A 902160-nucleotide genomic window follows, 5' to 3' on the forward strand; every position below is an offset into this window, starting at 1 on the left:
CACGACACTCTTCCCTCAACTGCAACGGACTGTCAGACGGCGACTGCCGGATGCCCCGGGGCCGGGCTGGGCCTGGCGGTTCCGGGGCACCCGTCGCGGCATGTCGGCAAGGAGGGGACGCCGACCTGCCGTTGTCACCTTGAGCCGGCTGTGCCGCTAGCGGCACAGAAGGGGCTCAGAGACCGGCGACCAGGCCGGTCGCGGTGCCCACAACGCCGGAGGTGTTGACGCCGGTGGCGCCGTCGACCAGGCCGGTCACGGAGCCGACGGTGCCGGAGACCGGGGCGATGTGGTCAACGGTGCTGGTGGCGGTGCCGACCACGCCGCCGAGGAGGCCACCGGACACGTTGTCCAGGTCGCTGTCGGAGATTTCCTGGGTCTGAACCTGGGGGGTGGAGTTCATGATGTTTCCCTTCGGATGAATAACTCTAAAAAAGCTGCGTCCGTACCGTCCGGTGGGGTGGTCCGGGCGCGGCAGCGGTAGTCGGGTACCCGAAATCGGGAACCGATGGTGTGACTCCCGCAGTGCGAAGGATCAAAGCACGCGGGCAGGTTGCGCTGCTAATCGGCGGACCGCAGATCCGGACGCCGAGGCTCCGTTGAATTACCTGACGTGCACGCACGTCCATGACTTGGTGGCAGCTTCTTCACATCCTCGCCCGTTTCCTTTTCGGCGCGCGGACATTTGCCCGTTCGACGAACGGGACATTACCGCCCCAACCCGCTTACCCGCAGGTCAGCGTGGTGACGCGGTGCGGGAGAGGCTGTGCCGACTGCGCATTCGCTGTGCAGATTCCTTGAAGACCCGCCAGTTTTTACGGCACGCGGCCGCGTCGGCACCGCAGAACGCGTGCGCACACCACTCGCCGGCCGCCGCGAATGTTGCACGGGCATGAACTGCGCCCGATTCGCCCGGACTTGTTGAGCGGTATTGCGCGTGCGGAACGTATGGAAGGGAATCATCCGCACTCTCCCCATGCTATTCGCATGGAAATGGATCGAGTGACCGGAGAACGGACATAACCGCATAACGGTGTGGCATCGAACCGGCGCCCCCGGCCGCCCCGGTCCCACCGCCCCCGGCCGCCCCGCCCCACCCCGGTGGCAGCCGCCCGGGGGCTGGGGCACCGTGAAAGGACGCTGCGGGGCCGGCGCCCCGGGAAGGAGCCGTGCGTGGAGCCCGTCGAGGCGCTGGAGCGGATCGCGTTCCTGCTGGAGCGGCAGGGGGCGGTGCCCTACCGCGTCCAGGCGTTCCGCACGGCCGCGGCGGTCATCGGCGCGCTGCCGCCCGACGAGGTACGGCGGCGCGCCCACGGCGGCGCACTGGGCCGGGTCAAGGGGCTGGGCCCGAAGACCACCCGGGTGGTCGAGGAGGCGCTCGCGGGCGTGCGGCCCGCATATCTGTCGGACCTGGAGGACGAGGCGGGCGGTCCGTTGGTCGACGGGGATCCGGGGCAGCGGCTGCGGCGGGCGCTGCGCGGAGACTGCCATCTGCACTCGGACTGGTCGGACGGCGGCAGCCCCATCGAGGCGATGGCCCGTACCGCCCGCGACCTCGGTCACGAGTGGTGCGTGCTGACCGACCACTCCCCCCGGCTCACCGTCGCCCGCGGGCTGACCGCCGAGCGGCTGCGCGCGCAGCTGGCACTGGTGGCGGAGGTGAACGAGCGGCTGGCGCCGTTCCGGCTGCTGACCGGGATCGAGTGCGACATCCTCGACGACGGCTCGCTCGACCAGGAGCCGGAGTTGCTGGCGCGGCTCGATGTCGTGGTGGCCTCGGTGCACTCCAAACTGCGGATGGACCGGGGCCCGATGACCGAGCGGCTGCTCGCCGCGGTCCGCAATCCCCTGGTGGACGTCCTCGGTCACTGCACCGGGCGGCAGATCACCGGCAAGCTGCGCCCGGAGTCCGCCTTCGACGCCGGAGAGGTCTTCGCGGCCTGTGCCGAGCACCGCACCGCTGTGGAGATCAACTGCCGGCCCGACCGCTTCGATCCCCCGCGCCGGCTGCTCCGTCAGGCGCTGGCGGCGGGCTGTCTGTTCGCGATCGACAGCGACGCGCACGCCCCCGGCCAGCTGGACTGGCAGATCTACGGCTGCGCCCGTGCCGAGGAGTGCGACGTCCCGGCGGACCGGATCATCACCACCTGGACGCAGCGGCAGCTGGCCACCTGGACCGAGACCGGCCGGACCCCGCGCCGGTGAACGGACACGGGATCAAGCGGCCCCTGACGCGGGATCAGGCGGACGCGGGCGCGGGCCGCGCGGGCGGCTCGGCGGCGGCCGGGGTGAGCCGCAGCGCCACCACATAGGCGACGACCACGGCGACGATGACCAGCGGCATCACGGTCAGTCCGCTGCCGCCCAGCAGCAGGGTGGCCAGCAGCACCGAGGTCATCGGGAGCTTGAGCATGGCCACCCCCATCGCCCCGACACCCATCGCGAAGGCCGCGGTCAGCGACAGCCCGGGCAGATGGGAGAGCGCCACCCCGCCCGCCGCGCCCAGGAAGAGCGCGGGAAAGATCGGGCCGCCCCGGAAGGCGCTCAGCGACACGCAGTACGCCAGGCCCTTGCACAGGATCAGCAGCAGCAGTGCCGCCACCGTGTAGCCGGTGCTGTCGCGGAACAGCGAGCCCAGCGCCGACTGGCCCGAATAGAGCATCTCGGTGGCCGACTTGCCGGTGGCCGCGGCGAACGCCACCGCCAGGGCGCCCACCACCAGTCCCATCAGCATCGTCGCCGGCACCCGATGGCGGACGACACGGCCCTGGAGGAACACCGCGGCCCGCCGGACGCCGGTCGCCGCGAACGCCGCGAGCACCCCGATGACCAGGGCCCAGCCGAACTCCGGGATCGTCGGTCCGGCGGCCTTGGGGACGTCGTGCAACGCCAGCGAGTACGTCCCCAGACCCGTCCAGTCCCCCAGCCCGGTGAAGACGAGCGCACCGATGCCGGCCGCGAGCAGCCCGGGCACCAGCACGATCCCCAGCATCGGCCCGCCCAGCCCCGAGACCTCCATCAGGAGGAACGCGCCCAGCAGCGGGGAGCCGAGGAGTGCGCTGACCGCGGCGAAGCTGCCGGCGGCGCCCACGGCGGCGGCCGCCCGGTCGGGCATCCCCCGGTTCAGCAGCCGTACGGCGCCCAGGGCCAGGCCGCCGCCCAGGGCGATCAGCGGCGCCTCCGGGCCGAGCACCGCACCGAAGCTGAGGGAGGCCAGGGCGGCGAGCACGACACCGGGTAGCGCGGAGAGCGGGGGCGCGCCGCGCAGCGCCAGCCCGTCGGCGGGCTCGTGACCGCCCTCGCCCGGCAGATGACGGATGGTCAGTCCGACCAGCAGGCCCGCCACCACGAGCAGCGGGACGGGCCACCAGAGCGGGGTGCCGGCGAAGCCGAGCGCCCGCGGGAGGTCGGTGTAGAGCAGCGGTTCCAGGGCGTGGACCAGCGCGAGGAAGCCGAAGGCGACCGCGCAGACCGGGAAGCCGACCACCGCCGCCACCAGCAGGAGCTTGAGGTATCCGCGGTCGCGCACCGGCGCGTACGGGTCCTGCGGCACGGTGGCCGCTGGGCCGGTCGGACCGACCGACATGCGCCTCGCCTCCTCGGAACCGGGGCTGCCCCGGCGCCCGCCCGGGCCGCCGCCGTGACGAGCCTGCCACGGCCGGCGGGGGCCGGCATCTCCGGCGCGGCCGGGCGGGTTTCGGGACGGGCGGCGGGCGGCGCGGGAGGCGGCGGCTCCGTCAGCCCTGCGCCTCCGCCGCCTCCCGCAGCGCGGCCAGGACCGGTCGGAGCAGCGGATGCTCGCCGGCTCCGCGGCGTACCGCGGCGAAGACCCGCCGGGTGGGGGCCACCCCGTCGACGGGACGGACCACCACACCCGTGAGGTCCATGTCGCGCAGGGCCGAGCGGGGCACGAGGGCCACCCCCGCCGCGGCCGAGGCGAGCGAGACGACCGCGCGGAAGTCGTCGGAGGAGTGCTCCAGCCGTGGCTCGAAACCGGCGTATTCGCAGGCCAGGACGACCACGTCATGGCAGGGGTTGCCCGGGTAGGGGCCGATCCAGTCGTCGGCCGCCAGGTCGGCGACGGCCACCTGTGCCGCGTCGGCGAGCCGGTGGCCGGGCGGCAGTACCGCGTCGAACGGCTCGGCGTAGAGCGGGACGCGGGTCAGCCGCGGGTCGTCGGCGCGGGGCGCGCCGCGGTACTCCACGGCCACCGCCACATCGACCTGCCGGTCGAGGACCATCAGCAGGCTGGCGTCGCCCTCGGCGTCCTGGACGCGGACCCGGATGCCGGGGGCGGTACGGGCCAGCGCGGTCAGGGCGGGCGCGACGACCAGGCCGATACCGGTGGCGAAGGCCGCGACGGTCACCGTGCCGGCCTCGCCCGAGCCGTAGGCGGCGAGCTCGGACTCGGCGCGCTCCAGCTGGGCCAGGACGGCGTTGGCGTGGGTGAGCAGGATGTCGCCCGCGGCGGTCAGCCGGACGCCGCGGGCGCTGCGCTCCACCAGTCGGTGGCCGGTCTCCTGCTCCAGGGCGGCCAGCTGCTGGGAGACCGCCGAGGGGGTGAGGTAGAGCGCGGCGGCCGCGGCGGTGACCGTACGGTGGTCGGCCACCGCACGCAGGATGTGCAGCCGTCGTGCTTCGATCATGCTTCCAGTTTCGCAGGAGCCGACCGGGTGCCGCCTCAGCCGCCGAGCGCGGCCCTCGCGTCGACGAACGCGTCGACCGCGCGGTTGACGTCCTCGGTGGAGTGCGCGGCGGACAGCTGGACCCGGATCCGGGCCTGGCCCTGCGGGACCACGGGGTAGGAGAAGCCGATGACGTACACCCCGCGCTCCAGGAGCAGCTCCGCCATCCGGGCCGCCTCGGCCGCGTCGCCGATCATGACGGGGGCGATGGCGTGGTCGCCGGGGAGGACGTCGAAGCCCTCCGCGGTCATCCGGGAACGGAACAGCGCGGTGTTGTCGCGCAGCTGCTCGCGCAGCTCACCGGCCGACTCCAGCAGGTCGAGGACCTTCAGCGAGGCGGCGGCGATCACCGGGGCGAGCGAGTTGGAGAAGAGGTAGGGGCGCGAGCGCTGGCGCAGCAGGGCGACGATCTCGGCGCGGGCCGCGACATAGCCGCCGGAGGCGCCGCCGAGGGCCTTGCCGAGGGTGCCGGTGATGATGTCGACGCGGTCCATCACGCCGTGCAGTTCGGGGGTGCCGCGGCCGCCGGGGCCGACGAAGCCGACGGCGTGCGAGTCGTCGACCATCACCATCGCGCCGTACTGCTCGGCCAGGTCGCAGATCTCGCGCAGCGGGGCCACGTAGCCGTCCATGGAGAAGACGCCGTCGGTGACGACCAGCTTGCGGCCGGCGCTCCCGGCCTCCTTCAGCTGGCGCTCCAGGTCGGCCATGTCGCGGTTGGCGTAGCGGAAGCGGCGGGCCTTGGACAGGCGGATGCCGTCGATGATCGAGGCGTGGTTGAGGGCGTCGGAGATGACCGCGTCGTCCGGGCCGAGCAGGGTCTCGAACACGCCGCCGTTGGCGTCGAAGCAGGAGGAGTAGAGGATCGTGTCCTCCTGGCCGAGGAAGCCGGAGATGCGCTGCTCCAGCTCCTTGTGGACCTCCTGGGTACCGCAGATGAAGCGGACCGAGGCGAGGCCGTAGCCCCAGCGGTCGAGCGCCTCGTGCGCGGCCGCGACGATCTCGGGGTGGTCGGCGAGGCCGAGGTAGTTGTTGGCGCAGAAGTTGAGGACCTCGCCGGGGTTGCCTCCCGCGGTGACCGCCACGGTGGCGGACTGCGGGGTGCCGATGACGCGCTCGGGCTTGTGCAGTCCGGCGGCGCGGATCTCCTCGAGGGTGCCGCGCAGTTCCTCGCGTACGGAGTCGAACATCAGGGATTTCTCCTGGAGTTGGGGTGGGACGGGCGGGCCGGTGCGGCGGGTCAGCTGGTCCAGTCGAGGATGATCTTGCCGCTCTGGCCGCTGGCGGCGTCGTCGAAGGCGGCGTCGAAGTCCTGGTACGGGTAGCGGCCGGTGATCACGGGCGCGAGGTCGAGACCGCCTTCGAGCAGCACGGACATCGCGTACCAGGTCTCGAACATCTCCCGGCCGTAGATGCCCTTGATCGTGATCATGGAGGTGACGATCCGGGCCCAGTCGACCGGGAACTGCTCGGCGGGCAGGCCGAGGACGGCGATCCGGCCGCCGTGCGTCATGTTCGCGATCATGTCGCGCATCGCCTCGGGGCGGCCGGACATCTCCAGTCCGATGTCGAAGCCCTCGCGCAGGCCGAGCGCGCGCTGGCCCTCGGCGATCGTGGTCTCGGCGACGTTGAGGGCCAGGCTGACGCCGACCTTGCGGGCCAGGGCCAGGCGCGGCTCGCTGACGTCCGTGATCATGACGTTGCGGGCGCCGGCGTGCCGGGCGACGGCCGCGGCCATGATGCCGATCGGTCCGGCGCCGGTGATCAGCACGTCCTCGCCGACCAGCGGGAACGACAGCGCGGTGTGCACGGCGTTGCCGAACGGGTCGAAGACGGCGGCGATGTCGAGGTCGACGGGGACCCGGTGCACCCAGACATTGCTCGCGGGCAGCGCCACCAGTTCGGCGAAGGCGCCGTCGCGGCCGACGCCGAGGCCGATGGTGGAGCGGCACAGGTGGCGGCGGCCGGCCAGACAGTTGCGGCACTTTCCGCAGACCAGGTGCCCCTCGCCGCTGACCAGGTCGCCGGTCTTGATGTCGGCCACGTCGCGGCCGGTCTCCACCACCTCGCCGACGAACTCGTGGCCGATCGTCAGCGGGGTGTCGATGGACTTCCGGGCCCAGCCGTCCCAGGCGCGGATGTGCAGATCCGTGCCGCAGATGCCGGTGCGCAGGACCTTTATCAACACCTCGCCCGGGCCGATGACCGGTTCCGGCACGTCCATGAGCCAGAGCCCCGGCTCTGCTTTCTGCTTGACCAGTGCCTTCACGGATCGGCTCCCGTACCTGAGTGTGACCTGCCGGGGGCCCGCCGCGGCCGCCCGATCTTCGTCAGGAAATCTTCCCTACCTCGGCCGCCGGGTCCATCGAGGTTTTCTTAAGCGCGGTCACAGCTGCCCTTTACGCCCCGCTGTTTCCAGGGGTCACAGGGGTCACAAGGCTCCGGGAAACCGCAGGAAATCGGCCATCGAAATCGTCATGCGCAGGTCAAAAAGGTGCGCTCGCGCCGCTCCCCGGCCCGACCGGGGAGCGGCGCGGCCCTTCGGGGAACCACCCGGACGGCGGGCGACGGACTGCTCCGGACGGCCGGACGGCGTGGGCCGACGGTGGGCGGCGGGGCTGGTCGGCCTGGCCGGCGCGCGGCGTCGGTCGGCCGTGCGGAGCCCGGGAGTGTAAACGTTCGCCCCCGCAAGCGTCGGAATTCATCACAGCGTGAGTGGCCGTGAGACGGGGGTGCACGGCGCTACGTAGGACTGAGTGCAACCACACGGGCGCCGATGCGACGCACCCCGGTCCCCGTGTGCCTGGTTCCTGTGCGTCCCTGGAGGTCAGTGAATTGAGCCACCGACATGTGAACAAGCGGACCGGTGCCCTCGCCGGCGCCGCTGCGGCCGCGATCGCGGGCGCAGCGATCCTGCTCCCCAACGCAAACGCGAGCACGGATCAGCCGGCGGCCCCGAAGACGCTCAGCGCCCACTCGGCCACCGCGCTGGCCACGTCCCTGAAGGCCGACCTCGGCGACCAGTCCGCCGGGTGGTACCTGGACGGCGTCAACGGCCATCTGGTCATGAACGTCCTGTCGAAGGACGACGCCGCGAGCGTCACGGCGAAGGGCGCGGTCGCCAAGGTCGTGCACAACAGCATGACCGCGCTGAAGGCCGGCGCGAAGACGCTGCGCACCGATGCCTCGATCCCCGGCACCGCGTGGTCGATCGACCCGAAGACCAACAAGATCGTGGTGGTCGCCGACAGAACGGTCACCGGCGCGAAGATGGCCAGGCTGAGCAAGACCACCGGCGGCATGGGCGCCGGCATGGTCACCGTGAAGCGCTCGCAGGGTGAGTTCAAGCGGTACGACGGAGGAGAGGCCGGGGCGGCGGGGAGCGCGGCCGGCGGCGACGCCGGGCAGGCCGCGGGCGGCGCGGGTGACGCCGGGGCCGGCGGAGCGGGCGACGCGGGAGCCGGCGGTGCCGGTGACGACTCGTCGGGTGGCGCCGCGGCATCCGGTGGTGGCGGCGGCGCGGGCGGTGCCGGGGACGGCGGCGGACAGGCCGCGGGACCGGTCGGCGGCAGCGCCATCTTCGGCGGCAACGCCCGCTGCTCACTGGGCTTCAACGTCACGGTCAAGGGCGCACCCGCCTTCCTGACGGCGGGTCACTGCGGCAACGACTCCAAGACCTGGACGGCCGACCAGGGCGGCGGCCAGCCGCTGGGCACGGTCGCCGACTCCAAGTTCCCCAAGACCGACTTCGCGCTGGTCAAGTACGACGACGCCGGCGCCAAGCCGGAGAGCTCGGTCGACCTGGGCAACGGCAGCACCCAGAAGATCTCCAAGGCGGCGGAGGCCGCCGTGGGCATGAAGGTGCAGCGCTCGGGCAGCACCACCGGCGTCCACGACGGCACCGTCACCGGCCTGGACGCGACGGTGAATTACGGCAACGGCGACATCGTCAACGGCCTGATACAGACGGATGTCTGCGCGGAGCCCGGCGACAGCGGCGGCTCGATGTTCTCCGGTGACTCGGCGGTCGGCCTCACCTCGGGCGGCAGCGGCGACTGCACCCAGGGCGGCGAGACCTTCTTCCAGCCGGTGACCGACGCGCTCAAGGCCACCGGGGCCGAGATCGGCGACGGCGGAGCCGGAGGCGGCGGTGACAACGGCGCCGGCGGCGACAACGGCGCGGGCGGTGCGGCGGGTGCCGGCGGTGCGGGCGACGCGGGAGCGGGAAACGCCGGTGCCGGAAGCGCCGGCGCGGGGTCGCAGGACCCGGGCACGGGAGCGGACGACCCGGGAGCCGGTGCGCAGGACCCCGGTACGGGAGCGCAGGACCCGGGCACGGGTGCCCAGGACCCCGGTACCGGTGCCCAGGACCAGGGAGCCGGTGGCAGCGACGACCCCGGTGCGGCCGGCGGTGACGGCCTGAACTGACCACCGCACGGCCTGTCGTGTCCCGGCCCCGCCCCCTTCCGTCGCGAAGGGGCGCGGGGCCGGGGCGCGCCGCGGCGCGGCCGGGGGCTTCGCGGAGAGGTTCTAGGGCGAAGTGACCGTGAAGAAGCCGCCGTCGGGGTCGCGGACGACGGCCTGGCTGCCCCCCGCCTCGGTCGGTGTCACGGGCGTGACCGTCCCGCCGGCCGCCACCGCGTCGGCCGCCACCTTCTCGACGTCGCCGACCGGGAAGTGGACGTGCCAGCGGGGCCGCACCCGCGGATCCGGCGCCGCCTCGACCCCACCACCGCGCAGGGTGGCGACGGTGTGGGTGCCGTCGCGGACGATCACCTGGTCGTGTTCGTAGGTCACATCGCAGCCGCCCGGTTCGCCGGAGGCCCAGTCGAAGACCTCCGCGTAGAAGATGGCGGCGGCGAAGGCGTCACGGGTGCGCAGTTCCAGGCAGGCGGGCGCGTTGCCGCGGCCCACCGACCAGGCCATGGTCTGGCCTTCCCAGAAGCCGAAGGCGGCACCGTCGCGGTCGGCGGCCAGCGCGGCGCGGCCGGGGCCGAGCTTGAGCGGGCCGACGGCGACCGTCGCCCCGCGCTCACGGATCCGGCCCGCGATGTCGTCGGCGTCCTCCACCGCGAAATACGACGTCCAGGCCACCGCGACCTGGAAGTTCTGGGCGAGGGCCCCGATGCCGGCCACCGGCTCCCCGCCGGCGATCGCCACGCAGAACTCCTCACCGAGGCTGGCCGGGCGAAACCGCCAGCCCAGCACCGCGGAGTAGAACTTCTGGGCGGCCTCCAGGTCGTGTGTCATCAGGCTGACCCAGCACGGAGCGCCGCGTACCGCGGTGACGGGGCCACGGGCCGACCTCACATCTGCCTCCTGTCGCTGACCACCCCGTTCCACTCTGCCAGCGACGGGGCACCGCCGCACCAAGGGCGCAGCCGGTTACGGCAGCGCGGTTGTGCCGGTCTTCATCCGGCTCGATGCTGTAGGTACTGAACCGGGCTGGGTTGATGCCATGAACGCATGGAACGCGGCGGAGAGTGCCGACTTCCGTGGTCCCCTCGACGTCACCAGGGCGGCCACAGCGGTTCTGGATGCCCAGGACACAGTCATCGGGTGGAGTCCGGCCGCCCAGGATCTGCTGGGATACCTCCCCGAGGAGATCCTCGGCCACCATCTGGAGACGCTGGTGCCGGCCGGCGACGCCTGGGCCGAGCAGTCGCCGGACGCCGCGTTGCGCAGCAGCCAGTCACGGGCGGTGCGGCACCGCGACGGCCGGCTGCTGCGGATGGCCGTGGCCATCTGCCCGCTGGCCAAAGTGCCCGACGGCGCGGGCACGCTGCCGGCCCGGGTGCTGGTGGCGGCCGACCTGGGCGCCCACCGGTGGTGGGAGTCCCGCCAGGCGATGCTGCACGGTCTGGCCACCCAGTCCCCGGTGAGCCTGGGCATCTACGACACGGAGTTGCGCCTGACCTGGGCGAACACCGCCTACATCCGCGAGGTCGGGCTGCCGCTGCGGGATTTCCTCGGTGCCCGGGCCGATGAGCTGTACCCGGACGCCGAGTTCATGACCGACGGCTATCCGCGCACCCTCGACGGGGTGATGCACCAGGTCATCCAGACCGGTGAGGCGGTCCTCGATCTGCACCTCGTCGGCCAGCTGCCCTCCGACCCGGGCACCGACCACGTCTGGTCCTGCTCCTACTACCGGCTGCAGAACGCCCGTGGCCAGGTGCTGGGCATCTGCGAGGACGCCTTCGACATCACCGACCGCTACCAGGCACAACGCCGGCTGAACCTGCTGGTGGAGGCGGGTGCCCGGATCGGCACCACGCTCGACATGACCGTCACCGCGCGCGAGATCACCGAGGTGGCGGTCCCGGACTTCGCCTCCCTGGTGACCGTCGACCTGGTGGCGTGCGTCCTGGACGGTGAGGAGCCGGGGACGGGCGACGGCGGCGTGCCCACCCTGATGCGGGTGGCCGCCCGCTCGGCCCGCTCCGTCCGCGGCGCACCGGACGCCCCGCCCGTCGCCCCGCACCGCGTGGAGTACCCGCCCGGTTCGCTCCAGTACCGCAGCCTGTCCTCGGGCGGGCTGGTGCGCGAGGAGGGCACCCTGGTCGTGCCGCTGCGGGCCGGCGGCACCGCGATGGGGCTGGTCACCTTCCTGCGGGACACCCGGCAGTCGCTCTTCGACACCGAGGAGACCGAACTCGCCGACGAACTGGTCATCCGCACCGCGGTGTGCCTGGACAACGCCCGCCGCTTCGCCCGGGAGCACAAGGCCGCGCTGACCCTCCAGCGCAATCTGCTGCCGCAGCATCTGCCGGCGCAGTCCGCCGTCGAGCTGGCCTACCGCTATCTGCCCAGCGACGACCGGGCCGGGGTCGGCGGCGACTGGTTCGACGTGATCGGTCTGTCGGGCACCCGGGTCGGGCTGGTCGTCGGGGACGTGGTCGGGCACGGTCTGCAGGCCGCGGCGACCATGGGCCGGCTGCGGACGACGGTGCGCGCCCTGGCCCGGCTGGACCTCTCCCCCGACGAGCTGCTGAGCCGGCTGGACGACCTGGTGGGACCGACCACCGACGACGGGGTCGCCACGGTCGCCGACGAGGACGGCACGGACGATGTGACCATCGGCGTGACCTGCCTGTACGCCGTCTACGACCCGGTGTCACGGCGTTGCACCCTCGCGCGGGCCGGTCATCTGCCGCCGGCCGTCGTGACCCCGGAGGGCGGCCTGTCCTTCCCGGATCTGCCGGAGGGCCCGCCGCTGGGCCTGGGCGGCCTGCCGTTCGAGTCCCTGGAGATCGAGCTGCCGGCCGGCAGCCTGATCGCCCTGTTCACGGACGGGCTGGTGGAGGCCCGCAACCGGGACGTGGACGAAGGCCTGGAGATCCTGGGCCGGGTGCTGAGCGCGCACGACCGGCCGCTGGACGAGCTCTGCGACCACGCGCTGGCCGAGCTGCTGCCGGACGGTCCGGCGGCCGACGACTCCGCGCTGCTGCTGGTGCGCACCCGTGAGCTGGACGCCCGGCAGGTCGCGGCCTGGGAGCTGCCCGCGGAGCCCACCGCGGTGGGCCGGGCCCGTGAGCTGGCCACCGGGCAGCTGACCGAGTGGGGCCTGGAGGAGCTGGCGTACACGACCCAGCTCGTGGTCAGCGAGCTGGTCACCAACGCCGTACGGCACGCGTCCGGGCCGCTGCACCTGCGGCTGCTGCGCGACCGGACCCTGCTGACCGAGGTCTCGGATACCGGCCACACCTCGCCCCACCTGCGCTACAGCGCCAGCGACGACGAGGGCGGGCGCGGGCTGTTCATCGTCGCGCAGCTGGTGCAGCGCTGGGGTACGCGCTACACGCCGGACGGCAAGACGATCTGGACCGAGCAGGCGTTTCCGCCGCGGTATCCGGGCGCTCCGCGGCCCGACGGCTGACCGGCCGGGCCGGATCGGCCCGGCGCACACCGTGCGGGTGGGCAGAGGCGGTCCCATCATGGAACCAAGCGAGGTCCCGGCGACCCGGCGGGCGCGGACAGAGGAGGACCTGTGACGACCAATGGCAGGGAGAAGTCGGCCGAGCGGCGGCCGGCCGAGCTGTACACCGGTAGCGAGCGGCCCTACGACCCGGAGGATCTGGTGAAGGCCTCCGGTCGCGAACCCACCCCCGCGAGCCTGGAATGGGCCAGGCGCCTGATCGCCGAGGAGGGCCCCGGCGCCATCGAGCGCTACCTGCCGTGACGGCCGGCGGCTGAGCCTCCCGGGAGCAGCCGGGCGGCCCGTTCACGGTGGGGGTGCCACGGCGCACCGTCCCCGGGAGCGGGCCGCCCGGCTCTTCCTTGCCCGGGGGCCGCGGAAAACGCCTTGCGGCGGCGTGCGGCACCCGGAAAGATCCCTCCACCCGCGGTGCCCTGCCCGGGTACGCCGTGGAAGGGATCCCTCCATGACCACCGAACGCCCCGCCCCGCCCCTACGCGCCGGCGAGCGGGAGACCCTGCGCTCCTTCCTGGACTTCCAGCGGGCCACCCTCGTCATGAAGACCGACGGCCTCGGCGACGAGGACCTGCGGCGCCGGTCGAGCCCGCCGTCCACGCTCTCCCTGCTCGGTCTGGTGCGGCACATGGCCGAGGTGGAACGCAGCTGGTTCCGACGGGTGATCAACGGTGAGGACCTCCCGCTCGTCTGGTCGGCGGACGGGGACTACCAGGTGGCGTACGACGCCGGCACGGCCACCCGCGCCGAGGCCTTCGAGGCCTGGCAGACCGAGGTGGCGCACGCCCGCCGGATCGAGCGGGCGGCCGCCTCCCTCGACGTCACGGGCTACCAGCCCCGCTGGGGCGAGCACGTCTCGCTGCGGCTGGTGATGCTGCATCTGATCCACGAGTACGCCCGCCACAACGGCCATGCGGACTTCCTGCGGGAGGCCATCGACGGCACGGTGGGCGCCTGACCGGGCGGCCCTACCCGAGTTCCGGGCCGGTGAGCGCGAAGGTGCGCTGTCCGTCCGGCGCGACGGCCCACGAAGAAGCCGGCGGGGTCGGTGGGGTGGAAGCAGGCGGTGTCGCCGCGTCCGGGGTTCCACTCCTCGTCGGCGCCCCAGCGGGCCACCTGGTGCCGGTCGTCCAACGTGGCGGTGGTGACGGTGAGTTCGCCGGTGCCGTGCTGCGGGGCCGGGGCGTCGCCGAGTGCGGGCATGCCGGGTGGCCGTCCCTTCCGGTGGGTCCGGGGCGGGTGAGCGGGGGCGGTGCGCGAGACGGGCCGGGGCAGGATGCCGCCGGCCCGTCTGCCCTTACATCCGGGGCTAGATGAGGTCCATCGCGGCGACCTCGTCGGGGCGGCCGTAGCTGACCGGCCCCTGGAAGCGCCGCCGGGCGGTGGCGAACCACCAGACGGTGGCGATGAGCAGCACCACGGCCAGCGCGAGCGGCGCGTAGTTGAACGAGGCGGGGGTGATCGGGGACGCCTGCGGCAGCATGAACAGCACATTGCTGATCAGGATCCAGGCCACCGCGATCGCCGCGACGGGCTTGCCGTAGCGCCCGAGGTTCCACGGCCCGGCCTGGAAGTCGTCGAGCCGCAGCCGCAGGAAGATGGGCACGGCGTAGGCGAGGAACAGCCCGACGACGTTGACGCTCACCACGGCGGTGAAGGCGGTGTGGGACCACCAGCCGGGCAGCACCAGCACCAGGGGGCATGCCGCGGCGAGCCAGACGGCCTTGACGGGGGTGCGGGTGCGCGCGGAGACCGAATGCCACCAGCGGGAGCCGGGCATCGCGCCGTCGCGGGAGAAGGCGAAGATCTGCCGGGTATTGCTGGTCATGTTGGCCAGTCCGCAGAACAGCATGGCCCCGATAACGATCAACAGCAGGAACTTCGCGGTGCCCTGTCCCAGCGCGTCGATGAGAATCTGCACCGGCGGCGCTTCGGCCTTCGCGGCGTGCCCGTAGTCACGGATCGCGTACACCAGCGCGAGCATGAGGATCAGTCCGGTGAGCGCGGAGTAGCTGATCGCCCGCATGATGCCCCGGGGCGCGTTGACCGTCGCCTTCACCGTTTCTTCGGACATGTGGAAACTGCCGTCGAATCCCGTGAAGGTCCAGCTGGTGACGAGCAGGCCGAGCATTCCGCCGTACACCGCATGCGTGAAGCCGGTGTTGTTGACGAAGTGCAGTGCGAACGACGGTGGTTGATGCTGGTCGGGTATCACCGTCAGCGCGCCGACGATCACCACCATGCCGACCAGCAGCCACCACACGGAAATGCGGTTCACCACCGCGACCAGCTGCACCGTATAGGCATTGGCCAGTGCCTGGAGGAGAAGGATGACCGCGGTGATGGCCACCGTTTCCTGCGGCATCGGGTGGTAGTCCGGCCACTGCATCGCGAGGAACGCCTGGATGAAGGTGGCGGCGGCGAAGTTGGTGGCGGCGGTGCCGCCGACCTGGCCGACGAAGTTCAGCCAGCCCGTGTACCAGGACCAGGCCCCCTGGTGGCGCTTGGCCAGCTTGCCGGCGGAGAAGTAGAGCGCGCCGCTGGTCGGGTAGGCGGAGGCGATCTCGCCCATCGCGGCGCCGACGAACAGCACCATGACCGAGACGCCGATCCAGCCGAGGATCAGCACCCGCGGCCCGCCGGCGTTCATCCCGAAGCCGAAGGAGGAGAAGATCCCGGAGATGATGTTGATAATGGTGAAGGAGATCGCGAAATTGTCGAACGCACGGAATCTGCGGGTGAGTTTCCGCGGATAGCCCATGGCGTGGAGCGTGGCGTCATCGTCGAGGGTGACGGAATCGGCCGCGTGGGGGGTTTTCGAGCGAGCTGGGGACATACGCTCGGACACAACCGCACCTTTCTGGGGTACCGGAGGGAATGGGGTCGAAGTGAGCTGATCGAACGGATGGAGCAGAATGGGGAGGCCTCGCGCGGCGGTTAACCGGGCGGCGCCGGAAAGGCTTTGCACGTCGAATCTGCACGTAGAATCTGCACGTCGGATTTTCAGGTCGGTTTGCGCGTCAGCCGTCGTGCGGCACGGGAAGTCCGCAGGAACGTCTGGCCTTGGTCAATTGCTCCTCGGGATCACCGAATGCGCTCCAGGGCATACGGGAGGCGTAGGGCCCCATGGCCGTGAGGACTTCCCGCGCCTCGAACTCGCGATTCGCCATGAACAGCGCGTGTGCCAGATACGCCAGGTCCAGCACCGGCGTGAAGCGGTAATCGGCGGCCCGCGGGAACCAGTTGCGGTAGATGCCCATCGCGGTGGTGATCCACTGGGGCTGCTCCCAGGTGCGGTCCGCGAGCAGCGCGGACGGGTTGTAGTCCTCGACCAGGGCCACCAGCGGCAGCAGCCGCAGCGCCGAGGTGGCCGGGGCCCGCTGGCTCAAGAAGGCGGCGACGTCCCAGCTCGCGCTCGACGAACCGCCGTAGCGGGTGAAGAAGAACGACAGGAAGCGGTGGTGTGCCTCGCGGTGCCAGGGGGCCAGCCGCAGGATGTGGGCGAAGAGGTACCAGGGCCCGGCCGGCGCGGTCAGCAGCCCCTGCGGAGCCGGGTCCCGGGGGCGGTCCAGACGGGACAGCGCCAGCTGGGCGACCCACGGGGTGGGGTCCTGGGGCAGCAGCTTCGCGGCCCGCTCGCACGCCGTCTGCGCTATCCGCGTCAGGGCGCCCTGCCGCCGGTCGCCGGCGTCGGCCATGCGCAGCGCGCGGAGCATCGCCACCCGGGCCCAGAGCAGCGCCGCATCCGGGCCCGGCTCCTCGGCCAGCCAGCGTTCCGCCAGGTCGGAGTCGGCGGCCACGGACGCCAGCACCAGCGAGCGGTGGGCCCGCACCTCGAAATCCTCGCGGGCTTCCCGCAGGACCTCGCCCGCGCTCAGATACCGTCCGGTTCTGACATCCATACACGCGTGCGCCAGCGCCCGGTCATTGGCTGCTGGACTCCACACGTACTGTCCCTCGAATGAGCCGGCCGCCATGGTCCCCTCCCGGTCACGAAGGCGTCTCCCCCCATCGCATTCCAGCCGCGCCGAATTCAGCTGGACCGCCGTCACCGGTCAAGTGACAGCGGCCACACCCTACTCACCCTCAACTCCCCGCGAAAACAAGCCGCCTGGAATATCTGGTTCCGCACCTTTTAGTCTGTGAGGAAATTGAAAAGAGAACAACTTGTCGGACGGTCTCCCGGGGCTCTCTTTTTTGACACCCCGTGAGCTGCGCGCCATTTGTTTGGCATATTCGGATGTTCACGAGATCTCCACAACTGAACATCGCTGCCGATTACTCCTCCGTATCTGCTGACGCAAGGCGACACCGTGCAGTTCGGCCCCGGCGCGACCGACTTCACCCCCTCCGGCGAACCCCTCACCTCCCCGGCGGCCCCGGAAGATGGCACGAACGGAACCGGCCCGACGGCCGCCCGCGGACCCCGCCCGGCCCCGCACTGCCCTCCCCACCACGCGGTACGGGGCGGCACGGCGGATCGCACGGGCTCAACGGGGCGACCCGTCAGCCGCGTTGACATCCGGCAAACACAAAGTCGGCTCAAGAGCAACCGAATTCGCGGTAGCTACTTTCCGGAACCACTCGATCACATGTAGCGTTCATCCGGACCGAAGGCCGTGGCTTCGCACCACGTCACGGCCGGGGTGCGGGCATGTACGGAGCGATCCTCCCCGCCGGCGCACCCACCGCGGAAGCGCCCGGTCGCCGCACCGCCGGACCGCTTCGTGATCGCCGCGTCGCCTCAGCACCCCTGAACGTCGAGCACCGCCATGTGTGTCCGTACACGCCTGCTTTGCAAGAGGAATGGGCCCAGATCATGTTTATGAACTCCTCGACGACCCCGCTTGCGTTACGACAGGACGCCGGCCCCGGGCAGCCGCCCGCGGGCGGGCCGGGTGACGAGCCGCCGCTGGCGGTCGACCGGCTGCCCGACGGCACGTGGCAGCTGACCCTGCGCGCACTGGAGCCCGTATCGGTGCACCGGATGCCGTCGGACGAGGTCCACATCATCCTGGCGCCGGCGCGCGAGGAGCACGAAGCCGAGCCGGCCGACCCGCCGCGCCCGGAGCCGATCCGGATCGACACCGCGGCCCGGACCGTCTACGCCCGGGACCGTCAGCTGGAGCTGCCGCGGCTGGAGTTCGACCTCCTGGCGCACCTCGTACGGCATCCCCGCCGCACCTTCACCCGGGAGCAGCTGATGGCCGCCGTGTGGCCCAGCTGCCAGTCCAGCAACCGTACGGTCGACGTCCACATCGCGCGGGTGCGCCGGCGGCTGGGGCCCGGCCCGCGCGATGCCATCACCACCGTGTTCGGCATCGGTTACAAGTACCAGCCCACGCCGTAGTCCGGCGGCCGGGCGGCACACGGACACACCCGGGGGCCGGTGGCCGACGGGTGTCGGCCACCGGCCCCCGGGCCGTCGTCAGCAGACCGGCAGTGGGTTGGTCTCGCTGGCGATGTCGGTGTCCTTCATCCAGCCCCACGCCCCGTTGTCGGCCTGGGTCCACTCCCACCGGTTCGGGTGCGGGCCGCCCACGTGCCCGCCGTTGTCGCTGCGGCAGACGAACCAGGACGGGTTGGAGTTCATGTAGCCGACGACCGTGAGGGTGCCCGGCTGGTAGACGGGTGCCCCGCTTCTGTTGTTGCACCACCAGTGACTGCCGCTGTGCCAGCAGGCGTTGGCCAGGGCGGGCAGGGTGTGCCGGGCGTCGTGGCGGGCCGCGGCCGGGCCGTGGGCCGACGGTGCGACCGGGCCGAGATCGGCCCGGGTGGCGGCAACGGCCGTGCCGGACAGGGCGAGTGCCGCGGCCGCGGCGCCCGTCAGGGCGGCGGCGAAGATCCTGCGGATCATGTGGAGTCCTTCCCCCGGAGATGTTCCGTCGGTGCGAGCCCGGACGGCTGCCCGCGCTCGGGCTCCACCCTGACGGGGGCCGGACCCAGCGGCGAGGCATTTCGGTGCTCGCCGAAAAGGTCGGGGCATATCACCTCATGTCCCGGCGGGCTCACCGGAGTTCAGATGCGCGGGGGTAGCGGCCGGCTCCTTGCGCACGAAGGCCCGGCGCAGAGCGTGATAGGGCTGCTCCGGGTCGAAGAAGACGCGGTGCATCCGCGCCAGTTCGTCCGCCCGGTAGGCGGCGAGCGGTCGCTGTGCCTCGTCGCGCTCCCGGTCGGCCTTCTTGGCGGCGATCCGGGCGTGGACCGGGGCCGCCGACGCCAGCCGGACGGCGAGGCGGGTGGTCTGCGCGGCGAAGTCCTGCGCGGCGCAGTCGAGGATCCGGTCGACCAGCCCGAGCCGCGCCCCGGTCGCCGCGGTGAGCGGCAGCGCGCGGGTGGTGAGCTGCTCGGCGACCTCGGCACCGGCGCGGCGCGGCAGGGTGTAGGTCCAGAATTCCGAGCCGTGGAGCCCCATCAGCCGGTAGTGCGGGTTGAGCACCACGGAGGAGCGGCACCACACCTCGTCCGCGGCGAGGGCCAGCATCGCCCCGCCGGCCGCGGCGTTGCCGCCGAGCGCGGCGACCACCAGCCGGTCGGTGGTGGTCAGGACGGCGTGCACCAGGTCGTCCATGGCGTTGAGGTTGGCCCAGGATTCCGCGGCGGGGTCGTCGGCGGCCTCGATGACGTTCAGGTGGATGCCGTTGGAGAAGAAGTCCCGGCGGCCGCCGAGGACCAGGACGGACGTCGGCCGGGTGCAGGCGTGGCGGTAGGCCGCGAGCAGACGCCGGCAGTGGTCGGTGCTCATCGCGCCGCCGGGGAAGGAGAACTCCAGGAAACCGGCCGGGCCGTCCTCGCGGTAGCGGATGTCGGACCAGGTGCGCCGGCCGTCGCCGGGGCCGGGTGGGGCCGGGAGCTCGGGGAGCGGCGGGAGGCGGTCGCCCAGCGCGAGGGTGGCGGGCAGCTTGACGGTGCCGGGCTTCCCCGGGGCGCGGGGCGGGCGCAGTTCGGGGATCCACACCGCGCCGTCGGCCGTCGCCCGGCAGATCGCGCCGCAGCGGGTGGCGAGCAGCTCACCGGGCCGGCCGGTCAGGGTGTCCTCGGGGTGGCCGCCGTGCAGATACCAGGGCTCGCCGAGCAGTTCGTCGCGTACCCCGGGCCGGGAGTCGGCGGCGCGCAGGGTGCGCACGACGGTGTCGGTGGTGGCGCGGTGCCAGTCGATCCGCCGGGATTCCTGGCGCAGGGGCGGCCGGGGGCGGCCGGTTCTCGCGGTGGCGGGCAGGGTGGCCTGCGGCTGGGGGCGGTGGGTGCCGGACGCGACCCGGGCGACGGCGGTCAGGACCGCCTCGACGGCGGCATCGGCGATCTCGTTCCGATACAGGTCGCTCTTGGCCACCGGGGGCACGGGGCAGTCGGCGGCGGCCCAGATGTCGCCGGCGTCCATCTCGTCGTTGGCCTGGAGGACGGTGACGCCCCAGCGGTCCGCGCCCAGCTGCACCGCCCAGTCCACCGAGGACGGCCCCCGGTCGCCGACGGGGCCGGGGTGCACGATCAGACAGGGCAGGGCGGACCACACCTCGCGCGGGATCGCCGTCGTGAGCATCGGCGCCACGATCAGGTCGGGGCGGCGGTGGCGGACGACCTCGGCGAGCGGCGTCTCCCGGGTCACCAGCTCGACGCCCACCTGGTGACCGCGGTCGCCGAGCTCGGCGTACACGCGCTGCGTCAGGCTGTTGAACGCGCCGGCGATGAGCAGGATGCGCACGGCAGACTCCCCTGGGGCTGGAAACGGCGGGCGGGTGGCTGCTGGTGAGCGTTCCCCGCCCGCTGCCGCAGGGCGCCGGGCGCGCGCCCGGGTCACCCGATCGACGTGCGCCGTGCGGCGCAATGCGAGGCACCAGCGGGCACTCCGGTGCGTGCCGGGACACCGCTACCTGACGGCTCGTCATCTAGTTCCCCTGGTGATCATCTCGACGCATTCCCGCCAAAGTTGGCGCAGCGCACCCCCCTCCCCGGCCAGCGGCATTGCCCTTCATTGACATTCACTTGGTCATACTTTTACCTTCGGTGGCGTCGGCATCGGCGCAGGTCACCGCCTGCACCGGTGCGTCATCCCACTCACACCGGAGGTTCCCGTGGAGCAGCTCATCAAGAAGATGGCCCAGGACGGCGTCTGGCAGAACTGGCTGGCCGCCAACTCCGCTCAGGCGGCGAAGAACGGCTGCATCAGCGCGGCCCCGAAGTCCGGCTGCATCAGCGCCGCGCCCAAGGCCGGCTGTATTTCCTGACCCCGCGCCACCGAGGTGCCCGGGAGCGGGCCGGCGGGAAATCCTCCGCCGCCGGCAGAACGGCCGCTCCCGGGCACCGCCGCCGTTTTGGACCCGCCCGAACGCCCTGCGGGGCACCACCTTCCGGAAAAAGACGAGGATTCCATGGACGGGCAGCCGACCCCCGAGGTCATCGAGCAGATCCGCGACATACCGATCTACCGCGAATCGCTGGCGAAGGGCCACTTCCCCGTACTCGACAAGCCGGAAATCGCCCGCGGCTTCCCCGACAACTGGATGACTCCCCGGCTCGCCGCGGCGCTGGAATCCGGAGACGCGGAATTCGTGCTGTCCACCGGCACCCATCACGCCCGGATGCAGATCATCCGCCCCCCGTATTTCCTGCTGCACTCGTACTACGGGCTGTGGCGCACCCACCCCGACATCGGCCACACCTGGGACGCGGGCTGCCGGCGGGTCTCCCTGACCACGGTGCTGGCCACCGAACACGTCGCCCGGGTCAACGCCGCACGCCGCGGCACCGCGCCGGAGGCGGTACCGGTCCTCGACGACCGGTGGCTCGACGAACGGACCTGCTACCTCAATCTGCGGCTCGACCCGGCGCTCTGGGAGCGCGCGGAGGTCGAGCGGATGCTCAAGGAGATCCAGGACGCCCGGCAGGCGCATCCACGCGGCTGGTACCACCTCGACTGCTCCGGTTATCACCTGGCGCATCTGCTGCGGAAGGTCGGAGAATGGGGGCTGTGGGACGACTTCCCGCCGCCCGCCAGCATCATCCACGCCTACGAGTACACCCCCGCGAACGTCCGGCGCTTCCTGCACCAGCACTTCGCCTGCCCGGTCATCGATCTGTTCGGCAGCACCGAACTCGGTTATCTCTACTTCAGCGACCGCCGCGGCACCTACCGGCCGCACCTCGACAAGATGACCGTCGAACTCCACCCGGTGACTCCCGGCAGCACCCTCTACGAGCTGATCGTCTCCAGTGTCCGCAACCCCTACATGCCGCTGATCCGGTACCGCTCGGGTGACTGTGTACGCACCCTGGACGACACCCCGGACCCGGGAAAGATCGCCCAATTCAGCGGCCGCCAGAAGGAATTGCTGAGCACCCCGCACGGTCCGGTCGCGCAGGGCGATCTGGACCGCTGCGTCGCCGAGGCGTCACCGCACGTCTTCGTCTACCAACTCCAACTGACCGGCCGGACGGAGGCGCGCCTGGTGTACACGACCTTCCCGGGCACGCCCCTCGACCCCGAGGCGGCCGCGGCCCTGGAGGAGGCGATCGGCGCCCTGACCGGGCGGCGCTGTCGCGTCGAGCACCGCGCGCACCTCCCCATCGGGAAGTCGGGCAAGTACGCCTGGCTCACCACCACCGGCTCCGACGACGATCCCACCCGGACAGGAGAAGCATGACCGGCCAGCCGCCGACCTCCGCGGACGACCTCAAGGACCTGCTCGGCGAGGCACTGCACACCGAAGTGGTGCGGTACTTCGACGACAAGACCGGCGCGCCACGGGAGTTCGTGGAGCGCCAGGTCACGGAGTGCCTGCGCTACCTCTACCTCGTCTCCCGGCACCACGACCGGCTGGGAGGCCTGTTCCTGCCGGTCGAGCAGGACATCGACGAGATCTGGCACTACCTCATCCTGCAGACCCGCGAATACCGTGCGCTGTGCGAGGAACGGCTGCCGGGGCGCTTCTTCATCGAGCACCGCAGCATCGCCTACGAGGACTACCAGCAGGAGCCCGGCCGCGAGCAGGCCGTCGAGGAGGCCCTGCGCTGGATCCCGCTGTACTGCCGGGAATTCGGTCCCTTCGACGAGGGTGCGCTGCCGCACTGGACGATCGTGCGCTTCCTCCACGAGCAGATGGGACTGTCACTCGATGAGATCGCCGGGCTGGAACCGATGGCGGCGCCCGCCTAGTGCGGGCCGGCGCGAACCGAAAGGAACCATGAGGTCTCCCCAGGGTGTCCCGGCACCGCGCGAGGTGCCGGAGCAGCGCCGGATCCTGACGGTTCTGGTCTTCTCCCAGATCCTCAGCGGCGCGGGGCTCGCCGCGGGCATCACCGTCGGCGCGCTGCTCGCCGAGGACATGCTCGGCTCGACCGGTCTGGCGGGCGTGCCCAGCGCGCTGTTCACCGCCGGTGCCGCGCTCGGCGCCGTCGGCATCGGCCGGGTCTGCCGCAGCCGGGGCCGGCGCCCCGGACTCGCGCTCGGGTACGCCGTGGGGGCGCTCGGCAGCCTCGGCGTCGTGCTGGCGGCCGCCGTCGGCAGCGCGCCGCTGCTGTTCGTGGCCCTGGTCGTCTACGGGGCCGGCACCGCCACCAATCTGATGGCCCGCTACGCCGGCGCCGACCTGGCCTCGCCCGCACGGCGCGGCCGGGCGGTGAGCACGGTGCTCTTCGCCACCACCTTCGGCGCGGTGGTCGGACCCAACCTGGTGGCCCTGACGGGAGAGGTCGCCCACTCCTGGGGCATCCCGCGGCTCGCCGGGCCGTTTCTGCTGGCGGCCGCCGCGTTCGGGGCGGCCGCGGTGTCCCTGGCCGTGCTGCTGCGGCCCGATCCGCTGCGGCTGGCCGAGCGGTGGGCCGCGGCACGGGACGGCGCCGCGGCGGACGGACCCGACGGCCCCGAGGCTCCCGAGGCCCCCGCGGCTCCCGAGCATCCGGCCGCCGGACGGCCGGATGCGCCCGGGCACCCGCAGGGGGTGGCCGTCGGCACCGCGGTCATGGTCCTCACCCAGCTCGTGATGATCGCCGTGATGACCATGACGCCGGTCCACATGCAGGCGCACGGCCACGGCACCCAGGCGGCGGGGCTGGTCATCGCGCTCCATGTCGCGGCGATGTTCCTGCCCTCCCCGCTCACCGGTCTGCTCGTCGACCGGCTCGGCCGGCACCGGATGGCCGCTGCCGCCGGGGTGACGCTGGCAGCCGCCGGAGGCCTGGCCGCCCTGGCCCCGCCGCAGTCGGTTCCCGGGCTCGCCGCGGCGCTGATACTCCTCGGCCTCGGCTGGAACTTCGGACTGGTCAGCGGCACCGCCCTGGTCATCGACGCGCTGCCGCCCGCCCGCCGCGCCTCGGGGCAGGGGCTGGTGGACGTCGGCATCGCCCTCGCCGGCGCGGTCGGCGGGCTCTCCTCGGGGCTGATCGTCGAACTCGGCGGCTACCGGACCCTGGCACTGGCCGGCGGACTGCTGGCACTGGCCGTGGTCCCCGTCCTCGGATGGGCGGCCCGCCGGCCTGCGCCCGCCCCCGCCGCCGCGGCACCCCGTGCGGAAAGGGAACGGACATGAGCCCCCGCACGGCCCGCGGAGGTGTCGGGCGACGGATGCGGCAGCTCAGGAAACATGGCGTCATTTCCCGTTATCCCGGGGGAAACCCGAATGACGCACTGTCAGGGCAGGGTGTAACCCTCTGCACGAACCACGGGGGACGATGATGCGGAAGGACACCGGCGCTCCGCGCGGCTCACCGCCGTCGCGCCCGCACCGCGTCCCGCTGGCCGTCCTGATGATCCTGGCCTTCCTGCTGGGCGCCCTGGCATCGGCCCCCGGCGCGGCGGCGGACGCGCCCGCCGGCGCCCCGGCCACGAGGTCCGCGGGACTGCCGCCGGCCGTCAAGTCGGGCTACGACGGCTCCGAGAAGAAGGCCAAACGCGAGGCCGAGCGCGGTCAGCCCCGGCGCACCGCCCGCTCCTCCGTCGGCGTCCCCCTGCACACCGGCCGGCAGCTGCCGCCCCGGCACGGCGGGCCGGTGGCACCGTGCGCCGCTCTCGCCTCCGGGGCCGCCGCACCCGGCAGCTCCGCCAAGGCGGCCGTCAGATCGGTCCCACTCCCCGTCCTGCACTGCGTCTTCCTCTGCTGAGCACGGCCGGTGGTGCACCGTCCCACCTGCCGAGCCCTTCGAACCCTCCCGCCACTCCCCCACGGTGGCACCCCTCATCAGCAGGAGACCTCCTCGTGGAGACCTTCATCCAGCATGCCCGGGGCCTGACGGCCCGTATCGCCGACCGACAGGACGAACGGGAGACCTACAGCCGGCTCGCCGCCGGCCAGTCCCCGCTCGCCCTGTTCATCACCTGCTCCGACTCCCGCGTCGTGCCGTCCCTGATCACCGGGGCCCGGCCCGGCGAACTCTTCGAACTCCGCACCGCCGGCAACGCCGTTCCCGTCTACCAGGAGGACATGCCGGCCTGTGCGGAGGCCGCCACCCTCGAATACGCGATGCGCGTCCTGGGCGTGGCCGACATCATCGTGTGCGGGCACTCGCACTGCGGTGCGGTCGGTGCCCGGGCCCGCGGCGAGGACCTGACCGGCGCGCCCGCCGTGCGGGACTGGCTGACCCAGCAGCTGTCCGACGCGCTGCCCCAGGACGGGGAGCCCACGGTCGCCGCCGCGGTGCAGCAGCATGTGCGCGAGCAGCTCGACCGGCTGCGCGGCTACCCCTGCGTGCAGGAGCGGCTGGACACCGGCGAGGTGACGCTGCACGGCTGGTTCTACGAAGTGCACACCGGCCTGGTGGTGGCGCATCACCCGTCCTCCGACCTGTTCCTCCCGCTGTGAAGGCGCAGGTACCTCTCATGAAGCGATTCCCCTCGTTCCGGGCGGACTTCACCGCCTCCCTCGTGGTCTTCCTCGTCGCCGTCCCGCTGTGTGTCGGCGTGGCGGTCGCCTCCGGCGTCCCGGCCGAACTGGGGCTGGTGACCGGTGTGGTGGGCGGACTGCTCACCGGTCTGCTCCCCGGCAGCAGCCTCCAGGTCAGCGGCCCCGCGGCCGGATTGACGGTGCTGGTCTTCGAGGCCGTCAAGGAGTACGGCCTCGGTGCCCTCGGCGCGCTGGTCCTGGCCGCCGGACTCCTCCAACTGGCCATGGGCGCACTGAAGCTGGGCCGCTGGTTCCGGGCCATCTCGGTGGCCGTCGTCCAGGGCATGCTGGCCGGTATCGGCCTGGTCCTGATCGCCGGGCAGCTCTACGCCCTGACGGACGCCAAGGCACCCGGCACCGGCCTCAGCAACCTCGCCGGGCTGCCCGGCCTCATCGGCGACACCGTCGGCTCGGCCACCGCGGCGTCCGCGCTCGCCATCGGTGCGGGCACCATCGCCGTGCTGGTGCTGTGGCCGCGCTGGCGGCGCGCCGCGCGGCTGCTTCCCGCACCGCTGGCCGCGGTGGCGCTGGCCACCCTCACGGTGTGGGCGCTGGATCTGCCCGTCGCACGCGTCGAGGTCAGCGGGCTGTTCGACGCGATCCAGCCGCCGGGCCTCACCGATGTCGGCAAGCTCGCCGATGTCGGGGTGCTCGGCACGGTCCTCGCCTTCGCGTTGATCGCCTCCGCGGAGTCCCTCTTCAGTGCCGCGGCCGTCGACCGGCTGCACGACGGGCCGCGTACGGACTACGACAAGGAGCTGATGGCCCAGGGCGCCGGCAACACCGTGTGCGGGCTCCTCGGCGCCCTGCCGATGACGGCCGTCATCGTCCGCAGCGCCGCCAATGTGCAGGCGGGCGCGCGGACCAAGCTGTCGCGGGTGCTGCACGGCGTCTGGCTGCTGGTGTTCGCCGCGGCGTTCCCGGCCGCGCTGGGCGTGGTGCCGGTGGCCGCGCTGGCGGGCGTCCTGGTCCATGCGGGCTGCAAGCTGATCCCGGTGCGGGAGCTGGTTCCGCTGTGGCGCGAACACCGCGGTGAGGCCCTCGTCCTGCTCGTCACCGCCCTCGCGATCGTGACGGTCAACATGTTCGAGGGCGTCCTGATCGGGCTGCTGCTGGCCGTCGCGAAGACGGCCTGGGAGACCTCCCACGTGCATCTGGAGGTTCACACCCCGGACGACATGGCGGCGCCGGTACAGGTGCGTGCCGTCGGCAACGCCACGTTCCTGCGGCTGCCCAAGCTCCTCGACCAGCTGGAGACGCTCCCGGCCGGCCGGGACGTGGAGCTGGACCTGAGCGGGCTGCGCCACCTCGACCACGCCTGTGGTGCCGCGCTGACGAACTGGGCCGAGCAGCACCGCCGGAGCCGGCAGACGGTGGAGCTGGTGTCCTGACCCGGGTGCCTGCCCGCTTCGCGCAGGGGCGGGCAGGCACCTCACCGTGGGCCGGCGGGGTGCCCGCTGCGGCGCGCCGGGCCGGAATGATGACACCGGTCCGGTGGTTGAGCGAAGGTCAGGACCGTCAAGGCGGGCCGGGCGCACCGGCCGCGGTCGGTGCCCCGGCGGCCTTCGCAGACAGGATGCGAGCATGCCTCTTCTCGGTGAGTACGAGCCCAGCCCGGCGCAGTGGGTGCGCGATCAGGTCGCGTTGTACGAGAGCTCCGGCGGGACCGAGGGCACGACGATGCGCGGGCTGCCGGTCGTCGTCCTCACCACCCGGGGCGCGAAGAGCGGCAAGATCCGCAAGAGCCCGCTGATGCGGGTGGAGCACGAAGGGACGTATGCCGTGGTGGCCTCCCAGGGAGGCGCGCCGCGGCACCCCGTCTGGTACCACAACGTGGTGGCCGACCCGCGGGTGGAGCTCCAGGACGGCCCGGTGCGCCGGGACATGACGGCCCGTGAGGTCACCGGCGAGGAGAAGGCCCTGTGGTGGGCCCGCGCCGTCGAGGCCTATCCGGACTACGACGACTACCAGAAGAAGACCGACCGCCACATCCCGGTGTTCGTGCTGGAGCCGGCGGCCGCTCCGCACTGACCGGGCCGCCGCCGGCGCTCAGAGCGTGACGACGGAGACCTCGGTGGCCTTGACGCTGGTCCATACGGACACCCCGTCGGCGAGGCCGAGTTCGAGGGCGGCCGACGGGGTGATCTCGGCCACCAGATCGGGCGCCCGGTCGGAGGTGATGAGGACCCGCAGCCGGCTGCCCGCGGAGGTGATTTCGCGGACGGTGCCCGGCCAGACGTTGCGGGGGCTGCCCGCCGGCCGTGCGAGGTGCACCGACACCGCCTCCGGGGCGATGACCGCCAGCGCCCGGACGCCTTCGGGCAGGCGGTCGGCGAGCACCAGCCGGCCGCCGCCGGTGAGCGTCAGGCCGTCGCCCGCCGCGGTGCCCGGCCAGGCGTTGCGGCCGAGCATCCGGGCCACCCACGGCGAGCGCGGATGGCGGGTGACCTCGGCGGGCGGGGCGTCCTGAAGGGCGCGGCCCTCATCCAGGACCAGGACCCGGTCGGCGAGCGAGACCGCCTCGACGGGGTCGTGCGTGACGAGCAGACAGACACCGCCGAAGCCCGCGAGGTGGGCGCGCAGGGTGTGCCGGACGTGGGCCCGGGTGGTCTGGTCGAGCGCGGCGAGCGGTTCGTCGAGCAGCAGCAGCCGGGGGCGGGCGGCCAGCGCCCGGGCCAGGGCGACGCGTTGGGCCTGGCCGCCGGAGAGCTGGGCGGGCTTGCGGTGCGCGAGCGGGCCGACGCCGAGCCGGTCGAGCCACTGCTGTGCGGCGCGGCGGGCCTCGGCGCGCGGGGTGCCGTGGGCGCGCAGCCCGTAGGCGGTGTTGCTCAGCGCCGTCAGATGGGGGAACAGCGCGCCGTCCTGGGGAACCCAGGCGACGCCGCGGCGGTGCGGGGGCAGCGCGCTGACGTCGGTGTCGCCGAGGCGCAGCGCGGCACGGGCACGCGGGGTGAGGCCGAGCAGGGCGCGCAGCAGGGTGGTCTTGCCGGCGCCGTTGGGGCCGACGACGGCGAGGGTGGTGCCCGGTCCGGCGTCCAGGGTCAGCTGGTTGAAGCCGGTGACCTCGGCGTGCAGCGGCCAGCGTTCCCCGGGGGCCGGGGTCCGGTCCTCGGACGCGGTCCCGGGTTCCGCACGGCCGGCCGCGGGCGGCGCCGGGAAGCCGGTGTCCTCGGAGGCGTCGGTGTCCTCGGAGGCGGCGGCCGGCCGTACGGCGCGGGCCGGGCGGTCGGCGGTGGCGCCGGTCCAGCGGCCCCGCAGGCAGATCAGCACGGCCATGGCGATGACGAGCAGCAGCAGCGAGACCGAGGTGGCGGCTTCCGGGGAGTCCTGCAGCAGCAGATAGACCTCCAGCGGCAGGGTCTGGGTGGTGCCCGGCAGGTTGCCGGCGAAGGTGATCGTGGCGCCGAATTCACCGAGCGCACGGGCCCAGGTCAGGGCGGCGCCGGCGGCGAGGCCGGGGGCGACCATGGGCAGGGTGACGGTGCAGAAGACCCGTACGGGAGAGGCCCCCAGGGAGGCCGCGGTCTCCTCGTAGCTCGTCCGCAGCCCGGAGAGGGTGCCCTCCAGGCTGATGACGAGGAACGGCATCGACACGAAGGTGGCCGCGATCACGGCGCCCGAGGTGTGGAACGGCAGCACGATGCCGAAGCTGTCCTCCAGCCAGGGGCCGAGCAGTCCGCGGCGGCCGAAGCCGAGCAGCAGCGCGACACCGCCGACGGTCGGCGGCAGCACCATCGGCAGCAGCACCAGCGAGCGGACCAGCGCCTTGCCGCGGAAGCTGACCCGCGCCAGCAGCCAAGCCAGCGGAACCCCCAGCAGCAGGGCGATCCCCAGCGCCCAGAAGGACACCAGCAGCGACAGCCGGAGCGCCTCCAGGACGCCGGGCGAGGTCAGATGGGTGCCGAGCTCGCCCCAGCTGGTCCGGGCGAGGATGCCGGCGAGCGGCATCAGCAGGAACGCGATGGCGAGCAGCGCGGGCACGGCCAGCGCGAGCGGGGCGCGGCTGCCGGGCGCGCGGGGCCCGCCTGCCGGGGCGGGGATGCGAAGGCGTCTCATCGGGGTCCCAGGGTTCGGGGCGGGCGGCGGGCGCGCACCGGTCCGGCGGCGGGCGCCGGACCCGGGTGCGCGCCCGGCCGGTTACGGCTTCTGGAAGCCCGCCTGCCGCAGGATCTTCTGCGCCTCCGGCGTGCTCAGCCACTTCACGAAGGCGGCCGCGGCGGCCGTGTGGTGGGAGGACTTGAGGGTCGCCGCCGGGTAGGAGGCGACGGCGTTCTGGGCGTCGGGGATGTCGACGGCGTCGACCTTGTCCGGTGCGGTGGCGGCGTCCGTCTTGTAGACGAGGCCGGCGTCGGCCTCGCCGAGTTCGACCTTGCTGAGCACCGCGCGGACGTTGGGCTCCTGCGAGACCGGCTTGACCGTCAGCTTCTGGGCGTCCAGGACCTGCTTGCTGTAGCGGCCGACCGGTACCTCGGAGGCGGCGAGGACGACCTTCAGCTTGCTGTCGGTGAGGTCCTTGAGGTGGGCGATCTTCTTCGGGTTGCCCGCGCCGGTCGCGATCACCAGCCGGTTCTTGGCGATCACGGTGGGCGCGCCGGTGTCGGCCTTGAGCCCGTCCATGGTCTTGGTGTCGGCGGTGACCAGGGCATCCGCGGGGGCACCGTTCTTGACCTGGGAGGCGAGTTCCTGGGAGCCGGCGAAGGAGAAGTTCACCCTGGTGCCCGGGTGTTCCTTCTCGTAGACCGCGCCGGCCTTCTTGAAGACGTCGGTCAGCGACGAGGCGGCGAGCACGGTGAGGTCCGCCTTGGCCGCGCCGCTGCCGGACCCGGTGGCGCCCTCGTCCTTCTTGGTGTCGTCGTTGCCACCGCAGGCGGTCAGCGGGACGAGGAGGGCGGCGGTCACGATCGCGGCGGCGGCGCGGCGCCCGGTGAAGAACTGGGTCATGAGGCGGGACTCCTTGGGACGCGGACGACGGGGGTCGTCCGGGTGATTGGGAAAAGCCGCGCCGTGGACGGGCGACGCCGCTGGGGTGGGGCAGCCTGCCGGTGGGACGGTGGGTGCGGTCCGGCGGGGGACGGCCGCGCCGGGTCAGGTGCGGTCGATGTGCACGCTGGTGGACTTCACGCGGGCGGTGGCCTGCATGCCGACCTCCAGTCCCAGTTCCTCCACCGCTTCCCGGGTCAGCAGGGACACCAGGCGGTGCGGCCCGGCCTGGATCTCGACCTGGGCGGCGACATCGCCGAGCTTGACTGCGGTGACGATGCCCGGGAAGGCGTTGCGCGCGGAGGTGTACGAGGTGTCGTCCTCGCCGGTGCCGTTCTGCGCCACCTCGATGGAGAAGGCGGCCAGATCACGGCCGTCGATGAGGCGGCGGCCGCCGTCGTCGCGATGGGTCGCGACCCGGCCGGCGTCCGCCCAGCGGCGGGCGGTGTCCGGGCTGACGCCCAGGAGCCGCGCCGCCTGCCCGATCGTATAGGACTGCATGTGCAGCAAGATAGGCAAAAGCAGCTCGCATTTGCAATCCTTCAGGCGAAGCTCCATGGCAGATGCCAGGACCGTTGGAGGAACTGACGGCCCCTACGGCACGCGGCGCTCAGCCATCCTGAATGCCGGACGAATTCCCCGTCCGGCAAGGGCGCGGGACGCCTCGGACATCCCCCCGTCGCCTGCGAGGTGCGCCCGGGAGACGGGCCGGAGGACGGCTAGAGTGCGGCCGACAGAACAGAAAACAACGCCAGGAAACCCCCAGGTTTTCCCCTCCCGGTGAGGCACATTCCATGAGCCTGAGTATCCGTAACCAGATTCCCGGCACCGTTGTCTCCGTCACCCCCGGCGAGGTCATGGCAACCGTCAGGGTCCGTCTGGAAGGCGGCCAGGACATCACCGCCGCCATCACCCTGGAAGCCGTGCGGGAACTCGGCCTCGCGGCGGGTTCCGCGGTGCGCACCCTGATCAAGTCCACCGAGGTCGCACTCGCCACCCGCGCGGTCGACGGCGTCAGCATCCGCAACCGGATCCCCGGCACCGTCACCGAGGTCGCGACCGGCGGCGCGATGGCCGGTGTCAAGGTCGCCGTCGCCGGCGGCGAGCTGACCGCGGCCATCACCCGGGACGCGGTCGACGACCTGGGCCTCGCGGCCGGTTCGGAGGTCACCGCGCTGATCAAGTCGACGGAGGTCTCGCTCGCGACGGCCTGAGCGGGGCCGGGGCGCGGGCGGGCCGCTGTCCGCAGGTGCGCAGAACCGGTGACAGCACCGGCCCGGCACGCGAGACTCGCCGCATGCGCGACCGTGTGGAAACACCCTCGGGGCTGGTGCTCCGCCGATGGACCGGCGGCGACGCCGCCTCCGTACTCGCCGCGTTCGCCGACCCGCTGATGCGAAGTCAGTCCGTCATCCCGGTGGACACGCCCTCGGCCGCCGAGCGGTGGCTCGCGCAGCGCGCGGAGCGGTGGGCCGACGGATCCGCCTTCGCCTTCGCCGTGGTCGACGGCGCGGACACCGTACTGGGCCAGGTGTCGGTCGGCCCGGTCGATCCGCACCACGCCAACGGCTGGGTGTCCTACTGGACGACCCCGGCCGCCCGGGGCCGCGGCACCGCGTCCCGGGCCTGCCGCGCACTGGCCCACTGGGCCTTCACCGAGCGGGGTCTCTTCCGGCTGGAGCTGGGGCATCGCGTGGACAATCCCGCCTCCTGCCGCGTGGCCCGGGCCGCCGGCTTCGCCGTGGAGGGTCTGGAGCGGCAGAAGCTCTGCTACGACGGGGTGCGCCACGACGTGGAGACGCACGCCCGCCTGGTCACGGACCCGGAGCCCACGCCGGGGTGACGTGGCGGCGGTCCGCGGCTAGGCCGGGTCCCAGGCGCCGACCCAGATGCCGGTGATCGCGCTGATGTAGCGCGCCCCGCAGCGGTCGGAGGGGACCACGAGCTGACTGCCCGCCCCGTCGAGCGGGCCACCGTCCAGGGCGGTGGCCAGCAGGATCGGCGCATCGCCGAAGTCGGCGTCGATCTCCGCCCAGGACAGCACCGCATGATGGCCGTCCCCACCCGTGACGGACAGCAGGAAGCGGGAGCGGTCCTTGCGGCGGCGGGCGTCGAAGGCCGGGCGGGCCGCGTCGAGGACGTCCCGCAGCAGGGGCCCGTCGAAGGTGTGGCGCCGGGGCCCTTCCTTGGCGCAGTCGAAGACGACCTCGGTGCGGCGCTGCGGCCACCGCTCCCGCAGCTCCGCGACGGTCAGCGCGAGCGGCCGCCGCAGCTGACCGCGGATCAGCAGGCGCCGGGGCCCGGCGGCCGCGGCTACGCCGGGTGCCGGGCGGACGGCAATGGCGCGGGACGGCGGGACGGGCCGGCTCATGCGAGACCCCCTTGAGGCGCTCCGTGCGGCGACGGCTGCCTCCGTGTGATGCCCGACCGGCCCGCCGCCGAATCACGGTTGCCATGGATATCGGCATTTTGAGTTCGCTGGTGGGAGGGGAAAGGGGTCGGATGGGCGGTATGTGCGGACCGGCGGGCGTGCCGGCGCGGTGGCCGGGCGGGTCACTGCGCGCCTTCGCGTGGCGGGCGCCGCCCGGACGGTGTGCCCGGGGCGGCACCGGCGGCGCGGTGCTCGGTGAGGGCCGGCCACACCGTGTCGCGCAGCAGCGGGAGTTCGGTGAAGCGCACCGCGGTGGCGTCGCGCAGCGCGTTGGCCAGGGCGGGCGCCACCGGGTTGAACGGGCTCTCGCTCATCGACTTGGCGCCCAGCGGCCCGATGGCGTCCGAGGTCTGCATGAAGTGCACCTCGGTGCGCGGCACATCGGCGAACGCGGGCAGGCGGTAGCGGCGGAACGCCGGGGTGACGACCTTGCCGCGGTCGTCGACGAGGACCTGCTCGAAGAGCGTCGCGCCGAGCGCCTGGGCGACTCCGCCCTCGACCTGGCCGCGGCACTGGAGGGGGTTCATGACCTTGCCCGCGTCGGCCGAGTGGACGCTGCGCAGGATCCTGATCTCGCCGGTTCCGGGGTCGACGGCGACCCGGAACCACTGGGCGTTGAAGGCCACCGAACGGGGCGAGCCGCCCCAGTGCCCGTCCGCCGTCAGCGCCACGCCCGCGCGCCGGGCCGCCTCGTGGAGTTCCTTGAGCGGCACGGTGCGCCCGTCGCACTCCACCGCGTCCGCCCGCAGCCGGCACAGGCCGCGCGGGGTCCCGGCGTGCTCGGCGGCGAACGTCAGGAGCCGTTCGGCCAGGCCGTCGGCGGCCCGCAGTACGGCCTTGCCGGCCACCACCGTGCCGGCCGAGCCGAAGGCGCCGGTGTCATGGCCGACCACGTCGGTGTCGGACTGGCGGACGGTGATCCGGTCCACGGTGGTGCCCAGCGCGCCGGCGGTGATCTGCTGGTGCACGGTGGTGGTGCCGTTGCCGAACTCCGCGGTGCCCACCGCGATGTCGTAGGTGCCGTCCGCCAGCAGGGTGACCGCCGCGTCGGCGAAGTGTCCGCCGGGCGGTCCGGTGGCGATCATCGACATCGCGCTGCCCTGGCCGACCAGCCAGCCCGCCGGGGCCCCTTCCGCGCTGCGGTCCTCCTCCAGGGCGTCGCGGACGACCTGGAGGCACTGGTCGAGGCCGTAGCTGGCGATGTGCAGGTCCTCCTCCTCGCCGCCGGGGCCGGCCATCGGCTCGCCGGGGCCGATGATGTTGCGCTCCCGGAACACCAGCGGATCGATGCCCAGCCGGCGGGCCAGCTCGTCCATCACCGACTCCACGGCGAAGGTGACCTGGCCCAGCCCGTAGCCGCGGAAGGCACCGGCCGGGACGCAGTTGGTGTAGACGGAGTAGGCGTCGACCTTCTTGTGCGGCGCGCGGTAGACGGCCATCGACTCGCCGACGCTGTGGAACATCACGGCGGGGCCGTGGTTGCCGTAGGCGCCGGTGTTGGCGACCACCCGCAGCTGAAGCGCCGTCAGGGTGCCGTCGCGCCGCGCGCCCGCCGTGACGCCGATGGTGAACGGGTGCCGGGTGGTGGCACCGAAGAACTGCTCGGCGCGGGTGAACTCCAGCTTCACCGGCCGCCGCAGCCGCAGCGCGGCCAGCACCGCGAGGTCCTCCGTCAGCATCTCCTGCTTGGGAAGGGGACCTGGGTGCTGGAGCGGACCACGATCCGCTCGGCGCCCTGTCCGTCGGGCTCGAAGTAGGCCACGGAGCCGTGGGTCTCCAGGCTGGCGTGCTGCACCCGCTGGGTGCGGAAGGTGCCCTCGTGGACGACGTCGGCCCGCGCGAGGCCCTCGGCGACGCTGCCGATCTCGCCGTGCACCTCGCCGGCCACGTTGTTCTCCGGCCGGGCGATCCGGCTCTCGGGCCCCTTGGGGTGCAGCACCGGCGCCCCGGGCCGCATCGCCTCCTCCGGGTCGAGGACACGGGGCAGCTCCTCGTACGCGACGACGATCCGCCGGCAGCCCTCCTCGGCGGCCGCCTCGCTGTCGGCGACCACGGCCGCGACCCGCTGCCCGGCGAACCGCACGACCTCGTCCAGCACCCGGGTGTCGTCGGGGTCCTCGGTGGGGTGCTCGTGCCGGGCCGTGGAGAACAGCCGCTCGGGGGCGTCGTGGTGGGTGAGGACGGCGTGCACGCCGGGGACCCGCAGCGCCGCCGAGGTGTCGAGGGAGACGATCCGGGCGTGGGCCGGCGGGGAGCGCAGCAGCTTCATGTGCAGCAGCCCCTCGATCTCGACGTCGAAGGTGTAGCGGGCGGTGCCGGTGACCACCTGCGGTCCGGCGGGCGCGCCCGGGCTGCCGCCGACCGACCGCCCCGGGCCGGGCTCCTCGACGTGCCGGACCCCGCGGACGGCGTCCTCGATCGCGCGGTAGCCGGTGCAGCGGCAGAGGTTGCCCTTCAGGGCCCGCGGCAGGTCCGTCAGCTGGTCCTCGGTCAGTTTCGCGGTGGTCATCAGGAAGCCCGCGGTGCAAAAGCCGCACTGGAAGCCCTGGGCGTCGAGGAATTGCTGCTGCACGGGGTGGAGTTCGCCGCCCGGCTCGGCGAGGCCCTCGACCGTGGTGACCGCGCGCCCCTCGGCGCGCCGGGCCGGGTAGAGGCAGCTGTGGACGGGCTCGCCGTCGACGTGCACGGTGCACGCCCCGCAGTCCCCGGCGTCGCAGCCCTTCTTCACCCCGAACCAGCCGCGGTCGCGCAGATAGGTGCGCAGGCACTGTCCGGGCCGCGGTTCGGCGTCGAAGGGCCGGTCGTTGACGTGGATCGAGAAGCTCATCGCCCGGCCTCCCCGGTCAGTTCGACGCGGATCTCCTCGGCCAGCCGCAGCGCCATGTGCCGGCGCCAGACCGGCAGTCCGTGGAGGTCGTCGTACCAGTCGCGCGCGCCGACGGCCCGGTCGAGTGTCGCGCGCAACTCGGCTGCGGACGGCGGCAGCGGGAACCAGCGGCGGACCGGCCGTACGGTGGCGGCGGTGAGGGTCACCGCCAGCGAGCCGTCCAGCGGGTCGAGGGCGCCGATGACCAGGGCGCCGGAGCGGCCGAGCCCGTAGAGGGAGGCCTGCCGGAAGGCCGTGCGGCAGGCCAGCGCGCGGGCCGGCAGGGTGACCGAGCGGAGCAGTTCGCCCTCGCGGAGGTCCTTGCGGCCGGCGCCGGTGACGAAGTCGGCGGCCTTGCGGCGGCGCAGCGAGCCGTCCTGCGCCCGCAGCAGCACGGTGCCGTCGAGGGCGGCGGTCAGCGAGATCATCGGTCCGGCGGGCAGCGCGTTGCAGAGGTTGCCGCCGACGGTGGCCATGTTCCAGATCTTGAACGAGGCGAGGAAGGCGCGGCAGCACTGCTCGAACAGCGGTGCCGCCGGGGCGTCGCAGGACTGCGCGAAGCGGGAGAGCCGGGCGATGGTGCAGGTCGCGGCGATCTCCAGGGAGCCGTCCGGCAGCGGGGTCAGCGGCGGCCAGCCCATCCGGCTCAGGTCCACCAGGCGCCGCAGATGCGGCTGTGGTTCGGAGAAGAGGTAGGTGCCGCCCCCCAGCCAGGCGTCGCCGGTGCGCCAGGGGGCGTGCCGCCGGGCGTCACAGATGTCGCGCACCGTGTTCAGGTCCATGCCGCCGAGTGAAGCAACGCGGCCCGGCCCGGCACGACTGGTGCGCAGCACGGAAAAACACCATCGCCGGGCCCGGGATCTGGAGGATCAACCAAGAGGGCTTCGGTCCTGATCGGCTGGCATTTACCATGCTGAGACTCGCATTCACCTTGTGAATGTGAGATGCCGGGTGCGGTGTCCGGCAGCCGTCCAAGGAGCCCGTACATGCACGTCCAAGACCTCCTCCAGCTCGACGCGCTCGACCTCACCCTGCTGTGGGGCGAGGGTCCGCTGCTCACCCGGGAGGTCAGTGGTGTCACCGCCACCGACCTGGCGGACCCGGCCCGGTTCCTGCAGCCGGGCGAGCTGGTGCTGAGCGGACTGGTGTGGTGGACGCCCGGGGACGGCCGCGCCGGGGCCGACCGCTTCGTCTCGGCGCTGCGCGCGGCCGGGGCCACCGCGCTGCTGGCCGGCGAGGAGACCCACGGCACGGTGCCGGACGCGGTGGCCGAGTCCTGCCGTGCGCACGGCATGGTGCTGGTGGCGGTGCCCGCGCACACCAGCTTCCGGGACGTGACGGAGGCGGTGTACCTGCGCCAGTGGGGCGAGTTGAGCCGGCGCCCGCACGGGCACTACGCGCTGCCGGAGAACGTCCGCGCCGAACTCGCCGGTCTGCTCGCCGCGGACGCGGCCGCGGAGATCCTGCTGGAGCGTGCCTTCGCCCACCTCGGCGGGCCGCCGTGCCATCTGCTGACGGCGACCGGGCGGACGATCGCCCGCACCCCCGCGGCCCCGGACCTGACGGCCCGGCAGGCCGTCCGGGAGCTGGCCGGCACGACCGGCACCGGCCTGCGGATCGACGGCGAGTGCGGCCCCTACGACAGCTGGCAGCTGCGCCTGCCGGACACGGCCGAGGTCCCGCCGCGGGTGCTGCACGAGATCGCCGAGGTCCTCGCCCGCCACCGCCGGCACGACGAGCGGCGGCACACGGCCGCCCGGCGGGCGGCGGACGAGCTGCTCGCCCTCGCCGCGGCCGGTCCGGGCGGGGGCACGGCGGCCGTGGCCGCGCTGCACGCCTGCGGGCTGCCCGCCACCGGGCCGTACCGGCTGGTGGTGGCGACGGCGGGCGGCGGCGAGGACGGTCTGGCGGTGGGGGCGCTGACGGAGGCGCTGCGGCACTCCCCCGGTGAGCCGTTCGCGGCCGGCCGGCTGCCCGGTGGCGAAGCGGCCGCCGTGGTCCGGGTGGATCCCGACGCGGGGGACGGCCACCCGCTCGGCGAGCTGTGGCCGCTGGTGCACGGCTGCGGGCCGCGGGTCCCGCTGCACGCCGGTGTCAGCGGCCCGGTGGCCGGCGCCGAGGGCCTCAACTCGGCCCTGCACCAGGCCCGTTACGCGCTGGCGGCGGCCCGCCGCGGGGATCCGGACGGCGCCGGGGTGACGCGTGTGGAGGACCTGAGCACGATGGGCGCGCTGCTGGCCGGCGTCCCCGCCGATGTCCGGACGGCCTTCAGCACCCGGGTGCTGGGTCCGCTGGCCCACGGCGGCAGCGCCTCGCACCGGATGCTGCTGGAGACGCTGGAGACCTTCCTCGCGCAGCACGGCTCATGGGCCCGGACCGCCGAGCAGCTGCATCTGCACGTCAACACAGTGCACTACCGCATCCAGCGCATCGAGCGGCTCACCGGCCGGGATCTGTCCCGGCTCGATCACAAGCTGGATCTCCGGGCGGCGCTGCTGTGCCGCTGAGCGCCGGCGGATGCGGGCCGACCTACCCGGCGGCTCATCTCCCGTCGGGCAGGTCGACGTGCACATGGGTGGACTTCACCCGGGCGGTGGCGGTCACCCCGACCTCGATGCCCAGTTCCTCCACGGCCTCGCGGCTGACCACGGAGACCAGCCGGTGCGGCCCGGACTGGATCTCGACCTGGGCGAGCACCTCCTCCAGGGTCACGCGGGTGACGATCCCGGCGAACGCGTTCCGCACCGAGGTCAGTGCCTCACCCGGCACCGGATGCAGCCCCGTGCCGCGCTCCTTGGCGAACGCCGCGAGGCTCACCCCGTCGATCGCGCGGTTTCCCGCGCCGTCCCGGTCCATGTGGAGCTGGCCGCCGTCGGCCCAGCGGCGGACGGTCTCCGCGCTCACCCCCAGCAGCCCCGCTGCCTGCCCAATGCTGTACGTCGGCACCCCCGCACTCTAGGGGTTGCCGTCCCCCTCCCCGCCCGCCGCGTGGCGCCCGGCGGGTGGGCCGCCGCCACCCGTCCGGCCCACTCCCCTCCCGCGGGCCGGGCCACGGGGGTCAGTTCACCGGATCGGCGGCACCGGCGGCCGGCCGTCGCGTCGAGGGGCCGTCCGGCGGCGTCCACGCCACGAGTTCCTCCAGCGCCGGCAACGCGTCGTGCAGCAGGCGCTGCCGGTCGGGGGCGAGCCCGCCGATCCGCTCGGCGAGCAGGCCGGTGGTCTCCCGGCGCACGGCGTGCAGCAGCGCAAGCCCCTCGTCGCTGAGGCTGATCAGGCTGGCGCGCTGGTCGGCGGGGTCCGGGCGCCGGGCGAGCCAGCCGTGGCCGTCGAGCAGATCCACCATGCGGGAGGTGGTGGACAGCGCGATGTTCATCCGCGCGGCGAGTTCGCTGATGCGCAGCGGGCCGTGGGCGGCGAGCGCCGCGAGGGCGGCCGTGCGGCTGGGGGTGAGATCGCGGTTCTGCTGCTGCCCGCGGAGCAGCGGCAGCAGCTGCTGGACGACCGCGCGCAGCCGCCCGGCCAGCTCCGCCGGTTCGGTGGGGGACGACGGCTGCCGGGGCGGCTCACCGGACTGTTTCATCACGGGCTCCTGGGGTGCGGCGGTGGTGGCTCGGTGGCTGCCGGGCCGGTGCCGGCGGGTGTGCCGGGTCCGCCGGCGGCGGTCGGCGGGGGTGTCCCGTCGACGGCCGCCGCGACCGGTGCCGGTGACGGTACCGCCCGGGTGCGCGGCCGGTCGTCGTGGACGTAGCGCCCGCCGCGCAGCAGCGAGGCGACGGCGGCGATCAGACAGGCGGCGGTGGCGAAGCCGAAGGCGACGGCCAGCCCGTCGTGGAACGGCTGGGAGATCAACCGGGGGAAGAATTCCCGGCCGGTGAGGTAGGCGGCGTGCCCGGGCGGCAGGTGGTGCAGGACCTGCGGCCCCAGGAGGGTCTGGACGGGGTTGTAGCCCAGGAGCGAGGCGAACAGCACGCCGACCGGCGGCAGCGCGGCGATCTTGGCGGCGTCGGCCGCCGGGACGCCCTGTGCGGTGAGTCCGGCGCTGAGGGCGTGCGGCAGCGAGCGGGCCAGGCCCGCGATCATCAGGGAGAAGAAGATGCCGATGGACAGCACCATCGCCGAGTTCTGGAACGTGGTGCTGATGCCGGCGCCCACCCCGCGCTGGTCGGCGGGCAGGCTGTTCATGACCGCGGCCCGGTTGGGGGCGGCGAACAGGCCCATGCCGATGCCGTTGAGCAGCAGGATCAGTGCGAAGCCCGGGTAGGCGAAGTCGACCGGCAGCGCCTGCAGCGCGACGAAGGTGCCGGCCGCCAGCAGCATCCCGCCGGTGGCGAAGGCGCGGGCGCCGAACCGGTCCGACGCCCATCCGGAGACCGGACCCGCCACCAGGAAGCCCAGCGTCAGCGGCAGCATGTAGATGCCGGCCCACAGCGGGGTCTCGGCGAAGCCGTAGCCGTGCCGGGGCAGCCAGATGCCCTGGAGCCAGATGATGAGCAGGAACATCAGGCCGCCGCGGCCGAGCGAGGCGAGCAGGCCGGCGAGGTTGCCGGCGGTGAAGGCCCGGATCCGGAAGAGCCCCAGCCGGAACATCGGCTCCGCCACCCGCGCCTCGATCACGCAGAAGACGGCCAGCAGCAGCACCCCGCCGCCCAGCGCGGCGAGCACCGCGGGGTTGCCCCAGCCCATGGTGTGCCCGCCGTAGGGCTGGATGCCGTAGGTGATCCCGGTGAGCACGGCGATCAGACCGGCCGCGAAGGTGAGGTTGCCCCACCAGTCCGGCCGGGCCGGGGTGCGCAGGCCGGTGTCGCGCAGTTTCCGGTACGCCCAGACCGTGCCGAACAGCCCGAACGGCACCGACACCAGGAAGACGAGCCGCCAGTTGACGGGCCCGAGCAGGCCGCCCAGGACCAGGCCGACGAAGGAGCCGGTGATGCCGGCGACCTGGTTGAGGCCCAGGGCCAGGCCGCGCTGCCGGGCGGGGAAGGCGTCGGTGAGGATCGCGTTGGAGTTCGCCATCAGCATCGCGCCGCCGATGCCCTGGAGGACCCGCATGGCGATCAGCCACAGGGCGCCGGCCGTGCCGTGCTGCCAGGTCACCGACAGCAGCACGGAGAAGACGGTGAAGACGGCGAAGCCGAGGTTGTACATCCGGGTCCGGCCGTACATGTCACCGAGCCGGCCGAAGCTGACCACCAGCACGGCGGTGACCACGAGGTAGCTCATGATCAGCCAGAGCAGCAGGCCCGTGTTGCCGGGCTGCAGCGGGTCCACCCCGATGCCCCGGAAGATGTCGGGCAGCGCGATGAGCATGATCGACATATTGATCGTGGCGATCAGCACGCCCAGGGTCGTGTTCGACAGGGCGACCCATTTGTAGCCCGGGCCCGGCGCAGGGCGGGGTCGGGAGCCGGATGCGGTCCGGTCGCCGGAATCAGCAGCGGTTCTTCCCACGGGACACCACTTCCCACCGGGATATTCACTTGCTTGACATCAACCAATTTACCTCGCGCTGCGCGCATCCGGCCAGGGGTGGACCGTGGTGGGCGAGAGCGTCCGCGGGGCCCGTGCGCGACCCCCGGGAGGCGCCCCGGCCCGGCCCCGGGAGGCGCCCCGGCGCCACTCCCGGCCTGCGGCGCGGCCAGGTGGATGCATCCGAACAGAGCAGCCCGATCCGCCATCGGTGCGGCAATGTCACCCGGAGCACCACACCGCCCCGCTCCGCCGTTTTCGCTCTCTTGATCATCATCTTCCCCCTGCGGCAAGGGAGTTGAGAACGGGCGCGGGACTGAGCCCCCATCACCCTCGCCCGAAAGATGAGCACTCGTCCGATTTCTCCCGTTGCATCCGATAAATGACGATGTGAATCTGGTGTCCCATTCGTCGAAGGAGTTGATCGCATGGTTACGGATCGCACAGCGCCGGTCGAGACGGCCACCCTGGCCGCCGAGGTCGAGGGACTGCTTGCACCCGCCGAGGCCGACGGTGTTTTCCGCGACACCCGTGAGTGCAGCTCAGCGCTGCTGTTTTTCGGGCTGCTGCTTATCTCGCCGCCCACCCCCCGGCCCAAGACTGACAACCGATAAGGCTGAGGGGAAAGCGTTGGCTGAACAGACGCAAGGAGCAGTCCCGCTCAGCGCTGTGATCGCCGATGCCGCAACCGGGGTCGCCCTCGCCCTGCGGGGTGAGGGCGGCCCTTATGCGTTGTCCGGCATTCTGCGACACGGTGACGCGCTGACCCCGGCGGCGGTCCGGGTACTCGGCGCCGACGCGCTCGCGCCGTACGCCATGGAGCACCGCGGGGCGCAGGCCGGCCCCGAGGACGAAGCCGTGGTCCGGCAGGCGCTGGCGGCCTATCCACCGGGCGCGGACGCCACGGAGGTATCGGCGTGGACCTACCGGGGCCTGGTCGAGGCCTCGCACGCGTTTCTGCCCGCGGGCGCACAGCCCTGGCCGGCGCCGCCCGAGGCCGGCACCGGATGGGTCGCGCAGACCCCCTGGCCCCGGCTGTCGCACCGTGTCTCGCAGCTCGCCGCGCTCGCGCTGCCCGGGCTGGCGCCCGGTCTCGCCGAGCAGCTCGCCGCCCGTACCGACGACCTCTCGCGCGGCTTCGTGCGGGCGGTACGCCGCAGGGACTGGCTCCAGGCGGCCGGTCTGGGGCGCTGGCTGGCCCGGCTGCCCGACGTGGCGCCGACCCTGGGGCTCGACAGCGGGCTGGCGTTCGTCCGCCAGATGGGTGGCGCGGACCCGCGGGTGACGCTGCACATCGTGGCCGCGCAGCGTTTCCACGGACGGGGTTGGTGACCGGCGGGCGGGGCGACCCCGGGCTGCTGGACCGGATGGTCCGCGGCAGCCTGGGGTGGTTGGACGACGCACGCGGCTTCTTCCGCCTGCCCCCGAACGTGACGACGGACGCCGATCCGAATCTGACCCTCAAGCCGCTCGGCGAACTCGCCGAGCTGACCCAGCTCATCGGGGTGCTGCACCCGCGGGACGAGATCCGCCGGTCCGCCCGCGGGCTGTTCGCGTTCGCCTGGAACGAGACCCGCGACGGTGAGCTGTTCGCCGAGCTGATCCGCGGAGAGCCGTTCGCCACCTACCCCGTGGAGCTGTACGCGACCTTCGCCCAGGCCGGACTGCGGCACGCCGACGCGGACGAGCTGGTGGGGACCACGACCCGGCTGCGCGGCTGGCGGGTGGCCCGCGAGGATCACACCCGCACCCTCGGCGTGCTCAACGCCGAGCGCCGGCTCGGGCTCCGCCCGCACGCCGACTTCGCCGAGGTGCTGGCGCTGACCGGCCTCGGCCGGCTGCCGGAGCCCTGGACGCTGGACCGCAGGGCGGTCTACGGCGTGACCCATGACGTCTTCCACCTCACCGACTGGGGGCGCAACCGGCAGCGGCTGTCCCCCGAGGCCGCCGGCTATCTGCGGCTGTGGCTCCCCTCCTGGCTGGACACCTGGCTGGAGGAGGAGATGTGGGACCTGGCAGGGGAGCTGCTGGCCGTGACGGCCACGCTGCCCGCCGCCCCCTACGACGCGGAGGCCTGGCAGCGGCTGGCCGCCGTCCAGGCGGCCGACGGCAGTGTGCCCGAGATCGGCGCCGCGCCCTCCTCGGGCGACCCGGCCGACACCTTCCTGGCCTGCTACCACTCCACCCTGGTGACCGCGTTCGCCGCCACCCTCGCCCGGATCGCCTGCGACGAGGCCGGGGCCTCTCCGGCGGCCGGGGATCCGGCGCTGGTGGGCGGGCGGACCCCCCGTGAAAGCGAGAGTGCCCCGTGACCGTGACCGCCGCGTCCCCCGCCCTGCTGCACGCTGTCGGCGACCGGGCCCTGACCTGGCTCGACAACCAGCGTGAGCGCTTCCGGCTGGCCCCCGGCGACTTCGCCGACAACGCCACGGTCACCGAGCGGCTCAAGCCCATCGGGGAGCTGGGGCTCAACATGCAGGTGCTGTTCCGGGAGGGCGTGGCCGGCTCCCGGCAGAAGGCGCGCGCCGGCCAGCTGCTGGACTTCGCCTGGCGCGAGCTGCTGGACGGCGGCAACGTGCTGGCCCGCCTCCAGCACGACGAGCCGCTGTCCCCGGTGCCGCTGGAGATCTACGCGACCTTCCACGAGCTGGGCCGGCGGCACCCGGGGCTGGAGGAGACGCTCGCGATCAGCCGGCGCACCACCACCTGGACGACCCTGGAGATGGTGCCCAACCGGCGGCTCGGGGTGCTCAACGCCGAACGCAAGCTGGGGCTGGCGCCCAGCAGCGACTTCGACGAGGCGATGGCCCGCACCTGGCTGGGGCAGCTGCCCGAGCCGTGGACGGTGCAGCTGCACATCGCCTACGACATCACCCACACCGTCTTCCACCTCACCAACTGGGGCGAGGCCCCCGAGCGCATCCCGCCGGCGGTCGCCGAGTACCTGACGCGGTATCTGCCGGCCTGGCTGGAGGACTGGGCGGACCTCGAACACTGGGATCTGCTCGGCGAACTCCTCGTCGTCGACGCCTGTCTGCCGCGGCCCGCCCTGGACGCGGAGCTGTGGGAGCGCTACGCCGCCGCGCAGTCGCCCTCCGGTGCGATGCCCATCCACCACCAGATGCCGCAGGGCGACCCGGCGCAGGTCTTCGACCAGGTGCACCACCCCACCCTGGTCGCCGCGTTCGCCTCCGCGATGGCCACCTCCCGGGCCATGTCCGCGGTCGGATGAGCTCCGGCCTCCAGGGACCGGCGCTCGGTGACCGCCTGGCCGACGCCGTCACCCGCATCGACGCCCCCGACGTGGTGGTGGCCGTCACCCGGCACGGCCGGCGGACCGTGCGGACCGGCGGCTCGGCCCTCGCGCCGCCCACCCCGCGCCATGCGCTGCACTACGAACTGGGCTCGCTGTCCAAGACGTTCACCGTGCTGCTGCTGGCCGACCTGGCGCGGGCCGGGGTGCTGTCCCTGGACGACCGGCTCACCGTCCATCTGCCCGAGCCGCCGCCGGTCCACCCCCGCTCGCGCCGGATCACCCTGCGGCATCTGGCCACCCACACCTCGGGGCTGCCGCGCATCCCCGCCGATCTGATCCCCGGCGCGCTGGTCAAGCCGTACGCCAACGGCTACGCCCGCTACGACACCGAGCGGCTGCTGCGCGCCTTCGCCCGTACCCGGCCGCGCAGCAGTCCCGGCAGCCGCTGGCGCTACTCCAACTTCGGGCTGGCGCTGCTCGGCCCGGCCATGTCCCGTGCCGCGGGCGACGGCTACCCCGCCCTGCTCACCGACCGGGTGCTCGCCCCCCTCGGGCTGACCGGCACGACACTGGGGCCGGGCACCACCGGAACCGATGCCATCGGCCACCGGACGAACGGGGTGACGCCGGTGCGCAGCACCGAGATGGGCGCCTTCGTCGCCGCCGGCGCGGTCCGCTCCACCCCCGGTGATCTGCTCACGTACCTGGAGGCGCTGCTCTCCCCCGACGGCACCCCGCTGGCCGGGGCGCTGCGGGACGTCCAGGTGCCGCTGCTGCGGCGCGGCTGGCGCAAGCGCCACACCCACAGCCTGACGTGGTATCAGCACCCGGCGCCGGGCGGGCCGCTGCTCTTCCACCTCGGCGCGACCTTCGGCCAGCAGGCGTTCCTGGGCTACCACCCGGCGTCGCACACCGGCCTGGTCGCGCTGGCCACCCGCCGCGGCCGGACCTGCCGGATGGCGGACACCGCCTACGACCTGCTGTACGCGCTGGCCGGCGAGTCCGGCGACTGACCCGCGGCCCGGCCCCTCACAGCTCGCCCGCCAGGATCCGGGCCAGGGAGGTGCCCGCGCACTCCTCGCTGGCCCGGTGGAAGGCGTCGGCGTACGCCTCGTCGCCGATCGCGGCGCGGGCCCGCTGTTCGCACTGCTCCCGCACCGCGCGCAGTTCCGGGGTGCCGCGCTGGGGGTGTCCGACGGTGCGCCAGACGGCCTGGCCGCTGCCGTAGACGCGGGCGGCGGTCGCGCCGTCGCCCTGGGCCGCCACCGCGGCCGCGAGCAGGTCCAGGCCGAGCGCGATCCCGAACTTGTCGCCGATGCCCTGCTTGGCCGCGAGCATCGCCCGGGCGTGCTCGGCCGACTCCTCGGGCCGCTCCTGGAACAGCGAGATCAAGGAGAGCTGGTAGTCGGTGTAGGAACGGGTCCAGAACTCGCCGCGCTGCTCACAGCCGCGGCGCAGCGCGGTCGCCGCGGCGCGGGCCTCGTCGAGCCGGCCCAGACCGGTGAGCGCGAAGATCTGCACGAGATGGCAGCGCAGCCGCCCGGGTGAGTCGAACGGGCTGTGCGGCGGCGGGCCGAGCACCTGCTCCGCGACGGTGTGCGCGGACATCGGGCGGCCGGCCATCAGGTGGGTGAGGCCGATGAGGTAGCCGGCCTGGAGCACCGCCTCGGCGTCCCGCGACGCCCGCGCGGCGCGGGCGCACTCGCGGCCCAGGTCCTCGGCGGCGTCCAGTTCGCCCTGGAGCAGCACGGCGACCCCCAGTGTCCACAGCGCCCGGGTCCGGACCGGGCCGGAGCCCTGGTGGGCGGCCAGGGCCCGGGCCACGTACTCGCGGGCCTCGTACAGATGGCCGCAGCAGCTCCAGAAGAAACCGATCGAGGCGCTGAGTTCCTGGGCGCCTTCGGGGTCGGTGGCCAGGAGGTGGTCCAGGGCGGTGCACAGGTCGACATGGGCGTCGGCGATCCGGCCGTACCAGGCGAGCTGGTCGGGGCCCAGCCAGCCCCGTTCGGCCCGGCGGCCCAGGGCGGCGAAGTGGGCGGCGTGCCGGTCCGCGAGGGCCGTCGTCTCGTCGAGTTCGGCCAGCCACATCCGGCCGTACTCGCGCAGGGTGTCGAGCATCCGGAAGCGGGAGCCCTCGCGGGTGAGCACCGACTTGGCTGTCAGGGCGGCCAGCGCGGTGCGCACCTGCGGCCCGGTGAGCGGCCCGCCGGCGCACACGGCGCTCGCGGACTCCTCGTCGAAGGTGCCGCGGAAGACGGACAGCCGGGCCCACAACAGCCGCTCCAGCGGGGCGCACAGCTCGTGGCTCCAGCCGATGGCGCAGCGCAGGGTGCGGTGCCGCGGCGGCCGCACCGGGCCGTCGCCGTCGAGGGCGTCGAAGCGGGAGGTGAGCCGGGCCGCGATGCGCTCGACGGAGCTGTGGGCCAGCTGCGCCACGGCGAGTTCCAGGGCCAGCGGGATGCCTTCGAGGCGCCGGCAGATGGCGGCGGCGGCCGCGGCGCTGCGCGGGGCGGTGAGCCGCAGGCCCGGGGCGGCGGTGCCGGCCCGGTCGGTGAACAGGGCCAGCGCGTCGTTGTCACCCGTGCAGGGCAGCGGTCCGATGCCGGTGGTCCACTCGCCGACGATCTCCAGCGGCTGCCGGCTGGTGACCAGCACGGTCACGCCCGGGGCGGCGGTCAGCAGATCGCCGAGGAGGTCCCGGCAGGCCGCGACGAGGTGTTCGCAGGAGTCCAGCACCAGCAGCAGCCGTCTGTCGGCGAGCCAGGCGCACAGCGCGGCCACCGGCGTCCGCGCCGAGTGGTCGGCCAGCCCCACGGCGTCGCAGACCCCCGCGACCAGCAGCCCGTCCCCCTGGAGGGGCCACAGATCGGCCCAGCAGACCCCGTCGGGGAAGCGGGGCGCGGCCGCGCGGGCGGCCCGCATCGCGATCCGGGTCTTGCCCACGCCACCGGGGCCGGTCAGGGTGACCAGCCGGTGCTTCGTCAAGTCGTTGTCGATCCGGCGCAGTTCGGCTCGTCGACCGATGAAGGTGGTCGACTCCTCGGGAATGTTGCTCACCACCGGCCCAGTTTGCCTCAGCGACGGCGTCCGGAGGAGTCCGGTGGTGGCAGCGGACCGGGGCACGAGGTTGACGCGGCGCCCGGCGGACGGCCGTCAGGGGGTGACGACGGGGAACGTGGGGCGCGGGGTGCACAGGAGACCCAGGAGTTGGTGCAGTGCGCCGCTTTCGCCGTTCCGTACGGCCTCCTCGCCCGGTCCGCGGCCGTCGAGCAGGTCCAGCAGTTGCGGCTTGGTGAGCGTCAGCGTGAGGTCCGGGGTGCGGTCCTTGCACGGAGTGGGCGCGCCGGGTGCGCTGAGGTGGGTGAGGGCGCCGTGCGAGAGCGTCAGCTGCCAGGTCCGGTCCTCGTCGGGGAGGTAGAGGTCGAGGGTGAGCGCGGTGGACCAGGCGCGGGGGCCGTCGATGCGCAGGGCGAGCGAGTCGAGGAGCTGGTCGACGGTCAGGGCCTGGGCGAGGTCGGGGCCGACGGTGTCCGGCCGGGTCTCGGCGAGGGTGCCGCGCAGTTCCATCGCACCGGTGAGGTAGAAGTTGCGCGAGGCGCCGTTCTCGGAGCCGTGGCCCAGCCGTTCGTAGACCAGGGCGAGTTCGCGCCGGGCGCGGAGGTTGTGGGGGTCGGCGAAGACGGCGTGGTTGAGCAGGGTGGCGGCGAAGCGCAGATCACCGTCGGCGGCGTAGCGCTTGCCCGCGTCCACGGTGGCCTCGGTGCCGCCCAGGGTGTCGACGTAGCGCCGGGCCTGCTCGGCCGGCGGGTGCTCCCACAGATGGGCGGGGTTGCCGTCGAACCAGCCCAGGTAGCGCTGGTAGATCGCCTGGACGTTGTGGCCCAGCGAGCCGTAGTAGCCGTGGTGGGCCCAGACCCGCTCCAGCTCCGGCGGCAGCCGCAGCTCCTCGGCGATCTCGGTCGCGGTGAGCCCCTCGTTGAGCAGCCGCACGGTCTGGTCGTGCAGGTAGGCGTAGAGATCACGCTGTCCCGCCAGCAGGGTCCGCACGCGCTCCTTGCCCCAGGTCGGCCAGTGGTGGGAGGCGAAGGCGACCTCCGTCCCGTCGCCGAACAGGGCCAGCGTCTCGCCCAGGTAGCGGGCCCAGGCCCGGGTGTCGCGGACGGCGCCGCCGCGCAGGGGCAGTCCGGTGTGCAGGGTGTGGGTGGCGTTCTCGGACAGGCAGAGTGCCTGGTGCGCCGGGAAGGCGAAGTTCATCTCGGCGGGCGCCTCGGTGCCGGGGGTGAGCTGGAAGACGAGGTGGACGCCGTCGACGATCTCCTCCTGGCCGGTGCTGGTGATGTCCACGGTCGGCGGGATGAGGGTCATGGTGCCGGTGGAGGGCAGGGTGCCCAGGCCGCAGCCGATCTGGCCGTCCGGTCCCTTGGGGAGCCCGGTTCCGTACAGGTAGACGGCGCGCCGGCGGTGCGCGATGCCGGCGTGGACGCTCTCGCCGACGGCGTGCGCGAGGAAGCCGGCCGGCGCGAGCACCGGGACCGGGTGGTGGCCGTGCGGCAGGACGCCGCGGGCCCCGCCGAAGTGGTTCCCGTGCGAGTGGGTGTAGAGCAGGCCGGTGACCGGCCGGTCGCCGCGGTACTTGCGGTAGAGCTCCAGGGCCGCGGCGGCGGTCTCGGCCGAGCGCAGCGGGTCGATGACGAGGACGCCGTGATCGCCCTCGACCAGCGTCATATTGGCCAGGTCCAGACCGCGCGCCTGGTAGATGCCGTCGGTGACCTCGTACAGCCCCTGCCGGCTCACCAGCCGGCCCTGGCGCCACAGGCTCTCGTGCGCGGTGTCGGGGCAGTTGCCGGCCAGGAATCCGTAGGCCTCGGCGTCCCAGACCACCCGGCCGTCGTCCATGGTGACCTCGGGCGGATCGAGCGCCGCGATGAAGCCGCGGTCGGCGTCGGCGAAGTCTTCGTGATCATCCACGGGCACAGCGGACACGGGACGCCACCTCTCCGGGGCGAGGGGCCACAGTCGGAGGACCCATGTCACCGATTTAACCGAATTTGCCCGGTTGTCGCATGCCTGGGGCCGTCGGCGGGCAGGCCCGGAGCGGCCGCGCCACGTCCCGGACCCGGTCGCCGGCCGGATTGCACGCGGCGGGGTGCGGCACCTGGCGTCAACGGCGTTACGGGCGGGGCCCGGCAGGGCACCACACCACCGACAGCCGCAGACCGCGGCAGACAGCCATCAGGAAGCCGGGCCCGGGTCCGTGATCCGGCACGCCGGCGCCGCGCGACGACCGGAGCACCGTCACACTCACCCACGCCGCCCTGGCGCGGCCGTCCGCACGCCCCGGAGGAGGGACTCCACTGTCCCCGTATGACGACCGCGCTTTCGGCGAGTTCACCGAGCCGTTCCGGCACGAGGCGGCGCACCGCGCCCGCACCCCGTCCGTCCACCCTCCGCTTCCGGCGCGGCGGCCGCGCCGCGGACCGGCCTGGCTGCTGCCGGCCGCCGCGGCCACCGGCCTGGTCGCCGGGGTGGCCCTGGCGCACGGTCTGCTGCTCGCGTGCGGACTGGTGCTGACCGGGCTGCTGGGCCGCCTCCTGACCGGCAGCGGTGCCGGCCTCCGCGCCCGCGGCGGTGACGGCCGCGGGCGGGCGTGAGGCCGGGAGCGTCCCCGCCGGCCGAGGGCTGCGGCGCCGCGCCGTGAGATCCCGCGCGCACGGCCGCCGGCCGGCTCGCCCACGGAGGGACGTACGGTCGGCGGCCTGCTCTCGCCCCCGTGGGGAGCGCGTCTCAGGTGACGCGGCGGCTCTTCGACGCCGCGGCCACACACATGGCACCCAGCAGGAACGTCAGGGCGCCGATGACGACGTTGTTCCAGATGACGCCGGCGTCCGGAGCGCTGCCGACGATCCAGGGCGAGATGATCATCCACACGCCGATCGCGCACATCGCGCCGCTCAGGCCGTACATCCGCTCAGGTGTCACGGTGAACCCGACCGCCAGCAGGGCGATCGCGATACCGAGGATGAGGTTGTGCGTCACGAGCGCCGGCTGTGCGGCCGTGAAGTGGAGGATCCACGGCGAGACGGCGCAGTACAGGCCGACCAGGAACACCGGTCCGTCGACGAGTACCACGTCCCGCCCGCCGAGTACCCGGTCGTACCGGGCCTGCATCTCCGATGCATCGGGGTGACCGGCGAGATCTCCCCTGTGGTGTGAGACGTCGGCCATGCGACTCGCCTCCTTCGTTCGCGAACTGGCCGTTCCCGCGTGGCTTCGGGCCGCGCACTCTTTATTCTGCGCTTATGTCGCCTTTATGTGTAGATGAGCGGACAGATGAATTGTGATTCCGTGCCGCCACACCGCTCTCACCTGCGGTCGAGCGGCCGTCCGAGTCCCAGATTCCAGCGGCCGTCACGACCGCTCAGCTCGGTCACGGTCAGCGGGGGCACATCCAGCCGCCAGAACGCCTCCTCGGGGACGCCGAGGGCGCAGACCGCCGCGGCCCGCACGACATCCGGCTCGACGACGGCCACCACCCGGCCCGCCTCCTCGGCCTCCCGCGCCAGCCGGCCCGCGATCCGCGCGCACAGCTGCCGCAGCGACTCCCCGCCGTGCGCCGCGAAGTCCGGGTCCGAGAGCCAGGCGGACACCGCTCCCGGATCGCCGTCGGCGACCTCGGCCAGGGTCCGGCTGCGCCAGGCGCCCATCGCGCAGCCCGCCAGCTCCGGCGCGACAAGGGCCGACAGCCCCAGTTCCCCGGCGGTCTCCCGGCACCGGGCGGAGGGCGAGACGTAGCTCCGGCCGGCGGCCGGCAGGGTCCCGGCGGCGGCCCGCGCCCGGCGCCGCCCGGCCTCGCTCAGCGGGCCGTCATCATCGAAGCGCACCTCGCGCTGCGCCTGCCCCGCGGCCGCTGAGACCAACATCACCCGAGTTGTCATGTCTCCTTCTCGCCCTTGTGCCCACGGCGGCAACCGCTCTCCTCCACAAGGGAGTTACCGGTCCGGCGCGCCCTGCCCTGCACCACTCCGCCCCCTCTACGGCCTTGGCCCGGGGGTCGGTTCGCGGTACCTTCCCGATGATATTGACGACGACATGACGGAAGCCGGTGGGATCCCGGCGCGGTCGCGCCACTGTATGTCCGGTTTTTTCCAGCTCAGCTGGGACGGAACCGGGCGAGCCAGACCCGGCATGTCGTCACGCTCTCCACCGACATGGGACGCGAGTTCCCCGCACAGGAGGTACTGCCATGGCTCAGACCATCGCACCCCCGGCCACCGGCGCCGTCACCCCCACCCCGATCCCGCTCAAGGCCATCGCCCCCTGGGCCCTGTTCTTCGGCGTCCTCATGCTCGTCCTGCTGTACTTCATCGGCGCGGAGCAGGGCGCGACGTCGCTGCTGTCCGGCACCGAGGTCCACGAGTGGGTCCACGACGGACGCCACCTCCTCGGCTTCCCCTGCCACTGATCGGACGCCGCACCCATGAACTCCGTCACCGTCAGAGCCCTTCTGGTGCGCGGGATGCTCGCCGGTCTGGCAGCAGGCGTCCTGGCCCTCGTCGTCGCCTACCTGCTGGGCGAACCGCGGGTGGACGCCGCCATCGCGTTCGAGGAAGCACACAGCCACGAGCACGAGATGGAGGTCGTCAGCCGCGGTCTGCAGTCCACCGCGGGGCTGGCGACCGGCGTCCTGGTCTACGGCGTCGCACTGGGCGGGATCGCCGCACTGGCCTTCTGCTTCGCACTGGGGCGGATCGGCCGCTTCGGTCCCCGTGCCACGGCCGTGCTGCTCTCCGGAGCGGCGCTGCTGGCCGTCTACCTCGTCCCGTTCCTGAAGTACCCGGCCAACCCGCCGTCCGTCGGTGACCCCGACACCATCGGCAAGCGCACCGCGCTGTATTTCCTGATGATGCTGCTCGGCATACTGCTGGCCGTCGCCGCCACGATCCTCGGGCGGCGGCTGGCACCGAAGCTGGGCAATTGGTACGCCACGGTCGCGGCCGGCGCCGCGTTCGTGGTCGCCGTGGGCCTCGCCTACGCGTTCCTGCCCGCCATCAACGAGGTGCCGTCCGACTTCTCGGCCACCCTGCTGTGGCAGTTCCGGCTGTCGGCGATCGCCATCCAACTGGTGCTGTGGGCAGCCTTCGGGCTGGTCTTCGGTCACCTCGCGGAGCGGGTCCTGCCGGCCCGTCAGGAAGCCGCCGCCGCCGAGCGGGCGACCGCCGCCGTCTCCTGATCCGGCGGCCCCCGGCCGGCCGGTCACCGAGGGAGGGCGGGCGACCTTGCGGTCGTCGGCCCTCCCTCGTGGCGTGTCCGCCGCCCGAGGGGCCCTCCGACCGTGTCAGGACAGGCCGCTGAGGCCGTCCAGATGCGGCAGATCGTGGTCGAGGCGCTCGCGCTTGGCACGGAGATAGCGGATGTTCTCCGCACGGGGCGGCATCAGCAGCGGGACCTGTTCGGGGACGGGAAGGCCGCGGAGCACCAGCGCCTCGCGCTTGCGCGGATTGTTCGACATCAGCCGCACCGACCGCACGCCGAGGTCCTGCAGGATCTCCGCCGCGGAGCCGTAGTCGCGGGCGTCGACGGGCAGTCCGAGGGCGATGTTCGCCTCCACCGTGTCGAGCCCGCCCTCCTGGAGCCGCATCGCCTGGAGTTTGGCCAGCAGCCCGATACCCCGGCCCTCGTGGCCCTGGAGATAGACCAGAATGCCGCGGCCTTCCGCCACGATGGCGCGCAGCGCCGCGGACAATTGGTCGCCGCATTCGCAGTGGGTGGACGCAAAGGCGTCGCCGGTCAGACATTCGGAATGCAGGCGGGTCAGCGTCCGTTCACCGGCGACATCGCCGTGGACCAGCGCCACTTGCTCGATGCCGGTCTGGTGGTCGAGATATCCCACGGCGCGGAATTCGCCGTACGTGGTGGGCAGCCTGGTCTCCACCACCCGTTCCACGCCCGGTTTTTGGGCAGGGCCGTCATCGAATGCGACACGGAGGTTACGCACGGCATCGTCGTCGGGGTCCATCATGGCGTGATCGTACCCGCGCCGGGAAATGACGGGCAGGACTCGCTCAGAACACAACAAGTATGCTGCGAAGTCCATGACTCGGTGAGTCAGCGACGAAAGGCCGCAGCACCCATGACCGCTTCGGGACACCCGACTTCGCCACCCGGCCCGTGGCCGGCCGACACCACCGAGGACGTACGGGCGCGTCGGCCGTCGATGGCCGTGCTGCCCATCGGCAGCTTCGAACAGCACGGTGCCTTTCTGCCGCTGGCCACCGACACCGTGATCGCCTGCGCCATCGCCCGGGAGCTGGCGGCCGCCCACCCCCTCCAGCTGCTGCCGCCGCTGACCGTCTCCTGTTCCCACGAGCACGCCGCCTGGCCGGGGACCGTCAGCATTTCGGCGCGCACCCTGCACGCGGTCGTCACGGACATCGCCGATTCGCTCCGGCGGTCGGGTATCGACACCCTCATTCTCGTCAACGGGCACGGCGGCAATTACGTCCTGCGCAATGTCGTTCAGGAATCCGCCGGGAGCGGTGTGCGGATGGCACTCTTCCCCGGATCGGCCGACTGGGACCGGGCGCGCACCCGGGCCGGGGTGACCACCTCCGGGCACACCGATATGCATGCCGGAGAGGCCGAGACGTCCATTCTGCTGCATGCCCATCCCGAATTGGTCAAGGACGGCTACGAATCGGCGGATTGTGTCGCCGATGACCGGAAGCACCTCCTCACGCTGGGCATGTCGGCCTATACCGAATCCGGCGTCATCGGACGGCCTTCGCTGGCATCCGCCGACAAGGGGCGGGAATTGCTGGCCGGACTGACCGAGACATTCGGCGAATATGCCGCACTCTTCGGCGCGGGGGCGGCCGCCCATGACTGAGACGCTCGACGCGGCGGCCGCCTGGGAGCGGCTGCGGGAGATCCGTACGCCGGCGGGGGCGCAGGCCGCCGGACTGGTGCCGGGCGACGACGGCACGCTGCGGTGGGGGCCGCCCGCCACCCCGGAGGCGGAGGAACTCGCCGCCCGTTATCTGCCCCTGTGCCTGGCCGGCCCGCGCTTCGCCTTCGCCCAGCTCGGGCAGAGCCTGGACGGCTTCATCGCGACGCGCACGGGCGATGCCGACTTCGTCACCGGCCCGGAGGACCGCTGCCATCTGCACCGGCTGCGTGCGCTCGCCGACGCCGTGGTCGTCGGCGCGGGCACCGCGGTGGCGGACGATCCACGGCTGACCGTGCGCGCCTGCACGGGGGACAACCCGGTGCGGGTGGTGCTCGACCCCCGGGGCCGGGTACCGCTGCGCAGCGGGGTGTTCACCGACGGCGCCGCGCCGACGCTCTGGCTGGTGGGCCGGGACGCCGCCCCCGTGTCCCCGCCCCCCGGGGTCGAGGTCCTGGCGCTGCCGGACGCGGCGGCGTTCGCCCCGGGGCGGCTGCTGGACACGCTGGCCGGGCGCGGTCTGGGCCGGGTGCTGATAGAGGGCGGCGGGGTCACCGTGTCGCGGTTCCTCCAGGACCGTGCGCTGCACCGGCTGTACGTCACGGTCGCGCCGGTGCTGCTCGGTGACGGCGTGCCGGGTCTGCGGTTCCCCGGCACGCCGGTGATGCGGGAGGCGCTACGCCCGCCGCTGCGCCGCGCCCTGCTCGGCGAGGACACGCTCTTCGAGTTCGATCTGCGCGGGCCCGCCACAGCGGGTGACGGAGCGTCGGGCGAGCAGGACCGCGGCGCCGGGCAGGCTCGCCACGAAGGCCAGCACGCCGTAGATGACGGCGGCGGTGAGCCCCTGCGCAGCCCCTAGCCCGGCGGCGCCGAAGGCCCACGCGGCGACGCCTTCGCGTGGGCCCCAGCCGCCGACGTTCAGCGGCAGCGCCATCGCCAGCAGCGCCAGCACCACCAGCGGCACCAGTTCGGCGACCGGCGCGGTGGCTCCGGCCACCCGGGCGGCCAGCACGAACATCCCGAGATAGCCCGTCAGGACCGCCACGGACGAGAGCGCGACGCCGGGCCACACCTCGCGGGCGAGCAGGCCCTGGCGTACCTCGGCCAGCGTGCGGCGGACCGTGCGTTCGGCCCGCGAGGCACCCCGGCGCGCCCGCAGCCGGAGCGCGGCCACCGCCAGCAGCACGGCGACCGCGGCCGCGGACAGTGCGACGGCCGGCGAGGTGACGAAACGGACGACGGGGGCCAGGACCGGGGAGGGCCGCGCGAGCAGCACCGCCGCCCCCGCCACCAGCAGGACGAGCTGGCCCGCTGTGCGCTCCAGGACCACCGCGCGCACGCCGCGGCCCAGGTCCCCGGAGGACTGCCCGTGGCGCACCGCGCGGTGCACATCGCCCAGCACGCCGCCGGGCAGCGCCGCGTTGAGGAACAGCGCCCGGTAGTAGTCCGCGACGGCCCGGCCCAGCGGCAGCCGCAGCCCCAGGCCGCGGGCCACCAGTGACCAGCGCCAGGCGCTGCACACCGTGGTCAGCAGGCCGATGCCGAGTCCGGCCAGCAGCGTGCCGGCGTCGATGCGGCGCAGGCCCGACACGAAGGCGCCGGACCCCAGATGCCACCCCAGCGCCACCAGGATCGCCAGCCCCGCGAGCATCCTGAGCCATGCCGCCCAGCGGGACCGGTCCATCACACGCTCCCGGACAACGGCCGGGGCAGCGCCAGCAGATCGGTGTGGTGCACCTCGACGTTCAGCTCCCCCGCCGCGCACTCCTCCAGCCGGCGGCGCAGATAGGCCACGGCCTCGGGCGCCAGCTCCGGGCGCTGGGCGTGCGCGGCGCCGACCCAGCCGCGCAGCCATTCGGAGATCAGCGAGGACTCGACGCTGCCGAGCCGCCAGGGGCTGGACCGCACCAGGACCGTCGCCCCGCGCCGCTCGAACGCCTCGACGGCCGCCGCGATGGCGTCCGGACCGAGCAGCGCGCGGCCCTGGTCCGTGCGGCGCTGATGGTCGTTGAAGGCCTCGGCGAGCGCGGTGTCGAGGGGATCGGAGGGGGACAGCTCGACCCGCCCGGCGACGGAGAGCGCCAGCAGCGCCGGACAGCCCGCGGCGACACAGGCCTCGGCGAGCTCCTCCACCTCCTCGCGGGTGAGCAGATCGAGCAGCGCGGAGGCGGTCACCAGCGAGGTGCCGGCGAGGTCGTCGGCGCCGAGGTCGGCCAGATCACCGCGCGCGGTCGTGGCCCGGACGGGGGTGCCGTCGGCGGCGGTCACCGGCATCCGCGCCCCGGCGTGCGAGAGCAGCAGCGGGTCGTGGTCGTGCAAGATCCAGTGCTGCGGGCCGGGCAGCCGGACGGCGAGCCAGCGCCCCATCGAGCCGGTGCCGCAGCCGAGGTCACGGATCACCAGGCCCCGGGGGCCGCCGTCCGGGGCCGGCCGCGCCGCGAGCCGTGCGCGCAGCGGGCGCAGCAGTTCCGGTGCGCGGGCCGAGGCATCGGCGCGCTCGCGCAACTCCAGCCAGTCGGGGGCGAATCGGGGCCGGTCGGGGTCGCTCATCGTGCGCTCCGTGGCTCGTGCCGAAGCCGTTCGAGTGTGCCGGCCAGACTGTGCGACGTCATCTCCCACCCCTCCAGCATGGCACGCCGCTCGCGCGCCGCTTCCTTCAGCCGGCCGCGCAGTCGCGGCTCCCCCAGCCAGTCACGCAGCGCGCCGGCGAGCGCCGACGGCTGTCCGGGCGGTACCAGGAGTCCGGGCACCGCGCCGTCCGCGGCCCGGCCGACCGCTTCCGGTACCCCGTCCACGTCCGTGGCCAGTACCGGAATCCCGCGCCCCAGCGCCTCGGTGACGACCATGCCGTAGGTCTCGGCGGACGAGGCGAGCAGCAGCAGGTCGGCGGCGGCATAGCTGGCGTCCAGCGCGGCGCCGGCCCGGGGGCCGGTGAAGGTGATCCGGTCGCCGAGGCCCAACTCGTCCACCCGCCGGCGCAGTTGCCCGACGTATCCGGGATCGCGGGCGATCCCTCCCACGAAGGTGCAGCGCCAGGGCAGTTCGGCGACCTCCGCCAGCGCCTCCACCAGGAGGTGCTGGCCCTTGCGGGGGGTCACCGAGGCGACGCACAGCAGTCCGGTGGCGCCGTCGGTGCCGGCCGCGACGGGCGCCGGGTCGGCCCCGGGCCTGGCGACGTGGACGCGCGCGGCGGGCAGTTCGTGGTGGTCGACGAGCCGGCGGGCGGCCCACTCGCTGGTGGCGACCACGGCCTCCACGGCGTGCAGGGTGCGGCGTTCACGTACGTCGAGGTCGGCCGCCACCGCGGGGTCGAGCCCGGTCTCGTCGCCCAGCGGCAGATGGACCAGGACGGCGAGCCGCAGCCGGTCCGCCTCGGGGCGGATCACCTCCGGGACGCCGCAGGCGACGAGTCCGTCGAGCAGGACAACGCTGTCGTCCGGCAGTTGGGCCAGCTGCCGCGCCAGCCCCGCGCGGGCGGTCCCGTCCGGGCGCGGCCAGCTTCCGGGCGCGGCGTACGGGTGCACCCGCCAGCCCGCCGCCGGGAGGTCGCGGCACACCCGGCGGTCGTAGGTGTTGCCGCCGCTGGGTGCCGCCGGATCGTCGACGTCGCCGGGCAGGACCATGTGCACCACGCGCTCCCCCGTCGCCGTGACGCCGGTAGGGGTCACAGAGTGCGCTCGTAGGTCGCCCAGGCGATGTGGGACTCATGGAGGGTGACCGTGAGACCGGCCAGCTCACGGGCGCCCTCGCCGAGATTGCCGGCCTGGATGCGGTCGGCCAGCCGGTCCGCGATGACCTTGGCCAGGGCCTCCGTCGAGGTGTTGATGCCGGCGAAGTCGGGCTCGTCGTCGAGGTTGCGGTAGTTCAGTTCCCCGACCACGGCGTTGAGTTCCCGGGTGGCCAGGCCGATGTCGACCACGATGTTGTCCTCGTCGAGCTCGGGCCGGCGGAAGGTGGCGTCCACGAGGAAGGTCGCGCCGTGCAGGCGCTGTGCGGGGCCGAAGACCGCGCCGCGGAAGCTGTGGGCGATCATGAGGTGGTCGCGGACGGTGATGCTGAACAAGCCGTTCCTCCGGTGTGATGTCGGTCTCAGTGAAGGTGTCGCACAAGGGCGCGCGGGGCCGGCCCCGGGGGCCGTCAGCCGTCCGCCGGGGTGTACCGGATGCGGTGGCAGAGCGCGGGGAGATCGCCGGAGGCGAGCCGGGGCATCACCCGCGGCAGGTCCTCGAAGGCGGATTCGCCGGTGATCAGCGCGTCGAAGGCCGGGTCGGCGAGCAGGTCGAGGGCGATCGCCAGCCGGTCGGCGAAGGTGCGGCGGGCGCGCCGGGCCGGCGAGACGGCGCCCACCTGGCTGCTGCGGATGACCAGCCGGCGGGAGTGGAAGGCCTCACCCAGCGGCAGGCTGACCTGCCGGCCGCCGTACCAGCTCAGCTCGATGACGGTGCCTTCGGGGGCGAGGAGTTCGAGCGCGCGGGTCAGGCCCGCCTCGCTGGCGCTGGCGTGCACGACGAGGTCGCAGTCGCCGAGGGCGTCCGGCGGCAGCGCGAAGTCCACGCCCAGTGCCCCGGCCGTGGCGGCGCGCGCCGGGTCGGCGTCGACGAGCTGGACCCGGACGCCGGGGAAGCGGGCGAGGACCGCGGCCACACTGCAGCCGACCATGCCCGCGCCGATCACCGCGATCCGGTCCCCGACCAGCGGCGCGGCGTCCCACAGGGCGTTCACCGCGGTCTCCACCGTGCCCGCGAGAACGGCACGGGAGGCGGGGACGGAGTCCGGTACCGGGGTGACCGCGCTCGCCGGGACGACGTAGTGCGTCTGGTGCGGATAGAGGCAGAAGACCGTGCGGCCCAGCAGAGCGGACGGGCCCTGCTCGACGACGCCGACGTTCAGGTAGCCGTATTTGACCGGTGCGGGGAAGTCGCCTTCCTGGAACGGCGCCCGCATCACGGCGTGCTGGCTCTCGGGAACGCCGCCGCGGAAGACGAGGGTCTCTGTGCCGCGGCTCACACCGGAGCAGAGCGTGCGCACCAGGACCTCGTCGTCACGGGGCTCCGGCAACGGCACCGTCCGGATTTCGCCCTGGCCAGAAACGCTTAGCCAAAAGGCACAAGCGGCGCGCGGCATGGGGTTCCTCCTGGACGCTGCACGGATGGTTCATCAATGCTGGGGATCATGGGGACGCCGTCACGATACGCAACACCCTTCGACTCCGCCACACATCACGGGAGGCCTGGTGGCCGTACAAGAGCGCTACGACACAAGGCCGTTCGGACCGGACATTACGGCCGGAATGGGCCTACAGCTGTTGCTGCTGGAGGTGCTGTGCCGCGCGGTCGGCCTGAGCATGGTGGGCTGGCTGGCGGGGCTGGTCTTCGCGGTGGCCACCTGGGCGGTACTCACCGTCGCGGTGCGTCGGTCGTGGACCCTGACGTTCGGCCCGGCCAATCGCGTCACGCTGGCCCGCACCATCCTGGTCGGCGCGGTGACGGCGATGGTCGCGGACTCCTTCGGCCGGCACGTCCCCGTCGCCGTGCTGATCGCCTTCGCCTCCGTGGCGCTGGTGCTGGACGGGGTGGACGGGAAGGTGGCGCGGCACACCGGAACGGCGACGCCGCTCGGGGCGCGCTTCGACATGGAGGTCGACGCCTTCCTCATCCTGGTGCTGTGCGTCCACCTCGCGGTGCCGCTGGGTGCCTGGGTGCTCGCCATCGGCCTGATGCGGTACGCGTTCGTCGCGGCGTCCTGGGTGCTGCCGTGGCTGCGCGGGGCGCTGCCGCACAGCATGGCGCGCAAGGCCGTGGCGGCGCTCCAGGGCGTCGTGCTGGTGGTGGCCGCGGCCGGGATCCTGCCGAGGGCCTCGGCGGCCGCCGCGGTGGCGGTGGCGCTGGGGCTCCTGGTGTGGTCGTTCGGGCGTGACATCGGGTGGCTGTGGCGGGTCCGGGACCGGGCGGGCGCGGCGGACGCGTCCCGCGGCGCCGCGCGGCGGGTTCCGGCATGATCCGTCACGTCCCGGCGTGCCGCCCCAGATAGACGACCATCGCCAGGAAGAGCAGCAGGAGCTGGGTCACCAGGATCTGGAGCAACACCCGCCGCCACCGGCCGCGCCGGGAGGCCCGGTGGGTGAACAGCACCGCGCCGGGCAGCCGCGCCAGCTGGGCGCCGGGCCGGACCGCGGCCGTACGGGAGTGCCGGATGCCGCAGCGCGGCGAGATGTCGTGCCGGGTCGCGCTCTCCGGGCAGGGCCGGCCGTGGCCGGGCGCGGTGCGCAGCGGTCCCCGTCCGGGGGGCCGCCCGCGGCAGGGGTGGCCGCCGGGACGGGAACCCTGCCCGGAGGGCGTGGGTATGCAGGTACGGGAGCGGACCGCCCGCCACGGCGGCGGTCCCTTACGCCTTGCTGCGCCGGCCATCAGCGCTCACCCTTCTCCGGCACGCGACGAGCGGAGCGTCCCCGGCCGGCCGCCGTGCGGGGAGCGGCGCGGGCGGATCACGAGGCCGCCCCCACGCCCTCGGCCGCCGGCAGTGCGCCGGAGTCGTCCCGCCGCAGCTCGGCCAGCAGCGCGTGCTGCCCGCCGAGCACCTCGCCGAGGACCCGGCGGGCGGATCGCAGCAGCTCCGCGACCTCCCCGCCGGCCAGCTCGTAGACGACGGTGGAGCCGCTGCGGGTGGCCGTGACCAGGCCCGAGCGGCGCAGCACCGCCAGCTGCTGGGAGAGCGCGGACGGCTCCACCCCGATCGCGGAGAGCAGGCCGCGCACCGGCATCGGACCGCTCTGGAGGAGTTCCAGGACCCGGATGCGGACCGGGTGGCCGAGCATCCGGAAGAACTCGGCCTTGGCCTGACACAGCGGAACCCAGGCGCCGTTCACCCTCGCACCCCGCCCCCGGGACGGGGCGCGGACCGCGTCACACGCCCTCGTTCCCTCACCGATTCGGCGAAACCGCCCACGCATGTCCTCCGCGTTCAGGCCGACCGGCCGTCGCGTCATCTGTTGAATTGCGGAATTCTGCAACTGTAGACGACGGGGGCGGGCGAATTGAACGGGTGTACCCCTCCCACCCCGTGCCCGGGATCCGTCCGGCGCCCGGGTGCGCCCCCGCCGGAGCACCGCCGGCCACGGTCCGGCCCAACGGCTCCTTACGCCATGGTAGTTGCGCGGCCCCCACCCCGAAACCGGGAGGGGGCGCCACCGGCGGGAGATTCTCCGTGGACAGCACCACCCCTCAACCGCATAGTGACGTCCATGACTTCACGGGTACGGCACACCACCATCGACTGCACCGACGCCTACCGACTGGCCTCCTTCTGGGCGCGGGTGCTGGACGGCTCGCTGGCCGGGGACGACCTGCCGGGCGATCCGGAGGCCCTGGTCACGGCCGCGGGCGAGGCGCTGCTGTTCGTCACGGTGCCCGATGCCAAGACCGTGAAGAACCGGGTGCATCTGGACCTGGAGCCGCAGGACCGGACCCGGGACGAGGAGGTCGAGCGGCTGCTGGCGCTCGGCGCGAGCCTGGTGGCCGACCACCGCAGGGCGGACGGGAGCGGCTGGGCGACGCTGGCCGACCCCGAGGGCAACGAGTTCTGTGTGGAGCGCAGCGCGGCGGAGCGGGCGGGCCGGGCCGCCGGGCAGCAGCCTTCCTGACCGAACGACACCCGCCCGGCGCGCCCGTTCCCGGACCCGGAGGGCGGGGGCGTCCGGCGGTGGCGGCCCCTCCCCCACGGCCGTTGGGGTGATCCGGCTGCCCCGCTGTCCCCGGGCCGGTGTCGTCCGCCGGGCCTGGCGCGTTGTTCCACCGTGACCGTCTTCCGTGCCCGTCCGTGGTTTCTGCCGACCAGCCTCGCGGCGTTCCTGACCGAGGCGGGGCCGGACGGGCCGGCTGATGCCCCGTCGGACCCCGCCCCCGAGGCCCGCTCCGACACGCCGTCCGGCGCTCGACCCGATACCCGGTCAGCTGATTCCCCGCCGGCCGCTTCCCGGGCGTGCGGTGAGGCCTCCCCCGCCGGCGGCGAGAGCCCGATCGACCCCGCTGACCGGCCCTGATGGACGGTCCGGTGCCCGGCCGGGCACCGGACCTGACGGCGTGTCGCACACCGGCCGTCCCACGCACCGTCATCAACGGGTCACCACATGTGGCGAGCGGGCATGATCGCCCATAGCTTCGCCTCATGGCGCTACGACAGATGAAATACCTGAGCTGCGTCGCCGCGATGCTGGTCGGCGGACTGGGCGCGGCCGCACCGAGCGAACCGCAGGGACGTCACGTCGTCCACCCGGGCGAATCGATCCAACGGGCGGTGAACCGGGCACGGCCGGGCGACACCGTCTTCATCCGGCCCGGCCACTACCGGGAGAGCGTGCTGATCACCAAGCCGCGGCTGCGGCTCATCGGCGCGGGCCGCCGCACGGTGATCGGGCCGTCCGGCAAGCGGGCGGGCAACGCCTGCGGACGCAGCGGCAACGGCATCTGCGTCCTCGGCAGGCGGGGCAGGCCGCTGCGGGACGTCACCCTGCACGGGCTGACCGTCCAGGGCTTCAGGAAGTCCGGCATCTGGGCCTCCCGCACCGACCGGCTGACCGTGCACGACGTGACCTCGCGGAACAACGGCGTGTGGGGCATCGCCCAGGAGAGGTCCACCCGGGCGGCGATCCGGGACAACACCGTCATCGGGAACCGCGACTCCGGCATCTACCTCTCGAACCTCGTCAAGGGGGAGGGCGGCGCCAGCGACAACCGGGGCGCCACGATCCTGGGGAACCGGCTCTTCGGGAACCGCATCGGCATCACCCTCCAGCGCGTCAGGAACCTGACGATCGCCCACAACGACATCGGCGGGAACTGCGGCGGCATCTTCGTCGTCGGCGACGAGTCCCGGCCCCGGGCGGGCACGCTGACGGTGCGGGACAACAGCATCATCAAGAACAACCGGCGCTGCGCCGCCAACGGCCGGCTGCCGTTCATCCAGGGTGTCGGGGTCCTGCTCACCGGTACCGAGCGGGCGCTGGTGCGGCACAACCTGATCCGCGAGAACCGCGGCACCTCGCCGTTCTCCGGCGGCGTCGTGCTCTTCCCCAGCTTTGTGAAGTCGTTCAACGAGCGCAACGTCATCAGCGACAACATCGTGCTGCGCAACAAGCCCCTGGACCTGGCCGACCGGGACCGCGCCGGCCGGCACAACCGGTTCCTGCGCAATGTGTGCCGCACCTCGCAGCCGGCCGGGCTGTGCCCACGGCCGCACCGGGTGCACCGGGTGCACCCGTCGTCAACGGGAGAATAGAGGCGGAATGACCACCGTAAGTCCCACCCCCCAGCCGGCCATGCAGCTGCGTGAGCTGATCTTCGGTGCCGCGTGTGCGGCGGCCGTGCGGGCGGCGGCCCGCCTGGGCGTCGCCGACGCGCTCGGCGACCGGCCCGCCACCGCCGAGGAACTGGCCACCGCGGTGCGGGCCGAAGCCCGGCCGCTGGACCGGCTGCTGCGCACCCTGTCCTGCTACGGGATCTTCGCGGAGACCGACGACGGGAAGTACGTCCACACGGACATGTCGCGGATGCTGCGCGAGGACGACCCGCACAGCCTGCGCTACATCTCCCTGTGGTGCACCGAGCCGTGGACCTGGGACGCCTGGCCGCGGCTCGACGAGGCGGTGCGCTCCGGCAGCAACGTCTTCGAGGGCCTCTACGGCAAGGGGTTCTTCCAGTACCTGCACCAGGACGCACCGGAGTCCGCCGAGGTCTTCGACCGGGCGATGACCACCTCCAGCAAGCAGTCGGCGCAGGACATCGCCCGGCTGCTCGACCTGACCGGGGCGTCGTCGGTGGCGGACATCGGCGGCGGCCAGGGACACGTCCTGGCCGGCCTGCTGGAGAAGTACCCCTCGATGAGCGGCACGCTGCTCGACCTGCCCACGGTCGTGGCGAACCCGGACCCCCGGCTGCGGGAGGGCGGCGCGCTGGCCTCGCGGGTGCGGATCGTGCCCGGCGACTGCCGGGAGGAGATCCCCGTCCAGGCCGATGTCTACATCATCAAGAACATCCTGGAGTGGGACGACGAGAGCACCCGGCGCACGCTGCACAACGTCGTCGGGGCCGCCCGCCCCGGCGCCCGCGTCGTGATCATCGAGAACCTCGTCGACGACAGCCCCTCGATGAAGTTCACGACGGCCATGGACCTGCTGCTGCTCCTCAACGTCGGCGGCGCCAAGCACACCAGGGCCAGCCTGGTGAGCCGGATGACGGACGCCGGCCTGAAGGTCGGCGAGCTGCGGGTCGTCAACCCGTACCTGCACGCCTTCGAGTGCACCGTCCCCGAATGACCCCTGGCGGACACGGCAGGCCGCCCGGTGAGGAGGCTCCTCCTCACCGGGCGGCCTTGCCCCCGCCCGGGACGGCGCGGAAGCCGGGGTGTCTCCCCGGCTCCGCGTACGTGTCAGCCCTCGCGCTGCCAGCTGTAGAACTGCTGGGCCTGCGCGTCCTTGGGGCTTCGCCAGGTCTTCGGATCGTAGGCGCTGACGAAGGCGGAGAGCCTCTCGCTGACGGCACGGAACTCGGGGTGCTCCGCCACCTTGGCGATCTCCGGACCGGGCGGCCGGTCGGACTCGATGAGGTGCAGATACACCTCACCGAACTGGAAGAGGGTCCGCCGCTTGACCCCGACCAGGTGGGGCAGCTCCGTACGGTCGGAGGCCTGGAAGACCTCGGCGATGTCCGGGGCGGAGCCGGGTGCCATGCGGGCGACGATCAGTGCGTGATGCATCAGAGGGGTCCCTTCATTGCCGCCGGGTGGCGGTCCGGGCACGTCCTGACGGGCGGTCAGCCGGCCGTGACGGAGCGGAGCTCGCGGTCACGCTGTTCGATCTTGTCCCGGATGAGCTCCATCTGGATCCGGGAGTTGCGGTTGATCAGCTCGGTCATGCCCTTGTCGTCGATCGGGGCCTCGGGCTTCATCGCGAAGTCCTGGGTCCAGTGCATCGAGGTGCCGCCGGGGATCTCGGCGTACTTCCAGTGGATGTCCATGTGCGCGAAGGGACCGGTCTCCACGCGGCGGGCGCGCACCGTGCGGCCCTCGCGGTCGACGGTCCGCTCGGAGACCCAGCTCCAGACGGTGCCGTTGTCGTCCGGGTGCATCGTCAGACGGAAGGTGGTCTTGTCGCCCTCTCTGGACAGCACCTCGACCGAGGCGTACTCGCTGAACAGCTGCGGCCAGTTCTCGATGTCGTTGGTGAGGTCCCAGACGAGGTCGAGGGGCGCCGCGATGGTGATGTCGTTCTCGGTGTGGCCGGACATGTCAGGCTCCTGTCGTGGGGACGGATTCGGGGGCGGTGTTGACGAGGGCGAGGAAGTCGCGGGGCGTCTTGCAGCGCTCCGCGTCGTTGGGCATCGGCCGGCCCTGCCGGTTCTCCAGCTCGCCGACGATGCCGAGCAGACCCAGCGAGTCGAGACCGAACTCGGCGAAGGTCGCGTCGGGCCGGTTCGCCAGCTCCTTCGGGTCGACGGTGAGGCCGGCGGCGGACTTCATCAGCGCGGCCAGCTCAGTGAGCGTCAGTTGAGCGTTCATGCGGTGTACTCCTTCTCACGAGGGGGACCCGGAGCCCTGCCGCAGCACCATTGCCGCGTTCGAGCCCATCAGTCCCCGGCTCAGCACCAGCGCCGTCCGCAACTCGCCGGGGCGGGCCCGGCCGGTCACCACGTCCAGGTCATGGCAGACGTTGACGACGTTGGGGGTGGGCGGCACGACGCCGTGCTCCATGGCGAGCACCGCGGCCGCGGCGTCCAGAACGGGGGCACCGCAGTACGCCCGGCCGGTACCGGTCTTGGGTGCCGTCACCGGGACCCGCGCGGCGTGCCGTCCCAGGGCGTCCGTGAGCGCCAGCGCCTCGGCCCGGTCGGCCGCAGGGACACCGAGCGCGTCGGCGAACACCACGTCTATCTCTTCCGGGGCGCACCGCGCGTCCTGCAGTGCGCCGCGGATCGCGTGCGCCAGCCCCTCCCGGGACTCCTCCCACAGGGAGGCGCCGGTGAAGGTCGCGGCGTGCCCGGCCAGTACGGCCCGGACGGACGCCCCGCGGTCGACGGCCGCGTTCTCCTCCTCGACGATCAGCATCGCGCCGCCCTCGGCAGGCACGAATCCGCACGCACCACTGGTGAACGGGCGGTAGGCGCGGGCCGGATCGTCGAGCCGGCTCAGATCCTCGTAGCCGAGCTGGCAGACGACGGAGTAGGGGGCCAGCGGTGCCTCCGCGGCGCCCACGACGACGGCGTCGGTGCCGCGCCGGATGGTGCGGGCGGCGTGCGCCAGCGCGTCCAGGCCGCCGGCCTCGTCGCTGGCCACCACGCCGCACGGCCCCTTGAAGCCGCCGCGGATGGAGATCTGGCCGGTGCTGGCCGCGTAGAACCAGGCGATGGACTGGTACGGGCCGACGTACCGGGAGCCCTGGCCCCAGAGCCGTTGCAGCTCCCGCTGGCCGAACTCACCGCCGCCCGAGCCCGCGGCCGTGACGACGCCCACCGCGAACGGCGAGTCGTTGTAGTCGGCACGGCCCATCCGGGCGTCGTCCAGCGCGAGGTTGGCCGCCGCCATGGCGAAGTGGGTGAACCGGTCGGTCTGGACGAGGTAGCGCTCCTCGATCAGATCCGCCGGGTCGAAGCCGCGGACCTCGCCCGCGACCTTGAGCGGAAGGTGCTCACACCCCTCGCGGGTGACGTGGTCGAGGACGCTGATGCCCTCGACCGTCGCCTTCCAGAAGGTCTCGGTGCTCACCCCGTTGGGGGCGATGACGCCGATACCGGTGACGACGGAGCGACGTTCCTTCGGGGAGCTCATCATGCCCTCCCACCCTGTCGGGTCAATACCACCGCGGACTGGAAACCACCGAAGCCGCTGCCGACCGAGAGCACCGAACGCAGCGGCAGCTCCCGTGCGGTCTTGGGCACGTAGTCGAGGTCGCACTCCGGGTCCGGAGTCTCGTAGTTGGCCGTGGGCGGCACCACCTGATGCGTGAGTGCCAGCACACAGGCCACGATCTCGATCGCGCCGATGGCCCCCAGTGAGTGGCCGACCATGGATTTGATGGAACTCATCGGGATCTTGCGGGCGTGTTCGCCGAGCGACCGCTTGACGGCGGCCGTCTCGTGCCGGTCGTTCTGCTGGGTGCCCGAGCCGTGGGCGTTGACGTAGTCCACATGCGTGGCGTCGAGCCTGGCGTGGGCCAGGGCCCGGTTGATCGCCTCGGCCATCTCCAGGCCTTCCTGGGTCAGGCCCGTCATGTGGTAGGCGTTGCCGAAGGTGGCATAACCACGGATCTCGCAGTGGATGTGCGCACCGCGGGCACGGGCGTGTTCCAGCTCCTCCAGTACGAGGACGGCACCGCCCTCACCCATCACGAAGCCGTCCCGGTTGGCGTCGAACGGCCGTGAGGCATGGGCGGGGTCGTCGTTGTTGGCGGAGGTCGCCTTGATCGCGTCGAAGCAGGCGACGGTGATCGGGGAGATCGGTGAGTCGGACGCGCCGGCGATGCACACATCGGCCTTGCCCTCCTCGATGGAGTGGAAGGCGTAACCGATGGCGTCGAGCCCGGAGGTGCAGCCCGTGGAGACGGTCTGCACCGGCCCGTGCGCACCGACCTGCTCGGCCACCGCGGAGGCGAGCGAACTCGGGGAGAACGCCCGCTCCAGATAGCGGCCGGCCGGACGGTGGTCGACGTCCCACCGCTGTCCGCGGCCGCTGACGGCGACGTAGTCGTTCTCCAGTCGCGTGGTGCCGCCGACGGCGGTGCCCAGGGACACCCCGATGCGCCAGGGGTCCTCCGCCCCGGCGTCCAGCCCGGCGTCGCGCAGTGCCTCCTTCGCGGCGACCATCGCGAACTGGACGTACCGGTCCGAGCGGGCCACCTGCTCGCTGCTCAGACCGTGGGCCGCGGGATCGAAGTCGCACTCGGCGGCGATGCGTGAGCGGAACCCCTCCGGATCGAAGAGGGTGATGCCACGCGTCGCCGTGCGTCCGGCGGACAGCAGGTCCCAGAAGGCGGGCACCCCCACACCGCCGGGCGCGACGATACCGACGCCGGTGACCGCCACGCGGCGGGTCATGACACCGGCTCCGTGCGTTCGGGCGGTGCGGCGGGGGTGCTCTCCTCGGTGCCCTCGGTGTCGACGTGCCCCAGCTCGGGACGCGGGGCGAGCGGACCGAGGTGGAAGACCATCCGGGCCTCCACGTCCCCCACATTGCGGAAGCGGTGGCGCATGTACGGGGGAATCAGCAGGCCCTGGTCGGGGCGCAGCGGGTGCGCCTCCCCGTCGAGGTCGACTTCGAGCGCGCCCTGGACGACGTACACGAACTCCTCGGAGTACGGGTGGTAGTGCTCGCCGATGCGCTCACCGGGCTGGACGAGGGCCATGCCCATGAAGCCGCTCGTGGCGCCCACCGCGCTGGGTGTCAGCAGGGCGCGCAGATCACCTCCGCGCCGGCGGTTGGGCTGGGTCTCGCTGAGGTCCACGATGCGTGGGCGGTGCGTGGTCATGGCTGTTCCTCCGGGGCGTGAGGCCGACGGTTGACGTGGGATGGGGACCGCGGGCGGGTGCGGCTCAGGCGCCCGGCGAGCGGCGGTCGGTGACCAGGGCCATGTCGGAGCGCTCCAGGAAGCGCGCGACCTCGCGGTCGTTCGACAGACCGCCGGCCACATCGGTGTCGAGGAGACGCCGCAGCACCGCCGTCTTGCGGGGACCGCGTACGCCGAGCGACAGCATGGGGTCGCTGTCGAGGGGGACCCGCAGGTCGATGAGCCGGACCACCACGTCGTCGCGCTGGAAGACGGTGCTGCCGGTGATGGGCGACTGCGGGTCGTCCGCGGCCAGCTCGTCCTGGTGGGCCAGCATCCGGGCCAGGGCCATGCCGCACCCTTCCTTGGCCGGGTAGAACAGCGCGTGCCGGCGGACGTCGTCGGGCTGCTGCCCGCTCGCCCCGACGTGGTGCACCGCGGGCAGTGCGGCGCGGGTGAAGAACACCCGGGCGGAGTTCGGGTCGGCCAGGTCCCGGTCCTGCTCCAGGTACGGGTTGACGGCCTCCTCGACGGCCCGGATCTCGGGCTGCTGGGAGATGTGGCGCAGCGCAGCCACGAGGTCGCCCTGCACCTCCACCGTGCGCACGACGCGGTTGCCGTGCATGAACAGGGAGGTGCGGCGCAGCCGCGTGGTGTCGTCGACCCGGGGCTCCGGGGAGGCGTAGCCGGCGAGGATCTCGGCGACCATCGATTCGCTGCCCGGCTTCACGGTGAAGGTCAGCGCGTGCCGGACGACGCCGTCGCCGACGCGGGGAGCGGCCTGCAGCCGGCCCTTGGGGGGCTCGGGGGCGAGGGTGGCGATGTTCGAGGTCTCGCGCAGGACGCTGAAGCGCAGCGACCGGGTGTCGCGCACACAGCTGTGCAGCGGCTGGACCATCTTGACGTGCTCCTCGCTGTTGACCCAGGCGAGGAAGGGCGGGGCGCTCTCCCACTCGCTGGTGATGAGCCACTGCGAGGGGTTCTCGATGGACTGGCACAGCTGGTCGTTGATGTGCCCGGGGACGGACGCGACCTGGTTGCGCAGGTGCTCATAGGCTTCCATGAAGCGCTGCTGGGCTCCTTCGTGGAGGTCCAGGAGCAGCACGACCCGAAGCCGCGAGCCATCGAAGGCTGACTGGGATATTCGTTCCGACAGCGTGGTCATCGTCTACGCATCTCCTTCGGGGCCCGGTGGCCCCAGTGGTGCGTCGTCAGTTCCGGTGCGATCCGGTGACTGAGCCGGATGGTGGGACGGCCGGCCCGGTGTCCGGGGGCGTCCCGGATTCGATCGTGGCCGGGACCCACGGGCCGCGCGAGATCTGTGAGCCATGCAGGTGAACGGTGATCGAACAGCGACACGCCCGGGCGTCCGTGCTCCATCTGCCGTACCCGTCCCTGCCGCTGGAGCGGGCGGGGAGCACCGCCGCCGGGGGCCGGGTCCGGTCCGCGACGGGCCGGACCCGCTGGTGGGCCCGCCCGCCGGGCCCCTCCCGGACGTCCCGGCACCCGGCCCCGTCGTGCCGGGAAGCACGGAGCGCCCCGTGCTCGCGCGGGTGAGGGCGACCGCGTCCGCACGGGGGACGGCTCGGGGCACCCGTTTCCGAACAACGAGGCCCGCGGGGCGGCGTCGTCCCGGTGCCGACACCGGCGGCGGAGCGCGTCCCGGACGGACCGCGGCGGCGAGCGGGTCACCGGGCGTCTCAGACCGTCAAAAGGCTTATGGCACGGAACCGTTGGGACTGACGGCAGGCCTCGGGGTACCGCCGGACCTGACGGGGCGCCACCCGCGGCCGGGCCGGGTCCGCCACACGGGCGACGCGGCCGACGCCGCCGCGTCCCCCACCCGCGGGGAACGCGGCGGCCGGACCCGGCGGCGCACGAGCCCGCCGGCGCAGCGGAACCGGCCGCGCGCTCCCCCGGCTCCCGGCCGCGCGAACGTATCTTCTGCCCGTCACCACCGCAGGGGCTTCTGAGAGCCGTCCCGGCCATGTCCCGCAACTCGGCGACCGAATTCCGGTTGAGTCCGGACATGGACGCCAAGAAACCCGTCAGTCACCCCTTCCAACGCCTCACCCTCCCCCAGCGGCCGCCGGCGCTGCCGCCCCCCGCCCCGCAGGCCCGCCGCCCGGCCGGGGGCGAGACGCCGATCTTCGACCAGCTGCTCAGGGAGTGGCGCTCGGGCAGGCTCCGGCCCGCGGTGTCCTGGCCGGTCGACGAGCCGGGGAAGATCAGAGCGGGTGCCGCTGTTGGGACCGATGATGGACGTCCCTTTCCGCGGAACCGTAACGAGGAGCATGACCGTGAGCCTGTACGACATCCCGCTGCGCACCCTGACCGGTGAGCCCGCTTCCCTCGCCGACTACCGGGGCAAGGCCCTGCTGGTGGTCAATGTCGCGTCCAAGTGCGGACTGACCCCGCAGTACACGGCCCTGGAGCGGCTCCAGCAGCGCTACGCGGACCGTGGTTTCACCGTGCTGGGCTTCCCCAGCAACCAGTTCGCGGGCCAGGAGCCGGGGACCGCGGAGGAGATCGCCGCGTTCTGCTCGGCGACGTACGGCGTGAGTTTCCCGCTGTTCGAGAAGACCGATGTCAATGGCGCGGACCGGCATCCGCTGTATGCCGCGCTGACCGACGCCGAGGACGCCGAGGGCGCGGCCGGTGACGTCCAGTGGAACTTCGAGAAGTTCCTGATCGGCCCGGGGGGCGAGATCGCGGGCCGGTTCCGGCCGCGCACCGAGCCGGAGGCCGAGGAGCTGGTCGGCGCCATCGAGGCGGCCCTCCCGGCCTGAGCCGGGGGCCGGACCGCGGCGGGGCGGGGGCCGCGCGGGACGCACGGCGGCGTCCGGGGGGCGTCAGGCGACGGCGCTGCCGGCAGCGTCCGTGACGCCGGCCGGCCCGGCGGCCCCGGCGAGGGTGTCCGCCGCGGCGTCGTCGGGGAGCAGATCGAAGCTGTCCTCCAGGCCGGTCATGCGCAGCAGCCGCGCCACGCTCCCGTCCCCGTCGGCCCCGGCCAGCCGCAGCCTGCCGCCCCGCTGCCGGGTGCGGTGGCGGGCGCGGCTGAGCAGGGAGAGTCCGGCGCAGTCGATGAACGTCACCGCGCGCACGTCCAGCACGAGGTCGACGCCCTGGGCGCCGGTGAGGTCGTCCAGGGCGTCGGACAGCACCGACACGGCGAGGATGTCCAGCTCACCGCGGATTTCGAGAAGGGTGGTGCCGCCCGCCGCCCGGCTGGGTCCCACGAGTCTCGGGTAGAACTGACCTTCATCCATCGGCCCGGCCCACTTTCATGCCGAGGCGCGGGATATGGCCACGCGTCTGCGGCGGAGATGTTCGGAACGTGTGGGGGGCGCCCGGCGCGATCCGGGCGGGTTCGGCCCGTTTCCGGGTCGTCGGTGGTGTGGTGGTGTGTCGGCTGTGCCCGTGCGTTTGTGCAGCTGTGCCCCGTAGTTGACTACGGCTTACCCGCAGCCCGGGGGCCTCAAGTCCCGGCACGGGCCACATCTCCAGGTTGTCTCAAAGTCGCCCATGGCAGGTGTGGCCGGGAAAGACAGCCGAGGGGCGGTCTCCGGCCACGGCCCGGGCCCTGTCGCCGCCGGTGGCCTGCCCGGCCGCCCGCGCCGCCGGCCCCGCTCCGGGAGGTCCGGACGGGAGGGATCAGGCCCTTATGCGGAGCCCCGGAACGGCCGAATCGCCGACGCCGGCCGGTGCGTCGCAGGTGGGGAGGTCTCCCGGCCTAACCGGAGACTTCATCCGCCTGGTGCGAATAACACACTTTCGGCCGAATTAGACTGTCCGGACGGCCAGAAAGTGAGAGGTGTGCCCTGAAGCCGTCGGACCCCGCCAGAGACTGTCCCGACCGCACCGCGCGGAGCTTGCGCGCACTTGCGGGCGGGCCGATCTCCCGTCTCCCACAGCTCCTGGAAGCGCTGGTCACAGTCGGTTTTGATCACGATCTGCGGCCTGCGCTGGACCGCATCGCGGAGACCGCCGCCGCGCTGACCGGAGCGCGCCGCGCCGAGGTCAGCACCCTCGACGAGGACGGCGACGCCCCCGGCGACCTGATCACCCACGGCGCCTCCCCCCGGGCCGGGCAGCCCGGCGAGGCACTGCTGGAGGTACCCATACAGGTCCAGGGGGAGCTGTTCGGCACGCTGCGCGTGGCGGGGAAGGACGACGGCGGCCGGTTCAGGGACGCGGATCTCCACCTGGTGCGGGTGCTGGCCACCGAAGCCGGGATCGCCATGAGCAATGCCCGGATGCACGCGGCCGCCCGTCAGCGCAGGCGCTGGATCGACGGGACCGCCTCCGTGACCACGGCCCTGCTGGCCGGGCCCGAGACCCGCTCGACCACCAGCCACGCGCTGACCGTCGTCGCCGAGCGGGGCCGGGAGCTGGCCGAGGCGGCGACGGGTGCGGTGCTGCTGCCGGACGAGGAGGGCGGCATGGAGATCGTGGCGATCTCGACGGTGCTGTCCGACGCGGTACGGGACGAGGCCTACCGCGCCCGGATCCCGCCGCAGAGCCCGGTCGTCCATCAGGTGCGGGCCGGCCTCGCGGTGTTCTCCGACGACTTCGGCGCCGACCCCCGCTCGATCTCCCCGATCTCGCGCCACTACGGCCCGATGATGCTGCTGCCGCTGCGCAGCAACGGGCGGGTACTGGGCGCCCTCGCGCTGTGCCGCAAGCCCGGCGAGGGCCGCTTCAGCCACACCGAGCGGACCCTGGGGACCCAGTTCGCCTCGCAGGCCGCGGTGGCCCTCGTGCTCGCCGACCGGCACCGTGACCGCGAGCGGCTCGCCGTCTTCGAGGATCGCGACCGCATCGCCCGCGACCTGCACGATCTGGTCATCCAGCGGCTCTTCGCCACCGGGATGCTGCTGGAGACCGCCCGGCGCAAGGCTCAGCTCCCGGAGGTGGCGGACGGGGTCGGCCGGGCGGTCGACGAGCTGGACGCGACGATCCAGGAGATCAGGTCGGCGATCATCTCGCTCCAGCAGGGGCCGGCCTCGGCGCCCGGGCTGCGCACCCGGGTGATGCGGGAGGCCGACGCGGCCACCACCGCGCTCGGCGGCCGGCCGTCGGTGAAGTTCGTGGGCCCGATCGAGGCCCGCCTCGACGACGAGGGCGGCCAAGAGCTGGTGGCCACGCTGGCCAAGGCGCTGGCCGGGGCGTCGGCGTCGGCCGGCCCGGTCCGCGTCAAGATCGTCGTGGATGCCCTGGCCACGCTCCCCGACGGACGGTCCGCGGTACGGCTGACGGTCAGCGGCGTCGGCGCCGAGGAGCCCACGGTCTGGGAACGCCCGATCTGAACGGGCGGGTCATCCGCCGACCGCGCCGTCGGCCTGCTCACGGAGGATGTCGGCGTGCCCCGCGTGCCGGGCGGTCTCCTCGATCATGTGCACCAGCACCCGGCAGCGAGCGCACCTGGCTCGCCGCGCCGGCCGGGCGGGGCACGGGTGCCCTCCCCCGCGAAGGCATGGACGAACCCATACCGCTCCGCCGTCGTCAGGTGCTTGACCAGGCCGAGAATGCTGGTCCCCGAGGGCACCCCCGGAGTGCACTGCTGCTCCGTCAGCCCCTGCGCCTTCGTGATCACCGCTTCCCGCAGGTGGTGCAGGAGGGCGAGCAGCGCCGGCCGTTCCTCGGCGTCGATGGCGGGCGGCACGGTGTCACGGTGCGGTTGAGTCTGCGTCACCGGCCCGCCGTAGCCCGCCGACGGTCCGTCGAAGGCGGGTCACGGGCGGGAATTCGACGGTGCGGGGCACGGGTGACGGCCCGTGCGGGTGAGCGGGGTGGATTCCGTTGACCTCAACATTGCTTGAGGTTCTAGGTTTCTCTCATGTCGCCGGTCCCGCACGGCGATCCCGTGACGGCTCGGAGGCCACGATGGACATGGAAGTCACCGCCTGGCATGCACTGCACAGCACGATGACCGCGCAGCAGGGGCGGCGCCGCTTCTCCCGCGGCACCCTGCGCCGCATCACGGCGTTCGCCCGGCCGCACCGCCGCCGGCTGCTGTGGTTCCTCGTGCTCAGCACGCTGACGGCGCTGCTCGCGGTGGCCACCCCGCTGCTCGCGGGCCGGGTGGTGGACGCGATCGTGAGCGGCGATCCGCCGGACGTGGTCGTCGGTCTGTCCGGGCTGATCGCCACCATCGCGGTCGCGGAGGCGGGGCTGGGGCTGCTGACCCGATGGCTGTCGGCGGGCATCGGGGAGGGGCTGATCCTCGATCTGCGGACGACGGTGTACGACCACGTCCAGCGGATGCCCCTCGCGTTCTTCACCCGCACCCGCACCGGCGCGCTGGTCAGCCGGCTGAACAACGATGTGATCGGCGCCCAGCGGGCGTTCAGCGACACCCTGTCCGGCGTCGTCAGCAATATCGTGACGCTGCTGCTCACCCTCGTGGTGATGCTCGGGCTGTCCTGGCAGATCACCCTGATCGCGCTGGTGCTGCTGCCGGTGTTCGTGCTGCCCGCCCGCCGGGTCGGCCGCCGGCTGGCGGGCCTGCGGCGGGAGGGCGCCGACCACAACGCGGCGATGGGCACCCAGATGACCGAGCGGTTCTCCGCGCCCGGCGCCACCCTCGTCAAGCTGATGGGACGGCCCGCCCGCGAGTCGGCCGAGTTCGCCACCCGGGCCCGCCGGGTCCGCGACATCGGGGTCCGCTCGGCGATGGTCCAGACGTACTTCGTCACCGCGCTCACCCTGGTCTCCGCCCTGGCACTGGCCGTCGTCTACGGCCTGGGCGGCTTCCTGGCCCTGCACGGACGGCTGGAGCCCGGCGCGATCGTCTCGCTCGCCCTGCTGCTGACCCGGCTCTACGCCCCGCTGACCGCGCTGTCCGGCGCCCACATCGAGGTGATGAGCGCGCTGGTCAGCTTCGAGCGGGTCTTCGAGGTGCTCGACCTGAAGCCGCTGATCACGGAGAAGGCGGACGCCCGCGCGGTGCCCGAGGGGCCGGTATCGGTGGAGTTCGACTCGGTCCGCTTCGGCTACCCGGCCGCCGACAAGGTCTCGCTGGCCTCCCTGGAGGAGGTCGCGGCCCTCGACACCCGGGGCGGCGAAGAGGTCCTGCACGGCGTCTCCTTCCGCGCCGAGCCGGGCCAGATGGTCGCCCTGGTCGGCTCCTCGGGGGCCGGCAAGTCGACCGTGGCGCAGCTGCTGCCGCGGCTGTACGACGCCGATTCCGGTGCGGTCCGGCTGGCCGGGGTGGACGTCCGCGATCTGACGGCCGCCTCGCTGCGCGACGTCCTGGGCATGGTCACCCAGGACGGGCACCTCTTCCACGACTCGATCCGCGAGAACCTGCTGCTGGCCCGGCCGGAGGCGGCGGAGGCCGAGCTGTGGGACGCGCTGCGCCGGGCCCGGCTGGCGGAACTGATCGACCGGCTGCCCGACGGTCTGGACACCGTCGTCGGCGAACGCGGCTACCGGCTCTCCGGCGGCGAACGCCAGCGGCTGACCATCGCCCGGCTGCTGCTCGCCCACCCCCGGGTGGTGATCCTCGACGAGGCGACCGCCCATCTGGACAACACCTCCGAGGCGGCCGTGCAGGAAGCCCTCACCGAGGCGCTCGAAGGCCGCACCGCCCTGGTCATCGCCCACCGGCTGTCGACCGTACGGGCCGCGGACGTGATCCTCGTCGTGGAGGACGGGCGGATCGTCGAGCGCGGCACGCACGAGACGCTGCTGGCGGAGGACGGGCGGTACGCGGAGCTGTACCGGACCCAGTTCACCGACGCCCCGGAGCGCCGGGAGGCCGGGCGGCCGGCCGGGGAGGCAGCCGGGCGGACCGCCGGGGAGGCAGCCGGCCGCCCGGACGCGGGGCAGGATCCGCTGGCGGCGCTGGCGAACTGACGCCCCGCCGGTGCGGACACGCCCTGGGCCCCCGCCTCTTGGCGGGGGCCCGCGCCATGCCGAAAACTGTGCCGATGACGCAGCGCGCGGAACACTCCACGATCATGGACCGCCTGGCCCTCGACGATCTGATCACCGGCTACGCCCGTGCGGTGGACGACGGGGACTGGCCCGGCTATCTGGCCCTGTTCACCCCGGACGGGCGGGCCGACTACCGCTCGGCGGGCGGCATCGAGGGCGGGGCCGAGGAGATCGCGGTCTGGCTGGCCCAGATGCTGGGGCAGTTCGCGATGCGCCAGCATCTGATCGTCAACCGCCGGGTCGGCCTCGCCCGGCCGGACGGCACCCCCGCCGACACCGCCACGGTCCGGGCCGACTACCTCAACCCGATGCGGCTGGCCGGTCCCGTCGCGGAGACCGGCGACGAGGAGGCCACCGCCCCCAATTACACCTGCGGCGGCCGCTACGACTTCACCGCCCGCCGCACCCCGGACGGCTGGCGGCTGGCCGGGGTCGTGGTCCACGAGAAGTGGCGCCGGGCGCACCTGCTCGGCGACTGACCGTCCCCGGCCCCCGCCGGCCCGTAATCGGCCGTTGCGGCGACACCCCCTTTTCTTGATCCGCCGACCCGCGCACACTGGCCGTCCGAGACGGGCACCGGGACGAGGAGGGAGGCGGCATGGACGGACCGATCGGCCACCGGGCGCGGTGGCTCGGCTCCCCCTGGACCCGGGGGCCGGCCGCCGCCCTGGCCGGCGCGGTACCGGCCCTCACCTTTCCCGCGCCGTCGTGGTGGTGGCTGTCGTACGTCGCGCTGGTCCCCTGGCTGCTGCTGGTGCGGACGGCGCCGACCCACCGGCGGGCGGCGCTGGACGGCTGGCTGGGCGGCGCCGGGTTCATGCTCGCCGTCCACCACTGGCTGCTGCCGAGCCTGCACGTCTTCATCCTGGTGCTCGCCCTGCTGCTCGGGGCGCTGTGGGCGCCGTGGGGGCTACTGGTGCGCGCGCTGCTGGGCGACGCGTCCCCGGGTCCGGAGGGGACGGCGCGCGGCGCGGGGCGGCGGGCCACGGGCGGGCGGTACGCCGCCGCGCTGGTGCTGGTGCCCTCGGGCTGGCTGATGGTCGAACTGGTCCGCTCCTGGGAGTACTTGGGCGGCCCCTGGGGGCTGCTGGGCGCCGGCCAGTGGCAGGTGCCGCCCGCGCTGCGGCTGGCGTCGATCGGCGGGGTGTGGCTGCTGAGCCTGCTGATCGTGGCGGTGAACACCGCGGTGGCGGAGCTGCTCGCCCGCCCCGCGGCCTGGCGGCCCGCCGTCTCGGGGCTGCTGGTGTGCGCGCTGGCGGTCACCGCGGCATGGTTCTGGGCGCCGGTCCCCCGCCGTGCGGGCACCGTACGCTTCGCGGTCGTCCAGCCCGGCCCGACGGGCACCCCCTCGGCGCGGCTGGCCCGCAGCGAGGCGCTCACCCGGTCGCTGGCGGGCCGCGGGGTGCGCCTGGTCGTCTGGGGGGAGAGCAGCCTCTACCAGGACCCGGCGGACCGTCCGGCGCTCGCCGCCCGTCTCGCCGCCCTCTCCCGGGAGACCGGCGCCGAGCTGCTGATCAACGCCGACTCGCCGCGCGCCGGCCGGGCCGGGATCTACAAGAGCGCCGTCATGATCGGACCGCACGGGCCGACCGGCGAGCGCTACGCGAAGATGCGGCTGGTGCCCTTCGGCGAGTACATACCCTTCCGGTCCGTGCTGGGCTGGGCGACCCGGGTGGGCAAGGCGGCCACCACCGACCGGCTGCGCGGTGCCCGCCAGGTCGTGCTGCCGGTCGCCTCCGCGGGCGGGCTGCGCATCGGGCCACTGGTGTGCTTCGAGACCGCGTTCCCCGACATGAGCCGCCATCTGGCGCGCGACGGCGCGCGGGTGCTGGTCGCCCAGTCCTCGACCTCGACCTTCCAGGACAGCTGGGCGCCCGCGCAGCACGCCTCACTGGCCGCGCTGCGCGCCGCGGAGACCTGGCGGCCCATGGTGCACGCCACGCTCACCGGCGTCAGCGCGGCGTACGGCCCGCGCGGCGAGCGGATCGGCGAACGGCTGGGCACCGACCGCAGCGCGGCGGCCGTCTACGACCTGCCGCTGGCCGAGGGCACCAGCCCGTACACCCGGTTCGGTGACTGGGCGGTGTACGGGGCGATGGGCGCGCTGTTGCTGGCCGGCGGGTACGCGGGGGTGCGGGCGCTCAGCAGGCGGCCTGCGTCAGGGCGTCGGTGATCACCCGTTCGCACAGCTCGTGGGTGCGCAGCGCGTCCCGGGCGGACGGCTGCCGGCCGGCCCGTACCTCGTCCAGGAACGCCAGGACGATCTGCTCGATGCCGCGCTGGCGGGCGACCGGCACCCAGTCGCCGCGGCGCCGGATGCTCGGCTGTCCCTTGTGGTCGATGACCTCGGAGAGATTGACGACCTGCCGCCGGGTGTCCTGTCCGGAGACGTCCAGGACCTCCTCCGCCGAGCCGCTGAGGCGGTTCATGGTGCCGAGGGCGGTGAAGCCGTCGCCGGACAGCTGGAGCACCACGTGCTGCATCAGCCCGTCCCGGATCCGGGTGCGCACATCGATGTGGTCGACCTCGCCGGGGACGAGGAACCGCAGGGTGTCGACGACATGGATGAAGTCGTCCAGCACCAGTGTGCGCGGGTCCTCGGGCAGGCCGATGCGGTTCTTCTGCATCAGGATCAGGTCGCGGGCGTGCTCGCGGCACTGGGCGTAGGCGGGCGCGAAGCGGCGGTTGAAGCCGACGGTCAGGCCCACGCCGCGGTCCTCGGCGAGCGCGACGAGCCGCTGGGATTCGGCGAACTCGTACGCGAGCGGCTTGTCGACATAGGTCGGCACGCCGGCTTCGAGCAGCCGGGTCACCAGCTCGGGGTGCGCGGCGGTGGCGGCGTGCACGAAGGCCGCGTCCGGGCCGGTGGCGAGCAGCGCGTCGAGGTCGGTGTGGAGCTGTGCGGGAGGCAGCCGGAGGGTGTCGCCTACCTGGTGGAGGGTGGCCGGGGTGCGGGTGTGCAGATGCAGTTCGAGGCCCGGTTGTGCGCCCAGGACGGGGAGGTACGCCTTCCGGGCGATGTCGCCGAGTCCGATGCAGCCGACCTTCACTCGTGCTCCCTGGGTTGTGCCGCGTTGCTGGTGCCTGGCGTGCCGGAAGCATACGTGCCGGTCGGCGGCCACCGGACGGCGCTCCCGGGGCGGGCACGCGGTGCGCGGCGGGGTGCCGGGACGTGCGCGGCCGGGTGCCAGACGTGGGGGGGCGTGAGGCGGGCGACGTCGCCTGGCGGGGTGGGGTGCCGTGTTGGGGTGGGGTGGGGTGCCGCGGCAAGGTGGGATGCCGGGCGGCGGCCGGACCCGCGGCGGCGGTCGGTCCTACGGGGTGTGGCCCGCGGCCCGGTCGATCCGCCGCTGGAGCCGGTCGATGGCGTCCCGGAGGCCCTGGCGGTACTCGCCGTCGGCGAGGGCGTTGACCGAGGCCCGGGCCCGCCGCAGCTGGGCGCGGGCATCGGCCGGACGGTCGAGCGCGGCGTAGTCGGCGGCGATGTTGAGGTGGAGCGAGGGGAAGAACGCCCGGAGCGCGACGAGGGGGTGGCGGGGGCCGGGTCCGTCGGCGATCCTCGGCTCGGCGGACGCGGCGGCGCACCCGGGCCGTTCGGTGACGAAGCCCTCGGCGGCCTCCAGGGCCCGCAGGTCCCAGTCGAGTTCGTCCCGGGGGTCGTCCTGGGTGTCGGCCATGTAGTGGGCGAGGGTGCAGCGGTGGAAGGCGTCCCCCTGCGGCCCGATCTCGTGCCACAGTGCCGTGAGGCGGTTGCGTGCCTCTTCCCGGTCACCGGCGCGGTGCAGCATGATCGCCTGGCCGATCCGGGTCAGCACCCCGTCCTCGGACGTCGCCTCCCGCCGCTTCTCCATCACCGCGCACTCCCGGATCCGTTCACCACCGCCATGTCGTTGCCTCGACGCTAACCGCCGGGCGCGACCCGCGCGCGGTGTGCGCGACGCGCCCGGGCGGCGGGCCGGGGTCGGCGGGCCGTGGCGCGCGGCGGCGCCCGACGGACGCGGCAGGTGGCCCGGCCCGCCGCCCGGGCCCGGTGACTCAGCCCAGGTCGGGGATGCGCCAGTCGATCGGGGCGTGGCCCTGGGCGGCGACGGCCGCGTTGATCTGGGTGAAGGGGCGGGAGCCGAAGAACTTCTTCGCCGACAGCGGGGAGGGGTGCGCGCCCTGCACCACGGCATGCCGCTCCTCGTCGATCAGCGGCAGCTTCTTCTTGGCGTAATTCCCCCACAGCACGAAGACCGCCGGATCGGGCCGGGCGGCCACGGCGCGGATCACCGCGTCGGTGATCTTCTCCCAGCCCTTGCCCTTGTGGGAGTTCGCCTCGCCCTCGCGGACCGTGAGGACGGCGTTCAGCAGCAGCACGCCCTGCTGGGCCCAGGGCATCAGATAGCCGTTGTCCGGAACCGGGTGGCCCAGCTCCTCCTGCATCTCCTTGTAGATGTTCCGCAGCGACGGCGGGGTCTTGACGCCGGGCCGCACGGAGAAGCACAGACCATGGCCCTGGCCCGCGCCGTGGTAGGGGTCCTGGCCCAGGATGAGCACCTTCACCTGGTCGAAGGGGGTCGCCTCCAGCGCCGCGAAGACCTGCTCGCGGGGCGGGTAGACCGGGCCGCTCGCCCGCTCCTGCTCGACGAAGTCGGCAAGCTCCTTGACATAGGGCTTCTCCCACTCCTCGCCGAGGACCTCGCGCCAGGATTCGGGCAGCATGTCGGTCTCCACGTCAACAACCTCCGGTGTGCGGTGCGTTCTCACTCACAGAACCTACCGGCGGCCACTGACAACGCGGGCCGCGGACCGGACCGGCACCGCTCCCCCGCCGTCGGCCGGGCCGTTCCCGGGCCGGCGCGTGCGGCGATCCCGCGGCGGCAGGCGCGCCCTCCATGGTCCCACGCCGCCCGGCCGGGCCCGCCGACGCACGTGGTGCCGGCCCCCGCCGGGTCCGGCACCACGGAGGTGTCCCTGAGCGCACACCGGGGCACGGTCTCCCCGGCAGCCGCCCCGGCCTCGTCAGACCCCGGCGTTGAGGAACAGCCCGCCGTCGACGACCAGGTTCTGGCCGGTGATCCAGCCGGCGGCGTCGGACAGCAGGAAGGCCGCGGCCCCGCCGATGTCCTCCGGGACGCCCAGCCGCGCCATGGGGTACCCGGCCGCCGCCTCCTCCTCGCGGTTCTCGTACAGCGCGGCGGCGAACTTGGTCTTGATCACCGCGGGCGCGATGGAGTTGACCCGCACGCCCGGCGCGAACTCGTGGGCGAGTTGGAGCGTCATGTTCACCATCGCCGCCTTGCTGATCCCGTACGCCCCGATGAAGGGCGAGGGGGCGATGCCGGCGATCGAGGCGATGTTGACGATCGCGCCGCCGTTGTCCTTCTGCCAGGCGTGCCAGGTGCGCTGCGCGAAGCCGAGCGCCGAGACGACATTGGTCTCGAACACCTTGCGGGCGACGCCCAGATCGAGGTCGGCGATGGGGCCGAACACCGGGTTGGTCCCGGCGTTGTTGACGAGGTAGTCGACGCGCCCGAAGGTCTCCATGGCGCGCTCGACGGCCACCGCCTGGTGGGCCTCGTCATGCGCCTTGCCGGCGATGCCGAGCACCCGGTCGGCGCCCAGCTTCTCGGCGGCTTCCTTGAGGGTGTCCTCGTTGCGGCCGGTGATGACGACCCGGTCGCCGCGGGCGACCAGGGCCTCGGCGATGCCGTAGCCGATGCCGCGGCTGGCGCCGGTGACCAGCGCCACCTTGCCGGACGGCGCGGGCCGGCCGCTGTTCTGCTCGGTCATGTCCAGAACTCCTGAAGTCGGTGGGGCGGTCAGTTGAGCGGGCCGCCGGCGACGTACATGACCTGGCCGGAGACGAAGCCGGCCGCCTCACCGGTGAAGAAGGCGATGGCGTTGGCGATGTCCTCGGGGCGGCCGACCCGCTGCACGGGGATCTGCGTGGCGGCCGCGGCCTGGAACTCCTCGAAGCCCATGCCGACGCGCTCGGCGGTGGCGGCGGTCATGTCGGTGACGATGAAGCCGGGGGCGACGGCGTTGGCGGTGACCCCGAACTTGCCGAGCTCGATGGCGAGGGTCTTGGTGAAGCCCTGCAGACCGGCCTTCGCCGCCGAGTAGTTGACCTGGCCGCGGTTGCCGAGCGCCGAGCTGGAGGAGAGATTGACGATCCGGCCGAACTTGGCGTCCACCATGTGCTTCTGGCAGGCGCGCGACATCAGGAACGCGCCGCGCAGATGCACGTTCATGACCGTGTCCCAGTCGGTCTCGCTCATCTTGAACAGCAGGTTGTCGCGCAGCACGCCGGCGTTGTTGACGAGGACCGTCGGCGCGCCCAGCTCGGCGGCGACCCGGGCGACCGCGGCCTCGACCTGCTCCGCGTCGGAGACGTCACAGCCGATCGCGACGGCCTTGCCGCCGGCCTCGGTGATCTTCTTGACGGTGTCCTTGCAGGCCGCCTCGTCGAGGTCGAGTACGGCGACGGCACGGCCCTCGGCGGCCAGGCGTACGGCGGTGGCCGCGCCGATGCCGCGGGCCGCGCCCGTCACGATGGCGACGCGCTGCTCGGTGGTGGACATGCGGGTTCTCCTCACCCTAGAAACCTCGACAAGCGGCCCGCCCCACCGATCCCTGGGTGAGCAACCGCTTAGTAGCCTGAGCAGGGCTGACGCTAGAAGCCCGGCAGGGCGCTGTCAACGCCCCACCCCCGTGCCGTGGCCCACCGCACCGCGCGGCGGCCCGGGACCCGGCGGCCGGTACACCGCGCCCCCGCTGCGGGGGCGGCCGCGCGGTCTGCTGGACTGTGCGCATGAGCATTTTCGTCCGCGCGCGCTTCGACGTCCGAGACCAACGCCACGCCGAATTCGAGGAATTGGCCGTGGCCCTGCGCGACCAGGCGCAGGAGGAGCCCGGGACCCCGACCTACCGCTGGTTCTCGGCCGGGGCCGGGAGCTATCTGGTGCTGGAGGAGTACACCGACACGGCGGCGGCCATGGCGCACCAGGAACGTGCGGCGGAACTGCTGGCCCGCGTGGCGCAGTGCGCGGAGCTGGTCCACGCGGAGTTGTACGGGGCCATCGGTCCCGAGCTGCGCGAATGGGTCCGGACACACCCGCAGGCCGCCGTGTTCGCGGACTTCCCCGCGCCCGACGCCGAGGACTGAGTCAGCGTCTGGTGACGGTGCGCGGGTGAGCGGTCCTACGACGTGCCCGTCCACGCCGCGGGACGGTCCGGGGAGCGTGGCGGCGAGCGGGAGGTCGTGTGAGGTCCGCCGTCCGCGGCCGTGCCCGAGGGGCCGGTCCCCGGGCGTCGATCCCGTTCAGCGGCCGGCGAGCGGGACCGTGGCCTCGAGGGCGAAACCGCCGCCCGGCAGGGCCCCGGACGTGAAGGTGCCGCCGAGGGTGCTGACGCGTTCGCCCAGTCCGACGAGTCCGCGGCCGCCGCTGGGCAGTTCCGTGCCGGGCGGGCCCTGCGGGGCGTCGTTCTCGACCCGTACCCGCACCGTGTCGGTGAGGTGGCGCACCTCGACGCGCACCGGAGCCCCGGCGGCGTGCTTGCAGGCGTTGGTCAGGCCCTCCTGGACGAGGCGGTACAGGGCGCCGCCGAGGTCGGCGTCCAGGTCACGCGGGGTGCCGGTGATGTCGAGGTCGATGCGGGCGCCGGTGCTGCGGGACTCCTCGACCAGGGTGGCGACGTCGTCGAGCGTCGGCAGCGACGGCTGCGGGGCCTGCTCGTCGGGGTGGTCCATCCGCAGCACGTTCAGCACATCGCGCAGTTCGTTGAGCGCCTGGCGGCCCATCTGGCCGATGAGCGCGCCGGTCTTCCGGGCGACCTCGTTGTCACCGCCGGCCCCGGCCTCCAGGGCGCCCGCGTGCACCACCATCAGGCTCACCCGGTGCGAGACCACGTCGTGCATCTCGCGGGCGATCCGGGCGCGTTCCTGCATCCGGGCCTGCGCCTCCTTGAGGTGCTGCTCGCGCTCCAGACGCTCCGCCCGCTCCCGCAGGTTCACCAGCAGGCTCTGCTTGGTTCCCCGGTACATGCCGAGCAGCACGGGGACCACGATCATGGAGACCAGCAGGAACATCGCCATGGGGAGGACCACCGGCAGGTCCACGAGGTACGCCCAGGCGAGGAGTACGGCCGCGGCCGCCCCGGAGATCGTCAGCAGCTGGCGGCGGGAGCGCCCGTATTTGGCCACCGTGTACAGGCTGACCGGGAGGGCGCTGAGGGGCGGCAGGACCAGCGGCAGCAGCGCGATGGACGCCACGGCGACGCCCGCGGGGTAGCGGCGGCGCAGGACGACGGTCAGGCCCCCCAGGACCGCGAGAGCCGCGACCACCGGCGCCGGAAGCCCCAGGGAGCCGCCGTGGACGACGTTGACGAGGAGAACCGCCGGGTTGGCCAGCGGGAACAGCACCACCAGCGACACGTCGAACAGCATCGCCCGCCGGGTCTCCCACCAGCCCGGGTGCCGGCCCAGCGGGCGGAGTCCGGCGAGCACCGGCAGCACGACGGCGGCCAGCGCCACCACGAGCAGCAGCACCCCCTGGTACGAAGCGGTGAGCCCGTGACGGGGGGCGAGACGGTGCAGGTGCACCAGGGCGACGGCGAGGACGGTGGCCAGCCCGAGGGACGCGGTCACCACCACGGTGCGGATCCGCCGGACCGGGCCGCCGTGGCGGGCGAGTGAGTAGTAGGCGACGGAGAGCGTCAGCACGGAGCCGGTCCCCAGCAGCAGCCCGCCGGTCACGGCGGCGGCGACCGCGACCGGGAAGCGGCGCCGGAACAGCAGGAGTCCGGCCACCGCGAGCGTCAGCCAGCCGGATACGGACGGCGGCAGCGGGCTGTAGATCTCGCCCGGCGCGAAGCCCGTCCGCACCTCGCGGTCCGCCAGGCCACAGCCCAGCGCGAGCACCGCGTCGACCACCACGGCGTACCACGGGCGCGCCCGGAACAGCGCCCGCACCCGGCTCCGCAGGTCGTCCCCTGCGGAGGCCTCCGCCGAATTCACGGAACGGGAGGGCGACTTCTCCGCGCTTTCGGTGAACGGTGCGGAGCTTTTTTCAAGGGTCATGAAAAGAACCAGACGGCCGGTGGAAGTGTCCGCAGATTCTAGGGCAGTTCCGTCCGGTCCGGCCCTCGGAATCCTCCCTTGCGTGCGGTGACCCGGCAATGACTTTGCGTTATCGCATTTCCGGGTCTGTGGCATTACCGGCGGCTCTCGCCATTCGGGCCGGGGAGGGGCGCCGAAGAGGCCTTCGTGATGACCGCTGTGGTCCGGTGGATGGCCGCGAGAACCCCCGTCCCCGGCATCTCGGGTGTCCAGCGTCAAGACCACGAGGGATTTCCGGTTCCCACAGCAAAGGGATGAGGAACGATGGGCAACGCGCATGGCGGGGGCAACGGGGCGTGGAAAGCGGGTGAGCTGGACACCTGTGTGATCGGGGCCGGGCCGGCCGGACTGGCGGTGGCCCGCGCACTGCGGGAGCGGAATCTGCCGTACACCCACCTGGAACGGCACGAGGCGGTGGGCGGCGTCTGGAACATCGAGAATCCGGGGTCCCCGATGTACGAGTCGGCCCACTTCATTTCCAGTAGGACGCTTTCCGGATTCGGTGGGTTCCCGATGCCGGATTCCTATGCGGACTATCCGTCGCACAAGGACATCCGCGCGTATCTGCGGTCGTTCGCCGACGCGTACGGGCTGACCGGGCGGGTGGAGTTCGGGGTCGAGGTGAAGAGCCTGCAGAAGCGCCCGGACGGTTCCTGGCTGGTCACGCGTTCCGACGGCGGACACAGCCTGCACCGCAATGTGGTGATGTGCTCGGGCAGCCATCCGGCCATCAATTCAATGCTGCTGCACCACCTCCAGCACGGTGACATCCACGCCAAGCCGGGGATCGCGCGGGTCCGGAGGGAAGTCGGTGATCTTCACGGCCGGCACCGGGGACCTCTTCGATCTCATTCTGCTGGCCACCGGATACCGCCACCGGGTGCCCTACGCACAGCGGCACCTCAGCGACGAACAGCACCCCGACCTCTACCGCTCGGCCTTCTCGCGGGAGCACACCGGGCTGTTCGGTGTCGTCTTCGTAGAGACCAATTCACCCGCCGCGAGCCGCTCGGCGTCGTCGCCGCGATCGTGCCCTGAAACTATCCGCTCGCCATGACCGCGTGGAAGGTGGGGCCCGCGCTCGCGGCCGGCACCCTGCTGGTCAAGCCGGCCGGGGTGCCGGCGGGCGTGCTCACCGTGCTGCCCGGCCACGGGTCGGTGACGGGCACGGCCCTCGCCCGGGCATCCCCGGATCGGCGCGCTGTCCTTCACCGGCTCCACCGCCTCCGGCCGCCGCATCCTGGCCGCCGCCGCGGAGATCGACTTCAAGCGGGTGAGCCTGGAGATGGGCGGCAAGAGCCCGCAGATCCTCATGCCCGACGCGCTGAGCTTCGGCGACGCGCTGATCAACGACATGAACGTCTTCAACTACGCCGGTGTGGTCACCGGCGGCGCGCTCAGCGGCCTCCTGGGCTCCGGTGGCCACTTCCGCCTGGCCTACGCCCTTCCGGCGTGCGCGGCCGTGCTGCTGCCGCTGGCCGCTCCCTGTTTCGCGGTGCGGGGAGCACGGCTCCGCCCGGGCGGCAGCGGCGAGGGGTGAGGGGCCGGGCCGGGTCTTCCGTCCGCGTCGTCGATGTGCCTAGTTTCCCTTCGGAGATCGTCACCCCGGGACGGCACCGTCCGGGGCCCGCACCCTCTGGAGGACAGCACCGTGGACAGCAGCGCCCGCCCCGCCGGACACACCGTGAACTCCGCCGCGTTCCCGCGCCAGTTCGCACGCACCCGCCGTTTCTCCCTCGGCGTGCCCCGCCAGTTCACCGTCTCCCCCGATGGTTCCCGGGTCCTGTTCGTCCGCACGGGCTCGGGCACCGACCCCGTGGGCCGGCTGTGGCAGTACGAGGACGGCAAGGAACAGTTGCTGGCCGACCCCGCCCTCCTGGTGGGGAACGGCTGCGGGGAGGTCCCCGAGGAGGAGCGGCTGCGCCGGGAGCGCGCCCGGGAGCGGTCGGTGGGCGTGGTGTCCTACGCGACGGACGACACGGCCCGCCTGGTGGCGTTCGCGCTGTCCGGAGCGCTGTGGGCGGTGCGGACCGACGGTGGCGCGCCGTTCTCCGTCCCCGCGGCGGGGCCGGTGGTCGACCCCCGCCCCTCCCCCGACGGCCGGCACGTCGCCTATGTGAGCCGCCGCTGCCTGCACGTCGTCGATCTGGCCGGCACCGACCGGCAGCTGGCCCGCGCCGAGAGCCCGGAGGTGTCCTACGGGCTCGCCGAGTACGTCGCCGCGGAGTCCATGCAGCGCATGCGCGGCCACTGGTGGGCGCCGGACGGCCGCCACCTGCTGGTGGCCAGGGTCGACACCGGCCCCGTGGAACGGCGTTACACGGCGGATCCGGCCGACCCGGCGAAGCCGCCGCGGGCGGTCGCCTACCCGGCGGCCGGCACCCCCAACGCGGAGGTCACCGTGCAGTTGCTCTCCCTGGAGGGCGAGCGGATCGACGTGCGGTGGGACCGCGGGGCCCATGAGTACCTCGTCGCCGCCGGCTGGGACGCACAGGGGCCGTTCCTCAGCGTGCAGAGCCGCGACCAGCGCAGCCTGCGCACGCTCGCGGTCGATCCGGCGACCGGGTCCACCGGGGTGCTGCACGAGCGGACCGACCCCGCCTGGGTGGAGATCGTCCGCGGCACCCCCGCCCGGACGGCGTCGGGTGCCCTGGTGCTCCCCGAGGACGACGGCGACACCCGGTATCTGACCGTCGGCGGCCGGCGGGTCACCCCCGGCGGACTGCAGCTGTGCGAGGTCCTCGGGGTCGAGGGCGAGCAGGTGCTGTTCACGGCGAGCGAGGACCCGCTGGAGACCCATGTGTGGCGGCACGAACCGGGGCGCGGCAACCGGCGGCTGAGCCGGGGGCCGGGCAGATTCACCGGGGTGGGGCGGGGCGGCACGGTCGTCGTGTCCGGGACGACGCCGCGCGGCGACGAGGCGCGCGTCCTGCGGGCGGAGCCGGCGGACGGCACCGGGCCGGATCAGGACACGCCCTACCGGGTCGTCCCCTCGCTCGCCGAGGAGCCCGCGGTCACCCCGCGGCCCCGCCATCTCCTCCTCGGGACACGGCAGTTGCGGGCCGCGCTCCACCTGCCGTCCTGGCACGAGGAGGGCACCGGGAAGCTGCCGGTGCTGCTCGACCCGTACGGCGGGCCGGGAATGCAGCAGGTGGGGCGCGCCCGCGAATGGCCCACCTGTGTGTCGCAGTGGTTCGCCGAGCAGGGGTTCGCGGTGCTGGTCATCGACGGCCGCGGCACCCCGAACCGGGGCCCCGCCTGGGAGAAGACCGTTCACGGCGACCAGCTGACGCCCGCCCTGGAGGACCAGGTCGACGGGCTGCGGGCGGCCGCGGAGCGGTGCGGCGACCTGGACCTGGCACGGGTGGCGATCCGCGGCTGGTCGTTCGGCGGGTTCCTGGCCGCGGGCGCGGTGCTGCACCGCCCCGAGGTCTTCCATGCGGCGGTGGCCGGCGCACCGCCCACCGACATGCGGCTGTACGACACCCACTGGAAGGAACGGTTCCTGGGTCACCCCGGGGAGCGGCCGGAGAACTACGCGCGCTGCTCCCTGATCGGCCACGGCCATCTGCTGCGCCGCCCGCTGCTGCTGGTCCACGGGCTCGCCGACGACAACGTGGCGGCCGCGCACACCCTGCGCTTCTCGGCGGAGCTGCTCGCCGCGGGCCGGCCGCACAGCGTGCTGCCGCTGCCCGGCGCCACGCATCTGCCCGCCGACGACGCGGTCAACGAGCAGCTGCTGCACTTCCAGCGGGACTTCCTGCGGGAGGCCCTGAAGCGGCGCGCCCAGGAGGCCGAGGGGGACTGAGGCACGTCCCCCGAACGGCCCTCGCCCGTTCGTGCCACCGCCGCCGCCCCCGGGCACGCCACCACGCACGCCGCCGTTCCGCCACCGTTTCCTGCCGTCTTTCGTACCTCCGCGAAAGGAACATGAGCGGGTTGAACACCCCGGGCCGCCGCTCCGTATGGACCCTGTGCAACGCCCATGGAGCAGAGCGCGCACCGAAGGCACCACCATGAACCGGAGGCACACCATGGCTCGACAGGCAGCGTCGGAGCGGACCGGCACCGCGGAGACGACGGCGGCGACGACGGGAGAGACCGGCACGGCACCGGCGGAGCGCGGGGCGGGGCGGCGGGCCGTGGTCGCGGCGGTCGGCGCGGCCGGACTGACGGCGGCACTCGCGGCCTGCGGCGGCAACACGATGGACTCGGGCAGCGGCGACGCGAACGACGCGGCCGGCGAGCAGTCGGCCTCCGGATCGAGCGGCGGGGGCAGCAGCAGCGGGGGCGGCGGTGGCACCGCCCTCGGCAAGGCCTCGGAGATCCCCAAGGGCGGCGGCAAGATCTTCAAGGCCGAGAAGGTGGTCGTCACCCAGCCCCAGGACGGCGAGATCAAGGCGTTCTCCGCGATCTGCACGCACGCGGGCTGCCTCGTCGGTGAGGTCTCCGGCGGCACCATCAACTGCATGTGCCACGGCAGCAAGTTCGACATCAACGACGGCAGCGTGAAGAAGGGCCCGGCCACCAAGGCACTCGCACCCGCCAAGGTCGACGTCAAGGGCGGTTCGGTCACCCTCGGCTGACGGCACCACCACCCAGGCCGCCCGCCGGGGGCCGCGGCCCGGCGGGCGGGTGTCCTCGGCCGTCGCGGCCGGGGAACGTCGTTCGGATCGAGCCCGCCATGCCCGCACCCCCTAGGATCCAACGGTGAGGCAGAGCGCAACTCTGGCCGGGGCCTTCGATGAGCTGGCCGGCAGCTATGACCACCGGCACCACGAGGACATCGCGCGGGCCCTGATCGCGTGGGTGTCCCCCGGTGAGGCCGATGCGGTCGCCGACGTGGCGTGCGGTGCGGGGGCCGTCGCCCGGCAGCTCGCGCGCGGGCGGTCCGGTCGTGCCCCGGCCGTCCTGGCCGTGGATCTGTCCCCCGGGATGATCGCGGTGGGGCGGGCCCGCGCCGCGGGTGTGGAGCGGGGGACGGCGATCGACTGGCGGGTGGCCGACGCCGTCCCGCTGCCGGTCGCCGACCACTCCCTCGACGTCGTGCTCTGCGCGTCCTCGCTGCACTTCCTGGGGCGCCGGGCGCCGGCCGACTGGCGGCGTGCCCTGCGTCCGGGCGGACGGGTGGGTTTCACGCTGCCCCTGGCGACGCACTTCCGGCCGTCGGAGCGCTTCTCGGGGCACCTCGCCGCCGACGTACCGCTGCCGCACACCGCGCAGGAGGCGAGCCGCTGGGCGACGGCGTGCGGATTCACCGGGGCCGAGTCGCGCGTCCTGGTCCTCGGTACCCGCCGCGTGGTGCTGACCTCGGCGAGCCGGGACGGCCGGTAGACCCGGACGCCGACGGGCCGCCGTCCTCTCAGGGGGCCCGGCGGAAGGGCGGCAAGGGGCGGGCCGGGCGGTCCAGATAGCTCGTCCGGCGGGGGTCCCGGGAGCGCCGCAGCGGGTCCCGCACCGCCCGCACGCACAGTCCGGCCGGGGTGATCACCGCGAAGTACAGCACGGCCGGGCCCAGCCGCCGCAGCCGTTCAGTCCATCGGGATCGCCGCACGCCAGTCGCCCTCCTCCCGCCATTCGGGCTGGTCCCGCTTGTCCAGCAGGAAGTCGCCGAGGACCAGCAGATCGATCCGGGTGCGCATGAAGCAGGCGTACGCCTGCGCGGCGTCGCGCACGATCGGCTCGCCGCGGACGTTGAACGAGGTGTTCACCAGCACCGGGCAGCCCGTGCGGTCCCGGAAGGCGGTGAGCAGCGCGTGGAAGCGCGGGTGGTGCGCGGCGGACACGGTCTGCACGCGGGCCGAGCCGTCGACATGGGTGACCGCCGGGATCGTCGAGCGCGGCACCCGCAGCAGGTCCGGGCCCGTCACCCCGTCCGCCGCGGCGGGGCACTCCCGCCGCTGTGCCGCGGCGACCTGCGCGGTCAGCAGCATGTACGGGCTCTCCTGCGGCAGGTCGAACCAGTCCTTGGCGTCCTCGGCGCGCACCGCGGGCGCGAACGGGCGGAAGGACTCCCGGAACTTGGTCTTGAGGTTGAGGGTGGACTGCATGGCGGGATCGCGCGGATCCGCGAGGATCGAGCGGTTGCCCAGCGCCCGCGGCCCGAACTCCATCCGGCCCTGGAACCAGCCCACCACCCGGCCCCGCGCCAGCTCCGCGGCGACCCGCTCCACCAGGTCCCGCTCCGGCAGCCGCACCGCGGGGTAGCCGCCGCGGGTCAGGAACTCCGCGGTCTGACGGTCCGAGCAGGCGGGGCCCAGCAGCGCCCCCGCCATCGCGTCCGTGCCGCGCGCCAGATGGGGGCGGGGCGCTCCCCGGCGGTGCGACTCGGCCAGCGCCGCGCCGAGCGCCCCGCCCGCGTCGCCGGCCGCCGGCTGCACCCACAGCTCGTCGCAGACCCCGTCGGCCAGGATCCGGCCGTTGGCCACGCAGTTGAGCGCCACCCCGCCGGCCAGGCACAGCCGGCGCTCCCCGGTGCGCTCCAGCACGGTTCGCGCCAGCCGCAGCATCACCTCCTCGGTGACCTGCTGCACGGAGGCCGCGAGGTCGAACTCCCGCTCGGTGAGCGGGCCTTCCGGTGTCCGGCGCGGCCCGCCGAACAGCTCCTCGAAGGCCCGGCCGACCATGGTCTGCCCGTACTGGAAGGTGAAGTGCCGCAGATCCAGGCGGAACGAGCCGTCCGGCTTGAGGTCGATCAGCCGCTCCCGGATGAGCCGTGCGTAGCGGGGTGTCCCGTAGGGCGCCAGGCCCATCAGCTTGTACTCGCCGGAGTCGACCTTGAAGCCACAGAAGTACGTGAACGCGGAGTAGAGCATGCCGAGCGAGTGCGGGAAGCGCAGTTCCGCGAGCGGGACCAGCTCGGTGCCCCGGCCGTGCCACAGCGTCGTCGTCGCCCACTCCCCCACGCCGTCGACGCACAGCACCGCGGCCGACGGGTACGGGCTCGGGAAGAACGCCGAGGCGGCGTGCGAGGCGTGGTGGCGGTGCGCGATCACCGGGGGCAGCGGCCGGCCGGGGGCCAGGGCGCGCAGCCGGGCCCGGACGTCGTCCAGGGCCCGCCGCTTCCAGCCGGCCCACTGCGGGAACGCCCGGCGGAACACCGGCAGGCCGTGCGGGGCGGTGGCCAGCCAGGTCGCCAGCACACGGCGGAACTTCAGTGCCGGGTCCTCGTAGAACGCCACGGCCGCCAGCTCGTCGAGGCGCAGCCCGGCCTCGCGCAGGCAGCAGGCGACGGCGTGCGAGGGGAAGCCGGGGTCGTGGCGGCGCCGGGTGAACCGCTCCTCCTGCGCCGCCGCGAGCGGGGTGCCGCCGGCCACCACGGCGGCCGCGCTGTCGTGGTAGTAGGCGGAGATGCCCAGGATCGGGCGGTCCGGTGCGCCGGAGCCCGGGCGGTCGGCGCGCGCACCGCCCCCGCCGGTCCCGCTGGCCCCGCTGGCCCCGCTGGCCATGTCAGAACAGGGGGTAGACGGAGGCGTCGTCCTCGGGCTGCGGCCGCAGCCCGGACGGCGGCGCGGGCGGGTCGGCGGGCCGGTCCGCCGGGGTCTCGGGGGCGGGCCGCGGGCGGCCCCGGTGTCGCAGCCAGGAGGCCAGGCGGCCGACCGGCGAGGGGGGCTCCGCGTTGCTGTCGTCACGCACGGCGGGGCTCCTCACGTCAGGTCCAGGCGGTCCGCCAGCTGCCGGGCCACCAGGTCGTATCCCAGATCGGTGCAGTGCACCCGGTCGATGAACAGCCAGTCCGCCGGCTTCGCGGCCTCGGCCAGCGCCGCGTTCAGGTCCAGGAACGGCACATCGAGCCCGGCGCATCCGGCGGCCAGCCGGTCCGCGTAGGCGCGGCCCACCGCCATGGTGGAGATGTCGTTGTGGAAGCGGCGGAAGTTGGACACCTCGTCCAGCTCCTCGAAGAGCTGCTGCTCGCGGGGCAGCGGCTCCTCGCGCACCCAGGGCGCCAGCGGCTGCAGCGCGAAGACCAGCCGGGCACCCAGGCCGTCCGCCAGCAGCTTCCAGGCGCTCAGGTGGCGGATCGTCAGCTCGGTGGCGTGCGCGACCCGCTCGTCCGGCGGCGGGACGACGTCGGGGGCGGGCCCGCAGTCGAAGAAGGCACCGTGCCGGCCCTGCTTCTCCTGGGGCAGCCGGCTGAGCACCAGGTTGTTGACCCCGGAGAGCAGCACGATGTCCTCGACCGGCGGGAGTTCGTGCTGGAAGAGGGTGAACAGCAGCAGTTCCTGGGCCGAGTTGTGGCTCTGGCCGGAGATGTTCAGCCAGGGCAGCCGGGGCGCGTGGGCGTTCCACAGGCGCGCCGGGACGGTGGCCGCGTCACCGGTGGCGCCCACGCCGAAGACCGCGGAACTGCCGGCGAGCACCCGCACCGGGCCGTCGGGGCGGTCGTCGCCGACCGTGGCGCGGAGCCCGCCGGGGCCCGGGGTGACCCGGAAGCCGTGCCGGTCGGTGGTGTGGACGGGGCTCTTCTCGTTGCCGTACTGGAAGTACCCCAGGTAGGGCTGGTCCTCCAGGACGAAGGTGTAGTGCTCCATGTGCGGGGTGAACTCGGCGCGGGGTGAGGTCATCGCGAAGGGGCTCCCGTCGGTGCGCGGTGCGTGGCGGTGGTGCCGTGCGTGGTGCCGGGCCGCCCCGCCGCACGGCGGGTGCGGGGTGGGCGGCCCGTGCTCAGCGGGCCGGGATCGGGGGCGGCGGTTCGGGCAGGGAGCCGGGGCGGTCCTCGCGGATCAGGTCGGCGTTGATGGCCATGCCCGCCAGCCCTCCGCTGGCGGCGGCCATCGCGGCCTGCTGCATGTTCCGGCCGAGGTCTCCGGCCACGTAGAGCCGGGGCAGGCTGGTGCGGCCGCGCTCGTCGGTCTGTACGGACTCCAGGTCCGGCGCCTCCAGCCAGGGGCGCAGCGGGGCCACCCGGGGCTCCATGTCCAGGTGCAGGAAGAGCGCTCCGTAGCTCGCGGACCGGTCGTCCTCGAAGACGACCTCGACGCCCTCGGGGTGCGGCCTCACCTCACTGACCCCGTCGGCGACGACGGGCACCCCGGCCGCGGTGAGCCGGTCCTGCTCGTCCGGGGGCAGCTCGCGCCGGTCGGTGAGGTAGCTGATGCGGTCGGACCACACCGTGAGGGTCGCGGCCAGGCACTCGCTCGCCACGACCCCGCCGTACACGGCGAAGCTGCGGTCGCGGACCTCCCAGGCGTGGCAGTACGGGCATTCCAGGACGGTGGTGCCCCACAGGTCCGCCAGGCCCGGGACCGGTGGCAGCACCGAGCGCACACCGGCCGCGTAGAGCAGGGTGCGGGCCCGGACGGTGCCGGACTCCTTGGTGGTGACCACGACATGGTCGCCGTCGGGCTCCGCCGAGAGCACCTCGTCGTCCCGGAACGTCACGTCGTACGCGGCGAGCTGGGCACGGGAGCGGTCCCGGAAGTCCGCGATGTCCGCCCCGTCGTTGGTGAGGACGTTGTGCATGACGCCCGCCGCCATGTTGCGGGCGTCGCCCGAGTCGATGAGCAGCACCCGGCGGCGTGAACGGCCCAGGTAGAGCGCCCCGTTGAGGCCGGCCGGGCCGCCTCCGACGATCACCGTGTCGTAGAGCTGTGCAGTCAATGGTCACCCCTTGTCGAGAAGGTCACTGTGCGGAGGCGGATCGCAGGGCGGCGGGCCCGAGGGCAGCGGCGGCGCGGAGGGCTCCGGGAGTGTGCCGGCGGGCGCGGCGGGGGCCTCGCGCACGGGCGCGAGCAGCAGCAGCGCGCCCACGGCCAGGACGGTCCCGCACACCACGAACACGGCGGGCACGGACAGGGCTTCGGCGAGCAGTCCGCCGAGCGTCGCGCCGACCGGCATCGTGCCCCACGCGCACAGCCGGGACACGCTCATCACCCGGCCCTGGAGGTCCTCCGGCGTGAGCCGCTGGCGCAGCGACATCACGGGGATGTTCCAGCCCATCATGAAGACGCCGTTGGCGGCGAGCGCGAGCGCGGCCGGTACCGGGTGGCGGCCCAGGCCCAGCGCGGCGTACGCGGCTCCGGACGCCACCAGGGACCAGCGGGCCAGCCGGACGGGGGGCAGCCGGTCGGCGGCCCGGGGCGCCAGCCAGCTGCCGACGACCGCACCCAGCGACCCGACGGCGAGCAGCAGTCCGTACCCGGTCGCGCTCAGCCCCAGCGTGCCCTCGCTCAGCAGCACCAGCATCGAGAAGGTCGCCGAGAACACCAGGCCGTACAGGGCGCTGGCGGCGAGCGTGAGCCGCAGGGTGCGGTGTCCGAGGACGAAGCCGAGCCCGGCGCGGATGTCGCGCAGCACGCCGCCGCGTGTCCGGCCCGGTGCCGGCTCGCGGGAGGTGCGGGCGAGCGGGGCGAGGCCGAGGAGCAGCAGCGCGGCCAGTGCGTACAGCACCCCGCCGGTGGCCAGCGCCGCGGCGGCGGTCAGCCCCACCAGCAGGCCCGCGACGGGCGGCCCGGCGGTCTCGTTGAGCACGATCTGCGCCGCCATCAGCCGCCCGTTGGCGCGCTCCAGGTGCCGCTCGTCGACCAGGCGCGGCAGCATCGCGGGCGCCGCGGTGTCGGCGAGGGTCTCGGCGATGCCCAGCAGGAACGCCAGCGCGTACAGCAGGCCCAGCGGGCGGTTGCCGGTGAGCACCAGGGCCGCGCCGAGCAGCGCGGCCCCGCGGACCAGGTTGCTGCCCAGCACGATCCGGCGCCGGTCCACCCGGTCCACGAGGACGCCGGCCGGGAGCGCGAACAGCAGCCAGGGCAGCATGTTGACGGTGGTCAGCCCGGCGACCACCGCCGGGTCGGGGTGGTGCGCGACCACCAGCAGCGGCAGCAGGGTGCGGGTGATGCCGTCGCCCGCGTTGGAGGCGGCCGTCGAGGCCCACAGCCAGCGGAACGGGCGGCCCAGGTCCGCCCGGCCGGCCGGACGGGCTCCGGAGGGGGCGGTGCTAGCCAACAATGCTCCCCTCGTGCCATGCCCGCAGGCCCAGCAGCCGCTCGCCCAGCGGGGTCAGCGTCGCCGGTCCGTAGAGTGCGGCCTCGTCCTTGCGCACCCCGCCCTGCGGCGGATGCGGCGGGATCCGGTCCCGCCAGAACCGCACCCGGGCCTCACGCAGGTCGGCGTCGTCCTCCCGGGCGGGCGCCATGGTCAGGTACTGGGCCATGCGCACCCGGGCCTCGGAGACGTTGGGGTGCACCCCGTGCGGCAGCAGGCTGTTGAAAATGATGAGGTCGCCGGGCGCGACGTTCGGCGTGGTGATCCGGTGGCCGCTGATGTCCGGCGTGAACGGGTCGCGGTCGGCGGGCTGTCCGCTCAGCCACTTCTCCCAGTCGGTGAAGATCTCCGGCACGCACTGGAAGCCGCCGATCTCCTCGTCGCCGTGGGTCAGCGAGAGCACCGCCTGACAGCTCACCTGCAACGGCTCGGCGGAGGTGTCCACGTCCCAGTGGATGAACCCGTCGAAGGCGCGCGGTCCCCGGTTGGGCGGGTTGACGTTGGCGAAGTCAATGGTGACCCACAGGTCGGCGCGGTCCCAGATGTCGGCGAAGGCGCCGTGGACCCGCGGGGTCTGCCGGACATCCCACTGGGCCTGGTGGTTGTACATCTCGACCAGGCCGCTGTGGCCCGGCAGCCGGTCGTTGCCGGTGTGCGGCGAGGCCCAGGTCGAGGAGTCCTCGGGGTGCATGTCGAGGAAGGAGTGCAGCCCTTCGGTGAGGGCGGCGACCACCTCCGGCGCCACCGCCTGACGGACGATCACATAGCCTTGGGTGATCCACTGTTGCCAGTCCGCGGGGGACAGGACGCGCAGTGGTTCCGTCTTGTGGATGTCTCGCAGTGGAATGGCGGCCACGGGCACTCTCCAGGGACATGACGCCTGCACATGATCGGGCGGGACGGGCCGGCTTCGACATCGCCGTTTCGGCCAACCTCCGTCGGGTCGGCGAGCCGGCGGGCCGGGGAATCGGGTACGGGGCACCGGACGGCGGCGGGGGTCACTCGACGATCAGGCGGCGTTCGGGCAGCACCACGGCGTCCAGCGCGGTCCCGGTGAGCAACTCCAGTGCCTCGTCGAGGTGGTTGAGGAGCGGCCGGCCGCCGCCGTTGGCGCTGGTGTTGATGAGGACGGGCAACTCCGTTCGGGCGGCGACCGCGTGGCACAGCCGGTGCAGCAGGGGCTGCGCGTCGGGCCGTACGGTCTGCAGGCGGGCCGTGCCGTCGATGTGGCGTGCCTCGGCGAGCAGTTGGGCCCGGTCGGCACGCACCCGCACCGCGAACAGCATGGTCTCGGTGTGGTCCAGGGGCCCGGTGAAGAACTGGTCGGCCAGCTCCTCCGGGCAGATCGGCGCGACCGGCCGGAACCACTCCCGGTTCTTGATCGTCTGGGAGACGTGGCGTCGGGCGCCGCTCCAGTGGGCGGAGACCAGCAGCGAGCGGTGGCCCAGCGCCCGCGGGCCGGTCTCCAGGCCGCCCTCCAGCCAGGCCACGCACCGCCGGTCGGCCAGCAGGCCGGCGACGGCCTGGACGAACTCCTCGTCGTCGGCCGGGGAGCGCAGGGACAGCCCGAGGCCGGTCAGCCGCCGCCGCAGGCCGTCGGCGGCGGCCGCCTCGTCGCCGTCCGCCGCCGCCAGGCCCTCCAGCGGCGGGCCGGCGTAGGCGAGCGGCGCCCATCCCGAGCGGCCCAGCAGGGCCGGGCGTTCGGCCGGTTCGGCGACGGCCAGCGCCGCGCCCAGCGCGATCCCCGAGTCGTCGCAGCAGGTCGGAATGGACACCCGGGTGAACTGGTCGCTTTCGGCGAGGCGGCTGTTGGCGGTGATGTTGAGCGCGCAGCCACCCGCGTAACAGAGCGTCGCGTAGCTGGGAAAGCGCCGGCTGACGCCGGTGACCAGCGAGGTCAGGTCCCGCTCGACGGCGGTCTGCAAGGTGGCCGCCAGGTCCCGGCAGACGCGCGCGTCCGGTGAGGTGCCGACGGGGGTGCTCCGCCCGTCCGCGGTGCGGATCTCGTCGGGGAAGACCGACCCGAAGGAGTGCACCACATCGTCGTCCGAGGAATCCGCCAGGCCCGCGTCCAGATAGCCGCCGCTGTACGGGTCGTACTCCCACCAGGTGTCGGCGTAGCGCAGCGCGGTGCCGGTCAGCCGGTCCTCGTCGAGCTGCTCGTACAGGTCCGGCGAGGCGCGCCGGGTGGACTGCGGGACGAGCATGGCGCGCAGCACCGGCAGCAGGGCGTCGTCGGTCTCCCCGGTGGCCGACAGGCCGAGCAGCTTGCCGGTGTCGAACTGGCTGCCGTGGACGCGCCGGGCGAGCGCCTCGTAGACCAGGCCGAAGCGCGGGCCGGTGCGGTTGGTGAAGGACATCACCGGGGTGAGCCGGTCGCCGTCGCCGAGGCAGACCATGCCGCACTCGGCGTAGTTGCCCGTCCCGTCCAGGGCCAGCACCAGGGCCTTGCGCGCCCCGGAGGTGTAGTACGCGAGGGCGGCGTGCGCGTAGTGGTGGCGCACCGCGGTCAGGGTGAGGTCGCCGAACCCCTTGGCCAGCGGCCAGTCGACGGGTTTGATCACCCGGGTGACCGCGTCGGCGAGGCCGGTGCCGCCGGTGGCCGTCCAGCGGGCATCGTCGTTGACGAGTTCCACCAGGGCCGGCGGCAGCACCCGGCACACCGGCGTGTACCAGTCGGCCACCGCGATCCCGGTCACCGGGCCCGCCGCCCCCGCCCGCAGCTCCGCCAGCCACGCGGCGGCGGCCTGTGCGAAGTCGCCGTTGCCGCCGCACACATGGCGCAGCCCCAGGCGGCGCTCGGCCTCGATGACGCGGTAGCCGCCCGCCTCGGTGAGCGCGGCCCCCGCGTCGTGGCCGAAGTGCATCCCAATGATTGCCATGGAACCAGTCACCCTTCCTCGGCCCGGACCGGGGTCGTGGGGCCGGGTGTGGATCGGCGGCCCGCCTCGCGCGGGGGCGGGCCGTGGTGGAGAGCGTCGGGGCCGGCTCAGGACAGCGTGGCGAGGCTCTGCGCGTGATGGCGCTCCAGGAGGCCCTGCACCACCTCGCGCATGTAGGCGCAGTAGCCGGGTGACATGACCTGGATCGAGCCGTTCTCCTCCTCCAGCGCTCCGGCGGAGCCGCCCGAGCAGGTGCCCTGGAGCTCGCAGCCCTGGCAGCCGGGGCCGTTGGTGTAGGCCCGCATGCCGTAGTCCTGGTAGGCGGGCGAGGAGAAGATGCCGCGCCAGTCGTCGATGGTGCCCAGCTTGCGGGCGGTGGCCTTGCAGGCGAAGACGCTGCCGTTGGGCTCGATGGAGAGCTGGCGGCCCACCGCCGGGCAGGTCTTGTAGTCGGCCTGCTCGGCCCACTTGGCCTCATCGATGATCATCTGGAAGGTCTGGTACCAGTAGCCGCTGAGCTGCACACCGCGCGCCCGCCCGTAGTCGACGGCGGCCAGCAGCCGCTGCGCCACGTCGTGCGGGTTGTGCTTCTGGAAGAACTCCTTGGCCTGGAAGGACACGATGACGTCGAGGCTGTCCAGACCGGCCTCGGCGACGAAGTCGATGAGCGGGGTGCCCCACTTGTCCCAGGTGAACTGGGAGAGCACCGAGGTGATGCTGACCGGGACGCCCGCGGCCTTCATGTCGAGGATCGCCTTGCGGATCACCTCCCACGAGGTGCGCTGCTGCTGCCCGCCGCGGAACTCGCCGGTCTCCGGGACCAGATAGTCGATGGAGACGGTGGTGTCGACGCGGTGCCGGGCGAGGGCCACCAGCAGCTCGTCGTCGATGCGGGAGCCGTTGCTGGTCAGGTCGTAGGAGAGGGTGACCCCGTCGTGGCTGTCGCCGAAGGTGCGCAGCACGTGCAGGATGGTGCCGCGCGCCAGGGTGGGCTCGCCGCCGAAGAACGACACCGTCAGATGGCCGCCGCCGTTGGCCTTGCGCAGCTCGATGGCCTCCTTGACGGTCTTCTCGGCCACCTCGCGCGACATGTGCATCGAGGGGTTGCGGACCTCGTCCGCGCCGTGGTTCCAGTCGCCCTCGGCGAACGTGGGGCCCGAGTCCTGGCGGGTGGGGCCCGAGACCTCGCGTGAGCGGCGCAGTTCGACCAGGACCGGCCCGGGCTTCACCGACTCGCCGGAGGTGTTGCGTTCCTCGACGCCGCCGTCGAAGTTGTACGCGAAGCAGCCCTGGCAGGAGAAGTTGCAGGCGTTGGTGAGCACGAGCTGGATGGAGGAGTGGAACACCCCGCTTCCCAGGGCGCTCTGCCGGCTCTCCAGCAGGCCGTCGATCTCCGCGGCCTCGTCGTGCCCCGCCTCGACGAGGAACCGGGCCTCGACGAGATCACGCAGCGAGTCGTCGTCGGCCCGCTCCCGCAGCCGGTCCCAGCTGGCGCCCTGGGAGGCCTCCTGGAGAAGTTCGACGATGTCCCGGTCGATCAGCCGGGCATTTCCGAAGAGCGCGTGAAAAGCCATGGTCCGCTCGTCGTCCTCATAGGAATCGAGGCGGCCTCCGAACGACGTGAAATCCCGGTTGCCCGCGGCACGCAGGGTACGGACATAGCGCGAGGACTGGTACATCGAATTCTGCATGGCTGAAGACTTCTCCCTGCGTCGCACGACTTCCGACGCGATGTACGGCACGGCCCTGGTGCGGCGTTCGGCACGGCGTCGGTGAAAAGGGCCCCGGGCGCGGAGCCGTGGGACGCGGTCCGGCCCCGGCCCTCGACCCGGCCCGCGCGACACCGGGGCCCGGCCGGTGGGCGGGGCCCCGGGAAACTCAGCCCTTATTGGGCCGACGCACACTCGTCCCGCTGCTCGGCGGGGGCCGGGACGGCCTCCGCCTGCTGGTGGGCGGGCGTGATGGTCGGGGCGTTGCCCTTGTCCGGCGAGACGAACGCACACGGACGGGACGACGCGGTGACCGCGGGGCGGGCAACCTTCTTGACTTCGGCCATATGGCCTCCTCAGTAGGTGCGAAACAACGCGTTCCACTGAAGCAGAAGAAAACACCACGCAATAGGCCTGCTACCGGACACGGTGAGAAAAGCGCGGAACTCCGGGGCGCACACATGGGAATTGATCCTTCGCCATTCGCCGTGTGCCACGCCAGCTGCCCCTTTACCCGCGCACTCCCGCGTGATCCGGCGATTTGCGATCATCGCCGATCGCCTTTCAGCTGCCCCCGCACAGGGTGAATTCCGGCCAGGAAGGGGGTGGCGCGGAGCCGAACGCGGCCGGCACGACACGCACGCCTCGGGCGCACGGCCGGCCGGCTCGCGGGCCGCGCACGGCGCGGTGGGCGGCGGCGCCCCGGCACCGCCGGGTCGTCCCCGGTTCCTCGGCACGGGGCAGCGCCCGGGCGGCGTCCCTACCTACCGGGGCGCTGAAGGCTCCCGCGAGGCGCCGCGTTCACGTTCTGGTGAGGGCTTCGGGGCCTTGTCCGGGCCCGGCGGGGGCGGTGGTTCGGGCTTGGGGTGGACGGGGTCCTGGGGGCCGGGCGGCGGCTCGGGCGACTCGGGCTCGGTCGGCCGGCGCGGGCCGTCCGGCGCCGGGCCGGTCTCCGCTCTGCTGTCGCACGCGAGGTCGTTCATCCGTTGCCGCTCCTTTCGCCGCGCTGCCGTGTGGCAGTTTCGTTGCGGCTGCCGTCTCCCACGCCGTTCGGCTTCGCCTGCGGGTGCCCCCTTCCCGGTGGCGTACACCTGAGCCGCGAAGGGGCCCGCCGCCGTGGGAGCGCTCATCCGCCCACCGGGGAGGGTGCGCGGGGCAAGGGGGCCCGCAGTGCGCTGTGTTCGGCTTGCCAGGACCGGAGGAGGTGGGCGGCGAGCCGGCCTTCGAGAAATACGGTCGCCCCGATGCCGAAGGCGACATCGGCCTCCAGGTGCGGTGCGTCCCGGAGCAGTCCGCCGACCACCTCCTTGCGCACCACCTGCTCATGGACGGCGTCGGCCACCGCGTGCTCGTCGTAGAACCGCTGCGCCGCCGGGCCGGCGCCGATACGCCGCATCGCCTCCGCGAGCCGTCGGGCCCCCGGCGGCGAGGTCACTTCGAGGGTGGCGAAGTGACCGACCGACGCCCCGCGCAGGGACCGGTGCAGCCCCAGGAGCGACATGAGGTTGACGGTGGCGAGCGCCTCGGCGGGCGCCAGGTCGACGTAGTGGCCGTAGGCGGTCTCCAGCGCGAGGTCCGCCATGAGGTCGGCGAAGAGCCGGGCGTGGATGTCCTCGGCCCGTCCGGCGCCGAACTCGTCGAATTCGATGGCGACCATGCCCGCCTTCGCGCGGCCCCGCAGGCGCGGGAGGACCCATGCGTGGGGGTCCGCCTCCTTGAGGTGGTAGAGCGAGCGGAGTGCCGCGTACTCCCTCAGCTGCCACAGCCGGCCCTCGCGCTTCAGGTAGTGGCTGACGCCGGTGCCGTCGTCCCCGGCGGGCTCGCTCAGCAGGCCGGCCATCGCCTCCGGTACACCGGACACCGGGGCGTCGGCGCGCAGCGCGGTGAGGAAGGTCTGCTCCAGAAAGCGCCGAACGGCCAGCAGGGACGGGTCCCACTCGTGGTCGTCGGGTACGCCGTCGAAGCCCTGGTAATGCAGTTCGTACAGCGCGTAGAGGGCGAGCTGGGGATCCGCCCCGTAGGGGTCGTCGCGCCGGATCTCCTCCCCCGTGGGCAGTGGTCCCGAACCGGTACGCAGCCAGGAGAGCACCGCGTCCGACAGGCCGCCGCGCGGGTCCGGGAGCCGGGGAGCGCCGAGGTGGCCGTCCACGGCGCCGGCGCTCACGGCCCCTCCGCTTCGTCGGCGGCGATGCGGCGGCGGTGACTGGTGTCGCACCAGGGGTAGCTGCGGCTGCGCCGGCAGGTGCAGATCGCGACCACGAAGCGGCGGGAGACGGTCACCGAGCCGTCGTCGCCGACCACCTCCACGGGGCCCTCCACCAGGAGCGGGCCGCCACGGTCGACGGTGACGCGCCGGGGGCGCTCAGGTGTGTTCGGCACGGATGATCACCAGCTCCTCGCTGTCCTGGTGCGCGTCGAGCAGGCGGTGGCGGCGCAGCCACGGCAGCCGCGCGCGCAGCACCGGACCGAACGGGATGAGCGCACGGTCACTGACCGTCGCCCGCAGGCCCGCACAGGACAGCCGCTCCAGCGTGTCCTCGGTGCCGCACAGCCCGGACTGGACCATGAGCAGCACGCCCCTGGGGCGCAGGGCCCGCGGCGCGGCGTCGCAGATGCGGTCGATGAGCAGCCGTCCGTCCCGCCCGGCGTCCCAGGCGCGGGCCGCCCCGTGGGGCGAGCGGTCACCGGGGGCGGGGACGTACGGCGGATTGCTGACGAGCATGTCGAAGGAGCGGCCGCGCACGGCCGCCGTCAGATCGCCCCACCGGACGAGGACGTGTTCCCGCGAGAGCCAGGCGTTGACCTGCGTGGCCAGCACCGCCCGCCACGAGATGTCGACGGCGGTGACCCGGGCCCCGCGCCGGGCCGCGCCCACCGCGACGGCCCCGCTGCCCGAACCGAGATCCAGCAGGTCGGTACCGGCACGCACGCCCTCGCGGTACAGCGCGCGCAGCAGCAGCCGGGTGTCGTCCTGGGGGCCGTAGACACCGGGCAGCGTCACAAACGGCCGGGTGCGGGGGCGTGCCGTCGGCACCGCGCTCATCCGGCACCTCCGTCCCGCGGACCGGGAGCGGAAACGGGGGCCCGCTCCCCTGCCCCCTCCTCAAGGGTCCGCGCTCTCGGACCGGGCCACCACCCGAGCGGCTGCGCGGTGCGGGAACAGGCCCGTGACCAGGAGGAGGCCACGGCGCGCTAGGCCGGAACCCTGCCGTCCCTTCAGCCGGCTCTGCCGGCGGCGGAGAAGTACGCGCGGGAGGCGGGAAGGAGCAGGACCACCGAGATCGCGGCGGTGAAGACGTCCGGCGCGTAGGAGGACAGGACGCTCCAGTCGAGGGTGGCGAGCCCGCTCATGCTCATGTCGTTGAGCGCGTACAGCAGATAGCCGGCGCCCACCACGATCATCGCCCACCGGGCCCCGTTGCGTCCCCGCCGCATCCACACGGCGCACAGCAGCCACGCCGCGGAGAGCACCGCGAGCACCCCGGCGGACAGGCACAGTTGAAGGATCGCGCCCGACAGCCCCGCGTGTTCCTCCAGTTGCCGGAAGCCGGTGGGCGGAATGACGAACACGTCCAGTGCCCAGCCGCCGAATTCGAGGAACACGGTGCCGAAGGCCGCCTTGAAAGCGATCTCCACCTCGTTCGGGGGCGGGATGCGGCCTGCGGTGGCGCGGATCATTCTCTCCCTCTCCTGGAGGCGTGGGGCGGGGCTCTCCCGCGAACCCGTACGGCCCTCTGCGGGCCCCTACGGGCCCTGACGGTCGGTAGCCAAGACGGTGGACACCGGTTCCGGGTTCCACCGGTCGGCGCGCGGCCCGTACGGAGGTCCCGCAGGAGATCCCGCAAGGATCCTGCAGGGGCACCCGTACGGGCCACGACGGAGTGACATGCCATCAGGGGCGCACCGGCACACGGTGATTGCCCCGTGTGCCGGTGCACTCCGCCGCGATCGGTCAGAACTGCAGCGCGTCGGCCGCCGTGGCTTCCCAGTAGGTGACCGAGGCGTTGTCGTCCTTGTACGTGCCGGTGGGCAGGCTGAGCGTCACCGGCGCACCGGTCGAACCGGAACCGCTACGCGGCGCGAAGTACACCGTCAGCTTCCGCGCGGTGCGGCCGTGGTCGCCGCCGGCCGCGCTGCTGAGCAGGATGCCCGCGTAGGCGGACCGGCCCGGGGGGAGCGTGGCCACGGCCTGCGGCTTGCTGTCCTGGTTGACCTGCGTGGCGGACTGCTCGTCGTCGAAGCGCAGGGACGGCGCGTAGTAGGCGTTGCAGGTGCGGGAGCTCTTGTTGGTGATCGTCAGCAGCATGTGGTTGAGGGGGCGCGGCACCTTGGTGATCACGGCGGTCACGTTGTCCCCCGTGCAGGCATCGGAGGCACCGGACGCCTTGCCGGGTGCCTTCCCCGCGGCCGGGCTCTTCGCCAGGGCGGAGTTCTTCGCTGCGCTGGGAGCCGAGTCGCTGCCGCTGTCGTTACTGCCGGTGCCGGTGCCGTTGTCACCCGACCGCGCCGTGGCCCCTTCGGCGACGGCCTGCCCCGGGGAGCGGGCGTCCGTGGACGAGCCGCCACAGGCACTCAGGGACAGCGCGGCCAGGGCGGCGACGGTCGCGGCGACGGCGGTACGGGGGCGGATACGAGTGCGGAACATGATCTGCGTTCCCTTCCTTCACTTGTGGAGATGTCGTGCTGGTTGTGGTGTTGCGTGTGACGTTCGGGGGGCTGGGTTCGTGTGGCTGGGGGGATGGGTTTGTGCGTGCGGGGCCACGGTCCCGACCGGAGAGCGCTCAGTTTCCGTCGAGCAGTGAAATGACGATCGCAACGCAGGCGATCAGCACGGCGAGGGCGACAACATCGCTGAGACTCGGGCGGGTTCGCATGGCTCTTCCGTCTCGACGGCACTGGACACAGCTTGCGAGGCGGTCGTCGTCGCGCCAACCGATCCTGGACAATGAGAGAAGCTGGAACGCCGATTACGGCCTTGACCAGGGGCGTTGACCCTTCCCTGGAACAGCTTCCTGGAACGGCGGAACGAAGAGGGGGGACCAGGTGGCCACAGAAGCCGAAGGATTCGCGCACCTGCTGCGCCGGCTCAAGGAGCGCTCCGGGCGCAGCTACGGCGTCCTCGCCGGGCAGTTGCACATGAGCGTGTCCACGTTGCATCGCTACTGCAACGGCGACGCCGTGCCGGTGGACTTCGGCCCCGCCGAACGCCTCGCCAGGCTGTGCGGGGCGAACCGCGAGGAAATGGTGGAGCTGCACCGCCAGTGGATCGTCGCGGACGAGGGGCGCCGCCGCGGACGCTCGGCCGCGGCGGCGGCAACGACGGCGACACACACGACGCCGCCTCGGGACACCGGGTCGGACACGCCGGTGGAGACACCGGCACGCTCCGGAACGTCGGCGTCCGCTGCGCCCGCGCCGAACTCCCCGCACACGGACGGCTCGTCGGACGGCCGGTCGGACCACGCGACGGACGGCCCGCACGACGCGGGCGGACCGGCACCCGCCGCCCCCGGCACCCCGGACTCGCCCCGTTCCACCGCCACCGCCCCGAACGCCGAGGGCGACACCGGGGCCACCGCCGCCGCACCCACCCGAAGACGCCTCCGCTTCGCCCTCGCCGCCCTCGCGCTGGTCTGCCTCTGCGTACCGGCGGCCATGGCGTTCGAGGGGGCGTCGGGGAGCGACAGCGGCAGGGAGTCGCGTACCGCCGCGGACTCGCCGGCCGCCGGCGACCACCCCACCGCGCCCGCCAGGAAGGGCCCCGCGCCCGCGCCTTCCGCCTCGAAGCACTCCCCCGCCCACGGCGACAAGGGCAAGCACGGCCCCTCCCCGTCCACCCGCCCGGAAGCCTCCGAGGCGAACCGTCCCTCCACGGGGGACGACGGGGTCGAGAAGGGCGGCGGCTCCGCCCCGCACATCGGCGTCAGCTCGTACAACTGGGACGGGCCCTGCGGCGTCGACTACCTGCTGCAGCAGGAGCCGGAGCACGTCCCGCCGCCCCCCGCGCCGCAGGACAGCCGTGGCTGGGCGCGCGCCCTGGGCGGCGTCGACGGCGGCAGCCTGCCGCTTCAGCTCACGGCGACCGGCGCCTCGGACGAGGCCGTCGTCCTCACCTCGCTGCACGTCCGGGTGGTGAGCACGGATGCCGCACTCCCCTGGACCGCCTACTCGATGGGCGACGGCTGCGGCGGGGGCGTCACCCCGCGCAGCTTCGACATCGACCTGGACGACGCCCGGCCGACGGCGAACCCGGTGGCCGGCCAGGACGGCGACGTCAAGGTCCCCGCGAAGGACTTCCCGTTCAAGGTGTCCACCCACGATCCGCAGGTCCTCAACCTCACCGTGCACACCGAGGGCCACGACGTCAGCTGGTATCTGGAGGTCGGCTGGAGCAGCGGCAGCCGGCGGGGAACCGTGCGGGTCGACGACGGCGGAAAGCCGTTCCGCACCAGCGCCGTCACGGGCCGCGAGCACCTCACCTACTGGGCGACCAAGCACAAGTGGGTGCCCAAGTAGGCGGCACGAGTCCTGAGTAGGCGGCACGCGTCGTGGCGGTACCGCGGTCCTGCCAGGACGGCGTGCGGACGGTCAGGGCCTGCCCACGGGTGACCGCGGCGCCGGGGACTCCCACCTGATCTCGCCCTCGTGCCGGTGGCCGGTGGGGGCCAGGCCGGCAGCGGCGGCAACGGCGGCGGACGCGTGATGGTCGGGATGGATGTGGGCACGGATCACCCGCACGTCCTGCGCCCACAGCCGGCGGACCACCCCTCGTGCCGCCTCGGTGGCGATCCCGCGCCCTTGCCACGGCGTCCCGACCACCCAGGCGACCTCGGCCACCCCACCGCGCCCTTCAGCGGTGACCGTGGCCTGCACCGTCCCGGCCAGGCACTGCTCCGCACGGATCCGGATCACCCAGTTCCACCACGTCTGCGAGGGGTCCGGCGAGCCGGCCACGAGGTGTGCATACCGTGAGCGCAACGCCGGCGCGGAGTGCGGAGCACCCCCGATGAAGGCATGAAGCGCCGGGTCGGAGAGCACCTCGGCCATCTCGTCCGCGTGCGCCACGGCGAGCGGCACGAGGTCCAGTCTCCCGGTCTCGATGGTCCCGGCGTTCATGGCGTCCACACAGCGTCCCTTCCTGTCCGGCCGCTTCCGCTGCCGACGCCCCGGGGCGTCCCGCTCAGCGGTCGCGGCGCGGTCATCGCCAGCTCGCCAGGACATCCTCCGTGGTGGTGACGGTGGCGACCAGGGAGAGGGTGTCGCGGAGCATCGCGGCGGTGTATTCGGCGGGCACCCCCGCGATGGCGTCCCCGGGGACCACGGCCGTGTAGCCGAGGTTGACCGCGTCGAACACGGCATTGGGAATCGCCACATTCGCCGACACCCCGGTGACGACGAGCGTGCGGCACCCGGCGTTGCGCAGCAGCGCGTCCACCTCCGTGCCGGCGATCGGCGAGAGGCCGTGCAGCCGGCGCACGATCAGGTCATCCTCCGTCACGGGAATCGGATCGGCGACCCGTACCGCCGTGGACCCTGCGAGCTGTTGGACGGGCAGCCGCTCGGCCGCTCGGAAGAGGCGGGCGTTGCGGCTGGCGCCCCGGCCGTCGGGACGGCGTTCCGCGATCGCGTGCAGTACCTGGACGCCGGTGTCATGGGCGGCCGCCACCAGCCGCGCCACGTTGCCCAGCGCTCCCGACGCGCGGGCCGCCTCGGCCAGTTCGGGCAGCGCCCCGTCCGGGCCGACCACGCCTCGCTGGCACTCGACGGTCAGCAGCACCGTCGAAGCCGGGTCCAGTTGCGCGACGAGCCGCGCGGCGTCCGAAGGCATCGCATTCCCCTCTGGCGGATCCGAGTTCCCCGACGGCCCTTCACGGCGGGCCCGTTCACGGCGGGTGACGGTAGCGGGCATTGCGTGGACCGGGAAGACCCGGGCATTGCGTGGCCCGGGAAGACCTCGCATTATTTCTGACACTCAGTCAGCCATCGAAGGCGGACGGGCGCGGGGAAACGGGTCGATGCCCCTGGGCGGGCACACGGCGGAGGGCAGGAACGGATGGCCGGCACACAACGGCGCGGGCGCCGGATCATGATGACCCGGGGCGAACTCGACGCGTTCCTCGAAACGCAGCGCACCTGCCGGGCCGCGACGGTCGGCGGTGACGGCACACCCCACGTCGGGGCGCTGTGGTTCGTCTGGGACGGTACGGCGCTGTGGCTGTATTCGATCACCCGCAGCAAGCGGTGGGCGCAGCTGCGCAAGGACCCGCGGCTCGCGGTGGTCGTCGACGACGGGCACGCGTACGGCGAGCTGCGCGGCGCCGAGCTGACCGGCCGGGTGGACTTCGTCGGGGAGGCCCCGCGCACCGGTGAGCACTGCCCCGAACTGGACACCCCGGAGCGCCTCTTCGCCGAGAAGTACTTCGGGATGTCCCGGATGCCGCACGACGGCAGACACGCGTGGCTGCGTCTGACGCCCGGGTCGGTGGCGTCATGGGACTTCGCCAAGATCCCTGGGGGAACGTGAACGCTCCGGGGGACACCGGAACGCCGCGGGGGCTCGCGCGCCGGGCCCCCGCGAGGTGCGGGCCCCGGCGCGCGAGCCCCCGCGGGGTACAGACCCCGATGACGTGCAGGTCCCGGCCCGGGTGGAGGCCCCGCCAGCAAAGTTGATCTCCTTCCGCAGATCGCATTGTCAGTGGTCTCTGCGAGAGTGGTGTCCGTCAGCCCGATCCGTGCCGGCAGGGGTGCGGAGGCGGGGCGGCCGGTCGTGACGGGCCGGGCGCCGACGAGGACGAAGGAGATCCGGTGAACGTGCTCTTCCCCGCGCTGCGCGATGCGTCGCCCGCCCCCGCGCTGCGGTTCGGCGACCGCGCGCTGAGCCATCAGCAGCTGGCGTCGGTGGCCGGCGCGCTCGCCGAACGGATCGCCGGCGAGACCCGTATCGCGCTGTGGGCGACGCCGACCCTGGAGACCTCGGTCGGTGCGGTGGCCGCGCTGCTCGCGGGGGTGGCCGCGGTACCGGTGAACCCGAAGATCGGGGAGAGCGAGCTGGCGCACATCGTGGCGGACAGCATGCCCTCGCTCGTGCTGGCCGAGCCGGGCGCCGATCTGCCGGGGCCGCTCGCCGCGCTCCCCCGTGTCGACATCGACGCCGCGGAGCCGCCCTCGGGAGCCGGCCCGGCCCTGCTGCCGGCCGAACCGGGCGACGAGGCACCGGCCTTGATCGTCTACACCTCCGGCACCACCGGTCCGCCCAAGGGCGTCGTCCTCCCCCGGCGCGCCCTCGCCCACACCCTGGACGCCCTGGAGGACGCCTGGCAGTGGACCGACGACGACGTCCTGGTCCACGCCCTGCCGCTGTTCCATGTCCACGGCCTGATCCTCGGCATCCTCGGACCGCTGCGCCGCGGCGGCAGCGTCCACCACCTGGGGCGCTTCAGCACCGAAGCGGTGGCCCGGGAGCTGTCCGCCGAGGGGACCATGCTGTTCGGCGTCCCGACGATGTACCACCGCCTGGCCGCCGAGGCCGGCCAGGATCCCGTGCTCGCCAAGGCGCTGGCCCGGGCCCGGCTGCTGGTCTCCGGCTCGGCCGCGCTGCCCCGGACCGATCATGAACGGATCACGGCCGCCTGCGGCCGGCGGGTGATCGAGCGCTACGGCATGACGGAGACGCTGATGAACACCAGCGTGCGGGCGGACGGCCCGGATGCCGTCGGCACCGTAGGGGTGCCCCTGCCGGGGGTCTACGTCCGCCTGGTCGACGAGGCGGGCCGGGCCATCGAGGCGGACGACGCGGAGACCGTCGGCGAGATCCAGGTCCGCGGCCCGAACCTCTTCGTCGAGTACCTCAACCGCCCCGATGCCACCGCCGCGGCCTTCGACGGCGGATGGTTCCGCACCGGCGACATGGCGACCCGTGACGCCGCCGGGAACTACCGCATCGTGGGCCGCAAGGCGACCGACCTGATCAAGAGCGGCGGCTACAAGATCGGTGCGGGGGAGATCGAGAACGCGCTCCTGACGCACCCCGGGGTCGCCGAGGCCGCCGTCACGGGCGCCCCGGACGAGGACCTCGGCGAGCGGATCGTCGCCTGGATCGTCCCGCGGACCGGGCCGGACGCGGGCCCGGCGCCCTCCGGCGAGGAGCTCGCCGAGCATGTCGCCCGTCAGCTGGCCCCGCACAAACGCCCCCGCACCGTGCACTTCCTGGACGCCCTGCCGCGCAACGACATGGGCAAGATCCTCAAGCGTGAGCTCCGTGGGTGACGAGGGGCGCGGCGAGGCCGCCGAGCGCGCCGGCCCGGCCACCGAGCCCATGCCCTGGACCCGACTGACGGCCCGGCAGGCCATCGCCGCGGTGTCGGAGGCGTACACGGAGCTGGCGGAGGAGCCGGTGGGCCCCGGCGTACCGGCCGAGGCAGCACTCGCGCCGGACGGCCCGCTCGGCTGGCGGGGCTACGACGACACGCGGGCCCGTGCCCATGCCCGGACCGGCGAGCACGAGTCGGTGGTCACCGCCCTGGCCACGATGGACGGCACCGAAGCGGTGGTGCTCTCCTTCGAGTTCCGGTATCTGGGCGGCTCCCTGGGCGAGCGCACCGGCGACCGTCTGGAAGCCGCCTACACCCTGGCGCGCGAGCGCGGGCTGCCCGTGGTCTCGCTGATCGCCACGGGCGGCAGCCGGATGCAGGAAGGGATGCGCGCCCTTACCCAACTCCAGCGGGTGGCGGCCCAGTCGGCGCGCAACCGCGCCGCGGGCCTACCGCAGATCGCCGTGCTGCGCGACCCGACGACCGGCGGCGGCTGGGCCACCCTGGGCGCGGCCGCCGATGTCATCCTCGCCCTCCCCGGGGCGCAGGTCGGCTTCGCGGGCTCCCGGGTACGCCCCGCGGGCGCCGATCCGTACGCCTACTCCTCCGAGGGACAGCTTGCCTCCGGGCACATCGACGCCGTGGTCCCGCCCGACCGGCTGCGCACCACGCTCCAGCACTGGCTGCACCTGCTGTGCGGGGCGGGCTCGGCGGGCAGGCCGGAGGATTCGGGCAGGCCGAACGGGTCCGACGGCTCAGGCAAGCCGAACGGGCCGGACGGATCAGCCGGGTCAGGCGGGTCCGGCGGGTCCGGCGAAGAAGCGGTGGTGCCGGCGCCCTTGCCGTACGCGCGTGGCGTTCCGGGGCTGCCGGAGACCGGCTGGGGCGCGGTGGCCCGCGCCCGCGAGCCCCGGCGGCCGCGTGCCGAGGCCTATCTGCGGGCCTACTTCGACGACCGGGAGGAGATCAGCGGCGACCGCTGCGGCGGCGTCGACCCCGGAATGCAGTGCGGGTTCGGCCGCCACGAGGGGCGCACGATCGCCTTCGCCGCGCAGTGCGGCACGGCCACCCGCCCGGCCGGATTCCGTACCGCCGCCCGCCTCATCCGGCTCGCCGACCGCCTGGGCATACCGGTCCTGACCCTCGTCGACACCCCGGGTGCCGCCAATGACGCGGCGGCCGAGCGCGCCGGGGCCGGGGCCGCCATCGCCGACTCCTTCGCCGCGCTGGCCACCGCCCGGGTGCCCGTCACGTCCCTGCTCATCGGGGAGGGCGGTTCGGGCGGCGCACTCGCCCTGGCCGCACCGGACCGGCTCTGGGCCACCCCGGACAGCTACTTCTCCGTGATCGCCCCGGAGCTGGCCGCGGCCATCCTCAAACGCGACCCGGCGCAGATCCATGAGACCGCCGACCAACTCCGCATCCGCCCACAGGATTTGCTCGACCTCGGCGTCATCCGCGGTATCGCCTCACCGGCCTGAAACCGCCGCGCCGGGCGCTGCGGCCCCGCCTCAGCAGCCTCCCACCTTCTTGCCGGCCAGCTGGAGCGCCGCCACGGCGGCCCGGATCGACGGCCTGCGGTCGGCATCCGCGCGCCAGATGGCATAGACGTGGCGGCGCATCGTATGGCGTACGGGCACCACGCTCACCCCCTCCGGCACCGGCCCGCGGCCGAGCCGCGGAGCCACCGCGACCCCCAGCCCGGACGCGATCAGCGCGAGCTGGGTGTGATGCTCCTCGGCCATGTGCGCGATGCGCGGCTCCACCCCCTTGCTGCGTAGCGTGAACATCAGCCAGTCGTGGCAGAACTCCCCCTGCGGCCAGGAGATCCACTCATCGTCCGCGAAGTCCTCCAGATCCACGGACCGCCGCCCGGCCAGCGGATGGGTGGACGGCATCGCCACATCTGCCGGATCGTCCAGCAGCGGCGCCTTGGCCAGCCCCTCGGGCAGCGACAGCGGCCGGTTGTACCAGTCCAGGACGACCGCCAGATCGAGATCGCCGCGCACCACCCCGCGTACCGATTCGTCCGGCTCCCGCTCCGTCAGCCGCGCACGCAGCTGGGGATGCTCGGCGGCGAGCGTGACGAGCGCGGCCGGGAAGACTCCCCGTGCCGCGGTGGGGAAGGCCCCCAGCCGCAGCTCGCCCACCGCTTGGCCGCGGTGCGCCTCCAACTCGGCCTGCGCCAGCTCGACCTGGGACAGGATGCGCGTGGCATGGTCGGCGAGCAGCCGTCCGGCGTCGGTCAGCCGCACCCCGCGTCCGTTCTTCGCCAGCAGCGGCTGACCGGTCTCCCGCTCCAGCTTGGCGATCTGCTGCGAGACGGCCGAGGTCGTCACATGGAGCCCGTCGGCGGCCGCACTCACCGAGCCATGGCGGGCGACCGCACTCAGTGTCCGCAGGCGATCAAGGTTCAACATATAAGCAATGCTAAGCGATACCGGGCAAGAATTCTCGCTTGTGCTACGAAGTTGCACCCCCGATCGTGGACACCATGAGCACCACTCCCGGCACACCCACCGCCTCCGCCACCCCTTCCACCACCCTGTCCGGGCCCGCCGGGCCCACCGCCGACGGCAAGCCCACAGCGACTCCGGCCGCGGCACCCGTCGCCACCGGTTCCGGGCCGGCCGCGAACCCCGCCCGCCGGGCCGCCGGCTGGCCGGTCCGCTTCGCGGTTCTCTCGCTGATCTGGGGCTTCAGCTTCCTCTTCATCAAGGTGGGCACCCAGAGCTTCGCTCCCCTGCAAGTCACCCTGGGTCGAGTGGTGTTCGGCGCACTGGTGCTGCTGGCCATGCTCGCGGTCAAGCGTGAGCGGCTCCCCCGCTCCGGGCGCACCTGGGGCCATCTCGCCGCCGCCGCACTCTTCCTGAACGTGCTGCCGTTCTCCCTCTTCGCGTACTCCGAACTGACCATTCCCTCGACGCTGGCCGGGATCTGCAACGCCACTTCTCCCCTCTGGGGCATGGCGCTGTCGGTGGTCGCGCTCTCCGAGGACCGGCCCACCCGGCGCCGGGTCGCGGGGCTGGGCATCGGATTCCTGGGCGTGCTCACCGTGCTCGGCGCCTGGCAGGGCTTCACCGGCACGGATCTGACGGGCACCGCGATGGCCCTGGGCGCCTCACTCTGCTACCCCATCGGCTGGATCTACGTCCGCCGCACCCTGGCGGGCAGCGGACAGTCCCACCTGGCGATGTCCAGCGCCCAGCTGCTGCTGGCGGGCGCCCAACTCGCCGTGCTGACCCCCCTGTTCACGACCGCGCCGACGAGCTTCCCCCTCCTGCCGATGCTCGCCGTCTTCGCGCTCGGCGCACTGGGCACCGGCCTGGCCTTCCTCCTCCAGTACGGGCTGGTCGACGAGGTCGGCCCCACCACCGCGCAGATGGTCACCTACTTCGTCCCCGTGATCGCCACCGCGGCCGGCGTACTGCTCCTGCATGAGCAGCTGAGCTGGAACACCCCGGTCGGCGCCCTCATCGTGCTGGCCGGCGCCGCCCTCACCCAGAGCAGGCCCCGCACCCGCCGCTCACCGTCCGCGCGGCCCCGCCCCACGGCCGGCTGACCTCGCCCGCCGCCCCGCCCGGACGCGCTGCACCTGCACCTCGGCCGCCGGAAGTACGCGGCCGACGTGAGCACCCGACGGGCGGCGGGTCGCCACCGAGGGCACCGACGGCGCCGCCCGCACCGCCCGCCACGGCGCAGGAGGGGAGGCAGCCGGGCGCCGGGGCGCAAGGGGGAGGTATCCCGGCGCCGGGACGCAGGGCCAGGGCGTCGGGCAGAAGAACGCAGGGTCGAGGAGCCGGACGCTGCCCGGGCACCGCCCGGGGAGAGCGGCACCCACCCCGGACGCCCCAGGCTCACCACACCCGCCCCCTCCGCACACTCCTCCCGCAAACCCAGCCGCCCACCGCAACAGGACCCACCCGGCACAACCCCTGGCCGCCCCAACCCAGCCCCTCACCGAGGTGTCCACCGACGCCGACACAGAGCCCCACCACCACAGCGGACGCTCCCGCCGCCCCCGACCGGCACCTTCCCGCCCCCACCCCCTCCCCCGTCATTCGTACCGTCGCGCCTCCCCCGGCCCCGTCGCCGCGGCCACGGCGTCCGCCATGGGAACGATGTCGTCGTCGGAGAGGCAGGAGACGGTGATGCGGATGCCGGGCGGGGAGTGCAGCCGGAAGCGCGCCCCGGGTGCCACCGCCCAGCCGGCGTGCAGGAGGCGGGCGACCGCGCCGGTCTCGTCCGGGACCTGTACCCAGACGTTCATCCCGCTGCGGCCCCGTGCGCGGACTCCGCGCTCCGCCAGCTCCCGTATCAGGGCCTCCCGCCGCCGGTCGTACGCACCGGCCACCGCAGCCGGATCGATCGCGGACGTCCGCCACAGGTGGGTGACCGTGTCCTGGAGGAGGTGACTGATCCAGCCGGGACCGAGGCGCTGCCGGCCGGCCACCCGGTCGACGGTCAGGGCGTCCCCGGTGAGCACCGCCAGGCGGAGGTCCGGGCCGTACGCCTTCGCCGTCGACCGGACCAGGGCCCAGTGGTCGGTGACGCCGGAGAGCGGACGGAGCGGGAGGTCGACGATGCCGTGACCGTGGTCGTCCTCGATGAGGAGGACGCCGGGGTGCCCGGCCAGGAGGGCGCGGAGTTCGGCGGCGCGGGCCCGGCTGACGGCTGCTCCCGTGGGGTTCTGCGCCCGGTCGGTGACGATGGCCGCGCGGGCACCCTCCTGGAGGGCGCGCGTCAACTCCCCGGGCAGCGGCCCCTCGTCGTCCACCCCGACCGGCGCGGGACGCAGCCCGAGCGCCGGGATGAGATCCAGCAGGCTGCCCCATCCTGGATCCTCCACCGCCACCGTGTCACCGGGCCGCAGATGGGCGGCGAGCACCCGCTCGATGGCGTCGAGCGAGCCGCTGGTGAGGGTGACCGGCCCCGCCGGCACTCCGTCCGCGGCGAAGGCCGCGCGGGCCAGCGCCGCCAGCTCCTCGTCCACGGCCGGTGTGCCGTAGAGCGCGGGACGCCGCGCGCTGTGGGCGGCGGCCTCGGCCAGGGCCCGCTCCAGCGGGGGCAGCAGGGCGGGGTCGGGGTTCCCGTCGGAGGCGTCCCGGACCCCCGGTGGCACCTCCACCCGCAGGGTCTCCCGCGGGGCACTCGCGGGCCGGGGGCGCACCCGGCTGCCGCGGCGGCCGGCGGTTTCGATCACTCCCCGGTCACGGAGCGTGCGGTACGCGGATGCGACCGTATTGGGATTCACCTCCAAGTAGACCGCCAACTCCCTGAGCGGGGGCAGGACTTCGCCCGGCTGGAGCTCGCCCGCACCGACGGCTCGCTCGACACTGGCGGCAATCTCCGATGCGCGCCGCCCTTCGATCCGATACTCTCCTAGCACAAACACGATTATGCACTAGTGCAATGGAGTTGGCAATGTCCGGAGCCGCGTCGTACGAACCGACCGAGCGCACGACCCCCACCCGCGCCCGCGAACGCGCCGCCTACGGCCACGAGACGGTGCACGCGATCCTCGACGCCGGCTACGTCTGCCATCTCGGCTACATCCGCGACGGCTCCCCGGTCGTCCTGCCGACGCTCTACGGCAGGGTCGGCGACCGCCTCTATCTGCACGGCTCGACGGGATCCCGCCCGCTGCGGATGGCCGGCGCGACGCCGGACCCCGGCCTCGCGGTCTGCGTCACGGTCACGCACGTCGACGGTCTGGTCCTGGCCCGGTCCGCCTTCCACCACTCCCTCAACTACCGCTCCGTCGTCGTGCACGGCACCGCGTATGAGGTCACGGACCCGCAGGAGAAGACGTCCGCGCTGGACGCGCTCGTCGATCATGTGGTGCCGGGGCGCGCCGCGGACTCCCGGCCGGGGAACGCCAAGGAGCTCGCCGCCACCTCCGTGATCCGCCTCGACCTGCGCGACGTCTCCGCCAAGATCCGCACGGGCGGCCCGAACGACGACCCGGAGGATCTCGCCCTGCCGTATTGGAGCGGCGTCCTGCCCGTGGCACCGGTGTACGGCACCCCCATACCGTCCGACGACCTCGCGCCCGGCATTCCCGAGCCGGCGTATCTGGCCGCGCGCTGAGGAGCCACCGTGCTGATCCACCCCTGGGACGCCCCCACGGACGATGCCGAGTGGCAGCGCTGGCTCGCCACCCACGACTTCGGCCAGCTCGCCGCCAACGGGCCGCCCGGCGAGCCGCCGCTCCTCCAGCCGCTGCACTTCGCCTACGACCCGGCCCGCCGCGAGGCCGTCACCCACCTCGCCCGCCCCCACCCCTTGTGGAGCGCGCTGGAACAGCGGCCCGCGGTGGTGCTGAGCGTGGTGGACGACTACACCTTCATCCCCGGCCCCTGGCAGGCGGCCGAGGACCAGCCGCCCGAGCACGGCGTCCCCACCAGCTTCTACGCCGCGGTCCAGCTGATCTGCACCGCCCACATCGTGGACGATCCCGAGGAGAAGGCGGCACTGCTGCGACGGCAGACGGGCCACTTCCAGCCGGGCGGCGGCTCGGCCCCGGTGGTCGCGGGCGAAGCCCCGTACGGGCGGCTGCTGTCCGGCATCCGCGGCCTGCGCCTCGAGGTGCGGGACGTCCGCGCCAAGTTCAAGTACGGGGGCAAGCGGAGCGAAGCCGTCCAGCAGCGCATCTCGGCGCGCCTCTCCGAACGGGACGGCCCCCGGGACGCCGCGGCCCGCGCCCACCAGCAGCGCCGCCTGGCGACGCCCGAGAGGCCCACGGGAGCACAAGGGACCTGAACGACGCACCGGGCCGGGCGCCCGGACTCCACCCGGCCCCGGGGACGCCCGGCCCGGCAGCGCGGACCGGGCGCCTCCTCAGCCGGCCGCCGGCCTCCCGGACCGTGCGGCCGCCATCGCCCCGCGTGCCTCCGCCACCGCCAGCGCGGCGACGGCCGTCAGCAGCACCCCGGTTCCGGCCGCCGTCGCCGTCGTCAGCCGCTCCCCCAGGAACGCCACCGCGAGGACCGCCGCCGAGACCGGCTCGATCAGGGAGAGCACGGACGCGGTCGCGGCGCGGACGGCCGCCAGCCCCGCGAAGTACAGCCCGTAGGCCAGCGCCGTCGGCACCGCCGCGATATAGCCCAGCAGCAGGAGACTGCGGCCCAGCTCGTGTGCCTGCGGCCACAGCCCCTCCGCCGCCGCGAACGGCAGCAGACACAGCGCAGCGACCGCGAAGGCACCGACTGTCGAGGCGAACGGATCGCCGCTCCCGGCCCTGCCCAGCCGCCGGGTGGCCAGCGTCATCGCGGCGCACCCGGCCGCCGACAGCAGCGCCCAGCCGACACCGGCGGGACGCACGGTCGTCCCGCCCTCGCCGCCGAGCACGAGGATGGTGAGCCCGGCCAGCGCGCCGACGACCGCCAGGACCCCGCCGAGTCCGAGCCGTTCGCCCATCGTCAGGCGCGCCCCGACGGCGATGAGGACGGGGCCCGCGCCCATGGTGACGACGGTGCCCACGGCCAGTCCGGTGGCCTCGACCGCGGCGAAGTAGGCGGCCTGGAAGACGGCGAGGGCGACTCCGGTCACCACGACCCGGGTCAGACGCCGGCGCAGCGGCTCGTGGGGAGCCGGTGCGGTGGACGCGCCGGCCGGGCCGGAGCGGCGGCGCAGTGCCCGGACGGCGAGCAGGAGGAGCAGCCCGCCGAAGGTGCGCCAGAAGGTGAGGGCGACGGGGCCCAGTCCGCTGCCCCGGTAGAGGAGGGCGGCCGCGGCACCGGCGGTGCCCCAGGCGGTCGCGGCGAGTGTCACGTACAACAGCCCCCGGCCCACGGGCAGGGCGGAGGGAACAGTGGCATGCATGAGAGTGGTGCTCCGGGAGATCCAGGACGGCGCCGAGCGCCGTGGAGTGGTCGCGTGGTCCCGTGTGCGGGCAGCGACGACCGGCTCGGGAACCTGCCCGAACCGGGATTTCCTCGGAGGCCGCCGCCCGCGTTACGCGGCGGGAGGGGGCAACACAGTCGAATGCATGATCGACACCCTACGTCGCCCGGGATCCGGCCGACAAGTCCTCCCCAAAGCCACTGCCGGGCGCCGCGGCGGTCGGCAGTACCGGCGGCACGGCATCATCCGAAGCGCCGGCACCCTCCCCCGCCCCGGCCACCCGTACCGTCCCGCTCGTTCGCGACTTGGCCGACTGCGCGATGAAGGCGCCGGTCAGCACCACCAGTCCGCCCACCAACTGCGGTGCGGAGAGATGCTCGCCGAGCAGGAACCAGGCCAGGACGGTCGCGATGACCGCCTCCAGGCAGGCGACCACCCCGGCCACCTGGGGCGAGAGCCGGCGGATCGACACCACGCCGGTGAGATAGGCGGCCACCGTCGCCACCAGCACGATCCAGGCGAGCAGCAGCGCGGCGGGCACCCGGGTTCCGTTCATGTCCGCCCCGCCGCCGAGCAGGTGCCAGTCCGTGCCCCAGGGGCGGGCGATCGCGGTGAGAATGACCGTGCCGACCAGCAGGCCGTAGGCGGTCACACCCAGCGGGTCGGCCGCGTCGTCGCCGTCGGTGCCGTGGTCGGAGAGCACGAAGTAGCCGACCTGACAGCAGGCCGCGCCGAGTGCGAGGGCCAGGCCGATGGCATCGAAGCTCAGCCCCGACCAGATCTCGACCACGCACGCCAGCCCGCCGACGGCCAGCACCACACCGACCGCCGCGGCCCGGGTCACCGGCCGCTTCTGGACGAACCGGACCCAGCCCAGCACCAGCGCGGGGGCCAGGTATTCGACGAGGAGGGCGACCCCTACGGGGATGCGGGACAGCGCGGCGAAGTAGCAGGCCTGCACACCGGCGACTGCGAGCAGCCCGAAGCCCGCGAGCAGGGCGGGCCGGCGGCGCGGCAGTTCGCGGTGGCGCCAGGCGATCGGCAGCATGACCAGCGCCGCGCCGGCCACCCGCAGCCAGGTCACCTGCAAGGGTTCCAGTCCGGCGGAGATCAGGGGTTTGGCGGCGACGCCCGAACCGCCGAAGGCGAGGGCGGACACCAGCGCGGTGCCCAGGCCGGCACCGCGCCTACCGGCCGTGCCACCGCGGCCGCCCGGCCCGGAGGCGGACGACGGCCGCCCGGCCTTCCGGGACGCCGAGGCGGTCCGGCCGTGCCCGGTCGGGGGACCGGTCGGGCTCTCCGAGGAGTCGTGCATCGGGTCATCATGACAGCCCAGGTCAGGAGCGCCACCCCCGAGACGCCTGTCATTCCTGGCCGGGGGTCTCCCCGTCCAGCCGGGCGGCCAGCCGGCCGGTGTCGACACCGGCCCGGTGCAGCACCTCGACGGCCCGGGATTCGGGGTCGTCGACCAGTGCCGCGAGCAGATCGAGGCAGCCCGCACGGGTGGCATAGCGCGCGTGCGCCCGGTCCAGGGCGCCGTCCATGGCGGCGGCCGCGGCCGGTGACCAGCCGGGGACGCCGCCCTCCGCGACGGTGGGGACGGCGCCGGAGTCCTCGACGGCACCGAGCCATTGGAGGCCGTAGCCGATGCTGCGCTGGACGAGATAGCCGAGCAGCCGGGCGACCTGCGGTCCGCCGTCGAAGGCCGCACGCACGGCGGGGTCCGATTCCAGGAGGCCGTGCAGCAGATGTGCGGTGTCGACCTGCCGGTCGCCGTCGCGGGAGGCCCGCCTGCGGGCAGCGGAGACGACCGAGGCGAGCTCCACGGTGAGCCGGTCGCCGGGGTCCTCCGGGGTGGAGCCGTCGCCGGCGCTGTACGCAGTACGGTTTTGCACAACACCCATGCCACCAGCCACCGGGCGCCGGAACATCACCGGCGGGAAGCATGTCCGCATCCCACGCTGGTTGGGCGCGCCCGCGCCCGGCCTCATCCTCACGGAGGAGACGGGCGGAAAAGGTAAAGGTGGGACACGACGGACAGAGCGCGCCCCCGGCCTGCCGTCTCCCGGCGCCCGGACAGCCCACCTGACGGAATGTCAGGCTTCCGCCGCCGCCGCTATTGAACCTTCACCCCCACCCCACTACCTTCCGCGGCAGCAGCCAGGGACCGTCACCGAAGGGGTGAGCGCATGGCCGAAGTCACCGCACAGGCCCGCATCGAAGCGCCGGCCGACACGGTCTGGGACCGGCTCACCGACTTCGACGCGTACGGGGAGTGGAACGCCACCCACACGTCCTTCCCCCGGGGCGGCCCCGCCTCGCTCGAGGTCGGCGCGGGCTACGAGGAGCACATGAAGCTGATGGGCTTCCCCGCGGAAGTCACCTGGACCGTGCGGGAGCTGGAGCCGGGGCGGCTGCTGGGCATCGAGGGCAAGGGCCCGATGGGCGTCACCCTCACGATGCGCTACGCCCTCACCCCGGACGGCACGGCGACGGACATGCGGATCGACGGGACGTTCACCGGCGCCGCGGTCTCGCTGATGGCCGGCAAGCTCAAGGACTCGGCGGGCGCCGCGCTGCACGCATCGCTGCGCGGACTCGCCGCCCTGGTGACCTGAGCCTTCGGGGGCAAAGGATTCCCCCCTGCCCCCGAAGGCCGCCCACCAGGCCTTTCATCGCGCACTCAGTCCTCTTCGGCGAGGATCAGATACAGCTCCTTGCGCGCCTTGTTGACCACCGCCATGGCTTTCTCCCGCTGTTCGGGACTGCCGGTGGCCCACACCTGCCGGAACGCCTCGACCAGGCCGCCGCCCGCCTTGCGGATCTCGTTCATCGCCTCCCAGTCGACGCCGCGGCCGGCCTCCTCCCAGGGGGCGTCCGAGCCGCTGTCGGCCTCGGTGCGCCCGGCGTCAGTGAGCGAGAACAGCTTCTTGCCGCCCTCACTGGCGCTGGCGATCAACCCCTCGTCCTCCAGGAGCTGCAGGGTCGGATAGACCGAGCCGGGGCTGGGCTTCCACGCCCCACCGCTGCGCTCGGCGATCTCCTGGATCATTTCGTAGCCGTGCATCGGCCGGTCCTTGAGCAACGCCAGGATCGAGGCGCGCACATCGCCGCGCCGCGCCCGGCCGCGCGGTCCGCCACGCCCCCGGCCGCCGCCGAAGGGCGGACCCCCGAAGGGCGGCCCGAACGGGCCGAAGGCGGAGCGCCGCCGCTCCCAGCCGCCCGGGGCCTCGCCGTGGCCGCCGCGCCGGCCGGGTCCACAGTGCTCGTGCCGACGCTCATGTCCGTGTTCATGCCCTTGGGAACGCATGATGACGTCCTCCCTTTCAGTATCTTTGATCGGTCGCGATGCCTCAACGATATATCGGGACTGTTCGTCGAAGCAAGTCTTTGAGGGAACCCGGTGGGGGCGCCCTGGGCTGGCGCGGTGACCGATGAACAGGAGCCGGTGCAGCCGTCGGGAGTGTGGGCCACGGCGATGGGGGTGGCCCGGGTGCGGGCGCTGGAGACCGAGCGGGCGAACGCCCTGTTCCGCGACCCGCCGGCACAGGCCTTCGCCACCGCCGGCGGCCGGTGGCCCGACTCGCCGCCGCTGCCCGATGACGAGGCCGCGCGCCGCCGCCGGCGGGCCGTGTCGTTCTCCATCGTCATCAGGACTGGCCCGAGAGCACCCGGCTGTTCGAGGTCGACACCGCCGCGCCACTGGAGTTCAAGGCTTCGGTGCTGCGCCAGGAGCGGGCCGTCCCGCGCTGCGAGCGGATCACCGTCGCGGTGGATCTGCGTGCGGACTGGCCGGAGGCGCTGGCCGCCGCAGGGCACGACCCGGCGGCGCCGACCATGTGGATCGCCGAAGGACTGCTGATCCATCTGCCCGAGGACGCGGTGGAACTCCTGCCGGCCGGGCACGGCTGGGAAGCCGACAGCCACACGCTGCGCGAGTGCGCCGCCGCCTACGACCGCCCGCTCAACACCCCTCCACAGCGCGAGGAGCGGCCCGGCGGACTGATCTCGGCGGTCCGCCGGTAGAGCACCGCCAGGCGGTCAACTTCCGTGGGGGTGGGGCTCCCCTGGACTCCGGAGACGTGGGGTACAGCCGGGGTGCCTCGCTGAACCTGCACGAGCCCGGCGCCGTGCGTGCCCTGCTCGACGCGGCGTCGGCCCGCGGGTGGCAGCCGGAGGTGCGCCGGGTGGTGACGATCGACGGCTGGTCCCTGCTGGAGTCGGCAGCCGCCGCGCGGGCCGGGAGCGACTTCCCGGGCCGACGGATCAGCCGCGCTGACCGCGTGGGGCCTCGAACGGCTCCCCCGGCCCCGTCCAGTTCTCCCGAATTGGCCTTGGCCTGCGGCTTCGCGGCGCCTCTACGCTCGCGGGCATGAGGATTCGTATCGTCGACGCCTTCAGCACGCGTCCGTTCACCGGCAACCCCGCGGGAGTCGTGCTCCTCGACTCCGGTGCCTTCCCCGACACCGCCTGGCTGCAGCAGGTCGCCGCCGAGGTCAATCTCTCCGAGACCGCCTTCGCCCACCCGCTGCCCCCGGGGGGCGACGCCGACTGGGCGCTGCGCTGGCTCACCCCCGCCGCCGAGGTGAACATGTGCGGACACGCCACGCTGGCCACCGCGCATGTCCTGCACACCACCGGTACGGCCACCGGCACGGTCCGCTTCCACACCCGCAGCGGGGTGCTGACCACCACGGCCGCCCCCGACGGGGCGATCACCATGGACTTCCCGACGGCTCCGCTCACCCCCGTCGAGGTACCGCCGGTCGTCGCGCAGGCGCTGGGCTGCGAGATCCGCTCCGCGCACGACACCGGAGGCGACGTCGGGGACCTGCTGGTCGAACTCGCCGACGAGAAGACCGTCCGCGCGCTGTCGCCCGACCTCCGGGCGCTGGCCGGGCACGGCGGCCGCGGCGTGATCGCCACGGCGCGCGCCGAAGACCCCGCCGCCGGCCACGACTTCGTCTCGCGCTGCTTCTTCCCGGCGGTGGGCATCGACGAGGACCCGGTCACCGGCAGCGCGCACACCGCGCTCGCGCCGTTCTGGTCGGCGCGCCTGGGCCGGGCCGCGCTGGTCGGTCTCCAGGGCGCCGCCCGTAGTGGCCACGTACGGACCGAGCTGCGCGGCGACCGGACGCTGCTGACCGGCTCGGCGGTCACCGTCATCGACGGCGAGCTGCTCGCCACCGCCTGAGCGGAGGCACACCGGAGGTGCGGGAGGCGCGGCGGGCACATCTGAGGCCCCCGCGTCACCCCCGGCTCACCCCGTCGGCAGCCACCCCACCCGGCCCGCGAGCACCGCGTAGCCCACGAACGCCACGATGTCGATCAGGGCGTGCGCGGCGACCAGCGGCCCGACCCGCCCCCACCGCCGGTAGAGCAGCACGAACAGCACGCCCATCACCATGTTGCCGACGAAGCCGCCGATGCCCTGGTAGAGGTGGTACGAACCGCGCAGCAGCGCGCTCGCCGCGAGCGCCGCCATCGGCGCCCAGCCCAACTGGCCCAGTCTGCGCAGCAGATATCCGACGACCACGACCTCCTCCAACACGGCGTTCTGCACCGCGGAGGCGATCAGGACCGGAATCTTCCACCACACCTCGGGCAGGGCCTCGGGCACCACCGTCAGATTGGCCCCGGCCGCCCGCGCGCCCAGGTAGAGCAGCAGCCCGCTGCCGCCGATGACGGCCGCGACGCCCACCCCGCGGCTCAGGTCGAAGCCGGGCCGCCGGCGGTCGAAGCCGATCGCCCGCAGTCCGCCGGCCCGCTCCCGCATCAACAGGTGCGCCACCAGCACCACGGGCACCAGCGCCGTCGCGATCCCGAACAGCTGCCAGGCCAGATCGAGCCACGGCCGGCCGGGGGCATGAGAGGCATTGAGCGTCGCCGCCTGGTGCTTGAGGCCGCCCGGCTTGGTCACCGACCCGAGAAAGCTGATGAGCGCCGACAACGCGCTGGCCCCCAGCGAGAGCGCCAGCACGATCAGCGTCTCGCTTCGCAGGACGCTCCGGGACAGCGGCCCGTCCGTCCCCGCACCGGCGCCTGGGCCCGGAACGTCCGCATCGGCCAGGGGACTTGTATCCGACTGCACGCTTCCTCCAGTTCGGCGTTACCGCCGCTTCGTCACCACCGCCCCGCCAGGGTCTCGACAGCAGGTACGAAGATCACGCGCGACAGGCCGGGGAAGGCGCCATCCGCAGGGCGTGCTTCCCCCCTCTCCCCTCGCATGCCGATCGAGCCCGAGCAGGACAGGCGCCACCGCAAGGGGAGAACACAGCTTGCCCGACGATCCCACATCGGCGATCACGGGGTCCCGCCCGCCGGCCCGCCGACGCCCTCGCCGCGGCGCCACCGGGCCGCTCACACCGGCCCGCACCGGCGCCACCGACGGCACGGCACCGCACCGCACGCGGCATTCGCCCACGACACCGCGCCGTACGCCGCTCCGGACGCCGCCCACAGTCCCGCTCGGGCCCGTCCCGGGCGCGCCCTCCCGCTCCGCTACGCCCCCTCGGTCGCCGCCTGTCGCGCCCCCGGCACGGCGGACCGCCCGCCGGCCGCCCAGGCGACGGGCCAGGTGTGCACCGGCGTCCCCGAATGCATCAGCTCGCCGTAGCGCCGGGTCATCGCGGCGAGCGCGGCATCCCGGTCCAGCCCCTGACGCCGGGCGTGGTGGAAGGCCGCGGCCTGCCAGGACGCCCCGTTCACCCGCCGCCGGCAGCGCTCCTCGATGATGCCCAGGTAGTGGTCACGGTCGGCCGGCTCCACTCCCCAGGCATCCAGTCCCCGGGCCGCCAGCGGCAGCAGCTCCGTGCGCACCAGCCGCACGGCCGGGAGGGTGGTGAGGCCGCCGGCCCGCCCGGGGCGGGGCCAGTCCAGGGTGGCGTCGATGCCGTGCCGGCAGGCCAAGTCGAAGTTGCGGGCCGCGGCGGCGAACGGCAGCCGGCTCCACACGGGGCGCGGCTCCTCGGCCAGGGTCCGCACCAGTCCGTAGTAGAAGGCGGTGTTGGCGATGACGTCGTCGACGGTGGGGCCGGCCGGCAGCACGCGGTTCTCGACCCGCAGGTGGGCGACGCCGTCGGAGACCGCGTAGACCGGACGGTTCCAGCGGTAGACGGTGCCGTTGTGCAGCGACAGCTCGGACAGGTCGGGCACCCCGCCCTCGTCGAGGACCCGCAGTGGCTCCTGCGGCCCGCACACCGGCAGCAGCGGCGGGAAGTAGCGCAGGTTCTCCTCGAACAGGTCGTAGGCGGAGTCGATCCAGCGCTCACCGAACCAGGTCCGCGGACGCACCCCCTGGGCCGCCAGTTCCGGCGAGCGGGTATCGGTGGCCTGCTGGAACACCGGCGGCCGCGACTCCCGCCACAGCTCACGGCCGAAGAGGAACGGCGAGTTCGCACCGACCGCCACCTGCACCGCGGCGATGGCCTGGGCCGCGTTCCAGACGGCGCCGAAGCGGCCCGGTGTCACCTGGAGGTGCAGCTGGACCGACGTACAGGCGGCCTCCGGGGCGATCGACGGGGAGCGGGAGACCAGGTGCTCCACGCCCCGGATGTCGAGGGCGAAGTCCTCCCCCCGGGCCGCCCGCATCTGGTCGTTGAGCAGGACGTAGCGGTCGTTCTCGGAGAGGCTGGCGGCCGTGAGGTCGTTGGCGTGCAGGGTCGGCAGAATGCCGATCATCACGATCCTGGCGGCGACCTCGCGGGCCTTTCTTTCCGCGTAGGCCAGGCCCGTACGGAGTTCCTCGGCGAGCTGGTCCAGCACCCGGCCGCTCAAGCGGTGCGGGAGGATGTTGACCTCGAGATTGCACTGGGCGAGTTCCGTCTGGAAATCATGACTGGCGATGCGTTCAAGAACTTGAGAGTTCATCATGCGGGGCAGCCCGTCGGCACCGGCGAGATTGAGTTCGATCTCCAGACCCATGAGATTTCTGGGCCGATCGAACCGCTTCTCCCCCAGGAGCCTCTGCAATCCCTCAAGGCACTCGTGGAGCTTTCTTCGATAACGCTCCCGGTCCGCCAGGTCGATGCCGTCCGCGGCGACCTTCTCCCCCATCGAAGGGTCCCTCCTCGAGTGAACGGCCCGCGACCACGGGCTGCTTGGGGCCGTCCCCGGCACGCCGGGGCTCGCGCTACGGTCGATGATGCCCCGGCAATCTGATCGATAACGCGTCCGGCGCGGGCGGGTACCGATAGGCTCGAAGTGATGCAGCCTCCGGCATGTCCGCCAGGCATATCCAGCTGGCGTGCGCCGCCCGCATTTCTCCGGTGGAAAAGGACGACGAGATCCGGCCTACCGCTCCGGCGAGGGAATAGGAGGTGGCCGCGAAAACCTCCGCACAAAGCGGCGGAAAACACCTCGTGCGGCGGTCTGGATTTCACCTTGCCGAAAATCCACAAGGCAGCTAGCCGAAACTCTTTCAGAACATACGTCGTATAAACTCCGCTGACGAGGCAGAGACGTGGCGCCCGGTGTCCCGGTGTTTCCACCGGCACGGGGGCACAGCGGCCGACCCGCCGCGCCACCGGCCCCGCCGGCCCCGCTCTGACCCCGCCCGCAGACAGCGCCGTTTGCACCCGCCGCGCTCCACCGTGTCTCGAAGTGAGAGGCGACCCACCATGCCGCTGCTCCTCGCCCCTGCCCCTGCGCCCGCCCTGCGCAGCGTCCTCGGCGCCCTCGGCTCCCCCACCGCGGTCCGCGAGGCCCCGGTCTCCGCGCTCCGCACCCATCAGGGGCCGCTCAGCCCCGACCACCCGCTGCCGGTGCACGTCTGGGACGACATCAGCCGGCCCGGCGGCACCCCGCACACCCGACTGGCGGGCTGGCGGTTCCTGGTCCGCGGCGGAGAGCGGGCCGTGGCGACCGCCGAGGCGCGGCCCACCCCGGACGGCTGGGCCTTCGCGCGCTTCTGCGGCGGCCCCTACGTCGCCGCCACCGAGCAGGCCCTCGCCCAGGCCGAGGCGCTCACCGCGCCCCTCCAGCCGCGGCTGCTGTCCGTCCCCGAGCTGTACATGCTCACGCTGTGGCTGCATCACGACACCGCCTCCGACGGCGCCGAAGGCCTGCCCGCGGCCGGTGACCTGCTGGTACCGCTGGCGCCCGCGCCGCCGGGGATCGCCGCGCACCGCCCGCAGCGCCTCGCCGATCTGCTCCCCCGGCTGACCCTGCGGCTGGCCCCCGCCCCGCTCCTGCGCGAACCAGCCTGACCTGCCGCAGCGCCCCCGCTCCACCCGGACACCGGCGCCCGCCGTCCCGCCGGTCCATGCCCCGTGGCCCCATTCGGCCACGGGGCGCGCTGTCGCGCTCACCCACGCGGACTAGCCCGTGGATGCCACGGCCAACCCGCTTGGGGAGGCGTGCAATTGAGAGCAACCGCCCGCACGGGTGACGCGTCAGTACCGAGTGAGTACCGCTGCCGCGAAATCCCTGCGGAATCCCGTCCGTGGGGCAACACTGGGACCGACCGAAGGAAACGGGGGAGCGGCCATGAACACCTCATCGCGCCGCACGACGACGTTCACCACTCCGCAGCGAAAGACAACTTCCATGTGTCAGCACCAACCGCCCTGCCCGTCAGCGGATTCCACCGACCGGGAGGCCGCCCACCTTGTGGCACACCACCCGGAGCAGGGCTGGAGCCTGCTCTGCAACGGCGTCCTGCTCTTCGAGGACACCGGTGAACTGCTACCGGACGGGCAGGTCATCGCCCCGCACCGCGCCCGGGCCACCGCCGCCGCCTGACCGGCGACCGTCCCGCACGCGACACACCAGGGCCCCCGGCACACCTGCCGAGGGCCCTTGATGCTGCCTGCGGGGATCAGCTGTCGTACTCGTCCAGCGGCGGGCAGGAGCAGACGAGGTTACGGTCGCCGAAGGCGCCGTCGATGCGGCGCACCGGCGGCCAGTACTTCTCGGCGGCGTCCACCCCGGCCGGGAAGACGGCCTCCTCGCGGGTGTAGGAGTGCGTCCAGTCGCCGCTGAGCGTGGCCGCCGTGTGCGGGGCGTTGCGCAGCGGGTTGTCGTCCTTGGCCCACTCCCCCGAGCCGACCTTCTCGATCTCCGCCCGGATGGCGATCATGGCGTCGCAGAAGCGGTCCAGCTCGTCGAGGTCCTCGCTCTCGGTCGGCTCGATCATCAGCGTGCCGGCCACGGGGAAGGACATCGTCGGCGCGTGGAAGCCGTAGTCGATCAGCCGCTTGGCGACGTCGTCGATGCTCACGCCGGTCGCCTTGGTCAGCGGCCGGACGTCGATGATGCACTCGTGGGCGACCAGGCCCCCGGGGCCGGTGTAGAGCACCGGGTAGTGCGCCTCCAGCCGCTTGGCGATGTAGTTGGCGCTCAGGACCGCGACCTGGGTGGCGCGCTTGAGGCCCTCGCCGCCCATGAGGCGGACGTACGCCCAGGAGATCGGCAGGATGCCGGCCGAGCCCCAGGGAGCCGCGGAGATCGGCCCGACGCCCGTCTCGGGGCCCGCGGAGGGCTGCAGCGGGTGGTTGGGCAGGTAGGGCGCCAGGTGGGCGCGGACGCCGACCGGGCCCACGCCGGGGCCGCCGCCGCCGTGCGGGATGCAGAAGGTCTTGTGCAGGTTGAGGTGCGAGACATCGCCGCCGAACCTGCCCGGCTCGGCGAGCCCGACCAGCGCGTTGAGGTTCGCGCCGTCCACGTAGACCTGGCCGCCGGCGTCGTGCACCGCCGCGCAGATCTGGGTGATGTGCTCCTCGAAGACGCCGTGCGTGGAGGGGTAGGTCACCATCAGCACCGCGAGCTCGTCACGGTGCTTCTCGATCTTGGCGTGCAGATCGTCGGCGTCGACCTCGCCGTCCTCACCGGTCTTGACGACGACGACCTTCATCCCGGCCATCACGGCGCTGGCGGCGTTGGTGCCGTGCGCCGAGGAGGGGATCAGGCACACCGTGCGCTGCTCGTCGCCGTTGGCGCGGTGATAGGCGCGCACCGCCAGCAGACCGGCCAGCTCGCCCTGTGAGCCGGCGTTCGGCTGGAGCGAGACCTTGTCGTAGCCGGTGACGACGGCCAGCCGCTCCTCCAGCTCCTGGATGAGCGTGAGGTAGCCCTCGGCCTGGCCGGCGGGCGCGAACGGGTGGAGCTGGCCGAAGGCGGGCCAGGTGACCGGCTCCATCTCCGTGGTGGCGTTCAGCTTCATCGTGCAGGAACCGAGCGGGATCATGCCGCGGTCCAGCGCGTAGTCCTTGTCGGCGAGGGTGCGCAGGTAGCGCAGCATCGCGGTCTCCGAGCGGTACCGGTGGAACACCGGGTGGCTCAGGTAGTCGTCGCCGCGCAGCAGCGACTGCGGCAGTGCCTCGGCGACGGCCGCGTCCAGCTCCTCGATGTCGCCCCGCACGCCGAAGGCGTCCCAGACGCCGGCCAGCTCGGCGCGTCCGGTGGTCTCGTCGCAGGCGATCCCGACCAGGTCGGCGTCGACCTGCCGAAGGTTGATCCCGGCCGTACGGGCGGCGGCGACGACCTCGGCGGCCCGGCCCGGCACCCGCGCGGTCAGCGTGTCGAAGTACGCGCCGTGCACGGTCTCCACCCCGCCGGCCCGCAGGCCCTCGGCGAGGATCGCCGCGTAGCGGTGGGTGCGGCGGGCGATGGTCCGCAGGCCCTCGGGGCCGTGGTAGACGGCGTACATGCCGGCCATGACGGCGAGCAGCACCTGCGCGGTGCAGATGTTGCTGGTGGCCTTCTCGCGGCGGATGTGCTGCTCACGGGTCTGCAGCGCCAGGCGGTAGGCCTTGTTGCCGTCGGCGTCGACGGAGACGCCCACCAGGCGGCCGGGCAGGCTGCGGGCGAACTGGTCGCGCACGGCCATGAAGCCGGCGTGCGGGCCGCCGAAGCCCATCGGGACGCCGAAGCGCTGGGTGGTGCCGACGGCGATGTCCGCGCCGAGCTCACCGGGCGAGGTCAGCAGCGTCAGCGCCAGCAGATCGGCGGCCACGGTGACGATCGCGCCCAGCTCGTGGGCCTGCTCGATGACGGCACGCGGATCGCGGACCGCTCCGGAAGCCCCCGGGTACTGCAGCAGCACGCCGAAGACCCCGCGCTCGGCGATCTCGGCGGGAATCCCCTCGCTCAGGTCGGCGACCACGACCTCCACGCCGGTCGGCTCGGCGCGGGTCTCGATCACGGCGACGGTCTGCGGCAGACAGTCGGCGTCGACCAGGAAGACGCCCTGCTTGACCTTGCCGACCCGCCGGGACAGCGACATGGCCTCGGCCGCTGCGGTCCCCTCGTCCAGCAGGGAGGCGCCGGAGGTGGGCAGCCCGGTCAGCTCGGCGACCATCGTCTGGAAGTTCAGCAGCGCCTCCAGACGGCCCTGCGAGATCTCCGGCTGGTAGGGCGTGTACGCGGTGTACCAGGCCGGGTTCTCCATCACGTTCCGCAGGATGACCGGCGGGGTGAAGGTGCCGTGGTAGCCGAGTCCGATCATGGACGACAGCACCTGGTTACGGTCCGCGAGGTCACGCAGCTCCGCCAGGACCTCGGCCTCGGTACGGGCCTGCGGCAGGCCGAGCGCCTCGGTGCTCTTGATCACGTCGGGTACGGCGGTGGCGGTCAGTTCGTCCAGCGAACCGAATCCGACGTGCGCGAGCATCTTCGCCTGCGCCTCGTGGTCGGGACCGATGTGCCGGCGCGCGAAGGGGGTGCCGCTTTCCAGCTCGGTCAAGGAGATGCGATTGGTGGTCATCTGCGGGGGCCTCCTGGTCGGTGCGACCTACGAGGGGCACCACGGCGCGGGTGCCCGGACGGCCTCCCCCTCTGTCATCTCAACCTGAGAGCTTCACCGGCCCGCGCGAGGCGGCCCGGCTTTCACCGTCGGTGAGGAGGGGTCCCGGAGCTGTGCCTTCCGAGGCCCGCCCTGCTTTCCAGAGTGACCTCGTCCATGCGGTACGTGTGCCTGAGAGATTCCGGGGAGGATTTGCTCCTTCGGCGCCCTGGTCGCGAACGACAAGGACTCTCCCGCACGGGGTCTACGGCCATTCGCCAGCCTACCAGCGCAGCAGTCGAAGGATCCTTCGAGTGGCCGGGGCATGAAATGTGCCGTTTGGTAGGTGTCACAGGGCAGTTGCGACCAACTGGAGGGGCCGTGCAAACCGATATCGATCCCCGGAGCCTGATCGGCCGCAAAGCGTTCGACCGGAACGGCGCGAAAATAGGCACGATCGACGAGGTCTACCTCGACGACGCGACGGGGGAACCGGAGTGGGCGGCCGTGCGCACCGGACTCTTCAGCCGGGACGCGTTCGTCCCCCTGGAGCCCAGCAAAATGGTCGGTGAGGGCCTGCACATCCCCTACGACCGCAAGCTGATCAAGGACGCACCGGACTTCGGCGTGGGCCGCCACCTCTCCCCCGAGCAGGAACTCCAGCTCTACCACCACTACCGACTGGATATCTCCTCCCCGACCGATCCGGTGTCCTCCCCCGGATCCGGCGACACCGACTTCGGCAAGATCGCCGGCTCGGACGACTGAGCGTCCGCCGGCCCCCCGCCCACCAGCGGCAGGGGCTCCCCCGGCCGCAGCGCCGGGTCCTCGACAGCGAAGGTCCGCACTCTGCCCGGTGCGGACCACGGCGTTTCGAAGCGGACGGTCACCCTCCCCACCCCGCTGCCCTGCACCCAGCCGGCGCCGTACTCCTCGTGCACCACGTCCAGGCCCGGGTGCCAGCGCCGCGGCGGCTCCTCCTGGGGCTCCTGCTCCCGCCCGCCGCCGTCGGCGGGCTCCGCCGCCCCCGCGGCCTCCTCCGCCTCGCGCGCCTCCCGTTCCGTCGCCAGCTGGGCGAACAGATCCTCCTGTGTGAAGTCGGCCAGCCCGCTGACCCCCACGCCCAGCAGCCGCACCCCGCCCGTGGTGTCCACCGTCTCCAGCAGCCGCACGGCGGCCTCCCGTATCACCGCCGGGTCGTCGGTGGGCCCACGGAGCGTCTCGGAGCGGGTCAGCGTCGAGAAGTCGTAGTTCCGCACCTTGATCACCACCGTGCGCCCGGAGCGCCCGGCAGCCCGCAGCCGCTGGACGCAGCGGTCGGCCAGCCGCAGCATCTCGCCGCGCACCCGCGTCCGGTCGGTCAGATCGACCTCGAAGGTGTCCTCGACCGAGATCGACTTGGCGTCCCGCTCGGCCACCACCGGCCGGTCGTCCCGGCCCAGCGCCATGGCGTGGAGCCCTGCGCCATGGGCCCTGCCCAGCAGCCGCACCAGCTCGGCCTCGCCGGCCTCCGCGGTCTCCGCGACCGTGTGGATCCCGGCCCGGCGCAGCGTCTCGGCCGTCGCGGGGCCCACCCCGGGCAGCGTGCGCACCGGCATCGGGTCCAGCAGCTCCCGCTCGGTGCCCGGCTCGATCACCACCAGGCCGTCCGGCTTGGCCGTCTCGGACGCGATCTTCGCCAGCATCTTGGCGCCGGCCAGCCCCACCGAGCCGGTCAGCCCCGTGGTGGACCGGATGTCGCGCCGCAGCCGCTCCCCCACGGCCCGCACCGCAGCGGTCCGGGCCGGTACCCCGCCGGCCTCCAGATCGACGAACGCCTCGTCCAGGCTGAGCGGCTCCACCAGCGGTGACAAGGCGTGCAGCAGCTCCATCACCGCCTCACTCACCTGGCGGTACAGCGAGAAGCGCGGAGCCAGATAGGCGGCGTTGGGACACAACCGGCGCGCCTGGGCCGTGGGCATCGCCGAGCGGACGCCGAACACCCGGGCCTCGTACGAGGCCGTGGAGACCACGCCGCGCACCCCGATCCCGCCGACGACCACGGGCTTGCCCCGCAGACTCGGCTTGGCCGCCTGCTCGGCGGCCGCGAAGAACGCATCCATGTCCAGATGCAGGATCGTCGGCGCAGGTCTCACATATCCGATGCTGCCCCATGCCACTGACAATCGGCCCGATGCCGGGCCGCGCACACCACCCGGGACTCAGCCTGCCCGGTTGCGCCGCCGCGCCAGCTCGTCGTGCGGGTTCTTCCCGACCAGCGTCTCGCCGGTGTCCACACGCTCCCCGTGGAGCTGCGACAGCGCGCCCTCCACGTCCCGCCACACCACGCCCACGGCGATCCCGAAGACGCCCTGGCCGCCCTGGAGCAGATCCACGACCTGGTCCGGTGAGGTGCACTCGTAGACGGTCGCGCCGTCGCTCATCAGCGTCATTCGCGTGAGGTCCGCCAGCCCCCGCGCCCGCAGGTGCTGCACGGCGGTGCGGATGTTCTGCAGCGACACCCCGGTGTCCAGCAGCCGCTTGACGATCTTGAGGACGACGACGTCCCGGAAGCTGTAGAGCCGCTGGGTGCCGGAGCCGTACGCCGGCCGGATGCTCGGCTCCACCAGGCCGGTACGCGCCCAGTAGTCGAGCTGCCGATAGGTGATGCCCGCTGCCGCACAGGCGGTCGGGCCGCGATAGCCGATGTTCTGCGCCTCGCAGTCCCCCGACACCGCCGCGGCCGATGCCGGGGCATGGTGTGCTGCCGCGCCCGAGTGGAGCGGCAACGCCCCTTCCGCCGCCATACCGTCGCCGGTGATTGCCACGCCGCCCTCCGTCCTCCACGTCCCGGACGGGACCTGCCATATCGACGGTATGCAGTCACTCGGGGTGCGTCAACGATCGCCGCGCTCGCCACGCCGAGTGATAATCACCCTACGAGTGGTTTCTCGTGACCCGAGATGGGGAACGGCTCATTGTTTGGCCGGAAACAGATGGTTCGACCGGCCGGAATCACTGGCTGTTGGTGCCGAAGTCCTCGGGCGAGATCTGGTCGAGGAACTCGCGGAACTTCTCCACCTCGTCCTCCTGCTCGTCCGGGATGGCGATCCCCGCATCGTCCAGCACACCGTCGGTGCCGAAGATCGGCGTGCCGGTGCGCAGCGCCAGCGCTATGGCGTCCGAAGGACGCGCGCTGACCTCGACTCCGCTGGCGAAGACGAGTTCGGCATAGAAAACCCCCTCGCGCAGATCCGTGATGCGGACCTGCGTCAGTTCTTGGCCCACCGCTTCGAGCACGTCCTTGAAAAGGTCGTGCGTCAGCGGCCTGGCAGGGACCATGCCCTGCTGGGCAAAGGCGATGGCGGTGGCCTCCCCTGGCCCGATCCAAATGGGCAAGTAACGATCGCCTCCCACCTCCCGCAGGAGCACGATCGGTTGGCTGGAAGGCATTTCCACCCGGACACCCACGACGTCGAGCTCGTTCACACAGCAACCCTAGGACGTGCCCGGCAGGTTTGGGTAGTCGGGCAGACGTTTGCCGGCTACAGCCGGACCCGCAGAGCGGTCTGCAGAAGGGCCGCGTGCAGCCGTACGGACAGCGTTGCCAGCTCCCTGGCGGTCGCCTCGGCGTGGGCTCTGGTCTGTGGGTTACGGTGCCGCCGAAGGGGTGCCACGACCTGTTCGACCAGGCCCGCCTCACGCTCGGCGCCCGCCTTCACGGCCCGCAGATGCCGCGGTTCCAGGCCGAAGCGACCCAGGTCGGCGACGAGTTTGGCCACGGTGACGGCCTCGATGTCGTATCCGCCCTCGGCGTGGGAGACGATGAGTCCGTAGGACTCCCAGTCGGCGAGCGTCGCCTCGTCCACCTCCGCGGCGGCCAGCAGCTCGGTCCGGCCGATCCGGGCGGCCGTAGGGCGCTCCGCACCCGGCTCTGACACGCCCTCGACCAGGTCCCGGGAGGGAGTGGCCGGAGCGGGCAGCGGTACCTGCTCACCGCGCTCCAGGGCGTCCAGATGCTCGCGGATGACCTTCAGCGGCAGATAGTGGTCCCGCTGCATCCGCAGGACGTTCGCGAGCCGCTCCACGTCCGCGGGCGTGAATTTGCGGTATCCGGAAGGCGTGCGCGTCGGCTCGACCAGCCCCTCGGCCTCCAGGAAGCGAATCTTGGAGATGGTGACCTCGGGAAACTCCTCGCGCAGCCGGGTGAGCACCGTGCCGATGCTCACCGGCTTGCCGTCCGAGGAGGCGGCGCCGGACGGACCGGCGCCGCCTTTCGGTGTATGGCGCATTTGCCTTCCCCGGCCGGTCAGATACCGGCGCCTCGCTGGCTTGCGTAGAAGACCAGGCGGAACTTGCCGATCTGGACCTCGTCGCCGTTGGCGAGGACGACCGAATCGATGCGCTCACGGTTGACGTAGGTGCCGTTCAGGCTGCCGACGTCGGCGACCGTGAAGAGACCGTCCGGACCCCGGCGGAACTCCACGTGGCGGCGTGAGACCGTCACGTCGTCGAGGAAGATGTCGCCCTGCGGATGCCGGCCCGCCGTCGTCAGCTCGCCGTCCAGGAGGAAGCGGCTGCCCGAATTCGGACCCCGGCGGACGACCAGCAGCGCCGACCCCAGCGGAAGGGCGTCGACGGCCGCCTGGGCCTCGGGGGACAGCGAGGGCGACAGATTCTGACCCGTCGCCTCGGAGTCGTAGGCCTCGAGCCCCGAAATGGAGATGGTCGAGGTCGTCTCGGACGCCCGCTCGGGCTGGACGCCCGGTCGCAGCGGCGCACCACAGTTGGAGCAGAACCGGCTCGCCTCGGCGTTCCGGCTGCCACACCTCGTACAAACCGGCAAAGCTGACCCTCCACCCGTGCGTGCGGCCGATGGTTCCTGGGAACCTATGCGGCCGGCCACGGAGGGGTCAACAGAACCCGCGCCGTGCCCCCCGGACGGCCCGCTGACCTCGTCACGGAAGAGCGGACGGTCCTCGGCGGCGCCGCTCTCATCGGGCTGGCGCGGAGCACGGTGCCGCGCGGAGCCGCTGCCGCCCTCCTGGCGTGCGCTCTTGCCGAACAGCTTTCCAAACAACTTCACGGGCGATTCCCCTTGAACGAAACAGACCCGCCCGTGGGGCAGGACGAACCCTCGATGCACACACCGGCCCATCCGGACATCCTGTGAACGTCCGTGGCCTTCAGACAGTTTCCACCACACACCACACGCACGGTGCGTCGACCCCCCGCTACCTCATGCCCTCGCCGGGCACTCGACATACCTGCACGCCTCACTGCGATGACGACCGAGCGTAGTCAGGCCGCTTCGCCTCTCGCAAGGCGTTCACAATGATCTTCTTTTCACGGGTCACAGACACCTTGGCCTGCTCCTTTTCCAGAGTCTGGACCACTCCGCCGGGGATGTTCAGTGCCGGTTCCAGATCCTCCGGCTTGCCGATCACCTTGAAGCGGTACGGCTGAGTGACCCGCTTGCCGTCGATCCCCACCCCACCACGGACGTCCGACAGCGAGGTGTTCGCGACGACCCGGACATCGTTGACCTGGATGGCCTCGGCGCCGGCCGCCCGCAGCTCCTGGATGGTGTCCAGCAGCTTGTCCGCCTCGACGGAATGCGCCGGGTCGTCAATGGTCAGGGTGATGCCGGGCCCTTGCGCCGCGACGGTCCCGGCCAGCACGCCCAGCTGCTGTTCCTTCTCCACGGTCTGCTTACGGGCCTCCTCGGCCTGGTCCGAGCTGTTGGCCAGCTCGGTCTTCTGCCCTTCCAGTCGCCGCTGTTCGTCGGTCAACCGCTGGGAGCGGTTGTCCAGCTCGTCCAGAATGCGCACCAGGTCCTCCTGGCGCGCACCTCTCAGCGCACTGCTGTCACTCGTGGAACGTACCTGAATCGCCAGGCCGAGGCCGAGAATGAACAGCAGCAGCGCAACGATCAGTTGAGCCCGGGTCAGACGGGGCGGCCACAGGCTCGCGACCAGCCGTTCCCGGCCGGATGCCGGGCGTTGCGCACTCCCGTCCTCCGTAACCGTGTCCGGAGTCGAGGAGTCTGCCCCTTTGTCCGTCTTCTGTCCAGCACTGTCCGGTTCTTGAGCTTCGGGCGTCTCGTCGGCCTCCGCCGGCTCGGGAGCGCCGGCGCTCTCGGGCGGCATCGGCCGCCGGCCGGCCGGGCCGTGCTCCCGGCCCGGTGCCGTCTCCGGACGCTCGGGCCGCTCGGGCTTCTTCTCCACCCACTCGGGCTTCGTCTCCGGCTGCTTCTTCGGCTGGGGGTTCTCGTCCGCTGCCATCCGCCTCACGCCCTGAAGACGTGCCGGCGGATCGCCGCGGCGTTGGAGAAGATCCGGATACCCAGCACCACGACGACACCCGTGGAGAGTTGGGAGCCGACGCCCAACTTGTCACCGAGGAAGACGATCAGCGCGGCGACGACCACGTTCGACAGGAAGGAGACGACGAAGACCTTGTCGTCGAAGATGCCGTCCAGCATCGCGCGCAGACCGCCGAACACGGCATCCAGCGCCGCGACGACGGCGATCGGCAAGTAGGGCTCGACCACCGTCGGCACCACGGGGCGGACGACAAGTCCGACCACGACTCCCACGATGAGGCCCAGTACGGCGATCACGATGTGCCCTTCCCTGTGTCGGCGCCGTCCGCTTCGGCGGCACCGGCCTGCGGCTTTGCGGTACGAACGATCAAGCTGGGCGCGGGCGGCAGGGTGAGCTCGCTCTCCGTGGAAATCCTGGTGCGCACGCCGTAGTTCTCCTGCAGCACATGCAGGTACTGACCGTCGGCGCTGTCCTGGAACGCGGTGCTCAGCCGCTGCCCGTCCCCCACCGCCAGCACCGTGTAGGGCGGCACCAACGGCTTGTTGTCGACCAGTATGGCGTCTCCCGCCGCTCTGATCGCCGAGAGTGACGTAAGCCGCTGTCCGTTGACGGAGATGGCCTCCGCACCGGACGCCCACAGGCCGTTGACGACGCGTTGCATGTCCCTGTCGCGTACCCGCCCGGTATCGGAGAAACCACTGCTCTCACGCGGTCCGCCGCCGCTGGACTCCGCCCCCTTCGCATCGTCCACGACGAGCTTCACCCCCGGTCCGGTGGCCTGCGTCGAACCGGACAGCAGCGCCAGCAGCTCGGCCTTGCCCCCGCCGTGCTGCTTCAGCGCCTCGCGCTGCATCCGGCTGACGTCGTCGCGCAGCGCGTCGACCCGGTGCTGCTGCTTGTCCGCCTCGCCGGTGCCCTTCTGGATGCGGTGGATCAGCTCTTCGCGCTCCTTGGCCAGCGTCGGTGCCGATATCTGCGCCTGCGCCGCCCCCACCGTCACCACGACCGCGGCGAGCACCAGACCGGCGGCGAGCCCCAGCTTCGCGCGCAGGGTGCGCGGCAGACCGCGGACCCCGGTCTCGGACTTCCGCGCGGCGGCCTCGGCGTATCCCTCGTCGAGGCTGTGATCCATCACGTTGGTCAGCAGCGACATGGACGCATCGGGGCGCGCGGCGGGCGCGTTCGGGCTGCTCCGATCGGGGCGCTGCTGCGACATGCCGCACATCGTCGCACGTCGGACCGACAGTCTCCCAATGGCCCCACCGACGTGCCGGTTCACGGCACGCCGGTGGGGTCCGGGTCAGCGTCCGGCGCTGTCCACCACTGCGGACCATTCGTCCAGCAGCTGCTGGGCGGAGGCGTCGTCGGGTCCCTCCGCCCACAGGTGGGTGACCGCCTCCGCGGGGTCCGGCAGTACCAGAACCCAGCGGCCGTCGCTCTCCACCACACGGACGCCGTCGGTGGTGTCGACATCCCGGTCGCCGGCCGCCTCGACGACGTGCCGCATGACCAGTCCCTTGACCGCCCACGGGGTGGCGAGGTCACGGCGCTGGACGTGCGCCCGCGGGATCCGGGCGTCGATCTGGCTCAGCGTGAGCTGCGTACGGGCCACCAGGCCGATCAGCCGGACGAACGCGGCCGCGCCGTCGAAGACGCTGCTGAACTCGGGGATGATGAAGCCGCCCATGCCGTCCCCGCCGAAGACGGTGGCGTCGGCACGCCCCACCCGGGTCAGATCGTCGGGCGAGGTCGTCGTCCACTCCACCTGTGTGCCGTGGTACGCCGCCACCTGCTCGGCGATCCGGGTCGTGGTCACCGGCAGCGCCACCCGCCCGGTGCGCCGCTCCGCCGCCACCAGATCCAGCATGACCAGCAGCGCCCGGTCGTCCTCGATGATCCGGCCACGCTCGTCCACCAGGGACAGCCGCTCGCCCACGGGGTCGAAGCGCACACCGAAGTCCGCCCGCGCCGAGGCCACGATCTCGCCGAGGCGCACGAGTCCGGCCCGCCGGGCGTCGGCGGTCTCGGTGGGCCGGGATTCGTCGAGCCCGGGGTTGATCGTCAGCGCGTCGACGCCGAGCCGTCCCAGCAGGCTGGGCAGGACCAGTCCGGCGCTGCCGTTCGAGGCGTCCACGACGACCTTCAGTCCGGAGTCGCTGACGCCCGTGGTGTCCACGGCCCGCAGCAGCGACCCCGTATAGGAGTCGAAGACGCTGGCGGGGAAGATCAGATCGCCGATCTCGCCCGGGAAGGCGCGGCGGTACTCCTGGCGCGCGAAGACACGGTCGAGCTTGCGCTGGCCGGCCTGCGAGAGGTCCGCGCCGCGCTCGTCGAAGAACATGATGTCCACGGAGTCGGGCACGCCGGGCGTCGTACGGACCATGATGCCGCCGGCGCTCCCACGGGCGGTCTGCTGCCGGGCGACCGGCAACGGGACGTTCTCCAGGTCGCGTACGTCGATGGCGCTGGCCTGCAGCGCGGAGATCACGGCACGCTTCAGCGCGCGGGCGCCCCGGGAGTGGTCGCGCGCGGTGGTGACCGTTGATCCCTTCTTGAGCGTGGTCGCATACGCGCCCGCGAGCCGTACCGCGAGCTCCGGCGTGATCTCGACGTTGAGGATCCCGGACACGCCCCGGGCGCCGAACAGATGCGCCTGGCCGCGGGATTCCCAGATCACCGAGGTGTTGACGAACGCACCGGCCTCGATGGTCTTGAACGGGTACACCCGCACATTGCCCTGCACGATCGATTCTTCGCCGATCAGGCACTCGTCACCGATGACGGCGCCGTCCTCGATCCGGGCGGCCCGCATGATGTCGGTGTTCTTGCCGACCACACAGCCGCGCAGATTGCTCTGCTGGCCGATGTAGACGTTGTCGTGCACGACGGCCCGGTGCAGGAACGCACCGCTTTTCACCACCACGTTGGAGCCGACGACGGTGTGCTCACGAAGCTCCACATCCGCCTCGATCTTGGCGTAGTCGCCGATGTACAGCGGACCGCGCAGCACCGCGTCGGGATGCACTTCGGCGCCCTCGGCGACCCATACGCCCGGCGAGATCTCGAAGCCGTCGATTTCGACGTCGACCTTGCCTTCGAGCACATCGGCCTGGGCCTTCACATAGCTCTCGTGGGTGCCGACGTCCTCCCAGTAACCCTCGGCGATATAGCCGTAGATCGGCTTGCCTTCCTTCATGAGCTGCGGGAAGACATCGCCGGACCAGTCGACGGAGACATCGGGCTCGAAGTAGTCGAAGACCTCCGGCTCCATGACGTAAATGCCGGTGTTGACGGTGTCCGAGAAGACCTGGCCCCAGGTTGGCTTCTCCAGGAAGCGTTCGACCTTGCCGGCCTCGTCGACGATGGTGATGCCGAACTCGAGCGGATTGGGTACCCGGGTGAGGCAGACGGTGACGAGGGCGCCCTTTTCCTTGTGGAACCGGATCAGATCGGTGAGATCGAAGTCCGTGAGGGCGTCACCGGAGATGACGAGGAAGGCATCGTCCTTGAGCGCTTCCTCGGCGTTCTTCACGCTTCCCGCGGTGCCGAGCGGCTTTTCCTCATTGGCATAGGTGAGCTCCATTCCGAGCTCTTCCCCGTCGCCGAAGTAATTCTTGACGAGCGAGGCAAGGAATTGCACGGTCACGACGGTCTCATTGAGACCATGCCGTTTCAGCAGCCGGAGTACATGCTCCATGATCGGCCTGTTCGCGACCGGAAGCAGCGGCTTGGGCATGCTGGACGTCATGGGGCGAAGTCGTGTTCCTTCGCCGCCGGCCATCACAACGGCCTTCATGTCGGAAGCGTCCTCCTCTACGAGACGACGGTCTTGCCGACCTCACTTGTCCAGAGCGCCCACCGCTCGTGCTTTCACGTACGGGCGCCGGCCCTTGGCACAAGCTGCCGTTTCGGAGAGCTCAGTCGGCGGTGGCGTCCGCCCGGATGAGCCGGCGGACCTGGACCACGTAGAGGATCCCTGCCCACCAGTAGAGCGCTGTACCCCATCCTGCGAACGCCCATCCGAAAACAGCAGCGAGTGTGTGAAGCCAGCCGCTTCCGTCGCTCAGCAGGAGCAACGGGAAGGCGTACATCAAGTTGAACGTAGCCGCTTTGCCCAGGAAGTTCACCTGGGGAGGCCCGTAGCCGTGGCGTCCGAGGAATCCGACCGCGATCAGCAGCATCAGTTCCCGCGCCAGCAGGGCGGCGGTCAGCCAGACCGGCAGGATCTCGCGCCAGGTCAGACCGACGAGGGTGGACAGGATGTAGAGGCGGTCGGCGGCCGGGTCGAGGATCCGTCCCAGGCTGCTGATCTGGTTCCAGCGCCGGGCGAGATGGCCGTCGAGATAGTCGCTGACGCCGCTCAGCGCCAGGACCAGCAGCGCCCAGCCGTCGGCCTTCGGGCCCCCGAATTCCGGCCACAGGACCAACCACAGGAACACGGGCACGCCGAGGAGGCGAGCCATGCTCAGAATATTCGGGATGGTGAGGACACGATCCGTCTGGACCCGCGTCTCCTGGACCTCCACGCGAGGCCTCCTGTGGGGAAATGTACCAACGATGCCCCTTGACCTTACCTGCCCGGCCGGCCACGCCGTACCGCGGGTCCCCATGGACGCGGAAGCACAAAAAAGCCCCGCGGAAACCGGAGTTCCCACGGGGCTTTTTCACAATTAGTTCGACGGCGTCCTACTCTCCCACAGGGTCCCCCCTGCAGTACCATCGGCGCTGAAAGGCTTAGCTTCCGGGTTCGAAATGTAACCGGGCGTTTCCCTAACGCTATGACCACCGAAACACTATGAAGTTAACCAACCCGGCAATGACACAGGTCGTTACTTCAGAACCTACACAGTGGACGCGAGCAACTGAGGACAAGCCCTCGGCCTATTAGTACCAGTCAACTCCACCCGTTGCCGGGCTTCCATATCTGGCCTATCAACCCAGTCGTCTACTGGGAGCCTTAACCCCTCAAAGGGGGTGGGAGTCCTCATCTCGAAGCAGGCTTCCCGCTTAGATGCTTTCAGCGGTTATCCTTTCCGAACGTAGCCAACCAGCCATGCCCTTGGCAGGACAACTGGCACACCAGAGGTTCGTCCGTCCCGGTCCTCTCGTACTAGGGACAGCCCTTCTCAAGACTCCTACGCGCACAGCGGATAGGGACCGAACTGTCTCACGACGTTCTAAACCCAGCTCGCGTACCGCTTTAATGGGCGAACAGCCCAACCCTTGGGACCGACTCCAGCCCCAGGATGCGACGAGCCGACATCGAGGTGCCAAACCATCCCGTCGATATGGACTCTTGGGGAAGATCAGCCTGTTATCCCCGGGGTACCTTTTATCCGTTGAGCGACGGCGCTTCCACAAGCCACCGCCGGATCACTAGTCCCTACTTTCGTACCTGCTCGACCCGTCAGTCTCACAGTCAAGCTCCCTTGTGCACTTACACTCAACACCTGATTACCAACCAGGCTGAGGGAACCTTTGGGCGCCTCCGTTACTCTTTAGGAGGCAACCGCCCCAGTTAAACTACCCACCAGACACTGTCCCTGATCCGGATCACGGACCCAGGTTAGACATCCAGCACGACCAGAGTGGTATTTCAACAATGACTCCACAACCACTGGCGTGGCCGCTTCAAAGTCTCCCACCTATCCTACACAAGCCGAACCGAACACCAATATCAAGCTATAGTAAAGGTCCCGGGGTCTTTCCGTCCTGCTGCGCGAAACGAGCATCTTTACTCGTAATGCAATTTCACCGGGCCTATGGTTGAGACAGTCGAGAAGTCGTTACGCCATTCGTGCAGGTCGGAACTTACCCGACAAGGAATTTCGCTACCTTAGGATGGTTATAGTTACCACCGCCGTTTACTGGCGCTTAAGTTCTCAGCTTCGCCAACCCGAAGGTTGACTAACCGGTCCCCTTAACGTTCCAGCACCGGGCAGGCGTCAGTCCGTATACATCGCCTTACGGCTTCGCACGGACCTGTGTTTTTAGTAAACAGTCGCTTCTCGCTGGTCTCTGCGGCCACCACCAGCTCACACTGCAAGAGTGATCACCAGCAATGGCCCCCCTTCTCCCGAAGTTACGGGGGCATTTTGCCGAGTTCCTTAACCATAGTTCACCCGAACGCCTCGGTATTCTCTACCTGACCACCTGAGTCGGTTTAGGGTACGGGCCGCCATGAAACTCGCTAGAGGCTTTTCTCGACAGCATAGGATCATCCACTTCACCACAATCGGCTCGGCATCAGGTCTCAGCCTTAACGTGTGACGGATTTACCTACCACACGGCCTACACCCTTACCCCGGGACAACCACCGCCCGGGCTGGACTACCTTCCTGCGTCACCCCATCGCTTACCTACTACCACCTTGGATCGGCGGCTCCACCACGTCCCTTTGTCCGAAGACTCCAGGCCGGCTTCACGGCCTTAGCATTAATGGATTCGATACTGGGCGTTTCAAAGCGGGTACCGGAATATCAACCGGTTGTCCATCGACTACGCCTGTCGGCCTCGCCTTAGGTCCCGACTTACCCTGGGCAGATCAGCTTGACCCAGGAACCCTTAGTCAATCGGCGCACACGTTTCCCACGTGTGTATCGCTACTCATGCCTGCATTCTCACTCGTGAACCGTCCACAACTCGTTTCCACGGCTGCTTCACCCGGCACACGACGCTCCCCTACCCATCACGATCCCCGTTGGGGGTAATATCGCAATGACACGACTTCGGCGGTGTGCTTGAGCCCCGCTACATTGTCGGCGCGGAATCACTTGACCAGTGAGCTATTACGCACTCTTTCAAGGGTGGCTGCTTCTAAGCCAACCTCCTGGTTGTCTCTGCGACTCCACATCCTTTCCCACTTAGCACACGCTTAGGGGCCTTAGTCGATGCTCTGGGCTGTTTCCCTCTCGACCATGGAGCTTATCCCCCACAGTCTCACTGCCGCGCTCTCACTTACCGGCATTCGGAGTTTGGCTAAGGTCAGTAACCCGGTAGGGCCCATCGCCTATCCAGTGCTCTACCTCCGGCAAGAAACACACGACGCTGCACCTAAATGCATTTCGGGGAGAACCAGCTATCACGGAGTTTGATTGGCCTTTCACCCCTAACCACAGGTCATCCCCCAGGTTTTCAACCCTGGTGGGTTCGGTCCTCCACGAAGTCTTACCTCCGCTTCAACCTGCCCATGGCTAGATCACTCCGCTTCGGGTCTTGGGCACGCTACTCAACGCCCTATTCGGACTCGCTTTCGCTACGGCTTCCCCACACGGGTTAACCTCGCAACATACCGCAAACTCGCAGGCTCATTCTTCAAAAGGCACGCAGTCACGACGCACCGAGCAAGCTCGATGCGCGACGCTCCCACGGCTTGTAGGCACACGGTTTCAGGTACTATTTCACTCCGCTCCCGCGGTACTTTTCACCATTCCCTCACGGTACTATCCGCTATCGGTCACCAGGGAATATTTAGGCTTAACGGGTGGTCCCGCCAGATTCACACGGGATTTCTCGGGCCCCGTGCTACTTGGGTGGTTCTCAAACGAGCCGCTAATGTTTCAGCTACGGGGGTCTTACCCTCTACGCCGGACCTTTCGCATGTCCTTCGCCTACATCAACGGTTTCTGACTCGTCTCACAGCCGGCAGACTGCAAAAGAGAACTCCCACAACCCCAACCACGCAACCCCTGCCGGGTATCACACGTGACTGGTTTGGCCTCATCCGGTTTCGCTCGCCACTACTCCCGGAATCACGGTTGTTTTCTCTTCCTGCGGGTACTGAGATGTTTCACTTCCCCGCGTTCCCTCCACACTGCCTATGTGTTCAGCAGCGGGTGACAGCCCATGACGACTGCCGGGTTTCCCCATTCGGACACCCCCGGATCAAAGCTCGGTTGACAGCTCCCCGGGGCCTATCGTGGCCTCCCACGTCCTTCATCGGTTCCTGGTGCCAAGGCATCCACCGTGCGCCCTTAAAAACTTGGCCACAGATGCTCGCGTCCACTGTGCAGTTCTCAAGCAACGACCAGCCACCCACCACCCCAACCCGAAGGCTGAGTTCACTGGGGCCGGCATCGCGAAGGTCCAGACCGTAGTCCGTACCCTCAGATACCCAACAGCGCGCCCGGCCCACCCGATCAATCCCCACGTTCCACGCCGAAGCAGTACTAGTGACAACCAACCAAGTGTGCCGAATAGTCAACGTTCCACCCATGAGCAACCAGCATCAGACATTCGCCGATGTACTGGCCTCTGACCCGGACAAGTCCGAGTAAGAAGTGCTCCTTAGAAAGGAGGTGATCCAGCCGCACCTTCCGGTACGGCTACCTTGTTACGACTTCGTCCCAATCGCCAGTCCCACCTTCGACGATTCCCTCCCACAAGGGGTTGGGCCACCGGCTTCGGGTGTTACCGACTTTCGTGACGTGACGGGCGGTGTGTACAAGGCCCGGGAACGTATTCACCGCAGCAATGCTGATCTGCGATTACTAGCAACTCCGACTTCATGGGGTCGAGTTGCAGACCCCAATCCGAACTGAGACCGGCTTTTTGAGATTCGCTCCACCTCGCGGTATCGCAGCTCATTGTACCGGCCATTGTAGCACGTGTGCAGCCCAAGACATAAGGGGCATGATGACTTGACGTCGTCCCCACCTTCCTCCGAGTTGACCCCGGCAGTCTCCTGTGAGTCCCCATCACCCCGAAGGGCATGCTGGCAACACAGAACAAGGGTTGCGCTCGTTGCGGGACTTAACCCAACATCTCACGACACGAGCTGACGACAGCCATGCACCACCTGTACACCGACCACAAGGGGGCGCCTGTCTCCAGACGTTTCCGGTGTATGTCAAGCCTTGGTAAGGTTCTTCGCGTTGCGTCGAATTAAGCCACATGCTCCGCTGCTTGTGCGGGCCCCCGTCAATTCCTTTGAGTTTTAGCCTTGCGGCCGTACTCCCCAGGCGGGGAACTTAATGCGTTAGCTGCGGCACGGACGACGTGGAATGTCGCCCACACCTAGTTCCCAACGTTTACGGCGTGGACTACCAGGGTATCTAATCCTGTTCGCTCCCCACGCTTTCGCTCCTCAGCGTCAGTATCGGCCCAGAGATCCGCCTTCGCCACCGGTGTTCCTCCTGATATCTGCGCATTTCACCGCTACACCAGGAATTCCGATCTCCCCTACCGAACTCTAGCCTGCCCGTATCGAATGCAGACCCGGGGTTAAGCCCCGGGCTTTCACATCCGACGTGACAAGCCGCCTACGAGCTCTTTACGCCCAATAATTCCGGACAACGCTTGCGCCCTACGTATTACCGCGGCTGCTGGCACGTAGTTAGCCGGCGCTTCTTCTGCAGGTACCGTCACTCTCGCTTCTTCCCTGCTGAAAGAGGTTTACAACCCGAAGGCCGTCATCCCTCACGCGGCGTCGCTGCATCAGGCTTTCGCCCATTGTGCAATATTCCCCACTGCTGCCTCCCGTAGGAGTCTGGGCCGTGTCTCAGTCCCAGTGTGGCCGGTCGCCCTCTCAGGCCGGCTACCCGTCGTCGCCTTGGTAGGCCATCACCCCACCAACAAGCTGATAGGCCGCGGGCTCATCCTTCACCGCCGGAGCTTTCCACACGGAGGTCATGCGACCCCGTGTCGTATCCGGTATTAGACCCCGTTTCCAGGGCTTGTCCCAGAGTGAAGGGCAGATTGCCCACGTGTTACTCACCCGTTCGCCACTAATCCCCTCCCGAAGGAGGTTCATCGTTCGACTTGCATGTGTTAAGCACGCCGCCAGCGTTCGTCCTGAGCCAGGATCAAACTCTCCGTGAATGTTTACCCGTAATCGGGTCAACACACACGAGAGCGGAACAATCAGACGGAATAGGTCCGGTCGTTCACAGCGTCCTCGCTGTGTGTGCCATCCGCACCGCATGGGTGCCGATGGACTTTCAAAGGAACCTCATCCACCGAGGTGGACGGGGTATCAACATATCTGGCGTTGACTTTTGGCACGCTGTTGAGTTCTCAAGGAACGGACGCTTCCTTTGGATTCCCTTCCGGGTTTCCTCCGGGCGCTTCCCTTCGGTGTTTCACACTCTATCAGGCCTTTTCCGGCTTTCGAACCGCTACTTTTCTGCAGGCATGCAGAAGCGCGCAATTCTTGAGTCGCGATCAAGACGCTGGGAGTGCTGCCCGCCTCAGCCTGACGCGTTTCATTGCGTCGTGGCCGTCCGGGGCAGATCTCAGACAGTACAGCTCGGCCGGGGGCGAGGCAAATCGATTCGGCGGGGCGCACGGTCGGCATCCGGCGTCTCTCGTGCGGAACCGTCAGTTCTTATGACTTACGCTTCTGAACGGTGCGCCGTCCAGGACAGGTAGTGACGGCGGCCTGATGAATCTCCACCCCTGGGAGGCTTCCCATGACCACCGTGACGTCCCCTCTTGCCGGACGCGCCATCGGACTCGCGGCCGTGCCCGACCCGGTGTTCTCCGGAGCGATGGTGGGTCCCGGTACCGCCATCGACCCCGTTCGTGAGCCGTCCGCCGCGGTGTCACCCGTGGACGGCGTGCTCGTCTCGCTGCACCCGCACGCGTTCGTCGTCGTCGACGCCGAGGGGCACGGCGTGCTCACCCACCTCGGGATCGACACCGTTCAGCTCAATGGCGAGGGCTTCGAGCTGCTCGTGAACAAGGGCGACACCGTCACCCGCGGCCAGGAGGTCGTGCGCTGGAACCCCGCCGCGGTCGAGCAGGCCGGTAAGTCCCCGGTGTGCCCGGTCGTCGCGCTGGAGGCCACCGCCGACTCGCTCGGTGAGGTCCGCGAGGACGGCGACGTCAAGGCCGGCGACCAGCTCTTCTCCTGGCAGTAGCCGGGCGCCGTCCCGTACGGCAGGTACGACATCCACCGCGGCGGCCGGGCCCGCCGCATCAACACCGGAGCGGGTGCAATGGAGACAACGCTGCAAGGCGTCGGCGTGAGCCACGGTGTGGCGATCGGCGAGGTGCGGCACATGGGGACGGCGGTCCTCGAGCCGCCGGCCAAGCAGATTCCGGCGGACGAGGCGGAGCGCGAACAGGGGCGTGCCCGCCAGGCCGTGGAAGCTGTTGCCGCGGACCTGATAGCGCGGGGCAACCTGGCGGGGGGTGAGGCGCAGGCCGTGCTGGAGGCACAGGCCCTGATGGCTCAGGACCCCGAGCTGATGGCCGACGTCGAGCGGCGGATCGCGGTCGGGAGCACCGCCGAGCGCGCCGTGTACGACGCGTTCGCGGCCTACCGGGCGCTGCTGGCCGGTGCCGGTGAGTACCTCGCGGGCCGGGTGGCCGACCTGGACGACGTGCGCAACCGCATCGTCGCGCGGCTGCTGGGCGTGCCGATGCCCGGTGTGCCGGACAGCGACGAGCCGTATGTGCTGATCGCGCGGGATCTGGCGCCGGCCGACACCGCGCTGCTGGACCCGACGCTGGTGCTCGGCTTCGTGACCGAGGAGGGCGGGCCGACCAGCCACAGCGCGATTCTCGCGCGGGCGCTGGGCGTGCCGGCGGTCGTCGCGCTCCCGGGCGCCGGTGAGCTGGTCGAGGGCACGGTCATCGCCGTCGACGGCAGCACCGGGGAGATCTTCGTCGAGCCGAGCGCCGAGAAGCGGGCGGAGATGGAGGCGGCGGCCGCGGAGCGGAAGGCGGCGCTGGCCGCCTCGTCCGGGCCCGGTGCCACCTCCGACGGGCACAAGGTGCCGCTGCTGGCGAACGTCGGCGGTCCCGGTGATGTCCCGGCGGCGGTCGAGGCCGGGGCGGAGGGGGTCGGCCTCTTCCGGACCGAGTTCCTGTTCCTGGACGACAGCAAGCAGGCACCGTCCGCGGAGAAGCAGGTCCAGGCCTATCGCGCGGTGCTGGAGGCGTTCCCCGAGGGGCGGGTGGTGGTGCGGGTGCTCGATGCCGGTGCCGACAAGCCGCTGGAGTTCCTGACGCCGGCCGACGAGCCGAACCCCGCGCTGGGTGTGCGGGGGCTGCGGACGCTGCTCGATCACCCCGAGGTGCTGCGTACCCAGCTCTCGGCGCTGGCGACGGCGGCCGAGGGGCTGCCGGTCTACCTCGAGGTCATGGCGCCGATGGTGGCGGACCGGACCGACGCCAAGGCATTCGCGGACGCCTGCCGGGAGGCCGGGCTGCGGGCGAAGTTCGGCGCGATGGTGGAGATTCCGTCGGCGGCTCTGCGGGCGCGGTCGATTCTGCAGGAGGTGGAGTTCCTTTCGCTGGGGACCAACGACCTGGCGCAGTACACCTTCGCGGCGGACCGCCAGGTGGGTGCCGTCTCGCGACTGCAGGACCCCTGGCAGCCGGCGCTGCTGGACCTCGTGGCGATGTCGGCCGAAGCCGCGAAGGCCGAGGGCAAGAGCTGTGGTGTCTGTGGTGAGGCGGCCTCCGACCCGCTGTTGGCGTGTGTGCTGACGGGGCTGGGGGTCACCAGCCTGTCGATGGGCGCCGCGTCGATTCCGTATGTGCGGGCGACGCTGTCCAAGCACACGCTGGCGCAGTGCGAACGCGCGGCGGCCGCGGCACGCGCCGCGGACACCGCCGAGGACGCCCGGGCCGCCGCGCAGGCGGTGCTGTCCGGGGAGTGATCCCGTGCGGCCGGGTGCCGCAGGAGCCTTGACGGCCGTCCCGCCCTTTGTGGCGGGGCGGCCGTCGGCGTGTGCGGGGTGGGTGTGGTGGTCCGTCTTCAGCGGTGGTCGTGGGGCTCCGGGGGCGGGGTCAGGGGGAAGCCGGAGGAGTAGTCGACGCCGTGCTCGGGTGGGATGGGTTCGCCGGTGTCGGCGTCGGTGCAGTAGGCGGTGAAGACCTCGGCGGCGCTCAGCGGGCGGAGCCAGGATTCCCGCAGGGACCAGCCGCGGACCGTGTCTCGGGCCGTGGCGCGGTCGGTGCCTTCGGGGGTGTCGGGGCCGGTGGTGGTGCGGGAGACGATGCCGCCGGGGGTGCGCAGGGCGAAGCCGGCCGCCAGGACCGTGCAGAAGACGAGGGTCTCGTGTTCGGCGAGCTGGAGGCCGGTGCCGTCGCCTGCGGTGGTCCGGAGCACCGCCAGGAGGGGCGGCTCGCCGGCGGCGAGGGAGCAAACGAGGTGGTGGGTGCCTTCGCCGAGGGCGGTCAGGAGCCGGCGGACGGCGTGGGTGGCGCGGGTGAAGGCGGTGCGGGAGAGGTCGTCGCCGCATTCCTCGCAGCTGCCGGCGCGGGCCAGCAGGGCGGCGGCGCGGTCCCCGTGTGCCCGGCGGTCGGCGTCTTCGAGGAGGAGGGGGAGCAGTCGGGTCAGCGGCCCGCCCTCGTAGAGCAGGGTGGTGCCGGTGCGGGCGGCTTCGGCCGTGTAGCGGCTGCGGCTGTCGGGGCGGTCCGGGTCCAGGGTGAGCCGGGCGCAGTATTTCTCGTAGGCGACCGGGTCGAAGAGGCCGACGGTGGTGACCACGCCCTGGGCGGTGAGCCCCCGCAGCAGGGTCTCCATCTGGCGGAGGTAGCTGTCGTGGTCGTCGAACGGGAAGGTGCGGTAGCGGCGCATGGCCGTGAAGTCCTGCGCGTCGGCCAGGATGGCGGCGGTGCTGGGGACTTCTCGGCGCAGGCCGCGGCGGGTGGCGGACCGGTCGGTGGGCCGGGATGTGAAGGTCATGACTCCCCCTGGGTGTGCGGGTGGGTGCGTCGGTCGCACTCCACTCGTCACTGAGAGTAATCGGGGGGTCTGACAACGGGTCTGCGGCGCCGGAGCGCACCGGAGTTCCGGGCGTCCGGCGCCGGGCGGTGCCGCCTGCCCGCCTGCCGGTGCGCTGTCTACGAGGCGTCGCCGGCGGCGCGGTCGCGGGCCACCCGCTCGTAGAAGTGGAGCAGTTCGAGGTTGTCGACGGAGCCGGGGTTGACGGCCTTGTCGAGCGGGGTGCCCTGGAGGAGGCGCTTGACGGGAACCTCGATGCGCTTGCCGGTGAGGGTGTGGGGGACGCCGGGGGCCTCGATGATGTCGTCCGGGACGTGCCGCGGGGAGAGCTCGGTGCGGATGGTGCGCTTGATGCGGTCGCGGAGGGCGTCGTCGAGGGTGGCGCCGGGGGCGAGGTGCACGAACAGCGGCATCCAGTAGCCGCCGTCGGGGAGTTCCAGGCCGATGACGAGGGATTCGCGGATCTCGGGGAGCCGTTCGACGGCCTCGTAGATGTCGGCGGAGCCCATCCGGACACCCTGGCGGTTGAGGGTGGAGTCGGAGCGGCCGTGAATGACGACGCTGCCGCGGGAGGTGACGGTGATCCAGTCGCCGTGCCGCCAGACGCCGGGGTACATGTCGAAGTAGCTGTCGTGGTAGCGGGTGCCGTCGGGGTCGTTCCAGAAGCGGGTGGGCATGGACGGCATGGGGCGGGTGACGACGAGCTCGCCGACCTCGTCGGTGACCGGCTTGCCCTGGGGGTCCCAGGCCTGGAGGTCGGTGCCCAGGCAGGCGGCCTGGAGTTCGCCGATGTGGACGGGGAGGGTGGGGACGGCGCCGGCGAAGCAGCTGCAGACGTCGGTGCCGCCGCTGACCGAGGCCGTCCAGAGGTCGGCGCCGCTCTCCGCGAAGGAGTCGTGCAGCCAGCGGAAGCCGTCCGGCGGGAGCGGGGAGCCGGTGGTGGCGACGCAGGTGACGGCGGTCAGGTCGAGGTCGCGGGCCGGGTGGATGCCGGCCTTGCGGCAGGCCATGACGTAGGCGGCGGAGGTGCCGAAGACGGTGGCGCGGGTGGTCTCGGCGACCCGCCACTGGGCGGAGACGTCGGGGTGGCCCGGGCTGCCGTCGTAGAGCACGATCGTGGAGCCCACCAAGAGGCCGGCGACGAGGAAGTTCCACATCATCCAGCCGGTGGAGGTGTACCAGAAGAACCGGTCGTCGGGGCCGAGGTCGCAGTGCAGGCCGGTCTGCTTGAGGTGTTCGAGCAGGATGCCGCCCTGGGACTGGACGATGGCCTTGGGCAGGCCGGTGGTGCCGGAGGAGTACAGGACCCACAGCGGATGGTCGAACGGGACCTGCTCGAAGACCGGTTCGGTATCCTGCGAGGTCAGATCCGACCAGTTCAGGGCACCTTCGGGGGCGGGGGTGCCGAGCAGCGGGATGTGGACGACGGCGCGGAGGGTGGGCAGTTCGGCGCGGAGTGCGGCGACGGTGTCGCGGCGGTCGTGTTCCTTGCCGCCGTAGCGGTAGCCGTCGACGGTGAACAGGACGACCGGTTCGATCTGCTGGAAGCGGTCCAGCACGCTGCGGGCGCCGAAGTCGGGGGCGCAGGAGGTCCACACCGCGCCGACCGCGGCGCTGGCCAGCAGCGCGACGACGGCCTGCGGGATGTTGGGGACGTAGGCGCTGACGCGGTCGCCGGGGCGGACGCCGAGCCGGCGGAGTTCGGCGGCCAGCGAGCCGACCTGGGCGCGCAGCTCTCCCCAGGTCACGGGCGTGGGCTCGTGGGTCTCGTCGACGTGGAGCAGCGCGGGGGCGTCGGCGCGGGCCGGGTCCGCGGCGGCGCGCAGGGCGTGCTCGGCGTAGTTGAGGGTGGCGCCGGGGAACCAGCGGGCGCCGGGCATCGCGGCGTCGGCGAGCACCGTCTCGTACGGCGTGGCGAAGCGGACGTCGAACCACTCGGCGGTGGCCTGCCAGAAGGCGGGGAGGTCGTCGACGGACCAGCGGTGCAGGTCGGCGTAGCTGGTCGCGGGGTCGCCGGGGGTGGGGGCCGGGGCGCCGTGGTGGGCGGCGGCCCAGGTGTGGAAGCGGGTGACCTGTGCGCCGGCGACGCGGTCCGGGCCGGGCTGCCAGAGGGGCTCCGGCGGTGGGGCGGACTGCGGTGCGGTGGTCATCATCGGCTCCCGGACGATACGCGTCGTGTGCGCCGGGCGCGCACGGCGGTGGGTGTCCCCCGCTCCGTCGTGTGCGCACGACACGGTGTGTCTGGACGATGCCATGTGATCGATTCCGGCACCAGGGTGGACTCCGCACATTCGCCGGGTGGTGCAGGCGGTCCGGCCGGTAGCCACCGGGGCGGGTGGCGGGATCCGGCCAGGGCGGGGCGCGCCGCGGGCCTGAAGGTGGCCGAGCGTGACCCGGTGCAGGTGAACGGCAGTTGAACGGTGCGCGCGCACCCCGCCGTCGATGGCAGGCTGACCGGCATGGACGGGCGGGATCTGGTGCGGTCGGTACGGATGATCAAGACGGTCGGGCCGGCGCAGGGGCTGCGGTCCGTGCGCGCGGCGTGGCGGGCGCGGCGGGCGGACGCGCTGGCGCTGCCGCGGCGCGCGGCGGAGCGGGCGCGGGTGCCCGGGGCGGCGCGCGACGCGGAGCCCCAGCCGGGCGGCGGGGTGATCCATTTCGCGCGGTCGTCGCTGCGGGTGCGGGTGGCGGCGGGCGGTGCGGTGTTCTGCGGCTGGGACGGTGCCGCGCCGGAGCCGTCGTACGCGCTGGCGGGCGCGTGTCCCGAGGTGGACGCGCGGGCGGTGCTGGAGCCCGATACGGAGGGCGGCTGGCGGGTGGTCTCCGAGCGGGTGCTGGTGGTGGTCTCCCGGCACGGCGCGGTGGAGGTGCGCACGCCCGGTGGGGCGGTGCTGCGGCGGGAGTTGCCGCCGCGCTGGTGGGAGGAGGCGGGCGCGGACGGCGCGGACACCGCGGGGGGCCGCTCCGGGGGCGTCGGTGCCGCGCGCTGGGTGCAGCGTGCGGAGGTCGCGGCCGATGCCCGGTTCTTCGGGCTGGGCGGCCGGGCGCACGGGCCGCGGCTGCGGGACGGGGTCTACCGGCTGTGGAACACCGATCCGGGCGGCGCGTTCGGGCCGGGGGACGATCCGCTGTCGCTGACGATGCCGGTGCAGCTGGTGGTGGCGGACGCCGGTAGCCATCTGGTGTTCCACGACAACTCCTGGGACGGCCGGGTGACGCTGCGCGAGGGCGCGGAGGGGGCGGGTTCGGGCCATGACCGGCCGGGCACCTGTGAGCTGCGGATGGACGGCGGGCCGCTGCGTTACTGGGTGCTGGCCGGCACCCCGGCCCGGGTGCTCCAGGGCTGGACGGCGCTGACCGGGGCGCCCGCGCTGCCGCCGCTGTGGGCGCTGGGGCCGCAGCACGCCCGGTGGGGCTTCGCGGGTCAGGACGAGGTGCGCGAGGTGGCCGCCGGCTATGCGGAGCGGGGGCTTCCGCTGTCCGCCGTCCATCTGGACATCGATCACTACGACCGCCACCGGGTCTTCACCGTCGACCCGGAGCGCTATCCGGATCTGCCGGGTCTGGCGCGGGAGTTGCGGGCGCAGGGGGTGCGGCTGGTCTCGATCGTGGGTCCCGGGGTGCGGGCGGAGCCGGGGGACGCGGTGTACGAGGGCGGGGCGGCGGCGGACGCGTTCGTGCGGGACGCGCGGGGGCGGGAGGTGCGCGGGGAGGTGTGGCCGGGTGAGTCGGTGTACCCGGACTTCACCGACGCGCGGGTGCGCAAGTGGTGGGGCGGGCTGTACGCGGAGCGGCTGGCGCAGGGCTTCGCGGGCTTCTGGCACGACATGAACGAGCCGGTCTCCTTCGCCGCGTTCGGGGAGCGCACGCTGCCGCGCTCGGCGCGGCACGCGCTGGAGGGGCGGGGCGGCGACCACCGGGAGGCGCACAACGTCTACGGCCTGGCGATGGCGCGGGCCGGTTTCGACGGGCTGTGCGAACTGCGCCCGGACGAACGGCCGTTCCTGTTCTCCCGCTCGGGCTGGGCGGGGCTGCAGCGCTACGGCGGCACCTGGTCGGGCGAGGTGGCGACGGACTGGGCGGGGCTGCGGGCCTCGCTGTCGCTGGTGCTGGGGCTGGGGCTGTGCGGGGTGCCGTACAGCGGCCCCGATGTCGGCGGGTTCTCCGGGCAGCCGTCCCCGGAGCTGTATCTGCGGTGGCTCCAGCTGGGTGCCTTCCTCCCGCTGTTCCGTACGCACTCGGCGTGGGGGGCGGGGCGGCGGGAGCCGTGGGAGTTCGGGGCAGAGGTGCTGGAGCACGCCCGTACTGCGCTGTGTGAACGGCGGCGGCTGCTGCCCTACTTCGGGACGCTGGGCCAGTTGGCGCGGCTGACCGGGGCGCCGTACGTCCGGCCGGTGTGGTGGAACGCGCCGCGGGACCGGGCGCTGCGGGACTGTGAGGACGCTTTTTTGCTGGGGGACGCGCTGCTGGTGGCGCCCGCGCTGGCGGCCGGGGTGACCCGGCGGCCGGTGCGGCTGCCGCGCGGCCGGTGGTACGACACCGCGAGCGGCCGGGCGTATGAGGGGCCGGGGCAGGTGTGGGTGGAGGCGCCGCTGTCGCGGATTCCGGTGCTGGCGCGGGGCGGTGCGGTGCTGCCGGTGGCGGGTGCGGACGGCGGGACGGAGCTGGAGGTGTGGGCGCCGCCGGCCGGGCGCGGCGGCAGCGGGCTGGTGGTGCCGGACGCCGGGGACGGCTGGCAGCGGCCGGCGGTGGAGCGCTTCGTCTCGCGGTGGGAGGGCGACCGGGTGGTCGTGGAGCGGCGGGACGGCGGGGCGGTGGAATACCCGGTGCGGGTGCGGGGGTTGACGGACGGTTAGGGCGCATACGGGGATCGCGTACGAGCCTCGACGCCGGTGATCCGATCGGTTGTGGTGAGGCACGTGGGGGGCTTCCCCTCCGGCCGGCGGACCTGGTAGACGGAGGATCATGCCGAGACTTGCTACCGCGCTGCGTGGCCTGGCCGTCGCTGCCGCCGCCCTGATGACCGTCACCGTGCTGCCGTCGGCGGCCGACGCGGAAGCCGCCCACCGGCCGCCGCCGGGACGGACGCCGGGGCCGCCGTCGATGCCGAAGGAGTTCGTCGCGCTGCGCGAGGTGGACCCCACGATCCTCCAGGAGATGCGCTACCCCACCGCGCACAACTTCACGGGGGTGCCGGTGGACGGCTACCGCAGGCCGGCGTGCCTGCTGACGCGGGACGCCGCACGGGCCCTGCACCGGGCCCAGCGCTCCTTCCTGCGGCGCGGGCTGTCGCTGAAGGTCTACGACTGCTACCGGCCACAGCGCGCCGTGGACCACTTCGTGCGGTGGGCCGAGGACCTCGGCGACCAGCGGATGAAGGGCGAGTTCTACCCGCGGGAGGACAAGTCGAAGCTGTTCGACGACGGCTACATCGCAGCCAAGTCCGGTCACAGCAGGGGCAGTACGCTCGATGTGACGCTGGTACGACTGCCGGCCCTGCCGACCCGCCCGTATGTGCCGGGCGAGCCGCTGGCGCCCTGTTACGGGCCGCAGGCCGCACGGTTCCCGGACAACTCCCTCGACATGGGGACCGGCTTCGACTGCTTCGACACGCTCGCGCACACCCTCGACCCGCGCATCCACGGGCGCCAGCGGGCGAACCGGCTGCTGCTCAAGCACGGGCTGGAGCGGGCCGGCTTCGTGAATCTCCCGGAGGAGTGGTGGCACTTCACCTTCACGCCGGAGACCTTCCCGGACACCTACTTCGACTTTCCCGTGCGGTGAGGGGCCCGGGGGGCTCGCCTCCACCCGGGGACGGCGCGGCTCCCCGCGGGTCCGGGCACGGAACCACCCCCGTGGATCCCGTGCCCGAGCCCTGCTGAGAGGGACGCGGGCCGGTCGTGTCCGGTTGACACGCGGGGTGTGACGCCGTTCCTTCGGCCCGCGGTGGGCGTACCGGGGGGGGCGGCGGTCGCCCCGACAGGCCGGGGGCCGGGGGGGGCCGGGCGTGAGGGCAGGCAGCTTCAGCCGCGGATGCTCCCCTTCGTGAGCGGCGTGATCGCCCGGGGCGGTACCGGGGTTCCGTGCCGGGCGGCACCGTGCCACACTTCTGACGTACCGTCAGTTCTGGGGTGCTCCGGGATTGCCGGCCGCCGGTCCGCCCGCTGGTGTCGGCTCGCGTCGTGTGCCTGCCGGCTCCGCCGTCGCTCCGGTCCGCCCTTCCCGGACTGCCGATTCCGGACTGCTGTTCCCGGACCGCGCCTCCGGACCCCGATTCCGGTCCGCGGCTTCCGGTCGTCGCCCGGGGAGGGCCCGTGAAGCGTGTACGGAAGCCGGCGGTGCCGGGGTGGTTCGATCAGGACGCGGCGGACTTCCGGCTGCTGGGTACCCGGTGCCGGGCCTGCGGCGCGGTGTTCTTCCCCCGCGAGGACACCTTCTGCCGCAACCCCGGCTGCGGCGGGGACGAACTGGTGGAGGTGCCGCTGTCACGGCACGGCACCGTCTGGTCGTACACCGACGCGCGCTACCGCCCGCCCGCCCCGTACGTCTCCGACCCGGACGTCGAGTGGCAGCCGTTCGCGCTGGTGGCCGTCGAGCTGGCGGCGGAGCGGATGGTGGTGCTCGGGCAGGCGGCGGCGGGCGTCGGCACGGCGGACCTCGCCGTGGGCACCCCGGTGGAGCTGGTGCCGGGGGTCCTGGACGAGGACGACACGCAGGTCCGCACGACGTGGCACTGGCGGCCGGTGGGGGCGGCGGACGGGGACGCCGGAACCTCACCTCCTCACCCGCCCACCCCCCGAAGGGGGGTGGGCGGCGGGGAAAAACCATCCGGCCCGAAAACGCCACCCCCGGAACGACCCGGGCAACGGCCCGAGCCGAACCCCGCACCCCCCGCAGCACCCCCAACTCCCCCGGCCCCCACACCCCCCGCGGCGCCCCCGTCCCCGGCCTCCGCACCCACCGCACCCCCCGACGTGGCCGTCCTCGGTGCCGGTATGCACCCCTGGGGCAAGTGGGGGCGCAGCTTCGTCGAGTACGGCACGAAGGCGGCCAGGGCGGCGCTCGCGGACGCCGGGCTCGACTGGCGGGACGTGCAGAGCGTGGTCGGGGCGGACACGGTCCGCGGGGGCTACCCCGGGTATGTGGCGGGCGCGACCTTCGCCAGGGCCCTGGGGTGGCAGGGCGCCCGGGTGACCAGCGTCTACGCGGCCTGTGCCTCCGGCGCCCAGGCCATCGGCGCCGCCCGGGCCCAGATCCTCGCCGGCCTGGCGGACGTGGTCCTGGTGGTCGGCGCCGACGCGGCGCCCAAGGGCTTCTTCGCCCCGGCGGGCGGTGAGCGGCCCGAGGATCCGGACTGGCTGCGGTTCCGGGTGCTGGGTGCCACCAACCCCGCGTACTTCGGGCTCTACGCCCGCCGCCGGATGGCGCTGTACGGCGATACGCCCGACGACTTCGCGCAGGTGAAGGTGAAGAACGCGGCGGCCGGCGCGGCCAATCCGTATGCCCGCTACCGCACCCCGGTCACCGCGCAGCAGGTCGCGGCCTCCGCCGTGGTCGCCGATCCGCTGCGGCTGCTGGACATCTGCGCGACCTCCGACGGCGCCGCCGCACTCGTCCTGACCAGCATGGACTTCGCGCGGCGGCACGGCGTGGCGGACCCGGTGCGGATCCGCGCGGTCTCCACGGCCACCCCGCACTACCCGCGGACCGTGCTGGACCTGCCGGACATCGCCACCGACTCCGCAGCGGCCGTGGCGGAGCCCGGCACCGGCTTCCGTGCGTCGATCGCGCGCACCGCCTACGAGGAGGCGGGGATCGGCCCCGAGGACCTCTCGCTGGCCGAGGTCTACGACCTGTCCACGGCGCTGGAGTTGGAGTGGTACGAGGATCTGGGGCTGTGCGGCCCCGGTGAGGGGGCCGGGCTGTTACGGGACGGGGTGACCTCCCTGGGCGGGCGGTTGCCGGTGAACACCAGCGGCGGTCTGAGTTCGTTCGGCGAGGCGGTGCCGGCCCAGGCCATCGCCCAGGTCTGCGAGCTGACGTGGCAGCTGCGGGGGCGGGCGGACGGCCGTCAGGTGGCCGGTGCCCGGGTGGGCATCACCGCCAACCAGGGGCTGTTCGGGCACGGGTCGGCGGTGGTGGCGATGCGGTGAGGCGCGGTCCACCGATGGGATCGCGGCCGCACAATCCTCTGCCGTGCGCGACCTTGACGCCCCCTCAGCACCGGTGAACACTTCCGGTTGCCGGTCGGCACTGCCGTACCCGGCACCCCGGCCCGGTGGCAGCGCTGCCCGCTGCCCGCCGGTGGCACGCACCCTGCACGGAGGACCGGGGGACGTCCCCGGGCGAGGGCCTAGGAGCCGCCATGTTTTCCAATGGGGACATCTTCGTCGGTGAAGTGATCGGCACCGCGATACTCATTCTCTTCGGCGCCGGTGTGTGCGCCGCCGTCACCTTGCACCACTCGAAGGCGAAGGGCGCCGGCTGGGTGGTGATCGCCTTCGGCTGGGGCATGGGCGTCCTGGCCGGCGCCTACACCGCGGCGCCGCTGTCCGGCGGGCACCTCAACCCCGCGGTGACCGTCGGCTCCGCCATCGCGGGCGGCACCCCGTGGGCGAAGGTGCCGCTCTACGTCCTGGCGCAGATGATCGGCGCGGCGATCGGGGCCGTGCTGGCCTGGGCGCTGTACTACGCGCAGTTCGCCGCCAACGCTGAGCGGGAACTCGCCCAGCCGACGCTGGGGATCTTCTCCACCGGCCCGGAGATCCGCAAGCCGGCCGCCAATCTCGTCACCGAGGTCATCGCCACCGCCGGACTGGTGCTGCCGCTGCTGTGCTTCGGCCAGAACCAGGGCATCGGCATCGGCCAGGTCCCCGGCGCGCGGGCGGGGGTCTACGGCTCGGGCATCAATGTGCTGCTGGTCGCGCTGCTGGTGGTGGGTATCGGGCTGTCGCTGGGCGGGCCCACCGGCTATGCCATCAACCCGGCGCGCGACCTCGGTCCGCGTCTGGTGCACGCCGTGCTGCCGATACCCAACAAGGGCTCCTCCGACTGGGGTTACGCCTGGATACCGGTGGCCGGACCGCTGCTCGGCGCGGCGCTGTCCGGCCTGGTCTACCGGCTGGCGTTCTGACCGCGTCGCTCGTGGATCCGCCGCCGTTCCGTCGCACGGACCGGCCCCGCTGCACCCACCCACCAGGACGCCAGGAGGCGTGACGGCATGACGGAGCACACCGGGAAGACCGAGACCTACGTGGCCGCGATCGACCAGGGCACCACCTCCAGCCGCTGCATCATCTTCGACCACGGCGGGGCGATCGTCGCCGTCGACCAGCGCGAGCACCGTCAGATCTTCCCCCGGCCGGGCTGGGTGGAGCACGACGCGGCCGAGATCTGGTCGAAGGTGCAGGCCGTGGTGGCGGGCGCGCTGACCAAGGCGGGGCTGCGCGCGGACCAGCTCAGCGCGCTGGGCATCACCAACCAGCGGGAGACCACGGTTCTGTGGGACCGCGCCACCGGGCGGCCGGTGCACCATGCGATCGTCTGGCAGGACACCCGGACCGCCCAGCTGTGCACGGAACTGGGCGGCACGGACGGCCAGGACCGCTTCCGGGAGGCCACCGGGCTTCCGCTGGCCAGCTACTTCTCCGGCCCCAAGGCGGCCTGGCTGCTGGACGAGGTGCCGGGGCTGCGGGCCCGTGCCGAGCGCGGCGAGATCGCGTTCGGCACCATCGACTCCTGGCTGATCTGGAATCTGACCGGCGGCACCGACGGCGGGGTGCACGTCACGGATGTGACCAACGCGGGCCGCACCATGCTGATGAACCTCGGCACCCTCCAGTGGGATCCGGCGATCCTGTCGGCGATGAACGTGCCGGCCGCGATGCTGCCGGAGATCCGCTCGTCGGCCGAGGTGTACGGCACGGCGGTGGGGCAGCTGCACGGCGTACCGGTGGCCGCCGCGCTCGGCGATCAGCAGGCGGCCGTCTTCGGGCAGACCTGTTACGGCGTCGGCGAGGCCAAGAACACCTACGGCACCGGCTCGTTCCTGCTGCTCAACACGGGCAACCGTCCGGTGCCGTCCAAGAACGGGCTGCTGACGACCATGGGCTACCAGCTCGGCGGGGAGGCCCCGGTCTACTGCCTGGAGGGGTCGATCGCCATCACCGGTGCCCTGGTGCAGTGGTTCCGCGACCAGCTCGGCATCATCGCCTCGGCCGACGAGATCGAGCCGCTGGCGGCGAGCGTCCCCGACAACGGCGGTGCCCATGTCGTCCCGGCGTTCTCCGGCCTCTTCGCGCCCTATTGGCGCTCCGACGCCCGCGGGGTGATCACCGGTCTGACCGGTTACGTCACCAAGGCGCATCTGGCCCGCGCCGTGCTGGAGGCGACCAGCTGGCAGACCCGTGAGGTGGTGGACGCCATGTTCCAGGACTCGGGGGTGCGCATCACCCGGCTCAAGGTCGACGGCGGGATGACCGCGAACACGCTGCTGATGCAGCATCAGGCGGATGTGCTGGGCGTACCGGTGATCCGCCCGGTGATCTCGGAGACCACGTGTCTGGGGGCGGCGTACGCGGCCGGGCTGGCGACCGGTGTCTGGCAGGACCTGGACGAGCTGCGGACGCACTGGCGGCGCGACCGGGAGTGGACCCCGCGGATGGACGGGCCGACCCGGGAGCGCGGGTTCGCGCAGTGGCGCAAGGCCGTGGAGCGCAGCTTCGGCTGGCTCGCGGAGGACGGATCGGCCCAGGACTAGGCCTCGCCTCACGGGCCCGCGACGCCGCCGGCCCGCCCCGAAACGTACGGCCCGTACCCCGGACGGCGGGGTACGGGCCGTGCCCGGGTACGCACCGTCAGGACAGTGCGGGCTGCCGACGGGCGGCGTGGGTCTCCCGGGCGTGCTCGACGACGGAGATCAGCACATCGCGGGCGTCGTCCTTGCTGCGGGCGTCACACAGCACCACCGGGATCTCGGGGCCCAGGTCCAGGGCGTCGCGTACGGCCTGCGGCGGGTAACGGTCGGCGCCGTCGAAGCAGTTGACGGCGACCGTGAAGGGCAGCCCGCGGCGTTCGAAGTAGTCGACGGCGGAGAAGCTGTCGGCGAGCCGGCGGGTGTCGGCGAGCACCACCGCGCCGAGGGCGCCGCGGGCGAGTTCGTCCCAGAGGAACCAGAAACGGTCCTGACCGGGGGTGCCGAACAGGTAGAGGACGAGGCCCTCGTGGACGGTGATCCGCCCGAAGTCCATCGCGACGGTGGTGGTGGTCTTGGCCTCCACGCCGTCGAGGTCGTCGACCGGGCGGCCGGCCTCGGTCAGCCGTTCCTCGGTGCGCAGCGGCTTGATCTCGCTGACGGCACCGACCAGGGTGGTCTTGCCGACCCCGAAGCCGCCCGCGACCAGGATCTTCAGCGTCACCGGCTCGACGGCGGCGGACCGGCGGCGACGGTCGGAGCGCCCAAAGGCCATGGGATTCTTCTCCTGAATTGCCGGGTGTGCGGGGGAACTGGCGCTTGGTCCCCGGGCGTCGGCGCACGAGGCGACAGCTGCAAGGGAACCGTACAACGTGGTCGGCACGGCGCCCACTTGAGTTGTGTCACGCCCCGATCACACCACGGGGCCCAAGGCCCTCATTGCGCCCGAAAAGGTGCCGGACGGTGCGTGCCGGGGCCCGTGGACGTTCAGCGCGGGGTGAGGACCCGGGGCCGGTCGAGCAGCCCCAGCAGGTTCACCAGGCTGGATTCGATGAAGGCGCACAGCTCGTCCCGGGCGCCGGGCTGCTCCGCCGGCCAGGTGGTCACCGCCTCCTCCGCGAACGCCATCCAGGCGCGGGTGGCGAGTTCGGCCTGCGGGGCGTCCGGCATGCCGAGCCGCCGCCGGCCGTCGTGCACCCGGCGGGCGACGGTCTCGCGGGTGGCGCCGACGATGTCGCTGACCGTGGGGTGGCTGCCGGCGGCGCCCCGGACCAGGGCGAGATACACCTGCCGGTGCTCCAGGACGTACGCCACGAAGCCCGCGATGAAGGCGCGCATCCAGGCGACCGGCTCCAGGGAGCCGTCCGGTTCGGTCGCGGCGGTGAAGCGGTCGCAGGCGGCGCGGACCACCGCGCGGTAGAAGTCGCGCTTGGAGTCGAAGTAGTGGAAGAGCAGCCCGCGGGAGATCCCGGCCCGGCGGGCCACCTCGTCGGTGGACAGCTCGTCGAGGGAGCGGTCGGCGAGCATCTGCAGCCCGATGCCGACCAGTTGCTCCCTGCGCTGGTCGGGGGTGAGTCGGGTACTGCGCTTGCCGGACATGCCCGCAGTTTACGGCGGCGGGCCGCAACCGCCCCGCGGTCCCGGCCCGTTGCTGCCTCAGACGTACTGCGCGAGATGGTCCAGGATCTTGGGCGCGACCACCTCGGGGACCTCTTCGGGCAGCCAGTGGCTGGCGCCCTCCAGGGCTTCGAAGCGGTAGGGACCGTCCACCCACTCCCCCGTCGACTCGGCCGCGCCGCGGCCCAGGGCGGTGTCCTCGCTGCCCCACAGGAAGAGGGTGGGTACGGTGATCCGGCCGGCCGGGACGGAGATGACCGACTCGGGGGCGCGGTACCAGTTCAGGGTGGCGGTGAGCGCGCCCGGCGCGGTGAGCCGGCGGATGTTGTCGTCCACGAGTGCCTCGGGGACCTTGCCGGCGTAGACGGCGCGCAGCCGGGCGGCGTCGTCGGCGAGCAGGGCGCCCTCCGCGGCCGCGTCGTCGCGGCGGAAGAAGCGGACGTAGTCGAGCCGGTGGTGCTGGACGGAGTCCGTGTCGGCGGCGCGGTTGAGGGCGTCCGGGTGCGGAGTGGCCAGCACCGTCAGGGACTTCAGCCGCTCGGGGTGGGCGCCGGCCAGCGCCCAGGCGACCATGCCGCCCCAGTCGTGGGAGACGAGGTGGAAGCGGTCCGCGCCCTGGGAGTCGGCGAAGGCCAGGGCGTCGGCGACGAGTTCGGGGACGGCGTAGTCGGCGATCCGGGGCGGGCGGGCGCGCGGGGAGTAGCCGCGCTGGTCGACGGCGACGGCGCGGTAGCCGGCCGTGCCGAGGGCCGGGAGCACCTCGCTCCAGGAGTCGGCGAACTCGGGCCAGCCGTGCAGCAGCAGGACGAATTCCCCGTCGGCGGGCCCGCAGGCCAGGGCGTCGTAGGTGTGCGGGCCGACCTGGATCTCCAGGCGTTCGAAGGGGGCCGGGGTCTCGTCCGTGGCCATGGTGACGCTTCTCCTCCTGTTGACTGTTGCTCAACAGGCACCGTACCCCGGCGTGGAACCCTGCTCAACGAAGCCCCGGCAGCGCGGAACGGGCACGGTCCGCGCCGCCATCCCGCCCCCGGACGGCCGGAGTTCGCCGGGCCGCCGCCCGGCCGGGCCGGAGCCGCGCGGCGGGGTGTCACAGCGCGCGCAGGCCGTCGATCACCTCGCGCAGCACCTTCTCGTCCGGCAGCTCGGCCGGCGGTACCGGCCGGCTGACATGGACCAGGTCCGCGTCCAGCAGATCGCCGATGAGGACCCGCACGACGCCGACCGGCAGGTCGAGTCCGGCCGCCAGCTCGGCGACCGACAGCGGCTCCTGCCGGCACCGCTCCACGATCTCCACATGCTCGGGCGAGAGCATCTGGTCGCAGCCCGCCTCCTCCGCGCGGCTGTCGGCGATCACCAGCGCGATCAGATCGAGGCGGCCGTCGGCGGCCGTGCGGGTGCGGCCGCGGGTCATCGCGTACGGCCGGACGACGGGGCCCGCGTCGTCGTCGAACCAGCGGGCCGCTTCCCGGTCCCGCGCCGCCCGGCCGTCCTGCTCGCTCATGCCGCGACCTCGCCGCGCCCGGCCCCGCGCCCGCCGGGCGCGCACCGTCGCACGAGGAGCCCGCTGCGCTCGCTCATGGCGTCACCGTCGTCGCGCTCAGGTGGACGGTACGGACCGGGGCGCGGTGCCCAGGTGCGTGCCCACGCGCTTGACCAGCAGGGTCATCTCGTAGGCGACCAGCCCCACATCGGAGTCGGCGTCGGCGAGCACGGCCAGACAGCTGCCGTCGCCGGCCGCGCTGACGAACAGGAACGCCTCGTCCAGCTCGACCATGGTCTGGCGGACCTGTCCGGCGTCGAAGTGCCGGCCGACGCCCTTGGCCAGGCTGTGGAAGCCGGAGGCGACGGCGGCCAGATGCTCGCCGTCCTCACGGGTCAGGTCCTTCGAGGCGCCGGTGGCCAGCCCGTCGCTGGACAGGACGAGTGCCTTGCGGATGGAGCCGACCCGCTCGACCAGCTCGTCCAGGAGCCAGTTCAGCTCACCGGATCCCCTCGCCGAGACCGGTGCGGTGGTAGCTGCTGCCTTCGGTGCGGTCATGGACCGTCCCCTCCCGATGTCGTTCCTGGTGGTGCGGTGGTGCCCGTGCCGTCGCCGTCGTGCCTGGTGGCGTCACGGTCGCCGGCGTCTGTGGGGTCCGGAACTGTGGCGTCCGGGGCCGGTGGTGGCGGGCTCTCGCGCGAGTCCTCGGCGTTGTCGCGGCGGCCGCGCTGCCAGCCGCGCTGGAGCGAGGCCATCCGGGCGCGGACCTCCTCGGCGTCGCGGTCGTCCGCGGGCCGGTGCCGCGCCGGCGCCTGCTCGGCCTCCGCCGGGTCCTTCTTCAACTGCGGTGCGAGGCTGGCCTGCCGCACCCGGCGGGGCAGGCCCTGCGGGGTGGTGGGCCCGGACGCCGGCGGGTCCCCGACGGGCCGCGGGCCGGGCGGCGCGGGGTCCTGCGGGGCGCCGGGCGGCTCCGGGGTCCCGGAGCGGCTCTCGTCGCGGCCCCCGGAGCGGGCGCGTGCGGGGCCGGGGCGTTCGCCGTCCCGCTCGCCGTCCCGCCTGCCCGCCGCGTCACGGTCGTCGACCGTTCTGCCGTGGTCGGACACCAGCACCGGCGGACGGTGGCGACGCGGCAGGGGCGCCAGGCCGCCGCCGGGCGCCTGATCGCGGGTCTGCTGGTGCTGCTCGCCGTCGGGGACGGGCGCCACCGGTGCGATGCCACGGGGGCCGGCGGCCGGGGCTTTGCGGTCGCGGCCGCGCTCCCGCTTCCTGAAGAGGCTGTCGTCGTCGGCAGCGGCGGCGGCGGGGGCCGGCTCGTCCGGGCCGAGCGGTGCCTCCAGTTCGACCGGCCCGTCCAGAACCGCCGGGGTGCGCCGCTCCCGCCGGGGCAGCGGCCCCGGCGCCTGGGAGAGGGCGGCCAGCTTGCCCGCCGCGTGCTCCAGTTCGTTGCCGACCGGGCCGCCGGGCAGCCCGTCGGGGGTGCCCTCGTCATCCGACCGGACGTGCTCGGTCAGCAGCACCCCCGGGAGGAAGACCACGGCGGTGGTGCCGCCGTAGGGGGAGGGCTGGAGGGAGACCCGTACATTCTGCCGCTGGGCGAGGCGGCTGACCACGAACAGCCCGAGCCGGTCGGTGTCGGACAGCTCGAACTCGGGGGTCTCGGCGAGCCGGAGGTTGGCCTCCAGAAGCAGATCGGGGGCCATGCCCAGACCGCGGTCGTGGATCTCCAGGGTGAAGCCGTTGGCGACCCGCTCGCCCAGCACCTGCACGGCGGTGTGCGGCGGGGAGAAGACCGTGGCGTTCTCCAGGAGTTCGGCTATCAGGTGCGTGAGGTCGGACACCGCGGGGCCCTCCACCGCGAGCCGCGGCAGCCGGCGCACCTCGATCCGCTCGTAGTCCTCGACCTCGGCGACCGCCGCGCGCACCACGTCCATCAGCTGGATCGGTTTGCGCCACTGCCGGGAGGGGGCCGCGCCGGAGAGGATGACCAGGCCCTCCGCGTGGCGCCGCATGCGGGTGGTCAGATGGTCGATCCGGAAGAGGTCGGCCAGCTCCTCGGTGTCCTCGGTGCGCCGTTCCATGGCGTCCAGCAGGGTCAGCTGGCGGTGCAGCAGGACCTGGCTGCGGCGGGCGAGGTTGACGAAGACCTCGGAGACGCCGCGGCGCATCTCGGCCTGTTTGACGGCGGCCTCGATCGCGGCCCGCTGGAGGGTGTGGAGCGCCTGGCCGACCTGGCCGGTCTCGTCCGGGCCGAAGGCGAGCCGGGGCGCCTCGGTCTCCACGTCGACCTGTTCGCCGGCCGCCAGCCGGCGCATCACGCTCGGCAGCCGGACGCCGGACACCTCGTGGGCGGTCTTGCGCAGCCGGATCAGGTCCCGGACGTGGCGGCGGCCGATGCGCAGCGAGACGACGACCGAGACCAGCAGCGCGAGGAAGCCGAGGACGCCCGCGACGGCCGCCTTGAGCAGGACGTGGGTGGCGACCGGCGTCACCCGGGCCCGGTAGCGCTCCGCGGCGTCCTTGCCCATCCGCTGGAGGTCGCCGAGCACCCGCTGTGCCGCGGTGTGCCACCGCTCGGCGTTGACCGCGTGCGGTCCGGCCTTCGCCCTGGCGGCGATCACCCGGTCCTCGTACGAGGTCAGTTCGCGCGCCCTGGCCGAGTGCCAGTAGTCCCGGTAGGTGCCGCGGTCGTGGGCGGGCAGGGCGGACAGAGCGGTGCGGTAGAGGACCCGGCGCTCGGCGACCCGGTCGGACACCGCCCGCAGATCGCGTCCGCTCATGCTGCCGGAGGCCAGCACCGCGGACATCAGGGCGTCCTCGCGGGAGAGGGCCTCGCGGGCGCGGGTGACGGTGACCAGCGCCCGGGCCTGCTTGTCCATCTCCACATTCTCCAGGGCGTGGAGCGCGGAAAGGAAGTCATAACCGGGGTCGACCAGGGAGTTGTAGCTCTCCAGGGCCTCGTCGCGGGTGACGGTGTTGTCCTGGACCTGGGTGCGCAGCGAGGTGAGCGAGGTGAGGTTCTTCAGGACGCCGCGCATCCGGTCGCCGGCCTCACCGGTCAGGTCCTCGCGGGTGTCGCGGGTGTCGGTGTCGGCCCGCAGCGCGGTGACGGCCTCGTCGGTGGCGCGGGTGCGCCGGCGGAGCGCGTCCAGGGCGTCGGCGTCGCGCCGGTCGGCGAGGTACAGCAGACTCTGCCGGCGCTCGTCCTGGAGGGCCAGGATGACGTTCTCCACCGGATAGCCCAGGTGCTGCACGACGTTGCCGACGTCCAGCAGCTGATTGGCCTCACGGCCGGTGAGATAGGTCGTGAACGCCCACAAGGACGTCAGGGACAGCAGCGGCACGAGCAGCAGCGCCACGATCTTCCGGCGGACCGACTTCCCGCGAAAGCGCATGGCCTCCCCTACGTCAACCCCGGCGCACGGGGGTGGTGTTCCGTCAGCAAACGGCGCGAGCCTACTACTGTCGGGTGACGTAGCCGAAGGCCTCTCATGACCTCGGGAAGCGGAGCCGCACGGGATCGTCCCGAGTTGTCCGCCGATTCCCGGACAACCCGCCCCACGTGCGGCGGAGCACACCGGCGCAGCGGCGGCCGACGGCGTACCGGAGCGTTGGCCGGTTTTCCTCTACCCCGGGTAACCCGGTGCGCCTCCGGTACGTGACCATGGAGAGGGAACAGGTGCCGCCTCAGTGGAATGTACCGGGCGAAATGCGGGCAGTTACTGAGGAGTCGGACACACGGGGCAGGTGCGGGGAGGCTGACGCGTTCATGGACACCGGCAGACGGCCGCTGTGGCAGGAGGAGCCGGCACCCCGGCCCCGGATGGCGGACCCGGTGCGCACCGCCGCGGTGCGCGCCGTGATCATCGTGGCCCTCACCCTGATTCAGGCCATGGTGGCCTTCCTGTGCACGCTCGCGGCCTCCTGGTTCGCGTTCCCCGCGGTGCTCTGCACGGTCGCCAGCACCGTGGTCGCCACCTGGGCGGTGCTGGACGTCTGGATCACCCGCCAGGTGTGGGTGCAGCGCAACGGGGTGCAGTCGCAGCCCAGCTCGACCGCCCGGGAGCTGCGCCGCGAGCGGCGCCGCGCGCGACGGCAGCGGCGCCGGGAGTCACAGGAGGGCCCGTCGCGGACCCCGCGCGCCGCGGCGTAGCGACCGGTGCGGCCTGACGAACCCGGGCGGCCTGGACGCCGGTTTCCGCGCCACGAGCCGGACAGGAACCGGGCCGGGCGCACGACGAAGCGGTCCGCGACCTGGCCCCTTTCGCGCCGGTCGGTATCATGTGTTCTGAATAACGCATCGCAGAGCACGATGCGCAACAGAATCCAAGCCGGGCCCGGAGCCGTCAGGGCGTGCCGGCAGATGACTTCAGACGTGCCCCGCGGGGCCACCGGGTGGTGACTCGAAGACCCATGGCGAACACGAGCGATGCGCCGGACGACCGGTCCGAGGAGCGGCGCGGCGGGGCGGGCTCCGTCCAGTCCGTGGACCGCGCGGTGAGCGTGCTGGAGATCCTGGCCAAGCTGGGTGAGGCCGGGGTCACCGAGATCGCGGAGGAGCTGGGCGTCCACAAGTCGACCGCGTTCCGGATCCTGGGGGTGCTGGAGCACCGCGGCCTGGTGGAACAGGAGAAGGAGCGCGGCAAGTACTACCTGGGCGCCGGGGTGCTGCGGCTGGCCGGCGCCGCGGCCATCCGGCTGGACATCTCGCAGGAGGCCCAGCCGGTGTGCCGGGCGCTCGCCGAGGACACCGGGGAGACCGCCAACATCGCGGTGCTGGACGGCGATGCGGCGGTCAACATCATGCAGGCCAGAGGCTCCGCCGCGGTCACCGCCTACAACTGGCTGGGCCGCCGCACCCCGCTGCACGCCACCGCCAGCGGCAAGGTGCTGCTGGCGCATCTGCCGGCGCAGCGCCGCGAGGCCCTGGTGACCCGCAAGCTGCCGCGGTTCACCGAACACACCCTGACCACCGCGGCCGCGCTGCGCGCGCAGCTGACCGCCGTGCTCGCCGACGGATTCTCCTGCACCAGCGAGGAGTTGGAGATCGGGCTCAACGCCGTGGCGGCGCCGGTGCGGGCGCACGACGGTGCGGTGATCGGGGCGATCGGCCTCTCGGGCCCGGCGTACCGGATGGAGCGTCAGCTGCTGCCCGAGCTGGCGGAGCGGTCCGCGAAGGCGGCCGCCGACCTCTCCCGCCGTATGGGGTACGCGGGCTGAGGCGACCGGGGAGGTCGTCCGGGGCGCCCCGGGCCGCGACGCCCGGCGCCTGGCCGCAGCCCGGTCCGGACCGGCCCGAAGGATCACGCCCCAGCGGAAAACCACCTCTTGACGGATCCCCCGCGGACTTCCAGCATGTCTCCCATAGCGCAACTCAGCGCGCTATGGGCAACACGGAGCCGGGGGTTGAGGCCATCCGCCGCCGGCCCCGCCCCCGCTCACCGTGCACCACTCCCCCCACCGGCATCCGTGCCACCTCACGCGTGCTACCCGCCCCTGCCGCCACCGCAGGCGCTGTTTTAGGAGTGAGACATGCCGCACGAAGCCCGCGCCGTCGTCGCCCTGGAGAAGGGCGCCCCCGTCGAGGTGCTGCCGATCCTCGTACCCGATCCCGGTCCGGGCGACGTGCTCGTGACGGTTTTGGCCTGCGGGGTGTGCCACACCGATCTGCACTACCGCGACGGCGCGATCGGCGACGACTTCCCGTATCTGCTCGGCCATGAGGCGGCCGGGGTGATCGAGGAAGTCGGCCCGGGCGTCACGGACCTGGTGCCCGGCGACTACGTGGTGCTCGCCTGGCGGGCACCCTGCGGCCAGTGCCGCTCCTGCCGCCGCGCCCGCCCCTGGTACTGCTTCGCCTCGCGCAACGCCGGCCGCCCCATGACCCTGCTCGGGGACGCCTCCCGGGCGTACGGGGAAGGCACGGAGCTGACCGCGGCGCTGGGCATCGGTGCCTTCGCCGAGAAGACCCTGGCCGCCGCCGGGCAGGCGGTGAAGGTCGACCCGTCGGCCCGCCCGGAGGCCGCGGGCCTGATCGGCTGCGGGGTGATGGCCGGGTACGGCGCCGCCGTGCACACCGGCGCGGTGGGCAGCGGGGACACCGTCGCGGTCATCGGCTGCGGCGGGGTCGGCAACGCCGCCATCGCGGGCGCCTCGCGGGCCGGCGCACGCCGGGTCATCGCCGTGGACCTCGACGACGGCAAGCTGGACGCCGCCGAGCGGTTCGGCGCCACCGACACCGTCAACTCCCGCGGCACCGACCCGGTCGAGGCGGTCCGGGCGCTCACCGGCGGGCACGGCGCCGATGTGGTGATCGACGCGGTGGGCCGCCCGGAGACCTACCGGCAGGCGTTCTACATGCGCGACCTGGCGGGCACACTGGTCCAGGTCGGGGTGCCCGCCCCGGACATGCGCATCGACCTTCCGCTGCTCGATCTCTTCTCGCGCGGCGGCGCGCTGAAGTCGTCCTGGTACGGCGACTGTCTGCCCAGCCGCGACTTCCCCGTCCTCATCGATCTGTTCCTGAGCGGCAAGCTCGATCTGGAGCGGTTCATCAGCGAGACCCTCACGCTCGACGACCTCGAAGCGGCCTTCGCCAGGATGCGGCGCGGGGACGTCCTGCGGTCGGTCGTCGTGGTGTGACCGCCCGCGGGACCCCCGCGCCCCGTCACCCCGAGGTCTCCGCCGTCTCCTCCCCGGCGGCGGGCTCCTCGGGGCGGCGGTACATCCGGGTCGCCGTGATCTGGCCGTGCACCGCCTCGCCGGACGGGTCCGCCTGCGGAAGGCCCGGCCGCAGGTGCTCCTCGACGCTGATGTACTTCAGGCCGGCCCGCAGGTCGGCGTCGTTGCGCAGCCGGATGACGAGCGGGAACTCGGCGAGCGCGGTGGTGTCGAAGAGGCCGGTGGTGTACAGCAGCTGGACGCCCAGCGCATCGGCGACCGCCCGCTGGAGCTCCAGCAGATAGGTCGCGTTGGCGCGGCCGATGGGGTTGTCCAGGAACAGGGTGCCGGCGTGCCGCTGCTTGTCGCGGCCCCGGTCGTTGCTGCGCAGGGCCGCCATCGTGCAGTACAGCGCGATGGCGGCGGTCAGCAGCTGGCCGCCGGAGAACACATCGCCCATCTGCCCGACCGGCACCCGCTCGGCGCGCAGCACCGCGTCCGGCTTGAGGATCTCCACGGCCACCCCGCGCGGCTGGAGCGCCGCGCCGACCCCGCGCAGCAGCAGGGACATCCCGTCCCGCCGCAGATCGCTGTTCTTCTTCACGGCCGCGCGGGTCGCCTCGTCGATGACCTCGCCCAGCCGCTCGGTCAGCGTGGCCTGGTCGGGGTCCTCGAAGCGGATCCGCAGGAACTCCTGGCCGGACCACTCCCCCAGCCCCTCGGGCAGCCGGGACAGCCGCTGGGCGGAGCGCAGCGTCGTCAGCGAGGACTCGACCAGCCCGCGGAGCCGGTCGACGATGGAATCGCGGTTGCGCTCCAGCTGCGCCAGCTCGTCGGTGAGCACCCGCAGCCGGGGGGCGAAGGCGTCGGCCCACTTCGCGGCGTGGTCCGGGAGGGCCGAGGCGGGCAGTTCACGGATCTGCTGACGGGCGGGGGTGCGAACCTGTTCGTAGCGGGTGGAGTTGGCGTGCCGGACGAGGATGTCGCTCGCCTCGCGCACCGCGGAGTCGGCGGTGGACAGATCGGCGGCGCAGCCGCGCAGCGAGCGGCGGGACTCGGCGGCGGCCTGCCGGGCCTGCGGCAGCGCGCCGTCGTACGGCTCGATCGTCTCCTCCGCCGCGTCCTCCGGGTCGCTGGTGTCGCGCAGCAGATCGCGCAGCAGCGCCGCGGTCTCGTCGAAGCCGCCGGCCGCGTCCTCGGCCGCGAGGTGGGCGCGCAGCAGCTCCTCGTGCTGCCCGCGGGCGCCGTCCAGTGCCTCGGTGGCGGTGGCGAGTTCGCCGGAGGCCGTGCGCAGCAGCTCCTTGGCGCGGTCGGCATCGGCGGGCACCAGCTCCTCGGGCAGCTCGGTGTGCGCCTCACCGTCGGTGGGGGCGAGGCGCTCGGCCTCGCCGCGCAGCCGGCCGAGCTGCTCGCTGGCGGCCGAGGCGCGCGTCTCCAGCATGTGCACCAGGGCCTCGGCGCGGGAGGCGGCGGCCTGCCGGGACGGGCCGTCGGCGGCGTCCGGGCTCTCCAGGAGGGCCTCGGCGCGGGTGCGGACCTTGTTGGTGAGGCGGTTTAGTTCGGCGAGGGCGGCGCTCTCGTCGCCCTCGGCGCGGGCCTGTTCGGCGCGCAGGTCGGCGCCGACGCCGACCTTCTCGTAGAGCTGGGAGGCGGCGCGGTAGGCCTCGCGCAGGGCGGGCAGCGAGGTGCTCGCCCCCTCCGGGGCCTCGCCCAGCTCGTCCGGGACGCCGGCGATCTCGGCGCGCTCGGCGCGCAGCGCGCGGGCGGTGCGGCGGGCGTCGTCGGCGGCCCGCTGGGCGGCCCGGCGGTCCTCGTCGGCGGCCCGGGCGCGGTCCACGCACTCCTCCGCGCGGGCCTCGAACTCGGCCGCCTCGTCGACGAGTTCGCGCATCCGGGACTGCCAGGAGGCCCGCTCGCGCAGCCGGTGGGCGAGCCCGGCCAGCAGATCGGCGGCGCGGCGGGCGCGCTGGGCGGTCTCCTGGCGCTCGTCGCGCACCCGGGTGGCCTCGGCCGCGACCTCGTCGGTCCCGTCCCGGGCCGTGCGGGCCTCGGCCAGCTCGGCGGCGGCCTCGTCGGCGACCCGGCGGGTCTCCTGCGCCGCGGCGGCCAGTTCGGCGAGGCGGCCGGCCGGGCAGCCGGTGCGCCACGAACCGAGCCGGGCGGCCAGCGCACGGTCCCCGGAAAGCCGGGCGGCCAGCGCGCGGATCTCCTCGTCCCGCTCTATGGCGCGGGCCCGCAGCGCCTGACGCTCCTCGTCCGCGGCGGACTCGTCGTGCATCGCCGGGTTCGGCGGGACGAGGAAGACGTGGCTGCCGGCGGCGTCCCGCTCGTCGGTGGCGGGGGCGGGCGCCAGGAGCGCGGCGGCGGTGCCGACCGCGACGGCCGAACGGGGCAGCAGCGCGGCCTCGGCGAGCACCTCGCGGGCCCGGGCGTGGGTCTCCGGGTCCGTGATGATCACGCCGTCGACCAGCTCGGGGCGGGTGGCGAGCACCCGGGTGTGGTCGGCGGGGTCGACGGACTGGGCGAGGTAGCGCCAGCCGGGCAGCGCGGGCACGCCGTGTTCGCCGAGATACTCCACGGCCGCCAGCACATCGGGGCCCGGCGGCAGCAGCCCGCCGTCGCCCAGCGCGCCGAGGATGCGGGCGTCGTCGGCGGCGGCCGTGCGCAGGTCGAACAGCTGCCGTTCGGCGGCCGCGACGCCCTCCTCCAGGAGTTCGTGCAGCCCGTCGGCGTTGCGGTCCAGCTCCTCGGCGGTCAGCGGGCCGGCGGCGGGGCGGCGCGCGGCGCCCTGGTCCGCACCGGACGCACCGGGCGCCGCCGTACGGGGCGCGGGCACCCCGACGGCCTTCGCCTCGGACTGCGGCAGCCCGAGGAGGTCGGCGAGCCGCTGTTCGGCGCCGATGGACTCGGCGGCCCGGCGCTCGGCGTCATGGGCCCGTCCGGCGGCCTCGGCGGCGTCCTCGGCGCGGGCCGCGGCGAGTTCGGCCGCGGAGTGCCGGGCGGCGGCCTCGCGGGCCCGGTCGGTGGCCTGGCGGGCGGCCTCCCGGGCGGAGTCCCAGGCCTCGACGGCGGTCTTCTCGGCGTCCGAGGCGGCGAGCGCGGCGCGGGCCGGGTCGGCGTCGGGGGCGCTGTCGTCCAGCCAGCCGGCCCGGACCGCCTCCGCGGTCTCCTCGGCGACCTCGGCCAGCCGCTGCTTGAGGTGCTCGGCCTCGCTGCGGGCGCGCTGGGCGTGGGTGGCGGCCGAGGTGGCGTCGCGGTGCGCGGACTCGCCGGTCTCCTGGAGGGCGGCGGAGCGCTCCTCCTCCTCGTTGGCGATCCGCTCACCGGCCTCCGCGGCCGTGTGCAGGGCGCGCACGAGGTCGGCGGCGGCGGTGGCGCGGGCGGCGAGCGCGGGGGCGGCGTCCCGCTCGGCCTCGCGGATGGCGGCGGCGACCCGCGCGGAGCGGTCGGCGGCGGCGCGGTGCCGCAGCGCGGTCTCGGCGGCCTGCCAGGCGCTGTGCAGCGTACGGGCGTCGTTGAGCTCACGGCGCTGGGTGGCGGCGCCCTTCTCCGCCGCGGCCAGCGCCAGCGAGGCGTGCCGGTAGGCGAGTTCGGCGGAGACCAGGGAGCGGCGCTCGCGGATCCGCTCGGCGTCGGTGACGCGGTGCGCCGCGGTGGCGACCTGTTCGGCCAGCTCGGCGGTGCGGCCGCGCTCCTCGGTGCCGCGGGCGTGCAGCCGCTGGGCCAGGGCGCGGGTGCGGCGCTCGGCGCCGGCGTGCACCTCGCGGGCGCGCTCGCGCTGCTCGGCGGCGCCGGCGATGCGGGAGAGCAGGTCGAGGGAGCCGGCGGTGAAGTCCCGTTCGGCGGTGAGTTCGGCGCGCCGGCCGAGTTTGTGGGCGAAGCCGTGCACCAGGTCGGCGAGGCCGTCGGTGTCCCGGGTGTCGGTGACGGCGCGCAGCAGCAGGTCGGTGAAGTCCGAGTCGTTCTTGACCGCGAAGAGGCCGGCGGCCTCGCCCTCGTCGGCGTTCATCTCGCGCTGGTAGCGGAAGAGTTCGGGGTCCAGGCCCAGGTCGCCGAGGTGTTCGTTCCAGCGCTCGTGGATCTCCTCCCAGACGACGTCGAGGTTGGGGTAGTTCTTCCCGGCCTCGGTGAGGACGTCGCGGAAGCCCTTCATCGTGCGGCGGCGGCCCTGGGCGCCGGAGCTGCCCTCGCCCTCGCCCTGCCGGGGGCGGATGACGGTGGCCTCGGCGACGGGGAGCGAGTCCAGGCTCATGCCGGGGCCGGGCCGGAAGCTGTACCAGGCCTCGGCGAACTTCCGGGGGTCGTTGGAGACCTGCCGGCCGCGCCACTCGCTGACCTTGCCGACGACCACGCTCTCGCCGGTGAGGACGTGCTGCCACTCCAGGGCGACATGGCCGCAGTCGTCGGCGAGCAGGAACTTGCGCAGCACGCCGGAGCTGGCGCCGCCGAGGGTATTGCGGTGGCCGGGCAGCATCACCGAGAAGATCAGTTTGAGCAGGACGGACTTGCCGCCGCCGTTCTCCAGGAAGAGCACGCCGGCGGGGGCCGGGCGGCGCGGCGGGCCGACCGGGTCGTCCTCGAAGAAGTCCGCCTGCGCCGGGGCCGGTCGGGGCACGGGCGCGCCGACTCCGCGCAGGTCCAGCACGGTGTCGGCGTAGCGCGCACCGGCGGGCCCGATGGAGTAGAGGCGGACCCGGGACAGCTCGTACATGGCGGACTCTCGTTGTCGTGTCGGAAGGCAGGTGGTCGGCACGGGCAGTGGTCGGGCGGCCGGGAGGCGGCCGCGGTCGGGGGTGGTGGTCAGCCGGAGTGGAAGGGCAGGCCGGCGTCGGAGACCAGGTCGAGGTCCTCGGTGTCCTCGCCCGGCAGCAGCGCGGCACTGCTGTCGGCGACGGGGACGATGCCCAGCTCCAGCAGCTCGGCCATGGCGGCGCTGCCGGCCATGTCGCGGACCTGGAGCTGGTAGCGGGCGGTGGTGCGGTAGGCGCCGCCGGAGTCGTCGCCGGTGCGCTGGAGGAAGCCGGAGTCGACGAGGAAGGTGACGGCCTTGGCGATGATCCCGGTGGTCGAACCGGCCAGCCGCCTGGCGTCCTTGGTGGCGCCCGTCGCGCTGCGCCGCGCGTAGATCCGCCAGGCGGACTCCAGGCCGGGGGCGTCGGTGGCCGGGTCGGTGTTCTCGCCCTCCTGCTCGGCGCGCTCCTCCAGGCGGCGGCAGGCCTGCCGGACGAAGGCGTCCACGCCGTTGACCGTGATCCGGCCGATGTAGCCGTCGTCGGCGAGGTCCTCGGGGCGGGGGAAGGCCAGCGCGGCGACGGCGAGATGGGCCAGGCCGTGCAGGAAGCGGTCGGCGGAGTCGGTCGAGGCGCGGCGGGCGTACTCGCCCATGCGGACGGCGAAGACGGAGTCCTCGGACGCGGTGACGGCCATCCCGGCGCGGGTGGAGACCTCCAGGACGACCAGGCCGAGACCTGTGGCGACGGCGTCGGCGAGCCGGGCGAAGGCGGGCTCGTCACGATAGCGGCGCAGGAGTTCGCCGTATTCGGCGTCGCGGGCGGGCAGCAGCTTGGGCTGGAGGCCGAAGGAGACCAGCCGGGCGGCGTCCGCGGCGTCGGCGGGGGTGACGGGCGCGGGGCCCGCCGCGGCGGGTGGCACGGCGTCGGCGGGGGGCGCCCAGCCCGGCTCACCGGCCCCGGACACCGGGTCCGGCTGCGGCGCGTCGTCGTACTGGGTCACGGAACAAGCTCCTTGCGGGGGACGGTCGGGGACATCTCGTGGCGACGCGGCGGCGGGGTGCCGCCCGGGGCGCGCCGGACCGGCCGGGTGGTGCCGCCGGCCCGGCGTACGGCGCCGCCGGCCCGGCGTACGGCCCGGGCGCGGGCCATCACGCCACCTCCGAGCGGTCCGCGGCCATACCGGCGGCGTCCAGCAGCGCCGTGCCGACGATGAGGTCGGCGCCGCCGAATTCGGGGTCTGCCAGCTCCTCGCCGTCGTCGACGGCGAAGAGCAGCTGCTGCTCGCCCTGGCGGTAGGCCGTGCCGACCGGCGGGCTGGCGGCGTGCACCGCCAGCAGGGCGACGAGGTAGGGGAGTTCGGGATCGCTGCGGCGGGCCTCGGCGAGGAGACCGGAGAGCCTGCGCGGGGCGTCGGCGGGCAGCGTCAGCAGCGCCATCGCGGCGTCGAGCTGGGCCTCGCTGAAGCGGCTGTCGTCGGGGGTCGCCACCAGGTCGGGCTCGGGCATCTCGGCGCCGAGGTGCTCGCGCTCCACGGGCGGGGTGAGCAGCACCTCGACGAGGTCGCCGACGCGGACGGCGGAGGGCGTGCGCAGGCCCGTGCCGTGGGTGAAGAAGGCGTCGGTGACCCGGATGGCCTGTTCGGCGGGGAGCGGCAGCACGGGGGCGACGAGCTGGCCGTACAGATCGAGTCCGGAGCGGGCGACCGGGGTGGCGAACGCCTGCCGGTCCTGTTCGGCGCGGAAGAGCGGGCCGGCCTCCAGCAGCCGGGACTGGAGCTGGGTGTGCCGGCGGATGCAGTCCTTGACGATGTCGACGAGTTCGGCGGCGCGGCGCTTGTGCTCGGGCTCCTCGGTCTCGTCGCGGGCCTTGCGGATGTTGGTGAGGATGGCGTTCTCGTGGCGGTAGCGGTCCGCGACGTGGTCCAGCGCCTCGCTGATCATGTCGGGGACGGTCTCCAGCCAGTCGACCGCGCGGACGTTGCGGCGGGTGGCGTCCAGGGTCCGGCGCAGTGTCTCGGCGTACTGCACGGTGCGGTAGCGGGCCTGTTCGGCGGCGAGCTGGGCGTCGGCCAGCCGGCCCCGGTTGATCAGCACCTCCAGCTTGACCTCGGCGGCGATCTGGGCGCTGGTGACGTCCGTGTCGAGCGCGCCGACCAGGACGTTGACCGCTTCGTCGGTGGCCCGCAGATAGACCGTGCCGCCCGTGCCGGGGACTTCCTCGATGAGCTTGAAGTCGTAATCGCGGCGGACGTACGCGCCGTCGGTGGTGAAGGTGCCGTAGACGGCGCGGAAGCCGCGGTCCACGCTGCCGACGTTGATGAGGTTCTCCAGCACCCAGCGGGCCACCCGCTCGTGCTCGCCCGCGGGACGGCGGGGGGCCTGCGCGGCGACCCTCGGGAGCACCTTCGCCACTATTTCCTCGTGGTCGGCGCCGGTGTCGAAGTCCATGTTGAGGGTGACCAGATCGATGACGGCGAGCGCCACCTCCGCCATGGCGTAGACGCCGTACTCGCCCGCGAGGTTGGCCTTGCGCACATCGAGGTCGTGCAGCGGCGCGGTGCACGCCAGCGCGCGCAGCCGGCGGGCCAGGCCCTCGTCGGCGGCCGGGCCCGGCGCGGGCCGCTGAGGGCCGTTGAGCTGGGGCGCAGCGGCCCCCGGGGCGGAAAAAGTCACGTCGCACAGAGTAGGCGCTCGCACTGACAACGGACGAAACGGCGCGGATCCGTGCATGGGTGGAACCGCTGGTGAATCCGTTGACGGCAGAACCCGCAGCCGGCTCGGCCGACGCACCAGCCTACGACCCGCCCCGCCGCGGCCCCCCGCCAGGTCCGCCGCCACGGGGCCGCGCGTCAGTGGGTGGTGCCGCCGGCGACGCGGAGGTCGGTGCGGGTGTGGGCGGCGGTGACGGCGATCTCGCACAGCGCCCGGGCGACGGCCGTGACCGGGAGCGAGGGCAGGGCGCGGTCGACGACCTGCTCGGGCGCGTAGGGGACGTGGACGAAGCCGCCGCGCAGGTCGGGCAGTTCGGTGGCGATGAGGTGGGCGAGGCCGTAGAAGACGTGGTTGCAGACGAAGGTGCCGGCGGTGTGGGAGACCGAGGCGGGCAGCCCGGCGGCGCGGACCGCGGCCACACATGCCTTGACCGGCAGCGTGGAGAAGTACGCGGCGGGGCCGCCGGGCACGATCGGCTCGTCGACGGGTTCGGCACCGGAGGCGTCGGGGATGCGGGCGTCGTCGAGGTTGAGGGCGACGCGTTCGACGGTGATGTCGGGACGGCCGCCCGCCTGGCCGGCGCACACCACGACCTCGGGCCGGGTCTCCTCGATCGCGGCGCGCAGCACCGCGATCGAGGCTCCGTAGACGCAGGGCAGTTCGACGGCGGACAGCTCGATGCCGGCCGGCGGCGCCGCCGCGGCGGCGCGCACCGCCTGCCAGGAGGGATTGGTGGATTCGCCCTCGAACGGCGCGAATCCGGTCAGCAGTACCCGGGTCATGCGGTCTTCCTCGGTGCGGTCGGTGCGGTCGGTGCGGCGGTGCGTCCGGGGGCGGGGGCGGGGGCGGCGCACGGTGGCCGGGCCAGCGTGCAGGAGGTGCGGCGGAGCGGGCGGCGGCTCAGAAGGCGAACAGCGCCATGATCAGGATGTTGCAGCCGAGCAGCACGCCCGCGGTGGGCAGCTGTGCCTTGATGGGCCCGTACTGGTCCTTCAGTTCCAGCAGCGCGGCGGGAACGATGTTGAAGTTGGCGGCCATCGGCGTCACGAGCGTGCCGCAGAATCCGGCGAGCATGCCGAGCGCCAGGACGGCGGCGGGGTTGCCGTCGAAGTGGCCGATCAGGACCGGCCAGCCGACCGCGGCGGTCATCACGGGGAAGGCGGCGAACGCGTTGCCCATGATCATGGTGAACACGAACATGCCCACGCAGTAGACGACGACGGCGATGTAGAGCGAGTCCTTGGGCAGCACGGAAGTGGTGAGCCTGCCGACCTGGTCACCGACGCCGGAGACCTGGAAGATGGCGCCCAGCGTGGCCAGCATCTGCGGCAGCAGCATGGCCCAGCCCATCGTCTCCAGCATCGAGCGGCCGGACTCCACGGGCACGGAGATCCGCTTCTCGCGGAGCATGATCATGCCGACGGCGAGCGCCACGACTGCGGCGATGCCCAGGCCCAGGATGGTCTCGCTGCCCTCCTGGAGCACCGGCTCCCCTCCGAAGGAGAGGTGCTTGACGCCGATGGCGCAGGCCATGGCCACGAACGGGATGGTGAGCGCGGGGACGAAGAGCTTGTTGCCGAGGCGGGCCGCGGAGGCGGTGCGCTCCTCGGGGGTGGTGGTGCGCGGGGTGCCGCGCCCGGTGAAGCCGAAGCCGGCCAGCACGGCCATCACCAGGACGGCGACGCCCAGCGGCTCGGCCGGCACCTGCTTGGTGACGACCCAGCTGCTGTAGATGAAGCCGGCGCCGATCAGGCCCCAGAAGGCGCCGGTGCCCAGGCGCTTGGGGTTGCTGCGGTCGGTGACCATCCGGGCGGCCATCACCAGGAAGCTGAGGCCCACCAGCCAGTAGAACCACTCTGCCTTGATCACTTGGCGGCCTCCACTACTGCGGTGTCCGGGACGTCGGCGGTCAGCAGTTCGCGTTCCAGCTGCCGGTCCAGGCGCAGCAGCCGCCAGCCGTGGACCACGAAGGCGCACACCGCGGTGGGTATCGCCCACAGTGCGAGCTGCAGCGGTTCGAGGTGGGTCCCGTAGGTGGTGTTGACGAAGCCGGTGATCAGCAGGATCGAGCCGACGGCGAGGAAGACGTCCTCCCCGAAGAACAGTCCGACGTTGTCCGCGCTGGCGGAGAACGACCTGACCTTCTCCCGTGTCCGCTCCGGCAGTTCACCGAACCTGCGCTCCGCCGCGCCCTCGGCCATCGGGACGGCCAGCGGGCGGACGGTCTGCGCGTGCCCGAAGACGTTGGTGAGCCCGACCGCGGCGCCGATCTGGCGCAGGCCCAGGTAGAGCGCGAGGAAGCGGCCGGTGGTGAGCCGGGCGAAGCGGGCGATGAGGTTGCGGGCCTGTTCCTGGAGGCCGTAGCGCTCCAGGAGGCCGATGACCGGGAGGGTGATCGCGAAGATGGTCACGGCCCGGCTGCCGGCGAAGCCGTTGCCGAAGGCGGCGAGCACCTTGCCCGGCGACAGTCCGCCGAGCAGGCCGGTGGCGATGCCGGCCACCCCCACGACCAGGAGGGGGTTGCGCTTCGTGGCGAAGCCGATCACGACCACGAGCACGCCGAGGAGCACGATCATGGATCCGCCTTCCGCGTACGGGGACTGAGCAGTCCGAGAAGAGGAGAAGATTTCAGCGGAGGCTAGGCGATTGTTCAACGATCCGACAAGGGGTCTGCGAGAACGGATGTCCAGCGGGCCTCAAGAACCCCCCGAGAGAGCCCGCCCCCCGGGCCTCACCCCTCCGCGATGCGCCGGGCGTAGGCGCCCGAGAGCTGGCTGCGCGCGTCCTCCAGGTAGGCGTGCAGCAGCCGCTCGGCCTCCGGGGCGTCGCCGGCCTGCAGCACCTCGACGATCTGGCGGTTGCGGGTCAGGTAGGGCGCGTAGAAGCGCCGGGGGTCGGCCATGACGTGGAAGACCAGGCGCAGCTCGGCGAGCACCCCGCGCATCAGCTCCTCGGTGCGCGGGCTGCCGGCCAGGGCCACGATGCCCTGGTGGAAGCGGATGTTCGCGGTCGAGAGGTCCTGCCACTCCCGGGCCTCGGAGGCGGCCTCACCGGCCTGTACGGCGGCCTCGATCGCCGCGATCACCCCGGTCACCGCGGGGCCGTAGGGCCCCTGCCCCAGGCTCCGTACCGCCGCGCACTCCACGAGGGTGCGCACCCGGTAGATGTCGTTCAGGTCCTCGACCGTCACCACCCGCACGAACACCCCGCGGTTCAGCTCGTGCACCAGCAGGCGCTCATGGGTCAGCAGCCGGAAGGCCTCCCGCAGGGTGTTGCGCGAGACGCCCAGCGCCCCGCCGATGCTCTCCTCCGAGAGCCGGGCGCCGGGCGGGAAGTACCCCTCGGCGATCCGGTCGCGCAGGATGTCGGCGACCCGCTCGGCGGTGCTGGCGCGCCCCAGCCGGTCGCGGTCCCGCTCCAGGCCCGTGACCTCGGTGAGCCGCCCCTGATCGTTCCTCGCCGCGCCGCCGGTCATGCCGCTCCCCGCTCTCGTGCCGTACCGGGTCGGCCTGTGTGCCGCCCCGGGGGTCGTGTGAGCGGAAGTCAATCCCAGACGGGGGGACGAAACAACGCACCTGCCGTCGGATGCCGCACACCTCTTGTCGGATCGTTCAACGATCCCCTACGTTGTCCCCGACGCCGGTCGGCTCACGTGCCCTCGGGGGAGAGTCACCGCGGATCCGGCCGGCCGGGCACCACCGCCCGCCGCCACCCGCCGACGAGCCACCCGCGCCCGCGTCCCCCCGGCATCGAGACCCTGGAACGGACAGACATGAGCGAACCGGCGGCTCCTTGCGTGATCGACCTCAACGCCGACCTCGGGGAGGGCTTCGGCCGCTGGCAGCTCACCGACGACGAGGCCCTGCTCTCCGTCGTCACCAGCGCCAACGTGGCCTGCGGCTTCCACGCCGGCGATCCCTCCACGATGCGCCGGGTGTGCGAACTGGCCGCCGCGAACGGCGTCGTGATCGGCGCCCAGGTCTCCTACCGCGATCTGGCCGGCTTCGGCCGCCGGGCGATGGACGTGCCGCCGGACGAGCTCGCCGACGAGATCACCTATCAGATCGGCGCGCTGGAGGTCTTCGCCCGCGCGGCCGGCGCCCGCGTCGGCTACGTCAAACCGCACGGCGCGCTCTACAACCGCTGCGTCCACGACGCGGAGCAGGCCCACGCCGTCGTCGCCGGCGTCCGTGCCGCCGGCGACGCCCTGCCGGTCCTCGGGCTGCCCGGCTCCCGGCTGCACGAGGCGGCCCGCGCGGCCCGACTCCCCGTCGTCGGCGAGGCGTTCGCCGACCGCGCCTACACCGCCGAGGGCACCCTCGTGCCCCGCCGGGAGCCGGACGCGGTGGTCCACGACCCGGACGAGGTCGTCAAGCGCGCCCTCGGCATGGCCCGCGACCGGGCCGTCACCTCCCGCGACGGCACCCGCGTCGCCCTGACCGCCCGCTCCCTGTGCCTGCACGGCGACACCCCCGGCGCCGCCGAACTCGCCCGGCGCGTACGGTCCGCACTCAGCGCGTCCGGCGTCAAGATCAGGAGCTTCGCGTGAAACCGCTCCCGGTGGGTGAGCACGGGCTGCTGATCGAGCTGGACACCGCCGAGGAGGTCGAGGCGTTGCACGCCGAGTTGCTGCGGCGGGTCGCCGACGGCGCCCTGCCGCCGCTGCGCGAGATCGTGCCGGCCGCCCGTACGGTCTTCCTCGACGGCCTCGCCGACCCCCGCGGGCTGCTCGCCGACATCGCCTCCTGGCACGTGCCGCCGCCGGTCGCGGGCGACCGCCCGGCCGTGCGGATCCCGGTCCGCTACGACGGCCCCGACCTCGCCGATGTCGCCGCCCTGTGGGACGTCACCCCCGAGGAGGCCGTCCGGCTGCACTCCGCCACGGAGTTCCACGTCGCCTTCTGCGGGTTCGCCCCCGGCTTCGGCTATCTGACCGGGCTGCCCGGGCCGCTGCACGTCCCGCGCCGGGACACCCCCCGCACCAGGGTCCCGGTCGGCTCGGTCGCCCTCGCCGGCCCGTACACCGGCGTCTATCCCCGCTCCTCCCCCGGTGGCTGGCAGCTGATCGGCACCACCGACACCGTGCTGTGGGACCCGCGCCGGGAGCCGGCGGCGCTGCTCGCCCCCGGCACCCGCGTCCGCTTCGTCCCGCAGGAGACCATCCGATGACCGACCGCGCCCTCTCGGTCGTCCGGGCCGGTGCGCTCACCACCGTCCAGGACCTCGGCAGGCCCGGCCACGCCCACCTCGGTGTGCCGCGCGCCGGCGCCCTGGACGCGCCCGCGCACCGCCTGGCCAACCGCCTGGCCGGCAACCCCGGTTCGGCCGCCACCCTGGAGACGACCCTCACGGGCTGTGCCGTACGGGTCCGCACGGCCACCACCGTCGCGGTCACCGGCGCGCCCTGCCCGGTGACCGTCGACGGCCGTCCCGCCCCCTGGGGCGCCCCGGTCCGTGTCCCGGCGGGCGCCGTCCTGGACGCGGGCCCGGCCACCCACGGGCTGCGCTCCTACCTCGCCTTCGCCGGGGGCGTCGCCACCGAGCCGGTCCTCGGCAGCCGCGCCGCCGACCTGCTCTCCGGTCTGGGACCCGACCCGCTCACCGACGGCGCGGTGCTCCCCCTGGGCGCCGTGCACGGCCCGCCGGCCACCGCGGACGCCGTCCCGCACCCGGGCCCGGTGGCCGAGCTGCTGCTGCCGTTCCTGCCCGGCCCGCGCGACGACTGGTTCACCGACGCCGGACTGCGCACCCTGGTCACCGGCCGGTTCCGGGTCTCCCCCGCCGGCAACCGCATCGGCCTGCACACCGAGGGCCCGGCCCTGGAACGCGCCCGGGCCGGTGAACTCCCCAGCGAGGGCATGCCGCTGGGCGCCCTCCAGGTCCCGCCGAACGGCCTGCCGGTCCTCTTCCTCCACGACCACCCGACCACCGGTGGCTACCCGGTCATCGGCGTGGTCCCCGAACGCTTTCTGGCCCCCGCGGCCCAGGCCGTACCCGGGACACCGGTCCGGTTCCTGCGGATGCGCTAGAGGTGCTGTCCGGGGCGACGATGCCCTGCCGGCCTCCCCTCACCCCTCCTCCGGCGTCCCGTATCCGCCGCCGCCCGGTGTGCGCATCACCAGCACGTCGTCCACCCCGACGTCCGCCGTGTCACAGCCCGCCAGCTCCTCGTGCGCGCCGTCCGCCCGTTCCAGGGAGTTGGCGCCCAGCGCCCCCGGGGCGCCGCCCGCCATGCCGTACGGGGCGACCCGGCGGTGGTTGGTCAGCAGCGCGACGGTCATCGGCTCCAGGAAGCGCAGCCGGCGTTCGACGCCGCAGCCGCCGTGCCAGCGGCCCCGGCCGCCGCTGCCGGAGCGGATGGTGAAGGCGTCGACCCGTACGGGGTAGCGCCACTCCAGCACCTCGGGGTCGGTCAGCCGGGAGTTGGTCATATGGGTCTGGACGGCGTCCGCGCCGTGGAAGCCGTCACCCGCGCCCGATCCGCTGGCGACGGTCTCGTAATACTGCACCCGGTCGTTGCCGAAGGTGAGGTTGTTCATGGTGCCCGAGCCCTCCGCCTGGACGCCGAGCGCGGCGTAGAGGGCGCCCGTGACCGCCTGGGAGGTCTCCACGTTGCCCGCGACGGTGGCCGCCGGGAAGACGGGGGCGAGCATCGAGCCCTCCGGGATGCGGACCCGTACGGGCTTGAGGCAGCCGCTGTTGAGCGGGATGTCGTCGGCGACCAGGGTGCGGAAGACGTACAGCACGGCCGCCATCACCACCGAGGTGGGCGCGTTGGCGTTGCCGGGCTGCTGGGGTGAGGTGCCGGCGAAGTCGAGCACGGCGCTGCGGGCGGCGCGGTCGACGGTGAGCGCGACGCGGATCTCCGCCCCGCTGTCGGTCTCGTAGCGGCAGCTGCCGTCCGACAGCCGCGCGAGGAGCCGCCGCACCGATTCCTCGGCGTTGTCCTGGACGTGTCCCATGTACGCCCGGACGACGTCCAGCCCGAACTGCCCGGTCATGCGTCGCAGTTCCTCGATGCCCTTCTCGTTGGCGGCGATCTGGGCCCGCAGGTCGGCGAGGTTGGCGTCCGGGGCGCGGGAGGGGTACCGGCCGGAGGCGAGCAGCTCGCGGGTGGCGCGTTCGCGCAGTTCGCCGTCGCGGACCAGCAGCCAGTTGTCGAAGAGGACGCCCTCCTCCTCGATGGTGCTGCTGAAGGCGGGCATCGAACCGGGGGTGATGCCGCCGATCTCGGCGTGATGGCCGCGGGAGGCCACCAGGAAGAGCAGCTCGGGAGGGGCGCCGGCCCGGCCGTCCGGGGCGTCCTTGGCGAACACGGGGGTGACGACGGTGACGTCCGGGAGGTGGGTGCCGCCGTGGTACGGGTCGTTGACCGCGTACACATCGCCCGGCCGCATCTCCCCGCCGCGTCTGCACAGCACCTCTTTGATGGACTCCCCCATCGACCCCAGGTGCACCGGGATGTGTGGGGCGTTGGCGATCAGATTGCCGTCGGCGTCGAAGAGGGCGCAGGAGAAATCGAGCCGCTCCTTGATGTTGACGGAGTGTGCGGTGTTCTCCAGGCGGACGCCCATCTGCTCGGCGATGGCCATGAAGAGGCTGTTGAAGACCTCCAGCATCACCGGATCGGCCTGCGTGCCGGCCGCGACCCGGTCGGTGCGCGGCCGGGTCCGGGTCAGCAGGAGGTGGCCGGCCTCGCCCACCGCGGCCTGCCAGCCGGGGTCCAGGACCGTGGTCGCCTCCTGCTCGGCGACGATCGCGGGGCCGGTGAGGACGTCGCCCGGGAGCAGGTCGCCGCGGCGGTGGAGAGCCGTGTCCCGCCACCGTCCGGCCGTGTACATCCGGACCGTCGCGGCCGGCCGCAACTCCCCCTCCCGGCCGCCGGGTGCGGCCTCGTACCCCCGCGCGCCGCCGGCCGTGCCGCGCGCCTCGACCGAGACCGCCTCGGCCACCAGCTGCTTGTCCATGGTGAAGGCGTAGCGCGCGCGGTGCGCCCGGACGAACTCCGCGGTCATGGTGTCGGCGTCGGCCATCGGGACGCCGAGGGTGGAGTCGGTCCCGGCGTAGCGGATCAGCACCCGGGCGCGGGTGGTGACCGACGCCTCCGGGACCCCGTCGTCGAGGAGTTCGCCCCGGGTCTGCCGGGCGAGCGCGTCACAGACCTCGTGGAGGCGGCGCAGCCCGCCGGGGTCCGTCAGCTCCGCCTCGACGGCCTGTTCGCGCATCGCGGTGGCGTCGGCGACCCCGATGCCGTACGCGGAGAGCACCCCGGCCAGCGGGGGCACCAGCACCGTGTCGATGCCCAGCGCGTCGGCCACCGCGCAGGCGTGCTGGCCGCCGGCACCGCCGAAGCTGGTGAGGACGTAGCGGGTGATGTCGCGGCCGCGCTGGACGGAGATCTTCTTGACGGCGTTGGCCATGTGCAGCACGGCGATGTCGAGGAAGCCGGCCGCGACCTCCTCCGGGCCCCGGTCGTCCCCGGTCTCGGCGGCCGCCCGCGCGGCGAGTTCGGCGAAGCGCGCACGGACCACCTCCGCGTCCAGCGGCTGGTCGCCGTCCGGTCCGAACACCGCGGGGAAGTGGCCGGGCTGGATGCGCCCGAGCATCACCTGGGCGTCGGTGACGGTGAGCGGTCCGCCGCGGCGGTAGCAGGCCGGTCCCGGGTCGGCGCCCGCGGAGTCGGGGCCGACACGGTAGCGGCTGCCGTCGAAGTGGAGGACGGAGCCGCCGCCGGCCGCGACGGTGTGGATGTTCATCATCGGGGCCCGCATCCGGACGCCCGCGACCTCGTTGCCGAAGACCCGCTCGAACTCGCCCGCGTAGTGGGAGACATCGGTGGAGGTGCCGCCCATGTCGAAGCCGATCACCCTCTCGTGCCCACCGGCCTCGGCGGCGCTGCGGGCCATGCCGACGACACCGCCGGCCGGTCCGGACAGCACCGCGTCCTTGCCGCGGAAGTGCGCGGCCTGCCGCAGCCCGCCGTTGGACTGCAGGAACATCAGCCGGATGCCGGGGAGTTCGGCGGCGATCTCGTCGACGTACCGGCCCAGGATCGGGGAGAGGTAGGCGTCGACGACGGTGGTGTCCCCGCGGGGCACCAGCTTCATCAGCGGGCTGACCTCGTGCGAGCAGCTGACCTGGCTGAAGCCGGCGCTCCGAGCGAGGTCGGCGACGGCCCGCTCGTGGTCGGTGTGGCGATAGCCGTGCAGCAGCACGACGGCGGCGCTGCGCAGGCCGTCCGCGCGGGCCCTGATCAGCGCCCGGCGGACGGGCTCGGCGTCCAGCGGCCGGACGAGTTCGCCCCGGGCGCCGATCCGCTCCGGTACCTCGATCACCCGCTCGTAGAGCGCCTCGGGCAGCACGATGTGCCGGTCGAAGATCCGCGGGCGGTTCTGGTAGGCGATCCGCAGGGCGTCCCGGAAGCCCTCGGTGGCCAGCAGGACGGTCGGCTCACCGGTGCGCTCCAGCAGGGCGTTGGTGGCGACGGTGGTACCCATCTTGACGACGGAGACCCGCTCGGCGGGCACCGGTTCGTCCGGGCCGAGCCCCAGCATCATCCGGATGCCGGCCACCGCGGCGTCCCGGTAGCGCTCGGGGTGGTGCGAGAGCAGCTTGCCGGTGACCAGCCGCCCGTCCGGCCGCCTGCCCACGACATCCGTGAACGTGCCGCCCCGGTCGATCCAGAACTCCCAGCGTCCGGTCATCCCGCCATTGTCGCAGCGCCCTTCGCCGACCCGGAGGTTTTCCCCAGCGCGCCGCCGCCCCGGTCGGCAAGCGCCGCCAGCGCGGTGCGGGTGGCGTGCTCGGCCGCGGCGTCCAGCAGCCGGCCGGAGCCGGTCACCCCGTGCCGGCACTCCTGGAGGGCCAGGGCGAGCAGGCCGGGCAGCAGATCCGTGCACCGGTCGGCGACCCAGCGGGTGCCGCGGGTCGCCATCCACACGGCCGATCCGGCGCGGGTCGGCGGCGGCCCGTCCAGGGTCAGCGCGGGCGGCGGTCCGACGGGCAGCCCGGCCCCGGCGAGCGCCGTGTGGAAGCCGCGGGCCAGCAGCCGGTGGCCGCGCTCGCCGGGGTGCAGCCGGTCCACGCTCCACGAGGCCCGCTCGGTGACCCAGGGGTACTCGGCGAGGTGCAGATGCACGCCCCGGTAGCGGGCGGAGACCTCGTGGACCACGGTGTTCACCGCGCGCATCCGGCGGGCGAGCGGACGGGCCAGCGGTCCGGGCAGCCCCAGCATCCGGCCGGGGTCGGGCAGACAGGCCGTCAGCACCACGGCCCCGTCGGCGCTCAGCGCGCCGTGGGCCCGGTCCAGCGCGGCCGCGACCCGCTCGATGGCGAAGGCGGCCCGCAGGGTGTCGTTCGCCCCGACGACCAGTGAGGCGAACCGCGGACGCAGCTCCCGGGCCACGGGCAGCTGCCGCTCGGCCACGTCCGCCGTCTGTGCGCCGCTGCGCGCCAGGTTCACCAGCTCCACCGCGCCCGGCCGCTCCCCCAGCGCCCCGGCGAGCAGGGCGGCCCAGCCGCGCCAGCCGCCGCCCGGCACGGGGTCGCCGAGCCCCTCGGTCAGCGAGTCCCCGAGCGCGACGAAGCGGGCCGGGTCCGGGAGGCGGCCGCCACCCGCGTCCGGTGCCGCCGTCCCCTCGGACCGCACCGTCCTCACCCGCCCCACGGCCCGGCCCGGCGCGCCCCGGCCGGGGCGGCGAGCGGACGGACCGGCGGTAGGGGCACGTCGTGCGCCGCCAGGAAGGCGTCGACGGCGGGCTGCCAGCCGTAGCCCTCTGCCCGTCTACGGGCGGCCGCGCGCCGGGCGGGTTCGGGCCGGGCCAGCACCCGCTGGACCGCGTCGGCGAACGAGGGCCCGTCGTCCAGGGCCGTGTCGCCGCCGCTGCCGACGAGACCGGCCAGCGCCGAGGCCGCGCTGGCGACCACCGGCGTCCCGCAGGCGAGCGCCTCCAGGGCGGCCAGCCCGAACGTCTCGGCCGGTCCGGGCGCCAGTGCCACGTCGGCGGCGGCCTGCAGCGCGGCGAGGCGGGAGCGGTCGGTGAGGTGCCCGAGGAACGCCGCGGGCAGCCGCTCCTCGCGCGCCCGGGCCTCCAGGCGGGTGCGCAGCGGGCCGTCGCCGACCACCACGAGGGCCGCGTCGACCCCGCGCAGGCGCAGCCGGCCCAGGGCGTCCAGGGCCCGTCCGGGGCGCTTCTCCTGCGACAGCCGGGAGCAGAGCAGCAGCAGGACCTCCGCCCGGCCCGCGCTGCGCCGGCGCAGCGCGGCGCTGCGGCAGTCCGGGTGCCAGGCGTCGAGATCGACACCGAGCGGTGCGCGCACCACATTGCGCGCACCGACCCGGGTGAACTCCGCCGCCGCCCACTCCGTGGTGCACACGACCCGGCTGTAGGCGTGCGCCGTACGGGTGTTGAGGCGGTCCGCGGCGGCCCGGGCGAGCGGTTGCGGGACGCCCCAGGTGCGCAGCACCCCGTCCACGCTCTCGTGCGAGACCATCACCGCGGGGACCCGGGCCCGGCGCGCCCACTCCCCGGTCCAGCGCAGCGTCGTACGGTCGGAGACCTCCAGCCGGTCGGGGGCCAGCGCGTGCAGCAGCCGCTGGAGGCGGGGGCGGTCGGTGAGCATGCGGTAGCCGCCGCTGCCCGGCAGTTCCGGCCCCGGCAGGGTGATCACCCGGCCCTGCGGGGTGATCTCGTCGCGGATCGCGGCCGCGCCGGTGCCGTCCGGCCGCGGCGGTCCGGGCACGATGAGCACCGGCTCGTGCCCGGCGGCCCGGTAGCCCGCGCCGAGTTCGCGCAGCGCGGTGCGCAGCCCGCCGGACGCCGGGGTGATGAAGTTGGCGATCCGGACGATGCGCAGGCCGGTCGTGGCGCCGTGCCGCGCGGTCATGCCGCCACCGCCGTCCGGTCGCCGAGCACGGCCTCGTAATGGGCGAGCAGCAGATCGCCCACCGCCGCCCAGGTGCGCTCCGCGACGGCGCCGCGGGCCGCGGCACCGTACCGGGCCCGCAGCTCGGCGCTGCCTCCCAGGAAGCGCACCGCGTCCCGGAACGCGGCGCCGTCGCCCGGTGTCACCAGCAGCCCCGTACGGCCGTGGTCCACCAGGTCCACCGGCCCGCCCGCCCGCGGCGCGACCACCGGCACCCCCGAGGCCATCGCCTCCTGCACGGTCTGGCAGAAGGTCTCGTACGGCCCGGTGTGTACGAAGACGTCCAACGAGGCGTAGATCCGGGCGAGTTCGTCGCCGGTGCGGCGGCCCAGGAAGCGGACCTCCGGCAGCGCGGTCCGCAGCCCGGCGGCGCTGGGGCCGTCGCCGACGACGACGGTGCGCACGCCCGGCAGCCGCGAGGTCTCGGCCAGCAGCCGGACGTCCTTCTCGGGCGCGAGCCGTCCCACGTACCCCACCAGCAGCTCCCGCCCCGCGGCCAGCGAGCTGCGCAGCACCGTGTCGCGCCGGCCGGGGTGGAACCGTTCGGAGTCGACCCCGCGCGGCCACAGATGGACCCGCGGCACCCCGTGCTCGGTCAGATCCCGCAGGGCGGCACCGGACGGCGCCAGGGTGCGGTCGGCGGCGGCGTGCACCGCCTTGATGCGCCGCCAGGCCGCGGCCCCGCCACCGCCGAGGTAGGTACGGGCGTAGCGCCCCAGGTCGGTCTGGTAGACGGCGATCGCGGGCACCCGCAGCCGGGTGGCAGCCGCCATCGCGCGGGCGCCTAGGACGAAGGGGCTGGCGAGGTGCACCAGGTCGGGGCGGTGCCCGGCGAGCGCGGCGGACAGCCGCCGCCCCGGGAGCGCGATCCGTACCTGCGGATAGCCGGGCAGCGGCATCGACGGCACCCGGACGACGGGACAGGGGCTCTCCTGGGTGCCGGAGGCCGGCGCGGCGCCACCGAGCGGAGCGATGACGAGCGGGTCATGACCGCGCCGGACGAGGTGCCGGGCGGTCTCCAGGGCGCAGTGGGCAACGCCGTTGACATCGGGCGGGAAGGATTCGGTGACGAGGGCGACACGCATACGGCTGTTCTCGGCGTACCGTGCGTGGAGGGAGCCAAAGGGATCTTTCCAGCCGACGAACGTCTCCCCACGTTTTTCGCTGCGCTTGGCTTTCTTCCCACGTTGTCGGCTGTCCCGCCGTGTGTCGTCTCGCCGTTGCGCCTGCGGCGGGCGGGGTCCGCTGCGCGGGGCTGTCGGGTGCGGTGGCGGTCCTCCGGGGCCTGGTGTGTGGACTGCTTCGCTTTACGTCCACACACCAGGCCCCTCCGGCCCGCCCCCTCCCGTTGAGGGAAGGGAAAGAAGGCCGGTGGAGGTGAACGTGGCCGGTCCAGCGCGCCTGATGCCTCGCACAGAAACAGGCCCCCACGGCCCGCCCCCACCCACCGAAACTTCTCCCCCCACGGGAGGGGACGGGCCGGAGGGGGTGGGTGTTCGGACGTAAAGCGAAGCAGTCCGAACACCCACCCCCGCAGGACCGTCACCGCACCCGACAACCACCCGCCCGCCGCAGGCGCAACGGCGAGACGACACCGCGGCGCCGCAGAAAACAACGTGGGAAGACTAGACCTCGTGGCCGAACCGGCTGCGGACAGCCGTCTGGACCTCGGCCTCCTCCGCCGGATCGGCGGCAAGGCGGCGGAGCTGTTCGACGACCCGGTCGTCGCCCGTGGCGGCGTGCCGGGCGGCCAGTTCCCGGGTGGTCTCCTCGCAGTCCCACAGGCATTCGACGGCGAAGCCGGCCGCGAACCCGGGATCGGTGGCGGCGAGCGCGGCGGCGGCCCGGCCGCGGAGGTGGGAGGAGGAGGTTTCACGGTAGAGGTGCCGCAGCACGGGGGCGGCGCAGCCGACGCCGAGCCGTCCGGTGCCGTCGACCAGTTCCCACAGGGCCTCCGCGTCGGGGCCCTCCTCGCGGACGGTCCGGCGCAGCGCGGCCAGCACCAGTTCGGTGTCGCGCGGCCCGCCGCGGCGGGCGAGCATCGCGGCGGCGGAGGCGCCCAGCCGGTCCGCACGCGCCGCCCAGTCGCGGGCCCGTACGACGGCGGCCGCGTCCTGCATCCGTGCGAACGAGGCGAGCGCGGCGGAGATCAGCGGCTCGGAGGAGAGGGGGCAGCTGACCGTGGCCTCGATCAGGTCGAGGGCCTCGCCGTCGCCGCGCTCGGCGAGGTGGTGGAGGGCGGCGGCGCGCGCCGCGTCCGGACCGCTACGGGCGGCCCGCAGCAGCTCGGGGCGGTCCTCGGGGCCGGCGACGGCGCCCAGGCAGCGGGCGGCGGCGAGATGACGCCGCTCCTCCGGTTCGCGCTCGAGTCCTTGCTGGGCCCACTGGAGAATCTCGGTCACGCTCCAGCCGGGACGCGGCCCGCGCGGGCGCAGCTGCCGCTGCCAGCGGTCGAAGGAGCCCTGCTCCCCGGCGGCGGCCAGTCGCGCACCGTAACGGGGGTCCTCGGCCCACAGCCGCCAGGGCCGTGGCTCGAAGGCGTCCCGGACCGCGGTGGCCAGTTCGGCCTCGCCCTCCTCGGTCCCGGGGAAGCGGGCGAGGACGGCGGGGGCGAGGGACATCAGCCCGGCGTCGTCGTCACGCAGCGCGAGCTCGTCCAGGGCCCAGCGCCAGTTGCTGCCGGCGGCGGCGTAGCTGCGCAGCAGCAGCCGGGCGGCGTCGCGGCCGTACGCGGCGAGGTGGCCGAGGACGGCGAGGGCCAGGCCGGTGCGCTCCTCGTCGGTGTCGACGAGGTCGTCGGGGTGGAAGAGGTGGCGTTCGATCTCCTCGAGCCCGCCGTCGAGCTGCATGTAGAGGCGCGCGTAGTAGAGCGAGCGGTTCTCGACCTGCCAGTCGCGGCGGGGGTCGCGCAGCACGCTGTCGTTGAGTGCCGCGAGCGCCTCGGCCCGCGGCGCCGCGAGGGCATGCAGGGTCCCGTCGCCGCGGCCTCGCTGGAGGAGGCCGAGCAGGGTGCCACTGGGCGCTATGTCTGGATCGAACATGAGGTCAGCATCCGGTGCGGGGGGCAGGCTGGCAACGGGATTTCCGCTGACCGGCATTCTTGCCGGTGACCACGGGCCGTATGCGTCGTTCCCACCATGGATCGGGGGAACGCCTCTTTGTACGGCGGCCGAAGCCTAGCCTGGAAGCCGTCATTCCGCCGATTCGGTACGAGGATGCCCCGAAAAGCCGGGGGCATATGCCAGGTGCACCACCGTATCGGGTAGTGCCAAATCCCTTACAGACGGTCGCTGCCTGTGCAACAGTCGTTACCGGCCCTTCAGCCCGGCGCCGCCTGATCACGGAGTACGTCATGCCGTCCCCTCTCTTCGCGGATCACTCAGCAGACCGGCCCCCCGAGCGCGACGCGGTCGAGGCACTCATCACGCAGGCCCGCCGCCTGCGCGGTGGCCTCGACGCGGTACGCCGGGAGTCCGCGGTGGACACCGGCCTCGCCCCCGACCCGCAGCTGCGCTGGCAGCGGGCGCTGTGCGATCTCGCCGCGCACCACCTCGACGACCTCGGGGGCCATCTCGACCAGCTGAGAGAGGGCCTGCCCGCCGGGAGTGACCACGACGCCGTTCCCGAGGCCTCGCCCCCCGCCCCGCCGGAGCCCGCGCCCCATGAGCGCGGCGCACTGCTGCGCCGGGTGGGCAGCGCCGAGTGGAATCTGCTCACCGACGAGGTCAGCTGGTCCGACGAGCTGTTCGCGATGTTCGGAAGGGCACCGTCGGACGGCCCGCTCACCCTCGACGAACTGCCCTCACTGGTGCACGCCGAGGACCAGGAGGGCCTGGCCGCGATGGTCACCGACTGTCTGGTGGACGGCCGGCCGATCGACGGCGAATTCCGCATCGTGCGGCGGGACGGCAGTCTGCGCACGGTGCACATGGTGGGCGAGCCGGTGCTCGACGCCGACGGCTGTACCGCCTGTATGTGGGCCGTACTTCGCGACGTCAGCGAGCTGCGCCGAAGCCAGCAGGCGGTGCGCGAGACCCGTGACTCGCTGCACCACGAGCGGCGGATCGCGCAGACCGAGCACCGGCTCGCGGTCGAGCTGCAGGAAGCCGTGCTGCCGCCCTGGCGCGGCTCCCTGCGGTTCCCGCAGGGCGGTCCGGTCGCCCTCGATCTCGCCGGGCGCTATCTGCCGTCCGGCACTCGCGCCCTGATCGGCGGCGGCTGGTACGACGCGCTGCAACTCCCCGACGGTAAGACGCTGTTGAGCGTCGGCGATCTCACCGGGCACGGCATCACCGCCACCTCCGGCATGGCGATGGTGCTCGGCGCGCTGCGCGGCATGGCGGTCGCCGGCCACCGGCCGGGGCCCCTGATGGGCCTCCTCAACCAACTGCTGGACAGCGCCGCCCAGCCGGCCCTCGGCAGCGCGGTGTGCGGCTGGTTCGATCCCGATGCCCACACCCTGGAGTGGGCCCAGGCGGGGCACCCCGCACCGCTGTTGTTCCGTGGCGGCACGGGGCGCGCGCTGGACCCGCCCGACGGCGTGCTCCTCGGGGCGACCACGGGTGCGGCCTACACCCAGCACACCGAGCAGCTGGAGCCCGGTGACCTGCTCGTGCTGCACACCGACGGGCTGGTACCGCGTCGGGCACCGGGCGGGGAGGCCGCCCATGAGGGTGCCGAGCGGCTGCTCGCCCTGGCACCGCGGTTCGCCGCGGCGCGCAGTGCGCAGGACAGCGTCCGCATCGTCGTCGAGGAGTTCGGCAGCGGCGAGCGCGAGGACGATGCGTGTGTGCTGATCGCCCGGGTCGGCGACTGAACGCACACCCCACCGGCTGAGGGCGGTGCGGCGGATCCTTCGCCGGCCGCCCGGAGGCGTCGGTGGGCGGCCCCCGGTGGGCGGGTAAGAGCTGGACGGCGGGGCGGAGCACGCTCCGTCGTTTGTCGTCTCGCCCCTCCGGGCGGAGGAGGCGGCGTGGGGCGTGTGGTCATCTCCCGTCTCAGGCCGAGAAGTTCCCCCCGAGGCCCGCGCCGATTCCCGGGCCGAGGCCCGAACCCTTGGTCTTCGGCTTCGCCTTCGGCAGGACATGCTGGATCTCCTCACGCAGGTCCTGGATCTTGGCGGAATGCGCATACTGGCCGGTGAGCCGGAACATCTCGCGCAGCCGGTCCCAGGTGCGGTGGGAGGAGTTCTCCCCGATGGAGACCAGCGCCAGCCTGGCGTAGCGGTCGGCCTGCTCGGGATCGTCGCCGAGGAAGCAGGCCGAGGCCATCGAGATGTAGTCGAAGATCTGGGACCGCTGACGGCCGTTCTCCCGCAGCCGCAGCGCCTGCTTGGCGTGGTGCTGGGCGATCCTGGCGGCGGAGGGGTCGTGGTCGGCGAGGGTGCGGAAGGCCAGGGCCTGCATACCGTGCAGATCGGCCTCGTCGAACATCTGCATCCAGCACGGCGGCGGCACATCGCCCTTGTCCGAGACGAACAGCTCCTCCGCCTCGCCCAGGGTGCGCCGCATCGCCTGGCCCTGACCCTTGGACGCCTGCGCCCAGGCCTCGATGGTGTGCAGCATGGCGCGGGTGCGCGGCAGGGTCTCCTCGCCGGAGCCGGACTTGGCCAGCTTCATCAGATCCAGCGCGTCGTCGGGGCGGCCCAGATGGACCATCTGTCGGGCGGCGCGGGAGAGTGCCTCACCGGCGCGCGGGCGGTCGCCGCCCTCGCGCGCCGCATGGGCCGCGATGATGAAGTACTTCTGGGCGGTGGGCTCCAGGCCCACGTCATGGGACATCCAGCCGGCCAGCACCGCCAGATTGGCGGCCACCCCCCACAACCGGCGCTGCAGATGGTCGGGGTGGTGGTAGGCGAGCATCCCGCCGACCTCGTTGAGCTGGCCCACCACGGCCTTGCGCTGGAGTCCGCCACCGCGGGCCGCGTCCCAGGCGCGGAACACCTCGACCGAGTGCTCCAGCGCGTCGATCTCCTGGGAGCCCACGGGGGCGGCCTCGTAGCGGTCGAAGCCGATCTGGTCGAGGTCGTCGGCGGAGTGGGAAGCGAACGGGTGGCGTGGGCCGGCGGGGGCCGGGTCGGTGTGCAGCCAGTCGTACATGGCGCCGGTGAGTGCGGAGCCCGCGGCGAGTGCGGCGCCCGCACCCACCAAGCCGCGTCGGTTGAGCATGAGGTCCATTCCCGTGAATTCCGTGAGGACCGCAGCGGTCCGTTCGGGAGCCCACGGCAGACCGTCCAGGGCCTGCCGCTTCCCCGAGCGACCGGTTCTTGCGAACCCGAGGTCCTCGATGGTTACGACACGGCCGAGGCGCTCGGTGAACAGGGAAGCCAGAACCTTGGGCACCGGATCACGGGGGGTCTCCCCCATGTCGATCCAGCGCCGCACTCGCGAGGTGTCGGTCGCCAGCTGCGGATGGCCCATGGCCGCCGCGTGCCGGTTGACCAGTCTCGCCAGCTCGCCTTTGGACCAGCCGGCCAGACCGAAAAGGTCCGCGAGACGGGTATTCGGTTGCCTGTCCACGTCAAGCCCCCAGGTTCCTCGACTGAGTTGACAGTAACGGCCGGTGACAGGGGCTGTGGGCATTCGCCAGGGTTCGCCAGGGTGCGCCAGATGGTCTGCCACCCGTAGCCGCGTGTTCTGTAGACATGCCGCCCCCGGCCTGGTGGCGGGACCGCATTCCCCAGGGTGCGCGCCCTGCACAGGGACCCTGGATCGGCCTCCTGCACGGGGCCCGTTCACGGGTTCCCACCACCGGGCCGGGGAGGGTACGCAACTCGCCGGCGCACGAAGGGATCTGTTTCACCCATGTATGCAACATCGTCCGCCGTGACCGCCCCCCGGCCGCACCGTCCGCACCCCACCGGAAGCGGGCCGTATCTCGACCCCGCGCCTTCCGCGGGGGCGGTCACCGGCCTCCCCGGCGGCCGGGCCCGGCGGGCGCACGGCACGGGCACCCAGCCGCTCAGCGGCCGGCTCGACCTGTCCGGCCCCCAGGGCGCCCAGCTGCGCGCCGCCGTCGCCTCGGTGCAGCGGATCTGCCCGGAGTTCAACCCGGTGCAGGTGCTGCGCCGGAGCGGCAAATCCGTCCTGCTGGTGGGCACCACGGGCCGGATGACGGCAGTGGCCAAGTGTTTACTGGACCAGTCCCCCGCCTGGGCGGAACGCTTCCGGCAGGAAATAAGCGCATACCGCGCATTCGTCCGGCATCGTCCGCCGGTTCGGGTGCCGCGGCTGGTGGCGGCCGACCCCGACAACTGCACGCTGATCGTGGAGCGGATGCCCGGCCGGGTCGCCGCCCTGACCCGGCACCCGTCCGAGGCGCCTCCCCGCGCGGACGTGCGCGCCGCGCTCGGCGCGATCTGCCGGATCAACCTCTGGCGTCCGCCGGCCGGGCTGTTCGACACCCCACTGGACTACGCGGGCCGGATCGGCCGCTACCACGACCTGGGGCTGCTCACCGACCGGGACCTGGGCGATCTGCAGAAGCTGCTGCACGGCCTGTCGCACACCCAGGGCCAGTTCTGTCACGGCGACGCGCTGCTGAACAACGTGCTGCTGTCCCCCGCCGGGCCGGTGCTGCTCGACTGGGACAACGCCGGCTGGTATCTGCCGGGCTACGACCTGGCCACGCTGTGGTCGGTGCTCGGTGACGCGCCGGTGGCCCGCCGTCAGATCAGCCAGCTCGCCCAGAACGCCGGACCCGCCTCACGAGACGCCTTCCTGGTGAATCTGATGCTGGTGCTCACCCGCGAGATCCGGCGCTACGAGACCGCGATCCAGCGGACCATGCACGAGCCCGCGCCGACCGGCACTCCGGGCCCGGGACAACCCGGCGCGGCCGCGGCGGGCGAGGAGCAGCGGCTGCTCCTGCGCCGGTTGCACGACGACTGCCAGATGGCACGCCGTGCGGTGCGGGCGGCGGTCGGCACCCGCTGACCGTCGAGGGGGTGCCGGCACAGCCCCGACCCGCGCGCTCCGCGGGCGGATGAACGGGACTGTGCCGGCACCCCCTCGACGCATGACGGAGCGGCGCGCCCGGGCACGGGGCGCGTCGCTCCGTCATGCGCCGCCCCGGCCTCCCACCGCCGGCCCGCGCCCTCCCGCACGCCGCCGCGGCCGCGGGCCGGCCCCCTGGCGCCGCCGCTCCTCCTCCGCCACCCCGGCATTGGTCCATTCCACTGACGCCCCGCAGGGCCGGCGCGACTGCGGGAACACTCCTCGTGAACTGCCCTGACATGCGACATCCCGACTCGGCATGGTGATTGACGGACCGTCGGCACACATATAGCTCTGTGCCGACGGGGGCTCTAGTCTCGGGTCCCGCCCGTGCGGCCGTTTGCGCACCGACCGTCACACCGCCCGGCTCGGGCCGGCTCGAGGAGGTTGCTTTGCGAGGATCCGCCCCGGAAGACGAGAAGAGATTCCACCGCCCCGCCCTGCGCAGATCCGCCACCGCCGTCGCGGCGGCGGTGCTGCTGCTGCCGCTCGCGGGAACGCCGTCCGCCAGTGCCGGACAGCCCCGGACGGACGCGTTGCAGCAGGCGTTCACGGAGGCCGCCGCCCGCTTCCACGTGCCGCGCAGTGTGCTGCTCGGCGTCTCCTACCTGGAGTCGCGCTGGGACGGCCACGGCGGCGCGCCCAGCGTCTCCGGGGGCTACGGCCCGATGCATCTGACCGACGCCCGCACCGCGCTGGCCCGGACGCCGGAGTTCAGCACGGGCGGGGAGGACGCCCGCGGCGACGACGCCCGGCCGCACAAGACCCCGGCCGCCGCCCCGGCCCGGCGGGCCGCGCTGCCCGCCGAACTCCCGGCCCGGCTGCGTACCTTGGCGACGGCCGCCGAGCTGACCGGGCTGCCGGCCGAGAAGCTGCGGACCGACCCCGCGGCGAACGTGCTGGGCGGGGCGGCGCTGCTCGCCGCCGGGCAGCACCGGCAGGGGCGGTCCCCGTCCGCCGATCCGGCGCGGTGGTACACGGCCGTGGCGCGCTACGGCAGCCAGGGCGACGCCCGCGCCGGCAAGGCGTTCGCGGACGAGGTGTACGCGGTGATGCGCCAGGGCCAGTCGCGGACCACCGACGCGGGGCAGCGGGTCACGCTGGCCCCCTCGCCGGGGCTGACCCCCGATGCCACACAGCAGAAACGTCTCACCGCACCGGCCGACCGGAGCGCCGCGGCCGCCGCCCGCAAGACGGAGTGCCCCTGGACCGTCGCCTGTGAGTCGTGGCCGGCGCCGTACGAGGAATTCGGCGACGGCGACTACGGCAACCACGACAAGGCGGACCGGCCCGAGGACCAGCGGGTCAGCAGCATCGTCATCCATGACACCGAGGGGTCCTGGGAGACCACCCTGAAGCTGATCAAGGACCCGACCTATGTGTCGTGGAACTACACGATCCGCTCCTCGGACGGGCTGATCGCCCAGCATGTACCGACCAAGGACGTCGCCTGGCACGCGGGCAACTGGTACATCAACTCGCACTCCGTCGGCATCGAGCACGAGGGCTTCCTCGCGGCGCCGGACGCCTGGTACACGGAGGCGATGTACCGCGCCTCGGCCCGGCTGGTGAAGTATCTGAGCCGCAAGTACGACGTGCCGCTCGACCGCCGGCACGTCCTGGGCCACGACAATGTGCCCGGCACCACCACGGCCACGATCCCGGGCATGCACACCGACCCCGGACCGTACTGGGACTGGGCGCACTACTTCACCCTGCTGGGCAAGCCGTTCCGGGCCAGCGCGGACGCGCGGGGCGGGCTGGTCACCATCCGCCCCGACTACGACCGGAACCAGCCCGCCTACACGGGCTGCGAGAAGCCCGGGGACGCCTGTGAGGCGCACGGCTCCACGGCGGTCCGGCTGCACACCGCACCGAGCGGGGACGCACCGCTGGTCAGGGACATCGGGCTGCATGCGGACGGCGGTGACTCGACGACCGGGGTGAACGACACCGGCGCCCGGGCCTCGACGGGCCAGCAGTTCGCGGTGGCGGGCCGGGACGGTGACTGGACCGCGATCTGGTACCTCGGGCAGCGGGCGTGGTTCCACAATCCGCACGGTCACCGGGTGGCGGTGAACGCGAAGGGGCTGGTCGCGACGCCGAAGGAGGGCCACGCGGAGATCCCGGTCTACGGACGTGCCTACCCGGAGAAGGACGCCTACCCGGACGGGGTGCCGTACCAGACGGTCTCTCCGCTGCCGTACAAGCTCGCCGCCGGCCAGGAGTACGTGGTCGGGGGCCGGATGAGGGGCGACTACTTCTACGCCCCGACCTTCGACCTGTCCAAGCACGCGATCGTGCGTGGCAAGGACGTCTACTACGAGATCCAGCTCGGGCACCGGATCGGCTATGTGCGGGCGGCCGACGTGGACGTGGAGCGCTCCGGCTCCTAGGGGATGACACCGGCCGGGTGAACGCCTCGCGCCCGGTGGACGGAGTCCGTCCACCGGGCGCGATCGTGTCCGCTCCGGTACCGCGCCGGGGGTCAGCCCTGCTGGAAGAGCTCCGCGGGCAGCGGCTTGAGCAGGGCGTAGAGGTCGTCGGTGATCGGCCGGTCCCAGCTGGCGATGGTGACCAGCACCCCGTCGCTGCGGTCGAACTGGGCGCAGGAGATCCGGCTCTCGGAGCACTTGATGCGCTTGACGATCAGCAGGTTGTCCTCGTGCATCACGGGGGTGTCCTCGCTCTCGACGACCGTCACCGGCTCGTCGTTGCCGAGCGCCGCGAGCAGCTGGGCGACCTCGAAGGGCACCTGGTCGTCCGCCAGCTCGCGGGCCGGGGAGCCCTCCGGCAGATTGCCGATGATCATCGCGGGACCGCGGCCGCCGAACAGGTCGTAGCGGAGGAAGACGCCCTGGCAGGTGCCGTCCGGGGCGGGCAGCAGGCCGGCCCCGAGGTTGCCCGGCCAGTCCCCGGGGTCCATGGCGAGGACGTCGAAGTCAGGCCCGGCGGGCGTGGCTGCGCTGCGGCGGCGGAGGAAGGACATGCCGCCATCGTACGTGGCTCCGGCGGGCGCGCCGCGCCGACGTCGGGGGGCGGCGACGGCAGGTGCCCGGGGCCCACCGTCCGCCGTGCCGCCGCTGGTCAGGCCCGGTCGGCCAGCGCGCGGAGCCGGCGCAGCGCCTCGTCGGCCGCGGCATACGGCACGAAGAGGTGATCGTGGTGGAAGCCGGCGACGACATTGCAGCTGAGACCGGCCTGGGCGAGGGCGGTGGCGACGGCGGCGGTGAGTCCGACGGCGTCCAGCGCGGAGTGCACCCGCAGGGTGATCCAGGCGGCGACGTAGTCGTACGTCAGGCCTGCGCGGTCGGCCTCTTCCTGGTGGACGACGAGGGTGCGGCCCTCCGGCTCGGTGACCGTGACCACCGGCGTCACCCCCTCGGGGAGGGCGCCGGGCACGGTCGTGAACACGAAGCGGCCCGCGTTGACCTCCGGACGCATTCCGCTCAGCAGGGCCCTCAGCTCGCGTTCGCCACTCATGGTGCCCACCCTAGGGGCGCCGCGCGCCCGCGGCGTGCGCGAGGACGGGCGGGGCCGCGCCGGGGCCCGTGTCCCGCCCGCCGGCCGCCGCGTCCGGTGGGCTCCCTCTCCGGCAGACACCCTGCATGCCCACGTGGGGCCGGCCGAGCCGCAGGAGTGGTTCGCCGCCATCGATGTCACCGGCGTCGCCGTGGCCTCCCGCCGTGGATCGCGCGGGAATTCGACGGCTGGGCGCCGGAGTTCACCTCGCCGCTCACCGACACCGACAGCTCGACGGCGCCGACCTCGGCCCGGCTCCCGCCGCGCACCCCGACGACACCGAGGCCGCCCCAACCGGATAGGGCCCGGGCCTGACGTGATCGCCGCGGGAAGGCGTGTGGCCACAGCAGCAGGGCCGTACGGCACCCGGCCGGGCCGTTCCCGGCACCACCGCGCCGGGGCAATGCCGCGCTACGTCAGATCGAATGCCCCTTCGCGGGCGTCGACGACGAAGGCGTGCCACTCGGCGGGGGTGAAGATCAGTGCGGGGATCTCCGGACTGCGGCGGTTGCGCATGGCGATGTAGCCCTCGACGAAGGCGATCTGTACGTCGCCCACGCCCTGGGTGCTCGACTGCCATTCGGCCTGCGCCAGGTCGAGGTCGGGCCTGGGCCCGCCCGCGAGCCGCTGCTCGGTGATGCTGTCGGCCACGATTCCCGCTCCTCCCGGTTCGTCGTCCGTGATCAGCGTAGCCAGTGTGTCCGGGTGCGGACAGAGGACGTGGCAGGGCGGTGGGGGTGGGCTCCCGGGGGCGGGCGCACGGGGCCGGGCGCCCGCCCCCGGCGGTGTCAGGTGGTGGGTGCGTCGGTGCCGACCAGCCACATCGCGAAGAACTGGGAGCCGCCGCCGTAGGCGTGGCCCAACGCCCGCCGGGCGCCGTCGATTTGGTGTGCCCCGGCCCGGCCGCGTACCTGGAGGGCGGCCTCGGCGAAGCGGAGCATGCCGGAGGCGCCGATCGGGTTGGTGGACAGCACCCCGCCGGAGGGGTTGACGGGGAGGTCGCCGTCGAGTGCGGTGACGCCGGCCTCGGTGAGCTTCCAGCCCTCGCCCTCGGCGGCGAAGCCGAGGTTCTCCAGCCACATCGGCTCGTACCAGCTGAAGGGGACGTACATCTCGACCGCGTCGATCTGCCGGCGCGGGTCGGTGATGCCGGCCTGCCGGTAGACGTCGGCGGCGCAGTCCTTGCCGGCCCGGGGCGAGACGAAGTCCTTGCCGGCGAAGAGGGTGGGTTCGCTGCGCATCGCCCCGCCGTGCACCCAGGCCGCCGGGTGCGGTGCGCGGGCGGCTCCGGCGCGGTCGGTGAGGATCATGGCGCAGGCGCCGTCGGAGGAGGGGCAGGTCTCGGAGTAGCGGATCGGGTCCCAGAGCATCGGGGAGGCCTGGACCTTCTCCAGGGTGAGGTCCTCCTCGTGGAGATGGGCGTAGGGGTTCTTGAGGGCGTTGCGGCGGTCCTTGTAGGCGACGAGGGAGCCGATGGAGTCCGGCGCGCCGGTGCGGCGCATGTACGCGCGCACGTGCGGGGCGAAGAAGCCGCCGGCGCCGGCCAGCAGGGGCTGTTGGAAGGGGATGGGGAGGGACAGTCCCCACATGGCGTTGGACTCGGACTGCTTCTCGAAGGCGAGGGTCAGGACGGTGCGGTGGACCCGGGCCGCGACGAGGTGGGCGGCGACCAGGGCGGTGGAGCCGCCGACCGATCCGGCGGTGTGCACCCGCAGCATCGGCTTGCCGACGGCCCCCAGGGCGTCGGCCAGGTACAGCTCGGGCATCATGACGCCCTCGAAGAAGTCGGGCGCCTTGCCGATCACGACGGCGTCGATGTCCGCCCAGGTCAACTCGGCGTCGTCCAGGGCGCGTCGGGCCGCCTCCCGGACGAGTCCGGCGAGCGAGACGTCGCGTCGTTGGGCGACGTGTGCGGTCTGGCCGATTCCGGTGACGGCCACGGGCTCCTTGCTCATCACTCACCCTCCAGGACGGCGACCAGGTTCTGTTGCAGGCACGGCCCCGAGGTGGCGTGCGCGAGGGCGCGGTCGGAGTCGCCGCGGTGGATGCGGGCGGCGGCCTCGCCGATCCGGATCAGGCCGGTGGCCATGACGGGGTTGGCGGCCAGTGCGCCGCCGGAGGGGTTGATCCGGACCGTGCCCTCCGCCGCGTCGAGGCCCAGGGCGCGGCGCAGCACGACTTCCTGGGAGGTGAAGGGGGCGTGCAACTCGGCGGTGTCCACCGGGCGTGCGGCGAGTCCGGCGTGCTGGGCGGCGAGGCGGGTGGACGGGGAGTCGGTGAGGTCCCGTACGCCCAGGCTGTGGGCCTCGATGCGGTGGTCGAGACCGCGGATCCAGGCGGGGCGGGCGGTCAGCCGGCGGGCGGTGTCGCCGGCGGCGAGGACGACCGCGGCGGCGCCGTCGCCGATGGGCGGGCAGTCGCCGCTGCGCAGCGGGGCGACGAGGGGCTCACCGGCGGGCAGCGCGCCGCGCAGCTGGGCGTGCGGGTTGGACTCCGCGTCCCGGCGGCTGCGGGCCGCGATCCGGGCCAGCTCCCGTTCGTCGGTCAGCTTCGCGTCGATCAGCGCCTGGGCCTGGAGGGCGGCCAGTGCGACGGAGTCGGGCCACAGCGGGGCGACGTAGTACGGGTCGAGCTGGCGGGTGAGGACCTCGCGGAGGTCGCCGGGCGAGGATTTGCCGTACGCGTAGACCAGCGCGGTGTCGGCCTCGCCGGTGAGGAGCTTGACCCAGGCCTCGTACAGCGCCCAGGCGCCGTCCATCTCGACATGGGATTCGGAGACCGGCGGCCAGGCGCCGACGCCGTCCAGGGCCATGGTGAAGGAGAAGGCCCGGCCGGCGAGGTAGTCGCAGGAGCCGGAGCAGGTGAAGCCGATGTCCCGGGCCGCCAGGCCGGTGCGGTCCAGGACCTCGTGGAGCACCGGCATCAGCATCTCGACCTCGGAGGTCTCCGCGCTGTCGCGCACGTGCACGCTCTGCCCGAAGGCGACGATGGCGACCTCGCGCATCACACCAGCTCCTTGTAGCTGTCGTAGTCGGCATCGGGCTCGCCGGTGGGGCGGTAGTGGTCGGGGAAGCGGCCGTCGCCGGTCCACACGGGTTCCACCCGCAGGCCCATGCGGACCCGGTCGTACGGGATGCCGCCGATGCGGGCGTGCAGGGCCAGGTCGGCGCCGTCCAGGGCGATATGGGCGTAGACGTAGGGCACCTCGATGTCGAGGTTCTTCGCCTTGATGTTGACGATGCAGAAGGTGGTGACGGTGCCGCGGGGGCCGACCTCGACCTGGGTTTCGGTGGCGACGCCGCAGGTGGGGCAGGCACCGCGGGGCGGGACGTAGACCTTGCGGCAGGAGGGGCAGCGCTCGCCCACGATCCGGTGCGCCGAGAGTTCCCGGAGGTAGCGGGACTGGGCGCGGCCGGGGGCGTAGGTGTAGTCGAGGCGGGCGGGGGCGGTGAGCAGGGTGACGGGGTCGGTGAACTCCCCGTCGTGCACGGCGGGCAGGTTCTCGCGGGCGGGGCCGTCGTCCGGTTCGAAGCAGGCGATGTCGGTGATGGCGCCGGTGCGTTCGGCGGCCCAGCGGACGCGGACCCGCATCCCGGTGCGGACGGCGTCGGGGCCGGCGGCGTCCAGGGCGTGCAGCAGCGCGGTGTCGGCGCCGTCGAGCCGGACCAGGACCCAGGCGAAGGGGGTGGTGAGTGGCTGGCCGCGGCGCGGTGCGGGGTTCCAGGCCCAGGTGGTGACGGTGCCGCCGCTGCCGACCTCGACCAGTTCGCGGAGTTCCTCGGCGGTCACCGGGTCGTATTCGGTGGGCGGGACGACCACCCGCCCGTCGCCGGTCCGCACACCGAGGACGGTGCGCTCGCGCAGTCCGGTGAGAAAGGCGCTCTGGACGGGGCCGAGCGAGCGGGTGAAGGGGAATTCCACGACGAGGGGCGCCGTGAGGACCTCTGGCACGTCTGGCATTCGGATCTCCTTGGGTCAGGCGCGCCGGAAGACGGGGGGACGCTTCTCCGCGAAGGCCCGTGCGCCCTCCTTGGCGTCGGCGGTGGCGAAGAGCGGCCAGCCGCGGGCGAGTTCGTCCTTGAGCCCGTCGGCCTCGGTCATCCCGGCGGTCGCGTAGACGGAGGCCTTCACGGCTTCGACGGCCAGGGGGCCGCAGCCGTTGATGAGTTCGGCGATCTCCAGGGCCTTGTCGAGGGCGCCGCCGTCGGGCACCACCTGGCCGATCAGGCCGATGCGGGCGGCCTCGTCGGCGGAGTAGGGCCGGCCGGTGAGCAGCATCTCCAGGGCGTGGGTGTGCGGGATCTGGCGGGCCAGGCGGACGGTGGAGCCGCCGAGGGGGAACAGTCCGCGCCGGACCTCGAAGAGCCCGAAGGTGGCGCTCTCGCCGGCGACGCGGATGTCGGTGCCCTGGAGGATCTCCGTGCCGCCCGCGACGCAGTGACCCTCGACGGCGGCGATCACGGGTTTGCGGGGGCGGTGGTGGCGCAGCATCGCCTTCCAGTGCAGTTCGGGGTCGGCGCGCAGCCGGTCGCGGTAGTGCTCGCCGGCCATCCCGTCGCCCGCCAGGGCCTTGAGATCCATGCCGGCGCAGAAGGTGCCGCCGGCGCCGGTGAGGACGATGGAGCGGATCCCGTCGTCCTCGTCGGCGGCGATCCAGCCGTCGTACAGACCCACCAGCATCGCCAGCGAGAGGGCGTTCTTCGCCTCCGGCCGGTTGAGGGTGAGCACCAGGGTCGCGCCGGTGCGCGCCACGGTCAGATGTTCCGTCCCGCCCATTGTGTCCTCCCGTCTCACGACGCAGAACAGGTTGCAGGAGCCGAACGGTGACTTCAAGGCTTTTCTGACAGACAGTCAGATTTCTTGTCCGGGGCCCTTCCCAGCTCCTCCGGGCGGCGCTCTAATGACCGCCAAGCCGACGTCCGCCCGGTCTGGAGGAGACGTGGAGTTCAACCTTGCCGACCTCTTCGAGTCGATCGTCGACACGGTCCCCGACCGCGAGGCACTGGTGTACGTCGAGCACCCGGGTTCCGGCGCCGAACAGCGGTTGACCTACGCCGAGTTGGACCGCGCCGCCAACCGCCTCGCCCACCACCTCGCCGCGCACGGCATCGGGCCCGGTCAGCACGTCGGACTGCACCTCTACAACGGCGTCGGCTACCTCCAGGCCCTCTACGCCTGCCTGAAGATCCGGGCCGTCCCGGTCAATGTCAACTACCGTTACGTGGAAGAGGAGTTGGCCTATCTCTACCGGGACGCCGACCTGACGGCGCTGGTCTTCGACGCGGAGTTCACCGCGCGGGTGGCCGGCGCCCTTCCGCGGGCGCCCCGGCTGCGGCATCTGGTCCGGGTCGGCACCCCGCCCCGGGACGCGCCCCGGACGTCGGTCACCCCCGTCGCGCTGGCCGACGCCGAGGCCGGCGCCTGCGCCACGCGCGGGTTCGGGCCGCGCTCCGCCGACGACCGGATGATCATCTACACCGGTGGCACCACCGGCATGCCCAAGGGTGTGATGTGGCGCCACGAGGACCTGTTCTTCTCCGGGATGGGCGGCGGCGCCCCGACCGGCGAGCCGGTGCGACGGCCCCAGGAGCTGGCCGAACGGGTCGCGGCAGGCGACGACGGCCTGGTGTTCTTCCCCACTCCCCCGCTGATGCACGGCACCTCCACCCTGACCGCGTTCATCGCCCTCCACTTCGGCCAGAAGGTCGTCCTGCACCGCAAGTACGTGCCCGAGGAGGTGCTGCGGACCGTCGAGCGGGAGCGGGTCACCTGCGTGTCGCTGGTCGGCGACGCCATGCTGCGCCCGCTGGTCGACGCGCTCGCCGGGCCGCTGCGGGAGACCGACTGCTCCTCGCTGTTCAGCGTCAGCAGCTCCGGCGCGATCCTGTCGGAGACCGTGCGCGCCCAGTTCCGCGCGCTGGTCCCCGGCGCCCTGCTGCTCAACAACTTCGGCTCCTCCGAGTCCGGCTTCAACGGCACCGCCACCGACGACTCGGGCCCGGGGCGGGGTTTCCGGCTCCAGGTCAACTCCCGTACGGCGGTGGTGGACCCGGCGACCAATGAGCCGGTGCCGGCCGGCGAGGTGGGTCGGCTCGCCCAGCACGGGCACGTCCCGCTGGGCTACTACAACGACGCGAAGAAGACCGCCGAGACGTTCTTCGAGGCGCGCGGTGAGCGCTGGGTGCTGCTCGGCGACATGGCCACCGTCGACGAGGCGGGCATCGTCACCGTCCTCGGCCGGGGCTCGCAGTGCATCAACTCCGGCGGGGAGAAGGTCTATCCGGAGGAGGTCGAGCAGGCGCTCAAGGCCCATCCGGACGTCTATGACGCGCTGGTGGCGGGCGTGCCGGACGAGCGGTGGGGCAACCGGGTCGCGGCGGTGATCCAACTGCGCCCGGACGCGGGCCCGTTGGACCTCGCGGGGATACAGCACCACTGCCGGACCCGGCTGGCGGGCTACAAGATTCCGCGTGCCGTCGTCTTCACCGACCACATACGGCGCTCGCCCAGCGGCAAGGCGGACTACCGCTGGGCGAAGGCGGTGGCGGCGGGCGGACCGACCGCCTGAGCCGAGCGGCCGGCCGGCCCGCCGCCGGACACCGGGTCCGGCCCGTGCGTGTCAGGCCGCGGCGCAGACCGACCGCAGCGAGCGGGCCAGCGCCACCGTGTGCAGCCCGTCCAGCTTCCGCTCCGCGCGGACCTGCAGGGCGGCGCCGGCCAGCACCGGGGTGCAGGACCGCGCGGCGCGGGCCTGCGGGGAGGCGGCGACGGCGCGCACCAGCTCGCCGTTGATGCGGTTGATCTCCTTGCGGACCTCCTGGAGGTCGGGCCGCTCGGTGGGCGCCTGCCCCGGGTGCGCGTCCCACGTGCGGTACAGCCCGCGCTGCACGACCTTGTTGGCCTCGATCTGGTCCCGGAAGATCCGCGTCGTCGCCGCGGGGTCGGCGCCCAGCTGCCGGGCCTGGTCCGCCACGGAGTTCAGGACCTCCTGCTCACGGGCCGGGTCGTCGATCGGGCTGCCGGTGCCGTACTTCGCGGCGGCCACCACATCGGCGGTGGCCAGCCGGTCGGCCGACAGCGCCGCGAGCGGGCGGAGCTGGCCGTACGGGGAGTGCGCGGGAGCGGCCGACGGGGCCGGGGCGGCGGCCGGCGGGGTGGCGACCGGGGCCGCGGCGGCCGCCCCGGCTCCGGCGAACAGGACGGTCACGGCGGCGCCGGCTGCCAGGGCGCTCCGTATCGAAAGGGTCAGCTGCACGATCGGCCTTTCTCGCGTTCCCCGGGGCTCCGGGGGAATCCTGGTCAACCTAAGGCCGCGAACCTGACAAGACCGGGCAATCAGCGTACCGGGGTGCATTTCCGTGCGCGCGGCAAGAGGACCGGGCCCCTACTGCGCGAGGAAGGAGGTGACCGCGGCCAGGAACTCCCCGGGACGCTCCTCGTGGACGAGGTGGCCGGCGCCCTCCACCGTTACCAGACGGGCCTCGGGCAGCCGCTCGGCGAGTGCGGTGAGGTGCTCCTGCGGGATGTGACCGCTCTCCCCGCCGGCGATCACCAGGGTCGGCGCGGTCACCCGCGCCACCGCCGCCCACCACCCGGGATCGGGCGCGTTCCGCTCCGCCACCGCCGCGACCTTGGCCTGCCAGTCGAAGGTGGCCGGGCCCGGCGGCTGCGCGGGCACCTCCTGGGGCGGGTCGGCGGGCAGCGGCGGGACGGCCTCCTCCAGGACCAGCCGCGCCACCAGCTCCGGTTGATCCGCGGCCACCAGCAGGGCGGCCGCCGCACCGAGCGAGTGCCCGATGAGCAGCACCCGCTCCAGGCCGAGCGCCCGCAGAAATCCCACGGCGTCGTCCCGCCACCGCGCGAGGCCATAGTCCCCCGGCCAGTCACTGTGCCCGTGGCCGCGCTGATCGAGGGCGAAGACCCGGTGGGTGCCGGCGAGCCGGCCGACCACGCCGCGCCAGTCCTCGCCCAGGCAGTGCAGCAGCACCGCCGGCGGGGCGTCCTCCTCACCCCACACCCGGTATGCCAGCTGGACATCGCCGACCTGCACCCTCCGGACGTCACTCATGCGCGGGACGCTACCCGCGAGCACACCGCGGCACGCCCCTTGACGTGTTCGCCGCGCGCTGATTACTTGGATCACGCGGCTACCGAATGATCGGTAGGGACACGAGGCGGTGAACTCCATGCCGGCAGCGGCTGAGGGCAGTGAGACGTTCGACGAGGCGGAACGGCTCTCCCGGGACGCGTTGCGCGAGCGCCAACTGACCCGGCTGCGGGCCTCGTTGCAGCACGCCTACGACCACGTCCCGTTCTACCGGGAGTCCTTCGCGCGGGCCGGGCTGCATCCGCAGGACTGCCGTGCGCTCGACGATCTCGCCCGCTTCCCCTTCACCGTCAAGGACGACCTGCGCGCCCAGTACCCCTTCGGAATGTTCGCCGTCCCCAAGGCGGAGGTGCGACGCATCCACGCCTCCAGCGGCACCACCGGCCGCCCCACCGTCGTCGGCTACACCGAGGGCGACCTCTCCCGCTGGGCGGACGTCGTCGCCCGCTCCCTGCACGCGGCCGGCGCCCGGCCGGGGCACACCGTCCATATCGCCTACGGCTACGGCCTGTTCACCGGCGGTCTGGGCGCGCACTACGGCGCGGAGCGGCTCGGCTGCACGGTCGTGCCGGCGTCCGGCGGGATGACCGGCCGCCAGGTGCAGATCATCCAGGACTTCCGCCCCGAGATCATCATGGTCACCCCGTCGTACATGCTCACCCTGCTGGACGAGTTCGAGCGGCAGGGCATCGACCCCCGGACGACCTCGCTCAAGGTGGGCGTCTTCGGCGCCGAGCCGTGGACGCAGGAGATGCGCCGCGAGATCGAGGAGCGGTTCGCGATCGACGCCGTGGACATCTACGGCCTGTCGGAGGTCATGGGTCCCGGCGTGGCCCAGGAGTGCGTGGCGACCAAGGACGGGCTGCACATCTGGGAGGACCACTTCTACCCGGAGGTCGTCGACCCGATCACCGGCGAGGTGCTGCCGGACGGGGCGCACGGCGAGCTGGTGTTCACCTCGCTCACCAAGGAAGCGATGCCGGTGATCCGCTATCGCACCCGTGATCTGACCCGGCTGCTGCCCGGCACCGCGCGCCCCGCCTTCCGCCGGATGGAGAAGGTCACCGGACGCTGCGACGACATGATCATTCTGCGCGGAGTCAATCTCTTCCCCGCGCAGGTCGAGGAGATCGTGCTGCGGACACCGGGCGTCGCCCCGCACTTCCAGCTGAAGCTGACCCGCGAGGGCCGGCTCGACCGGCTGACCGTGCGCGCCGAGGCCCGTCCGGACGCCACCCTCCGGGAGCGTGCGGCCGCCGTCGAACTGGTCACCCGCGCCGTCAAGGAAGGCATCGGCTTGTCGGTGGCGGTCGAGATCGTCGATCCGGAGACCCTGGAGCGGTCGGTCGGCAAGATCAAGCGCATCGTGGACGCCCGCCCGCGGGACAGGGGGTAGGGCGCTCCGTGGCGTCGCCCGCGGGCCGGGCCGGGCCCGTGGGTCCCGTTCAGTCCGGCGGGTTCAGGCGCGCCGCGAAGTCGGCGAAGGCGGTGCGGACGGACGTCGGGTTTTCGAGCCAGGGGAAGTGGCCGGCGTCGGGGATGCGGCGGTGCAGGACGTGGGGGCCCCGGAAGCCCGGCTGGTCGTGCCAGAGCCGCTGGTCGACGACGTGGTCGCGGGCGCCGCTGACGATCAGGGTGGGCAGGGCCGTCGGCTGCCAGCGGGCCCGGTAGTCGTCGTCGAAGTGCGCATCGGCCCAGGCCACCGCGGCATGGCAGTACGGGAGGCCGGACAGCAGCTCCCGGCCGTCGGCGAGTGCGGCGGGGGCGAAGTTCCACGGCGCGGCGGCGAGCGTCAGGGCGCGGAGGTGGTCGTCGTCCGGCTGCCGGGCATAGTCCTCGGCGGCGGTGGCGACCTCGGGCAGCGGGTGGTCCTCGGCATAGCGGGCGAAGTCTGCTCGCCAGCCGGCGTGCGGGGCGCTGCTGAGCAGCACCATGCCGGTCAGCAGGTCTTCGAGTTCCGGGACGGAGAGCAGGAACATGCCGCCGGTGGAGTGGCCGGCCAGGACCACGTCGTCCAGCTCCCGCGCGGCCTCCGCCAGGGCCCCGGGCCAGTGGGCGTAGGGCTCGGCGGGAAGCCCGGGCACACCGCGGTTGGAGCCGTCGCCGGGCAGGTCGACGAGCCAGGCGGCGCCGGGCACCCGGGCCGCCTCCACCAGGCCGAGCAGGGACTCCGAGCCCAGCCCCGGCCCGCCGGGCACGAACAGCCAGTTGCCGCGCCCCTCGCCCGAGGTGACCTGGCGCAGCCTGACTCCCGACGCCGTCCACCGTTCCTGCAGAAATGCACCCACCGCGACCACTCTCTTCGTCGTACGTTCCCTCCCCCGGTCCCGACCGTAGGCGGTGGGGGCCGGTGGCGCCCGACATTTTCCGCGGGCTCGGGGGTCGCGGGGCGGGCGCGGCGGGCCGCCGGGCCCGCGGACGCGTGCGGACGGCGGCGGCTGGGCTCAGGCCGCCGTCGGCTCCCCCTTGAGCAGGGCGAACGGGGCTCCCGCCGGGTCCATGAGCATGGCCAGCCGGCCGACGCCCGGGGCGTCGGAGGGCGGGATCATGACCGTGGCGCCGCGGTCGGTGGCCGCGGCGAAGGTGGCGTCACAGTCGGCCACGCCGAAATAGGGGTGCCACTCCGATCCCGAACCGGCCCGCAGATGCTCCTGCTGGAGTTGCATGATGCCGCCGTGCGCGGGGTCGCCGGCCTTGCCGCCGCCCGGTGCGGAGACCAGGGAGTAGACCATGTCCCCGCCCATGGGCATGTCCTGGTAGGTCCAGGAGAAGACCGAGTCGTAGAAGTCCTTGGCCCGGGCCGCGTCGGTGGTGTACAGCTCCGTCCAGCACAGCGTGTTCGGCTCCATGACCGTGCCGAGGCCGCCGCCCGGGAGGTCACCGGGCTGCCAGACCGCGAAGTCGGCGCCGGTCGGGTCGGTGAAGGCCGCCAGCCGGCCCGCGGTGAACACGTCCGCCGGCGCCACCCGCACCGCCCCGCCGGCCTGCTCGACGGCCTTGGCCGTGGCGTCCGCGTCGGGGGTCTGGAAGTAGACGTTCCAGGCGGAGGAGGCGCCCTCCTCCGTCAGCGGGCCGACGGCGGCGACCGTCTTGCCGTCGATCTGGAAGAAGCCGTATCCGCCGGCGTCCGGACCGGCGGACTGGAAGGTCCAACCCAGCACGGCGGAGTAGAAGTCGGCGGCGGCCGCGACGTCGGGGGCGCCGAGGTCGAGCCAGTTCGGTGTGCCCGGGACATAGTTGGTGGTCAGCATGGGGGTCCTCCGTTGCGCGGATGGTGACGTGCATGGCTGTTTCCCGCCGTTTCCCAGCATGGCAGGGGGCACTGACAGCCGCCCTTCGCGTGTGCCGTGGCCCGCCGGCTCAGGGCGCCCCGAACCGGGCGCGCAACTCGCGCTTGAGGACCTTGCCGCTGGCGTTCCGCGGCAGCGCGTCCACGAACACCACCCGTTTGGGGGCCTTGAACGGCGCGAGGCGGGCGCGGGCCGCCTCGATCAGCTCCTGCTCCCCCACCGGCCCGGCGCCGGCGTCCGCTCCCCCGGCGTCGTGCGGACGCCGCACCACCACCGCGGTCACCGCCTCGATCCAGTGGTCGTCCGGCAGTCCGATCACCGCGACCTCGGCCACCTGGGGGTGCGCGTGGAGCACGTCCTCCACCTGGCGTGAGGCGACCAGTACGCCCCCGGAGTTGATGACGTCCTTGACCCGGTCGACCACCGTGAAGTAGCCCTCCGCGTCGCGGACGGCGAGGTCCCCGGAGTGGAACCAGCCGTCCCGGAACGCCTCCGCGGTCTCCTCCGGCTTGTCCCAGTAGCCGGTGCACAGTTGCGGGGACCGGTAGACGACCTCGCCCCGGGTGCCGTCGGGCACCTCGCGGCCCTCCTCGTCGACCACCCGCGCCTCGACGAACAGCACCGGCCGCCCGCAGGAGTCCATCCGGCCCTCGTGTTCGTCCGGGCCGAGCACGGTGGCCAGCGGCCCGATCTCGCTCTGGCCGAAGCAGTTGTGGAAGGCGAGCCCGGGCAGCCGGGCGCGCAGCCGCTCCAGTACGGGGACCGGCATGATCGAGGCGCCGTAGTAGGCCTTGCGCAGTCCGCTCAGGTCACGGGCGGCGAAGCCCGGGTGGTTGGCCAGGGTGATCCACACGGTCGGCGGCGCGAACAGGCTGTCGGCCAGGCCCGCTTCCACCAGGTCGAAGATCCGGTCCGGGTCGGGGCCGTCCAGGATCGTGTTCTCCGCCCCGACGGCCAGATAGGGCAGCAGGAACACATGCATCTGCGCGGAGTGGTAGAGCGGGAGGGTGTGCAGCGGCCGGTCCGTCTCCCGCAGGCCGAGGGCGAGCACGGCGCTGGTGTACTCGTGCACCAGCGCCTGGTGGGTCATCATCGCGCCCTTGGGCAGCGCGGTCGTCCCCGAGGTGTAGAGCAGTTGGACCAGGGCGTCCTCGGGCACCTCGGCCACCGGGCCGGTGTCCTCGGCCACCCCGACGGCCGCGAGCCGCTCCAGCAGCCCGTAGCGGCCGCCGTGGAGCGGCATGCGGCGCACCCCGTCCGGCAGCCGGTGCGCCAGCGCGACATCGGTGAGCACCAGCGCACTGCCCGACTGGTCGAGGACGTAGCGCAGATCCTCGCCCGTCAGACCGTGGTTGACCGGAACGTGCACCAGCCCGGCGCGGGCGCAGGCCAGAAAGCCGATCAGATACGCGTCGGAGTTGTGCCCGTAGGACGCCACGCGGTCACCGGGGGCCAGGCCGTCCGCCAGGAGCACCCGGGCCGCGGCGGTCACCACGTCGTCGAGCTCCCGGTAGGTCCAGGCCCGCTCGCCGTACCGCACCGCGGTCCGCCCGGGTACCCGGCGGGCGCTGCGCCGCAGGACTCCGTCGACCGTATTGCTCCGCGCTCGCCTCATGGCGTGATCCTCGACCGCCGCCCACCCGGGGTCAAGGCACCCGGCCGCCGGGGAGCGCCGCTGGAGGGCGCGTTCGCATCCCGCCACCAGTGAGCATGCGCCCTCTTCACATGGGCTGATGAGGCGGGGTGGCAGGTGGGCGAACCGCGGTCGGCGGGGCACGTCCAGTGGCGAGGACCCGGTTGGCGTCCTTCTGGCCGGTGGTGAGCTTGCGGCGCGGGTGGCTTGGAGACCGGTGACGATGACGGCGTCGTCCGGATCGTCGTCCAGGCCGATGAAGGCGAGGTCGGCCAGCGCGCCGCGGCCGGCATCGAGGCAGTGGACGCAGAGCCAAGGGGCTGTGGAATCACCGCTAACGACACCTCATGGGCGTCCCGGCATTCTGATGGTGGCAGCAGGACGGCACAGGCCGGACCAGCAGCTGAATGCCCCGGCACGGGCCGACCGTTGCCGAACGTCAGGTGGGCGGACCAGGCAGCACATCACGTAGACCGTGTACGCCACCCAGCTCACTTACACCACGTCCAAGGACCAGCGAAAGAGGACACCTCATGCGTATCCGCGTTATCGCCGCCGCCGGCGCCGCCGCCGCCGCACTCTCACTCGGCGCCGCACTGCCGGCCTTCGCCCACGGCCACACCGACGTCGCCGCGCCCCTGGCCAAGGGCGACAAGGTCAAGGTCTTCCAGGACGCCAACTACAAGAACAGGAACACGACCTTCACGGAGAACATGTGGAATCTGAAGAAGGACGGCTGGAACGACACGATCAGCTCCGCCATCAACCAGGGCAGGCGCAAGGTCACGTTCTACACCGGGGTGCACTTCACCGGCGCCCGCTTCTCCCTGGCGCCGGGCGAGCGGGAACCGCACTTCGGCGACATCCCGAACATGTCCGACAACACGACCTCCGTCAAGTTCGGCTGACGGCAGGCTCCGAGCTCTGCTGACCGCGAGCTGCTGACGGGAGGGGTGCGGCACCTCAGGGCCGCACCCCACCCCGCCTCCCCCAGCGCCCCGCTCAACGCCCTTCGCGCATCGCGCAGTTCACCCCAAGAGGCAACCATGTCGCTCTCCCGCGCACGGGCCGCCACCGCGCTCGCGCTGCTCGTGGCCACTTCCGCCACCGCCTGCACAGCACTGGAAGAGAAGCCCGCGCCCGCCCGGCACACCGGCGCACCAGCGCCGTACGCAAACCGGCAGGCCGGACAGCTGAAGATGCCGCTGGACGCCTACGCATCGAATGATGCCGAGACCTACGCCGTGGAAGACGCACAGGACATCCTCATGCGCCGGTGCATGAACAACCTGGGCCTGGAGTGGAAGGCGCTGCCCAGGGTGCCCTCCCGGGACATCGGACCCCCGAACCTCCGCCGCTACGGAGTCGTCGCGGCCGAAGCCGTCCGCTACGGATACCACCCGCCCCCCGACCCGGCGTCGGTGGTACGGCGCAACCACGCCTGGGACGAGCGCGAGGGGCTCCCCGCCGCGGTGCAACGCGCGGCCTACGGACCCTCCGGCAGGGGCGGGTGCCTCAAGGCCGCCCAGCACCAACTCGTCGGCGACACCGCCCCACCTGACTACCACGCCTTCAATCAGCTGACCGGCACGGCCCTGGACGCCTCCCGGCACGCACCCGAAGTGCGCCGCGCCGTCCGCGGATGGCACGCCTGCATGGCGAAGGAGGGCTTCGACTACCCGGACCCCCTGAGTGCCGCCGGCAGCCAGCGCTGGAACACGGCCGAACCCACCCCGGCCGAACGCCACACCGCCCGCGCCGACGTGGCCTGTCAGCAGTCGGCACAGCTGGTGACGGTATGGGCAGCGGCCGAGACCCGTATCCAACGGCAACTGATCCGGCACCACACCGACCGCCTGCACGAGGCAGAAGCCCGCAAGAACCGTTGGCTGACAGCCGCCTACCGCGTCCTGAACCGGGCGGGCAGCTGAGGGACCGGCCTCACGCATCCCCCTCATCCGCATCGACCAAGAGCCAACCAACAACCCACTGAAGGGACATCCCATGCGTATCGGCCACATGGTCGCTGCGAGCACCGCCGCCGCCGCACTCGTGCTCGGCCCCGCACTGCCGGCCTCCGCGGACGGCTCCCGGGCGGTCGCCGGCTCGGTCAAGGACAGTAAGGCGAAGGTCGTCGTCTACGAGCAGCCCCTGTTCAAGGGCAGGCACGCAACCTTGACCCGCAGAGATCGGGGTCTGGGAGGTCAGGGCTGGTGCCCCGGCTCGGCCAAGAACGTGGGCAGGTACACAGCCCTCTTCTTCACCGAGCCGAACTACGGCGGCGCCCGCCTCGACCTGGAGCCGGGCGACCGGGCTGCCCACCTCAATGGCCGGTTCTGCGCCTCCCTCCTTTTCCGCTGACAGCGAGTCCTGGCCGGGCAGGGGTACGGCAGTGGGCCGCACCCCGCCCCGCCTCCCTACTCGGCCGACTGGCACGCCTCGTTCCGGTAGGTCGTGGGCGGCATGCCGTATGTGGTGCGGAAGGCGCGGGTGAAGTCGGCCGCCCGAGGGAAGCCCCAGCGGGTGGCAATCGCGTGGACGGGGGTGCTACGAAGGGCGGCGTCGGCGAGGTCGCGGCGGGCGCGTTCGAGGCGCTGGCGGCGGATCCAGGCGGCGACGGTGGCCTCTTCGTCCTCGAAGAGGCGGTACAGATAGCTGAGGGAAATGTGGTGGGCGGCCGCGACCGCGCCGGGCGTCAAGTCCGGGTCGGGCAGGCGGTGTTGAATGAAGCCCTTGATGCGCAGGAGCAGGGAGCGCCGACGGGCCTCCGGCGCGAGGGTGTCCTCGGCTTCGAGGGCGTGGGCGAACAGCATGGCGATCAGATCGAGGGCCACCGTCCCCAGCCGGGGCCCGTCGGCGGGCCGGTAGGAGCCGCTGTCCCTGACCACCTGGGTGAGGAACTGGACCAGCAGAGCGCCAACACCCTCCCGCCCCGACATCGGCCGGTTGATGAGCTTCTCGACACTCTTCGCCGGAAGGGGCATCAGCTCCCGGGGGACGTAGACTCCCGTCCCCCGCGCCTGGCCCCCGCTCTCACCGGTGCCCAGCTCGACGTGTTGGGGGCGTGAGGTGTCCACGAGGGCCAGGTCGCCCACGCCGTAAACTGCCTCGCGACCGAGATGGTCAACCTTCTCGTGCCCTCCGGCAACGAAGGACAGATGGTAGATCCCCGGGTCGGACCGCCGGATCAGATGCGCCGTGCGCCGTACCGTCATCGGCGAGTGCTCCGTCGTCCGCAGGCGCACGTCGCCGAGGTCCAGGATGCGCTGTGTGGCCGCGAAGTCGGCCACGTGGTCGCTGAGAATGTCCATCGGCACAAAACTCCCGAGGACTTGCTCACGCCAGTAGTCGAACCGGTCCGCCGGAGCCACATCGTCGCCCCGGAACTCCACCTCGCCGAGCATGAAACCATTCCCCCCGTTGATCCCCCCGAACGCCCCTACGGCGGCGTCCCCTCCCTCAAGGTCCCACAAGCGCAGGCGACTTGCCCATACGGGCGGACGCAAGAGGCGCACGCTCAGTGGACGACGGGCTCATGACCCGCCACCTAGACGGCGCGCTCGCGGCCCTCCCAATACGGGTCGCGCAGCCGGCGCTTGTAGAGCTTGCCGTTGGGGTCGCGGGGCATGGCGGCGATGAAGTCGACGGACTTGGGGCACTTGTAGCCGGCGAGCCGGCGGGCGCAGTGGTCCAGGATGCCGGCGGCCAGTTCGGGGCCCGGACGGTGGCCCGCGGCGGGTTCGATGACGGCCTTGACCTGCTCGCCCCAGTCGTCGTGCGGGATGCCGAAGGCGGCCGCGTCGGCGACCGCGGGGTGGCTGAGCAGGGCGGATTCGATCTCTGCGGGGTAGATGTTGACGCCGCCCGAGATGATCATGTCGATCTTGCGGTCGCGGAGGAAAAGGTAGCCGTCCTCGTCGAGGTAGCCGAGGTCGCCGACGGTGAAGAAGTCCCCGATCCGGTTCTTCCGGGTCTTGTCCTCGTCCTTGTGGTAGCGGAAGCCGCCGGTGCTCATCTTCATGTACACGGTGCCGAGTTCGCCGGCCGGCAGCCGGTTGCCGTCGTCGTCGAAGACGGCCAGCTCACTGATCGGCCAGGCCTTGCCGACCGTGCCGGGCTTCTTGAGCCAGTCCCCGGCCGTCGCGAAGGCGCCGCCGCCCTCGCTCGCCGCGTAATACTCCTCGACGCAGCCGCCCCACCAGTCGATCATCGCGCGTTTGACGTGGTCGGGGCAGGGCGCGGCGCCGTGCAGGGCGTGCCGCATGGCGCTCACGTCGTACGCCCCCCGGGTCTCGTCGGGCAGGGCGAGCAGCCGGTGGAACTGGGTGGGGACCATATGGGTGTGGGTGCAGCGGTGTGCGTCCATGAGGGCGAGCATCCGCTGCGGCGTCCACTTGTCCATCAGGACGATGCGGTGGCCGATGTGGAGCGAGGCGCCGGCGAATTGCAGTACGGCGGTGTGGTAGAGCGGCGAGCAGACCAGATGGACGTTGTCGTCGAACGGCTTGATGCCGAAGATGCCGAGGAAGCCGCCGAGGTGGGTCTCCTCGGGCGGGATGCCGGGCAGCGGGCGGCGGATCCCGCGCGGGCGGCCGGTGGTGCCCGAGGTGTAGTTCATCACCCAGCCCAGCGTGCGGCCGTCGGGCGCGGACTCCGGCTGCCCGTCGACGAGTTGGGCGTACGGCCGGAAGCCGGGGATGTCGCCGAGGGCGTAGCGCCGGCTTTCCGGCAGGTCCGCCTCGTCGGCGGCCGCTCGCGCCGCGGACGCGAACCGCTCGTGCGCCAGCAGCACCTTCGCCCCGGAGTCGGCGACGATCCAGGCGATCTCCGGGCCGACCAGATGGTGGTTGACGGGGACGAGGTAGAAGCCGGCCTGGGACGCGGCCAGGTAGGCGGTGAAGAACTCGACGCCGTTGGGGAGGACCACGGCGAAGGCGTCGCCGCGTTCCAGGCCCGCCGCCCGCAGCCCGTGGACCAGCCGGTTGCTCGCGGCGTGCAGCCGGCCCGCGGTCCACTCCTCGCCGTCCGGGGCGATCAGGACCGTGCGGTCCGGGGCGGCGGTGGCCTGCGCCCAGAAGCCGTTGGGGGGTGGGGAGTCCGGTGTCATTCCGCTGTCCTCCTCGGGGTTCACGCGCGTCCGGCGATGCGGTTCAGGCGGTCGATGGCCCGCTCGAATCCGCGGGTGAGGTCGTCGAAGACGGCCTGTACGCTGCGTTCGCTGTTCATCCGGCCGACGATCTGGCCGACCGGGGTGCCCAGCAGCGGCTCGACCTCGTGCCGCTGGATACGGGAGTTGGCCTCGGCGACCAGCAGCCCCTGGAGCGGCATCGGGAGCGTGCCGGGGCCGTCCGGGTCGTCCCAGGCGTCGGTCCACGCGGTGCGCAGCTGGCGGGCGGGCTTGCCGGTCAGCGCGCGGGAGCGGACGGTGTCACCGGGGCCGGCGGCGAGCAGTTTGGCGGTCAGCCGGCGGGAGTGCAGTTCGGCCTCCTCGCAGGTCAGCCAGACCGATCCGAGCCAGACGCCCTGGGCGCCGAGGGCCAGCCCGGCGGCGATCTGCTCACCGGTGCCGATGCCGCCGGCGGCGAGCACCGGCAGCGGGCCGACGGCGTCGACGACCTCCGGGGTGAGGACCATGGTGGCGATGTCGCCGGTGTGGCCGCCCGCCTCGTAGCCCTGGGCCACGACGATGTCGATGCCGGCGTCCTTGTGGTGCCGGGCGTGCCGGGGGCTGCCGGCGAGGGCGGCGACCAGGACGCCCTGGTCGTGCGCGCGCCGGATGACGTCGGGCGGCGGGGGGCCGAGGGCGTTGGCGAGCAGAGTGACGGGGTAGTCGAAGGCCACCTCCAGCTGGGTGCGGGCGACGTGCTCCATCCAGCCGGTGATCCGCCAGCCGGCCGCCTCGCCCTCCGCCAGCGGCGGCACGCGGTGGGTGTCGAGGAGTCGGGCGACGAAGCGGCGGTGCCCTTCCGGGATCATCGCCTCGACCTCGGCCTCGCTGACGCCCGCCACCTTCTTGGCGGGCATCACCACGTCGAGCCCGTACGGCAGTCCGTCGGTGTGGGCCTGCATCCAGTCGAGGTCGCGGGCCAGTTCGTCGGGGGCGGTGTAGCGGACCGCGCCGAGCACCCCGAACCCGCCGGCCCGGGTGATCGCGGCGGCGACGGCGGGGAAGGGGGTGAACCCGAAGACGGCGTGCGCGATGCCCAGCCTGTTGCTCAACTCCGTCTGCATGCGCGCAGGATGCCGCAGCGGGTCGTACGAGGGAAGAGATTTTCTGATGCGGCGTCAGAAAGTTTGCCGGGGGGCGGGTCAGCCCTCCTCCAGCACCGCCATCGCCGCGTTGTGCCCCGGGATCCCGCTCACTCCCCCGCCGCGCACCGCGCCCGCGCCGCAGAGCAGGACGGTGGGGTGCCCGGTGGCCACGCCCCAGCGGGCCGGCGCGCCACCGGCCCCTTCGTCCTGCGGGTCCACGTACGGGAAGGCGAGGTCGCGGTGGAAGATGTTGCCGCCCGGCAGGCCCAGTTCGCGGTCCAGATCCAGCGGGGAGCGGGCCTCGATGCAGGGGCGGCCGTCGGCGTCGTGCGCCAGGCAGTCGGCGAGCGGCTCGGCGAGATGGGTGTCCAGCTCGGCGAGGGTGGCGGCGAGGAGGCGGTCGCGGGTCGTGTCGTTGTCGGCGGTGAACAGGCGCGCGGGGGCGTGCAGACCGAACAGGGTGAGCGTCTGGTAGCCCTGGCGGACCAGATCGGCGCCGAGGATGGAGGGGTCGGTCAGGGAGTGGCAGTAGATCTCCGAGGGCGGGGCGGCGGGCAGCGCGCCGGACTCGGCCTGCCGGTAGGCGTCCTCCAGCTGGCGGTAGCCCTCGGCGATGTGGAAGGTGCCGGAGAACGCCTCGCGGGGGTCCACCCCGGTGTCCCGGAGCCGCGGCAGCCGGGTGAGCAGCATGTTGACCTTGAGCTGGGCGCCCTCGGCGGGTGGCGGCGGGTCCTCGCCCAGGAGGCGGGCCAGCTCCCGCGGGGCGGCGTTGACCAGGACCCGGCGGGCGCCGATGGTGCCCGCCTCGCAGCTCACCTCGGCGGTCCGGCCGTCCGTCGCCAGGCCGGTCACCGCGCAGTCGGTGACGATCTCCGCCCCGGCGCGGCGGGCGGCGTCGGCCAGGGCGTCGGTGAGCGCGCCCATGCCGCCGATGGGGACGTCCCAGTCGCCGGTGCCGCCGCCGATGACGTGGTAGAGGAAGCAGCGGTTCTGCCGCAGCGACGGGTCGTGGGCGGCGGCGAAGGTACCGATGAGGGCGTCGGTGAGCACCACGCCGCGGACCAGGTCGTCGGTGAAGGTCTCCTCGACCAGCTCACCGAGGGGCCGTTCGAACAGGGCGTGCCAGAGGGCGTCGTCGTCGATGACGGCGCGGAGCCGCTCACGGGTGGGCAGCGGTTCGGTCAGCGTGGGGAAGACCCGCTCGGCGAGCCGTCCGGTGGCGCCGTAGAAATCCTGCCAGGCCGCGAACTCCCGCTCGGATCCGGTGAGTTCGGAGAACGCCGTACGGGTGCGGGCCTCGCCGCCGCCGACGAGGAGCCCGGTGGGGCGGCCGTCGCGTACGGCGGGGGTGTAGGAGGAGACGGTGCGTTTGCGGACCGCGAAGCGCAGGCCGAGGTCCCGCACGATCTTCGGCGGCAGCAGGCTGACGAGGTAGGAGTAGCGCGACAGCCGGGCGTCGACCCCGGCGAACGCCCGCGTCGACACGGCGGCGCCACCGGTGTGGTCCAGCCGCTCCAGCACCAGCACGCTGCGCCCGGCGCGCGCGAGATAGGCGGCGGCGACCAGCCCGTTGTGGCCGCCGCCGACGATGACCGCGTCATACGAAGTCCGTTCCGGCATGCCTCTTGGTAGCACGCGCCGCACGGGGTCGCTAGGTGCACGCGGCTGAAACCTCCTCCCCGGCCGGTGCGGCTTCTTGACCGGGCAGGGGGGTGCTCCTAGCGTCCGGCCGTGCTCCGCCCCGGCACCGCCCGCGCCGTCCTCTCCGCCCAGGCCGTCCCGCCCACCCGTGAGGTGACCCGTGTCCCGTTCCCCGGTACCCCGCCCCGGCCGTGCCCTCGCCGGACTGACCGCCGTCGCCGCCTGCTCCGCCGGGCTGCTCGCGGCCCCCGCGCCGGCCTCCGCCGCCCCCGATCCGGCCCGCGCACGGGCCGCCGGGACCTACCCGAATCTGGCCCCCAGACCCCCGATGGGCTGGAACAACTGGTCCTACTACATGTGCGACCTCAACGAGAAGACGGTCCTGGACAATGCCCGGGCGCTGGTCCGCACGGGGCTGGCGGGCAAGGGCTACCGCACCGTCACCATCGACGACTGCTGGATGAGCAGGGCGCGCGGCTCCCGGGGCGAGCTGGTGGCGGACCCCGTGAAGTTCCCGCACGGCATGGCGTACCTGGGGCGCCAGCTGCACCGGATGGGACTGAAGTTCGGGATCTACGAGGACGTCGGCACCCTCACGTGTGAGAAGTTTCCGGGCAGTCTCGGCCATTTCCAGGAGGACGCCGCGCAGTTCGCCGGGTGGAAGGTGGACTACGTCAAGGCGGACGGCTGCAATGTGCCGGTCGCGCCGGGGCACACCAAGGAGGAGACCTACCGGGACCTGTACGGGCAGATGAGCCGGGCGCTGCGGGACACCGGCCGGCCGATCACCTTCTCGGTGTCGGCCCCGGCCTACTTCCAGTTCGACGGGGACAGCGTCTGGCACCAGGTCATCGGCTGGTCGGCGGAGGTCGGCAATCTGTGGCGCGGCGGGCGGGACGTGGCGCTGCAGCAAAGCACCCCGGCCGTCAAGTGGTCCTCCATCGTCTACAACTTCCGCTACAACGCGAAGCTGTCCGGCCTGCAGAGGCCGGGGCGCTGGAACGACCCGGACTTCCTGCTGGCCGGGGACACGGGCCTGACGCGCGAGGAGATCCAGAGCCAGATGTCGCTGTGGGCGATGATGGCCGCGCCGCTGATCTCCAGCACGGACGTGACCGATCTGTCCGACCGGGCACGCGCGGTGCTCGGCAACCGGAACGTCATCGCCGTCGACCAGGACGCGCTCGGCGTCCAGGGTCATCTGGTGCAGCAGGACGACGGCTCGGCGGTGCTGGCCAAGCCGCTGAAGAACGGCGACACGGCGATCGCGCTGTTCAACTCGGGTGCGGCGGCGCGCACCCTGTCCGTCACGGCCGCCGCGGCCGGGCTGCCCCGGGCGGGCTCCTACCGGCTGCACGAGCTGGTCACCGGCCGCCGTACGCGCAGCGACGGGGACATCGTGGCGCGGGACGTGCCGCCGCACAGCACGGTGCTCTACCGGGTCACCCCGGGCTGAGCCGGCGCCCCGGACGCGGGCCGTCCGCTCACCGCCGCCGGCGCTCGGCGCGCTCCTGGCGCCGGTCCGCGATCCGGCGGTGGACGGCGGCGGCCTCGTCCGCGCGGCCCAGCTGCTCCAGGCACTGGGCGAGGTCGCCCAGTGCGGCCAGGGTGTCCAGATGGCCGGCGCCCAGCACCCGTTCGCGGGCGTCGGCGACCCGGCGGTAGTGGTCCAGCGCCTCGCCCCAGCGGCCGAGCCAGCCCAGGGCGACGGCGTTCTCCCGGCGGCTGACCAGGGTGTCGGGGTGGTCCTCGCCGAGGATCCGGGCGCGGGCCGCGGTCACCTCCCGGGCCTCCACGAGGGCTTCCTGCCAGCGGCGCTCCCGGCCGAGGTTGACGCCCAGGCCGTGCCGGGCGCGCAGGGTCTCCGGGTCGTCGGGGCCCTGGGCGCGGGTACGGGCCGCGGCCAGCTCGCGGTAGAGCGCGAGCGCGTCCGCGGTGCGGCCGAGCCGGCCGAGGCCGATCCCGACCTCGTAGCGGGCGGCGAGGGTGTCGGGGTGGTCGGGGCCGAGCACCGCCGCGCGGGCCGCCGCGACCTCCTCGTAGACCTGCAGCGCCGCCGCCCACCGGCCCAGCTTGCCCAGCACGAAGGCGAGTTCACCGCGGGTGGCCAGGGTGCCGGGGTGGCGGGCGCCCAGGACCCGGGCGCGGGCCGCGGCCACGTCCTCCAGCATGGTGCGGCAGTCCTCCAGCCGACCCAGCCGGCCGAGGTTGAGGGCGACGTGGTGGCGGCAGTCCAGCGCGTCGGGGTGGTCGGGGCCCAGCGCGCGCTCGCGGCCGCCCAGCACCTCGGTGTAGAGCTGGTGCGCCTCGAAGTGCCGGCCGAGGCGGCCCAGCGCATGGCCGGCCGCCAGGCGGCTGGTGAGGGTGTCGGGGTGGTCGGCGCCCAGCAGGCGGGACCGTTCCGCGGCGAGCGCGCGGTGCGCCTCGCCGGACTCCGCCCACCGGCCCAGCCGGCCGAGGTCGAGGGCGGCGGTGTGCCGGCCGGCCAGCGCGGCGAGGGCGGCGCGGCGGTCGTCGGACAGCGGCGGGCCGGTGACGCCGGCGGCCGGGGAGGTGTCGTCGCGACGGGTCTCGCTCCCGCCGGTCCAGGCATCGGTGAGCGCCGTGGCGGCGCGGGCCGCCACCGGGTGCCGAGCGGACCGGGCGAGGTGCTGCCCCGCGCCGAGGGTCATGCCGTGGGTCCAGGCGGGCAGCGGGTGGGCGGCGACGGTCGGCTCGTCCGGGTCGGCCGCGGCGCGGCCCGCGGGACGCTGCTGACGGGCGTCGGAGAGGCGCTTGCCCAGTTCGTGGGCGTCCCGGGGGCGGTCGTCGGGGTCCTTGGCGAGGAGGTCGAGCATGATCCGCTCGTAGCTCTCCGGCAGGTCGGGCCGGAGCGTACGGGGCGGCTCGGGCATCCGGTCGCGGTGCCCGACGAGCACCGCCCAGGTGTCGCCCAGGTCGAACGGCGGGACTCCGGTGGCGATCTCGTACAGCACACAGCCCAGCGAGTACAGGTCGCTGCGGTGGTCGACGCCGTGGCCGCCGATCTGCTCGGGCGACATGTAGTGCGGGCTGCCCATGGCGATGCCGGTGCCGGTCAGCCGGGCGGTGAACCCGATGTCGTGGCCGAGCCGGGCGATGCCGAAGTCGCAGATCTTGACCGTGCCGTCGGCGGTGCGGACGATGTTCGCCGGCTTGAGGTCGCGGTGCACGACGGCCTGTTCGTGGGTGTAGGCCAGCGCGGCGGTGACCTGTTCGGCGATCTCGGCGAAGTCGGGGACGGGCAGCGGCTGGCGCCGGTTGTCCTCCAGCAGCTGGCTGAGGTTCCGGCCGCTGAGCAGCTCCATCACGATGAAGAGGGTGCCGTCGTCGTCGCCGAAGTCGTGGACGACGGTGATGCCGCGGTGCTGGAGCGCCCCCGCGACCCGGGCCTCGCGGCGGAAACGTTCGCGCAGGACCTGCAGGAGCGAGGGTTGGTGCTCCGGGCCGAGGGGCTTGAGGCATTTGACCGCGACCTGCCGGCCCAGCGACTCGTCGAGGGCGCGCCACACCTCCCCCATGCCGCCGCGCCCGATGGTGTCGAGCAGTCGGTACCGCCGCTGGATCAGTCTGTTTTCCGCCACCATGAATCGCCGCCCCCGTCCCCGTTACCGCGGTCAGTCGCGCAGCTCCCCCTGCGTGCCCCGCTTGCCTTCCAGTATGGCGGGGGAACGGCGGAGCTTGTAGAGCGCTGGGCGGGCGTCGGGACCGAGTCGCCCGACGGCGCGCAGGATGTGCCGGGGCGGCAGCTGCCGGCGGAGGGTGGCGGGAGCGGTGCGCAGCAGGCGGCCGGTGGCGCGCAGCCGGCGGGTGACGGCGTCGGGCGGCGGCGCGGGGCGCCCGTAGAGGTCGTGGGCGTACCCCGGAAGTGCGCCGTAGGCCAGGCGGGCCACCCGCTGCCACAGCAGGGCGCGGGCCGGCACGAGCACCGCGGGGGTCGGCGGCCGGCGCAGGAAGGCGTCCACCTCGCGGGCCTCGGGGGTGAGCGCCAACTCGGGCCGTACGCGGGCGAAGTAGGCGGCCAGCGCGGAGCGGTCGCCCGGGACGGCGGCCGGGTCGAGGCCGACGAGCCGGGCGCTCTCGCGCTGCTCGGTGAGGTAGGCGTCCGCCAGGTCGTCGGTCACCGGGCAGCCGGAGCGGCGCAGGACGTGCAGATAGGAGTCGACCTCCGCGCAGTGCACCCACAACAGCAGGTCGGGCGCGTCGACGCCGTAGCGTGCGCCGGTCGCGGGGTCGGTGGCGGACAGCCCGCGGTGGATGCGGCGGACCCGGGCGCCGGCCCGTTCGGCGGCTTCGGTGGTGCCGTAGGTGACGGTGCCGACGAAGTCGGCGGTCCGCAGCAGCCGGCCCCAGGCGTCCCGCCGGAAGTCCGAGTTCTGCAGGACTCCGCGCACCGCGCGGGGATGCAGCGCCTGGAGGTACAGCGCGCGCACCCCGGCGATCCACATCATCGGATCGCCGTGCAGCTGCCAGGTCACCGAACGGGGCCCGAACAGCCCCGGGTCGCCGGTGGACACCTCTGATTCGCCTCCCGTGCCGTGTCAGCGCCGTACGCGGGGCATCCCCAGGCCGAGCCAGGAGATGATCTCGCGCTGGATCTCGTTGTTGCCGCCGCCGAAGGTGAAGATGACGGCGGAGCGGTAGCCGCGTTCCAGTTCGCCGTGGAGCACCGCGCCGGCCGAGCCCTCCTTGAGCGGGCCCGCGGAGCCGACGGTCTCCATCAGCCAGGCGTAGGCGTCCCGGCGGGCCTCGGAGCCGTAGACCTTGACCGCGGAGGCGTCCTGGGGGGTCAGGGTGCCGTGCTGGAGCGCGTCGACCATCTGCCAGTTCAGCAGCTTCATGGCGTCCAGCCGGGCGTGGGTGCGGGCCAGCCGGCCGCGCACCCAGCCCAGGTCGATGACCCGGCGGCCGTCGCTGAGCTTGGTGGCGGCGGCCCAGCGCTGGACGTCGTGCAGGGCGCGGATGGCCATGGTGCCGTGGGCGGCGAGGGTGACCCGCTCGTGGTTGAGCTGGTTGGTGATGATCCGCCAGCCCTTGTTCTCCTCGCCGACGCGGCGGGAGGCGGGGACGGTGATGTTCTCGTAGTAGCTGGCGGTGGTGTCGTGCGAGGCGAGGGTGTTGATCAGGGTGCAGGAGTAGCCGGGGTCACTGGTGGGGACCAGCAGCATGGTGATGCCCTTGTGGGGCGGCGCGTCGGGGTCGGTCCGTACCGCGAGCCACACCCAGTCCGCGGTGTCGCCGTTGGTCGTCCAGATCTTCTGCCCGTTGACGACGTAGTGGCCGCTGTCCTCGTCGCCCTCGCGGACGGCGCGGGTCTTGAGGGCGGCCAGGTCGGTGCCGGCTTCCGGTTCGCTGTAGCCGATGGCGAAGTCGATCTCGCCGGACAGGATCCGGGGGAGGAAGAAGGCCTTCTGCTCGTCGGTGCCGTACCGCATGAGGGTGGGCCCGACGGTGTTCAGCGCCATCAGCGGCAGCGGGACCCCCGCCTGGGCGGCCTCGTCGAAGAAGAGGAACTGCTCCATCGGGGACATGCCGCGGCCGCCGAACTCCTGGGGCCAGCCGACCCCGAGCCAGCCGTCGGCGCCCAGCCGGCGCGCGGTCTCACGGTAGAAGCGCTTCTGTGCGGCGGGTTCGGCATGCCGTGCGGCGGCGTCGGCCGGCACCAGCCGGGCGAAGTACGTGCGCAGTTCGGCACGCAACTGCTGCTGTTCGGGGGTGTATTCGAGGTGCACGGCCCCTCCAGTTCGTCCGCTCCGGTCGTCCGGCCGGGGGGCGGCCCGCGAAGCTGACGGGCCGTCGGCTGCCGGATCGAGGGGCACAGTAGAACTTGTTCCAGTAATACGGAAGGGCGCGCGGTCCCGGCGCGGACACACGAAGGCCCGGCCCGGCGCCTCCGCGGCACCGGACCGGGCCTCCCCGGGACTCCATCAGCCCACGGCGTGCTTCGACGGGTTGTTCGGGTTGTTCGGCTGGACCCGGGCGTGGTGCACGTCCTTGCAGTACTTGACGTAGCCGGTGTTGGTCACGTACTTCCCCGCGACCCAGCCCGGGCGCTCACCGCGCGTCAGGTACCAGACGGAGTTGCCGCGGACGTTCTGGGTGCGCACCTTGCAGACCAGGCCGACCTGGGCGCGGTGGCGGAGGTAGCCCCGCACGGAGGAGTCGGTGCTGGGGTACTGACGCTGGCTCAGACCCTTCTTGGCGGTGACGACGCCGTAGGGCTTGAGGGGTCCGGGCGCCGCCTGGACCGGGGCGGCGAACAGCGTCGCACCGACGGCGAGGGCCGCGGTCAGCGCACCCGCGCCGGCCGCGAGCTGCCTGCCTCGGGCCACGAGGGATTCGGTCGTCGACATAGGGGGTCTCCTGTTCTGGACGCGCGATGCCACCCAATGGTGCACAGTGGGACATTACGCGCACTTCACCCTCGGAATGTGGTGAAACGACGAACAGGCAGCCGATCGTGTGACAGTGCAAGGGTTGCCGGATGACGCCCCGTCACCACGGCGCGGGCGGCGCCGGACCGGCCGGCTCAGCCCTCGGTACCGGTGCGGTGGATCCCGAAGGAGCCGCCCTGCGGATCCCGGATCACCGCGACCCTGGGCCCCGCCGGGACATCCGTCGGGGGCACCAGCAGCATGCCCCCGGACTCCGCGGCCCGGGCGGCCGTCGCGTCCACGTCGGCGACGGCGAAGTACGGCAGCCAGTGCGCCCTGACGTCGTCCGGGTAGAACTCGTCCAGCGCGCTCAGCCCGCCGAAGTCCGCGCCGTCGAGGCCCCATTGCGGGTAGTCCGCGTGGGTACCGACGGTCCAGCCGAAGACGCGGGTGTAGAAGGCCTTGGCGGCCTCGGCGTCCCGGGTGGCCAGCTCGACCCAGCCGAGCGAGCCGGGCGCGTTGAAGGTACCGGCGCCGGCGAAGGAACGGGCCTGCCAGAGGGAGAACACCGCACCCTCCGGATCGCTCACCACGGCGAAGCGGCCCAGGTCGAAGACGTCCATCGGCCCCAGCAGCAGCCGCCCGCCCGCGTCGGTGACGGAGGCGGCCAGCGCGTCGGCGTCCCGCGTCGCGAAGGACACGGTCCAGGCGGTGCGCCGGCCGGGGGCGTAGAGCGGGGAGAGGGCGGCGACCGGGGCGTCGTCCAGGTACAGCATCGTGTGGCCGCCCGCCTCCGGGCGCGGGTCGGTCTCGGCGCGCCAGCCGAAGACCTGGCGGTAGTACACCTTGGCGGCGTCCACGTCCGAGGTGCCCAGTTCCACCAGACAGGGGGCGCCCGGGGTGGGCTCGGTGATCTGCACGGTGCCTCCCGTCCTGCCCGCCGGGCCGTGGCCGGGCGGCGCTGCGCGCGCGTGCGCTGCCGGTCGGCAGCCGTACGCTGCCGATGCTCCGACGGGCGCGGGCGGGCCGCAACCGGAACGCGGCGCGGGCAGGCCGCCGGTCAGGGGGCCTCGGCCCGCAGCCGGCGCAGGGTGCCGTGCGGGGCGTCGGGGGCGAAGGCCTCGGCGAGGGCGGAGGCGGCGGTCTCGGCGGCCCGCGCCGCCCGGGGCCGCATGCCCGTCTCGTAGGCGTGGAGCGCGGCACGGGGGTCGCGGTCCCCGGCGAGGGCGAGGGCGAGTTCGGCGCCGTCGAGCAGGGCGAGGCCGGCGCCCTCGGCGGCGAAGGGAGCCATCAGGTGCGCTGCGTCGCCCAGCAGGGTCAGCCCCGGGGTGGGGGTCCAGGTGTGCGGGCTCGGCAGGGCGAACAGCGGGCGGTTGCGGAAGCCGCCGTCGTTGTCCGTGAGCAGCGCCAGCAGCCGGTCGTCCCAGCCGGCGAACGCGTCGAGCAGCACGGCGCGGACGGCCGCGGTGTCCGTCATCGCCACCCCGGCGGCCGGCGCCCAGTCCTGGGAGCCGCGGAAGGCGGCCTGGACGCGGAGCCTCCCGTGGCCCAGCCGCCGGGCGAGCACCCCCCTGCCCGCCGAGAGCGCCACCATGACGCCGTCGCCGACCAGGCGGGCGAGGTGCGGATGGCGGGTGTCGACGTCCTCGAACCGGGCCTCGACGAAGGTGACGCCGCAGTAGTGGGGGGTGGCGTCGGAGAGGACCGGACGCACCCGGGACCAGGCACCGTCGGCGCCGATGACCACCTCGAAGTCCTCGGTGTGCCCGTCGTCGAACTCTGCGGTGTGCCGGCCGCCGCCGAGCGGGTGCAGGGTGCGCAGATAGCTGCCCCAGCGCACGGTGCCCGGCGGGAGGGAGTCCAGCAGCAGGCGGCGCAGCGCGCCCCGGCCGATCTCGGGCCCGCCCGCCGCGCCGGGGGCCTGGGTCTGCCGGAAGCGGACGGTCGCGGTGTGGTCGAGCAGCCGCAGCTCCTGGCCCGCCGGGCGGGTGAGCCGGTCGAACTCCGCGCGCAGTCCGGCCGCTCCCAGCGCCTCGTGACCGGTCGTCAGCCACAGTTCCGGCACTCCGTGCCGGTCCGGCGCCCCGGCGGAGGCCTCCTGCTCGAAGACGGTGACCGGCAGCCCGTGACGCCGCAGGACGCGGGCGCAGAGGAGGCCGCCCGGGCCGGCGCCGATGATCGCGATACGGGGCGTGGCGGGGTTCATGGCGCTCCTCGGCTGAGCGAAACGGCAGCCCCCCGGCCAGAAAAGCACAGCGGCCCCCCGGCTGCCAGCACGACGCCGGGCCGGCGCCCAACCGGCCCTTCCGCCGGCTCCACGCCCGGGGTCCCGGCGGAAACGGGCGCGTGGGCGGGCGTGGCGGTGGGTAGGTCACCCCAGGTCGGGGGGTGTTGAGGCCCCTGAACGAGACGGCAGCCCGACATATGGGACAGTTGGTTGCATCCGGAACGCGAGCTTGCAGATTTAGGTATGCCTAACCTAATGTAACGACGCGTGTCGACGACCAAACCACCTGCCACCGCACCCCCTGTGCCCGATGCGCGTCCCGCCGCGAACGCCTTGCGGCGCGTGCCGCTGCTCGTGGTCGGGCTCGGCGCGCTGGCACTCTGTGCCGCGCTCAGCCTGGCCCTGGGAACCCGATCCGTACCGCTGTCCACCGTCTGGGACGCGCTGACCGGCGCCGCCCACGGACGGGACGCCCTCGTGGTGACCGGACTCCGGCTGCCGCGCACGCTCGTCGGGCTCGCCGTCGGTGCCGCGCTCGGGGTCGCCGGAGCCGTCGTCCAGGGCATCACCCGCAACCCGCTGGCCTCCCCGACCACGCTCGGCATCAACGCGGGCGCGGGCTTCGCGGTGGTCACCGCCATCTACGCCCTGCATCTGACACAGCCCGTCCAGTACATCTGGTTCGCGTTCGCGGGCGCCGCGGCCGCCGCGCTCTTCGCCCAGGCACTGGCGCGGCGCGCCGGCGACCTGGACCCGGTGCGCCTGGCGCTGGGCGGCACGGTGCTGCAACTCGTCCTGCTGTCCTGGACGTCGACGGTCATGCTGGCCAGCAAGCGGTCGCTGGACGAGGCGCGGTTCTGGCTGGCCGGCTCGCTCTCCGAGCGTCCGCTCTCGGCGCTCTACCCGGTGCTGCCGACGCTGGTGATCGGGCTGGTCGTCGCCCTGGCCATCGCCCCGGCCCTCAACGCGCTGGCGCTGGGCGACGACTCGGCCCAGGCACTGGGCGTGCCGGTGTCCAGGATCCGCAGCGCGGGCGGGCTGGCCGTCGTGCTGCTCGCCGCGTCCGCGGTGGCGGTGGCCGGGCCGCTGGCCTTCATCGGGCTGGCCGCGCCGCACCTGGTCCGCCAGCTGCTGCGCACCTCCGACCACCGGATCGTGGTCCCCGGCTGCCTGCTCGCCGGGCCGCTGCTGCTGCTCACCGCCGACATCGTCGGACGGCTCGTCATCCGGCCGTCCGAATTGCAGGTCGGCATCATCAGCGCGTTCCTCGGCGCGCCGCTGCTGGCGCTGCTGGCCCGGAAGGTGGCCCGATGAACGACCTCCTCCGTACCGCGCCGCACGCCGCCCCGGCGGCCGGCACCGGCCGGCGACCGGGCACCGCACGCGGGCGCACCGTGCTGACCGCCGTCGTGGGCGTCGCGGTGCTCTGTGCCCTGGTGACGGTGTCCGTGGCCAACGGCGACATGCCGCTGCCGCCCCTCGACGCGGTCAAGGGCCTGTTCGGGCTCGGTGACTCCGCGACGGTGCTGGTGGTCCAGGAGTTCCGGGCCCCGCGCATGGTCGCGGCGATCGTCGCGGGGGCCGGGCTGGCGGTGGCCGGCGCCCTGCTCCAGCGGCTGTTCCGCAATCCGCTCGCCTCACCCGACGTCATGGGGGTGACCGGCGGCGCCTCGTTCGGCGCGGTGGCGATGCTGGCCGCCGGGGCCTCGCAGGCCCTGATGCCGCTGGCCGCCCTCGGCGGCGGGCTGCTCGCCGCGGTGCTGCTGGGGGTGTTCGGCTGGCGCTCCGGCGTCAGCGTGACGCGCCTGGTGCTGGTCGGTCTCGCCGTCCAGGCGGGTCTGTCCGCGGCGGTGAGCTTCATGGTCGTCCGCTTCCCCACCGAGCTGGCGGGGTCGGCCCTGCAGTGGACGACCGGGTCGGTCTACGGGCGGACCTGGACCGAGGTGACGTCCGCGGGCGGGGCGGTGGCCGTCGGCCTGCTGGCCGCCTTCGCACTGCACCGCCGGCTCGCCGTCCTCGACCTCGGTGACGACTCGGCCGGCGCGCTCGGCCTGAACACCCATGCCGCCCGGCTCCAGGTCCTGGTCATCGCGATCGTGCTGGCCTCGCTGGCCGCCGCGCTCACCGGACCCGTCGCCTTCGTGGCCCTGGCCGTCCCGCACATGGTCCGGTTCCTCACCGGGCCGCCGACCGCCGGGACGCTGGCGCTGTCCGGCCTCGCCGGTGCCGTGCTGCTGCTCGCCTCCGACCTCGTGGCGCAGTATCTGCTGCCGGTCGGCGGGCTGCCCGTCGGAGTGGTCACCGCCACTCTGGGCGCGCCGTGGCTGCTGGTGCTGATGATCCGTCAGAGCAGTTCCGTGAACAGGAGTGCCCGATGACCGCCAATGAGCTTTCCACCCACGGACTCGACCTGCGCTACGGCGACCGGCTGATCGTCGGCGGCCTGGACCTGACGCTGCCCGGCGGCGCGGTCACCGCCGTCGTGGGCCCCAACGCCTGCGGCAAGTCGACCCTGCTGCGCGGGCTGACCCGGCTGCTGGCACCGGCCGCCGGCACCGTCGCCCTGGACGGCTCCGACATCCACCGGATGCCGGCCCGCGCGCTGGCCCTGCGGATGGGGCTGCTCCCCCAGCAGCCGGTCACCCCCGACGCGATCACCGTCGAGGCGCTGGTCCGGCTCGGCCGCTACCCCCACCAGCGGCTGCTGAGCCCCTGGTCGACGGCGGACCAGCAGGCGGTGGAGGAGGCGCTGCGGCGCACCGGCACCCTCGAACTGCGCGACCAGCCCGTCGACCAGCTCTCCGGCGGCCAGCGGCAGCGTGCCTGGATCGCGCTCGCGCTGGCCCAGGACACCGACCTGCTGCTGCTCGACGAGCCGACCACCTTCCTCGACCTGCGCCACCAGCTCGACGTCCTCGACCTGGTCGCCGCCCTGCACGCCGAGGCGGGCCGCACCGTCGTGATGGTGCTGCACGACCTCGGACAGGCCGCCCGTTACGCGGATCACCTCGTGGTCCTCAAGGACGGGCAGCTGGCCGCGGCCGGCGCCCCGGCGGACATCCTCGACGCGGAACTGGTCAAGTCCGTGTTCGACGTGGACTGCCGGGTGATTCCCGACCCCGAGACCGGCACCCCGCTGGTCGTCCCCAAAAGCGGTGCGAAACGGCACTCCGCCGTCACCGTCTGACCGCCTCCCCCACGGGCGTTCCTCCTCCCTCTCCCTCCGCTCCCCGTAAGGAAGACACACCCTCATGCAGACCAGAATCCCCCTGCGCACCACCGCCCGCCGGCTGCCGGCCACGCTGCTCACCGTCGCCCTGGGCGCCACCGCCCTGACCGCCTGCGGCGACGGCGCCGCCTCCGGTGACGACGCGGCGAAGGGCAAGGCCGGCGCCGGCTTCCCGCGCACCGTCAAGAGCGCCATGGGCGGCGACGTGAAGATCCCCGCCAAGCCCAAGCGCGTGGTCGTGCTGGACACCGGCGAGCTGGACGACGTCACCACCCTGGGCGTCAAGCCCGTCGGCGCGGTCTCGCCGCACATGAAGACCGAGGGCGGCTTCCCCTCCTACCTCAAGGACGAGATCGGCGGCGTCAAGGACGTCGGTCCGCTGCTGGAGCCCAACCTCGAAAAGATCATCTCCCTGAAGCCCGACCTGATCCTGTCCTCCAAGGTCCGGCACGAGAAGATCTACGACAAGCTCAAGGCCATCGCGCCGACCGTCTTCACCGAGACCACCGGCGGCCCCTGGAAGGCCAATCTCAAGGTCCACGCCAAGGCGCTGGGGCTGGAGAAGGAGGCCGACCAGAAGCTGGCGGAGTACCAGAACCGCGCCAAGGCGCTGGGCGAGGCCATCAAGAAGAAGTACCACGGCACGATGCCCTCGGCCTCGGTCGTGCGCTTCGTCGCCGGCCCGACCCGCCTCTACCAGAAGTCCTCCTACAGCGGTGTGGTCCTGGACGACATCGGCCTGGCCCGGCCGAAGTCCCAGAGCTCGACCGACCCTGCCAAGACCATGCTCGACGTCAGCCCGGAGCAGATCGACAAAGCCGACGCGGACCTGGTGTTCGTGACCACCGCGGACGTGCCCAGCAAGACCCAGCAGAAGGACGTCACGTCCAACCCGGTCTGGAAGGACCTGCCGGCCGTCAAGAAGCACAAGGTCTTCGACGTGCCCGACGAGACGTGGATGTCCGGCATCGGCATCCAGGCCGCCGAGCACATGCTCGCCGACGTGGCCAAGGCCACCGGGGTGCCGCTGCCGAAGAGCTGACCCGCCCGGGGCGGGCCGCCCCGCCGGCCCGCCCCTCCCCGACGCCCCCCTGCACCACCCTTGATCCCGAAGGGGTCCCGCTCATGCGGACGTATCTGCTCGCCCTCAACCCCACCGACTCGGTCACCGAGGGGTTCCTCCCCGCCGCCGCCCGCCTCGGCCTCCAGGTCACGATCCTGACGGACCAGCCCGCGGCACACCGGCGCGTCTCCCCCGGGACCGAGGTCCTGGAGTGCGACGTCCACGACTTCCGTGCCGTCATCACGCGAATAGCCACCCACCACCCGGCCGCCGCGGTCTTCACCAACAGCGACCACCTGCAGACCCAGGCAGCCCTGGCGGCCGACTACTTCGGGCTGCCCGGCAAGGACTGGCGCGCCGCGCTGCGCACCAAGAACAAGGCCGAGATGCGCCGTCATCTCGCCACCACCGGCCTCGACCGGGTGCGCTCCGCCGAACTCGCCCCCGGCCAGGACCCGGCCGACCTCCTGGACGCCGGACTGCCCTACCCCTGTGTGCTCAAACCGCGGGAGGGCGTGGCCAGCGAGGACGTCCGGCCGGCCGACAGCCCCGAGGAGCTGCTCGCCCTGGCCCGGGAGATCCAGCAGCGGCGGCCCGAAGCCGCCCTGGTCGCCGAGGAGTTCCTCCAGGGCGAGCTGTGCACCCTGGAGACGCTCGGCGACGGCCGGGTGCGGCATGTGCTGGGCGGCTTCCGTACCACCGTCTCCGCCCCGCCGGCCTTCATCGAGGAGCGGCACGACTTCGTCACCGCCCACCCGGAGCCGGTCGTCGCGCAGGTGCTGGCCCAGCTCGACGCGCTGGGCGTCGGATTCGGCGCCTGCCACACCGAGTTCATGCTCCACGAGGGCCGGGCCCGGCTGATCGAGGTCAACTACCGCGTCATCGGCGACCAGTGCGATCTGCTGCTGGCGCAGGTGCTGGACATCCCGCTGTTCGAGCTGGTGCTCCGTACGCATCTGGGCGAGCCGCTGCCCGAGGCGCTCGGCGCCCGGCGGGACGGTGTGGGGCGGGTGGAGTACGCCCTCGCCGACCGGGCCGGGACGCTCACCGCCGCACCGGCCGCCACCGACCACGAGGCGGACGGCGTGCGGCTGGCCTACCGGCCGCTGCGCCCGGTCGGCGCAGACCACCCCCACTACCGCACCAACCGCGACTACCTCGGCGTACTGCGGGCCACCGGCACCGGCCACGGCGCCGTGGACCGGGCCGCGGACGGCTTCTTCGCCACCGAGCGCTGGGAGATCTCGTGACCCTCGCCACCGACCCCACCGCCGGCCGCACCACGGACGCGGCGGCCGGCCGGGCCGAGGAGTCCGAGCTGCTGCTGCGGGTGCTGAGCGCCCTGCTGCGGGAGGACGTCGTCGGACTGCGCACCCGCGCCACGCTGCTGGAGCGCCCGGACGGCCCCTGGCTGCGGCTGCCCGCCGACCCGGCGGCCGGCGCCCTGCTGCTGCCGCTGGGCCCGGACGGCTACCAGAGCACCCACGCGGCCCGGCTGCCGCTGCTCGTCCGTGAAGCCGACGGCGCACGGCTGACCACCGTCGAGGAGATCCTCGGCGCCCTGCGCGCGCTCGCCGATCCGGCCGACCGCCCCGGCTTCGACGCGTTCACCGAGGAGTGCCGGCAGACGCTGGCGACGATGCGGCTGCACGCGGACACCCGGGACGAGTTCGACCGGCTGCTCACCGAGCGCCACGGCCCGGCCCCCGAGGACTGGCGCGGCCTGGACGGCGGACTGGCCCACGAGGCCCTCGCCGCGCGCCTCGACCACCCCGTCTACCCCACCGCGCGCGGCCGCTCCGGCCTGGACGTGGCACAACTGCGCGCCTACGCCCCCGAGTTCCGGCCCGGCTTCGCCCTGCGCTGGCTGGCCGTGCCCCGCTCCGCGCTCACCGTGACCGGCGGCGAGACGGCACTGCCCGGCTGCTGGCCGACGCCCGCCCAGCTGGACCTTCCGGAGCTGGAAGACAGCCATCTCGCGCTGCCCGTCCACCCGCTGACGGTCGGCGACGCGCTGGACGAGGCGCTGCGCGAGACCGGCCTGGAGGGTTCGGCGGTGCTGTCCGGGCGGACGCTGCTGGACGTGGTGCCGACGCTGTCGATGCGGACCGTGGCGGTGGACGCCGAGCCCCGGCTGCATCTGAAACTGCCGCTGGCCACCGCGACGCTGGGACTGCGCAACCGGCGCACCATCAAGCCCCGCACGCTCATCGACGGGGCCGAGGGGCAGCGGCTGCTGGCGAAGGTGATCGCCCGCGAGCCGCGGTTCGCACAGACGGTGCTGCAGGCCGACGAGACCCACTACGCCCACGCGGACCACGAGCTGCTCGCCGTGCTGTGCCGGCGCTACCCGGCCGGCCTGGAGGGCTCCGCCGTCGTGCCGATGGCCGCGCTGCTGGGCCGGGCGCCCGGCGGACGGCTGGTCATCGACCACCTCGCCGACCGCTTCTACGGCGGCGACCCGCTGGCCCTGCTGGACGCCGCGCTGACCCTGCTCCTCGACTGGCAGACCACCCTGTTCGGCTACGGCATCGGGCTGGAGTCGCACCAGCAGAACGTCTCGCTGGTGCTGGACCGCACCGCCGCCGGCACCCGGGTGCGGCTGCTGTTCAAGGACAACGACGCGCCGCGGATCAACTCCGTACGGCTGCGGGAGACCCTGGGCGCGGACGCCCCGGACCCGGCGGACTTCGCCGACCCGCGGATCTTCGCGCCGGACGACCGGGCGGTGCTGGACCTCTTCACCACCATCACCGTCCATCTCTGCGCGGGCTCCTATGCCTTCGGGCTGGCCCGGCACGGCCGCGCCCCGCTCGACCGGCTGCTGGGACTGCTCCGCGACCGCCTCACCGAGGCCGTCGACCGGCTGGGCGGCGCACCGGGCGAGGCGCTGCGCGCACACGTCCTCGGGGCCCCGCAACTGCCGGTCAAGGCCATGGTCAGCGCCGGCACCCTGCTGTCCAAGGAGCGCTCCGGCGCCGCCGACATCAACAAGCACTACACCACCGGCCCCAACTATCTGCTGCCGATGGGGACTTCCCGATGAGCCCGATGAAAACCGCCCCCACCCGCCGGTTCGACGCGGCCGCCGTCGAGACCAAGGTCCGCCCGGGACTCGCCCGGCGCCAGGTGTACGCCGTGGCCGGCTGCTACTTCGTGGCGTCGTTCGCCGCGCTGGGCCTGCCGCCCTACCTGACCGAGATCCTGCCCGAACTCGGGGACGGCGCCGCCCGCTGGGCGGGTCTGCTCTACATCGTGCCGACCATCTTCGGCGCCATCGGCGCGCCGCTGTGGGGGCGCCTCGCCGACCGCTTCGGCCGCAAGAAACTGCTGCTGCGGGCGCAGTTGGGGCTCGCCGCGGCATTCGTGCTGGCCGGCTGGGCCGACTCGCTGCCCACGTTCACCGCGGCGCTGGTCATCCAGGGCGTGCTGGGCGGCACCTTCGCGGCGTCGAACGGTTATCTGGGCGCGGCCCTGGAGGGCCACGCGCTGTCCCGGGCCCTGACCCTGATGCAGGGCAGCGCGCGGGCGGCGCTGGTGTGCGCGCCGATCGTGGTCGGCTCGCTGACCCCGTGGCTCTCGCCGCACCGTCAGTACGCGCTGCTGGCCGTGCTCCCGCTGACCGCCGCGGCGATGCTGGCGGCGCTGCCGGAGCCGCCGCGCGGCCCGGGCGCCGGACCGGCGCGGGAGACGGCGGAGGTCGAGGCGGCGGAGCCGACGGCGGCCGAGCAGGTCACGGCCGAGGAGCCCGCCCCGCGCGCGCCGGCCGTCTCCCTGCGGGCCCTGTACGCCCTGGAGTTCGCCTTCGTCTTCGCCACCGTCATCTCCTTCCCCTATCTGATCGCCCTCATCAAGGAGCGGATACCCGACACCGGGCCCATGGTGTCCGGTGTCCTGTTCGCCCTGCCGCACATGTGTTACCTGGTCGCGGCCATGGCGGTGCACTCCCTCTTCCGCACCCGCCCCCGGCTCGGCATCGCGCTCGGCTTCGGCGCCATCGCGCTGGGCCTGGCCGGACACGGCGTCGCCCACTCGCTCACCGCGTTCATCGTGGTCCGCCTGGTGCTCGGCGCCGGGCTCACCCTGGGCCTGGTCTGTCTGTCGATCGTGGCCGCCGACTGCGCCAGGGGCCGTGCCCCCGGCGGGCTGTTCGGCTCGATCGAGTTCTTCTCCAAGGCCGGTGCCGTCGCCGCCGGTGTGGCCGCCGCGGCCGGCAACAACTGGTTCGGCCCGACCGCGCCCGTGGTGACCGGCACCGCGATAGCGCTGGCCAGCGTGGCCCTGACCGTCCTCCCCCGTACTCTCCGCACCCGCAGGAGCCCCCGATGCCCTCGCTGACCAATTCGCCCGGCGCCGCCCCGGTGTCCGCCGCCCCCACCGGTCTGCCCACCGCCGACCAGGCCGTGGCGCACACCCTGCTCAACTGTCTGCTGCGGGAGGTCTCCGGCCCCGAGCACCAGACCGCCGTCGACGACGGGCGGCTGCTGATCCGGCTGCCGCGCCGCGGCGTGCTGCTGGGCGTCGCGCTGCGCCGCACCTCGCTGCTGGGCGCGCACCGCTTCACCGGCCCGGTGTCCGAGCGCACCGACGGCGGCTGGGCGGAGATCGGCTGGCGGCAGCTGGCCGAGTACGCGCACGCCGAGCTGTCGCTGCGCACCGGGGTGCACAACGAGGAGTTCCTCGCACAGGTCGCCTCCAGCCACCAGGCGGTGTCCGCCGCGCTCGCGGACCGTGACCGGCGTGGTCCGGCCGCCGGGGACCACACCGAGGACTGGCAGACCACCTATGTCGTCTCCGAGCAGTCGCTGCTCTTCGGCCACCGCTTCCACCCGACGCCCAAGGCCCGCACCGGCGACCCCACCGCCTGGCAGTCGTACGCCCCCGAGACCGGCGCCGCCTTCCCGCTGCTGATGCTCGCCGTGCGCGAGGAGCTGATCGCCGAGGAGTCCACCGCCGAGGGCGCCACCGACGTGCTGGACGCGCTGCATCCCGAGGTACCGGACGGCTACCGGCTGCTGCCCGCCCACCCCTGGCAGTACGAGCTGCTGCGCGACCACGCGGGGCTGCGCGAGGCGCTGGAGCGCGGCGACATCCGTGTCCTGGGCAGCGGCCGGACGCCGTTCGCCGCCACCGCGTCGGTGCGCACGCTCTACGACGGTGCCGACTTCCTCAAGTTCAGCCTGAACGTCCGGATCACCAACTGCCTCCGGAAGAACGCGAGTTACGAGCTGTCCGGGGCGGTGGCGCTCACCCGCCTGCTGGCGCCGCAGCTCACCGATCTCGCCACCCGCTTCCCGGGCAGCGCGGTGCTCCAGGAGCCCGCCTACCGCAGCCTGGCGCTGCCCGGCGCCGACGGGGAGCCGGACACCGAGCTGCTCGAAGGCTTCGGTGTCATCGTCCGCGAGGGCCTCTCGCAGCGGCTGCTGCCGGGCACCACCCCGCTGCTGGCGGCCGCCGTCGCCGACGAGTACCCGACCGGGCCGGCGCACCTCTCCCGGCTGCTGGCCGGGGCCGGCCCGCAGGCCGCGCTGGAGTGGTGGGCCGCCTACCTCAACCTGCTGCTCCCGCCGGTGCTCGCCGCCTACTTCGACCACGGGCTGGTGCTGGAGCCGCACCTGCAGAACGTCCTGGTCTGCGTCGACGGCGACGGGATGCCCGCACAGGTCCTCTTCCGCGACCTGGAGGGCACCAAGCTCGTCCCCGAGCACCACACCGAGCTGCTGGCCTCGCTGCCCGAGCAGGTCGCCGCACCGATGACCTACGACGCCCAGCGCGGCTGGGACCGGGTCGTCTACTGCCTGCTGGTCAACCACGTGTCCGAGATGCTCGCCGCGCTCGCCGATCTGCACCCGGACACCGAGACCCAGCTGTGGGCACAGGTCCGCCGCACCCTGCAGACCCACGCGGACCGCTTCGGCTGCCCGCCGCGGCTGGCCGCCCTGCTGGCCGGTGTCCCGCTGCCCGCCAAGGCCAATCTGCTCACCCGCTGGGAGCGCAAGGCCGACCGCGAGGCCGGCTATGTGCGGCTGCCCTCCCCGCTGGCCGAGGCCGTTCTGTCGGGCGCCTCCGGCACCGACGACACCACCCCCTGGAGCGCCCGATGACCACCCCGAGCCCCGCCCTGCCCCCCGCCGTCCGCGACCGCGTCCGCTCCCTGGCGGCCGCGGAACTGCCCGCCTACGTCTACGACCTGGCGGCACTGCGCGCACACCTGGCCGAGGTGCGGGCCGCGCTGCCCGCTCGCGTCGAGCTGTACTACGCGGCCAAGGCCAATCCGGAGCCGGAGCTGCTGACGGCGCTGCGCCCGTACGTGGACGGCTACGAGGTCTCCTCGGGCGGCGAGCTGGTGCATGTCGGCAAGGCCGTGCCCGGCGCCCCGCTGGCCTTCGGCGGGCCGGGCAAGACGCCCGCGGAGGTCGTGCAGGCGCTGGAGACCGGCGTCGAGCGCTTCCACGTGGAGAGCGTCCACGAGGTGCACATGCTCGCGAGCCTGGCCGCGCGCCATGTGCCCCAGCGCCGGATCGCGGTGCTGGCGCGTTTCAACCTGCCGGTCGAGGACGGCTCGCTGGACGGCAGTTCACTGGCGATGGGCGGGCGTCCGACGCCCTTCGGGCTCGACCCCGACCAGGCCGACGAGGTCGTCACCCTGCTCACCGACGGCAGCTACCCGCAGCTCGAACTCCGCGGTGTCCACGCCCACCTGGCCAGCGGTCTGGAGGCGCCCGAGCAGCTCGCGGTGTCCGAGGCCATCGTGACCTGGGCCGCCGCGCTGGCCGACCGGCACCGCGTCGCGCTGTCCGAGGTGACCATCGGCGGCGGGATGGCCGTCGACTACGCCGCCCCGGAGCGGCGCTTCGACTGGGCCGCCTTCGGCGCGGGCCTGGACCGGCTCGCCGCCGCCCACCCCGGCCTCACCCTGCGCATCGAGCCGGGGCGGGCACTGACCGCGTACTGCGGCTGGTACGCCACCGAGGTGCTGGATGTGAAGCACAGCCACGGCGAGGAGTTCGCCGTGGTGCGCGGCGGCACCCACCATCTGCGCACCCCGGCGACCAAGGGCCACGACCAGCCCTGCACGGTGGTGGGGTCCGACGCTCCGTGGCCGCACCCCTGGCCGCGGTCGGCGGCGCGCGGCGAGCTGGTCACCGTCACGGGGCAGCTGTGCACCCCCAAGGACGTGCTGGCCCGCGCGGTCCCGGCGCCGGGGCTGCGGGCCGGCGACCGGCTGGTGTTCGGCGTCGCCGGCGCCTACGCCTGGAACATCTCGCACCACGACTTCCTGATGCACCCGCGCCCCGGCTTCCACTTCCTTCACGCCGCGGAGCCCGGCGCGGAAGGGACCGGCTGAGATGCTCCGCCCCAACGAGGTCCGGCGCAGGCTGGCCGCGGGCGAGGAGGTGCACGGGCTGTTCGGCACGCTGCCCGAGCCGGCCGTGGTGGAGATGATCGGCTGCGCCGGCTATGACTTCGTCATCCTGGACACCGAGCACACCCTCGTCGGCCCGCAGCAGTTGGAGAACCTGATCCGGGCGGCCGAGACGACCGGGCTCACCCCGTTCGTCCGGGTCCCCGAGGGCGACCCCGGCGCCGTGCTGCGCGCCCTGGACGCCGGGGCCATGGGCGTCGTCGTTCCGCATGTGCGCGGGCGCGCGGACATCGACGCCACGATCCGCGCCGCCCGGTACGCGCCCGAGGGCATGCGTTCGCTCAACGGCGGGCGCGGGCCCGGCTTCGGGCGGATCGACCCGGCCGAATACCTCCGCCTGGCCAACGCGGAGATCATGGTCATCGCGCTGCTGGAGGACGCCGAGGGCATCGAGGCGATCGACGAGATCCTCGCGCCCGGCGGCGTCGACCTGGTCCTGCCCGGCCCGGGCGACCTCTCGCAGTCCTACGGCGTCCCCTGGGAGGTCCGCCACCCCCGGGTGCGGGAGGCGGTGCGCACCCTGCGCGAGGCCTGCGGCCGCCACGGCGTCCCGTTCTGCGCGATGTCCACCACGCCGGAGCGCCGGGCCGAGTGGCGCGCGGACGGGGTCACGGCCTTCGTGCTGGGCGAGGACCGCGATCTGACGGCGCGTGCGCTGCGCGGCCATCTGGAGCGGACGGCGGGAGCGCGGTAGCACCGGGCGCCCCAACCGGCCGTGTGCCGCCGCCGGTTCGCGGCGCGAAGTGCCCCGGGCCCCCTCCTGGGACGTCCACCGGGCGTCGCCGGCGGGGGCCCGCGCCACACCTTCGGCGGTACCTGTCCGGGCGCGGGACGGGTAACTGATGTCGGGTAACCGATCATCCGAGGGAGCTGAGCGCGACATGGCCCAGAACACAGCGTTTGTGATCGCCGGAGCGGGACTGGCCGGCGCGAAGGCCGCGGAGACGCTGCGCGCGGAAGGCTTCGAGGGCCCGGTGGTGCTGCTGGGCGACGAACTGGAGCGGCCCTACGAGCGGCCGCCGTTGTCCAAGGGCTATCTGCTGGGCACCTCCGAGCGGGAGAAGGCCTACGTCCATCCGGCCGGCTGGTACGCCGAGCACGACGTCGATCTGCGGCTGGGCAACGCCGTCACCGCGCTCGACCCGGTCGGCCACGAGGTGACCCTCGCCGACGGCAGCCGGCTGGGCTACGCCAAGCTGCTGCTGGCCACCGGCTCCAGTCCGCGGCCGCTGCCGGTGCCCGGCGCGAACCTCGCCGGGGTGCACTACCTGCGGCGGCTGGCCGACAGCGACCGGCTCAAGGAGGTCTTCCGCTCGGCCGCCCGGATCGTGGTGATCGGCGCGGGCTGGATCGGCCTGGAGACCACGGCGGCCGCCCGCGCCGCCGGGGTCGCGGTGACCGTCCTGGAGGCCGCCGAGCTGCCCCTGTTGCAGGTGCTGGGCCGCGAGGCCTCCGAGATCTTCGCCGCGCTGCACACCGAGCACGGCGTCGATCTGCGCTGCGGCACCCGGATCACGGAGATCACCGGCAGCGGCGGCGCGGCGGACGGGGTCCGGCTGGCCGACGGCACCCGGATCGCGGCCGACGCGGTCGTCGTGGGCGTCGGGATCACCCCCAACACCGAGGTGGCCGCGGCGGCCGGGCTCCGGGTCGACGACGGCATCCTCGTGGACGAGCGGCTGCGCTCCTGCGACCCGGACATCTACGCGGCCGGCGACGTGGCCCGTGCCCACCACCCGGTGCTGAACCGGCAGCTGCGCGTCGAGCACTGGGCCAACGCCCTCCACCAGCCCCGGACCGCGGCCCTGGCCATGCTCGGCCGGGACGTGCGCCACGACCGGCTGCCGTACTTCTTCACCGACCAGTACGACCTGGGCATGGAGTACACCGGATACGTGGCACCGGACGGCTATGACCGGGTCGTCTTCCGCGGGGACACCGCGGCCCGGGAGTTTGTCGCCTTCTGGCTGTCCGGCGGGCGGGTGCTGGCCGGGATGAACGTCAACGTCTGGGACGTCACCGACGGGATCAAGGCGCTGGTGGCGAGCGGGCGGCCGGTGGACCCGGAGCGGCTCGCCGATCCGGACGTGCCGCTGGACGAGCTGCTGACCTGAACCGGGGCGGCCGGTGGTGCTCACGGAGCGCCGCCGGCCACTGTGTGATCGCCGTAACGACGGGTGCGCGCTCGCCGTGACACCTGGTTAACGGGCCGTTCGTAGGGTCGCAAGCACAGCAGCCGACCACGAAGGGGACCGTCCGTGACCGCACCGGAACCGCCCGCCGAGACCATGTCGCAGGTGCGGACGGCCTGCACGTACTGCGGGGTCGGGTGCGGGGTCGTGCTGGACGTGGCGACGGACGGGGAGGGGCGGCGCACGGTCCGCGGGGCGGCCGGCGACAAGGCCCACCCGTCGAACCGCGGCCGGCTGTGCACCAAGGGCGCCACCAGCGCCGAGCTGTTCGCGGCGCCGGGGCGGCTGACGCGTGCCCTGGTGCGCGCGGACCGCGGTGCCGAGCCGGCCGCCGAGGCGATGGAGACCGCCGTCAAGCGGACCGCCGCCCGACTGCGGGAGATCGTCGACACACACGGCCCGGACGCCTTCGCGCTCTACGTCTCGGGGCAGATGACGCTGGAGGCGCAGTACCTGGCGAACAAGCTCGCCAAGGGCTTCGTGCGCACCCGGTACATCGAGTCCAACTCGCGGCTGTGCATGGCGAGTGCGGGCAGCGGCTACAAGCTGTCGCTGGGCGCGGACGGGCCGCCCGGCTCGTACGAGGACTTCGCGCACGCCGACGTCTTCTTCGTCATCGGCGCCAACATGGCCGACTGCCACCCGATTCTCCACCTGCGGATGAAGGAGCGGGTGAAGGCGGGCGCCAAGCTGATCGTGGTCGACCCGCGGCGCACCGCCACCGCGGCGCAGGCCGACCTGTTCCTGCAGATCGCGCCGGGAACGGATCTGGCGCTGCTGAACGGCCTGTTGCACCTGCTGGCGGCCGACGGCCGGCTCGACGAGGAATTCCTCGCCGAGCACACCGAGGGCTGGGCGGCGATGCCGGAGTTCCTGGAGGACTATCCGCCCGCGAAGGTCGCCGAGCTGACCGGGATCCCGGAGGCCGAACTGCGCCGGGCCGCCGAGTGGATCGGCGATGCGGACGCCTGGATGAGCTGCTGGACCATGGGCCTGAACCAGAGCACCCACGGCACCTGGAACACCAACGCCCTGATCAATCTGCACCTGGCGACCGGGGCGATCTGCCGCCCCGGCTGCGGCCCGTTCTCCCTCACCGGCCAGCCCAACGCGATGGGCGGGCGGGAGATGGGCTACATGGGGCCGGGCCTGCCCGGTCAGCGCTCGGCGCTGGTGCCAGGCGACCGTGCCTTCACCGAGGAGTTGTGGGGGCTGGAGCCGGGGACGCTGCGGGCGGACGAGCCCGGCCGGGGCACCGTCGAGATGTTCCGGCGGATGGCCGACGGGGAGATCAAGGCGTGCTGGATCATCTGCACCAACCCCGTCGCCTCGGTCGCCAACCGCCGGACCGTCATCGAGGGGCTGGAGGCGGCGGAGCTGGTCATCGCCCAGGACGTCTTCGCGGAGACCGAGACCACCGCCTACGCGGACGTGGTGCTGCCCGCCGCCATGTGGTCCGAGTCCGAGGGCGTGATGGTCAACTCCGAGCGGACGCTGACGCTGGTGCGGCAGGCCACCGACGCCCCCGGCGAGGCCTGGCCGGACTGGCGGATCATCGCCGAGGTGGCCTGTGAGATGGGCTACGAGGACGCCTTCCGCTACGGCAGTGCCGAGGAGATATTCGAGGAGATCACGCGCGCCTGGAATCCGCAGACCGGCTACGACCTGCGCGGGGTGACCTACGAGCGGCTGCGGCGCACCCCCGTGCAGTGGCCCTGCGCCACCGCCGAGGCGCCCGACCGCAACCCGGTGCGCTACCTCAACGACGGCGTCAGCCAGACCCTGGACGAGCGGCCGGACGGCAGCCGTCCGCGGCTGTCCTTCCCCACCGCGTCCGGCCGGGCCGTGTTCTTCGCCCGTCCGCACCTCCCGGCGGCCGAACTGCCCGACGACGACTTCCCGTACGTCCTCAACACCGGCCGGGTGCAGCACCAGTGGCACACCCTCACCAAGACCGGCACGGTCGCCAAGCTGAACAAGCTGAACCCGGGCCCCTTCGTGGAGATCCACCCGGCGGACGCCCGGGAGCTGGGGGTGGCGGAGGGCGACATGGTGGAGGTCGCCTCCCGGCGCGGCCGGGCGGTGCTGCCCGCCGTGCCGACGGACCGGGTGCGGCCCGGCAACTGCTTCGCGCCGTTCCACTGGAACGATCTGTTCGGCGAGTACCTCAGCGTCAACGCGGTGACCCATGACGCGGTCGATCCGGTCTCCTTCCAGCCCGAGTTCAAGGCGTGCGCGGTGTCCCTGGCCAAGGTCGCGGGAGAGCCGGGCGGCGGGCAGACGGTGGCGCCGGACGACGAGACGGCCGGGGAGGACGCTCTTGCGGGGCCCGGCGGCGGTGCGGCGGAGGCGCTGGCCGGGGTGTTCTCACTCGCCGGGTCCGCGCCGCCGGTGCTGGCCGCGCACGAACGCCGCTATCTGTCGGGCTTCCTCACCGGGCTGGACTCCGCGCCCGCCACCGGCACCCCGGTGCTGCCGGCCGGGGCGCCCTTCGACCCGGACACCGCGCTGTGGGTCAACGGCGTGCTGGCCGGGATGTTCTCGCGCCTCCCGCAGGCCCGGCCGCACACCGCTGCATCGGACGAGCCCGACGCGGCGGACCCGGCGGTCGTCGTCCTGTGGGCCTCGCAGACCGGCAACGCTGAGGAGGTCGCCGCCGACGCGGCCCGCCGGCTCAACGGCAGCGGCCGGACGGCGACGCTGCTGAGCATGGCCGACACCGCGCCGGCCGCCCTGCCGCAGGGCGCCGATCTGCTCGTGGTCACCAGCACCTTCGGGGACGGCGACGCCCCCGACAACGGCTCGGACTTCTGGGAGACCCTCAACGCACCCGACTCCCCCCGGCTGGAGGGCGTGCGCTACGCGGTGCTCGCGCTGGGCGACTCCTCCTACGACGACTTCTGCGGCCACGGCCGCCGGCTCGACGCCCGGCTCGCCGCACTCGGTGCGCGGCGGCTGGTGCCGCGGACCGACTGCGAACCGGACTACGAGGCACCGGCCGGGCAGTGGCTGGATCAGGTCCTCACGGTGCTGGCGGACGAGCCGGGGACGAAGGGGGCGGGGACGAACGGGGCGGCGCCGGGCGGGGCGGCGCCCGCGACGGAGGCCGCCCCGGCTCCCCCGGCTCCCCCGGCTCCCCCCGCTCCCGCGGCGCCGGCCGCCGGGCCCGCCAAGCCCGTTCCGGTGACCGCCCGTCTGGTCGGCAACCGGCTGCTGAGCCGGGACGGGGCAGCCAAGGAGGTGCGGGAGTTCACCTTCGACACCCGTGACGGCGACGGCACCCCGCTGGACTACGCGGCGGGCGACGCGCTCGGGGTGCTGCCGCACAACTGCCCCGACCTCGTCACGGAGTGGCTGTCCGTCACCGGTGCCGATCCCGCCGCCACCGTCGAGCTGCCCGGCCCGGGTGCGCTGCCGCTGGCGGAGGCCCTGCACCGCCATCTGGATCTCACCCGGATCACCCCCGCCCTCCTGCGCCTGGCCGCCGAACACACCGGTGACCGGGCCCTGAAGAAGCTGCTGCGGCCCGACAACCGGGGTGAGCTGGCCCAGTGGACCTGGAGCCGGCAGGCCGTCGACGTCCTCGCCGAACACCCGGTACGGATCGGGGCGGCGGAGTGGGCCGCCCTCCTGCCCCGCCTCCAGCCCCGGCTGTACTCCCTCTCGTCGAGCCCGCTGACCGACCCCGCCCTCGTGCGTCTGATGGTCTCCGTGGTCCGCTTCGAGAACCGGCGGGGCCGCCCCCGCAAGGGCGTGGCCTCCACCTTTCTGGCCGATGCCGGGCCGGAGCGCCCGGTGCCGGTGTTCGTCCGGCGCACCGAGCGGTTCCGGCCGCCGGCCGATCCGGCGACCCCGATGGTGATGGTGGGCCCCGGCACCGGCGTGGCGCCCTTCCTCGGCTTCCTCGACGAGCGCCGGGCCCGCGGCCACCGCGCCCCCAACTGGCTCTTCTTCGGCGAGCAGCGCCGGGCGACCGACTTCTACCACGAGGAGGCCCTCGGTGACCTGTGCCGCGACGGGCTGCTCACCCGCCTGGACACCGCCTTCTCCCGCGATCAGCGCGCCAAGATCTACGTCCAGGACCGGATGCGTGAGCACGGCGGCCGGCTGTGGTCCTGGCTCCAGGACGGCGCCCACTTCTACGTCTGCGGGGACGCGTCCCGGATGGCCAAGGACGTCGACCGCGCGCTGCGGGACATCGCCGTGGCGCACGGCGGCCTGACCCCGGAGGCGGCCGCCGGCTATGTGAAGCAGCTCGCCGCCGACAAGCGGTACGTGCGTGACGTGTACTGAGCCACCGGGTTGCCGCCGCCTCCCGGCTCCCTCCTGAACGGGCCGACGGCCGCCGTCCGGCGGACGATGGGGGAAAGGAGAGGAGCACGACCCTAAGGAGAGGAGCACGACCCTGATGAGCGCTGCCGCCGTGACCACCGCACGGGAGCCCGACGGACCGGGCCCCGTACCGAGCGAGCCCGAGCCGGTGCCGCGGGACCCGGGCCCGGCCGGACCGGAACCGGAGGAACCGGCTCCCGCCCCCGGCCCCGGCCCGGACGAGTCGCCCGGTCCGAAGCCGGACGACGACCCGGCCGCCGAGCCACCCGACTGACCGCCGCCCCGCCCATGAACGGCCCCTCGCGTGGGCACACGCACTGTGCCGCCGGTGAACGTCCCTCGCAGCCACCACGGTCAGGAGATGAGCATGCCCGACGCGGACTCCGCAGCAGGCACGTCAGACACCGCCCCGGGCCCCCTCGGCGCCGAGGAGCTGCACGCCCTCGACGCCCACTGGCGGGCCGCCAACTACCTGGCCGCCGGGCAGATCTATCTGATGGCCAACCCGCTGCTGACCGTCCCGCTGCGCCCCGAGCACATCAAGCCGCGGCTGCTGGGCCACTGGGGCACCTCGCCCGGTCTCAATCTCGTGCACACCCATCTCAACCGCGTCATCAAGGCCCGCGACCTGGACGCCCTGTGTGTCTGGGGGCCGGGGCACGGCGGCCCCGCCGTGGTGGCCAATTCCTGGCTGGACGGCACGTACGCCGAGACCTACCCCGATGTCACCCGGGACGAGGCCGGAATGGCCCGGCTGTTCCGGCAGTTCTCCTTCCCCGGCGGGATCCCCAGCCACGTCGCCCCGGAGACCCCGGGCTCGATCCACGAGGGCGGCGAGCTGGGCTACTCCCTCACCCATGCCTACGGCGCGGCGTTCGACAACCCCGAGCTGCTGGTGGCCTGTGTGGTCGGCGACGGCGAGGCGGAAACCGGGCCGCTCGCCGCGTCCTGGCACGCCACGAAGTTCCTGGACCCGGTGCACGACGGCGCGGTGCTGCCCGTCCTGCACCTCAACGGCTACAAGATCGCCAATCCGGCGGTGCTCGCCCGGATCCCCGAGGACGAGCTGGACGACCTGCTGCGCGGCTACGGTCACGAGCCGCTCCACGTCACCGGCGACGACCCGGCGGCGGTCCACCAGGCGCTGGCCGCCGCCATGGACCAGGCCCTGGACCGCATCGCCGACATCCAGCGCCGGGCCCGCACGGAGGGCGACACACAGCGCCCCCGCTGGCCGGTGATCGTGCTGCGCACCCCCAAGGGCTGGACCGGTCCGCACGAGGTCGACGGCCGGCCCGTCGAGGGCACCTGGCGCGCCCACCAGGTGCCGCTGCCCGGCGTACGGGACGACAGCGGGCATCTGCGGCAGCTGGAGGACTGGCTGCGCTCCTACCGTCCGGACGAGCTGTTCGACGCCGGGGGCCGGCCGCGCCCGGAGGTGCTGGCCTGCGTGCCGGAGGGCCCGCGCCGGCTGGGTGCCTCGCCGCACGCCAACGGCGGTGTGCTGCTGCGGGAGCTGCCCCTGCCGCCGCTGGAGCGCTTCGCGGTGGAGGTCACGGCCCGCGGCAGCGCGCTGCACGAGCCGACCCGGGTGCTGGGCGGGCTGCTCGAAGCCGTCATGGAGGCCACCGCGCAGCGCCGTGACTTCCGCGTCGTGGGCCCCGACGAGACCGCCTCGAACCGGTTGGAGGCGCTGTACGAGGCCACCGGCAAGGCCTGGCAGGCCGAGCGCCTGGACACCGATGAGCATCTCGCCCGCGACGGGCGGGTCATGGAGGTGCTCTCGGAGCATCTGTGCCAGGGCTGGCTGGAGGGCTACCTCCTCACCGGCCGGCACGGGCTGTTCTCCAGCTACGAGGCGTTCGCGCACCTCGTCGACTCGATGGTCAACCAGCACATCAAGTGGCTGCGGACGTGCCGCCGGCTGCCCTGGCGGCGTCCCGTCGCCTCACTGAACTACCTGCTGACCTCACACGTCTGGCGGCAGGACCACAACGGCTTCTCGCACCAGGACCCCGGCTTCGTCGACCACATCCTCAACAAGAGCCCGGAGGTGGTCCGGGTCTATCTGCCGCCGGACGCCAACACCCTGCTCGCGGTGGCCGACCATGCGCTGCGCAGCCGCGACTACGTCAATGTGATCGTGGCCGGCAAGCAGCCGAGCTTCGACTGGCTCCCCCTCGACGAGGCCCGCGCCCACTGCGCGCGCGGCGCCGGTGTCTGGGAGTGGGCGGGCACCGAGGAGGGCGGCGCCGCGCCGGCTCCCGGCTCCGCCCGGGACGGCGGGACCCCGGCGCCGGACGTGGTGCTGGCCTGCGCGGGGGACGTGCCCACCCAGGAGACCCTGGCGGCGGCCGCCCTGCTGCGCCACCGGCTGCCGGAGCTGGCGGTGCGGGTGGTCAACGTCGTCGACATGGCTCGGCTGCTGACGCCCGGGGAGCACCCGCACGGCATGCCGGACGCCGAGTACGACGCCCTGTTCACCCGCGACAAGCCGGTCATCTTCGCCTACCACGGCTACCCGTGGCTGATCCACCGGCTCGGCTACCGGCGCGCGGGCCACGCGAACCTGCATGTGCGCGGCTACAAGGAGGAAGGCACCACCACCACGCCCTTCGACATGGTCGTCCGCAACGACCTGGACCGGTTCCGGCTGGTGATGGACGTGCTGGACCGGGTGCCCGGCCTCGGGGTGCGCGCCGTGGCGCTGCGGCAGGAGATGGCCGACGCCCGTACCCGTCATCACGCCTGGATCCGGGAGCACGGCACGGACCTTCCGGAGGTCGCGGACTGGACCTGGAGCGGCTGACCGGGCGCCGGTTCAGGCCCCGGCCGCCTCGCGCACGTCCTCGGCGATCGACCGGTCCAGGGCCGCGCGCACCAGCCCGGAGGCGAAGGCGGCGGTCCGGTCCGCCCCGACCAGGCGCGCCAGCCGCCGGGGGTCGCCGGGCAGGCCCAGCCGCTCGGCGCCCTGGACGGCCTTGGCGTCGAGGTACGGCGCGAACTCCGGCCAGACGCCCTGCACCTCCCGCAGGAAGATGTGGGAGCCCGTCGGCCCCAGCCCCGGGACCTTCTGCAGTTCCCGGCGCAGCGCGGTGGCGTCGCCGCCGGCCGTCTCCCGCATCCGCCGCAGATCGCCGCCGCAGGTGTCCAGCAGCAGCGTGGCGCCGTCACCGAGCTGGGTGGCGGTGCGCTCGTCGTAGCGCCGGTAGCCGCCCTCCCCCAGGGCGTCGACCCGCTGCTGCCAGGTCGCCGCGGCCTTCCGCCGGGGGGTGCGCAGCCCCGCGTCGAACAGGGCCCGGGCGGCCGCCACCGCCACGGACGCGCGGATGCGCGCGCTGAGCAGCCCGGCCAGCACCAGCACCTGGTACAGCGGCTGCGGGGTGTTGCCCAGCCGGATCCCGCTCTGGGCCGCGAAGGTCTCGCCGTGCCGCTCCAGCAGGGCGTGCGCCAGGGCCCGCTGCCCGCCGCGGGCGCTCACGGCGCGCTCCCGCGGGGGCCGTCGGGGCCGAGGGGGAAGTCGCGGGGGAGAGTGCCGGCCATGCCGTGTCCTCCGTCGCTGCGGTCGGTGCGTCCGCGCTCACCCTCCCCGGTCCGCCGCGCGGGAAACGGACACTGCTCCATGGGGCGCAAGGGCGCGCCGCTCACCGCGCACGCCGGGCCGCCGGCGGTGCACCCGGGTGCCGCCTGTGTCGCCAAGTACCGCGGTCCGCCGCAGAGTGGGCACGGATACGGTCCGTGCGCATGGTCGGCGCCGGACCGGCAAGGAGACCGGCAGTCCCGCGCGGAGGAGGCGCCCGGCGCCCGTCCGCCCGGCAAGCGACCGTGAGGAGCAGATGACGGTGCGAGCGCACACAGGACAGTCCGCCACCCCTCGTCCGGATCCCGTTCCGCCCACTCCGGGCCCGGGCCCCGGGCCGCCCGGACCCACCCCGGGCCCCACGCCCGGCCCGGCGCCCGCCCCGGGTCCCGATCCGGTGCCGCCGCCGGTGCCGGGCCCCGAACCGGACCCGATCCCGCCGACCCCCGCGCCGCCGACGCCGGGTCCGCAGCCCGGACCCGCGCCCGATCCGCTGCCCGCACCGGGTACCGGCCGGCTCTGAACCGGCTCCCGGCAGCGGCCGGTCCCGGCCCGTGCGCCGGGCCGGCCGCGGCGTCCCGCACAATGAACCCACCGGTTCCACAGACGCCGGGCGCGCACCGCACGCCTCTGCACGGGAGAGAAGATGCCGAACCCGGACGCCGACCACGCCTCCGCCGTCCCCGTCCTGGTCCTCAACGGGCCCAATCTCAATCTGCTCGGGCTGCGTGAGCCCGAGATCTACGGGCGGGACACCTTCGCCGACATCGAGGCGCTGTGTCACCGCACCGCCTCCGCGCACGGGCTGCGCGCCGATGTGCGGCAGAGCAACCACGAGGGCGTCCTCATCGACGCCGTGCAGGAGGCACGGACCGCGCACCGCGGGATCGTGATCAATCCGGCCGGCTACAGCCACACCTCCGTGGCCCTGCGCGACGCGCTGGCCGCGGCGGACGTCCCGATCGTCGAGGTGCACCTGTCGAACATTCACCGGCGGGAGGAGTTCCGGCACTTCTCGTACGTCTCCGCGGTCGCCGACACGGTGATCTGCGGGGCGGGCGCCCATGGCTACGCGCTGGCGCTGGCCCATCTGGCCCGTCTGGTGGACACGGCCTGACGGGGCCCAGCAATCGCGTACGGGGTCGTTAATCTCGGCGGGTGGGGCATTCCGAGGAGCGCGCCGAGGGTGCGGGACCGTTCATCACCCGGCTGACCTGGCGTCTGGAGGAGGGCGGCACCGCCGTCTGGGAGTCCCGGGCGGCCCGCAAGCGCGGAACGCTCGCGGTGCGCCCCGCCGGTGGCGGCGCGAGCGGGGTGCGGCGCGCCGACGCCGTGGCCCTGAGACGGCTGCGCAGACTCAACGCCGTGGCCGCGGTCTCCTTCACGGTCGGCGGCCTGCTGTTCGCCGTCGGTGCGGCGCTCGCCCAGTTCAGCACCGCGAGCCCGACCGTGAGCGCCACGGTCTACTTCGTCGGCGGCGTCTTCTTCACCCTGGGCGGCTACGCCTCGCTGGCCCAGACCGTCAACGCCCCGCGCCGGGAGGGTACGGCGGGAGAGCTGACCACGCCCGCGTTCCGCTGGTGGAGTTACGAGCCCGGCCGGGTGGACTGGCTGAGCACCTTTCTGCTGTTCCAGGGGACGCTGGTGTTCGGCGTCAATCTGCTGGACTCGTTTCTCCAGGGGCTCACGGCACGGCAGACGAACCGGCTGATCTGGACGCCCGACATGATCGGCTGCGTGCTGTTCCTCATCTCGGGGCATCTGGCGGTCATCGAGGTCTGCCACGGCCGGCCGTGCCTCCACGCGCGCAGCCTCGGCTGGTGGATCGTCGCGGTCAATCAGCTCGGCTCGGCGCTGTTCATGGTGTCCGCGCTGGCGGCCTTCAGCCGGCCCGCGACCGGCAGCCTGGTGAACGTCGGCGTCGCCAATTGGGGGACCCTCACCGGCGCGCTGTGCTTTGCGTTCGCGGGCGTGCTGCAGGCCCGCGAACGTCCCTGACATGCGGGTTCGGCGGACCTGTGGAACCGTGGTCTCACAACGTGATCACCGGCGGGTCCGGTGGGGACACGGCCAGGTTTCTCAAGCAGAGGAGTGACCCATGGCCTCTCAGAAGCAGACTGTGGGCGGTTGGACCGCGTTCGCCGCGGTCCTGATGATCTTCGGTGGCGCGATGACCCTCCTGGAGGGCGTCTCCGCCATCGCCAAGGACAACGTCTTCGTCACCACGACGAACTACGTCTTCTCCTTCAACCTCACCGGGTGGGGCTGGATCCATCTCATCCTCGGTCTCGTCATCCTGCTCGCGGGCATCGCCCTGCTGAGCAGCGGCGCGGCCTGGGCGCGGGTGGTCGGTGTGATCCTCGCGGGTCTCAGCGCGCTCGCGAACTTCCTGTGGATCCCCCACTACCCGTTCTGGGCGATCGTGGTGATCGCCATCGACATCTTCATCATCTGGGCGCTGTGTGCCGGAGACCACCGCCACGCCGTCGCCGTCTGAACCGGTCCGGCGCCTCTGATGGCCTCCGGACCCACCGCGCAGGAACGCGCGGACGCGGGCAGGGCACTTCGCAGCGAAGTGCCCCGCTCGCGTCATGAGGAGTTCAGCCCGGCGCCGGACCGCGCCGACCCGGTGGACCTGATCGAGCGGCAATCGGCCCTGCGGCTGCCGGAGTTGGTCCCGCTGCGCTACGGACGGATGCTGGAGTCACCGTTCCGGTTCTACCGCGGCGCGGCCGCCCTCATGGCCGCGGATCTGGCCACGACACCGTCGACGGGGCTGACGGCCCAGCTGTGCGGAGACGCGCATCTGCTGAACTTCCGGCTGCTGGCCTCCCCCGAGCGTCATCTGATGTTCGACATCAACGACTTCGACGAGACCCTGCCCGGTCCCTGGGAGTGGGACGTCAAACGGCTGGCGGCCAGCTTCGCCATCGCGGGCCGCCAGAACGGTTTCAGCGAGCCGGAGCGGGCCGGCATCCTCCGGGCCGTCGGGGCTTCCTACCGCGAGCGGATGCGCGGGTACGCCACGATGCGGAACCTGGAGGTCTGGTACGCGCGCGACGACATGGCCGAGGTCGAGGCCGAGGAGGCCCGCGAGCTGGGCGCCAGGGGCCGTGCGGGCCTGTCCCGGATGATCGGTGACGCCCATGCGCACGACACCCTCCAGGCGTTCCGCAAGCTGACCCGGCGCAGCGGCGACGAGGTGCACATCGCCGCGGATCCGCCGCTGATCGTGCCGGTGCGCGAGCTGCTGCCGGGCGCCGAGGGGGACCGGCTGACCGGCACCCTGGAGGATCTGATCGCCGGCTACGCCCACAGTCTGCGCGCGGATCACCGCAGGCTCCTGGAGCAGTACCGCGTCGTCGACATGGCCCGCAAGGTCGTCGGCGTCGGCAGCGTCGGCACCCGCTGCTGGATCATGCTGCTGCTCGGCAAGGACTCCGACGACCCGCTGCTGCTCCAGGCCAAGGAGGCCGGCGAGTCGGCGCTCGCCCCGTACGCCGGGCCGAGCCGGCACGACAACCAGGGCGCCCGGGTCGCGGAGGGCCAGCGGCTGATGCAGGCCGCCAGCGACATCTTCCTCGGCTGGCGGCGGACCACCGGCATCGACGGGCGCTCCCGCGATTTCTACGTGCGCCAGCTGCGCGACTGGAAGGGCATCGTCCAGGTCGACGAGATGGCGCCGATCGGGATGCGGCGGTTCGCGGTGCGCTGCGGTGGCACGCTGGCCCGCGCGCACGCCAGGTCGGGTGACCGGATCGCGATCGGCGCGTACCTCGGCTCGGGGACGGTCTTCGACGAGGCGCTGGCGCGGTTCGCGGAGCGCTACGCGGACCAGAACGCGCGCGACCACCGGGCGCTGGTGGCGGCGGTCCGTTCGGGCCGGGTCCGGGCCGAGGCCGGCTGAGCGGACGGACCGCCCGCGCGGTCGCGCCCGGCGGCCGCCACCCGTTCGGCACACCCCGTACGGCAGCGGATGTAGGCTCCGGCCGCCCCGCCTAGCATGGATCCGAACGGTTCCGACGAAGGCGGCCCCATGCGCCCCACGGCGAAGTTCTCCATCAGCTTCGGCCTGGTCACGATCCCGGTCGCGGCGTACAACGCCACGGACAGCTCCACGTCCGTCAGCTTCGTACGGATCCACACCGCGGACGGCGGCCGGGTGCGCAATCAGCCCGTGTGCTCGCTGGAGGGCGTGGAGATCACGCCGGACGAGATCGGCCGGGGCTACCGGCCCGGCGACGGCGACACGGTCGTCCCGCTGAGCGACGCGGACCTGGACGCGCTGCCGCTGCCGACCGCGAAGACCCTGACCATCCTGGCCTTCGTGGCCGGCGGCGACATCGACCCGCTGCAGATGGGCAAGGGCTACTACCTGGGCATCGACAGCCCCGCCGCGGCCAAGCCCTATGTGCTGCTGCGGGAGGCGATGGAGCGTCACCAGCGCGTCGGCCTGGGCAAGATCGCACTGCACGGGCGGGAGACGCTCGCCATGATCCGGCCGATGGCGGGCGCGCTGGTGATGCAGGTGCTGCTGTGGCCGCATCAGATCCGCCCGATGGACGGGGTGCTGCCCGAGCGGCCGGTGGAGGTCCACGCCAATGAGGTGGAGGCCGCCGAGACGCTGATGGACTCCTACGGCGAACTGTCCGAGGACGATGTGCACGACCACTACCGCGAGGCGCTCGAAGAGATCGTGGCGGCCAAACTGGCGCACCGTGAACCGCACTTCGACACCGGCCAGGAGCAGCCCGCCGGCCAGGTACGGGACCTGATGGCGGCCCTGCAGGACAGTGTGCGCGCGGCCCGCAGGTCCCGCGGTGAGGACGAGGACGCCGAACCCGCCCGGGGCGCCGCCGGATCCGGCCGCGGCACGAAGAAGAGCGCCGCCCGCAAGACCGCGGCGAAGAAGACGGCCGAGGGCAAGGCCGCGGCCGGGAAGTCCCCCGCGAAGAAGACGGCCGCGGCGAAGAAGACCTCCGGCAGGGGCGGCCGCCGCGCCGGCTGAGCCCGGCCGCGCCCACCGCCCGCCCCGCTCCCGCACATAAGCCGACCCCCGCGGGGTACGCGGGTGGTCAACGAGCATTTCTGCCAAGAAAGTTATGGAGGTTGACACCATGGGTATCGGCGGGTGCATCGGCCTGCTCGCAGTGGGCGCGATCCTCACCTTCGCGGTGGACTGGCACATGGCCGGGATCAACCTCGACCTGGTCGGCGTCATCATGATGATCGTCGGCATCATCGGCCTCGCCACGTACGTCAGCATCCTCAAGCGGCGGCGTACCCAGCCGCCCTCCCCCGGCGCCCCCGTCGTCGACGTGGAGGACACCCGCTACTACAAGTAGCCCCCGCCGCGGCCACGCACGGCCCCGCCGCGGGGCGGGCCGGTCAGCCGCAGGAGGTGTGCGCCTTGGGCAGGGTGCCGTTGAGGAGGAAGTCGTCGACGCGGGTCTGTACGCAGGGGTCGCCGGTCGTGTACGCGGCGTGCCCCTCGCCCCGGTAGGTCAGCACGACGCTGGAGTTGTCCAGCGCCCGGGCCATGGCGAACGCGCCCTGGTAGGGCGTCGCCGGATCGTTGGTGGTGGCGACGAGGAGCATGGGCGGCGCGCCCGGTGCCGAGACGTCACGGGAGGAGTCGTCGCCCGCCACCGGCCAGTCGTAGCAGTCCAGCAGGGTGGGGGCGATGTCGGGGCCGAAGAGCGGGGAGGCCTTGGTCAGTTCGTGCTCCGCCCGCGGGAAGTCGCCGGCGCCGTAGCGCTCGGAGGTGTCCCGGCAGGAGATCGCCCGCAGGGCCAGCTGGTCCTGCGGCGGTAGCTCGTCCCGCCCGACCTGCCGCGCCGGGAGCCGGGCGGCACTGCCGCCGCTGTCACCGCTGTCGCTCAGCCGGAGAATCCCCGAGGCGTCCCCGCGCCGCAGCTGTGCCAGCGCCTGGCGCAGCTGCGGCCAGTCGCTTCTGCTGTAGAGGGCCTCCCGCAGGGCGTACACATAGGTGGTCTCATCCACCGTCTCCCCGTTCACCTTCATCGGCCGGTCGCTCAACTCGTGGTACCAGCCGAGCAGTTGCTGTTGCGCCTGGTGCGGGTCGGTGCCCAGTGGGCAGTCCGCGGAGGCGATGCAGTCGGCGGCGAAGTCGTCCAGCGCCCGCTGGAAGCCCCGGGCCTGGGCCACCGCGGTCTGCCAGGTGTTCTTGGTCGGGTCCTCGACGCTGTCCAGCACCATCCGGCCGGTCTTGTCGGGGAATTGATGGGCGTAGACCGCGCCGAGCTTGCTGCCGTAGGAGAAGCCCAGGTAGTTGAGCTTGTCGTCATGGACAGCGGCGCGCAGTACGTCCATGTCCCGCGCGGCGTCGGGGGTGCCGACATAGGGCAGCAGTCCGCCCGAGTAGCGGCCGCAGGCCTCGTTGATGCGCTTCTCCTTGCCGGCCAGGCTGTTGTCGCCGCCCCCGGCGGGCGGCGGGGCGAGGGTGCTGCCGCAGGAGACGGGTTCGGAGTGGCCGGTGCCGCGCGGGTCGAAGCTGACGATGTCGTAGCGCTGCCCCAGCCGGGCGAAAGCGCTGCCGCTGTCGATCAGATAGTTGACGCCGGAGGCGCCCGGGCCGCCGGGGTTGAGCACCAGTGAGCCGAGCCGCTTGCCGGGGCCGGTCGCCTTGAGCCGGGTCAGCTGGACCTGCATCGTGGTGCCGCCCGGGTCGGTGTAGCTGCGCGGCACCGTCAGCCGGGCGCACTCCAGGCGCTCGCGGAAACCGGGCGGCTCGGTGGCGCCCCCGCTCTGCGCACCGCCGCGTACGTCTCCGCCGCACTGCTCCCAGGAGAGGTGCTGCTGGTAGAACGGCGTCAGATCCTGGTCACCGGCCGCCACCGCGGCGGGAGTTCCCGCGGCGACACCGCACAGCGCCACTGCCGCCGCCACGGCCCACAGCCGTACGGACACCGTGTGCCGGCGACCATGCCGCGCTCCCCCTGCTCCCCCGCGAGACCGCGCACGGCGTATTCCCGGCATATTCCGAGCGTAGGGCGGTTGCCCGGCGTCCGCACACCTACCCGTGGCGTGGCGCCCGGCGCCGCCCTCGCGCGGAGTTCACCACGCAATGGCATCAACCACATGCACTGTGTCACCGCGAGGGGCCCCGATGCGCTTCGAGATGCGCAGGGCATCACACCCCTCACTCTGGAATAAGGGCGGAGCACACCGCCGGCCGGTGGTCGCCTGCACGGACGCCGATTCGGCCGGACGACCGGGAAAAGGTGGCGTACCCATGAATGACGGATCCAAGGCTCTGTTGGCCGCCGCACTGGCCGGCGGCTATCTTCTGGGCCGCACGAAGAAGGCCCGGTTCGCCCTCACGGTGGCGTCGTATCTCGCCGGGCGTCAATTCGGGCTTGAACCGCGCCAGCTCGTGACCGAGGGGATTCGCAAACTCGGCGAGATTCCCCAGGTCGCGGAGCTGGGTGACCAACTGCGCGGAGAAGTTCTGAATGCCGGCCGGCAGGCGGTGACCACGGCCGCCAACCGCGGTCTGGAGAACCTGGCCGACACGCTGCACGACCGGACCCTGAAGCTGGAAAGCGGCGCGGAGGAACCGGAAGAGGAAGAGGAGTACGAGGACGAAGAGGAAGGGGAGTACGAGCCGTACGACGAGGGCGAGGAGCCCGAGGAGGAAGAAGAGGAGGAGTACGAGGAGGACGAGGGCGAGGAGGAGCCGGAGGGCGAGTACGAGGAAGAGGAAGAAGAGGAACCGGAGGAGGAGCCCGAGGAGCGGCCCCGCCGGCGCACACCGCAGAGGCGCACCCCGGCTGCGGATCGGGAAGCCCCGTCGAAGCGGGGCGGGCAGCAGGCCAGAAAGGCCGCCCGGAAGAAGGCCGCGGCCGGCCGTACGGCCCCGCAGCGGTCGGCACCCGCCAAGAAGGCGCCACCCGCGAAGAAGACCGCCGCCAAGAAAACAACGGCGAAGAAGACCGCGGCAAAGAAGACCGCCGCCAAGGCCCCGGCCAAGAAGGCCGCGGCGAAGACCCCCGCGAAGAAGACCGCGGCAAAGAAGACGGCAGCGAAGAAGACCGCGGCGAAGAAGACGGCGTCCGCCAAGAAGGCCCCGGCCAAGAAGACGGCAGGGAAGGCCGCCAAGAAGGCCCCCGCGAAGAAGACGGCCGCCAAGAAGACTGCCGCAGGCAAGAAGGCAGCCCCCGCGGCGAAGAAGAGCGCCAAGAAGACATCAGCGCGCGCCGAGCGCCGGAGGTAAGCGGTCATGGCCAAGACGGGACAGGACAAAGCGGATACCGGACTCGACCGACTGCGGGACGAGCTCGGGGACTATGTGTCGAGCTGGGTGGGGAACCTCGCCGAAAAGGCCGGCGACAAGCTGACGGATGTGACGGGCCAGCTGACCGATGTCGCCGAGAACGGCGGATCCCTCGGCAAAATCGGAGCCAATCTCCTCGGCGGCGACTCCCCCGCGAAGGCCGCCCTCAAGGGGACGGCGGAGAACGTCAAGGACACCGTCGTCGGCAAGGCCAAGGAATTCCTGGGCGGCGGGAAGAAGCGCAAGTCCGGGGACCAGAAGGTCACCAACATCATCGAGGTCCTCGACATCGGCGTACCGCTGCGCACGGCCTACGACCACTGGACCCAGTACGAGAAGTTCAGCAGCTTCACCAAGGGCGTTCGCAGTGTGTCGATGGCGGACGAGACGACCACGGACTGGAAGGCCAAGGTCGGTCCGTCGACACGGGGCTGGAAGGCCACCGTCCAGGAGCAGATTCCCGACGAACGCATCGTCTGGACGTCCGAGGGCTCCAAGGGATCGACCCGCGGTGCGGTCAGTTTCCATGAACTGGGGCCCAATCTGACCCGCATCGTGCTGGTCGTCGAGTACTACGCCTCGGGGTTCTTCGAGAAGACCGGAAACATCTGGCGCGTCCAGGGACGCCGGCTGCGGCTGGACTTCAAGCACTTCCAGCGCTACGTGACGCTCACCGAGGAGGAGCCGGAGGGCTGGCGCGGCGAGATCCGTGACGGCGAGGTCGTACGGACCCACGAGGAGGCCGTCGAGGCCGAGGAAGCCGAAGAGGCGGAGGACTCGGAGGACTACGACGGCGAGGACGCCGAAGGTGCCGAGGACGCGTACGAGGACTACGAGGACGAGGAGGAAGACGCCGAGGGCCGGGACGAGGAGGACGAGGACCTCGACGAGGACGAGCCGGCCGAGGACGGCGAGGAGGAGGACGAGGAGTGGGAGGAGGAAGAGGAGGAGGAGTGAACGGAGCGGCGGGCCCACCCCGTCCACCGGCCGCTCGCCGCGGGGCCCGCTCCGTCCGGGGGCCGGCTCAGCGGCCGGGGGTCAGCGGCCGAGGGCGTGGCGCAGCTGCTCCTTGGTCATCGAGGACCGGCCCTCGACATGGCGCTTCTTCGCCTCCTCGTACAGCTGGTCCCGGGTCGGTCCCTGCGCACCGCGGTGCGAGCGCGCGCCGCCCCGCTGCGGAGCGGACTTCGGGTCCCGGAGGGAGACCCTCCCCGGCGACTTCGCCTCGCCGGCGCGGGCCCGCTCCTTGTTCACCGTCCGCGCGGCGATTTCCGCGGCGCGCTTCGTGGACGCTCCCCGATCCTGCGCGCCTTCCTTGATGTGCTCGTACTGGCGCTCACGCTTCTTGTTCGCACCGGCAGGCATGCTGGCCTCCTTGACGTGGGCAGGCGGCCGCGCCGGGCCGGGTGCGGCGACGCGGCGTGCCCGTCCGACCGAAATCTCGCACCCCCCACTCCAGCCCGAACAGCGTCGATGCGCTACTCGGAGCGCGCGGTGGGGTGCCGCCCGGCCGGGCGGGCGTCGCTTTCCGGATACCCGCCGGCTGCTTTTTCTCACCGTGCCGAGGAATGTTTCCGGGCGCGGCCGCCGGGCACCCGCATCAGCATCACAGGAAGATCGACCTGTGGTGAAAGGAGAGTTCACCGTGGCCGCGAGCAATTCCCCCGCATACACCGTTCCCGGCATGACGGAGGCCGAGGGCGGCGAGGTCATCGAACGCCTTCGGCTGAGGCTGCACGCGCTCAATGACCTGGCGCTGACGCTCAAGCATGTGCACTGGAATGTCGTGGGTCCGCATTTCATCGCCGTCCACGAAATGCTCGACCCACAGGTCGATTCCGTCCGCGCCATGGTCGACGCCACCGCGGAGCGCATCGCGACGCTGGGCGGCTCCCCGTCCGGCACGCCGGGCGCGCTGGTCAAGGAACGCACCTGGGAGGACTACTCCGTCGGGCGGGCGGACGCGATCGCGCACCTGGGTGCGCTGGACCTCGTCTACTCGGGGATCATCAAGGACCACCGGGCGGCGGTGGCGGCCACCGACGGGGTCGATCCGGTGACCCAGGACCTGCTCATCGAGCATCTGCGCTCGCTGGAGCTGTTCCAGTGGTTCGTCCGGGCGCACGTGGAGAGCGCCGGCGGCACGCTCAGCACCGACGCCGCCCACACCGAGGCCGCGGCGGGCCGGGTGGCCGTCCAGCAGGCCCGCCGGTAGCCCCGGCCCTGCCGCCCGCCGGCCCCGCCCCCGCGTACGGGGGCGGGGCCGCGCCGGTCAGTGCCGCAGCGCGTCCCGGCCCTTTTCCACGGCCTGTCGCATTTTCCCCCGGACCTGTTCGGCCTTCCCACGGCGGGTCAGGCCCTTGTTTCCCAGCGCCTTACCGGTGGATTCCATGGCCTTTCCGCCGACGATATGGCCGAGGTTTCCGGTCTTCCTGCCGATTCCCATGTCACGCTCCTTCGGGGGTCATTCCGCCGGTGGCAGCAGCGTCCCGAGCGGACCGAGATCCAGATTGAGGTCCTGCATCTTCAGGTCGTATTCGGCGCAGAGTTCCACCATGCGGTCGTGCAGAATCATCAACGTCGCTCCCAGGCGCTCCTCCTGCTCCTCGGTGAGGTCGCCGGAGTCGACCCGTTGCAGGGCCTGGCGTTCCATGAGCTGGCGCAGCAGCTCGACGAGGGTCAGCACGAGCTTGATGAGGTCGCGCTCCACGGTGTCCGGATCGGTGCGCAGCCGGTGTGCCGGGCCGCGCCGTGGTCCGCCGCCGGACGGCCCTTCGTCCTGCGGCGCCGCGGGCAGCAGCCGGAACGCCCGGGCGGCCGCGTCGGCGACATCGTCGAAGCGCCGGGCGGAGCCGCGGTCCTCATCCGTCATGGCCGTCGCGTACCGGAGTGGCGGTGGTGGACCACGGTGCGGGCATCTGCTCGCTGATGGACACGATCAGCGCGCGCAGGGAGATGCGGACGAGGTCGATGTCGGCGATGGAGAGCACGACATCGCCGGTGAGGACCACCCCGCCGCTGAGCAGCCGGTCCAGCAGGTCGATCAGCGCGATCTGCCGGTCCGGCAGCGGCTCCCGGTCCACCGCCGGCGGCCGTCCGTCCGCGGCCCTCACGGTGCGGCCCGCTTCGCCGGCTCGGTTTCGGGCGGCGTGGCGAAGGAGTACGGGGCCCAGGGCCCGGTGACCTCGACGCGGACCCCGCTCAGGCCTTCGGCGGCCCGCAGGACATCGGCGCGGAAGCGCTCGGCGTGCCCCACCGGCACGAGATAGGCGTCGTTGATGACGTTCTCCCCCGGACCGCGGGCGAGTTCGCCCTGCTGGGCCCGGTGCTGGACCCGGTCGACGGCGTGCCGGCGGGCGGCGTCCTCGACGCGCCGGGCGATCTCCTCGGCGTCGCGGTAGGCGTCCTCGCGGGCGTGCCGCTGGGCCCGCCGGTGGCTGAGGTAGGCCCGCCCGGGGCTGAGGTCGGGTGCGGCCGGCGGGGTGGCCGGGCGGTCGGTGGCCGCGGGCGCCTCGACATAGATCTTGACGCCCCACTCGGTGTGGGCGGTGAGGTCGGACAGCCGCCCCGCGAAGGCCTCCTGGCGGGCGTCGAGCATCTGCCGCACCCGTTCGTCGTCGAGGTACACCGTGGCCAGCCGCAGCGGCAGGACGGTGGTGCGCTCGGCCAGCGCGCCGATCACCCGGTGGTGGGCGCGGGCCACCGACTCCAGCCAGTCCAGGTCCTCCAAGTGGGCGCGCAGCGCGGACTCCTGGAAGTCCTGCTCGGGCACCGGGCTCACGGCGGCCACCATCTCGCCGCGGTGTCCGGCGCGCACCAGGTGCACCGGCGCGTCCGCCACGCCGGGCAGGCCGGACAGCGCCTCGGTCAGCGTGCCGTCGTCGTCCCGGGCGACGGCGTACGCGTAGCTGATGGTCTGCGTCATGACGTGTCCCGCCGCCTGCTGCGGGAGCGGGGCGCGGGACGCCCGGCGCGGGAGGCCCGTGCGGCACGGCGGGGCGCGGGCCGGCTCTCCTCGGGCTCGGGCTCCTCCTCGCCCTCACCCTCTTCCTCGGCCTCGTTCTCTTCTTCGGCCTCGCTCTCTTCTTCGTACTCGCCCTCCTCGTACGTGTCCCCCTCCTCACCGGCCGCCGGCAGCTCCTCCCGCAGCGCCTCGATCTCGGCGCGCAGCCGCTTGTTCTCCTCGGCGAGCGAGCGGGAGCCGTCCGAGGCGCGGGAGGAGAGCGAAGGGTCGTGCTCCCACCAGTCGATGCCCATCTCCTTCGCCTTGTCCACCGAGGCGACCAGCAGCCGGAGTTTGATGGTGAGCAGCTCGATGTCCAGCAGATTGATCTGGATGTCACCCGCGATGACGATGCCCTTGTCCAGGACGCGCTCCAGGATGTCGGCGAGGTTGGCCGAGGAGCCCTGCCCGCCGTACGGGCCGGCCCGGGACGGGTAGTCGCCCGCCCTCCGTGCGACGGGTTCGTTCACGGCCGCTGCACCTCGCTTCCCGGCTGTCGCGGAGCCGCAGCGCGCGGCCGCGCCCCGGCTCGCCGGTGACCGCGGTCAGCCGCCGGTGCCCTGCACATGCGCCCTGATCTCTTCCAGCCGGTCCAGCAGTTCGTCCTCGCGCCGGTCGAAGGTCTCCTCGTCGATCTCGCCGGCGAGCAGCGCGCGTTCGAGCGCGGCGAGTTCCCGCTCGATGGGTGCGGGGTCGTAGTACTCCTCCTCCGCGGCGTCGACGACGCGTTCCATGACCCAGGCCACGCCGCGCACGGGCGCCAGCGGAAGGGTGGCGAGTTGACTCAACAGTCCCATGGGGACTCCCTAGACGAAACTGTAGGCGGGCAGCGGGCCGAGCAGCCGGAGATCGAAGTCCTCCCCCAGCTCCTTGGCCAGGTCCTGCTGCGCGCCGAGGAAACTCTTCTCGTTGTCCTGCTCCACCAGGAAGGACACGCTCAGGAAGTCGTCCCCGGTCGCCTGCGACAGACGCTCCTCGCGGGCGAACCCGCGTAGTGCGTCGACGAGTTGGCCGGCGAGCGCCTCCTGCCGGTCCTGTACTTCCCGGGCGATCAGTTCACCGAGGGCGAGCGGCAGCTCCGGCCCGCCGGTGCCGCTCTTGAGCTGGCCGTTGAGTGTGCGTGCCTCGTCCGACTCCGAGAGGATCTGCCGCAGCAGTGCCTCTTCGGCCTGGGCGGCCTTGAGGTGGTACTCGGCGCAGCCCTCCAGCGCCTCCAGCCGCTCGGTGTATTCCTCCGCACGCTCCTGAAGCACCTCCCGCACGGCCTCGTCGTCCGTGGTGGTGAAGCCGAATTGCAGGGGCAGGACCGTGCCGTCGGCCATCAGCGTCTCCTGGACGGCCTGGTGCGCGCCGAGGTCGCGGCGTTTGGGCCGCAGCTCCTGGGGGGCGTCGCTGACGACGGCGGTGAGTTCCTCGCTGCGCACGGTGCGCAGTGCGGACGGCGGGTCACCCACGCCGTGCAGGGACTTGAGGTGCTGGGGGTGGCTGGTCGCCACGATGGAGTAGACATAGACGGGCATCGCTCACTCCTTCCGGCGCCGGGCCGGGCGACGGGCCGGCCGCTCACGCCGGCCGGCGGGCTCCTTGTGCTTCTCCTCGTGCTCCTCGTCGTCCCCGCCGCCGCCCTTGAGGGCGTCGCTGACGGCTTCCGCGGCCCCGGACAGCGCGCCCTTGGCCTTGCCGTGCGAACCACCCTCGGTGACCTCGCCGACCAGATCGGTCAGCTGGGAAGGCGCCTTGCGGCCCTCCTCCAGGTCGAGGCGGTTGCAGGCCTCGGCGAAGCGCAGGTAGGTGTCGACGCTCGCGACGACGATGCGGGCATCGATCTTGAGAATTTCGATGCCGACCAACGACACGCGTACGAAGACGTCGATGACCAGTCCGCGGTCCAGGATCAGATCGAGGATCTCGTAGAGATTGCCGGAGCCTCCCCCGCCGCCACCGGGGGCGAGGGTTCCTCCGCCTTGCGGCACCACAGTCACGGTGCCTCCCTTCACCGGCGCGCCCCGCGAAGCGGAGCGGCCGAGTCGTCCGCCTGGCGAACGTGGTGTGGCGGCCCGCCGGTCCTCAACGCCGGTCGACCTGGCCGCGGGTGTAGCGGCGGGTGCGTTCGTACGCCATCAGCTCGCCTTCGCTGTCGAGCCTCACCCGGTACGTCGCCATCACGCTCGTGGTTCCGGGCACCCGTTCCAGCTCCAGGACTTCCACATCCGCCTGCCAGCCGTCCTCCGTCGGCTGCACCGCGGAGACGGAATCGGGCGCCCGCCCCAGCAGCTCTTCCAGCTGCTCGGACGCGTACCGCATGGCGCGGGGCGCCGAAACGCGGCGGGCCGCGCGCTCCGTCGTCTCGCTCTCGCGGCTGTCGGCCCGGGTACCGCTGGTTCTTTTGACGGTTTTCCTGGCGGTCTTCTTGCTGGACGGACGCCGGACTCGTTCCGTGTCGTCCTCTCCGTCTGTGGCCATGTTCTTCTCCGGATTCGGAGGCGACATGCTGCCCACGCCACTTCCAAGAGGCGCCACTACATGATATACGGCCTGAGCTGAGTGCATCTTGAATGATCCCGTCCCTGGCGGGAGGCGGGGCGGCGCGGGAACCGAGTGCCGTGGACCGTCCGGCGGCGTAACGTCGGCACTGACCCGACAGAGACGGCACGGCGGTCTCGGCACGGGGAAACCGGCGGGCCGGAGTGGTCTCGATGGCGCGACGACAGCTGTGTGCAGGTGTGCGATGACCGGCGGGACCGGGGCGGATCCGGTCGACCGGGCACTGCTGGGCGCCCTGCGGAAGACCGGGGCCTCGGCCGGCGGTCTCTACGAGCTGGCGGACGACGAACCGGTGCTGCAGCTCACGGTCATGAGCGGGATCCCGGCACCGTTCCTGGAGCCGTGGAGCCGGGTGGCGCTGGCGGCCCCGATCCCGGTCGCGGTGGCCGCCCGCGAGCGGCGTCTGGTGTGGGCCGGCGGCCAACAGCAGCTGGCCCGGGACTTTCCCCGCACGGCGGTGGCCGTGCCCTATGACTTCGCGCTGGCGGCCGCCCCGGTGGGCGACGGAGCCGCGGGCCGCGGCGCCCTGCTGCTGATGTGGCCGGCCGGCCACGCGACACAGCTGTCGGCGGACGAGTACGAGGCGGTGGAAGCCTCCTGCCGGCGGCTGGCGACGCTGCTGGACGCGCGCCCCCGGCCCCGGGGCCCCACCGCGCCCGCCGGTGCCCCGCGGGTCCTGTCGCCCCCGCCGCCGCGGACCGTGAGCCCCCGTGAGGCGCTGGCGGCCGTCGACTACCTGGAGCGGCTGCCCGGCGGCTGCTGCGCCCTCGACCTGGACGGACGCTTCACCCTGGTCACCACGGGCGCGGCGGAGCTGCTCGGCGGGTCGGACACCCGGCTGCTCGGCTCACGCCCCTGGGACGCCCTGCCGTGGCTGCGCGATCCGGCCTTCGAGGACCGCTACCGCGCCGCGGTGATCAGCCGCCGGGCGATGTCGTTCACCGCCTGCCGGCCGCCGGACCGGTGGCTGACGTTCCGCCTGTTCCCCGACGCCCGCGGGCTGAGCGTGTGGATCAGCCCCTCGGACAAGGACTACGGGCCGGTGGCGCCGCCTCCCGCCCAGGCAGAGGTGCCACCGGCCCGGGCCGGGCAGATCTACCACGTCCTGCACCTCGCGGCCGCCCTCACCGAGGCCGTGGGGGTGCGCGACGTCGTGGATCTCATCGCCGGTCAGATCGTGCCGGCGTTCGGCGCCCAGGGAATGATCATGTACGCGGCGGAGGCGGGCCGGCTGCACACCATCGGCCACCGCGGCTACCCCCCGGAGGCCATCGACGCCTTCGAGGGGGTCGCCCTGGACGCCGCCCACAGCCCCGCCGCCCACGCCCTGGCCACCGGGGAGTCCAGTTTCTTCAGCTCCCCCGAGGAGATCGAACGCGACTACCCGGGGCTGCTGCGGCTGACCGGCAAGGCGTCCCGGGCCGTGCTGCCGCTGGTGGTCTCCGGCCGCCCCGTCGGCTGCTGCATCCTCTCCTACACCCGGCCCCGTACGTTCAGTCCGCAGGAACGTCAGGTCCTCACCTCGCTGGCCGGGCTGATCGCCCAGGCGCTGGACCGCGCCCGGCTCTACGACACCAAGCAGCAGCTGGCCCACGACCTCCAGGCCGGTCTGCTGCCGCACGGCCTGCCCGCGGTGCCCGGGTTCGCCGTCGCCGGCCGTTACCTGCCGTCGACCCGCGGTATGGAGATCGGCGGCGACTTCTACGATCTGATCCGGCTCGACGAGGGCCACATCGCGGCCGTCATCGGTGATGTGCAGGGACACAACGCGGCGGCCGCCGCCTTCATGGGACAGGCGCGCACCGCGGTGCGCGCCTACGCGGCCGCGGGGGTGTCCCCCGGCGAGGTACTGGCCCGCACCAACCGGCTGCTGACGGATCTGGACCCGGAGCTGTTCACCAGCTGTCTGTACGTCCACATCGACCTGCGGACCCGGCGGGCGTGCCTGGCCGGTGCCGGTCATCCGCCGCCCATCCTGCGCCACCCCGACCGGCACACCTCGGTGCTGCACGTACCGCCCGGACTGCTCCTGGGCATCGACCCGGACGCCCGGTACTCCGCCACGGAGATCACCCTGCCGTCCCGTTCCGTCCTGGCGCTCTACACCGACGGCCTGGTCGAGACGCCGGGCGTGGACCCGGAGCGCTCGGTCGCCGAACTGGCCGGGCGGCTCAACGACGCACCGCCGCTGGGCCCCGAACGCCTCGCCGACGCCCTCCTGGAGAACCAGGACGCCGACACGGACCGGCAGGACGACGTGGCGCTGCTCCTGCTGTCGGCCCTGCCGGCCGGCCCGGCCATCCCGGTGTGAGCCGATGAGGGCCGCCGCCGGGTTTTACCCGGGACCGGAACAGGGAAGCAGCCTCTGCACGTCACGGTGACACGCCGGGACATCCAGGCGGTGGGGGCCCGCGCACCTCGGTCCCCGAGAGCCGGGGCGCGCTCCCCGGAGGACGACGGCAGGCACGACCCGCCCGCGGGCAACCCAAGGGGAACGCACTACAGAGAGCACAACGACACCAGCACGCAGCAGTGCCGCCAGGCCCCTCACCGTCCGATACTGGTCCCGCCGCACCTCGACGTCCGGAGGCCCGCACCGCCGCCCGATAGGCCGTCAGCACCGTCCGCACGAGGTCGGCAGCAGCCCGCCGAAGCCCGATTTCCCCTGCCGGAGACTACCGAGATCAACCGCGGCCTACCTACGATGACCTGGACAAACGCCGGTCATCGGGCCCACTGCCAGTTTCACCAGGAGGTACCCATGAAGATGCTGATCAACGTCGCCGAGACCGTGGTGGCCGATGCGCTGCGCGGCATGGCCGCGGCGCATCCGGAGCTGGTGGTGGATGTCGAGAACCGGGTGATCGTGCGGCGGGACGCGCCGGTGGCGGACAAGGTGGCGCTGGTCTCGGGGGGCGGTAGCGGACACGAGCCGCTGCACGGGGGATTCGTGGGGCCCGGCATGCTGGACGCCGCCTGTCCGGGCGAGGTCTTCACCTCGCCGGTGCCCGATCAGATGGTCCGTGCCGCGGCGGCCGTGGACAGCGGGCACGGCGTGCTGTTCCTCGTGAAGAACTACACCGGGGACGTGCTCAACTTCCAGATGGCGGCGGAGCTGGCGGAGGACGAGGGGGTGCAGGTGGCCAGCGTGCTCATCGATGACGATGTCGCGGTGAACGACTCGACGTTCACCGCGGGGCGGCGCGGCACCGGCGCGACCCTCTTCGTGGAGAAGATCGCCGGCGCCGCGGCCGAGGAGGGCATGCCGTTGGAGCGGGTGGAGGCGCTGGCCCGGCAGGTCGTGGCGTCGTCGCGCAGCTTCGGGGTGGCGCTGAGTGCCTGCACGACGCCGGCGAAGGGCAGCCCGACGTTCGATCTTCCGGCCGGGGAGCTGGAGTTGGGCGTCGGGATCCACGGTGAGCCGGGGCGCGAGCGCCGGGCGATGATGACCTCGCGGGAGATCGCGGACTTCGCGGTCGACGCGGTCCTGGCCGAGCTGGATCCGCGGCTGCCGGTGCTGGTGCTGGTCAACGGCATGGGCGCGACCCCGCTGCTGGAGCTGTACGGGTTCCAGGCGGAGGTCCGCCGGGTGCTCGACGAACGCGGCGTGGCGGTGGCCCGCACGCTCGTGGGGAACTATGTGACCTCGCTGGACATGGCGGGCTGTTCGGTGACGCTGTGCCAGGTGGACGGGGAACTGCTGCGGCTGTGGGACGCGCCGGTGCAGACCGCGGGACTCCGCTGGGGCCGGTGAACCCGCGCCCCGTACCCGCTTTTTGTTGAGTACCCGAACGACCAAGGAGAGTAGTCCGTGTCCGAAACGGTGCTGGATGCCGCGTTCTTCGTACGCTGGATGACGGCGGCGGCCGCCGTCATCGACCGGGAGGCCGACCGGCTCACCGAGCTGGACTCCCCCATCGGTGACGCCGACCACGGGAGGAATATGCAGCGCGGCTTCGCGGCCGTGGTCGCGGCGCTGGAGGCGGAGCCGCCGGCGACGCCCGGGGCCGTGCTGACCGCCGCCGGACGCAAGCTGATCTCCAGTGTGGGCGGGGCGTCGGGGCCGCTGTACGGCACGCTGCTGCGGCGGGCCGGCAAGGCGTTCGGGGAGGCGCCGCAGGTGTCCGCGCAGGAGCTGCGGGCGGGGCTGGGCGCCGGGGTCGACGCGGTGGCACAGCTCGGCGGCTCGGCGCCGGGCGACAAGACGATGCTCGACGCGCTGGTGCCGGGCGTCGAGGCGCTGGCGACCTCCTTCGACGCGGCGGCCACCGCCGCCGAGAAGGGCGCGCTGGCGACCGTGCCGCTCCAGGCCAGGAAGGGCCGGGCCAGCTACCTGGGCGAACGCAGCATCGGGCACCAGGATCCGGGGGCGACGTCCTCGGCGCTGCTGTTCGCGGCCCTCGCGGAGGTGGCGAAGTGAGCGAGCGGACGACGGACGCCACGGTCGGGGTGGTGCTGGTGTCGCACAGCGCGACGGTCGCCGAGTCGGTGGGGCAGCTGGCGGTCGGGCTCGCCGGTGGCGCCACGGTGCCGGTGGCCGCCGCGGGCGGCGGCCCGGACGGCGGACTGGGGACCAGCGCGGAGCTGATCACCGAGGCGGCCCGGTCGGTGGACCGGGGCGCCGGGGTGGCGATCCTGGTCGATCTGGGCAGCGCCGTGCTGACCGTGAAGACGCTGCTCGCCGAGGGCGACGAACTCCCCGAGGGCGCGCGGCTGGTGGACGCGCCGTTCGTGGAGGGCGCGGTGGCCGCGGTGGTCACCGCCTCGACCGGCGCGGATCTGGACGCGGTCGCGGCGGCGGCCGGGGAGGCGTACGGCTACCGCAAGGAGTGAGGGAGACCGGACCGGAGGCCGCCTGCCGCGCCGCGCTCAGGGTTTGCGGGCGACGCCCGCGTAGCAGGCGGCCTCCGCGTCGGTGACGTGCGTGGCGTCCTCGGGGTGGTCCGGGCGCCACTGGTGGGAGAGGGTCACGCCCGGCTCCAGCAGCTCCCAGCCGTCGAAGAAGCGCAGGAACGCGGCGCGGGAGCGGAACTGGAGCCGGGTGCCCGCCTCGCCGTAGATCTTGATGATCTTTCCCATGGCCTCGGGGCTGAAGTCCGCCGTCGCATGGCTCATGGCGAGCGTGCTGCCGCTGGGCAGCGCGGCCTTGAGGCACTCGACGATCTCGTGGGCACGGTCCCCGTCCTCGTCGGGGACGAAGTGCATCAGCGCGTTCAGGCTGAGCGCGACCGGGCGGCGCAGATCGAGGGTATCCAGGAGCTGCGGTGCGGTGAGGATGCCTCCGGGGTCGTGGACGTCGGCCTGGACGTACGCGGTCCGGCCCTCGGGGGTGCTGCGCAGGAGGGCCGCGGCGTGCGCGAGGACGATCGGGTCGTTGTCGGTGTAGACGACCCGGGCGTCCGGGGCGATGCCCTGGGCGACGTCGTGGAGGTTCGGCGCGGTCGGGATGCCGGTGCCGATGTCGAGGAACTGCCGCATCCCGGAGGCGGCCAGGACGCGGGTGGTGCGGTGCATGAACTCGCGGTTGATGCGGGCCGCGACCAGAGCTGCGGGGAAGACCCCCAGCACGCTTCCGGCGGCCATCCGGTCGGCGAGGAAGTTGGTCTTGCCGCCCAGGAAGTAGTCGTAGATCCGGGACGAATGGGCCCGGTCCAGCCGCAGGTCCACCACGGAATCGTGCTCGCTCATCGTGCGCTGCCTCCCCAGGTACGGCACCTGACGCCGGCGCCCGACCGGCGCACGGGGCCTCCCCCTCGTAAGCCGCGCACCCCGGCGGCGCGTCCTGCGCCGCCGTGCGCCTGGCTGGGGAAGCACTGCCCCGCCTGCCCCGGAACATGCCGGAGCGCACCGGCCGGTGCCGCGGCAACCGGAGCCGCCGCGACACCTGCGTCACATGCCTGTGTCACGCGTAGTCATATGAATACGCTACGGAAGATTTTTGCCCACGCGATGCCACAAACGGGCGTACTTTCCGGTTCATTGGAGGGTGAGGGCAACCGCTCTCCCGCCGCCGCCCGTCTCGGCGCCCGGTGGCGGAGCACGGCAATCGGAACGAGGACGGCTCGTGAGCGTAGACCGGGACCGACCGCTACCGGCGTGCGCTCCGGCGCATGTCGATACCGCGGAGTTAGCGGCATCATCCCGCTCCGGGCTCCCGTCCGTCACACCCGTCCCACTCGACCGTCAGCTGGCGATCACCTTCGAGGCGTTCCTGTCGACGCACGCGCGCAAGTGGCTGACGTATGCCTATCTGCACACCGGCAGCCAGGCCGCGGCCCGGGAGGTCACCCGGGCGGCGTATGAGCGGCTGGGCCGGCTGTGGCCCCACGCGCTACGTCAGGCGTCGGTGGAGGCCTACGCCTGGTCGGTGCTCAAGGAGCGGGTGGTGGAGTGGCTCTACGACCACCAGCAGCCCACCGCCCTCACCGAGACCGCCGCCTTCGCCGTCGTCACCCACGCCCTGCTGCGCGAATGCCAGCAGCAATTCGCCATGCTGGAGAGCCAGTTGGGGCTGTACGCGGCCATCGCGCGGCTGCCGGAGCGGCAGTGCGATGTGATCGTGCTGCGCCATGTCATCGGCTACAGCGACGCCCAGATCGGCTCCTTGCTCGGCGTCGACGAAGTGACCGTGCGCTCGTACGCGAGTCGCGGCAAGCGCAAGCTCGCCGCCGCGCTCGGCATCGACCGGGGAAACCCCAGGGGGAACTGACCATGTCGCACATCCGTCCCGCCGCCCGCCGGGAGACCGTCGAGACGCTGCTCAGCGCGGCCGCCGCGGTGTCCTGGATCGAGGGCCTGTCGGGGTTCCACGATCTCGATGACGCCGGGGTGCTCGGCGCCCTGGCCACCACTCGCCGCGGGGGGCCGGCGGACCCGGACGGCCCGCCGCCGGCGGTGTCGGCGGGCCGCGACGGCCAGGGCGCGCCCAGCACCTACCCCAGCGCCCGCGACGAGGCCACCCATGAACTCCAGCTGGCCTGCGCCCTGGTCGTCAATGCCGCGGCGGCCGCGGCGAGCCTGGAGCGGCTGGTCAACGACCACCGCATCGACCCCGAAGGGGCGCTGGTCTTCGCCTGCCTGCTGCACATCACCGGCCGCGGGGACGCGGCGCACTTCTGGTGGCACTTCGGCGCCGGCGCCGGCAGCCGCACCGCCGCCTACTGCCTGTATCTGGCCCACCGCCGCAACGGCGAGTACCGGGACGCCGCCTACTGGCGCGAGCAGGCCGCCCACGCGCCCGACGAGGAGCGCCGCAGCGTGGCCGCGTTCGACGAGAAGCAGCTGCTGCCGGACTCCGCCCGGCACAACCTGCTGGTCCAGTGGCACAGCGGGCTGGCGCCGACCCTGCCGGACGCCCTGGAGAAGGTGATCCACCGCCTCGCCGTGGACGGCGAGGACGAGGACTTCGGGGCGATCCCCCGCCCCTCGCCCACGCTCGTCCGGGACCTCGGCCTGGCGCAGTAGCGGGCCCGGCGGGCGGCTGCCCGGCCACGGCTCCCCCTCGCCCGGTCGGATGGACGCGGTGCCCACCGGGACTTGACGCCGATCCGGCTGCCGGACGGCACCTTCGGGCCGCTCTACGAGTCCGCCTCTACCGGAAGATCACCTTTGCCCGGTTCGGCGCCGCCTGGCCGGGCGGGCGCTGCCCGGCCGGGCGGGCGGCCGCCTCACACCTCGTCCGGGTCCGTCTCCGGGTCCGCGTCCGCGTCCGCCACCTCCGGCGGCCAGGCCGGGCGGCTGGCGTCGGGGACCGCGGTCAGCGCGTGGCCGACGGTGGGATAGCAGGAGAAGACGTTCAGGGACTGCGTGCCGACCAGCAGGCGCAGCATCCGCACCCCGAGCGAGGCCAGCAGCAGCCGGCCCTCCAGCCGCCGACACAGCCACTCCAGGGCGAGCAGGCAGCTCAGCCCCCGTGAGTCGCAGAAGCGCAGGGCGGTCAGATCGAGCACCAGGAAGCGGTGCCCGGCCGAGACCACCGACCGCGCCTCGGCGAGAAACGCCTGCTCGGTGCGGAGGTCCAGCTCCCCACTGACCCGCAGCACCGCGCACTCCTCCGCCTGCACGATCGCAGTGACCGCCAACGACCGCATCTCCGCACTCATGGCGTCCAGACTAAGCGCCGCCGCCGGCTGCCTCACCGCCACGGCCGGTCGGCGCACCACCCCGGGCCCGTCCCGCGGCCGGTCCCGGAGCCCCGTACGGGCCCGTCACCAGGGCCGTACGGGCACCCGTTCGTGCATCCGGCCAGGCTGACAGCGCCTCGAAGCGGGCAGAAACGGGCAGATCTTCTGCCGTAACGGGCAGCCGTGCGCACCGCCCCGCTTGCTATAAACCTGATGCGGGCGGAAACGGGCAGTCCCGTGACCGAACGGAAAATGGAAATGATCAGAATCAGCCAGGAGTGAGCCATGAGAGCCGAGGAACGCCAGCACCGCATCCTCGCGCTCGCCCGGCAGTCCGGCCGGGTCGAGGTCGCGGACGCCGCGGCGGAGTTCGGCGTCGCCCGTGAGACCGTGCGCCGTGATCTGAGCGAGCTGGAGCGCCGGGGCCTGGTCCGGCGCACTCACGGGGCGGCGTACCCGGTCGAGAGCGCCGGTTTCGAGACCACCCTCGCCCGCCGGGAGACCCAGCAGGTGGACGAGAAGCGCCGGATCGCGGCGGCCGCAGCGGCGCTGGTCGGCGAGGCGGAGACGGTGTTCGTCGACGAGGGCTACACACCCGAGCTGGTGGCCACGCTGCTGCCCGCGGACCGTCCGCTGACCGTGCTCACCGCCTCGCTGCGGACCGCCTCGCTGGTCGCGGCGTCCGACGACATGACCGTCCTGCTGGCGGGCGGCCGGGTGCGCTCGGGCACCCAGGCGACGGTGGGCTCCTGGGCCCGCGACATGCTCGCCCGGTTCGTGATCGACCTGGCGTTCCTGGGCGCGAACGGCGTCTCCCGGGAACACGGGCTGACCACCCCGGACCCGGCGGTGGCCGAGGTCAAGGAGCAGGCCCTGCGCTCCGCCCGGCGCCGGGTGCTGGTCGGCGTGCACAGCAAGTTCGGCGCCAGCAGCTTCTGCCGCTTCGGCGAGGTCCGCGACATCGACACGATCGTCACCGACGCGGGCCTGTCCGCGCCGGAGGCGCATCGCTACTCGCTCCTGGGGCCGCAGGTGCTCCGGGTCTGACCGGGCGGGAGCCGCCCGGACGACCGGCCCCGTACGGCTTCACCACATCCTCCACAGCGCACCGCCGGCAGTCGGGCGATCCCCGGCCGCCGGACGGCTCCCCGGCGTACCCCGAAACAGCGGGAACCCGCCCCCGCACCGCCCACCCCGGCGGCCGCCCCCTCCTTCCCCTCCCCCGCCCCCTGTCCACGCCTCAGAAAGGTACGAGCCGTGAGAGCACGACCCCCCGGACCGCGCCGCGGCAGCCGCCCCCTGGGGCTGACCGCCCTGGCCGTGGCCCTGGCGCTGTCCACCACCGGCTGCTACCGCGGCGCCGGCGACGCGGGCAACGAAGGCCGCGACACGCTCAACGTCCTGATGGTCAACAACCCGCAGATGGTGGATCTGCAACGGCTCACCGCCGAGCACTTCACCAAGGAGACCGGCATCACGGTCCATTTCACCGTGCTGCCGGAGGACGACCTGCGCGACAAGATGAGCCAGGACTTCTCCAGCCAGGCCGGGCAGTACGACGTGGCCAGCGTCAGCAATTACGAGACGCCCATCTACGCCCGCAACGGCTGGCTCTCCCCGCTCGGCGCGAAGGCCGCGGCGGACCGCGGGTTCGACCAGGGCGACATCCTCCCCCCGGTCCGCTCCTCGCTGACCGCCGCCGACGGCAAGCTCTACGCGGAGCCGTTCTACGGCGAGTCGTCCTTCCTGATGTACCGCAAGGACCTCCTCAAGGCCGCCGGGCTGACCATGCCCGCCCGGCCCACCTGGCACCAGGTCGCCGCCATGGCCGCGAAACTGGACGGCTCCCGGCCCGGCATGAAGGGCATCTGCCTGCGCGGCCAGCCCGGCTGGGGCCAGCTGGCGGCGCCGCTGACCACCGTCGTCAACACCTTCGGCGGCACCTGGTTCGACAAGGACTGGCGGGCGAGGGTCGACAGCCCGCAATTCACCGCCGCCACCCGGTTCTACGTCGACCTGGTGCGCAAGCACGGCGAGCGGGGCGCCCCGCAGGCCGGCTACACCGAGTGCCTCAACGACATGCAGCAGGGCAAGGTCGCCATGTGGTACGACGCGACGGCCGGGGCCGGTTCGCTGGAGAGCGACGACTCCAAGGTCGCCGGCAAGGTCGGCTACGCCCCCGCGCCGGTGGAACGGACCCGTGAGGCGGGCTGGCTCTACACCTGGGCCTGGGGCGTGCAGAAGGCGAGCAAGCACCAGGACGCGGCCTGGAAATTCATCTCCTGGGCCTCCGGCAAGAAGTACGAGCGGCTGGTGGGCCACGAGCTGGGCTGGTCGCGGGTGCCCGGCGGCAAGCGCGCCTCGCTCTACCGCGACCCGTCCTACGCCAAGGAGTCCGGGGCGTTCGCCGGTGCGACCGAGCGGGCGATCAGCGCGGCCCGGCCGCAGGACCCCGGCGTCCAGCCGCGCCCGGCGCCCGGAATCCAGTTCGTCGGCATCCCCGAGTTCTCCGACCTGGGCACCAAGACGTCGAACGAGATCAGCTCGGCCATCGCGGGCAAGCAGAGCGTTCCCGAGGCCCTGACGAAGAGCCAGCGACTGGCACAGGAGGTGTCCGATGCCTACCGGGATCACTGAACCCGTGGCCGGCGCCCCGGCGCCCGCCGTCGACAGCGGTGTCCGCCCGGCCGTGCGGGTGCGACGCGGGGAGCGCGCGAAGGCCTGGGCCCGCCGGGCCCCGCTCCTGCCCGCGCTGGTCTTCCTCGTCCTGGTCACCCAACTGCCGTTCCTGGCAACGGTGGTGATCTCCTTCACCCGCTGGAACGCGCTGGCCCCCGGGCACCGCGGCTTCGCCGCCCTCGACAACTACCGGGCCGTCTTCACCGATCCGGCGATGCGGGCCTCGGTGGGCACGACGGTGCTGCTGACGGTGACCGTGGTGCTGGTCAGCCTGCTCCTCGGGCTCGGTCTGGCGCTGCTGCTCGACCGGAGCTTCCGCGGTCGCGGCCTCGTACGGACCCTGCTCATCACGCCGTTCCTCATCGTGCCGGTCGCCTCCGCGCTGCTGTGGAAGCACGCGCTGTACAACGCCTCGTACGGGCTGCTCAACGGCGGGCTGACCTGGATATGGGGGCTGTTCGGCAGCGAGCGCCCGCCGCAGCCGGACTGGATGACCGACTCCCCGCTGGCCGCGGTGGAGGTGTCGCTGATCTGGCAGTGGACCCCGTTCATGATGCTGATCCTGCTGGCCGGGCTGCAGAGCCGGGCGGCGGACGCGGTCGAGGCGGCCCGGATGGACGGCGCCTCCGCGTTCGACATCTTCCGTTATCTGACCCTGCCGCATCTGCGGCGCTACCTCGAACTGGCCGCCCTGCTGGGCACGGTGTACGTCGTCCAGAACTTCGACGCGGTGTTCACCCTCACCTCCGGCGGCCTGGGCACCGCCAACCTGCCGTACACCATCTACCAGACCTTCTACCAGGCCCATGACTACGGACGGGCGTCCGCGCAGGGCGTCGTCGTGGTGCTGTGTTCGCTGCTGGTGGCGACCTTCGCCCTGCGCACCGTCTCGTCCCTGCTGCGCGAGGAGGTCACCTCATGACCGGCGTTCCCCTGACCCCGCGCCGCGGCCGCTCCCCGGCCACCCGGAACCGGCGGCGCACCGGCGGCCTGCTGGGCCTGGCGGCCTGGCTGTGCGGGATCGCCTTCTTCCTGCCCGTCGCCTGGATGGTGCTCACCTCCTTCCACAGCGAGGCGGACGCGGCGACCAATCCGCCGAGCGTCGGCGCGGGGCTGAGCCTGCACGGCTACCGCGAGTTCTTCGGCACGTCGGGCGGCGGCGTCAGCCCCTGGCCCCCGCTGCTCAACTCGCTGACCGCCTCCGTCGCCTCCACCCTGCTGGTGCTGCTGCTGGCGGTGCCCGCCGCCTACGCGCTGGCCATCAAGCCGGTGCGCAAGTGGAGCGATGTCCTCTTCTTCTTCCTGTCCACGAAGATGCTGCCGCTGGTGGCCGGACTACTGCCGGTCTATCTCGTCGCCCAGCACACCGGGATGCTCGACAGCATCTGGCTGCTGGTCCTGCTCTACACCTCGATGAACCTGCCGATCGCGGTGTGGATGATGCGCTCGTTCCTCGCCGAGGTCCCGGTGGAGATGCTGGAGGCTGCCTCGATCGACGGGGCGGGGCTGACCACCACCCTCACCCGGATCGTCGCCCCGGTCGCCATGCCGGGCATCGCGGCGACGGCCCTGATCTCCTTCATCTTCAGCTGGAACGAGCTGCTGTTCGCACGGGTCCTGACCGGCGTCGTGGCCGGTACCTCGCCGGTCTTCCTGACCGGACTCGTGACCAGCCAGGGCCTGTTCCTGGCCAAGGTGTGCGCCGCCGCCACCGTCATCTCCCTCCCGGTGCTGCTCGCCGGGTTCGCCGCCCAGGACAAACTCGTCCAGGGCCTGTCGCTTGGAGCCGTGAAATGAAAGCCGCAGTGATCAGCGCCCCCGGCACGGTCGAGGTCAGCACCGTCGAGGACCCGACGCCCGGCCCCCGCGAGGTCGTGGTCTCGGTCGCCGCCTGCGGACTGTGCGGCACCGATCTGCACATCCTCCAGGGCGAGTTCGCGCCCACCCTGCCCGTCGTGCCGGGCCACGAGTTCGCCGGCACGGTCGTCGCCACCGGCGGCGCGGTGACCGAACTGGCCGAGGGCGACCGGGTGGCCGTCGACCCGTCGCTGTACTGCCACGAGTGCCACTACTGCCGCCGGGGGCGCAACAACCTCTGCGAGCGCTGGGCCGCGATCGGCGTGACGACCTCCGGCGGCGCCGCCGAGTTCGCCGTCGCCCCGGTCGCGAACTGCGTCAAGCTGCCCGAGCACATCCGCACCGAGGACGCGGCCCTCATCGAGCCGCTCTCCTGCGCCGTGCGCGGCTACGACATCCTGCGCTCGGCCCAGCTGGGCACCCGGGTCCTGATCTACGGCTCGGGCACGATGGGCCTGATGATGCTGGAGCTCGCCAAGCGCACCGGCGCGGCCGGCGTCGATGTCGTCGACATCAACCCGCAGCGGCTGGCCACCGCCCGCACCCTGGGCTGCAGCGCCGCGGCCGGCTCCGCCGACGAGTTGGACCGGCCGCGCGGCTGGGACGTGGTCATCGACGCCACCGGCAACGCCCACGCCATCCAGGACGCATTGGGGCGGGTCGGCAAGGGCGGCACCTACCTCCAGTTCGGCGTCGCCGACTACGCGGCCCGCGCCACCATCGACCCCTACCGCATCTACAACCAGGAGATCACCATCACCGGCTCGATGGCGGTCCTGCACAGCTACGAGCGCGCCGCGGAGCTGTTCGCCGCCGGAGCCCTGGACCCGGAGGTCTTCATCAGCGACCGGCTGCCGCTGGACCGCTACGCCGAGGCGCTGGGCCGCTTCCGGGCAGGCGAAGGGCGGAAGATCCTGGTACGGCCGTGAGGCCCGGCGGGCGGCGCTGCACGGCGCCGCCCGCAGGGGCGAGTTCGCCGTGCAGCAGCGCCGTGCCGAGCGGGGTGAGGGCATGGACGACACAGCCGCCGTCCCGCCGGCTGCGGGCGAGGTTGGCCTCGCGCAGGGCGCTGACGTGCTCGCTGGCCGAGGGGGCGGAGACCCGCAGACGGCGGGCGAGTTCGCCGGTGGTGGCCGGGGCGTCGAGGGCGGCCAGGATGCGTGCCCGGGTCCGGCCGAGCAGGGTGCACAGCGCCTGCGGATGGCGGCCGCGGGTGGTGGCCGGCGCCCAGGACGTGGCGTGCTCCACGGGGTGGACCAGCACCGGTGGCAGCCCCGGGTCGGCCAGGGCGATGGGTCTGCGCCAGCAGAAGTGGGAGGGGATCAGCCGCAGTCCGCGCCCCCGCAGCCGCAGATCGCGGTCGTGGGGGTAGTCGACGTGCAGCACCGGCGGCTCCCAGCGCAGCGCGGGGCGGTAGCTGTCCAGCAGCCGGTCGACGCCGTCGCGGCACAGCGTGCGGGCGCGGGCGCCGCGGTCGGAGTCGACCGTGGCGCCCGCCTCCGTCCACTCCGGGGCGATCACCGCGCCGTGCACCTCCCGCAGCGCGGCGGCCAGTTCGTCCAGCGGCCGCCGGCTGCCCGCGGCCAGCGCCCCTCGCCAGCGCGGGAGCCGGGCCGGCAGCGCGGCCCGCGCCGTCTCGGCGAGCAGCCGGCCCCGGGGGGTGTCCCGGATCGCGGCCAGGCCCGCGGCCAGGCCGTCGCGGGCCGCGTCGGGGGTGAGGAAGTCCGGGAAGTAGGGGGCGTGGGCCGGGGCCAGGGCGCCGATCAGCCGGGCGGCCGGTAGCAGCCCCCGTTCGTCCAGTTCGCGGCGGGCCCTGGCGCGCCAGGGCCCGAAGACCGGCACGCCGCGGCCGGGCGGCACCAGATGGTGCATGGCCAGCACGGTTTCCCAGAGCGGATCGGGTTCGGCGGCGATCTGCACCCGTGCCAGATCCCGGTCCTCGAAGTGGATGCGCAACATGCGGCCCCCGCGGCATGCTCATGACCCTGTGGCCAGGGCCCCCCGTTCGGGACCCGGCCGTGCGGGCCCCGCCGTCAGACTGCCCGGCGGGAACGCGGCTGTCGAGGGCGGCCGGGAGCCTTCGGCCTGCGCGGTGGTGAAGATGGGGAGCGCGGGGCGCCCTTTCACCGCCGGGGGCGGCCGTCCTGGCCGTCCCGTACGGCCGGGTGATCAACCGTACGGCCGCTACGGGCCGCCGGATGCCCGGTCCTCGTCGGCCAGTTGCGCGGCCAGCCGGTCCAGGAACACCTGCTGGCCCGCGACCAGCCGCTCCCGAGCCTCGTGCGGCGCGTACCAGGCCACCCGGTCGATCTCCGGGAAGGCGGCGGTCACCCCGGACCCGCGCGGCCACTCCATCTCGAAGGTGCCGGGCACGATCCGCCGCGGATCGAGATCGCCCTCGACGGCCCAGACGGTCACCACCTTGCCGCTCGCCTGGCGCACGTCCCCCAGGGGGCGGTAGGGACCGGCGGGCGGCGGCAGCCCCAGCTCCTCGGTGAACTCCCGCCGGGCGGCGTCCCACGCCTCCTCCGGCGGCAGGTACTCGCCCTTGGGCACGGACCACGCCCGCGCGTCCCGCCGCTCCCACAACGGACCGCCCATGTGCCCCAGGAGCACCTCGACTCCGGCCGCCGACCGCCGGTACAGCAACAGCCCGGCACTGCGCTTCCCCGCTCTTCCCGCCACGGCCGCTATCGTTCCCCGTCGTCGTGCGCGGCCCGCACCGTCTCGACGGTGTCCGCCTCGGCCGCGGTCTTGTCCTCCCGGTAGCGCAGCACCCGTGCGAAGCGCAGGGTCACGCCGGCCGGGTAGCGCGTGGAGGTCTGCAGCCCGTCGTAGGCGATCTCGACGACGAGTTCCGGACGCACCGTCACCACCTGGCCGTCGTCCGCCACCGCCAGCTCCCCCAGCCGCTCGGTCTGCCAGCGGAGGGTGGCGTCGGTCAGCCCCTTGAAGGTCTTGCCCAGCATGACGAATCCGCCGTCCGCCGCGCGCGCCCCGAGGTGGAGGTTGGACAGCTTGCCGGTGCGCCGGCCGTGTCCCCACTCCGCGGCCAGCACCACCAGGTCGAGGGTGTGCACGGGCTTCACCTTGAGCCAGGCGGCGCCCCGGCGGCCCGCGCTGTAGGGGGCGTCCAGCGCCTTGACCACGACACCCTCGTGGCCCCGGCGCAGGGTCTCGGCCCAGAAGTCCTCGGCGGCCGCGCGGGCCGCGGCGTCGGAGGGGTCCGCGACCACCCGGCGGCGCACCCGCAGGGGTTCGGGCACCAGGCGGGCCAGCTCCGCGTGCCGCCGGTCGGCGGGCAGTTCGAGCAGGTCACGGCCGTCGACCGCGAGCACGTCGAAGAAGACCGGGGACAGCGGCAGCGCGGCCTGCGCTGCGGAGACGTCCACCCGGGACCCGAACCGGCCCGCGACCCGCTGGAAGGGCACCGGCCGGCCCGCGCCGTCCAGGGCGATCACCTCGCCGTCGAGGATGAACCTGCCGGCCGGCAACTCCCGTGCCAGGGCGGTGACCTCGGGGAGGCGGTCGGTGACCTCGTCCAGGGTGCGGGTGTGGATCCGTACCTCGCTCCCGTCGCGGTGCACCTGTACGCGGATGCCGTCGAGCTTCTCCTCCACCGCGCAGGGGCCGAGCTTGTCGACGGCCTCGGCCACGGTCTTGGCGCTGTGCGCCAGCATCGGCCCGACGGGGCGGCCGACGGTGAGCCGGAAGCACGCGAGCGCCCCGGGCCCCTCGGCGAGCAGCGCCCGGGCCACCTCCGGCAGCGACCCGGCCAGCATCACGGCCCGCCGGACGTCCGCCGCGGGCACCTCGGTGGCGGCGGCGAGCCCCTCGGCCGCGAGGGCGTCCAGCGCGCCCTGGCGCACCTCACCGGTCAGCAGGCCGACCAGGAACCGCTGCTCCTGCCCGGTCGCCGCGGCCAGCAGGGCCCGGACGCGGCGCCGCCGCTCCGCCTGTGCCCCGGCACCGGAGACCTCCGCCAGCGCGGTCAGCGCGGTGTCCACGTCGCGCATGCTCAGCGTGGCCTGCCCCGCGGGTGCGACCGGCTCGCGCAGCACGCTCCAGCCGATGCCGATCCGTCCCTGGGGCAGCCGCCCGGCGAGGTAGGCGATGACCGCCGGGACGTCCTGCGGCGCCGCGGCCCGGAACAGTCCGGCCAGCAGGGCGATCTTCCGCGAACGCGCCGAGGTCGCGGCGACGTCCGCCGACACCTGGGCGAGGCCGGCCAGCAGCATAGGCCCATGGTGCCCCCGCGGCGCCGTTCCCGCTTCCCGGCCGGTCCGGGCCGGCCGGTTTCCGGTCAGGGGGCGAGGTAGGAGTGGAAGACGTTGTCCGGGTCCCACTGCGCCTTGATCTCCTGGAGACGGTCCCAGGCGGCAGGGGTGTACGAGCGCCGGGGCCGGTCCGCGCCGGCCTCCAGGTCCGTCTCGGCGATGTAGTGGCGGCCCTCGCCGTGCGGGTCGGCGGCGGCCATGACGTCCCGCAGCCACTGCTCGTTGGCCGGGTCCGCCTCCGGGTCCTCCCAGACCGCGTAGGGGACCAGGTAGGACGTGCCGAGCGGGGCGAAGGCCATGTTCCGCAGCAGGGCGGGCTCCGTGGAGACCGGCCGCACGGGCGAGAGCACCAGCGACTTGCCGGACGGCGCTCGGGCCACCACGTCGGCGATCCGGGCCAGTTGCGTCGCGTAGCTCTCGTCGGACCACAGGGTGTCCGCCGCGTACCGGTGCAGCGGTGGCCACAGGACGGCCGCGCCCTCGTGCAGGGTGGCGAAGGAGGTCGGCACGGGCGGCTGCCGGGTGAGCGTGCCGAAGGGGCAGTCGTCGAAGGGTTCCAGCGCCCGCAGCGCCTCCCGCTGCGTGGCCGCGAACGCGGTGGCACCGACGGTGAGCCGCAGCTCGGGTGTGCCGTCGGCGTCCGGCGGGGCGGGCTGGAGGACGAACGCCACCTCCACGTACGGCGGGAGTCCGCGCGCGACCTGCTCCGTCCACGCGGTCACCCCGTCGAGTTCCGCCATGGGGAAGGTCAGGTTGGTCGTCATGATCGAGGCGGGGTGGGGGTGCAGGGCGAGGCGGAAGCGGGTGACGACCGCGCAGAATCCCGGCCCGGCGCCCCGCGCGGCCCAGAAGAGATCCGGGTGCTCGCGCTCGCTGCAGGTGACCGTCCGGCCGTCGGCGGTCACCGCCCGGATCTCCACCACGTCCGCGCAGGACGCCCCCCAGGCGCGGGAGTTCCAGCCGAGGCCGCCACTGAGCAGAAACCCGCCGACCGCCACGCTGGGGCAGTGGCCGACGGGAAAGGCCAGGTCCTGCGGGGTGAGGGCGGCGACCAGTTCCTGGCCGGTGGCGGCGGGTTCGACCGTGGCGGTACCGGTCGAGGGGGTCAGCCGGAGCTCCCGCAGCCCGGAGAGATCGAGCAGCAGACTGTCGTCGCGCAGCGCCGAGCCGGACCAGTTGTGTCCGCCGGACCGCAGGGCCACCCGCAGCCCGTGCGCGCGGGCGTGGCGCACGGCGTGGGCCACGTCGGCCTCCGACGCGGCCCGCACGACGACCTCGGGGAACCGCCCGGGCAGCCGCGCGTTCCACACCGCGCGGGAGCGGGCGGTCTCATAGCCGGCGTCGCCCCGCCGGATCAGCGCACCCTCGACCTCGTCAGGCTCCGGCTCCCCTGGACACATCCCGGCCTCCTCACCAGATCTGCTGGGTGATCAGGCCGAAGATGCCGATGGACACCAGATAGCCGAGCACGACCACCCCGATGCCCAGCAGCTGGATGCGGCGGCTGGTGCAGCGGCCCGGCACCAGCCAGAAGGCGAGCGCCTTGTTCACCAGCGGCATCAGCAGCCAGGTCAGCGCGCTGACGCTCAGCACGTTGGACAGGAACAGGCCGATGTACTCGCGGATGGTGAGCTTCTGGAGCGCGATGCCCACGGTCAGGTTGAGCACCATCACCGTCGGATAGAGCGCCAGGACGACGGACATCGCCTGCTTCCAGTTGGGCGGCGCGCTCCCGCTCCGGCCGTGGTCGAACTGGAACCACCCGCTGAACGACGAGCCGACCTTGCGGACGTCGTAGGAGGTGAAGTGGGAGCTGCCCTCCGCCAGCAGGGCCTTGCGGGCGTCGGACTCCAGCCACTCGTCGAGGTGTGCGCGGGAGTCGAAGCGGAAGACGACCACCCAGTGTTCCTGTACGCCCCGCACCGGCTTGAACAGCTCGGAGCCCATGAAGCCGGGCGCCTTCTCCTGCTCGTGGAGCGTGCGCTCCTGCCAGTCGAGGAAGGCCTGCTCGTGTCCGGGCCGCACCTCGTGCGAGATGACGGCCGTGACCGCCTCCGGAGCCTGCTGGGCGGGGGTGGTACCGCCCTGGAGCACCTCCTGCTGCGGAGGCCCTTCGAAGAGTCCGGCCGCCTCGTGCAGCAATTCCTGCCGCCGGCTCGAATCCAGCCAGGCGGTCAGGTGGTCCATTCCGGAGAACCGGAATACAGTGACCCATTCATTTTCCTCGCCGGCGCCCGGCGGATATACCTCGGCGCCCACGAATCCCTCGAATTCACGGGCCGCCCGGTTCGCCTTGTCCTGCCACCGCTGGTAGTCATCCGTCCGCCCCTCGCGCACCTTTTGCGAGGTCACGACGGTGGCATTCTCGGCCGCTGAAGCACGGCTTGCACGGGAGCTCACCTTGAGTAGCCTAGTGCACAAGGGATTTATAGGGCAAATGGAGCATATAGCCCTACCGTTCCGCAGAGGAATCGATGCCGATCGGAGACCCCGTAATGGAACAGAAAGAACTCCTCGCAGAAGCCGTCCGGCTCGCCACGGAATCCGTGGACAACGGCTGGGGCGGCCCGTTCGGCGCGGTCATCGCCCGCAACGGCACCATCGTCGCCCGCGGGCAGAACCACGTTCTGCTGACCGGCGACCCGACCGCCCACGCCGAAGTCGAAGCGATCCGGAAGGCCGTGCAGGTCCTCAACCCGGACGCGCCGAGCATCTCCGTGGAGCGCCAGAACGAGAGCACGTTGGGGTACGTAGCCCGCCCCGAGGGGTCACCGGACCCGCTCCCGGAGCGCGCCCGGATGCTCCAGGGTCACGAGATCTACATCAGCGGCGCCCCCTGCCCGATGTGCATGAGCGCCATCTACTGGGCGCGGATGGACGCGGTGTACTACAGCTGCGACCTGACCGACACCGCCAAGATCGGCTTCGATGACTCGTTCCAGTACGAGGACTTCGAGCGGCCGCTCTCCGAGCGCCGGATCAAGATCCAGCAGATCTACCCCGAGATGGGCGCCAAGGCCTACTCGGCGTGGAACAACCGGAGGCTTCAGCACGCCTACTGACGTCCCCTCATCACCGGCGGGCGCCGGGCCCCGACGGACGTGGGGCCCGGCGTTCGCCATGGGACCGCGGCCCGCACGGGCGGCGAGGGCGCCGGAGGCGGTCCGTGCGGCGGCCGGCCTCACTCGTACATCACGTACTCCGGCTGCGGCTTGAGCGCCAGCACCTCCTTCGGCGTCATCAGCCGGCTGCCCTCGGCGTCCTCCTCGTAGAAGAGCTTGAAGCCGGTGTGGAGCCCGTCGGGCAGGTCACGGACGAGCCGCTGCCAGGTCCCGCGCTTCAAGCTCGGTGAGCCGATGCCGTCGGCGCTCTTGATCAGCGCCACGCCGGGCTGCGGCCGCAGCGCGGACTGCTCCTGCACGACGGACGGGGCGACCTGGTGGAAGACCAGCGGCTTCTGCGGCAGATCGTGCGCCTCGACCAGCCCGGACAGATAGCGGGCCACCCGGGTCAGCTCCTGGCCGCTGGTCCGCCCGTAGGTGTCACCGGGCACCTGGCCGCGGTCCATCTCCCACTCCGGGTCGAGCGCGATGCCCACGTCGGGGTGGAGCAGCCACTCGCGCAGCGCCTTGACCTCGTCGAGCACCGGGGCGCGGCCCGGCTGGATGTTGAGCAGCAGCATGGCCCGCCGGTCGCGCGCCACGTCGTGGAAGCGCCGGATGGTGGCGGCGGGCGTCCGCGAGCGGTAGGTGCCGTCCGGGCCGGCCGAGGCGTTCGCGACGGTGGCCAGGAGTTCGAGGACGGGCAGCGGCTCGCGCCCCGCGGCGTAGCGGTGCGCCACCTTCTCCACCTCGGCGGCCCGCCGCGCCGGGGTGCCGGTCCCGAGCCGGCCGAGCGCCGCGGCACCGGGCAGCCCGCAGAACCCGACCAGGCGGTAGTGCGGAAACAACTCCCGCCCACCGCGCGGGAGTTCGGAACGGCTCCGTTTGCGCGAACGGGCCGGGCGGGAGGTCGCGGAGCCGGACGGGCCGGAGGCGCCGCTCCCGGGCGAAGGGGAACCGCCGGACGTGCCGGTGGAGGGCGAACCGTCCGGCGGTGGCGCCTTGGGCGCCGACCCTCCTCCGGAGGGAGCGCCTCCGCACCCGGTGAGCACGCCGAGCCCGACCGCCGCGGTGACCGCGAGCATCCGTCGCCGGCTCGCGTCCGGCGACGGCACGGACCGGGCGGAGCGGCCGCCGGCCACCCGGGCCCCGGGTATCCCCGAGCCGCTTCGGCCTGACACCTCGTCCGTCACACTGCCTCCGTCCCCCGGCGGTTCCGGCCGATGGCCGGCGCCGGCTGTCGTTCGGACAGGTCCTGCCCGTGCAGAGCGCATCTCCAGACCGCCCGCGGCAAAACCCGGGACGGAAACGATCAAGCCACGGGCTCCCCGCGTAGCGTGGGGACGTGATCAGGCCCCGACGCCTCGAACCCCTCCGCGGTTCCCCCGAAGCCGTCCGCCGCCGCACGCCCGTGCGCCGCCTGTGGTACGCGGCGTACGGCTCCAACATGCACCGGGAGCGGCTGACCGCCTATCTGGCCGGCGGGCGCCCGGCCGGCGCGCTGCGCACCTACCCCGGCTGCCGGGACCCCCGCCCGCCGGCCCGTACGGCGGCGGTCATGCTGCCCGGGCTGCTGTACTTCGCCACCGAGTCGCAGGTGTGGACCGGCGGCCGGGCCTTCTACGATGCCGCCGCGCCGGCCGCCCCGGACCCGCCCGAACTCCCCGCTCACGCCTATCTGCTGACCACCGGCCAGTACTCCGACCTCGTGGCGCAGGAGATGGACCGGGAGCCCGGCGAGGATCTCGATCTGACGCGGGTCCTCACCCATGGGCGGGACCGGATCGGTCCCGGCCGGTACGAGACCCTGGTGTGCGCCGGGCTGCTGGACGGCGCTCCGGTCCTGACCTTCACGGCTCCGTGGCACCGCGAGGACATCACCCCGAACGCTCCGTCGGCCGCCTATCTGCGGCACATCGGGGCCGGGATCGTCGCCGCCCACGGGTGGAGCGTGCACCGGACCGCCCGGTACCTCGCCGGCTGCCCGGGAGCCGCGGGGCACTGGAGCGCCGGGGAGATCGCGGCGCTGCTCGGCACCGCTCCCTGAACGGCGCGCGGTGCGTGGCTGCTGCCCCGGCGCCGCCGTGCCGGGCACACTGGTGCCCCCGGCCGGTGCTCCCGGCCCTGACGAGGTCGGCGAGGAACGCGATGAGGAAGATCATCCTGACCATGTCGGTGTCCCTCGACGGCTACGTCGAGGGGCCGCACCGCGACATCGGCTGGCATCGGGTCGACGACGAGCTGCACCGCTACTTCAACGGACAGCTCCGGACGATGGGCGCCTTCCTCAGCGGGCGGGTCACCCATGAACTGATGGCCGGATTCTGGCCGACCGCGGATGCCGATCCGTCAGTCACGGGGCCCATGGCGGAGTTTGCCGGGATCTGGCGGGACATGCCCAAGATCGTGTTCTCCCGCACCCTGGAGCGGGCCGACTGGAACACCACCGTCATGCACGAGGTCGTCCCCGAGGAGATCCGGGCGCTCACCGCGCAGGAGGGCGGCGACCTGGCGCTGGGCGGCGCCGACCTCGCCGGGACCTTCCGCCGCCTCGATCTGATCGACGAGTACCGCGTCTACGTCCACCCGGTCCTCATCGGCCGCGGCACACCCCTGTTCCCCCCTTCGGACACCAAGGCCGACCTGCGCCTCATCGAGACCCGCGCCTTCGGCAACGGCGTCGTCCTCCTCCACTACGGGCGCGCCCGGGACATCGCGGCCACCTGACCACCGTGATCCGGCCGGGAGTTGACAGGCGCTTGGTGCAACGGGCCGGCGCGCGGGCAGGGTCGGCGCGCCGGGCGACAGACCTAGATCCCGAGCAGGCCGGGCAGATCGGCGAAGGAGTCGAGCACCCGGTCCGGTGTGCCGTCGGCCGCCCGGTGCGCCTGCGGCAGGTACTTTCCGGTCTTCACGAGCACGCCGGTGATCCGGCGGCGCTGGGCCGCCAGCACATCGGACTCGATGTCGTCCCCGATCATCAGCGCCTGCGACGCGGGGACACCGAGGTGCGCCAGCGCGGTGTCGAAGAACGCGGGTGACGGCTTGCCGGTGACCGTCGCCGTCACCCCGGCGGCCTGCTCCAGCCCCGGCAGAAAGGCTCCGGTGTCGAGGGCGAAGCCGTCCGCCGTGCGCCAGTACAGATTGCGGTGCATCGCGACCAGCCGGGCGCCCCGCTGGAGGTGCCGGAAGGCCCGGTTGAGCGCCGGATAACCGAATTCCGGGCCCGCACCGCCGAGCACGATCACCTCCGGCGCCGACCGGCCCGCGGCTTCCGCCTCCTCCCCGACGAGCCGCACCCCCGCCAGGTCCGCGGCGATCTCACCGCTGCTGATCAGCAGGCACCGGGCGTCGGGATGGTGCGCGCGCAGATAGGCGGCCGTCGCCGTGGGCGCGGTCAGGATGTCGTCGGCGCCCACCGGGAATCCCTCCCGGGCCAGGCGTCCGGCGACCGCCGCGCGGGTGCGGGAGGTGGTGTTGGTGACCAGCAGCAGCGGCAGTCCCGCGGCGCGCAGGCGTTCCATCGCCTCGACCGCGCCGGGCAGCGCCTTCCAGGAGACGGTGAGCACGCCGTCGATGTCGATCAGGGCCGCTCCGATTCCTTCCATACGCCGACGGTAGCCAGGTCCGGCCGCGGCCGCGGGGCACCACCGGCCCGACTTGCGCGGCCCCCTCGGATGGGGTTACTTCGAAGTGAGGTGTGGACGCAGCTTCCGTCTCCCCTGGGTAGGGGGTGCACACGTGCTGTTCACCGACCGCGCGGACGCCGGCCGCCGCCTCGCCGAGGCGCTGCGGCATCTGGCGGGGGAAGATCCCGTCGTGCTGGGCCTGCCCCGGGGCGGGGTCCCGGTGGCCTTCCAGGTGGCGCGGGCACTCCACGCGCCGCTCGATGTGATCGTGGTGCGCAAGCTCGGCGTGCCCTACCAGCCGGAGCTGGCCTTCGGTGCCATCGGCGAGGGGGGCGTGCGGGTGATCAGCGACGACATCGTCCGCCGCGGCCGCCTCGACGCCTCGGATCTGGCCTCCGTGGAACACGCCGAGGCGGCGGAACTCGCCCGGCAGGCGGAGCGATTCCGGGCCGGGCGGCAGCGGCTTCCTCTGGAGGGCCGCACGGCGGTCGTGGTGGACGACGGGGTGGCCACCGGCGCCACCGCGGCGGCCGCCTGTGAGGTGGTGCGGGCCCAGGGCGCGGCCCGCGTGGTGCTGGCGGTGCCCGTGGCGCCGCCGGACGCGGCCGAGCGGCTGCGCGCCGCCCTCGATGAATTCGTGTGCGTGTCCACCCCGTTCGGCTTCTCCGCCGTCGGCGAGTGGTACCGGGACTTCTCCCAGACCCCGGACGACGAGGTCGTCTCGCTGCTGGCGCGGGCCGCGGACGGTCCCGGGGCGGCGGACGGGCCGCAAAACGGCGGGGACGTGGCGCAGGAGGTGGCGATCGAGGCCTGCGGGGTGCGTCTGACCGGTGACCTGACGGTGCCGGCGGGCGCCGGGGCGGTGGTGATGTTCGCCCACGGCTCGGGCAGCAGCCGCCACAGCCCGCGCAACCGGCTGGTCGCCGCGGCGCTCCAGGAGGCGGGCCTGGGCACGCTGCTGTTCGACCTGCTCACCCCGGCCGAGGAGGGCAACCGGGCGAAGGTCTTCGACATCGAAACCCTCGCCGGGCGGCTGACGGAGGCCACCGGCTGGCTGCGGGGCCGCACCGCCGGCCCGGTCGGCTATTTCGGGGCGAGCACCGGAGCCGCGGCGGCGCTGCGGGCCGCCGCCGGCCCCGGGGCGGACATCGGCGCGGTGGTCTCCCGGGGCGGGCGTCCCGACCTCGCCGGGCCGGGGCTGTCCGGTGTCCGGGCGCCGACGCTGCTGATCGTGGGCGGCGACGACACCCTGGTCATCGATCTCAACCGCGCGGCGCAGGCGGCGCTGCGCTGCGAGAACCGGCTGGAGATCGTCCCCGGCGCCACCCATCTCTTCGAGGAGCCCGGTGCCCTCCAGCAGGTCGCCGAGCTGGCGCGGGAGTGGTTCCTGCGCCACCTGGTGAAAGGGGCGTAGCGCCCTCAGCCGAGGTCGAGTTCGCCCATCTTGCTCCAGCCGTCCGCGCCCTCGATGGTGGTGCTGACGATGTCGGGCGTGTGGCGCAGCAGCGGGCGCATCCGCTCGATTCCGGCGCGGAAGTGGTCGGAATTGACGTGCGCTTCGGCCGCGTCGTCCTGGAATGCCTCGACCAGGACATAGGTGTTGGGGTCGGCAATGCTGCGGGACCATTCGAACCACAGGTTGCCGGGCTCGGCGCGGGTGGCGCTGGTGAAGGATTCGACGTGCTGCGGCCACTCGTCGGCGTACTCGGGCTTTACGGGGAACTTGACGACGATGAAGATCATTCGGCGATTCTAGGTCACGGGCGATGGGATCCGCCGCCCCGGTCCGCGTTACCCGGCGCCTCCGTCTCCCGGCCCGCCGTGCCGCTTTCCGCGTCGGCCCCGGCCCCGTCCTCCGGAGTACGGCGCAGGGATTTGGTGAGCAGCACCCCCACCACGATCAGCGCCACACCCAGCCAGGTCGGCCCGCCGCCAGCGACGAGCACCACGATGCCCACCGGGATCAGATAGCCGGCCAGCGGGATGAACATGCTGCTCACCGGGGGCTCCGGTGGGCCGGGGACATGGTGTTCGCGCCGCCCGCGGGCCCGTATGACCTCCGGGTACCACTGGGTGAACTGCAGCGCGAGGATAATGGCCGCGATCTGGATGACCCAGCCCGTCCACAGGTTTTGGGAATTGTGCAGCACCAGGTCGCCGATGGCGCCCGATATCGCCGCGACTCCGAATGCGGCGCCCCATGCACCGGTGATGTAGTAGTTGGTGCGCAGGAATGCCGGATCGTCCCAGCGTTCACGGGGTACTTGCTCCCGCGCGTACTGGAGGGTGAACGGCACCCGGACCGCCATGGAGCCGAGGGCGATGGCCAGCAGCGCGATATTCGAGATTTCCCCGGAATAGTTCTCCAGCCAGCGATGGGTGCCGGCGGAGGCGAAAAGACCGATGACGGCCATCACCGCGAAGAAGACCACATCGGCCACTTCGAGGATCTTGAACGACGAGCCGGGTGCGCGGACCCGGCCGATGATGACGATCACGACGGCCAGCGCGAGGGCGATCCCGACCGCCAGCTCGAAGCGCCCCGGTCCGACGAGGACGGACATCGCGATCCAGGGCGACATACCGATGACGGGGCTGTCGAGAAACCGCGACAGCCGTCCGCCGGCGGCGGTTTCCCACCGGTCGCGTGACATGGCAACAGCCCCTCTCCGGGGACAACTCCTTTCACGTTAAACCGCTGCGGCGGCTCCCTCCACTCGGGCGCCGCGCGGGCCGGAGGCACGGCAGCGGGCGCGCTACGGGCCTGCGGCACGGGCGGTGGGAGGACCCGAGGGGGCGTCTCGGGGTCGGCTCAGGGGCGGATCGGGGAAGGGCCGGGGAGGTCCCGGAGGCCAGTGCGGCCGGGACGCGGAAGGCTGTCCGGCATGAGGTGTTCTTCGCTCTCCGGCAGGTCAGTTGCCGCCCGGTCCCCGCTCGCGAGGGCGTGGGAGCGGGTCCGGCGGCGCGGCCGCGCGCCCGCTGACACGACGGTGGGCTCCCGGTCTCCGCTGCGACACGGACACCAGGAGCCCACGGGCGCCCCCTCGGCGGGGGCCGGTCACCGTCCCGGCTTCAGGACTGCGGCCGCTTGCCGTGGTTGGCACCGTTCTTGCGGCGGGCCTTCTTCTTACGACGGCGCTTCGATGACATGTCGTCCCCTTCCTCGGAGTCCCAGCGATAGGTTTCGCCGAATTTCTACCACTTCACAACGGTATCTCGCCCGGCGATCACGAGGCCGCGTACCCGCAGCCGCGCGGCTCACCCCACCCCGAGGTGTGAATCAGCCCACGAAGTCCCTGCTCGGACGGGTGCGCGCGGCGGTCTCACAGGTCGGCGTCCTCCCCCAAGTAGAGCCCGGCGAACGCCTTTCCCGCAGACTCGGAACCCAGCAGCCGCCGCAGCCGCGCCGTCGCCGTACCCGCCCGGAAGCGGTCGCCGGACGAGGCGCCGTGCAGCACCTCCGACAGCCACTGAGAGAACTCCAGGTACTGCCAGGCCCGCCGCAGACACGCCTGGGAGTATCCGGCGAGAGCGCTGTCGTCGCCCCGGTAGTGCGCGATCAGCGCGTCACCGAGCAGCAGGGCGTCATGGAGCGCGAGGTTCATGCCCTTCGCGGCGATCGGCGCGACCAGGTGCGCCGCGTCGCCCGCCAGGTGCAGACGGCCGTGGACCATGGGCTCCACCACGTAGTTGTGCATGTCCAGGACCACCTTTTCGAGCAGCGGCCCTTCGGCGACCGGCGGGGCGCCCTCGGCGGCGAGCCGGGTGCGCAGCTCGTCCCACACCCGGGCGTGCGGCCAGTTGCCGGCGTCGTCGCCGGGCGGGACCTGGAGGTAGTAGCGGGTGACCTCGGGGCTGCGGGCCATGTGGGCGCCCAGCCCGCGCTCGTGGATGCCGAAGATCACGCCGTCCGCGGACGGCGGCGCCTCGGCGAGGAGGGCGAGCCAGGCGACACCGTGGTCGTAGCGCGTGAGGACCGTGCGGCCGTCGGGTATGGACGCCCGGGTGACCCCGCGCGCGCCGTCGCAGCCCGCGATGAAGTCGCACGCGATCCGGTGCCGCTCGCCGGTCGCCGGGTCGGTGTAGGACACCGCGGGCCGGTCGCCCTCGATGTCGTGCAGCCGCACGTCCCGTACTCCGAAGCGCACCTCGCCGCCCGCCGTGTCGGCGTAGGAGGCGAGCAGATCGGTGACCAACAGCGGCTGCGGATAGACGAAGTGACGCCGCCCCGACAGCTCCGCCGTCCGCACGGTGTGCCGCTCCCCGTCGAAGCGGAACTCGAACTCGCCCTGGGTCTCGGCCCGTTCGAGGAGCCGGTCGGCCAGCCCGTGCCGGGCCAGCGCGCGCACCACCCACTCCTCCATGAATCCCGCCCGCGGCCGCTGCTCGATGAACTCCCGGCTCTCCGCCTCCAGCACCACGCAGTCGACCCCGGCGGCGCGCAGCAGGTTCGCCACGGTGAGCCCGGCCGGGCCCGCGCCGACGATGACGACGCCGGTGCGGGTGAGGGGGAGGGAGGGGGCGGAGGAGGACACGTCGCGGTGTTCCCTTCGGAGCGGGGAGAAAGATCGCAGGCAGTATGGCGGTTGACGGCCGCGGCCGAGCGGGCGCCCCGGCGATCAAACCGCCGTCACCCCGCCGCTCCCGGGCGGTCACCCTGCGTCGCCCGGCCGACCGGGTCTGCCGGGCGCACGGGGCGGGACAGGTGTAAGGAAGAGATATGAGCGTCCGGCGCGCTGTCACCTCTCCCGGCGGACCCTGGCGGCTGGGCCGTGGGCTGATCGCCCTCCCGCTCGTGCTCATCGCGGTGATCACCGTGATCGACATCGACATCCCGGAGACCATCCACCTGGGACCATTCCTGGTGGCGGCGCCCGCGATCACCGCGTCGTTCGCCGGTCCCGGCGTCACCGGCGCGGTAGGCGTCCTGGCGGTGGGGGCCCAGGTCCTCATCGGCCAGCTGCACGGCGGTCTGCTGACCCCCAACCATCAGGCCCAGATCGCCGCCCTCATCGTGATCTCCATCATCGTCACGCTCTTCCGCCATCTCCGCGACCGGCGCGAGCGGCAGCTGCACCAGATACGGTCGGTGTCCGCCGCGGCGCAGGAGGTGCTGCTGCGGCCGCTGCCGCACCGGGCCGGACCGCTGCGGATCGCGTCCATGTATCTGGCGGCGGAGGCCGAGGCGCAGATCGGCGGTGACCTGTATGCGGCGGTGCCCGCGCCGGGCGCGATCCGGCTGGTCGTCGGTGATGTCCGCGGCAAGGGACTGTCCGCCGTCGGTGAGGCCACGGTGCTGGTCGGTGCCTTCCGCGGGTCCGCCTATCGCAACCTCCTGCTGCCCGGCATCGTGGAGCATCTGGGCAACTCCGTGTACTGGAACGCGACCCACCTCGACGGCGCCGATCCCGACACCGCGGAGTCCTTCGTCACCGCCGTGATCGTCGACGTCCACACCGACGGCCCGTTCATCGAGATGGTGAACTGCGGGCACCCGCCGCCCCTGCGGCTCCGCGACGGCACCGTCGAGCCGCTGGAGGTCGCCGAGCCCGCCCTCCCGCTGGGCCTGAGCGCCGCCGAAGAGAGCGACTTCCGGGTGGAGAGATTCGGCTTCTCGCCCGGCGACCTGCTGCTGCTCCACACCGACGGGGTCATCGAGGCGCGCGATCACACCGGCACGTTCTATCCGCTGCTCGACCGCCTCACGTCCTGGAACGAGACCGACCCCACGGCCCTGATACGCCGGCTCCGCCACGACCTGCTCCGCCACGCCGGCGGCACCCTGGGCGACGACGCGGCCGCCATCGCCATCGCGGCTGATCCGGAGTCCGCGACGTAGGGGTGGGGGCGGGGCAGGGCGGCCGCGTGCACGACGGGGGCGGGGCGGGTGCCCTCCGCGGCCGGGCACCCGCAGCTCAGCCCCCGCCCCCGTCCGCCGCAAGCGCCTCGCGGCCCGGCTCCCCGCCCGACTCTCGCGGCGTGCCCGGCTCTCCCGGCGTGCCCCGTCCGTCCACGGTGACCAGGAGCAGTGCGGCCACGATCAGCACCGCCTGTACGGCGAACGCGGTCGACACACCGACCCGGTCGGACAGTGCCCCCAGTGCCAGCGGCGCGGCCATGATCGCGGAGTTCACCACGAGTTGGTTGCGGGCGGCGGCGAGGTCGGAGCGGTCCGGCGCGGCGGCGATGGCGTGCGAGAAGCTGAGCGGGAAGAGGTTGGCCACCCCCGCTCCCGCGACCAGCAGCGCGCCACAGGACAGCACCAGCGTGTGCGAGGACCACAGGAGTCCCAGTCCCGCCGCGGCGAGCAGGAGGGAACCGGTCAGCAACCGGGGCGCCTTGCCCTGGTCGGCCACCAGCCGGCTGCCCGCCGTACGCCCGGTCAGGATGCCCACGGCGAAGAGCGTCATGAGGGTGGCCGCATGGCCGATGCCCAGCCCCAGACGGCTCACCAGCAGGGGCGCCCCGTAGAAGACCGTCCCGAACTCGATCCCCGCCGCGGCCCCCAGAGCGGCGGAACGCAGCCAGAAGCGGCCGGGCAGACGGCCCGGGCGCACGACGCCCGCGGCGGGGCCCCCATCGGGCAGGGGCCTGCCCCGGCCCAGAAGGAAGAGGACGGCGAAGGCCGCGACCGGCAGCGTCAGGCCCGCGCGCCAGCCGGCGTCCGTGCCGCCCAGCGAACCGATCAGGGCGGGCGCGAGCACCGCGGCCAGGCTCGCGGCCGCGTTCGCCTCCACCAGCGCCCGGTCGCGGTGCGCGGAATGGTGGACCGAGAGCAGCGCCAGGCTGGACGTCTGGAGCATGGGTCCGGTGACGCCCAGCAGGGCCGTGGCGGCGAGGGTGAACGCGACGGTGCTGCCGACGGCGAGCAGCACGGCGCCGCACGCGGTGCCGAGCACGGACAGCCAGAACAGCCGGTGCCGGCCGAGGCGGCGCAGGGCCTGCGTGAAGAAGAGCCCGGACAGCACGCTGCCGGCGGCGAACGTGGTGGAGTGCAGGCTCATGACCAGGTAGCTGAAGCCCAGGTCACGCCGGAGGAGGGTGAGGAAAGGGGCGAGGGCGTACAGGCAGTAGGCGTAGGCCGCCAGGCTGGTGTACCCCAAAGCAGTGAGGCGATCACGCCGGAAGTCCGGCCCCACGCGGCGGGCGGAGGGGTCGGGCGGGGCGGCCGCGACCGTCCCGCGCGGGGCGGTGGGTCCGCGTCGTCGCGGGACGGTCATGGGTCAACAGCCTCCGGCGACGGCGGGAATGACGGTGATCAGCGATCCGTCCGGCGTGGCCGTGCGCAGGCTGTCGGCCGCGCGGATGTCCTCGTCCTCCACGTAGACGTTGATGAAGCGGCGCAACTTCCCGTCGTCGTCCAGGATGCGTGCGCAGATTCCCGGGAAGTCGCCTTCGAGCGCGGTGAACGCCTCGCCGACGGTTCCGGTGTTCAGCGACACCTCCGCCGCGCCGGCGGTGTAGGAGCGCAGGACCGTGGGAATCCGGACTGTCACCGGCATGGTGAGCCCCCTTCTGGGTCGGTTGCCGTGGTCGGGGTCACCGGTCGGTGCCCCGCGGTGGAGCCGATGTGCAGGTCTTCCCGGTCCGCCACGTTGAGGACCGCTCCGGTCGCCTGCCGGCGGAAGGACACCGCCTCGAAGCCCGGGACGGCGTGGCGGGCCCCGTTCGCACGCAGCGGCGCCGGGTCGAGCCGGCTCACCGCGACGCAGGTGGCGCCGGCCGCGGTGGCCGCCCGCACCCCGCCGGAGGTGTCCTCGAAGACCAGGCAGGCGGCGGGCGACAGGCCCAGGCGGCGGGCCGCCAGCAGATAGCAGTCCGGCGCGGGCTTGCCGCGGGCGGATTCGCCCCAGGTCACGGTGGCGCCGAAGAGCCCCGCCAGCCCGAGCGTCCGCAGCGCGGCCTCCGCCCGGGTGGCGGAGGCCCCGGTGACGAGGGCGAGCGGTACGCCCGCGCCGGCCAGGTCGTGGACCAGCTCGGAGGCATGGGGAACCGGCGTGAACGCCAGGCCGGGCTCGGACTCACGCACCCGGGTCAGGACTTTCGCCCGGTCGGGTGGCGTGAGCGGGGCGAACACGGTCTCGACGGTGTGCTCGGGGACGCAGCCGTAGACATGCGCCGCGAAGTCCCTTTCGCTGATGGTCAGTCCGTGTTCCGAGGCCAGCTGGTTCCACAGGTCGGCGATGGCTCGGTCCGTATCGACCAGGACGCCGTCCATGTCGAACAGCACGCCAGAAAACTGCACGGTGATACCTCCGTTGTGCCTTACTTGTCGAGCGGGCCGACGAGGTCCTGGTCGGCGGCGAGACGCCCGGCCTCCACGGCCAGCCGCATCGATTCCGCGAGCCTGGTGGGTGACGGGGCCTGCGCCACGGCCGTGTTGACCAGTACGGCGTCGGCACCCAGCTCCATCGCGCGGACGACCTGGGCGGGAGTGCCCAGGCCGCCTTCGAGGACCACCGGTATGGAGACGGCCGCCATGGTCTCCCGCACCGCGCGCTCGTCCACCACGCCCCGGGCACTGGCGACGGGCGAACACATGACACGGACGGCGGCACAGCCGGCCTTCTCCAGTGCGACGGCCGTGGCGGGGTCGGGCAGGATGAACGGCAGGACGTCGAAGCCCTCCGCAATCAGCTCCGCGGCCGCCGTGACGGTCTGGGCGTTGTGCGGCAGGTTGTCCGAGGGGCGTACATCGAGCTTCATGATGTCGATGCCGTAGGAGTCCCGCAGCCGGCGCGCGGTGAGCAGGGCGTCCTGCCGGGAGCGGGCGAAGGACGTGGTGCCGATCCACACGTAGTCGTCGAGTCCGACGGCCTCGTCCAGGTCCGACATCAGCAGGCTGGGCTTGGTCTGCTCCAGGTCGAAGGTGGTGATGAAGACATCACACGCCGCGCTGCGCAGGACCTGGCTGACGAGGGTGGGGTCGGTGTACTGCTCGATGCCGAGGATGAGCCGGGACCGGAATTCGCGACCGCGGAGAGAGAGCCAGGGCTCAGCGGTAACAGCAGTGCCCAGGGCAGCCGTTGACATAAGTTCTCCTTTGAGTATGCGAAAGAGCGGTGGCATGGATCGAGTGGAATCAGTGGCACCGAACATCTATTCCGCTCACGAATGCGTCCCCTCATACCGCGACTGCCGCACTCTCCACTCATCGAGTTGCCGTCCGCGGTGTGAATCGACGGACGGGATCTTGGTCTCGCCACCCCCAACTGTCAACCGTAAAAGGTGAGTTAAGGGAACCGTTCAGTCCGTTCCGGGGCCGCCCCTGCCCCTGTGACCTGCGGCGGCTCCGCGACCGACCGGCGCCGCACGCAGTGCCGGAGGGCGCACCGCAGGCGCCGTTCCGCAAAATTCCGGGTTCCTGCGGGTCCGATCAATACCCTGACCTGGGATTCACCTTCTGTTCACACCCTGTCGCCCTCAGAACGCCGAAAGCGGCACCTGACATTGACCAAGAGGGCCTGTCAATTGGCTGGATTCCTCTGCTGAATGCCGGGGCCGCAATGACCGAACGAAGGATTCCGTACGAGCCGCACAATGCGCCGCCCCTCCACAGCGAAGCCGGCGGCCCGGTCGCCCGGAGAGGGCACCGCACCGCCGGCCGTTCGCCCGCCGGGGCCTCGGATGACCGTCGCTACGCGCGGCCGGTGAGGCTGGCGAACACCACCAGGTTGTCGGGGTAGTAGTGCTTGCCCTGGTCGTACCGGCCGCCGCAGGTGATCAGGCGGAGTCCGGCGTGATCGAGGTTCTTGTACACCTGGAGTGTGGGGAACTTGTTCTTCGGGTACTGCGCGACGCGGTCGACGGTGAACTTCGCCGTGCTCCCGTCCTGCCGGGTGACCTCGATCGCGTCACCGGCCTTCATCTTCGACAGCGCGTGGAACACCGCCGGCCTGCCGTTCCAGGTGACATGACCGGCGATCACGGCCGGCCCCTGCGAGCCCGGCGTCGGCCCCGGCTCGTACCAGCCCGCCTTGTCGGGATCCCGGGGAGTCTGCATGGCGCCGTTCTTGTGCTGGCCCAGCGACTCCAGCGGGGAGGACACCTGGAGCGCGGGGATGGAGAGCCGCTCCGGAGCCGACTTCGGCATCGCGGCCGCGGGCTTCCCGGCGGCGTCTCCCCCGGGCGCGCCGTCGTGGTTCGGCCGGCCGCCGCCCGGAGCGGGCTGCTCCACGGGGGCCGACCGGGGCGGCGTGTCCGGCCCGCCGCATCCGGCGACGAGGAGGGACGCCACCGCCGCGGCGACCGCCCATGCGGTGGCGCGGCGGCCCCGTCGGCCGGTGGTGCGCACGAAGTCCCCACTCCGGCGGCTCACAAGGCTCTCGCGACTCATGCGGCTCACGCGGCGCCCCCGTTGCTCCCGCTCCTTACGGTCGGCCCGGTCGGCCCGGTGAGGAGCACGCCCCGCCGTCGTCGCGCGAAGGCCAGCACCCCGGTCAGCGCCACGAAGGCGACTCCGCCGGCGCCGAGCACCGCGGCGGGCACCCCCTTCTCCTCGACGGGACCGGTCCCGGTCTCGACGCCGCCGACCGGAATGGAGCCCACCGCGGCGCCCCGGACCTCACCGCAGTTGGTGGGGGCGGTGGCCTCCTGGGGCAGTTTGGGATCGAGTTCGCTCTTGCCCGCGCCCTGGAAGTCATAGGTGTTGTTGTGGTTGCGGTCGATGCCGTGCTGCACGATGTGCAGATCCTTGATGTGGTCGACGACCGCCTGGGAGACGGGGATCGTGCGCTCGTAGGAGAGCTTTCCCTGTGCGTCGGCCGTGGGCATGCGGTCGACGGCGAGGCCGCTGCCCATCGCGTCCGTGGGCCCCTTGGTGGTGAGCGAGATATTGATGTTGCCGTAGTCGACCGTGGCTTCGGTGTTGGTGAGGACACCGTCGCCGTCGGTGTCGTCACTCGCGTCCGGGCAGTGGAAGTCGTGGCCGTCGGTGGAGCCGTGGAGGTGCTGGGCTGAGGGCTGCCCGGGCACCAGCCCTTCCGACTCGATCTTCACGGTCAGCTGATGGCCCTTGATGCTCAGCATCGCCGTGCCCTTGGAGCCGGAATTGTTCAGCTGCGACAGGTTGATCTGGTACGCCCCGTCGCCCTCGGCGACGGCCGGGGACGAGGCACCGGCGGTGAGGGCCAGGGCAGCGGGCAGAGCAACGAGTGCGGCGAGTCGGCTGGTGCGCTTGGTTATCACGTTCGTTCCTTTTCCGGCGGCCTCCGCGGAGGAGGGGGGACCGCACGTCGTCCGGGTTCGAAGCGACACCTCAGCGAGGCATCAGCCGTGATTCGGAGCCACAACCTCCGTGGATGGGTGACGACTTGAAAAAGTTTTGTGCCGCTTCACCGGCCTCCCCACACACGCCGATGCCCCACCCGGTGATGTCGGGTGGGGCATCGGTCTGCCGAGGCCGCGAGGCCCCGGGTCCGGCTACTTGAACCAGTACCGCACGCCGTGGTGGTGGCTGCAGGTGCCGGAGAAGTGACGGCTGTAGGACCAGGTGCCGTCCTTGCACTTGGCCATGACGCCCGCGGGGTGCTTGACGTGGGTGCCGCAGGTGCCGGTGGTGTGGTGGGCGCAGTGGACGGTGGCGGCCTGGGCGGTGCCGGCACTGAAGGTGACCGGCGCGATCACCGCGGCGGCGAACGCGGCGGCCGTAAGGGCGCTGCGGATGCGCCGTGCCGGACGAGTGGAGTTGAGCAAGGTGCCCCCCTGGTGGTTCTGACTGGAGGCTTGAGTGTGGCGCGCGGGTGTTCCGCATGTGAGGGAAAGTTGACCGTTGTGATGGATGTGTGACCTTCGGGAGCAAAAGGTCATCGTGGGCACATGGGCAGGCACATGGGCCGGCCCGATGATGGGGGCATGAATCCGAAGACAACGGCGGCCGCCCGGACGCGACTTGTGGTGCTGCGCGGGAACAGTGCCTCCGGCAAGAGCTCCGTCGCCGCCGGCCTGCGCGAGCGGTACGGGCGGGGCATCGCCCTGGTCGGCCAGGACAATCTCCGTCGCGTGGTGCTGCGCGAGCACGACATCCCCGGCGGCGCGAACATCGGCCTGATCGATCTGACCGTGCGGCACGCCCTGGCGCACGGCTTTCACGTCGTGCTGGAGGGCATCCTGTCCGTCGCGCACTACGGGGACATGCTCGCCACGCTCCTCGCCGACCACCCGGGCCGCACTCACGGCTTCTACCTGGACGTCCCGTTCGAGGAGACCCTCGTCCGGCATGCCACCAAGCCGATCGCCGACACGATCGGCGAGACGGTGCTGCGCTCGTGGTACCGGCCGCTCGATCTGCTGCCCGGCGGCGTCGAGACGGTCATCCCCGCGACCAGCTCCCTGGACAGGACCATCGACCGGGTGATGCGGCAGTCCGGTCTCGCCGAGCCCGCCGGGCGGGAGATCGGCGGCTGACACGCGCCGGCCACGCCCTCCTCACGCGCCCGCCGACTACCCGAACCTCACGCCATAAGTTAGGTTAGGCATACCTAAGTAATCCACTTGGTGTCTTCCTACCCGCGCCTGGAGCCCGGATGCGTCCCTTCAGCAACCGCGCCGCCACCCCGACCGCCGCCGAACGCGTCCGGTCGATCCTGGCTGCCGCCCATTCGATGACCGTGGTGAGCGACGGGCAGCACACCGAAGTGCGCCGCCTCGACGGCACGGGGGCGATGGGCCACTTCCACCTGCACGCACCGTTCGAGGGTCCCGAAGCCCAGACGGCGACGCGCGTCCCGGTCCGCCTGGAGCTCACCGACATCGCCCCCACCGCCGTACGCGACCGCCTGCGTGCCCGCGTCACGGTGACCGGACTGCTCATCGAGCCCTACAGCCCGCAGGCCACGACGAGCACCTGCATGGAGTTCGGGCAGGCCGTCCTCGAGGACGCGCAGGGGCGCACCTACGTCACCCTCCACGCGCTCGGGGCGGCCGACGTCGACCCGATCGCGACCAGCGAAGCGGGCATGCTGACCCACTTCGTCGACGACCACTGCGAATTCGTTCCGCTGCTGCTGCGCCTGGTCCACCCCCAGCCGGACAGCGGCATGCTGCGTGCCCTCCCGGTGGCGATGGACCGCTACGGCGTGACTCTGCGCCTGGAATACCCGCACACCCACCACGACGTCCGGCTGCCGTTCAAAACCCCGGTGACCGACATCGAGCAGGCCGGCCCCCAGATTCACGCCCTCCTGGCCACCGCACGCCGCATCTCCCACACCGGCCACCTGCTGACCTGACCCGCCGGGCGGCGCGCACTCACATGCCCTTGGGGTGCGGATTGCCCAGGTAGGGGAACTCGTTCAGCAGGTCGGTATGGGGTGCGAGCCCGGTGGGAGGGATGTCGCCCGCCGAGAGGAACGCGAGCCGGTAGTTGATGACGTCATCGGTGAAGACGCGCCCGTTGGGATACTGCGCGGGCTTCGAGGGGTCGAAGGACAGCATGTCGGGGAGGATGCGGTCGGCGTCGATCGCCGCGATCGCCGCTTCCCGGGTGTAGTTGCCGGTGTGCCCCATGAGGTGGACGAACAGATCGGTCCAGCGCTCGCGGTCGTTCACCGGTTCGCCGGCGTTGTACTCCTCCTTGGTCTCGTCGGTGTTGAAGAAGCTGCTGACGGACGGGTGCCCCGCACGGTCGGCGTGGACGAGCCGGCCGTCCTTCCGCACGCTGCAACGGCCCCAGATGCGGATCTCGGGGTCGGCGCGCAGCTCGCTCGTCGGCAGTTCCACCACCGTCGAGAACACATTGGCCTCCGTGTTCGAGTCCACACCGGTCCACGGCGATTCGCCGCCGAGGTGGGGCGCGGTGAAGTTTCTGCCGCCGCGGGTGTCGAAGAGGTTCTTGATCCCGTCGAAGTCGAAGAAGAAGGCATCGCTGCGGCTGCCGGCGAAGAAGGTGTAGGGGCCGGCGGTGACGCGGTGCGCCTCCGTGCCGAAGGACACCTCGGCGTCGGCGACGACCTTTTCTCCGACGGCTTCGGCCGAGCGCGCCTCCTCGCCCTTCGCGAGGAAGACGCTGAAGGTCTGGCGGCCGTCTCGCGGGGGCGAGAAGACATAGCTGATCGCGAGGTCGGCGAGGCAGTCACCGTCATTGTCGATGTTGAGGCGGTAGACGGCGTCGGGGTGCAACGCGTCGGCCTGGGGATTCGCGTTGAGGATGAGCACCGTCCTCGCCGGGTCGGCCGGGGACTGGAAGGCATAGAGGTCACAGAGGTCGAGCCGTTGGTCCCCGAGCGGTGCGCCCAGGCTGAGACCGGTGAAGTGATTCGACATCCTGCAGGTCCTTTCGCTGCTGCCGGACCGCGTGCCGGACGGTGCCGGGATCTGGCGCCGGGGAACGCGGTAGGCGCTCTCCGCGCAGAGGGACCACCCCTCACGATCGGGAACATTTGAGCATGAATGCTGCCTTATCGGTCGGATGCGCGGCTCGCCCGGCAGACCCGTTCAGCCACCGGTGTTCCCTCGGTGGGGCTCCCCCGCCGCGCGGTACGACAACACCTCCGATCAGAGCTGCGGCCTCCTGCCAGCCGTCAGCCGCGCGGGCACCGATTCCCCCGCGGCTGACGACACAGGTGACACGCCGGGGCTGCGGTCCTACCGGGGCGATTCCGTCCAGGTGACAGGGAGTTCATGGACGCCGTAGATGTTCATGTCGGTCCTGAGCTTCACCTCCTCCGCGGGCAGGGCCAGCTCAAGGGTCGGGAAGCGGCGCAGCAGTCCGTCGAAGCCGGCACGCATTTCGATACGGGCCAGTTGCTGGCCGAGGCACTGGTGGATGCCGTGGCCGAAGGACAGGTGCCCCCGGGCATTGCGGTGGATGTCCAGGGTGTCGGGGTGGTCGAAGCGGAGCGGATCGCGGTTGGCGGCCAGCAGGGAGACGACAACGGTCGACCTCTCACGGATGAGTTCACCGCCGAGTTCGATGTCCTCCGTGGCGTAGCGGTAGAGGACGTCGACCACGGACAGGTAACGCATCAGTTCCTCGACGGCGCCTGGCATCAGCTCCGGGTGTGCACGCAGTGCGGCCAGTTGCTCGGGGTGCTCCAGGAGCGCGAAGGCGCCCAGTGCCAGCATGTTGGCGGTGGTCTCGTGGCCGGCGAGCAGCAGCAGGAAGGCGGCGCCGGTCAGTTCCTCGATGGTGAGGTCGTCATGGCGCGCCAGGTCGGAGAGTATGTCGTCGCCGGGGGTGGCCCGTTTACGTGTGACCAGCTCGGACAGGTACGTCGTCAGTGCGCCGTAGGCGGCCATCTTCTCGTCCAGCGGCTGGTCCTTGACCAGGAATTTGGCGGAGTTGACCTGGAAGTTCTCCCGGTCCGCGTAGGGGACGCCGAGCAGTTCGCAGATCACCAGCGAGGGCACCGGCAGCGCGAACTCCTTGACCAGGTCGACCGGCGGGGCGAGGCGCGCCAGTGCGTCCAGTTGCCGCTCGGCGATGTCGACGATGCGCTCTTCGAGCATCTTCATGCGCTTGACGGTGAAGGCGCCGGTGAGTCTGCGCCGCAGTCTGCTGTGGTCCGGCGGGTCCATGGCGATGAACATGCCCGGGATCTGCGGGGACGGTTCGGTGCTCACGGGCATGCCGGGGGTCTCGTACGGCACATGGAGAACGCCGAGGTCCTGGCGGGAGCTGAACCGGGTGTCGGCCATGAGCCGACGGACCGCTTCGTAGCCGGTGACGAGCCAGCCCTCGTGGCCGTCGGGGAAGACCATGGGGCTGACGGGCCGGGCCTCGCGCAGCCGGGTGATGCGGCGGGGCGGGTCGAACGGGCCGGCATCGCGCTCCATCGGGAGGCCGTGCGGGACAGGAACCGGCAGGGTCATGGGAGGTCCTTTCGGTGCGGTCGGTGCGGTCGGTGCGATCGGTGCTGCCGGACGGCGGCGGATGACCGTCGGTCGATCGACCGCACGCCTAATGGTGGCGTGGGCATGACAGGAGAGCGCAGGGGTTCCTCCCGCCCGAAGGCAGCAGCGGGAGGCCGGGGCGGGTGGGCGTAGGCGCCGGGCGCGCGGGAGAGGTCAGGACTTGGCACGGAGGATGTCGATGTTGCCGAAGCGGGTGCGGGCGCGGACCTCGACGGTGTCCTCGGCCCTGTCCGGGGACTCGGACGCGGCGAGCGCGTTACGCACCTGCCCGGCGCTCGAGCTGACGTCGAGCCAGGCGGCCGTGCCCTGGCGGATGCCGACCTCGATGGCGCCGTGCGAGGTCTCCAACTGGACGGTGCCGCGGACCACTTCGGCCACGCGCAGGGTGCCGTTCGCGGTGGTCGCGGCCACCGAGCCCTCGGCGCGCACGATGTCGATGTCGCCGTTGGCGCCGTTCACCCGCAGCTCACCGGTCGCGGCGCCGACGGTCGTGGTGCCGTGCGAGTTCTTCAGGACGGCCGGCCCGTCGACGAGGCCGACGCGCAGGCTGCCGGAGCTGGTGGTGATCTCGGCCTTGCCCTCGATGCGGTCCACGGTGATCGAACCGTGCGACGCGGTGAGGTGCAGCGGCCCGGTCGTCTCCAGGCGCACATCGCCCGAGGAGGTCTTCACCCGGACCTCGCCGAGCCGGCCCTCGCCGAGCACCTGGGTCCAGGCGCCGGTCACGTCGACGTGCGAGCCGGTGGGCAGATCCACCGACACATCGACGGTGCCGGTGCGCCCGAGCAGATGGCGCTGCTTGGGCGTCCGGACGGTCAGGACGCCGCTCAGGTACGTCACCTCCGTCTGCTCGGCGGCCCGTACGTCCACGTCCCGCTCGGGGTCGCGGGGCCGCACCTCGACGACCGTGTCGCGGCGGTCGCCGGCGGTGAGATGGAGGGAGCCGGCGTAGACCTGGGCGGTGGCGGAAATCGGTTCGGGAGTGTCGAAAGAAGGCATGGCTGTTCCGTCCTCGTGAGTCCTTGAGTCGTCCCCGCTGGTGGGACGTGGTGTGGGTGGAGGTGGAGCGGGCGGGCGCGGGGGCGCGGCTAGCGCACCCAGCCCGTGAAGTTCTGTCCGACGGTGTGGGTCTTCTCCGCCGCACGCGGCCGGGTGCCGCCGTCGACCGCGGCCGACACGGCGCGCACCAGCCACGCGTTGACCGACAGGCCCTCGCGGTTCGCGGCCTCCTCGGCGCGCGCCTTGAGGTGGGCCGGCAGGCGCAGATTGACCCGGGCGATGCCACCGTCGTCGCCGTCCGCGGGGGGCGGCGCCGCGAGTGGTTCGGCGGGCGCGGCCGCCGCTTCGTGCGGGACGCCGGCGCCGGACGGCAGCGTCACCACGAAGTCGGGGTCCAGCCCGCGCAGCCGTACGTCGACGGAGCCCGGGGCGAGTTCGCGGGTGATCTCGTCCATCGCGGCGGAGAGCACATTGAGCATGGTCAGGCGGGTCGCCGACTCCAGCGGAGTGGTGAGCCGCTCGGCCAGCTCGCGGGCATCTTCCCCGCCGGCCTCGGCGGCCACCGCGAGTTCGCGGCGGAGAGTGTCGACATACGGCGTGAGGTCCATGACGTCATCATGGCATCACTGTGGCACCACACGCAAGGCCGAAGGATGTGCCATGTCGGGCGAGCACAGAGTCTGCCGCCCTGACCTGCATGAATCACAGGAAATGACCTGCGCCATCGCGGCACCACGACCGCACATTGCGTCGCCAGGGGCACGGAATGACACCGGATGGCACCACGTGGCACCACCCCGCGCCATCCGGCACCACCCGCACCTCGTGGCACCACGCAAGAGCCGCGGCGGCCTACGGAGCCACGGCCCCCTCCCCCCGCGGTCCGCCCGCGAGGTAGCGGGTGAGCATGGTGACCAACTCGTTCTCCAGGCGGGCGGGATCGAGCGGGTCGGGCGCCGCGATGAGCTGGTGGACGAGCAGTTCGACCGTGGAGACGACGAGCCGCGCGGCGATGTGCACATCGGCGGCCCGGCTTTCCGGATGGTCCTCGATCAGCTTGCGGACATAGGCGGTCCGCGTCTCCTGGTAGCGGGAGGTCTTCTCCAGCAACTCCGGGGAACGGGGCGCCTGTTCGATCATGACGCGGAGGAGCTGCGGATCGTCCAGGTGGTTGTCGATCGCGAGGCGCACATAGCCACGGATGACGTCTTCGAGGGGACGGAGCGGCCCCTCCTCCTGCTGGCGCGCGGCGGCGGCCATTCCCACGTCCAGATGGCGGGTCAGCAGCTCCACCAGGATCGCGTCCTTGTTCGGGTAGTACTGATACAGCGAGCCGATGGAGATCTGGGCCCGCTCCGCGATCCGGTTGGTGGTCCCGGCGGCGTACCCGTACTCCGCGAAAACGTGAGCAGCGGCCGCGAGGATCCGCTGCCGGGTCAGCTCCGCCCGGGCCTGACGGGGCTGTTTACGTGGCTGGAGTCCGCCTCGTCCCGATGTCATGACACCTCCTGGACAGCACCGCGAATGCGAGTAGCGCGCGACCTGAGTAATTGCTCACAATAGTGCCATGACCTGCGGCGGAGCGGTACGCCGCGGTTTCCTGCGTGCGGTCGCCCGCCCGCCCCCGATCCGGAAGGAGCGCCCTGTGATCCCGACCAGCACACGCCCCCGGCGGCTCTCGCCCGCCGATGTCCGTGCCCGGCTCGGCGAGCCCGAGGAGATGATCAAAGCCAAGATCCAGGACCGCATCGACGCGTACTTCCACCGCTTCATCGCCCACTCCCCCTTCCTGACGATGGCCACGGCGGACGCGGCGGGCCGGGCCGACTGCTCACCCCGCGGCGACTACCCGGGGTTCGTGAAAGTCCTGGACACGCACACGCTCGCCATCCCGGACCGGCCCGGCAACAAGATCGCCGACTCCTTCCGCAACCTCGCCGAGAACGACGGGATCGGGCTGGTCTTCCTGATCCCCGGACTGCCCGAGATGCTGCGCGTCAACGGCAGCGCCTACCCCACCGACGACCCCGACGTGCTCGCCCGGATGCGGACCGAGGCGCGCGAGCCGGAGCTCGCACTCGTCGTGGACGTCGCCGAGGCGTACTTCCACTGCGGACGCGCGCTGTTGCGCTCCCGGCTGTGGGACCCCGCGAGCCAGGCCCTCGCCGACGAGATCCCGTCGGCCGGCGAGATGGTCACGGCCCAGTCCGGTCTCGACATCGATCCCGACGACATCAACGACGCCCTCCAAGAGGCCTACCGCAAGCTCTACTGACCGCAACGCCCCCGCCTGCCCCAGGACCTAGGACTCTTCATGCAGCACACCGTCGTCGACCGCATCGAGACGATCGCCGAAGACACCGTCGCCCTTCGCCTGCGTGCTGTCTCCGGGCCGCTCGCGCCCTGGGAGCCCGGGGCCCACATCGACCTGGCGCTGCCCAACTGGCTCACCCGGCAGTACTCGCTGTGCGGCGACCCGGCCGACCGGGAGTCCTACCGCGTCGCCGTCCGCCACGAACGGCTCAGCCGGGGCGGCTCGGAGTATGTGCACCGGTTCCTGCGCCGGGGCCGCGCCCTCGGCGTGTCCCTCCCCCGCAACCACTTCCCGCTCGTCCCCGCGCCCGGCTACCTCTTCCTCGCGGGCGGCATCGGGATCACCGCCCTGCTGCCGATGCTGCGCGCGGCGGCCGGGGCGGGCGTCCCCGCCTCCCTGGTGTACGTCGGGCGCTCGGCGGGGGCCATGCCGTTCGCCGACGAACTGCGGGCCTCCTACGGCGAGCGGGTGCGGATCATCGCCACCCGGGAGGAGGGCAGGCCGGACCTCGCGGCCCTGGCGGCGGGAACCGCCCCCGGCACGCTGGTCTACTGCTGCGGCCCCGACTCGATGCTCACCGCCGCGGAGGCCGCGTTCCCGGCCGGACGGCTACGCGCGGAGCGCTTCCGCCCGGCGCCCAGGACGTTCGGCCCCGACACGGAGTTCGAGGCGGTGTGCGCCCGGTCGGCACGTACGGTCCGGGTGCCGGCCGACGACACGCTGCTGGACGCCCTGGCCCACGCCGGGTACCCCCTCCCGTCGGGATGCCGTGAAGGCGTCTGCGGAAGCTGTGCGCTCACCGTCCTCGACGGCGAACCCGACCACCGCGACGACATCGGCGCCCCGGAGGGCCGGATGTACGCCTGCGTCTCCCGGGCCCGGTCCCCGCGCCTGGTCCTGGACCTCTGACGAGGCGCGCCCCTCGTGGCCTCGGCGGGGATGGCCGGCGGCACCGCCGTGGCCTCGGCCTCAAGTGCGACTCGGGTTCGTGCTCGCGGACCGACGCGCCGTGCCGCCGGATCCACCGCGCCCGCAAGGCCTGACGCACGCGACCCCCGGGACGGTGGGCACGGACGCCGCGCAGGGCGGGGCGTCGTCGGCCGCACCGTCCACGGGGGCCTGGAATACCTGATGTACGGCGGGGGCGTGGCGGGCCGGGGACGGCTCCGGGAGACGGGCCAGTGGGTCCGCCACGCCCCCGCCGGGCGTCAGGAGCGCTTGCCCTTGAGGGAGTCCTTCATCCCCTGGGCGTTGTCACGGGCATCGCCCATGGCGCTCTTGGCGCGGCCCTTGGCCTCGTCCGTGCGGCCTTCGGCCTTCATGCGCTCGTCGCCCATGACCTTGCCGGCCTTCTGCTTGGCCTTGCCCTTCATCTTGTCCATCGCACCCTTGTCACCCATGTCGAACTCCTTCGTGCAGAGAGGAAAAGCTTCGCCTCCACGCTGCCGCAGGTCGTATCGGCCCGCACCCGGAGTCGGCCGGCGGAGGGAACTCCCGTGCGGCCACGGTCCGTCCGGGCCCCCGCGCCTCCCGCACGGCGTCACCCGATCAGCCGTCCCGGTTCGCCGGGCCCGCCCCGGCCCCCTAGCGTCGTACGACGCAGCGTGCCGTCTGCGCACCGCCGCCACAAGGGAGTCCGACATGCGGAGGGTCCTCACCGTGCCGACCGTGCTGCTCGCCCTTGCCTCGGCGGGGTGCGGGGACGGCGGCGAAGCGACGACGGCGGCCTCGTCCGCCACGGGCAGCGGCCCGGGCGACCGCGGCTCGGCGTCCCCGACCGTCCCGGGACAGCCGGTGGACTGCGGCGAACTGGCCGACGCACTCGGCCCCGAAGGCGATGTCACGCTCTTCGCGGATGCCGCGGCCGGCGGCACGGTGGGCTGTACGGAGGCCCGCACGGTGATGTCCGAGTTCTTCCTGCGGGCGCCGCGGGAGGCCGAGGACGACCGGGGCACCCTCGCCGTCCGGGGCTGGCTCTGCCAGTACGAGAGCGGCCCCACGGGCACCTGGATCACGACCTGCCGCAAGGACAAGCGGGAGATGCACACGGAGGAGCCGTCCGGCGGGAACAGCGACCCCGGACCCTCCGAGCAGCCCGGCACACCGGACGGCTCGCAGCTGCCCACCCTCCCCGACGAGCCCTCCGACCCGATGGACGAGCCGTCGACGGAGGAGCTGTAGGCGGACGCCGGGCCGGTCCGCCGGGCGCTGTCAGCCCTGGGGCGTCCCGGGGTCCTCCCCCCTCCCCTGGAACCACGTCGGCCCCGGCTCCAGCGCCCGCTTGATGCGGGTCAGCGCGTACTCCTGGAGCTCCGGCAGGGCGTCGACCGCGAACCAGCCCACCTCCAGCGACTCGTCGTCGTTGACCCGGGCCTCGCCGCCGACCGCCCGGCAGCGCAACGTCACGTCCATGAACTGGCAGACGTCCCCGTTGGGGTAGTGGGTGGGCGGCATGGTCTCGATGAGGACCACGGCCTCCGGGACGACCCGCACCGCGGTCTCCTCGTACACCTCGCGCACCGCGGTCTCGGCCGGCTGCTCGCCGGGCTCGGGGATGCCGCCGATCACCGACCAGCCGCCGGTGTCGACCCGCTTGCCCAGCAGGACGCGACCCCGGTCGTCGAAGACCACCGCGCTCACCCCGGGCAGCCACAGCAGCTGTCGGCCGATGGAGGTCCGCAGGTCACGGATGAAATCGGGAGTTGCCATCCTTCGACCCTACGGGAGATCGCCGGTGGGCTCCCGGCGTACGTGTCCCCGCCGCCCGCGGCCGCCCGGCCGCGCTCAGGCGCCCGCCGGGGACCCCTTGCGCGGGCGGAGCCGGCCGCGGATCACCCGCACGGCGCCCTCCGCGTCATCGACGGTGATCGTGAAGGTCCGCCCGTCGCCGAGCCGCAGGATCACGCCCTCACCGCGGCGGACGACGACGGCCGTGCCCTGCTCGGGGCGCCAGCGGTAGCCCCAGCCGCCCCAGTGGCGGGGGGTGACCTGCGGGGTGAAATCGGCGCCGACGACGGTTTCCAGGGGGATCCGGCGGCGCGGCACCCCTATATGCCCGCACCGCACCTCCAGGTACTCCTTGTCCACCCGCACCGCGACATGGACGAAGGCGAGCGTGCCGAAGAGCACCAGCAGGCCGGCCGCCACACAGCCGACCACCGACATGACCAGGGGCGCCAGGCCCGAGGTCCAGTTGCTGTCGACGGCGAGTTCGATGCCCAGGGCCAGACAGGCGGCGCCGATCGCGGCCAGCAGCCACTGGATGCGGTTGGTGGCACTGCCGTGCCAGACCTCGGGAAGTTCCGCGTGGGAGCCGCCGGCGGGGCGGGCCGGGCCGTCGGCGCCGTCGGTGGGGTCCTGGCTCTCGGGGGCGGCTGCCCCCTCGTGGGGGTGGTCCCTCATGAGACGCAGCGTACGCGTCTTCGCACCCTGGGGCAGCACGTCGGACGCGTCCGGGTCTCGGTGCGCGCGGGCGTGGCCGGTGTCAGCGGCGGGCGGTGGCGGCGGCGCCGTCCGCCGTCGGCGCGGCGCCGTCCGGGCGGGACCGGGCGAGCAGTTGGCCCTCCACGTAGGCGAGCGCGGTGGCCGGGAGCGCGCCGGGGCGGCCGCTGAGGAGCACGCTCAGGGTGCCGGTCGCGGCGGCCGCCGGGGCGGGCTCGGCACCGATCCGGCGCAGCGCCTGGGCGGCGACCGCCTCGGCGGAGCCGTACAGCACCAGGGCCGGGGCGCCGGGCTGCTGGAGGGCGGCGCGGATCCGCTCGGCGACCAGCTCGTAGTGGGTGCAGCCCAGGACGACGGCCCGCAGGTCCCCGGGGGTGTGCCGGGCGGCGGCCGCCACGGCGGCGTCGATGGCGGCCTCGTCGGCCTGCTGCACCGCGTCGGCGAGCCCCGGGCAGGGCACCCCGGTGACGTCCGCGTCGCGTCCGAACCGTTCGATCAGATCCCGCTGGTAGGGGCTGCCGGTGGTGGCGGGGGTGGCCCAGATGGCGACCGGGCCGCCACCGGCCGCGGCGGGCTTGACGGCCGGGACGGTACCGATGACCGGGATGTCCGGTTCGAGGGCGGCGCGGAGGGCGGGCAGGGCGTGGACCGACGCGGTGTTGCAGGCGACGATCAGGGCGTCCGGCCGGTGCGCGGCCGCGGCCCGGCCCACCGCCAGCGCATGGGCGGTGACGTCGTCGGGGGTGCGGGGTCCCCACGGCATCCCGTCGGGATCACTGGAGAGCACCAGATCCGCGTCCGGCCGCAGTCGGCGCACGGCGGCGGCCGCCGCGAGCAGCCCATTCCCGGAGTCCATCAGCGCGATCTTCACCCGGACACTTTACTCAGCCGGGTGTCCGTCTTGTCATACCGGCTCGTCACGCCGGGCGGGGACGGGGGCGGCCGCGGACGGCCGCCCGGCCGGGCGCACGCCGGCGCCACGCCGGGGCCACCGTGCCGATCACCGCCGCGCGCCGGGCGCGGTGCGGCAGACTGCGGTGCCGTGGGAGCGATGGAGTGGATCGGTGCCGGGTCGCTGCTGGCCTGGGTGTGGCTGCTGCTGGGGCAGGGCTTCTTCTGGCGGACGGACGTCCGGCTGCCGGACCGCCGCGATCCGGAGCGCTGGCCGTCGGTCGCCGTGGTGGTCCCGGCCCGGGACGAGGCCGCGGTGCTGCCGGACAGCCTGCCCTCGCTGCTCGGGCAGAAGTACCCGGGCCGGGCGGAGGTGTTCCTGGTCGACGACGGCAGTACGGACGGGACCGGTGCGTTGGCACGGGAACTGGCCGCCGCGCGGGGCGGACTGCCGCTGACCGTGTCCGCGCCCGGTGAGCCCGGGCCGGGGTGGACGGGGAAGCTGTGGGCGCTGCGGCACGGCATCGCGCTGGCGCGCGAGCGCGTCGGGCCGGAGTACCTGCTGCTGACCGACGCGGACATCGCGCACGAACCGGACAGTCTGCGGGAGTTGGTGGCGGCGGCCCGGTCGGCGGATCTGGACCTGGTCTCCCAGATGGCACGGCTGCGGGTGGAGACGCGCTGGGAGCGGCTGATCGTGCCGGCGTTCGTGTACTTCTTCGGGCAGCTGTATCCGTTCCGGTGGGTCAACCGTCCCGGGGCCCGGACCGCGGCGGCGGCCGGCGGCTGTGTGCTGCTGCGGCGGGAGGCCGCGGAGCGTGCGGGCATCCCGGAGACGATCCGGCACGCGGTGATCGACGACGTGACGCTGGCCCGCGCGGTCAAGCGCGCCGGCCGGGCCGGGGGCGGGGCGGCGGGCGGGCGGATCTGGCTGGGGCTGGCGGACCGGGTGGCCAGTGTGCGGCCGTATCCGCGGCCGGCCGATCTGTGGCGGATGGTCTCGCGCAGCGCCTACGCCCAACTGCGGCATCAGCCGCTGCTGTTGCTCGGCGCGGTACTCGGTCTGACGCTGGTCTACCTCGTGCCGCCCGTCGCGCTGGTGGCCGGGGCGGCCGGCGGCGGGGCGGCGCTCGCCGCGCTGGGCGGGGCGGCCTGGGCCGTGATGTGCGGGACGTATCTGCCGATGCTCCGCCACTACGGGCAGCCCTGGTGGACGGCGCCGCTGCTGCCCTTCACCGCGCTGCTGTATCTGCTGATGACGGTGGACTCGGCGGTGCAGCACCACCGGGGGCGCGGGGCTGCGTGGAAGGGCCGGACGTACCCCAAGCCGTGAGCGGCGCCCCCACGGCCGACGTCACTTCCGGGCCGGCGCCCAGTTCAGGCCCCAGCCGTAGGCCTGATCCACGGTGCGCTGCGGGCTGACGCCGGGCGCGGGCACGAGGTAGCGGGCCTCACGCTGGACGACGAGTTCGCTGCCGGTGTTCGTGATCAGGGCCAGCGCGCAGACGGTGGAGGGCACCGTGCAGGCGTCGAGCGTGAAGTCGACGGGGGCGCCGTGCTGCGGCTGGAGGGTGACCGTCGCCTCCAGCCCTTCGAAGCTGCGGGCACCGGCGTAGACCGTGACGAAGATCAGGATGCGCTTGATCCGCGCCTGGTGGTCGAGGTTGATGGTCATGTTCTCGCCGCCCGCGACGGCGCCGGTGCGGTCGTCGCCGTCCAGCTGGATGTACGGCGGGGCGTGCAGGGCGCCGAAGTTGCTGCCGAGGGGGTGGACCACCCCGGCGGCGCCGTCGGTGAGTTCGTAGAGCGCGCACAGGTCGAGGTCGAGTTCCCCGGACGGCAGCAGCGCGCCGCGGGCGCCCATGGCCTGCATGGCCTTGCGGCCGAGGGTCTTGCCCAGCCGCTTGCCCGCCGAGCCACCGTTCCAGTTGAGGTTCACCCGCATCGCCCCGGAGATGCCTCCCTGCTTCGTCAGCGAGACGGCGGGGGCGGTCTTCGTGAGCGTCACCTTGGTCAGCCGGACGGGCGGGGACGCGGGGGCCGGGGCGGGCTGCCCGGGCGGCGGCGGGACGGACGTCACCGGCTGTCCGGTCGGCAGCGGGGGCGGGGGTGCGACAGGGGGCGCGGGCGTCCCGGGTGCCGTGGCCGGCGGCGCGGTGGGCGGCGGCGCGGTGGGCGGCGGCACCGCGGACGGCGCCGCGGGAGCGGGGGCGGCAGCCGGGGCGGGCGCGGGTTCCCCGACGCTGATGCCGAAGTCGGTGGCCAGCCCGGCGAGACCGGTGTCGTAGCCCTGGCCCACCGCGCGGAACTTCCAGGCGCCCTGGCGGCGGTAGAGCTCGCCGAGCACGAAGGCGGTCTCGGGCCCGGCGTCCTCGCTGTCGAAGCGGGCGAGTTCGGCGCCGTCCGCGGCGTCCAGCACCCGGATGTGCAGCCCGGGCACGCTCCCGAAGGTGCCGCCGTCGGCGGAGGCGGCGAGCACGACGGTGTCCACGGCGGGCTCGACGGCGGCCAGATCGACGGTGAGGCCGTCGGTCACCGCGCCGCCGGCCGGACGCTTGCCCTCGTGGCGGACGGCGCCGGAGCGGTGCGCGGCCTGGTTGTAGAAGACGAAGTCGCCGTCGTCGCGGACCTTTCCGGACACCAGCAGCAGCGCGGAGGCGTCGACGTCCGGCGTCCCCGGGGCGCTCCGCCAGCCCAGTTCCACCCGGACCGCCGGGGCCGGGATGGGGACATTCCCGCCCTTGAGCATCGACATCGCCGCACCTTCCTGTCATCTGCCGTACCTGCCGTGGTGCCGCCTCCCAACCTACTTGGCCCGAACCGTTCCGAACGCCCCTTGTTCACCTGCGAGGAGCGGGGTCTTTACACGATCCCTACGGGCGATCGCGACCGATTTCCACAAGTTCGCTCGCATTGGCGCTCGGCAGCCACTCCGAACACGGAAAACAACCCTCTTGCCAGACTCCCCAATCGGCACATCGTGGGCTTAACTTATGAAGCATGACCTCCCCCCGCTCTACCTACGGCGGCGGCTACTACGCTTCGCCTTCCTTCCCGGACACCCCGATCTACGACAGCCTCGTCGCGGAGCGGGGCACGCCCCAGATCGCCCCGATCCGGGTCAACCCCTCTCCTTACGACACGGGCTCGCACTACGCCCCGGCGCTGCCGGCCCTTCCGGCGCTCCCGTCCGGGCCCTCCCAGGGCTATCCGGGCGCGGCCGCCCAGCCGGTCGCCCCGCTCCAGCAGGCCCCGGCGCCCTACATCCCGCAGCAGGCGGGCGTCCGCGGCTATCCGTCCCCGCAACAGCAGCAGCCCCAGCGCCCGCCCATGGGCACGGGGTACGAGTCGATGCGGCCGGCCGCGCCGGTGGCTCCGCGGCCGCCGTCGCCGTACGACGACCCCTACGGCCGCCAGTATCCGCGGGGGTACTGACCGGCTGATCGATCATTGGTCCGAGACGGCTGGCAGGATGGACGGCATGCCGACGCCTGCACTCCGTTCGATCCACCTCTACCCGGTCAAGTCCCTTGCGGGGTCCGGTCCCGGCGAAGCGGTCGTGGAGCCGTGGGGGCTCGCCGGGGACCGCCGCTGGCTGCTGGTCGACGCCGAGCACCGGCAGCTCACCCAACGGCAGCTGCCCGCCCTGGCGTTGGCGCATGCCCAGGGGCTGCCGGGCGGCGCGCTGCGCCTGACCGCGCCCGGACGGCAGCCGCTGACGGTCGAGGTGCCCGCCTCCGGGGAGACGTTCCCGGTCGAGGTCTGGAAGGACCGGGTCGAGGCGGTGCCGGCGGCGGGGGCGGCGGCCGAGTGGTTCCGCGGCTATCTGGGCGTCGACTGCCGGCTGATGCATCTCGACGCCCCGGACAAGCGCCGCCCGGTCGACCCGGAGTACAGCGAGCCCGGCGACACGGTCGGCTTCGCCGACGGCTTCCCGCTGCTGCTGACGGCGAGTTCCTCGCTCGACGCCCTCAACTCCCTCATCGCGCAGGGCGACCACGCCGACGACGGGCCGCTGCCCATGAACCGATTCCGGCCCAATGTGGTCGTGGACGGCACGGCTCCCTGGGCGGAGGACGACTGGCGGCGGATCCGCATCGGCGAGGTGGTCTTCCAGGTGGCCAAGCCCAGCGCGCGCTGCGTGGTCACGACCACCGACCAGCACACCGCCGAGCGCGGCAAGGAGCCGCTGCGCACGCTGGCCCGCCACCGCCGCTTCGGCGACCGCCTGGTTTTCGGCCAGAACCTGATCCCGCGCGGGACCGGCACGATCCGGATCGGCGACCCCTTCGAGGTCCTCGACTGAGCAGCCCGGGGCGGCCCTTCGCCGGGGCGGACAGTTCGCGGCGGCCGCCCGGGACGGCCGCCGGGGTCCCGTAGCCGCCGCACCGCAGGCCGTCAGCCCGTCGCCGTCAGCCCGTCGATCATGCGGTCCAGGAGGCGGCCCAAGGCGTCCTGGCCCCTCACCGACCCGGATGCCGACGGCCGCGAGCCCGTGCGCTGACGGGTCGGGCCGCAGGGCGACAGACGTGCGAGCGGCGTGCCTATCCCTCCTGATGTCACGTTTTGTACGTCGCGAAGTTGCTCCCTCTTCGCAGAACTCTCGCGTGGACCACCCGCGATGAGGTATTCACGGACACACCGAGAGGGGGCAACCATGCGAGCGATGCGAGGCGTGTGGCGCTGGCGGCACAGTCCGCTGTGGCGCCGCACCGACCGGATCGAGGCCTGGGTGGCGCTGGCCGCCGCCCTGCTGATCGCCCTCGGCGCGACCTCAGCGGGCTGGGCCGTCGGCCGGGCCGCGCACGGCGCGCTGCTGGACAGCGTGCGGATACAGCACCAGCAGCGGCATCTGGTGTGGGTCACGGTCGACCGGCTGGTCTCGCGGACCCCGCTGGACCCCGACCCGGAGACCGCCTCGCAGCGCGACGCGCACCGCCGGGTCCTGGCCCGCTGGGTCGCGCCGGACGGCAGCGAGCGGATCGGGGAGCTGGCCGCGCCCCGCCCCGTCGAGCCCGGCGAACGGTTCCGGATCTGGGCGGACGGCCGGGGCCGGGTGATGCCGCGGCCGATGGACGTCAGCACGGCCGGTACGCACGCGGTGCTGGCGGGGCTGGGCACGGCGGCCGGCGTCGGCATGATGATCGAGGGTGCCAGGCGGCTGGTCGGCTGGCATTTGACGGTACGTCGCTTCCGCCGCTGGGACCGGGAGTGGGAACGGGCGGGCCAGGACTGGGGCCGGGCCGATGCCGGTAGTTGAGGGCGGCCGAGCAGGCCGCTGACCGTGTCAACCACCGTTCGTCCGGCGCGCTACGGTGGTGGCGCCGGCCCCTCGGCCGGCGCCTCGCAGGCCGGAAAGCGGACATCCGCGGACGGATGCCGGCGAGCCGACACAGCCGCACGAAGTGGGGACACGACAGCACCATGGCACAGGGCTCGGTCCAGGTGACGCACTCCGGAACCTCCCGGTGGCGGCGCCGTACAGGGGAGTACAGCTCGCTCGCCGCCGCCCTGGAGGCCGCCGGGGACGGCGATGTGCTGACCGTCCCGGCCGGTACGTACCGGGAGAATCTGGTGCTGGTGCGCGCGGTGACGCTGCGCGGCCCGGAGGGCGCCCGCGGTTCGGTGCGGATCGCCCCGGCCGACGGGGTGGCGCTGACGGTCCGCGCCTCGGCCACCGTCCACGATCTGCATCTGGAGGCGACGGATTCGGCGTCGCCGGCCCTGCTGGTGGAGGACGGCGCCCCGGAGCTGTCCGGGCTGCGGGTGGTGACCCGCTCCGCGTCCGGCATCGAGGTCCGCGGCGGCGCCCGCCCGACGGTGCGCCGCTGCACGGTGGACAATCCGGGCGGGGTCGGCATCAGCGTCCTGGACGGCGCCGGCGGCCTCTTCGAGGAGTGCGAGGTGATGGCCGCCGGGCAGGCCGGTGTGGCGGTGCGCGACGGGGCCCATCCGCGGCTGGAGAACTGCCGGATCCACCACGCCTCGGGAGCCGGTCTGTCGGTCAACGGCGAGGGCAGCGCGGTCGAGGCGGTCGGCTGCGAGTTCTACGAGATCAAGGGCGCGGGGATCCAGATCGCCGCGCGGGCCACCGGCCACTTCACCGACTGCACCGTGCACCGCACCTCCGCCGACGGGGTCACCCTGGACACCGACGCGGTCCTCACCCTCGCCGACTGCGACATCCACGACATCCCGGAGAACGCGGTCGATCTGCGCTCCCGCTCGGTGCTCACCCTGACCCGCAGCACGGTGCGGCACTTCGGACGCAACGGCCTGTCCGTCTGGGACCCGGGCACCCGGGTGGACGCCAACCGGTGCGAGATCCACGACAGTACCGGCGACTACCCGGCGGTGTGGGTCAGCGACGGCGCCACCGCCGTGCTCGACTCGACCCGGGTGCACGACGTGCCGGACGCGCTGTTCGTGCTGGACCGGGGCTCGCGCGCGGACGTCGTGGACTGCGACCTCACCCAGGTCCGCAACACCGCGGTCTCGGTCAGCGACGGCGCGACCGTCCAGCTCGACGACTGCCGGATCCGCGAGGCCGCCACCGGCGCGTGGTTCCGCGACCACGGCAGCGGCGGCACGCTCGCCAACTGCACCATCGACGCCGCCCAGACCGGCGTGATCGTCACCAAGGGCGCGGACCCCACCATCGAGGGGTGCACGGTCAGTTCACCGGCCGAGGCCGGGTTCTACGTCTCCGCGGAGGGCCGCGGCACCTTCCACGGCTGCCGGGTCACCGGGAGTTCGGGCTTCGGCTTCCATGTGATCGACGGCTGCCGGACCACCCTGACGCGGTGCCGTACGGAGCGGTGCGCGCGCGGCGGCTACGAGTTCGCCGAGGGCGGCGCGGGGCAGGGCGACGGGCCGGCGGTCCGGGACTGCACCAGCGACGAGAGCCGCGCCCACCCGGCGCCGGCCACCGGTGCGGTGGCGGCGCCCGCGGTCCAGCAGCTGACGCGGACCACCGGGTTGCTGGGCACCGTGCCGGCGCAGGGCGCGCCCCAGGCCGCCGCGCCCGCCGCTTCCCCGCCCTCGCCCGCCGCCGGACCGGCCGTCAGCGGCCGGCCCTCCGGCGAGGTGCTGGGCGAACTGGACACCCTGGTGGGCCTGGAGAGCGTCAAGCGTGAGGTGCGCAGCCTGATCAACATGATCGAGGTGGGGCGCCGGCGGCAGGAGGCGGGGCTGAAGGCCGCCTCGGTGCGCCGCCATCTGGTCTTCACCGGCTCCCCCGGTACCGGCAAGACCACCGTGGCCCGCCTCTACGGTGAGATCCTCGCCGCCCTCGGGGTGCTGGACCGCGGGCATCTGGTGGAGGTCTCCCGGGTGGACCTGGTGGGCGAGCACATCGGGTCGACGGCGATCCGCACCCAGGAGGCGTTCGAGCGGGCACGCGGCGGGGTGCTGTTCATCGACGAGGCCTACGCCCTCTCCCCCGAGGACTCCGGACGGGACTTCGGCAAGGAAGCCATCGACACCCTGGTGAAGCTGATGGAGGACCACCGGGAGGCGGTGGTGGTGATCGTGGCGGGCTACACCGCCGAGATGGCGCGCTTCCTGGCGGTCAACCCCGGTGTGGCGTCCCGTTTCTCACGGACCATCACCTTCGGCGATTACGCGCCGGAGGAGCTGCTGCGGATCGTCGAGCAGCAGGGTGAGGAGCACGAGTACCGCCTCGCCGAGGGCACCGGCGAGGCGCTGTTGAAGCACTTCACGGCGCTGCCCAAGGGACCCTCGTTCGGCAACGGCCGCACCGCGCGGCAGACCTTCGAGGCGATGGTCGAGCGGCACGCGGGCCGGGTGGCGCAGCTGACCGACCCGAGCACCGACGACCTGACCCTGCTCTACGCGGACGATCTGCCCGAACTCCCCTGATCCGCACGGCGGTCCGGGCCGTCGGCGGGCCGCTGCCCCGGCAGGTCCGGGCCGAGCCGGGCGATGAGCTCGGCGCGCACCCGGTCGAAGACCGGATCGGCCTGGTAGTCGCTGTGGGCCAGGATCTGGGCGGGCAGCGGGTGGTGCAGGGTGCGGCCGAAGGCCAGCGGGTCACGCAGCGGCCCCTCGTCGATCCGCCGGCCGTCCTCGCAGGTGAGCCGGATCGGGCCGCCGATCGGGTCGGTGAAGCGCCACAGATTGCGCCAGTCGTCCATCTGGCGGTGCAGACCGGTCAGCGCCGGCGGCCCGAAGAAGGCCGGGAACCAGCGGCCGTAGAGGCGCTCCAGAGGACTGCCGTACGTCAGCAGCGCGACCCGGCTGCGGGTGACCAGGTCCAGCTGCCAGACGGCGGCGGCCGCCAGCACACTGCCCTGGGAGTGCCCGGAGAGCACCAGCCGGCCGTCGAACCGCTCGGTCCAGGTGGCCATCCGCCAAGTGAGGTCGGGGACGGCACGCTCGGCGTAACAGGGCGGCGCGAAGGGGTGGGCGGCGCGCGGCCAGAACGTGCCGACGTCCCAGAGGATGCCGATGGTGCGGCGCGCGGCGTGGTCGCGGTAGGCGCGCCGGCCCATGGTGACCAGCAGTATGACGCCGGCGCCCATCAGCCAGGAGCCGAGGGACTCCGCGGTCTCGGCGGCGGCGTGCACGACGGGTGTCGCGCCCTCGGTGGCGCGGCCGGGCGCCAGGTCGGTGAGCCAGGCACCGGCCACCGCACCGGCCCCGAGGACGAGGGTGACCGCCGCGATGGCCGCGACCAGGACGGGGGCGGCGTCGGTGAGTCCGGCCCGGGCGATGGCACCGGCGATACCCCGGACGCGGCGCCGGGCGAGGTGCTCGCGCGGGTCGTAGAGCCCGGGGACGTCACGGGCCACCCGGCCGCGGACGACCACCACCCGGACGGCGGCGAGCACCGCGACCGCGGCGACGACCACCAGGAGCACCGGCAGGACCGAGGCCTGCCAGGACAGCAGGACCGGCGGGCCGGGGATCGGCGCGTGTGCCTGGCCGGGTGTCGCGTCCCCGTCCAGCCAGTCCGCGAAGCGCTGCGCCACTCCCCCGGACAGCACCCCGCCGACCGCGCAGGCCAGCAGGGCGACGGCCGGTCCGCCCATGCCGCGCAGGGCGGTGCGGGCGTCGTCCCGGGCGGCGCGCTGCAGGACCCAGGCGGTCAGCGCCAGCGCGAGGACCAGCAGGCTCTGGAAGACGGCGATGCCGCCGAAGGCCGCGGCACCGGGCAGCGCGCCGTGGCTGCGGGCCCCGGGGCGCGCCCAGCCGGTGTGCACGGCGATCAGCACCAGTGTGGCGAGGGCGGCGTACGGCAGTGCCCGCACGACCGGGCGGTCGGACTGGTCGTCCGGCGCGGCCTCGCTGCGGGCGGTGTGCCACACGACCGCCAGGGCGGCGGCGGCGAGCAGCGCGACCAGGACGGCCAGTGCCCGGCCGGTGGCCGCCAGGACGACGCTGCCGCCCGCCCGCGCGTCGGCCCTGGCGCCGGCGGCGAGCAGCACGGTCCCGATGGTCAGCACCCCGGCCGTGGTGTGCGCGGCGCGCAGCCGGGCGACCACCCGGCGGCCGTACCAGAAGCCTTCGAGGCTGAGCGCGGTGCGTTCGGCGGGCGGGACGTCGCGGGAGGTGCCGGGCCGCCGCGGCGGCGGCGAGGCCGACTCGTAGGCGCTCCACGTACGGCGCGAGAGCCACCACAGGAAGCCGACCACGGCCAGCGGCACGGTGGCGGCGAGGGCGAGGCGGCGGCCCGGGGCGCTCCACCAGCCGGAGTTCTCGGGGCTGAGGAAGCCCATCCAGGACTTGCCGGCGGCGCAGGCGGTGGTGCCGGCGCACTGCCAGGCCGTGAGGTCGAGGGCGACCTCGCAGGCCGCGGCGGCGAGCAGCACGGTGAGGGTGAGGGCGAGGATCCGCACCAGCACGTCGTAGAGACGCTGGGCGCGGTGCTCGGGCGGGGCGGCCGGGCGCATCCAGTGGGCGAGGTTGGCGACCATGAAGGGCAGCAGGATCAGCCACAGGGCGCGGGCGCCGTTGCCGGAGGTGAGGTTGGACCAGCAGTACGCCTCGCGGACCGGCTCGCCCCGGTAGTCGTCGGGCCGCTGCTCGGCGTCCGCGTCGTCGGTGCGGCGGTAGCAGGCCGCGGTGTCGTCGCCGGTGACCAGGCGGACGCGGGGATCGCCGAGCATGTCCTGGGCCGAGGTGCCGCCGACCCCGTGCACCAGCAGCTCCAGCGAGAGCCGGGGGGCCGTCGGGGGCGGCCCGTCTGGCGGGGTGTCACGGTCCTTCGCGCGGGCGGGCGGTGTCGCTCCCGCGGTCTCCATGGACTCCACAGTCTCCCCCGTAGTCGGTGTGGCGCCGTGCGGTGCGGCGCCCCCGGGATTGTCCCTGTCCGGTGGGCACGCATCCAGTCCCCGCACCGCGGCTTGCGCCCGGAACCGGCCGCCCGTCCGCTTCCCACTGCTCACCGCCGCCTACCGCCGCTTCCCACCGGCAACCGGCGTCACTGTCGGTACCACGTGCGAGGATGAGGGCATCAGTGATCGCGGACAGCAGCCGGCGCGCAGACCCGGGAGCGAGAGCCGGGGCGGAAGGGACGGGCCGGGGTGAGTGACAACCAGAACCTCCTCGCGGAACAGCGGCGGGCCCTGATTCTCGACGAGGTCAGACGGCGCGGCGGGGTACGGGTCAATGAACTCACCCGCAGGCTCAAGGTGTCGGACATGACGGTCCGCCGCGATCTGGACGCCCTCGCCCGGCAGGGCATGGTGGAGAAGGTGCACGGCGGCGCGGTGCCGGTCAGCGAGCCCAGCGCGCACGAGCCGGGATTCGAGGCGAAGTCGGCGCTGGAGCTGAGCGCCAAGGAGGACATCGCCCGGGCCGCCGCCGAGATGGCGGCGCCGGGCAGCGCCATCGCGCTGGCCGGCGGCACCACCGCGTTCGCGCTGGCCCAGCGCCTGCTGGACGTGCCCGATCTGACGGTGGTGACGAATTCGGTGCGGGTGGCCGATGTGTTCTACACCGCGCAGCGGGCCGCGGCCAGCGGTGGCGGGCCCCGCGCGGGGGCCGCCACGGTCGTGCTGACGGGCGGGGTGCGGACGCCGTCGGACACGCTGGTGGGACCGGTCGCGGACGCCGCGATCCGTTCGCTCCACTTCGACGTGCTGTTCCTGGGGGTGCACGGCATATCGGTGGAGGCGGGGCTGTCGACGCCGAATCTGGCGGAGGCGGAGACCAACCGGCACTTCGTGCGCTCCGCGCGGCGGGTGGTGGTGGTCGCCGACCACACCAAGTGGGGCACGGTGGGCCTGAGTTCGTTCGCCTCGCTGGACCAGGTGGCGGTGCTGGTGACCGACTCCGGGCTGCCCGCCGCGGCGCGCGCGGAGTTCGCCGAGCTGCCGCCGGAGCTGGTCGTGGCGGGCGAGGAGCCGGCGGACGCAGACATCTGACGGGACGGCGGCTATGGTGTGCCGCGCCGGGGCTCCCCCGGTCCGCCGACCGTTCCCAGGGGGACTCTCCCATGGCACGCCGACTGCGCCCCGTCGAACTCGACTTCACCGCGTCCGCCCCGCTGCGGCTGGTGTTCGCCGCGGAACTCGCCGCACCGCCCGCGGCGGTCTACGCGGCGCTGGCCGAGGAGGTGGCGGACTGGTCCAGCTGGTTCGCGGGCGTCTCCCGCGCGGCGCCCACGCGCGACGGCACGGGCCGGGAGGTGTGGCTGACCGGCGGCACCCGCTTCGCCGAGACGGTCCTGGCCGCCGAGCCCGCCGCGCACTACGCCTACCGGGTCGACACCACCAACGCCCCGGGCGTGCGGGCGCTGCTGGAGGACTGGCGGCTGACGCCGGCCGGCGGCGGCACCCGGCTGCGGTGGATGTTCGCGGCGGACGGTCCGGCGCCGTTCCGCCTTCTGCTGACGCTGGCGAGGCCCGGCCTGGGCCGGGCCTTCCGGCAGTCGGCCCGGGCCCTGGACCGCCGGCTCGCCCGGGGCTGAGCGACGGCTCAGACGGGCCAGGAGCCGGTGGCGAGGAACTCCTCCAGGGTGCGCGCGTAGGGCGTGATGTCCAGGCCCTGGGAGGCCAGCCAGGCATCGGAGTAGTACTTGTCGAGGTAGCGGTCGCCCGGGTCGCACAGCAGCGTGACGACGGACCCCGTGCGGCCGTCGGCGACCATCTCGGCGACGATCCGCAGGGAGCTCCACAGCCCGGTGCCGGTCGAGCCGCCCGCCTTGCGGCCGATCGCGGACTCCAGGGCGCGGACCGCGGCGATGCTGGCCGCGTCCGGCACCTTCATCATCCGGTCGATGGCGCCGGGCACGAAGCTGGGCTCCATCCGGGGCCGCCCGATGCCCTCGATGCGTGAGGCGGTGGCGCAGTCGCTCCGCGCGTCCCCGGTGCGCCAGCCGTCGAAGAAGCAGGAGTTCTCCGGGTCGGGGACGCACACACGGGTGTCGTACTGCATGTAGTGGACGTAGCGGGCGATGGTCGCGGAGGTGCCGCCGGTGCCCGCGGTGGCCACGATCCAGGCGGGCTCGGGATAGCGCTCCAGCCGCAGCTGCTGGTAGATCGACTCGGCGATGTTGTTGTTGCCGCGCCAGTCCGTGGCCCGTTCCGCGTAGGTGAACTGGTCCATGTAGTGGCCGCCGGATTCGGCGGCGAGCCGGGCGGAGACCTCGTAGACCGTCCGCGGGTCGTCCACCAGATGGCAGGTGCCGCCGTGGAACTCGATCAGCCGGGTCTTCTCCTGGCTGGTGGTGGCCGGCATCACCGCGATGAACGGCACCCCGATCAGCGAGGCGAAGTAGGCCTCGGACACGGCCGTGGAGCCGCTGGAGGACTCGATGACGGGCTTGTCGGGGCGGATCCAGCCGTTGCACAGCCCGTAGAGGAAAAGCGAGCGCGCCAGCCGGTGCTTGAGGCTGCCGGTGGGGTGCGTCGACTCGTCCTTGAGGTAGAGGTCGATCCCCCACGCCTCGGGCAGCGGGAAGCGCAGCAGGTGGGTGTCGGCGGTTCGGTTGGCGTCCGCCTGCACCTTGCGAACGGCTTCTTTCAGCCAGCTTCGGTAGTCCGGATCCGTGCGGTCGACATCGACGGTCGGCAGCGGGCCCGGACCCGCGGTCTCGTGGTCGGGCCGGCTCTGCGGCTGCTGTGCGGTGCTCACCGGCGCACTCCTCAAGGGGCTGGGACAACGGCCACGCAGCGGCGGGCCGATTCCGACTATAACCCCCACCGCACCTCTCCCACCTGCATAAACATCGCTTTGAGAAACCCCAAGGAGGCCGTGGGGAGGCGCCGTTGCGGGCGCTCGGCACGGGGGAGACTGGTGCACCGGGCGCCATACCGGCAGACTTCACCCAAGGGGCGGTGGAGGGCAGCTGCCCGTTCACCGAGGAGGTGCCGGCATGGCGGAGGCCGAGTTCAACGCGACCGGCGTACGGATCGAGCGGTGGCTGCGGTCCTTGACACGCGCCGGACAGGTCGTCATCGCCGACGGCAGGCTGGCGCTGCTGACCAGCTACGGCACCGAGATCGACAGCGCCCCGCTGCAGGCCGTGCAGGCCCACAAGCCGCTCTTCGCGGCGCGGGACCGCGCCCTGGCCCGGCTCAACGGGCACCGCTACTCCCTCACCCTCGGCGCCCCGGAGCTCTTCCTCAAGGCACTGGAAGCGGCGCGTCCACCGCGCACCTGACGGCCTCTTCCGGCCGGGACGTGCGGTTGCGGGAGCGCACCGACTGGATGACCCTGTACTCGTATCACTGAGGGTTCACCAGCGGTGACGCTGTGGCGCAGTCGGCATCGCTGGATCCGATCTTCGCCCCTGCCCGGCATGAGGGGCGCCCGGCCTCATCAGGGAGTCGCGGTCGTGATCAGGCAGCCCAGCAGGCACTGCACGGTGGAGCTCCAAGCCGTTCCGGCTCGCATCGGACATGTGCGCAGAATCGTCTCCGCGCAGCTGCGGTACTGGCGTCTCGACGCCTTGATAGACCCGGCGGCGCTCGGGGTGACCGAACTCCTCGCCAATGTCCACCGGCACGCCCGCCCCAGCAAGCAGTGCACCGTGGAACTCTGCGTGCTCCTGGATCAGTTGACGGTCTCGGTGCACGACGAGGACCCGCGGCTTCCGCGGCTGCGGGCCGCCGGCACCTGGGAGACCTGCGGCCGCGGGCTGGCGCTGATCGCGGCGCTCAGCGAGAGCTGGGGAGTGCGCCCGGACGGCAGCGGCAAGGTCGTGTGGTTCACCCTTCCGGCTCTGACCACCGCGCCCGGCGAAGCCCGCGCGGGCCGCGCCGACGGGGAGCCGCTGCCCCTGGCGGACGCCGCGGCGGCCAGTCCGCATCTGCGGCTGCGGGGCACGAAGGTCGGCTGACGGCGGACCGCCTGCCCCGCGCCCCTCACGGGCGGCCGCGACGCCTGCCGCCGGCGGTCAGGCCGCGCCCCCCTTGGGGCCGCCGGCGAAGTGCTCCTCCAGGACGGAGAGCCGGCGCCAGTACTCCTCCTCGTCGATCTCGCCCGCGGCGAAGCGCCGGCCGAGCACGGCCAGCGGCGAGGGGCCGTCGGAGCGGGCGGCGAGCTGCGGGCCACGGGGGTGCCCGCCGGGTCCGCCGCGCCGCCACCCGGTGCGGCGCAGCAGGGCGAACACGCCGACGACGACCACCGCCCAGACGACGGGCACGAACAGGATCCAGGGGCCCGGGCCGCCGCCGGCCCAGGGTGCGGCGAGCGTGAACATCGTCCTCAGCTCCTCGGGGGAAGGGGCGGGGCCGGTGTGCCGGTCCCCGCTCGACCGGGACGTCCGGTCTCCTTCGAGCCTGGCTCCCCGGGGGCCGCGGGTCGTCGTACGGACGGCGGCTCCGCCCGTACGCCACGGGAAGCAGGCGCGGCCCGGCCGCCTGCTCCGGCCGCCCGCCCTTGCCACTGTAACTACTAGTATGTACAGTTCCCGTATGAGCACTCGGGAACGGCCCGGCCCCCAGGAGGAACGCCCCGGCACGCGGGAGCGGCTGGTGCGCGGCACCCAGGAACTCCTCTGGGAGCGCGGGTACGTCGGCACCAGCCCCAAGGCGATCCTGGAGCGCGCGGACGCCGGCCAGGGCAGCATGTACCACCACTTCGCCGGCAAGTCCGACCTCGCCCTCACCGCGCTCCGGCGGAGCGTGCGGGACGTGGCGGAGGCCGCCGAGGAGTGCCTGTCCGGCCCCGGCACGGCGTACGACCGGGTCGCCGCCTATCTGCTGCGTGAGCGGGAGGTGCTGCGCGGCTGCCCGGTCGGCCGGATGACCCAGGACCGCGAGATGGTGGAACGTCCCGAGCTGCGGGCGCCGCTGGACGAGATGTTCGGCCGGCTGCGGGAGCGGATCGCCGAGGTCCTCACCCAGGGGCAGCGCCGCGGCGAGCTGGCCGGCGCGCTGGATCCGGCGGCCTGCGCCGCGGCCGTCGCGGCCGTCGTCCAGGGCGGCTACGTCCTGGCCCGCGCCGCGGACGACACCGCCCCCTTCGACGCCGCCGTCCGGGGCGTGCTGTCGCTGCTCGCCGCCCAGGTCCTGCCCGCCGCGGGCCGGTCCGACTGAGCCCCTCCCCCTACGGAGTCCGTCATGCACGCCATGCAGTACGCGATCACCCTGCCCGCCGACTACGACATGCGGATCATCCGGGCCCGGGTGGCGTCCCGGGGCCACCTCCTGGACGAGTGCGCCGGGCTCGCCCTGAAGGCGTACGGCATCCGCGAGCGCGGCGTCGACGGTTCGCCGGTCCACCAGTACGCGCCGTTCTATCTGTGGTCCGATCCGCAGGCCATGAACCGCTTCCTGCTCGGTGACGGATTCCGCGGCGTGGTCCGCGACTTCGGGCGGCCGGCGGTGCGGCACTGGCAGGCGCTGTTCCACGGGCGGGGGCCGGCCGCCGACACCCCGCCCCGTGCCTTCACCCGGCGGACCGAGACGCTCGCCGACGACGCCGACGCGGCCACCGCCGTGGCGGAGGCGGCGGCCGCGCACGAGGAGCTGGCCACGACGGACGGGGTGCACACCACGGCGCTGGCGCTCGATCCGCACCGCTGGGAGCTGGTGCACTTCACCCTGTGGGCCGACACCTCCCCGCGGGCCGCGGGGGCACGCTTCCAGGTGCTGCACCTGTCCGCGCCGGGCGCCGGGCGGCCGGCCACGGGGCGGCAGTGGTGACCCCGGCGGCAGCGGACGGTCCGGCCGCCCCCGCCGTCCGTACGGTCCTGGGCGACCTCGCCCCCGGCGACCTCGGCGTCTGCGACGCCCACGACCACCTCTTCCTGCGCAGCCCCCGGCTGCCGGGCCAGGAGCTGGACGACCCCGGGGCGGCGGCCGCCGAACTGGACGCGTTCCGCGCGGCCGGCGGCGCGGCGGTGGTCCAGTGGACGCCGCACGGCATGGGCCGGGGCGCGGCCGAACTCCCGCGACTGTCACGGGAGTCGGGGGTGCGGATCGTCGCGGCCACCGGGCTCCACCAGGCGGTGCACTACGCCCCCGGGGTGCTGGAGCGGATCGGGTCCGATCCGGCCGGACTGTTCGTCAGGGAGCTGACCGAGGGGATCGGGAGCAACGGCCCTCGCGCCGGGATGATCAAGGTCGCCGGGGGTTTCCACGGGCTGGACCGGCACGCCCGGCACACCATGGCGGCGGCCGCCGAGGCCCAGCGGGTGACCGGCGCCGCGATCGGCGTCCATCTGGAGTCGGGGACCGGTGCGCTGGACGTACTCGACCTGCTCTGCGGGGAGTTGGCGGTGCCGCCGGACCGGGTGATCCTGGGCCACCTCAACCGCGCCCCGGACCTCGTGGTGCACCGGGCGGCGGCCGCGGCCGGGGCGTATCTGGCGTTCGACGGCCCTTCAAGGGCCCATCACGCGACCGACTGGCGACTCCCGGAGGCGCTGGCCGAGCTGGCCGGCGCGGGCTTCGCGGACCGGATCCTGCTGGGCGGCGACACCACGACGGCCGACGCCCGGTCGGTCAACGGCGGCCCGGGGATGCCGCATCTGCTGCGCCGCCACCGCGCCCGCCTCGAACTCGCCCTGGGGGCCGACCTGGTGACGCGGTGCCTGACCGCGAACCCCGCCCGCGCCTTCGCCGCCGTCTGGCCACGGACCCCGCGTCCCGGCCGGGCCACGGCCGCACCCACTACAGCGTGACGGAGATCCCCACATGGGGCCGCCGCCCGCCGCGCACCACGGCGCCGACGCCGTCCATCAGCCGGAACCGCAGCCCGTATTTGCGCGCCATCGCCTTGCGCACCCGGCCGAGCGCGGTGCTCCCCTCCAGGAGCCGGCCGGTGCCTTCGAGGGTCTGCGCGCCCTCGGCGATCCGCCCGCGCACATCGCACGGGGTGACGGTCACCCGCGCGCCGTTGCGCAGCCGCTTGACCTTGCCGCTGTCGTCCCGCGTCCACACCAGGAGTTCACCGCCTTCGGCCACCGCCCAGACGGGGGTGGCCACCGGGATGCCGTTCCTGCGGAAGGTGACCAGGCTGACGTACGGGCTGCGGGCGACCGCTTCGGGAATCATGAGCGCAGCCTAGGCTCTGTCGTGCGCGGGCGGCCGCTACCGGTCGAGGACGACCAGCGGATCGTCGAGCACCGGCTGCCAGGCCAGTTCCGCCGCGCCGACCAGGCTGTTGTGGTCGAGCCCGCACGGCAGGATCGGCACCCCGCCGCTGCGGCCCCACAGACTGCGGTCGGCGACCACCGCGCGCAGCCGCTCCGGATCGGCCGTCAGCAGGTCGCGGTGGAGCCCGCCGAGGATGATGCGGTCGGGGTTGAGGATGTTGACGAGCCCGGCGATCCCGAGGCCCAGCCGGTCGATGAGGAGATCGGCCGCGGCGCGGACGCCCGGATCGGCGTACTCGTCCCGCAGCAGCTCGGCGGCCTGCTGGAGCAGGGAGACCTCGGGGCCCGGTTCGCGGCCCGCGGCGCCGAGGAAGGCGAGCGGGTCCGCCTCGACGTCCAGGCAGCCGCGGCTGCCGCAGTGGCAGGGCGCCCCTTCGGGGTGGACCGTCAGATGGCCGACCTCCAGCGCCAGGCCCGAACTGCCGCTGTGCAGCCGGCCGTCGAGCACCAGCGCCCCGCCCACGCCCCGGTGTCCGGAGGCCACGCAGAGCAGATCGCGGGCGCCCCGGCCGGCGCCGTGGCGGTGCTCGGCGAGCGCCATGAGGTTGACGTCGTTCCCGGTGAAGCCGATCGCGTCGGTGACGCCCGGGATGCCGGCGACGGTGAGCGCACGCAGGAACAGTGCGCGGACCGGGGCGCCCGCGGGCCAGGCGAGGTGCAGCGGGTTGAGGGCCTCGCCGTCCGGTTCGGCGACCGCGGAGGGCACCGCGAGGCCGGCGCCGAGACAGCGCCGTCCGGTCTCGCGCAGCAGCTCCGCACCGGCTCCGACGGCGTCGGCGAGCACGTGCGCCGGGTCGGCGGGGATGGTGCCGCAGCCGGTCGAGGTCGCCACGATGCGGCCCCCGAGGCCGACCAGGGCGACCCGGAACCCGTCGGCGTGGATCTGTGCGGCGAGCACGACCGGCCCGTTGTCGGCGACGGTCAGCCGGTGGGAGGGGCGCCCCTGGGAGCCGGCCGAGGCGGTCGGTCGGGAGTCGACGGTGATCAGGCCGAGCGCTTCGAGCTCGGCGGCCACCGCCCCCGCGGTGGCGCGGGTCACGCCGAGTTCGGAGGTCAGGACGGCGCGGGTGGGCGCGCGTCCGGTGTGTACGAGCTCCAGTGCGGGGCCGAGTGCGCCACGGCCCCGCTCCAACCTGGTTGTCCGAGTCTGGGTCACGCCTCTATTCTGACTTTGTGCCGACACTAAACAAAATACGGGCCGCCCTGACCCCGCACCGTGACCCGTTCCCCGCCGATCCGCACCTCACCCCGCTCCGCACCGCCCTCACCGCGTTCTTCGCCATGGACGGCTTCCTGTTCGCCGGCTGGGTCGTCCGGATCCCCGCGATCAAGGCGCAGACGGGCGCCGGGGCCGGCGACCTCGGACTCGCGCTGCTCGGCGTGTCGGCCGGCGCGGTCGCCTTCATGATGCTCACCGGACGGTTGTGCCGGCGCTTCGGCAGCCACACCGTGACCACCGCCTCCGCGGCCGCCCTCGCGCTGAGCATCGTGCTGCCGCCGCTGACCCACTCGGCCACCGCGCTGGGCCTGGTCCTGCTGGTCTTCGGCGCCGCCTACGGCTCCCTCAACGTCGCGATGAACAGCGCGGCGGTCGATCTCATCGGCGCCCTGCGGCGCCCGGTGATGCCCAGCTTCCACGCCGCCTTCAGCCTCGGCGGCATGCTCGGCGCCGGACTCGGCGGGCTGGTCGCGGGCAGCCTGTCCCCCACCGTCCACCTCACCCTCCTCGCCGCGCTCGGCCTGCTGGTGACGGCCGTCGCGGGGCGCTCGCTGCGCACCCACCCGGCGCCGGTCGTCCCCGAGCGGCGCACGGCGGCCGCGGAGAGCCGGCCGTCGGGCGGACGCGCGGGGCGGGGACGGCGCCTGGTCGTCGTCTTCGGACTGATCGCCCTGTGCACGGCCTACGGCGAGGGCGCGATGGCCGACTGGGGCGCGCTGCACCTCACCCAGGACCTGGCCGCCGGCCCCGGTACGGCCGCCGCCGGCTACGCCGTCTTCGCCCTGGCGATGACCGTCGGACGGCTCTCCGGCACCGCCCTCGTCCAGCGCTTCGGCGCGGCCCGGGCGCTGGTCGCGGGCGGGACCACGGCGACCGCGGGCATGCTGCTGGGGGCGCTCGCCCCGACGGTCTGGGCGGCGGGCGCCGGCTTCGCCGTCGCGGGCCTGGGCCTGGCCAACATCTTCCCCATCGCCCTCGCCCGGGCCGGCGAGAGCGGCGGCGCGGACGGCGTCGCCGTGGCCTCGACCGTCGGCTACGGCGGCATGCTGCTCGGCCCGCCCGCCATCGGCTTCCTCGCGGAGGCGGCGGGCCTGCCCCTCGCCCTGACCACCGTCGCCCTGCTCGCGGCGGTCGCGGCGGGCATCGCTCATCTCACCCGCGGGGCACATCACACCGCCTCCCGCTGAGGTGGGCGAAGATGCCGGGCGGCGCCCTCCGGTACTCCGTGCCGCGGCGCGCCGCGCCGTGAGGGGGCGGTGCCGGAGCCTCGTCGCACGGTGTTCCCCTTGCGGCCGGACTCACGGTGGTTGAGTCGACAACGACCGCTGCCGTGCTGGTCAGAGCGGGTGGCGGCGGGCCGGGGAGCGTGGCGCGGGCCGGCCGGGAACGGACCCGCGCGGGTCCGTTGTCAGTGCCGGCTGGCACACTCTGGGGCATGGAGATCACCGAGTTCGTCGAAACGCTGCGACTGGACGGAAGCCTGCTCGCCGACGCCGCCGAGGAGGCGGGGCCCGATGCCCGGATTCCGGCCTGCCCCGAGTGGCAGATGCGGGATCTGGTCAGCCATATCGGGCGGGTCCACCGCTGGGCGACGGAATTCGTGACCCAGGGGACGGACCGGCCCGGCTCCTTCCCGGAAGCCCCCGAGCTGCCCGACGGCGAGCTCGTCGGCTGGCTGCGCGAGGGCCATCACCAGCTCGTCCTGGCCCTGCACTCCGCCCCGCAGGACCTGACGGCCTGGACGTTCCTGCCCGCCCCCTCGCCCCTGGCCTTCTGGGCGCGCCGCCAGGCACACGAGACCTCGGTGCACCGCGCCGACGCACAGCAGGCGCTCGGCGCGTCCCTCACCCCGCTGCCGTCCGCCTTCGCCGCCGACGGCATCGACGAACTCCTGACGGGCTTTCACGCCGGCGACCGCAGCAAGCTCCGTACGGACCTGCCCCGCTCGCTGCGGCTGCGCGCGACGGACGCCCCCGGCGCCGAGTGGACCGTCCAGCTCTCCGACGCCCCGCCGCGCACGACGCGCACGGCCGCCGACACCGAGGCCCCGGAGGGCAAAGAGCCGGTGGACTGCACGATCGAGGGCCCGGCCGAGGAGCTGTACCTCGCCCTGTGGAACCGTCTGCCGTGGGACGCGCTGAAGATCACCGGCGACGAGACACTGCCGCAGCTGTGGCAGGAGCGCGGGAGCATCTGAGCCGGGGACCCCGTTACGGGGCGCCGAGGCGCGGGGACCCGTTCCGCCGCGCCGCCCCGCCCCTCCCCGCCGGGAACGCCGCCCCTCCGGGTCAGCCCAGCCAGCCGGGCCGCACCAGCCCCGACTCATAGGCCAGGACGACCAGTTGGGCGCGGTCCCGGGCGCCCAGCTTCACCATGGTGCGGCTGACGTGCGTCTTGGCGGTGAGCGGGCTGACGACCAGCCGGCGGGCGATCTCCTCGTTGGACAGGCCGATGCCGACCAGCGCCATCACCTCCCGCTCCCGCTCGGTCAGTTCGGACAGCGCACCGGCCGCGGCCGGCTCCTTGGAGCGAGCCGCGAACTCCGCGATCAGCCGGCGGGTGACACCGGGCGAGAGCAGCGCGTCACCGCCGACGACCGCCCGGACGGCCCGCAGCAGCTCGTCCGGTTCGGTGTCCTTGACCAGGAAGCCGGAGGCGCCGGAGCGCAGGGCCTCGAAGACGTACTCGTCCAGCTCGAAGGTGGTCAGCATGACGACCTTCACCTCCGCCAGCCGCGGGTCCCCGGTGATCCGGCGGGTGGCGGCCAGGCCGTCCACCACCGGCATCCGGATGTCCATCAGGACGATGTCCGGGCGGTGTTCGCGGACGGCGGCCAGCGCCTGCTGCCCGTCCGCGGCCTCGGCGACCACCCCGACATCGGGCTGGGCGTCCAGCAGCGCCTTGAAGCCGGCCCGGACCAGCAGCTGGTCGTCGGCGAGCAGTACCCGGATCACGACTCCTCCTCGGGGACGTCCGGGGCCGCCTTCTCCGGCCCCCGGCCGGGCTCCGGTGCTCCGCCCAGCGGGATGCGTGCCCGGACCCGGAATCCGCCGTCCGGGCGCGACCCCGCCTCCACCGTGCCGCCCAGGGCGGCCGCCCGCTCCCGCATCCCGACCAGGCCGGTGCCGCCACCGGACGGCTCGCCCGCGCCGGAGGCCGCCGGCCCGTCGTCGTCGACCCGGATCTCCAGCACCCCGGGCAGCGAGCGGAGCAGCACCCGGGCCGTGCGCGAGCCGGAGTGCCGGACGATGTTGGTGAGCGCCTCCTGCACGATGCGGAAGGCGGCGAGATCGGTCCCGGGCGCGAGCGCGGCCCGGCTGCCCTCGGTGGTGAGGTCCACGGCGAGACCGGCGTGCCGCGCCTGCTCGGTGAGTTCGGGCAGCCGGTCCAGTCCGGGCGCCGGGGCGAGCGGTGCCTCGCCGGGGGCGCGCAGGGCGCCGAGGACCTGGCGGACCTCCCCCAGCGCCTCCTTGCCGGCGTCCCTGATCGTGGTCAGCGCGGTCCGCGCCTGCTCCGGGTCCTGGTCGAGCAGCGCCAGGCCCACGCCCGCCTGGACGTTGATGACGGAGATGCTGTGGGCGAGCACGTCGTGCAGCTCCCGGGCGATCCGCAGCCGCTCCTCGTCCGCCCGCCGGCGCTCCGCGGCGGCCCGCTCCTCGTCCGCCTTCGCCAGCCGTTCACGCCGCACCCGTACCAGCTCGGACAGCGCGATCACCGCCACCACCCAGACGAGGGCGAGCAGTTCCTGGCCCCAGGAGCCGGGCCCGTGATGCGGGGGCAGCGCGCCGTAGAGCCAGTGGGCGACGAGCACCTGCGAGACCCACACCCCGCCCAGCGCGCACCACGCGACCGTGCGGTGCCCGGCGACCACCGCCGCGAACCCGCCGAGCGCCAGGATGAGGAAGACCGGCCCGTAGGGATAGCCGGCCGCGAGGTAGACGGCGGTGACGGCGGCCGTGCCCAGGGCGACGGTGCGCGGAAAGCGGTGCCGGCCGAGCAGCAGCGCCGCGCCCCCGATGAGGAGGGCCCGGGCCGGGGAGTCCACCGGCAAGCGCCCGGGCTGCTGGTGCCCGGCGAAGCCCGACCCGGCCGTCACGACGATGGCCACCACCAGCGTCGACAGCCAGGGCAGCCGGCTCGGCCGGGCCCCGGGCGTGACCGCCGCCCAGCGCGTTCCCCGCGGTCCGGAGCAGCGCCGCACCCACGTCGGCCGTGCGTTCTCCATACCGTCACGCTAGACCGCGCCCGGGGCCGAGGGCGTCAGCCCGGGGCAGGGGACGGCCGTACTCCCCCGGGAGTACGGCCCGCCCGCCGGCGCCCGGCCGCGGCTCAGCCCCGGTCCATGGCCTCCAGCGCCCGCCGCGCCACCGGGCGGGTGCGGACGATCTCGGCCAGGGTGGTCGTGCCGCGGGTGATCTTGGCGAAGGCGTGCCAGGCGGGGCGGAAGCCCGTGATCGCGGCGTGCAGGAGGCCGGGGCGGCGGGTGAAGACCTGGAGCATCCGGCGCCCCACGCCCATCTCCACACCGAGGCCCGCCTTGATGGCGAACGCGTAGTTGAGGGCCTGGCGGCGGGCGTCCACCGCGTCGTGCGCCTCGGAGACCCGTACCGCCCACTCCCCCGCGAGCCGCCCGGACCGCAGCGCGAAGGAGATGCCCTCGCGGGTCCACGGCTCCAGCAGCCCGGCGGCGTCCCCGCACACCAGCACCCGGCCGCGGGACAGCGGGGAGTCATCGGCGCGGCAGCGCGTCAGATGCCCCGAGGAGATGCTCGGTTCGAAGCCGGCCAGGCCCAGCCGGCCGATGAAGTCCTCCAGATAGCGCTTGGTCGCCGCGCCCTCGCCGCGGGCGGAGATGACGCCGACGGTGAGGGTGTCGCCCTTGGGGAACACCCAGCCGTAGCTGCCGGGGATCGGTCCCCAGTCGATCAGCACCCGGCCCGCCCAGTCCTCCGCGACCGGCGGCGGCACCGGAATCTCCGCCTCCAGGCCCAGGTCGACCTCGTCGACCTTGACCCCGACATGGCCTCCTATACGGCCCGCGCTGCCGTCCGCGCCGACCACGGCACGGGCCAGCACCACCTCGCCGTCCCCCAGCACCAGCGCGACGGTCCGCCGGTCCGGCACCTCGGCGCCGTGCTGCTCCACCCGGGCGACCGTGACGCCGGTGCGGACCGTGGCGCCCGCGTCCTTGGCCGATTCGACGAGCCGGGCGTCGAACTCGGGGCGGTTGATCAGCCCGAAGAGCATGTTCTTGGAACGGCGGGTGCGGGTCAGCCGGCCGTTCAGCGAGAACGTCACCGCGTGCACCCGGTCGCGCAGCGGCAGCTCGAAGCCGGGCGGCAGCGAGTCCCGCGAGGGGCCGATGATGCCACCGCCACAGGTCTTGTAGCGCGGCAGATCCGCCTTCTCCAGGAGCAGCACCCGGCGTCCCGTGCACGCCGCGGCATGCGCGGCCGAGGCGCCCGCAGGCCCCGCGCCCACCACCACGACGTCCCACACCTGCTCGTTGTCCTCCGTTGTCCGCTCGCTGCTCACCTGTGCGTCTGCTCCCGTTCGATGGCTGGCTGGGCGTACCGCCCGCATCCTACGGGCCGCTGTTGGGCGTGGGGCCTGTGGGAAGATCGGGGGCACTGATGTCCGTACGTCCGGTCCGTCCGGCTCACGAGGCCACACGGCCCGTACGCACAACGCCGCGCCCACAAGGAGCGTTCCATGTCTGACCGTCCGCTCGCACAGACCGTCGCCGCGCTGCAGCCGCGCGCCAGGACCGAACTGGCCGAATTGGTGGCCTTCAAGTCGGTCGCGGACCCGGTCCAGTTCCCCCGGAGCGAGTGCGAGGCGGCCGCCCGGTGGATCACCGACGCGCTGCGGGCGGAAGGCTTCCAGGACGTGGCGCTGCTGGACACCCCCGACGGGACCCAGTCCGTGTACGGCTTTCTGCCCGGCCCGGCCGGCGCCCCGACGGTCCTGCTGTACGCGCACTACGACGTGCAGCCGCCGCTCGACGAGGACGCCTGGATCTCCCCGCCGTTCGAGCTGACCGAGCGCGACGGCCGCTGGTACGGCCGCGGCGCCGCCGACTGCAAGGGCGGCCTGATCATGCATCTGACGGCGCTGCGCGCGCTGAAGGAGCACGGCGGGGTGCCGGTCAACGTCAAGGTGATCGTGGAGGGTTCCGAGGAGCAGGGCACCGGCGGCCTGGAGCGCTACGCCGAGGCCCACCCCGAGCTGCTGGCCGCCGACGCCATCGTGATCGGCGACGCCGGCAACTTCCGGGTCGGCCTGCCGACGGTGACCGCCACGCTGCGCGGGATGACCCTGGTGCGGGTCAAGGTCGACACCTTGGAGGGCAATCTGCACTCCGGCCAGTTCGGCGGCGCGGCCCCCGACGCGCTGGCGGCGCTGATCCGGATCCTGGACTCGCTGCGCGCCGAGGACGGTTCGACGACGGTGCGCGGCCTGGCCGCGGACGCCGCCTGGGAGGGCCTGGAGTACCCGGAAGCCGAATTCCGCAAGGACGCCAGGGTCCTGGACGGCGTCGGGCTGCTCGGCAGCGGCACGGTCGCGGACCGGATCTGGTCCCGCCCGTCCGTCACCGTGCTGGGCATCGACTGCCCGCCCGTGGTAGGCGCCACGCCCTCGGTGCAGGCGGGTGCGCGAGCCCTGGTGAGCCTGCGGGTGCCGCCGGGCACGGACGCGGCCGAGGCCACGAAGCTGCTGACCGCGCATCTGGAGGGCGCCGCCCCGTGGGGCGCGCGGGTCGCCGTCGAACAGGTCGGACAGGGGCAGGCGTTCCGCGCGGACACCGGCAGCCCGGCGTACGCCTCGATGGCCGAGGCGCTGCGCGAGGCGTACGACGGCGAGGAGATGCAGATCGCCGGCATGGGCGGCTCCATCCCGCTGTGCAACACCCTGGCCGGTCTCTACCCCGACGCGGAGATCCTGCTGATCGGCCTGAGCGAGCCGGAGGCACAGATCCACGCGGTCAACGAGAGCGTCTCGCCACAGGAACTGGAGCGGCTCTCCCTGGCGGAGGCACTGTTCCTGGGGCGCTACGCGAGCTGCCGCGGCTGACCCTTCCGCTGCGCTTGACCGTCTCTCCCACGTTGTCGGCTGTCCCGCCGTGGGGGTTGTTCGCCGTTGCGCCTGCGGCCGGTCCGCTGCGCTTGACCGTTCTTCCCACGTTGTTTTCTGCGGCGTCGTGGTGTCGTCTCGCCGTTGCGCCTGCGGCGGGCGGGTGGTTGTGGGGTGCGGTGACGGTCCTGCGGGGGTGGGTGTTCGGACTGCTTCGCTTTACGTCCGAACACCCACCCCCTCCGGCCCGTCCCCTCCCGTGGAGGGAAAAGTCTCGGTGGGTGGGGGCGGGCCGTCGTGCCGTCGTCGGCCGTTTCGGTACGACCCATGAGGCGCGCTCGCCCACCCACGTTCACCTCCACCGGCCTCTCCTCCCTCCCCCAACGGGAGGGGGCGGGCCGGAGGGGTCGGTGTGTGGGACGTAAAGCGAAGCAGTCCCACACACCGACCCCGGAGGACCGCCACCGCACCCGACAGCCCCGCGCAGCGGACCCCGCCCGCCGCAGGCGCAACGGCGAGAAAGACAGAAACGGGGCCGAGGCCAAGCGCAGCGGACCGGCAGGCGCAACGGCGAGAAACCACCACGACGGGAAAGACAAAAACGTGGGCTACCCCACGGGAACCCCCGCCTCCAGGTGGAGCGGGCAGCCCTGTTCGCGGGCGCGCAGCGCCCAGCGCAGCCGCATCCAGCGCACCGGCGGCAGCATCTTCTCCGCCTCGGTCTCGGTGACGAAGCGCCAGTCGCGCAGTTCGGAGCCGGGCAGCTGCAGCTTGCCGATCCGGTCGTCGGTCAGGGTGCCGCCGTCGAAGAGCAGCCGCATGCCGCCGTAGCCGGGCGGCTTGGGGGCCTCCCAGTCCACGACGAGCAGCCGCAGCGCGCCGGGCAGTTCGATGCCGAGCTCCTCGGCGACCTCCCGCACCCCGGCGCGCGCGGGGGCCTCGCCGCGTTCCACGACACCCCCGGGGAACTCCCAGCCGGCCTTGTAGGTCGGGTCGACGAGCAGCACGCGGTCCTGGTCGTCGAAGAGCAGCACGCCGGCCGCGAGCGTCTCGGCGGTCGGTTCGGGGGTCTGCACGATGTCGCAGGCACCGGCACCGGCCCGGACGGCTTCGGCGACCCGTTCGGCGGTCTGCCGGGGCGTGAGCCGGCTGGTGTCGACGACCAGGGCGTCTCCCCGGAGCCAGGGCAGTGCGTCGGCGTACGGGCCCAGGTGTGCCAGGCTCCACCGGCGCGTCGACGCGGCGGCCCGGGCGTCCTCGGAGCCCTTCTCGCGCTCCGCTATTCGGGCCCGCAGGATCGTTTCGTCCGCGTGCACGAGCACATGCCGTACCGGAATCCGGCGGGCGGCCAGGGCCCCGAAGATCTCGTCGCGGTACTCCTGCCGCAGCAGCGTCATCGGCGTGATCAGCGGGCCCGGCACTTCGGTGAGCAGTGCCGCGGCGGTGTCCACGACCATGCGCCGCCAGGCGGGCAGATCCTGATAGTCACCGATCTCCTCGAACCGCTCGGCCGGCAGCATCAACCGCAGTCCGCTGCCGAGGAGTTCGGGGTTGTAGAGCGTGCTTCCGGGAAGCAGGTCGAGCAATTCTTGAGCCGCAGTGGTCTTGCCCGCACCGAACGTGCCGTTCAGCCAGACGATCACGGTTTCCCCTCTTCCCTAGACCCAGGTGAGTTGCCCGGAACACCCTGCCACGGAATGTCCGGAGGCAGGGGCCGCGCACAGAACCGGGAACGTTGCGCATTCGACCAACGGCGCGGCCAGGGAACGTCGCGCACCCATGGACGAGCCGCTCGCGAAATGCATCGCGCGGAGGATGCCGGTCACCGCATCCCCGCCGCGAAGCCCCCGGCAAACAAGCGCTCCCCAGCCCCTCCGGAACCGAAACCCTCTCTCGCGGACCGGATTCCCGGGCCCCGGCGGACGACGCGTCCCGCATATGACGGCGGCCCATGGGCGGTCGACGGCCGGTTCCGCACGGTCCGCCGGCACGTGCCCGGCCCCGGGGCCGGGCGGGAAAGGGAATTCCGCCGGAGCGGGCCGGGAATTCCCACACGGCCGGCAGGGCAATGGACGTCGGCAGTCGGTGAGATGAGGCGATTCGGGGGTGTCACAGACGGAATGGCGGGCGGGAATGCATTCGGGGCGGCGGGGACGATGAATTCGCCACCGGGTGCGGAGGGGCGGCAGCTTACGGGAGTAATTCGTGGTTCCACCGAAGCAGTTCCGGACCTCGGGGCGGCGGGCTCGCGGAAGGTATACAGAGGGAGAGTGACCTGCCGGTATCGCGTCCGGAACGCCCCTCCGCGGCCGATGCCGAGTGCCGGTCATTGGGGGTGTGGAGTGTGCGCGCCCCTCGCCGGAATGCGGACGGGGAGGCGGATGCGAAGGGCAGTACGAAGGGCGAGAGGGAGGTGGGTTCACAGGGGAGCCGCCGGGCGGCGGAACTCCGTCCTCCGCGACGGCGGCCGCGAAAGGCGGCGCGTGAGGAGGAGTGGTACTCCGGGAACGGTGCGGACGAGCGGGCCGGGCACGGAATGCCCGCGAGCGGGCCGTAGTGGAGGCCGGAGTTGGCGCAGATCCGTCGCCGATGGGTGCAGGCGAGAGGGTGCGGACCGGGCGGCTGCCGCAGGAGCGAGGGGCCTCCACACGGGCGACGGAGACCGGCGGCGGCGCCCACGGGACCTACCGGGCCCCACCCGCACCCACCGAGCCGAACCAAACAGAACCAAACGCGCATGGCGCGATCCCGTCCGAACTCCAGGCATGCGCAGGGGCTTTGCCACCACGGCGGAATCCTGGCCACGCCTCTTCCAACAGACTCCAACAAGCTCTACCGTAACCACCCATCAGCGATCGGTCGCGACCCCACCCACCTCTCGCGAAGACGGAGGACGCGAAGCATGCGCGTTCATATCCGCACCACCCACCGGCGAGGTCACCGAAGAATCGTCGGAGCGCTGTCCGCCGCGCTGCTGTGCACGGCAGGGGTGACCGCCCTGCCCGCCGCGGCCCGCACGCCCGACGCCACGGCCCCCGGCGCCGCCTCCACCGGCGAGGCCGCCCCCACACCCCGGCTTCCCGGCGGGCTCGCCGAGACACCCCCGATGGGCTTCAACAACTGGAACTCCACGGGATGCCGGGCGGAGTTCAACGAGGAGATGGTCAAGGGCATCGCCGACCTCTTCGTCCGCAAGGGCCTGAAGGACGCCGGCTATCAGTACGTCAATCTCGACGACTGCTGGGCACTGCCCACCCGCGACGGCAACGGCAAGCTGGTGCCCGACCCGCACCGTTTCCCGCACGGCATCAAGGCGGTGGCCGACTATGTGCACTCCAAGGGCCTGAAGTTCGGCATCTATACGAGTGCCGGCATCAAAACCTGCAACCCGGCCGGATTTCCCGGTGGGCTGGGGCACGAGAGGTCCGACGCCCAGCAGTTCGCCGACTGGGGCGTGGACTACCTCAAGTACGACAACTGCAATAACCTCGGCGTGGACGCGAAGCAGCGGTACCGCACCATGCGCGACGCGCTGAAGGCCACCGGGCGGCCCATCGTCTACAGCATCTGCGAGTGGGGCGAGAACAAGCCCTGGGAGTGGGCGTCGGACGTAGGGCATCTGTGGCGCACCACCGGCGACATCAGTGACTCCTGGGCGAGCATGCTCGCGATCGCCAAGCAGAATCTGCCGCTCGCCCCGCACGCCGGCCCCGGGCACTGGAACGACCCGGACATGCTGGAGGTCGGCAACGGCGGGATGACGGACACCGAATACCGCAGCCACTTCTCGCTGTGGTCGATGATGGCCGCCCCGCTGCTGATCGGCTCCGATCTGCGCAAGGCGACCCCGGAGACGTTCGCGATCCTGTCCAACAAGGACCTCATCGCCGTCGACCAGGACTCGCTGGGCGAACCGGCCACGGTGCTGGCGTCGGATTCCGGCCGCTGGACGTTGGTTCGGCAACTGGCGGGCGGCGACCGGGCCGTGGCGCTGTTCAACGAGACCGACCAGCCGCAGCGGATCTCCACCACCACCGGGGCCGCGGGCCTTCCGCAAGCCGCCGGCTACCGGCTGCGCGACCTGTGGCAGCACCGGGACACCCACACCACGGGCACCGTCTCCGCGACCGTGCCGGCCCACGGCACCGTCGCCTACCGGGTCTCCGCCGACCCGCGCTGGTCCGGCTACCCGCCGGCCGTCGAGACCGGTCTCGACCACACCGCCCTGGTCGAGGACGGCACCCCGGCCGACCTCCGCTCGACCGTGCGCAATCTGGGCGGCACCCCCGCCACACGCCTCACGGTGGCGTTCCGGGCCCCGCGCGGCTGGCACGTCGAGGCCACCTCGCCGGCCACGTCGCCTGCGCTGCCCGGCGGGAAGACCCTCACCACCCGCTGGAGGGTCACCGCGCCGGCCGGCACCTCGCCCGGCGCCTACGATCTGCCGCTCACCGCCCGCTACCGCTCGCCCCGCGGCGAGCGGATCAGCTCGACGCTGCCCGGCACCGCCCATGTCGTGGTGCCCCCGCCGTCCGGGACCTCGTACGCCGCCGAACTCCCCTGGCTCACCGCCGACAACGGCTGGGGCCCGGTGGAGAAGAACACCAGCGTCGGGGAGCGCGAGGCGGGCGACGGCCGGCCGCTCGGCATCGGCGGCACCGGCTTCGCGCACGGCCTGGGGACGCATGCCGCCAGCGCGGTGACCCTCTACACCGGCGGGCGGTGCTCGGCCTTCCACGCCCAGGCCGGTGTCGACGACGAGTCCGGCGACCGGGGGTCGGTGAGCTTCGAGGTCTGGGCCGACGGCAAGCAGGTCGCCCGGACCGCCACGGTGACCGGCGCGCAGGGCGCCACCGCGGTCAGCGCCGCGCTCACCGGAGCCCGGACCGTCCGCCTCGTCGTCACGGACGCCGGTGACGGAATCGACTACGACCACGCCGACTGGGCGGACGCCACATTCCGCTGCTGACAAGCGAGTTGACGGCAGGAGGCGGGCGCCGAGCGGGTGGAGGGCCGGACGACCCGCCCGGCTCTCCACCCCGGCGCGCGGTCAGGGCGTGGCCGCGAAGGCTTCGAGGCGGGTCTGCTGGGCGGCGGCCGCGGCGGCCCCCACCACACCGGCGTCCGTGCCCATCTGGGCGGGCACGACCGTCAGCCCCGAGACGAACGACAGCGTCGCGTAGTCCCGCAGGGCCGCCCGCAGGGGAGCGAAGAGGACCTCTCCCGCGCCTGCCACTCCCCCGCCGATGACCGCGATATCGATCTCGACGAGCGTGGCGGTGGCGGCGATCCCGGCGGCCAGCGCCCGCGCGGCCCGCTCGAAGGAACGCACCGCGACCGGGTCCCCGGCGCGCGCGGCGGCGGCGACGGCTGCCGCGCTGGCGTCGCCGCCGGGGCCCGGCCGCCAGCCCTGGGCCAGCGCCCGGCGGGCGATGTTGGGGCCGCTGGCGATCCGCTCCACGCAGCCCCGGGCGCCGCACGGACAGGAGTCCCCGTCGAGATCGACGCTGATGTGGCCGATGTGCCCGGCGTTGCCCGTGGGGCCCGGGTGCAGTCGGCCGTTGAGCACGAGTCCGCCGCCGACCCCGGTGGAGACCACCATGCACAGCGCGTTGGCGTGACCGCGCGCGGCGCCCTGCCAGTGCTCGGCCGCGGTCATCGCGACACCGTCGCCGACCAGCACGACCGGACGCCCCCCGACCAGCGCGCGGACCCCGGCGACGAGCGGGAAGTCGCGCCAGCCGGGAATGTTGACCGGGCTGACGGTGCCGGAGGCGGCGTTCACCGGGCCCGCGCTGCCGATGCCGACGGCCGCCACCCGGCCCCATTCCGGCCCCGCGGCCAGCGCACCGACCACCTCGGCCACCGCACGCATCACGGTGGCCCCGTCCTTGTCGGCGGGGGTGGGCCGGGCGGCCCGGGCGATCAGCGTGCCGTGGCCGTCCACCAGAGCGCCGGCGATCTTGGTGCCGCCAATGTCCAGCGCTGCGCTGAGGTCCGTCTGCATCGGTGATGAATCTCCTGGTGGGCCCGGGGACCGGGGATATCGGCCCGGCGTGAGAACGCCAGTCTTCCGTTGATTGACAACGTTGTCTAGAGGCTATGCTCGACGCCATACCTCGACGCCGAGAGAAACAGGACCGCACACCGTGAGCGACACCGCGCGGGGCACGTCCCGCCGCTATGGCACCCGGCCCACGATGAAGGATGTCGCGGCACGCGCCGGCGTCGGCCTCAAGACGGTCTCGCGGGTGGTCAACGGCGAACCCGGCGTCACCCCGGACACCGAACGACGCGTCCAGGAAGCCATCACCTCCCTGGGCTTCCGCCGTAACGACTCCGCCCGGATTCTACGCAAGGGCCGCACGGCCAGCATCGGTCTGGTGCTGGAGGACCTCGCCGACCCCTTCTACGGTCCACTCAACCGCGCCGTCGAGGAAGTCGCGCGCAGCCACGGCGCACTGCTGATCAACGGCTCCAGCGCCGAGGACCCCTCCCGTGAGCAGGAGTTGGTGCTGGCGCTGTGCGCGCGGCGGGTGGACGGGCTGGTGATCATCCCGGCCGGGGACGACCACCGTTATCTGGAGCCGGAGATCACGGCCGGGATAGCGACGGTGTTCGTGGACCGCCCGGCCGGCCGGATCGAGGCGGACGCCGTGCTCTCCGACAACTTCGGCGGCGCCCGGGACGCGGTCGCCCATCTCCTCGCGCACGGCCACCGCCGGATCGGCTTCATCGGCGACCAGCCGCGGATCCACACCGCGCGGGAGCGGCTGCGCGGCTACCACGCGGCGATGGCCGCGGCCGGACTCCCGGTCGACGATTCCTGGGTGTCGCTCGGCTCCACCGCGCCCGACCGGGTGCGCGCCGCCACCACCACGATGCTGGACGCCCCCGCACCGGTCACCGCGCTGTTCGCGGGCAACAACCGGGTCACCGTCACCGCCGTCCGGGTGCTCCGCGAACGCCCGCGGCCGGTCGCGCTGGTGGGCTTCGACGACTTCGAGCTGGCCGATCTCGTCCGGCCCGCGATCACGGTCGTCACCCAGGACCCGGCAGACATGGGCCGCACGGCCGCCGGGCTGCTCTTCCGCCGCCTCGACGGCATCGAGGACCCGCCGCGCAGCACGCAGATCCCGACCCGTCTGATCGCCCGCGGCTCGGGCGAGATCCCGCCGTCGGAGGACTGAACTCCCCACCGCCGGGCGCCGGACGCCCCGCGGCCGCGACGGGCCCCGGCCCACCGCCGGGCAGGTTCCCGCGCCGGTGCTCACCGGTCGTCGCGGCGCCGGGGCCCCGCACGGCCCACCTTCTTCCAGAGAAGGACCATCCCGAGCGCGAGCACGATCAGCGCGACGAGCACGATGGCCCCCTTGATCGCGGCGTCGGCCACGAGGTGCGCGACGAGGTCGGACCCCTCGGCCCCCTCGCCCCCTTCGCCCCCTTCGCCCCCGGCGAGGACGTACGCCGGACCGGCACCGGTCATCGGGGCTCGCCCCGCCCCGGCTCCCGCTCGCGCCGCGGCTGTTCGCGCCCGCCGTCGCCCAGCCGGCGGGCCGCCGCCCGCAGCACCGAACCGGCCACCGACCCACCGCCCCGGGACACCCCGCCACGGCCCCGCGCGACTCCCCGGCCGTCCAGACAGCGGCTCAGGGCCTGCGCGGCGGGCGCCGCATACCGCCGTGCGGCGTCGAGCCTCCCCCGCCGCTTCAGGCCGAGCGCCACGGCGAAGACCAGCAGGGCCAGCACCACCAGACCGCCCGCGATCAGGCCGAACCGGAGGAGAAGCACGTCCAGAACCCGCTCCATGATCATCCTTCCTTTTTTGTATCACAGATGTGATAGAAAAGAATTTATCACAGGCGTGATACAAAGGGCACATGCCCAAGCAGGTGGACCGGGAAGCCCGGCGCCGTGACGTCGTAGACGCCCTCTTCCGCGTCGTCGTACGGGACGGCATCCAACGCGCCTCGCTGCGCACCGTCGCCGACGAGGCGGGGCTCAACATCGGTTCGGTCCGGCACTACTTCGCCGGCCAGGAAGAGCTGATGCGCTTCGCGATGCGGTCGATGCTCGACCGCGTCGGCGACCGACTCCGGCGCCGCATCGAGGAGTTCGGCGAGCTGAGCGGACTGCCCGCGCCACGGATCCGCGACTGCGCGGTGGAGTTGCTCGGCGAACTGCTCCCCCTCGACGACAGCCGGCGCGCCGAGGTCACCGTCCTCGTCGACTTCTCCACGGCCGCCCGGACAGATCCGGCGCTCGACGACCTCGCCCGGGAGACCGCCACCGCCACCCGCGCGCTCGTCCGCCGCATCCTCGCCCGCCTCGACACGGCCGGCGGCCTGCGGCCGGACCTCGCCCTCGACACCGAGACCGAGCGGCTGACGTCCCTCTTGGACGGCCTCGCGTTCACCGCCGTACTGCGGCCCGACGTGCTGGCCGCCGGGACCTGTGCCACGGTCCTGCGGGCCCACGTCGACGACCTAGGACCGGCCACGGGCTGACCGCGCAGGAAGGCCCCCGCCGATCCTTGAGTTCTAGTGATCGTTGCAACACCCCGGTTCAAGGGGTGCAATGTTCGAAATCCGGGACGACCGGAGACCTCAGGGTGCGGGCAGGGCTCTGGTTCGGGAGCGGGAGGAATACTTCCGGCTTGTGGATCAAGGAATGGGGATGGCCGAGGCCTGCGCGGTAGTCGGCATCAACGTCCGCACAGGCAAGCGATGGCGCAACGGCCGCAACGCGTCAGGCCGCTACAAGGCGGCACCACCGATCTACGAGGTGGTGCCGCCCTCCGCCGAATCGGCTGAACCGGAGGCGCCCGGACCCTCGCGCTACCTCAGCGAGATCGATCGCATCCACATAGCCGATCGCTTGCGGGAGAAGGCCACGATCCGGGCCATAGCGGCAGAGCTCGGCCGCAGCCCCTCGACCATCAGCCGCGAGGTCCGACGCAACCGCACGGTGCTGCCGAAGGGCGGTTGGTACTACCGCCCGCACACCGCCCAGCGCCGGGCCGACCAACGCCGGCCCCGCCCCAAGCCCAGCAAGATCGGACAGAGCCCCGAACTGCGGGACTTCATCCAGACCCGCCTGGAACTCCAGTGGAGCCCCGAGCAGATCTGCCGCGCGCTTCGCGACGGCTTCCCCGAGCGTCCCGAGCCGCACGTCACCCACGAGACGGTCTACCAAGCCCTCTACAGCCGGGGCCGGGGCGACCTGCACCGCGACCTGACCGGCCACCTGAGGACCGGACGGCGGCTCCGCCGCCCCCGCCGCCTGGCGCACAGGCGCACATCCCGCCCCGTCAAGAACATGATGATGATCAGCGAGCGGCCCGCCGAGGCCGCCGACCGAACCGTCGCCGGCCACTGGAAAGGCGACCTCATCGTGGGCCGCAACTCGCGCTCCGCCATAGCCACCCTGGTCGAACGCAGCAGCCGCTACCTGGTCCTCGTCCACCTGCCATCCACCCACACCTCCAACGCTGTCCGGCACGCTCTCGCCGACGCCTTCAAGGAACTGCCCGAACAACTGCGACGGTCCCTGACCTGGGACCAAGGCTGCGAAATGGCCGCCCACCGGAGCTTCACCCGCGACACCGGCGTCCCCGTCTACTTCTGCGAGCCCGCCAGCCCCTGGCAACGGGGCACCAACGAAAACACCAACGGCCTGCTACGGCAGTACTTCCCCAAGGGCGGTGACCTGTCCGCCCACACCCCCGAGCACCTGGCCACCGTCGCCGACCGACTCAACAGCCGCCCACGCAAAACGCTCGGCTGGGAAACCCCAACCGAGCGTCTGCATAAACTGCTCGCGGCCTGATCAACTCACCACGTGTTGCAACGACCCCTCGAATTCGCCGATCGGCGGGGGCCTCGTCTCCGTTCGCCGGACCCGCGGGTGCCGGGCCGGGCGGACGTGCCGTCAGATCGTGGTCGCCGGGCGGCCCGCGAGGGTGTCCAGGTCGGCGCGGGTCAGCCCGGTCAGCCGGGCGACCTCGCCCGGGTCCACCGCGCCGCAGTCCAGACCGCGCAGCAGATAGCCGCTGAGGGCCTTGGCGGTGGCGGGCTCGTCCATGATCTCGCCGCCCGCCTTGGCGACATACGCCGCCAGCCGGGCCGCGGCCTGCTCCAGGCCCTCGCGGTAGAAGGCGTAGACCGCCGCGTAACGGGTGGGCAGATGGCCGGGGTGCATGTCCCAGCCCTGGTAGTAGGCGCGGGCGAGGGAGCGGCGGACCAGCGTGTGGTGCAGCCGCCAGGCGTCGTGGACCCGCTCCGTCGGGCCGACCGGCAGCACGTTCGTCGAGCCGTCGGAGAGGCGGACGCCGGTGCCCGCGGCGGCGACCTGCATCACGGCCTTGGCGTGGTCGGCCACCGGGTGGTCGAGGGACTGGTGGGCCGCGCTGACCCCGCAGGAGGCGCTGTAGTCGAAGGTGCCGTAGTGGAGCGAGGTGGCCCGGCCCTCGGCGGCCTCGATCATGCGGGCGACGGTGGCGCGGCCGTCGGCCCCCAGGATCGACTGGGTGGTCTCGATCTGGATCTCGAAGCCGATCCGGCCGCTCTCCAGGCCGTGCGTCCTCTCGAAGGCCTCCAGCAGCCGGACCATGGCGGTGACCTGCTCGGCGTAGGTGACCTTGGGGAGCGTCAGCAGCAGGCCGTCGGGCAGACCGCCGGCCCGCATGAGGCCGGTGAGGAAGATGTCCAGGGTGCGGATGCCGCGGTCGCGGACTGCGGCTTCCATGCACTTCATCCGGATGCCCGTGTACGGTGCCGCGGTGCCCTCGCGGTACGCGTCGGCGACCAGGGCGGCGGCCCGGGCCGCCGCCTCGTCCTCCTCGGCGTCCGGGCGGGGACCGTAGCCGTCCTCGAAGTCGATGCGCAGATCCTCGACCGGCTCGCGGGTCAGCTTGGCGCGGACCCGGTCGTACACCTCGGTGGCGAGCGCGTCGGGAAGATCGAGGACGGCGGCGAGCGCACCGGCGTCCGGGGCGTGCGCGTCGAGGGCGGCGAGCGCCCGGTCGCCCCAGGAACGCACGGTGTCGGCGGTGAAGGCGTCGCCGGGGACGTAGACCGTGTGCACCGGCTGGCGGGTGCCGGGGTCGCCCGGGTAGCGCCGCGCCAGATCCGCGTCCACCTGGGCGAGGGCGGCGCCGATGCCCTCCCGTACGGTGTCCGCGAGGCTCGTCGCCACGGTCTCCTGCTGCCCCATTCGGTACCCTCCCGGTGCATGCGCCCGACACGCGAGCACTTTTCCGCTCAATGGAATCAACAATCCGTATAGCGAAGCTATCGGTGCCGGTTCGGCGGGGTCAACACCCCTCGCCCGGGACGGCGCAGGCCACAGGCCCCGGGCGGGCCCGAAAACCCGTGGCCCCGGGGCGCGGGCACCGACAGAATCGGCCGCATGACGTGGATCGCACCCTCCCTCGACCGCAGAAACTTTCCCGCCGCCGTCGGCGAACGGGAGATGCTCCAGCGCTGGCTCGACTTCCACCGCGACACCCTGCTCACCAAGTGCGCCGGACTCACCGCCGAACAGCTCGCCGAGGCGAGCAGCCCGCCCTCCCGCCTCACACTCCTCGGGCTGGTGCGCCATCTGACCGACGTCGAACGCACGTGGTTCCGCCGGCGCTTCGTGGGTGAGGACATCGGCGACCACTACCTCACCGACGACAACCCCGACGCCGATTTCGACGACCTCGACCCGGCCTCCGCCGAGCACGCGTTCGCCGTGTTCCGGGCCGAGACCGAGGCCTGCGACAAGGCCGTGGCCGAGCGGGGTCTGGACGAGACCTTCCGGCCCCGCGAGGACCTGACGCTGAATCTGCGCTGGATCTACGTCCACCTGATCGAGGAGTACGCCCGCCACAACGGGCACGCGGATCTGCTGCGGGAGCGGATCGACGGAGCGGCGGGCGACTGAGACCGCCGCCCCGGCCGCGACGGCACGAGGCCCCGTACGCATCGCTGCGTACGGGGCCTCGTGCGTGCGCCGAAGCGGACTCCGGCGCACCGCGACGGGCTCAGCCCTTGCGGGTCTTGACCTCGTCCGTGAGAGCGGGGACGACCTCGAAGAGGTCGCCGACCACGCCGTAGTCGACCAGCTCGAAGATCGGGGCTTCCTCGTCCTTGTTGATGGCGACGATCGTCTTCGAGGTCTGCATACCGGCGCGGTGCTGGATCGCGCCGGAGATGCCGGCCGCGATGTACAGCTGCGGCGAGACCGACTTACCGGTCTGGCCGACCTGGTTGGTGTGCGGGTACCAGCCGGCGTCCACGGCGGCGCGCGAGGCACCGACGGCCGCGCCGAGCGAGTCGGCGAGCGCCTCGATGACCGGGAAGTTCTCCGCGCCGTTGACGCCACGGCCACCGGAGACCACGATCGCGGCCTCGGTCAGGTCCGGGCGGCCGGTCGACTCGCGCGGCGTGCGCGAGACGATCTTGGTGCCCTTGGAGGAGTCGGCGACGGTCACCGCGAGCTGCTCGACCGTACCGGCGGCCGGCGCGGCCTCCGGGGCGGCGGAGTTGGGCTTGACGGTGATGACCGGGGTGCCCTTGGTGATGCGGGACTTGGTGGTGTACGAGGCCGCGAAGACGGACTGCGTGGCCACCGGGCCCTCGGCGCCGGCCTCCAGGTCGACGGCGTCGGTGATGATGCCGGAGCCGATGCGGACCGCGAGGCGGGCACCGATCTCCTTGCCCTCCGCGGAGGACGGCAGCAGCACGGCGGCCGGCGAGACGGCGTCGTAGGCGGCCTGCAGCGCGTCGACCTTGGGGGCGACGAGGTACTCGGCGAACTCGGGCGCGTCGGCGGCCAGCACCTTGACCGCGCCGTGCTCGGCGAGGACCTTCGCTGCCTCGTCGGCGTGGGCACCGAGGTGGACGGCTACCGGGTCGCCGATGCGGCGCGCGAGGGCGAGCAGTTCGAGGGTGGGCTTGCGGACGGCGCCGTCCACGTGGTCGACGTAGACAAGGACTTCAGCCATGGGATTGCTCTCCTGCGGGAAGAATGAGGGCGGGGGTAAGGACTGCGGATCAGATGAACTTCTGGCCCGCGAGGAACTCGGCGAGCTGCTTGCCGCCCTCGCCCTCGTCCTTGACGATCGTGCCCGCGGTGCGGGCCGGACGCTCGGTGGCGTCGTCGACCTTGGTCCAGGCACCCTCGAGGCCGACCTCGTCCGCCTCGATCTCCAGGTCCTCCAGGTCCAGGGACTCCACCGGCTTCTTCTTGGCGGCCATGATGCCCTTGAAGGAGGGGTAACGCGCCTCACCCGACTGGTCGGTGACCGACACGACGGCCGGCAGCGCGGCTTCCAGCTGCTCGGTGGCGGTGTCGCCGTCGCGGCGGCCGGTGACCTTGCCACCCTCGACGGAGACCTCGGAGAGCTGGGTGACCTGAGGGACGTTCAGACGCTCGGCGAGCAGCGCGGGCAGCACACCCATCGTGCCGTCGGTGGAGGCCATACCGCAGACGACGAGGTCGTAGCCGGTCTTCTCGATGGCCTTCGCCAGCACCAGCGAGGTGCCGAGCGCGTCGGTGCCGTGCAGGTCGTCGTCCTCGACGTGGACGGCCTTGTCGGCGCCCATCGACAGCGCCTTGCGCAGCGCGTCGTTGGCGTCCTCGGGGCCCACGGTCAAAACCGTGATCTCCGCGTCGTCCGCGGCTTCCTTGATCTGCAGGGCCTGCTCGACGGCGTACTCGTCGAGCTCCGAGAGCAGACCGTCCACATCGTCACGGTCGACGGTCAGATCCTCGGCGAAGTGCCGGTCGCCGGTGGCGTCGGGCACGTACTTCACACAGACAACGATCCTCAAGCTCACGCCGACTCTCCTACCTGCTTCGTCTCTTCAGAACTGCCTGGTGCTGGCAGCATAGGCGTCACTGGGGGCGGCTCCCGGGCGGAAGCGGTTCCCCACGCCGACCGTCATATTACTCGCCAGTACATCCAGTCTCGTGCCCCGAATCAAGGCCGTCGAAATGTGACGTTGCCAACGGCCCCGACCGGGCGGCGAAGCGGCGGAACGGGAACGCGTCAGTCCCGCAGAGCGTTGAAGCGGCCCTGGTGGTAGAGCAGTGGACGGCCGGGTCCCGCGGGATCGCCGACGACGGGCTGGGCGAGCACGATGCGGTGGTCTCCGGCGGGTACCCGCGCCACGACCTTGCACACCAGCCAGGCCAGCACGCCGTCCAGGAGGGGCACCCCCTCGGGGCCCGTACGCCAGGAGGTGGCGGGACCGAAGCGGTCGGCTCCGCTGCGCGCGAACGTGGCGGCCAGCTCCCGCTGGTGCTCGCCGAGTATGTGGACACCGACGTGCGCGGCCTCCGAGACGGCGGGCCAGCTGGAGGAGCCGGTGCCGATGCCGAACGAGAGCAGCGGCGGGTCGGCGGCGACGGAGGTGAGGGAGGTGGCGGTGAAGCCGACGGGGCGGGCGCCGTGCGCGGTGATCACCGCGACGCCGGCGGCATGCTGCCGGAAGACCGAGCGCAACAGCTCGGGGGAGGCGGTACGGGGCGTGCCGAGGCCGGGCGAGGCCGTCATGGAGTTGTCCTTCTGCTGTGGTGTACGTGCCCGGGAAGCAGCGCCGGCGCCGTGCGGCGTCCGGCGGCTGAGGTGTCGTCGCCGCTCACGTGGCCGGACAGCGGGAGCTGGCAGTCCGCAGCAGGTCGACGTGGGCGCGTCCGTAGAGAAGGAATCCTGGCCGCATCACGTCAGAGTGACGATGTGTGACCCACAGCGTCAAGGGGCGCCCGGCATCTGGGAGATCAATCACGGACGGCCGCGCCCAGCGCGGCGATGACATCGGCCTTGCGGGGCTGACCCGTGGCCCGGCGCACGAGCACGCCCGCCGCGTCGAGGACCAGCACCGTCGGGGTGCGCTCCACCGCCAGCTCCCGTACGAGCGCGAGATGGTCCTCCGCGTCGATCTCCACGTGGGCGACCCCCTCGACCATGGCGGCGACCTCACCGAGGGTGCGCCGGGTGGCCCGGCAGGGCTGGCAGAAGGCGCTGGAGAACTGCAGCAGGGTGGCGCGCTCCCCCAGCTCCGCGCCGATCCGGGCGGCGTCCAGCCGCACCGCCCCACCCCGGTCGTCCCTCTCCCGCACCGCCGGCCTCCCTTTACCGCGTTGATGTCCTCGATGTGCCGCAGGGTCGTCCGCGTCGGGAACGCTCACCGCCCGGACGCGGCGACACCCGGCACCTGCCCCGTCGTCGGGTGATGCAGCGTTCACCGGACCGCAAAGATTCCCGGGCACCCGCCCCCCGGCCTCACACCCTGCCGTCCCGGGGGCGTCCCGGAGCGCTCTCCGGGGCGTGAACACCGCCCTCCCGCACCTCGGAACAGCGGTCCGGGGGCCCTCACACGTGACGAGGATCTCCCGGTCGTGCGGGCCGGCGCGCTGGCCGCCACGGCAGACTTCGGGCACGATCTCCCGAAAGCCGCAGTTACGGCTGCGTAGGTTTCCGCCGGGAGAACCCTCCCCAGGCGTGGAAAAAGGGGTCCTCCGGACAATGGCAGAGCTCGTCTATCCGCCGGTGATCGGCGCCGCCCGCACCCTCTTCAAGGCGCTCGATCTGAAATTCGACATCGCCGGGACGGATCACATTCCGCGCCGTGGCGGGGCGGTGCTGGTGAGCAATCACATCGGCTATCTGGACTTCGTCTTCGCCGGTCTGACCGCGCGGCCGGCCAAGCGGCTGGTGCGCTTCATGGCGAAGGAGTCGGTCTTCCGGCACAAGGTGTCGGGACCGCTGATGCGCGCGATGAAGCACATCCCCGTGGACCGGGCGCAGGGCATGGACGCCTACAAGCACGCCCTGACGGCGCTGCGTTCCGGGGAGATCATCGGGGTCTTCCCCGAGGCGACGATCTCCGAGTCCTTCACCCTGAAGACCTTCAAGTCGGGTGCCGCGCGGCTGGCCCAGGAGGCCGGGGTCCCGCTGCTGCCGGTGGCGCTGTGGGGCACCCAGCGGCTGTGGACCAAGGGCCACAAGCGCGATCTGGGCCGCAACCACCTCCCGATAACGGTCCGGGTGGGCGAGCCGATGGACGCCGATCCGGCCGAGTCCGCGGAGAAGATCACCGACCGGCTGCGGGCCCGGGTCCAGGACCTCCTGGAGGCCGCGCAGCGCGCCTATCCCGTGCGGCCCAAGGGTCCCGACGACACCTGGTGGATGCCGGCCCACCTCGGCGGCACCGCACCCGCCCCGCGCGGGAGTGCCGCCTGAGCGGTTCGGCCGTCCGGGTCACTGCGACCGGACCTCGCCGATCTCGATACGGGCGTCCGGGCAGGCCGTGTGCAGCGCCTCGGCCAGCTCGGCGCCGGCGGCCGTCAGCGCCTCGGTCGTCATGGGCGCCATCCGCTCCAGCAGGAACAGCGCGCTGACCGAGTCCTCGGTCAGGCGGGTGCGCACGCCCTGGCGCCAGTTCCAGCGGCGGCAGGTGACACCTTCCTCGTCGCACCAGACCACCTCGCCCGCGTCGGGGTGCTCGACGGTCTCGGCGCCCCCGGCGGCGGTCACGAACGGCTCGTCGCCGGTGGCCCGTACCAGCCGCATCCCGCCCTGGATGCGGTCCAGGTCCTCGCCGCCCACGGGGATGAGGTGAGCGACGCTGATCGCGTTGTAGAGGTCGACCAGACGGTTGATGCGCGGCAGACCGCCGTCCGCCAGCGCCCGCCTGGCCAGCGCCTCGGCGGAGTTGCGGGTACGCGACGGCTTGCTGCCGAAGGCGGTGTACGCGGCGCGCCAGGCGGCGAGGTGCGGATCGTCCTGCGGGGCGCGCCCGTCGAGGCGCTCGGTCAGCCGGCGGGTGGCCTCGTCCAGGAGCGCGGCCCCGGCCTCGTCACTGGGCCCGTTGGTCAGACCGTGGGCCTCCACGGCGAGGTAGCCGAAGCCGGGGGCCAGGGCGCGCACCTCGTCGGAGACGTGCAGGGCGCAGGTCAGGGCGGTGGCGGCGGCGTGCGATGAGTCGGGCATCGGGGGCGTTCCTCAGAGGTCGGTGGGGAGCGTCTGCCAGAGGTGAGGCCGGTCGACGGCCTCGCGGAGGCATTGGAGCACGACCGGGTGTGGTTCAGCAAATAGCACCGGGTAGTCCAGTTCGTTGCACTCGGCCCGTACGGGGAAGGCCAGCTGCTCGCGGTCGAGGCGGAACTGCGCGTCGACGCCGGGCTTGTTGCCCCGGGGATCCTGCCGCACCCAGCGCTCCCCACCGGGCAGCCGGACGGCCACCAGACCGTGGACGACCTCGAACTTCTGATAGCACAGCGCGGCGGGGATGCCCCGCGCACGCAGCAGGGCCGCGAGGGCGTGCGCCTTGGCGTGACAGATGCCGGTGCGCTGCGCGAGGACGTCCGAGGCGCGCCAGGTGACCCGCGGATCACCGGTGTCCGCGCTGTGCGGGATGGCGTCGCGGACGAAGCGGAAGGCGGCCTCGGCGTATGCGTATGCGTCCGCGGCGTCGGCGGCGAGGGTCGCGGCGGTGGCCCGGACGCGCGGATGCCCGTGATCGATGGCCACGCCGGCCGCCAAGTAGGCGGAGATGTCCGGGGAGTTCTGGATCAGCCGCATGACCGGGGAGCGTAGCGATGCGCCCGGCCGAGAGTCAATGACTTTTCGGCCGGGCGCATAGCTATACGGGGCGAGAGGGTCGGGTCAGCGGCCGATCTCCTCACGGAGCGCGGCGAGGAAGCCGTCGACATCCGCCTCGGTGGTGTCGAACGCGCACATCCAGCGGACCTGGCCGGTCTGCTCGTCCCAGAAGTAGAAGCGGTAGCGCTTCTGCAGCCGCTCGCTGACATCGTGCGGCAGCCGGGCGAAGACCGCGTTCGCCTGCACGGGGTAACAGATCTCCACCCCGTCGATCTCCCGCACCCCGGCGGCCAGCCGCTGCGCCATGGTGTTGGCGTGCCGAGCGTTGCGCAGCCAGAGGTCCTTGGCGAGCAGTGCCTCCAACTGGACGGAGACGAAGCGCATCTTGGAGGCCAGCTGCATGGACAGCTTGCGCAGGTGCTTCATCGCCCGCACCCGGTCGGGGTTGAGCACGACCACGGCCTCGCCGAAGACGGCGCCGTTCTTGGTGCCGCCGTAGGAGAGGATGTCGACCCCCACGGCGTTGGTGAAGGCCCGCATCGGGACGTCGAGCGTCGCCGCCGCATTGGCGATCCGCGCACCGTCGAGATGCACCACCATGCCGCGCTCGTGGGCGTGTTCGCAGATCGCGCGGATCTCGTCGGGCGTGTAGACCGTGCCCAGCTCCGTGCTCTGGGTGATCGAGACGACCTGCGGCATGGCGCGGTGCTCGTCGTCCCAGCCGTACGCCTCGCGGTCGATCAGCTCGGGGGTGAGCTTGCCGTCCTCGGTCGGTACGGTCAGCAGCTTCAGCCCACCGACCCGCTCGGGCGCACCGCACTCGTCGACATGGATGTGCGCCGAGTCGGCGGCTATCACCGCGCCCCAGCGGTCCGTCACGGCCTGCAGCGCGACGACGTTGGCGCCGGTGCCGTTGAACACCGGGAACGCCTCGGCGCGCTGACCGAAATGGCTGCGGACGATCCGCTGGAGGTGCTCGGTGTAGTCGTCCTCGCCGTAGGCGACCTGATGGCCGCCGTTGGCGAGCGCGAGGGCGGCGAGCACCTCCGGGTGGGCGCCCGCGTAGTTGTCGCTGGCGAAGCCGCGGATCTCGGGATCGTGGTGCGGCCGGGCGTCGGTCTTCGCTCCGGTCACGGCTCGGGGGTCAGCCACAGACGCTGTCCATTCACTTCCTGGGCGGGCCGGCTCCAGACCCCGGCGATGGCCTCCGCCAGCTCCGTGACATCCGTGAAGCCCGCGAACTTGGCGTTCGGGCGCTCGGCGCGCATCTGGTCGTTGACGAGCGCCTTCACGACCAGGATGGCAGCCGCGGCACGGGGGCCCTGCTCGCCCCCCGACTTGCGGAAGCCGTCGGCCATGGCCAGCGTCCAGGCCTCGGCGGCGGCCTTGGAGGCGGCGTAGGCGGCGTTGCCGCCGGTGGGCTTGCCGGCGCCGGCCGCGCTGGTGAGGAGGAAACGGCCGTTGCCGCTGCGCTCCAGCGCGTCATTGAACGCCAGGGAGGTGTGCTGGACGGTGCGGACCAGCAGCTTGTGCAGCGTCTCCCAGTCCGCGAGGTCGGTCTCCGCGAAGCTCGACGAGCCGCGCCAGCCGCCGACCAGGTGCACCAGCCCGTCGATCCGGCCGAACTCCTTCTCGGTCCGGGCCGCCCACTCCCGGGCCTGGTCCGGGTCGAGGAGGTCGACCGTCTCCCCGATCACCGTGGCGCCCCCATGGGCGTAACGGGCCGCGTCCACGGCCTCCGCCAGCCGCTCGGGGTGGGAGTCCGAGCCGACCACCACCGCGCCCGCCTCGGCCAGTCGCAGCAGCGTCGCCCGCCCGGCCGGTCCGGCCGCGCCGGCCACCGCGATGACCGCACCCTCCAGCGGCCCCTGGCCGCCCGTCGAAGTCACCATCTCCGTCGCCTCCTCGTCATGCTCCAAGACGGCCTTCGGCCGGGTGTTCCGGTCGTTCGTCACGCCGCCGCCCATTCATCGCTGTGGGCCGTGATGCCCTTGGTGGATGCGATCACAGTCCGCAGCTTCTTGGCGAGCGCCTCGTAGAACATGCTCAGCGGGAACTCGTCGGGGAGCACGTCGTCCACGAGCTTGCGCGGCGGCTGGTCCAGGTCGAGAGCGTCGGGCCCCTTGGCCCAGACCGACCCCGGGTGCGGGGCGAGGTAGGTCGAGACGAGGTCGTACGCGGCGAACCAGTGGACCAGCTTGGGCCGGTCGATGCCGTCGCGGTAGAGCTTTTCGATCTCGCCGCACAGCTCGTTGGTGACCTTGGGTGCCCGCTCCCAGTCGATGTGCAGGGTGTTGTCCGTCCAGCGTACGACGTCGTGCTTGTGGAGGTAGGCGAAGAGCAGCTGTCCGCCCAGGCCGTCGTAGTTGCGGACGCGGTCGCCGGTGACCGGGAAGCGGAACATCCGGTCGAAGATCACTGCGAACTGGACGTCGCGGGCCTGCGGATACCCCTCGGCCTCCAGCTTCACGGCCTCCTTGAAGGCGGTGAGGTCGCAGCGCAGCTCCTCCAGGCCGTACATCCAGAACGGCTGGCGCTGCTTGATCATGAAGGGGTCGAACGGCAGGTCACCGTGGCTGTGGGTGCGGTCGTGCACCATGTCCCACAGGACGAAGGCCTCCTGGCAGCGCTCCTGGTCGGCGAGCATGTCGCGCACGGCCTCGGGGACTTCCAGGCCCAGGGTCTCGACGGCGGCCCGGCTGACCCGCCGGAAGCGGGCGGCCTCGCGGTCGCAGAAGATGCCGCCCCAGCTGAAGCGCTCGGGGGCCTCGCGCACGGCGATGGTCTCCGGGAAGAGCACCGCGGAGTTGGTGTCGTAGCCGGCCGTGAAGTCCTCGAAGGTGATGCCGCAGAAGAGGGCGTTGTCGTAGCGGGTGCGCTCCAGCTCGGCGAGCCACTCCGGCCAGACCATGCGCAGGACGACGGCCTCGAAGTTGCGGTCCGGGTTGCCGTTCTGGGTGTACATGGGGAACAGCACGAGGTGCTGGAGGCCGTGGGCGCGCTCACGGGCGGGCTGGAAGGCGAGCAGCGAGTCCAGGAAGTCCGGGACGCCGAAGCCGCCGTCGGCCCAGCGGCGCAGGTCGCCGGCGAGGGCCTGGTGGTAGGCGGCGTTGTGCGGCAGCAGCGGGGCGAGCTCCCCGAGGGCCGCTATCACGCGGTCGACCTCCGCACGGACGGCGTCGGCGCTCGGCGCGCCCTCCGCCGTCAGGTCGATCGAGCCGTCCTTGGACTGCCAGGGGCGGATGGTCTCGACCGCGCTCTTGAGCACGGGCCACGCCGGGTGCTCGACCACACTCCCCGCGGTCGTGGTGGCCTCCTGGACACCCACAGGCGAAAAGATTTCCGTCATGACTGCCCTCCGGCGGTAGATCGTGTTGTCAGAACACGGTAACCAGCCAAGGATCGTCCACTCAAGTGGGCTAGCTGAAAATTATCCTGTTGACACCCCGTACACACGCGGATTTTTCCTGCGCGTAGCGACTCGGGCGCCACTTCCTGCCAGCCGGACCGGGCCGTCCGGCGCTTCTTTCAGGTGCTCGGAGCCCAGCAACAGAGCCGCGGGGAGGCTTTCGGGCGGCTCCCGGAGGATCGGGCGCGCACCACCCCGGACGCCCCTCGCGGACACCTGCCCCGACACCGTGTGGCATATGCCACAGCGGTCCGGCAACAGCTCGCGGCGGGTGGACGCGGCCGGTGCGGTGATCCCCGCCCCGGGGGATCCGGGGCCGCCGCCCGGCTCCGCGAGCCCGTCAGCACCCCGGGGAATCGCCCACATGAGGGTGAAGCGGTCTGACGCCGGATCTGGCGGGTACCCGTACTGGACACACCACGGTCCGGTTCGGCACCCGTTTTTTCGCCGCCCGGTCCCGTTAGGCTGTGCGCCGTTTCGTACGCCGTGGCCGACGGTCGACGGTCGATTCCCCCAGAGCCGACAGCACCACCGAGCCGACAGAAGCGAGGCAGCCTTGTCCTTTCTCACCATCGGACACCGCGGGATGATGGGCGTCGAGCCGGAGAACACCCTGCGCTCCTTCGTGCGCGCCGAGCACGAGGGCCTGGATGTCATCGAACTGGATCTGCATCTGAGCAAGGACGGCTCGCTGGTGGTGATGCACGACGCGGATGTCGACCGGACCACCGACGGCGCCGGGCCGATCTCCGAACGGACCCTCGCCGAGCTGCGGGAACTCGACGCCGGCAAGGGCGAGCGGATCCCCGTCTTCGAGGAGGTCGTGGAGGCGGTCGGTGCGCCGCTGCAGGCCGAGATCAAGGACGTGGCCGCGGCGCAGGCGCTGGCCGAGGTGATGCGGGCGCGCGATCTGACCGGCCGGGTCGAGGTGATCTCCTTCCACGACGAGGCGCTGGCGGCGATCCGCACCCTGCTGCCGGGCGTCCGCACCGCGCTGGTCGCCAGCCGTTACGGCACCGATGTCGTCGACCGCGCCCAGGCCGTCGGCGCGACGATGCTGTCCCTGAACATCCGGCGGCTCACCCTGGAGCTGGTCGAGCGGGCGCACGCCGCCCAGCTGAGGGTCCTGGGCTGGACGGTCAACACCCACGATCAGCTCCGCCTCGCGCGCGGGCTGGGTCTGGACGGCGTGGTGACCGATCTGCCGGAGATCCGGCGGGCGGTGCGCTTCACGGCGTGAGGCGGCGGGCCCGTGGCCGGTGGCCGGGAAACCCGCTGCTCACGACGGTGCGGCAGCCGTCCGCGGGCCGCGTGCCCCTGCCTGGTCGAGCGGCTTGACCAGCAGCTCGAAGGCCAGGTCGGGGCGCTGCGGAATGCCGAAGCGCTCGTCGCCGTACGGGAACGGGGTGAGTTCGCCGGTGCGCCGGTAGCCGCGGCGCTCGTACCAGGCGATCAGCTCGTCGCGCTGGCGGATGACCGTCATCCGCATCTCCCGGGCGCCCCAGGTCTCCCGGGCGGTCCGCTCGGCCTCCGCGATGATCACCTTGCCGAGGCCGCCGCCCTGGAGCTCCGGGCGCACCGCGAACATCCCGAAGTAGGCGTGGTCACCGCGGTGTTCGAGCTGGCAGCAGGCGATCAGCACACCGTCCCGTTCGGCGATCAGCAGCCGGCTCGCCTCGCTGTGCACCACGGCCCGCACGCCCTCCGGGTCGGTGCGCTGGCCCTCCAGCAGATCCGCCTCCGTCGTCCAGCCGGCCCGGCTCGCGTCGCCGCGGTACGCCGACTCGATGAGCTCCACGAGCCCGGGGACGTCGGTGTCGAGGGCGGTACGGAAGGTCAGCTCGCTGGTGGGCATGGGGCGCGGGGTCCTCTCAGGGGCACGAAGGGCTGCATGGAGGCTAACAAGAGGCATGCGCCCCGTGTCAGGGGCTTTCGTCAGGGTCCTGCGGCGGTGTGAGCACCGGCGCCGGTCCGCGGGCCGTAGGGTCCGGGCATGGTGCATGTACTGAGCAGCCGGGTGCTGTTGCGGCCGTCGGACCCCGAGCGCGCGCGGGCGTTCTACGGCGGGGCGCTGGGGCTGGAGATCTACCGGGAATTCGGTACGGGGCCCGAACGCGGCACGGTCTACTTCCTGGGCGGCGGCTTTCTGGAGGTCTCCGGCCGCGCCGCGGATCCCGCCACGGAGACCCTCCAGCTCTGGCTCCAGGTGGCGGACGTGGCCGCGGCGCACGAGGAACTGCGGGCGCACGACGTCCAGGTGCTGCGGCCGCCGGTGCAGGAACCGTGGGGGCTGATCGAGATGTGGATCGCCGACCCGGACGGCCACCGGATCGTCCTGACGCAGGTCCCCGCGGACCATCCGCTGCGCTACCGCCCCTAGGAGGTCCGCCGAGCCCTCAGCAGACCGTGCCCGGGCCGGCCGCCGTGGCTCTGAGCAGGTCCCTGACCAGGTCGAAGTCAACGCGGGACGGCTGGCGGAACCGCAGGCAGCCCTTGCCGGCGTCCTGCCCGGCCAGCCGCTCCGCGAACGCCTCCCGGACGTCGCCGCGCAGGAGGTAGAAGGACAGGTACCGCTGCTGGCTCGCGAAGGCGATCTCGGTGACGCCGTCGCGCTGGTAGGCGGGCATCCCGTACGCCATGACCTCGTCGAAACCGGTCAGCTCCGCCCGGCACATCCGCCGCAGCCGGACCAGGACCTCCCTGCGGTCCTCCGGCACCCCGGCCAGATAGCCGTCCACGTCCGCCGCCTCGCTCCGCACCATGGGGCCGACCCTAGGCCGCCCCCGCTCGGCGGGCTTCGCCCGTGCCGCCCGTGGCGACATCCCACGGCCGCTGCGCGTCCGGTCCGGGCCCGCCGTACCCCGGCCGCCCGCGCTCCCCCCGTGCGTCCGTGCGCTCCCGTGTGCGGGCCGCCGGGCGGGAATCCTGCCCCCGTCGCGTACGGGTGCGAGGGGAGGTGCTCGGTGCACGGACCGGCGTGGGTCGGCTGGCTGCTGGTGCTGCTGGGCGCGGCGGCCGGGGCGTACTGCCTGGTGCGCTCGCGTACCGGTCCGCCGGCGGAGCGGAGTACGGCGCGCGGTGAGGGGCTGATGGCGCTGGGGATGGCGGCGATGGCCTGTCCGGCGTCCGCCGTGGCGTCCGCGGCGTGGTCGCCGTGGCTGTTCACCGCGGTGTTCGGGACGGCCGGTCTGTGGGCGCTGGCGCGGCGGCATCTGCATCACGCGGTGGGCGCCGGGGCCATGGTGTACATGGCGCTCACGATGGCCCTGCCCCCGGAGTGGTGGGGCTTCTCCGGCCACCCGGAACGGTGGGGGCAGATGGCCGGAACGGTCCCGATGGGGCATCCGGCGCCGGGCGGAGTGCCGTTGCTGACCGGGCTGTTGCTCGCCTACTTCACGGTGTACGTGATCGCCGCGGGGGTCCGGCTGGTGCCGGCGGCGGACACGGCCGCGGGGACCACGGCGGCGGGCGGGCCGGCGGCGGCCGGGCCTCCCGGGGTGCTGCGGGCCTGCCGGGTCGCCATGGGGATCGGCATGCTGGCGATGCTGCTGGCGCTGTGAGCTGCGGCGATACCCGCCGCCCGGTGGTGCGCCGCCCGCGCGCGGGGCTGTGGCTCACGCCCGTTGCCCGGGTGGCATACGTCACTTCCGGCCCCTGCCCGTACCAACGGGTAGACGCCCGCTCATAGGCTGACGCCATGATGGTCCCCCTCGCGCTGATGATTCTCGGCGTGCTGGCCGCGGCAATGGCGCCGCGGCTGATGGCCCGTTCCGACTGGCCCGACCGTGAGCCGGTGCTCGCCCTGTGGGTGTGGCAGTGCGTGGTCGCCGGTGTCCTGCTGTGCTGTGTGCTCGCGATGTCGCTGAGCGCGGCCGCCGCCTGGGAGGCCGTCCGCGGCCCGGTGTTCGGATTCGCCCCGCGGGTGGTCGTCGAGGCGTACGCACTCCAGGGCCACGGTCCCTGGGCGGGCGTGCTGGCCGTGCTGCTGGCGGGCGGCGGCGCCTGGACCGCCCTCACGCTGACCCGTGAGGTGCGGGCGGCGCGGGCCCGCCGCCGGCAGCGCCGCGCCGAACTCCTGCGTCGTGCGCCGCTGCTGCCCGGGGAGGAGCCCGCCGGGGAGCGCCTGGTCGTCCTGGAGGGGGACCGCCCGGAGGCCTGGTGGCTGCAGCGTTCCTCGCCCCAACTGGTCATCACCACCTCGGCGTTGCAGCGGCTGAAGGGCCGTCAGCTCGATGCGCTGATCGCTCACGAGCAGGGCCACGCGCGGGCCCGGCACGACCTCCTGCTGCACTGCGCCGCGGCACTGGCCGTCGGGTTCCCGCAGATTCCGGTCTTCGCCGCGTTCCGCGATCAGGTGCACCGGCTGGTGGAGCTGGCCGCCGACGACGTGGCCTCGCGCCGCTTCGGCCGGCTGACGATCGCCCTGGCGCTGGTCGAGCTGAACGAGGACCGCGGGGTGTTCGGCCCCTGCCCGTCCCAACTGGCCCAGGTGCCGCAGCGGGTGGACCGTCTGCTGTCCCCCGCACCGCGCTTCACCCCCGGCCGGCGGCTGCGGATGACGGCGGTGGCCGCGCTGGTACCGGCGGTGCCGCTGCTGGTGACGTTCATTCCCGGACTGCGCGCACTGACGTAGCCGGCTCGCCTCCGGCGCCCGGTAGGGGCGAGGATCGCCCCATGCCCCTCACGCCGCATCCCGCTGCCCGGACCCCCGCCGCGGCCGGCGCACGCCGCCCCGCGCCGGCCCCGCCGCGCACCAGTGCCCTTGCCCTGCTGGGCGGCACCCTCGTCGGCCTTTTCGGTCTGCTGCTCACCCTCGTCGCGCTGCGCTGGGGCCCGCTGCTCTCCCTGGACACGGCGCTGGCCGAGAGGCTGCACCGCACGGCCGTCACCGCGCCCGCCTGGACCCACCGCAACCGGGTGCTCAGCGACTGGGTGTGGGATCCGTGGACGATGCGGGCGGTGCTGGCGGCCGCCGTCGGCCTGCTGCTGCGGCGCGGTGAACGGCTGCTCGCCGTCTGGGTGGCGGCCACCGCGCTGCTGGGCACCGGCCTGCAGCAGGCGGTCAAGGCGCTGGTCGGCCGGGCGCGCCCGGTCTGGCCGGACCCGGTGGACTCCGCGAGTTTCGCCGCGTTCCCCTCGGGCCACGCGCTGACCGCCATGGTCACCGGCGCCCTGGTGCTGTGGCTGCTGCGGCTGCGTGGCGTCCCCGCGCGGTGGCGGTGGGCGGCCGGGGCGGTGGTCGCGGTCTCGGTCGTCGGCGTCGGCTTCACCCGGCTGTTCCTGGGGGTGCACTGGGCGTCAGACGTCGTCGGGGGCTGGCTGCTGGGCGGCGCGCTGGTGGCGGGGTCGGTGACGGCTTTCCACGCGTACGGGGCGAGAGGGGATCGGCCCGGCGGCGCGCGGCGGACAGGATGGCGGTCATGACGACGATCAAGGGTGTGCTTTTCGACTTCTCCGGGACGCTGCTGCACATCGAGCCCGCCGAGAGCTGGCTGCGCGCGGCGCTGACGGCGTGCGGCACGGACATGGCCGACGACGAGATCGCCCGGCGGGCGGCCGCGCTGGAGCGGGCCGGCGCGCTGCCCGGCGGCGCCCCGCCCGCCGAGCTGCCGGAGGCGCTGGCCGGCGAGTGGGAGATCCGCGACCGCGACGCCCGCCTCCACCGTGCGGTGTACACCGGCCTGGCCCGCCAGGTGCCGCTGCCCGCACCGGAGTTGTACGACGTGCTCTATGACCGCCACCGGACCGCGGAGGCCTGGCAGCCCTACCCCGACGCCGCCGAGGTGCTGGCGGAGCTGCACCGGCGCGGCCTTCGGATCGGCGTGCTGAGCAACATCGGCTGGGACCTGCGGCCGGTGCTGCGCGCCCACGGACTGGAGCGCTATGTCGACACCTGTGTGCTGTCCTACGAGCAGGGCCTCCAGAAGCCCGATCCGCGGCTCTTCGCCGTCGCCTGCCGGGAGTTGGGGCTGGCGCCGTCCGCCGTCCTGATGGTGGGCGACGACCGCACGGCGGACGGCGGCGCCACGGCCCTGGGCTGCGCCTTCCATCCGGTGGACCCGCTGCCCGCGGACGGCCGCCCGGACGGTCTGCGGCCGGTGCTGGACCTGGTGGGCCGAGGGTAGGCGCGGCGGGGCGGTCCGCCGTACGCCGGCCCCGTCCGGGAAACGGAAACCGCCCCAGCCGGCGGGTGCCGGCCGGGGCGGAAGGGCTTTCGCGCAAGCGTCAGCTCAGGGTGTCGAGGGCCTGGTTGAGGGTGGCCGACGGGCGCATGACCGCCGACGCCTTGGCGACGGTGGGCTGGTAGTAGCCGCCGATGTCGGCCGGCGTGCCCTGCACCGCGGCCAGCTCGCCGACGATGGCCTCCTCCTGCTCGGACAGCGTCTTGGCGAGAGCCTCGAACGCCTCCGCGAGCGGGGCGTCCTCGGTCTGCCGGGCCAGCTCCTGCGCCCAGTAGAGGGCGAGGTAGAAGTGGCTGCCGCGGTTGTCGATGCCGCCGAGCTTGCGGCTGGGCGACTTGTTCTCGTTGAGGAACGTGCCGGTGGCGCGGTCGAGGGTGTCGGCGAGCACCTGGGCGCGCGCGTTGCCCGTCTTCTGCGCGAGGTGCTCGAAGCTCACCGCGAGCGCCAGGAACTCACCCAGGCTGTCCCAGCGCAGGTAGTTCTCCTTGACCAGCTGCTGGACGTGCTTGGGCGCGGAGCCGCCGGCGCCGGTCTCGAACAGTCCGCCGCCGTTCATCAGCGGGACGACGGAGAGCATCTTGGCGCTGGTGCCCAGCTCCAGGATCGGGAACAGGTCGGTCAGGTAGTCACGCAGCACATTGCCGGTGACCGAGATCGTGTCCTCGCCGCGGCGGATGCGGTCGAGCGAGAACTTGATCGCGTGGACCGGCGCCATGATCTCGATCTGCAGGCCGTCCGTGTCGTGCTCGGGGAGGTAGGCCTTGACCTTCTTGATCAGCTGGGCGTCGTGCGCCCGCTCCTCGTCGAGCCAGAACACGGCCGGGTTACCGGTCGCGCGGGCGCGGGTGACGGCGAGCTTGACCCAGTCACGGATCGGCAGGTCCTTGGTCTGGCACATCCGGAAGATGTCCCCGGCGCCCACGGCCTGCTCCAGCACGACGGTGCCGGCCTCGTCGAGGACCCGCACGGTGCCCGTGGTGGGGATCTCGAAGGTCTTGTCGTGGCTGCCGTACTCCTCGGCCTTCTGCGCCATCAGACCGACGTTGGGCACCGAGCCCATCGTCGACGGGTCGTAGGCACCGTTGGCGCGGCAGTCGTCGACGACGACCTGGTAGATGCCGGCGTAGCTGCTGTCGGGCAGGACGGCGAGGGTGTCGGCCTCGGAGCCGTCCGGGCCCCACATGTGGCCGGAGGTGCGGATCATGGCCGGCATGGAGGCGTCGACGATGACGTCGCTGGGCACGTGCAGGTTGCTGATGCCGCGGTCGGAGTCGACCATGGCCAGCTCCGGGCCCTCGGCGAGCTCGGCGTCGAAGGACGCCTTGATCTCGGCGCCGTCGGTCAGCGACTCCAGGCCCTTGTAGATGCCGCCGAGGCCGTCGTTCGGGGTCAGGCCGGCGGTGGCGAGCGCCTCGCCGTACCGGGCGAAGGTCTTCGGGAAGAAGGCGCGGACCACGTGGCCGAAGATGATCGGGTCGGAGACCTTCATCATGGTGGCCTTCAGGTGCACCGAGAACAGCACGCCCTCGGCCTTGGCGCGGGCGACCTGCGCGGTGAGGAACTCGCGCAGCGCGGCCACGCGCATCACGGACGCGTCGACGACCTCGCCCGCGAGGACCGGTACCGACGCGCGCAGCACGGTGGTGCTGCCGTCGTCGCCGGACAGCTCGATGCGCAGGGTGCCGGCGTCGGCGATGACCGCGGACTTCTCGGTGGAGCGGAAGTCGTCGGTGTCCATGTGCACGACGTTGGTCTTCGAACCGGACGACCAGGCGCCCATCCGGTGCGGGTGCGCCTTGGCGTAGTTCTTCACCGAGGCGGGGGCACGGCGGTCGGAGTTGCCCTCGCGCAGGACCGGGTTGACCGCGCTGCCCTTGATCTTGTCGTAGCGGGCGCGGATGTCGCGCTCCTCGTCGGTCTTCGGGTCGTCCGGGTAGTCCGGGAGCGCGTAGCCCTGCTCCTGCAGCTCGGCGACGGCCGCCTTGAGCTGCGGGATCGACGCCGAGATGTTCGGCAGCTTGATGATGTTCGCCCCGGGAGTCTTCGCCAGCTCACCGAGCTCGGCGAGGGCGTCGTCGATCCGCTGGCCCTCTTCCAGGCGCTCGGGGAAGCTCGCGATGATGCGCCCGGCCAGGGAGATGTCACGGGTCTCCACGCTGACGCCGGCCGTCGACGCGTATGCCTGGATCACCGGCAAGAACGAATACGTCGCCAGGGCCGGGGCCTCGTCAGTGTGGGTGTAGATGATGGTCGAGTCAGTCACCGGGTGCTCCGCTCCACGTCTGCAACATTGCTCGACATCAAGATATCTCGTGGGTGGCTCCCCCTCGACATGACCCCGCCCCGGGCAAATCCGGAGGAATCCATTCCGAACGGTTTCGGCCGGTCCATTTCGTTTCCCGTGCCACTCGCCGGACGCCCGGCGGGCCGGCCGGGCGCCGGCCGGTGGGCGGCTCGCGCGCGCCGCCCACCGGCACCCGTGCCTGTCAGCCCACCTTCGTCCACTGCTTGCAGCCGTTGGTCTCGAACGTCTCGCCCTTGTTCACGGTGACGCGGGAGGGGCCCTCGGGGGTGCCGTTGGCGATGATGCTGCCCACCTCGCCGCTGGAGTCCTTGGCGCGCGCCCAGTAGCACAGGGGTATGTCGGACGCGGTGGGGCCGGCGGTCTTGTACGTGCCGGCCGCGATGTCCTCCCCCACCAGATAGCTGCCCTGGCCGACCGTGGTGTCGGGCCCTTCGGCGGCCGCCGCCTTCCGAGCGGGCTTCGCCGCCTTCCCGGGCTTGTCCGCCGAGGCCGGGACCGGCTTGGCGGTGAAGGTGACCGTCACCGTCGGGGCGGGCTTCGCCTCGGCCTTCTTGCCGTCGGCGCCGCCGCCACCGACGGCCGCGCCGAGCCCGAAGACGGTGCAGGCGCACACCGCACCCACCGTGATCTTGAGCGCGGTGTGCTTCTTCCGCGGCGGCTGCGCGGCCGGCGGCATGACGAAGGGGTAGGGCTGCTGACCGAACGCCGGCTGCTGTTGTGAGTGCGACATGAACAATCCCCCAGCATCTGTGATGGTGTGGTGAAGACTGCCTAATGCCGTTGAAGGTTGTACGGAATCTCCGGACGGCGGCCCACGAGTCGTCCGGGCGCATCGCCCGGCGCGGCGGAACGCCGTGATCCGGCGCCCCTGAGCCCTGCCGGGGCACCCCTGCCACTCCCCCAGGACGACGCGGACGACGCTGCCCGACGCGCGATCACGCACCGCCGGAAAAACTTCGCCGCGCGGCCAATCCGCCACGGGACCCGCGCCGAATACAGGTCATGAGCCCGGGCCGGAAGAGACGTGACCGCGTCGAGCCGACCGCGCCCGGGCCCCGAGCACCGCATGACCACCACAGCATCGACACCACCTCTGGAGAACCCGTGAGCACCCTGCGTTTCCGTCGTGCCGCCCTCGCCGTGACCGCCGCCGCGGTCCTGCCGCTCGCGCTGTCCGCCTGCTCGAACGACATGGACAGCAAGGACAAGGCGTCCGACAAGGCCTCGTCGTCCGAGGCGAAGCCGTCGAAGGACAGCGCCGGCGGCGGCATGGACGCCATGGCCAAGCCGTTCGGCCCGGCCTGTGCCACGGTGCCCAAGGGCGGCAAGGGCAGCTTCGACGGCATGGCCAAGGACCCGGTCGCCACCGCCGCCTCGCACAACCCGGCGCTGTCGACGCTCGTGACGGCGGTGAAGAAGGCGGGCCTGGTGGACACCCTCAACGGTGCCAAGAACATCACGGTGTTCGCTCCCACCAACGACGCCTTCGGCAAGATTCCCAAGGCCCAGCTGGACAAGGTCCTCGCCGACAAGACGATGCTGACCAAGATCCTCACCGGTCACGTGGTGGGCGAGAAGATCTCGCCGGACAAGCTGGCCGACGGCTCGTTCGACACCCTGGCGAAGAACAAGCTCACCACGTCCGGCTCCGGCGAGTCCTACATGGTCGACGGCTCCGCCAAGGTCGTCTGCGGCAACGTCCAGACCGCCAACGCCACCGTCCACATCATCGACACGGTGCTGCTGCCCAAGAAGTGAGCGGTATACGGGGCGGCATACGCAGCGGCCCCGTCCTGTCCCGGCGGGTACCGGGACAGGACGGGGCCACCTCTCCCCATGCCGCCGGGACGGCCTCAGCCGGCCTGGTGACGGCCGTTCGCGACGACGTGCCGGACCCGGCGCAGGGCGTCCAGCTCGTGCAGCGGGTCACCGTCGACGACGAGGAGGTCGGCGCGCATGCCGGGGCGCAGGGTGCCGGTGTCGGTCAGTCCCAGGGCGCGGGCGGCGTTGACGGTGGCCATGTCGAGGATCTCGGCGTGGGTGAAGCCGAGGGAGCCGAAGAATTCGAGCATGCCGACGTAGTCACCGAACCGCGCTCCCGGCACCCCGGCGTCGGTCCCGGCGATGAACCGGACACCGGCCTCCCGCATGTCGCGGATGACCCGGGCCATCGACTCGGCCCGCTCGGGGCCGAGTTGCTGGAGGAACAACTGCCAGTCTCCGGACACACAGCGGCAGACCGAGACATCGTTCTCGATGATGCGGCGGGTGACCTCCGGGTCGTAGGTGACGCCGTCGGCGGTGCGCCAGGAACAGTGCTCAAGGGTGCGCACGCCGGCGTCCACGCAGTCGGCGATGGCGGCGGTGCCGTGCGCGTGCGCCGCCACCTCCAGGCCGTGGCCGGCGGCCTCCTCGACGATCAGGCCCAGTTGGGCGCGGGTGAACTGCGACTCCCACATCCGCGGGCCGCCCGGGGTGAGCGCGCCGCCGGAGGCCATCACCTTGATCAGGTCGGCGCCGGCCGCCGCGTTGCGGGCGATCTGCCGGCGGATGTCGTCGTCGGTGGTGACCTCGCCACCGAGGAAACCGCAGTGGCCGCCGGGCGGGGTCAGCGGCGCGGCCGCGGCGAGCACGCGCGGGCCGGGCGCCGTCCCGGACGCGATGGCTTCGCGCAGCGCGAGGGCGAGCGCGTCGCGGTCACCGAGGTCCCGCACGGTCGTCACGCCGGCGTCCAGGAACCGTGCGGCGCGGTCCGCCATGGCGGCGGCGAGCGCGTCGGGGGCCGCCTTGGCCACCGCCCCGACCGGGTCCGGGCCCGCGTCGAAGGCGAGGTGGACATGGCAGTCGATCAGCCCGGGCAGCACGGTGGCCCCCGGGCACCGCAGGCGCCGCACAGCCGGCTCCACGATCGCCGCCAGCTCGGCCTCGGTGCCGACGGCGGTGATCACGTCGGCCTCCACGAGCACGGCGCCGTCGCGGATCGTGCGGCCTGCGGGTCCGGTGAGGACGCGGTCAGCGGATATCAGTACCTTGTTCACGATGTCCTTTCGCATAGGCACGGGATATGGCGGCGAGTTCACGGGCCTCGGCGTTCAGGTCGTTGCCGGACGGCGAGGCGATTCGGGTGGCGGTAAAGGCCGTTTCGGGGTCCTCGGTGGCCGGCTTCAGCGCGAGGGCCTCGGAAATGTGCCGGGCGAGTTGTTCGGCCGGGCCCCGGGCGAGATCCGCTTCCGGGGCGACCCGTGCGAGATAGGGGCTCAGCCGTACCAGTCCGTCGCGGCATTCGATGAGCCGGCGGTAGAACCGCTCGTGGGTGCGGCGCAGGCGGAAACGACGCCATCGGGAATCCTGCGGCTCCGCATGCAGGACGAGTTCCGGATAGGCCGCGGCCAGGGCGGTCCACAGCGGGGTGAGTTCGCGGTACATCCGGCGGTGGTGGACCACCGACCGCACATGCGCGGCCAGTTGCCGGCCCGCGGAATAGGTCGAGCCCGATCAGGACCAGGCCCAGCGCCCAGTCGTTCATCGACCAGTTCACCGTGTTGAACGCCTGGTGCCCGCCGGGAGCGTCGATGCGCAGACATACCCAGATGACCCGGTTGACGGAGGTGACGGCCAGGACGAACAGGCCGAGCGCCATCACGCGCAGGCCGACCGCCAGATGCCGGGGCGCCAGGCGCGCATAGCGCACCGCCCAGAGCGCCGGGGTGAGATAGGCGAGGACGAAATAGGCATTGCCGATGAGGTAGAAGGCGGCGATGGCCGGCTGCCGCATGTCCGCGGTGGTCAGGGTGTGGCCGCGCAGCGCCGGGGGCGTCACGATCATGTCGATGACCAGGGCGGTCACCACACCGGCGAGCAGCCCGGCGTGGCGCCTCACCCGGCGCCGGAAGGCGTCCTTCGGACCGGGCACGGCGGAGAGGAACACCAGGAGGAGCGCGCCGAGGCCGGACATGTGGACGGCGTTGAACACGACCTTCGCGACGCCGGAGGCCGTGGCGGTATCGAGGGCGAGGGAGACCTCGGGAAAGCTGAGGATCTGCCCGGAAGCCAGCAGGATCAGGCAGGCGACCAGTGTGCGCAATACCCGGTCGTGGGGTGCGCGGGCCAGATCGATGAGCTTCCAGATCGCCCCCACGCTCAGCATGAGGGTCAGTGGCTGCTGGAAGATTACGTCCACCCCCAGCGGGGGTTCAGCGCGGAACGCAGCGGGCCGAGCGGGGAATCCTCGGGAAGGTGGGGGACGGCGTCGTCGATGACCATCGCCCATTCCTGGATGATGGTCGCGACGAGTTCGGCCTCGCGCTCGTAATCCTCGGTGTAGCAGGTACGGCGGAATCCCCGGGGGGTCACGTCGCGGGGGTGATCCGGGCCGAAATCCGGGAGTTCCGCGGTGGAGAGGCCGTCGTCCTGATGGTCCGCGAGGATATGGCCGACCTCGTGCAGGATGATGTGATCCTGATGCACCCGGGTCGTTTCCTCCTGGTAGAAAATGCATTCCTCGTGCGGCCGGGACATCCATACCCCGAAGGGGCCGGGTATCGGCAGCGCCCAGGGAATCAACCGTATGGGTTTTCCACGGAGTTCACCGAGCCGGCGGCATAACTCGTGCACCTCCAGCGGGGGCCGGATGTCGAGTCGGCGCAGCAAGCGCTTGCAGGAGCGGCGAAGTTCGCGTTCGCGTACGGCCACGGCGTCCTTTCTCATGCCCCCGCGCCGGGGCCGGGGGGTGTGTCCTGATCAAAAGTCTCGATCATCTTGAGCAGTTGCTCGCGCATCGCCGGCGTCATCGCGCCGGCCCGCATCGCGATCTTCCGCACCTGATGACCGGCGAGCTGCTCGCGCAACAGCGCGTCCTCGGGGTCCTCCTGAGCGACCAGGCACCGCACCGTGATCGGCGGTGACTCCGGCTCGCGGTGGTCGTCGAAGAACTTCGCGAGCCCTTCCAGCACGCTCAGCGTGGGGTTGGTGTGCGAGCCGTTGCGCAACATGGCCAGATAGCTCCGCGACAGCGTGGCCGGGTGCGCGGGGTCGGCGGTCACCGCCTTGGCCACCTCGGCGGTCGAGTACTCCCGCTGCCGGCCGTGGGGGTCGGCCCAACGCACCCTCGCGAAGAGTGCGTTCAGCCGCTCGGCCAGCGATCTCCCGTTGCCTTGGCCAGCTTCTGCCACCATGCCCACACTCCCCGGCCGGACCGCCGTCTTCCGCTGTGTCAGCCACTGTGTAGTAGCTCGCCGGCCAGTACACAAGACTCCTTGACCCTTCACTCCACAGGGTGCCAATATATTGGACGCCTTGCGCACGGTACCGGCTGGTCTTCTCATCAGGCGGAACACGGCTTCTCCGGAGACGTGTTGACGACCGTGCGCCGGACACCGCGATCCGGTGGAGGACAGGGTCCGGGCCGTCACAGGGGAACGGCTCGCGCTCACATCCCTCCGCCGGATCCCTGAAGCCGTCAGGGCACGGTGACCACCACCGAGTGCCAGCCGGAGGCGCCGTCGGGGATCGGGCGGGCCCGGTCGTCCGTCTGGGTGTAGCCGGTGCGGTCGGCGGCGCGGACTTCGAGGGTGTGGGTGCCGGTCGTGGCCCGCCAGCGCCACGACCACTGCCGCCAGGTGTCCACCGGCCCCTCGGCGGCGAGTTCGGCCCGCCGCCACTCGCCGCCGTCGACCCGGACCTCGACGTGGTCGATGCCCTTGTGCTGGGCCCAGGCGACGCCCGCGACCGTGACGGTGCCCGCCGTGACGCGCGCGAACGGCTTGGGGGTGTCGATACGGGACTCGGTCTTGACCGGCGCCTCGGCCGCCCAGTCCCGCCGTACCCAGTAGGGGTCGTAGGCGTCGAAGGTGGTCAGTTCGATGTCCCGGATCCATTTGCAGGCCGAGACGTAGCCGAACAGGCCGGGCACCAGCATCCGCACCGGGAAGCCGTGGACCAGGGGCAGCGGTTCGCCGTTCATGCCGACCGCGAGCAGCGCGTCCCGTCCGTCCATCACCGTCTCGACGGGGGTGCCCAGCGTCATGCCGTCCACGGACCGGGCGACCAGCTGATCCGCCGGGCCGCCCCGCGACGGCGGCCGGACCCCGGCCTCGTGGAGCAGATCGGCCAGCCGGACGCCGAGCCAGCGCGCCGTGCCGACGTAGGAGCCGCCGACCTCGTTGGACACACACGTCATGGTGATGTCGCGTTCGATCAGCGGCCGGCGCAGCAGGTCCTGGAAGCTCATGGTCAGCGGCTTGCTGACGCCCTTGCCGTGCAGGCGCAGCGTCCAGGTGCGGGCGTCCACCCGCGGCACGGTCAGGGCGGTGTCCACGCGGTAGAAGTCGCGGTTGGGGGTGGTGAAGGGGCTCAGACCGGGCAGCTTGAGGTCCACCCCGCGCGGCAGCCGGGGCGCGGGAGAGGCGGGAGCGGGCAGCCTGACCGTGTCCCGGGAGGCCGCGGCCTCCTCGGCGCCGGCCGCGTTCAGCCGCAGACCGAGGAACCCGGCGCCGGTGGACGCCGCCGCCACCCCGGCCACACCGAAGACGAAGCCTCTGCGGTCCACCCCGAACACCGGTGCCGGCGGCGCCGGTCGGGGGCGGGTCAGGCGTCCGGTGAGCAGCGCGAGGACCGCGGTGGCCACCACGGCGCCCACGACGGAGGGGACGGCGTCCGGCAGGCCGGTCGAGTCGGGCCGTCCGGTCGCCGCCAGCGCCCCCACGACGCCGAAGACCAGCGCCCCGGCGGAGGCCGCCTTCCGGAAACGCAGCGCCAGCACCCCCAGCGTCATGGCGAAGAGCGCGAGCACGAGGAGGATGCCCAGCTGGAGGACGAGCTTGTCGTTCGTTCCGAAGTGGCGGATCGCCCAGTCCTTGACGGCCGCGGGCGTCCCGTCGATGGCCGCCCCGCCGACCGCCGTGACCGGGCCGGCCTCGGGACGCACCGCCACCGCGGCCAACTCCGCGACGGCCAGCGCCGCGTATCCGGCGACCAGGCCGCTCAGGGCGCCCCGGGCCGCCTGCAGAAGGGTGTTCCGTCGCGCGCTCATACCCGGTATTCGGGGTGGCGGTGCCGCGCGGATTGGTCCCCGGGCGGGGGATTCGGCCGGACGCGGGTGCGGAACCGGGGCCCTCTCCGTTGCGGTGGCTACGGAGAGGGCCGTTCACCGGCGCCGCGGAGCGTCCGGCCCGGTGTGGCGGGTGGCCGCGTGCGCCGGACGTGGGCGGCTCAGGCGGTCGGCAGGTCGGCCAGTCGCCGGGTGAGGGTGTCCAGGGACTGGTAGGTGGCGCCGAGCAGCGCGACGTGCTTCCAGTGCAGGGTGCCGTCGGGGCCCACGAGGAAGACCGCCCTGCGCACGCCGATGCCCGGGGCGGCGATGCCGAAGGCGCGGGCGACCCGGCGATCGGTGTCGGCGAGCAGCGGCATCCGCAGGTCGTGCTTGCGCGCGAACCGCTCGTGACTGTCGACGTCCTGCGGGCTGATGCCCCAGACCTCCGCCTCCTGGTCCTGGAACCGCTCCAGTCCGCTGGAGTAGGAGCACAGCTGCTTGGTGCACACGCTGGTGTCGTCGCCCGGATAGAAGGCGAGGACCAGCGGACGGCCCCGCCGCAGGGACAGGGTGTAGTCGCGGCGCTCGAAGCGGTCGCCGGTCAGCACACCGCCCGGCAGGGTGAAGTCGGGTGCCGGTGTGCCGGTCTGCGGTGCTGAGGCCATCGGAGGGTCCAATCCAAAGAGGGGTCCGTGCGGAGGATTCTCGCGCGCCGGGTCCGTGCGCCCGGTACCCGGTCCGCCGCGCGGCCGGGTGCGCGTGCGGCTGCGCCGTCGCGCACCCCCTGCCCCGCCCCGGCGGCCCTATGCGGGATCGGGGGCGTTCGCGGCAGACCTGTGGGCGCGCCACACGGCGGCCAGCAGGCACAGGGCGGAGAGCGCGAAGAGGCCGGCGGTGAGCAGCAGCCAGCGGGACCAGAACACCCCGGCAGGCAGGGCCGTGTAGCGGGTGTAGCCCGGCACCCGCTGCAGGATGAGGGGGTACCAGACCACGAGCAGCAGCAGCGACACGAAGGCCGGGACCCGGAGGTAGTTGATCCGCTCGCCGACGGTGCCGCCGGGGCGCCGGGCAGTCTTTCGGCCGCCGCGGAAGAGGAGTTGCAGCAGCCGGTCGGTGAGCGTGTACAGCGGGAGCAGGACCAGATCGTGCAGGAGCGCGGCGCCGACGAACCAGAGGGCGACGCCCAGGGTGTCGCCCTGGAGGAGCCGGACTCCCGCGTACCCGGCCAGCGCGAACGAGCACAGCACCAGGAGGAGGTGGACGGCGGAGGCGCCGTAGCGGGCACGGAACGCGTTCACGATGCCGCTCCGGGGGCTCCGGCGGCCCCGGGCATCCCCGCGGCCCCGGTCGCCCCGGGCGCCCCGAAGGTGAGGCGCGTGACCCACTTGGTGTTGTGCACCCCGGGGTTGGCGGGAACGATGACGCGGGCGGGAAAGCCGTGGTCGCGGGAGAGCGCCGCGCCGTTGACCCGCAGCGCGAGCAGCGACCTGGGGTCGCGGACCTGGTTGTCACGCAGGTGGGTCGAGCGGAACGAGCCGGTGCGCTGCGCGGACTCCACGAACACGCCGGGCGGGCTCCCCCGCAGGCCGACCAGGGCGGCCAGCTCGGACAGCCGCACACCGCTCCAGTGCTGGTCCTCCGTCGACCAGCCCTCGACGCAGGCGATGGGCAGCGCCGCGGAGTGCTGCGGCAGCGCCAGCAGCTGCGCGCGGGTGAGGGTGCGCTCCCGGCCCCCGCCCCGGACGACGAGCCGCCAGCCGGGACCGATGTCGGCGGCGCGGATGCCCACGGCGGCGGCGGTCTTGTTGATCTGGAAGCCGTTGGGGCCGCTGCCGGGCTCCTGGCCGTGCGGCGCGAGGAGCGCGGTGCGGCGCAGCGGACCACCGATGCTCTGACCGGCCGTGACCGCCAGCAGCGCCAGCGAACCCGCCCCGACCGTGCCGAGCGCGCCGCGCCGCGACATCGTCGGCGGCGCGGGGTCGGGGGTCACCAGCCCGGTGTCGTCGGGCGGTTCGCTCCGTGTGCGGGCCGCCGGGGTACGGAGTTCGGTGCGCCAGCTGCGGCTGCCCAGCGCCCTGGCCATCGTGGTGAGGCGAAAGGCGAGGTGCACGACGAAGGCGCCGATGAACACCCATGCGCCGTAGAAGTGCAGGGTGTAGAAGGAGCCGGGAAAAATGTAATGCAGCTGGATGTTGAGGACACCGGTGACGAATTCGAAGAGCGCGCCGCCGACCAGAAGCAGCAGCGAAATCCGCTCCAGCGCCTGACTCACCGAACGCACCGGCGGCCAGGAGAACAGCTTCGGGATGACCGACCAGAGCTTCGCGAGCAGCACCGGGATCAGTACCACCCCCAGCGTGACGTGGACGCCCTGGGTGAAGCGGTAGAGCCAGTAGGGGTGGGTCGGCCAGGAGAAGAGGTAGAAGCCCAGCCAGCCCTTCTGCGGGGTCTGGTCGTTGCCCGGGGCGAGATCGGGGTTGTAGGAGGCGTAGGACAGCAGCCCGGTCACGAACAGCACGCTGATGCCGACGAGCAGGATCAGCCCGAACACCGACGTCAGCCACGGTCCCCGCAGCGGACTGCGCCAGAACCCGGGACGTGTGGGGCCGGGCGGCGGCCCTTCCGGCAACGACGGACGGCGCCGACCGCCCCTCCCCCCGTGGCTGCTGGACTCCATACCGATCCCTTCGCCGTGTCCTCGGCCGCCAGGCCCACCGCTCGATCCGTCCCTCGATGTATCGCTCGACGTATCGCTCGACGATCACGGTATGCGGCAAAGCGCGCACAACGCGTCAGGCATGACGTATCAGGACGAGCCATAAAGGGCGGTTTCACCTGCCGCGCGCACCTCGACAGGTTCGCGCGGACGTCGACAGGTTCGAGGGGGGCGGGATCGTATCGGATGCCCGTCGCATGCCACCCGCTTTTGCGCACCCTCGCTCAATCGATTCATTTGCCTGATGCAATGATTAGCGTGGCTCATGCCCCAGCATTCCGTTGCGCCACAGCGCCCGCAGGCGAATTGTCGCGCACTCCAGGAGGCATGATGAAGTCTCACGCCCGAAATCCCCGGCAGCAGTCGCCCGCGCGCGGCCGTGGCAGGGTGCTCGTCCTGACGGTCGCTCTCGTGGCGGTCATCGCCGGCGTGTCCGTGTGGTTCTCCCAGCGCAACGGCTCCGCCGACGCGTCGGTGTCCGCCAACCTCCCGGCCGCGAACTCCGGTCCGGCGGCCGCCGAGGGCGGCGGCGACACGGGTCCGCTCACGGCGCTGGACAAGGTCTTCCTCACCAAGGTCCGGCAGGCCGGGCTGTGGGAGATGCCGGCCGGCCGCCTCGCCCAGACCCATGCGTCGAGCGAGGCCATCAAGCGCGCCGGCATGCATCTACTGGAGGGGCACAGCAAGCTCGACGAGCTCGACCGCGAGGACTCCGCGGCGCTGAGCGTGCCGATCCCCGACCAGGCCAGCGCCGAACAGCAGGGCTGGGTCGAGCAGCTGAAGAAGGCCAAGGGCCGCGACTTCGACCAGCTCTTCGTGGACCTGCTGCGGGCCTCGCACGGCAAGATCTTCATCACCATCGGCGAAGTCCGCGCCACCACCAAGAACACCCTGATCCGGCGCCTGGCCACGCAGGCCAACAACACGGTCCAGGACCACATGGACGTCCTGGAGGACACCGGACTGGTCAAGGACTCCACGCTCGACGACGTCGCCTCGACCGTACCCAAGTAGGCCGTCACTCCCCGGCACGGCCCGGCCTCCCCTGCCGCCGCGAGGGCCCCGCCGAGCCGCCCGGCCGCGGGACGGGCCGTCCCCTCGCACCGTCCGCCATCCGGTCGGGGGTGTGCGCCCGCGGGTTGTCCCTCTAGGGTGACGGGTGCAGCTGGTTCGCCCCGTCCGCCAGGCGGGAGCGTCGTAAGAGGGAACCCGGTGGGAATCCGGGACTGCCCCGCAGCGGTGAGTGGGAACGAACGCCGTCATACGCACTGGGCCCGGCCGGGTCTGGGAAGCGACGGCCAGTAGATGTCTCGTACGCACGGGACGCGCCCGCGAGTCCGAAGACCTGCCCGTTGCCCGCACGCGACCGATCGTGTGCGGCCATCCCGGTGACCTCGTGGGCGGGTCGGCGTACCTCATCGAGCGGCACCCGCGGCGACACCGCGGCGTGGTCCGTCCGGTCGGTCGTACCTTCGCGCTCTCGTTCCGTCTCCGGGACGCCAACGAGACATCTCGCGAAGGAGAGTTCCGTGACAGCGAAGTGCGCAGCCGCGGCAGCACGGGGCACCGTGTACGGCTACCCCCGCCAGGGACAGCACCGGGAACTGAAGAAGGCCGTCGAGGGCTACTGGAAGGGCAAGGTCACCGCCGACGCCCTGGCGGAGACCGCCCGCACCCTGCGCCGTGCGCACTGGCGGCAGCTGGCCGACGCCGGGCTCCACGAAGTGCCGTCCGGTGACTTCTCGTACTACGACCACGTCCTGGACACCAGCGTCATGGTCGGCGCGGTCCCCGAGCGGCACCGCGCGGCGGTCGGCGCCGACGCCCTGGACGGCTACTTCGCCATGGCGCGCGGCACCCAGGACGTCGCGCCGCTGGAGATGACCAAGTGGTTCGACACCAACTACGTTTCAGGAGAGAGCGCCAGTTCAGAGGCCCTGTGAGCCGCTCTGCGGCTACTCAGATCTCACAATTTCTCACGCGCCACCGTGCAAGCCGTCCCACGCGTCTGCTGCGGGCTGAAGATCCTCGGGGCTCATGTGGACGTAGCGGCGGCGGGTGAAGTCCGCCGACGTGTGCCCTGCCCAAGCCGCAAGGACGTGATCCGGGACGCCTTGGGAGCTCAGGAACGTCATGCACGAGTGGCGGGCGTCGTACAGCCGCACCCGCCGGAGTTCGAGCCGCTTCATGACCTCGTAGGCGGACTCTCGCAGGTCCTTCGGGGTGAGCGCCACCCCCAGTTCGTCCGCGAAGACATAGCCGCTTTCCGTGTACGCCTCCCCCGCCACCAGGCGCTCCTTCGCCTGTGTGGCGCAGAGCTTCTTCAGCGCGTCGGCCGCGCGCTTCGGCAGCGGCAGGATCCGTGCCCCTGCCTCGGTCTTCGTGTCTTTCTCGATCACGCGCGACGAGTTGTTGGCGATCATCGTCCGCGTGTTCGCGATGGCGAGTGTGCCGGCCTTCAGGTCCACGTCCTCCGACCACCGCAAGCCGCAGACCTCCGCAGGGCGCAGGCCCATTAGAGAGAGCAGCAGGGGCGCATACAGGCGGTCGCCCTCAAGGCCTGCTACGAACTGGTGGACCTCGGGGACGGCCCACGGCACGAGGCGCGGGTACTGCTTGCGGCCCGCCGCCCTGGCCTTCTTCGTGACCACCACGTACTGCGCCACGTTGGCGTGCACGAGCTTCCTGATCAGCGCCCGCTGAAGGATCTCCCGCAGGCGGTTCAGCACCTCGGTGACGGTCTTCGGGTGCAGGCCGGTCCCAGCCGTGCCGCCGCGCCTGCGCGCCGTGGTCAGCAGAGTGTCCCGGAACCCCTCCACGTTGGACTCGGTGAGTTCCTGAAGCCGTATAGCCCCGAGGTGTTTGTGGATGTGCTTCAGCAGCGACGCGTAGTTGTACGCCGTGGTCTCTTCGATGTCCTCGGCCTTCTTGGCGAACCACTCGGTGGTCCACTCCGACACGGTGGCCTTGTTCGGCATTATTAGGGTGGCGGTGTCGCGCTGGTGGGTCATCCGCGCTACCTCGGCCTTGACCTCCTTGGCGGTCGGCTTGGTCACTGTGACCTGCTTGCGCTTGCCCGTGGCGGGATCACGGCCGATGTCCACCACGGCGCGGTAGCGGACACGCCCCTTCGAGTCCGGCGGGAGCTTCTTCACTTCGGGCATGGTCAGTCCTCCAGTTCCTCGGTGTGGCCGCAGTCATTGCAGACGCGCGGGCCGGGACCCGCGATCTCGTAGGAGTCGCAAGAGTGGCCGTTCACGTGGCATTTACGTCAGGGCCCTCCAGCGCGCCGCCGGACGGCAGCAGGGAGGCGGGCCGGACTCCGAGGACAGCCGCCAGGGCGGTCAAGTCATCCACGTCGATGCGTCGTTGATCGGTCTCCAGGCGCGTCACGCCTGATTGCGAGATGCGGCGCCCGAGCGCGGAGAGGCGTTCCGCCATGGCCATGGTGCTGATGCCCTGGCGCTTCCGCAGGCCACGGACGGTGCGCCCCACATGGCGTGTGGCGTCCCCGAGGGGTTGGCGTGTCGGTTCCATGACAGCAAGATAGCAGGGCTATACCCAGTCAGCATAAGAGCACTGAAACGCTACACCTCTACGTCCCAATTCTTCATCCCGTTACCCATAACCCGGACCTGCGGATCCTTTTCGCGTCAAGAGCGCAAAGCTGGCCATGCCAACCCTGACCAGCACCTTTCCGCTTTTTGGTACCACTCGGGACTGAGACTCTAGTGACACAGAGCGAAATTCACGCATGCAATGAGACAGAGAGACTCGAATACGGACCTCAAGCGACAAGCTTGCCTCACCGAGGCTCGCGGCGCCGCGCAGCCGTCCGCTTGCCAGCGGCGAGTCACGGCGCGCGATCAGAACCTCGGCCTGGCCTACTCGGATACCGATCTCGACGAGATCCTGCGCCGCGCCGACATTGAGAACCCCCAAGAGATCATCGATGACCCAGCGTGGGTCGAATGACGGGGCGGCACGCCTCACGAATACGGCACCGCGGCGCCGTTGGCGGTGGTCATCAGCGGTGAGGCGTCTCGACGGTCTGAAGTTCCCCCGAGCGCGGGGTCAGTCCTCATCGAAGGGTAGCGCCGGCTTGCCATCCCCGGGGTCTCCGTCGTCGTAGACGGCATCGGAGGCAACTCCGTCATATGCATCAGCGAGGTCTGCGCCACTTGCTCCGAGGATACTCTCCCAGTCTGTTCCCATGGGTGCGACCCTATCCACCCTCCTGGAAGAGCTTGGCGAGGCGGGGGCTGATCTCGTCTACCGGGCCAGCCTCCCGGCGACTCGGCACGCGGTGGCGTTGTGACTCGGCTTCACCTAATGGGACGTATACGGGCCGGAGGAGAGACTGCGGTCCGTAGCCGCCAGCAGGTGAGCACTACCTTCACCAGAGCCGTTCGAGCTCTGTTGTCAGACCGTGCCCCTGCTGGCCGGCCGGGAGGCCGTGACCGCCGATGAGATGGCGTTGCCCGCCGGGTTCTTGGGCGTGAGCACTGGATCCATTAGGGCGCGAGCCGTGTCTTCCGCAGGCTGCACGTAGATGACCGACGACAGAGATACGGAGTACGGCGAGTGTTGTGGATCGGGGATGACTGGGACGAAACCCACCATGATGTCGAGATACAGGACAATGCGGGCCGCAAGCTGGCCGCGACCCGGCTGCCCGAGGGTGTGGAAGGCATCGCCAGGCTCCACGAACTCATTGCCCGCCACGGCGGCGAGGATCTGGAGCCGTCGCAGGTGACGGTCGGGATCGAGACTGACCGCGGCGCCTGGGTGCAGGCCCTGACCGCTTCCGGCTACCGGGTCTACGCGGTCAACCCGCGCCAGGCGGCCCGGTTCAAGGAGCGCTACGCGACCTCGGGGGCGAAGGGCGACAAGGGCGACGCGCACGCGCACGCGGACATGGTCCGCATCGACCACGCCCAGCTCCGCCCGGTTGCCGGGGACAGCGACCAGGCCCAGGCCGTCAAGGTCGTCGCCCGCGCCCACCAGACCTTGATCTGGGAACGCACCCGCACCTTCCAGCGCATGCGCTCCGCACTGCGCGAGTACTACCCTGCCGCCCTTCATGCCTACGCCGACCTGACCTTGACCAGTACCGACGCGATGGAACTGCTGATCAAGGCGCCGACCCCGCAGGCAGGCGCGAAGCTGACGCGCACACAGATCACCAGCGTGCTGGCCCGGCACCGGCGCCATCACCGGGACGCGAAGGCCAACACGATCCAGACGGCGCTGCGCAAGGGGCAGCTCGCCCTTCCCGAGCCGGTCACGGCCGCCTACGCCGCCACCGTGGTGGCGCACGCCCGCATACTGATCGCGCTCAACGAGCAGATCGAGGCGATGGAAGCGCAGGTGAAGGCCCATTTTCTCGCGCACCCGGACGCTGAGATCTACCTGTCGATACCCGGCATCGCAGAGATCACCGGTACCCGGGTGCTCGCCGAGTTCGAAGACGACCCCACCCGCTACGCCTCCGCGAAGGCACGGAAGAACTACGCCGGCACCAGCCCCATCACCCGCGCTTCCGGCAAGGTGCGGACCGTCCAGGCCCGCTTCGTGCGCAACAACCGCCTCGCCGACGCCCTCCAGCGACAAGCGGGTCTGCTGCACGATCGGGTGACATCTGAACTGGCTTGCCCTGTGGGGCGGGTGGGAAGGATGTCGTTGTGCCCAAGCCTTATCCGGAAGAGTTCCGCCAGGATGTCGTGCGGGTCGCGAGGAACCGCGGCCCGGGTGTGACAGTGGAGCAGGTGGCCACCGACTTCGGGGTCCATCCGATGACGTTGTGGAAGTGGATGCGCCGGGCGGATATCGATGACGGGACCAAGCCTGGAGTGACCAGCCAGGACAGCGCGGAGCTGCGGGAGGCTCGGCGGCGGATCAAGCTGCTGGAGCAGGAGAACGAGGTCCTGCGCCGGGCAGCGGCCTATCTGTCGCAGGCCCATCTACCGGGAAAAGGATCTACCCGCTCGTGAAAGAGCTGGCCGCGGACGGGACGCCCGTCGCGGTCACGTGCCGGGTCCTGAAGCTCGCCAGACAGCCTTACTACCGCTGGCTCGACAAGCCGGTGACCGTCACCGTGCTGGAGGAGTCGTATCGCGCGAACGCGCTGTTCGACGCCCACCGCGACGACCCGGAATTCGGCTACCGCTTCCTGGCCGATGAAGCCCGTGGTGTCGGGGCCCGGATGGCGGACCGCACCGCGTGGCGGATCTGCCGGGACAACCGCTGGTGGAGCGTGTTCGGCAAGAAGCGCGGGAGAGTCAAGAAGGCCGGACCGCCGGTGCACGACGACCTGGTCCGCCGCGACTTCACCGCGGACGGGCCGAACCGGCTGTGGCTCGCCGACATCACCGAACACGCCACCGGCGAAGGCAAGTTGTACTTCTGCGCGATCAAGGACGTTTTCAGCAACAGGATCGTGGGCTACTCCATCGATGCACGGATGAAGTCCCGCCTGGCCGTGACCGCCCTGGACAACGCCGCCGCCCGGCGCGAACAGGTCGACGGATGCATCCTGCACAGCGATCGCGGATCGCAGTTCCGCTCCCGGAAATTCGTTCGGGCACTCGACCGCTACCGGATGGCCGGCTCGATAGGGAGAGTCGGGGCGGCCGGCGACAACGCGGCCATGGAGTCCTTCTTCAGCCTGCTGCAGAAGAACGTCCTCGACCGCCGGACCTGGACCACCCGCGAGGAACTCCGGATTGCGATCGTGACCTGGATCGAGCGGACCTATCACCGACGCCGCAGACAAGCCGCACTCGGCCGACTGACCCCCATCGAATTCGAAACCGTGATGACCACACCGGGCCTCAAGGCCGCGTGACCGAAGCTGTCACCCAAACCTGCATCAGACCCAAACAAGATGAGATGTCTGACATTGCGAACGCTCATGAGAGAGGCTTAGGTGCGTCCGCAGACCGGGAGTTCAACCGGGCCGCCCCCAACAGCGTCATGCGTCTGGGCCTGCGACCTCTCCGGTCGACTTGTTGCGGGCATCACGCATCCGGGCGTCTAGGAAGGCCTCCCGCTCGGCGGAGAGTTGCTGGATGGTCTGAGTGATCCGGTGGATCTTCTGGCGCAGCCTCTCCCATTCCTGCTCGGCGAGGGCGAGCTCGGCGAGCTGGTTCTGGATCTCAGCCTCGTTCTCGCGGGCGTAGTTGTCGCTGACCAGTGTGATCAGAGGGACCCCAAGAGCCTCGGCAGCGGTGACCGCCTCGTCGAGCCTGACCGCGCGGGTCTGCTGCTCGACGCGTGTGATGGCGGTGGAGTCAACGTTCGTGCCGAGCAGTGCGGCCATACGGCGCGCCAGCTCTGCCTGGCTGATGCCGAGGCGTTCGCGTTCTTGACGAAGTCGGCGGGCGAAAAGGTCCCCGGGCAGTGGGTTCATGACGGTTTGGTACTTCCTGGTCAAGATCGCGATCGACGGGGTGCGTGAGGGTGGCCCGCCTCGAAATCGAGCAGACCAGCGTCGGCAGCAGTGCTGGAGCGGCACATTACACATCTCGCACTGCGGATTCCACAGGCATCCGCCCCGTCCGGCGATCGCGCGCCACGATGCCGATTCATCTCGTTTCCGAACACCTTTCGACTCTTTATCGATAGACCTTTTGCGCACCTCTGCGATCCACCATTCGAATGAGGTAGATTAGTCACTGCAGATGCGCACGTATACGAGCAAGCGGGGGAGTCGACAGCATGCCATCGATCACTTCATCTTCTATCACCGCCCGTCCGGGTGAGTGAGCTGCGCTTGTTGCCTTGTGACTCACTGTCATGCCACCGAATGATTCGAAAGGCGAGAGGAAAGAACCATGACGAAGATCTACGAGGCAGCCGTCCTCACGCAGGCCTCCCTGCCGAATGCAGCCTGGGACCTGACCAGCTTCCTGGCGAATGCCAAGTCCCAGATCCAGCTCTGGGGCGGCTCTCTGCTCATGCTGCTCGGTGCCGTCGGCCTGGTCTGGGGCGGTGTGCTCTTTCTCAAGAAGCTGATGGCCAACCCGCAGTCCGCGGGTCAGCAGCAGGGCTGGGGCACGATCGCGCTCCTCATTCTCGCCGGCGGAGCCCTGGGCACCGGCGGGTGGGCGCTGATTTCGACGGTCGGTTCCGGCGGCCAGCAGACCATCACGGACCTCGGCGGCGGCACGGTGATCGTCCAGACCGTCGATCAGTTCAGCGACTTCCTGAGCGGCCCTTCCAAGTAAGAGGCCGTCACAGGCCGCGCACACGACCGGGGACAGAGGTGTCGAGCGAATGGGTCGGTTGAGGTGCAAGGTCCTCCTCCGGCCCGGTTCGCCATATCCGGGCCCGCAGCACGATGCAGGCACGAAAGAGAGCAGAACATGGGGATCAAGGACAAAGCACTGGCCTTCAGTAGGAAGTTCAAGCTCGACTCGCACCACGCGATCGAGCGTTTTGGGGTGTTCTTCGGCATCTTCGCGGTCACGGGCGCCATCGTGATCAGCGCATCGGGGGCCTCGGCGTACCAGGCGGAGCATGACTCGCTGTCGCTGACGGCTCTGTACACCAGCGACTTCAAGACGTCGAAGACGAATCTCGACGGCACCGTCGACGGGGTCTATACCAACGAGAGCGGCAACAAGGCGCTCGTGATGATGCACTTCAGTCCGACCGCTCAGATCTCGTACAACGCCGCGGACTACAGGGCGTTCTTGCTCGGGTCGGACACCTCGCTGAACAGCGAGTCGGTCAGCACCAGCGGGATCAAGGGCTCCTTCTACGCCTTTGGCTCGACCGGATACGTCGGGGTCCTCCTGAACGCCGACCAGCCCTTCGATCGTCAGGTGTTGAACCTGACGGTCCGTGCGAATGCCGAACTCACCACGCCCAGAGCGAAGCAGACGCAGAGCAGCGGCAAGCTGGCCGGCGACGAGACCTTCTCCAAGTACGACCAGTGGCGGGTCTTCTTCAACCCCGGCGCGTCCGGGGTTCACAAGATCGCGGCGCTCAACGCCCTGACCTTCGACCCGGCGCAGGCCTACTACGAGGTCGCGCTCAAGAAGAAGGAGACCAAGGCCAGGGATGCCCTGGACCAGAAGCTCGTCGAGATGCGCACGAATCTGACACAGATTCAGTCGTACACCTCCGACCTGCAGACGACGAAGATCGACGGCTTGTTCCTGCGTCCGCCGACCGTTCCGGTCTCAATTGCCACCGACAAGATCACGGGCGTCTCCGCAGCCGAGGCCAAGAACGGCGTCTCGACGCTGGCGCTGCAGACCAAGCACGTCGTCCCGGGTGGCTTCGACCTCAACTGGCGTGCAGGCAACGTCTACGACGGCTACCTCGACGCCCTGGTGCCGGCCGGTCAGAGCTACGCCCAGTTCTTCACCAAGAAGCGTGACGAGGGCTCGGATCCGACGAGCCAGCAGATCTCGGACATGCAGTGGACCCTTTCGGACGGCACCAGCCTCACCAAGGACTACCAGTCCTCTGACGTGACGATGCGCCCTCTCATGAACATCATGAACAACCTTTCACAGGCGTATCAGAACTACTCCCGAAACAAGTCGCAGTACGAGTCGGATCTGTCTCTCGACCTGCTCCGACTGGACGCGAGCCTGCGGGACGTGCAGTCCAACAGCACCATTCGCGACGACAAGGAGTTCCTCACCACTCTCCATTGAGCGTGACGAGGAAGTGACGCATCCCGTTGCCTGGCATTGAGCCGGAAAGGAAAGCGACATGGCCACCGACAAGCCGAATCGGAGTCCCAAGAAGGGGACGACGAAGGACCAGCCGAGCACGTCGGTGAGTCAGGGGATGCCCCGGCAGGGTCGCGGGACCAAGAGGCTCGGCCCCAAGGAGGGCATCGAGAAGCCTCCCAAGGGCAAGGCCAGCGTGCCCAAGCAGCTCCCGGGGCCGGGGGCTGATGATTCTGGTCCTTCTGGCTCGGTGAACACGACACCGAAGATGCCAGAGGCCGCGCCGAAGATGCCGGACGCTGCAAACACCGCAGGCACGGCGGCCGGTGCCGCGAATGCCGGGGCGATGATCAAGCAGGGCATGAACGGCGTCGCCGGGAACATGGCCGGAGGTGCAGCCCAAAAGGCGATCGAGGGAGACGGCAGCAGCGCGACCCGCCGTAACGCCGGGCGTTACGCGGGAGCTGCCGTCTCCGGTGCCGTGGCCGGCGCACAGGCTGGCGGGCTTCCGGGAGCCGCCATTGGCGCAGCGAAGAACGTCGGCGTCGAGGGGGCCCAGGACGCGGTCACGGGCGCATCCAAGGTCACCGGTGGCAGCCCGGACGCCAAACCGGCCGACCAGCGCGAGCTAGGTGCTGGCGGCACGGGCTACGAGCGCGGTGCGTCGAAGGACGACGAGGGCCTGGGCTCGAAGGCGGCCAAGGGTGTCGCCGTCGGCGGTGGCGCGGCTGCTGCTCCGCCGGCCATGGGTGTGGTCATGGCCATGGCCCTTCTGAACTGGCTGAAGTCCATGTTCTTCGCGGCCATGGCAATGGCCATCAACGCCGGGAATCTGCTGTGGACGCTCATCGTCAACATCGTCAAGGCGGTTGGTCATGCGATCGCTGCGCCGTTCATGGCGATCGGCAGCTTTATAGCCAAGGGGGTCGGCGCGGTCCTGGGCGTCGCCGTCACGGCGACGATGGCCCCTGTAGCGGCAGCGATGTCGGGCGTGGCCGCGGTGACCGCCACCGTTGCTCTGCTGGGCACGGTCTTGACCGGCGTCCTCAACTCGACGGCGCTGACCGAGGGCAGCATCAAGGCGAACGGGACGGGGTGCGTCGTCAACGCGGGTAGCGTCGGCAACGGTTCCGGGGCCACCGTCCCGGCGGGCGTAGAGAAGAACGCCAAGGAGATCTACTCGGTGCTCAGCAGCTGGGGTATGCCGATGGAGAACATCGCGGGCATCCTCGGCAACTGGTCGCAGGAGTCCGGGATCGACCCGACGAGCGTGCAGAACTTCCCCACGGGGACGTATGCCATGACCGCCGAGAAGGCCAGCGCTGCACAGAACACGGACAAGGGCATCGGTCTCGGACAGTGGACTCTCGGCCGCAACACGCTGCTGCGCCAGTACGCGAAGAGCAAGGGCGTCGACTGGTACACCATCAAGGCCCAGCTGGCCTTCATGGCCGATGGCGACAACCCGGGCGACACCACGGTCTTCAAGGACATGCTCAAGAAGTCGCAGGGCTCGCCGCGTGCGGCGGCGCTGCACTTCCACGAGAACTGGGAGCGCTCCGCTGACGGCGCGGCCGGGCTCACCGCACGAGGCGACAACGCCGAGATGTGGTTCGGCAAGATGAGCGGCTGGTCGGTCGACAGTTCGATCGTGGGCGGCGTCAAGAACATCGTCGGCGGGATCATCGAGAACATCGGCAACGGGATCGATACGATCCTGGGCAACTGCACCTCCAAGGGCGGCAGTTCCGTCTCACGGAAGGACGGCGGGATGACGCAGAAAGAGGCGCAGGTCCTGGTTGACCTCTTCAACAAGGAGGGCGACAAGTTCCTCGACGGCCGATACGGCGACCAGGGCGGGCCTGGCTCGTGCGGGCACGACCACGCGATGAACTGCACGAGCTTCTCGACCTATTTCGTGAACAAGTACACGACGTTCCAGACCTACCCGGCCGGTGACGGCAAGCGGACGGCGTACACGATTGCGGAGGAGACCGGCAAGAAGATGCAGTCGACCCCGGTCCCCTACTCGGTCGGGTCCTGGCCGGGACACAGCCCCGTCGGCCACACCCTCGTGGTGCTCGGGGTCCAGGGCGACGAGGTCATCGTCGGCGAGGCGGGCTACTGCGCCTACATGGGCCGGGTACGGGTCGACAGCGCGGCGCGGATGGCGGCCGAGGGCTGGAAGTTCGTGGATATGTCGGATCGGATGCTCCCCTCCTACAAGATCAAGAAGGCCTGATGCGCCGCATCTGATCTCGGAGCGAGAAGCCGGTGCCCGGATCGCTGGGCGCCGGCTTCTTCATGCCTGGGACAGGGTGAACTTCCGGCTCACCTCTCGCCACCCTGTCGAATGGATTCGAACTCAGCCATGAATGGCATTAGAGATAGACTTGAGTCGTTTATGAGAGCAATGTCAAGTGAGGAGTGTGTTCCGTGGCGACAGCCTATGGGGAGTCTGAGAGCGCGAGCCCAGAGCAGGGGAACGACAACGTGGTGTCGACCGGGCCGACGCCCGAGGAGAAGCCCACGGCACCGAGGACGCGCAGGAAGCTCACCGGTGTCGAACTCGAGGAGCGCTTCACAAACTGGACGAGGCGTCGGCGCGAGAAAATCCAGGCACGCACCCCGGAGGACCACTCGCGCCTGATCCGGCGCGGCGTAGCCGCGGTGATGGGAGTGGGGGTCCTCACTCTGGTCGTCGCCACGGGGGTGACGGGCGAGAGCTTCAAGACGACCACGGCTGACAACGAGGCCCGGATCGTCCAGCTCAAGGGGAAGCTGGCCGATGCTCAGTCCACACCCGTGAAGGCAGACGCTGGCGCGCAGTTGTTGAAGCTCACGAAGGCGGCAGCCGCCGACGCGAAGAAGGTCGCGACCGGGCAGCAGATCTTCGCCCAGCTGTATCACCAGTCCAGCGTCCAGCCCAGCCCGAACAACGGGGCCCCGAACCAGGCCACGCTGGAGATCATCAAGCACCGCCGGGAAATGGCGCCGCTGTTCAGCAGGGACTCCTTCCTGATCGATGACAAGGAGGCGTACAGCCTGTCGTCGCTGACACCGTTCGATGCGACCTCCGAGATCGATCCGCGCCACGCCTGGTACATCCGCTACGCCGGCCAGAACGCAGCTGCCCCGAGCACGTACGCATGGAAGGTCGAGACGGTGATGCCAGACCTGAGCATGAAGAACGGCTCGGGCGCGACAAACCAGGCAAAGGTCGTCTGGCTGTGTCGGGACACGAAGAGCGGCGAGGTGCTCGCCTGGGCGAGCACTCGCTACGTGCACAACGGCACGACGGGGGCCTTTGACCACTTGGCGCTCGTGATGACCGCCGCCGGGGCTCAGTACGAGAACCCCGCGATCAAGATGACGGCCGGGTCCGGAGTCCGTGAATTCAGCGGCAGGGGCACACAGAAGAAGGGCGGGAAGCGATGACGGAGCAGACGGCAGCACCCACGCGGCGGGGATTCTTCCGGCGCAACCTCTCGGTCCTGGTGACGACAGCGGTCCTCACGGTCGTCGCGACGGTTGCCGGCGTGACCTGGAGCAGCCAGCACGCGGCCCTGGCTGAGCAGGAAGCCCAGATCAACGACGTCGAGGGACGGCTGGCAGGCATCCAGAAGAAGAACGCCGAGCAGGTGAACGCGGATGTTACGGCGGCCCTGGGTGTCAGCCAGAACCGGCTGAGCACCGACGGTGAGCACATCAAGTCGCTGCTCTCGGTGGTCTTCACGTGGGACTCGGGACAGAGCTACGAGGCGGCGCGCGCGAGCCTGAAGAGCCGGTTCGGCCTCGCCGAGAACGAGACGTTCCTGAAGTCGTTCATGCCTCCGTCGAGGTTCAACGAGGACTCCCAAGGGCGGCGTTACTACTACATCGACACAGTCGGCCTGAACTCGGCCCTCGGCGCGGATCCGGACATCGAGGTCGTCGACGTCAAGGCAGGCGTCTACACCTACGCCGTCCTGGCCGACGTCGAGGTCACCTCCGACGCGGTATCCCAGAACAAGGCGAGCAAAGCCAGCGTCACGGCGCACCGGCGCGCGCTGCTCCTCGTCACGGTCGACGCCCAGGGCAAGGTCTCGGATCTCTCCGGCGTCCCGGCGAGTGGCGAGACTCGCTATTCCGGATGACTCAGACTCTCTTTTGATTCGCCTTGTTGATAGAGTTGTCTTGACATTCGAGTGGAACGGCGAGTTGAGGGCTAATGGCATCGACACAGACCGATGAGTCGAGTGGAGGCACAGTACGCAAGACGCACTTCGTCGCGACGTCCGCGTCCTCGCAGGAGGGCGCGGACACTCCTGAGCAGACGGAACCCGCGGGCGGCCTGCGCAAGCGCACCCTCGTGGCCGGCGTGAGCATGGGTGTGGGCGCACTGCTGTGCTTCGTACTCTCCGCTGGGTTCTCCGGCGGTCAGAGCGCGGTGAGCGATACGGCTGCGCCGAAGATCCCCTCTGTGCAGGAGCAGATCAGGATCACCGAGGCGAAGACGGCGGCACTACCGAAGGCCGACGACGCCGAGCGTGGTTTGACCGCGGCCCTGACGGCGGCTGGTCAGGTCGCGAAGCTGCAGAACGACTACCGCTACCTGACGCCCAGCGTGGCGGCAGGCGGCGGCACGCTCGACACGGCGGTGTCTCAGTCGACGCTGCGCAACCTCATCCCCTACTTCGCCCCCTCGGTGCACCAGGCGGACCTGGAGCCGTGGTACCTGCTCGCCAGTGACAAGGACGTGGCGGCCGACGTCGGGATCCCGATGAGCTTCAACTCCGGCTTTGAGTGGGTCGCCCAGGTGCCCTACCTGGTCAACGACGACAGCACCATCACGGTGACCTGGCTGGCGATGGAGACCAGGACAGGTGCGGGCGAGAAGCCGGCGGTGCTGGCCTGGGCCCGCGCCGATTACGACCTGGTCCGCAAGGCGTTCGTGAACATCCAGACCGGCACGACGGCCACCGGCGAAGCCTTGAAGCAGGAGGTGAAGGCACCGTGAACAAGGAGATCAAGGACAAGCTGCGTCAGCACACCGGGAAGATCCTGCTCGGCGGTACCGGGGCGCTGCTCGCGCTCTCGGTGGTCACGCTCGGAGCCAGCCTGCTCAGCGACGGCCCGGCCGCGTCGGGCACCCAGGCCGATGCGGTCAGTCAGAAGCTCGAAGGCAACCTCGGCGACGCCCAGGCCAAGCTGGCAACACAGCACACGGCGCTGCTGGTTCAGCTGCCGGGCATGGACATCGAGCGGGTGAACCGTGACAGGGCGACGGGCCGGTCCCTCCTGCTCAGCCTCACCGACAGCTCGGCGTCGACCCGGACCATCAAGGAGCAGCAGGTACTGCTCGACGCGCGCTACGGCTTCCTCGACCACAAGTCCCGGGTGCTCACCGAGTTCGTGCCGGAGTGGATGACGGCGACCGGAGCCACGAAGGGCGCTGGGACGACGTACACGCTCGCTGATCTGGACATTGATGTGAGTCGGGTGCAGGGCCTGAACTACTCCTACACGGGGGTGGCCCGGCTCGATCCGGTCCGCGTTGGACCGAAGCAGAACAGCGCTGCCAAGAGCGAGTTCGCGGTCTTCACCTACTCCACCTCTCAGGTCGGCACGGTGACGTCGCTGGACGCCTATCGGGCCTCCAGCAAGACCCGCGACGCCCTCGCTGCCGCCAGCGAGGAACACCCCTCCCCCAAGCCGACCGGGTGAGCGAAGCACCCACCGCTTCAGCACACACCCCAGAAGACCCCAACGAGACGTAAGGGCACGAACATGTCGACCCAGAGCCTGGAGAAGACCGAGACGACCGCCCCGACGAGCACGGCCGCGACGGCGAAGAAGATCACGGCGAAGCCCATGAAAGAACAGAAGCACTCAAAGCTGCGCACCGGATGGCGGCGTCTGGCCCCGAAGAAGGAGACCGGCAGGTTCTCCGTCGTGGTGTGGGCGGGGTTCTTCCGGGCCACCGTCCTTCTCACCGACTACCTGCTGGCGTTCATCACAGCCATGGTCATCATCCCGCTGCTGGGCGCATGGCTGCACCAGCAGTCGGGCGCATCCCGGGGTGCGCTCAATGCGGACGGAACCATCGCTATGTGGCTGATGCCGCTCCTCTTCCTGGTCGCACTGCTCGCCGCGGGCGAGATCGTCGTGATGCGCGGCATGTGGCGCTGGGCAACGCGGATGATCGCGAAGATCCGGGACGCCCAGGGCGAGACGACCGGGGCCGACGTCACACCGAAGTCCACGACCAGGACCACCAACCAGAGCAAGACCAACCGCAAGAGGAGCAAGTGATGCGCACCGCAGGACTGACGATGAACGACGTATGGGCCCACCGTGTCCTGCGTGAACGAGGAGTGGAGACGTACCGACTGGAGGGGGTGACCACCGAGCTCAGCGTCATGGTCGAATCGCTCGACCTCAAGCACCGGGGCAAGGAGGAGAAGTACCGCCCGTATCTGCACATGACGGGCGAGCTGCGCTCGGTCACCCCGGCCAAGGCCCTGCCGTTCGGCATCTCCCAGGTGACCTACTCCCCCGGCCAGGGCGAGAAGGTAGACGCCTTCTACGAGTTCGACGACCAGCAGCTGGTCGTGCTCGCCAGCAAGGGCTACTTCACGAGCGGCTTCGCCGTGCCCGAGCAGGTCACCGGGATCGAGTGGGAGCTGCCGGCCACGTCGGACATGCTTGTCCTCGCTCCGTCGGGGGCGCAGACCGAAGGCGATGCGCCCGTGGTCTTCACCCAGATCCACGACATCGGGGGCCTGGAGATCGATCTCGAGTCCAGCGGCTACGACCTCGCCGGCTACTTCGCCGACCACTCCAAGGACGGCGTCCCGCAGGCTGAGGCCGTAGTCAATGCACGTGGTCTGAAGGCGCGCTCGGACGCGATCAACTCGCTGTTCACCGAGGACGAGCTGGGCCTGGACACCGAGGTCAAGCAGGTCGTCGGAGCGCCCGTGCCTGAGGCAGCGCCGGTCGCTGACGGCATGAGCGCGCGTCTGCAGCAGATCGAAGCGGAGATCGCCGCCGAACGGGAGCAGTACCAGACCGAGCGCGCGAGCACCGAGGGCACCACGGAGAACCTCTACCGGGAGCGCGTGGCTGGGGCTCTGCACCGGGCCGAGGAGCAGGAGGAGCCGTTGGCTCCCCCGGCCCCGGCCCGTGAGGCGCAGCGCGATCTGAACCTGGATCTGGAGGAGCAGCCACAGGAGACCCGGCGACCTGAGGTCAAGCCCGCTCCGAGTCTGGACGAGCGCAAGCGCCAGGTGACCCAGCGTGCGGCCGACCTGGAATTCGGCGAGGACGGCGAGCAGAGCCTGGGGACTTGAGGACGGATCAGCCATGACGAGCGCGGCCCCGGTTGCTGGCGAACAGCAGCCGGGGCCGTAGTGCATCGGTACCGAGACAGGAAGGAGAGCGACGATGGGCCTGAAGCAGGACATCATCGTGGTCAACGAGTTCAGTGTGCCGCTGCCCGGCGGCAAGGGATCGCGCGGTGCGACGCCGGGCAACTACGTCACCCGGTACATGGCCCGCGAGCAGGCGACCGAGTCGCTGGCTCCCATCCAGCGCCTGCGCACCGACGACTTCATCACGCGCTACATGGCGCGGGAGTCAGCCGTCGAGCGCGTAGGCATCTCGCGAGGTACAGCGAAGACGGAGATGCGCCAGGCCCAGGGCAACGGCGGCGTGGCATTCGGCTATGGCTCGGTCTCGCTCTCCGACGAGCAGCTGCGCACGGCCGGTAAGGACATCCAGCAGCACTTCGAGAACGGCAAGACCGTGCTCAAGACAGTGTTGTCCTTCGACGAGGAGTACCTGCGGAAGCGCAAGATCGTCGACGAGGACTTCCACTGCGAAGCCCGCGGCGACTACCGCGGCCACATCGACCAGATGAAGCTGCGCATGGCGATTATGCACGGCCTGAAGCGGATGAGCTCGGGCACCAGCGGCTTCGACGACCTGCGCTACGTCGGGGTCATCCAGGTCGACACCGAGCACGTGCACTGCCACCTGGCCATGGTCGACGGCGGCCGGGGCCAGGTGACGAAGAACGGTACGCAGCGCGGCAAGCTTCTGGACCGGCACAAGTCCAGGCTCCGCCGCGGTGTTGACGCCTGGCTCGATGAGAAGCAGGCGGTGGCTCATCTCTCCAGCGCCGTCGGCTACGAGCGGCGCAACGTCACCACCTTCATCAAGCGGTGGGCGCACGAGCGGATCCGCGCCGAGTCCCTGCCGCAGTTCCTGCTCGCCTGCCTGCCGGCAGACCGAACGTTGTGGCGCGCCGGCTCCAATGACGCCCGCATACGCAAGGCGAACCAACTGGTGACCGAGCTCGTGAAGGAGCAACTCAACCGTGCCGGATCCCCGATGCCGGAGGCCATGGAACGCATCGTCGACTACGCCAACGAACGCCGTGCGAAGGAGTCTTTGAGCACGGAGGCATGGCAGAAGCTGGTCGAGCAAGGACGTGCGCAGATCATGGAGCGCGCCGTCAACGGCATCTACCAGCTGCTGCGGGCCATACCGGAGTCGGAGCTGCGGGTGCGCACGCCGATGCTCGAAGTCATGGGGATGGACTACCAGCAGATGGCGGTGCTCGCCGCGGACCGGCAAGGCGAAGACGAGAATGCTGAGGCCGACTTGGTCTCCTTCGGCTTCCGACTGCGCAGCTACGCCTCACGTCTGCAGCACCACCGGGAGAAGGCCGGGGTCTACCGCGACCTCGCGCACCAGTGGGAACAGGCCGAGAAGGCCGACGTGGCCGCCGAGGACTCGCGTCCGCTCTACGACTTCTACCGCTTCGAGGAGAACTACCACCGGCGGCTGATGAGCAAATACCGGCACTTCCTGCCCTTCCTCGGGGACGCCGGCCAGTGGTACGAGCAGCAGCAGGACGTGGCGGCCTACGGCCAGCGGCTAATCTCGCTCATGGCGCTGCGCGCGGATGCCTCCCTGCAGCGGATGAAAGACTCCGAGGAGGCCGAGAACCTGGGCCGGACGATCTACGATCAGCCCGGCGGCCGGCTTCTGACCGAGGGCAAGCGCGGCCGGGCGGTGCTGGACGCGCGCATCCGGACGATGAAGCAGTCCTATGACCAGAAGCTGGACGGCCTGCGGGCTGATCTCGCTTCCTCCGGCCTGGTGCTGCGCGCGGGGTCGAGCGCCGAGGATCCGGCGAGTACGGAGACCGACGCGGTCAGCACGGACTTCAAGATCGTCGCCGGTGCCGCCTATGACTTCTGCGAGGTCAAGGCCCTGGACCTGCACCACCTGGGACACGACTTCGTCACCGACATCGAGATCGGGCCGCAGGCACGCCAGACCTTCGTCGAGACGACCAGGGATCGCCGCCGGCTACTGCTGGCGGCGATGGACTACCTGGACCAGTCCGGCCAGGCCGAGGCAATTCCTGATCTGCCGGTGGACGATGTCGCGGCGATGACACGGGTTTCCCGGGAGCTGACGCCTCAGCAGACGGACGAGGAATCCGGCACGCTCGTGTTGCGTTCCCGGATCGCGGAGCTGCGCGCCGGGCGCGACCAGGCCGAGCGGATGCGGCGGTCCAAGGCTTCGTCGCTCGACGCCGGCCTCGTCGTGCGGGTCCAGGCCCAGGCCGATCAGGCTGTGACCACAGCGGATGCCGGAATGGCATTCGACTCACAGTCACCTTCCATCCCGACCGACTTGGAACACGAACAGAAAGGCTAGTCATAGGTCTTGTCGAATGCTCTATAACAGTATTAGCGTGAAGAGCGTTCGGCAGGGACTCAATACCTTGTCCAGGCGATGTGACTGATCGCACCCGACTTATCAGAGGCAGTCGGAACAAACGAAAGGAAGAGATCATGGCACTTCTCAAGGGCAAGGGCGCGATGACCGGAGTCAACCTCATCGCGAAGGTCTACAACAACGGCGTCACCAAGGACGGCAAGTCCCAGTACGTCGACGTCCAGCTCGACGCTCGAGATTCGCGCGGTCCGGAGCAGACGAACCTGCATCTGAAGTCCGATCGGGTTCAGGGTGAGGACGGCAAGGTCCGCTACAACAACGGCGCCCCGTACTCCACCGGCCAGATGGGGGAGATCATCAAGGCCGCGGGTCCGAACACCGAGCCGATCCTGAACAAGGACGGCAACGAGGTCGGTACCATCTACGGCTTCAAGGGCAACGTGATGCCCGCGACGCGCGGCACTGGCCTGGTGGTCAATACCAAGTCCGTCGATGCCTCCGAGTTCAAGATCGACGACAAGACGCTGGACAACCAGTTTGCGTCCATGCGCGCCGCCCGCGAGGCACGGGCGGCGGCCAAGGAGTCGCAGGCTCAGGCCCCGGCTCCCGAGGCCAAGCAGGAGCAGGCAGCCGAGGTCGAGGTCGACGAGCCGGCGGTCGGCTGAGACCGAGGTCGAGTCAAGCCTTATCGGCGAGTGAGCGACCCGCGACACGAAAGGCCCCGGAGTCCATTCCGGGGCCTTTTGCGTTCCCCATTAAATAACCTATCGAATGCGACTCGTGATACGATTTTGACTGATTTTCCAGTTGAATCTTCAGTCCAGTCGAGAGGTCTTGCGCGGCATGTTTCACGAGGCACAGCTCGATGAGCGCTACCCACTCCTGTCCAAGCTCTCGGAGCCACTGAAGAAGGCCGAGCGTGACATCGTCGGCCGTGAGCACGAGACGATGCAGTTGCTGGCTTCCATGAGCCGGCCTGAGCTGTGCAATGCACTCCTGCTGGCCGAAGCCGGTAGCGGAAAGCTGCTGCCGCTGGGCACTCCTATTCCGACGCCGTCCGGATGGACGACGATGAGCGATCTGCAGCCCGGCGACTTCGTGCTCGGGCGCGACGGCAAGCCGACCAGGGTCTCGTACGTCACCGAGGTCGACGAGACGCCGGTGCTGTACGACATCGCACTGAGCGACGGTCAGGTGGTCACCGCCTGCGCGGATCACCAGTGGCTGGTGGCGTCTGTCTCCGGACGGGCGGAGTCGTATCCGACGAATGTCGCGACGACGCAGGCGCGTCGCGATCGCGTCCAGGTCCGCAGGGAGGCTCTCCTGGCATTGGCAAAGGGCGACGTCCCCGAGTTCTCCACGGCAAGCGAACTGATCAACTTGATCAGCGAGATTGAGGGCGTGACGTGGCACAGGCCCACGGGTCTGCACACGTACCTGTCGAAGGAGGGTGTGGAGCGGCGCGATGCGACGCGGACCACGGAACAGACCTGGAAGGGCGGCACTCGGACCTCTACGGTCCATGTACACGAGTTCAACACCCAGATAGCGCTGAAGGCACTGTCCGAGCAGGCCTTCCGCCGTACGTCGTGGGGCACCAACGGCGAACTCCAGGAGTCGGTCTTCACAACCCAGCAGATGGTGGACGCTGGTGTGCTGTGCGCGGGAGGCAAGCGCCGCCGGTTCTCCATCCGTATCACCGAGCCCCTGGATCTGCCGGAGGCCGATCTACTGGTCGATCCCTACGTCCTCGGAGCGTGGCTCGGCGACGGTTCAGTGGGGAAGGGAACGTTCACCCAGTCCGATCTGCTCGCCGACGGCGAGACGTTGTCCGACATGGACCACCTGATCGAGCAGATCGACGCGGCGGGCTACAAGCCGCATCGGTTGACGAGCGATGACAAGACCGTAGGTACCGAAGGACTCCGGGCGCAGCTGCGCCAGGTCGGCGCGCTCAGGCGCAAGCACATCCCGATTGTCTACTTGCGTGGGTCGATCGAGCAGCGCTTGGCGCTGCTGCAGGGGCTCATGGACACGGACGGGACGATTGACGAACACGGCATCTGCGAGCTGGCTTTCTCCGACGAGACGCTGGCGCTTGGCGCCGAGGAGCTGATCCGCTCGCTGGGCATCAAGGTGAATTGTACGGAGTCGGCTGCGGGATACCGCAACGCCCACGGCGAGCTCGTGAAGTGCAAGCCGCGGCACCGCATGGTGTTCACCACGGCGCAGCAGGTGTTCCGTCTGCCGCGCAAGGCCGCTCGTATGCCGCGCACGACGCGTTCGACCCAGGAGCGGCTCTACATCACGGACATCTCCCCCGCGCCGACCCAGCCGGGTAAGTGCATCCAGGTCGACAACGAGGACCACATGTATCTGTGCGGCCCCGGGTTCGTGCCGACGCACAACACCGCCCTGGTTCAGGCCACGATGCTGGTGGACATGGACCGCCTCTACCTGGAGGTGGACCCGGCGCGCATGATCTCCGAAGCGGGCAACGCCGAGAACATGGCCGCGAAGCTCAAGGGCTTCTTCGACGAGGCCGAGGACTTCGTCAAGGACGAGAAGCACGAACTGGTGCTCTTCATCGACGAGTTCCACCAGATCATCCAACTCTCCGACGCCGCCGTCGAGGCGATCAAGCCGGTCCTCGCGGCTTCGGGAACCCGAGGCATCAGGATCATCGCGGCGACGACCTACGAGGAGTTCCACAAGCACATCTCGCCGAACCAGCCGCTCGTCGAGCGCCTGCAGCGCATCAATCTCAACCCGCCCGACCAGGCGACGACCATCAAGATCCTGCAGGGCATGGCCGAACGGTACGGCGTGGCCAACGAGTTCTACGACGACCACATCTTCCGGCAGATCTACGAGTACACCCAGCGCTACATGCCGGCCAGCGCCCAGCCGCGCAAGTCGATCCTCGTGCTCGACTCCATGGTCGGCTGGCATCGCCTGACGCACCGGCCGATGGACCGGGACCTGCTCTCGGACGTGCTCATGGAGTCCCTGAACGTGAACGTCGCATTCCGGGTCGACGGCGCGAAGATCAAGCAGCAGCTGGACGCCAAGGTATTCAGCCAGGACTGGGCGACCGGCGCGGTGGCGCGTCGTCTGCAGTTGTCGGTGGCGGACCTCAACGACAAAGGAAAGCCGATGGCGAGCCTGCTGTTCACGGGCTCCACCGGTGTCGGCAAGACCGAGTTGGCGAAGCAGCTGGCGCGACTGCTGTTCGGTGACGACCAGCGGCACCTCATCCGGTTCGACATGACGGAGTACGCCGAGGACTCGTCGTTCGCAGCGTTCCGTTCTGAGCTCACCAAGCGCGTGTGGGACCGCTCCCACGCTGTACTGCTCTTCGACGAGGTCGAGAAGGCCTCGGCGATGGTGACACGCGTGCTGCTGCAGGTGCTCGACGACGGCCGACTCAACGACGACAACAACCGCGAGGTGAGCTTCCTCAACACCTACATCGTGCTGACGACGAACGCGGGCTCGGAGATCTACAAGGACATCTCGCAGTACGCCGCCGACGACACCGGGTCGGGCAAGCAACTGCTGGAGTACGAGAAGCTCATCCGCCGCTCGATCTCCTCAACGACGGGCGACAACCGGTTTCCGCCCGAGCTCCTGGGCCGTATCGACGCGATCGTGCCTTTCCAGCCGCTGTCGCTGCCAACGCAGCAAAAGATCGTGCGGAAGAAGCTGCGCCAGATGGTGCAGGAGGTGTTCGTCAAGCACAACGTGCGGGTCGACGTCGATGCGAGGGTCCTGCAGTACCTCATCGAGGACAAGGGCGACACCGACTCTGATGCCGGCGGCGCGCGTGCGGCTGTGGCGAAGCTGACCGACGAGGTCACCACCGCGGTGGCGACCTTCCTCAACGAGCACCCCTCGGAACGACGGATCCGCATCGACGTCGTCGGCGACCTGGTCAGCGACGACAAGAACCTGCTGAGTTCCGACGCCTACGTCGAGGTCAGCGCGGTGCGATGAACCGGCCGAGGACAGCGGGAACGAGTCGACTCGTGCGTCAATAGCCCTTTCACGTCCTATAGTTGCCTACTCCAACAGAACGGCGATAGGGTACTCATAAACCAGACGAACTGTGTTTTGCTAGCGAAAGGATCGAGCGTCAATGGCCATTCCGGGAGCGGCAGCGGTCAGCCAGAGGAAGGGACGGAAGAAGAAGCCCAACGAGCTTCTGGCCTCCGTGGTGAGAGAGACGGCGATCCCGGCGGCGGTCGAGCTGCTGCGGTCGAACACGCAGTTCGTCTTTTCCAGCGGTACGGCCTGGGTGATGCTCGTGCTTGCAGCCGACGAGATCGGTGGCTTGAGCAAGCGGCACGGCCGGGACGAGGCGAAGGGCTCGATCATCGAGCTCATCAGCTCCGACCAGATCCGAACGGTGGCCACGGCGGAGATGCTCGAAGAGGAGGTCTTCGGCATCATCCCCACCGACGAGACTCTCGCGCGCATGGAGGAGTACTCGCTGCTCACCGGCGCCACCTACGCCTGGGCCGTCGTGTGGCAGAAGCCCAGCGGCGAACTGCTCGTCGATCTGGGGAACGATGCGACCTTCGCGCAGGCGCGCCTTGTCGCTGCAGGTAGCACGAGCCTCGAAGAAGCCGTGGGCGAGAAGGCATGGAAAGAGCACAGCGGCCTAGTCGCCGAGGCTGGAGCCACTGCCCCCGTGGTCCTCGGGGAGGACGAGGGCGATGCGATTTTCGACGGGATCCCCGGTGACGGGGGGGCTGACGAGGGCCTGGACGACAAGCCGCTCTTCAGCGACGTCGTCGACGCGGATGAAGGAGCGGACACACCCATGTTCGACGAGGACGCCGCAGGTATCGACGACGCGGGTACCGTCCCGGTCGAGTCAGAGCCGGACTACGACGGCGACGAGGTGGCCGGCTACGAGGGTTTCGACGAGACCGACGCCGGCTACGGCGTCGAGGGCGACTACCGGGAGGCCGGCGACACTGTGCTGCTGGCCGATCAGGCCCAGGTGCGCGACGTCATCGCCCGCCGGTTCCTCTCCGAGGAGCTGGACCTGGACGTCCGGCTCGATGAGTTCAACGCGACCTTCGCCATCGGCGCGCCGGTCGTGCAGATCGCTGTGCCCGAGGGCTCGACGGAGTGGCTCGGAGACCAGGTCGCGCAGCTCAACCGGCAGGCCAACGCTGACCTGATGCAGCTCCGTTCCGCGCACGAGGATGAGCTGCGTGCGCTCTACGTCAACCTCATGTCGGCGCACACCGAGCAGGTCATCCGCGATGTGGCCACCGACCGCGCGTGCTCCCGGTACAAGCTGCTGAACGACGCCGCCCAGGCCGAGCACCAGCAGCGGCAGACAGAAAAGGATGAGAAGATCCGGGCCCGCCGGGCGGAGATCGCCAAGGACTACGAGTCGCAGGCCTCCAAGGTGGCCCAGCAGGCGGCGCTCTCGGCGGAACTGCAGTACAAGGAGCGCAACCGCTCCAAGATGGAGCGCGAGCAGATCGACTCCGTCGCCGAGATCGAGCGGGACATCGAGGATACCCACGCGCACAACCAGCAGGAGATCCTGCGGGTCCGGCGTTCGGACGCGACGCTGAAGATGCAGACCGGGCAGACGCGGATCTTCGAGGTGCTGGCCGAGCGGCAGTCGGAGTACCTGGCGGCCGAGGAAGAGTGCCTGAACCAGTGGAAGTCCGAGATCCAGCGGATCGTCGACGACAACCGCAAGGCCGACATCGCCCAGTCCGAGGCACTGGCCGAGCACCTGCGGACCACAGACGAGATCGGCGTCCTGCGCCGGGAGCAGCAAGGCCTCCTGGAGTCGGTGCGCTCTGAGCACGCCGACCGGATCCGCCGGATGGAGGACGAACTCGAACGCAACCGCAAGGACGCCATCACGCAGATGACGGCGCGCGACGCGGAGTGGCAGCACAACCTCGACCTGGAGAAGGAGAAGACCAACTCCCAGGTGGCGCGGGTCACCGACCTGCTCCAGCAGCTGTCGACGGTCGAGGATTCAGTGGCCAGGCGGTATGAGGTGCGCCTGGCGGAGATGCAGGCCGACAAGGAGTCCTACACCAACGAGCTGGCGCGGGCCTCCGAGATGCAGAGCCGCTCGAACAAGATCCTCGTCGTCATGATCGTCACGCTCTCGCTCCTGATGGGCGTGGCCGGCTTCATCGTCGGGGTGGTCTTGACCCGTTGAGCGGACCGGTCATGACCGACGGGGTGATCTGACGGCGCATGGGGCGCGTTCCCCATGCGCCGTCGTCGTCTGCGCCGGCAGGCGCACTGGACAGCAGGACAGCAGAACAAGCGAGGCTCGAGAGTAAGGGATCACGATGGCCACGAACAGGCGGAAGGCGGCACGGCCGAAGGCGAGCAGCTGGGACAAGATCTCGGCGCGGACGCCCGGAGAGACGCTGACGAACCGAGACGTCTACGACAGCCAGCAGCTGGACCGCAGCAAGTTCCTGACCCTGAGGTCGACCAGACCCGGCATCGTCGTCGCGGTGATTACCGGCGTACTGGTGACGCTCGTCGCCTGGGTCTTCTACTCGCTCATCGCCGCGGCAGTGCTCTCGGTGGGCGCGTCCGTGGGTTCGGGTGTGTCCGGCAGCGGCAGCAGCACCGGCAAGCCGAGCGCGTACTACGTCCAGGACACCACGACGGGTACGGGCGGCTCGGTCGTGAAGTGTTACCGGCCCCTGACCAAGGACGGCAACCCGGACGTGAAGGCGAAGTGCTACCCCAGCGCTGAAGCTGTTCCGGTCCCCAGCTGGTACACCCCGGCGAAGGACGGCAAGCCCAGCGCCGAGAGGCCGGCTGAGCCCAAGAAGAGCGCGACGACGGTCCGCGAGCATCTGGCCGACATCTCGGGGTTCAAGCTTTTCATCACGCTCGGCTCGGGTCTGATGGTCGCCCTCATCATCGGCACGTGGTTCTCGCGGAGGGTCGCCGCGGCGAACCTGATGAACACCACGAGCGACATCAACCAGTACCACAACGACCAGCACATCGCTCTGCCGGAAGAGATCCAGCAGAACTACGACTGGTTCCCCGACGCCGGTGCTCACTCGAGCGTGCAGGTCAGCTCGATGCTCAGCCACATGATGCTCAAGAAGAAGGGTCTGGGCACCGTCGAGGTCGCCCAGCGCGCCAAGAAGGACGTCATCGATGAGGAGGGGAACCTCGTCTACTACGCCTGCGAGGTCATGGACGACGACGAGGGCGATCCGCTGACGCAGACCCTGCCGATCATCGACGAGGACTTCGGCGACGAGCTGTTCGAGGCATCCGGTCTCCCCGATGACAAGACCCTGCGGCAGAAGTACGACGCGACGCTGATCCCGTACAACCCTGACGGCAAGAACCGGGACAAGCTCGGCTTCGAGTCGGACACTTACAAGACCGTCGCTGCCCTGATCAAGGAGGACTGGACGTTCCCGGCGTACGAGGTCCAGCGCCCGGCCGGGGCGTACCTGGTCGATGCCGCGCCGGTGAACACCATGGTGCTGGCCATCACCCGAGCCGGTAAGGGCCAGACGTACATCGAGCCGATCATCGACATGTGGTCGCGGGAGAAGAAGCCCTCGAACATGGTCATCAACGACCCCAAGGGCGAGTTGTTGGTGAAGAACTACGTGCCCCTGGTCACACGCGGGTTCGAGCCGGTGCAGTTCAACCTGATCAATTCCATGAAGACCGACATCTACAACCCCCTGGGGCTGGCGGCCGACGCGGCGCGTGAGGGCAACTTCACCAAGTGCGCGCTGTACGTGGAGAACATCGCCGGGATCTTCTTTCCGCTCGACGGCAGCGAGGACCCGGTCTGGCCCAATGCCGCCAACAACGCCTTCAAGCGCGCGGCCTACGGACTCATCGACTTCTATCTGGAGGAGGAGCGGGAGCTACGCAGCGCCGCAGCCGTGCTGAATATGGACCCGGCGCTGCTGGAGCAGAAGCTCGATGACCTCTGGGGCAAGGCCACGCTCTACAACTGCTACCAGCTCTTCGTGCAGATGAGCTCGAAGAAGATCAAGAACCCTGAGGCCGAGCTGGAGAAGCGGGTCAAGGCCGGCGAGTTCGAGAACAACGAGGACGCCCTGGCCGAGGAGCAGGAGAAGGCGGCGGCCCAGGCCTTCATGTGGGAGGGCAAGGCCGATCAGGACATGCTAAGCCTGTACTTCAACGCGAGCGAGGAGCTGCCCCGCAACAACATGCGCACGCTGGTGGGCAACGCCCACAACGCGCTGCGCTCGATGGCCGGCGCGGAGAAGATGCTGGCCTCGGTGTACGGCATCGCGATCACCGCCATGTCGTTCTTCACCGACCCCACGATCTCGACGCTGACCTCGGGCAAGCCCTCGCAGAACACCGATTTGGCCGGCCTGAGCTTCCCGCGTCGCCTCGGCGTGCGCTTCGCGCCGAACTACGTCAAGCGCGACCACCTCGTCGGTCAGCAGGCCGTGTGGTCGGCCTACGCGGACCCGATGTTCACCGAGAATCTGGGTGAGGACTTCGAGCACGAGGAGATCGTCGGCCGCGAGGGTTGGGCCCGGTACAACTTCAAGGGCAAGTTCCCTGGCGACGATGCCTGGCTCAAGCTGGAGCTGGTCAACCCGCAGACGAAGATGCTGGTGCGCACCTTCTACTTCAGCTTCACGAAGAACTACCAGGTCTCGCTCAACGGCCGGCACTACGTGGTCGAGCCGGTGACGGGCAAGAAGATCGTGAAGAACGGCGTGATGCGTGAACTGAAGCCGGTGCGTGAGGGCGGCACCCGGGACGGGAAGATCCTGTCCTTCCAGGCCGGGGACACCCTCTACCCGGACACGCGACTCGACTTCTCCGGCGGCGGCACCCCGGAGAAGGTCTCGTACCAGGCACGGGCGATCACGCAGACACTGTCGCGCTACTCGGAGTCCCCTAAGGCGCTGTTCCTGGTGACTCCGCCTCACCTGATGAAGTACGCGAAGCTGATCCTGATCCTGGTCAAGCAGCTGTTCGACGTGAGCGCCGACCAGGCGTACATGACGAAGTCGGACCAGAAGCCGCTCTACCGCACGCGGTTCATGCTCGACGAGCTCGGCAACCTGCAGTCGGAGGGCAAGGGCATCGACGGCTTCGAGACCATGCTCTCCATCGGCCTGGGCCAGGAGCAGCAGTTCACGCTCATCCTGCAGACCCTGCAGCAGCTGCGCGACGTCTACGGCGAGAGCGTCGACAAGATCGTGCAAGGAAATTGCCTCGTACTCGACGCCAAGATCGCCACGCCGGACGGATGGACGACGATGGAGAAGATTCAGCCCGGTGATGAGCTGCTGACCCCGTTCGGCACGGTCACGACTGTGACCGAGAAGTACCCTGTCAAGATCCGTCCGATCTACCGGCTGAAGCTGCGCGACGGGTCTTCGGTAGAGGCGTGCCCTGAACACCTGTGGCCAGTCGAGCGCTGGAAGTCCAGCATCAAGTACCTCGGCGGCAAAGACGAGAACGGCAAGCGGCGCTACGTTGGCGGAGCCGACGGCAAGACGATGGAGCGGGTCACCGAGGTCATCAGCACCGAGGAGCTCAAGTCTCGCGTCGAGAAGGGTCGCCAGGTCGACCTGATTGCGATCGCCCCGGTCGCCTACCCGGAGGTGGACCTCCCGATCGACTCGTACGTCCTTGGAGCGATCCTGGGTGATGGTCACATCAACCCGGAGGGGACGGTGTCCTTCTACAGCAGCGACCTGGAGATCGTGGACGAGATTCGTCGTCGGGGGTACGACGTCGTCGAGCATGCCGTCGCGGACGGTCTGTGCCCCAAGTACGGGATCAACGGAGTTCGTAAGCTCATGCGCGAACTCGGCATCGCCGGCAAGCGTTTGTGGGAGAAGTCGATCCCGGAGGCGTACCTTCGTGGCTCGGTTGCGCAGCGCACCGACCTGCTCCAGGGTCTGATGGACACCGACGGCACGATCAGCGCCAAGGGTGAGATGGAGTTCACCTCTGTGAGCCGTGAGCTCGCCGAGGGTGTGCAGACCCTGATCCGTTCGCTCGGTGGTCGCGTGGCGATCAATGTCAAGACGAACATCACGTACACGGCCCCGAACCAAAGCGAGTCCAAGGCGGCTCGGGACGCTTATCGCGTGCAGAACATTCGTCTGCCGAAGATCAACCCGTTCGCGCTGCCCCGCAAGGCGGAGCGCTGGAGGGATCGCACGCGGGGCTTCAACCGTGTCGTCAGCGTCGAGTACGTGCGGGACGACGAGGTGCAGTGCATCCGGGTGGCCGACGAGCGTCATCTCTACCTCACGGACGACTTCATCCCGACGCACAACACCTCGAACATCGTCTTCTTGAAGTCCACGGACGACTCGATGATCGAGACGCTGGAGAAGATGAGCGGCAAGACGCACCGGTCGTACAGGGACAGCAAGCAGATCAGCCAGGATCTGGACAAGGTCATCGGCGGCAAGACTGAGGGCCGGGTCTCCTACACGATGAACACCAAGGAGGAGCCGCTGATCAGCTACAACGACATGGCATTCCTCTCGCCGCGCAACTCGATCGTCTTCCGGGCCGGCGACGCGCCGATCTGGAATCGCAACCAGACGATCCTGCCGATGTCGTTCCGACTGCTGGGGAACACGATCAAGCACCCAGGGCACACGTACTCACTGCAGACGATCCCGACCCTGTCCAGCGCCATGGACTTCGACGTACGGATGAACCAGCCGGACTTCGTGAAGATGCTGGAGAAGCGTATGGCCCAGGCGGTCAAGGCGGGCGACGCCAAGATCCAGTACGCGGAGATCTACGGGTACAAGGAGGTCGACATCGCGCGCCTGGACCCGGACGTCTACGCCGATGAGGTCATGGAGGTCATCACGACCATGACAGCGGTCGACGAGGGTCAGGACCCCAACGCTCCGGTGGTCGTCGATCCCGACGAGTACGAGGGGATGAGCATGTTCGACGAAGAGCAGTTCATCGAGAACGTCGAGGTCGGGGTTGCGGTCGCCGAGAGCCAGGCGGTCAATGCGGAACGACAGCGACTGATCTACGCCGAGGGCACGATCAGCAAAGAGATGCTGGTCAACCCGGACGGCTCGGCGAAGGTCAAGAGCCTGGACATCGAGATCGGCGAGGCCTACAAGTCGGTACAGACCGAGCTTGAGCGGGATCACGAGCACTTCTCGGTCGGCGGCGACGGCGAGCTACGCAGCTCCGACGGGTCCCAGACGTACATCAGCCAGGTCCGCTCGGATGCATACGCCGATGCGACCCGTCGGCTCAACGGCCAGGTGAACGATGCAAACTCGCGGGTGTTCGCCGAGGAGGACGTCACCGAGGAGGACCTGAAGTCGCTGGCGACGGTGAAGGTCCACTCGGCGTTCTACCAGTACCTGGCCTCACTGCCGAGCTGGGAGGTGCTGGCCGACGGCCGGTTCGACCGGGCCATGGCCATCGAGATGAACTCGAAGTAGCCAGCGGCCACTTGGGGGCCAGCCAAGGATCACGACCAGTGCCGCGGTCGTCTCTCGACTAAGGGAGACCGCCTCGGCGCTGGCCTTTCTGAATGACCTCTCACGTCCTTTCGATAAGCGGGGTAGGCTCTATGCACACTTATATAACCCCGAGCGTCCACAGGAGGCTGATTGACTATGAAGAAGGCACACGGCTTGCGCAGGTACTTCTACGAGTACGTCTACTACAAGGCAGTCGAGCAGGCGCGGGATCAGACCGGACAGGTCATTCCGATCTCCCAGGCCAAGGCGATCCGCGCCCGGGTCGACGAGATCCTCGGCCAGCGGGGCACCGCGCTGGCCGACCCGCGGTTGGGCGTCACGGGCTGCCTCACCGCCATCGACCAGGCATTCGCGGGGAAGGTATCCGACTACGAGCCGCAGTTCGGTGACTATTCCCCGCGGAACGAGCGCTACCAGCAGTCGCAGCGGGAGTTCACCCGTGCCACCGGCGTCGGTGTCCAGGCTGACCCGAAGTCGGCCCGGCTGCCGATCAGCCCCTACGACCCCGACTGGTCCGAACGCGCGACCGTGAAGCGCGCCGGGACGGCGCTGGTGTACCTGCCGGACGAGACGATCGGACGCGTGGCCGGTGGTGAGGTGGAGACCCTGGCCGATCCCCGGCGCGGGAACATGGTGCTCTGGCGCATCAACGACGAGGGCAAGCCTTTCGAGGCCGGCCGAGCGATGACGAACGATGACGCCGCTGGGCTCACCGCGCTGATGGACAAGATGAGCCAGCAGGAGTACGACCAGGTGCGCGAGTGGGTCGTCGACGGCGGCCGGGATCCCCAGACGAACCGTGTCGACCGCAACCGCTTCATATCGCAGCGCGCCGTGGCACGCTCGGCAGCACTGCTCGAAGAGCTGAAGGCCCAGGGCGTGTCCTACGAGGTGATGCGCGACCGCGAGCCGGGTCAGATCAAGGCGAAGATCGCCGGAACCGGCATGGAGATCCGTCTCACCGACACGCGCCAGGAGGAGTACGCCGGAGCCCGGATCTATGACAACGGCACCGTGCTGCGCTACTCGACGAACTACCGGGTCCCCGGCGGCATGGCGGTCTACTCCCCCTCGCCGGCGGAGGCCGTTCAGCTGCTGCGCTTCGCCCAGGGCCACCGCGTCGAGCGCACGGATCTTCCGGGGTACGCCGCCGGCGAGACCGGCACGACGCACCGGGAGCGCGGCCGTGGCCGCACGCTGGTGGATGTGCCCGACAGCTACCACGTCGACCGGGAGTCGATGTTCGTGGTCGGCGACTACGTGGCGCCCGGCGAGTCCGGTCCCCGGCCCGGGTCGAAGGTGATGCTGCGCCGGGACGCGAAGAACCGCTCCCTGCCGACCTTCTTCGTCGACGCCGAGCCCGCTGAGGCCTACGCGAAGGTCGCCGTCGAGAGCGCGCGGGAGAATCTGCAGGCAGCTCTTGACGTCGAAGACCTGATCGCTCGTGCTGAGGCCGAGCTGGAGCGAACCGGCGGACAGCTGGATGCGATCGAGCCGCCGGAGTACTCGGCTGACTCTGAGGTCGCTGCGATCCAGCGCTCCTACTGGGACGTGCTCACCGGCGCGCGCAGCGATCTGCTGCGCCCGGGTGCGACCGAAGAGATGTACCAGGAACGGCTGGAGGATATCGGCGAGTTGCAGGCCGACGGGGTGCCCGAGATGGGCAACCTCGTCTACGGCGGCACCGCCGTTGAGAAGGTCCGGCAGCACGCCGAGGACGTCCCCTTCGAACTCATCGGGACCTGGGAGGCGGAGCCCCACGACGTCGACGGCGAGTGGGTCGATCAGCGCTTCAACCCGGACCGGGTGGCGCGGTACATGACCAGCCCCACCGGGCAGTGGTCGAGCCTCGACAACCTCGCCTCGGCGCTGCGTCGTTGCGGGATCTCCCCCGACGAGATGATGGGCTCGACCTTCCAGACGACCCGGTTCAAGGACCGGCTCGTCCGCTTCAGCGCCGAGCGCTCCGTGCCGATCGCCGATCACGAATCTGCGTTCATGCGGCGCATCGGGGCCACCGTGCGCGAGAGCATCGAGCGCAACGCGGCAACGGTCTCCGAGATCCTGGTCGACGAGCAGGGTGTCATCCGCTGGAGCGGCGAGAAGCTGCGCCGTGACGGCAAGGGGACTCCGATCTCGGGTGAGATCGGCCAGGTCTTCGATGTCGGCGAGTACGGCGAGATCACCACCGCCTTCGCCAGCGGGGAGAACGCCCTGGTCGTGCCGGGCTATGAGGCCACGATCACGGCCCAGACTCCGGGCGAGGCTCCGACCTCGGTCGAGGAACGCACGCGCCTGCGCGGCTACGAGCAGCTCATGCACGAGCGCATCCAGTACCAGATCGCCGGCGACCTCATCGCCGGGCGCAGCGAGACCGGCGAGCCCTCCTCGCTCAACGCGGTCTACTCGCAGCTGTACGGCACGAAGCACCCGACCGACTTCATCGAGCGCGCCACCGCGTACCAGCTCGACGAGTCCACCGGCGAGATCAAGGAGCACCTGGACGAGTGGACGGCCGCGATCCTGCAGACCGAGGCGCGCCGTGTGCGCTACTCCAACGAAATCAAGGCCGGCTCGACGATCTACGCCGAGTACCGGGCCCAGCGCGACCGGACTGACCCGGCTGACGACAACCGCTTCGACGCCTGGCGGCTCACCGGCGGGCGGAACATGACGGTGCTCACCGGCAAGGACCGGAACAACGTCGCTGCGCCCAGCGGCTACTTCGACCCGGTGATGACCGGAGGAGCGACCAACCAGGGCATCGTGCGGTACCTGACCACTCAGGCCCAGGTCGATGCCGACGGCCGGATCGTGCCGGGCGACGAGAGCGTGGCCGGACAGCGTGCGCCGCTCATGGCTCTCCCCGAGCTCAAGACGCTGCGGTACGACCCGTTCGACCGCCAGCAGATGACGGCCTCGACGATCATGCAGTCTTCTGAGGTCACCGCTCCGGCGAAGACGGCGCTGATGACCTTCGGCGGCTGGACGGCTGATGACCCGATCGTGGTGTCGAAGGAGTTCGCTGAGCGCCACCGCATCCGCGGGGCCGGCGGCCAGGAGCGCGATCTCGTTGTGGGCGACAAGATCTCGGATCTGCACGGCAACAAGGGCGTGATCTCGCTGATCGTCGACCGGGACATGCCGCTGCAGGACGCACAGGAGCGGGATGTCGTCGACGAGGTCAACTGGTTCCGGGCCAACCCGGGCCTGGACGTGCTGATGAGCCCGTTCAGCCTGATCTCCCGGCGCAACGCGGGCTCGGCGCGCGAGCTGATGAGCGGGAACGTCTCCGACCTGCGCTCCCCCAATGGAGAACTGCGGCCGAGTGCCCTGGGGGAGATGCGCTTCGTGGTCACCCACATGGCCGTCGACGAGAAGACGAAGATCTACGACGACGAGCAGGTGCGTGCTGGCAAGGGCCGTAAGGCCTCCTCGCAGCTGGCCTGGGCGCTGCAGTCTCAGGGCTGCCCGTCGATCATGCGCGAGTTCTACGGACACAACAGCGGGGCCGAGTCGAACCTGCGCGAGTACCTGCTGGTGACCGGTATGGACATGGAGGGTGACGGCACGCTGCGGGTGGTCGGCCAGGCGGAGGGTCTCGACGAGCGCCCCGAGCGCCGGTTCATCCCGATGCCCGAGCTGCTGCGCACTCAGCCGCGCAAGGAGGGCCAGCTCCCGGGACTGAACACCACGGCGATGCGCAAGTCCTTCGGCGGTCTCATCGGCGACCGCGGCGGCGACATGGAGATCCCGTTCCCGCTTTCGTATCCGACCGGTGAGCAGACCGAGACGGTGAGCGCGAGCTCGTGGAAGCTGCCGGTGATGTCCTCGAATCTGCGCAGTGGCCAGGAGTTCGAGGACGGGTCCTCCGTCACGCACGACTACACCCGCAGCTACCAGGACGTCTTCGTCGAGGCCTGCCGCTACCGCTATATGACCGAGCAGCTGGACGGCCAGGGTCTGTCCGCGGAGAAGCGCGCCGAGGTGCGTCGCGGCATGAGCGAATCGGTCTCGCGCGCTCAGCGCGCCTTCGAGGCGATCACGACCGACGTGCAGAACCGGGTGCTCACGGGCAAGAACAACATCTTCAAGACCGGGCTGATGGCCTCGCGGCTGACCGACTCGGCGACAATGGTGTGGACCGCGGACCCGCGGCTGGACGTCGACCAGGTTGCGCTCAGCTCGGTCAAGGCCGAGCAGCTGGGGCTGGCCGAGGGCGACCACGCGCTGGTGTGGCGTGACCCGGTGCTCCGTGACGCCGGCGTGCGCTACATGCGGGTCGCGATCGACGACCGGCTCACCGGTGCCGCGATCAACCCCGTGATGGACGCCTGCTTCGACGGCGACTTCGACGGCGACGCGGTCGCCGTGGTGAAGCTGCACAGCGAGGCCGCCAAGGCTGAAGCCCTGACGAAACTCTCGGTGCCGGCCAACCTGCTGGACACCGGCGTGGTCAAGGGCGACGGCTCGCACCCGCTGGCCACGCAGGTCTCGCTGGACACCCAGGTCGCGCTCTCCAAGGACGCTGCTCTGGCCGATGAGCTGGAGAGCTCGCGGAGCGAAGCGAACCGGCTCCGGCTGCAAGCGCTCACGGGCGCAGCGTCTCCTGAGAACATCAAACTCGACCAGCAGGTCGTGACGGACGAGTTGAGCGCGCTGTATCGCCAGGCGCAGCGCGGCGAGTTCGGCGCGGCACTGACGTTCTCGGACCGCGCGGCGCATCTGCAGAGCGTGCGCGAGGTCTGCGTCGAGACCGGTGCCAAGGGCAGCGAGAAGAAGCTCACCGACTACGCCCGGAACCTGGGCGATGCGCAGGGCACGCCCGGCATCACTCAGGCTGACCAGGAAGCCTCGATGTTCGCCACGGCGATCAAGGCCCACGGCACCGGCCTGGGCGGCTCGTTCAGCCAGCGCGCCGTACGCGCGCTGCGCGGCGAAGACCTCAAGGCCGTCCTGGAGGTCACCTACCCGGTGACCCAGTCGATCCTGCAGGCCAAGCACGACGCCGCCGAGGCCCGGCACAAGTACGCGATGCTCCAGGGCCCCGGCCGCGAGCTCTGGAGGGGCCGCAGCATCGAACACGTCGGCCCCGGTCAGTGGCGCACGGCATTCCTCGACGGTGAGCCGGTCCAGGCCACGGCCGAGGAGTGGGAGAAGCAGTTCATCGAGTTCTACGAGTCCAAGGAGGGCTTCGGCGTCACGGTCAACCCGGACTACGTGGCCCGCGTGGCCAGTGCACTGGAGGACCCGAAGACCGGGCTTATCCGCAACCTCGAAGAGGACCCGTCACTGGCCGGCACCGTGATGGACCGGATGGCCTACGGCGGTGACTTCGAGGCGCTCGTGCAGGCGGCCAAGAACCGCGAGAGCGTCTACGACGGCGAGAAGAACGAGCAGTTCGCGTCCTCGGGGCCCCGGAAAGCCCGGGCGGAGATGTCCCGGCAGCTCGATCAGCTGAGCTCCGCCGAGGCGCAGGGCCTGGACAGCGCTGCGATTGCCGTCGATGACTCGGTGGTCAAGCACGACGTGATCTCTCAGGACGCGGAGACCTCCCGCACCCGCGGCTCGCACCGCCGCTCTGCGCATGCCGTGGGCGTGGGCGCGTCGCGCCCGGTCTACACGCCGAGCATCGAGATCGATCAGCCGCAGGGCGACGACGACTACGGGGTGGGGTACTGAGATGGCACAGCACAAGGAACTGGGAACGGTCCCTGCGGGCCGCTCGCGAGCGACCAAGGAGCTTCCGGTTGACGACGATCGACAGCAGGCCGACGAGCCTCAGGGCAATGCGCACGCCTACTGGGACTCGCGCTCGGACGAGCCGATCGACGCCGAGGTGATCGACGAGCCGGGGCCGGAGGACGCAGACGGTTCGCGCGCCTGGCGCGAGCGGCTCCGGGACCGTGCCCGCGGGTTCTTCGGCGCGAAGACCCAGGAGCGGATGGCCGACCGCGAGCGCGTGCACGGGATCGACGTCGACCGGGCCGAGGACGAGACCGAGGGCCTGGACCAGCGCGAGCAGCTGCTCAAGCTCCGGGCGGAGACGCGGCTGGCCGGCGAGAAGTACATGGCCTCGCTGCGGGACTCGAAGCTGCTGGTGCCCGGCTTCAACGACGAGGAGCGGACGCAGGAGCTCGGCGTCATGCACCACGTCTACATGCAGATGATGATGCAGTCGTGTCTCAAGCCGCTCTCGCGCGGAGTGAATGCCAACTCGATCATCCAGGCGGTCGGCATGGTGATGACGATGCGGATGCTCGCCCCGGACTTCAAGAAGGAGATGGACAGCTACCTCCAGCCCCTCAAGGACAAGATTCAGGAGCGCATCGACACCAGGACCCGCGGCATGGTTGCCTCTGCCGAGAGCGGCATCGCGCACCGGCAGAGGATCTTCAAGGACGTGCCGAGCGACGCCCGGCGCGAGCGCCTCATCGGCAGCACCGACCCGCGTGACCACTTGACGAAGAAGTGGCGCAAGCGCTTCGACGCCATGCAGCACCGTGAGCGCGGCCACCGGGAGATGTTCACTCCGGACTCGGCGGCCATGACCGAGGTCGCGCTCATGGAGAACGCCTTCTGGAAGATGCGTGAGCCGGGCGCGGACGTCGGCCTGATCCGCGACAGCTACCAAGCGATGCGCAGGCGGCTGCACGAGCAGATGAGTGAAGACGGCCTGGAGCGCCAGGACGTCGTCCAGCGCGCGCGGGTGATCATCGGCGAGCGGATGGAGTACGAGCCCGAGCTGCGCACGATGTTCAACGGCGTGGCCCACGGCCGGATCGTCAAGGCCCCTGCGCACGAGGAGCGGATCGCGGGCTCGGACCGGGTCCGCGCGGTCTGGCGTGGTGAGTTCGACGATCAGCTGGGCCAGCGTCTGCCCGAGGACGGGATGTTCACGCTGCGCCGGCCTATGGACGCGGACGCCCACCAGGTCCAGCTCGCTGAGACGATGAAGACCTCGATGCTCGACGCGCTGGGCCGCGGCGACCAAGAGGGCTACGGGGGCAACATGCTGGGCTACCTGGTCGGCTTCGCGGCGCAGAAGCAGGGCTTGGACACCAGCGGGCTGCCCGACATGCTCCAGCATCGCCTGGACCAGTCCGAGGTGATGATCGCGAGCATGGACATCGACGGTCTTTCGTCCGAGGAGCAGCAGCGGGTCTACTCCAACGCCTACGTCGACGCGATGGAGGGAGTGAACGAGAAGTACCCGGATCTTGAGGCCGAGCTGAAGCGGAGCCTTGGGGAGAACTGGCAGCAGACGCTGCAGACGGCGGTCGAAGACCCGGGTGCCTTCTTCGAGGAGCAGCGGCTCAAGCCGCGGTCGCGCCCTACGGGCCCGTCGTCCGAGCGGGAGGCCGGCCCGCAGAACGACGGCCCGAACGCTGAGGCCGATTCCGAGGACTACCAGCCCGCCTGAGGGCGATCCGAGAACACGAACAAGGAGCGGGAGGACGGGTCATGAGCCAGGAACAGAATGAGGGACAGCAGATCAGGTTCGGATCGCGTTTCGCGCGGATGTTCGGCTATGTCACACCGGAGGACAGGAGCCGATGGGAGCAGCAGCGGGCGCAGAACAAGCCGAACGTCAACGCGATCGAGCAGGGCGCGAAGTCATTGCTGGGCTCGATGATGGAGTTCGGGGAGCGCAACATTGGCGCGAAGCTCGATGCGGCCCACCGTGTGGCGGCGCAGCAGCGGTTCGAGGAGTCCCACGACAAGGTCGTGAAACAGCGCCGCGATCCGAACACGCGGAACATCATCGAGTCGGTCGACTACGAGCCCAAGGACGACCGGGAGGAGATCGAGCCGGATCTGGAGCTCTAGCCGAATGGGCCACGACAAACGTAGCGAGTGCACTCGATAAGACGGTGCCCCTTATCGACTCATGACTATCTTCGATAGACTGGTTTCTAAGCGAAACCGCGGCCTGAAGGACGATAGGACAGGGTGTAGGCATGGAGACGACGAATCCGCGTGTCAGTAAGCGCGAGTTCATCTCGCGGGTCGCGACTCGCAGCGAGTTGCCGGTCCGAGTAGTGAACAAGGTGTACGAGTCGCTGCTCTGTGAACTCAGGGGCGCGGTCAGCTGCGGAGAGGCGGTTGTGCTCACGAGCTTCGGCCGCTTCTACCGACAGGACCACAAGGGCCACAAGGTGCGCTTCGGCAAGAGCAACGTCGACGACTACGTGGTGCTGAAGTTCTCCGCATCGAGCAGCTTCAACCGCCGGCTCGGCGGCGACGAGGACGAGATCTCACCGGAGACCCACGGGATGATCGAGGATGCCGACGAGTTCGAGAACGTCATTGAGGATCGTGAGCTACGGGCCGCATCGTAGGCAACGAGGGGCCAGCAGAAAAAGAGAACCTCCGTGATGTCTGTGCATCACGGAGGTTCTCTTTATGGCGGGACGAGCCCAGTTGCGAGGCTCAGCCGTCGGCGATGGCAAAGATCAGCACGAGCACGATGACCGGGACGATGAGCACGCCAGCCCCGGCGAGAAGGTGCTCCCATCCCAGCGGCGAGTTGACCCAGCCCATGAAGTCGTTCCACAGGTCGGCGACGGTGTCTGCGATCGCTCCGAAGAAGCCCGTGACCCACCCGATGATGGCTGCCAGGCTGACGCCGCCGATCAGACCGAGGGCGACGATGAGGCGGGCGCTCTTGAACATGATGCCCCGTCCTACTTCCGATCCTCGAAGGGCAGGTAGTACAACCCGATGTGCGGGATGACGAGGGCCGCCAGCGCGATCCAGGCCCGCCCCGGGTCCTCGACCACCCAGCCGATGAAGTCCTTGACGGGGCCAACATGGGCCAGCACAGGGGCGAGCGCATCGGTGCGGAAGACGACGTGGAAGATTCCGTAGGCCATGCCGAGGGCGATCGCCAGTCCGGTGCCGCGCCGTACGAAGAGGACGGAATGAGGACTGATCCGCCGGCGGCGTCCCATGATTGCGCTGGAGTGGGGTTCGACATCAGGAGCAAACACCTGGACCACTGGCTCGCAGTCGTACATCGCCACCATCCCGATTTATCGAATTGCGATTGCGTCCATTCCACGAGAAGCCCTCAATGAGGAGCAGCATCGCGGATTACAGGTCAGTCAAACTGGAGGTCAGGCTCATCCGCGGATGGCGCGTCGAAGCTGCCGATCGAGCGCTGCCGGGATCGTGAAGGACTCGCGATCGGCTCGCGCTGCGCGGCCAGCTCGGCGAGAGTGAAGCCCACGGGACGGCCGAGGCGCTGGCCGGCCATGTAGTAGGCCTGCCCGTTCGCGCGTTCACCCAGGGCGATGACCTCGCGGGTGACGGGCTCGCCCGGGCGCTGGGGCGCGCGCTCCCGCCAGACGATCCGGTGCGAGGGCTTCGCGCTTGGGTCCGCACCAACGTAGGTGGTCTCGCAATCAGAGAGGTCGGGATAACTGGGCATGCACTCCAGCGGGTGCGTGCCCGGCGCGCCTTGATTGATCCGGCCCAGCTGGTTGAGAGCGACGCGCAGGAGCCGGTCCTCCGGTCCATGAGGGTGCATCACCGCGGCGTCGTGGAGCGTCTGGAGGTCCTGCTTGAGACCGGCCGTCGACAGGAGGCGGATGGGAGGCTGACGCTCACTCATCACGCTCCTCCTGCTGGGCAGCACGCTGCTCATCCGCCCACTGCTGACCGAGCGGGCCGAGGCTCTTGGCGAGCTCTTCGATAGTCATGCCCGCCTCGTCGGAGGCGTCGGACTCCTGGATGCGGCGGGAGAGCTCGGCCTGGAAAGCAGCCTCAGTGTGGGCGCAGGCCGCGTGGTCGTACTTCATGAGGCGCACGAACGCGGCGAAGGGGATGATCGCGGCCTCGGGCCGGTTGTCGTCGCCGAAGATCAGCGGCGTGATCTCGCCGCGGCGATAGAGGTTCAGCATTGTGCCGAGGTCCTCGCTCCTGAGCTGGTCGGTCGGGACGACATTGACGGAGAACTTCGGGAGCGCGGCGCCGGGAGTGTCGCTGTCGTGAGCATTACTGTTGCGAGTCATAGCTTCAGCCTAATCAGTCGGGACTGGCTTGTCATCGACTCACATACGACTTTGTTCGACGAGTCGATAAGGGCATCAAATGGTCGATCGCTCCGCCTCTGATAGGCGGTGCGGTCAGGAGAAAGAAAAGACCCGTGCCCCAGTCCCGCGTGGTGCGGAGCTGGGGCACGGGCCCGAGAGCCTGCCAGCCGTGCCCCAGCTTCCGGACTCGGCGCCCCATCTGCCTCCGAGGAGGCGGGGGGTGGCGCGGTCTCGAGGCCGGAGCGGTGCGGTGGGTTCAGTGGGCTGACCGCTGACCGGCGCCGTGGCGGGCGCGGGTGCGAGCATCCTCCGGGGCCGGGTGGCGAAGCCGGGGGCCGGATCGAGACGCGAACCTGAGCAAGGGGCAGTTCAGGTCGGCCTCCTGTCGGTGCACGCGTCGATGCGCGGCTGGGCGGCCGCCTATTTGCCAGTGTCGCGGCGGGTCAGGTGCTCCAGGAGGGCGATTCGGCGGCGTCTGATCTCCTCCATCACGGGCTCCCAGTCGCCCCCGGCCAGGTTGACCGCACGGTTCTCGATCTCCATATCGGCCGGCAGCACCCGGCTGGTGACCAAAACGGTCCCGGTGCGCCCCCAGGTGTCGAGGTCGATGTCCGCCTCAGCGGGGACATTACGGGCGGCCAACCACCGAGCGATCTCGGGGAGCTGGGCGACGGACCGCTGGGTGGAGATGTGCACCATGTGGCCAGCGTCGAGCAGGGCCCGCAGCGCCTCGGGGGCGCCGGCGACGGCCTCCTGGAGGTGCCCTTCTTGCCAGCCCTGCCGGTCGTGGATGACCCCGTCGTAGCGAGAGAGGATCTGGCGAGGCTTGCCGTCGGCGTAGGTGACGAGCTGGTGGAGGGTCTGCTGCCAGTCGCCTTGGTAGATGGCGATACCGCGTCCGATGCGGATGTCACCCTGGACGACGCTGTCGGTTACCAGCACTGCGGCGGTCTCGTTCCAGAACTGCCGATCGGGGTCGGTGTTGGCCTCGGCGGGGATGCCGTGGGTGGTGAGGAGAGTGAGGACGTCGTCGATCTGGGTGCGGGGGGTGAGGACGTGCACGGCGTACTCGGGGTGCTCGGCGAGGTGGCGTATGGCTTCAAGCGACGGGCCAGGCGGGCCGGTGATGGTGTTGGCGCGCAGACCGATGGTCAGGGCACGGGGCCTCGGCGGGTCAGTAGCGGCGTAGCGGCCGAGGCCGGTTAACCTTCCGTCCCCGCGGCTTCGTTTCGGTTGAAACACGGTTGTTTCCCGCATCCAGGTAGGGAGGGCGGGCCCGGGTCGTGGCCGCATGTCTCGGGGTGTCGGCCTCGGGGGCGTCGGGGTCACGCCAGGGCGGCCGCGACCTCGTCCACGGTCAGCTGGAGCAGGGTCAGGTAGTGGTCCATGTCGTCGGTGTCCGGGGTGTCGCCGATTGCGTCGACGACGTCGTGCCGGTGGACCAGGACCTTGGAGTGGTGGACGTACGCCGACACCCACACGTCGACTTCCAGGGGCCCGCCCTCGTCGTCGGGCCCGGCCTTGAGGTACAGGACCGGGTCCTCTCCGGGGCTGGGGAGAAGCTGCTGGATGTTGGCACGGGCGATGACGGGCGTGCTCATGACGGGAGCCTTTCACGCTGCGAGTGGTTGGTGTATCGCCGCAGTGCGACGCGTCCCCCCGTGCAGTGATGACCGGGACCTCGCCCGTCGAGAAACCCCGCCAGTGCGGGGACGATCGGCGCGTTGGTCGAGACGGCGCCGCGCTGCTCAAATTAGCGGAGTGGAATGGCCGTTGGTCAAGTCTGTGCCGCGACGACCTCGCGGATGGCTGGTGGTCTCGTCCGTATGTGCCACGCCTTGGGTATCGATTCCAGGACGCGGACGGGTGCCACGCCAGCGCACGCGCAACCCGCGCGGTCTCCTCCGGGATCTCCGCCAGCTCCACCCCATGCAACGACACGAACCCACCCCTGAACACAACGACGGCCTGCACCACCCCAACGGGGTCGTGCAGGCCGTCGTCACGCCGAGCTTGGATTTACCAACAGCGTCCCGGTGCGGGGACGGGCCACCGACATGCCGTGCATCAAGCACGAGGTCAGGGAGTGAGCTCGGCGACCAGGACGGTCGCGTTGTCGACCGTGTCATGCTCCTCAGCAGGCAACTCCGCACGGGCGGACTCGACGGCGAGGTCGAAGAAGGGGCGCACAACATCATCCAGCGGATCGTCGCCGAGGTCGGTGTACAGAATCGTTCCCGGCCTCCTCGATGTGGGGCTCCGGCTGGCTGTTGAGGGTGTGGAGTCCGGCTCGGGTACGAGCCCACGTGTAGACCGTGTCATCGTTGCGGCCGCTCTTGGGGCGGGCACTGATGCCAGTGGCGTACCCCCGGCAGATCAGCCCGGGGGGGCCAGCCGCGCACGGCTCCCTGCCCCCTCGGCCTGGCAGGGACGAGCCCGGTGCGGCGGGGCGGGGGCCTCTGCGCGCAGCTCAGACCGTGTACGGCGTCCCGGTGGTCGTAAGTGCGTTCATGGCTGATGTCCCTCCGTGTCGCGGCTGGTGCTTCAGTCGGCTCCCGGAGCAGAGCCAGGGAACTCGCGCACGACGGAGACCAGGAGCGGCACGAGGGTGTCGAACGGGCCTGCGACGTGCTGTATTCCGTGTGGGGAGGCGAGGCGGACAGGGTCCTCCGGTAGGGTCCCGGACTCGCCGCACTCGGGGCATGCCCAGGTCCAGCCGACAACGGGAGCATGGACGAGATAGCCGTCCTGGATGATCCAGTCGAAGCGGTCGGCCCAGGCTGTGCTCGTCGGACGCGACGAAGTCGGCGTCGAACAGCTCATCGGGCACGGTGAGTTCAGGCATCAGTGGGCTCCTCTCGGCTGGTAGCTGGTCCCGGTAGCGCCGGGGCATCGAATGACGAGGTTTCGATGGAGGGCTCGGCACCCGTCAGCCGGACAACCTCCAGGACGTGGGCCTCGATGTCGGCGCAGGCCTGGGCGACAACCTGCTCGCCGGCCTCCACCAGCGAGTCGACGGGCGAACTGGGCGTTGCTGCCCACATGGGCGACAGCGTTCTCGAGCGCCCGGAGCGCTTCCTTGGTGGCCCTCACGCCCTTCTTCTCGTGGATCGCCTCGTGCAGTGCCGCCGTGGCAGCCTTGACACGGGCGTACATCCGGTCGGTGACCTCGCGGACCTCCCGCAGGCTCTCGGCGGTGCGGGGCTGATGAGGGATCTCGGGCACGAAGGCGTCGTGCTCGGTACGCCGGATGGTGACCGGCACGCCGCTGCCGAGCCCCATGGAGGACACGAGCGAGCCCCACTGCGCGAGGCTCATCTCGATCTCCACGAGCTCTCGGCCTGAATGGACCCAGTCGTGGTTGAGGTCGCGCTTACGCGTGGCCTCACGGACGGAGAGCAAGATGGTCTCGTTGTGGAGCAGGTCGGACTGGAACAGCAAACGACCTGAGCCGCTACTTCGTGTCACGACCGCGACGCCGAAGGCAGGGTGGATCTCACCACCGCGCTCCGGGTCGATCTTCGGATCCTGGGTCGGACGGCGACTCATGCGGCACCGCCCTTGGCGATGTACTGCGCGAACTCGACGGCAACCCGTCGGCTGTCCCGGCTGTTCCACGTCCGGGCCCGTCTGCGGCCGCCCTCACGCCAGCGCACGCGCCACCCCGTCGCGACCCGGTCCACACGGATCGCGGTGCGTCGAGCAGCACGCCACGCGTCCGCCGTCCTGTCGCAGCAGAGCGGGCTGCCCATCTCGTGCGCCTCACCCAGGTCCGGGTAGGACAGGGCCGTCTCAGCAGTCAGCACCTCACGGGGCAGGTCACAGAACCCGCACATCAGGTGGGGGCCGGAGTAGTACGTACGGTCAGTGGCCATCGGTGCCTCCGAAGACGTCGGGGATGGAGATATGGCCGCTCGGGCCGATGCACACGGGGCCCCAGGGTGCCGCTCTCGTGGACGCGGCTGGAGGACTGCGGGCTGGGGGTGTGCCAGGCGTCGGACGGCCAGCCGGGGCCCGGCTGCGGCTCGGGCTGTCCGGCCAGGACCTACGGCGCGCGCGCACTGCACCGGTGGCCCGCCGCGTACGGCCAGACCGGGCCGGCGTGCGTGCCGAGCGCGCTGCACGGCCGTGATGAGGCGGTCACGCCGCGGCCTCGTGAGAATCGCGGTGGTGGGCGAGGGCACGGCCAAGGGGCGGATGTGGATGCCGAGGCGATACGCAGCCTGCTCGCGGGTGTAGTCCTGCGTCTCGATCAGCCACAGGGCGTCCTCGGCGATCGCTGTGAGCCGGTCGGATGAGTCGCCCAGGTCCAGTGTGGCGGCAGGATCGTCGATGGTGTCATCATCCCACGCGCCGACCGGTGCCCACTGCTCGGCGGCGGCGTGGTTACGCACCCGGCTGTACGCCTGGTTGTCGACGCCGTGCTCGCGCGGGTTGGAGAGCCACAGCTCGTCGTACCGTGCGCGCACCGCCCGAGCAGTCCGGACGATGATGCGGTCGCGTCGCAGGGTGCTGCTGAAATTGCCGTCGGTCATGCCGAGTCGGACGGCGAGGTGGTGCTGCGGCCAGCCCGCGGCGCCCAGCGCCTGGAGCCGGCGAGTGGTCCCGCAGGCGTTGATGACGGTCGAGGCGCCGAGGTTCTCCACCGTGGGCTCGACGGCGAGCACGGCGGCCGCGAGGGCCGGACGCACCTGCGCCTGCGGCCCGGTGCCGCGCTCCGGCCGGCCGGTGACGATGCCCTGCAGACGCTTGCGGTCCACTCCTGCCGCCGCGGCGATGGCCCGGAGGCCCATCTCGCAGGCCTGGAGAAAGCGGATGTGGATGCGGACGGGCTCGGCGTCAACGTACGGCTGCCATGTGCCGTAGGCGATGGCGCGGTTGCGGTTGTCGTCGTACTGGCTGCGGGCGTAGGCGCAGGTGTAGCAGCGGCAGCCGTCGAGCCGGTACCGGGCGTAGCCGTGGGGGCGGGTGCTCGCCAGCCCGCTGTTCGGCCGGGACCCGGCCGCCGCGGTGGCGGCCGGGACGGCAAGGGTCGGGGCGGTCATTGCGCGCCCCCGGTGATCTCGCTGGTGTGGAAGAGGTGACCCAAGCCACGCGCGTCCCTGCCGTACACCACGTCATTGTCCAGGGGCAGGTGGCCGACGGCGGCACGCTGCGCGTAACTGAGCGATGCCGGGTGGCCCTCCATGTCCATCCAGGACTTCCAGGACTGGCCGAACGCACGATCGTTCCAGTCATCGACGCGGAACTCGATCGGTTCGGAGCCGGCGTAGCTGAAGAGCGCGGCGGCCGGGGCGACGGTGACGGTCTGGCCGGCGAGCGGGTGGGTGGTGGTGTGCTGCATGGGTCAGTCCCCCTTGGTGTGGCCGCAGTTGGTGCAGCGGTAGGCGCCGCCGGCCTGCGGGGTGTGGGTGGTGGTCATGTGGCCGCAGATGGTGGTGTCGCAGGCGAGCCAGCGGGCGCCCGCCGGGTGCGCCGTGAAATCCGCGTACGGAGGAGGGGCTGCGGGCTGGTGCCGGCGGAGGGTCGGGGCGCCCAGTCGAGGAGCGCGCGGCGCATGACGCCGGTCGGTCCGTCCCGCCACACGAGCGCCGACTCGGCCGTGCCGCTGTCCGGCTCGAACAGCCGGGACGCGACCGGGTGCTGGCGGATGGCGGCCGCCATGTCCAGCACCTGCTGGTAGTCGTCGCGGAGCAGCGGCACCGCGCCGGCCGCGCGCAGTTCGTCGCGCTCCTCGCGGGCGGCCTTCGTGCGCCAGTCGTCGTAGTCGAGCGCCACCAGGTCGGGGCCGACGCCCAGCACTTCCTTGTGGGCGGCGTGACCGAAGTCGAACGTGGCCTTCGGCGCGGGCGGGTTGTCCTGCTCCCAGCGGAACAGTGCGGGGCAGGACGGCGGGAGTAGGAGGCGGGCGCCGGAGGAGGATCCGCCCGGGGCTGGGTCGGCGTGGTACTCGGCGGCGGTCAGGTCGTGGTTGCCGGGCTCGGTCACCGGGCCGGCGGCCGGGGCGGTCGCCCCGGCCAGCGCGGTGTCCGTCATGCCGCCGCCCCGATCTGCCCGCTCTGGGCGAGGAGGGCGCGGGCGGTGTCGTCGGTGACGCACAGCTCGTCGGCGATCTCCCCCAGGGTCCGTCCTGCGTCGGCCAGTTCGGCGGCGAGTTCCGTCCAGGCGCTGACCCGCGGGGCGGGCGGCACGTAGCCGACGTACCGGACGGATGCCGGGGTGAGCGCTCGGATCTCGGCGAGCGCCTGCCCGTAGCCAGGGCTGGGGCGGACGTCGCTCATCGGGCACCACCGCCCTGGGTGCCGAAGCGGATCAGCTCGGCCGGGTATGGGCCGCCGCTGCCGCGCTTCATCGGGTCGATGTCGTCAGCCGCAGCCCTGTACTCACGCGGAGAGGTGATCTCCCCGGCCGCCTGCTGGCACGCGGCCGCCATCCGCAGGTGCTTCGCGGCCTGCTCGACAGCGTGGCTTCCGATGGCCTGCTGATAGCGCAGGTGCACGTCCTCGGCGAGGCGTCGCGCGAGGAAGGCGTGGACCTCGGAGGGAAGGACGGAGAACCGCGACAGGTAGTCGGTCTCGCTGACCAAGGGCTCACCGATCGAGAGCCGTGTGAGCATCGTCGACAGCTCGTACTGGGCAGCCAGGGCCTCGGTGCCCGGGTCGGACGAGTCGTCCATGAAGTGCTGCAGCGACTCGGCTACACGCTTCGCGGCCGCGGCCAGCTCATCCCGCTCGACGCGCAGACGCTCGACCTCGCGGGTCATGTCGGTGTCAGCCACGGTCGCCACACCACCCAAGGCGATGTCGGTGTGGCCGGCGGCCTGAATGATCTCCCAGTCGTCCTCTTCGTAGGCGTAGGGCTCCCAACTGTCGTTGAAGAACCGCCAGCCGAGCGCAGTGCGTGCGCCGTCCTCGGGGTGGATGGTGATGCTGTCCACGCGGAACTTCCACCCGTGGCTACCGGAGTAGGTGCGGCCGGGCTGGAAGAAGTCCGGCGCGGCGGCGCGAGTGGAGTCACCCCCAGCGGCGGGGGTCTCCTTTCCGGCGGCGTCGGCCATGCGGCGCAGCAGGTCAGCCGCGCGGTCCATGCCGCCCATGTGCTCGTCCTGCGCCTCCGGGTGGGAGCGGACCGCGTCGGCGGCCTCGCGTAGCACCTCGGCGCGGGACGGTCGGCGCGTCGATCGGTTGCCGTCGGCGGACTGCTCGATCTCCTCGACGGTCAGCGCGCGCCCTTCCCGAAGAGCGGCCTCGCAGGCGTCGTACACCGCGTCGAGGCACCCGGTCACGTACTGCGCTTCCTCATCGCGGGTGGGCTCCTTGCCCACACACTTCGCCAGCTCGGCTTCTGCGTCGAGCAGGCGGCGCATCACCAGGGCCATCCGCTCGCCCATCCAGCCCTGGAGGTTCCCGCAGAACAGGTCCTCAGGGCCGACCTTCTGCCCGTGGTCGTGCGTACGGCAGTCCTTGACCGTGTGGCCCAGCCGCAGCAGGAAGTCCGGCCCGGCAGGCTGGATGTCGCCGATCAGCTCGGCGATCGCTGCGCGGTTCTCTGGAGACAGGGGTTCGTAGGCGGCGGCCGCGCGGGCCGCGATCTCGGTCAGGCGGTCGCTCATGCCGTCACCGCCTTGAGGGCGGGCATCTGGCGGGCCACGTAGTCGCGGGACACGCCTCGGCCATTCGGCCACGGGCGCCACGCGATCGGGCCGTGGCACCGGCGGTACGGGTCGTGGAAGGTGTCACGGGTGAACGACAGCCGGCGGCAGTCCGGGCACTGGATCTGCGGGCCGACCTGGCCGTGGTGGCGGCTGGCGAACGCCTCGTGAAAGTCGAGGCGGTCCATGCGCTGGACCTCGATCGACCCGTCGATGGCCGTTTCCCCGGTCAGACTGATGTCGGTCGGGTCGTCGCCGTAGTAGGCCAGGGCGTCGTCCTCCGACGGCGCGCTGACCCACAGCACGTACCGGGTGACGGTCTCGACGACGATCGGGTACTCGCGGTCGTCGAGGTCATACAGGTCAAAGCCGACGTTGTGGCCCTCGATGATCAGGTCGTTCAGGTCCTCGTCCAACCCGGCGGCGACCACGCGGGGGTACTTGCGGCCCCGCGCGTCCTGGTGGTCACCGCGGTGGCGCAGGTCGAGCAGGCAGTCGTAGACGCTGTACTTCTGGCCGTCCTCGTACAGGGGCTCTTCGCACTTCATCGGGCATCGTCCTTGCGGGTGTAGAAGCGGCGGGCGGGCGTCTCATGGCGGTCGAGGAGGCCGGTGGTGTGGTGGTGGGCGAGGAGTCGGCGGGCGGCCCGGTCGTGCGGGCCGGGGAGGCCCAGCGGCCTGGAGGACGTGCATCGCCCGGCGCTTCGTCCACGGGCCCTTCTGCTGGCGGATCGCCGCAGCGAGCACTTGTCGGCGGTTGTTCTCGATCGGGTCGGTCACTGGTCGCTCCCTTCGTCGTTCAGGCTGAGCGTGTCGAGGAGTTCGGACCGGTCGGCGGGGTCTGCCGTAGCGGCATCGAGTGGCCACGCGGCCGCCGCGCCTGCGTGCTGATCCCGGAGGTACGGCGGATCACGCGCACACCTCCCGGTCCCGCGCGCACCACTTTCCGCGGTCCACGCCGTCGCAGCGCAGGCGGATCGTGACGATGGCGGTCATCGGTCACCGCCCCACTGGACGGGGTCGCGGGTGGATGCCAGGCCCTCGACGAATCCGGCGAGCACGGCCGGCGCGACGTCGCGCTCCGCGGTCGGGCGCGGCCACACCATCTCGATGTCCTTGCCTTGGCTCACCGCGTGGCGTCGTACGTGGTGAGGAACAGGTGTTGGTCGTCGGACTTGTGGGAGTGCTGGGTGGCCAGCTCGTAGGCAAGCTCAGGCGAGGGAATCATCAGCGCTCAGCGCCCTCGGAGGCGTGCGGCCTGCCGGGCTCTGCTGGCCTTTCGTCTCGTCGTTGTGAACGAGGCGCCAGCGCTTGGCGGCGCGGTCCCATTCGATGTGCTCGTCACCGGCCGGATTGGAGATGTGGCCGTCCGGCTCGACGTGGAATCCGATGCCTGCGTCGACAAGGGCGTTGAGGCCGTCAACCGCGCGCTGCCACGGGGACACGCCCGCGTCCAGGGCGTCCAGCTCCCGTTGAGCCTCCAGCAGGCCGACCGACATCGGCAGCTTCTCCTGCCGCATGATCTCGATCGCAGCGGCGTACCCCGCGGCCCGCGCGGTGGTGGCCTGCTGCTCCAGCTCGGCGACCCGAGCACGCAGCCGCTCAGCCTCGGTGGTGGACGGCCGACCGCCGTCCCACGCCCAGTCGGTCGCGGTGGGCAACGGCCGATGCGTGCCAAGCAGTACCGACTCGATCGCCTCGGCGGCCTGCTCGCCGCCCTCGATACCAACCCAGTACGCCACCAGATCACGCACCCGCTGCACAGCGGCGGTGTTCCAGCGGTCCTCGGCGGCGGCCTCCGGTGCCTTCAGCAGCCCGGCCGCTTCCAGCGCGAAGGCTGCCTGAGAGGCGAGGTCGTACGAAGTGCCGTTCATCCACGCCGCGTTGATCACGCGAAGAGCAGCGGCAGCGAGAGGTGAGATCGCCATGCCGTCACCTCGGCGTCCGCCGGGCCGTCGCCCAGCGTGCAGGCGTGGACCGGGATGCCGCACACGACTGCGTCCAGCGAGGTGTACGGGGCAGGATCGTCGTCGCTGTGCGGCCGGGTCGCCGCCGGGGTGGCCAACTCGCGGGCCAACGCCTCGACACCAACCACAGACTGGTGGAAGTACAGCCGCACAGAGGGCTCGCCCGACGCCCAGTGCGTGCAGGTGATGGTTACCGTGTCCGGAAGCTGCGGGCAGATGCTGACGACGTGCTCAGCCGCCGACAGTACGTTCATGTGACCGCGGCGCTGCGCGTCAGCCGCAGCAGCGGGCGAGGTAAAGTCGGTGCTCACGGTGAGCCTCGTTTCTTCAGTGGTGAGGCGAGCCGGATGGGGTCGCGCCGGGTGCCACCGGTTGCGGCCCCGACTCGCGTCAGGGAAAGGGGCGCCGGCTTGGTCTCGCCGATGGGCCGGACCTCGTACATGGCGGTGGCATGACGAAGCCAGGGCCCCGTCGAACGGGTACCCCGGCTTGTCGTACGGGGCTCAGCTGACCAGCACGCTCTGCTTCTCCTGGAACGTGGCGAGGAGGACGTCGGCCACTTCCTGTGCCGCCGTGGCTCGTGCACAGTTCGGCCGTCGAGCCGCAGTCCGGGCAGGCGATGGCGAGCGGCGGCAGGTTGGCGCGCTGCCAGTCGTTCGGGGTCAGGTCCATCAGGCGTCGCCGCCCATCTGCCTGGGCTTCCAGACGCTGGCCACCTTGACCCACTCGTCGTAGTCGGCGAGCGACATGCCGCCCTCGTCAGCGCTGTGGTCGTACAGCGCGGTCACAGCGGCGAGGGCGGCATGTCGCGTGCACCTGTGCGGCGGTGAGGATCTGGGCGACGTCGTCGTCGATCTGGTGGCCGGTCCCTGACGGAGCGCACCAGCTCCTCAGCGCGAAGGCAGTTCTCGGGCCCGGTAGCCATCAGTCGTTTTCCTTCGCGGTGTTGCACGGCTGGGGTGCGCCATCGGGCTGATGTGGGCAGCTGAACGTGGCGTCTTCGAGTCCGAGAGCCTGGTGGGCGAGGGCGAGCAGGCTGTCCAAGTCCGGGCCCGCTGCCGGGCGGATGGGCCGCTTGCGCAGCACGGGCACATCCAGATCGACTCCCAGCAGCTGGCCGGGGTGCTCCGGGTCGGTCTTCACGCGGTACGAGCCAGGTGTGATCCACCAGGCGTCGAAGGCGTCGGCCGGACGTCCGGCACGCGGTCCGTGGCCCGCTTCAGTGACCCCGGGCAAGCCCGACGACGCGGGCGTGGCCCGGTAGCGGTTGGCCTCCCCCGACAACATCGGACAGGCGCGCAGGCCGTACGCGAGACATTCCGGGTGCATGCCGGGCTCGGCGGTGTACCCGACGCGCACATCAGCAGGCCGCACCGCGAGACAGATCCGCTCATCGAAGCTCTGCCCGCACACCTGGCAGCGCCGTTCGGCCAGTGCCCGGTCGTGCCGGTTTTTGTCGAGCGCCCCGAACAGGTACCGGCCGCCGGCGTGCAGCGTGATCCACGGGACGACCAGGCCGCCCAAGGTTGGGCGGCCCGCGCACCGTATCGGCGCCGGCAGCTGTGCGGTCACCGGTGGTCTCCTTGCGCGTCACGTGGGTTGAACTGGCGGACGTTCTTGGCCGCCTGGGAAAGGCTGTAGGCGGGTTCGGTCATGGTCGTTATTCCTTGGTGTCGGTGAGGTCGTCGGGGGTGCAGCGGTAGCCATCGGCGGCGAGAGACACCTCGTCGGGCACCGGGCCCTGGAAGTGCTCCTCGCCGGGCCTCGTCGCCGTCGGCGGGGGCGCGCAGCAGCTCGGCGAGCGTCTCGACCTCGACGCAGTTGAGGGCGGCGGCCACATCGGAGGTGAGCTTGCCGCACCAGGTGTCGGTGAAGGCGCGCGCGGTTTCGGCCGGGATGGTGACGATGTCGGCCATGGCGGGCTCTGGTGGATGGGTGGGGCCCGGCGGCGCGGAAGCGAGTTGATGCATGTCCGGGTGGTCAGTACTTCTTGCGCCGGCGCGCAAGACGCCAGCGGTAGAGGGGGCTCGGCACACGGTTGGACTTCCGCCGGTTGTGCCGGCGGCAGAGCAACTGGCCGTTCCACAGTTCAGTCGGCCCGCCACGGCTCCAGGGGTGTATGTGATCGGCCTCGGTCCCCGGTGCCGGGCACCGGAACCAGAGGGGCGGCTTGTGCTCGCACCGGCCGTTACCCTGGCGCATGAGCTGCTGCTTCTGGGACCAGCTGAAAAGCCGGGTGGGGTCCCGCCAGCGCCGCTTACGGCCAACGCCTATGGCGAGGCACAGGGTGCCGAGCGCAGCGACGGCCAGGCAGGCGAGCAACACAGGTGGATCTGGCTGCATGGCGTTCAGTGGAGCTCGTTGCTGAAGGAGATCAGCTCACGAGCTACGGCCAGGACGCCGGCCCAGCCGGCGGCATCACGGTCATCGGTGAGTCGCCGGACTTCCGTGCCCCGCGAGAAATAGACACTGCGGGCTTTGTCATGGACTTCGACCATGACGTAGGGCTCGTCGTCCTCGTCGGCGAGGACGGAGGTGTCCAGTCCGAGGACGAGTCCGGATTCACGCAGGGCTATGGCGACCAGTTGGACGGTGGCGTTGAACTCTTTCGAGTCGCAGAACGGCGTGGTGTCGTCCTCGAAACTACCGGCGTCGATCAGCGGGATGCCAGCGAGAGTCGCCCGCTTCAAGGCGCGGGTGATCTCCCCGTCGGAGTAGGCGAAGCCGGGGTGGATCTCCTCAACTGACACGATCCGGCGACCACGATGTTCGCCGGCGGGAACGTCAGCGGCTTTTTCTACGGCCGCGACCAAGTTCGTGGCTTTGATGGCAGTGACGAGACGCTCTCCGTCCCGGCAAAAATCGGCACCTCGGGGCTCACGATGCTCTGCGCCGGGGTCGGGCTCGGAGACGATGCGGTACTTGGGCATGGTCGAAGGCTGCTTTCTGTACAGGAACGCATGAGCCGGACAGCGAGCCGCCGAGGAGCCACTCCGGTCTCCTCGGCGGCTTCGGATGGGGGTGTCCTCAGAAGTCGATGGAGTACTTCGGGAGACGGCGCAGGGTCACCGAGGCGGCACTCAGGTCCCTCTCGTCGTCGGAGGACTTGTCGTCCTCGTCGCGGAGGTCGGTGAGCATGAAGGCACCCTGCGGGAGCAGGTAGCCGTCTTCGGACGGGACGACGTCGCGCATGCAGAACTGCAGTCCGGCACCGGTTTCCCAGTCGTTGAAGGTCTGCAGGCTGTCGCTGTCGAACAGATCGATACGGCCGTCGAAGACGTTGGTGTCGCCGTTCTTCCAGGTGATGTGGGCCTCGACCCGCGAGCCGGCGTGCTCGCTGCGCTTGATGTTCAGGTCCCCGATCACTTCGGAGAACGACTCGCCCAGGCGCAGCTCGAAGGCGATCGCGCGCAGGTGGTCGAAGTTGATGTCGTACTTCCGGGAGAAGTCAACGATCTCGGCCACCTGCTTCTCGGCCACTCCGGGCACCTGGTCGCGCAGATAGGTGGCGACTGTCTCGGGTTCGGGGTAGGCGAACCGCATGTGGTAGTGGAAGCGTCCGGGGCGGTTGAGCATGTAGTCGTTGACGCGCTGCAGCTCGTTGACTGACAGAACGTAGAGGCGCTTCGTCGTGCTCAGCCCGTCGAACAGGCTCAGGAACTGGTTCTGCAACTCATCCTCGTCGTCGGGGAAGACCTTCTCGAATTCGTCGAAGACGATGACGGCCTCGCCCAGCTCGTCGAGGAAAGCAGCGAGCTTCGGCGTGTCGTGCTGCACAAGCACGGTGGGCAAGTCGTGCTCTTCGCGCATCCGCTTGGCGAGCATGCGGATCATGAGGCTCTTGCCCATACCCTTGTCGCCGGACAGGATGACGCCGAGCGAGCGGTCCATGGCCGAGTAACCGGAAACGATCCGCTGCACGCGGGAGTCGTGGTTGCCGTAGACGACTTCCTCGCCAGGTGCGAGCGGCTCCGTCTGGTGCAGGCTGTGGCCTGACATCGGGGAGAAGCCGATGCCGTAGGTGGCTACGGGCAGGCTGGCGAAGGTCTGCACGGAGTCCCCGTAGAGGCGGAACTCCCCGTCGGAGGCGACGATCGTGGATGCGGGCATGAAGGCTTCTCGCTTTCACAGAAGTTGAGTGGGTGAAGATGGCGGCGGGGCAGCGGTGCTCAACGGATGGGCAGCACCCTGCTGTCCGGGCGGTAGACGCCCTCGTCCTCGTTGAGCACGGACTCGGTGAGGGTGACGGTGGCCGGTATCAGGAGCGGCGCGACGAGCGCGGCCAGGCACTGCTCGTCGGCGAGCACGATCTCGGGGAGCTGGACGCCCCACTCGCACGACAGGAGCCGGGACGACTGCGCCCGCAGCGAGCGGGCGGCGGGAGGGTGTGTTGTGCGTCAGCTCTCCGGGACGGTTCGCGGCGCCGGGGGGGGTTGGTGCTGACGAACTGGAGGAACCAGCCGGGTACCTGGCCCAGCTCGGCGTGGTAGCGGGTCCAGATCTCCCGGACGGGACGGCGGTCCAGGCTCTCGTCGGGCAGGACCACGTGGCCCGTCACCTCGATGCTGTTCCAGCGGGGCGCGGCAGCACCGTCCTGGAACCAGCGAATACGCAGCCGGATGGGCCGCACGCGGTGGTCGCCCTCGCTGTCCTCGATGATGAAGTCCGGGCCGCACTGCCCCTGCCACGCCTTCTCGTACGTCCGCTGCGGCGGCCTGGCCGTCCCCGCATCGTCGTACGTGACCAGCTCGTCGTACCGCTCCGCACGCAGTGAGGGCGTGAGCGACGCGGGCGCCCAGGGGCTGCCGGCCGTCTGCTTCATGTCCTGCTTCCTCTCGATTACAAGGGGCGGTCCGGCGGGGTGAAGCCGGGGCGGTTCGCCGCGGCGGCGGGCCGGGGGTAAGGAGGCGGCGTAGCCCACGAACAGCCAGGTGCCGTTGCTGACCGGGATCGCACCGGCGACCCCGATTGTCACGGATCCGCTCGTTGTCGGTGTTCAGAAGGTGCACCGCGTACTCCTAGGCGACGTCCGGGGCAGAGGGCTGTCCGCCACCAGGACGAAGTCGTCCTTCTTGGCGATCGTCCCGGTGTAGCCGCGGTGCCCGAACTCCTTGCACGCTTCCGCCCTGGTGGCCCCAACGCCTGCTCGGCGCCCCTGCCGGTAGCGGAGGTGATGAAGTCGTAGGCGCGCATGCGGGAGCTTTTTCGGGCAGTGCCGTTTGCCGCCGGTGACGGGGCGGTCCGCGGGTTGGACGGGCGGCGGAACCAAGTCGGTGCGCGGTCGCGAGAACGGGCAGGTCGTGTGTCCGGCTGTCGCACGGACGGCCAGCCTGCCGACGGGAGGCGAGTCGGTGCACGGTGTGGGGAATCCGTTCGGGACTCGTCCCGCCCCGGTAGACCCGAGGGGTGATCGCGTCCCTTCGCCGGGGCGTCGCCCCTGGGCACCGTGAAACGACGTGGTGGCGTCAGAAGTCGCCGACGGCGACCTGAAGGTCGGTCAGCCCGATGGCCCTCCACGCCTGGACGACCTAATTGCGGTCGTCGAGTACGCAGGTGACGCTGTAGGTGTCGCGTACGTGGGCGTCAAAGATTTTAGATCCCCGCGTTCTGCTTGGCGAACGCCAATACGGCGGTGTCGTCGCCTTGCCTGCCGAGGTGACCGGCCTTGTCGACCAGCGTGGTGGTCCAGCCGTCGATGGGGTTGCCCGCCGCGTCCCGGTTGATCTTTCCGCTGGCGACGATGCTGGCGGTTGCTCCGGCTCCGAGGGTCGGCATCAGCTCGTCGAGCAGTACGGCAGAGCCCTGGTTGCTGGTGTCGTAGACGTTGAGGGAGACGTTCTGAGCCTGGTCGAAGTTGGTTCCGAGCTTGTAGGCGAACACCGCCACTGCCCACTCGGTCACCCACGCGGGAAGGCTCGTCAGGTTGAGCGTGATCGTCTCGTCATCACCGTCGCCCTCGCCGGTCTGGTTGTCTCCGGAGTGGACCGCCGCGCCGTGCACCGGGTCCATGTTGTGGCCGATCACGATGCGCTTGGGCTCGCCGTCGCGGTAGAGGATCAGCGCCAAGTCGAGGTCGATGTCCTTCTGCCCACCGCCCAGGTTGATCTTGCCGCCGGTCTTGAGCGCGAGCTTGCGGGCGAAGCCGGACTGCTTGGCGGTCTTTCGGTCCCAGGCCGCGCCGAACACCAGCTTGGTCACGCCGTCGAGCGACGAGTCGACACCCTTGCGGAAGTTGATGGTCATTGTTCGAACTCCTTCTTGAAAGTCGCTTCTAGTGGAACGCAGAGGCTCATGTTCTGATCGTGACGATCCGGAACATGGGCCTCACTGCGTCTTTACTGCTCTTCGTATCCGGGCGAGGATCCGTCCCTGGTGGTCGATGACCAGCCCCCGGCATTGCCGGGTAACCTCGTCCCCCCCCCGCTCGAACACGGCCTTCTCCGCGTAGTTGAAGATACGCAGCGGCAGGGTGGCGTGGGTGGGTCTGCTCGCGGATGCAGTCGGCGTCGAGGCATCGCGCGAGAAGAGCGGGGTCGAGCAGGTCATCTATGTGGGAATGCATTGCCTTTCCTGAGGTGGGGCGGGATTTACCGATCACGCACGTGCGTCGGTGCTTGGTGCCTGCAGATTTCTTGGGGCTGGAGCACCGCCATCTGCCGGGCATGGGGCCTTTCGGCCGTTGTGCTGGCAACTTTCGCAGGCAGCGCAGCCGCTGCTCGGGCGACTCGTCGTGGTCGCGGAAGACGATCCGGGCCTGTTGGCAGATGATCCGGTCGTAGGTGGCCGGCGGGCCGGGGAAAACTCGTCGGAGTCACCCTGTACCAGACGCCATCACGGCATGCCCCGTCGGGCTGCGTCATTCAGGGGCGTGACGTGTGGAAGATCGCAGGGGCGGATGTCTCGTTTGTCGAGAACACCCGCCCCTGCGGCATCAGGTGGCGGCGGTGGGTCAGACGGCCGCGGAGACTGCGGAGCGGTCGTCGGCGCTGCCGGGAGCAGCGCTGTCGTTGTCGTCCAGGAGGTCCGGATCGATGCCGAGGGCGCGAGCGGCGTTCCTCTTGTCGCGCTCGGTCAGAGCCGTCACGATCTGCTCGTAACTGCTCTGGATCGGCGGGTTCTTCACGGTGCCGTAGCCGAGTACGTACTGGCTTTTCATGGCACGAGTGAAGGCGACGTAGAACATCCGCTTGGCGTCTTGGGTCATCTTCGTGTCCTCCCTGTAGAGGACGACAGAGTTGTCGAATTCGAGACCCTTGGCACCGTGGATCGTCGAAACGACCAGGTCGGCCTTGGACTCGAGGTTCTTCCGCTTGCGCTCCTGGTTCCTCTGCTTGTTGATATTCAGCTTCTGCTGGTTCCGCTGAATCTCGAAGGAGAGCAGGTTGTCGCGCAGCCGATCGAAGAACGCCTTGTGTGTGAGCGTGCCCTGGTGGCAGAGCGCGACCCAGCCGTTGATGGTCGCGCTGTTCTCGATCCACCACTCGGAGATCGTGCGCAGGATCGCCTTCTCAACGTTGGCGTTGGCAGCGTTCTTTGTCAGCTTGTCCATGTTGTCCTTGATCCCCTGGGAGACCACGAACGCGGCGTTGGCCGGCGGTGCCTGCAGGGCATCGTTCCAGAAGAACTTGATGTACTTCGAGAAGATGTCCGTGGCGTAGACCCGATCGCTGACCAGAGAGGCGACGCGGCGGCCCGGATAGCGCTTTTCGAGCACATCCTGGATCAAGGACACCTCGCGGCGCGAGTAGGCCAGGAAGGCCACCTGCTCGCCCCGGTCCAGGCACTTGTCCACGTAGTCGGGGATGACCGTGTTGCGCACGATCGCCTGCAGGTCCTGGGTGACGAACCCGGTGAGTCTCGCTACCTCGCGGTACTCCAGGGTGACCTTCTCCTGGAACGAGTCCGCCGTGGGCATTGCGAGCGAGTTCGCCTGCAGCTGGATGTTGGCGAACTGGTTGGTCTCCAGCCCACCGAGCACGACGTTCGCGAAGTCCAGGATCTCCTGGTTGCTCCGGTAGTTCGTCGTGAGCTTGAAGGTCGCGAAGACCCCCGAGCCCTCCAGCGTGTTGAGCGCGCGTGGGTTCGCTGAGCGGAACTCGTACAGCGTCTGGCTGGCGTCGCCCACGATGAACAGGGACTGGGCGTGCTTGGTGATGTACTTCAGCACGTAGATGAACTCAAACACACTGTTGTCCTGCACCTCGTCGATGATGAGGTACTTCGACTGCACGTGGGCCGGCTCGGCCATGTCGTCGATCTTCTGGTAGCAGATGATGATCTGCAGCTCCAGCGACGTCTGCTCGATGCGGTCAAGCAGGGAGATCACCTCGTCGAAGTGGCTCTCGACGAAGGTGTTCAGGGCCGTGAAGGCGCCGGTCCTGTTCTGGTCGACCTCCAGCAGGCGGTGGCGGAACGTCGCCGCGAACTGGCTGTTCGGGTAGAAGATGTCGATCGAGTTGATGATCGTGTCGATTGCCGAGACCTTGTGGGTCGGGTGGTTCATCGAGTAGATGTCGATGATCATCTTCGCGATCGTCATCGAGCCGACGTTGGGGTTCTTTTCCGTGATGTTGTCGGCTGCCGCGTTGGTGAATGAGAGCACCGTGATGTCCGAGGCTGGGACGCCGCAGCCTTCGAGGTACTTGATCCGTTCGAGGATCACGGTCGACTTGCCGGTGCCGGCTCCCGCCTGGGTCATCACCAGCGGCTCGTGGGTGGTGAACGCGTCGCGCTGCTGCTTGGACAGGTGGGCCGGCAGTGCCGGAGGCGTGGCCGGCTGCGCTGGCACGACCAGCTGAGCCTTCATCTGCTCGAGGTGGTCGAGCGTGTGGTTCATCAGCAGGCTGAGGTTCTGCTTCGACAGCTTCGTGGCAATCCGGTCGGAGAAGGTCGCATCGATCTGCTTGTGGATCTGGCGGTATGCCTCCAGCGGGACGTTGTAGTTCTCCAGGTAGCGCAGCTGGATAGCGAGCATGTTCAGCTGCTGCTCAGTCGGGCCCGCGGGCATGTCCTGGATGTAGCGGCAGACCTCGTCGGCGATCGCCTCGGAGTCCCAGATCTGGGCCAGGCGCGTGATGCGCTCGTAGATCGAGTATTGCCGCATCCATTGGTCGAACTCATCGCCGAGGTTGGAGGCCGTCAGGCCGGCGGATGTGAGCACGTCCTGGACGTAGTCACGGGAGTTCTCCAGCGGGCTGGTGTCCCACTGCAGGAGGACGGCGGCGTCGTGGTTGCCGTAGCCGACCGAGCGCGAGACGGCGGTTGCGTACTCGGGCTCGGGGAGCCCCTTCTTGAAGAGGTACAGCTCCATCCGGTACTGGATGACGAGGTCGCGCGTGGACTTGCCGCCGGACTTGTCCTCGTAGAACACGAGCGCCTGCGGGGTCATGTCGAAGGCGACGTCCCAGTCGTCGAATCGGCTGGACGCGGTGTCGACAGCGAAGCGGTCGTCGGCGTGCGGGCTCGGCAGGGTGAAGGCCCCGCCCGTGTTCAGAGCGCGGCACGTGATCGGTGCGAGCGGGATCGATGTCGTGGTGATGTCGTGCTGCGTCGAGCTCTGCTTGACCTCGATATCGGTGGCCATGGCGTAGGCGGTGTTGGTGGCAGTGTTGATCGGCAGCAGGGACTCGTTGAGCAGGCCGATCTTCTTGCCGTTGCCGGTGAGCTTCGAGGAGAAGAACTTCGGGTCGACGGCCTTGTGAGCAACGGCATTGGCCGAGAGGTCGAGGTCATCAAGCACGACAGGCATGTCGTTACCTTTCTTCATTGGATCGAGAGGCGGATCGAGAGAGAGCGTTAATCATGTCGCATAGCAATGCCGATAAGATGTAAATGGTCAGTCGAATGCGCGAAGGCGAGCGAAAAGCGCAGCGACAGGGCTGGGGCATGGGCGCAGGTACGAACACGGGCGGGGCTCTCGTCAGCTGACGAGAGCCCCGCCCGTGTTCCTCTCAACCCACCCGTCAGGGGCCGTTAGGCCCCTGAATCCGGAGTATGTGGCGAAGCCACGCCCCGGACACCGCGCGATACCCAGGCGCGCGGTCGTTCATCAGCGGCAGCTCATCTCACTTCGAGGTCGAGTCCGAGCGCCGGTCGGGACCATCGACGGCAGCATGGCCGGCATCGAGATCCCAGGGACTGGCCGTGACGAGGGATCCTGCGGGATCGACCTCGATCAGGCCGAGCATGAGGCCCAGTTCGCGGAGTTCATCGGTGCTCCGGACATGGGTGGTGAGGTTCGCTCGGGCCGCGGAGGAGAGCTCCATGGCTCGCTTTCGGTGCTCCTGGAGCAGCGGTTCGGGGAGCATGGTGGACATGGCTGTCCCCCTTTCTAAGCAATTAGTTAGGGCGTAGGGGCGAGGTACGCCGTCCGGCGGGGCGCGCCGGTGGGGCTGGACGGGGCGTCGCCTTGCGGATCGGGGTGCGGGCGAGGCTCGTCGCCGGGACGGCCGTACTCCCCGGCGAGCACTGCCATCACGGTGCCGAGCATCTGAACGGTCTCCTCGACGTGCTGGTCGAAGACCGCGTCGTAGTCGTTGTAACCCTTGCCCTTCAGCGTCCCGCCGGCGTACATGAAGACCGCGATCTCGGCGCGCTGACGCGCAAGCATCCCTTGGTAGGCGGCGATCAGCCCGTGGACCACGCCGCCGTGGGCGGGCCCGGGCACGCCCGGGGGTTCGTGGAGATCCTGGGTGCGCCACGCGGTGGCGCACTGGAGCCAGCCGGCCAGCTGAAGGACCTGATCGGCGCGGGAATGATCCCAGCGGTCGAAGGGCTCAGCGGCGGCACCGGCCAGCGCGGCCAGGACGTCGGCGACGTCGCAGGGCCCGGCGTCGCCGGGGGCTGTGGACAGGGCGGAGGGTGTGGTGGTCACCATGGGAATCCTCAAAGGGGCGTGTTCGGGGGGATTCGACGTCAGCTCTGCGGGGCGGTGCCCGGATAGCGGCCGTAGGGGTCGAAGAGGAGCTCGCCGTTGTCCAGCAGGCCGTCGAGGTCGTGGAAGCCGCGGCCGGCGATACCGCCCAGGCCCGTGCCGATCAGTGCGTCGGTGGCCAGCGCGTAGTGGGGCCGCAGCACGAACTCCCCGACGATCATCTGGTGCGTGCGCTCGCTGCCGTACCGAAGCGGGTGCGCTCCGGCCTGCGGGGTTACGCGGCTGGCGCCGACGAAGCTCACCAGGCCGGGTCCGGCGTCCTGGACGTACATCCAGGCGGGTACGTGCCGCGCGCGGGGGTCGAGCCGGAGCCCGGCGAGCGCGGCGTCCGTGGGCAGGTGGCCGCTCATGCCGTCCTCCGCTCGACGCCGGGGACATACAGCTCGCTCACGCACGGCAGCCCGGCGAGGGTCGCGCGTAGCTCCGGCAGCGTGAACCCGGCCTCCCTGAACGCCTTCGGCAGCGCCAAACGCAGTTCCACCGTCACGGGGTCGATCTTCACCTCCCGGGAAGCGATGTAGTCGGCGTCCGGGCAGAGGTACTGCACCAAGCGGACCACGGTGAACAGCTCGCCGAAAGCGATGCGTTCACCGCCGCGCGGCAGCGGCAGCGCTCCGATCTCCCAGGCGAACTCGACAGTGGGCTCAGCGCCGTCGATATCACCGCCGCCCAGGTCGAGGGCAATACCAACGCGCACGTGAAACTCCTCGGGTACGGACCGGCAGCGCCGTGGTGGGGCCGGCCGGTGGGTGTTTGAGCGAGGTGGTGGTGCTCCTGACGGGACTGCAACCCGCAAGTGCCCTTGTTCCGGAACATCCGGAACAAGGGCACTCGGTGCGATGTGGACGGCTGCTCAGTCATCCGACGGGGATGCCGAGGCTGTGCCGCCGGTCTGAGCAGCGAGTAGGTGGTCCTCGATCCAGGTGCGAACAGCCTTGCGCGCCGGCCGCGCACCCTGGGAGTCCACGTAGGTGGTCTCTTCAATGGCGCGCAGCTCGTCGTCGAGCATCGACACGGGCAGCGCCTGGGCCAGCCGCGGCTTGGCCTCGACGATCCGCTCACGCTGCCGCTCGTAGTCGGCGGCCATGATCTGCCGGTAGGTCTGCCGGTCGATGGGGTTGAACCCCACGACCAGTGCGAACCGGCCCAGCAGCTCGGCGTCGAAGAACTGCTCCAATGCCTTGTTGAGGCTCTGGTTCGAGATGGTCTTCGGGTTGCTGCCGAAGCCGATCATCTTGCCGTCGAGCGAATCACGGGCGGCGTTGGTCGTGCAGATGACCAGGGCCTTGGAGAAGTCCAGCATCTTGCCATGGGCATTGCGGATGTAGCCTTCGTCGAACGCCGAGAGGAACAGGCGCTGCACGGCCTTGCCGGCCTTCTCGAACTCGTCGAGCAGGATCACCCGATGAGGGTTGGACTCCAGCGTGTCGAAAGGGAGTTCCTGGTTGGAGTCCGAACCCACGTACCCGGGAGGTGCCCCGACGATCTTGGCGACGGCCGACGAGGTGTGGAACTCGGCCATGTTGAGGATGATCGGCTCGGTGCCGGTTGTCTCCTGAGCGATGATCTTGACCGCCTCGGTCTTACCCACACCCGAGGCCCCGGCAAACAGCCACGTCGTGGGCGTCTTCGTCGGGAACAGGTCGAGCTCTTCGCGGGCCAGACGGTCCGTGAGCTTAGCGAGCACGTCGTCCTGGCCCTGCAGGCGGCTGGTGAGTGTGGCGCTCAACGCGGCGACGTCGAGGTCCTTGCGCTGGGCGTTTCCGGTCATCAGGCGCTTGGCCACATCGAGCACACGGGTGTTCGTCAGCGGCACCTGCGGGATGGACCGCAAGTGTTGCGCGAGTGCCGTGTCGCCAGCGTTCTCGGCCTGGACGATGAGCTTCTTCTGCTCCAGGACCCGGTCAGCCATCGCGCGGTCGAGCAGCGTGATGGCGTTGTCCGGACGGTGCTGGCCAGCCCGGGAGTTCGCTTCGGCGATCTGCACCACCGAGGCCAGGACGTCGTCGGAGACCCCGATCTGGTGACGGTAGTGCGCCATCAGGCCGGGCCGGACCGCGGTCATCACAGCCAGCGTCTGTTCCACGCTCAGCTCGTCGACGATGAGCCGGGTGAAGCGGCGGGCGAAGGCCGGGTCCTCGTCGAATGCCCGAGACTCGGTGCTGGTGGTCGCGCCGATGACGGACATGTCGCCGCGGGCAAGGGCCGGCTTGAGGATCTGCGAGATCTTGCGGCCGACGGCGTCGCCATGGCTGCCGGACCCTCCGGTGATCTGGTGGATCTCGTCCATGAACAGGATGGCCTTGTTCTTGGGGTCCGAGGCGAACTCAACGATCGCCTGGACCTTCTCCTCCAGCGAGCCGACGATGCCTGTCCCGGCGATGATGTTGGTGATGGGCAGCTCGTAGATCGTGTAGTCCTTGAGCTGGTCGGGAATGAGGGCGTCGCCGAGCGCGATGCGCCGGGCGATGTCCTCGACGATCTTCGTCTTGCCGACGCCGGCGGAACCGACCAGCAGAGCGTTGGGCTTGGTCTTGCTGATGACGACCGAGAGGACCTGCCCGATGAGCGTGTCACGGAACATGGTCGGATCGGCGTTCTTGAACTTCTCGTTGTAGTCGACGAGGAGCTCCTTGACGTCGTCGGCGCTGCCACCGCTGGACGGCAGCCCCATGGGCGGGAACTGCGGAGGGAAGCTGACACCGCCGCCGTTGCCCTTGTCGTCGTCGTCGGAGCCGCCGGGTGTGAAGTTGCTGAGACCCACCGGGTCCTCCTTCGGTGCGGGTCGCTCGGCGTGGTGGCGCGATGGGTGGATGCGCCACGGTGTCCCGAGCAGGGATATGGATGAGTGAGAGGGAAAGTCAGGGGTCGTCGAAAGCGGCACTGACGGTTTCCGAGGAGCGGCATGGTCAGCTGACCTCGTTATCGCCTGGCACGGTGGTGGGCGCAGGCTTGGTGAGCGCGACGGCAACCTCTTCGATAGCGGCGATTGCTTTGCAAAGATCAGCGACGATCTCCGCGGCGATGTCGGCCGGGTTTCCGAGCACCACCACGTCCTGGGCGGGGAGGTCGCGCGCAGGCCAGACTGGCTTTCGATCTCAGCACGGGTTATGCAGCGTTGAAGCTCCCAATGACCATGCCGGGTGGCCCCTCGGAAGTAAGCTCCTCGATCTTGGCGTTGGACCGGTCGAGGCGGAACCCCCGCAACGGCTCGTTATCGAAGTACTGAATCGATGCCAGTGCGGGGTCTCTGCTGGGGCCACCGCAGACGGTACGGAGCGCCCCGTCCTCGTTCTCGGCACGGACGACGACGGCGTCATACTCGTCACACCCCCAGCCGTCTGTGCGGGTCACCTGCCAAAGCTTCATAGTCTTCAGTCCCCTTCCGGGATTTCGGCAACTGTTTCCAAAGTGACGAACCACTCGAAGCTGTCGTCGACGATGACTCGGCAACCAAGTACGCCATCACGCACCTCGGCACATGGCGAGGGTGCGTTTTCCCGCAGGGTCACGCCCTCACCGGTGGCGAGCACGGGGGCGAGTGCCTCGATGCGTCACGGGGCTCCGAGCAGGGATATGGATGGATGAGAGAACGTCAGGGGCCGTCAAGAGCTATGCCAATGAGGAGAGTTGGACGACACCGCTCTTGACGGATTTCGAGGAGCGGCGAGGTCAGACGACCATGCCGAGGAACCTCTGCCGGATGCTCGGATCGATGTGCTGCATCGAGTCGGCGTAGCGTTTTGCCAGGTCAACCATGAACGACCAGTCCATGGCGGAGCATGGTGCGTAGTACAGGTTCTTCGGGTGGTCCTGACGCGTGGACGGCGGCAGCCAGTCGAAGTCGGTGACCATGAGCGAGAGCCTGTGCTGGCGCACGCGGCTGGCGTTGATGTACCGCCAGATCTGCGTGTACTCCGTTCCACCCGACACCTTCGGGATCCTGCGGAACTCCTTCCAGATCTGAGCCGTCGACTTGTTCTCCGTGCGCAGCATCACCTCCTGGGACAGGAAGTGGCTGAACGAGTTGAAGTACAGGTTGATGTTGAGCTTCTTGGCGATCCGGATGAGCATCATGACCGCCTCCTGGTAGTTCTCCTCGGAGATCGAACCGGAGGTGTCGATGTAGATGTGCAGGTCGGGCATGTACTGCACCGAGGTGATCCGGCCGGGCTTATTGCAGTCGTCCGGGTCCCGGCGGTTGGCCTTGAGGAAGGTCGCCTTCGTCGTGCGGAAGATGTTCTGCGACTTGTTGACCTTGCCCATCCGGCGCAGCACACGGGTGATGTCCTTGAGCAGGTCGAGCTTGCTCGGCGGCTGCTTGCGAAATGCCACCTGGGCGCTACGGCTGCCAGGCTGGCCCGGTTGCTGCTTGGCTCCCAGGGCGGCAGCCCGGGCGGCTGCCCGTGGCAGCGACGTGAGCTTGGACAGCGACGTGTTCGAGACGACCTTCACCGGCGAAGCCAGCGACTGGTTGATGAGGTTCCACTCCCCCGTGATCTTCGCCGCGGTGGCCCGGGCATGGGCCTCGACGTTGACCAGGACGAGGGAGCGCGGGCAGAACAACTCCCCGGCCGTGAACGGCAGGACGCCGGTGTCCAAGGCGGTGTTCTGCTGGCTGGCCTGGGCCCGCTGCTGCTCGACGTAGTTCATGAGCATGTGCACGAGCACGCGAGCGAAGGAGTGCTCATCGTTGGCGTCAGAGTCGTCCTTGCGCACCATCAGCGACTCGGTGAGCCCCTTCAGGGACAGGGCCGAGAAGTCGTTGAGCAACTTGGTGGTGGCCGGCGGCAGCGCGCTGGCCATCGTCTGCGTCTGCTGGGACAGCCAGACCTTGAAGTCGTCGAAGGCCGCGGAGGACTGGAACCAGAACCCGAGGGTGTCGGGGTGGAAGGTGTAGGCGATCGAGGCGAAGAAGGCGCTCTCGCCGCCGGTCCCCGCCAGCAGGGCCTTCGCGGCTGGGAGGACGTCAGCCTGTGCCGTGTAGAGCACCCGCGGGGAGGGCGCGGGCATCTTGTTCTGCTGCCCGGCCTGGACGGCGAAGAGCTCGGCGACCGGCAGCGGCGTGCCCTGGTCGAAGCTGATCAGGGTCTGCCCGAGCAACTCCTTGACGGTCTGCTCGCTGCCCACGTTCAGCGTGTCGCCGAAGCAGCTCATGATCAGGTCCGAGATGCCCCCCGTCAGATCCGCGCCCTGGGCGTCGGTGATGCTTGCCGGGGCGTTGGGGTTCAACGGCTGCAGCAGCGGGTCGACGAGGACCTGCTGGATCGCAGGTACCGGGTCGTAGTCGCCGATGCACGCGATGGTATGCAGTGCGTCAAGCACGGCCGGCTTCTGATTCGTGACGTTGATCGTCATGTGTCGTGGTCTCCTTCTGAGGACAAGGCAGCGGCAGAGCGCCGCCGGTGGTGGGGAGTTGCAGCAAGGGCTGCACCGCAGCAGTCCCCACCACCGGTGATCGATCGATCAGAGGAAGGCCGAGAGGACCGGCTTGGCCTGGTTGACGATCGGAGCGTCGATCTCCATGAAGGCCTCCAGGTTCTGGCGGTCGATCTGCTGGTTGGTCACCATCTCGATGAGCGTGCGGGTGTGCTCCGGCTCGACCCGGGTGGCGGCCTGGGCCAGCTGCTCGATGAGGCGCGCGTTGTCCTCGCTCTCCTTGAGCGCGTACAGCAGCGATCCGGACTTCTCGTTGTCGGTCAGCGTCGCGACGAGCGCGGCCATGTCGGTCACGGTCGCTGCTGCCTTAAGGCTCTGGTAGCAGTTCGGCTTCGGGACGTTCACCCGGTGGTGCTGCACGCCGCCGGCGTTGTTCGCCAGGTCCTGGGAGATGGTGGCCACGAGCTGCGTGGTGAACATGGTGTCCCCGACGTAGGCCTCGATGGCCTCGTTCAGCAGCGAGGTCTCGCGGTCGCCGATCTGGATCGGGGTGGCCAGGTACTGCGCCAGCTGCTGCGGATCCGCCGCGTTGAGCCACTTCGACAGGTTGTCGATCGTGCGCGGCGTGGTGAGCTGGTTCATCTCCTCGCCGCCGTCGAACAGATCGGCCATCGTGACGTTGCCGCTGTCATCGTCGTCCTGGCCGTCGGCGACGATGGCCTCGGGCGTCGACTTCTGGAAGATCAGCGCGGGGTACTGCGTGAGCACCGCTTTCACCCAGGGGTTCATGTTGTCGCCGAGGACAGACATGAGGGTGGCGGCGTCGGGCTCGACGTGGAAGATCGCGAAGCGGGACAGGCTCGCCTCGTCGAGCGAGGTGACGTTGCCCTTGTCGTTGCCGGCCACGACGATGCGGACGTTCTTGGGCAGCTCGACGTAGCCCATGCGGCGCAGCGTGACCAGGGTCAGCGCGCCGGAGGTGACGTCAGAGGTGGTGCGGTTGATCTCGTCGAGGAAGAGGATCGGCCACTCACGCGGGTTCTTCTCGGCGTAGTCGATGCACTCCTGGATCACCTGGTGCGGGTAGAAGACCTGCTTGTAGCTCTGAGTGCCGTCGTGCTTGGTGTACGGCGCCAGGCGCGCACCGGTGAGGTCGGCCTTGTCGGCGAGCTGGTTGCACGGCAGCGTGAAAGCCTGCGTGCCCATAGAGTAGGCCAGGCCCTCGACGAAGCTGGACTTGCCGATGCCGGGTTCCCCCATGAGAGCGGGCGTCGCGCCGACCTCAAGGGACTGCTTGATGAGGGTCGTCAGGGTGTCGTTGAACTTCATGTCGACGTCTTTTCTGTGCGTGGGCGAGGAAGAGAGAGAAAGGCAAGAGATGTCGGAGGACGGCGCTGCTGCTCTCGGCGTCGCCGAGGCTGCATAGGCCGTGAACGGTCCTGTGGCGCGGGCCGCGCCGTCGGAGCCTGGCGGAGACCTGCACTCCCGCCGTGGGTGGCGATGGAGCCCCGCTGCACATCGCCACCCGATCGCGCTCCGCGCGATCCAGCACTGTCCCCCACCTGTGCTCGGCCCCGCCGCAGCACCCGTCACCCACCCCACCCGCTGCCGGAGTCAGCAGATGAACCAGGAGCTGAAGCAGCAGCAGGAACGGGCACAGAGCGTCGGTCAGTTGGTCGACGAGGAACGGGCCTCGCGGTCGGCCACGAGCGCAGCCGCCCGGTCAAGGAGGAAGGGCCGGCCGTTGCGCCGCTCGCTGTGCTTGGGGCGCGCAGGGATGACATCGACCGCCGCCTTGTAGAGCAACCACGCGGTGTCGCCTGTCGAGTACTCGACGCCGAGGGCGCTGTAGGCGCGCAGTTGTGTCCGCATCCAGCCGTAGAGCGAGGCAAGAACGGAGAACTCCCAGCGGGACATGTCGTGGTTGAAGTCTCCGGGATCCCGGAGCTGATGGCGTGCACTGGTCAGGGTCTGCTCGATGATCGCCTGCGAGTACGGGATGTCGGGCATGTCCTCGGCGGTGTCGACAGCTGATGCTGAAGCACCGGAGCTCTCGCCGGCGTTCACGGCCAGCTGCGCGTAGAGGTCCTCTATGGAGGCGAAGGCCGGCGCGGTAGTTGCTGCGTTGACGTGAGCGACGATGCGATCGGGCACCGGCACGCGGGTGAAGGTCGACCAGTGGTCCAGGAGCAGCTCGTACCAGCCGTGTTCCTCACGCAGGACGCGCTTGCAGGCCGCTAGGGGGAAGTCGTGGAAGTTCTTCGGCAGCGGCATGACGAGATGGAAGCCCTGGCCGGACATCGACAGCTCCGAGTAGAGGATTCTCGGCAGCCGCAGCAGGTCTGTGGCCACACCTGGCGGGCAGTCGGCCTCGATGTCGAGGACGAGCAGCCCGTCAGTCTGGGCTTGGAGGTAGAAGGCGGTGTTCGCAGCGTTCGGTATCGCCGCGGTGAGTTCATCGAGGGTGAGCAGGCAGGTCTCGTCCAGGGCGAAGGCTCCGCGTAGTGGGCCAGCGTGCTTGCAGCTGGAGGTGCAGCCGGCGAGCAGGTGCCGTACGTCGGTCGGGGCCTTGCGCTTCGGCGGCTTGGTGGGATCGTCGGGGGTCTCTTCCCCGATCTGTCCGGAGATGGTCCACCGACAGGCACTGGCGAGAGTGCGGATCGCGGGGTTGCCGTAGAAGTGCGGGAACCAGGCATGGGGGTCGGCTGGAGTCATCGTGGGACGCATGCTTTCGATCGGAGGCGTCAGGAGGGGGAGAGAAAGACAGGACCCCCGTACTGCACGGATGCGAGTACGGGGGTCTCATCGATGGTCAGCGTGGATCAGCCCTGGTAGGTGATCCCCGCCTGCTGGGCCGAGCCGGAGCCGTTCCAGGGGCCGGTGGCCACGGGCGAGCCCACCGCCGAACCGGCGTCCTTGAGGGAGGCGTTCTCGGCCTCAAGACGCGCGAGCTTCTCCTCCAGGGGCACCTGCTGGACAGGAGCCGGAGCGGGAGCAACAGCGTCGGTCGCCGGGGCGGTCTGAACCGGAGACTGCGCGGTCACGGCCACAGGTGCGGACGCCGGCTGCGGGGCCGGGAAGGACAGGCCGTCCTCTACCTCGGTCGCCACCGGGACGGCGGCGGCAGGGGCAGCACTGGCAGGAGTGGCCTGAACGGGGCGCGGCGTGCCGTTGAGCACGATGCCACGCGCAGCCAGCTCAGCCTGGTCGATGCCGCCGGCATTGTAGTAGCGCGGCGTCTCGTGAACGATCACCTGTTCGAGGGCCAGGCCGCGGTTGTTGAAGTTCTTCGGCTTGTAGGTGCGCAGCACGAGCGTGACGTCGAGGCCCTGCGCGAGCTCCCGGCCGGACTCGTCCTGGTCGTAGGTGCCGTCGCCCTTCGGAGAAGGGATCGCGATGACCGGAAGGGTGCTGCCCTTGGAGTCGATGGAGTAGTTGGGTCCGGTTTCGGGCCGCTTCGGGGAGTCGTAGCGGCGCTCGGCGACGAACTGCTCTTCGAGAGTGGGGTTGTTCGGATCGGCGAACTGGACCTCGGCGTGAATGATCGTCGCAGTGGTGTGTGGCTTACCGACGGGGTTCATGCCGTTCTTCGTCTTGCGCTGGTCGCTGGCGACGAGCTCCGCGCCCTCAATGAGGCGGGCGAGTACGGCGAAGCCGAGCTTCCCGCGGATGAAGACGTTCTTGCCCTCGGTGATCTGGCTGGCGGAGATGGAGTAGTTGGCCATGGTGGTGTGTTCCTTCGTTCGGTCTGGCGGTCGGTGGTTCGGGGGCCCACTGGGGGGCTATCGGACAAGATTCGGACTGCCATCCAATCCCTTATTCTATCAACTTCAGTTCGACTATGAGTAGAATGTCAATGCCGGACATGAATGGCTGTGGACGCTATTCAAAGAGGAGTTGGGACAGGGATGACGGCTACGATTCAGAGGCCAGTGGGGACGGCGTTGAAGCCGTCCGCGCAGACGAGAGCAGCTGCCGGGAGTCACGCCGGCCCGATGGGCTTCGGCAACGGACCCGTCATCGCCGCCAGCGTCATGGTGGGCGGAGCAGCGCTCTTCGCCGGATGGGGCCTGACGCAGCTCGCGACGTCCGACAGCGGCATCATCCAGGCGCTGCAGGACAATCACGCCCCGGTCGAGGCACCGTGGAATCCCGGCGAGAAGAACGCCGGAGGCGGCAGCGCCCAGCAGCCGAACGAGGGCGGCACGGGGAAGCAGGACGAGAACAGGGCAAGTCAGGATCCGACGCCGGGTCGCGGCGACGAGGACAAACCCAACGGATCGGGTGCACCGACCGAGGCGAAGCCCGCGCCGAAGGCGAAGCCATACACCATCAAGCCAGGCGACACGCTCACCGCGATCTCAGGGACGACGGGGGTGCCGATCGGCGTCCTGGTCGAGACGAACAAGATCCAGAATCCGGATCTCATCTACGCGGGGGCCTCGCTGCTCATCCCGCCGGCGTGACGACCCGGCAGGGCGGCACCGCCGCGTACCGAGCCTGATTCGATGCCCTGACCGCCACGAGGCGGTCAGGGCATCGTCGTCTTCTCAGGCGGAGGACTCCGCTTCTCAGCGGGCCTGCAGGTCCATCAGTCGCGCGCGCAGCTGGTGCAGCTGCTCGACCTCGTCGTTCATGGACCGGATGCCATCCGGCGCCTAGTCCTGCGGGTATTCGAGCTTGTACTCGCTGAGCAGCTCGATCTTCGCATCGGCGAGATCGAGCGCTGCGCTCAGATCGAGGACGTCGTCCAGCGTGAGCCCGGAATTGGTGGAGGCGGTCATGCTTCGGTCCTGGGCGCTGCCACCCAGTCGCTGCTCGAGGTCGGGGGTCAGAAGCGTGATCCACCCTGTGGGGACGAGGGTCGCGATCTCGAACTCGGCCGGGTCCCAACGCTGGACGACGCGGTAGAGACTTCCCTCAGGGGCCTGCCAGATCGTGGTCTCGCCGCGGTAGACGCCGGCGTGGTTGCTGTGGAACTTAACCGTAAGGTCGTCCATGCTCAGCGGTTTGCTCGTGGTTGCTGCCCCTGGAAGTCGACGGTGTCGAAGACGAACTGAGTGGCCTCGTCGTGGGGCTTACCGCGAGGCGTCACCCGGGACCGGCGTGAGCCGGTCCACGGCATATCTCCCCGCAAAGCACTCGGCCCGGGTTCGACACCCGGATCAGCTGTGCTGATCCCCTCCCCTACTGCGAGCGAAAATACAGCACTGTAACAGCGTCAGAGATCAAACGACCCCGCCGGCCAGGCTGCCGGCGGGGTCGTCTGAGGTACGAGGTCGTGGTCTCTCACGCCGCATCAGTGTCATCGGACTCACCCCGGCCAAACAGGAATCCGCGGACGTCACCGTTCTTCATCATGTCCTGCAGATGCGCCAGGAACACCGCGCGCTGCGTGGCCCGGCGATCGGCCAAAGAGTCGTACTCGCGCAGTACCTTCAGGTTGACGACCCAGCCGTTCTGGCGAGAGATGGCCTGGTCAAGCTGAGAGTCCGGCACGACGTCCATGCCGGTGAAGTCATGGTCGAACTCGGGCGCGATGTCGAGGTGTTGATTCGGCTCGTCGATGTAGAGCGTGTCGACGCCGACCTGCTGGCCGGCCGTGTCGAATGCCACGAGGAACACACGGTCTGCCCTGTTGGTGTTGTCGACGTGGACCGCTGCAACGTTCGTGTCACCGATGAAGCTCGTCTGCTCGAATCGCTCGTACACGCGGGTACGAGCCTCATGGCACCACATGATGCGCCGGGCTTCGTTGAAGCCTTTGAACTCGTCAGAGTTGGACGCTTCTGGGTGGGGGTGGATCATCGGTGCGCTCCTTCATATGCAAGATCAGGGAGGTTTGCGATGCCAGGGGGCGTATCGGCTACGAAACACGCCTCAAGGCAGCGAGCCTCAGCCGTTCTTCGCTGCAGCGCGGCAGGAGCAGCTGCTGGGAGTCCGCCTCGCTCCTGACGCGCGCCGCTCGCCAAGGGGGGGGAGATGCTCTGGCTGCGCCGCGCAACCTGTGCAGGTGTGTGAGGCGGAGCTGCAACGCGATAGTCCCCGCTGGAAGTTCGCGTAACTCCCCCACCTCGCGTCTGTTCCCTCCGGGGTCATTTGACTGGAGGTTTGCCCGGCTCGTCCGTGGGGTTCTTGGGTCGCTTGTTCGGCCGGTAGCTGGGACCGTTCATGATGACCTGGTGGCTGGTGTTGATGAGCCGATCCAGGAGTGACTCGGCGACGACGGGATTGGGGAAGAGGGGATACCAGTCGCTGGGCCCCAGGTTGCTGGTGATGATCGGTGACCGGCCCTGTCGCTCGCTGACCAGCTCGTATAAGTCGTCGGCTTGTGGTGCGGTCAGCTGGCGCATCGCGAAGTCGTCGAAGATGAGGACGTCGGGCCGTACCAGTTTGCGGATGTTCCAGGTGCGGTCTGCGTGGTCGCCGGCCAGGTCCGCGAGGATCCGGCTGATCTTGACGAAGCGGACGTGGGCGCCCTGGCAGACGGCGAGGTCGCCGAGAGCTTGGGCGATACGCGTCTCGCCGACCCCGACGGTACCGAACAAAATTACGGACTCGCCAGCGTGCAGCCAGCGCAGGGCGCCTAGGTCGCAGATCTGGGCAGCAGGCGGTTTCGAGGAAGCGGTGAAGTCGAACTCCTCCAAGGTGACCTGCGGCTCGAACTTTGCTCGCTTCAGGCGTCGTTGCAAGGCGACGGTCTCGCGACAGGTGATCTCGTCCTGGCAGAGGACCTGGAGGAAGTCGAGGTGCCCGAGCTCGCCGCCGTGGGCCTGGGCCAGGCGGGCGTCCAAGGTCTCCAGCATCCCCGACAGCCGCTGTGCCTTCAGCGACTCGCGCAGGGCGGTGTCCATCACGCCCATCAGATACTTCCCTCAACTTCGCCGATGGTGAAGTTGAGGAATTGTCAAGGGGATTGCCGTATCCCCTGCGTGCCTGCCAGGTAGCGACAAGATGCCAGTTCACGGCTCTTCTCCCTGCTCCACCATGGCTCCTCCCCCGTGCTCGTCATGGTCTCCCCCGTTCTGCTCACGCCCCTGGTACACGCCCCCGTCTCCCAGTGCCTCCCAACGAGCTTGTGCAATGGCAAGCCAGCCCGTGTCCCGCACCCTCCCTCTCCCCGTGAGAAAGGGAGGTGCCCCCGTCCGGCAGTAGCGAAGGTGCAGCCAACACCATGGCGCCGAAGCAGGGGTCTGTGCGGTCCGTGGTCGATCGATCTGTGTGACGAGTGACAGATGCGGACGTTGAGGTAGGAGTAACCTTCCGACACCGTGCTGCCGGCCGCCACCGTTTACCTGTTGCTCAATTCGAGCAACACTGGTGCCCGGTTCCGTCGCCGAGCAGAATCGTGGCTCTACGTTCGAGGAGACCATGTGACATCCAGCACCGTTATATCCGGAACCCGCCCCGTCATCATCGACACCGACCCAGGCGTGGACGACGCCTGGGCGATCCTCTACCTGGCCGCACAGACGGACATCGAGATCGTCGGCGTGGGCGCGATCCACGGGAACGTCCCGACCCAGCAGGCCGCCGCGAACGCGTTGCGCATCCTCGACGTGGCCGGGCTCACGGACGTGCCCGTCGCTGTCGGCCACCCCGTTCCCCTGCAACAGCCGCTCCACACCTCCGAAGTCGTCCACGGCACCGACGGACTCGGCGGCCACGCCGGCCCGCCGTCCGGACGCGCGCCCAGCGCCGAGTCCGCGGCCGAGCAACTGGTGCGGCTGGCACGTACGCATGCCGGCGAACTCACCGTGCTGTCGCTCGCCCCCCTGACGAACATCGCGTTGGCGCTTCGTCTCGAACCCGCCCTGCCGCAACTGGTGCGGGAGATCGTCTACATGGGGGGCGCGATACGGGTGCCCGGCAACACCAGTGCTTGGGCGGACGCCAACACGTGGCACGACCCCGAGGCGGGCGAGGAGGTCATGCGCGCTGGTTTCGACATGCGGATGGTGCCGATGGACGTCACCGAGTCGGCGTGGGTGGATACCGAGTGGCTGGAGGAGATCGCGTCGCACGACACCCCGGCCGCCCGTTTCGCCACCCAGGTGCTGGACACCTACGTGGGCATCTACTCGCAGCTGAACGGACGCAAGGGCTGCGTAATGCACGATCCCCTCGCAGCGGCTCTCATGATCGACTCCACGCTGGCCACCTATGAGGAGCACCGGGTTCTCGTCGAGCTTGTCGGCCATTGCCGGGGAGCAACGCTGATCGACGGCCGGGTGGGGTTCCCGCCGGAGATGTCGAGTATCACCGACGGCCGACGCCCGGTCCGGATCGCGACCACCGCTGATGCAGCCACCGCCATGGACCGGGTGCGCCGGGCCCTCATCAACTCGTGAGACGGTCGCGCAGGCGGGTTGCTCGCAACTCAGAGAGGACGTCAAACGCTTCGCAGGCTTCTCCCCACGACTGCCGGGCCTCGCTCGTCCTCCCCAGCTCGGCGAGCGCGTCGCCTCGCTGCTCCAGCGCCTCGGCGATCCCCCACGCGTCAGCGGCCGCACGTCGGCACTCAAGAGCCCGGTCCAGGCACGCGACGGCCTCGGCTCGGCCCTCGTCCTGGAGGTGAGCGGCGGCGCGGCGCGCCCACAGTTCCCCCTCGGCGTACAGGTCTCCCATCTCACGTGTCAAGGCCAGGCTTGCGTCGAACACCTCTTGGACCTGGTGGAATTCACCGAGTTGTGCGTAGACCTCCGTCAGGCAGGCCAGCGTCACCGCTTGGCCGTGCTTGTCCCCGGTTTCCTTGAAGAGCGCCAGGGCCTGTTCAAAGTGGGGGCGTGCGCTGCTGTGGTCGTCTTCGTCCCTCGCGGTGAACCCGAGGCACGTGGACGACCACGCCTGTCCATGCCGGTCCCCGAGGTCGCGGCGAAGGTCCAGGGAGAGCTGAATGTGCTCGTGGGCCCGCTCGGTGTCGCCGGACTGCCGGTACGCCTCGCCGAGATTCATGGCCACCCAGCCTCGGCTGGCGGTGTCATCTGCGACCGTGGCGGCGTCCAATCCGGCCTGATGGGTGTCGATCCAGACGCCCCACGGCTTGCGAAGGAGTAGCCAGTTCCATAGTCGCGCGGGAATCTCCCACGCGTCGGGCAACTGGTGCCGGGCCGCGAGACGGACTATCGGAAGGAACGTTTCTGCTTCCGCGTCACACCAGGTCTCCGCGCCTGCGGCCGTGGCGAACTCAGTCGGTGTCACGCCGGCGGGCGGGGGGCCGAGGCGGTCGATCGGGCGGTGTGGGGCCATGCGCCAGCACGCACGGTCGATGGTGTGTGCGTACCAGGCTGCCAGTCGGCGCACGGCGTCGGCGCGCTCGCCCTCGCTGTCGGTCTCCGCGCAGCGTTCCGCCGCGTAGTCGCGGAGCAGATCATGCCGCTGGTACCGGTCTGGTCCGATCTCCTCCACAAGGTGCACCGACACGAGAGCGTCAAGGAGGCGTCGGGCCCGGACGGTGGAGAAGCCGAGCAGCGCGGCGGCTGCGGGCGCGCTCACTTGGGCGGCCGGGTAAAGGCCGAGGAGGCGGAATACCTGGGCTTGGTCAGAGGGGAGAGCGCGATACGAGCTCTCCAGGATCGGGCGGATGTCCAGCCGCGGGTCCTCCGCGTCCGCCAGTGCGTCCAAGGCCGCTTCGCCGAGTTCGCCAACCACGTCCGCGACTCGACGGTGAGTGTGGGTGGCCAGTCGCTCGGCCACTATGCGCAGAGCCAAGGGGAGGTGCGCGCACTGACGAGCGATGACGGTCGTGGCGTCCGGTTCCTCGTCGATGCGAGGGCCGACGATGGCGCGCAGCAGCGTCTCAGATTCCGCCGGGCTCAGTGGTGAGAGGGAGATGCGCTGCGCGCCGGAAGTGGTAGCGAGGCCCGTTAGGCGGCGACGGCTGGTCACGAGCGTGATGGAGCCGGGGGTGCCGAGGAGCAGCGGGCGAACCTGCGTGGAATCCGATGCGTTGTCGAGGACGAGGAGCATAGGCCGGTCGTCGGCGATGGTCCGCAGGGCTGCAGCACGTTCGTCAAGGCCCGTGGGGATGCTTTCCGCTGGGACGCCGAGGGCAGTGAGGAACCGTTCGAGGACGTGGTCGGGGCGTTCGGGATCGGCATCGGAGTAGCCCTGCAGGTTCGTGAAAAGGACCCCTCCGGGGAAGCGCTCGGCCATCCCGCGGGACCAGTGCACTGCGAGTGTGCTCTTCCCGACCCCCGCTGGACCGTCGATGGCGACGGTCAGGCCCGTTCTGGTTTCGACAGCGGCTTCGAACATCGCGTTCAGGGCGTCGATGACGGGCTGTTGGACGACGTATCCGGTTGGCGCGGGCGGCAGTTGGAGGGGGCGGGTGTTGGGGTGCTTGGCGTTCTTGGCGAGAGCAGCCAGTTCTCCGTCTGTGCCCAAGAGTTCGTCGCAGCGCCGAGCCATGTCGAGGGTTGGCTCAGCCTTGCCGTTCTCGATGCGACTGATCCAGCCTGGGCTGTAGGCGAGCGCTTGAGCGAACTCGCGGAGTGAATAGCCGGCCGCGCTTCTACGCGCTCTCAGCAGCTCGCCGAACTCGGTACCCACCAATGTCCCCCGCCCCGTTCGATCGACATGTGCGTCCTGTTTACCGCGAAGAGGATCTAGGTGTCATCACTTGCCATGGATCTGTGACGAGATCGACTGGCCAGGAGCCGAGCGGGTACCCGAGGGCTGCTTCAGCCAGGCGGCCAGGGCAGGCGCAGGCCGAGAGGGTGCGGAGCAACGGTTCGGAGGGATGCGGCAGTTGTGGCCGGAGTCGCCCCTGACGCACAGGCCCGCACAGTTGTTTTGTTCGTAGCCGAGGGCGCACATCTCGGGCGGTCAATGCCGCAGGCGCGTCAGGTCCATGAGGGCAGCACAGCTCCTCCCCGCACCCTGGCCGCGCGACGGGCAACCCCCTGGCCCTACCCGGCGCGGTCTCTGGTGCCGCTGGTCGCAGGGCAACTCACCCTCGTGAGCGGCCAACTCGATCTACGTGCTCGAGCGCAACGGCTGGCACGCACAGAGACGGCATCGCGAGCATCCGTCCTCCGCGCCCTGGTTCAAGGAGATCTCCAACAGGCGCGCAGCCTCATAGCACCGCTTCTCCCCACGTTGCTCGACGCTCCACGGAGAGATCAGCGTGCTGGAGGTACCGGCCAGCGACGACCGTTGCGCCGCGGCCGCGGAGGTCGACCAGGCGCTCGACTGGGAGGCGCGGACGATCATCTGGCCCTCCGACAGCCGGCACGTCATCATCTGCCGGCCCCGAGCCCACGAGAGGGAGGCCGCAACCGCGGAGTTGCTGAAGCCGGTACTGCGCGCGGCTCCGTTGCGGACCCTGGGAGTGTGCGCACCTCTGCCCTGGGCCCAGGCCGCACAGGGATACCTCGGCGCGCTCAAGGCGCTGGAGACCGTCCGGACCAGCGCCGAGGGGCTGCGAGTGGCCGTGTACGACAGCGGCCCGCCCTTGTCCACCGTGCTTGCAGAGACGGGCAAGGCGTGGGCGGCCAGCCTGTTGCGTCCAGTCCGCGAGGCCGCCGGTACTGAAGCCGAGTACCAGCGGAGGCTGGAAGCCGCACGGTTGTCGGCCTCAGTGGGGACAGTCAGAGCGGCAAAGCTCCTGGGTCGGTTGGAGGCCGACCAGGTTGGGCCTCATCGGAACACAGTGGCCAAGCGGTTCTCGACCACAGCCGAACAAGCCGGCCTCGGTGACGGCTTGGCCGACCGTGCCGTCCTGGATCTGGCGTTGCAGCTTCTCGATACGCGTCACGGCGTCGCCACCCTCGCCTCACCGAAGGTTCGGTCGCTGCGCGAATTGCTCCAGGACCCCGAAGTGGAGAGCTGGGCAAGCAGTCTGCTCGGCTGTCTCTCGGCCGAGCAAGTAGATCTGCTGGCTGTAAGACGTTGTTTCACTTGGCGAGTCGGCGATGGCCGATGAGGGCTGCGGCTATGCCGACGAAGGCAAGAAAGTGTTCCGCCTTGCGTTCGTAGCGTCGGTGGAGTCGTCGGCAGCCGCTCAGCCAGGACACCGTTCTCTCGACCACCCAGCGGTGGCGGCCGAGCCGTTGCGAGGGCTCGACACCTTTGCGGGTGATGCGGTGGGCGATGCCGCGCTCGCGGAGCCATCGCCGCAGGTGGTCGTAGTCGTAGCCCTTGTCGGCGTGCAGCTTCGCTGGACGTCTGCGACGAGGGCCGCGGCGGGACCGGATGGGCGGGATTCCACGCACGAGCGGCGCCAGGCCGAGACTGTCGTGCATGTTGGCGGCGGAGATGCCCAGGGACAGTGGCAGGCCGTTCCGATCGGTGATCAGGTGGATCTTCGATCCCAACTTGGCGCGGTCGGTCGGATTCGGTCCGGTCAGAGGCCCCCTTTTGCCGCCCGGACGCTGACGGAATCGATCGCACACCGCGACCAGTCCAGTTCACCTCGCGCACCGAGTTCGTCGAGGACGACCCGGTGGAGCCTGGCCCAGACCCGGTCCCGGCTCCATCGGGCGAAGCGCCGGTAGACGGTGGGCCAAGCCGGCCCGAACACCGGCGGCAGCTGCCGCCAGGTACACCCCGAGGTGGCCACGAAGATGACCGCTGCCAGGCATTCACGGTCACCGGCTCGGCGACGGCCGCCGCCTTGCGGGCGTATGACTTCCGTTGGCGGGACCACTCGCCGGAACAGAGTCCACAACTCCTCCGGTACCAACCGTTCCACCAGATCCGTCATGCACGGCTCAACGAACCATCACACCATTAGAAACGGCGTCTAAGGCTGTCGGAGGAGAGCAGTATTCAGCGGACAGCGGCGCGGTACCACGGACATCGCAACAATCTCCGGGCTCGGCTGGAGGCCGCGAGGCATTCCCTGTCCCGGTCGCTCTTGGATCCTGGCAGCGGGCCGCATGACGTGCTCTTCGCACTGATCGTCAAGGGCCATCTGCCACTGTCGTTACTGCTCGATCCGCTCGTCACCACAACCGTTCATACAGCTGCCTAAGGCACCACGTCAGGGCTTGCCGTAGGCCATTCTGTACCAGCCTGTACGTCATGCGGTGATCTCCAAAACTCGGGTGAGGTCTTCCACCCATACCCGAAGGCGGACGGTCGTCGTGCGGATGGGCTGGCAGAGGACGAAACCGCTGTTGGTGCCGATGTTGCCGTAGTCCTGGTCAACCTGGACGTAATTGACCGCCAGCAGGTTTTCTCCGCCGAAGGTCACCAGGTCCCCAGACTGGATGCCGAAACAGGGCGTCCAGTGGTCGGCTGCGTGGTACGCCAGCCACGCCTCCTGGATTTCGGCCGGCCGCCGATAGGTGCCCTCAAAGCCTGGGCCGGCCAGCCGGTTGAGGCAGCCGTTGAGGATGTCGCCGGCGCCGTCGATGATGTCGATGACGTAGGGGACCAGTCGGCCCGCGCGAATTGCTGCGGCACCCTTGTCCACCCAGTCTTCGATCGTGTAGGCGTCGGGCTCATTCTCGTGCTGTACCCGGATCCTGATCCTGGGCGGCGCCACTGACACGGTCGCCCCGTTCCGGGCCAGATACGGACGGCAGCGCTTAACCCAGTTCGCGCGCATGTAGCTGTTGCCGCACTCTTCGCACACAAGGTCGTGCACTCGACGCACGTTGTCGGCGATCGGGTTGTCGTCGGTGGTCTCCAGGATGTGGGTCGCCCTGGCGCGGCACCCACCTGTCGTGCACGTCCTACGCGGCAGCACTCGCACGGTCACGCTCCCCCTTCCACTGCTCGTACAGCTCAGCGGCCGGGACGGGGACGAGCCAGGGGAAGGCGTCGGCCCACTCCCGGCCCTGGACGTAGCCCATGACAGCGGCGTCATGGACCAGCGTCCGCTCCCGGTCGGTGAGGGAGGCGAGGACGGCGTTCACGGCGTCGGCACGGTGGGCATCCCGCTTGTCCAGATAGTCGACAAGGAAGGCGGGGACGGCCGGCTTCTTGGTCACTGCTGCTCCTCGCTGGCACTGGGGTAGGGGCAGGTGCACCCCTGCCCGGTTCGGCAGCCGCACGGGAATGTGGCGCTGACCATCTGGCGCATACGCTTGTCGACTCGCCGCATGTGGTGCTCGAGGGCGACCGCGGCGGTGAGGATGACGTCGCATAGTTCGGCGGCCACATCGTCGGCGGTGTGCGTCTGGCCCTTCCGCGGGTTCTGGCCCTGCAGGCCGATGTACGCCTGCATCACCTCGCCTGCCTCTTCTGTCAGCTTCATGAGCCGCATGGCGGTCTCATGGTCGCTGGCCGCGTTGGTCGAGTTGAGCCAGGCGACGGCGTTGCTGGCGGTCTGCCACATGCTGGCCGTGTCGGCACTGGGTTCAGGGAGGTCGATCGTCTCGGGCTTCCAGTACGGGGCCGACCATCCGTCTTCGGCGATGCGGACGTGGATGTTGCGCATGACGGAGACGACAAGGTCGGGGCGCTCTCCGTCGGCGAAGGTGGGCCGGTCGGCGCGGTGGATCTCGTCGGCGACGCGTTCGTGCTCATCGGCTCGGGCTTCGGCTTAGAGACGGTCCAGGTACGGAGCGAGTCCGTCGGCGGTCACGGTGCGGGTGGTGGCCGTGTAATGGATCAGGTCATCGCTGGCGGTCATGCTGTTCCTTCGGGGTCGAGCTGGTTGGCGATGTCGTCGCGGGCGTGTTGGCCAGCGAGCGCGATCTCGAACGGATCCATGGCGCGCACCCTCTCCGCGTCATGTCGTCGGACAGCGCGGATGAGGAAGTCGATGGCAGGCAGATTCCGCTCTCGAAAGGCCGCGTCCCGCGCGTCGGCCTCGGCCTGCGCGGCACGCTCCAACTCGGCGCTCACCGCTGGCCGCCGTTCGCCGCACCTGTCGTGCCGACCAGGACCCACACGCGCCCTGTGTCGGCCTGCGGAAGCCTCCTGCGGGCGCTGGCTTCGCCCTTCCCAGGAGGCACCTTGACCGTCACCTTGTCGGTGTTGGGGTCGACCGGGTTGCCGGCCTCCCAGATTCTCGACTGCTGGAAGGTGACCCTCACGACTCCTCCGTGCTGGTGTCGATCGGGAGCCGCTCATAGAGGGACCATTCGCCGCGGGTGACGTCCCACTGGTAGGCGTTCATGCGGGTGACGCGGCTGCGGCCGGCGGCGATCCGGGCGCGTTCCTCGGCGGCGGCGCGGTACAGGGCGGCGCGAGAGCGGTGCTTCTCTTCGGGCTGGAAGGCTTACGGGGCACGCTGCTTCTCCTTGCTGGTCAAGTGGCCCGCCCCAGACGGGGCGGGCCGGGGTCGATGGTTCAGGCGGTGGGTGTGTGTGCAGCCTGGCGGTGGGCGATCTCGTTGGCGGCCATGAACGCGACACCGATTCCTATCGCCAAGTAGCCGCCAACGTCGGCCGTCGGCACGAAAGCCGAACCGTCACTGCGATCCGTGAACACGGCAGCCACCATCAGCAGCGAGACCGCCATGAACAGGCCGTCGAGCATGATGGCGACAGTCGCCCAGCCGGAACGAACCTGAACCTCCAGCGGCTTACCCGCCATTTCGGCCTCGGCTTCTTCACGCGCAGCGGCAACCACCGACCTCTTGTGGACCAGCTGATAGGTCGCTACTCCGATCACGGCCATGGCGGCGACCAGGATGAGCAGTAGCGGCTGCACTCGGATGATGGCCATGATGGCGACGAGTCCGGCCACCGCGTTCACCCCGTGTACAGGGCGGCAGAGGCGGTGCGGGCAGGAGTGGGTCGGCTGAAAGTCGGACACTGGGTCTCCGTTTGTTGACGCGGGCTGTACGGGGCGGGGTTCAGGCGGCTCTACCTTCTTGGTCGGGTTGATCGAGCCACTCGTAGGGTTGGGTCGCCCAGGGGTGCTGGGTGTGGCTATCAGGCGGCTGCCATCTCGTGGCTTGCGAGGCTTCGCCGCCCGGCACTCCACGACGACTCGGCCGCCGATTAGGAAGTGCGAACAAGTCGCTGCGTAGAGCAATGCCGGCGAGGTCGTCCGTGGCACGAACAGTACGAACACGTACGTCAGGAGCACGATGAGCCGGATATGGGCGGGGATCGACAGCGGCAAGGGCCACCACCACGGACTTGCCTTGGACACCGACGGCAAAACATTGCTGTCGCGGCGGGTGGCCAACGACGAGCCCGAGCTGCTGAAGCTGATCGGTGACGTCCTCGATCTGGCCGACGGCCGCCAGGTCACCTGGGCCATTGACATGACCGGCGGCGAACCCGCACTGCTGCTGGCTCTGCTGATCAACCACGGCCAGGAGATCCTGTACATGCCCGGCCGGCTGGTCAACCGGGCCTCCGACGGCTACCGCGGCGAGGGCAAGACCGACGCCCGCGACGCCTACGTCATCGCCGACCAGGCCAGAATGCGCCGCGATCTGCGGCCCATCCGCCCCGGCGACGAAGCCGCCATCGAGCTCAAACTGCTGACCGGACGCCGCGCCGACCTGGTCGAGGACCGCACCCGCGCAGTGAACCGCCTGCGCGGCACCCTGCTGAGTATGTTTCCGGCCCTGGAGCGGGCCCTGGACGTGACCAACACCGGCCCGCTCAAGCTCCTGACGGGGTACCAGAGTCCGGCCTCGATCCGCCGCGCCGGGATCACGCGGCTGACCAAGTGGCTGGCCAACCGCACCGTCCGAAACGCGCGAGCCCTGGCCGAAGCAGCCGTTGAGGCAGCAGAGCGACAGCACACCGCCGTCCCCGGGGAGAAGACCATTGCCAAGCTGGTCCATACCCTGGCCAAGGAGGTGATGGCCCTCAATCAGCAGATCTCCGAGACGGACAAGCTCATCGAGGGCCGGTTTCGCGAGCACGAACTCGCCGACATAGTCCAGAGCATCCCCGGAATCGGCGCCGTGCTCGGTGCGGAGTTCCTCGCCGCCGTTGGCGGCAGCCTCGACGGCTTCGACTCCCCGGATGCTCTGGCGGCCTTTGCCGGCGTTGCGCCCGCGCCTCGCGACTCGGGCAAGGTCAGCGGCAACCTCCACCGGCCAGTCGCCTACCACCGCAGGCTCCAGCGGGTGTTCTACACCTCCGCCCTCGTCAGCGTCCGCTGCGACCCGAACTCGCGGAAGTTCTACGACCGCAAACGCGCCGAGGGGAAGAAGCACGTCCAAGCTGTGCTGGCCCTCGCCCGCCGACGCGTCAACGTCCTGTGGGCCCTGATCCGTGACCGACGGTGCTATCAAGTCGCACCTCCAGTGACTGCGGCTGCTTGACAACAGCATTAGGAAGCTTCGTCGTCGTACCGGTCGTGTCGTCCGGATCGTGGCTGTAGCAGTCGTTCCAGTAGCGGGCATCGTCCCGGGCCAGCTCCCGTATCGACGGCTCCGGGAAGAGCGACACCGGGGCGGTCACCGGGCGTCACCATGGGCGATGCGGGCGGCGTTGGCCATGTCGGTGTCGGTCTGTGGGGTGCCGCCGCCGTTGACGAGCAGGTAGATGGCGGCCTCCTCCTGCACAGTGGCGACGTGAGCCACGGCGACAGTCAGCTGCGCGCGGTTGGCGAAGTGCCGCCGCCTCGGCAGTGTGAGCCCCGAGTGTCGGACGTAGGGGCCGTCGTCGGTGCCCTCGGTCGCCTCCACGTTCTCGGCCGCGAACCAGGAGGCTGGCACGGCGAGGGCGTCGTCGAGCCACTCGCAGGCGGTACTGATTCGCTGCTGCCCGTCGATGCAGGCGTACATGGGCTCGTCGCGTTCGACGGGGTCGTATCCGTTGGCCTGCTTCCACTCGATGGTGGAGCGGTCGTTGAGGATGACCACACCTGTAGGGGTGCCGGTGAGCCACGAACGGATCAGGGCGATCTTCTGGTCATGGGCCCAGACCTGGCCGCGCTGGTAGGGCGGGTTCAGGTTGAGGCCGAACGTCTGGCGGAAGCTGCGAGCCAGTTCCTTGATCTGCCGGTCGGAGGCATTGAGACTCAGGTGCTCCAACGGTTGAGCAGTCTGGCGTGTCACAGGGTGCTCCTTCGATTCGGTGCGGGAGGTAAGGGCCGCTCCGCTCTGGGGGTTTGAGGCAGCTGTGGAGTCAGGCGAGGGCTGAATGAACGTAGCCGTCCGTGCAACGGATGCCCCACAGGTCGCCGGGCTCCTCGCTCTGCCAGGACTGGGTGATGGTCATGTGGATTGTCTTCTGTCGGTTCCTTCAGGCGGCCTGCGCCAACTGTGCATGGCCAGGGTGGTGTGCGGTGCGTCAGCCTTCGTCCCGCCACCGGCGGCGGGTGTGGATCTCTACTCGTCGAACCGCGCAGCAGGTCAGGCAGCGAAATGCTCGACGGTTTGCGTCCAGCCGGCCATGCGGGCGGCCACAGACTGCGAGCTGGCAATGTGGCGCCGGCCGCCCCCGATCTCGGCGAACTGGAAACCGAGGGAACCGACCGCAGCGACGGTGCCGACCTTGACGAACTTGACGCTGCCGTCAGGACGACGTCGGGTGACTCGGACACGGTCACCGGGGGCGGGCTGGTACATGGCTGGCTCCTTCGGGACTGGTGCGGGAGAGCGGGAGGCGGGGCCGCCCCGTGCTGGGGCGGGAGGCGGTCGGCAGGGGTGGTCAGTACCAGTGGCCGGCGTCGTTGCGGCGACGGACGAGCGTCTCTCCGAAGGGCCTATCGGCCCCCTCGGGCATCGGGTAGCGGACCACGGCCCCGTACCGCTTGGTCTCGATCACCTCGCCGGGGCCGACACTGGTGACGTGCTGGATGGTGATCTTGTCACCGGACTGAAGACCGAGAAAATCGGGCACAGCGACGCCAGCGATGTTGACGGACCACCAGGGGGTCTAGCCGACCTCCGTGAGGCGGCAGTTGACGATCCGGTCGATGCGGAAGGCGCGGTCCTCGCCGCGCAGCCTGTCGTGGCCGCGGACCGTGATGGCGCCGGAAGTGGTGGCCGTCAGCTCGGCCGGCTCGATGACCCGGGTGGACTCGGCGCCGTCCGTCTTGCGGTAGCCGATTCCACTGCGGCATCCACGTCGATGGCTCGGTACAGGTCGACCAGCAGGCGGAAGACGTGGGAGGCGATGCTGCGGGCGGCGTGCTGGCCGAAGCCGAGAGCGGCGGCGATCGTGCGGCGGAGCGTGGTACGCATCAGGGTCCCCCCTCGAGTGGTGCGGGCTGAGTGCCTCGTGGGGCGCACGGTCAGGCCGTGCGCCCGGGCGGCGATCAGGCCGGGTCAGGCGAGCTTGGCCCGGAGGGCGCGAAGGTCGCCCATCGTGAGGCCGGTGCGGACGCCGGGGCCGTAGATGCTGTTCGTGGCCTCCAGGACGATCCGGCCGTCGGGGGCGTCGGCGAAGACGGCGAGGACGTGATCCAGCGCCTCGGTCGGGTTGGCGGGGGCGTCTCCGTACTGCTCCATCGCCTCGCGGCGGATGCGGTCCATTGCTCGGCTCATCTCGATCTCCTCTGCGGTTGGTGCGCCCCTCGCCGGGGCCGCTGTGCATAGCTCGCGCATCTTGGTGTCTGGTTAGCGGCCGGCGCGTGTCTCGACCGGCGCACCGATGGCTCTCATCGGTGTCTTGCTCGGTGCGTCGGTCATCGACGTCGTCCTCGCGACCCTCCGATGGCGGCAAAACGTCTCGCCGAGGACATCGCCGGGACTCGGGGATACCTCTGACGAGACGTCGACATACAAGCAGGGGACGGGCTGGGTGCGCGAACACCCGGCCCGTGCCGGCATCACCCCGCGCCCGGGTCGGCTATGCCGACCCAGCCCCCGAGGCCGGCGCCCGAAGGAGCGGTCGTATCGGTAGTGCCGGGCGGCAAGCCCGTCTCGGGGTCGATCAGGAGGCTCGGGGCGACAACGGGTCCGCCCCCTGAAGGCACGCCGGAACTCGGGAGAGTCCTCTTCTTCGGCGTGGACCAGGGCGTCGAGGTACTCCTCCAGCTCCCGCAGGGACATTCTTGCGGGGGTTCGTCGAGTCAGCTATCGGAGCTCCCCTCGGCGGCGCGGCTCTTGCGGGCCGAGCGCCGGCGGATGCCGGCGGTGATAAGGCCGTGCTCTCGACGTGCCTGGCTCGCCTTGTCACGGTGATGTGCACCCTGTCGGTTGTGGTCTGCGATCGCCTTCTCAAGTCGAGTGAGCTCGTGGCGGAGACTGTGCTCTCTGTCGCCCCAGTAGATCTCGCGCACGGCGGACGTCAGTTCCGATTGGTGCATCATCAGCCACTCAACGGGGATCCTAGTCTGGATCTTGCGCATCATGCCGAGCTCAAGCAAGATTTCGCTCTCGCCGTTCATGGGCGGCCGCGCGAACGCAACGCTTGGTGAGCCGAGGAACGGCTTGAGCCTCTGGGGCACGGTCCTGGCCGGGAACTTCGCGAGCACGCGTGAAATCAGGCCCACCATCTTGTCGAGTTCGGCGAACAGCTCGATCGTGGCGTCGACGATCTCTGCGGTCTTGCGTTTCATCACTTCTCGTCCTTGAAGATCGGATCCTGCTCGGGGAACCGGGACAGGGCCGTCCCGCCCCGATTGGCCTCCCCCTCATGACGTAGAGGAAGGTGCTGCCCTTGACGCAGAGGATGGAGGCGCTCTGTTCCTTCGTATCCATGGCCAGACCCGTCGTCAGGGCGCCGTCGTGAGAGGCCGTCAGGGGTCTGGTTGGAGGCCGATGCTTGTCCCGGCTGTCGCATTGACGGGGCTTATTGGTGTCTTGCTCGGGGCTTCGGCGATCAGCGTCGTTGTCGCGTCCGGCCGGTGGCAGCAAAACGTCTCCTCAAGGACACCATCGGAACCCGGGGACGCCCATGACGAGACGCCGACGTATCAACGGGGAACAGGCCGATGCACGAACACCCAGCCTGTTCCGGTGTCGATCCCGCACTCGGGTCGGCTATGCCGACCCAGACCCCCGAATCCAGATCTGTAGGTAGGGCCTGGCCGAATGCCCGCTCCTGGGCCCGGCGCACTGCAGTGGCGGTGGCGTCAGCGTCGATGGGCAGCCGGTGGCGGATGATCAGCGCGACGTGATGTCGAGCATCACACGGGTCTGCATCATCGGCCTTTCTCGTCGGCGTTGACGGTGCCGGCGGAGCACACCCCGTCCTGCTCGGACGCGACGACGGTGACGCCTTCGTCGAGCACTGCGCGGATTTCGGTGATGCGTTGCTCGTCGGTGTCGGTCTTCGGAGTGTCGGAAGAGAGAGATACGTGTGGCTGCGCCACAGCGCGACGCTTGGTCGACTGCTGCCGCTTCGGCGCGACGCGGAAGTCCATCGAGATGACAGCAGCGCGCCAGGTCCCCCCGCTGCCGTCAGGCGCATCCGGAATCAGATCGCAGAGGTAGTGACCGGCATCGATGCCGAGGGATTCGTCGAGCTTCCAACCAATGATGTAGCTGGTGGCCCTGCCGTTGATCCCACGCACGACGTAGACGTGCTCGCCGGTTTCTTCGTCGGAGCACCGCTGGAGCATGAGTTTGCGGGCGTTCCGGTCTACCAGGATGACGAGCTTCATCGTCGGCAGGTTCGCCGTGTAACGGGCGCTGGCCTCGCCGGGTGTGGGGCGCAGTCAGTCCCGGGTGCTCGCAGACAAGGAGATCTGTGAGCGCCCGTTCTCGAAATGGGTCACGGTGAGCTTCGCAGGGCCCTGCTTGCGCTGAGGTTGTCCCGGGTCGGGGTGATAGATCTCGAAGGGCAGGTTGCGGTCCTTTCCGAGGCCAGTCAGTGGATGCGCTGGGACGCCCTAGCGAGGTCTGTGTCTTGTAGGCGTCCGGCCCGTTCTGATGCCTTCGCAACACCCGGGTCGGCAGGGCCGACCCCGATCCCCGAGGCCAGCGCCCAGAGGGGCGCGACGCCGAGGAGGGGCACAACTCCTGTCACCCAGGCAGCTACCGGCTGGCGCACGGATCGCCATGCGGTCTCGCGGTGCCGCCGGACGGCGGTTACGCAACACCGCCTCCACCGTCATCCAGACTGCCCCGGATCCGCGCCTGTCCTGGCCCACCGTGATGGACGTCTTCCGCACTGTCGCACACGAGGTCACCGAAGGGGTGCGGTCAGAGCCGCTCGGAAGCCCAGAGGTCGTTGAGGTCCTCGCGGATCTCTTCCTCCAAGGCGGCGAGAAGCGCCTGCTCGGCGTTGAAGTCCCCGGAGACGGCCTCGATGAGGTCGTCCTGGACCTGCTGCTTGCCAGCGAGCACCGAGGGCATCCGCTCGTCCTGCGTGTCCTTGGCAATGAGCCGATGGATGGTCACCGGCTTCGTCTGGCCCGTGCGGTAGAGCCGGCCGTTCGTCTGCAGATAGTGCTCGAGCGAGAACGGCAGCGTGTACCAGATCATCGTCGAGCCGCCATCCTGCAGGTTCAGGCCGTGCCCCGCGGCGGCAGGGTGGAGCAGCATCACCGGGATCTGCTTGGCATTCCACCGGCGGACCATGTCGCGCGAGCCGTCGAAGGCCTGCGCGTCGATGCCGGCCTTCCGGAGCCGCGTGAGCAGCTGCTCCTTGTCGGACTTGAAGTGGTAGGCGATGAGCAGGGGCTCGCCGCCGTTGTTCCGCACCAGGTACTCGGTCATCTCGATCTTCTTGTCGTGGATGACCTGGTACCGACCCTTCGTGGCCGGGTCGTCGGGATCCGCGGTGTAGAGCGTGCCCGAGGCGAACTGCATGAGCTTGCTCGTGAGCACCGCCTGGTTCGCGGCGATGATCGACTCGACGCTCTGCGTCAGCTTTCCGTCGTCGGTATAGGTCCGCACGATGTCCAGGACCAGGTCGCGCTTGAACTCCTTGTAGGCCTGGAGCAGGTCCGGCGGGAGCGTGACGTTGACGTCCTGGATGGTGAGCTCCGGGAGCTGCAGGCTCGTGTTCTGTGCGCTCATCACCAGGTGCGAGATGGCCTGGTGGATCTCCTCCTCTGCGTTCGCCGTGGGGATCCACTTCGCCGGAATCGTCGTGCCCGGGACCATCTTTGGCACGAACCAGCGGTCGCGGAACGCGGTGATGTTCTGTCCCAGTGCCCGGCCCTCGTCAAGCAGGTAGACCTGGCTCCACAGATCATGGAGACCGTCGGGGCTCGGTGTTCCCGTCAGCTCCATGAGTCGGTTCATGGCCGGCCGCACCGTGGCCAGGGCCAGGAAGCGCTGTGAGTCGTGCGACTTGAAACCCTGGGACTCATCGATGATCACCGTCTGGAAGGGCCAGATGGTGGTGCTCTGGCCGTTGATGTTCTGGACCGGCAGCTGGTCGACCAGCCCGAAGCGGCACCGGGCGCAGCCTGCGCCGGAACAGGTTCGGCAGTCATAGGCTTCCCACGTCACCAGGGCCGATTTGAGCAACTCCTGAATCCAAGCGCGGACCTTGGCCTTGGCGGGGACCCTGTTGTTGGCGTTGCCAGCGACCAGAGCACGGTACTCGTCGATCAGCTCGTCTCGGCCCAGTGGCCCCCGTGCCTGGAGCAGACCCAGGATCGCTGTCACCTCCGCTGAGACGGTCGGGGCAGGCACTGCGCCCGGCACCGGCGTGATCAACCTTGTCCCCTGGGACGGCTGAGTCAGCAGCTCCTGGTTGATGAAGTACATCGTCGGCGGATCGGTGGCGACCTCCTGGAAGCGCCTCAGGCGCCTGGCCTTGGAGAGCTTCCTGTCGTTCTCATCGACGATGAGCGACTTTGTGCGGATGGGAAAGCCCCACTTCTCGATCTCATCGATCCAGGTGGAGCGGGCGATTGCCACGGGCGCCACGACGAGGATGTGCCCCATCGGTCGAACCGACTGCAGGACGCTGAGAGTCGCGAGCGTTTTGCCAGCCCCGACGCCGAGCCATGCGCCGGCGAAGGGATGGCCAACGAGGAAGTCGTGGATCTGCTGCTGATGCGGCATCAGTGAGATCGGGGATGCCACGGTAGACGTATTCATGCTGCTTGTCCTGACTGTTCTTCCAATGGTGGTTGGCTTGTTCGCGTCGTGGAGCAGCTTCGACGGCGGCTCGGGAGGCAGCGCCCGCCCTGGATGCTCACGACCTCGGGCCGCACCTCGGCGGTGGCCGATGGCAGACCATCAACAACCCGACTGGAGTCCAGCGCGAAAGCGCTGGCTACGAAGGTAGGTGGCAGCCGGGCTTCAGCCACAGCTGCTGATCACACGAGACGCCCGGTACTGGGCATCTGAGAACGGACATCTCGTGGTCATGAAGAACTATTCGACGGCGTTCAAGGCGGACGCGGTTGCGCTGTACGGGTCGCGGCCCAAAGCGACGATCAGGTCGGCCGCCGCCAATCCCGGGATCAGCCCGGAGACGCTGCAGAGCCGGGTGAGGGCTGTCGGAGACAGCCGTCCCTGGGGACGCCGGACACACGAGCCGGCCCGGCCCGGCCCGGCCGTCGGCCCGCTGAAGGCGGCGAACGCGGCTCTGCGGAAGAAGGCCCGCGAGCGGGAGGAGAAACGCGAGATCCTGCGGAAGGCGGCGAAGTATCTCGCCGGGGAACCGCTGCCAGGGCGCCGCCGACCTCAGAGCCGCCGCGGCGTGATGCGGCCGTGCAGCATCCTCGGAGTCAGCCGGTCGAGCTTCCGCTACTGGCGCCGGACGGCCTCGGACCGGGCCGCCCGTCAGCCCGGATACGGGCGGTGCACCAGGACTCGGCCGGCACTCATGGAGCTCTGAGGATCACCGCCGAGCCCTGCGAGACGAGCGGCGAGGCGGTCAACCGCAATTGGGTTGCCGGATTATGCGGGCGTTCGGGATCGACGGGCTCCGCCTGTGGCGCCGGCGTCGCGTCACCGTTCCCGATCCGGCCGGGAGAGCAGGGGAATACGGCGTGCTGCTCACCCATCGTACGTGAGATAGGCGTACCAAATTTGGCGGTCGCCCTCTGCTGAACCAGGCCTCGCGGCAAAGCCCGGGCTCCCCGCCAGGGTGAGGTTGCGTGCTACCACGCAGAGTTCTGACAGCACCATGGTGTGGTGAATGTCGCGTAGCGCCGCCGCGAGGACATCCTCACCGTCACGGGGAGCCGTCCATTGGTTGCTCGTGGTGACCGCGCTCGCCGGCGGGGTGACCTGGATGGCTGTGGCTCCCATGCGCAGGGCATGGCCGGGCATGATCGCCACGTCTTCCCCGTGCACGGGGACGTGCGCCGGAATCAGCGGGGCATCCGGGACCTGACCGGCCTCGACGTGGGCCGGACCGGTATAGGTGAGCCATAGAACGACCGCCCCGTTCCCGTCAGGCCCGCGATCTTCCTCGTGCGGCAGGTACTGGTCGCGCCGGTGCGGGGGGTACACCTGGACCGAGCGATAGGTGTACCACTCGTCAACTTCGTGGATGGCTAGCGTGGCGAGGGCGTAGTGAGCCATGGCCAGGGCGAGGGACAAGATCTCATCGTCGCTGGCTCCTCTGGCGCAGGCGGCGATGAGCTGGTCGTCTTCCCAGTAGGCAAAACCGCGGAACAAGTGCGGCGGGCCCTGGGGGTCGTCCACATCCGGCATCAGGAAGCTGACCCGGGGGGTGAAGGCGGATGCGTGACTGCTGGCCTCGGTCCAGGTCAGGGTGACGCCGCGGTGCTCGTAGCAGATCGCGTTGAGGAGCCGTGCGAGGCGCTGGCCATGGACGGCGACGGCGTCCTCACGGCAGGACCTGCACATCGACTCCTCGCAGGTGAGACCGGATTGGCCGCACAGGCAGCGTTCCATTTCCCGGATCATGGGCGGGAGGTAGGGGACGAGTGTCGGCAGTGTCGGGCCCGCGAGCGGTGTGGCGCCATGTGGGACTGTTCTGAGCGGGGGCATCGGCTTCTTCCTTCTGCTGGTTCAACGCCAGCGTGCGGGCTGTACGACGGTAGCCTGCCGTGAACTCGCACGGTGCGAACGCATGACCGATAGGTTCGCTTGAGTGCGCGGTGAGTTTCCCGCCTCGGTGGATACTGGGCCGGGGCAGTGGTGTCAGCTTCCAGGCGCTGAAAAGCTTCCCGCAGGGTGGCGAGTTTGGCGGCGCGCGCAAGACTGTCAGCGACGTACTGGGAGAGGCGGGTCAGGCCGCCCCTGGGGGGCGCGACGGCGTCTACTGACCCTCCCTGGCGACATCGTTGCCCTCGATCTGCTGGGCGGCCTTGATGGCATTGGCGATCCACCAGCGGTTCTGGCTGGCCTGCATGGTCTGATCGGTGGGGATGCCGTGCTGGTCGGCGATGCCCCACAGGGTCTGGTCGCCGCCACAGTCGATGTCGTTGTGGACGTGATCGGGGTCGGCGTTCTCGCAATTCCAGCCGACAAGGACGGCCCAGAGGAAGGCGTCGAGCTCTTCGGCAGCCCAGTCGCGGGAGTCAACGGTGATACGGGTGCGGAGGTTCTCGAGGGCAGCTTTCGCTCCGAGGAGGGCGGGCACCGCGAGGCTGTAACCCACGGAGTAGGCGCGGGTCAGGCAGCGGAGCTCGGGCACGTCGGCTTCGGCGTCCCAGAGCCGGTCGTACAGCTCTGCGAGGGACTCCTCGGTGTGCTCGGCCAGGGGGAGTCGGTGTTCGGGGTCGGTAACGGGCGGGGCGGCCGGGAGCGCACCGGTTTCGGTGAGGATGTGCTGCTCCCATAGGGCGGCGAGGAGACGGTGCCAGCGCTGCGGGACGGGGGACCAGCCGCACGGGCAGGCCACGGACCAACGGCCGGAGGGCAGCTTGAGGCGGCGTGGCCAGTGGCTGGTGACGAGGTCCTTGTGGTCGGGGCAGATGTGGCCGCCCGCGGGGAAGATGCTGCCCGCGCCGAGCGTGCACCAGCCATCCCCCGACCACTCGGGGCGCATGGGCGGGCCGGCCATCGTCGCCATAGCGTCGAATTGGCGCAGACACCCGGGCACCAGGCAGGTGCGCAACACTGGGGTGTTCGTAAGGGAGTCGATGTGGACGTATAGGGCTTCGAGCTGGTCTTCCGTCAGGTCGGCGAGGGAAATGCGCTCTTCACGGATCACGGCCAGATCTCCTTCGTAGCGATGTACAGGTAGCCGGTGCTGGTCGGGCGGAACCGGTCGATGCGGATGCGGATGCGGCGGCCAGGGCGTAATCCCGGCCGATGACCAGCTCGACGGTGGCGTGCGTCTCGTCGATCTCGAAGATCCGCAGACTGGCGCAAGCGGACTACCAAACTGGCCGCGTATTACGGCGGTTGGCCCCGGCCGACCACCTCTGGATCATGGTGCTGTTATCCGCTGATCGGATGGGGACTGGAGGAGGTGCGCGATGAAGAGGTCGACGCTCGGCTTGTCGTCGACGACGTGAACCTCGGCCCCGTGGTGGCGCAGCTTGGCGTGCGTGAGCCGTTGCAGTTTTCGCAGCTGGCCGCCAGGGCGTTTGACCTCGACGAACACGGTGCCGCGGGGGGCCACGACGATCCGGTCGGGCACTCCCCCGCGTGCCGGCGAGACGAACTTCAGGCACAAGAAGCCGTTCGCCCGGCACTGGGTCAGGAGGTATTCCTCGACGACGCCTTCGGGCGTGCGCGCCATCAGCGCTGCGTCTCTTCATCCGAGGGAGCCGCTGGCGCACCGTACCTCAGCTCACCGGGCGCGACGAGCCGGAAGCCGGTGGAATGCTTGTGCATCCGGGAGACGCTGAGGGTCGAGAGCCTCGTGCCGTAGTGTGCCCGGACTCGGGCCCTGCCGCTCTGCACAGACACGACGACGACACGGCGCTTCTTCTGCCGGGAGTCGAGGTCCTCCCAGATCTGGCCGGGAGCGACCAGGACGCCGTCACGGATCGTGTTCAGCTTCTGCTGGAGCTGGGCGTCTTCCGCCTGTGCCGCGGCGTCGACCGGTACAGCCTCGAACGCGAGCTCGTACTTCTTCAGGAACGTGCCGAGTTCGGTGATTGTTCGGCGCTGTGCGCGGTGATGGACCGAGCACCGGAACTGCTCCGGCGGATCCACGGAGATGACCCTGGTCAGGACCCTGTCGCTTTTGCGCCGCCAGCGCTGACCGGGCTGGACTGGTTCGGTCGCGGCACTCACAACTCGTCGCCCCTCTCAACGGTAAGGACGGGAGGTGTGGTCTGGAACATGACGTCTCTCGATTCTCTTGCCATGGCGAGCAAGACTCGCCTTCATCTCAGATTCGACTCGGGCGCCGAGCAGCGTCGTGTCGGCACGGCCCGGCACCCTGCGGTCCGATGGTGGTGCGGGGAGCTGATCAGGCGGCGTTCTTCCAGTTCTTGGTGAACGTCTCGTTGAGCATCTGGGTATAGATGTCGAGGTCGAGCGCCCCGATGAGTTGCTCGACCCGGGAGGCCGGCAGCGTACGAAGGTCGTCGTTGACGACGACCACCGACCAGCACGGGTCGATGCCGTTGATTCGGCGGATCACGACGTCCTGGTCATCGGGCAGCAGCCTGAGGCCGTCGGAGGTGCTGGCCTCGCTGCGGTTCTTCGCCCACCCGTGGTGGCGCAGGATCTCCAGCGCGATCGGGTCACGTCGCACCCCGGCGCTGCCGGACTCGCGCCGCTTGGCCTGGCTGACCGGGTTCACCTTCCATGCGCCGGCGTTGTGCAGGCTCACGGCACCATCGGTGCCGTCGTGGACGATGAAGACCCGGTTGACCATCTGCAGGGCCCGCGGGTTCACCAGCTGCGCATCGGCGTCCTCGTTGTCGTCACGGTCAGGCCCGGCGCTGACCGGGTCGGCGGCGAACGGGTAGGTGATTGATCCACGCGAGGCGGCGAGGACGTTCTGGAACAGCAGTAGCGTCCGCCCGGGATCGGCCGGGTCGATCACCTCCTCGATCATCTTCCGGCCCAGTACGGGATCGAATGGCTCGGCGAGAGCCTCCTCTCCCCTGCTGGCGACGGTCTGCAGGTAGCGGGCCAGGGCGAAGTCGATCACGGCCGGGTGAGCCAGCGACTTCGCCGGGGTAGGGCCCGCGTGGCAGGCCAGCGTCCCGCCGGAGGCCGTGATGATCGGGCTGTCGGCGACGCTCCGGTCCTCACTGGGCGACTCCAGCTCGAGCCGGTTGTTCGAGTCCTTGCTGATGAGGAACATCAGTTCCGGTTCGATGTCGATGCCGATGGCGGCCTGCTGCTCGGCGAGCACCCGGTTGTTTGTGGTCTCATCGAAGCCGTTCTCGCCGCCGACGACGGAGTAGAGGCCGTCGGTGTTCGTCGAGATGATCCGCGCGCCGGCCAGCGTCTGGGCCTGCCCGATCCGCCAGCTGAACAGCTGGCCGATGATCCGCATCGAGATGGTGCGGTTGTTCATCCTGATCGGGGTCCGGTGCGCGGCGTCAGCTGCTCCAGAGGCCGAGTTGAGGATCAGCTTCGTGCCGTTGCGCAAGGTCGTGAGCCGGGTCTTCTCCTTGGCGGAGATCCCCGGCTTCTTCATCTCGAAGCCCAGGCGTTCCTTCTCGAAGAAGATCGTCGTGTAGCGGTCCTCGCCCAGCTCGGGGTTGTAGAACGCCCTCATGTTGCGCAGCAGGTTCGGGTAGTAGCTCGCGAAGTCCTCGTGGACGACGAGGCCGGCCGAGGTCCGTGCGAACCTCGGGTGCAGCTTGGTGGACTTGTCGGCCTTCGCAGTGAACAGCGCGGGTGCCTTCCTCACCGGCTCATCGCGATAGACGGCCTTGCCCGCCGAGGTGACCGCCAGGACGACCTTGCCGTCGAGCACGGTCCCGTCAGCCAGGCGCACGTGCAGCGCCTCGGTGTCCGGGCGCTGAGTGGCCAGCAGCTGGACGGGATCCGGCACTTGGGCCTGCGCACGCACGAGCTGCTCGGCCTGGTCCGGGTCGTCCTTCTTCGGCCTGCGGTACTTCACCTTTTTCGGGTCCGAGCCCAGTAGCACGAGCCGCTTGTCGACGTCCGTGCCGTCGGGCAGCGCGAGCAAGTTGTGCTGGCGCTTGGCCTCGGCGACGAAGTCCTTCGCGTCCGGGTAGAAGAGCTTGGCGAGGCCGATCATGGCTGCCTGTTCTCGGTGCTCGAAGGAGTCGGCGTCGAAGACTGTCATGTCTGCCTCGGCTCCGTGGATGCCGCCTGTGCTGAACGTGGCGAAGCACGACGACGGAGAGGCGTCACGGTGGAAGTAGGGCACGTTGTTCGGCGTCTTCGGCAGCTCGCGCAAGGACTTGGCCGGGAGGTCGAACAGGTCGCGGTACTCCTCGGAGTCGTTGAAATTCTGCCCCTCGATCGAGCGGTAGTAGTTGACGACCTGCATGAACTGGCGGTGCGCCTTCGCCTGTGCCGGCGTCGCAGCTGGGTCCTTGGTAGGGTCGGGGGCCACGTTCTCCTCGAAGAAGCGCACGCACTCGTCGAGCACGTTGACCTGGGAAATGCCCTGCTCCTCGGCCACCTCCTTGGCCGGATAGAGGAACGACACGGCCTCGATGTCGTTCAGCGAGGTGTACGGCGCGAGGATGCGGCCGACGAACTTCGCCGAGGACGAGTCGATGGTCAGGCGGTCCCGGCGCACCGAGCCGTTCTTGGCGTAGACGGTCTCGGAGTACTGCGCCAGCAGGCCGGCCTTGAGGTCGAAGTTGCTGGCGTAGGCCGAGTGCTGGAAGAGCTGGGCCAGGCCCAGGCAGTCGGAGACGTTGTAGGCCAGCAGCTCGTAGAGATCCTCGATCGCGGCGATCGAGGTGTCGTGGCTGAGCTTTTCGGACTCCTTGATCTGGCGGCCGAGCATCCCGAGCAGGCGCTTGAGGCTCACCTTGGTCTGCAGCTCGTTGAGACGGGCGACGTCCAGGTGCCGGCCCGAGTGCATCATGGCGCGGCGGATCTTGGCGGCCGCGCCGTCCCAGCCGAGATAGCCGGGCATGTACTCGATGTGCTCGTTGAACAGCTTGTCGTTGTGCTCGCGCATCTCGCGCGCCGTGGTCGGCTGGACAAGACGACCGGAGTGCGGAGCCGGGAAGGTCTCCATCAGGTACAGCGCGAGCATGGTCATGTCGTAGTTCAACGAGTTGTACCCGGCCAGGAACGGGTGCTTCAGCGGGTCGTACTCGGGATCCGTGTCGCAGACCGGGCGCAGGCTCGCCGGGTAGGACGAGACCTTGCTGCGGTCGTTGACCTGGTCCGCGTTCGAGAGGCCCATCAGCTCGGCAAGGCGGAGGTTGCCCCGCTCGCCGCGCAGGTTCCACAGCTGGACGCTCACCGCGGGCAGGCCCGGGTTGGAGCGCACCACGGCTTCATAGAGCTCCTGCGGGTCCACGGCGTCGGAGAGCTGCTGGTCGTCGGCGAGGAAGAAGATCTCCAGGTCGTCGATGGCTCTGTCGGGCCGCGGGGTGTAGGCGCACAGAGTGAAGACGTCCGACAACGACTCGATGTCGTAGAAGGTGAAGCGCGCCTTCGAGGCCGTGACGGGTGTTCGCTGTGTGGTCATGATGGGGATCTCCTTTCGTCGGTCCGACCATCACGGCCGGTGTCTGGGGAGGAGGCGCGCGTGGCCTCAGAGGGAGTCGTGAGTAGAGCGCCGACGCGGGGCATCCATGCGCCGGGACGCCTCACTCATGAGCCGGGCCTTCTCCACGGGGTCTGCCGTGATCTGCGAGCGGACGATGAGGTTGGTGATCCGCTGCTCGCGCGCGACGTCGGACATCGCCGTGATCAGGCGGCCCTGGCCGCTGGCGAGTTCGAGTACGGCCTGGGTGAGTTCGCCGAGTGCACCGGCAGTTTTAGCCATGAGTGCATCAGTCCTGTTCGTCAGTGGTGTCGCCGGTCGGGGCGGATGCGCCCGTGTGCCGGAGCAGTCCGCGGTAGTTGGCCTGCAGCGTCGGCTGGGATTTCTTCTTCGGGTCGATGCCGGTGTAGCTCGGGTGCATCCACTTCTTCAGCTCGTACTCGGCGATGAGCACCTCGGGGTTGCTCATCATCTGACCGGGCCGGATCTTGCGGTTCTTGTCCGGGCAGTGCCACAGGGCATCCGGCCGGACGATCGCCACGAGGTCGGTGATGAACTGCTTGTTGCTCACCGGGGAGCCCGACGGCGAGACGTCGGCAAACCAGGCCTTGTACAGGTCGTAGAGGAACGTGAACGGTGCCAGGTCCCAGACCAGCCGCCCGCGGAACTCTTCCCAGAAGGCGCGCACGGGGTCGTTGGCTTCCTTGTACTCGGCCAGGACTTCCTTGGTGGCCACCGGCTCGGAGAGCTGGTAGTAGCCACCCGGAGACGACGCGCCGGCGCGGTTGATCGCGTACCAGAAGACGTACTCCAGGACCTCGCGGCGCTGGAGGTAGTCGTCCTTGATGTACTTCTTCTCGGCCCCGGTGAAGCTCTTGGTGAAGGGCACGAAGAGCTGCCGGCGGTAGAACGACTCGGACTTGTCCTTCACGCGCGGGAACTCGTTCAGGCACTGGACCATGAAGCCGAAGAACTGGTAGGCGATCGGCATCCGGTACTTGCGGTTGATCTGGATGACGTCGTTGGTCACGATCGCCTTCAGATTTGCCGCCTTGTCGATGAAGGTACCGACATCGTTCTCGTCGACGATGATCGCGTTGGCGCGCACCAGCGGTTCGAGCGCGAAGTCCTTGCCAAAGTCCGAGAGCGGAATCGAGGTGTGCGCGCCGCTGCCGACGAGGTTGCGCATGAGCGCGCAGAGCGTGCCCTTACCGTTGTTGCCCTGCTCGGAGTAGAACCAGGCGGTCTTGCCCCAGCGCACGTGCGGCCGGATGATCGCGCCGATGATCTCCCAGATCAGGTCGGCGAGGCCCTCGTCACCGGGCTGGTCGAAGAGCTCTTCGATCCAGGCGACGACTTCCCAATCTCCGTCCTCGGGGTGCGTGATGACCTGCTGCGGGGCGTCGTCCACGTAGTCGACGTCGTTCTTGGTCAGCAGCACGATGGCGGGGTCAAAGGGGTGGACCTGCTTGGGCTCGAAGTGGAAGCCCTTGTCGAAGATCGTGACGTCCAGCGGCTCGGCGCCGTAGAAGACGATGCCGTTGCGCGCGGCAATGAAGTCGCGCTTCGTGCTCTGGTGCCGGCGCGGGCTGTCCTCGCGCAAAACGGCCAGGACCTCGGCGAACTCCTTGAGGGTCAACTGGATGTTGTACATGCGCGCCGTGGTGCGGATGTCGTCCTCGCTGGTGGTGTACGTCCCGCGCGCGCGGCCCGTGGCCTGGTACATCGCCAGCAGGTCGTACTCGCGGTCGGTGTCTTTGGCGTTGGGCGCGATGCGGATGACGTGGTGCAGACGCAGGAGGATCTGCGCGACCTGCCAGTACGTCAGATATCTCGGCAGGGGGTACTTCTCGGCGGTCACGGCCGCCTTGAAGTTCTCGGCCTTGATGACCCCGCCCACGATCGCCAGCAGCTGCTTCTCCAGCACGCGCGGCGTCGGAGGATCGGTCGGGGCGACCTGGTCGAGGTAGGCGGTGGTGACGTAGGCGACGATCTCGTTCTGCGGAGCCATGTCGTCGCGGTTCGAGAAGTACCGCATGATGCTGGCCAGGACGTCGGCGACAGGGTTGGTGCGCGGACCGGCGTTGGAACCGGCGGCAGGTACGGACATGAGGGCATCAGGAGGCGTCATGTTGCTGCTTTCTCGATCGTGATCGAGTTCCTGCCGGCGATGAGTGGGAAGCCGATTGGACTCGTAATCGAATGGAACGTGATCTTGATCCTACGTCACCCTAGCGCCCTTTTGCAACGATTGAGACATCAGTCAACAAGAGAGTTGACTGAAGCCGTGAATGGCGGCCAATGGACGATCCGAAGGTCTGTCGACAGGGACTGGAGAGGGAGCGCGCGGCCACCACGGCCAGGCCACACGCGTTGCGAGCCTGCGTGGGACGTGAGACGTCAGTGACTTCGTCGGGCACGCGCCCCGCGGAGTCACTGACGTCTCACGCTCGACCACGCACCCGCGGGCGGCGTGAGCCGCCCGACCTGCGGTCGAGGTTCGGAGGAGTTCTTCTGACCGGCCGAGCCAGCTGCCACCAGGGTCTCGACTGGACGCTCTCCAGGAGGATCCCGAGAGGCGCCTGCCTGCATACCCTCTAGGGACATCCGAGCGTGTACCACGTGACGTGGTACACCCGTTTCCCCAGGTCAGAGCAAGAATGTCGGGACTTCAGGAGCAGGCTGTACCACGTGCCATTTTCTACGTGGTACAGGTATTTCCCCAGGTCAGGCAGGGTTTATATACCCCCCGTACCACTTGTACCAGGAAATAGAGACTAGATACACGCGCAGGGGGATAAGAGAGCAGACTGGCGCACTGGGACTGGAGCTGCCTGGATCGCCCCCCTATTACCGTCCCCTATGTAAACGGTCAAAAAAACGTGGTACTCGTGGTCCATCGACGGGAAACGCTCGTTGACCAGGAAAAACGTCGTACCACGTCGGCGCTCCCACGTGGTACACCCGATACGGGAAAGAGCCTCGCGGTACAGGTGTTTGCCCAGGTCAGACGCGGTTTTCAGAGGTGTACCACGTCTCGTGGTACACCTGGCAGCTCGCTGCCCCCCCCCCGCGACCAAGTCGAGGCGGACTTCCGCAGCGAGCCGCCGTGCGGCTCCCAGGCGGCTCGGCCGAGCCTCAGCGGGACCGGAAGCCACATGGAACGCCCTCGACGTCCCGCGGCTCACAGAAAGCTCCTGACACACCCTCGAGCGCGAGTCAGACCTCCGTCCAAGTCGCTCACCCACGAGGCTCCACTGGAAGCGAGAGGGTATTGGACTGACATTCGCTGCTCATTGCGAGCGATCCACAACAGCTGCTATCGTTGACGCCAGGTGATCGATGTTGCACTGGAACGTGGTAACAGAGAGGCCGGAGAGCATCCCCGTGGGAAGGGAGCTCTCCGGCCTCTTTGCATGTGCTGATGAATGCGAGGCGTGGATGGCGCGAATCACCCAGGGGTGACCGTGCTTCAGCCTCGCTGGTATGCCGTATTGGGGGACTCGGGACTGCAGCTACGGGATCGCTCGTCTGCTTCGACTACGTAGAGGATCTCGTAGGAAATCGTGGTGTTGAGGTTGAGCCGGTTCTTGCTCCGGCTCTTCTCCATCGAGATCTTGCGGAAGCCGCGAACGGCCTCAGCGCGATCGAAGAACCGGCGCAGCCTCGACTTCACGCGCTCACAGGCCTGTTCGGCCGTGACGCCCATGTCGGAGACGACGAAGACGTGCGTGTGACCGCGATCGAAGGTGGGCTTCTCACCAGTGTCGAGGTCCAGACGGATCTTCGCACGGCCGATGTCGAGCGTGTCGGGACAGACGAGCTTTCCTCGGGAGTCGTACGTGCAGGTGCTGACGATAGCCATGATGAGATCCTCTCCTCTCCTGATGAGTATGACTGAGTAGTTACTTTCAGTCGCACCCCGTGGTGACCGGATCACCCCGGTCACCACGAGCATGCCCTCCACACGAGGAACCGGCGGCTGAAAGGCCGCCAGGTCCCGCAGGGAGGGGCACCATCGTTTTTCAGAAGACGCTGAGGACCTCGATCACTGCATCGCGGACTCGCCCCCTGCGCCCTGGAGGGTGAACTCTGCCTGGGGAAAATACCGAGGAGAACCCAACACGCTGGGAGGCTGGCCCCCTGGGCGCGGCCACCAACAACGTCGCCGAGTTGACCGCCCTGGCCAAACTTCTGGACTGTCAACGGACTTGTGGAGCTCCCCGGAGGTGGACTGTAGATCTCCCCACTGGTGGACGTGGTCTTCCCCGGGGTGGGGTCAGTGCAGGGGTCTCACCCCCTTGCCTGAGGTGGCCTCGGTGAGGCGGAATGAGTCACCCTGTGTCACGACGACGTGAGCGTGGTGCAGGAGCCGGTCGACGGTCGCGGTGGCCAGGGTCTTGGGCATGATCTCGTCGAAGCCGGAGGGGTGGAGGTTGCTGCTGACGGCCATCGCGCGTCGTTCGTAGGCAGCATCGACCAGGCGGAAGAAGCCTTCGGCGGCGTCCGCGGAGACCGGCAGGAGGCCGATGTCGTCGACGATGATGAGATCGCTGCGGATCAGCCGGGTCATGGCTCGGGCGAGGGAGTCGTCGACGCGGTGCCGGCGGACCAGGGCTCCAAGGTCCTCGATCGCGAACCAGGCAACCGTCGTGCCGGCCTCGACCGCGGCCTGGCCGAGGGCTTCGGTGAAGTGACTCTTGCCTGTCCCCGAGGGCCCGCAGACACAGAGGTTCTCCTTGCGGGAGATCCATTCCAGGGTCTTGAGCGAGTCCTGGACCTGGCGGGGGATGGAGGAGGCGGTCTCATCCCAGTCGCCGAACGTCTTGCCGGCGGGGAAGCCGGCGCGCTTGCGGCGGGTCCGCAGGTTGGCTGCGTCCCGGCCGGCGGCTTCCTCGGCGAGGAGGACGCGGACAACTTCGGCGGGGTCCCAGCGTTGGGCCTTCGCGGTGGGGATCAAGTCGGTCAACGACCGGCGGATGTGAGGGAGTTTGAGTCGCTTGGTCAGTTCGATGGCCTCGGCCAGAGGGTCGCCGTTGGAGCCCGAAATGGTGTGGAGAGGGGTGGCCATCAGTGCGCGTCCTTGTCGTTGGTGAGGCCGAAGCTGGACCAGGCCGAGGTTCCGGGCTGGAGGCTGTGGTCTTCGGAGGCCCGGGTCGGTTCGGCGACTTCGCGGCCCAGGTGGTGGTCGAGGATGGACAGGAGGTCGTTCTCTGCGAACCGTCCGGCGATCGCAGCAGTCCCCAGTGCCCGGTCGATTTCGGCTGGGGTGTGGAGTTTGGCGAGGGCGACGGCCTCGGCCATCTTCGGCCGCATTCGTCGGGCGCCCGCGGCGGCCGCTTCGATCAGCCAGGAGGCGGCGCCGGGCCCCAGTTGCAGGAAGGCGGCTTCCTCGGCGGAGGCGGCTTTCGGGGTGCGGTCGCCGTTCTTGTTCTCGCGGGGCGGGTAGTGCTCGTCCTTGATCGATTTGCCTGGGGTGGACCGCTGGTGGCGGGCGGCCTCGACGGCGCCGTCGGCGTTGACCGCGGTGACGACGAGTTCGTCGCCGTGGAAACGGGCCCAGACCGTCCGTCCGACGAGGTGGTGAGGGACGGAATACCGCACCGATTCCGCGGAGATCGTGGCGTCGGATGCGACTTTGCGGGTCGTGCCGAACGCCGCGGTGAACGGTTCGTTCGGCAGCGGGTGCAGTCGCTGGCGTTCCTCGGCCAGGGCCTCGGCGGGCCGGCGTCTGATCGCCCGGTGGACCTTGTTGTTCACCTCGTCGGTGAACTGGCGGCAGGCTTCCTCCAGTTCGGTGAAGTCGTGGTAGGCCCGGCGGAGGTTGACGTCCTTGGGTACCAGGTCCCGCTTGGCGATTCTCACGGTCGCTTCGGAGCCGCCCTTGGACTGCGGATCGGCCGGGACACAGGTGCGGATCGTGATTCCGTAGTGGTGGCCGACCTCGACAATCTGCGGATTGCGTATGGGGATTCGTGCGATGTGGTCGGACGTCACCGTCCGCTCGTTGTCTGTGAGGGCATAGGTGGGGACACCGCCGATCTTCCTGAGCGTGGTGTCCAGGCAGCCGGCGATGGTTGGCAGTGTCTTGTCCAGGACCGGGATCACCACCCGGAATCTGGACCAGGCCAGCCAAGCGCACCACAGCCAGGTCTTGCGGCCGCTGATCTTCGGGCCGTCGCCCCAGTCCCATTGGACCCACAAGCCTGGTTCGGGAATCTTCTCTGAACTACGAAGGTGTGGCGGTTTGTTGTGTTTCATCCGGTGGAGATGTGCCTTCCGGCGACGTCTGGGAAGGAGGGCATGCCCAGGTTGACGGCCGCGTCTCGTCGGTCGATGAGGTTGTCGAGCTGGGCGAGCTTGGCGTTCGCCGCGGCCAGACTGACCTTCAGCCCCTCGGCCTCACCTCGCCAGCCTTCGCGTTCGGCCTCGGCGATGCGGACGATCAGGTTGTCGCGGATGTCGACGAGGCGGTCGCGCTGGGCGGGGTCGGCTCGTAGGAGTGGGCACCGGATGCAGCTGTGCTCGTGGATGCAGCTGGTGCCGTAGGCTCGCCCGCAGTCGCCGAGGGCGACCTTGCGGCGTTCGAAGTGGCCAAGGAACTCCTCCCACTCCTCTTCTGTGGGACTCCGGTATTCCTCGCTGGGCCGCAGGTCTCGGCGGCGGGCGATGAACGCGCGGTGCCCGTTGATGGCTTCCTCGGGATAGACCGCCTTGTATCCCATAGTCGTGTTGATGTCTCGATGTCCCAGAATCAGCTGGGCGATGTGGGGCGGCATGCCGTTCATGACGGCGTCGGTCGTGAAGATCCTCCGGAAGTCGTGCGGGGCGAAGTGCAGCGGCTTGCCGGTGGTGTCGGTGAACCCGGTGGCGGCGAGTGCGTCCTGCAGGAGGGTGCGGATGCCGCCGATAGGGATCGGCCGGTTCTCCAGTCCGACCTTGCGCTGGAACAGCAGCGGCATGGGCGGGTTCCAGACCTTCTCGTGGTGGTCGTAGGCGATCACGAGCGGGACGCCGCCGTCGGCGGTGCGGACGCGGCTGATGATTGCCGAGAGCACGTCGGCGAGTTCCGGGGAGATGACCAGGAGCCGTTCCTCGTCGGTCTTGGACGGGGCGATCTGCAGGAGCGGAACGAGTTCGCCAGTGTTCGGGAGCTGATATTGGACCAGGCTGTGGTGCGAGATCTCGCTCAGTTCTTCGATCCGGAGGCCGGTCATGCGCAAGACCTCGATCGCGGCCCAGCCCCAGAAGGTGTTGCTCTCCTCTCTGGCCAGGTTCCGGCGCTTCCCGGTTGCTGGTTCCTCGGCCCAGAGGTGCGGCGAATGCCGCTTGAGGATTGCGCGCCGCAGCGTCTGCCCGCCGGCGGTGAACATCTCGCCGGGGCGGACATGGTCGGCTGCAGCCAGGCGGGTCGCGGCGGCCTTGCGGTTCCGGTCGACCGCTTCGAGCAGGGTAGGCAGCACGGGGAGCCGCTCGCGGGTGCGCTGGTCCATGCGGGCCTTCTGCCGGGACTTCATCTTGCGGTGCTGGACGTCGTCGGCACGGACCGGGCAGGGAACGGCCCACGGGCCCCAGCGAGAGGGTTCGTCGAGGGCCCACTGCGCCAGGTCCAGGTAGAACGCGCGGACGGTCATCAGCGTGTCGGAGGCGGTGGCCCGTTCCACCATGGTCTCCACGACCTGGCCATGCTCGTTGGTGCTGCGTACGATCCGGGTCTGCAGGCGCCGCTTCCAGACCGCGGCGACGTCCGGCGCGAGCCGGAGCGAGTCGATGCCGGGGTGATGCTTCTCCAGGTCTTTCCAGAACCACAGCGCCAGCGCGGTCGCCAGGCCGGTCAAGGTGTTGTAGTCGACCGTGGGTTGACGTTCTCTCAAGTAGTCGACCAGCAGGTCGCGGACGGGGCAGCAGGCCAGGTCGTAGCGGTCGACGAGTTGCTCGATGGTGAGCTGGCCGGGGAAGCGCGTGCTGAACATGCGGACCGAAGGCGGTGCGTCAGCAGGGAAGGCGCCGAGAGAGTGCAGCAGCTGATAGCAGAACGGGCTGTGCCGGGCGGACTTGCCCGGTCCCGGGAAGATCTCTTTGCTGGTCTTGAACAGTTCCAGGCAGTCGCCGGGGGTGACATCGGCGACCGTGCCGCCCTTCGCCGCCATGATAAGCGCGATCTTCTCGATCGCCGGCAGCACCGTGGAGTCGCCGACCGTGCTCGCGGTCCGCAGGGCCCGGAGCTTGGCAATGGTCTCGCCGTCGCGGACGCGCTCCATCTCGTTCGCGATCCGCAGGGGCGAGTTGGTGGCTATCAACCAGCCCAGATTCGGCCGCAGGACGTCACCGCCGATCAGCTGGACCAGGCCCATGCCGAGGATTTTGAAGATCCGTTCCCCGCGCGGGCCGAGGTTGTCGACACTCTTCAGGTCGTCGATGACTCGGGTCCGCCAGTCCACGCGCCCGTCGACGCCGACGCCGCTGGCGTCCCATCGTTCCTGCCACGTGTTGCCGGGCTGCATCTCCAGCCAGTCGAGCACCTTGAGCAGAGTCAGCTTCCGGTTGCAGCGTGTCTTGGAGTCGTGTCCCAGGAACGGTGGCGTGAGCATGCGGGTCACCACGGCAGTTCGGGAGTGCCGGGTCGCGGGCCAACTCCTGGGGTTGGTGCGGTGCGGGAACTTCTTCCAGAGGGCTTCGGCCTCCGCGCTGAGCTGCCAGGGCCGGGCCGCGACTGCTTCCGTAATGGTGCTGGTGGTCACGGCCGCCCCCGGCCGAACAGCACGTCCAGACTCTCCGGACGGTAGTGCAACGACGGCGCCGCGGGCTCCGTCTGCTTCTCCGCCTGACGGCGGTGGTGGGCCAGGACCCCCTCGATGACGTCCTCGGCGGTGGGCATGACATAGCGTTGTGTCGTGGACAAACGCGCATGTCCGAGGACCCATTGGACGTCGGTGATCGGCATGAGCGGGTCGCGGGCCACCCGGTAGGCCGCAGTGTGCCGCAGGTCGTGCAGCGACCAGTTCGACCCGAGCGCGGCGTTCGCGCGGACAAACATCGCCCGCGCGGCGTGGTAGTTGAGCGCGCGAAACGGCCGTCGCAGCGTCCACCACAGCGGGACATCCGGGCCGGTGGGCACCAGCCCGTGCATCCGCTGCTGGTAGAGCCGGAGCCAGACGAACGCGTCCGGCGAGGCCGGCAGCTGCTGCATCGCGCGGGTCCCCTTGCGCACCACCGTGACCAGCTGCCGGCCCGGATCCGTGCCCGATGCGACGACGCCCAGCAGTTCCGAGGCCCTGGCGCCGGTCGAGATCCAGAAGGTGACCAAGGCCCGGTCCCGGTCCGAGGACAGCCTCGCGAACAGCTCGTTGAAAACCTCATCGGGGATCTGCCGGGGGATCCGCTGGGGCTGTCGCGGCCGGAACAGCCCCGACCGCTGCGGGCGCCACGGCTCCATCGGATTGCGGTGCGAGTTCGTCCGAGGCGCCCTGGCCAGCGGAAACGGGTTCACCAGCGGGCCGGTTCCGGCCTCCAGGTGGTGGGCGTAGAAGCTGCGGAGCACCGTCTCGCTGTGCGTGACCGTCGAGGAAGCGTATGTCGTCCCGACCGACCGCTTCCCGGTGATCGGGTTCACGGCCCGGCGCGTACGCGGTTGTGCACGTTGAGCCGTACGTCGGCGCCGGGGAGGCTTGGCGGTGATCTGGATCCACCGTGAGAAGTCGCGGGCCTCAATTCTCGTCGCCTCGCTCCACGGCAGCTCGATCGTCCATAAGAACCGGAACCAGCGCAGCAGGTCCATCCCATACGAACGTTGCGTCGTCGCGGGCCGCCCCGCCGCCTGCAACTCGTGCAGATATGCAGTCACCGATCCCACCGGCAACCCCGCAGGATCAACCAGCCGATACGGCTCCCACGGATCACCGGTCTCCACGAGCGAACCCACCCGAGGGACCACCAGGGAGCTCAAGTCCCTCGGAACATCCTCACCTTCAGACATGGCAGGGGACGGTAGCCACCCCGTATGCCACCTGTCCGAAGAACAAGGAGAGAACCTCCCGTAGTTCAGTCAACAGGCCCAAGGCCGAAAGACACGGCGGTGACCAGCCCGATAGGACTCCTTGGCCGCGGCGACCGCCCGCCGGGTGGTGCGGTCCGTGCCCGCGAAGCCCATCGCCCGGATCTTGTCGTGGACCGCGTCGGCCCCGATCCGGCCGCCGGACCGCTCGATCAGTTCCTCGATCTTCGGCATGAACCCGTCGATCATCTTCGGCCGCTGCTGACGCCGGGTCGGGTCGTTGCCCTTGCCGCGAAGCTCGACATACCGCTTCACGGTGTGGTGGTCGACACCGGCCAGCTCGGCCGCCGCACGGTAACTCCCCGTGAGGTCGAACGCTTCCAAAATCTCCATGATCTCCTCTTTTGTCTTCACGCCGGCCAAGGAAACAGGCCGGCGGATCAACACGCCGGGGAGACCACGTGTCCGTCAGTGGGGAGCCGAATCGTCCACCTATGGGGAGCCTTGCACGTCCGCCGTCACTGGACGCCACCGACCCTGCACTACCGATTGAGATCCGATGGACTCCCAGTACGCGATGAACGCGGTGACGAAGTGGATTTCCGGCTGGAAGCGCAACGGCTGGATGGCGGCGTCCAAGAAACTGGTCGCAATCGGGAACTTGCGATGCGAATCCATACCCTGCTCGATGGCCGCTAGGTTGAATTCCGGTACGTCCCCGCACACCGGATAGACGGAGACGCGCTGAACGCCATCGCCGATGAAGCAGCCAGCGTTGCTGCCGCCACTCAGCAGGCCGCGGGAACATCCCGAGGAGCTCAGACCGCCCCGGCGCCGCGTGGTGAGACATCAGAGCAACCCGGAGGCGGGATGAGGTCACCCAGGGCCTCGCGTCGCACATCCGCAACACCCAAGACCCCACCCCTCGATCGGATCGGGGCCCCGATACACGTGGGCTATCGAAGGCGGTCCGCGCCAACCCGCCCCATGCACACAGACGTTCCTGTCGGGAACTTGCGCCAACATCCTTGACCCTTTTGGCCAAGTCATGCAAACTTATTGGCATGCAACGCGATGACGAACCGACCATCCTCGCCTCCATCGCCGCCGCGAGCGCACGCCTCCGCAAAGCCGAAGAGGAGAAGAAGGACGCCGACGCTGCCGCCCGGCAGGCCAAGGCGACCCGCGACCGCGAGCGGCGCATCCTCACAGATCGCGTCGTGACCGCCTCACAGGACGCTGTCCCCCAGAAGCTGATCGCCGACGAGGCCGGCCGCACCCGCGAGTGGGTGCGGCTGACGAACCTCGGCGCCGTCTTCCCCGACACCGTCACCGCCACGATCTACACCTCGACCGACGGCTCTATCCGCAACTGGCGGGCCGCAGCCGAATTCGCCTGGCTCAACGCAGCCCGCGCCAAGGGCCTGGAGCCTCTCGTGATCGACGACTTCGCGCCTCAGGGCAACGAGGTGGCGGAGGTGCTCGTGTACGACATGCGCTGGACGCTGCTCCGTGACGGCGACACCATCCGCGTGACGCTCAGCAACAAGCACCATCCCGACCCCACCTTCGACTCCAACTACGCGACCGAGAAGGAGCACTGACCCATGCGACTGCGCCAGGCTCATGCCATCCTGGAAGCCGCCGCCGCCATCGAGGCGCTCGGTCTGGGCTTCGAGACGTGGCCCTACGACCACGACCACCCCAATGCGATTGCCGGCGATGAGGACTTCCTCGTCGGCTATGCCGAGATCTGCCCGGCAGCGACCCCCGGATGGAATGTCCGCAGCTACCACCTGGCTCTGCGTCCCGGACCGGGATCCTTCGATGTCAACGTGCAGCTCAACTTCGAGTTTGGCTCGTGTGCTGTTCCTCTGCTCGACGAGACGATCCAGGTGTGGCGACACGCCGAAGGATCGGAGCCGTTCGACACCGGCGGGGCCGGCCACAAGATCGCCCACCTGGTGGCCGGCGCCGTGGCCAAGCACGAGAAGCCCTACCTCGACACCGAGAAGTGAGGAATGACCATGAGCAGCACCGCGTGCACTGAGTCCCGCCGGGACTCCCGATGCCTGAACGGGCACATCGCCGAATGCCAGTACGTCGACACGGCGACGGGCAACGTGGACTACTGGAGCATGCCGACCGAACTGCGGGCCCGCGCCGCTGAGCTGGAGGCTCGGGTGTCCCCGGCCACTGCGGGGCCGCGCACCGACGACGAACGGATGTGGCTGGAGAAGGCCGCTGCCCTCCGCGCCGAAGCCGCCCGCGCGGAGGGAGACGTCTTGGCCGGCCACCACGAGCACTGCTGCATCCGCGAGGGCGAGCACTGCTCCTGCAGATACCAGCGGAGAAGCGGACGCGTCTGGAGGCGGAGGCCGAGGTGCCCGCAAGGCGCTCAACCGGGCGCGGGCTCGCTACGACGGGGTCTGCGAGGAGCTCCGCTGCCTCCGCCTGGAGCGGCGGGACCAGCAGGTCGCCTACCGCAGCCGCCCAGATATGCCACTGGTCCGCTCCGATGGCCAGACGTCCGGAGCGGTCTCCCCGGGTGGCGACGTGCCCTCACATGCCCGTCCAGCACTCTCCCTCTGCGTAGCCGGATACAGCTCCACCGGTACGGCGATCAACCCCATTGACAGTGTCACAACCCGGGGCGGCGACCTGCCGGTAGAGCATCCAGGCGCAGCTGGCGAAGGCCAGACACAGGAACACCGCAGAGACGGGGTTTGCCAGAGCGCCGAGCGCCTGTGCTGGGACAAGGGCGGCAGCGAGGTTGAAGCCCAGGTGCAGGACCACGCAGGGCCACAGCACGCGCGTGCGTTCGTAGATCAGGGCCAGGAGCACCGCCAGCGGCAGAGTCGAGGCGAACTGCACGGCGCTGCCGTGCAGCAGGCCGAACACCACGGCGGTGACCAGCGTGGAGACGAGGAGGCCCACCCGCTTGCGCAGCAACGGGTAGATCAGCCCTCGGAACAGGGCCTCCTCCCCCGCGGGAGCCGCGACCAGGGTGAGCAGCAGGGCCGCCAGGGCTCCAGCCGCGTGCCTGGTCTGGTTCGAGGCGTCGAAACCGGCGGACCCGGCCGTGACGTAGATCCACAAGGCCAGCGACTGGCCGGCGAGGAAGGCCAGGACCGCGCAGCCAAGGACGGTCCACCCGAAGCGTAGGATCTTCGGCCTCGGCTGCAGGGCCGGCGCATGCGCGAGCCACCGGGGCCGCTGGATCCTCATCGAACCGACCAGGACGACGACGAGCATGTCCAGGACGGCGGTCGCAACGATCGGCTCTCCGATGAGGAGGACTGCGACGGTGCCGAGACCGAGGTAGACCGCGACGGCGGCGAACGGTACGAGGACGGACCACCCGATGCTGAGCAGTCGCGAGGTGATCGGTGAAGTCGTCAAGGTCTCCTCCTCTACGGGGCTCAAGCAGCCGTGGTGATCTGCTCGTTGATGACGACCTGGACGCGGGTGTCGCCGCGGAAGGTGTTCAGCTGCAGCGTCGCCGTGAAGCGCAGCGTGCCGAGTTCGGTGCGGCTGGCGCGCTGCACGAAGCCCCGGAGCATGTCGAACTTCTCCTCGGCGACGTTCCACCACAGGCAGGACAGGCCGGACCGGGTGACCAGGCGCAGATGCTGCGATTCGGATCCGATCCGGTCCACGCGCAGGCCCAGGGGCTCGATCGCGATCTCGACGACCGGAGCGGTGAAGCCGTGCCCGAAGGGCTTGAGTCCCTCGGTCCGGCGCACCAGCTCGAACAGCGGCTGCAGGTCCTCGAGGCCGGCGTCGCAGTCGGCGTCCGGGCCGAGCACGAGATCACCGTTCGGGCCATCGGTGCTGACGGCGAGCAGGGCGACCTGGGTGGCTTCCTGCAGCACGGCGACGAGGTCGCCAAGCTTCTCGGCTTTCGCGACGCGGACGCCACAGGCCTGCTGGTGTCCGATGGCGCTGAGACCGTCGTGCGGTTCCAGGCTGGTGATGATGTCGAACCAGCCCGGCGCGCGACCGGAGCCACTGACGCAATCGTCGGGGCCGGCCGGACGGTTGATGACGACGACCGGGTGGCCGTTGAGCTCCATCATCCGGTTGGCCAGCAGCCCGTACATGCCCGGGTAGGTGTCCGAGAAGTACACCCATGGGGCCAACGGCTGGTCCCCAGTGGTGAGCTCTTCCATGTGTTCGATGACCAGCCGCTTGCGCAGCTCGTTGCTCTCGATCACCCGGTGGGCGACCTTGAGCTTCTCGTCAGCACCGGCGGCCGTGAACACCGCGAAGCACGGCTCAAGCGAGGCTCCCGTGCGGCGCGGGCTGTTCATCGCCGGGGCGAGGTAGAAGCCGAAGAAGCCCTCGTCGAGGTCGTCGACGTCGCGGATCTTGCCGATCTGCGTGAAGGCCTTGAGTACGATCGCGAAGCCCTCGAAGGCCCTGAGGAAGACCGGGTGGTGCGGCTCGGTGCGCAGTAGCTGCATCAGGATCGACTGCTCGATGTCGATGGCATCAGGGTCAGCGTCGAACCCACCCCAGGGATTGGGGATTGTCTTCGGCGCGGCGACGCGCAGCAGGCGGGCGATCGAGACGGCGTCGCGCACCAGCTGGCGGTTCTCGTACAGCACGGGCATGACGTCGGAGACGGTGCCCAGGCCGGCGAACAGGCGCAGCAGGTGGATCTCCCAGAGCTTCTCGGGCCGGTGCACGCGGGTGTAGGCCTCGATCACCTGGTAGAGCACGTGGGCACCGCAGATCCCGGTGTGGGCGTAGGTCTCGTCGATCCGGCACGGGTCGACGGTGATGTCGGCGGTCGAGCCCGGCGCGAGCTCCTCGTGGTGATCGGTCACCAGCGTCATCCAGCCCAGAGCACGCGCGGCGACGATACCGCGGTGTGAGTTCACCCCCCCGTCGCAGGTGAGCAGGACCCGCGTGTCGGGCCACTTCGCGTGGATCTCGGCGATGTCCTCGGGCGCGAGTTCGTGGCCGCGGCGGTAGTCGGGCAGGTGCAGCTCGACGTCAAAGCCCAGCTCGGACAGACCGGCGTAGCCGAGGACCCCGGAGGAGATGCCGTCCATGTCGAAGTCGGGGGCAATGGTGATCTTCTTGCCCGTTGCCCGGGCGTCCGCAAGGGCCTCGACCATCTCGGCCAGGTCCAGGAGCTCGTCGTGCTCGGTGGACTCGATCTCCTTCAGGTACTGATCCGACCACCCCCGGCGCTGGCACAGCAGCTCGAAGAGGTCGGTGTCCTCGTCGGTGAGCGAATGGTCGTCGACGGTATGGAGCGTGGACATGGTGGAGGCCTCTCGATCGGGGTCGTTGGCCGGTGGGGAACGGGGTAGGAGCCCCCTTGGCGATACTGTGATTTTAGCAGTGACATTCACACCCTCTGCTCATTTAGCAGTGACTTCTGAGTCTTATTCGGGCCCCCAATGTCACACTTATCTCGAATGACCGCGACAGACTTTCCAAGGTTCTTGCGTATCGGCTACTCTCGCCGGTATGGCCATTCGAAGCATTGTCGAGTCAGATCTCAGTGGGAAGCCGGATGCGGCAACCGTGACCTTCGGCCTGGGTGAAACCTGGTACGAAGTCGACCTCACAGCTGAGGAGCAGAAAGACCTTGAGAAGGCGCTGAAGTCGTACCTGAAGGTCAGCCGGAAAGCCGGGAAGACAACGCCGGCCAAGAAGCAAGTTGTGCCCGAGACGACTGCCGAGGAGCGCGACAAGATCCGCGAGTGGGCCAAGAAGGAGGGCTACGAGTTCGCGGACCGGGGGCGCATCCCGAAGGCAGTCATGAAGGCCTACGACGAGGCGCACGGCATCGATCGGAGCAAGTAGCGCTGAACCTGGTGTTCGCCTCCCGGCCGACTCCTCCCATCCATCCTTGAAGGGCCCTGCAGCATGCTGCAGGGCCCTTCGCGTGCCTCAGAACGTCGGCAGCGACGGATGAATCACGTCGGCCGTCTCGATCCCCGCAGCTCGCGCACGAGCTCTGCAGTGGACTGTGCCGTGCGAAAAGTGCCCCGGCGTATGCGGTATGAGCTGCTCTTGGTCTCGCTGCGGGCAGCCGGGCTTCCGACAGAGGTCGAGGAAGGCCGTACACAGCACCTGAGCCCCGGCGCCGCGGAAGATCTGAGCGGCGTCGACCACCTCCTGGTTGCGCTGGAAACCGGCTGTCCCCCCGTGGGTCGACCAGTCGGCGGGGAAGGTGCGGATCTCGAAGCCAGCGGCCCGCCACAGGCGCTCGGCCATGGCGTCGGCACCCTTGGGGCAGTGCCCGGAGAGGAGCACCGGCCGGGTGACGTTCTTGGGACCCCAGTCGCGCCAGGCGTCGTTGAACGTCTCACGCATGCTCTTCTCGTCGTTCCAGCTGCGGGAACCGGTGACGAGGACGACGTGCGTGAATGCTTGCTGCGTCGGCTGGTCGACCTCGGCGTGCTTCTTCAGCACATCACCATGGCAGGACTTGGGCGCGCAGAAGCATCCGAGCGTCCTTCCGCGGAGTTCGGGCAGACGGGCCATCAGCTCGGGCTGCGAGAGCAGATACTCCTCGTACTGCCGGATCACTCGCGCCCGATCGGCATCTGTGTGATTACGAGCCAGCGGGAAAGGGTTGCCCCAGATCGAGCCGCGCCCGATGTAGACGTCGAATGGATCTTGGTGTTTGTTCACGACGCGGATCGGTTCCATCGTGAGGTCCTTTCATCCGGCTCTGCCAGTGCGGTCCTCATCAAAACCGGAGCAGGCGTCCGCCTGCTCGACAATGATTCGGGAAATGATTTCCGCTCGTGACCTACGCACGAGTCGACAAGCGACTCGGCGCACCGGAGCATGACACCACCGGCTCGAAGTGCATCTCCACAGCCGGTCCCCTCGACGGTGAAGACACCGTCGAGGATCCCCGTGGACAGCGGCAGACGCCGCCGAGGCTCGATGTTCGACTGCGCCGATCCGCACCGCACGGGGAGGGAGCACTAGCAAGTCGATCAAGAGGCCGATCTTCCGCGGATGGGTTCGTTGCGCTGCGACGGCGATTCGCTGTCGTTCCATCGCTCTGCTGCGGCTGGCTGCCTGTGGACAACTGCAGCGGGCCATTGGTCGGTATTCCGCTCTCAAGCGCAGCGCTGGGCACAGCCGGAGGGAGCGCCAGCGACCGACGGACCGGCGAGCGAAGCGAGCGGTGGAACCCGTCGGCTATGCCGACTAACACGTCCTCGGAGCGCAGCGGAGAGGACGAGCGGAGCGAGGGTCCGCAGGACACGTGTTATCAGGTTCCCTTATGCCCTTTGCTTCCTTGTCGTCGTCCTCGCTGTTCCACGGCTGGAGCGTTAGCGGAAGCCAGGAACATCAGGGGAAACGGTCCGTACCCTCTTGACCCGTACCCCTCCCCTTCTTCCGCGTAGCGGGGGTACGGGTCTGGCTGTTTCGCCTGGTCATCGCACCTTTTGGGTGTACTGCTGTTTCGACGTCCGTGATACGGCCGTACCCCCATGCCGATCCGTCCTCGTGAGGCACGAGCGAGGCGGGGGTACGGGTCTGCTCCTGACGGGGCGCAGCCCCGGTTCATCGTTCTGCTGCCGTGGGCGTCACAGTCTTCGCCGCGCCGCGGATCCGGCCTCTCGCGACGCCGTCGCTGAAGGCTGTGGAAAACGCTCTGCTCCTCTGCCCGCCGCGGCCGGCGCAGCCGGTATTGCACCATCGCGCTGTGCTGCTGCACCGGCTAAGGCAGCCCGGAAGCCTCACAATTCACTGTGATGCAGGTCACCATGACATTCCCAAGATCTATTGACGTTTTCGGTGTCTGCCGGGCCTGAAGAGTGACACTGTCACTCGATTTGGAGTCGGAGGACCCCATGCCCATGCCTTGCTCAGCGGAAGTGGCGCTGACGGACGACGAGGTGCGTGCCCTGAACGCATTGCCCGGCGCGGACTTCGAGGTCGATGCCGAGCCGCTCGGTTGCGACTTCGGTGTGCACGGGCCCAATGTGCAGCACACAGTGTGTGCGCAGATGCAGTACGAGCCCGGAAGACTCGTACTGTGGTGGCTGCTCTGGGACGACGAGGGCCGACGAGAGCTGCGGATCTCGCCGGGGTGCCAGAAGGTCGTCGTCTCTGACGCCTGCCTGCTCATCGAGGACCACCCCGGCACCTGCGATCAGTCGATCGGCTTCGCTCGCGAGGAGTTGGCAGCAGAGTTGCGGCGCCCGGACGCGGCAACTGGGTGAGAAATCGCCGGCATCAAGGAGCAGCAGCTCCAAGCTGGCGGCCACGACCCCTGCCCCCAGCCTGCCCATCGAGCGAGCCGATGGCGCCCCTGTACCAACCGTCGCACCAGCGCTGTGCCAGCACCGTGCCGACGGCTCACCGGCGGCTGTGCTGATCTCGCTCCGCCGACGTTCCGTGGCTGCGCTGCCGTGCTTGCCGACGGGCTTCGGCAAGGGGCACAGACAGGCTTTTCGGCCCCATGACACAGCAATAGAACACGTCTCCCTCGCGTCTCCGAGGTGACTCATCGGTACACGAATGAGACTCGACGGGGACACCGATAAGACGCCGACTGATGTCGGTGTACCTCTTGGAGTTCTGCGCACGTCCTCACGGGGTCTCGGGCACGCCCCGGTAGTGCCGCACTGGCGTCGCGCACAGAGCCTTCGGGGACTCACCTGTGCAGGGATGTCGGGTGACGTCTCCCAGGAGACACGACCGGGCACCACAGGGACGCCGTTCGTACTTCGCTGTGCTTCTTCTGGATCAGTGTCGGTACCGCAGGTGTCTCGCAGGTGTCCCGGGTGAGCACTTGCTGCGTCGCAGGTGGGGCTCATAGGCGCATGATGCTACCGGCTTGTGCGCGGCCACCCCGGGGGCACTGCGGTGTCTCGTAGACGCCCCTGCCAGTACTCGACAGGGACTCCAATGGCGCCTCACTCGCGTATCGAATGAGGCTTGCATGGGACTCAATAGAGATACTAAGGTGGACTCGCGCTGATTTGCATTCGAGAGAAAACGTGAAGGGCGGTGAGTCCATATGACAGAGCGAGAGGCATCCGGCGAACGACCGTATGAAATGCAGGAGCGAGTTGCAGGGCGAGGTGAGTGCAATGGTGAATCAGTCGGGTGAACCTCGCAAGGTTCGCTGGACCGTGCCCGCTGCCGACACCTCGGTGATCGAGTGGCTCGATCAGCAGGAGAACATCTCGCAGTCGCTGCGACTGCTCATTCGGGAGTCCATTCAGCGCGACGGATACGTCGACGTCTACTACAAGCCCGTCGATCAGCTGCCACGTCGCGGCCGGCCACCGCTGGAGAGCACCGAGCAGCACGAGGACGACGAGGCCACAACCGATCGCCATCCGGCCGCCAGGCCGGTTCAGCCGCATCCGGTGGTCACCGACCAAGCTGACGCCGTCGTCGAGAAGACAGCGCCGGTAGCCCAGCCCGAACCGGTTCCTGCACCGGTTGAGACGGCCGAGGAGCCCGCGGCAAGCGCCCCTAGCGCACCGCCGGAGCCGCCGAAGCAGGCATCCATCGACGAAATCATGGCGAGTACTCGGCGCTGAGTGACGCGGTGAATTTCATTTTCCAGGCAGACAACACAGACACCGAGGGACTGAATTCATGAGCGCCAACAGCAACGACATCATCGCTCTCACCGGCGGCATCGACGTCGGCAACGGCTACGTCAAGGGCGTCATCCAGAACACGAAGCAGGGGACTTTCGACGAGATCGATCTGCCCAGTGCGGTCGTCTCGACCTCTCGCACCTCGCCGAAGGTGCCACTCCCCGAATCGGATGCGGCCTCCGTGCTGGCCGGCGACTTTTACAACCAGATTGACTGCTCGCTCACCACTTCCCTGGTGGCGGCGTCCGACCGCCGGATCTTCGGCCGCGCGGCGCTGAGCGTGCGCGGCTCGAAGTTCACCGAGTTCGAGGTGCTGGGCAAGCACTCCAAGGCCGATCAGGAGCTGAGCAAGGTTCTGGTCCTGGGTGTCTTCGCCGCGAAGGCCCTGCGCGACTACGTCCGCGAGAACGGCACGCTGCCCGATCACGAGCTGCGCGTGCAGGTGCGCGCCGGCTTGGCGCTGCCGATCTCCGAGTTCGTCGCGCGCCGCCACGCCTACGCCGCCGAGTTCATCGGTCTGCTGGGCAGCTCCGACCCCGCGGTGCACCTGGTGACGATCAAGAACTTCAGCACCCCGGTCTCGGTGCGCCTGGAGTTCGTCGACGTCCAGGTGATGGCCGAGGGTGCCTCCGCGCAGTTCGCCATCACCGACAAGGGCGAGCCGCTCGCACAGGCCCTGCTCGATGATCTGCGCACCCGAGACGCGTCCCTCGTGGAGGGCGTCTCTGCTTCTGATCTGGTGGCGGTCCAGCACACCATCGGCGTCGACGTCGGCGAGGGCACTGTGAACTTCCCGGTCTTCACCGACGGGCGGTTCAATTCCGAGGCGGCCGCCACGCTCGACGAGGGCTACGGCACCGCGCTGATGAACGCCATGGAGCGCATGAGCGAGTCGGACGCCACGCTGCAGTTCTCCTCGCGCAAGCAGCTGGCCGACTTCCTCCACGCGGAGCCGTCGGTGCTGGTGAAGAACCGTCACCAGCGCGCCGCCGGCTTCGTCGAGGACGAGGCTGGCTACCTGGTCGACGAGATCGTCTCCTCCTTCGGTGATGTTCTCTCGCAGGCCGGCGCGACGACTGAAGTCGTTTACGTCTACGGCGGCGGCTCGGGTCCGATCAAGCACTTGCTGCACCCGGCGCTGCTGAAGGCCGCCGGCGATGTGCCCGTGCTCTACCTGGACTCCAGCTATTCGCGGCACCTGAACCGCGAGGGCCTGTACATCGCGGCTCGCCACGTCGAGCAGCAGGCCCTCGCCGCGAAGCCCGCGGGCAAGCGCAGCAAGGAGGTGGCGTGATGGCGTCTCTGACAAGCTCACCGTGTCGGGGTGTTCCCCGGGTCGAGGAAACCTCCGAGTCCGTAGGAACGTCATGATCAACCCGTTCGCCCCGCCCATCGACCTCAGCCACCTGCCGAACTACCGGCAGGCCGACGCGCGTCCGCGCCGCGCGGTGTTCCTCGGCCGAGTCTCCACCAAGGACCGGCAGCTTCCCGCCTCGTCCATCCCGCGGCAGGTCGTCCTCGCCGCCGAACGCCTCGACCCGGGTGAAGAGTTCATAGCGCACTTCTGGGATGTGGAGTCCGGGATGTTGCCCGCGCATTTGAGGGGCTTGGGGCCGCAGGAGATGTACGACGGGCTCGGTGTTCCAACGCCCCGGGACGGCGGCCTCCAGGACCTCGTGGACCGCGCTGGGCAGATGGGCATCACGCACGTCCTGGCCGAGCGTTCCGACCGCGTGGCACGCGCCATGCTGACCAGCCTCACCGTGGAGCACGAGCTGGAGCGCCTCGGGGCAGAGGTGATCTACGCCAACGAGCCGACGGGCGGCACCGAGTCCGGCCGGCTGCGTACCCGCAGGTACGGGCAGGCCGAGGCGGAGATCTACCGCGCGACGATGATCGAGATGTCGATGGGGGGCCAGTTCCAGCATGCAATCGGCGGATGGAACCACGGCTACCCGCCCTACCCCTATGTTGCGGTGGTCGACGAGGATGCCCCGGTTCGGGGAGATGCGGCCGAAGAAGAAGCTCGTTCCGCACCCCGACGAGCGCCGGTTCGAAGCCGCCCGGGAGCTGTGCCGTCTACGGTGCGAGGAACACCTGAAGGCTGCGGACATCATCACCATCTTGGAGTCGGAGCCCGACCGGTATCCGATCGAGGGCCGATGGACGCACAACCGTGTGGAGGGGTTGATCGCGAATCCGAAGCTCAGCGGCTATCAGGTGTACAACCGCAAGTCGAGCAGGACGGGCCGCCCCGGCTTCTCCCGGCTGAACCCCATTTCCCAGTGGGTGTGGTCGCCGAAGGGTCGTGCACAAGCCGGTGGTGAGCCTGGAGGAGTGGATGCAGGCCCAGGAGGTCACCGCGGGACTGCGCGCGGGCGTCGAAGGCGGCCCGTTGCTGCGGATCCGGACCGCGGCCTCCCGGCTCGGGCTCACCGTCACCGCGGTCAGCAGCAGCGCCACGCACACGCTGTACCGGATCGGGAACCGGCAGATCGTCCTGCCCGCGCCGGTCCCGGAAGCAGTCGTCCAGCAGGTCATCGAGAACTTGGGAAGCGTGGAGTGAGCGAGATCATCATGGGCCAGGCCCACCGGCGCGGCCGGACCTGGGTGACGCACCTTGCCGAGCACGGGGTGTACGCAGACGGGCGGACGCTGAGGGCGACGGAGGCGAACGCCGTGGAGGGGCTCGAACTCGTCGGCGTGAGGGCAGAGGTCACGGTCACCCCGGTGACACCGGAGCTGGAGACGCTCCGGGCCGCCGACGACGCCCGCGAACAGGCCCTGCGTGCCGCGGTGCACTCCCTGGCCCTGCGCCGTACCACGCGGCACGACATCGCCCTGGCAGCACGGGCACCGGCCTGGCTGGTGAAACAGATCCTCGCCGAGCAGACGAAGAAGGACGACTCGCAGTCTCCTGCGGAATCAGCCACAACAGCCGAGGGCACCGTATGACTCACGGACGCCCGTACGGGTTCCTGCGGCCCGCCGCTCAGAGTTCCTGGAACCTGCGCATCTTTCCTTTCGATCCGCAGGTCCGCCGTGTCGTCCGGACCTCCGAGGCTCCGGCCATTGTGGTGCCGAGCGCATGAGCAGCTACCGGGAGATCGTGAAGCTGTTGGCGGCTAACACCGGCGCGAAGCGGATGAGCGAAGTCTTCGACAACTTCGTCGAGATGGCGGCGCTGGCTCTGCGCAACGCCGTGGACGTCCGCGGGAGCGAGGCCTGGGAAGCGCGCGAAGCGCAGTACCTCCAGATCGCCGGCCGCTACAGCAGAACAAAGCTGGACCGCTTCGCGCATGCCCTGGCGCTGGTGACCACGGAGATGGAGCGCGAGCCCTGCGACGTGCTCGGCCGCCTTTACATGGAGCTGGAGCTGGGCAACGAGCGGCTCGGCCAGTACTACACGCCCTACGACATCGCCCAGCTGATGGCCGAGATGCAGATCGACTCGGTGGTCGAGCAGGTGCAGAGGGACGGCTTCGCCGATGTGTATGAACCCAGCTGCGGCGCGGGCGCGTTCATGGTTGCTCTGTCGCAGGCGATGTTCGAGCACAGCCTGAACCCGCAGACGCAGCTGCACGTGACGGCGGAGGACATAGCGCCGCAGGCGCTGCACATGATCTACGTCCACCTGACGCTGCTGCACATCCCCGCGGTGGTGCGCCGTCGCAACGTCCTCACGCTGGAGACCATCGATACGTGGCCTGCTCCAGCCCATGTCCTGGGCGGCTGGAGCAGGCGGCTCAGGCTGGCCCATCACGGTGCAGCGACGGCCGGCCCCGGGGCGGACGATCCAGCCGGTCGGTCTGGGCGGAGGCAGTGTCCGCGGGTCGCGGTGCGTCGGGACTGCTCGTCGGGCAGGACGAGCAGTATCCGGGCAGGCAGAGGTCCGGGGTGGTCGTTCACCGGCTAGGCAGTGGGGGTCTGCTCCAGCGCCCTGGCCTGTCGCCGTAGGCCCTCAAGTCGGGCTCTGCCGCCGGTCTCCGCCCAGTAGGGGTGGAACAGGACTCGTGCGGACAGGTGCAGCAGTCGGCGACGCCACGTGGTGGAGGAGCCGCGGGGGTCGGCTGCGAGCGCCCGGTAGGCGCGGTGGCAGGCGATCTGTGCCTGCACGAGGTCGGTCGGATAGATGTGCTGCTCCATGGAGCAATTGCATCACGTGTTCGAATTACTCGTCACGTCGCGGCTCGGGAGTGTGTAGGCCAGGCTGAGCGTCACCGTTGGCCATAGCGTCTGACCTGCACAGCTACCTGCTTCAAAGCGCTTGGTCCGGACGGGCCATCGCCGCGGGGGCGACGCAGCGCGGTCCCCCGCTCACGGACGTTGCGCGATGACGGCTCCGGCGGCGGCAATCCGCAACGCGAGGGAACGGATGGCATCCGGGTGCGCGGCGAAACCGGCACAGACCGCTCCGGGCCGCTCCTTGCCGGGGCCGGTCTCGTGGCAGACGATGTGCCCCTCGTCCTCAACGCATTCGCGGACCAAGGCGGCGAGCTGGCCCGGCGCGAGATTGCCGGCGCTCTCGCGCCGGAAGTCACACGTTCCGCAGCGCTCGGACATCACCCGGACCCGGGGGGAGCCCGGATCGGCGACCGGGGCGTCGCCGACCGACACAGTCCGTGCCGGAGGGGGTAGGGGTTGGGGTGCGGGCATGGTGTCCTCGGCATGGGGTCGGCGTATGAGGTGCTCGACGACGATACCCAGCGGCGGGCCCAGCCGACCTGTGAAACCGGCACCCCGCGGCGCTCCTCGTACATCCTCCCGAGGCGGTCGGGCCGTTCTCCCGGGCCGTTCTCCCGGGGCGCGCGAGGGGCGTACGAGGGGAGGGCGCGCTGCGCAGCTAGGACGGCGCTGGCAACGGGAAGCAGGTACCGCTAACTTCCCAGCATGACTACCCGGTTCGACGCCCAATTCGGCGGCGTCCTGCAATCCGCGCGCGAGGTCCTGCCAGAGGAATCCATGCTCATCCTGGAGCGCAAACTCCGCCAGATCCACACCGAGCGGCTCGACCTGGATGTTCCGGAGGTCGTGAACATGGCCTTCGACGCCATTCCAGGGGAGGTGATTGATGCCCGCATCGCCATGGAGGATGCGGGTGCGCGCGCCGATGAAGCGGCTGCCGCCGAAGCAGCCCACCTCGCCTCCATTCATCGCATTCAAGAACGCACCTACGAGCTGGATTGTCTCGAAAAGCAGTACCCCGGGAAGGCCACCATGGCCGAGGTGCACGCCGCCGCTGGGATCTCCTGGGCATACCTCGGTCTGACCGAGGAGGACTGTCTCCTCGTCGAAGAGATCCGCCGCGAGATGCGGTAGGGGACTGCCTCGCCCGGGCGGCCGCCACCGCGCGCCCGGGCCGCGGCGGTGACCGCGCCAGGGGATGCTTACACCACGGCCACCAGTGAAAGCCGGATGACCGAGGTCCTGGCCCGCCCCAGAGCAGTCAGGCCGCTACCGCCATCCGGCTGCGTTGACCGGGAGACCCGCCGTGCCGCCATTCGTCACCTCCCTCCAGTTCGTCCCCGGCGGCCCCCGCGTCCTCGGCTACTGGGAATCCGAGCCACCCGCCGCTAGGAAGTGGGTCGAATGGTTCGGCCTGTACGGGGTCCCCGGCACCACCACCGTCGTCACACTGGTCGAGCAGCTGCCCGACGGCCACGAGCAGCCGATCAAGCGCTGGCCCCCGCGACCGGGCGGACCATCCGCCGGGTGAGACGCCCGGATCGCGTAGCCGTCACCTCTCGGGACCACGTCGCCGAGGGCGAATGGCCGGCCGGTGACCTGGCGGCCGATGCACCACCGGGTGCTCACCTCGGCCGGGTCCTCGCGAAGAACCTGGGAGCGGCCATGGCCCAGCGAGGCAGCCTCAGGAGCGGACGATCAGGCGACTTCAAGGCTTCCGGGGCGGAGCGTGGGGCGCGCACCCTAGAAGGGTTCAGCCGCCCGCAGGAGGTACTGCGGCAGGTAAGGGGACTCCACGCGGATAGCCCACCCGCGGCGGCGGGCGTGGCAGGCCAGCGCGAGGACGTCGAGGTTGACGGAGACCTCGGGATAGTCGGAGCGGTCGGCGACTTCGTAGTACGCGCGGTGGGCTTCGAGCGCGTCGGCCAGGGCCAGGTTGAAGCTCTCCTCATCGCCCTCCACCAGCTGCGAGAGCAGGACGGCCGGCGGCATCGCGAAGCCCCAGTCCTTGGCCCTCTCGGCCTCCTGCAGCGCCCGCTGCGCGGCCGCGTCGGGACCAGTGCCCTTCAGGTAGGCGTGGAGGGCCTCGCGGTACACGGTGAACGCGGAGCCATCCGGGCGGGCGAAGGTAGGGCCGGTGAGGACCAGAGGGGCGAGGTCCTCGCGTGCGCCGGTGATCAGGGCGAAGGTGGTGGCCGTCTGCCAGCGCCCGGCTCCGACCTCCTTGCCGCGCTCGGCCTGGTAGCGAAGCGTACGGCCGTCGACGTTTACCTCGACCTCGGTGCCCGGCTCCGCCAGGGCGATACGGAACAGGGCCGCCCCCGCACGAGAGGCCAGCCGAAGGGTGGCGAGCTGGGCGTCGTCGGTGTCGCCGGGATTCCCCGCCCGCCACTGGAAGAGGCGCTCCTGATCGTCCATCACGCTGCCGAGGCGCCAGACGGCGAGGGGCTCCCCGTCGGCGGGGGCAAACGCCTCCCGCTGGTGCTCCTCGTACAGCGCCTCGATCTGCGGGATCCCCTCGCGCTCACAGACGGGCCGCTCCACCACCAGCGGGCCGGCAGAGAGCGCGGCGACCGCGTCCGGCCGCCGGTTGCGGCCGAGCCCTCCGACCCGAGGACCCCGGGTCTCGAAGCCGGTGACCAGCGCGTGCGGGAGGTAGTCGGTGTGAACGGCCGGTGCCCAGCCCAGCGTCCGGTACGCGAGCGCGGCCAAGGCGAGGGGCACGAGTGGGAGCAGACTGCTCGGGGAGGCCGCCGGCCCCTGCAGGGCACTGTGCCGGAGCAAGACCTCGGCCAGCGCGGCGTCGAAGCTCTCCCGGTCCTCGGCGGCCAGCGCCCGCAGCGTCCGCAGCGCCAGGCCGTCCGGCCGGTCCAGGAGGGACTCGCCCGTCTCCGTCGCACGGGTACGGACCCGGTCCAGAGCCGCGTCGACGGCAGCCAGCTTGCCCTGCGCACTCGGCGGGTACTCCCCGTCGCCGGCATCGTCCAGGACCACGGCCGTCAACCCCGTGGCGAGCTCGCCGACGGGCGTCCCCTTCTCCTGCTCGGCGAACTGCTGACGGGCGAGGGTGAACTCCTCGCCGTGCCACTTGGCCTTGTCCCTGAGGACCGACAGGCAGAGCGCGTCGATCCACTCCCAGGGCGTGACGCTCTCCTCGGGGGCGTCATCACCCGGCTCGTAGCTCATGCCGAAGTTCACGTACTCCAGAAAGACGTTGAAGCTGCAGTGCGGGTGGTACGCCGCGTAAGCGACAGCGCCGGCCGCGGCCTCGGAGGCGTCCTTGAGGGCGGCCCGGGCCTCCGCGGTGTCGAGACCGGGCGTGTCGACGGACAGGGCGCCCAGGTAGTCGAGGAACTCGTCGGCGATCGACTGCCACTCGTAAGTGGCCATCCGGCCGGCCCTCGACATGGACCGCACCTGGCCCCCGATCCGGTTGGTGAAATCCTCGCGCGCTGCCGACACAACGGCCTCGCCCACCTGATGACGCTCTATTCGCACTGTCCTGCTCCTTGATCGATCTCTGCCACAGCCTAGGTGCGGGATCTGACATGCTGGCGACTGCTGCGACCGGGCCCTGGCCGCGCCGGCCCCTGGAGCCCTGCGGGACCAGGGGCCGGCAAACCGCCGTCGTCCGTCAGCCGCAGGCCTGGGCCGCCGGACACCTCCTGCCCGATTCCTGGTGAGCCGCGGGCCGCGCGACGTGCGGACGGGCGGGGCGCGGAAGGCGTAGGAGTGGAGAGTGCACCTCTCACCGCCGGTCGAGCCGGTGCTGGCCCGCTCCGTGACGGCTCTGCCGTCGTCCGGGCACGGGTGCTGTTCGAGCAGAAGGCGGACGGGGTCCGCGCCCTCGTGTTCACCGGCCCCAAGCCGTACCTCCAGTCCAGGCGCGGCGCCGATCTTGGCCCGGCCTTCCCGGAGATCACCCGGGCCGTGCGCACCTCGGCGAGGAGCACGGCTCCGCTCGGGGCGCAGGCGCAGGGGGGCCGGGCCCCGGGTGAGACCCCGCCCATGACACTGCGCGGCGCGGTCAGGAAGCCTCGACGCTCTCGCTGGCGGCGGCCTGGAGGGTGTCGGGCAGCTTCTGCGTCACCTTGCTCCCTTCGCCGTTGCCTTCTTCGCAGGCGCAGCCTTCTTGACGGTGGTGCCACCGGTCAGGCTGCCCTTGGGAGCCTTCTTGACGGAGACCTCACCGCCCTTGGGGAGCTTCTTCGAACCGCTCACCAGGTCCTTGAAGCCCTGACCCGCACGGAAACGCGGCACCGAGGTCTTCTTGACCCGCACACGCTCACCCGTCTGCGGGTTGCGGGCGAATCGCGCCGGACGGTCGACCTTCTCGAACGAGCCGAATCCGGTAACCGAAACCCGTTCGCCGGCGACAACTGCACGGACGACTGCGTCCAGTACGGCGTCCACCGCATCCGCGGCGTTCTGACGGCCGCCGAGCTTGTCGGCAATGGCCTCTACGAGATGTGTCTTGTTCACAGGTGTCTTCCTTCTCAATTGGGCGTTTTCTGCACCGCGTTGAATGTCCTCGCGGTGAACTGAACATAAAGCTGAGCGAGTTCACAGAACCGCCCCGGGCTGCGCGAGCTGCTGGCCGAGCTGCAGGCTGGCGACGAAGTCGTCTGGCAGTACGACAGACTCGGACGGACCTTCGAGGCGATGCGGGCCGTCGTTGAGCTGATCACCGCGAAGAGTGCGACGCTGCGCAGTCTCACGGAGCCCTCCGCCGAGGGGCTGTTTTCGATGAAGTTCATGATGGCCGTTGCCGAGTACGAGCACGCCGGGAAGCTGGAGAAGCAGGGGCGCTGACGGCTGTCGGCCGCTGGTGATAAGAGCAGAGACCTCCCCGGTGCGGCACTGGTCTGCAGCCGGGGAGGTCTCAGTCACACAGTCACGGTCTTCTGCTCGGGCAGTGCGAGCTGCTGCAGTCCGATCGCGTACTCGTACACGGCGATGCTGTGTTCGGTGATGGCGTCGAGCACCCTCTGTGCCGCGTCCTGCGTCAATTCCTTGACCGCGTCGCGGTTGTTGGTGCCGAGGAACTGGCAGATGCCCACCTCGTGATTGATCTCGATGTTGAGCCGGACGTGGCCCTCGGTGTCGAGCACGCCGACGAAGACGTCAAGGCCCAGCTCGTCGGCGTAGCCGGCGATGCAGTTGTTCAGCTGCGATCCCCATCGAGCCAGGGTGTCTGGATCCTTGGCGACGCCGAGCCGGAACCCGTCGACGCGCAGGCCGTCGAGCTTCGCTGTGACGCCGGCGGCCCACGCCGCGCGCTTCTTCTCACGGGAGATGCGTTCCTGGCGGCGGCGCTCGGCCTGCGCTTCGTACTCGCGCTGCTCGGCGGTCATCAGCTCTCGTCGGTGCTCGACCAGGAACTCCTCGGCGTCCTGCCGGAACTCCGGGTCCTTCCAGAGCTCCCAGGTCGCGGCCGTCAGACCACGGTCTGCGAGCCGGCCGATCTGCTCGTTGTAGCTATGCATCGCACTCAGCTCGCGTGCCTCTTCGAGCATGGTGTTGACCGCCTGATTCGAGCGCGTGACCCAGCGCTTCTCCACCCGCCTCTCGGGCATTGCGCGCACCAGCGTCTCCAGGTCCCGAGCACCGCGAATGCGACGCTGGCCCCGGGCCTTGATCAGCTTGGGCAACAGGTCCAGATCACGCAGTTGCACATGAGCACTGCCGAGGACCCGGACGGTATCCTTGATGATCCGGAGGTTCTGTGCAACGGGCTCAGAGAGGATCCGCCCCAGAATCGGCTGGGGAACTCGGCGGAACAGCGCCCGAGCTTGCACGAGTTCGGATGGCCCGAGGATGACGTAGTGGTTCGTCCGGGTGCGGCGCATCGACTCGATGATCCAGTCGATCGGTACAAGCCCGCGGAACAGGCGGAACCAGTTCAGCACGCTCAAATCGCGGGAGACGCGCCGCTCCCGGCTGGCCAGCATGCACTCGGCCAGGCGCTGGACCTCGCGCGCCAGCGGTTTCCGGTACTGCGTCTTGCTGAACGCGTTCATGGCGACAGCCCGATAGTCGGTCGCGTCCAGGAAGTGCATCTGGCCGGAGTGACTGAGCGCCTGGAACGAGATCTCCTTCAGCAGTGGGAACCGTTCGTCGGCCACAGGCAAGTCGCCGACCAGACGCAGGATCTCGCTCTGAAGATCTCTGAGGATGGTGGTCATCTGCGCCTGGATTTCGTCCAGGTTGTGGCTCTCGAAGGCAGGCCCCTCGACGAAGCGGATGTCCTGTTCGGTGGTGCCGTACATCACCCTTTGATGGCGGATCGGACTCAGCAGGGTCTGCTCGCCGAGCTTGTGCAATAGCTGTTGGAACTGCTGCTCACCGCCGGCGAAGAGGTGCTGGGTGCTGTTCCTCCGGCTGGGCTTCTTCTCCAACACGCGCAGCACGACAAGATCAGCCTTGGTGCGCAGCAGAGAGAACGCCTGCATGGTCTGCCAGTGACGGAAGATCTTTCCGGAGGCGCGCATCTGATGCACGCGGTACGAGGCTGAGCCGGACACGGTCACACGGCCGTCGGATGCAGTGCGTGCGACGACGCGGAGGCTCGCACCGGTGTGAGCGCCCTCGAGGGTCGGCTGGATCTGGTCGTTGAGGTACTTGACGTGCAGCAGCACACGTTCTCTGTTCCCGGACATGGTTGCCTCCCGCGAGGTGTGGGGTGTGGACTTCTCGGAGAGGCACCCGAGATCGGCTTTGCCGATCTGTTGTTGAGAAAGAAGAACCCCACCACTGGAGCGCAGTGCTCCAACGGCGGGGTCTTCGGGCATGCCAATATTCGATTAGACATTCGAATCTGTCGACGCAGGGCTCTGCTGATTCAGGCTTCAGGCCCGCTCGGCGGGCCGGACGGGTGCGCGCTCACACCGGCCGGAAGGTCCGGCAGCTTGGGCGCGGGACCGAACGCGCCGTCTATGTAGGCGAGGTGTTCGGCCGCCGCCGTGATGGCGACGCGTACCGTGTGCGGCCACCGGTGCCCGTCGGGCAGCATCGGCGCCCACTCCTTCCATTGCGCCTCGCTGCTCGCGCTGCCGGTGTACGGCGCCCAGGCCGCGCCGCGCGCGTAGTTGAAACCGAGCCGCATCAAGTGCCACTCGGCGGCGACCTTCAGCCCCTCCGTGTTCGCGCCGTCGGTGATGGTGTCCAGGTAGATCCCGGCGGGGTCGTTCTCCCGCCCGGCCGCACCCCGCTCCGTGAGCGGGATCATGTGACGTTCCACCGTGCTGCCCTCGGCCGTCATCAGCCGCAGCGTGGCGCCCCCACCGGCGAGCGGGTACGCCATCCGGATTTCCGCGACAGTCGGCAGGGCGGCGAGTTGGCCCGCACGCATGCGCTCTAGCCGCTCGGTCATGGTGGCCGACACCTGAGTACGCTCGCCGCCCTCGGCGGCCATGCGCCACGCGGCGCCGCGCGCCCGGGTGCCCTGGTCGCAAGTTGCCGGCGCCGCCGTCTCGGGCGCGGCAGCTGCCTTCTCTCGCTCGTGGGCAGCCGCGCCGACCGCCAGCGCGAGCGCGCCCCCTTACGGGTGGTGCTGCGGCTGCCGATCTGCCGCCGCTCGCCGCCGACTTCGCGCACCTGCCAAAACAGCATCCCGCGTTCCGATACCTGGTAGGCGGCATACGTGCTCTGTGGGAACCGGCGCCCGTTGAGCGTCTCGCCGGGCAGCGTGAACAGCCAGCCGTCGACACCGTACTCGGTGCCCTCCGGCGCACGGCCGTTGGTCGGCGTGTACCGGGTGTAAGACCGGGTGACGATCTCTCGGACGATGCTGCATGCCTTGCTGCTCATATCGTGGGGTTCCTCTCGGGGTGCTGTCGTGATCGGTGGCGGGGCAGTTGACGAGCAGGAGATCATCGAGGGCGTGATCGTTGGCGAAGGCGACGTTTCCGGGGCAGCCGGCCATTTGACGGTGGCTCAGGGGTCGCCGACTCCCTCGTAGAGGCGGGTGATCGTGCCGGGCTTGTCCCACGGTCGTCGGTGGTGTGGTGGACGAGGTCGCCGACGGCGGGCGAGACGGTGTCGAAGGTGCGGGACATGCGGGTTTCTCCCGGGGGCTGGTGGCTGGTGGGTCTGAGTGCTCCGCGGCCCGACCCGATCGGGCTGCACACCGTCTGCGGCGAAGGCTGTGATGCTTAGAACGGGGCGCCGTCGTAGGGGCGGACGAGGCAGAGGCGGCCGTCGTGCACGGCCAGGCGCTCACCTTCGCCCAGCTTGAACGCGGAGACGTCGGCCCTGTAGCCGCAGCCGGTAGCGGTGCACACGTAGACGGCCGTCCCTGCGCGTACAGGCCGGGAACGGGGGTGTAGCCGCCCCAGCCGCATTTCGCGCACACCTGCGGGCCGAACTCCTCGGACCCGATCACCATTTCGCCGGTGTGCTTCTCGGCCGCCCGCGCTGCGGCCTTCTCGCGCCGGTCGGCGCACGCGGGGTCGTAGCACGGCCGGTGCCCGATCAGGCCGTCCGTGGACGCGTGGCGGATCTCGATCAGGCCGTAGTCCTGGCACGAGCCGCACAGCGGCTCTGGGGCGTGCGGCTGCTCACCGTCCACGCACCCGGTCCGGTTGGACGAGTCGCACCAGGAGCCTTGTCCGTCGGCCTCGATGTACTCGATCTCGCGAGCGCAGTGCAGACAGGTTCGCGTCTCGGCGGTGGCGCTCATCTGCCGTGTTCCCTTCGGGGGTTGGGCTGCACGCCGGTCGGTCGCGCGGCGGGGGGGCCGGCCGCCAGATGGGCGGCGACGGCCGATGCCATGGCGTCGGCGGCGGCGGCCGGGTCGGTGATGTCGGCGGGCGCCTCGGTGAAGTCGCAGTGCACGTGTCGGGTGTTGAAGTCGTCGGTGATCACGGCGCTGATGCCGAACAGTCCGGCCAGGGACACGTCATAGCCGGATACGGAGCGGCGGCCGGTGTGGGAGTGCGCCTCGATCCACACGCCCGGCTGGCCCGGCGCGGTGGTCACCAGGGAGGCGCCGGGCAGGGAACGCCAGGGCTTGACCACGCGGAAGGTGACGCCGTGTGCCGTCAGCGCGGCTTTGAGGATCGCGCCGGTACGCTTCGCGGCGGCGGGGGCGGTCTTGCTCAGGTCGTGGGGCCAGGAAGTCATGGTGTACCTCTCACATCGATGGGGTGTGGGTGGGGCTGAGTGCGTGCGGCCTGGCTCGACCGGGCAACCGACCCACCGGACGGCGCGGGTGGATCAGAAGAGCGGTGCGTCCTGGTCCGTGCGGAGGGGCGGGGACCAGACCGGCGCTGATCGCCATACGGCGCTCGGGGCTCACCCGCCGCTGAGGGGCACGCCGGGCACGCGGGGGCCGTGCCTCTGGGGTGGGGCAGCCCGACCGCCCGCAGCCTCCGCCGTGGCCTCCGTGCGCGCGGTCTCGGCCGTCTCCTGCTCCTGGGTGGCCTCCGCCTCGACCGGCGCGGCCTCCGTCTGCCCGAGGGTGCCGCCCGCGCCGTTGTGGTACTCCGCCGGGGCCGGAGCCTCGGGGGCGTTGCCGTCGTGCAGCTCGGCGACCGCCGCGATTCGGGTCGCCTTGCCGCGCGCCGTGCACGGGTCCTCATGCCCTGAAGACCAGACCAGATCAGCTCCGCCGATCAGGCAGACAAAGAGAGATCCCCGCCCGGCGAGCATGATGCTCAGCCGACGGGGCCCCACGGAATTTACCTGCCGACGCCCAGAGGTGAGCCCCAATCGGCTACGGCTGGATGCTGCCGTCCGGCACAAGGATCGTGATCCGGTCCTGGCACAGCTGCTGACTTCCTGCGTCCGTGCCTTCCTGGTCGGGCCCGATCTTCAGCCGACTCCTGTCGTGCGGGTCGCCGGTGTAGCTCGGCTTCGACACATCGACGGGCTCGACCGTGCAGCGCAGCCGCTCGACGCGCGGCGTCTGGTCTGCTTCGTGTGGATCGATGACTCGGACCGTGATGTCGTTAATGAACGTCGAGCGGTGCCACAGGAACGACGGCTGAGCTCTGCGCTCCTCTACCGACACGCTTCTGGGCACGACGACGTCGTGGTCTTCGATGGTCGTGTAGTCGTAGATGCCGGTGTACGGAGTCTCCGCCTCGGGGGTTGCCTCGTAGTAGGAGCCGTCAGTGCGCTTGACGAGCTTCTGCCCGGGATCCGGGACGTAGACGATCTTCGTGTTCGCCATGGCAGCGCGCTCCTGGGCGCCTTGCTCGTTGATGTGGTTGAGCCAGAGGAACACGCCTGCGACCAGGGCGGCAACTATCGCGATCGAGATCGCCCAGTCACGCAGGCGTTGGCGTAAGGGGGTGTTGTACATGGTGCTAGGTCTCTCTCATCCTGGGCGTGGTCAGGTGGTCTCGACGTCGCTGCGCACGCGCAGCCGTTTGGCGAAGAAGCCGGTCTGGACGGTGAAGTAGCCCTGGTGCAGCTCGTAGAGCTCAGGGCAGACGGGCTCGGAGGCCCAGGCCTGGATCGCCGCCGGGAAGAGGGCTCTGCCCTCCCGGGCGAGGTGTCAGGCTTGGCAGTAGTAGACGAGCTTCTGGAGCTTCATCGCGGTCATCGCCGACCGATCGGGCTCGGCCGAGGCGTGCTTCTGCAGGATGTACTCGGCGACGTCGAAGACGGGTGTCTGAGACTGAGCGATGGTTCCAACCTTCATTCCGCTTCGATCACCACCAGTGCCGGAACAGGTAGTCGCCGCACGGCAGTTCGCCGCGGCGGATCAGATCGGCCAGGACCAGCCGCAGCGACGGGGAGAAGGCGCGATCGGCGAAGAACCGGTCCTCGAACACGGCATTCTCAAGGTCTTGCGTTGCCGGAGGGTTCGCTTCGACGGTGGCTGTTGTGTTTTCGTCGGCGACGCGGATGCTCAGCCAGTAGTCCAGCTCCGTCATGCCGGTCTTGAAGGCGCTCTCGCCGGTGCGGGAGTCCCAGCCCAGGTGGATCTCGGCGTTGTCGAGGTCGCCGAGTGCCTGCAGGTAGTCCCCGTCGGGGGTGAGCTCATAGAGCTTCACGCTGTCATTGCCGATGTGCTCGTCGTCCCGCTGGCATCCGCGCAGCGAGCTGTACGGCTTGCCGTAGACGCGCTCGGCGATTGCCTCGATCGCAATGTATCCGTTCTCGGCGGTCACAAGATCAGCGTGCGGTTCCAGCGTGTAGACGCTGCGGGGCGTGTATGCGGGTGCATCGGGCATGACGGGGCCTCCTATGTGCGGTTCGGTGATAATTGCGGGGACGAGCCAGTGCGGCTCAGTGCTTGCCTCGCAGGAGGTCCGCCAAAGCCTGAACATGGGCGCTCTTGGCTTGTTCGACGGCGGCCTGCTCCTGGAGGGAGTGGCTCTTCTCCCCGGCCTGGATGCGCTCGTCGACGGCGTCCCAGGCGAGAATGACGGCAGCGAGTTCGAGCCGGGCGTCCGCCACGCGGCGCTTCAGCTCGGGGTACCGCTGGACATCACGCCCAGCCGGTGGACGGCGTCGATCTTCTGCTCTTCACTGACGGTGGTGTTGAGGGGCGTGGGGTCAGGGAACAGAGCGCAGCGCCACGAGGACGAGGAGGACGGGAGAGGTTCTGGTGCGGGACATGGCGTCTGCTTTCTGCTTCAGTCGAGTGGGGGCGAGAACGAGGAGCCCCCGCACGGCGTGATCCCTGCGGGGGCTGATGGTGCGGATGCGTTGCGCTCGTGGGGTCAGGCCTGGGCCTGTACCCCGGCGAGGTCGACCTTCCGGCCTCGGGCCAGCTCGGCGGCAGGGACGTCGATGCGGAAGCCGCCGGCCGGGTAGCTCGGGTGGGTCGAGAACACCACGGCGCACATCCAGGAACCGGAGTGGCGCTTACGTGGCACGGGCTCTTCCTCAACGCCGTCGGGCAGAGCCTCCTTCCGGAACTCCATCGGCACTACGACGACGCGGTAGGGCTGGTTCGTGCGCGGCGGCTCCCAGGGCAACTCGACGAGCAGGTCCTTGGGCCACTCTTCGATGGTCACGGGCAGGGTGGACAGGTAGTGGTTCAGCGAGCCTTCGGTGGCCTGGGCCAGCCGGGCCTGCTCCTGTTCTTCGGTCTCGATGAAGCCGATGCGGCTGAGGAAACTCATGGTGGTCAGTGCTCCTGGGGCAGTGCTGGGGCCGGGACGCCGGCATGGGTTCGAAGAAGGCGAGCTCGTCGAGCTCGCAGCGCACGCCGTAGATGCGTGCGTCCTCCAGGGCGGCGAGGTCCTGGTGCACGAGGCCGTCCGGCTTCGTCAGCCAGTGGACGAACACCCCGGTGTCGTCATGGCCGTTCTTGGAATGCCGGACGATGACGCCGATGCTGCTGCTGGGGACTGCACCGAACTCGTACTCGAGGTAGTCGCTGGGCTCGGCGAGGAGGACGTAGCTGCCGACGGCGGGACGGACGCGCTGCTCGGTCCTGCTGCCGTAGCCCTTGGCCCGCGGCTTACGTCCGATCAGGTGCGGCAGGAGGAAGGCGAATCCCATCGTCGCAAGAGCAGCGGCGAAGACGATGAGAATGCTGGGCAAGCCAGGCATGGTCTGGAGCGTGTTCATCGGCGTGGTTTCCTTCCCGACCGCAGTGGAGGGGAAGAGGAAAGGCAGGGCGAAGAAGTCGCTGGTCAGCGAGTCTCGCTGTAGCCGCAGTCGGAGCACGTGTGCGTGACCTTCTTGGCTTTCTTACTGGTGCGGACACCGTGGGCGTTCGACTCCATGTCGATGGCGCAGTTCGGGCAGTTCATGGCTCAGCTCCTGACGTGACGAGGATGTTCTTCAACGCCAGATCCGGATCAGCTCCGCTGATCCCTTGTGCTCACTGCCTTCACGGGACGAGCAAGGCGAGCCACGACGAAGAAGAAACGCAGCACCCCGGCGCAGCTGCTGCCCGAAGGCAGAGCGCGCACCGGGGTGCTGGGGAAGCCGGAGCCGCGGAGATCTCCAGGGGCGCACCGCAGGGATCAGCTGCAGCGCTCAGGAATCGAACCTGTTCCGCGGCCGGTCTGCACGGTGTGCCAACTGGCGTACGCCGAGGATCAGTCGGCGCACTACGGGTTCGAACCGCTCCGTGCAGAAGTCGTGGTGGTCTGTCGTCGATCGCCCGGATCAGCTGTGCTGATCTCGAACGGCCGGGGGGCGGTTCACTTCTCGCAGACGATGGCGATCCCGCACCCGGGGCAGGAGTAGACGCCGTCGTGGGGGCACGTAGTGCCGCAACACCGGGACGTGCCCAGTGGGGAACTGCTCGGGGAAGGGGGGTGGCGGGCGCGGGAGCTGAAGGTGGCCCGGTCAGCAGGGCTCGGCGAGCATGCTGGCCAGCGCGCGGTCCAGGTTCGTGAGGAACCTGGGAGATTCCGCCTCGCGGCCGTAGGGGACGGCCTTCGCCGTCCGCCGGAGAAAGTCACCGAGTGCCTGACCAGGCAGGCTGAACTCGGCGGTCCCGTGCGGGGAATGCAGGCGGAGGCGCAGTGTACGCGAAGGCAGGTCAGTGGGGCCAATCTGCACATCGCCCATTCCCGCAGGCCCGCTCAGTCCGTCCCTCAGCAGCTCCCGCCCCAAGGTCCATGTCACTGGGTCATGGCCGCCGCCCAGGGCGAAGGTGGCCTCAACGCAGTGGGGGGTGTCCGGCGAGTAGGACAGGCGAGCCAGGACACGCGCGACGGCCGGGAAGTCGAGGTGCACGTAGAACTGCGTTTCCATTCGGTGCTCCGTTGGGATGTTGACCGGCGGGCCGGTGCGTTGTCGCAGAGGCGCGCTCAGAGTCTGCGGTGTGGGGCTTTGTCATGTCGGGCCGGGCGGGGCTGGACGGGCGCCACGTCCCGCCCCGGACAGCTACGGGCGGCAGGTGAGTATGGAGGTCGTGCAGCCTTCGGGGCCGGTGTGAGGGGTCACGGTCTTGAGCAGCGGCGGACGACGTTGGTGGCAGGGGGTGCCGTTGTTGCCGTGGATGATCTCGGCGCGCAGTACCTTCCCGCGGTCTTACCGACCTGGATGGTGCCGAAGGTGCCGTGCACGCCGCCCGCGTCGAGGGTGATCCGGCGGGTACCCCAGTAGATGCCATTCCAGGCCCGGCGCCCAGCCGGGACGCTTCGTCTTCTTGAGGGGGCTGCGGTTACAGATGGAGGGTGCCGGCGGCCTCGCGTTCCTCGATTCCCGCCGTGAACGCTCTCCATCCACCCATCGCGTTCGCGGCGCTGAGGTAGCCGTGTGCCCACAGTGCGCCGGCGGTTGTGTCTTCGGGGAAGGTGACTATCTGCTCTTGGAGTAGGCCAGCCCCGGCCCCGTACGGATGCACGGGCCGGGGCTGCTTGCTTGCTCGGGTGTTCTTAGTCGGTGTGGGGCAGGTCGGCGGGGCGGATTACGGGTTTTTCGGCAATGTTCCAACCGGTGCCCATGCCCTGGTAGCTCCCGGGAATCGAGTCGTCCATCAGGTCCCCGTCCTCGTCCCAGCGCAGGACGGCGGGGTCTTCGGGGTGCTCGTCCTCGCGGTACCGCTCCTCGACGTACGCGCGGGCGGTTGCTTCGTCCTGGCACGGGGTCGCGCCGGGGTCCTCGCCCCGGGTGACGAGCCAGATGGTCGGCTGCGGCTCCGCAGCGGGCTCGTGCGGGTACTTGTCCTGGTTGATCTCGCGGACGAGCGCGGTGATCTCGTGCTGCGGGCGGCTCAGAAGTCCCGCGGCACCCATGAGCCGGTTGGCCTCGTACGCGGCGGAGGTCAGCTCTTCCTCGGAGCGGTGCGGGTCCTCAATCGCGGCCCGCAGGGTCTCGGTCAGCCGGTAGTACGACTGGACCGCGGCCCGGGTCATGTCGTCCATGTCAGCTCGCCTTTCGGGTACGGCGGGTGGGCTTCTTCACGGAGGTCACGTGGGCTTCTCCTCGGGTCGGTCCGGGGCCCAGGGATGTCGACTCCGTGAGGCCGGGCGAATGCGTGGCTGCCGGGCCAGGGCGGGCCGGGCGGCGCGGTGCGCGGCCGGGGTGCTGCGCCTTGGCGCGGCCCGGCTGGTGCCGAGTCCCTTACAGCGCACGAGAAGGGTTCGTGCGGGGCGATCGGCTGAACCAGCGTTGGTCGAGAACGGCCCCGGCCGGGGCCCCCGATCAGGGGCCCCTTTTCGCAGCCAGGCTCACTCACACGTTCCCTGAGAAGGGCAGCTGCTCGTCCACGACGCTGGCGTGCGCGACGGCCGAAGCGGCAGCCGCGACCGGGGTGGGAGCCTGGGCCTGCAGGCTCTGGTTCTGGGTCTCGGCCTTGGTGACGCGCTCAGCCAGGCGAGCCTGAGTGGTCGCGCGGGACTCCAGGAAGGAGATGTTCTGGATCTCGAGCTTGATCTCGAAGACCTCCACACCGTTCTTGGTGTAGCGGTTCATCCGCGGCTCGTAGCTGAGGGCCACCAGGTCGCCCTTGTGCACGTGCGCGAAGGGGCCGGTGCCGGGGGTCTGGGCGCGAACGAAGGCCTCGAACGGCAGGGCGTCGGAGATGCGGTTGCCTTGGGCGTCGGTGTAGCCGCGGTCGACGTAGGCGGTGAGCATGACCTTCTTGGAGCCGTCCTTGTTCTCGAAAACCTTCGGGTCGTTCGCCAGGCGGCCGATGACGGTTGCGGTGCTGTTCGGGTTCGACATGTGGATTCTCCTTGAATACAGCGCAGCGCCCGGATCGACGTCGTCGTCCGCGCGCAGGTGGGTGGGCTATTGAGATGTTCAGTTGTCTGTCATGCCACCATCCGGATCAGCTTCGCTGATCAGATGATGTCCTCTTCCAGTGCTTCTTCCGAATCAGCTGTGCTGATCGAATGCCTTGTCATTCCGAGTCCCGAATCGGCTTCGCCGATCAGACTCGCGCTCTTCGCTGAGTTACCGGCCACTCCCCCGACTAGACCCCCGACGTGATGCCCGGATGTCCCACAGCTTGGCCTCCACCTGGTCCGCTCTGGCGGTGTCGCGCCTCTTGCGGGCGAGCCGGTAGGAGTGCTCGAGCTCGGCGATCCTGCCTCGGCGGAGAACTGCCAGGGTGAGCCAGAACAACAGCAGGACCAGCCCGACTGCGATGAAGATCCCGATGCTCACAGCGTCACCTGCACTTCATAGGCCGTGGGGCCGAAGGGCCCGACAGTGAGCGCACGCACGGGCTTCACCAGCCCGGCCTGCGCCAGGCGAGCCGTCAGGCCCGAGTGCTCGAACCAGTCCTTGATGAAGACGTTTCCGGGCTCGGGCGTGAGGCGGTAGCCCTGCAGGCTGGTCGAGATGGGCTCGGCGGGGCCCTCGGCGTTTTCGAGCTCCAGCACGCGGTACTGGTCATCGTGCACGAGCGAGCCGATCAGCTCGATGCAGCCGAAGTCGATGGTGACGTCGTGCTTCACGGTGGTCGTGGACTCAGCCATGGTGATCTCGCTCTTCTCGTGATGTGGATTGTGGACGCCGATGGGCGCGATCAGCTGATGCCTCCTCCGCTTTCGCATGCTCCGTGGGCCTGAAGCACGAGCGATAAGGCGGGGGCGGCAGGCTGGTGGCGGTTCGCGGTCACGGTTGGTCCACCTGGAGTACGGCGCGCAGTCGGGTGGCCAGGTCGGTGTCCTGACCCTCCAGCAGCGCCAGGGCCCGCTCGATGCGCTGCTCGGCCGTCAGGCGCCAGCCTCGCTCGGACTCAGCACGGTCGTGCAGCTCCTGGATCGCGGTGTTGAGCTGACCGGTTGGTGCGGGTGCGAATGACCGGGAACATGACGTGCTCCTGGTTCAGAAGGTGATCTGTCCGATGGGGTGAGTGACTGCGGCGGCGCCGGCGTTGAGCTCATAGCGGCAGGAAGACAGCCGACCTCATGGCTCCGGCACAGCGGTGGGATTCGAACCCACGAAGCGATCGCGCCCGTGGGCGAGGGGGGATGCCGATGCCTCTGCAGATCTACTTCCGGATCGACCGCGTCCATCCAGATCAGTCACCGACCGGAACCTGTTCGCGATACAGCTCGCTGATCCGGGCAACGGCTTCAGCTGGAGGCTCATAGACCGGCGGCAGCTCGCTGACTGCGATGTCGAGGTCTCGGGCATCCGGCAACGGTTGAGGTCGGAGCATCGCTGCTCCGTCGGCAGTGCTCAGGTAGAGCTCGATCGAGCGCTCGATACGCCTGCTGCGGGTCAGCACTCTGCTGATGCCGTTGACCTCGTCGAGGTCCAGGTCGAAGGTCACCGCCCGGCTGAGTGCCCGGCGCATGCGGTGCTCGATGGTGCAGTGCGCGTTCAGATCGACGGTGGTGTCCTTGTATCCGAGCAGCACCGCGTCGAAGACGCCCTCGATGCTGTCCGGGAGCTGCCAGCCGGGGAGATGCCCTAAAGTGCCGTCCGTCTCGCGGTCGTCGGCGTCGAGCAGACGGTTCCAGTCGTTGCGCCAGCGCTTCCACTCGTCTTTCCGGATCTCCTTCGGTCGGTCAGCCTGGTTCTGGTAGTGGTAGTCGACGAAGAGCGGCCGGCCGTCGGCTTCGAGAGCCATGAGCGCGTCGGTGTAGGCGCGGTTCCCGGCGAAGGGGTACGCCAGCCGGCGCGTGCCGTAGTCGTTGTCGACCTGGCCGAAGACGATGCTGAAACGCAGCGGGTCGTGGAACGTCATGCAGTCATCGAGTCCGGCCTGCTCGTCGAGCCAGAGTTTCCGGGCCCGGTAGACGGTGTAGTTGTGCACGGGGCCGCCCATGTCGCGTTCGCGTGACTGTGCAGTCCCAGGAGTTGCTTGACGTCGGAGACGCGGGACTTGCTTGACGGTCGCAGGAGATCTTTAACGGGCCGGGGACATTCTTGACGGTCGCTTCGTTGCGTTGGGCATGATCGAAATACCCAAGTCTCCTGGGGCAGGAGACGAAGACTGGACGGTGGAGCATCGGTTCCGGACTGTGGCGGAGGTACTGGACGGGGCGCCGGTGGCCGAGGTCGCGCGCCGGTACGGCACGTCGCGCCAGTCGTTGCACACCTGGTTGCGGTGATTCCGCGGGGGCGGACGGGACGGCCTGAGGGACCGCTCGCGTCGGCCGCATACGTCGCCGTCGCGAGTGCCGGTCGAGGTTGAACTCGCCATCTGCCAGTTGCGGCAGACCTACCCGAAGTGGGGAGCGCGCCGCATCGCCCATGAACTGGTGGTCCGCGGCATGCCGAACGCGCCGGGCCGGTCGACGGTGCACCGCGTCCTGGTCCGCAACGGCCTGGTCAACCATCAGGTCCAGGTCCACCGCCGCGTCTACAAGCGGTGGCAGCGGGACGCGCCGATGCAGTTGTGGCAGATGGACCTGATGGGCGGGGTGTTCCTCGCGGACGGACGGGAGTGCAAGCTCGTCACCGGGATCGACGACTGCTCACGGTTCGTCGTGATCGCCACGGTGGTGGTGCAGCCGACCGGACGGGCCGTGTGCGAGGCGTTCATCGGGGCGATGCGCCGGTTCGGAGTCCCGTCGGAGATGCTGACCGACAACGGCAAGCAGTTCACCGGCCGTTACTCCAAACCGCTACCAAACGAGGTGATGTTCGAGCGAGTGTGCCGCGAGAACGGCATCAACCAGCGCCTGACCAAGCCCAGGTCACCAACCACGACGGGCAAAATCGAACGATTCCACAAGACTCTGCGTCGCGAGATGCTGGACCACTTCGGGCCCTTCACCGACCCGGCCGCCGCACAGACCGCGATCGATGCCTGGGTCCACGCCTACAACCACACCCGCCCTCATCAGTCGCTGGAGATGGCCACCCCGGCCCAGGTCTTCCGGCCGCACACGCTCACGTCCGGTGCCTCGGCACCCTCGGCTCCGGTGACGGCGGAGCCCGCGCCAACGCCCTCCGAGCCCATGCGGCTTCCACTGCTGCCTCCACCCAGCTCGTCCGAGGAGAACATCCCGATCCAGGCGGTGGAGTTCGAGGCGGTGATCAGTCCCGGCCGGCATGTGACGCTGCCGCAGGGACAGAGCCTGAAGTTCAGCCCGACCCTGGTCGGCCGGACCGTCACGGTCTGGGTCAGCCACCGCACCGTCCACGTCCTGCTCGACGGACAACTTATACGGACCCGCTCGATGGCATTCACCGACGCCGACCTTCAGTGGCTGATCATGCGGGGCGGTCGGCCCGGCGGGCCCGAGCCCCGGGGCGGCGTCAGCCCGGACAAACCCCTGGCCCCCGCAACGGTGGTCGAGGTCGAGCGCAAGGCGTCCAAGGACGGCATGGTCTGGCTTGGGCAGACCCCCGTCGCCCTCGGCTCGGAACTGATCGGCAAGCGCGTCATCCTGCGCTTCGACGGCAGCATGATGTACGTCATCCACGCCGGGCTCCTGGTCAAGACCCTGCCTGCCCCGATCCCGCACCAGCGACGTGCCAAACTCACCGGCGCTCGGGTCGCCACGACACCGCTGCCACCGCCCCCGTCCCAGCCACGGCGGGCCATCCGGCGCGTCGGAGCCGACGGCACCTTCGTCGTCGCACGGCAGAAACTCCGTCCCGGCGTCGCACACGCAGGCAAGACCGTCACCGTGATCATCGAGGAGACCTGCTTCCGTGTCCTCGACGGCGAGGTCGAGATCTCCACCCACCCCCGCAAGGGCGAACCTGTGACCCGCTACCGCGCAGACGCGCGCTGACCCGTCAATCATCACCTGGAACCGTCAAGGATCATGCGGGACACCGTCAAGTAAGTCCCGGGACTGAACTGTCAAGCATCTCCCCGGACCTCACACGGTGGGGAGAACTACATGGCCGTTGACATTCGCGCACCTCGGTGTCATCGACGACGTGGGCGACGTTCCTGGCGATGACGGGCACAGCCAGCTCGCGGAAGACCTCACGCATGCGCTTGGAGATCACGCGGGTGAGTTCGAAGAGGTCGGGCGCGCGCGGTCAGCCGCAGCCCCTCATACAGCTTGGTGCTCATCCGGTTTTCCGTTCTCGGGATGCTCCTAGAGCTGTCAAGCAGCTGGAGCGAGGTCGTTTTGAGTGATGTGCGTGACCGGTGTGCTGGTCAGGGGGCGCGGTAGACCTCGCGGGCGACGAGTCGCTTGAGGCAGCGCATGATGTCCTTCTTGGACAGCCCGGGCACCGTCGCGGTTGAGGCGGTGACGGTGGGTGCGGCCGGAGGAAGTCGGGATCGGCGCGACCCGGATGTCTCTGGGCCGACGCCGAACAGCTCCAGCAGCGTGGGGGCCGCCTGCTTGACCAGCGGGCCGATCTCGGCGCCCAGGGCCTGGTGGCGGCGGGCGGTCCACAGTGCCCTCCTCCGACACCGACGTCGCGATGCGCCGGTTTCACGAGCAGATCGACGACGCCACTACCCGCGGCAGCGACCCCGACCTCGACGCCGAGGTGCGCGGCATCTTCGAGGCGAGCGGGCTCGGTCACACGCCGCCCGTCGAGGTCGAAGACCTGCGCGAGACAGGCGGCGACCCGCGCAAGCGGATCGTCTTCGAGATCGTGCTCAAGCCCGGCGAGAACGGCATCGGGCCCGAGGCGATCCGCGACGTCATCGCCCGCCTGCACTCCACCGTCACGCCGCCGCACGCCGCAACGATCGGCAAGTAGGTCGGCGCCGACCCCCGCGTACACCAACCCAAGTACGGCCGGTACGCCGTGCGCCCCTCGAACGGAGACAGCACCTCATGAACCGACGCCTCGCCTGCCTCACCGCCCGCCACATCGCCGCCGCCGCTGTGGTCGCCGTCGTATGGGTGACCGCGGGCGGCAGACGTGGGGGCGCGTAGACGACATACGTCATGAGCACCCGCGAGCGGACAGACGAACCGGTCGGCGAAGGCGGGTTCGTCGAGAACTACACGTCGCGCAAGGGGGACTGACCGGCGTGTCCCGGCTGACACCGGAACAGGCGGCCGACCGGCTCGGCATCGCCGACGAGCACGTCCACGATTTCCCCCGGCCGGGGGCGACGGAAGCAGGCGGCGTCAGCTCTCCTCGCTGATCTCGATCAGGTGGGTGCGGATCGCGCCCATCGGCTCCGGCGCCTGCACCCGCAGGCGCACCGGCTCGCCGGGCACTGGCGGGATTGGTTCGACGGTGAGGATGTCGCCGTACTGTGTGCCGGCTTTCTTGTTCAGCGCGGTATGGATCAGTGTGCGCAGCTCGATCGGGCTCATCGCCGGACCTCCTTGACGCTCGGGGTGCCGTTGAACTTCGCGACCCACGCTCCGGGCGGTCCGGTCAGGCGGGCCGTTGCGGAGCCGTCCGGGTTCGGCGCCCAGCCGGCCATCGCCGTGCGGCGCGCGTCCTCCTCGTCCAGCGCACGGACAGTGGTGGTGATCGGAGCCGTGATCGTGACCGTGAACGTCTTAAGCGGCGGCGCCGTCCTGCGCCACTTACGGTACTGAGCGACGGCGTGCTGGTAGCGCACCAGCTCCCGCACGTACTGCTCGATGCGTACGAACCCGCGGGCCGCGTCGTGGCCGGTGGTGTCGATGTCGCTGAACCGCACCCACTCTCCGGTACCGACCCCGCAGGGACCCGAACGCTCGTACAGGATGTCCAGCGGGGCGCCCGCGGCCTTCGCCTTCGCGCACCGATCCTTGATGTACTCGGCGTGAGACCCGATCTCTACGGCCCAGGCGACCATATGCAGGTAGCCGTGATGCTCGGCGGGATCGGTGACGTGGTTGATGGCGCCACCGTAGGGCGGGTTGAACTTCGGCTCCTGCACGGTCAGCTCTCCTTGATCGCGATGTCGGAATAGGTGGTCGGAATGTAGAGACGGCGTCCGTCGACCCGGCACTTCGAGGAGAAGCCGGTCAGGTGCGCGACGCGGTTCGGGTACAACAGCCCGACGCCTTCGAGGCGGGCACGGGTCAGGCTCATGGTGGTTCTCTCTTTCAAGGGCGGCCCCAGGCGTGGGGGTTGAGGGCGGTAAGACGAATGGAGTGCTGGTCTTCAGAGACCGTGCTTCTCGTGGTCGTAAGGCTCGTCCGGCCCGTGGACCGCGATGCGCACGATGGGTGTGGACCCGTCGGTCTCCGGGCGCTGCGCGGCCGGTGCCGGCGTCCGGGTCTGGGTGCTGATCTCACGGGCGATCCAGAGGATGCAGGCGATGATGGCCAGCACGATGAAGAGGAGCGCCAGGCTCTGTAATGGCGTCAGGGGGTACATGGGGAAGGTCCTCGGTGAGTGGAGCATGGAGCCGCCGACTCGCAGAGCTCGGCGAGGGTGTGGCCGCAGGAGAGGTAGGTGACCTCGTACAGCGGGCCCTGACCCCAGCCCGGGTCCCAGTCCTCGGGCGGCAAGGCTGGTTCGACGGTGCATTTGACGATGTCGCGGGGCAGGCCCGGCTCGCTGGTCTCGTCGTAGGAGCAGAAGGGGCACCACTCCAGCTCGGGCGGCTGCGCGGCGACACCGAGCAGTTCAGGTGCGGTGACTGTACGGGCCATCTCGGCCGACGCGGCGTCGGTCAGGAGGAGGTCAGCGATCGGTGCGGCAATGAAGGTCATGGGGTCCTCGGCTCGGTCGTAGTGGGATTTGCGCACGGCTGGACAGCGCACAGCGCGAAGAGAGGGGTCTTCAAAGTTGAGCGGTGCGCAGGTATCCGCGGGCTCGGCGGGCGGTGACACAGCGTGTCCGTAGTCGCTGGTTCTCGGTGTTGCGGAAGGTCCGCACCAAGGGGCCGGACATTTTCCTGCCCGGCTGGCACTACAACGTTCTGGTCGGCATCGGCTGGGGCGGCGGCGCCTCCTGGGTGTAGCCGCTGGAGGCGCGGCGGATGCGCCCCACCGAGCAGGCTGGTCGCCCTGCCATGGCTCGGATGCCGACCGGATCGGGAGAGAGGCTGCGAGCTCCTAGAAGTGGCGATTCAGTCCTTTGTGCGGGCGACGCTAACGATCAGCGCCATGTCGTCGGCGTCTCGCCATTCGCCGATCACTCGCCACCCGGCATCGCTCAGAAGCAGCTCAGCCTCGCGCCTGCCGTCCTCGGGGTCTCCACCTTTGGCGGCGATCGTGGTGCGCTCGCTGAACGCAGCAGGCGTGTCATAGTCGGGCGACCATGCCCGCTCGTCCCCCGGGTGCTCGCCGGTCAGCTTGTCCTGCCATACCGAAACATCCATGTGTGGCTGAGAGAGGTGACCGGTGCCGTAGGTCATCCAGGCACTGAAGTGTGGGTGGCTCGACCATTCGGCCTCACGCTCGTTCTCCAGGTCCCAACGCTTGAACAGCTCGCCGAGCTGAGCGTAGATATCGCGGGCCTGCGCCTCGCTCAGGGTGAGTGTGCCGCCCCGGAGCCTTCCGTCTTCGGTGGGGGCAATCGGTGCGTAGTACTCAATGCCTGCGCGGTACCGGGTGATGCCGCCGATGATCAGTTCATGGCGACCGTGCAACGACTGCTCCACCGGCAGCAGATGGTTGAGGTCGGCCTTATAGTAGGGCGGAAGCTTGCGGACGTCGATGATGTCGCGTTCGGACACAAGGTTCCCCTTTGAGGTCTTCTCGATCCAGCACACCTGAGCCGTACTCGGTTCAGGCTCCGGCACGCCATCCGGATTGTCGTGGTACGGAGGCTCGTCGTGCAGGGAGTCAAGCTGCTGCCTGCCCCACTCTTCGAGAACTTCCTCGGACATGTTCCTCCCTTTCCAATCGCCCCCGGAAAGCGAGGGATTGAGTTTCCTAGCCGGACTCGCACCGGATTAGGGGACCTTGATGTCTCTCCAGGACTGTTGGTTAGCGCGGTGCTTCGAACCGCAGCGTCAGTGTGGACGCTCGACCGCCGGTGTACGCATGGTCAGCCTTGTACTTGGTGATGGCAGTACCCTCGATGGTGAAATCGTCACCTTCCAGTGGCCATGTGTACCGGCTCGGCGCTCCCTTGGTCGGGTTCACCCTCACTTCGGATGTACTGACTTCGGCAACGCTCAGTTGCCCCCGGAACTCGTTGGCCTCGTGACTGATCCAGTGCACGGTCCAGCCCGATTGGACAAGCGCGATCAGTTCCCGGAGGCTTTCCATGTTTCCGGGGAAGATAACGTTTGCACCAGAGACTCTGGCGGATGTCTCCTTGACTCCCGACTCAGCAAACAGCGGGTGATAGGCCACACGACGATCCGGAAATTCCACCCCAGGCGGAATCTGATCGCCGTTCGTTCCCGGTTCGGCATCCCCGAACGGAACCAGAATCGGGGGAGCCGAGACACGCTCCACCTCGTAATGGCCAGCGTGCTTGTGACCGTCGCTGTAGCGGACCCTGGCGAGCCCATACACGGTTTCACCCTTCACATGGACTCGTACGCGGAGACCCGTGAGAGGCCGCTTTTCAGTTGACATAACAGTTCCCTTTTCCAGATCCTTGTGGTTCAACGCCCCATTCGGGGACCGAACGGTGTCGCAGATGTCGATGGATCTCAGCCGCAAGCCAACCCTGTAGCCCGCGACCAACTGCCCATCCGGAAGCGGATGGTAGTGGCCGGCGGGACATCACCCTTCAGGTCCGCCGGATCCGTGCGCCAGGCCTCGTAGGCCGCTAGCGTCGTGGATCCCGTCTCCCGCAGGCACTGCCGGATCGCAGCAATGAGCTGCCCCTGGGTCCACTTCGTCGTCGCAGTCTGGAGCTGCTGGGGCTGTTCGATCACGGCGAGACCCGCGAGCTCCACCGCACGATTCCAGCTGCCGAAGCGGCGCTCGTAGAGCGGAGCTGATGGATCGGTGCCCCTGCGGCGCTGCTCGAAGGTGCGACGTCCCAGGGTGTTCTCTCCCTGCGCCAGGTGGATGAGCACATGCAGGAGACGCTGGTCGGTGTAGACGACCGGCCCGGACTTCATGGGCGCAGGGACCTGCACAGCAGGCAAAGTCATGGTCGGTCCTCTCGTTCTGAAAGCCGGATGCGCGTCAGAGCGTCTGCACCTGCACGAGTTGCCGGTCGCGGGCGACGGACGCGAGCATCTCGTTGAAGGTTCTGGGGAACTCGCCGTAGCAGGTCGAATCGTCGATCTCGACGGCGAGGTCCGGCCGTTCCTTGAGCCAGGCAGCGGCCTGCTTGTCGACATAGGCCGGTCTCTCGCCATCGAAGTCGATCGGGTGCCAGGTCTTCTGGTCATCGCTCACGTGCAGCGTGAGCGATGACCAGGTCGGCGTCGGCGGTGACCGGGGCAGGAGCGAGAGCAGTCATGGCGAGCGGCCCTTCGCGGGATGAGATGAGAAGCCGACAAGCACCTCCCGGCAGGGGGTCACCCGCAGCCGACACGCACATGACGTGCCACAGAGTCCTCCGGATCAACTCCGTTGATCCCCCAGCGCCAAACAGACCCGCAGGCGCCTTGCGCGCCCGAGCCCCGCTCGGCGCGCCCTCTCCACCCCCTATCTCGCGGCATTCTGACTCATTACAAGCCGTCATTCAATAGGCGTTTAGATAGGATGCCCTCGAAGGCCAGTTGATCCGATCTGACTGGATGGAGACAGGAGAGGCGAGGCGAGAGGCGATGACGACCTGGAGGACGAGAAAGGCTGGGATCTCTGCCGTGACGTCGGCTGTGGCCGCAGGGATTGCGCTCGTTGGATGTTCCGGCGGCGGCACAACCCAGGCACAGCCGTCATCCACCCCGAGTCCGACCGTTAGCACCGTCAAGGTCACCGATATGGCCCTCGGCGAGGCGCTGGACAAGCTCGTCCTCCAGGGCACTGGGAGTTCCAGAAGGGACGGCGGGACCTGCCTAACCAGAGCAGTGCGGAAGGCGGGAATGCCGGAGGAGGCGCTGACCCACATCGTCAAGGCCGACAGCGACGACATGGGTGCAGTCATCGACGGACTGAACAAGGTGAGCGAGGACGACGCTGCGCTCCTGGCCTCGCGGTCGCTGCGCGAGGACTTCGACGCGTGCATCGACAAGGCTGTACTTCCGAACGGCAGCAGCCCCAAGACTCAGAGCTACGCGCCGCCGAAGGCAGCCGTGAAGCCTGTAGCTGGTAAGCCGAACCTGAAGCCGGCTTACCAGGTCCGCGCGGATCAGCCGGTCAACTCGTCCATTGAGCTCACCAAGGGCCTGGTCTCCATGTTCTCCTCCTACGCCCGGGACGAGGGTCAGAAGAAGACCTACGCGGCGGCCGGCCAGTGCCTGTCGACCTTGGTGTACAACGCGGGCTTCAGCCAGGAGGCGCTGCACTTCTTCGCCGGCGGCGAATCCCTCGGCACCGGGTCGATCGTCGAACACCTGCCGAACGACAAGGACAAGGCGATCTGGCAGTCGCCGAGGTTCACACAGGGACTCGTCGACTGCACGACGAATGCGACGCCGACTCCCATGCCCGGCCCCTGAGCGGGAGTCCATCAGGCAGACGAAGGGCCCGGTGTGCCATGTGTCGCACCGGGCCTTTTCTCTTCTCGCCATCACGCGAAGGTGGGTGTGGTCCGCAGCAGGTGACCCCGCCCGAGAGGAAAGGAATCGAGCAGGGCCACCTGCTGCGGCGATGCGCCGCCAGGGGGGACTGACTGGGCGCGGCTGCGACTCTACTGGTATTCGAGCGGAAGCACAAAGGGTGCAGATGGCTTATCGAGTAGCGTTGATAAGATGGCCTTATAGATCAGTCAAATAAGGCGAGGAGAAGCGCGCATGACTGTCACGCAGGAGTGGGAGAAGACGACGCAGTCCGTGCGCGGCACGAAGAAGAAGCCACCGGGCGCGACGCAGAGCAGCAGTAGTAGTGGCCGCCAGGGCATGTTCGTCCGCCTGAGTCCGGACGACAAGCAGCGCGCGGAGTACTGGGCTGACAAGCGCGGGTTCTCCTCGGTGAACGAGTACGTGGCCGAGGCGGTGGTCGAGAAGATCCGGCGCGAGAACCTCGACTACGACCTGCCGACCCTGGAGATCGCGCGACTTAACGAGCTTGTCGACCAGGTCGCGGCGCTGGCGAAGAACTCGGCGAACCTCGAACGCGTCGTCACCACAGGCTTCGACTCCCTCATCGGTCTCACCCGCGGCGACAACTACCTCCTGGATGACGAGGACGGTGACCTCGGATGAGCCGGGACTTCGCAGAGATGCTGGAAGCGACCACGCCCACCGACGAGGTGATGGACGTGGACACGTCCTTCCTCGACGCCTACCGGCGCGGCGGGAGCGAGGAGCTCAAGCGCGTCCAGGCTCAGGCTGCGCAGCCTGAGCCTGAGGTGGCAACGCCCGAGCCGGAGGTGCAGTTCGATGAGGCCAGCGACGTCGACTCTCAACTCGAGGTTGAAGGTGCGCAGGCTGAACTCGACGTGGAAGCCGAAGCGGATCGCCCGAACCTGGAGTCGGACCACGAGCTCGACGCCGGCGACTCCCAGCGGGCCGGCGGATCCAACCAGCGTGGTGGTGACGGCGGTGGACAGGGAGAAACTGCCGGGACGCTCACGGGCGGTGCGCCGGCAGGCCCTATGGCTGATGTTGTTCCGGTTCCCGGGGCACAGCCAGACGTCGAGGACGCTGCCCCGGCGGAAGTCACCTCTCACGACGTCGTCGCCACACCGGATGATTCCGAGCATGTAACGCCCGGCTCGCTCCAGCTCACCGACCATCAGGACGCCGTGCAGAGTGCGGCATCGAAGGGTGGATCGGGCAGCGCAGCCGCGACCGCCACGCTCCCCCAGTCGGGCTTCCGGCTCGCCGGCGTGCAGAGCCAGCCGCACATCAAGGCGCTGCCCGAGAGCATCATGAACGCGCTGCGGGAGCAGCTGCGAGCAGCCGCAGTTCGTGAGCTGGGCGTGAGCGACAGTACTGCTCGGGAGTTCAGCCAGCGGCTGAGCCAGGGCACGCTGGTGACGGCGTTCCTGCTGGCGCAGCTCGACCTGCACCTTGATGCCGATCCTGCCACCGAGCGCGCCGTCGAGCTGTTCCGCTCCCGCGACCCGCTGCTGGGCAGCGTGGTGACACGCCTGGCGAACATCGAGGCCGCTGAACGCGAGCAGGACGGGTTGCTGCGCAAGCTGCGCGACGAGCTGGGCGAGGTGCGCCAGACCAGCACGGTAGTCGAGCAGGCGCTGGCATACTCCATCGCCGACCATACGGAGAACTTCCTGCGGGGCTCGCACAACCTCCACGACGCGCCGATCACGCACAAGGAGGCGATCTACTTCCGGGACAAGGCCCGTGAGGCGACCAGGAAGCAGCTGAAGCTTGAACGCGAGCGGGACGGACGGCCGATTCGATGACCACGGCGAGCAAGGAGAAGCTCTTCCCCGCCCGGCAGCGCTGCAAGACGTGCGGCAAGGGTCTGGGCCTCCGCGCCCAGGACCCGGTGTACCTCGGCCCGTGCGGGTATGGTCGCGCCGGCCTCGCGGCCCGAGGACGCGCCGCGCGGACCCCGGACGCAGCGCGAAGGGACGTGGGTCTTCAAGCGCCGCTACCGGAGCGAGCAGGAGATCCCCGCGAAGCTCCGGGAAGATGCGTCGACGAGCTGGTACTGGTGCGAAGAGAGCTGTGGCGCGATCCATGTCGGCCACACGCGCATGGGCGAGCGTAAGAAGTTCCGGATGTTCGAGGACCTGACCGCGGACCTGCCGGATCTGCTGATCAAGCTCAGGGTCAGGCCACGCGCAAGCAGGTCGCCGAGGGGCCGGCGTGCGGCCCGTCCGACCGAAGGAGCTGGAGGAAGGCCTGAAGCACCCGGAGGGACTCGAGACTCTCGGCAAGGTGCTGCGGGTGTACCGCGTCCGGCCCGGCGTGGCGTTGCCGACTGGGCGGTGACAGCGCTCGACAGATGACGGCCCCGAGAAGCACAGCTTCTCGGGGTCTTCTCTTTGCGTACCGGCGCCGGCCTTATTTACACGACTCTCGCACCATTCAAAGCCCCTTTAGATCCCTTTTGATTCTCATTCAACCACCCTTTTCGAGTAGGCTCGCACTCGTTTCCAAGTCAACGACGAGAAGGAGTCGACATGGTCGCGATCGTGGTCGCAGAGAAGCCGAGCGCAGCGAGGAACATGGCCAGCGCCCTCGGCGGGACGAAGGGCAGCTACAAGGGCACGGCCTACGAAGTGGCCAGCCTGAGGGGTCATCTCTACGAGTTCGCCCAGCCGCACGCGATGGTGGACTCCTCACTCGCGGACGCCTATCAGAAGTGGGACCTGGGCAACCTGCCGTGGAACCCGGAGGACCTGACGTGGAAGCGCGAGCCGCAGAAGAACGTCGCCGACGTCATCAAGGCTCTGCGTGCGGCGCTCGGCCGCGGCGACGAAATCGTCATCGCCACGGACCTGGATCCGTCCGGCGAGGGCGACCTGCTCTTCTGGGAGGCGATCGGCGAACTCGGCTTCCATGGCAAGAAGTTCAGCCGCATGGAGTTCACCGACGAGTCGAAGGCCTCGATCCAGAAGGCCTTCGAACAGCGCCGGCCGGTGAAGTCCATGCAGGACGAGGGCGACTACCGCAAGGCGATGTACCGCTCGCAGTGGGACTTCCTCTCTATGCAGTTCACCCGTATCGCCACGGCGATGGGCCACCAGTCCGGCCAGGACCTCGTGCTGCGCCAGGGCCGGCTGAAGTCGGCGATGGTCTCACTCGTCGGCGACCAGCAGAAGGCCTATGACGCCTACGTCAAGAAGCCGTTCTTCCAGAACCGCTTCCGCGACGAGAACGACGTCATGTACACGAACCCGGACGAGCCGCGGTTCGACCAGAAGGGCCAGGTGCCGCAGCAGTACGGCCCCTCCCCTGTCGTCCTGGACAGCAAGGCGGGCAAGAAGACCGCGCCGCCGAAGCTGCTCGACCTCGCTTCCTTGTCCTCGATGCTCGTCGGCAAGGGTGTGAAGGCGAACCTGACGCTCTCGACCTACCAGAGGATGTACGAGAACCAGGTCGTCTCCTACCCGCGCACGGAGGACAAGACGATCACGCCCGAGCAGTTCAAGGACCTCGCCCCGCTGGTCGACAAGATCGCCGCCGTGGTCGGCGTCGACGCTGGGCTTCTGACGCACCGCCAGCCGCGGTCGACGCACGTGAAGCCCAAGGGCGCGCACGGCGCGAACCGCCCGGGCCCGAAGGTGCCCTCCTCGCTGGACGAGGTCGAGCACAAGTACGGCAAGGCCGGGCGGTTCATCTACGACACACTCGCGAAGAACTACCTGGCCATGGTCGCCGAGGACTACCTCTACGAGCAGCAGAGGGGTCACGTGGAGAAGTACCCGCACTTCGTCGGGATCGCCAACGTGCCCAAGAGTCCTGGCTGGAGGGCCGTGTTCGATCCGGACGCCAGCGACGACTCCGCCGAGGGCGACGAGAACGAGAGCAGCAAGGGTCTGGGCCGAACTGCGGCGCCGTTCGTCTTCGAGGGTGCGAACAAGCGCCCTGAACACCCGACTATGAAGTGGCTCATGAAGCAGTTGGAGAAGCGCGACGTGGGCACGGGTGCAACCCGCACTTCGACGTACTCCGAGGTCACCAGCGACAGGGCGAAGTTCCCGCTGCTCTCGGAGAAGGGCAGGAAGCTCACGCTTGCGCAGGCCGGCGAGATGAGCTGGCGGCTGCTGCCGGGCACGCGCATCGGCGACCTCGGGCTCACCGAGAAGGTCTACGCCGACATGCGCGACATCGCAGCCGGGACCGCGACCGCCGAGGAGCGCCTCGCAGTCGTCGCCGACTGGGTCTGCGAGGACATCGCCACGATGTCGAAGAACGCCGCGTCCATGCGCGCCGAGCTGGGCTTGAAGGAGCAGGTGGTCGCTGCGCGCGCCGAAGGTGTGTGGCAGGCCGCTCCGGGCGGGCCGAAGAAGGTCGCTTTCAAGAAGGTCTGGTCGGGCCACGAGTTCAGCGATGACGAGGTGGCGAAGCTGCTCGCGGGCGAGACGATCTCGTTCGAGGCGAGGTCGAAGGCGGACAAGCCGTTCACGGCCACCGGTGCGCTCGGCGTCGGCGACTTCAAGGGCCGCAAGTTCGTCGGGTTCCAGCTGGAGGTGCCCGACAAGCCGACGAAGTGGTCCGGCCGGACGTTCACGCCGGCGGAGGTCACGGCGCTCCTGGCGGGCCAGGCGCTGGAGATCGACGACTTCGTCAGCGCGAGGACCGCCAAGACCTTCGGCTGCAAGGTCAGCTGGGACGCGAAGACGAAGAAGATCGTCCCCGACTTCGGCTCTGGAGACGAGCCGCCGCGCTCCTGGTGCCAGGTGACTTTTACCGATGCGCAAAGGCGTGACCTGGCGGCCGGCAAAACCATCCAAGGCACGGGGTTCGTCTCGTCGAAGGGTAAGACCTTTGACGCGAAGGTTGCCTGGAAGGAAGAGGGCGGCAAGAAGAAGATCGTGCCGTCGTTCGGCTGATGCCCGGACAGGCACTGACGAGCAGCAGCGGGTCCCGGACCTCGGGACCCGCTGCTGCCTTTTCACGACAACGACGCTCCCTGTCATCAAGCACTCTCCGGAGTCAGGGTGGGTTCCTGGGAAGGCATAGCAGAGCCCTCGGAACGCGACGATGAGGTCGGTCTCCAGGGCCCTCGGGGTCGTACGGGGTGAAGCTCGTTCACCAGCCGATGGTCAACCGGGTGTCCGGGCGAGCGACCCTGCGCCGACGGCGAGCGAGTCGTCTGCGGTAGTGGCCGGGTGCTAGAAAGTGCGGACGGATACGATTGTCAGTGGTCTGCACGACCATGGCGTCCATGACGCCGGAACCCTCCCGCTCCGCTGCCGTGCGGCAGATCCCCGTCTGGGCCGCCACCGTCGGACCCGGATGGACCGCTCTGCTCGACCGGCTGCACCACGGCATGCTGGCCCTGGACGCCGACTACCGGATCGAGTCGTTCGGCACGAAGTTCGGCGGCCTACGCATTACCGTCGCCGACCGCTTCATCGAGGGCGATTTCGATGGGGAGTTCGCCGACCGGGCCACCGTGCTGACCGACGCCGCCGAGACGGACTCGGAGCACACCTGTGAAGCCTGCGGCGAGCACGGCCGTATCCGCCTGCGCGGCGACGGGCCGCGGGTACGGATGCAGGCCAGCTGCGGCAACTGCCGCGTCCCCGCCTTCTCCCGATCTGCTCCGCCAACCGGGGCCAACGGCCCAACGTGAAAGGGCGACGTCGCGTCCGCAGCCATCGGCCGGCGCGGTGGGAACCAGGTAGACGTGTTTACTCCCGGGTCGCCTGTTCGCGGTACTTGTGCTCCTTGTACTTGCGGATCAGCTGCCAGGGGCGGGGGGTAGGCCAGGTCACGGCGGGCAGCGTCCAGGAAGGCGCTCTTGGTCTCGGCGCACTGATCGTGCTCTGTGGCAAAGTCGTCCACGGGGAGCGTGGCCTTGGTGTCGTGAGCGTAGAAGCGCGGGATGGCGGCGAACAGGTCCTCAGCGGCGGCCAGAACAGGAGCCGGGGCACACAGTCGTATGCGATGTTGTACAACGGCCGGCCCCGTCTGACTGCCGGAGCAGCTACCGGTTCAGTTGTCTTTCTGCCGCCTGCAGTTCGGCGAGGACCCCTCGGGAGCGGGCCGTTGGGAAGCTCCCAGGCCGGAGCCAGGTGCCGACGCTGACGTCCGCGCTGGGCGCTAGCCACACCGGCACCTTGCGAGCATCGACCAATGCATGCGGGTGCCGGGCCGGACGTGGTGCGAGGCGGAGCTGCCCACGGACGAACAGGCGGTCGGCCCCCTGAACGCCGGAGTGAGCCCCGCCGTGGTGCCCGCGAGGCGCTGGCGGTCCCGGGGCTGCTGCAGCGGCTCGGCGACGGCCGTGGCTGGCACCCCGGCGATCTGGCGTACGCGCGCGAGGCGCAGCGGGTGCACACCGCACGGGTGCTTTCGGCGCTCGATCCGGCTAAGGGGACGCTGTCCGTCGCCGGGTACTACCACTTCCGGCACTCGGAGCGGTCCGTGCTCGATGGGATTCAGGTGCGTCAGGAGATCCTCGACCGGGATGGCTCGGCTGATGCGCTGGCGGTGCTCGACCTGGGCGACGACGTTCCGCGCTTCGAGGCGGTAGCGATGGGCTGAGCGCCTCTGCTTTCGCTGCGCGACTGATCTGTCAGCCGCTCAGACGACGCCCGATGACTTGGACTCGCCAGTACGAGTCATCGGGCGTCGTCATTCAAGCACCTTTCATTCTCGATTCAAATGACCTATCTGAGATAGGATGCCATCTACGCACCTCATGTATGAGGGCTTTTTGATAGAACGGGCAATGGCCATTGAGGTCGCAGGGGGAGATGAGAGATTCATGGCGAAACTGTCCTATAAGGTGCCGAGTTCGCTGAACAGGAGCTTCCTCGACCACGAGATCACGCTGAGCAAGGGAGGTTGGGCGGCCAGGCCCTCCCCGATCAAGCAGCTGCTCTTCTTCGGCGGCGGCATCCTCGCCGTGCTGTGGTTCAGTACGTCGACGTTCGTCGCGAGCTCGGGCCCAGTCGCCATCACGTTCTTCGTTCTTTGGGGACTGGCGGCGATCGCCTACTTCGGCGGGCTGGTGAAGACGAAGGAGCTGCGCATCATGCGCGTGCCGGCTTTCCTGGTTTACCTGCCGCCGAAAGCCCGTCACGTCTTTACGCGCCGCAGCTCGAACCCCACGGACTTCTACTCGATCGTCGGCATCGACGGGATCGACGAGGACGGGCTGATCCGCTTCTCCGACGGCGGTGAAGGCCAGGTCTACCTGGTAGTCGGCTCGGCGAGCTATCTGCTCTTCGACGAGGACCGGGTCGGGATCCTCGATCGGGTCGACTCCTTCTGGCGCAAGGTCGAGACGGCCTGCGAGCACAGCTTCATCACGACGAAGGAACCGCAGCGGGTCTACCACCAGGTGGCGAACCTGGAACGGCGCAACCAGGCCCTGCAGGTCCGCGATCCCGATCTGATCGAGCTGCAGAACGAGCAATACGACATTCTCACGCAGCACGTGGGCGGGAAGTTCACCTCGATCCACCAGTACCTGCTGCTCAAGGGCAAGAACGCCGACGCACTGCGCAAGGGGCACCAGGTCCTCCAGGCCGAGGTCGGCGGCTCGACTCTGATGATCAAGGAAGCCACGATGCTCGACCGCGAGGAGGCCCTGCCGATGCTCCGGGTCTTCTACCAGGGCATCGACGACGGACTGCTCAATCTCAGGGCGTCGCTGAACTGACCAGCGCCAGGCCGACCACCACGACGAGGAACGAACGAAGGACACCATGGCGCTGATGACGAAAGTCCGGGCACAGCTCGGCATTCCGGGAAAGAAGCCTGACGAGACGAATGAGACCGCGGGGCTTGTGATCGATGATCCGCGCGCGGACGGTGCTGCTCAGGCTGAGGGCGTGCAGGACACTGCGGCAGCTGACGGCGCAGCAGATGAGGCCGCCGAGGCGAAGAAGAACTGGTGGCAGCGCCGCCGGGAGGTGAAGCACCTCCAAGGCACGTTCGACGCCTACCCTCACCTGCTCGCGCTGAAGCCGAAGGAGAAGTACCTCTTCCGCTCCGACTACTTCGAGGTCGACGGCTCGGTCGCTTGCATCCTGGCGTACTTCCACGACGACGCCGCGCACGACAACTTCGCCGCCTTCTGGGGTATCGACCGGATCCCGGACGGCCTGGACGAGCGGGTCACCGCCGTCGTGCTTGAGCAGGTCAAGCGGATGGATGAGAAGTGGATCGACTCGTACACCAAGCAGTCGGAGAAGCTGGACCGGCTGGATGCGAACGAGCAGGAGGAGACGGGCACGACCTCCTCCAAGCGCAAGGCCGCGAAGATCTCCGGTGACCTCGGGGTCACGATCGGCGAGATCCAGGACGGTGCGAGCTACCTCTCGGTGCACAACCGGCTCTTCCTCAAGGCCCCCGATCTGGCGACCCTGGACGACACGATCGACCGGGTCACGCGTCTGTACATCGACCGATTCGGCACGCTGAAGGCTGCGCCCTACGCAGGCGAGCAGCGTCAGGAGCTCTCGGGCCTGTGGAAGAACAACGAGAAGAAGAAGGGCAAGGGCTTCCACTTCACCTCGACCGAGCTGGCCGGCTCGTACTCGCTGGTGACCAATGGCCTCAACGACAAGGGCGGCGAGTACGTCGGCTACATGGTCGGCGACGTCAACAACAGCGCCGTGCTCATGGACGTCAACGCCTACGACCACCACGCGATCGTCGCCGAGGCCACGCTCAGCGAGTACCTCGACCGCCAGCGGGTGGCCAACATGTGGTGCTCGAAGATCTCGCAGGCGGCGCTGCTGAACAACGGCCAGGTCGTCCACCTCATCCTCGACGGAGCGAACCTCGACAAGCTCGGCCCGAAGTTCGAGCGGCTCACCTCGCGCGTGGACCTGAATCAGGGCGACGTGAACATGTTCGAGATGTTCGGCGAGGAGGAGGACGAGCTGACGGTCTTCTCCGCCCAGATGGAGAAGCTCAAGCTGATGTTCGAGCAGCTCTACGAGACCAGCGACGGAGCGATCGGCTCGATCATCCGCAGCGCCCTCGAAGACACCGCGACCGACTTCTACATCGAGCAGGGCATGTGGCGGCATAACGCCAAGAATCAGCGTCACCGCCTGCGCGTGGTGAACATCCCGCACACCCAGGTGCCGCGTCTTCAGATGTTCGTCTCCTACTTGGCAACCGCGCACAAGGCGCTGCTGAACTCCAGCAAGACCGACCCGGACCAGCTGCGCGCCTACAACGTGCTCAGGGGCATCGCCAACGCGATGCTGAGCACCAACGGCGACCTGTTCAACAACCACACGGCCTCGGCCGTGGACGGGGTCCGGGATTCGCGGCGCGTGGTCTACGACTTCTCGCGGCTCATGCGCCGCGGCAAGGGTGTGGCGATGGCGCAGCTGGTGAACATCGTCGGCTTCGCCGTTGGCAAGCTGGGGCTCGACGACACGGTGATCATCCACGGCACCGAGCACATCGACGACCGGGTGAAGAAGTACATCAAGGACCAGTTCGACCATATGCACGAGCGCGGCGGCCGGGTGGTCTACAGCTACAACGACGTCGACACGATGCTGGCCGACAGCGACTTCAACAAGTTCGACGCCGCGGACTACACGCTCTTCGGCCCGATGCGCGACGGCACGGTGGCGGAGTACCAGAAGCAGCTGCACCAGCGGATTCCGCCGGATCTCGCCCAGCTCATCACGACCAAGGGCGAGAACCTCACGTACCTGCGCCGGGACGTCTCCAACGTGGTCTTCCACCTGGACCTGGCACTGGGGATCAACCCCTACCGCGAGGCCCAGCGCAGGCAGGTCCGCCTGGAGGCGGCCAGGGCCGAAGAGGCGGCGCGGATGGACGCGATCATGCACGACAAGCCGGCACCGGGCGCGAACCTCACCAGCATCCGGAAGCACAGCGAGGGCGGCGACGGCGAGGCTGACGCGGGCCAGAGCGACGGGGGCAAGCACCGCGACGGCAAGAAGAACCTGCAGCAGCCCGAGGACGGCGCAAGGCGGTCAACGAGGAAGCCCGAGCCGAAGAAGCTGGTCAAGGCATGAGCGACGTCAGCACTGATACGAAGGCGAGGAGTAGCGGAGAGACGATGAACGGGACGATCACGGCGGTGGCGCGGCTGCGTGCCTGGGCCGGCCACGGCGGTGGCGGAGCCCGCCAGGGCAGGCTCGCGCGCGGGCTCGCCCTCGTGCTCCTGGCCGTGCTGTTCGTGCCGGTCCTCATGATGGCGAGCTCTTCGCCGGCGTCCGCGGACGACGAGAAGGAGCGCGACAACTACAGCCTCTACCAGCTGGCTTCGAATGCGAGCTCGTACTTCAGCGAGGAGAACTCGCCGTCGAACGACGAGGGCATGCACGAGAACTGGAAGCCGGTCGTGGGCAGTCCTGCTTCGGGCGGTTCCATGCTCGGCTACGCCGACCCGGACTTCAGCCTGGGCAACATCGTGGGCTGGTTCTTCGCCGAGGTCTCGGGGTCCTCGCAGACCGTCACGTACGAGACCCTGGCAGCGAAAGATGACAAGGGCAACGCGAAGTACTCGGGCATGCTCGACTACGCGCACTTCGGGGCGGCGAACGCTGACCTCGGCCTGGACTCGATGTCCTCGGGCATTGGCGGCCAGATCGTCAGCGTGATCGGAGGCTCTATCATCTGGGTCCTCTACGCCCTGGCGCTAGCGGTCGGCACGCTGTTCTACGTCATCCTCCAGTTCCTGAAGCTCATCAACCCCTTCCTGTGGTTCTACCAGGCGGTCAGGGCGGTCAATCCGACCTTCGCCGACGGGATGACGGGAGGTGAGACCGGAGGCGGCGCGCTCACGGGCCTCCAGCACTGGATCAGCGGCTGGTACGGCCTGCTCGTCGACATCTCGTGGCAAGCGCTGGTGCCGATCTTCATCGGCTTACTGCTCATCGGCCTGGTCATGTTCAAGAAGATGGACCGCGGCTCGGCGATCAAGAAGCTCATCGTGCGCGTCGTCTTCATCGGCGTCGGCCTGCCGCTCATCGGATCGATGTACACCAGCGTGCTCGACAAGTTCGACAAATCGGTTCTCGGCCAGCATGCCGGTCCGACGCGCGTCGTGCTGAGCACCTATGTCGACTTCGACGCGTGGATGATGAACGACCGCCTCGGGATCCCGGACCAGGCCACTGTCTCCTGGAACGGCGACCAGGCGAGCTCTGACGCGGTGATGTCGGTGCGCACGAGCGCGCTGGCGATCAACAAGCAGTCCCACGGAGCGACGTTCAACGGCATCGGCATCGGCACGAAGGCCAACGACGCAGAGTCGGCCTGGAAGGACGGCACGGTCTCCGTCGGCACCGGTGCGTCGGATGACGTCAAGGCCGTGTTCTCGACCTTCGGGATCATCGGCAAGTACATCGGCAGCAACGAGATCGCAGCTTCCGACTTCGAGTCGGGGATCAAGAGCTCGATCACGCAGCTGGACGAGAGCGCGGATGTCAAGAAGAGCTGGTTCGTCGACAAGGACAGCTACGGCGACGTGGAGCAGTTCGGTGAGGAAGAGGGGCCGAAGCCGGTTGATCACCCGGTGATCTCGACCGACGGCACGGGCCTGACCTCCTCTCGTCCCGGCAAGGACTCGACGGTCTTCACGACGACCGGGACGAAGAGCAACTGCGGCTTCACGGTGGGCAAGACGCCCTCTTCGTGCAACCTGTCTCCCCTAGCGGCGTACAACTACCTCAACACCGGGTTCAGCCCCAGCTCGCTGAACATGTACAGCTCGAACAACGCCACGTCCGGCTTCACCCGCGAGAACCACATGGCCGTCAGCCAGGTAGGCACGGGGCCGGCGAAGTTCATGTACTGGTCCAACGCAGCCACGATCCTGGGTTCCATCGTCCTGCTCGGCTTCTGGTACGCCATCGGCATGCTGGCCGGCGCGATCAAGAGGACCTTCGGCCTCGTGGCAGCTGTGCCGTTCGCGACACTGGGCGCGATGGCCGCGATCGCCAAGGTAATCGTCTACTCCATGGCGCTGATCCTGGAGGTCCTCGTCACGCTGTTCATCTACCAGTTCGTCGGGGAGTTCCTAATCTCGGTCCCGGACATCATGGCCGGGCCCCTGTCGAGCCTCATGAGCCCGGGCGGCCTGTGGGGCAGCGCTGCGCTCGGCGGGATCATCGTGGTGATCCTGACGCTCATCTCGTCGCTGCTTATCATGGGCACCACCTTCGCTCTGCTGCGGGTCCGCAAAACGGTGCTGCAGGCGATGGACGAGGTGGTCACCAAGCTCGTGGACAAGTTCCTGGAGACCAACACCGCGCCGAAGCCGGACAAGGGTGGGCTGATGCCTGCTCTGGCCTCAGGTGCAGGGGCCGGCGCGGGTATGGCCATGGGCAACAAGCTCGCCAACGGGTTCAACAGCAAGACCAGCGGCCCGGCGTCCCCGAGCACAGGCAAGCCCGCGGGCAAGACGGCGTCGACGAACGCCGGCGGCACGAACGGCGACGCCACGGCTCTGACTGCGGGCAAGCAGGCGCTGGCCCTGGAGGCCGGCGGCGAGGGTGGCCCGGGCGATCCGAACAGCCCAACGCTGGACGGTGGTCCTGGTGGCGGTGGCTCCGGTGGCGGAGGCAGTCCTGCTGGTGCTCTGGGCGCGTCTGGCCAGGGCGACGGTCCCGACGACAAGGGCGGTCCGCTGCAGCTGACCAGTGGCGGAGCGGGCAGCTCACACTCGGACAAGCAGACGGCACAGAATCTGAGCAACCAGGGCGGCCTGTCGACTCTCGGGTACAACTCGGGCGGCGGCGAGGTCATCCCGGGTGAGGTTCTGGCCTCGTCCAAGGAGCCCTCGAGCTCTCGCGGTGGCGCTCAGGGGCAGAGCAACGCTGACAGCGCTGGTTCTGTTCCGACCAGCGGAGACCGTAAGGCCGTCGCCGGTCAGACGGGCCCGACGCAATTCGGCACGGGTGCCCAGGGTGCGCAGAGCCAGCAAGGCAGCAACCAGCAGGCTGCACCGCAGCGCTTCAGCGGCGGAGCTACTCCTGGTCTTGTGCCTGTCTCTGCTTCCGGGCAGCCGGCCGCGCCGAGCACGCGTCCGACACGCTCCGCTCAGGGCACCCCGGCTCCGAGGCAGCTGGGAGCCGGAACGTCGGCTCCTCGTCCCGTGGCCGTTCCGGTTTCGGGTCAGACTCCGGCTGCGCCTGGTGCGCAGACTCCGGCTCGGACGCAGGCAGCGCGTCAGCCGGGTTCGATCCAGGAGTCGACGCCGACGCCGCGCCAGACGCCCGCCCCGCAGGCTCAGGCTCCGCGGACGTCGGCCCCTGCACCGGCTCCTTCGCCGCAGCAGGCTCCGGTTCCGCGCCCTCGTCCCCGTCCGCGCCGAGTGGCCGACCCGGCCCCTCAGAGCGTGGAGACTCCGGAGCCGCAGCAGCGGCCGGCCGGCGGTCTTCGCCGGGGCCGGCGCGAGAAGCCGCAGGACTGACCGGGCGAGTGTGGAGGGCTGACGCACCCGGGGAGGACGACCATTGCGATCGTCCTCACCGGGTGCGTCGTTTTTTGCGCGGCAGGAGGAGAAGGGGAAGAGCATGAGGCTCGGATCCAGGCTTCGCGGCGAGTTCCCGCGCAGCTGGTGGCGCTCGGCGCGATGGTGGATCACCGGGATCCGCGACCTGGCATTGAACACCGCGGCGGCCGTGGCCACCGTAGTGTTCGTCGGCGAGATGTGCGCGCTGTGCGGCATCGCGCCGAGCCGCGGACTCTGGCGCGCCTGTCCGGCACGTTCGAGGGGTACGTGGCCAGCCTCTTGGTCAACAACGCAGGCTTAGTCGTTCTGGCCACCGTGGCGATCGAGGACGGTCCGCCTGTGGTGCTGACGACGTTGCTGGCTGGGTGGTGTCTGCTCAACATCGCCATCGGTGCCACGGTGTTCGTCGTGGTGGCCCGGTCGAGGATCCGGCAGCTGGCAGAGTGGGTTGAGCTTGGTTTTGTCGAGCACCATGCGCCGAAGTACGGCCGGCCACCGGAGACGATCGAGGAGCACCGGGCGCAGCAGCTTCAGGAGTAAGCGTCAGAGAAAAGACAGAACCCCGTGGACGTGATGTCCACGGGGTTCTGTGCTGTCTGGGTGGTGCGGCAATCAGCTGCGCTGGTTGCAGTCCTTGGCCAGCAATGCCTTTGCCTGGTCGCTGTCGGCGGGGATGAGCTGGACCTGGTCGATCGAGTAGGCGAAGGTGTACCCGAGCGTGATCATGCTGTTCGACATCGAGATCGAGCCGGAACCCGGGTCAGTGCCCGTCTGATCAGAGCCGTTGATGTCGTCCCAGAGCACGCTGGTCCGGCTGTCGTTGATCGTGCCGGTCGAGAGGACCTGGTACTGGCCCTTGTCGGTCTTGCCATCCTTGACGGTCGAGCCGTGCTTGATGTCGTCGAGGGCCTTCGTGGTCAGCTGGCACTGCTGGTCGCCAGCGGTGACGTTAATGTACGTGATCTTGTGGCCGTCGATGGCGGCGATGCCGCCGCGCGCCCCGTCGGTGATGGAGATGTAGGCACCGTCGAAGCTGGAGGCCTGGCTGCTGCTGGGGCTCTGCGAGGAAGCATCATCGCTGCTCCCGCTGCAGGCGGTGAGCATGAGAGCACCCGCGGCCAGGGCCGCGGCGGACACGGCGATCCTGGTCCGCGTCGCACGTGCGGTCCTGGTGGAGTTCATGGTGTTCTTCCTTCGTTCGTTCTGGAAAGTCGGTTTGGGTCATGAGGACTGCAGCAGCCAGCATCACGACCGACAGCAGCGCCAAGAGCACCACGCCCGCCCCGACGGAGGTGTAGCGAGCGCCGCTGACGGAGCCATGGTCCCGAAGCCGTCGATCATGCCGATCAGGCCGGCGACGATGCCCACGACTCCGGCGGTGATGCGGGACCAGTTCGCCTTGCGGATGACTGCCACGACAGAAGCGGCGATGGCCACGAGCGTGATGAAGAGCAAGAAGCCACCCTCACCTCCGGCCTCGTCGCTGAAGTAGCTGACCGGGAAGCCCATGGCTGAAGCGACCGGCATGAATAGAGAGATGATCGCCAGGAATGCCGCGGCGGGAAGGACGAACGTGGCCAGCCCCCTCAGCTTCGCCAGTCCCGGACGCGAGGCGCTCTGCTGCATCGAGCGCGCGGCGCTCTGCACGGCGGGGGCAACGCGGTTGCTGAGGAACTCCTTGGCTCCAGAGTTCTCGACGGCCGGCGTGACCTTGGTGTTGAAGAAGTCCCGGGCACCGTTGACGACTTGCTTGGCTCCGTCGGCCATCTGCTGCATCGACGGATCACGAGGTCGGCGCTCGGGAGCGATCAGTCCGGCATGAACGGCGGCCTGGTACTCGGACATCGACGGCTCGCGGTGATGCGTCTGCTGGAACTCGGCACCCCACTGCTCGACCGTGACAACGGGCGGAACCTGCGGTCGCGGCGGCACGGCCTGTGATGCTGTTGCATGGCCCTGTGTCGGCTGCTCGGGTAACTGAGGCTGATCCCCAGTCATGATCGCCCCCGCTTCCTCTCGTTCAGTCCTGCGTGTCCAGGTGGCGCCCTGTTCACAGGGACCAGAGTCTCGGCTCCACGGTTCCACATTGCATCCCCGAGACCCGGATCCCGACCGCGCCCAGGAGCCGAAGCTGGGCGCCCTGGGACCACTTGACCGATTTCCGAGCTTTCTTCACGTACATCAGCACTTGCGAAGGCATTCGCAAGTGCACTATCAGTATTGCAGATTGATGTACCAGATGTACCACCTTAACGACAGAAAGCCAGCCAAAGCCATCTATCCATAGGCGACTTTGGCTGGCCAGGACTCAGCTGTCACACATCTTCTCGGAGGTTGTCGAGTCGATGCTCAGTCAGCGCCAGTGCAACTTCTGATTGGTTGAGCGCGTGTTCGCCGTCCTGGATGCGCCACTGAAGACGCTGCACCGGCGGGGTGTCTGCTTCCTGGAGTGCCAGGTCACCGAGTTCGCGCAGCTCCGCGTACGCGCCCTGCAGCTGTTCCTCGTGGTGCGCCGACCGGACCCTGAGGCGACCGGCCCGCTCTTCCCACCAGCCCACCCGCGACTCGCGGTTGAGCGTGGTCTTCCCCTCAAGCCAGGCGCGGAGCTCGGCCTGGTCGACGTCACCGGGGAGCCCGGTGGCAAGAGGCCCCTCGGGTTCCGGCATGTCGATGGGGATATGCGACAGCAGCACCGCGGGAGTCGTGTCGAGCACATAGGCGATCGCCATGAGGTCGTCGACGGTCACGGGGCGAGCGCATCGCTCCATCTCCGCGAGGGCGTCGGCCGAGATCGGGTGATCGAGCATCCGGAGCACATAAGCCAGCTCGTCGAGGGTCAGCTCACGCAGCTGGCGGTAGTGGGTGATGGCGTCGGACACAGCAAGGGACGTGGGAAGGGGCGACGGCATGCATCGATCATAGGCGCGCTCGGCGCGGCCCCAGATGGGTTGTCACATAGCTTTCGGCCGTCGCCACATAGACGCACGACAGATTCCGGGAGTCGTAGCCTCCGCGTCCCCTCGGATTGAGGGTGGGTGCCACAAGAGGCGCAGCCTGGCGGAGAAGCTCAGGTCGGTCTTGTCGTCGCAGCCAGTTCTGCGCATGTCCCGCGTAGCGGCGCTCATTGAGCCGCAGTTGACTACCTATTGAATGACATTCCGACTCGTGTTTCAATAGAGTGGCAGTAGGCATTCGACTCACCCCATACAAGGCGGGCAACATGTTCAGGCGCGACTCTTCCGCTGATTGCGGCGCGGTCGCGGCCGAGCACGCCTCCTTGCCGAGTCGAGTGCGAGTCTCCACCGCCGCGTCTCGCGCAGTCTCCCTTCGCCCGATTCCCATGGAGGCCATTCATCAGGTCGGAGCCGCTGCCGCTGCATCCATCGCCTTCCGGCGCGACGCCATGACGACCGAAATACAGGCCCCGACCGCACGCCGGAGGAAGGCCGCGTAAAACCACCGGCGCGGGGAGGCCGGCTAGAAGGACTTCGCATCCGTTCTGCGGTCCGCTCCCCCAAAGACTTCCGGCCGGCGCCGCCAGCTGGAATCCACCACAGGAAAGGAACTGTCATGCTCAAGTCAGACCGCATGGGTCGCGCAGCGGCCACCGGCGCCATCGCCCTCACGCTGCTCGGAGGAGCAGCCGCCATCCAGGCCCCCGCAGCGAACGCCGCCTCACGCCCGTCCGCCGCCGCGTGCCAAAAAACCTCGTTCTGGGCCTGGATCGACGCCTCCGCAGCGAACTTCCGCACCGGCCCGTACACCCACTCCACCAGCCTCGGGCTCCTCCACTATGGCGACCGCGTGCAGGTCACCTGCGCCACGGACTCCAACTGGTACTACGGCAAGGCTCTCAGCGGGGCGCATCGCGGTCAGTGGGGATGGGTGCACCACTCCGTGGTCCTCAACCACCACTAGGGTCTGTTGTGAAAGTGCTGGTCACAGCCACTCGTTGATGGCTGCGACCAGCACGGTCGCTTCGTAGCGGACAGCGAGTTTGTCGTACCTCGCGGCAACGCCCCGGGCGTGCCGCTGTTTGTAGTCGTCCTTGTCGAACGTCGGTGGCCGCCCGCCGCGCGAGCCGCGCTTGAGGCGGTTGCGGACACGGTCCGCAGGCACTGGCCGTTCGTCAAATCCCCACGTCCCACAAGACATGATCATCAACGAACAAGATCCACTTTCGCAACAGACCCTAGCCGCCTCGCGACCAGGCCACCGACTCGACGACGCTCCTTCGGGCGGCGCCTGGGTCGCACCCTCAGCCCTACCGATCTGCTGTCGCGCCCGGTACCAGAGTCAATGGGAGTGACTCCGCCTAACTGGCCGCCAGTGGGATCGCCCAAAAGGAATTTTTGATCGGCCGGTTGCTGACGCTGTATACGCCTCGGTCTGGTGTCGTCGCTGGTGTGGGCCCGGCGGCGACACCCACATCTGCAGGCGCAGGAGAGCAGCCCTCCGCGCCGTTGCACCTTGGAGCCTCCGCATGACCATCATCACCATCTCGCACGGCAACCTGCCGCCTCAGTACCCCGTGCACCGCCGAACCCAGTTGTGCCTGAACGGGCTGAACCACACCGTCACCGTCATGGGACGAGAGACCTACCCAGACCACGGCCGACTCGGCCGCCACCCCACCCGGGCGATGGAGGCCCGATGCCTGTACGACGGGAGCGCCCGGTGAAGTTGCTCGGAGGTATACAGCGCGACCGCGGCCGACGGCGTACGAGTTCAGCATCCGGTCGAGTGAGCGTGCGCGTCTTGGAAGGCGCCCCGGCCCTGCGGTTTCTCAACGGCGAGTGGGCGGCGCTGTATGTGCAGGACACCGCAGCCACCGGGTACCAGGCGCCCGGTTGGCTGCGCGGCTGGGCCGTCATGCTGCCGCCGACCGCTACGCCGCTCGTCCTGGTCGCGGAAGACCCCACAGTGGGCCCGGTCGCCGCGCTTGCTCTGGAACGCGACGAGCGGGAGGAAGGCACGCGCATCAGGCCGCTCGGCTCGCCCGTCGCCGAGTACATCCGCGCGGTGGGCCCCGGCTCTTGCCGGCCCGCTGTCGCGGCCGCGTTCGCGCGGTACCTGGTGGATGCGGCCCGCGAAGCGTACGTCGTGATGCCTGATCTGCCGAGCGACAGTCACCTCGGTCGGATCCTAGCGGCGCAGACCATCTGGCAGCACTCCACCGTTCCGTGCGCCACCATCCCGCTGCCCATCGACTTCGCGGCCATGAGCCGCGCGACACGGCGCGACCACGCCCGCCGCGAGCGCACCTGGACCCTACTGACCGCCCAGGGCCGGGTCGAGTACGCCCGATCGACGACCAGCGACGACCTGGCCTGCGGATTCTCCGAGGCGCAGCAGCTGCACCGGCGCCGCTGGGCCGGCCACCCCGTTGTGCACCCCGATGCCGGCCGCGCGGGGCTACTGGAGGTCATGCAGCACTGCGGCCCGGAGGAGTCCTTCGTCGCCACCCTCCGTCTCGACGGGGTCGTGGCAGCTGCCATGGTCCTGCTGGACCGGGGCGATGCCTGCTACTCGCTGCTGGCGACCATGGATCCCGACCGGGCCGACCTTGCCGTGGGGCATGCCCTGACCCGGCGCCTGGCCGCAGACCTCACCCTGCGCGGGTACAGCTGGCTCGACCTCGGCCGCACACTGCCCGCACCGGGCCAGCTCCGCTACAAGGCCTCCTACCAGCCGATATGGAAAACCACCATCACCGCGGTGAGCCCCGGTTGTTGAACGGCGGTGAGTAGTTCAGTGGCGCACAAAAGAGTTCAGTGGACCGGTCTCGCGGCGCAGCCAACTGTTCAATCCGCAGGTCACAGGCTTGAGGTCGTCGGCCTTCAGTACGGATTGGTCTGCGCACTGAACAGTTCGGTGCGCAAAACCGCCCCCGAGAGCTGCGCACCGAACTGTTCAGTGCGCAGGTCAGAGGCTCGGGCGCTGAACTCTTTCCTCTCATCCGACACCGGTTGTTGAACGGCGGTGAGTAGTTCAGCGGCGCACAAAAGAGTTCAGTGGACCAGTCTCGCGGCTCAGCCAACCGTTCAAACCGCAGGTCACAGGCTTGAGATCGTCGGCCGTCCGTACGGAATGGTCTGCGCGCTGAACAGTTCGGTGCACCAAACCGCCCCCGACAGCTGCGCACCGAACTGTTCAGCGCGCAGGTCAGAGGCTCGGGCACTGAACTCTTTTCTCTCATCCGACACAGGGCGTGGTGACGATGCCCACCGACCCCCGCCCCACGCTCACTCCGGCCGCGACGCGCCTCGAACGCACACTGGCGTCCCGGCCCGCCGCGCTCGCGGCGGAACTCGCCGAGGGCCTACGCCAAAGCGCCACCTTCACCGCCTGAACACCACGGCAGGCCCCCCGCACCCGTGTCCCGCATCCGAGGAAATCCAGCTGAAAGAGGCCAGATGACCGCCGAACCCCTCACGCCCCTGTTGCCGCAGGTGGACGCCGTAGTCGCGGACGCCCTGACCCAGAGCCTTTTCGACCCCGACGACTTCGGCCGGGTCCACGAGCCGTGGCGGCAGCTGATCTCCACACCCGAATTCCGCTACCAGCCCGACCTGACGCCCCAGGAGCGCACCGAGCTCTCCTACCAGCGCCTGCGAGCCGTCAACGCACAGCTCTCCTACTCCACCGAGCTCGCCACCGACCCCGTGCGCCTGGCCGCCGCACACGAGTGGATCGCGGCCGTCGACCCTACCTGCGCATCGCTGATCTCGATCCACCACAACCTCTATTTGGGGTCGCTCGCCGAGGCTGACGAACAGCCCCTGCGCGTGGTGGACGAGGACCGCCTGGGCGTTTTTCTCGCCACTGAGGTGGCCGCCGGGAACAATGCCGCGGAGTTGAGCACCACAGCGACATGGGATGCCGACAGCGACACGTTCGCGCTGCACACGCCGCACGGCAGCGCCCAGAAGCTGATGCCGAATACTTCGCCCCTCGGCGGAGGCAAGGACGGGGTGGTGGCCGCCCGGCTCCTCGCCAACGGAACCGACCACGGCGTCTTCCTCTTTCACCTTGCATTGACCGACGCTGACGGCCGTCCCCTGCCCGGGATCCGCATCCGCCAGCTCTGCGAACGGGCCGGAAACCACCCACTCGACCACTGCATCACCAGTTTCAATCAGGTCCAACTGCCGCGTCACGCCCTGCTGGAGGGCCAGCACGGGCGGCTGGAGGACGACGGCAACCTCACCAGCAGTGTGCCAACGCGGGCCCGGTTCCTCGCCAGCATCCGCCGCGTGACCGCCGGCAAACTCGCGATGAGCGCTTGCAGCCTCAGCGTCGCCCGGACCTCACTGGACATCGCGACGCGCTACGCGCACCACCGCTACGTCGCAGGGCCCGACCGCGTCCCCATCGTGGCCCACCGCACCCACGCCGCACCCCTCATCTCCCGCATCGCCACCGCTTACAGCATGTCGCTCCTGCATCGGCAGATCTTGCACGCCTGGGCTCGCCACGACGAGCGCGACCGCGCCCGGCTCGAACGGGATATCGCCGTCGTCAAGGCCTGGACGACCTGGAGCGCCCGGGAGATCGCCACCGAATGCAGGGAGCGCTGCGGGGCCCTCGGCCTCTTCCCCAGTAACGGCCTCGGCGGACTTGCCGCGGCAATAGACGGGGCCATTACCGCCGAAGGCGACAATTTGCCGATCATGATCAAAGCGGGGGCCGAACTGCTCTTCGCGCACGAGGAGCCGCCCGCCGCCCCGGCGGTGAACTCCCTGGACGAGCAGCGGGCCGGCCTGCCAGAGCTGCGCCACCTGCTCGCTGTGGCCGAGGAGATGACCCTTGCCCGCGCCCGCGCCCGCTTTTGCGAGCGGCCCCGCGGGCTCGCCCGCTGGAACAGGGCCGGGCTTCCGGCTGTCGAGGCGATGTCGCTCCATGCCGTCGGCCTGGCCGGTGACGCCCTCATCTGGGCCACCGAGGCCTGCGCCAACGCGCAGGGCAGGCACCTGCTCAGGCAGATGGGCCGCCTCTTCCTGCTCCAGCAGCTCGCTCCGTACACCGGCCTGCTCGCTGCCGACGGGCATCTCACCGTCGACGCCGTCAGGGCCTTCCCTGATGCGATCGAGGACTGCATCACCGCGCTGGCCCCCCACATGCTCACCCTCACCCGCGCGTTCGCCCTCCCCGACGGCTACCTCGCCGGGATCCCGATCGCCCACCCGACCTACCAGCTGGCCCTCGATGACCCCGGCGCCCACTGGCACCACCACGGCGGCGCTGACGCCGCCCCATGGTCGCTGGCGGCATTGCGAGTCGGTGCGGCCAGCCTGGGCGACGACCCCAACCGCGGTCATTCCGCCGCGTAACGCCTCCCTGCTCCCTCGATCAAGGACGTCCCATCATGACCACTCCTCCTGTCCCTCCGCCAGCCGACGGGTCGATGCTCCACCGGGGCCCGCAGTCGTCCGCCGCCTATGGCCAGTTCGTCCCTCATGGGCAACCGCCTACACCGTTCCCCCAGGGGAGCGGTCCGCAGCCGGTGGAGCGTATGCCTGGCACTGTGCGCGCGGCACGGATCACGGCCCTCGTGATGGCGGGTGTTTGCCTTGTGGGGACGGTTTTGGGTGGAGTGCTCGGCGGGCCCCGGCTGGCCGGGGCCGCCTTCGCCGGAGGGGTGCTGAACCTGGTCGTCGGCATTCTGGCCCTCCGCTACGGCTCGGCGGGCAAGGGGGTACGGGTCGCCTCCATCGTGCTGGCGAGCATGCAGATACTCGTCGGGCTCGGTGCGATGGCCCGTGCAGGAAGCGGCCTCTTGCCCCTGGCTGGTGCTATCACCCTGGTCGCTCTGCTCAGCCAGGCGTCGGCAAAAGCCTGGTTCACCCGGCCGTTCCGCTCCGCACCGTCCCCCGGCGTCAGGCCGATGTGATGTGAGCCGCCCACGGCCGCCAGTAGAAGGGGACGCGACCCTGACCTCCGTGGTCCCACGGTGGCCAACTCCACTTCGGGACGGGTGAGCTCACCTGTTGAGTGTCGCCTAGCGGGCGAGCTCACCCGTCCCGAAGGCGAGCGTCAGATCACGGCTCCCACCGCGCGCGGGAGGCAACACCCCGTAATCCGGGGCCGAACCCAAGGGTGAAGCGCTCTGCCCCGCCCAGGTGTTCGCCGCCACGCTGCGGCTGGACGGAGCGGCGGTAGCGGCGTGTGGTGAACTCCCGCCCCATCAACCGTCCCGTGTGGCTGCCATCAGTAGGCGGCGTTGCTGCGACGCCCAAGCACAGGGCGGCGCATCGCCTCCGAGCCGGGCGCATGGACTCAACGGAGCAAGCGCCCCCCGGCGGACCGCAACGGCGTGGTACGCAAATTAGCAGAAACGCTCGTATTACGACGAGACCGGATGGCTCAACTGACCAGCCCCGTCAGCCTGCCCTCTCTCGTGCTGCCCGCCGGCAAGACGCGGACGGACTGCCGCTCGTCATCCAGATCATCGGCTCCTACCTCAGCGAGCGAACCGTACCTGAAGCGGCAAGGCAACTCGCCCGTCGTCTCCCCAAGCCGCCTCACCCGCCCGCGTTCTCGGCGTAGGGTTCTGCTGACAGTCCCGGCCGGTCAGTCGGTGACGTTTGTACAAGAGTCAAACAGTTGCCACGAGATCGGCAGGGGAAGAAGGTAGTAGCACGGCCGCGTCCCTCCTCATCTGGGTTGAGGAGGGACGCGGCCGTGCTGGGCCCTTGATCAGTGCCCCGCGTTCATGCAGGAGCGATCAGTCGAAGTGCCCCCGCTTCACATCCTCGACGAAGGCGCTCCAGCCCTCTGGTGAGAACACGAAGGCGCCCATGCTGGGAGTCTTGCTGTCTCGTGCGGCTACGCGTCCGTCGTGTGTGATCTGCACTTCCAGGCAGTCACCGGACTGCGCTCCGCTGTAGGACGACTTCTTCCAGTTTTCTTCAGGCAGGTCATGCCGCATCACGGCCGCACCTTTTCACTTTCGTTTGGTGTTCAGAGATCTCGACGGATCATCGAGATCAGGTCGCGGGACTCTGCCGCCGGCAGAGTCGAAGATCGCAGTAGGCCCAGCGATTCTCGATACTTTCGTACCGTCTTGTCCTCCTCCAGGTAGAGGGCTCCGTCCAGGTACTCGACTTGCACCACGTCGAGGTCAAGGGGATCGGGGTAGCTGTAGAGCGTGAAGGCGCCACTCGTTCCCGTGTAGCCGGGCCGGCTGAACGGGATCACCCCGATCGCAATGTTGGGCTGTTGGCCGATCTGCAGAAGGTGTTCCAGCTGCTGCTTCATCACCTCGGAGCCGCCAACCTGCTGGTGAAGCACACCCTCTGTGACGAGGCACATGTACTCGGGCGGCTCCTCTTTGGCGAAGATCTCCTGGCGCCGGAGGCGGAAGTCGGCGAAGAAGTCGACCTGATCATTCTCCAGCGTCGGGTCAGTCGAGCGTATGACCGAGGTTGCGTAGGACTTGGTCTGAACAAGGCCTGGTAGCACCTGAGGCTGGAAGGCGGCGATACGTTCCGCATCCTCTTCCAGCGTGAGCAGCTCCTTGAAGTCCTGCTCGAGCCTGTCGCCGTGACTGCGCCACCAGCTTCTTCGTTGACCCTCTGCAGATAGGGCGACCATCCAGGCACGGACCTTCTGGTCCGTCACGCTGGAGAGGTCCATCAGCGTTTCGAGTTCCAGGCGGCTCACTCGGTGGCGGCCAGTCTCAATGCGACTGATCTTCGACTTGTCGCCGTGGATGGCCTTGGCTGCCTGCTCTGGAGTAACTCGCGCCTTCTCGCGGGCTTCCCGTAGCGCGGCACCCAATCGCCGACGGCGTGCAGTGCGACGCGCTGGCTGTCCCACCTCTGTGTCCTCCTCTGGAATGGGTCACGCCCAGTGTGACGGACGCGGGACGTTACGGCTACGACGGGGTGGGCTGCACCTCGCCCGCAGAGCAATCCTGCAATTTGTAGCTCGATGGGTTGCGGACTGTGGGAAGTTAGGTCCATCGTAAGGAGGCGACAACGGAGAGCGAGCAGTTCTCCGTTGCCTCAGGTCTATCAACTGCCGTTCTACTTACGGCTGTCGGTCCAACACCAGCTCATGACGGCAAGCATGCGTGTGCGCCACTGCCGCTTTGACAGCGCTGTTTGGCCTGCCAGTGACGTGCGCCCGTGCGCTTGAGAGGCAAGTCCCCCATGACGATTGACTCGAACGACACGTGCAAGGCCGCCGAGGCTGGGCTGCCCGACAGCCGATCCTCCGTTCGCCCACACTGCCCTGTGGGCGTCTTTCGCCCGCCCACGAGGCGCAGGGTCGGCATCAGGAGTCGTGGAGCATATGACTTACGTAGCCAGCCCTCCGTAGGGGCGCTCGTCTGCGGACTTCCAGTAGTCCTGCAGCATGTCGGCGGGCCAGTCCGGCTGACGGACGGGGCCGCGGGGCAGCATCTCGCTGAAGACGGGCGCCAGGTCGATCACGGGAGTGCCGTCGTCCGCGTCCAAGTCTGTGACGTGCAGATCTCGCCCTCCGACTCGAAGCAGTCGCGGGTGGGAGATGGCGATCCGGGCCGGGCGCCTGTGGTTGCGGTGGACGAGGCCCCCGGTGGCCGGCCAATCCGGATTTCCCCGGGGGCTTCGCGGCTCGAGCTCGATGTCCCGATCCGATCCGAGGCTGAAGTGCCAGACCACTTCCAGGTGGTTGAACTCCTCGATGCCCTGCAGGGCGCTCTCCGGAATCTCCGGGACGAGGCGGATGATCGACTCGACTCCGCCCTTGTAGTCATCAAGACGGCCGGTCTGGCCTCCTACGACCGTGGCGATCACCGGCAGCTGGATGTACTGGTCGAACACGCGTCACCTCTCCTGGGACTTCCCCGGCGCCAGCGAAGTCGCCCTCCGCTCCGGGCTTCCTTACCGTACGGGTCACCTGTCGGCGAGGACCGCGCAGGCTCGGGCGTCGAGGTCGGCGGCGGGGCCGCCTCCTCGGCGGAGCACAGGGCTCAGCGCGCGGCGCATCTGAACCACGGTCTCTCGGGCTCGCCCGGACTGGACGCCGGTCATCGTGTCGAGTGCCTGATGCCACGTGGCGCAGGCCGCGTCGAGTTGTCCCTGCCGGACCTGGACCTCGCCGAGGTACCCGAGGGTGACGCAGTGGGTTCGCTTGAACGGCTTCTGACGTGTGCGGACGCTCCGCTTGAACTCGCGCTCGGCACCCTTCAGGTCGCCCATGTCTCGCAGCGCGGCTGCGGTTTCGTGGGCAAGGCTCGCCTCGCCGAAGAACCACACCCGGCCGGGCTCGTCACCGTCCTCGCGGGCGCGGGCAAGATCGGCCTCGGAGCGGTTGAGCGCTTGTGCAGCCTGCTTCTTGTAGCCGGCGGCAGCCAGCCCGCGGGCGTGGACGACGCCGAGGAGGGCCTTCTCCCGCCAGCAGGCTTCAGCGTAGCGGCGGCTGGAGAGGGATTCCTCGGCCAGGCGTACGGCTTCTGCCGGCTGGTGCAGGTCCACGGCCTGGTGGGCCATGGCCCTCAGCACGTGCCCAGCGAGCGCCGCGTCGCCGACTTCCTCGGCCAGTTGGGTCGCCAGGGTCAGCCACCGCAGCGCGATCGGGTGCTCGCCGGCGTCAAAGCTCGTCCAGCCCGCGAGGTAGGCGAGCTCCGCAGCGGCCGACGTCATGTCCCGGCGCAGCACGTCGGATGGGAAGCGTCCGCCCAGGAGCTCGGCGACGTCGGTGCGCAGGTAGGCGACCAGGGCGGCGCGCCCCACCCCACGGCCGCCGCGCTGCTGGTCCCGCTGGGACAGGAAGGCCGTCATTTCGCGCACGCTGGTGACGTCCTCGGGCGTGACCGTGTGCTTCGACAGGGGCTTGCGGGTGCGGGCGCGTTCGGTGGCTTCCTGCCACCAGCTTTCGGTGGGCAGGGCCAAGCCGGCGACCGAGTAGGCCGACTGTGCCAGCACCTGGCGCCGAGCTATGTCCATGTCCGTGCTCCCGAGGGTCGCCAGCGTCGCGAGGGTGTCGACGCTCCACGCCGACGTCTGCGGGTCGGCCGCGTCGTCCGTTGCCAGCCCGATGTCGGTCAACGTGATGGTGCGACCGAGGCCGCGGGAGAGCGTCTCGGCCAAGATATGCGCTGCGCGGCCTTCTGGTGTGGCGCCGCCGATCCAGCGGGCGATGTACGGCTGGGCGACGCGATGCAGTTCGGTGGCCCGGTGTTCGGCCGCAACAACTCGCAGTCGAGCGGCCAACTGGCGCTGCGACAGGCCCAGCTCTTGGATGACGGCTTCCAGCCGGGTGTTACGTGTGCGCGCCATGGGTGTGCGCCCCTGTCCCTGAAACGATCTTGTATCACGCGTATCGCTTTGCCGCGCCTGCCGGGATTCCCGTCGACCCCTGCGCGCGGTTGTCTCGTACGGACGATATTCCTCCAACCCCCAGGCTGCGTACAGGAATCGGTCACGTCATGCCCACGAGCTCGGATGGTGACCGGATTTGGCTCCTGTGGGGGCCGGGAAGGGCAGCTGATGAACGTGAACGTGCAGTACCCGATGGTCGGCCTTCGGGGGGCGCGCACCGTGTCGGTGGTGCGCCATGGTCGAGGAGCAGGCGAGCGTCCGTCCGAAGAGGGCAGCGTGCCGGTCTGCCGTCCGCGTGACTTCGAGATGGCGGCGGAGGTGTCCGCTCGGGCGGAGACGGTCGCTGGAGCACGCCGTCAGCTCACTGGCCTGCTCGAGAGCTCGGGACTGTCCGAGTGTGCGGGCATGGTCGCGCTCGTCGCGCAGGAGCTGATGGTGAACGCCACGGTGCACGGGTGCGGGAACAGGCCGGAGGGTCGGTTCTCCGTGAGGGCCATGCACCGGGGCGGGTGCCTGCGGGTGGAGGTGGAGGACCCGTCGACCAGGCCGCCTCGTCTCCGGTCGGCGAGCGCGGATGAGGAGGGCGGCCGAGGGCTGCACCTGGTCGACGCCCTGGCCACGCGCTGGGGAACGGACAGCTCGGCGCCGGGCAAGACCGTGTGGTTCGAGCTGGACCTGTTCGACGAGGAGGCGGTGTCGTGAGTCTCGTCCGTGTCCGCTCCGGCCGCTGCCGAGCCTCCTCCGCTGATGCCTCCCGGTCTGTCGTCTCCGCCGCGCAGGAAACAGTGTCGATGGTGCTGGCGGACGGCGCCCCTACCCCCGAATCCGACCAGGACATCCGCGACCTGATGCTCATGCTGCGAGGTCACCTCATGCTGCTCGGGGCGCTCACACCCGACCAGTCCAGCGCTGCGGCCAAGGCGCTGGAGGTGTCCGACGGATCCAGGGCCTGCGCGAGGAGGCCGTGGAATGGGACTCGTATACGGCCCCCGCCGGACATGGGTGCATGACCTGGGGGTCGGGAGCGGGCCTCCCGCGCCCGGGGCACCGCCTCGACGACAGCCCGCTCCTCCCCGGGACGGCACGGACGTCGGATCAGTGAAGTACTGCCTGGCCCATGGCTAGCTCGTGGTGCCGGTGGAGGCCGACACGGTCCACCGGTGGAGGGCCGCGCGCTCCGAGTGCTTCCCCGCGGCCGGGTCCCATGGCTGCAGTGCGGGCGGCTACCGCAGCTGTACGGGCCTGTGGGTCACCCGCCCCGGCCTGGACCAGACCGCGGTCACCCCGGCCAGCGCGCTGCACGACGGGCTCAGCCTCACCCGTGCCGCCTGTGCACGGCACCCGGCACGCACTACCCCCGGCACCGGGAGGCGCACTTTGCGTAGACCCCGGTCCGAGAGCGGCGCCTGGCGGTCGTGGCGGCCCAGCAGCGGTCACCTCCGCGTCCCGAAGCTCGCCCTCGCAGTGGTCACCACCATCTACGCCGGATCCGTGCCGAGGCAGTGGTGACCGCCACCGGACTGGTCGTCACCGTCCTGATCGTGCTCGTCATGGCCGCCCTGGTGCTCCTCGGCCCTCGGGTGACCGCTCGGCGGTCCCCGCCGGCGACCGATGCCCCTGCTCCGTCCCCACCTCACGACCTGCCCTGACTCACCGAACACCACTCAAGGATCCTTCATGCTTCACGCTGTTCCGTCGCCACTGGCCGAGGTGCCGCAGGCGCCTGCCCGGATCGTGACGGGCCTCTACCTGCGGTGCCTGCGCGAGGCGCAGCACATGGGGTTGGAGCACGCCGCCCGCGCCGTCCGGGTGTCCGCATCGAACGTCAGCCAGTGGGAACGGGCCGAGTCCCCTATCCGTCCGGACGCGCTCGGCACGCTGCTGCGGCTCTACGGCGTGGCAGACGAGCATGCGAGCTTCCTGGTGGGGAGTCTGCCGCCACAGGGCTACGACCGCAGGGAATACGAGGAGCGGGGTGAGGGCCGGCGTGCCCCGCACGACTGCTGGTTGGACGTGGCCTGCGACGAGGCGACGGCCCGTCATATCGCTGTGATGCGCTTGGCGAGCGAGGTTGTCCAGTACTGCCTGTTGGTGCCTGCCGGTCTGCGCACCCAGGCCTACCAGCAGGTCGTGCTGGACCCGGGCGTGTGCGTCGACCCTGACGAGCCGGTGCTCGGGCTGCCGTCGTGGGTGCACGACGTGGACTGGGCCGAGCGGCAGCGGCGGACCGTGCTGCTGGACGAGACCGTGCTGACCCGGGGCAGCTGCGATCGCCCCGCGACGGTGGCTGGCCAGCTGCGGTATCTGGCCGATCTCGTGAGCCGGGAGAGCTCTGACGGGCAGAGCCTGACCATCCGTATCCTGCCGACGAAGAGAGTGCTGTTCATCAACAGCGTGGGTGCGACCGCTGAGGTGTTCCTCCACGGGCACCGCATGGTGGTGACGGCCGGCCTCTTCCCTTGCTACGAGACCGGCTCGGGCGCCGCCCGGGTCATCAGCGCCGGCCTGCACGAGGCCGTCGGCGCCGCATGGAGCCGTGACGCGACGTACGAGGCGCTCGTGAGCGCGGCCGAGGGCGTGGAGCGGAGGAACGCCTCGTGATCACCATCATTCGGCTGCTCGCTGTCCTGCTCGGTGCCAGACCATCAGAGGCGCTCACGACTCGGCTGCTCACTCTCGGTAAGGCGGCCTTCGCCCGCCGCGTCCGGGCGCGGCGGTGTCCCGACGGCGCGGGCCGCAGGGTCTCAGACGCCGGACACGACTGCGCACGTGTGGCGGTGAGGGTGTGAACTCCGCTCTCCCCGAGGGGTACTTCAAGAGACCGAACGTCGCTCGGGTGCAGGACCATCTCGACGGCGGCACCGACAACTACGCCCCGGACCGGGACTTCGCCCGCGACCTGGTCGCAGCCGCACCGTGGCTGCCGGGCAGCGTGCGCATCAACCGCGCACACGGCCCCCGCGTCCTCAACTGCCTCACCCGGGAGTACAGCATCGACCAGGTCATCGACCTGGGATGCGGCCTGTCGCACGACAACAACCGCGACGTGCCCGACGAGGTGCGCCGCATGGTGTACGTCGACTCCGACCCCGGGGTGGATGCTCACGCGCGGATGGTCCTGGCCGAGCGTCACGGCACGGTGTCACTGCGGGCAGATCTCGAAGACATGACGGTCCTTCTGGCTGCCGGACCGATCGCGCGGATCGACCGCGGCCGTCCGATCGGGGTGCTGCTGCACGATGTCCTGCCGTGGCTCGGCGACGACACGGCGCACACCGTCCTGGCGGTGCTGAGGTCCTGGCTTCCGGCCGGTTCCGTACTGTCCGTCACCCACGCCACCACGGACATGGCTCCCGAGGCGATGGCCGCCCTCACCCGCCTCTACGAAGCAGCGGGTATCGGCTTCCTGCCCCGCTCCGGGCCGCAGATCCGCGACCTGCTCCGCTCCTGGACGCCCTTGGCGGCGGGCGGGCCGGTGGCCACCGCCTCCTGGCGCCGCTCCACGCCCCTGCACCCGCGTTTCGACCACTCGCACGCCTACGCCATCCTCGCCTCGCCTGGAGACCGCATCTCATGACCACCCCGCCGCCCCTCACTCTCACTCCAGCAACAAATCCCTGGTCACCAACTCGACGTGGTCCGCTCACGAGGCGATACCTACCTGCATAGGTCGCGACCACGCAATCCACGTCCCGGGGATCTCGCCAAGGGAGTCGGGCATCCCGGTGGAGTGGTTGGAAGCACCCAGCACCGAGACCGCCATAGGCAGTGCGCCCCTACTCACCAGCCCGGTGCCGTTGGTCCGCTGCCTTGCCGAAGCACGATCCCTCCTCGCCCCCGACGACGAGCGGCGCCCGCTCAGCAGGGCGGTCTCCGCAGTCCGGGCGGTCATCCGAAGCCCCCAGAGGATGTGATGACAACAACTGCCCGCACGACCCAGCCGCGCGCCTCATCGCGACGCCGGCCTCATGAAACCTGCACGACGGTGTCCCACCCCCCGCTTGCACAGCTGAATCCGCGGGCCGACGACGAGCGCGGCATCGTCCTGACGCTTACGGAGGAACCAATGGCAGATCAAGGCAGACAGCAGTACAGACAAGAGCTGACCGTAGACCCGCAGAGCCTCGGACACGTACGACGGAGCGTCGCCGCATACGTGCGCGGTTGCGGATGGGGGGAGTTGGGTGATGTGGCCACGATGTGCGTCACGGAGCTGCTCTTCACCGTGTGGAAGCACGCGGATTCCGACGAGTGCGTGCTTCTCATCCAGTCGTCGGTGTGCGCTCTACGGATCGTCGTCAGCGACGACAGCTCGCAGCTGCCCGTCGTCCGGGCTTCGGACAAGTGCTCGGAGAGCGGTCGGGGGCTGGTGCTCGCCAGCGAGACCGCGGACGCCTGGGGCGTGAACCCGAACAGCTTCGGTGCCGGTGAGGACGTCTGGGTCGAATTCCGGGCTCGGCCCAAGGGGGCGGCAGCGTGACGATCTTTGAGCTTCGGCGTCCGGCGGGAAGTGCCGTGAATTGCCTGTTGAGGCCCTTCATGGCGGTGCTGCAGCGGTCGCTCAAGGTTTGTTGCCCCTCCGTCCGATCGCCCACAGTTAGCGCGGCAGAGACGGTTGCGCTCGTCCTTGTCGATTCGGTGCCGCTCCCAGCATCCCAGACGGATGTCGACGACCTGGTGGAACGGCTGCAGACTCACATCGTTGAGTTGACCGGTCTGCTGGTGCCCGACGGGTTGGAGTGTGCCTCCGCGAAGCTTCGCCGCTCGTTGGTCCAGGCCGACGAGCTGCGTCGCCGAGAGAGGCCGTCGGACTTCGTCGGCTCGCGCATCCATCTCGTGCATCTGGCTGAGAGCGCCCAGGGACTCTTGGTCCAGGCAGCGACCGACGAGCGGGCGTTAGCCGGGCGGGCGATCGACCGCCCCTCGTGCCTGGACCGGTCCGGCGAGGCCAGCCGGTGGGCGGGCTTCTTCTGGGGGAGCACCTCGCACGGTGTGAGGTGGGGATGTCACCGGTGATCGCTGTCGCGGACGCCGCTCCCGCCGTGCGCGACGTCACCTCGGTCTCGACGTACGCGTGGTGGGTGCAGCTCACCGAGAAGCCGCTCCCCGCGCCACTGACCGAACGGGAGTGGGCTGTCTTGCCGCTTGGCCTGCAGCCAGGACTTCCAGCCCTGGAGGCCCTTCTGTACGACGGCGAGACCGTGGGCCCGGTCCTCTGCTGCCCGCGGCACCGAAAGCTCTACGTGCCGGTGGCCGCAGAGTCCCAGCGCAGCCTGATGGGTGAGCGGCTGGGTGTTCGGCAGGGGCGGGATCTCTCCTGCCCGTTCGACCAACGGCACCGCGGTGGCTGCGATGGCCGAGTGTGGCTGCTCCCGGCCGATCCCCGGCACCTGACCGACCTTGTTGCGTTGGCGGACCAGGTGGTTCGTGTCCGTTCTGCTCGTTCGTTGGCTGCGACTGCGACGGCATGCGCCTGACCGTGCCCGCGATCGTGGTGCTGGGCGTGCTGATGGTGGTGCTGATCCGCGGCCAGAGGCTGCGGGGCGGCCCCGCTGCCATGGCCGTGGCCTTCGGCTTCGAGCTAGCTCATAGCCGAGCCGCTCCGGTCATCACCGACACATGCCACCTCGTCGCCCAGCTCATCGGCCGCCTTCACCTCTAGCCCCGGCACGACCGTGTTCCCGCCGTCCGTCCCCCTTTATCTACGAGGACTTGTGACCCAGATACCTCCCCTGGACCAGGCCAGCCGGCCGCGCCACCGACGGGCTCCGAAGCTGACGTTGTGGCGCAGCGTGCTGGTGGTCGGTCTGGTCGCTGCCGCGTCCGGTGTCGCCGTGATGCTGTCGTCGCCGCCCGGTCGTGCGTCCGTTGCATGGTGCGCTGCCGTCTCCACTGTTCTGGTGGTGGTGGGACTGGCTGAGGCGCAGTACCGGCTCCGTGCTGTCGGCCGGGAGCGCGATGAGGCGTGGGAGCGGGTGCGTTGCGCGGAGGTCGCCCAGGGGCGATCGGAAGTTGATCTCGGACTCCTGCGGGACGACATCGATCGGGCCGCCCGCGTGCTGCCTTGGGCGGTGGACCGGCTGCGCGAGCGCGCATCGGCATCCACCGTGCTGGCGCGACTCGGCCAGGAGGGTCTGCTGCCCGCGGACGAGACACTCCAGGGTGTCGTCCGCACGACGGTGCACACGCTCCACCAGGAGCACCGGCGGCTGACGTCCGCGATGGTCATGGTGCAAGGCTGCGGGAAGCGCCTCCATGCCGCGATCACCGACCATCTCCAGGAGATCGGTGAACGGAAGAGGCCCTACTGGGACGCTTCCGGCCCCATTCGTCGGGAGGACGTGCGCGCCGACCTTGAGGCGCTCGATGCGAGGCTGTCGAGCACCGGGCTGTTGACCCAGCGGTTGCTGGCCCTGTCCGGAGCCCGCCGGGCGGGGCGTCCGTGGCCGAAGCCGGTCGCGTTGGAGCGCGTCGTCCGGGCAGCCATGGGAAGTTGTGAGAGCCATCGGCGAGTTGAGCTGGCTCTGCCCCAGGTGCCCGTCGCCGTCGCCGGCCCCGCAGTTACTGCCGCCATCCACACGGTGGGGGAACTGCTCGACAACGCTCTGCGGTTCTCGCCCCCGACCACGCTGGTGCGGGTGTCGGGCGAGGACGCCGTCTCGGCGCTGGTCCTGCACGTAGACGACAGCGGCCTGGCCATGGGCGACGAGACCCTGCGCCGTGCACGCGAGACTGTCGACTTCGATCAGCCGCTCGACATCACCCGGCTCGCCGGGATTCGGCTGGGCCTTGCCGCAGCGCGCCTCAGCGCCGAACGCTTCGGCTTGAGGATCGCGTTCTGCCGTTCGGCCACCGGCGGCACGCGAGCCAGCATCGCCCTGCCTCGCCAGTGGCTCACCACCCCACCGGCCCCCTCGGTCAGCCGGACTCCGGCCCTACCGCAGGGCGGCGGGCCGCCACCGGTCCGGGAGATGCCGCCACCTCCGCGCCACTCGGCCGCCGCACTACAGCCGCCGTCGCAGAGCGCCGCGCGTCTGCCGCGCCGGGTCCCCGGCGCCACGCGGTCCAGGCCGGCCGAGCATCCAGCCGAGCCTGCACCACCGCCGGCGCGAAGCCCGCAGGAGACCGGGCAGCGCATGACCCGCTTCCGTCAAGCCATCCATGCTGCCCGCAGCCACCGTCCCGACACCGGAGGATCACGATGAGTACCGACCTTTCCTGGCTGCTCGACCAGCTCTGCCACGACACCCCCGGCGTACGCCACGCCCTGCTCCTGTCCAGCGACGGCATGAAGGTTGCCTACGACAAGAGCCTCGACCTCGACTCCGCCGACCTGCTCTCCGCGATCTGCTCCGGTCTGCTCTCCCTCTCCAACAAGCTGGACAAGGCGTTCAACGCCGGGTACCCGGCGTTGACGATCAGCATCGACACTCCCCGCGCCCAGCTGCTGGTAGTTGGCGCCGGGACCGGCGGCGTTCTCGCCGCTGTGGCCGAGAGTGAGGCCGACCCCGGCATTGTGGGCACCGCGATGTCCCAGCTGGTGGAGCGCGTCGCGGACCACCTGAGCGTCCCGACACGGGCACCCCGGACTCAGCCGTGAGCCACGCGTGGGACGAGGACGTGCCGGACCGGTCGTTCGTCGTCCTAGGCGGTCGTACTGCCCCCGGGCACCAACTCGACGCGGTTTCCCTGATCGTCACCGAGCGCGATGACACCGCCAGCCTCGGGCTGGAGGAGGCCGCCATCGTGCGGATGTGCGCCTCGCCGACCGGGGTCGTGGAGATCGCCAGCCGCCTGCGCTTGCCCGTGGGGATGGCGCAGATCCTGATCTCGGGCCTCCTGGACCAGAACCGGGTCACCGCCCGACACCCCCCACCTGCCACCGCCACCGCAGCGCAGCACGACGTCGCACTTCTGGAGGAGGTCCTCGTTGGACTCCGCAACAAGCTATGAAGCCACGCGGGTGCCGCTCCCGCAGACCGCCGGCCGCGGTGTGAAGGTGGCGGTGGCCGGCGGCTTTGGGGTCGGGAAGACGACCTTCGTCGGTGCCGTCAGCGAGATCACCCCGCTGCGTACCGAGGCGGAGATGACCGCCGCGAGCATCGGCACCGACGACCTGTCCGCCACACCGTCGAAGACCACGACAACGGTCGCCTTCGACTTCGGCCGGGCCGCACTCACCGAGTCCACGGTGCTGTACCTCTTCGGCGCTCCCGGCCAGGACCGCTTCAAGTTCCTGTGGGACACGGTGCTCAACGGCGCCCTGGGCGCCGTGGTGCTGGTCGACACCCGCCGAGTTAAGGACTGCTTCACGTCCCTGGACCGGGTCGAGGACGAGCAGCTGCCCTACGTGGTGGCCCACAACGTCTTCGACCACGAGGACCAGGAGCACTCCCTGGACGACATCCGCGACGCGCTGCAGATGGCCCCCGGCGTACCGATGTTGCGCTGCGACGCCCGCGACCGGCAGTCGGTCCGCGGCGTACTGATCGCCCTTGTCCAGCACGTGCTGGACCGCGCCGCCCTGCGGGAGGCCGACGCATGAGCAGTCCGCAGGCTCAGGGGCTCGTGGAGCTGCCCGACAGCCACCGAGGGGCGATCGTGTTGGGCGCCTCGGACTACCACCGCGACCCGGCCGAGGTCTTCTCCGAGCTGAGGCGCGCCTACGGTCCGGTGGCGCCGGTGCTGCTGGTCGGACGGGTACCGGCCTGGCTGGTGCTCGGGCACCGCGAGCTGATCCAAGTCACCACCGACACAGCTCTGTTCGCGCGCGATGTCGGGCGGTGGCGGCTGCGCGAGCGGATACCGGCCGAGTGGCCGCTGTGGCCGATGGTCGGCGGCGGCCCGGCAGGTGCTTCTCTCCTCTATACCGAAGGGGACGAGCACCGGCAGCGCGCCGGGGCGGTCAGCGCGGCTCTGTCCGGCGTCGATCCGGTCGAGTTCCGGGCCCGGTGCGAGGGATTTGCCGAGAACCTCGTCGAATCCCTCGCGCACCGCGGGCATGCCGAGTTGATGGCCCACTACGCCTTGCTGCTGCCGGTGATGGTGATGGGCTGGGCCCTGGGCGTGCCCGGTGACGAAAACGAGGCTCTGGTGACGGCGTCCACCGATCAGCTCGCCGGCGGCGACCGCGCCTTGGCCGGCCACCAGCACCTCCACCGCACCATGCAAGCGCTCGTAGGGCGGGTGCGGGAGCGTCCCGGTGCCGATGTCGCCTCGCGGCTGGCCACCGACCCTGTCGGTCTAGACGACGAGCAGCTCTGCCAGGACCTGATGGTCACCCTCCTGGCCGGTCACCAGACCACCGCGTACTGGATGGGCAACGCCATCCACCGGATGCTCATCGACCCACGCCATACCGACGCCTTCGTCCGCGGCCGGCTTGCCGTCAGCCAGGCCCTGCGCGAAGTCCTCTGGGACGACACCCCCACCCAGGTCTTCGCCGGGCGCTGGACCAGCCGCCCCGCGCACCTCGGCCACGTCAGCATCCCGGCCGGCGACCTGGTCCTGCTGGGGCTGGCCGCCGCCAATCGCGACCCCCACCTCCGCCCCGAACCGGGAGCCGCTATCGGCAGCAGGGCCTACCTGTCCTACTCCCACGGCCCGCACAGCTGCCCCGACCCGGCCCGTGATGCCGCGGAGATGATCGTCACCGCCGGAATCGAGGTCCTCCTCGACCGGCTCCCCGACCTGCACCTGGCCTGCCCGCCCGAACAGGTCCGCTGGGCCCCGACGGTGTGGATGCGCGGCCTGGAGTCCCTGCCCGTCACCTTCACCCCCACCCCACCGACCATCCGCTACGCCGGAGGCACCCCGTGGATCTGACCCACCCGACCCCCATCACCGAGTCGTCGTCGCCGGAGCTGTCGCTGTCGCGCCCGGTGCACCGGCTCGACCCGCATAGCCTCGACCTCCACTACGACGCCGCCGTCATGCGCAAGGCCGGCGCGGTCGTTCCGGTCCAGCTGCCCGGCGGCGTGCCGGTGTGGGCCGTCACCCGTGACGCCACCGCCCGCGCCGCACTGCGTAATACCTGCGTCTTCCGTAAGGACTCCCGGCACTGGGCGGCCCTCCAGCGCGGCGACATCCCTGCCGACTGGCCCCTGATCGGGCTGGCCGCACCGGCCGGACGCAGCCTCATCACGACTGACGGTGTCGATCACTGGCGTCTGCGCGGACCGCTGGCGACCGTGTTCACCGAGACGCGGGTACGGGCTCTTCGGACGAGCATCGACATCATCACCAAGAAGCTGCTCGCTGATCTCGCCGACGCCGCCACCGTCGCCGACGACGGGGTCGTCGACTTCCGCAAGCTCGTGGCCTGGCCCCTGCCCATGACCGTCATCAGCCTCCTGCTGGGCCTGCCGGAGTCCGAACACGACGCCCTGCGCGCCGAGTACGAGGTCTTCTTCGACGACACCCGCGATCCGACGGCCGCGCTCGCGGCCATCGAGTCCATCATCACCCGCCACCTCGACGCCAAGCGCCATCACCCCGGGGACGACCTGACCAGCGCCCTGCTCCAGCTCCCTGACGACGAGCAGCTGACGACGGAGGAACTCGTCGCCACCGTGCAGGTCCTCATCGCCGCCGGGCACGAGACCACCGTCCACCTCCTCGTCAACGGTGTGCTCGCCCTCACCAGCCACCGCGACCAGCTCGACCTGCTCCTCCAGGGCGAGGTCGCGTGGGACCGGGCGGTCGAGGAGATCCTTCGGTGGCAGCCCCCTACCGCGAACTTCTTGATGCGGTTCGCCACCCGGGACAGCGTCCTCGGCGACGCCCTCATCCGCCGGGGCGACCCGGTGATGATCTCCTATGCCGCCATGGGTCGTGACCCCGACCGCTACGGCCCCACCGCAGACGATTTCGACATCACCCGCGAGGGCGGCCACACCTCCTTCGGCCACGGGCCCCACGCCTGCATCGGCGCGCCCCTCGCCCGCCTCGAAGGGCGCATCGTGCTACAGAAGTTGTTCAGCCGGTGGCCCGACCTCGCCCCGGCCGCGCCAGCGCCGAGGTCCCCCTCGGTCCTGATGAATTCCCACACCGGCCTCCCCCTGCGCCTGAGCCCCCACCACCCGCACGAGGCCGGAGCGGCGAAGTGACACCCTTGACACTGGACCCGCGTCAGCTTCGGGACGATCTCCTCGTCCTACGCCGTGTCAGCCGCAACAGAATGCAGGCCGCTCCTGCATCTGTTGCCCGCAACGTCGACATGATCCGGCGCATCGCCCGCCACTGGGCTCCCTTCGGCAACACCCGTCGCGCCGCAGCCAACGGCTCCGCCGCCGAGGAGCAGCTGTGGGACATCCTGCTGGCGCGTGCCGACCCCGAGCGGTCCGTGACGCAGGGCTACGCCGACGTGGTGGCGTACGCCGGTTCCGTCCGGGAGCTGGTGCAGGCGCTGCTCGACGCCACCCGGCCGGGCACCGCCGTGCCCGAAGTCGCCAGGGCGATCACGGCCGCAATCACCACGGGGGACCTCCCCGTTGGCTTCGAACTGCGGGTGAACCAGGTGGCCGCCGATCTGCGGGCACCTGTCGAGGTGGTCCGGGCCGCGGTGAGCAGCCTCGTCGACAGCAACGTTCTGGAGAGGCGAAGTCGACGAATCTTCCCGGCAGGAAGCCTGGACCTCCACAACGCGCTCGCCACCCACATTGCCGACCGGCTGCGCGCCCAGATCGCCGCCGGCGTCTACGCCCGCGGCAGCCGACTGCCCAGCGCGAAGTTCCTGGCCACCACGGTGTGCAGCGACTCCGCACCCGTGGGACGGGCGCTGCTGATCCTGTCCGCCCAAGGCACGGTGCACATCGGCCCGCGCGGCAGCGAGGTGGCGCAATCCGCCCGTCTCCTCCACCCTGCTCCCACCACACCCCGTTACGACGAGAAGAAGCCACGGTTCAGCCGGGACACGATCGTGGTCACCTGCCGTGCTGCTCATGAGCAGTGGCGCCGTCGCCGCCAGGCTCCGGCCGAGGTGCTCCACGGACGGTGGCGGGACCTGCTCTCCATGGCCGGCCAACTGCTGGCGGCGATCCCGAACCCGGCCCCTGACGTCAGGCAGGAGCGGGCCGCCCTTGCCCGGGCCGCGGAGCTTGCGTCCGCCCCGCTGCCGGATACGCCCTGGCTGCAGCAGTGGCACACCGCCTGCCTGGCCAAGTCCATCAGCGACATCCTTCCTCTGAAGCCCAAGGGACGCCCATGACCGGACGCTTGCACAGCACAGGCACAGCAACCCCGACCCGGTACGAACCGACACAGGCCGAGACCATCCTGACCCGGCTGTCCCCACACTCCACGCGTCTCCACAAGACCGACGCCGACCTGCAGGCGCTACGCGAAGCCGGTCTCGCCTCGGCGATCAGCCATAACCCCCGCCCCCGCATCGCCATCTACGCCATGGTGCGGGAAGGCCAGGACCCCGCCGTACGACTGGCCGTGGCGCGTGGCCTGGCCGTCCGGAACTACTGGCCCCTGGCACAGGCTCCGGCCGTCGACTTCACGGGAATGACCGACCCGGCCACACGACCTCAGCTCGCCCGGCTCCTCGCCTCCCTCGACCGCAGAGCCATCACCGGCATCGTCACGATGTCCCGGGCTGACGTCACCCACCTCAACGACTACTACGAGGAGACCCTCCGGCGGATCCACGCCCGCGGCGGCTTCGTCGCCCTTGCCACCGCCGAGACGGACATCTGACCCGCAGAACCACCGGTCCGTACCCCCGACTTCTCCCGTCACGCCCTGGTCGCGGTGCGGTGCACACCAGTCCGCCCGCTCTTCGTCCGCCAGGACCCCCGAAAGGATCACTCACCGCATGGCCCGCACCATCACCACCCTCTGCTGGAACTTCGAGGCCAACGGCGGCCCCGACCACGACAAGCGCAGCAAAGCCAACCGGCTCCTCGCCTCCCTCGACCCGGACCTGCTCTTTCGGCAGGAGATGTGGGGAGCGTGGGGAGCCGATGCCAAAGGCAAGTCCGTGATGGACAACATGGAGGAGGACCTGGCCCTGCGCGGCTGGCTGGGCCCTTCCTCCCATACCGCCGTCTTCGCCGCCCCGGCTCTCTTCAGCCCCGTGCGTGGGTGGCCGGACAAGGACGCGGAGACCATCTGGAAGATGCCTCCGACCGTCCAGGGCCTGCGATACCGCCCCGCAGGACCTGACGCGGTGCCGCTGGTCTGCGCCTCCTACCACCACAACTACGCCTCATCGACACAACGGCACGCCGAAGCGGACTGGGCGACGACCTTCGCCGACAAGACGTGGACCACCCCTATCGGGATGGACGTCAAACTGCCCGTGCTGATGGGCGGAGACCACAACAGCTACCCCGTCCCCGGCGCCCCCGGCGATCTTCCGCTGCCGGTCCTGGAAGAGATCCGTGACCGGCGACACCGCGTCCACCGGTCCTGTATCGGGCCTGACGGGACCAGGCGGATGTGCACCTGCCCGGACGAGACCCTGCGCACTGCCGGCCTGGAAGACGTGGCGCGGCACATTGCCGCCCGCACCGGCAACACCCGCGCCCTGGCGCGGACGGTCACCGGCTGTGCGAGTCACGGGCCGGATGCACGTGTCGACCGCATCTACGCCTCGGATGTTCTGTTGCCCGCGGTGGCGGATGTCGAAGTGATCGAGGTGCCTCTCGACATGTCCGATCACCACATCGTTCGTGCGGTCCTGGATGGCGATGAGCTCGCCCAGGTCCTCACCCACACCACTGTCCGATGAGCGGCGTGCTGCTGAGGAGGCAGCGGTCCGAGACGGGTAGTTCCCCATCTGCTTGCCGAGTTTCCGTCCGCCCGCCCCGGAGCGCCGCATGACGTCTCAACTCGCCGACGATCGGGTAATCCAGCCCCAGGAACCGCGAATCTACGACTACCTGCTGGGTGGCAAGAACAACTCCGACGGGGACCGTGCCTTGGGTGACGCGCTCGTCCTCACAGCGGACTGGCTACCGCGAGCAGCGCAGATCAACCGCGCGTATGGCGCGCGAACCGTGGCGCACATGGCCAGGAATGGGATCGCCCAGTTCCTGGATCTGGGGTGCGGCTACCCCCCGCCGCCCTGTCTTGAAGTGCCGGACACCCATGAGGTGGTTACGTGGGTCCGGCCCGATGCCACGGTCATCTGTGTCGACCACGACCCCGTAGTAGCCACGCACGCACGGGCTCTTCGCGCCGGCCGTCACCATGAACACGGAGTCGAGTGCGTTGACATCCACAAGATCCGTGACCTGCTCGCCGCGCCGGAGGCCCAGCGGCTGGATTGGGCCCGGCCCATAGGAGTTCTGCTGAACGGCATGCTGGAGTGGATTCCTGACGACGCCGAGGTGCACCAACTGCTCGCCGATCTGCGGGACCTGCTTCCCGCGGGCAGCGCCATCAGCATCAACCACAGCACCGGTGACATGCGACCCGACGAGGCCCGAGACGTCGTCGCCCTCTACGAGCAGCACGGTCTGAATTTCCGTCCGCGCAGTGAGGCCAAGGTCCGCGCCCTCCTCGCCCCCCTGGCCCCTCGAAGACCGCGGCCTCCTGCCTACCGGCTGGTGGCACCCGGATTCGCTGTACGCCGGACTGCCTGCCGCCCAATCCGGGGCGTACGCCGCGGTGATGCTCCACCCAGACCAGAACAGGGACCTCCATGCCCGGTGACCAGCTCCTTCTCGACGTGCCGGTGCTGTCCTCGCGCATCCAACTCAGTGGCGAAGCGCGTGCTACCTACCGCGCCACCGTGGCCTGCGCATACAGCGAGGGGGGAGCACGGCATCCGTGCCATCGCCAGCCACCGCCGCCGCGTGGGCCCGGGCACACGACACCGACCAGCCGTCCCACGCGCGCCACACCGGCACATCCGCTGAACCCGCTGCCGCCCGAGCTGTTCAGCCTCGGTGGGCAGGTCGAACGGAGGGGGCTCGTCGTCCTCCAGCCGTTGGTCACGCCGACGCGAAGTTCACGTTCCGTGTCACCACGAAGGGTGCCCGTGAAGGCGAGCACCCGCTTGGTCCTGCCAACCAACAGAGGGCGCAGTGCCGCCGAGGGACAGATGCCTACATGAGTCCGAAGAACACATACTGGATGAACTACACCATTAGCGTCGCGCAAAGGGCGTCGCAATCAAGCCGGCGGGTCAGCGTTGCGCTCGTTTCTGAACACGACGAGTTGATTTGCTCCGCTTTCGAGGGAGAAGTACGCGGCGCATCCTGGTATCGCACCCTGCGGAGCAAAATTCAAAAACTCGGAACAGCCAGCGCACACAGCGCATATCTGACGATCAACACCCTGTCAGGGGACAACTCGTTTGAGCTCGGCGACCTCTTGAAGGACGTGCACATCGACAGAGTCCATATCGGTCTGCCAGACCCCGCCCTGACGAGTTACCTCGACGACGATCCCGTCACTGCACGAGGGCGCATACACCGCTTCCCCGACGATCTGCAGCGCGAGATCCTCGCTCAGAACCAAGGCGTCTACGCAGCGAGTGAACAGAACATCGAGTGCAATCCCCATTACTCGACACATCGCATTAGTGAGACCGTTTCCTCCAGGCTGACGTCGAAGGGGTTCGTGCTTTCCAGGAGTGATGTCAATGCGAACAGAGGGAGGGCTGCGCTGGCTTCGCTACTGCGGCATAGGTACGGGATCGAGCACGAAGAGGCTGATCGCGCCGTTGGCGACGCATTGTCCGAAGCGTTTGACTCGAAGTACGGCACCTATGACTACGCGTTCGATGCTCGTGCCGCCAACCTGAGATGGACCGACGACTTCATGTCGGTTTACGGGAAGTCGTCCACGAGGTCCCTACCCGCCGTGAACGTCCTCAACGTCGGCGTCGGCGCTGGCTACGAAGCAGTAGCGTTGTTTGCAGATTGCCCTCAGATCACCTTCGTTGACATCGCGGAGCGTGGCCTGTCCAATATAAGCGGTCGCATTCCGTCGTCGAAAACTGTCGTCTCCAGCGCCGAAGACCTGTCCGCTTTACCGGACAACAGTTACGATCTGTATGTCTCATTGAGGACGTACAACTCATCTTTCTTCGATACGTCCGCAGCAGCGTCAGAGGCACGCAGAGTGCTGAAGTCCGGTGCGGTGATTATCGTCTCCGTGGCCAACGGATTTCTGTATACTCAGCGAGGCTGCGTCACCCCAGGGCTGATTGTTCCTGGCACTGACTTCGTCGACATCTACCGCGGGATGGGCACAGCCGATCTGATTGCCGCGGAGCTTGATCGTATCGGATTCAAAGAGATCCGAATGTTCCCAACGAGTACCGAGATTTACTTGTCGGCTGTCACCGCCTAGCGTTTCCACCGCCGCTCCGGCCTGTACGTTCACGACGTGCCATCAGCTCTGCGGGGCGAATGGATCGCAGGTGGCCTGGCGCGGCGGGATCTTTCAGGGTGACCAGCGTGAAGGAAGGACTTCTGCAATGAACGGGCGAACGACTGTTGCCGGTCGGATCCTGCAGTTCAACGAAGAACTTGCGGAAACGACGCTTGAACTGCCTCCTGGATTCAAGGTCATCAACCCGTTCAACGGCCCCCAGAAGGACCGTGTCCGGGAGGTGACGACTGCGTTTTACCACAAGTACTACGACGACGATAAGCCACGCTGCCTGGTACTGGGGAGCTCGCCCGCCCGACGCGGAACGGCCGTGACCGGGGTCCCGTTCGAAGATGCCAAGCTCCTCGAAAGCGAAACGGGAGTCGATGTCGAGGGCTACGCGGTGAGCCGGCCTTCCGCCGGGTTTCTGCACGACGTCATCAGCCGCTACGGGGGCCGCGGCAAGTTCTATGCCGACTTCGTCATGAGTTTCGTGTGCCCTCTTGGTCTGGTGAGAACGAACTCCAAGGGAAGAGAAGTCAACTGCAACTATTACGAGAACAAGAAGCTGCTGGAACTCCTGGGCTCTTTCCTCGCGGACACCCTGGAACGCCAGCTGGCATTCGGAATTGACGCCTCTGTGTGCTACTGCATTGGCAGTGGCGAGAACTTCGCATACCTGTCGAAGGTGAACGAAGGCCAGCGCTTCTTCCGGAAGATCGTGCCTCTGGAGCACCCGCGTTTCATCACCCAATACAACGGGGACAGGAAGGAAGAATTCGCCGAAAAGTACCTCGGCGCCTTCCGTGGGCAAGGTGATTAGTCGTTGGGTCGTCCGGAACGCTTGCCAATCTCTCGGCTGAATAGACGAAGGTCCTTAAAGATCCGAACGCGCTGGAACGAGAAGAAGGAGAGCAGTACATTGGCGGCAGAAGGCAGGGTCCTGGTCCACTTCGACTCGGAAGGCGTGGGCGTCTACCGCTTCCAGGGCGGCGAGTTGAAACTGCTCAAAAGGGAGCGGCTGGCGTTCGAAGGCATCCGCACGCGCGAGGTGCTGGCAGAAAGGGTGGGCGAGTTCTGCGTCGGGCTCACGGAGTTCAGCGAGGTCGTTGACAACAAGACCACGCGCCTGCACGCCACCGGCGTCTTCCAGCAGCTCCCACAGTCGGAAGCGGCCGCACTGGTCAACAGCCTCTATGTCGACACCGGCCTCTACTTCAACATAGTCCGGCCCGAGCTGGAGCAGTTCTACCTGGAAGCGGGCATGTCCGCGTGCGGGTCGAACGACATGATGGAGGGCCTGACCCGGCGAGAATTCCGGAATGCTGTTGTCTGCGGCAGCTTCCAGCAGTCTCTGGGGTACATCGAGGACGTCATCTCCCGTCTGCGCGGGAGGGGTACCGCGGTGCTAAGCCCCCCTTCAACGAGGGTCAAGCCGGAAACCGTGGGTACTGACTTTATCCTCTTCGACTACCAGGATCCCCTGAAGAACGAACGCGACACGTGGCGGCACAAGTACATGCACCTGGACGCGTTCAGGCAGGCCGACGCTGTGGTCGTATGCAACCCCGGTGGCCGCGTTGGAAAGGGAACCATCTTCGAGCTCGGCTACATGTCCGCGCTTTCCAAGAGGGTCATCTTTACGGAGGATCCCCAGGGCGTTTCTGTCCTGTTCCCCTGTGAGGTCGGCCTGGAATCTTGAGCATTCCTGTCGAGCGCTGCGGCACCCTGTCCCGCTCTCCAATCCCTGACCGGAAACAAGCGGCGTTCCGGCGAAAGGATCAGGGCCGGGAGCAGGTCTGCGGCTCGCTCTCGCTGCCTGTCTCACCAGGTCTACTTCTCGGCTACTAAGATACGGAAAGGACCCCAGCCGGTGCGCGATACAGAACCCATAAATATAGTCCTCGACAGGCTACGAGAGATCGTGGCGTCTGTCCTCGAAGTCGAGAAGGACGGCATCGAGTCCGGTGCCCTGTTCTACGAGGAACTCGGGATGAGCTCCCTGGAGAAGGTTGCGATCACGGTCGCGATCGAGCGCGAGTTCGGAGCCCTGTCCGCTGAGGGAGCAGCAGCCCTCACCAGCCTGGACGCCGCGGTGTCCGTGCTCAGCGAGCGGGCGACAAACCTCCGCACGGTCGACCTGCTCGACCACCTGGTGGCGGGTCATGTCTCCGCCGGCCGGGGCGAAAGGATCAGCTACCTCGACCCCCAGGCGGGAGAGATCACCTACGCCGCCCTCCTGGAGGCGGCACGTGGGTACGCGGGCGCACTCAGGGCGGCAGGCGTGCCTGAGTGCGCCCGCGGTCTCCTGGTCGCCGACGACTCCGTGGCGACCGTCGTCGCCGTCCTCGGCTTGTGGTGGCACGGCGGCGTCCCCGTGGTGATCAGCCCGATGCTCACGGACGACGAAGTCCGCTACATCGCCGAAGACTGCGCCGCCGCGATGGTGCACCTCGACGCGGCCCCCACGCGGCAACGCGCCCTGGAGAAGCTGTTCGCCACCACAACCCAGTTCGCCGGCGCGGACATCCTCGCCGATCTGGCCCCGGCCGAGCCCGGCCCCGCACGCCGCCCGCAGGACGCCGGGCCCCCGGCCACCTGGAGTGCAGGGCGCGAGGCGCTGGTGCAGTACACCTCCGGAAGCACCGGCATGCCCAAGGGAGTCCGGCACTCGGCGGGAGCGATCGCGGCCATGGCCGACGGCATCGGCACGGTACTGGCGCTGACCCCCGAGGACACTGTGCTCTCCAGCGCCCGGATGTCCTTCGGCTACGGCTTCGGCAACTCCGTCCTGTGCCCCCTGGCAGCCGGCTCCCGCGTAGCACTCATCCGCGGCACGGTCGACGTCCACTCACTCACCGCCGCGCTCCGGCACCACCAACCCACCGTGCTGTTCTCCGTCCCACGGCTGTACGCCGCGCTGCTGAACGCCTCCCAGACGGCGGCACTCGCCTCCGACTCCGTGCGGCTGTGCGTGGCGACGGGCGAGAATCTGCCCGCTCCGCTCAGTGAGCGGATCCGCACCGCTTTCCAAGCCGACCTGCTCAACGGGCTCGGCGCCACCGAGGTGCTCTACACCGTCGTCGGCACCCCGCCGGGAAGTGAGCGTCCGGGCACCTTCGGGCTCCCGGTACCCGGGACCACCGCGACCATCCGCGCCGCGGACGGCACGCCCGTCCCCAACGGGGAGGAGGGCCGACTCCACATCGCCGGCCCGACCGTCGCCCTCGGCTACATCGGCCGCCCGGAGGCCGCCGCGGTCACCTTCGCCGACGGCGGTGCCTACACCGGCGACATGGTGCGCCGTGCGCCGGACGGCACATTCACCCATCTCTGCCGCACCGACGACCTGCTCAACCTGGGCGGCTACAAGGTCTATCCGGGTGAGATCGAGAACGTCATCCGAGGCGCGGAAGGGGTCCAGGACTGCGTGGTGGTCGGCGGCCGCGATGCTGACGGCCTGGAGCAAGCCGTGGCCTATCTGGTGGTCCGACCGGGATGCGACACGACCGTGGTGCGGCGCGCGGTACTCGCCGCGATCCGTGGCGGTCTCGCCGCCTTCAAGCGGCCCGCCCGTCTGGAGTTACTCGACGAGCTGCCGACCACGTCGACCGGCAAGCTGGCCGCCTTCGAGCTGAGGAAGGCGGCTGGACAACCGTGACCTGGAACATTACGGGCATGGCCGCCGTCGCCAACATCGGTGCCAGCCCCGAAGAGATATTCGCCGCGCTGTGCGCGGGCCAGGAGAGCCGCACGCCTCTGCGAGCGTTCGACCCCGACAAGTACAGGGCGGCCTACGCCTACGAGATCGACGACCGGCCCGAGGGCGGTATCGACATCCCGCGCCGTGCCACCCGCTGGCTCACCACCGTCGTTCGTCAGGCAGTCGTTGACGCGGGCCTGGGCGAGGATCTGTCCCAGGTACCCGTCCTGGTCGGGACCACCATGCGCGAGCAGCGCAGCCTCGAACTGTGGTGGCGCGACCACGCCGAAGTCGTTCTCGAAGAGCTGCACTTCGGCACCGCCCTGAGGGAGACCTTCGGGGCGTCCACCACGTACACCTTCGCCAACGCCTGCTCAGCCACGCTGTACGCGCTCGGCATGGCCACCGACATGATCGAGTTAGGAATGGCCGACACGGTCGTCGTCGCCGGTACCGACGCCGCCACCGAGAGCGGCTTCGGCACGCTCGACCGGGTGCAGAACGATATCCCCGACGCGCTGCGCCCCTTCGACGCCACGCACAAGGGCATGCTGATGGGTGAGGGCGCGGCAGCCGTCGTTGTCCAGCGCACCGGCACTGGCAGAGGGCCCGTGCACGCCCGGGTGCGCGGTGTGTCCATGAACTGCGACGGCCACCACGCCACCGCGCCCGACCCGGACGGCATCACACGCGCGGTCCAGGACGCCTACCGCAGGGCCGGGGTACGGGCGGAGGACATCGATCTGGTGATGCTGCATGGCAGCGGAACCCGCCTCAACGACGTGACGGAGTCGAGCGTCTTGAGCCGCATATTTCACGGCGCCGGAGCCGGTCCACGGATGACCGCCATCAAGGCGATGACCGGCCACACCCTGGGCGGTTCGGGACTCCTCAGCCTGCTGATGGCGGTGCTCGCCATGAAGGAAGGGACGGTACCCCCGGTCCTGGGACTCACCGACCCGATCCCCGAGGCCGCAGGACTGGGCCTGGTGCAGGGCGCCCCCGCATTCGGCGGCCTGACCATCGCTCAGGTCGACGCGTTCGGCTTCGGAGGGATCAACGCCGTCGCGATCGTGGAGGCAGCCCGATGAGCGGGACGAGTACCGCACGGATGAGCATCCCGAGCGTCCGGGAGGTCGTCGTCACGGGCATCGGACTGGCGCTCCCCGGTGTCGCGACGTACGGCGACCTCCTCGGACCGCTGCCCGGCGAGGGCGGCTTCGACCCGGCAACCGGACTTCGCGGACGCGAGCTGCGCCACAAGAACCGAGCGTCCCGGCTCGCCCTGCGGGCTGCCGAGTCCGCCCTCCACGACGCGGGCCTGACCGACGCCAACGCGACGTTCACGGGCGTGGCCGATGCGACCGCCGTCGTGGTCAGCACCAACGTGGGCAACGCGGACAGCGTCTGCGAAGCCACCGACATCATCGCCAGGGAAGGCGTCAGGGGCCTGAGCCCGTTGGGCCTCCCCCAGACCTCAAGCAATGTCGTCGCCGGCTGGGTGGCCATCCGCTACGGGCTGCGCGGCCCCAACCTCACCGTCTGCAACGGCGTCACCAGTGGGCTGGACGCCCTCGCCTGGGCTCGGAATCTCATCGTGGCCGGGCGCGCCGAAGCAGCCGTCGTCGTCGGCGTCGAACCGGCTAACGAGGTGGCGACGAGGCTGCTCGGCGAGCAGTCCACCGACGCAGCGGTCGCGATCGTCCTTGAACCAGCGGACGCAGCCGCTTCCCGTGGCGCGCGGCCGCGCGCCACGATCGCCGGGTACGCACGGGCCCGGGACCTCGCCGCGGCGCTGGCCTCCTCCGGTGTGACGGAGGAGAGACCCGTCGGACTGTGGCTCGTCAAAGAGGCGGACGCCGGGGCGGGCCAGCTGCTCGCAGCCACGCGCCGGATCGACCTGGAAGCCCAGCTGGGCCCGCTGTCCGGGGTACTGGGAGTCCTGCAGTGCGCCGCTGCGGCTGCCCATCTGGAGAGCGACGCCACCGGGAACGTGCTCGCCACGGCTGGAGGCCCTCGCCACGACGCGGCAGCCGCTCTGCTGCTGACCCCTTGACCGACCAGTCGTCCATCCACGTAGGAGCCAGGGGAACACCAATGACCACTGCGTCCGTGAACATCGAGGAGCTCCGCGCTGTGATAGCCGGCGTCCTGGAAGTCGAACCCGAGGAGGTCATCGACGAGGCGCACTTCGCCGACGAGCTCGAGATCGACTCGCTGCTGATGCTCGAGATCTCCACCCGCGTGGAGACCGCGTTCGACGTCCCGGAGAACACCGTGGTCATCAGCGGTGCCAGCACCCTCGCCGAGCTGCACGCCTTCCTAGTCTCGAACCTCGCCGACAAGGCATCGGCCAGGCCGGTCATTCGCCCGAGGCCGCTGAGCGACCCAGCTATGCGCCTGTTCCTGTTCCATCACGCCGGCGGCTCACACCTTCTCTACCGGGGCTGGGCGGACCAATTCCCAAGGGACTGGGAACTCTGCCTCTTGGAGGCGCCCGGCCGAGGGCAGCTGCAGACCGTGCCGCTGATCGACGACTGCGACCTGCTGGTCGACTACTTCCACACCGCGATCGCGCCACTGCTCGACCGGCCCTTCGGGTTCTTCGGCCACAGCATGGGCGCACTCATCGCCTACCAGCTCACCCGCCGACTTCACCACGAGGGGGGCCCGCTCCCGGCCTGGCTGGGTGTGTCCGCCTACGGCGCCCCGCGAGGCGAGGCCGGCGCCGACGGCCGCCCTCACCTGATGTCCGACGACGAACTGCGCGGCTGGCTGTGGAACGTCGGCGGTAGCGCGCCGCAGCTCCTCGACAACGAGGCTGTCTGGCGCACGTTCGCCCCGGTGTTCCGCAACGACTTCAAGCTCCTGGACACCTGGGCTCCTCCCCGCACCCCCGAGCCGCTGCCCGTTCCGCTCTCGGTATTCGGGGGGCGCCGCGACAAGCTGATCGGCGAGGACCGTCTGCTCTCCTGGCAGGCGTTCACCACGCACTTCCGCGGACTCGAAAGCTACGAGGGCGACCACTTCTACTTGGTGAACAACCGGCCTCTCGCTGCCGCCATCACGGCCGATATAGGTTCCGCCACTGCTTGAGCACGATCCCACCACCACGCCACCCGCTGGATGATCTAGCCCAAGGGGGACTGCGGGGGGTGTGAGGGGGCGCTCAGGCGTCGGGGTCGACTGACGGGTGCGTGAACCGCACCGGCCTGTCCAGCGACCGGGCGTAGGCGATTTCGGCTCGGGTGCTGACTCCGATGTAGTCGCCGACTACGAGCACCTCATCAGCAAGCAAGATCTTCGACCGGTGCAATGCGTCGAGTCGAACCTTCAACGCCTCGGCCTCGACAGGATCGGACCAGAGTTCGTGCGGCGACTTCAGGTCGCAACCCGGCTTGACGACAATCCGTCCGGCTTCGGTCTCCCGCACATCGGCCTCAGCCATTTCGGCCATGAAACGAGTGGAGCCGCAAATCGCAACAATTCGTGGAAGACTCAGCTGCTTCTTCGCCTCGGCCAGCTTTTCCTCGGGGGTGATCACTTGCGGGGATGACACTGATTCCTCCTGGTGGTGCGGCCCGAGGGATGCCTGCGGAGACGAGAACGAAGCGCCCAAGATCATCTTTTGGTGAACGACGTGGACACCCGTGCGCCCGCACTTTATGCGACGAGCATCCCTACCTGGTGCCGCGGCGCCCGCCGGTCGGCCCTACACCCCGTCTGTGCGATGCCGAACTGGTCGCCCTCGCCCCGAAGAGCCGGTGTCGGTTACTGCGTTCATCGCCTCTATCAGCCGATTCACGCGGCATGGGGCCGCGGTGTCGGTTTGGTCGGCCGGTCCCCTGCCGGCTGCTGGTGGCGATGGATCGGGGCTCGGGTACTGCGGCAACCCGAACGAGGGAGGCGCAATCAGATGACCGCGTTGACGAAGCGTTGTCCGTCGGCGAGCTTGCGGCCCAGGCGCGGCCCGCCGCGGCCCGCTGAAGACCTGGCGGCCACGGTCCGTGCCCGCCACCGGACCGCCCCGACCACCTGGCCCGCCCATCATCTGACCGCTATCGCTGTGCGCTTCGACGAGGAGACCATGTCCACCACATCTCAGCAGCCCGCCCCCAAGCCTCTCGCCGCGCCTTCCCTACCCGGCCGCACCGCGGAGGAGGAGCAGATCACGGCGGTCGCCGCCACGCTGGTGCTCGCGTACGGGCTGCAGCCGGCAGACATCACGCGTATCCCAGAAGGCACCGCGACGGACAACTACGCCGTCGTGGACCAGGCGGGCCGTCGGCACTTCGCCAAGGTCTACCGCACTAGGGAACACCTGGAACTGGAGCGGGCGTCGGTCGAGCTGTCCGAGTACTGCGCCGACGGAGGTGTCGCGACCGCGCGGGCAACCCGCACGCGCGAGCACGAACTCATCGTGACTCACGGCCGCCTGCCCATGTCCCTGTGGTCGTACGTGCCGCACACCGAGACCGCCGAAGGCGGCCTGACGGGTGCACGGTGGGCAGCCGTCGGCACAGCGATGGGGCGCCTCCACAGCCGGCTCGCCGCTCACCCCGCCGCCGCCCCCACCCTGCAACCTGGTGCGGTGTGCGACGTGGCCGCTTCACGGGACCGCTTCAAGCACCTGATCCATGCGTACCAGCACATGCCCAGGCTCGGGGAGTTCGAGACGTGGGCGCTGCAGGCGGCGCGCGAGCGGCAAGCCATCCTGGGGGACGTCGAGCGCGCCCTTGCTTCGCTTCCACAGCTATCCGTCCAGGTCCTGCACGGCGACACGGCCGGCCCCAACGTCCTGTTCAAGGACAACGAGGTGGCCGCGATCGTGGACTTCCGACCGCCCGCACCCGGGTACCTCGCCTGGGAGATCGCGCGTCTTGGCTGCGACCCCAAGAGCGTGCTGGACAACAGTGCGGAGAGCTGGCTCACCGGATACACCGATCTCACCCTGGCCTACCGGGACGCCAACCCGAAGGCGTCCGTGGACGACCTCGTGTCCTCGCTGCGTGTCGGCTGTGCAGCCATGCTCTGCTCGGCCTTTCCGCTGTCGGTACCAGTGGAACGACCGCACATCGTCGACGCCGCTATGGAGGCTTACGGGCGGGTGCGGCACGAGGCAGCTCTGATACTGCTGGACCGGCTCCCTGTGATGGAGGAGGCCCTGCGTGACGCTCTCCGCTGAGTTCATGACCCCCATGGCCGGCATCACTCACGCAAGCACCCCGGACAGCGAACTCGCCTGTCCGAGCCCACGGTCATAGCAGGGCACTTAGAGGGCTTGCCGGGAAACAAGTCGTGGCTTCCAGCTGCGGGGGTCGTTGTTCTGGTATGGGGAGACCGGAGGGGATCGAGGCTGTCCTGGCGGCGAAGTTCCAGGCGCTGTTGCCGCATCTGGACGAGTGCCAGCGTCGACTGGCCATAGGGGCGGAAGCGCGGTCGCTGGGGCATGGCGGGATCAGGCTCGTCGCCGCTGCAGCCGGGATCCGGGAGGGCACGGTCTCGCGTGGTGTGGTTGAACTGGAATCCGGTCAGGCCCCGTTGGGGCGGATACGTCATCCCGGTGGAGGGCGTAAGAAGGCGACCGACTTGGACCCGGAGCTGCGAACGGCACTGCTGGCGCTGGCCGAGCCCGACGAGCGGGGCGATCCGATGTCGCCGCTGCGCTGGACGACGAAGTCGACCCGTCACCTGGCCGGCGAGCTGACCCGGCAGGGCCACCGCGTCTCGGCGGAGACCGTGGCCGACCTGCTGCGTGAGGAAGGCTTCAGCCTCCAGGCCAACGCCAAGACCGTCGAGGGCAAGCAGCACCCGGACCGCGACGGCCAGTTCCGATACATCAACGAGCGGGCCAAGGAGCACCAGGCCGCCGGGGACCCTGTGGTCAGTGTCGACACGAAGAAGAAGGAAATCGTCGGCAACTACAAGAACGCCGGCGCCGAGTGGCACCGCGAGGGCGAACCGGTCCGGGTGCGGACGCACGACTTCCCGGACCCGGAGCTGGGCAAGGCCATCCCGTACGGGATCTACGACCTGACCGCGAACACCGGATGGGTCGGCGTGGGTACCGACCACGACACCGCCTAGGACGGTCGCGCGGCGGCTTCACCACAAAGCTTCACCTGGCCGTCGAACAGGGTCAAAAGCCCATGTCGATCGTGGTCACGGCCGGGCAACGCGGCGACTCGCCCCAGTTCGAACCCGTGCTGGAGAAGGTCCGTGTTCCCCGCACCGGGCAAGGCCGGCCGCGCGTCCGCCCCAACCGCGTACGCGCCGACAAGGCTTACGCCTCCCGCAAGAACCGCGCCTACCTGCGTCGTCGCGGGATCCGTTGCACCATCCCAGATAAGGCCGACCAGGCCCGGAACCGCAAGAAGCATGGCTCCTACGGAGGCCGACCACCGAAGTTCGACTCCTCCGACTACCGCGAGCGGAACGCGGTCGAGCGCGGCATCAACCGAGCAAAAGGCACCGTGCCGTGGCCACGCGGTACGACAAGCTCGCGGTCCGCTACGAGGCGACCATCCTCGTCGCGGCCATCAACGAGTGGCTGCAATGACGCTCAATCGCATCTTGCTACCGTTCGTCCGCAGTCGAATTACGAAAAGTGATCATTCGGTCGGGCTCGATCCGAGCCCACGGCAGATCCCGCATCCAGCTCTCCCACGCCTCGCGCCCGTACACCGAGATCAAGAACGCCTCCGTCCCCGGCTCCTCCGCCGGAATCACTTCCTGCGCCGTGCCGTGCACTGTGATCTGGAACCGCTCGTCATCGATGACCGAAGCCGAAACAGCAGGACGGGCACGCAAGTGCCGAAAGCGCAGGGAATCAGCGCCCGAGCCGAAGTGAAGACGGGCCCGGTAGAACAGCCCGTCAACCGGCCCAACCCGCGGCTCTCCTCTGGCAGGCGTGGTGGCAAGGGCCATCACACGCATTGAGCCCATCTCGGCGACCACACCTGCGGCGTCGAGCCGCCGTTCAGCGGTGACGATCGAGCGAAGGTGCGCGCCAGCCGCAGCATAGGAATGATCGATCAGGTGCTGAAGCCGTTCCAAGTCCTCAGGAGTCTCGCGCATCTCATTGAGCCTGTCAGATGGCTGCACTCCGAGCGAATGACTATCGAGGGCACTTCCGACACACGCCCTAGACGGTCAACGGAAGCAAAGCCATCAGAACTCCTTACACACAGGGGAGGAAACGCGACGAACCACATCATGTCGCCACCCCTGGCCTTCAGCCAGAGGCTCCGCCACCGGCCCATCGATCGAACGCCTGCCGGAGCAGCGGCTCGCCGCCGCATCAGGCCGGTACGGCTGGGCTCAATGCCGAGTGTCAGGGGCGCTTACCCCGGCGAAGCCCCCGGCAGGACGTCAGGAACCGCCACGCGGCCCAGCAAGCCCTGGCGCGAGACCACCGTGCACTGCCTACCGCTGCACCTACATGCCCCGCGCACCCACGTTGAGCCACACAAAGTGGATGTCTCGGTCAGCCCAAGGGATCCAACGAGTCGCCAGTAGAGGTCGACTGAGTGAGCAGCAGCGACACAGAATGGATAGCAATAGAATTGATTGACTAGTCGAGACGCGAGTCGATAGGCTTCCCGAGTGGACCTTGATAGGTGAACCGGGGAGACGTCACACGTGAGAACTTGACATGCGCCGGGAACCGACTCGGCTCGACACCAACGCTGCGGCACAGCGTCAGCGGTGCAGAGCCACGGCCATCCGCCTGTCAGCGGCCACGACCTGGCAACCACACATGCTCCTAGCAAACTCGTTGACCTCGGACCCAAAGTGACCTGGAGAATCCAATTGAGCAAAGAAATCGCCGAGTTGCCGGAGTCGCAGTACAGCACCGCACACATCCGAGCCACGTGGGGCGGAACGGGAAGCGTCACGGACGCATCGAAGGCGTTGGGCTTTTCGCGGGCGAAGGGCTACGCACTGGTTAGTCGGGGTGAGTTCCCGTGCCGGGTACTCAGGGTTGGCCACTCGGCTCGCGTCGTCACCGCGTCCTTGCTACGCGTGCTTGAGAGCGGAGAGCCGGAGTACAACGTTCCTCGCGCCAAATCCCACACGTCCTCATAGCCGTTGCTCGACGACGTCTCGCCGGAGCATGCCGACGGGGCTTCTTCGGCTCACGCGCTCTCTCACCGATCCGTGACGGGAGCATGGCCGTTCGGGCCTGACCAGGCGGAAGGTCTCCCGGGCGGGGGGATCACGGCTTACCGTATGCGCTTCAGGATGCCTGCTGAAGGAGGCCGGTGTGGCGGCTCTGGTGGAGTTGACTGCTGGTCCTTTGACGTGTGTGCGTCGGCGGTTGAGGGCTTGATCGATGGCGGTGGCGATCGCCTCAGCTGTGTGTGGACACGCTCTGGGTAGTACTCGTACTTCGCGGAGCGCCATCCCCGTTCGATGTCGTTGAGCTCCCCACTTCGGGATGAGGTAGAAGAGTTCGATACCGATGGCGGCCAGCTCTTCACGGCGACCTTTGAAGGCCCGAGCCACATGTGTGGAGGCGTTGTCCAGCACGACAGTGCACGGCCGGACGCGAGTGAAACCATCGGGCGGCTGGGCCAGAGCAGCCCCGCCGCCGGGAAGCGGCCCGCTGTGTGCACACGAACTCCAGAGCATGGATGTATCAACCTTGCCGCAGTTCTCCCACGCCAGATCGGCGTGCGCACCTACCGACAGGCCCCGAGGACGTTCACTCGCCGGCCCTTCGTGTCCTCGCGCGGTACGACAGCCCGCTGCCCGGCCCGTGACCCGGTCTGTCCGGTGGGCACGGTGGGGGCGAACCCGCTCTCGTCGAGGAAGTACAGGTCCCTCACGCCCGCTTGCGTGCCCAGCCGTAAAGCCGTAACTCTTCTACTTGGCTCGTGCAGCCTGCTGGAGGACGGGATCGACCTTGGGCCGCAGCGTGTCCGCGTGCGTTTCCATCGGGATCCTTCTCGGCGGAGCAGCTCCGTCAGCCAGGCCGCCGAGGCGCTCACGCCCCGCTCGGCGGCCAGCCAGTCACCAAGCCGCCCCGCGTCCGGGTCCGGGCCTGCCGCGCGCATTCATCCAGCATTCGCGGGTGACCAAAGGCGGGCGACCCGGACGCGGGGTGGCACCCGGTGAGATCCCTCGCCGCGCCGTGTGAAGACGCGAGAAGCCCCGCTTGACACAGTGCGCCGGACAGGGCTTCGTCGTCTCACGGGCTCTCACACAGATCTCACGGACTGTGTGTCCTCCCCTCTCCGATGCGGCGCTGAATTGGACTTAGCGGCGCCGCGTAGACCACCGGAGACTGATGAGACAGTCTGTCGGACGTTCGACACCAACTACCACTACCTGGTGCCCGAGCTGGGTCCGGACACCGTGTTCACCGCCGACTCCGGCAAGCAGGTCGCGGAGCTGACGGAGGCCCTCACGCTCGGGCACACCGCCCGCCCGGTCCTCGTCGGGCCGGTCACCTACCTCCTGCTGGCCAAGCCCGCGCCGGGGGTGGCCGCGGACTTCGAGCCGCTGACCCTGCTCGACCGGCTGCTGCCGGTGTACGCCGAGGTCCTGGCCGACCTGCGGGCCGCGGGCGCCGAGTGGGTGCAGCTCGACGAACCGGCCCTGGTCCAGGACCGCACACCGGCCGAACTGAACGCCGCCGCCCGCGCCTGCCGTGAGCTGGGGAGCGCCACGGACCGGCCGAAGCTCCTGGTCGCCTCGTACTTCGGCCGGCTCGGCGACGCGCTGGGCGTCCTGGCCAAGGCGCCGGTCGAGGGCCTGGCCGTGGACTTCACCGAGTCGGGCGCGGCCAACCTCCAGGACCTCGCCGCGGTCGGCGGACTGCCGGGCAAGCGGCTGGTCGCGGGCGTCGTCAACGGCCGCAACGTCTGGATCAACGACTACGAGAAGTCGCTGTCCACCCTGGGCACGCTCCTCGGGCTCGCCGACCGCGTCGATGTCTCGGCCTCCTGCTCGCTGGTGCACGTACCGCTGGACGCCGCCGCCGAGCGCGACATCGACCCGCAGATCGCCCGCTGGCTGGCCTTCGCCCGGCAGAAGACGCGGGAGATCACCGTCCTGGCGCGCGGTCTGACCCAGGGCACCGGAGCCATCGCCGGTGAACTCGCCGCGAACCGCGCCGACCTGGCCTCCCGGGCCGGCTCCGCGCTGACCCACGACCCCGCGGTCCGAGCCCGTACCGCGGCCGTCACCGACGCCGACGGGCGTCGCTCCCAGCCGTACGCCGACCGGACCGCGGCCCAGCGCGCGCACCTGGGCCTGCCGCTGCTGCCCACGACGACGATCGGCTCGTTCCCGCAGACCACCGAGCTGCGCACGGCGCGGGCCGATCTGCGGGCCGGTCGGCTCGACACGGCCGGCTACGAGGACCGGATCAGGGACGAGATCCGCGAGGTCCTCTCCTTCCAGGAGAAGGCCGGGCTCGACGTGCTGGTGCACGGCGAGCCCGAACGCAACGACATGGTGCAGTACTTCGCCGAGCAGCTCACCGGCTACCTCGCCACCCAGCACGGCTGGGTGCAGTCCTACGGCACCCGCTACGTCCGACCGCCGGTGCTCGCCGGGGACATCTCCCGCCCCGAGCCGATGACGGTGCGCTGGACGACGTACGCCCAGTCGCTCACCGAGCGGCCCGTCAAGGGCATGCTCACCGGCCCGGTCACCATGCTCGCCTGGTCCTTCGTCCGCGACGACCAGCCGCTCGGCGACACCGCCCGCCAGGTGGCACTCGCACTGCGCGACGAGGTCAACGACCTGGAGACGTCGGGTACTTCGGTCATCCAGGTCGACGAGCCGGCACTGCGCGAGACCCTGCCCCTGCGCGCCGCCGAGCACACCGCCTACCTGGACTGGGCGACCGAGGCGTTCCGCCTCACCACCGGCGGGGTACGGCCGGACACCCAGATCCACACGCACATGTGCTACGCCGAGTTCGGCGACATCGTCGAGGCCATCGACGATCTCGACGCGGACGTCATCAGCCTGGAGGCCGCCCGCTCCCACATGCAGGTCGCCCGAGAACTCGCCGGACACGGCTACCCGCGCGAGGCCGGCCCCGGCGTCTACGACATCCACTCCCCCCGCGTCCCGAGCGCCGAGGAAGCCGCCGCCCTGCTGCGCAAGGGGCTTGAGGCCATCCCCGCCGAGCGCCTGTGGGTCAACCCCGACTGCGGCCTGAAGACCCGCGCCTGGCCCGAGACCCGGGCCGCCCTGGAGAACCTCGTCACCGCCGCCCGCCGACTCCGCGACGAACTGGCCAACGAGGGTTCCTGACCCGGCAGTTGATCCCGTCATGATTCCGGGCCGGGCACTTCGGTGTCCGGCCCGTGCCGTGCCGTGCCGTGCCAGGACAGTCCGGCCGCAGGCGGGTGCCCGTACCTGCGCATGCAGGCCGGGTGCCCGTTCATGACGCGGGTGCGTCGCCGGCGGGGGCGGTGGCGTGGGACGCGAGGCGGCCGGCGAGCGCGACCACGAGGTGACGCAACTCCTCGGGCCGCTCGATGACGAAGGGCCGGTCGAGGGCGGCGAGCACCGGCGGCAGCCAGTCGAGCCGCTCGGCCCGTAGGTCCACGCGCAGCCAGCGCTCGTCCGCCCGGCCCTCGTCGGCCCGGTCCTCGTCGGCCACCGGCTCGTGCTCCGTCAGGCGCGCGACAGCGGCGGGAAGATGGACACGTATCTGCTCCACCGTCCCCTGGATGCGCAGCGTCACCTCGTGCCGGTACGCGGCCGTGGCGAACCCGGAGAGCACGCGCTGCGCCGGGTCGGGGCCCGCGGGCTCCTCGAACGTGCCCGGCAGGGCCCTCGCGTCCGCGATGCGGTCGAGCCGGAGGGTGCGGTCCTCGCCGATCCCGGGGTCCGTGCCCGTGACGTACCACCGGCCGGAATGGGCGACGATCCCGTAGGCGTGCAAGGTGCGTTCGGTGCGCCGGCCCTCGCGGTCGGTGTACCGGAGGGAGACGGGCCGGCGGTGGCGTACCGCGTCGGCGAGGGTGAGCAGGACCCCGGAGTCCGGGGCGGCGCACTCGCCGGGCCGCTCGGTGAAGGCGAGCGAGTCCAGGAGGGTGCCGAGCCGGTGCGCGAGGTGCGCGGGCAGCACCCGCCGGATCTTGGCGGACGCCGTCTCGCCCGCCGTGTGCCCGGTGGTGGTCAGCCCCGCGCGGCGGCCGGCGACCAGGCCGAGCAGCACCGCCAGCGCCTCGTCGTCGCTGAGCATGAGCGGAGGCAGGCGGTACCCGGGGGCGAGCCGGTATCCGCCGTACCGGCCGCGTACCGACTCCACGGGCACGTCGAGGTCGAGCAGATGGTCGACGTAGCGCCGCACGGTACGGCCGTCGACGCCGAGACGGTCGGCGAGTTCGGCCACCGTGCGGGTGCCGCCCGACTGCAGCAGCTCCAGGAGTGTCAGCACGCGGCCGGCGGGACGGGACATGTCCCCAGCCTAGGAGAAATAGCGGACCGATTCTGTCCGCTATTTCTCCTAACGTGCTCGGCACAGCGACTTCAGCAGCCCAGGAGAGCACCATGAACTTCGTCTCGATTCGCATCATCACCGGCGACGTCCCGCGCCTCGTCGCGTTCTACGAGCGCGCCACAGGGGTGCGGGCGGAGTGGGCCACCGAGGACTTCGCCGAGCTCAGGACGCCCCGCGCCACCCTCGCGATCGCCGGCACCCGCACCGTGCCGCTGTTCGCCCCGGGCTCCGCCCACCCGGCGGACAACCGCAGTGTGATCACCGAGTTCCTGGTCGACGACGTGGACCGGGTGTACCGGGACCTGTCCGGCGTCGTCGGCGACGTCGTCGCCGAGCCCACCACGATGCCCTGGGGCAACCGGTCGCTGCTGTTCCGCGACCCGGACGGCAACCTCGTCAACTTCTTCACGCCCATGACCCCGGCGGCCGTCGAGAAGTTCGCGAGCTGACGCCGCGCCCCGGGCGGTCGCGCACCTCGCCGGAGGCCGGGAGGGTCAGGGGGCCGGACAGGACTCCCGCGGCGCGGGGAGGCCGGTGGTGACCGGCGGGCCGTCCTCCGCGTCCTCGTCGCCGGGACGCATGCACTGGGCCTTGCGGACCAGCTCCGCCATGAGGTCATCCATCTCAAGTCGCCGTTCCACGCGCTCCATTCGGGGCAGGTGCGCCGCGGTGGAGACCCGCTCGGGGGCGAGCAGCTTGCAGCAGTCCTCGTCGGGCAGGACGGAGATCTCCGCGGTGCCTATCCGGTGGGCCTCGTCGATGATCTCCTGCTTGTCCCAGCCCACCAGCGGGCGCAGCACGGGCAGCGTGGCCGCCTCGTCGACCGCGGCCATGTTGGCCAGCGTCTGGCTCGCGACCTGCCCGAGGCTGTCGCCCGTCACCAGCGCCGCGGCGCCGGCCTCGCGGGCCAGCGCGCTCGCGGCCCGGACCATCAGCCGCCGCTGGGCGACGACCTGGAGCCTTCCGGCCCCCGCGATGGCGAGCTGCTTCTGGGCGTGGCCGAGGGCGATGACGTGCAGCCGCCCGGCGGGCTGGTAGCGGTTCAGCTCCCGGGCGAGCGCGTAGGCCTTGTAGACGGAGGAGGCGTCGGTGTACGGAGCGCCGGTGAAGTGGACGAAGTCGCACGCCAGGCCGCGGCGCATGGCCCGGTACGCCGCCACCGGCGAGTCATAGCCCCCGGAGAGCAGCACCAGCGCGCGCCCGCTGGACCCGACGGGCAGGCCTCTCTGGCCGGGGTGGCGCACCCAGGTGAGATAGGTCCCCGGCCGGTCGATCTCGACGTGGAGGGTGACGTCCGGGGCGGTGAGGTTCACGGGCAGGCCGAGCGCCCGCCGGATGTGGGCCCCGACCTGCGCCTCGAAACGGGAGGACGTCAGCGGGAAGGTCTTGTCGCGCCGGCGCACCCGGACGGCGAAGCTGACACCCGGACGCCCGTCCGCGACGGCGGCCAGCGCCTCCACCGCCTCGGACGTGATGGCCTCGACGGTGCTCGGGACCCGGACGGCGGGCTGCACCGAGTGGAACCCGAAGACCCTGCGGGCGCGCTCCACCAGCTCCGCCACGGGCGCCTCGCCCCCGAGGACGGTGACGCTGCGCGCGTCCTGAATCCAGGTGGAGCCCCCGATGCCGCGCAGTGCGCCGCGCAGATTGTTCCGCAGCAGCTGCTCGAACCGGTCCCGGTTCCGTCCGCGCAGGAAGACCTCGCCGTGCTTGAGCAGGACGCACGGCAACCGGGCGGCGTCGGCGGCTTCTTTGGAGGGCACCGGTATGCCCTCCGGCGTGGCGGTGTCCGGGTGGTGGGGCACAGGGCTCTCCTTCGTCGAGTCGCGGCACGGGGTCGGTCCGCGGCACGGGGCGGTCCGCAGCGGGCACGACGGGCGCAGCCCGCACGAGCGTGTCCGGTGGAGCAGCGGCGCGTGCGGCCGGGTCCGCCCCGGATCGCCACCGGGTGCCCTCTCGCGCGGCCCCTTCCGGCGGACGGGGCGCACCCACTGCGCGTCCAGGGTAGGCAGGGCCCGCTCCCGCCCCGCTCCCGGGGTTCACCCGGCCCGACCGCCCGCCACCCCCGCTCCGACCCCCGCCTCCCCCTCTTGTTGCATACACTTCGCAAGAACAAAAACTAGGCAATTAGCCTGGTCGCAGCGTGCGAGGAGGAACGTCATGCGGGAAGCGCCGGTGGTGCTGGGCATCGAGTCGTCCTGTGACGAGACGGGTGCGGGGCTGGTGCGGGGCGGCCGGCTGCTGGGGCACGCGGTGGCGTCGAGCATGGACGAGCACGCCCGGTTCGGCGGGGTGGTGCCGGAGATCGCGGCCCGCGCCCATGTCCACTCGTTCACCCCGGTCGTCCACCGGGCGCTGGCGGAGGCCGGGCTGCGGATGTCCGACATCGGGGCGGTCGCGGTGACCACCGGGCCGGGACTCTCCGGCGCGCTCCAGGTCGGACTGGCCGGCGCGAAGAGCCTGGCGTACACGCTGGACGTCCCGCTGTACGGGGTGCACCACCTGGCCGGGCATGTCGCCGCCGACACCCTGGCGCACGGCCCGCTGCCCGCTCCCTGTGTGGTGCTGATCGTCTCCGGCGGTCACACCTCGCTGCTGCTCGTCCGCGATCTGGCCCGCGATCCGCTGGTGCATCTCGGCGACACCCTGGACGACGCGGCGGGCGAGTGCTTCGACAAGGTCGCGCGGGTCTTCGGACTGCCGTATCCCGGCGGGCCGGCCGTCGACCGGGCGGCCCGCGAGGGCGACGCCCGCGCCGTCGCCTTCCCCCGGCCGCTCACCGGTCCGCGCGATGATCCGTACGCCTTCTCCTTCTCCGGGCTGAAGACGGCCGCGGCGCGGTGGGCGGAGCGGCATCGGGGCGAGGTGCTGCCGGTGGCCGACGGTGCCGCCGCGTTGCAGGAGGCGATCGCCGACGTCCTGACCCGCAAGGCGGTCGCCGCCTGCACCGCACACGGTGTCGGCACCCTCGTCGTGGTCGGTGGGGTGGCCGCCAACTCCCGGGTCCGGGCGCTGGCGGAGGAGCGGTGTGCGGCGGCCGGCCTCACGCTGCGCGTCCCGCCGCTGAAGCTGTGCACCGACAACGGCGCGATGATCGCCGCCATCGGGGACCTGCTGGCCCGGTCGGGCGCCGAGCCCGCGCCGCTCGATGTCTCGATCGACCCGTCGGCTCCGCTGGAGTACGCGGCGCTGCACCCGGTCGCCCGACCCCTCGCGGCGCGGACCGCCTGACGGACGGAAGCGTCCCGCCCGCCCCCGTGGACCGACGACCTCCGTGCCCGCCGGGGCCCCGGAGGCCACCGTCAACGCGGCCTCTCAGAGGGCGAGTTCGGGCCGGTGATGGTCCAGCCACAGCGCCAGGTCCACGACGCGTTCCAGGCGGAGGCGGTGGCCCCACTCCAGGCGGTCCGGCGGGGTGTCGAGGCAGGGCGTGAGGCGGGACTCGTCGGCCAGGGCCCGGACCTGGCCGACGGACAGGGCGTCGCGGGCCAGGGCCTGCAGACCGCGGTTGTAGTCGGGGTGATGGGTGGCGGGGTAGTGGTTCTTGGGCCGGTGCAGCACGGAGTCGGGGGCCAGTCCGGCACCGGCGGCGCGCAGCAGGCTCTTCTCCCGGCCGTCGAAGCTCTTCAGCGCCCAGGGCGTGGCGAAGGCGTACTCGACGAGACGGTGATCGCAGTAGGGGACGCGGACCTCCAGGCCCTGGGCCATGCTCAGCCGGTCCTTGCGGTGCAGCAGCTGGCGCAGCCAGCGGGTCAGGGACAGGTGCTGCATCTCGCGCTGCCGGTGCTCGGTGGGGGTTTCGCCGTCGCGGTGCGGTACGGCGGCCAGTGCGCTGTCGTAGGTGTCCCGGCGGAACTCCGGCATGTGCAGGCCGAGTTCCGGGTTCAGCGGCATCGCGGCCTCGTCGCCGGTGACGAGCAGCCAGGGGAAGGTGTCCGCGCCGAGCGCCTTCGGGGAGTGGAACCAGGGGTAGCCGCCGAAGACCTCGTCCGCCGCCTCGCCGGACAGCGCCACGGTGGAGTGCTTGCGGATCTCGCCGAAGAGCAGGTACAGGGAGGTGTCCATGTCGCCGACGCCGATCGGTGAGTCCCGTGCCGCGACGACCGCCTTGCGGTGCTCCAGGTCAAGGAGGGCGCGCGGGTCCAGGACGACCGTGTCGTGGTCGGTGCCGAGGAAGGCGCCTGCCTCGATGGCGTACGGGGTGTCGTGGCCGGTGCGCAGCACATCGCCGGTGAACCGCTCGGCCTGGTCGCTGTAGTCGACGGCGTAGGAGCGCAGGCGGGCGTCCGGGCCTTCGCGCAGCCGGAGTTCGTCGGCGAGCAGCCCGGTCAGGACCGTGGAGTCGATGCCGCCGGAGAGCAGGCTGCACAGCGGGACATCGGCCTCCAGCTGACTGCGGGCGGCCGCGTCGACCAGCCCGCGGACCCGCTCGACGGCCGTGTCCCGGTCGTCGTCGTGCAGGCTGTCGGCCAGCTGCCAGTAGCGGCGTTCCCGGACACCGTCGCGGTCCAGGACGAGCAGGCCGCCGGGCTCCACCTCCCGCACCCCCGACCACACCGTCGGCCCGGTGTTGAAGAGCAGGCTGTAGGCCTCCCGGAGCCCGTCGGCGTCCACCCGTGGCCGTATCTCCGGGTGGGCGAAGAGGGCCTTCGGCTCGGAGCCGAAGGCCAGGCCGCCGTCGACGGCGGCCCAGAACAGCGGCTTGACCCCGAGGCGGTCACGTACCAGCAGCAGCCGCTGTGCCCGCTCGTCCCACACCGCGAAGGCGAACATGCCCTCCAGGTGGTCGGCGAGGTCCTCGCCCCACTCGGCGTACGCGCGCAGCACCACCTCGGTGTCACTGCGGGTACGGAAGACGTGTCCCCGGCCGCGGAGTTCGGCCCGCAGCGCGTGGTGGTTGTAGACCTCTCCGCTGTAGCTGAGGACGAGGGCCGGCCGGTCGGGGCGGTCGGTCATCGGCTGTGCGCCGCCGGCCGGGTCGATGACGGCCAGGCGGCGGTGGCCGAGCGCGGCGTGCGCGCCGAGCCACACGCCTCCCGCGTCGGGGCCGCGCGGGGTGAGCGTGGCGGTCATGGCCTCGATGACCGCCCGCTGGGTGCGGGCGTCGTGCGGGAAGGACGCCCAGCCGGTGATTCCGCACATGCGGGTGACTCCTGGTCAGTCGTGCGCGGCGGGCGCCGCGTCGGTGGTCTTCGCCGGCAGCGGTGCGGGCCTTCCGCCGGTCGCGAGCAGGGGGACGGCGAGCGCGGCGACGGTCGCGGCCAGTACGAGCCCGGCCCGGACGCCCTCGCCGGGGCCGCTGAGCCCCCGGACGGCGGTGGCCAGGGCGGGGCCGAGGGTGAAGCCGAGACTGCGGGCGCACTGCACCGTGGCCCCGACGGTCGCGGCCCGGTCCGGTGGGGCGGCGCCCATGACCAGGGCCTGGGTGGGACCGCCGTTCAGGCCCAGCCCGACGCCGGCCAGCGCCAGCCGCCAGGCCACGTCCGGCGGGGACCAGCCGTCGCCCAGCGGGATCAGCAGGAGCAGGCCTGCCGTGGTGAGGGCGGCGCCGGTGACCGCGACCGGCCGGGCGCCGTACCGGTCGGCGATCCGCCCGCCGAGCGGCCCGGCCAGCCCCATGCCGAGCGGGAAGGCGAGCACGGTCAGCCCGGTCGTCGTGGCGCTGACCCCGTCGTCGCGCTGGAGGTGCAGCGCGACCACGTAGTACATGGCGGCGAATCCGGCGGCGAGCGCCAGCACCGCGCCGTGGGCCCGGAACAGCCCCGCGGCCCGCAGGACGCCGGCCACCGGACGGCCGCCGGGTCCGCGCAGCCACCACCAGAGCGCCCCGAGCGCCGCCGGGGCGAGCGCCAGCCACAACGGACGGTCCGCCGCCAGGGTCAGCGCCAGCAGCAGGACCGCGCCGCCCGAGCCCACCAGCAGGGCGTCCGCCACCGACCGCCGGTCGGGCCGGCGCGGCCCGCCGTCCCGCGGCATCGCCCGCCAGGCCAGGAGGAGGGCGAGCAGACAGAACGGAATCTTCACCAGGAAGACCGACCGCCAGCCCAGGTGGTCCAGCAGCAGACCGCCCACGGCGGGCCCGGCCACCGCCCCCAGCGGCCCCAGCGTGGCCGGTACGCTCATCGCGCGTCCCCGCAGCTCCGGCCGCACGGACCGCATCGCGAGCACCGGCATCAGCACGAACAGCACCGCCCCGCAGGCCCCCTGCAGCAGGCGCGCGGCGATCAGCCAGCCCATCCAGGGCGCCGCGGCCGCCAGCGCGCTGCACAGTCCGAAGCCGCAGGTCGCGGTCAGCACGGCGGTCCGCAGCCCCACCCCGTCGAGCCACCGCCCGACCGGCAGCAGCAGCGCCACCACGGACAGTTGGTATCCCAGCACCGCCCACTGGGCCGTGGCGACGGACACCCGCAGGCCGTCGGCGATCTCCGCCAGCGCCACATTGACGATGTTCATGTCGAGCATCGCCACGAACGCCAGCAGCCCTGCCACGGCCACCAGCGACCAGCGGTCTTCCGCACCTGCCGCGGCTATGTGACCGGGCCGCCCCCCACGGGCCCCATGGTCCCTCGCCTTCCCTCGCACCCCTCGCCCTCCCCCTCACCGTCACGAGCCGGCTGCCGGGCGGCAGCCTCGCCTCATGAGTCGAGGGGAGTCCGCGGTGAGTTCCCGCCCCTGCCCGGAAAAGTTCGCCGCGGGCGGTCGCCCGGACGGCCTGCCCCGCCTCCACGGCCGCGCCGGCCCGGACGGTGAGGAGCCCTGCCCCGTCAGCTCATCGAGGCGTCGTGACCGGCTCCCCCGTGATCGACACTCCCGTGATCGGCGGACCGGGTGACCGCCAGGACCGCCATGTCGTCGTCGCGTGGACCGCCGGTCCACCGTTCCACGTCACGCACCAATGCCTCGATCGCCTCGGCGGGTTGCGGAAAGGGCCCCTTCCCGCGGAGCCGGATCACCGGGTCGTAGAAATTCCCCGCACGATTGCGGGCTTCCGTCACGCCGTCGGTGACGAGCAGGAGCGTGCCGCCGACCGGAAACGGCCATTCCTGCAGCGTGGCCTCCGGACCGCCCAGGACACTCATTCCCAACGGCAGGCCCGGATCGTTCGTTTCCAGCGCCACCACCGTGTCCCCGGCGAGCAGGTAGGGCGCGGGGTGGCCGCAATTCAGCAGTCGCACGCAATCGGAGCCGGGCGGGATCTCGCCGACCACCGCGGTGACGAATCCCTCCAGTTGCACGGTCTCGTCACGCAGCGAAGCCTCCTTGATCAAGGCCCGTTCCAGGCGCGCGGTCAATGCCACGAGATCGGGTTCCTGATCCGCCGCCTCCCGGAAAGCGCCCAACAACACGGACACCGCGTCGACGGCGCCCAGGCCCTTTCCTCGCACGTCGGCAATCAGAAGCCTGGCGCCGTACGCCGTGTCCCGAACGGCATAGGCATCCCCGCCGATCAACGCCTCGACCTGCGCGGCGTCATAGACAGCGGCGATGGCCAGGGCACCGATGTGCGCCGGGGGCGGGGGCAGCACAGCACGTTGAGCGACCTCCGCGACCGAACGCACCAATTCCAGACGGCGCCCATGGTGCGCGACCACGCGGTTCACCCAGATGCCGACAAGGGCGGCGAAGAAGGTGTTGAAGACCAGAAGCGGGCCGATCGTCTCGTGCAGATAACCGTCCCCGAACAACAGCGGAACATCGACCAGAAGGAGGGCCGCCGCGATCGCGATCGTGTGCCGGAGCGAAAGCATCGCCCCCGCCACGACAACGGCGGCTCCCAAGAGATTGTCGCCCCAGAAGTACTGCGGATAATAGACGTTCCAGACCGTCCCCATCACCACCAGCGCGCTGGGGACGAGGGGAACGTACCAGGGCCACTTCGTGGAGAACGGGTCCATCTGCGTCTTGACTCCGCATCCGACCGATAACAGTGCTTCGTCACTGGATAACAGTGCTTCGTCACTGTAGGGCTCCCCCACGGAGCAAGTCCGGGGTGCCGCACCTGCGCCCGATCCACGGTGGTCCGGACGGACGCATATCCCCCGCAATTCCGGCAACGCGGCGGCATCGCAATCCCTCTGACGGCCCAACATCCCCACGTTCGGGTAATGGCCAGGGAATGTTGTTGTCATGTTCCATCCACGCGCGTAGCGTCCGCGCGCCCCCTGCGGTTTCCTGAAGTGTCTCTCCACCCCCCACACTTCTGGAGACCTCATGCGTCATGCCGTCCTCGGCCTGTCCGCCGCTTCGCTCGCCTTCCTCGGCTTCACCGCCGCTCCCGCCCTCGCCGACCCGCCGGCGCCACCCGGCAAGTCGACCGCGCAGACCGAACTCGCCGCTCTCAAGGTCGCCACCCCGGGCTCCATGGACGGCTACGCCCGCGACAAGTTCGACATCTGGGCCAAGCAGTCCGACGGTTGCACCACCCGCCAGGACGTGCTGGCCCGCGACGGCAAGGACGTCGTCGACGAGTCCGCCAAGAAGTGCCAGCCGGCCAGCGGCAAGTGGTACTCCGCCTACGACAACACCACGGTGACCTCGGTGGCCCAGGCGACCATCGACCACATGGTCCCGCTCGCCGAGGCCTGGCGCTCGGGCGCGGCCCACTGGACCGCCGACCAGCGCAAGGCGTTCGGCAACGACCTGAAGGACCCCCAGCTCCTGATCGCCTCGGAGTCCTCCAACAGCTCCAAGAGCGACAGCGGCCCGGCCGACTGGAAGCCCACCAACCACACCTTCTGGTGCACCTACGCCGAGGACTACACCCACGTGAAGTCCGTCTGGAAGCTGACCACCACCGCCAAGGAGAAGTCCGCCCTGACGTCCATGCTCAACACCTGCACCAAGTAACCGCGCACAAAGTTCGGCGCCCGGTGTTTCCCTCCCGGATCCGCGGGCACACGCATGACAGTCCCCGGCTGGTCTCCCCCGTCCAGCCGGGGACTTCCGCCTTCCGGCACGGGTCCGGGCCCGCGCCGGCCCCGGGCGCCGGCGCGGGCCCGAAGGGCCGCCGGCGCCCGGTCGCGATCAGGAGCAGGGCTTGTAGAAGTGCTTCCAGCCGTCACCGGGCATGGCCGGCGGCTCGCCCGTGGAGCCGAACGCCCGGTACCTCACCTGGAGTTCGTAGCTGTAACTCCCCGGTCCGCCGCCCGGCTTCGTCAGGCGCACGTCCCGGTCCAGCTGCCCGTCACCGGCGTTGTTGAGGATCGCGAGGTCCGGGTAGGCATCGCCGCCGTAGTTGGCGATCCGCAGCTGCCGCGCCTCGCCGAGGTCGCCGAGGTCGGAGTGCCGGGCCGCGGCGGAGCCGAGGTTCGCCCGCTTGAGGGGGCCGGGCCGGTACTGCGCGATGCGCGCCGCGGCGGGGTCGTCCCCGTCGGCCGGCTTGACGACGTTGACGACCGTCTCCAGGGTGCCGTCGCGCTGGAAGTCGGCGACCGCGGCGGTCGTGACCTCCCCCTTCTTCGCGCCGAGCAGTGTGTCGTGGCTGCGAGATGAGATGCCGTCAGCACCCTGCACGTTGACGCCCCCTCGCTGCATTACACAACCCTGATGTGCGACCGGGCGCGTGCACGGACCCACGAGCGCGACCACCGGACGGGCGACGGGCAGGCTCCACCACGGCGGCCGGGTCCTCGGGGGCTGTGGGCAGCCTGTCGGCGGCGGCCGGTGCCCTGTCGGCGGGATGTCGGTGGGGGCTGCGACCTTGGGCACGGCAGGTGCTCCCCCGAGCACGCCGCCCGAGCGCAAGGAGTCCGTCACCGTGTCATCCGCATCCCGTAGCCGATCGTGGGACGTGCACCGGCTGCCGTCCGCCGCGGGCCGGAACACCCTGGTCACCGGAGGCAACGCCGGAATCGGCTACTTCGCGGCGGAGCAGCTCGCCGCCGCCGGCGCCACGGTCGTCCTCGGCAGCCGGGACCCCGCGAAGGCCGAGGCCGCCATGGCCTCGATCCGTGCTCGCGCCCCCGGCGCGCGGGTGGCACACCTTCCGCTGGACCTCGCCGACCTGGCGTCCCTGGAGTCCGCCGTGGACAGGCTGGAACTGGGCCATCTCGACGCGGTGGTGCACAACGCGGGGGTCGCGCTCGACGACCCGCCGCGCCGGGAGACCGGGGACGGCCACGAGCTGATGTTCGGCACCAACCACCTCGGCCACTTCGCGCTCACCCGGTGGCTGGCTCCCCTGCTGTCCGCGGCGCCGGCGGGCCGCGTCGTGACGGTGGGAAGCTTCGCGGCCCGGTCCGAGCGGCTGGACCTGGACGACCTCCAGTCCACCCGGGACTACCGGCCCAAGCGCACCTACGGCCGGTCGAAGCTGGCGCAGATGTCCTTCGGCTTCGCCCTCGACCGCCATCTGCGTGCCGTCGGCAGCACGGTGCTCAGCGTGGTGGCCCACCCCGGCGGCGCGCTGGACTCCCTCACCCCGTCCCGTCCGCCGGTCGTCGTGACCACCCCCGGCGAGCGGCTGCGTGCCCTGCCCGCCGGGCTGGTGGTGCAGGGCAAGCACGCCGGAGCCCGGCCCGTCGTCCGCGCCGTCCTCGACCCGGAGGTGCGGGGCGGAGAGCTGTGGGGGCCCAGGGTCTTCGGCCTGCGGGGCGCACCACGGCGGGAACCCGTCCCCGCCCACATGGCCGACCCGGCCGTCGCCGCCGCCCTGTGGGCCGTAAGCGCCGAACTGACCGGCACCGCTCGGCACCTCGGCTTCCGGTAGGCGCACGGCCGGCCGCCGCCGCGTTCACCAATCGTGGACCGAACCGTCCGCGAGGGTGTTCACCGGGAGGTACTTCGGGTCGTACGCGAAGCGGTCCGCGGCCTCCTCGTCGTACTCGACGCCGATGCCCGGGGCGTCTCCGGGGTGCATCAGGCCGTCCTCGAAGGTCCAGGTGGTCTTGAACACGTCCTGGTACGGGGGCAGATGCTCCATGTGCTCCTGCATCCCGAAGTTCTGCACGGACAGGTCGACGTGCAGGGCGGCGGCGAAGGAGACCGGCGAGACGTCGCCCGCGCCGTGCACACCGGAGCGGACGCCGTAGAGCTCCGCCAGCGAGAGGATCTTGCGGAGGTGGCTGATCCCGCCCGCGTGCGAGACGGACGTACGGATGTAGTCGATGAGCCGTTCGGTGATCAGGTACTGGCAGTCCCAGATGGAGTTGAAGACCTCGCCGACCGCCAGCGGCGTGGTGGTGTGCTGCCGGATCAGCCGGAAGGCTTCCTGGTCCTCGGCCGGGGTCGGGTCCTCGATCCAGAACATCCGGAAGAGTTCCAGGGACTTGCCCAGGTGGGCCGCCTCGATGGGGGTGAGCCGGTGGTGGACGTCGTGCAGGAGGTGGAAGCCGTGGCCGAACTCCTGGCGCACCGTCGCCATGTACCGCGGTACCCAGTTGAGGTACCGGCCGGTGTCCCAGTCCTCCACCGAAGGCCGCCCGCCGCCGGCCGGCTCGCCGGCGCTCCGGTCGCCGTCGGGCATGCCGTAGACCTGCTCGACGCCGGGGACGACGGCCTGCGCGCGCACCGCCCGGAAGCCGCGGTCGAGGATGCGGCCGACGTCGTCGAGGAGCTGGGGGATGTCCTCGCCGCTGGCCTGTCCGTAGACGGTGACCCCGTCGCGCACGGCGCCGCCGAGGAGTTGATAGACGGGCAGACCCGCCTGCTTGCCCTTGATGTCCCACAGGGCGACATCGACCGCGGCGATGGCCGTCATGGTGACCGGCCCGCGCCGCCAGTAGGCGCCCTTGTAGAGGTACTGCCAGATGCGCTCGATGCAGGACGGGTCCTTGCCCAGGAGCAGCAGGCACACGTGATCGCGCAGGTAGGAGGCGACGGAGAGTTCACGGCCGTTGAGCGTGGCGTCGCCGATGCCGGTGACCCCGTCCGAGGTGGTGATCTTGAGGGTGACGTAGTTGCGTCCGGGGCAGGTGATCAGGACCTTGGCGTCGGAGATCGTCGTCATGATGCGCTGCTTCCTTGTACTGCACGGAGAGGAGGTGGAGGCGTGGGGCAGGAAGAGGCAGGGCGGGCGGGAACCACCCGGCCGGCGCCGGCGCAGTCGGCGCGGGGGGGGCGAAAGATCGGCCCTGTTCCACGTAGTGAAACCAGGTATCGTGTAGCAGAACTTCTTGACGCCACCGTAAGCAAACGGGGGTACCCCGTGCCAAGGGAACAAAGGCCCGAATCACACGGCCCGCCCCCCGCGGACGACGCCGCAAGCGCAGTCGGCGGGGACGACGCGGACAGCGCGCCCGGACTGAACGGGCTGCCCGGGGTGACCGCACGCCGCGGCCGGACCTCGGCGGCCGGTTCCGCACTGGAGAAGTCGCTGCGCATCCTGGAAGCGGTGGCCGCCCCGGGCGGCCCGCACCGCCTGATGGACGTCACCGAGGCCGCGGCCGTCCCGAAGTCGAGCACCTACCGGATTTTGGCCTCGCTGATCGCGCAGGGCTTCGTCCGCCAGGAAGCCGCCGGCCGCTACGGCGTGGGCCCCCGGCTGCACGGACTGTCCGCGCAGGTCATCGGCGGCGCGGAGCCGGCGAGCATCGGTCACGTGCTGGGCGAGCTCCAGCAGACCACCAAACTGACCGTCCATCTGGCGCTGCACAGCGGCGAAACCATCACCTGCATCCGCAAGCTGGAGGGCGACCAGCCCTTCCGTACGGCCTCGCGCATCGGCGTGCGCATGCCCCTGCACACGACCGCGATCGGGAAGAGCATCCTGGCCCGCCTCCCCGCCGAGGAGGTCCGGGCCCTGATCGCCGGCGGCCTGCCGGCCCGCACCCCCCAGACGCTGACCTCGCCCGAGGCGCTGGAGGCCGACCTGGAATCCGTCCGGACCCGCGGCTACGCCATCGACGAGGAGGAGAACGAGCCCGGCGTCCGCTGCATCGGCGCGGCCGTCCTGGACCACGCGGGCCGCCCCGTCGCCGGCGTCTCCCTCACCACCGTGACCTTCCTGGTCCCGCGCGACCACCTCACGTCCTACGCACCGGACTTGCGCGCCGCCACCCAGGCCCTGGCCCCCCTGCTCTGAATCTCGCCCCGCCGTCCCCCGACTCCACCTCCCCCTTCCCCGGCTCACCACCCCGCACCGCATCGCATCCCGCACCGCTCAGCCGGACACCCTCTCCGGCGGCAGCTCCCGCAGGGCGTCGCGCACCGTCTCACGCACCAGCCCGCGCAGCCAGCGGTGCCCGGGGTCGGCCTCCTGGCGCGGATGCCAGGCCATCTCCAGCGACATCGACGGCAGTTCGAGCGGTACCGGCAGGGTGCGCAGGCCCAGACGGCGGACGGTCGGGGCCGCGGCCCGGGCGTTGGCCAGGCCGACGGCGTCGGTGTCCTGGACCATCATCAGCGAGGCGGCGAAGGTCGGGACGGTGGCGATCACCCGGCGCCGCAGGCCGAGTTCGGCAAGCGCGGCGTCGACCGGGCCGGTCAGCCGGCCGCGACGGGAGAAGTTGAGGTGCGGCGCGGCGGCGAAGCGGGCCGCGGTGAGCTTTCCCCTGCTCAGCGGGTGTCCGTCGCGCACCACCGCGACGCTGTGGTCCACGAACAGCTCCTCCCTGCGGATCTCCGGCTCCAGGCTGTCGATGACCCCGAGTTCGAGGTCCGCGGAACCGTCCCGCAGCAGGGGCACGTCGACGGAGCTCTCACCGAGGAAGCGCAGCACGACCTGCGGAGCCTGTTCGGCGGCACGGGCGAGCAGGCCGGGGCCCAGGGCCGTGACGAAGAGGTCGTTGGCGTAGAGGGTGAAGACGCGGGCCAGCGCGGCCGGGTCGGCGGGTGCGGACGGGGCCAGCACGCCGTGGGCAGCCTCCACCAGCCTGCGCACCTCGGCCCTGATCTCCAGCGCCCGCGGGGTGGGAACCATGTGGCGGCCGGCACGGACCAGCACGGGGTCGCCGGTCGTGCGGCGGATCCGGCCCAGCGCCCGGCTCATGGCCGGCCCGGAGAGTCCGAGCCGGTCGGCGGCCGCCGTCACGCTCTGCTCTTCGAGCAGGGCGTCCAGCGCCGTCAGCAGGTTGAGGTCAATGTTTGCGTTTCGCGCAATCATGGAGTGCATACCTTGCATTTGAAGTTAATGAGGGCCAAATCTAACGTGCCGGCCATGACCACGACCGCTTCTCCTCCCGTTCCCGCCGCCGGTGTCCGCCACGGAGGCCGCTCGGTGACCGCCGCGATGTGCGCCTGCGTCCTGGTCGCCCAGTCCCTGGTGGCCGCGATCAATCTCGCGATACCCAAGATCACCGCGAGCGCGTTGCACCCCTCCCACAGCCAGATGCTGTGGATCGTCGACATCTATGTGCTGGTCTTCGCCGGACTGCTGATCCCGGCCGGGGCGCTCGGGGACCGCTTCGGCCGCAAAGGCACCCTCCTGACCGGGCTGGGCGCGTTCGGCGCGGGCACCCTGCTGTGCGCCCTGGCCCCGGAGTTGCCGGTGCTGATGGCGGGCCGCGCCCTCTCCGGCGCCGGGGCCGCGCTGCTGGTGCCGGCGACCATGTCCGTGCTGCTGCACACCGCCCCGCCCGAGCGCAGGGCCGGGGCGGTCGCCGCCTGGAGCACGGCGATGGGGGCCGGCGGACTGGCCGGCAACGCGGGCGGCGGACTGCTCGTGCAGTACCTGCCCTGGCAGGGGCTGTTCCTCGTCTACGTGCCGCTCGCCCTGGCCCTGCTGGTCTGGGTCGCCCGCTCCGCGCCCCGGGTCCCGACGCAGACCGCGGCGCTCGATCTGCCGGGCTCGGCACTGCTGGCCCTCGGCGCGGGAACGCTGCTCTTCGGCATCATCGAAGGCCCGGACCGCGGCTGGCTCTCGGCCCCGGTGGCCGGCGCCTTCGCCCTGGCGCTGGTGCTGATCACGGTGTTCGTCCGGCACGGCCTGCGCGCCGCGCACCCGATACTGGACCCCCGGCTCTTCCGGCTGCCGCGACTGCGCGCCGGCAGCGTCGGCATCGCCGTCACCTTCTTCGGGATGTTCGCGCTGTTCTACGTCAACGGGCAGTTCCTGCAGTACGTGAAGGGCTACTCACCGATGCAGACGGGTGCCGCGATCGTGCCGCTGGCGGTGGGAATGATGGTGTGCACGAAGCTCGGCGTGCACGGCGCCGAGCGGCTCGGCGAGGCCCGCACGGCCGGCGCCGGACTGGCACTGATCGCGACCGGCCTGTTGCTGCTCTCCACCGCCGACGCCCACACGTCCTACCTCCGCTACCTGGTGTTCCTCCTGGTGCTGTCGGCCGGCGCGGGGCTGGCGATGCCGACCCTGTCGCATGCGATCGTGGCATCCGTACCGGCGAGCCGCTCCGGCATGGGCTCCGGCCTCCAGGGCGCGGCAAGGGAGTTGGGCGCATCCCTGGGCATCGCCGTAACAGGCACCGCCCTCTCCACCCACCTCACCTCGGGCACAACCCACGCCACCACGTTCACCGAGGCCACGACCCTGAGCTACCGGATCGCCGCGGCAGTGGTGCTCCTGGTGGGCATCACCGTGGTGACGGGGTTGCGCACCCGCACGCGAACCGATGGTGGGACCTGAGCCCAGGCGCATACGCGGGCCCGCTAACTCCAGCTTTCTCAGGTCGAGTTCGGCGACATGGCACCGCCGCAGATCAGGAGCTTCGCCAGGCCACGCCGCATTGCTCGCACGGGCGGCCCTTGGTCAGCCGGCCGCGGAGCGTGAGCTCATCGACACTCTGTCTCCTTGGCTGTTCGGGAGTGCCGGTCAGCTCCAGAAGTCCGCTGCGCCGCTCGGACGGATCCCGCCCGGTCCCGACTCCTCTCGCGAGGCGTGTCCTTCGCCCGGCGTACCGCCGCCCCGAGTGTGCCAACAGCCATGAGTCACCGCGTAGTTGCGGGCGGGGCTCCGTGCGCACTGCGGGCCCGTCGGCCGCCACCGCCGGGTGCATCATGGATTTGGACGCCCGAGGGGACCGACACAACAGAGCGGACTGGTACGTGACACGCATTCTGGTCATCGGTGGTGGGATCGCGGGTACGGCGACCGCGCTGGCGCTGCACAAGGCAGGTCTTGAGGTCACCGTGCACGAGGCGCATCCGGGCACGGCCGAGGACATCGGGGCGTTCCTGACCCTGGCCAGCAACGGGATGCGCGCGCTGGCGCAGCTCGACGCCTCGGAGGTGGTCACCTCGCGCGGCTTCCCGCTGCGCACCATGCGGGTGCTCGACGGCCAGGGCGCCGAGATGGCCCATGTGCCGCTGGGCGAGGCCGACGACGCCCTCCTGCGGTACCGGTGCCTGCGCCGCGCGGAGTTGCACACCGCCCTGCAGGCCGAGGCGGTCCGCCGGGGCATCCGGCTGACGCACGGTAAGCGGTTGGTGTCCGTCGAGAACGGCACCGACGGCGTGAGCGCACGGTTCGCGGACGGCAGCGTCGCGACCGGTGATCTGCTCGTCGGCGCGGACGGCCTGAACTCGGCCGTCCGGCGATCGGTCGCACCCGGCGTGGAGCCCGTCTACGCGGGGCAGAGCGTCTACTACGGCTACACGCGCACCGCCCCGGTCGCGGAGGAGACCGGGCACATCACCATGGTGCGGGGCAGCGCCGCGGCCTTCGGCTACGCGGTCTCGCCGGACGGGGAGGTGTACTGGTTCGCCCGCGTCGGCGGCGAGGCCGTACCCGCCGAGGAGCTCGCGCACCCCACGCCGTCCCGCTGGCGGGAACACCTCGTCGCGCTGCTGGGCAAGGACGCCACCCCCGCCGCGGGCATCGTCGCCGCCTCCACCGACGACCTCATGGCCACCCACGCCACCGAGATCCCGCCCGGCACCCCCTGGCGCTCCGGGCGCACGGTACTCATCGGCGACGCGGCGCACGCGGCCTCCCCGGCGACGGGGCAGGGAGCCTCGATGGCACTGGAGGACGCCGTCGTCCTCGCCAAGGCCCTACGGGACACCCCCGACCTGGACAGCGCCCTCTCCCTCTACGAGGCCTGCCGCCGGCCCCGCGTGGAGCACAACATCACCGCCAGCGGGGAGATCTCCCGCGGCACCCGTCCGCCGTCCCGCGCCGCCGGTGGGCCGCCCCCGCAGCGCCCCGGCGACGACACCCTCATCGCCCAGCTGGACTGGCACCGTGATCTGCACGCCGACGGCGACGCCGACGCCGGCGACGTGGGGCAGGCCGGGTAGGCCGGGTAGGCCGGGTAGGCCGCCGGCGAAGGCCGGGAGAACCGGCTGAGCACGCACCGCACCGGCCTCTGTCGCCGTGCGTTTTCGGGCCGTGCGGAAACACCGTTTCCGCCTTCGCAGAAGAAACCACACTCACCCGAACGGCCGACCCATTTCGCGGCGAACTTGCGGGGTTCCCCCATTCAGCTGACGCTGAAATGACCTACGCCTTTGCATCGCATTCGTGATCACACCTTCGTCGGGAGGCCCCGTGATCGTGATGGGTCTGCTTGTGCCGTGGATACTTCTGCTCGTGATGATCGGGCTGGATATTTTCGAAGACCGCCTGTTTCCTCCATCGGCGGCACCACCTCCGGAGGAGAACCAGCCCGAGCCCGATGAGCGGGAATAACGGGCGGTGTCCCCAGCCCCTCACCGGATTCGGGAGTCAGTCCCGTCGGTCCGGTGAGGGGGCATTCCGGCCGGGCCCGCCCGGGACGCTGTCCGGCAGGTGAGCGAGGACAGGGAAACCGCCCCACCCGGTCAGGGCAGGATTTCGACGTACCCCTCGGTTCCGTGGACGCGGATCCGCTGCCCGTCGCGGATCAGCCGGGTGGCCTGCTCCACGCCCACGACGGCGGGCAAGCCGTACTCGCGGGCGATCACCGCGCCGTGGGTCATCAGGCCGCCGACCTCCGTCACCAGGCCCGCGATGCCGACGAACAGCGGCGACCAGCTGGGGTCCGTGAAGGTCGTGACCAGGATGTCGCCCGCTTCGAGATCGGCCTTGGCCATGTCCAGGATGACGCGGGCGCGCCCCTCGATGGTCCCGGCGGAGACCGGCAGTCCGGTCAGGGCGCCGGCCGGCACGTCGTCGCGCCGGTACGCACCGGTGACGGCCTCGCCGTCCGAGGTGAGCACCCGGGGCGGGGTGAGCGCGTGGTACGACCGGAACGCGTCCTTGCGCTGCTGGATGAGCCGGCCGTCCACCGCCTGCGCGCGCACGGCCTCGCGGAATTCCTGGAACGTGAGGTAGAAGACGTCCTCCTTCTCCGGCAGCACACGGGCCTGCACGAGGCGCTCGGCCTCCCTCAGCAGGGCCTGCTTGTAGAGGAAGTAGCGGCTGACGATGCCGTACTTCGGGTACTCCCGGTACCCGATGAAGGTTCTGACCCGGTCGATCATCCGCCGGGCCTCGTCGGCCTTGCGGTCCCCGTCGGGCAGGGCCCGCAAGCGTGCCAGCACGTCCCGTTCCTTCTTCTGCGCTTTCTCCCGCCCGTGCGCGAAGCGCCGCTCGGCGGCACCCGGCTCGAAGTTCCTGACGTGGTCGAGGATCACGGGCACCAGCGTGGTGGGACGCTCGCGCCACCGTGGCCTGGTGAGGTCGATCTCGCCGACGCAGCGCATGCCGTACCGGTCGAGGTAGGCCTCGATGGCGTCGCGCGCTTCGGCACCACCCGTGCACTTCGCCAACTCACCCAGGAAGGCTGCGTCCTCGCCGTCCTCAACGTCCTCGACGTGCTCCACTCCCCGCAGGAACTCCACCACCTGCGGATGCGGACGGATCACGTCCGCGACATCGAGCAGCGCCAGTCCCATCTCCGACGTGACGTTGCCGGGGGCGGACAGCGTGAGCGTGTCGGCCGCGTTCTTCTCGCCGAGCCACTCCCCCAGCTTGTCGTTGAGCCACCACGTGGCCTCCATCCCCGCCATGATCGCCTGAAGATTCGGCGGATCACCGAGGACCCGCTTGTGCTCCGCGAAGGCCTCCAGCAGGAAGTCGAACAGCGCCGGCCCGGACTGCGTACGGATGTCGCGCTCCAGGGCGGCGATGGACGCCCGACTGCGCTCGATCAGGTCGGTGACGAGGGCCGGATCGGTCTCCATCGGGGCGGACACCCCGCCCGCCGGCGGCCCACCGGGACCCGCGTCCGGGAGCGAAGGGACGAAATCGCCACGGTCGAGGACGGTCTCCAGCGCGTCCCTGGTCAGCGGATCGCCCCTCCCCAAGACGTCCAGGAGACCGGCGCGGCTCGCGGGCGCGGCCAGGCGCGGGGTGACATCGACGAACAGCCTCCCGCCGGCCTCCAGCATCGGCACCATGGCCGTCAGCCGCCACACGGAGAGACCCAGGGGCTTCATGGGGTCGGTCATCATCTGCCCGTGACCGACGGAGACATAGACGTGATTCTCCTGGTCACCGCTCTCCGGAACGGGGAACAGCGTCGTGATCGGCCGGCTCTGCACGATCTGGAAGCCGTCATCGGTCAGGCACCATTCGATGTCCTGCGCCCGGCCGAAGTGCGCCTCGATCCGCCGCCCGAGCTGCACGAGCCGCACCACCTGCGCGTCCGTCAGCGCCGGCTGCCCCTGCCGCTCCGCATCGATCGCCACTTCCCGCGTCCCGCCTCCCGGCAGGGCCTGCACGGCACACTCCTTGGCGGCGATCGTCCTGGCGACGACCTCGCCGTCCCGCACCGTGAAGACATCCGGGTTCACCAGGCCGGAGACCAGGGCCTCGCCGAGGCCGAACCCGGCGTCCACGGTGGCGACCTTCCGGTTGCCGGTGACCGGGTCGGCCGTGAACAGCACCCCGGCCGCCTGCGGGAAGACCATCCGCTGCACGACCACGGCCATGTGGACCGCACGGTGGTCGATGCCGTTGCGCCGGCGATAGGCCACGGCCCGCTCGGTGAACAGCGAGGCCCAGCACCGGCTGACGTGCCGGAGGACCGCCGCCGGCCCCACGACGTTCAGGTAGGTGTCCTGCTGGCCGGCGAAGGACGCGGTCGGCAGGTCCTCGGCCGTCGCGCTGGACCGGACGGCGTAGGCCTCCCACTCGCCGAACCGGGCGAGTGCGCCGGTGATCGCCGCCGCCAGATCGTCCGGAATGGCGAGGTCTTCGATGATCCGGCGGATCCGCGCGCCGAGCGTGCGGATCGCCTCCCGGTCGTCCGGATCCACGCGCGACAGCTGATCGAGCAGCTCGCCGCTCGACGGCGCCTCCGCCATGATCCGCCGGAACGCGTCCGTCGTCACACAGAAGCCACCCGGCACACGGACCCCTTCGATCCGCGACAGCCCGCCCAGGTGCGCCCCCTTGCCGCCGACGACCGCGCCATCCGTCTCGGCGATCTCCAGAAGATCTCGCACGTACTGCTCGCTCATCGCGGCACCTCCTGCGAGGACACCGCGCTCCGCCGCGACGCGACGGCCGACCTCATCGCCGGCATCTGCCACCGCACCGCCGGTCCTCCCACCGGCCCCACGTCACCGCGTCCCCCGTACACCGACAACAACACACGCACGTCGTGCCCTCATTTCCGCAGGTTGTGGCATCGGCCGACGATTCTGCGCCACGACGGGGGCCTTGCCGCAAGCCCCCCAACAGGCTATAAATTAAGAGTGGCAAGGAGAGCGCTCTCCTTGCCTTTGTCGTTTTCCGGCGGTGCGGCGACTCCGGAAGACCGGCACCGGGCCGCGACGAAGGCTGAGGGCTTGCAGGGTGGCCCACGTGCGCAGGGAAACGTGTGCAAGGAAACGTGTGCAGGGAAAGCGACGGCCTTCTCGTCGTCCTCGTCGTCCCGATCAGCTCCGAGGAATTCCCGGAGACGGGAGACGCGTATGTCATGCTGCCGACCCCTTTTCATGGACCTCGCAACGGGCGACGCCCGCATGGGCACAATGAGGGAAAGGGAGTTGTCGCGCGCGACCAAGCGCCACCTCTCTTCTCGTCGCGGCCCGTCGGCCGGGGCGGAATGCCGGCCCGGGGCGGTCGGGTCCGACGTGGAGGTGCGATGAGAGTCGTGTTCGTGCACGGGGCGTGCGTGCGGGACGGGTCGTGGTGGTGGCACCGCACCGCCGAGCTGCTGCGGGAGCGGGGAGTGCCGAGCGTGGCCCCGGCGCTGCCGAGCTGCGGCGAGACGGGCTCCTCCGGCGGCGTCAGCGGTCCGGGACTGCCCGAGGACGTCGCCGCGGTGCGGCAGGTGCTGCGGGCCGGCGACGAACCGACCGTGGTGGTCGCCCACAGCTACGGCGGTGTCGTCACGGCGGAGGCCGCTTCGGGAGTCGCCTCGGTACGCCACCTGGTGCTGATCTCCAGCTACCTGCCCGAGATCGGGCAGAGCCTGTCCGACTTCGGGGACGGCGGTCCCGCTCCGTTCCTCGACGTCGACCCCGACGCCGGCACGTTCGGGGTCCGCCCCGAGCTGCTCGTGGACACGTTCCTGCAGGACTGCGACCCCGAGGTCCAGGCGCAGGCGGCGGACCACCTCGCCCGGCAGAGCATGCGGGTGACCGCGCAGCCGGTCGGGGCGGCGGCATGGTGGCAGTTGCCGTCGACGTACCTCGTCTGCGCTCAGGACCGGGGCACCCCGCCGCGGCTGCAACGCGAGTGCGCCCGCCGAGCCGACAGCGTCGTGGAACTCGACGCCGGCCACCACCCGTTCCTCTCCCGGCCCGCGGCCGTCCGGGACCTGCTGCTGAGCCTGTGACGACAGCCGCGGACGAGGTGCCGGTCAGGAATCCTCGAAGACGAACAGCGGTTTGGTGCCGTGCGCGGGCTTTTCGGCGAGCGCGACGGCTTCCGTGAAGCGTTCGAGCGGGAACGGCTGGCCTTGCGGAATGCTCAGCACTTCATCGGTGACAAGTCCGCGAACCTCGGACAGCGCGCGGAGTATCTCCTCGGGTGAGGCGGTGCCGAACCAGCGGTTCAGCCAGAAACCACGGACCGTTTTGGTCTCGTAGATGAGCGAGCGTGCCTGCAGCGGAATGGTCAGCGCCGCCGGGTCGGTCTGCCGATGGGTGGAAAGCGCGCCGTAGACCACGACTTCTCCGCCCGGAGCCAATGCCTGGGATACCTGGGAACCCACGTCACCCGCGACACAGTCCATGGCCTTGTGCACGCCGGCCGGTCCGGCGATCTCGGCCACCCGCCGCAACAGGTCCTCGTCTTCGGTGCAAATGACCTCGTCACCGCCGAACGCCGTGATCTCCTCAACGGCAGCACGCCGCCGCACGACATTGATCGTGCGAATTCCCAGATGCCTGGCCAGCTGAATGGCGAGCCGGCCGACGGTGGAGCCCGCGGCCGTCTGCAACAGCCATTCACCCGGCTGTACTTCGAGTGTGCGCGTCACCAGGAGCAGCGCGGTCAACGGATTGACGGCGAGTTGACAGGCGCTGGAGTCGCTCAGATGGTCGGGGACCGGCAAAATCCTCTGTCCATCGGCAACAAGGTATTCCTGCCATGTGCCGGCTGCTTGAGGCCCGGGTATCGCCGGAATCGCCGCGACCACCACGCGCTCGCCGGTCTTCAGCCCCTCAGTGTCCGGGCCCAGGGCCTCGATACGGCCCATGCATTCCATGTGCCCCCCAACAGTGGGAAACTCGGGGGAGAATCCGTAGCGGCCCCGCAGCACATGCAGGTCACTTGCGTGAATCGGCGTCGCCTTCACACGGATCAACGCCTGACCGGCTTCGGGCGTGGGGACGGGCCTGGATTCCAGCTGCAGGACCTCGGCGGGCTCGCCGACCTTTCCCGCTACGAGCGCGCGCCCGGAATTCTGTTTCACCATGGCTCTCTCCCACTGACTGGGCTGCGGAGCGGCCCCCATGAGGGGAATGCGCCCTTACCAGCTTAATGAGCCGGGCACAATCCGGCTTGGTGAGCACGACAGTTCTCCCGCCGGTGCGTCTCCCGGAGCCGATCCATGCGCCCGGTGGTGTGCGCAGCGTTTGCCGGTACCTGCTCTCTGTGACGCGTGACCTGGTATGGCACGCGGCTTCTCCCCGGGGCCGCCCGGCGCCGTCGTATGCCCATGGCACCCCGAGGACCTTCTTCCCCGACCGGCAGCCCCGTCGCCTACGTCAACGCCGCACTTCTTGTTGCATCGTGGGAGCCGGGGCTGCTGAGTCGGCATCAGGCAGCAGCGGTCTGGGCGGCGTTGCGTGTGGAGGTGGTTCCGATGCCGGTCGGCGCACATGCGTCCGGGAGCCGGGCCGGCCGCAGGCGCCGCGCGGTGTCATGCCTCCCCTCGCGCGGGCGGGACGACGACGTCGCCGGCCCGTGGGCATCCATGCGCAGCGCAGCCGTGCCTCACGCCTGCGCGACGGCCTCCAGCGGGTTGAGGGCGGCGGCCCGGCGGGCCGGGACGGTAGCGGCGAGCGCGCCGGTCGCGAGGGAGAGGAGGCACACGAGGAGCAGCTTCCCCCAGGGCGGCGCGAAGGCGTAGTGCGGCATGGCGCCGTTGGCCAGCGAGCCGACCGCCCAGGCGCCGAACAGGCCGCCTGCCAGGCCGAGAAGCGTGCCGAACGCGGCAACGGTCACCGCCTCCAGGCGGATCATCCGCCGGATGCCGGCGCGGTCCATGCCGAGGGCGCGCAAGGCGCCGATCTCCCGGGTACGTTCGGCGACCGACATGGCCAGGGTGTTGACGATGCCGAGCGCGCTGATCACGACGCCGACGGCGAGCATCCCGTACATCACGTTCAGCAGGTCGCCCAGGGTGCCCGCGGCCTGGGCGACGAGCTGATCGCGGTCCTGCACCGTGATCAGCGGGCTGTTGCTGACGGCGGTGTGCAGCTGCTTCTCGAGGTGCGCCGAGACCGCGCCGCCGTCGGTGCGGACCAGGATGCGCTGGACGGAGCCTGGCTTGAGGGCGTTCCTGGCCACGTCGCCGCGGGCGCCCAGCGCGTCCTTGGCGACGGGGTTGTCCTGATAGACGCCCACGACGGTGTACTTCGTGAACCGCTGCTCGGGGCCCGTGCCGAAGGCGCCGACATTGAGTTCGCTGCCCACGGTCGCGTTGTTCTCCCGGGCGAGGGTGCGGGAGACGGCGATCCGGCCCGGACCGAGATCCTTGGCGGAGCCGCTGACGAAGTCGAGCTTCATGGTGTCGTTGACGGTGCCGGGGTCGACGCCGGAGACGTTCCGGACGCTGCCGCCGATGGTCGCGGTGGCGTCCGAGACGGCGGTCGCGGTCAGCACGCCGGAGGTCTCGGCCACCCGGTGTACGGCGCCCGCATCGATGGCGGTGGTGGGGGTGCCGGTGCTGATCACGTAGTCGGCGCCGAGCCCGTCCGCGGCCTGGCGGTCGAGGGCCTGCCCGGTGGAGTTTCCGATGGCGGCGAGACCGGCGATGAGGCCGGTGCTGATCAGCAGGGAGGCGGCGGTGGCGGCGGTGCGCCTCGGGTCGCGGAGCGCGTTGCGCTGGGCGAGACGGCCGGTGATCCCGAAGCGGCCGGTCAGCCGTCCGGTCAGCCGGATCACCGGGGAGGCGAGGATCGGCGCGAGGACGATCAGGGCGGCGGTCAGGAGAGCGCAGCCGAACATCGCGTGCTGCAGGTTCGTCTCCGAGGCGTCCTCGGCCCCCGAGAGCGAGACCAACACACCGGCGCCGAGGGCGAGGAGCGCAAGGCCCGCCACGCCACGGATCCGGGACCGCTGGGCCGAGGGCGGTTGCTCCGTCGTACGCATCGCCTCGACGGGCGCGACCTTCGCGGCCTTGCGGGACGGCAGCCACGCGGCGAGCACGGTGACGCCCACGCCCACACCGAGCGCCGCCGCGACCGGGCGCGGGCCGATCACCAGCGGGCCCTGGGGCAGCGCGCTCCCGTCGGTGCTCAGGATGCCGGGCAGCACCGAGGCGATGCCGAGGCCGAGCAGGAAACCGGCCGCCGAGGCGACGAGGCCGGCCAGGAGGGCCTCCAGGAGTACTGAGCGGGACACCTGGCGGCGGGTGGCGCCGATCGCCCGCAGCAGCGCGATCTCACGGGTGCGGCGGGTGACGAGCATGGTGAAGGTGTTGACGATGAGGAAGGAGCCGATGAACAGCGAGATCCCGGCGAAGACCAGCGGCAGCTTCGTGTAGCCCCGGGTGAGGGTGTCGACGAGAACGGTCTGCTGGTCGGCGAGGGCGGCGCCGGTGGTGGCCTCGGCGCGATCGGCCGGGAGCGCGTCGGTGACCCGCTGGGCCAGCGCGGACGGGGCGGTGCCGGGTGCGGCGGTCAGATCGATGCTGGTGTAGTGGCCCGGGGAGGCGAACAGCTGCTGGGCGGTTGCCTTGTCGAACAGGGCGAGCGTGCCGGCGGCGGTCACCCGGGTGTCCTTCGTGGTGACGATGCCGACGAGCCGCTTGGTCATGACGGGGCCGTCGGTGGCCAGGGTGACCTTGTCGCCGAGGCGAAGGCCGCCGGCGGTGGCGGTGGTGCCGTCCACGGCGAGTTCGCCGCTGTTCTGCGGGGCACGGCCCTCGGCCAGCGGGTAGCGCCTGTCCTTGCCGTCCGTGCCGGGGAGGTAGCCGTCGGCCAGGTTCGCCCCCGGCTTGACCCGTAGCGGGGTGTTGTCGGCCGCGTTCATGGTGGCCGCGCCTTCGGCCGACGGCCGTACGGCGGCGACACCGGGCACGGCGGCCAGCTTCCGTGCGAGCGCGTCGTCGAGCGCGCCGGTCCGCTGGTGTGTGGCGGCACCCGGCGGGGGTTCCTTCGCGGTCACGCTGACCGCGATGTCGGCGTAGTTCTTCGACATGGCGTCGCGCGAGGCGGCGGCGGTGGAGTCGGCGAAGACGAGGGTGCCGCTGACGAACGCGACGCCCAGGCAGACCGCGAGGACGCTCATGAGCTGGCGGGCCTTGTGCGCAAGGAAGTTGCGCAGGGCTGTGGTGAGCATGGGAAGCCTTCGGGGGGGTGGGCTCGGCGGATGCGAGCGGGCGAATTCGGTCCTGGGCGAGGGGGCTAGCCGGTGTGTGCCCGGGCGCCCAGGCTCTTCATCAGGCCCAGGACCCGGTCCGGGGTCACGTGTGTCATCTCGTCGACCAGGCGGCCGTCGGAGAGGAAGACCACGCGGTCGGCGTAGCAGGCGGCGACCGGGTCGTGGGTGACCATCACCACGGTCCGGCCCAGCTCACGCACCGAGTCGCGCAGGAAGCCGAGGATGTCGGCCCCGGCGCGGGAGTCCAGGTTTCCGGTGGGCTCGTCGCCGAAGATGATCTGGGGTCGGGAGGCCAGGGCGCGGGCGATCGCCACGCGCTGCTGCTGCCCGCCGGACAGCTGCGCGGGCCGGTGGCCGAGGCGCTGGGAGAGTCCGACCATGGTGATCACGCGGTCCAGCCACTGCTGGTCCGGGCGGCGTCCGGCGATGGTCGGCGGCAGCGTGATGTTCTCCAGGGCGGTCAGCGTCGGCAGCAGGTTGAACGCCTGGAAGATGAAGCCGATCCGGTCGCGGCGCAGCGCGGTGAGCTGCCGGTCGCCCAGGGTGCTCAGTTCGGTGGTGCCGATGCGCACGGAGCCGGAGCTGGGTGAGTCGAGCCCGGCGGCACAGTGCATCAGCGTGGATTTGCCGCAGCCGGAAGGGCCCATGATCGCGGTGAACTCGCCCTCCCGGAAGTCGACGCTGACCTGGTCCAGGGCGACGACACGGGTGTCGCCGCTGCCGTAGAACTTCGACAGGTCGACGGTGGCGGCTGCGATCCCGGGCGCGGCGTGCGGGGCGAAGGGGGTGGCGGCGGACATGGGACTCCTCTTCGGGTGCGGAAGGGTGCACTTCGAAGGGTGTCCGGGGAACGTATCGGGGCCTGAGCAACTGCGTATCGACGACGGCGCCGCTTTGTAGCAGTTCTGTAGGGCCGGCGCGGGGCGGGGTCCTGGACGGTCGGAGTGCTTCTCCCCCGTCCACCCCGACCGCAGGGCGATCAGTTCATGGGCGGGCTCCTACGACCGCTCCGACTACGTCACGCATCGGGCCAGCATGCCGACGATCAGGAGCGTCCCACCGAAGCCCCCCGCGATCAGGGCGAGCAGGGCGGCGGGCTGCCACAACTCACCCGCCGCCCTGTTCGCGGAGAAGGCACCGATGATCAGCAGCACGGACGTGAGGACGGCGAGTGCGCCGACGGTCCACACGCCCCCGGACCACGCCGCTCCGCGCGCGGGAGGCGACGCCGCTCCGGGGCGGCTGAACAGGGAATGTGTTGCCGGACGACCCTCATGCCGACGGGGCAGTTCCGCGGGAGCCCGCCGGGCGGAGCGGCAGGCGCAGCGTGGCGAGGGCGCCGCCGTCCGGGGCGTTCTCCAGGTGCAGTTCGGCGCCGAGGAGCCGGGCCTGGCCCAGGGCGATGGTCAGGCCCAGGCCGTGGCCGGTGCCGCGCTCCGTCGCGCCCGTCTGGAACCGCCGGGGGCCGTGGAGCAGCAAGTCCGCCGGGAAGCCGGGGCCGTGGTCGCGCACGACGACCGTGCGGCCCTCGACGCCGACCTCCACCGGGGGCCCTCCGTGCCGGTGGGCGTTGACGACGAGGTTGGCGACGATCCGCTCCAGACGGCGCGGGTCGGTCTCCACGGTCGGAGCGGCATCCGTCCCGGCGACGGTGACCTCGGTGCGCAGGCCGGTGCGTGCCACGGCCTCGGAGACGACATCACCGAGCGGCACCCGGGCCGGGACCGGCCGCTCGGCCCCGGCGTCCAGTCGGGAGATCTCCAGCAGGTCTTCCACCAGGCCACGCAGATCCCGCACCCTGACCCGCAGCAGATCCTCCGTCTCACCGGCCGGCAGCAGGTCGGCGGCCGCCAGCAGGCCGCCCACGGGGGTGCGCAGCTCATGAGCCACGTCCGCGGTGAACTGCCGCTCAGTACGCAGCAGTTGGCCGAGACCGTCGGCCATGCGATCGACGGTGGCGGCGATCTCGGCCACCTCGTCGCGGCCCTTGGTGGGCCCGGTGCGGGCGTCCAGATCCCCGGCGGAGATCCGGCCCGCGGTCTCGGAGACCCGCCGCAGCCTGCGGGCGACGAACCCGGCCCCGTAGACCGCCAGCGGCACGGCCACGGCGAGTGCGAGCAGCGAGGCCACCGCCATGGTCATGTCGAGTTGGCGCAGCGTGTACAGCTCCGCACTCATGTTGACGCGCACCGCCAGTACCCGGCTGCCCGGGCCACCGACCCGCTGGGCGGCCCAGGCGCTGGGGCCCGTGTTCCCCTCGACACGCCCGTCGTAGGCCGTGTGCCGCTTGTCGTCGGCGGGGTGCCGCAGCGCGAGGGGCAGCTCGGCCGGATTCAGCTCGGCTCCGTCCGCGAGGGTTCCGGTGCGCCGGTAGGTGTCCATGGCCGAGTACACCGTGTTGAACGCCTGGCCTTCGGCCCGGGAACGGATGTCGTCCGCGGTCCACAGATGCACCAGCACCCCCACCGTCGCCACGACCAGGCAGGCCGTGACCGCGGCCAGCGCGGCGATCTTCCAGCGCAGGGACGACAGGTCCGGCCGCAGCCGTCGGAGCACCCGCACGTCCTCAGCGCCTGAACTTGTAGCCGAAGCCGCGGACCGTCTCGATCCGCTCCCGCCCCAGCTTCCGCCGCAGCCGCTGCACGCACAGGTCCACCACCCGGCTGTCGCCGTCCCAGCCGTACTCCCATACGTCGCGCAGCAGGGTGTGCCGTTCGAGCACGACGCCGGGGCGGGCGGCGAACTCCAGCAACAGCTTCAGTTCGGTCGGGGTCAGCGCCACCGGGCTTCCGGAGAGGCACACCTCCATGCCGGCGGTGTCGATGCTCAGATCGCCGAACACCAGCATCTCCCCCTCGGCCGGCGGCCCCTCGTCCGCGGGCCGCCCGGGCTCCGGGGCGGGCGCGTAGGTCGCCCGCCGCAGCAGCGAGCGGATGCGCGCGACCAGCACATACGTGTCCACGGGCTTGACCACGTAGTCGTCCGCCCCGGCCTCCAGACCGGCGACGACATCGAGCCCGTCGCCGCGCGCGGACATCATCAACACGGGCACCAGGCTGCTCTCCCGGACCCGGCGGCACAGGCCGATCCCGTCCAGACCGGGCAGCATCACGTCCAGCACCAGCAGGTCGAAGCTGTCGTCGCGGAAGAGCTCAAGGCCCGTGAGCCCGTCGGCCGCGGCCGTCATCTCGTAGCCGTAACGCTCCAGGGCGACGGTGAAGGACCGCCGCATCAGCTCGTCGTCCTCCACCAGCAGCACGCGGACGGGCCGCGCAGGGGCGCCGGCCGGGGCGGACGAGGACACGAGCGGCTAACTCCCCTTCGGACGATTCAGCTGAGGCCGCGGTTTCGCAGGTACCCACGCGCAGCCGACGACCTGAGTGAAAGGGTAAGCCAGACACCGAACGCGGCAACCGCGCCGCACGACGGACACGCATCGCACCCCACCGCGCCCAGGTCGACGGATGGATATCTCCGCGGCAGCCACGGTCGAGGGTCCTCACCGCGCCTCCACCGGGCCGGCCATCTCGAACCAGACCGATTTCCCGCGTCCGTACGGGGCAGTGCCCCATGCGGTGGCCAGCTCTTCCACGATCACCAAGCCACGGCCGCTCTCCGAGAAGGTGTCGATTTCCGCATCGACCGTGATGGGGGCGGGCACCGGCGGCCGCGTGGAGGAATCGCGGACATCCACCCTGATGCGGTCGGGGTATTTACGGAGCCGCACATCAACTTCGCTGTCGGCGTGGACAAGACCGTTGGTGACCAGTTCCGTCGCGAGCAGCCCGGTCTCGTAGGAAATCGCGTCGAGTCCCCATTCCCGCAGGACATCGCGAATGAACTGGCGCACCTCCCGTACACCTCGTACGTCATGACGCTGGATGTACAAACGGCTGACGCGAGAAGGAACGCCCTCCGTATTCCCCTCGTACCGCGCCAGAAGCAGGGCGGTGTCGTCGTCGTGGATGGCGGTTTCGGTGGTGATCCGCAGGAGGCGATCCGCCAGGTCTTCCAGACCATGACCGCTCGCTTCGGCCAGGGTGTCCAGCAATTGCCGTGTTCCGGCGCCGACGTCGAGGGTGTGCGAGCGCACCAGCCCGTCCGTGTAGAGCGCGAGAACCGTCTCAGGAGCAAGGGTGACCTCGACGGACTTGTAATTCGCGTCCGGATCCACCCCTAGAGGGAGTCCGACATCGAGCGCCGGGACCGCGGTCACACCGTCCGGCTGTCTCAGAACCGGCAGGGGATGGCCGGCGCTCGATATCTCCGTGGTTCCGGTCGCGAGGTCGACCCAGGCGCAGCAGCACGTGACCAACCGCCCGGGCTTCAGGTCGGTCAGGAGCTGGTTCATCCGGCGCAGGAGGTCCGCGGGGCGGTGACCCTCCGCGGAATACGCCCGCACGCCGCTGCAGATCTGGCCCATGACGGCGGCCGCGGAAGAACTATGGCCCTCCACGTCTCCGATCACCAGTCCCACGTTGCCGTCGGGCAGAGTGAGCACGTCGTACCAGTCCCCGCCGACATCACCGCTCTCGGACGCGGAGAGGTAACGCGCCGCGCACTCCAGCTGTTCGAGGTGGGGCAGCGCATGGGGCAGCAGAACCTGCTGCAGTTCCCGGGCCATCGCGTGCTCCCCGTCGGACAGGCGGGCACGCTCCAGCGCTTGGCTGAACAGGGTGGCCATGGTGACCAGGGCCGCCCGTTCCTCGGCACGGAAGTGACGGGCACGGACGAAGGCCAGCAGGAGCACTCCCTGTTGCTGCGCAATCCCCGTGAGCGGCAGCAGAATGCACGCCCCCCGCCCGTCGGAAAACCTCCCGAGGGGATTCTCGGCGATGTGCTCGGCGGACTCCAGGAATACCGGCGCATCGTAGAGCAGGATCCGGGTCTCAGCCGATCCGTCCGCCGCCGGCGTCCGGCTGAGCGCATCAATCAGCTCCCCCGAATATCCCGAGCAGCCCACAAGGCGCAACCGACCCTGCTCCTCCACGCAGACAGCCATCGCCTGCGCCTCAAGCGGCTTCATGATGCGCGCCGTAGCCACTTCGACGACGTCTTTGATGTGCTTTGCTTCCACCAGCGCCGAGGCAAGCTTGTGAATGTGGTAGACGAATGTGATGTCGACCGAAAGCGATTCGTCAGGCGCAGACATAAGGAAGAGCGGATTGAGTGAGAGTTCCGCGAGATCGCCGGCGCGGGACGCGTGGAGAAAACCGCTCAGAGTATCGCTCAGCTCCTTGCAGCGCAGTAGAGCAGCGGACAGGTCGGCACCGCCCCCCAGGGGAGGCTCCCAAATTCCCGTCATGACCCCGAGAGCATTCTCCCCTTCGCCACCACCGAGCGGTGTCGATATCACCGTGTACGGGAACGGCATGGTCACTTGAGGCGACCGCTTGGCCGGTGAGCTTTCGAAAGCCTGCCGGCCGTCTCGATACGCCTTCGCCGCCGTATAGTTCGCGCTTTGCACGGCGATGTGCTCCGCCACCGTGAATACGGACACCGGGTGCCCCACGACCAGTGCCGCGATCAGCGCTTTACCGTCGGGCGACGGCACATATACGATCGCAGTGCTGGCGCGCAGTTCATCCACCAATCGGTGCAGGGTTGCCATTACCGGAGTTTCCCGAATCCAACCCGGCTCCCCGCGCTGCGGCGTGCCGAATCCGTCTGCAAAGACCGGCGATCGGCTGTGGCCACTGCGTGCCATCACACACATCCCGTCAAACGGATGCCCTCTCGTCCCAAATCTCGCACACCACGTGGCAGGTTGCTAGTAGAGCCTTGCCACTGACGCATCACGTTGGGTGTGCGGAATTTCGCTCACTGTATTGCGGGCGGACGGGGAGATTTCCTGCGTGTCCGAGCCGGGGCGATGAATTCACCCGGGAGGTGTTCGCACCGCCGCTGCGGAGGGAACCACACGAGTAGGGCTCGCACCCTCCGCACGGCCGACCTCGACGGCACGGCAGAACGAGCCTCGGAGGGAAGCGCGCCGCCGCGCCCTCGTACGGTCGTTCAGGAAACGCCGGTCACGGGCGTGTCCTTGGGGGCGGCGGTGCGGCGTTCCCGTACGTGGGCGTAGCCCATGAGGCCGAGGAGGAGCGCCAGGAGTACGGCCGACGAGCCCGCCGTGCCGAGATCGAGGCCGCCCTTGGCCACCGGCTTGGCGAGGAAGTCGCCGGCGGTGGCCGGGAGAGGGTGCCCGACGTCGCCCTCGCCGAGCATCTTCAGCTCGGCATCGTCGCGGCCACCGATGACCGCCCCCGCGCACTCGGCGGTCGGCTCCTGGAAGACCACGGCTGGCGGCATGGCCCGACCCCGGCCCTCTACTCCCTGGACATCTACACCCCGCCCATCACGATCGACCGCAGCGAAGCGCTGGCAAAGGCCGCCGACGCCACACTGTCGATGCACCGATCCGGCCTCCAGGTCGCGGCCCAGTCCGCCCTCGCTCTGGAAGCAGCAACGCGCCACCGCACTGCCCACGCAACGACGGCGAACCACGGTCACGACCAGGACCTCAACACCCGCGCGTCCCCCCTCAGCGCTGCCGGGGCTGGCCGCCGGCCCAGCCCGTGCCGCCCTCCCGGGCACCGCTCCGGTACCCGATCCCGCCCACCCCGGTCGCGCCGGCCCGGCCGGTCGACCCGCGCATCGCACTCTCCCGCACCAGCAGAACCAGCTCCCTTTAGCACGAAGCCGCAGCCCGCCCTCCGACCCAGCCCTTGCTTCACCTATCGATATTCGATAGATTCCCATCGTGGTTCGATGGAAGGATGGGTCATGGGAAAGCTGACCGTACGCGCGCTGCGCGCGGTGCTCGTGGTGGTGCTCACCGGCGCCGTGTTCGTTCAGGCGATGATGGTGTGGGCGTTGATCAGCGGGAGTGACCCGGAGGACGGAACGCTCCCGCTGACCCCGCTGCGCGTGATCACGATCCTGGGCATCGGGACGGCCCAGGTTGCCCTGGTCTGCGTATGGCGACTGGTAACGATGGTGCGACGCGGAACCGTGTTCTCCCACGCCGCCTTCCGGTACGTGGACGTCATCATCGGCGCGATCGTTGCGGCCGCTCTCGTCTGGTTCGCGGTCACAGCCCTGAACGCGCCCGGCCAGAGGGACGACCCGGGCGTCACCCTCATCATGGGCGGGATCGGCGTGGCCATCCTGGGAGTCGCGCTCCTCGTGCTCGTGCTGCGGATGCTGCTGGCCCAGGCCGTCGCCCGCGACGTCGAAGCGACCCAGATGCAGGCCGAGTTGGACGAGGTGATCTGATGCCGATCGCCGTCGCCATCGACGTGATGCTGGCCAGGCGGAAGATGTCCGTCGGCGAACTCGCAGACCGCGTAGGGATCACGCCCGCCAACCTGGCGGTACTCAAGAACGGCCGCGCCAAGGCGGTGCGCTTCGCGACGCTCGCCGCGCTCTGCGAGGCACTCAAGTGCCAGCCGGGCGACCTGCTTCGCTGGGAGGCCGAGGACACCGTGGACGAATGAACTAATGGACTATGGCCCCACCTGGGTCCGACGGCCCGGCCGGTCGGCGCGCGGAGCGTCCCCGGCCTGCTGTCTCTCTGCCTCGCCGCACTCGGCCTCGTGCTGTGGGTGCGGCTGCGTGGCAGCGCGCAGAACGGCCTGGCCGGGAAGGCGGACCTCGCCCCCTCCTGGACCAGCGGATCACCGCCAAGGCCCGGAGCCTGCAGCCGTCCCTGAGCGGCCGGGAGTGTAAAAGAGGTCGCTTTCGCCGACCGAGGCGCCCTGCTCGACGCCCTCCCCCGGGGGCGGGCCACGGTCCGCGTGTCCTGGGAGGATGTGATCGTCGCCATCATGGCCCCGCGAAGCGGGAAGACCTCCGCACTGGCCATCCCCGCGATCCTCGCGGCGCCCGGACCGGTCCTGCTCACCAGCAAGCAAGGCGGCCAACGATGCCTTCACCGCGACGGTGGACGCGCGCGCCGAGGTCGGCCACGAAGCGGTCGCCGCTCAGCTCCGGGGAACCGTGTCCGGCGCGGCCGAGACCCGTGACGGGATCTACGAGACCGCGCGGCAGTACGCGAGCTGCCTGCTCGCCCCGGAGGTCGCCGCCTGGGGCGTCACCCCCCAGCCCAGCTCGACGGATCGACGGAATGTACTTCGCGATTCGGCATGCTCCCCCTCGGACGAACAGCGGCAGGATAGAGCCCCTCTTTCCACGCCTTGCCTTCTTCCGGAGAGTGAGAAACGACGCCCGCTTCTCGCCCATGAACCGCATCCTGAGTACCGCTGCTTCGACCATTTCCATCCAGGGAAACATTAGGGGACGACAACGGTGAGGGAAGTGCTGGTGAGCTTGAATCCGAGCTTCTCGTAAATGCGACGGGCGGGATTGGTGTCGCTCACAGCCAGTGCAATTTCCGTGCAACCACGGGAGGCGGCGTCTGCCAGCGTCCGGCGCAGAAGCACTGAGCCGAGGCCGGCGTAGCGGGGATCTGGCTGGCGGAAGACACTTGCGATCCACGGGAGGCCCTCATCGTTCGTCACGATGACCCCGGCGATCACGCGGTCTGCTTCATCGACCGCCAGTGTGCTGCAGGGCAAGACCGGCCCCAACTCTTCGCCGGTCAGCAGCGGAGTCAGTCGCGCCTCGACGGCTTGCTCATCACTTCCGCGGTAGTGATCCGGATGTTCGGCGGAGAAGGCCGCACGCCATGCCGGAGCCAGATCATGGGCTTGACGGTCGCAGGGAGTGGCGTGAAGCCCGTCCGGCAGGTTGATGGTTGACCACTCAGGCCGCGGAGCATCAGAGACCAGATCGCAGTGCATTCTGTGAGCGCGCCGCATAATGCGTGCACCGTGCAAGATTAGTTGCTCGCCGAGTTCCACGGTTCCCGATATGGCCCATCCGGACATGCCGGCGAGAATGGAGGGCACGGGATCGGGGCTCAGTACCTCGGTACGACCGGCCCAGGGATGACCCTCGCGAGTTCCTTGCACATAGGTCAGAACCGGCAGCCCACCAGGGCCGGTGAGAGTTTGGCGTTGTTCATCATGAAGAGTCACCTATACGCGCCTAACTTCAACGAAACTATTTCAGTCGACTCATACTGCGGCATTCGAGCCGTATGCACAATGATCATTGCGTAAGACCTCATCTGCCCAAGGAAGGCGAGTGGGGGCGTCGGATAGCCACCGCAACGCGATCAAGGCAAGCTCTTCCGCGAGCGAGCAGGCGCCCCCCTGGCGGGGTCTGACTACGTCATTTCAGAAGTGGAAGACCTTGGGCGAGCGACACAGTACGTAGTCAGGGACGGCACCTGGGTCAGGCCCCGCGGCCGATCCGGCCTGACGCGGACGCGGAAGGCGCATCGACTCTGGACTCGATGCCTCGCAAGCGATCTGCACTCCGAGGCGCGTGCCTCGCGGTCATTCCTTAGAGGGTTGACACCGAATTGCCCAAGCCCAGTTGACCAACGGGGGGATCGTCGCCCCGACTCCGCTTTCCGTTGCCCGGGATCCCCGGACCCGGCTGCACCCCGGAGGAGAGCGGCCTGCGCACCATGCGGCTGTTGGGGTGAATGTTCGTCAAGGCCGTTGCTCGCGCTGTCACTCCGGTGGATTACTGGTGATGAACCTAGCGGGCCGCCCATCCCTCTTGGGGTGGGTAGCCCATGCCGTCCGTCCGGTCTTCTTCGACGGACCTGTTGCGTGCTGGGTATTCGCCTGCCCGCAAGGGGGCGGATTCCTCCGTACCGGACGCCATGCGGCATCCGGCGTCACGTCCAGGGCAGCCCTGTCATCCACAGAAGGGCTCTTCCGTGAACGTCAACGTTCCTGCCGCGCTCCCGTCGCAGCCGGCCACCCCCGCCGGCCTCGGCCCGGCCCTCGCCGCGGCGCTCGCCGCCGCCGGCCGGGGAGCTTCCGCGCACACGGCGGTCACCACCACTCTGCTGGCCACCCTGCCGACCACGACCGTTCCCGTCGGCATCGGCCCGTTCCCGGTGTCGGTGGCCTCCAACGGCAAGGTTTATGTCGGCAACGCCGGCGCCAACACCGTGAGCGTGATCGACAGTGCGACCAACACCGTCCTCACCACGCTCCCCACCGGCACCTACCCGAATGCCTCGGCGGTCGCGCCCAACGGCAACGTCTACGTCGCCAACCTCTTCTCCAACAATGTGACGGTGATCAGCAGCGCCACCGACACTGTCATCGCCACCGTGCCCGCAGGCACCTTCCCGAATTCGGTGGCCGCCGCACCCAACGGCAACGTCTACGTTGCCAACGGCAGTTCGGCCGACGTGACGGTGATCAGCAGCGCCACCAACACCGTCATCACCACCATCCCGGTCGGCAGCAGCCCGCAGGCGGTGGTGGTCACGCCCAGCGGCAACGTCTACGTCACCGACTCTGGCTCGGACGAGGTGACGGTGATCGACAGCGCCACCAACACCGTCATCGCCACCCTCCCCGTCGGCGACGGCCCGGTCTCCGCCGCCGTCGCGCCGAACGGCAACGTCTACGTCACCAACGTCAACGACAGCAGTGTGACGGTGATCGACAGCGCCACCAACACCGTCATCGCCGCCGTGGCCACCGGCGCCGCCCCCTTCAGGGTGGCGGTCGCGCCGAACGGCAACGTCTACGTCGCCGACGCCACCTCGAACAGTGTGACGGTGATCGACAGCGCCACCAACACCGTCATCGCCATCCTCCCCGTCGGTGCCTTCCCCTCGGCGGTGGCCGCCGGGGCGAATGGGCTCGTCTACGTCACCAACCAGAACTCCGGCACGGTGACGGTGATCGACAGCGCCACCAACACCGTCTTCGCCACCGTCCCGACCGGCCTGTCCCCGGTCGCGGTGGCGGTCGCGCCCAACAACGCGGCCTACGTCACCAACTTCAACTCGAACAGTGTCACGGTGATCGGCCCGGCACCGGCGCCCACCCTGGCAAGCATCAGCCCCAACCAGGGCCCGGCCGCCGGCGGCACGGTCGTGACGATCACCGGCACCAACCTCACCGGCGCCACCGTCACCATCGGCGGCACCCCCGCCACAGTCGTCTCCGTCAACGCCGCCGGCACCCAGATCACCGCCATCACCCCGCCCGGAGCCACCGGACCGGCCACCGTCACCGTCACCACCCCCGCCGGCAGCACCAGCCTCCCCGGCGGCTTCACCTACCAGGGCGCCACGCCGCCGCCCGCCCTTCTCTTCCTCACCCCCACCTGCGGCCCGGTCTCCGGCGGCACGGTCATCACCCTGGTCGGCACCGGCCTCACCGGCGCCACGGTCACCGTGGGCGGCACCCTCGCCACCGGCGTCACGGTCAACCCCGCCGGCACCCAGATCACCGCCACCACCCCGCCCGGAACCGCCGGACCGGCAACCGTCACCGTCACCACCCCCGCCGGCAGCACCAGCCTCCCCGGCGCCTTCACCTACGCCGCCGCCCCCGTCCTCACCGGCATCAGCCCCAACCAGGGCCCGTCCACCGGCGGCACCGTGGTGACGATCACCGGCACCAACCTCACCGGCGCCACCGTCACCTTCGCCTGCACCCCGGCCATCGGTACCACGGTCAACCCCGCCGGCACCCAGATCACCGCCATCACCCCACCCGGAACCGCCGGACCGGTCACCGTCACCGTCACCACCTGCGGCGGCAGCGCCACCGTCCCCGGCGGCTTCACCTACACCCCGCCCACCCCGCACACCACCAAACTCACCGCCACCCCCGCCCTCGTCCAACTCTTCCCGCTGGAACTGCACTTCCCGTTCCTGTCCGCCACCCTGGTCGACACCGTCACCGGACAACCCGTCCCGGGCCAGACCATCACCTTCAGCACCGGAGGCCACATCCTGGGCACCGCCACCACCGACGCCACCGGCACCGCCCGACACCAGGAAATCCTCGCCCTCGCCCTGATCCTCCTCAACGGCGGCTACGACGCGACCTTCGCCGGCAACGCCACCCTCCAACCCGCCACCGCCCACGGCCCCGTCATCACCCTCTGACCCCTCGCCGGACACCACCGCACTCCAGGCGGTCGTCGGCAGCGCCATCGCTGCGGAACGCCCCCCGCGGCTGACCCTCATGCAACGCGAGGAGCGCCACCGATATGTCGGTGGCGCTCCTCGGCACAGCGACCGAGCGTCGCCCGGTCGCCAGTGCCGTCGGCGAGGCGAAGGCGGAGCTTCGGCAGGGACAGGTCCGGGGCGAGTGTGGAGCCGGGGGACCAGACCGGCTCACGGTGGCGGTTACGGTCGCCGGGGAGCGCGACGTCGTAGCCGAGGGCATCGCCGGACGGGGCAGTGCGCACCGTCACGCGCAGCCCGGCCTCGCGCGGCCGGATGAAGAACTCCTCCTCGGTGGCCGCTCCGGCGACGGCTTGACGGACGGCAAGCCGTCGCCGGACTCTCCCGCTACACGCCGCACGACCTGCGGCACAACGGCAGCGAGCGCTGTCGTCAGGTCATCGAGGACACCTTCGGGGTGCACCTGCTCAGCGGATCCCCAGCTCTGCCAGTACCCGGTGCTGGGTTGGTGCTGGGTTGGCCGGGAAGTACAGGTAACACACCCCTCCCGAACCGCTTCTGACCTGGCCGTTTGCGTCGTGGCGCTTCGTCCTCAGCCAGATGGTTTCGAACTGTGCGCGCTGGTAGACGTGCCGGACGGCCGCGTCGTCGGGGGAAGCCGGGTCGTTGGCGATGACGTCGCCGGTCTTGGTGAAGCCGATGACGGTCATCAGGTGGCCGGCGGTGCCGTAGCCCGCTCCGTCGAGTTCGGTCTTCAGGAAGGACTGGGAGGTGATGACGGGGATGCCGGCATGGATGAGGCGTTCGGCGTCCGTGAGGGAGGTGAGGCGGGTGACGACGGACTGGAGGTCGCGGTAGGTGGCGGCGTAGGCGGCGTTGAAGGGCCAGTTGCCGCAGCCTTCGTACTGGTAGTCGAAGGTGTAGCGGGCGGCATGGCAGACCTGGGGGTCGGCGTAGTCGGGGTTGACCCAGGACAGCTGTTGCCGGTTCGGGCGGCGGCCCCAGAATTCGATGATCATCTGGGAGGAGGTGGGGCTGCACCAGGCCTCGCCGCCGTTGTCGTACTGCGGGTACTGGCCCTTGTGGATCTCCTGCGAGTAGCGCGGGACCACCAGTTCGCGGCCGACCCGGCCGGGCGTGGACCGCGGCACCTCGAAGCGGTCGGGGAGGTCCGAGCCCATCGCGCCCAGCCGCCAGACGGTGGGGGTGAGCCGGGTGCCGGGCCTGCGGTAGAGGGTGACGCGGAGTTCGTACGAGGCCAGCCGGAGGCCACTCGCGGGGGTGTCGATGGCGAAGGTGTCGGTGGAGACGCTGCTGCGGCCGTCCTTCTGGCCGTCGAGCGAGGTGCGCCGGATGTCGGTGTCGCCGTCGCCGGAGGTCCAGCGGCCCATGACGTACCAGGGGGTGTGGCCGCCGTCGGTGTAGCGGCCGCGCAGTTCGACGGCGATCCAGGTGCCGGGCGGGGTGTGCGCGTTCCAGGAGGCGACGGCCTCGGTGGCCGGGGTGGGGAGGGTGCGCACCGGGGAGGTCCAGGTGGCGTACTCCCAGGCGGCGGACCTGCCGGTGTGCGGGTCCTGGTAGTCGACCGTGCCGGCCGGGTGCACGAGGCGGATCCCGGGGCGGTCGCCGGACGCGAGGCCGGTGCCCCGGGCATGGCCCCTGGCCCAGTCGGCTGCGGTGGTCCAGGCGTGATAGTCCACGAGGCTCTTCGTTCGGGGCGCGGCGGTGTCCGGAGCGGTGGGTGCGGCGGCCGTGCCCGCGGCGGACGCGCGGGAGGCGCCGGCGGCCTGCGCCGAGGGGGCGGCGGCACCCGCCGCGGCGGCGAGCGCGGCGGCCAGGACGGTGCGCCGGGGCGCGGAGCTGGTCATGGTGGTTCCCCCAGTCGGATGCGTGGCGTGCGGGCAGGAGAGAACGGGGCAGGCAGGGGCGGATCAGCAGTGGCTCAACTATTGCCCTTGCGAGCCCGCTTCGGAAGGCGGTGCGGGGCGCGTCGCGGCGGCAATATTGGTGTGGACCACTGGCGGGCGGCGGCGCGGGCCCGCCGCGTACGCTGGCGTGATGGATCATGATCTGGCTTCGCTCGCCACCCGGCTGCACGCCCTGCCGCCGTCCTGCGGGCCGGTGCGGCTGATCGCGGTGGACGGGCACGCGGGGTCGGGCAAGACGACGTTCGCCGCGGATCTGGCCGGGGCGCTGGGCGGGACACCCGTGGTGCACACCGACGACCTCGCCACCCATGAGGAGCTGTTCGCCTGGGGCGCGCGCTTCGGTGCGCAGGTCCTGGACCCGCTCGCACGGGGCGAGACGGCACGGTACGGGGTCTACGACTGGGTGCGCGGCGAGTTCACCGGGCAGCGGGAGCTGGCACCGGCGCCGCTGGTGCTGGTCGAGGGGGTGGGTGCGGGCCGCCGGGAGCTGCGGCCGCATCTGGCGTGCCTGCTGTGGATGGAACTGGCGAGCGAACACTCCTGGGAAAGGGGTCAACTCCGGGACGGACCGGGCCTGTCCGCGTTCTGGAGTGGCTGGATTCCATCGGAGCGCGCGCACTTCGCAGCGGACCCCTCCCGTCCGTATGCGGATTTCCTGGTGCATCAGGGGGAGATGGGGTACGAGGTGCTTGTGGGACCGTCCGCGGCCTCATGAACGGCCCCGCATTTAACGCTGCGTAACGAACGGCGGGCGACGCGCCCGGCGACGCCGACAGGGTCCCGCCGAGTGCCTCAACTCGGCTTGACCTAACGGGCGTACAGGACTTACGTTCTCAATGTGCGGTTCTACGGACCGCCCGCAGATGCGAAGCCCCCGGTTGTTCCCCCGTGATCGGGGGCTTCGTTCTGCGCAAATCCCCCTTTGCCGCCCGTCGGGCGCCACTCTTCCCTCACCCTGGGTCACCGCATTCTTCGCGCCGCCGCGACGTACCCAACGGTCAGTTCTCGCCCCGTGCCGCCCTCTACGGCCTGCACCGATCCCGCGGGTACCATGCGAGTCCGGGCCGCCGCAGGCCAGGGACCGAGCTGTGCGTGAAGACGGTCAACTCCCGTCCCCCGTACGCCGGTTCGACAGATCGCGGCCCGCACTCGCCCGGCGGCACGGGGTTTTGTTTTGTGGGGGGACGGGATGGACGTCGGCACTCAGGGTTCGCCCGCCCCGGCCGAGCTGGCATGGCTGCGGGCGGTCGACGCCTACACGGTGGGCGCGTATCCGCAGGCGGAGGAGGAATTCCGGGCCGCGGTACGGATCGACCCGACGATGGCCGACGCCTGGCTGGGGCTGCACGCCCTGCGCGCCGACACCTCCATCGCCCTGCTGCGGATGCACCGGCACCGCGACCGCTTCGGCGAGATGCGCACCCGTCACCGGCGCACCCTCAACTCCTGGTACTGGCTGGGCTGGTGGGTGCAACCGGTGCTGGAGACCGGCCGCGATCTGCTGCTCGCGCACGCCTCCCACTGGCTCGACGGCCGGCATGTCGCGGAGCTGGATCAGGCGCTGGCCGGCTGCCCGCCGGTGGACACCGACCCCCAGGTGCGCTTTCTGCACGCCTGCCGCGCCTATCTCGTCAAGGACTGGGACCAGCTCGTACGGCACACCGAGCCGCTGCTCGGCGACCCGGTGCTGGGCATCGAGGCGGGGCTGTTCGGCGGGATGGCCCGGGTGCGGCTGGAGATGTACGGACAGGCCGAGCCGCTGCTGTCCGCCGCGCTGATGCGCTGCCGCAGCGAGCAGCCGCAGCGCAAGGAGCTGCGCTACTGGCTGGCCCGCGCCCACGAGGGCACCGGGCGCAGCGCCGCGGCACTCCCCCTCTACCGTGCGGTGCACCGCGTCGACCCGGCGTTCATGGACACCGCGGCGCGGCTCGCCGCCATCGCCGCGGGGGACGGACTGGACGAGGGCTCCGACCTCGCGACGGTCCCCGCGTCCGGGCTGGGCCAGGAGGCCGGCGGCGATCCGGACCCGATGGCACCGCTCGACCCGGCCGACGGCCGTGAGCTGCTGGTCGGCGGTGAGGCGGACGCGCCGGACCCCGGCGTGGGCGGCGCGCCGGCCGGGGGCGGGGCCGCGGCCCGGGCCAAGTCGGCGGCGCCGGTGCCGCGCGGCGCCGAGCGGCTGCCCGCCGGGCCCGCCGACCCGGTGCTGCTGGAGAAGGCGCTGGCGGAGCTGGAGCGGATGGTCGGCATGGAGCCGGTCAAGCGGCAGGTGCGGGCGCTGTCGGCGCAGCTGCGGATGGCGCGGCTGCGGGCGAGCCAGGGGCTGCCGGTGCAGCCGCCGAAACGGCACTTCGTCTTCTCCGGCCCGTCCGGCACCGGCAAGACGACCGTGGCCCGGATACTCGGGCGGGTCTTCTACGCCCTGGGGCTGCTGGGCGGCGACCATCTCGTGGAGGCCCAACGCTCGGATCTCGTCGGCGAGTTCCTCGGGCAGACCGCTGTCAAGGCCAACGAGCTGATCGACTCGGCGCTGGGCGGGGTGCTGTTCGTCGACGAGGCGTACAGCCTGTCCAACTCCGGCTACAGCAAGGGCGACGCCTACGGCGACGAGGCGCTCCAGGTGCTGCTCAAGCGCGCCGAGGACAACCGCGACCGGCTCGTGGTCATCCTGGCGGGCTATCCGGAGGGGATGGACCGGCTGCTGGCCGCCAACCCCGGACTGTCCTCCCGCTTCACCAGCCGGGTGGACTTCCCCAGCTACCGGCCGCCGGAGCTGACCGCCATCGGCGAGGTGCTGGCCGCCGAGAACGGCGACCACTGGGACGAGGAGGCCCGCGACGAGCTGTGCAGCATCAGCGGCCATGTCGTCGACCAGGGCTGGATCGACGAGCTGGGCAACGGCCGCTTTCTGCGCACCCTGTACGAGAAGAGCTGCGCCTATCGCGATCTGCGGCTGTCCCAGTGGCGCGGCGCCCCGAGCCGCGACGACCTCGCCACCCTCCGGCTGCCGGATCTGATGCAGGCGTACGGGGAAGTGCTCTCCGGCCGCGGGCCGGAGACACCGCGGCGGCCGGAGTTCTGACCGGTCGGGGCGCGAGCCGGCGCGCGAGGCGGGACGGCGCCGGCGACCGCGGCGGTGTTCCGGCCGGTGCGCGGGCACCGGCCGGAGACCTCAGCCCGCCAGCGCCCGGTCCTCCGCGGGCAGCGACGCCTCCTCGCGGGGTTCGGTGACCCGCTCCCCCGCGCCGCGCCGGCCGGCGCGGGCGGCCGGGGCCCGGTGGTGGGCCGGGTCGCGGACCTCGCCGACCAGCATCTCCAGGACGTCCTCCAGCGCGACCAGTCCGAGCACCCGGCCGGTCGCGTCGGCGACCGCCGCCAGGTGGGAGGCGGCCCGGCGCATCGCGGTCAGCGCGTCGTCCAGGGGCAGTTCGGCGCGCAGGGTGGTCATCGGGTGCCAGACCCGCTGGGGCACCGCACGGTCCCGTTCCTCCAGGTCGAGGACGTCCTTGACGTGCAGATAGCCCATGTACGCGCCGCCGGCCGCGCACACCGGGAAGCGCGAGTAGCCGGTCCGGACGGTCAGCTCCTCCACCTGGCGGGGGGTCACGGTCGGTTCGACGGTGACCAGGGCCGCCCGGTCGAGGAGGACGTCCGTGACGGGACGGCTGCCGAGTTCCAGGACGTCGGAGAGCTGCTCCTGCTCCGCCGGGTCGAGCAGGCCCGCCTGGCCGGAGTCCTCCACGAGGTGGGTCAGCTGCTCGCTGGTGAAGACCGCCTCGACCTCGTCCTTCGGCTCCACCCGGAAGAGCCGCAGCACCCCACGGGCGCAGGCGCCGAGCAGCGCGGTGACCGGGCGGCACAGCCGGGCGAAGGCGACGAGCCCGGGGCTGAACCACAGGGCGGTCCGCTCGGGCGCCGCCATCGCCAGGTTCTTGGGGACCATCTCGCCGATGACGAGGTGGAGGAAGACCACCAGGGCCAGGGCGATGACGTAGCCGAGCGGGTGGATCAGCGCCGCCGGGAGCCGGACCGCCTCGAAGAGCGGCTCCAGGAGGCGGGCGACGGTCGGCTCGGCGACCGCACCGAGCGTCAGGGAGCAGACGGTGATGCCGAACTGGGCGGCGGCCATCATCTGCGGCAGGTTCTCCAGACCGTGCAGCACCTGCCGGGCGCGGGTGGAGCCCTCGGTCGCCAGCGGTTCGATCTGGCTGCGGCGCACGGAGACCAGCGCGAACTCGGCGCCGACGAAGAAGCCGTTGGCGAGCACGAGCAGGAGCGCGAAGAACAGCTGGGCCAGCGTCATCGGGTCACCTCCGCGCCGGCGGTGACGGGCTCGCGGGGTGCCTCGGGGGCGGCCGGCGGGGTGATCGTCGCGGTCCGCACGATCCTTATCCGCTCGGCGCGGTGGTGCGAGACCAGCCGTACCCGCAGCCGCCAGCCGTCGAGTTCCGCGATGTCGCCCGGGGCCGGGATCCGGCCGAGTATGTGTGCCACCAGTCCAGCCACCGTTTCGTACGGTCCTTCCGGGGCGTCCAGGCCGATCCGCCGCAGGGTGTCCACCCGGCAGCCGCCGTCGGCGTCCCAGGCGGGGCGGCCCTCCTCCGGCGGGGCCTGCCCGAGTTCGGGCAGGTCCACGCGGTCGTGCTCGTCCCGGACCTCGCCGACGAGCTCTTCGATGATGTCCTCCAGGGTGACCACGCCGGCCGTGCCGCCGTACTCGTCGACGACCACCGCGATCGGCTGTTCGCTGCGCAGCCGCTCCAGCAGCGGCTGCACCGGGAGCGTCTCGGGCACCAGCAGCGGCGGCACCGCGATCCGGCCGGCCGGTATGCGCAGCCGGTCATGGGTGGGCACGGCCAGGGCGTCCTTGAGGTGCACCATGCCGACGATCTCGTCGAGGCGGGTGCGGTAGACGGGGAAGCGGGAGAGTCCGGTGGCGCGGGTCAGGTTGACCACGTCCTCGGCGGTCGCGGACGCCTGGAGGGCGCTCACCCGTACCCGGGGGGTCATGACGTTCTCGGCCGTCAGATCGCCCAGCGACAGGGTCCGGACGAACAGATCCGCGGTGTCCTGCTCGATGGCGCCCGCGCGGGCGGAGTGGCGGGCGAGTGAGACCAGTTCGCCGGGGGTGCGGGCGGACGCCAGCTCGTCGGTCGGCTCCACGCCCAGCGCACGGACCAGGCGGTTGGCGACGGTGTTCAGCAGGGTGATCACCGGGCGGAAGAAGCGGGAGAAGGCCCGCTGCGGGCCGGCGACGACCCGGGCGACGGGCAGCGGCTTGGAAACCGCCCAGTTCTTGGGCACCAGCTCGCCGACGACCATCTGGACGGCGGACGCCAGCAGCATGCCGAGGACGACGGCGGTGCCGGGGACCGCGCCCCGGGGCAGGCCGGTGGCGAGCAGCGGCCCGGCGAGCAGCTGGGCCAGCGCGGGCTCGGCGAGCATGCCGACCACCAACGAGGTGATCGTGATGCCCAGTTGGGTGCCGGACAGCTGGAAGGACAGCTCCCGCAGGGCGGAGACGACGGTGCGGGCGCGGCGGTCACCGTCGGCCGCGGCGCGTTCGGCGTCCGCCTTCTCGACGGTGACGAGTCCGAACTCGGCGGCCACGAAGAAGCCGTTGGCCAGGATCAGGACGAGGGCCGCGGCGAGCAGCAGCACGGGGCCGGTCATGCCGCCGCCTCCGTGGTGTGCGGGGGTTGGGGAGGGGCGGCGCAGGTACTACAGGACGATCCGTCCATTGCCGGAGGGAGTCACTCCTCGGTTCGTGGTGAGCCCACCAGGGGGCAGGGCGCGTGCTGCGCCCCGGAGAACAGAGTAAACAGGGGGACCCCGATTAGGGCAGGCTCACCCGGCCGTGTGGCCGACAGCACCGTGCTTCTCGGCGAGACCGCGCAGCGCACGGGCGTCGCGGAGGGCCTGCTCCCTGGCGATGCCCGGCTGGATGCCCATGGCGGGCAGGCTGGTGCCGTCGGCGAGGTCGAGATGGACCCAGGGGTCGCCGGCCCGGAGGTTGACCCGCAGGACCTGGGCCCAGGCCAGCTCACGCCTCGTGGTGAGGTTGACGACCGTGAGGCCCTCCTGCCGCGCCACCACCTTGGGACGGCTGAGCAGCAGGAGGACGGCCAGCACCAGCAGTCCGGTGATCACGAAGCTGAGCCGTTCGCCGCCGGTCAGCTTCGGCAGCGCCAGCGCGATCGCCGTGAGGGCGGCGAGCTGGGCGATGCCGACGGTGTACAGGACGGCCCGGGTGCGGGTCGGCCGGAAGGTCACCGGGAGGCTGGGCAGGGGCGCGGACACGTCGTGGGTCTTCCGTCGGGGTGAGGCGGGTCGTCGGGAGGGGCGGGACGCCGGTGATCGGCGGCCGCGGGTCACAGCCGGCAGGCGTGGATACCGGTGGTCAGGATCGCGCGGGCGCCGAGGTCGTAGAGCTCGTCCATGATCCGCTGGGCGTCCTTGGACGGGACCATGGAGCGGACCGCGACCCAGCCCTCGTGGTGCAGCGGGGAGACGGTCGGCGACTCCAGGCCGGGGGTGAGGGCGACGGCCTTCTCGACGTGCTCGACACGGATGTCGTAATCCATCATCACGTACCGGCGGGCCACCAGGACGCCCTGCATACGGCGCAGGAACTGGCGGACCTTCGGGTCGTCGTCGGGCGCGCCGGTGCCGCGGATGACCACGGCCTCGGACTTCAGGATCGGCTCGCCGATGATCTCCAGGCCGGCGTTGCGCAGGGTGGTGCCGGTCTCCACGACATCCGCGATGATCTCGGCGACGCCGAGCTGGATGGCGGTCTCCACGGCGCCGTCGAGGTGGACGACGGAGGCGTCCACGCCGTTCTCGGCGAGGTGCTGGGTGACCAGGCCGGAGAACGAGGTGGCGACGGTCATGCCGCCGAACTCGCTGACGTCCTTGGCGGTCCCGGGGCGGGTGGCGTAGCGGAACGTCGAGCCGGCGAAGCCGAGCCGGAGGATCTCCTCGGCCGGCGAGCCGGAGTCCAGCAGCAGGTCACGGCCGGTGATGCCGATGTCGAGCTTGCCGGAGCCGACGTAGACGGCGATGTCGCGGGGCCGCAGGAAGAAGAACTCGACCTCGTTCTCCGCGTCGACCAGGACCAGTTCCCTGCGGTCCTTGCGCTGGCGGTAGCCGGCCTCATGGAGCATCGCCGACGCAGGCTCGGACAGTGAACCCTTGTTGGGGACAGCGATGCGCAGCATGAGAGCGAGTTCCTTTACAGCTGGGGTTGCGGGGAGAAGCGGGAAGCGGGATCAGAGGTGGGCGTAGACGTCGTCCAGGGAGATGCCCCTGGCGACCATCATGACCTGGAGGTGGTAGAGGAGCTGGGAGATCTCCTCGGCGGCGGCCTCGTCGGATTCGTACTCGGCGGCCATCCAGACCTCGGCGGCCTCCTCGACGACCTTCTTGCCGATCGTATGGACACCGGCCTGGACCAGCTCGGCGGTGCGGGAGGTGGCGGGGTCGCCCGTGGCGGCCTTCTGCTGGAGCTCGGCGAAGAGCTCCTCGAACGTCTTCTTGGACATGATGGTGACTACCCTACGCGGTTGAATTACAGCGGCGCGCAGCGCCTCGGCCGACGGGTCGCGGGCGGGCGTCTCAGCGCCAGGGCTCGGACACCGTGCGCAGGGTCGCGGCGGTGGCGACCGCGGCGGTGACCGCTTCGTGGCCCTTGTCCTCGACGGATCCCTCAAGGCCGGCCCGGTCCAGGGCCTGCTGCTCGGTGTCGCAGGTCAGCACGCCGAAGCCGATCGGTACGCCGGTGTCGACCGCGACCTGGGTCAGGCCCTGGGTGACGCCCTGGCAGACGTAGTCGAAGTGCGGGGTGCCGCCCTTGATGACGACGCCGAGGGCGACCACCGCGTCATAGCCGCGGCCGGCCAGGACCTTGGCGACGACGGGCAGCTCGAAGGCGCCCGGCACCCGCAGCAGCGTCGGCTCGTCGATGCCCAGCTCGGTCAGGGCGCGCAGCGCGCCGTCGACCAGGCCGTCCATGATCCGCTCGTGCCATTGCGCCGCGATGACGGCCACCCGCAGGTCGCCACAGTTCTTCACGGTCAGTTCGGGTGCGCCCTTGCCGCTCACGGTTCTCCTCGTACGGGTGATGGGGTGGTGGGGGTGGCGTGGTGCCGGGTGGTCAGTGGTTGTCGCAGGTGGTCGCGGTCACCGGGGGCGTGCCGTCGGACGGGCCGGGGGCCGGGGGCTCTCCCGCACCGGGTCCCTGCCGGGACGGGTCCGAGGACTGCGGCGGGGATCCGGCGGCGCCGCGCTCCAGCCAGGGCAGGTCGTGCCCCATCCGGTCCCGCTTGGTGCGCAGGTACCGCAGGTTGTGCTCGCCGGCCTGGACGGGCATCGGCTCGCGGCCGGTGACCCGCAGACCGTGCCGCACCAGGGCGGCGGTCTTCTCGGGGTTGTTGGTCATCAGGCGCAGCGAGCGCACGCCGAGGTCCTGGAGCATCTGCGCGCCCGCGGCGTAGTCGCGGGAGTCGGCGGGCAGCCCCAGTTCGAGGTTGGCGTCGAGGGTGTCGCGGCCGCGCTCCTGGAGTTCGTAGGCGCGCAGCTTGGACAACAGGCCGATGCCGCGGCCCTCGTGGCCCCGGAGGTAGATCACCACTCCGCGTCCGACCTCGCTGACCCGCTGGAGCGAGGCCTCCAGCTGGGGGCCGCAGTCGCAGCGCAGCGAGTGGAAGACATCGCCGGTCAGGCACTCGGAGTGGACCCGGACCAGGACGTCCTCGCCGTCGCCGAGGTCGCCGGCGACCAGTGCGATGTGCTCGACGCCGTCGACGGTGGAACGGTAGCCGTGCGCGGTGAACTCGCCGTGCGCGGTGGGCAGCCGGGTGGTGGCCTCGCGGCGGACGGTGGGCTCGGCGGACCGGCGGTAGGCGATCAGGTCCTCGATGGAGATGATCGACAGGCCGTGCTTGCGGGCGAACGGCACGAGTTCGGGCAGCCGCAGCATCGTGCCGTCCTCGCCCGCGATCTCCACGATCGCGGCGGCCGGGCGCAGGCCGGCCAGCCGGGCGAGGTCGACGCCGGCCTCGGTGTGGCCGTCGCGGACCAGCACGCCGCCGGACCGGGCACGCAGCGGGAAGATGTGGCCGGGCCGCACGAAGTCGCCGGCCACGGACTCGCCGGAGGCCAGCAGCCGCAGGGTGGTGGCGCGGTCGGCGGCGGAGATGCCGGTGGTCACGCCGTGCGCGACGGTGGCGTCGACGGAGACGGTGAAGGCGGTCCGCATCGACTCGGTGTTGTGCTCGACCATCTGCGGGAGGGCGAGCCGGTCCAGTTCCGGGCCCTCCATGGGGGCGCAGATCAGTCCGCGGCACTCGCTCATCATGAAGGCGACGATCTCGGGGGTGGCCTTCTCCGCGGCGAGCACGAGGTCGCCCTCGTTCTCGCGGTTCTCGTCGTCCACGACGACCACGGGGCGGCCGGCGGCGATATCGGCGATGGCCTGCTCGACGGGGTCGAGGGCCAGCGCCTCGCCGTCCTCGGTGTCGTACCAGCTCTGCAGTGCGGTCATGCCGCTGCTCCTTCCAGGACGGTGCGATCGGCGGCGCGCGAGCGCAGCCACCAGTCGCGCATGCCCCACCCGACGAGGGCGAGATAGACGACGTAGACGAGGCCGGAGAAGGCGAGGCCGCTGCTGAAGGCGAGCGGGACGCCGACGACGTCGACCAGCAGCCAGGCGAACCAGAACTCGACCAGGCCGCGTGCCTGGGCGACCATCGCGGCGAGCGTGCCGACGAAGATGTAGGCGTCCGGCCAGGGGTTCCAGGACAGCTGCGGGATGAGGGTGAACAGGGTGCCGACGGCGGCGGTGCCCACGGCGGTGCCGGCGAGCAGCACGGCGCGCTCGCGGCGGCAGGCGAAGCGCACGGCCACCGAGCCGTCCTGGGCCTGCCGGCGGCCGCGCTGCCACTGCCGCCAGCCCCACAACGCCACCCCGATGACCAGGAGTTGCTTGCCGACGCCGCCGCTGAGGTGGGCGGAGGCGTAGGCGGCGACGAGGATCAGGCCGGAGAGGAACTGGGCGGGCCAGGTCCAGATCGAGCGCCGCCAGCCGAGCGCCAGGGCGGCCAGACCGATGGTGTTGCCGATCATGTCCGACCAGATGACGTGCTGGCCGAAGGCGGTGAAGGCCTCGCCGTTCAGCGCGTCCAGGGCGCTCACCGGTCCATCTCCTTGATCTCGTCGAGGTCCGTGCGGTCGCCGGCGGCTGCGCCGTACGCAGAACCGCGGCCCAGCAGCCGCTCGACGTACTTGGCCAGGACGTCGACCTCGAGGTTGACGGGGTCACCGGCCTTCTTCAGGCCCAGGGTCGTCAGCGCGAGGGTGGTGGGGATGAGGCTGATGGTGAAGTAGTCGTCCGCGGCGTCGACCACGGTCAGACTGACGCCGTCGACGGTGATGGAGCCCTTCTCGACGACATAGCGGGACAGCGCGGCGGGCAGCGCGACCTTGACGATCTCCCAGTGTTCGCCGGGGATGCGCTCGACGAGGGTGCCGGTGCCGTCGACGTGACCCTGGACGAGGTGGCCGCCGAGCCGTCCGCCGAGCGCCATGGGGCGTTCGAGGTTGACCCGCGAGCCGGCGGACAGCGCGCCGAGGCTGGAGCGGTGCAGCGTCTCGGCCATCACATCGGCGCTGAACTCGCCGTCGGCGGTGTCCACGACGGTCAGACAGACGCCGTTGACGGCGATCGAGTCGCCGTGCTTGGCGTCCTCGGTGACGAGGGGGCCGCGCAGTCGGAAGCGGGAGGAGTCACCGAGGTCTTCCACGGCGACGACCTCGCCCAGCTCTTCGACAATTCCGGTGAACACGTCAGTTCTCCTCGTGGAGGGCGGGGTGGACGGGCGTGGCGGTGACGCGCAGATCGGGGCCGAGCCGTTCGGTGCCGGTCACATCGAGCCGCAACGCCTGGGTGAGCGTGGTGATTCCGGCGTCACCGAGGACGGCCGGTCCGGCGCCGAGCAGCACCGGCGCGAGGTAGCCGACGACCTTGTCGACGGCCCCGGCGGCGAGAAATGCCCCGGCGAGCGTGGGCCCGCCCTCCAGCAGGACGGAGCGCACCTCGCGTGCGTACAGGGCCTGGAGCAGGGCGGGGAGGTGCAGTCCGCGGCCGTCGGCGGCGCGCGGCAGCCGGACGAGCGGGGCGAGACCGTCGAGGTGGCCGGTGTCGGCGTCCTCGGCGACCGCGATGAGGGTGGGCGCGGTGCCGTCCAGGACGCGGGCACCGGCCCTGACCGCGGTGGCGCCGGAGTCGACGACGACCCGCAGCGGCTGGCTGATCTCGTCGTCGGTGAGCCCGCCGATCCGGGCGCCGAGCTGCGGGTCGTCGACGCGGGCGGTGCCCGAGCCGACGATCACGGCGTCCGCGGCGGCCCGCAGCCGGTGCACATCGGCGCGCGACTCGGGCGAGGTGATCCAGCGGCTGGTGCCGTCGGCGGCGGCCACCCGGCCGTCGAGGGTGGCGGCGTACTTCCACAGCACGAAGGGGCGGCGGCGCAGGACGGCGGTCAGCCAGGCCTCGTTGCCGGCGGCGGCCTCGTCGGCGAGCAGTCCGCCCTCGACGTCGAGTCCTGCGGCGGCCAGGGTGGCGGCGCCGCCGGTGGCGGTCGGGTCGGGGTCGGCGACGGCGTAGACGACGCGGGCGATCCCGGCGTCGATCAGCGCCCGGGCGCAGGGGCCGGTGCGGCCGGTGTGGTTGCAGGGTTCGAGGGTGACCAGTGCGGTGCCGCCCCGGGCCCGCTCGCCCGCGGCGCGCAGGGCGTGGATCTCGGCGTGCGGCCCGCCGGCCCGGCGGTGCCAGCCCTCGCCCGCGGTGCGCCCCTCGGAATCCAGGACGACGCAGCCGACCACGGGGTTGGGGCTGGTGTGCCCGAGGCCGCGCGCGGCGAGCTCGATGGCTCGGCGCATCGCCGCGGTCTCGACGGGGGCTGCGGTGGCCACCGGGTCCTCCTGCCTCATCGGGCACGGACTCCGGGGCTGTCTGGACGACAGAAGCGGAAACGACGCCACGGCGACACCGCGGCCGAAAATGCACGGACCGTCCGGGAAAATGACCGGACGCGCCGTCGACGGCGGTGTACCGAAACTCGCCCGCCGCGCACTGCCTCCCATCCGGACTTTCACCGTCGGTGCAGGAATTTCACCTGCTCAACCGGCCGCTGGCTGCGGACGGGTCGCGGACTGTTACCGCCGGTTCGGAATTACACCGACCCCGGAGTGCGCTGCTGCTTTTATGTCAGTACAGCCTCAGTCTGCCATGCCCCGTCGTCGCCCATGCGGGCGAAGCCCTGTGGGCTGCCTCACAACGCTCGGCGCGCCGCCTGTCACGGAGCGCACTCGTGTTCCGTCATAACGGGACAGCACATGTCCCCCTCTACTTCTCCTGCGAGGACTGATCCGCGATGGCGACAATTCTGGTGACCGGCGGCACGGGCACACTCGGGCAGGTCCTGGTCGACCGGCTGCTCGGCGACGGTCACGACGTCCACTCGCTGAGCAGACGGCCGCACACCGGCGCGGGGCGGCCGCGGCTGCACTCGCACGCGGTCGATCTGCGCGACGGCACGGGGCTGGCCGAGGCGGTGGCGGGCGCGGACACGGTCGTGCACTGCGCCTCGTCGCCGGCCGGCGGTGACACGGAGGCGGCCGGGCGGCTCGTCCGGGCGGCGCGGGAGGCGGGGGTCGGGCACCTGGTGTACATCTCGATCGTCGGGGTGGACCGCATCCCGTTCGGCTACTACCGCACCAAGCTGGCCGTCGAGCGGCTGATCGAGGACTCCGGCACCGGCTGGACGGTGCTGCGGACGACGCAGTTCCACGACCTCGTGCTCGGGGTGATCAAGGCGGGCGCCCGGTCGCCGGTCCTGCCGGTGCCGACGGGCGTGCGGGTGCAGCCGGTCGAGGTGGCCGAAGTGGCGGACCGGCTGGCAGGGTTGGCGGCCGGCGCACCGGCGGGCCGGGTCACGGACCTGGGCGGGCCCGAGGTGCTGACGGCCGGGGACCTGGTGCGGACCACGCTGCGGGCGGGCGGACGGCGCCGGATGCTGGTGCCGCTGTGGCTGCCGGGCGCCGGCGGCGCGGCGCTGCGCCGGGGCGAGAACCTCACCCCGCAACACGCCGACGGGCGGCGGACCTACGCCGAGTTCCTCGCGGCACGCACGGGCGGGGGCGCCGCCCGCACCGGCGGGTGACAGGGCGTCAGGACCGGCGGGTGACGGGGCGTCCGGCGCGCGGATACCTTACGGCCCATGGCCGCCCTCCCTCCGCCCGAGCACGGCCGGCCGCCCGGCGGACCGCGCCGCGCGCGCCGGGCGGTCGCCCTGGTGTTCCTCGTCCACGGCGCGGTCACCGGCAGCTTCGCCACCCGCATCCCCTGGATCCAGGAGCACACCGGTCTCGCTCCCGGGCGGCTCGGGCTCGCCCTCGCCTTCCCGGCGATCGGCGCCGCCCTGGCGATGCCGCTGGCCGGCCGGATCAGCCACCGCTTCGGGTCCCGTACGGCGCTGCGCGGTCCGCTCGCGCTGTGGACCCTGTCCCTGGCGCTGCCCGCCCTCTCCCCCGGCCTGTCCGCGCTGTGCCCGGCGCTGCTGGCGTACGGCGCGGCCTCGGGGATGGCGGACGTGGCGATGAACGCGCTGGGGGTGGAGACCGAGGACCTGCTCGGCCGGCCGATCATGTCGGGGCTGCACGGGATGTGGAGCGTCGGCGCGCTGCTCGGTTCGGCGTCCGGCACCCTCGCCGCGCACGCCGGGTGGGACGCCCGGCTCCATCTGGCCGGCGCCGCGGGCCTCTTGACCGTCTGTGGCGCGCTCGCCTGCCGGGGAGTGCTGGATCTGCGCGACTCCCCCGATGCGCATCCGCCGCCGCGCTTCGCGCTGCCGCCGCGGTCGGCGCTGGTCATCGGGGCCATCGGGTTCTGCTCCGTGTTCGCGGAGGGCGCCGGGCTGGACTGGTCGGCGGTCTACCTGCGCGACCGGCTGGGCACCGACGCCGGGGCGGCGGCCGCCTCGACCACCGCCTTCGCCTGCACGATGGCCGCCGCGCGGCTGGTGGGCGACCGGGTGGTGGCCCGCTTCGGTCCGGTGCGGACGGTGCGGGCCGGCGGGGTGCTGGCGGCCGCGGGCGGTCTGCTGATCGTCGCGGCCCGGCATCCGGCCCTGGCGATGGCCGGGTTCGGGCTGCTGGGGCTGGGCATCGCGGTGGTGGTCCCGCTGGCCTTCGCGGCCGCCGGACGCAGCGGCCCCGCGCCCGGCCAGGCCATCGCGGGCGTCGCCACCCTCACCTACACCTCCGGCCTGATCGCCCCGTCCGCGATCGGCGGTATCGCCCAGGCGACCTCGCTGACGATGTCGTTCGTGCTGGTCACGGCGCTGGCCTGCGGGCTGGTGCCGGGGGCGCGGGTGCTGCGGGTGCCGCGCCGGGCGCCGTCCGGCACCCCCCGTACGGTGGCCGGCGGGCTGGAGCGGCCGTGAGCGCCGGGCGGCGTGCCGCACCGTCGATCCGCACGGTGTCAGCGGCAGGAAGGACAGACGGGTCGGCGACCGCGTCGGACAGGTGGACACGCGGGCGCGACACGCCGGAGCGCCATGTATGATCATCACGCAAGCTCGGTGCACAGCACGGAGTCACGCGTCTGTGGTCCAAGGAAAGACGCCCGCCAGCCGGCGGGAAATGCAGGTGCAAGGCCTGCCGGGCGCTCCACACAAGGGTCCCCGCCTCTCTTGAGGCGGGGACCCTTCGTCGTTCCCGGCGGCTTCATCCGGGGCCCAGGACAGCGGTTTCTCACCCGTCCGCCGTCAAAAGCGAGGAGTCTCGCCGTGACGTCCCGCCCGCTCCACGTACCCGCTCCACCGCACCCGAGGAGAGCTTCGTGACCGCCACCTACACCTTTGACGTCTTCTCCACCCTCGACGGCTACGGCCGCCCCGGCAGTGGCGACTGGGGCGGCTACTGGGGCAAGCAGGGCCCCGAACTGCTCGACCGCCGGCTCGCCCTGTACGAGGCCGAGCAGCGGATGGTCCTCGGGGCCCACACCTATCGGACGTTCGCGCAGCTGCTGGCCCCGGCGTTCGAGGAGTCGGGGCGTGACCCGTGGGTCACCCGGATGATGCACCTGCCCGCGACGGTGGTGTCGACCACCCTGGAGGGACCGCTCGACTGGCCGGACGCGACCGTCGAGAGCGGTGACGCCGTCGACGTCGTCGCCCGGCTCAAGGAGGAGTCCGAGGTGCCGCTGCGCTCGCACGGCAGCGTCTCGCTGAACCGGGCGCTGATGGCCGCCGGCCTGGTCGACCGCGTCCAGGTGACACTCTTCCCCGTGATCACCGGGCGGACCGGTGAGCAACCGGTCTTCCGGGGTGCGGCCGACTTCGACCTCGACCTGCTGGAGAGCCGGACACTCGACGGAGACGTCCAAGAACTCATCTACCGGCCCACGCTGCACGCCTGAAGCCGTCCCGACACCCCCGGCCGGCCGGTTCAGGCCGCGTCCGCCTCCGTTTCCTGCGCTGCCTCCGCCGGCCGGAGCAGGTCGGCGGCGACCGCGCGGGCACGGTCGGACCAGGGGGTGGGCCGCAGGGTCTGCGCGTCGACGCGGACCAGGACCCGGTGGCCCCGGGCGTGGGTCTCGGTGCCGTCGGCCGAGCAGAGGCCGAAGCCGTAGGTGAGGCCGGTGCGGCCGAGGCGTTCGACCCACAGGTGCGCCGCATAGCGGCCGGGGCGGGTGACCGGACGCTCGTAGGAGACCCGCATCTCCTTGATGACGTTGCACATGTCCCCCGCGGCGGCCCAGTCGCCGTCGAAGCCGAAGCCGCGGCCGTGCCAGTACTCCGCCCAGGCGCGCTCCACCAGCAGCGGGTAGCGGGAGTTGTGGAGCATGCCGAGCGCGTCGAGGTCGTCGAAGTGGACGGTGACGGGGACCAGTTCGCCGTACGGGACGGTGGGGACCTGGAGGGGTTCGACGCTCACGGGTGGTGCTCCTGGGTATCGGCGCGCCTGCCGGCGCTGTAGAGGCGGAGGGTGCTTTGCGGCCCCTTGAGGCCAGTGGGGTCCCGGTGAGGGACCGCAGCCATCGTAAGCGGTCGCTTAGTACGCGCGACGCGCCGGTCCCCCGGCGCTCGGCGGCCCCGACACGCCACCCCCGCACCGCCCGGAGAGCGGCCGGGCGTTCCACTTCCTCCCTGGGACGGCTGGGACACATCATCGCGTGTGCGGTCGGAAACGCTGAGTGACGCAGGGGCACGCTCCGGTGCACCGCACGTCACTCGAGGAGAATCCGATGAACCGACGCATGCTGCGCAACGCCGTCGTCACCGCGGTCGCCGCCTTCGCCATGGTCCCGGCGGTCGCGGTCGCCGACTCCTGCCCGCACCCCGCGTACCTCGGCACGGCGGCGGTACGGCACACCCATGCGCACGGCCGCGCGGTGACCCCGAACGGAATGGCGCTGAACGTCCGTTCCGGCCCGGGCACCGGCTACCGCGTGATCGGCACGGTGCGCGACGGCAGTGTCCGGGGTCTGCGGTGCAAGACCAACGGCAGCAGGGTGCAGGGCACCACGCGCTGGTACCGGCTCACCCACCACCGTGGCTATGTCTCCGCGCACTACGTCCGCGCCTTCCGCGCCCTGCCGTGGTGCCGGGTGGCCAACGGCTGACCCTTCCGTCCGCAGTGACCCCGGGCCGAGGTGACCCGGGAACGACCCGTGACTGCCCGCCCGTTCGGCATCGCGAGCGGGCGGGCAGCCGGTCCGACCTCTTGGAGCGCTTGATGGTCACACACCCGCAGGGACCGCGACCGGGACGCCGAGCGGTGCTCGGTCTCGGCGTGGGCGCGATGGCCGCCGCCCTCGCGCCGGCGCAGTGGGCAGGGGCGGCGCAGTGGGCGGGGGCCGCGCGGGCGCCGGACCGCAGGCTGCCCGCGCTGTCGGCGCCGGGCCGGCAGTTCTTCGCCGGGCGGCTGCGGCACCCCACGGTGCTGCAGTCCTTCGCGGTCGACGAACGGCACGGCCACCTCTACGCGTTGCAGGTGGTGGCGGGCGGGGTCCGCCTCCCGGGCGAGAAGGCGGCGCTCTCGCACGCGGAGCGCGCGCGGCGGGGGGATCTGTGCCTGAACCGGCTCACCCTGGGCGGCGCCGACGCCGGGCACATGTACCTGACGGGGTTCGGTCACGGCGGCTCGCTCGGGCTGGAGGAGTCCGCGGGCGCCGTCACGGTGTGGACGGAGTGGGACGCCCACCCGTCGTCCGGCTACGGGCGCGGGGTGTGCCGCTTCCGCTTCGCGCCCGGGCAGGTGCTGGACCGCGGCAGCCACGCGCTCGGCACGTACCGCCCCGTCCCCGGCTCCACCAGCAATTTCCCGGCCCTGGACGTGACCCACCGCCAACTGCTGCTGCGCTACAAGAGGGAGGGCATACCCCGGTTCGCCCTCTACGGTCTGAACGAGTTCCGCAACGGCTGGTTCGCCCCGCTGGCCGACTTCGCGCAGCCCGGCGCCGGACTGGGGCTGCCCTTCCAGGGCATGGCCCTGTACGGCGATTACGCCTACCAGATCCTCGGCAGCGGGTACGGGACCGGCAACCCGGCGTCCGCGGGCGGCAACACCCGGCTGTACCGCATGGATCTGCGGACCGGTCTGGTGGTGTGGCAGCAGCTGGACCGTACGGCGCCGGGGCTGACGCCGCGGGAGCCGGAGGGCCTGGCCGTGCTGTCGGGCAACGGCGCGCCGCGCCTGTGCCTGGGGTTCACGGAGGGTCCGGCCGGCAAGCGCACCTTCCGCTTGTATGACAAAGCGCTGAGCTGACATGTGGTGTTCGGTGTGTAGGGGGTGTCGCCCGCCGCAACCCGTGGGTACACATTCCGCCATCCGGGAGGAAACAGACACCGCCCCGGGCCGCCGGACCGGGCCGCCGAAGCGACCACCCCGAGCGGAGGCGGGGTGGTGAGGGGAGGCGCACATGGTGTCCCGCTGGCGGCCGCTGCCCGACACGCTCGATACCGACGCGCAGCTCCTGGCGGAGGAGCTGCGCGCGCTCAAGGAGCAGACCGGGCTCAGCCTGGACGGCCTGTCCCGGAAGACCCCGTACAGCAAGTCCGCCTGGCACCGCTATCTCAACGGGGAGAAGCTGCCGCCGCGCGGCGCGGTCGTGGCGCTGGGCCAGGTCGCCGGCGCGGACCAGGAGCCCCTGCTGCTGCTCCACGACGCCGCCTACCACGCCCGGACCGCGCCGCTTGCCGCCCCGGGTTCGGCTCCCGCGCCGGACCCGGCTCCGTGGGCGGCCCCGGCTCCCGTCCCGGTGGAACCGTCCGGTCGTACCCGGCGGCTGCCGCGCGGCGCCGGGCTGCTGCGGAGCATGGGCGCGCTGGTCGCACTGGCGGCGCTGGTGGCGACCATGGGCGCGGCGGCCACCATGGTGCAGATCCCCGCGCACGGCCCGCGCTCGGTATGGGGCCCGTCCGACGCGTGCCACGGGCACCGGTGTCAGGGGCGGTATCCGCGGAGGTACGGCTGCAGTCGCGACGCGCGGGCGGCGAGCACCATCGCGGACACCACCTACACCGTGCGGCTGCGGTTCAGCCCGTTGTGCGGCACCGTCTGGTCGGAGGTGGAGCCACGCTCCGGCAGCGCGCAGAAGGTCTCGATCTGGGTCGGCCGGGATGCCCGGCTCACCTCCCACCCCGAGGGCCGTGAGGGCCTGGCGGTCAGTCCCATGCTCGCCACGAAGGACCTGCGCAACGCGGTGGCGTGCGCGAAGGTGACGGACCGGGTGGCGTGCACCGGCGCCGTCGAGCTGAAGAGCCCCGCCCGCCCGGGGAGGGACGACGACTTCCCCGGCCCCAACTTCCTGGAACGGTTGATGCGGTGAGCGCGCGGGCCCCGGCGACCGTCCGCCGCCGGCCGCCCTGAGCGGGCGGGCCCCCGCAGATGGGACCGCCGCCACTGGCCGTGTTACCGCGCTGTGTGTCCCGTCCGCCGTACTGTCCTTGTCGACCGCTTTGGTGCCTGCCCTCCGCCCGCCGGCGGGGACCGGCTGCGAACGGGACGGAGTGGGCGGCGTGGAGTTCGCGGAGACGGCCGGCGGTGGGGCGTCCGGGCCCCCACCGGACGCGGCCCCGGAGCCCCGGCGGCGGTCCCTGGCGCCGCTGCTGGCGGTGTGCGCCGGGTATTTCATGGTGATCCTGGACGTGACGATCATCAATGTCGCGGTGCCGGTGATCGGCCGGGACCTCTCCGCCTCGCTCACCGGCATCCAGTGGATCACCGACGGGTACACCCTGGTCTTCGCCGGGTTCCTGCTGACCGGCGGGGCGCTCGGCGACCGTCTGGGCAACCGGCGGGTGTTCTGCGCGGGCGTGGCCGTGTTCACGGTGTCCTCGGCCGCCTGCGCGCTGGCGCCGAGCGCCCCGTTCCTGGTGGTGGCGCGGCTGGTGGAGGGGCTCGGCGCGGCGCTGATCGTGCCCGGTTCGCTGGCGCTGCTCCAGCAGTCCTACCCGGCGCCCGCCGCGCGTTCGCGGGCCTTCGGGCTGTGGGGTTCGATGGCGGGCATCGCGGCCTCCGCCGGGCCGCTGCTGGGCGGGCTGCTGGTGTCGACCGCGGGGTGGCGGTGGGTGTTCCTCATCAACCTGCCCGTCGGCGTGGCTTGCCTGGTGCTGACGTTGCGGCAGGTGGCGCCCTCGCCCCGGCGGCCCGGCCGGGCGCTGGACTGGCCGGCGCAGTGCCTGGTGGTGGCGGCGGTGGCGCTGCTGACGGCCGCGCTCAACGAGGCCGGGCGCCGGGGCTGGTCGGCGCCGGACGTGGTCGCCGGGCTGGGCCTGTGCGTCGTGGCGATCGCGGGGCTGGCGGTGCGTGAGCGGCTGGCGCGCTCCCCCGCCCTGCCGCCGGAGCTGCTGCGGGCCCGTGCGCTGAGCGGCGGGGCCGTGATCGGTCTGCTGTTCAACTTCGGCTTCTACGGCATGGTGTTCACCGCCAGCCTCGACTTCCAGCACCAGCGCGGGTTCAGCGCCCTCGCCACGGGGGCGGCGCTGTTCCCTGCGGTGGCGATGACCATGTTCGCCTCCGTACTGTCCGGTCGGCTCAGCCGTCGCACCGGCGACCGTCCGCTGGTGGTCTGCGGCATGCTGCTGGCCGCTCTGGGGCTGGCGGGCTGGACCGCCGCGGGGACCGATCCGGCCTACCCGCTGCTGGTGGCCCCGATGATGGCCGCGGGGTTCGGCACCTCGTTCGCCCTGACCGGTGCGACCTCCACCGTGATGGGCGCCGCCCCCGCGTCGTATGCGGGGACCGCCTCCGCCGTGTTCAACACCACCCGCCAGATCGGCAGCGCGACCGGCGTCGCCCTGGGCGGCACCTTGCTGGCCACCGCCACCGACTACCAGGCGGGCACCCGCCTGAGCATGGCCGTCGGCGCGCTCGCCTATCTGCTCGCCGCGGGCCTCGCCTGGCGGTGCGTACCGGCGGGGCCCGCACGGGCGCGGTCCGGGGGCGCTTCCTAAGCGGTGCGGTCCCGCGGGGTCAGCCGCCGGCCGGGCCGGACCACGTACCCGGCGCCGGCGCGGTGTCCGGACCGGGGCCGGGTGCGGGTGCCGGTGCGGCCAGACTGCCGTCCAGCCAGGCCGCCGCCAGCTCCACCCGCGAGCGCTTGCCGGTGCGCTGGAACAGCCGGGCCAGCCGTTGTTCGACCGTCTTCTCGCTGCACGCCAGACGGGCCGCGATCTGCCGGTTGGTCCCGCCCTCGGCGACCATGCCGATCAGCCGCACCTCCGCCTCGCTCAGGCCCTCGCGGGCCGAACGGCCCCTGGGCAGCGGCACGTTGCGGCGCTGGGCCGAGCGGCCGAGCAGGACCCGCCCGGGTCGTCCGAGGGACAGCAGATGGGTGTCGCGCGCGGCCTCGGCCAGCCACGGCTGGGGCTCCTCGGCGACCTCGGCGAGGATCTGGCAGCAGTACAGCATCATGTGCCGGTCGCCGCGGCGCTCGGCCGACAGATAGGCCTCGCGCGCGCTCTCGGCGTCACGGTGCAGCACCCCGCGGGCGGCGAACAGCGCCTCGCGGGTCATGGCCGTGTCGGCCTCCGCGTGCACGGCCGCCAGCTGCTCCAGGGCCTGCCGCGCCTGCCGCGGACGGGTCTCCTCGGCGAACTCCAGGATGCGCACCAGCACCCGCTCGACCCCCGTGAGCAGGCCGCTCCCGCGCGCCCGCCGCACGTCGTGCCAGGCCTCCGCAAGTGCCGCGTCCTGCTGCCCCGACCAGTACCGCACGCCCAGCCGGGCGCGGGCCACCAGCGGATGGACGACCGTGGCGGGGATGAGATCGAGCCACTCGCGGGCGCGGCCGAGGTCGCCGCGGAAGCAGTGGATCTCGGCCGCCAGCGCCCGGGCCAGCTGGCCGGTGTCCGGCCCTCCGCGGGCGCGGCCGCGCCGCTCGATGCCACGGGCCGCCGCCAAGGCGTCGTCCCAGCGTCCGGCCAGGTAGTCGCGGACCATGGCGTGGTAGCGGCCGGCGGCGCTGTGTCCGGCGGGTACGCAGCGTTCGCCCAGTACGGCGTGGAGGGCGGCCGCCAGGTCGCCGTAGGCCGCGGCGTCCCGCAGCCGTCCGAGGTCCGGCACACCGCCCTCCGCCGTCCGTAACTCGTGCACGGACCGCGCCAGTTCCTCGTGGCCGCCCACGGCGGCGGCCAGGGTCCGCAGCTCGGCCCGGGTGGGCAGCGGGCCCCGGCGGCCGCCGCGCCCACCGCCGTCCGGGGCCGGTTCCGCCGGGGCCGGATCCTGGGTGTCCGGCCAGGGGGTGATCGGGCCGATGCCGTACCGGCCGCCGAGCGCGGCCAGCATCGCCGTCCGCGGCATCCGCGCGCGCACGGCCCGGGGCAACGCGCCGTCGCGGGGTGCGCGGTGCTCGTGGAGCGAGGACAGCCCCCAGGCATGGAGGGCGAACTCCCGTCCGCCGCCGTCGGAGGGGCCGGGGTCCCGCAGTCCGGCGAGGATCGGCTCGCCGAGCGCGAGGACGCCGGCGTGGTCACCGCACCCCAGCCCCAGTTCGGCCGCCTCGCGCAGCACGCCCAGCGTCGCGGGGTAGTTGGGCGGCAGCCGGCGCAGCGCGGACAGGTAGGCCCGGGCGGCCCGCGGGTGGAAGGAGCGGGCGTCCTTGGCGGCGGCCGCCAGCAGCAGCGGCACCGCCACCCCGTCGTGCAGCGCGGGGCCCGCGGCGGCGACGTGATCGGCCAGCGGCGGATGGCAGGCGCCACTGGTGGCCGGGCCCAGCCGCTCGGTCACCGCCCGCACGACGGCCGCGTGCGTCGACCGGACGTCGTGGCCGGGCGCCAGCGTCCGCAGCGCCGCCGCCACCGCGGGGACGGCGAAGGCCAGCAGGCCGTCCGCGTCGAGGGTCAGCGCCCGTTCCCTGACCAGCCGGTCGACCGTCCGGCCGAGGTCCGCGGCGAGCGCCCCGCAGGACGGGTCCAGGCCGTGCAGGTCCGTCGGACGCAGCTCGGCGCGGTGCAGCAGGCCGGCCAGGACGACGGCGGTGTCCGTGCCGCCGGCCGTGACTCGGCGCAGCGGTTCCGCGTCCGTGGTGAGCCGCAGGTCGTCCTCCGCTCCGGCCAGGCCGGTACGGCCGTCGAGGTCGACCAGGCCGCCGTCGGCGTGCAGGGCGGCGAGCACCGACAGGACGGCCGCGGGGTTGCCGGCGAGCGGGCCGAGGGAGCGCCGCACCGCCGCGAGGAGCGCGGGTTCGGCGGGGCGGCCGAGGTGCTGTCCGACGAGTTCACCGATGTCGTCCGGGCGCAGCGGCGGCAGGTCGAGCACCCGGTCGGCCGCCGCCGCCAGGTCGGGGGCGCCGGCCGGGCCGTCGGACGCGGGACGCCCGGCCAGCACCACGGGCACACCGGCGGGCCGGAACACCCGCAGCATCAGCTGGAGCGCGGACGCGGTCGGCCCGGGCAGCCGCTCGGCGCCGTCGAGGACCAGGGCGAACGGCACCTGGCACGCCGCGTCCGCGAGGGTCTCGCCCAGGGTGGCCAGCAGGGTCAACTCGCCGGCGTCACCGCGTGACTGCGCCCGGCGCACGGCGGTGAGGTGGGCCGGGAACCGTTCGTGGTGGACCGTGGCGAGCACCTCGCAGACGGCGTCGGCCAGGGCGGCGGCCCCGGTCGGCCCGATGCCGCTCTCGCCGTCCAGCCGCAGCACCCTGGCCCCCTCCTGGGCCACCGTGCGCCGCGCCTGGTCCAGCACGGCGGTCTTGCCCGCGCCGGCCTCACCGGTCACGAGCAGGGTCCGTGCCGCGGCGGCCGGACGCAGGGCGTCGGCGACCACGCCGACCTGGTGGTCCCTGCCGATGAGGGGTGCACGGCGTTCCACTGGTCTCCTCACTCGACTTCGGCCCGCGGCGGCCGCGGGCCGTCCCGCCGCTCGTGACGTCGTCGCGGGAGACGGCCATAATGCAGGCTCCGACGGGGCCGGCGCACCGGCCCCCGTCGCGGACACCGGGCGGGGCGGCCGCCGGTGACACGTCGTCGAGGAGGTTCCGTGGACAGTGGCCGGCCGGCGGAAGCCGAGGCGGTGCGCGGTACCACGGGGGCGTGGGCGGACGGCGCGAGCATGCACGTGGTGGGCCGTGAGCGGGAGTTAGGGGAGGTCGAGGGCTGTCTGGACGCCCCGGACGGGCCGGGCCTGGTGTTCGTGCACGGGGAACGGGGCGTGGGGCGCAGCACGTTCGCGCACGCGGTCACCGCCCGGTTGCGGGCGCGGGATCATCCGGTCGTCGCCCTGGCCTGCGTGCGCGGCGACCAGGAGCGTCCGCTGCTGCTGGCGCTGCGGGTGGTCAGCGCGCTGCGGGAGCACCGGGCGGACGCCGCGAAGCAGTGGGCGGCGGGCCGGGCGGACCAGGACGCCGAGGTGCTGCCCGCCGTGGAGCGCGGGGACCGGGCCGCGGTCGCCGAAGCGCTGCTGTCCGCTCTGACGCACGCGGCACCGGTGGCCTTGGTGGTGGACGATACGCACTACGCCGACGCGGCCTCGCTCGGCGTCCTGGGGGCGGTCGCCGTCCGGCGCCCGGCGGGGGTCCTGCTGGTGCTCACGTCGGTGTGGCACGGCGGCGGGGCCGGTGACGCGGCCCGCCGGGGCCCCGCCGTCCGGTGGCCGGCGGAGGCGGGCGCGGCGCGGGCCGTCCCCCTGCCACGGCTGACCCGGCCGCAGCTCGCCGACCTGGTGGCGCGGCGGTCCCAGGCGGTGCCCGAACCGGCCCTGGTCGAGCGGCTCCTGGAGCTGACCCGTGGGGTGCCGGCCGCCGTCGACGCGCTGTTGACCGGGTGGGCGCGGCGGGACGCGGTGCGGATCGCCGACGGGCACGCCTTCCTCGCCACGAACGCGCCGGTGCCCGTACTGCCCGACGACGACCGGTTCCTGCGGGCGCTGTTCGAACTCGGGGAACCGTGCCGGACGACGGCCGCGGCCCTGAGCGTCCTGTGGCCGCTCGGCCGGACGGCGGCGGCGCTGGCGGCCGGCTCCACCGGTCTGTCCGAACGGGAGGTCGGCCACGGCGTGCGCCGACTGATCGCCGCGGGCCTCCTCGACGAACTGCCCGGCGAGGACGGCGGCGGCCCCCGGGGCTGGGTGTTCCGCTCCCCGCTGATGGAGCACGCCGTGCGGGAACGGCTCGGGCCCCTGGAGCGCGGCCGGCTGTCCGCCGCGGCGGTGGCGGCGCTCTGGGCGGCACGGGACGGCGCGGCGGCCCCGGGGCCACCGGCCGTACTCCTGGCGGAGGCGGACGCCGTGACGTACCTGCCCGACCGGATCGCCGACGCGGGCGTGCTGCTCGACCGCGAGCGCGCGGCGGCGGAACTCACCACCGCCGCCGAGGCGTTGCACCCCGACCCCGGGGGCCGCGGGATGCTGCGGTGGTTCCGGGCGGCGCTGCACCTGATCGAGGAACCGGCGGCCCGCGAACTGGCGTTGCTGCGGTGTGTGAAGGCGGCCTGGATCGTGGGCGACCACCCGGCCGCGGGCCGGGCGGCGGAGACGATCCTGCGTGATCCCTCCGACGTCGTCAGCGCCCCGGACCTCCAGGAACTCGCCACCCTCCAGGTCGTCGCGGCCACCTCCGTGAAGGACTGGCCGCAGCTGTCCCGGCTCGGCACGGCCGAGTGGTGGGGCCGTCTGCCGCTGCCCCCGGAGGCCGCGGTGCCGGCGCGGGCGCTGGCGTTGTGCATGAGCGACCGGTGGGCGGAGGGGCTGGACCTGCTCTCGCGGACGGAGCCGGTGTGGCGCCCGCACCCGCACCTCCGGCTGATACCCGAGCTGGCGCAGGTCGCCGGGCACCTGGTGCAGGGCCGCACCGAGCTGCTCACCCGCGCCCTGGAGACACCGCCGGACCCCGGCCTCCCCCCGGAGTCGCTGTACTCGATCACGACCGGGTACACCCTCCAACTGCTCGGCAACGCCGACCTGCGCGGCGCCATGGACCTGCTCAAGGCCCGCGGGATGCCGCCCGAGGCGCTTCCCCCCACCACCCACTTCCTCCTGCTGCTCCTGCGGGGCCGCTGGGACGACGCGCTGGCGCTGGCGCGCGGCCTGGTCGCGAAGGACCGGACGTTCATCGCGGCGCCCCAGCACCATCTGTTCACCGCCGGGACCGCCGCCATCCTGCTGGCCAGGGGCAAGCCGGCCGGCGCCGGCCGCCTGATCGCCGGTGAGCGCGGGACCCACGAGGGGCATGTGGAGACCTTCCTGGACGTCGCCGAGGCCGCGGTGCTGCGGACCATGGGGCAACCGGACACGGCCGACCGGGTGTTGCGGCGCGGGCTGCGGGAGGCCGACGCGCGCGGCTATCTCTACGGCACCGACGAGCTGGCCGCCGCCCTCGCCACGCTCCGGGCGGCGGAGGGCCGGGCCGAGGAGGCGTCGGCCTGCCTGTGGCGCCTGGAGGAACTCTCCGGGCGCACCGGCAGCGGACGGACCCGGCTGCTGTACCTGACGGCCTCGGCGCGGGCCCGGGAGCCGGGCTCGGACGCCGCACGCGGGATGCTGCACGAGGCGGTGGACCTGGCCCGCTCGCGGGGCCAGCCGTTCGAGACGGCCCTCACCCTGACGGCGGCGGCCGGGGTCGCGGGCGCCACGGAACTGCTGCACGAGGCGTACGAACTGTACGGGGAGACGGGCTCGTTGCTGAGCCGCTTCCACACCCGGGCGGCGCTGCGGGAGGCCGGGCTGAGCGTGCCCGGCCGCAAGCAGGCCACCGCCGAGAACGAGCAGCTGCTGGCCACCCTCCTCACCGAGGGGCTCACCAACCGTCAGATCGCCACCGTGCTGCGGCTCAGCGAGGACGCCGTCGCCAATCGCCTCTCCCGGCTGTTCGCCCGCAGCGGCCTGCGCTCCCGTACCGAGGTCGTCTCGGCCATGCTCACCGGCAATCCCCTGACCGCCCCGGACTGAGCCGCCGGATCCGCGCCGCCCCGCCCCGCCGTGACCGTCGGCGGGGCGGGGCACCGGCCGTGCGCGGACCCGGCGACCGTCGCCCCGGAGGGGGAAAACACCAGGCAGAGGTGGGTACCTGACGACTTCATGATCCGGGGCGGGGCGGCCCGCGGCAAGCGCCGCCGGCCATCATTGCCCGTTTGTCCGTGCTCCGGGTCCCTGCGTCCGGTACTCGTGCCAGGTTTCCCTGTCCTTAAGGGATCCGGGCCCGCCGCACGCCGGTGGTCAAAAACTGCGTGGCACGATCATCTACCTCATGGGCGATTTCCGACGGGGAGGCGCAATGCCCCAGCAGATATCCACCGGCACCGTGTGTGTGGCGGTCCATTCACCCGACGCCGTCGTCCACGCGGGACTCGTCAGCTCACTGAAGCACGACCACCGCGTACAGGAAGTCCCACCGGAGAAAATCCACGAGGCCGACGCCGTGGTCGCGGCCTTCGACACCGTCGACGCCACCGCACTGGACCAGTTGCGTGCGCTGTCCGACCGGCCCGACACGCGTTTCCTGCTCATCGCCGGGCGGCACTGGCAGGCGGACGTCTCGGCGGCCATCGACCGGGGCGTGCGGGCCGTGTTATGGCGCGACGCCTTCACTCCGGCCGCCTTCGTCCGCACCCTGCTCACCGTCGCGGACGGCGGCGGCAGCTTCCCGCCCACCCTCCAGGGCACGTTGATGGAACAGGTCCGGTGGACCCACCGGGAGGTCCTCGCCCCGCGCGGCCTCACCGCCTCGGGCGTCAGCACCCGCGAACTCGACGTCCTGCGCCTGGTCTCGGAGGGCCGGGAGCTCTCCGAGATCGCCACCAAGCTGTGCTATTCGGAGCGCACGGTGAAGTACATCCTCTACGGCCTGATGAAGCGTCTGCAGCTGCGCAACCGCGCCCACGCCGTCTCCTACGCCATCCGCGCCGGACTCATCTGACCCGCCTCCGCACTCCGGGACAGCCACGATCCACCCCACAGGCCTTAACGCATCATCTTTGCTTTTAGGGTTCCGAGCGCCTAGACTCACTAACGCGAAGAATTCGCCTTAGCCGCCGCGGGCATGCGCGGCGGGGGCTGCCCCCGAGGAAGGACCCTGGGTCGTGACAGAGCACCGCTGGAACCCTCTCACCGCTCCCGAACCGCGCGACCCCGCACGGCGCGACGCCCTCGCCCTGGCGAAGCGACCCGAGACACCCGCAGGGCCCTGAACGACGACGGCACCGCCCGCCCCCCAACAGCGAAGAGAACCCGAAAGACATGACGGACATGCAGACTCCACCGGCCTCCGCCGCCCCCTCCTGGACCGTCGGCGAGGTCACCGTGCACCGCATCGACGAAGTCCTGCTGCCCCCCGACACCGGTGCCTGGCTGCTGCCCGACGCCACCCCGCAGGTGACATCCCGACACGACTGGCTGCGCCCCGACTTCACCGACGGCGCAGGTGTCCTGCGGATCGCCAGCCACACCTTCGCCTTCCGCACGGGCGAGCTGCGGGTCCTGGTCGACACCGGCATCGGCAACGGTAAGACACGCGCCAACCCGGCCTGGCACCAGCTGCGGACCGGCTATCTGGAAGACCTCACCGCCGCCGGATTCCCCCCGGACTCCATCGACCTGGTGCTCCTCACCCATCTGCACACCGACCACGTCGGCTGGAACACCCGTGAGGAGAACGGCGCCTGGGTCCCCACCTTCCCCCACGCCCGGTACGTCACCTCCCGCGCCGAGCGGGAATTCTGGGCCGGCTACGCCATGGACGCCCCGCGCGCGCAGATGTTCCGGGACTCCGTTACGCCCGTCGAGGAGGCCGGACTGCTCGATACGGTCGACGTCCCCGCCGGGGGCGTCGAGATCGCCCCCGGGCTTCGCCTGCTGCCCACCCCCGGGCACACCCCCGGCCATGTCGCCGTCGAGCTCCGCAGCGCGGGCGAGACAGCGCTGATCACCGGCGACTGCATCCACCACCCCGTGCAGTTCGCCCATCCGACGATCGGCTCCTGCGTCGACATCGACCCGGAAGGGTCCGAGGCCTCGCGCCGCCGCCTGCTCGGCTCGCTCGCCGACACGGACACCCTGGTGCTGGGCACCCACTTCCCCCCGCCCACGGCGGGCCGGGTGATCACCGATGGAGACGCCTACCGGCTGCTGCCCGTCCCCGCGGCGTGACGGTCGGGGTGCGGGCCGGGGTACGGATGGGGCGCGGCCGGGGCACGGATGGACGCAGCCACGACCTGCCCGCCCACCGGCCCCCTGCCCCGGGCCCCGCCCTGCCGCTCGACCGCCCCGCCGACTCGGCCACTCTCGGCCGCCCTCAGCCACTCTCGGCCGCTCTCAGACGGTCTCAGTCGCCCTCAGCCCGACGACGGCCCCTCGGCATCGCCGTAGCTGGTCGTTCCGCCGTCCAGCAGGGGCTCGTGTCGCTGGCCGGCCGCCCGCGAGAGCCACCGCAGGCCGTGGTAGCCCGTGAGCACGATGAGGGTGCCGAGGGCGATGCCGTTCAGCTCGAAGCTGTCCGTGAACTTCAGCGAGACCCCGCCGATGGCGACGATGATGCCCGCGGCGGCGGGGATGAGGTTCAACGGCACGGTGAAGTCGACCTTGTTCCGCACCCAGATCTGTGCGCCGAGCAGGCCGATCATGCCGTACAGGATGACGGTGATGCCGCCGAGCACGCCGCCGGGAATGGCGGCCACCACCGCGCCGAACTTCGGACACAGGCCGAAGAGCAGCGCGAAGCCGGCGGCCGCCCAGTAGGCCGCGGTGGAGTAGACGCGGGTCGCGGCCATCACACCGATGTTCTCGGCGTACGTCGTGGTGGCCGGACCGCCGACCGCGGTGGAGAGCACCGTGGCCGTGCCGTCGGCGAGGACGGCGGTGCCCAGCTTGTCGTCCAGGGAGTCACCCGTCATCTCCCCCACGGCCTTCACGTGCCCGGCGTTCTCCGCGATCAGCGCGACCAGGACGGGCAGCGCGACGAGGATCGCGGAGGCCGAGAAGTTCGGCGCGTGGAAGGTGGGGGCGCCGATCCAGTCGGCCTTCTCGACGCCCGAGAAATCGATGCGCCAGTGGTCGGTGAGCTTGCCCGCGCCGTTGACCGAATGGATCTGCCCCGCGGTCCGGTCGAGGACCCAGGACAGCACATAGCCGAAGACCAGCCCCAGGAAGATCGCGATGCGCGAGAGGAACCCCCGCAGCACGACGAGCGCGAGGCCGGTGAAGACCATCGTGCCGAGCGCCACCCACTGGTCCTGCGGCCAGTACGTACGTGCCGTCACCGGCGCCAGGTTGAAGCCGATGAGCATCACGACCGCGCCGGTCACCGTGGGCGGGAGCACCGCGTGCACGACCCGCGCCCCGAGGACCTGGACAGCGATCCCGCAGCCCGCCAGGCAGGCGCCCACCACGAGCATCGCGCCCGTCAGCGTGCCCGCGTCGCCGCCCTGGCCGGCGATCACCGCGGCCACCCCGACGAAGGAGAGCGAGGAGCCCAGGTAACTGGGGATCCGCCCGCGCGTCATCACCAGGAACAGCACGGTCGCCACCCCGGACGCCATCAGGGCGAGGTTGGGGTCCAGGCCCATCAACACCGGGGCCACGAAGCACGCGCCGATCATCGAGACCACGTGCTGGGCACCGAGCCCGATGGTCCGGCCCCACGTCAGCCGCTCCCCGGGTTTGACCACCTCGCCCGGCCCCAGGTGCTTGCCGTCCCCGTGCAGCTTCCACCCGAAGCTCGCCATGATCACGCTCCATCTCTGCGACGCCCTGCACGTCACAGAGCCGATTGAGTAATAGCCGAACACTTCCCCGCGGACAAAACCGAAGGCGGCGCCCCGCCTCCGGGCCGCCGCGACCCAGGCGAGCGGCGACCGCTTTCGTCCCCCTACGCCCCACAATTCGCCCCCCTACGCCCCACAAGGGGACGCGCCGTCCGTTACCCCGTATCGGTCAACGGCCGCCGGGGCCCTGCACGATCAGTCATCTCACTGTCACGCTGAGTGGATGACGACGACTCCGCGCCCCGTCCCGCAGCATGACCTCCTCCGTCGCCCGGCCCCGGACCGGCTACCCGCCGCGAGACCGCCCACCGGCGCGGGGACCGCGGCGGCCGCGGACCTGGCGCAGGTGCTGGTCCGGATGCGGGCGCTCGCCGCGGCGCTGCCAGCCGAGGACGGGGTGGCCGTCTTCAACGGCGTCTACCTGGCCGTCACAGAGGAGGTGGCGGAGCGGATCGGGGACGGCACGTTCCAGGACCCGTCGGCCGCCGGCGAGCTGGACCGCTGCTTCGCCCGCCGCTACTTCGCCGCGGTGGACGCCGCGACCGCCGGGCTGCGGCCGCCGGCCTGCTGGCGTCCGCTCTTCCAGCTGCGCCGGCACCCGGGGGTGCGGCCGCTGCAGTTCGCGCTGGCCGGGATCAACGCCCACATCGGCCACGATCTGGCCCTGGCGGTGCTGGACACCTGCCGGGTGCTGGAGTGCGAACCGGACGCGCTGGCGAGCGACTTCGAGCGGGTCGGCGGGGTGCTGACCAGCCTGGAGGAGCGGATCCGGGAGCGGCTGATGCCCGGCCCCGACGTACTGGAGGTGGCCGATCCGCTGACCCATCTGATCGGGTCGTGGAGTCTGGACAAGGCCAGGGACGCCGCCTGGGTGGCGGCTCGCGCACTGTGGGGCGTGCGCGGCCTGCCGGAGGTCGCCGAGGAGCTCACCGAACGCCTCGACGCCGGCGTCGGACTGGTCGGCCGGATGCTGCTGACTCCGCTGCCCGGCTGATTCCGGCTGCCGCGGCGCCCGCCCTGCCGCGGCCGTCCACGGAACGCCCCCGCGCCGGCGCTACGTTGGCCGGGGGGCCGACACGAAGGAGCACGCGATGGCCGTTCGACTCGGGCTGGGCCTGCCGCAGATGCGGCAGTACGACCTCGGACGCGATGTGCCCGACGTGGCGCGGGCCGCCGAACGGACCGGCTACGAAAGCCTGTGGGTCTTCGAACGGATCCTCTTCCCCGAGCCCGCCACCCAGGGGCTGTACGGCATCCCGGGTCTCCCCTGGCCCGACGCCTACCGCTCGGTGGCCGACCCGCTGGTGACACTCACCCTGGCCGCGGCCGCCACCGAGCGGGCCCGGCTCGGCACCAGCGTCCTGGTCGCCCCGCTGCACCTCCCCTTCCAACTGGCCCGCGCCCTCGCCTCCCTGGACGCGGCCAGCGGCGGCCGGGTGATCGCTGGCTTCGGCACCGGTTGGTCGCTGGACGAGTACGCGGCGGCCGGGGTCGCCCCGTTCGCGCGCCGCGGCGCCGTCCTCGACGAACTGCTCGACGTCTGCCACGCGGTGTGGGGCCCGGACCCGGTGGCGTACGAGGGGACGCTGACCACCGTCGCCCCGTCCGTGGTCGGGCCCAAGCCGAAGCGGCCGATCCCCGTCCTGCTGCCCGCGAACAGCCCGCGTGCGAGGCGCCGTCTGGTGGACCGGGCGGACGGCTGGATGCCGCTGGGCACCGGCGCCGAGGACTTCGCCGCCCAGTGGCGCGGGCTCGGGGAGCTGGCCGCGGAACGGGGACGCACGGCGCCGCTGTACACCGTGCTGCGGGTGAACACCCGGATCACCGCCGGGCCGTACGACGGCCGCAACCGCCGCCCCTTCCAGGGCGGTGTCGAGCAGATCGTGGCCGATCTGGCCGCGCACGCCGCGGTGGGCCCGCAGGAGATCCTGCTCGATCTCCAGGGCGACGCCCGGGACGCCGAGGAACTGAAGGACCGCGCCGCGGAGGTGTACGCGGCGGCCCGGGCGGCCGGGATCTAGGGAGTCCGCACGTCACACACCGGGCCACCGCCCTCCTGGACGGTGGCCCCGCCAACTCGCCCGCCTGCGTCGGACGCTAGTCCTCGGGCAGTTCGACCGGCGCGATCTCGTCGTAGACATCGCCCGGACCCGGGTTCGTCGCGTCCGTCGTGCCGCCGAAGTGGTGCATCACGCCCCACACGGCGTTGAGCGCGGTCTGCACCGCGCCCTCGGCCCAGCCCGCCGTCCAGGAGATGTCGTCGCCGGCGAGGAACAGGCCGCGCTTGTCCGCGGGGAGCCGGTCCTGCATGAAGTGCGTGAACAGGCGTCGCTGGTAGCGGTAGTGGCCGGGCAGGTTCGCCTTGAAGGCGCCCATGAAGTAGGGCTCGTTCTCCCAGGAGACGGTGACCGGGTTGCCGATGATGTGCTTGCGGATGTCGACCTTCGGATAGATCTCCGACAGCGACTTCAGCATGACCTCCATCCGCTCGTTCGCCCCCAGCGGCAGCCACTTGAGGCTGTCGTCGCACCAGGTGTAGGAGAGGCAGATGACGGCGGGCTCGTCCGGGCCGTTGTCCAGCAGATACGTTCCGCGGGTCATCCGGTCGGTCAGCGTCATCGACATGGTGTCCCGGCCGGTCGGGTTTCCCCTGTCGTCGACGGCCTCGTCGAGCCAGAACGGCCGGTCGACGGGGACGAAGAGCTTGCTGGACTCCATGTAGTGGGTGCGCTCCATCGCCGTCCAGTGGTCGATGGGGAACAGCGAGTCGTCGCAGGCGATCTTGCTCAGCAGCATCCAGGACTGCGCGGTGAAGACGGCGGCCTCGTAGGTGCGGATGTCGCCGTCGGCGTCGGTGACCGTGATGCGGTTGCCAGCCGTGCGGTTCAGCCGGGTCACCGCGGGCCGCGGGTCACCCTCGTGCAGCGAGGCGAGCGAGGTGCCCGGCGCCCAGTGCACGATCTTCGCCGGCTCCCGCTCCCACAGCCGCAGCGGCAGCTGCTGGCTGCCGCCGACGATGCCGCGGTGGTGGTCGTCGGCCTCGGTGTAGACGACCCGCAGGATCTCCAGGATGGAGTTGGGGAAGTCGGTGTCCCAGCCGCCGGTACCGAAGCCGACCTGGCCGAAGATCTCCCGGTGGCGGAAGGACTTGAAGGCCGTGGAGTCGCAGAGGTAGCCGTAGAAGGTCTGGTTGTCGAGCTTCTCGACGAGGCGGGACCAGATCTCGCGGATGCGCGGGACGTCGCGCTCGCGGATCGCCTGGTTCATGTCGGAGAAGTCCGCGCCCTCTTCCAGGCAGGCGTTCCAGGCGTCCATGACCTGGTGGTAGACCTCGGGGAGGTCGTCGACCGTGTGCGCGTAGTGGGACTCGCCCTTGAGGTCGACGACGGTCGAGGGGGTGTCCGGGGCCAGCGGGTTGGGGAACGGCTTGGTCGTCAGGCCGACCAGGTCGATGTAGTGCTGGAGCGCCGTCGAGGACGGCGGGAAGCGCATCGCGCCCATCTCGGCGGTCAGGCCGGCCGCCTCGGACGGGGTGCCCTCGAAGCCGACGGTGCGCAGCCGGCCGCCTATTCGGTCGGCCTCGTAGACGACGGGCCGCAGCCCCATCTTCATCAGCTCGTAGGCGGTGATGATGCCCGAGAGGCCGCCGCCGATGACCGCGACCTCCTTGCCCAGCGCGGTCGCGGGGATCTGGCCGAGGCCCGCCGGGTGGGCGAGGAAGTCGTCGTAGGCGTACGGGAAGTCCGGGCCGAACATGGTGATCGGGGGCTGGGCATCCGCGTGCTGGGCGGCGGTGGGCACCGTGGACGTCATCGGGGGCGTACTCCTTGCAGACAGGGCGCAGCAGGCAGGGCGGTGGGGGCCGACGGGACCGGCCTGCGGCAGTTCAGCGTGGGGGATCGAGGGGGTGCGAGGGGAAAGCGGGGCGGTTCGGGTGCGGGCTGGTCAGGTCAGCGGGCCGTACAACTCCGGCCGCCGGTCGTGCAGGTAGGGGTTGTCCGCCCGGGACTCCTTCAGGAACGCGGGGTCGGCTTCGGCGTACACCAGCTGTTCGGTGCGGCCGGCGCGGGCGCGCACGACACCGTCGGGGCCGGCCAGGCAGCTGAGCCCGACGAACTCGAACTCGCCCTCCGCGCCGACCCGGTTGACGTACGCCACGTACATCTGGTTCTCGAAGGCGCGGACCGGGATGACGGACTCGGCGACGAACTGGAAGGGGTGCATCTGCGCGGTGGGCACCAGCAGCAGATCGGTGCCGGCCAGCGCATGGGCCCGTACGTTCTCCGGGAACTCCACGTCGTAGCAGATCATGACGCCGATGCGGAGGCCGGCCAGGTCGGCCTGGACGACGGCCCGCTCACCCGGGGTGAACCACTCGCGCTCGAAGCAGCCGAAGAGATGGGTCTTGCGGTAGTTCGCGAGGCGCTCGCCCGCGGGGCCGATGAGCTGCGCCGAGTTGTACACCGCGGCGCCGTCGCGCTCGTCCGGCGCGGCGCGCTCGGGGTAGCCGTAGAGCACCGCGATGCCGTGGGCGGCGGCGATCTGGGCGACGGCGCGGGCGCTGTCGCCGTCGGCCGTCTCGGCGAGGCGGTGGACCTCGGCGCCGATGGCGTAGCCGGTCAGGAAGAGCTCCGGGCAGGCCAGCAGCCCGGCGCCGGTCGCGGCCGCCGCGCGGGCCGCGTCGTCGAGGATCCGCAGGTTGTGCGCGACGTCACCGGGCCGTCCCGAACTCTGGAGCAGGGCGGTGTGCAGCGACGTCATGGGATCCCTCGGCAAGGCGGTGCGGGTGGACGCCTTGACGGTACGGTCCGCCGGTGACCTGGGACAAGGCGCCACCGTTGCGTCCCGCCGAGCGATTCATTGCGCGTTCGGGGGAGAGAGCGGTGATTCGTTGCGCCTGTCGGGCCCGTGGCGGCCGGTCGACCCGGGTCCGTCCCGGAAGCGGAAAACCCCGCCGCGGGGACCGGGGGTCCGCACGGCGGGGTGCGCGAGATCAGGGGCCGGGGCTCAGCCCGGCGCTAGGGGCCGGGGCTCAGCCCGGCGCTCCGGAGCCGTAGCGGCGCAGCAGCGGCGAGAGCACCAGCACGGACTTGGTCCGCTCGACGAACGGCTCGCCGGCGATCCGCTCCAGCACCCGCTCGAAGTGCCGCATGTCGGCGGCGAAGACCTGGACGATGGCGTCCGCCTCACCGGTGACGGTGGAGGCGGACGCCACTTCCGGGTAGCGCGACAGGCCGCGGTGGATCGCCTCGGGCGAGGTGTTGCGGCGGCAGTAGAGCTCGATGACGCCTTCGGTCTCCCAGCCGAGCGCGGCCGGGTCGACGCGCACGGTGAAGCCGGTGATCGCGCCGTCCGCCCGCAGCCGGTCCACCCGGCGCTTGACGGCCGGCGCGGACAGCCCGACCTCCTGGCCGATGTCGGCGTAGCTGCGGCGGGCGTCCTCGGCGAGGGCGTGGACGATGCGTTCGTCGAGATCGTTCAGTCGCACTGCGGGTGGATCACTTCTCTGCGGTGGCCAATCGGGAGCGGCGCAAGCCGTATCCGAAGTAGACCACAAGGCCGACGGCCATCCAGGCACCGAAGACCACCCAGGTCACGGCGTCGAGGCTGCCCATCATGTAGAGGCACAGCAGGAAGCCGATCGCGGGGAAGAGCGGCGAGAGCGGCGTACGGAAGCTGCGCGGCATCTCGGGCCGGGTGCGGCGCAGCACGATCACCGCGACATTGACCAGCGCGAAGGCGAACAGGGTGCCGATGCTGGTGGCGTCGGCCAGCTGGCCCAGCGGCACCGCCGCGGCGAGCACCCCGCAGAACAGCGAGACGATCACGGTGTTGACCCGCGGGGCACCGCTCTTGGGGTGCACCTTGGAGAACACCTTGGGCACCAGCCCGTCCCGGGACATCGCGAAGAGGATGCGGGTCTGGCCGTAGAGCACGGTCAGCACGACGCTGGCGATGGCGACCACCGCGCCGAGCGCGAGCAGCACCGCCCAGAAGCTCTGCCCGGTGACGGACTTCATGATCCCGGCCAGCGCGGCCTCCGAGCCCTTGAACTTCTGCCAGGGCATGGCGCCCACGGCGATCGCCGCGACCAGGCAGTACAGCGCGGTGACGATCACCAGCGAGAGCATGATCGCGCGCGGCAGGTCGCGCTGCGGGTTCTTGGCCTCCTCGCCGGCGGTGGAGGCTGCGTCGAAGCCGATGTACGAGAAGAACAGGGTGGCGCCGGCGGCGCTGACGCCCGCCATGCCCATCGGCATGAAGTTCGCGTAGTTGCCGGAGCGCACGCCCTGCAGGGCGACGCCGCAGAACAGCAGCAGCGCGACGATCTTGACGACGACCATGATCGTGTTGGCCCGGGCGCTCTCCCTGGCCCCGCCCAGCAGGAACACCATCGCCAGCAGCACGACCACCAGCGCCGGCAGGTTGAAGATCCCGCCGTCGCCGGGCGGCTGGGACAGCGCGGCCGGGATGGTCACGCCGAAGACGCCGTCGAGCAGCTCGTTCAGATACTGGCCCCAGCCCACGGCGACGGCCGCGACCGAGACGCCGTACTCCAGGATCAGGCACCAGCCGCACACCCAGGCGACCAGCTCACCGAGGGTGGCGTACGCATAGGAGTAGGACGACCCGGAGACCGGGATGGAGCCGGCCAGCTCCGCGTAGGACAGCGCGGAGAACAGCGCGGTGATTCCGGCGATGACGAAGGAGAGGATGACCGCGGGCCCGGCGTCCGGCACGGCCTCGCCGAGGACGACGAAGATGCCGGTGCCGAGCGTGGCACCGATGCTGATCATGGTCAGCTGCCACATGCCCATGGAGCGGCGGAGCTCTCCGCCGTCCCCCTTGCCGCCCTCGGAGACCAGGCGCTCGACGGGCTTGCGCCGCATCAGCCGGGTGCCGAGTCCTGACGGGGAGGAGGGCGGTCGGGGGTCGCTGGCCCCTGCGGGCGGGGCTGCGCCGTGCTCCAACACTGGGGTGGCTCCTTTTCGCTGCCGATCGATGACGTACGGATGGCGACGACCGGCAGCGGTCGGTACAAGGGCATGCCGAAACACGCCGCAGCAGGAGACCGCCGAGCAGGCGGTCCCCGCCACTCCACGTACAGCGCTTGACCTTACGGGCCGCCGCTGACCTGCCGTAATGCAGGTTCCTTGCGTAACCGTGGATGATCGTTGCGCACCGGCGCGGTGGACGATGGATCGTTGCGCGCCAGGCTCCGATCGTAACGGCCGCTTCCGGTTGTCCCGTCCTCCGGGGCCGGGGAGTCCACATACCGGAACGGCCCCGCACCGGGTGGGTGCGGGGCCGTGCGGCGGCGTGCGGGGCGTCGCGGCCCCTCGGCGGTCAGTTCCAGCTGTCGTGCAGCGGCTTGCCCTCGGCGTAACCGGCGGCGCTCTGCACCCCGATCACGGCCTTGTCGGCGAACTCCGCGAGGGAGCCGGCGCCCGCGTAGGTGCAGGAGCTGCGGACACCCGCGATGATCGTGTCGATCAGGTCCTCGACACCGGGACGTGCCTGGTCGACGAACATCCGGGAGGTGGAGATGCCCTCCTCGAAGAGTCCCTTGCGGGCCCGGTCGTAGGCCGACTCGTCGCTGGTGCGGTTGCGCACCGCACGCGCGGAGGCCATGCCGAAGCTCTCCTTGTACGGCCGGCCGTCGGCGGTGTGCTGGAGGTCACCGGGCGACTCCAGGGTCCCGGCGAACCACGAGCCGATCATGACGTTGGACGCGCCGGCGGCCAGCGCCATCGCGACATCACGGGGGTGGCGCACCCCGCCGTCGGCCCAGACGTGCTTGCCGAACTTGCGGGCCTCGGTGGCGCACTCCAGCACCGCGGAGAACTGCGGCCGGCCGACGCCGGTCATCATCCGGGTGGTGCACATCGCGCCCGGTCCGACACCGACCTTGATGATGTCGGCGCCGGCCTCGATCAGATCCCGGACGCCCTCGGCGGCGACGATGTTGCCCGCCACGATCGGGACCTGCGGGTCCAGTGCGCGGACCGCCTTGATCGCGCTGATCATCGACTCCTGGTGGCCGTGCGCGGTGTCCACGACGAGCGTGTCCACGCCGGCGTCCAGCAGCGACTTCGCCCGCCCGGCCACATCGCCGTTGATGCCCACGGCGGCCGCGATCCGCAGCTTGCCGTCGGCGTCCGTGGCGGGGGTGTAGAGGGTGGCGCGCAGCGCGCCCTTGCGGGTGAGGATGCCGATCAGCATGCCGTCGGCGTCGACCGCGGGCGCGAGCTTGCGGTTGGCGGCGTCCAGGCGGTTGAAGGCCTCGCGCGGGTCGATGTCGGCGTCCAGCACCAGCAGGTCGCGCGACATGACCTCGGCGACCTGGGTGAAGCGGTCCACCCCGGCCAGATCGTGCTCGGTGACCACGCCGACCGGACGGCCGCCCTCGACGACGATGCCCGCGCCGTGCGCCCGCTTGGGCAGCAGCGCCAGCGCGTCGGCGACGGTCGCGACCGGGGACAGCACGATCGGGGTGTCGAGGACCAGGTGGCGGCGCTTGACCCAGGTCACGACGTCGGTGACGACATCGATCGGGATGTCCTGCGGGATGACGACCAGGCCACCGCGGCGGGCTACGGTCTCGGCCATCCGGCGGCCGGCGATCGCCGTCATGTTGGCGACCACGAGCGGGATGGTGGTACCGGTCCCGTCGTGCGAGGACAGATCCACGCCCTGGCGGGAGCCCACGGCGGAGCGGCCGGGGACCATGAACACGTCGTCGTAGGTCAGGTCGTAGGGCACCGAAGAACTCTCTTCGAGCGCGCCGTTCTTCGGATTCAGGAATCGCATACGGCCAGGATACGGGCCCTGACCAGGGCTCATATGATTGTCTGAGGGAATTGCCAGCCGTGTGTGCGATCCCCCAACGGCTCCCGCGGGCCGTGGCCCGCACCCCCTGGCTAGGCGCCCTGCCGGGCCCGGCACCTGACCATGATCACGGCCAGGCCGGTGGCCGTGTCCCGCCAGTACCCCACCGCGTCCGCCAGGATGCCCTCGACCACGCTCCAGTCCTCCGGCGCCGCGGTCGCGTAGCCCTGCCAGCCGGTCACGACCAGCAGCCGGCCGCGGTCCGTGGGGCACCAGGACAGATCGGTCAGACAGTCGGCCAGGGCGTCCCAGTTGCGTCCGAACCAGTCCGGCAGCCGCAGCGCGCGGGCGCACCGGTCCATGAACGCTTCCTTGCCGGTGACCCCGTCGAGGTCCAGGGTCATCCCCCGCCAGCCGGCGTCCTCGGCGGCGGCAAGCGCCTCGGCCACCGAGCGCTCCGCGGGCCAGGGCAGCACCCCGGGAGGCGTACTGCCGTCGAGCACCGCAGCGAGCGGCCGGGGCACAGAACCCGTCATCGGAGCACCGCCTTGAAGGTCCGGTAGTGGTCGTCGGTGTAGTAGGTCTCGTGACTCTCGCCGGTGACGAGCCGGCGGGCGCCGCGGTCGGGCGATCCGGGCGTGCGCACCGTGTACTCGTGATAGTGCCCGCGCGGCTGACGGGGCAGCAACCGCTCGCGGTTGGCGAAGACGGTGCCGTCCTGTCGGTAGGGGAAGGGGCCGCCGGCGTCGATGAGCCGGAGGGTGTCCCGGGCCTGCACGGGCAGCCGGGCCACGCCGACGACCGGCATCCCCCGCGCCCAGGACGGCACCCCGGAGGCACCCGGCGATCCGGCGGCGGCCGTGGCGGCGGAGCCCGGTACTCCCGGCGAACTCCCGTCGCCGGCACCGCTCGTGGCGCACCCCGTCAGGACCAGGAGCAGCCCGGCGAGCAGCGCGCCGAGGACTGCGGCGGCGCGGGGCACCGCGGAGCGGATCACCATGCGCCGATGCTGTCACAGGCCCGAGTGGGCCGCTCGCCGGTGACCGCAGCGGGGTGGGAGGAGCCGAGCGGCGGCCGTCCGCGCCGCCTCACACCCCGGTGCGGGTCACGCGCCGTCAGGGTCCGCGCGGTCCAGTGCGGGGCGCGGGGCGGGGCCGGTCTCCAGCAGCAGGTGGTCGGCGGCGGCGGTGTCCGTGACCAGGCTGGTCACCAGGCCGGACCGCAGCACCGCGTCGATCGCGTCGGCCTTGCGCCGGCCGCCGGCGATGGCGACGACCTCCGGGATACGGCGCAGCCGGTCCGCCTCGACGGTGATGCAGCGCTCGCCGAGGTCCCGGCCGATCCGGCGGCCCTCGGCGTCGAAGAGGTGCGCCGACATCTCGGCGGCCGCGCCCAGCGAGGCGTAGTGCTCGCGCTCCTGCTCCGAGAGCATGTCGTAGACGGTCGAGACTCCGGGCTCCCAGGAACCGATGGAGACGCAGGCGACGGTGACCTTGTCGAAGTAGTCGAACGCCCGGGCGATGCCGGTCTGCCGGCGCAGCGCCTCGGCGGTCGCCGAATCGGGCAGCAGCATCGGTGCGTAGATCGGGTGCGCCTCGCCGCCGGCGACATCGGCCGCCCGGCGCACCGCCTCGACCGAGCCGCGGTCGGCGGTGCCCGCGTCGTAGACACCGGTCAACTGCACGACGGTGCACGGCGGGAGGCGGTGCAGCGCGGCCGCCATGTGGATGGTCGACCGGCCCCAGGCCAGCCCGAGCACATCGCCCTCGTTGACCAGCTCGCCGAGCAGATCGGCGGCCACCTCGCCGAGGTTCTCCGGATCGGCGGCGTCGTCGGGCGGATTCTGCACGCCGAAGGCGGGGGGAGCGTCCGCGGGCGATTCGACGACCACCGCGTGCCGCAGGCCGTAACGGGCCCGCAGGGCGTCGGAGCGCTCGGCGTCGAGTTCGGAGGGGACCCGGATCTCGATCCGTACGAGATCACGCTCCAGCGCCGTCTCCAGCACCCGCGCGACCTTGAACCGGCTGACGCCGAACTCCTCCGCGATCTGGATCTTCGACTTTCCCTCAAGATAGAAACGGCGGGCCATGGCCGCAGCCTGCACCAGCTCGGCAGGGCCCATTCCGGACTGTGGGCGGCTGGCTACCACGAAATTCTCCCCTTTTGCGCATCTGATCGAGTCTTTGCTCATCCTTTCAGAAACCCGGCGGCAACGGGGACCACGACCGCCCCGACCCACGTGAACGCTCGGTGGCGCCACGGGCAAGAGGCGGCAAGGCCGCAAACGGACCGCTCCGCGCGGACCGCGGCGGCCGGGCCGCCGGCCCCCGTCTCCGCACGCTTCAGTGCGCGCAGCCCCGTCCCCAGCCGGCCGCCGCGGTCGCCGCCTCGGCCTTCTCCCGAAGATCACGAACGGCCTTGGCGGGATCATCCGCGCCGTAGACCGCCGAGCCCGCCACGAACACATCGGCGCCCGCCTCCGCGCAGCGCTCGATGGTCTCCGCCGAGACCCCGCCGTCGACCTGGAGCCCCAGCTCCAGGCCGTGCCGGGAGATCAGCTCACGGGTGCGGCGGATCTTGGGCAGCATGATGTCCAGGAACGCCTGACCGCCGAAGCCGGGCTCCACCGTCATGATCAACAGCATGTCGAGCTCGGGCAGCAGGTCCTCGTACGGCTCGATCGGCGTGGCCGGCTTCAGCGCCATCGAGGCCCGCGCGCCCTTGGCCCGGATCTCCCGCGCCAGCCGCACCGGAGCGGCCGCCGCCTCCACGTGAAAGGTGACCGAACCGGCCCCCGCCTCGATGTACTGCGGCGCCCAGCGGTCCGGGTCCTCGATCATCAGATGCAGGTCGAGGGGCGTCCGCGTCGCCTTGCTCAGCGACTCGACGACGGGCACGCCGAGGGTGAGGTTGGGGACGAAGTGGTTGTCCATCACGTCGACATGGAGCCAGTCGGCGCCCTCGACCGCCTTCGCCTCCTCGGCGAGCCGGGCGAAGTCCGCGGACAGGATGCTGGGGTTGATCAAGGCCATGCCCCCAGTATGGCGTGCGCGCCGGGGAACGGCGGAGGCGGGGAGCGGCCGGAGGGGCGGTGTCCGATGCCCGAGCGGCCTGCGCCGGTGCGGCTTCCGCGCCGTCCCGGCGGGGCCCTCCGTGCGCCCTTTCCCGCCCGGACTGTCAGTGGGCTACGGCAGAGTGGCCGCCAGGGGAACAGAGCCGGGGACGGTGGTGGTGACGGGCGCGGCCGGGCGGATCGCGTCGGCGGTGCGGGCCGGCCTGGGGATGCGGCGGAGCGCCTGGTGCGACGCGGAGGCCTTCGCCTCCCTCATACCGTCGCCACCGGGCGAATCCACCGCGCAGAGACGAGAACGCACTCCAGGTCGGGGCGTACGCCCACCCGGAATTCGCCCTCCACCACCTCTGAACGGGCCAACCGCCGTGGCGGGCCGCTCAGTTGCGGCCCCTGTCCGGCGGCTCATGGCGCGCGCCGGAGGCGGCCGATGGCAGGCCTCCGGCGGGGCCGCCCCGAGAGCGGCAGGCCACGGGGACACCCGGCCGAAGAGCGGCAGGCGCCGGGAACGTCCCCGTCGCCCCTCAGCCCGTGCGGCGCAGGAGGGCCAGGTACATCGCGTCCGTGCCGTGGAGGTGCGGCCAGAGCTGGACGTCGGGGCCGTCGCCGAGGGCCGGGACGCCCGGCATCAGGGGGCGGGCGTCGATCCACTCCACCTCGGCGGGTGCGCCGCCGCGACCCTTGAGGACGTCGTCGACCACGGCGCGCGTCTCGGCCGGATGCGGTGAGCAGGTCGCATAGCCCACGACACCGCCGACCCGGACCGCCGTCAGCGCCTGCCGCAGCAGCTCGCGCTGGAGCGGGGCGAAGCCGTCCAGGTCCTCGGGGCGGCGGCGCCAGCGCGCCTCCGGCCGCCGGCGCAGCGCGCCCAGACCGGTGCACGGCACGTCCACCAGGACCCGGTCGAAGGCCCCGGCACGCCAGGCGGGGCGGGTCCCGTCGGCGGCGATGACCGCGTACGGGCCCGGATTGCCGTCGAGCGCGCGGGCGACCAGCCGGGCCCGGTGCGGCTGCTTCTCCGACGCCAGCAGGGCCGCGCCGCGCTGTGCCGCGAGCGCCGCCAGCAGCGCCGCCTTGCCTCCGGGACCCGCGCAGCCGTCCAGCCAGGCGCGGTCGGTGCCCTCGACGGGCGCGTTGGCCAGGGCCAGGGCGACGAGCTGGCTGCCCTCGTCCTGCACCCCGGCGCGTCCCTCGCGGACCGGCTCCAGCGCGCCCGGCTCGCCGCCCTCCGCGAGCCGCACCGCGTGCGGGGACCAGCGGCCGGGCAGCGCACTGTCCTCGCCGGCCACCACCAGCAGCTCCTCGGCGGTGGACCGGCCGGGGCGCGCCACCAGCGTCACCTCGGGGCGCTCGTTGTCGGCCTCCAGCAGGTCCTCGATGCCGGCCCGGCCGCCGCCGAGCGCGTCCCACAGCGCCGAGACCACCCAGCGGGGATGCGCATGGACGATGCCGAGGTGCTCCTCGGGGTCCTCGTCGTACGGCGGGGCGACCCGCTCCAGCCAGCCGTCCAGATCATGGGCCGCGACCTTGCGCAGCACCGCGTTGACGAACTTCGCCCGCCCGTCGCCCAGCACCACCCGGGCCAGCTCGACGCTCGCGCTCACCGCGGCGTGCGTGGGGATGCGGGTACCGAGCAGCTGGTGCGCGCCGAGGGTCAGCACGTCCAGGACCGGCGGGTCCACCTCGCGCAGCGGGCGGTCCACGCACTGCGCGATGATCGCGTCATAGGTGCCCTGGCGGCGCAGCGAGCCGTAGACCAGCTCCGTCGCGAGCGCCGCGTCCCGGGCGTCGAAGTCCTCGCCCTCGCGCGCCTTGCGCAGCAGCGGCGGCAGCACCAGATTCGCGTACGCGTCCCGCTCGTCCACGGCCCGCAACGCCTCGAACGCGAGGATGCGGACCGGGTCCTTCTGCGGGCGGCGATAGGGCTTGCTGGGGCGGCGACGCGGCTGCTGACTCACAGAAAAGGTGCTCCGGATACGAGATGAGGGGTCCCTGCCAGCCTACGCGGGCCGGCCGGCCCGCTGCGCGGCGAGGCCGGTTCGCGGGGAGGCCGGGGGCCGGGGCGTATGCGGGGTACGGGCCCGTGCCCCGGGCACCCCGCGTGCGCCGGCGGACCGGAGCGCGTGACGGCCGGGGCTCAGTCCCCCAGCCGCTCCCCGCCCTCGATCCGCACCCCGCGCGCCCAGTCGGCCGCCTTCATCGGCTTCTTGCCCTGCGGCTGCACCCAGACGAGTTCCAGGGGGTGGCTGCCGGTACCGGCGTACACCGCCTTCTTGGTGACGGCGAGTTCGCCGGGCGCCAGCGCCAACTCGTCGTGACCCGCTGCGGAGAGGGCCGACATCAGCTTGAGCCGCTCGTCGCGGAAGACCGTCCAGGCCCCGGGCGCGGGCGCACAACCGCGGATGACCCGGTCGACCCGCAGCGCGGGCGCCGCCCAGTCCACCTTGGCGTCCTCGACCTCGATCTTCGGTGCGAGCGTGACGCCCTCGGCCGGCTGCGGCACCGCCTGGAGCGTGCCGTCCTCGATGCCGTCCATCGTCGCCACGAGCAGCCCGGAGCCGGCGAACGCCAGCCGGGTCAGCAGGTCACCGCTGGTGTCCTGCGGCCGGACCTGCTCGGTCAGCACGCCGTAGACCGGGCCGGAGTCCAGCCCCTCCTCGATCTGGAAGGTCGAGGCGCCGGTCACCTCGTCGCCCGCCAGCACCGCGTGCTGCACCGGCGCCGCCCCCCGCCACGCGGGCAGCAGCGAGAAGTGCAGATTGACCCATCCCCGGGCGGGGATGTCGAGCGCGGACTTCGGCAGCAGCGCACCGTAGGCGACCACCGGGCAGCAGTCCGGCGCGATCTCCCGCAGCCGGGCCAGGAAGCCCTCCTCGCGCGGCCGGCCGGGCTTGAGCACCTCGATGCCGGCCTCCTCCGCCCGCTCCGCGACGGGGCTGGCGACCAGCTTGCGGCCGCGGCCGGCGGGCGCGTCGGGCCGGGTCACGACGGCCACGACCTCGTGCCGGTCCGAGGCGATCAGGGCATCGAGGGCGGGTACGGCGACCTCGGGGGTGCCGGCGAAGACAAGCCTCATGGGTGGCGAACTACCTCTCACACGCAACGGAACGACGCACCAGTCTAGGCGTCCGGCTCCCCGGACACGGGCGACGGATCGAGGGGGCGTACACGAATTCCCGCGCCTTGTAAGGAAGCTCGTACGCCCCCATACCGTGACCAGAGCCGCTGCTGTCGCGTTGGTCAAAAAGCATTGACCTGAAAACCGGGCCGCGCCGGCGGCCCGCACTCTTTCACTCTTCCTCATCCACGCCGGTTCGAGAGGCTTGCTCATGGCCGACCACGCAACCCACGACGCCCAGGCGCGCGCCAGCCTGCATCTCCTGGTGCGGGACATCGAACGGGTGCGCCGGCAGGTGGACGCATTGCGCACGCTGACCGCTCAGCTCGGCAACGTCTACCGGCCGCGGCGCACGGGCCCCTCCGCGGGCTTCGTCGTCTACGGACGCGCGCCCGCCCCGACGGTGCGCCTCGCCCAGGAGCTGCGGGACAGCGTCGAAACGCTCGTCACCGCCGCGGTCGATTTCGACCGCTCGCTGGGCTTTTCGTGGGACGCGGTGGGTTCGGCGCTCGGCGTCACCAAACAAGCGGTGCACCGCCGTTACGGCGGCCGCAGAGCCGCCGCCCAGCCCGCCCCCGACGCCAACGGCGCGGAGCCGGCGGTCCGTTCCCCCGAGTCCGCCGCGCCCCGCGCGGTGACGATGGCGGCGGGTCTGCCCGGCTCGGCGGCCGTCTCCGCCGCCCGATCGCTGCCCGCCCAGCCGTCCGCCACCACCCGCGACGAACCCGCCCGCCCGGGCGCCTTCCCCGGCCCGCGCAACGGCTGAACCACTCCCCCACCGGGCGCCCCCGCGCCCACGCGCCGCCCGACAGCGCCCCGGGACCGCCCGCCGACACCGGTTCCGGGGCGGCGCCATGTCCGGACCATGGCGTGGCGGGTCGTGACGTGGCGAGTCGTGACGTGGCGGGCCCCGGCGGGCGCAGCGCCGGGCCCCGCCCGCACCGCCGCACGGCGGCTCGGCGCCACCGGGCCCGCGCCGACTCCCGACGCCGGCTCCCGGCGCCGGGCGGACTCACCCCAGATCGGGCGGATCGATCCGGACCCGCACGGCCTCGCCCTCCCGCTTGACCATCCGGGCGGCGCGGGCGGCCTTCAGGGCCGCGGCGAGCGCCGTGCCCTGGCCCGGGCGGACCCGTACCAGCGCGCGCTCCCACTGCTCGCCGGGCGGCGGATCGCCCGGCCGGCGCGGGCGCCCGGGGTCCGGCACCGGCAGGGGAACGGGCCCCAACACCTCCGCTCCGGAAGGGAGTTCAGCGGCCCGCAGCAGATCGGTGACGTCCTCCGGGCGTCCGGTCACCGAAGCCATCCGCGACACCGGCGGAAAGCCCAGTTCGGCCCGCTCGGCCAGCTCACGGACCGCGTGGCCGACCGGATCCCAGCGCACCAGTGCCTGCACCGGCCGCAGCGTGGGCTCCGCGATCACCGCGACGGTGCCCCCCTCCGCCTGGCCTCGGACCAGCCCGGCGGCGCCCAGCCAGCGGCGCAGCGCCTCCTCACCGGCCCGCAGGTCCGGCCGCCCGAGCAGCGCCCAGCCGTCCAGCAGCAGCGCGGCCGCATAGCCCGCACCCTCGGCCACCGGCTCCGCGCCGGGCGTGCTCACCACGAGCGCGGGGGCGTCCGGCACCGTCGCCAGCACATGGTCCCGGCCCGAGGTGCGCACCGGTACCGCCGGGAAGACCCGGCCCAGCTCCTCCGCCGTCCGCCGCGCCCCCACGACCTGGGCCCGCAGCCGTGCGCCACCGCACTCGCCGCAGTGCCAGTCGGGCTCCTGCCGTCCGCACCACGCACAGACCAGGTCGTGCGCGCGCGGCGACTCCAGCGGGCCGGCGCAGGACCGGCAGCGCGCGGGGGTGCGGCACCGTTCGCACGCCAGCCGGGGCGCATAGCCGCGGCGCGGCACCTGGACCAGCACCGGGCCGCGCCGCAGGCCCTCCCGCACCAGCTGCCAGGCCATCGTCGGCAGCCGGGCGGCGCGCGCGGCGGCATCGCGCGCCTCGTCGCCGTCGCCGACCGTACGCACCAGGGGCGCCGCGGCCCGCACCTGCTCGCGCTCGGCGGTCAGCGGGCGCGCCCAGCCGGTCTCGACCAGCTGTGCCGCCTCGACGGTGCAGCTCAGGCCGCCCAGCAGAAAACCGGCGCGCTCGCTGACCGACCGCTGGATGAGGACCTCACGGGCATGCGGCTGGGGCGCGTGCGGATCGCTGTGGCTGGCGTCCCCGTCGTCCCAGAGGGCGACCAGGCCCGGATCGGCGACCGGCGCGAACATCGCCGCGCGCGTCCCGACCACGGCCCGCACCGCGCCACGGCTCACCGCCAGCCAGCGGCGGTAGCGCTCCTCGGGCCCGGCGTCGGCGGTCAGCAGCACATGCCGGCTGGCCCCGATCAGCTCACCGAGCGCCGCGTCCACCCGCGCCGCGGCCCGCCCGTCCGGGACCACCACCAGCGCGCCGCGCCCGCCGGCCAGCGCCGCGGCGGCCGCCCGCGCCAGCTCCTGCGGCCAACTCGCCCCGGGCAGCGCGGTCCACACGGCCCGCGGGGCGTCCCCGCGCGCCAGCGCCGTCAAGAACCCGGGCCCCGCGCCGTAACGCTCCCAACTTCCCGGCTCCGGCGGCGCGTTGGGCGGCAGCGGGTCGGGGGACGGCTTGGCCTCGGCCCGCGCCCTGCGGGGCGGGACGGCCAGCTGCACCACATCGGCGAGCGAGCCGGCATAGCGGTCCGCGACCGCCCGGCACAGCCCCAGCAGCTCGGGGCTCAGCACCCGCTCGGACGAAAGCACCTGGGCGACCGGCGCCAGCACCCCGCGGTAGTCGCTCTCCGCGACGCGCTCCACGATGAACCCGCTGACCAGCTTGCCGCCCTCGCGCCGGCCGCCCTTCTCCCCCGCCCCGAACCGCACCCGCACCCGCACCCCGGGCTGCGCCTCGTCGTCCATCGCGGCGGGCACCGCGTAGTCGAAATAGCGGTCGAGGTGCACCAGGCCCTTGTCGACCAGCACCCGCGCCACCGGCAGCCGCGCCGCGAGCTCCGCGCCCCGCCAGGTGCGCGGCTTCGCCCGCTCGGCCTTGTTCTCCCGCACGGCCTCACGGATGAGGGCCAACTGCTCGCCCGCATCCGACGCCCCCGCCTCCGGTCGCCCGTTCTCCCTGCTCACAGCATCAGTCTTAGCAGACGGCACGGACAGCGAGCGGTGGCCTGTGGACAACCGGCGGCCCCGGACCGCCAAGCGGTCCGGGGCCGTGGTCACCTCGTCCGAGGCAGGGGTTCTTACAGGCCTGCGGCCTTCTTCAGCGCCTCGACCCGGTCGGTGCGCTCCCAGGTGAAGTCGTCCAGCTCACGGCCGAAGTGGCCGTAGGCGGCGGTCTGGGCGTAGACCGGGCGGAGCAGATCGAGGTCACGGATGATGGCGGCCGGGCGGAGGTCGAAGACCTCGCCGATGGCCTGCTCGATCTTGTCGGTGTCGACGGTGGCGGTGCCGAAGGTCTCGACGAAGAGACCGACCGGCTCGGCCTTGCCGATCGCGTAGGCGACCTGGACCTCACAGCGGGCCGCGAGGCCGGCGGCGACGACGTTCTTGGCCACCCAGCGCATCGCGTACGCGGCCGAGCGGTCGACCTTGGACGGGTCCTTGCCGGAGAAGGCACCGCCGCCGTGGCGGGCCATGCCGCCGTAGGTGTCGATGATGATCTTGCGGCCGGTCAGGCCGGCGTCGCCCATCGGGCCGCCGATCTCGAAGCGTCCGGTCGGGTTGACCAGCAGCCGGTAGCCCTCGGTGTCCAGCTTGATGCCGTCCTCGACGAGCTGGTTGAGGACGTGCTCGACGACGAACTCGCGGATGTCCGGCGCCAGCAGCGAGTCGAGGTCGATGTCGCTGGCGTGCTGCGAGGAGACCACGACGGTGTCGAGACGGACGGCCTTGTGACCGTCGTACTCGATGGTCACCTGGGTCTTGCCGTCGGGGCGGAGGTAGGGAATCGTGCCGTTCTTGCGGACCTCGGACAGGCGCTTGGAGAGCCGGTGCGCGAGGTTGATCGGGAGCGGCATCAGCTCCGGGGTCTCGTCGCAGGCGTAACCGAACATCAGGCCCTGGTCGCCCGCGCCCTGCCGGTCCAGCTCGTCGTCGTCGCCCTCGACGCGGTTCTCGTACGCGGTGTCGACACCCTGGGCGATGTCCGGGGACTGCGCGCCGATGGACACCGAGACGCCACAGGAAGCGCCGTCGAAGCCCTTCTTGGAGGAGTCGTAACCGATGTCCAGGATCTTGTTGCGGACGAGGTTGGGGATGTCGGCGTACGCCTTCGTGGTCACCTCGCCGGCCACGTGCACCAGGCCGGTGGTGATCAACGTCTCCACGGCGACCCGGGAGGTCGGGTCTTCCTTGAGGAGAGCGTCGAGGATGGTGTCGCTGATCTGGTCAGCGATCTTGTCGGGGTGGCCCTCGGTGACGGACTCCGAGGTGAAGAGGCGGCGGGACACATCGCTCCCTGGGGTTGCAGCGGCTGCTGGCTGATCATTGGCGGAAGGGCCGAGAGCTGCGCTCGGCCCGATCCACTCGCCAGTTTATCGGTCGTATGCGGCGTTCGGACACACAGTCTCGATTTATGGACCCCTCGTGACCTGGGACACCGCGACTCACGGTAGGACGATCACCTTGAGAATGGGGCGGGTCAAGGGGACACGCCCGATTTTGTACGGCCGAAGGAGTGGTTCCGGGGAGCTTGTACGCGTCTCAGCGTTCGGTATCGGCCAGTCGCGGAGCCACCAGATCCCAGACCGTATCGGCCAGATCTTCCTTGGGTCCGTAGGGCACCGGCGTCTCACTGCCGTCGGCCGCCAGGATCACCGCTTCGTTCTCCGCCGACCCGAAGGCCTTGTGCTCCCCGACCTCATTGACGACCAGCAGGTCGCAGCCCTTGCGGGCGAGCTTGGCCCGGCCGTTGGCGAGCACGTCGTCGGTCTCGGCGGCGAAGCCGACCACGACCTGCCCCGGGCGGGCCCGCTCGGCGGAGACCTCGGCGAGAATGTCCGGATTCCTCACCAGGGCAACCGGTGCGGGCTCCCGGCCCTCGACCTTCTTGATCTTCCCGGTGGTGTAGGCGGCGGGCCGGAAATCCGCCACGGCGGCCGCCATGACCACCGCGTCCGCCTCCGCGGCCGCCTTCACCACGGCCTCGTGCAGCTGCCGGGCCGTGCCGATGCGGATCACGTCGACGCCGGCCGGATCGGGCAGCTCGGTGTTGCCGGCGACGAGGGTGACCCGGGCACCGCGGGCCACCGCGGTACGGGCCAGCGCGTAGCCCTGCTTGCCGGAGGAACGGTTGCCCAGATAGCGGACCGGGTCCAGCGGCTCACGGGTACCGCCCGCGCTGATCACCACATGGCGCCCGGCGAGGTCCTGCTCCGCCGCCCGCGGGCCGCGGGCCAGCACCCGGCGGCAGACGGCGAAGATCTCGGCCGGGTCGGGCAGGCGGCCCTTGCCGGTGTCGACGCCGGTCAGCCGGCCGACCGCGGGCTCGATGACGAGCGCGCCACGGCGACGCAGGGTGGCGACGTTCTCCTGGGTGGCGGGGTGCTCCCACATCTCGGTGTGCATCGCCGGGGCGAAGACCACCGGACAGCGCGCGGTGAGCAGCGTGTTCGTCAGCAGGTCGTCGGCGAGGCCGTGGGCGGCCTTGGCCAGCATGTCGGCGGTGGCCGGGGCGACCACCACAAGATCCGCGGACTGCCCGATGCGGACGTGCGGGACCTCGTGGACGGACTCCCAGACCTCGGTGCCGGCCGGGTTCCCGGACAGCGCCGACCAGGTGGCCTCGCCGACGAAGTGCAGCGCCGAGGCGGTCGGCACGACCCGTACGTCGTGCCCGGACTCGGTCAGCCGGCGCAGCAGCTCGCACGCCTTGTACGCGGCGATCCCGCCGCTGACCCCCAGGACGACCCTGGGCCGCTCCCGCTCCCGCTCCCGCTTGTCCATCGCTCCGCCGCTCCCCGGACTCGGTCCCTGTGTCGGTATGCCCCTATGACACACCAAGGGCCCGGCGGTCGCTCCGCCGGGCCTCGATGAACTGCTGTGCTGCCTTACTGCGCGGGGCCCTCGATGGCCTCGGAGGTCAGCAGGCCCGCGTTGATCTCGCGCAGCGCGATCGACAGGGGCTTCTCGTGGACGTGCGTGTCGACGAGGGGGCCGACGTACTCCAGCAGGCCCTCACCGAGCTGCGAGTAGTACGCGTTGATCTGGCGCGCGCGCTTGGCGGCGTAGATCACGAGGCTGTACTTCGAATCGGTGGCCTCGAGAAGCTCATCAATGGGCGGGTTGATGATGCCCTCGGGTGCGGTGATGGAAGAGGACACTCTCTGCCTTCCGAAAGGGGATAACACCTGGGTCATGCGCCTGGTCGTACGAAATTGGCGCAAAGTCGTGGTCGGTCCGGGGCCGGTGAAGCTCGGCGGGGTCAGCCGCTGGTGTTCCGCTCCCCGGATCGATGCAACATCAAGGCTAGCAGCTCGCGGCTGACGTCCTCGACGGAGGTGTTGACAAGCGTCACATCGAACTCCTTCTCCGCAGCCAGTTCGACCCTGGCGGCGGCGAGCCGTCGTTCGATGACCTCCGGCGCCTCGGTGCCCCGGCCGGTGAGCCGGCGGACCAGCTCGTCCCAGCTCGGCGGGGCGAGGAAGACCAGATGGGCCTCCGCCATGGACTCGCGCACCTGGCGGGCGCCCTGCAGATCGATCTCCAGCAGGACCGGCTCGCCGGCCTCCAGCCGGTCCAGCACCGCCTTGCGGGGGGTGCCGTAGCGGTTGCCGGCGAACTCGGCCCATTCGAGCAGCTCACCATTGGCGATCAGCTTGTCGAATTCCACGTCGTCGACGAAGAAATACTGCACGCCGTGCCGCTCCCCGGGGCGCGGCTTGCGGGTCGTGGCCGAAACGGAGAGCCAGACCTCGGGGTGGACCTTGCGCATATGCGCGACGACCGTGCTCTTGCCGACCCCGGAGGGGCCGGAGAGCACGGTCAGCCGCGGTTGTCTGGCCGGGGGCTCGGGGGTCGTCCCCCGGGAGACTGCAGAACTCATGCAGCGATTATTCCAGCTTCCCGGTGGTGCCGGAAAATTCAGGAAGCGGTGCTGCCGAACTCGCGCTCCAGTGACGCGATCTGGTTGGAGCCAAGACCCCGGACTCGGCGGCTCTCGGAGATCCCGAGTCGCTCCATGATCTGCTTGGCACGGACCTTGCCGACGCCCGGCAGGGACTCCAAGAGGGCGGAGACCTTCATCTTGCCGATGACGTCGTTCTCCTGGCCCTGCTTGATGACCTCATGGAGGGAAGCACCGGAGTGCTTGAGCCGATTCTTGACCTCGGCGCGCTCCCGGCGAGCCGCGGCGGCCTTCTCGAGCGCGGCTGCGCGCTGTTCAGGGGTAAGGGGCGGAAGAGCCACGCCTACGTCACCTCGGATGTAGAACTCGGATACGGACCGGTGTGGAACCTAGTCGCCCCGCACCTGCGGAGCAACGAGCAACGCGCTTACGTGCAGTGCTCTCGTCGGAGACTAGCGGGCGAGCGCTCCGGAGTCAGCGAGAACAGACGAAAAGTCCTGGTCAGACTCTGCTGACCAGGACAATTCGGGACCAAAGTCCCCGTCGGACGGCGTTCAGGCGAGCGCGGTGCGCACTTCGCCGGTGAATCGGTCGACCGCCGCGCGCAGTGCCGAGGTGTCCGGACCGTGCCGCAGCACCCCCCGGCTGACGCTCGGCAGGACGTTGTGGACGGCCTCGCCGAAGACGGCCGGGAGGTCGGCGGGGGTGGCCCCCTGGGCGCCGATGCCGGGGGCGAGCAGCGGGCCGTTGATCGACAGGTCGAACGAGGAGAGATCACCGAGCGTGGCGCCGACGACCGCGCCGAAGGAGCCCAGCGGCTCGGCGCCGGCGTTCTCGGCGGCGAGATGGCCGAGCACGGTGGCCGCGACAGTGCTGCCGTCGGCACGCACCGCGCGCTGGACCTCCTGGCCCTCCGGGTTGGAGGTCAGGGCGAGGGTGAACAGCCCGCAGCCGTTCTCCCGGGCCAGGTCGACGGCCGGGCGCAGCGAGCCGTAGCCCAGGAAGGGGCTGACCGTGACGGCGTCCGAGAAGAGCGGGGAGGCCGGGTCGAGGTAGGTCGCGGCGTAGGCGGCCATGGTCGAGCCGATGTCGCCGCGCTTGGCGTCCATCACGACCAGGGCGCCGCGCTCGCGGGCCTCGACGACGGCGGTCTCCAGGACGGCCAGGCCGCGCGAGCCGAAGCGCTCGAAGAACGCGGATTGTGGCTTGAACACGGCCACCGAGTCGCCCAGGGCCTCGACGACGGTACGGGTGAATCGCGCCAGCCCGGCGACATCGTCGTTCAGGCCCCAGTCGGCCAGCAGCGAGGCGTGTGGGTCGATGCCGACGCACAGCGGTCCGCGCGCGTCCATGGCGCGGCGCAGGCGGGCCCCGAACGGGTGCGCGGACGGGCCCTGCGGCCCGGAGGGCTTCGGTGCGTCGGTCATGCGGTCACCTTCTTGTGCTCGGCGCCGACGGCCTCGGCGAGGGTGGCGTAGGGGCTGTTGCGCAGGCGGGCGGCGAGTCCCTTGTGGATCGCGCGGCACCAGAAGGGGCCCTGGTAGATGAAGGCGCTGTAGCCCTGGAGCAGGGTGGCGCCGGCGAGGATGCGCTGCCAGGCGTCCTCGGCGTTCTCGATGCCGCCGACGCCGACGAGGGTGATCGTGTCGCCGACCCGGGCGTAGAGGCGGCGCAGCACCTCCAGGGAGCGTTCCTTGACCGGCGCGCCGGACAGTCCGCCGGTCTCGGCGATCAGCTCCGGGTCGGAGGTCAGCCCCAGGCCCTCGCGGGCGATGGTGGTGTTGGTGGCGATGATCCCGTCCAGCCCGAGTTCGACGGCGAGGTCAGCGACCGCGTCCACGTCCGCGTCGGCGAGGTCCGGCGCGATCTTGACCAGCAGCGGGACCCGGCGGTCGGTGACGGTGCGGTCCGCGGCCGCGCGGACCGCGGTCAGCAGCGGGCGCAGGTGGTCGACGGCCTGAAGGTTGCGCAGCCCCGGCGTGTTCGGGGAGGAGACGTTGACGACCAGGTAGTCGGCGTGGCGGGCGAGCCGCTCGGTGGAGGTGACGTAGTCGGCGGTCGCCTCGTCCTCCGGCACGACCTTCGTCTTGCCGATGTTGACGCCGACGGTGGCCGGAAAGACCGGGTTGCGGGCCGCCAGACGGGCCGCCACGGACGCCGAGCCGTCGTTGTTGAACCCCATCCGGTTGATCAGCGCACGGTCCGGTACGAGGCGGAACAGGCGCTTCTTGGGGTTGCCCGGCTGCGGCTGGGCGGTGACCGTGCCGATCTCGACGTGGTCGAAGCCGAGCATGGTCATGCCGTCGATGGCGACGGCGTTCTTGTCGAAGCCGGCGGCCAGCCCGAACGGGCCGTGCATCCGGCGGCCCAGGGCCTCGGTGCGCAGCTCGGTGTGGCGGGGGGCGAGGGCGGCCGCGAGGAAGGTGCGCAGCACGGGGACGCGCACGGCCAGCTGGATCCAGCGGAAGGCCAGGTGGTGGGCCTCCTCGGGGTCCATGCGCTTGAAGATCAGGTGGAAGAACAGGCGGTACATCGTCGGGCGGGACCTTCCGCGGTGAGGAGTCGGGGCTCGTGGAGCGGGTGCGGGGCGCACGAAGAGGGGGACACCGCCTCGGTGTCCCCCTCCCTGCCGCTACTCCGCGCGGGCCGCGGTGAGATGTTCGGCGTGTTCCTGGAGGGAACGCACCCCCACGTCCCCGCGGGACATGGCCTCGATGCCCTGGACGGCCGCGGCGAGCGCCTGGACCGTGGTCAGGCACGGGACGCCGCGGGCGACGGAGGCGGTACGGATGTCGTAGCCGTCGAGGCGGCCGCCGGTGCCGTAGGGGGTGTTGACGATCAGGTCGACCTGGCCGTCGTGGATCAGCTGGACGATCGTCTTCTCGCCGTTCGGGCCCTCGCCCTCGGACTGCTTGCGGACCACGGTGGCGTTGATGCCGTTGCGGCGCAGCACCTCGGCGGTGCCGGAGGTGGCGAGCAGCTCGAAGCCGTGCGCGACCAGTTCCCGGGCCGGGAAGATCATCGAGCGCTTGTCCCGGTTGGCGACCGAGACGAACGCCCGGCCCTTGGTCGGCAGGGCGCCGTACGCGCCGGTCTGCGACTTGGCGTAGGCGGTGCCGAAGACCGAGTCGATGCCCATGACCTCGCCGGTGGAACGCATCTCCGGGCCGAGAATGGTGTCCACTCCGCGGCCGTGGATGTCACGGAACCGCGACCAGGGCATCACGGCTTCCTTGACGGAGATCGGCGCGTCCAGCGGCAGGGTGCCGCCGTCCCCGGTGGCGGGCAGCATGCCCTCGGCACGCAGCTCGGCGACGGTCGCACCCAGCGAGATCCGGGCGGCGGCCTTGGCCAGCGGCACCGCGGTCGCCTTCGAGGTGAAGGGGACGGTGCGGGAGGCGCGGGGGTTGGCCTCCAGCACGTAGAGGATGTCGCCGGCCATGGCGAACTGGATGTTGATCAGGCCGCGGACGCCGACGCCCTTGGCGATGGCCTCCGTCGAGGCGCGCAGCCGCTTGATGTCGTAGCCGCCGAGGGTGATGGGGGGCAGGGCGCAGGCGGAGTCGCCGGAGTGGATGCCGGCTTCCTCGATGTGTTCCATGACGCCGCCGAGGTAGAGCTCGTGGCCGTCGTAGAGCGCGTCGACGTCGATCTCGATCGCGTCGTCGAGGAACCGGTCGATCAGGACCGGGTGCTGGTCGATCAGGCCGGCGTGGCGGGTGAGGTACTCCCCGAGCGACGGCTCGTCGTAGACGATTTCCATGCCGCGGCCGCCGAGCACGTAGGACGGGCGGACCATGACCGGGTAGCCGATCTCGGTGGCGATCCGCTTGGCCTCGTCGAAGGAGAACGCGGTGCCGTACTTGGGAGCGGGCAGCCCGGCCTCGGTCAGCACCCGGCCAAAGGCGCCGCGCTCCTCCGCGAGGTCGATCGCCTCGGGCGAGGTCCCGACGATGGGGACGCCGTTGTCCTTGAGGGCTTGGGCGAGGCCGAGGGGGGTCTGTCCGCCGAGTTGGACGATGACGCCGGCGACGGGGCCTGCCTGGGTCTCGGCGTGGACGATCTCCAGGACGTCTTCGAGGGTGAGGGGCTCGAAGTAGAGGCGGTCGGAGGTGTCGTAGTCGGTGGAGACGGTCTCGGGGTTGCAGTTGATCATCACGGTCTCGTAGCCGGCGTCGCTCAGGGCGAAGGAGGCGTGGACGCAGGAGTAGTCGAACTCGATGCCCTGGCCGATGCGGTTGGGGCCGGAGCCGAGGATGATCACGGCGGGCTTCTCGCGCGGCGCGACCTCGCTCTCCTCGTCGTAGGAGGAGTAGAAGTACGGGGTCTTCGCGGCGAATTCGGCGGCGCAGGTGTCGACCGTCTTGTAGACCGGACGGACCCCGAGGGCGTGGCGGACCTCGCGGACGACGTCTTCGCGCAGCCCGCGGATCGCCGCGATCTGCGCGTCGGAGAAGCCGTGCCGCTTGGCGTCCGCAAGGATCTGCGGGTGCAGCTTCTCGGCGGCCGCGATCTCGTCCGCGACCTCCTTGATCAGGAAAAGCTGGTCGACGAACCACGGATCGATCTTCGTCGCCTCGAAGACCTCCTGCGGCGTCGCCCCCGCACGGATCGCCTGCATGACCGTGTTGATCCGGCCATCGGTGGGAACCTTCGCCACCTCCAGCAACTCCGCCTTCGCACCCGGCACGGAGACGAAGTCGAACTGACTGTCCTTCTTCTCCAGCGAGCGCAGGGCCTTGTTGAGGGCCTCGGTGAAGTTCCGGCCGATCGCCATCGCCTCACCGACCGACTTCATCGTCGTGGTGAGGGTGGCATCGGCCGCCGGGAACTTCTCGAACGCGAACCGCGGGACCTTGACGACGACGTAGTCAAGCGTCGGCTCGAAGGACGCCGGGGTCTTCTCGGTGATGTCGTTGGGGATCTCATCGAGGGTGTAGCCGACGGCGAGGCGGGCAGCGATCTTCGCGATGGGGAAGCCGGTGGCCTTCGAGGCCAGTGCGGAGGAGCGGGAGACCCGCGGGTTCATCTCGATGACGATGACCCGCCCGTCCTCGGGATTGACCGCGAACTGGATGTTGCAGCCACCCGTGTCGACCCCCACCTCCCGGATCACCGCGATGCCGACGTCCCGCAGGATCTGGTACTCACGGTCGGTCAGCGTCATCGCGGGGGCGACGGTGATCGAGTCGCCGGTGTGCACACCCATCGGGTCGAAGTTCTCGATGGAGCACACGACCACGACGTTGTCACTCTTGTCGCGCATCAGCTCCAGCTCATACTCCTTCCACCCCAGAATCGACTCCTCCAGGAGCACCTCGGTGGTCGGGGAGAGCGTCAGGCCCTGACCGGCGATACGGCGCAGCTCCTCCTCGTTGTGCGCGAAGCCGGAACCCGCACCGCCCATGGTGAACGAGGGCCGCACCACCACGGGGTAGCCGCCGAGCTCCTCGACACCCGCCAGGACATCGTCCATGGAGTGGCAGATGTAGGAGCGCGCGGACTCACCGTGACCGATCTTCTTGCGGACCTCCTCCACGACCTCCTTGAACAGGTCGCGGTCCTCACCCTTGTTGATCGCCTCCACGTTCGCGCCGATCAGCTCGACGCCGTACCTGTCGAGGGTGCCGGAGGCGTGCAGCGAGATCGCCGTGTTCAGCGCGGTCTGGCCGCCCAGGGTGGGCAGCAGCGCGTCGGGGCGTTCCTTGGCGATGATCTTCTCGACGAAGTCCGGGGTGATCGGCTCGACGTAGGTGGCGTCGGCGATCTCCGGGTCGGTCATGATCGTCGCCGGGTTGGAGTTGACCAGAATGACCCGCAGGCCCTCGGCCTTCAGCACCCGGCAGGCCTGGGTGCCGGAGTAGTCGAACTCGGCGGCCTGGCCGATGACGATCGGACCGGAGCCGATGACCAGGACGGACTGGATATCGGAGCGCTTAGGCACGCTGGCCCTCCATCAGGGATACGAAGCGGTCGAAGAGGTACGCGGCGTCATGCGGACCCGCGGCGGCTTCGGGGTGGTACTGGACACTGAACGCCGGCTGGTCGAGGAGGTGCAGGCCCTCCACCACGTCATCGTTGAGGCAGACATGGGAGACCTCGGCGCGGCCGAAGGGCGTCTCGGAGACCTTGTCGAGCGGGGCGTCGACGGCGAACCCGTGATTGTGGGCGGTGACCTCCACCTTGCCCGTCGTACGGTCCTGCACCGGCTGATTGATCCCCCGATGCCCGTACTTCAACTTGAACGTCCCGAAACCCAGCGCACGGCCCAGGATCTGATTGCCGAAACAGATACCGAACAACGGCGTCTTGCGCTCCAGCACCCCGCGCATGAGCGAGACCGCGTGGTCGGCGGTGGCCGGGTCCCCCGGCCCGTTGGAGAAGAACACCCCGTCCGGAGCCACCGCGTAGACGTCCTCGACGCTCGCCGTGGCGGGCAGGACGTGCACCTCGATGCCGCGCTCCGCCATCCGGTGCGGCGTCATCCCCTTGATCCCCAGATCGATCGCCGCGACCGTGAACTTCTTCGTACCGATCGCCGGGACCACATAGGGCTCCTTCGTGGCGACCTGGGCGGACAGGTCGGCGCCGGCCATCTCGGGAGCCTGGCGCACCTTGGCCAGCATCGTGCCCTCGTCGGGCAGCGCGTCACCGGAGAAGATACCCACCCGCATCGCACCACGCTCACGCAGATGACGGGTCAGCGCACGGGTGTCGACACCGCTGATGCCCACCACGCCCTGCGCGATCAACTCCTCGTCCAGCGAACGCACCGCGCGCCAGTTGGACGGGATACGGGCGGGGTCGCGCACGACGTAACCGGAAACCCAGATCCGCCGCGACTCCGGATCCTCATCGTTCACCCCCGTGTTGCCGATGTGCGGAGCCGTCATCACCACCACCTGACGGTGATACGACGGATCCGTCAGCGTCTCCTGATAGCCGGACATGCCCGTGTTGAACACGGCTTCGCCGAAGGTCTCCCCCACGGCCCCGTAGGCGCGGCCCCGGAAGCTGCGGCCGTCCTCCAGGACGAGTACGGCGGGGAGCCCCCCTGTGCCGTGGGTGGAACCCCTGGTGGAGGTCGTCATCGTGCGCCTTCCGTTTCGGTGTGCTCGGTGGTGCGGGTGGTGTGCGGGGTGGTGCTCAGCGCGGTGAGGGCTTCGACCCAGGCGCTGTGCTCGACGGCCCGGTCGGAGCGGAAGCCCGAGTCGAGCTGCTTGCCGCCGTGCTCCCAGGTGACGATCAGCAGACCGCCCTCGGTGAGGACCTTGCCGGCGATGCCCTTGTCCAGGCGGGCGCCGCGGAGGGCGGCCACCGGTACGAAGAAGTCCGTGGCGCCGGGGCGTACGACCGTCAGGCCCTGGTCGGTGAGCGTCAGCTCGACGCGGCTGCGGGTCCCCAGGCCGTGCGCGACGATGCGGTCGAGCCACTGCCCGGCGGTGGTGGAGCCGTGGTAGCGCCCGCTGAGCGTCAGCCGCGGCTCTCCGGGCTCCTCGGGGCGGGCCGGCAGCTCGGGCAGATCGCCCTGGAGCGTGCCGCGCCACTTCCAGCCCTGGCGCATCAGCCAGTAGACGAAGGCCACGAAGACCAGCAGCCCGACGACCCAGCCGAGCCGTGCCGCCCAGTCGGTGACCGGTGCGGACTGTTGTGCCGCGGCCAGGTGGAACAGTGAAGGAGTCACGCCAGCTTCCCGTCGACGAGCGTTGCCCGGCCCCGCAGGAAGGTGTGGGTGACGCGTCCCGGCAGCTCACGACCCTCGTAGGGGGTGTTGCGGCTGCGGGAGGCGAAACCCGCGGGGTCCACCTCTCCACGGTAAGCGGAATCGACCAGGGTGAGGTTGGCGGGTTCACCGGCCGAGACGGGGCGGCCGTGGCCGGCGGCCCCGCCGATCTGCGCGGGCTTGACCGACATCCGGTCCGCGACACCCGCCCAGTCCAGCAGTCCGGTCTCGACCATCGTCCGCTGGACGACCGACAGCGCGGTCTCCAGGCCCACCATGCCCATGGCGGCCGCGGCCCACTCGCAGTCCTTGTCCTCGTGCGGGTGCGGGGCGTGGTCGGTGGCGACGATGTCGATGGTGCCGTCGGCGAGGGCCTCGCGCAGCGCCATGACGTCGCGCTCGGTGCGCAGCGGCGGGTTGACCTTGAAGACGGGGTTGTAGGTACGCACCATCTCGTCGGTGAGGAGCAGGTGGTGCGGGGTGACCTCGGCCGTCACGTCGATGCCGCGGGACTTGGCCCAGCGGACGATCTCGACGGAGCCGGCGGTCGACAGGTGGCAGATGTGCACCCGGGAGCCCACGTGCTCGGCGAGCAGCACGTCCCGGGCGATGATCGACTCCTCGGCGACGGCCGGCCAGCCGCCGAGCCCCAGCTCCGCGGAGACGGCGCCCTCGTTCATCTGGGCGCCCTCGGTGAGCCGCGGCTCCTGGGCGTGCTGGGCGACGACGCCGCCGAACGCCTTCACGTACTCCAGCGCGCGCCGCATGATCACGGCGTCGTGGACGCACTTGCCGTCGTCGGAGAAGACGGTGACCCCGGCGGCGGACTCGTGCATGGCGCCCAGCTCGGCGAGCTTCTTGCCGTCCAGGCCGACCGTCACGGCGCCGATGGGCTGCACGTCGCAGTAGCCGTGCTCCCTGCCGAGGCGGTAGACCTGCTCGACGACGCCGGCGGTGTCGGCCACGGGGAAGGTGTTGGCCATGGCGAACACGGCGGTGTAGCCGCCGCTCGCCGCGGCGCGGGTGCCGGTCAGGACGGTCTCGGAGTCCTCCCGCCCGGGCTCCCGCAGGTGGGTGTGCAGATCGACCAGGCCGGGCAGCAGCACCTTCCCGGCGGCCTCGATGACCTCGGCGCCGTCGGCCGGCAGGTCCGTGCCGACGGCCGCGATCAGCTCGCCGTCGATCAGGACGTCCTGCGGCTCCCCGCCGAGCACCTGCGCACCGCGGATCAGAATCTTGCTCATGGTCTTACTTCTCCTCGGTACGGGGGTGGGTCACGGCCGGCTCGTTGCCGCCCAGCAGCAGGTACAGGACGGCCATGCGGACGGAGACGCCGTTGGCCACCTGCTCGACGGCCGTGCAGCGCCCGGAGTCGGCGACCTCGGCGGTGATCTCCATGCCGCGGACCATCGGGCCGGGGTGCATCACCAGGGCGTGGCCGGGCATCCGGGCCATCCGCTGGCCGTCCAGACCGTAGCGGCGCGAGTATTCGCGCTCGGTGGGGAAGAAGGCGGCGTTCATGCGCTCGCGCTGCACCCGCAACATCATCACGGCGTCGGACTTCGGCAGCACGCTGTCGAGGTCGTAGGAGACCTCGCAGGGCCAGTGCTCGACGCCGACCGGCACCAGCGTGGGCGGCGCGACCAGGGTGACCTCGGCGCCGAGGGTGTGCAACAGGTCGACGTTGGAGCGGGCGACGCGGCTGTGCAGCACGTCGCCGACCAGGGTGATGCGCTTGCCGCCGAGGTCCTGGCCGAGCCCGGCGTCCGGACCCAGGAGCCGGCGCCGCATGGTGAAGGCGTCCAGCAGGGCCTGGGTGGGGTGCTGGTGGGTGCCGTCGCCGGCGTTGATGACCGGGGCGTCGATCCAGCCGGAGGTGGCGAGCCGGTAGGGCGCGCCGGAGGCGCCGTGCCGGATGACGACGGCGTCGACGCCCATCGCCTCCAGGGTCTGGGCGGTGTCCTTGAGCGACTCGCCCTTGGAGACGCTGGATCCCTTGGCGGCGAAGTTGATCACATCGGCGGAGAGCCGCTTCTCGGCGGCCTCGAACGAGATCCGGGTCCGGGTCGAGTCCTCGAAGAAGAGGTTGCAGACCGTGCGTCCGCGCAGGGTGGGAAGTTTCTTGATCGGCCGGTCGGCGACCCGCGCCATCTCCTCGGCGGTGTCGAGGATCAGGACGGCGTCGTCGCGCGTGAGGTCGGCGGCCGAGATGAGGTGACGCTTCATCCGGTGTGCTCCGTGGGTGAAGGAGGTGTACGGGAATCCGTCGAGCGGGCATGCCTGCGGGCCCGGTGCCACCGGGTCCGCGCGCGGTGCGCTAGCGCTCGCCGGCCGGTGCGGCGTGCTTGACGCCGAGCAGCACGGCGTCCCGGCCGTCCTCCTCGGTGAGCTGGACCTTGACCGTCTCCCGCAGCGACGTGGGGAGGTTCTTGCCGACGTAGTCGGCGCGGATCGGCAGCTCGCGGTGGCCGCGGTCGACGAGGACCGCCAGCTGCACGGCGCGCGGGCGCCCGATGTCGCCGAGGGCGTCCAGCGCGGCGCGGATCGTGCGCCCGGAGAAGAGGACGTCGTCGACGAGCAGGACGACCCGGCCCTCGATGCCGTCGGCGGGGATGTCCGTGCGGGCGAGCGTGCGGGCGGGGCCCAGACGCAGGTCGTCGCGGTACATCGTGATGTCGAGCGAGCCGACCGGAACGGCGCGGCCGGTGATCTCCTCCAGCTTGGCGGCCAGCCGCCGGGCGAGGAAGACGCCGCGGGTGGGGATGCCCAGGAGCACCACGTCGTCCGCGCCCTTGGCGCGCTCGACGATTTCGTGGGCGATACGCGTGAGCATCCGCGCGATGTCCGGGCCTTCGAGCACCGGTCGCGCGGGGAGCTGAACCCCCGCGTCGGAACTGTGTGCGTCCATACGAAACGGACCCCCTTCTCCGCCTCACGGGACGGACCTTAAAGGACGTCGGAATTACGCAGTCAGGTTAGCAGGACCCCTTGCGGCGCCCGTCGGCACCCCTGACGGGTGAGGGTCTGACCCGTTCCGCTTGACGAAGTCAGATTACGCTGCGTAACCTCACAGTGAGTTACCAGCCCGCGGCTGAGCCGCATTTCGACACAGCGTCCGGGGAGCCATATGTCCAGCGAATACGCCAAACAGCTCGGGGCCAAACTCCGCGCCATCCGCACCCAGCAGGGCCTCTCCCTCCACGGCGTCGAGGAGAAGTCCCAGGGCCGCTGGAAGGCCGTGGTCGTGGGTTCGTACGAGCGCGGCGACCGTGCCGTGACCGTGCAGCGCCTCGCCGAACTGGCGGACTTCTACGGCGTTCCGGTGCAGGAGCTGCTGCCGGGTACGACACCGGGCGGCGCGGCCGAGCCGCCGCCGAAGCTGGTGCTCGACCTGGAGCGCCTGGCCCACGTCCCGCAGGAGAAGGCCGGCCCGCTGCAGCGCTACGCGGCCACCATCCAGAGCCAGCGCGGTGACTACAACGGCAAGGTGCTCTCGATCCGCCAGGACGACCTGCGCACCCTCGCGGTCATCTACGACCAGTCGCCCTCGGTCCTGACCGAGCAGCTGATCAGCTGGGGCGTGCTCGACGCCGACGCCCGCCGCGCGGTGCAGCACGACGAGCTCTGATCCCCCCTCCCACCTGCAGAAACGTGCCGCCGCTCCGGAGTTCCGGGGCGGCGGTTCCGCGTTTCGGCGGGCACGCACGGCGGGAGCGGCCACCCGCGACGCCCCCGCGGAGCGTCCCGGACGGCGTTCTGCGGGCATGCGACGGGCCCGGAGCAGATCCCCTCGCTCCGGGCCCGTTCACACGCTCTGCCGACCGCCTACCGCTCCTCGCGGCGCAGGCTCGGCTTCAGCTCCTTGAGCCGGCCGAGGAGGCCGTTCACGAAGGCCGGGGAGTCGTCCGTGGAGAACTCCTTGGCGAGCTGCACGGCCTCGTCGATCGCCACCGCGTCCGGCGTCTCGTCCACCCAGAGCAGCTCGTAGGCGCCCAGACGCAGGATGCTGCGGTCGGCCGCGGGCATCCGGTCGAGGTCCCAGTCGACCGCGTAGGTGGAGATCAGCTCGTCGATGCGGGTGACATGGTCCGCGTACCCCTCGACCAACTGCAGGGTGTATTCGTTCACCGGCGGCTGCCGGGGGTCGGTCCGGGCGTGCCGCATCCAGTCCGCGAGCACGGACTGCACATCGGCACCGCGCTGGTCGGCCTCGAAGAGTATCTGGAAGGCGCGCTTACGGGCCTTGGTGCGGGCAGCCACGGTTAGCCGTTCACCCGGCCGAGGTAGTCGCCCGAGCGGGTGTCGACCTTGATCTTCTCGCCGGTCGTGATGAAGAGCGGCACCTGGATCTCGTGGCCGGTCTCCAGCGTCGCGGGCTTGGAACCGCCGGTGGAGCGGTCACCCTGGACGCCGGGCTCGGTGTGCTGGATGACGAGCTCGACGGCGGCCGGCAGCTCGACGTAGAGCACCTCGCCCTCGTGCTGCGCCACGACGGCCTCGAAGCCCTCGATGAGGTAGTTCGCGGCGTCGCCGACGGCCTTGCGGTCGACCATCAGCTGGTCGTAGGTGTCCATGTCCATGAAGACGAAGTACTCGCCGTCCATGTACGAGAACTGCATCCCACGCTTGTCGACAGTGGCCGTCTCGACCTTCACACCGGCGTTGAAGGTCTTGTCCACCACCTTGCCGGAGAGCACGTTCTTCAGCTTGGTGCGGACGAAGGCCGGGCCCTTACCGGGCTTGACGTGCTGGAACTCGACGACGGACCAGAGCTGGCCCCCTTCGAGCTTGAGCACCAGGCCGTTCTTGAGGTCGTTCGTGGAAGCCACGGTTGCGGAATCTCCTGGACTGCAGGTTGTGGGTACCTCGAAACCGTGCGCCGTGGGCCCTGGGGCTCACAGCGCGAGCAGCTCCTTGGTCGTGATCGTGAGTAGCTCGGGCCCGCCGTCCGCCTCGGGGCGGACGACGAGTGTGTCGTCGATCCGGACACCCCCTCGGCCCGGGAGGTGAACCCCCGGTTCGACGGTGACCGGCACGCAAGCGTCCAGTTTACCCATGGCGGCAGGGGACAACTGAGGGTCCTCGTCGATTTCGAGTCCCACACCGTGCCCGGTCCACGGTCCGAGGCCCTCGCCGTACCCCGCCGCATCCAGGACGTAGCGGGTCACCCGGTCCACCTCGCGGCACTCCACACCCGGCGCCAGCGCCTCGCGTCCGGCCCGCTGGGCTGCGAAAACGAGATCGTACAGCTCGATCTGCCAGTCCGCGGGCGTGGTGCCGATGACGAAGGTGCGGCCGATCTCGCAGCGGTAGCCGCGGTAGTTGGCGCCCAGGCAGACACTGAGGAAGTCGCCTTCCTCGACCCGTCGGTCGGTGGGCAGATGTCCGGGGCGGCCGGCGTTCTGTCCGGTGGCGACGGAGGTGGGGAAGGCCGGTCCGTCCGCGCCGTGGTCGACCAGCCGGCGCTCCAGCTCCAGCGCGAGATGCCGCTCGGTGCGGCCCACGAGGATCGATTCGAGCAGCTCGCCCAGGGCCTGGTCGGCGATCTCGGCGGCGATCCGCAGGCAGGAGATCTCCTCGTCGTCCTTCACCAGGCGCTGCGCCTCGACCGCACAGGCCAGGTCGGTCAGCCGCAGCCGGGGCGCGACCTGGGAGAGCGCCCGGTGGCGGGTGACGGTCAGATGGTGCTCCTCGACGGCCAGGGTGTCCGCGCCGGCCTTCGCGGCCAGATCGGCACCGGCCACCACCGGGTCGCCGCCCCGGGTCGGCAGGACCGAGACCCGTACGTCCTCGGCCGGCCGTCCCTCGGCGGGGTCCCCGCTCAGCGGCCTGCCGCAGAGCAGCACATCGACGGCCGGACCCAGCAGCAGCGCGGCGCCGGACGGGGCGCAGCCGGTGAGATAGCGGACGTTCGCGGGGCGCGAGATCAGTGCGGCGGCACTTCCGGTTGCAGCGCAGCGGTCGCGCAGCTGCATGCGTCGGACCGCGTACAACTCGGACATATCACGAGCGTACGGCGGCTTCCCCGGGGCGGCCGGTCGAGCGGGGCCGCCCGGGGGACGGCCGCTACCAGGTGGGCGGGCTGGCGATGCTGCGTGCCACGACGTCGTCCAGGACCCGTACCGTCGTGGCGACATCGTGCTGGGAGTTGTCGATGATCGGCAGCCCCGAGCCGTACCAGCCGGCCATCCGTCCGTGGATCCGGGCCACCTCTTCGTCGGACAGCCGGCGGTTGCCGCTGCGCCGGGCATTGCGCTCCAGGACGATCTCCAGACCGGGCAGCAGCACCACCGGCAGCAGGCCGGGGCCGACATGCCGCTTCCAGCCGCCGAGGCCGACGACCGGGCGGTCGGGGAAGACGGCGTCGTCGAGGATGCAGGAGATGCCGTTGGCCAGGAAGTTGCGGGCCGCGAAGCCGCAGGTACGGCGGGCGAGGCGGTACTGCGCCTCGGAGTGGTCGTTCCAGCCGGCCTGCGGGTCGGCGAAGCCGGCACGGACCCATTCGCGGACGTCGTCGAGGCTGATGTGGGCGGTCGGCACCCGCCGGGTGTCGGCCCAGTGGCGCGCGACGCTGGTCTTGCCGGCGCCGGCCGGGCCGATGAGGAGCACGGCGACGGCCGTGTGCGCGGCGTCCGGGGCCGCGGTGTCGGCCGGCGGGCTGGGCACGGGCACCGGGGCGCCCACGGGCAGCCGGATCTGACCGGTGACGTCGTTGCCGGGGGCGGGCGGCGCGGGCTGCTGGGGCGCGGGCGGGTGCCAGCCCTGCTGCGGGGCGGGCTGCGGCACGGGCGGAGGCGGGGCCGCGGGGGCCGGCGACGAGGGGGGCGGGCCGGGCTGCCCCGGGTGGGGCGTCCAATGCATGGCGGCCCCGGGTCCTGATGCCTGCCCGCGGGGCGGCGGCAGCGGAGCCCCCACTGCGTAGTGCATCCGGTGGCTCTCCGTCTCGTGCGGTCGATGTGGTGCGTGGCTCCCCCGGCGCACGCCGGTGAAGCCCGAGCGCCGGGCCGTCTGCCCGTGCTCCGTGCGGTAACCCACCGGCGCGGAGGGGCCGTTGTGCCCCACGGCTCGGTGGGTGGTGCTGCTGCGAACGGTACCCTCCCGGGCCCGTTGACAGGAGAGATCCCTGCCCCGGCGCTCAGCACATGAACGGCCGGGGCGGCACGGAAGTGCCCTGGTGGCGGGTCGGATGTGCGGGCGGGCGGCGCCGGGAGCGGGGCAGGCAGGGGCCGGGGGACGAAGTGCCCCGGCCCGGCGCGTGCGGGACGCGACGGGAGCGGGGCGCGGGCCCGCCGGAGCCCGGGAGGCCGGAGCCGGGCCCCGGCGCGGTGCCGTATCGGCGCGCCGGGGCGGGCGGTTCAGGCCGCAATCTCGGCGTGCGCGGCGAGCAGCATGGCCGGGTCCGGGCCCTCCAGCACGGTCGGCTTGGCCAGGCCGTCCAGGACGATGAAGCGCAGCCGGTCGCCGCGGGACTTCTTGTCGACCTTCATCGTCTCCAGCAGCTTGGGCCACTGGTCGCCGCGGTAGGTCAACGGCAGCCCGACGGCCTCCAGAACCGTGCGGTGCCGGTCGGCGGTGGCGTCGTCCAGGCGGCCGGCGATCCGGCCCAGCTCGGCGGCGAAGACCATGCCGACGGAGACGGCCGCGCCGTGCCGCCAGTTGTAGCGCTCGTTCTTCTCGATGGCGTGCGCCAGGGTGTGGCCGTAGTTGAGGATCTCGCGCAGGCCGGACTCCTTGAGGTCGGCGGAGACCACCTCGGCCTTGACCCGGATCGCCCGCTCGATCAGCTCGGCGGTGTGCGCCCCGTCCGGGCGCTTGGCGCCCTCGGGGTCCGACTCGATGAGGTCGAGGATCGCCGGGTCGGCGATGAAGCCGGCCTTGATGACCTCGGCGAGACCGGAGACGTAGTCGTTGACCGGCAGCGAGTCGAGCGCGGCCAGGTCGCAGAGCACCCCGGCCGGCGGGTGGAAGGCGCCGACGAGGTTCTTGCCCTCGGCGGTGTTGATGCCGGTCTTGCCGCCGACCGCCGCGTCCACCATGCCCAGGACCGTGGTGGGCACCGCGATCCAGCGCACCCCGCGCAGCCAGGTCGCGGCGACGAAACCGGCCAGGTCGGTGGTGGCGCCGCCGCCGACGCCGACGAGCACATCGCTGCGGGTGAAGCCGGACTGGCCGAGCGCCTTCCAGCAGTACGCCGCGACCTCGGCCGTCTTGGACTCCTCGGCGTTCGGCAGCTGGATGGCGATCGCCTCGTAGCCCTGGGAGGCCAGGTCCTCGCGCAGCGCCTCACCCGTGGCGGCCAGCGCCTCCGGGTGCAGCACGGCGACCCTCTTGGCGCCCTCGCCGATCAGGCCCGGGAGTTCGCCGAGCAGCTGCCGCCCGACGAGCACCTCGTACGGGTCGGTGCCCGCCGTGCCGCCGACCTGGATACGGGTGGCCTGCTCCGTCATGCCTGTTCCTCCCTGTGGGCGGCCCGCGGGGCGTCGTCCGCCCCGGCCGGCCGAAGCTCCAAAGCGTCCAGGATCGCCTCGGCGACCTGCTCGGGGGTGCGCTCCCCCGTTTCGATCACGGCGCGCGCGACCTGTGTGTACAGCGGGCGGCGGCGCTCCATCAGCTCGCGCCACTGCTTGCGCGGGTTGACGGCCAGCAGCGGGCGGGGCGCGTCCAGGCCCACCCGCTTGACGGCGTCGGCGAGCTGCACGTCCAGGAAGATCACCGGCAGCCCCGTGAGCAGCGCGCGGGTGCCGTCGTCCAGGATGGCGCCGCCGCCGAGCGAGAGCACCCCCGGGTGCGTCTCCAGGGCGCTGCGCACGGCCGCCCGCTCCAGCTCACGGAAGTGCGTCTCGCCCTGGTCGATGAAGATCTCGGCGATCGGCCGGCCGGCCGTGGCGACGACATCCGCGTCGGTGTCGCGGTAGCCGACGCCCAGCCGCTCGGCGAGCAGCGCGCCCACCGTGGACTTGCCGGCCCCGGGCGGGCCGATCAGTACGACGGCCGGCGACGTCACTTGATCGCCAGGTTGTCGAGGTAGCCGCGCACGTTGCGGCGGGTCTCGGGCACGCTGTCGCCGCCGAACTTCTCCACCAGCGCGTCGGCCAGCACGAGCGCCACCATGGCCTCGGCGACGATGCCGGCGGCCGGCACGGCGCAGACGTCCGAGCGCTGGTGGTGCGCCTTGGTCGCCTCGCCGGTGCTCACGTCGATGGTGGCCAGCGCCCGCGGCACCGTCGCGATGGGCTTCATCGCGGCGCGCACCCGCAGCAGTTCGCCGGTGGTCAGCCCGCCCTCGGTGCCGCCGGAGCGGCCCGTGCTGCGCTTGATCCCGTCGTCGGTGGAGACGATCTCGTCGTGTGCCTTCGAGCCCGGCACCCGGGCCAGGTCGAAGCCGTCGCCGACCTCGACACCCTTGATCGCCTGGATGCCCATGAGGGCCGCGGCCAGCCGGGCGTCCAACCGCCGGTCCCAGTGGACGTGCGAACCGAGCCCCACGGGCACGCCGTAGGCCAGCACCTCGACCACGCCGCCGAGGGTGTCGCCGTCCTTGTGGGCCTGGTCGATCTCGGCGACCATCGCCTTGCTCGCGTCGGCGTCCAGGCAGCGCACCGGGTCGGCGTCCAGCTTCTCGACGTCGGAGGGCTTGGGGTAGCTCCCGTACGGCGCCTTGGCGGCGGCCAGCTCCACGACGTGCGAGACGATCTCGATGCCGGCCGCCTCCTTGAGGAAGGACCGGGCGACGGCGCCCAGCGCGACCCGGGCGGCGGTCTCGCGGGCCGAGGCGCGCTCCAGGACCGGACGGGCCTCGTCGAAGCCGTACTTCTGCATGCCGGCGAGGTCGGCGTGGCCGGGGCGGGGGCGGGTCAGCGGCGCGTTACGGGCCAGCGCGTCCAGCACCTCCTGGTCCACCGGGTCGGCCGCCATCACCTGCTCCCACTTGGGCCACTCGGTGTTGCCGACCATCACGGCCACCGGCGAGCCGAGCGACAGACCGTGCCGCACCCCGCCGAGGAAGGTGACCTCGTCCTGCTCGAACTTCATCCGGGCACCGCGGCCATAGCCGAGCCGGCGCCTGGCCAGTGCGTCCGCCACCAGCTCCGTGGTGATCGGGACCCCGGCCGGAAGGCCCTCCAGCGTCGCCACGAGTGCGGGGCCGTGCGACTCCCCCGCCGTCAGCCAGCGCAACCTGCTCAACGGTGCTCCTCATGTACTGCTCATCCGCGTACGGTCTCCCCCCGATCCTCCCACGTCGCACCGACAGGGCGGCGCCCAGTCCAGGGTGCGGACCCGCCGGTGCGGGCGGGGGCCGGGCGGACCGGCCGGTCAGCGGGCGGCGAGGGCCGCCTCGCCGGCCCGGCGCATCGCGGCGAGCGGCGCCGGGGACCGTCCCGTCATCTGCTCCACCTGCAGGACGGCCTGGTGGACGAGCAGGTCGAGGCCACCGACCACGGCGCCGCCGCGGTCGGCCCAGGCCGCGGCCAGCGCCGTCGGCCAGGGCTCGTAGAGGACGTCGAAGAGGGTGCCGGGCCGCGCGGGGACGGCGACGGCGAGCGCGTCGGTGGTGCCCGCCGGGGTGGTGGCGATGGTCAGCGGCGCCTCGAAGGCCGCGGCGGCGTCCTCCCAGGGGGCGGTGCTGACGGGGACGCCGAGCCGCTCGCCCCAGCCGCGCATCTGGGCGGCGCGGGCGTCGCTGCGGACGTACGCGGTGACCTCGCCGGTGCAGATCCGGGCGAGGGCGGCGAGCGCCGAGGAGGCGGTGGCGCCGGCGCCCAGTACGGAGGCCCGATCGACCCGCTCGACGCCGCGCTCGCGCAGCGCGGCGAGCATGCCGGGGATGTCCGTGTTGTCGCCGAGGCGGCGCCCGTCGCCGGTGAGGACGACGGTGTTCACCGCCTCCACCGAGGCCGCGGTCGGGGTGATCTCGTCGAGCAGCGGGATCACCGCACGCTTGAGCGGCATGGTCAGCGACAGCCCCGCCCAGGTGGCGTCCAGGCGCTCCATGAAGGCGGGCAGGGCCGCTTCGTCCACGTCGTGACGGCCGTATGTCCAGTCGCCCAGGCCCAACTCCCGGTAGGCGGCGCGGTGCAGCACCGGAGAGAGGGAATGGGCGATCGGTGAGCCGAGCACCGCGGCTCGACGGATGGTGCTCATTACCTGGCTTTCTCGTGTTCCTTTTCGTAGATGCGCCGGTTGTGCTCATGCTGTTCGTTCGTCTCGGCGAACAGCGTCTTGTCCGGGCTGATCGAGACGAAGTAGTACCAGTTGCCCTTGGCCGGATCGATGGCCGACTTGAGCGCCACCTCGCCGGGGTTACCGATCGGACCCGGCGGCAGTCCCTTGAACTTGTAGGTGTTGTACGGGTCGTTGAAATTCCGCAGATTGTCGACGGACCCGGTGTCCAGGGTGCTCTGGGATTTCGCGTAGTTCACCGTCGAGTCGAAGTCCAGCAGACCGTAGGTCTCGGTGTTGTTCGGCTTGAGACGGTTGTAGACGACCCGTGCGACCTTGACGAAGTCGTGTTTGTACTTGCCCTCGGCCTGCGTGAGGCTGGCGACGGTCAGCAGCTGCATCGGCGAGGAGAGGTGGAGCTTTCGGGCATTACCCTCCAAGTCGTACCGCTGGTAGACCTGGTTGGCGCGCGCCACCATCTGCTTGAGCACCGCGGCCGGCTTGGCGTCACCGCCCACGCTGTAGGTGGACGGATAGAGGAAGCCCTCCAGCGGGTCCTTCATCTTCGAGGAATCGTTCGCCCAGGACGGCAGTCCGAGGTTCTTGCTCTCACTCTTGGCGACGCCCTTGGTCGTGCCCGCCTTGAGATGGAGCTTGGTGTCGATGAGTTTGTAGACCTCGGCGGAGCGCAGGCCTTCGCGGATCGTGAGGCCGTTACGGCTCTTGGGATCCAGCATCAGCTCGATGGCCGCGGCGCCCGACATCTTCCTGCGGAGGCTGTATGTCCCCGGTTGCAGGCTCTGCGCCTTTTTGTTCTCCCCGGCCGCCTCGGTGAAGGCGCCGGCGCTCTTGATGACGCCCTTTTTCTGGAGGATCTGACCCATTTCCAGAAGCGGTGAACCGTCCGGAATGTCGATCTGAATGGCGCCGGATCCCTCACCCTTGTAATCGGGGGCCGAGCCGAAGTGGCTCATGAAGAAGTCATAGCCGAAATATCCGACGGTGCCCGTGGCGCCGACGAAGAGCACGGCGACGACCAGACAGGCCCGGCCGCTGCGCCGCTTGTTCTTCTTGTTCCTCTTGCCGCGGCGGTCGCGCCCGCCCCGGCCGCCCTCGCGCGGATCGGGGTCGTCGCGATCGTCGTCCTCCTGATCCGCGAAGAACGCGTGCTCCCGCTCCGGCTCGCGCGGCTCCGGCGTGGCACGCCAGTCGTCACCGGGGCCCTCGTCGTAGTGCGGCTCCGGCTGCTGGGGCGGCTGGTACTGCGGCTGCGGTTGCGTCTGCTGCATCTGCTGGGCCTGCTGGGCCTGCTGGTGCAGTGGGTCCGGCTGTTGCTGCGGATAGGTGTCCGGCGTGCCGTAGTAGTCGTGGCTCGCGCCGCCGTACGGATCGGCCGGCCGGTGCTGCTGCCCGTAGGGGTCGTACGGGTCGTACGGCAGCTGCCCGCCCTGCGAGCCGTCCCAGCCCCCGTGGTACTGCTGCTGGGGGTAGGGGTCGGGCTGCTGCTGGGGGTGCGGGGCGGACTGCGGGCCGCCCCACTGGGGCTGCTGGGCCTGGCCTCCGTGAGGACCCTGCTCTCCGTAGAGCGGGTCCTCGGGGTGCCACGGTTCGGAGCCGTAGCCCCGGCCATACTCGGTCATCGATCCCCTAGAGCCGAGAGGCGGTGCGCTCCGGCCTGGCAGCGCGCTTGCTGTACCCGATCCGCCTCTACTTGCACGCGCGGCTGTTCGAACGCCGCACATCGCGCGGAACGTTACCGTACCGCGATCAGATGACCACTTCGACGCACTCTCCCGGAGGGGCCCCCGAGACGCGCTCGGTCTCCAGTGCGCTCTGCAGGATGACCACCGCGGCGGCCTGGTCGACCACCGAGCGGCCCTTCTTGCTCCGCACCCCCGAGGCCCGCAGACCCTGGGCCGCGGTCACCGTCGACATCCGCTCGTCGACCAGCCGGACCCCTACGGGTGCGACATTGCGGGCCAGCTCCTGGGCGAAGGCCCGGACCTTGGCCGCGGCCGGCCCCTCTCCCCCGTTGAGGGAGCGGGGCAGACCGACCACGACTTCGAGGGGCTCGTACTCCTCGACGATCGCCTTCAGCCGGCGGTGCGCTGACGGGACATCACGCCCCGGGACGGTCTCCACGGGGGTGGCGAGGACCCCGTCGGGGTCGCACGAGGCGACCCCGATGCGGGCGTCCCCGACATCCACCGCGATGCGCCGGCCGCGTCGCATCTCCTTCACGCGCGTCAGGCCGCCTCGGCCACGAGGCGCTCGACGGCCGCCAGGGCCTCGGGCACCGCGGCGGCGTTCTGACCGCCGCCCTGGGCGACGTCGGGCTTGCCGCCGCCACCGCCGCCGAGCGTCTTGGCCGCGGCGCGGACCAGGTCACCGGCCTTGATGCCACGCTCACGGGCGGCCTCGTTGGTGGCGATGACCGTCAGCGGACGGCCGCCCGCCACCGTGAACAGGGCCACGACGGCGGGGTGGCCGCCCTGGATCCGGCCCCGGACGTCGAGCACCAGCTTGCGCAGGTCGTCGGCGGAGGTGCCGTCGGGGACCTGGCCGGCGGCCAGCGCCACGCCGTGGACGTCCCGGGCGCCCTCGGCCAGCCCGGCGGCGGCCTGGAGCACCTTCTCGGCGCGGAACCGCTCGATCTCCTTCTCGGCGTCCTTCAGCTTGGCCAGCACACCGGAGATCTTCTCCGGGAGCTCCTCCGGACGCCCCTTGACCAGCTCGGTGAGCTGGGAGACGACGGTGTGCTCACGGGCCAGGAACTTGTAGGCGTCCACGCCGACCAGCGCCTCGACGCGGCGCACACCGGAGCCGATGGAGGACTCGCCGAGCAGCTTCACCAGACCCAGCTGGGCGGTGTTGTGGACGTGGGTGCCGCCGCACAGCTCCTTGGAGAAGTCGCCGATGGTGACCACGCGGACCCGGTCGCCGTACTTCTCGCCGAACTCGGCGATGGCGCCCTGCTTCTTGGCGTCCTCCATGCTCATGACCTCGGCGTGCACGTCCAGCTCACGGGACAGCACGTCGTTGATCTTCTGCTCGACGTCGGTGAGTACCGTGCCGGGCACGGCGGCCGGCGAGCCGAAGTCGAAGCGGAAGCGGCCCGGGGAGTTCTCCGAACCGGCCTGGGCGGCCGTCGGGCCGAGGGCGTCGCGCAGCGCCTGGTGGGTGAGGTGGGTGGCGCTGTGGGCACGGGCGATGGCGCGGCGGCGGGTGACGTCGATGGTGGCGTACCCGGCGGAGCCGAGCACCACCTCGCCGACCTGCACGACGCCCTTGTGGACCGTGACGCCGGGCACCGGCTGCTGGACGTCGCGGACCTCGACGACGGCGCCGGAGTCCAGCTTGATCCGGCCGGTGTCGGCGAGCTGGCCGCCGCCCTCGGCGTAGAAGGGGGTGCGGTCCAGGACGACCTCGACCTCGTCACCCTCATGGGCGGCGGGCGCGGGCACGCCGTTGACCAGCAGGCCGACGACGGCGGACTCGCCCTCGGTGGCGCTGTAGCCGGTGAATTCCGTGGCGCCGGACTTGTCGGCGACCTCGCGGTAGGCCGACAGGTCGGCGTGGCCGCTCTTCTTGGCCTGGGCGTCGGCCTTGGCGCGGTCCCGCTGCTCCTTCATCAGGCGGCGGAAGCCGTCCTCGTCCACCGAAAGGCCCTGCTCGGCGGCCATTTCGAGGGTGAGGTCGATCGGGAAGCCCCAGGTGTCGTGGAGCAGGAACGCCTTGTCGCCGGGCAGGACCTTTCCGCCGGTGGCCTTGGTGTCGGTGACGGCGGTGTCGAGGATGTTGGTGCCGGCCTTCAGCGTCTTGACGAAGGCGGCCTCCTCGGCGAGGGCGACCGTCTCGATGCGGCGGCGGTCCTCCAGCAGCTCCGGGTACTGCTGGCCCATGGTCTTGATGACCACGTCCAGCAACTCGCCGACGACCAGACCGCTCGCGCCGAGCAGGCGCATGTTGCGGATGGCGCGGCGCATGATGCGGCGCAGGACGTAGCCGCGGCCCTCGTTGCCGGGGGTGACGCCGTCGCCGATGAGCATCGTGGACGTACGGATGTGGTCGGCGACCACGCGCAGCGAGACATCGGTGGCGTCCGAGGCGCCGTAGCGCACGCCGGAGAGCTCGGTGGCCTTGTCGATGACGACACGGAGGGTGTCCGTCTCGTACATGTTCGGGACGTCCTGCAGGATCATCGCCAGGCGTTCGAGGCCGAGCCCGGTGTCGATGTTCTTGCTGGGCAGCTCACCGAGGATGTCGAAATCCTCCTTGGAGGTGCCCGCACCCCGCTCGTACTGCATGAAGACCAGGTTCCAGATCTCCACGTACCGCTCGTCGTTGACGGCCGGGCCGCCCTCGACGCCGAACTCCGGGCCGCGGTCGTAGTTGATCTCGGAGCACGGGCCGCACGGGCCCGGGACGCCCATGGACCAGTAGTTCTCCGACTTGCCCAGGCGCTGGATGCGCTCCTTCGGCACGCCGACGACCTCGTGCCAGATGCGCTCGGCCTCGTCGTCGTCGAGGTAGACGGTGATCCAGAGCTTTTCCGGGTCGAGGCCGTAGCCACCGTCGGCCTGGGAGCCGGTCAGCAGCTCCCAGGCGTAGGTGATGGCGCCTTCCTTGAAGTAGTCGCCGAAGGAGAAGTTGCCGCACATCTGGAAGAACGTGCCGTGCCGGGTGGTCTTGCCGACCTCTTCGATGTCCGGCGTACGGACGCACTTCTGGACGCTGGTGGCACGCGCGGCGGGCGGCTTGACCTCACCGAGGAAGTACGGCTTGAAGGGGACCATGCCCGCGTTGACGAGCAGCAGCGTCGGGTCGTCCGCGATGAGCGACGCAGACGGCACGACGGTGTGCCCGCGCTCCTCGAAGAAGCGCAGCCAGCGGCGGCGGATTTCAGCCGACTCCATCAGTGGTCCTCTTTTCCAGTCGGTCCGGTCAGACCGGTGTGTCCGGTTGTTCTCGTGGTGCGGTACTGCGGTTCGAGCACCGCGCGGCGGGGCGCCGGCAGCTCGCGCGCCTCGACCGTCTCGCCGATTCCGAGGGCTTCGTGCAGCTGCTCTTCACGGTCCGCCATTCCGGTCCGTACGTCCAATGCGAATTGGCGCAGCCGGTGTCCGGTCTCGACCGCCTTGTCCGCGGCCTGCGCGGCGAGGCTGTCGGGCTGCAGCTTGCGCAGCTTGCGGTGGACCTTGTTGGTGGCCCACACCCCGGCGGCGGCGCCGGTGGTGAACCAGAATGCGCGGCGGAACATCGCGGTGATCAGTCCTTGGAGCGGCGGTTGCGGCGCCCGCGGCGGGCGCCGGGCAGGGTACGGCCGGGGATGACGGTGCGCCGCGGCGCCGGTTCGCCCTTCTTGCCGATCGCCTGGCGCACCCCGTAGCCGAAGGCCGCCACCTTGACCAGCGGGCCCCCGAAGGCGGAGGAGACGGTCGAGGAGAGCGCGGAGGCGTTCGCGGTGACCTCTTGGACATCGGCGGCGATCGCGTCGACGCGGGCCAGCTGGGAGTGCGCGGAGCGGACGGTCGCGGACGCGTCGGCGAGGAGGGGTACGGCCTTCTCCGACACCTCGGCGACCATCTTGGTGGTCGCCTTGAGCGTCTGCGCGAGCCTCACCAGCACGAGGGCGAGGAACGACACGAGGATCGCCCAGAAGACGGCCACGAGGATCCCGGCCACCTCTCCACCGGACACGTTGGCACCACTCTCCGACTGCTCTGGTCTGGTTTCGTCCTGCTCGGACGGCAACCTCGACCTTATCGCGCCGCGACGCCCGGCCCGCACCCGCGTTCCCGGTGGCGCGCAGCGGATCCCGGATGATTCCGGCAGCGTGATTGTACGGTCCGCATCCCGCCGAGTACGCTCCGTGTGCCATGCGACGCCTCACGCGCCCCGGTCCCGCCGTCCGCCCCTCCCCCGAGCCTCTCCGGGCGCCGGGCAGGCCCGGGAATCTCCCCGCGGAACTCAACCGCTTCATCGGCCGCGCCGACGAACTGGCCGCGCTGGCACGGGAGCTGGAATCCGCCCGGCTCGTGACCGTCACGGGCGTCGGCGGCGTCGGGAAGTCCCGCCTCGCCGGGCATCTCGCCGCGAGCTTGCAGGATCGCTTCTGCGATGGGGTGTGGCTGGTCGAACTGGCCTCGTTGCGCGAGGCACATCTGGTGGACCACGCCGTCGCCGAGGTCCTGGCGCCGGCCGGCCTCGCCGGCCGCCCGGTGCGGGCCGCGCTGTGCGAGCGGCTGGCCGACCGTGAACTGCTGCTCGTCCTCGACGGCTACGAGCACCTGGTCGACGCCTGCGCCGGGCTGACCGCGGAGCTGCTGCGACGCGCCCCCGGGCTGCGGGTGCTGGCCGCCGGCCGCCGGCCACTGGGCCTCGGCGGCGAACGGACCGTGCCGCTCGCGCCGATGAACACCGCCGACGCGGCGGCCCTGTTCGCCGACCGAGCCGCCTCCGTCGTCGCCGGCTACACCGTCGGCCCGTCCGACGCGGCGGCCGTCGGCGAGCTCTGCGACCGGCTCGACGGCATTCCGCTCGCCCTGGAACTGGCGGCCGGCCGGCTGCGCGCGCTGTCCGTGGACCAGGTGCTGCGCCGGCTCGACGACCGCTTCCGGCTGCTGACCGGCACCCGCCCGCGGCACTCCCCCGGGCTCTCGGCCGACGCCCCGCCCCCGGCCTCGCCCCGGCCGGGGAACCTTGCCGTGCAGGGCGGACCACCGGCCCGCCACCAGACCCTGCGCACCGCGATCGGCTGGAGCCACGAGCTGTGCACCCCCGCCGAACGGCTGCTGTGGGCGCGGCTGTCGGTCTTCGCCGGGCAGTTCGACCTGGAGGCGGCCGAGTACGTCTGCTCCGGCCCGGAGCTGCCGGCCGATGAACTCCTGGACGTCCTCGCGGAGTTGGTGGCCCAGTCGGTCCTGGTGCGCGAGGAGACCCCGGCCGGGGTGCGCTACCGGATGCTGGACACCGTGCGGGCCTACGGCGCGGAATGGCTGACGGCGACCGGCGACGCCGACCGGCTGCGGCGCCGGCACCGCGACTGGTATCTGGGGCTGGCCACCTGGTGCGAGCTGGACTGGTTCAGCCCCCGGCAGGCCGAGATCGCGGCCCGGATCGAGGCCGAACTGCCCAATCTGCGGGTGGCGCTGGAGCAGAGCATGCAGAGCCCCGGCGATTCGCACCTGGGCCAGTATCTGGCCGGAACCCTGTGGTTCTACTGGGTGGCCTGCGGGCGGCTCGCGGAGGGCCGGCACTGGCTGGACCGGGCGCTGGAGCTGGAGAGCGAACACGACGACGCACGGATGAAGGCGCTGTGGGTGGCCGGTTATGTCGCGGTGCTCCAGGGGGACACGGTCGCGGCCCTGGGGTCCCTGCAGGAGTGCCGGGACGAGGCCGAGCGGACCGGCAACACCACCGCCGCCGCGTACGCGCTGCACCGCACCGGCTGTCTGGCGCTGGTCTGTGACGACATGCCGCGCGCCGAGCAGCTGCTGCGCCGGGCGCTGCGCCACTACCGGGAGATCGGCGAGCTCAACAGCACCGTGCTGATGGGGCAGGTGGAGCTGGCGATGGCGCTGACCTTCCAGGGCGAGCTGGCGGACGCGGTGCGGCTGTGCGAGGGCGTCCTGGAGGTGTGCGAGGACCACGGCGAGCGCTGGACGCTGGCGTACGCCCAGTTCGTGCTGGCCTACGCGGCCTGGTCGCACGGGGACGGCGGGCGGGCGCGGGCGCTGCTGGTCAAGTGCCTGGCCATCGAGCACTCCTTCCGCGATCTGCTGGGCGCGGTGCTGGCGATCGAGCTGCTGGCGCAGGTGACGCTGGGCGAGGGCGACGCGGCGGAGGCGGCGGTGCTGCAGGGCGCCGCGGGACGCCTCTGGTCCTCGGTCGGGCTGCCGCTGTTCGGCTCGCGCCACTTCCACCAGCCCCATGCGCGGTGCGCGGAGCAGGCGCGCGAGCGGCTGGGGTCCGAGCGCTACGAACACTGTCTGCGGGTGGGCGGGCGGCTCGATCTGGACGCGGCGGTGGCGCGGGCCCTGCGGTCCGCGGGCGCCGTCCCGGAGCGCCGTGCGGTGCGGCGCACGGCGTCGGGACAACACGAACCCGCCGCCTCCCCCTCCGCGAGCGGCGGGGAGACGGCGGGCTGAGCGTGGTGCTGCGCCTGCGGTGGTGCTTAGCGGGCGTAGTACTCGACGACGAGCTGCTCGTCGCAGATCACCGGGATCTCCTTGCGGTTCGGGTCCCGGTCGAGACGGAACGCCAGAGCCGGCAGGTTGACCTCGAGGTAGCGCGGGGTCTCACCGTCGGTGTCGTAGCCACCCTCGCGGGCAACCTGGAAGGGGTGCTTCTCGCGGCTGCGCTCGCGGACCATCACGACATCGCCGGGACGGACGCGGAAGGACGGCTTGTCGACCTTGCGGTCGTTCACCGAGATGTGGCCGTGGACGACCATCTGGCGGGCCTGGTAGATCGTGCGGGCGATGCCCGAACGCAGGACGAGCGCGTCCAGACGGCGCTCCAGCTCGATGATCAGCGCTTCGCCGGTCTTGCCTTCGACCTTCCGAGCGCGGTCGTAGGCACGCGCCATCTGGCGCTCGCTGATGTCGTACTGCGCACGCAGGCGCTGCTTCTCGAGCAGACGGACCTTGTAGTCACTGCTCTGCTTGCGGCCACGGCCGTGCTCGCCGGGCGGGTAGGGACGGGCCTCGAAGTACTTGACGGCCTTGGGCGTCAGCGCGATGCCGAGCGCGCGGGACTTCTTGACCTTGGGACGCGACTGGTTCACGTGGAACGGACCTCCGTGTAAGTTAGGTGAGGCTTACCTTAGCGCGAGGAGAACGCATGTTTCGACCTGGGATCCCCCAGCCCTGTGCAGATCGCACCGAGGCGGGTCAGCCGCGTCCCGTGGAAGACGCCCGGCAGCCCACTGCCGCCGAGCGCGTACGAACCCTCGTCGAGTCCCATGCTATGGCGTCACTGAGCATCCCCGGAATCGAGGACCCCGACGAGATCGGCCTCTCGGCACCCGTCTGCCGGACCGTGACACCCGGTGGAGACGTGCTGTTGCTGGTTCCTGGCGACTCCGCCGCCGCTCGGGCGGCCGCTCACGCGCAGGACGACGACGTGGCAGCCGTGATGGAGATCACGGACGTCGCCCCGGTTTCGGTCCCTCATCGCATCCGCGGACGGGCCTGGATCGCCGGCTGGCTCACCCCCGTACGCAATGAGCAGCGCGCCGAGGCCGCGATGCTGCTGGCGGAGCGGCACCCGGTGGGCGAGCTGCTCGGCATCGGCGAGGCGCTCCAGCCGGAGCCGGCGCCGGGCATGTACGGACGGGCCGCGTGGATGATGCTGCGCCTGGAGGTCGGTGAGGGCGCGGTGGACGATCTGTGGGGCGCCGAGCCCGTCGAGCCGGACGACTTCGCGGCGGCGGTGCCCGATCCGCTGGTCGCCCACGAGGCGGAGCTGCTCCAGCACCTGCACTCGGCGCACAGCGAGGAGGTACGTGGGCTGTGCGCCCTGCTGGGCGACCGCGAGGCGGTCTGCGGGCCGGGCGATCCGGCGGTGCCGGTGAGCCTGGACCGCTTCGGCCTGCGGGTCCGCTTCACCGATGCCGATCAGCGCTCGTTCGACGCCCGCTTCGACTTCCCGGACCCCGTGGGGGACGTGGCCGAGCTGCGGCGGGCGATGCACCGGCTCTTCGAGGCGGCGGGGGCCCGGTAGCCGCGGAGCGGCGGGCCGGGGTCAGTCGCTCGCGCCCTCGGTGCCGGTGCCGTGCAGCCGGGCGCGGACCCGCTCGGCGACGTCGGCGTAGCGGGCCTCGGCACCGTGCCGGGTCGGGGCGTAGTAGCGCTTGCCGTGCACCTCGTCCGGCGCGTACTGCTGGGCCGCGATGCCGCCCGGCAGGTCGTGCGGGTACTGATAGCCCTGGCCGTGGCCGAGCTTCTGCGCGCCCTGGTAGTGGCTGTCGCGCAGCGGGGGCGGGACCGCGCCCGCCTGACCGGCCCGCACGTCCGCCAGCGCGGCGTCGATCGCGAGATACGCGGCGTTGGACTTCGGCGCCAGGGCGAGCGCGATGGTGGCCTGGCTGAGGGTGATCCGCGCCTCCGGGAAGCCGATCAGCGCCACGGCCTGGGCCGCGGCGACCGCCGTCTGCAGCGCCGTCGGATCGGCCAGGCCGATGTCCTCGCTCGCCGAGATCATCAGCCGCCGGGCGATGAACCGCGGGTCCTCCCCCGCCTCGATCATGCGCGCGAGGTAATGCAGCGCGGCGTCGACGTCCGAGCCGCGGATGGACTTGATCAGCGCGCTGGCGACGTCGTAATGCTGGTCGCCGTCCCGGTCGTACTTCACCGCGGCCCGGTCGACGGACTCCTCCAGCGTCCGGAGGGTGATCTCCTTCTCGCCCTTGGCCAGCGCGGATCCGGCGCCGGCCTCCAGGGCCGTCAGCGCCCGCCGGGCGTCGCCGCCCGCGATGCGCAGCAGATGCGCCTCGGTGTCCTCGGGGAGGGTCACCGCGCCGGCCAGCCCGCGCGCGTCGGTCAGCGCACGGCGCAGCAGCCCGCGCAGATCCTCGTCCGTGAGGGGTTCGAGGGTCAGCAGCAGGGAGCGGGACAGCAGGGGCGAGATCACCGAGAAATACGGGTTCTCGGTCGTCGCGGCGATCAGGGTCACCCAGCGGTTCTCGACCGCGGGCAGCAGGGAATCCTGCTGGGCCTTGCTGAAGCGGTGGATCTCGTCGAGGAAGAGCACGGTCTCCTTGCCGTAGCCCCCCGAGGCCCGCCGGGCGCCGTCGATGACCGTACGGACCTCCTTGACGCCCGCCGTGATCGCCGACAGCTCCACGAAGCGCCGGTTCGTCGCCTGGCTGACGACATGGGCGAGGGTCGTCTTCCCGATGCCCGGCGGCCCCCACAGGAACACCGAGGACGGACCGGCAGGCCCGCCTCCCGCCCGTCGTCCGCCGGCGTCCTCCTCCGAGGCGCCCGAGGCCCCGCTGCCGCCGACGTCACCGACCAGCCGCCGCAGCGGCGAGCCCGGCTTGAGCAGATGCTGCTGGCCCACGACCTCGTCGAGGGTGCGCGGACGCATCCGCACGGCGAGCGGGGACCGCGAAGGGTCCTTCTCCTGGCGGTCTTCGGCAGCGGCGGTGAACAGATCGGGCTCCACGATCACGAGCCTAAGCCACCCCACCGACAACGCCCCGGGCGCCGTCATCGACGGCGGCCGGGGCGTCGGGCCCGCGGTGCGCGGGGCTCAGACCAAGGTGCTCCAGTACGACCACCAGTTGGTGAGGATCAGCAGGGTGATCACGCCGTACCAGAGCACCGGCAGCACCCAGTGGAACTCCAGCACCGCCCGGCGCACCCCGTCGGGGGCCGGGATGATGCCGTGCTTGAGGTTGTGCACGGTGGTGTACCAGAACATCAGGATGGTGACGCACCAGGTCAGCGTGCACCACAGGCACAGCGAGTTGATGCTGTACAGCGACTGGCTCATCAGCCACATGCAGAAGACCGTGGCGAGGCCGGTGCCGACGTTCAGCCCGATCCAGTACCAGCGGCGGAAGCGGGCGCCCGCCAGCAGGGCCGTCCCGATCGCGATCACCACACCGAAGCCGACCAGTCCGGCCATCGGGTTGGGGAAGCCGAAGACGTCCGCCTGCTTGCTCTGCATGACGTTGCCGCAGGAGATGATCGGGTTGAGGCTGCAGGCCGGCTTGAAGTTGGGGTCCTTCAGCAGCTCGAACTTGTCCAAGGTGATGACCCAGGCAGCCAGCAGACCCAGTGCACCGGTGATCACCAGGAGCAGCGCGAGCCCGCGGCCGGAGCCGGTGGCGGGCGCGCCGCTCGCGCGGTCGTCGTCGGTGGACACGTCGTCAAGCGCTGTCGTCGTCATATCGCCGTTCCGTCGATGCCTCGGGAGATGTGCCTCAGCGGCCGGGCCGGCTGGCGCGACCGCCGTTCATTCTGCCCCAACTCCACCATGACCCGCTGTGCGATGCACATAAAGACGACCGCCGCTCACACAGCGTTCTCAAAGGCTGGGCGCCGCGCCGGCCCGCCCCGCCGCCCGCCCGCGGGCCCGCCGCCGCCGTCACGGCGCCGCCGGAATCCCTCCGCGGGGATGAACGCGCGAGCGCGATTGACACCGCCCCTGGGCGGCACGAGGGCAGCGGAAGGGGCCCGGACGGCAGCTCGCCGTCCGGGCCCCTCAGCGTCTTTCCGCACGTCCGTCCGCGCGGTCAGCCCAGCATGCGCCGGATCTCCTCGGCCACGCCGTCCAGCGCGACCGCGCTCTGCTCGCCGCTCTCCAGGTCCTTGAGCTGCACGAGGCCCTCGGCCAGGTCCCGCTCCCCCGCGACGAGCGCCAGGCGCGCGCCGGAGCGGTTGGCGGACTTCATGGCGTTCTTCAGGCCCTTGCCGCCGAACGCGAAGTCGGTGGCGATGCCGGACCGGCGCAGCTCGGTGACCACGCCGAACAGCACCCGGCGGGCCTCCTCGCCGAGCGGTACCGCGTAGACGGCGGTGGCCGCCGGGATGTCGAGCGTGACGCCCTCCGCCTCCAGCGCCAGCACCGTACGGTCGACGCCCAGCGCCCAGCCGACGGACGGCAGCGCGGGGCCGCCGATCATCTCCGAGAGACCGTCGTAGCGGCCGCCGCCGCCCACCGCGGACTGCGAACCCAGGCCGTCGTGGACGAACTCGAAGGTCGTGCGGGTGTAGTAGTCCAAGCCGCGCACCAGCTTCTCGTCGTCCTCGAAGGCCACGCCCGCCGCGGTCAGCAGCTCGCGCACCTGCTCGTGGTACGCCTTGCAGGCCTCGCAGAGGTAGTCGCGGAGCCGGGGCGCCCCGTCCAGCTGCTTCTGCACCGCCTCGCGCTTGTCGTCCAGGACGCGCAGCGGGTTGATGTCGACCCGGCGCCGGGTGTCCTCGTCGAGGTCGAGCCCGCGCAGGAAGTCCTGCAGCGCGGTCCGGTAGACGGGGCGGCACTCCTGGTCGCCGAGGGAGTTGAGCAGGATGCGGAAGTTCCGCAGCCCCAGCGCGCGGTAGGCCTGGTCCGCCAGGATGATCAACTCGGCGTCCAGCGCCGGGTCCTCGGCGCCGATGGCCTCCGCGCCGACCTGGGAGAAGTGGCGGTAGCGGCCCTTCTGCGGACGCTCGTAGCGGTAGTACGAGCCGGAGTACCAGAGCTTGACGGGGAGGTTGCCGGCCTTGTGGAGGTTGGCCTCCAGCGCGGCGCGCAGCACGGACGCGGTGCCCTCGGGGCGCAGCGCGAGCCGGTCGCCGCCCTTGGTCTCGAAGGCGTACATCTCCTTGGTCACGATGTCGGTGGACTCACCGACACCGCGCGCGAACAGCTCGACGTTCTCGAAGCCGGGGGTCTCGATGTAGCCGTACCCGGAGTTCCGCAGCGGCGCGGAGATCGCCTCGCGCACCGCGAGGTACGTGGCGGACTGCGGCGGGATCAGGTCGTAGGTGCCCTTGGGGGCCTTGAAGGTGCTCACGGAAGCTCTCGTCACATTCCTCGTCGTGGAGCCGGGCTGAAGCCGTCTCCGCGGCCGGCGGCCACTTCCCGCAGGAAGGGGTTGGTGGCGCACTCGCGGCCGATGGTGGTCTGGGGGCCGTGGCCGGACAGGACGACGGTGGAGTCCTCCAGCGGCAGGCACACGCGGGCCAGCGACTCGAGGATCGCGCCGTGGTCGCCGCCCGGCAGATCGGTGCGTCCGATGGAGCCGGCGAAGAGCAGGTCGCCCGAGAAGAAGACCGGCGGAATGTCCGCCTGCTCGGGCAGTCCGAACGTCACCGACCCCTTGGTATGGCCCGGTGCGTGCGCGACGGAGAACTCCATCCCGGCGAGCTGCAGCGCGGCACCGTCGCTCAGCTCCTTGACGTCGTCGGGCTCCCCCACGGTCAGTTCGCCCATCAACTGCTGCCCGATGGAGCGGCCCAGGGCCTTCTCCGGGTCGCTCATCATGTAGCGGTCCTCGGGGTGGATCCAGGCCGGGACACCGTGGGCGCCGCACACCGGCACGACGGAGGCGACATGGTCGATGTGGCCATGGGTGAGAACGACCGCGACGGGCTTGAGCCGATGCTTCGCGACCGCGTCCTCGACTCCCTGGGCCGCTTGATGGCCCGGGTCGATGATGACGCACTCCTCACCGGCGGCGGGGGCGACCAAGTAGCAGTTGGTGCCCCAGGCCCCGGCGGGGAACCCGGCAATCAGCACGTTCGTCCTTAAAGGTCGGTAGGGAGGTCGGCAAGGAGTCGGTCCGCAGGGCCGCTCCCGGACATCTCGGCAGCTCCAGAGCCTACCGGCGGGACTCCCGGCAGGGCGAACCCGTATACGGTACGGCCACGGCGCATCACCACGATCGATGATCGGACAAGGAGACGACCGGTGGTCAGCAAGGATCAGCGGCGGCGGCAGCTCGCCCGGGAGAAGTTCGAGCGCCAGCAGCAACGGCGGTCCGCCGCCCAACGGAAGACCAAACGCCGCAATGTGATCGTCGCGTCCGCCGTCGCCGTCGCACTGGTCGCCGGCGGCGCCGTCTGGGCCTCCGTGGGACTGGCCGGCGGGACGTCCGACCGGGCCGCCGCCGACGAGGCCCCCTCGAAGGCCCCGGACCCCTGCGACCGGCCCGCGAAGGGCACGCCGTCGGCGAAGACCTGGCAGAAAGAGCCGGCGATGACGGTCGACACCTCGGCCGCCTACACCGCGAAGCTGGCGACGACCTGCGGCGCGATCACCCTGAAGCTGGACGCCGGCAAGGCCCCGCACACGGTCAACTCCTTCGCCTTCCTCGCCGCTCAGGGCTACTTCGACCACAGCAGGTGCCACCGGCTGGTCGACGAGGGCATCCACGTCCTGCAGTGCGGCGACCCCAAGGGCACCGGCCAGGGCACCCCCGGCTACACGATCCCGGACGAGAACCTCAAGGACCCCCGGCTCAAGGGCGGCGTCTATCCGGCGGGCACGGTCGCCATGGCCAACCGCTACGACGGCAAGAGCAAGGCGACCCGCGACACCGGCGGCAGCCAGTTCTTCCTCGTCTACCAGGACAGCAAGCTGCCGCCGAACTACACCCCGTTCGGCACGATCACCGGCGGTATGGACGTGCTGCGCAAGATCGCCGGTGCGGGTTCGCGGCTCGACCGGTCGATCGGCGCGACCGTGCCCAACGCCACCGTCGTGATCAACCGGGCGACCGTCACGAAGTCCTGACCGGCCCGGCTGCCGGGGGCGGCTCACCGCCGCCCCCGGTGCCCACCGTGGAATTCGGTCGCGCTGGATGCGGACAGCCGCGCGCCGTTCGCCTAGATTGGCGTTGTGAAGGGTGCCTGCTCCGACGGCTGCCACCCTCACCCGCACATCAGCCCGTCGGACCGGCCAGGGCGTGGCTCTGCCGGACAGAAACTGTGGACGATGCCGGGGGGCCGCACGCCCCCGTCGGCATCATGTGGAGGAGGCGCTGTGAGCAGCGACCCATGGGGCCGCGTCGATGAGACGGGGACCGTGTACGTGCGTACCGCCGACGGCGAGCAGGTCGTCGGATCGTGGCAGGCGGGAACTCCCGAGGAGGCCCTCGCCTACTTCGAGCGCAAGTATGAGGGCCTGGTCGTCGAGATCGGCCTCCTCGAGCGCCGGGTCAAGACCACCGACCTGTCGGCGAAGGACGCGACGACCGCGATCGAGCATCTGCGCACCCAGGTCGACGAACACCATGCGGTGGGCGACCTGGCGGCACTGCGGGTGCGGCTGGACAAGCTCGTCGAGGCCGTCGAGTCGCGCCGCGAGGAGCGCAAGGCCCAGAAGGCCAAGCAGAGCGACGAGGCCCGCCAGGCCAAGGAGAAGCTGGTCGTCGAGGCCGAGGAGCTGGCGGCCAGTGAGCAGTGGCGGGCGGCCGGTGAGCGGCTGCGCGGGCTGGTGGACACCTGGAAGGGCCTGCCGCGGCTCGACCGCAAGGCGGACGACGAGCTGTGGCACCGCTTCTCGCACGCCCGCTCGGCGTTCTCCAAGCGGCGCAAGGCGCACTTCGCGTCGCTGGACGCCCAGCGCGAGGAGTCCCGCAAGGCCAAGGAGAAGCTGGTCGGCGAGGCCGAGGCGCTGTCGGGCTCGACGGACTGGGGGGCCACCGCGGCCCGCTACCGCGAGCTGATGGCCGACTGGAAGGCCGCGGGCCGCGCCCAGCGCGAGCACGAGGACGATCTGTGGAACCGCTTCCGCGGCGCCCAGGACATCTTCTTCCAGGCGCGCGGTGAGGTCTTCGCGGAGCGCGACACCGAGCAGCGGGAGAATCTGACCCGCAAGGAGGAGCTGGCCGTGGAGGCCGAGAAGCTGCTCCCGGTCTCGGACCTGAAGACCGCCCGTGCCGCGTTCCGCGGGATCAACGAGCGGTGGGAGGCCATCGGCCACGTCCCCCGGGACGCCCGCCCGAAGATCGAGGGCCGGATGCACGCCGTCGAGCGCGCGCTCCAGGAGGCCGAGGAGAGCGAGTGGCGCCGCACGAACCCCGAGGCGCGGGCCCGCGCCGCGGGGCTCACCGGCCAGCTCCAGGACGCCGTCGACAAGCTGCAGAAGCAGATCGACACGGCGCGGGCGGCCGGCAACGACGCCAAGGCCGACAAGCTCGGCCGTGAGCTGGAGGGCCGCAAGGCGCTGCTGGACCAGGCGCTGAAGGGCCTGGAGGAGTTCGGCGGCTGAGCAGCCGCCACAGCGGTCGGCCCCGGTACGGATCTCCGTACCGGGGCCGACTGCTGTCCGCGTCCTACGGCCGGCGGGCGGAGGTCACCCGGTACACGTCGTAGACGCCCTCCACGCTGCGGACCGCCTTCAGGACATGGCCCAGATGCTTGGGGTCGCCCATCTCGAAGGTGAAACGGGAGATGGCGACGCGGTCGCGGGAGGTCTGCACGGCCGCCGACAGGATGTTGACGTGCTGGTCGGACAGGATCCGGGTGACGTCCGACAGCAGCCGGGAGCGGTCCAGCGCCTCGACCTGGATGGCGACCAGGAAGACCGAGGACTGGGTGGGCGCCCACTCGACGTCCAGGATCCGCTCCGGCTGACGCGAGAGCGAGTCCACGTTGACACAGTCGGCGCGGTGCACCGAGACGCCGTTGCCGCGGGTGACGAAGCCGATGATGGGGTCGCCCGGCACGGGGGTGCAGCAGCGGGCCAGCTTGACCCAGACGTCGTCGACGCCCTTGACGACCACGCCGGGGTCGGCGCTGGAGCGGCGCTTGGAGCGCGGCCGGATCGGGGTCGACTCGGCGATGTCCTCGGTGGCCTCGTCCTGGCCGCCGAGCGCCTGCACCAGCTTCTGGACGACGCCCTGCGCGGCCACGTGGCCCTCGCCGATGGCGGCGTAGAGCGAGGAGATGTCCGGGTAGCGCATCTCGTGCGCGAGGGTGACCAGGGAGTCGCCGGTCAGGATCCGCTGGATGGGCAGGTTCTGCTTGCGCATGGCGCGCGCGATGGCGTCCTTGCCCTGCTCGATCGCCTCGTCGCGGCGCTCCTTGGAGAACCAGCCGCGGATCTTGTTGCGGGCGCGCGGGGACTTGACGAAGCCGAGCCAGTCGCGGGACGGGCCGGCGCCCGGCGCCTTGGAGGTGAAGACCTCGACCAGGTCGCCGTTGTCCAGGGTCGATTCGAGCGGGACGAGGCGTCCGTTGACCCGGGCCCCTATCGTGCGGTGGCCGACCTCGGTGTGCACCGCGTACGCGAAGTCGACGGGCGTGGCACCGGCCGGCAGCGCTATGACGTCGCCCTTCGGCGTGAAGACGAAGACCTCGTTGCGCGACAGGTCGAAGCGCAGCGACTCCAGGAACTCGCCCGGGTCCTCGGTCTCCTTCTGCCAGTCCAGCAACTGCCGCAGCCAGGCCATGTCGTTGACCGTGTCCTGACCCTTGCCGGCCTTGCCGGCGGAGGTCTTCGGCACATCCGTACGGATCTTGGAGGCGCCGGCCACCGCCTCCTGCTTGTACTTCCAGTGCGCGGCGATGCCGTACTCGGCGCGGCGGTGCATGTCGAACGTGCGGATCTGCAGCTCAACGGGCTTGCCGCTGGGGCCGATCACGGTCGTGTGCAGCGACTGGTACATGTTGAACTTGGGCATCGCGATGTAGTCCTTGAACCGGCCGGGGACCGGATTCCATCGCGCGTGGATGGTGCCGAGGGCCGCGTAGCAGTCGCGGACCGTGTCGACCAGGACGCGGATGCCCACCAGGTCGTAGATCTCGGCGAAGTCGCGTCCGCGGACGATCATCTTCTGGTAGACGCTGTAGTAGTGCTTCGGGCGGCCGGTGACCGTGGCCTTGATCCGGGCGGAGCGCAGATCGGCCTGGACCTCGTCGGTCACTATCGCCAGATACTCGTCGCGCTTGGGCGCCCGCTCGGCGACCAGCCGCACGATCTCGTCGTACATCTTGGGGTAGAGGATCGCGAACGACAGGTCCTCCAGCTCCCACTTGATGGTGTTCATGCCCAGGCGGTGGGCGAGCGGCGCGTAGATCTCCAGCGTCTCGCGGGCCTTCTTCTCCTGCTTCTCCCGCTTGAGATAGCGCATGGTGCGCATGTTGTGCAGCCGGTCGGCGAGCTTGATGACCAGGACGCGCGGGTCCTTGGCCATCGCGACGACCATCTTGCGGACGGTCTCGGCCTGCGCGGCCTCGCCGAACTTCACGCGGTCGAGCTTGGTGACACCGTCGACCAGCAGCGCGACCTGGTCGCCGAAGTCGCCCCGCAGGGTGTCCAGGCCGTATTCGGTGTCCTCGACGGTGTCGTGCAGCAGGCCGGCCATCAGCGTCGCCGGGTCCATGCCCAGCTCGGCGAGGATCGTGGTCACCGCGAGCGGGTGGGTGATGTACGGGTCGCCGCTCTTGCGCTTCTGGCCGCGGTGCCAGCGCTCGGCGACCTGGTAGGCACGCTCGATCTGGCGCAGCGTGCCCGTCTCGATCTTGGGGTCGTTGCCGCGGACGGCCCGCAGCAGTGGCTCCAGGACCGGGTTGTACGGGCTGGAGCGCTGGACGCCGAGCCGGGCGAGGCGGGCGCGTACCCGGTTCGGGGAGCCGGAGCGGCCGGCGGGGGCCGGCGGCAGCGGCCGGGACGCCACGGGCTGGTCGGCCTTGGCCGGCGGCTTGGCCGCGGGGGACGGCTCGGGGGACGGCGTGGACGAGGGAGCGGCGGAGCCCTTGTCGGGGGCCTTGTCGCGCCGCTCGGCCGGGGGGCCGGACGCGGCGGGCCGGTCGGCCGGCGGCCGGGATCCGGCGGTGCCGTCGGGGGCGCCCTGCCGCTCGGACTCGGGCGTGCGGGGGGAAGCCGCGTCCGTGGACTTCGGCTCGTCCGGGCGCGCGGCGTCGGATCCCGCCGGACGCGTTCCGGGGGAGAGCGGCTGGGCCTCGTCTGGCAAGAGCACTCCTCAAGGCGGTTCCGGGCCCCCGTGCCTCGAACGGGCCGGGGTGCCATCGTATCGACCCCGGGCCCGCGACTGCCCCGCGGCCATGGGTCCGTACATGACACAGCAGCAGGGGCACCCGGATTCTTCCGGGTGCCCCTGCTGCGAGGGTGCCTGCTTGCGGCAGGTCAGAGCGTGATCAGGGACTCCAGCGGAGCGCCCTTGAGACCCGGCTCCAGCCGCTGCCGCCCGGCCAGGAAGCCCAGCTCCAGCAGCACCGCCACGCCCGCGACCTCGGCGCCCGCGCGCCGGATGAGCTGCAGCGACGCCTCGGCGGTCCCGCCCGTGGCGAGCACGTCGTCGATCACCAGCACCCGGTCGCCCGGGGACAGCGCATCGGCGTGCAGTTCGATCTCGGCCGAGCCGTACTCCAGCTCGTAGGCCTGTCCGAGGGTCTCGCCGGGCAGCTTGCCCGCCTTGCGGACGGGGACGAAGCCGACGGCGGCCCGGACCGCGACCGGGGCGGCGAGGATGAAGCCGCGGGCCTCCAGGCCCACGACCTTGTCCACGCGGTGGCGCGCGCACAGGTCGACGAAGGCGTCGGTCAGCGCGCCGAAGGCGACCGGGTCGGCCAGCAGCGGGGTGATGTCCTTGAACACCACGCCCGGCTGCGGATAGTCCGGGACGTCCGTTATCCGGCTGAGCAGCAGCTCGCGCAGGGCGGCGGGGGCGCTCATCGGCGCTTGCCCGACGGGCGGCCGCGGCCGCGGTTGCGGGAGGCGGGCTGCTGGCGCGGTCCGACGACCGCCGCGCCATCGGCGTCGTCGTCCCCGGCCGGGGACCCGTCCTGCGACTCGTCCTGGTCCTCGCCCTTGGCGGTGGCCGCGGCGCGCTTCGCCTTGACCCGCTTGGCCAGCGCCTTCATCTGCGGCTCGCGGCTCTTCAGGTCGGCGACCAGCGGGGTCGCGATGAAGATCGAGGAGTACGCACCGGCGGCGAGACCGACGAACAGGGCCAGCGAGATGTCGTTCAGCATGCCCGCGCCCAGGACACCGCCGCCGACGAACAGCAGACCGGCGACCGGGAGCAGCGCCACGACGGTGGTGTTGATGGAGCGCACCAGGGTGCCGTTGATGGAGCGGTTGGCGATCTCGCTGTAGGTGAAGCGGGTCTGCTTGGTGATGTCCTTCGAGGCCTCCTTGAGGCTGTCGAAGACGACGACCGTGTCGTAGAGGGAGTAACCGAGGATCGTCAGCAGACCGATGACCGTGCCGGGAGTGACCTCGAAGCCGACCAGGGCGTAGACGCCGACCGTGATCGTGAGGTCGTGGATCAGCGCGACCAGGGCGGCCACCGCCATCCGCCACTCGAAGGCGATGGCCAGGTACAGCACCACGAGGACCATGAAGATCCCCAGGCCCAGCCAGGCCTTGTTGGCGATCTGCTCACCCCAACTGGGGCCGACCAGCTGCGTGTTGACGTCCTTGACCTGGACGTTCAGATCCTTGGCGAGCTCTTCTTGGACCGGCACCGCCTGCTTGGTGTCCAGACCGCTGATCTGGATGCGCAGGGCACCGCCGCCGAGCTTCTGCACCACGGCCTGGTGGCCGCCCGCCGCCGACTCCGCCTTGTGCTGGGCCTCCGAGGCGGAGACGGAAGTCTTCGGGGTGGTGAAGACCGCGCCGCCGGAGAACTCGATGCCCATGTTCAGGCCGCGCACCGCCAGGCCGACGATGGCCACGATGGTGATGAGGATCGAGAGGCCGTACCAGATCTTCCGCTTGCCGATGAAGTCGTAGCCGACCTCGCCACGGTAGAGCCGGGCGCCGAGGTTTCCGAGCTTGGACATCTCACGCCTCCTTCGTCTGGGTCGGGGCGGCGCCACGGCGGCGGCGCAGCGGCGGCTTGGCACCCAGGCGCGTGGGGTCGAGGCCGGACCAGGGATGGCCGTCGGCGAAGAACTTCCGCCGGGCCAGCAGCGTCATCAGGGGCTTGGTGAACAAGAAGACCACGACGACGTCGAGGACGGTGGTCAGACCGAGCGTGAACGCGAAGCCCTGGACCTTGCCGACCGTGACGATGAACAGCACCGCGGCGGCCAGGAACGACACGAAGTCGGAGACCAGGATCGTGCGGCGGGCCCGTGGCCAGCCGCGTTCGACGGCCGGGCGCAGGGTGCGTCCCTCGCGGATCTCGTCCCGAATGCGTTCGAAGTAGACGATGAACGAGTCGGCGGTGATACCGATGGCCACGATGGCGCCGCAGACCGCCGGGAGGTTCAGCGCGAACCCGATGGCCGGTCCGAGCAAGGTCATGATCGTGTACGTCAGGATCGCCGAGATGCCCAGGCTCGCCAGCGCGACCAGCGCCAGTCCGCGGTAGTAGGCGACCAGGTAGAGGACGACCAGGCCGAGGCCGATGGCGCCCGCGATCAGACCGGCGTGCAGCTGCTCGCCACCGAGCGCCGCGGTGACCGTGGTCTCGTCATCGATCTTGAAGGAGAGCGGCAGGGCACCGTAGGACAGCATGTTGCCGAGGTCCTCGGCGGACTGCTGGCTGAAGCCGCCGGTGATGGTGGCGTTGCCGCCGTTGAGCCGCTCGCTGACGCGCGGGTTGGAGACCACCGCGCCGTCCAGGACGATCGCGAACTCGTTCTGCGGATCCGCCTTGGTGGCGAGCTTGCCGGTGGTGTCCGCGAACTTCTTGCCGCCCTCGGAGGTGAAGTCCATCTGGACGATCCAGCCCTGGCCCGTCTGGCTGTCGAAGGCGGCCTTGGCGTCCTTGACGTCCGTGCCCTCGACGCCGACCGGGCCGAGCGCGTACTTCCGGCTGCCGTCGTTGTGGCAGGCCACGACCGGGTCGGACGGCTTCGTGCCGGCCGCCTTCTCACCCGCGGCGGCGCGGCTCGCCTTGGTGGAGCAGTCCAGCGCGTTCAGCTGCTTCTGGAGGGCCGGCGGCAGGGCCGCGCCACCGGGGGCCGGAGGCGTCGCGGGCGCGGACGGCGTGGCCGGACCGGAGGGGGTGGGCTTGCCGGACGGGGCCTTCTTCAGGGCGTCCGTCACGGCACGGCCCTGGGTGGTCGGCTTCGCGTTCGGCGACGGTGCGGAGGAGGCGTTCTGCTGCGTGCCCGGCTGTCCCTTGCCGCCCGCGGCCTTGTCGCCCTTGCCCTTGCCGTTCGCGCCGCCCTTGGAGGGGCTGGGCTGGGGCGCGGGGGTCTTGCCACCGGCGGCGATGGTCAGCACCGGCCGGAAGCCGAGCTGGGCGGTGGTGCCGACCTGCTGGCGGGCCTGCTTCGCGTCCGTCCCCTTGGGGATGTTCACGATGATGTGGTTGGAGCCCTGCGTCTGGACCTCGGCCTCGGACACACCGAGACCGTTGACCCGTCGCTCCATGATGCCGGCGGCGGTGTTCATGTTGGTCTCGTTGATCGCGTTGGGCTTGCCCGGCTGGTTCTGGGCCGCCAGCGTGAAGCTGGTGCCGCCTGCCAGGTCGATGCCCAGTCGGGGCGTCATGGTGCCGGAGGCGAACATGCCTCCGATCAGCCCCACGATCGCGATGAGGACCAGGATCAGGGCGCGGCCCGGATGCCCCTGGCTCGCGGGCGCCCTGCGGCCCTTCTTGGGTGCTGCCACCTTCTCGTATCTCCCTGTCCAACCCCTCGGCACGGGATGCCGGCCGAGCGGCCACGAAGTCTTGTGGGGACCTGCCCCCGCCGGAGCCTAGACCGTCCCGGAACCGCGGTGCACGACACAACGCGTGCTCCGCGGTTCCGTGAGAGGGACTACTTCGCGTCGTCGCCGGGCTTCTTGTCGTCCTTGGCGGCGTCCGCGTCGGCCTTGGCGACATCCGGCTCGGCCTTGGCGTCCTTGGCGTCCGTGCCGGCCGGGGACCCTTCGGCGGCGGTCTTGTCGCCGGCCGGGGTCTCGGCCTTGCCCAGGTCGATCTTGTCACCCTTTGCGGTGGCCTCCGCGGCGGCGTCGCCGGTCAGCGAGGAGGCGTCGTCCGGGACGACCGGCTCGTCGGTGTGCAGCGGGTCGGCACCGTCCAGGATGCGGTTGTACTCCTCGTCCGCGATCACCGCGCCGATGGCGTTCTTGGCGTAGATGGCGTGCACGCCGGGGGCGACCTCGAGGAGGACGGTCTCGTCGTGGACTTCCTTGACGGTGGCGTACATGCCGCCGATCGTCCGGACGCCGGTGCCGGCCTGCATCTCGTTGCGCATCTGCGCGGCCGCCTGCTGCTTCTTCTTGGCGGACCGCGTCATCAGGAACATGGCCCCGATGAGGACGATGAAGGGGAGGAGAGTCACGATACTCACGGGACGGAAATCCTTCGCACGACCGCTGAGGCGCGGTCTCATATACGGGGGTGGGTATGCCGACCGTACGGACGGCATCGGCGGAGTCTAAGCGAGTCCCCACCAGTGGAACAACGCCCAGCATCGCACCGCAGTTCCTGACCGTGCGAGTCCCCGCGCCGTCAGGACCCGAACAAGCCCTGCTGTCCGCTTCCGCCCGATTGCTGCTGCGGTGGGACCAGCCCCAGGTGGGTCCAGGCCGCGGGCGTCGCGATCCGGCCCCGGGGGGTCCTGGCCAGCAGCCCTTCCCGTACGAGGAACGGCTCGGCGACCTCCTCGACGGTCTCCCGCTCCTCCCCCACCGCCACCGCCAGGGTGGACAGGCCCACCGGGCCGCCGCCGAACAGCTTGAGCAGGGCCGTGAGCACCGCGCGGTCGAGGCGGTCCAGGCCACGGGCGTCGACCTCGTAGACCCGCAGGGCCTGGGAGGCGATCTCGCGGGTGATCAGTCCGTCGGCCTTGACCTGGGCGTAGTCGCGCACCCGGCGCAGCAGGCGGTTGGCGATCCGGGGCGTGCCGCGGGAGCGGCCGGCGATCTCGGCGGCGCCCTCGGCCTCTATCTCGACGTCCAGCAGCCCGGCCGAGCGGTGGATCACCCGCTGCAGCTCGGCGGGGGCGTAGAACTCCATGTGGGCGGTGAAGCCGAAGCGGTCGCGCAGCGGGGGCGGCAGCAGCCCGGCCCGGGTCGTGGCGCCGACCAGGGTGAACGGGGGGAGTTCGAGCGGGATGGCGGTGGCGCCCGGGCCCTTGCCGACGATCACGTCGACGCGGAAGTCCTCCATGGCCATGTAGAGCATTTCCTCGGCGGGCCGCGACATCCGGTGGATCTCGTCGAGGAAGAGGACCTCGCCCTCCTGGAGGGAGGAGAGGATCGCGGCGAGATCGCCGGCGTGCTGGATGGCGGGGCCGGAGGTGATCCGGATCGGGGCACCCATCTCGGCGGCGATGATCATCGAGAGGGTGGTCTTGCCGAGGCCCGGCGCCCCGGACAGCAGGACGTGGTCGGCGGTGGCGCCACGGGCCCGGGCGGCGCGCAGCACCAGGTCGAGCTGCTCGCGCACCCGCTCCTGTCCGACGAATTCCTCCAGGTCCTTGGGCCGCAGCGCGGCCTCGACGGCGGTGTCCTCGCCGTCCGCGTCGGCGCCGACCAGCCGGTCGGGGGCGCCCGGGGCGGCCTCGCCGGCGGTGGGGGGTGCGGTGTCGTCCCAGTTCACTGCGGTTTGCCTCGCGGGGTCGGGGCGGCCGGGCCGCCGGGGTGGTCGTGCGGTCGGGGGCGCGGGGCCCGGGCGGCGGTCATCGTGCGCGGTTCAGGGACTGCAGGGCGGCCTTGAGCAGCTGCGGCACCTGGGGCGCGCCGCCGGCGGCGACGGCCGCCTCGGCCTGCGGGGCGACCGCGGTGACCGCTTCGTCCGCCTCGCGGGTGGCGTAGCCGAGGCCGATCAGGGCGGCGTGCAGCTGATCGCGCCAGCCGGCCGTGACGGCGCTGCCGACGCCCGCACGGCCGGTGCCGACCGGCTCGCCGAGCCGGTCCTTCAGCTCCAGGAGCAGCTTCTGGGCGCCCTTCTTGCCGATGCCGGGCACGGCGGTCAGGGCCTTCTCGTCGGCGGTGGCGACGGCCCGCCGCAGCGCGTCCGGGGAGTGCACCGCGAGCATCGCCTGGGCGAGCCGGGGGCCGACGCCGCTGGCGGTCTGCAGCAGCTCGAAGGTCTGGCGCTCGTCGTCGTCGGCGAAGCCGTAGAGGGTGAGCGAGTCCTCGCGGACGACGAGGGAGGTGGCGAGCTTGGCCTGCTGTCCCATGCGCAGCGTGGAGAGGGTGTCCGGGGTGCACTGGACGGCCATGCCGATGCCGCCGACCTCGACGACGGCGGAGTCCGGTGCGAGGGCCGCGACCGGGCCGGAAACGAAGGCGATCATCGGGTGCCCTTCTGGGGTGCCGCCCGGCGGACGCCGGCGGCGGGGACGGTGGCGGGAGCGGCGCGGCGGGCGGCGGCGTGCGCCTGCTGGAGGCGGTTGACCGCGGGGGCGCGCCAGATGTGGCAGATGGCGAGGGCCAGGGCGTCGGCGGCGTCGGCCGGCTTCGGGGGCGCGTCGAGCCGCAGCAGGCGGGTGACCATCGCGCCGACCTGCGCCTTGTCGGCGCGTCCCGAGCCGGTGACGGCGGCCTTGACCTCGCTGGGGGTGTGCAGCGCGACCGGCAGCCCGCGACGGGCGGCGCACAGCATGGCGACCGCGCTGGCCTGGGCGGTTCCCATGACCGTACGGACGTTGTGCTGGCTGAACACCCGCTCGACGGCGACGCAGTCGGGGCGGTGCTCGTCGAGCCAGGCGTCTATTCCGCGCTCGATGTCGACGAGACGCAGGGCGATGTCGGCGTCCGCCGGGGTGCGCACGACGCCGACGCCGATCATGGTCAACGGGCGCCCGGCGACGCCGTCGACCACCCCGACCCCGCAGCGCGTCAGCCCCGGGTCCACCCCCAGCACCTTCATCGCTCCCCGCCCCTCGTCCGCTCGGTCGGCCGTTCCCGTTTCGGGAGCACGTGCCCCCTGATCAGCACAGTAATGGCTGCCACTGACAAACCGACGGGCCGACGGGGTGTGTTCCCCGTCGGCCCGTCAGCCGGCCGTGCGTGTGCGCCCGTCAGGCGTCCACCTTGGCCATCACGTCGTCCGAGACGTCGAAGTTGGCGAAGACGTTCTGCACGTCGTCGCTGTCCTCCAGCGCGTCGATCAGCTTGAAGATCTTGCGTGCGCCCTCTTCCTCCAGCTCGACCTGCATGGTCGGGACGAAGTTGGCGTCCGCCGAGTCGTAGTCGATGCCGGACTCCTGGAGGGCGGTGCGGACCGCGACCAGGTCGGTGGCCTCGCTGAGCACCTCGAAGGACTCGCCGAGGTCGTTGACCTCTTCGGCACCGGCGTCCAGGACCGCGGCCAGGACGTCGTCCTCGCTCAGCTCACCCTTGGGGACGATCACCACGCCCTTGCGGTGGAACAGGTACGACACCGAGCCCGGGTCGGCCATCGAGCCGCCGTTGCGCGTCATGGCGACGCGGACGTCCGAGGCGGCACGGTTGCGGTTGTCGGTGAGGCACTCGATGAGCACCGCGACACCGTTGGGGCCGTAACCCTCGTACATGATCGTCTCGTAGTCGGCGCCGCCGGCCTCCAGGCCCGCACCGCGCTTGACCGCGGAGTCGATGTTCTTGTTGGGCACCGAGCTCTTCTTGGCCTTCTGGATGGCGTCGAAGAGGGTCGGGTTACCGTCCGGATCCGCACCGCCGGTCCGCGCGGCGACCTCGACGTTCTTGATCAGCTTCGCGAAGAGCTTGCCGCGCTTGGCATCGATCACGGCCTTCTTGTGCTTCGTCGTAGCCCATTTAGAGTGGCCGGACATCCGCCTGTCTCCTTCGCGTAACCCATGTCTGAAACGAACGCCTGAGATCCTACCGGGGCCGGATCACACGGTGTGACGCACCATGTCGACGAACAGGGCGTGCACCCGGTGATCGCCGGTGAGCTCCGGATGGAAGCTCGTGGCAAGGACGTTACCCTGCCGCACGGCCACGGTGTGCCCGTCGTACGTCGCCAGCACCTCCGCCTCGGCGCCGACCGACTCGACCCACGGCGCCCGGATGAAGACACCCTCGACCGGACCGCCGGGAATCCCCGCGACGTCGATGGCCGCCTCGAACGACTCGTTCTGCCGCCCGAAGGCGTTACGGCGCACGATCATGTCGATCCCGCCGAACGTCTCCTGGTCCTCGCGGGCGTCCAGCAGCTTGTCCGCGACCATGATCATGCCGGCGCAGGTGCCGTAGACCGGCTTGCCCGCGCGCACGAACGCCCGCAGCGGCTCCAGCATGCCGAAGACGACGGCCAGTTTGGACATGGTGGTGGACTCGCCGCCCGGGATGACCAGGCCGTCGATCGCGTCGAGCTCCTCGGCGCGGCGCACCGGCCGGCCCTGGGCACCGGCGTCCGCGAGCGCCTTGAGATGCTCGCGGACGTCGCCCTGGAGGGCCAGCACACCGATGGTGGGGGTACTCATCTGCCGTCCTACCAGCCGCGGTTGGCGTAGCGCTCGGCCTCGGGGAGGGTGTCGCAGTTGATGCCGACCATGGCCTCGCCCAGGTTGCGGGAGGCGTCCGCGATGACGGCGGGGTCGTCGTAGAAGGTGGTGGCCTTGACGATCGCGGCGGCGCGCTTGGCGGGGTCGCCGGACTTGAAGATGCCGGAGCCGACGAACACGCCCTCGGCGCCGAGCTGGCGCATCAGCGCGGCGTCGGCCGGGGTGGCCACGCCACCGGCGGAGAACAGCACGACCGGCAGCTTGCCCAGCTCGGCGACCTCCTTGACCAGCTCGTACGGGGCGCGCAGCTCCTTGGCGGCGGCGAACAGCTCGTTGTGGTCACAGCCGCGCAGCTTGGCGATCTCGCCCTTGATCTGGCGCAGGTGGCGGACCGCCTCGACGACGTTGCCGGTGCCGGCCTCACCCTTGGAACGGATCATGGCGGCACCCTCGGCGATCCGGCGCAGCGCCTCGCCCAGGTTGGTGGCACCGCACACGAACGGGGTGGTGAAGGCCCACTTGTCCGAGTGGTTGACCTCGTCGGCCGGGGTGAGGACCTCGGACTCGTCGATGTAGTCGACACCGAGCGACTGCAGGATCTGCGCCTCGACGAAGTGGCCGATCCGGGACTTGGCCATGACCGGGATGGAGACGGCGCTGATGATGCCGTCGATCATGTCGGGGTCCGACATCCGGGCCACGCCGCCGTCCTTGCGGATGTCGGCGGGGACCCGCTCCAGGGCCATGACGGCGACGGCGCCCGCGTCCTCGGCGATCTTCGCCTCTTCCGGCGTGACGACGTCCATGATCACGCCGCCCTTGAGCTGCTCGGCCATCCCGCGCTTGACGCGCGCGGTTCCGGTCTCGGGGTTCTGGGGCGTGGTGGGCGTGCTGGACACGTGTGACCTCACTCAGTGCGGGTGACAGTACTGATGCGCCCACACAACCGTTGGTGAGTGGCCCGGGGAAAGGGCCAATTAGAGGTCAGTGGCTCGTCACCGCCCGGCGTCGCGGCCCGCGACGCCGTCCCCCGGCCGGTTTCCGCCCGAACGGTCGTCCAAAACGGCCGGCGGCTCGTCGTCCATCTCGAAGGCCAGCGGGAAGGGCGCGTGGCCGGCGAGGCGCAGGTAGCGCACCAGCCGGTGGCGGCGGACGGCGCGGGCGGCCCGGACGGCGTCGTTGTGGAAGCGCCGGGCCATCGGCACCCGGCGCACCGCCGCGGTGAGTTCGCCGATCGTCTGCTCACCGCCCGGCGCCTCCCGCACGGCCTCCAGCTGCGCCTCCTCCTCGAAGATCGCCCGCAGCGCCTGGCTCAGCTCGCTCTCGGCGACCTCACGGTGGTCCTCCTCGGCCTGCCGCGCCTCGTGCGCTGCCTGATAGAGAACGATCGAGGCCGCGGGGTCGAGAACCCCCGCCGTACCCAACTCCTGCGCGACGGACGCCCGCCGCAGCAACTGGGCGTCGAGCGCCGCCCGCGCCGCGTCGATCCGGGCATGCAGACGGTCGAGCCGCCCGGCCGTCCAGCTCAGGTAGATGCCGATGAGGATGATCGCGGCGACGATCCAGATGAACGTGGTCACGGGGTGTCACGTTACCCGTCCGCTGCGCTTGGCTGTCTTCCCACGTTGTCGGCTTGCCCGCCGTGGGGGTTTGTCGCCTCTCCGCTGCGCTTTGCCTTGGCCCCGTTTTTGGCTTTCCCGCCGTTGCGCCTGCGGCGGGCGGGGTCCGCTGCGCGGGGCTGTCGGGTGCGGTGACGGACCTCCGGGGCCGGTGTGTGGGACTGCTTCGCTTTACGTCCCACACACCGACCCCTCCGGCCCGCCCCTCCCGTTGTGGGAGGGAAAGAAGGCCGGTGGGGGTCCTCGTTGCCGGTGCAGCGCGCCTGGCAGGTCGTAGGGAAAAGGCGCTGAGGGCCCGTACGGAAAAGGCTTACGGCGGCCCGCCCCCACTCACCGTCAGTCATCCCTCCACGGGAGGGGACGGGCCGGAGGGGCCTGTTGTGTGGACGTAAAGCGAAGCAGTCCACACAACAGGCCCCGGAGGACCGTCACCGCACCCGACATCCACCCGCCCGCCGCAGGCGCAACGGCGACAAACCCCCACGGCGGGACAGCCGACAACGCACGAAGCAGCCCCGCGCAGCGGACAGCGCACCGCGAAGCGGGCGACAAACGACGAGAAACCCCCACGGCGGGACAGCCGACAGCGTGGGAAGCCTCAACCCTGGCGGCGCCGGCCGCGGAGCCCCACGCGTTCGTCGGTGGCCACGGAAGTGGCCCCCGTGGTGACCGTTTCGTAGACGGCGAGGATGTCGGCGCCGACCGTGGACCAGTCGAAGCGGCGGACGTGGCGGCTGCCGCGTTCGCGTAGTTCCGCGAGGCGGGCGGGGTCGCCGAGGAGGCGCACCGCGGCGGCGGCCAGGGCGTCGGCGTCCTCGTTGGTGAACAGTTCGCCGGCCTCGCCCTGGTCCAGGACCTGGGCGAACGCGTCGAGGTCGCTGGCCAGGACGGGGGCCCCGGCCGACATCGCCTCGACGAGGATGATGCCGAAGGATTCACCGCCCGTGTTGGGCGCGACGTAGACGTCGACGCTGCGCAGCAGCCGGGCCTTGTCCTCGTCGCTGACCATGCCGAGGAATTCGACGCGGGAGCGCATCTCGGCGGGCAGCGCCGCGACGGCCTCCTCCTCGTCGCCGCGGCCGGCGACCAGCAGCCGGGCGTCGGGCACCTCGGCGAGGATCGCGGGCAGCGCCTTCATCAGGACCGGCAGGCCCTTGCGCGGTTCGTCGATCCGGCCGATGAAGCCGATCGTGCGGCCCTGCCACTCCGCCTTGGGCTCGGCCGAGGCGAAGAAGCCGACGTCCACGCCGTTGGGGATGACGACCGCGTCGCCACCGAGGTGTTCGACGAGGGTGCGGCGGGCGTATTCGCTCACCGCGATGCGTGCCCGGATCTTCTCCAGCGCGGGCTGCAGGATCGGATAGGCCGCGATCATCGCCCGCGAGCGCGGGTTGGAGGTGTGGAAGGTCGCCACGATCGGGCCCTGGGCCGCCCAGCAGGTGAGCAGGCCCAGCGAGGGCGAGGCCGGCTCGTGGATGTGGATCACGTCGAAGGCGCCGTGCTGGAGCCAGCGGCGCACCCGGGCCGCGGAGAGCAGCCCGAAGTTGAGTCGGGCCACCGAGCCGTTGTACGGGACCGGCACGGCGCGGCCGGCCGAGACGACGTACGGCGGCAGCGGGGTGTCGTCGTCCGACGGGGCGAGGACGGAGACCTCGTGGCCGAGCCGGATGAGGTGGTCGGCCAGGTCGCGGATGTGGAACTGCACGCCGCCGGGGACGTCCCAGGCGTAGGGGCAGACGATGCCGATCTTCACGCCTGCTCCCCTCCGGGGACGGTGGCCCCGTCCGGTGTGCGGGGCCGCTCGCGCGGCTCCAGATCGGCGAGCCACAGCCGCTGCAGCATGTGCCAGTCCTCGGGGTGGTCGGCGATGCCGGAGGCGAAGGCGTCGGCGAGCGTCTGGGTCATCCGGGCGGCCTTCTCGGTACGGGTGCCGGTCTCGGGGACCTCGATCTCCGGGTGGACCCGGCCGCGCATGACGGCGGTCTCGTCGTACCAGAGGGTGACCGGCAGCAGCATGGCACCGGTCTGTACCGCGAGCATCGCGGGGCCGACCGGCATCTTCGCCGCCTCGCCGAAGAACGTGACCTCCAGCCCGGAGCTGGAGAGGTCGCGGTCGGCGACCAGGCAGACCAGGCCGCCGCTTCGCAGCCGGCGGGCGAGCGTGCCGAAGGCGGCGCCGCCGGTGTGCGGGAGCACCTCCATGCCCAGGCCCTCGCGGTAGGCCACGAAGCGGTCGTAGAGGCTCTCGGGCTTGAGGCGTTCGGCGACGGTGGTGAAGGGGGTGTCGAGCTTGGTGGTGACCCAGACGCCCGCGAGGTCGTAGTTGCCCATGTGCGGCAGGGCGAGGACGACGCCGCGGCCGCTCTTGAGTCCGTCCTCCAGGAGGTGGATGTCCTCGGCCTCGAAGCCGGCCCTTATCCGCTCCTTGCTCCAGGCCGGCAGCCGGAAGGACTCCATCCAGTAGCGCATGTACGAGCGCATCCCGGCCCGGGAGAGCTCGGCGAGGCGCTGCGGCGAGGCGTCCGGGACCACCCGGGCGAGGTTCGACTCCAGGCGCAGGACGCCCTTGCCCCGGCGCTTCCAGACCGTGTCGGCGATCCGCCGGCCGAGGCGTACGGCCACGCCTTCGGGGAGCTTCTTGACCGTGCTCCAGCCCAGGCCGTAGAGCGCGTCGGTGAGCCTGCCGGTGTCGATCCCCGGCAGACCGGTCCTGCGTGCGCTCATGCGCCGTTTCCCCCTTGTGCGAGTGCGGCGTCGGCCTCGGCCGACTCCCGGCGTACCGTCACCACGCGCTGGCCCAGGGTGACGGCGCTGCCGATGCCGACGATCCACAGCGCGATCGGCAGCAGGATCTGGACCCCGGGCACCCCGAAGGCGTGCAGGCCCGACAGGCCGCAGGCGACCAGCGTGATGACCAGCCGCTCGGCGCGTTCGACCAGGCCGTTGACGGCCACCGGCAGTCCGATGGCCTCGCCGCGCGCCTTGGTGTACGAGACGACCTGGCCGCTGGCGAGGCAGAAGATCGCCATCGCGCAGAGCAGCAGGCTGTCGCCGCGGCCCGCGTACCAGAGGGCGAGGCCGCCGAAGATCGCGGAGTCGGCGACCCGGTCGAGGGTGGAGTCGAGAAAGGCCCCCCAGCGGCTGGAGCGGCCCAGCTGCCGTGCCATGTTGCCGTCGACCAGGTCGGAGAAGACGAACAGGGTGATGACGACCGTGCCCCAGAAGAATGCACCCTGCGGGTAGAAGACCAGGGCGCCGGCCACCACGCCTCCGGTTCCGATGAGCGTGACCGCGTCCGGGCTGACGCCGATACGGATGAGCAGGGCGGCGAACGGCGTGAGAACACGCGTGAAGAAAGCACGCGCGTACTTGTTCAGCATGGCCTTCCCGGAGGTCGATTCGGGCCGTGAGGTCAAGGGGCCACCGGCTGGCCCATCGTAGCCAGGCGGCCACGGGGCTCTGCTAACGCATCGCGGCGCGGGGTGCATCCCACGGCTCGGGGACGGCGGCGCGCGCTGCCGGGCACGCCCCCGGGCCCCCGCCGGGCGGGCCGGCGACCCCTTGGGAGCGCTGGTCCGCTGCGCCATGTATGGACGCGGGATGACCTCGGTGGAAAGCTCGAATCACCGCAAAGTGTCGACCTGGAGGCGAGACACATGAGCGAGAAGTCGAGTACACACCCGGGAGCCGCCCGCAGGGCATCAACGGCCGGCCAGCCCACGGATCTGCGGAATGTGGTGCTGGTCGGCCACTCCGGTGCGGGAAAGACCACCCTGGTCGAGGCCCTCGCGCTGGCGTCCGGCGCGGTCAATCGCGCGGGCCGGGTCGAGGACGGCGGCTGTCTTTCCGACCACGACGAGATCGAGCACCGCCAGCAGCGCTCCGTACAGCTCTCCCTGGTCCCGGTGGACTGGGGCGGAATCAAGATCAATATCTTGGACACCCCCGGATACGCCGATTTCGTCGGGGAACTCAGGGCCGGTCTGCGCGCCGCGGACGCGGCCCTTTTCGTGGTCTCGGCGGCGGACGGGGTGGCCGGGGCGACCCGGATGGTCTGGGACGAGTGCGCGGCCGTCGGCATGCCGCGGGCGCTGGTGATCACGCACCTGGAGGCGTCCCGCGCCGACTTCGACGCGATGACCGAGCGCTGCCGCACGGCGTTCGGCGGCGACGACCCGGACGCGGTGCTCCCCCTCTACCTCCCGCTCCACGGGACGCCCGGCGCCGACGGCCACTCCCCCGTGCACGGCCTGATCGGCCTGCTCTCCCAGCGGGTCTACGACTACTCCTCCGGCCAGCGCACCGAGCGCGCGCCGACCGCGGACGAGCTGCCGCAGATCGAGGCGGCCCGCGCCCGGCTGATCGAGGGCATCATCGCCGAGAGCGAGGACGAGTCCCTCATGGACCGCTATCTCGGCGGCGAGGAGATCGACCTCAAGACCCTCACCGGGGATCTGGAGACCGCGGTCGCCCGTGGCACCTTCCACCCCGTGCTGGCCGCGGCCCCGGCCGCCGAGGGCGCCCGGCAGGGGCTGGGCACCGTCGAGCTGCTGGAGCTGATCACCGGCGGCTTCCCGACCCCGGCCGAGCGCGAGGCACCGGCCGTGACCAGCCCGGACGGCGCCCGGCGGGACGCGCTGCGATGCGACCCCGGCGGGCCGCTCGCGGCCGAGGTGGTCAAGACCTCCTCCGACCCGTACGTCGGCCGGATCTCGCTCGTACGGGTCTTCTCCGGCACCCTGCGCCCGGACGAGACGGTGCACGTCTCCGGCCACGGGCTCCAGGACCGGGGGCACGAGGACCACGACGTCGACGAGCGGGTCGGCGCGCTGTCCACCCCGTTCGGCAAGCAGCAGCGCCCGCTGCCCCAGGCCATCGCCGGCGATCTGGCCTGTGTGGCGAAGCTGTCGCGGGCCGAGACCGGCGACACCCTGTCCGACAAGGACAACCCGCTGCTGATGGAGCCCTGGACGATGCCCGACCCGCTGCTGCCGGTCGCCATCGAGGCCCACAGCAAGGCCGACGAGGACAAGCTGTCCCAGGGCCTGGCCCGGCTGGTCGCGGAGGATCCGACGATGCGCCTGGAACACCAGCAGGACACCCATCAGGTGGTCCTGTGGTGCCTGGGCGAGGCGCATGTCGATGTGGCGCTGGAGCGGCTGCGGACCCGTTACGGCGTGCAGGTGGACACCGTCGCCCACAAGGTGTCGCTGCGGGAGACCTTCGCCGCCCCGGCCGCGGGCCGCGGGCGCCATGTGAAGCAGTCCGGCGGGCACGGCCAGTTCGCGATCTGCGAGATCGAGGTCGAGCCGCTGCCGGGCGGCTCCGGCATCGAGTTCGTGGACAAGGTCGTGGGCGGTGCGGTGCCCCGGCAGTTCATCCCCTCCGTGGAGAAGGGCGTACGCGCCCAGGCCGAGCGCGGGGTCGCCGCCGGGCATCCGCTGGTCGACATCCGCGTCACCCTGCTCGACGGCAAGGCGCACTCGGTCGACTCCTCGGACGCCGCCTTCCAGACGGCGGGTGCGCTGGCGCTGCGCGAGGCCGCCGGCGACGTCCGGATCGACCTGCTCGAACCGGTGTCCGAGGTGAGCGTGATGGTTCCGGACGACTTCGTCGGCCAGGTGATGAGCGATCTGTCGGGGCGCCGCGGACGGGTCGTGGGAACCGAACAGTCGGGCGCGGGCCGCACGGTGGTGCGGGCCGAGGTGCCCGAGATCGAGATCGACCGCTACGCCATCGACCTGCGGTCCCTCTCGCACGGCACCGGGCGGTTCTCCCGCACCCACCTGCGGCACGAGCCGATGCCGCCGCAGCTCGCCGACAAGTGGCGGGAGCACACGGAGAACGGCGGATAGTAGGCGGCCACCCGGCCCGCACGGCGGCCGCCGTCCGGCTCAACTCCCTTGGACCGGGCGGCGGCTGTACGCTGAGTGCCTGCCGTTGTACGCACCGTCCGACGGCGCGGGAAGTGATCACGGACCCGACGACAGGCCGTCAGCAGGTGTGCCGGCGGCGGAAGTCGGGAAGAGCCGCATCATCGGATGCGGGCGGTGTGGGGGGCGGTAGTGGCAGACGGCTTCGACTTCAGTCCGGGAGCGCAGGTACCGCTCTCGGGGAGCGCCGGGCAGACGGCGGCGACCCAGGCGCTGGCCTCGGCCGCCTACCGGGACAGCCTGCTGACCGAGATCTCCAAGGCCGACTCCGAGTCCGGCAAGTCCGAGATCAAGAAACCGAAGCTGTCGCTGTTCGCGCCCAACCTCGGCGAGGCGTTCTCGCGTGCGGTGCAGGTGCGGATGCTGGGCGGTGGGCGTGCGGCGCTCATCCAGTCCTTCGGGACCGAGCCGCAGACCATCGTCGAGCACTGCCTGTCCGCCACCCGCATCCGCAAGCAGCGCGACAGCAAACTGACGCTGCTGATGGTGCTGTTCGGCGTGCTGTTCCTGCCCGGTGTGCTGGTGTGGCTGGGCGTCTTCCAGCTGCGCAAGATGCTCTCCAAGGACGGCGCTGGCGCCGGTCTGTCCCTGATCGGCGGGGTGCTGCTGACGGTGCTGGCCGGCCTCGGCCTGTTCTTCATGATCAAGCTGCCGCTCAACGGCTTCTGGCCGATGTACGCCCGTGCCGCCGTCGTCGCCCCGATGATCGGCTGGTGGTGGGCCAAGCAGATCTGCGAGAAGACCGCGGTGGCCATGCGGGAGGCCTGGAAGGGGCTGCTGGAGGGCGGCGGCGTGGCCGCGAAGATCCCCGAGGCGGTGCCGCAGGACCCCAACCAGACCGCCGCGGAGACGCTCCGTCAGAATCTCGCCAAAATCTCCGCCGAGCAGACCAGCAACGTCGTCTTCTACGCCGGCCCCAAGGGGATACTCGGCATGGGAACGCGCTGGGGCAGCTGGCAGCTGGCCGAGGAGCTGACGCCGGCGCCGGGAACCGCCGAGATCCACCCGTTCCGCAGCTGGGACGTCATCCGGGCGATCCACGACAAGCTGCGGCTGCTGGAGCGCAGTCCGCTGCACACCGGCGGCTTCCCCACGCCGTCCGTGCGCCACTGGATCGTCTCCCCGGTCGGCGAGAAGGCCGGCGCCGTCACCCGCCCCGAGGGCAGCCATGTGGAGGCGTACCAGATCCGCGGCCACGAGATAGAGCGGATCTGCAACGAGCAGCAGTTCGGCAGCGGCAACCGCCACTACCTCGGCGTGCAGTTCGTCCTGTGGGACGGCCAGTTGGTGATCACGCTGATGATCACCGTCACCGTGCTGCACGAGACCCTGCGCATCGAGGTGACCGGCCATGCCCTCGGCCCGGTCAACGGTCTGTTCACGACGAAGCCTGAGCCCAAGACCAAGGACGTCGCCAAGGTCGTCAAGTTCTGGGAGACCAAGACCCAGCACCTCCCGCTCATCGAGCCGCAGGAGGTGGTCCGGCTCGCCGCCCGGGCGCCGCTGACGTGGTTCCCGCCGGTCCTGGACTTCCTCGGTGGCAAGCTGGCCCTCCCCGAGCCGTTCGGCCTGCGCCATGTCTGGGCCGACAAGCCCTGGCGCCACCGCTTCATGGCCGATGACGCGCTGCGCGCGGCGACTCCGGTGCTGCGCACGGTCCATGCGGCCGCGATGAGCGTGCTGAAGGAGAACGGCGTGGACACCGAACGCTTCACCAACCGCTCCCTGGTGCTCAGCGGCATGATCCAGGGCGTGGAACCGCAGAAGGCGGACGAGTACAACGCCTAGCCGGACGCGGCCGGACCCGGGGGCGGGTCCGGCCGGACGCCGCTAGCGGAAGATGCCGGTGTGCCCCAGCGAGTACCGTCCCGGCTGCGGGTAGACCGCCAGCCCGTGCGGGCCCTGACCGACGGGGATCTTGGCGAGGGTCTTGCCGGTACGGGTGTCCAGCGCGTAGACCTCCGAGTTGTAGCGGCCGGACAGCCACAGCACCTTGCCGTCCGTGGACAGCCCGCCCATGTCGGGGCTGCCGCCGCCGCGGATGTGCCACTTGTCGACGAGCTTGCCGGTCTTGAAGTCCAGCAGGGAGATGGAGCCCTCGCCCCGGTTGGAGACGTACATGTGCCGCGAGTCGCGGCTGACGTAGAGGCCGTGTGCGCCCTTGCCGGTCGGCATCAGCTTCGGCCGGTCGAACGTGTCCCCGTTCATGACCCAGATGCCGTCGGCCATCATGTCGGCGATGTACCAGGTCCTGCCGTCCGGGGAGATCTTGACGTCCTGGGGCATCGCCCCCTCGAACGGCAGCTTCTGCTGGCCGATCACCTTCATCTTCTCGGTGTCGACCTTCAGCAGCTCGCCGGAGAACTCGCAGGAGACGATGAAGTACCGCCCGTTGGGCGAGAAGTCCGCGTGGTTGACGCCGGCGCAGGGCACCGGGAGCGTCTTGCGGACCTCCATGGAGTGCGGGTCCCGGAAGACCAGCTGACGGTCCATCGAGGCCATCACGATCGCGTACTTCCCGTTGGGCGTGAAGTAGAGGTTGTACGGGTCGTGGACCCTGACGGGCTCGCCGGCCTTGCCGGTGGCGGGGTCGATCGGGGTGAGGTCGTGCCCCCGGTTGTTGTTGACCCAGAGCGTCTTCAGGTCCCAGGAGGGCACCACGTGCTGCGGCTGGATGCCCACCGGGATGGTCTCGATGACCTTGTAGGTCTTCGGGTCGATGACGCTGACCGTGTCGGAGCCGGTGTTGGGGACGTAGATCCGCGCGGGGTAGTCCTTGACCTGCGGGGACAGCCGGCCCGGCCGGTCGGCCGCGTAGAGGTCGTGCGCGTCGATCAGCGGCGGCATGCCCGGCAGGTCGTTCCTGCCGGCCTTGAGCGGTGCGCGTTCGACCGGCCGCCGCTCGGGCGCGGAGGACGCCGCCTTGCCGCCGCCGTCGCAACCGGACGCCAGCAGCGCGGCGGCCACGGCGAGCAGCGCGGCGGCCCGGTGGCGTCCGCGCGGGGTCCGGGTCCGGCGGTCGTGGGTACGGTTCCGGTCAGCCATCACGTCACCAGCTCCGTTGTCGTCACCGCGCGCAGACCGCGCCGGCGGAGTCCGTCGAGGATCGGGGGCAGCGCGGCCACCGTGCCGGCGTGCCCGAGGTGGAGACTCACGACCGAGCCCGGTGCGACCGAGTCCAGGACCGTGCGCCGGACGGCCGGGGCACCGGGGTCGTTCGCGTCGAGGGAGTCCACGTCGTAGGACAGGACGTGCGGGTAGCCGGCCTTGCGGGCCAGCCTGGTCACCAGGTCGGTGGCCCGCTGCGCCTGCGAGGGGCGGAACCAGCTGCCGATGGTCCCGGTGAGTGCGCGCAGCCGGTCCGCGCACTGGGTGATCTCGGCGTACGCCGCGTCGGCCGGCAGCGCGCAGATGTTGCGGTGGTGCATGGTGTGATTGCCCAGCTCGTGGCCGCCGTCGAGCACCCGGCGGGCCATCGCGGGCTGCTCGTCGAGCCAGTCGCCGATGGCCAGCACGGTGACCCGGGCGCCGGCCCGCTCGGCCTCGCCCAGCAGCGCCTTCGCCAGCCTGGGGTCGCCCCTGCCGTGGAAGGTCAGCGCGACCGCATGGCCGTCGCGCGGCCCGTGGGCGATCTCCACGGGCAGCCCGGGCACCCGGGTCGGCGGCCGGGCGGCGTGCACCGGGGAGGGCACGGCGTGGCCCGCCCCGGAAGGGCTCGCCCGGCGGACCGGCCCGGCGCCGGGATCCGCGTCCCGGTGCGGGTCGCAGCCCGCGAGCGCGCCGGCGGCCGCGGCCGAGGCGGCCGCGCGCAGCACGGAACGGCGGTCTAGGGAAGTCACCACCCCATTAGAGGGGGAACCCACCGGAATGAGGGTGATATGCCCGATTCACCCTGGTGCGTGTCGCCTCGGCCGGCGAGCCCGTCGACCGCGCGGCGACGTCCTACGCGGGCCAGGCGGCGGCGAGCATCGCCCGTGTGTCGGCGAGGAGTTGGGGCAGCACCTTGGTGTGGCCGACCACCGGCATGAAGTTGGTGTCGCCGCCCCAGCGCGGGACGACGTGCTGGTGGAGGTGGGCCGCGATGCCGGCGCCGGCGACCGTGCCCTGGTTCATCCCGATGTTGAAGCCGTGCGCCCCGGACGCGGTGCGCAGCGCGGTCATCGCCCGCTTGGTGAATTCGGCGAGCTCAGCGGTCTCCGGGCCGTCCAGATCAGGGTAGTCGGCGACATGCCGGAACGGGACGACCATGAGGTGCCCGCCGTTGTACGGGTACAGGTTCAGCACCGCGTAGACATGCTTGCCGCGCGCGATCACGAGGCCGTCCTCGTCCGATTTCTCGGGGATCGTGCAGAACGGACAGCCGTCGCCGGCCCCCGGGCCGGTCGGCTTGTTCTCCCCCTGGATGTAGGCCATCCGGTGGGGCGTCCACAGGCGCTGGAAGGCGTCCTGCGTCCCTACTCCGATCTGCTGCTCCGGCTCGCTTGTCATACGGGCCAGCATATGGCTTCGCCCATTGGCGCCGTGTCGTTGGGGCACCGGGCGGCCACCGCTCCGCGATGCTGGGGCGGTGGACAGGGAGCAGCGGCTGTGGGACTGGGAGCGAACCGCCCAGCCGTATCTCCTTGTCGCCTCGCTGCTCTTCCTGACCTCCTACGCGGTCCGGGTGCTGGCCCCCGACCTCTCCCCCGGCTGGCAGACCTGGTGGGAGCTGGTCACCCTCGTCAGCTGGGGCACTTTCATCGCCGAGTATCTGGCGCGACTGGCGTTCAGCAACGACCGCCGGCACTTCCTGCGCACCCGCTGGCTGGATCTGATCGTGACCGTGCTGCCGCTGCTGCGCCCACTGCGGATCGTGGACATGCACGAGCGGATGCAGCGGCGTCGGGACCATCCGCAGCTCGTCCTCGAAGCCCGGGTGATGCTGTACACGGGGCTCACCTCGCTGCTCCTGGGCTTCGCGGCCAGCCTGGCCGTCTACCACGACGAGCGCTCCGCCCCCGGCGCGAACATCCACAGCTTCGGCGACGCGGTGTGGTGGGCCTGCTCGACCCTGACCACGACGGGGTACGGGGACGCCACCCCCGTCACCCCGCGCGGCCGGGTGGTCGCGGCGGGGCTGATGTTCGTCGGGGTGGCGCTGGTCGGTGCGGTGGTGGGCTCCTTCTCCTCCTGGCTGCTGCGCCGCTTCCGGCAGGACGACGAGAGATGACGGGGCCCCGGGAGCGGATCGCTCTCCGGGGCCCCACCAGTCATCCGCCGGGCGTCACACCTGGACGCGGCGCTCCACGACGTCCAGGATCTCGGCGATCGCCTCGTCCCGCGGGATGCCGTTCTTCTGCGAGCCGTCGCGGTAGCGGAAGGAGACCGCGCCGGCCTCCATGTCCTCGTCACCGGCGATGACCATGAACGGGACCTTGGCCTTCTGCGCGTTGCGGATCTTCTTCTGCATCCGGTCCGAGGAGGCGTCCACGTCGATGCGCAGCCCCTTGGCCTTCGCCTGGGCGGCGAACTCCTGGAGGTAGGGGACGTGCGCGTCGCCGATCGGGATGCAGGTCGCCTGCACCGGCGCCAGCCAGGCCGGGAACGCGCCCGCGTAGTGCTCCAGCAGCACCGCGAAGAACCGCTCGATCGAGCCGAACAGCGCACGGTGGATCATGACCGGACGCTGCTTGGAGCCGTCGGCGGAGGTGTACTCCAGGTCGAACCGCTCGGGCAGGTTGAAGTCCAGCTGGATGGTCGACATCTGCCAGGTACGGCCGATGGCGTCCTTGGTCTGCACGGAGATCTTCGGCCCGTAGAACGCGGCGCCGCCCGGGTCCGGGACCAGCGGCAGGCCCTGCTTCTCGGCCACCTTGCGCAGCGTCTCGGTGGCCTCTTCCCAGACCTCGTCGGTGCCGACGGACTTCACCGGGTCCTTGGTGGACAGCTCCAGGTAGAAGTCGGTCAGACCGTAGTCGCGCAGCAGGTCGAGCACGAAGGTGAGGGTGGCGTCCAGCTCGTCCGCCATCTGCTCCTTGGTGCAGTAGATGTGCGCGTCGTCCTGGGTGAAGCCGCGGGCGCGGGTCAGGCCGTGCACGACGCCCGACTTCTCGTACCGGTACACGGTCCCGAACTCGAAGAGACGCAGCGGCAGTTCACGGTACGAGCGGCCGCGCGCGTCGAAGATCAGGTTGTGCATCGGGCAGTTCATGGGCTTGAGGTAGTAGTCGACGCCCTCGTCGAGCTGCATGGGCGGGTACATGCCGTCGGCGTACCAGTCCAGGTGGCCCGACTTCTCGAACAGCTTCCCCTTGGTGGCGTGCGGGGTGTAGACGAACTCGTACCCCGACTCCTCGTGGCGCCGGCGGGAGTAGTCCTCCATGACCCGGCGGATGATGCCGCCCTTGGGGTGGAAGACCGCCAGGCCCGAGCCGATGTCCTCGGGAATGGAGAACAGGTCCAGCTCCGACCCCAGCTTGCGGTGGTCGCGCTTCTCGGCCTCGGCGAGGAACTCCAGATGCGCCTTCAGCTCGTCCTTGGTCGGCCAGGCGGTGCCGTAGATCCGCTGGAGCTGCTTGTTCTTCTCGCTGCCGCGCCAGTACGCGGCGGCCGAGCGCATCAGCTTGAACGCCGGGATGGCGCGGGTGCTGGGCAGGTGCGGACCGCGGCAGAGGTCCTTCCAGCACAGCTCGCCGGTCTTGGCGTCGAGGTTGTCGTACATGGTCAGCTCGCCGGCGCCGACCTCGGCGGAGGCACCCTCGGCGGCCTCCGCGGCGGAGCCCTTGAGCCCGATCAGTTCGAGCTTGTACGGCTCGTCCGCCAGCTCCTCACGCGCGGCGTCGTCGCCGACCGCCCGGCGCGCGAACTTCTGCCCGCGCTTCTGGATCTCCTGCATCTTCTTCTCGATGCGCTTGAGATCGTCCGGGTGGAAGGGGGTCTCGACGTCGAAGTCGTAGTAGAAGCCGTCCTTGATCGGCGGGCCGATGCCGAGCTTCGCGTCCGGGAACAGCTCCTGCACGGCCTGTGCCATCACATGCGCGGTGGAGTGCCGCAGGATGTTCAGACCGTCCTCGGAGGTGATCTCGACGGGCTCGACCTCGTCGCCCTCGGTGATCTCGTACGCCAGGTCCTTCAGCTCGCCGGCCACGCGCGCGGCGACGACACTGCGCTCACCCTGGAAGAGGTCGGCGGCCGTAGTCCCCGTGGTCACCACGCGTTCTTCCCGCTCGGAATCGCGTTGGACGGTCACACGGACGTCTGACACCGGTCTCTCCTGACTCATGTCTCCTGCGCGTCAGCGATCGCTGCGCAGCAGAATCGTACCGAGCCCGTGGACCGGACCGCGAAACGGTTTCACCACCCCCGCGCGCGGGGGCTCAGTCCTCCGCGCCGCAGGCCTCCTCGAAGAAGTCGAGATTCTCCTGGAGGGACTTCAGCAGCCGGTCCCGCTCGGCCTCGTCGACCTGTACGGGCGTGACGTCGCGGCCGCCGGTGATCCGCCGGAAGCCGCCCCGGCTCTCCAGCCGCCCGGTCACCCGCACCGGCAGCCCCACCAGATGCGCGTGCCCGGCGATGCGGTAGTCCTCCTCCCCCAGCGCGACCCGCACCTGCACCACGTCCGCCCCGGCGATCACCCGCAGCCGCACGGTGCCGGGACCGGCCGGCCGCTCCCTGCGCAGCCGCACCACCGCACCGGTCACCCGCACCGGCAGCGAGGGCTCGGCCCGCACATAGCGCCGGGTGGCCTGCTGCAGCGCGGGCAGATCACCGGGCGAGAACTCCACCGCCTCGGGACGGACCGGGCAGCCGGCCGGCGGACCGGCGCCCGGTGACCACTCGACCGAGATCCGCGCCCCTTCCGCGTCCCGCACCAGCGCGATCAGCGCCTGGACCAGCTCGTGGCAGACCCCCAGCGCGACCGCCGCGTCGAAGGCCTCCATCCCGCCGGTGGCCCGCTGGTAGTCGGTGGCGTCCCGGGCCGCGTGCAGCGCCCGCTGCAGCCCGGCGACCGCACCGCGCCCCCCGCGGACCGGGACGAACGCGGTCAGCCGGCGCCCGGCCACCGCCGGGCCGACCAGCACCTCGCCCAGGAACGCCTCGCCCTGCCGCCGGTGCCGGGCACCGTAATACCCGGCCCGGCCGTACGTCCCCAGCGCCCCGGCGACCAGCATCGAGCGGGCCGCCCCGCGCAGTTGCTCCTGGGCCGCCCAGTGCGCGGCCCCCGAGCCCCCGTCGGGGACCTCGCGCTCCCAGCGCACCTCGTCACTGGGCACCGCGAGCCCCATCAGCACCTCGCGGGCCGAGGGCGCCGCGCTCCGCGCCAGCGCCGCCAGCGCCTCCGCGAGCAGCTCCCCGCTGTCGGGGAAGCGGCGGTCGTGCGGCACCAGCAGGCTGGTGCCGGCCACGCCGCCGGGCGGCGTCCACCGGGCGTAGTGGCCGGCGGCCCCGCCCCGGCGCCGCCAGCCGTGCCGCGCCAGCAGCGCACCGAGCACCGCCGGGTCGAGCTGCGCGGGGTCCAGCAGCCGCGCGTCGTGATCATCGGTCGGCCGGTACATCAGGGTCTCCCTCCCGCCCCGACCCGCGTCATGATCTCGCAGAGCGCGCGGTCGTCGAAGATCCGCGTGGTCGGTATCCGCACGGTGGTCCTGCGCCGGCCGGTCACCGGGTGGCCGGCCAGGTTGATCCAGTAGCAGCAGTGCCGCAGTTCGAGATGGTCGTGCGAGGCCCTCAGCCAGTCCTGCGGGGTCCGCGGGACCAGCATCACGACCAGGATCTTGTGCACCGTGACGGGGGTACGGGCCAGCTTCACCAGATGCTCGTTGTCGAGGGTGAAGGCGAAGGTCGGCCCCGGCGGGCGGGGTGCGGTCTGGTAGGTGCACTTGAGCTGCACCTTGATGGTGACCTCGTCGTCGACGGTGTGGCCGGGCGCGCCGTGGCTGACGTGCCAGTCGATGCCGTTGTCCGGGAAGGGCTGTGCCAGCGAGCATCCGGCGGCGGCGGCGACCGCGTGCAGATATCCCACCTGAAGGGTCTCCATGCAGGCGGTGGTCGCGAGCGCTCCGCGCTGCGGGGTGAGGGCGGGCGGGGGGTACCTCCCGTTGGCGGGGGACAGCCCGCCCGGTTCGGGCTGCGCGAGCGTCATCGCTCAAGCCTTCCGGGCCGTGCCGATCGATGAGGGTGAGCGACGGGCAGGGGTCTCCTCCGCGCCGGCCCGTCCCTCTGGTTGTCTCCGCGTCAAGTGGCCGTCAAACAAAGACGGTTCGACGACCGGGCCGCTCGGGTATCACCAGGTCGGATGACACGCACGTCATCCACCGTACGAGCGCGAGGAGTTGGGATGATGCCGTGCTGGTATGACGGTCCGCTTGCCGCCTTCGACACCGAGACCACGGGCATCGACGTCGAGCGGGACCGCATCGTCTCCGCCGCCCTGGTGGTCCAGGAGACGCCGCGCTCCGCGCCCCGGGTCACCCGCTGGCTGATCAACCCGGGCGTCGCGATACCCGAGGCCGCGACGGCCGTGCACGGCCTGACGGCCGACCATCTCGCCCTGCACGGACGCTGGCCGGCGCCGGTGCTGGAGGAGATCGCCCGCGCCCTGGCCGCCCAGTCGGTGGCCGGCCGGCCGCTGGTCGTGATGAACGCCCCGTTCGACCTCACCCTGGTGGAGCGCGAGTTGCGGCGGCACCGCGCCAGCTCGCTCGACGCCTACCTGGGCGGCCATCCGCTGCGCGTCCTGGACCCCCGGGTCCTCGACAAACACCTGGACCGGTACCGCAAGGGCCGCCGGACGCTCACCGACCTGTGCGCGCACTACGAGGTCGAGCTGACCGACGCCCATGAGGCCGCCGCCGACGCACTCGCCGCACTGCGGGTCGTCCGGGCCCTGGGCCACCGCTTCGCCGAGCGCCTGGAGGGGCTGCACCCGGCCGAGCTGCACTCCCGCCAGGCCGTCTGGCACGCGGCGCAGGCCCGGGGGCTGGAGGCGTGGTTCGCCCGCAGCGGCAACCCCGAGACCGTCGATCCGCACTGGCCGGTGCGGCCGGCTCTGCCCGCCGCGGCCTGACGGGTGTTCAGCGGCTTCCGGGGCCGGCCGGCGAAGGGCCGGCCGGAATTACCGGACCGCGTGCGCCAACGAAGAGAACCGGACCGCCTTTTGGCGGCCCGGTTCCTGATCCCGGTGGGCGATACTGGGTTCGAACCAGTGACCTCTTCGGTGTGAACGAAGCGCTCTCCCACTGAGCTAATCGCCCGGGTGTCGGCGGGGTTTCCCCTGCGAACGAGCAGAACAATACAGCCCGCCCGGGCCCGGCATCAAATTCCTGTTCACGGGCGTCCCCGGGCCGCCCTCCGGGGCCCCCGGCGCGGCTCACCCGCGGGCCAGCCAGGCGGCCAGGCCGCGCCGCCCGGCCCGCATCATCAGCGCGTGGTTGGCGAGGAAGGCCGGCCGGCCCGGCAGCGCGAACCGCCGTAGCAGCGGCTTGCAGACCTCGACCTCCTGCTCGAAGACGACCCGGGTGCCGCCGGCCCCGGGCACCACCGTCCAGCGCGCCCAGCCGGCCAGGTCCCCGCGCATCGCGATCTCCAGCGTCCCCGTGCCGGGGTCCCGCACCCGCTCGCTCGCCACCACCGTCAGGTCGTAGGGCAGCAGGGACCGGAAGCGGACGATCCCGCTGCGGTCGTCGAGCGAGGCCACCTCGCGGACCTGCGGCCACCAGGAGGGGTAGGCCTCGGCGCGTTCGAGCACCGCGTAGACGACGGCCGGCTGCGCGGGGAGCAGCCAGACGGTGCGGAAGCGGTAGCGATGCAGACGGCGTGACCAGTCGGACATGATCCCAGTGTGCGCCTCCGGGGCGGCACGGGGGCCCAACAAGCGCGACGGCCCGGAGACTTGGAGTCTCCGGGCCGTCGTCCGGGGTGGGCGATACTGGGTTCGAACCAGTGACCTCTTCGGTGTGAACGAAGCGCTCTCCCACTGAGCTAATCGCCCGGGCGCACCGCCAACATTACCCCACGCCGGCAGGCACTTTTGACCATCTCCCGGTCACTCGGAGACGTTCCACGGCATCGCGAGGCCGAACTTCCACACGTAGACCGCGAGCACCGCCGCGATGATCACCAGGCCGACGGTGGTCAGCGTGATGTTGCGCCGGCGCACCTTGGGGTCGAGCGCCTTCTGCGCCGCTTCGGTGACCTTGCGCTTGGTCCAGCGCAGCACCAGCTGGGCCCAGACGAACTCCGTCGCCCAGATCGCCATGCCGCCGAAGATCACCAGCCAGCCCGGCCCCGGCAGCGGCAGCATGATCACGCCGGCCACGACGACCGCCAGTCCGACGACGAAGACTCCGACCTGCCAGCTCAGGTGAAGCGGCCGGGAGCGCTTGATGAAGTGCGGCGCCCGGGAGCCGAGCGGCTGCTCGGCCGGAGCGCCCTCCTCCAGGGTTCCCGGCCCCCCGTTACTCTGCGTATTCATGCACCCAAACTTACCGGATGTGCGGGTTCGCCGGAATTACCGTCGAGGACGATCTCGCAATCCGCCGGAAGAGGTACCTGAAGCCACCCAAAACCGTCAGAGGGGTTTACAACGGCACCGTAGGTGGCATGTCGATTTCGCCGACGTGCGAATCCCCGAGCGCACACTGAGCGAAAGGCCCTGGCGCTTATGAACACCACGGTCAGCTGCGAGCTGCACCTGCGCCTCGTTGTGTCGAGCGAGTCCTCACTGCCTGTACCCGCGGGCCTGCGGTATGACACGGCCGATCCTTATGCCGTGCATGCCACCTTCCACACCGGAGCCGAGGAAACCGTCGAATGGGTTTTCGCCCGCGACCTCCTCGCCGAGGGCCTGCACCGGCCCACGGGCACCGGAGACGTCCGCGTATGGCCGTCCCGGAGCCACGGACAGGGCGTGGTGTGCATCGCCCTGAGTTCCCCGGAGGGCGAAGCCCTGCTCGAGGCGCCCGCGCGGGCTCTCGAGTCGTTCCTCAAAAGGACGGATGCCGCCGTACCGCCCGGTACGGAGCACCGGCATTTCGATCTCGACACCGAGCTCTCCCACATCCTCGCGGAGAGCTGAGACGCAGAACGGTTACCGAAAGCACTCACCCGCTCACACTTGCGCCCGTCCGACTCGGGGAGACGGCGCAGGACCGACAAGTTCATACGGCACACTTCGGCGTCGTCGCCGCGGACCCACCGCGGAGTCGGCGCTGAAGCTTGTTCGAGGCGCTAGAGTCGGCGACCATTCGGCAACCACACCCCGGGGGCGGCACCCGTCCGGCCCCACCCTGCCAGGGAGCGGAACCGTGATGATCACCCATGACACCCGGTGCGCACTGGACGCGGTCGTCGATCTGCTGAACACCGCCCCGGAGGGCGAATCGCCCGGAGCGCCGGACAGCCTGACCGATGTGGCGGACCTCGGGGACTTCGTGCGCCGCAACGACATCAGCGACGTGGGCACGCTCGGTGCGGGGGATCTGACGGCCGTACGGTCCCTGCGGGCGCGGTTCGCGCAGATCTTCGCGGCGGGCGACGACCGCACCGCGGCCGAACAGCTGAACTCGCTGGTCGCCTCGGCGGGCACCACCCCGCGGCTGACCGATCACGACGGCTTCGACTGGCACGTCCACTACTTCGCGCCGGGCGCCTCGGTCGCCGAGCACCTGGCCGCGGACGGCGGGATGGCTCTGGCGTTCCTCGTCGTCGCCGGGGAGCGCGAGCGGCTGCGGCGCTGTGAGGCGCCGGACTGCCGGCACGCCTTCGTCGACCTCTCCCGCAACCGCTCGCGGCGCTACTGCGACAGCCGCACCTGTGGAAACCGGCTGCATGTCGCGGCCTACCGGGCACGGCGGCGGGAGGCCGCGGGCTGAGCCGCCGCCGCGGACCCGGGCCGGATCGGTCCGGGTCCGCGGCGCACCGGGCGGCCTCACAGGATGTAGAGGTCATGCACGGCGCCGAGGAGGAGCAGGAAGCCGATCACGGCGAGGAAGAGCATCAGCGGCGGCTGGGACAGCGCGAACAGGCAACCGCGCGGTTCGGGGGACGGGGCGTCGTCTTGGGCGAGGGCGCACTCATCGTTCATCTCGCGCGCATCATGGCGCAGCCGATCGTCCGGTTTCGCCCGATCGGCGCCTCAGCGGCGGTATTTCATCAGATCCCGTGCTTTTTCAGGATCGCTTCGATGTCCGAGAAGTCATCCTTGGGTGCACCGCCCTTGTCCGGTGCGGCCTTGCCCTTGGCGGCCGGCTGCGCGGCCGGGCGGCCCGCGCCGAGGGAGGGGGCGGAGGCGGCCGGGGCCACCGCCTCGGGCCGGGCCGCCGCCGCGGCCTTGCGCTCCTTGCGGCTGCCGATCCCGCCCCTGCGGCGCTCCGCCGCCCGGCCGAGGGTGAACAGCAGGAACGAGAGCGCGAGCAGGCCCAAGCCGGCCCAGACCGTGGGCTTGAAGACGATGCCGGTGACCCAGTCGATGACGCCCGTCATCACCAGGCCGATGGGGATCAGGGAAAAGGCGGCGATGCGGGTCGCGGCCAGGAACCGCTTGCGGTACGCCGTGATCGCGGCGATGCCCAGGCCCGCTGCCGACACCGCGGCACAGACGGTCGAGGTCAGCATCCGGTCCTCCTGCCGATGGATGGGTGAGCAGGCATTCTGCTCCCTTCCATCCTGCCTTGTCCGTACCCGCCCGGGCCACGTTCCGGCACGTCCTCAGGGACATCTCCGGGTTGCGCTCCTTCGCAGGTCCCGGTTCGGGCACCCGCCGGGGTACCTCGCGGCGGGTGCCCCGGCCGGGCTGGAAGACTGGCCGCCATGAACGACACCCCCTCCGCCGCCGCCCGTCCCGTACTGGACGTGTGGTGCGAGCTTCAGTGCCCCGACTGTCATGCCGCCCTGGAGGATCTCCGGGCGCTGCGGGCGCGCTACGGCGACCGGCTGGACATCCGGCTGCGCCACTTCCCCCTCCCCAAGCACAAGCACGCCTACGTCGCCGCCCAGGCCGCCGAGGAGGCGCTGGAGCAGGGGCAGGGGTGGCCGTACATCGAGGCGGTGCTGGCCCGCAGCGAGGAGCTCGGCGCGCGCGGCGAGAAGCTGCTGCTGGAGGTCGCCGGGGAGCTGGGGCTGGACGCCGAGGAGCTGGACACCGCGCTGATCGACGGGCGGCATCTGCTGATCGTCGACGCGGACCAGGCCGAGGGCAAGGCGATCGGGGTGACCGGGACCCCGACCTATGTGATCGGCGGGGAGCGGCTGGACGGCGGGACGGGCCAGGAGGGGCTGCGGGCCCGGATCGAGGAGATCGCCGACCGGCTGCTGGCGGAACAGGGCTGAGCCCCGCCTCAGCGGCGCCCGCCGGGCACGCTCACAGGATCGGCTTCCAGAGCAGATAGCCGGTGGGCCGGTAGCGCAGCGAGGCGTAGAGGCCGAGGGCGGGCGCGTTGTCCGCGTAGACGTTCAACGCGAGGGTGGCGTGGCCGGCGGTCAGGCTCTCGCGCTCGGCGATCAGCAGCAGGGTGCGGCCGTGCCCGTGGCCGCGGTGGCCGGGCGCGACCCGCACATCGACCACGTAGCCGCCGGGCTGGTCCGGCATCCGCAGGGCGACCCAGACGCTGCCGACGTCCGTGCCGCCGTGGGTCAGGACGCGCAGCGCCTGGTAGGGCGTGGCGGCGCCCTCGGGCAGCAGGGCGCGATGGCCGGCGGCGGAGGCCTCCTCGGCACGCGCCCGGGGCATCCCCTGGGCCAGCTGCGTACGGAGGTGCTCGGCGAGCGCGGCCTCCCGCCAGGCCGGGTACTCCTCCTCGCCCAGCGCGCGGTCGCCGCTGCCGTCGGGCAGCCGGGGCGGCCCGGTCAGGGGCTTGCTCATCGTGCGGCTGCGCTCGGTGTAGCCCAGCGTCGCCGCGAGCCGCCGCGCCGCCGTGGCGCCGGCCGGCACCGTCACCTCGATCTGCCGGCAGCCCCAGCCGCGCAGCACCTCCTCCGCGGCGAGCGCGGCAACCGTGGCCCGGCCGCGGTGCCGGTCCCCCGCGTCGATGCCCAGGTCCGTGATCCGGCCGGCCGTGGGGCCGAACCGGGCGTCGGTGGACAGCCGGATCCCGCCGACCCGGCGGCTGTTGACGCAGATGTCGTACGGACGGGCCCGGCCGCCGTCGTCGTGCCGCTCTTCCGGTCCCGCGGGCCGCAGCGTTGTCGTCACGAGGACTTTCTACCCGCCGGCGCGCGCTCCCGTCATCACCGCGGATCGAAGTCGGCGGCCGACTGCTCGTCGAATATCCGCATGGCCTCCGCGGTCACCGGGCCGGGCTCATCGGGGAGTTGGCGGCCGTCGATCCGGGTCACGGCCTGGACGTCGCGCAGGGTGGAGGTCAGGAAGATCTCCTCGGCGCGCTCCAGGGCGTCCAGCGGAAGATCGGTCTCCTTGGCGCCGGCCCAGCTGACCGTCAGGGCGCGGGTGATGCCCGCCAGACAGCCGGAGTGCAGCGGCGGGGTGTGCAGCTCGCCGTCCAGGACGACGAAGACGTTGGAGCCGGTGCCCTCGCAGAGCGCCCCGACGGTGTTGGCGAACAGCGCCTCGGAGGCGCCCTGTTCCCGCGCACGGGCCAGCGCGACGACGTTCTCGCCGTACGAGGTCGTCTTCAGGCCGCTGAGCGCGCCGCGCTCGTTGCGGGTCCACGGGACGGTCACGGCGGCCGTCGTATCGGGGCGGCGGGCGGTCTCGGACAGCGCGATGACCAGTGTGGGGCCGGCGTCGCCGCGGTCCGAGCCGAGCGGGGAGACGCCGCCGGTGTAGGTGAGCCGCAGCCGGCCCAGGGCCATCGGGTTGGCCGCCATGACGGCCTCGCAGCCGCGCCGTACCTCGTCGAGATCGGGATCGGGCAGGCCGAGTCCGCGTGCGGAGGTGGTCAGCCGCTCCAGATGACGGGTGAGGGCGAAGGCCCGGCCGTGGTCGGCCTTGATGGTCTCGAAGACCCCGTCGCCGACCGTCAGCCCGTGGTCGAAGACCGAGACCCGGGCGCCGTCGGCGTCCCGCAGTGCTCCGTCGAGCCAGATCTTCATCGCATACCTCCACTCGCCTCGTGCGCGCCCGACGCTACCGCGAGCAGCCTGCGCGCCTTCAACTCCGTCTCCGCCCACTCCCGCTCCGGGTCGGAATCCCAGATGATCCCGGCGCCCGCGCCGAAGCGCAGCACCGGTCCGGCGGGCGGGGTGCGGTCGATCCAGAACGTGCGGATGCCGACCGACAGCTCGCCGGTGCGGCGGTCCGCGTCGACCCAGCCGATGCCTCCGCAGTACGGGCCGCGGGGCGCGGTCTCCAGCTCGTCGATGATCCTGAGCGCGCTGGACTTGGGGGCGCCGGTGACCGACCCGGGCGGGAAGGTGGCGTCCAGCAGATCCGCCCAGGCGGTCTTCTCGTTCTCCTCGGCCAGTTCGCCGCGCACGGTGGAGACGAGGTGGACCAGGCCGGGGTGCTCCTCGATGGCGCACAGTGCCGGGACGGTGACGGTCCCGGTCGCGCAGACCCGGCCGAGATCGTTGCGGACCAGGTCCACGATCATCACGTTCTCCGCCCGGTCCTTCCCCGAGAGGTCCGCCGCGGTCCGGCCGGTGCCCTTGATCGGCCCGGAGTCGACCGTGCGCCCGTCGCGCCGCAGATAGAGCTCCGGGGAGGCGCCGGCGATCTCGACGCCGTGGGCGGGCAGCCGGATCGTGCCCGCGTACGGGGCCGGATTCCCGCGGGCCAGTACGGCGGACAGCGCGTCGACATCGGCGCGGCCGGGGTCGGGCAGCGGCGCGGTCAGGACCCGGCAGAGGTTCACCTGGTAGACGTCGCCGGCCGCGATGTGTTCACGGATGCGCCGCACGCCGCCGGTATAGGCGTCGCGGTCCAGGGAGCTGGTCCAGGAGCCGGGGGCGGGGCCGCGCCAGGCGCCGGGGGCGGGCTCGTCGGCGGCGGTGGCCGGCCGTACCTCGCCGAAGCGGGCGCAGACCACGGCGCCCTCGAAGTCGGCGGCCACCGCCCACCAGCCCGAGGAGTCCAGAGCCGCGGGATCACTGGTCACATCGCGCAGGTCGGTGGCTATCAGGCCGCCGAAGCGGGCCATGGGAGCGAAGTCGTGCACGTCAGCGAGTCTATGGCGGCGGCCGGGACCCCGCCTGTGCCGGGCGGGTCGGCGCAGCACGCTGCACAAACGCGTTTTTGTACTGGCCCCGGAATCCGCTAGAGTTCAACACGTCGCCGGGACGCGAGAGCGCCCCGGAGGCGAAGTAGCTTCCGGACGTAGTCTGGGAGAGACACCTGCGGACGTAGCTCAGTTGGTAGAGCACCACCTTGCCAAGGTGGATGTCGCGAGTTCGAGTCTCGTCGTCCGCTCGATGTGGGGGATCTTCCCGAACCCCCTCACTCCTGGTGGAGTGGCCGAGAGGCGAGGCAACGGCCTGCAAAGCCGTCTACACGGGTTCAAATCCCGTCTCCACCTCCAAGGACGATTAGCTCAGCGGGAGAGCGCTTCCCTGACACGGAAGAGGTCACTGGTTCAATCCCAGTATCGTCCACTGGATCCCCGAACGTGCTTGACCGGGGAATCCGTCCCGCGCGATTAGCTCAGCGGGAGAGCGCTTCCCTGACACGGAAGAGGTCACTGGTTCAATCCCAGTATCGCGCACGCAGCTGCGGATCTTCGTGATCCGCGGTCCCGAGGACGATTAGCTCAGCGGGAGAGCGCTTCCCTGACACGGAAGAGGTCACTGGTTCAATCCCAGTATCGTCCACATCTGATCGAGGGCCGGAGCATTTCGCTCCGGCCCTCGGTCGTTTTCCGGGGCCGGACCGGCCGGACGAGGGCGCTCGGGCCGGCCGACCGGAAGACCGGTCAGGACGAGAAGAGCATGTGGCCGAAGCTGCGGTGGTGGTCGTGGTGTCCGTGGTGCCCATGATGGCTCTGGTGGCCGTGGTGGCCCTGGTGCGGGGCTCCCCAGGCCGGGGCGGCCGGGTAGGCCTGCGGGGCGGGCGGCGGCGGGGGCTGCTGTATCCACTGGGATTCCAGACGGCTCAGCGCCTCCAGCTCGCCGTAGTCCAGGAAGATCCCCCGGCAGCCGGCGCACTGCTCGATCTGGACGCCGTTGCGTTGGTATGTGTGCATCGGTGCATGGCACTTGGGGCACTGCATCGTCGGCTCCACTCCTTGTCATCCGTCGCTGCTCGGCGCGGCGCCCGTGGAACGGCCTGCCCGCGGCGAGGGGTTCACCCTACGACGGGCCCGGCGGGCGCCAACTGCCGCGGCAGGGGCACCATCCGGGCACAGGCGTCGACCATGGCCTGCTCCGCCTCGTCGAGGGGGCGGGCGGCGCCGGTGGCCTTGGTGACGGCGAGGGCGGCGGTCTGCACGGTCAGGGCGCGGGCGGGGATCTCCAGGTCGGGCCAGGGGTCGCCGGCCGGGCGTACGGCGGGGCCGCCGGCGGCGCGGTAGGCGGCCAGGAAGCGCGTCCAGATGCCGGGGTCGAGCAGGCCGGTGGCGAACCAGGCGGCGGGGCGGGCCAGGTCCCAGGCGCCGTCGCCCAGGCCGAGGTCGTCGACGTCGATGAGGAGCCAGGGGCCGTCGGGGGCCGGGTGGCGGACCAGCTGGCCCAGGTGCAGATCGCCGTGGCACAGGGTGGCGGCGCGCGGGGGCGGGGCCTCGTCCCGGGCCCAGGGCGGCAGCAGGGACCAGGCACGCTCGACGGCCACGGCGGCCGCGGGCGGCGGTCCCGGGGCCGTTCGCGGGCCGTCGGCGGGGGCCGGGGCGGCGCGGAGCCGGGCCAGGGCGCGGGCGGCCTTGGCGGGGCCGCGCATCGGCGGCACGGGGCCCGGCAGTTGGCCGGGGTCGGTGGTGTGCAATCGGGCCAGCAGGCGGGCGGCGTCCTCCCAGGGCGCGGCGTCGGGGTCGTCGGGCGGCACCGGGCTGCCGTAGGGCCAGCGGGTGAGGGCCCGGCCGTCATCGGTGAGGGCGAGGAGGTCGTCGGGGGCGGTGACCGGGAGCGGGGGCAGCAGGATGCCGTGCAGCAGGGGGTGGGCGGCGATCCGCAGCCGGGCGGCCAGCTCGTGCGGGTCGGCGTCGGGGGCGTGGGCCTTGGCGACCGTGCGGCCGCGGCGGACGACGGTGCCGTCGGGGCGGTCGGCGAGCACCTCGGGGGCGGTGTCCGGGGTGCCGGCCGCGCTCCGGGCCGTGGTGGCTGCCGCGGCGAGGGCGGCCAGGCGGCCGAGCAGTGGTGTGGTCATGGTTCCCCCGGGTCCCGTACGGGACCCGCTGCGCCGTGGGTGATGGTGCGGGCCGGGCGGCCCGGCCTGGGATCGTACGCGTCCGGGCGCGCGCCGGGAGGCGGCCGGAAAACCCGAAGGCCGGGCATCTCCCCAGATGCCCGGCCATCGTGCCGTCCGTGGTTACCCCCCGTCCCCACGGGGTGAATCAGCCGGAGGTCCCCGTCCCGGGCCGCTCTCCCGGGGCGTGGGGCGCTTCTCAGTGCCCCAGCATTCCGGCCACGGACGACGCCTGTGTCATGACGGCTTCCCAGCCGCCGAAGACGACGGAGAGCAGGATCGCCAGCGGCAGCACCATGGCCACCGCGACGAGGGGGTGGCGCGTGCCGGAGGACTGTTGGCCGCCGAGCGCCGAGGCGGCCCTGCGCCCCTGCGCCCGAAGGGCCGTTCGTCCTGTGGTCTGCGCCATCGTCCCGCTCCCGTCGTGTCTGGGGCGGCGGGCGTCTGACCTCGGGGGACGAGTGCTGCGCCCGCCGCTTGAACACCACATTAGGCAGCGGGACGGCGGCGGGCGTCATGCCGTCGTATCGATTTACCGGCCTCCAGGAGGATGACGCGGTCGCGCGGCACGTACTCCCCAGGGTGGAGAGACGCGTCCACGACCTGGGGACATCCCCCAGGGGGACCGCGGAAGGCGGCGGTGCGGTCACCCCTTGAGGGTGACCTCGCTCACCCCGGCCGCTCCCCCGCACGCGGTCGCCCCGCCCGTCCCCGGCCGCCGCCCGCCGCCAATTCCCCGCCGGGACCGTATCCCCGGCATCCCTCACCAACCGGGCCCGATCGCCTTTCATCGTGTCAATCCCCCCTGTGTGACGGATCCTTGGGATGTCCGGCGGGAAGCCGGGCGGGACGGGGCCCGATTCCGGGCCTGTGCTGCGGATTCCGCACCGGCCGCGGACAATCCGGCCGCCGACGCATGCGCGGCCTCTGCGCACAGCGAGCCGTCAATCCGTAAGCTGTGCCACGTCAGACGGTTGGCAGCGGAGGGGGATCCCCGCCGCAGGTAGGGGACGGACATGGCGATGATGCGGCTCCGACGCGAGGACCCGCGTGTCGTCGGGACGTTCCGGCTGCACCGTCGGCTGGGCGCGGGCGGGATGGGCGTGGTCTATCTCGGCTCGGACAAGCGCGGACAACGAGTGGCGCTCAAGGTGATCCGGCCGGATCTGGCGGAGGATCAGGAGTTCCGTTCGCGGTTCGCGCGCGAGGTGTCCGCCGCCCGGCGGATCCGCGGCGGCTGCACGGCGCGGCTGGTGGCCGCCGATCTCGACGCGGACCGGCCCTGGTTCGCCACCCAGTACGTCCCGGGCCCCTCGCTGCACGACAAGGTCAACGAGGAGGGGCCGCTGTCCCCCGCGCAGGTCGCCTCCGTCGGCGCCGCGCTGTCCGAGGGGCTGCTGGCGGTCCATGACGCGGGCGTGGTGCACCGCGATCTGAAGCCGTCGAACATCCTGCTGTCGCCCAAGGGCCCGCGCATCATCGACTTCGGCATCGCCTGGGCGACCGGTGCCAGCACGCTGACGCACGTCGGCACGGCCGTCGGCTCGCCGGGCTTTCTGGCGCCGGAGCAGGTCCGCGGGGCCGCCGTGACCCCGGCGACCGACATCTTCGCGCTGGGCGCGACCCTCGCCTACGCCTGTACCGCCGACTCCCCCTTCGGGCAGGGGAGTTCGGAGGTCATGCTCTACCGCGTGGTCCACGAGGAGGCGCAGCTGGCCGGGGTGCCGGACGCGCTGGCGCCGCTGCTGGCCTCGTGCCTGGCCAAGGATCCGGCGGACCGGCCCAGCACCCTGTCGCTGTCGCTGCGGCTCAAGGAGATCGCGGCCCGTGAGGCACACGGGCTGTCGGGCGGGCCGCTGGAGAGCGGGGCGGGGGCCGGCTGGGAGCGCCGCCCCGCGGAGCGGCCGACCGGCCGGCGGGCCGAGGAGTACGCGCGCCAGCACACCGAGCGGCGGACCGGCGGGAGCGCTCCGCGTCCGCATCCGCCGCGCACGCCGGCGCCCCGTGACGCGGTCGCCCGGCCGGCCGCGCCGGCCCCGGCCGCGGGGAAGAAGCCGCGGACCGGCGGGCGTGCCGTACGCGGCGTGCCGGGCGCCCGTCCCGCGGGGCGAAACGGTTCACGTACTCCGGTGCGCACGGCGTCGGGCGGGCGCCGGCCCGGTCCCGACCGCCGGCTGCTGCGTCAGCGCATCATCGTGTTCGTGGTGGTGACGCTGCTGGTGGCGCTGGGGATCGCGGCCGCGCAGGGCTGCCAGGGGCCGACCGGCGGGCGGGGGATGGAGCGGCCGGCGCCGGTCGCCCCGGCCGGGAGCGCGGACGCCCGGCAGGCACGGTCGGCCTGACCGCCGGGCCCGCCGGGCCGCCGGGTCAGGACGCCGGGCGGCCCGTCGCCACCGCGTAGAACGCCACCGCCGCGGCCGCTCCGACGTTGAGCGAGTCCACGCCGTGCGCCATCGGGATGCGGACCCATTCGTCGGCGCCGCGCAGCGCACCGGTGCTCAGCCCGCCGCCCTCCGCGCCCAGCATCAGGGCGGCGCGCTCCAGCGTGTGCGGGGCGGCCTCGTCGAGGGGGGTGGCCTTGTCGGCCGGGGTCAGCGCGAGCAGCCGGAAGCCCGCCTCCCGTACGACGGCGAGGTCGCGGGGCCAGTTCTCCAAGCGGGCGTAGGGCACGGAGAACACCGCGCCCATGGACACCTTCACCGAGCGGCGGTAGAGCGGATCGGCGCAGTCCGGGGAGAGCAGCACCGCGTCCATGCCCAGCGCCGCCGCGCTGCGGAAGATCGCGCCGATGTTGGTGTGGTCGTTGACCGCTTCCATGACGACGATGCGCCGGGTCCCGGCGAGGAGTTCGGTGGCGTCCGGCAGCGGCTTGCGCTGCATGGAGGCCAGCGCGCCCCGGTGGACGTGATAGCCCGTCACCCGCTCGGCCAGCTCCGGGCTGACGGCGTAGACCGGAGCCGGGACCTCGTCGATGACATCGCGCATGACGTCGACCCACTTCGCCGACAGCAGCATCGAGCGCATCCGGTAGCCGGCGTGCCGGGCACGCCGGATCACCTTCTCGCCCTCGGCGATGAAGAGCCCTTCGGCCGGCTCGCGGCGGCGTCGCAGTTCGACGTCGGTCAGGCCGGTGTAGTCGGCCAGCCGGGGGTCGTCCGGATCGTCGACGGTGATGATTTCTGCCACGGGGAGAGAGTGCCTTGTCGGTGTCGGGGTTTCCGTGCCGCCCACGGGCGGACGGTCACCTGGGGGCAGGGGCGGGGGCGACGGTGACGACCTCGCCGATCACGATGACCGCCGGGGGGCGCACGCCCTCGGCCCGTACGGTCTCGCCGAGCGTGGCGAGGGTGGCGTCGACGCGGCGCTGGGCCGCGGTGGTCCCCTCCTGGATGACGGCGGCCGGGGTGTCACCGGCGCGGCCGTGCGCGATGAGCTTGGCGGCGATGGCGCCGCTGTTCTCGACGCCCATCAGGACGACGAGGGTGCCACGCAGGCTGGCGAGCGAGGGCCAGTCCACGAGGGAGCGCTCGTCGTCGGGGGCGACGTGGCCGCTGACGACGGTGAACTCGTGGGCCACACCCCGGTGGGTGACGGGGATGCCGGCGGCCCCGGGGACCGAGATGGTGCTGGAGATCCCGGGGACGACCGTGCAGGGGATACCGGCGTCGGCGAGCGCCTGGGCCTCTTCCATGCCGCGGCCGAAGACGAACGGGTCGCCGCCCTTGAGCCGGACCACGGCCTTGCCCGCCTTGGCGTGGTCGATCAGCGCCTGGTTGATCGCCTCCTGTGCCATGAAACGGCCGTAGGGGATCTTGGCGGCGTCGATGACCTCGACGTGCGGCGGGAGTTCGGCGAGCAGGTCGCGGGGGCCGAGCCGGTCGGCGATCACCACGTCCGCCTCGGCGAGCAGCCGGTGGCCGCGGACGGTGATCAGGTCGGGATCGCCGGGGCCGCCGCCGACCAGGGCCACGCCCGGGGTGTGCGGGCGGCGGTGGTGCGGGGCGGCGATGCTGCCCTCCCGCAGGCCCTCGACGATCGCGTCGCGCACGGCGGCGGAGCGGCGCGGGTCGCGGCCGGTGAGCACGGCGACGGTGACGCCCTCGCTGCGGCCGGTGGCCGGGGTCCAGGCGGTGGCCGCCTCGGCGTCGTCGGAGCGTACGCACCACACCCGGCGGTCCTCGGCCTCCTGGGACGCGGCGGTGTTGGCCTCCGGGTCGTCGGTGGAGATCAGCGCGTACCAGGCGTCGGCGAGGTCGCCGTCCCGGTAGCGGCGGCGCTCCCAGCGGATCTCGCCGGCGTCCGCCATCGCCTCGACGGACGGGGTGGCGGACGGGGAGATCAGCAGGACATCGGCACCCGCGGCGAGCAGCGACGGCAGCCGGCGCTGGGCGACCTGCCCGGCCCCGAGGACGACCACCCGGCGGCCGGACAGCCGCAGTCCGACGGGGTAGGCGGCGTGTTCGGCGGCGTGATCGGCCATGGCGGTGCGGCTCCTTGTGCGGATGAGGCGGGATCGACGGCCCTGCTCAGCCGCTGCGGCGCTGGAACGGCTGGGGAGAGGTGCTACGGCCGGGGACGGCGGGTAAGGCCCCGGCCCACAGCCTATGGGGCTGCGGGCCGGGGGTCATGCGGGGGCCGGGGCCCCGCTCAGATCTTCTCGGTGACTCCGGCGGAGTCGAAGGTCGCGACCTCGTGCATGGCGCGGGCGGCGCTCTGCACCACGGGGAGCGCCAGCAGGGCGCCGGTGCCCTCACCGAGGCGCAGATCGAGGTCGACCAGCGGGCGCAGGCCCAGCTTGTTCAGGGCCGCGACATGGCCGGGCTCGGCGCTGCGGTGGCCGGCGATGCACGCGGCCAGCGCCTCGGGGGCGATGGCGCGGGCCACCAGGGCGGCGGCGCCGGCGCTCACCCCGTCGAGGATCACCGGGGTGCGCAGCGAGGCGCCGCCGAGGATCAGTCCGACGAGGGCGGCGTGCTCCAGGCCGCCGATCGCGGCGAGGACGCCGATCGGGTCGGCCGGGTCGGGCTGGTGCAGTTCCAGGGCGCGGCGGACGACCTCGACCTTGCGGGCGTGGGTCTCGTCGTTGATGCCGGTGCCGCGGCCGGTGACCTCGACCGGGTCGACGCCGGTGTAGACGGCGATCAGCGCGGCGGAGGTGGTGGTGTTGGCGATGCCCATCTCGCCGGTCAGCAGCGCCTTGTTGCCGGCCGCGACGAGATCGCGGGCGGTGTCGATGCCGACCTCGATCGCCTTGAGCACGTCCTCCTGGGTCATCGCCGGGCCCGCCGTGAAGTCGGCGGTGCCGGGGCGGACCTTGCGCGGCAGCAGCCCGGGGGTGGCGGGGAGTTCGCCGGCCACGCCGACGTCCACGACACAGACCTCGGCACCGACCTGGTGGGCGAAGGCGTTGCAGACCGCGCCGCCGCCCAGGAAGTTGGCGACCATCTGGCCGGTGACCTCCTGCGGCCAGGGGGTCACGCCCTGGGCGTGCACCCCGTGGTCACCGGCGAAGATCGCGACGGCGGCCGGCTCCGGGATCGGCGGCGGGCACTTGCGGGACAGTCCGCACAGCTGCGCGGAGATGATCTCCAGCATGCCCAGCGCCCCGGCGGGCTTGGTCATCCGCTTCTGCCGCTCCCAGGCCTCGCCCAGCGCCTTGGCGTCCAGCGGGCGGATGCCCTGCAGGGTCTCCTGAAGGAGGTCGTGCGGGCTCTCGCCGGGCAGCGCGCGGCGGCCGTAGGTCTCCTCGTGGACCACCCACGACAGCGGGCGGCGCTTGGACCAGCCGGCCTGGAGCAGCTCGGGCTCCTCCGGGAACTCGTCGACGTAGCCGACGCAGAGGTAGGCGACGACCTCCAGGTGGTCGGGGAGGTCCAGTTCGCGGACCATCTCCCGCTCGTCGAAGAAGCTGACCCAGCCGACGCCCAGGCCCTCGGCGCGGGCGGCGAGCCAGAGGTTCTCGACGGCGAGCGCGGAGGAGTACGGGGCCATCTGCGGCTGGGTGTGCCGGCCGAGGGTGTGCCGGCCGCCGCGGGTGGAGTCGGCGGTGACGACGATGTTGACCGGCGTCTCCAGGATCGCCTCGATCTTCAGCTCGCGGAACTGCTTGGCGCGCGCCTTGGGCAGCGACTTGGCGTACGCCTCGCGCTGCTGCATGGCGAGCTGGTGCATCTTCTCGCGGGTCTCGGCCGAGCGGATGACCACGAAGTCCCAGGGCTGGGAGTGGCCGACGCTGGGGGCGGTGTGGGCCGCCTCCAGGACGCGCAGCAGCACGTCGTTGGGGATCGGGTCGCTGCGGAAGCCGTTGCGGATGTCGCGGCGTTCGCGCATCACGCGGTGGACGGCGGCGCGCTCGGAGTCGTCGTACCCGGCGGCCGGGGAGGCGTCCGGGGCGTCGGCGGGGAGCTCGGCGGTGTCGTCGGCGGGCGTCTGCGCGGGCGGCAGGTCGCCGGCCGGCTGCCGCTGGTCGTCCTCCTCGTCCTCGCCGCGCTGGACGAGCGCGGCGGCGTCCTGCTGCCGGGGCGTCTCGTCGAGGGGCTCGGCGGGGAGATCGCCGGGCGCGGGCACGGCGGGCGCGGGCTGTTCGCCGGACGCCTGGGCCGGGATGTGGACGACGGCGGGCGGGTCCTCGGCGGCCGGGGCGGCGGGGGCGGCGGGGGCGGCGGCCTCTTCGGGCTCGCGGGCCTCCGGCGCCTCGTCGGGCGCGGTGGTCTCGTCGGCCCCCGGGGTCTCGTCCATCGCGGCGGCCTCTTCCGTCTCGGCGGGGCCGGCGGTCGCGGGGTCCGTGTCCGGGGCGGCGGGGTCGGTGCCCGGGGGGGCGTCAGCCGGCTCGGCGGGGCCCTCGGCGCCCTCCGTCACGGGCTGCTGGTCGGTGCCGGCGTCCGGGGCCTGCGGCGCGGCGGCCCCGTCGGTCTGCTGCCCTTCGGCGTCGGCGGGGACACCGGGCTGCGGCGCTCCGGCGGCCGGCTGCTGCGCCTCGGGCGGCTCTATGACGGCCTGTTCCGGGACGGCGGCCTCCGCGGAGGCCTCCTCCTCGGGTGCGGGCTCGGGTACGGGCGGGGCGGCGGCAGCCACCGGCTCGGCGGCCGGCCCCTGAGCGGCGGCGGGCTCGGTCACGAGGGCCTCGACCGGGGTGGCCTCTGCCTCGGGCGCGACGCCGGGCTCCGGGTGGGCCGCCTCGACGGGGGCCGGTTCGGCGGGGGCAGGTTCGGCGAGAACCGGTGCGGCGGGCTGCGGCGGGGCGATGGGCTGCTGCGGCTCGTCGGCGGCCTCGGGCGCGGGGGCGGCCTCGGGCAGGTCAACGGCCGGGGCGTCCGCGGCGGGCTGTGCGGGCTGCGGCTCCACGGCCTCGTCCGCAGGCGCGTCGGCTGCCCCGTCGGCCGGCTGCTCGACGGCCGGCTGCTCCGCGTCGGCCACGACGGGCCGCACGGCCTTTGCTGCCTCGTCCGTCACCGGCGCAGCGGGCGCGGGGGCCTCGGCCTCGGGCTGCGGGTCCACCGGGGCGGCGTCCTGCGCGACGGGCACGTCCGGAGCGGTGGCGTCCGGAGCGGTGGCGTCCGGGGTCACGGCCTCCTCGGCGGGGGCCTCAGCAGCGGGCACCGGCGCCACGGCGGCATCCGGTCCCGCCGCGTCGGCCACGGCACCCTCCGCCCCGGCCGTGTCGTCCTGAAGCGGCGTCACCGCGTCCGGCAGCGCCTGCGGCGTCGCGTCGGCCACGTCCAGCGGCTGTGCGGGCGCGTCGGCAGGGGCGTCGAAAACGGCGGGCGCGGCGTCGGCGGGCGGCGCGATGTCCTCGGCCGGCAGCGGCTGCGCGGGGGGCAGGGGCGCGTCCTGCACCGCGGGCTGTGCGGCCTCGGGCGCGATGGGAGCCTCGGGCGCGATGGGAGCCTCGGGCGCGACCGTCTCCGCGGCGGCCTCGGGCACGGCCGGGGGCTCGTTCCACGGCGTGACCTGCGACGGGATCTCGCCGAGCTGCGGGCCGGGCAACGGGCCCTGGCCCGGGGCGCCGTAGGTCTGCTCGGGGGACAACTGGCCCCCGTAGGGCTGCCCGCCGTACGACGGGGCCGCGAAGCTCTGCGCCGCCGGGTCCCCGAACTGCTGGCCGGGGTGCGGTGCGCCGGCCGGCGGGCCCGTCACGGCCTCGGGGGCCGCGACCGGGGCGTCGAAGTACTCCGGACCGCCGGTGGGCGGCTCCACCTGCGGCGCGACGGCCTGCGCCGGCGCCTCCGCCGGACCGCGGTCGGCCAGCGAACGGACCACGCCGCCGGTCGCGTCGGGCACCGGCGGGCCCATGTGCAGCGGGCGGCGCGGGGGCGTGGCGGGGGCGGACGCGCGGGCCCGGTCCTGCCGGCGGGGTGCCGCGGGCTGCGGAATGCGGACGGCGCCGAGGTCGACGGAACCGGAATCGCGGCCGCCGCTCTCGTGGTCGCCGGCGGGGGCGGGCATCGGCTCGAAGCCGGTGGCCCCCTGGGCGGCGGCGTCGTACGGGGCGGCCGGCGGGAGCTGCTGGTCCGGGCCCTGGTGGGTCTCCTGGGGCTGCGGGAGCGGCTGGGGCGCCGGCTGCTCGCTCCAGGCGCCCTGGGCGCCCGGCATCAGCAGCAGATCGTCGTCCTCGGCGGCGCCGTCGGTGTGGTCGGAGTAGGGGTACTCGCCCGGAGGGGGCACCGTGCCCGGCAGCGGAGCCGGACCGGCATCGGCAGGGGAGGGAGCGGCCGACGGCTGCGGCTGCCCGGGATGTCCGCCTGCGTTCTCCGGCTGACCCTCGCCCGGGACCTGGCCGGTGTCGGTCATGCGTACCCCTCGCCCATTGGTAGTGCTCCTTCCAACCGCTCGTGCGACGCGCTCGACCGGGGCGCGCCGACGCCCGATAGCTAGAACGAGCGAGCGCGCCTCGCGGCACGTCCGCTCTCCGGAGCTTCACCTTCAGCCAAGACCACGGCACTTTCCGGATATTGGCTCACGAAGCCGAACGCGGCACGGCGGCGCAACGATCCGCCAGCCTACCTCGCGCGGGTTGCCGTGCTGGTCATGGGTGAGGAACGCGATAGCCGCTCAGCAAAAACACCACGGACCGCTCGCGTTCGACCCAGGCGGAGGTGTCCAGGTCGACGGACTGCAGCAGTGCGCACTCGACGTCGTAGCCGCCGTCCGCCAGTGCCCGGCCGAGCGATTCGGCCTCGTCGCGGGTGGCCGCGTGGGTGACGATGCGTTCGGGGCGGCGGGCCGCGCAGGCGGTGACGACCTCCGCTCCCCCGCCGCCGACCCGGATGACATCGGGTTCCGGCAGGTCCTCCAGGATCTGCGGCGCCCGGCCGTGAACGACCTGGAGTGGGACGCCGTGCCGGCGGGCGAGGGCGGCGGTGCGCCCGCAGGCGTCCGCGTCGGCGTCCACCGCGATGACCGCGGCACCGAAGCGCGCGGCCTCCACCGCGGCGGCACCGACGCCGGCACCGATGTCCCAGACCAGGTCGCCCACCTGCGGTCCGAGGCGGGCGAGTTGCGCGGTGCGCAACGTGACGGACTCACCCTCGCCGAGGACCCCGCCGTACGCACCGGCCGGAAGTCCCCAGCCGCGCGGGCCCTTCGGCCCGCCCACCTGACGGCCGGCGAGCCAGCCGGTGCCCTGCTCCGCCGCGCCGCCGGGCGAACCGCCCACCACAATCACGACATTGGGGTCACGCCAGACATGGTCGGCGACCTTGTCCGATGTGAGGACCGTCACCCGCTCCCGGTCGGTGCCCAGGTCCTCGCAGATGACGAAGGTGCGGTGGACGCCGCCGAGCAGCAGCGCGAGTTCGGCCGGCCCGGCGCCGGGCGAGGTGAGCACCGCGACCTTGGGGTGGGCGCGGCAGACGTTCACCGCGCGGCGCAGCTCACGGCTGTGGGCGACCACGATCCGGGCGTCCTCCCAGGGCATGCCGGCCCGGGCGAAGGCGGCCGCGACGGAGGAGACGGCCGGTACGACCTCCACCTCCAGGCCGTGCTCGGGTGCCCGCAGGGTGCGCACGACGCCGAAGAAGCCGGGGTCGCCGTCGGCGAGCACGACGGCGGTGCCGCGGTGCTGGGCGATCCGGCGGGCGGCCAGGGTCACGCTGCCGAGCCGGATCCGCTCGGCGCGCGGCGGGACTTCGGGCAGTGCGAGGTGGTGGGCGGCGCCGGCCACGAGGGTCGCGGCGCCGAGGGCGGAGCGGGCGGCGGCGGTCAGCGGAGAGCCGTCCCATCCGATCACCGTGACCCGGTCGGCCATGCTCGTCAGTCTCCTGGGTCTGCTGTGGTTACGCGGGCGGCCGCGGGTGGGCCGCGGGCCGGCGGACGCTGCCGCCGGTCTCCGGCGGCACGCGCCGATCGCGCGGGTGCGCGGCAGGCCGAGGGTACCCCGAGTGGTACGGACCTGCGTGCGGGCGTGTGCCGCTCCCCCGTCGGGCGGGGGTCAGTTCCACTCGGGGTAGGTGAACCCGTTGGCGTCCGCGAGCCGGCCGGGGACCCCGTCGAGGTCCTCGGGCAGCAGGCTCCACACGATCAGGTCGGTGCGGATGTCGGTCCAGCCGCCGTCCTCGGTGCGGCTGCGGGCTATGAAGGCGTTGCGCAGCACGCCCTCGCTGATGCAGCCGATCTTCTGGGCGACCTGCTGGGAGGCGGTGTTGCCCGCCGCGGTACGCAGCTCCAGGCGCTCGAACTTCTGGTCGTGGAAGACCCACTGGGCGGTGGCGAGCGCCGCCTCGGAGGCGTAGCCCTCGCCGCGGGCCCAGGAGGCGACGATGTAGGACAGCTCGGTGGCGCGCAGCCGCCAGTCGGTGTGGCTCAGCTGGACCACGCCGACCAGGCGCTGGGTGAGGAACTCGGTGACGGCGAAGTCGATTCCGCGGCCGGCGGTGCGTTCGGCGGGCGCGTACTCGTCGACCCAGGAGCGGGCGGCGGCGCGGGTGTAGGGCTGGGGGACCGTGGTCCAGGCCGCGACCAGCTCGTCGTCCATCATGTCCGCCAGCGCCGGCACGTCGGCCTCTTCGAGGGGGCGCAGCACCAACCGGTCCGTGCTGATGGAGATGTCCGGAAAGGTGGATGTCATGCCGCTGCTCCCACGCCGTTGACTGTGGTGTTCCGGAACGTCGCGGGCTGTGAGACCGCGAGGTCACGGGCCGTCTTGACCGTCTTGAATGCACCAGCATGCAGCATCGGCGGTGGGGTGTGCCACGCGCGTGGGCCCCGGCCGCACACTCGGCGGTCCGGGGCCCGGGGGGCGTCAGTACGGTCGGCCACCCCGCGGTGACCTGCGCGGAAGCCGACGATGCCGTGCCTCGCGCCCGCCCGCGGGAGGGCGGGCGCGGGACGGCGGACGGCGCGGATCAGCTGCCGGCCGGGCCGAAGGCCGGGATGACCGAGCCGTCCTTGTACTTGTCCTCGATGAACTTCTTGACCTCGGGGGAGTTCAGCAGCTTGGCGAGCTTCTTGATCCGCGGGTCGTTCTCGTTGCCCTTCTTCACCGCGAGGAAGTTGGCGTAGGGGTTGCCCTTCGCCTTCTCCAGCGCCAGCGCGTCCTTGGAGGGCTTGAGCTTCGCGCCGATGGCGAAGTTGCCGTTGATGACCGCGGCGTCGACGTCGTCGATGCGGGGGGCGGTCTGCGCGGCCTCCAGCTCGGTGAGCTTGACGCCCTTGTCGTCCTTGACGTCGGTCAGCTTGGCGTCGGAGCCGACGCCGGGCTTGAGGGTGATCACGCCGTGGTCGGCGAGGAGCTTGAGCGCACGGCCCTCGTTGGAGGGGTCGTTGGGGACCGAGACGGTGCTGCCGGGCTTCAGCTCCGAGAGCTTCTGGATCTTCTTGGAGTAGACGCCCAGCGGCTCGATCAGGACGTTCTGGACGGGCACGATGTGCGTGCCGTTCTCCTTGTTGAAGGTGTCCAGGAACGGCTTGTGCTGGAAGAAGTTGGCGTCGACCTGGCCGTCGTCGGTGACCTTGTTGGGGATCTTGTAGTCGTTGAACGGCTTGACGACCAGCTTCAGGCCCGCCTTGGCGGCCAGCTCGTTCTTGACGAAGTCGAGGATGGCGCCGTGGGGGGTGGGGCTGGCGGCGACGACCAGGGGTGCGTTCTTGTCACCCTTGTCGCTGCTGGCGGTGGTGTCGGAGGGGGCCGAGCAGGCGCTCGCGCCGAGGGCGACGGCGGAAGCGGCGGCGACGGCCACGGTGATCTTGACGGTGTTGCGCACGAAGAGTGCCTCTTTCTTGTGTCACACGCGAGGGTTCCGCGTGGGGTACGCCCGGCAAAGGGTCCGGGCTCCGGGGGCGGAGCGGGTGGCTCCGGGTCAGGCGGCTTCGGTGACGGCGGCCGGCTCCTCGTGACGGGTGCGGCGCAGGCCGACACGCCGGGAGGAGGCGCGGGTGCCGCGCTGGGCGAGCCGGCGCACGAGGCGGTCGCCGAGCACCTGGACGAAGGTGACCAGGATGATCAGCTCCACCACGGTGGCGATCATCAGCGGGGTCTCGTACTGCTGGTAGCCGTAGGTGTAGGCGAGGTCGCCCAGACCGCCGCCGCCGACCGCGCCGGCGATGGCGGAGTAGCCGACCAGCTGGATGACCAGGGTGGTGACGCCCGCGATCAGTGCGGGCAGCGCCTGCGGGAGCAGCACCTTGAAGACGATGGTCCAGGTACCGCCGCCCATGGAGTGGGCGGCCTCGACCAGGCCGTGGTCGACCTCGCGCAGGGCGGCCTCCACCAGCCGGGCGAAGAACGGCACGGCGGCGATCACGAGCGGGACCACCGCGCCGGTCGGGCCGATGGAGACGCCGACGAGGAACCGGGTGAAGGGGATCAGCACGACGATCAGGATCAGGAACGGGAAGGACCGCCCGATGTTCACGATCGCGCCGAGCACCTTGTTCACGACGACGTTCTGCAGGACGGCGCCGCGGTGGGTCAGGTGCAGCAGCACGCCGAGCGGGATGCCTAGGAGCACCGCGTAGAACCCCGACCACCACACCATGAAGAGCGTGTCGAGCGTGCGGTCGTACAGCAGCGGCTGCATCTCGTTCCAGGTCACTTGGCACCTTCCTTCTGCAGCGCGCCGGCGGGCACCGGGGTCACGGCTTCGTCGACTGCTTCGGCGGTCACGTCCGCCACGTCCACCTGCAGCCCCTGCTCCCGCAGGAAGCCGATGGGCACGACGTTCTCCTCGAAGCGGCCGGGCAGCTCGATGCGCATCCGGCCGACCTGCTTGCCGCCGACGGTGTCCATGGCGGCGCCGAGGATCGAGATGTCGACGTTGTAGGTGCGCGACAGCTCGGAGATCACCGGGCGGGTGGCGGCCGCCCCGTGGAAGGTGATGTCGACGACGGTGCGGTTCTCGGCCGAGGGCTCGCCGCCGACCGGGAACAGCTCGCGGGCCAGCTCGGAGCCGGGGGTGGCGAGCAGCTCGGCCACGGTGCCCTGCTCGACGACCCGGCCGTCCTTCATCAGCGCGGCCGAGTCGCAGATCGACTTGACCACGTCCATCTCGTGCGTGATGAGCACGATGGTCAGGCCCAGCTTGCGGTTGAGGTCACGCAGCAGCTGGAGGATGGAGCGGGTGGTCTCCGGGTCCAGGGCGCTGGTGGCCTCGTCGGAGAGCAGCACCTTGGGGTCGCCGGCCAGTGCGCGGGCGATGCCGACGCGCTGCTTCTGGCCACCGGAGAGCTGGGCGGGGTAGGCCTTGGCCTTGTCGGCGAGGCCGACCAGCTCCAGCAGCTCCAGCGCCTTGCGGGAGCGCTCGCGGCGGTCGACCTTGAGGATCTCCAGCGGCAGCTCGACGTTGTCCTGGACGGTGCGCGAGGACAGCAGGTTGAAGTGCTGGAAGACCATGCCGATGTGGCTGCGGGCGGCGCGCAGCGGGGCGCTCGCCCGCTGCCCGCGCCCGGCGAGCGAGGTCAGCTCCTGGCCGGCGACGGTGACCGTGCCGGAGGTGGGGCGCTCCAGGAGGTTGAGGCAGCGGATGAGGGTGGATTTACCGGCGCCGCTCTGGCCGATGACGCCGTACACCTCGCCCTCGCGGACGTGCAGATCGACGCCGTCCAGGGCGGTGACTTCGCGGTCTCCGGAACGGTAGACCTTGGTCAGGCCCGAAGTGGTGATCACAGGGAATTCCGTCACTGTCGAGTGCTCGGCGGTCGTCCGCCGGGGCACGGGGCATTCTTGCGAGTGCGGCAGGGGGGAACGGGCGCGGTGGCGGGCGGGGGGCCCGGCTCCGGGTTCCGGTGACGCGGGGCGGCCGTGGCCGTCGGCTGTCCGGCGAACGGCGCATGGCGGTGGGTCTCGCTTCGGGGCGCGAGGCTCAGGCGGGGGCCCTCAGCGGTCACACATTCGACACATGCGACGAGCACCGGGCGTCAGGTACGCCTCGGTCGCAGGGGTGCGGTAGCTCGTCGTGGTCATGGCCGGAAGTAAACCAGACAGCTGTGCGGGTCGATCAAGCCAGTCCGTATGACGGACAGGCCTGACCGACCCGTGGACAGTGCGCTACGACGCGAGGGTGATCTGCACCGATCCGTCCGTGGCCTGGGCGGATACCGCCGAGAGGTCGGGAACCACGACGTCCGCCGACAGCTCCTCGGCCCGGTGCGTTGTGGCCAACGCCACGGTCACCATGCCGGCCGCGCGGCCCGCCGCCAGCCCGACGGGGGCGTCCTCGAAGACCACGCAGCGGGCCGGGTCCGCCCCCAGCCGCCGGGCGGCCAGCAGGAACGGCTCCGGGTCCGGCTTGCCCCGGGTGATGTCGTCGGCGGCGATCACGTTCTTCGGCCGGATCCCGGCCCGGGCCAGCCGGGCCTCCGCCAGCCGGCGGGTGGCGGAGGTGACCACGGCCCACCGCTCGGCCGGCAGGCTCTCCAGCAGGGCGAGGGTGCCGGGCAGCGCCACCACTCCCCCGGCGTCCTCGACCTCCAGCTGCTCGATCCGGGCCACCGCGGCCGGCACGACGTCCGCTGGGAGCAGGTCGGCGACTATCTCCGCCGCCGGGCGGCCGTGCAGCGCGACCCGGGCGAAGTCCTCCTCGGTGACCCCGTACTCCCGCGCCCACCGGGACCAGCAGCGGTAGACGGACTCCAGGGAGGAGAGGAGGGTGCCGTCGTTGTCGAAAAGGAGCGCATCAGCGGTGATCTTCATGCTGCACCAGCGTACGGGCCACGGCGGGGCCGGAGACGGCCGCCCGCCGCCGGGCGATTAGCATCACCCCATGCTCCACAACCCCACGGCGTACCGGCATGCCGCCCGGAGGCCCCGGTGATCGACGCGCTGACGGTCGCGGTCGCGGTGACCGCTCTCGCCCTCGCCTGCTGGTGCGGCCTCGCCGCCTTCCGGGACCAGCCCACCAAGGACTGGCACTTCATCGGCATGGCCCTGGTGTCGCTGCTCGGCGTCGTCCAACTGGTCATCGCCGTCGTGCAGTTGGCCGGCGGACACTCGCCGGACAAGGGCACCGCGCTCTTCGTGGCGTATCTGCTCGGGGCGGCCGCCTGCGTGCCCGCGACCGGGTTCATGTCGCTCTCGGAGCGCACCCGCTGGGGTTCGGCCACCGCCGCCGCGGGCGCCGTGGTGCTGGCCGTACTGGAAGTACGGCTGTTCGACATCTGGGGAGGCGGCAGTGCCTGAGACCACCACGGCCCGCGAGACGGCGGGCGCCGTGCCGAAGCGGCGTTCGCTGGGCACCGGCCCGGGACGGCTGCTGGTCGCGCTCTACGGCGTCTTCACCGTCGCGGCCGCGTCCCGCTCGCTCTACCAGCTCCTCGCCCGGTTCGACCGGGCCCCGCTGGCGTACAGCCTCTCGGCGCTCTCCGCGGTCGTCTACGCGTTCATCCTCTTCTCGCTGGTGCGCGGCGGCGAGGGCGCCCGCCGGGCCGCGCTGGCCTGCTGCGCGCTGGAGCTGGCCGGGGTGCTCGGCGTCGGCACCTGGACGCTGCTGGACCCCTCCGCCTTCCCCGACGCCACGGTCTGGTCGGACTACGGCATGGGCTATCTGTTCATCCCGGTCATCCTGCCCGTCACCGGGCTGCTGTGGCTGCGCCGGGCCCGTACGGAGCGGCCGGCCGCCCCGGTGGAGGGCTGAGGGCGGGCCCGCGACCGGGCCCGCCCCCTGGTGTTCCGCCGGCTGCGCGCGGGCCGCTACGCCTGCGCGGCCAGTTCGCCCACGCCCGGTCCGGCGGGCGCCGCCACCGGGGCGACCTGCCCGGCCGGTTCCTTCTCCAGCGTCACCACGCCGCCGCGGGAGCCGGACCGCTCGGTGGCCACCGGGGCATAGCCGTGGCTGCGGTAGAGCCGCAGGTTGCCGTCGCGCTGCCCGGCGAACAGGCGGTAGCGCAGGGCCGCGTGCTCGTCCGCGAGCCGCCGCTCGACCGCGTCGAGCAGCCGCCCGCCCAGGCCGTGCCGCCGCATCCGCGGGTGCACGATGAGCTTGGCGATCCGTGCGGTGCCGTCCTCCCCGACGCTGCCGCGCACGGATCCGACCACCTCCTCGCCGAGCCGGGCGACCACCACGCAGCCCTCGCCCAGCTCGGCGCGCAGCGCCTGGAGCGTCTGGGTGAGCGGCTCGATGCCGTAGTCGTCGTGGAGCGCGGCTTCCTGCTGGTAGCAGAGGTACTGGAGTTTGAGGATCTGCTCGGCTTCCTGGTCGGTCGCCGCAGAGATGGTCACACTCGTGCCCATGCGCCTATGCCTCCCCTATTCGGTTCGCTGGCCCGGGCGCGCTGAGGGTGTGAGGGGTGCGCCCGGAACGATGTGCCCTGACAGGCGGCTCCGCGGGGTACCCGGCGCCGCCGTGGCGGGGCTGACACTGCTCCCTCCGGACTCCCCGGATTGGGGCAGCGGCAATCTCCGCCGCGAGCATTCTGCGCGGGCGCACCGGACGAGCGGAACGGACCGGCGGCCGGCTCTCCTGTGACATTCCCAACTCAGATGAGAGGGCGGCGGGGTGGTGCCGGTCCGGGGCCCGGCCGCGGTGGCGGCCGGGCCCCGGCGTCCGGTCAGTGCTTGCGGAACTCCGCGGCGGCCAGCAGCGCGGTGTCGCAGTTGTCGGAGAACAGTCCGTCGATGCCGGTGCCCAGCAGCGCCTTGAAGTAGGCGAAGGAGTCGCCGTAGGCGTTCGGGTCGGAGCCGCGGCGCAGATCCGTCGGCAGGAAGGTGTTCTCGTTGCGGACCGTGTACGGGTGCAGCACCAGCCCCGCGGCGTGGGCGTCCTTGACGACGGAGGTGGGCGTGCCCAGCTTGCCGTCCTTGTCCCGCGGGATGATCACCGTGAGGTCCGGGCCGATGCCCTGGGCGAAGCCGGCGATCCACTTCAGGCCCTCGGGCTTGATGAGGTCGGCGACCGTGCGCGGGTCCCCGGCCTCTTCGAAGTCCCAGGGCCGGGTGTCGGGCGTGCCCAGCAGGACGATCTTCGGGCAGCCGACGAGCCGGCCCAGGCGCTGGAGGCTGCTGGGCTCGAAGGACTGGAGGAAGTTCGGGGAGTCCTTACGGTGCCGGCCGTGGGCGCGCAGCGCCTTGGCCACCCGCTCCTCCAGCGGCAGGCCGAGCCCACGGAAGTAGGTGGGGTGCTTGGTCTCGATGTGCAGCCAGACCCGGCGGCCGCGCTTGCGGCCCTCCCGCTCGGCCCACTGCAGCACCTCCTCGAACGTCGGCACCTCCCACCGGCCGTCGTAGAGGGTGTTGTGCTGGCGGGTGCCCGGTATGCGCTCCTTGGCGCGCAGCGTCTTGAGCTCGGCGAGCGTGAAGTCCTCGGTGAACCAGCCGGTCAGCTTCACCCCGTCGACGCTCTTGGTGGTCTTGCGGCCGGCGAACTCGGGGTGCGCGGAGACATCGGTGGTGGCGGTGATGTCGTTCTCGTGACGGCACACGAGGTGGCCGTCCTTGGTGGGGACGAGGTCCTGCTCGATGACGTCCGCGCCCATGTCGAGGGCGAGTTGGTAGGACCCGAAGGTGTGCTCGGGGCGGTAGCCGCTGGCGCCGCGGTGGCCGATGATCAGCGGCACCGGCAGCTCCCGGGCGGCCTCGCCACCGCGCTCCCGGGCACTGGCCTGGCCGGCCCCGCCGAACACCGCCGCTCCCGCACCGAGGGCCGCCGCCCCCAGCAGCGTCCGCCGTCCCGGCTGCTCCCGCTTGTGCATACACACGCTCCTTCGAAGAGATCTTCTGTCGTCCTGCACGTGCTTCCGGGTGTTTTCCGGCGTGCGGTGAGGCGTGTTGCACCCCGGCCCACGGAACCAGGCCGATCGTAAGCACGGACGGGTGATGCCGGGGAGACGCACGCGAAGTTCAGGGAGAACATGGGGAGGTACCACACGTCAACTGTGTGTATCGACCTCGTAAACCCGATGTGCGCGCGGGAGTGACCCGCGAGTATCGTCCTGGGCTGCAGAGTTCTGTGCCTGCTCGACTTGACCACCACGACCCGGAGGGCCCGTTGTCCCGCATTGTGCTGAAGGCGATTCTCGGATTCGTCATGCGTGTCCTGTACCGCCCGAAGGTGGAGGGCATGGAGCGCATTCCGGCGACCGGGCCGGTGATCCTGGCCGGTAACCACGTCACGTTCATCGACTCGCTCTTCCTGAGCCTGGTGGTCAAGCGCCCGGTGTACTTCATCGGCAAGGACGAGTACGTCACCGGCAAGGGCCTCAAGGGCCGCGCGATGGCCTGGTTCTTCACCAGCTCCGGCATGATCCCGGTGGACCGGGACGGCGGGCACGGCGGCGTCGCCGCGCTGATGACCGGCCGCCGGATCCTGGAGGAGGGCAGCGTCTTCGGCATCTACCCGGAGGGCACCCGCTCCCCCGACGGCCGGCTCTACCGCGGCCGCACCGGCATCGCCCGGCTGACCCTGATGACCGGCGCGCCCGTGGTCCCGTTCGCGATGATCGGCACGGACAAGGTGCAGCCCGGCGGCAAGGGCCGCCCGCACATCGCGCCGGTGACGGTGCGCTTCGGTGCCCCGCTGGACTTCTCCCGCTACGACGGCATGGACCGCGACCGCTATGTGCTGCGCGCCGTCACCGACGAGGTGATGAGCGAGGTCATGGAGCTGTCCGGCCAGGAGTACGTCGACATCTACGCCACCAAGGCCCGGGCCGCCTGAGCGCCCACCGCCGTACAGCGGGCCCCCTCCGTTCCGCGGAGGGGGCCCGCTGCGTGCGGGTGCCGCTCGCACGAGGGTCAGCAGGGCACCCGGAAGCCACCGGGCCCGCGCCGTCCCCCGCCGCTGCCGGGCCGCGCCGTGCGCAGCGCGGCCTCGGCACGCGGGACCAGGCTGCCGTCGACCTGGAGCAGTTGCTGGTGACGCACGACGGTGCCGGTGCGGGCGCCGGGCACCCCCGCGTTCTTGACCGACACCCGGTTCAACGGGGCCGGTGCCAGCCGCTTCTTGGTCCGCACGAAGGAGACGAAGCTCTCGAAGTCACGGGTGTGCCGGACCGGTGCGGTGAATCCGGTGAAGGCGCTGAAGCCGTCCTGGTTGATGAGGGTGTAGGAGGGGGCGGCGAGGCGGTATTTGCGGGTGAGGCTGAGGGCGGTGCCGTCGATGAAGACATCGGACGGGTCGATCCGCCGGCCCGCCGGCCCCGCCGCGTCGAAGCTGTAGCGGACGTTGGCGGAGACGGCCAGCGGCGAGTAGCCGAGCCCCCCACCGGCGATCGGCGCCCACTGTTCCTCCAGCGCGTCGTGGATCTGCCGGCCGGTGACCGTGACGGTCATGATCGGGTCGCCGAAGCCGACGGAGTTCCAGGCCTGCGCGAAGGTGACGGTGCCGCCCGACGCCTCGTCACGGATCAGGTCGCCGGCGATGACGGCCTGGCCGACGCGCGGGGCGACCGCGATGACGGCGAGGTCGGCCGGGGTGTTGGGGTGCTCCGCGGGGTCGTCCATCGGGCCGTGCTCCTGACGGCCGGCCCACAGCGCCCAGTCGGCCACGAGGTCGCCCATGGTGCTCTCCCCCGCGGCGTTGCGGCGCCGGGTGAAGGAGGCCGTCTGGGTGCCCAGGCTGCTGCGGGCGCGCCGGCTGCCGTAGTCCGCCCAGTAGCCGGCGATCGACCGCAGCTCGGGGTCCGGCGTCACCTCGCGGGTGTTGGGGTGGTTGACGGAGGTGGTCAGCTCCCGGATCACCGAGCCGGTGGAACGGTCCAGCCGCAGATTGATCTCGTTGATGAGCTGGCCGTAACAGCCGGCCTCGACGAACGGCCGGGGGTCGCCGTTGGGGTCGGGCAGCATCATCGTGAAGGCGCAGTGCCAGTGGCCGGTGACGATGGCGTCGATGTCCGGGGAGGCGCGCAGCGCGAGTTCGTAGGCGGGCCCGGAGGGGTTCTTGCCGCTGGAGAAGTCGCTGCCGGCCACCGCGCCGTCGTGCATGCTCAGCACGATCGCGTTGACGCCGCGTTTCTTGAGCTCCGCGGCGCAGCGGTTGGCGGTCGCCAGCTCGTCCAGGGTCCGCAGGCCCGGCTGGTATGAGCCGGGGAAGGACTCGGTGCCGATGGCGGTCAGATGGATGAAGCCGATCGGCAGCCGGCGGCCGCCGCCGGCGTCCACCTGCACGATGTTGTAGGGCGGCAGCACCAGTTCGCCGTTGGAGTGCCAGACCATGTTGGCGCTGTAGTAGGGGAACTCGGCGCCGCGGAAACGGCGGCCGGTGGAGTCCTTGAAGTCGTCGTCGCGGCCGGTGACCGGGTAGCTGTCGCCGTCCTCCATGTGCGAGGTGAGGTAGGTCGCGGACTTGTCGAACTCGTGGTTGCCGGCCGAGGCGAAGTCCAGGCCCATGGCGTTGAGGGCCTCGATGGTGGGCTCGTCGGCGAAGGAGGCGGCGTCGAACTCCCAGCCGGAGAAGAGGTCGCCGGGGGCGAAGAAGAGGGAGTTGCGGCGGCCGTCGCGCAGCCGCTCCAGGTGGGCGGCCATATAGGCGACGCCCCCGACGGTGTAGGTCTTCCCGCCGGCTCCGGTGATGATCGAGTGGGCGCCGGGGGCGCCTTGGAGGTAGCCGTGCAGGTCGGTGATGTTGAGGAGTTGGACGTCTACGTACTCGTCGGCGCCGGCCGCGTCGCGGGCGTGGCCGGTGGCGTAGGCGTTGCTGCCGATGGCGCTCGCGGTGGCCAGAGCCCCCGCGGCGGTGAAGAAGGAGCGTCGTCCGATGTCGCGCACTGCGTCACTCTCCTGAGCGGGCCGTCCGTGAGGGGACGACGGGAGAGTCAAGCAAGCCGCTCGGGACGGCCGGTCACCACGACGCGTACCGGGCGTGAACGGGCGGGGGACAGTCGCCCCCAGGGCGTTGTCCCGTGGATCATGCAGGGTGCGCGGCACCTGATTCACGGGACACGCCCTGGGGCGCGGTGTGTGCCCGCCGTCCGGCGGAGGGCCGTTCGGCGAGACGGGTGTTACGGGCGCTCGGCCGGGCCGGTCCTGCGGGGCTCCTGCCCGCCGGTGGCGAAGGCCGCGGTGTCGGCGTCGGCCGGGCTGCTGCCCAGCTCCTGGCCGCGGAGCAGGAACCAGGCGGCTCCCGCCGCGGCCAGCAGGACCGCCGCGCCCACCCCGGCCGCGACGTCCACGCCGTCCACGAAGGAGTCCTGAGCGGCCTTCAGCAGCGCCCCGCCCTGACCGCCGGGAAGTTGGCCGGCGGTCTCGACGGCGCCGCCGAGCGACTCCCGGGCGGCGTCGGCGGCGGGCTCGGACACCCCGCCGGGCGTCGGGAACCCCCGGTAGATGCTGGTGACGATGGAGCCGAGCAGGGCGATGCCGAGGGCCGCGCCGAGTTCGTAGGCCGTCTCGGAGACCGCGGAGGCGGCGCCCGCCTCCTCCTTCGGCACATTGGAGAGGATCACGTCGGCGGTGACGGTGAACGAGAACCCGGCGCCGACCCCGACGATGAAGAGGATGAAGCACAGCGCCGCGGTGCCGGTGTCGGCGTGCAGGGTGGTACAGCCGACCAGCGCCAGCCCCACCACGGCGAGACCGCCGGCCACCACGATCCGTACGGACAGCTTCCGGGCGACCCAGCCGGCCGCCAGGCCCGCGCCCACCGCGCCGATCGCGGCCGGGAGTTCGACCAGCCCGGCGTTCAGCGGCGAGCGCTGCTGCACCATCTGGAGGAACTGGGAGAGGAAGAAGACCAGGCCGGACAGCCCGAGGATGGTCAGCAGATCCGCCAGCACGGCCCCGGAGAAGCCGCGGTGCGCGAAGAGCTTCATGTTCAGCAGCGGTGAGGGCAGGGTCAGCTGCCGGCGGACGAACCAGATGAGCGCGAGCACCCCGAGGACCGCCGCCACGGCGATGTCCCAGCGGTAGCCCTCCACGGCCGCTTCCTTGACGGCGTAGACGACGGCGACGATGCCGACGAGGGAGAGCCCGACGCTGGGGATGTCCCAGGGGCCGGGGTCCGGATTGCGCGACTCCGGGATGACCTTGGCACCGACGGCGACCAGCAGCGCCATCACCGGCAGGTTGATCAGGAAGACCGAGCCCCACCAGAAGTGGCCCAGCAGGAAGCCGCCGAGGACCGGCCCGACGGCCATGCCGGCCGAGGCCATCGCGCCCCAGATGCCGATGGCGAGGCTGCGCTCCCTGGGGTCGTGGAAGAGGTTGCGGATCAGCGCGAGGGTGGCGGGCATCAGCGTCGCGCCGGCCACGCCCTGGAGGGCCCGCGCGGCGATCATCATCTCCGCGCTGGAGGCGTACGCGGCGAGCACCGACATCGCGCCGAAGCCGACGGAGCCGATCAGCAGCAGCTTCTTGCGGCCGACGCGGTCGCCGAGGCTGCCCATGGACACCAGCAGACCGGCGATGACGAAGGAGTAGATGTCACCGATCCACAGCAGCTGGGTGCCGGAGGGGCGCAGGTCTTCGCTCAGGAAGGGGGTGGCGAGGCCGAGGACCGTGGCATCGACGCCGACCAGCAGAACGGCGAGGACGAGGACGGCCAGCGCGAGCCAGCGCCCCGGCCGGGGCTGGTCGTCCACATGGGCCGAACCGGCCGGTCCTGACGCTATGGTCTCGGTCATTTCTCCATGCTCCGTCGGATGCCGCCGAGCAGCAGCTCGGCGATCGAGTGGTTGAGGTCGTTGCGGGCGACGCGCCCTTCGTGGACGGCCCAGGCGCCGGCGCCGATCAGTCCGTAGAGGGCCTCGGTGAGCCAGGCCGGACTCAGATCGATCCGGAAGTCGCCCTCTTCCTGGCCGCGTCGGAACAGGGCGGAGATCCGGGCGTCGAGTTCCAGCCAGCCGGCGTTGATCTCACCGCCCTCGAAGAGCTGGTTCTCGGTGGAGAGGAAGGCCAGCATGTCGGCGACCGGTTCGGTCTCGCCGATCAGCCGGCGCAGCGCCCCGCCGGCGTCCCCCTCGGCCAGCCGCGCCCGGTCGACGGCCTGCGCGAACTGCGCTATCCCCTGCTCCTCCAGCGCCTTGATCAGGGCGTCGCGCCCGGCGAAGTGCCGGTGCAGGGTCGCCCTGCTGATGCCCGCCGCACGGGCGATCTCGTCCATCGACGTCGTCGCCCGCCGCGTGAGCAACGCGGCGGCCTCCTTGAGTACCTGCTCCCGGTCCACAGCCATGAGACATACACTACCCGAATGAGACACCAATGTCTCACTCCACGCGTTGCCTGCCGTGATCCCGTCCCGACGGGAGAGGTCGGCCGCTCCCCGGGAGCGCAACGACGACGGCGGCCCGCCCCCGGTCTCTCCCGGGGGCGGGCCGCCGTCGTACGCGTCGGACGCTAGGACCGCTTCAGGGGCTGCTTGGCCGCCGCCCACTCCTGCTGCCCGGCCAGATCGGCCCGCACCTCGGCGAGCTGGACCGCCACCGCCGAGGGGGCGGTGCCGCCGCGGCCACTGCGTGCGGCCAGCGCGCCCTGGACGTTCAGCACGCCGCGGACCTCCGGGGTCAGATGCGGCGAGATCTTCGCGAACTGCTCATCGGTGAGCTGGTCCAGCTCGATGCCGTGCGCCTCGCACTCCTTGACGCACTCCCCCGCGACCTCGTGCGCCACCCGGAACGGCACCCCCTGCTTGACCAGCCACTCCGCGATGTCGGTGGCCAGCGAGAAACCGGCCGGGGCCAGCTCCTCCATCCGCTCGCGGTTGACGGTCAGGGTCGCCATCATGCCGGTGAACGCCGGGAGCAGCACCTCCAGTTGGTCGCAGGAGTCGAAGACCGGCTCCTTGTCCTCCTGGAGGTCACGGTTGTACGCGAGGGGCAGCGCCTTGAGCGTGGCCAGCAGCCCGGTCAGATTGCCGATGAGGCGTCCGGACTTGCCCCGCGCCAGCTCCGCGATGTCCGGGTTCTTCTTCTGCGGCATGATCGACGAGCCGGTGGAAAAGGCGTCGTGCAGCGTCACGAAGGAGAACTCCTTCGTGTTCCAGAGGATGATCTCCTCCGCGATCCGCGAGAGGTTGACCCCGGCCATCGCCGTGATGAAGGCGAATTCGGCGACGAAGTCACGCGAGGCCGTGCCGTCGATGGAGTTGCCGACCGAGCCGCGCTCGAAGCCGAGGTCGGCGGCGACCGCCTCCGGGTCGAGACCGAGCGAGGAGCCGGCCAGCGCGCCGGAGCCGTACGGGGAGACGGCGGTGCGCTCGTCCCACTGCCGCAGCCGCTCGGCGTCCCGGGACAGCGACTGCACATGCGCCAGGACGTGGTGGGCGAAGAGCACCGGCTGGGCGTGCTGGAGGTGGGTGCGGCCCGGCATCGCGACGTCCGGGTGCGCCTCGGCGAGGCCGACCAGCGCCTCCTGGAGGTCGGCGAGCAGCCCGCCGATGATCCGGGCGTGGTCGCGCAGATACATCCGGAAGAGCGTGGCGACCTGGTCGTTGCGCGACCGGCCGGCCCGCAGCTTGCCGCCGAGGTCCGGACCGAGGCGCTCCAGCAGCCCCCGCTCCAGAGCGGAGTGCACGTCCTCGTCGGCGACGGTGCCGGTGAACGAGCCGTCGGCGACATCGGCCTCGAGCCGGTCGAGCCCGGCGAGCATCCGGGTCAGCTCGTCCTCGGTGAGCAGGCCCGCCGTGTGGAGCACCCGGGCGTGCGCGCGGGAGCCGGCGATGTCGTACGGGGCCAGCCGCCAGTCGAAGTGGACCGACGCCGACAGCTGGGCCAGCGCCTCGGCGGGCCCGTCGGCGAAACGGCCGCCCCAGAGCCGGACGTCACCGCTGTTGCTGCTCACTGCTGCTCCTCAAGGCTGCTGTGACGGGCATTCCGGGTCGCGTCCCGGGCCCCCTGTGCCGCCTCCCCCGAGGCCGGGCGGGCCAGGGGGGATCCCACCCCACCGCGGGGCGGGGAGGCGGCGCTGTACGAAGGTAACGAGGCGGATCAGGCCAGGTCGCGCTTGGCCGCGATCTTGCTCGACATGCCGAAGAGCTCGATGAAGCCCTTCGAGAGCGACTGGTCGAAGGTGTCGCCGGTGTCGTACGTCGCGAGGTTGAAGTCGTACAGCGACCGGTCGGACTTCCGGCCGGTGACGACCGCGCGGCCGCCGTGCAGGGTCATCCGGATGTCGCCGCTGACCTGCTGGTTGGCCTCGTTGATGAAGCCGTCCAGGGCGCGCTTGAGCGGGGAGAACCACAGGCCGTCGTAGACCAGCTCGCCCCAGCGCTGCTCGACCTGCCGCTTGTAGCGGGCCAGTTCGCGCTCGACGGTGACGCTCTCCAGCTCCTGGTGCGCGGTGATCAGCGCGATGGCGCCGGGCGCCTCGTACACCTCGCGGGACTTGATGCCGACCAGCCGGTCCTCGACCATGTCGATCCGGCCGATGCCCTGGCCGCCGGCCCGCTCGTTGAGCTGCTGGATGGCCTGGAGGACGGTGACGGGCTTGCCGTCGAGGGCGACCGGGACGCCCTCCTTGAAGGTGATGACGACCTCGTCGGCCTCCCGCTGGGTGGCCGGGTTCTCCGTGTACTCGTACACGTCCTCGATCGGCGCGTTCCAGATGTCCTCCAGGAAGCCGGTCTCCACGGCCCGCCCGAAGACGTTCTGGTCGATGGAGTACGGCGACTTCTTGGTGGTCGCGATCGGGAGGTCCTTCTCCTCGCAGAAGGCGATCGCCTTGTCCCGGGTCATCGCGTAGTCACGGACCGGGGCGATGCACTTCAGGTCGGGGGCGAGGGAGGAGATACCGGCCTCGAAGCGGACCTGGTCGTTGCCCTTGCCGGTGCAGCCGTGGGCGACGGTGGTGGCGCCGTGCTTCTTGGCGGCGGCGACCAGGTGCTTGACGATGGTCGGCCGGGAGAGCGCGGAGACCAGCGGGTAGCGGTCCATGTACAGGGCGTTGGCCTTGATCGCCGGGAGGCAGTACTCGTCGGCGAACTCGTCCTTGGCGTCCGCGACCTCGGCCTCGACCGCGCCGCAGGCAAGCGCACGCTTGCGGATGACGTCCAGGTCCTCGCCGCCCTGGCCGACGTCCACGGCAACGGCGATGACCTCGGCGCCCGTCTCCTCGGCGATCCAGCCGATACAGACGGAGGTGTCCAGGCCGCCCGAGTAGGCGAGTACGACGCGCTCGGTCACGGGTTTCTCCTTACGGTGCATACGCTGATGGGTATAAGTATGCACTCCACCGTATGGTTCGTCAACGCATCGGAGAACATGCAGGTCAGCGGCGTGTCGATGGTGCGAGGCGAGGCCTCAGACACCCTCCTGGAGCACCTCGGTGAGCACGGTCGCATGACTGGAGGAGACGTCCTTCGTGGCCGTCAGCAGCGTCAGCGGCCCCTCGGCGGCGAGCCCCCGCAGCCGCTCCAGCGCCTCCCGGGCCCCCTCCTGCGCCAGCTCCGCGCGATAGCGCTCGGCGAAGCCCTCGAACCGCTCCCCCTGATGGCCGTACCAGCGCCGCAGCTCATTCGACGGCGCCACGTCCTTGCACCACTCGGTGAGCCGGGCATCCGCCTTCGACAGCCCGCGCGGCCAAAGCCGGTCGATCAGCACCCGCGCCCCGTCCGCCGACTCCGGCGCCTCGTACACCCGACGCACCCGGAGGGCATCCTTCGGGAACATTTCACCCATACCTCATCGAATCACGGGCACCAGCCCCCCGCCCGGAGGCCGGGACGCACCCCCGGCGGGCCCCGCTTTGGATTCATGGCCCGGGACAGGGTATTTTTCTTCTGCACACCCCGGCCGGGCATTCTCCGGCCGGCACGGGCACCGGGACGTGGCGCAGCTTGGTAGCGCACTTGACTGGGGGTCAAGGGGTCGCAGGTTCAAATCCTGTCGTCCCGACGGTGAAGTAGCAGGTCAGAGGGGTCCTTCGGGGCCCCTTTTGATCGTTTCCGGGAGCGCCGTCTCACGAAATCCCGCGCACCCTGTTGATCAAGGCCGGCCGAGCAGCCGCAGACCGGCGAGGTAGGCGCCGAACTCGCGGCGTCTCGCGGTGGTGTCGCTCATGATGGCCCCCCTTCCGTATCCAGCGTGGCCCCTCCCTGGCCCCCGGGTTGGCTCCTCCGCATGATCACTCCCCCCGGTTACCTGAACGTGAAGCGCCCCGGCGACCGCGCGAACGGCCCCGGGGCTGGCCGATCTGAAGGAAGCAGACCGACATGCCGCAACCTACAACCCGGGCCTGCCAGACCGGGCACCCCGCGTACAGCGAGACCCTGCCGCGACAGCCCGAGAGCGAAGCCACCGCCAGGCGCCTGCTTCGTACCGCCTGTGCTGTCTGAGACGCGGCGAAGCCCCGGCCGGTGAACTCCACCGAGCCGGGGCTTCGTCGTCTCACGGCCATCTCACACAGGGGCCGGGCCCGGCGCACGGGGCAGCCGGGCCCGGTCGGGCCATCCGCCTACTGCACCGTGTCCGACGACAGATCGCGCTGGTGCGGAATCGCGATCTCCTCCGGCTTCTGGAGGGCCACGGTCCGGGCCGGGGAGGGGATCCGGATGCCCTCGTCCCGGTAGCGCCGGTGCAGGCGCTTGATGAACTCGTGCTTGATCCGGTACTGGTCGCTGAACTCGCCGACGCCCAGGATCACCGTGAAGCCGATGCGGGAGTCACCGAAGGTGTGGAAGCGGACGGCCGCCTCGTGGTCGGGGTCGCCGCCGTTGACGTCCTTCATCACGCTCTCGACGACCTCGGTGGTGACCCGCTCGACGTGGTCGAGGTCGCTGTCGTAGCCGACCCCCACCTGCACCAGGATCGTCAACTTCTGTTCCGGGCGGGTGAAGTTGGTCATGTTGGTGCCGGCCAGCTGGGCGTTGGAGATGATCACCAGGTTGTTGGAGAGCTGACGCACCACGGTGTTGCGCCAGTTGACGTCGACGACATAGCCCTCCTCCCCGCTGCTGAGCCGGATGTAGTCGCCGGGCTGCACCGTCTTGGAGGCGAGGATGTGCACGCCGGCGAAGAGGTTGGCGAGGGTGTCCTGGAGGGCCAGGGCGACCGCGAGGCCGCCCACGCCGAGCGCGGTCAGCAGCGGGGCGATGGAGATGCCCAGGGTCTGCAGGACGACCAGGAAGCCCATCGCCAGGACGATGATGCGGGTGATGTTGGCGAAGATGGTCGCCGAGCCGGCCACTCCGGAGCGGGACTGCGCGAGGGACTTCACCAGACCGGTGATCACCCGGGCCGCGGTGAGCGTGACGACCAGGATGAGCAGCACGGTCAGCGTCCGGTTGACGGTGTGTCCGATCACCGGGGTCAGCGGCAGCGCGGCGGTGGCCGCCGCCAGTCCGCCGGCGACCGCGCCCCAGGGCACCACGGCCCGCAGGGCGTCGACGATGACGTCGTCCCCGCTCCACCGGGTGCGCAGCGCGTGCTTGCCCAGCCACCGCAGGACGACGCGCAGCAGCAGTCCGGCCACGATGCCGGCGCCCAGCGCCGCCCCGGCCACGATCAGGTCGTGCAGTGTCACAGCGCGGTTCACCGGCCGGTTCCTCCCGCGACCGGGAGGAGCGGGCCTGCTATGAACCGGATGTGATGTCTCGTCACCATGCCACCTGCTTGTCTCTAGGGCTGCGAAGGCGCCGGGACATCCGTGGACGTCCCGGCGCGAACTGCCATCCTGCCGTATGGGGTTCGGCAGGCAGCGGGTGGCTCGGGTGGATTCCGCGCACCGGCGCCGCCCGGGGCGGGACGGAGCGCTCCGGGCGGCGGTGAAGGGCGCCGGGGAGCGTTCCCCGCAGGCCCGGTGCGCCTGCTGCGGCTAGTGCGCCTTCTGTGCCAGCCGCAGCAGATGGGCGGCGAGGGCCTGGCCGCCCGCCGGGTCGCGGCTGATGAGCATCAGGGTGTCGTCGCCGGCGATGGTGCCGAGGATGTCGTGCAGTTCGGCCTGGTCGATGGCGGAGGCCAGGAACTGGGCGGCGCCCGGCGGGGTGCGCAGGACGACGAGGTTGGCGGAGGCCTCGGCGGAGATGAGGAGTTCGCCCGAGAGGCGGCGCATCCGCTCCTCCTTGGCCGACTCCCCCAGTGGCGCCCGCGGCTTGCGGTCGCCGCCCTCGCTGGGCACCGCGTAGATCAGCTCACCACCGGTGTTGCGGATCTTCACCGCGCCCAGCTCGTCCAGGTCGCGCGAGAGCGTCGCCTGGGTGACGGACAGGCCGTCGTCGGCGAGCAGCTTGGCGAGCTGGCTCTGGGAGCGGACCGGCAGCCGGTTGAGGATGTCCACGATCCGGCGGTGGCGGGCGGTGCGGGTCTGCGGTACGGCCTGGCCGCCGTTGAGCGACTCGTTGTCCTGCGGCTCGGTCATCGTTGTCGTCAGTCTCCGGCTCGTCGTTCCCCGTCGGCCCCTTGGCGGGCCGTGTTGAGGACGGCGGGCAGCTTCCGGAGGAACTCCTCCGCCTCGTCGTCGGAGACGATCAGCGGCGGGGCGAGCCGGACCACGTCCGGCGCGACCGCGTTCACCAGGAGGCCCGCGTCCTGAGCCGCCTGCTGCACCTGCGGCGCGAGCGACTCCGTCAAGACGATACCCAGGAGCAGCCCCGCACCGCGGACCTGGCCGACCAACGGGTGCCCCAGGGCCTCGGTCCCCTCGCGCAGCCGCTCGCCGACGCGCTTGACGTGATCGAGGAGGTGCTCCTTCTCGATGGTGTCCAGGACGGCCAGGGCGCCGGCGCAGACGACCGGGTTGCCGCTGAAGGTCGACCCGTGCGAACCGGGGGTGAGCAGCTCGGCGGCGGGGCCGAAGGCGAGGGTGGCGCCGATGGGGAGGCCGCCGCCCAGGCCCTTGGCGAGGGTGATGATGTCCGCCTCGACGCCCTGGGCCCCGGACTCCAGCCAGTGGCCGGTCCGCCCGATGCCGGTCTGGATCTCGTCGAGGACCAGCAGGGTGCCGGTGGCGGCGGTGATCTCGCGGGCGGCCCGGAGGTAGCCGGGCGGCGGCACGACCACGCCGTTCTCGCCCTGGACGGGCTCCAGGATGACGAAGGCGGTGTCGGTGGTGACCGCCGCGCGCAGGGCCTCGGTGTCGCCGTAGGGCACGTGGTCGACGTCGCCGGGCAGCGGAGCGAACGGGGCCTGCTTGGCGGGCTGGCCGGTGAGCGCGAGGGCACCCATGGTGCGGCCGTGGAAGCCGCCGGCCGTGGAGACCATGTGGGTGCGGCCGGTCAGCCGGCCGATCTTGAAGGCGGCCTCGTTGGCCTCGGCGCCGGAATTGGAGAAGTAGACCCGGCCGGGACGACCGGCCAGCGCGAGCAGCCGCTCGGCCAGGGCGACGGTGGGCTCGCTGACGAAGAAGTTGGAGACGTGGCCGAGCGTGGCGACCTGGTCGGAGACCGCGCGGACCACCGCGGGGTGGGCGTGGCCGAGGGAGTTGACCGCGATGCCGCCGAGGAAGTCGAGATACTCCTTGCCGTCGGCGTCCCACACCCTGGCGCCCTCGCCCCGTACGAGCGGGACGCGGGGGGTGCCGAAGTTTTCCATCATGGCGCCCTGCCAGCGCCCGGTGAGGCCCGCGTTGGTGACCGGACCGTGGCCGTGTGCCGCCTGGCTCATGCCGTCCCCTCGATCGTGTTCGCGTCCGGCACGACCATCGTGCCGATTCCTTCGTCGGTGAAGATCTCCAGCAGGATCGAGTGCTGGACCCGCCCGTCGATGACCCGGGCGGTGTGCACGCCGTTGCGGACGGCGTGCAGACAGCCCCGCATCTTGGGCACCATGCCGCTGGCCAGGTCGGGCAGCAGCTTCTCCAGCTCCGTGGCGGTGAGGCGGGAGATCACCTCGTCGCTGTTCGGCCAGTCCTCGTAGAGGCCCTCGACGTCGGTGAGAACCATCAGGGTCTCGGCGCCGAGGGCCGCGGCGAGTGCGGCCGCGGCGGTGTCGGCGTTGACGTTGAAGATGCCGGACGCGCCGGAGGTCGCGGAGGCGGCGTCCTCCTCGTCGCTGCTGCGGGCGATGGAGGAGATGACCGGGATCCGGCCGTCCTCCAGCAGCGCGTGGACCGCGCCGGGGTCGATGGCGGTGATCTCACCGACCCGGCCGATGTCCACCCGCTCCCCGTCGATGTCGGCGTAGTGCTTGGTGGCCGCCATCAGATGGGCGTCCTCGCCGGTCATGCCGACGGCGAGCGGACCGTGCTCGTTGAGCAGCCCGACCAGCTCGCGCTGCACCTGGCCGGCCAGCACCATCCGTACGACGTTCATCGCCTCGGGCGTGGTGACCCGCAGGCCGCCCTTGAACTCCGACTCCAGGCCGAGCAGGTCGAGCTGGGCGCTGATCTGCGGGCCGCCGCCGTGCACGACGACGGGGCGCAGCCCGGCGTGCCGCAGGAAGACCACGTCCTGGGCGAAGGCGCGCTTGAGCTCCTCGTCGATCATGGCGTTGCCGCCGAACTTGATGACGACGGTCTTGCCGTGGTGCCGGGTCAGCCAGGGCAGCGCCTCGATGAGGGTGCGCGCCTTGGGAAGTGCGGTGTGCTTGCGGGTGCTCATGCCGGTCCGGCCTCGTTTCTCTCCCACGCGGCGCGCGGGAGGCACCCCCGGTCGGGCTGTGCACACAGCGCGCGCCGGAGCCTCGGGTGCGCGCTCATGACGAGTACGCGCTGTTCTCGTGGACGTAGTCGGCGGTGAGGTCGTTGGCCCAGATGACCGCGGACTCGCCACCGGCGGCGAGGTCGGCGGTGATCCGCACCTCCCGGTAGCGCATGTCGACCAGGTCGCGGTCCTCGCCCACCGAGCCGTTCTTGCAGACCCAGATGCCGTTGATGGCGACGTTCAGCCGGTCCGGTTCGAAGGCGGCGGAGGTGGTGCCGATGGCGGAGAGCACCCGGCCCCAGTTGGGGTCCTCGCCGTGCAGCGCGCACTTGAGGAGGTTGTTGCGGGCGATCGAGCGGCCGACCTCGACCGCGTCGTCCTCGGTGGCCGCGCCGACGACCTCGATCCGGATGTCCTTGCTGGCGCCCTCGGCGTCCCCGATCAGCTGCCGGGCCAGGTCGTCGCAGACCGTGCGCACCGCCTCGGCGAACGCCGCGGTGTCCGGGACGACGCCGGAGGCGCCCGAGGCGAGCAGCAGCACGGTGTCGTTGGTCGACATGCAGCCGTCGGAGTCGACCCGGTCGAAGGTGGTGCGGGTGGCCGCCCGCAGCGCCCGGTCCAGCTCGGCCGACGGCACATCGGCGTCGGTGGTGAGCACCACGAGCATGGTGGCCAGGCCCGGGGCGAGCATGCCGGCGCCCTTGGCCATCCCGCCCACGGTCCAGTTGTCCTGGCTCACCTGCGCGGTCTTGTGCACGCTGTCGGTGGTCTTGATGGCGATGGCGGCCTTCTCGCCGCCGTGCGGGGTGAGTTGGGCGACCGCCTTGTCGACGCCGGGCAGCAGCTTGTCCATCGGCAGCGTGACGCCGATCAGGCCCGTCGAGCACACGGCGATCAGGCCCGCGTTGTGCCCGCCGGTCTCGTCGTACCCCGCGGTGTTCAGCGACGCGGCGACCTTCTCCGCGGTGGCGTGGGTGTCCTGGAAGCCCTGCGGGCCGGTACAGGCGTTGGCGCCGCCGGAATTGAGGACGACCGCGGACAGCTCTCCGCTCTTCAGCACCTGTTCCGTCCAGAGCACCGGCGCCGCCTTGACGCGGTTGGACGTGAAGACACCGGCGGCGGCGCTGCGGGGCCCGTGGTTGACCACGAGGGCCAGGTCCGGGTTGCCGCCGCTCCCGTTGGCGAGAGGGGCCTTGATCCCGGCCGCGATGCCCGCCGCCGTGAATCCCTGTGCTGCCGTGACGCTCACTGCGTGTCCTCCGTCGTTGTTCCGGCCCCGCCGGTCCTGCCCTGCCGTCCCTGCCGCCGCTCCCGCTCCACGCAGGTCACGGGGCGACCCCGACCTTCGGCAGGCCCGTCTCCTCGGGCAGTCCCAGGGCGAGGTTCATGCTCTGCACCGCGCCGCCCGCGGTCCCCTTGGTGAGGTTGTCGAGGGCGCTGATCGCGATGATCCGGCCGGCCGCGGCGTCCAGGGTCACCTGGATCTGCACGGTGTTGGAGCCGTACACGGAGGCGGTCGACGGCCACTGGCCCTCGGGCAGCAGCCGCACGAACGGCTCGTCGGCCAGCGCCTTCTCGTACGCGGCGCGCACGGCGGCGGCGTCCGCTCCGGGCTTCGCCTTCGCCGAGCAGGTGGCGAGGATGCCGCGGGACATGGGGGCGAGGGTCGGGGTGAAGGAGACCCCGACGCGCTCGCCGGCCACCGCACTGAGGTTCTGGATCATCTCGGGGGTGTGCCGGTGCCCGCCGCCGACGCCGTAGGGGCTCATCGCGCCCATGACCTCGGAGCCCAGCAGATGCGGCTTGAGCGCCTTGCCGGCGCCGGAGGTGCCGGTGGCCGCCACGATGACGGCCTCGGGCTCGGCGAGCCGGTCCGCGTAGGCGGGGAACAGCGCGAGCGAGACCGCGGTCGGGTAGCAGCCAGGGACCGCGATGCGCCGCGTGCCCTGGAGGGCGGCGCGGCCCCCGGGCAGCTCGGGGAGCCCGTACGGCCAGGTGCCCGCGTGGTCCGTGCCGTAGAAGGCCTCCCAGTCCGCGGCATCACCGAGCCGGAAGTCGGCCCCGCAGTCGACGACCAGCACCTCGGGCCCGAGCTCCTCGGCGACCGCGGCGGACCGGCCGTGCGGCAGCGCGAGAAACACGACCTCGTGCCCGGCCAGGACCTCGGCCGTGGTCGGCGCCAGCTCCCGGTCGGCCAGCGGAAGCAGCTGCGGCTGCAGCGCCCCCAGACGCTGCCCCGCGTGGGAGTGCCCGGTCACCGCGCCGATCTCCACCTCCGGATGCCCCAGAAGCAGACGCAGCACCTCACCCCCCGCGTACCCGCTCGCCCCGGCCACTGCCGCTCGCACCGTCATGGACCCTCCTTCTTCATGGCATGACTATACGGATAGAGGCAGGATTATGCAATGAGGTGGGTGGTCTCTCCCCCCCCCCCGCCCGCAGCCCCGGTGCCGCCGACCGGGAAGCCGGGACGCATCGCCGTCCGGGCCGACGGGACGGAGGGTGGAGGTATGACGACGACACTGATCACCGGGGCGAACAAGGGGCTCGGGTTCGAGACCGCCCGCCGGCTCCTCGCCGCGGGCCACACCGTGTACGTCGGCAGCCGGGACGTCGCCCGCGGCCGCCGCGCGGCAGGGCGGCTGGGCGCGCGGGCGCGGTTCGTGCAGCTCGACATCACGGACGACGCGTCCGTGGCGGCCGCGGTGTCGACGATCGAGGCCGACGGCGGCCTCGACGTGCTGGTCAACAACGCCGGCATCGAGGCGCGGGGCGAGAACGGCACGGTGGTCGCGGTCGCGGACGTCACCGCCGACACCATGCGGGAGGTCTTCGAGACCAACGTCCTCGGCACGGTACGCGTCACGCACGCCTTCCTGCCGCTGCTCCAGCGGTCCGCGGCCCCGGTGGTGGTCAACCTCAGCAGCGGCCTGGCCTCGCTCACGCACGCGGCCGAACCGGGTCACCCGGCCGCCGCCTACCCCGGCCTCGCCTACCCGGCGTCGAAGGCCGTGATCAACATGATCACCGTGCGGTACGCCAGGGCGTTCCCGGCCATGCGGATCAACGCGGTGGAGCCCGGCTTCACCCGGACCGACCTGACCGGGAACACCGGCGTCCAGACGGTCGAAGAGGGCGCCGAGATCATCGTCCGCATGGCACAGGTGGGCCCGGACGGCCCCACCGGCGGGTACTTCGACGCACACGGGCCCCTGCCCTGGTGAGCGGGTCAGCGCGCACGGCGCGGAACGTCGCGGGCGCCGCGCAGCACGGTGCGCACCAGGCGCCGGGTCCCCGTGCTGTCCAGGCGGATGTCCAGCGCCCCCGGAAAGGGGCTGTCGGGCAGAGCAGGCGGATCGCGCCGTCGGCCGTGGTGGCCCGGTCGGTCGTGTCCGAGGCCGAGTTGAGGACCACGTCCAGCCGGGGCCATGGGGGCCGGATCGGCGATCAGGACACCGAAAGGCGCCCGGCCGACAGTGCCGTGAGGGCCTCCTGGGCGGCTCGTTCGCCGGAACGTACGGCGCCCTCCATCAGGCCGTGCATGTGGGTGGCCGACTCGGTGCCGGCCCAGTGGATCCGGCCGACCGGGTCGCGCAGGGCGCTGCCGTAGGTGGTCAGGGTGCCGGGCGGGAAGTGGCCGATCATCCCGCCCAGGGACCACTGTTGGGCGGACCAGTCGGTCTCCAGGTAGTGGTCGGGGCGGCGGGCCCGGGGGCCGAACCGTTCGGCCAGCGCGTCCAGCCAGACCTCCCGCCGTTCGACCGGGTCCAGCCGGCCCATGCGCAGGGCTCCGGTGCTGAAGGCGTAGCTGCTGAGCACTCCCGGCCGGCCCGACGGCGGGGTCTGGTCGATGGTGACCGGGACGGGTGAACGGGGCGCGAAGCTCTGCCCGGAGAGGTCCTGCTCGCGCCAGAACGGCTCGGGGTACACCGTGTGCACCCGGATGATCGCCCCGGGCACCACGCGCCGGAGCAGATGCCCGCACGCGGCGGGAAGCGGCGGGTCGAAGACGATCCGCCCGGCCAGCACCGGCGGCGTCGCCACGATCACCCGCCCCGCCCGCACGGTGAGCCGGTCGGAGACGACCGTCACGCCGGTGCCGTCGTCGGTGATCCGCTGAACCGGGCTGGACAGGTGCACCCGGTCCCCCAGTTCCCCGGCCATGCGTCGGGCCAGTTCGGGGGCGCCGCCGTCCACGAGGTGGGTCTCGGTCCTGCGGGAGTCGGTGTAGTAGCCGAATCCGCCGCCGCCCCGGGCCAGGGTGAGGGCGCCCAGCAGGGAGACCTCCGCCGGGTCGGCGCAGAACAGCAGGTGCATGGTCGATCCGAGCAGCGTGCGGGCCTCGGCCGTGGGCACGTTCCGCGGGTCGGCGAGCCACTGCCCGAGCGTGCGGGCGTCCCACGACCGGGCGCTGCGGGCGCGCCACGGGGCATCCGCCGGGAGCCGCCGGGCCATCAGGTTCAGCCGCGCCAGCGCCAGGCCGAGGGCCATGAGGGTGCGTGGTCCGGCGGCGGGGATGCCGCCGCGGTACCGGCGGTGGACACCGTCCAGGGACAGCAGGTGATCGCCCCGCTCGTACTGCGGGTAGACCCGCAGGCCCAACTCCCGGCAGAGCTGGAACATCCGCTCCTGGCCCTTGCCCAGCCAGGTGCCGCCGGCGGACACCACGGTGCCGTCGGGCAGCTCACGGTTCCAGACCCGGCCGCCCACCCGGTCCCTGGCCTCAACCACGACCACCTCGCGGCCGGCCCGGTCCAGTCGTCTCGCGGCGGCGAGTCCGGCGAAACCGGCACCCACCACGCACACGTCCGCCCGCACCTGCTCCATGGCCACCTCCACGGCTCAGCGTCGCCCACCGGGCCCTACGCCGCCCGGCGGGTGGGCCATAGGGGCGGGAGGGGTGGGGGCGAGGCGGGTGGAGGGGCGTGGCCCCGCTAGGGCCACGTACGTACCTCGTCAGAGGGTCAGGACGGCGTCCTCGGGGTCAGGCGTCCCCCTTGGCGTCCTTCCCCTGCTCCTTCTCCTTGTTCTTCTCCTTGATGCGCACGGTCTCCTTGCGCACCTCGGCCTGGGTGGCGCGTTCCTTCTGCAGCCACTCGGGAAGTTCCTGCTTCAGCGCCTCGATCTGCTCGGTGGTGAGGGCCTCGGTGACACCGCCGCGGGCCAGGCCCGAGATGGAGACGCCGAGCTTCGCCGCGACCACCGGGCGGGGGTGCGGGCCGTTGCGCCGCAGCTCGACCAGCCACTCCGGCGGATCGGCCTGCAGCGCGTTGAGCTCGCTGCGCGAGACGACACCCTCCTGGAACTCGGCGGGTGTGGCCTCGAGGTACACACCCAGCTTCTTCGCCGCGGTCGCGGGCTTCATGGTCTGGGTGGTCTGGTGCGACGTCATGGTGCCAAGGGTAGCGAGCGTGTGCGATAGCTCCGACCACGACCGGTAACCTGGCGGCGTGACAGGCTCCGATACCCCCGCTTCGTTCCGGCTCGCGTATGTACCGGGCGTGACACCGGGCAAGTGGGTGCGTATCTGGCAGGAGCGGCAGCCCGGCATCCCGCTGACCCTGGTCGCGGTGGCCCCCGGCGAAGCCGCCGGCACGCTGCGGGACGGCGCCGCCGACGCGGCGTTCGTGCGGCTGCCGGTCGACCGGACGGTCTTCAGCGCGATCCCGCTCTACACCGAGACGACGGTGGTCGTGGTCCCGAAGGACCACCTCGTGGCGGCGGTCGACGAGGTGACCGCCGAGGACCTGGCCGACGACATCGTGCTGCATCCGCTCGACGACACCCTCCCGTGGGAGAGCCTCCCGGGGCAGCCGGCCATCGAGCGCCCCGCCACGACCGCGGACGCGATCGAGCTGGTGGCGGCCGGGGTGGGCGTGCTCGTCGTCCCGCAGTCGCTCGCCCGGCTGCACCACCGCAAGGACCTCACCTACCGTCCGGTCACGGACGCCCCGCAGTCACAGGTCGCGCTGTCCTGGCCGGAGGAGGCGACCACCGACCTGGTGGAGGTCTTCATCGGGATCGTGCGCGGGCGGACCGTCAACAGCACCCGCGGCCCCAGCACCACCGCGGCGGCGGAGCCGAAGCGGGCGCCGGCCGGTGCGGCGCGGCGCAAGCCCGCGGCCGGCAAACCGACCGCCAGAGCGGGCGGCAAGAACCCGCGGGGCGGGGCCGGCGGGCCCAAGGGCGGCAAGCGCGGCAAGCCCCGCCGCCGCTCGTAGCCCCGGACTTCGTCGTAGCCCCGGGGCTTGCCGGGCCCGGGGCCTCGCCCTACGGGTCCGGCCTGCTCACGGCTCGGTCAGGCGTGCTGCGGCACCTCGTCCTTCAGGGCGGCCTTGATCTGTTCCCGCAGCTCGGCGCTGTCCGCGTGGCCGTGGACGGATACCGCGTGCTCGGTGGCGGCGCGGAGCACCTCGTCCTCCTCGCCGGAGATGACGAGGGTGCAGTTCATCTCGCTGGGGTGATCCCGGCAGTCGACCTTCTTGCGCATGGTGCGCCTCCTCCGTGTCCAGGGGGAATCCGGTCTCCGGTGGGGGCCGGTCTCCAGTATCCGCCGTTGCCACCGCCCCGCCGCATACGGCGAATCCCGTATGGCGCGCGGGGGCGTCCGCGCGGTGCGGTGGGAGGCAAGGCAAGACCGCATCAGGGAGGTGGGCACGCATGGCGACCTCTGCCGATGTCACACCGGGCGGCGGGCTCGACGAGGAACGGGTGCAGCAGTTCCTGGAGAGGGTGATCTCGGACAGCGCCGCCGCGGTGGCCGGCCTGTGCACCTCGCTCGGCGACCGGCTCGGGCTGTACGCGGCCATGGCCGGGGCCGGACCGATCGGCTCCGCACAGCTCGCCGCACGCACCGGGCTGGCCGAACGCTATGTGCGCGAATGGCTGGCCGCCCAGGTGGCCGGCGAATACGTCCGCTACACCCCCGGCACCGACACCTACCTGCTGCCCGACGAGCACGCCGCCGTCCTGGCGGACCGGGAGGCGCCCACGTACGCGGCCGGCTTCTTCACCCTGCTCCAGGCCCTCTACGCCACGGAGGACGCCCTCGCGTCGGCGTTTCGCAGCGGCGAGGGCATCGGCTGGGGGGACCACGGCACGGAGCTGTTCGCCGGCACCGCGACGTTCTTCCGCCCCGGCTACGCGGCCGCGCTGGTTCCGGAGTGGCTGACCGCGCTGGACGGTGTGGTCGAGAAGCTGGAGCGCGGCGCGCGGGTGGCGGACATCGGGTGCGGCTACGGGTACTCCACGGCGCTGATGGCGCAGGCCTTCCCCCGGTCGCGGTTCCTGGGCTTCGACTTCCACCGCCCCTCCGTCGAGGCGGCCCGCGGCATCGCGGCCGAGCGGGGGCTGGCCGACCGGGTCAGCTTCGAGGTCGCCACCGCCCAGGACTTCCCCGGCGAGGACTTCGACCTGATCACGTTCTTCGACTGCCTGCACGACACCGGCGATCCGGGCGGCGCGCTGCACCACGCCGAGGAGGCGCTGGCCGACGGCGGGACCTGCATGCTCGTCGAGCCGAACGTCTCGGCGCACGTCGAGGAGAACGTCCACCCCATCGGCCGGGCGATGACCGCCGCCTCGGTCGCCGTCTGCCTGCCGTCCGCGCTGGCCCAGCACGGGCCGCAGGCACTGGGAAACCACGCGGGTGAGGAGGCGATGCGGGAGATCGCCGACGACGCCGGCCTCCACCACTGGCGACTCGCCGCACAGACCCCCGTCAACCGCGTCTATGCCGTCGGGCGCTGAGGCGCCCGACGCACCCGGCCGGTCTTCCCCCGGCCGGCCGGGTGGCCCCGCCGCCGCCCTGCGGGCACCGCCCGCCGGGCGGCCCTCCCGCGAGCGCCCTCGTTTGACTGCCCTCTGCCACCTCGGCACGCTGGAGTCATGAGCGCGGCCGTGGAGGCCGGCCTGCGGCGCATTCTCGCCGTCGTGGACCTTCTGACCGATGCCGTCGACGAGGAGTCCCTCGTTCCGGCCCTGCTTCCGCTGCTGCTCGCCGCCGTACCGGGCGACAGCATCGTCTGGTCCCCCCGTGCCGGCAGCGCCGACCGCCCGCTGACCCTGCCCGCCGGACTGCTGACCGACGACATCCGGGAGGCGTTCGCCCGCGAGGCGGCCGCCGATGTCCTCGTCGCCCACACCGCGCAGGGCCCCGGTACACCGATGCGCCGCTCCACGCTCCAGACCCGCGGCGAGTTCCACGCCCTCGCCGCCTACGCCGACGTCTACCGGCCGTGCGGCAGCGAGCATCAGCTGGCGATGTCATTCCCCGCGGGCCGTGCGGAGGGGGTGCCGCGGACGGTGTGCGTGGCCTTCAGCCGCGGCGGCGGCAGCGACTTCACGGACGACGATGTGGCGGCCGCCGCCCTGCTGCGCGCCCGGCTCGGCCACCTGCTGGGGCGGCTCGCCCCACCGGTGCCCGCGCCGTGCCCGGTCACCCGCCGCGAGTCCGCGGTCCTCGCCCTGCTCGCCCGGGGCCTGACGAACCAGCAGATCGCCCACCGGCTGGCGATCAGCCCGCGCACCGTCGACAAGCATCTGGAGCACGCCTACGCCAAGCTCCGGGTGGGCGGCCGCGTCGAGGCGGCGAACGCCTGGCTGACCCGCGGCCCGGCGGCGGCCCGGCTCGCGCCGCACCGATGAGCGCGGCCGCACCGATGAATTCCGTCGGCCGGCGTCGTCCACCCCTCGTACAGCGAACCCGGGCGCCCCGGCGCCGGCCGACGGAAGGACCCCCATGACCACCGACAGCGCACGGACGAGCGGAACGGCGACGGACGCACGGATGAGGGACGCACGAATGACGGACGAGGAGCAGATCCGGGCGGTGCTGGCCGACCGGGCCGCCGCGACCAAGGCGCGGGACGCCCGGCGGTTCCTGTCGCACACCACGCCGGACCTGGTGGAATTCAGCCTGGCACCGCCGCTGCAGTACAAGGGCCCGCAGGCGCGGGACCCGCAGGCCATCGAGGCCTGGTACGCGACCTGGCAGGGGCCGGTCGAGGTGACGCCGACCCAGCTGGAGATCACGGTCGGCGGGGATGTCGCGTTCTGCCACAGCATCAACCGGATGCGCGGGACCAAGACGGACGGCTTCGAGGTGGAGCTGTGGAGCCGGGCCACCGTCGGCCTCCGCCGGATCGACGGCGTCTGGAAGATCACGCACGCCCATGACTCGGTGCCGTTCCTGATGGACGGCTCGGGGCGGGCGGCGCTCGACCTCACGCCGTAGCGGGGCGCCGGTCAGCGGTGCAGCAGATGGCGCCGGTAGGTGACCATGTTGTGCCGGACGCGGGTGACCTCGACGGTCAGCTGGCGGTCCAGCCCGATCGGGAAGTGGGCCGTGCAGCGCACCGCGTCGTACGGCACGGGCCGCAGGTCGCCGTAGCAGTGCACGGTGTCGGGCCCGCCGCGGAACGGCAGGGTGAGCTGGCCGCTGAGGGCCCGGGCGATCTCGGAGCGGAGCACGGTGTGGGTGCCGTCGTCGACCTCGCTGGTGGCTTCGCGGTCGCAGAGCCGGACGGCGGCGAGGGCCAGCGCACCCGCCGTGACCAGGGCCGTGACCAGGCCGATGAGGACGCGGGGCCGGAGCGGGCGGGTGCGCACCGCCGTCAGCCCCGGGTGCCGCGGGCGCCCCGGCGGCGGGCGAGGGCGCCCCAGCCGGCCGCGGCCATCAGCAACAGGCCGCCGGCCGTCGTGGCCGTCCGGCCGGTGCCGGCCGCGCCGCCGAGGCCGGTGTCGGCGCCGCCGAGGGGGACCGTGCCGTCGGCGCCCCCGGCGACGGTCATGGTGCCGGTGAGGGAGCTGCGGCCGTCACCGGATTCCCTGCCGTGTCCTCGTGCGGCGTCCCCGGTGTCCCCGTCGCCGTCGCCCTGATCGGTGTCGCGGTCGGTGCCCCGGTCCGCACCGTCCTCGGTGCCGTCCCGGCCGGATTCCCAGGCGCTCGGCCGGGCGGCGGCGCCGTCACAGGTGAGCGTGACCGTGTACGCGCCGGGCGCCGTGCCCTCCGGGAGGATCGCGGTGCCCTCGGTCCGGCCGCCGAGGGCGGACAGCCGCATCGCGGGGATGTCCGCGTCGCCGAAGGACGCGGTGGCCGAGGCGCCCTGGCAGCTGCCGCCGTCCTGGACGGAGAAGGCGGTGCCCGGTGCCACCGGGTCGGGCTGTACGACCACCGCGCCGGGGGTGTCCCCGGCGCGGGGCGCGGCCTGGTTGACGGCGTCGCTCACCGCCCCGCCGACGGTCTCGGCGGCGGGATCCCCGGCGTCGCCGTCGCCGGTGAGCAGGACGGCCACCAGCAGGGCGGCGGCACCCAGGCCGTACAGCGAGATGTGACGTATGTGCATAACCCGAGAGAAGCGCCCGGTCACGCTCCGCGCACCTCGATCGGACGCCGCAGTGGAGCCGAACTGCCCGGGAAGCCGTCAGAGCGTCCATCGTTTGCGCAGGTCACACGGGTGCGCACGCCCCGGACGGCGGAACGCGCCGGCTGGGCTTTCCGGGTGGTGCGCGCCGGCGCGCAGCTCACTCCATGGGGGTGCTTCAGGCCTCCAGTTGGAGGTCCCAGCCGCCGGACCGGCTGGTGAGGGTGGTCACCGAGAGCGGCGGTACGTCGATCCGCCAGAACGCGTGCGGGGGCGCCTGCAGCACATAGACCAGGGCGGCGCGGATGACGCCGGGCTCGGCGACCGCGAGCAGCCCGGCGGCGTCGTCGGCCGGCCTGGTGTCGAGCCAGCCGCCGATCCGGGAGATGAACGTGGGCAGCGATTCCCCGCCGTGCGGCGCGGAGCGCGGGTCGGCCAGCCAGGCTTCCACCGCGCGCGGCTCGACGGCGGCCACCTCGCCCAGCGTGCGGCCGCGCCAGCGCCCCATGTCGCAGTCGCGCAGCGCCGGTTGGGCCAGCGGACGCAGGCCGAGCGCCTCGCCGGTCTCCCGGCAGCGGGCGGACGGCGAGCAGTAGCGCAGCTCGGCGGCGGCGAGCCGGCACAGCACGGGGGCGGCCCGCTCGGCCTCGTACCAGCCGGCGGCGTCGAGCGGTCGGTCGTCGTCGAACCGTGTTTCGAGCAGCGAGGAGCTGCGGCCGGCGGCGAGCAGCTTGAGTCGAACGCTCATTCGCCGATGGTAAGAGCCGCGCCGCCCCGGCGGCACCGGTTGATCACAATCCGACAGGACCCGGGTCGATCAGCCCCAGAGTCATCCATTGCTCCGGCGCCACCAGGGGCCGGAAGCCGATCTTCTCGTACACCCCGTGGGCGTCCTGGGTGGCGAGGGTCAGCCGGTTGAGGCCGCTGGGCGCCATGTGGTCGGCGACGGCCTCGACCAGGGCCGTGCCCAGTCCCTTGCCGCGCGCGTCGCGGCGGATGTAGACGTCGCAGAGCCAGGCGAAGGTGGCGTGGTCGGTGACCAGCCGGGCGTAGCCGGCCTGCGGGCCCGAACCGGCCTCGTACAGACCGAAGTTGAGCGAGCCCGCCACGGCGCGGTCGTGCAGCTCCCGGGGACGGCCGACGGCCCAGTAGGCATCGGTGGACAGCCAGTGGTGGACCAGGCCGGCGTCCAGGCGGGCCGGGTCGGTGGAGATCTCGTAGCCGTCGAGGGGGTGCGCGCTCATGCCGGGAGAGTGGCAGAGCGGCGGGGCGGCGTCGAACCGGCCGACCCGGCGCGGGCGTCCGGGCCTCAGTCCACCGCCACCCCCAGCTCCGTGCACGCCGTACGGAGTCTGCGCACGCCCTCGGTGATCTCGCCGGTGCCGGACGCCCCCGCGAAGCTCAGCCGCAGACAGCCGCCGGGCGGCTCGGCGGCGAAATACGGGCGGCCGGCCGCGACCGCGACGCCCGCGCGCAGCGCCGCCCCGGTCAGCGCGGCCTCGTCGACGCCCTCGGGCAGCCGCAGCCAGAGGTGGAAGCCGCCCGCCGGGACGTACGGACCGCCGGGCGCGGGGTCGTGGTCCGGTGGCCGGTGTGCGGTGAAGGCGGGCAGCCGCTGGTGCAGTGCGGCGGTCAGGGCGTCGCGGCGGGCGGCCAGCTCGCCGGCGATCAGCCGCAGATGGCGCGGCCAGGCGGGCGAGCCGACGAGTTCCAGCGCGGCCTCCTGGAGCGGCCGGGACACGAAGAAGCTGTCGACGACCTGGATGGCGCGCAGCCGGTCGAGGACGGGCCCGCGGGCGGCCAGCGCGCCCACCCGCAGATTGGGCGAACTGGCCTTGGTGAGCGAGCGGACGTGGACGACGCTGCCGTCCCGGTCCTCCGCCATCATCGTCGGCGGGAGCACGGGGCCGTCGGCGTGGCCCAGCAGCCGGGCGAAGTCGTCCTCGATCACGAAGGCGCCGGCCGCGCGGACCACCCGCAGCACCTCGCGCCGCCGCTCGGCGGCGAGCACCGCGCCGGTCGGGTTCTGGAACAGCGGCTGGCAGACGAAGAGCCGGGCACCGCTGGCACGGAAGGCCTCGGCGAGCAGATCCGTCCGGACACCGTCCGCGTCGATGGGCACCGGCACCGGCCGCAGCCCCGAGGCGCGGGCGACGGCCAGCACCCCGGGGTAGGTCGGGGACTCCACGAGCACCGGGGCGCCGGGCGCGGCGAGCGCGCGCAGCGCCGCGGTCAGCGCGCTCTGGCCGCCGCCGGTGATCAGCACGTCGTTGGCGCCGAGCGGGCCGCCGGCGCCGGCGATCTCCCGGGCGAACCAGGCCCGCAGCTCCGGTACGCCGCCGACCGGCGGGCGGCTCCAGGCGCCGGGGCGCCGGCCGGCCCGGGCCAGGGCGGCGGCGAGCGCGCGTTCGGGCTGGAGATCGGCGTGCAGATAGCCGCCGTCGAACTCGATGACGCCCGGCGCGGCGGGGGCGAGGGTGGCCAGGACACCGGTGGCGTCGACGCTCCGCGGCACCTGGTCGCCGGCCGGCTCGGCGCTCAGCGCGATCTCCTGCCAGGAGGTGTCGACGGTGCGGGGCGCCTCGGCGTGCGGCGCGGCCCGGAAGGCCCCGGCGCCGGGCCGGGTGACGACCAGGCCCTCCGCGGCGAGCTGGGCGAGCGCCCGGGAGACGGTCACCGGGCTGACCCGGTGCCGTTCGACGAGGGCACGGCTGGACGGCAGCTTCTCTCCCGGAGAGTAGCGCTCCAGCTCTCTTCTCAGGCTCGCGGCCAGTTCGGCACCACTGCTACGCTCTTGCATGAAGCACAACGATAGCGCTATCGCTCCTGCCGGAATAGCGGTCAGCACCCCGGACCTCTCCGGTGCGAGCCTCCCGGAGGCCGCCGCCCACGGCCCCCACGTCGGCCGCGGCCTGCTGCTCGCCGTCCTCGGCGTCGCCGCCTTCTCGCTCACCTTCCCGGCCACCGCCTGGGGCCTGGAGGGCATGGGCCCGTGGACCGTCGTGATGCTGCGCAGCGTGCTCGCCACCGTGCCGGCCGGGGCCGCGCTCCTCGCGCTGCGGGTCCGCCCGCCCGCGCGGCGCCACTGGGCGGGCATCGCGGTGGTCGCGGGCGGTGTGGTGCTCGGCTTCCCGCTGCTGACCACCCTGGCCCTGGAGACCTCCACCACCTCGCACGCCGCCGTCGTGATCGGTCTGCTGCCGCTGACCACGGCCGCCTGCTCGGCCGTACGCACCGGCGCCCGGCCCTCCCGTACGTTCTGGATCGCCTCGCTGGTCGGCGCCGTCGTCGTGATCGGCTTCGCGGTGCAGCAGAGCGGCGGGGTGCCCAACCGCAGCGATCTGCTGCTGTTCGCCTCGCTGCTGGTGTGCGCGGCGGGCTACACCGAGGGCGGCCGGCTGGCCCGCCACATGCCGGGCTGGCAGGTGATCGGCTGGGCGCTGGTGCTGGCGCTGCCCGTGACGGTGGCCGGCGCGGCGCTCGCGCTGTCCACCGAGCCGGTGAAGCTGACGGTGCACTCGGTCGCCGGGGTGCTCTGGCTGGCGGTCGGCTCGCAGTTCCTCGGGATGGTCGCGTGGTATCGCGGGATGGCCGTGATCGGCATCTCCCGGGCGAGCCAGCTGCAGCTCGCCCAGCCGCTGCTCACCCTGGTGTGGTCGGTGCTGCTGCTGGGCGAGCGGCTGCCGCCGACCGCGCCCGTCGCGGCGCTGGCGGTCCTGGTGTGCATCGCCGTCACCCAGCGGGCCCGAGGCTGACGGCGGACCGCGGGGTGGGGCACAAACCGGCACACACCGGGTGCGGCGGGCGGCTGCGGACGTAAACTTGCGGCGATGGCGGATTCCGCCGTCCGGGGCGGGGAAAGGCCCGTCACCCGTTGAATCCGTTGGCCGTTCAACCGCTGGCCGGCGCACGGCCGGCCACCCCGGTCGCACGGCCGCCCCGAAGCGGGGAGGAGCCCTGATGCACGCGAACAGGGGCGACCGGCTGGTGGTGCACGGCAGGACCGTCGGACATCACGACCGGGTCGTCGAGATCATCGAGGTCATCGGCACGAACGGCGATCCGCCCTACCGCGTCCGCGGCGAGGACGGGCACGAGGCGATCATGTCCCCCGGCCCCGACTCCGTCGTCCGGCACGGCAAGGCCACCGGCAAGAAGTCCGGCCGCTGACCCGGCACCGCCCACGGCCCGCGGTCCGGCGGCACGCCCCGCCGCGCAGCCGGACCGCCGGGCCCCGCTAGGCCCGTGCCGCGCTGCCGTAGTGGCCGCGCACCACCCGCGCCATGGCGCCCGACGGGTCCTTGGCGACCACCTTGGCCGAGAAGTACACATGGCCGCCGACCTGCGGGTACCGGCGGGCGAAGGTGAGGTGGCGGGAGATCTCGGCCGGGTCCTTCCAGGCGACGGGCTGCGTCTCGCCCGCCTTGTAGAGCGCCTCGCCGATGTAGAGGTCCACCCCGGTGCCGTCGACGGTCCGTGCCCACCAGGGCACGAGTTCCGCGTAGTCGGCGGCCTTGGTGCCCAGCGGCCAGTAGACCTGCGGCACGATGTAGTCCAGCCAGCCCTCGCGCACCCAGCGGCGGGTGTCGGCGTACAGGTCGTCGTAGGTCTCCACCCCGGCCTGCGTACGGGAGCCCTGCGGGTCGGTGCCCTGGTTGCGCCAGACCGCGAACGGGCTGACCCCGAACCGCAGTCGGCGCCCGGCCCGCGCGTTCTCGTCACGGAGCCGGCCGGCCATCTCCTGGATCAGCCGGTCGATGTTGTTCCGCCGCCAGGCGTCCCGGCTCTCGAAGCTGTCGCCGTACTCCTGGAACGCCGCGTCGTCGTCGAAGTGCCCGCCGGCGACCGGATACGGATAGAAGTAGTCGTCGAAGTGCACCCCGTCGACGGGGTAGCGCCGCACCGCGTCGAACATCGCGTCCTGGACGAAGGCCCGGACCTCCAGCAGCCCCGGGTTGTAGTAGAGCTTGCCGCCGTACGGCAGGACCCACTGCGGGTGCCGGCGGGCCGGGTGGCCCGCGACGAGCCGCCCGGGGTCGGTGTGGTTGGCGACCCGGTACGGGTTGCACCACGCGTGCAGCTCCAGATCGCGCCGGTGCGCCTCGCGGACCGCGAAGTCCAGCGGATCCCAGCCCGGGTCACGGCCCTGCTGCCCGGTCAGGTACTGCGCCCACGGCTCGTACGAGGAGGGCCACAGGGCGTCGGCGGTGGACCGCACCTGGAAGAAGACGGTGTTGAGCTTGCGGGCGACGGCGGTGTCGAGGAGGGAGCGCAGTTCGCGCTGCTGGTCGGCCGGTGTGAGCCGGGAGCTGGAGGGCCAGTCGAGGTTGGCCACGGTCGCCAGCCACATACCGCGCATCTCGCGCCGCGGCACGCCGGCCGCGGGCGCCGCCGACCCCGCGGTGAGCAGCGCGGAGGCCGCGCCCAGTGCGGTCACCGCGAACCCTCTTCGTGTGATCCGTCGCATCAAAAGTCCCCAAGTTGTCTGGTTCGTCCCGTCTTGAGGGCTCAGGATGCCCGCCCCGGGGCCCGTAGCACAGCACCTCGCGGAGTAACGTCGGGACCGAAAGCGGGCGTCGCACCTTACGGCGCACCGCCGGTTCCTGAAGATCAGCGAAAGGCACGAGGTGACGGACACATTTGCCGACATTGCACGCGTCGGAGTGGTCGGCTGCGGCCAGATGGGCGCAGGCATCGCCGAGGTGTGCGCCCGCGCCGGGCTGGACGTCATGGTCGCCGAGACCACCGGCGAGGCACTGGAGCTGGGGCGCACCCGCTTGACCAACTCCCTCGGCAAGGCCGCCGAACGCGGCAAGATCACCGAAGAGGAGCGCGACACCACGCTCGGCCGGCTCAGCTTCACCACCGACCTCGGCGAATTCGCCGACCGTGACCTCGTCATCGAGGCCGTGGTGGAGAACGAGCAGGTCAAGACCGAGATCTTCCAGATCCTCGACCAGGTGATCACCCGCCCGGACGCCATCTTGGCCTCCAACACCTCGTCCATCCCCCTGGTGAAGCTGGCGGTCGCCACCTCCCGCCCCGACCAGGTCATCGGCATCCACTTCTTCAACCCGGCGCCGGTCCAGAAGCTGGTCGAGCTGATCCCCGCGCTCACCACCGGCGAGGAGACCATCAAGCGCTCCGAGGCGCTGGTCCAAGACGTCCTGGACAAGCACGCGATCCGCGCCCAGGACCGCTCGGGCTTCGTCGTCAACGCCCTGCTCATCCCGTATCTGCTCTCCGCGATCCGGATGTTCGAGTCGGGCATCGCCAGCCGCGAGGACATCGACAACGGCATGGAGATGGGCTGCGCCCACCCGATGGGCCCGCTCAAGCTCAGCGACCTGATCGGCCTCGACACCGTCGCCTCGGTCGCCGCCTCGATGTACGAGGAATACAAGGAACCCCTCTACGCCGCTCCCCCACTGCTCGCCCGCATGGTCGACGCGGGCCGCCTGGGGCGGAAGTCGGGGTCGGGGTTCTACTCGTACTAGGACGATGTAACGACGCCTCAACTGGCGCTGCTCCAGGGCGAGTTCAGCTGGAGCAGCGCCAACAGTAGCGCTGCCCTCGGGTAGAATCCCACGACGGCCGTCAGCCCCTCAGTCGCACATCGCCGCCTCGCCCACGGGCCACAGCACCGGCGAGTGTCATCGACCAACAAAAACCAGGCTTGACCTGGGGCTTTGGTCCTTTCGAAGCTGTCAGGGCCTTTCCCGCTTACTCAGCAGAAAGTCCCTGGAAAGTCCCTGAGACAGAGCGGAAAGTCCCTGAAAAATCCCTGGCAGGCTGCGGCACGCCCAGCGCTTTGCACTCCGCGGCGGTGTCGCGACGACGGTACCGATCGGCAGTACGCCGGACCAGGTGCCGGCTGGCGGAGTGGGGCCCACACCATGCAGAGCGGGCCTTTGGCGATGCGTGTGGCCGGTAGTCAGGCGGCGAGGGAGAGCTCCGGTCCGCTTGTTCAGCGCGGCCGATGGAGAAGCCAGTGCTCAGGCCGAGGGTGTCGACGGCGTCCTTGCTGATGGCGTTGATCAGCTCGCCCCCTCGCCCCCTCGCCCCCTCGCCCCCTCGCCCCCTCGCCCCCTCGCCCCCTCGCCCCCTCGCCCCCTCGCCCCTAGATCTTGGCGGTGCCTATGGCGATGCCGGTGGCTATGTCGGTGACTGCGCCCTCCAGCGCAGTGGGCGGCTCCTTCAACACTGGTCTGGCTGACCACCTCCCGGACCACTTTGACGGGGTTGAGGACAACGGCCAGGGGTGCCCACCTCCGAGGGCTTCTCGCTCTCCTCCGCCCGGCCGGCCAGGCCGAAGAGCCGCCCACCGCAGCCTGGTCCATGCAACCCGCCGACCGTCCGCAGCAGCCGGAGTCATCACGTCGGCTGTCGCTAAGCGCTGTCCCGTAACTGCTGGTCACGAGTGAGATGATCTCGCTGTGTCTGGTGTGATCACGGCGTCGGAGCCGTCCTGGATAGCCCCGTTCACCGGGCTGAGCCCGCGTGCCTTCGGGAAGCTGGTGACTGTTCTGCGGCGCGAGGGTGCGGACGCGGTCCGTAAGGGCCGGCCGTGGAGCCTTCCGCTGGAGGACCGGACCCTGCTGGTCGCGGCGTACTGGCGCACGAACCTGACGATGAGGCAGCTCGCCCCGCTGTTCGGGGTATCCAAGTCGGCTGCGGACCGGATCATCGACCACCTCGGGCCGATGCTCGCGCTCCAGCCCCGAAAGCGGTTCGCCAAGGACACCGTGCTGATCGTCGACGGCACCCTGGTACCCACCCGGGATCACACCATCGCCGCGCAGTCGAAGAACTACCGGTACTCCACCAACCACCAGGTCGTCATCGACGCCGACACCCGCCTGGTCGTCGTGGTCGGCCGGCCGCTCGCCGGGAACCGCAACGACTGCAAGGCGTGGGAGGAATCCGGCGCCAAGGCCACAGTCGGCAAGACCCTCACGATCGCCGACGGCGGCTACCCCGGCACCGGCCTCGTCATCCCGCACCGCCACGAGCGCGGCCAGACCGAACTCCTCGCCTGGAAAGAGGAACACAACAAGTCCCACAAGCAGGTCCGAGCCCGCGTCGAGCACGTCTTCGCCCGTATGAAGACCTGGAAGATCCTCCGCGACTGCCGCCTCAAAGGCGACGGCGTTCATCACGCCATGCGCGGCATCGCCCGGATGCACAACCTCACTCTCGCCGGATAGGCGAGCGGGCCACACCTGCGGCCGACCATGCCCGAGGCGACTCAAAGATCATTTACGGGACAACCCTTAGGGATTCAGCGTTCCCGTTGGCGTCGCTCGTAAAAGATCTCTGTGAAGACGGCGACCTTGGCGCGTAGTGCCCAGGGGTCAAACGGCTTGGCGATGTAATCCACGGCTCCTGCCGAATATGCGCGGGCAGAGTGTTCAGAGTCGATACTCATCGCGGTCAGGAAGATGATCGGCAGGTCCCTGTGGCGGGAGCGCCGTTTGATCTGGGCCGCAGTTTCGTAGCCGTCCATCTCGGGCATTTGGACGTCCAGAAGCAGAACGGCGAAGTCGTCATGGTCAAGGAGCGCTTTGAGCGCTTCCCGGCCACTGGAAACAGCAACGATCTCCTGGTCCAAGCCGTCCAGGACAGCTGTCATGGCGAGCAGGTTCTCCGGCTGATCGTCGACCACCAGCACTTTGGGAAGGCAGGGCGGGTTGGGCTCGTCAGCAGTGGCCTCGAGGGGCGCCTGTCGCTGTTCCTCGATGGTGTCGATCTGCCGTTCCAGAAGCTTGCAGCGTTCTTCCGCTTGGCTGTGCCGAATCTGGACGGCCTCCAGCTCATTGGTGAGCCTGGTGACTTCGGAGCTCAGAGCATCACGCTCTCGCAGCAGGTTGGCGATATCAGGAGCATGTGCCTCCAGAGCGTCAGCACGTGCTCGCTCCGCGCTCCACTCGGACTCCAGGTGTGTCAGCCGAACTTCGAGGTCGGCAATGCGGTGCTGGCGGTCCAGCAGTGCTTCACCGATGACGTCGCTGTGAGCAGTAGTGCTGCGGGCGGTGCGGTCCGCGTCCGCGAGCTGCCTCTCGAGGATCTCCACCGCGTGCTTTGGCGAGGACGTGGTGGCGATGGCTGCCTGGTGCAAACGGCGCAGCAGGTCCATCGCCTCTTGCGTAGCAGGCTTACCGCGGTGCTCAGCGAGGTCGGCGAGCAGGTCCATGACCACGTCCCAGGGAGGGACAGCTCTGCCGCTGAAGTAGCGCGAGAAGGTGGCCGCGTTGCGGTGCCGTCTGCTGGAGTAGCGGCGCAGAGAGACATGCAGCCCTTGGAAAACCTCCCTTAGTGCGATTGCCAGAGCCCGCGCTTCGTCGCTCAGCTCTTCCGGGAGCGGGTTCATCTCAGACATGGCGGTGAACCTCTTCAGACCCATCAGCTTGAGGCAGAGCGTTCTGAGCGGTGCGGTTCGCTCTGGCCGCCACAACGCGGTCGAGGAAGCTGACCATCGCGCCCGCGCTGGCCATTCCGCCCAGCAGGCTGTCGGCTACTGCGTGACCGGCCAGGAGGGACAAGGCTACGGTCACGCCACCGCCCACCATGCCGAGGGACAGCAGCACGCCTGGTCTCAGCGACAGCAACGACGGTTTCACATCGGGCCCCTTTGCTACGACCGCATGATGCGGTGCTATGTCGGCGCTATGCCGGCAAGCTCAGCATGGCGGCTGATGAAGCCGTTGCGAGGCCGTTGCGGGAGCCACCCGGCGTTGCCTTCGCGCTGCAGGCGTGAATCGAACGGTAAAAGCCCAGTTGAAGCGCAAGTTGTTCCAATACCGCGCCCTCCATTGCGAGAACAAGCTGCAACACTATGGGCGTTGCAGCGGCACCGCGTCGGCCCGGGCGGAGGCTGCGTCCGAACTGAGCCCGACGGGAAGAGGGCTACAGCCTTCCCCTCACTTCGGTCGTCGACGAGCTCATCTCCACGGAGAGGGGAGTTCCCTGCAAGACACGTCCGGGACGCTCACCGTGGTCTCACCCCGCGGGAGTTGGGAGCAGCAGAGTCAAGGTGATCAGCGGCTCGGCCCGGGATGTGGGCGGCGTCGGTTCGGGCGGAAAGGGGTACATCCACAGACCTGGTGAGCGAACTCCGGCTGAGGCGGTGGAGTGCGGAAGGACAAGCTCAGGGCCAAAGCCGATGCAGGCTGACCCGGATGGTGTGGTAGCCATCAGGGCCGCTGACGGTCAGGTGCCCGTTCGATGTGAGGGATAGCGCAGTACAGCGGTAGAGCAGCGGCACGGTCCTGACTGTTCCGCTCGTCAGATGCCAGATGTGGACTTCGCCGTCGTTCCACGCGGCGGCGAGTACCGGGCCGATATCGGTATTCGCCGCGGCCAAAGCGGTGACTACTGCGGGCCTTTGGTCGACGGGAGATTCCATCGGTTCCTGGCTCGTCTCCCACATCCGGATGGCCCCATCGAAGGCGGCGCTGAACACCAGCGTGGGCCCGTCGTCGCCGAGTGGCAGACAGCTGACCGCTGTGATCGGAACTGTGTGGAGGCGGTGGCTCCGGGGGGTCGGGGAGTAGGTGGTCAGGGACCAGACATGGACGGCTCCGCTGGTGTCCCCGACGGATATCAGAGGCGACCGGGAACAGGAGCCCAGGGCAGTGGGCCGCGAGCCCCCGGTGGACGGAAGTACCTGGGTGTGGTGGGCAACGACGTGTCCGAGCAACGTGGCGGCTGCCCCGTCCTTGTCGGAGGTGACGGCGTGCGGGACTCCGTCGTCGTCGAGAACCAGTAGGGCGTCGGAGTCGGTCCCGACCATGCCTGCAGGGCGCACCGGCAATGCCGGCGGGATGCTCGCGTGCTGCCCTGTTTCGAGGTCGCGAAGGTGGAGCCGGCCCAGGGGATCAGAGACCAGGAGCTGGCCGTTCTCTCCCGAAAGCTGGCAATGTGCGGTGACCGGTGCGTCGTGCTGTGCCCAGGCGGCTGTCCAGTGATGCTGTTCGGCAAGGGGCTGGAGGTATGCGGCGAGACGGTCGTTTTCACCGAGGGCAGCAGCGTGCAGGAGAGCCGCCCGCTCCAGGTGGCTGTGCTCGGTCGCAGTGAGCTGCGGCGCTGCCCGGCGCCAGATGCGGCGCGCCCCGCCAGGCAGCCGGAGGCGTTCGTCGTCCATCGCGGCCGTGATGGCGTGAGCTGACCCGTAGACGAGAAAGCCGGGGTCAGCCAGCAGATGCTCGACCTCCGCGGTCAGCTGACCTCCGGTCTCATACAGCGCTCGATCCAGCACGTGCCGGCGGGTGTCGTCCGGAGCCTGCGCCCAGTCAGGGCGGCCGGCGGCGGTGTGCGGAACGGCCGCCATGAGATCTGCGAAAGTGGTGGTCCCGGCGCCGACCGGTTCGTGAGCGTCGTCAGGGTGCCCGTCGATGACTTCGGCAGGCTGATCAGCGAGCAGCCCCGAATCACCGACCTCGATCACGGCCCGGACGTGAGGAAGCGCAAGGAGAGGCCCGAGGAACGCAGTGACGAGCGTCGCCGGATCGGCCGGCGCGAGGTCGGCTGGGCCGCGTCCGGCTCGGTGTAGGTCGGGAATGAGAAGGAGGGTTGGCCGCTGGTCGGCGGCGACCTGGTTCAACAGGCGGTCCAGGGGAAGTGGCCCGTAGCCAAGCTGGCGGCCGAGGTCCCAGGCGAACGTATCCGAGGTCAGTCCATCGGCGGGGATGGTGGCGTGGACCGTCGTGCGGGGGTGGCCAGCAGCAACTGCTCCCGCCAGAAACCACGCCAACAGACGGCTCTTGCCGGTGCTTTGACCGCCGCGCACCAGGCACAACCGCGGCCGGTCTCCGTCCACGTCGACGACCCAGTCGAAAAGCTGCTGCCGGCCGGGCACCCCCTCGGCATGCGGCCAGGCGGCGATGTCCGGTGCTGGAATGGCGGTGGCCACAGTTTCCCCCTCTGTTCCTCTGCCCTTGCCCGTGGCGCTACTGCGACGACCGCTCAGCGGCTGCCTCACGGAGCTGCTGGATGCCCTCGGCGCGTGAGGCAGCGGTCTCTCCGTACGGGAAGTTGTGCGTGAGCTCCGCTTCGGAAAATACGTCGCCAAGCCACAACGAGCAGTAATGGCCGGGCATGAAGCACGCCTCCAGGTCCGTGTGGATCCGAAGCACCTGCTCTGGCTGCACACCGGCCGACCGAAGCTGCTGCCATAGCTTTTCCTCCGGGTGGACCCCGACTCCGCCGGACGCCGTGAGGATCTGCTTCTCACCTTGCCCGTCGACGACCTCGAACGCGGCGAACCACTCGGTGCTCGCCGTGTCCCTGATGTCGTCAAGTACAAGGGGCCACCAGTTCTCGCGCTCGGCGAAGGCGCTCCGGTCGATCGCCCACAGCCGCTGCTCCAACTGCTCGAAGTCGGACTGTGCCGTGTGCGGGCTGTCCGCGGTGAGGATCGCGCCCAGAGCCTGGTCCAGCACTCCAAGTGACTCTGCGAAGGCTTCCGGAGTCGAATTGACCGGACGCACTGCCTCGTTGAGGTCCAGCAGCACGGCGTGCACGGCGCCCTCGTGGTCGGCGCAGATCTCGAACCCGCGGTCCGACCCGAGCCGTGCCCACGTCCGGCAGCTCTCGTCCATCACCCTGCGCCCGACGGAGTCGGCATACTCGTGCAACGGCACGGCCTCGTCGGGGGACGTGGCGAAGTACGGGCCCACCTGGAGAGGAACGGTGATCTGCGCAATCCGCTGAACGCTCGGATGTGCACCGCCGGCGTCACTCCCGGTCCCGGAGCTGAAGGAGCGAAGGGCGTCTTCGGAATTTCTCATGGGTGAATCCGCCTAACCAACCGACTCGTAAACGTCCCAGAGAACATGATCCCACGCTGGAAGGGGAGGGGCGTCCTCGGCATCCCAGTCGAAGTCCTCCGACCATGCGGGCTCTACCCCTTCAAAAGGAAGCGCATCGACGTGGATCATCCGCTCTCTCAGGGAAACGGCCACGCCCTCCGAGTCGGTGATCTCTTCCGACACCGAGAAGTCGAAGTTGGGGCGCTCGGACTGGAGGAGATAGAGGAAGTAGACGAACGAGTCGAGGCTCTGGTTCAGCGGACGGGCCCGGTACTCACCGTCCGGCAGGGAGTAAACCATTCCGGAGACGGGGTCCAAGACCACGCCGTCCTCGTAGATCCCTCCGATCACCAACCAGTTCTCCCAGCCCTCCGGCATGTCCTTGTACTGGGAGAAGTGGGGCAGCTCCGCGCAACGGGCGAAACAACCGACCGGCTCCACGTCATTCAGCCGCCCATCGACGAAGAAGAAAGAGCTACGGTCGTCCGGAAGTCCGACACTGGCCAGAATCGTCCGGGCCGCCTCGTTCAGTTCGTGCGGCAGGTTGGCTTCCTGCAGGGTCACGAGCTCTTCCGAGGGGAATACCGACTCCATCATCGTGCGGTTGATGAGCTGTGGCATACATCGTCCTGTCGCATGTTCGTCACTAGTGCTCGCCATCCTATCGGAGGCGGCTTTTTGGAGTCAATTGCTACTTCTTTTTGGGCTTAATTCCGTCAAGGTATTGCTTCATCTGGTCGTTGCCGCGCTTCTTGGAGTCCTCGGTTTCGCCGTACTCGACGCTATGCGAAACCTGTACCCCATCAGGGAGATGTTTCGACATCCAGGCGCTACAGTCCACCGAGCCCTTCCCCGAAGTACACGGCTCACGTTCCGTGTAGAGCTCTTTCATCCCGTGCGTCGTTCCGGCGTCCAGGAAAGGTATGCCGACCTGACGCTCTGAATGCGCTCCCGGCCACTTACTGCGCCCGACAAGGACGAACTCGTCGTCAGCTCCCTGCTCGCCATGACGGGTCGCAGCGTAGTTCCGACTCGTGAATTTGTCCTTCTTCTTCCTGCCGTAATCACTTTCGGCATCGCGTGCCGTGCGTGTGGCACGCGAGAGATCCGTGCTCCCGAAGCCAACCTGCCGGGAAGGCTTCTTCTTTCGATCGGCCTTATCGGGCAGCGGGTATTTCGATGCCTGTCTCGCCGGAACGCTGTCGCCCTGAAGCCCGAGGGGGGACAGTCGCTTGCGGTCTTCATCGGTCAGATCCCGATGCCCTTGGTCCGTCAAGCGTGTGGTCTTGCCCTTGTCGTCAACGAAGTACGTCGGAGCATGGCCGCTGGAGGACTTCTTGTGAATGCTCTGAAGCTCGGTCGCGATTCCGGCATCGTTCTCGTGGTGGTTCTTCTTCATCTGCTTGACGCCGCGTGACATATCGTCGTCGAGATGCTTGGCGGTCCTCTTGACGCCGCTCTCCAACCCCTCGATGACTTTGTCGATCATCGGCGCGGCAGCATTGGCTATGGCGTCCTTCCCGCGGGTGCGTCCGTGATGGCTCTTGGCCCGCCCGATCTTGCCGCCCGCTTTGTTCCGGAAGGTGCCGCCGGCGCTCTGCAGGCCGGTGACGGCGCCGTCATGGGCATCAGGGTCGAAGGTGAAGCCACCGCTTCCGGCGCCACCACCGCCGCCTCTGCTTCCGCCACCACCACCGCCTCCTGAGTCACCGCCCTCGTCGCCGGCGCTCAGCAACTGCATGGCACCAGCTGCGGACTTCCCGGCGCCCTTTCCTGCCTCAGCCGCGTGGCCGACGTCTACCCCCTTCTGCAGGCCGAGGGCATTGGAGCCGAGCTGAACGACCAGGTCGCCGACCATCGCTCCGAGAGCTTCCTCGATCGGGCTCAAGGCGGTGCTGACCACTCGCTCGACGACCTGCTCGCAGACCTCCTTGATGATCCTTTTCACGGCGACACGGGTAATTTGCGTCCCGGCCACTGCCCCCAGCTCGGACAATCCGAACGTGAAGGGCGCCGCAGCCTGTGCGGCGATCACCTCGGCGGCGAGGATGGCGAGTTGAGCGATGGCGGCGATTTTGGCGCCCTCGATGAGGACCGCGACAGCGTCCATGGCTGTGCCGGCCATTCGCCCGCACTCGGCAAGACCCTTCAGGTGCTTACCGTTGACTTTGCCCCAATGTGCATTGAGAGCCTGGATCCCCAGCGAGCCGCCCGCAGTGCCGACAAGGCTCTGGATGGCCTGATGCGCTTCGTTGGCACCGTCGCCAATGTCATCAGCAAACCCACGAAGGGCATCGGCCATGTCGCGGTAGTCGTCCTCGTCCACGTTCGGCCACGAAATGCCGATGATGTCGAGAATTTCATCCGCCCAGCCCGGCAGCACAACACCCACGCGAACATGCCCCCCATTAGTCAAAACCGCATGCCAGGATAGACGTTGTTTGACCGAGGCCGGTTCCTCACGAGGCGTTTAGGCCGCCGCGAAGCCAGTTGCCAGCAGCCATGCGAGTCGCTCACGTGGCCCCCGGTCGGCGCCGAGCCAAGCTGCCCCCGGAGCCGCCTCCACCGACCTGCCACCACACCGTGCCTCAAGCTCTTGGTCCGTGCCGCGCAGGGGGCTACGGCCGGACTCACGACTGGAGTCAGCCAGCCGCCCCCACCACGAGGGACTCAGCTGCCGTAGTTCCCGGAACGGGCGAGACCTCAGAGCTGGGCGGAGTCGTTTCTGCTGCCCCGGATGTGGAATACGCGGTGCCCTCCGTCGATTGGTCTCCTACAGAGATCATGGGAAGGGGCACGGTGGCCGAGGTGATGTTGTTCCGGCGAGGCTCGGAGGGGCGAGACGTCGAGCTGCCCGGCTCGGCGGTGACGCTGGAGGTGGAGCTACAGCGGCGGGTCGAGGCTGGCCTGGAGCAGATGCTCGGCGTCCGGTTTCTGGCGTCGGAGTACCCGACCGGTCCGTGGCATCGGGGGCGGATCGACACTCTGGGACTGGACGAGAACGGTAGCCCGGTGGTGATCGAGTACAAGAGGGGCGCCGACAGCGGGGTGCTGTCGCAGGCCGTCTCCTACCTGTCCTGGCTGGAGTCGGCGCACCACGAGTTCGAGGCGCTCGTACGGAACGTGCTGGGCGCGGAGGCTGCGGAGTCGATCAACTGGCGTCGCCCACGGATGGTCTGCATCGCGGCGGGCTTCTCCCATCACGATCGCGTGGCCGTGCAGCGGTTGCCCGAGCGGATCGATCTGGTGCGCTACCGAATCTTCGGGGGTGGCCTGCTGAGCCTGCTGCGGGTGGACCCCGCGCCCGGGCCGCCAAGCGCCGCTTCGCCTCGGCGGAACCGAGAGAGGGACAGAGTGGTCGAGCGCCCGCCGGCGACAACGGTTCCGATGGGTCCTGACCTCGCCCCGGAGTGTCTGCGGGACCTGTACGCGGAGCTGGACGACGCTCTGACGGCGTGGGACGAAGTCGATGTGGCACCCCTGCGGCATTACATCGCCTACCGGCGGCTGGTGAACGTGGCATCGGTGCTGTTCCGTCCGAAGCGCGGGGCGATCTTGGTCTATCTCAGACTCGACCCGGACACCGTCACTCTGGAGGAGGGCTTCACCCGGGACATGCGCGGCATCGGGCACCTCGGGACCGGGGACCTGGAGGTGCGGCTCGCCTCGGCAACCGACCTGGAGAGGGCAGCACCTTTCATCCGGCGAGCATTCGAGGCGGCGTAAACCACGCAGAGGGTGGCGCGTCAATCTCTTTTGCCGCGCCACCCGTCGCCGATTCAGAGCAGCGTGCGCTGTGGGCTCGCCACAGTTTGCCGCCGATAGCTGAAGCTACCGCAATCCCCCTGCACGACCCTCTTGGCTCATACGGTCGCGAGCAGCCTTCTCGGCAGCACTGCACAGAGGGCGATCTTCCTCTGGCTCAGCTTGAAACGGATCTCAGGGGCAACATGATCCACACAGAGTCTGGCCACGTGCACAGGGCCGTTCTCGGGCGGGTCTGACCAGTCGCTGGACGTTACGGCAGAGGCGCATCCGGGCCGATCAGAAATGCATCTTGAGGGAGCGGGCTGGCGGCGGCGATGAGTTGACGGGCTGTGGCATGGGCCTTGCCTGCGGCATCACTCATGGTTCCGAGGGCGTGGCTGGTGATGGCGCCCTCGTACAGCAGCAGGAGTTGCTCGGCAAGCAGGTCGGGGGCGGGAGTGCCGGTCGCCTCGGAGAGTTCGAGCAGCCGCTTGCGCAGCGCCTGTTTGGTCGCGGCGACCGTGGTGCGGATCGGACTCTGCGGACCTGCCAGTTCGGTGACGGCATGGGTGAACGAGAAGCTGCGGAGTCCTTGATGGGACTCGGCACACGAGCGCAGGGCATCAAAGACTGCCAGCAGCCGGGCGCGTGGGTCAGGTCCTGCATCGTCGACACACTGATCAAATGTCAGCCGCCAACGGATCTGGCGTCCGTCTAAGTAAGCGAGAAAGTGCTCGGTGTTCATGAGGTGCTCCTCCAGGGTCTCGGGTCGGCTTACGGCGATCGAGAAAGCGTGGGTGTTGTAGAGGCGCAGGGGTGAGACGACTGACCATGTAATGGGTATGCTGACTTTATATCAGTTACTCTAGCATGGAGTAAGGCTTGAAGTTTCCTTTTTCCGATTACGCGTTCGGGGCAGGGTTGTCGACCGACCTTGTCAACACCGCCCCGGTGGTCCGTAGGAGCACAGGTGAGGTACTGGTCGGCCCGGCCAGCCTGGGGCAGTTCCTTGCTGAGCGCGAGGTCTACCCCGATGCCTTGGCGCATGTCAGCGGGCCCTCGGAAGGCGATCTGGAAGAGGTGCGCACCCTCCGTCAGGAGGTACGCACCCTCCTTGAAGTCAGCGCTGAAGACGATCTCGTCGGCGGTGCCACTGCGATGGTCATGCGCGCTGGCGTAGGGCCCGTGCTGCATCGCGACGACGAAGGCCGATGGCAATGGTTTGTATCGACCGTGCCAGGCGTGCCGCTCGCCTACGAACTGGCCGTCGTCATGGGTACTGGACTGCTAGGTGCACTGCGCACCTTGAGTCACGATCGCTTCCGGCACTGCAGCTCGCCTGAGTGTGACGGAATGTTCGTCGACACAAGTCGCGCCGGACGCCGCCGATACTGCATGCCAGAGGTGTGCGGAAATCGCCAAAATGTCGCCAACTTCCGTGCCCGTCGGCAAGAACGCTAAGAGACCGGGGGTGAGGCTGGGGCCGCATCCGCCGCGAGGGTGGTGACGGGAGCACCACATCAGCGCTCTTCACGGGCGACGTCAGCCGATTGGAGGCAGGTGATGGTGCTCCCGTCACCATCGGCTTGTCGAGCGGTGTGCCCAGCGCCCCTCGCCGGTGGCGTCCGGCGAGGCAAGTCTGGAGTGCGGGCTACAACATCCCGTGTACCAGGAGGCGCTGTCATGGCCGACGACAAATCCCTCGAACCTGCCGTACCCCGTGCGCGCGGCGCGGTCCCGCCCGTCGCGGAAAATATGGACACCGTCACCAATCTCTGCGCCGCTCTCTTCGCGGAGTTCCGCCGGTACGACCAGCGCATCAGGGCCCGGCAGTACCTGGACGGGCTGCTGCATGCCCAAGGACGCAAGTCGATCGCCAACATCGCCGGAGCAGTGGGTGTGCCAGGAGACGAGCAGCGGCTGCACCACTTCGTCAGCAGCTCGCACTGGGCTTGGAGTCCCGTGCGCAGAGCCCTGGCCGCCTTCCTGGAGGACGACAGCGTGCCCGCCGCCTGGGTGGTCCTGCCGGTGTCCATTCCCAAGGCCGGTGAGCACAGCGTGGGTGTGACTCGGCACTTCTCCTACGACGATGGACAGGTCGTCAACGGCCAGCAGGCGTACGGAATATGGTACGCATCGGACCAGACGGTCGCCCCGGTGAGCTGGCGCCTCCATGTGCCCGATTCATGGCTGCGAAGCCGTCGGCGGCACGCCAGCACGGAAGCTCCCGAGCTTAGCGCCGCCACCCCCGAGGCGTGCATCGCGGGACTCTGCGACGACGTGCGCCGGTGGGGGGACCCAGCACGTCCGGTCGTGATGGATGCCCGAGGAGCGGGCGAAGAGCGCTGCCTGGCCAGCCTGTTCGGCGCAGAAGTACCGGTGGTCGTGCGGATCAGCGGGCACGCCCGACTGATGCTCGATGAACAGGTCCGGTCCGGGCAGGACGGACGCTCAGCGCCGGCACGGACCCTGCTCGGCACGGAGGGCCGACTGCGCTGCGTATTGCGGAACCCTAGCCCGGCACCCGCGCAGCGACGTCCGGTGGCAGTCGCCACGGCGGCCGTGCGGCTGCCTACCCGACGGGGCCCGGAGGACGCGACCCTAGGGACCGCGGGCCGCCTCAACCTGGTCGGAGTGTGGCACGAGCTGCGTCGACCTCCTGCCGAGGTGTGGCTCACGAACATGGATGAATTACCGTTGACGTCAGTACTGCGTACGATGAGGCTCATCCATGCTGCCAGCAGCGGTTGGCGGACTCGGGGCGAGGCCGTCGGACTGCAGGATTACGGTGGACGTTCCTTCCACGGCTGGCACCGCCACATGACGCTGGCGTCCTGCGCCTACGCGCTTTCGTCACTGCCCTCCGCGAGCCCGGTTCACTGCTCGGAACTGTCGGCGTGAGCCGCCGGCCCGCCGCGCTTCTGCCGCAGCAGATCGTGCGTGCGTTGCAGCCGCAGGGCCACTTGGACTTCAAGGGCCCGGTCCGGCTTCAGCCAGTCGACGCCGAGCAGTTCGGTAATCCTCTCCAGCCGGCGGGAGACGGTGTTGGGGTGTACGTGCAGGACCTCGGCCGCATAGGTCGGGCTACCGCCGGCGGCGAAGTAGGCGTCGAGGGTTCTGGTGAGCTCGGTCATCCGCTGCGCGTCGTAGTCCAGAATCGGTCCGATCGTGGTGGTGATGAAGCTCGCGGCATCGCGGTTATCGGACAACAAGACGCCCAGGAAGCCCAGGTCCTCGGGTGAGGCGTAGGCACCCACATTGTCGAGCGAGACGAGTGCATCAAGACAGCGCAGGGCTTCCTGGTGGGCCTGCTGGACCAAGCCGGGGCTGGAGACCGGGCCGGCCGCGCCCACCGTCACCGGATGCCCGAACAGTGGGGTGAGCTCGACGGAGACCGCGTGTGCCGAGGCGCTGGGGTCGGTGGCCGGTAACAGCAGGGCTATGCAGCCGCTCTGGATGCTCCGGAACCCGTCCATACGGCGGGCGTACGAGGCCGCCCAGCTGGCCGCCCGTCCCGGTGTCCCGCCTTCCGGGCGGATGACGAGGACCACGTGCGGCCGTTCAAGGTCGATGCCGAGCCTCCGGGCGCGCTGGATGAACTGCTTGGTGGGGCGGTACGGAGCCGCCAACAGATCCTCGAACAACTCGTCGCGGAAGGAGGTCGCGGCAGCCTCTTCACCGCGCTGCACCTGGAGCAGAACGGCAACGGACTGGGCCGCCGCGCTCAGCAGCGGCAGCCCGGTGTCGTCCAGGGGCTCGTCGGGGTGGAGGAGCAGGACGGCAAGTTCCTCGTTGCCCGCTGTGACCGGCACGACCCAGGTACCGGTGGCGACGGCGATTGGCATCCGCTGCGTGTAGGCGGCCTGACAGGCGCGAAGCACATCGACGTCGTCGGCGGCCGGCACCGTCCCGTGGCCGGCGAGCGGCCGTTGCTCCACATCCTGTACGAGTACGGCACCCCGTAAGACACTGGCCATTTCAGTGACTAGCGAGTTCAGGCTGTTCCCGGCGAGCGCGTGGTCCACCAATCTGGTGTGCAGATCCCCTAGCCTGCGGAACTCGCCGAGCAGCGACGCCGTCCGTGAGCTGTCGGACCTCAGGCTGACAACATCAGCGTGACTACGTTCAAGGGTGCGGGTCTTCTCGATGGCCACGGCGGCCATGTCGCCCAGCGAACTCATCAACGAGACGTCGCCGACGGTGAAGTGCCGCACGTTGCGGCCAGCCGCGTACAGCACGCCGAAGGCGTCGTCGCCAAACAAGAGTGGGGCCGCAATGATCGCGCGCAGTCCCTCTGCCCGCACTACGTCGTCTAGCACGTCGCTGTGCCGCACTCGTTCGTCCGACAGGTAGTCAGGCGTCCACAACGGCACGGAGTTGTTGATGGCCTCCTTACCGATGCCAGAGGAATACGGGACGCGGTACCCGACGGTGAGGGCCGACGCATGGCCGTCGGCCGTGCGGACGTAGCTGTCCCCAGCCGCGGCATCGCGAAAGGTGATGTACGACATGTCGAGGCCGAGCAGCGTGCGGGTGCGCCGGGTGATGGTCTTCAGCAAGGCATCCAAGTCATACGGGAGAGTCAGGTCGCGTGCGGTGTCCACCAGCGCGGAGAGTTCGGCTTCCCGTTGCTGGCGGCGGGAGAACAGTGTGTGGACCTTAGCGGCCAGGTACTCCGCCCGCTCCAAGCGGGGCAGAGCGTCGGCTTCCAGCCCGGCCGCTCGGGCGCGTCGGACCAGGTCTTCGAGCTCTGCTGGCGGGGCCTCTGCTGCCAGTAATTCGAGAATGGTGAGCATTTCGCCGATTCCTGACCTTTCGGCCCTGTTCATCTATTCCTCGCCTTTCCCATCGGAACGAGAGTCAGCGTCACGTGTTCGCGCTGATCACTCGCTATGTGTCTCAGCCCTATCTCCCCCAACACTCAACGATGTTACCCAATGTGATAGAGGTCACTTTGTGTGGGTGGTGCTCGCACCACCATCCACGCGTTCCGGTCTGTCACCGGGTCACCTTCCGGGACGACCGAAAAGCGAGAAGAGTATTGGTCGGCACGAACAGTGCCGACCAGACTCGGGAGGATCAGTGTCCGAAGTGCAAAGTCACCTCAAGTCGCTGGAGCGTTGCAACCGGGCCATGACAGACCCGGGCCGTCCTCGTACATTCTTCATGACAGATCGCGAGTGGGATCTACTCGACGAGGTTTTCCCGCCGGTCTACTCGCCGTCGACCGGTATTGCGCTCGACTTTCTCGGGCTCACCGGACCACATACAGACAAGCGCCAGTCATCCCTGTTAGAGGTCGGCTGTGGTACCGGAGTGATTTCCGTTCAGGCGGCGCTTGCCGGTTGTACGGTTACGGCCGTGGATATCAACGAAAAGGCAGTGGAAAACACCCGCTTGAACGTCCGGCGGCACAGTGTAGCCGACCGCGTGACGACAGTGCACAGCGATTTATTCGCGACGCTCGATGACGGAATGCGATTCGACCGGATCTTCTGGAGTTCCAACTACGTGTTAGCTCCTGCAGACTACTCCTACAGGTCGATCCGAGAGCATGCGTACGTTGACCCGGGCTACCGCACGCACCGCCGATATCTAACCGAATCTATGGACTATTTGACGGACAATGGATCAGTTCTGCTTCATTTCTGCGACAGAGGCGATATGTCGGGTCTCGAAGCGATCGCCGCGGAGTGCGGCCGCCGGTTGCGTGTCCTGCGACACCGCCCGGTCCTTGAGGGGGCGGATCTGGTCGAACACATGCTGATTGAAGTCCTCCCGACACAGCAGGGTTCTGGGAGTCACACAGAACGGATCGTCGTCCAGGGCGGCCGGCGCGGCGCACGCCACACCAGGAAGGGAGCGATCACGGAGCAATGCTGGCCGGCACGTGTCTGACGACCTTCCGTTCCCGAATCACCGCTGTGAGGGAGACCGTACACACTGATGCGCACTCTGCTGGTTGACAACCACGACTCATTCACTCACAATCTCTTCGACTATCTCGCGCGGCTTTCCGGACACGAGCCGACTGTGGTCCGCAATGACGATGCACATTGGCGGATCGGCCATCTGGCGGATTTCGATCGGGCAGTGGTCTCGCCGGGACCGGGAAACCCCGCACGCCCAGCCGATTTCGGAATATGCTCGGAGATCATCCAAGCCTCGAAGATTCCACTGCTCGGGGTATGCCTCGGACACCAAGGAATCGCTCTGGCCAGTGGTGGTTCCGTGGAGTTGGCGCCGGAACCCCGACACGGCCGCAGCTCACCCGTACTGCACACCGGAACGGACATCTTCGCCGGACTCCCATCCCCCTTCGACGCCGTGCGGTATCACTCGCTCGCTGTTACCCGGCTGCCCGGTGACTTGGTGGTGACGGCCTGGACATCCGACGGAGTGGTGATGGGGCTGCGACATCGGGACCGGGAGCTGTTCGGTGTGCAATTCCATCCGGAATCAATCGGCACGGAATATGGGATGCAGCTTCTGGGGAACTTCCTGGGCACGCCCGAGGCGGATCGGATGACGCCGCGACTTTCTCGAAAGCGCGTCCCACGCAATGAAGTTGAGCGAAGGGGGAAGCGCCATGCATTTGCGCATCAACCGTCTGTGGCAGGCCACCGGCTGAAATTCATTGCGGAACGGCTGCCCACTCGCTGGAGCGACGAGCTCGCCTTCGAACGGTTGTACACAGCGGGGCCGCACTCCTTCTGGCTGGACAGCAGCAGGACCGACGGCGACCTCGGCCGCTTCTCCGTCATGGGTGACGCCTCAGGCCCGCTCGCCCGCGTCGCCACGGCGGATGTCTCCAGCAGCACGGTCCAGGTCAAGTCGCGCACCGGCACCGAGATCGTCACCGGCGATTTTCTGAACTGGCTCGACGAGGACCTGCGTGGCATGACCACCACCGTGCCGCGACTGCCCTGCGACTTCGCGCTCGGTTGGGTCGGGTACTTGGGCTATGAGCTCAAGGCGGAGTGCGGAGGGGAAGCAAAGCACCGCGCGGCGGAACCGGACGCGATGATGGTCTTCGCCGATCGTGCCGTGGTCTTCGACCACCAGGAAGGCCAGACCTACCTGCTCGCCCTGGCAGAGGAGGACGCCGACTCGCAGGATGCTGGAGAGGACGCCGCGCGAGCCTGGCTGGCCCAGACGGCAGCCAGACTCGGTGAACTGATCGGCCTGGAGCCCGGGCCGGCCCCCACTCCTCCGGCAGCCGGAGTACAGGTGGAACTGCGCCACGGCCGCCGGGAGTATTTGAGCCTGATCGAGGCCTGCCAGGACGAGATTCGCGCTGGCGAGTCGTACGAGATCTGCCTCACCAACATGGCCGAAGCGCAGGTGGACTTGGACCCCTGGCAGAGCTACCGGCGCCTGCGCCGGGTCGCCCCGGCACCATTCGCCGCGTTGCTGCGCTTTGACGAACTGGCAGTGCTCAGCAGTTCACCGGAACGCTTCTTGCGGGTCGGGGCGGACGGCACCGCAGAGTCCCGGCCGATCAAGGGGACCAGGCCCCGCGGGGCGACACACTCACAGGACGCTGCGCTGGTCGCCGAGCTTCGCACGGACGAGAAGGAGCTCGCGGAGAACCTGATGATCGTTGACCTCGTCCGCAACGACCTGGGCCGCTGCGCGGAAGTCGGCTCGGTCACCGCCACCGATGTCTTCCGGGTGGAAACGTACGCGACCGTCCATCAGCTCGTCAGCACCGTCACTGCGACCCTGCGTCAGGGCAGTAGCGCGGTCCGCTGTGTCCAGTCAGCATTCCCAGGCGGGTCGATGACGGGCACACCCAAGGAACGGACCATGCAGATCATTGACCGGCTCGAAGGCAGCGCCCGGGGGATCTACTCGGGAGCGATCGGCTACTTCTCCCTCACCGGGGCCGCCGACCTGAGCATAGTTATCCGCACGGCCGTCCTCACCCCGGGACACGTCCGATACGGAATCGGCGGCGCGATCACAGCACTGTCCGACGCGGTCACAGAGTTCGAGGAGACCGCCATCAAGGCGCGCCCGCTGCTCGCGCTGACCTCAGGTACCTTCCCGGGGCACCGGTCGGCCCCAGCGGTGCCCGTGAGCGAGACCAGGTGCTGACCGCTGAGGCGTCGCATCGCTGACGCCACTGGGGTCCGAGCCGAGTGAGATCCGCACCGACGATCACCCGCGAGCCGCCTCTCCAGGTGCGTGCCGCCTCCAAGCGGCGCGGGCCCGGCGGGGCGGCCGTTAGCCGCGCGGGCGACAGTCCCATCGGTCCTCCAGCACGCCGAGAAGCTCCATGTGGTCCCTCACCCCCTCCTGGAACTCTCTAGTAGCCAGTTCCACCGCCATCTGTTCGATGTCGATGCCCTGCTGTCGCAGGCCCGACAGCACTGTGTCTGACGTCGCGGACCCTCCCGACAAAGTGTCGCCGCGCAGCCGCCCCAGCCGGCCCACTGCACCGAGCGTGCCCTCCGACAGCGCATGGACGGTGCTCCACGCCACCAGCTCCTCCACGCGGCGCACGGCCACCGCCTCGGGGGCCGGAGCAGGGGCAGCCGCCCAAACCAGGCGCTGCGGCCGGGCTCCCGAAGGCCGCAGCTTCCGCCAGCGCTCGGTGCCGAGGCCGTCCTCGTAGACGGCATAGGCCGCCCGGGCCAGGGCCGCCGCCGATCGTCCGCGCAGCGGCGCCGCTGCGTCCTTTGGCGCCGCGTCGAGCCGGGCATCCACCACGGACTCCAGCCGTGCAGCGCCGAAGGAGGCCACCGAGGCTCCGCCCGGGGCACGCCGGGCGGCCAGTGCCCGCTCCAGACCGTCGAAGTATGCCTCGACCACGTCGCCGTAGCGCTGCACCGAGTACAGGTGCACGGCGTTCACGCCGATCCCCTCGGCCACGCAGTCGCTCAACACCTGCATCCCAGACGCTGTGCAGGGCACCTCGACCAGCAGATTCGGCCGGTTGACCGCAAGTGCGAAAGCTCGCGCCGCGGCGGCCGAGGTAGCGGTGGCGAACCGCGGGTACAGTTCCGCACTCACCCAGCCGTCACGCCCGCCCGTCGAGGTGAAGACCGGTCGCAGCACATCACAGGCCCAGCGAACGTCGTAGCAATGGAGCGCGTGCGCTGCGTCCTCCGCGCTGGTGCCCCGCTCGCGCAACAGGTCGATCTGCTCCTGGTACGCGGTGCCGTCCCGCACCTCGCGCACCAACTCCCTTAAGGACAGGACGGCTCCGGTGACGCAGGCATCGGCCATCCGCCGGCCCAACGATCCGTCCGCGAGCGACCGGCGGCTCACCCCGTCGAGCCACACCGTCACTCCTTCGTGCACCAGGTCCGACAGCACGGCACCGGCACGAGGGACCTCGTCTTCTCTCACGTCTTGCTCACCGCTCCTTTCGTTGCTGAGCGCCAGCCCTTACTCGTCGTCCGCAGTGGTGCCGGACATCGATCTCGTGTCAGTGGTCATCTCCGGCTGCTCCCAGGGGATGGTGCCGTCGCGTATCCAGATCACGTACACGGCGGTGCCGACGAGGGCGAAGAGCACGACAGCCACGGCAATCACAGTCGCCGCTCCAGATGTGGGGCGAGGAGGGCCGCGACGGGGGCGCCGTAGGTCTCAGCGATGCGTGCCAACAGATCCGCGGGCGGCGCGGTGTACTGCTGCGACCCCATGGTCTCCAGGGCCCTGGTGGCCACGGCACAACCCAGCGCGATCGCCACGTGGTCCGGCAACCCCCAGCTCGTACCGGCGAGGAAGCCGGCCCGGAAGGCGTCGCCGACGCCGGTGGGGTCCACGATGGCTGACGGAGGGACGGCGGGGAAGGCTCGCGGCGTATCGCCGACTGCCTCAACGATGACGCCTTCCGTGCTCCGGGTGGTGATCCACGCGCCGACCCGCGAGAGGATCTCCTCCCGGTCCCAGCCGGTAAGTTCGCGCAGCAGCTCGGCTTCATAGGCGTTGGTGAACAGCCACCGCGCACCAGTGACCAGCTGCCGCGCCTCGGTGCGGGTCAGCCGGGCCAGTTGCTGGGAGGGATCCGCGGCGAACGGCAGCCCCAGTTCACGGCACTGCTCGGTATGCCGGAGCATTGCGTCGGGGGCGTTAGGGGAGACCAACACGAGATCGAGCCCGCCGGCCCGTTCCGCGACGCGAGCGAGGTCGATCGTCGCAGCCTCCGCCATGGCACCGGCGTAGAACGAGGCGATCTGGTTCTGGTCCAGGTCGGTGGTACACATGAAGCGCGCGGTCTGTGCCATGTCGGTCACGAGCACCTGATCGGTGTTAACGCCGTGTTCCTTCAGCCAGATCCGGTACGTATCGAAGTCCGTGCCGACCGCGCCCACCAAGTACGGTGTCAGCCCCAGGACACCCAGGCCGAAGGCGATGTTGGCGCCGACTCCCCCGTGTTGTACCTCCAGGTCGTCAACGAGGAAGGAGAGCGAGACGCGGTCCAGCTGATCGGGCATCAACTGATCGGCGAACCTTCCAGGGAAGGTTGCCAGGTGGTCGGTGGCGATGGAACCGGTAACGGCGATACGCACGGCATCCCCCAGGAGTCGCTTGCAGTAGTCGGTGATGGTTTGGTCAGACGTGGACGCGACAGTCCTGTGGGCTCCGTGCGTCGAGGAGCCTGCAAACGTCGTGGTGGACCGCGAAGGCGGCCGAGGAACGGTTGAGCGTGATGTAGTGCAGGCCGGGGGCGTCTTCGGCCAGCAGACGGTGCGCCATGGAAGTCGCATGCTCGACGCCGACGCGGTACGCAGTGTCCGGATCATCGCGGGCGGCTTCGAGCCGGTGCGCCAGATCCTCGGGGAAAGCCGCGCCGCTGAGTTCGGCGAAGCGACTGATCTGGCGAACGTCGGTGGCCGGCATGATCTCCGGGATGATCGGGACTTCGCAGCCAGCCGCGGCCACCCGGTCGCGTAGCCGCAGATAGTCCTCGACGTCGAAGAACATCTGGGTGACGGCGTAGTCCGCGCCGGCCCGGCATTTGGCAACGAAGTGCCGGATGTCGCTGTCCCAGTCCGGCGAGCGTGGGTGCCGCTCGGGGAACGCCGCGACGCCGATGCTGAAATCGCCGAGTGAACGTACCAGTTCGACGAGCTCGAACGCGTACCTGCAGCCCTGCGGATGCGGGGTCCATGGGCCCTTGGGATTGCCCGGCGGGTCGCCGCGCAGCACGAGGATGTCCCGGATGCCAGCGTCCGCGTATTGGCCGATGATCCGCCGCAGTTCGGCCACCGAGTGGCCGATCGCCGTGAGGTGAGCGACGGGGCGCAGCGTCGTCTCGGCCGCGATGTTCCGGGTGACCTCGATTGTACGGTCCCGCGATGAGCCGCCGGCGCCGTAAGTGACAGATACGAACGTGGGGGAGAGCGCCTCGGTTCGGCGGATCACCTGCCACAGCTTGTCCTCTCCCGCTGGTGTCTTCGGCGGGAAGAACTCGAAGGAGAAGGAGGGGGTGCTACCGCGCACAGCGGAGCGCAAGGGCTGCCCTGCCGTGGTCGGTATGCTGTGCTGTCCGGACACGGTCATCGCCCCGCGGCTGCGCGGAGGGCGTCAGCGCGGTCCGTGCGTTCCCAGGTGAAGTCTGCCAGCTCACGGCCGAAGTGGCCGTAGGCGGCGGTCTGGGCGTAGATCGGGCGCAGCAGGTCGAGGTCGCGGATGAGGGCGGCCGGACGGAGGTCGAAGACGTCGGTGATGGCCTGTTCGATCGTTGTGCTCTCGACGGTGTTGGTACCGAAGGACTCGACGAACAGGCCAACGGGCTCGGCCTTGCCGATGGCATAGGCGATCTGAACCTCGCAGCGGGTCGCGAGGCCGGCGGCGACGACATTCTTCGCGACCCAGCGCATCGCGTATGCAGCCGAACGATCCACCTTGGAGGGGTCCTTGCCGGAGAAGGCGCCGCCGCCGTGGCGGGCCATCCCGCCGTACGTGTCGATGATGATCTTCCGGCCTGTCAGTCCAGCGTCCCCCATGGGGCCGCCGATCTCGAAGCAGCCGGTGGGGTTGACCAGCAAGCGGTAGCCGTCCGTTTCCAAGGTGATCCCCTCCTCGGCGAGCTCCTTGAGCACCACCTCGACCACGTGCTGGCGCACGTCCGGGGCGAGCAGTGAGTCCAGGGCGATGCCGGGGGCGTGCTGCGAGGAAACCACGACCGTGTCGAGCCGGACCGGCTTGTCGCCGACGTACTCGACAGTGACCTGAGTCTTGCCGTCGGGGCGGAGGTAGGCGAGTGTGCCGTCCTTGCGGACCTCCGTCAGCTTGTGGGAGAGCCGGTGGGCCAGATATATGGGCAATGGCATCAGCACGGGCGTCTCATCGCACGCATAGCCGAACATAAGGCCCTGGTCACCGGCGCCCTGCCGGCTCAGCGCGTCGTCCCGCTCACCAGTGACGGACTCCCCGCTCCGCTGCTCGTACGCGATGTCGACGCCCTGCGCGATATCGAGAGACTGTGCGCCGATCGATACCGACACGCCGCAGGAAGCGCCGTCGAAGCCCTTCGCCGACGCGTCGTAGCCGATCTCCAGGACGGTGTTGCGGACCAGGCTCGGGATGTCGGCGTACGCCGTCGTCGTCACCTCGCCGGCCACGTGGACCTGTCCAGTGGTGATCAGCGTCTCGACGGCGACTCGCGAGGTGGGATCCTGGGCCAGCAGCGCGTCGAGGACGGCATCACTGATCTGGTCGGCAATCTTGTCGGGGTGCCCCTCGGTCACGGACTCCGAGGTGAACAGACGGCGGGACATGACACTCCTCATGACGGGTGGTGGGGGGAATTAACGGCCGGGTCAAGTCGTCCGTGAAGGGGCGTGGGGGCGGCTCACCGGAGGCAGTTCCAGACTTCCGGTCTCTGGAGCCCAGGTGACCGAGACCAGCGCGCCGACCAGGGAGAGCGTGCAGCCGAGCAGCATGACCGCGCTGACGCCCCAGGCCGCCATGCCCATCGGCACAAGGAAGGTGCCGACGGCGGCTCCGACACGGCTCACCGCGGCGGCGAAGCCGATGCCGGTGGCCCGGATCTCGGTGGGGAACACCTCGCTGGGGTACACCGCCTGCAGCACGCTGGACGCGGAGTGGAACAGCGCGAAGATGGCGAAGCAGACGGCGATGGCCCACTGGGGGCCGTGCGGCCACAGCCCCAGAACGAGCAGGGCGCTGGCGGTGACCAGAAACGGCCAGCTCAGCAGCTTACGTCGGCCCACCTGGTTAATCACCATCATCCCGGTCAGGCAGCCCACCAGCAGGAATACGTTGAGCAGCAACTCACCGATCCCGTCGTCGTGCGCTCCCAGCGAACCCATCACCTGCGGCGCAAAGGTGGAGATCGCGAAGAATGGCGTCACCTGGCAGAGCCAGAACACGCTGGCGAACAGCGTCCGCCGGATGTAGGGGCGGGAGAACAGCGCGGCGTGCCCCGTGGTGATAGGCGCAGAACCGGGCTCGGTGCGCTGGAGCCGGTGGCCGAGCCAGCGTTCGCTGATCGCCTCCGCCTCCGCGAACCGACCCTTGCTCACCAACCAGCTCGGCGATTCCGGCGTGCCCAGCCGGGCCAGCAGGACCACCAGGGACGGGACTGCACTGCTGGCGAGGATCCAACGCCACAGGGAATCGTTGCTGCTCCAGGACGTCAGGGCGATGCCGAGCCCCGTCGCCAGCGTGTAACCGACGTACCAGAAGACGATGAGGGAGGCCAGCAGCCGCCCTCGGCGCTTCGGGGGTGCGAACTCCGCCACCAGGGAGCCGGAGATGGCGTAGTCCGCGCCTACTGCAGCTCCCATGACGAGCCGTACGGCAAGTAGTTGTACCGCGTCCTGGACCACCAGTTGCAGCAGCGAGCCGATCAGGAACACCAGAAGGTCGATGAGGTACATCTTCTGCCGGCCGATCCGGTCGGTGAGCCGGCCGAAGACCAATCCCCCGAAGAACAGGCCAATCAGCGAGGCCGCGCCAATGAGCCCGGCCCATACCGGGGACAGCTCGAGATCGGCGCGGGCGAGGGGCAGCGCGGCACCGACCACGCCGAGCACCCATCCGTCGCAGACCTCGCCGCCCCCGGCGCACACCGCGACCCGGGTCTCGAACCGGCGGACGCGCCGGAGATCGGGACCGGCGGGGCTGGGGCCGGGTGCCCGACGGGTATGCGTGACTGACATGTACCCTCTCCTCCTTCTCAGTAGTGCCGGGCCGTGCTATCGGCTCGCCATGAGATCCAGCGACAGGTTCATGCGGTCAGGCGGTGGGACGTCGAGTTCGGCGCTCTCGGTCAGCACGGCCATCTGCAGCTTCCTGATGCGGTGGGACGGCGCGATGCCGAGCTCTTCGGTGAGCGTCTTATGGAGCCGGTGATAGGCCTCCAGGGACTGTGCCGTGCGCCCCGACCGATACAACGCGATCATGTATTGGGCATGCAGGTTTTCCTGCACCGGATGACGGGAGACGAGCGTGCTGAGTTCAGAAAGCAACTGATGGTGAAGACCCAGCCGCAATTCCGAGTCGATGCACTGCTCCAGCGTGGTCATTCGGAGGTATTCCAAGCCCGTAACGAATGCCTGGATATGTGGACCGTGCTGTACGTCCATCAAGGTCTGACCACGCCACAGACCGAGCGCTGAGCGAAGGGAAGAGGACGCCAGAAGGTCATCCTTGCGTGTCTGCGCCTGTCGGAATTCTGCTAGATGCCGGTCGAGGGAATGCATATCGAGCGCACCGTCTTCGACCCGTAATACATATCCTTGGTGACACGTTTCCAGAATCCGCTTGCTCTCCTCCAGGGTTCTACCAGAAGGCCCATGGGACAGCGCCTGTCGTATCTGGAAGACCCGAGTATGCACGCTCTGCACCGCGCTGCACGGTGCCGCTTCGCCCCACAGCTCCTGGACACAGACGTCCAGTGCCACCGGGGAATTTGAGTTGAGCAGCAAGAGGGCCAGCAACTGACGTGTCTTCGGCGCGGACGGGAGCAGGGAATCACTCCCCTCAGTCAGAGAAAGTGGGCCGAGAACTCCGAACTTCATTGAACTCCCTCTCATGCAGACGCCTTTTCGAGGATCCGACGGCGAAGATGGGTCGACAGGAAATGGAAACACAATGCTCGGCACTGGTGATTTCCCTCGCTCGAAGAACAAGCTAGCTACACCGTGAGGGCCACGCCAGCCAATGCCTGAGACTCTGTCATGCACGCCCGAATTGGCCCCATTTACACCCTGTCGTCGACGCTTCGGTATCGAGCGGTGAGCGAATCGATAGAACACCCTGCTTTGCTGTTTACATCCCACCGGCAGGAGTTAACGGGGCTGCCGCCAGAACCAATTCGCAGGACAACGGAGGGACCCCATGGCAAGACGTCTGGTCATATTCGACTGTGACGGAGTTCTCGTCGACAGCGAGACGCTGAGCTCACGCGTCATGCGGGACATGGCATCCGCAGAAGGGCTTGACTTCTCATCGAAGCAGGCACTCGAATTCATCCGGGGCCGGAAGGTCGCCGAATGGGTCGAGCAGCTGGAGGAACGGCTGGGCAGGGCCCTGACGCCCGACTTCGTGCCGCTGTTCCGCAAGCGGGCGGCGGACCTGTTCACCGCCGAGCTGCGGCCCGTTCCCTATGTGCAGCAGGTCGTCACCAACCTTGAGGTCCCCTTCTGCACTGCCTCCAGTGCGCCGCGCGACAAGATCCACCACACCCTGGGCCTGACTGGCCTGCTGCCCTTCTTTCAGGACCGCATCTACAGCGCGTACGAGGTCGGTGTCTGGAAGCCGGATCCCGGACTGTTCCTGCACGCTGCGGCCGACCTCGGCGTATCGCCCGAACACTGCGCGGTCGTTGAGGACAGCCCGGTAGGCGTCCGGGCCGGCGTCGCCGCCGGCATGACCGTTTTCGGCTACGCGCCGCGAGACAGCGGGACGCACACCGCCCTGGTCGCCGAAGGGGCCCACACCTTCAGCTCGATGACGGAGCTCCCAGGACTCCTGGATCGGTGGCTCGCGGCAGCTCTGGCCGAGTTTGCGGCCGGGTGACACCACACGTGCGACACCACGACAGCGCACTGGCGGCCAGCCGGCCCGCATGTGTCCCTCAGCACGTCTAGCCCCTCCGGACAGACCGAGTCGGAAAGGTTGCATTCTCATGCCACGTGTTCTCGAAGAGCTCCAGAGCGTTGGTAAGTCAGCGGAGATCTGGTGGGATTCCTCTCCACTTGACTTCCCCAGGTGGCGCGATGGCCAACTGGCCACTGCACCCGACACCGAGACCAGGGAACGGTGGCAGGGCCAGCTCGACCGCTTCCTGTGTCCGACCGCGCCCGACCGCTCCCTGGTCCGCGGCATCACGACCAACCCATCCCTGGTCGCGCAGAGTGTCCTGGCCTCCCCGGAGAGCTGGCGCGAGGACATTCAGGAGCTCATCCGCTACCAGCTGGACCCTGATGTGGAGAGCACCTTCGCGCTCGTCTATGAGGAGGCACTGGGCCGCGCGGCGCGCGAGATGCTGCCTATGTGGCGGGCGACCAACGGCCGATACGGCTGGGTCTCAGGACAGCTGGACCCCCGCTACATGCTCAACGCCGACCTCATGCTGGAACAGGCGCTGCGCATCGCACGGATTTCACCGAACCTCATGGTGAAGGTTCCCGGTACCAGGGAGGGCTACCAGGTCATCCGCCAGCTGGTGGCCCGCGGCATCTCCATCAACTCCACGCTGTCATATACCGTTCCGCAGTTCATGGCCTGCGCCGAGGCGGTCGAATCCGGGCTGAAGCAGGCACACAATCAGGGAATCGATACCAGCCGATGGCGCGCAGTCTTCACGCACATGATCGGGCGCTTCGGAGCCAACAACGACCTCCGGTACGAAGCGGCCATCCGCGAGATCGAGCTCTCCCAGACCGATGTCCGCTGGGCCGAGGTTGCCATCCTCAAGCGCATCCACGCCCTGATTCAGAAGAACGGACACCCGCTCAAGCCGCTGCTCTCCAGCCTTGAGGTCGACGATCCGGCCAAGGGCACCGACACCCTGAGCATGCACCTAGAGCAGAGCGCCGGCGGCGCGATCGCCTATACCTGCAAGCCCCAGTTCGTGGGCGACGTACTGCGCCGCGAAGGCGAACTGCCCGCCTTCGACGAGCGTGCCATCGAGCAGGAGATCCCGGAGGACGTCCTGGAGAAGCTGCTGTGGCTGCCGTCCTTCCACCGCGCCTACGACCCGATCGGCATGAGCCCTGAGGAGTTCGCCCACTACGGCGCCTTCATCACCACCTACGCCGAGGTGATGGCGAACACGCGCAAGCTCATCGACTTCGTCGCCCACCAGTTCCAAACCATCACCGCCTCCGCGCAGCCGCTACTGCTCTCCTGAACCGGCCCACCGACCCACGATTCCTCCCACCACCCAGGAGGTGTTCCCATGCATCAGTCCCTGGCGCTCTGGAGCCACCCCCGGTCGATGTCGACCGCACTGGAGCGCTCGTTCATCGAACGAGGCGACTTCAAGGTCTTTCACGAAGCCTTCGCCTACGTCTTCTTCATGCACGAAGAGCGTGCCGCCATCCCACACAAGAACCCGGACCCCGACCACCCTCTGACCTACCCGGACATCAAACGGATGATGGAGTCGGCACGGCACGAAAAGCCCGTGTTCCACAAGGACTTCCCATACCACTGTCTCGACCACCTGCTCAATGATCCCGAGTACCTGCTCGGCCAGGTCAACACCTTCCTGATCCGGGACCCCGAGGAGGCCGTGCTCTCGCACGCCACCATGCACCCGGATCTCACCCGCGAGGTGCTCGGCTACGAACAGCTCGCCAAGACCTTCGACTTCGTACGAGAACTGACCGGCAACGTCCCGCTGGTCATCAACGCGGCGGACCTCGCCACCCGCCCCGAAGCCACGATCGCCGCCTACTGCGTGCGCGCCGGGATCCCCTTCCTGCCCGATGCCCTGAACTGGCCGGCGGGCGAGCAGCCCGAGTGGACCACCTGGAGCGGCTGGCACACCGATGTGGCCGCGAGCAGCGGCCTGCAAGCACCGCAACGCAACTACCGCTTCAGCTACGAAACCCGCCCCGACCTGCGCGAGTTCGAGCGCTACTGCCGTCCCTTCTACGAGCACCTTGACCAGTACCGGCTACAGCCGGCCAAGGAGGTAACGTTATGAACGTCAGCACGGTCATCGTCACGGGCGGGGCCAGCGGAGTCGGACGAGCCCTGGTGGGTCGTCTGCTGGACGCCGGCAAGACCGTCGTCACCTGTGACATCGACGAGCCCGGCCTGAAATCGCTGGCGGCGGAGCACGAGGGCCGGCCCCTGGATACTCATGTCGCTGACGTTGCCTCGCACGAGGACTGCGACGCATTCATGGACCAGGTCCTCGCCGCCCACCCGGACGTGAACGGCCTGGTTAACAACGCGGGCCTCTACCTCGGCCAGCCGGTATGGGAATACGACGACGCCACCATCGAGCGCGTGATTGCCGTCAATATCAAGGGCCCGGTATGGCTCTCCCGGCGCTTCGCCGACCATCTGCTCCCCGCCGAGCGGCGCGGCGCCATCGTCAACCTGGCCTCAGTGGCTGGCGAAGTCGGCAGCTCCGACGCCCTGTACGGCACCGTCAAGGCCGGCGTCATCGGCCTCACGAAGTCCAATGCCATGAACTTCGCCCCCTACATCCGGGTCAACGTCGTCTCGCCGGGCCTCATCGTCAACACGGCGATAGCCGACCGAATACCGGACTACCGCTATGCCGAGTACAAGCGTCAGGAACAGCTGGACGGCGACATCCGCCCCGAGTACGTGGCCGATGTGTGCGCCTACGCGCTCAGCGACGAGTCTCGCACACTGACCGGCGCCCTGCTCCGCGCCGACAACGGCTGTTACCCGCGCTGAGCCCGGCCCGTACGCTTCTGAGGAGAACCGTGACTTCCCCTACTGACAGCTCCAAGCCGCTCATCATGCTGGTCGGCATGGGCGATCTGGTAGCCAAGGTCCTCACCATGTTGCTCAGCGACCCGGCGACCAACCGGATAGTCCTCGCCGGGCGCGACACCGAAACCATCCGCCGACGTGGCAATCTGGCTCTGTTCACCGCCACCAACCTCGGTCACCACGGCACGGTCGACACCGTCCATGTCGACCTGCGCGATGTCGACGCCACAGCTCAGACCCTGGCCCAGGTCCGGCCCGACATCATCTTCATGGGCGGCTCACTGCAGTCCTGGCGGGTCATCACCGCTCTGCCCAAGGAGATCTTCGACGAACTTGACGAGGCTCAGTTCGGTCCTTGGCTGCCGATGCACCTCACCCTCAACCTCCTGCTGATGCAGGCGGTCCGGGAGTCGGGCGTTGACGCCAAGGTCGTCAACGCCGCTTTCCCGGACGCGGTCGGCCCAGTCCTCGACAAGGTCGGCCTGGCGCCAACGATCGGTGTCGGCAACGTCGCCAACATCGTGCCGGCCCTCACCCTGGGCGCCGCGCACCTGCTGGACGCGGACCCCGCCGACGTAGAGCTGCGGCTCACCGCTCAGCACTACTTCAGCCACTACGTACCGCGCTTCGGCGATGCCGGCCGCGGCGCTTACCACCTCGGCGTGCGGGTGGCCGGAAGGCCAGCCGAGGTGGACCATGCCGCCCTCTTCGCCCAGCTCGACAACCGGCTCAAGCGGCTCGGCGGCGTCGACGGCCAGCTGCTGACCGCCTCCTCCGCCGTACGGGTGCTGCACGGTATGGCGACGGACAGCGGAGTGCTCGCTCACGCTCCCGCACCCAACGGCTTGCCCGGCGGCTACCCGGTACGGGTCCACCAGGATGGCGCCGTCCTTGATCTGCCCGAAGGCCTCGGGTCCGACGAGGCGATCCGGCTCAATGAGGAGTGTCAGCGCGCCGACGGGATCGACCGCATAGGCGAAGACGGAACGGTGTACTTCGCCGAGCCGGAGATGGCGATCATGAAGCGGCTGCTCGGCTATGAGTGTCCGAGCATGAAGCTCGGTGACGTCGCCGAGTGGGCTGACGAACTGGACGCGAAGTACCGGGTGTTCGCCGCCCGCTTCGCCTGATCCACCGACGCCGGACACGCCTATCCGACCGCCGCGCCGGCCAGGGAGCCATGCCCTGGCCGGCCCGCTCACCCACCCCCTTGCTCCGCACCCCCGAGAGAGTCGGAGGACCACCATGACCACACCCACTACCGCAGCCACACCTGCCGAAGACTTCGAGGGCCAGTACGTCGGCACCCTCGTGGACCGCTGGGACGAGCTGATCAACTGGGACCGCCGCCGGGCGAGCGAGCAGGATTTCTTCGTCGCGCTCCTGAACGGGGCCGAGGCACACCGCGTTCTCGACGTCGCGGCCGGCACCGGCTACCACTCCGTCGCCCTAGCCCAGCAGGGCTTCGACGTCACCGCCGCCGACGGCAGCGCGCAGATGATCGAGCAGACCCGGCGCAACGCCACGGCCCACGGCCAGTCCTTCCGTGTGCTGCAGGCCGACTGGCGCAGCCTGCGGCACCACCTCGACGGACGCTATGACGCGATCGTCTGCCTGGGCAGCTCATTCCCCCACCTCTTCCAGGAGGCCGACCGGCGCGCCGTCCTCTCAGAGTTCTATGAGGCGCTCAATCCCGGCGGCGTCCTCATCGTCGACCACCGTAACTTCGACGCTATCCGGCGGCACCGGTACCAGAGCAGCGGCAACTACTACTACTGCGGCACCGGGGCGACTGTGACCGTCGCCCACATCGACGCCCAACTGTGCCGCTTCCAATACGACTTCCCGGACGGCGGCCAGCATCACCTGGAGGTCTACCCGATCCTCTCGACGGAGCTGTCGACGCTGCTCCTCGATGCGGGCTTCGACACCGTCCAGACCTTCGGTGACTTCCAGGACCACTTCGACATCGACGGGGTGGACTTCGTGATCCACGTCGCCAGGAAGTCCTGATCCATGAAGCAGTCCAAGCAATCAGAGCAGTTGGAAAGGCGCACGACCGTGGTGAGTGAGAAGACATCCGAGGGCAGGCGGCGCAGGGGCATCGTCGCGTTCGTGGTGACCGTGCTGCTGACCAGCTTCGTGGCGGCAACGTACGGATTCGGTTTCTACCTCTTCGCGCAGATCGTTACCGACATGCGCGAAGACCTCGGCTTCGGATACACGGTGGTCGGCACCATCACCGCAGCCGGCCAGCTCGGCTTCCTGCTGTTCGCGCTGCTCGGCACCTGGCTGTCGACCCGTATCGGCGGCGGCCAGGTCGTCATCGGCTCGGTGGCCCTGTGTGGACTGTGCCTGGTCCTGCTGCCGGTCACCAACAGCATCATCGTGATCGGCATCCTGCTGACCGTCCTCGGCGGCACCGCGGCATCTGTGTACGTACCGCTGGTCGAGATCGTCGGCCGGGTCATCGACTACCGGCACCGCGGAAAGGTGCTCGGCCTGGTCTCCAGCGGCACCAGCTACGGCGTGTTCGTGAACAGCCTGCTGGTTCCCGGCTTCGTCCAGCACGACAACTGGCGGGGCCTGTGGTACTCCGTCGGGGCCGGCACCCTCATGGTCACCGCGGTCGCCACTTTCACCTTCTCTCGGCTCGGCCTCTTCGGCAGCGAGGAACCGACCTCGGAGCAGATCGAGGACAACGCCCGCGTCCACAACACCAGTGCCCGGGCCGGCTGGCGCATGGTGCTGGTGCGCTGGGTGGTCATCGTCTGGACGATGAAGTTCCTGAACGGATTCGCCTGCATGCCGTTCCAGAACTACCTCTCCCCCTATCTGCGCGAAGGCCTGGGATTCGACATCGACTTCGCCGCCCAGGTCTGGGGAGCCATCGGCATCATCGGCATGTTTGCCGGCTTCGCGGTCGGCTGGCTCTCCGACCGCATCGGCGTGCGCGCCTCTCTGGTGATGTGCTACACGCTCTTCTTCATCTCCGCCATGCTGCTCGTGCTCGCCCCGGTCGGATTCCTCCCGATGGTCTCCGGAGTGCTCTTCGCCCTTGCCTTCTACCCGATCTACGGGCTGGTGCCGACGTATGTGTCCAAGTCGGTCTCCGGTGCGGCGGCCACGGTCATCTTCGGCGTCACCAACGTCACCCAGGGCGTTGGCGGCATCCTCGGCAACTACACGGCGGGCTTCCTCAAGAACCTGACCGGCTCCTTCATGTGGTACTACGTCGTGATCGCCGCAGCGACCGTCGTCCTGGGCGTGCTGACCTTGCGGCTACCCCGCGAGGGGTCGCCGGAGAGCGCCATCGGCAAAGACGCCACCACCGAGCCCGATCTCCCCAAGAGCGTTGCCCATGCAACCGGCTGACACCCGCCGTCTACGCATCCGTTCGACGCGACCGACAACGGAAGGGGCCTGATGACCCAGCAAGGGATCTGCACCTGCTGGCCGGGGGCCACGGTCTGGCTGACCGGCCTGCCCAGTGCGGGCAAAACCACCCTCGCCCACCAGCTCGCCAGCCGACTGCGTGCCGACCATTGCCGCGTCGAGGTGCTCGACGGTGACGAGATCCGGTCGTTTCTTTCCGCCGAGCTGGGTTTCAGCCGCGCCGATCGAGACGCCAACGTCCAGCGCATCGGCCTGGTCGCGGAGGTCTTGGCACGCAACGGCGTCACCGTCCTTGTGCCGGTGATCGCCCCGTACGCGGACAGCAGGGAAGCGGTCCGCAAACGCCATGAAGCCAGCCGCACCCCGTACTTGGAGGTGCACGTCGCCACCCCGGTCGAGGTGTGTTCCGAACGTGATGTGAAGGGGCTCTATGCCCGGCAGGCGGCCGGTGAGATCGCCGGCCTGACCGGCGTCGACGACCCGTACGAGGTACCGGAGAAACCGGACCTGCGAATCGAGACGCACACCCAGACCGTGCAGGAGTCCGCGGCGGCACTGCACACGCTGCTGACCGAAAGGGGACTGGCATGACGGTGACGGCCACGACCGGGATCTTCCCGGAAGAGGGAGCCCATCTTCGGGCCCAGGACACCGATGACCGATCCGGCGGGTACGCGTTGTCACACCTGGACGCCCTGGAGTCCGAGGCGGTGCACATCTTCCGTGAGGTGGCGGGTGAGTTCGAGCGGCCGGTGATCCTGTTCTCCGGCGGCAAGGACTCCATCCTCATGCTGCACCTCGCGCTCAAGGCATTTGCGCCGGCGCCGGTGCCGTTCTCGCTGCTGCACGTCGACACCGGGCACAACTTCCCCGAGGTCCTCGACTACCGCGACCGCACCGTCGAGCGGTACGGCCTGCGGTTACACATCGCATCCGTCCAGGAGTACATCGACCGTGGCGAACTGCGCGAACGCCCCGACGGCACCCGTAACCCGCTCCAGACCTTCCCGCTGACCGAGGCCATCAGGACCCAGCGCTTCGATGCGGTCTTCGGCGGCGGCCGACGGGACGAGGAGAAGGCACGCGCAAAGGAACGGGTGTTCTCGCTGCGCGACGAGTTCTCGCAGTGGGATCCGCGCCGCCAGCGCCCGGAGCTGTGGCAGCTCTACAACGGCCGGCATTCGCCCGGCGAGCACGTCCGGGTCTTCCCGCTGTCCAACTGGACCGAGCTCGACGTCTGGCAGTACATCGCCCGCGAACAGATCGAACTGCCCGAGATCTACTTCGCACACGAACGCGAGGTGTTCCAGCGTGCCGGCATGTGGCTGACCGCGGGCGACTGGGGTGGCCCTGAGGACGGGGAGACGGTCGAGAAGCGGCGGGTCCGCTACCGCACCGTCGGCGATATGTCCTGCACCGGCGCGGTCGACTCCGACGCCGCCACACTGGACGCCGTGATCGCCGAGATCTCCGTGTCCCGGCTCACCGAGCGGGGCGCGACCAGGGCCGACGACAAGCTGTCCGAGGCCGCCATGGAAGACCGCAAGCGCGAAGGGTACTTCTAAAGATGACCATCGACACGCTGCGTTTCGCCACCGCCGGTTCCGTCGACGACGGCAAGTCCACGCTGGTGGGCCGGCTGCTGCACGACTCCAAGTCGGTGCTCGCCGACCAGCTGGAGGCCGTCGAGCGGGCCTCGCTGGGCCGCGGGCAGGAGACGCCCGACCTGGCGCTGCTGACCGACGGGCTGCGCGCCGAGCGCGAACAGGGCATCACCATCGATGTCGCCTACCGCTACTTCGCCACCCCGCGGCGCCGGTTCATCCTGGCCGACACCCCCGGGCACGTGCAGTACACCCGCAACATGGTCACCGGTGCCTCCACCGCCGAGCTGGCCGTGGTGCTGGTCGACGCCCGCAACGGCGTGGTCGAGCAGACCCGCCGGCACGCCGCGGTCGCCGCCCTGCTGCGCGTCCCGCACGTGGTGCTGGCCGTCAACAAGATGGACCTGGTCGACTACGCCGAGCCCGTCTTCGCCGCGATCGTGGAGCAGTTCACCGCCTACGCAACCGCACTGGGTGTGGCCCGGACAACCGCTATCCCGGTGTCCGCACTCGCCGGCGACAACGTGGTCGAACCCTCCCAGAACATGGACTGGTATGGCGGCCCGACAGTCCTGGAATACTTGGAGACCGTGCCCGTCGGCCACCGTCCGGACGACAAGCCCGCCCGAATCCCGGTCCAGTACGTCATCCGCCCGCAGACTGCCGAACACCCCGACTACCGCGGCTACGCGGGCCAGATCACCTCCGGCGCTCTGCGCGTCGGCGACCCGGTGACCGTGCTGCCCTCGGGCTGCACCAGCACCATCGAATCCATCGACAAGCTCGGGGAGCCTGTGGACACCGCCTGGGCGCCGCAGTCCGTGACAGTGTGCCTCGCGGACGGCATCGACGTCTCGCGCGGAGACCTGATCGCACCGACCGCTACTGCACCCGCGGTCACCCAGGATGTCCGGGGTACCGCTTGCCATGTCGCCGACCGGCCACTCACCGTCGGCCAGCGGGTGCTGCTGAAGCACACCACCCGCACCGTCAAGGCGATCGTCAAGGACATCCCGTCCCGACTGGCCCTGACGGAGTTCGATGAGAAGAAGGGACTCTCCCAGCACCCGGCCCCCGGCGAACTGACCGCCAACGACATCGGCCGGATCATCGTACGGGCGGCCGAGCCGCTGGCCTTGGATGCCTACGCTAACTCCCGGCACACAGGCTCGTTCCTGCTTATCGACCCCGTCGACGGCACCACGCTCGCGGCCGGCATGGCCGACGGCAACGGGTGAGCCATGAATCCGGACATCCTCCGGGTCGTGGTGGCCGGGGCGGGCGCGGCCGGCACGCTGGCCGCTGCCCGGCTGCTGGACGCCGCGGCCCGCACCAGCCGCCGGACCATCGTCGATCTCGTCGATCCCGCCACGGACACCGGACGGGGCCTCGCCTACAGCACCACCGACCCGAGGCACCTGCTGAACGTCCCGGCCGGGCGTATGAGCGCCTGTCCGGACGCCAGCGACGACTTCGTGCGCTGGCTGTCGGCCCGTGAGGGCCGCGACGCCGACCCAGACGCATACGTGCCGCGGGCACTGTTCGGCGCCTATCTAGCCGACAGCCTAGACCGGTCGGCCGCAGCCGCCTACGGTACTGCGGCGGTCCGGCGATGGCACGATCGCGTTGTGGCCGTTGACCGTCCTGGTCACGCCGAGGGCGGCGTCCGGCTGCGTCTGCGGACCGGCGCGACGATGGACGCGCACGCGGCAGTGCTGGCGCTGGGCAATATCGCACCCGGATCCGCGTGGCTCCCCCCGGACCTCGCGAATTCGCCTCGAGTGGTGGCGGATCCCTGGCGTCCCGGCGCGCTAGCGGACGTCCCGGCCGATCGCGATGTCTTGCTCGTCGGCACCGGGCTGACCATGTGCGACATGGCGCTGACACTGGCTCATCAGGGCCGTACAGTGCATGCGGTCTCCCGGCACGGCCTGCTGCCGCAGGCACACGCCACCGAGGCACCGGCGGCGCCCACGTCCCCCCAGACCGAGCGCCGCGTCGCAGTATCCGAGCTGAGCGACCTCACTCAGCTGAAGCGCGGGGTACGGTACCGGGCGGCGCTCTACCGGCGGCTATACGGGGACTGGCGCCCGGCAGTAGACGAGCTGCGGCCACACATCCCGTTACTCTGGCAGCAACTACCGGCCCCAGACCAGCAGCGCTTCCTTGCCGTGGAACTGCGGGAGTGGGAGGTGCATCGACACCGGCTGCCACCAGCGACTAACCGGACGCTGGCCGCCGCCCGGCAGGCCGGACTGCTGATCGTCTGTGCGGCGGAAATCACTGCCGCACACCCAGCAGACGGGGGTCGTGCAATCGCCGTTCAGCTGTCAGACGGCCGGGCCCTAACCGTCGGCGCTGTCATCAACTGCACGGGAACCGAAAATCGCGTACAGGAGTTGGCCGACCCGCTCGTCCGCGATCTACTCACCACAGGAATCGCTGCCCCCGGACCGCATGGCCTCGGCTTCGACACCACCTCCGAAGGTAGGCTAGTTGAGGCTGACGGCTGCAGCACGGTGCCTGTGTGGACGCTCGGCCAGCTGCGTCGAGGAAACCTGTGGGAGACCACAGCCATCCCTGAGATCCGGTCTCAGGCCGGGGAACTGGCCTGGGCTCTCATGCACACCGCGGTACCGGCACCGGTCTGACACCCACGCCGCACGTGCAGGTCGGGTGCAGTACACGTCCCTCAGTCATCGCTCAATGCCTCATGTGGTCCAAGGTGTCTCCTGGCCCACATGAGGTATTGAGCCCCTTGCGCATGCACAGCCTCTGTGCCGCCGGCTTCACGTGCCCGGCGCACTTCGACGCAACCGCATCAAGCTGACCGACGCCACGCTCACGTCACCCAGACACTCGAATACCCAAGTCGCAAGACTCGACCTTGTACACGAGACCCACGTACGCCTCCCCTCCTCAACTCGCCTCCACTACGGCGATCAGCGCCATTTGCACAGGAGTGATGCGATTTCCGAGCATCTGCCGTGTTGGCCTGAGGTGGTACTCCTGGCAGTGCACCTCGGCGCGCTGCCCACCGGCTACCTAGCGGATGTTCCACGGGCTCACGTTGGGGCCGGTCACCGCTACTGACACCGGTATAGAGACCAAGTTCCGTGTTCGGCCTCGACACGGTTTCGGCGCCGAGACCACCGAGGCGCTGGAGACCGCGGCAACGGCTGCGGGCTACCAGGTAGTTCTGAGAACGCCATGGCCGTTTGCTACCGGCCGATCTGAAGATACTGCCGTTCCTCGATCGACTAACGCTCGTTCTCGTTCAACTTTGGTTGCGTCGAAGAAGAGCCACCTGGCCGCATCGTCGAGCGGACAAGCGTGCGAACAGCGCAGCATAGATCCCATCGCCTTCAGACGGTTCACCAACGCAGTCCACCAGCTCGGACACACAATCGCCGATCACCTGGCGGAAAGTAGGATGCTGAAGCCAAGCCACTCACACCGAAGGAAGGCGAACGCATTGCGAGACTGGGAACTGTCCAGGACGTTCAGCAGTGGCTCGGGCGAGGTACGCTGGGAACGGCTCGGAACCCCCTCTGGCCCGCCGGTGGTCCTTCTCCACGGCACCCCGTTCTCCTCATTCGTCTGGCGCGGCGTTGCTCGCGCCCTCGCGGTCAGTCACCAGGTTTTCGTCTGGGACATGCCCGGATACGGTGCTTCGGCGAAGTATGACGGACAGGACGTCTCGCTGGCCGCTCAAGGCCGGATCTTCACCGAGCTGCTGGAGTACTGGGAGCTGCCCGAGCCACTCGTAGTTGCCCACGACTTCGGAGGGGCTGTCGCCTTACGTGCGCATCTCTTGCACGGCGCACGCTACCGGCGGCTTGCCCTGGTCGATCCAGTCGCACTGGCACCCTGGGGCTCACCGTTCTTCCGCTTGGTCGGCGAGAACAGCAAAGCCTTTGAACAGCTCCCGCCGGACCTGCACCGCGCCCTCGTGCGCGAATACATCGCCTCGGCGAGTAGCTCAGGGCTCCATCCTGCCGTTCTCGAACATCTCGTTGCACCTTGGCTCGGAGACCAGGGCCAGTCAGCCTTCTACCGTCAGATCGCGCAGGCCGACCAGCGTTTCACTGATGAGATCCAGGGGCGCTACGGCTCCATCGACCTCCCTGCCCTAATCTGCTGGGGACAGAGCGATGAGTGGATCCCCGTAAGCAAGGCCCAGGAGTTGGCTGCCCGTATTCCGGGAGCGGAACTGATGCTGCTTCATGGCGCCGGTCACCTAGTCCAAGAGGATGCTCCGGCCGAACTCACCGCAGCATTAGTAAACTTCCTTGGCTGACGGGCAATCAGCCGAGCGGCGAACCCGTCGCTTCACATAGTTCTGCCTCGCCGAGCTGCACGCGGCTGACGAACCCGACTGCCCCGGGCCAGTGTGGACACCTCCCACGTAAGCACGCAGAGGGGACGAGGCCATTGGTCCGTCGCCGGTCGACCGCAGAACAAGGGCCGGAGCAGTGCGTCGACCCGGCCCCTTCTCGCGCTCGATCTACTCACATGCGATGAGCCAACCTACCTCCATCGCGATACGTTAGTGCAGGTCAGGCGCTGGTCCCTTGCTTTTCTGCAGGCGCCTCCTAAGTGGCTAACGATGGCACCTCACACCGCCCATACCGTCCAGCCAGCAACGCCGTGGCGACCTGTAGACGGTCATCAAGGTCGAAGGGCGGCTGACGCATTGGACATTTGATGCTCCAAGCCGCCCTTTCGGCGTCTGCGGCCCGCTGAACCTGGGCTTTCCGGTCTCACGATCACGCCTCCGGTCCGGCCAAGGTGAGGTCGTCCTGGGTCAGTTCGGCACGGAGGCGCTGCTCGGCCACGTCGGCGTAGTGCGAGGACAGTTCGACGCCGACGAAGTGTCGGCCTTCGCGCAGGGCGGCGACGCCGGTGGAGCCGCTTCCGGTGAAGGGGTCGAGGACGGTGCCGCCTTCGGGGCAGATCTGTACGAGCTGCTGCATGATCTCGACCGGCTTCTGGGTGATGTGCACCCGGTCCTTACGCGGCTGGGAGGCGACGTAGTGACCGGGCAGGTACAGGTCTCGGTCCTTGTCCAGGCTGCCCTTGACGCCCCACAGGATGTACTCGGAGTCCTGCTTGAACCCGCCCTTGCGGGGCCGGCTGGCGGGCTTGATCCACGGGATCGTGCCGCTCCATGTCCACCCCGCCATCTGCAGCGCGTCGGAGGTGGTCGGGTCCTGGCGCCAGTCGGAGAAGACCATGACGACCGCGTGCTCGGTCGAGGCGCGGTACGCCTCCGTCAGCAGTTCGGTCAGCCAGGCTCGGTAGCTCCTCTGATCGCGGTTCTCGCCGGGGAAGTTGGCGAGGTCGTGGGAGGAGTTGCTGGTGACGTACTTGGCGCGGGCGGTGCGGCCGGTGCGGTCCGAGCTGGTCCGTCCGCCGGAGTTGTACGGGGGGTCGGTGATCACGGCGTTGACGCTCTCGTCCGGGAGGTTCTTGAGCACGGTGAGGGCGTCGCCTCGATGCAGCGTGTAGCTCATGGGGAGGGCCTCTTTCAGGGCATGGCGGGGTTGGGGCCGCTCCGGACGCCGTTCAACAACGCTCGTCGGGGCGGGTGGTGCCGGATGTTAGGCGTGATTTCCGGCCGCACCTAACGAGGTGAGTCGCGCTCCGGGTGGGGGGCCGGGGGTCGTTTGGTGCGGCCGGAATCCCGGTCTACTGTCTCGTCCTGTCGCCGGCCGAAGCCTCGCTTCACCCCCGTTGACCTGTACTTATCCCTGTCATCTCGTCCAAGCGAGCTGTGTGGAAGGCGCGTTGTCCCTCGTTCCCCACGCTGTCAGGAGAGCCGGTGTATTGCCTGAGATTACGAGCGCGGCTGGCTGCCGCGCGTGACCTGAGACCGGCGTCCGGGAGCTACCAACTCCTCTGGCCCGGGCCCGCCGAGAGGCGGATTCACATCGGCGCGGTGCCGACGGCTTTGCACGAGAAGTCGGCACCGCGTCTCCTGCGAACACCGAGGAGTCGCTGCGATGCAGCATCCCCTGATACCCCCGCGCCCCGACCCACCGTCGGCCACCAGCCGTCACCGCCGCCTTGGTGAACGGCGGCGGCGATGAAGAAGACCACCGGCGCCGTCGTCGGCCTCTGCGCAACCGGTCCGCTGCTGCTGGCCGTTCCCGTCCTCGCCTTTGGCGCCGAGACCGCGTCGGCCTCCTGCTCGACCGATGGTGTACAGCCTGTGGATACCGCGGCCGCCGCCAGTCAGGTGGAGTCCGTCCTGGACGGCGGCGGCAAGGGCTCGGTCCACGTGCCGGGGATAGACGATCCGGCCGAGCAGGTGCCCAACGCCAAGAAAATCCAGGCCACCGGCGTCGCGATGCACATTCCGGCCCGGGGGCAGGTCGTGGCCCTGGCGACCGCCCTGCAGGAGAGTGGCCTGCGGAACCTGACCTACGGCGACCGCGACAGCCTGGGGTTGTTCCAGCAGCGTCCGTCGCAAGGCTGGGGCACTGCGAACGAGATCCTCGACCCGGTGCACGCCTCGACCAAGTTCTACGAGGGGCTGCAGAAGGTCTCGGGCTGGCAGTCCCTGTCCGTCGCCCAGGCCGCCCAGGCGGTGCAGCGGTCGGGCTTCCCGCAGGCGTACGCCAAGTGGGAGCCCCTGGCCACCGCACTGCAAAAGGCCATCGAACCCCTGCTGCCGACGGCCGGTGACGCGCCACCGAGCCCTTCCCCATCCGGCTCGGCCAGCCCCACCAGTGCCTCGCCCGGTACCGCGGGAGGCTGCGTCGCCGACGGGGACGGGACCGACTTCGGCGCCGTTCCGCCCGGTGCGGTGCCGGCCGGGTACAAGATCCCGGCCGATGCTCCGCCGAAGGTGCGGACGGCGATCCGGTGGGCGCTGGGCCGGCTCGGCACGCCGTATCAGTGGGGTGGGCACTGCACTGCTCCCCACGGCACGGTGCCGACGGGGCGGTGTGACTGCTCGTCCCTGATGCAGCGGTCGTACAAGGCTGCCGGGGTCGCTCTGTCTCGGACGACGTACACGCAGGTCAAGGACGGCAAGCCGGTCTCGGTCGGCGCGCTGGAGCCGGGCGACCTGGTGTTCACCGAGGGCACCGCGTCCCGTCCGGAGCACGTCGGCATGGTCATCGGTCGAGGTCTGGTCGTCAACGCCCCGCACACCGGCGACGTGGTCCGCATCGCGACCCTCGCGTCCTGGAAGCCGCAGATCCTCGCGGCCCGCCGAGTCATCTGACCGGCGCTTCTCCCCCCTTCTTCCCCTCTTCTCGCACCGCCGCTCCGCCCCCGCGGGCTTTGGCGTGCGCAAACCGCACTGGAGTTCGTAATGTATCTCGCCGACCAGGTCATCCAGCTCGCCTACGACCCGGGCATCAAGCCGAACGAGGGCGGGCTGCCGGGCCTGTCCGTCCTCAAGCACGTGATGGGCTCGATCAACCTCTACGGCATCATCGCCGCGGTCGGCTCGCTCGCAGTCAGCGCCGGTGTGTGGGCCTGGGGACATCACTCGGGCGGGCACCAGGCTGAGGCCAACGGCAAGAAGGGCGTGCTGGTGAGCGCTGGCGCGGCCCTTCTGCTCGGTGCGGCCAACGGCGTGGTCGCCTTCTTCTCGACGCTCGGGACGCAGGTTCACTGATGTCTTCCCGTCCGATGAACCCCGGCGGCGCGTCCCAAGTGCGCCGTGGGGCGTTGCTCGGCACCGCTGTCCTGGTGGTGCTTGTCGCCCTCGCCGGCCTGGCCGCATACCTCAACCGCGATGGCAGGAGCCCCTCCAAAGCCCCTGCTGTCCAGCCGAGTTCGCCCACGGCCTCCTCGACCGCTTCGTCCGCACCGCGCCCCCAGCCTCGTGCCCTCGCGGTTCCTCCGAAGACCCGTGACCCGGTCGCGTTCGGGAAGGCCGCTGCGGCGGCGCTGTGGTCCTACGACACCCGCGCGTACTCGCGGACGGAGCTGCGGACCGCTCTGCGCGCGTGGCTGACCTCCGAGGACAAATATGCCGATCCGGTGTCGGTCGACAAGGTCGTGCCCACGGCCGTGCTGTGGAAGGAGATGGCCGCCAACCGGCAGTTCGCCAGCGCCCGGGTGCACGAGGGGCATTTCCCGGATTCCTTCACCCGGGCTCTTCAGGCCGATCCCGGGGCGATCACCCAGACGTACATCTACGCGGTGACGGTTTCCGGCAAGCAGTCGATCGCCTGGAAGGGCTCGCATGCCGGCGGTGCGGAGAGCCGTACCACCACCCTCGCGGTCCAGTGCCGCCCTCATCGCCCCTGCGCCCTGGTCGGCGTCATGCCGTCCGTCGCGCCCTGACCACCGTTCAAGGAAGGAGGTCCCGCCATGGCAGTGTGCAACTTGCCGCTGATGGACAAGGTGTGCGGCGCCGTCGACTTCGCCGCCAACCCCGCAGGAGCCGTCACCGACGGCATCGGGGCGTGGATCGCGAAGTCGGCAGGTGAACTGGCCTCAAGTGCATCGGATCTTGCCACCAAGGCTGTCAACGAGACGACCGCCATCGACCTCAACGCCGGGTGGTTCCGGGACAACTACGAACTGCTGCTGCCCATCGGGCTCGCGCTGACCGTCGGCACGTTCTGCCTCCAGCTCATGTTCGCCGCCTGGCGGCGAGACGAACGCGCCCTGGCTCAGGCCGCGATCGGCACCATGACCGGCGTCCTGTTCAGCTTCTGCGCCATCGCCTTCACCACCGTCGCCGTCACTGTGGTCGACGCCTTGTCCGCCGGGCTGTTCCAGGCGGCCAACACCTCGGTCGACGATGCGATCCGTCGCGTGATCAAGGTCAACGAGCTGGGGGCGATGTTCGGTCTTGGCTGGGGTGTTCCCAGCCTGGTTGCGCTCGGCTGCGCGATCGGGGCGTTCCTGTACTGGGGCGTGATGGTCGCCCGCAAGGTCGGTGTCCTGGTCCTGGTCGCACTCGCCGTGTTCGCCGGCGCCGGGGGCGGCTGGGAGGTCGCCAAGCGATGGCGGCGGGGCTGGGTCGAGGCCACTGCCACCCTGGTCGTCTCGAAGCTCCTGATGACCGTGGTCTTCCTCATCGGCGTCTCGGCGATGGGCAAGGCCGATGCCCACGGCGGCATGGCCGCGCTGTCCGACGCGCTGGCCGGCATCGTCGTGATGGTCCTGGTCCTGTTGTGCCCGTATGCCACGTACAAGTTCGTCCACTGGGCCAGCGACGGGGGCGGACACGACGACGTGCACCGCACCGGTGTTGCCGGCATGGCGGTCGCCGCGGGGGCCGCGAAGACCGCGGGCACCCTGGCGATGCAGGCCGGCACCGGAACCCCCGCCCCACAGGGGCCGAATCAGGTTCCCGGCGCCGGTGGCGATGGCGTCGCCTCCGGCATCAACCCCTCCGGCGGCACTCTCAGCAAGGAGGGCATCGACGCCGGTCCGCCTCAGCAGCAGACGCGGTTCCGGTACGGCGAGGATTCGAACGCGTCGGGCGACAAGGGCCGGTCCCTGATTCAGCGCCCCGGCATCCCACCGCTCATCACGCGCCCCCACGAGGACGAAGCAGGGCCTGCCGGGGCACCCGTCAGCGTCGCTGGCGCGTCGGCTCCGGGCGGCAGCGTGGCCTACGTGGGCGCCGGCGATCCGGCCGGACCTCCGTCTTCGGGCACCTGACCGATCACATCCGGGGGCGGGCTGCACACCCAGCCCGCCCCCACCTCTCCCGACCGACCACCAAAGGAGCCCCGCCATGACCTCCAGAAGAGCGCCACGCGCCCCGCCCTCCGCCCGCTCTCACCGTCTGGAACCCTCATGTCCGGCAAGAACCAGGCCGAAGCCACCACGGCCACCGTGAAGTTCCCCCACCGCAGCAGGCGCGGCATCCTGCTCGGCCTGACCGCCCCACAGTTGATCGTCGCGAGCCTGAGCGGCCTTCTTCTGCTCACCGTGGTCATCACCCGCGGCGTGGTCGGCGCTCTCGAACTCATCCCCCTGTGGGCCGCCATCGCCCTCCTCACGTTCGTCCGCCACCGAGGCCGGGCTCTGGCGGACTGGGTTCCGATCGTCGCCCGGTATGTCCTGCGCCGGATGCGTGGCCAGCTCGTCTGGCTCACCCGACCGTCCCGCCGACCGTCGCGCGAAGGGCTCCTCCACCTGCCCGGGACCGCGGCCAGCCTGCGCGTGGTCACCGCGCCCGACCGCCGATACGGTGCGGTGCACGACCCCCATGCCGGCACGCTGACCGCAGTGGTCAAGGTCGCCTCCCGCGCCTACGCACTGCTCGACCCGGGCACCCAGAGCGCCAACGTGGGCGGCTGGGGACGGGCGCTGGCCGCGCTCGCCCGGACCGGGCAGATCGCCCGCATCCAGGTGATCGAGCGCACCGTCCCAGACTCCGGCGACGCCCTGCGCCGCTACTGGGAAGAGCACGGCCAACCCCACGCTCCCGTGGCCGGCGCGATCTACAGCGAGCTGGTCCAGAGCGCGGGCCCGGCTGCGGCGCCGCACGAGGCGTACGTCGCGGTGTCGCTCGACACCAAGGCGGCGCGACGGCTGATCAACCAGGCCGGAGGCGGACTGACCGGGGCTTTCAGCGTCCTGGGGCAGCTGACCTCCACCTTCGACCAGGCCGCTCGGACCGCCGGTCTCACCCCCACCGGGTGGCTCACCGCTCGCGAGATCGCCGCTGTCGTGCGGACGGCGTACGACCCGAAGTCCCTCGCAGCGCTGGACCGTTGGTCCACCGCGGGCCGTCCCGAGGCCGAGCCTGCCTCCGCCGGCCCCGTCGTGGTCTTCGAGAAGTCGGACCACATCGCGACCGACTCGGCCGTGCACGCCACGTACTGGGTGGAGAACTGGCCCCGGACCGAGACCAGTGCGGGTTTTCTGCATCAGCTCCTGTTCACCGGCGGGGTCCGGCGCACGCTGTCGCTCTCCTACGAGCCGAAGGAACTGGACTCCGCCCTGCGTGACGTCCAGCGTAAGAAGGCCAGCGTGATCGCGGATGCTGCCGAGCGGGCCCGGCGCGGGCAGGTCGACTCCGAGGCGGACTCGATCGAGTACCAGGACATCAAGTCGCGAGAGCGGCAGCTCATCGCGGGCCACGCGGATGTCGCCCTGACCGGGCTGCTGGCCGTCTCGGCCGACTCCGAGGACGAACTCCGTTCCGCCTGTGCGGTCGTGGAGACCGCCGCCGTCGGCGCCCAGCTCGACCTGCGGCCGCTCACCTGGCAGCAGGCCGAGGCGTTCACCGCCGCCGCCATGCCGCTCGCCCTCGCCGCCTGATACCAGCCTCCCTCCCTCCGAAAGAACACCCCCATGTCCCGCACCACCAGCCCGACCGCGGAGGACTTCGTTCCCTTCGCCACCGCCGCGCTCGACTTCCACCGCGCCCTCAACTTCCCGAGCGGCCCTCTCGTCACCACCCGCGCCGAGCTGGACGCGCTGCACGCCCACCTCGTCTCGCTGCACGGGCTGCTCGACGCCCACGCCGGTCGCACCGGGCAGCTCGTCCCGGCCGAAGGCGACCCGCTCCGCGCCGCCCGCACCCGCATCTGGCAGGCCGCCGACCACCTCCACGCCGCCTACCACGCGGCACCCCGGCCAGGTTCCGGCGAGGTGCCCGAGCGCGAGGCGTGCCAGGCCGGCCTGCCCGAAGGGGCTCCAGAGCTGACCATCTGCCAGCGCCACCAGCGCACCGCACACCTGGTGCGCCGCCGCACCACCCCGGCCGACCTGCACGCCCCGTTCACCGGCCTCGTCCACCGCTGACCGCCATCCGTCTGGAGAAACGTCCATGCCCCGCACCCGCGCCAGCGCCTCCCCCCTGTTCGTCCCCCGCAAGGCACCGCGCGCCGGACGGAAAGCCGCCCGAGCCGGTTTCGCCGAGGCCCGCCGGCACGCCCGCCTCGCCGACACATCGCCCAAGCACCGCGCCAAGGAGACCCTCGATCCGGAGCTGCGGCCGACCTACCCACCGTCCGGACGCCCCGGCCCCTCCTCCGCCCGGGGCGGCAAGCTCAACCTGCCCGCCCACCGGATGACCACCGCCACGGCCTCCGGGGCATACCCCTTCGTAGCCGAGGGTGGCCTGGGGGCAGAGGGCATCTTCATCGGTCGAGATGTCCACGCCGAGGCCGCGTTCTGCTTCGACCCGTTCTCGCTGTACGGGCGGATCGAGGGCTTCACGAACCCCAACGCGGTCCTCGCCGGGATCATCGGCATGGGCAAGTCCGCGTTGGCGAAGTCCATCGCCACCAGGGCGATCGCCCACGGCTACCGCATCTACGTCCCCTCCGACCCGAAGGGCGAATGGACGGCCGTGGCCCAGGCCCTCGGCGGCCACACCATCGCCCTGGGACCGGGGCTGCCGGGCAGGTTGAACCCCCTGGACGCCCCGGCCCGGCCCACCTCCGTCAGCGACGACGACTGGGCGACCGAAGTCCGAAAGCGCCGCCTGCTGCTCCTGGCCGGCCTGGCCCGTACCGTGCTCAAGCGCGACCTCCAGCCGATGGAACACACCGCACTGGACCTCGCCCTCGACCTGGTCGTCACCGAAGCAGCCGCCAGCGGCACGGTGCCACTGCTCGGCGACATCGCGCACACCCTCGGCACACCCGAACGCCTCAACCGAGCCCTCGGCCACCAGACTCGACACCTGGGGTCCGCCGCTCAGGACCTCGCGCACGCCCTGCGCCGACTGGTGCACGGCGACCTGACCGGTATGTTCGACGCCCCGTCGACGGTGTCGTTCGACCCGACCACGCCGATGCTGTCCATCGACCTCTCCCGCCTCGGCGGCGGTGGCGACGACACGGCCTTGGTGCTGGCGATGACCTGCGCGAGCGCGTGGATGGAGTCCGCCCTCGCCGACCCCGACGGCGGCCGACGCTGGGTGATCTACGACGAAGCGTGGCGGCTGATGCGGCACGTCGGCCTCCTGGAGCGGATGCAGAGCCAGTGGAAGCTCTCCCGGGGCCTGGGCATCGCGAACTTGATGATCATCCACCGGCTGTCGGACCTGCTCTCGGCGGGCGACGCCGGCTCACGCGGCCGGGTACTGGCCGAGGGCCTCCTGGCCGACTGCTCCACCCGCATCATCTACCGCCAGGAGCCCGACCAGCTCTCCGCCGCCGCCTCGCTGCTCGGCCTGACCGGAGTCGAAACCCAGGCTGTCTCCGCCCTGACCAAGGGCCGGGGCCTGTGGAAGGTCGCGGGCCGCAGCTTCATCACACAGCACGTCCTGCACCCCGCCGAGCGCAAGCTGTTCGACACCGACGCTCGCATGGCCGCCTAACCCAACCCCATTGCTCTGAAAGGCAGTTACCTCATGTCGTCCACCGTAGCGCGGGCAGAACACCAAACGCTCGAAGAAGTCCGCACCTCGACCGGAAGTCGGGACATCGGCGGCCCGTCGGCCTGCTGGAGTGACCGCCTTGCCGCCGCCCGACCCGAGGAGTTCAACGAGCTGTTCTCCACGGCCGTCACAGGGGACTTCGGCACGGTGGCCGGGCTGCACCAGATGCTCGAAACCGCCTCCGAGTGGTGCCGCGCTCACGGCGCCCGCGGCAGCGCCGCCGAGCTGGACGTCCTCGCCCGGCGCCTGGCCGACCTCGGCGAGGAACTGCACCTCGTGGGGGAGGGCATGTCGCACGAGATCCGCTCCGGCTCGCACCGAGCGGCAGCGGCAGCCCGCGCCTCCCCGGCCGCCTCAGCACGAGGGGCTTGCGTCGGTCCTCCGACCGAGCCCCCTGCCTCTCCGCCGCTGCTCCCCGTCCGTTCACTGCCGTGTTCGCGGTGAAGACCAGCACAGATCAAGGAACGATCATGTCCACTTCTTCCAGTTCTCCCGCTGAGGACCAGTCACCGGCGATCACCGATCACCTGGCGTGGCGGCGGCACGTGCCGGCGCTGGCCTCGGCCGCTGCCGGCATCTCGCGGGCGTCCGATCCCTGGGACGCGTTCTCGGACTCGTTCTGCGACCGCAATGGCTGGCCCATCGATGAGGAGAGCTACCCGGACGGCAAGGTGAAGCGCGACGCCGAAGCGTGGCAGCACGTCGAGGTCTTCCTCGTCCACGGCCCCGAGGTGCTGGCCGGTGTCCGCGCGACCGCCAACGGTGCCGACTACGTCGAGGGGCCGATCAGCGAAGACCTCCGACGGCTGCGCGGGATCGACACCACCCTGGAGCGCGCAGGCCAGCTCCGGCACGAGTGGGACCAGATCATGGCGCTCATGGACGCCTCACTCCCGGGCTCGCGGAAGATCTACGAGAGCCGAGCGGAGCGGATCCGAAATGCCGACGGCTGGCGGTACGCGGACGAGCTGTCCTTCCAGGGTCCGGCACTGGTTCGAGCTGCCGACTACCTGGCGGGCCGGGCGGATTCCGACCAGCCCTCGCAGACCGAACGTGCACGGGTGGCCCTGGCTCGATCCGCCGCCGGCAACCGCGGGGCCCTCCCCGCTTCGCGCTCTGCACCCCCGGCGCCGGCTCCGACGGCCCCAGGACGCTCCCGCTGACACGCATAGCACCGACTTGCGGCGCGGCCAAACCGCCCGATCCCCGGATCCTCATCTCAACGCGGCCGGGTGCTCTCGGCCTGCCAGCGGCCGCGCCCCTTTGCGGCCGCCCGGCCCTCGTTCCTTCTTCGGAGTACCCCATGTCCCGCACCAGCAGAACCATCCCGGACCTCGACCACCCCTCTGTACGAGCCAGCACCGGATGGATCAGCTATGCCCGCCCCCGATCACGATTCGCTCCCCGATGTCGCCTTCGGCCACCACCCCGACCACGGCATCGTCGCCGCGAACCCGAAGCACCTTGCGGCCAGCGCCTGGATGCTGAAGGGGTTCGACTTCCACCCCGTCCCGGATCACCCGAAGCTCTACGCACTGGCCGATCAACAGCGTGATGGACAGGGCCGCGTCTCCCGGGCCGTCGCGATACTGCGCAAGGCCGGCTACCAGGTCGACGTGGATGCCGCGTTCGACCCCTCACTGGCCCCCGAAGCGGCTCGTGCCCGTGACCGGCCCTCGCTGGTAGACCCCGACGTCGCGTTCGCCGAGCATCCGCAGCTCGGCATCGTCGCAGCCACCGATGACCGCTCCCGCGCGCTCGGCGGTCGGCTCCTGGAAGAGCACGGCTGGCGGCACGACCCGAACCTGGACATCTACACGCTGCCCATCACCATCGACCGCAGCGACGCCCTGGAAAAGGTCGCCAACGCCACGGTGTCGATGCACCACTCCGGTCTCCAGGTCGCGGCCCAGCCCGCCCTCGCTCAGGACACAGCAACGCGCCACCGCCCGACGCCCGCAACGAACGCGAACCACCGGCGCGACCCGGGCTTCACCACACGGTCCCCCATCAGCGCTGCCGCGCTCGCCGCCAGCCCAGCCCGTGCCGGCCTCCCGGTCACGGCGCCGGATCCCGCTCCCGCCACCTCTGCTGCGGCGGCCAAGCCGGTCAACCCACGCATCGCCTTCTCCCGCACCCGACCACCTCCAACTCCCTTAGACGTCGTTTCTGATGGTGCGATCGCTCATCGAGACCGCCACTGCCTTCCACCACGCCGTACGCGGCGCACACGACGACCTCACCGCCACCATCGACCGCCTGCGCCAGGCGACGGCGAGCGGCGACTTCGCCTACTACGTTTCCATCGCCACCGCCATGGGCGCTCTGCCCCAGCCCGCGGACAGCACCGCCCAGTGGCTGGAGGACGCCCACACCGTCCGGGAGCGCTGGCGTGCTCTGGTCACAGCCCGGATCACCTGCGCAGCACTCGGTAGCGGGAAGGACGAAGGCGGGCCTCGGCCGCCAGATTCCCGCCACCGCACGGTCGACGGCCCCGGCCGCCGACGACCTTCTTCGACGCGGTCAGGCTGTGCTCGGCATCCCAGGCCTCGGCGGCGATCTGCACCTGGACGGCATCAGCGGACCGCCGCCGGCAGCCTTGGCGGGGGCCGATGTGTCCGGGCCGGGTAGCACGGCCGCCACCATCGCATCGACCTCCGCGGCGTCGCCGAGAACGGCGGCCATGTGCTCACGCCAGTTCTGGCTCAGCGCCTCGGGGCCGACCTCTTGCTTCGCCTCGGAGCTGCGCCGTGCAGCGGACTTCTGCAGAGTGTCCTGGTGAGAGCCGAGGAGGTACCTGACGGCCCCGTGGACGCTCAGTTGCCCCCCTGGGGTTGCAGTGGCCGCAGCAGGGAAACGTGTGGGCCCGCTATGCCAGAGGGCCTGGATCCGTTGTCGGATCCAGGCCCTCGCGCATCTGTCAGATCAGCTGGCGTACCGCGTCAACGCAGTTGGCGTCCCATCTTTGCCGACTGACGGTTGTGCCCCTTGGTGTCCCACCACTCTTCGAGCAGGGCGTGGACCAGGTGCACGAGTTGCTTCAGCCTCTCAGGATCGGGCTGGGGTGAGGTGAGCACGTCGGTGAAGGACTTGTCGTCCCAGGGAAGAGTGAACTCCCACTCCTCTTCCGGGTACCGTTGCCGCACGACGGTGATCCGGTACGTGAACGTGACGCTGCGGTTGACGTGGTGATGAACCGACAGGTTCGTGACCTCAAACCTGACCTGCCCGTCGCCAGAGGTGTACGAGCGAGCCAGAGCTCGTTCTGCCGGCGTCTGTTCGACCATTGCAAACCATCCCCCTTCGCCTCACCCATCGATGAGGGAACTCCCCGCGCACGGGAGCGTTAACACTTGCTGGCACTGGCCAATCTCGTGACATTGTATGCAGTGAGAACATCATTTTGTCCGCCAGGGGTTCCGATGATGGTGCGGAACCGTTCCCTGGGTGGGCATTGATTGGTGAAGATGGAAAATCCAAATGTAACGGGGGTTCCATTGGCGATGGCGTTGCCTATCATGCTGTCCATCCCGCGGCTCCAACCGTGCCCCTTCTTGATGTGCTTCCACCCCCATGTCGGCGTCCCGCAGCGCAGCGTGAACCTGCGAGGGCCGCGGAAGTACTGCCGCACGATGTAGTACCGGCCGTGGTGCTTGCACGTTTCCTCGACGCTGCTAACAGCGACGCCCCTGGGCTTGCTGGACTGCGCGCTTGCGGGACTCGCTGCCGGAATCGCCAGCGCCGAGGCGGCGACAGCGGTGGCAAGTGCCACCTTGGCAGCGCGAGCCGGCTTGAGACGCACTAATTCCCCGTTGACTATCTTGCCCTTCATGAATTCCCCGTTCTTCGCGAATGCTTGCGTGACTATTTTTAGCAGCCGCCCAAGGCGGGGTCGAGTGAATTTTCGATCGTTGGCGTGATCTGCGCCGCGCGGCCAACACGCCAGGACGGCGAACCTGCTTGATTCGTCGGCAGGCAATGAAGGGGACCAGGAAAGTCCATTTTCGAGAGGGCGTGAGGGAGATTTGATTTTCAAATACCGGAATTACTGGTACCACCCCAGGAGGCAGTAGAGCTGACGGCTTCTGGCGGCAGGCCGCTATCCGCGGATCCGCCCTTGTCGAGTCCACTCTGCGACCGCCCCGCGTCCTGTCCCCTTCCGCCAGGACGACACCCGGTGCGGTGGTGGCCGGGTCCGCATTCGGCGCGTCTGCGAACGCGAGACCGCCGGGGTGGATGCCCTGCGCACGGGCGAGAGCGACCAGAACACATTCGGTTGCGTCCAGACGCTGGGTGATCGACCGCTCCCCCGGCGAGCCGAGCGTGTCGAAAGAGACAGAACCTAGATGTACTGACCGGGCACGTTGATTGAGAACAAGGGCCCTGATCGGCAATCACGATGCGGGGGTTGAGTGTCTGTCAGCCAGGTCCCTGGCGAGCTGACTGATGCGTGCGCGGGCCGTCTCAGGGTTGAGCACCTCGATGTGGTCGCCGAACTGAAGAAGCTGACGCACCGACTCGATGTCGGGGTAGCGCACGACGACGACGCACGAGCCTTTTTCCGCGTCGGAGACATGGTGGATGCGGGTGCCGAGGATGCGCCGCGCCAGGTCGAGACCCTTTTCCGGCAGGCGGATGGTCACGCTCACGCGATCTTGCTCCTCAGTGCGTTTCTTCAACTCGGCCCATCTGGTGCGGAGGGTTTCGCCTGATTGGAGCACGGCTGGTGCGTCTAGCTGTTCGAAGGCCGACAGTCGTTCCAGAGCGAGCAGCCGGCTATCGCCCTGGTCATCGGCGACGAGATACCAGCGACCTGATTTCGCCACGATCCCGTACGGGTCGACCACCCGTGTCGAGGCCTGGCTCTCGGCGCTGCGCCGGTACAGGATTCGAAGGCGTCGCCGGTGTCGCAGGGTCGAGGCCAGATCCGATACTTCGACCGCTGCCTCGGGGGCAGCAAACCACGCGGTGCTGTCGACAAGCACAAGGTCAGCCAGCCGCAGCGAGCTCGGCGACTCAGGTGCTGCAGCCTGGCGGGCGGCGATCTTGCGCTCGGCCGACTCCCACACCGCAGTTAGGCCCATTCGCTCACGTAGTGCGCTGTCCAAGCCGGCCACGGATAGGGCCTCCAGTTCTGGTGGTTCCAGATGGGATGCGTTGAGCCGTGCACTGGGGAGCAGGACGATCCCGCCGTTCCGCCCACGTTCGGCATAGACGGGCACGCCCGCTGTCGATAGCGCCTCGACGTCCCGCAGCACAGTCCGCCGGGACACCTCAAGACGCGCGGCGAGCTCCGTGGTAGTGAGCCGCTGACGGGTCTGCAGGAGCAGCAGGAGATGCAGGAGCCTTGAAGCCTTCATGCTTACCCATGTTCTCAGGAAAGGTGACAGGTTCCGTCGCGATTGGGTGATCCGCTGGGTGCTGGACCGAGTAATCAACGAGTTGAGGAGCACTCCATGCCCGCACCGAACCTGTTCCTGATCGGCGTCCGCGACGCCGAGGCCGCCACCGCCTTCTACAGCGACCTGTTCGAGATCGAACCGACCTTCACCAGTCCCCACTACGTATCCTTCGAAGCTGCCTCCGGTGTCCTGTTCGCACTGTGGACGGGCTACAGCGAGCACGCGGTCCCGAGCCTCCCTCGTACGACAGAGATCGGACTCATGGTGCCGGGGCCATCGCAGGCGATTGACGAGATCTTCAAGAGGTGGGCCTCGAAGGGGGTCCACGTTGTGCAGGAGCCGCATGATGCTGTCTTCGGCCGCACGTTCGTGATTACGGACCCTGACGGCAACCTCATCCGAGTCTCCCCGGTCGACTGACCTGCACTATCCCTCCCCGCATATCTCCAAGCTGAAGGGCCGGCCACTAGAACCCAAGCACCATGGCCGGCCTTTCAGCCTGTCTAGGAGCTCAGAAATGTCGCATTCGAACGCGGCCCTCACCCCGCGCCACCGGCTGAAAGTCGCTCGACTCGTCGCTGACGACGGCTGGCCAATCAGCGAAGTCGCGGCCCGCTTCCAGGTGTCCTGGCCGACCGTGAAGCGCTGGGTCGATCGCTACCTCGCAGGCGAGTCCATGCAGGACCGATCCTCACGACCGCGGAGCTCTCCGGCCAAGACACCCAAGACCATGACGAAGAGGTGCGTCAGCCTGCGACTACGTCTGCGGGAAGGGCCGGTCCAGCTCGCTGCGAGACTCAATATCGCCCCGTCGACAGTGCATCGAATCCTGCGATCGGCCCGCCTGAACCGACTCGCCTACGTCGACCGTGAGACCGGTGAGCCCGTCCGCCGGTATGAGCACGACCATCCGGGATCACTGGTGCACGTGGACGTGAAGAAGCTCGGGAACATCCCCGACGGTGGCGGCTGGCGCTACGTCGGCCGCCACCAAGGCGAGAAGCACCGCGCCGCGACGCAGAGCAAGTCACGCAACGCCTACGGCGGCCCGAGGGTCGGATACGCATTCGTGCACACCGTCATCGACGACCACTCCCGCGTCGCCTACACCGAGGTCCACGACGACGAAACAGCCGTCACCGCCGTCGGCTTCCTGCACCGGGCTGTCGACTGGTTCGCTGACCGTGGCGTCACCATTGAGAGGGTCCTGTCGGACAACGGCGGCGCGTACCGCCCGTACCTGTGGCGCGACAACTGCGAAGCGCTTTCGATCACCTCGAAGTTCACGACGCCCTTACCGCCCGCAGACGAACGGGAAGGTCGAGCGCTTCCACCGCACCATGGCCGATGGCTGGGCCTACGCCCGCTGCTATACCAGCGAGCAAGAACGACGCGACGCACTGGCCGGTTGGCTCCACCAGTACAACCACCACCGGCCCCACACCGCGTGCGGCAACCAGCCGCCATTCTCACGATTGATCAACGTGCCCGGTCAGTACACCTAGACGCCCCGGGGTGAGCGGCGGCATCTACCAGCGATCTCCGGCCGGGCCAAATCGCGGATTCTGCAGATCCTCTTCCCCACGGCCCGGTCCCCCGGGTTCTGTTCGCCCCTCCCTTGTCCTCTCTGGCGAGATGGGCCAGCTCACCGATCCATGCCCGAAACTCCACGCCCAGGAGACCAACGTGCCTGTCCCTCCGATCACCATCACCCACGAGTTCAGCGGCAGCGTCGTGGCAAAGGGTGCCAACGACGACCTCTCCGCCAGTCTCCTCAAGCACGCCGGCTTCCAGCAGATCTCGGACTGGCACGGCCGACGCCATCGCCTTCCCATCACCACCCCGCTCGCCGACAAGGTCACCATCGCCACCCACGCGGCCGAAATGCTCCGCGCCGCCCACTACGACGTCGACCTCCCGCCCTCCCTGGACACGGCTCGGATGAGCCCCCCAGTGCCTGCCCTCGGGTCCTATGCCGCCGCAGCGGAACTCCTCCGGATCACGGACCAGATCAGGGCGGCCGAGAACGGGGCAGACCTTCAGGGGCGGTCGACCCTCTCCTTCACCCCGAGCACGGTGCCCTGGAGCGCGTCCGGGAGGCGCTGGAGGCGGCGGGCGAGCAGATCCACGACCTCGACTACGAGGCATACGATCTCGCTTACCGGTTCGACTACGCCTCCGAGTACGTCAGGGGCGCGCAGTCCGAACTCGTCGGCTCCGAGGCCAAGCTACGCCGGGTAGGCACCGCATCGCAGGACCAGGCCGAGGCGCGGACGCGGTCCTCGGAGCTGCCCGACCATCAGGGCGCTGCACTGGCCACGTCGCCCGCAGCTGCCAAGGCCAAGATCTCCTCGACGCCCGGCTCCGAAACGCCGCCGTCCAACGCGGCCGTACACCCGCCGCGCGCCTCGGGCCCCCGACGGTGACCCAGGTCATCTTCGTCAGCGCCAACCGTCGGCCTGCCGCGTGCTCCCACCCGGCTCGACCGTCCAGGTCCACCACCGAGGAGGAAGCGTGCCCGAGTACTACTCCAGCATCGGCGAGGCCGTCGGCGCCGCGATGCAGCACAACATCCGGCTCGCCCACCGCAGCGTGGCACCCAGCTCCGACAAGCCGTTGCAGGTGCGGCACCTGCCCGGTCCTTCCGCCGACCCGTACTCCGTCCGCGGGACGATCGCCCGCCTTACCGAGGACGCCACACCCGACGAAGTGGCCGGGATCATCGAGGAGGTCAACGGCGCGCTGGCCGGGGCTTTGCCTGAGCTGACCGAACTCGTCGCCGCTGCCGCCCACTGGACCCGCGTCCGTCTGACGTTCGACGACCCACACCACAACCCGACTGCCGAGACCTGGACCCGGCTGGCCGCCGCTCGCGGCATGCTCCGCGAAGTTCAGGAGCAGTTGGAGGTCGCGGTGGACGGGATCGCCGCGTGTCCTGCCGAGCGCACCGACCCCCGGTTCCACGAGATGGACAACGTCCTGCGGACCCGGGAGCTGCTCGACGACGTCCTCGGTGCCGGTGCGCCACCCACCGGCCGGAATCCGGAAGCAGACCGGCAGCGCGCTGCCCGTACCTCGTCGCCGCAGGCCGCAGCCCAACGGACGCCGTCCACGGCCAGTACCACGGAGGGGCGGGCGAGCACTCTGCCTTCCCGCGCCCCCCGCGCCCGATAGTCCCGGCCGCCGACTGCTTCCCGGAGAGGAACCGTCTCGATGACCTCCAGAAGAGCGCCGCGCTCCCTGCCCCCGTTCATCGCCTGCGCTGACTTTCAGGAACCACGCTCATGCCCGCACCGCGTACCAGCGCGCCCTCGACCACCACCGGGTCGGACGCGCTCCTCTACCTCCTCTTCGCCATACTCGGCCTCGCGTTCACCTTCGGCTCGCTCGCGTGGCTAGCCGGCAATGTCATCAACTTCGCTCTCGGCAGCGGCCCTTGGACCTCGTTTGCGGTCACCGACGCGCTGCTCCGCCCGGAGTCGCTGTGGCCGCACCTGGGCCCGACAGCCCTGCTGGTCGGCTCACGGATCATCCCTGGCCTGCTGTCCGTCTGCCTCGCCGTCCTCGGCCTGGTGCTGTGGGTGCGGCTGCGTGGCGGCGCGCAGAAGGGCCTCGCCGGGAAGCGCGACCTCGCACCGCTGCTGGACAAACAGATCACCGCCAAGGCCCGGAGCCTGCGACCGTCCCTCAGCGGCCCGGATGTAAAAGAGGTCGCCCCTGCTGACCGCGGCGTCCTGCTCGGCACCCTCTCCCGGGGGCGGGCCACGGTCCGCGCGTCCTGGGAGGACGTGATCGTCGCGATCATGGCACCGCGAAGCGGCAAGACCTCCACCCTGGCCATCCCCGCGATCCTCGCGGCGCCCGGACCGGTCCTGCTCACCAGCAACAAGGCGGCCAACGATGCCTTCACCGCGACGGTGGACGCGCGCGCCGAGGCCGGCACGATCTGGGCCCTCGACCCCCAGCAGATCGCCCATCACCCGCGCGAGATGTGGTGGGACATCCTGGCCGACGCCCGCGACCTGGCCGGGGCGAAGCGGCTGGCCGGACACTTCGCCACGGCGAGCGTGGACGAGTCGCACGGCACCGACTTCTGGTCCACCGCGGCGAGCAACACCCTCGGCGCGCTGTTCCTGGCTGCCGCCAGCCACCGGCGGCCGATCACCGACGTCTCGGCCTGGCTCGCCTCGCCCGCCGACCGCACCCCGGTGGACCTGCTCACCGAGGCCGGCCACGAAGCGGTCGCCGCCCAGCTCCAGGGAACCGTCTCCGGCGCGACCGAAACCCGCGACGGGATCTACGAGACCGCGCGGCAGTACGCGAGCTGCCTGCTCGACCCGGAGGTCGCCTCCTGGGTCACCCCCAGCCCGGAGCTGCCCGAGTTCAAGCCCGCCCGCTTCGGCACCTCCCGCGACACGCTGTACCTGCTGAGCAAGGACGGCGGCGGCAGTGCGAGCGCGATCATCGCCGCTGCGGCCGATGCCGTGATGCGTGCCGCAGTGGTCGTCGCCGAGCGCTGCGGCGGACGGCTCGACCCGCCCGCCCTGTGCGTCCTCGACGAAGCCGCCAACGTGTGCAAGATCTCCGATCTCCCGGACTTGTACAGCCACTTGGGCTCCCGGGGTGTGATCCCGATGACGATCCTGCAGTCCTACCGTCAGGGGCAGCGGTGCTGGGGCGATGCCGGGATGGACGCGCTGTGGTCCGCCGCCACCATCAAGATCGTCGGTTCCGGTGTCGATGACGCCGACTTCGCCGACCGCATCAGCCGACAGGGCGGTGACCACGACGTCCAGACCACGTCGGTGTCGATGAGCGAGGGCGGCAAGTCCACGACGGTGAGCATGCGTACCGAGCGGATTCTGCCGCCCGATGTGATCCGTGCCCTCCCCAAGGGCAAGGCACTGCTGCTGGCCACCGGCATCCGGGTTGCCATGCTCGACCTGAAGCCCTGGTATACGGAGCGCTCTGCCAAGGTGATCGGGCCGGCCTCGGTCCGCGCGACGAGGGCCATCACCAAGCGGGCCCAGGCCAAGACCCGTGACGACTTCGGGCAGGCGGCATGAATGCCATCGACTCCTCGCCGGGCCCCCTCCCGTCCCCGGCGCGCTCCGAGCACCTAGCGTGGTCACCGGCCGTCCGGCGCGATGGCCGGTGGTGGCTGGTCGCCGAGTCCGGCTCCGTCGCCGTCACGGATACAGTGTTCGACGGCCAGCTGAACCGCTTCGCCACCGCGATGGCGGCGGCCGACCGCGCCGTCGCCGGCCGCCTCGTCCAGCAGGACCAGCCTCCGCCCCGTCCCGATGGGAGGCGGCGATGAGCCCGCTGCTGGAAGCCGAGCAGGCGGTGCTCGGCGCGGTCCTGCTCGACCCCGGGCAGCTTCGACAGCTCGGCTGGCTCACCCCGGAGCATTTCCACCGCCCCGTGCACCAGGCCCTGTTCGCTGCGGTGCGCAAGCTCCATGCCGACCGCCACCCGGCATCGACGGCCGAGAGTGCTGTGCCGCTGTCGTGGGTGACCGACGCGGTGGCGGAGGCCGGCCTGCATGTCCGAGGGCTGAGCGCGTCGTACGCCCACAGCCTGGCCTCGGCGTGTCCGCGCCCCGGCCATGCGCCCGTGTACGGGCGGATGGTGCTGGAGGGCGCGATCCACCGCAGCATCACCGCGCACGCGATCCGCCTGCACCAGGCTGCCCGCGCGGACGCCCTGCAAGGAGACGTCGAGGGAGCACTGCGCTGCGCGGACGTGCTGCGCGACGTGCTCAACGATCTCGCTCGGCGCTGGGGAACCGAACCACGCCCGGTAGACCCTGGCGCCCCGCCGGCTCCCGGTTCGGCCGCCGCACCGCCGCCCGGTTGGGCAAAGGCCGCTGAGGAGGAGCGGGTCCTTCTCGGCGTTCTGGCCGAGCGGCCGAAGGGCATGGACGAGGTGGTGGGCTGGCTGCGGCCGGACGACTTCGCCGACCCCGCCCGCGGAGAGGTCTACCGGTGTCTCGACGCACTGCATCACCGGGGCGAGCCCATCGACCGGATCACCCTGCTCTGGGAGGCGCAGCGACGCGGCCTGCTGGCCGACGGCACGCTGTCCAGCGACCAGCTCGCCGCCCTCTGCGGCGGCGTGGGTCCTGGCAGCGCTGAATGGCTCGGCGAGCAGGTGCTGCGCTCCTCCGTCACCCGCACCGCGGCGGCCTCCGCCCGTTCCATCCGAGCGCTGGCGGAGGACGAGGCGCTGGCCCCCGGGCGGCTCATCAACCACGCCCTGCACGCGCTCGGTCCGCTCAACGAAGTGCGCACCCGCTGGCAGTCCGCGAACGGTCACCCCCCTCCGACGCCACCGGCTCCTTCGCCGAACGGGCCTCCCCCTGCGCGGGTGCACGCCGCCCGCGCCCGCAGCGCACCGCGCCCGGTCTCGCCGCCCGTGTCCCGGCCTGGTGTTGCGCCGAGCCCAGCCGCCGTGCGACCGCCTTCTCGCGGCCACAGCTGAACCCTCCCCTGCACCTCGCTCGTCCTCTTGATTGGGATTCACCGTGAACAACACCCCCGCCGCCGACGCCCGCGCTCTGCGCGCCACCGCATCCGCCTTCGACGCCCAGCGCGGCAAACTTCCCGTACCCGGCGACCCTCACCGCTCCGCCGACACCGTGGCCATCGCCCGCCAGATCTCCCAGCTCGGAACGCTGATCACCACCCTGGGCGACCAAGCCCTCTTCCGCGCCAACGCAGAGAACCAGGCCCCCCACAACGCAAAGGTGATCACCAGTTTCGCCGACGCTGTGGAACCTGCTGGCCGTGCGGCATCCGCTCTCGGAGCAGCGGCCCATCAGCTCGCGTTCCTGGACCAGACCGAGCACCTCCGCGACCAGCCCGACGCCCGGGGTGCACGAGAAGTGGCCACACTGGTGATAGGAAACGCACTCGGCATGGCGGACATAGCCCTGCGCGACACCGCCGACTCCCTTCACGCCGCGTCGGCGACGATCTCGCCGACCTCCGTGCGCCTCCAGGCCGCCCGCAGCCGGTCCACAACCGCAGCTCCCCCGCCCACCCCGTCTTGCCCTAGTACCCCGGCGGCAGCTCCCCCGGACCGGATCACTCGGAGCCGGTGACATGGAAACCACCATCGCGCGCCCTCCGCTGATCGGCTCGCTCTGCTCGGGGTACGGCGGGCTGGACCTGGGAGTCCTGACGGCCCTCGGCGGCACGCTGGCCTGGCACGCCGAGGTCAATCCGGACGCCTCGCGCATCCTGGCCCGGCACTGGCCCCAGGTGCCCAACCTGGGCGACATCACGACCGTCGACTGGTCCGACGTCCCCCGGGTGTGCGTCCTGACGGCGGGCTTCCCCTGTCAAAGACGTCTCGGTCGCCGGCCGCCGGGCCGGACTCAACTCCCAGACCCGCTCCGGGCTGTGGCTGCACGTCGCCCGTGCGATCGAAGCCCTCCGACCCTGCCTGGTTGTGATCGAGAATGTGCGCGGCCTCCTCACCTCCCCCGCCGGCTCCCCTGGCGACGTGGAACCCTGTCCGTGGTGTCTGGGAGACGCCCCAGGTCAGCCTCCTTTGCGGGCACTCGGTGCCGTACTCGGCTCCCTGGCCGACCTCCGGTACGACGCACGGTGGCTCGTGCTTCGCGCCTCCGACGTCGGAGCACCGCACCGCCGCGAGCGGACCTTCCTCGCCGCTTGGCCCGCCGAACGCGCTACTCAAGACGCCGACCAGCAACCTCGCGAAGAACGGCGGCTCACAACACCCCGACAAGCGGAAGAGCGGGGGCCACGGGCCGAACCTGGCCGACGAGGTCGAGTGGCTGATGCTGCCGACCCCGAAGGCGTCGGACGGGATCAAGGGGTCGCCCAACCAGCGTCACGACAATGGGGACTTGACCCTGCCGAGTGCAGCGGCATCGCTGTTGCCCGCACCACGGGCCAGCGGCACGGGCACAGCGGCCCACCGCTCCGGGAAGGGGTGGCGCCCTCCCTTGCCGGTGGTGGTCCTGCCGCTCTGGACGGACTCGGCTCCGGGAGCCGTGGAGCAGGGCGGCGATGGGGAGCGTACGCAGCCGCCATCGCCCGATGGGAGACGCTCACCCGCCCCGCGCCCGAGCCCACCGACGCGGGCGGCCGGCTCCGTGCCGACTTCGTCGAGTGGATGCAGGGCCTCGATGACGGCTGGGTCACCGCCACCTCGGGCCTCGGACGACCGGCTCAGCTCACCGCGCTCGGCAACGGTGTCGTTCCCCAACAGGCCGCACGAGCCGTGCAGTTGTTGACACCGCCCTTCTCGCGGTGCCCGCGCTGCACGGCCGTGTAGCGCCCAACTACCGGATTTTTCCGGCCGGGCCAAACCGCGGATTCTCCGCATCCTCTGGGGCATGTCGCCGTCTCACAGATGGAGCACGCCCCGATGTCCGACACCAGCCCGACCACCCCCGGCCCTGAGCCGTTCCGGGTCCCCGACGGGGACCTCGACGACCTCGCCAGCACCCTCGCCAAGACCATGGCCGAGGTCCGGCAGCACGGCGTCATCCTCGACCGCCTCGGCTCCGAGCCCGATCCCGTACCCGCGGCCAGCCCGCCCACGGACGGCGCTCCGGCAGCCGAGGCGGCGCCGCCCGAGCAAGCAGAGGGCCCCGCCTCGGTGTTCATCCTCGCCCTGGGCGGGGAAGCGTACGCCGTCGAACTCGCCGCCCTCACCGACTGGGTGAACCACCTCTTCCTCCCGGTGTACGGCCGGGAGGTCAGCACGAATCGTCCGTGGTGCGCGCAGTGGCACGAACACCCCGAGGCCGTCGCCCGGCTGCACGCCCTCTGGCTCGCCTGGCAGCAGTTCACCGACACGGAGGCCGGCCTGTCCGGTCCTTCGACCTGGCACCGCGACCACCTGGACCAGGCCCTGGTTCACCTGCGCGCCCCCGACGGTCCCTTCGCCGCGTGCACGACGAGCCCCACGCGTCCCAACCATCGGGTGCTGGCCACCCCCACGCCCGAGCAGACGGGGCCGGCGGCATGAGCGACGTACTCGACTTTCATCTCGACGATCTCGTGGCCGCCAACGCGGACTCCGAGTACGTCGAGCAGCGGTTCTGGTCCGGCGACTTGATGGTCCTGGCTGAACACCACACGACTGCCGATGACTCCCACAGTTATGTCGTCGCCCACGACGGGTCGATCACGTGGGGTATCCCCGGCAAGCCACAGGTAGCCGCGTTCAAGGTCTCGCGGGATCCCATCCTGAACACCTTCACCGTGGAGGCGAGCTATCACGCCACGGTGCCCTTCGCCCAGAACTGGTTGATCGAACACGGCTGCCCGCCCGAGCGGATCGCCCGGGTCGGCGACGGCTTCATGACGCCGGCCGACAACCTCACTGTCCAGGTCGAACAGCAGATTCGAGAGTCAGGCTCTCGGTACGAGGTCCTCGACAGCCAGACCTGGGACATCGACCTGTGCGAGACGTGGACGTTGACCCACGACTCCCACGCCGATCAGGTACCGGTTCGCGTCTTCCTTGAAGAAGGGAACCGCGATGCCCGCACGTACACGATGCGCGAGGGCGCCTTCGCCGACGAGGTCACCGCCCGCCACTGGTTGGGCGACCGCAGCAGCCAGCTGCCGTGTCCGCCGGAATTCCGTGGTGAGGCCACCGCCCTCCGGACCCGTGCTGCCTTCGCCCGCTCGGGCGGCGCCTCCGCGATGCCGAAGGCCGGCGTCGACGCCCACCGCACGCCACCGGCAGGAACGACACACCGGCCGAACCCCGAGAGGTCGATGTGAGCCGCGCCCGCTTCGCCTTCGCCGTGCACCCCGATGCCCTCGCTGACCTACGACACCTTCCGCACGACATACGTGACTTGGCGCTGCTGGAGCTGCAGAACCTGGTGCACGGCAGTGACGACTGCCTGCCGCTGAAGGGCCGGCTCGCAGGTTTCCACAAGGTCTACGTCGACCCCTCCGTCTCCTACCGGATGGTCATCCAGTTCCGCGCGGCACCGCCGACCTCGGACCACCAGCGCGAGATCTATCTCGTTGCCGCCGGAAGCCGGCAGGACTACGCGGTCTACCGCTCTGCCCACCTGCGCACCGGCCGGCAGCAGGACACCGAGACGAACTCCGCCACCGAGGCTCGGGTGCAGGCCGCCCGGTCCCGCTCTTCCCTCGCGGCCGACCGGTCGGCGAATACCCCCGCAACTCCTCCAGAAGCAGCCCAGCCCACGGCCGCTGCCCCCCGAAAGGCCGCCCAGCGATGACCCCCGAACGTACCCCTCTGCCCCGTACCGAACTGGCGGACCTCCTCACCGACGCCGCGCAGAGCGTCTCCGCAATCCTCACCGCCGAGTACCCCACGGCCGCCAACCGCTCCTACCTGCACCCCGTACTGGGTGCGCTCTCCGCCGGACCCCGGGTGGCCTGCGAGCTGAACGACCGGCTCGAAGCATTCGTGGCCGACGAGCCGCGCCCCACCACACCGGCGAGCCTGTTCACCCTGGCCTCCTACGCTGCCGCGCTGGGGTGGCTCACCGAGTCCCTCGCCGAGCTGACCACCTCCATCGACCAGATCTGCACACGCGCGGGCATCCCCACAGAGCCCCGAGCCCCGGACGTCGCTGCACCCGACGGTGCCGAGCAGGAAGGCGATTTCGACTTCGCCTTCAGCGCACTGGAGTTGGCGGCGATCCGTACCGCCGCCGAGGCCGCCGGGCTCACGCCGGTCGACTACGTCGAGGTGCTCTCCGAGTCGCTGCTCGCAGCCTCCCGGATCACCGACGCCTGCATGGAGATCTCCAGCGGCCTCCTCGAAGACGCCACCTACGTCCGCGACGCTGCATCCGAGCACGTCTGGGTCGGCGACGGCCCGGACAGCTTGCCCGCCCTTGTGCGTTCGCTGCTTGCCCGGATGGAGGCGGCCGAGTGAACCCCGGCCCCCGAGCACGCCGCCAGCTCCCGTCGGTCTCAACGCATTCCTGAAGAACCTTCCCCCTAACGGAGTTCGCCCCATGTCCACCTCCGTACAGCCCTCTGCCGCTTCCATCGGCTCGGTCGTTGCTCAGCGCGTCGAGGACGCACTGTCCCTCATAGCACCGAAGTGGACCACCTGGTCGGTGCAGACCCTGGCACAGCAGAGCCGCCCAATGCGTGTGCACGAGATCGCCGCCAGGCTCCCCTTCATCAGCGAGCAGCTCATCGGCAAGCGGCTGGCCACGATGCACGCTGTCGGGCTGGTCACCCGCGCCGACGACAGCCACGGGGCTCCGTACCAGCTCAGCGCACTCGGCGAGTCGCTTGCTCCGGTATACAGCGCCTTGTCCGACTGGTCCCAGACCAACCTGTCGCTCGGCAAGGTGGCCGGAGCCGAACGCGTCGAGGACGCCGTGCGGCGTCTGCACCTTCGGCATTCGACCGCCGTGATCCAGCTCCTCGACGCCGACGGCCCCACGCGGTTCGTCCACATCGCCGAGGAGGCCGGTCTGGACAACGGCTTCACCCGGTATCGACTCAACCGACTTCAGACCGACGGCCTGGTCACCCGCACAGGCCCGCGCCACGGCGCCCCCTACGTCCTGACCGATGCCGGGCACGCGCTGGGCCCCGTCTACGCGGCCGTCTCACACTGGAGCAACCCCGTCGACACGCCAAAGGGCTCGTCGGCTCCGGTACCCGCCGCGACGGCCACTCGGACCCACACGAGCATCCCGCTGTCGTCGTGCGGGCTCCGGGCCGGGGCGGCTGTGCGCCGGAGCCCTGCCGCCCCGAGCGCCCTCTTCAGCCATGCTCCGCAGCCGCAACCGCGGGTGCCGGCGGCCGTGACCGCCCAGTCAGCCCCGGGTCGGGGTCGGTGACCGACGTGACGCTGAGAGCCAGCCGCCTCTCCCCGTTGACCGGCGCCCGCGTGCAGTCCAGCAGTCCGTTCCGTTGCACGCGGGCGCGTTCTCCCCCCACGCCCCGGAGCTTCGACATGCACACCCCTGATGCCCCGCACCTCTACGAAGAGGTGCTGGTCAGTCCGAAGTACCTGGCGGGTTCCAACGGGACCGGCGACGCCGGCTTCGCACCGGTCGCCCACTGGCCGCACCACTACCTCGACGACGGGCCGTGCCAGCTCCTCGTCACCTCGCCCGACCAGCGGATCAGGGTCGGCTGGTTCGGCGATGACTTCGAGCTGTGGAAGATCAGCGCGGCCACGGAGGCCGCCTCAGCAACGCGCTGGACGGCCACCTTCAACCACGTCACCCCGGCCGAGATCGTCGCCGGCCTCACCACCGCCCTGGCCCACGACTACGCCAAGGCTGACGCGTACGACAGCAACGGACGCTTCCTGGCTAATCCGTCGATCTACTGGGCAGACGCCGTTCGGCCGTTGACGGACGCCGGCTGGAAGCGCGGCGTCCCCACCAAGCCCGACACGGTCGAGATCGTCGCCCCCGACGGCCAGGCCGGCGCCGTAATCGACAGGCGCAGCTACGGCCCGGATGACGAGACCGTCACCTTGTGGGCCGGTCCACCGGGCTGGGGCACTCGGGCAGAGGCGGTGTTCACCGCCCGCACCCCGTCCCATCTGGTCGCCGCGACCGCGGCCGTCATGGCGGATTCGGCCCCGGTGATCCGTGAACGGCACCAGATCGACCGGCGGATGGAGCACCTGGTCACGCTGACGTCGGTCGCTCCGGCTGCGCCGGCCGCCGAGTCCTCGGTCTCCCGCGCTCCGACGCCGCTCGACGTGCGGCGCACCGCTGTCACCCAGGCCGTCCACCGCGCCGCACGCGCCCCGCGGACTGCCGCCGACCTCCGCGTCATGGCCGCCCGCAGTCGCACCGCGACTTCGACACGGACCGGGGCACGCAGCCCCGTGCCGGCTGCCGTGGCCAGGCCGCTGCTCAGCCCGTCGGCTCCTCGCCGCAGCCGCTGACTCCCGCCCGGCCCCTCCGGGACCTCGCCCAGATCGAACAGCACCTCCGAGTACGGGGGTTCCGCCATGCCCGATGCCACCGCACTTGACCAGGCCACCGCCGTGATCGAGAAAGCCTGGGGCCTTCCGATCGACGCTCTGGAGTCCCTCGCGGTCCGCCGCCCCGGTGACGACCCGCTCCTGCGCGCGGCGGCCCTGCACCTTCGCTCGGCCTGGTCATCACCGACAACGCGGTGGCCGTCCACCAGGACCGGCTGCACGCCCTGACCCGGCACGGTCACGTGCCGACCTTCTACGACCTGGAACGCCTCACCAGCTCAGCGGTGAACCTTCGCGTCGCCCAAGCCGAGTGCCGTACGTTTCGGCAGGCGATCGGCCACTTGATCGAAGCGCGTGAAGCCGCCGCGACCGCGGACCGAGCGCCGGCAGTCCGGCTGGCCCAGGCCGCTGTCGCCCGCTCCGGGCACTCTCCACGTGCCCTGGGCCAGTTGCCCGAACAGTCCGCTTCTTCGGCCGCTGTCGGCCCGCCCGGGCCGGACGGAGGCCGCACCGCTGAGCGGTCGGGTCAGGCGAGGTCCTCGTCGCGGTGAGCATCTGCGATGCGGGTGTCCACCGCGCGGGCCAACTCCTCCAGCGTCATCTCAACGCGACGCCCCCTCGCGATCCGGTCCTCCACCACGGCGTCCTCGTCCCGCCGCCCGTCGGACTGCGTACCGACGGCCCACTGGCCGTCGGCGACCATCGCGATGTCGCCCACCGTCCAAGGCCGCCCGACCGCCCGGATCTTGCGCTCCAGCCCCGCGCCGTCCCCGTGTCCGGTCGGCTCCGCCACTCCGGCTCCCCCTTCGGTCCTGTGCGGCCCCTTGCCGCAACCCGGTTACGACAACCGCGTCCACCGATCCATTCCCGGGCCGCCGGACATCTGCTGACGACCGCCAGTTCGCCCACGGCAGACGCCACTTCCCGGGAACGGACTACGCACTTCGGCACACTGCATGTCAACGTACGGGTGCTGGGAGAAACCGCAGGCCAACGGAGGGTTCGGCGAACGCTGGACGACTTCACCAGCTTCTTTGCCGCCCTGTAGCGCTTCAAGGGTTTCTAACCCCCACCACCCCAGCTCCGCCATCCCGTACTGCTCTCGGAGATTCCCGTGCCCCACTACCTGACCGTCGGCCACCTGCTCCGCCAGCTCCAGAACCTCGACCCCAACCTCCCGATTCGCCTCGCCATCAACCCTGACTTCCCCTTCATCCACTACGTGGGCACCAACATCGTCGTCCGGGATGGCAAGGCGTTCATCCCCGAGGACGGCCAAGGGGGCTACCTCCCGACCACCGTCAGTCGCGCCCTCGCCTGGGCTTGAACAGCTCCAACACTTCGGAGGCTCCCATCTCGTCGCAATCGCGACCTTCGCAAGTACTTCCGCTGCATGGCCTCGCCGCGCACCCCATGCCGAACGGCGTACGCGGCGCGCTGGTCGAGCGTGTCTCCGCCCTGCCCGACGGACCGCTCGACGTCACCTGGCTCGCCTCCGAAAGCCCGAGACTCGCACTCGGCCGTATTCGTCTGTGCTGGGAGCCGACCTCCATTGCAGGGTGGGACGTCACCGCCCACCTGGGCCTCGCCACCACCGAGGTGCTTCTCGCCTCCTGGCCGACTGCCCCGGACACCTGGCCGAATCTGGTCCGCCCGACCATCCACGAGGTGCTCGGCTTGAGCGCCGCCCTCGCGGTCGCGACCGCCGCCCTCAACCTCTCGAATCGCCTCGCCCACCTCTGACCGAAACTGCAGAAGGCCGCCCCGCGCCGGTCAAGCCGGGGCGGCCTCGCCGTACGGAGCCGAAAGCCGTGGCAGCTTGACCAAGCCCGACGACACCACTGTGCCGAACCGGCCCCGTTGGAGGCCAGCCATTCAGGGCTGGAAGCCGGTCGCCCCGCGGTTCCACAGTGCCCTGCACAGCGACCGGCTCTCCGTCCCTTACCGGCGCCTCTGCACGCACACCCACGGACTGGCTCCGGCCCCACCAGGCGCCCGGCTCTTCGGACTGGCGCGCCTCTGCTTGCGGCTTAGGGCGGAGATGTTCCGCGGGGTGTCACATCCGGCTCTGGAGCCAACCAGAAGCCAGGGCGACGAGTTGGCTCCCGGCGTAGGGCTGACGACGACCACGGGGCGGGCCTGGCATGGCTACCGTTCATCGCGTTGCGAGCCCTCCAGGGCTGATGACGGCTACGCGGCGCTGTACGGGCCGTGGATTCAGGTGGCGTTCCGAACGCTCCAGGGCTGATGACGACGGGCCGGGCCCTTCTTGTTCTTGGAGTCACGGATGCGTTGCGAACCCTCCAGGGCTGATGACGACGTGCTCGCCGCCGCCCGCGGCCTGCAGCTCAACCTGTTGCGAGCCCTCCAGGGCTGATGACGACTCGCCTCCAGGTGGATGTGCGACCCCCGGTACACCAGTTACGAGCCCTCCAGGGCTGATGACGACCGAGTCGTGGACGTCCGGCGCGACCGAGAATTTCCTGTTGCGAGCCCTCCAGGGCTGATGACGACGGCGGTCCGTCAGCTCGCCGCGGGCCTGCGGCACCTGTTGCGAGCCCTCCAGGGCTGATGACGACAGGTGAGGACCATCTTCGGTGCGGGGGCGCCGCTGTGTTGCGAGCCCTCCAGGGCTGATGACGACGGATCTGCGCGGGCTCCGAAAGGTGGTCGCCGTCCCGTTGCGAGCCCTCCAGGGCTGATGACGACTAGAGCGCGTCGCCTTACGTCGTCGTTGCGAGCCCTCCAGGGCTGATGACGACGCCCATGAATCGGCGCGCACCCGCCGGCCCTTTCGCGTTGCGAGCCCTCCAGGGCTGATGACGACCCGCGGTGGCGGATCGGCAGCGTGCATCGGGTGCCGCGTTGCGAGCCCTCCAGGGCTGATGACGACGGCACAGGTCGGCCCGTACGCTCCGACACCCATCAGGTTGCGAGCCCTCCAGGGCTGATGACGACGCGTTCTCCGCCTCCTCCTTGCGCTTGCTCTCCTCCTGGTTGCGAGCCCTCCAGGGCTGATGACGACCCCGGCTGGCTGCACTCCACCGTCCCGTGCGCCGGTTGCGAGCCCTCCAGGGCTGATGACGACATGCCTCGTAGATCTGGTTGCGGAGCTCTTCCTCGTGTTGCGAGCCCTCCAGGGCTGATGACGACCCCGGTGCTGGCGCCGTGCAAGGCGTACAGCCTCGCGTTGCGAGCCCTCCAGGGCTGATGACGACCAGGCACGGCCGGTGCTCCAACACCGGCTGTGCCGTCGTTGCGAGCCCTCCAGGGCTGATGACGACCCGAGGGTAAAGCCACAGGTCAGTCTGGGGCCAGACCCTGGTCTTCAGGATGGGATTGCAGCGACTCGGCGGTAGTGCATCTGTACAGGTCACAGCGCTTTGTTCGCTGGCCGGCGGAGAGCGCAAGCTATGAGACGGCGCGCGCCGAGCAACGGTAGGTCAAACAATCGTGACCGTTGTCAGGGGTGGCCGCCAACTTGCACCTAGCCGCTACCTGCGTCTTCGCGTCCCTGAACAGCATGTCATCTATCACATATTGGTTCACTCCATGACAAATATTAGGAAATCACCATCAAACTCTGAGCGCTCAACTAGCCTGTCTGGCATGACAGTTGAGTGGCGTTTCATGTCTTCGGCTTCGTCTCCGGCGTGTGGTGGCAGGTCGCGATGCGCGTGAGGGTGGATGTCACCGCGGATGTGCCGAGTCTGCGGTGGGAGGACGTGCACGGCCCGGCGCGGGGCGTGGTGTACGGGTTGATCGGAGAGCATGACCCTGCGTTGGCGAAGTCGTTGCACGACGAGGGATGGCGGGGACACCCGCTGAAGCCGGTCGGCGTGACGAGCCCGCAGTTCAGGGGTGCGCCGCACAAGAAGGGGGTGTACACCACCTCCCCCGAGGGGTCGGTGTGGTTCGGCTCTCCCGTGCCGGAGATAGCGTCCGCTCTGGTGGCGGCGCTGGCGGCACGCACCGAGATCGTGTGGGGAGCGGCCCGCCTGCGGGTGCGCGGATTCGCGGTCGACTTCGGCGCTCCGGCAGCCGTCGACGGCGTGGTGGAGCTGGCCACGGCGACGCCGGTCGTCATTCGGCACGAGGGACGTGACCTGCTACCCGGTGACGAGCATTTCGTCGAACGTATGGAGCACAACCTGGCCCACAAGGCCGACGTGCTGGGGATGCCGGCACCCCGGGGTCTGAAGGTGCTGGAGGCAGGGCCCAGGCGCCGGTTCTCCGTGCGGGGAGCGCCGCGCATCGGAGCGCAGGTTCGCGTGGCGTTGGAGGCGGATCCCCGGTTCGTGGAAGCGCTGTGGTCCTGGGGGCTCGGCCTCGACACGGTGCAGGGGTTCGGATGGATCAGGTGAACTCGGGCGTGGCCGTCGGAGAGCGGACGGGCCTGCTGACCTCCACGGGGCATCCGCTGCAGTGCGCGGGGGCGTGGGCGGTGGCGGTGATGGCCGGCCGGGAACACCCGGATCACGTGACCGCCGATGACCTGGACGCCGTCGCGGAGATCGTCGGGGCCGACGCCGCACGAGCGGCTGTGGCAGCGAAGACCGACGCGCGCTACGACTGGTGGAAAGTGCTGTTCGCGCTGTACCCGAACTCCAAGGTGACGCACGCCGGACGTCCGCGTGACCTAGCGGTCTTGAAAAGTGAGATGGCGGCGATGTTCGCGCCCGATGATGCCGGGGGAGTGGCGATGCCCTGCACGTTCTGCGGCGCGTCCGCCAAGGCGGTGTGGGCCAAATCGAAGTTGCCTATGTTCGACACCAACAAGGCGCTGAACACGCTCCCGCCCGGCATCCGGGGCTGGCCGGTGTGCCGGGGCTGCCGGATCGCGATGTGGGCGCTGCCGTACGGGGCATGGGTCACGGCCGGCTCGGCGACGGTGCTGTCCGGTGAGGGCTGGCAGGCCGAGCGGGAGTTCGTCGCGGCCAACGTGCGGCGGGCGCGGCGCATCGTCCAGGCCGGTTTCTCCGGGGGGCTCGGTGCCGGTGCCCGCCCGGAGCTCGTCGCTCTTCGTGCTCTGCGTGCCATGGGGCACGGGCTGTCGGCCACGACGCTGTGGAGCTTCAAGAACGACAACCAGGATCCGTGGCTGCGGGTGACCCGCACCCGTCGGGCGGTGCCGGCGTTCCTGGCGGCGGTCGACGGAAACGCGCCCCTGCGGCGTGGCTGGCGGCTGCTGGAGATCGCTCTCACCCAGCTAGACAAAGACGGACATGTCAGCGTCGGCGGGGCCGGGGAGGCGGCACGTCTGCTGTTCGAGGCCGAGGACGGCCGGGGCCGTTCCCTGCTGGGACAACTGCATCAGCTGCTGTGGGACGTGGATCGCTGGAAGAGCCAGGACCGTGCGGCTCTGACCCGGCTTGCTTTCAGCTACGAGAAAGAGGTATACGGCGTGGAGCCGGACCTGAGTGGAGTGGCGAACCTGATCGCCGACTGGATCGAGCACGGAAGCGGCAGCCCTCGCGGCCGGCTCGCGGAGTACCGCAACGCGGGGCAGAACGGCTACCAGCTGGGCCGCCTGCTCTACCAGGCGAGTTTCCGGCTGAAGCTCGACGGCCGGCCAGCCGCGATCGGGGCCGAGGCGTGGCGGCCCTTTGTCCAACAGCGGCCCCGTGCCTGGGAGCAGCGGATGCTGCTCGCGGCGGAGGTGTTGCGGCTCTTGGACCAACGCGGCGTCGAGGTGGGCAAACAGCCCGAGGACCCCCGCGAACAGGAGCGGGTCGAGCAGCTCGTGCAGCAGCCGGTCCTCTCCGTTGATGACGACGACTACCACTTCGGAGGTGCCTGATGGCTTACCTGGCGGGCAGGATGTTGATCGCGGTGGAGGCGGGAGCCCCCAACAACGGCCGGAGCGAGGAGACGACAGCGCGGGTGAAGTACGCAACTGTCCGCGGCCGTCGGCACCCGTATGTCTCCGCACAAGCCGCGCGCCGGTGGATCCGCGACGGCATGGTCGAGCAAGGGTCAGTCCCCTCGCCGGTGACGCGGGTCGGCAAGGCCCAGGGCAAAGCGCAGAAGGCCAATACCGCGGCCGACCCGATCCGGTACGCCGACGATGACCTGTTCGGCTACATGCGGGCCGGTGCGAAGAAGGACGATTCCGCGACCACGCTGCGGGACAGTCCGTTCATGCTGGGCACGCTCATGTCGGTGGCGCCGGTCTACCCCACTGAGGACTTCGGTGTGATGTCCAGAGGGGTCAGTGAACCGGTGCTGCACGGCCACGAGTTCTACACCGCCGACCTCGCGGCCCCGTTTCTCCTGGACCTGCCGAGGATCGGCACCTTCACACTGCCGAACACCGACGGCGTCGGGCGTCCGAACTACCTGACCAGCGAGCAGGCACTGCAGGTCGCTGAAGCGGCGGCCTCCGGTGCCACCGCTACGACGTTCCGGGACCAGCCCGCGGTGCGGCTGCCGATCGAGGAGCGCAAACGACGAGCCGCACTGCTCTTGGAGTCGCTGGCCCACCTCAGCGGCGGAGCCAAGCAGGCACTGCACTACGGCGACCGCGTCCCGTCGTTGATCGTGCTGGTCCTTTTCAAGGGGGGCATCAACCCGCTCGCCCACGTGATCGACGGCGACGAGGCGACGGGCTTGCGGGTGCGCGGCGACGTGCTGCGCAAGGAGCTGGCCGCGTGGGAGGGCGAGTGGCAGGCCCCGGTGCGCATCGGCTGGCGTCCCGGGTTCCGCGATGACTTGCGCGAGGACTTCGAGAAGGAATGCGCGCAGGAACTCGCCGAGCAGACCGTCGTCATCGACCATCCGCGGGCGGTCCTGCGCGGGCTGGCGGCCGAGATGCGGACCACGGCGCTGGACGCCTGGTTCGAGGATCCCGTCCAGTGACGGTACCGTGCGGCGAGCCGCTGCCCGCCTGGCGGCTTGAGTTCTACGCTCCCGTGGCCTCCTTCCGAGATCCGTTCTTCCCCGGCCTGACCCGGGGCCTTCCGGTGCCGCCCCCCTCGACGGTACGGGGACTGCTCGCCGCTGCCACCGGCGCGCCCTGCGAGTCCCTGGCTTTCGGGATGGCGGCCTGGTCCGAGGGCCACGGCGTGGACGCCGAGACGTATCACCCCATCGACGCCACCGGCCTGAACCCGGCCGTGTCGGGGCGGGTGCGTGCCGGCAAGGGCGGTACGACGCTGCGCAACCGCCCCTTCCTGACGGGCGTGCACCTGACGGTGTGGCTGCCGGGTATGGAGGGCGACCGCATCGCGCGGGCGTTTAGGCGACCGCGATGGGCACTGCGCCTGGGTCGGTCGCAGGACCTCGTCCACGTCGAAGCGCGTGCTCAGGTGATGCTGGAGCCCATCGAGGAGGCGATCGTCGGGCATGCGCTGGCGCCGGTCTCGGGCCACGACGTGCCGTCCGCGATCGCCCACCGCATGGCGGCGTCGATCTCGACCGACCGGATGAGCACCCGCTGGGCCGACTACCTGTGGTGCGACCTGCCGGCCGGCCGCCACTGCGTGCGCGGCGCCTACCAGGACACGGGGTACGACGACGGGACGCGTCCGGACGGCGCACGAGGGAGGGCGCTGTGGCTGCTGGCTCCGTGACCGGCCCGGTCCCACGGCGAGGTTCTCTGGACGACGTCCGGGCGAAATCCACGCCGGCCGCGGACCGGGAGCGGCTGACCACACACTCCCGCACCGTTCATGCCGCGGTCGCCCAGATCGAGGACCGCATGCAGAGCGCGGGAATCCTGGGCACCGAGCCCGCGTTCTGGTCCCGTGTCCGCCGGGCGGCCCTCCTCCACGACGCGGGCAAGATCGCCGAGGGGTTTCAGCGGCAGGTCGAACCGGGCGGCACCCCGTGGGGCGAACGGCACGAAGTGCTGTCCCTCGCGTACGTGGACCTGCTCGCGGGCGCGGGCGGCTGGAGTGATGAGGACCGGGTGATGGTGGCGACGCTGGTGGCCACCCACCACCGGCCCCTGCATGCCGCCTCCACCGGCAGCGGCGGCAAGCCGGCCCTGGCCCTGCAGTACAACCAGAAGACCGCATGGGAGGAGGCGTTCAGCACCACCCCCGGGGCCACACCGGACCAGGCCGTGGTCCAGGTCCCGCGGTTCCTGCACCGGGAACTGCTGGGATGGCTCTCCGGCTTCCTCACCCTCGACCCACCCAAGACGGCCTTGGGAGCCCCGTCCCTGGCGCAGCGCTCCCGGGACCTGCTGGAAGAGCTCCTGGACCTCTGGAGGCACCCTGCCAAGCCGCACCAGGGGCTGCTCGCCGTCCTTGCGCAGGGCGCGCTCACCCTCGCCGACCACTCCGGTTCGGCGCACGAGAGCCTCCAGACGCACATGCCACTGCTACCCGGCTACCTCGCCCGACTGCCCCATGAGCCCTATCCCCATCAGCAGCGGGCTGCAGGCACCGGCGGCCATCTGGTGCTCGCGGCACCGACCGGCAGCGGTAAGACCGAAGCCGGGCTCGCCTGGGCCGCCGGGCAGCTGCGCACCATGCCCGGTCTGCCGCGGGTGGTGTGGACCCTGCCGTATCGGGCGTCGCTGAACGCGATCCGACGCCGCCTCGCCGACGACCTCGTCCCCGCCCCCGGCGAGAAGAGAGCCGACATCGGTCTGCTGCACGGCACGGTCGCCCAGACCCTGCTCACCGAAGCCCTCGACGACGACTGCGCCGCCGGCACCCCGCACGCCGAGCCGACGGCCTCCCAGGCCCGCAAGGCCCGAGCACAGGCCGGTGCGATGCGCCTGTTCACCCAGCGGCTGCGGGTGGCCACGCCCCACCAGCTGCTGAGCGGCGCCATCGCCGGACCGGCGTACTCCTCCGTCCTGCTCGAACAGGCCAACTCACTGTTCATCCTGGACGAGTTGCATGCCTACGAGCCCGACACCTTCGGCAGGCTGTTGGCGGCAATGCGGCTGTGGGAACAGCTCGGCAGCCGGTTCGCCGTACTCTCCGCGACCCTCGCCGGCGTGATGACCCGCCTCATCCAAGACAGCGTCGAACATCCGGTCACCGTTCACCGAGCGCCCCACGGGACCAGCCCCGTACGGCACCACCTGGTCCTCGACGAGATCCCCGTCACCGCGGCGGCGAGCATCGAGCGGCTGAGGTCCTGGCTGCGCGAGGGGCACAGCGTGCTCGTCGTGGTCAACACGGTCGCCGGCGCCCAGAGCCTGTTCGAGCAACTCGCCGACGACGCCCGCGCAGCGCTGCCCGGCGACCCGTATGCAGCCCTGCTCCTCCACTCGCGCTTCAAGAACGGCGACCGGGACGCCATCGAGAAGCTCCTCCTCAAGCGCCACCCCGAGCGGCGGCCCGGCGAAAACCCACGGCGCGGCGGTCTCGTCGTCGCCACCCAGGCGGTGGAGGTCTCGCTCCAACTCGACTTCGACCGCGGCGCCGTCGAGAGCGCCCCCATCGAGGCCGTCGCCCAGCGCGCCGGCCGCGTCAACCGGCGCGGACTCCACCCCGAGGGGCCCGTCGAGTTCCGCGTCCACCGCACCGAAGGGCACCTGCCGTACGAGGCAGGGGCGGTGGACGCCGCCTGGTCGGCCCTCACCACCCTTACCGACCAAGGCGCCACCGACCTCAGCGAGCAGGACATCGACCAACTACTCGACCACGCCTACGCGACGGAGTGGGGCAAAAGGTGGGAGGAAGAAGCCCGCCGCCACCGTGACGAGTTCACCGCGCACTTCCTCACCTTCACCGATCCCTTCCACGACCGCAGCGAATTCGCGAGGGAACTGAGCGAAAAGTTCGACAGCGTGGAAGTCCTGCACCGCGACGATGCCGAGGAATTCCGGAAGCTGACTCGCGGGAAGAACGGTGACCCCCTGCTCGCGGCCCGCCTCCTCATCCCCCTCCGATACCGCCAACTCGCCATGTACCAACCCGAATTCGACCGGAACCTGCAGATGCGCCTGATCGACGGCGAGTACGACAGCACACTCGGCCTGCGACCGCGGGCCGAGCGGGAGACCATCCTGTGAGCAGCCTCGACGACTTCCCGCCCGACGACGGCGCCGCGGTCGGCGGCGTCCACATCAAGTACCTCGTCCACTGCCCACGACAGCTCTGGCTCTACGCACGCGGCTACCGGCCCGAGCACCGCAGCGACCGGGTGGCCTTCGGCCAAGTGGTAGCCGACACCACCTTCACCCGCCGACGCGACATCGACCTGGGCGAAGCGAAGATCGACTGGGTCACCACCGGCGCCGTCGTCCACGAGACGAAATCCTCACGTGCGTCCTCGCCCGCCCACGCAGCCCAGGTCCGCCACTACTGCCTGCTGCTGGAGCGCCGGGGCATCACCGTCCGAGGCGGCACCGTCCACTACCCGCTGATCCGCCGCACCACCGACGTCCCCTGGGACGACGACGCCCGCATGGCCGCCGAAGACGCCGAAACCCAAGCCCGCAGCGTCATCGCCGCGACCGAACCACCCGCGCGACTGGCCCGCACCGGCTGCCGCGGCTGCTCCTACCTCGACTACTGCTGGGGAGACTGATGCCCGCCGCCGGCCGCACCTACTGGCTGACCGAACCGTGCCGCATCCGCCGCGAAGACAACAGCATCCGTGTCGAACGACCCGACGGCAGCCCGGTCCGCATCCCCATCACCGACATCCGCGACCTGATCGCCTTCGACCACGTCGACCTCAACACCTCGGCGATGTCCCTGCTGAGCCGCAACGGCGTGACCCTGCACATCCTCGACCACTACGGCAACCACGCCGGCCACTTCACCCCAGCCGAATCCATGGCCTCGGCCGCCGTCATCCGCCGCCAGGTCGAAATCACCGCCGACCCCGACCGCCGCACCGCCATCGGTCGAGCCCTCGTCCTCGCCACAGCGGAAAACCTCCGCTGGGCCCTGGACACCGACCTCCTCGACCCCGCCCTGCAGTCCCTGCGCACCGAGCTGCCCGACTGCAAGGACAGTGACGCGATCATGGGTCAGGAAGGCAACTTCCGCCGCACCACCTGGGCCGTCCTCGACACTCAACTTCCCGCCTGGCTCCGCCTCAACGGCCGCACCCGCCGTCCCCCCACCAACGCCGGCAACGCCTTCATCAGCTACCTCAACGCCCTGGTCTACGCCCGCGTCCTGACCGCCCTGCGCAGCACCCCGCTCCACCCGGCCATCGGCTTCCTTCACTCCGACACCGACCGACGCCGCAACACCCTCGCCCTCGACCTCGCCGAGCCCTTCAAACCCCTCTTCGCGGAACGGCTCCTCAAACGCACAGCCCACCAAAAGTCCCTCAAACCAACCGACTTCGAAACCGACGTCGGAAAAGCCTCCCTCAGCAACAACGGACGTAAGAAAATCGCCGCCCTCATGCGGGAAGAACTGTCAACGACCGTCCACCACCGCACCCTCAAGCGGAAAGTCAGCTACGAGGAACTCATCCACCTCGAAGCACTCAAACTCGTCCGCCTCTGCCTCGAAGACACGCCCTACAAACCCTTCCACCCCTGGTGGTGACCCACCATCTTCGTCATCCTCGTCTACGACACCGCCGCCGAACGCAACCCTAGAGTCCTGAAGACCTGCCGCAAATACCTCCACTGGACCCAACGCAGCGTCTTCCAAGGCGAACTCTCCACCGCCCAGTACCGCGCCCTGACCACCGCTCTGCGCGCCACCATCGACCCCGACTACGACAGCATCGTCACCTACACCACCCGCTCCGCCGACATGATCGACACCACAACCCTCGGCGTCACCCTGGGCGGCCCAGGAGACATCCTCTGATCCCCACATAGCGACCAGAATGCGCCCGCTCTGCGATGCGCAGCAAGGCCACCCCGAATCCTTGACCTGCGGTAATGCACCACCGACAGGCCGCCGCAGATCCCATCCCCAGTCGACCCAGGAGCAAGTCCCTGGACTGGGGCTTTACCGTCGGGTCGTCATCAGCCCTGGAGGGCTCGCAACGTGGCGGATTCGGCGGCGCTGGGGTGGTAGATGCTGTCGTCATCAGCCCTGGAGGGCTCGCAACGCCGCCGTCTCGGACTTGGGCTTCGCCGCCTTGCGCGTCGTCATCAGCCCTGGAGGGCTCACAACGTGACCATCGGCGGCAGCATGGTGACGGGTGACCAGGTCGTCATCAGCCCTGGAGGGCTCGCAACCGGGCGTTCTGGTAGACCGGGCAGGCCCCGCATCGCGTCATCAGCCCTGGAGGGCTCGCAACAGGGCCGCTCCGTCGAGGGCGGCGGCGTGGAAGAAGGGTCGTCATCAGCCCTGGAGAGCTCGCAACAGCCCAGCTCGGCCGTGGACAGCGGGTCCGTGGAGTCGTCATCAGCCCTGGGAGGGTTCGCAACGTGGTGACGTGCCCGTTCCAGCGGCGGGCAACGAAGGCTGCTGTCGTCATCAGCCCTGGGAGGGTTCGCAACCGGTAGTCGGGGTGGTCGGCGTAGGGCGGCGCGAGGCGGTCGTCATCAGCCCTGGAGGGCTCGCAACAGGTTTTGCAGGGTGCTCTCCTGCATCGCGGTCATCGTCGTCATCAGCCCCTGGAGGGCTCGCAACACGAACGCGTTCGGCTGCACGACGCCGAAGGCGGCGGTCGTCATCAGCCCTGAAGGGCTCGCAACTCGCCCACCTTCGCGCCGCCCCACCACCAGGGTCCGGTCACCATCAGTCCTGGAGAGGCATAACAACACCTCACCGCGCTGTTCCTGGCGTGGCTCCGTATTCGTCATCAGCCTGAGGGGGTTCGCAACATGACGCCGTGACACAGCGGTCCGGGGAGTTCCGTGGTCGTCATCAGCCCTGGAGGGCTTACAACCTGCCCGAGGACATCGGCGGCTCCCGGAAGTGGGACGTCGCCATCAGCCCAGGAGGCGTTGCAACGCGATTTGGCCATGTTGGCCAGGTGAAGTGCAGAGTCATCATCAGCCCTGGGAAGGGTCGTAACCGGATCGGTTCCGCCTTGGTCGCTTCGGTCTCTTGGTCGTCACCAGCCGTCGGTTCGCAGGACGCCGTCGAGCAGGCCCGGTTATGGTCCGACACGCCACCGCCTTGGTGGCCCGGGTGCGGCCGCCGCCGGCCGGCTGAGCCGCCGCGCGACCTCACCCGCCGCCGACCATGACGGCCAGGACCAGGCCGACACCTCGCCGGCTGAGTCTCCGCGAAGCTGCGCTGGAAATTTGACCGTCGATCGCGCCGAGCAGCCCAAGCTGCAACCGACGGCCCGAGCACGAAGATCACCTTCACGTCGACCCCATGAACCCGGAATGGGGCTGACGTTGGCCTCGTACGTGAAGGGGTGAGAGTGGCGGGGGCAGGGCCTCGGCCACGCCGCATCATGCACGTGAAAGCTTGGGACTTACGGGGTCCCGCCACGGGACGGACGACTGGGGCTGACCGTCCGGCCCGCGGGCCGGACACGCTCGGCTCACCATGCTCACGCTACAGCGTGACCAGAGCGTTGGTCGCTCACCAGTCCTCGACAGAGCGCATCCCCGGAGGACGCGCTGGCGTGCGAGGGCGTCCCCGCCGGGGAGTGAACCCTGGCACTGTTCGACCCGTCCTGGCCGGCACGGATCCCGTTCGTGGGTACCCGCTCATCGACGCCACCGCGGAATTCCCCGACCCGCAGAACGCAGCCCACTCGCGCTGCCGACCACAACCTGACCGGCCCCGCCTGGTTGCCCGGTGTGCCCAGCGTCTGATGCGAAGGTCCGTATGCTCGACCGAGAAAGAGAAGGCAGGCGGGACGTTCCCAGCAGCCCCTAGATCTCGACCGAGGCAATAGGCTCGTACAGCCTCTGGCGGATGGTACGAACGAAAGGCCTAGTCCAGGTAGGTGCCGGCGAAGGCCCCGTCGAAGCCGAGCGCGGCGAGGCCCTGTTCGATGCTGGGGTAGGTCCTGTAGTCGGGGATGGCGATCAGGGCGTCGAAGTCGGTGCGGCTGATCTCGGGTTCGAGCCACTGGTTGTTGCAGCGGCAGACGATCCAGACGTTACGGCCGTGGGTGATGAGCAGCCAGTCGCGCCGGGCGCGGCAGGCCGAGCACCGTACGGGGATCCCGCGCAGGGCCAGTTCGGCCGGGTGGCTGAGGCAGCGCGTCGCGCCGGGACCGCTGGGCTGCTGCATCTCGTATTCGAGCTGCAGCAGAGGGTCGGTGCCGGCCGGGAGGGTGGGCAGCACGGGCGCCGGCTCTGCGGTGCGGTCGGTGGTTCTGAGCACGAGCGTCATCTCCCGATTGAGTCCTTCTGATTCGTCCGTAACAGCCGGTTCCCCGGCTGTCCAGGGGTTTCGTGGTGACCGGCCTGCCGGTCAGCGGCGTGGTGGTCAGCGGCGTGGTGGTCGGGTACGCGGGTCGGAGCCGGGGCGAGCTGCCGCCGTGGGGGCCGTCCGGTTGCTGATGCGGTCGTTGGTCGAGGTCTTGGACTGGCGGGTGCTGGCCTGCGGGTGAGGAGTCGCTTCTCCCGGGTGTGCGGGGAGCTGGGCGAGTCGGCGCAGGCGCCAGACCAGGACGTCGTGCACGTCCTCGGCGGTGTCGAGTTCGCGCATGGCGATGGCCCGCTGCAGGAGCGTCTCGGGGGCGTGGCCCGCCTGTTCGGCCTGGGCGAGGGTGGCGGCCAGGGCGTCGGTCTTCGTCGTGCCGTCTGCTCGTGGCCCCTGTTCGGGCAGGGCTGCGTGGATGGTGGCCTCGTGGGTTCGGCGTACGGCTTCGGGGAGGGCGCGGCCTTGGTCGCGTAGTGCTCGCATGGGTGTGGCGGCGGCCTGGCGGTAGGCGGTGCGCAGGTGCTCGGCGGTCTGGCGGGCGGCGTGGGCCTGCTGGGCGTGGCCGCGGGCGGAGTGCCAGCGGGCGGCGGCGAGGGCGACCAGGACCAGGGTCGAGACGAGCATGGCGGTGGTGCCGCCGTCTTCGCCCCGGCCGAGAGCGCTGCCGGCCTGGATGATGCCCCGGGCGGCCGAGCGGATCGCCCGGGTGTCGGCGCGCTCCGCTCGGACATGGCTGCGGGTCGCGCGTTCGAATTCTCGGGCGGCGGCAGCCAGCTCGGCGCGGGTGGAGGCCGGGGAGGTCTGGGCGACCGCGTCCAGGAGTTCTCCGACGCCGACGAGCTGGGCGGCGGCTTCGTCGCCGCCGTCGAGGAGGACGGCGGCGCGCTCGGCGATGCCGGCGGCGCTCCGTCGTGCCCTGGCGGGCGGGGACCTGTCCGGTCGGCTGCTGATGGTGGCCGAAGGCGTCGTCTGGTCGACCGTGTCGTCGGCGAGGCGAAGGCGGATCTTCGGCAGGGACAGGTCGGGGGCCAGCTTGGAGCCGGGGTACCAGACCGGTTCACCATTGCGGTTGCGGTCGCCGGGGAGTGCGACGTTGTAGCCGAGGGCATCGCCGGACGGGGCGGTCCGTATCTTCACGCGCAGCCCGGCCTCGCGCAGCCGGGTGAAGAACTCCTCTTCGGTGGCCGCTCCGGCGAGGGACTGGCGGACGGCTTCGCGGAGCGTTTCACGCGAGGGCTCAGGTCGGCCGGTGCGCTCGGCTTTGAAGCGCTCGGCGCTGGTGGGCGCCTTGGAGCCGGTGCCGTCGCCCGGGTTGAGGCGGCGCAGCCCCCACTCTTTCTCGATGCGGCGGCATTCGGCCTGGGCCTTCTTGAAGTCGTAGTTCATCCGGGGGCGGCGCAGGTCGCCTCGGACCATGGTGGCCAGGATGTGGATGTGGTCGTCCGCGTGGCGTACCGCGACCCAGCGGCAGCCGTCTGGGTCGCCCGCGGGGGCGATACCGGTCGCCGCGACCAGGCGGCGGGCGACGGTGTTCCACTCGGCGTCGGTCAGCATGCGGTCGCCGGGGTCGGTGCGGACCGAGCAGTGCCACACGTGCTTGGCGGGCGCGCGGTCGCCGGCCTGCTTGACCCGGAGGTCGAGGGCGGCGGTGAGGCGGGCGAGGGTGGCCTTGGGGTCCGGGTGGGCGCTGGTGTCGCGGCCGGGGTCGGGGGCGAAGTCGTCCCAGCTCCCGACGAGGTGAGGGTCGATGTGTTCGTCGCGTTTTCCGGGGCCGTAGAGGTAGACGAGCAGGCCGTGGGTGCGTGAGCCTCGGCGGATCTTGGGGACCATCAGAGGCGCTTCTTCACCAGGGTGTCGGCGGTGTCGTCGATGCGGGAAAGCAGACGGGTCAAGGTCGCGAGGGCGTAATCGAGTTGGCCGGGCCGGGGCTGCCCTCCGGCGTTGTAGACGAAGGCGATCTGGTTGATGTTGTTGCCGACCCGGGCCAGGGCGGTGCGCAGGGCGGCCAGCTCGTCGATGGCGGCGTCGAGCTGCTCGTTGGAGTGCAGGGTGGTGGAACCGCGGGCGGCGGCGAGGCCGGCGGCTGCGAGAAATCGGGCAACGGTGACGCCGCGTTGCGCGGCAGCGGTGACGATCTCGGCGTGCTCGGTGTCAGAGAGGCGAGTGGTCGTCTTGCGGGTGCGCTCGCTCGGGTTGCGGCTGCGGCGGCGCGGAGTGCGGTCAGGGAACGCGGGCGTGCTCGGGCTCGGCTGATCACGCGGGGCGCGGCGCTCTGCTTCTCCCCCTGTGACCGGCGCCCCCTGGTGCCGGTTGCCCGGTTGGTCCCCGAGCACCCTCGCTCGGGGACCAACCGGGCCTCCCCTGCCCTCCTGAGCGGGGGCAAGTGCGTGCGACGGCCCGTAGGACCGTCGTATGCGACAACTTGCTCCGCCAGGAACCGTCGTGGGCTCGCGCTGCTGTCCGGCAGTGGTGACCACCGGGTCGTTGGCGGTTGTCACCGGCGCATCTCCGGATCCTGCTGCTGGATTTCGCGGACGAGGTCCTCGATCCAGTCCATGGCCAGGACCGGGTGGTGCAGGGTCCAGGGGCGGCTGTGGCGCTCTCGTTGCACAGTCCAGGTGGTGTCGGGGCCGGACTGGGCGCGGTGGAGGTGACCGCGCTGGTGCAGGACGGTCAGCCAGGAATCGACCTCGGCAGGTGTGGCCGGGCGGGTGCGCATGGGTGGTTCTCCGCTTCGTTTCGCCAGGGCGTGAGGTGTGTTTCCGGGGCGGGTGACCGGCCGAGGTAACCGGCTCGGTCACCCGCTCCGTGGTGTCCTGTCAGATCCGGGCGGACGTGACCGGCTGCCCGTGCTGCTCGCGGAGCTGAGCCATCAGGGCGGTCAGGGTGTCGCTGGACAGCGGGATCTGCTGCCCGCGGATCGCCTGGGCGACCACCTTGCGGGTCAGCTTGTCCTCGGCCCTGACCGCTGACCGGGCGATCTCCAGCAACTCCTCGGTGTCCGGGTCAGATCGCCGGTCACCGGTTGTCCGGGCGTCCTGGTCTGTGACCGGCGGCGGAGTGACCGGCTGTCCGGGCAGGTCAGCAGCCTCGTGCGGCTGACCGTGGTGACCGGTGACCGGGGTGCTGCTGTCCGCCGGGACACCGTCCCCGGTCAGTGGCCGAGAGCTGGGGGTCTGTTCATCCAGGGACAGACGCGGCCAATCGGTCAGGGCAGTGACCGGCTGCCCGACCGTGACCTGCCCCGGCTCCGGCTGCTGACCGACCCGGTCGGCCCGGTCGGCCCGGGCGACCGCGATGCCGGCGGGCTTGCCGCCCTGACCGAGCTGCCCGGCCTGACCGTGGCCTTCGCGGCCACTGTCCTTGACCGGACCGCGGGCGATGAGAATGTAGAGGTGAACCGCTCCGGCCAGCGCGAGCGGGGCGATCATGGACAGCACCGCGACCACGGTGTCTCCGAGCCGGAGGCCGGTGTCCGTGACCGCTTCCTCATTGAGCCGCACCGCGTGCAGCGCGTTGGCCCAGATGCTGGCGGCGGTGGCTGTGCCGACAAGCATCCAGACGTAGAGCCGGGCACGCAGCGGCGCATCGCGCAGGACCATGAGGGCCCGGATGCCGTAGGCGATGAACCCGTCGATCACCAGCGGGAACAGGTAGCTGAGGAAGCCTCGGACGTGGATGGCGACGGCCATCTGCTGCAGGGCATCCCAGCTCAGGGCGCATCCCACGCTGCCCAGGGCCATGACGACCGCGCGGTCCCAGTCGGTGATGTGCGCCGCCTTGGGCGTACTCACGGTGCTCACGCCGCCGTCCCGAAGTCATCGCGGCCCAGACGCTCGCCGTTGGCCTTGAGCGACGGGGTCTGCGTGTGCTGCTCCAGGTCCCGGTTGCGCAGGGCCCGGCGAAGCTCGCGGTACTTCTTCTGAGCGTGCTCCTCGGTGACCTTCAACAGCCAGGCCAGACGCTGCTCGGACAGGCCGTGACGGTAGGCGGCGTGGACGACCGCGCGGCGCTCGGCCTTGGTGAGGTGGAGGTCGCGCCCGGCGACGGTGGCGTTGACGCGGCTGTAGTCCAGACGGTCGGCGAGCTGCTCGTGCAGCAGGCCGCGTTCCTCCTCGGTCAAGCCGCCACGGATGCCATGGGTGTCACCGCCTTCGAGGGCGGCGTCCAGGCAGGTGCGGCGCACCGGGCACTGCCCGCACAGCGCCTTGGCGGTAGCGATCTTGTCGGTCTCGTCGGGTTCCGGGAAGAAGAGGTCGGGGTCCACCGGGTTGTACTCGGTGCTCTGGCAGACGGCCTCGTCCTGCCAGGTGTGGTCACCGAGCGACCGGTGGCGGGCAGGGGTGATCGTCGTGGTGGTCATGCGGGGTGCTCCGATCGCTCTCCGCGCGCAGGGCGTCGGCGGAGGAAGCGCTGGTCGTGAGAGGTGAATGAGGCGGCGCGCCGCCACGGGCACGGTCGGCCTGCGAAATCAGGCGGCAGGGCGGAAGCGTCTGCGGTCGACCGGCTCGAACTCGACGCGGGTGGTCATCTGCGCGAGCCTGCTGGCGACGCGGTCGCCGAGGTAGGCCCGGAAGTCCCTGATGCTGAGGTTGGTGGTGATCAGCGTCGGGAGTTCGAGGTTGTACCGGCGGTTGATCAGCCGGTAGGTCACTTCCTCGACCCACTCGGAGGACTTGGCCGCACCCAGGTCATCGATGATCAGCAGCGGGCAGCGACTCACGGCGGCCAGCCCCCTCTCACTGTCCACCCCGGGCCGAGGGCGCAGGTCGGCGTAGAGGTCGGCTGCGGTGGTCGCGCGCCAGCGCACGCCGATCCCTCTCTGGGCCAGCAGCCGGACCGCGCCGTAGGCCTGGTGGGTCTTGCCCGCGCCGACGACTCCGGCCATCAGCAGGCTGGGGCCGGTGGTGACCTGCCGCCGGGCTCCCCGGCTGGGCGCGACGGCCGCCTCGGCGACCTCCCGGGCCCACGCCAGGACCTGCGGGTGGTCGGCGACCGCGGCCCGGTAGCGCGGGGGCATCCCGGCCGACAGGGCATCCAGCAGGGAGACCGGTTCGGGCTCGTCGACCACCGCGGCGACGGCGGCCGGGTCGATGTTGCGGGCCGCCAGGATCCGCGCCATGCGGTCCAGGGTGCCCTCGCCGAGGGTCTGCGGTTCGCGGTGACGGGTGCGCATCACAACTCCTCGGCGTAGGCGGCGGCAGCATCGACCGGGTTGGTCCACGCCTGGTGAGCGGGCACGTTAAGCCGGGATCCCGGCCGCGCCAAACCACCGGGGCGCGCGTTCATGGCCTCGTTGACCATGCTGGTCAGCACACTCGGGTGCTTGGGGTTGCCCGCGAAGTTCTGCAGCCCGGCCCGGATGTGCTCCGGGGCGATGCCCTCGCCCAGGAGCTTCTTGGTGATCCGCCCGAGGTGCCCGAGCACGTCGCTGGGCGGGCACTCGTCGCAGGCAGCGGTGTACTCGCCGATGAGCTGGTTGGCCGAGACGCCGGCTGCGGGCGCTGTGCGCCCCGTAGGAACAGAAGATCCAGGATCCAAGATCCTAGATCCAGGCGCCGAGCCCTCGCCGAGGCTTCGGGGAAGGTTCGGGGAGAACTCGGCGAATGCGCCTTGACCTGCGCTTTTCACGTCAGCGTGGCCAGGGCTGCCCGCCATGCCGTCGAAGGCGTCCTGCTGAGCGACGGGAGCCTGGTCGGCTTGGCCACGAGGCTCCCCGGCCGGCTGCGCGGGCAGATCGAGGACTCGGGGAGTATTCGGCGAACCCTCGGGGAGTCCTCGGGGAAGTGTCGGCGGCTCCTCGGACCTCTTGGCGCAGGTGCCCTTGCAGGGGGCGCACCGGCCGGCAGCCTGGTGCTGCGGGCAGGAGGGCAGCCGGGACTGGCTGGGCTTGTCGATCTTCTGGTGCTCAGCCCAGGTCACGATGTGGAGGTAGCGGCGGCCGTCGCATCCGGTGTACCGGCACAGGAGCCCGGCTGTGGCGAGCTGGTGGAGGTCGTCCTCGACGTGCACCGAGGTGTGCTCGGCGCGCAGCGGCCACAACAGCCCCGCAATGATCGCGGCGTTGTCGCGATGACGCCCGTGGTCATCGGCCTGCGTGAGCAGACCGAAGAAGGTCCGCTCAGCCTCGACACTCACCTCGGCGAGCGACTCGGAGACGAACGCCTCCGGCTTGATAGTTCGTATCCGCGCCATATCAGCGGCCCCGACCGGCGGCGACCAGATCGCTGCGGGTGAGAGTCGCGTCGGCGAGGTCGAAGGTGTGCGGCCGTGTCCAGTCCGCCTCCGGCCAGACCCGCAGGATCCACCTCGCCGCGACCGTGGCCGTGTTGCGGCCCAGTTGCAGCGTATCCCCGGTCTCGTCCTTGACGATGGCGTGCAGGTGGGGCCACGCCTGCTTCGGGTCGTTGAGGCTGACGCGGATGGTGGCCGCGCCCGGGATCATGTCGGCGAGCTGGGCGGCGAGGCGGTGTTGACGGTCGTCATCCGGGCAAGCCAGGGTGCCGCTCGGCATGGCGAGCATGCGATACTCCGTTGCTTGTAGGAGATGCGGTGTGACGGTTCTCGTGCAAAAGCCCCGTCGCCCCGCGAGATGTGAATGGGCGCTCCTCGGGGTGCCGGCCCGGCGCTTGGGAGTTGGTAGCTCCCGGGCGCCGGTCTCCTTTACCCCGGCGGAAATCATGGCCCGCGTCTGTACATCACCCTCCTCTCCTGGCCCGTCGGCCGATGATCCGCGTATGCAGGGACCAGCAACATAGGCGGGCGCCCCCACAAGATCCAGTCGTCGAAAATGGACTGCCGCTGCGCCGGAAATCGAATCGGCGGAGCGACCTTTCCCCGGCAGAAGAGGCCCTGTGGCATATCGGAATCCCGAGGGGTCCATCACAATGCACAGAGTGCCCACGTGACACCTGAAGGTGATTCGATCTTTTTGAGGCGCTGGTCACCATGCGTCCACCCCGGACTCCCGCCGCACTTCGCCCCTACGCGAATGGGCAGAGCAGTCACTCGATGTCCGGACATCGGGCAATTCTGGCCGACCGGGTGGACGGTGGCAGAGTGCGCTCAGGCGAAGGTGTTGGGCGGTGCGAGCCGCCTCACCCGACGCCACGGAGAGGCACCGAAAGTTGATCAATCTCTCCACTCTTATATAACTCACACTCGTCAAGCTTTCACTTCAGTGGAAACCGCTGATGGGAGCGTATCCGGGAATCGCCATGCGATCAACTGCCGTGAAGGCGTGCTCGACCCTTCATCCACTCATGTACGATGACCTACCGACTCTCGACGAGAGGGGAAGTGGTGAGCGAGGCGACGGGCCGCTCTTTGGCGGACAAGATCAATCACCTGTTCGCGACGATCAAGGACGCCGACGGCCAGGAGTACAGCAACGATTACGTGGCGAACGCCATCAGCCAGTCGGGGATCAGCATCTCCATGAGCTACGTCTGGCAGCTGCGGAAGGGGAAGAAGGACAACCCCACCGTGCGCCATCTGACGGGCCTGGCGAACTTCTTCGGTGTTCCTACCGCGTACTTCTTTGATGACTCGGTCACGGGGCAAGTGGACGGCCGGCTGGAGAAAATGGCGGCCGAGCATGCGAGTTTCAGCGACGCGCTCGAAAACGGAGACGTCAAGCTGATGGCTCTGCGTGCCGGCGAACTGTCGGACGAACGACGAAAGCAGGTAATGGACTTGCTGGACGTCGTCTATAAATTGGAGCAGGCAGAGCACCGCGAATGACACGCTTTGTGCGGCGTCATATCGCGGATGGGGGGTGCTGCTGCAGCGCGCGTCGTATGCAGGAGAAGTACCTTGAAGGAGCGCGAGCTTCGCAGGCGCTGTAAGAGAGAACTGCGAGCCCTGAACGTTCAACCCCCCTTGCAGGTGGACGAACTCTGTCGGCAGCTGGGCGAGCGTCGCGGCCGTCCGATTCGGCTGGTACCGCACCGGATGCCGGTGCCTGGCCCGTTCGGCGCGTGGATCGCCACTCCGTCGGCCGACTACATCTTGTTCCAGCAGGAGACCACCCCAAGCCATCAGAGGCACATCGTCCTGCACGAGGTCGGGCACATCCTCGCTGACCACCAGAGCGAAGAGGTCGACGACGAGGAGCTGTGGAAGGGCGCGGTCCCGAACCTCGCGCCGGGATCGGTGAGGCGACTGCTTCGTCGGACCTCGTACGACGAAGAGCATGAGCGGCAGGCCGAATTGGTCGCGACGATCGTGCTGGAGTGGGCCTCGGTGTTGGACCGGGTCGCCCCTCGACGTGCCGCGAATCCTTCTCTGCGTCGTGTCCAGACGGCACTCGGCGATCGTCAGGGGTGGCTGTGACCGCCCTCGTCCTGACTGCCGCGCTCCTCCACCTCGCCGTGGTCTGGAAGTTCGTGCAGGTCGCAAACGCTCCCCACGATCTACCCCTTCGCGCCGTGACCTTGTGCCTCGTCTGCACAGCCGCTTCGTTCCTGCTCGGCCTCGACGCCGCGGCGGACATCGTCGACCACCTCCTGGGGGTCGGCGTGTCCCGACTGGTCCAGAACTCGCTGCTGGTCGCGGCGGTCTACTGGCTGATGTGCATCTTCCTCTTCTCCGCGGAAGAACGGCGACGCGCCAGACGTCGTGCGAGGTGGGAAGCTCTGCCCCTGGCGGTGGCGGTGCTGGTCCTCGTCCTGACGAGCATCGCCACTCCGGCTCACATCCGTGGTCGGGAGTTCGCCAACGCCGATATGTCCCAGGCCCCCGTGGCTCTGTTCTTCGTCGCAGCGCTGGTCTACCTCGTCTACGCGCTCGCGTCCGCGCTCTGGTGGACCGTGCGGTACGCCCGGATGTCGATGCGCCCCCTGGTGACCGGGCTATGGCTCACCGCCGGCTCCTTGGCGGGCATGGTGGTGGCGAACACCGGCCGGGTCGGCATTGACGTGATGCGGTGGCGCGGTGAACCGGTCCCGGCATGGCTCACCCACGGCACTCAGGGGCTCCTGGCACTCGCCGTCCCCGTGTTCATCGTCGGCGTGACCTACTCCGGCGCTGCGATGCGCATGGCGAGCGGGCGGATATGGCTCCAGCATCGCCGCGCGCACCGTCGCCTTCGCCCGCTGTGGGAAGCGCTGCACGACGCCTTCCCGCAGGATGCTCTCAGCCGTGTGCCGACCGGCGGCCGGCGCGAGTTCCTGTCGCTGCGCGGCACCCACTACCGGTACTACCGCAGGGTCATCGAATGCCGCGATGGCCTGGTGCGCATCAGTCCCCACCTCGCCGAGCTCGGGGTGCGAGAGGGAGCACCGCCTTCGGAACTCGCCCGTCACCTCAAGAGGGCCCTGGAGACACAGGCGAACGAAGCAGCCACATCCCGACAGGCGCTGGCCGTCGCTCGTCCCGACGACGACAGCCTCGATGCCGACGTCCGGCAGCTCGAACTGCTCGCCGACGCACTCAGCAAGGAGCCGGCCAGAGCGGAAGCCGGCAGCACTTCAAGGTGAACAGCCCGCGGGCCAGCACCCAGGCAAGCACGATGAGGAGCAACACCATGACAGACGCACTGCTCACAGCCGGCCAGGTCATCACCGGCCCCAACGGCGCCCGCATCACGGACGGTGCCGTGCTGGTCCGCGGAGACAGAATCGCTGCAGTCGGGCCTCGTGAGGAGATCGAGCGCCTCGCGCCCGAAGGTCTCCCCACCACGGCCGTCCCGGACGGCACACTCCTGCCGGGACTCATCGACTCACATGTGCACCTGATCTTCGACGGCGGCGCCACCCCGCTGGAAACGGCCCAACAAACGGCTGACGAGGAACTGCTGGTGGGGATGGCCGACCGCGCTCGACGGCTGCTGCACAGCGGGGTGACGACGGTTCGGGACCTCGGCGATCGCGACGGTCTCGCCATCCGCCTCCGCGACACCATCGCCAACGGCGTCCTGCCCGGACCCCGCATCCTGTCCGCGGCAACTCCCCTGACCTCGCCCGGCGGCCACCTGCACAGCTTCGGGGGCGAGGTATCCGGTGAAGACGCCATCCGCGCCGTGATCCGCCGCAACGCCGACCTTGGCGCCGAGGTCATCAAGGTCATGGGCACCGGAGGAGGCATGACCAAGGGCGGCCCGGCCATCTGGCAGAACCAGTTCACGGAGCACGAGCTGAGCATCGTGGTGGACGAAGCCACCCGCCATGGACTGCCGGTCGCCGTCCACGCCCACGGCACCGACGGCATCGCAGCCGCAGTCCGCGCCGGTGTGACCACCATCGAGCACTGCACCTGGATGACCGAGGGCGGAGACTTCGACCTCCGCGAAGACCTCGCCACGCAGATCAAGAGCCAAGGGATCTCCGTCTGCACGGCCACGAGCCCCAATTGGCGGGGCTTCGCCGAACGCGTCGGTCAGGAACGGGCCGAGTACCTGTTCAGCTCCATGCGCTGGATGGCGGACCTCGGTATTCCCATGATCGCGGGAACCGATGCCGGCGTCACCCGCGCGGTTTTCGACAGGCTCGTGAACACCTTGGAGTTCTACGAGTACCTCGGACTCAGCAATGCCAAGATCATCGACATGGCCACCGCGGACGCCGCGCAGGCCCTGGGCATCACCGATACCGGACGGATCGCCGAAGGGCAGCGTGCCGACATCATCGCCGTCGACGGTGACCCACTCGTCGACCTCGGGGCCCTGCGCGATATCCGCCTCGTGATCGCCGGGGGCAAGCGAGTACGGTAGCGCGCCCCTTCCTGCCTCCCTGCGGACCCCGCGGACGGCCCTCACGTGAGTGCTGCGGCTCCTCGTGCAGGTCAACACCCGTGTAACGCACAGGCCCTAGTTTCGGCGGTCCGTCCCGAGCGCGACACTCAGCAGGACCTCGATCAGCCGGGACGCGGCATCCGGCTTTCCCATCGCCCGGGCTGCCTGCGCCATTGTGTCCCGTCGGCGAGGGTCCGACAACGTCGGCTCCAGAGCGGCCCGCAGCGCAGGGGCGTTCGCGCCGTCCCCCGTAAGTGCCAGGGCAGCCCCGGCCTGCTGGAGGTGGAGCGCGTTGTGCTCCTGCTCGTTGCCGGCGGAGGAGGCGAGGGGAACGAGGACGGACGGTTTGCCAAGTGACGTCAGCTCGGAGATCGTGCCCGCGCCGCTGCGGGAGACGACGACGGAGGCGAGCGCGAGCACATCAGGTAGCTCGGGACCGACGAACCCGTCGACCCAGTACCGGGCGTGCAGCTCGGCCGGTAGCCCCTCTGCGGCCTGCCGCGATTTCTCCACCCAGTTGGGTCCGCATTGGTGGATCACGTTGGCTACGGACAGCAGCCACGACAGGTTCTCGCGGATCATGCCGTTGATCTGCTCGCTGCCCTGCGCTCCGCCGGTGACGTACACGGTTGGGAGGGCGGGGTTGTAGCCGGTCATGCCGAGGGCCGGGACTGCCTTGGCTGGATCGCCGGTGAATACAGCAGGGCGGACCGGGTTGCCGGTGACGACCGCGGATGCGGCGACGGAGTCCGGCAGGAGCTTCAGCGAGTTGTCCGAGGACAGGGCGACGGCGGTCGCGGAGCGGGCGAGGACGCGGTTGGCGAGGCCGAGCCGTACGGTCTGCTCGTGGATGACCAGCGGGGTCTTGGTGGCGCGGGCTGCGAATCCGACCGGCACGGCGACGTACCCGCCGGTGGAGAGGATCACGTCGGCCTCGAAGCGGCGGGCGATGGCGCGGGCCTCCAACACGCCCTTGGGTACGCGGCCCATGTCCCGCATATTTTCGGCGTTGATCATCTTCAGCGGGTTGCTGGACCGTCGGAGCTTTCCGGTCGGCACCGTCTCGAAGGGGATGCCCTCGGCGGGGGCGACGCGGGATTCGAGTCCCGTGGCGGTGCCGACCCACAGCACATCCACGCTCGCGCCGTGGCTCTGCATGACGGTCTGCATCTCGCGGACCGCGGTCAGGGCAGGGTATGTGTGCCCGCCCGTTCCGCCTCCCGTCACCATCAATTTGAAAGGACGGCGGAAGGAGGCGAAACGGGCAGCGAGGGCATCGATGGTCACGGCGTGACGGCATCCGATCGTGAGGGCTCCGCATCCGACGAGCCGGAGCCGGCGGCGGTCATGCGAACTTGCCGGACGATATCAGGCAATCTGACCTTGGTCAGAAGCCATCCGAACCCGGCCGCCGTCGAGCCCATCTCGCTCACGTAGGTGCGCAGGGTGGCTCTCTGACGGTCGGTGAGCACGAAGTTCCGCGTCATCGGTTCCGGCAGCCGGTAGCGGCGCGCGTCGGGCGATTCCTGCCCCTCCCGTGCGTCCTCCAGCAGGCGGTCGATGTCGAAGTCGGCGACCTGGCCCAGAATGGCGGGTGGCTCGGCGGTGAAGACCTGCGACAGCTTCAGCTGGTGATACGCGGCGCCCTCCCGGACAAGGCGAGCCACCAGCGAGGGCCCGCCGGTTGCGGCTCCGACACGGCGCAGGACGGTGAGTGCGGCCCGTACGGCGACGTCGGTCAGGTCCTCCAGGGCCTCGGAGATCATCCGCATCCGGTACGTGTAGAGCAGGTTGTTGCCCAGCTCCCCGCTGATGTAGCGGTCGACGTTCGCCGTGGCGAACCGCATGAGGTCCTGCCGGCCGTCCCAGAGCTGCTCGTCGGTCTCGGCCAGGAACTCGCTGAGCACCCGGTTCAGGTCCTCGCCATGCTGCTGACCGCGGCACTCCTCCAGCCAAGTCATCGGGGAGATCTCGTGGGCGCGGAGGATGGCGAGGATCGCGCCAAACACGCCGCCGTTGTAGAGGGAGGCGAGGAGCAGGGCCATCACCCGGCACTCGCGGTACTCCTCGTACGACAGGTGGGGCAGCTCGACGCACACCTCGTCCAGCTCGGCTGCACGGACTTCCTTGCCCAGGACGGTGTAGCGGCCGAAGCAGCGCGGGATGACCCGCCATTTCGTGCCCAGCCCCCATCGCTTCCGGTAGGCCGGGGCGTACATCTCGGAGGAGGGCAGCAGGGTGAGCTGGAACATGTTGAGCCGGTCGAACCGGGCGTCCATCAGACCGCGGAGGGTGTCGAAGTGCTTCTTCTTCGAGTCGTCCGGTAAGGCGAGGATCACCTCGCTGTACGACTGCGCTCCGGCCTGCGCCGACTGAAGGGCGATCTCCATCATCTTCTCGGCCGAGATGTTCTTCCGCTGGACGGCGGCGAGGACATCCGTGTCGAGAGACTGCACCGAACCGGACAGGCTGATCGTTCCCGGCACTTGGGCGACGGCGTCCAACACCCGTTCGCGCTGGTTCTTGCCGGTGGTCACGTTGACGACCCGCGGCCAGCCGTAGAGCTGCTGGCACTCCGCGAGAATCTGGCAGGTGTGTTTGTCTTCCGGGAACATCCCGAAGTTCGAGTCGGTGATCAGCAGCTCGTTGCGCGCGGTGCCCGCTTCGACGAGGGGCGCCATCCTCCGGCCGATGTAGTGCAGTTCGCCTTCGGCTTCGGCGCGCGGGCGCTTGGCGACCTTGGAGAAGTAGTCCTGGCCCTCGGTGCAGAAGTTGCAGCCGAACGGGCAGCCACGGGTGGTCGTGATCGTCGGTACGCCGCCGCGCTCGAAGAACTGGTCCAGCAATCCGGCCGTGTACGGCGAGGGCACGTCGACCAAGTCCCGGATGCGGTTTCGCGGGCGGGGCGTGAACACCACACGCCGGTCCGGGGAAAGGGAGTGCACGCCCGGGATCGTGTCGAGGACTTTGCCGGCCGGCTTGCTGTTCAGGTGCAGCAGCAGGTCGGCGAACGCGATCTCGCCCTCTCCGTCCACGTAGAAGTCCACTGCTCCGGCCAGGCGCCGGTGCCAGAACTGGACCTGGTCGGCGCGCAGTAGCGGGTAGTGGGGCCCGCCCATGACGACCACGGTCTTCGGGAACTTCTCCTTGATGACGCGGGCGAAGCCGATCGACAGGTGCGCGTTCCAGATGTAGTGGGAGAACCCGATCACGTCGGGTGCCCCGTGGGTCTCCAGGGCCGCCGCGAGATCGTCGGGGAACTTGAAGATCTGCGGGACGCGCTGGAAGTCCATGACGGTCGCCGCGTGCGTCGCCAGGCCGGCGACGGCCTGCGGCATCGTCTCGGCGGACACGGCCTGCTGCGTGTACGTGAGGTCGCACAGCCAGACCTTCAGGTTCATCCTCGGCCGCTGCTCGGAGCCGGTCGGGCAGGCCGCTGCGGCCAGCGGCATGCCCAGGTCGACAGTGGTCATCGGGTCTCCGTCCCGGCAGCGCGCAGGAACATCTGCCACAGCAGGCGACGCCGCTCCTGGGGCACCTCCTCCTGGCCGTGGCCCAGGGCCTCGCGGCCGTGCACGGACAGGTGCTGGTTGACGACGATCAGGTCCCCGACGCCGAGGAGGAACTTCTTCTGCTCGGCGATCAGCTCCCGCTCCAGGGCTCGCACGGCACCGGTGTGGGGGTCTGCGGGGTCCATGTCCGGCAGCATCTTCGCGGTGAACCGTACGAACCCCTCGGGCACCGACCGTCCATCGAGGACGGGGAACGGGCTGTACTCCTTGCCAACGCCGGTCAGCTCGTAGAACGCGCCGTCGCTGAACACCCGCTCCGAGAGGAAGGCGCGCTCGCCGTCGCTGAGCCGGTCCACGGCCGGGCGGAGCCGGGAGACGATGCTGTACCCCTCGCCCCGCGGGTCGGGGCGCACGCACAGCAGCGCGCTGTAGTCCGGCGGCTCGGTCGCGTTCACGATGTCGATGTGCAGCGGGTTGTACCCGGATCCGGTCGCGCGCATCGGGTCGATGGTCAGGTTCGTGCCCAGGGGTTTCCACAGTGGCCAGTTGTCGAAGGCCCGCAGCGGCGTGCCGAGCCAGGACAGCAGCACGGTCGCGGCCTTCTGCCCGTCGTCCAGCCCGTACCGGTCGAGCAGCGGGCCGGCCTCGATGACGGCGAACCCGTCACCGTGGAGGTTGTTCAGGAGATCGCGGCATCGACGCACGACGATCTGGGCCTCGGGCGACTCGGCGAGGACGCGCTGGTAGGCCGTGCTCACGTCCTCGCGCAGCAGCCCCCGGTCGACTTCGGCGGTCGGAAGGTCGAGGACTCTCTTGCCCAGGAGTTCGACCAGGGGCTCGGGGAGAGGGACACGGAAGGTGCTCGGTGTCGTGGTCATACTGGTTGTCTCCTACCTTCGAGCTTCACGGAGCGGATGGAGGTACTGGCGTGCGGGGTGCCTGTGCACCCCGCACGGAGAAGCGGGTGGTGCCGCGTTCTCCGACGCCGGATGTTGGAGCCGTCTCCCGGCCCACGCCCTGTAAAGCAGCGGGCCGGGAGACGGAGCGGTGGAGCAGGCTGACTACGTCTGCGGCTGGTGAGGTCCGGTGCGGAGTCGCCCGTTGGGTAGCGTCGCCCTCGCGCGCGCTACCCCTTCAGTCGTAAGTGCCGCTGGCGCCGATCCGCGACTGGAGCGTCCGGACCTGCTCAATATGGGCGGTGACGGGGTGGCCGGCGCCTGATCGGTCGTACTCGTCGTCAAGATCGGCTGACCGTCGCAGCGCTGTTTTGGAGCGCCTTCACGAACCGGCGTGCAGTGTCCAACTTGATGGCCACCAGTTCAATAGCGGGATCTTCGTCGCACCGTCGGCAGTACGCGTGGAGGTGCATGTCCATGAATGCACCGCCGGTAGCCGCCTTGAACGCGGTGTTGAGCCGGCTGTAGACCGCATTCGCCTCGGGCCAGTCCGGGATTTCAGCCGGCTCGGGGCCAGGCTCGGCGCCCAGGATGCAGGCCAGTCGGTCCGCCATATGGATGGAGATCTCACCCAAGGCGATCCTGTCCAGGCCCCAGACCACAGGTACGGGGAAGTCGACCAGGCCATGGTCGAGTACAGCGCAACGCAACTCTTCTGCCAGCGAGTAGTTTCCGTCCAGCCCCTTGCGAACGAGGTGCTCGAGCCGTGTGGCCTGTTGGGTGTCGATGGCGTGCAGTTTGATGTACGGGATGTCCTTCCTGTGCTCAAGGACGGGGCGGAGGTCTCCCAGACCAGCTTCATCCAATGCCCGGTAGAGGGCGCCGGCAGTGGCCACCGTCTCCTCCTGGGTGGCCTGCGGCGCGAGAACGCCGCACTGCTGGGGCGGCTCATCGGCAGTCATGTGGATCTCCAAAAGGGTGTTCGTAAGCGACGGAAGACAGCGGGAATTGGGTCACGTTCGGCTGCTACGTGGGCTCGAAGGAAGGAGCATCGGGTGTGTCCACAGACGGGGTCTGTGAGCGTTGCCGCAGGAAGTCGGCTATCGCGGTGTCGCTATAGCCGAAGAAGCGCCCGAAGATCTCGTCCTCCTCCCACCACTGGGGCGGAGGTTCCCCCCACTCGACCGTGTGGCACGTATCGCGATACGGCGACCAGCGGACACGCAGGCCAGGGAAACCAGGAACAGCGCCGAGGAGTGCACGGGCTTGAAGCGCATCCGCCACATATTCGAAGCTCGCGTAGCCGCCTAGCCGCACGCCACCCACCGGGACTGCCAACAGCGGAGAGCCGAGGAGTGCGACCGCGAAGCCGGCGTCGGCGAGGTCCGGGTCCGCGAGGCACGCACGGAAGTCCTCGTAGTCGTACGCTTCGCGGGCGGCCAGGAGACGCACCGGAGTCGATGCGAGGGTCATGCGGTCCGCACCACAGAGGTGTGGTGGCGTTCGGCAGGAGGCCTTCTCCGAGGTTTGACCAGAGGGTGGCCACTACGGGCTGGGCCGAGGTGCAGCCGCAGATGGGCGGTGCTCGCTTCTGGCCCCTTCATGAGACGCAATGCGACAAGGTAGTCCACCAGCCCACTGACGACGTTTCCGGCATAGCGGAGTTCACCCTGTGTAGGCCCGGAGACAGCGAGGCCAGCGACGCGAAGAGTCCGGCTCTGCGCGACGAGGTCCGTGACACCTCGTTCGCGCTCGCAGGCCCCGTGCACAAACGCGATCCGTTCGAGCTGTTCCAGGTGGGAATGTAATCGCCGTTGAAGGGCCAGACGGTCGTCCGGGGCGGGCGGCGGCACGCCGTCCAAGGCGTCTGCGACGTCATCCAGCAGGGCTTCGACATCGAGCGGTGTCCAGCGGTCGAGCGCGCCGAGCACACGCGTCAACAGCGATGTGTCGTCTGGCGCCGGCTCGCGAAAGGGCACAGGCGGCTCGCCGCTGCGGGCGCCGTCCGGGACGTTGAGATTGTCGTCCAGGTGCTCCGCGAGGAAGCTTTGGTGCGCCCTCGTCAGGACACTCATCATGCTCCCGCCACCGTGGTCAGCACGCCCCGTACGAATCGATGCCGGGTTCATACGGCCCCTTCGTTCGAGGCCCAGATCTCGAACCAGACGTCCTTCCCTTCCGGGGTGGGCTCCGCTCCCCAGGCGTCCGCGGTTCCGTTGAGCAGGAAGATGCCGCGCCCGTTCTGGCTCATCCAGTCCGGCTGCTTAATGACGGGCAGCTCGCTGCTGGCATCGCTCACCGTGATTCGCACAGCGTCGGAGTTGTTTTGGAGCGTGAGCACACACCCCGGTGAGCCGGTGTGCTTGAGCACGTTGCTCAGTACCTCCGTAGCGCACAGGGCAGCTGGGGCCACCATCGCGTGGCGCCCCCACCGTCGAAGGTGGACGGCAATGACTCGCCGGATGTACGGGAGCAAGTCCGGGCGGATGATCAGTTTCTGTTGGTATTGCTTCGTGCTTGCCCCTGCCATGAGGGCCATGGCTCCTCCAGCGCCTGAGAGTTGGGCGCATAGCGAACGGTCAACATCACGTCACGGACCAAGAGCACTGAGAGTTGCTGGGAAGCACGCACAGTGTTGGCCCGGCGCCAGCATGGCAGCAGAATCGCTACGGTGGAAGCCATCTCGCAGAATTCTGTGAGATGGCTTCTGTTCCGAACTTCCGTTCCAGAACCGGGAGTTGTTGACAGCGCTCGAACGTTGCGCGACAACGCGCAAGATACGTTGCCAACGCGGAACGTTCGCCGTCAGACTGTGACGCAATGCGTAGGAGGGTGCGGGGATGATCGAGACAGCCGAGTCGGCTACACCAGCGTTCGAGGCAGCAACACCTGCCTTGTGCCGGCTCCAGCTCGGCAGCGAGTTGCGGCAGTTGCGAACCCAGTCAGGGATGAAGGCCGCCGAGGTGTGCCGCATACTCTCCTGGGCCGGATCGAAA

832 protein-coding genes, 8 tRNA genes, 3 rRNA genes, 24 pseudogenes, 1 CRISPR repeat array and 3 riboswitches (2 of these 871 running past the window's edge) are annotated in these 902160 nt (G+C 71.0%); of the genes and pseudogenes, 362 read left to right on the top strand and 505 right to left on the bottom strand.

The genetic code is table 11. The features are described 5' to 3' along the window. Nucleotides 1-3 carry the beginning of an HlyD family efflux transporter periplasmic adaptor subunit gene (locus ACQP17_RS02860; protein WP_433854782.1) on the bottom strand. The gene continues 804 nt to the left of window position 1, outside the view, so only the first 3 of its 807 coding nucleotides appear in the window; the start codon lies at nt 1-3; the stop codon falls past the left edge of the window. A 172-nt stretch (nt 4-175) separates the two neighbouring features. Then, complete coding sequence (locus ACQP17_RS02865; protein WP_364881418.1) at nt 176-403, bottom strand: type A2 lantipeptide; 228 nt, start codon at nt 401-403, stop codon at nt 176-178. 770 nt (nt 404-1173) lie between these two features. On the opposite strand from ACQP17_RS02865, the gene ACQP17_RS02870 reads away from it, so the two are divergent. After that, nucleotides 1174-2205: a PHP domain-containing protein gene (locus ACQP17_RS02870; RefSeq protein WP_433854783.1), complete on the top strand. Its 1032-nt coding sequence runs from the start codon at nt 1174-1176 to the stop codon at nt 2203-2205. 34 nt (nt 2206-2239) lie between these two features. Here the strand turns inward: ACQP17_RS02870 and ACQP17_RS02875 are convergent, their stop codons facing one another. The 4 genes from ACQP17_RS02875 to tdh all read right to left on the bottom strand — a co-directional run bounded on the left by ACQP17_RS02875 (nt 2240) and on the right by tdh (nt 6954). Further along, on the bottom strand, nt 2240-3586 hold the full coding sequence (locus ACQP17_RS02875) for a chloride channel protein (protein WP_433854784.1): 1347 nt from the start codon (nt 3584-3586) through the stop codon (nt 2240-2242). 151 nt (nt 3587-3737) lie between these two features. Beyond that, nucleotides 3738-4646: a LysR family transcriptional regulator gene (locus tag ACQP17_RS02880; RefSeq protein WP_364881425.1), complete on the bottom strand. Its 909-nt coding sequence runs from the start codon at nt 4644-4646 to the stop codon at nt 3738-3740. A gap of 35 nt (nt 4647-4681) precedes the next feature. Continuing rightward, nucleotides 4682-5875: a glycine C-acetyltransferase gene (locus ACQP17_RS02885; RefSeq protein WP_433854785.1), complete on the bottom strand. Its 1194-nt coding sequence runs from the start codon at nt 5873-5875 to the stop codon at nt 4682-4684. Nucleotides 5876-5925: 50 nt separating this feature from the next. Continuing rightward, complete coding sequence (gene tdh / locus ACQP17_RS02890; RefSeq protein ID WP_433854786.1) at nt 5926-6954, bottom strand: L-threonine 3-dehydrogenase; 1029 nt, start codon at nt 6952-6954, stop codon at nt 5926-5928. 581 nt (nt 6955-7535) lie between these two features. Here tdh and ACQP17_RS02895 point away from each other — a divergent pair. Then, nucleotides 7536-9113, top strand: coding sequence for a S1 family peptidase (locus ACQP17_RS02895; protein WP_433854787.1), 1578 nt, complete (start codon nt 7536-7538; stop codon nt 9111-9113). A 102-nt stretch (nt 9114-9215) separates the two neighbouring features. Here the strand turns inward: ACQP17_RS02895 and ACQP17_RS02900 are convergent, their stop codons facing one another. Further along, complete coding sequence (locus ACQP17_RS02900; RefSeq protein WP_433854788.1) at nt 9216-9935, bottom strand: VOC family protein; 720 nt, start codon at nt 9933-9935, stop codon at nt 9216-9218. Nucleotides 9936-10143: 208 nt separating this feature from the next. Here ACQP17_RS02900 and ACQP17_RS02905 point away from each other — a divergent pair, with 208 nt between their 5' ends. From ACQP17_RS02905 to ACQP17_RS02915, 3 genes are all read left to right on the top strand, one after another. Beyond that, a complete protein-coding gene (locus ACQP17_RS02905) occupies nt 10144-12564 on the top strand; it encodes a SpoIIE family protein phosphatase (RefSeq protein WP_433854789.1) in 2421 nt (806 codons plus the stop codon). A 111-nt stretch (nt 12565-12675) separates the two neighbouring features. Beyond that, nucleotides 12676-12867 (top strand): hypothetical protein, encoded by a 192-nt coding sequence (locus tag ACQP17_RS02910; protein WP_129247071.1) that lies wholly within the window; start codon nt 12676-12678, stop codon nt 12865-12867. Nucleotides 12868-13069: 202 nt separating this feature from the next. Continuing rightward, on the top strand, nt 13070-13576 hold the full coding sequence (locus tag ACQP17_RS02915) for a DinB family protein (protein ID WP_433854790.1): 507 nt from the start codon (nt 13070-13072) through the stop codon (nt 13574-13576). A gap of 351 nt (nt 13577-13927) precedes the next feature. On the opposite strand, the gene ACQP17_RS02920 is transcribed toward ACQP17_RS02915, so the two are convergent. Next, the gene (locus ACQP17_RS02920) at nt 13928-15379 is read right to left on the bottom strand and encodes an amino acid permease (protein ID WP_433859820.1); all 1452 of its coding nucleotides are present in this window, start codon (nt 15377-15379) and stop codon (nt 13928-13930) included. A 259-nt stretch (nt 15380-15638) separates the two neighbouring features. Continuing rightward, entirely contained in the window at nt 15639-16595 is a 957-nt protein-coding gene (locus ACQP17_RS02925) for a hypothetical protein (RefSeq protein ID WP_433854791.1), read from the bottom strand. Nucleotides 16596-17443: 848 nt separating this feature from the next. On the opposite strand from ACQP17_RS02925, the gene ACQP17_RS02930 reads away from it, so the two are divergent. Continuing rightward, nucleotides 17444-17968: a winged helix-turn-helix domain-containing protein gene (locus tag ACQP17_RS02930; RefSeq protein ID WP_433854792.1), complete on the top strand. Its 525-nt coding sequence runs from the start codon at nt 17444-17446 to the stop codon at nt 17966-17968. Nucleotides 17969-18046: 78 nt separating this feature from the next. Here the strand turns inward: ACQP17_RS02930 and ACQP17_RS02935 are convergent, their stop codons facing one another. Both ACQP17_RS02935 and ACQP17_RS02940 read right to left on the bottom strand, forming a co-directional pair. Beyond that, entirely contained in the window at nt 18047-18475 is a 429-nt protein-coding gene (locus tag ACQP17_RS02935; protein ID WP_433854793.1) for a hypothetical protein, read from the bottom strand. Between the two features lie 135 nt (nt 18476-18610). Continuing rightward, nucleotides 18611-20320 carry an enoyl-CoA hydratase-related protein gene (locus tag ACQP17_RS02940; RefSeq protein ID WP_433854794.1) on the bottom strand — a complete coding sequence of 570 codons (1710 nt, stop codon included), beginning with the start codon at nt 20318-20320 and terminating at the stop codon, nt 18611-18613. A 370-nt stretch (nt 20321-20690) separates the two neighbouring features. On the opposite strand from ACQP17_RS02940, the gene ACQP17_RS02945 reads away from it, so the two are divergent. The 8 genes from ACQP17_RS02945 to ACQP17_RS02980 all read left to right on the top strand — a co-directional run bounded on the left by ACQP17_RS02945 (nt 20691) and on the right by ACQP17_RS02980 (nt 27524). Further along, the gene (locus ACQP17_RS02945; protein WP_433854795.1) at nt 20691-20843 is read left to right on the top strand and encodes a hypothetical protein; all 153 of its coding nucleotides are present in this window, start codon (nt 20691-20693) and stop codon (nt 20841-20843) included. 144 nt (nt 20844-20987) lie between these two features. Next, a complete protein-coding gene (locus tag ACQP17_RS02950; RefSeq protein WP_433854796.1) occupies nt 20988-22259 on the top strand; it encodes a hypothetical protein in 1272 nt (423 codons plus the stop codon). After that, on the top strand, nt 22256-22771 hold the full coding sequence (locus ACQP17_RS02955) for a hypothetical protein (protein WP_433854797.1): 516 nt from the start codon (nt 22256-22258) through the stop codon (nt 22769-22771). Before ACQP17_RS02950 ends, ACQP17_RS02955 begins: the two co-directional genes overlap by 4 nt. 28 nt (nt 22772-22799) lie before the next feature. Beyond that, nucleotides 22800-24143, top strand: a complete 1344-nt coding sequence (locus ACQP17_RS02960) for an MFS transporter (protein WP_433854798.1) — start codon at nt 22800-22802, stop codon at nt 24141-24143. A 142-nt stretch (nt 24144-24285) separates the two neighbouring features. Beyond that, nucleotides 24286-24714 (top strand): hypothetical protein, encoded by a 429-nt coding sequence (locus ACQP17_RS02965; RefSeq protein ID WP_433854799.1) that lies wholly within the window; start codon nt 24286-24288, stop codon nt 24712-24714. A 95-nt stretch (nt 24715-24809) separates the two neighbouring features. Next, nucleotides 24810-25412: a carbonic anhydrase gene (locus ACQP17_RS02970; RefSeq protein WP_433854800.1), complete on the top strand. Its 603-nt coding sequence runs from the start codon at nt 24810-24812 to the stop codon at nt 25410-25412. Nucleotides 25413-25429: 17 nt separating this feature from the next. Continuing rightward, nucleotides 25430-26884 carry a SulP family inorganic anion transporter gene (locus ACQP17_RS02975; RefSeq protein ID WP_433854801.1) on the top strand — a complete coding sequence of 485 codons (1455 nt, stop codon included), beginning with the start codon at nt 25430-25432 and terminating at the stop codon, nt 26882-26884. Nucleotides 26885-27077: 193 nt separating this feature from the next. Beyond that, the gene (locus ACQP17_RS02980; protein ID WP_433854802.1) at nt 27078-27524 is read left to right on the top strand and encodes a nitroreductase family deazaflavin-dependent oxidoreductase; all 447 of its coding nucleotides are present in this window, start codon (nt 27078-27080) and stop codon (nt 27522-27524) included. A gap of 18 nt (nt 27525-27542) precedes the next feature. On the opposite strand, the gene ACQP17_RS02985 is transcribed toward ACQP17_RS02980, so the two are convergent. From ACQP17_RS02985 to ACQP17_RS02995, 3 genes are all read right to left on the bottom strand, one after another. Then, complete coding sequence (locus tag ACQP17_RS02985) at nt 27543-29549, bottom strand: ABC transporter permease (RefSeq protein WP_433854803.1); 2007 nt, start codon at nt 29547-29549, stop codon at nt 27543-27545. A gap of 81 nt (nt 29550-29630) precedes the next feature. Next, nucleotides 29631-30434 carry a molybdate ABC transporter substrate-binding protein gene (modA, locus tag ACQP17_RS02990; RefSeq protein WP_433854804.1) on the bottom strand — a complete coding sequence of 268 codons (804 nt, stop codon included), beginning with the start codon at nt 30432-30434 and terminating at the stop codon, nt 29631-29633. A gap of 144 nt (nt 30435-30578) precedes the next feature. Continuing rightward, nucleotides 30579-30974, bottom strand: a complete 396-nt coding sequence (locus ACQP17_RS02995; RefSeq protein ID WP_381477229.1) for a TOBE domain-containing protein — start codon at nt 30972-30974, stop codon at nt 30579-30581. Nucleotides 30975-31267: 293 nt separating this feature from the next. Between ACQP17_RS02995 and ACQP17_RS03000 the strand changes: the two genes are divergently transcribed. Together ACQP17_RS03000 and ACQP17_RS03005 are read left to right on the top strand one after the other, a co-directional pair. After that, nucleotides 31268-31687 carry a TOBE domain-containing protein gene (locus ACQP17_RS03000; protein ID WP_433854805.1) on the top strand — a complete coding sequence of 140 codons (420 nt, stop codon included), beginning with the start codon at nt 31268-31270 and terminating at the stop codon, nt 31685-31687. Between the two features lie 83 nt (nt 31688-31770). Continuing rightward, nucleotides 31771-32316, top strand: a complete 546-nt coding sequence (locus ACQP17_RS03005; RefSeq protein ID WP_433854806.1) for a GNAT family N-acetyltransferase — start codon at nt 31771-31773, stop codon at nt 32314-32316. A gap of 18 nt (nt 32317-32334) precedes the next feature. Here the strand turns inward: ACQP17_RS03005 and ACQP17_RS03010 are convergent, their stop codons facing one another. The 3 genes and pseudogenes from ACQP17_RS03010 to ACQP17_RS03020 all read right to left on the bottom strand — a co-directional run bounded on the left by ACQP17_RS03010 (nt 32335) and on the right by ACQP17_RS03020 (nt 36552). Further along, nucleotides 32335-32844: a molybdopterin-dependent oxidoreductase gene (locus ACQP17_RS03010; protein WP_433854807.1), complete on the bottom strand. Its 510-nt coding sequence runs from the start codon at nt 32842-32844 to the stop codon at nt 32335-32337. Between the two features lie 182 nt (nt 32845-33026). Continuing rightward, a pseudogene (locus tag ACQP17_RS03015) lies at nt 33027-35731 on the bottom strand (molybdopterin-dependent oxidoreductase). Continuing rightward, a complete protein-coding gene (locus tag ACQP17_RS03020) occupies nt 35728-36552 on the bottom strand; it encodes an FAD binding domain-containing protein (RefSeq protein ID WP_433854808.1) in 825 nt (274 codons plus the stop codon). Before ACQP17_RS03020 ends, ACQP17_RS03015 begins: the two are co-directional and overlap by 4 nt. A 204-nt stretch (nt 36553-36756) precedes the next feature. Here ACQP17_RS03020 and ACQP17_RS03025 point away from each other — a divergent pair, with 204 nt between their 5' ends. Next, entirely contained in the window at nt 36757-38277 is a 1521-nt protein-coding gene (locus tag ACQP17_RS03025; protein ID WP_433854809.1) for a helix-turn-helix domain-containing protein, read from the top strand. Nucleotides 38278-38311: 34 nt separating this feature from the next. Here the strand turns inward: ACQP17_RS03025 and ACQP17_RS03030 are convergent, their stop codons facing one another. From ACQP17_RS03030 to ACQP17_RS03040, 3 genes are all read right to left on the bottom strand, one after another. Further along, nucleotides 38312-38716: a TOBE domain-containing protein gene (locus tag ACQP17_RS03030; RefSeq protein ID WP_433854810.1), complete on the bottom strand. Its 405-nt coding sequence runs from the start codon at nt 38714-38716 to the stop codon at nt 38312-38314. A 112-nt stretch (nt 38717-38828) separates the two neighbouring features. Next, on the bottom strand, nt 38829-39350 hold the full coding sequence (locus ACQP17_RS03035; protein WP_433854811.1) for a MarR family winged helix-turn-helix transcriptional regulator: 522 nt from the start codon (nt 39348-39350) through the stop codon (nt 38829-38831). Then, a complete protein-coding gene (locus tag ACQP17_RS03040) occupies nt 39350-41107 on the bottom strand; it encodes an MFS transporter (RefSeq protein WP_433854812.1) in 1758 nt (585 codons plus the stop codon). Before ACQP17_RS03040 ends, ACQP17_RS03035 begins: the two co-directional genes overlap by 1 nt. Before the next feature lie 557 nt (nt 41108-41664). On the opposite strand from ACQP17_RS03040, the gene ACQP17_RS03045 reads away from it, so the two are divergent. Genes ACQP17_RS03045 through ACQP17_RS03065 form a run of 5 tightly spaced genes read left to right on the top strand, consistent with a single transcriptional unit; the run spans nt 41665 to nt 45505 of the window. Beyond that, on the top strand, nt 41665-41850 hold the full coding sequence (locus tag ACQP17_RS03045; protein WP_364883175.1) for a hypothetical protein: 186 nt from the start codon (nt 41665-41667) through the stop codon (nt 41848-41850). Between the two features lie 16 nt (nt 41851-41866). Then, nucleotides 41867-42568 carry a hypothetical protein gene (locus ACQP17_RS03050; RefSeq protein WP_229700112.1) on the top strand — a complete coding sequence of 234 codons (702 nt, stop codon included), beginning with the start codon at nt 41867-41869 and terminating at the stop codon, nt 42566-42568. Beyond that, complete coding sequence (locus ACQP17_RS03055; RefSeq protein ID WP_433854813.1) at nt 42565-43548, top strand: DUF6895 family protein; 984 nt, start codon at nt 42565-42567, stop codon at nt 43546-43548. The genes ACQP17_RS03050 and ACQP17_RS03055 overlap by 4 nt, the downstream gene beginning before the upstream one ends. After that, nucleotides 43545-44468 (top strand): DUF6895 family protein, encoded by a 924-nt coding sequence (locus tag ACQP17_RS03060; RefSeq protein ID WP_364883180.1) that lies wholly within the window; start codon nt 43545-43547, stop codon nt 44466-44468. The genes ACQP17_RS03055 and ACQP17_RS03060 overlap by 4 nt, the downstream gene beginning before the upstream one ends. Next, nucleotides 44465-45505, top strand: a complete 1041-nt coding sequence (locus tag ACQP17_RS03065) for a serine hydrolase domain-containing protein (RefSeq protein ID WP_433854814.1) — start codon at nt 44465-44467, stop codon at nt 45503-45505. Before ACQP17_RS03060 ends, ACQP17_RS03065 begins: the two co-directional genes overlap by 4 nt. A gap of 16 nt (nt 45506-45521) precedes the next feature. Here the strand turns inward: ACQP17_RS03065 and ACQP17_RS03070 are convergent, their stop codons facing one another. Beyond that, nucleotides 45522-47552: an ATP-binding protein gene (locus ACQP17_RS03070; RefSeq protein ID WP_433854815.1), complete on the bottom strand. Its 2031-nt coding sequence runs from the start codon at nt 47550-47552 to the stop codon at nt 45522-45524. A 93-nt stretch (nt 47553-47645) separates the two neighbouring features. Then, a complete protein-coding gene (locus tag ACQP17_RS03075) occupies nt 47646-49466 on the bottom strand; it encodes an alkyl/aryl-sulfatase (RefSeq protein WP_433859821.1) in 1821 nt (606 codons plus the stop codon). A gap of 551 nt (nt 49467-50017) precedes the next feature. Here ACQP17_RS03075 and ACQP17_RS03080 point away from each other — a divergent pair. After that, entirely contained in the window at nt 50018-50143 is a 126-nt protein-coding gene (locus tag ACQP17_RS03080) for a hypothetical protein (RefSeq protein ID WP_433854816.1), read from the top strand. A 133-nt stretch (nt 50144-50276) separates the two neighbouring features. Here ACQP17_RS03080 and ACQP17_RS03085 read toward each other — a convergent pair whose 3' ends face one another. Both ACQP17_RS03085 and ACQP17_RS03090 read right to left on the bottom strand, forming a co-directional pair. Next, entirely contained in the window at nt 50277-50717 is a 441-nt protein-coding gene (locus ACQP17_RS03085; RefSeq protein ID WP_189100882.1) for an SPW repeat protein, read from the bottom strand. Nucleotides 50718-50854: 137 nt separating this feature from the next. Next, on the bottom strand, nt 50855-51427 hold the full coding sequence (locus ACQP17_RS03090; protein WP_433854817.1) for a histidine phosphatase family protein: 573 nt from the start codon (nt 51425-51427) through the stop codon (nt 50855-50857). Nucleotides 51428-51735: 308 nt separating this feature from the next. On the opposite strand from ACQP17_RS03090, the gene ACQP17_RS03095 reads away from it, so the two are divergent. Both ACQP17_RS03095 and ACQP17_RS03100 read left to right on the top strand, forming a co-directional pair. After that, on the top strand, nt 51736-51954 hold the full coding sequence (locus ACQP17_RS03095) for a CbtB domain-containing protein (RefSeq protein WP_189100879.1): 219 nt from the start codon (nt 51736-51738) through the stop codon (nt 51952-51954). Nucleotides 51955-51969: 15 nt separating this feature from the next. Further along, nucleotides 51970-52722: a CbtA family protein gene (locus ACQP17_RS03100; RefSeq protein WP_433854818.1), complete on the top strand. Its 753-nt coding sequence runs from the start codon at nt 51970-51972 to the stop codon at nt 52720-52722. A 105-nt stretch (nt 52723-52827) separates the two neighbouring features. Here ACQP17_RS03100 and ribA read toward each other — a convergent pair whose 3' ends face one another. Further along, nucleotides 52828-53508 (bottom strand): GTP cyclohydrolase II, encoded by a 681-nt coding sequence (gene ribA, locus ACQP17_RS03105; RefSeq protein WP_433859822.1) that lies wholly within the window; start codon nt 53506-53508, stop codon nt 52828-52830. A 114-nt stretch (nt 53509-53622) separates the two neighbouring features. Between ribA and ACQP17_RS03110 the strand changes: the two genes are divergently transcribed. Continuing rightward, on the top strand, nt 53623-54378 hold the full coding sequence (locus tag ACQP17_RS03110; RefSeq protein ID WP_433854819.1) for a creatininase family protein: 756 nt from the start codon (nt 53623-53625) through the stop codon (nt 54376-54378). Further along, nucleotides 54371-55009 (top strand): annotated as a pseudogene (locus ACQP17_RS03115) (RibD family protein); the annotation flags it as partial. The gene ACQP17_RS03110 and the pseudogene ACQP17_RS03115, both read left to right, overlap by 8 nt. Nucleotides 55010-55111: 102 nt before the next feature. Here ACQP17_RS03115 and ACQP17_RS03120 read toward each other — a convergent pair. From ACQP17_RS03120 to ACQP17_RS03140, 5 genes are all read right to left on the bottom strand, one after another. After that, on the bottom strand, nt 55112-56119 hold the full coding sequence (locus tag ACQP17_RS03120; protein WP_433854820.1) for a lysylphosphatidylglycerol synthase transmembrane domain-containing protein: 1008 nt from the start codon (nt 56117-56119) through the stop codon (nt 55112-55114). Next, entirely contained in the window at nt 56119-56985 is an 867-nt protein-coding gene (locus tag ACQP17_RS03125; RefSeq protein ID WP_433854821.1) for an SAM-dependent methyltransferase, read from the bottom strand. Before ACQP17_RS03125 ends, ACQP17_RS03120 begins: the two co-directional genes overlap by 1 nt. After that, entirely contained in the window at nt 56982-58058 is a 1077-nt protein-coding gene (locus ACQP17_RS03130) for a glycosyltransferase family 4 protein (RefSeq protein WP_433859823.1), read from the bottom strand. The genes ACQP17_RS03125 and ACQP17_RS03130 overlap by 4 nt, the downstream gene beginning before the upstream one ends. Before the next feature lie 41 nt (nt 58059-58099). Further along, nucleotides 58100-58498, bottom strand: coding sequence for a 6-pyruvoyl trahydropterin synthase family protein (locus tag ACQP17_RS03135; protein WP_433854822.1), 399 nt, complete (start codon nt 58496-58498; stop codon nt 58100-58102). Between the two features lie 74 nt (nt 58499-58572). Next, nucleotides 58573-59559, bottom strand: coding sequence for a zinc-dependent alcohol dehydrogenase (locus tag ACQP17_RS03140; RefSeq protein ID WP_433854823.1), 987 nt, complete (start codon nt 59557-59559; stop codon nt 58573-58575). 166 nt (nt 59560-59725) lie between these two features. On the opposite strand from ACQP17_RS03140, the gene ACQP17_RS03145 reads away from it, so the two are divergent. Beyond that, on the top strand, nt 59726-60433 hold the full coding sequence (locus ACQP17_RS03145; protein ID WP_433854824.1) for a CDP-alcohol phosphatidyltransferase family protein: 708 nt from the start codon (nt 59726-59728) through the stop codon (nt 60431-60433). Nucleotides 60434-60437: 4 nt separating this feature from the next. Here the strand turns inward: ACQP17_RS03145 and ACQP17_RS03150 are convergent, their stop codons facing one another. Both ACQP17_RS03150 and ACQP17_RS03155 read right to left on the bottom strand, forming a co-directional pair. Further along, the gene (locus tag ACQP17_RS03150) at nt 60438-60842 is read right to left on the bottom strand and encodes a DUF6126 family protein (RefSeq protein ID WP_433854825.1); all 405 of its coding nucleotides are present in this window, start codon (nt 60840-60842) and stop codon (nt 60438-60440) included. Between the two features lie 77 nt (nt 60843-60919). Then, nucleotides 60920-61300, bottom strand: a complete 381-nt coding sequence (locus ACQP17_RS03155) for an ArsR/SmtB family transcription factor (protein ID WP_433854826.1) — start codon at nt 61298-61300, stop codon at nt 60920-60922. A gap of 375 nt (nt 61301-61675) precedes the next feature. Between ACQP17_RS03155 and ACQP17_RS03160 the strand changes: the two genes are divergently transcribed. The 3 genes from ACQP17_RS03160 to ACQP17_RS03170 all read left to right on the top strand — a co-directional run bounded on the left by ACQP17_RS03160 (nt 61676) and on the right by ACQP17_RS03170 (nt 64744). Beyond that, nucleotides 61676-62074 (top strand): VOC family protein, encoded by a 399-nt coding sequence (locus ACQP17_RS03160; protein ID WP_433854827.1) that lies wholly within the window; start codon nt 61676-61678, stop codon nt 62072-62074. A 524-nt stretch (nt 62075-62598) separates the two neighbouring features. After that, entirely contained in the window at nt 62599-63708 is a 1110-nt protein-coding gene (locus ACQP17_RS03165) for a right-handed parallel beta-helix repeat-containing protein (protein ID WP_433854828.1), read from the top strand. A 7-nt stretch (nt 63709-63715) separates the two neighbouring features. After that, on the top strand, nt 63716-64744 hold the full coding sequence (locus ACQP17_RS03170; RefSeq protein ID WP_433854829.1) for a methyltransferase: 1029 nt from the start codon (nt 63716-63718) through the stop codon (nt 64742-64744). 113 nt (nt 64745-64857) lie between these two features. Here the strand turns inward: ACQP17_RS03170 and ACQP17_RS03175 are convergent, their stop codons facing one another. The 7 genes from ACQP17_RS03175 to ACQP17_RS03205 all read right to left on the bottom strand — a co-directional run bounded on the left by ACQP17_RS03175 (nt 64858) and on the right by ACQP17_RS03205 (nt 70130). After that, entirely contained in the window at nt 64858-65184 is a 327-nt protein-coding gene (locus tag ACQP17_RS03175) for a TcmI family type II polyketide cyclase (RefSeq protein WP_433854830.1), read from the bottom strand. Nucleotides 65185-65240: 56 nt separating this feature from the next. Beyond that, on the bottom strand, nt 65241-65714 hold the full coding sequence (locus tag ACQP17_RS03180; RefSeq protein WP_364883238.1) for an SRPBCC family protein: 474 nt from the start codon (nt 65712-65714) through the stop codon (nt 65241-65243). Between the two features lies 1 nt (nt 65715). Then, nucleotides 65716-65985 (bottom strand): acyl carrier protein, encoded by a 270-nt coding sequence (locus ACQP17_RS03185; protein WP_433854831.1) that lies wholly within the window; start codon nt 65983-65985, stop codon nt 65716-65718. A 15-nt stretch (nt 65986-66000) separates the two neighbouring features. Then, entirely contained in the window at nt 66001-67251 is a 1251-nt protein-coding gene (locus tag ACQP17_RS03190; RefSeq protein WP_433859824.1) for a ketosynthase chain-length factor, read from the bottom strand. After that, nucleotides 67251-68516, bottom strand: coding sequence for a beta-ketoacyl-[acyl-carrier-protein] synthase family protein (locus ACQP17_RS03195; RefSeq protein WP_433854832.1), 1266 nt, complete (start codon nt 68514-68516; stop codon nt 67251-67253). Before ACQP17_RS03195 ends, ACQP17_RS03190 begins: the two co-directional genes overlap by 1 nt. Beyond that, a complete protein-coding gene (locus tag ACQP17_RS03200) occupies nt 68513-68947 on the bottom strand; it encodes a cupin domain-containing protein (RefSeq protein WP_329153578.1) in 435 nt (144 codons plus the stop codon). Before ACQP17_RS03200 ends, ACQP17_RS03195 begins: the two co-directional genes overlap by 4 nt. A gap of 64 nt (nt 68948-69011) precedes the next feature. Further along, on the bottom strand, nt 69012-70130 hold the full coding sequence (locus ACQP17_RS03205) for a SchA/CurD-like domain-containing protein (RefSeq protein WP_364883247.1): 1119 nt from the start codon (nt 70128-70130) through the stop codon (nt 69012-69014). 1135 nt (nt 70131-71265) lie between these two features. On the opposite strand from ACQP17_RS03205, the gene ACQP17_RS03210 reads away from it, so the two are divergent. Continuing rightward, nucleotides 71266-71754: a glutathione peroxidase gene (locus ACQP17_RS03210; protein WP_433859825.1), complete on the top strand. Its 489-nt coding sequence runs from the start codon at nt 71266-71268 to the stop codon at nt 71752-71754. Between the two features lie 63 nt (nt 71755-71817). On the opposite strand, the gene ACQP17_RS03215 is transcribed toward ACQP17_RS03210, so the two are convergent. Continuing rightward, on the bottom strand, nt 71818-72204 hold the full coding sequence (locus tag ACQP17_RS03215; protein WP_433854833.1) for an STAS domain-containing protein: 387 nt from the start codon (nt 72202-72204) through the stop codon (nt 71818-71820). A 633-nt stretch (nt 72205-72837) separates the two neighbouring features. Here ACQP17_RS03215 and ACQP17_RS03220 point away from each other — a divergent pair. After that, nucleotides 72838-74274 (top strand): GAF domain-containing protein, encoded by a 1437-nt coding sequence (locus ACQP17_RS03220; RefSeq protein ID WP_433854834.1) that lies wholly within the window; start codon nt 72838-72840, stop codon nt 74272-74274. A gap of 9 nt (nt 74275-74283) precedes the next feature. Here ACQP17_RS03220 and ACQP17_RS03225 read toward each other — a convergent pair whose 3' ends face one another. Together ACQP17_RS03225 and ACQP17_RS03230 are read right to left on the bottom strand one after the other, a co-directional pair. Continuing rightward, nucleotides 74284-74373: a DUF664 domain-containing protein gene (locus ACQP17_RS03225; protein ID WP_433854835.1), complete on the bottom strand. Its 90-nt coding sequence runs from the start codon at nt 74371-74373 to the stop codon at nt 74284-74286. Further along, the gene (locus ACQP17_RS03230; RefSeq protein WP_433854836.1) at nt 74358-74660 is read right to left on the bottom strand and encodes a DUF664 domain-containing protein; all 303 of its coding nucleotides are present in this window, start codon (nt 74658-74660) and stop codon (nt 74358-74360) included. The genes ACQP17_RS03225 and ACQP17_RS03230 overlap by 16 nt, the downstream gene beginning before the upstream one ends. Nucleotides 74661-74851: 191 nt before the next feature. On the opposite strand from ACQP17_RS03230, the gene ACQP17_RS03235 reads away from it, so the two are divergent. The 3 genes from ACQP17_RS03235 (at nt 74852) to lnt (ending at nt 79079) form a co-directional block, all read left to right on the top strand. Further along, nucleotides 74852-76825: an ABC transporter ATP-binding protein gene (locus ACQP17_RS03235; protein ID WP_433854837.1), complete on the top strand. Its 1974-nt coding sequence runs from the start codon at nt 74852-74854 to the stop codon at nt 76823-76825. A gap of 74 nt (nt 76826-76899) precedes the next feature. Next, nucleotides 76900-77385, top strand: coding sequence for a nuclear transport factor 2 family protein (locus ACQP17_RS03240; protein ID WP_433854838.1), 486 nt, complete (start codon nt 76900-76902; stop codon nt 77383-77385). A 119-nt stretch (nt 77386-77504) separates the two neighbouring features. Beyond that, nucleotides 77505-79079 (top strand): apolipoprotein N-acyltransferase, encoded by a 1575-nt coding sequence (gene lnt, locus ACQP17_RS03245; protein WP_433854839.1) that lies wholly within the window; start codon nt 77505-77507, stop codon nt 79077-79079. On the opposite strand, the gene ACQP17_RS03250 is transcribed toward lnt, so the two are convergent. From ACQP17_RS03250 to fabG, 5 genes are all read right to left on the bottom strand, one after another. Continuing rightward, nucleotides 79048-79956, bottom strand: a complete 909-nt coding sequence (locus tag ACQP17_RS03250) for a Gfo/Idh/MocA family protein (RefSeq protein ID WP_433854840.1) — start codon at nt 79954-79956, stop codon at nt 79048-79050. The genes lnt and ACQP17_RS03250 overlap by 32 nt on opposite strands. A gap of 264 nt (nt 79957-80220) precedes the next feature. Beyond that, on the bottom strand, nt 80221-80757 hold the full coding sequence (locus tag ACQP17_RS03255; protein WP_433854841.1) for a hypothetical protein: 537 nt from the start codon (nt 80755-80757) through the stop codon (nt 80221-80223). Nucleotides 80758-80941: 184 nt separating this feature from the next. Further along, entirely contained in the window at nt 80942-81610 is a 669-nt protein-coding gene (locus ACQP17_RS03260) for a uracil-DNA glycosylase (protein WP_433859826.1), read from the bottom strand. Nucleotides 81611-81910: 300 nt separating this feature from the next. Further along, nucleotides 81911-82681, bottom strand: coding sequence for an SDR family oxidoreductase (locus ACQP17_RS03265; protein ID WP_433854842.1), 771 nt, complete (start codon nt 82679-82681; stop codon nt 81911-81913). 29 nt (nt 82682-82710) lie between these two features. Continuing rightward, nucleotides 82711-83472 (bottom strand): 3-oxoacyl-ACP reductase FabG, encoded by a 762-nt coding sequence (fabG, locus tag ACQP17_RS03270; protein WP_189100831.1) that lies wholly within the window; start codon nt 83470-83472, stop codon nt 82711-82713. A 230-nt stretch (nt 83473-83702) separates the two neighbouring features. Between fabG and ACQP17_RS03275 the strand changes: the two genes are divergently transcribed. After that, nucleotides 83703-84056 (top strand): putative quinol monooxygenase, encoded by a 354-nt coding sequence (locus ACQP17_RS03275; RefSeq protein WP_433854843.1) that lies wholly within the window; start codon nt 83703-83705, stop codon nt 84054-84056. A gap of 156 nt (nt 84057-84212) precedes the next feature. On the opposite strand, the gene ACQP17_RS03280 is transcribed toward ACQP17_RS03275, so the two are convergent. Next, nucleotides 84213-85970: a sensor histidine kinase gene (locus ACQP17_RS03280; RefSeq protein ID WP_433854844.1), complete on the bottom strand. Its 1758-nt coding sequence runs from the start codon at nt 85968-85970 to the stop codon at nt 84213-84215. A 303-nt stretch (nt 85971-86273) separates the two neighbouring features. Between ACQP17_RS03280 and ACQP17_RS03285 the strand changes: the two are divergent. From ACQP17_RS03285 to ACQP17_RS03305, 5 genes and pseudogenes are all read left to right on the top strand, one after another. Continuing rightward, a pseudogene (locus ACQP17_RS03285) lies at nt 86274-86672 on the top strand (NAD(P)-binding protein); the annotation flags it as partial. Nucleotides 86673-87008: 336 nt separating this feature from the next. Then, nucleotides 87009-87549 (top strand): annotated as a pseudogene (locus ACQP17_RS03290) (aldehyde dehydrogenase family protein); the annotation flags it as partial. Between the two features lie 111 nt (nt 87550-87660). Continuing rightward, nucleotides 87661-89817, top strand: coding sequence for a prolyl oligopeptidase family serine peptidase (locus ACQP17_RS03295; RefSeq protein ID WP_433854845.1), 2157 nt, complete (start codon nt 87661-87663; stop codon nt 89815-89817). Nucleotides 89818-90043: 226 nt separating this feature from the next. After that, on the top strand, nt 90044-90595 hold the full coding sequence (locus ACQP17_RS03300) for a Rieske (2Fe-2S) protein (protein ID WP_433854846.1): 552 nt from the start codon (nt 90044-90046) through the stop codon (nt 90593-90595). Between the two features lie 124 nt (nt 90596-90719). Continuing rightward, nucleotides 90720-91343 carry a class I SAM-dependent methyltransferase gene (locus tag ACQP17_RS03305; RefSeq protein WP_433854847.1) on the top strand — a complete coding sequence of 208 codons (624 nt, stop codon included), beginning with the start codon at nt 90720-90722 and terminating at the stop codon, nt 91341-91343. A gap of 28 nt (nt 91344-91371) precedes the next feature. Here ACQP17_RS03305 and ACQP17_RS03310 read toward each other — a convergent pair whose 3' ends face one another. The 15 genes from ACQP17_RS03310 to ACQP17_RS03380 form a co-directional block, all read right to left on the bottom strand. Further along, entirely contained in the window at nt 91372-91563 is a 192-nt protein-coding gene (locus tag ACQP17_RS03310; protein ID WP_433854848.1) for a hypothetical protein, read from the bottom strand. Then, nucleotides 91541-93457 (bottom strand): carbamoyltransferase family protein, encoded by a 1917-nt coding sequence (locus ACQP17_RS03315; RefSeq protein WP_433854849.1) that lies wholly within the window; start codon nt 93455-93457, stop codon nt 91541-91543. The genes ACQP17_RS03310 and ACQP17_RS03315 overlap by 23 nt, the downstream gene beginning before the upstream one ends. 1 nt (nt 93458) lies before the next feature. Further along, nucleotides 93459-93644, bottom strand: coding sequence for a hypothetical protein (locus ACQP17_RS03320; protein ID WP_433854850.1), 186 nt, complete (start codon nt 93642-93644; stop codon nt 93459-93461). Nucleotides 93645-93655: 11 nt separating this feature from the next. Continuing rightward, complete coding sequence (locus ACQP17_RS03325; RefSeq protein ID WP_433854851.1) at nt 93656-94573, bottom strand: SGNH/GDSL hydrolase family protein; 918 nt, start codon at nt 94571-94573, stop codon at nt 93656-93658. A 100-nt stretch (nt 94574-94673) separates the two neighbouring features. After that, nucleotides 94674-95609: an NAD(P)/FAD-dependent oxidoreductase gene (locus ACQP17_RS03330; RefSeq protein WP_433854852.1), complete on the bottom strand. Its 936-nt coding sequence runs from the start codon at nt 95607-95609 to the stop codon at nt 94674-94676. A 3-nt stretch (nt 95610-95612) separates the two neighbouring features. Continuing rightward, nucleotides 95613-96950 carry an MFS transporter gene (locus tag ACQP17_RS03335; protein WP_433854853.1) on the bottom strand — a complete coding sequence of 446 codons (1338 nt, stop codon included), beginning with the start codon at nt 96948-96950 and terminating at the stop codon, nt 95613-95615. Further along, on the bottom strand, nt 96943-97845 hold the full coding sequence (locus tag ACQP17_RS03340; RefSeq protein WP_433854854.1) for a phytanoyl-CoA dioxygenase family protein: 903 nt from the start codon (nt 97843-97845) through the stop codon (nt 96943-96945). The genes ACQP17_RS03335 and ACQP17_RS03340 overlap by 8 nt, the downstream gene beginning before the upstream one ends. A 142-nt stretch (nt 97846-97987) precedes the next feature. Continuing rightward, nucleotides 97988-99871, bottom strand: a complete 1884-nt coding sequence (locus ACQP17_RS03345; protein WP_433854855.1) for a carbamoyltransferase C-terminal domain-containing protein — start codon at nt 99869-99871, stop codon at nt 97988-97990. Nucleotides 99872-99978: 107 nt separating this feature from the next. Next, the gene (locus ACQP17_RS03350) at nt 99979-101562 is read right to left on the bottom strand and encodes a radical SAM protein (protein ID WP_433854856.1); all 1584 of its coding nucleotides are present in this window, start codon (nt 101560-101562) and stop codon (nt 99979-99981) included. Nucleotides 101563-101756: 194 nt separating this feature from the next. Continuing rightward, nucleotides 101757-101927, bottom strand: coding sequence for a hypothetical protein (locus ACQP17_RS03355; protein WP_433854857.1), 171 nt, complete (start codon nt 101925-101927; stop codon nt 101757-101759). A 779-nt stretch (nt 101928-102706) separates the two neighbouring features. Continuing rightward, on the bottom strand, nt 102707-103744 hold the full coding sequence (locus tag ACQP17_RS03360; RefSeq protein WP_433854858.1) for an iron-containing redox enzyme family protein: 1038 nt from the start codon (nt 103742-103744) through the stop codon (nt 102707-102709). Beyond that, entirely contained in the window at nt 103741-103959 is a 219-nt protein-coding gene (locus tag ACQP17_RS03365; RefSeq protein ID WP_433854859.1) for a CDGSH iron-sulfur domain-containing protein, read from the bottom strand. Before ACQP17_RS03365 ends, ACQP17_RS03360 begins: the two co-directional genes overlap by 4 nt. Then, nucleotides 103943-104623 carry a HemK2/MTQ2 family protein methyltransferase gene (locus ACQP17_RS03370; protein WP_433854860.1) on the bottom strand — a complete coding sequence of 227 codons (681 nt, stop codon included), beginning with the start codon at nt 104621-104623 and terminating at the stop codon, nt 103943-103945. The genes ACQP17_RS03365 and ACQP17_RS03370 overlap by 17 nt, the downstream gene beginning before the upstream one ends. A gap of 173 nt (nt 104624-104796) precedes the next feature. Next, nucleotides 104797-105258: a hypothetical protein gene (locus ACQP17_RS03375; protein ID WP_433854861.1), complete on the bottom strand. Its 462-nt coding sequence runs from the start codon at nt 105256-105258 to the stop codon at nt 104797-104799. Nucleotides 105259-105532: 274 nt separating this feature from the next. Then, complete coding sequence (locus ACQP17_RS03380) at nt 105533-106225, bottom strand: DUF4232 domain-containing protein (RefSeq protein ID WP_433854862.1); 693 nt, start codon at nt 106223-106225, stop codon at nt 105533-105535. A gap of 398 nt (nt 106226-106623) precedes the next feature. Here ACQP17_RS03380 and ACQP17_RS03385 point away from each other — a divergent pair, with 398 nt between their 5' ends. Further along, nucleotides 106624-108096, top strand: a complete 1473-nt coding sequence (locus ACQP17_RS03385) for a helix-turn-helix domain-containing protein (RefSeq protein ID WP_433854863.1) — start codon at nt 106624-106626, stop codon at nt 108094-108096. Between the two features lie 72 nt (nt 108097-108168). Here the strand turns inward: ACQP17_RS03385 and ACQP17_RS03390 are convergent, their stop codons facing one another. Continuing rightward, nucleotides 108169-108705, bottom strand: coding sequence for a GNAT family N-acetyltransferase (locus tag ACQP17_RS03390; RefSeq protein ID WP_433854864.1), 537 nt, complete (start codon nt 108703-108705; stop codon nt 108169-108171). 73 nt (nt 108706-108778) lie between these two features. Further along, nucleotides 108779-109408 carry a cysteine hydrolase gene (locus ACQP17_RS03395; RefSeq protein ID WP_433854865.1) on the bottom strand — a complete coding sequence of 210 codons (630 nt, stop codon included), beginning with the start codon at nt 109406-109408 and terminating at the stop codon, nt 108779-108781. Between the two features lie 225 nt (nt 109409-109633). Between ACQP17_RS03395 and ACQP17_RS03400 the strand changes: the two genes are divergently transcribed. From ACQP17_RS03400 to ACQP17_RS03410, 3 genes are all read left to right on the top strand, one after another. Then, nucleotides 109634-110104: a pyridoxamine 5'-phosphate oxidase family protein gene (locus ACQP17_RS03400; RefSeq protein ID WP_433854866.1), complete on the top strand. Its 471-nt coding sequence runs from the start codon at nt 109634-109636 to the stop codon at nt 110102-110104. A gap of 281 nt (nt 110105-110385) precedes the next feature. Then, entirely contained in the window at nt 110386-111846 is a 1461-nt protein-coding gene (locus ACQP17_RS03405; RefSeq protein ID WP_433854867.1) for an acyl-CoA synthetase, read from the top strand. A gap of 49 nt (nt 111847-111895) precedes the next feature. Beyond that, entirely contained in the window at nt 111896-113371 is a 1476-nt protein-coding gene (locus ACQP17_RS03410; protein ID WP_433859827.1) for a carboxyl transferase domain-containing protein, read from the top strand. A gap of 30 nt (nt 113372-113401) precedes the next feature. Here ACQP17_RS03410 and ACQP17_RS03415 read toward each other — a convergent pair whose 3' ends face one another. Then, a complete protein-coding gene (locus ACQP17_RS03415) occupies nt 113402-114310 on the bottom strand; it encodes a LysR family transcriptional regulator (protein WP_433854868.1) in 909 nt (302 codons plus the stop codon). A 74-nt stretch (nt 114311-114384) separates the two neighbouring features. Here ACQP17_RS03415 and ACQP17_RS03420 point away from each other — a divergent pair, with 74 nt between their 5' ends. Continuing rightward, nucleotides 114385-115452, top strand: a complete 1068-nt coding sequence (locus ACQP17_RS03420) for a DMT family transporter (protein WP_433854869.1) — start codon at nt 114385-114387, stop codon at nt 115450-115452. 495 nt (nt 115453-115947) lie between these two features. On the opposite strand, the gene ACQP17_RS03425 is transcribed toward ACQP17_RS03420, so the two are convergent. Continuing rightward, nucleotides 115948-117279: an aminotransferase class I/II-fold pyridoxal phosphate-dependent enzyme gene (locus tag ACQP17_RS03425; protein ID WP_433854870.1), complete on the bottom strand. Its 1332-nt coding sequence runs from the start codon at nt 117277-117279 to the stop codon at nt 115948-115950. A gap of 35 nt (nt 117280-117314) precedes the next feature. Here ACQP17_RS03425 and ACQP17_RS03430 point away from each other — a divergent pair, with 35 nt between their 5' ends. After that, on the top strand, nt 117315-117980 hold the full coding sequence (locus tag ACQP17_RS03430) for a pyridoxamine 5'-phosphate oxidase family protein (RefSeq protein ID WP_433854871.1): 666 nt from the start codon (nt 117315-117317) through the stop codon (nt 117978-117980). A 9-nt stretch (nt 117981-117989) separates the two neighbouring features. After that, a complete protein-coding gene (locus ACQP17_RS03435) occupies nt 117990-118652 on the top strand; it encodes an FMN-binding negative transcriptional regulator (protein ID WP_433854872.1) in 663 nt (220 codons plus the stop codon). Nucleotides 118653-118730: 78 nt separating this feature from the next. On the opposite strand, the gene ACQP17_RS03440 is transcribed toward ACQP17_RS03435, so the two are convergent. From ACQP17_RS03440 to ACQP17_RS03450, 3 genes are all read right to left on the bottom strand, one after another. Next, nucleotides 118731-119714: a DMT family transporter gene (locus ACQP17_RS03440; protein WP_433854873.1), complete on the bottom strand. Its 984-nt coding sequence runs from the start codon at nt 119712-119714 to the stop codon at nt 118731-118733. Nucleotides 119715-119892: 178 nt separating this feature from the next. After that, complete coding sequence (locus tag ACQP17_RS03445; protein WP_433854874.1) at nt 119893-121050, bottom strand: EamA family transporter; 1158 nt, start codon at nt 121048-121050, stop codon at nt 119893-119895. A gap of 49 nt (nt 121051-121099) precedes the next feature. Continuing rightward, nucleotides 121100-121630 carry a Clp protease N-terminal domain-containing protein gene (locus ACQP17_RS03450; RefSeq protein WP_433854875.1) on the bottom strand — a complete coding sequence of 177 codons (531 nt, stop codon included), beginning with the start codon at nt 121628-121630 and terminating at the stop codon, nt 121100-121102. Between the two features lie 294 nt (nt 121631-121924). On the opposite strand from ACQP17_RS03450, the gene ACQP17_RS03455 reads away from it, so the two are divergent. Then, nucleotides 121925-122353, top strand: coding sequence for a type II toxin-antitoxin system Rv0910 family toxin (locus ACQP17_RS03455; protein ID WP_433854876.1), 429 nt, complete (start codon nt 121925-121927; stop codon nt 122351-122353). A gap of 65 nt (nt 122354-122418) precedes the next feature. Here the strand turns inward: ACQP17_RS03455 and ACQP17_RS03460 are convergent, their stop codons facing one another. Next, nucleotides 122419-123045 carry a PadR family transcriptional regulator gene (locus ACQP17_RS03460; RefSeq protein WP_433854877.1) on the bottom strand — a complete coding sequence of 209 codons (627 nt, stop codon included), beginning with the start codon at nt 123043-123045 and terminating at the stop codon, nt 122419-122421. Nucleotides 123046-123198: 153 nt separating this feature from the next. Between ACQP17_RS03460 and ACQP17_RS03465 the strand changes: the two are divergent. The 3 genes and pseudogenes from ACQP17_RS03465 (at nt 123199) to ACQP17_RS03475 (ending at nt 124929) form a co-directional block, all read left to right on the top strand. Beyond that, a pseudogene (locus ACQP17_RS03465) lies at nt 123199-123761 on the top strand (SAM-dependent methyltransferase). Further along, on the top strand, nt 123674-124111 hold the full coding sequence (locus ACQP17_RS03470) for a hypothetical protein (RefSeq protein ID WP_433854878.1): 438 nt from the start codon (nt 123674-123676) through the stop codon (nt 124109-124111). Before ACQP17_RS03465 ends, ACQP17_RS03470 begins: the two are co-directional and overlap by 88 nt. Then, entirely contained in the window at nt 124108-124929 is an 822-nt protein-coding gene (locus ACQP17_RS03475) for a PhzF family phenazine biosynthesis protein (protein WP_433854879.1), read from the top strand. The genes ACQP17_RS03470 and ACQP17_RS03475 overlap by 4 nt, the downstream gene beginning before the upstream one ends. Before the next feature lie 66 nt (nt 124930-124995). On the opposite strand, the gene ACQP17_RS03480 is transcribed toward ACQP17_RS03475, so the two are convergent. Together ACQP17_RS03480 and ACQP17_RS03485 are read right to left on the bottom strand one after the other, a co-directional pair. Beyond that, nucleotides 124996-125826 carry a CPBP family intramembrane glutamic endopeptidase gene (locus ACQP17_RS03480; protein WP_364884851.1) on the bottom strand — a complete coding sequence of 277 codons (831 nt, stop codon included), beginning with the start codon at nt 125824-125826 and terminating at the stop codon, nt 124996-124998. Nucleotides 125827-126236: 410 nt separating this feature from the next. After that, the gene (locus tag ACQP17_RS03485; RefSeq protein ID WP_433854880.1) at nt 126237-127790 is read right to left on the bottom strand and encodes a glutamate--cysteine ligase; all 1554 of its coding nucleotides are present in this window, start codon (nt 127788-127790) and stop codon (nt 126237-126239) included. Between the two features lie 563 nt (nt 127791-128353). On the opposite strand from ACQP17_RS03485, the gene ACQP17_RS03490 reads away from it, so the two are divergent. Together ACQP17_RS03490 and ACQP17_RS03495 are read left to right on the top strand one after the other, a co-directional pair. After that, nucleotides 128354-128941, top strand: a complete 588-nt coding sequence (locus ACQP17_RS03490; protein WP_364884845.1) for a hypothetical protein — start codon at nt 128354-128356, stop codon at nt 128939-128941. A gap of 340 nt (nt 128942-129281) precedes the next feature. After that, on the top strand, nt 129282-129476 hold the full coding sequence (locus tag ACQP17_RS03495) for a DUF5999 family protein (protein ID WP_281392292.1): 195 nt from the start codon (nt 129282-129284) through the stop codon (nt 129474-129476). Nucleotides 129477-129552: 76 nt separating this feature from the next. Here ACQP17_RS03495 and gcvP read toward each other — a convergent pair whose 3' ends face one another. Next, on the bottom strand, nt 129553-132438 hold the full coding sequence (gcvP, locus tag ACQP17_RS03500; RefSeq protein WP_433854881.1) for an aminomethyl-transferring glycine dehydrogenase: 2886 nt from the start codon (nt 132436-132438) through the stop codon (nt 129553-129555). 188 nt (nt 132439-132626) lie between these two features. Further along, a riboswitch (glycine riboswitch) is annotated at nt 132627-132723 on the bottom strand. Between the two features lie 114 nt (nt 132724-132837). Here gcvP and ACQP17_RS03505 point away from each other — a divergent pair. After that, nucleotides 132838-133224, top strand: coding sequence for a PRC-barrel domain-containing protein (locus ACQP17_RS03505; protein WP_189100773.1), 387 nt, complete (start codon nt 132838-132840; stop codon nt 133222-133224). Here the strand turns inward: ACQP17_RS03505 and ACQP17_RS03510 are convergent. The 13 genes from ACQP17_RS03510 to ACQP17_RS03570 form a co-directional block, all read right to left on the bottom strand. After that, nucleotides 133131-134591, bottom strand: coding sequence for a DNA polymerase IV (locus tag ACQP17_RS03510; protein ID WP_433854882.1), 1461 nt, complete (start codon nt 134589-134591; stop codon nt 133131-133133). The two genes, ACQP17_RS03505 and ACQP17_RS03510, sit on opposite strands and share 94 nt — an antisense overlap. Nucleotides 134592-134657: 66 nt before the next feature. Then, nucleotides 134658-135263: a MerR family transcriptional regulator gene (locus ACQP17_RS03515; protein ID WP_433854883.1), complete on the bottom strand. Its 606-nt coding sequence runs from the start codon at nt 135261-135263 to the stop codon at nt 134658-134660. Between the two features lie 187 nt (nt 135264-135450). Continuing rightward, complete coding sequence (locus ACQP17_RS03520) at nt 135451-135924, bottom strand: bifunctional nuclease family protein (RefSeq protein ID WP_006606439.1); 474 nt, start codon at nt 135922-135924, stop codon at nt 135451-135453. Between the two features lie 56 nt (nt 135925-135980). Beyond that, entirely contained in the window at nt 135981-136727 is a 747-nt protein-coding gene (ftsR, locus tag ACQP17_RS03525) for a transcriptional regulator FtsR (RefSeq protein ID WP_433854884.1), read from the bottom strand. Nucleotides 136728-136744: 17 nt separating this feature from the next. Beyond that, on the bottom strand, nt 136745-137593 hold the full coding sequence (locus ACQP17_RS03530) for an FHA domain-containing protein (protein ID WP_433854885.1): 849 nt from the start codon (nt 137591-137593) through the stop codon (nt 136745-136747). Nucleotides 137594-137711: 118 nt separating this feature from the next. Continuing rightward, nucleotides 137712-138719 carry a DUF881 domain-containing protein gene (locus ACQP17_RS03535; RefSeq protein WP_433854886.1) on the bottom strand — a complete coding sequence of 336 codons (1008 nt, stop codon included), beginning with the start codon at nt 138717-138719 and terminating at the stop codon, nt 137712-137714. A 5-nt stretch (nt 138720-138724) separates the two neighbouring features. Next, complete coding sequence (locus ACQP17_RS03540) at nt 138725-139057, bottom strand: small basic family protein (protein WP_042152041.1); 333 nt, start codon at nt 139055-139057, stop codon at nt 138725-138727. After that, the gene (locus tag ACQP17_RS03545) at nt 139054-139977 is read right to left on the bottom strand and encodes a DUF881 domain-containing protein (RefSeq protein WP_433854887.1); all 924 of its coding nucleotides are present in this window, start codon (nt 139975-139977) and stop codon (nt 139054-139056) included. The genes ACQP17_RS03540 and ACQP17_RS03545 overlap by 4 nt, the downstream gene beginning before the upstream one ends. Before the next feature lie 84 nt (nt 139978-140061). Further along, nucleotides 140062-142557: a sugar phosphate nucleotidyltransferase gene (locus tag ACQP17_RS03550; RefSeq protein WP_433854888.1), complete on the bottom strand. Its 2496-nt coding sequence runs from the start codon at nt 142555-142557 to the stop codon at nt 140062-140064. Nucleotides 142558-142678: 121 nt separating this feature from the next. Then, nucleotides 142679-143287 carry a CDP-alcohol phosphatidyltransferase family protein gene (locus ACQP17_RS03555; protein ID WP_364884819.1) on the bottom strand — a complete coding sequence of 203 codons (609 nt, stop codon included), beginning with the start codon at nt 143285-143287 and terminating at the stop codon, nt 142679-142681. A 147-nt stretch (nt 143288-143434) separates the two neighbouring features. After that, a 5S ribosomal RNA gene (gene rrf, locus ACQP17_RS03560) occupies nt 143435-143551 on the bottom strand. 74 nt (nt 143552-143625) lie between these two features. Continuing rightward, nucleotides 143626-146748, bottom strand: a 23S ribosomal RNA gene (locus ACQP17_RS03565). A 303-nt stretch (nt 146749-147051) separates the two neighbouring features. Next, nucleotides 147052-148580, bottom strand: a 16S ribosomal RNA gene (locus ACQP17_RS03570). Together the 16S, 23S and 5S rRNA genes form the textbook arrangement of a ribosomal RNA operon. A 590-nt stretch (nt 148581-149170) precedes the next feature. On the opposite strand from ACQP17_RS03570, the gene ACQP17_RS03575 reads away from it, so the two are divergent. Together ACQP17_RS03575 and ptsP are read left to right on the top strand one after the other, a co-directional pair. Further along, nucleotides 149171-149620, top strand: coding sequence for a PTS sugar transporter subunit IIA (locus tag ACQP17_RS03575; RefSeq protein WP_189103534.1), 450 nt, complete (start codon nt 149171-149173; stop codon nt 149618-149620). Nucleotides 149621-149698: 78 nt separating this feature from the next. Next, nucleotides 149699-151369, top strand: coding sequence for a phosphoenolpyruvate--protein phosphotransferase (gene ptsP, locus ACQP17_RS03580; protein ID WP_433854889.1), 1671 nt, complete (start codon nt 149699-149701; stop codon nt 151367-151369). Nucleotides 151370-151467: 98 nt separating this feature from the next. Here ptsP and ACQP17_RS03585 read toward each other — a convergent pair whose 3' ends face one another. Continuing rightward, entirely contained in the window at nt 151468-152400 is a 933-nt protein-coding gene (locus ACQP17_RS03585) for a hypothetical protein (protein WP_433854890.1), read from the bottom strand. A 158-nt stretch (nt 152401-152558) separates the two neighbouring features. Next, nucleotides 152559-154589 (bottom strand): acetoacetate--CoA ligase, encoded by a 2031-nt coding sequence (locus tag ACQP17_RS03590; RefSeq protein ID WP_433859828.1) that lies wholly within the window; start codon nt 154587-154589, stop codon nt 152559-152561. A gap of 309 nt (nt 154590-154898) precedes the next feature. On the opposite strand from ACQP17_RS03590, the gene ACQP17_RS03595 reads away from it, so the two are divergent. From ACQP17_RS03595 to glpK, 6 genes and pseudogenes are all read left to right on the top strand, one after another. Next, nucleotides 154899-157295, top strand: coding sequence for a glycoside hydrolase family 31 protein (locus ACQP17_RS03595; protein WP_433854891.1), 2397 nt, complete (start codon nt 154899-154901; stop codon nt 157293-157295). 109 nt (nt 157296-157404) lie between these two features. Then, the gene (locus ACQP17_RS03600; protein ID WP_433854892.1) at nt 157405-158223 is read left to right on the top strand and encodes a M15 family metallopeptidase; all 819 of its coding nucleotides are present in this window, start codon (nt 157405-157407) and stop codon (nt 158221-158223) included. Between the two features lie 530 nt (nt 158224-158753). Further along, a pseudogene (locus tag ACQP17_RS03605) lies at nt 158754-159206 on the top strand (Zn-ribbon domain-containing OB-fold protein); the annotation flags it as partial. A gap of 207 nt (nt 159207-159413) precedes the next feature. Next, complete coding sequence (locus tag ACQP17_RS03610) at nt 159414-160592, top strand: lipid-transfer protein (protein WP_433859829.1); 1179 nt, start codon at nt 159414-159416, stop codon at nt 160590-160592. A gap of 212 nt (nt 160593-160804) precedes the next feature. Beyond that, the gene (locus tag ACQP17_RS03615) at nt 160805-161572 is read left to right on the top strand and encodes an MIP/aquaporin family protein (protein ID WP_433854893.1); all 768 of its coding nucleotides are present in this window, start codon (nt 160805-160807) and stop codon (nt 161570-161572) included. 87 nt (nt 161573-161659) lie between these two features. Further along, entirely contained in the window at nt 161660-163198 is a 1539-nt protein-coding gene (gene glpK / locus ACQP17_RS03620) for a glycerol kinase GlpK (RefSeq protein ID WP_433854894.1), read from the top strand. A 97-nt stretch (nt 163199-163295) separates the two neighbouring features. Here the strand turns inward: glpK and ACQP17_RS03625 are convergent, their stop codons facing one another. The 6 genes from ACQP17_RS03625 to ACQP17_RS03650 form a co-directional block, all read right to left on the bottom strand. Next, nucleotides 163296-163907, bottom strand: coding sequence for a GTP-binding protein (locus ACQP17_RS03625; protein WP_433854895.1), 612 nt, complete (start codon nt 163905-163907; stop codon nt 163296-163298). A gap of 212 nt (nt 163908-164119) precedes the next feature. Beyond that, nucleotides 164120-164731, bottom strand: coding sequence for a TetR/AcrR family transcriptional regulator (locus ACQP17_RS03630; protein WP_189103519.1), 612 nt, complete (start codon nt 164729-164731; stop codon nt 164120-164122). A 57-nt stretch (nt 164732-164788) separates the two neighbouring features. Beyond that, the gene (locus tag ACQP17_RS03635) at nt 164789-165658 is read right to left on the bottom strand and encodes an alpha/beta fold hydrolase (RefSeq protein ID WP_433854896.1); all 870 of its coding nucleotides are present in this window, start codon (nt 165656-165658) and stop codon (nt 164789-164791) included. A 178-nt stretch (nt 165659-165836) separates the two neighbouring features. Next, the gene (locus ACQP17_RS03640; RefSeq protein WP_433854897.1) at nt 165837-166250 is read right to left on the bottom strand and encodes a DUF742 domain-containing protein; all 414 of its coding nucleotides are present in this window, start codon (nt 166248-166250) and stop codon (nt 165837-165839) included. Between the two features lie 96 nt (nt 166251-166346). Next, entirely contained in the window at nt 166347-166787 is a 441-nt protein-coding gene (locus ACQP17_RS03645; protein ID WP_189103513.1) for a roadblock/LC7 domain-containing protein, read from the bottom strand. Next, a complete protein-coding gene (locus tag ACQP17_RS03650; RefSeq protein WP_433854898.1) occupies nt 166784-169621 on the bottom strand; it encodes a nitrate- and nitrite sensing domain-containing protein in 2838 nt (945 codons plus the stop codon). The genes ACQP17_RS03645 and ACQP17_RS03650 overlap by 4 nt, the downstream gene beginning before the upstream one ends. 314 nt (nt 169622-169935) lie before the next feature. On the opposite strand from ACQP17_RS03650, the gene ACQP17_RS03655 reads away from it, so the two are divergent. From ACQP17_RS03655 to ACQP17_RS03665, 3 genes are all read left to right on the top strand, one after another. Then, nucleotides 169936-170379: a hypothetical protein gene (locus tag ACQP17_RS03655; protein WP_433854899.1), complete on the top strand. Its 444-nt coding sequence runs from the start codon at nt 169936-169938 to the stop codon at nt 170377-170379. Between the two features lie 260 nt (nt 170380-170639). Next, the gene (locus ACQP17_RS03660) at nt 170640-171446 is read left to right on the top strand and encodes an IclR family transcriptional regulator (protein WP_433854900.1); all 807 of its coding nucleotides are present in this window, start codon (nt 170640-170642) and stop codon (nt 171444-171446) included. A gap of 312 nt (nt 171447-171758) precedes the next feature. Then, the gene (locus tag ACQP17_RS03665; protein ID WP_433854901.1) at nt 171759-172868 is read left to right on the top strand and encodes an S-(hydroxymethyl)mycothiol dehydrogenase; all 1110 of its coding nucleotides are present in this window, start codon (nt 171759-171761) and stop codon (nt 172866-172868) included. A gap of 25 nt (nt 172869-172893) precedes the next feature. Here ACQP17_RS03665 and ACQP17_RS03670 read toward each other — a convergent pair whose 3' ends face one another. The 8 genes from ACQP17_RS03670 to ACQP17_RS03705 form a co-directional block, all read right to left on the bottom strand. Continuing rightward, the gene (locus ACQP17_RS03670) at nt 172894-177597 is read right to left on the bottom strand and encodes a hypothetical protein (protein WP_433854902.1); all 4704 of its coding nucleotides are present in this window, start codon (nt 177595-177597) and stop codon (nt 172894-172896) included. Nucleotides 177598-177686: 89 nt separating this feature from the next. Continuing rightward, nucleotides 177687-178583, bottom strand: coding sequence for a hypothetical protein (locus tag ACQP17_RS03675; protein WP_433859830.1), 897 nt, complete (start codon nt 178581-178583; stop codon nt 177687-177689). A gap of 32 nt (nt 178584-178615) precedes the next feature. Beyond that, complete coding sequence (locus ACQP17_RS03680; protein ID WP_433854903.1) at nt 178616-178768, bottom strand: hypothetical protein; 153 nt, start codon at nt 178766-178768, stop codon at nt 178616-178618. After that, on the bottom strand, nt 178768-180291 hold the full coding sequence (locus tag ACQP17_RS03685; RefSeq protein ID WP_433854904.1) for a hypothetical protein: 1524 nt from the start codon (nt 180289-180291) through the stop codon (nt 178768-178770). The genes ACQP17_RS03680 and ACQP17_RS03685 overlap by 1 nt, the downstream gene beginning before the upstream one ends. Before the next feature lie 176 nt (nt 180292-180467). Then, on the bottom strand, nt 180468-181112 hold the full coding sequence (gene pcp / locus ACQP17_RS03690; protein ID WP_433854905.1) for a pyroglutamyl-peptidase I: 645 nt from the start codon (nt 181110-181112) through the stop codon (nt 180468-180470). A gap of 118 nt (nt 181113-181230) precedes the next feature. Next, on the bottom strand, nt 181231-182199 hold the full coding sequence (locus ACQP17_RS03695) for a DUF979 domain-containing protein (protein ID WP_433854906.1): 969 nt from the start codon (nt 182197-182199) through the stop codon (nt 181231-181233). Next, nucleotides 182196-182906, bottom strand: coding sequence for a DUF969 domain-containing protein (locus ACQP17_RS03700; RefSeq protein WP_433854907.1), 711 nt, complete (start codon nt 182904-182906; stop codon nt 182196-182198). The genes ACQP17_RS03695 and ACQP17_RS03700 overlap by 4 nt, the downstream gene beginning before the upstream one ends. A 155-nt stretch (nt 182907-183061) precedes the next feature. Continuing rightward, a complete protein-coding gene (locus ACQP17_RS03705) occupies nt 183062-183805 on the bottom strand; it encodes a GntR family transcriptional regulator (RefSeq protein WP_433854908.1) in 744 nt (247 codons plus the stop codon). A gap of 297 nt (nt 183806-184102) precedes the next feature. On the opposite strand from ACQP17_RS03705, the gene ACQP17_RS03710 reads away from it, so the two are divergent. The 3 genes from ACQP17_RS03710 to ACQP17_RS03720 are packed head-to-tail and all read left to right on the top strand — an operon-like array spanning nt 184103 to nt 186359. Further along, nucleotides 184103-184879 carry a LamB/YcsF family protein gene (locus ACQP17_RS03710; protein WP_433854909.1) on the top strand — a complete coding sequence of 259 codons (777 nt, stop codon included), beginning with the start codon at nt 184103-184105 and terminating at the stop codon, nt 184877-184879. Continuing rightward, nucleotides 184876-185499 (top strand): 5-oxoprolinase subunit PxpB, encoded by a 624-nt coding sequence (gene pxpB / locus ACQP17_RS03715; protein ID WP_433854910.1) that lies wholly within the window; start codon nt 184876-184878, stop codon nt 185497-185499. The genes ACQP17_RS03710 and pxpB overlap by 4 nt, the downstream gene beginning before the upstream one ends. Then, the gene (locus ACQP17_RS03720; RefSeq protein WP_433854911.1) at nt 185496-186359 is read left to right on the top strand and encodes a biotin-dependent carboxyltransferase family protein; all 864 of its coding nucleotides are present in this window, start codon (nt 185496-185498) and stop codon (nt 186357-186359) included. The genes pxpB and ACQP17_RS03720 overlap by 4 nt, the downstream gene beginning before the upstream one ends. Nucleotides 186360-186398: 39 nt before the next feature. Here the strand turns inward: ACQP17_RS03720 and ACQP17_RS03725 are convergent, their stop codons facing one another. From ACQP17_RS03725 to ACQP17_RS03745, 5 genes are all read right to left on the bottom strand, one after another. Further along, the gene (locus tag ACQP17_RS03725) at nt 186399-190034 is read right to left on the bottom strand and encodes a hydantoinase B/oxoprolinase family protein (RefSeq protein ID WP_433854912.1); all 3636 of its coding nucleotides are present in this window, start codon (nt 190032-190034) and stop codon (nt 186399-186401) included. Further along, nucleotides 190031-190978: an SGNH/GDSL hydrolase family protein gene (locus ACQP17_RS03730; protein ID WP_433854913.1), complete on the bottom strand. Its 948-nt coding sequence runs from the start codon at nt 190976-190978 to the stop codon at nt 190031-190033. The genes ACQP17_RS03725 and ACQP17_RS03730 overlap by 4 nt, the downstream gene beginning before the upstream one ends. 5 nt (nt 190979-190983) lie before the next feature. Next, on the bottom strand, nt 190984-192216 hold the full coding sequence (locus tag ACQP17_RS03735) for a glycosyltransferase (protein ID WP_433854914.1): 1233 nt from the start codon (nt 192214-192216) through the stop codon (nt 190984-190986). Next, nucleotides 192213-193340 (bottom strand): glycosyltransferase family 4 protein, encoded by a 1128-nt coding sequence (locus tag ACQP17_RS03740; RefSeq protein WP_433854915.1) that lies wholly within the window; start codon nt 193338-193340, stop codon nt 192213-192215. Before ACQP17_RS03740 ends, ACQP17_RS03735 begins: the two co-directional genes overlap by 4 nt. A 540-nt stretch (nt 193341-193880) precedes the next feature. Continuing rightward, a complete protein-coding gene (locus ACQP17_RS03745) occupies nt 193881-195296 on the bottom strand; it encodes a HEAT repeat domain-containing protein (RefSeq protein ID WP_433854916.1) in 1416 nt (471 codons plus the stop codon). Nucleotides 195297-195607: 311 nt separating this feature from the next. On the opposite strand from ACQP17_RS03745, the gene ACQP17_RS03750 reads away from it, so the two are divergent. Further along, a complete protein-coding gene (locus tag ACQP17_RS03750) occupies nt 195608-197071 on the top strand; it encodes a PP2C family protein-serine/threonine phosphatase (protein ID WP_433854917.1) in 1464 nt (487 codons plus the stop codon). A gap of 181 nt (nt 197072-197252) precedes the next feature. Here the strand turns inward: ACQP17_RS03750 and ACQP17_RS03755 are convergent, their stop codons facing one another. Then, the gene (locus ACQP17_RS03755; protein ID WP_433854918.1) at nt 197253-198773 is read right to left on the bottom strand and encodes a DNA-binding protein NsdB; all 1521 of its coding nucleotides are present in this window, start codon (nt 198771-198773) and stop codon (nt 197253-197255) included. Between the two features lie 285 nt (nt 198774-199058). Between ACQP17_RS03755 and ACQP17_RS03760 the strand changes: the two genes are divergently transcribed. Together ACQP17_RS03760 and ACQP17_RS03765 are read left to right on the top strand one after the other, a co-directional pair. Beyond that, entirely contained in the window at nt 199059-200189 is a 1131-nt protein-coding gene (locus ACQP17_RS03760; protein WP_433854919.1) for an aminoglycoside phosphotransferase family protein, read from the top strand. Between the two features lie 452 nt (nt 200190-200641). Beyond that, nucleotides 200642-202645, top strand: a complete 2004-nt coding sequence (locus ACQP17_RS03765) for an N-acetylmuramoyl-L-alanine amidase (RefSeq protein WP_433854920.1) — start codon at nt 200642-200644, stop codon at nt 202643-202645. 92 nt (nt 202646-202737) lie between these two features. Here the strand turns inward: ACQP17_RS03765 and ACQP17_RS03770 are convergent, their stop codons facing one another. The 7 genes from ACQP17_RS03770 to ACQP17_RS03800 all read right to left on the bottom strand — a co-directional run bounded on the left by ACQP17_RS03770 (nt 202738) and on the right by ACQP17_RS03800 (nt 208547). After that, entirely contained in the window at nt 202738-203238 is a 501-nt protein-coding gene (locus tag ACQP17_RS03770; protein ID WP_129246861.1) for a hypothetical protein, read from the bottom strand. 98 nt (nt 203239-203336) lie between these two features. After that, nucleotides 203337-203732 (bottom strand): ACT domain-containing protein, encoded by a 396-nt coding sequence (locus ACQP17_RS03775; RefSeq protein ID WP_433854921.1) that lies wholly within the window; start codon nt 203730-203732, stop codon nt 203337-203339. A gap of 450 nt (nt 203733-204182) precedes the next feature. Continuing rightward, on the bottom strand, nt 204183-204422 hold the full coding sequence (locus ACQP17_RS03780; protein WP_189096904.1) for a DUF397 domain-containing protein: 240 nt from the start codon (nt 204420-204422) through the stop codon (nt 204183-204185). 137 nt (nt 204423-204559) lie between these two features. Further along, a complete protein-coding gene (locus ACQP17_RS03785) occupies nt 204560-205726 on the bottom strand; it encodes a thiolase domain-containing protein (protein WP_433854922.1) in 1167 nt (388 codons plus the stop codon). Then, the gene (locus tag ACQP17_RS03790) at nt 205726-206775 is read right to left on the bottom strand and encodes a thiolase domain-containing protein (RefSeq protein ID WP_433854923.1); all 1050 of its coding nucleotides are present in this window, start codon (nt 206773-206775) and stop codon (nt 205726-205728) included. The genes ACQP17_RS03785 and ACQP17_RS03790 overlap by 1 nt, the downstream gene beginning before the upstream one ends. Next, on the bottom strand, nt 206775-207722 hold the full coding sequence (locus tag ACQP17_RS03795; RefSeq protein WP_433859831.1) for a Zn-ribbon domain-containing OB-fold protein: 948 nt from the start codon (nt 207720-207722) through the stop codon (nt 206775-206777). The genes ACQP17_RS03790 and ACQP17_RS03795 overlap by 1 nt, the downstream gene beginning before the upstream one ends. Nucleotides 207723-207746: 24 nt before the next feature. Continuing rightward, entirely contained in the window at nt 207747-208547 is an 801-nt protein-coding gene (locus ACQP17_RS03800) for a crotonase/enoyl-CoA hydratase family protein (protein ID WP_433854924.1), read from the bottom strand. A 163-nt stretch (nt 208548-208710) separates the two neighbouring features. On the opposite strand from ACQP17_RS03800, the gene ACQP17_RS03805 reads away from it, so the two are divergent. Further along, nucleotides 208711-210339: an acyl-CoA synthetase gene (locus ACQP17_RS03805; protein ID WP_433854925.1), complete on the top strand. Its 1629-nt coding sequence runs from the start codon at nt 208711-208713 to the stop codon at nt 210337-210339. Nucleotides 210340-210390: 51 nt separating this feature from the next. On the opposite strand, the gene ACQP17_RS03810 is transcribed toward ACQP17_RS03805, so the two are convergent. Together ACQP17_RS03810 and ACQP17_RS03815 are read right to left on the bottom strand one after the other, a co-directional pair. Then, a complete protein-coding gene (locus ACQP17_RS03810; RefSeq protein ID WP_433854926.1) occupies nt 210391-211026 on the bottom strand; it encodes a chorismate mutase in 636 nt (211 codons plus the stop codon). A 129-nt stretch (nt 211027-211155) separates the two neighbouring features. Next, the gene (locus ACQP17_RS03815) at nt 211156-211839 is read right to left on the bottom strand and encodes an alpha/beta fold hydrolase (RefSeq protein WP_433854927.1); all 684 of its coding nucleotides are present in this window, start codon (nt 211837-211839) and stop codon (nt 211156-211158) included. A 118-nt stretch (nt 211840-211957) separates the two neighbouring features. Between ACQP17_RS03815 and paaK the strand changes: the two genes are divergently transcribed. Then, nucleotides 211958-213274 (top strand): phenylacetate--CoA ligase PaaK, encoded by a 1317-nt coding sequence (paaK, locus tag ACQP17_RS03820; protein ID WP_433854928.1) that lies wholly within the window; start codon nt 211958-211960, stop codon nt 213272-213274. A 49-nt stretch (nt 213275-213323) separates the two neighbouring features. On the opposite strand, the gene ACQP17_RS03825 is transcribed toward paaK, so the two are convergent. The 3 genes from ACQP17_RS03825 to ACQP17_RS03835 all read right to left on the bottom strand — a co-directional run bounded on the left by ACQP17_RS03825 (nt 213324) and on the right by ACQP17_RS03835 (nt 216783). Beyond that, on the bottom strand, nt 213324-214166 hold the full coding sequence (locus tag ACQP17_RS03825; RefSeq protein WP_433854929.1) for an alpha/beta fold hydrolase: 843 nt from the start codon (nt 214164-214166) through the stop codon (nt 213324-213326). 156 nt (nt 214167-214322) lie between these two features. Continuing rightward, complete coding sequence (locus tag ACQP17_RS03830; RefSeq protein ID WP_433854930.1) at nt 214323-215129, bottom strand: VOC family protein; 807 nt, start codon at nt 215127-215129, stop codon at nt 214323-214325. A 109-nt stretch (nt 215130-215238) separates the two neighbouring features. After that, entirely contained in the window at nt 215239-216783 is a 1545-nt protein-coding gene (locus ACQP17_RS03835; protein ID WP_433854931.1) for an acyl-CoA synthetase, read from the bottom strand. Between the two features lie 551 nt (nt 216784-217334). Between ACQP17_RS03835 and ACQP17_RS03840 the strand changes: the two genes are divergently transcribed. The 3 genes from ACQP17_RS03840 (at nt 217335) to ACQP17_RS03850 (ending at nt 219162) form a co-directional block, all read left to right on the top strand. Further along, a complete protein-coding gene (locus ACQP17_RS03840; protein ID WP_388087145.1) occupies nt 217335-217709 on the top strand; it encodes a peptidase inhibitor family I36 protein in 375 nt (124 codons plus the stop codon). A 138-nt stretch (nt 217710-217847) separates the two neighbouring features. Then, nucleotides 217848-218732 (top strand): hypothetical protein, encoded by an 885-nt coding sequence (locus ACQP17_RS03845; protein WP_433854932.1) that lies wholly within the window; start codon nt 217848-217850, stop codon nt 218730-218732. A 73-nt stretch (nt 218733-218805) separates the two neighbouring features. Next, nucleotides 218806-219162: a peptidase inhibitor family I36 protein gene (locus tag ACQP17_RS03850; protein ID WP_433854933.1), complete on the top strand. Its 357-nt coding sequence runs from the start codon at nt 218806-218808 to the stop codon at nt 219160-219162. Nucleotides 219163-219218: 56 nt separating this feature from the next. Here ACQP17_RS03850 and ACQP17_RS03855 read toward each other — a convergent pair whose 3' ends face one another. The 4 genes from ACQP17_RS03855 to ACQP17_RS03870 form a co-directional block, all read right to left on the bottom strand. After that, nucleotides 219219-220205 carry a helix-turn-helix domain-containing protein gene (locus tag ACQP17_RS03855; protein ID WP_433854934.1) on the bottom strand — a complete coding sequence of 329 codons (987 nt, stop codon included), beginning with the start codon at nt 220203-220205 and terminating at the stop codon, nt 219219-219221. A gap of 143 nt (nt 220206-220348) precedes the next feature. Continuing rightward, complete coding sequence (locus ACQP17_RS03860; RefSeq protein ID WP_433854935.1) at nt 220349-221908, bottom strand: acyl-CoA synthetase; 1560 nt, start codon at nt 221906-221908, stop codon at nt 220349-220351. Between the two features lie 20 nt (nt 221909-221928). Further along, the gene (locus ACQP17_RS03865; RefSeq protein WP_433854936.1) at nt 221929-223032 is read right to left on the bottom strand and encodes an NAD(P)H-dependent flavin oxidoreductase; all 1104 of its coding nucleotides are present in this window, start codon (nt 223030-223032) and stop codon (nt 221929-221931) included. 78 nt (nt 223033-223110) lie between these two features. Next, on the bottom strand, nt 223111-224673 hold the full coding sequence (locus tag ACQP17_RS03870) for a phytoene desaturase family protein (RefSeq protein WP_433854937.1): 1563 nt from the start codon (nt 224671-224673) through the stop codon (nt 223111-223113). Nucleotides 224674-224854: 181 nt separating this feature from the next. Between ACQP17_RS03870 and ACQP17_RS03875 the strand changes: the two genes are divergently transcribed. Then, complete coding sequence (locus ACQP17_RS03875; protein ID WP_433854938.1) at nt 224855-226150, top strand: glycoside hydrolase family 27 protein; 1296 nt, start codon at nt 224855-224857, stop codon at nt 226148-226150. Between the two features lie 28 nt (nt 226151-226178). Here the strand turns inward: ACQP17_RS03875 and ACQP17_RS03880 are convergent, their stop codons facing one another. The 6 genes from ACQP17_RS03880 to ACQP17_RS03905 all read right to left on the bottom strand — a co-directional run bounded on the left by ACQP17_RS03880 (nt 226179) and on the right by ACQP17_RS03905 (nt 233292). Further along, complete coding sequence (locus tag ACQP17_RS03880) at nt 226179-228296, bottom strand: protein kinase domain-containing protein (protein WP_433859832.1); 2118 nt, start codon at nt 228294-228296, stop codon at nt 226179-226181. Between the two features lie 33 nt (nt 228297-228329). Then, the gene (locus tag ACQP17_RS03885) at nt 228330-229229 is read right to left on the bottom strand and encodes an oxygenase MpaB family protein (protein ID WP_433854939.1); all 900 of its coding nucleotides are present in this window, start codon (nt 229227-229229) and stop codon (nt 228330-228332) included. A 24-nt stretch (nt 229230-229253) separates the two neighbouring features. Next, nucleotides 229254-230444 carry an acyl-CoA dehydrogenase family protein gene (locus ACQP17_RS03890; RefSeq protein WP_433854940.1) on the bottom strand — a complete coding sequence of 397 codons (1191 nt, stop codon included), beginning with the start codon at nt 230442-230444 and terminating at the stop codon, nt 229254-229256. Between the two features lie 195 nt (nt 230445-230639). Next, complete coding sequence (locus tag ACQP17_RS03895; RefSeq protein ID WP_433854941.1) at nt 230640-231065, bottom strand: SH3 domain-containing protein; 426 nt, start codon at nt 231063-231065, stop codon at nt 230640-230642. Nucleotides 231066-231241: 176 nt separating this feature from the next. Continuing rightward, the gene (locus tag ACQP17_RS03900; RefSeq protein WP_433854942.1) at nt 231242-232006 is read right to left on the bottom strand and encodes a VOC family protein; all 765 of its coding nucleotides are present in this window, start codon (nt 232004-232006) and stop codon (nt 231242-231244) included. 140 nt (nt 232007-232146) lie between these two features. After that, entirely contained in the window at nt 232147-233292 is a 1146-nt protein-coding gene (locus ACQP17_RS03905; RefSeq protein ID WP_433854943.1) for an FAD-dependent oxidoreductase, read from the bottom strand. 324 nt (nt 233293-233616) lie between these two features. Between ACQP17_RS03905 and ACQP17_RS03910 the strand changes: the two genes are divergently transcribed. From ACQP17_RS03910 to ACQP17_RS03975, 14 genes are all read left to right on the top strand, one after another. Then, nucleotides 233617-234627 carry a FecCD family ABC transporter permease gene (locus tag ACQP17_RS03910; RefSeq protein WP_364876726.1) on the top strand — a complete coding sequence of 337 codons (1011 nt, stop codon included), beginning with the start codon at nt 233617-233619 and terminating at the stop codon, nt 234625-234627. Beyond that, nucleotides 234624-235691 (top strand): FecCD family ABC transporter permease, encoded by a 1068-nt coding sequence (locus ACQP17_RS03915; RefSeq protein ID WP_433854944.1) that lies wholly within the window; start codon nt 234624-234626, stop codon nt 235689-235691. The genes ACQP17_RS03910 and ACQP17_RS03915 overlap by 4 nt, the downstream gene beginning before the upstream one ends. After that, nucleotides 235688-236500 carry an ABC transporter ATP-binding protein gene (locus ACQP17_RS03920; protein ID WP_364876722.1) on the top strand — a complete coding sequence of 271 codons (813 nt, stop codon included), beginning with the start codon at nt 235688-235690 and terminating at the stop codon, nt 236498-236500. The genes ACQP17_RS03915 and ACQP17_RS03920 overlap by 4 nt, the downstream gene beginning before the upstream one ends. A gap of 64 nt (nt 236501-236564) precedes the next feature. Further along, on the top strand, nt 236565-237584 hold the full coding sequence (locus ACQP17_RS03925; RefSeq protein WP_433854945.1) for an ABC transporter substrate-binding protein: 1020 nt from the start codon (nt 236565-236567) through the stop codon (nt 237582-237584). An 83-nt stretch (nt 237585-237667) separates the two neighbouring features. After that, nucleotides 237668-238855: an ATP-grasp domain-containing protein gene (locus ACQP17_RS03930; RefSeq protein ID WP_433854946.1), complete on the top strand. Its 1188-nt coding sequence runs from the start codon at nt 237668-237670 to the stop codon at nt 238853-238855. After that, nucleotides 238852-240651: an IucA/IucC family protein gene (locus tag ACQP17_RS03935; protein ID WP_433854947.1), complete on the top strand. Its 1800-nt coding sequence runs from the start codon at nt 238852-238854 to the stop codon at nt 240649-240651. Before ACQP17_RS03930 ends, ACQP17_RS03935 begins: the two co-directional genes overlap by 4 nt. A 5-nt stretch (nt 240652-240656) precedes the next feature. Further along, a complete protein-coding gene (locus ACQP17_RS03940; RefSeq protein WP_433859833.1) occupies nt 240657-241943 on the top strand; it encodes an MFS transporter in 1287 nt (428 codons plus the stop codon). Continuing rightward, nucleotides 241931-243709 (top strand): IucA/IucC family protein, encoded by a 1779-nt coding sequence (locus ACQP17_RS03945; protein WP_433854948.1) that lies wholly within the window; start codon nt 241931-241933, stop codon nt 243707-243709. The genes ACQP17_RS03940 and ACQP17_RS03945 overlap by 13 nt, the downstream gene beginning before the upstream one ends. Further along, the gene (locus ACQP17_RS03950) at nt 243706-244953 is read left to right on the top strand and encodes a type III PLP-dependent enzyme (protein ID WP_433854949.1); all 1248 of its coding nucleotides are present in this window, start codon (nt 243706-243708) and stop codon (nt 244951-244953) included. The genes ACQP17_RS03945 and ACQP17_RS03950 overlap by 4 nt, the downstream gene beginning before the upstream one ends. A gap of 1 nt (nt 244954) precedes the next feature. Beyond that, nucleotides 244955-245725, top strand: a complete 771-nt coding sequence (locus ACQP17_RS03955) for an HpcH/HpaI aldolase family protein (RefSeq protein ID WP_433854950.1) — start codon at nt 244955-244957, stop codon at nt 245723-245725. A 187-nt stretch (nt 245726-245912) separates the two neighbouring features. Further along, nucleotides 245913-247145 carry an NAD(P)/FAD-dependent oxidoreductase gene (locus ACQP17_RS03960; RefSeq protein ID WP_433854951.1) on the top strand — a complete coding sequence of 411 codons (1233 nt, stop codon included), beginning with the start codon at nt 245913-245915 and terminating at the stop codon, nt 247143-247145. A 144-nt stretch (nt 247146-247289) separates the two neighbouring features. Further along, a complete protein-coding gene (locus ACQP17_RS03965; protein ID WP_433854952.1) occupies nt 247290-251516 on the top strand; it encodes a molybdopterin-dependent oxidoreductase in 4227 nt (1408 codons plus the stop codon). Nucleotides 251517-251631: 115 nt separating this feature from the next. Beyond that, complete coding sequence (locus ACQP17_RS03970; RefSeq protein ID WP_433854953.1) at nt 251632-251829, top strand: hypothetical protein; 198 nt, start codon at nt 251632-251634, stop codon at nt 251827-251829. 93 nt (nt 251830-251922) lie between these two features. After that, entirely contained in the window at nt 251923-254364 is a 2442-nt protein-coding gene (locus tag ACQP17_RS03975) for a phosphoketolase family protein (RefSeq protein WP_433854954.1), read from the top strand. A 12-nt stretch (nt 254365-254376) separates the two neighbouring features. Here the strand turns inward: ACQP17_RS03975 and ACQP17_RS03980 are convergent, their stop codons facing one another. Further along, nucleotides 254377-255036: an endonuclease gene (locus ACQP17_RS03980; protein WP_433854955.1), complete on the bottom strand. Its 660-nt coding sequence runs from the start codon at nt 255034-255036 to the stop codon at nt 254377-254379. Between the two features lie 745 nt (nt 255037-255781). On the opposite strand from ACQP17_RS03980, the gene aroQ reads away from it, so the two are divergent. The 6 genes from aroQ to ACQP17_RS04010 all read left to right on the top strand — a co-directional run bounded on the left by aroQ (nt 255782) and on the right by ACQP17_RS04010 (nt 260480). Next, nucleotides 255782-256252, top strand: a complete 471-nt coding sequence (gene aroQ / locus ACQP17_RS03985) for a type II 3-dehydroquinate dehydratase (RefSeq protein WP_433854956.1) — start codon at nt 255782-255784, stop codon at nt 256250-256252. Nucleotides 256253-256293: 41 nt separating this feature from the next. Continuing rightward, nucleotides 256294-257133: a hypothetical protein gene (locus ACQP17_RS03990; RefSeq protein ID WP_433854957.1), complete on the top strand. Its 840-nt coding sequence runs from the start codon at nt 256294-256296 to the stop codon at nt 257131-257133. A 100-nt stretch (nt 257134-257233) separates the two neighbouring features. Beyond that, complete coding sequence (locus ACQP17_RS03995) at nt 257234-257632, top strand: DUF7144 family membrane protein (RefSeq protein WP_433854958.1); 399 nt, start codon at nt 257234-257236, stop codon at nt 257630-257632. A gap of 18 nt (nt 257633-257650) precedes the next feature. After that, on the top strand, nt 257651-259042 hold the full coding sequence (locus ACQP17_RS04000) for a DUF2252 domain-containing protein (RefSeq protein WP_433854959.1): 1392 nt from the start codon (nt 257651-257653) through the stop codon (nt 259040-259042). A 129-nt stretch (nt 259043-259171) separates the two neighbouring features. Continuing rightward, nucleotides 259172-260143: a Ku protein gene (locus ACQP17_RS04005; protein WP_433854960.1), complete on the top strand. Its 972-nt coding sequence runs from the start codon at nt 259172-259174 to the stop codon at nt 260141-260143. Between the two features lie 109 nt (nt 260144-260252). Continuing rightward, nucleotides 260253-260480 (top strand): DUF6458 family protein, encoded by a 228-nt coding sequence (locus ACQP17_RS04010; RefSeq protein WP_433854961.1) that lies wholly within the window; start codon nt 260253-260255, stop codon nt 260478-260480. A gap of 43 nt (nt 260481-260523) precedes the next feature. Here ACQP17_RS04010 and ACQP17_RS04015 read toward each other — a convergent pair whose 3' ends face one another. After that, the gene (locus ACQP17_RS04015) at nt 260524-262065 is read right to left on the bottom strand and encodes an alpha/beta hydrolase (protein ID WP_433854962.1); all 1542 of its coding nucleotides are present in this window, start codon (nt 262063-262065) and stop codon (nt 260524-260526) included. A 325-nt stretch (nt 262066-262390) separates the two neighbouring features. On the opposite strand from ACQP17_RS04015, the gene ACQP17_RS04020 reads away from it, so the two are divergent. Next, entirely contained in the window at nt 262391-263371 is a 981-nt protein-coding gene (locus tag ACQP17_RS04020) for a histone protein (protein WP_433854963.1), read from the top strand. Nucleotides 263372-263377: 6 nt separating this feature from the next. Further along, entirely contained in the window at nt 263378-264388 is a 1011-nt protein-coding gene (locus ACQP17_RS04025) for an SRPBCC family protein (RefSeq protein WP_433854964.1), read from the top strand. An 81-nt stretch (nt 264389-264469) separates the two neighbouring features. Here the strand turns inward: ACQP17_RS04025 and ACQP17_RS04030 are convergent, their stop codons facing one another. Further along, on the bottom strand, nt 264470-264796 hold the full coding sequence (locus ACQP17_RS04030; RefSeq protein WP_433854965.1) for a plasmid stabilization protein: 327 nt from the start codon (nt 264794-264796) through the stop codon (nt 264470-264472). 319 nt (nt 264797-265115) lie between these two features. Here ACQP17_RS04030 and ACQP17_RS04035 point away from each other — a divergent pair, with 319 nt between their 5' ends. After that, entirely contained in the window at nt 265116-265646 is a 531-nt protein-coding gene (locus tag ACQP17_RS04035; protein WP_433859834.1) for a Dps family protein, read from the top strand. A 57-nt stretch (nt 265647-265703) separates the two neighbouring features. Here ACQP17_RS04035 and ACQP17_RS04040 read toward each other — a convergent pair whose 3' ends face one another. The 9 genes from ACQP17_RS04040 to ACQP17_RS04080 form a co-directional block, all read right to left on the bottom strand. Beyond that, nucleotides 265704-265877: a CsbD family protein gene (locus tag ACQP17_RS04040; RefSeq protein WP_433854966.1), complete on the bottom strand. Its 174-nt coding sequence runs from the start codon at nt 265875-265877 to the stop codon at nt 265704-265706. 18 nt (nt 265878-265895) lie between these two features. Next, complete coding sequence (locus tag ACQP17_RS04045; RefSeq protein ID WP_433854967.1) at nt 265896-266303, bottom strand: gas vesicle protein K; 408 nt, start codon at nt 266301-266303, stop codon at nt 265896-265898. After that, the gene (locus tag ACQP17_RS04050) at nt 266293-266544 is read right to left on the bottom strand and encodes a gas vesicle protein (protein WP_364876679.1); all 252 of its coding nucleotides are present in this window, start codon (nt 266542-266544) and stop codon (nt 266293-266295) included. Before ACQP17_RS04050 ends, ACQP17_RS04045 begins: the two co-directional genes overlap by 11 nt. Continuing rightward, entirely contained in the window at nt 266541-267356 is an 816-nt protein-coding gene (locus ACQP17_RS04055) for a GvpL/GvpF family gas vesicle protein (protein ID WP_433854968.1), read from the bottom strand. The genes ACQP17_RS04050 and ACQP17_RS04055 overlap by 4 nt, the downstream gene beginning before the upstream one ends. Further along, complete coding sequence (locus ACQP17_RS04060; RefSeq protein WP_433854969.1) at nt 267353-267904, bottom strand: gas vesicle protein; 552 nt, start codon at nt 267902-267904, stop codon at nt 267353-267355. Before ACQP17_RS04060 ends, ACQP17_RS04055 begins: the two co-directional genes overlap by 4 nt. A gap of 75 nt (nt 267905-267979) precedes the next feature. Further along, nucleotides 267980-268231 carry a gas vesicle protein GvpG gene (locus ACQP17_RS04065; protein WP_189096949.1) on the bottom strand — a complete coding sequence of 84 codons (252 nt, stop codon included), beginning with the start codon at nt 268229-268231 and terminating at the stop codon, nt 267980-267982. Nucleotides 268232-268240: 9 nt separating this feature from the next. After that, entirely contained in the window at nt 268241-268954 is a 714-nt protein-coding gene (locus ACQP17_RS04070; RefSeq protein WP_433854970.1) for a GvpL/GvpF family gas vesicle protein, read from the bottom strand. Nucleotides 268955-268957: 3 nt separating this feature from the next. Then, nucleotides 268958-269416, bottom strand: coding sequence for a gas vesicle structural protein GvpA (locus tag ACQP17_RS04075; protein ID WP_433854971.1), 459 nt, complete (start codon nt 269414-269416; stop codon nt 268958-268960). Nucleotides 269417-269501: 85 nt separating this feature from the next. Further along, a complete protein-coding gene (locus tag ACQP17_RS04080) occupies nt 269502-269897 on the bottom strand; it encodes a gas vesicle protein (RefSeq protein WP_433854972.1) in 396 nt (131 codons plus the stop codon). Nucleotides 269898-270162: 265 nt separating this feature from the next. Between ACQP17_RS04080 and ACQP17_RS04085 the strand changes: the two genes are divergently transcribed. The 4 genes from ACQP17_RS04085 to dhaM all read left to right on the top strand — a co-directional run bounded on the left by ACQP17_RS04085 (nt 270163) and on the right by dhaM (nt 274811). Then, nucleotides 270163-272289, top strand: a complete 2127-nt coding sequence (locus ACQP17_RS04085) for a SpoIIE family protein phosphatase (protein WP_433854973.1) — start codon at nt 270163-270165, stop codon at nt 272287-272289. 450 nt (nt 272290-272739) lie between these two features. After that, on the top strand, nt 272740-273732 hold the full coding sequence (gene dhaK / locus ACQP17_RS04090; RefSeq protein ID WP_364876663.1) for a dihydroxyacetone kinase subunit DhaK: 993 nt from the start codon (nt 272740-272742) through the stop codon (nt 273730-273732). 69 nt (nt 273733-273801) lie between these two features. After that, nucleotides 273802-274398, top strand: coding sequence for a dihydroxyacetone kinase subunit DhaL (gene dhaL / locus ACQP17_RS04095; RefSeq protein ID WP_433859835.1), 597 nt, complete (start codon nt 273802-273804; stop codon nt 274396-274398). Next, nucleotides 274395-274811 (top strand): dihydroxyacetone kinase phosphoryl donor subunit DhaM, encoded by a 417-nt coding sequence (gene dhaM / locus ACQP17_RS04100; RefSeq protein WP_433854974.1) that lies wholly within the window; start codon nt 274395-274397, stop codon nt 274809-274811. Before dhaL ends, dhaM begins: the two co-directional genes overlap by 4 nt. Before the next feature lie 36 nt (nt 274812-274847). Here the strand turns inward: dhaM and ACQP17_RS04105 are convergent, their stop codons facing one another. Beyond that, nucleotides 274848-275666, bottom strand: a complete 819-nt coding sequence (locus tag ACQP17_RS04105) for an SAM-dependent methyltransferase (RefSeq protein WP_433854975.1) — start codon at nt 275664-275666, stop codon at nt 274848-274850. Between the two features lie 376 nt (nt 275667-276042). Here ACQP17_RS04105 and ACQP17_RS04110 point away from each other — a divergent pair, with 376 nt between their 5' ends. Then, nucleotides 276043-276687 (top strand): RNA polymerase sigma factor, encoded by a 645-nt coding sequence (locus ACQP17_RS04110; protein ID WP_364876657.1) that lies wholly within the window; start codon nt 276043-276045, stop codon nt 276685-276687. Between the two features lie 2 nt (nt 276688-276689). Then, nucleotides 276690-277442, top strand: coding sequence for a hypothetical protein (locus tag ACQP17_RS04115; RefSeq protein WP_364876654.1), 753 nt, complete (start codon nt 276690-276692; stop codon nt 277440-277442). A gap of 203 nt (nt 277443-277645) precedes the next feature. Here ACQP17_RS04115 and ACQP17_RS04120 read toward each other — a convergent pair whose 3' ends face one another. After that, nucleotides 277646-278080, bottom strand: coding sequence for an STAS domain-containing protein (locus ACQP17_RS04120; RefSeq protein WP_433854976.1), 435 nt, complete (start codon nt 278078-278080; stop codon nt 277646-277648). 306 nt (nt 278081-278386) lie between these two features. Between ACQP17_RS04120 and ACQP17_RS04125 the strand changes: the two genes are divergently transcribed. The 5 genes from ACQP17_RS04125 (at nt 278387) to ACQP17_RS04145 (ending at nt 283566) form a co-directional block, all read left to right on the top strand. Beyond that, nucleotides 278387-279148: a DeoR/GlpR family DNA-binding transcription regulator gene (locus ACQP17_RS04125; protein WP_364876650.1), complete on the top strand. Its 762-nt coding sequence runs from the start codon at nt 278387-278389 to the stop codon at nt 279146-279148. Nucleotides 279149-279358: 210 nt separating this feature from the next. Then, a complete protein-coding gene (locus ACQP17_RS04130; protein ID WP_433854977.1) occupies nt 279359-280738 on the top strand; it encodes an ABC transporter substrate-binding protein in 1380 nt (459 codons plus the stop codon). Continuing rightward, nucleotides 280719-281702, top strand: a complete 984-nt coding sequence (locus ACQP17_RS04135; protein WP_433854978.1) for a carbohydrate ABC transporter permease — start codon at nt 280719-280721, stop codon at nt 281700-281702. The genes ACQP17_RS04130 and ACQP17_RS04135 overlap by 20 nt, the downstream gene beginning before the upstream one ends. Next, on the top strand, nt 281699-282577 hold the full coding sequence (locus tag ACQP17_RS04140; RefSeq protein WP_433854979.1) for a carbohydrate ABC transporter permease: 879 nt from the start codon (nt 281699-281701) through the stop codon (nt 282575-282577). The genes ACQP17_RS04135 and ACQP17_RS04140 overlap by 4 nt, the downstream gene beginning before the upstream one ends. Then, nucleotides 282574-283566: a zinc-dependent alcohol dehydrogenase family protein gene (locus tag ACQP17_RS04145; protein ID WP_433854980.1), complete on the top strand. Its 993-nt coding sequence runs from the start codon at nt 282574-282576 to the stop codon at nt 283564-283566. The genes ACQP17_RS04140 and ACQP17_RS04145 overlap by 4 nt, the downstream gene beginning before the upstream one ends. Here ACQP17_RS04145 and ACQP17_RS04150 read toward each other — a convergent pair. The 5 genes from ACQP17_RS04150 to ACQP17_RS04170 form a co-directional block, all read right to left on the bottom strand. After that, nucleotides 283478-284596 carry a winged helix-turn-helix domain-containing protein gene (locus ACQP17_RS04150; protein WP_433854981.1) on the bottom strand — a complete coding sequence of 373 codons (1119 nt, stop codon included), beginning with the start codon at nt 284594-284596 and terminating at the stop codon, nt 283478-283480. The two genes, ACQP17_RS04145 and ACQP17_RS04150, sit on opposite strands and share 89 nt — an antisense overlap. 225 nt (nt 284597-284821) lie before the next feature. Beyond that, entirely contained in the window at nt 284822-285322 is a 501-nt protein-coding gene (locus ACQP17_RS04155) for an NUDIX domain-containing protein (protein ID WP_433854982.1), read from the bottom strand. Nucleotides 285323-285327: 5 nt separating this feature from the next. Beyond that, nucleotides 285328-286875 (bottom strand): ATP-dependent DNA ligase, encoded by a 1548-nt coding sequence (locus ACQP17_RS04160; protein ID WP_433854983.1) that lies wholly within the window; start codon nt 286873-286875, stop codon nt 285328-285330. Nucleotides 286876-286940: 65 nt separating this feature from the next. Beyond that, nucleotides 286941-288314 (bottom strand): FAD-binding oxidoreductase, encoded by a 1374-nt coding sequence (locus tag ACQP17_RS04165; RefSeq protein ID WP_433854984.1) that lies wholly within the window; start codon nt 288312-288314, stop codon nt 286941-286943. 10 nt (nt 288315-288324) lie between these two features. Further along, nucleotides 288325-289266 (bottom strand): antibiotic biosynthesis monooxygenase, encoded by a 942-nt coding sequence (locus tag ACQP17_RS04170; RefSeq protein WP_433854985.1) that lies wholly within the window; start codon nt 289264-289266, stop codon nt 288325-288327. Nucleotides 289267-289409: 143 nt separating this feature from the next. Between ACQP17_RS04170 and ACQP17_RS04175 the strand changes: the two genes are divergently transcribed. Beyond that, entirely contained in the window at nt 289410-289976 is a 567-nt protein-coding gene (locus tag ACQP17_RS04175; RefSeq protein WP_364876634.1) for a nucleoside deaminase, read from the top strand. A gap of 119 nt (nt 289977-290095) precedes the next feature. Here ACQP17_RS04175 and ACQP17_RS04180 read toward each other — a convergent pair whose 3' ends face one another. Beyond that, nucleotides 290096-290863 carry a hypothetical protein gene (locus ACQP17_RS04180; protein WP_433854986.1) on the bottom strand — a complete coding sequence of 256 codons (768 nt, stop codon included), beginning with the start codon at nt 290861-290863 and terminating at the stop codon, nt 290096-290098. Nucleotides 290864-291360: 497 nt separating this feature from the next. Between ACQP17_RS04180 and ACQP17_RS04185 the strand changes: the two genes are divergently transcribed. Both ACQP17_RS04185 and ACQP17_RS04190 read left to right on the top strand, forming a co-directional pair. Then, entirely contained in the window at nt 291361-292062 is a 702-nt protein-coding gene (locus ACQP17_RS04185) for a histone deacetylase (protein WP_433854987.1), read from the top strand. Nucleotides 292063-292163: 101 nt separating this feature from the next. Next, nucleotides 292164-292742, top strand: a complete 579-nt coding sequence (locus tag ACQP17_RS04190; protein ID WP_433854988.1) for a dihydrofolate reductase family protein — start codon at nt 292164-292166, stop codon at nt 292740-292742. A gap of 83 nt (nt 292743-292825) precedes the next feature. Here the strand turns inward: ACQP17_RS04190 and ACQP17_RS04195 are convergent, their stop codons facing one another. Next, a complete protein-coding gene (locus tag ACQP17_RS04195; protein ID WP_433854989.1) occupies nt 292826-293623 on the bottom strand; it encodes an HAD-IIA family hydrolase in 798 nt (265 codons plus the stop codon). 133 nt (nt 293624-293756) lie between these two features. Between ACQP17_RS04195 and ACQP17_RS04200 the strand changes: the two genes are divergently transcribed. Then, the gene (locus ACQP17_RS04200; protein ID WP_433854990.1) at nt 293757-295058 is read left to right on the top strand and encodes a phosphoribosyltransferase family protein; all 1302 of its coding nucleotides are present in this window, start codon (nt 293757-293759) and stop codon (nt 295056-295058) included. 5 nt (nt 295059-295063) lie between these two features. Here the strand turns inward: ACQP17_RS04200 and ACQP17_RS04205 are convergent, their stop codons facing one another. The 4 genes from ACQP17_RS04205 to ACQP17_RS04220 all read right to left on the bottom strand — a co-directional run bounded on the left by ACQP17_RS04205 (nt 295064) and on the right by ACQP17_RS04220 (nt 298179). Beyond that, nucleotides 295064-295387 carry a putative quinol monooxygenase gene (locus tag ACQP17_RS04205; RefSeq protein WP_189096971.1) on the bottom strand — a complete coding sequence of 108 codons (324 nt, stop codon included), beginning with the start codon at nt 295385-295387 and terminating at the stop codon, nt 295064-295066. Nucleotides 295388-295401: 14 nt separating this feature from the next. Next, on the bottom strand, nt 295402-296298 hold the full coding sequence (locus ACQP17_RS04210; RefSeq protein WP_433854991.1) for a hypothetical protein: 897 nt from the start codon (nt 296296-296298) through the stop codon (nt 295402-295404). Between the two features lie 418 nt (nt 296299-296716). Further along, nucleotides 296717-296794 carry a 50S ribosomal protein bL37 gene (locus ACQP17_RS04215; protein ID WP_370454205.1) on the bottom strand — a complete coding sequence of 26 codons (78 nt, stop codon included), beginning with the start codon at nt 296792-296794 and terminating at the stop codon, nt 296717-296719. A 173-nt stretch (nt 296795-296967) separates the two neighbouring features. Then, a complete protein-coding gene (locus ACQP17_RS04220) occupies nt 296968-298179 on the bottom strand; it encodes a 4-hydroxybenzoate 3-monooxygenase (RefSeq protein ID WP_433854992.1) in 1212 nt (403 codons plus the stop codon). A gap of 185 nt (nt 298180-298364) precedes the next feature. On the opposite strand from ACQP17_RS04220, the gene ACQP17_RS04225 reads away from it, so the two are divergent. Beyond that, nucleotides 298365-299483: a PP2C family protein-serine/threonine phosphatase gene (locus ACQP17_RS04225; RefSeq protein ID WP_433854993.1), complete on the top strand. Its 1119-nt coding sequence runs from the start codon at nt 298365-298367 to the stop codon at nt 299481-299483. A gap of 76 nt (nt 299484-299559) precedes the next feature. Here ACQP17_RS04225 and ACQP17_RS04230 read toward each other — a convergent pair whose 3' ends face one another. The 7 genes from ACQP17_RS04230 to ACQP17_RS04260 form a co-directional block, all read right to left on the bottom strand. Then, nucleotides 299560-300864: an MFS transporter gene (locus tag ACQP17_RS04230; protein WP_433854994.1), complete on the bottom strand. Its 1305-nt coding sequence runs from the start codon at nt 300862-300864 to the stop codon at nt 299560-299562. A gap of 3 nt (nt 300865-300867) precedes the next feature. Beyond that, a complete protein-coding gene (locus ACQP17_RS04235; RefSeq protein WP_364876614.1) occupies nt 300868-301146 on the bottom strand; it encodes a MoaD/ThiS family protein in 279 nt (92 codons plus the stop codon). Further along, entirely contained in the window at nt 301137-301889 is a 753-nt protein-coding gene (locus tag ACQP17_RS04240; protein WP_433854995.1) for an HAD family hydrolase, read from the bottom strand. Before ACQP17_RS04240 ends, ACQP17_RS04235 begins: the two co-directional genes overlap by 10 nt. A gap of 20 nt (nt 301890-301909) precedes the next feature. Further along, nucleotides 301910-302677: a HisA/HisF-related TIM barrel protein gene (locus tag ACQP17_RS04245; protein WP_433854996.1), complete on the bottom strand. Its 768-nt coding sequence runs from the start codon at nt 302675-302677 to the stop codon at nt 301910-301912. A gap of 604 nt (nt 302678-303281) precedes the next feature. Continuing rightward, the gene (locus tag ACQP17_RS04250) at nt 303282-303938 is read right to left on the bottom strand and encodes a class F sortase (RefSeq protein ID WP_433854997.1); all 657 of its coding nucleotides are present in this window, start codon (nt 303936-303938) and stop codon (nt 303282-303284) included. Nucleotides 303939-303985: 47 nt separating this feature from the next. Further along, complete coding sequence (locus ACQP17_RS04255; protein ID WP_433854998.1) at nt 303986-304831, bottom strand: hypothetical protein; 846 nt, start codon at nt 304829-304831, stop codon at nt 303986-303988. A 234-nt stretch (nt 304832-305065) separates the two neighbouring features. Continuing rightward, on the bottom strand, nt 305066-305338 hold the full coding sequence (locus ACQP17_RS04260; protein WP_364876605.1) for a DUF3761 domain-containing protein: 273 nt from the start codon (nt 305336-305338) through the stop codon (nt 305066-305068). A 159-nt stretch (nt 305339-305497) separates the two neighbouring features. Here ACQP17_RS04260 and ACQP17_RS04265 point away from each other — a divergent pair, with 159 nt between their 5' ends. Both ACQP17_RS04265 and ACQP17_RS04270 read left to right on the top strand, forming a co-directional pair. Next, nucleotides 305498-306049, top strand: a complete 552-nt coding sequence (locus ACQP17_RS04265) for a kinase (protein WP_433854999.1) — start codon at nt 305498-305500, stop codon at nt 306047-306049. Nucleotides 306050-306168: 119 nt separating this feature from the next. Next, complete coding sequence (locus ACQP17_RS04270) at nt 306169-306873, top strand: DUF2470 domain-containing protein (protein ID WP_433855000.1); 705 nt, start codon at nt 306169-306171, stop codon at nt 306871-306873. 19 nt (nt 306874-306892) lie between these two features. Here ACQP17_RS04270 and ACQP17_RS04275 read toward each other — a convergent pair whose 3' ends face one another. The 5 genes from ACQP17_RS04275 to ACQP17_RS04295 form a co-directional block, all read right to left on the bottom strand. Further along, nucleotides 306893-307906 carry a DUF4331 family protein gene (locus ACQP17_RS04275; protein WP_433855001.1) on the bottom strand — a complete coding sequence of 338 codons (1014 nt, stop codon included), beginning with the start codon at nt 307904-307906 and terminating at the stop codon, nt 306893-306895. A 321-nt stretch (nt 307907-308227) separates the two neighbouring features. After that, nucleotides 308228-309454 carry a cytochrome P450 gene (locus ACQP17_RS04280; RefSeq protein ID WP_433855002.1) on the bottom strand — a complete coding sequence of 409 codons (1227 nt, stop codon included), beginning with the start codon at nt 309452-309454 and terminating at the stop codon, nt 308228-308230. Between the two features lie 195 nt (nt 309455-309649). Further along, entirely contained in the window at nt 309650-310495 is an 846-nt protein-coding gene (locus tag ACQP17_RS04285) for a DUF4097 family beta strand repeat-containing protein (RefSeq protein WP_433855003.1), read from the bottom strand. Between the two features lie 89 nt (nt 310496-310584). Continuing rightward, nucleotides 310585-311103, bottom strand: coding sequence for a hypothetical protein (locus ACQP17_RS04290; protein WP_433855004.1), 519 nt, complete (start codon nt 311101-311103; stop codon nt 310585-310587). 244 nt (nt 311104-311347) lie between these two features. Further along, complete coding sequence (locus ACQP17_RS04295) at nt 311348-311995, bottom strand: TetR/AcrR family transcriptional regulator (protein ID WP_433855005.1); 648 nt, start codon at nt 311993-311995, stop codon at nt 311348-311350. A gap of 145 nt (nt 311996-312140) precedes the next feature. Between ACQP17_RS04295 and ACQP17_RS04300 the strand changes: the two genes are divergently transcribed. Further along, nucleotides 312141-312770, top strand: a complete 630-nt coding sequence (locus ACQP17_RS04300; RefSeq protein ID WP_433855006.1) for an MSMEG_1061 family FMN-dependent PPOX-type flavoprotein — start codon at nt 312141-312143, stop codon at nt 312768-312770. Nucleotides 312771-312809: 39 nt separating this feature from the next. Beyond that, nucleotides 312810-313718, top strand: a complete 909-nt coding sequence (locus tag ACQP17_RS04305; RefSeq protein ID WP_433855007.1) for a PDR/VanB family oxidoreductase — start codon at nt 312810-312812, stop codon at nt 313716-313718. Between the two features lie 299 nt (nt 313719-314017). On the opposite strand, the gene ACQP17_RS04310 is transcribed toward ACQP17_RS04305, so the two are convergent. Continuing rightward, entirely contained in the window at nt 314018-314209 is a 192-nt protein-coding gene (locus ACQP17_RS04310; protein ID WP_433855008.1) for a CsbD family protein, read from the bottom strand. 241 nt (nt 314210-314450) lie between these two features. On the opposite strand from ACQP17_RS04310, the gene ACQP17_RS04315 reads away from it, so the two are divergent. Further along, nucleotides 314451-314990 carry a hypothetical protein gene (locus ACQP17_RS04315; protein WP_433855009.1) on the top strand — a complete coding sequence of 180 codons (540 nt, stop codon included), beginning with the start codon at nt 314451-314453 and terminating at the stop codon, nt 314988-314990. Nucleotides 314991-315020: 30 nt separating this feature from the next. On the opposite strand, the gene ACQP17_RS04320 is transcribed toward ACQP17_RS04315, so the two are convergent. The 3 genes from ACQP17_RS04320 to ACQP17_RS04330 form a co-directional block, all read right to left on the bottom strand. Then, the gene (locus tag ACQP17_RS04320) at nt 315021-315518 is read right to left on the bottom strand and encodes an NUDIX hydrolase (protein ID WP_433855010.1); all 498 of its coding nucleotides are present in this window, start codon (nt 315516-315518) and stop codon (nt 315021-315023) included. 75 nt (nt 315519-315593) lie between these two features. Then, nucleotides 315594-316211, bottom strand: coding sequence for a hypothetical protein (locus tag ACQP17_RS04325; RefSeq protein WP_364876538.1), 618 nt, complete (start codon nt 316209-316211; stop codon nt 315594-315596). A gap of 82 nt (nt 316212-316293) precedes the next feature. Further along, nucleotides 316294-317121 (bottom strand): glutamate racemase, encoded by an 828-nt coding sequence (locus tag ACQP17_RS04330; protein ID WP_433855011.1) that lies wholly within the window; start codon nt 317119-317121, stop codon nt 316294-316296. A 180-nt stretch (nt 317122-317301) separates the two neighbouring features. On the opposite strand from ACQP17_RS04330, the gene ACQP17_RS04335 reads away from it, so the two are divergent. After that, nucleotides 317302-318474 carry a glycosyltransferase gene (locus tag ACQP17_RS04335; protein WP_433855012.1) on the top strand — a complete coding sequence of 391 codons (1173 nt, stop codon included), beginning with the start codon at nt 317302-317304 and terminating at the stop codon, nt 318472-318474. 21 nt (nt 318475-318495) lie between these two features. On the opposite strand, the gene ACQP17_RS04340 is transcribed toward ACQP17_RS04335, so the two are convergent. Further along, on the bottom strand, nt 318496-319896 hold the full coding sequence (locus ACQP17_RS04340; protein ID WP_433855013.1) for a TerD family protein: 1401 nt from the start codon (nt 319894-319896) through the stop codon (nt 318496-318498). A gap of 245 nt (nt 319897-320141) precedes the next feature. Here ACQP17_RS04340 and ACQP17_RS04345 point away from each other — a divergent pair, with 245 nt between their 5' ends. The 4 genes from ACQP17_RS04345 (at nt 320142) to ACQP17_RS04360 (ending at nt 325022) form a co-directional block, all read left to right on the top strand. Further along, complete coding sequence (locus tag ACQP17_RS04345; RefSeq protein WP_364876530.1) at nt 320142-320576, top strand: DUF6643 family protein; 435 nt, start codon at nt 320142-320144, stop codon at nt 320574-320576. A gap of 46 nt (nt 320577-320622) precedes the next feature. Continuing rightward, nucleotides 320623-321447, top strand: coding sequence for an MOSC domain-containing protein (locus tag ACQP17_RS04350; RefSeq protein WP_433855014.1), 825 nt, complete (start codon nt 320623-320625; stop codon nt 321445-321447). A 360-nt stretch (nt 321448-321807) separates the two neighbouring features. Continuing rightward, nucleotides 321808-322401, top strand: coding sequence for an Rv1733c family protein (locus ACQP17_RS04355; RefSeq protein WP_364876790.1), 594 nt, complete (start codon nt 321808-321810; stop codon nt 322399-322401). 164 nt (nt 322402-322565) lie between these two features. Next, nucleotides 322566-325022: a right-handed parallel beta-helix repeat-containing protein gene (locus ACQP17_RS04360; protein WP_433855015.1), complete on the top strand. Its 2457-nt coding sequence runs from the start codon at nt 322566-322568 to the stop codon at nt 325020-325022. Here the strand turns inward: ACQP17_RS04360 and ACQP17_RS04365 are convergent. After that, nucleotides 324992-327406: a hypothetical protein gene (locus ACQP17_RS04365; protein ID WP_433855016.1), complete on the bottom strand. Its 2415-nt coding sequence runs from the start codon at nt 327404-327406 to the stop codon at nt 324992-324994. The two genes, ACQP17_RS04360 and ACQP17_RS04365, sit on opposite strands and share 31 nt — an antisense overlap. Nucleotides 327407-327688: 282 nt before the next feature. Between ACQP17_RS04365 and ACQP17_RS04370 the strand changes: the two genes are divergently transcribed. Both ACQP17_RS04370 and ACQP17_RS04375 read left to right on the top strand, forming a co-directional pair. Next, on the top strand, nt 327689-328531 hold the full coding sequence (locus ACQP17_RS04370) for a DeoR/GlpR family DNA-binding transcription regulator (protein WP_329153222.1): 843 nt from the start codon (nt 327689-327691) through the stop codon (nt 328529-328531). 71 nt (nt 328532-328602) lie between these two features. Further along, a complete protein-coding gene (locus tag ACQP17_RS04375; RefSeq protein ID WP_433855017.1) occupies nt 328603-329076 on the top strand; it encodes an SRPBCC family protein in 474 nt (157 codons plus the stop codon). A gap of 8 nt (nt 329077-329084) precedes the next feature. Here ACQP17_RS04375 and ACQP17_RS04380 read toward each other — a convergent pair whose 3' ends face one another. Then, a complete protein-coding gene (locus ACQP17_RS04380) occupies nt 329085-330242 on the bottom strand; it encodes a PLP-dependent cysteine synthase family protein (RefSeq protein ID WP_433855018.1) in 1158 nt (385 codons plus the stop codon). Nucleotides 330243-330483: 241 nt separating this feature from the next. Between ACQP17_RS04380 and ACQP17_RS04385 the strand changes: the two genes are divergently transcribed. Beyond that, nucleotides 330484-330771, top strand: a complete 288-nt coding sequence (locus ACQP17_RS04385; RefSeq protein ID WP_329153219.1) for a hypothetical protein — start codon at nt 330484-330486, stop codon at nt 330769-330771. Between the two features lie 174 nt (nt 330772-330945). Beyond that, the gene (locus ACQP17_RS04390) at nt 330946-331449 is read left to right on the top strand and encodes an ATP-binding protein (RefSeq protein WP_433855019.1); all 504 of its coding nucleotides are present in this window, start codon (nt 330946-330948) and stop codon (nt 331447-331449) included. Nucleotides 331450-331506: 57 nt separating this feature from the next. Here ACQP17_RS04390 and ACQP17_RS04395 read toward each other — a convergent pair whose 3' ends face one another. Next, nucleotides 331507-331812 (bottom strand): SHOCT domain-containing protein, encoded by a 306-nt coding sequence (locus tag ACQP17_RS04395; protein ID WP_433855020.1) that lies wholly within the window; start codon nt 331810-331812, stop codon nt 331507-331509. Between the two features lie 199 nt (nt 331813-332011). Here ACQP17_RS04395 and ACQP17_RS04400 point away from each other — a divergent pair, with 199 nt between their 5' ends. The 3 genes from ACQP17_RS04400 to ACQP17_RS04410 are packed head-to-tail and all read left to right on the top strand — an operon-like array spanning nt 332012 to nt 334239. Beyond that, nucleotides 332012-332650, top strand: coding sequence for a TetR/AcrR family transcriptional regulator (locus ACQP17_RS04400; protein WP_433855021.1), 639 nt, complete (start codon nt 332012-332014; stop codon nt 332648-332650). A 24-nt stretch (nt 332651-332674) separates the two neighbouring features. Further along, nucleotides 332675-333259, top strand: a complete 585-nt coding sequence (locus ACQP17_RS04405; RefSeq protein ID WP_433855022.1) for a DUF4865 family protein — start codon at nt 332675-332677, stop codon at nt 333257-333259. Beyond that, entirely contained in the window at nt 333253-334239 is a 987-nt protein-coding gene (locus tag ACQP17_RS04410; RefSeq protein ID WP_433855023.1) for a phosphotriesterase family protein, read from the top strand. The genes ACQP17_RS04405 and ACQP17_RS04410 overlap by 7 nt, the downstream gene beginning before the upstream one ends. On the opposite strand, the gene ACQP17_RS04415 is transcribed toward ACQP17_RS04410, so the two are convergent. Together ACQP17_RS04415 and ACQP17_RS04420 are read right to left on the bottom strand one after the other, a co-directional pair. Continuing rightward, nucleotides 334229-334612, bottom strand: a complete 384-nt coding sequence (locus tag ACQP17_RS04415; RefSeq protein ID WP_433855024.1) for a PPOX class F420-dependent oxidoreductase — start codon at nt 334610-334612, stop codon at nt 334229-334231. The genes ACQP17_RS04410 and ACQP17_RS04415 overlap by 11 nt on opposite strands. Nucleotides 334613-334648: 36 nt before the next feature. After that, nucleotides 334649-335869: an ROK family protein gene (locus tag ACQP17_RS04420; protein ID WP_433855025.1), complete on the bottom strand. Its 1221-nt coding sequence runs from the start codon at nt 335867-335869 to the stop codon at nt 334649-334651. 17 nt (nt 335870-335886) lie between these two features. Between ACQP17_RS04420 and ACQP17_RS04425 the strand changes: the two genes are divergently transcribed. Beyond that, nucleotides 335887-337119 carry an MFS transporter gene (locus ACQP17_RS04425; RefSeq protein WP_433855026.1) on the top strand — a complete coding sequence of 411 codons (1233 nt, stop codon included), beginning with the start codon at nt 335887-335889 and terminating at the stop codon, nt 337117-337119. A gap of 248 nt (nt 337120-337367) precedes the next feature. Further along, nucleotides 337368-338129, top strand: a complete 762-nt coding sequence (locus ACQP17_RS04430; RefSeq protein ID WP_433855027.1) for a maleylpyruvate isomerase family mycothiol-dependent enzyme — start codon at nt 337368-337370, stop codon at nt 338127-338129. A 91-nt stretch (nt 338130-338220) separates the two neighbouring features. On the opposite strand, the gene ACQP17_RS04435 is transcribed toward ACQP17_RS04430, so the two are convergent. The 3 genes from ACQP17_RS04435 to ACQP17_RS04445 all read right to left on the bottom strand — a co-directional run bounded on the left by ACQP17_RS04435 (nt 338221) and on the right by ACQP17_RS04445 (nt 341467). Next, nucleotides 338221-338886 (bottom strand): response regulator, encoded by a 666-nt coding sequence (locus ACQP17_RS04435; protein ID WP_433855028.1) that lies wholly within the window; start codon nt 338884-338886, stop codon nt 338221-338223. Further along, the gene (locus ACQP17_RS04440; protein ID WP_433855029.1) at nt 338883-340157 is read right to left on the bottom strand and encodes a sensor histidine kinase; all 1275 of its coding nucleotides are present in this window, start codon (nt 340155-340157) and stop codon (nt 338883-338885) included. The genes ACQP17_RS04435 and ACQP17_RS04440 overlap by 4 nt, the downstream gene beginning before the upstream one ends. Before the next feature lie 104 nt (nt 340158-340261). Next, nucleotides 340262-341467 (bottom strand): geranylgeranyl reductase family protein, encoded by a 1206-nt coding sequence (locus tag ACQP17_RS04445; protein ID WP_433855030.1) that lies wholly within the window; start codon nt 341465-341467, stop codon nt 340262-340264. Between the two features lie 177 nt (nt 341468-341644). Between ACQP17_RS04445 and ACQP17_RS04450 the strand changes: the two genes are divergently transcribed. Next, complete coding sequence (locus tag ACQP17_RS04450) at nt 341645-343006, top strand: dipeptidase (protein ID WP_433855031.1); 1362 nt, start codon at nt 341645-341647, stop codon at nt 343004-343006. Nucleotides 343007-343614: 608 nt separating this feature from the next. Here the strand turns inward: ACQP17_RS04450 and ACQP17_RS04455 are convergent. Next, nucleotides 343615-344649 carry an NUDIX domain-containing protein gene (locus ACQP17_RS04455; RefSeq protein ID WP_433855032.1) on the bottom strand — a complete coding sequence of 345 codons (1035 nt, stop codon included), beginning with the start codon at nt 344647-344649 and terminating at the stop codon, nt 343615-343617. A gap of 1259 nt (nt 344650-345908) precedes the next feature. Between ACQP17_RS04455 and ACQP17_RS04460 the strand changes: the two genes are divergently transcribed. Beyond that, on the top strand, nt 345909-347975 hold the full coding sequence (locus ACQP17_RS04460) for an NPCBM/NEW2 domain-containing protein (RefSeq protein ID WP_433855033.1): 2067 nt from the start codon (nt 345909-345911) through the stop codon (nt 347973-347975). Nucleotides 347976-348056: 81 nt separating this feature from the next. Here the strand turns inward: ACQP17_RS04460 and ACQP17_RS04465 are convergent, their stop codons facing one another. Then, nucleotides 348057-349013, bottom strand: coding sequence for an ROK family protein (locus ACQP17_RS04465; protein WP_433855034.1), 957 nt, complete (start codon nt 349011-349013; stop codon nt 348057-348059). Nucleotides 349014-349155: 142 nt separating this feature from the next. On the opposite strand from ACQP17_RS04465, the gene ACQP17_RS04470 reads away from it, so the two are divergent. Beyond that, the gene (locus ACQP17_RS04470; protein ID WP_433855035.1) at nt 349156-350196 is read left to right on the top strand and encodes a LacI family DNA-binding transcriptional regulator; all 1041 of its coding nucleotides are present in this window, start codon (nt 349156-349158) and stop codon (nt 350194-350196) included. A gap of 80 nt (nt 350197-350276) precedes the next feature. Here the strand turns inward: ACQP17_RS04470 and ACQP17_RS04475 are convergent, their stop codons facing one another. Then, nucleotides 350277-350492, bottom strand: a complete 216-nt coding sequence (locus ACQP17_RS04475; RefSeq protein WP_433855036.1) for a hypothetical protein — start codon at nt 350490-350492, stop codon at nt 350277-350279. Further along, nucleotides 350489-350815, bottom strand: coding sequence for a hypothetical protein (locus ACQP17_RS04480; RefSeq protein ID WP_433855037.1), 327 nt, complete (start codon nt 350813-350815; stop codon nt 350489-350491). The genes ACQP17_RS04475 and ACQP17_RS04480 overlap by 4 nt, the downstream gene beginning before the upstream one ends. A gap of 71 nt (nt 350816-350886) precedes the next feature. On the opposite strand from ACQP17_RS04480, the gene ACQP17_RS04485 reads away from it, so the two are divergent. Further along, nucleotides 350887-351513: a TetR/AcrR family transcriptional regulator gene (locus ACQP17_RS04485; RefSeq protein WP_433855038.1), complete on the top strand. Its 627-nt coding sequence runs from the start codon at nt 350887-350889 to the stop codon at nt 351511-351513. A gap of 163 nt (nt 351514-351676) precedes the next feature. Continuing rightward, nucleotides 351677-352834: an IS30 family transposase gene (locus ACQP17_RS04490; RefSeq protein ID WP_433855039.1), complete on the top strand. Its 1158-nt coding sequence runs from the start codon at nt 351677-351679 to the stop codon at nt 352832-352834. Between the two features lie 102 nt (nt 352835-352936). On the opposite strand, the gene ACQP17_RS04495 is transcribed toward ACQP17_RS04490, so the two are convergent. Then, on the bottom strand, nt 352937-354220 hold the full coding sequence (locus ACQP17_RS04495; protein ID WP_433855040.1) for a DUF6986 family protein: 1284 nt from the start codon (nt 354218-354220) through the stop codon (nt 352937-352939). Between the two features lie 195 nt (nt 354221-354415). Here ACQP17_RS04495 and ACQP17_RS04500 point away from each other — a divergent pair, with 195 nt between their 5' ends. After that, entirely contained in the window at nt 354416-354934 is a 519-nt protein-coding gene (locus ACQP17_RS04500) for a DinB family protein (protein ID WP_433855041.1), read from the top strand. Nucleotides 354935-355034: 100 nt separating this feature from the next. Here ACQP17_RS04500 and ACQP17_RS04505 read toward each other — a convergent pair whose 3' ends face one another. The 4 genes from ACQP17_RS04505 to ACQP17_RS04520 form a co-directional block, all read right to left on the bottom strand. Next, entirely contained in the window at nt 355035-355997 is a 963-nt protein-coding gene (locus tag ACQP17_RS04505) for an electron transfer flavoprotein subunit alpha/FixB family protein (protein ID WP_433855042.1), read from the bottom strand. Nucleotides 355998-356046: 49 nt separating this feature from the next. Continuing rightward, the gene (locus ACQP17_RS04510) at nt 356047-356832 is read right to left on the bottom strand and encodes an electron transfer flavoprotein subunit beta/FixA family protein (RefSeq protein ID WP_433855043.1); all 786 of its coding nucleotides are present in this window, start codon (nt 356830-356832) and stop codon (nt 356047-356049) included. 212 nt (nt 356833-357044) lie between these two features. Then, on the bottom strand, nt 357045-357551 hold the full coding sequence (locus tag ACQP17_RS04515) for a flavin reductase family protein (RefSeq protein WP_433855044.1): 507 nt from the start codon (nt 357549-357551) through the stop codon (nt 357045-357047). A gap of 224 nt (nt 357552-357775) precedes the next feature. Then, nucleotides 357776-358117 carry a TlpA family protein disulfide reductase gene (locus ACQP17_RS04520; protein WP_433855045.1) on the bottom strand — a complete coding sequence of 114 codons (342 nt, stop codon included), beginning with the start codon at nt 358115-358117 and terminating at the stop codon, nt 357776-357778. A gap of 406 nt (nt 358118-358523) precedes the next feature. Here ACQP17_RS04520 and ACQP17_RS04525 point away from each other — a divergent pair, with 406 nt between their 5' ends. Then, on the top strand, nt 358524-359240 hold the full coding sequence (locus tag ACQP17_RS04525; protein WP_364876464.1) for a lysophospholipid acyltransferase family protein: 717 nt from the start codon (nt 358524-358526) through the stop codon (nt 359238-359240). 18 nt (nt 359241-359258) lie between these two features. Here ACQP17_RS04525 and ACQP17_RS04530 read toward each other — a convergent pair whose 3' ends face one another. The 5 genes from ACQP17_RS04530 to ACQP17_RS04550 form a co-directional block, all read right to left on the bottom strand. Further along, entirely contained in the window at nt 359259-359990 is a 732-nt protein-coding gene (locus ACQP17_RS04530; protein WP_433855046.1) for a B3/B4 domain-containing protein, read from the bottom strand. A gap of 12 nt (nt 359991-360002) precedes the next feature. Then, a complete protein-coding gene (locus ACQP17_RS04535; RefSeq protein WP_433855047.1) occupies nt 360003-360581 on the bottom strand; it encodes a transglutaminase domain-containing protein in 579 nt (192 codons plus the stop codon). Between the two features lie 84 nt (nt 360582-360665). Then, nucleotides 360666-361754, bottom strand: a complete 1089-nt coding sequence (locus ACQP17_RS04540) for a threonine aldolase family protein (protein ID WP_433855048.1) — start codon at nt 361752-361754, stop codon at nt 360666-360668. Beyond that, nucleotides 361733-362494: an SDR family NAD(P)-dependent oxidoreductase gene (locus tag ACQP17_RS04545; protein ID WP_433855049.1), complete on the bottom strand. Its 762-nt coding sequence runs from the start codon at nt 362492-362494 to the stop codon at nt 361733-361735. The genes ACQP17_RS04540 and ACQP17_RS04545 overlap by 22 nt, the downstream gene beginning before the upstream one ends. A gap of 59 nt (nt 362495-362553) precedes the next feature. Beyond that, entirely contained in the window at nt 362554-363951 is a 1398-nt protein-coding gene (locus ACQP17_RS04550; protein WP_433855050.1) for a DUF6421 family protein, read from the bottom strand. A gap of 616 nt (nt 363952-364567) precedes the next feature. Here ACQP17_RS04550 and ACQP17_RS04555 point away from each other — a divergent pair. Next, complete coding sequence (locus tag ACQP17_RS04555) at nt 364568-365251, top strand: glycerophosphodiester phosphodiesterase (protein WP_189097048.1); 684 nt, start codon at nt 364568-364570, stop codon at nt 365249-365251. A gap of 39 nt (nt 365252-365290) precedes the next feature. On the opposite strand, the gene ACQP17_RS04560 is transcribed toward ACQP17_RS04555, so the two are convergent. Further along, on the bottom strand, nt 365291-365866 hold the full coding sequence (locus ACQP17_RS04560; protein ID WP_433855051.1) for a GNAT family N-acetyltransferase: 576 nt from the start codon (nt 365864-365866) through the stop codon (nt 365291-365293). Between the two features lie 138 nt (nt 365867-366004). Here ACQP17_RS04560 and ACQP17_RS04565 point away from each other — a divergent pair, with 138 nt between their 5' ends. After that, nucleotides 366005-366391 carry a VOC family protein gene (locus ACQP17_RS04565; protein ID WP_433855052.1) on the top strand — a complete coding sequence of 129 codons (387 nt, stop codon included), beginning with the start codon at nt 366005-366007 and terminating at the stop codon, nt 366389-366391. Between the two features lie 16 nt (nt 366392-366407). On the opposite strand, the gene ACQP17_RS04570 is transcribed toward ACQP17_RS04565, so the two are convergent. Further along, nucleotides 366408-366773 carry an iron chaperone gene (locus ACQP17_RS04570; protein WP_433855053.1) on the bottom strand — a complete coding sequence of 122 codons (366 nt, stop codon included), beginning with the start codon at nt 366771-366773 and terminating at the stop codon, nt 366408-366410. A 201-nt stretch (nt 366774-366974) separates the two neighbouring features. On the opposite strand from ACQP17_RS04570, the gene ACQP17_RS04575 reads away from it, so the two are divergent. The 4 genes from ACQP17_RS04575 to ACQP17_RS04590 all read left to right on the top strand — a co-directional run bounded on the left by ACQP17_RS04575 (nt 366975) and on the right by ACQP17_RS04590 (nt 370136). Beyond that, complete coding sequence (locus ACQP17_RS04575) at nt 366975-367571, top strand: DUF5134 domain-containing protein (protein WP_433855054.1); 597 nt, start codon at nt 366975-366977, stop codon at nt 367569-367571. Between the two features lie 137 nt (nt 367572-367708). After that, nucleotides 367709-368644, top strand: coding sequence for a M56 family metallopeptidase (locus tag ACQP17_RS04580; RefSeq protein ID WP_433855055.1), 936 nt, complete (start codon nt 367709-367711; stop codon nt 368642-368644). Between the two features lie 41 nt (nt 368645-368685). Continuing rightward, nucleotides 368686-369435, top strand: a complete 750-nt coding sequence (locus ACQP17_RS04585; RefSeq protein WP_433855056.1) for a phosphatase PAP2 family protein — start codon at nt 368686-368688, stop codon at nt 369433-369435. Beyond that, complete coding sequence (locus ACQP17_RS04590; RefSeq protein WP_433855057.1) at nt 369432-370136, top strand: HAD family hydrolase; 705 nt, start codon at nt 369432-369434, stop codon at nt 370134-370136. The genes ACQP17_RS04585 and ACQP17_RS04590 overlap by 4 nt, the downstream gene beginning before the upstream one ends. Nucleotides 370137-370236: 100 nt before the next feature. Here ACQP17_RS04590 and ACQP17_RS04595 read toward each other — a convergent pair whose 3' ends face one another. Continuing rightward, entirely contained in the window at nt 370237-372456 is a 2220-nt protein-coding gene (locus tag ACQP17_RS04595) for an NADP-dependent isocitrate dehydrogenase (RefSeq protein WP_433855058.1), read from the bottom strand. A gap of 223 nt (nt 372457-372679) precedes the next feature. Beyond that, complete coding sequence (locus ACQP17_RS04600; protein ID WP_433855059.1) at nt 372680-373228, bottom strand: hypothetical protein; 549 nt, start codon at nt 373226-373228, stop codon at nt 372680-372682. Nucleotides 373229-373602: 374 nt separating this feature from the next. Between ACQP17_RS04600 and ACQP17_RS04605 the strand changes: the two genes are divergently transcribed. Further along, the gene (locus tag ACQP17_RS04605; protein WP_433855060.1) at nt 373603-374256 is read left to right on the top strand and encodes a fasciclin domain-containing protein; all 654 of its coding nucleotides are present in this window, start codon (nt 373603-373605) and stop codon (nt 374254-374256) included. 95 nt (nt 374257-374351) lie between these two features. Here the strand turns inward: ACQP17_RS04605 and ACQP17_RS04610 are convergent, their stop codons facing one another. The 9 genes and pseudogenes from ACQP17_RS04610 to ACQP17_RS04650 all read right to left on the bottom strand — a co-directional run bounded on the left by ACQP17_RS04610 (nt 374352) and on the right by ACQP17_RS04650 (nt 382205). Beyond that, nucleotides 374352-375536, bottom strand: coding sequence for an amidohydrolase family protein (locus tag ACQP17_RS04610; RefSeq protein WP_433855061.1), 1185 nt, complete (start codon nt 375534-375536; stop codon nt 374352-374354). Beyond that, entirely contained in the window at nt 375511-375924 is a 414-nt protein-coding gene (locus ACQP17_RS04615) for an MAB_1171c family putative transporter (protein WP_433855062.1), read from the bottom strand. Before ACQP17_RS04615 ends, ACQP17_RS04610 begins: the two co-directional genes overlap by 26 nt. Before the next feature lie 121 nt (nt 375925-376045). After that, nucleotides 376046-376768: pseudogene (locus ACQP17_RS04620) on the bottom strand (MAB_1171c family putative transporter); the annotation flags it as partial. Beyond that, nucleotides 376669-377205 (bottom strand): hypothetical protein, encoded by a 537-nt coding sequence (locus ACQP17_RS04625; protein WP_433855063.1) that lies wholly within the window; start codon nt 377203-377205, stop codon nt 376669-376671. The gene ACQP17_RS04625 and the pseudogene ACQP17_RS04620, both read right to left, overlap by 100 nt. Next, entirely contained in the window at nt 377202-377672 is a 471-nt protein-coding gene (locus ACQP17_RS04630) for a hypothetical protein (RefSeq protein WP_433855064.1), read from the bottom strand. Before ACQP17_RS04630 ends, ACQP17_RS04625 begins: the two co-directional genes overlap by 4 nt. 284 nt (nt 377673-377956) lie before the next feature. Beyond that, a complete protein-coding gene (locus tag ACQP17_RS04635; protein WP_433855065.1) occupies nt 377957-379528 on the bottom strand; it encodes a molybdopterin-dependent oxidoreductase in 1572 nt (523 codons plus the stop codon). Nucleotides 379529-379707: 179 nt separating this feature from the next. Continuing rightward, nucleotides 379708-380193, bottom strand: coding sequence for a peroxiredoxin (locus ACQP17_RS04640; protein WP_433855066.1), 486 nt, complete (start codon nt 380191-380193; stop codon nt 379708-379710). A 138-nt stretch (nt 380194-380331) separates the two neighbouring features. Then, nucleotides 380332-380826 carry a hypothetical protein gene (locus ACQP17_RS04645; protein ID WP_433855067.1) on the bottom strand — a complete coding sequence of 165 codons (495 nt, stop codon included), beginning with the start codon at nt 380824-380826 and terminating at the stop codon, nt 380332-380334. Then, entirely contained in the window at nt 380823-382205 is a 1383-nt protein-coding gene (locus tag ACQP17_RS04650) for a molybdopterin-dependent oxidoreductase (RefSeq protein WP_433855068.1), read from the bottom strand. The genes ACQP17_RS04645 and ACQP17_RS04650 overlap by 4 nt, the downstream gene beginning before the upstream one ends. A gap of 366 nt (nt 382206-382571) precedes the next feature. Between ACQP17_RS04650 and ACQP17_RS04655 the strand changes: the two genes are divergently transcribed. Both ACQP17_RS04655 and ACQP17_RS04660 read left to right on the top strand, forming a co-directional pair. Next, a complete protein-coding gene (locus ACQP17_RS04655) occupies nt 382572-383258 on the top strand; it encodes a DUF4142 domain-containing protein (protein ID WP_433855069.1) in 687 nt (228 codons plus the stop codon). A gap of 126 nt (nt 383259-383384) precedes the next feature. Further along, nucleotides 383385-383611: riboswitch (cobalamin riboswitch) on the top strand. 162 nt (nt 383612-383773) lie between these two features. Next, nucleotides 383774-384151, top strand: a pseudogene (locus ACQP17_RS04660) (5-methyltetrahydropteroyltriglutamate--homocysteine S-methyltransferase); the annotation flags it as partial. 69 nt (nt 384152-384220) lie between these two features. On the opposite strand, the gene ACQP17_RS04665 reads toward ACQP17_RS04660, so the two are convergent. Next, a complete protein-coding gene (locus ACQP17_RS04665) occupies nt 384221-385408 on the bottom strand; it encodes a site-specific integrase (RefSeq protein ID WP_433855070.1) in 1188 nt (395 codons plus the stop codon). Between the two features lie 91 nt (nt 385409-385499). Beyond that, nucleotides 385500-385781 (bottom strand): helix-turn-helix domain-containing protein, encoded by a 282-nt coding sequence (locus tag ACQP17_RS04670; protein WP_433855071.1) that lies wholly within the window; start codon nt 385779-385781, stop codon nt 385500-385502. Between the two features lie 222 nt (nt 385782-386003). Here ACQP17_RS04670 and ACQP17_RS04675 point away from each other — a divergent pair, with 222 nt between their 5' ends. Next, nucleotides 386004-386219: a hypothetical protein gene (locus tag ACQP17_RS04675; protein WP_433855072.1), complete on the top strand. Its 216-nt coding sequence runs from the start codon at nt 386004-386006 to the stop codon at nt 386217-386219. Nucleotides 386220-386318: 99 nt separating this feature from the next. On the opposite strand, the gene ACQP17_RS04680 is transcribed toward ACQP17_RS04675, so the two are convergent. Further along, nucleotides 386319-386459, bottom strand: a complete 141-nt coding sequence (locus ACQP17_RS04680) for a hypothetical protein (protein WP_433855073.1) — start codon at nt 386457-386459, stop codon at nt 386319-386321. Nucleotides 386460-386828: 369 nt separating this feature from the next. On the opposite strand from ACQP17_RS04680, the gene ACQP17_RS04685 reads away from it, so the two are divergent. Together ACQP17_RS04685 and ACQP17_RS04690 are read left to right on the top strand one after the other, a co-directional pair. Then, entirely contained in the window at nt 386829-388001 is a 1173-nt protein-coding gene (locus ACQP17_RS04685) for an IS110 family transposase (protein ID WP_433855074.1), read from the top strand. Then, nucleotides 387929-389091, top strand: a protein-coding gene (locus ACQP17_RS04690; protein ID WP_433855075.1) for an IS3 family transposase whose coding sequence is annotated in 2 segments (ribosomal slippage) — nt 387929-388213 and nt 388216-389091 — 1161 coding nt in all. Because the reading frame shifts where the segments join, the coding sequence is not laid out codon by codon here. The genes ACQP17_RS04685 and ACQP17_RS04690 overlap by 73 nt, the downstream gene beginning before the upstream one ends. Nucleotides 389092-389217: 126 nt before the next feature. Here ACQP17_RS04690 and ACQP17_RS04695 read toward each other — a convergent pair. Then, entirely contained in the window at nt 389218-389655 is a 438-nt protein-coding gene (locus ACQP17_RS04695; RefSeq protein WP_433855076.1) for a helix-turn-helix domain-containing protein, read from the bottom strand. Nucleotides 389656-390079: 424 nt separating this feature from the next. Here ACQP17_RS04695 and ACQP17_RS04700 point away from each other — a divergent pair, with 424 nt between their 5' ends. From ACQP17_RS04700 to ACQP17_RS04785, 18 genes are all read left to right on the top strand, one after another. Beyond that, nucleotides 390080-390472 (top strand): hypothetical protein, encoded by a 393-nt coding sequence (locus tag ACQP17_RS04700; protein WP_433855077.1) that lies wholly within the window; start codon nt 390080-390082, stop codon nt 390470-390472. A 216-nt stretch (nt 390473-390688) separates the two neighbouring features. Further along, nucleotides 390689-391915 (top strand): hypothetical protein, encoded by a 1227-nt coding sequence (locus tag ACQP17_RS04705; RefSeq protein ID WP_433855078.1) that lies wholly within the window; start codon nt 390689-390691, stop codon nt 391913-391915. A gap of 58 nt (nt 391916-391973) precedes the next feature. Next, on the top strand, nt 391974-394175 hold the full coding sequence (locus ACQP17_RS04710; protein ID WP_433855079.1) for a phage tail tip lysozyme: 2202 nt from the start codon (nt 391974-391976) through the stop codon (nt 394173-394175). 194 nt (nt 394176-394369) lie between these two features. Beyond that, entirely contained in the window at nt 394370-395371 is a 1002-nt protein-coding gene (locus ACQP17_RS04715; RefSeq protein WP_433855080.1) for a hypothetical protein, read from the top strand. Continuing rightward, entirely contained in the window at nt 395368-396069 is a 702-nt protein-coding gene (locus ACQP17_RS04720; RefSeq protein ID WP_433855081.1) for a hypothetical protein, read from the top strand. The genes ACQP17_RS04715 and ACQP17_RS04720 overlap by 4 nt, the downstream gene beginning before the upstream one ends. A 74-nt stretch (nt 396070-396143) precedes the next feature. Then, complete coding sequence (locus ACQP17_RS04725; RefSeq protein WP_433855082.1) at nt 396144-396932, top strand: hypothetical protein; 789 nt, start codon at nt 396144-396146, stop codon at nt 396930-396932. After that, nucleotides 396929-397639 (top strand): hypothetical protein, encoded by a 711-nt coding sequence (locus ACQP17_RS04730; RefSeq protein WP_433855083.1) that lies wholly within the window; start codon nt 396929-396931, stop codon nt 397637-397639. Before ACQP17_RS04725 ends, ACQP17_RS04730 begins: the two co-directional genes overlap by 4 nt. Before the next feature lie 63 nt (nt 397640-397702). Beyond that, the gene (locus ACQP17_RS04735; protein WP_433855084.1) at nt 397703-398227 is read left to right on the top strand and encodes a hypothetical protein; all 525 of its coding nucleotides are present in this window, start codon (nt 397703-397705) and stop codon (nt 398225-398227) included. Further along, nucleotides 398227-399264 (top strand): hypothetical protein, encoded by a 1038-nt coding sequence (locus ACQP17_RS04740; protein WP_433855085.1) that lies wholly within the window; start codon nt 398227-398229, stop codon nt 399262-399264. Before ACQP17_RS04735 ends, ACQP17_RS04740 begins: the two co-directional genes overlap by 1 nt. 94 nt (nt 399265-399358) lie before the next feature. Beyond that, the gene (mobL, locus tag ACQP17_RS04745; RefSeq protein ID WP_433855086.1) at nt 399359-401647 is read left to right on the top strand and encodes a relaxase MobL; all 2289 of its coding nucleotides are present in this window, start codon (nt 399359-399361) and stop codon (nt 401645-401647) included. A 137-nt stretch (nt 401648-401784) separates the two neighbouring features. After that, nucleotides 401785-402333, top strand: a complete 549-nt coding sequence (locus ACQP17_RS04750; RefSeq protein WP_433855087.1) for a hypothetical protein — start codon at nt 401785-401787, stop codon at nt 402331-402333. Between the two features lie 178 nt (nt 402334-402511). Then, nucleotides 402512-405664, top strand: a complete 3153-nt coding sequence (locus tag ACQP17_RS04755) for an AAA family ATPase (protein ID WP_433855088.1) — start codon at nt 402512-402514, stop codon at nt 405662-405664. A gap of 142 nt (nt 405665-405806) precedes the next feature. Beyond that, nucleotides 405807-407873 carry a hypothetical protein gene (locus ACQP17_RS04760; protein ID WP_433855089.1) on the top strand — a complete coding sequence of 689 codons (2067 nt, stop codon included), beginning with the start codon at nt 405807-405809 and terminating at the stop codon, nt 407871-407873. 136 nt (nt 407874-408009) lie between these two features. Next, nucleotides 408010-413142, top strand: a complete 5133-nt coding sequence (locus ACQP17_RS04765) for a type IV secretory system conjugative DNA transfer family protein (RefSeq protein WP_433855090.1) — start codon at nt 408010-408012, stop codon at nt 413140-413142. 177 nt (nt 413143-413319) lie between these two features. Further along, nucleotides 413320-418866 (top strand): hypothetical protein, encoded by a 5547-nt coding sequence (locus ACQP17_RS04770; RefSeq protein ID WP_433855091.1) that lies wholly within the window; start codon nt 413320-413322, stop codon nt 418864-418866. 1 nt (nt 418867) lies between these two features. Continuing rightward, nucleotides 418868-420607, top strand: coding sequence for a hypothetical protein (locus ACQP17_RS04775; RefSeq protein WP_433855092.1), 1740 nt, complete (start codon nt 418868-418870; stop codon nt 420605-420607). A 41-nt stretch (nt 420608-420648) separates the two neighbouring features. Then, on the top strand, nt 420649-421014 hold the full coding sequence (locus ACQP17_RS04780; protein ID WP_433855093.1) for a hypothetical protein: 366 nt from the start codon (nt 420649-420651) through the stop codon (nt 421012-421014). Between the two features lie 131 nt (nt 421015-421145). Beyond that, nucleotides 421146-421526, top strand: coding sequence for an HU family DNA-binding protein (locus ACQP17_RS04785; protein WP_433855094.1), 381 nt, complete (start codon nt 421146-421148; stop codon nt 421524-421526). A 91-nt stretch (nt 421527-421617) separates the two neighbouring features. Here the strand turns inward: ACQP17_RS04785 and ACQP17_RS04790 are convergent, their stop codons facing one another. The 38 genes from ACQP17_RS04790 to ACQP17_RS04975 all read right to left on the bottom strand — a co-directional run bounded on the left by ACQP17_RS04790 (nt 421618) and on the right by ACQP17_RS04975 (nt 452875). Beyond that, nucleotides 421618-421860 carry a hypothetical protein gene (locus tag ACQP17_RS04790; RefSeq protein WP_433855095.1) on the bottom strand — a complete coding sequence of 81 codons (243 nt, stop codon included), beginning with the start codon at nt 421858-421860 and terminating at the stop codon, nt 421618-421620. Nucleotides 421861-421871: 11 nt separating this feature from the next. After that, nucleotides 421872-422138, bottom strand: coding sequence for a hypothetical protein (locus ACQP17_RS04795; RefSeq protein WP_433855096.1), 267 nt, complete (start codon nt 422136-422138; stop codon nt 421872-421874). A 149-nt stretch (nt 422139-422287) separates the two neighbouring features. Further along, nucleotides 422288-422800, bottom strand: coding sequence for a hypothetical protein (locus tag ACQP17_RS04800; RefSeq protein ID WP_433855097.1), 513 nt, complete (start codon nt 422798-422800; stop codon nt 422288-422290). Beyond that, nucleotides 422793-423200 carry a hypothetical protein gene (locus ACQP17_RS04805; RefSeq protein ID WP_433855098.1) on the bottom strand — a complete coding sequence of 136 codons (408 nt, stop codon included), beginning with the start codon at nt 423198-423200 and terminating at the stop codon, nt 422793-422795. The genes ACQP17_RS04800 and ACQP17_RS04805 overlap by 8 nt, the downstream gene beginning before the upstream one ends. Nucleotides 423201-423641: 441 nt before the next feature. Beyond that, nucleotides 423642-424463, bottom strand: a complete 822-nt coding sequence (locus tag ACQP17_RS04810; RefSeq protein ID WP_433855099.1) for a hypothetical protein — start codon at nt 424461-424463, stop codon at nt 423642-423644. An 83-nt stretch (nt 424464-424546) separates the two neighbouring features. Next, nucleotides 424547-424822, bottom strand: a complete 276-nt coding sequence (locus ACQP17_RS04815; RefSeq protein ID WP_433855100.1) for a hypothetical protein — start codon at nt 424820-424822, stop codon at nt 424547-424549. A gap of 1243 nt (nt 424823-426065) precedes the next feature. Next, the gene (locus ACQP17_RS04820; protein ID WP_433855101.1) at nt 426066-426770 is read right to left on the bottom strand and encodes a hypothetical protein; all 705 of its coding nucleotides are present in this window, start codon (nt 426768-426770) and stop codon (nt 426066-426068) included. Continuing rightward, a complete protein-coding gene (locus ACQP17_RS04825) occupies nt 426767-428266 on the bottom strand; it encodes a hypothetical protein (protein WP_433855102.1) in 1500 nt (499 codons plus the stop codon). Before ACQP17_RS04825 ends, ACQP17_RS04820 begins: the two co-directional genes overlap by 4 nt. Further along, on the bottom strand, nt 428263-428565 hold the full coding sequence (locus ACQP17_RS04830; RefSeq protein ID WP_433855103.1) for a hypothetical protein: 303 nt from the start codon (nt 428563-428565) through the stop codon (nt 428263-428265). Before ACQP17_RS04830 ends, ACQP17_RS04825 begins: the two co-directional genes overlap by 4 nt. A gap of 74 nt (nt 428566-428639) precedes the next feature. Next, the gene (locus ACQP17_RS04835; protein ID WP_433855104.1) at nt 428640-429257 is read right to left on the bottom strand and encodes a hypothetical protein; all 618 of its coding nucleotides are present in this window, start codon (nt 429255-429257) and stop codon (nt 428640-428642) included. Beyond that, nucleotides 429254-429502 carry a hypothetical protein gene (locus ACQP17_RS04840; protein WP_433855105.1) on the bottom strand — a complete coding sequence of 83 codons (249 nt, stop codon included), beginning with the start codon at nt 429500-429502 and terminating at the stop codon, nt 429254-429256. Before ACQP17_RS04840 ends, ACQP17_RS04835 begins: the two co-directional genes overlap by 4 nt. Next, entirely contained in the window at nt 429499-430833 is a 1335-nt protein-coding gene (locus ACQP17_RS04845) for a hypothetical protein (protein WP_433855106.1), read from the bottom strand. The genes ACQP17_RS04840 and ACQP17_RS04845 overlap by 4 nt, the downstream gene beginning before the upstream one ends. Continuing rightward, entirely contained in the window at nt 430830-431420 is a 591-nt protein-coding gene (locus ACQP17_RS04850) for a hypothetical protein (protein ID WP_433855107.1), read from the bottom strand. The genes ACQP17_RS04845 and ACQP17_RS04850 overlap by 4 nt, the downstream gene beginning before the upstream one ends. Before the next feature lie 443 nt (nt 431421-431863). Continuing rightward, nucleotides 431864-432001 (bottom strand): hypothetical protein, encoded by a 138-nt coding sequence (locus ACQP17_RS04855; RefSeq protein ID WP_433855108.1) that lies wholly within the window; start codon nt 431999-432001, stop codon nt 431864-431866. Nucleotides 432002-432082: 81 nt separating this feature from the next. Further along, nucleotides 432083-432799, bottom strand: coding sequence for a hypothetical protein (locus ACQP17_RS04860; RefSeq protein WP_433855109.1), 717 nt, complete (start codon nt 432797-432799; stop codon nt 432083-432085). After that, nucleotides 432760-433149 (bottom strand): hypothetical protein, encoded by a 390-nt coding sequence (locus ACQP17_RS04865; protein ID WP_433855110.1) that lies wholly within the window; start codon nt 433147-433149, stop codon nt 432760-432762. Before ACQP17_RS04865 ends, ACQP17_RS04860 begins: the two co-directional genes overlap by 40 nt. A gap of 613 nt (nt 433150-433762) precedes the next feature. Beyond that, entirely contained in the window at nt 433763-434410 is a 648-nt protein-coding gene (locus ACQP17_RS04870) for a cell envelope biogenesis protein OmpA (RefSeq protein WP_433855111.1), read from the bottom strand. Further along, nucleotides 434407-434808: a hypothetical protein gene (locus ACQP17_RS04875; RefSeq protein WP_433855112.1), complete on the bottom strand. Its 402-nt coding sequence runs from the start codon at nt 434806-434808 to the stop codon at nt 434407-434409. The genes ACQP17_RS04870 and ACQP17_RS04875 overlap by 4 nt, the downstream gene beginning before the upstream one ends. Nucleotides 434809-434818: 10 nt before the next feature. Beyond that, nucleotides 434819-435181: an HNH endonuclease gene (locus ACQP17_RS04880; protein WP_433855113.1), complete on the bottom strand. Its 363-nt coding sequence runs from the start codon at nt 435179-435181 to the stop codon at nt 434819-434821. A 5-nt stretch (nt 435182-435186) separates the two neighbouring features. Next, on the bottom strand, nt 435187-435768 hold the full coding sequence (locus ACQP17_RS04885; protein WP_433855114.1) for a hypothetical protein: 582 nt from the start codon (nt 435766-435768) through the stop codon (nt 435187-435189). Between the two features lie 97 nt (nt 435769-435865). Further along, nucleotides 435866-436948, bottom strand: coding sequence for an AAA family ATPase (locus ACQP17_RS04890; RefSeq protein WP_433855115.1), 1083 nt, complete (start codon nt 436946-436948; stop codon nt 435866-435868). A gap of 59 nt (nt 436949-437007) precedes the next feature. Beyond that, a complete protein-coding gene (locus ACQP17_RS04895) occupies nt 437008-437145 on the bottom strand; it encodes a hypothetical protein (protein ID WP_433855116.1) in 138 nt (45 codons plus the stop codon). Further along, on the bottom strand, nt 437097-437813 hold the full coding sequence (locus tag ACQP17_RS04900; RefSeq protein ID WP_433855117.1) for a hypothetical protein: 717 nt from the start codon (nt 437811-437813) through the stop codon (nt 437097-437099). Before ACQP17_RS04900 ends, ACQP17_RS04895 begins: the two co-directional genes overlap by 49 nt. Before the next feature lie 617 nt (nt 437814-438430). After that, entirely contained in the window at nt 438431-439081 is a 651-nt protein-coding gene (locus tag ACQP17_RS04905) for a TerD family protein (protein WP_433855118.1), read from the bottom strand. An 81-nt stretch (nt 439082-439162) separates the two neighbouring features. Further along, on the bottom strand, nt 439163-439384 hold the full coding sequence (locus tag ACQP17_RS04910; protein ID WP_433855119.1) for a hypothetical protein: 222 nt from the start codon (nt 439382-439384) through the stop codon (nt 439163-439165). 403 nt (nt 439385-439787) lie between these two features. After that, nucleotides 439788-442586 (bottom strand): UvrD-helicase domain-containing protein, encoded by a 2799-nt coding sequence (locus ACQP17_RS04915; RefSeq protein ID WP_433855120.1) that lies wholly within the window; start codon nt 442584-442586, stop codon nt 439788-439790. Between the two features lie 316 nt (nt 442587-442902). Beyond that, nucleotides 442903-443154, bottom strand: coding sequence for a hypothetical protein (locus ACQP17_RS04920; RefSeq protein WP_433855121.1), 252 nt, complete (start codon nt 443152-443154; stop codon nt 442903-442905). Nucleotides 443155-443180: 26 nt separating this feature from the next. After that, the gene (locus ACQP17_RS04925; protein WP_433855122.1) at nt 443181-443714 is read right to left on the bottom strand and encodes a hypothetical protein; all 534 of its coding nucleotides are present in this window, start codon (nt 443712-443714) and stop codon (nt 443181-443183) included. Between the two features lie 38 nt (nt 443715-443752). Next, nucleotides 443753-444121, bottom strand: coding sequence for a hypothetical protein (locus tag ACQP17_RS04930; RefSeq protein WP_433855123.1), 369 nt, complete (start codon nt 444119-444121; stop codon nt 443753-443755). Further along, a complete protein-coding gene (locus ACQP17_RS04935; RefSeq protein WP_433855124.1) occupies nt 444118-444468 on the bottom strand; it encodes a hypothetical protein in 351 nt (116 codons plus the stop codon). The genes ACQP17_RS04930 and ACQP17_RS04935 overlap by 4 nt, the downstream gene beginning before the upstream one ends. Before the next feature lie 156 nt (nt 444469-444624). Then, nucleotides 444625-446535 carry an AAA family ATPase gene (locus ACQP17_RS04940; RefSeq protein ID WP_433855125.1) on the bottom strand — a complete coding sequence of 637 codons (1911 nt, stop codon included), beginning with the start codon at nt 446533-446535 and terminating at the stop codon, nt 444625-444627. 145 nt (nt 446536-446680) lie between these two features. Beyond that, the gene (locus ACQP17_RS04945; protein WP_433855126.1) at nt 446681-446824 is read right to left on the bottom strand and encodes a hypothetical protein; all 144 of its coding nucleotides are present in this window, start codon (nt 446822-446824) and stop codon (nt 446681-446683) included. Between the two features lie 55 nt (nt 446825-446879). Then, nucleotides 446880-447140, bottom strand: a complete 261-nt coding sequence (locus ACQP17_RS04950) for a hypothetical protein (protein WP_433855127.1) — start codon at nt 447138-447140, stop codon at nt 446880-446882. A gap of 5 nt (nt 447141-447145) precedes the next feature. Then, nucleotides 447146-447304 (bottom strand): hypothetical protein, encoded by a 159-nt coding sequence (locus ACQP17_RS04955; RefSeq protein WP_433855128.1) that lies wholly within the window; start codon nt 447302-447304, stop codon nt 447146-447148. Between the two features lie 139 nt (nt 447305-447443). After that, complete coding sequence (locus ACQP17_RS04960; RefSeq protein ID WP_433855129.1) at nt 447444-449129, bottom strand: hypothetical protein; 1686 nt, start codon at nt 449127-449129, stop codon at nt 447444-447446. Between the two features lie 108 nt (nt 449130-449237). After that, complete coding sequence (locus ACQP17_RS04965) at nt 449238-450479, bottom strand: AAA family ATPase (protein WP_433855130.1); 1242 nt, start codon at nt 450477-450479, stop codon at nt 449238-449240. A gap of 339 nt (nt 450480-450818) precedes the next feature. Then, nucleotides 450819-451877: a hypothetical protein gene (locus tag ACQP17_RS04970; RefSeq protein ID WP_433855131.1), complete on the bottom strand. Its 1059-nt coding sequence runs from the start codon at nt 451875-451877 to the stop codon at nt 450819-450821. A gap of 95 nt (nt 451878-451972) precedes the next feature. Further along, nucleotides 451973-452875 carry a hypothetical protein gene (locus tag ACQP17_RS04975; RefSeq protein WP_433855132.1) on the bottom strand — a complete coding sequence of 301 codons (903 nt, stop codon included), beginning with the start codon at nt 452873-452875 and terminating at the stop codon, nt 451973-451975. Nucleotides 452876-453145: 270 nt separating this feature from the next. Between ACQP17_RS04975 and ACQP17_RS04980 the strand changes: the two genes are divergently transcribed. Beyond that, the gene (locus ACQP17_RS04980; RefSeq protein ID WP_433855133.1) at nt 453146-453616 is read left to right on the top strand and encodes a LysM peptidoglycan-binding domain-containing protein; all 471 of its coding nucleotides are present in this window, start codon (nt 453146-453148) and stop codon (nt 453614-453616) included. Between the two features lie 192 nt (nt 453617-453808). Here ACQP17_RS04980 and ACQP17_RS04985 read toward each other — a convergent pair whose 3' ends face one another. The 3 genes from ACQP17_RS04985 to ACQP17_RS04995 all read right to left on the bottom strand — a co-directional run bounded on the left by ACQP17_RS04985 (nt 453809) and on the right by ACQP17_RS04995 (nt 456013). Then, nucleotides 453809-454150 carry a hypothetical protein gene (locus tag ACQP17_RS04985; protein ID WP_433855134.1) on the bottom strand — a complete coding sequence of 114 codons (342 nt, stop codon included), beginning with the start codon at nt 454148-454150 and terminating at the stop codon, nt 453809-453811. A 289-nt stretch (nt 454151-454439) separates the two neighbouring features. Then, the gene (locus ACQP17_RS04990; RefSeq protein WP_433855135.1) at nt 454440-454958 is read right to left on the bottom strand and encodes a hypothetical protein; all 519 of its coding nucleotides are present in this window, start codon (nt 454956-454958) and stop codon (nt 454440-454442) included. Nucleotides 454959-455245: 287 nt separating this feature from the next. Next, the gene (locus tag ACQP17_RS04995) at nt 455246-456013 is read right to left on the bottom strand and encodes an ATP-binding protein (RefSeq protein ID WP_433855136.1); all 768 of its coding nucleotides are present in this window, start codon (nt 456011-456013) and stop codon (nt 455246-455248) included. A gap of 510 nt (nt 456014-456523) precedes the next feature. Here ACQP17_RS04995 and ACQP17_RS05000 point away from each other — a divergent pair. Further along, entirely contained in the window at nt 456524-457501 is a 978-nt protein-coding gene (locus tag ACQP17_RS05000; protein WP_329142789.1) for a nucleoside hydrolase, read from the top strand. Here ACQP17_RS05000 and ACQP17_RS05005 read toward each other — a convergent pair. Further along, on the bottom strand, nt 457491-459701 hold the full coding sequence (locus ACQP17_RS05005; RefSeq protein WP_433855137.1) for an ATP-binding protein: 2211 nt from the start codon (nt 459699-459701) through the stop codon (nt 457491-457493). The genes ACQP17_RS05000 and ACQP17_RS05005 overlap by 11 nt on opposite strands. 577 nt (nt 459702-460278) lie before the next feature. Here ACQP17_RS05005 and ACQP17_RS05010 point away from each other — a divergent pair. Continuing rightward, nucleotides 460279-461076 (top strand): hypothetical protein, encoded by a 798-nt coding sequence (locus ACQP17_RS05010; RefSeq protein WP_433855138.1) that lies wholly within the window; start codon nt 460279-460281, stop codon nt 461074-461076. Here the strand turns inward: ACQP17_RS05010 and ACQP17_RS05015 are convergent. The 7 genes from ACQP17_RS05015 to ACQP17_RS05045 all read right to left on the bottom strand — a co-directional run bounded on the left by ACQP17_RS05015 (nt 461048) and on the right by ACQP17_RS05045 (nt 464795). Further along, a protein-coding gene (locus ACQP17_RS05015) for an IS5 family transposase (RefSeq protein ID WP_433855139.1) occupies nt 461048-461856 on the bottom strand; the annotation gives its coding sequence in 2 pieces (ribosomal slippage) (nt 461048-461506 and nt 461509-461856; 807 coding nt in all). The genes ACQP17_RS05010 and ACQP17_RS05015 overlap by 29 nt on opposite strands. 318 nt (nt 461857-462174) lie before the next feature. Next, nucleotides 462175-462858: a hypothetical protein gene (locus ACQP17_RS05020; RefSeq protein WP_433855140.1), complete on the bottom strand. Its 684-nt coding sequence runs from the start codon at nt 462856-462858 to the stop codon at nt 462175-462177. Further along, on the bottom strand, nt 462833-463090 hold the full coding sequence (locus ACQP17_RS05025) for a hypothetical protein (protein ID WP_433855141.1): 258 nt from the start codon (nt 463088-463090) through the stop codon (nt 462833-462835). Before ACQP17_RS05025 ends, ACQP17_RS05020 begins: the two co-directional genes overlap by 26 nt. After that, nucleotides 463087-463539 carry a MazG-like family protein gene (locus tag ACQP17_RS05030; RefSeq protein WP_433855142.1) on the bottom strand — a complete coding sequence of 151 codons (453 nt, stop codon included), beginning with the start codon at nt 463537-463539 and terminating at the stop codon, nt 463087-463089. The genes ACQP17_RS05025 and ACQP17_RS05030 overlap by 4 nt, the downstream gene beginning before the upstream one ends. Before the next feature lie 191 nt (nt 463540-463730). Then, a complete protein-coding gene (locus ACQP17_RS05035; RefSeq protein ID WP_433855143.1) occupies nt 463731-463949 on the bottom strand; it encodes a hypothetical protein in 219 nt (72 codons plus the stop codon). After that, a complete protein-coding gene (locus ACQP17_RS05040; RefSeq protein WP_433855144.1) occupies nt 463946-464140 on the bottom strand; it encodes a hypothetical protein in 195 nt (64 codons plus the stop codon). Before ACQP17_RS05040 ends, ACQP17_RS05035 begins: the two co-directional genes overlap by 4 nt. A gap of 256 nt (nt 464141-464396) precedes the next feature. Next, nucleotides 464397-464795, bottom strand: coding sequence for a hypothetical protein (locus tag ACQP17_RS05045; RefSeq protein ID WP_433855145.1), 399 nt, complete (start codon nt 464793-464795; stop codon nt 464397-464399). Nucleotides 464796-465141: 346 nt separating this feature from the next. On the opposite strand from ACQP17_RS05045, the gene ACQP17_RS05050 reads away from it, so the two are divergent. After that, entirely contained in the window at nt 465142-466338 is a 1197-nt protein-coding gene (locus tag ACQP17_RS05050; protein WP_433855146.1) for an IS110 family transposase, read from the top strand. Nucleotides 466339-466473: 135 nt separating this feature from the next. Here the strand turns inward: ACQP17_RS05050 and ACQP17_RS05055 are convergent, their stop codons facing one another. The 17 genes from ACQP17_RS05055 to ACQP17_RS05135 form a co-directional block, all read right to left on the bottom strand. Further along, nucleotides 466474-467076: a DUF262 domain-containing protein gene (locus ACQP17_RS05055; protein ID WP_433855147.1), complete on the bottom strand. Its 603-nt coding sequence runs from the start codon at nt 467074-467076 to the stop codon at nt 466474-466476. A 297-nt stretch (nt 467077-467373) separates the two neighbouring features. Further along, on the bottom strand, nt 467374-467589 hold the full coding sequence (locus ACQP17_RS05060) for a hypothetical protein (RefSeq protein WP_433855148.1): 216 nt from the start codon (nt 467587-467589) through the stop codon (nt 467374-467376). 82 nt (nt 467590-467671) lie between these two features. After that, complete coding sequence (locus ACQP17_RS05065; protein ID WP_433855149.1) at nt 467672-467863, bottom strand: hypothetical protein; 192 nt, start codon at nt 467861-467863, stop codon at nt 467672-467674. Nucleotides 467864-467899: 36 nt separating this feature from the next. Next, complete coding sequence (locus ACQP17_RS05070; protein ID WP_433859836.1) at nt 467900-468073, bottom strand: WYL domain-containing protein; 174 nt, start codon at nt 468071-468073, stop codon at nt 467900-467902. Next, complete coding sequence (locus ACQP17_RS05075) at nt 468013-468207, bottom strand: hypothetical protein (protein ID WP_433860084.1); 195 nt, start codon at nt 468205-468207, stop codon at nt 468013-468015. The genes ACQP17_RS05070 and ACQP17_RS05075 overlap by 61 nt, the downstream gene beginning before the upstream one ends. Before the next feature lie 84 nt (nt 468208-468291). Further along, entirely contained in the window at nt 468292-468510 is a 219-nt protein-coding gene (locus ACQP17_RS05080) for a hypothetical protein (RefSeq protein WP_433860085.1), read from the bottom strand. A gap of 527 nt (nt 468511-469037) precedes the next feature. Next, nucleotides 469038-469526, bottom strand: coding sequence for a hypothetical protein (locus ACQP17_RS05085; RefSeq protein WP_433855150.1), 489 nt, complete (start codon nt 469524-469526; stop codon nt 469038-469040). Between the two features lie 585 nt (nt 469527-470111). Next, nucleotides 470112-470573, bottom strand: coding sequence for a hypothetical protein (locus ACQP17_RS05090; RefSeq protein WP_433855151.1), 462 nt, complete (start codon nt 470571-470573; stop codon nt 470112-470114). 541 nt (nt 470574-471114) lie between these two features. Then, entirely contained in the window at nt 471115-472932 is a 1818-nt protein-coding gene (locus ACQP17_RS05095; protein ID WP_433855152.1) for an SNF2-related protein, read from the bottom strand. 942 nt (nt 472933-473874) lie between these two features. Further along, nucleotides 473875-474753, bottom strand: coding sequence for a hypothetical protein (locus ACQP17_RS05100; RefSeq protein ID WP_433855153.1), 879 nt, complete (start codon nt 474751-474753; stop codon nt 473875-473877). Between the two features lie 355 nt (nt 474754-475108). Further along, the gene (locus ACQP17_RS05105) at nt 475109-476005 is read right to left on the bottom strand and encodes a LysM peptidoglycan-binding domain-containing protein (RefSeq protein ID WP_433855154.1); all 897 of its coding nucleotides are present in this window, start codon (nt 476003-476005) and stop codon (nt 475109-475111) included. Between the two features lie 219 nt (nt 476006-476224). Beyond that, nucleotides 476225-476539 carry a VRR-NUC domain-containing protein gene (locus ACQP17_RS05110; protein WP_433855155.1) on the bottom strand — a complete coding sequence of 105 codons (315 nt, stop codon included), beginning with the start codon at nt 476537-476539 and terminating at the stop codon, nt 476225-476227. Continuing rightward, nucleotides 476539-476958 carry a hypothetical protein gene (locus ACQP17_RS05115; protein ID WP_433855156.1) on the bottom strand — a complete coding sequence of 140 codons (420 nt, stop codon included), beginning with the start codon at nt 476956-476958 and terminating at the stop codon, nt 476539-476541. The genes ACQP17_RS05110 and ACQP17_RS05115 overlap by 1 nt, the downstream gene beginning before the upstream one ends. A 259-nt stretch (nt 476959-477217) precedes the next feature. After that, the gene (locus tag ACQP17_RS05120; RefSeq protein WP_433855157.1) at nt 477218-480391 is read right to left on the bottom strand and encodes a hypothetical protein; all 3174 of its coding nucleotides are present in this window, start codon (nt 480389-480391) and stop codon (nt 477218-477220) included. Between the two features lie 66 nt (nt 480392-480457). Next, on the bottom strand, nt 480458-480691 hold the full coding sequence (locus ACQP17_RS05125) for a hypothetical protein (RefSeq protein WP_433855158.1): 234 nt from the start codon (nt 480689-480691) through the stop codon (nt 480458-480460). Between the two features lie 7 nt (nt 480692-480698). Beyond that, the gene (locus ACQP17_RS05130; RefSeq protein WP_433855159.1) at nt 480699-482519 is read right to left on the bottom strand and encodes a DNA primase family protein; all 1821 of its coding nucleotides are present in this window, start codon (nt 482517-482519) and stop codon (nt 480699-480701) included. Between the two features lie 1362 nt (nt 482520-483881). Beyond that, nucleotides 483882-484274, bottom strand: coding sequence for a hypothetical protein (locus ACQP17_RS05135; protein WP_433855160.1), 393 nt, complete (start codon nt 484272-484274; stop codon nt 483882-483884). A gap of 251 nt (nt 484275-484525) precedes the next feature. On the opposite strand from ACQP17_RS05135, the pseudogene ACQP17_RS05140 reads away from it, so the two are divergent. Beyond that, nucleotides 484526-484609 (top strand): annotated as a pseudogene (locus ACQP17_RS05140) (ribonuclease HI); the annotation flags it as partial. A gap of 79 nt (nt 484610-484688) precedes the next feature. Here the strand turns inward: ACQP17_RS05140 and istB are convergent. From istB to ACQP17_RS05165, 5 genes and pseudogenes are all read right to left on the bottom strand, one after another. Beyond that, on the bottom strand, nt 484689-485480 hold the full coding sequence (gene istB / locus ACQP17_RS05145) for an IS21-like element helper ATPase IstB (protein WP_433855161.1): 792 nt from the start codon (nt 485478-485480) through the stop codon (nt 484689-484691). Then, nucleotides 485480-486628 (bottom strand): annotated as a pseudogene (locus ACQP17_RS05150) (Mu transposase domain-containing protein); the annotation flags it as partial. The gene istB and the pseudogene ACQP17_RS05150, both read right to left, overlap by 1 nt. 38 nt (nt 486629-486666) lie before the next feature. Next, nucleotides 486667-489150: a tyrosine-type recombinase/integrase gene (locus ACQP17_RS05155; RefSeq protein ID WP_433855162.1), complete on the bottom strand. Its 2484-nt coding sequence runs from the start codon at nt 489148-489150 to the stop codon at nt 486667-486669. After that, nucleotides 489147-490253, bottom strand: coding sequence for a tyrosine-type recombinase/integrase (locus ACQP17_RS05160; protein ID WP_433855163.1), 1107 nt, complete (start codon nt 490251-490253; stop codon nt 489147-489149). Before ACQP17_RS05160 ends, ACQP17_RS05155 begins: the two co-directional genes overlap by 4 nt. A 210-nt stretch (nt 490254-490463) precedes the next feature. Further along, nucleotides 490464-490817, bottom strand: a pseudogene (locus tag ACQP17_RS05165) (IS21 family transposase); the annotation flags it as partial. A 163-nt stretch (nt 490818-490980) separates the two neighbouring features. Here ACQP17_RS05165 and ACQP17_RS05170 point away from each other — a divergent pair. The 3 genes from ACQP17_RS05170 (at nt 490981) to ACQP17_RS05180 (ending at nt 492421) form a co-directional block, all read left to right on the top strand. Continuing rightward, nucleotides 490981-491136, top strand: coding sequence for a hypothetical protein (locus tag ACQP17_RS05170; RefSeq protein WP_433859837.1), 156 nt, complete (start codon nt 490981-490983; stop codon nt 491134-491136). A 331-nt stretch (nt 491137-491467) separates the two neighbouring features. After that, complete coding sequence (locus tag ACQP17_RS05175; protein WP_433855164.1) at nt 491468-492007, top strand: hypothetical protein; 540 nt, start codon at nt 491468-491470, stop codon at nt 492005-492007. A gap of 3 nt (nt 492008-492010) precedes the next feature. Continuing rightward, nucleotides 492011-492421 carry a hypothetical protein gene (locus ACQP17_RS05180; RefSeq protein WP_433855165.1) on the top strand — a complete coding sequence of 137 codons (411 nt, stop codon included), beginning with the start codon at nt 492011-492013 and terminating at the stop codon, nt 492419-492421. A gap of 544 nt (nt 492422-492965) precedes the next feature. On the opposite strand, the gene ACQP17_RS05185 is transcribed toward ACQP17_RS05180, so the two are convergent. Further along, a complete protein-coding gene (locus ACQP17_RS05185) occupies nt 492966-493805 on the bottom strand; it encodes a lysostaphin resistance A-like protein (RefSeq protein WP_433855166.1) in 840 nt (279 codons plus the stop codon). A gap of 20 nt (nt 493806-493825) precedes the next feature. Further along, nucleotides 493826-495679 carry a DHH family phosphoesterase gene (locus tag ACQP17_RS05190; RefSeq protein ID WP_433855167.1) on the bottom strand — a complete coding sequence of 618 codons (1854 nt, stop codon included), beginning with the start codon at nt 495677-495679 and terminating at the stop codon, nt 493826-493828. Nucleotides 495680-495887: 208 nt separating this feature from the next. On the opposite strand from ACQP17_RS05190, the gene ACQP17_RS05195 reads away from it, so the two are divergent. Further along, on the top strand, nt 495888-496226 hold the full coding sequence (locus tag ACQP17_RS05195) for a histone-like nucleoid-structuring protein Lsr2 (RefSeq protein WP_433855168.1): 339 nt from the start codon (nt 495888-495890) through the stop codon (nt 496224-496226). 87 nt (nt 496227-496313) lie between these two features. Here the strand turns inward: ACQP17_RS05195 and ACQP17_RS05200 are convergent, their stop codons facing one another. Further along, nucleotides 496314-497078 carry a DUF4326 domain-containing protein gene (locus tag ACQP17_RS05200; protein ID WP_433855169.1) on the bottom strand — a complete coding sequence of 255 codons (765 nt, stop codon included), beginning with the start codon at nt 497076-497078 and terminating at the stop codon, nt 496314-496316. Nucleotides 497079-498247: 1169 nt separating this feature from the next. On the opposite strand from ACQP17_RS05200, the gene ACQP17_RS05205 reads away from it, so the two are divergent. From ACQP17_RS05205 to ACQP17_RS05235, 7 genes are all read left to right on the top strand, one after another. Further along, the gene (locus tag ACQP17_RS05205) at nt 498248-498613 is read left to right on the top strand and encodes a hypothetical protein (protein ID WP_433855170.1); all 366 of its coding nucleotides are present in this window, start codon (nt 498248-498250) and stop codon (nt 498611-498613) included. Between the two features lie 873 nt (nt 498614-499486). Then, entirely contained in the window at nt 499487-499945 is a 459-nt protein-coding gene (locus tag ACQP17_RS05210; RefSeq protein WP_433855171.1) for a hypothetical protein, read from the top strand. A 58-nt stretch (nt 499946-500003) separates the two neighbouring features. Then, nucleotides 500004-501302, top strand: a complete 1299-nt coding sequence (locus ACQP17_RS05215; protein WP_433855172.1) for a ParM/StbA family protein — start codon at nt 500004-500006, stop codon at nt 501300-501302. Nucleotides 501303-501375: 73 nt separating this feature from the next. Further along, a complete protein-coding gene (locus ACQP17_RS05220) occupies nt 501376-502335 on the top strand; it encodes a hypothetical protein (protein WP_433855173.1) in 960 nt (319 codons plus the stop codon). Next, a complete protein-coding gene (locus tag ACQP17_RS05225; protein ID WP_433855174.1) occupies nt 502332-502574 on the top strand; it encodes a hypothetical protein in 243 nt (80 codons plus the stop codon). Before ACQP17_RS05220 ends, ACQP17_RS05225 begins: the two co-directional genes overlap by 4 nt. After that, a complete protein-coding gene (locus ACQP17_RS05230) occupies nt 502571-502963 on the top strand; it encodes a hypothetical protein (protein ID WP_433855175.1) in 393 nt (130 codons plus the stop codon). Before ACQP17_RS05225 ends, ACQP17_RS05230 begins: the two co-directional genes overlap by 4 nt. Nucleotides 502964-503096: 133 nt before the next feature. Continuing rightward, nucleotides 503097-503924, top strand: coding sequence for an N-6 DNA methylase (locus tag ACQP17_RS05235; protein WP_433855176.1), 828 nt, complete (start codon nt 503097-503099; stop codon nt 503922-503924). Here ACQP17_RS05235 and ACQP17_RS05240 read toward each other — a convergent pair. Together ACQP17_RS05240 and ACQP17_RS05245 are read right to left on the bottom strand one after the other, a co-directional pair. Beyond that, nucleotides 503921-504154 carry a hypothetical protein gene (locus ACQP17_RS05240; protein ID WP_433855177.1) on the bottom strand — a complete coding sequence of 78 codons (234 nt, stop codon included), beginning with the start codon at nt 504152-504154 and terminating at the stop codon, nt 503921-503923. The two genes, ACQP17_RS05235 and ACQP17_RS05240, sit on opposite strands and share 4 nt — an antisense overlap. Before the next feature lie 171 nt (nt 504155-504325). Continuing rightward, nucleotides 504326-504625: a DUF6283 family protein gene (locus tag ACQP17_RS05245; RefSeq protein ID WP_433855178.1), complete on the bottom strand. Its 300-nt coding sequence runs from the start codon at nt 504623-504625 to the stop codon at nt 504326-504328. Nucleotides 504626-504898: 273 nt separating this feature from the next. On the opposite strand from ACQP17_RS05245, the gene ACQP17_RS05250 reads away from it, so the two are divergent. Next, nucleotides 504899-505327 carry a hypothetical protein gene (locus tag ACQP17_RS05250; protein ID WP_433855179.1) on the top strand — a complete coding sequence of 143 codons (429 nt, stop codon included), beginning with the start codon at nt 504899-504901 and terminating at the stop codon, nt 505325-505327. 172 nt (nt 505328-505499) lie between these two features. Beyond that, entirely contained in the window at nt 505500-505724 is a 225-nt protein-coding gene (locus tag ACQP17_RS05255; RefSeq protein WP_433855180.1) for a hypothetical protein, read from the top strand. A 212-nt stretch (nt 505725-505936) separates the two neighbouring features. Here the strand turns inward: ACQP17_RS05255 and ACQP17_RS05260 are convergent, their stop codons facing one another. Then, nucleotides 505937-507583 (bottom strand): Imm49 family immunity protein, encoded by a 1647-nt coding sequence (locus tag ACQP17_RS05260; protein WP_433855181.1) that lies wholly within the window; start codon nt 507581-507583, stop codon nt 505937-505939. A gap of 702 nt (nt 507584-508285) precedes the next feature. Then, nucleotides 508286-508675, bottom strand: a pseudogene (locus tag ACQP17_RS05265) (HU family DNA-binding protein); the annotation flags it as partial. A gap of 90 nt (nt 508676-508765) precedes the next feature. Between ACQP17_RS05265 and ACQP17_RS05270 the strand changes: the two are divergent. Then, nucleotides 508766-509005, top strand: a pseudogene (locus ACQP17_RS05270) (recombinase family protein); the annotation flags it as partial. A 74-nt stretch (nt 509006-509079) separates the two neighbouring features. On the opposite strand, the gene ACQP17_RS05275 reads toward ACQP17_RS05270, so the two are convergent. The 11 genes from ACQP17_RS05275 to ACQP17_RS05325 all read right to left on the bottom strand — a co-directional run bounded on the left by ACQP17_RS05275 (nt 509080) and on the right by ACQP17_RS05325 (nt 516273). After that, the gene (locus ACQP17_RS05275) at nt 509080-510984 is read right to left on the bottom strand and encodes a PcfJ domain-containing protein (RefSeq protein ID WP_433855182.1); all 1905 of its coding nucleotides are present in this window, start codon (nt 510982-510984) and stop codon (nt 509080-509082) included. Nucleotides 510985-511034: 50 nt separating this feature from the next. Continuing rightward, entirely contained in the window at nt 511035-511565 is a 531-nt protein-coding gene (locus ACQP17_RS05280) for a hypothetical protein (protein WP_433855183.1), read from the bottom strand. Further along, on the bottom strand, nt 511562-512002 hold the full coding sequence (locus tag ACQP17_RS05285) for a hypothetical protein (RefSeq protein WP_433855184.1): 441 nt from the start codon (nt 512000-512002) through the stop codon (nt 511562-511564). The genes ACQP17_RS05280 and ACQP17_RS05285 overlap by 4 nt, the downstream gene beginning before the upstream one ends. A 344-nt stretch (nt 512003-512346) precedes the next feature. Next, nucleotides 512347-512475, bottom strand: a complete 129-nt coding sequence (locus ACQP17_RS05290) for a hypothetical protein (protein WP_433855185.1) — start codon at nt 512473-512475, stop codon at nt 512347-512349. 394 nt (nt 512476-512869) lie between these two features. Further along, the gene (locus ACQP17_RS05295) at nt 512870-513316 is read right to left on the bottom strand and encodes a hypothetical protein (RefSeq protein ID WP_433855186.1); all 447 of its coding nucleotides are present in this window, start codon (nt 513314-513316) and stop codon (nt 512870-512872) included. Nucleotides 513317-513487: 171 nt separating this feature from the next. After that, nucleotides 513488-513868: a hypothetical protein gene (locus ACQP17_RS05300; RefSeq protein WP_433855187.1), complete on the bottom strand. Its 381-nt coding sequence runs from the start codon at nt 513866-513868 to the stop codon at nt 513488-513490. Between the two features lie 40 nt (nt 513869-513908). Continuing rightward, nucleotides 513909-514499 (bottom strand): hypothetical protein, encoded by a 591-nt coding sequence (locus tag ACQP17_RS05305; protein ID WP_433855188.1) that lies wholly within the window; start codon nt 514497-514499, stop codon nt 513909-513911. Between the two features lie 195 nt (nt 514500-514694). Next, nucleotides 514695-514841, bottom strand: coding sequence for a hypothetical protein (locus tag ACQP17_RS05310; RefSeq protein WP_433855189.1), 147 nt, complete (start codon nt 514839-514841; stop codon nt 514695-514697). A gap of 10 nt (nt 514842-514851) precedes the next feature. After that, nucleotides 514852-515376 carry a hypothetical protein gene (locus ACQP17_RS05315; RefSeq protein ID WP_433855190.1) on the bottom strand — a complete coding sequence of 175 codons (525 nt, stop codon included), beginning with the start codon at nt 515374-515376 and terminating at the stop codon, nt 514852-514854. Nucleotides 515377-515431: 55 nt separating this feature from the next. Next, nucleotides 515432-515602: a hypothetical protein gene (locus ACQP17_RS05320; RefSeq protein WP_433855191.1), complete on the bottom strand. Its 171-nt coding sequence runs from the start codon at nt 515600-515602 to the stop codon at nt 515432-515434. A gap of 266 nt (nt 515603-515868) precedes the next feature. Further along, a complete protein-coding gene (locus tag ACQP17_RS05325; protein WP_433855192.1) occupies nt 515869-516273 on the bottom strand; it encodes a hypothetical protein in 405 nt (134 codons plus the stop codon). Here ACQP17_RS05325 and ACQP17_RS05330 point away from each other — a divergent pair. Next, complete coding sequence (locus ACQP17_RS05330; protein ID WP_433855193.1) at nt 516272-516808, top strand: hypothetical protein; 537 nt, start codon at nt 516272-516274, stop codon at nt 516806-516808. The genes ACQP17_RS05325 and ACQP17_RS05330 overlap by 2 nt on opposite strands. Nucleotides 516809-517453: 645 nt before the next feature. Here ACQP17_RS05330 and ACQP17_RS05335 read toward each other — a convergent pair. The 5 genes from ACQP17_RS05335 to ACQP17_RS05355 form a co-directional block, all read right to left on the bottom strand. Continuing rightward, nucleotides 517454-517864: an SsgA family sporulation/cell division regulator gene (locus ACQP17_RS05335; protein ID WP_433855194.1), complete on the bottom strand. Its 411-nt coding sequence runs from the start codon at nt 517862-517864 to the stop codon at nt 517454-517456. Between the two features lie 626 nt (nt 517865-518490). Continuing rightward, nucleotides 518491-518979 carry a hypothetical protein gene (locus ACQP17_RS05340; protein WP_433855195.1) on the bottom strand — a complete coding sequence of 163 codons (489 nt, stop codon included), beginning with the start codon at nt 518977-518979 and terminating at the stop codon, nt 518491-518493. 310 nt (nt 518980-519289) lie between these two features. Beyond that, nucleotides 519290-519781, bottom strand: a complete 492-nt coding sequence (locus ACQP17_RS05345) for a single-stranded DNA-binding protein (RefSeq protein ID WP_433855196.1) — start codon at nt 519779-519781, stop codon at nt 519290-519292. 440 nt (nt 519782-520221) lie between these two features. Continuing rightward, nucleotides 520222-520539, bottom strand: coding sequence for a hypothetical protein (locus tag ACQP17_RS05350; RefSeq protein ID WP_433855197.1), 318 nt, complete (start codon nt 520537-520539; stop codon nt 520222-520224). A 548-nt stretch (nt 520540-521087) separates the two neighbouring features. Next, entirely contained in the window at nt 521088-521840 is a 753-nt protein-coding gene (locus ACQP17_RS05355; protein ID WP_433855198.1) for a hypothetical protein, read from the bottom strand. A 127-nt stretch (nt 521841-521967) separates the two neighbouring features. Between ACQP17_RS05355 and ACQP17_RS05360 the strand changes: the two are divergent. Then, nucleotides 521968-523761, top strand: a pseudogene (locus tag ACQP17_RS05360) (IS481 family transposase). Nucleotides 523762-524138: 377 nt separating this feature from the next. Here ACQP17_RS05360 and ACQP17_RS05365 read toward each other — a convergent pair. Next, nucleotides 524139-524375, bottom strand: a pseudogene (locus ACQP17_RS05365) (hypothetical protein); the annotation flags it as partial. Between the two features lie 35 nt (nt 524376-524410). Here ACQP17_RS05365 and ACQP17_RS05370 point away from each other — a divergent pair. Next, complete coding sequence (locus tag ACQP17_RS05370) at nt 524411-524695, top strand: hypothetical protein (protein ID WP_433855199.1); 285 nt, start codon at nt 524411-524413, stop codon at nt 524693-524695. Between the two features lie 377 nt (nt 524696-525072). On the opposite strand, the gene ACQP17_RS05375 is transcribed toward ACQP17_RS05370, so the two are convergent. From ACQP17_RS05375 to ACQP17_RS05395, 5 genes are all read right to left on the bottom strand, one after another. Further along, nucleotides 525073-525264 carry a hypothetical protein gene (locus ACQP17_RS05375; protein ID WP_433855200.1) on the bottom strand — a complete coding sequence of 64 codons (192 nt, stop codon included), beginning with the start codon at nt 525262-525264 and terminating at the stop codon, nt 525073-525075. Beyond that, nucleotides 525261-525821, bottom strand: a complete 561-nt coding sequence (locus ACQP17_RS05380; RefSeq protein ID WP_433855201.1) for a hypothetical protein — start codon at nt 525819-525821, stop codon at nt 525261-525263. Before ACQP17_RS05380 ends, ACQP17_RS05375 begins: the two co-directional genes overlap by 4 nt. A gap of 2 nt (nt 525822-525823) precedes the next feature. Beyond that, nucleotides 525824-525976 (bottom strand): hypothetical protein, encoded by a 153-nt coding sequence (locus tag ACQP17_RS05385; protein WP_433855202.1) that lies wholly within the window; start codon nt 525974-525976, stop codon nt 525824-525826. Between the two features lie 72 nt (nt 525977-526048). After that, entirely contained in the window at nt 526049-526264 is a 216-nt protein-coding gene (locus ACQP17_RS05390) for a hypothetical protein (protein WP_433855203.1), read from the bottom strand. Further along, entirely contained in the window at nt 526252-526602 is a 351-nt protein-coding gene (locus tag ACQP17_RS05395; protein ID WP_433855204.1) for a hypothetical protein, read from the bottom strand. The genes ACQP17_RS05390 and ACQP17_RS05395 overlap by 13 nt, the downstream gene beginning before the upstream one ends. A gap of 113 nt (nt 526603-526715) precedes the next feature. Here ACQP17_RS05395 and ACQP17_RS05400 point away from each other — a divergent pair, with 113 nt between their 5' ends. Continuing rightward, nucleotides 526716-526853, top strand: a complete 138-nt coding sequence (locus tag ACQP17_RS05400) for a hypothetical protein (protein WP_433855205.1) — start codon at nt 526716-526718, stop codon at nt 526851-526853. 108 nt (nt 526854-526961) lie between these two features. On the opposite strand, the gene ACQP17_RS05405 is transcribed toward ACQP17_RS05400, so the two are convergent. From ACQP17_RS05405 to ACQP17_RS05420, 4 genes are all read right to left on the bottom strand, one after another. Next, complete coding sequence (locus tag ACQP17_RS05405; protein ID WP_433855206.1) at nt 526962-527723, bottom strand: hypothetical protein; 762 nt, start codon at nt 527721-527723, stop codon at nt 526962-526964. A 100-nt stretch (nt 527724-527823) separates the two neighbouring features. Further along, on the bottom strand, nt 527824-528375 hold the full coding sequence (locus ACQP17_RS05410) for a hypothetical protein (protein ID WP_433855207.1): 552 nt from the start codon (nt 528373-528375) through the stop codon (nt 527824-527826). A gap of 125 nt (nt 528376-528500) precedes the next feature. Continuing rightward, complete coding sequence (locus ACQP17_RS05415; protein ID WP_433855208.1) at nt 528501-528950, bottom strand: homing endonuclease associated repeat-containing protein; 450 nt, start codon at nt 528948-528950, stop codon at nt 528501-528503. A 34-nt stretch (nt 528951-528984) separates the two neighbouring features. Further along, the gene (locus tag ACQP17_RS05420) at nt 528985-529200 is read right to left on the bottom strand and encodes a hypothetical protein (RefSeq protein ID WP_433855209.1); all 216 of its coding nucleotides are present in this window, start codon (nt 529198-529200) and stop codon (nt 528985-528987) included. A 344-nt stretch (nt 529201-529544) separates the two neighbouring features. Between ACQP17_RS05420 and ACQP17_RS05425 the strand changes: the two genes are divergently transcribed. The 10 genes from ACQP17_RS05425 to ACQP17_RS05470 all read left to right on the top strand — a co-directional run bounded on the left by ACQP17_RS05425 (nt 529545) and on the right by ACQP17_RS05470 (nt 544500). After that, nucleotides 529545-530408 (top strand): hypothetical protein, encoded by an 864-nt coding sequence (locus ACQP17_RS05425; protein WP_433855210.1) that lies wholly within the window; start codon nt 529545-529547, stop codon nt 530406-530408. A 294-nt stretch (nt 530409-530702) separates the two neighbouring features. Further along, complete coding sequence (locus ACQP17_RS05430) at nt 530703-531113, top strand: hypothetical protein (RefSeq protein ID WP_433855211.1); 411 nt, start codon at nt 530703-530705, stop codon at nt 531111-531113. After that, the gene (locus ACQP17_RS05435; protein ID WP_433855212.1) at nt 531110-532279 is read left to right on the top strand and encodes a hypothetical protein; all 1170 of its coding nucleotides are present in this window, start codon (nt 531110-531112) and stop codon (nt 532277-532279) included. The genes ACQP17_RS05430 and ACQP17_RS05435 overlap by 4 nt, the downstream gene beginning before the upstream one ends. A 726-nt stretch (nt 532280-533005) precedes the next feature. Further along, complete coding sequence (locus tag ACQP17_RS05440; RefSeq protein WP_433855213.1) at nt 533006-535381, top strand: DNA topoisomerase; 2376 nt, start codon at nt 533006-533008, stop codon at nt 535379-535381. Nucleotides 535382-535716: 335 nt separating this feature from the next. After that, complete coding sequence (locus ACQP17_RS05445; RefSeq protein WP_433855214.1) at nt 535717-536127, top strand: hypothetical protein; 411 nt, start codon at nt 535717-535719, stop codon at nt 536125-536127. Between the two features lie 503 nt (nt 536128-536630). Further along, the gene (locus ACQP17_RS05450) at nt 536631-537041 is read left to right on the top strand and encodes a hypothetical protein (RefSeq protein ID WP_433855215.1); all 411 of its coding nucleotides are present in this window, start codon (nt 536631-536633) and stop codon (nt 537039-537041) included. Between the two features lie 223 nt (nt 537042-537264). After that, nucleotides 537265-538164, top strand: a complete 900-nt coding sequence (locus tag ACQP17_RS05455) for a hypothetical protein (RefSeq protein WP_433855216.1) — start codon at nt 537265-537267, stop codon at nt 538162-538164. A 172-nt stretch (nt 538165-538336) separates the two neighbouring features. Beyond that, nucleotides 538337-540514: a hypothetical protein gene (locus tag ACQP17_RS05460; protein ID WP_433855217.1), complete on the top strand. Its 2178-nt coding sequence runs from the start codon at nt 538337-538339 to the stop codon at nt 540512-540514. Then, nucleotides 540511-543918, top strand: coding sequence for a hypothetical protein (locus ACQP17_RS05465; protein ID WP_433855218.1), 3408 nt, complete (start codon nt 540511-540513; stop codon nt 543916-543918). The genes ACQP17_RS05460 and ACQP17_RS05465 overlap by 4 nt, the downstream gene beginning before the upstream one ends. 249 nt (nt 543919-544167) lie before the next feature. Continuing rightward, entirely contained in the window at nt 544168-544500 is a 333-nt protein-coding gene (locus tag ACQP17_RS05470; RefSeq protein ID WP_433855219.1) for a hypothetical protein, read from the top strand. A 72-nt stretch (nt 544501-544572) separates the two neighbouring features. Here the strand turns inward: ACQP17_RS05470 and ACQP17_RS05475 are convergent, their stop codons facing one another. The 3 genes from ACQP17_RS05475 to ACQP17_RS05485 all read right to left on the bottom strand — a co-directional run bounded on the left by ACQP17_RS05475 (nt 544573) and on the right by ACQP17_RS05485 (nt 546869). After that, nucleotides 544573-545142: a hypothetical protein gene (locus ACQP17_RS05475; RefSeq protein WP_433855220.1), complete on the bottom strand. Its 570-nt coding sequence runs from the start codon at nt 545140-545142 to the stop codon at nt 544573-544575. Nucleotides 545143-545205: 63 nt separating this feature from the next. Continuing rightward, nucleotides 545206-545958, bottom strand: a complete 753-nt coding sequence (locus ACQP17_RS05480) for a hypothetical protein (protein WP_433855221.1) — start codon at nt 545956-545958, stop codon at nt 545206-545208. A 317-nt stretch (nt 545959-546275) separates the two neighbouring features. Then, nucleotides 546276-546869: a DNA-binding protein gene (locus ACQP17_RS05485; RefSeq protein ID WP_433855222.1), complete on the bottom strand. Its 594-nt coding sequence runs from the start codon at nt 546867-546869 to the stop codon at nt 546276-546278. Between the two features lie 661 nt (nt 546870-547530). Between ACQP17_RS05485 and ACQP17_RS05490 the strand changes: the two genes are divergently transcribed. Further along, nucleotides 547531-547878 carry an SH3 domain-containing protein gene (locus ACQP17_RS05490; protein ID WP_433855223.1) on the top strand — a complete coding sequence of 116 codons (348 nt, stop codon included), beginning with the start codon at nt 547531-547533 and terminating at the stop codon, nt 547876-547878. A 21-nt stretch (nt 547879-547899) separates the two neighbouring features. On the opposite strand, the pseudogene ACQP17_RS05495 reads toward ACQP17_RS05490, so the two are convergent. Beyond that, nucleotides 547900-548082, bottom strand: a pseudogene (locus ACQP17_RS05495) (IS5 family transposase); the annotation flags it as partial. A 361-nt stretch (nt 548083-548443) separates the two neighbouring features. On the opposite strand from ACQP17_RS05495, the gene ACQP17_RS05500 reads away from it, so the two are divergent. From ACQP17_RS05500 to ACQP17_RS05520, 5 genes are all read left to right on the top strand, one after another. Continuing rightward, nucleotides 548444-548641: a hypothetical protein gene (locus ACQP17_RS05500; RefSeq protein WP_433855224.1), complete on the top strand. Its 198-nt coding sequence runs from the start codon at nt 548444-548446 to the stop codon at nt 548639-548641. Between the two features lie 62 nt (nt 548642-548703). Beyond that, nucleotides 548704-549696, top strand: a complete 993-nt coding sequence (locus ACQP17_RS05505) for a GNAT family N-acetyltransferase (RefSeq protein WP_433855225.1) — start codon at nt 548704-548706, stop codon at nt 549694-549696. A 478-nt stretch (nt 549697-550174) separates the two neighbouring features. Next, a complete protein-coding gene (locus ACQP17_RS05510) occupies nt 550175-550312 on the top strand; it encodes a hypothetical protein (protein WP_433855226.1) in 138 nt (45 codons plus the stop codon). Between the two features lie 64 nt (nt 550313-550376). After that, on the top strand, nt 550377-552293 hold the full coding sequence (locus ACQP17_RS05515; protein ID WP_433855227.1) for an acyl-CoA dehydrogenase family protein: 1917 nt from the start codon (nt 550377-550379) through the stop codon (nt 552291-552293). Between the two features lie 182 nt (nt 552294-552475). Continuing rightward, nucleotides 552476-552853 (top strand): hypothetical protein, encoded by a 378-nt coding sequence (locus ACQP17_RS05520; protein WP_433855228.1) that lies wholly within the window; start codon nt 552476-552478, stop codon nt 552851-552853. Nucleotides 552854-553687: 834 nt separating this feature from the next. On the opposite strand, the gene ACQP17_RS05525 is transcribed toward ACQP17_RS05520, so the two are convergent. From ACQP17_RS05525 to ACQP17_RS05540, 4 genes are all read right to left on the bottom strand, one after another. Further along, the gene (locus ACQP17_RS05525; protein ID WP_433855229.1) at nt 553688-553891 is read right to left on the bottom strand and encodes a DUF397 domain-containing protein; all 204 of its coding nucleotides are present in this window, start codon (nt 553889-553891) and stop codon (nt 553688-553690) included. A 32-nt stretch (nt 553892-553923) separates the two neighbouring features. Beyond that, complete coding sequence (locus ACQP17_RS05530) at nt 553924-554781, bottom strand: helix-turn-helix domain-containing protein (RefSeq protein ID WP_433855230.1); 858 nt, start codon at nt 554779-554781, stop codon at nt 553924-553926. A gap of 482 nt (nt 554782-555263) precedes the next feature. Beyond that, complete coding sequence (locus tag ACQP17_RS05535) at nt 555264-555770, bottom strand: TrmO family methyltransferase domain-containing protein (RefSeq protein WP_433855231.1); 507 nt, start codon at nt 555768-555770, stop codon at nt 555264-555266. A gap of 72 nt (nt 555771-555842) precedes the next feature. Continuing rightward, nucleotides 555843-557228 carry a Tat pathway signal protein gene (locus ACQP17_RS05540; protein WP_433855232.1) on the bottom strand — a complete coding sequence of 462 codons (1386 nt, stop codon included), beginning with the start codon at nt 557226-557228 and terminating at the stop codon, nt 555843-555845. Between the two features lie 210 nt (nt 557229-557438). Here ACQP17_RS05540 and ACQP17_RS05545 point away from each other — a divergent pair, with 210 nt between their 5' ends. The 26 genes from ACQP17_RS05545 (at nt 557439) to ACQP17_RS05670 (ending at nt 580401) form a co-directional block, all read left to right on the top strand. Further along, on the top strand, nt 557439-557972 hold the full coding sequence (locus tag ACQP17_RS05545; RefSeq protein ID WP_433855233.1) for an ATP-binding protein: 534 nt from the start codon (nt 557439-557441) through the stop codon (nt 557970-557972). Next, on the top strand, nt 557969-558280 hold the full coding sequence (locus ACQP17_RS05550; protein WP_433855234.1) for a DUF6415 family natural product biosynthesis protein: 312 nt from the start codon (nt 557969-557971) through the stop codon (nt 558278-558280). Before ACQP17_RS05545 ends, ACQP17_RS05550 begins: the two co-directional genes overlap by 4 nt. Nucleotides 558281-558775: 495 nt before the next feature. Next, entirely contained in the window at nt 558776-558919 is a 144-nt protein-coding gene (locus ACQP17_RS05555) for a hypothetical protein (protein WP_433855235.1), read from the top strand. Nucleotides 558920-558947: 28 nt separating this feature from the next. Then, entirely contained in the window at nt 558948-559871 is a 924-nt protein-coding gene (locus ACQP17_RS05560; protein ID WP_433855236.1) for a Scr1 family TA system antitoxin-like transcriptional regulator, read from the top strand. Between the two features lie 184 nt (nt 559872-560055). Continuing rightward, entirely contained in the window at nt 560056-560847 is a 792-nt protein-coding gene (locus ACQP17_RS05565; protein WP_433855237.1) for an SAM-dependent methyltransferase, read from the top strand. Nucleotides 560848-561459: 612 nt separating this feature from the next. Next, nucleotides 561460-561750 carry an ATP-binding protein gene (locus ACQP17_RS05570; RefSeq protein WP_433855238.1) on the top strand — a complete coding sequence of 97 codons (291 nt, stop codon included), beginning with the start codon at nt 561460-561462 and terminating at the stop codon, nt 561748-561750. Continuing rightward, nucleotides 561747-562286 (top strand): hypothetical protein, encoded by a 540-nt coding sequence (locus ACQP17_RS05575; protein ID WP_433855239.1) that lies wholly within the window; start codon nt 561747-561749, stop codon nt 562284-562286. The genes ACQP17_RS05570 and ACQP17_RS05575 overlap by 4 nt, the downstream gene beginning before the upstream one ends. Further along, entirely contained in the window at nt 562283-562747 is a 465-nt protein-coding gene (locus ACQP17_RS05580) for a hypothetical protein (protein ID WP_433855240.1), read from the top strand. The genes ACQP17_RS05575 and ACQP17_RS05580 overlap by 4 nt, the downstream gene beginning before the upstream one ends. Then, nucleotides 562738-562932 (top strand): hypothetical protein, encoded by a 195-nt coding sequence (locus tag ACQP17_RS05585; protein ID WP_433855241.1) that lies wholly within the window; start codon nt 562738-562740, stop codon nt 562930-562932. Before ACQP17_RS05580 ends, ACQP17_RS05585 begins: the two co-directional genes overlap by 10 nt. Before the next feature lie 52 nt (nt 562933-562984). Continuing rightward, nucleotides 562985-564475 (top strand): sensor histidine kinase, encoded by a 1491-nt coding sequence (locus ACQP17_RS05590; RefSeq protein ID WP_433855242.1) that lies wholly within the window; start codon nt 562985-562987, stop codon nt 564473-564475. Further along, nucleotides 564472-564870, top strand: coding sequence for a roadblock/LC7 domain-containing protein (locus ACQP17_RS05595; protein ID WP_433855243.1), 399 nt, complete (start codon nt 564472-564474; stop codon nt 564868-564870). The genes ACQP17_RS05590 and ACQP17_RS05595 overlap by 4 nt, the downstream gene beginning before the upstream one ends. After that, complete coding sequence (locus tag ACQP17_RS05600; RefSeq protein ID WP_433855244.1) at nt 564867-565223, top strand: DUF742 domain-containing protein; 357 nt, start codon at nt 564867-564869, stop codon at nt 565221-565223. Before ACQP17_RS05595 ends, ACQP17_RS05600 begins: the two co-directional genes overlap by 4 nt. Next, nucleotides 565201-565815 carry a GTP-binding protein gene (locus ACQP17_RS05605; protein ID WP_433855245.1) on the top strand — a complete coding sequence of 205 codons (615 nt, stop codon included), beginning with the start codon at nt 565201-565203 and terminating at the stop codon, nt 565813-565815. The genes ACQP17_RS05600 and ACQP17_RS05605 overlap by 23 nt, the downstream gene beginning before the upstream one ends. Continuing rightward, complete coding sequence (locus ACQP17_RS05610; RefSeq protein ID WP_433855246.1) at nt 565812-567095, top strand: cytochrome P450; 1284 nt, start codon at nt 565812-565814, stop codon at nt 567093-567095. Before ACQP17_RS05605 ends, ACQP17_RS05610 begins: the two co-directional genes overlap by 4 nt. Continuing rightward, nucleotides 567086-568378, top strand: coding sequence for a cytochrome P450 (locus ACQP17_RS05615; protein ID WP_433855247.1), 1293 nt, complete (start codon nt 567086-567088; stop codon nt 568376-568378). Before ACQP17_RS05610 ends, ACQP17_RS05615 begins: the two co-directional genes overlap by 10 nt. A 110-nt stretch (nt 568379-568488) precedes the next feature. Continuing rightward, on the top strand, nt 568489-569478 hold the full coding sequence (locus tag ACQP17_RS05620) for a GntR family transcriptional regulator (protein WP_433855248.1): 990 nt from the start codon (nt 568489-568491) through the stop codon (nt 569476-569478). Beyond that, nucleotides 569475-569972, top strand: coding sequence for a hypothetical protein (locus ACQP17_RS05625; protein ID WP_433855249.1), 498 nt, complete (start codon nt 569475-569477; stop codon nt 569970-569972). Before ACQP17_RS05620 ends, ACQP17_RS05625 begins: the two co-directional genes overlap by 4 nt. A gap of 118 nt (nt 569973-570090) precedes the next feature. Then, nucleotides 570091-571008: an endonuclease/exonuclease/phosphatase family protein gene (locus ACQP17_RS05630; RefSeq protein WP_433855250.1), complete on the top strand. Its 918-nt coding sequence runs from the start codon at nt 570091-570093 to the stop codon at nt 571006-571008. 88 nt (nt 571009-571096) lie between these two features. Next, entirely contained in the window at nt 571097-572140 is a 1044-nt protein-coding gene (locus ACQP17_RS05635; protein WP_433855251.1) for an SAM-dependent methyltransferase, read from the top strand. A 217-nt stretch (nt 572141-572357) separates the two neighbouring features. Further along, the gene (locus ACQP17_RS05640) at nt 572358-573581 is read left to right on the top strand and encodes a class I SAM-dependent methyltransferase (protein ID WP_433855252.1); all 1224 of its coding nucleotides are present in this window, start codon (nt 572358-572360) and stop codon (nt 573579-573581) included. A 70-nt stretch (nt 573582-573651) separates the two neighbouring features. After that, nucleotides 573652-574425 carry a uracil-DNA glycosylase family protein gene (locus ACQP17_RS05645; protein WP_433855253.1) on the top strand — a complete coding sequence of 258 codons (774 nt, stop codon included), beginning with the start codon at nt 573652-573654 and terminating at the stop codon, nt 574423-574425. Between the two features lie 99 nt (nt 574426-574524). Then, nucleotides 574525-575304, top strand: coding sequence for a nucleoside 2-deoxyribosyltransferase (locus tag ACQP17_RS05650; protein ID WP_433855254.1), 780 nt, complete (start codon nt 574525-574527; stop codon nt 575302-575304). Between the two features lie 171 nt (nt 575305-575475). After that, nucleotides 575476-577263, top strand: a complete 1788-nt coding sequence (locus ACQP17_RS05655) for an AMP-binding protein (protein ID WP_433855255.1) — start codon at nt 575476-575478, stop codon at nt 577261-577263. Continuing rightward, nucleotides 577260-578396, top strand: coding sequence for a beta-ketoacyl synthase N-terminal-like domain-containing protein (locus ACQP17_RS05660; protein WP_433855256.1), 1137 nt, complete (start codon nt 577260-577262; stop codon nt 578394-578396). Before ACQP17_RS05655 ends, ACQP17_RS05660 begins: the two co-directional genes overlap by 4 nt. Beyond that, nucleotides 578393-579361: a beta-ketoacyl synthase N-terminal-like domain-containing protein gene (locus ACQP17_RS05665; protein WP_433855257.1), complete on the top strand. Its 969-nt coding sequence runs from the start codon at nt 578393-578395 to the stop codon at nt 579359-579361. The genes ACQP17_RS05660 and ACQP17_RS05665 overlap by 4 nt, the downstream gene beginning before the upstream one ends. A 41-nt stretch (nt 579362-579402) precedes the next feature. Then, nucleotides 579403-580401, top strand: coding sequence for a thioesterase domain-containing protein (locus ACQP17_RS05670; RefSeq protein ID WP_433855258.1), 999 nt, complete (start codon nt 579403-579405; stop codon nt 580399-580401). A gap of 73 nt (nt 580402-580474) precedes the next feature. Here the strand turns inward: ACQP17_RS05670 and ACQP17_RS05675 are convergent, their stop codons facing one another. Further along, the gene (locus ACQP17_RS05675) at nt 580475-580864 is read right to left on the bottom strand and encodes a hypothetical protein (protein WP_433855259.1); all 390 of its coding nucleotides are present in this window, start codon (nt 580862-580864) and stop codon (nt 580475-580477) included. Between the two features lie 528 nt (nt 580865-581392). Between ACQP17_RS05675 and ACQP17_RS05680 the strand changes: the two genes are divergently transcribed. The 3 genes and pseudogenes from ACQP17_RS05680 to ACQP17_RS05690 all read left to right on the top strand — a co-directional run. Beyond that, nucleotides 581393-582490: a phosphotransferase enzyme family protein gene (locus tag ACQP17_RS05680; protein WP_433855260.1), complete on the top strand. Its 1098-nt coding sequence runs from the start codon at nt 581393-581395 to the stop codon at nt 582488-582490. A gap of 146 nt (nt 582491-582636) precedes the next feature. Next, nucleotides 582637-583389, top strand: a pseudogene (locus ACQP17_RS05685) (ISAzo13 family transposase); the annotation flags it as partial. Beyond that, nucleotides 583383-583864, top strand: a pseudogene (locus ACQP17_RS05690) (IS5 family transposase); the annotation flags it as partial. The pseudogenes ACQP17_RS05685 and ACQP17_RS05690, both read left to right, overlap by 7 nt. 17 nt (nt 583865-583881) lie before the next feature. On the opposite strand, the gene ACQP17_RS05695 reads toward ACQP17_RS05690, so the two are convergent. Continuing rightward, nucleotides 583882-584382 carry a pyridoxamine 5'-phosphate oxidase family protein gene (locus ACQP17_RS05695; protein WP_433855261.1) on the bottom strand — a complete coding sequence of 167 codons (501 nt, stop codon included), beginning with the start codon at nt 584380-584382 and terminating at the stop codon, nt 583882-583884. Between the two features lie 2235 nt (nt 584383-586617). On the opposite strand from ACQP17_RS05695, the pseudogene metE reads away from it, so the two are divergent. Next, nucleotides 586618-588579 (top strand): annotated as a pseudogene (gene metE, locus ACQP17_RS05700) (5-methyltetrahydropteroyltriglutamate--homocysteine S-methyltransferase); the annotation flags it as partial. A 130-nt stretch (nt 588580-588709) separates the two neighbouring features. Here the strand turns inward: metE and ACQP17_RS05705 are convergent. Further along, entirely contained in the window at nt 588710-589735 is a 1026-nt protein-coding gene (locus ACQP17_RS05705) for a helix-turn-helix transcriptional regulator (RefSeq protein WP_433855262.1), read from the bottom strand. Between the two features lie 92 nt (nt 589736-589827). Here ACQP17_RS05705 and ACQP17_RS05710 point away from each other — a divergent pair, with 92 nt between their 5' ends. Next, entirely contained in the window at nt 589828-590226 is a 399-nt protein-coding gene (locus tag ACQP17_RS05710) for a VOC family protein (protein ID WP_433855263.1), read from the top strand. Between the two features lie 45 nt (nt 590227-590271). Here ACQP17_RS05710 and thiI read toward each other — a convergent pair whose 3' ends face one another. Then, on the bottom strand, nt 590272-591582 hold the full coding sequence (gene thiI / locus ACQP17_RS05715; protein WP_433855264.1) for a tRNA uracil 4-sulfurtransferase ThiI: 1311 nt from the start codon (nt 591580-591582) through the stop codon (nt 590272-590274). 355 nt (nt 591583-591937) lie between these two features. On the opposite strand from thiI, the gene tsaD reads away from it, so the two are divergent. Further along, nucleotides 591938-593008: a tRNA (adenosine(37)-N6)-threonylcarbamoyltransferase complex transferase subunit TsaD gene (tsaD, locus tag ACQP17_RS05720; RefSeq protein WP_433855265.1), complete on the top strand. Its 1071-nt coding sequence runs from the start codon at nt 591938-591940 to the stop codon at nt 593006-593008. 84 nt (nt 593009-593092) lie between these two features. Here the strand turns inward: tsaD and asnB are convergent, their stop codons facing one another. The 3 genes from asnB to ACQP17_RS05735 form a co-directional block, all read right to left on the bottom strand. After that, nucleotides 593093-594919, bottom strand: a complete 1827-nt coding sequence (asnB, locus tag ACQP17_RS05725) for an asparagine synthase (glutamine-hydrolyzing) (protein WP_433855266.1) — start codon at nt 594917-594919, stop codon at nt 593093-593095. Nucleotides 594920-594934: 15 nt separating this feature from the next. Then, nucleotides 594935-596266 (bottom strand): MFS transporter, encoded by a 1332-nt coding sequence (locus tag ACQP17_RS05730; RefSeq protein WP_433855267.1) that lies wholly within the window; start codon nt 596264-596266, stop codon nt 594935-594937. 275 nt (nt 596267-596541) lie between these two features. Then, entirely contained in the window at nt 596542-597672 is a 1131-nt protein-coding gene (locus ACQP17_RS05735) for a PP2C family protein-serine/threonine phosphatase (protein ID WP_433855268.1), read from the bottom strand. Nucleotides 597673-597988: 316 nt separating this feature from the next. Between ACQP17_RS05735 and ACQP17_RS05740 the strand changes: the two genes are divergently transcribed. Continuing rightward, nucleotides 597989-598624: an HNH endonuclease family protein gene (locus ACQP17_RS05740; RefSeq protein WP_364876398.1), complete on the top strand. Its 636-nt coding sequence runs from the start codon at nt 597989-597991 to the stop codon at nt 598622-598624. Between the two features lie 177 nt (nt 598625-598801). On the opposite strand, the gene ACQP17_RS05745 is transcribed toward ACQP17_RS05740, so the two are convergent. Then, nucleotides 598802-599290, bottom strand: a complete 489-nt coding sequence (locus tag ACQP17_RS05745) for a hypothetical protein (RefSeq protein WP_433855269.1) — start codon at nt 599288-599290, stop codon at nt 598802-598804. Between the two features lie 244 nt (nt 599291-599534). On the opposite strand from ACQP17_RS05745, the gene ACQP17_RS05750 reads away from it, so the two are divergent. Beyond that, entirely contained in the window at nt 599535-600485 is a 951-nt protein-coding gene (locus tag ACQP17_RS05750) for an SDR family NAD(P)-dependent oxidoreductase (protein ID WP_433855270.1), read from the top strand. A 24-nt stretch (nt 600486-600509) separates the two neighbouring features. Here the strand turns inward: ACQP17_RS05750 and manD are convergent, their stop codons facing one another. Beyond that, complete coding sequence (gene manD / locus ACQP17_RS05755) at nt 600510-601724, bottom strand: D-mannonate dehydratase ManD (protein WP_433855271.1); 1215 nt, start codon at nt 601722-601724, stop codon at nt 600510-600512. 312 nt (nt 601725-602036) lie between these two features. On the opposite strand from manD, the gene ACQP17_RS05760 reads away from it, so the two are divergent. Further along, nucleotides 602037-602798, top strand: coding sequence for an IclR family transcriptional regulator (locus tag ACQP17_RS05760; protein ID WP_433855272.1), 762 nt, complete (start codon nt 602037-602039; stop codon nt 602796-602798). A gap of 78 nt (nt 602799-602876) precedes the next feature. Here ACQP17_RS05760 and ACQP17_RS05765 read toward each other — a convergent pair whose 3' ends face one another. Further along, entirely contained in the window at nt 602877-603818 is a 942-nt protein-coding gene (locus ACQP17_RS05765; protein WP_433855273.1) for a LysR family transcriptional regulator, read from the bottom strand. Nucleotides 603819-603872: 54 nt separating this feature from the next. On the opposite strand from ACQP17_RS05765, the gene ACQP17_RS05770 reads away from it, so the two are divergent. From ACQP17_RS05770 to ACQP17_RS05780, 3 genes are all read left to right on the top strand, one after another. Then, nucleotides 603873-605297, top strand: coding sequence for an MFS transporter (locus ACQP17_RS05770; protein ID WP_433855274.1), 1425 nt, complete (start codon nt 603873-603875; stop codon nt 605295-605297). Nucleotides 605298-605716: 419 nt separating this feature from the next. After that, nucleotides 605717-606910, top strand: coding sequence for an FAD-dependent oxidoreductase (locus tag ACQP17_RS05775; protein ID WP_433855275.1), 1194 nt, complete (start codon nt 605717-605719; stop codon nt 606908-606910). Nucleotides 606911-607160: 250 nt separating this feature from the next. Beyond that, complete coding sequence (locus tag ACQP17_RS05780) at nt 607161-607301, top strand: hypothetical protein (protein ID WP_433855276.1); 141 nt, start codon at nt 607161-607163, stop codon at nt 607299-607301. 131 nt (nt 607302-607432) lie between these two features. Here the strand turns inward: ACQP17_RS05780 and rph are convergent, their stop codons facing one another. Next, on the bottom strand, nt 607433-610057 hold the full coding sequence (rph, locus tag ACQP17_RS05785) for a rifamycin-inactivating phosphotransferase (RefSeq protein WP_433855277.1): 2625 nt from the start codon (nt 610055-610057) through the stop codon (nt 607433-607435). Nucleotides 610058-610686: 629 nt separating this feature from the next. On the opposite strand from rph, the gene ACQP17_RS05790 reads away from it, so the two are divergent. Further along, entirely contained in the window at nt 610687-611382 is a 696-nt protein-coding gene (locus ACQP17_RS05790) for an alpha/beta hydrolase (protein WP_433855278.1), read from the top strand. Between the two features lie 24 nt (nt 611383-611406). Here ACQP17_RS05790 and ACQP17_RS05795 read toward each other — a convergent pair whose 3' ends face one another. From ACQP17_RS05795 to ACQP17_RS05830, 8 genes are all read right to left on the bottom strand, one after another. Next, the gene (locus ACQP17_RS05795) at nt 611407-612465 is read right to left on the bottom strand and encodes a zinc-dependent alcohol dehydrogenase family protein (RefSeq protein ID WP_433855279.1); all 1059 of its coding nucleotides are present in this window, start codon (nt 612463-612465) and stop codon (nt 611407-611409) included. 521 nt (nt 612466-612986) lie between these two features. After that, nucleotides 612987-615557 (bottom strand): ABC transporter permease, encoded by a 2571-nt coding sequence (locus ACQP17_RS05800; RefSeq protein ID WP_433855280.1) that lies wholly within the window; start codon nt 615555-615557, stop codon nt 612987-612989. Nucleotides 615558-615622: 65 nt separating this feature from the next. Continuing rightward, nucleotides 615623-616399 carry an ABC transporter ATP-binding protein gene (locus tag ACQP17_RS05805; protein WP_433855281.1) on the bottom strand — a complete coding sequence of 259 codons (777 nt, stop codon included), beginning with the start codon at nt 616397-616399 and terminating at the stop codon, nt 615623-615625. 213 nt (nt 616400-616612) lie between these two features. Next, on the bottom strand, nt 616613-616789 hold the full coding sequence (locus ACQP17_RS05810; RefSeq protein WP_433855282.1) for a hypothetical protein: 177 nt from the start codon (nt 616787-616789) through the stop codon (nt 616613-616615). Between the two features lie 82 nt (nt 616790-616871). Beyond that, on the bottom strand, nt 616872-618155 hold the full coding sequence (locus ACQP17_RS05815; RefSeq protein ID WP_433855283.1) for a HAMP domain-containing sensor histidine kinase: 1284 nt from the start codon (nt 618153-618155) through the stop codon (nt 616872-616874). Nucleotides 618156-618165: 10 nt separating this feature from the next. Further along, complete coding sequence (gene cseB / locus ACQP17_RS05820; RefSeq protein ID WP_433855284.1) at nt 618166-618903, bottom strand: two-component system response regulator CseB; 738 nt, start codon at nt 618901-618903, stop codon at nt 618166-618168. A 195-nt stretch (nt 618904-619098) separates the two neighbouring features. Beyond that, complete coding sequence (locus ACQP17_RS05825) at nt 619099-621210, bottom strand: ATP-binding SpoIIE family protein phosphatase (RefSeq protein WP_433855285.1); 2112 nt, start codon at nt 621208-621210, stop codon at nt 619099-619101. Nucleotides 621211-621614: 404 nt separating this feature from the next. Then, the gene (locus tag ACQP17_RS05830) at nt 621615-621908 is read right to left on the bottom strand and encodes a hypothetical protein (RefSeq protein WP_433855286.1); all 294 of its coding nucleotides are present in this window, start codon (nt 621906-621908) and stop codon (nt 621615-621617) included. Between the two features lie 474 nt (nt 621909-622382). Here ACQP17_RS05830 and ACQP17_RS05835 point away from each other — a divergent pair, with 474 nt between their 5' ends. From ACQP17_RS05835 to ACQP17_RS05845, 3 genes and pseudogenes are all read left to right on the top strand, one after another. Beyond that, the gene (locus ACQP17_RS05835) at nt 622383-622874 is read left to right on the top strand and encodes a DUF2975 domain-containing protein (RefSeq protein WP_433855287.1); all 492 of its coding nucleotides are present in this window, start codon (nt 622383-622385) and stop codon (nt 622872-622874) included. Next, complete coding sequence (locus ACQP17_RS05840; protein WP_433855288.1) at nt 622874-623095, top strand: helix-turn-helix domain-containing protein; 222 nt, start codon at nt 622874-622876, stop codon at nt 623093-623095. The genes ACQP17_RS05835 and ACQP17_RS05840 overlap by 1 nt, the downstream gene beginning before the upstream one ends. Nucleotides 623096-623104: 9 nt before the next feature. After that, nucleotides 623105-623699 (top strand): annotated as a pseudogene (locus ACQP17_RS05845) (hypothetical protein); the annotation flags it as partial. 191 nt (nt 623700-623890) lie between these two features. Here ACQP17_RS05845 and ACQP17_RS05850 read toward each other — a convergent pair. Next, nucleotides 623891-624637, bottom strand: coding sequence for a GNAT family N-acetyltransferase (locus ACQP17_RS05850; RefSeq protein WP_433855289.1), 747 nt, complete (start codon nt 624635-624637; stop codon nt 623891-623893). A gap of 755 nt (nt 624638-625392) precedes the next feature. Between ACQP17_RS05850 and ACQP17_RS05855 the strand changes: the two genes are divergently transcribed. Further along, nucleotides 625393-627594 carry an IPT/TIG domain-containing protein gene (locus ACQP17_RS05855; RefSeq protein WP_433855290.1) on the top strand — a complete coding sequence of 734 codons (2202 nt, stop codon included), beginning with the start codon at nt 625393-625395 and terminating at the stop codon, nt 627592-627594. A 143-nt stretch (nt 627595-627737) separates the two neighbouring features. Here ACQP17_RS05855 and ACQP17_RS05860 read toward each other — a convergent pair. Together ACQP17_RS05860 and ACQP17_RS05865 are read right to left on the bottom strand one after the other, a co-directional pair. Continuing rightward, nucleotides 627738-627989 (bottom strand): annotated as a pseudogene (locus ACQP17_RS05860) (mobilization protein); the annotation flags it as partial. 93 nt (nt 627990-628082) lie between these two features. Then, the gene (locus ACQP17_RS05865) at nt 628083-629483 is read right to left on the bottom strand and encodes a peptidase C39 family protein (RefSeq protein ID WP_433855291.1); all 1401 of its coding nucleotides are present in this window, start codon (nt 629481-629483) and stop codon (nt 628083-628085) included. 190 nt (nt 629484-629673) lie between these two features. Between ACQP17_RS05865 and ACQP17_RS05870 the strand changes: the two genes are divergently transcribed. Then, entirely contained in the window at nt 629674-630258 is a 585-nt protein-coding gene (locus tag ACQP17_RS05870) for a uridine kinase family protein (protein WP_433855292.1), read from the top strand. Between the two features lie 474 nt (nt 630259-630732). Next, nucleotides 630733-632625, top strand: coding sequence for an AAA family ATPase (locus ACQP17_RS05875; RefSeq protein WP_433855293.1), 1893 nt, complete (start codon nt 630733-630735; stop codon nt 632623-632625). 90 nt (nt 632626-632715) lie between these two features. Here ACQP17_RS05875 and ACQP17_RS05880 read toward each other — a convergent pair whose 3' ends face one another. From ACQP17_RS05880 to ribD, 10 genes are all read right to left on the bottom strand, one after another. After that, complete coding sequence (locus ACQP17_RS05880) at nt 632716-633846, bottom strand: hemolysin family protein (RefSeq protein ID WP_433855294.1); 1131 nt, start codon at nt 633844-633846, stop codon at nt 632716-632718. Further along, nucleotides 633843-635216 (bottom strand): hemolysin family protein, encoded by a 1374-nt coding sequence (locus tag ACQP17_RS05885; protein ID WP_433855295.1) that lies wholly within the window; start codon nt 635214-635216, stop codon nt 633843-633845. The genes ACQP17_RS05880 and ACQP17_RS05885 overlap by 4 nt, the downstream gene beginning before the upstream one ends. A 174-nt stretch (nt 635217-635390) precedes the next feature. Beyond that, nucleotides 635391-635843 carry a PH domain-containing protein gene (locus tag ACQP17_RS05890; RefSeq protein ID WP_364876357.1) on the bottom strand — a complete coding sequence of 151 codons (453 nt, stop codon included), beginning with the start codon at nt 635841-635843 and terminating at the stop codon, nt 635391-635393. A gap of 71 nt (nt 635844-635914) precedes the next feature. Continuing rightward, nucleotides 635915-636763, bottom strand: a complete 849-nt coding sequence (gene hisG / locus ACQP17_RS05895) for an ATP phosphoribosyltransferase (protein ID WP_433855296.1) — start codon at nt 636761-636763, stop codon at nt 635915-635917. A 51-nt stretch (nt 636764-636814) separates the two neighbouring features. After that, nucleotides 636815-637087 (bottom strand): phosphoribosyl-ATP diphosphatase, encoded by a 273-nt coding sequence (locus ACQP17_RS05900; RefSeq protein WP_006607416.1) that lies wholly within the window; start codon nt 637085-637087, stop codon nt 636815-636817. Between the two features lie 73 nt (nt 637088-637160). Then, a complete protein-coding gene (ribH, locus tag ACQP17_RS05905) occupies nt 637161-637646 on the bottom strand; it encodes a 6,7-dimethyl-8-ribityllumazine synthase (RefSeq protein WP_364876354.1) in 486 nt (161 codons plus the stop codon). Between the two features lie 52 nt (nt 637647-637698). Beyond that, nucleotides 637699-639087 carry a bifunctional 3,4-dihydroxy-2-butanone-4-phosphate synthase/GTP cyclohydrolase II gene (locus tag ACQP17_RS05910; protein ID WP_433855297.1) on the bottom strand — a complete coding sequence of 463 codons (1389 nt, stop codon included), beginning with the start codon at nt 639085-639087 and terminating at the stop codon, nt 637699-637701. Beyond that, nucleotides 639084-639737: a nicotinamide mononucleotide transporter family protein gene (locus ACQP17_RS05915; protein ID WP_433855298.1), complete on the bottom strand. Its 654-nt coding sequence runs from the start codon at nt 639735-639737 to the stop codon at nt 639084-639086. The genes ACQP17_RS05910 and ACQP17_RS05915 overlap by 4 nt, the downstream gene beginning before the upstream one ends. Next, entirely contained in the window at nt 639734-640387 is a 654-nt protein-coding gene (locus ACQP17_RS05920) for a riboflavin synthase (RefSeq protein WP_433855299.1), read from the bottom strand. Before ACQP17_RS05920 ends, ACQP17_RS05915 begins: the two co-directional genes overlap by 4 nt. Nucleotide 640388: 1 nt before the next feature. Further along, nucleotides 640389-641534: a bifunctional diaminohydroxyphosphoribosylaminopyrimidine deaminase/5-amino-6-(5-phosphoribosylamino)uracil reductase RibD gene (gene ribD, locus ACQP17_RS05925; RefSeq protein WP_433855300.1), complete on the bottom strand. Its 1146-nt coding sequence runs from the start codon at nt 641532-641534 to the stop codon at nt 640389-640391. Nucleotides 641535-641669: 135 nt separating this feature from the next. Continuing rightward, nucleotides 641670-641800, bottom strand: a riboswitch (FMN riboswitch). 177 nt (nt 641801-641977) lie between these two features. On the opposite strand from ribD, the gene ACQP17_RS05930 reads away from it, so the two are divergent. The 3 genes from ACQP17_RS05930 (at nt 641978) to ACQP17_RS05940 (ending at nt 645024) form a co-directional block, all read left to right on the top strand. After that, nucleotides 641978-642766: an SDR family oxidoreductase gene (locus tag ACQP17_RS05930; protein ID WP_433855301.1), complete on the top strand. Its 789-nt coding sequence runs from the start codon at nt 641978-641980 to the stop codon at nt 642764-642766. Between the two features lie 57 nt (nt 642767-642823). Beyond that, nucleotides 642824-644047: an MFS transporter gene (locus tag ACQP17_RS05935; RefSeq protein ID WP_433855302.1), complete on the top strand. Its 1224-nt coding sequence runs from the start codon at nt 642824-642826 to the stop codon at nt 644045-644047. Between the two features lie 398 nt (nt 644048-644445). After that, nucleotides 644446-645024 carry a dihydrofolate reductase family protein gene (locus tag ACQP17_RS05940; RefSeq protein WP_433855303.1) on the top strand — a complete coding sequence of 193 codons (579 nt, stop codon included), beginning with the start codon at nt 644446-644448 and terminating at the stop codon, nt 645022-645024. Between the two features lie 29 nt (nt 645025-645053). Here the strand turns inward: ACQP17_RS05940 and ACQP17_RS05945 are convergent, their stop codons facing one another. Continuing rightward, nucleotides 645054-645542, bottom strand: coding sequence for an acyl-CoA thioesterase (locus tag ACQP17_RS05945; RefSeq protein WP_433855304.1), 489 nt, complete (start codon nt 645540-645542; stop codon nt 645054-645056). 310 nt (nt 645543-645852) lie between these two features. Between ACQP17_RS05945 and ACQP17_RS05950 the strand changes: the two genes are divergently transcribed. From ACQP17_RS05950 to ACQP17_RS05965, 4 genes are all read left to right on the top strand, one after another. Next, nucleotides 645853-646230 (top strand): SH3 domain-containing protein, encoded by a 378-nt coding sequence (locus ACQP17_RS05950; RefSeq protein ID WP_433855305.1) that lies wholly within the window; start codon nt 645853-645855, stop codon nt 646228-646230. Between the two features lie 155 nt (nt 646231-646385). Then, nucleotides 646386-647375 carry a teichoic acid biosynthesis protein C gene (locus ACQP17_RS05955; protein ID WP_433855306.1) on the top strand — a complete coding sequence of 330 codons (990 nt, stop codon included), beginning with the start codon at nt 646386-646388 and terminating at the stop codon, nt 647373-647375. 154 nt (nt 647376-647529) lie between these two features. Beyond that, nucleotides 647530-648438, top strand: a complete 909-nt coding sequence (locus tag ACQP17_RS05960; RefSeq protein ID WP_433855307.1) for a helix-turn-helix domain-containing protein — start codon at nt 647530-647532, stop codon at nt 648436-648438. A 268-nt stretch (nt 648439-648706) separates the two neighbouring features. After that, complete coding sequence (locus tag ACQP17_RS05965) at nt 648707-650065, top strand: MFS transporter (RefSeq protein WP_433859838.1); 1359 nt, start codon at nt 648707-648709, stop codon at nt 650063-650065. A gap of 19 nt (nt 650066-650084) precedes the next feature. Here ACQP17_RS05965 and ACQP17_RS05970 read toward each other — a convergent pair whose 3' ends face one another. Further along, entirely contained in the window at nt 650085-652922 is a 2838-nt protein-coding gene (locus ACQP17_RS05970) for an AAA family ATPase (protein WP_433855308.1), read from the bottom strand. Nucleotides 652923-653090: 168 nt separating this feature from the next. Between ACQP17_RS05970 and ACQP17_RS05975 the strand changes: the two genes are divergently transcribed. The 3 genes from ACQP17_RS05975 to ACQP17_RS05985 all read left to right on the top strand — a co-directional run bounded on the left by ACQP17_RS05975 (nt 653091) and on the right by ACQP17_RS05985 (nt 658190). Further along, nucleotides 653091-655994 carry an AAA family ATPase gene (locus ACQP17_RS05975; RefSeq protein ID WP_433855309.1) on the top strand — a complete coding sequence of 968 codons (2904 nt, stop codon included), beginning with the start codon at nt 653091-653093 and terminating at the stop codon, nt 655992-655994. 325 nt (nt 655995-656319) lie between these two features. Beyond that, nucleotides 656320-656961, top strand: a complete 642-nt coding sequence (locus ACQP17_RS05980; protein ID WP_433855310.1) for a response regulator transcription factor — start codon at nt 656320-656322, stop codon at nt 656959-656961. A gap of 329 nt (nt 656962-657290) precedes the next feature. Next, nucleotides 657291-658190, top strand: a complete 900-nt coding sequence (locus ACQP17_RS05985; RefSeq protein WP_433855311.1) for an MBL fold metallo-hydrolase — start codon at nt 657291-657293, stop codon at nt 658188-658190. Between the two features lie 185 nt (nt 658191-658375). On the opposite strand, the gene ACQP17_RS05990 is transcribed toward ACQP17_RS05985, so the two are convergent. After that, complete coding sequence (locus ACQP17_RS05990; RefSeq protein WP_433855312.1) at nt 658376-659764, bottom strand: uracil-xanthine permease family protein; 1389 nt, start codon at nt 659762-659764, stop codon at nt 658376-658378. Nucleotides 659765-660026: 262 nt separating this feature from the next. Between ACQP17_RS05990 and ACQP17_RS05995 the strand changes: the two genes are divergently transcribed. Beyond that, the gene (locus tag ACQP17_RS05995; protein ID WP_433855313.1) at nt 660027-660797 is read left to right on the top strand and encodes a DUF5995 family protein; all 771 of its coding nucleotides are present in this window, start codon (nt 660027-660029) and stop codon (nt 660795-660797) included. Nucleotides 660798-660894: 97 nt separating this feature from the next. Continuing rightward, nucleotides 660895-661824 carry an LLM class F420-dependent oxidoreductase gene (locus ACQP17_RS06000; RefSeq protein ID WP_433855314.1) on the top strand — a complete coding sequence of 310 codons (930 nt, stop codon included), beginning with the start codon at nt 660895-660897 and terminating at the stop codon, nt 661822-661824. A 76-nt stretch (nt 661825-661900) separates the two neighbouring features. Here the strand turns inward: ACQP17_RS06000 and ACQP17_RS06005 are convergent, their stop codons facing one another. From ACQP17_RS06005 to fmt, 12 genes are all read right to left on the bottom strand, one after another. Further along, nucleotides 661901-663616 carry a flavin monoamine oxidase family protein gene (locus tag ACQP17_RS06005; RefSeq protein ID WP_433855315.1) on the bottom strand — a complete coding sequence of 572 codons (1716 nt, stop codon included), beginning with the start codon at nt 663614-663616 and terminating at the stop codon, nt 661901-661903. A gap of 132 nt (nt 663617-663748) precedes the next feature. Next, nucleotides 663749-664564, bottom strand: coding sequence for a carbon-nitrogen hydrolase family protein (locus ACQP17_RS06010; protein ID WP_433855316.1), 816 nt, complete (start codon nt 664562-664564; stop codon nt 663749-663751). Between the two features lie 271 nt (nt 664565-664835). After that, nucleotides 664836-665291, bottom strand: coding sequence for an Lrp/AsnC family transcriptional regulator (locus ACQP17_RS06015; protein ID WP_189097113.1), 456 nt, complete (start codon nt 665289-665291; stop codon nt 664836-664838). 10 nt (nt 665292-665301) lie between these two features. Beyond that, a complete protein-coding gene (locus tag ACQP17_RS06020) occupies nt 665302-666777 on the bottom strand; it encodes an amino acid permease (RefSeq protein ID WP_433855317.1) in 1476 nt (491 codons plus the stop codon). 373 nt (nt 666778-667150) lie between these two features. Beyond that, nucleotides 667151-668614, bottom strand: coding sequence for a GuaB1 family IMP dehydrogenase-related protein (locus ACQP17_RS06025; protein ID WP_381471195.1), 1464 nt, complete (start codon nt 668612-668614; stop codon nt 667151-667153). Nucleotides 668615-668724: 110 nt separating this feature from the next. Continuing rightward, nucleotides 668725-669168 carry a barstar family protein gene (locus ACQP17_RS06030; protein ID WP_433855318.1) on the bottom strand — a complete coding sequence of 148 codons (444 nt, stop codon included), beginning with the start codon at nt 669166-669168 and terminating at the stop codon, nt 668725-668727. Further along, nucleotides 669165-669632 carry a ribonuclease domain-containing protein gene (locus ACQP17_RS06035; RefSeq protein ID WP_433855319.1) on the bottom strand — a complete coding sequence of 156 codons (468 nt, stop codon included), beginning with the start codon at nt 669630-669632 and terminating at the stop codon, nt 669165-669167. The genes ACQP17_RS06030 and ACQP17_RS06035 overlap by 4 nt, the downstream gene beginning before the upstream one ends. Nucleotides 669633-669737: 105 nt before the next feature. After that, nucleotides 669738-670754, bottom strand: coding sequence for a sugar-binding transcriptional regulator (locus tag ACQP17_RS06040; RefSeq protein WP_189097118.1), 1017 nt, complete (start codon nt 670752-670754; stop codon nt 669738-669740). A gap of 220 nt (nt 670755-670974) precedes the next feature. Beyond that, nucleotides 670975-671664 carry a ribulose-phosphate 3-epimerase gene (rpe, locus tag ACQP17_RS06045; RefSeq protein WP_364876313.1) on the bottom strand — a complete coding sequence of 230 codons (690 nt, stop codon included), beginning with the start codon at nt 671662-671664 and terminating at the stop codon, nt 670975-670977. 153 nt (nt 671665-671817) lie between these two features. Further along, nucleotides 671818-671961 carry a hypothetical protein gene (locus ACQP17_RS06050; protein WP_433855320.1) on the bottom strand — a complete coding sequence of 48 codons (144 nt, stop codon included), beginning with the start codon at nt 671959-671961 and terminating at the stop codon, nt 671818-671820. A 265-nt stretch (nt 671962-672226) separates the two neighbouring features. Next, the gene (locus tag ACQP17_RS06055) at nt 672227-673660 is read right to left on the bottom strand and encodes an RsmB/NOP family class I SAM-dependent RNA methyltransferase (protein WP_433855321.1); all 1434 of its coding nucleotides are present in this window, start codon (nt 673658-673660) and stop codon (nt 672227-672229) included. Nucleotides 673661-673839: 179 nt separating this feature from the next. Next, nucleotides 673840-674778, bottom strand: coding sequence for a methionyl-tRNA formyltransferase (fmt, locus tag ACQP17_RS06060; protein ID WP_433855322.1), 939 nt, complete (start codon nt 674776-674778; stop codon nt 673840-673842). Between the two features lie 253 nt (nt 674779-675031). On the opposite strand from fmt, the gene ACQP17_RS06065 reads away from it, so the two are divergent. Next, entirely contained in the window at nt 675032-675586 is a 555-nt protein-coding gene (locus ACQP17_RS06065; protein WP_433855323.1) for a hypothetical protein, read from the top strand. Nucleotides 675587-675832: 246 nt separating this feature from the next. Here the strand turns inward: ACQP17_RS06065 and ACQP17_RS06070 are convergent, their stop codons facing one another. The 14 genes from ACQP17_RS06070 to pyrR form a co-directional block, all read right to left on the bottom strand. Further along, a complete protein-coding gene (locus ACQP17_RS06070) occupies nt 675833-677971 on the bottom strand; it encodes a primosomal protein N' (protein WP_433855324.1) in 2139 nt (712 codons plus the stop codon). Between the two features lie 113 nt (nt 677972-678084). Continuing rightward, the gene (gene metK, locus ACQP17_RS06075) at nt 678085-679293 is read right to left on the bottom strand and encodes a methionine adenosyltransferase (RefSeq protein WP_364876303.1); all 1209 of its coding nucleotides are present in this window, start codon (nt 679291-679293) and stop codon (nt 678085-678087) included. Nucleotides 679294-679546: 253 nt separating this feature from the next. Further along, a complete protein-coding gene (coaBC, locus tag ACQP17_RS06080; protein WP_433855325.1) occupies nt 679547-680788 on the bottom strand; it encodes a bifunctional phosphopantothenoylcysteine decarboxylase/phosphopantothenate--cysteine ligase CoaBC in 1242 nt (413 codons plus the stop codon). Between the two features lie 104 nt (nt 680789-680892). Continuing rightward, nucleotides 680893-681165 carry a DNA-directed RNA polymerase subunit omega gene (gene rpoZ, locus ACQP17_RS06085; RefSeq protein ID WP_005319902.1) on the bottom strand — a complete coding sequence of 91 codons (273 nt, stop codon included), beginning with the start codon at nt 681163-681165 and terminating at the stop codon, nt 680893-680895. Nucleotides 681166-681266: 101 nt separating this feature from the next. Beyond that, a complete protein-coding gene (gene gmk / locus ACQP17_RS06090) occupies nt 681267-681887 on the bottom strand; it encodes a guanylate kinase (RefSeq protein WP_433855326.1) in 621 nt (206 codons plus the stop codon). Nucleotides 681888-681925: 38 nt separating this feature from the next. Continuing rightward, nucleotides 681926-682249: an integration host factor gene (locus tag ACQP17_RS06095; protein WP_006607450.1), complete on the bottom strand. Its 324-nt coding sequence runs from the start codon at nt 682247-682249 to the stop codon at nt 681926-681928. Nucleotides 682250-682462: 213 nt separating this feature from the next. Next, a complete protein-coding gene (gene pyrF, locus ACQP17_RS06100; RefSeq protein ID WP_433855327.1) occupies nt 682463-683335 on the bottom strand; it encodes an orotidine-5'-phosphate decarboxylase in 873 nt (290 codons plus the stop codon). After that, entirely contained in the window at nt 683332-684441 is a 1110-nt protein-coding gene (locus ACQP17_RS06105) for a quinone-dependent dihydroorotate dehydrogenase (RefSeq protein WP_433855328.1), read from the bottom strand. Before ACQP17_RS06105 ends, pyrF begins: the two co-directional genes overlap by 4 nt. A 99-nt stretch (nt 684442-684540) precedes the next feature. After that, the gene (gene carB / locus ACQP17_RS06110; RefSeq protein ID WP_433855329.1) at nt 684541-687852 is read right to left on the bottom strand and encodes a carbamoyl-phosphate synthase large subunit; all 3312 of its coding nucleotides are present in this window, start codon (nt 687850-687852) and stop codon (nt 684541-684543) included. Next, nucleotides 687845-688999, bottom strand: coding sequence for a glutamine-hydrolyzing carbamoyl-phosphate synthase small subunit (gene carA / locus ACQP17_RS06115; RefSeq protein WP_433855330.1), 1155 nt, complete (start codon nt 688997-688999; stop codon nt 687845-687847). The genes carB and carA overlap by 8 nt, the downstream gene beginning before the upstream one ends. Further along, the gene (locus ACQP17_RS06120) at nt 688996-689592 is read right to left on the bottom strand and encodes a hypothetical protein (protein ID WP_433855331.1); all 597 of its coding nucleotides are present in this window, start codon (nt 689590-689592) and stop codon (nt 688996-688998) included. Before ACQP17_RS06120 ends, carA begins: the two co-directional genes overlap by 4 nt. After that, complete coding sequence (locus tag ACQP17_RS06125) at nt 689589-690875, bottom strand: dihydroorotase (RefSeq protein WP_433855332.1); 1287 nt, start codon at nt 690873-690875, stop codon at nt 689589-689591. Before ACQP17_RS06125 ends, ACQP17_RS06120 begins: the two co-directional genes overlap by 4 nt. A gap of 4 nt (nt 690876-690879) precedes the next feature. Then, nucleotides 690880-691857, bottom strand: a complete 978-nt coding sequence (locus ACQP17_RS06130; RefSeq protein WP_189102858.1) for an aspartate carbamoyltransferase catalytic subunit — start codon at nt 691855-691857, stop codon at nt 690880-690882. Between the two features lie 91 nt (nt 691858-691948). Then, nucleotides 691949-692539 carry a bifunctional pyr operon transcriptional regulator/uracil phosphoribosyltransferase PyrR gene (pyrR, locus tag ACQP17_RS06135; RefSeq protein ID WP_189102860.1) on the bottom strand — a complete coding sequence of 197 codons (591 nt, stop codon included), beginning with the start codon at nt 692537-692539 and terminating at the stop codon, nt 691949-691951. Between the two features lie 219 nt (nt 692540-692758). Here pyrR and bldD point away from each other — a divergent pair, with 219 nt between their 5' ends. Beyond that, entirely contained in the window at nt 692759-693259 is a 501-nt protein-coding gene (bldD, locus tag ACQP17_RS06140; RefSeq protein ID WP_093482219.1) for a transcriptional regulator BldD, read from the top strand. A 197-nt stretch (nt 693260-693456) separates the two neighbouring features. Here bldD and nusB read toward each other — a convergent pair whose 3' ends face one another. The 13 genes from nusB to ACQP17_RS06205 form a co-directional block, all read right to left on the bottom strand. Next, a complete protein-coding gene (gene nusB, locus ACQP17_RS06145; protein ID WP_433855333.1) occupies nt 693457-693891 on the bottom strand; it encodes a transcription antitermination factor NusB in 435 nt (144 codons plus the stop codon). A 2-nt stretch (nt 693892-693893) separates the two neighbouring features. Then, the gene (efp, locus tag ACQP17_RS06150) at nt 693894-694460 is read right to left on the bottom strand and encodes an elongation factor P (protein WP_433855334.1); all 567 of its coding nucleotides are present in this window, start codon (nt 694458-694460) and stop codon (nt 693894-693896) included. Nucleotides 694461-694526: 66 nt separating this feature from the next. Next, nucleotides 694527-695633 (bottom strand): aminopeptidase P family protein, encoded by a 1107-nt coding sequence (locus ACQP17_RS06155; RefSeq protein WP_189102866.1) that lies wholly within the window; start codon nt 695631-695633, stop codon nt 694527-694529. A 64-nt stretch (nt 695634-695697) separates the two neighbouring features. Further along, complete coding sequence (locus tag ACQP17_RS06160) at nt 695698-696558, bottom strand: Pro-rich N-terminal domain-containing protein (RefSeq protein ID WP_433855335.1); 861 nt, start codon at nt 696556-696558, stop codon at nt 695698-695700. 428 nt (nt 696559-696986) lie between these two features. After that, complete coding sequence (gene aroB, locus ACQP17_RS06165) at nt 696987-698078, bottom strand: 3-dehydroquinate synthase (protein WP_433855336.1); 1092 nt, start codon at nt 698076-698078, stop codon at nt 696987-696989. Continuing rightward, entirely contained in the window at nt 698075-698635 is a 561-nt protein-coding gene (locus ACQP17_RS06170) for a shikimate kinase (RefSeq protein WP_433855337.1), read from the bottom strand. Before ACQP17_RS06170 ends, aroB begins: the two co-directional genes overlap by 4 nt. After that, complete coding sequence (aroC, locus tag ACQP17_RS06175; RefSeq protein ID WP_433855338.1) at nt 698632-699816, bottom strand: chorismate synthase; 1185 nt, start codon at nt 699814-699816, stop codon at nt 698632-698634. Before aroC ends, ACQP17_RS06170 begins: the two co-directional genes overlap by 4 nt. A gap of 129 nt (nt 699817-699945) precedes the next feature. After that, complete coding sequence (locus tag ACQP17_RS06180; RefSeq protein WP_433855339.1) at nt 699946-700773, bottom strand: shikimate dehydrogenase; 828 nt, start codon at nt 700771-700773, stop codon at nt 699946-699948. Continuing rightward, entirely contained in the window at nt 700773-702431 is a 1659-nt protein-coding gene (gene mltG, locus ACQP17_RS06185; RefSeq protein ID WP_433855340.1) for an endolytic transglycosylase MltG, read from the bottom strand. Before mltG ends, ACQP17_RS06180 begins: the two co-directional genes overlap by 1 nt. Nucleotides 702432-702558: 127 nt before the next feature. Further along, nucleotides 702559-703023, bottom strand: a complete 465-nt coding sequence (gene ruvX / locus ACQP17_RS06190; RefSeq protein ID WP_364884816.1) for a Holliday junction resolvase RuvX — start codon at nt 703021-703023, stop codon at nt 702559-702561. A gap of 14 nt (nt 703024-703037) precedes the next feature. Next, nucleotides 703038-705707, bottom strand: coding sequence for an alanine--tRNA ligase (gene alaS, locus ACQP17_RS06195; protein WP_433855341.1), 2670 nt, complete (start codon nt 705705-705707; stop codon nt 703038-703040). Continuing rightward, nucleotides 705707-706051 carry a DUF6167 family protein gene (locus ACQP17_RS06200; protein WP_433855342.1) on the bottom strand — a complete coding sequence of 115 codons (345 nt, stop codon included), beginning with the start codon at nt 706049-706051 and terminating at the stop codon, nt 705707-705709. The genes alaS and ACQP17_RS06200 overlap by 1 nt, the downstream gene beginning before the upstream one ends. Nucleotides 706052-706059: 8 nt before the next feature. Further along, nucleotides 706060-706491: a DUF948 domain-containing protein gene (locus tag ACQP17_RS06205; RefSeq protein ID WP_433855343.1), complete on the bottom strand. Its 432-nt coding sequence runs from the start codon at nt 706489-706491 to the stop codon at nt 706060-706062. 179 nt (nt 706492-706670) lie between these two features. Here ACQP17_RS06205 and ACQP17_RS06210 point away from each other — a divergent pair, with 179 nt between their 5' ends. Next, complete coding sequence (locus ACQP17_RS06210) at nt 706671-708941, top strand: ATP-binding protein (protein WP_433855344.1); 2271 nt, start codon at nt 706671-706673, stop codon at nt 708939-708941. Nucleotides 708942-708967: 26 nt separating this feature from the next. On the opposite strand, the gene rpsD is transcribed toward ACQP17_RS06210, so the two are convergent. Then, entirely contained in the window at nt 708968-709579 is a 612-nt protein-coding gene (gene rpsD, locus ACQP17_RS06215; RefSeq protein ID WP_030987289.1) for a 30S ribosomal protein S4, read from the bottom strand. 182 nt (nt 709580-709761) lie between these two features. On the opposite strand from rpsD, the gene ACQP17_RS06220 reads away from it, so the two are divergent. Continuing rightward, the gene (locus ACQP17_RS06220; RefSeq protein WP_433855345.1) at nt 709762-710517 is read left to right on the top strand and encodes a DUF2470 domain-containing protein; all 756 of its coding nucleotides are present in this window, start codon (nt 709762-709764) and stop codon (nt 710515-710517) included. Between the two features lie 21 nt (nt 710518-710538). Here ACQP17_RS06220 and ACQP17_RS06225 read toward each other — a convergent pair whose 3' ends face one another. The 4 genes from ACQP17_RS06225 to ACQP17_RS06240 all read right to left on the bottom strand — a co-directional run bounded on the left by ACQP17_RS06225 (nt 710539) and on the right by ACQP17_RS06240 (nt 715026). Then, nucleotides 710539-711963, bottom strand: a complete 1425-nt coding sequence (locus ACQP17_RS06225) for a replication-associated recombination protein A (protein WP_433855346.1) — start codon at nt 711961-711963, stop codon at nt 710539-710541. A gap of 87 nt (nt 711964-712050) precedes the next feature. Next, on the bottom strand, nt 712051-712692 hold the full coding sequence (locus ACQP17_RS06230; RefSeq protein ID WP_433855347.1) for a vitamin K epoxide reductase family protein: 642 nt from the start codon (nt 712690-712692) through the stop codon (nt 712051-712053). Between the two features lie 346 nt (nt 712693-713038). Then, nucleotides 713039-714301, bottom strand: coding sequence for a histidine--tRNA ligase (gene hisS, locus ACQP17_RS06235; RefSeq protein ID WP_364884761.1), 1263 nt, complete (start codon nt 714299-714301; stop codon nt 713039-713041). Between the two features lie 11 nt (nt 714302-714312). After that, nucleotides 714313-715026 (bottom strand): MBL fold metallo-hydrolase, encoded by a 714-nt coding sequence (locus ACQP17_RS06240; protein WP_433855348.1) that lies wholly within the window; start codon nt 715024-715026, stop codon nt 714313-714315. Between the two features lie 171 nt (nt 715027-715197). Between ACQP17_RS06240 and ACQP17_RS06245 the strand changes: the two genes are divergently transcribed. Further along, nucleotides 715198-716022 (top strand): peptidylprolyl isomerase, encoded by an 825-nt coding sequence (locus ACQP17_RS06245; RefSeq protein ID WP_433855349.1) that lies wholly within the window; start codon nt 715198-715200, stop codon nt 716020-716022. Nucleotides 716023-716271: 249 nt separating this feature from the next. Beyond that, a complete protein-coding gene (locus ACQP17_RS06250) occupies nt 716272-717501 on the top strand; it encodes a DUF349 domain-containing protein (protein WP_433855350.1) in 1230 nt (409 codons plus the stop codon). Nucleotides 717502-717565: 64 nt separating this feature from the next. On the opposite strand, the gene ACQP17_RS06255 is transcribed toward ACQP17_RS06250, so the two are convergent. The 15 genes from ACQP17_RS06255 to pgsA form a co-directional block, all read right to left on the bottom strand. Further along, entirely contained in the window at nt 717566-720208 is a 2643-nt protein-coding gene (locus ACQP17_RS06255) for a RelA/SpoT family protein (RefSeq protein ID WP_433855351.1), read from the bottom strand. Nucleotides 720209-720381: 173 nt separating this feature from the next. Continuing rightward, a complete protein-coding gene (locus tag ACQP17_RS06260; protein ID WP_364884748.1) occupies nt 720382-720930 on the bottom strand; it encodes an adenine phosphoribosyltransferase in 549 nt (182 codons plus the stop codon). Next, complete coding sequence (gene secF / locus ACQP17_RS06265) at nt 720927-722042, bottom strand: protein translocase subunit SecF (RefSeq protein WP_433855352.1); 1116 nt, start codon at nt 722040-722042, stop codon at nt 720927-720929. The genes ACQP17_RS06260 and secF overlap by 4 nt, the downstream gene beginning before the upstream one ends. Nucleotide 722043: 1 nt before the next feature. Further along, nucleotides 722044-723825, bottom strand: coding sequence for a protein translocase subunit SecD (secD, locus tag ACQP17_RS06270; protein ID WP_433855353.1), 1782 nt, complete (start codon nt 723823-723825; stop codon nt 722044-722046). Nucleotides 723826-723974: 149 nt separating this feature from the next. Continuing rightward, nucleotides 723975-724511 (bottom strand): preprotein translocase subunit YajC, encoded by a 537-nt coding sequence (yajC, locus tag ACQP17_RS06275; RefSeq protein WP_433855354.1) that lies wholly within the window; start codon nt 724509-724511, stop codon nt 723975-723977. A 161-nt stretch (nt 724512-724672) separates the two neighbouring features. Beyond that, nucleotides 724673-725764, bottom strand: a complete 1092-nt coding sequence (gene ruvB / locus ACQP17_RS06280; protein ID WP_364884738.1) for a Holliday junction branch migration DNA helicase RuvB — start codon at nt 725762-725764, stop codon at nt 724673-724675. Between the two features lie 79 nt (nt 725765-725843). Beyond that, nucleotides 725844-726464, bottom strand: a complete 621-nt coding sequence (gene ruvA, locus ACQP17_RS06285; RefSeq protein WP_433855355.1) for a Holliday junction branch migration protein RuvA — start codon at nt 726462-726464, stop codon at nt 725844-725846. Further along, nucleotides 726461-727039, bottom strand: a complete 579-nt coding sequence (gene ruvC / locus ACQP17_RS06290) for a crossover junction endodeoxyribonuclease RuvC (protein ID WP_364884734.1) — start codon at nt 727037-727039, stop codon at nt 726461-726463. Before ruvC ends, ruvA begins: the two co-directional genes overlap by 4 nt. Before the next feature lie 151 nt (nt 727040-727190). After that, nucleotides 727191-727943: a YebC/PmpR family DNA-binding transcriptional regulator gene (locus ACQP17_RS06295; RefSeq protein ID WP_364884731.1), complete on the bottom strand. Its 753-nt coding sequence runs from the start codon at nt 727941-727943 to the stop codon at nt 727191-727193. Nucleotides 727944-728006: 63 nt separating this feature from the next. Next, nucleotides 728007-728597, bottom strand: coding sequence for a pyridoxal 5'-phosphate synthase glutaminase subunit PdxT (gene pdxT / locus ACQP17_RS06300; protein WP_433855356.1), 591 nt, complete (start codon nt 728595-728597; stop codon nt 728007-728009). An 8-nt stretch (nt 728598-728605) separates the two neighbouring features. Beyond that, nucleotides 728606-729517 carry a pyridoxal 5'-phosphate synthase lyase subunit PdxS gene (pdxS, locus tag ACQP17_RS06305; protein ID WP_433855357.1) on the bottom strand — a complete coding sequence of 304 codons (912 nt, stop codon included), beginning with the start codon at nt 729515-729517 and terminating at the stop codon, nt 728606-728608. A 96-nt stretch (nt 729518-729613) separates the two neighbouring features. Continuing rightward, a complete protein-coding gene (locus tag ACQP17_RS06310) occupies nt 729614-730198 on the bottom strand; it encodes a hypothetical protein (protein WP_433855358.1) in 585 nt (194 codons plus the stop codon). A gap of 637 nt (nt 730199-730835) precedes the next feature. After that, on the bottom strand, nt 730836-731990 hold the full coding sequence (locus ACQP17_RS06315) for a glycosyltransferase family 4 protein (protein ID WP_433855359.1): 1155 nt from the start codon (nt 731988-731990) through the stop codon (nt 730836-730838). Then, nucleotides 731987-732961, bottom strand: a complete 975-nt coding sequence (locus ACQP17_RS06320) for a phosphatidylinositol mannoside acyltransferase (RefSeq protein WP_433855360.1) — start codon at nt 732959-732961, stop codon at nt 731987-731989. The genes ACQP17_RS06315 and ACQP17_RS06320 overlap by 4 nt, the downstream gene beginning before the upstream one ends. Continuing rightward, nucleotides 732958-733617, bottom strand: a complete 660-nt coding sequence (gene pgsA, locus ACQP17_RS06325; RefSeq protein WP_433855361.1) for a phosphatidylinositol phosphate synthase — start codon at nt 733615-733617, stop codon at nt 732958-732960. The genes ACQP17_RS06320 and pgsA overlap by 4 nt, the downstream gene beginning before the upstream one ends. Before the next feature lie 276 nt (nt 733618-733893). Here pgsA and ACQP17_RS06330 point away from each other — a divergent pair, with 276 nt between their 5' ends. Both ACQP17_RS06330 and ACQP17_RS06335 read left to right on the top strand, forming a co-directional pair. Next, nucleotides 733894-736092, top strand: coding sequence for an elongation factor G-like protein EF-G2 (locus ACQP17_RS06330; RefSeq protein WP_433855362.1), 2199 nt, complete (start codon nt 733894-733896; stop codon nt 736090-736092). 186 nt (nt 736093-736278) lie between these two features. After that, a complete protein-coding gene (locus tag ACQP17_RS06335) occupies nt 736279-737958 on the top strand; it encodes a hypothetical protein (RefSeq protein ID WP_433855363.1) in 1680 nt (559 codons plus the stop codon). Between the two features lie 42 nt (nt 737959-738000). On the opposite strand, the gene ACQP17_RS06340 is transcribed toward ACQP17_RS06335, so the two are convergent. From ACQP17_RS06340 to ACQP17_RS06350, 3 genes are all read right to left on the bottom strand, one after another. Beyond that, nucleotides 738001-739215, bottom strand: coding sequence for a YncE family protein (locus tag ACQP17_RS06340; RefSeq protein ID WP_433855364.1), 1215 nt, complete (start codon nt 739213-739215; stop codon nt 738001-738003). Next, nucleotides 739215-739985: a polysaccharide deacetylase family protein gene (locus ACQP17_RS06345; RefSeq protein WP_433859839.1), complete on the bottom strand. Its 771-nt coding sequence runs from the start codon at nt 739983-739985 to the stop codon at nt 739215-739217. The genes ACQP17_RS06340 and ACQP17_RS06345 overlap by 1 nt, the downstream gene beginning before the upstream one ends. Before the next feature lie 127 nt (nt 739986-740112). Next, the gene (locus ACQP17_RS06350; RefSeq protein ID WP_433855365.1) at nt 740113-740670 is read right to left on the bottom strand and encodes an HIT family protein; all 558 of its coding nucleotides are present in this window, start codon (nt 740668-740670) and stop codon (nt 740113-740115) included. A gap of 67 nt (nt 740671-740737) precedes the next feature. Between ACQP17_RS06350 and ACQP17_RS06355 the strand changes: the two genes are divergently transcribed. After that, nucleotides 740738-741379 (top strand): potassium channel family protein, encoded by a 642-nt coding sequence (locus ACQP17_RS06355; RefSeq protein WP_433855366.1) that lies wholly within the window; start codon nt 740738-740740, stop codon nt 741377-741379. A gap of 54 nt (nt 741380-741433) precedes the next feature. Here ACQP17_RS06355 and thrS read toward each other — a convergent pair whose 3' ends face one another. The 3 genes from thrS to ACQP17_RS06370 form a co-directional block, all read right to left on the bottom strand. After that, a complete protein-coding gene (gene thrS, locus ACQP17_RS06360; protein WP_433855367.1) occupies nt 741434-743413 on the bottom strand; it encodes a threonine--tRNA ligase in 1980 nt (659 codons plus the stop codon). A gap of 112 nt (nt 743414-743525) precedes the next feature. After that, nucleotides 743526-744704 (bottom strand): hypothetical protein, encoded by a 1179-nt coding sequence (locus ACQP17_RS06365; RefSeq protein ID WP_433855368.1) that lies wholly within the window; start codon nt 744702-744704, stop codon nt 743526-743528. Then, nucleotides 744704-745291, bottom strand: a complete 588-nt coding sequence (locus ACQP17_RS06370; RefSeq protein ID WP_433855369.1) for a DUF4365 domain-containing protein — start codon at nt 745289-745291, stop codon at nt 744704-744706. The genes ACQP17_RS06365 and ACQP17_RS06370 overlap by 1 nt, the downstream gene beginning before the upstream one ends. A 198-nt stretch (nt 745292-745489) precedes the next feature. Between ACQP17_RS06370 and ACQP17_RS06375 the strand changes: the two genes are divergently transcribed. After that, on the top strand, nt 745490-746215 hold the full coding sequence (locus ACQP17_RS06375) for an exonuclease domain-containing protein (RefSeq protein WP_364878090.1): 726 nt from the start codon (nt 745490-745492) through the stop codon (nt 746213-746215). 115 nt (nt 746216-746330) lie between these two features. Here the strand turns inward: ACQP17_RS06375 and ACQP17_RS06380 are convergent. From ACQP17_RS06380 to ACQP17_RS06395, 4 genes are all read right to left on the bottom strand, one after another. Further along, nucleotides 746331-746402 (bottom strand) — tRNA-Val (locus ACQP17_RS06380). A gap of 116 nt (nt 746403-746518) precedes the next feature. Then, a complete protein-coding gene (locus ACQP17_RS06385; RefSeq protein ID WP_433855370.1) occupies nt 746519-746980 on the bottom strand; it encodes an SRPBCC family protein in 462 nt (153 codons plus the stop codon). Nucleotides 746981-747067: 87 nt separating this feature from the next. After that, nucleotides 747068-747139: transfer RNA gene (locus ACQP17_RS06390), tRNA-Val, on the bottom strand. A gap of 54 nt (nt 747140-747193) precedes the next feature. Continuing rightward, nucleotides 747194-747622: a TIGR02611 family protein gene (locus tag ACQP17_RS06395; protein ID WP_433855371.1), complete on the bottom strand. Its 429-nt coding sequence runs from the start codon at nt 747620-747622 to the stop codon at nt 747194-747196. A gap of 189 nt (nt 747623-747811) precedes the next feature. On the opposite strand from ACQP17_RS06395, the gene ACQP17_RS06400 reads away from it, so the two are divergent. Continuing rightward, entirely contained in the window at nt 747812-748225 is a 414-nt protein-coding gene (locus ACQP17_RS06400) for an SsgA family sporulation/cell division regulator (RefSeq protein ID WP_003959770.1), read from the top strand. A gap of 229 nt (nt 748226-748454) precedes the next feature. After that, on the top strand, nt 748455-749021 hold the full coding sequence (locus ACQP17_RS06405; RefSeq protein WP_433855372.1) for a CGNR zinc finger domain-containing protein: 567 nt from the start codon (nt 748455-748457) through the stop codon (nt 749019-749021). A gap of 56 nt (nt 749022-749077) precedes the next feature. Here the strand turns inward: ACQP17_RS06405 and ACQP17_RS06410 are convergent, their stop codons facing one another. Both ACQP17_RS06410 and ACQP17_RS06415 read right to left on the bottom strand, forming a co-directional pair. After that, nucleotides 749078-749233, bottom strand: a complete 156-nt coding sequence (locus ACQP17_RS06410; protein ID WP_006607510.1) for a hypothetical protein — start codon at nt 749231-749233, stop codon at nt 749078-749080. Between the two features lie 68 nt (nt 749234-749301). Further along, complete coding sequence (locus ACQP17_RS06415; protein ID WP_433855373.1) at nt 749302-749763, bottom strand: hypothetical protein; 462 nt, start codon at nt 749761-749763, stop codon at nt 749302-749304. A gap of 195 nt (nt 749764-749958) precedes the next feature. On the opposite strand from ACQP17_RS06415, the gene ACQP17_RS06420 reads away from it, so the two are divergent. Further along, complete coding sequence (locus ACQP17_RS06420; RefSeq protein ID WP_433855374.1) at nt 749959-750477, top strand: DsbA family protein; 519 nt, start codon at nt 749959-749961, stop codon at nt 750475-750477. 31 nt (nt 750478-750508) lie between these two features. Here ACQP17_RS06420 and ACQP17_RS06425 read toward each other — a convergent pair whose 3' ends face one another. Genes ACQP17_RS06425 through ACQP17_RS06435 form a run of 3 tightly spaced genes read right to left on the bottom strand, consistent with a single transcriptional unit; the run spans nt 750509 to nt 753245 of the window. Then, nucleotides 750509-751339: a GNAT family N-acetyltransferase gene (locus ACQP17_RS06425; RefSeq protein WP_433855375.1), complete on the bottom strand. Its 831-nt coding sequence runs from the start codon at nt 751337-751339 to the stop codon at nt 750509-750511. 35 nt (nt 751340-751374) lie between these two features. Further along, the gene (locus ACQP17_RS06430; RefSeq protein ID WP_433855376.1) at nt 751375-752199 is read right to left on the bottom strand and encodes an aminotransferase class IV; all 825 of its coding nucleotides are present in this window, start codon (nt 752197-752199) and stop codon (nt 751375-751377) included. Then, nucleotides 752196-753245 (bottom strand): chorismate-binding protein, encoded by a 1050-nt coding sequence (locus ACQP17_RS06435; protein WP_433859840.1) that lies wholly within the window; start codon nt 753243-753245, stop codon nt 752196-752198. Before ACQP17_RS06435 ends, ACQP17_RS06430 begins: the two co-directional genes overlap by 4 nt. Before the next feature lie 196 nt (nt 753246-753441). Here ACQP17_RS06435 and ACQP17_RS06440 point away from each other — a divergent pair. The 5 genes from ACQP17_RS06440 to ACQP17_RS06460 all read left to right on the top strand — a co-directional run bounded on the left by ACQP17_RS06440 (nt 753442) and on the right by ACQP17_RS06460 (nt 753912). Next, nucleotides 753442-753514 (top strand) — tRNA-Gly (locus ACQP17_RS06440). Between the two features lie 35 nt (nt 753515-753549). Further along, a tRNA-Cys gene (locus ACQP17_RS06445) sits at nt 753550-753623 on the top strand. Nucleotide 753624: 1 nt separating this feature from the next. Further along, a tRNA-Val gene (locus ACQP17_RS06450) sits at nt 753625-753696 on the top strand. 38 nt (nt 753697-753734) lie between these two features. Then, a tRNA-Val gene (locus tag ACQP17_RS06455) sits at nt 753735-753806 on the top strand. A gap of 34 nt (nt 753807-753840) precedes the next feature. Next, a tRNA-Val gene (locus tag ACQP17_RS06460) sits at nt 753841-753912 on the top strand. A gap of 101 nt (nt 753913-754013) precedes the next feature. Here ACQP17_RS06460 and ACQP17_RS06465 read toward each other — a convergent pair. From ACQP17_RS06465 to ACQP17_RS06475, 3 genes are all read right to left on the bottom strand, one after another. Beyond that, the gene (locus ACQP17_RS06465; RefSeq protein WP_433855377.1) at nt 754014-754310 is read right to left on the bottom strand and encodes a zf-TFIIB domain-containing protein; all 297 of its coding nucleotides are present in this window, start codon (nt 754308-754310) and stop codon (nt 754014-754016) included. 74 nt (nt 754311-754384) lie between these two features. Next, entirely contained in the window at nt 754385-755398 is a 1014-nt protein-coding gene (locus ACQP17_RS06470; protein WP_433855378.1) for a phosphotransferase family protein, read from the bottom strand. Between the two features lie 238 nt (nt 755399-755636). Then, a complete protein-coding gene (locus tag ACQP17_RS06475; protein ID WP_189102957.1) occupies nt 755637-755846 on the bottom strand; it encodes a hypothetical protein in 210 nt (69 codons plus the stop codon). 607 nt (nt 755847-756453) lie between these two features. Between ACQP17_RS06475 and ACQP17_RS06480 the strand changes: the two genes are divergently transcribed. After that, complete coding sequence (locus tag ACQP17_RS06480; RefSeq protein WP_433855379.1) at nt 756454-757779, top strand: protein kinase domain-containing protein; 1326 nt, start codon at nt 756454-756456, stop codon at nt 757777-757779. Between the two features lie 25 nt (nt 757780-757804). Here ACQP17_RS06480 and ACQP17_RS06485 read toward each other — a convergent pair whose 3' ends face one another. The 9 genes from ACQP17_RS06485 to ACQP17_RS06525 form a co-directional block, all read right to left on the bottom strand. Continuing rightward, complete coding sequence (locus ACQP17_RS06485) at nt 757805-758623, bottom strand: TrmH family RNA methyltransferase (protein ID WP_433855380.1); 819 nt, start codon at nt 758621-758623, stop codon at nt 757805-757807. Nucleotides 758624-758678: 55 nt separating this feature from the next. After that, nucleotides 758679-759917, bottom strand: a complete 1239-nt coding sequence (gene cobA / locus ACQP17_RS06490; protein WP_433855381.1) for a uroporphyrinogen-III C-methyltransferase — start codon at nt 759915-759917, stop codon at nt 758679-758681. Nucleotides 759918-760084: 167 nt separating this feature from the next. Then, entirely contained in the window at nt 760085-764227 is a 4143-nt protein-coding gene (cobT, locus tag ACQP17_RS06495) for a nicotinate-nucleotide--dimethylbenzimidazole phosphoribosyltransferase (protein WP_433855382.1), read from the bottom strand. Between the two features lie 235 nt (nt 764228-764462). Continuing rightward, nucleotides 764463-765683 carry a precorrin-6y C5,15-methyltransferase (decarboxylating) subunit CbiE gene (gene cbiE / locus ACQP17_RS06500; protein ID WP_433855383.1) on the bottom strand — a complete coding sequence of 407 codons (1221 nt, stop codon included), beginning with the start codon at nt 765681-765683 and terminating at the stop codon, nt 764463-764465. A gap of 183 nt (nt 765684-765866) precedes the next feature. Further along, nucleotides 765867-766502, bottom strand: a complete 636-nt coding sequence (locus ACQP17_RS06505) for a GNAT family N-acetyltransferase (protein ID WP_433855384.1) — start codon at nt 766500-766502, stop codon at nt 765867-765869. 277 nt (nt 766503-766779) lie between these two features. Next, on the bottom strand, nt 766780-767637 hold the full coding sequence (locus ACQP17_RS06510) for a MetQ/NlpA family ABC transporter substrate-binding protein (RefSeq protein WP_433855385.1): 858 nt from the start codon (nt 767635-767637) through the stop codon (nt 766780-766782). A 96-nt stretch (nt 767638-767733) separates the two neighbouring features. Then, the gene (locus ACQP17_RS06515) at nt 767734-768468 is read right to left on the bottom strand and encodes a methionine ABC transporter permease (protein WP_433855386.1); all 735 of its coding nucleotides are present in this window, start codon (nt 768466-768468) and stop codon (nt 767734-767736) included. Continuing rightward, nucleotides 768465-769538 carry a methionine ABC transporter ATP-binding protein gene (locus ACQP17_RS06520; protein WP_364878019.1) on the bottom strand — a complete coding sequence of 358 codons (1074 nt, stop codon included), beginning with the start codon at nt 769536-769538 and terminating at the stop codon, nt 768465-768467. The genes ACQP17_RS06515 and ACQP17_RS06520 overlap by 4 nt, the downstream gene beginning before the upstream one ends. A gap of 381 nt (nt 769539-769919) precedes the next feature. Further along, complete coding sequence (locus ACQP17_RS06525) at nt 769920-770564, bottom strand: HAD family hydrolase (RefSeq protein ID WP_433855387.1); 645 nt, start codon at nt 770562-770564, stop codon at nt 769920-769922. A 117-nt stretch (nt 770565-770681) separates the two neighbouring features. Here ACQP17_RS06525 and ACQP17_RS06530 point away from each other — a divergent pair, with 117 nt between their 5' ends. Next, nucleotides 770682-771050 (top strand): hypothetical protein, encoded by a 369-nt coding sequence (locus ACQP17_RS06530; RefSeq protein ID WP_189098475.1) that lies wholly within the window; start codon nt 770682-770684, stop codon nt 771048-771050. Further along, a complete protein-coding gene (locus tag ACQP17_RS06535; RefSeq protein ID WP_433855388.1) occupies nt 771043-771504 on the top strand; it encodes a hypothetical protein in 462 nt (153 codons plus the stop codon). The genes ACQP17_RS06530 and ACQP17_RS06535 overlap by 8 nt, the downstream gene beginning before the upstream one ends. A gap of 56 nt (nt 771505-771560) precedes the next feature. On the opposite strand, the gene ACQP17_RS06540 is transcribed toward ACQP17_RS06535, so the two are convergent. Beyond that, entirely contained in the window at nt 771561-772100 is a 540-nt protein-coding gene (locus tag ACQP17_RS06540; RefSeq protein WP_433855389.1) for a GNAT family N-acetyltransferase, read from the bottom strand. 317 nt (nt 772101-772417) lie between these two features. Next, nucleotides 772418-773557 (bottom strand): glycerophosphodiester phosphodiesterase, encoded by a 1140-nt coding sequence (locus tag ACQP17_RS06545; protein ID WP_433855390.1) that lies wholly within the window; start codon nt 773555-773557, stop codon nt 772418-772420. A gap of 296 nt (nt 773558-773853) precedes the next feature. On the opposite strand from ACQP17_RS06545, the gene ACQP17_RS06550 reads away from it, so the two are divergent. Then, nucleotides 773854-774522, top strand: coding sequence for a lysophospholipid acyltransferase family protein (locus ACQP17_RS06550; protein WP_364878010.1), 669 nt, complete (start codon nt 773854-773856; stop codon nt 774520-774522). 77 nt (nt 774523-774599) lie between these two features. Here ACQP17_RS06550 and ACQP17_RS06555 read toward each other — a convergent pair whose 3' ends face one another. From ACQP17_RS06555 to ACQP17_RS06580, 6 genes are all read right to left on the bottom strand, one after another. Further along, a complete protein-coding gene (locus tag ACQP17_RS06555) occupies nt 774600-776570 on the bottom strand; it encodes a bifunctional metallophosphatase/5'-nucleotidase (RefSeq protein WP_433855391.1) in 1971 nt (656 codons plus the stop codon). A 233-nt stretch (nt 776571-776803) separates the two neighbouring features. Further along, a complete protein-coding gene (locus ACQP17_RS06560; RefSeq protein ID WP_433855392.1) occupies nt 776804-778423 on the bottom strand; it encodes an MFS transporter in 1620 nt (539 codons plus the stop codon). Continuing rightward, the gene (locus tag ACQP17_RS06565) at nt 778420-778971 is read right to left on the bottom strand and encodes a TetR/AcrR family transcriptional regulator (RefSeq protein WP_433855393.1); all 552 of its coding nucleotides are present in this window, start codon (nt 778969-778971) and stop codon (nt 778420-778422) included. Before ACQP17_RS06565 ends, ACQP17_RS06560 begins: the two co-directional genes overlap by 4 nt. Before the next feature lie 164 nt (nt 778972-779135). Next, nucleotides 779136-780578, bottom strand: a complete 1443-nt coding sequence (argH, locus tag ACQP17_RS06570) for an argininosuccinate lyase (protein ID WP_433855394.1) — start codon at nt 780576-780578, stop codon at nt 779136-779138. Between the two features lie 146 nt (nt 780579-780724). Next, complete coding sequence (locus ACQP17_RS06575; RefSeq protein ID WP_433855395.1) at nt 780725-781918, bottom strand: argininosuccinate synthase; 1194 nt, start codon at nt 781916-781918, stop codon at nt 780725-780727. A 117-nt stretch (nt 781919-782035) separates the two neighbouring features. Further along, nucleotides 782036-782413, bottom strand: coding sequence for a DUF488 domain-containing protein (locus ACQP17_RS06580; protein ID WP_433855396.1), 378 nt, complete (start codon nt 782411-782413; stop codon nt 782036-782038). Between the two features lie 142 nt (nt 782414-782555). On the opposite strand from ACQP17_RS06580, the gene ACQP17_RS06585 reads away from it, so the two are divergent. Beyond that, nucleotides 782556-782629, top strand: a tRNA-Pro gene (locus ACQP17_RS06585). 559 nt (nt 782630-783188) lie between these two features. Here the strand turns inward: ACQP17_RS06585 and ACQP17_RS06590 are convergent. The 6 genes from ACQP17_RS06590 to argC all read right to left on the bottom strand — a co-directional run bounded on the left by ACQP17_RS06590 (nt 783189) and on the right by argC (nt 789665). Further along, nucleotides 783189-784268 (bottom strand): mechanosensitive ion channel family protein, encoded by a 1080-nt coding sequence (locus ACQP17_RS06590; protein ID WP_433855397.1) that lies wholly within the window; start codon nt 784266-784268, stop codon nt 783189-783191. A gap of 279 nt (nt 784269-784547) precedes the next feature. Continuing rightward, nucleotides 784548-785090, bottom strand: a complete 543-nt coding sequence (locus ACQP17_RS06595; RefSeq protein WP_189098458.1) for an arginine repressor — start codon at nt 785088-785090, stop codon at nt 784548-784550. Nucleotides 785091-785098: 8 nt separating this feature from the next. Further along, nucleotides 785099-786334, bottom strand: coding sequence for an acetylornithine transaminase (locus tag ACQP17_RS06600; RefSeq protein WP_433855398.1), 1236 nt, complete (start codon nt 786332-786334; stop codon nt 785099-785101). Beyond that, the gene (gene argB / locus ACQP17_RS06605) at nt 786331-787269 is read right to left on the bottom strand and encodes an acetylglutamate kinase (protein WP_433855399.1); all 939 of its coding nucleotides are present in this window, start codon (nt 787267-787269) and stop codon (nt 786331-786333) included. The genes ACQP17_RS06600 and argB overlap by 4 nt, the downstream gene beginning before the upstream one ends. Nucleotides 787270-787363: 94 nt before the next feature. Beyond that, nucleotides 787364-788560: a bifunctional glutamate N-acetyltransferase/amino-acid acetyltransferase ArgJ gene (argJ, locus tag ACQP17_RS06610; protein ID WP_433855400.1), complete on the bottom strand. Its 1197-nt coding sequence runs from the start codon at nt 788558-788560 to the stop codon at nt 787364-787366. Between the two features lie 76 nt (nt 788561-788636). Continuing rightward, complete coding sequence (gene argC, locus ACQP17_RS06615; protein ID WP_433855401.1) at nt 788637-789665, bottom strand: N-acetyl-gamma-glutamyl-phosphate reductase; 1029 nt, start codon at nt 789663-789665, stop codon at nt 788637-788639. A gap of 156 nt (nt 789666-789821) precedes the next feature. On the opposite strand from argC, the gene ACQP17_RS06620 reads away from it, so the two are divergent. Next, the gene (locus tag ACQP17_RS06620) at nt 789822-790535 is read left to right on the top strand and encodes an SDR family NAD(P)-dependent oxidoreductase (protein WP_433855402.1); all 714 of its coding nucleotides are present in this window, start codon (nt 789822-789824) and stop codon (nt 790533-790535) included. A 223-nt stretch (nt 790536-790758) separates the two neighbouring features. Here the strand turns inward: ACQP17_RS06620 and ACQP17_RS06625 are convergent, their stop codons facing one another. Together ACQP17_RS06625 and ACQP17_RS06630 are read right to left on the bottom strand one after the other, a co-directional pair. After that, entirely contained in the window at nt 790759-792138 is a 1380-nt protein-coding gene (locus ACQP17_RS06625) for a flavin monoamine oxidase family protein (RefSeq protein WP_433855403.1), read from the bottom strand. A 157-nt stretch (nt 792139-792295) separates the two neighbouring features. Then, nucleotides 792296-792703: a DUF5997 family protein gene (locus tag ACQP17_RS06630; protein WP_433855404.1), complete on the bottom strand. Its 408-nt coding sequence runs from the start codon at nt 792701-792703 to the stop codon at nt 792296-792298. A 58-nt stretch (nt 792704-792761) separates the two neighbouring features. Here ACQP17_RS06630 and ACQP17_RS06635 point away from each other — a divergent pair, with 58 nt between their 5' ends. Then, nucleotides 792762-793532, top strand: coding sequence for a LysR substrate-binding domain-containing protein (locus ACQP17_RS06635; protein WP_433855405.1), 771 nt, complete (start codon nt 792762-792764; stop codon nt 793530-793532). A gap of 77 nt (nt 793533-793609) precedes the next feature. Here the strand turns inward: ACQP17_RS06635 and ACQP17_RS06640 are convergent, their stop codons facing one another. Continuing rightward, entirely contained in the window at nt 793610-793801 is a 192-nt protein-coding gene (locus tag ACQP17_RS06640; RefSeq protein WP_364877980.1) for a DUF1059 domain-containing protein, read from the bottom strand. A gap of 170 nt (nt 793802-793971) precedes the next feature. On the opposite strand from ACQP17_RS06640, the gene ACQP17_RS06645 reads away from it, so the two are divergent. From ACQP17_RS06645 to ACQP17_RS06655, 3 genes are all read left to right on the top strand, one after another. Next, complete coding sequence (locus ACQP17_RS06645) at nt 793972-795060, top strand: class I SAM-dependent methyltransferase (RefSeq protein WP_433855406.1); 1089 nt, start codon at nt 793972-793974, stop codon at nt 795058-795060. A 138-nt stretch (nt 795061-795198) separates the two neighbouring features. Beyond that, nucleotides 795199-795957 carry a response regulator transcription factor gene (locus tag ACQP17_RS06650; protein ID WP_364877976.1) on the top strand — a complete coding sequence of 253 codons (759 nt, stop codon included), beginning with the start codon at nt 795199-795201 and terminating at the stop codon, nt 795955-795957. A gap of 142 nt (nt 795958-796099) precedes the next feature. Next, nucleotides 796100-796546 (top strand): YybH family protein, encoded by a 447-nt coding sequence (locus ACQP17_RS06655; protein ID WP_433855407.1) that lies wholly within the window; start codon nt 796100-796102, stop codon nt 796544-796546. An 11-nt stretch (nt 796547-796557) separates the two neighbouring features. Here the strand turns inward: ACQP17_RS06655 and ACQP17_RS06660 are convergent, their stop codons facing one another. The 5 genes from ACQP17_RS06660 to ACQP17_RS06680 all read right to left on the bottom strand — a co-directional run bounded on the left by ACQP17_RS06660 (nt 796558) and on the right by ACQP17_RS06680 (nt 800475). Continuing rightward, complete coding sequence (locus tag ACQP17_RS06660; RefSeq protein WP_364877972.1) at nt 796558-796920, bottom strand: DUF4333 domain-containing protein; 363 nt, start codon at nt 796918-796920, stop codon at nt 796558-796560. A gap of 5 nt (nt 796921-796925) precedes the next feature. Next, nucleotides 796926-797657: a hypothetical protein gene (locus ACQP17_RS06665; RefSeq protein ID WP_433855408.1), complete on the bottom strand. Its 732-nt coding sequence runs from the start codon at nt 797655-797657 to the stop codon at nt 796926-796928. Nucleotides 797658-797853: 196 nt separating this feature from the next. Continuing rightward, nucleotides 797854-798423, bottom strand: coding sequence for a histidine phosphatase family protein (locus ACQP17_RS06670; RefSeq protein WP_433855409.1), 570 nt, complete (start codon nt 798421-798423; stop codon nt 797854-797856). 43 nt (nt 798424-798466) lie between these two features. Beyond that, a complete protein-coding gene (locus ACQP17_RS06675; RefSeq protein WP_433855410.1) occupies nt 798467-798919 on the bottom strand; it encodes a GNAT family N-acetyltransferase in 453 nt (150 codons plus the stop codon). A 65-nt stretch (nt 798920-798984) separates the two neighbouring features. Continuing rightward, nucleotides 798985-800475 carry a PLP-dependent aminotransferase family protein gene (locus ACQP17_RS06680; protein WP_433855411.1) on the bottom strand — a complete coding sequence of 497 codons (1491 nt, stop codon included), beginning with the start codon at nt 800473-800475 and terminating at the stop codon, nt 798985-798987. Between ACQP17_RS06680 and ACQP17_RS06685 the strand changes: the two genes are divergently transcribed. Next, nucleotides 800474-801430 (top strand): DMT family transporter, encoded by a 957-nt coding sequence (locus ACQP17_RS06685; RefSeq protein ID WP_433855412.1) that lies wholly within the window; start codon nt 800474-800476, stop codon nt 801428-801430. The two genes, ACQP17_RS06680 and ACQP17_RS06685, sit on opposite strands and share 2 nt — an antisense overlap. 205 nt (nt 801431-801635) lie before the next feature. Continuing rightward, nucleotides 801636-801845, top strand: coding sequence for a DUF1918 domain-containing protein (locus ACQP17_RS06690; RefSeq protein ID WP_364877960.1), 210 nt, complete (start codon nt 801636-801638; stop codon nt 801843-801845). 67 nt (nt 801846-801912) lie between these two features. On the opposite strand, the gene ACQP17_RS06695 is transcribed toward ACQP17_RS06690, so the two are convergent. Beyond that, nucleotides 801913-803142, bottom strand: coding sequence for a glycoside hydrolase family 10 protein (locus tag ACQP17_RS06695; protein ID WP_433855413.1), 1230 nt, complete (start codon nt 803140-803142; stop codon nt 801913-801915). Nucleotides 803143-803302: 160 nt separating this feature from the next. On the opposite strand from ACQP17_RS06695, the gene ACQP17_RS06700 reads away from it, so the two are divergent. Together ACQP17_RS06700 and ACQP17_RS06705 are read left to right on the top strand one after the other, a co-directional pair. Then, nucleotides 803303-804172, top strand: coding sequence for a 3-hydroxybutyryl-CoA dehydrogenase (locus ACQP17_RS06700; protein WP_433855414.1), 870 nt, complete (start codon nt 803303-803305; stop codon nt 804170-804172). Nucleotides 804173-805111: 939 nt separating this feature from the next. After that, nucleotides 805112-805882, top strand: a complete 771-nt coding sequence (locus ACQP17_RS06705) for a transposase (protein ID WP_433855415.1) — start codon at nt 805112-805114, stop codon at nt 805880-805882. Nucleotides 805883-805956: 74 nt separating this feature from the next. Here ACQP17_RS06705 and ACQP17_RS06710 read toward each other — a convergent pair whose 3' ends face one another. The 6 genes from ACQP17_RS06710 to ACQP17_RS06735 all read right to left on the bottom strand — a co-directional run bounded on the left by ACQP17_RS06710 (nt 805957) and on the right by ACQP17_RS06735 (nt 812876). Continuing rightward, nucleotides 805957-807054, bottom strand: coding sequence for a response regulator (locus ACQP17_RS06710; protein ID WP_433855416.1), 1098 nt, complete (start codon nt 807052-807054; stop codon nt 805957-805959). Next, entirely contained in the window at nt 807047-807295 is a 249-nt protein-coding gene (locus ACQP17_RS06715) for a hypothetical protein (RefSeq protein ID WP_433855417.1), read from the bottom strand. The genes ACQP17_RS06710 and ACQP17_RS06715 overlap by 8 nt, the downstream gene beginning before the upstream one ends. Before the next feature lie 527 nt (nt 807296-807822). Beyond that, nucleotides 807823-809586: a WD40 repeat domain-containing protein gene (locus ACQP17_RS06720; protein ID WP_433855418.1), complete on the bottom strand. Its 1764-nt coding sequence runs from the start codon at nt 809584-809586 to the stop codon at nt 807823-807825. 37 nt (nt 809587-809623) lie between these two features. Further along, nucleotides 809624-810463: a nucleic acid/nucleotide deaminase domain-containing protein gene (locus tag ACQP17_RS06725; RefSeq protein WP_433855419.1), complete on the bottom strand. Its 840-nt coding sequence runs from the start codon at nt 810461-810463 to the stop codon at nt 809624-809626. A 12-nt stretch (nt 810464-810475) separates the two neighbouring features. Beyond that, nucleotides 810476-811105 (bottom strand): SUKH-4 family immunity protein, encoded by a 630-nt coding sequence (locus tag ACQP17_RS06730; RefSeq protein ID WP_433855420.1) that lies wholly within the window; start codon nt 811103-811105, stop codon nt 810476-810478. Between the two features lie 70 nt (nt 811106-811175). After that, complete coding sequence (locus tag ACQP17_RS06735; protein WP_433855421.1) at nt 811176-812876, bottom strand: nucleic acid/nucleotide deaminase domain-containing protein; 1701 nt, start codon at nt 812874-812876, stop codon at nt 811176-811178. 407 nt (nt 812877-813283) lie between these two features. Here ACQP17_RS06735 and ACQP17_RS06740 point away from each other — a divergent pair, with 407 nt between their 5' ends. Continuing rightward, nucleotides 813284-814210: a DUF5655 domain-containing protein gene (locus tag ACQP17_RS06740; protein WP_433855422.1), complete on the top strand. Its 927-nt coding sequence runs from the start codon at nt 813284-813286 to the stop codon at nt 814208-814210. Nucleotides 814211-814502: 292 nt separating this feature from the next. Here ACQP17_RS06740 and ACQP17_RS06745 read toward each other — a convergent pair whose 3' ends face one another. Then, nucleotides 814503-814976 carry a hypothetical protein gene (locus ACQP17_RS06745; RefSeq protein WP_433855423.1) on the bottom strand — a complete coding sequence of 158 codons (474 nt, stop codon included), beginning with the start codon at nt 814974-814976 and terminating at the stop codon, nt 814503-814505. Nucleotides 814977-815113: 137 nt separating this feature from the next. Between ACQP17_RS06745 and ACQP17_RS06750 the strand changes: the two genes are divergently transcribed. Together ACQP17_RS06750 and ACQP17_RS06755 are read left to right on the top strand one after the other, a co-directional pair. Next, nucleotides 815114-815692 carry a CGNR zinc finger domain-containing protein gene (locus ACQP17_RS06750; RefSeq protein ID WP_433855424.1) on the top strand — a complete coding sequence of 193 codons (579 nt, stop codon included), beginning with the start codon at nt 815114-815116 and terminating at the stop codon, nt 815690-815692. A 222-nt stretch (nt 815693-815914) separates the two neighbouring features. After that, nucleotides 815915-817132: an IS701 family transposase gene (locus tag ACQP17_RS06755; RefSeq protein WP_433855425.1), complete on the top strand. Its 1218-nt coding sequence runs from the start codon at nt 815915-815917 to the stop codon at nt 817130-817132. Here ACQP17_RS06755 and ACQP17_RS06760 read toward each other — a convergent pair. After that, nucleotides 817108-819027 carry a helix-turn-helix domain-containing protein gene (locus tag ACQP17_RS06760; protein WP_433855426.1) on the bottom strand — a complete coding sequence of 640 codons (1920 nt, stop codon included), beginning with the start codon at nt 819025-819027 and terminating at the stop codon, nt 817108-817110. The genes ACQP17_RS06755 and ACQP17_RS06760 overlap by 25 nt on opposite strands. Before the next feature lie 286 nt (nt 819028-819313). Here ACQP17_RS06760 and ACQP17_RS06765 point away from each other — a divergent pair, with 286 nt between their 5' ends. Then, on the top strand, nt 819314-820129 hold the full coding sequence (locus tag ACQP17_RS06765; RefSeq protein ID WP_433855427.1) for a methyltransferase domain-containing protein: 816 nt from the start codon (nt 819314-819316) through the stop codon (nt 820127-820129). A gap of 48 nt (nt 820130-820177) precedes the next feature. Beyond that, nucleotides 820178-822331 carry an aminodeoxychorismate synthase component I gene (pabB, locus tag ACQP17_RS06770; RefSeq protein WP_433855428.1) on the top strand — a complete coding sequence of 718 codons (2154 nt, stop codon included), beginning with the start codon at nt 820178-820180 and terminating at the stop codon, nt 822329-822331. Nucleotides 822332-822460: 129 nt separating this feature from the next. Here the strand turns inward: pabB and ACQP17_RS06775 are convergent, their stop codons facing one another. From ACQP17_RS06775 to ACQP17_RS06805, 7 genes are read right to left on the bottom strand one after another with little or no spacing between them, the layout of a single operon-like run. Further along, on the bottom strand, nt 822461-823588 hold the full coding sequence (locus ACQP17_RS06775) for a transaldolase family protein (protein WP_433855429.1): 1128 nt from the start codon (nt 823586-823588) through the stop codon (nt 822461-822463). A gap of 39 nt (nt 823589-823627) precedes the next feature. After that, entirely contained in the window at nt 823628-823765 is a 138-nt protein-coding gene (locus ACQP17_RS06780; RefSeq protein ID WP_433855430.1) for a hypothetical protein, read from the bottom strand. Between the two features lie 5 nt (nt 823766-823770). Beyond that, on the bottom strand, nt 823771-824754 hold the full coding sequence (locus ACQP17_RS06785; protein ID WP_433855431.1) for a carbohydrate kinase family protein: 984 nt from the start codon (nt 824752-824754) through the stop codon (nt 823771-823773). 43 nt (nt 824755-824797) lie between these two features. After that, nucleotides 824798-825748, bottom strand: coding sequence for a methylenetetrahydrofolate reductase [NAD(P)H] (gene metF, locus ACQP17_RS06790; RefSeq protein ID WP_433855432.1), 951 nt, complete (start codon nt 825746-825748; stop codon nt 824798-824800). Then, nucleotides 825745-826968, bottom strand: a complete 1224-nt coding sequence (gene metK, locus ACQP17_RS06795; RefSeq protein WP_433855433.1) for a methionine adenosyltransferase — start codon at nt 826966-826968, stop codon at nt 825745-825747. The genes metF and metK (ACQP17_RS06795) overlap by 4 nt, the downstream gene beginning before the upstream one ends. A 42-nt stretch (nt 826969-827010) precedes the next feature. Beyond that, nucleotides 827011-828375 (bottom strand): MFS transporter, encoded by a 1365-nt coding sequence (locus tag ACQP17_RS06800; protein WP_433855434.1) that lies wholly within the window; start codon nt 828373-828375, stop codon nt 827011-827013. Between the two features lie 36 nt (nt 828376-828411). Beyond that, on the bottom strand, nt 828412-829119 hold the full coding sequence (locus tag ACQP17_RS06805) for an AfsR/SARP family transcriptional regulator (RefSeq protein WP_433855435.1): 708 nt from the start codon (nt 829117-829119) through the stop codon (nt 828412-828414). Nucleotides 829120-829555: 436 nt separating this feature from the next. Between ACQP17_RS06805 and ACQP17_RS06810 the strand changes: the two genes are divergently transcribed. From ACQP17_RS06810 to ACQP17_RS06865, 12 genes are all read left to right on the top strand, one after another. After that, nucleotides 829556-830236: an HAD-IA family hydrolase gene (locus tag ACQP17_RS06810; protein WP_433855436.1), complete on the top strand. Its 681-nt coding sequence runs from the start codon at nt 829556-829558 to the stop codon at nt 830234-830236. A 109-nt stretch (nt 830237-830345) separates the two neighbouring features. Further along, the gene (locus ACQP17_RS06815; protein WP_433855437.1) at nt 830346-831572 is read left to right on the top strand and encodes a transaldolase family protein; all 1227 of its coding nucleotides are present in this window, start codon (nt 830346-830348) and stop codon (nt 831570-831572) included. A gap of 48 nt (nt 831573-831620) precedes the next feature. Then, entirely contained in the window at nt 831621-832373 is a 753-nt protein-coding gene (locus tag ACQP17_RS06820; protein WP_433855438.1) for a hypothetical protein, read from the top strand. Continuing rightward, nucleotides 832370-833101 carry an SDR family NAD(P)-dependent oxidoreductase gene (locus ACQP17_RS06825; RefSeq protein ID WP_433855439.1) on the top strand — a complete coding sequence of 244 codons (732 nt, stop codon included), beginning with the start codon at nt 832370-832372 and terminating at the stop codon, nt 833099-833101. Before ACQP17_RS06820 ends, ACQP17_RS06825 begins: the two co-directional genes overlap by 4 nt. Before the next feature lie 29 nt (nt 833102-833130). Next, complete coding sequence (locus tag ACQP17_RS06830; protein WP_433855440.1) at nt 833131-834270, top strand: hypothetical protein; 1140 nt, start codon at nt 833131-833133, stop codon at nt 834268-834270. Nucleotides 834271-834385: 115 nt separating this feature from the next. Further along, entirely contained in the window at nt 834386-835153 is a 768-nt protein-coding gene (locus ACQP17_RS06835; protein WP_433855441.1) for a class I SAM-dependent methyltransferase, read from the top strand. A gap of 3 nt (nt 835154-835156) precedes the next feature. Then, nucleotides 835157-836515, top strand: coding sequence for an MFS transporter (locus tag ACQP17_RS06840; RefSeq protein WP_433855442.1), 1359 nt, complete (start codon nt 835157-835159; stop codon nt 836513-836515). Nucleotides 836516-836566: 51 nt separating this feature from the next. Next, on the top strand, nt 836567-837127 hold the full coding sequence (cysC, locus tag ACQP17_RS06845) for an adenylyl-sulfate kinase (protein WP_433855443.1): 561 nt from the start codon (nt 836567-836569) through the stop codon (nt 837125-837127). Beyond that, complete coding sequence (gene cysD / locus ACQP17_RS06850; protein ID WP_433855444.1) at nt 837124-838101, top strand: sulfate adenylyltransferase subunit CysD; 978 nt, start codon at nt 837124-837126, stop codon at nt 838099-838101. The genes cysC and cysD overlap by 4 nt, the downstream gene beginning before the upstream one ends. 2 nt (nt 838102-838103) lie before the next feature. After that, on the top strand, nt 838104-839378 hold the full coding sequence (locus ACQP17_RS06855) for a sulfate adenylyltransferase subunit 1 (RefSeq protein WP_433855445.1): 1275 nt from the start codon (nt 838104-838106) through the stop codon (nt 839376-839378). Between the two features lie 3 nt (nt 839379-839381). Further along, a complete protein-coding gene (locus ACQP17_RS06860) occupies nt 839382-840791 on the top strand; it encodes an FAD/NAD(P)-binding protein (RefSeq protein WP_433855446.1) in 1410 nt (469 codons plus the stop codon). A gap of 824 nt (nt 840792-841615) precedes the next feature. Then, on the top strand, nt 841616-842440 hold the full coding sequence (locus tag ACQP17_RS06865; protein ID WP_433859841.1) for an alpha/beta fold hydrolase: 825 nt from the start codon (nt 841616-841618) through the stop codon (nt 842438-842440). Between the two features lie 469 nt (nt 842441-842909). On the opposite strand, the gene ACQP17_RS06870 is transcribed toward ACQP17_RS06865, so the two are convergent. Continuing rightward, nucleotides 842910-843656: a DNA-methyltransferase gene (locus tag ACQP17_RS06870; RefSeq protein ID WP_433855447.1), complete on the bottom strand. Its 747-nt coding sequence runs from the start codon at nt 843654-843656 to the stop codon at nt 842910-842912. Between the two features lie 572 nt (nt 843657-844228). Here ACQP17_RS06870 and ACQP17_RS06875 point away from each other — a divergent pair. From ACQP17_RS06875 to ACQP17_RS06920, 10 genes are all read left to right on the top strand, one after another. After that, nucleotides 844229-845374: a C40 family peptidase gene (locus ACQP17_RS06875; protein WP_433855448.1), complete on the top strand. Its 1146-nt coding sequence runs from the start codon at nt 844229-844231 to the stop codon at nt 845372-845374. A 90-nt stretch (nt 845375-845464) separates the two neighbouring features. Then, nucleotides 845465-845773 carry a DUF6112 family protein gene (locus ACQP17_RS06880; protein WP_433855449.1) on the top strand — a complete coding sequence of 103 codons (309 nt, stop codon included), beginning with the start codon at nt 845465-845467 and terminating at the stop codon, nt 845771-845773. After that, on the top strand, nt 845773-846447 hold the full coding sequence (locus ACQP17_RS06885; protein ID WP_433855450.1) for a hypothetical protein: 675 nt from the start codon (nt 845773-845775) through the stop codon (nt 846445-846447). Before ACQP17_RS06880 ends, ACQP17_RS06885 begins: the two co-directional genes overlap by 1 nt. A gap of 27 nt (nt 846448-846474) precedes the next feature. Further along, nucleotides 846475-847779 carry an SCO6881 family protein gene (locus ACQP17_RS06890; protein WP_433855451.1) on the top strand — a complete coding sequence of 435 codons (1305 nt, stop codon included), beginning with the start codon at nt 846475-846477 and terminating at the stop codon, nt 847777-847779. A 138-nt stretch (nt 847780-847917) separates the two neighbouring features. Further along, the gene (locus ACQP17_RS06895) at nt 847918-849390 is read left to right on the top strand and encodes an SCO6880 family protein (RefSeq protein WP_433855452.1); all 1473 of its coding nucleotides are present in this window, start codon (nt 847918-847920) and stop codon (nt 849388-849390) included. Nucleotides 849391-849423: 33 nt separating this feature from the next. Then, nucleotides 849424-849876 carry a DUF6238 family protein gene (locus ACQP17_RS06900; RefSeq protein ID WP_433855453.1) on the top strand — a complete coding sequence of 151 codons (453 nt, stop codon included), beginning with the start codon at nt 849424-849426 and terminating at the stop codon, nt 849874-849876. 25 nt (nt 849877-849901) lie between these two features. Continuing rightward, on the top strand, nt 849902-851401 hold the full coding sequence (locus ACQP17_RS06905) for an ATP-binding protein (RefSeq protein ID WP_433855454.1): 1500 nt from the start codon (nt 849902-849904) through the stop codon (nt 851399-851401). A 33-nt stretch (nt 851402-851434) separates the two neighbouring features. After that, nucleotides 851435-851905 (top strand): hypothetical protein, encoded by a 471-nt coding sequence (locus ACQP17_RS06910; protein WP_433855455.1) that lies wholly within the window; start codon nt 851435-851437, stop codon nt 851903-851905. A 26-nt stretch (nt 851906-851931) separates the two neighbouring features. Further along, nucleotides 851932-852624, top strand: coding sequence for a hypothetical protein (locus tag ACQP17_RS06915; RefSeq protein WP_433855456.1), 693 nt, complete (start codon nt 851932-851934; stop codon nt 852622-852624). 213 nt (nt 852625-852837) lie between these two features. Continuing rightward, on the top strand, nt 852838-853896 hold the full coding sequence (locus ACQP17_RS06920) for a hypothetical protein (RefSeq protein ID WP_433855457.1): 1059 nt from the start codon (nt 852838-852840) through the stop codon (nt 853894-853896). A gap of 507 nt (nt 853897-854403) precedes the next feature. Here the strand turns inward: ACQP17_RS06920 and ACQP17_RS06925 are convergent. The 3 genes from ACQP17_RS06925 to ACQP17_RS06935 all read right to left on the bottom strand — a co-directional run bounded on the left by ACQP17_RS06925 (nt 854404) and on the right by ACQP17_RS06935 (nt 856821). Next, nucleotides 854404-854748, bottom strand: coding sequence for a hypothetical protein (locus ACQP17_RS06925; protein WP_433855458.1), 345 nt, complete (start codon nt 854746-854748; stop codon nt 854404-854406). A 59-nt stretch (nt 854749-854807) separates the two neighbouring features. Further along, nucleotides 854808-855293: a hypothetical protein gene (locus ACQP17_RS06930; protein WP_433855459.1), complete on the bottom strand. Its 486-nt coding sequence runs from the start codon at nt 855291-855293 to the stop codon at nt 854808-854810. A 562-nt stretch (nt 855294-855855) separates the two neighbouring features. Further along, nucleotides 855856-856821, bottom strand: a complete 966-nt coding sequence (locus ACQP17_RS06935) for a helix-turn-helix transcriptional regulator (protein WP_433855460.1) — start codon at nt 856819-856821, stop codon at nt 855856-855858. A gap of 96 nt (nt 856822-856917) precedes the next feature. Between ACQP17_RS06935 and ACQP17_RS06940 the strand changes: the two genes are divergently transcribed. The 18 genes and pseudogenes from ACQP17_RS06940 (at nt 856918) to ACQP17_RS07025 (ending at nt 870030) form a co-directional block, all read left to right on the top strand. Further along, nucleotides 856918-857283 carry a VOC family protein gene (locus tag ACQP17_RS06940; RefSeq protein WP_433855461.1) on the top strand — a complete coding sequence of 122 codons (366 nt, stop codon included), beginning with the start codon at nt 856918-856920 and terminating at the stop codon, nt 857281-857283. Nucleotides 857284-857380: 97 nt separating this feature from the next. Further along, nucleotides 857381-858368: pseudogene (locus ACQP17_RS06945) on the top strand (IS481 family transposase). Nucleotides 858369-858498: 130 nt separating this feature from the next. Continuing rightward, on the top strand, nt 858499-859104 hold the full coding sequence (locus tag ACQP17_RS06950) for a hypothetical protein (protein ID WP_433855462.1): 606 nt from the start codon (nt 858499-858501) through the stop codon (nt 859102-859104). Between the two features lie 273 nt (nt 859105-859377). Next, nucleotides 859378-860037 carry a hypothetical protein gene (locus ACQP17_RS06955; RefSeq protein WP_433855463.1) on the top strand — a complete coding sequence of 220 codons (660 nt, stop codon included), beginning with the start codon at nt 859378-859380 and terminating at the stop codon, nt 860035-860037. A 110-nt stretch (nt 860038-860147) separates the two neighbouring features. Continuing rightward, a complete protein-coding gene (locus ACQP17_RS06960) occupies nt 860148-861929 on the top strand; it encodes a type IV secretory system conjugative DNA transfer family protein (protein WP_433855464.1) in 1782 nt (593 codons plus the stop codon). Beyond that, nucleotides 861926-862183, top strand: coding sequence for a hypothetical protein (locus ACQP17_RS06965; protein ID WP_433855465.1), 258 nt, complete (start codon nt 861926-861928; stop codon nt 862181-862183). Before ACQP17_RS06960 ends, ACQP17_RS06965 begins: the two co-directional genes overlap by 4 nt. Beyond that, entirely contained in the window at nt 862180-863346 is a 1167-nt protein-coding gene (locus ACQP17_RS06970) for a DnaB-like helicase N-terminal domain-containing protein (protein WP_433855466.1), read from the top strand. Before ACQP17_RS06965 ends, ACQP17_RS06970 begins: the two co-directional genes overlap by 4 nt. 43 nt (nt 863347-863389) lie before the next feature. Continuing rightward, nucleotides 863390-863968, top strand: a complete 579-nt coding sequence (locus tag ACQP17_RS06975) for a hypothetical protein (RefSeq protein WP_433855467.1) — start codon at nt 863390-863392, stop codon at nt 863966-863968. 1 nt (nt 863969) lies between these two features. Beyond that, nucleotides 863970-864143, top strand: a pseudogene (locus tag ACQP17_RS06980) (DNA cytosine methyltransferase); the annotation flags it as partial. A gap of 121 nt (nt 864144-864264) precedes the next feature. After that, nucleotides 864265-864555: pseudogene (locus ACQP17_RS06985) on the top strand (DNA cytosine methyltransferase); the annotation flags it as partial. A 270-nt stretch (nt 864556-864825) separates the two neighbouring features. Continuing rightward, nucleotides 864826-865170, top strand: coding sequence for a hypothetical protein (locus ACQP17_RS06990; protein WP_433855468.1), 345 nt, complete (start codon nt 864826-864828; stop codon nt 865168-865170). Between the two features lie 93 nt (nt 865171-865263). Continuing rightward, entirely contained in the window at nt 865264-865869 is a 606-nt protein-coding gene (locus ACQP17_RS06995; RefSeq protein WP_433855469.1) for a DUF4913 domain-containing protein, read from the top strand. After that, nucleotides 865866-866633 (top strand): glycosyl hydrolase, encoded by a 768-nt coding sequence (locus ACQP17_RS07000; RefSeq protein ID WP_433855470.1) that lies wholly within the window; start codon nt 865866-865868, stop codon nt 866631-866633. Before ACQP17_RS06995 ends, ACQP17_RS07000 begins: the two co-directional genes overlap by 4 nt. Continuing rightward, entirely contained in the window at nt 866630-867106 is a 477-nt protein-coding gene (locus ACQP17_RS07005) for a hypothetical protein (RefSeq protein WP_433855471.1), read from the top strand. Before ACQP17_RS07000 ends, ACQP17_RS07005 begins: the two co-directional genes overlap by 4 nt. Further along, entirely contained in the window at nt 867103-867771 is a 669-nt protein-coding gene (locus ACQP17_RS07010) for a hypothetical protein (RefSeq protein ID WP_433855472.1), read from the top strand. The genes ACQP17_RS07005 and ACQP17_RS07010 overlap by 4 nt, the downstream gene beginning before the upstream one ends. An 82-nt stretch (nt 867772-867853) precedes the next feature. Continuing rightward, the gene (locus tag ACQP17_RS07015) at nt 867854-868696 is read left to right on the top strand and encodes a winged helix-turn-helix transcriptional regulator (RefSeq protein WP_433855473.1); all 843 of its coding nucleotides are present in this window, start codon (nt 867854-867856) and stop codon (nt 868694-868696) included. Nucleotides 868697-868812: 116 nt separating this feature from the next. After that, nucleotides 868813-869763: a DUF317 domain-containing protein gene (locus tag ACQP17_RS07020; protein WP_433855474.1), complete on the top strand. Its 951-nt coding sequence runs from the start codon at nt 868813-868815 to the stop codon at nt 869761-869763. 66 nt (nt 869764-869829) lie between these two features. Continuing rightward, nucleotides 869830-870030 carry a hypothetical protein gene (locus ACQP17_RS07025; RefSeq protein WP_433855475.1) on the top strand — a complete coding sequence of 67 codons (201 nt, stop codon included), beginning with the start codon at nt 869830-869832 and terminating at the stop codon, nt 870028-870030. Between the two features lie 298 nt (nt 870031-870328). Here the strand turns inward: ACQP17_RS07025 and ACQP17_RS07030 are convergent, their stop codons facing one another. Then, the gene (locus ACQP17_RS07030) at nt 870329-870595 is read right to left on the bottom strand and encodes a hypothetical protein (protein WP_433855476.1); all 267 of its coding nucleotides are present in this window, start codon (nt 870593-870595) and stop codon (nt 870329-870331) included. Between the two features lie 321 nt (nt 870596-870916). On the opposite strand from ACQP17_RS07030, the gene ACQP17_RS07035 reads away from it, so the two are divergent. The 10 genes from ACQP17_RS07035 (at nt 870917) to ACQP17_RS07080 (ending at nt 881546) form a co-directional block, all read left to right on the top strand. Beyond that, nucleotides 870917-871129, top strand: a complete 213-nt coding sequence (locus ACQP17_RS07035; RefSeq protein WP_433855477.1) for a hypothetical protein — start codon at nt 870917-870919, stop codon at nt 871127-871129. 86 nt (nt 871130-871215) lie between these two features. Next, on the top strand, nt 871216-871545 hold the full coding sequence (locus ACQP17_RS07040) for an esterase (protein ID WP_433855478.1): 330 nt from the start codon (nt 871216-871218) through the stop codon (nt 871543-871545). Between the two features lie 423 nt (nt 871546-871968). Continuing rightward, a CRISPR array of direct repeats spans nt 871969-873086; the repeat unit is 25 nt; unit sequence CGAGCCCTCCAGGGCTGATGACGAC. 336 nt (nt 873087-873422) lie between these two features. Beyond that, nucleotides 873423-874166: a CRISPR-associated endoribonuclease Cas6 gene (gene cas6, locus ACQP17_RS07045; RefSeq protein WP_433855479.1), complete on the top strand. Its 744-nt coding sequence runs from the start codon at nt 873423-873425 to the stop codon at nt 874164-874166. Next, the gene (locus ACQP17_RS07050) at nt 874154-875602 is read left to right on the top strand and encodes a hypothetical protein (protein WP_433855480.1); all 1449 of its coding nucleotides are present in this window, start codon (nt 874154-874156) and stop codon (nt 875600-875602) included. Before cas6 ends, ACQP17_RS07050 begins: the two co-directional genes overlap by 13 nt. Then, a complete protein-coding gene (gene cas7i, locus ACQP17_RS07055; protein WP_433855481.1) occupies nt 875602-876660 on the top strand; it encodes a type I-B CRISPR-associated protein Cas7/Cst2/DevR in 1059 nt (352 codons plus the stop codon). The genes ACQP17_RS07050 and cas7i overlap by 1 nt, the downstream gene beginning before the upstream one ends. After that, nucleotides 876657-877373, top strand: coding sequence for a CRISPR-associated protein Cas5 (gene cas5 / locus ACQP17_RS07060; protein WP_433855482.1), 717 nt, complete (start codon nt 876657-876659; stop codon nt 877371-877373). Before cas7i ends, cas5 begins: the two co-directional genes overlap by 4 nt. Continuing rightward, nucleotides 877355-879778, top strand: a complete 2424-nt coding sequence (gene cas3 / locus ACQP17_RS07065; RefSeq protein WP_433855483.1) for a CRISPR-associated helicase Cas3' — start codon at nt 877355-877357, stop codon at nt 879776-879778. The genes cas5 and cas3 overlap by 19 nt, the downstream gene beginning before the upstream one ends. Next, complete coding sequence (locus ACQP17_RS07070; protein ID WP_433855484.1) at nt 879775-880296, top strand: CRISPR-associated protein Cas4; 522 nt, start codon at nt 879775-879777, stop codon at nt 880294-880296. The genes cas3 and ACQP17_RS07070 overlap by 4 nt, the downstream gene beginning before the upstream one ends. Further along, complete coding sequence (gene cas1b, locus ACQP17_RS07075) at nt 880296-881276, top strand: type I-B CRISPR-associated endonuclease Cas1b (RefSeq protein WP_433855485.1); 981 nt, start codon at nt 880296-880298, stop codon at nt 881274-881276. Before ACQP17_RS07070 ends, cas1b begins: the two co-directional genes overlap by 1 nt. Nucleotides 881277-881291: 15 nt before the next feature. Continuing rightward, entirely contained in the window at nt 881292-881546 is a 255-nt protein-coding gene (locus ACQP17_RS07080) for a CRISPR-associated endonuclease Cas2 (RefSeq protein WP_433859842.1), read from the top strand. A gap of 686 nt (nt 881547-882232) precedes the next feature. On the opposite strand, the gene ACQP17_RS07085 is transcribed toward ACQP17_RS07080, so the two are convergent. The 10 genes from ACQP17_RS07085 to ACQP17_RS07130 all read right to left on the bottom strand — a co-directional run bounded on the left by ACQP17_RS07085 (nt 882233) and on the right by ACQP17_RS07130 (nt 890547). Continuing rightward, nucleotides 882233-882493 (bottom strand): hypothetical protein, encoded by a 261-nt coding sequence (locus tag ACQP17_RS07085; protein WP_433855486.1) that lies wholly within the window; start codon nt 882491-882493, stop codon nt 882233-882235. Nucleotides 882494-883586: 1093 nt separating this feature from the next. After that, a complete protein-coding gene (locus ACQP17_RS07090; RefSeq protein ID WP_433855487.1) occupies nt 883587-883991 on the bottom strand; it encodes a hypothetical protein in 405 nt (134 codons plus the stop codon). Nucleotides 883992-884087: 96 nt separating this feature from the next. Continuing rightward, complete coding sequence (locus ACQP17_RS07095; protein ID WP_433855488.1) at nt 884088-885854, bottom strand: relaxase/mobilization nuclease domain-containing protein; 1767 nt, start codon at nt 885852-885854, stop codon at nt 884088-884090. After that, the gene (locus tag ACQP17_RS07100) at nt 885854-886357 is read right to left on the bottom strand and encodes a plasmid mobilization protein (RefSeq protein WP_433855489.1); all 504 of its coding nucleotides are present in this window, start codon (nt 886355-886357) and stop codon (nt 885854-885856) included. The genes ACQP17_RS07095 and ACQP17_RS07100 overlap by 1 nt, the downstream gene beginning before the upstream one ends. Nucleotides 886358-886518: 161 nt before the next feature. Further along, on the bottom strand, nt 886519-886743 hold the full coding sequence (locus tag ACQP17_RS07105) for a hypothetical protein (RefSeq protein ID WP_433855490.1): 225 nt from the start codon (nt 886741-886743) through the stop codon (nt 886519-886521). Between the two features lie 100 nt (nt 886744-886843). After that, nucleotides 886844-887827 (bottom strand): DUF2637 domain-containing protein, encoded by a 984-nt coding sequence (locus ACQP17_RS07110; RefSeq protein WP_433855491.1) that lies wholly within the window; start codon nt 887825-887827, stop codon nt 886844-886846. Beyond that, nucleotides 887824-888387, bottom strand: coding sequence for a WhiB family transcriptional regulator (locus ACQP17_RS07115; protein WP_433855492.1), 564 nt, complete (start codon nt 888385-888387; stop codon nt 887824-887826). The genes ACQP17_RS07110 and ACQP17_RS07115 overlap by 4 nt, the downstream gene beginning before the upstream one ends. Before the next feature lie 108 nt (nt 888388-888495). Beyond that, the gene (locus ACQP17_RS07120; RefSeq protein WP_433855493.1) at nt 888496-889200 is read right to left on the bottom strand and encodes an ATP-binding protein; all 705 of its coding nucleotides are present in this window, start codon (nt 889198-889200) and stop codon (nt 888496-888498) included. Beyond that, entirely contained in the window at nt 889200-890219 is a 1020-nt protein-coding gene (locus ACQP17_RS07125; RefSeq protein ID WP_433855494.1) for a hypothetical protein, read from the bottom strand. The genes ACQP17_RS07120 and ACQP17_RS07125 overlap by 1 nt, the downstream gene beginning before the upstream one ends. Before the next feature lies 1 nt (nt 890220). Further along, nucleotides 890221-890547, bottom strand: coding sequence for a transcriptional regulator (locus tag ACQP17_RS07130; protein WP_433855495.1), 327 nt, complete (start codon nt 890545-890547; stop codon nt 890221-890223). Between the two features lie 779 nt (nt 890548-891326). Here ACQP17_RS07130 and ACQP17_RS07135 point away from each other — a divergent pair. The 4 genes from ACQP17_RS07135 (at nt 891327) to ACQP17_RS07150 (ending at nt 894735) form a co-directional block, all read left to right on the top strand. Beyond that, complete coding sequence (locus ACQP17_RS07135; protein ID WP_433855496.1) at nt 891327-891767, top strand: XRE family transcriptional regulator; 441 nt, start codon at nt 891327-891329, stop codon at nt 891765-891767. A 72-nt stretch (nt 891768-891839) separates the two neighbouring features. Further along, nucleotides 891840-892358, top strand: a complete 519-nt coding sequence (locus ACQP17_RS07140; protein WP_433855497.1) for a hypothetical protein — start codon at nt 891840-891842, stop codon at nt 892356-892358. Further along, a complete protein-coding gene (locus ACQP17_RS07145) occupies nt 892355-893503 on the top strand; it encodes an MAB_1171c family putative transporter (RefSeq protein ID WP_433855498.1) in 1149 nt (382 codons plus the stop codon). The genes ACQP17_RS07140 and ACQP17_RS07145 overlap by 4 nt, the downstream gene beginning before the upstream one ends. Then, the gene (locus ACQP17_RS07150; protein ID WP_433855499.1) at nt 893500-894735 is read left to right on the top strand and encodes an amidohydrolase family protein; all 1236 of its coding nucleotides are present in this window, start codon (nt 893500-893502) and stop codon (nt 894733-894735) included. The genes ACQP17_RS07145 and ACQP17_RS07150 overlap by 4 nt, the downstream gene beginning before the upstream one ends. A 96-nt stretch (nt 894736-894831) precedes the next feature. Here the strand turns inward: ACQP17_RS07150 and ACQP17_RS07155 are convergent, their stop codons facing one another. The 7 genes from ACQP17_RS07155 to ACQP17_RS07185 form a co-directional block, all read right to left on the bottom strand. Beyond that, entirely contained in the window at nt 894832-896043 is a 1212-nt protein-coding gene (locus ACQP17_RS07155) for a UDP-N-acetylglucosamine--N-acetylmuramyl-(pentapeptide) pyrophosphoryl-undecaprenol N-acetylglucosamine transferase (protein ID WP_433855500.1), read from the bottom strand. Beyond that, on the bottom strand, nt 896040-898229 hold the full coding sequence (locus tag ACQP17_RS07160) for a B12-binding domain-containing radical SAM protein (protein ID WP_433855501.1): 2190 nt from the start codon (nt 898227-898229) through the stop codon (nt 896040-896042). The genes ACQP17_RS07155 and ACQP17_RS07160 overlap by 4 nt, the downstream gene beginning before the upstream one ends. After that, nucleotides 898226-899146, bottom strand: coding sequence for a TauD/TfdA family dioxygenase (locus ACQP17_RS07165; RefSeq protein WP_433855502.1), 921 nt, complete (start codon nt 899144-899146; stop codon nt 898226-898228). The genes ACQP17_RS07160 and ACQP17_RS07165 overlap by 4 nt, the downstream gene beginning before the upstream one ends. Before the next feature lie 359 nt (nt 899147-899505). Next, entirely contained in the window at nt 899506-900126 is a 621-nt protein-coding gene (locus tag ACQP17_RS07170; protein ID WP_433855503.1) for a hypothetical protein, read from the bottom strand. A 64-nt stretch (nt 900127-900190) separates the two neighbouring features. Then, a complete protein-coding gene (locus ACQP17_RS07175; protein ID WP_433855504.1) occupies nt 900191-900637 on the bottom strand; it encodes a DUF6302 family protein in 447 nt (148 codons plus the stop codon). Then, nucleotides 900634-901242 carry a hypothetical protein gene (locus ACQP17_RS07180; protein ID WP_433855505.1) on the bottom strand — a complete coding sequence of 203 codons (609 nt, stop codon included), beginning with the start codon at nt 901240-901242 and terminating at the stop codon, nt 900634-900636. The genes ACQP17_RS07175 and ACQP17_RS07180 overlap by 4 nt, the downstream gene beginning before the upstream one ends. 47 nt (nt 901243-901289) lie before the next feature. Beyond that, entirely contained in the window at nt 901290-901703 is a 414-nt protein-coding gene (locus ACQP17_RS07185; RefSeq protein WP_433855506.1) for an ATP-binding protein, read from the bottom strand. 301 nt (nt 901704-902004) lie between these two features. Between ACQP17_RS07185 and ACQP17_RS07190 the strand changes: the two genes are divergently transcribed. Continuing rightward, a protein-coding gene (locus ACQP17_RS07190; protein ID WP_433855507.1) for a helix-turn-helix domain-containing protein crosses the window boundary here: on the top strand, nt 902005-902160 show its 5' portion. Its footprint extends 747 nt past the window's final position; the window shows 156 of its 903 coding nt (coding positions 1-156); its start codon is at nt 902005-902007; its stop codon lies beyond the right edge, outside the window.

Origin of the sequence: Streptomyces kronopolitis, assembly GCF_050953795.1 — a bacterium.
GTDB lineage: Bacteria > Actinomycetota > Actinomycetes > Streptomycetales > Streptomycetaceae > Streptomyces > Streptomyces kronopolitis_A.

Bases quoted from the DNA above. Each gene is read 5' to 3' on its own strand.
- ACQP17_RS04375 (WP_433855017.1), top strand. From the start codon at position 328,603: ATGGCACGCCGACTGCGCCCCGTCGAACTCGACTTCACCGCGTCCGCC.
- ACQP17_RS05370 (WP_433855199.1), top strand. From the start codon at position 524,411: ATGCGCCGGTTTCACGAGCAGATCGACGACGCCACTACCCGCGGCAGC.
- ACQP17_RS06895 (WP_433855452.1), top strand. From the start codon at position 847,918: ATGTCCGGCAAGAACCAGGCCGAAGCCACCACGGCCACCGTGAAGTTC.
- ACQP17_RS04365 (WP_433855016.1), bottom strand. From the start codon at position 327,406: ATGGAGACCGCGGGAGCGACACCGCCCGCCCGCGCGAAGGACCGTGAC.
- ACQP17_RS03760 (WP_433854919.1), top strand. From the start codon at position 199,059: ATGTATGCAACATCGTCCGCCGTGACCGCCCCCCGGCCGCACCGTCCG.
- ACQP17_RS04535 (WP_433855047.1), bottom strand. From the start codon at position 360,581: ATGCGGCTGATCCAGAACTCCCCGGACATCTCCGCCTACTTGGCGGCC.
- ACQP17_RS06880 (WP_433855449.1), top strand. From the start codon at position 845,465: ATGTATCTCGCCGACCAGGTCATCCAGCTCGCCTACGACCCGGGCATC.
- ACQP17_RS03720 (WP_433854911.1), top strand. From the start codon at position 185,496: ATGACCGACCGCGCCCTCTCGGTCGTCCGGGCCGGTGCGCTCACCACC.
- ACQP17_RS06545 (WP_433855390.1), bottom strand. From the start codon at position 773,557: ATGCACAAGCGGGAGCAGCCGGGACGGCGGACGCTGCTGGGGGCGGCG.
- ACQP17_RS03110 (WP_433854819.1), top strand. From the start codon at position 53,623: ATGACCGCTTCGGGACACCCGACTTCGCCACCCGGCCCGTGGCCGGCC.
- ACQP17_RS07010 (WP_433855472.1), top strand. From the start codon at position 867,103: ATGACCCCCGAACGTACCCCTCTGCCCCGTACCGAACTGGCGGACCTC.
- ACQP17_RS04915 (WP_433855120.1), bottom strand. From the start codon at position 442,586: ATGCCTGTCGTGCTTGATGACCTCGACCTCTCGGCCAATGCCGTTGCT.
- ACQP17_RS05450 (WP_433855215.1), top strand. From the start codon at position 536,631: ATGCATGCGGGTGCCGGGCCGGACGTGGTGCGAGGCGGAGCTGCCCAC.
- ACQP17_RS03010 (WP_433854807.1), bottom strand. From the start codon at position 32,844: ATGAGCCGGCCCGTCCCGCCGTCCCGCGCCATTGCCGTCCGCCCGGCA.
- ACQP17_RS04205 (WP_189096971.1), bottom strand. From the start codon at position 295,387: ATGATCTTCATCGTCGTCAAGTTCCCCGTAAAGCCCGAGTACGCCGAC.
- mobL (WP_433855086.1), top strand. From the start codon at position 399,359: ATGGGCCTGAAGCAGGACATCATCGTGGTCAACGAGTTCAGTGTGCCG.
- ACQP17_RS05110 (WP_433855155.1), bottom strand. From the start codon at position 476,539: ATGGCGCGCACGCCCGAAGGCGTCGTCGAGGAATACCTCCTGACCCAG.
- ACQP17_RS03850 (WP_433854933.1), top strand. From the start codon at position 218,806: ATGCGTATCGGCCACATGGTCGCTGCGAGCACCGCCGCCGCCGCACTC.
- ACQP17_RS06335 (WP_433855363.1), top strand. From the start codon at position 736,279: ATGCGGGCGGTGTGGGGGGCGGTAGTGGCAGACGGCTTCGACTTCAGT.
- ACQP17_RS04780 (WP_433855093.1), top strand. From the start codon at position 420,649: ATGAGCCAGGAACAGAATGAGGGACAGCAGATCAGGTTCGGATCGCGT.
- ACQP17_RS03585 (WP_433854890.1), bottom strand. From the start codon at position 152,400: ATGACCTTCACATCCCGGCCCACCGACCGGTCCGCCACCCGCCGCGGC.
- ACQP17_RS05325 (WP_433855192.1), bottom strand. From the start codon at position 516,273: ATGAGTTTCCTCAGCCGCATCGGCTTCATCGAGACCGAAGAACAGGAG.
- ACQP17_RS03645 (WP_189103513.1), bottom strand. From the start codon at position 166,787: ATGACCGCACCGAAGGCAGCAGCTACCACCGCACCGGTCTCGGCGAGG.
- ACQP17_RS06035 (WP_433855319.1), bottom strand. From the start codon at position 669,632: ATGGTGATCCGCTCCGCGGTGCCCCGCGCCGCCGCAGTCCTCGGCGCG.
- ACQP17_RS03725 (WP_433854912.1), bottom strand. From the start codon at position 190,034: ATGACCGGACGCTGGGAGTTCTGGATCGACCGGGGCGGCACGTTCACG.
- ACQP17_RS05200 (WP_433855169.1), bottom strand. From the start codon at position 497,078: ATGGAACCGATCCGCGTCGTGAACAAACACCAAGATCCATTCGACGTC.
- ACQP17_RS04950 (WP_433855127.1), bottom strand. From the start codon at position 447,140: ATGAAGCTTTGGCAGGTGACCCGCACAGACGGCTGGGGGTGTGACGAG.
- ACQP17_RS04670 (WP_433855071.1), bottom strand. From the start codon at position 385,781: ATGGAACCGACACGCCAACCCCTCGGGGACGCCACACGCCATGTGGGG.
- ACQP17_RS04165 (WP_433854984.1), bottom strand. From the start codon at position 288,314: ATGTGTCCAGGGGAGCCGGAGCCTGACGAGGTCGAGGGTGCGCTGATC.
- ACQP17_RS06640 (WP_364877980.1), bottom strand. From the start codon at position 793,801: ATGCGCAAGAAGGTCGACTGCCGGGATCACCCCAGCGAGATGAACTGC.
- ACQP17_RS03960 (WP_433854951.1), top strand. From the start codon at position 245,913: ATGGCCCAGAACACAGCGTTTGTGATCGCCGGAGCGGGACTGGCCGGC.
- ACQP17_RS05240 (WP_433855177.1), bottom strand. From the start codon at position 504,154: ATGGAGCAGCACATCTATCCGACCGACCTCGTGCAGGCACAGATCGCC.
- ACQP17_RS03165 (WP_433854828.1), top strand. From the start codon at position 62,599: ATGGCGCTACGACAGATGAAATACCTGAGCTGCGTCGCCGCGATGCTG.
- ACQP17_RS06200 (WP_433855342.1), bottom strand. From the start codon at position 706,051: ATGTTCCGCCGCGCATTCTGGTTCACCACCGGCGCCGCCGCCGGGGTG.
- ACQP17_RS04440 (WP_433855029.1), bottom strand. From the start codon at position 340,157: ATGGAGAACGCACGGCCGACGTGGGTGCGGCGCTGCTCCGGACCGCGG.
- ACQP17_RS04215 (WP_370454205.1), bottom strand. From the start codon at position 296,794: ATGTCATCGAAGCGCCGTCGTAAGAAGAAGGCCCGCCGCAAGAACGGT.
- pyrR (WP_189102860.1), bottom strand. From the start codon at position 692,539: ATGGACGCACACAGTTCCGACGCGGGGGTTCAGCTCCCCGCGCGACCG.
- ACQP17_RS03375 (WP_433854861.1), bottom strand. From the start codon at position 105,258: ATGATCCGCGCCACCGCAGGCCGCATCCCGCCCCCGAACGAGGTGGAG.
- ACQP17_RS03905 (WP_433854943.1), bottom strand. From the start codon at position 233,292: ATGAACCCCGCCACGCCCCGTATCGCGATCATCGGCGCCGGCCCGGGC.
- ACQP17_RS03265 (WP_433854842.1), bottom strand. From the start codon at position 82,681: ATGACCGAGCAGAACAGCGGCCGGCCCGCGCCGTCCGGCAAGGTGGCG.
- ACQP17_RS06375 (WP_364878090.1), top strand. From the start codon at position 745,490: ATGCCGTGCTGGTATGACGGTCCGCTTGCCGCCTTCGACACCGAGACC.
- argC (WP_433855401.1), bottom strand. From the start codon at position 789,665: ATGACGGTGCGAGCGGCAGTGGCCGGGGCGAGCGGGTACGCGGGGGGT.
- ACQP17_RS03395 (WP_433854865.1), bottom strand. From the start codon at position 109,408: ATGCCTTCGGACGCCGCGCGGCTCGTCGCGCAACTGGACCCGGCTTCG.
- ACQP17_RS06920 (WP_433855457.1), top strand. From the start codon at position 852,838: ATGCCCGCCCCCGATCACGATTCGCTCCCCGATGTCGCCTTCGGCCAC.
- ACQP17_RS04465 (WP_433855034.1), bottom strand. From the start codon at position 349,013: ATGCAGACGGACCTCAGCGCAGCGCTGGACATTGGCGGCACCAAGATC.
- ACQP17_RS07105 (WP_433855490.1), bottom strand. From the start codon at position 886,743: ATGCGCACCCGCCCGGCCACACCTGCCGAGGTCGATTCCTGGCTGACC.
- cbiE (WP_433855383.1), bottom strand. From the start codon at position 765,683: ATGGCCGACCGGGTCACGGTGATCGGATGGGACGGCTCTCCGCTGACC.
- ACQP17_RS07090 (WP_433855487.1), bottom strand. From the start codon at position 883,991: ATGACGCTCGTGCTCAGAACCACCGACCGCACCGCAGAGCCGGCGCCC.
- ACQP17_RS03345 (WP_433854855.1), bottom strand. From the start codon at position 99,871: ATGGCAATCATTGGGATGCACTTCGGCCACGACGCGGGGGCCGCGCTC.
- ACQP17_RS06760 (WP_433855426.1), bottom strand. From the start codon at position 819,027: ATGCTCACCATTCTCGAATTACTGGCAGCAGAGGCCCCGCCAGCAGAG.
- ACQP17_RS03275 (WP_433854843.1), top strand. From the start codon at position 83,703: ATGAGCATTTTCGTCCGCGCGCGCTTCGACGTCCGAGACCAACGCCAC.
- ACQP17_RS05465 (WP_433855218.1), top strand. From the start codon at position 540,511: ATGAGCGACGTCAGCACTGATACGAAGGCGAGGAGTAGCGGAGAGACG.
- ACQP17_RS05560 (WP_433855236.1), top strand. From the start codon at position 558,948: ATGCTTCACGCTGTTCCGTCGCCACTGGCCGAGGTGCCGCAGGCGCCT.
- ACQP17_RS04030 (WP_433854965.1), bottom strand. From the start codon at position 264,796: ATGCCTGCCGGTGCGAACAAGAAGCGTGAGCGCCAGTACGAGCACATC.
- ACQP17_RS03420 (WP_433854869.1), top strand. From the start codon at position 114,385: ATGAGCACCACTCCCGGCACACCCACCGCCTCCGCCACCCCTTCCACC.
- ACQP17_RS03790 (WP_433854923.1), bottom strand. From the start codon at position 206,775: ATGCGCGAGGTCGCCATCGTCGCCTTCGGGCAGAGCGTGCACGTGCGC.
- ACQP17_RS03185 (WP_433854831.1), bottom strand. From the start codon at position 65,985: ATGAACGCTCAACTGACGCTCACTGAGCTGGCCGCGCTGATGAAGTCC.
- ACQP17_RS02875 (WP_433854784.1), bottom strand. From the start codon at position 3,586: ATGTCGGTCGGTCCGACCGGCCCAGCGGCCACCGTGCCGCAGGACCCG.
- ACQP17_RS04175 (WP_364876634.1), top strand. From the start codon at position 289,410: ATGGAACAGAAAGAACTCCTCGCAGAAGCCGTCCGGCTCGCCACGGAA.
- ACQP17_RS05500 (WP_433855224.1), top strand. From the start codon at position 548,444: ATGACCATCATCACCATCTCGCACGGCAACCTGCCGCCTCAGTACCCC.
- ACQP17_RS06180 (WP_433855339.1), bottom strand. From the start codon at position 700,773: ATGAGCACCATCCGTCGAGCCGCGGTGCTCGGCTCACCGATCGCCCAT.
- ACQP17_RS07185 (WP_433855506.1), bottom strand. From the start codon at position 901,703: ATGGCCCTCATGGCAGGGGCAAGCACGAAGCAATACCAACAGAAACTG.
- ACQP17_RS05680 (WP_433855260.1), top strand. From the start codon at position 581,393: ATGTCCACCACATCTCAGCAGCCCGCCCCCAAGCCTCTCGCCGCGCCT.
- ACQP17_RS06885 (WP_433855450.1), top strand. From the start codon at position 845,773: ATGTCTTCCCGTCCGATGAACCCCGGCGGCGCGTCCCAAGTGCGCCGT.
- ACQP17_RS03150 (WP_433854825.1), bottom strand. From the start codon at position 60,842: ATGGCCGGCGCAGCAAGGCGTAAGGGACCGCCGCCGTGGCGGGCGGTC.
- ACQP17_RS03400 (WP_433854866.1), top strand. From the start codon at position 109,634: ATGGCCGGCACACAACGGCGCGGGCGCCGGATCATGATGACCCGGGGC.
- ACQP17_RS05825 (WP_433855285.1), bottom strand. From the start codon at position 621,210: ATGGCAACCCTGCACCGATTGGTGGATGAACTGCGCGCCAGCACTGCG.
- ACQP17_RS03640 (WP_433854897.1), bottom strand. From the start codon at position 166,250: ATGAGCGAGCAGGACGGCCGGGCGGCGCGGGACCGGGAAGCGGCCCGC.
- ACQP17_RS04845 (WP_433855106.1), bottom strand. From the start codon at position 430,833: ATGAGCGACCGCCTGACCGAGATCGCGGCCCGCGCGGCCGCCGCCTAC.
- ACQP17_RS04890 (WP_433855115.1), bottom strand. From the start codon at position 436,948: ATGCCCGCATCCACGATCGTCGCCTCCGACGGGGAGTTCCGCCTCTAC.
- ACQP17_RS03840 (WP_388087145.1), top strand. From the start codon at position 217,335: ATGCGTATCCGCGTTATCGCCGCCGCCGGCGCCGCCGCCGCCGCACTC.
- ACQP17_RS04650 (WP_433855068.1), bottom strand. From the start codon at position 382,205: ATGGAGTCCAGCAGCCACGGGGGGAGGGGCGGTCGGCGCCGTCCGTCG.
- ACQP17_RS05620 (WP_433855248.1), top strand. From the start codon at position 568,489: ATGATCCGGCGCATCGCCCGCCACTGGGCTCCCTTCGGCAACACCCGT.
- ACQP17_RS06840 (WP_433855442.1), top strand. From the start codon at position 835,157: ATGAAGCAGTCCAAGCAATCAGAGCAGTTGGAAAGGCGCACGACCGTG.
- ACQP17_RS03860 (WP_433854935.1), bottom strand. From the start codon at position 221,908: ATGACACCGGACTCCCCACCCCCCAACGGCTTCTGGGCGCAGGCCACC.
- ACQP17_RS06210 (WP_433855344.1), top strand. From the start codon at position 706,671: ATGCGACGCCTCACGCGCCCCGGTCCCGCCGTCCGCCCCTCCCCCGAG.
- ACQP17_RS05235 (WP_433855176.1), top strand. From the start codon at position 503,097: ATGAGCAGCTACCGGGAGATCGTGAAGCTGTTGGCGGCTAACACCGGC.
- ACQP17_RS03600 (WP_433854892.1), top strand. From the start codon at position 157,405: ATGCCGAGACTTGCTACCGCGCTGCGTGGCCTGGCCGTCGCTGCCGCC.
- ACQP17_RS07020 (WP_433855474.1), top strand. From the start codon at position 868,813: ATGCACACCCCTGATGCCCCGCACCTCTACGAAGAGGTGCTGGTCAGT.
- ACQP17_RS04160 (WP_433854983.1), bottom strand. From the start codon at position 286,875: ATGCTGCTGGCCGGCCTCGCCCAGGTGTCGGCGGACGTCGCCGCGACC.
- ACQP17_RS03475 (WP_433854879.1), top strand. From the start codon at position 124,108: ATGAGGATTCGTATCGTCGACGCCTTCAGCACGCGTCCGTTCACCGGC.
- ACQP17_RS06040 (WP_189097118.1), bottom strand. From the start codon at position 670,754: ATGGGCCCTGCCGAGCTGGTGCAGGCTGCGGCCATGGCCCGCCGTTTC.
- ACQP17_RS03160 (WP_433854827.1), top strand. From the start codon at position 61,676: ATGACTTCACGGGTACGGCACACCACCATCGACTGCACCGACGCCTAC.
- ACQP17_RS04515 (WP_433855044.1), bottom strand. From the start codon at position 357,551: ATGACGGCCTCGCCCGGCCTCGGCACGCCCCGTACCGCCTCCCCCGAG.
- ACQP17_RS06010 (WP_433855316.1), bottom strand. From the start codon at position 664,564: ATGACGTCGCTGCACACCGCCCTGCTCCAGAGTTCGGGACGGCCCGGT.
- bldD (WP_093482219.1), top strand. From the start codon at position 692,759: ATGTCCAGCGAATACGCCAAACAGCTCGGGGCCAAACTCCGCGCCATC.
- ACQP17_RS03845 (WP_433854932.1), top strand. From the start codon at position 217,848: ATGTCGCTCTCCCGCGCACGGGCCGCCACCGCGCTCGCGCTGCTCGTG.
- ACQP17_RS04265 (WP_433854999.1), top strand. From the start codon at position 305,498: ATGAATCCGAAGACAACGGCGGCCGCCCGGACGCGACTTGTGGTGCTG.
- ACQP17_RS03925 (WP_433854945.1), top strand. From the start codon at position 236,565: ATGCAGACCAGAATCCCCCTGCGCACCACCGCCCGCCGGCTGCCGGCC.
- ACQP17_RS03490 (WP_364884845.1), top strand. From the start codon at position 128,354: ATGCCGCTGCTCCTCGCCCCTGCCCCTGCGCCCGCCCTGCGCAGCGTC.
- ACQP17_RS04315 (WP_433855009.1), top strand. From the start codon at position 314,451: ATGCGGAGGGTCCTCACCGTGCCGACCGTGCTGCTCGCCCTTGCCTCG.
- ACQP17_RS04350 (WP_433855014.1), top strand. From the start codon at position 320,623: ATGCCGACGCCTGCACTCCGTTCGATCCACCTCTACCCGGTCAAGTCC.
- ACQP17_RS04355 (WP_364876790.1), top strand. From the start codon at position 321,808: ATGCGAGGCGTGTGGCGCTGGCGGCACAGTCCGCTGTGGCGCCGCACC.
- ACQP17_RS05480 (WP_433855221.1), bottom strand. From the start codon at position 545,958: ATGACTGGGGATCAGCCTCAGTTACCCGAGCAGCCGACACAGGGCCAT.
- ACQP17_RS06260 (WP_364884748.1), bottom strand. From the start codon at position 720,930: ATGAGCGCCCCCGCCGCCCTGCGCGAGCTGCTGCTCAGCCGGATAACG.
- paaK (WP_433854928.1), top strand. From the start codon at position 211,958: ATGCCGGCAGCGGCTGAGGGCAGTGAGACGTTCGACGAGGCGGAACGG.
- ACQP17_RS06480 (WP_433855379.1), top strand. From the start codon at position 756,454: ATGGCGATGATGCGGCTCCGACGCGAGGACCCGCGTGTCGTCGGGACG.
- ACQP17_RS06725 (WP_433855419.1), bottom strand. From the start codon at position 810,463: ATGAGAAATTCCGAAGACGCCCTTCGCTCCTTCAGCTCCGGGACCGGG.
- ACQP17_RS04285 (WP_433855003.1), bottom strand. From the start codon at position 310,495: ATGCCTTCTTTCGACACTCCCGAACCGATTTCCGCCACCGCCCAGGTC.
- ACQP17_RS04345 (WP_364876530.1), top strand. From the start codon at position 320,142: ATGACCTCCCCCCGCTCTACCTACGGCGGCGGCTACTACGCTTCGCCT.
- ACQP17_RS04400 (WP_433855021.1), top strand. From the start codon at position 332,012: ATGTACAGTTCCCGTATGAGCACTCGGGAACGGCCCGGCCCCCAGGAG.
- ACQP17_RS04495 (WP_433855040.1), bottom strand. From the start codon at position 354,220: ATGGGGCAGCAGGAGACCGTGGCGACGAGCCTCGCGGACACCGTACGG.
- ACQP17_RS03300 (WP_433854846.1), top strand. From the start codon at position 90,044: ATGGCTCGACAGGCAGCGTCGGAGCGGACCGGCACCGCGGAGACGACG.
- ACQP17_RS06855 (WP_433855445.1), top strand. From the start codon at position 838,104: ATGACCATCGACACGCTGCGTTTCGCCACCGCCGGTTCCGTCGACGAC.
- lnt (WP_433854839.1), top strand. From the start codon at position 77,505: ATGGACGGACCGATCGGCCACCGGGCGCGGTGGCTCGGCTCCCCCTGG.
- argB (WP_433855399.1), bottom strand. From the start codon at position 787,269: ATGAGCACCCGCAAGCACACCGCACTTCCCAAGGCGCGCACCCTCATC.
- ACQP17_RS07085 (WP_433855486.1), bottom strand. From the start codon at position 882,493: ATGACGAATACGGAGCCACGCCAGGAACAGCGCGGTGAGGTGTTGTTA.
- ACQP17_RS02960 (WP_433854798.1), top strand. From the start codon at position 22,800: ATGAGGTCTCCCCAGGGTGTCCCGGCACCGCGCGAGGTGCCGGAGCAG.
- ACQP17_RS05345 (WP_433855196.1), bottom strand. From the start codon at position 519,781: ATGTCGAACCCGAACAGCACCGCAACCGTCATCGGCCGCCTGGCGAAC.
- ACQP17_RS05585 (WP_433855241.1), top strand. From the start codon at position 562,738: ATGCGCCTGACCGTGCCCGCGATCGTGGTGCTGGGCGTGCTGATGGTG.
- ACQP17_RS04975 (WP_433855132.1), bottom strand. From the start codon at position 452,875: ATGGCCAACTACTCCATCTCCGCCAGCCAGATCACCGAGGGCAAGAAC.
- ACQP17_RS04140 (WP_433854979.1), top strand. From the start codon at position 281,699: ATGACCGGCGTTCCCCTGACCCCGCGCCGCGGCCGCTCCCCGGCCACC.
- ACQP17_RS05340 (WP_433855195.1), bottom strand. From the start codon at position 518,979: ATGGACGACATGACCCGGGCCGCGGTCCAGTCGTACTACCGGCTGACC.
- ACQP17_RS03950 (WP_433854949.1), top strand. From the start codon at position 243,706: ATGACCACCCCGAGCCCCGCCCTGCCCCCCGCCGTCCGCGACCGCGTC.
- ACQP17_RS06340 (WP_433855364.1), bottom strand. From the start codon at position 739,215: ATGGCTGACCGGAACCGTACCCACGACCGCCGGACCCGGACCCCGCGC.
- ACQP17_RS04680 (WP_433855073.1), bottom strand. From the start codon at position 386,459: ATGGGAACAGACTGGGAGAGTATCCTCGGAGCAAGTGGCGCAGACCTC.
- ACQP17_RS05740 (WP_364876398.1), top strand. From the start codon at position 597,989: ATGCGTCATGCCGTCCTCGGCCTGTCCGCCGCTTCGCTCGCCTTCCTC.
- ACQP17_RS05355 (WP_433855198.1), bottom strand. From the start codon at position 521,840: ATGGGCGGCCCCGTGCACAACTACACCGTCTACCGGGCCCGGAAACTC.
- ACQP17_RS05310 (WP_433855189.1), bottom strand. From the start codon at position 514,841: ATGAAGGTTGGAACCATCGCTCAGTCTCAGACACCCGTCTTCGACGTC.
- ACQP17_RS05405 (WP_433855206.1), bottom strand. From the start codon at position 527,723: ATGTCCGAGGAAGTTCTCGAAGAGTGGGGCAGGCAGCAGCTTGACTCC.
- ACQP17_RS05610 (WP_433855246.1), top strand. From the start codon at position 565,812: ATGAGCAGTCCGCAGGCTCAGGGGCTCGTGGAGCTGCCCGACAGCCAC.
- ACQP17_RS05090 (WP_433855151.1), bottom strand. From the start codon at position 470,573: ATGAAGCTCGTCATCCTGGTAGACCGGAACGCCCGCAAACTCATGCTC.
- ACQP17_RS03355 (WP_433854857.1), bottom strand. From the start codon at position 101,927: ATGGCCGAAGTCAAGAAGGTTGCCCGCCCCGCGGTCACCGCGTCGTCC.
- aroQ (WP_433854956.1), top strand. From the start codon at position 255,782: ATGCCGAACCCGGACGCCGACCACGCCTCCGCCGTCCCCGTCCTGGTC.
- ACQP17_RS05205 (WP_433855170.1), top strand. From the start codon at position 498,248: ATGCCTTGCTCAGCGGAAGTGGCGCTGACGGACGACGAGGTGCGTGCC.
- ACQP17_RS05175 (WP_433855164.1), top strand. From the start codon at position 491,468: ATGCAACGCGATGACGAACCGACCATCCTCGCCTCCATCGCCGCCGCG.
- ACQP17_RS07160 (WP_433855501.1), bottom strand. From the start codon at position 898,229: ATGACCACTGTCGACCTGGGCATGCCGCTGGCCGCAGCGGCCTGCCCG.
- ACQP17_RS06665 (WP_433855408.1), bottom strand. From the start codon at position 797,657: ATGCACATACGTCACATCTCGCTGTACGGCCTGGGTGCCGCCGCCCTG.
- ACQP17_RS06350 (WP_433855365.1), bottom strand. From the start codon at position 740,670: ATGCTGGCCCGTATGACAAGCGAGCCGGAGCAGCAGATCGGAGTAGGG.
- ACQP17_RS03970 (WP_433854953.1), top strand. From the start codon at position 251,632: ATGAGCGCTGCCGCCGTGACCACCGCACGGGAGCCCGACGGACCGGGC.
- ACQP17_RS06230 (WP_433855347.1), bottom strand. From the start codon at position 712,692: ATGACGACGACAGCGCTTGACGACGTGTCCACCGACGACGACCGCGCG.
- ACQP17_RS02905 (WP_433854789.1), top strand. From the start codon at position 10,144: ATGAACGCATGGAACGCGGCGGAGAGTGCCGACTTCCGTGGTCCCCTC.
- ACQP17_RS05430 (WP_433855211.1), top strand. From the start codon at position 530,703: ATGACTGTCACGCAGGAGTGGGAGAAGACGACGCAGTCCGTGCGCGGC.
- ACQP17_RS06915 (WP_433855456.1), top strand. From the start codon at position 851,932: ATGTCCACTTCTTCCAGTTCTCCCGCTGAGGACCAGTCACCGGCGATC.
- ACQP17_RS03090 (WP_433854817.1), bottom strand. From the start codon at position 51,427: ATGACAACTCGGGTGATGTTGGTCTCAGCGGCCGCGGGGCAGGCGCAG.
- ACQP17_RS05210 (WP_433855171.1), top strand. From the start codon at position 499,487: ATGGTGAATCAGTCGGGTGAACCTCGCAAGGTTCGCTGGACCGTGCCC.
- ACQP17_RS06330 (WP_433855362.1), top strand. From the start codon at position 733,894: ATGAGCGAGAAGTCGAGTACACACCCGGGAGCCGCCCGCAGGGCATCA.
- ACQP17_RS04985 (WP_433855134.1), bottom strand. From the start codon at position 454,150: ATGGACGACCTTACGGTTAAGTTCCACAGCAACCACGCCGGCGTCTAC.
- ACQP17_RS06810 (WP_433855436.1), top strand. From the start codon at position 829,556: ATGGCAAGACGTCTGGTCATATTCGACTGTGACGGAGTTCTCGTCGAC.
- ACQP17_RS05830 (WP_433855286.1), bottom strand. From the start codon at position 621,908: ATGCCGCCAGCCGTGGTCTTCCAGGAGCCGACCGCCGAGTGCGCGGGG.
- ACQP17_RS03545 (WP_433854887.1), bottom strand. From the start codon at position 139,977: ATGTCGCAGCAGCGCCCCGATCGGAGCAGCCCGAACGCGCCCGCCGCG.
- ACQP17_RS05705 (WP_433855262.1), bottom strand. From the start codon at position 589,735: ATGTCCCGTCCCGCCGGCCGCGTGCTGACACTCCTGGAGCTGCTGCAG.
- ACQP17_RS07095 (WP_433855488.1), bottom strand. From the start codon at position 885,854: ATGGTCCCCAAGATCCGCCGAGGCTCACGCACCCACGGCCTGCTCGTC.
- ACQP17_RS03410 (WP_433859827.1), top strand. From the start codon at position 111,896: ATGCCCTGGACCCGACTGACGGCCCGGCAGGCCATCGCCGCGGTGTCG.
- ACQP17_RS05125 (WP_433855158.1), bottom strand. From the start codon at position 480,691: ATGGCTAAAACTGCCGGTGCACTCGGCGAACTCACCCAGGCCGTACTC.
- ACQP17_RS04585 (WP_433855056.1), top strand. From the start codon at position 368,686: ATGCCCCTCACGCCGCATCCCGCTGCCCGGACCCCCGCCGCGGCCGGC.
- ACQP17_RS05540 (WP_433855232.1), bottom strand. From the start codon at position 557,228: ATGGCGCGCACACGTAACACCCGGCTGGAAGCCGTCATCCAAGAGCTG.
- ACQP17_RS03740 (WP_433854915.1), bottom strand. From the start codon at position 193,340: ATGCGTGTCGCCCTCGTCACCGAATCCTTCCCGCCCGATGTCAACGGC.
- ACQP17_RS06620 (WP_433855402.1), top strand. From the start codon at position 789,822: ATGACGACGACACTGATCACCGGGGCGAACAAGGGGCTCGGGTTCGAG.
- cobT (WP_433855382.1), bottom strand. From the start codon at position 764,227: ATGACCGACACCGGCCAGGTCCCGGGCGAGGGTCAGCCGGAGAACGCA.
- ACQP17_RS03140 (WP_433854823.1), bottom strand. From the start codon at position 59,559: ATGCCGCGCGCCGCTTGTGCCTTTTGGCTAAGCGTTTCTGGCCAGGGC.
- ptsP (WP_433854889.1), top strand. From the start codon at position 149,699: ATGGAGACAACGCTGCAAGGCGTCGGCGTGAGCCACGGTGTGGCGATC.
- glpK (WP_433854894.1), top strand. From the start codon at position 161,660: ATGACGGAGCACACCGGGAAGACCGAGACCTACGTGGCCGCGATCGAC.
- pgsA (WP_433855361.1), bottom strand. From the start codon at position 733,617: ATGCTGAACAAGTACGCGCGTGCTTTCTTCACGCGTGTTCTCACGCCG.
- ACQP17_RS03750 (WP_433854917.1), top strand. From the start codon at position 195,608: ATGCCGTCCCCTCTCTTCGCGGATCACTCAGCAGACCGGCCCCCCGAG.
- ACQP17_RS06905 (WP_433855454.1), top strand. From the start codon at position 849,902: ATGCCCCGCACCCGCGCCAGCGCCTCCCCCCTGTTCGTCCCCCGCAAG.
- ACQP17_RS04545 (WP_433855049.1), bottom strand. From the start codon at position 362,494: ATGGTGACTTCGACGGGCGGCCAGGGGCCGCTGGAGGGTGCGGTCATC.
- ACQP17_RS04635 (WP_433855065.1), bottom strand. From the start codon at position 379,528: ATGAGCGCGCGACGGAACACCCTTCTGCAGGCGGCCCGGGGCGCCCTG.
- ACQP17_RS04275 (WP_433855001.1), bottom strand. From the start codon at position 307,906: ATGTCGAATCACTTCACCGGTCTCAGCCTGGGCGCACCGCTCGGGGAC.
- ACQP17_RS04980 (WP_433855133.1), top strand. From the start codon at position 453,146: ATGGGCTTCGGCAACGGACCCGTCATCGCCGCCAGCGTCATGGTGGGC.
- ruvX (WP_364884816.1), bottom strand. From the start codon at position 703,023: ATGCGACGCGGCCGGCGCATCGCGGTGGATGTCGGGGACGCCCGCATC.
- ACQP17_RS03190 (WP_433859824.1), bottom strand. From the start codon at position 67,251: ATGAGCTCCCCGAAGGAACGTCGCTCCGTCGTCACCGGTATCGGCGTC.
- ACQP17_RS04235 (WP_364876614.1), bottom strand. From the start codon at position 301,146: ATGCCGGTGACAGTCCGGATTCCCACGGTCCTGCGCTCCTACACCGCC.
- ruvA (WP_433855355.1), bottom strand. From the start codon at position 726,464: ATGATCGCCTTCGTTTCCGGCCCGGTCGCGGCCCTCGCACCGGACTCC.
- tsaD (WP_433855265.1), top strand. From the start codon at position 591,938: ATGCGGGAAGCGCCGGTGGTGCTGGGCATCGAGTCGTCCTGTGACGAG.
- ACQP17_RS03915 (WP_433854944.1), top strand. From the start codon at position 234,624: ATGAACGACCTCCTCCGTACCGCGCCGCACGCCGCCCCGGCGGCCGGC.
- ACQP17_RS03870 (WP_433854937.1), bottom strand. From the start codon at position 224,673: ATGCCGGAACGGACTTCGTATGACGCGGTCATCGTCGGCGGCGGCCAC.
- ACQP17_RS04025 (WP_433854964.1), top strand. From the start codon at position 263,378: ATGGCCAAGACGGGACAGGACAAAGCGGATACCGGACTCGACCGACTG.
- ACQP17_RS04045 (WP_433854967.1), bottom strand. From the start codon at position 266,303: ATGACGGATGAGGACCGCGGCTCCGCCCGGCGCTTCGACGATGTCGCC.
- ACQP17_RS04550 (WP_433855050.1), bottom strand. From the start codon at position 363,951: ATGACGGAAATCTTTTCGCCTGTGGGTGTCCAGGAGGCCACCACGACC.
- ACQP17_RS05980 (WP_433855310.1), top strand. From the start codon at position 656,320: ATGCCCCAGCAGATATCCACCGGCACCGTGTGTGTGGCGGTCCATTCA.
- ACQP17_RS06580 (WP_433855396.1), bottom strand. From the start codon at position 782,413: ATGGGTGAAATGTTCCCGAAGGATGCCCTCCGGGTGCGTCGGGTGTAC.
- ACQP17_RS06995 (WP_433855469.1), top strand. From the start codon at position 865,264: ATGTCCGACACCAGCCCGACCACCCCCGGCCCTGAGCCGTTCCGGGTC.
- ACQP17_RS04800 (WP_433855097.1), bottom strand. From the start codon at position 422,800: ATGAGTGAGCGTCAGCCTCCCATCCGCCTCCTGTCGACGGCCGGTCTC.
- ACQP17_RS03710 (WP_433854909.1), top strand. From the start codon at position 184,103: ATGAGCGAACCGGCGGCTCCTTGCGTGATCGACCTCAACGCCGACCTC.
- ACQP17_RS06385 (WP_433855370.1), bottom strand. From the start codon at position 746,980: ATGTCCGACTGGTCACGCCGTCTGCATCGCTACCGCTTCCGCACCGTC.
- ftsR (WP_433854884.1), bottom strand. From the start codon at position 136,727: ATGCGCCATACACCGAAAGGCGGCGCCGGTCCGTCCGGCGCCGCCTCC.
- ACQP17_RS06730 (WP_433855420.1), bottom strand. From the start codon at position 811,105: ATGCCACAGCTCATCAACCGCACGATGATGGAGTCGGTATTCCCCTCG.
- ACQP17_RS04770 (WP_433855091.1), top strand. From the start codon at position 413,320: ATGAAGAAGGCACACGGCTTGCGCAGGTACTTCTACGAGTACGTCTAC.
- ACQP17_RS06630 (WP_433855404.1), bottom strand. From the start codon at position 792,703: ATGACGTCGCACCAGACCACCCAGACCATGAAGCCCGCGACCGCGGCG.
- ACQP17_RS03835 (WP_433854931.1), bottom strand. From the start codon at position 216,783: ATGAGGCGAGCGCGGAGCAATACGGTCGACGGAGTCCTGCGGCGCAGC.
- ACQP17_RS04695 (WP_433855076.1), bottom strand. From the start codon at position 389,655: ATGAACCCACTGCCCGGGGACCTTTTCGCCCGCCGACTTCGTCAAGAA.
- ACQP17_RS06130 (WP_189102858.1), bottom strand. From the start codon at position 691,857: ATGAAGCGTCACCTCATCTCGGCCGCCGACCTCACGCGCGACGACGCC.
- ACQP17_RS05520 (WP_433855228.1), top strand. From the start codon at position 552,476: ATGCCTGGCACTGTGCGCGCGGCACGGATCACGGCCCTCGTGATGGCG.
- ACQP17_RS06800 (WP_433855434.1), bottom strand. From the start codon at position 828,375: ATGTCAGTCACGCATACCCGTCGGGCACCCGGCCCCAGCCCCGCCGGT.
- ACQP17_RS06435 (WP_433859840.1), bottom strand. From the start codon at position 753,245: ATGGCCCGCTTCGGCGGCCTGATAGCCACCGACCTGCGCGATGTGACC.
- ACQP17_RS05865 (WP_433855291.1), bottom strand. From the start codon at position 629,483: ATGACCAGCTCCGCGCCCCGGCGCACCGTCCTGGCCGCCGCGCTCGCC.
- ACQP17_RS04860 (WP_433855109.1), bottom strand. From the start codon at position 432,799: ATGGCGATCTCACCTCTCGCTGCCGCTGCTCTTCGCGTGATCAACGCG.
- ACQP17_RS04580 (WP_433855055.1), top strand. From the start codon at position 367,709: ATGATGGTCCCCCTCGCGCTGATGATTCTCGGCGTGCTGGCCGCGGCA.
- ACQP17_RS07015 (WP_433855473.1), top strand. From the start codon at position 867,854: ATGTCCACCTCCGTACAGCCCTCTGCCGCTTCCATCGGCTCGGTCGTT.
- ACQP17_RS05285 (WP_433855184.1), bottom strand. From the start codon at position 512,002: ATGAGCAGCAAGGCATGCAGCATCGTCCGAGAGATCGTCACCCGGTCT.
- ACQP17_RS03705 (WP_433854908.1), bottom strand. From the start codon at position 183,805: ATGACCGGCGGCGCGGCGAGGAACGATCAGGGGCGGCTCACCGAGGTC.
- ACQP17_RS06820 (WP_433855438.1), top strand. From the start codon at position 831,621: ATGCATCAGTCCCTGGCGCTCTGGAGCCACCCCCGGTCGATGTCGACC.
- ACQP17_RS05335 (WP_433855194.1), bottom strand. From the start codon at position 517,864: ATGGAAACGCAGTTCTACGTGCACCTCGACTTCCCGGCCGTCGCGCGT.
- ACQP17_RS04500 (WP_433855041.1), top strand. From the start codon at position 354,416: ATGACGTGGATCGCACCCTCCCTCGACCGCAGAAACTTTCCCGCCGCC.
- ACQP17_RS06295 (WP_364884731.1), bottom strand. From the start codon at position 727,943: ATGTCCGGCCACTCTAAATGGGCTACGACGAAGCACAAGAAGGCCGTG.
- ACQP17_RS04245 (WP_433854996.1), bottom strand. From the start codon at position 302,677: ATGTCAACGGCTGCCCTGGGCACTGCTGTTACCGCTGAGCCCTGGCTC.
- ACQP17_RS04430 (WP_433855027.1), top strand. From the start codon at position 337,368: ATGGAGATCACCGAGTTCGTCGAAACGCTGCGACTGGACGGAAGCCTG.
- ACQP17_RS06745 (WP_433855423.1), bottom strand. From the start codon at position 814,976: ATGAACACCGAGCACTTTCTCGCTTACTTAGACGGACGCCAGATCCGT.
- ACQP17_RS04190 (WP_433854988.1), top strand. From the start codon at position 292,164: ATGAGGAAGATCATCCTGACCATGTCGGTGTCCCTCGACGGCTACGTC.
- ACQP17_RS03095 (WP_189100879.1), top strand. From the start codon at position 51,736: ATGGCTCAGACCATCGCACCCCCGGCCACCGGCGCCGTCACCCCCACC.
- ACQP17_RS06220 (WP_433855345.1), top strand. From the start codon at position 709,762: ATGGCGTCACTGAGCATCCCCGGAATCGAGGACCCCGACGAGATCGGC.
- ACQP17_RS04035 (WP_433859834.1), top strand. From the start codon at position 265,116: ATGACGGAGGCCGAGGGCGGCGAGGTCATCGAACGCCTTCGGCTGAGG.
- ACQP17_RS06925 (WP_433855458.1), bottom strand. From the start codon at position 854,748: ATGGTCGAACAGACGCCGGCAGAACGAGCTCTGGCTCGCTCGTACACC.
- ACQP17_RS05765 (WP_433855273.1), bottom strand. From the start codon at position 603,818: ATGATTGCGCGAAACGCAAACATTGACCTCAACCTGCTGACGGCGCTG.
- secF (WP_433855352.1), bottom strand. From the start codon at position 722,042: ATGTCCAAGCTCGGAAACCTCGGCGCCCGGCTCTACCGTGGCGAGGTC.
- ACQP17_RS04625 (WP_433855063.1), bottom strand. From the start codon at position 377,205: ATGAGAAAGGACGCCGTGGCCGTACGCGAACGCGAACTTCGCCGCTCC.
- ACQP17_RS04020 (WP_433854963.1), top strand. From the start codon at position 262,391: ATGAATGACGGATCCAAGGCTCTGTTGGCCGCCGCACTGGCCGGCGGC.
- cysC (WP_433855443.1), top strand. From the start codon at position 836,567: ATGACCCAGCAAGGGATCTGCACCTGCTGGCCGGGGGCCACGGTCTGG.
- ACQP17_RS04760 (WP_433855089.1), top strand. From the start codon at position 405,807: ATGGCCATTCCGGGAGCGGCAGCGGTCAGCCAGAGGAAGGGACGGAAG.
- ACQP17_RS03650 (WP_433854898.1), bottom strand. From the start codon at position 169,621: ATGCGCTTTCGCGGGAAGTCGGTCCGCCGGAAGATCGTGGCGCTGCTG.
- ACQP17_RS05885 (WP_433855295.1), bottom strand. From the start codon at position 635,216: ATGACCGGCCCCGTGCTGCTGCTCGCCGCGGCCCTCGTCCTGATCCTG.
- ACQP17_RS04225 (WP_433854993.1), top strand. From the start codon at position 298,365: ATGAGCGTCCGGCGCGCTGTCACCTCTCCCGGCGGACCCTGGCGGCTG.
- ACQP17_RS03260 (WP_433859826.1), bottom strand. From the start codon at position 81,610: ATGCTGCCCGAATCCTGGCGCGAGGTCCTCGGCGAGGAGTGGGAGAAG.
- ACQP17_RS06690 (WP_364877960.1), top strand. From the start codon at position 801,636: ATGCACGCGAACAGGGGCGACCGGCTGGTGGTGCACGGCAGGACCGTC.
- ACQP17_RS05445 (WP_433855214.1), top strand. From the start codon at position 535,717: ATGACGCCGGAACCCTCCCGCTCCGCTGCCGTGCGGCAGATCCCCGTC.
- ACQP17_RS06825 (WP_433855439.1), top strand. From the start codon at position 832,370: ATGAACGTCAGCACGGTCATCGTCACGGGCGGGGCCAGCGGAGTCGGA.
- ACQP17_RS03445 (WP_433854874.1), bottom strand. From the start codon at position 121,050: ATGCACGACTCCTCGGAGAGCCCGACCGGTCCCCCGACCGGGCACGGC.
- ACQP17_RS07170 (WP_433855503.1), bottom strand. From the start codon at position 900,126: ATGACTGCCGATGAGCCGCCCCAGCAGTGCGGCGTTCTCGCGCCGCAG.
- ACQP17_RS06685 (WP_433855412.1), top strand. From the start codon at position 800,474: ATGAAGCACAACGATAGCGCTATCGCTCCTGCCGGAATAGCGGTCAGC.
- ACQP17_RS06155 (WP_189102866.1), bottom strand. From the start codon at position 695,633: ATGTCCGAGTTGTACGCGGTCCGACGCATGCAGCTGCGCGACCGCTGC.
- ACQP17_RS04040 (WP_433854966.1), bottom strand. From the start codon at position 265,877: ATGGGAATCGGCAGGAAGACCGGAAACCTCGGCCATATCGTCGGCGGA.
- ACQP17_RS04835 (WP_433855104.1), bottom strand. From the start codon at position 429,257: ATGACGGACACCGCGCTGGCCGGGGCGACCGCCCCGGCCGCCGGCCCG.
- ACQP17_RS03745 (WP_433854916.1), bottom strand. From the start codon at position 195,296: ATGTTCGATCCAGACATAGCGCCCAGTGGCACCCTGCTCGGCCTCCTC.
- gcvP (WP_433854881.1), bottom strand. From the start codon at position 132,438: ATGACCACCAATCGCATCTCCTTGACCGAGCTGGAAAGCGGCACCCCC.
- ACQP17_RS04010 (WP_433854961.1), top strand. From the start codon at position 260,253: ATGGGTATCGGCGGGTGCATCGGCCTGCTCGCAGTGGGCGCGATCCTC.
- ACQP17_RS05315 (WP_433855190.1), bottom strand. From the start codon at position 515,376: ATGCCCGATGCACCCGCATACACGCCCCGCAGCGTCTACACGCTGGAA.
- ACQP17_RS05595 (WP_433855243.1), top strand. From the start codon at position 564,472: ATGAGTACCGACCTTTCCTGGCTGCTCGACCAGCTCTGCCACGACACC.
- ACQP17_RS04675 (WP_433855072.1), top strand. From the start codon at position 386,004: ATGAGACAGAGAGACTCGAATACGGACCTCAAGCGACAAGCTTGCCTC.
- ACQP17_RS04725 (WP_433855082.1), top strand. From the start codon at position 396,144: ATGGCATCGACACAGACCGATGAGTCGAGTGGAGGCACAGTACGCAAG.
- ACQP17_RS04485 (WP_433855038.1), top strand. From the start codon at position 350,887: ATGCCCAAGCAGGTGGACCGGGAAGCCCGGCGCCGTGACGTCGTAGAC.
- ACQP17_RS04005 (WP_433854960.1), top strand. From the start codon at position 259,172: ATGCGCCCCACGGCGAAGTTCTCCATCAGCTTCGGCCTGGTCACGATC.
- ACQP17_RS04905 (WP_433855118.1), bottom strand. From the start codon at position 439,081: ATGACCATCAACTTCCGCAAGGGTGTCGACTCGTCGCTCGACGGCGTG.
- ACQP17_RS03940 (WP_433859833.1), top strand. From the start codon at position 240,657: ATGAAAACCGCCCCCACCCGCCGGTTCGACGCGGCCGCCGTCGAGACC.
- ACQP17_RS03235 (WP_433854837.1), top strand. From the start codon at position 74,852: ATGGACATGGAAGTCACCGCCTGGCATGCACTGCACAGCACGATGACC.
- ACQP17_RS03085 (WP_189100882.1), bottom strand. From the start codon at position 50,717: ATGGCCGACGTCTCACACCACAGGGGAGATCTCGCCGGTCACCCCGAT.
- ACQP17_RS03130 (WP_433859823.1), bottom strand. From the start codon at position 58,058: ATGGTCCTGCCCGGCGACGTCGACGATCCGGCGGCACCCAGCGGCGGC.
- ACQP17_RS04630 (WP_433855064.1), bottom strand. From the start codon at position 377,672: ATGGTGGCAGAAGCTGGCCAAGGCAACGGGAGATCGCTGGCCGAGCGG.
- ACQP17_RS03575 (WP_189103534.1), top strand. From the start codon at position 149,171: ATGACCACCGTGACGTCCCCTCTTGCCGGACGCGCCATCGGACTCGCG.
- ACQP17_RS03625 (WP_433854895.1), bottom strand. From the start codon at position 163,907: ATGGCCTTTGGGCGCTCCGACCGTCGCCGCCGGTCCGCCGCCGTCGAG.
- ACQP17_RS02955 (WP_433854797.1), top strand. From the start codon at position 22,256: ATGACCGGCCAGCCGCCGACCTCCGCGGACGACCTCAAGGACCTGCTC.
- ACQP17_RS06910 (WP_433855455.1), top strand. From the start codon at position 851,435: ATGTCGTCCACCGTAGCGCGGGCAGAACACCAAACGCTCGAAGAAGTC.
- ACQP17_RS06710 (WP_433855416.1), bottom strand. From the start codon at position 807,054: ATGTCTGAGATGAACCCGCTCCCGGAAGAGCTGAGCGACGAAGCGCGG.
- ACQP17_RS06540 (WP_433855389.1), bottom strand. From the start codon at position 772,100: ATGGGCACGAGTGTGACCATCTCTGCGGCGACCGACCAGGAAGCCGAG.
- ACQP17_RS05800 (WP_433855280.1), bottom strand. From the start codon at position 615,557: ATGCTCACCACAGCCCTGCGCAACTTCCTTGCGCACAAGGCCCGCCAG.
- ACQP17_RS05215 (WP_433855172.1), top strand. From the start codon at position 500,004: ATGAGCGCCAACAGCAACGACATCATCGCTCTCACCGGCGGCATCGAC.
- ACQP17_RS06415 (WP_433855373.1), bottom strand. From the start codon at position 749,763: ATGCTGACCTCGACCGTCTGTGCCGCGGTGTCGGCAGCGGGCCTGGGC.
- ACQP17_RS04290 (WP_433855004.1), bottom strand. From the start codon at position 311,103: ATGGACCTCACGCCGTATGTCGACACTCTCCGCCGCGAACTCGCGGTG.
- ACQP17_RS06505 (WP_433855384.1), bottom strand. From the start codon at position 766,502: ATGACATCCACCTTTCCGGACATCTCCATCAGCACGGACCGGTTGGTG.
- ACQP17_RS05375 (WP_433855200.1), bottom strand. From the start codon at position 525,264: ATGAGCCCGATCGAGCTGCGCACACTGATCCATACCGCGCTGAACAAG.
- aroB (WP_433855336.1), bottom strand. From the start codon at position 698,078: ATGACGGAGCAGGCCACCCGTATCCAGGTCGGCGGCACGGCGGGCACC.
- ACQP17_RS05900 (WP_006607416.1), bottom strand. From the start codon at position 637,087: ATGTCCAAGAAGACGTTCGAGGAGCTCTTCGCCGAGCTCCAGCAGAAG.
- dhaK (WP_364876663.1), top strand. From the start codon at position 272,740: ATGAAGATGCTGATCAACGTCGCCGAGACCGTGGTGGCCGATGCGCTG.
- ACQP17_RS04590 (WP_433855057.1), top strand. From the start codon at position 369,432: ATGACGACGATCAAGGGTGTGCTTTTCGACTTCTCCGGGACGCTGCTG.
- ACQP17_RS03770 (WP_129246861.1), bottom strand. From the start codon at position 203,238: ATGTCCTTCCTCCGCCGCCGCAGCGCAGCCACGCCCGCCGGGCCTGAC.
- ACQP17_RS05395 (WP_433855204.1), bottom strand. From the start codon at position 526,602: ATGACCTTCATTGCCGCACCGATCGCTGACCTCCTCCTGACCGACGCC.
- ACQP17_RS06870 (WP_433855447.1), bottom strand. From the start codon at position 843,656: ATGAGCTACACGCTGCATCGAGGCGACGCCCTCACCGTGCTCAAGAAC.
- ACQP17_RS07175 (WP_433855504.1), bottom strand. From the start codon at position 900,637: ATGACCCTCGCATCGACTCCGGTGCGTCTCCTGGCCGCCCGCGAAGCG.
- ACQP17_RS02935 (WP_433854793.1), bottom strand. From the start codon at position 18,475: ATGATCCGCAGGATCTTCGCCGCCGCCCTGACGGGCGCCGCGGCCGCG.
- ACQP17_RS03380 (WP_433854862.1), bottom strand. From the start codon at position 106,225: ATGTTCCGCACTCGTATCCGCCCCCGTACCGCCGTCGCCGCGACCGTC.
- ACQP17_RS05095 (WP_433855152.1), bottom strand. From the start codon at position 472,932: ATGCCGCATCAGCAGCAGATCCACGACTTCCTCGTTGGCCATCCCTTC.
- ACQP17_RS05100 (WP_433855153.1), bottom strand. From the start codon at position 474,753: ATGATCCGGGAAATGGAACGCTGCCTGTGCGGCCAATCCGGTCTCACC.
- ACQP17_RS04070 (WP_433854970.1), bottom strand. From the start codon at position 268,954: ATGCCCGTCTATGTCTACTCCATCGTGGCGACCAGCCACCCCCAGCAC.
- ACQP17_RS06680 (WP_433855411.1), bottom strand. From the start codon at position 800,475: ATGCAAGAGCGTAGCAGTGGTGCCGAACTGGCCGCGAGCCTGAGAAGA.
- ACQP17_RS07040 (WP_433855478.1), top strand. From the start codon at position 871,216: ATGCCGAACGGCGTACGCGGCGCGCTGGTCGAGCGTGTCTCCGCCCTG.
- fabG (WP_189100831.1), bottom strand. From the start codon at position 83,472: ATGTCCACCACCGAGCAGCGCGTCGCCATCGTGACGGGCGCGGCCCGC.
- ACQP17_RS05135 (WP_433855160.1), bottom strand. From the start codon at position 484,274: ATGGCTATCGTCAGCACCTGCACGTACGACTCCCGAGGAAAGCTCGTC.
- ACQP17_RS04710 (WP_433855079.1), top strand. From the start codon at position 391,974: ATGGCCACCGACAAGCCGAATCGGAGTCCCAAGAAGGGGACGACGAAG.
- cas1b (WP_433855485.1), top strand. From the start codon at position 880,296: ATGCCCGCCGCCGGCCGCACCTACTGGCTGACCGAACCGTGCCGCATC.
- ACQP17_RS06125 (WP_433855332.1), bottom strand. From the start codon at position 690,875: ATGAGCAAGATTCTGATCCGCGGTGCGCAGGTGCTCGGCGGGGAGCCG.
- ACQP17_RS04120 (WP_433854976.1), bottom strand. From the start codon at position 278,080: ATGAGTGCGGAGATGCGGTCGTTGGCGGTCACTGCGATCGTGCAGGCG.
- ACQP17_RS04930 (WP_433855123.1), bottom strand. From the start codon at position 444,121: ATGAGCGGCCACCTGCCCACGGACGCCGCGCTCGCCGGGCTCCGGCTC.
- ACQP17_RS03205 (WP_364883247.1), bottom strand. From the start codon at position 70,130: ATGACCACGCTGTCGGAACGAATATCCCAGTCAGCCTTCGATGGCTCG.
- ACQP17_RS03065 (WP_433854814.1), top strand. From the start codon at position 44,465: ATGAGCTCCGGCCTCCAGGGACCGGCGCTCGGTGACCGCCTGGCCGAC.
- ACQP17_RS05425 (WP_433855210.1), top strand. From the start codon at position 529,545: ATGGAGACAGGAGAGGCGAGGCGAGAGGCGATGACGACCTGGAGGACG.
- ACQP17_RS06670 (WP_433855409.1), bottom strand. From the start codon at position 798,423: ATGAGCGTTCGACTCAAGCTGCTCGCCGCCGGCCGCAGCTCCTCGCTG.
- ACQP17_RS03175 (WP_433854830.1), bottom strand. From the start codon at position 65,184: ATGCATCACGCACTGATCGTCGCCCGCATGGCACCCGGCTCCGCCCCG.
- ACQP17_RS06875 (WP_433855448.1), top strand. From the start codon at position 844,229: ATGAAGAAGACCACCGGCGCCGTCGTCGGCCTCTGCGCAACCGGTCCG.
- ACQP17_RS04055 (WP_433854968.1), bottom strand. From the start codon at position 267,356: ATGACGCAGACCATCAGCTACGCGTACGCCGTCGCCCGGGACGACGAC.
- ACQP17_RS04320 (WP_433855010.1), bottom strand. From the start codon at position 315,518: ATGGCAACTCCCGATTTCATCCGTGACCTGCGGACCTCCATCGGCCGA.
- modA (WP_433854804.1), bottom strand. From the start codon at position 30,434: ATGACCCAGTTCTTCACCGGGCGCCGCGCCGCCGCCGCGATCGTGACC.
- ACQP17_RS03460 (WP_433854877.1), bottom strand. From the start codon at position 123,045: ATGCGTTCCCAAGGGCATGAACACGGACATGAGCGTCGGCACGAGCAC.
- ACQP17_RS05050 (WP_433855146.1), top strand. From the start codon at position 465,142: ATGAGCCGGATATGGGCGGGGATCGACAGCGGCAAGGGCCACCACCAC.
- ACQP17_RS06755 (WP_433855425.1), top strand. From the start codon at position 815,915: ATGGCCGACGACAAATCCCTCGAACCTGCCGTACCCCGTGCGCGCGGC.
- ACQP17_RS05670 (WP_433855258.1), top strand. From the start codon at position 579,403: ATGACCACTGCGTCCGTGAACATCGAGGAGCTCCGCGCTGTGATAGCC.
- ACQP17_RS04665 (WP_433855070.1), bottom strand. From the start codon at position 385,408: ATGCCCGAAGTGAAGAAGCTCCCGCCGGACTCGAAGGGGCGTGTCCGC.
- ACQP17_RS05525 (WP_433855229.1), bottom strand. From the start codon at position 553,891: ATGCGGCATGACCTGCCTGAAGAAAACTGGAAGAAGTCGTCCTACAGC.
- ACQP17_RS05640 (WP_433855252.1), top strand. From the start codon at position 572,358: ATGAACTACACCATTAGCGTCGCGCAAAGGGCGTCGCAATCAAGCCGG.
- ACQP17_RS03700 (WP_433854907.1), bottom strand. From the start codon at position 182,906: ATGATCGTGCTCCTCGGCGTGCTCGTGGTCGTGATCGGCTTCGCCACG.
- ACQP17_RS02965 (WP_433854799.1), top strand. From the start codon at position 24,286: ATGATGCGGAAGGACACCGGCGCTCCGCGCGGCTCACCGCCGTCGCGC.
- fmt (WP_433855322.1), bottom strand. From the start codon at position 674,778: ATGAGGCTTGTCTTCGCCGGCACCCCCGAGGTCGCCGTACCCGCCCTC.
- ACQP17_RS03350 (WP_433854856.1), bottom strand. From the start codon at position 101,562: ATGCAGAATTCGATGTACCAGTCCTCGCGCTATGTCCGTACCCTGCGT.
- ACQP17_RS03530 (WP_433854885.1), bottom strand. From the start codon at position 137,593: ATGGGCCGGTGTGTGCATCGAGGGTTCGTCCTGCCCCACGGGCGGGTC.
- ACQP17_RS05195 (WP_433855168.1), top strand. From the start codon at position 495,888: ATGGCCATTCGAAGCATTGTCGAGTCAGATCTCAGTGGGAAGCCGGAT.
- ACQP17_RS06320 (WP_433855360.1), bottom strand. From the start codon at position 732,961: ATGAGCGCACGCAGGACCGGTCTGCCGGGGATCGACACCGGCAGGCTC.
- ACQP17_RS04480 (WP_433855037.1), bottom strand. From the start codon at position 350,815: ATGGAGCGGGTTCTGGACGTGCTTCTCCTCCGGTTCGGCCTGATCGCG.
- ACQP17_RS04750 (WP_433855087.1), top strand. From the start codon at position 401,785: ATGGCACTTCTCAAGGGCAAGGGCGCGATGACCGGAGTCAACCTCATC.
- gmk (WP_433855326.1), bottom strand. From the start codon at position 681,887: ATGAGTTCTGCAGTCTCCCGGGGGACGACCCCCGAGCCCCCGGCCAGA.
- ACQP17_RS04505 (WP_433855042.1), bottom strand. From the start codon at position 355,997: ATGGCTGAAGTCCTTGTCTACGTCGACCACGTGGACGGCGCCGTCCGC.
- ACQP17_RS04395 (WP_433855020.1), bottom strand. From the start codon at position 331,812: ATGTTCACGCTCGCCGCACCCTGGGCCGGCGGCGGCCCGGGCCCCTGG.
- ACQP17_RS04785 (WP_433855094.1), top strand. From the start codon at position 421,146: ATGGAGACGACGAATCCGCGTGTCAGTAAGCGCGAGTTCATCTCGCGG.
- ACQP17_RS04065 (WP_189096949.1), bottom strand. From the start codon at position 268,231: ATGGGACTGTTGAGTCAACTCGCCACCCTTCCGCTGGCGCCCGTGCGC.
- ACQP17_RS06525 (WP_433855387.1), bottom strand. From the start codon at position 770,564: ATGAAGATCACCGCTGATGCGCTCCTTTTCGACAACGACGGCACCCTC.
- ACQP17_RS07000 (WP_433855470.1), top strand. From the start codon at position 865,866: ATGAGCGACGTACTCGACTTTCATCTCGACGATCTCGTGGCCGCCAAC.
- ACQP17_RS02885 (WP_433854785.1), bottom strand. From the start codon at position 5,875: ATGTTCGACTCCGTACGCGAGGAACTGCGCGGCACCCTCGAGGAGATC.
- hisG (WP_433855296.1), bottom strand. From the start codon at position 636,763: ATGCTGCGCATCGCTGTCCCCAACAAGGGTTCACTGTCCGAGCCTGCG.
- ACQP17_RS02920 (WP_433859820.1), bottom strand. From the start codon at position 15,379: ATGGGCTATCCGCGGAAACTCACCCGCAGATTCCGTGCGTTCGACAAT.
- ACQP17_RS06890 (WP_433855451.1), top strand. From the start codon at position 846,475: ATGGCAGTGTGCAACTTGCCGCTGATGGACAAGGTGTGCGGCGCCGTC.
- ACQP17_RS07165 (WP_433855502.1), bottom strand. From the start codon at position 899,146: ATGACCACGACACCGAGCACCTTCCGTGTCCCTCTCCCCGAGCCCCTG.
- ACQP17_RS03615 (WP_433854893.1), top strand. From the start codon at position 160,805: ATGTTTTCCAATGGGGACATCTTCGTCGGTGAAGTGATCGGCACCGCG.
- ACQP17_RS06815 (WP_433855437.1), top strand. From the start codon at position 830,346: ATGCCACGTGTTCTCGAAGAGCTCCAGAGCGTTGGTAAGTCAGCGGAG.
- ACQP17_RS03195 (WP_433854832.1), bottom strand. From the start codon at position 68,516: ATGACCCGCCGCGTGGCGGTCACCGGCGTCGGTATCGTCGCGCCCGGC.
- ACQP17_RS06025 (WP_381471195.1), bottom strand. From the start codon at position 668,614: ATGCGATTCCTGAATCCGAAGAACGGCGCGCTCGAAGAGAGTTCTTCG.
- ACQP17_RS06430 (WP_433855376.1), bottom strand. From the start codon at position 752,199: ATGAAGATCTGGCTCGACGGAGCACTGCGGGACGCCGACGGCGCCCGG.
- mltG (WP_433855340.1), bottom strand. From the start codon at position 702,431: ATGACCGAGTATGGCCGGGGCTACGGCTCCGAACCGTGGCACCCCGAG.
- ACQP17_RS02900 (WP_433854788.1), bottom strand. From the start codon at position 9,935: ATGACACACGACCTGGAGGCCGCCCAGAAGTTCTACTCCGCGGTGCTG.
- ACQP17_RS05060 (WP_433855148.1), bottom strand. From the start codon at position 467,589: ATGTACCAGCCCGCCCCCGGTGACCGTGTCCGAGTCACCCGACGTCGT.
- ACQP17_RS07050 (WP_433855480.1), top strand. From the start codon at position 874,154: ATGGATCAGGTGAACTCGGGCGTGGCCGTCGGAGAGCGGACGGGCCTG.
- ACQP17_RS03920 (WP_364876722.1), top strand. From the start codon at position 235,688: ATGACCGCCAATGAGCTTTCCACCCACGGACTCGACCTGCGCTACGGC.
- ACQP17_RS04920 (WP_433855121.1), bottom strand. From the start codon at position 443,154: ATGTCCACCATGCTCCCCGAACCGCTGCTCCAGGAGCACCGAAAGCGA.
- ACQP17_RS03895 (WP_433854941.1), bottom strand. From the start codon at position 231,065: ATGTCGACGACCGAATCCCTCGTGGCCCGAGGCAGGCAGCTCGCGGCC.
- ACQP17_RS04230 (WP_433854994.1), bottom strand. From the start codon at position 300,864: ATGACCGTCCCGCGACGACGCGGACCCACCGCCCCGCGCGGGACGGTC.
- ACQP17_RS05390 (WP_433855203.1), bottom strand. From the start codon at position 526,264: ATGTACCCCCTGACGCCATTACAGAGCCTGGCGCTCCTCTTCATCGTG.
- ACQP17_RS04965 (WP_433855130.1), bottom strand. From the start codon at position 450,479: ATGAAGTTCAACGACACCCTGACGACCCTCATCAAGCAGTCCCTTGAG.
- ruvC (WP_364884734.1), bottom strand. From the start codon at position 727,039: ATGAAGGTGCTGGGGGTGGACCCGGGGCTGACGCGCTGCGGGGTCGGG.
- ACQP17_RS03255 (WP_433854841.1), bottom strand. From the start codon at position 80,757: ATGGAGAAGCGGCGGGAGGCGACGTCCGAGGACGGGGTGCTGACCCGG.
- ACQP17_RS06835 (WP_433855441.1), top strand. From the start codon at position 834,386: ATGACCACACCCACTACCGCAGCCACACCTGCCGAAGACTTCGAGGGC.
- ACQP17_RS05385 (WP_433855202.1), bottom strand. From the start codon at position 525,976: ATGAGCCTGACCCGTGCCCGCCTCGAAGGCGTCGGGCTGTTGTACCCG.
- ACQP17_RS06565 (WP_433855393.1), bottom strand. From the start codon at position 778,971: ATGGCTGTGGACCGGGAGCAGGTACTCAAGGAGGCCGCCGCGTTGCTC.
- ACQP17_RS04615 (WP_433855062.1), bottom strand. From the start codon at position 375,924: ATGTACCGCGAACTCACCCCGCTGTGGACCGCCCTGGCCGCGGCCTAT.
- ACQP17_RS04820 (WP_433855101.1), bottom strand. From the start codon at position 426,770: ATGAGTCGCCGTCCGACCCAGGATCCGAAGATCGACCCGGAGCGCGGT.
- ACQP17_RS03180 (WP_364883238.1), bottom strand. From the start codon at position 65,714: ATGTCCGGCCACACCGAGAACGACATCACCATCGCGGCGCCCCTCGAC.
- ACQP17_RS05990 (WP_433855312.1), bottom strand. From the start codon at position 659,764: ATGGCGAGCTTCGGGTGGAAGCTGCACGGGGACGGCAAGCACCTGGGG.
- ACQP17_RS04105 (WP_433854975.1), bottom strand. From the start codon at position 275,666: ATGAGCGAGCACGATTCCGTGGTGGACCTGCGGCTGGACCGGGCCCAT.
- ACQP17_RS05630 (WP_433855250.1), top strand. From the start codon at position 570,091: ATGGCCCGCACCATCACCACCCTCTGCTGGAACTTCGAGGCCAACGGC.
- ACQP17_RS03020 (WP_433854808.1), bottom strand. From the start codon at position 36,552: ATGGACCTGAACACGGTGCGCGACATCTGTGACGCCCGGCGGCACGCC.
- ACQP17_RS04765 (WP_433855090.1), top strand. From the start codon at position 408,010: ATGGCCACGAACAGGCGGAAGGCGGCACGGCCGAAGGCGAGCAGCTGG.
- rpe (WP_364876313.1), bottom strand. From the start codon at position 671,664: ATGGCCTTGATCAACCCCAGCATCCTGTCCGCGGACTTCGCCCGGCTC.
- ACQP17_RS06965 (WP_433855465.1), top strand. From the start codon at position 861,926: ATGAATGCCATCGACTCCTCGCCGGGCCCCCTCCCGTCCCCGGCGCGC.
- ACQP17_RS05440 (WP_433855213.1), top strand. From the start codon at position 533,006: ATGGTCGCGATCGTGGTCGCAGAGAAGCCGAGCGCAGCGAGGAACATG.
- ACQP17_RS04085 (WP_433854973.1), top strand. From the start codon at position 270,163: ATGACCGGCGGGACCGGGGCGGATCCGGTCGACCGGGCACTGCTGGGC.
- ACQP17_RS03145 (WP_433854824.1), top strand. From the start codon at position 59,726: ATGGGCCTACAGCTGTTGCTGCTGGAGGTGCTGTGCCGCGCGGTCGGC.
- ACQP17_RS03240 (WP_433854838.1), top strand. From the start codon at position 76,900: ATGACGCAGCGCGCGGAACACTCCACGATCATGGACCGCCTGGCCCTC.
- ACQP17_RS05330 (WP_433855193.1), top strand. From the start codon at position 516,272: ATGGTGGTCAGTGCTCCTGGGGCAGTGCTGGGGCCGGGACGCCGGCAT.
- ACQP17_RS05030 (WP_433855142.1), bottom strand. From the start codon at position 463,539: ATGCGCAACATCCACGTCCGCATCGCCGAAGACGGATGGTCGGCCCCG.
- ACQP17_RS02975 (WP_433854801.1), top strand. From the start codon at position 25,430: ATGAAGCGATTCCCCTCGTTCCGGGCGGACTTCACCGCCTCCCTCGTG.
- ACQP17_RS05490 (WP_433855223.1), top strand. From the start codon at position 547,531: ATGCTCAAGTCAGACCGCATGGGTCGCGCAGCGGCCACCGGCGCCATC.
- ACQP17_RS03670 (WP_433854902.1), bottom strand. From the start codon at position 177,597: ATGTACGAGCTGTCCCGGGTCCGCCTCTACTCCATCGGGCCCGCCGGT.
- cobA (WP_433855381.1), bottom strand. From the start codon at position 759,917: ATGGCCGATCACGCCGCCGAACACGCCGCCTACCCCGTCGGACTGCGG.
- ACQP17_RS05260 (WP_433855181.1), bottom strand. From the start codon at position 507,583: ATGGCCACTTACGAGTGGCAGTCGATCGCCGACGAGTTCCTCGACTAC.
- ACQP17_RS04340 (WP_433855013.1), bottom strand. From the start codon at position 319,896: ATGTCGATGCTCAAGGGCGGGAATGTCCCCATCCCGGCCCCGGCGGTC.
- ACQP17_RS04530 (WP_433855046.1), bottom strand. From the start codon at position 359,990: ATGCCCGACTCATCGCACGCCGCCGCCACCGCCCTGACCTGCGCCCTG.
- ACQP17_RS03455 (WP_433854876.1), top strand. From the start codon at position 121,925: ATGGCCGAAGTCACCGCACAGGCCCGCATCGAAGCGCCGGCCGACACG.
- ACQP17_RS05930 (WP_433855301.1), top strand. From the start codon at position 641,978: ATGGCGACAATTCTGGTGACCGGCGGCACGGGCACACTCGGGCAGGTC.
- ACQP17_RS06675 (WP_433855410.1), bottom strand. From the start codon at position 798,919: ATGAGCGCGCACCCCCTCGACGGCTACGAGATCTCCACCGACCCGGCC.
- ACQP17_RS04815 (WP_433855100.1), bottom strand. From the start codon at position 424,822: ATGAGCACGCCCGTCATCGCCCGTGCCAACATCCAGCAGCTTCTCCCC.
- ACQP17_RS04335 (WP_433855012.1), top strand. From the start codon at position 317,302: ATGGAGTGGATCGGTGCCGGGTCGCTGCTGGCCTGGGTGTGGCTGCTG.
- ACQP17_RS04565 (WP_433855052.1), top strand. From the start codon at position 366,005: ATGGTGCATGTACTGAGCAGCCGGGTGCTGTTGCGGCCGTCGGACCCC.
- ACQP17_RS03855 (WP_433854934.1), bottom strand. From the start codon at position 220,205: ATGCTCGGCGAGGTGGAGTTCCGGGGCGACGATGTGGCTCCGGCGGAC.
- ACQP17_RS03440 (WP_433854873.1), bottom strand. From the start codon at position 119,714: ATGCATGCCACTGTTCCCTCCGCCCTGCCCGTGGGCCGGGGGCTGTTG.
- ACQP17_RS06695 (WP_433855413.1), bottom strand. From the start codon at position 803,142: ATGCGACGGATCACACGAAGAGGGTTCGCGGTGACCGCACTGGGCGCG.
- ACQP17_RS03495 (WP_281392292.1), top strand. From the start codon at position 129,282: ATGTGTCAGCACCAACCGCCCTGCCCGTCAGCGGATTCCACCGACCGG.
- ACQP17_RS06970 (WP_433855466.1), top strand. From the start codon at position 862,180: ATGAGCCCGCTGCTGGAAGCCGAGCAGGCGGTGCTCGGCGCGGTCCTG.
- ACQP17_RS04755 (WP_433855088.1), top strand. From the start codon at position 402,512: ATGTTTCACGAGGCACAGCTCGATGAGCGCTACCCACTCCTGTCCAAG.
- ACQP17_RS07125 (WP_433855494.1), bottom strand. From the start codon at position 890,219: ATGGCGCGGATACGAACTATCAAGCCGGAGGCGTTCGTCTCCGAGTCG.
- ACQP17_RS04740 (WP_433855085.1), top strand. From the start codon at position 398,227: ATGCGCACCGCAGGACTGACGATGAACGACGTATGGGCCCACCGTGTC.
- ACQP17_RS06645 (WP_433855406.1), top strand. From the start codon at position 793,972: ATGGCGACCTCTGCCGATGTCACACCGGGCGGCGGGCTCGACGAGGAA.
- ACQP17_RS05870 (WP_433855292.1), top strand. From the start codon at position 629,674: ATGGATCATGATCTGGCTTCGCTCGCCACCCGGCTGCACGCCCTGCCG.
- asnB (WP_433855266.1), bottom strand. From the start codon at position 594,919: ATGTGCGGAATCACCGGCTGGGCGTCCTTCCCGCACGACGCCCGCACC.
- ACQP17_RS03595 (WP_433854891.1), top strand. From the start codon at position 154,899: ATGGACGGGCGGGATCTGGTGCGGTCGGTACGGATGATCAAGACGGTC.
- ACQP17_RS06050 (WP_433855320.1), bottom strand. From the start codon at position 671,961: ATGAGGGAGGCGAAGGCCTCCGCGTCGCACCAGGCGCTCCGCCGCATC.
- ACQP17_RS04405 (WP_433855022.1), top strand. From the start codon at position 332,675: ATGCACGCCATGCAGTACGCGATCACCCTGCCCGCCGACTACGACATG.
- ACQP17_RS06600 (WP_433855398.1), bottom strand. From the start codon at position 786,334: ATGAGCCAGGCGGCACACGGCCACGGTCCGGTCACCAACGCGGGCCTC.
- ACQP17_RS05625 (WP_433855249.1), top strand. From the start codon at position 569,475: ATGACCGGACGCTTGCACAGCACAGGCACAGCAACCCCGACCCGGTAC.
- rph (WP_433855277.1), bottom strand. From the start codon at position 610,057: ATGAGCGAGCAGTACGTGCGAGATCTTCTGGAGATCGCCGAGACGGAT.
- coaBC (WP_433855325.1), bottom strand. From the start codon at position 680,788: ATGGACAAGCGGGAGCGGGAGCGGGAGCGGCCCAGGGTCGTCCTGGGG.
- ACQP17_RS04325 (WP_364876538.1), bottom strand. From the start codon at position 316,211: ATGAGGGACCACCCCCACGAGGGGGCAGCCGCCCCCGAGAGCCAGGAC.
- ACQP17_RS06940 (WP_433855461.1), top strand. From the start codon at position 856,918: ATGCCCGCACCGAACCTGTTCCTGATCGGCGTCCGCGACGCCGAGGCC.
- ACQP17_RS05180 (WP_433855165.1), top strand. From the start codon at position 492,011: ATGCGACTGCGCCAGGCTCATGCCATCCTGGAAGCCGCCGCCGCCATC.
- ACQP17_RS06105 (WP_433855328.1), bottom strand. From the start codon at position 684,441: ATGTACCGCCTGTTCTTCCACCTGATCTTCAAGCGCATGGACCCCGAG.
- ACQP17_RS03975 (WP_433854954.1), top strand. From the start codon at position 251,923: ATGCCCGACGCGGACTCCGCAGCAGGCACGTCAGACACCGCCCCGGGC.
- ACQP17_RS05435 (WP_433855212.1), top strand. From the start codon at position 531,110: ATGAGCCGGGACTTCGCAGAGATGCTGGAAGCGACCACGCCCACCGAC.
- ACQP17_RS04970 (WP_433855131.1), bottom strand. From the start codon at position 451,877: ATGCGTCCCACGATGACTCCAGCCGACCCCCATGCCTGGTTCCCGCAC.
- ACQP17_RS04640 (WP_433855066.1), bottom strand. From the start codon at position 380,193: ATGGCCTCAGCACCGCAGACCGGCACACCGGCACCCGACTTCACCCTG.
- ACQP17_RS06030 (WP_433855318.1), bottom strand. From the start codon at position 669,168: ATGACGGGTTCTGTGCCCCGGCCGCTCGCTGCGGTGCTCGACGGCAGT.
- ACQP17_RS02865 (WP_364881418.1), bottom strand. From the start codon at position 403: ATGAACTCCACCCCCCAGGTTCAGACCCAGGAAATCTCCGACAGCGAC.
- ACQP17_RS03680 (WP_433854903.1), bottom strand. From the start codon at position 178,768: ATGGCCCGCGCCCGGGCCGTACGCCGGGCCGGCGGCGCCGTACGCCGG.
- ACQP17_RS03930 (WP_433854946.1), top strand. From the start codon at position 237,668: ATGCGGACGTATCTGCTCGCCCTCAACCCCACCGACTCGGTCACCGAG.
- ACQP17_RS04360 (WP_433855015.1), top strand. From the start codon at position 322,566: ATGGCACAGGGCTCGGTCCAGGTGACGCACTCCGGAACCTCCCGGTGG.
- ACQP17_RS02880 (WP_364881425.1), bottom strand. From the start codon at position 4,646: ATGATCGAAGCACGACGGCTGCACATCCTGCGTGCGGTGGCCGACCAC.
- ACQP17_RS05190 (WP_433855167.1), bottom strand. From the start codon at position 495,679: ATGTCCACGCTCCATACCGTCGACGACCATTCGCTCACCGACGAGGAC.
- ACQP17_RS04735 (WP_433855084.1), top strand. From the start codon at position 397,703: ATGTCGACCCAGAGCCTGGAGAAGACCGAGACGACCGCCCCGACGAGC.
- ACQP17_RS04830 (WP_433855103.1), bottom strand. From the start codon at position 428,565: ATGCAGCACACCACCACCCACCCGCTCGCCGGCCAGACCGTCACCGTC.
- ACQP17_RS03945 (WP_433854948.1), top strand. From the start codon at position 241,931: ATGCCCTCGCTGACCAATTCGCCCGGCGCCGCCCCGGTGTCCGCCGCC.
- ACQP17_RS04385 (WP_329153219.1), top strand. From the start codon at position 330,484: ATGGCGGAGGCCGAGTTCAACGCGACCGGCGTACGGATCGAGCGGTGG.
- ACQP17_RS05770 (WP_433855274.1), top strand. From the start codon at position 603,873: ATGACCACGACCGCTTCTCCTCCCGTTCCCGCCGCCGGTGTCCGCCAC.
- ACQP17_RS05455 (WP_433855216.1), top strand. From the start codon at position 537,265: ATGGCGAAACTGTCCTATAAGGTGCCGAGTTCGCTGAACAGGAGCTTC.
- ACQP17_RS05880 (WP_433855294.1), bottom strand. From the start codon at position 633,846: ATGACGCTGGCCCAGCTGTTCTTCGCGCTCCTGCTCGTGCTCGCCAAC.
- ACQP17_RS07120 (WP_433855493.1), bottom strand. From the start codon at position 889,200: ATGCGCACCCGTCACCGCGAACCGCAGACCCTCGGCGAGGGCACCCTG.
- ACQP17_RS07115 (WP_433855492.1), bottom strand. From the start codon at position 888,387: ATGACCACCACGACGATCACCCCTGCCCGCCACCGGTCGCTCGGTGAC.
- ACQP17_RS03830 (WP_433854930.1), bottom strand. From the start codon at position 215,129: ATGCTGACCACCAACTATGTCCCGGGCACACCGAACTGGCTCGACCTC.
- ACQP17_RS03735 (WP_433854914.1), bottom strand. From the start codon at position 192,216: ATGACCGCGCGGCACGGCGCCACGACCGGCCTGCGCATCGTCCGGATC.
- ACQP17_RS05275 (WP_433855182.1), bottom strand. From the start codon at position 510,984: ATGCCCGAAGACCCCGCCGTTGGAGCACTGCGCTCCAGTGGTGGGGTT.
- ACQP17_RS06595 (WP_189098458.1), bottom strand. From the start codon at position 785,090: ATGACCGAGCCGCAGGACAACGAGTCGCTCAACGGCGGCCAGGCCGTA.
- ACQP17_RS03655 (WP_433854899.1), top strand. From the start codon at position 169,936: ATGCGGGCAGTTACTGAGGAGTCGGACACACGGGGCAGGTGCGGGGAG.
- ACQP17_RS02930 (WP_433854792.1), top strand. From the start codon at position 17,444: ATGAACTCCTCGACGACCCCGCTTGCGTTACGACAGGACGCCGGCCCC.
- ACQP17_RS05120 (WP_433855157.1), bottom strand. From the start codon at position 480,391: ATGACCACACAGCGAACACCCGTCACGGCCTCGAAGGCGCGCTTCACC.
- ACQP17_RS05985 (WP_433855311.1), top strand. From the start codon at position 657,291: ATGCAGACTCCACCGGCCTCCGCCGCCCCCTCCTGGACCGTCGGCGAG.
- ribD (WP_433855300.1), bottom strand. From the start codon at position 641,534: ATGAGGCAGGAGGACCCGGTGGCCACCGCAGCCCCCGTCGAGACCGCG.
- ACQP17_RS04570 (WP_433855053.1), bottom strand. From the start codon at position 366,773: ATGGTGCGGAGCGAGGCGGCGGACGTGGACGGCTATCTGGCCGGGGTG.
- ACQP17_RS06935 (WP_433855460.1), bottom strand. From the start codon at position 856,821: ATGAAGGCTTCAAGGCTCCTGCATCTCCTGCTGCTCCTGCAGACCCGT.
- ACQP17_RS03955 (WP_433854950.1), top strand. From the start codon at position 244,955: ATGCTCCGCCCCAACGAGGTCCGGCGCAGGCTGGCCGCGGGCGAGGAG.
- ACQP17_RS04150 (WP_433854981.1), bottom strand. From the start codon at position 284,596: ATGTTGCGCATCCACTTCGAGGACCGGGATCTGGCACGGGTGCAGATC.
- ACQP17_RS03005 (WP_433854806.1), top strand. From the start codon at position 31,771: ATGCGCGACCGTGTGGAAACACCCTCGGGGCTGGTGCTCCGCCGATGG.
- ACQP17_RS02915 (WP_433854790.1), top strand. From the start codon at position 13,070: ATGACCACCGAACGCCCCGCCCCGCCCCTACGCGCCGGCGAGCGGGAG.
- ACQP17_RS05545 (WP_433855233.1), top strand. From the start codon at position 557,439: ATGAACGTGAACGTGCAGTACCCGATGGTCGGCCTTCGGGGGGCGCGC.
- ACQP17_RS06365 (WP_433855368.1), bottom strand. From the start codon at position 744,704: ATGTACCGGCCGACCGATGATCACGACGCGCGGCTGCTGGACCCCGCG.
- ACQP17_RS05635 (WP_433855251.1), top strand. From the start codon at position 571,097: ATGACGTCTCAACTCGCCGACGATCGGGTAATCCAGCCCCAGGAACCG.
- ACQP17_RS04280 (WP_433855002.1), bottom strand. From the start codon at position 309,454: ATGACCCTGCCGGTTCCTGTCCCGCACGGCCTCCCGATGGAGCGCGAT.
- ACQP17_RS03635 (WP_433854896.1), bottom strand. From the start codon at position 165,658: ATGGCCACGGACGAGACCCCGGCCCCCTTCGAACGCCTGGAGATCCAG.
- ACQP17_RS06960 (WP_433855464.1), top strand. From the start codon at position 860,148: ATGCCCGCACCGCGTACCAGCGCGCCCTCGACCACCACCGGGTCGGAC.
- cysD (WP_433855444.1), top strand. From the start codon at position 837,124: ATGACGGTGACGGCCACGACCGGGATCTTCCCGGAAGAGGGAGCCCAT.
- ACQP17_RS03865 (WP_433854936.1), bottom strand. From the start codon at position 223,032: ATGCAGACGGAGTTGAGCAACAGGCTGGGCATCGCGCACGCCGTCTTC.
- ACQP17_RS06625 (WP_433855403.1), bottom strand. From the start codon at position 792,138: ATGGAGCAGGTGCGGGCGGACGTGTGCGTGGTGGGTGCCGGTTTCGCC.
- ACQP17_RS04990 (WP_433855135.1), bottom strand. From the start codon at position 454,958: ATGATCCACCCCCACCCAGAAGCGTCCAACTCTGACGAGTTCAAAGGC.
- ACQP17_RS03630 (WP_189103519.1), bottom strand. From the start codon at position 164,731: ATGTCCGGCAAGCGCAGTACCCGACTCACCCCCGACCAGCGCAGGGAG.
- ACQP17_RS04655 (WP_433855069.1), top strand. From the start codon at position 382,572: ATGATGAAGTCTCACGCCCGAAATCCCCGGCAGCAGTCGCCCGCGCGC.
- ACQP17_RS04720 (WP_433855081.1), top strand. From the start codon at position 395,368: ATGACGGAGCAGACGGCAGCACCCACGCGGCGGGGATTCTTCCGGCGC.
- ACQP17_RS04875 (WP_433855112.1), bottom strand. From the start codon at position 434,808: ATGCATCAACTCGCTTCCGCGCCGCCGGGCCCCACCCATCCACCAGAG.
- ACQP17_RS03200 (WP_329153578.1), bottom strand. From the start codon at position 68,947: ATGACCACGCACCGCCCACGCATCGTGGACCTCAGCGAGACCCAGCCC.
- ACQP17_RS04600 (WP_433855059.1), bottom strand. From the start codon at position 373,228: ATGTCGCACTCACAACAGCAGCCGGCGTTCGGTCAGCAGCCCTACCCC.
- ACQP17_RS05350 (WP_433855197.1), bottom strand. From the start codon at position 520,539: ATGGCTGAGTCCACGACCACCGTGAAGCACGACGTCACCATCGACTTC.
- ACQP17_RS05735 (WP_433855268.1), bottom strand. From the start codon at position 597,672: ATGGACCCGTTCTCCACGAAGTGGCCCTGGTACGTTCCCCTCGTCCCC.
- ribA (WP_433859822.1), bottom strand. From the start codon at position 53,508: ATGGACCCCGACGACGATGCCGTGCGTAACCTCCGTGTCGCATTCGAT.
- ACQP17_RS05305 (WP_433855188.1), bottom strand. From the start codon at position 514,499: ATGTACAACACCCCCTTACGCCAACGCCTGCGTGACTGGGCGATCTCG.
- ACQP17_RS05960 (WP_433855307.1), top strand. From the start codon at position 647,530: ATGGTGTCCCGCTGGCGGCCGCTGCCCGACACGCTCGATACCGACGCG.
- ACQP17_RS05950 (WP_433855305.1), top strand. From the start codon at position 645,853: ATGAACCGACGCATGCTGCGCAACGCCGTCGTCACCGCGGTCGCCGCC.
- ACQP17_RS07130 (WP_433855495.1), bottom strand. From the start codon at position 890,547: ATGCTCGCCATGCCGAGCGGCACCCTGGCTTGCCCGGATGACGACCGT.
- ACQP17_RS04270 (WP_433855000.1), top strand. From the start codon at position 306,169: ATGCGTCCCTTCAGCAACCGCGCCGCCACCCCGACCGCCGCCGAACGC.
- ACQP17_RS04850 (WP_433855107.1), bottom strand. From the start codon at position 431,420: ATGAAGTGCGAAGAGCCCCTGTACGAGGACGGCCAGAAGTACAGCGTC.
- ACQP17_RS03315 (WP_433854849.1), bottom strand. From the start codon at position 93,457: ATGGCCAGCGGGGCCAGCGGGGCCAGCGGGACCGGCGGGGGCGGTGCG.
- ACQP17_RS05080 (WP_433860085.1), bottom strand. From the start codon at position 468,510: ATGAGCCGAGCAATGGACCGCATCCGCCGCGAGGCGATGGAGCAGTAC.
- ACQP17_RS06370 (WP_433855369.1), bottom strand. From the start codon at position 745,291: ATGACGCTCGCGCAGCCCGAACCGGGCGGGCTGTCCCCCGCCAACGGG.
- ACQP17_RS03170 (WP_433854829.1), top strand. From the start codon at position 63,716: ATGACCACCGTAAGTCCCACCCCCCAGCCGGCCATGCAGCTGCGTGAG.
- ACQP17_RS04125 (WP_364876650.1), top strand. From the start codon at position 278,387: ATGAGAGCCGAGGAACGCCAGCACCGCATCCTCGCGCTCGCCCGGCAG.
- ACQP17_RS02985 (WP_433854803.1), bottom strand. From the start codon at position 29,549: ATGAGACGCCTTCGCATCCCCGCCCCGGCAGGCGGGCCCCGCGCGCCC.
- ACQP17_RS03485 (WP_433854880.1), bottom strand. From the start codon at position 127,790: ATGGGGGAGAAGGTCGCCGCGGACGGCATCGACCTGGCGGACCGGGAG.
- ACQP17_RS05475 (WP_433855220.1), bottom strand. From the start codon at position 545,142: ATGAACTCCACCAGGACCGCACGTGCGACGCGGACCAGGATCGCCGTG.
- ACQP17_RS04295 (WP_433855005.1), bottom strand. From the start codon at position 311,995: ATGACATCGGGACGAGGCGGACTCCAGCCACGTAAACAGCCCCGTCAG.
- ACQP17_RS03120 (WP_433854820.1), bottom strand. From the start codon at position 56,119: ATGGACCGGTCCCGCTGGGCGGCATGGCTCAGGATGCTCGCGGGGCTG.
- metF (WP_433855432.1), bottom strand. From the start codon at position 825,748: ATGACCGTGTCCGGACAGCACAGCATACCGACCACGGCAGGGCAGCCC.
- ACQP17_RS05415 (WP_433855208.1), bottom strand. From the start codon at position 528,950: ATGACTTTGCCTGCTGTGCAGGTCCCTGCGCCCATGAAGTCCGGGCCG.
- ACQP17_RS04925 (WP_433855122.1), bottom strand. From the start codon at position 443,714: ATGGTGACCACCACACCCTCCGCCCTGTCCACAGCCCCCGGCGACGCC.
- ACQP17_RS04310 (WP_433855008.1), bottom strand. From the start codon at position 314,209: ATGGGTGACAAGGGTGCGATGGACAAGATGAAGGGCAAGGCCAAGCAG.
- ACQP17_RS04805 (WP_433855098.1), bottom strand. From the start codon at position 423,200: ATGACTCGCAACAGTAATGCTCACGACAGCGACACTCCCGGCGCCGCG.
- ACQP17_RS05910 (WP_433855297.1), bottom strand. From the start codon at position 639,087: ATGACCGCACTGCAGAGCTGGTACGACACCGAGGACGGCGAGGCGCTG.
- ACQP17_RS05665 (WP_433855257.1), top strand. From the start codon at position 578,393: ATGAGCGGGACGAGTACCGCACGGATGAGCATCCCGAGCGTCCGGGAG.
- ACQP17_RS05710 (WP_433855263.1), top strand. From the start codon at position 589,828: ATGAACTTCGTCTCGATTCGCATCATCACCGGCGACGTCCCGCGCCTC.
- ACQP17_RS05515 (WP_433855227.1), top strand. From the start codon at position 550,377: ATGACCGCCGAACCCCTCACGCCCCTGTTGCCGCAGGTGGACGCCGTA.
- ACQP17_RS03100 (WP_433854818.1), top strand. From the start codon at position 51,970: ATGAACTCCGTCACCGTCAGAGCCCTTCTGGTGCGCGGGATGCTCGCC.
- ACQP17_RS06465 (WP_433855377.1), bottom strand. From the start codon at position 754,310: ATGCAGTGCCCCAAGTGCCATGCACCGATGCACACATACCAACGCAAC.
- ACQP17_RS06930 (WP_433855459.1), bottom strand. From the start codon at position 855,293: ATGAAGGGCAAGATAGTCAACGGGGAATTAGTGCGTCTCAAGCCGGCT.
- ACQP17_RS03785 (WP_433854922.1), bottom strand. From the start codon at position 205,726: ATGAGCAAGGAGCCCGTGGCCGTCACCGGAATCGGCCAGACCGCACAC.
- ACQP17_RS05250 (WP_433855179.1), top strand. From the start codon at position 504,899: ATGACTACCCGGTTCGACGCCCAATTCGGCGGCGTCCTGCAATCCGCG.
- pcp (WP_433854905.1), bottom strand. From the start codon at position 181,112: ATGACCCGGGTACTGCTGACCGGATTCGCGCCGTTCGAGGGCGAATCC.
- ACQP17_RS03025 (WP_433854809.1), top strand. From the start codon at position 36,757: ATGCACGTCCAAGACCTCCTCCAGCTCGACGCGCTCGACCTCACCCTG.
- ACQP17_RS05170 (WP_433859837.1), top strand. From the start codon at position 490,981: ATGAACGCGGTGACGAAGTGGATTTCCGGCTGGAAGCGCAACGGCTGG.
- ACQP17_RS02995 (WP_381477229.1), bottom strand. From the start codon at position 30,974: ATGCAGTCCTATACGATCGGGCAGGCGGCGCGGCTCCTGGGCGTCAGC.
- ACQP17_RS04080 (WP_433854972.1), bottom strand. From the start codon at position 269,897: ATGGCCACAGACGGAGAGGACGACACGGAACGAGTCCGGCGTCCGTCC.
- ACQP17_RS04135 (WP_433854978.1), top strand. From the start codon at position 280,719: ATGCCTACCGGGATCACTGAACCCGTGGCCGGCGCCCCGGCGCCCGCC.
- ACQP17_RS04145 (WP_433854980.1), top strand. From the start codon at position 282,574: ATGAAAGCCGCAGTGATCAGCGCCCCCGGCACGGTCGAGGTCAGCACC.
- ACQP17_RS04700 (WP_433855077.1), top strand. From the start codon at position 390,080: ATGACGAAGATCTACGAGGCAGCCGTCCTCACGCAGGCCTCCCTGCCG.
- ACQP17_RS05805 (WP_433855281.1), bottom strand. From the start codon at position 616,399: ATGTCCGCCGCCACCCCCTTCGCCCCGCACGCCGCGCCCGGGATCGCA.
- ACQP17_RS05795 (WP_433855279.1), bottom strand. From the start codon at position 612,465: ATGGTGAAACAGAATTCCGGGCGCGCGCTCGTAGCGGGAAAGGTCGGC.
- ACQP17_RS06655 (WP_433855407.1), top strand. From the start codon at position 796,100: ATGAGGGACGCACGAATGACGGACGAGGAGCAGATCCGGGCGGTGCTG.
- ACQP17_RS03800 (WP_433854924.1), bottom strand. From the start codon at position 208,547: ATGGGCGGGACGGAACATCTGACCGTGGCGCGCACCGGCGCGACCCTG.
- ACQP17_RS03590 (WP_433859828.1), bottom strand. From the start codon at position 154,589: ATGACCACCGCACCGCAGTCCGCCCCACCGCCGGAGCCCCTCTGGCAG.
- ACQP17_RS04305 (WP_433855007.1), top strand. From the start codon at position 312,810: ATGCAGCACACCGTCGTCGACCGCATCGAGACGATCGCCGAAGACACC.
- ACQP17_RS05695 (WP_433855261.1), bottom strand. From the start codon at position 584,382: ATGCGCGAGACTCCTGAGGACTTGGAACGGCTTCAGCACCTGATCGAT.
- ACQP17_RS04910 (WP_433855119.1), bottom strand. From the start codon at position 439,384: ATGACCTGCTCGACCCCGCTCTTCTCGCGCGATGCCTCGACGCCGACT.
- pabB (WP_433855428.1), top strand. From the start codon at position 820,178: ATGCGCACTCTGCTGGTTGACAACCACGACTCATTCACTCACAATCTC.
- ACQP17_RS05935 (WP_433855302.1), top strand. From the start codon at position 642,824: ATGGCCGCCCTCCCTCCGCCCGAGCACGGCCGGCCGCCCGGCGGACCG.
- carA (WP_433855330.1), bottom strand. From the start codon at position 688,999: ATGACGACCTCCACCAGGGGTTCCACCCACGGCACAGGGGGGCTCCCC.
- ACQP17_RS04210 (WP_433854991.1), bottom strand. From the start codon at position 296,298: ATGTCACGCGACCGGTGGGAAACCGCCGCCGGCGGACGGCTGTCGCGG.
- cas7i (WP_433855481.1), top strand. From the start codon at position 875,602: ATGGCTTACCTGGCGGGCAGGATGTTGATCGCGGTGGAGGCGGGAGCC.
- ACQP17_RS03325 (WP_433854851.1), bottom strand. From the start codon at position 94,573: ATGACCTCACCCCGCGCCGAGTTCACCCCGCACATGGAGCACTACACC.
- ACQP17_RS04795 (WP_433855096.1), bottom strand. From the start codon at position 422,138: ATGGGACGCCGCCGGCGGATCAGTCCTCATTCCGTCCTCTTCGTACGG.
- ACQP17_RS04560 (WP_433855051.1), bottom strand. From the start codon at position 365,866: ATGCCCACCAGCGAGCTGACCTTCCGTACCGCCCTCGACACCGACGTC.
- ACQP17_RS05790 (WP_433855278.1), top strand. From the start codon at position 610,687: ATGAGAGTCGTGTTCGTGCACGGGGCGTGCGTGCGGGACGGGTCGTGG.
- ACQP17_RS03550 (WP_433854888.1), bottom strand. From the start codon at position 142,557: ATGAAGGCCGTTGTGATGGCCGGCGGCGAAGGAACACGACTTCGCCCC.
- ACQP17_RS03775 (WP_433854921.1), bottom strand. From the start codon at position 203,732: ATGAGTGGCGAACGCGAGCTGAGGGCCCTGCTGAGCGGAATGCGTCCG.
- ACQP17_RS06065 (WP_433855323.1), top strand. From the start codon at position 675,032: ATGGCCGACCACGCAACCCACGACGCCCAGGCGCGCGCCAGCCTGCAT.
- ACQP17_RS05840 (WP_433855288.1), top strand. From the start codon at position 622,874: ATGCCGATCGCCGTCGCCATCGACGTGATGCTGGCCAGGCGGAAGATG.
- ACQP17_RS04195 (WP_433854989.1), bottom strand. From the start codon at position 293,623: ATGGAAGGAATCGGAGCGGCCCTGATCGACATCGACGGCGTGCTCACC.
- ACQP17_RS06860 (WP_433855446.1), top strand. From the start codon at position 839,382: ATGAATCCGGACATCCTCCGGGTCGTGGTGGCCGGGGCGGGCGCGGCC.
- ACQP17_RS05295 (WP_433855186.1), bottom strand. From the start codon at position 513,316: ATGACTTCCTGGCCCCACGACCTGAGCAAGACCGCCCCCGCCGCCGCG.
- ACQP17_RS07180 (WP_433855505.1), bottom strand. From the start codon at position 901,242: ATGATGAGTGTCCTGACGAGGGCGCACCAAAGCTTCCTCGCGGAGCAC.
- ACQP17_RS04825 (WP_433855102.1), bottom strand. From the start codon at position 428,266: ATGACCGCCCCGACCCTTGCCGTCCCGGCCGCCACCGCGGCGGCCGGG.
- ACQP17_RS03415 (WP_433854868.1), bottom strand. From the start codon at position 114,310: ATGTTGAACCTTGATCGCCTGCGGACACTGAGTGCGGTCGCCCGCCAT.
- ACQP17_RS04525 (WP_364876464.1), top strand. From the start codon at position 358,524: ATGGCAGAGCTCGTCTATCCGCCGGTGATCGGCGCCGCCCGCACCCTC.
- ACQP17_RS04790 (WP_433855095.1), bottom strand. From the start codon at position 421,860: ATGTTCAAGAGCGCCCGCCTCATCGTCGCCCTCGGTCTGATCGGCGGC.
- ACQP17_RS04475 (WP_433855036.1), bottom strand. From the start codon at position 350,492: ATGACCGGTGCCGGTCCGGCGTACGTCCTCGCCGGGGGCGAAGGGGGC.
- ACQP17_RS03665 (WP_433854901.1), top strand. From the start codon at position 171,759: ATGCCGCACGAAGCCCGCGCCGTCGTCGCCCTGGAGAAGGGCGCCCCC.
- pyrF (WP_433855327.1), bottom strand. From the start codon at position 683,335: ATGACCGACGCACCGAAGCCCTCCGGGCCGCAGGGCCCGTCCGCGCAC.
- ACQP17_RS02925 (WP_433854791.1), bottom strand. From the start codon at position 16,595: ATGGCGGCCGGCTCATTCGAGGGACAGTACGTGTGGAGTCCAGCAGCC.
- ACQP17_RS06005 (WP_433855315.1), bottom strand. From the start codon at position 663,616: ATGACGTCCACGGTGCCCACCGCCGCCCAGCACGCGGATGCCCAGCCC.
- ACQP17_RS04115 (WP_364876654.1), top strand. From the start codon at position 276,690: ATGTCGCACATCCGTCCCGCCGCCCGCCGGGAGACCGTCGAGACGCTG.
- ACQP17_RS04000 (WP_433854959.1), top strand. From the start codon at position 257,651: ATGGCCTCCGGACCCACCGCGCAGGAACGCGCGGACGCGGGCAGGGCA.
- ACQP17_RS03815 (WP_433854927.1), bottom strand. From the start codon at position 211,839: ATGAGTGACGTCCGGAGGGTGCAGGTCGGCGATGTCCAGCTGGCATAC.
- ACQP17_RS04880 (WP_433855113.1), bottom strand. From the start codon at position 435,181: ATGCAGCCAGATCCACCTGTGTTGCTCGCCTGCCTGGCCGTCGCTGCG.
- ACQP17_RS03125 (WP_433854821.1), bottom strand. From the start codon at position 56,985: ATGAGCGACCCCGACCGGCCCCGATTCGCCCCCGACTGGCTGGAGTTG.
- istB (WP_433855161.1), bottom strand. From the start codon at position 485,480: ATGGCCACCCCTCTCCACACCATTTCGGGCTCCAACGGCGACCCTCTG.
- ACQP17_RS07025 (WP_433855475.1), top strand. From the start codon at position 869,830: ATGCCCGATGCCACCGCACTTGACCAGGCCACCGCCGTGATCGAGAAA.
- ACQP17_RS06410 (WP_006607510.1), bottom strand. From the start codon at position 749,233: ATGAACGATGAGTGCGCCCTCGCCCAAGACGACGCCCCGTCCCCCGAA.
- ACQP17_RS03035 (WP_433854811.1), bottom strand. From the start codon at position 39,350: ATGAAACAGTCCGGTGAGCCGCCCCGGCAGCCGTCGTCCCCCACCGAA.
- ACQP17_RS06560 (WP_433855392.1), bottom strand. From the start codon at position 778,423: ATGACCGAGACCATAGCGTCAGGACCGGCCGGTTCGGCCCATGTGGAC.
- ACQP17_RS03280 (WP_433854844.1), bottom strand. From the start codon at position 85,970: ATGACCCTTGAAAAAAGCTCCGCACCGTTCACCGAAAGCGCGGAGAAG.
- alaS (WP_433855341.1), bottom strand. From the start codon at position 705,707: ATGGAGTCGGCTGAAATCCGCCGCCGCTGGCTGCGCTTCTTCGAGGAG.
- ACQP17_RS06950 (WP_433855462.1), top strand. From the start codon at position 858,499: ATGGGCCAGCTCACCGATCCATGCCCGAAACTCCACGCCCAGGAGACC.
- ACQP17_RS06000 (WP_433855314.1), top strand. From the start codon at position 660,895: ATGGCCGTTCGACTCGGGCTGGGCCTGCCGCAGATGCGGCAGTACGAC.
- ACQP17_RS04450 (WP_433855031.1), top strand. From the start codon at position 341,645: ATGTCTGACCGTCCGCTCGCACAGACCGTCGCCGCGCTGCAGCCGCGC.
- ACQP17_RS04960 (WP_433855129.1), bottom strand. From the start codon at position 449,129: ATGACGATCAACGTCACGAATCAGAAGCCGGCCGTGCTTGACGCACTG.
- ACQP17_RS05875 (WP_433855293.1), top strand. From the start codon at position 630,733: ATGGACGTCGGCACTCAGGGTTCGCCCGCCCCGGCCGAGCTGGCATGG.
- metK (WP_433855433.1), bottom strand. From the start codon at position 826,968: ATGTCCCGCCGTCTGTTCACCTCGGAGTCCGTGACCGAGGGGCACCCC.
- ACQP17_RS06475 (WP_189102957.1), bottom strand. From the start codon at position 755,846: ATGGCGCAGACCACAGGACGAACGGCCCTTCGGGCGCAGGGGCGCAGG.
- ACQP17_RS04775 (WP_433855092.1), top strand. From the start codon at position 418,868: ATGGCACAGCACAAGGAACTGGGAACGGTCCCTGCGGGCCGCTCGCGA.
- ACQP17_RS05075 (WP_433860084.1), bottom strand. From the start codon at position 468,207: ATGCGTACCACGCTCCGCCGCACGATCGCCGCCGCTCTCGGCTTCGGC.
- ACQP17_RS02950 (WP_433854796.1), top strand. From the start codon at position 20,988: ATGGACGGGCAGCCGACCCCCGAGGTCATCGAGCAGATCCGCGACATA.
- ACQP17_RS05280 (WP_433855183.1), bottom strand. From the start codon at position 511,565: ATGACCGAGCGGCTAGAGCGCATGCGTGCGGGCCAACTCGCCGCCCTG.
- ACQP17_RS05220 (WP_433855173.1), top strand. From the start codon at position 501,376: ATGATCAACCCGTTCGCCCCGCCCATCGACCTCAGCCACCTGCCGAAC.
- manD (WP_433855271.1), bottom strand. From the start codon at position 601,724: ATGACGACGATCTCCGACGCCAAGGTCCTGATCACCTGCCCCGGACGC.
- ACQP17_RS05130 (WP_433855159.1), bottom strand. From the start codon at position 482,519: ATGTCCGTACCTGCCGCCGGTTCCAACGCCGGTCCGCGCACCAACCCT.
- ACQP17_RS03660 (WP_433854900.1), top strand. From the start codon at position 170,640: ATGGCGAACACGAGCGATGCGCCGGACGACCGGTCCGAGGAGCGGCGC.
- ACQP17_RS02980 (WP_433854802.1), top strand. From the start codon at position 27,078: ATGCCTCTTCTCGGTGAGTACGAGCCCAGCCCGGCGCAGTGGGTGCGC.
- ACQP17_RS03000 (WP_433854805.1), top strand. From the start codon at position 31,268: ATGAGCCTGAGTATCCGTAACCAGATTCCCGGCACCGTTGTCTCCGTC.
- ACQP17_RS03535 (WP_433854886.1), bottom strand. From the start codon at position 138,719: ATGGCAGCGGACGAGAACCCCCAGCCGAAGAAGCAGCCGGAGACGAAG.
- ACQP17_RS05085 (WP_433855150.1), bottom strand. From the start codon at position 469,526: ATGAAACGCAAGACCGCAGAGATCGTCGACGCCACGATCGAGCTGTTC.
- ACQP17_RS06160 (WP_433855335.1), bottom strand. From the start codon at position 696,558: ATGCACTACGCAGTGGGGGCTCCGCTGCCGCCGCCCCGCGGGCAGGCA.
- ACQP17_RS06400 (WP_003959770.1), top strand. From the start codon at position 747,812: ATGAACACCACGGTCAGCTGCGAGCTGCACCTGCGCCTCGTTGTGTCG.
- pdxT (WP_433855356.1), bottom strand. From the start codon at position 728,597: ATGAGTACCCCCACCATCGGTGTGCTGGCCCTCCAGGGCGACGTCCGC.
- ACQP17_RS04460 (WP_433855033.1), top strand. From the start codon at position 345,909: ATGCGCGTTCATATCCGCACCACCCACCGGCGAGGTCACCGAAGAATC.
- ACQP17_RS06420 (WP_433855374.1), top strand. From the start codon at position 749,959: ATGAACGACACCCCCTCCGCCGCCGCCCGTCCCGTACTGGACGTGTGG.
- ACQP17_RS03045 (WP_364883175.1), top strand. From the start codon at position 41,665: ATGGTTACGGATCGCACAGCGCCGGTCGAGACGGCCACCCTGGCCGCC.
- ACQP17_RS06395 (WP_433855371.1), bottom strand. From the start codon at position 747,622: ATGAATACGCAGAGTAACGGGGGGCCGGGAACCCTGGAGGAGGGCGCT.
- ACQP17_RS04415 (WP_433855024.1), bottom strand. From the start codon at position 334,612: ATGATTCCCGAAGCGGTCGCCCGCAGCCCGTACGTCAGCCTGGTCACC.
- ACQP17_RS05995 (WP_433855313.1), top strand. From the start codon at position 660,027: ATGACGACGACTCCGCGCCCCGTCCCGCAGCATGACCTCCTCCGTCGC.
- ACQP17_RS04885 (WP_433855114.1), bottom strand. From the start codon at position 435,768: ATGCCCAAGTACCGCATCGTCTCCGAGCCCGACCCCGGCGCAGAGCAT.
- ACQP17_RS05485 (WP_433855222.1), bottom strand. From the start codon at position 546,869: ATGCCGTCGCCCCTTCCCACGTCCCTTGCTGTGTCCGACGCCATCACC.
- ACQP17_RS06900 (WP_433855453.1), top strand. From the start codon at position 849,424: ATGTCCCGCACCACCAGCCCGACCGCGGAGGACTTCGTTCCCTTCGCC.
- ACQP17_RS06470 (WP_433855378.1), bottom strand. From the start codon at position 755,398: ATGACCACACCACTGCTCGGCCGCCTGGCCGCCCTCGCCGCGGCAGCC.
- ACQP17_RS03370 (WP_433854860.1), bottom strand. From the start codon at position 104,623: ATGAGCGCGGTGCCGACGGCACGCCCCCGCACCCGGCCGTTTGTGACG.
- ACQP17_RS06650 (WP_364877976.1), top strand. From the start codon at position 795,199: ATGAGCGCGGCCGTGGAGGCCGGCCTGCGGCGCATTCTCGCCGTCGTG.
- ACQP17_RS04995 (WP_433855136.1), bottom strand. From the start codon at position 456,013: ATGGGCGTGATGGACACCGCCCTGCGCGAGTCGCTGAAGGCACAGCGG.
- ACQP17_RS04490 (WP_433855039.1), top strand. From the start codon at position 351,677: ATGGGGATGGCCGAGGCCTGCGCGGTAGTCGGCATCAACGTCCGCACA.
- ACQP17_RS05835 (WP_433855287.1), top strand. From the start codon at position 622,383: ATGGGAAAGCTGACCGTACGCGCGCTGCGCGCGGTGCTCGTGGTGGTG.
- ACQP17_RS03995 (WP_433854958.1), top strand. From the start codon at position 257,234: ATGGCCTCTCAGAAGCAGACTGTGGGCGGTTGGACCGCGTTCGCCGCG.
- ACQP17_RS04840 (WP_433855105.1), bottom strand. From the start codon at position 429,502: ATGAGCGACGTCCGCCCCAGCCCTGGCTACGGGCAGGCGCTCGCCGAG.
- ACQP17_RS03430 (WP_433854871.1), top strand. From the start codon at position 117,315: ATGTCCGGAGCCGCGTCGTACGAACCGACCGAGCGCACGACCCCCACC.